The following is a 922746-nucleotide window of genomic DNA, read 5'->3' on the forward strand; positions in this document are numbered from 1 at the left end:
AAGGAATTGCCCTGGCACGGCAGGCCGCCGATCCGACGTTGAACAGGGTGGTGATCAGCTCCGTCGAACATCCTGCCGTGGAGGAATCGGCCCGGTACCTGGAGCGGTTCCACGGTTTCGCCGTTGACGTTATTGGAGTCGATGCGACCGGGCTCGTGACACCCGAGGCGCTCGCTGCAGCGCTCCGCCCGGAAACCGCCCTGGTCAGCGTGATGTACGCCAACAACGAAGTGGGGACTGTCCAGCCGATCGCCCGGCTGGCTTCCCTTGCCCGTTCGCGAGGCATTCCTTTTCACACCGACGCGGTCCAGGCCGCCGGCTGGCTGCCCCTGGACGTCAAAGCGCTGGGAGTGGACGCCCTGAGCATTTCCGGCCACAAGCTCGGCGCGCCCAAGGGGTGCGGCGTTCTCTACATTCGGGGACGCACCCGGATTGAGCCGCTGGTCCACGGCGGCGGCCAGGAGCGGGGACGCCGCTCCGGTACGGAGAACGTGGCTGGCGCTGTTGGCCTCGCCAGCGCCCTCACCCTGGCCTCGGGCCGGCAGATGCAGGTGGCCGAACACGTGGCCGCCCTGCGTGATGCGTTTATCGACGCGGTGCTCGCCGGCGTTCCGGGTGCTGTCCTGACTGGCCACCCAAGCGAACGGCTGCCCTCAGTGGCATCATTCTGCTTCCCGGGAACCAGCGGGGAGTCTGTGCTCCTGGAGCTGGAGCGCCAAGGCATTGTCTGCTCGAGCGGTTCGGCCTGCGCCGCCGGTTCCGATGCGCCGTCGCCCGTCCTCACGGCCCTGGGCATAGCGGCCGAGGTGGCGCAGACAGCCGTGAGGTTCAGTTTCGACTCCGGCGTCAGCTCCCAGGACCTGGACACCGCGGCCCTGGCCGTCCGGGACGCCGTCGCAAGCGTCAGGACACTGGGGCGCGCCTGACAGCACGCGGCATTGTTTGAGCGGCGGGCATCGGTTCAGCGGTGGCGGGCGCGGCGGAAAATCCAATGCCGCAACATGCTGAAGCGCACAACAGTGGCCAGGAATCCGGACAGCGTGGTGGTCAGGAGTTCATCGGAAACGGTGGCCTCAGGACGCAGCCAGTGCAGGACGCCCAGGCTGCCGCCGGTGAGGACCAGGGCGACGCCGATGACCAGGAGCCCGTTCAGGTGGTCGCTGGCCCTCCGGCCCTGCCCGGAAATCTTGAAGGTGAACCTGCGGTTCAGGGCGGTATTCATCAGGGACGTGAGGACGAGGGCGGAAGCGTTCGCGAGTTGGGGTCCCAGCCACGGACGCAGCAAGGCGTACAGCGCAAGGGATGTGGCCGTACAGACAATGCCCACTCCGGTAAAGCGGACGAGTTGGCGGACCACCGGAAAGCGGAGGATTCCCCGGTAACGCCTCGTCGTCGGTGCCCTGCGCCCGGCCTCGCCGGGCAGGGGCTGCGGGAGCCGCCGGGCCTGTTCGGTCAGCTGGCTGGCGGGCGCGGCGGGGGATTCCATGGGGTCAAGCCTGACACATCGGGCCGTGAACCCTTCAGACTGCAGCCTCCACAGGGTTGGAAAGCTCACCGATTCCCTGCACGCAGCAGGTCACCGTGTCACCGGGAACGATAGGAGCGGATTCGGCGGGGAACCCTGTCAGGACCAGGTCGCCGGGGTGCAGGGTCATGAAGGATGTCAGGTAGACCAGGATCTCGTCCACCTTCCAGCCGAGGTCAGCGGTGCTTGCCGCATTCAGCCCGTTGCCGTTGTGGACAATGCTGATCGCAAGGTCCGCCTCGTCAAGGCTGGTGACGATCCATGGTCCGGCCGGCGTGAAAGTGTCCTGGCTTTTGGCGCTGATCCACAGTTCGTCCGCCTTCTGCAGGTCACGAGATGTCACGTCGTTGCTGATGGTGAACCCCAGGATGGCACTGCGGGCATTCGCAAGGGTCAGCCCCTTGGCCCTGACGCCGACCACGATGGCCAGCTCCGCTTCGGGATCCACATGGCCTGCCCCCGACGGAAGCTCAATGGCATCCCCGGGTCCGATCACGCTGGTGGCCGCCTTATGGAAGGCCTGCGGCCGGAGGTCTCGGCCTGCCTGTCCGGTATTGTGCGCCATCCCCAGCACGTTGGCGGGAACGCTGGGGGCAAGAAAGGCGAACGACTCCTGCAGGACCGAATCTCCCGATTCCCACCCGGGGCGCGGCGCGCTTCCGGCGTTCGAAGGGGAGCCGGGGAACGGCGTGTCCACCACTGTCCAGACAGTGCCGGGCCCGCTGGTGAAGTCCGCTGCATCATTGGCGACAAAGAACTGCTCTCCCGGCGGTGCCGGCGGCAGCGGACGGACCCGGGCGACGCGGAGCGGGCCGGACATCAGTAGCGTTCGCCCACCGGGATGTCCACGGCGAGCCGGTTGGACGGTCCGGCGAGCGGGCAGCTCCAGGCCTCGTTGTAGGCGCAGGACGGGTTGTAGGCAAAGTTGAAATCGAGGACGAATTCCGCGCCCGGGCCTGAACCGCGGACGCCGTGGAAGGCGCCCTTGATGGTGTCCAGCAAGTACCGGCCGGCGCCGTAGCTGCCGCCGGGCTGGCCTGCGGTGGCATCCCGGAACGGAACGAAAATCCCGCCGCCGTAACCGTGCAGCCTCCACACCGCCAACTGGCCCATCTCGGGGAGGTCGAAGGTGCCGAGGCGGACGAAACGGACTACGCCGTCGGTGGCTGTTTCCACGTTCAGCTCCCGGCCGGCGCCCTCCTTGGTCAGGGGCACATGGAAACGGTAGATGGGATCATAGTCCGCGGTCTTCAGCCCTGAGAAGCGGGCTTTATCCTGCTGCGTCAGCGCGGACGCCGGGTGGGTAGCGAACATCCGGTCGCGTTCCTGCCGCCAATAAGTATGTGCTTCTGCCGGACTTTCCACGGCAATCCTGCGCACGGTGTCATACATGGCAAAGGTCCGCAGCCGCCAGTCTGCAATGTCGAGGGCGGAGATGTCCGCGAGGCTGTCTTCGGCCGTACTGTACTGCTCATCCGCCATAGTCCCCAGCCTAGTCCCCTCAACGCCCGCTCACGGTCCGGCCGCGACACACGCGGGCGCTGCCCCTTAACAGCCGTTTGCTCCATGGATGTACTGCTGTCCACGGTTAGGCTGGCTCCATGACTGGGAAGCCAAGTGCTGGCAAGGCAACGGTAGGCAAAGCGCCGGCAGGCAAAGTGCTGGCTGGCAAGGCAACATCGTTCGGGCTACGGCTCACTGGTTTGCTGATGGTGGCCGGGCTGGCTGCCGGGTGCAGCAACCAGGGCAGCGCCGGGCCTTCCTGGACGCCGCAGCCTGACACATCCAGTTCCGCCGACTCAACAGGCACGCCTGGCTCCGGGGCTTCGAACGCGGCTTCGGGGGCAGCAACAGGGAGCCCGACGACGGGTGGACCCACGACGGCGCCCGGGTCGCCCGAGCCGGGGGCGACGGCAGCGGTCTGGAAGACCTTCTCGGATCCGGGCAAAACGGTCAGCTTCGAGTTGCCGCAGGAGTGGATCGCCCAATCGGTCACCCCTGAGGAAGGGACAATGGCCGGGGCGTTGAAGATCGAGGTGAAGAAGCAGGACGGTACGTTTGTCGCGGTCCTGCGGACAGGACTGCCGCCGTCCGCATCCGAATGTGCCGATGCGGCGCGCCGTCCCTACACGGTTGTCGGCAGCGTGCCCGTGGAACTTCCGGCCCTGGCGGGGGAGGACACCATAGCCCCGCATGTCGTGTTCCGGGTGATTCAGGGCTACCGGTACTTCGGCTCGTATGGCATCACCAACGTCGTCGGCGGAGCCGGCGGCCAGGCCTGCCAGTTACTCAACATTGTCCGCGGCCCGGCAGGTAAGGGCGACTATTCCTTCGGTGATGTGGGAGTGCTCAAGGCATACGCCCCGGATGAAAAGGTGGCTCCGGCCAAGGCCTATGACACACTGGACCAGGCGGCAAAGTACGTCGCACAGGACAGTGAATTCGCCAATGTCCAGCGAATGCTAATGTCTCTGAAGATCAAGAATTAGTCCCGCTGCCGGCACCGCCAACACGCGCTCCATCGTGCCGACGTCGTCATGCCGGCCGGGCGTGGACTGTTCCGCCTCAACTCACCCCCGGAGAGACATGGAACGCACCGTTGCCGCCCGCCTGGTTTTCAGGACGGTGGCCGACACCAAGGCAGCCCTGGCTATAGCGGTTGCCAGGAATCCCGGCTACACCTCGTTCGATGAATCGCTGTCCGTCACTGTCGGGGGGGAGCCAGTCCGGCTGACGGAACTCCCTGAGCATCACGGCGGACGGCTCCACTATATGGAGTTCGCCGATCCCTCGGAGGTCACCGTTGAGTATTCCGCGACCGTGACAGGGCAGGCCCTCCCCGAGGAGGCATCACTGGCGGAGCTCATCCGCTACGTCCGGCCCAGCCGCTACGCCGAATCGGACCGGCTCCTGCCCACCTCCTACGCGGAATTCGGCGGGCTGCATGCTGAGGAGCTGCTCCACGCCGTGCGGAAGTGGGTCCATGGCGAGCTGCGTTACATCAGCGGTTCGTCGCGGGGAACAGACGGGGCAGTGGAGACACTCCTGAACCGCCGCGGCGTGTGCCGCGATTTTGCGCACCTCGCGATCGCCCTGCTGCGGTCCAAGGACATCCCGGCCCGCCTTGCCGCAGTCTATGCACCCGGACTGAGCCCCATGGATTTCCACGCGGTGGCCGAGGCGCACGTGAACGGGGCCTGGCACGTCATCGACCCCACTGGCATGGCGCCGCGCGAATCAATGTTGAGGATTACGGCCGGCCGGGATTCCTCGGACACTGCCTTCCTGTCAACGGTAGGCGGAAGCCTCACCCTGAACCGGATGCAGATCACCGCTGTCGTGAACGGCACCCTGCCCACCGAAGACCCGGCCAGGCTGGTTGCGCTGAGCTAGCCGCTGCCGTTAGCAGAGTGCTGCCTATTTCGCCGCCGGTGGGGCGGCCGCCTGCCGGGAGCCCACGGAATTCCGGAGCTTCTCGGTCAGCCGCTTGAGTTCCCTCTGCTCGGCGGCAGTCAGTGCGGGTCCCATGAGCCCGGAGATGTCCCGGACATGCTCCCTGCCGATGTCCTTCTGGAGTTCCACGCCTTCCTCCGTCAGTTTCAGCAGCACGCCGCGGCCGTCGTCCGGGGCGGGCATCCGCGCGACGAGGCCGCGCTTCTCCAGCCTCTCGACCAGCCTGGAAAGGCTCGACTGGCTCAGCAGGACATGGTCGTTCAGCTCGTTCAGCCGCAGCCAGCCGGACGGACAGCGGGAGAGGGTGAACAGGACGTCGTACTCGTTGAGAGCCAGTTTCCGGAAGGCAGGTGCGGCCTGGAGCTTCCTCATCACTGCCACCTGTGCCCGGAACAGCGACTCCCAGGTCTCTGCGGCAAGCCGCACGGGCGATTCGGATCGGGTGGTGTTCATCACGCCTCCGAGGCTGCTGTTTCCGCCGGGGCGGCCTCGCCGCCCTGCTCAGCTACCAGGGCTGCAACGCGGCCGGCATGGGTCGGCGGATCGGGAACGTGGGCCGGCTTGAGGGCCTCGTACTCCTTGCGGAGGACCGGGAGGACCTCCTCGCCGAACAGGTCAAGCTGTTCCAGCACCGTCTTGAGGGGCAGTCCTGCGTGGTCGATCAGGAACAGCTGGCGCTGGTAGTCGCCGAAGTACTCGCGGAACGTCAGGGTCTTTTCAATGACTTCCTGCGGGCTGCCCACAGTGAGCGGGGTCTGCGACGTGAAGTCCTCAAGGGACGGGCCGTGCCCGTAGACGGGAGCATTATCGAAGTACGGGCGGAATTCCTTGACCGCGTCCTGGGAGTTCTTCCGCATGAAGAACTGACCTCCAAGGCCGACGATCGCCTGGTCTGCCTTGCCGTGGCCGTAGTGCTCGTAGCGTTCGCGGTAGAGGCTGATCAGCTGCTGGTAGTGCTCCTTGGGCCAGAAGATGTTGTTCGCAAAGAAGCCGTCGCCGTAGTACGCGGCAACTTCCGCAATCTGCGGGGTGCGGATGGAGCCGTGCCACACGAAGGGGGCGACGCCGTCGAGCGGGCGCGGGGTCGAGGTGAAGTTCTGGAGCGGGGTGCGGAACTTGCCTGACCAGTTGACCGTGTCTTCGTCCCACAGCCGGCGGAGCAGGCTGTAGTTCTCGATGGCCAGTTCCACGCCGTCCTGGATGTTCTTGCCGAACCAGGGATACACCGGTGCCGTGTTGCCGCGGCCCAGGACCAGGTCCACGCGGCCATCGGCCAGGTGCTGGAGCATGGCGAAGTCCTCGGCGATCTTGACCGGGTCATTCGTGGTGATCAGGGTTGTGGCGGTGGAGAGGATAATCCGCTCTGTCTGCGCCGCGATGTAGGCCAGGGTGGTGGTGGGCGACGACGAGAAGAAGGGCCGGTTGTGGTGCTCGCCGATGGCGTAGACATCCATGCCGATTTCCTCGACCTTTTTGGCGATGGCCACCGAGGCTTTGATTCGCTCGTTCTCACTGGGCGTGCGGCCTGTGGTGGGGTCAGTGGTGATGTCGCTGACGCTGAATACGCCGATCTGCATGATGTGCCTTCCGTTGCTGGCTTCTTCTCCGGGCTTGTTTTCCACTGTACCCGAAACTAGATGCATTTGCATCTATCGCCGCATATAACGCAGCCTTGGAGAAAATATTCCCTTCTGCTATTCAGCGTCCCCGGGGGCGGCACGGCGTCCGCTGACCTTGGGAACCATGCCGGTGGTCCAGTCCTGTAACTCGGCGTCCACGTCGTTCGCCGGTCCGAACTCCAGCCGCTCATGCATGGCATGGAGCAGCGACTTCTTTTCCCGGCGGCCCTCCACGAGCCGGTAGAGGACGGGGACCAGCACGAGTGTCAGGGCCGTGGAGGAAACCAGGCCGCCAATCACCACGACGGCGAGCGGCTGCGAGATGAAGCCCCCGCCCCCGGTGAGCCCAAGGGCCATCGGTGTGAGCGCGAAGACAGTTGCCAGCGCTGTCATCAGGATGGGACGAAGGCGCTGCCTGGCCCCGTGGGTGATCGCGTCCGCGACACTCATGCCAGGGAGGCCGTTCCGCGGCTGCCTGTATTGGTTGATCAGGTCAATGAGCACAATGGCGTTGGTCACCACGATCCCCACCAGCATCAGCATGCCGATCAGCGAGGGCAACCCCAAGGGAACGCCGGTCACCAGGAGCATCCCCACCGCCCCGGTCGCCGCGAAGGGGACGGAGACAAGGAGGATCAGTGGCTGGACCAGGGACTTGAAGGTGGCCACCATGATCACGTACACGATCGCGATTGCAGCAAGGAGTGCCAGCCCGAGCTGCTGGAAAGACTCGGCCTGCTGTGTGGTCGCACCGCCGATTTCAGCCGTGACTCCGGGCGGGAGCTGGACCGATGTGAGCCGCTTCTGCACCTCCGCATTCACCGCGCCCAGATTGGAGCCCGACGGCGTCACGGAGACTTTTGCGGTCCGCTGGCCGTTGCTGGCCGTGATGGAAACCGGCACGTCCACCTGCTCGACGGATGCGATGCTGCCAAGCGTCAGGGGCCCGCGGGCGGCCGGAAGCGCGATGTTCCGCACAGCCTCCAGGCTGGTGAACTGTGTTCCTTCGCCTATCTGGACGGGAAAGTCATCAGTGTCGATCCGGACATTGCCGGCCGGCACAGGGCTGATGGTGGAGGCCAGGACCCCTGCCACCTGCTCCTCGTTGAGTCCGGCTGCCACGGTCTTTGCCCTGTCCAGTTTGACCTGCACCACGGGCTGGATGGCGGCGAGGTTGGTGGCCACCTCACTGGCTCCCGGTGCCCCGGTCATGGCCTGGACCATCGCATCACTGGCCTGGCGGAGGTCAGCCGAGTTCCCCGCCTTGAGGGTGATGTCAACGGTGGAGGATGTGCCGAAACCGCCCTGCTGGGAGCCGACCGAGATCTTCCCGGCGTCAGCCACTTTGGCCAGCTCTGCCCGGACGGTGTCCTGCAGTCGGGCCTGGTTGGCCTTTTCATCCGTGACCACAGTGAAAGTGGAATTGGACGCGCCGGATGACGTCAGGGCGGCGAACCCGCTTTGGGCATTGCCGGAAGTGACCTGGACGTTCTTCACCCCGTCGATGCGCCGCAGCAGCTCTTCCAGCCTTGTAGCGGCCGTGCTTGTATCCGCCAGGCTTGTTCCGGCCGGAAGCACCTGGCGGACTGTCATGCTGTTCTCACCGGACCGGCCGAGCAGATCGGTCGCCAGCAGCGGCGTCATGGCGGCGGTACCACCCAGGACCAGGACAGCTGCTATCAGTGTCACTACCGGGTGCTTCTGGGTCTTGGCCAGGACAGGCAGATACCCGCGCTGGAGCATGCTCTTCCGCTCAGCCTCCTGAGCCTTCGCCCGGGCCGCGGCAGCTGACTCACGAACGGCAGCGGACTCAAGAAGAGCGGCGGATCCGGCGGGAGTCTTCAGGAACCAGTAGGCGAGGACCGGCACGATCGTCAAGGAGACGAGCAGCGATGAGAGCAAGGCCATGGTCACTGTCAGCGCGAAGGGCCGGAAGAGTTCGCCGGCAAGCTCGCCCACAAACGCAATGGGCAGAAAAACAGCAACGGTGGTCAGTGTGGAGGCCGTGATGGCGCCGGCAACCTCACGGATGGCGGTCAGGATGGCCGTGACTTTGTCCTCGCCGTAACTAAGGTGGCGCTTGATGTTCTCGATGACCACAATCGAATCGTCCACTACCCGGCCTATGGCGATCGTGAGCGCGCCGAGGGTCAGGATGTTCAGCGAATAACCCGTTGCCGTGAGGCCGATGAAAGTGATCAGGAGCGACAGCGGGATGGACACTGCCGTGACCAGGGTGGAGCGGGCTGAGAGCAGGAACACCAGGATCACGGCGACGGCGAAGCCCAGGCCCAGGAGGCCCTCGGTGGTGAGGTCCTTGATGGATTTCTCAATGAACGGTGCCTGGTCGAATACCGGCGTGAACCTGGCGTTGGATCCCAGCTCGGCTTCGAGCCCGGCCAGCGAATCCTTCACCGCATGGGAAATTCCCACGGTGTCGCCTTCGGGCTTCTTTGTCACCGAAACAGCCAGGGTTTCCTTCCCGTTCGTCCGTGTGATGGACGTGCGCGGGTCGTCCTTGAGGCTGACATCGGCCACCGTGCCGATGGTGGCCGCGTCCTTGGCGCCGCCCAGCGGCAGGCCCTTGATGGCGTCAAGGGAATCCACGGGGCTGCCGACCTGCAGCGAAAGCGTCTTGCCTTGCTCCTCGACGGTCCCGGCCGGAACCAGCGCGCCGTTGTTGCTGAGCGCATTCCGGATGGACTGGATGGTGACGCCCATGGCTGCCATGGCATCGGCGCGGGGAAGGATTTCGATGTGCTGGGTGGCGCCGCCGGTCACGTCAGCGCCGCGGACGCCGTCGATCTTCTGCAGCCTGGGAACGCTGAGGCGTTGCAGGTCCGCGTTCAGCTCGCTGAGCGGTTTGTCCGATGATACGGCCAGGAACACGATGGGGAAGTCGCTGATGCTGCCGGCGATCGCCTGCGGCTGAACGTCATCCGGCAGGGAGCGCTTGGCATTGGAAATGGCACGGTCGATCTGGTTCCGGGCACGGTCAAGGTTTGAGCCGTAGGTGAAGGCCATGGTGATCTGAGAGACGCCGTTGCGCGACGTGGAGGAAGTGGACTCCAGGCCTTCGACGCCGTTCAAAGCCTTCTCCAGCGGCGTGCTTACCTGCTTGTCCACTACTTCCGGCGAGGCCCCGGGCATGGCTGTCAGGACTGTGATCTGCGGGAACTCGATGGAGGGTATGAGTTCCTGCTTCAGCGATGACATGGTGATCACGCCGAACACCGAGGCAAAGACGGTGATCAGCGCGATCAGGGCCCGGTTCGCGAGTGAGAGTTGTGCCAGCCGGAACATCGCGGGACTCCTGTGGTTTGAGGGTCAGCGGGAGGCCGAGACGCTCTCCAACTGGAGCGACTTTGCCGTTGCACTCTCGAGCTCCGCGGCCAGTTCCGGGTTGTCATCGAGCTTGACGCCGTATCCGGGCATCATGTCCTTGAGCTTGGCCTGCCAGCCCTTGAAGTTCTTCGGGAAGGACTTCTGCAGCAGTTCGATCATGATGGGCACCGCGGTGGAAGCACCGGGGGATGCGCCCAACAGCGCTCCGATGGATCCGTCGCGGCCCGCGATCACTTCGGTCCCGAACTGCAGCACGCCGCCCTTCTTCGGGTCTTTCTTAATGATCTGTACACGCTGGCCGGCCGTAATGAGTTCCCAGTCGCCGTCCTTGGCCTCCGGATAGTATTCGCGCAGGGCTTCCACCTTGTCGCCGTGGCGCTTAGCGACTTCCTTGATCAGGTAGGCCGTCAGGTCCATGTTGTCCTTGGCGACTGCCAGCATCGGAATGATGTTGTGGGGCCGGATGGACAGAGGCAGGTCCAGGTACGAGCCGCTCTTCAAGAAGTTGGTGGAGAACCCGGCGTACGGCCCGAACAGCAGCGAGCGCTTGCCGTTGACGTAGCGCGTGTCCAGGTGCGGAACGGACATGGGCGGGGCGCCGACGGAAGCCTGGCCATAAACCTTGGCGCTGTGCTGCGCCGCCAGTGACTGGTCCGTGCAGCGGAAGAACTGGCCGGAGACGGGGAAGCCGCCGAAACCCTTGCTTTCCGGAATGCCGGAGGCCTGAAGCAGGTGAAGCGCGCCGCCGCCTGCACCGACGAAGACAAACTTTGCGTGGATCTTCCCGTGTTCCCCGGAGGCCGGGTACTTCAGCGAAAGGTCCCAGCCGCCGTCGGAAGCCTTGGAGATGCCAGTGACTTCATGGCCGTAGTTGACCTCGACGCCGTTGTTCCCCAGGTAGGTGGTCAGTTCCCGGGTGAGTGCGCCGAAGTCGACGTCGGTCCCTTCGGCTGCGCGGGTTGCGGCGATGCGCTGCTGGCGGTCGCGGCCCTTGACGATCAGCGGCGCCCATTTGGCGATCTGGCCGTGGTCCTCGGAGTATTCCATGCTGCGGAACAGCGTGTGGCCCTTGAGCGCCTCATACCGGGTCCGGAGGAATTTGGTGTTGTCCTCGCCGATGACAAAGCTCATGTGCGGGACGGTGTGGATGAAGCCCTGGGGCGATCCGATCAGGGAACGCTCCACGAGGTGGGACCAGAACTGCCGGGAGAGCTGAAACTGCTCGTTGATGAGCAAGGCCTTCGAAGGGTTAACGGAGCCGTCTTTGGCTGCGGGGGTGTAATTGAGCTCACAGAGGGCGGCATGGCCCGTTCCTGCGTTGTTCCACGGTCCGGAGCTTTCCAGTCCGGGTTCATCGAGCCGTTCGAAAAGGGAGATGCTCCAGTCCGGCTCAAGCTGCTTGATGAACGCACCCAGCGTGGCGCTCATGATGCCGCCGCCAATCAGGACGACGTCGGCATGTTGGGTCTTGGAAATGAAAGTCACAATCAGTCTCCGATAGCAGCGGCTCTGGCTGTCACAGAATATCCCCGCCCGGCCACATACTGAAATTGGCCGGGCCCGTCAAGGCTTTAGCTGGACCTTCGTGAAAACTTCGTTTAAGACAGGAGACGCCGGGTAGCTGAGCACGCGGTCAGACAAGGCAAGCGCCGAGATGGGGAAGGCAATTGGGACGGCAGGGATGGAGGCTGCGATCTGGGCGTTGATGGTGCGGTACTGGTCGTCGCGGTCTTTGCCATCGGGCATGCCGCGTGCGCGGTTGATCTTGGAGAAGACCTGCGGGTCCTGGTACCCGAACTCGCCGTTCTTCTCGCCGAACAGCGGGCCCAGGAAGTTGTCGGGATCCGCATAGGCTCCGTTCCAGCCGAGCAGGTGAAGGGCATGGTCGCCGGGTGACTGGACTTTTTGGAGGTACCCGTCGGACCAGTCCACCGGCACCGGCTTGATGTTCAGTCCGACGGCTACCAGCTGCCGGCTGATTTCGGCGTACACCTTCTCGGGCGTGGGGAGGTACGGCCGGGTGGCGTTGAGCGGGTAGTAGAACCTCAGCTCCTCACCCGCATAGCCGGCGTCGGAGAGATAGGTCTTGGCCTTGTCCGGGTCGTGGCCCAGTGTCGGAGCGCTGTTGTTGAAGCCACTGATTTTGGGCGGGACGAACTGGCTTGCCTGCGCTGTGTTGTCGATGAAGAACTTGCGGATCAGGAAGTCCTTGTCGATCGCCATTTCGATCGCCTGGCGGATCTTGTCTTTTTGCAGGAGCGGCAGGTCCTGGTTGATGCCCAGGTACATGACGGAGAAGGGGTCACGCTGGACAATCTGCTTGCCGCGCTTCACCAGCTGGTCGAAGTTTCCGACCGTGACGGCGTCATACCCGTCGATCTTGCCGTCCAGGAGGGCCTGGAGCCGCGTCTCGGGGTGGTCGTAGGTGAGGAAATTGATCGTGGCGATCTGGCCCCGGCTGCCCCAGTAGCTGTTGTTGCTGACCAGCGTGACGCCGGTGTCGCCCCAGGCGGACAGGCTGAACGGGCCCGTTCCCACGGGGTTGCTGGCGAAGGCGGACAACGGCTGGCCCCCGCGTGTCTTGTCCAGGACGTCGGCGGTGCCCTTGACGAGCGCTGTCGGGGAGGCGATGGCGAAGGCGGGAAGGGTCAGCGCCTGCAGGAAGGCGGTGAAGCGCTGGGTCAGATCGATGCGTACGGTATCCGGGGACAGGGCGGTGCAGCTCTTGAAGATCGACAGGGACGCCTCGTCGGAGTGGGCTTTGAACACGCCCTTGAAGGAGCTGCCCGGGGCCTGTTTCCTGAGCGCTTCAGAGAAGGTGAACCAGCGGTTGAAATTGGCGCACACGGCGTCAGCGTTGAAGGGGGTGCCGTCCTGGAAGGTGACGCCGCTGCGGAGGGTGAAGGTGTAGGTACGGCCTTCGTCGGATTCGCTCCATTCCGTGGCCAGCAGGGGAGTGGGCTTGCCGGTTGTCTGGTCCACCCCCACCAGGCCTTCGAGGATCTGCCGGGTGATGCGGTAGGTTTCCACGTCGTTGGAGAGGGCAGGGTCCAGTCCCAGGGGCTGGGACGCGGTGCCGAAGTTGAAGGTGGCCGTTGGTGTGGCTTCGGGGGGTGTTGTAGAGGGAGTTGTGGAGGTGGGCGAGGGTGCCGGGACTCCCGTGCAGGACGTTGCCGTCAACGCGAGGAGGACGGCGCCGGTCTTGATCACCGTTCGCCGCGATGTACTGCTGGGCACTCGTTTATCACCTCTTGGCTGCTGCCGGCACCGCTGACTGCGGACCGGGCCAAGTCTAGTTGACAGACCTTGGTGCTTCCGGGCTGATGCTCGCCAGCGGTTCGCGAATGCCGGTGCCGGGCCCGACGGACGTCCCGGCGCCACGAGCATCAGGCTGCGGCCCGGTCCAGAAACCGGTCCGCAGCCTGGTGCCGTTGGTGCATGCTTACTTGGGCATCAGCACCGAGTCGATCAGGTACACCGTGGCGTTGGCCGTGTGGACCCCGCCGCAGATGACGGTGGCGCCGTCAACCATGAGGGCGTCCTTGCTGCCCGTGACAGTCACGGAACCGCCCTGGACAGTGGTGTGGGTGCCCGCAATCTTGTCCGGAGTGATCTGGCCTGGGACCACGTGGTAAGTCAGGATCTTGCCCAGCAGGGCGTCGTCCGTCTTGAGGGTTTCGATGGTGGCGGCATCGATCTTGGCGAAAGCGTCATCCACTGGCGCGAAGACAGTGAATTCGCCGCTGTTCAAGGTATCCACGAGGTTGACCTTCGGATTCAGCTTGCCGGAAACAGCGGCCGTCAGCGTGGTCAGGATGGGGTTGTTGGAGGCTGCGACGGCGACAGGATCCAGCGCCATGCCCGTTACGGATCCCGCGCCGCTGGGAACCTTTGCCGCGTAGCCGGCGCACCCGGGACCGACCAGGTCGCGGGCAGGGTCCATCGCCGCAGCCGACGTTGCCGCTGGTGACGAGGCCATGCTGGATGCGGAAGGTGCCGCCGTGTTGGCCGACGGGTTCGGGGACGTGGCGGCGGTTCCACCGCAGGCGGTCAGGCTCAGCAGGGCTGCGGCTGCAACACCTGTAGCGGTGAAGGTTGTGCGCTTGAATGACTGCATTTCGGTTCTCCTTGTTAGTGCCGATTCAATGGCCCGCCGCGGTGCTGCTGCGGCAATCGCCTCTTCCGACTCGTAGGCACCTGCCTGGGCTGGTGTCTCAAGGGCTATTCGGGCGCTGCAGCGGCCCGGATGGGTTGAATCTCAAGGAGTTTTTGGGTGCCCGCATCCGCGGAAAGAAAAACACCCCGGTCCAAAGACCGGGGTGTAAACGGGTGATTCGAATCATGCGTAAAGGATGACCCGCCTCACCACAGTTGTGCGCAAGGGGGGACTTGAACCCCCACGCCCGAAGGCACAGGAACCTAAATCCTGCGTGTCTGCCAATTTCACCACTCGCGCGCGGCACCCATATCCAACTCCGTCCGACTACGCGAAAAGCGTACGACGGCGGATGCCAGTTTCCATTGTAGCGTCGGGCCGGGGGCTTCCCGTCAGCCCGACCTGCGATTACTTAGCAGGCTGCCGGTCAAGTTCCAGGTCACGGCGGAGTTTTGCCACGTGGCCGGTTGCCCGGACGTTGTACTGGGCCAATGCCACTTTGCCTTCCGGATCGACAACGATGGTGGAACGGATAAGTCCCTGGTATGTCCGGCCATAATTCTTCTTCTCGCCCCAGGCGCCGTACGCCTCCGCAACCGCATGGTCCTCGTCGGACAGCAGCGGGAAACTCAGACCCTCATTGGCGGCAAAGGCCGCCAGTTTTGCCACAGGGTCGGGAGAGATGCCCAGGACCTCGTACCCCGCAGACTGGAAGGACGCCAGGCTGTCACGGAAATCGCAGGCTTCCTTGGTGCAGCCGGGGGTGGAAGCAGCCGGGTAGAAATAGACGATGGTGCTGCGCCCGCGCCTGGAAGCCAGGCTGACGTCCTTGCCGGAGGAGTCCTTGAGGGTAAAGTCGGGCGCGTCGGCCCCCGTGGTGAGTCTGTCAGCCAATGTTTGTCTCCTTGTAGCGGGCCGGACACACCATTTTAGTAACAGCACCGGGCCGGTGCGAATCGGCACTTGGCTATACTGCTGATATGCCTGATATGGATCGCTGGCCCACGGGGCGCCTCTTGTCCACTGCGGCCCGTCTCGTTGAACACTCATGGAACGAAAAGCTGGGAGCCATTGGGCTGACCCATGCCGGTGTGATCGCCATTGAAGTTCTTGCGGCGCAGGGGCCCATGACCCAGGCACAACTGGCCCAGTATGTCCGCGTCCAGGCCCAGACCATGGGTAAAACCTTGAGCCGGTTGGAAAGCCATGGCCATATTGCCCGCGTCCGGAGCACATCCGATCGCCGCAGCCACGTTGTTTCGCTGACTGAACGCGGCAAAGAGGCAGCAGCCGCTGCCGTGGAGATGGAACGTTCGGTGCTTGCCGCTGCTTCCATCGACCCGGACGTACTTCGACAGGAACTCCAGGCTGTGGTCAGGGAGCTGGCGCACCAGTTCGCCTCGCCGGTCACCAGGGCCCTGGTAGACGAGGCACCATTGGCGTGAAGTCAGGCTCCACTGATTGCACGGAACGCTGAAGCGTAGCGGTCATTAGTGGATGGTGCGAGCTTGCCGCTGACGCGCAACAGGGTGGCACCCTTCAGGTAGTGCCATTCGGTCCCGAACACGGGGCTCGCCTTTTTCAGGACCTCCTGAATGTCAGCAGACCGTTCCCGGGCGTCAGCTGCGTTGGCGAACACCTCCACAACGGCGCCGGCATCGATTCCGGTCCTCCCTTCGGCGGCACCGGCGTCCGTGATCCAGGCAGCGGAGAGGTAGTGGCCCGGCCGGCCCAGCATCCTGCTAGTGTCCAGGTCTTCGGTAAGTGTTGTGACCGCTGTGATGGTCGGGACCCTGGCCTTCAGCTCAAACGCGATTTCGGTAGCGTCCACGGACGGTGCCGGAGCAGGTGTGGCGCTCGCGGTTGCGTAAGGTGCCGTGCCGGGAGCGGAAGAGGGTGCCGGGGGGATCACGGGCGAGCATGCAGTCAGCACAATCGCCGCTGCCCCAAGGCAAACAACGCGTGTACCCATAAACCTGATTCTAGGGGTCGAAAGACCTGGCCTGCCCCACCTGGGAAGCTGTCAGCCGAGGTGCACGGCAGTCCAGGAGACAGGCGGCAGGGTGATCCCGAGGAAGCCGTCCCGGACAGCTACGGTCTTGTTCTTCGTAAGGCCCACCCGGTCAGGCTGGTCGAGGGTGTTCTTCGCATACACGTCCGCATCGGACAGGGTCTGGGCGTCCAAGACTATGCTGCCCTTCAGGGCTGTCACATCTACCGTGACGTCGGCTTCTTCCGTTTGGGAGCGGTTGACCAGAAAGACGGCAGTGGTGCCGGTGGCGGCGTCGAACGTGGCAACGGCATCTATCAGCGGGACCTCACCGTAGACGTCGGTGGTATAGGCCTCGGCTTCCAGCCTGACGTCAAGGGCGTTCCCCTTGGCAAACCTGGACGTCAGGGCGAAGGGGAAGAACGTGGTCTGCCTCCAGGCGGGACCGCCGGGTTCGGTCATGATGGGGGCGATCACATTGACCAGCTGGGCAAGGGAGGCGGAGGTAACGCGGTCGGCGTGCTTGAGCAGTGAGATCAGCAGGTTGCCAACCACGACGGCGTCCGCGACCGAGTAGGCATCCTCCAGAAGGCGGGGAGCAGTGGGCCAGTTGTCGATTCCCGCGATTTTGTCCACCTTCTCGAACCGCTCGTTGTACCAGACGTTCCACTCGTCAAAGGAGACGTTTATGGTTTTTGTGCTGCCGTTGACGGCCTTGACGTGGTCCGCCGTCGCAACCACTGATTCGATGAACCGGTCCATGTTGGATGCGGAGGCCAGGAAGGAGGCCAGGTCCCCGTTCTTCTCCTCGTAGTAGGCGTGGCAGGAAATGTAGTCCACGTCGTCGTACGTGTGGGTCAGGACCACCCGCTCCCATTCCCCGAAGGTGGGCATCTGTGCGTTGGAGGAGCCGCAGACCACCAGTTCGACAGACGGGTCAAGCTGCCTCATGGCCTTTGCCGTTTGGGAGGCGAGTTTGCCGTAATCCTCGGCGGAGCGGTGCCCCAGCTGCCAGGGGCCGTCCATTTCGTTACCGAGGCACCACATTTTGATGCGGAATGGCTCGTCACGGCCATTTGCTACTCGTCGCTCGGACAGGTCTGTTCCAGAACGGATGTTTGTATATTCCAGAAGGTCGAGGGCTTCCTCGGTGCCCCGCGTGCCGAGGTTCACAGCGAGCATTAGCTCGCTGCCTACTTTCTCCAGCCAGGAGCTGAATTCGTGCAGGCCCACTTCGTTTGACTCAGTGGAGTGCCAGGCCAGGTCCAGCCGACGGGGGCGCTGGTCCCGTGGACCTACGCTGTCCTCCCAGCGGAAGCCGGAGACGAAGTTTCCTCCGGGGTAGCGGATGGCAGAAACGCCCAGTTCCCTGACGAGCTCGATAACGTCCGTGCGGAATCCGGAGGCGTCTGCATTGGGGTGGCCGGGTTCGTAGATGCCGTCGTAGACGCAGCGGCCCAGGTGTTCGATGAATGAGCCAAACAGGCGCGGATTGACGGGGCCGATGGAGAATTGCGGGTCGATGGTAAGGCGCGCGGAAACCATGGTGGTCCTTTAGGTAAGGGGCGGGTCGCTTGTCGGTGTCGTGCGTGTCGACGACGTACTATTTGAGGCTTCCGAGGGACAGGCCACCCTGCCAGTACTTTTGCAGGGTCAGGAATGCCACGACCAGGGGGATGATGGAGACGAAGGAGCCGACGATGATAAGGCTCCACAGTGAATGGCCACCGCCGTTGTTTGATGACGCCAGCTGAGACCAGAGGCCGATGCCGACGGTAAGCGGGTAGAGCTTTGCCGTGGACAGCATGGCCAGCGGCAGGAAGTAGTTGTTCCAGGTCCCGACGACGGATAGCAGCAGAACGGTGACGAGTGCAGGCCGGAGCAGGGGCAGGGCCACCTGGAAGAAGGTGCGCAGCTCGCCGGCGCCGTCCACCCTGGCCGCATCCAGCAGCTCGTCCGGTACGGCGTCAGCGGTGTAGACACGCATGAGGTAGACGCCGAAGGGGCTCAGCAGCGATGGCAGGATAACGGCCCAGACGGTGTCGGTCAGCTTGAGGTTGGAGAGCAGGATGAACGTGGGGATGACCAGGGCAGTCATGGGAACCATGACCGCGCCGAGGAGCAGGGCGAAGGTCAGGTCCCGTCCCGGAAACTTGTATTTGGCGAAGCCGTACCCGGCCAGGACCGAGATCGCGGTGGCACCAAGGCCGCCGCTAACGGCATAGAGCAGTGAATTGCCTAGCCACCGCAAGTACTCCCCGCCGTTGTAGGTGAATAGGTCTTGGAGGTTGGCCACCAGGTTGAAGTTCTTGTCGAACCACATGGCGCCTGAGGAACCGGCAAAAAGCCCCTCAGCGTCCTTCGTGCTGGCCACGAAGAGCCACCAAATCGGAACCAGGAAATACAGCACCAGGACGCCCAGAAAGATGTGCGCCACGAGATTTCGACGCGGCTTTGGCCGTCTGGCGGGGGAGGCGAGGGGGGAACGGACGGTGGCGGGGGCAGAGGTCGTGGCTGCGCTCATGAGAGGGTGCTCCCTTTTTTCCGGGTGGCGAACATGAAGATATACACGGCGATGAAGACGACAATGCCGAGGGAAAAGGAAATGGCGGACGCATAGTTGAACTGGGCGTAGCCGAAGGCCAGGTTGAACGCGTAGATGTTCGGTGTGAAGTCCGGGGTGATGCTGCCGTTGGCGACCGGGCCCAGGATTTGTGGCTCCGAGAAGAACTGGAGGGTTCCGATCAGGGCAAATATCAGGATCAGCACCAGCGCAGAGGACACCAGGGGGACCTTGATTCGGAAGGCAACCTGGCGGGTGGAGGCTCCGTCGATTTTTGCTGCCTCGTAAAGGGAAGGGTCAATTCCCTGGAGTGCCGCATAGATGATGATCATGTAGTAGCCGGCCCACTGCCAGGTCACCACGTTCAGCAGCCCGTAGAAGACGTTGTCCTGGCTAAGAAGGAAGGGTGCTGAAGCATGGAAGAGGGAGAATAGCTGCTGCAGCGGCCCGAATGACGGGCTGTAGAGGAATCCCCACATGAGGGCACCTATGACTGCCGGCACCGCGTAGGGAAGGAAGATCATTAGCCGCGAGAACTTGGCGAGTTTGGTGGTCAGGTGGTCCAGGACCAGGGCGGCAGCCAAGGAAACCGCCATTTGTACCGGTATGAGAACCAAGGAAAAGCGGACGACGAACCAGACCCCGCTAAGGAACTGCGGGTCGGTGAATGCGTGCGCATAATTCTCCAGCCCGCTGAACCGGGTACCTGTCGCCAGGCCCTTTGTGAAAAGGCTCAGGTAAAGGGCATAACCCAGGGGGGCGAGGAGGAAGGCGACGAAGACCAGCGCGAAGGGGGCGATGAAGAGCCAACCCATCCGTGCCCGTCGTGACGCCATTGTCTTGTTGCGGGAACCCCTGCCTTCATTGCGTGCTGAGCGGCCCCGCACTTCCGGTGGAGCGTCTTGCGGCAAGGGTGTCACCGTTGACCCGTGAACTGCCATGATCTGTCCTGCGTCTTTCTGTCGGTCGATCCGGCCCTGCTCCGCCAACGCCTGGCAGGCGGAGCAGGGCCGGGCTGCTACTTGACTGTGAACCCCTGGCTCTTTGCGTAAGTCACCATGGTGTTCTGCAGCTCGGTGGCCGCCTGCTCTCCGCTGACTTCGCCTGAGTTGATCTTGACGGTCTCGGCTTGCAGCTGGGCGTAGTAGTAGACACTGAACGGGCTGTAGTTGAAGCCGTGGTAGGCGTTCTCGGCCGGAATGTAGATGTCCTTGTTGGCCGTTTGACCGTTGAAGAAGTCGACTTTGTTATTGATGAAGGCGTCCGACTTCAGCACATTCTGGTTGAGTGGAAAGATGGTCTGTGTTTTCCAGCCATCCGTGAGCGACGCATCGTCGGCGTAGAGGCCCTTGGCGACTTCGGCAGCCAGCTTCTTGTCGCTTGCCTGCGAGGTGACTGCGAAGGTTGAGCCGCCCCAGTTCACCGAGACGGGGTTGGCGGGATCCCACTGGGGGAGAGGCGCGACGGCGAATGTGCCCTTCTCCTGCCCCTTGCCGACTCCGGAGCCGGTCAGGTATCCCGGGGCCCACGCTGCGGAAATGTACGTGGCGTACTTACCGCCGACCATGCCGGAGATGTAGTCGGTGTTGAACTGGTCCTGAGTGTCGACCAGGCCCTTCTTCACCAGGCCGGCCCAGTAGTTCAACACGTCCTTCGCCGGCTGGCTGTCAAGGTTGATGGAAATGTTCTTTTGGTCCGCCAGGTCGTATGTAAAGGGAACGGCACCTTTTTGTGCCATCAGTGCGGTCAAAGCGGCGGGAACGTTGCTGCCAAGGTCACCAAAGGCCGGTCCGCCGGCGTCCTTGACCTTCTGGGCCGCCGTCTCATATTCGGCCCACGTCGTGGGCGGCTGAATGCCGTACTTGTCGAGCACGTCCTTGCGGTAAATCATTGCCATCGGGCCGCCGTCGACCGGTATGGCGTAGACGGAGTCCCCCTGGGAGACGTCCTTCCAGGAGCCCTCGCTGAAGTTCTTCTTCACGTCGCCCGCGCCGAACGCGCTCAGGTCGACCAGTGCGTTCTGCAGTTCGAATCCCGTTAGCTGGTCCGCCTCGAGCATGATCACATCGGGTGCACCCTTGCCGGCCTGGATGGCGGTCTGGAACTTGGCATACTCGGGGGCTCCCTGGCCGGCCACAGTCCAGCAGACCTGCACGTCGGTGTGCGCGTTGTTGAAATTGTCCACAACCGTGGCCATGTTCGGGTACCACGCCCAAACTGAGACTTTCGGTGCATCGGCGTGGACGATCTTGTTTGTGCAATTGGTCGTGCCAGCGCCTTCGGAAGCGGCATCTCCTCCGGAGCAGGCCGAGAGGCTCGAAGCCAGGGCGACCGTCGACAATGCGGCCGCGATTGTTTTCTTGTTCACGTGGGTCCCTTCGGTGCTGCATTTACTGGACGTCATCGTCTGAAGCGAGTCTCCGCACCTGCCTGTCCAAAGGCGTGCTTGGACTGCCTGTTTAGGGGCTTTTGGTAGGATGTAGAGGAGGCTGCTCACTCATTTACATCGATGTATGTAATCGATGTAAACCATACTGATGGCAGGGCGTTGGCAAGTCAAGAGTTATTTTTAGGGTTGTTTCAGACGGCCCGAGCAGAGGATCCTCGGGGAATAATCCGGAAGGAGGATTCAAACTCCCGGGGTGGAATGTTTGCCCCTTCTCCATCGATCCGCTCCAAAAGCATCCGCACGGCGGTCTCAGCAATTTCCTGGCGTCCTGGGTCCACAGTGGAGAGTGCGGGCAGCGAGTATCGCGTCTCGTCAATATCATCGAATCCGATGATGGCCACGTCGTCGGGAATCTTAAGGCCGGCATCCTGCATGACGCTCATGGCGCCGAGGGCGATCGAATCGTTAAAGGCCACCACGCCGTCAAAGGTGAGTCCCGACGCCAACACCCGCCGCATTGCCTGGGCTCCGTCAGATCTATGCCAGGCCTGGACATCGATGATCAGTTCCTCCCGGTAAGGTACTGCTGCGCGCTTCAACGCCCGGCGATACCCCTCAAGTCGCAGCCCGGCCGAGCCAATCACCTCGCCGGAGTGGGCTCCAAAGGCGAGGGGTTCTGTGCACCCGAGTTCAAGCAGATGTTCGGTTGCTGCTTGGGACGCCTCGATGTTCTGCATGGTTACGTGGTCTGCCGGGCCGTTGAAGATGCGTTCACCGAGCAACACGACAGGTGTCGGGATATCAATTAGTCCGGCGTCCTCCTGCCCAAGACCGAGCACGCTGTAGAGGATGCCGTCCACCATCCTCATCCGCGGTCCATGAAGGATTTGGAGCTCGCGTTCCCGCTCCCCGCCGCTTTGCTCGATGATGACCGCCTGCCCCCTCTGGGTGGCGGCAGTCATGACAGCGTCTGCGAGCTCGGCGAAGTATGCGTTTTTGAGGTCCGGGATGATGAGGCTGATCACGCCCGTCCGGCCGGAGCGGAGCCCCCGCGCCGAAAGGTTGGGTTGGTAGCCAAGGTCATCGATGGCCGACAGGACCCGGCTGCGTGTCTCCGCCTTGATGTTCGGGTGATCGTTGATCACATTGGACACCGTCTTGATTGACACGGCTGCCAGCTGGGCCACGTCACGCATCGTGATCGCCATTTCGTCCTCTCGTAAAGGCAGATAGCCGCCTCTCCTACAGAGATTACATCGTTGGAACCGAAGCTGGGCAGGCGGCCAAGTTGCTATGGGATAAACATCGGACCGAGGTGATAGGTGTCGCTGATCCCGACTCAGCCGGCAAATTCCTGCGGCAACCGATGAGTGAGGGCAATCATGGTCGCGGCGTGGCCGCCAGTTCCCAGCACCCCAAGGGAGTCCGGCATGACTTCCCGGCGCCGGAAGCGGCATTTCCGGTTGGCAGAATCTCAGTCCAATTGCCGCATCACGGGGGGCAGGTCCGGAGTGCGGACAAAGTGAAACCCCGCCTTCATGGCCTCTGGCCAGAAGACGGGGTTTCCGTGGTGCACCCCCCGGGACTTGAACCCGGAACCCATTGATTAAGAGTCAATTGCTCTGCCAATTGAGCTAGAGGTGCATCGTGTTTTTGATCTCCCGGGGCCTTTTTTCTTTCCCCGTTGATCTCCGCAACGACATGAAACTCTACACGAAGTTTCAGCCCAAGTGAAATCGACACCGAGCCGCAGCCGCGGCTTCATCGGGGAGGCGCCAGGACCACTACAAAATCAGGATTTTGGTTGTTGGTGAGCAGCCAGAATCCACCGTCCGGGGTCCTTACGACGTCGCGGATACGGCCGTACTCCTGTGTGAAATAGGCCACAGGCGTTCCCGCATTTTCGCCGTCCAGGGGGACCGTCCACAGCCGCTGGCCGCGAAGGGCCCCGAGATAGGCAGTGGATCCTGCGATTTCGAGTCCGCTGGGTGAGGAATCCGCCGTCGAGGGCCACACAACCTCCGCGTCCCGGAAGCCTTCACGATGAGGGGCGCCCGTCACCGCAGGCCAGCCGTAGTTGCTGCCCGGAAGGATCAGATTGAGCTCGTCGTTGACGTCGGGCCCGAATTCAGAGGCCCAGAACCTGCCTGCACTGTCCCATGCCAGCCCCTGCACATTCCGGTGCCCAATGCTGTAAACGGCGTTGCCATACGGATTCCCGGGGGCAGGCTTCCCGTCAGGCGTCAGCCGCAGGATCTTCCCACCCAGGGCATTGGGATCCTGCGGCTGTTCACGGCGCTGCGAGTCGCCCGTGCCCACGTACAGGAAGCCGTCCGGGCCGAACCTGATCCTGCCGCCGTTGTGCGTGGAGGCTTTCGGGATTCCAGTAAAGATGACGTCAGGGTCCCCGAACGATAAGGAACCTTCGGTCTTTTCCTCGAGCTTCACCCGGGCAATCCGGTTGTCCCCGGCGGCGGTGAAATACAGGTAGAGGTATCTATCGGCGGCGAAGCCGGGGGAGAGGGCAAGTCCGAGCAGTCCCCCCTCCCCGGCCGGCACGACGCCGGGGACCTGGCCGATGGTGGTTGCCTTGCCGTCCCGGACGGCCTTTAGCCGGGCCGAGGCCCGTTCCGAGATGACCGCTGTCCCGTCCGGCAGGAAGACAGCCGACCAGGGAATCTCCAGTTCCAGGTCCAGCTGGCCTACCACCTGGGGCTGTGCGCTGCCTCCCGGGCTGGTGCCCGTGCCCGTGCTGGTGCTGCTGCCGGTCGGCGGTCCGCTTCCGTCACCCGTGCAGCCCGACAGCAGCAGGGCAAGGCACGCTGCCCAGGCGGCTGCATGCCTGCGGGCAGACGAGGAATTAGGACCGGTTCCGCCTCGGCGCCCGGAACCCTGCGGCCTCCGCATGTGCCGCCGATTCAAACCAGACTTCAGCCCTGGTCTGCTCATAGTCCGGGTGCCCCTCCTCGTAATAGACCATCGACCCGGCGTCCCCTTTGACCGTGTAGTCCGCCGGTCCGCTGCCGTCGGGGGCCGGGGAGGCAGAACCCTGGCCATACGGCTCGTCTGCGGCGAGGTGGCCAGCCGGCACGGCACCTGTCCCGTAGTCTGCAGCGGCCCCTGCCGGTTCCTCCATGTGGGTTCCGGCCGTTTCAACCGCCTCCGAGGACCGAGTCCGGTCGGCCGTCTCAGTTTCCGGCGCGTTGTCCGGAATTTCGGGCAGTGCCGTGGCGTCGGCAGGAACCTCGGTCTGAGCCGCTGCGGGCTGCGTCACTACCGGATCCTGACCGGCGCTCTCCTCTGCCGCATTTTCGCCGGCGGCTGTTTCAGCGCCGGGCAGCGTCGGCGTATGCGGGCCGGTGTATTCGTCGTGATGGACGGGAGACGGCTGGGCCGGGGACCTGTCGGTTGTTCCCGTGTTCCCGTCCACCTGCTGCTTCTCCGCAGGTGGCGCTGCGGGGGACCCGCCGGCCTCGGACCACTGGGTCTCCCACTCGGCCGCTTCTTCCTGCCTGCTGGAATCCTCCTCAAGCCGGGGGGCTTCCGGCGTTGCCAGGTCCTCCTCGCCGGGACGGGATATTGGCGCGGCGGCCGGGGCCCCTTCGGGGGCGCCGACGTCGGCGCCCGCAGGCTGGGCGGCCTCCCCGGTTTCCAACTCGGTCGTTTCCGCGTCCGCCTTTTCCAAGCCCGTCGTTTCCATGTCCGTGGTAGCAGCTGATACGCCCGGCTCATCATCCGCAGTCGTCGGAGGGACCGGCTCGGCGGGCCGTCCGAATCCTGCCGCACTGGGGATACCGGCGGTGGCTGCCGCGTCGGCGGAAGCTGCCGCGCTTCCGCCTGCGAGGGCACCCTCTGCCCGGATCGCCTCGCCCGGGGCCGAAGAACGGGCCTGATCCTTGCCGCCGGAACCGCTGTTCGTGGCAGAACTGCTGCGGTTCAGCAGCCACCAGACGACGCCGACTATCAGCACGATGACGATGATCCAGAAGACAAAATCCATAACAGAGCCCTTCGGTCCGGATGGCAAGGTTGCCTCCCTGACGGTACGTCCGCGCGAACACGGATGTCTAGGTTTCAGCACGTCAGGACGTGGCCGGGGCCCACAGGGCCTACCGATGGAGGCGGCCCGGAGTGATGGGGCGCACGTCCAATCCGGACAGACAGTATGGATTCTCAATATCTGAGACGAGAGTCCACTACTTGATCGAAATATTCCCGGAATTGCGCTTAACGGGCGCTTCAGGGTCGTTGGCCCCCTGATCGGAGCCATAGACTTTGACCCATGAGTGAGGACACCCTGATCGCGACCGACAATAAGCCTGACATCAAGCCCCGGAGCCGGGTCGTCACTGACGGAATCCACGCCGCGCCGGCCCGTGGCATGTTCCGCGCCGTAGGAATGGGCGATGACGACTTCGCAAAGCCCCAAATCGGCGTCGCGAGTTCCTGGAACGAAATTACTCCCTGCAACCTCTCCCTCAACCGGCTCGCGCAGGGCGCCAAGGAAGGCGTTCACGCGGGCGGCGGCTTTCCCATGCAGTTCGGCACCATCTCGGTCTCCGACGGCATTTCCATGGGCCATGAGGGCATGCACTTCTCCCTGGTTTCCCGTGAGGTCATCGCCGACTCCGTCGAAACCGTCATGCAGGCCGAGCGGATCGACGGTTCAGTGCTCTTGGCCGGCTGTGACAAGTCCCTCCCGGGCATGCTGATGGCAGCAGCCCGCCTCGACCTCGCCAGCGTCTTCCTGTACGCCGGCTCCATCATGCCCGGCTGGGTCAAGCTTGAGGACGGCTCCGAAAAGGAAGTCACCCTGATTGATGCGTTCGAGGCCGTTGGTGCGTGCGCCGCCGGCAAGATGAGCCTCGGGGACCTGGAACGCATTGAAAAGGCCATCTGCCCCGGCGAAGGCGCCTGCGGCGGGATGTACACGGCCAACACCATGGCCTGCATCGGCGAAGCCCTGGGCATGTCCCTTCCGGGCTCCGCCGCGCCGCCCTCGGCAGACCGCCGTCGTGATGACTTTGCCCGCAAGTCCGGCGAGGCTGTGGTGAACCTGCTCCGGCTTGGTATCACGGCACGGGACATCATGACCAAGAAGGCGTTCGAGAACGCCATCGCCGTGACAATGGCATTCGGCGGCTCCACCAACGCCGTTCTGCACCTGCTGGCCATTGCCCGCGAAGCCGAAGTGGAGCTGACGCTCGACGACTTCAACCGCATCGGTGACAAGATCCCGCACCTCGGTGACCTCAAGCCGTTTGGCCGCTACGTCATGACGGACGTGGACAAGATCGGCGGCGTGCCGGTCATCATGAAGGCACTGCTCGACGCCGGGTTGCTGCACGGCGACTGCCTCACCGTTACCGGCAAGACCCTCGCCGAAAACCTTGCGTCCATCAACCCGCCGGACCTTGACGGCAAGATCCTGCGGGCCCTGGACAATCCGATCCACAAGACCGGTGGCATCACCATCCTGCACGGCTCCATGGCCCCTGAAGGTGCCGTCGTGAAGAGCGCCGGCTTCGATGCCGATGTCTTCGAAGGTACTGCCCGCGTGTTCGAGCGCGAGCAGGGCGCCCTCGATGCCCTGGACAAGGGTGAAATCCATGCCGGTGACGTGGTGGTCATCCGCTACGAAGGCCCCAAGGGCGGCCCCGGCATGCGCGAGATGCTGGCCATCACCGGCGCCATCAAGGGTGCCGGGCTGGGCAAGGACGTCCTGCTCCTGACCGACGGCCGCTTCTCCGGCGGAACCACCGGCCTGTGCATCGGCCACGTGGCCCCGGAAGCTGTCGACGGCGGCCCCATCGCCTTCGTCAAGGACGGCGACCGGATCCGCGTGGACATTGCCGCCCGCAGCTTTGACCTGCTGGTCGACGAGGCGGAACTGGAGTCCCGTAAGGTCGGCTGGGAGCCGCTGCCGGCGAAATTCACCAAGGGTGTCCTCGCCAAGTACGCCAAACTGGTGCACAGCGCCTCCACTGGCGCATACTGCGGGTAGCAGGCCCTGCGAGCCCAACTAGGTAGCAGCAGGTGTCGTTTTGAGCGCTCATAACGACATCTGCTGCTACTCAGTTGGGGGAGGCATTCAGTTAGTGGACAATGAAGTCCACATGGTGAGATGCGGTAAGGTCACATTGACACGTATCTTGCTGAGAGGGAAAACTGAACGCATGATCGCATTCGTTACCAGCTGCGCCGCTGCAGATGCAGTAGTCGTCCTTACCAGGCGCGTGGCTAAATAGCCCGACTGGTAACGAACCGTCACGCGCAAACCCCTCGAAGAGCCGCCAGGCTGAGGGGTTTTTTTATTTCCCCGCAGTTTCCACGAACACAGATGATCCACAAGGAAGAGTCCGATGAGCAAAGGATCGCCGATCAGCCCCTCGCTGATGGCTACAAAGTCCGCTGGAGCCCCCAAGGCTCCGGAACGCGCCGACCGACCGGCTGACACTGCCGCCGTCGTCGCCGATCTTGCCGCTGTCTCTCCTGTCCTCGGGCCGAACACTGTTGTACCCCCAACGGTGATGACCGGCTCGGAAGCTATTGTCCGCTCGCTCGAAGAACTCGGCGTGGACGATATTTTTGGTTTGCCCGGTGGCGCGATCCTGCCTACCTACGACCCCTTGATGGCTTCAAGAATGAATCACGTGCTGGTCCGTCACGAACAGGGAGCCGGCCACGCCGCGCAAGGCTATGCAATGGTTACCGGCCGGGTTGGTGTCTGTATCGCCACCTCCGGTCCCGGTGCCACCAACCTCGTCACTGCCATCATGGATGCACACATGGATTCCGTCCCGCTGGTGGCCATCACAGGCCAGGTATCCAGCGGCGTGATCGGCACCGACGCGTTCCAGGAAGCGGACATCGTCGGTATCACCATGCCGATCACCAAGCATTCCTTCCTGGTGACCGACCCCAACGACATCCCGCACGTGATGGCCGAAGCCTTCCACCTGGCATCCACTGGCCGCCCCGGCCCGGTGCTGGTGGACATCGCCAAGGATGCCCAGCAGGGCGAGATGACCTTCGCCTGGCCGCCCAAGATCGACCTTCCCGGCTACCGTCCCGTGACGCGCGGGCACAACAAGCAGGTCCGCGAAGCAGCCAAGCTCATCGCGGCCGCCAGCAAGCCGGTACTGTACGTGGGCGGCGGCGTAGTGAAAGCGCATGCCTCCGCGGAACTCCGCGAGTTGGCTGAGCTGACCGGAGCTCCGGTGGTCACCACCCTGATGGCGCGCGGCGTTTTCCCGGACTCGCACCCGCAGCACGTGGGCATGCCGGGAATGCACGGCACGGTATCAGCTGTTACCGCCCTGCAGCAGTCCGACCTGCTCATTACGCTCGGGGCTCGCTTCGATGACCGCGTGACCGGAATCCTGAAGACCTTCGCCCCGCTGGCCAAGGTCATCCATGCCGACATCGACCCCGCGGAAATCTCGAAGAACCGCACAGCCGATGTGCCCATCGTAGGATCAGTCAAGGAAATCATTCCCGAGCTGACGGAGGCAGTCCGTGCCCAGTTCGAGTCCTCCGGCACCCCGGAACTCACCACCTGGTGGGCCTTCCTGAATAATCTCAAGGAAACCTATCCGCTGGGCTGGACCGAACCCGACGACGGCCTCAGCGCCCCGCAGCGCGTCATCGAACGGATCGGCGCCCTGACCGGACCCGAGGGAATCTACGTCGCGGGCGTGGGACAGCACCAGATGTGGGCCGCCCAGTTCATCAAGTACGAGCGGCCCCACGCCTGGCTCAACTCCGGCGGCGCCGGCACCATGGGCTACGCCGTACCGGCCGCCATGGGCGCCAAGGTAGGGGATCCTGACCGGGTGGTCTGGGCGATCGACGGCGACGGCTGCTTCCAGATGACCAACCAGGAACTGGCCACCTGCGCCATCAACAAGATTCCCATCAAGGTTGCCATCATCAACAACTCGTCGCTGGGCATGGTCCGCCAGTGGCAGACGCTCTTCTATGAAGGCCGTTACTCCAACACCGACCTGAACACCGGCCACGACACCGTCCGCATCCCGGACTTCGTGAAGCTGGCGGACGCCTACGGCTGCGCGTCCTTCCGTTGCGAACGCGACGAGGACATTGACGCCACCATCCAGAAAGCCCTGGAGATCAACGACCGACCCGTGGTCATTGACTTTGTGGTGAGCCCCAACTCCATGGTGTGGCCGATGGTGCCCGCCGGCGTGAGCAACGACCAGATCCAGGTTGCCCGCAACATGACCCCGGAATGGGAAGAGGAGGACTGATCATGAGCCGCCACACGCTGTCCGTTCTGGTCGAAGACAAACCTGGTGTACTGACCCGCGTCGCGAGCCTTTTCGCGCGCCGTGCCTTTAACATCAATTCCCTGGCCGTCGGGCCGACCGAGGTTCCGGGCATGTCCCGGATGACCGTCGTCGTCGACGCCGACGGTGACCTTATTGAACAGGTCACCAAGCAGCTCAACAAGCTCGTCAACGTCATCAAGATCGTTGAGCTGACCTCCGAATCTTCCGTGCAGCGAGACCACATCCTGGTCAAGGTACGTGCGGATGCCGCAACTCGTCTGCAGGTGACCCAGGCTGCAGACCTGTTCCGCGCTTCAGTGGTTGACGTCTCCACAGACTCAGTAGTCATTGAAGCAACAGGCCACCCCGAAAAGCTCACCGCGCTGCTCTCAGTGCTCGAGCCCTTCGGCATCCGCGAAATTGTGCAGTCCGGCACTTTGGCCGTTGGACGGGGATCCCGCTCCATGAGTGACAGGGCCTTGCGTTCAGCCTGAGGTCCCGCCCCAGGAGCCGATGCCCGTGCAGTACCGCAACACCACAAACTATTTACACCCAGAGAATCCACTCAAAAGGAGACACCCAAAGTGACTGAAATGTTTTACGACGACGACGCCGACCTGTCGATCATCCAGGGCCGCACCGTTGCCGTCATCGGTTACGGATCCCAGGGCCACGCCCACGCCCTGAGCCTGCGCGATTCCGGCGTCGACGTCCGCGTCGGCCTCAAGGAGGGCTCCAAGTCCCGCGCCAAGGCCGAGGCTGAGGGCCTGCGCGTCCTGAACGTTGCCGACGCCGTCGCCGAAGCGGACCTCATCATGGTCCTCACCCCGGACCAGGTCCAGCGCCACGTCTACGCCGAGGACATCGCACCGAACCTGCAGGCCGGTGACGCCCTCTTCTTCGGCCACGGCTTCAACATCCGCTACGGCTACATCAAGCCGCCGGCCGACGTCGACGTTGCGCTGGTCGCTCCGAAGGGCCCGGGCCACATCGTTCGCCGCGAATTCGAAGCAGGCCGTGGCGTTCCCGACCTGATCGCCGTGGAGCAGAACGCTTCCGGCAAGGCCAAGGAACTGGCCCTGTCCTACGCCAAGGCAATCGGCGGCACCCGTGCGGGCGTCATCGAGACCACCTTCACCGAAGAGACCGAGACGGACCTCTTCGGCGAGCAGGCTGTTCTCTGCGGCGGCGCGTCACAGCTCATCCAGTACGGCTTCGAAACCCTCACCGAGGCCGGCTACAAGCCCGAGGTGGCCTACTTCGAGGTGCTGCACGAGCTCAAGCTCATCGTTGACCTCATGGTCGAGGGCGGCATCGCCAAGCAGCGCTGGAGCGTCTCCGATACTGCTGAGTACGGCGACTACGTCTCCGGCCCCCGCGTCATCACCCCTGACGTGAAGGAAAACATGAAGGCTGTCCTGGCCGACATCCAGAGCGGTGCCTTCGCCAAGCGGTTCATCGATGACCAGGACGCCGGAGCACCGGAGTTCGCAGCGCTGCGCAAGAAGGGTGAGGACCACCCTATCGAGGCCACCGGCCGCGAACTGCGCAAGCTCTTCTCCTGGATCAAGACCAACGATGACTACACCGAGGGCTCCGTAGCCCGCTAGGTCACGCTTTTCGCCTAGCCGGGTACCGGAAAATGGCCGGGTTCACACTTCACAATGTGGGCCCGGCCTTTCCGTCGGCCTAGACTTGTTATATCCCCCCAGGACTGCAACGCAGAGGATCAGCCGTGTCAAAACCCGTAGTACTGCTCGCCGAAGAACTTTCGCCCGCCACTGTCGAGGCCCTCGGCCCGGACTTTGAAATCCGCCAGACCGACGGTGCCGACCGTTCCCAGCTGCTGTCTGCGATCGTCGACGTCGACGCGATCCTGGTCCGTTCCGCCACACAGGTTGACGCCGAAGCCATTGCCGCGGCCAAGAACCTCAAAGTCATCGCCCGCGCAGGCGTTGGACTGGACAACGTGGACATCAAGGCCGCGACCCAGGCCGGCGTCATGGTGGTCAATGCCCCGACGTCGAACATCGTCTCTGCCGCAGAACTCACGGTCGGGCATATCCTCAGCCTGGCGCGCCACATCCCGCAGGCCAGCGCGGCGCTGAAAAACGGTGAGTGGAAGCGTTCCAAGTACACCGGAATCGAACTCTTTGAGAAGAAGATCGGCATCATCGGCCTGGGCCGCATCGGCGCCCTGGTGGCCGCACGCCTCCAGGGTTTCGAAACCGAGATCCTCGCGTACGACCCCTACATCACGTCCGCCCGCGCCGCGCAGCTCGGCGTCAGACTCGTCACCCTGGATGAACTGCTGAGCCAGGCTGACTTCGTCACCATCCACATGCCCAAGACCCCGGAGACCGTGGGCATGCTCGGCGCTGACGCCTTCACCAAGATGAAGTCCACTGCCTACGTGGTCAACGTCGCCCGTGGCGGCCTGGTGGACGAGGAAGCCCTCTACGCCGCCCTGCAGGACCGCCAGATCGCCGGTGCCGCCGTCGACGTCTTCGTCAAGGAGCCCAGCACGGACCTGCCCTTCTTCGCCCTGGACAACGTCGTGGTGACCCCGCACCTGGGTGCCTCCACCGACGAGGCGCAGGAGAAGGCAGGCGTCTCGGTCGCCAAGTCGGTGCGCCTGGCGCTGGCGGGTGAACTCGTCCCCGACGCCGTCAACGTCGCCGGCGGCGTGATTGCCCCGGACGTCCGCCCGGGCATCCCGCTGATCGAAAAGCTGGGACGCATCTTCACGGCCTTGACCCACGCGTCCCTGACCCAGATTGACGTTGAAGTGGCAGGGGAGATCGCAGCCCTGGACGTCAAGGTCCTGGAACTTGCCGCCCTGAAGGGTATCTTCGCCGATGTGGTCACCGAGCAGGTCTCCTACGTCAACGCCCCCGTCATTGCCGAACAGCGCGGCATCAACACCCGCCTGATCACGACGCCGGAGGCCGAGGACTACCGCAACGTCCTGACCATCCGGGGTGCTTTGAGCGACGGTTCGCAGATCTCCGTGGCGGGCACCCTGACCGGTCCCAAGCAGGTGGAGAAGCTGGTTGGCCTCAACGGGTACGACGTCGAGATCCCCATCAGCGAGCACCTCGTCGTGGTCGCCTACGCCGACCGTCCAGGCGTGATCGGCACGATCGGGCACATCCTTGGCATGAACAACATCAACATCGCGGGCATGCAGGTGGCGCGCCAGGCCGAGGGCGGGCAGGTGCTGGCGCTGCTGACCATCGACAGCTCGGTTCCCCAGCAGGTCCTGGACGCCATCAAAGCCGGTATCGGTGCGGAAATGGTCCGCGAAGTGGACCTCGAAGACTAGCCAAATCCGCACACTGTGAATCACGGGGGGCAGTGAATTCGCGTGACTGTGAGTTACGCGTGACCGCGTCTTAACGTCGGCCACGTATGATTGGCCGGTCTGCTTACAATGGCTTGGTCCTGATTCAGGAACACAGCCGGCAGGCCGGCCAATACTTTTTGCACACCTGGCAGGAAATCCTCCATGCCTACCGCCCGCGGGGTGCGGTGTGCGCACGCCATCAAGGTTTCAGGGAGCCCAATGAACGCCGTCCAGAGGTTCATCAGAAGCAAAGTGCTGCTGCTGACCGCGGCCATCTTGATCACAGCCATGTGCTTGTCGGTCCTCGTCCAGGGCCAGTCGCAGGCCGCGCTCGACCGGACGGTGGATGAGAATTCACGCGGTTTGTACGATGTCCTGGTGCAGGCCAAGGCAGGCTCCGGGGCACTCATGCAGCCGGATATAGCCACCGGCAGCGGCGGGATCAGCTTTGACCAGCTGGACGCCATCAGGAAGCTCGCCGGGACGTCCGTGGCTGCGCCGATCAGCCTCGTGTCCCGGGTGACGCAGAACCTGGAGGCCCCCCGCCTGGACGCCATGGATTACCTCGGCTACAACTCCGGCCTGGCTGGCACAGCCACGGCAGACCAGGCGGCCGGCGCAACGGACCCCAGCAAATGGCCTGCGGCTGAATCGGTCCTGAGCGATACGCCCAAGAAGTACCGCCTGACTGCCAGCGCCGTCAGTTCCGACGGGGCCTCCGAACAGACGCTGTTCAAAGCCACGGCGGAAGGCAGCCTGGGCAAGGCCAAGCTGGTGGAGGAGAAAGTTGCAGGAGGCAGCACCATCCGGATTGCCGCCCCCGCCGGCGAGACCGGCATCAAGTTTCCCGCACCGGCAGGGGGCTCCGAACACAACCTCTTCAACCTTTCTGTATCGCTGCCACTGTCGCCCGAGGTGACGGAGTCCGTCGTCGCCGTCGACCCGGTCGCGGAGCGGGCCCTTCTCGGCTCGGCCGGCGACTTTCTTGCGCCGCTGGAAAAGGCACCGCCCGCCGACGCGCGGAACGCCGGCGCCATCGGCCGCCACTTCGAAAGCCTCTTCACCAACGGCATCAGCATGCAGGAACTCAAGGACGGACCGGACTTCCTGGGCGTCAAGCTCAAGTACTGGGCTCCGCTGATGACGCAGTACCAGGAGGCCAAACGTGACGGGCAGCTGACCGCGGACTCGCAGGCCATTCCCCTGATCGTGCGTTCGGGCACCTCCCTTGACCTGAAGTACAACGTCAAGATCGAGGAGATCGACGGGTCAGGCAAGGTAGTCAAGGACGTGGGCACCGCCACCCGCTCGCTGGGCAAGGACTACCTGCCGTTTGTTTCCAAGGACCCCTTCGCTCTGTCCTGGCCCGGGTCCACGGACCATTCAGGCCTGCTCGGGAGCGCGGGTAACTTCAACCAGGGCCTCTACGCACCTGCCACCTGGAGCACTAACTTCGCGGCTGCGCCGAAATACACGGATGGCAGCACCGCCGGCAACGGCGCCGTCGAAAAGTCCGCAGTCCCCGGCGATTGGGTCACCGTCAACCGGCTGCCGGACAAGAGCGCCAACGGCGACGCGGTGGACCAGACCCAGCGCAAGCCCGTGGACGAACGGTCCTACCGTGAGAACCTGGCGACCGGGACAAAGCTCGCGGCACCCTTGCCAATGGTCTACGGAACGTTTGACCCGAGCGCTGTCCAGCAGGCAGCCGGCGATGTCAACAGGCTTCCCCTGGGCGGCTATGACCCCACTCCGATGACCCTGACCAAGGACGCCGATGGCAAAGCCGTCGCCTCCACTGAGCTCAAGCCCTCGCTGAGCGCCACCGGACTCGCGAGCCAGTCGGCCGGTGCCATTACTGATTTCTACGGCCTGGCGGCTGCCCGCGGCTACAAGGACAACGCCTCGGTCATCGACGCCGTGCGTGTCCGGGCCAAGGCTCCCGGCAGCTGGAAGCAGGCGCAGCCCGATGTTGAGAAGCTCGCCTCCGAGATCCGTGCGATGGGCCTGGAAGCGACCGTCGTGGCCGGTTCGGCCCGCGAGGACGTCAGCATCTTCGTCCCCGGATACTCGAAGGACGACGCCGGCAAGGAATCACCCCTGGGCACAGTCCAGCAGTCCTGGGTCAGGCAGAATGCCGCCGACGCCGTTAGCGGCTCCCTGACCAGCACCAACGTGACCCTGCTGTTCCTCACGCTCTGCGGCGCTGCGCTCCTCACCGGAGCGTCCACCGTCAGCTACGTCCGGAAACGGAAGAGGGAAGCGGGAACCCTCCGCGCCATGGGGTGGACCCAGCGGCGGATCCGGAACTGGGTGCTGGAGGAATTCTCTGTCGGTGCTGCGCTCCTTGCCTTGGCAGGGACTGCCCTGAGCCTGCTGAGCTGGAGCTTGACCACTGCCATTGTGTCGGCCTCCGTCCTCGTGCTGTACGCCGGTGCCGCTTTCTTCGCGGCCCAGCAGTTGCGGCACCGCGACGAAGTGGACCAGGAACCGCAGCACGATGAGCGCCTGATCCCGGTCGATTCGCCCCTGACGTTCGCCAACCGGCAGCTCAGCACCAACAAGTTCAACACACTGGCACTGGCGGTGGCAGTGGGCGTGTTCGGGGCCGCGGTGGGCGGACTGATTGCGCTACTGATCGACATTCCCCGGGCGGCCGGCGCCAGCGCGCTGAGCGGGCTGGCAGCAGCAAGCGTTGCGCTGCCCAGCATCCTCCTGGCCCTTGCCGGGGTCGTTGTGGGCCTCGTCCTCACCCTGGTCACCGGCCGCTTCGAGCTCAGCTCCAAACGCCAGTATCTTGGCATCCTTGAAGCCATGGGCTGGAACCCGGACATGCTCCGCCAGGTCCGTCTCTTCGAGAACGCGCTCGTAGGAACTGTCGCCCTGCCCCTGGGAGTCCTGGGCGCCCTCGGCATAGGACTGCTCCTTGCCCCGTATGCCGCCTTGTGGGCCGGAGTCGCCGGCCTCGTGGCTGTACTTTGCTGGATACCGATTGCAACGAAAGTGGTCCAATGACAAACGAGACGAATGTTCAGCGGAGCCGCCGGTCCGACTCCGCCGACCGCCCTCTCCAGACCCGCGCCAACACCATTGTCAAGTCCGAGGACCACGGGACCCCGCTGGAACTGAGTGACATCACTATCCGGTACGGCGGCGGCAAGGGCGGAGCCGAAACTGTCAGCGTGGTGGAAGGCTTCAACCTGGCCCTTCACGCGGGTGAGATGCACTGCGTGGCCGGCCGAAGCGGATCCGGCAAGACCAGCATCCTGACGGTCGGGGCGGGACTCACGCTGCCGACGTCGGGCCGTGTCTTTTGGGAAGGTGCCTCGCTCGAAAGCATGGGCGATGACGAGATCGCGGACCGCCGCCGCGCTCTGATCGGATACGTGGACCAGGGCGGGGCCCTGATCGACGGCATGAGCGCCCTGGAGAACGTGCTCCTGCCTGCGGTACCGGACGGCGAGGTGGACCAGCGCCGGGACATGGCCAAGGACCTGCTGGACCTCGTGGGCCTGGGCCGCCGGATGCGCCACCGTCCCGCCCAGCTTTCCGGCGGTGAACGCCAGCGTGTGGCGATCGCCCGCGCCCTGATCCTGGGCACCCGTGTCCTGGTGGTGGATGAACCCACCGCCAGCCTTGACCGGGCCTCAGCCAACCGCATCATCAGCATCCTCAAGGACACCACCTCGGACGGAATCGCAGTGCTGGTCGCCTCACACGACCACGAACTGGTCCGCCTGAGCGATACGCTGACTGAACTGATCTAGCCTGTCCCTCCGCACCAAAGGTAATCGTCCGCTCGTGACTGCTTCAGAGAAAACGCCGTTCTACATCACCACGGCCATCACCTATCCCAACGGCGTGCCGCATATCGGCCACGCCTATGAGTACATTGCCACCGACGCTATGGCGCGCTTCAAGCGGCTGGACGGCTATGACGTGATGTTCCTGACCGGCACGGATGAGCACGGCATGAAGATCGCCCAGACTGCCGAAAAGGAAGGCATCAGCCCCAAGGACCTCGTGGACCGGAACGCCGAGGTATACAAGGCTGCCCATTCCGCCCTGGGGATCACCTACGACCGGTTCATCCGGACAACGGACGCTGACCACTACGCGGCTTCGCAGGCAATCTGGAAGAAGATGGAGGCCAACGGCGATATCTACCTTTCAAAGTACGAGGGCTGGTACTCCGTTCGGGACGAGGCTTTCTACGTCGAGGACGACACCGTGGTCAAGGACGACGGCGTGCGCTACTCGAAAGAGACGGACACCGAGGTCACCTGGACAGCTGAGGAGAGCTACTTCTTCAGGCTGTCCGCCTACCAGGACCGGCTCCTTGCCCTGTACGAGGAACGGCCCGAATTCGGCGCCCCGCAGTCCCGGTTCAACGAAGTCATCAGCTTCGTCAAGCGCGGCCTGGAGGACCTTTCCATCAGCCGCACCACTTTCGACTGGGGTGTCCCGGTCCCCGGCAACGACAAGCACGTCATGTACGTCTGGGTTGACGCCCTGACCAACTATCTGACCGGAGTGGGTTACCCGGACGTGGATTCCGAGGCGTTCCGGAAGTTCTGGCCTGCCGACGTGCACATCATCGGCAAGGACATCTCCCGCTTCCATGCCATCTACTGGCCCGCGTTCCTGATGAGCGCAGGGCTGGAGCTGCCCAAGCGTGTCATGATCCACGGGTTCCTGCACAACAACGGCGTAAAGATGTCCAAGTCCCTGGGCAACGTGGTTGCGCCGGCTGACTTCGTGGCCCAGTACGGCCTGGACCAGGTGCGTTTCTTCTTCCTCCGCGAAGTTCCGTTCGGTGCTGACGGCAGCTACAACCATGAGGCCATCGTGGGGCGGGCCAACTCGGACCTGGCCAACAACTTCGGAAACCTTGCCCAGCGTTCACTGTCCATGGTGGCCAAGAACTGCGAAGGGCGGGTCCCCGTTCCGGGCGACTTCTTCGCTGAGGACTCCGCGCTCCTGGACCAGGCCAACGCGCTCCTCGGGACAGCCCGGGCCGCGTTCGAGAAGCAGGAATTCAGCCGTGCCCTCGAAGCCATCTGGGCTGTCCTGGGCGACACGAACGCCTACTTCGCCGAGCAGGCCCCCTGGGTCCTGCGCAAGACCGACGTCGAACGCATGAACACTGTCCTGTACGTGACGCTGGAAGTGCTGCGCATCGTGGCGATCCTGGCCCAGCCCGTGATGCCCACTGCCACGGCCGCGCTGCTGGACACCCTCGGCCAGCCGGAAGGCCAGAACCGCGAGTTTGCAGCGATTCCGACGCCGATCGTCCCGGGAACGCCGCTGCCCGCGCCCTCGCCGGTATTCCCCAAGTACGAGGATTAACACCCTTCCTCACCTTTCGCGCTCTTTTGGACAACGCTTCCTCACCTTTCGTGCTCAAAAGGTGAGGAAGCGTTGCTGTTTTGGCTGCGAAAGATGAGGGAGCGTTGGCACTGTTCGCATTATGAGACAGCTTGACCAGAATGTGGATGACTTGGCTACCCTGAAATGCATGAGCGCATCCACGATTAATCTCGCTGTCATTCCTGGTGACGGTATTGGCCCGGAGGTCATCGCCGAGGCACTGAAAGTCCTCGAAAAGGCCGTTGCGGCTGAGGGCGTTGGCCTGGAGCAGACGCACTACAAGCTCGGTGCCGAGCACTGGCTGGCGACCGGCGAGACCTTGCCGGATGAGGTGCTGGCGGACCTGCGCACACGCGATGCCATCCTTTTCGGCGCCGTCGGTGCCGCTCCCGGAGACACCCGGATCCCCTCCGGGATCATCGAGCGGGAGATGCTGCTCAAGCTCCGCTTCAGCCTGGATCACTACGTCAACCTGCGGCCGTCCCGGCTTTTCGGCACCGTGGGAAGCCCGCTGGCAAACCCGGGCACCATCGATTTCATCGTTGTCCGCGAGGGCACTGAAGGACCCTACGTCGGCAACGGCGGCACCCTGCGTGCCGGAACTCCGCACGAGGTGGCCACCGAAGTCTCGCTTAACACGGCCCACGGCGTGGAGCGGGTCGTCCGGGACGCCTTCCGCCGCGCCAGCGCACGTGAGCGCAAGCATGTCACGCTGGTGCACAAGCACAACGTCCTGGTGTTCGCGGGCCACCTCTGGAAGCGCACCGTCGACGCGGTCGCGCAGGAATTCCCTGAGGTCACCCACGACTACCTGCACGTGGACGCCGCCACCATTTTCATGGTCACCGACCCGTCGCGCTTCGATGTGATTGTCACGGACAACCTCTTCGGGGACATCCTGACCGACCTTGCCGCAGCAGTCACCGGCGGCATCGGCCTGGCCGCCTCGGGGAACATCAACATGGATCGCACTGCACCGTCCATGTTCGAACCTGTGCATGGTTCGGCTCCGGACATCGCCGGACAGCAGAAGGCGGATCCCACCGCGGCGATCCTCTCCGCAGCACTTCTGCTGGACCATCTCGGGTACGCCGGAGCGGCACGGAAGATTGAAGCGGCGGTCATCGCCGACGTCGAAAACCGCGACGGCGGCGCCCGCACCACCAGCGCTGTCGGCGATGCCATCGCCGCGGCCCTCTAGGACCCGCGCAGGGTCCCGGCTCTGAGGGCACTGCCAACCGGCGTAAGCTAGTTTCGAATCACCAAATGCTGCCTGATGGTTCAAGGGTGAACCACTTTCACAGGCAGCCGATCGTGGAGGAACCATGACTCAGACTGCCCATGGCGTCGAATTCAACCAGCAGCTCTCGGCAACCCCGAAGTCAGCTGAAGAGCGTGCAGCCATCCTGGCGAACCCGGGATTTGGCAACTTCTTCACCGACCACACCGCCATCGTCGACTACAGCGTTGACGAGAACGGCGACGGCGGCTGGCACCACCCGCGCGTGGAAGCGTACGGGCCGATCTCCCTGGACCCGTCGGCAGCGGTGCTGCACTATGGCCAGGAGATCTTCGAGGGGCTCAAGGCCTACCGGCATGCAGACGGCTCCATCTGGACTTTCCGTCCGGAAGCCAACGCGGCCCGCCTCAATAAATCCGCGCGCAGGCTCGCCCTTCCGGAACTTCCCGCTGAATACTTCCTTGGCGCCATCCGTGAGCTGGTGGCAACGGATAAGGAGTGGGTCCCGGCCGGAGACGGTGAGGCCCTCTACCTGCGCCCGTTCATGATCGCCACCGAGGCTTTCCTCGGCGTCCGGGCAGCGCGGGAAGTTTCCTTTCGGGTGATCGCTTCTCCGGCCGGCAACTACTTCGGCGGGGAACTCAAGCCCGTCTCCATTTGGATCTCGCGTGAATACGCCCGCGCAGGCCGCGGCGGCACGGGCGCGGCCAAGTGTGGCGGCAACTACGCCGCCTCCCTCATTGCCCAGCAGGAGGCCGAGGCCAACGGCTGCAAGCAGGTTCTCTTCCTGGACCAGTTCAATGACAACGCCATTGAAGAGCTCGGCGGGATGAACGTCTTCTTCGTCATGAAGGACGGCTCCCTGGCCACGCCCGCGCTCACCGGCACCATCCTCGAAGGAGTCACGCGTTCCTCCGTCATCCAGGTGGCCAAGGACATGGGCAGGGACGTCTCTGAGCGCAAGATCACCCTGGACGAATGGCGCGACGGCGTGGCATCCGGAGAGATCACCGAGGTCTTTGCCTGCGGTACCGCCGCCGTGATCACCCCCATCGGCGTGCTCAAGGACGCCACCGAGTTCATCGGCTCGGAGGATGCGAAAGCGGGGGAGACCACCATGGCAATCCGCGAGCAGCTCCTGGGTATCCAGACCGGTACCGTGCCGGACACCCATGGCTGGCTGACCCGCCTGGCCTGATACCAGAAGCCCCTGACTCCTGCAACGCGGGGTCACTTATCGCCCATTAACCCCCTCGGGACGGGCGTTAAGTGACCCCGCGTTGTTCGGGCAATTTCGCTGCGCACCCTTCAAACAAGCAGTAGTCTTAGCTCCACAAGATGCTGGGGGAGCAAAGATGAAACCAATCACTGTTAACGGCGGCAAAGGCACGGTGGAACTCGACGCCGAGGGAGTTCTCCACCTTGTGTGGAAGCCCGGGACTGTCCTGGAAGCCGACGACGTACATGCGGCGATCGCAAAGGTCAATGAGCTTGCCGACGGTGCCGAATACCCGATGTTGATCGACATAACGAACACCCAAACGGTGACCCGCCAGGCCAGGTCCGCTTTCAGCATCAAGTGCGCCGCTTCGCAAATTGCCCTGCTTGGCTCGAGCCCACTGAACCGTGTCATAGCCAACTTCGCTATGGCACGGCGGACACTCCCGTGTCCCACCCGGTTTTTCACCTCCCGCAATGAGGCCATGAACTGGCTACAGGAACCGCTGGCCGGGTCCGACTGATTTCGGCGCGGTCCGCCGTGAGGTGCAAGGATGGTCCCGTGAACCCGAACCGGAGCGGCGGCGTCGTGCCCTGCAGCACCCTGACAGCTTCCCTCCTGGCGCCCAACCCCGGGCCGATGAGCCTGGACGGTACTAACTCGTACCTGATCGCGGCGCCCGGAGCCAGTACTTGGGTTGTCGTCGATCCCGGCCCGGACGACGACGGCCACCTCAGTAGGCTCGTGGACCATGGCCGGATTGAACTGATCCTGGTGACCCACCGGCATGCCGACCACACGGCCGGCTCGGTGCGGCTTCAGGAGCTGACGGGTGCGCCCGTGCGGGCCGCGGATCCCCGGCACTGTCACGGCGGCGGGCCGTTGCGGGACGGTGACGTGATCAGGGCAGCGGGCGTCGAAATGAGAGTTCTCGCCACGCCTGGCCACACATCGGATTCCGTATGCTTCCAGCTGCCCGACGACGGTCCTCACGGCTCCGTGCTCACGGGTGACACGATCCTCGGCCAGGGAACCACAATGCTGGATTTCCCGGACGGGAAGCTCGGGGACTACCTGGCCTCGCTGGACAGGCTGGAGAGCCTGGGCCCGGCGACAGTCCTTCCCGCCCACGGTCCCGTCCTGCCTTCGCTGGAGGCGGTCACCCGCTCCTACCGTGACCACCGGCAGGAGAGGCTTGCCCAGATCAGGCAAGCGCTGGACCGCCTGGGCAGGAACGCGGGGGTGGCGGAGGTCACGGATGCCGTGTATGCCGACGTCGGCCCTTCCGTCAGGCGTGCGGCCGAAACGTCCGTGGCTGCGCAGCTTGACTACCTGCGGGGACATCCCGGCCGCGGCTGACCGTTTCGGGAGGCTCCGGCCGGAGACTGTAGGGTTGGAACCATGCGTATTGCCCGGTTTGTAGTCGATTCTGATCCTCTCTACGGCGTTGTTGAAGGCGAGTCCGGCAGTGAGGAGATCACTGTCATCCACGGCGACCCCTTCTTCAACGGAGTGGAACGGACCTCCGTCCGCCACAAGCTCGAAGATGTGCGGCTCCTGGCCCCCATCATTCCCCGAAGCAAGGTCATCGGCGTCGGACGGAACTTCGTGGAGCACGCCCGCGAGCTCGGCAACGAGGTCCCCGCGCAGCCGCTGCTGTTCCTGAAACCGAACACTGCCGTGGTGGGGACGAACGATCCCATCGTGCTGCCGGACTTTTCCGAAGAAGTTTCCTTTGAAGCCGAACTCTGCGTGGTCATCGGCAGGATCTGCAAGGACGTTCCGGAAGAACGCGTTGACGATGTCATCTTCGGCTACACATGCGGAAACGACCTGACCGCCAGGGATGTGCAGAAGACCGACCTCCAGTGGGCCCGGGCCAAGGGCTTCGACACCTCCGCACCCCTGGGACCGTGGATCGAGACCGAGCTTGATACCGAGGACCTGCAGATACAGGGCAGGCTCAACGGCGAACTCCGGCAGGACGGCAACACCAGCCAGATGATCCGCGGCGTCCGGGAACTCGTGTCCATCGTGTCGCAGGCGTTCACGCTCCTGCCCGGGGATGTCATCATGACCGGCACGCCGGCGGGAGTGGGCCTGGTGAATGCCGGTGACCGCTACGAAGTCGAGATCGAGGGGATCGGCCGGCTGTCCAACCCGGTGGTTCGCCGCTAAGCCGGGTTCTCCGCCGGGCAGACGGTAAAGTTGGAGGCACTATGACTACTCCCTCCGCGCCCGACGCCGTTTCCAGCTCCGCCCCGTTTGATCTGCCCAGTGAAGCTATCCGGGAAGTCACTCCTGACACCCCGGTCCGGGTCCGGTTCTGTCCGTCGCCCACCGGCACCCCGCACGTCGGGCTGATCCGCACGGCTCTGTTCAACTGGGCCTACGCCAAGCACACCAAGGGCACCTTCGTCTTCCGCATCGAGGACACGGACGCCGCGCGCGACTCGGAGGAGAGCTATCAGCAACTGCTGGAGGCACTGAAGTGGCTGGGCATCACCTGGGAAGAGGGCGTGGAGGTCGGAGGCCCGCACGAGCCGTATCGGCAGTCGCAGCGCCTTGACCTGTACAAGGATGTGGTCGGCAAGCTGATCGACGCCGGCTACGCGTACGAGTGCTACTCCTCCCCGGAAGAAGTCGAGGCCCGCCATCGCGCGGCCGGCCGTGACCCGAAGCTTGGCTACGACAACTTCGACCGCGACCTCACCGAAGAGCAGCTCGCTGCCTTCAAAGCCGAGGGCCGTCAGCCGGTACTGCGGGTCAGGATGCCGGATGACGATGTCACGTTCACCGACTTGGTCCGCGGCGAGATCACGTTCAAGGCAGGCAGTATTCCGGATTACGTCATTGTTCGGGCCGACGGCTCCCCGTTGTACACGCTGGTCAACCCCGTCGATGATGCACTGATGGGTATCACGCACGTGCTCCGCGGCGAGGACCTGCTTTCGTCCACGCCCCGCCAGGTGGTGCTGATCCGCTACCTCATGGAAATCGGCGTCGCCAGCTACCTGCCGGTCTTCGGCCACCTGCCCTACGTGATGGGCGAAGGCAACAAGAAGCTGTCCAAGCGTGACCCGCAGTCCAACCTGTTCCTGCTGCGGGACCGCGGATTCATCCCCGAGGGCCTGCTGAACTACCTTTCACTGCTTGGCTGGAGCCTTTCGGCTGACGAGGACATCTTCACGGTGGACCAGCTGATTGAATACTTTGACGTCAAGGACGTCCTGGCCAATCCGGCCAGGTTCGACATCAAAAAGGCCGAGGCCATCAATGGCACCCATATCCGTATGCTCGATCCCGAGGATTTCCGCGCCCGGCTGGTACCGTACCTGCGCGCGGCCGGGTTGGTGGGGGAGGACCTGACGGCGCGCCAGGAGGAGATTCTGACCGAGGCGGCGCCGCTGATCCAGGAGCGCATCTCCCTCATGGGCGAAGCACCGGAAATGCTGGCTTTCCTCTTCAAGAAAGATGACGCGATAGACATCGCGGATGACGCCCGCAAGGGCCTCCCGGAGAACCTCACGGAAGTGCTCGATGCCGCCCTCGGCGCCTTGGAGCCCCTTGAGGACTGGAGCCCGGAAAGCATCCAGACGGTATTGAAAGAGGCGCTCGTGGAAGGCCTCGGCATTAAGCCCCGGCTGGCTTTCGGACCCGTCCGGACAGCGATCTCAGGCCGCCGGATCTCCCCGCCGCTTTTCGAGTCCATGGTGATCCTGGGCAAGGACTCATCCTTGAGCCGGCTCCGCACCTTCCGCGGCTGATGTCTGGTTCCTCCATCGCCAGGACAGGATCGCTGGCGACGCGCTTCGGAACCATCCGTGGTGTTCTCTTTGACATTGACGACACCCTGGTTGACCTCGAATACGCCATGACCACTGCCCTGCGCGAGGTCAGCGAACACCTCCTGCCCGGCCTGGACCAGGCCGGGTGGGAGAGGTTCGGCAGGATCTTCACCCATGAAACCACGCACTATTACGACAGGTATCTGGCCGGTGAGCTGACGTTCAACGACCAGCGACTGCTCCGCGGCCGCGCCGCCTTGGGGCACTTCGGCGTGGATCTCGCTGACGGCGAGGAAGCGCACCAGTGGCTTTCCGCCTACGGACGCGTGCAGCCCGCGTACGTCAGGGCCTTCGACGACGTTGCGCCGCTCCTGGACCTCCTGGACGATGCCGGAATTCCCTACGGTGCTGTCAGCAACAATGTGCACGACTACCAGCGGGCAAAACTCGACGGCGCCGGGCTGGAACGCGTCACCAGGCTTGTCGGCACGGATACTGTCGGGGTGGCCAAACCTGAGCCTGCAATCTACCTCGAAGGGGTCCGGCTCCTCGGAACGACGCCCGTTGACACCCTCTTTGTCGGTGACAACCGGCTGCTGGACGCGGAAGGCGCGACGGCGGCTGGCCTCCTGGGGGTCTGGCTCAACAGGGCGGGGGAACCTGCGCATGGCTTCGCCGGATTCGAGGCCGGATCGCTGGCCGAGCTCCTGGACATTCCAACGCAGTAGCGCTCCGTTGGCGCGGCGGGGCCGCTCCTCGGGTGTCGGCGAGCGGCCCGCTATCCTCAGCCCCGGGGAGTCCACGGCTGGCCCCCAGTCATTCACCAGTTTCCTGCACTTAACTGATGGCGCTGATCCCATTCGTTCTTGAGGAGACAATTCGTGCAGCAGGAAAGCAACCAGCCCCTCGTTCCCGGTCCCGCCGGCGCCGTCCGCCCAGTCCTGGGCGGGCCTCCGGCGCCGGCCCAGCCTCATCCCAATGCGCCTACTGCTCCTACGGGTCATGCCCCTGTCTCCCCGGGGAAGAGGGGGTGGTGGAGCATTCCGAAGATCCTTATCGCGGCAGGCGTTGCTGTGCTGCTGGCCGGAGGCGGCGGGGGCGCCATCGGATACTCGATGGCAAAGTCGGAAGCCGCACAGCAGTTCTCGCAGCGGTTCCAGAACGGGCGTCAGAATGGAGCCAACGGACAGCGCCGGGCCCCGGGTACCGGCCGGTCGCAGCCCACGGATCCCGCCACCCCGGGAAGCGGCAGCAACCCCTAAACCCGGACCAGCCACGGCGCCTGGATGCCTTAGAGGACGGCGCGTCTTTTGCGCAGGACTACAAAAGCCGCAATCGACCCCAGCCCCAGTAGCCCCACGAGCCAAAGGGCCAGGGAACCGTCGGGCTGCCCTACTACCGTGGACGGCGAGACGGCCGCCACTCCGGAGTAGAGGGTGCCCGTCCCCTCGGCGATCCTGGCGTTGCCGTCCGCCAGCTTGACCGCACCCGTGGACAGTTGGCTGGAGCCGGAGGCCAGCCTGGTGTTTCCGGCCGAAAGCTCTGCGGCGCCGGCAGCGAGCGCCTGCGTGCCAGTGAGCAGGCCGGGGTTCGCGGTGTCGGCCGGGTCGCCTTTGATTCCGGTATTCAGCGCCGCGGTTCCGTCTGCCAGCCGGGAGCTGCCGTCCGTCATCCGGGCTGCCGCCTTGATGAGTCCCGGGTGCTCCGGATCTCCGGGGACGCCGTCCATGCCGATCCGGATCTTCGACGTTCCATCAGCCAGCAGTTCCGTTCCCATGACAACCCCCGGGTTGTTGGGATCCGTGCTGTTGAGTTTTGCGGCCAGCGTCCTGAAACCGCCGGTAAGCTTGCCGGTTCCGGCGTGAAGCTGCATCGCTCCTTCGCGCAGCTGGCCCGCACCTGCCTGCAGCTGGGATGCCCCGGCGTCGAGTTTGTGGGCGCCTGCTGCGATTTTGGCGATCTTGTCCTTGACGGCCGCCAGCGGAACCAGGCCCTGCAGCGGATCAGAAGCCGCGGCCTGGAGCAGGTCGAGGGCCTGCGCCAGCGCGGCGGTACCGGTTCCCGCCTCGGGGTTGTTGTTGGCGCCGGGGTAGCCCTTCAGCTGCCCGGTGCCTGCTGCCAGGGTTCCGGTCCCGTCAGCCAGCCGGGCCGCGCCGGCGTCGAGCCGGGTCGCGCCGTCCGCGAGGTTGTTGTCCGCGTTACCTGCCGCCGTCGGCGTCAGCGCGGCGGAAAGCTGGGAGGCTCCGGACGCAAGCTTCCTGGCGCCGTCGTCGACCTTGTAGACGCCGGGAGCGAGTTTGTTGTTGACGTCGGTCTCAATCTTTACCGCCCCAGTGGCCAGCTCCTCGGCTCCGGCCTGCAGCTTGTCGGCACCCGGGGCGAGCTTGTCAGTGACGCCAAGGTAGATCCTTTCCGCGCCGGAGGAGAGCTTGCCGGCACCGGCGTCCGCCTGGCCGGCTCCGGCGGCGAGCTGACCGGCGCCGTCCTTGAGCTGTTTGGCGCCCGCGGAAGCCTGGCTCGCGCCGTCACGGAGTTTGGCGGAGCCATCAGTGATCCGGCCTGTGACGAGGGTGTAGAACGCGAGCAGCCCGATCAGCAGCAGGGCAAGGGTGCCGATGGCGATCTGTTGAGCAGGGGGCCGGCTTTTGCTGGCGGCACGACTTTGTGTCACAGGTAAATCCTCTCGACGGTTTCAGCGGGTAGCTGCACGACTGCCGCCCCTTTGTCTGCGATACAGTCGGCCGAATGGCAGGCCTGCGTAAACACGGCAGTAGTTACTCTCGGGTAACTTACCGAGAGTAAACTTATGACCGGGGAATTGGCAATTGTTTTAACTGTCGAACGTCAGGCCGGCCTTAGCCGCCGGCGGGCAGCGTGGACGGGCGGCGCCGATTTGTGCGAGCTAAAAGTCTCGGGTAAAGTAGTTTCTCGTGCTGAGGGGCACGGAGCGCGGGTTGAAGCCCGAAAATCCGGCCCGAAAGTATCATTGGGATATGGTGTAATTGGCAACACTACGGTTTCTGGTACCGTCATTCTAGGTTCGAGTCCTGGTATCCCAGCTCTGATTTCTATCGCAGCAATAGACCGGAAGTCAGGGGTTTCAGAGCGGTTCCTCCGATTTGAAACAGCTGCTGAGTGTGTGAAATACTCGCTTAGCTGCCGGTAGAAATGCCGGTCGGAAGCTAATTTGCTTCCTGGAAGTGCAGGGCCCCATCGTATAGCGGCCTAGTACGCTGCCCTCTCACGGCGGTAACGCGGGTTCGAATCCCGCTGGGGTCACCATAGAACGGTCCCGGGCATCAGCCCGGGGCCGTTTTTTCGTTGCTGCAGAACTGCTGGAGAGGCGGCCCATAGCGGTCCTCAACTGGCATGATGATGCTGTGAGCTCCAACGACCTGCCTCCGCCGCCCCCGGACCGAAAGCCGGCCACGGCGCCGTCCCTGGCTGGGGCCGGGGCACTCGGTCTGCTTGAGGCCGTGCGGCAGGATCTGTCCATGGTTTCCCTGCCGCTTGCCCTGCCCGGTACGGAGCACGCCCGTCTTGAGGTCCGGAACGCCATCGCCCAGCTGGACGACTACATCCTCCCGCGCTACCGCAGCCTGGACGCCCCTTTGCTCGCCGTCGTCGGCGGGTCAACCGGCGCCGGAAAGTCGACCCTGGTCAACGCGCTGGTGGGGCATCCGGTCACGCGGTCAGGGGCGATCAGGCCCACCACTCGCCAGCCCATCCTGCTGCACCATCCGGCCGACGCTAGTTGGTTCGAAGATCAACGCGTCCTGCCCAGCCTGAGCAGGATCCGGGGTACCCGTTCCACGGAAACCATCCCGGCCAGCCGGGCCGGGACAACTCCTGATGCATCCGTAACATCCGCCGTCGTGCTTGTAGCCGATCCGGCGGTTCCGCAAGGAATCGCGATCATTGACGCTCCCGACGTCGACTCCATCGCCGACGAGAACCGCAGGCTTGCCGGACAGCTGCTGGCTGCGGCCGATCTTTGGGTCTTCGTTACGACAGCCAACCGCTATGCCGACGCCGTACCCTGGAGGCTGCTCCTGGACGCCGCGTCCCGGGACATAACGGTGGCCGTCGTACTGGACAGGGTCCCGCCGGAGGCTGAGGCCGAAGTGAGCGGTGACCTGAGGGCCTTGCTGCGGAAGGAAGGGCTGGGAGGAGCAGGCCTGTTCATAGTGCACGAAACGGAGCTCGGTCCGCTGGGCATGCTGCCCCCGCAGGCAGCGGAGCCGCTGCGGTTGTGGCTTGAGGAACTGGCCGCCGATGCTGTGCGCCGCTCGGAGATCGCGCGCCGGACCCTCAACGGAACGGTCAGGGCCTTGGCGGGCCGGGTCAGCAGCCTGGCTGACGCGGCAAACGAGCAGCAGCGGGCTGCGGCCACGCTGGAGGCTGACGCCCAGGCTGCCTACCAGGATGCCGCTGCCCGCATCATGGACGCCACCAAGGACGGTGCGCTGCTTCGGGGGGAGGTGCTGTCCCGCTGGCAGGATTTCGTGGGGACCGGCGAGTTCTTCCGGAACCTCGAACAGAACATCGGACGGTTCCGGGACCGGGTGGGAGCGTTCTTCCGGGGAGAGCCGCCGCCCGCCGTCCAGGTGGAAGTGGCCATTGAGACAGGGCTGCAGGCCGTCATCCTGGACGAGGCAGCCAACGCTGCGGAGCAGGCCGATCAACGATGGCGGGCGGACCCGGCGGGCCGGCAGCTCCTGGGAACCGATGACCTCTCCGGGACCACTTCCGGATTTGCGGACAGAACCGCCGAAGAGATCAGGGCCTGGCAGTCCAGCCTGATGGAACTGATCCGGACCGAGGGCCAAGGCAAACGGACACAGGCCAGATTGCTTTCCTTTGGCATCAACGGACTGGGTGCCGCGCTGATGATTGTGGTGTTCTCCATGACGGCCGGGCTGACCGGGCTGGAGATCGGCGTCGCCGGAGGTACTGCTCTAGTTGGACAGAAGCTGCTGGAGGCCGTTTTCGGTGAAGATGCTGTCCGCACGCTCGCCCAGATGGCGCGCGAGGACCTCCATGTCCGCTGCCAGCAACTGCTCCGGGTGGAGCAGCGGAAGTTTCTGGACAGGCTGCCGGACGGGGACCCGGGCGCTGCGCGAGTACTGGCCGGCCACGCTGCCGCCCTGGCGCGGCTGGCGGAGGCAGCATGAGCCGACACGGCGATGCGCGGGAATCGTCGCAGCTGGACCGCCGGCTGGAAGCCCTGAACGATGCACGCGAACTCGCCGAAGGGGTCCTCCCGGAGGAACCTTTGAACGAAGTGTTCTCGCTCCTGGAGCGCGCAAGTTCGCGGCGCTCGCTGTCCGGGGACCACACCGTGGTGGGGTTTTTCGGCGCCACAGGAAGCGGTAAGTCATCCCTTTTCAATGCTGTCAGTGGGGCTGAAATCGCGACGGCGGCAGCCCGGCGGCCAACCACATCTGAACCTTTGGCAGGGATCTGGGGAGCGGAGGGCAGCGCACCGCTACTGGATTGGCTGGAGGTCAGGAACCGGCACCATGCCGCTGCTGTGGAGGGGTTCGCGGACGAGGGGACCGGACTGATCCTGCTGGACCTGCCGGATTTCGATTCCACGAGGGCAGCAAACCGGGAGGTCGTCCAGCGGATGGTGGGCCTGGTGGATGTTCTGGTTTGGGTGCTTGACCCCCAGAAGTATGCCGACGCCGCTGTACACAATGACTTCCTGACGCCCCTGGCCGCCCACGGTGCAGTGACCCTCGTGGTGCTCAACCAGGTGGACCGGCTGCCTGAGAAGGATGTAGGACCCGTCCTGGAATCCTTGAAGGGGATCCTGGCCCGGGACGGGCTGGGCACGGTGCAGGTGCTGGGGGCCTCGGCACTGCTCGGCACCGGAGTCGGCAGGGTGCGCAGCGCCATCCGGCATGTTGCGCTGCAGCGCCAGGCATTGTCGCAGCGGCTGGCCGCCGACGTGGCGAAAGCTGCCCGCCTGCTTCGGGAGGAGTCCGGCGACGGCGAGGCGGCCGGAGTCAGGCCGGCCACCACATCACGACTTACCGACGAGCTGGCCACAGCTGCCAATGTTCCGCTCGTGGTCAGGGCGGTGGCACGTTCCTACCGGCTGGAATCGACCCGCCGCACTGGCTGGCCGGTGACACGCTGGCTGTCCCGGTTCAGGCCCGATCCGCTGCGGCGGCTGAACCTCCGCAGCAACGCCCCGGCAGAATTGAGCAGGACCTCCCTGCCGCCGGCAGGGGCCCCCGCAAGGGCACGGACGGATGCTGCTGTCCGTGAATTTGCAGACTACGCCAGCGCGGGTGCCCCCGGCCCGTGGCGCGCCGCTATCCGGGGTGCAGCCCGTGAGGGCAGGGACCGGCTGCCCGACGCGCTGGACCAGGCCATCGCCGGCACGGATCTCCAGGCATCCCGTAAGTCATGGTGGTGGGGAGTGTTCAACGTCGTCCAGTGGCTTGCGTTACTGACTGTGCTGGCAGGCCTCGGCTGGCTCGGAGTGCTCGCCGCGCTGGGATATTTCCAGATGCCTGTCCCGCAGGTCCCGCGCGTGGAGGGCTGGCCGATTCCTACCTTGATGATTGCCGGCGGGGTGGTCCTTGGCATCTTCCTGGCCGTGACGGGGAAGTTCATTGCCGCGGCGGCAGCGAACGCCAGGTCGGGGAAGGCCCGGAAGCGTCTCAGAAATGCTGTGGCGGCCGTCGCGCAGGAGCTCGTGGTGGAGCCGGTGGAAGTGGAGATCAGCCGGCTGAAGGCGTTCAACGCGGCGCTGAAGACTGCCATAGGCAGGTGAGCCGCAGCGCTGCGGCTAAGAGAGTGCGGCCGCCGCGTCACGGACCTTGATGAGCGTCCTAAGGTTTCGGGTGGTGGTGGACGCCTTGAATCTGGCCTTTGACGTGATCTTGCTGAAGGGGCTTTCGAGGGTGCCTCCGGCCGGGGCCAGCCACGCCAGCGCTTCCGGTCCAAGGCGTTTCTGTTCCGCCCTTTCAAGGGATGCTCCCGCGGCATCGAGTTCATCCAGCATGGCTGGATCCGAGGCCAGCGTGATGTAGGTGTGGGTGCTCTTATCGTCTTCCGGATAAGGGCAGGCGTCCACCAGCTCCGACACCCGCTGCGCGGGCAGGACAACAACCCAGGCGTCGTAGCCGAATGACTTCCGCAGGCATTCTTCGAACTGCTGCTTGACCGCGGCAGCGTCCAGCTCGCTGGTGAGAACCACATTCCCGCTGGCCAGCAAGGTCTTCACGTCCCCGAACCCGTACGACCTGAGTGCGTCCTTGAGGTCCGCCATTTTGATGTTGATCCCGCCCACATTGATGCCGCGGAGGAAGACTGCGTAGCTGCCCATGCCGAACAGCCTAGCCAGTCAGTCGTTGTTCTTGCGCAAGGCCTCAGTGAGGATACGGCCTGCGTTGCAGACCACCTCGGCGTGAAGGCGGCCGGGTTGGCGGGTCAGGCGCTCAATCGGCCCGGAAATGGAAACGGCGGCGATCACCCGTCCGGACGGCCCGCGTACCGGTGCTGAAACGGAGGCGACTCCCGGCTCGCGTTCGCCGAGGCTCTGTCCCCAGCCCCGCCGTCGTACGCCGGCAAGTACGGTGGGCGTAAACCGTGCGGACTGAAGGCCTTCAAGGAGGCGGTCGTGGTCCTCCCAGGCGAGTAGGACCTGGGCCGCGGAGCCGGCTTTCATGGACAGCTGAGTCCCGACAGGGATGGTGTCACGGAGACCGATGGGGCGTTCGGCGGAAGCCACGCAAACGCGCCAGTCTCCCTGCCGGCGGAAGATCTGGGCGCTCTCGCCGGTGGCGTCCCGCAACTGCACCAGGACAGGGCCCGCGGAGGCGATCAGGCGGTCCTCGCCCGCCGCCGATGCCAGTTCGACGAGCCTGCTACCCAGGACAAAGCGCCCCTGGATGTCGCGGCTGACCAGCCGGTGGTGGACCAGTGCCAGGGCGAGCCTGTGAACAGTGGGCCGGGCCAGTCCGGTGGCAGCCACTAGCTGCGCCAGGGTGGTGGGTCCGGCCTCAAGTGCGTCAAGCACATGGGCCGCTTTATCAATGACACCGACTCCACTAGAATTGTCCATGTAATGATATTGCCGTCTCAATATCTGAGATGCAAATGTTTCGGCTAGCAAATTACACGGCCATACTGATTCAGTGGTTTTAGCACTTGAGGAATAGCCAAAAACAGCAGTGAAGGGAGATGGCCGTGGCAAAGACACTGGCCGAGAAAGTCTGGGACGCACATGTGGTGCGCAAAGGCGACGGCGAAGGAGCCAACGCCCAGCCCGACCTTCTCTTCATTGACCTTCACCTTGTCCACGAGGTGACATCACCGCAGGCATTTGAAGGTCTGCGCCTTGCCGGCCGGAAGCTGCGTCGGCCTGACCTCACCATCGCCACGGAGGACCACAACACTCCTACGCTGGACATCGACAAGCCCATCGCCGATCTGACCAGCCGCACCCAGATCCAGACGCTGCGGAACAACTGTGCTGAATTCGGTGTCCGGCTGCATTCACTCGGCGACGCCGAACAGGGGATTGTGCACGTTGTCGGCCCGCAGCTGGGTCTCACCCAGCCCGGCATGACAGTTGTCTGCGGTGATTCGCACACCTCCACCCACGGGGCCTTCGGTGCCCTGGCCATGGGCATCGGCACCTCTGAGGTGGAGCACGTCATGGCCACCCAGACCCTGTCCCTGAAGCCGTTCAAGACCATGGCCATCAATGTCGAAGGCACGCTCCGTCCCGGCGTCAGCGCCAAGGACATCATCCTCGCGGTGATCGCCAAGATCGGCACCGGCGGAGGCCAGGGCTACGTCCTGGAATACCGCGGTTCCGCCATCCGTGCGCTGTCCATGGAGGCCCGGATGACCATCTGCAACATGTCCATCGAAGCCGGCGCCCGTGCAGGCCTGGTGGCGCCGGACCAGACCACCTACGACTACATGTTCGGCCGCCCGCACGCACCCCAGGGCGCGGAATGGGACGCCGCCGTCGAGTACTGGAACACGCTGCGGACCGACGATGACGCCACGTTCGACGTCGAAGTCGACCTCGACGCCGACACCCTTGAGCCGTTCGTCACCTGGGGCACCAACCCGGGCCAGGGCGTGTCGCTGTCCTCGAAAGTTCCCTCGCCGGAGGACTTCGGCGACGAAAACGCCAAGGCGGCCGCTGAGCGGGCTCTGCAGTACATGGGCCTGCAGGCGGGCACCCCGATGAAGGAGATCCGGGTGGACACGGTCTTCCTGGGCTCCTGCACCAACTCGCGCATGGAGGACCTCCGGGCCGCCGCGGATATCATCCGCGGACGGCAGAAGGACCCGAACATCCGGATGCTGGTGGTTCCCGGTTCGGCCCGCGTGCGGCTGGAAGCGGAGGCTGAAGGGCTGGACAAGGTCTTCAAGGACTTTGGCGCAGAATGGCGCTTCGCCGGCTGCTCCATGTGCCTGGGCATGAACCCGGACCAGCTGGAAGTGGGGGAGCGCTGCGCCTCCACGTCCAACCGCAACTTTGAGGGGCGCCAGGGCAAGGGCGGACGCACCCACCTGGTCTCCCCGGTGGTGGCAGCAGCCACGGCCGTCCGGGGCACGCTGAGCTCGCCGTCGGACCTCGATCCGGCCCCCGAATCCGCTATCAGCACGCACGCAGCCTAGGAGACGCCATGGAAAAGTTCACCACGCACACGGGCATCGGCGTTCCGCTGCGGCAAAGCAATGTCGACACTGACCAGATCATCCCCGCCGTCTACCTCAAACGCATCACCCGCACCGGCTTCGAGGACGCGCTGTTTTCCGCCTGGCGCAAGGACCCGTCCTTCATCCTGAACCAGGCCCCTTTCAATACCGGTTCCGTGCTGGTGGCCGGTCCCGACTTCGGTACTGGATCTTCCCGTGAACACGCGGTGTGGGCACTGAAGGACTACGGCTTCAAGACGGTCCTGTCCTCCCGGTTCGCGGACATCTTCCGCGGCAACTCAGGCAAGCAGGGCCTGCTGGCTGCCGAGCTCGCCCAGGATGACATCGAGCTGATCTGGAAAGAGCTGGAAAACGCCCCGGGCACCGAAGTGACGGTGGACCTGGTATCCAAGACGGTAATCTGTGGCAACATCGTGGCTCCATTCAACATCGATGACTACACGCGCTGGCGCCTGCTCGAAGGCCTGGACGACATCGGCCTTACCCTTAAGCACGAAGCGGACATCACCGCTTATGAGGCCACCCGTCCCGCGTTCAAGCCCACCACGCTTCCGGCCCGCCTGTCCTGAGGCACGTCCCCGCCTGGGTTTTACATCTGAGGGCCGCCACCGATTTCCGATGGCGGCTCGACGGCGCGCTGCTGGCCTACGCAGACGGTCGTCAGTTCATGTAGGCCTGGAGTTCGGAGAGTCCGACGTTTTTGGTGGTGCCGCTGACGGCGGTAACGGTGAGTCGCAGGCTGGTGGTCGAGCGGCCGGTGAAGTTGATGGTGGTCGCCTGGCCGCTGTTCTCCAGGGAGGGGACGGCGACCGTGGTGCCGTCTGAGAAGGTGAGGCTGCCGCCGGTGATCTGGTCGTTGGTGTTGGGCCGGTCGTAGAGCACGACGCGATTCAATGTCACGGCGGTGGGGAAGGCGAGGTTGAGATAGCTTCCGGCCTTGCCGCCTACTGTGGCCCATTCCCGGGTGCCGTCGACGGGGTAGCCTGCGATGACGCCGTCGACGGCCTTGAGGGCGCTTTGCCCTGTGGCTTCGTTCTGGGAACTGGCGGTGACCGTCGCCGATGGGGCGATATTGGTCGGAGTGCCAGTGTAGGCCTGGAGTTCGGAGAGTCCGACGTTTTTGGTGGTGCCACTGACGGCGGTAACGGTGAGTCGCAGGCTGGTGGTCGAGCGGCCGGTGAAGTTGATGGTGGTCGGCTGGCCGCTGTTCTCCAGGGAGGGGACGGCGACCGTGGTGCCGTCTGAGAAGGTGAGGCTGCCGCCGGTGATCTGGTCGTTGGTGTTGGGCCGGTCGTAGAGCACGACGCGATTTAATGTCACGGCGGTGGGGAAGGCGAGGTTGAGATAGCTTCCGGCCTTGCCGCCTACTGTGGCCCATTCCCGGGTGCCGTCGACGGGGTAGCCTGCGATGACGCCGTCGACGGCCTTGAGGGCGCTTTGGCCTGTGGCTTCGTTCTGGGAACTCGCGGTGACCGTCGCCGATGGGGCGACATTGCTCCCTGCGGAGACGCCAGTCCCGCTGAAGGTACCGGTACCTTGTGTCAGACCAGGAGTGCCTACGGTATATGACCGCGAGAACCAAGCTCCTTCCGAACGGGACGAGCACCATTCCGCGGTGTTGCAGGTCCTGTAGTCGTACTGTGCGTAGGCCAGAAATGCATTCGTCTTCGCCGTCAGATCGGGATCGAGCACGTTACTGGGGCGTTGGGTGATGCCGTATCCCTGATAGCCCGTGATCGTGTGCGGCAAGCTGTACTGTTGGTGTGCCGCCATCACGAGGTAGGCGACAGTGTGATGGTCGCTGTGGTCGCCGTCGCCGTAGCTGCCGGCATAGTCCAAGGTGACAATCTGAGTTGCCCGGTAGTTGTTCATGAACGCCAGAATGGTGGCCTGAAGCGTCGAGTGCGTGTACGAGGACGAATTGTCCACGGCCGTAATCGTGTTGATCACGCCGCTGTACAGCTTCTGGAGGCTCTCGTTCCCATTGTTGGACCCGCCACTTCCATCCCGGAAACCGTCGGGCAACCGCATGAATGCCAGCGAGATGTTGGCCGCACCGCTGAGTGTGGTGACTGGAATCGGGTGTCCGGGGATCCCGGCATCAGCCGTCGTCCAACTGTTGGCCACGTTAGCGAGTTGCGCATAAGCCGCTTTCACACCGTTCTCTCTGGATGCCCAATATGCAGCGGAATCATTTGCATCACCGGCTGTTACGTAAACAGTGCGAACGCAGAGTCCTCCTCGGATGGCCGAGATGAGTCGTGGGCTCTGAAACAGGAGGTCGTCGTCCTCATGGGCGACGATGTTCAAAGCAGATCCCGCCGCACATGCGGTGTCCGCGGATGCGCTGGGGGAAGCGGCCAGGCTCCCTGCGAACCCTGTGATTGCCGCTAAGGCGAGGAGGACTCGGGAAAATCGGCGAAGCTGGGGAAAGGGCACCTGTCTCATCCTTTTTTCGTCATCACGGAATCGCTTATTGGTGACAACAGCCCCAGCAGCCGTGCCGCCGGCTCGTAGGAGAGCCTTCACTCATGAGCATGGCTGGTCCAAACCCGCTCAGGCAATGAACGGAACTACCTGTTTGTTAGGGCGATGTACTCGTCTTTTTGCCGCCTACACTTGCTCCACGTCACAATGGCATCGAAGGGGAACGGGTCTTAATGGCGGCTGCCGGGACGGGAAGGAACGGCACTGGGTATCAAGGCGTGGACTCGCTAGACGCCGGGGGAGTCCGCTTATAAAGCAGCCGGGACTCCACCGTATTTCGGTTCGGTAACACGACCTCCTATGCTTAGCTGGAGCCTTTGCAAGGATTTTGGGGCGAGTAATCGTAAGGAAACCGGTATATGAGTAGTGTTCTGACAATCCGCGGCGGAGTCCCGCTTACAGGCCGCGTGACCGTCCGGGGGGCCAAGAATCTGGTTCCCAAGGCAATGGTGGCCGCGTTGCTGGGAAACGAACCATCGGTGTTGCGGAACGTTCCGGAAATCAAAGACGTGGAGGTGGTCACGTCACTCCTGCAGCTGCATGGTGTGACGGTAGCCAAGGATCCAGTCAACGGGGACCTGACGCTGGATCCCAAGGCTGCCAAGACTGCTCCAAGCACTGCCATTGATGCCCATGCCGGCGATTCCAGGATCCCCATCCTCCTGTGTGGTCCGCTGATCCACGCGATCGGTGAAGCCTTCATCCCGGATCTGGGCGGCTGCAAGATCGGTGACCGGCCCATCGATTACCACCTCGATGTCCTGCGGCAGTTTGGCGCCGTAGTGGAAAAGCGTCCGGGCGGCATCCACATTTCGGCGCCCAAAGGTTTGCACGGCGCCAAAATCTCGCTGCCTTATCCCTCTGTCGGCGCCACTGAGCAGGTCCTGCTTAGCGCCACGCGCGCCGAAGGAATCACCGAACTCTCGGGGGCGGCCACCGAACCAGAGATCATCGACCTCATCGCGGTGCTGCAGAAGATGGGCGCCATCATCAGCGTCCAGACGGACAGGACAATCCGCATCGAAGGCGTCCGGGACCTGGGCGGCTACAACCACAGGGCCCTCTCTGACCGCAACGAATCGGCGTCGTGGGCTTCAGCTGCCCTGGTGACGCGCGGGGACATCTTTGTTGAAGGCGCTTCGCAGCGCGACATGATGACGTTCCTGAACACCTACCGCAAGGTGGGCGGAGGCATGGATATCGGCGAGGACGGCATCCGCTTCTACCACCGCGGCGGCAAGCTCAACCCGCTGGTCCTGGAGACGGACGTGCACCCCGGTTTCATGACGGACTGGCAGCAGCCGCTGGTCGTGGCGCTGACCCAGGCCGAAGGCGTCTCCATCGTGCACGAGACCGTCTACGAGAACCGCTTCGGCTTCACTGACGCCTTGATCCGGATGGGAGCCAGCATCCAGGTGCACCGTGAATGCCTGGGCAGCGTGCCGTGCAGGTTCGGCCAGCGCAACTTCCTTCATTCCGCCGTAATCTCCGGGCCTACCCAACTCAAGGGAACCGATATCGATGTCCCGGACCTTCGCGGTGGGTTCAGCCACCTGATCGCAGCCTTGGCTGCCACCGGCACGTCCAGGGTCACGGGGATCGACATCATCAACCGTGGCTACGAGCGTTTCACGGAAAAGCTGGCGGGCCTCGGCGCGGATTTCGACATCACCGCAACAAAGTAGTGGTGCGCACGTGAAGGAAACGGCCAAGAGCCAGGCCACGTTTGTGGTCATCGCCGCAATAGCGCGCAGCCTGCTGAACGTCATGATGGACAAGAAATGGGAGGGCACGGAAAAACTGCCCGCAGGCGGCTTCATCGCGGCTCCCAACCATTGCACGGAGATTGATCCCCTCATCGTGGGGCATATGCTCTACAACCAGAAGCGCGCGCCCCACTTCCTTGCCAAGGCAGGGCTGTTCAAAGTTCCCGTGCTGGGCTGGATACTGCGGGCCACGCGGCAGATCCCGGTGGAACGCTCGACGGCGGGGGCCAACCGCTCGCTGCGGCTGGCCCAGGAGATCGTGGCCGACGGCGGTGCCATCATCATCTATCCAGAAGGAACGCTCACCCGCGATCCAGATCTCTGGCCCATGAAGGGCCACACCGGGGCGGCCAGGCTCGCCCTGGAAGGCGGGATCCCAGTAGTGCCCATAGCGCACTGGGGCGCGCACGAAGTCTTTCCGCGGTACGCAAAGCGGTTCCACCTCTTCCCACGCAAGACATCACGGGTGGTGGTGGGGGATCCCGTGGACCTTAGCGCCTTTACCGGCAGCCCCCTGGACAAGGCCAACTTGGCAGCCGCCACGGATGCCATCATGGACGCCGTTACAGCACTGCTGGCAGGTATCCGGGGCGAGGATCCGCCCGCCCAACGTTGGGACCCTGCCAAGAACAACCAAGACAAGCACGGCCGGTTCGTGGAACGCGGCCAGCACGTCGACCGTACCGGCGGAAATGGCAGATCCTTTCCAGACGGCGGAACTTCGCAAGAGAATACTGGGGACAGCAACAAATGACGGTCCATATTGAACGCTCAACATCTGCAAGCACTGTGGCCGTACTGGGAGCAGGTTCCTGGGGAACCACCTTTGCAAAAGTCCTCGCAGACGCGGCCGCTTCCTCCGGAATCGAGCGCCGTATCCGGTTGTGGGGCAGACGGGCTGAAGTCGTCCAGCAGATCAACGATTTGCACACGAATAAGCAATACCTCAAGGACATAGTGCTTCCGTCCAGCATCACGGCTTCTACGGACGTGGAGGAGGTTCTTAGGGACGTAGGAGTGGTAATACTTGCCGTACCGGCCCAGACCCTGCGGCCGCAGCTGCGTGAATGGAAACAGCTCATCGCACCCGGTGCAGTAGTGGTGTCCCTAATGAAGGGCCTTGAGCTTCACACTGACGCCCGGATGAGCGAGGTTATCCAACAGGAGCTGGACATTCCCGAGGATCGGGTGGCAGTGGTTTCCGGACCCAATCTCGCCATGGAGATTGCCCGTGGGGAGCCCACAGCATCTGTTGTGGCCTGCGCCGATTCCGCAACCGCAGCATGGATTGCCCGGCACTGCACTGCTCCATATTTTCGGCCCTACACAACCACTGATGTAGTTGGTGTGGAAATTGGCGGAATCGTTAAAAACGTCATTGCGCTTGCCGTAGGTATTTGCGAGGGAAAGCAAATGGGGGACAACACAAAAGCCTCAGTGATCACGCGTGGTTTGGCAGAGACGTCACGGCTGGCGCTGGCGCTTGGCGGCCATGCTAATACTATTTCTGGTTTGGCGGGGCTGGGCGACTTGGTGGCCACCTGTTCATCCCCTCTATCGAGGAACCATACTGCAGGACGGCTGTTGGGAAGGGGACTGACGCTGGACCAGGTGAACGAAGAGATGAAGCAGACCGCCGAAGGCATCAAGTCCTGCCAGGCAGTCAACGAATTGGCCGGGCTATGGGGAATTGAAATGCCCATCACAGCCGCTGTTGACGCGGTTCTGGCGGGTAAACTTCACGTTGATGAACTGGGCCCGCTTCTACTTTCCCGCGAACTTAAATCTGAAGGTGATCACTGAGCATGAGCGATTTCGATCAGAATGCGGCACCTGAAAGAAGCGTCAAACCCCGCGTTGCCGTGCTCTTTGGCGGCCGTTCCAGCGAACATGCCGTGAGCTGCGTGACTGCCGCCGGTGTGCTCGGCGCCATCAACAAAGACAAATACGAAGTCATTCCGATTGGAATCGCGAAGTCGGGGCAATGGGTGCTGGCCGCAGCCGACACAGCCCAGTGGTCACTGTCGGCATCGTCGCTGCCGGAGGTGCCGCCGTCGTCGGAAACGGTGACTCTGGCGGAAATCGGCGGTGAGCACCAGCTGATCGTGGCCTCCCCGAACGCAGTCCCGCAGGAACTCGGAACCGTTGACGTGGTCTTCCCGCTGCTGCATGGGCCCTTCGGTGAAGACGGCACCATCCAGGGGCTCCTGGAGCTGTCCGACACCCGCTACGTGGGCGCCGGTGTACTTGCCTCTGCCGTTGGCATGGACAAGCACTACATGAAGGTGGTCTTTGAGGCCGCAGGCCTCCATGTGGGGCCCTACATCGCGGTCACGGACCGGCAGTGGATCAAGGATGCAGAAGCTGTCCGCAAGCAGGTGGACCGGCTCGGCTTTCCTGTGTTCGTCAAACCGGCCCGGGCTGGATCGTCCATGGGTATCTCCAAAGTCGATTCCCTGGACGAGCTGGACGCAGCTGTCGAGGAAGCCCGCCGCCACGACCTCAAGCTCGTTATCGAGGCCGGCATCACGGGCCGCGAGATCGAGTGCGCCGTCTTGGAAGGCCGCGGCGCCGATGGGCCGCGCACGTCCTTGCCCGGCGAGATCTCAGTGGCCGGCGGCAGCCATGAATTCTATGACTTCACCGCGAAATACGTCGAGGACGGTGCCGCGGCACTGAGCTGCCCCGCCGACATCCCGGAGGAGGCCATCAATCGGGTGCGGGAGCTTGCGGCCGCGGCCTTCGACGCCGTGGGGGCAGAAGGTCTGAGCCGGGTTGACTTCTTCTATACGCCTGACGGCGAGCTGATCATCAACGAAATAAACACGATGCCTGGATTTACGCCAAACAGCATGTACCCGCAGATGTGGGCGGCGTCAGGGTTGGACTACGCTGACTTGATCGACGAACTGATTTACCTTGCACTGCACCGGAAGACAGGCCTGCGCTGAGCAGTTCAGCTCTTCGGTGCAGCACGTCCAGCTGAAGGCAGAGCTATTGGCTGCCGGGCAAGTTCTGCAGGTCTTCCTGGCCCACGCAGTTCCGGGTTGACGGGATCTTTGCCTCCGGTGCGGAGAGATCGGCCAGGACAGTGGCAGAGCTGATCTTGTCCGGGTCCAGCAGGATTTCGGTGGCCGGATCGCGTCCAAACGTGGTCAGCGTCCACACCGGGTCGCCTTCCTTGATGACCCAGTCAACACCGTTGACGCTGACGCACCGATCCGTCGTCGGTCCCGGAACGTTCACGCCGCAACGAAGGACCACCTGGGACGGGTCGCCCCAGGCCGCGGTGGCCTGGCTGTTGGTCTTTCGGAGGGCAGCATCGCCGATTGCATCGGGGAGCGCCACCATCATCGGTGCGCACGCCGGGTTGGCGGCGTCTTTCGCTGCTGTCACGTCTACCACGGGAGAACAGGCGCACAGGGCGAGCAGAGAAGTGCCTACTGCCAGCCCGACGGGGACAGAGAAGCTACGGCCTTCAAGAAAAGCGCCAAGGGAGAGCATGGATCAAGCCTAGCTGGCCATAGCTTTGTCAATGCCGTGTGTGGCGCATGCTGTGATCTCTCCGCATCAGGTGGTTGTGGGGTATCGGGGAGATTTGTAGGTGGCGTTGCCTGGACGATGCCTGGCTGGGTGTCGTCTGTGGCCAGGCCCATGCTGACGTATGCGACCTCGGCAAGCGTCGGGGCATCTGGCGGTGTTCGGGCTGCAGCCGGACCGCCGCCAAGCCCCGCCAGGTCATCACAAACCCGGCACCGGGACGGAACCGCTAAACATGACTCCCCACCTCCAAAACGCTCGGCGGGATCTGGTCCATCGTCTTCACATCTCCGGAAGTTTTTGGGAAGGACTAACTCAACTCACATCAGCCGGGATGTGTTCGGGTGATTCCGTTGAGACGTTTGCCAATGAAGTCATGCATAGGACTCTGAAAGGGACCTGGTATTCATCTTCGAGTAGACTGTCTGGACGTGCCCTGTTTTCTTGCTCTCCGTCATGGATGAGTGTAGGGAAATAGGAGCATGGAACCATTTCGAATTTGGGGGTACCGCCATGAACGCCCGTGGCCGTAAATATTGGTCTGTTCGCATCGCATTGGGTGCGCTTTTGGTTGCGGCGGTCGCGTCCGGGCCTGCAGGAGTAGCCTCGGCGACGGAGACACCTCCTGTGTACCCGCCAGTCGTTGATCTGCCGGTCGGTGCCGACCCCACCCAGGACCCGGCGCCCACCCAGGACCCGGCGCCATCGGAACCAGCCCCTACGCCTGCTCCCGACACTGCTCCGGCGCCGGAACCTGACCTCCCGGCCGAGACGACGCCCGTGCCCGTACCGGTGCAGCCGGAGGCGCCGCTCCCGGCAGCGTCTGCTTACGTCCCCCCTGCACCCGTTCAAACGTCGCCTGTATGGTCTCCAGTCGTTGTGCCGGGAATCGCGGTCCAGGGAACAGAAGCCGAACAGGAAGCACCAACTACCGAAGACTCGGCCGTCACAGCAACGCCGACGCCGGTCCCCACTGAAGCTACGGCTACGGCTACGGCTACGGCTCTAGCCGTTGCGCCAGCAAAACCCGCGGCAGCCGTTAAATCCGCAGTGAAGGCGGCCGTGGCCGCAGCGACCGGCAGTTCGATCGGAGTCCGCGCTGCCGTCGTCGCTCTCCTGCTGTGCCTTGGGTACGCCTACTTCCGGTTTTTGGGGTCGAAAAAAGGAGGCCGGACCTCCCAGTCCTTGGCAAGTCCTGACGCATGAGCCATGAATTGCCGATGGGCGCCGCGGCAGAAAGTCCGACCCTGAGCCCGATTCAGATCACACTCATCACCCACTCTTACTGGCCGGAGCACAGTCCTCCCCAACGCCGTTGGACCGCGATGATCAAGGAGTTCTCCCGCGCAGGCTGGGGGGTTGACGTAGTCGCTCCTGTCGCTCACTATCCGTTCGGGCGTCGCGAGTTGCCGCGGCGGATGGCGGGCCGGCCATTCCGGCTACAGAAGGGACAGTTCACAGAGAACGTACTCCGCGTGCCTTACCTTCGGCACGGCAATTCACGGGCCGCCCGCTTGGTGGACCAGTGCTATTCGGCGTTACTGTCTGTTCCAGCCGGGATGTTCTTGCGGAGGCCAGATGTTGTAATTGTCACGGCACCGGCACTCCCTTCGCTCGCTGCCGGCTACCTTCTGGCTAAGCTGCGAAGAGTGCCACTGATCGTTGAGATGCGCGACGCGTGGCCGGACCTTGCCCGCGACGCACGTTTGGTTCAGGGAAGTGTAAAAAGTGTCGTGGAACGCGTGGTTGAATTTGTGCAACAGCGCGCGGATTTAGTGGTCACGGTGACGGAAGGATTCGCTAATTCCTTGCGTGCCCGCGGGATCCGAAATGTGGCGACCGTCAGCAACGGACTTAATCTGGACGCTATCCCCGTGCTGGATTCACCTAGACTTGAACGGCCCATCTTCGAGGCGCTGTACTTGGGGAACCACGGTGAGAGTCAACGCCTGGATGTGGCAATCCGGGCAAGCGCCTTGGTGGGAAGCTCAATGCACTTGCACATGGTTGGCCACGGGACGCAGCGTCCTGCACTGGAGAAGCTCGCCCGCGAATTGAAGGCCCCGGTGACCTTTCATGCACCCCTTCATGGCGATGCCGTGATGGAACGCTACGCCTCGGCCGACACCTGCCTTGTTTCACTGCGCGACGATTGGAAATCCTTCGAAACCACTGTTCCGTCCAAGACCTATGAGGTTCTTGCCGTTGGCCGCCACGTCACGGCCATGGTCCGCGGCGAGGCTGCACGAATCATCGCCGATGCCGAAGCTGGCGATATTGTGGCCAGCGACCCTGAAGCCCTGGCGGCCTTGTGGCGCGATCTCGCCGCCAACCGCCTGCGTCTGGCCCGTAACGGCGACAGCCGGGAATGGGTCAAAACACATGCCGAGTATGAGCAGCTGGCCACTTGCTACATGGGACTAATCTCAGAGCTCCTTGGCAAGGCATCTGGAGCCACCTCAATCATCCAGATACTGAGAAATCTACGGCTTGCGGCCCACACGGCGGGACAGCACTTCACGGACGACCCGATGGTGCTGATCCTCCAACTTTCGCGTAGGCTCCGGCAAACGGTGGTCCGTCGGCTGGCCCATGTGGTGCGTGCGGCGACGCCAAAAGACTCCGTGGCTGTGCCTGCGCTGCTCGCATCGCTCGTAATTGGCGACGACGGCGATGTCTGCCGCCGGCTTCGGCTCGCTACAGACCGGAAGGTCACAGGCGAGAAGGCCCGAAGGTTGGCAGACATCGCATTGGTTGCCAACCGGCCGGAGTTAGGCGACGTCTTCCTCGCTCGCTCCGGATTGGCGCGGAGGTATCAAGCAGCACAGGCCCGCAGGCTGTGGCATGACGGGAACCTTACCGGCGCCATCGCCGTACTAGAGGGTTCGGGTGCGTCGGGACGGCGGCAGCAAGTTCGGCTTTCCGGTGAGGCGGCGGTGTATGCGGGCACGGCGCCGTCGTTGCCGAGTCAGGCCTTTGCTCCGGTTGCCGGCCGAGTCCTGCACTTACTCACCAATTCGCTCCCCCATACCGCCAGCGGCTATGCCCAGAGGTCGCACTCCATCATGAAGGCGCAGCAGCAGGTGGGCTGGGAGGTGCTCGCCGTGACGAGGATCGCATATCCTGTGCAGGTTGGGAAACTCTTCGCGCAGGCTGGAGACGTCGTAGACGGCGTCCAATACCGTCGTCTCCTGCCTGCAGGATTGGCGCCGACGATGGACGCGCGCCTGCAACAGCAGGCCGAGGAATTGCTGAAGGTGGCGCTGGAATTCCGACCCAGTGTGCTTCACACCACCACACACTTTGTCAACGGACTCGTGGTCCGGGCGGTAGCGGAGGCCTTGGGGATTCCTTGGGTGTACGAGGTCCGCGGCCAGTTAGCGGACACGTGGGCAGCCACGCGGGGTCCTGAGGCTCGGGACAGTGAAAAGTACCGGCTGTTCCAGGACCGGGAAACCGACATCATGCGGAATGCCGATCTTGTCGTGACTCTGGGGCAGGCTATGAAGGCGAACATCGTCGCTGCGGGTATCCCGGCGGAGGACGTCATCATCGCGCCCAATGCTGTTGGCGACGGCTTCCTCCAGCAGCCACTGGATGCTGCCAGCGCACGCCGCCAACTAGGGCTGCCGGAGGACGGACTCTATATCGGCACCGTCAGCAGCCTCGTCGGATATGAGGGCCTTGACGACCTTGTCCGTGCCTTCGCGCTGCTGGCGCCTGAACATCCACGCCTGCGCCTCCTGATCGTTGGTGACGGCGTGGCCGGTCCGGCGTTGCTGGAGCAAGTCCGCGCCCTGGGGCTGGCTGACAGGGCGATTTTCACGGGGCGGGTTCCGCGGGAGCTGACGCCGCTGTATCACCAGGCCCTGGACGTCTTCGTGATCCCACGGAAGGACCTAGAAGTGACCCGTTCGGTCACTCCACTCAAGCCCGTGGAAGCTTTGGCAAGCGCCCGACCGGTAGTGGGGAGTGACCTGCCGGCCCTTCGGGAGATAATAGTCGAGGGTCGCAACGGGCTATTGGCCCCTTCCGAATCACCTGGCGAACTTGCACGCGCCATCTCGGCGTTGCTGGCTGACGGGAACCGCAGGGCGTCGATGGGGCAAGCCGGCCGGCTTGCCGTTCTCGCCGAGAGGACCTGGACGGCCAATGCAAGAGCACTGGCCAACCGTTATGCGGGGCTACACCACGAACATGAGGAGAGCAAGTAGTGTCCGCAGATAGTGCAGTAGACCCAGAGACCGTGGCCATACAGCCCCTCTCCGTAGATATGCGGCGGCTGACACGTGTCGGATCGCGGCCAGGGTTCCTGGACTACCTTGTTCAGCTCTGGAACTTCCGGCAGTTCATTTTTTACGATGCCCGGGCCCGTGTCCAAAGCGGTACGCGGAGGGACCGCCTTGGCAGCGCCTGGCTGCTCCTGAACCCCATCTTCAATGGTCTGACCTACTACCTGATTTTTGGTTTGTTATTGAATACAAGCCGTGGCATCGAGAACTTCCTTGGCTACCTGGTGGTCGGGATATTCGTGTTCCAGTTCAGCTCCGGTGCCATCACGTCCGGCGCGCGTTCCATCCACGGGAGTAAGTCTGTGGTGCAGGCATTCAACTTTCCGCGGGCAGCGCTGCCTATCGGGGCCAACGTACGCGAATTGCTGGCCGCGGTGCCCCTCATACTGGCCATGCTTTTGATCGTGGTGGTGCTGCCGCCTGCAGAGAAAATCACCTGGCTTTGGATTCTGGTCCTGCCGGCCATATTGTTACAGTCGCTGTTCAACCTTGGGGTTGGACTCATTCTTGCCCGCGTCATCTCCCGGGTGCATGATGTCACGCACCTGCTTCCCTTCGCGCTACGGGCATGGATGTACATCTCAGCAATCTTCTACACATATGACCGCTTCATCACCCAACCGCAGATGCTTGCTGCCATCAAGCTCAATCCCCTCTTTAACGTGATCGACATAGTCCGGGATTGCGTGCTTTACGCCAAGGTTCCCCAATGGCAGTCGTGGGCCATCCTTGCCGCTTGGGCGCTAGGGATGCTAGCTGCCGGCTTGGTCTATTTCTGGAAAGGGGAGGAATCCTATGGACGCGGATGAACAGGAAATTTTCATCGAGGGACATCCCTGCGTGGTGGTGGACTGCGTCGAGATGCGGTACCGCGTTGCCTCCAGTGCGGCTGCGGAACCTGATACTGGACAGTTCAGATCCCGATTCCTCCACAAGGCTGTCAGCAAGCCCAACATGGTGACCGTGAGGGCCCTGAACAAGCTCTCCCTCGTTGTTGAACGGGGGGAGTCGGTGGGGATCATTGGCAGGAATGGTTCGGGTAAGAGCACCTTGATGAAGATCATCAGCGGCCAGTCAAAGCCCACCAGGGGGGCCGTGTATGCGTCCAGTACCCCTATCATGCTTGGCGTCAACGCGGCCTTGGTCCCGGACCTTTCCGGTGACCAGAACGTCATCCTCGGATGTCTGGCCATGGGCATGAGCCGGGCGGACGTGGACGAAAAGTTCAACAGCATTGTGGAGCTTTCCGGCCTTGAGACATCCATCCATCTGCCGATGAAGTCCTACTCCTCGGGCATGGCTTCGCGCCTCAGATTTGCCATCGCCGCGAGCGTCGACCCTGAGATCCTTTTGGTGGACGAGGCACTCAATACCGGTGATGCTCAGTTTGGGGATCGCAGCAAGCGGCGGATGGATGAGCTCCGCGAGCAGGCCGGCTGTGTCTTCCTAGTAAGCCACAGCCTGGAAACGATCAAGGACATGTGCACGCGTGCGGTCTGGCTGGACAAGGGCGACCTGATCATGGACGGTGCGCCGGACGTGGCCATTAAGGCCTATCAGGACTTCACGCGTCACCTTTCCAAAGGCAACAATATTTCAGCCACCAAGATTCTCGACGACGCCAAAGCGAACCTCGTGGCCACCGAGGTCCGCGGGCGGTCCTCACGCCGGAGCCGAGGCTAATGCAGGGTCTCCGGGAGATCCGCACCGGACTATGGCATCTTCGCAGGGGAGGGCCAACGCAGTTCAATACCTGGCGTTCCCGCCGACGGATCGAACAGGGCTTTGCCGCACCGCGAAACGTGCAAGGTGTGGAAGCGGCCTGGACTGGCAGGAGGCGCAAGCGCAGGCTCTCGCTGATGCCGGCGAGACTGCCACAACCGCGGCCGTCCCGACCCGACGTCCGCGCTGCGGTGATCTTGGACGACTTTTCCGCGCTGGCATTCGGCTACGAGTGGACCACCATGCCAGTCCATCCGTACACCTGGCGGAACGACCTCGCGGCCGGGGCCGTTGATCTCCTGTTTGTGGAGTCGGCATGGTCCGGAAACGGCGGACTGTGGCGTGGAAAACTAGCTGGTCCCAGCGGGCCCAGCGACGAGTTCCGCGATCTGGTCCATTGGTGCCGCGAGCGGGGGATCCCAACGGTTTTTTGGAACAAAGAAGACCCGCCGCACTACGACGACTTCCTGCCCGCCGCCAGGATTTTTGATCAGGTCTTCACATCCGATTCCGGTCGTATCGCGCAGTACAAGGTGGATCTCGGGCACGAACGCGTCGCTGTGCTTCCGTTCGCCGCGCAACCGGCGATCCACAACCCGGTGAGGCCTGGGCATGGCTGGCACAAGAGGGACGTTGCTTTTGCTGGAATGTACTTTGCGCACAAGTATCCCGAGCGCCGGGCACAGATGGACCTTCTGCTCGGTGGGGCGCTGGACGCGTCGGTCCGGATGGGGACGGGTCTGGAAATATTCTCCCGGCAGCTTGGCGGCAGCCCGGAATACCAGTTCCCCGCACCGCTGGACTCACGCGTGGTCGGCTCGTTGAGCTACCTTCAGACACTGTCCGCCTACAAGGCGTACAAGGTGTTTCTCAACGTCAACTCCGTTGTTGACTCGCCCAGCATGTGTGCCAGGCGCGTCTTCGAGATCTCGGCTTCCGGCACGCCTGTCGTCACCGCACCCAGTAAGGCAATGCAACGGTTCTTCACCCCGGAGGCGGTGCCCGTGGCCACCACCCGCAAGGAAGCCGAGCACCTCACACGTGCGCTGGTTTCCAGTCCCGAGCTGAACGATCGCACGGCGCATCTGGCTCAGCGTGCGATTTGGACAAACCATACCTACTCCCACCGGGTGGATACGGTGTTGCAGTGCGCGGCGCCCGCACTGACCAGGGTCATAAGACAGCCGACCGTCTCCGTTCTGCTGCCTACTATCAGACCCCAAAACCTGGAACGTGTCTTCCGCGATCTAGCCGGACAGCGCGGGGTGGACGCCGAACTTGTGCTGCTCACTCACGGTTTCCGGATCTCCTCGGAACGCCTGGCAGAACTCTCCGAGGGGTCCGGCCTCCGGAATGTGGTTCTCCTTGAGGCGCCGCGGGAAATATCGTTGGGGGAGTGCCTGAACAGGTGTGCGGCCGCGGCCGGTGGGGAAGTTCTCACGAAGATGGACGATGACGACCACTACGGGCCGCACTACCTGAGCGACCAGCTTTATGCCCTATCTTATTCCGGCGCCGACATTGTGGGAAAGCAGGCACACTACATGCATCTCCAGAGGTCGAATGCCGCGATCCTTCGGTTCGCTGCCAGGGAGCACCGATTCACTGATTTCGTGATGGGGCCCACCATCATGGCTCGAAGGGAGGTGTTCAACGACCATCCGTTCCAGCATGTCGCCGTTGGGGAGGACACTGGTTTTTTGCGGGCCGCCCATGACGCCGGCAGGAGTATCTACTCGGCGGATCGCTTTAACTACTTCCAGGTCCGCACCGGAGACGGACACACCTGGCAGATCGAGGACGTGGAACTGCTTGCCTCCGGTGATCTCAAATTCTATGGAAAGCTACATGAACATGTTGACATCTAAAACTACTGAGAGTGAGGTCCCGATTAAGACGGTCGCAGTCGTTGGACTCGGCTACATCGGACTGCCAACAGCGGCCATCCTGGCCACCAACGGCCTAGAAGTGATCGGCGTCGACGTTAATGTGAGCACCGTAGACGCCGTTAATAACGGCCATGTGCCGTTTGTGGAGCCTGACTTGAGCATCCACGTCGCGGGCGCTGTAAGCCAAGGCAGGCTTCGGGCCCAGCTCGAAACTCCCAGCGCAGATGCCTACATCGTGGCCGTGCCGACGCCTTTCAAGGCAGACAAGTCTGCGGATATGTCATATATCGCCGCCGCCGCCAGTGCTATCGCACCCAAGCTCAGCGGCGGTGAACTGGTGATTCTGGAGTCCACGTCTCCCCCCGGGAGCACGCGCCGGCTCGCCGAGCTGATTCTGGGGATGCGTCCTGACCTCAGCCTCGATGGCCAGAGCGGCAGGCCTGTGCTCCTCGTGGCACACTGTCCCGAACGGGTGTTGCCTGGCAGGATAATGATCGAGTTGGTGACGAACGACCGCGTGGTGGGCGGGCTTACTCCCGAGGCTGCCGAGGCTGCGGCGGCGCTCTATCGGGTGTTCTGCCAGGGCGAGATTCATCTTACCGACGCTGCAACGGCTGAGATGACCAAGCTAGTGGAAAACGCCTACCGCGACGTCAACATTGCCTTCGCAAACGAGTTGTCCGTCATCAGCGATAATTTGGAAATTGACGTGTGGGAACTCATCCGCTTGGCCAACCGTCATCCCCGAGTCGATATTCTTCAGCCCGGTCCCGGCGTCGGTGGCCACTGTATAGCGGTGGACCCCTGGTTTATCGTGACGGCCGACCCCAAGAATTCCACCCTGATCCGGACCGCCCGCGAAGTCAATGACGGTAAGCCTGGCTACATTGTCGACCAGATCCGCAAAGCTGTCAGCGACCTGGAGCATCCCGTCATCGCGTGCCTTGGGCTTGCCTTCAAAGCAAATATCGACGACGTCCGTGAGTCACCGGCTCTGGAGATCGTGCGACGCGTGGCCACGCTGCACCCGGACAATGTGATTCTGGTGGTGGCGCCTCACACCGATCACCTGCCCGAGGAGCTCGCCGCTCTCTCCAACATCCGCCTCGTTGACGCGTACAGCGCCATCGAGTCGGCCGACGTGGTGGTGCTGTTGGTGGACCACGACAAATTCCGTGATATTGAACCGGCTCTTCTGGGGGACAAGAAGGTCATAGATACCCGAGGATTCTGGCGCTGACGAGGCGGACATGAATCAAGGGTATTGATAGTTTTGTGTCAAAAGTATACGAAAAAAACGGTGCAGGGCGCCCGAAAGCGACTCGCCGCGGGGAGAACAATGCAAAACCGAATTGAAAAGTCGGCGGTGCTGCCTGCCGGCAAGCATTTCGCCGTAACATGGAGCGTGCCTGTGGTGCATGGCGGCAGGACAAATGCCATGCTGCACCGATCGAGGGCTTTTGTGGCCGAAGGCGGCGCCCAGGTTGAGATTTTGACATTCGATAATTTTCGGGACTACAAAGAAATTCGAAAGACGCTCACCGAACAGCGGAAACTCGTCGATGGTGTGACTATCCGAAATATTTGGGAAGACCTTCCCGACCTTGCTGGCGCGGCTCCCGCTCTCCCACTGGAGGATCTCATCGGCTTCAGTCCGCTCGGTGAAACAGGAACGCCGGTTGTCACGGTAGAAGGCGGTCCACGCAGCAGGACACAGAGATTCTCCTCCGACGGTACCACGCTGCTGCAGACCGACTATCTCCGGGAGGACGGAACTCTATTCCTCTCGGACCGTAGCGATGTTGATAACCCGGGTGTCTATGGGGGCCGCTCGATTACCCTCTGCAACGGCCAGGGACTGCCGGTGGAGCAGTGGAGGTCGTCGTGGGAAATGTACCGCTCGTGGCTGGATCACCTGACGGAGGGCAAGGAGTCATTCTTTATCGTGGACAACAAGCACGCCGCGACGTTCATGAAAACCTATCGACGGCCGACCGCGACGGTAATGCTCATGGTTCATGATTCCCACCTTGCAACTGCAGCAATCGGACCAGCGTCGCCGCTGTCTGGCTCCGGCGAAGTGATAATCCCCCGCCTTGACAGTTTCGACGGTGTCGTGATCCTCACCCGGATGCAGGCCGAGGATATTAAGGCGCGGGTTGGAGACATCGGCAACGCGCACGTCATTCCGAATAGCCGGGCGGTGTCCGCACGGCCTAGGGGTGATCGCAATCCCACCGCGGGTGTCCTCTTGGCCCAACTGAGGCCGCTCAAACAGATTGATCACGCTATTCGTGCGATCACCGATGTAAACCACCGCCTCCAATGCACTGCCAGCCTCGCCATTTACGGCGAAGGTGCTGAAGGTCCAAAATTGGAAAGCCTCATCGCCCGGCTGGGTGTTTCCTCGTTGGTTCAGCTGAAGGGCCACACTCATTCACCAGCCAAGGTGTTCGCCGAATCCTCGTTTTCCTTGCTGACGAGTTCGTCTGAATCGTTTGGTCTGGTGATCTTGGAGAGCATGTCTGCCGGCTGTATACCCATCGCTTACGACGTTCACTATGGGCCGTCTTCCATCATTACGCACGGTGTCAACGGCTACATTGTTGAATACGGAAATGAGCGGGCCCTGGCCGAGTGCGTGGCTGAATTCTTGGCATTACCTGCCCAACAGCAGGCGAAGTTAAGGGAGGCTGCAATATCCAGGGCGGCCGACTTTTCCGACGAGCCCGTTGTCTCCATGTGGTCTCAGGCGCTGACAGCCGCGGCAACGAGAAAGGCGCTCCCCTCCCCGGAAGTGCAGGTGGCTGTCACCGACACTGCATGGGGAACCTGGTCCGACGGGACGCTTGATTTGCGTGTGACCGCTCATGTGACCTATGACAGGGACGGCCTGGACACGGATGCACCTGGTTTTTCTTGTCGGATTAGAAGCCGGGGCGGCGAGTTATTCTTCAGGGTGTCTGCCGACACGACGGGACAAACAGCCGACAGTTCATTTTCCATCGTCTTTCGCTTCACTCCTGATGTCATGCAGGCGATGAGCGACTCCATTGCTGACGCCACACTTGAAACCCAGCTTCTGGGCCGTCGTGTAAAGTCGAGGCTGCCTTACAGCCTCCCAGCCCCCACGCGGATGGAAGTCTATGGAACAGTGCACGGTAACCTCAGCCTGCGCCCTGTCAGCCCGCCCCTGCCGTAGTTACACCAGACTTAATCTAAAACCCTCGGAGAATGCTAATGAATAAACAGGACGCGCGCGAAGACAAAGCACCCGGCATTCCGCCCCTTCCCGCTGGTTACCATTGCGCCATTACCTGGGGCATTCCCATGGAGTACGGCGGCATGACAAATGCCCTGCTTCACCGGTCGAGGGCCTTCATCCAGGAAGCAGGCGTCCCCGTGGACGTCCTGACCTTTGAATGGTCAGTTGACTACAGCGAGATTCGCTGTGAACTAGAGATTGCCGGTGAGTTGATTCCGGGACTTCGGCTGCGGAACCTCTGGGAAGAACTCGGCGAGCTCAGTGAAAGCCAACTGGCCTCGTCGAAACCAGGTAAGAACGTAACAGGCGAGTTCTCGCCTATCGGTCCGGGCGAGGAATCAGCGGATGAAATATTCGCCGGTCTCCTGCGGCGCCGGATCCGCTATGCGGCTGATCAAAAGACTGAGCTGCAGATTGACTATTTCCGCCCGGACGGTTCACTTATGGTCACGGACCGGCGAGATGTTCAAGCTAAGGGAACAGCTGGTGGACGACTGATAACCCTCTGCGGTCTGGACGGCCGTCCAGTAGCCTCCTGGAACCAGGTTTGGCCTCTTTACCTGTTCTGGCTTGACTGCGTTGTTGCGGGTCGAGAGTCATTTATGATTGTTGACAGCAAGTCGACCGCTAACTTCATGACCCGCTATCGGCGGAACAATGTTGTGACACTGCATCTGGTGCACAACTCGCACATGGCCAGTGGCGCACTTCCACCACACGGCGAGCTAAGCCCAACACGACGGTACGTGTTTGAGCGGCTGAATTCCTTCGACGCCGTGGTCTTCCTAACCGAGAGCCAGAAGAAAGATGTGGATCTGGTCTTCGACAATCCACCGAACACTTGCGTTATCCCGAACAGCCGATCCTTTCCTGCGTTGTCCGAGCCGGAGAACGGCCATATCGCCGAGTTGGGAATCGTTCTAGGCGCCTTAACGGGCCGCAAAAGGTTGGACCACGCCATCCGCGCTGTAGCCAAGGCAGGGGAGTCTTCTGATTTAGACTACAGGCTGGAAATTTACGGCCAAGGCCCTGACCATGCCGCTCTATTGCGGCTGATTCAGTCAAGCGGCCTGGAGGGTCACGTCGCTCTTCGGGGTTACTCTATAGACGCACGTCAGGAGTTTGAGCGAGCTTCATTTACTCTGCTGACCAGCAAACTCGAGGGCCAGGGACTGGTTTTGATAGAGGCGATGAGCGTGGGATGTATTCCCATCTCTTATGACGTCCCCTACGGTCCTGCGGATATTATCCAGGACGGTGTCAATGGTTTCCTTGTACCCGCCGGCGATATCCCTGCCATGGCGGAGAAGATCCGGCTAATAGGTGACATGGACGCCGAAGATCTCAAGAACATGCGTCGAGCAGCAGTCTCCAGAGCACACTCGTTCAATGATGAGCTGGTGGTCCAGACCTGGGGGACGGCAATGCGGGCAGCAGTAGACAGAAAGCTTGGAGGGGCGACCTGGGCGACGGATCCCCGCTGGATTACGGGTCCATTTCAAGACGCGCAACCGGTCACATGAGTGAACCAGTTGCGGCCCGCCAGAGGCTTCGGAACAACAATCGTCGTGTAGGAAGTACCGGTGATGACATGCTACTGGCGCCAGTCGACTAATCCTCGCAAGATCCTGCGCTACAGCTGGGCTTTCCCTGCGTCAACCCTGCGCCTTGCCCGGTAACATGGTCTTGTCTCGTATCGATAGTTGGCGTGGATGGACCAAAATCTCCGCCCTCGCGAGGCTGGATGCCCGCCCGCGGGGCCTAGTGCCGATGTGGGGAAGGACTCGTCTCAGGTTCTTTCTAGAGCATCTTTAGAGTTCAACGCAGGATCACTTCCGGACAGGAAATCGGAACGGGTGATCTCTACTTGGGGGTTTAGATGCAGACCAAACGTTTTCGCGGCGCCATGCGCAAGCTGCCGATCGCGGCGCTCACAGCACTCTTAATCGTCTTGGGCCTCGCGGTCGCTCCCGCATCCGTGGCCTACGATCCAGCATATTCGGTGCCAACGGGCTTGAAGTCCACGGGTCAGACGGATACGACTGTGAGCCTGTCTTGGGTGAAATCGGCGAACGTCCCTCAGTACCGGGTGCAGGTTTATACCAGGGCGGACATGGCCGATTCGGTGTATTACCGGTTTACCGACTCGGCTGTTGTTATCCCTAATTTGGTGAAGAGCACCGCGTACAATTTCCGGGTGCGGGGGATCAGTGCTGACGGGGGGACGTCGCTGACGGCTTACTCAGCACCCGTGACGGCGACCACCGCAGCCGCACCTGCCTATGCGGTGCCTACCGGTTTGAAGTCCACGGGTCAGACGGATACGACTGTGAGCCTGTCTTGGGTTAAATCGGCGAACGTCCCTCAGTACCGGGTGCAGGTTTATACCAGGGCGGACATGGCTGATTCGGTGTATTACCGGTTTACCGACTTTGCAGTGGTTATCCCTAATCTGGTGAAGAGCACCGCGTACAATTTCCGGGTGCGGGGGATCAGTGCTGACGGGGGGACGTCACTGACGGCTTATTCAGCACCCGTGACGGCGACCACCGCAGCCGCACCTGCCTATGCGGTACCTACCGGTTTGAAGTCCACAGCCACTGCCGCGACCTCCGTCTCCCTGTCGTGGAACCCGGTGCCCAACGCTCCCGAATACCGGGTACAGATTTACAGCAAGCCGGACATGAGCGACTCGATCTACAGACGGTTCACGGCGGCTTCCGGAGTCGCGTACGGGCTTACGCCCGAAACAGGCTATTCCGCAAGAGTCAGGGTTATCGGATCGGCAGGAGAAAGCCTTAGCGCCTATTCTGCCCCATTTACGTTTACTACCCCTGTTGATCCGTATCCGACTCCGACCGGCTTCAGTGCAACTACCACCTACCGCACGGCAAACCTGACATGGAACCCCGTACCCAATGCACCGGGGTACCGGCTAGCGATTGCCACCAAACCCGATATGTCCGACGCCGAATGGCGCCGTTATGCAGGAACCAACACGGCGGAAATCCGTGGCCTGAACCAGCTCACAACCTACTATTTCCAGGTTCGGGTAATTGACGATGCCGGAACTGCCCTCAGCGCCTATACGCCGGTGCTGAGTATCGCAACCAAAGCGGAGCCGCCGGCACCACCGGCCCTGACCAATCCTTTGAAGGTCGCGAGCTACAACGTCATGTGCGCAACCTGTACGCCCGAGGACACAGACACGGCCAATCCGTTGCCCTGGTCGGAGCGCCGCGGCGCCGTCGTGGCCAATATCAAGTCAAGGATGCCGGACATTATCGGCGTCCAGGAGGCATCCCAGGGCTGGCTGAACGAGCCCGGCCAAACGGTGTCGCTCTCCCAGTTCGAGGATCTGCTCCAACGGCTCAACAGTGCCGGAGCCAACTACGCGGTCAGTAACAACAAACGCAACAACTGCGTGGACTCCACGACTCCGACGAACTGTGTTTATGCCGATCAGGGTGCCTCGCAGGGGGCGCGTATCTTCTACAACCCCACGGCGGTGGAAATAGTCAAAAGCGGTTCGAAAGCACTTCCGGTGGCCAGCGTTCCGGAGAACCCAAGATTCTTCGCGTGGGCAATCGCCAAACAGAAATCGACCGGAAAGCTCTTCTTCTTCGGAGATACTCATCTGTCCACCAGTAAAGCCGAGGGATTCTATGAACTCCGGAAGCTACAGGCGGAGACGATCGTCAGTGTCATTAGGCAGGAAAACTCTGCCGGTCTTCCAATACTCATGACCGGAGATCTCAATTCGAGCAAGTGGCAGAAACCTTCCAATGCGCCCTACGACGTCTTCACCAATTTCGGACTTATCGATCCGCTCGGCAATGACTACTGGCAGGACTTCCCCAGCATGGCAGCCACTGCAGAAAAACGCATCAACGCATTTCTCGACAGCTGGAACGGTTACAATATTGTGGCTCCTGGCACCTCTAATAAGGCGGCCAATGGCTCCTACATCGACTACATCCTGACATCCAAGATGCGAGTGTCGCAGTGGGAGACTGTAGCCAACGTTGACAGTGCCGGCAACTTTGTGGGAATCATTCCGTCTGACCACAACATGGTCGTAGCCACTGTGGGGCTTCCCTAGGAAACCTGATAGCGGCACAGGGCTGTTGGCCGCTTGCATGGTTCATCGCCGATGAGGGTGTAGGCGCCTCAGAACTTGCCGGTGTCGAGCAGGCCGGGTAGGTCCGTTGCTGGTGCCGCGGCGGTCGACGTAGGCCAGCATGTTGGCGCCTCGCCGTTGACGCGGTAGTGGGGCAGGTTGAAGATGCTGCTGGCAGCGTCAGTTCCCACCCCGGTAGGCTCGTTCAAGACTCGTGGTCCTGTTCCTGGTTGAATGCTTCGACACACTCATTCCAGCAGGACCACGGGCCCCTTTTTCAGCTGCGACACGAAACCAAATCCCCACCAACCACGAAGAGCCGCCCGGCGCGCTCTTCGCGGTTGGCGCCCACGATCCGGTCGCGCGACGACCTGGCACCTGACGCGCGCGCTCTTCACGGTTGGTGGTGAATGTTCTGCCGTGACGGACGTTCATACCACTGTTCTGGCGGCACTGCGCAACAGGATACGCGTTTTGCAGTTGCATGCTTTGGTGAATCCCGGCCCTGTCCTTTTTATGTGCTTGATCGCGGTGCTATTGGCTTCCACTTTCGCCGTTGTCGCGCCGGTGACAATGAGGACTTCGATCTCTTTCCACCACCGGCAGACACGTGCGCCAGAGCCGGTTCGTTTCCGGCTGCGCGGACTGTTCTACCAAGGCCTGCATTCGGTCTTTCGCGGCCGACGCATCGGCGAGGGATCCCGTGGCGAGCAGCGTCCGGAGTTGCTCTTAGACCAGCCAGGCAGCCTGCAGTTTCCCAGTGGCGTCGTCGGTGTCGAACACGGTACTGAGCCTGTTCCGGGCCCGATCCGAAAGCGTGTCCCCGGCCCGGAGTAACAGCCACCGGTTGGCCCAGACCGGGTCAATGGATCGTCCCCCACCTGCCATGGACCTCCTGCGTGAGCCGTTGCCGGACCTCGGTCAGCATGTCGTTGCCGAGCTTGACCAGGTGGAACGCGTCGACCGAGACCGCGGTTCGTGGCAGCCACATCCGCTGGGCCTTGCGGAACGCCGCGGAGGGGTCGATCGCCACGACTTGGACGCCCAGGCGCCACCGCAGAGGACGCGCGAACAGCCAGTCCCTGACGCCCTCGCTGTCGCGGCCGTCCACGATCCCGAGCACCTGTCCGGTGTCCAGATCGACAATGGGGGTCATCCAGGGTTCGTAGCGTTTCCAGGCCTTGGTGGCCGGGTCGCGGAAGAACCGACGGACCGGTAGCGGTGTTCATAGATCCCGAGCATCCGCGGTGCCAGGCATCGACGTCAGGCAGTGTCAGCGCCGCGGAATCCAGAGCCCGCTGGACCAGCCACCACGAGACGCCGAACGAGATAGCCGCCTCCGCCGCGGCCCGTCCAGATCCAATCACGGCAGCCACCAGGGCGCCCCGGAGCCTCCGGGTCGACCCCGCCCTGGGCGGGACCTGATCAGTCTCCTCCGTGAATGTCCTGCGGGATCGCGGCCGGACGCGAAGTCTGCTGGGCCACGGATCTGAACGCCCGCGGCGCGGCCCTGTTGATCGAGTTGTTGGCCTCCCACGCCCAGCAACTGCTTCTATATTCCTGGACGGATCGTGCGTTACGCCGCAGCAACCTACCGCGGAGATGGCAAGACCGACGCGAAAGACGCAAGGATCATGACCGACAGCCCGAAATCCTTCGCAATCTGCCCGCAAAGGCGCCTCGCCCTTTGCGGGCCTCATCAATAAATCCTGGCGGACCTCCGCCCCATAAGCCGTCGGCATGGTCAACATCCTTCCACGAGCACAAGCTCGCTAGGTCAAGGAGTCAACAAAACCGGGGAAAGTCCCAAGTAACCTCAAAGTCGACTAAGAAGACCGAATCCAAGAGTCAAAGAAGACGGGGGCAGCTCCCTTTCGTGGCACCTTCTCCACGGACGAGTTCATAGTGTATCTTTTTGCACTTAGAGTCCTGCTAGAAGCCTCTTCAGCGTCTCGCCATCCCGTTCAAAGTCGAACTCGTAGTCATGGTTAGTCCCTCCTAATGGGCGACCGGCGGCGTCGACATCCCGGTTGCCCTTGATGTCCTCGCACCAGAAAACGTGCATTCGGTGGTCGAGGGCGGTTGCTATGAAGTACTCATTTGTAGCTAGGTAAGATGTGTTCACAAAGCCAATGATGTCCATTGGCGTTTTGCTGAACATGGTGCCATACAGGCCTGATCCGATATAACCGGCAGCAACCTTGGCGTTGGCATACATGGTGGCTTGCTGACGCAGAGTGAGTTCCTCCGGGTAAACTACCTTGAAGCCATGTTCGATGAAGACAGCTTCGAGTTCAGGCATGTTGAGGCACTCCCGCCACATTCCGGGTCGGCGGGAAACGAAAATGCGCTCGCCTGTCGGTCCGGTGTCCAGCCGCAGTTCCCGACCCAAGCGCTCATATGTCTCCCGCAGCATCGGGTGTACGTACTTCATATTGTGGAAGAGTGGCGTGGCCGCAATCAGGGAATCCACGTGCACTGGTGACAGGAAGGTTTGAATGTCCCCTTGGGATATGCCGTATGCCGTTAGGATCTCCAGTTGGTAGGGCAAAAGATTCCCTTCCGGTGTCGGGGAACTCATCAACACCTTCAGTGCTGGATTCTGCTCCTTCGCATTGTCCCAAGCGTAAAGGCGGGGGATGGCCTCCGTCATGAAGTGGCCGAAGTGTCGGTTCATTTCGAGGTCGAGATAGTAGTATTGCCCGTTAAGTCGCTCGGGCTCCGCGGTGGACTCCGGGGACCAAGAGAAGTAGTGATTCAGAGGCCTGAGCGCGCTGTTGCCCAGCCGGCCCAGGAGAGCAAGCCGAAAAGAGTCGGGCAGGAGTGTTGAATCTTTCAGCAAGATCTGTCTCGGCACGGCTACAACGTCGTGATACTCGCGGACGTCTAGGTCCGGCACACTTATCGGGTTAGGGTACTTCCGCTGGGCCACGTCGAGCTTGTTCGCTGTAACAAGGGCGTCGGAAGTCACTTTGGTCGACCGTAGCCGAGATAGGACGCTTCCCCAGGTATCGCCATAGCGATCCTGAAGGAGGCTGTTGGCTTCCGAATGCCGAAGTTTGATTAGCGTTTCGCCGCGTCTTTCGAGGGCGAGGAATTTTCCGTCGAATTCTACTCGGCCGATGGCCTGCGCCAGGTTCAGATCATCCTCCGTTGCATTTGCCGGGGTTTTGCCCCCTGAGGCCTTGAGCGTCAATAGGCGACTAACGAGTTGCCACAGATCCTCTTTGTCGTCGTCCAGAAGGGACGGGATGTGGCTCGCATGAAGATCCTCAGCGATGTAAAGCCCCCCGTTACGGACCGCTGGGAAGAACAGCCGGAATATCTCTCTCTTCTGACTCTTGCGGTTGGGGCTGTCCTCAATAAGGACGTCGTAGGGAGAGGCAATTGCCAGCGCTCTGTGCATTCGGTCCATGTTCCCCGCCGGGTACATCCGCACGTTTGACCTCAGCCGGGCGAGATCATCAACTGGCGCGTAGCTAATAGCGGTTACGGTCGCGTCTGGGAGGAACTCAGCGAACGTATTGGCAGTGGCCACTGGTCTGGTGCCTAGGACGATCGCAAGCCGCCGAATGTCAAGCCCAGCGAACAGTGACTCGTAATGCTTGAGGTAGTTGTGGCCTCCAGAAGCTTGATCGATCTTATTCCGCACCCCGATGTCGTCCAAGCTGATCGCCAATTTTGGAGTCCTCCATTTGTTTCCGTGCGCTAGCTTTTCCAGCGAATCGGTATCTCACCATCCTAGAGTGCGCAGAGAGAGTCCAAGCCCCACGTGGGTCCAATGCTGGCTTTGATCGCCACTTGGCCCGCAATCGGTGCGTTCGATGTGCTTGATTCCAGTGTTGTCCACTTGAGAGAAGACTTTGGTCGGTCTTTCCAAGAATCACGCGATGGCCGTCTCAAGTCCGGGAACAACACGCCCGCAGCCGGGCCGTTACACCACGCTAATGGGGCACTACTTTTTTATGGCGGTGTTGTTGGCTTCTACCTTGCCTGTCGTAGCTCCGGTAATGATGAGCACCTTGATCTCTTTCTACCACCGGCAGACAGTGCGGTAGAGCCTGTTCGTTTCCGGTCGTGCGGGCTGCTTTGACCAGTTCCTCCAGTTCGGTTTTCGCTGCCGCCGCGTCCTCCAGGGACCCGGTGCGCAGAAGGGCCCTGTGTTGTTCCTTGATGCGCCAGACTGCTTGGAGGGCTCCGGTCGGATCGTCAACGGCGAACACCTCATCCAGCCGACGGCCGGCCCTACAGCTGAGTGTGTCCCCGCCCCGCAGGAGAAGCATGCGGTGGGCCCAGGCCTTGTCGACGGCCCGGCCGCGCCGGTCCTTGACCTGCTGGGCAAGATTCTGCCGGGTCTCGGTCACGGCCTGGTTCGCCAACGAGATCAGATGGAAGGCATCGACACCTACCGCCGTGCGTGGAAGCCACATCCGCAACGCCTTGCGAAGCTCAGCGGAAGGGTCGATCGCCACGACCTGCCGGCCCAGGCGCCACTGAAGCGGGCGGGCGAAGAGCCAGTCCCGGCGCCCTTGTGGTCGGGGGCCGACCAGGACACCCAGGACCTGGCCGGTGTCCCGGTCCAGGATTGTCGTCATCCAGGACTCGAACCTCGGCCCGGCCTTCGTGGCGGCGTTCTGGAAGTAGCGCACGGACCGGAACCGGTGTTCATCAATACAGAGCATCCGGGGCTGAGCGCATCCACGTCCGGCAGCCGGAGTAGACAGGCTTCATTCAGCGCCGCCCGGACCATCCACCAGGACACGGCGAACCCGGCGGCTGTCTCCGAAACGGCCCGGCCAGAGCGATGACAGCAGCCACGAGGTGGTCCCGGAGCCGGCCGGTCGAGCGCGCACGGCGCCGCACCTGCCGGGGGATTCGAAGAAGGACAGCCGGTCGCAGGCCGTCTCTTCGCAGCGGTACGAGCGGTACTTGGACCAGAGCACCTTTACCGGACCGGCGACAGGAATGTCCCTGAGCCGCTGGAGGCGGCGTTCCTTCCGCCGCGATGCGATGACACTGCAGCTCGGGCAGCCAGGCGGCTGATCCGTTTCGACCATAACCGGCTCTTCGTGGTGGGTGGTGAAACAGGTTCCCTGTCTTGAAAGCTGAAGGGCTCGTAGCCCTGCTGTGATGGATGTTCTCTACGCATTCCTCAAGAGTCAGGAGCTACGAGCCTAATGGGAGTGTACCGGCTGGCTCTTTCGGGGACAGACTGGTATCCGAGCCGCTGGTAGGTAAGCACTATACGAGCCTGGACGCTTTCCTCAGGAGTCCTATATCAAGATCGTGCCCCTGCCGGTGAGCGAGGAGGTCGAAAGCGCTGGTGGGATGTCGTGCCGGTCGAGCACTGATCCATTAGGTCGCAGCTGGTTCCTTCTCCAAGGCGGCTCGGGGACAGTGGGACGCGATTGGAAAGGATAGCTGCAGATGCTATTCGTCGGTGATGATTGGGCCGAGGAGCACCACGATGTTGCTCTAATCAATGAGGAAGGCCGGCTGCTGGCTCGCCGCCGGCTATCAGAAGGTGTCAAGGGAATCGAAGCTCTGCATGGACTGATCGCCGATCATCTGGACCAGGAAGGGTCCGGCCAGGTAATGGTGGGCATCGAAACGGACCGCGGCCCGTGGGTTGCCGCGCTGTTGGCGGCCAATTACACCGTCTTTGCAGTCAATCCGCTGCAGGCCGCCCGGTACCGAGAACGGCACGGGACCTCTGGGGCGAAGAGTGATAAAGGCGATGCCTTGGTGTTAGCCCAGTTGGTGCGAACTGACCGCGCTCATCACCGCCCGATCACCAGTGACAGTGATGCCGCCGGAGAAGTCAAAGTCCTGGCACGCTCTCATCAGTCACTGATCTGGGCGGCATGAACATTCATCACGGCAGAACATTCACCACGAACCGTGAAGAGCCATGTACCCGGGTGCTGATCACTCCGCAGGACGGGCAGCCGGCCTCTGCGGTTGCTTCAACGTGGATCCGTCGCTGCCCGAAGGCCAGGATCTCGGTGCTGGTGACGCGGTGGTCGGGCAGGTTGAAGATGGCGGTGGCAGCATCGGCGCGCGGGGAAGTAGGCTCGTTCAAGGCTCGTAGCTCCTGACTCTTGATGAATGCGTAGAGAACATCCATCACAGCAGGGCTACGAGCCCTTCAGCTTTCAAGACACGGAACCTGTTTCACCATCAACCGTGAAGAGCCCCAAAAGCTCGGACATCTATCACGCCAGAACCGGAACGCGGCACGAAACTCGTCAACGAAGTCATGGCATCCTTCCCGACCTGCCCAATCCCGGAAGTCGCTCGCCTCCGACGCGCACTCAAACAATGGAAGACCGCGATCCCCGCCCACTCCGACGCCAACGGCGCCACCGAAGCAATCAACGCCGTCATCGAAACCACCCGCAGAATCGCCCGTGGCTTCGGCAACTTCACAAACTACAGAAGCACCTGCCTACTTGCAGCCGGCGGCCACCGCCCTACCGCATCAAACGGCGCAAACCGCGAAGAGCTATGAACCGCGAGGAGCTGAATTTCGATTTAGCCCAAGTCATTCAGCAGAGTTGTCAGCCGCTCGCCGTCAGCCTCGAAATCAAATGTGAAATTTGACCGAAACGCTTCAGCCGTCCATAAGCCCGGCGGATACTTCTTGTCGGACTTGCACCAGAAATAGTGTAGATCATCCCCGAGAACTGCCGATATCAGGTACTCATTCATCGCAATGTACGTCTCACCAGCAATCACAATTCGTGTTCCAGCTTCTTTAGCGAACATGGTGCCAAAAAGACCGCTACCGCCGAAACCTGCTACAACCTTGGCCGTAGAAAAGATGGCAACCTGCTCTCTAAAGTTCAGGGTCTCGGGGAAAACTATGGTGAAACCGTTCTCCTCAAAGAGAGCCTCCAGCTGTGCCGTATTGTTACACGATCGAACGGCCCGTTGCTTTCGCGAAATAAATATGCGTTCCGGAAGTTCAATGCTAGTGGTAGCCAACGAGTCACGAATATTTCCCCATATGGTACTCAAAGCGGTGTCGCTCCAGTTAGGATTGCTGAACTGGGGGGTCGCAGCAACCAGTCGTTCCACGACGACTTCCTCATCAGGAGAAATATACTCAATCATCGATTCTTCAATACCAAACGTCGCCAATATCTCGGCTTGATAAGTCGGTATGGACTTCTGGTCGTGGGCGAGACTAACCAGAACCCTGATATCAGGGAAGACTCGTCGTGCCTCAATCCAGCCCCAGAGCCGAGACACTACCTCTGTCATGACGTGTCCGAAGTGGCCGGGATACTCTGTGTCTAAATAGAAGAAAGTGCCCTTTAGACTTCTCCTTTCATTTTTAGGCTTAATTTGTGCAAATCTGGCGCTCGAATCCTCAAGTGCCACGTTACTCAATCGTCTAGCCCCCGAATGTCGAAAACTGTCCGGAAGTAGGAAGCTTCCAAGGGTGCAAACCTGCCGTGCTTGGCATGTGGCCCACAAGTATTCCCGCAACTGCAAGTCGGGCACGTGCAGATTCTGTTTGAATCTTTGCCGAAGATCTTGTCTGTTCGAAGAGACGCGTGCTCGAGATTCCCATTCTCGAGCCGGAATGGCGTCAATACGAGAGCCCCATGTATCTGTGGATGCTGCCTCCAAGGCTGCGTTCGTTTGATGTTCCCTCAATTTGTACAGATGGTCCCCCGCCTTGGTCACGAAGGCAATCTTTCCAAATGATGTGTAACTCTGTATCGCTCGCGATAGAGACAAATCGTCCGCTGAAGTGCCAGCCAATACGGTTCTTGGTGATCGCTTGTGTCTGACCAGACGCTCTATAAGGGTCGCAATATCGTCACCATCGACGTCGACGAGTTGATCTATGTACGCCGCGTGAAGGTCCTCAACGATGTACTGCCCTCCTTCGGGCAAGTAGAAAAAAAGCTCTCGAAAGAGATTAATCTTTTGACTCTTTTTGTTATCCCCGTCGTCAATGATCACTTGCGGACGCGGACGCAGTATCAATGCTTCGTGTATTGAATCGATGTCACGACAAATCGTTAAATCCACATTAGACAACAGCATGAGGAGCTCGTCCCCGGCGATATGCTTTGTGCTCAAGACGTGAATTGTTGCATCGGAAAAATACGCGGCGAACGTATTTGCTGTCTTTACTGCATTACTTCCGCTGATGAGCACTATATCGGTGAGAGGCACTTCTTGTCGGGCCAGTTGTTGTTCATAGATCCCGAGATAATTGTGCTTGACTGAAGATTGGTCGATTCCATTCAGCCGCCCGATTGATTCGAGTGAAACCGAAACGTCCGGCTCGATTTTAGGTCGCGACAAAGAAGTAATCCCGTCGGACGGAGAAAAACATTTGCACAGAAATCAGCTCTTTCGCACGTGTAATTTATACCCCAGCAGACAGCGCGGGGATCCGGTCAGGCCGAAGCTCTAATAACTCACAATTGTCGCCACACCGGATGAACGACATTGGAGTGTTCTTTCCCGCTATTTGGTTTCTCCGCTTATTCCTAGCACTACAAGTTCAAACTTCGTAATCGCCTCGTCCTGATAAGAGCGGTAATTGAACGTTTCCCGTTCCAACTCTCCGCCTAGAAACGCGTTCATTCCATATACTAGCCCCCGGATACTATTCTCCACCAGGAGACCGTATCCATCCTCAAGAACACTCCGCGGGCCCACAACATCCGTTGAGATGACAGGCTTTGCAAGAATCAAAGCTTCAAGGACAACGAGGCCCTGTCCTTCATAATCCGATGAAAAAACGAAGCATTCGGAACGTTGTAGCGCAGGGAACGGATTGAGACGTAGCCCGGCCAAGAGCACATGGTCCTGCATTGACAAGTCTTCTATCAAATCCTGCAGATCCTGCCCCAGCGGCCCGTCGCCTAGTATGGTTAGCCTGCAATTTGGCGCTGCTCGTACGACCTCCGCGAACGCCCTAATCAGTTTGGCGTGACCCTTTTCGGGGGATAGACGTCCCAGTGTTAGGAATTGTGTTGCCCCTGCGCCCATCCATTCGCACAGATCGTCTTCAAGGGGACGGGCAGCAAGCTCCTTCACTTCCGCAGCGCTTACCACGTTGTTGCAGTAGACAAATTTGGCTGGCGGGAGATCAAACTTTTCTGATAGTTGCCTAACATTCTCCTCATGGACGCTCTTGGTAACGGACACAAGTTGGTCGTACTTACCGTAGAGCCGGAACATCGATTCGAGATAGCGGAAGCGATGACGCCACTCTCTGTGCATGTCGTTGTGCAGATAGATGGACTTCCGGGCAGCCGGGTTGGTCGTGTTGGCGAACAACGCTGCCCAGAACCTTGCATAGCCTTCGAAGCAAACCACTGAATCGAAGTTCGCGTCACCGAACATACGACGGAATTCTCGTCTGAATGCCCCGTCATAGATATCCCAGAGCTCGGAAGATGCGAGATCGCCGGTGGCGTTGAACTTGTCGATAACCCATCGTTCTTCCGCAGTCACGAGCTGGCCGCCGACTCGCCCCAAGACCTGGACATGCTCGGGATGCTGGGCAAACTTTTCCAGTCGCCGTTCTTCGGACTTGACGCTGGACGGCTCAATCGCCAGGAACATGCGGGTGCTGACGCTGTCCACGTTTCCGACAAGATTCAGGTATGACGTGGTGATGCCATTTGGAATGAACGAACCTTGGTAGAAGAGCACCTTATGCTTCGGGTTCCGATCCGTTGGAACAACACATTCGGCCGCATCGAAAAAGAAGAAGTCGATCGCTCGTTGAGTGGAGGATCCATCTTCGATGGCACAGAACGTTTCTATGCCGCGCAAGTACTTCTCGTCTGCGGACCCCTCATCCTGAAGAGCGGCTGCGACTTCACTTAGCAGCCCAGCCGTTTCGACGCACACACGGCCCGGCAGCGTTTCCATCTCAAAGTACAGTCCGCGCTGGGCAGCGTATTCGTCAAGGTCGTACGCAAAGTAGACGATGGGCCGCCCTGTCGCCATGAAATCAAAGAAAATGCTGGAGTAGTCGGTGATGAGCACGTCCACGACGGCGAGCAGGTCGTTCGTGGGGACGTCGTCCGGAACGACGAAGTTGTCCAGCGAGCGTGCGGACCCATCCTTTGACGTTAATGCGTGGCCTCGGTAAAGCGGCACACAGTCCAGGGTCTCCAGCTCCTGCATCACGCTCAGAACGTCAATGCTGCCTGTCTCGAGTGAGCCGAGGGAGCCGCGCCAAGTGGGTGCGTAGAGCACGACCTTCTTACCATCCTCTATCCCCAGGTGACGGCGCAGTTCCAGCTTCTGCTGTTCACTGGCTCCAACTGTCGCGTCAACGCGTGGGTACCCCGTGACCGCCAGCTTTCCAGCGAAAATGCCCGTGACGTCGTACTTGTCTATGAGGCACTCTGCGGTGAACTGGTTCGGGGCAATCATATGGGTCGTATGCAGGAAGTTTCTGGCAGCATTTCTATGGTCCATGAATCCGTTTTGGATATCGCGGCCCAAAGTCTTGAGGGGGGTCCCATGCCATGTGTTGAGGTATTTCTGACCTTCACGCCGGACAAAATAGGGCGGGAAGGTGTTGTTGTTGATCAGATACGAGGCCGTGGACAGATAGCGCAGGTAAAGGTCGCTATCGCGGGCAGCAAAAATGACATTCTGCCGGCCAGCTAGCTCGTATGGAATTCGGTCCTTGTCATTGAGTACCCAAATGTGAGTCCAAGAGTCGAATCGCGGATCGGCCAAGAGGTTTCGGAAAATCTGCAATGGATTACACGAAACCGAGTCGCCGTGGCTGCTCTCGTAGAGCACGGTTGTGGGCAGCAGAGGAAGCGTTTCAAGGTACTCCGTGTAAATCATCGACTGCTTGACCTCTTTGTTCTTCAGGTACGCAGAGGTGTCGACGCCATGTGCACGTTTGAATAGGCGTGTCTCCAGATATGCACGGCATGCCGGCTCGAAGTCTCCGAGGTCCTGAAGTGCCCGGCCCAATCGGTAATAGTCATTGGGGGAGTGGCTTTCCAGCCGTTTGACGCCGGCGTCGAAGGCTTTCGCTGCGAGTAGGCGCAGTCCACGGAACTGCAGGCGTTCTCCGGCCTCCAAGCACCGTTGAGCCGACTGGGATCGAAGAGCGGCATCCACGACGTCGCCCAGCACTCTCTCTTCATAGGCACTGATTGGTTGGTCAATCACGGTGTCAAGAAGGTCAGTTTTGGGTTTGAGAGTAGCGGCGAACGCCAAACATGCTCCTTCGAACTCGGATGCCTGGGTAAGGACGTAACCCAAGCGATAGCACCAGTAAGAGGGCGCGGGGCTACTTACAGCAATTGCATATTCATAGGCGGCAGCAGCTTCGTTCCACTCCGCGAGCCGCTCGTGGGCAAACCCCAAGCGGTAATGCCACTGGGGGACGGCTGGATCCATAGCCACGGCAGTCCGGAACGATTCGATGGCATCCCTCCACTTGTAGGAACGCGCGAGAGCATTCCCAAGCCTGTAATGCAGCTCGGGGGACGTTCGTTCATGACGAAGGGCCTTCTTGAAGGCATCCGCGGCGGCTACCCATCGACCCCTTTTCTGGAAGAACACTCCGATGCCGAAGGCTCTCGCCTGCAGCTCAGTATCCGCAGCGATAGCCTGTTGGTAGGCGCGCCGGGCCTTCCCCGGCTGCTCCAGGAGTTCCCAGCACCAGCCCTCACGGAAGTGGAGGTCCGCCTGTCCGGGTTTCAGCAGCGCCGCCGCCGCATAGTTCTCGCAAGCCTCAGCGAACCTGTTCATCGAGAACTGTGCATCAGCGAGCTGGATTAGCCAGTCAGCATCGTCGTCGTTCGTGGCAAGGCCTTCGTTCAGTGCTTCGATCTGTTGCCACAGAGGGGCCTTGCTGGTCACCAGCTGCCTTACCCGTTCCCTATGGCGGCGGCGTTCGGCGCGACGCAGTTCACGAGACGCTTCGGCTGCCTGTTCTGCCGACGCCTCAGCGGCGATAAGTCGGTGTACCCATCGGGTTCTTCCAGGTTCCAACGCAAGGGAGGTCTTGTAGGCTGCCACGGCGGCGTCGAAATTCCCCAACTGCTCCTGGACGAATCCCAGCCGGTAATGCCAAGCGGCTACGTCTGGTGCCAGCACCGTAGCCTTCTGGAGCAATTCGGCTGATTCCTGATACTGCCGGAGATGGAAGTGGGCATGCCCGAGACGGAATGCCAGCTCCGCGTCGAGTCCGTTCGCGTCGTCCAGCAGCGCGGCATAGACCTCGATCGCGGCTGACCATTCTCTTCGCTCTTCAAGAAGACGGCCATGTTCGATCGTATTTAGCTCGGGGTTCATGATGTGTACTGCATCCTAAGGTCGTGGCTGCCATGGGGTGGAACCGGCCGGCGGCTGGTAAATCTTTGCATTTTTGTCGCGATCGCGGCCAGGGCCGCCTAGTTCCCTGTCAGGGAGGATGAGTGGCTGGATCCCACCGGGACCGGCATGCTTTGGACATCCGGCCAATCCGCCCAGAGAACATCGAACACCCGCTGGGTGGCGTTTCCATCACACTTCGGCGCAAAGGTCTCAACAAACTCGCTGTATTTGGAAGCGTACCTGCGTGAAACGGCCGAGATGTTCTTGATGGACCTGACTACTTCCTCTGTTGTGTTGTGAAGAGGGCCCGGAGCCTTTTCTTCCAGATCGAAGTAGAAACCCCGGGTCTCGTCCCTGTACTGGGCGATATCCGGCGTCAGGAAGACAATTGGCTTGCCGGTCACACAGAAATCGAACATGACCGATGAATAATCGTTCACCAGAATATCCGCAGCCGTATAAAGATCATTGACTTCCGGGTACTCAGTTACATCAATGAGAAACTTGTTAGCTGCCGTCTGCCGCTGGCCCGCTATGTTGTGGTGTCCGCGCAGGAGCACCACGTAGCCGTCGCCGAGCTGCTGCTGTGCCGTTTCGAAATCGAGGTAAGTGACCATCTCGTACTGCCTTGAAGCGTTCTTGGCATCGTCGCGCCAAGTGGGCGCATAAAGAATCGCTGTCTTCCCCTCCGGGATGCCCAGCCGACGGCGGATCTCCGGCCGGTTCAGTTCCATCCGCTCACGGGTCAGGCTGTCGTTACGGGGATAGCCCTCAGCCACAACCCGGCCGTCAAAGCCGAAGCACTTGGCCAGGACCTCAGCGGCGTACTCGTTCTGCGCAAGCAGGGCATCCCAGTACTCTGCCTCCCGCCACATCAGGTTCCAGTACGAAAGCGAGAAATTGGTCCGGGCGACGTCGTTGCCCAACTTCTTGAGCGGGGTTCCGTGCCAGGTCTGGATATAGACCTGCCCCTCGCGTTTGCGGAAGTAGAACGGGAAATTGTTGTTGTTGATGAGAATCCGCGCCTCGGTCAGGAGCCGGTACCACCGCCGCGAACCTATCAGCACCGGTTCGGTTCCTTCGGGCACCGGAACAGAGAAATCAGCAACAGCCCAGTACATGGGCCACTCGGTTCCTCTGCGCTGGAATTCCTCAAGGACGCGTCGCGGGCTGTCCGTCGCGCGTCGTCCGCCAAAGCACATGAACAGGATGGCGTCAGCGAGTTGCTCGTTTTCCGTGTCCACGGCAGCCGTTACGGATGTGCGCAGCGACTGCTGTCCGAACCTGCCTATCTCATCAGCGGCAAACGGAGGCCTGAGGTGGATGGTCAGGGCAGCGGCCTTCGGGGAACGGCTTATGCCGATTTCCAGCCGGTCAGCCGGGATCCTGCGGGGCATCTGCGTCTGCAGCTGGGGCGACGCCGGGAACCAGTGCCCCACATGGTCATCCACTCCTGGGAGAACGAAGCGCACACTGTACGCGCCGGCCTCCGGCATCACTTCGTCGCCCTCCCACGGGTGTTGGGGCAGCAGGAAATCGGCGGTGAAGGAGTTGCTCCCATCGTTGGTACGGACCGTGAGCGCAACGTCGGTGGCTGGGATTATTGCCTTACCGCTGGAGAGGACAAGCCGCGGCGCACGGATCACCGACAGGTCCGCGGTGCCCTCAATCCGGAGGGTCCGCCTGTCTGCGGACACCTCCAAAGACGAGGCGATAACGCGATTCTTCCGCTCCTCGAGACGAATAAAGCCGTAACCGGTTAGTCCCAGTCTGAGGCTGCGGGTTTGGTCGGACTGGGCTTCCAGCTCGGTGGATGATTCCTGCCAGGCGACCGGCTGTGGGGTCTTGAACCCACTGTCTAGGCGCAGCTGCCATTCATACTCCGCGGTCGCGGCCGCGCCCGCTCCCAGTACAGGAACATCGATTGCGTAAACCGCTTGATTGCCGTTCACACCTAGGCAGGTCGCAGTCTTCCGGATGCCGAGCTTGCCGGACTCGATGGAGACCTTTGCGGCGACAGGGGCATTCCGGGCCTCTACGGTCAGTGTCAGGGTTCTGCCTGTCAGGTCCAAGGCGGTGGCGGCATACAGCGGAGTGACTGGGATGAAGGTCAGACCCGTGGTCGCGGGGCGCATCTCCACGGCCATTCGGGACGTGCCCGACATCGGGCCCACCGGCAGCTGGCCGGTGGATCCGGTGAGATCCCGGCGCGTCAGAGGCGCCGCGAGCGTCTTGCCGCCAGCACTGACAGTCAGGAGAACGTGCCAACTGGCGGGTTCCCCGGCTCCGTTTCCATCCAGCATCACGGCCGGGTCGATGGCAGTGCTGAAACCGGCTTCTGTGTAGGAGGTCCAGTTGTCGTTGGATTCCCAGTCAATGGAGCTGTCCGTGTGGCGCTGCACGTCCAGCGGGATGCTTTCGTCGCTGCCGGAGTTTACCAGCGACACTCCGATCGATAGATTCCCATCAATCGGGTCCACTGACGAGATATACGCATGACCGCCGATTTCCAGCCGGCCGTCGGCCTGCCAGGCGAAGTGTGTCATTTTGCTCATCAGGCGAAGGTCGATATCGCGGCAAGGCAGGAGCGCCGCGTCGTAACTGGAGAGTTCATTCAGGTATTTGGGCTGCGCCAGCAGGCCGGATTCGTTGACCTGGGTGGGGAAGCTGGAACCGTAGTCGCTCCGGTGGTTACAGATCCTAACAACGTCCTCGCGCTGGTCCGCGAGGACCGCCGAGAGGATCAGCCGGTTGTGGATCCTGATGACATCCCAGTCCAGCTCGAGGCCTTCGCCGAGACGACGGACTGTGGCGTGCAGCATTTCCCAGTACGCAGTCTCGGTTCGGGGAACCACCTCGTAGTAGCGGAACAGCCCGTTGCCCAGTTCTTCGGATAGCCAACGGCGGTAGACGTCCGGTGCGGAAAGTTCACGGACCACTGCAGCCAGCGATTCTAAGCGGTGAAGACGGTCATTGAGTTGCTCCGTCTGGCAAAGCAGTTCGCGCACCGGAGGCCGTACGGAAGCGTCGCCAAACGTGTCAGCGACCTTCAGATCCAAGATGTCGAACGAATGTGCACGCAAGTACAGCGTCGGAACCGCCTCGTACTGCCAGTGCTCCCGGTCCATTGCGATGCCGGCGGATGCCGACGTCCAGAAGTCCCGGGCAAAGACCTTGTTGGAGAGTGCACCGTCCAGCAGAATCCCCGGAACGTCCGAAACGGCTGCGGCAGGCCACGGTTCCGCATGGATCTCCGTCTGCCACGCCAGCGTGGTACTGGTCTTGCCTTTAACTATCCCCGTCATACCGACGGCGAAGGATGAGCCGGTCTCACGCAGCGACCGGAACATGACGTCGAGGCTGGCCTTTTCGACCACATCCCCGGCCATCAGGAACATCAAATACGGGGCCTGACACTGAGCCACGGCGCGTGCACGGGCTGCTTCTTCGCGGGCTTCTGGAAGCGCGAGGTACTTGACCCGACCGTCCCGCCTGGCAAACTCCTCCACCTGAACTCGACCCACTCCGGCCGAAGACGTATCCAAAACAACCATTTCCATTGCCGAAGGCTTTTGGCCCACCAGGCTGCGCAGCGTCCCGGACGGATCGGCTGCGTGGTCCGTCAGTAGGACGATGACGGAGAGCTGCGGCTGCTGAAGGGGTGCGACGGCGGATGCGGTCACGGCACGCTGGACCTTTGCCCTATTCGCCGGATGAGCAACCGCCCGTATCTTCTTTTGCTGCTCGGGAGGCAATGCCCGCCAGACGCGCCGAAGATTTCTCTCAGCGGTTGCCCTCAAGGCAGCTATTGCTTGGTTCTGCTTCGGACTTGGCATTCTTGAATTCGATTCTCTCGTCTTGTTTGCAGCCGGGGTCTTATTGCGCAATTTCTTGCAGTTTAACGCTTTTGACATCCAATACACGGCGGTTCGGAACAAGAATGTCGATTTGAAGGCTTTAGCGTCAAAAGGGACTTCTTACTATCAAATCCACGTTTTGGTCCTCCAGGCTTCCCACCACCTCATCGTGGTCAAGGCCTGGGTAGTTGGTAACAATCTCCAGGCTCAAGGCAGCCATGGATTGGGGGCTGTGGCGTTCATAGAGCACGCTTTCCGGGGAGGAGTGGTCTACCAAGGTGGCAACAATCGATAGCGTTCCGTCTCCGTTATCCAATAGTTCAACAATTCTTGATTGCTGGGGGTAATCGATAAGCGATGCAGTGGTGATTTCCCAGAATCCACCGCGGTCATACTTCGTTGCGTGCGGCGTTACCCTGTGCTTGTGAATGTGGCCGTTCATCCATGCCACAACATTGGGAAACCGGGAAATGAGTCCTTGGACCGCTGAGCGGTTCAGCCTACGCTCCCCGCCGTGGTAAGACTCTGTGTTCTCCTCGAAGTCCGCCAGTGGGTGGTGGCTGAACAAGACCACAAGGCGGTCTACGACTTTTGTTGTTGTCAGCCTGCCCTTCGAATCGTATGACCTCGAGGTAACTGCTTTTAGTTGTTCCTCAAGCCACTCCGCTTGAGTTGCGTCCATCACTGCTACGCCGCCGCCGTCCGGACTCGCTGTGTTCAGCATGATCCCGATAACAAGCGGCGATAAATCGAATGTGTAGTATGCGTGATTCTCTAAACTCGGGCTGGATCTGCGCATCTCGTCATCATGCCCGCGATTCTCCAGCGAGTTCATGATGTCCGCCTTGCTGAATTCGCGACGAAGGCTAGACGGAGTTACCTTTCGCGACGGCATCGATGCGATGAGGGACTTTCGTCCACTATCGCTGGAATGATTGACGTTCTCCCAAAAGTCCTGTTCGTCCATCCGGGGAGGTAGTTGGATCGGAAGCCGGTCTCCGACGCGAAGAGTGTCTATAAAACGTGTCTTCGCCGAAATCGTCTCCGTCGTCGAACGTCCGGCTTCGTCGTGATTGCCCACGCCGACGAACCAAGGAAAACGTGAACCTTCCGCTGTCACAGGCTTGATGGCGGCTTGGAGGAGTCCGGGGACGGAGGGATAGCCGTAAAGCGCCTTCCATTCATCGGGTGCCGTCAACGACGGTTCCGGTTCGGGGTGCCAAATTCTTCGCGACAGTTCGAGCGGGGCCGGCCCATGATCTTGGAGGCCCTCATAGGTGCTACCCGGGTGCGCTGTTACGGATTTACCTTCGAACACACCGATCCCGGCGGACAGTTCGGTGAGGGCAAACGAGTTCGTGAGGTCACCCGTCATGACGAGGCAATCAAGGGGTCGCTGACAAATAGGTCCCCGCGCGACCGCGTTGAGCTTCCGGACGGTTGCGTCCAGCACATGAACGGTCAGAAGGTCCTGCGGACGGAACAAACCTGAGATAGGAAATCCCTCCGAGAAGTCGAAGTCGAAGTACTGCCAAAGGAAGGACAGCCTCCCCGGGTTGGCAGCGTCGAGCACATGACTGTCAGTCAGGTGGCCGAAAGCCGCCAGCCCTTTCCGTGAGTCCCTAGGGGCGCTGCTGCGAGGGCCCAATTCTTCTCGGACTTGCATCGTGAGAGCCGGGCCGAGCGCGAGTTGCCGGTAAGGCAGATCCGGCACACGTCGCGACCCGAGCACAACCGCGCCGTCCAGCGTGGTGGCTGGTACAACACACGCCTGCGGCTTCATGCGAGTGCCTCCCGACGATCCGGACATCCCGAGCAGCGTGATTCCCGTGGCTCCGGCTATTGACCACCTAATGGCTTCACGTCGAGATACTTGGTTCTGGTTCTGCTGTTGCAATTGCTAAAGTGACCTCTGATGTTCCGGTGGGTTGGGCAATGGCATCAAGAACCGTGTGACCACTGAGCACCGGATACCCTAGGAGCTCACCTAGATGCTGGCGTTGGCCCGAGCCAGGTCGTCTGGGAAGTCAACCTCAACGGCATAGAATTCGCTGATGTCCACAGGAGTCCACTTGACGTCGTCCTGCGTGATGGTGAGTTCGATTGCGCCCTCGAAGTAGTCCTGATCATCCACTTCAATCAGACGCTTGAGAAACTTCTTCTTATCCTTCGAACTGACATAATTAATGCCGACAGCCTCGCCCTGGGCCACGTCGGCCGGCACTCTTTTGGAGAGTTCCTGGATCTTCCCATCAGAGTCGGTTGTGTACTTGACTTCCTCGTCCGACACGGAGGAAACATCTACGGTGATGAAAGATTCGTCGCGCTTGATGTAGGGGATTAGCATGTCGAGGATGTCCGGGTCGAAAACTACGTCTCCGTTCATCCAGAGCACCCCGCCCTTGGCGGAGTTGCGGATCGCTTTCAGGAGGCTCTTCGACGTGTTGGTCTGGTCAAAGTTCTCGTTGTAGACGAATGAAGCGTGGGGCACATGTTCGAGAATCATCTCAAGTTTGAAACCCACGGCGATGGTAAGTCGCAACTTCTTTTTGCCAAACTTGTTCTGGAGATTCTGGACCTGTTGGTGCATGATGGTCCGGCCATCGCTGAGTTCCGTCATAGGCTTGGGGTGTGGACGTGCAAGTCGCGTTCCCATACCGGCAGCAAGAATTACGGCCTGGATTTTCATAAGTGATTCCTGTTCGACAAGTGATCCGTTTGGCGGAAGCGCGAGCCGCGGCATCACTCAAGGTCGCCCCAGCGCCGTGTGAACGGCCCGGTGGTCTCTTCCCCCTGGACAAGCATAACGGCACGGTCATGACTCACCCAAAGTGGCCCGCCTCGAAACCTTAATATAGGCGACCGCTTCTGCGACAGATCTCCATGGTCAAAGATCAATGACCGGCGAATTCGTCGATCCGTAACCCGACACCAAATAGTTCCTCAATCGCGGCCAATGTTCGGGCTGAAGCCCTTCCGTCGCCATACGGATTTAGGGCGTTTGCCATGGTGGCAAAGTGTTCTTCGTCGTAGAGCAGCCGGGTTACCTCCGTAACAATGCGGTCCTCATCTGTCCCAATGAGCAGCACGGTGCCTGCGTCGACGGCTTCCGGACGCTCGGTGTTCTGCCGCATCACCAGCACCGGCTTGCCAAGGCTCGGCGCCTCTTCCTGCACGCCTCCCGAGTCGGTCAAGACCATATGCGCCATGGACATCAGGCGTGTGAACTCTCCGTATGCCAACGGTTCGGTAACCAAGACGTTTTTTTTGCCTTCGAGCGCAGGAAGCACCGCTTCACGCACCACCGGATTTTTGTGTATGGGAAGCACGATGACCAGATCCGGCTCGGCCTCTGCGATGCGGGCGAGAGCACGTCCGACGCCGCGCATGATAGCACCCTGGTTCTCCCGGCGGTGTGTCGTGACCAGCAGGATGCGCCGGCCGCAAGCTACGAGTTCCTCCAACTTAGGGTCAGTAAACGTTATTTGCTTATCCACCGTTGCCAAGAGGGCATCGATTACAGAATTCCCGGTGACCACGATGTCAGCAGGATTGATGCCCTCGTTCATCAGATTGGTGCGACTGGTGCTTGTGGGAGCCAGGTGAAGGCGAGCGATCTGGCTGGTGATCTTGCGGTTGGCCTCCTCTGGGAAAGGTGACAGCGGGTCGCCGCTGCGCAGGCCCGCCTCGACATGTACCACCGGAACACCATGGTAGATGGCCGCGATGGCAGCGGCTGTAGAAGTGGTGGTATCGCCCTGGACGACGACCGCGTCCGGCCTCACCTGCAGGAACAGCTTTTCCAGGCCTTCCATTGTGCGCGTCATGATGGCGGAAAGTGACTGGCCTTGTTGCAGGATGTTCAGGTCGTGGTCTGGAACGATGCCAAACAGCTCGTTGACCTGGTCCAGCATCTCGCGGTGCTGTCCCGTGACCGTGACGACACAGTGAAAATGAGGGGATTCCATGAGCGCACTGACGATGGGAGCCATCTTGATGGCCTCCGGCCTGGTCCCGAAGATTGGCATGATGCAGTGCAAGGAATATCCTCCTGGATTCGGCGATGGTTGAGCTGGCAGCGTGAAGCTGCATATAGCGAGGTTCAGCCTAGGAACACCAAGGCGATGATCAGGGCGGGGACGCTGATGGCCACAAGAATCACTACCAGCAGTGCCACGAAGCGTTTGCGGCGATAAATCAATTCCTCGTGGTCTGAGTCCAGTTGGGCTGAGCGCTTAGCAGGTGCGGGCCGCTCCGCTGGCGGCAGTAAGGGTACCGGTTGCGTAACCGAGACGGGGAAGAAGCCATGTGTGTCCCGCCCTAATCGGCGACGACGCAGGTGCCGGGGAGCTGGGACAAGCGGCGACTCGCCGTCTGGAGTGTTCTCCAAATTCTCGTCCTCCTCCCTTCTAACAAATGTAGATAGCGCTTACAGTTCAACCAATTTTCTTTTCAATTCTTACATCAGCGCCTGCTGAACCGCATTCCGGCCTAAAGGTCACGTCCAACAGGCCTCCGGTCTCAATAACAAACCGCCCCAGCCATTGGGCCGGGCTCAGGTCCGGGTGGGAAGCCACCACCTGTACCTCCGCCGTCGTGCATTGACCGATCAGCAGCCCGGCGCGAGCGACATGGTAACTGGAAGTCACAACCGAAACGGAGTGCCAGCGGTTGAGTTCAATCAGGCGCGCAATAGCCTTTGATTCCCCGCGCGTATCCATCCCCTCCGGCCGGAAACACACAAGTTCGGCATTCGGGAAAGCCGCATCATCACAGGCCTCATCGGCCTTCGCGTTGCCCTTCGTCTCTGTATTTGAAAGCACCAGGACGGGGATCTGAAGTTCCTGCTGGAGTTTCCTGGCTTCCGGCAGCCGCTCCTCGGCCGAACCGCCCAACATGATGACGGCGTCCGTACGGTGCACTGAGAGCGGATCGACATACATGAATAGCTGTACCGCCAAAACCAGCCACAGTAGGAAACACCCCACGGCAACTATGGCCACCCTGCGGGATGCCGTGATCACCCTACGGATGGAATGCTGCACGCCTATGAGTCTGTCACGGCCCTCCAATGTGCCCAAAACGGGGCCTGCAGGCATCTTGTCAGTGCCGCGCTGTAGCGTAGTGGCGTGCCTGAAATTCCGTTATCCGAAAAGACCCTGACTGTTGCCGGGTTGTCCGAATCCGACCTGCTGGCGAGGATTTTTCCGCGCCTGGAAATGGACGCCCGGCATGTGGCCGCCACAGTCCTTGGGCCCGGAGACGACGCCGCCATCATCTCCGCCCAAGACGGCCGGACCGTCATCAGCATCGACACCCAGGTGCAGGACCAGGATTTCCGGCTCCGATGGGCCAACGGTTACCACACCACCGGGTTTGACGTGGGCTGGAAGGCGGCCGCGCAGAATCTCAGTGACATCAACGCGATGGGTGCCACAGCCACCTCCCTGGTGGTCAGCCTGACCTTGCCTCCGGGCACCCTTGTCAGCTGGGTGGAAGACCTTGCCGACGGCCTCGCCGCCGGTATCCGGGAACTCGGCGCCGAGGTTTGGTGATGCCGGCGCCAATCCGCCGGCTTTTCTGCGCAAAATCAGTGCTGCGCGCAGATTCGGTCAGCCGGGTGGCCAGACTATAAACTACTGACCAAATGACTAAAATTATCGAGGTTGATCGCCCGCGCCGTACCGTCACGAAGGACGAGAACTTCGTTCGGGTGACTCCGGCGGCTAAAGGACTCAAATTCCTGGCTTGGGCCGGTGTGGTGGTGGTCCTCGCCCTGTTGACGTGGGCGCGCCTCCCTGCCATGGCACGCAAGACAGTATGGGCCGAGGACGGCGGTGTGTTCCTCAGGGACGTGCTAAGCCACGGTCAGCTGCGCAGCATTGCGTTGCCCTACGACGGCTACCTCCATGTACTTCCGCGTACGCTGGCCAGCGTTGCGCATGTCCTGGCGCCACTTCAGGGTTACGCGTTGGCAATGTCGCTCATGAGCTGCTTCGTTGTATCGCTCGTTTCTGTCGCTGTCTTCCACCTTTCCCGGTCCGTCTCCGCTTCCGTACCGGTACGGTGCATGATCGCAGTTATCCCGGTACTGCTGCCGATTGGTCCGGAGGAAGTGCTTGGCAATGCCGCCAACCTGCACTGGTTCCTGCTATGGCTCATGCCCTGGTTGCTGCTGTATAAACCCAAGTCGCCGGTTGCGCGCGGGACGATGTTTGTTGTGGCATTCGTTAGTGCTGCCAGTGAGATCATCACCGGCATGTTCCTGCCCCTGGCCCTCTGGACAATGTTCCGGCGCCGCAGTTTTGCAGCACCGGCGGGACTACTTCTGGGCATCGGCGTGCAGTTGCTGACAACGTTCAACAATCCCCGGTTCGCCGGAGCCCCACTCAAGTATTTTCCGGACGGCTGGTCGGTCTTTATGGGTTTTGGATTGCTGCCGATCGGCTCAATCTGGCACCCCGACAGCCGTACCATGAGTTCAAACATCGTCTCGTTCGGGGCGTGGTCGCTGCTTGTCCCTGCACTCCTGGTCCTCGGGCTGCTGGTCTACACCGTTGTAACAGGTCGGCCCGAACTGAAGATCGCCGCCATAGGCACTTTCATCGCCGCCTGGATCTGCTGGATCGCGTCAGTCATGCTGAGCGGCAACATCATGTTCAACTATGCAAACTTCACGGAGGCCGACTGGACGAAGGGGGGCATATTTGGCTACATGCGCTATGCGGCGGCCCCGGCAATGTTCCTGCTCCTGCTGCTCCCGCTCGCTGTAGCGGCCGCACTTGAACGACGGCGGTTATCGCGCCCCTCTTCCGCACTGGTTGCCTGGTTTTTCCTCGCCTTCCTCATGGTCAGTTACTTTCCTGCAACGACCTTTCGCCAAGATGGCCCGGACTGGTCGGCAGGAGTGAATTCGGCCAGGGCCGCATGTCAAAGTGACCAGGCCTTGTCCAGCTCACCAGTGCTGGTTGCACCCGCGGGCTGGAAGTTTGCCCAGGTTCAAATTCCGTGTCAGGAGTTACGCGGACGTTGAACAAGATGCCTGCAGTCAACAGTGCACTGTCCGGCCGGCATCTCGATGTTCCTACGCAATGTTCCAGACCAATTCTGCTCCAGTCCGAGCATCACGGCTCATCGGGCCAGTGTCGGGCGCCATGCATTGTCAGTCCCTGACGGTAGCGTAGTGGCGTGCCTGAAATTCCGTTATCCGAAAAGACCCTGACTGTTGCCGGGTTGTCCGAATCCGACCTGCTGGCGAGGATTTTTCCGCGCCTGGAAATGGACGCCCGGCATTCGGCCGCCACCGTCCTTGGGCCGGGAGACGACGCCGCCATTATCTCCGCCTCCGACGGCCGGACCGTCATCAGCATCGATACCCAGGTGCAGGACCAGGATTTCCGGCTCCGATGGGCCAACGGTTACCACACCACAGGGTTTGACGTGGGCTGGAAGGCGGCCGCGCAGAATCTCAGTGACATCAACGCGATGGGTGCCACAGCCACCTCCCTGGTGGTCAGCCTGACCTTGCCTCCGGGCACCCTTGTGAGCTGGGTGGAAGACCTTGCCGACGGCCTCGCCGCAGGTATCCGGGAACTCGGCGCCGAGGAATGCTCAGTGGCGGGCGGAGACCTGGGCCGGGGCCGGGAAATTTCGGTCACCGCCGCGGTGCTGGGCACGCTCAACGGGGGCCGCGCCGTCCTGCGTTCGGGTGCCCGTCCCGGTGATGTCCTGGCTCTTGCCGGCACCGTTGGCCACGCCGCTGCCGGACTGGCGCTCCTGGAATCGGAGCTGGACGTCCACTCCCTGACACCTGAGCAGCGGGCGCTGCTGGACATCCAATGCAGGCCGCAGCCACCCTTGTGGGCCGGGCCCTTGGCCAGGACAGCCGGGGCAACCGCCATGCTGGACATTTCCGACGGTCTGGTCCGGGACGGGGCGCGGCTCGCCGGCGCCAGCGGGGCGGTTCTTGACCTCGAACCCCGGGAGCTGGGACGGCTGGGCGAACGCCTGGGACCGGCGTCAGAACTGCTTGGCGTGGACCCGCTGACGTGGGTGCTGGGCGGCGGAGAGGATCACGGGCTGCTCGCTACATTCCCTTCCGGCATTCAGCTGCCTTCCGGATTCACTGCGATAGGCTCAGTACAAGCCCTGGGGACCACCGAAAGCCCGGGCGTCAAAATTGCGGGCCGGGTCACTGGCGCCGGGGGATGGGATCACTTTGCAGACTAAGGTTGCCGCTAACGCGCAAGCGATGAAGCGGTGGTTGGGTAAGGCTGAAACGGCTATCGGCAACCACAGCGACCGGCTGAATGCCATCAATATCTTCCCGGTCGCGGACGGCGATACCGGGACCAATCTCTACCTCACAGTCCGCGCCGCGGCCCGGGCCCTCAACGCGGACCCCAGCGGGCCCGAAGCTGGTCAATCCGACGTCGGAGCGGTCCTGGCCCGGGCCGGCCAGGCTGCCATGGAACAGGCGCGCGGAAATTCCGGGACGCTTTTCTCGGTTTTCCTGTGCGCCGCGGCCGAGCCGCTGGTGGGCCACACCCGCCTGACGTCCACGCTCCTGGCGGCTGCCCTGAACCGCGCCCAGATCCGTGCCTGGTCCGCCCTGAGCGACCCGGTTCCCGGAACCATGCTCTCGGTGATGGAAGGGGCTGCCCGTTCCGCCGCGGCTGTGGATGCCGGGCAGAACGGCGATGACAGCAATCACGCCCTGGGACTGGCGCTCGATGCGGCCGTGGAGGGTGCGCTTGCTGCGGTGATCCGTACTGAAGTCCAGCTGGACGCCCTGCAGGCCGCGCATGTCGTCGACGCCGGCGGCGTTGGCATGCTCCTCATCCTTGACTGCCTCCGTTCGGCCGTCCTTGGGGAGGAACTGCAAAGCGAGCTCCTGGACGGCCTGCACGGCTATGACGTCCAGGATCCGCACATCCACAACGACATGCCCGACGACGACGGCGTGGAAGTCATGTGCACCATCAGCCTGTCGCCCCTGAACGCAGCCACCCTTCGGCAGCGCCTGGACGAGATCGGTGAGTCAGTCATCATGAGCCAGGTGGGCAATTCCTCTGACGCGGACGGCAACTACCGCTGGCGGGTCCATGTCCACGTCGCCGACGCAGACCCTGCAGTCCGGCTTATCCGCTCCCTCGGGGACCCCACGCAAATCACCGTCAGTGAGCTCGCCCTGCCCCGTGATCCCCAAGCAGACCCGGTGAACTTCAATGGGCATGAGCGCTGAACTTGACCTGGGCCTTGAACGCCGGATCGGAAAGCGCTCCGCTGCCGTCATAGAGAAGCATCTCGGCATCACGACCGTGGGCGGCCTGCTGAACTACTTCCCGCGCCGGTACCTGGACCGGGGCGAACTGACGCCAATCAGCGAGGTCCCGCTGGACGAGGACGTCACTCTCATCGCCCGCGTCGTCTCCAGCAGCACGCGCTCCATGCGGGCCCGCCGGGGAACCATCACCGACGTCGTCATTTCCGACGACGACGGACAGACGGGTCTCCGGGTGGTGGGCGGCCGCGACTACCGTGGCAAAGTCCCGGGAACCCTCAAGGTCAGCTTCTTTAATGGCTACCGGGCCAAAGCGGAGCTTCTCCAGGGACGCAGGGCCTTGTTCTCGGGCAAGGTCACCCGGTTCGGCGGTTCGCTGGGGCTTACCAACCCGGATTTCCTCCTCCTGGACGAGGACCCCTTCACGAAGGGAAGGGACCCGGAGCAGCTGGCGGCCATGCCCATTCCGGTCTACCCCGCCACGGCCAAACTCACCAGCTGGTCCATCCAGAAGGTCATTGCCACGCTCCTGGAAACGGTGGACCTGGGAACGCTTCCCGATCCCGTACCCGCCGCGGTTTCGGTCCGGGAGAAATTCCTCCCGATGGCCGAAGCCTACCGGCTCATCCACGCGCCGGAGACGCCTAAGGACTGGCAGCGGGCCCGGGACCGCTTCAGGTTTCAGGAAGCCCTGGTCCTGCAGTCCGCCCTTGCCCGGCGGCGCGCCCAGCTGGCGGCGGAGGAGGCCACTGCAAGGCGTTCGGTCCCGGACGGGCTCCTGTCGGCCTTCGACAGGCAGCTGCCCTTCACCCTCACGGCCGGCCAGTCCGCCGTCGGCAAGACGCTCTCCGAGGAACTCGGACAGGACGCTCCCATGAACCGCCTGCTTCAGGGCGACGTCGGCTCCGGAAAGACGATCGTGGCCCTCCGCGCCATGCTGCAGGTCATCGACGCCGGGGGACAGGCAGCCTTGCTTGCCCCCACTGAGGTGCTCGCTGCCCAGCACTACGAATCGATCCGCCGCACCCTCGGCTCCCTGTCGCGGGATCCGATGCTCTCCGGGGACGGACTGCTCGCCGGTCTGGGCGGAAATGGCGTGCAGGTCACCATGCTGACCGGATCTATGCCCACCGCGGCGCGCAAGCGGGCCCTGCTCGACGCCGCCTCGGGGACGGCCGGCATCGTGATCGGGACGCACGCGCTCCTCAGCGAGAACGTGTCCTTTCACGACCTTGGCCTGATCGTGGTGGACGAGCAGCACCGCTTCGGCGTGGAGCAGCGAGATGTCCTGAGATCCAAGGCCAGCAAGCCTCCGCATCTGCTCGTCATGACAGCGACACCCATCCCGCGCACCGTGGCCATGACCGTTTTCGGCGATCTCGAAACCTCGGTGCTGGACGAACTTCCGGCGGGCAGGGCACCCATCTCCACCCATGTGGTGGGACTGTTCGAGAACCCGGGCTGGGCGGGACGCATCTGGTCCCGTTCCCGCGAGGAGATCGACGCAGGGCACCAGGTCTATGTCGTGTGTCCTCGCATTGGAACGGACGACGACGGCGACTTCAGTCCCGGGGAAGCGGAACCTTCCCCCGCGGACCTGGAAGGCGACGGCGCCGCACGCGAGCTCGCGTCGGTGACTACCATCGTCGAACATCTCCAGCAGGAGCCCTCGCTTGCCGGCATCCCGGTGGCACCGCTTCACGGCCGGCAGGAACCCGCAGCCAAGACGGCGGCCATGGCAGACTTCACGGCAAACAGGATCAAACTGCTGGTGTCCACCACTGTCATCGAAGTGGGCGTTGACGTCCACAACGCCACCCTGATGGTCATCCTCGACGCCGACCGGTTCGGCATTTCCCAGCTGCACCAGCTCCGCGGCCGGGTCGGCCGGGGCGGGCTGCCCGGTACCTGCCTGCTGGTCACCACGCTGGAACCCGGGCATCCAAGCCGGCGCAGGCTTGACGCCGTCGCCTCCACCACCGACGGTTTCCAGCTGTCCCAGGAGGACCTGAAGCTCCGGCGGGAGGGTGACATCCTGGGTGCTTCGCAGTCCGGCGGCCGTTCCACCCTGAGGCTCCTCAGGGTGCTGGAGCACGAGGACATCATTGCCCGTGCCAGGCAGGACGCCCAGGACATCGTGGGCCATGACCCCTCCTTGGAGCGTCATCCGTGGCTGGCCGGGGCAATCGATGAGTACCTGAACCCCGAGAAGGAGGCCTTCCTTGAACGAGGATGACGCGGCTTTGCACCGAACAGCCGGGACGGCCGGAACCTCGGGTCCTTCAGGCAGGGTCCGGACATGAGCCGGATTATTGCAGGAGCCGCCGGCGGCACTCCACTAGTCAATGTTCCGGGCAGCATGACGCGGCCCACGACAGACCGGGTCAAGGAAGCGCTGTTCTCGCGCCTCGACGCCTTCGGCGTCATTGCCGGCTCCCGGGTCCTGGACCTGTATGCGGGGTCTGGATCGCTGGGCGTCGAGAGCGGCAGCAGGGGCGCTGACACCGTGGACCTGGTGGAGTTCGATGCCAAGGCAAGCGCCGTCTGCCAACGTAACGCGGACCTGATCAACGGGGTGGTGGGACGCAAAGCGGTCACTGTGCACCGGTCCCGGGTGGAGTCATTCCTGGAACGGGCGGTGGATGGAAGCAGCTGGGACCTGGTTTTCCTGGATCCCCCGTATCCACTGGACGAACCGGCATTATCGGCGGTGCTGGAGAAACTCTCCGCCCATCTCGCTTCGTCCGCCGTGGTGGTTGTCGAAAGGTCGTCCCGGTCACCGGAACCGGACTGGCCGGACGGTATGGAACGCTTTGCGGAGAAGAAGTATGGGGAAACCAGGCTCTGGTTCGCCGAACCCTCGGTGCCTGACGCCATCCAGGATGACCTGGTTATTGACGCGCTGGGCCCGTCCGGTGGTTGAGGCCTAGCCAGCCAGGGCGTCCAGTTCCACGCCTGTCAGCACCTTCGCCGGGTGGGGGCCGCGCGCCATGAGTTCGGCTGTCCACCCGGCGGGCCACGTTGTCTGGGTTCCGGCAAGGATGATGTTGCCGGGGTAGCGGCCGGCGAACATCCCGGCTTCAGCGAAGGCAGCCACGTCGGCCATGGCGCGCCGCATCGCGGCCACCTGGCTCCGCACCAGGGTGAGCCCGGGCTCGTCGCCTACGTTCACGATCAGCAGCCCGTCCGGCTCCAGGCGTGCACGGGCCTCCCGGTAGAAGGCCTCGCAGGCGATGTGCTCCGGAGCTGCCGGGCCGGAGAAGATGTCCAGGATCACGACGTCGAAGCGCAGTCCCGGTTCCAGCTCCGTCAGGGCATCCCTCGCGTCGCCGATGATGGTGCGCAGGTCCGTTCCCTCCGGGAGGGGGAGCTGCTGCAGCACAAAATCCAACAGCTCGCGCTCAAGCTCCACCGCGTACTGGACGGAGCCCGGCCTGGTGGCCTGGATGTAGCGGGCAAGGGTCAGCGCGCCGGCCCCGAGGTGGAGTGCCGTGAGCGGCGTCCCTGCCGGCTTGGCAAGATCTACGAGGTGGCCGATCCTGCGCAGGTATTCGTAGAAGATCTCCTCGGGCCGGGCCAGGTTCACGTGGGACTGTTCAGCTCCGCCGATGCTTAGGACGAATGAGCCGTCCGTGAAGGCATCCGGCTGGATCGAGGCGTGCTGGCCTGTGGTCCTCAGGAACCTGGCGCGTGTGCTTCCGGCCTCAGGCATCAGAGCTTTCCGCTGAGACCGGCCAGCCGGGACGCAGCTTCTTCCAGGACTTCCACTTTCTTGCAGAACGCGAACCGAAGCAGGCTGCGCGTCCTTTCGGCACCCTGCGGGTGGCAAAAGACGGGGACGGGGATGGCGGCCACTCCCACCAGCCCCGGAAGTCTCCGGGCGAGGTCAACAGAATCCGTGATGCCCAGTGGTGCGGTGTCCACGTTCACGAAGTAGGTCCCCTGGGGAGAATAGACGTCGAATCCCGCGGCCTGGAGGCCTTCGCTGAGGATGTCACGCTTGCGCCGGAGGGTGTCCGCGACACCCTGGTAGAACTCGTCCGGGAGCGCCAGGGCCGTTGCGATGGCTGCCTGGAAAGGTGTTCCGGAGCTGTACGTGAGGAACTGCTTCACCGTGCGGATGGCTGCCACGAGCTCCTGCGGGCCGGACAGCCAGCCGATCTTCCAACCAGTGAACGAAAAAGTCTTTCCGGCGGAGGAGATGGTGACGGTCCTGTCCCCGGCACCGGGCAGGGTGGCCACTGGGATGTGGCTGACGCCGAAGGTGAGGTGTTCGTACACTTCATCGGTGATGATCAGGCAGTCGTTCCGGCGGGCCAGGTCAACCACGTGCTCGAGGACCTGGCGCGGGAAAACCGCACCTGTGGGATTGTGCGGATTATTCAGGAGAACTATCCGGGTGCGCTCGCTGAAGGCCGCCTCGAGGGCGTCCATGTCGGGGAGGAAATCCGGCGCCAGCAACGGTGCTGTGACATGGGTTGCGCCGGAAAGCCCGATGACTGCGCCGTAGGAGTCATAGAAGGGCTCGAAGGTCAGCACTTCATCACCGGGACCGGCGAACGCCAGGAGTGCAGCCGCGATGCCCTCCGTTGCGCCGGTGGTGACCAGGACCTCAGTCTGCGGGGCCGGGGAGAGGCCGTAGAACCGCTGTTGGTGGGCAGAGACCGCCTCCCGCAGTTCAAGAATGCCTTTGCCCGGCGCGTACTGGTTGGCGCCTGCCGCTATCGCAGCCTGCGCCGCGTCCTTGATTTCCGCCGGCCCGTCCTCGTCAGGAAATCCCTGCCCAAGGTTGATGGCCCCGGTCCGCTGGGCAAGCGCAGTCATCTCCTCGAAGATGGTGATCCCGAGTTGGCCGTCAGGACCCAGCAGGTTGGCACCGAGGGCCGCACGCTGCCAGGGAGCCGGAGCCGAGGCCTTGAAAAGTTCCCTTGGTGGATGCATCCAGTCATGGTATCCCGGCCTTGGGATGCGGTAGGTTCGGAGCATGAGACGTGCTGTTTGCCCCGGATCCTTCGACCCCATCCACAACGGCCATCTCGAGGTTATTGCCCGCGCCGCAGGCCTTTTCGATGAGGTCATCGTGGCCGTGTCCACCAACATTTCCAAGAAGTACAGGTTCAGCCTCGGGGACCGCATCGACATGGCGCGTGAAACGCTGGCGTCGCTGAAAGGCATCGTGGTGGAGCCGGTGGGTGAGGGGCTACTGGCGGAATACTGCCGGCAACGGGGTGTATCGGCGATCGTGAAGGGTCTGCGGTCCTCGTCCGATTTCGACTACGAACTTCCCATGGCCACCATGAACCGCCAGCTGAGCGGCGTGGAAACTGTGTTCCTGCCCGCCGAAGCGCATTACCTGCATCTGTCGTCAACGCTGATCAAGGAAGTCGCGGGCCTGGGTGGCAACGTGTCCGATTACGTGCCCCGCTCGGTGCAAAAGAGGCTGCTGGCTGGCGAGTCTCCACCCGACCAGCGGCCGAGAGGGTAGGCTGGTCCGGTACTTCGGTGGCCGTCACCGGCCTGGTTTGAGTCCCCAAGGTTCTTCAGGCTAAGATAGTACGTCGGTCATATGTTCAACAGGAGTTCTCATTAAGCGAGATGCTAGTTCGCCCTTGGCGTTCGACGTCAAGGACCTTGGGCGCAGCCCGGGAAGTATGCGAACACTTCAAGAACATGTACCCGCACCAAGTGATCTTGGTGTGGCACTCATTGGCGTTCAGGAAGGCTCGGATATCGAGCTGGATCTGAGGCTTGAGGCCGTACACGAAGGAATTCTGGTTTCAGGAACCGCAGTCGCCGAAGTAACCGGTGAATGCGGCCGATGCCTGGATCCCCTTGCGTATGACCTTGAGGTCAATGTGCAAGAACTTTTCTTCTATGAAGGCGTCCTGCTTTCGGATGAAGAAGATGATGAAGAGCAACGTCGAGTCGAGCACGATGTAATCGATCTTGAACCGGTGTTGCGGGACGCGGTTGTCACCATGCTGCCGTTCCAGCCGGTGTGCCGGGAAGACTGCCAGGGCCTTTGCTCCGAATGCGGAGCTCGCCTGGAAGACGAGCCGGGGCACCACCACGAGGTCTTGGATCCTCGCTGGGCTGCCCTAGCTGATATGGCTAAGCCTGACCGGCAAAATTGATTTGTACGTGTTTGTCTAGAGAGAAATGAGTTAGCCGTGGCTGTTCCCAAGCGGAAAATGTCTCGCTCGAATACCCGCGCCCGCCGCTCCCAGTGGAAGGCAACTGCCCCCCACCTGGTGAAGACCGTAGAGAACGGCCAGGTTACCTACAGCCTGCCGCACCAGGCAAAGGTCGTTACCGACTCGGCTGGCACTGCGCTGTTCCTTGAGTACAAGGGACGCAAGGTCGCGGACGTCTAATCGGCCATTCAGGCTGACATGATGTCTTCAACTGAAGAGCTTCTGAAGCGTCTCGGTGTCTCCATTGACGCCGGGACGCTTCGTCTTGCGCTCACCCACAGGTCCTACGCCTACGAAAACGGCGGTATCCCCACTAACGAGCGGCTGGAATTCCTGGGCGACTCCATCCTGGGATTTTCCGTGACGGATGCGCTGTACCGTGACAACCCCACTCTGCCCGAAGGTGACCTCGCCAAGCGGCGGTCCGCCGTGGTCAGCACGCGTGCGCTGGCCGGTATCGGCCGCAGCCTGGGTATTGGCGACTACATCTACCTCGGCCAGGGCGAAAAGCTCACCGAGGGCAAGAACAAGGCGTCCATCCTCGCTGACACCATGGAAGCCCTGATTGGCGCGACCTATGTGTCCAATGACATCGAGACTGCCCGGCAGCTGGTGATGCGCCTGATCGGCCCGCTCCTGAAGGACGCTGCCGCGCTCGGTGCGGGAACTGACTGGAAGACCAGCATCCAGGAGCTGGCAGCGAGCCGGCAGCTGGGCAGCATCCACTACGCGGTGCAGGGGTCAGGGCCGGATCACGCCCGCACGTTCACTGCCGTGCTGGAAATCGGCGGCACCGCCTACGGCAAGGGATCCGGACACTCCAAGAAGGAAGCGGAGCAGGAAGCTGCCGCCGATGCCTGGCGGGTGCTCTCCGGGACTATCGCTTCGGTGCAGACCGCCGGCCCGGCCGATTCTGCTGCAAACGTCTAGGCTGTCATGCCGGAACTCCCGGAAGTGGAGGTCGTCCGCCGCGGCCTGGTGAACTGGGTCCGGGGCCGGACCATCAATGGAGTGGACGTCCTGGATGAGCGTTCCATCCGGCGCCATGCCTTGGGCCGCGAGGACTTCACAGGCAATCTGGTGGGTGCCACTGTGACGGACGTGGTCCGCAGGGGGAAATTCCTGTGGATGCCGCTGCAGGACGACGCCGACAGCTACGGACCTCCCGCCGTCGCGCTCATGGCGCATCTTGGAATGAGCGGCCAGCTCCTCATGCAGGACGACAGCGTTCCTGACGAGAAGCATCTGAAAGTCAGGCTTCGCCTCAGCGCCCGGGAAGGGATGCCCGAACAGCTACGGTTTGTGGACCAGCGAATTTTCGGTGGGCTGTTCGTCACGTCGCTGGTCCCCACGGACGACGGCGCCCCCGGCGGCCTTGCCGAATCCCCGCTTCCCCTGATCGCGGAGGAGGCCTCGCACATCGCCAGGGATCCCCTGGACCCGGCGTTCTCCTTCGAGCTGTTCTACCGCAGGCTCCGGAAGCGGAGGACGGGCCTCAAACGTGCGCTGCTGGACCAGGGCCTGGTGTCCGGAATCGGGAACATCTACGCAGACGAAGCCCTGTGGCGGGCAAAACTGCACTTTGCCAGGCCCACAGACACCCTGCGCCGGAACGAGGCCGAAACAGTCCTGGACTGTGCCCGGGAAGTCATGCAGGATGCCCTGGCCGCCGGCGGGACCAGCTTCGATTCCCTCTACGTGAATGTCAACGGCGCCTCCGGATACTTCGAGCGTTCACTCAATGCCTACGGCCGCGAAGGGCAGCCCTGCGGCCGTTGCGCCGCTGCGGGAATCACCTCTGCCATCCGGCGGGATCAATTCATGAACCGCTCCTCCTACACCTGTCCGGTATGCCAGCCGAAGCCCCGAAGGGGGCGATGGTAGAGGGACGATGGTAAACAGGCGCGGGTAGACGGCCGGGCAAAGTGTGCGGATTCTGCGGTTCCACAATGTGGAGTCCGTTGGCAGACTAGGCGCATAACGCACCAGTCCCAGCCCTTGACCAGGAACCAGGCAGCCCTTGTACATTTCGATGGCGGACCGCAGCGGCGGCCGGAAGGACACGGAGTCGGACCTGCCCGCCGCCCCCGGAGCGGCGTTCCGGCTGTCCCCGGTGATCATCTGGCTTGGCGTCGTCAGCATGATGACGGATATATCCTCAGAGTCGGTGTCTGCCATCCTGCCGCTCTATGTCACAGGGTTCCTGGGACTGTCCACCATCGCCTTCGGCTTTATTGACGGCATCAACCAGGGTGCCAGCGCCATTGTCCGGATCGCCGCCGGCTGGGTATCGGACAGCACAGGCCATCCTAAGCGTGTTGCCGTGGCCGGTTACGGGCTGTCCATGCTGGCCAGGATCGGTTTCCTCTTCGCCGGAGGCGTTGGGGCTGTCGCCGCGATCGTCACGGGGGACCGGATCGGGAAAGGCATCAGGACGGCGCCGCGTGATGCACTGATCTCCGAGGCGGCACAGCCGGATTATCTGGCCAGGTCCTTTGGAATCCACCGCATGCTGGACAACATCGGTGCTGCCGCCGGCCCGCTCATTGCGTTCCTGGTGCTTCTGGCCATTCCTCAGGGCTTCAGTACGGTTTTCGTGGTTTCGCTGGCATTTTCGGCCATCGGCGTCGCTGTTCTGGTGCTCATCGTTCCGGGCAGGAAAGGCCCGCGGCCAAGGCGGGAGGCCCGAACCCGCCGGCCCTTACGAGGTCCCCGGCTCCGCTTCCCCCGGATCACGTGGGCCCATCTGAAGGAACAGGGACTGGGCCGGCTGATGTTGACCGCCGGCCTGCTGGGCATCCTCACGATCGGTGACGGCTTCATCTACCTGATCCTGCAGAACCGCGATTCCTTTGCCGTCCAGTGGTTCCCGCTCCTCTTCGTCGGGACCAACGCCGCATTCCTGCTGTTTGCGGTCCCCCTGGGCAGGCTGGCTGACCGCTGGGGCCGGGTTCCGGTATTCCTGTCCGGCCACGTGGCCCTGCTGGCCTGCTACCTGCTGGCAGCGTTGCCGTTTGGAGGTCTTGGCGTAACCCTGGGGTGCCTGGTTCTGCTCGGGCTCTTCTACGCAGCGACGGACGGTGTGCTGGCCGCCCTGGTCAGCCAGCTGTCGGCACCGGAGAAAGTAGGGACAGCCCTTGGAACGGCACAGACAGTGGTGGCGCTGAGCAGGATGGCTGCAGCATCAGGATTCGGCGTTCTCTGGTTTGCCGTTGGAGCGGGTACCGCCATGGTTTGCGTGGCCGTACTCCTGGCCGCCGCCCTTGGCGCGGCAGCCATCCTGATGCGCGGACCGGGCCGTCAGGTGATTGCCCGGTGAGCCTCAGGGGGCGTTGGCTGACGCTGCTCGCCGTCGTACTGCTGGTGGCCGGAGGCACGGCGGCCTATGCCGTTGCAGCTTTCCAGGGTGCGAAGACCAGCCAGGAAGCGGAGTCAGCGGTGGACGTGGTTAGGGCCGACGGCCTGCCGGCCGAACCGTTCGTGATGTTCCGGAACACAGCGCCCGGCCAGGGCTTCGGCGAAGCAGCCACTGTCCTCCTGGCTGATCCCTCAGGCCAGCGGGCGGTCAGCGGACACAGCTGTGACAGGGTCTATGCCGTGCGTCACCTCGTGAGCTGCCTGCGTACAAAGAATGAAGTGCCCACCAATTTCGAGGCCACGACATACGATGGCTCGCTGAAGGCTATTGAATCCTGGGCGCTCCCCGGCATACCCAGCAGGACGCGGATCAGCCCGGATGGCTTACTCCTTGCTTCGACGGTCTTTGTGGGCGGTCACTCCTACTCGTCTGCAGGGTTCTCCACCGAGACCGTGATCCGCAGCAGCGATGGCGCCCTTCACGCCAACCTCGAGGATTTTGCCCTCATTGCCGGCGGAACGCGGATCAAGGCCCCGGACCGCAATATCTGGGGCGTCACGTTCGCCCCCGGACAGCCTGACGTTTTTTACGCCACGGCGTCCTCCCAAGGAAAGATCTGGCTGGTCCGGGGAAGCCTCCGGGACCAAACCCTTACGGAGGTCGCTACCGGCGTCGAATGCCCTTCAGTCTCTCCGGACGGTACACGGATCGCTTTCAAGAAGAGTATGGACGGAACGCTGGTGGGCCACCGGAACATCGCGGTGCTGGACATCGCCGCGGGGACGGAAACGGTCCTCCCAGAGCAGCGAAGCATCGACGACCAGCTGGAATGGCTCGATAACACCACGGTTCTGTACGGCGTTCCGCGCGAAGGATCAGGCCAGGACAGCGACATCTGGTCCCTGGGCACCGACCCTGCCGCGCAGCCCGCACTGTTCATTGAGCATGCCTGGTCCCCGGCCGTGGTCCGGAAGTAAGCGGTACACTTCAGGACCGGTCTGCCGAAATCCGCGGAAATCCGCTAAAACGCAGTAGATTTGGGGCAGCAAAGCAGCCGCTTCAGCCACTCAGGAGATCCGAAACACCTTGCACCTCAAAAGCCTGACCGTCCGGGGGTTCAAGTCGTTTGCGTCCGCCACGACCTTCGATTTCGAACCTGGCGTCACCGCCGTCGTGGGGCCGAACGGCTCGGGGAAATCCAATGTGGTGGATGCCCTGTCCTGGGTGATGGGGGAGCAGGGCGCCAAGACGCTCCGCGGCGGCAAGATGGAGGACGTCATTTTCGCGGGAACGTCCGGCCGGCCGCCGCTGGGCCGGGCACACGTCTCCCTGACGATTGACAACACTGACGGTGCTCTGCCCATCGAATACAGCGAGGTCACCATCTCGCGCACCCTCTTCCGCACCGGCGGCTCCGAGTACGCCATCAACGGTGCCGGCTGCCGGCTGCTGGACATCCAGGAACTGCTGTCGGACTCAGGCCTGGGCCGGGAAATGCATGTAATTGTGGGCCAGGGCCAGCTGGACAAGGTGCTTCACGCCACCCCGGAGGACCGGCGCGGGTTCATCGAGGAAGCCGCCGGAATCCTCAAGCACCGCCGTCGCAAGGAAAAGACAGTCCGCAAACTCGAGGCCATGCAGGCCAACCTGCAGCGGCTCAGCGATCTTACGGGGGAGATCCGGCGGCAGCTGACGCCGCTCGGCAAGCAGGCTGAAGTGGCCCGCCGGGCCCAGCGCGTCCAGTTTGACGTGCGGGATGCCCGCGCCCGGCTCCTGGCCGATGACCTTGTCCGGCTGCAGAGCTCCCTTGACCAGGACATAGCGGATGAGGCCGCTCTGAAGGCCCGCCGGGCCATCGTGGAACAGGAATTTGAATCCGGCCGCAGGAGCCAGGCGAACCTGGAGCAGCTCGCCGCAGAGGCAACTCCCAGGCTTAACGCCGCGCGGGACGACTGGTACCGCCTGTCCGCGGCCCGCGAACGGCTCCGTGCCCTGGGCTCCCTCGCCCAGGAACGCAGCAGGCTGCTCGGCTCCGTTGACGCCGAACCATACTCCGGGCGGGATCCGGAACAGCTGGAACGGCAGGCCGCGCGTGTCCGGGAGGAGGTGGCGGAACTTGAACGGCACATCCTGGATAAACGCAGCTCCCTTGATACCGCCGCAGCGGCCAAAGCAGAGGCTGAGCGCGCCTCCCTTGCCGAGGAGAAACGGCTGACGGCCCTCCTACGTGCCGCCGCCGATCGGCGGGAGGGACTTGCCCGGCTTGCCGGCCAGGTGGCTGCTGCCCGCTCACGGGTGGAGTCCGCCCACGCCGAGCTCGGCAGGCTGCGGGAATCTGTGGCGGGCGGCACCGAGCGCCGCCGCCGCGCACAGGAGGAGTTCACGGCCCTGGAAAGCCAGGTGGCGGGAGTCGAGGAGGGGGAAGAAAGCCTCGACGCCGACTACGAGGAGGCAACTGCGCGGCTGGATGGCGTCCTCCAGGAGATCAAGGACCTCACCGCCGCCGTCGGGGAGGCTGTTCGTGAACGTGATGCCCTGGTGGCGCGGCGGGATGCCCTCCAGCTCGGACTGGACCGCAAAGACGGCGGAGAACACGCGCTCAACTCGGGACTGCCAGGCGTCGCCGGAACATTCGCATCGGAACTTACCGTCGAGGCAGGATTCGAAACCGCAGTTGCTGCCGCCCTCGGGGAGGCGTCGGAGGCGGTCCTGGTTCGGGATCCGGCCGTGGCCGTGGCTGTGCTCCAGTTCCTCAAGGACGACGACGCCGGACGCGCCTCGCTGCTGCTGGAATCGGCCCTTCCGGCCGGGGGGAAGGGAACAGAGCCTGCACCCGAACTGCCCGCCGGTGCCCGCAGCGCTGTCGGCCTTGTTTCCGCGCCGGCCTCGGCGTCGGGCGTCGGGATGCGAGCCGTTGGGGCCCTCCTGGCCGGAACCGCCGTCGTCGATGACCTTGCGGCCGCCGCCCGACTGGTGGCCGAAAGGCCTGAACTGACTGCCGTCACCAGGGGCGGTGATGTCTTCACAGCGCTGACCATCACCGGCGGCTCCGCGAAAGCTCCGTCACTCCTGGAGGTGCAGGCAGCGGTTGACGACGCCGAGACCCGGCTTGCCGCCGTCACAGCTGACTTGGAGCGGAACAGGTTCGCCCTGGCCGGTGCCGAGGCACGGCGCGCCGAAATGCAGGACAGGGCCGACGCCGCCCTCGACAGGCTGCACGAATCCGATGCCCGCCTCGCAGCAGTCGCCGAACGGCTGGGCCACCTGAACTCGGTCCTGCGCAGCGCCGTGGGCGAGAGTGACAGGCTTGCCGCTTCGCTGGCCGCTGCTGAGGCCAACGTGGTGACGGAGGAAGCGGCGCTCGCAGCCATTGCTGCCCGCCTGGCCGCCGCCCAGGAGGCGCCCGCGGAGGAGGAGCCCTCCACTGCCCGACGAGATGCCCTGGCGCTGGCCGCCTCAGCGGCGCGGTCCGAGGAGATGGAGGCGAGGCTGGCGCTGCGCAGCGCCGAGGAGCAGCTGGCCGCCACAGGCAACCGCGCCGTGTCGCTGGAACGGGCAGCCGCCACGGAACGCCGCGCCCGTGAAGAGGCGGCGGAGCGGGCCCGGCGCCGCCGGATCCAGGCCAAGCGCGCTGCCGCCGTTTCGGCCGCCGTCGAGCTTGCCACCCGGTTCATCGACCTATCCGTGGAGCTAGCCCGGGGGGAGCGGGACCTGGCCGAAGAGAACCGGGAGCAGCGGGACCGCGCGCTCCTGGAAGTGCGGACGGCAAACGAGGCCCTCGCGCGCGAATTGGCGGAACTGACAGATTCGGTCCACCGCGACGAACTGGCCCGGGCGCAGCAGCGGGCGCGCATCGAAGCGCTCGAGAGCCGTTCCATCGACGAACTCGGGATCAGCCCCGACATGCTGGTAGCGGACTACGGTCCCGACGTGCCCGTGCCGGTTCCGGCAGAAGAAACCGGAGACAAATGGGCTGCGCTTCGGACACCGGTGGATGACAACGGCGCACCGGTGGCAGAGGGAAAGCCCTTTGTCCGGGAGGAACAGGAAAAACGGCTCAGGAAGGCCGAACGGGACCTCTCCAGCCTGGGCCGGGTGAACCCACTCGCCCTTGAGGAATTCGCCGCCCTCGAGGAGCGGCACCAGTTCCTGAGCACCCAGCTCGAGGACCTGAAGGCCAGCCGCAAGGACCTGCTGGACATCATCAAGGAAGTGGACGACCGGGTCCAGCGGGTCTTCGCCGAGGCCTTCGAGGACACGCAGGCGCAGTTTGTCCGGGTTTTCGCCCGGCTCTTTCCTGGAGGGGAAGGCCGGCTTGTCCTGACGGACCCGGCGGACCTGCTCACCACCGGCATCGAGGTCGAGGCACGCCCCGCGGGTAAGAAGATCAAGAGGCTTTCCCTGCTGTCCGGCGGTGAGCGCTCCCTCACCGCCGTCGCACTGCTGGTGGCCATATTCAAGGCCAGGCCGTCCCCGTTCTATGTCATGGATGAGGTGGAAGCAGCACTCGACGACACCAACCTTGGCAGGCTCATCACCGTTTTCGAGGAACTCAGGGAATCCAGCCAGCTCATCGTGATCACGCACCAGAAACGGACGATGGAAATCGCTGACGCACTCTACGGCGTCACCATGCGCGGAGACGGCGTGTCCACCGTCATCAGCCAACGCCTGGGCGCAGAGGTGTAGCCGGCCGTTCCCGGGAAACGCCCTCTGTGTCTGTGAGAAGCTAGGGGAGTGAATGATATCCTCCCTATAATTGTGTCCATTGTTGCTGCCCTGGTGGTTGTTGGCGGACTGATTCCGGTCCTGTTGAAGACCCGCAGGAACATCACCCGGTACCCGGGCACCCGCGATGCCAACGATCCCGCCCCGCAGGGCGGCGGAACGCTGCTGGAGGACTCGCTGGCGGCGCCGGCCGAACGCGGGGCTCCCGCCGGCGAAGGCGTGCTGGACCTGGAAACCACTGAGGTCCCCGATGATGCCGCGGGCCTGGAAACGATCCGGGTTGAGACTCCCCTCCCGGTGGCCGGCCGCCTCACCCGCCTGCGGGAGCGCCTGGTCCGCTCCAACAACATCTTTGGGAAAGGCCTTCTGGCGCTGCTTTCCAGCGACACTATTGACGAAGACGTGTGGGACGAAGTCGAGGAAACGCTCCTGCTGGCCGACCTCGGGACCGAGCCCACCATGCAGTTGGTGGACGCCCTGCGTGAGCGTGTGAAAGTGCTCGGCACCAGGACGCCTGAGCAGGTCAAGGCCCTGCTCCGCGAAGAACTCATCAAGCTGGTGGATCCCTCCATGGACCGGAGCCTCAACATCGACAGGCATGCGGACAGGCCGGCCGTCATGATGGTGGTCGGGGTCAACGGCGTGGGCAAAACCACCACCGTGGGCAAGCTTGCGCGCGTGCTCGTGGCTGAAGACAAGGACGTCCTGCTGGGCGCTGCGGACACGTTCCGTGCCGCCGCGGCCGAGCAGCTGGCAACCTGGGGCCAGCGGGTCGGTGTCCCCACAGTGAAGTCCGACGTCGATGGCGCCGATCCGGCCTCCGTCGCCTATGAGGCGGTCAAGGCAGGTATCGACCAGGAGGTCGACGTGGTCATGATCGACACGGCGGGACGCCTGCAGAACAAGGTGGGCCTGATGGACGAACTCGGCAAGGTCAAGCGGGTCATCGAAAAACTGGCCGAAGTGGACGAGGTGCTTCTGGTGCTGGATGCCACCACCGGCCAGAACGGGCTGAACCAGGCACGCGTCTTCTCCGAGGTCGTGAACATCACCGGCATTGTCCTGACCAAGCTGGACGGAACGGCCAAGGGCGGCATCGTCGTCGCGATCCAGAGGTCACTCGGTGTGCCGGTCAAACTGATCGGTCTTGGCGAGGGCGCCGATGACCTCGCGCCCTTCGAGGCTGAGAGCTTCGTGGACGCACTGCTGAACTGACCCTCAGCTTTTTGTTTTCAGCGTCTCGGCGGTGAACGCCCAGGCCGCTGCGGCAAGCACCAGCACGCCGCCGGTCACCGCAAACGACCACCCGTAACCCAGCCTGTCGGCCAGCACTCCCGCCAGGACCGGCCCGGCAATGGCACCGGTATCTGATGTCATCTGATAGGCGGCAAGAACTCTTCCTCCGGAACGCTCGGTTCCGATGACGTCGGCGACGGCGGCCTGCTGGGCCGGTCCCAGCAGGCCCGACCCGACGCCGGCCAGTGCCGAGGCGGCGAGGAACCAGGCCAGCTCGTGCGTGAATCCGATGGCTGCCGTGGAAATCCCGGCGACAAGCAGCCCTGAAACCATCATGGGCCGCCGGCCCAGGGTGTCCGCCACGCGGCCGGAAAAAGTCAAGGCGGCTGCATTCCCGGCGGCGAACACTGCCAGTGCCAGGCCTGCGGCTTCAGGACCCGACCCCAGGACCGCTACGGCAAACAGCGGAACCGTGGCCATCCGAACACCGAACGTTGCCCAGCCGTTGGCAAAGCTGGAAAGTAGCACCGAGCGGTAGGCGCCGAGGCGCAGCGCTTCCGCGACAAGCATGTCCGGGGCGCGGGTGCCGGCGGACCCGCTGGCCGCGGGCCGGTGGCTGAGCTGGGTCTGGACGACGGCGGCTGCCAGCACCAGGGCGGCCGCGTACGCGAGGAACGGCACCCGCAGCCCGAACCCGGCCAGCATTCCGCCGACGATCGGCCCGCACACGTTCCCGATCAGGAACGCGGATGCGTAGGCTCCCGATACCCTGCCGCGGCTCTCCGGCGGCGCCAGCCGGACCACGAGCGCCATGGACGCCACCGTGAACATGACCGAGCCCGCACCGCCGAGCCCGCGGAACACCAGCAACTGCCAATAGTCCTGGGCAAAGGCGCAGGCCGCCGTCGAGGCCGCCACGATCAGCAGCCCGCCCACATACACCGGCCGCTCGCCGAGGCGTCCGATCAGGGCACCGCCTGCCGGCGCGAAGATCAGGCGCATGAAGGCAAAGATGCTCACGATCACCGCCGCAGCAGTGGCCCCCACATCGAAGGTGGTGGCGAACTGCGGCAAGACCGGGGCGACCAGCCCGAATCCGAGGGCGATGAGGAACGCCGCGGCGAGCATCACCTTAATGTCCCGCGGAAGCGGGGCGTGTCCGGGCCGCAGGACGGCGAAAATCCGTGTTGCGGCGCGGCTCACACGGGGCGGTGCCGTCATGGTGGGGAGTCCTTGCAGTTTAAGTTCAGGTGCACTTGGGGAATGGCTGAAACATAACCGTAACAAGCCAGATATGCACCATTTACTTCCTAGAGGTTCTTGTAACAAACCGGCAATGTAAATCCTCCGCCAGCGAAACACAGCAAGGCAAAACTTGAAACAGAACGCAAATGGCGTTGGGACAGGCGGATAACTCCGCACATTAAAGCAAGAGAGGACGCAGACCATGGAACTCACCGCAGGTCTCGTTTGGCTCCTGGTCGCCTCAGCACTCGTGCTGTTCATGACCCCGGGCCTGGCATTCTTCTACGGCGGCATGACTCGCGCCAAATCAGCTCTGAACATGATGATGATGAGCTTCGTCGCCATAGGAACCGTCGGCATCATGTGGGTCCTGTGGGGCGCCTCGATGGCCACGAGCAACGAAGACAACTTCTTCCAGATCTTCGCGAACCCGTTCAGCCACTTCGGGCTGCACAACTTCACGGACCCCGCTGATCTGCTCAAGGTGGGCTACGCCGCCACCTTCGCCATCATCACCGTGGCACTGATCTCGGGTGCGGTCGCCGACCGTGCGAAGTTCTCGGCCTGGGTCATCTTCACGCCCATCTGGGCCACCCTCGTTTACGCGCCGCTGGCCTTCATGGTCTGGGGCGGAGGACTCTTCTCCAAGGATGGCTGGTTCGGCCAGACCTTTGCTCCGGTGATCGACTTCGCCGGCGGCACCGTGGTCCACATCAATGCCGGCGTGGCCGGCCTCATCCTGGTCCTGATCATCGGCAACCGCAAGGGCTTCGGAAAAGACCCGAACCACCGCCCGCACAACATCCCGTTCGTCATGCTTGGTGCTGCAATCCTCTGGTTCGGCTGGTTCGGGTTCAACGCCGGAGCCGCAGCGACGGTTGAGCAGGCCGGCCTCATTTGGATCAACACCCTCGCAGCCCCCGCCGCCGCCATGCTCGGCTGGCTCGCTGTCGAACGCTTCCGTGACGGCCACCCCACCTCGCTGGGTGCCGCCTCAGGTGTGGTCGCCGGCCTGGTCGCGATCACCCCCGCCTGCGCCAACGTTTCCCCGCTGGGCGCCATTGCCCTCGGTGTCGTCGCAGGCGTTGCATCTGCCCTCGCTGTGGGCCTCAAGTTCAAGTTCGGTTACGACGACTCCCTGGATGTCGTCGGTGTCCACCTTGTCTCCGGTGTCGTCGGTACAGTCGCAATCGGCGTCCTGGCCACCCCGACCCAGGGAACGGCCGGTCTGTTCTATGGCGGAGGCACCAGCCAGCTCGTCGCCCAGACCTTGGCGGCACTGCTGTCCATCATCTTCACGGCTGTGATGACCTTCATCATCGCCTACCCCATCCACAAGACCATGGGCTTCCGCGTTTCGCAGGAGCAGGAGGCCGTGGGTGTTGACCTGAGCCTGCACGCTGAAACGGCCTACGAGTTTGGTGTCGGCGGCCATGGCGGAAGCTTCCAGCCGCTGCACGAACTGATCACGGGCAAGGGATTCTCCGAGGACGGCGTTCCCGCCGGTAGCAGGACTGGTGCCGGGACCGACGCCAAGAGCACCGAGTCGGCAACGGGCAAGGAAAGCGTGGGCGCATGAAACTGATTACAGCAATCGTCAGGCCGGAGAAGCTCGAGTCGATCCGGGAAGGCCTGGAGGCATATGGCGTCCAGGGACTGACGGTCAGCGCGGCCAGCGGCTACGGCCGGCAGCGCGGGTACACGGAGGTTTACCGCGGAGCTGAATACAACGTGGACCTCCTGCCCAAGATCCGGGTAGAGGTGCTGGCCACCGACGAGCAGGCAGATGACATCCTCGACGTCATCATCGCCAGCTCCAACACCGGACGTGCAGGCGACGGCAAAGTCTGGACCGTGGATGTTTTTGAAGCGGTCAGGGTCCGCACCGGCGAACGCGGCGTAGCGGCAATCTAGAGCCGGCAGCACGCGCCGGAGGCAAAGAACAGCAGGCAAAGAACAGCAGGCAAAGACCAGCAGGCAAAGACCCAAAAGTGCGGGCAGGAAACCTTCCAGGTTTCCTGCCCGCACTTTCTGCTTTCAGCCCTTGCCTGCATTACTCAGCGGAGGACTCGGACCACCGGTCCGGACCGGACGAACCGGCGTCGTACTCCTCAAGCGGGACGGCATCCCGCGACCAGGCCTTGAGGACCGGTTCAACAATCCGCCAGCAGTCCTCGGCGGTGTCGCCTCGGACCGACAGCAGGGGATCGCCGGTGAGGACGCCTTCCAGCACTTCGCCGTACGGCAACAGGTCGGAGGCGTTCAGCTGGGCATTAAGCGTGGTGCGGTCAAGGCTGAAGATGTCACCGGGACCGTTCACATCGACGTCGAGCTCCAGCGTGTCCGGGCCGAAACCGATCCGGAGCTGGTTGGGAATGTCAACGCCGGTGAAACCCTTGGGCAGGTGCGGCACGGGCCTGAAGGTCACCACGGCTACTTTCCGCTGGTCGCCCAGGGCCTTGCCGGACCGCAGGATGAAGGGCACGCCTTTCCACCGCCAGTTGTCGATGTCCACCCGGACTTCGGCAAGCGTTTCGGTGTTCCTGCCCGAGTCCACGCCTTCCTCGTTGACGTAGTCGGGGACTTGCCGGCCCTTGATGTTTCCGGCCGTGTAACGGGCGCGCCGGGTGCTGGTCTCGTAGGGTGCCTTGATGCTGCTGGCCCGGAGGACGGCTGCGATGGCATCGCGGAGGTCCCGCTCCCCGATGGTGGCGGGCGGTTCAATTGCCATCAGTGCCATGATCTGCAGGAGGTGGCTCTGGATCATGTCCCGCAGGGCACCGGCGCCGTCGTAATAGCGTGCGCGGCCTTCGAGGGCCAGATCCTCGTCGAAGATGATCTCCACTCTGGCGACATGCTCGCGGTTCCAGACAGGCTCCAGGAAGTTGTTGGCGAAGCGAAGTCCCAGGATGTTCAGGACGGTGGCCTTGCCCAGGAAGTGGTCCACGCGGTGGATATGGTCTTCCGGGACCAGGGTCAGGAGCGTCCGGTTGAGTTCCCGCGCTGACTCCTCACCGGAGCCGAACGGCTTCTCCATGACCAGCCGTGTCCCGTCCGGAACCTGGCCGGGGTGAAGTACCTCGCAGGCCTTCTGGCTGACATGCGGGGGCAGGGCGAAGTAGACGGCCACGGGACCCTCAAGCTCCGCCAGCAGGGCTGCGAGCGGGCCGTCAGCGGTGACATCCAGCTGGTGGTACACGGTGTCCTTCTCGACGGCGGCCAGGGCCTCCGCTCCGGCGGTGCCGGACGTTCCCGCGTCCGCGAACGCTGAGCGGACCCGGTCCCGCCACTCCTCGGGCGTCCAGGGATCGGATCCCGCGCCCACCAGTTTGAGGCCGGGGGCTCCGCCGGTTGCCACCAGCCGGGCGAGTCCGGGAAGCAGGAGCCGTCCTGTGAGGTCGCCGGAAGCGCCAAGAATCAGCAAGGTCTTTACAGTGGTTTGACTGGTCACCGTGCCAGCATGCCATCTTGCAGGCCCGTCTTGGTACCCTAGATAGTCGAGTCCCGTTGTCAAGGCAGTTGGCGTTTGTCAGCAACAGCCAAGACGCTGGTGTGCCGAAGGGCCGCCATCCGTAGATCCACTGAAAGAAGTGCACGGCGCGTGTTCAATTCACTCTCTGACCGGTTGACAGCAACCTTCAAGAATCTCCGTGGCAAGGGCCGCCTGACCGAGGCCGACGTCGATGCCACCGTCCGTGAGATCCGTCGCGCCCTCCTGGATGCTGACGTCGCCGTATCGGTGGTCCGCGAATTCACGGGCCGCGTGCGTGAACGTGCCCTGGGCGCAGAGGTCTCGGGGGCGCTGAACCCGAGCCAGCAGATCGTCAAAATCGTCAACGAGGAACTCGTCGAAATCCTCGGCGGTGAGACCCGGCGCATCCGGCTGGCCAAGACCGGGCCCACCATCATCATGCTTGCCGGCCTCCAGGGCGCCGGCAAGACCACCCTCGCCGGCAAGCTGTCCAAGTGGCTGAAGTCCCAGGGCCACAGCCCCATCCTGGTAGCCTGCGACCTCCAGCGCCCCAACGCCGTCACCCAGCTCCAGGTCGTGGGCAAGCGCGCAGGCGTGCCGGTCTTCGCCCCGCACCCCGGCGCCACATCCGAACTCGACCATCCTGCCGGCGATCCTGTCGCCGTCGCCCGCGCCGGGGTTGAGGAGGCACGCCAGAAGCTCCACGACGTCGTCATCGTGGACACCGCCGGCCGACTCGGTGTGGACGCCGAGATGATGGAGCAGGCGCGGCAGATCCGCCGGGCCATCGTGCCCAATGAAGTGCTGTTCGTGATCGACTCGATGATCGGCCAGGACGCCGTCAACACGGCCCTCGCGTTTGATGAGGGAGTCAACTTCACCGGTATCGTGCTGTCAAAGCTCGACGGCGACGCCCGGGGCGGGGCTGCGCTTTCCGTTGCGTCTGTGACCGGCAAGCCCGTGATGTTTGCTTCCACCGGCGAAGGCGTTGACGACTTCGAGCTCTTCCACCCGGATCGGATGGCTTCACGCATCCTGGACATGGGCGATGTCCTCACCCTGATCGAGCAGGCCGAGAAGAACTGGGACAAGGACGAAGCAGCCCGGATGGCGAAGAAGTTCGCTGACCAGGAAGACTTCACCCTGGACGACTTCCTCGCCCAGATGCAGCAGATCCGCAACATGGGTTCCATGAAAAAGATGCTGATGATGATGCCGGGCGCGCAAAACATCCGCCAGCAGCTTGAGCAGTTCGACGAACGCGAGATCGACCGCGTGGAGGCCATCGTCCGGTCCATGACGCCGCATGAGCGCGTTGCTCCCAAGATCATCAACGGCTCCCGGCGTGCACGCATTGCCCGCGGATCGGGTGTTCACGTCTCCGAGGTCAACGGCCTGCTGGAACGCTTCGCGCAGGCCCAGAAGATGATGAAGAAGATGGCTCAGGGCGGCGGCATGCCTGGAATCCCGGGCATGCCGGGTATGGGCGGTCCTGGTGGCGGCAACGGCCGGAAGGGCGCCAAGAACGCGCCGAAGAAGAAGGCCCGTTCGGGCAACCCGGCCAAGGCCGCCCAGGAACTCCGGGAGGCTGAGGCCCGCCGCGCCGGCGCTGCCAAGGCACTTCCCACCGGTGCCGCCTTCGGCCAGCAGTCCGGTGACTTTGATCCTTCCGAGCTCAACCTGCCCAAGGGGTTCGACAAGTTCCTCGGCAAGTAGTCACCACGGTCGGAACCGTGGAATAGGGTTGGGTCATGTTCAAGCAGAGGGTAGTGTTCGTCCACGGCGCCGGAAGCTTCGGCGCGGCGGCCTGGCCCCGCCAGCACGGGATGGCACTGGCTTATGACGCGCTGTTCCTGCGCCGGCACGGCTTTGACCCTGTGGCTGACCCCGCGGAATCCTCCTTCGCCGAAGATGCCGCGATCATCCTGCGCTCCCTGGCGGACGATGGCCGGGGGGCCGCCGGCGGTCACGTCGTCGCCCATTCCCAGGGCGCCATCTCGGCCATGATGGCCGCAGTCGAACGCCCCGACCTGGTGTTTTCCCTGACACTGGTGGAACCGGCCTGCCTGTCGCTGACGGCCGAGCTGCCGGCCACGGCGGCGCACCGCACCCTGATGCAGCCGCTCTTTGATGCCAGGCATCAGCTAGGCGATGAGGACTTCCAGCGGGAATTCCTCCGCCGCGTGTTCGCAGCGGTCCCGCATGAGCCCTCCACTCCGGAGGAAAAACGCTCGGCGCGGCGGCTGAGGCTGCAGTCCCCGCCCTGGGAGGCTCCGCTGCATATCGTCCCGGGCGTGCCCACCCTGGTCCTGACTGGGGGCTGGGAACCGCTGTACGAGGAAATCGCAGGCTACCTGCGCGAAACCGGTGCCCTGCACCGCGTTGCTGCGGGAGGGCACCGGCCCCAGGATACTGCCGAGGGCGACCGCGCCATCCGTTCCTTCATCGGCGAAGTCAGCCGCGGGCAGTCATCCCGGGCCTCCTGACTCGCTTCTGCCGCGCCTGCCCGGGTCCCGCTAGCGCGCCGCCGGCACTTCCAGGTCGGGCAGGTACACCTTGCCGCCGGCGGCGAGGAACTCCTGGCTTTTTTCGCGCATCCCGGCGGCCATCTCCGCCAGGGCTGCCTGTGATTCCGCCGAGCCGTATTCATCCCGGATGTCCTGGCTGATCCGCATGGAACAGAACTTGGGCCCGCACATGGAGCAGAAATGAGCCGTCTTGGCAGGTTCGGCCGGCAGGGTCTCGTCGTGGAAGGCCTCTGCGGTGACCGGATCCAGGGACAAGGCGAACTGGTCACGCCAGCGGAACTCGAAGCGGGCTTTTGACAGGGCGTCGTCGCGTTCGTACGCACCTGGGTGGCCCTTGGCAAGGTCGGCAGCGTGGGCGGCTATCTTGTACGTGATCACGCCTGTCTTGACGTCGTCCTTATTGGGCAGGCCCAGGTGCTCCTTCGGAGTGACGTAGCAGAGCATCGCGGTGCCGTAGCGCGCAATCTCGGTCGCGCCGATGGCCGAGGTGATGTGGTCATAGCCGGGAGCCACGTCGGTCACCAAGGGGCCCAGGGTGTAGAACGGCGCGCCCTTGCAGAGCTCCTGCTGCCGCTCCACGTTTTCGCGGACCAGGTGGAAGGGCACGTGGCCGGGCCCTTCCACCATGACCTGCACGTCGAACTCCCAGGCGCGCTGCGTCAGTTCAGCAAGGGTGTCCAACTCGGCGAACTGCGCAGCATCGTTGGCATCCGCCGTGGCTCCGGGCCGCAGCCCGTCACCCAGTGAGAACGCGACATCGTACTTGCCGAAGATTTCACAGAGCTCGTCAAAGTGGGTGTAGAGGAAGTTTTCCTGGTGGTGGGCGAGGCACCAGCCGGCCATGATGGAGCCGCCGCGGGACACGATGCCAGTCACGCGGTTGGCTGTCAGCGGAACGTACCGCAGCAGCACCCCGGCGTGGATTGTCATGTAGTCCACTCCTTGCTCGCACTGCTCAATGACTGTGTCCCGGAAGATCTCCCACGTGAGCCTGTTTGCCTCGCCGTTGACCTTCTCCAGCGCCTGGTAGATGGGAACCGTGCCGATCGGCACAGGGGAGTTGCGGATGATCCATTCCCGGGTGGTGTGGATGTCATCGCCGGTGGAAAGGTCCATCACCGTGTCGGCCCCCCATTGCGTGGCCCACTGCAGCTTGTCGACTTCCTCGGCGATGGAACTGGTGACGGCGGAGTTGCCGATGTTCGCGTTGATCTTCACCAGGAAGGCCTTGCCGATGATCATCGGCTCGGACTCAGGATGGTTGATGTTGTTGGGGATGATGGCCCGGCCCGCCGCGACTTCGCTGCGGACCAGCTCCACATCGCAGTTTTCACGGAGGGCAACGAACTTCATCTCCGGAGTGACCATGCCCTGCCGGGCGTAGTGCATCTGCGTCACGGTCCGGCCCTCAACGGCGCGGCGGGGCACCGGCTGTGCCCCCTTCCACTCCGCGGACGCTGCGCCGCGACGGACTGCAGACCGGCCGTCGTCGAGCAGGTTCCGCTCCCGGCCGCCGTACGGCTCCGTATCCCCGCGCGTTTCAATCCATTCAGAACGGAACGGGCTGAGGCCGACTACCGGATCGCTTCCGGGGCCTGCTGTCCGGTACACCTGGAAAGGAGCGTTCGCCAGGCCGTTCGGCGAGGGCTCCAGGGCGATTTCCGTTACCGGGACCCTGATTCCCGCCGCTTCATCGCTGATGAAGGCCAGCGAATGGGACTTCAGCGACTGCGTCTCGGCAGGACCCGATTCAGCGGGGCGGGTTTCATTTTGGGCAGGGATCAGCTGTTTTTCTTGCGTATTCACGGAATACTCACTTCCTTCGCCGGCATTACCCGGACAGGTTCAACGGTCGCAGGCTGCGTCAGCCCGATCTCAGCCCCTGCAAGGGCACCCGTGTGGTCAAGACGAAGCTATCACGGCACCGACGGGAAAGTGACCTCCACAAGGGGCGGCCGAAACCCGGATTAGGCTGGCCCGATGGGTGAAATCATCGAATTCAGCGGAACAGTCCTTGCCGGGCCGGACCGGGAACGCCACGGAATGTGGTCGGTGGACGGCCGGCTGACCTTCCACCGTCCCGAGGCCACTCCGGACAGGATCCTGTCCGGCTGGGTGCTCCCGGGCTTTGCGGATGCCCATTGCCACATCGGCCTGGGGCCGCTCGGCGAGGTGGCCGATGAGGTAGCCGAAGAGCAGGCCCGCACCGACCTCAACGCCGGAACACTCCTGGTCCGGGACGCCGGCGCGGCGAGTGACACCCGCTGGCTGCAGCAGCGTCCCGGAATGCCAAGGATCATCCGCGCAGGCAGGCACATCGCCCGCACGCGCCGCTATCTGAAGAACTTTGCCATTGAAGTGGAACCGGACGGGCTGGTTGAGGCCGTCCGGAAACAGGCGCGGGCCGGCGACGGCTGGGTCAAGCTCGTGGGGGACTGGATCGACCGGGACATCGGCGACCTGGCGCCGTCCTTTCCAGCCGCCGTCGTGAAGGAAGCCGTGCAGGCGGCACACGACGAAGGGGCGCGGGTGACAGCCCACTGCTTCGCCGGGGAAACCCTGGACCAGATGCTGGATGCTGATATCGACTGCATTGAGCACGCAACAGGGCTGCTTCCCCGGCACGTTCCCCGGCTCGTGGAACAGGACGTCCCGATTGTCCCCACACTCATCAACATCGCCACCTTCCCGGACATTGCCCGCCAGGCTGAACCGAAGTTTCCCCGCTACGCCTCCCATATGCGTTCGCTCTGGGAACGACGGGAGGAGCGCGTGCTGGAAGCCTTTGAATCCGGGGTCCGCATTTACGCAGGCACCGACGCCGGAAGCGTGATCGGGCACGGCAGGATCGCGGATGAGATCCTTGCCTTGCACAGAGCCGGCCTGCCCACGGTTGCCGCCCTTGATGCCGCCTGCTGGGGCGCACGTGAATGGCTGCGCGCGGACGGCCTGGCGGAAGGCGCGCCGGCGGACGTTGTGCTCTGCCGCGAGGACCCGCGGAAGCTGTTGTCAACCGTTTCCAGGCTCCAGCACGTGGTGCTGGGCGGGCACCTGGTCCCGCCGGGGACCTCGAACCCGAATCGGCCTGGACACTTGGAATAAATTGAAGCTTCAACTACTTTTATAAGTAGAGGCCTCGAACCAAGAAGGCCACTGGACCGGGAGCGTTCAATGACTGCAGGACCCAACAGCCAGGATCTTCTTCCTGCCGGACTCACCATGGGCACGGTGATGCTCAAGGTGGGTGACATGAAACTGATGACCGACTACTACCAGCGGGCGCTGGGGCTGGAGATCGTTGCCGAGCAGGACGGCGGCCTCTACTTTGGCAGGCTCGGCAGGCCCTTGGTCCACCTGGCGCCGGCCACCGGGCTTAGCCTCCCAGGCAGGGGTGAAGCCGGGCTCTTCCACACCGCCCTGCTGTTTGAGGACCAGGCGTCGCTGGCTGCCACCGTTGCCACCGCCGCACAGTATGAGCCGAGGTCGTTCACCGGCAGTGCCGACCACCTCGTGAGCGAGGCGTTCTACTTCACGGACCCGGAAGGCAACGGGGTCGAGCTGTACTATGACCGTCCGCGGGAACGCTGGTCGTGGAACGGCAAGGATGTGGTGATGGACAGCCTGGCGCTGCCGCCCCAGCGCTACCTGGAGGAGCATCTGACCCAGGAGTCTGTGGACGGCCAGCGGGGGAGCGAAGCAGGCGTGGGCCACGTCCATCTGCAGGTGGGTGACGTACAGTCCGCCCATGACTTCTACGTGCGCACGCTGGGATTTGAAAAGACCGCGGGCTGGCACGGGCAGGCGCTGTTCGTTTCGGCCGGGCGCTACCACCATCACATGGCCATGAATGTGTGGAACAGCCGCGGCGCAGGTCCCCGCAAGGACACGCTCGGACTGGGCGAGGTGCTCATCGAAGTCCCCGTCGGTGACGACGTCGGCGCGCTCGCCGACCGCCTGAAGGTCGCCGGAGTTCCGGCGCACCACACCGGTGCCGAGCTGCGTTTCGAGGATCCCTGGCGCAACCGCATCCGTGTCGCTGCCCGCTGAGCCAGTGCGGTTCCCCCGTGCGTTAGGCTGATTCCGAACGGCCGGGGCGGTCCTATTTGTCGCCTTTCAGCGCCGCACCGTCGACGGAATGAGGGCGATTCCCATGGGCTTCACCGAAATCTTTGTTGCAACCCACGACGCCGCCTTGAAGCGCGCGGGCCTCCTGGACGAGGGAGGCTCATCGGCGGGCTCGCCGTCAGGACAGGCCCTGCGGATTCCCGGAGTTAGTGATTTTGAAATCGAACAGCTGGGCGACCTCGCAGGGGCTGCCGTCCACGCCGGCGGTGCAGACTACGAACTTGCCATGGTGGACGTGGCGAGCGACTCGCTGCTGGGAGTTCCCCCCGCGATGGTCCGGGCGCTGGCCGAACTGCTCAGCTACGAAACCGAGGGCGAAGGCAACGTGCTGGATGATGTGGCGGAGCGGTGGGCCGCCCAGGACGACATGCCTTTCGGAGCCGATGAAGCCCGGAAGTACGTGCAGCAGCTGGCTGAGCTGGCGGCCGGAATCGACGACGCGGAGCGCACCGGACTCTACGTCTGGTCCTCCTGAGCCTCCGTACCGGTGTTGGCTGGCGTCGCCGCGAGGCCTGCGGCGCGTGTCAAGTCGAAATCCCGGCGCCGATCTGGCACAATAAACAGGTACTCGATCTGCGTGGCCCCTCTCTCCGCGTCCGGATCCTGTCCTTCGAACCCTCAAGTATGGCCCGCCCCACGGGTGCAGAACGCCGGGTTCACCCCCTTTTCTGAAACAGGAGTGACCACAAAAGTGGCCGTAAAGATTCGCCTTAAGCGCTTTGGCAAAATGCGCGCACCGTACTACCGCATCGTCGTCGCGGACTCACGCACCAAGCGTGACGGCCGGGCCATCGAAGAGATCGGCAAGTACCACCCCACCGAAGAGCCCTCATACATCGAGGTTAACTCCGACCGTGCACAGTACTGGCTCTCCGTCGGCGCGCAGCCGTCGGAGCAGGTTGCCGCGATCCTCAAGATCACCGGTGACTGGCAGAAGTTCAAGGGTCTCCCGGGCCAGGAAGGCACCCTGAAGACCAAGGCTCCGAAGGCTGCCTTTGTTGCCCCCGAGAAGGGTTCCGTGATCATCCCGGAAGCCATCACCAAGAAGGCAAAGCAGTCTGACGCAGCCGAGGCCCCGGCCGACGCCGAAGCAGAGACCACCGAGGCTGAGTAAATTGCTGGCAGAAGCGCTCGAACACCTAGTCCGCGGAATCGTTGATTCCCCGGAGGATGTCAAGGTCAGCTCGAAGAACAACCGCCGCGGGGATACCCTCGAGGTTCGCGTTCATCAGGATGACCTGGGACGGGTGATCGGCCGCCAGGGCCGCACTGCACGTGCTCTGCGCACTGTGGTGGCAGCACTGGCAGACGGCGAGCCGGTCAGGGTCGACGTCGTCGATACCGATCGCCGCCGCTAAGCGCCCGGCAATATCAGTTTTTGCTCCGGCCCCTCCACCCGCAGGTGGAGGGGCCGGAGTGCTTTCAGCAACAGCGCAAATCTTGCAAGACGGGAAACAGAGGAACAGATGCAGCTCCAGGTGGCACGAATCGGCAAACCCCACGGAATCCGCGGGGAAGTCACGGTCCAGGTATTAACGGATGCCCCGGCCGACCGGTTCGTTCCGGGGACAGAGTTTGTGGTCGAGCCCGCCTCCGTCGGGCCCCTGACCGTCGACAGCGCGCGCTGGAACAAGGACATCCTCCTGCTTGGGTTCGACGGCATTGAAACCCGGAACCAGGCCGAGACCCTCCGCGGCGCCAAGCTGTTCATCGAGACCGAAGAGCTGGACGAGGACGACGACGAAGGCTGGTACGAGCACGAGCTGGTCGGCCTCGAAGCTCGAGTCGGCTCCCGTGTGGTTGGCAAGGTTTCCGGCCTCCACACCCTGCCCGTGCAGGACCTCCTGGTGGTGGAGACGCCCGACGGCAAGGAAATCCTGATCCCGTTCGTGGAACAGATTGTTCCCGAGGTCAACATTGACGAAGGGTTTGTCCTGGTAACTCCGCCGGAGGGCCTCTTCGAAGTCAACGCCGACGACGCCGATGCCGAGGACCGCGGCGAGACCCCCGGACCCGAGGATAGGGCCTAAATGCGCATCGACGTCGTCAGTATCTTTCCGGAGTATCTGGCGCCCCTGGAACTGTCCCTCATCGGCAAGGCCCGTCAGGACGGCCTGCTCGACCTGCACGTTCACGACCTCCGCGACTTCACCACGGACAAGCACCGCTCGGTGGATGACACGCCCTACGGTGGCGGCGCGGGCATGGTGATGAAGGCTGAACCCTGGGCGCAGGCACTCGCGTCGGTGGCTGAAGCCCGCGGAGTGCAGGACTCCAAACCCGTCCTTATTGTTCCGTCGCCTGCAGGGGAGCGCTTCAACCAGGCGCTGGCCTACGAGCTCGCGGAGGAGGACCAGCTCGTTTTTGCGTGCGGCCGCTACGAGGGCATCGACGAGCGGGTTATCGAATGGGCTGAGGAGCATTTCACGGTGCGGCCCGTAAGCCTTGGAGACTACGTCCTGAACGGTGGCGAAGTTGCCGTGCTGGCCATGGTGGAAGCCATCGGCAGGCTGCTGCCTGGAGTCGTGGGCAACCCCGAATCCCTGGTGGAGGAATCCCATTCAGACGGGCTCCTGGAATATCCCGTCTATACCAAGCCGGCGAGTTGGCGGGACCGCGACGTGCCGGCGGTTCTGCTGAGCGGCAACCACGGAAAGATCGCGCAGTGGCGCCGCCACGAGCAGTACCGGCGGACGGCGGAACGCCGCCCGGACCTGCTGGAGTCGCTCGACGCGGGGACGCTGCCCCGTGCCGACCGGACCGTTCTCGCCGACCTAGGGTACGACGTCGTCGACGGGCAATTGCATCAGCGCGGGGACGGCGGAGGCCAGGCGCCCGCCTGAAGTAAGCGCTAATCTCGCGGGTAATTAGCTGTCTGCCTCCGAGTGTGGCAAAATTAACCCTTGTGTCTGCTGGGTTCGCACCTGCCACAGGGGGAGCGCAACCAACAGCCGGGCAACCCGGTGCCGTCAGCCAGTGACGGGACCGGACCAAACACTTTCGGCAGCAATTTTCGGTGCGTACTGCGCGTCCGGGCCTGGCCGCCGTGACCCAAAGTGAATGACCTGTGGCGTTCACCAGGAGTGCAATTATGCATATTCTCGATTCTGTAGATGCAGCCTCGCTGCGCACCGATGTTCCCGCGTTCCGCGCAGGTGACACCCTCAAGGTTCACGTGAACATCATCGAAGGCAAGAACACCCGTGTGCAGGTATTCCAGGGCTTCGTCCTGGGCCGCCAGGGTGACGGCATCCGCGAGACCTTCACGGTCCGCAAGGTCTCCTTCGGTGTCGGTGTGGAGCGTACCTTCCCGGTTCACTCCCCGATCATCGAAAAGATCGAACTCGTCACCAAGGGTGACGTGCGCCGCGCCAAGCTTTACTACATGCGTGCACTGCGCGGCAAGGCTGCGAAGATCAGGGAGAAGCGCGACTTCTCCACCGCCAAGTAAGTCTTCAAAGACCTACACGGCAGGCCCCAGCTGTATCAGGCCCCGCGCCGAAGCCATTCGCAACAGCGCCCCAGGATACGGATCATGGACCAGACAGAACGCCAGCCCAAAAGAATGGGCTGGCGTTTTGTGTTCCTGGCCCTGCTGATGGCCATCGCGATCAGCGGCCTTGTCCGCTCTCTGTGGCTGGATGTGTATTACATTCCGTCCGAGTCCATGGAACCGACCCTGGAAGGCGGGGACCGCATCCTGGTTTCCCGGACCGACTTCCAGTCGGACCCCATCCGCCGCGGGGACATTGTTGTCTTCGACGGACGCGGCACCTTCGCCCCCCTCAACAGCGGCAAGGGACCGCTCGCTGATGCAGGGGCGGCAGCCGGACAATGGCTCGGCCTGGCGGGCAGCGACACCACGTACGTCAAGCGGGTCATCGGACTTCCCGGAGACAAAGTTGTCTGCTGCGACGCGGCCGGACACGTCACAGTTAATGGTGAGCCGCTTGATGAGCCCTACCTATTCCCCGGTGATGCCGCGAGCAAGCAGGCCTTCAGTGCTATTGTGCCCGAAGGCAGGCTGTGGCTGCTCGGAGACCACCGGTCGTTGTCCGCCGATTCCCGCAGCCTCCTCGGCGCCCCGGGCGGCGGCATGGTGCCGGTTGACAGGGTAATCGGCCGGCCGGTCCAGATCATCTGGCCGCTTGATAGATTTGCAGCAGTACCACGGCCGGCAGCGGCAGGACCAACAACGGAGGACGGACAGTAGATGCCCGAGAACCATGCAGGGACACCTGATCCGCACCTTGACGGGGCAGGTAAACCAACAGCGCCGCCGGTTGCCGACGCGACAGCCCTCACTGCCGTCCCCGAAGAAACAGGCGCCGCTCCGGCGGCACCAGCTTCGCTGAGACGATCTGCCGCCCCGGAAGGAAAAGCCGCCGCCCCGCCGGCGCCAGTATCGGGACGGCGCTCCGCCGCCCCCCATCCCGAGGCCTCGGCCGTAAGCCCGCTGTTTCTCTGGCTGAAGGAAGTCGCCACGGTAGTGGTGATCGCCGTTGTTCTGTCATTCCTGATCAAGACCTTCCTGTTCCGGGCGTTCTGGATTCCGTCCGAATCGATGGTCAATACGCTTGATATAGATGACCGCATCTTCGTCAACCTCCTCGTCCCCGAACCGTTTGCTCTTTCCCGCGGGGACGTGGTGGTTTTCCGGGACACCAAGGGCTGGCTGCCGCCAGTTCAGGAAAAGCCCGCCGGCCCCTTCACCTGGGTGCAGCAAGGGCTGATCTTCGTAGGACTGTTGCCGGACAACTCCGAGCAGCACCTCGTCAAGCGCGTCATCGGGTTGCCCGGCGACCACGTGATCTGCTGCGATGCCGGCGGTAAACTGACCATCAACGGATCCGCCATTGACGAAACGTATGTGAACCACGCTGAGACCCCGCTGATCCGCGCCTTCGATGTTGTTGTTCCGCAAGGAAAGGTCTGGGTCATGGGGGACAACAGGAACCACTCCGCCGATTCACGCTCCCATCTGGAAACCAACGGCGGGTTTATCGACCTCCCGGACGTTGAAGGCAAGGCGGCTGTCATCGCCTGGCCGCTGAACCGGATCACCGCCCTGGATAACTATCCGGACGTGTTCCGGAACGTGCCGCCGGCAGGCTAGCCATGCCCTCAGCTGTACCAGTCACCGCTGCCAAATCGGCCGGGCGCCCGGCCACAGGGGTACGCTCCAAAGCTCCCACGCTGCGCCATGAACGGACGTTCAAAGCCCTAGGCGCCCGATACCTGGCAGGCGTCGACGAAGTGGGCAGGGGTGCCCTCGCGGGGCCGGTGAGTGTCGGGATCGCCGTCGTGGATCTTGAGAAACAGAAGCCGCTCGCGGGCGTCCGGGATAGCAAGCTGCTCAATCCTGCCGAACGGGAGCGTCTGGAGCCGCTGGTCCGCAAGTGGAGCGTGGCCTCTGCCGTGGGCCACGCCAGTGCGGCAGAAATCGACGCGCTGGGCATCATCGCCGCCCTGCGCCTTGCGGGCACGCGCGCCTGGTTCGACATCCTCGCCTCAGGCGTCACACCGGACCTTGTGCTCCTGGACGGGAGCCACAACTGGCTCTCGCCTGCCGCGCAGCCTTCCCTGTTTGACGATGCAGCCTCCGAACCAGGATGCGACGCCCCCGTTCACACGCGCATCAAGGCCGACATGCAGTGCTTGAGCGTCGCTGCGGCCAGTGTGATCGCCAAAGTGGAACGCGACCAGCGGATGTGCGAGCTTCACGCCGAATACCCGGATTTCGGCTGGAACCTGAACAAGGGGTATGCCACGGTATTCCACCGCGACGTGTTGCGGGCCGCCGGACCCACGCCCTACCACCGCGTGAGCTGGAACCTCCTGGGCGGCGAACTCGTCGATGACCTTGACGGCGAACTCTGATTTCAGCTGCAGTCCGTGGCGCCCGGGGTGCGGTGGATGGTGCAAGATGGAAGCATGAGCGCTGAGGATCTTGAAAACTATGAAACCGACATGGAGCTTCAGCTCTACCGTGAATACCGCGATGTTGTCGGGCTCTTCAGCTACGTTGTCGAGACGGAACGCCGGTTCTACCTGGCCAACCACGTTGACCTGCAGGCGCGCAGTGCCGACGGCGAAGTCTACTTCGACCTCACGCTGCAGGACGCCTGGGTCTGGGACGTCTACCGCTCAGCCCGGTTCGTTAAGAGTGTGCGCGTCCTGACGTTCAAGGACGTCAACGTGGAGGAGCTTCCACGCAACGAGGAACTGGCGCTGCCCAAGGACGTTGACCTCGGCAACTGATGCAGCCGGGACCCGCGGGCACTCCGGCTGTCCGGCACGCCATGGCCTGGACTCCTCCTCCACACGCCTGGGCCGTAGCCGGATTACCCACATAGGGACATAGCTCCCTGTCCTTCGCGTTCCTGCCCCTGCAGGCTGATTGCGGAGGTGGACATGAAATCCAAAGACCTGTTGGGCCGGCGCGGGGAAGAGCTCGCTGCCGGATACCTTGAATCACTGGGCATGCTGGTGGTGGAACGCAATTGGCGCTGCCCCGAGGGTGAGATCGACATTGTGGCCCTGGACGGCGATGCCCTGGTCATAGCGGAGGTGAAGACCCGCCGTTCCCTCGACTACGGGCATCCTTTTGAGGCTGTGGGGCCGGACAAGCTGGCACGTCTGCACCGGCTCGGGTCCGCCTGGTGCCGGGACCGGGAGCTGCGGATGCCACTGCGCCGCGTGGACGTGATCGCCGTGCTGGACGACGGCGCCGGCGAACCCCTGCTGGAACACCTCAAGGGGGTGGGGTAAGTGGCTTTGGGCCGGACCTACTCGGTCGCCCTCGTAGGGCTGAACGGCTACATTGTGGAAGTCGAGGCTGACATCGGGCAGACACTTCCCGCGTTTGTGATCCTGGGCCTGCCGGATGCAGCCCTGAATGAGGCTAAGGAGCGGATCCGCTCCGCAGCGAAAAACTCAGGGATCCCGCTGAGCCGGAGGAAGATCACCGCGAACCTCATCCCGGCCTCCCTGCCCAAGCGGGGCTCCGGGTTCGATCTGGCCGTCACGATGGCAGTGCTGCGGGCCGCGAATGACATCAGGCCCACAGAGCGGACGGTCTTCATCGCCGAACTGGGGCTGGACGGGCGGCTTCGGCCGGTGCGGGGGATTCTTCCAGCAGTCATGGCAGCCGTGCAGGCGGGCTACTCCAAGGTCGTGGTGGCTCAGGCCAACCTGGCGGAGGCATCCCTCGTTCCCGGTGCCGACGTCGCGGGCTACCGCACACTGGCCCGGCTGGCCCTCGATTTCGGCGCCGACCCGCAGGAACTCGCGCTGGACTTTGACCCCGAGGATGAGGCGGATCACGGGGATGCCTCAGCTGGTCACATGAGCGTGCCGGATATGGCCGACGTCTCAGGCCAGGGCGACGCACGGCGCGCGCTGGAGGTTGCCGCGGCCGGGGCACACCATCTTCTTCTGACCGGGCCGCCCGGCGCCGGGAAGACCATGCTGGCGGAGAGACTGCCCGGGTTGCTGCCGGACTTGGCTGACAACGAAGCCATGGAAGTCACGGCCATCCATTCACTGTGCGGCCTTCCGTCCTCCGCCGTCCAGTTACTGCGGCGTCCGCCCTTCGAAAACCCGCATCACTCGGCCACAGCCGCCGCCATCATTGGAGGAGGCTCAGGGTTGCCCCGTCCCGGTGCCGCATCCCGGGCGCACCGTGGCGTGCTTTTCCTGGACGAGGCTCCCGAATACGAACGACGTGTCCTGGACGCCCTCCGCCAGCCGCTGGAGAGCGGGGAACTGGTGATCCACCGTTCCGCCGGCACCGCAGCCTATCCAGCCCGTTTCCAGCTGGTCCTTGCCGCGAACCCGTGCCCCTGCGGCAAGGCTTCGGGGAAGGGGCTCGACTGCACCTGTACCCCTATGATGCGCCGCCGGTATCTCGCCAGGATGTCCGGCCCGCTGCTGGACCGCGTGGATATCCAGCTCCAGGTGGAGCGCGTCTCCCTGGCGGACTTTGGCCAGGCGGGTTCGGAGGAGGACACCGCTTCCGTCGCACTACGCGTAAGTGATGCCCGCCGCCGCCAGACGGAGCGCCTCATGTCCCTTGGCCTGGAAACCAATTCGCAGGTGCCGGGCAGGATCCTGCGCGGCGAACTTCGGCTCCCCGCAACGGCCACAAGGATCCTTGACCATTCACTGGAGCGCGGAGTGCTCACTGCCCGGGGCTACGACCGGGTGCTCCGGCTGGCCTGGACCCTGGCCGATCTCGCGCAGCGGGAGAGACCGGACACCAACGACGTCGGACAGGCGCTGAGCCTCCGGCAGGCTGCCTCGGCAGCGGCATGAAGGGCAGACCCATGGACAACGAACGGATCGCCCGCGCTGCCCTTTCGCGGCTGATGGAGCCGCAGGACGCTGCCGGCCTTGCCCTGGTGCAGGCCGCAGGCGCAGTGGACGCGCTGAGGATCGCCACCGGCCAGCTGGCTCCGGGGCCGGCCTTGGAGCGGGAGATCACGGAACTGCTGGCGGGCATCGGCGGCTCGACGGGCTGGGGCGGAATGGCCGCGGCACTCAAGCGCTGGGCACCGCGGATTCCCGACCTCGCACCGGAGCGTGACCTGGCCACCATGGCGCGTCTGGGTGGCAGGCTGATCGTACCCTCAGACGGGCTGTGGCCCGCCCAGCTCGCAGACCTGGGCATCCACGAACCTATCTGCCTGTGGTGGCGCGGCCTGGAACAGCAACTGCCCGGAGCCTCCAGCTGCGTGGCACTGGTGGGGTCCCGGGACAGCACCAGCTATGGCGCCTCCGTGACAGGCGACCTCGGTTATTCACTGGCCCAGCGTGGCTTCACCGTGGTGTCCGGAGGCGCCTACGGTATCGATGCCCACGCCCACCGGGCCGCCCTGGCCGGGGGATCGGGGGCGGTGCCGACCATCGCTGTCATGGCCGGCGGCGTGGACAGGTTCTACCCGTCCGGCAACGAGGACCTCCTGCGTGCGGTCTGCAACCAGGGAGCCGTCATAGCAGAGGTACCGCCTGGGTCGGCGCCTACCCGCTACAGGTTCCTACAGCGGAACAGACTCATTGCCGCCCTGTCCGCCGTAACAGTGGTGGTGGAAGCCCGTTGGCGCTCCGGGGCGCTGAACACGGCCCACCACGCAGAAACCCTGGGGCGGGCGGTAGGGGCCGTTCCCGGGTCCGTGCACAGTGCCAACTCGGCAGGATGCCATCGCCTGCTTCGGGAAGGAGGCGCCGTCTGCGTTACCGACGCCGCAGAAATCGCCGAGCTGGCGGCGCCCAGCGGTGAAGCACTCACCGAGCCCAGAACGGGTCCAGGGGCTGTCCATGACGGGCTGACCCTGGAGGACCTGATCCTGCTGGATGCCCTCCCGCTGAGGTCTACAAGTTCCGTGGATAAACTTTGCGCCGTCGCCGGGCTCGGCGCGGAATCCGTCCGTGCCGGACTGGGCAGGCTCGGGCTGCTGGGGCTTGCGGCCGCGGAGAGGGGAGGATGGAAGCGGGCCAGGGAATCTTCCTGAGATGGGTATCCGTCGGATTCATGCAGCGGACGTGTCAGTTGCATGATTACAGGCAGAATGCTGCGAAGGTAGGAATGTGGACAATCAGGAACTGCCTCCGGCGTTGGAAGAGGCGATCCGCAATTTCGGCAGGTATCTCGAAAGTGAGCGCGCCAGATCGGCCCACACCCTGCGGGCCTACCTGGCGGACCTCCGAAGCCTTCTGGCGTACGCCGCCTCCGAAGGCATCACTGATCTGCCCGGACTCGAGCTGGGAACCCTCCGGCGCTGGCTGGGGGCACAGAGCCAGGCGGGAATGTCCCGCTCCACCCTGGCCCGGCGGTCGGCCACGGCCCGGTCCTTCACCACGTGGGCCATGCGGGAGGAGATCATTCACACCGACCCGGCACTGCGGCTCCGGGCTCCTCGGACCGAAAAGTCGCTGCCAGGGGTGCTCCAGCCCCAGCAGGTCGCCAGGATGCTTGGCGGCCTGGCTGAGGAGGCCGCGGAGGGATCGCCGCTGGCCGTACGAAACCGCGCCATGGTGGAGCTCCTGTACGCCACCGGTTTGCGCGTCGGGGAACTGGCGGGGATGGACGTGGATGACCTCAACCCGGACCGCCGAACCCTGCGCGTGGTCGGCAAGGGCAACAAGGAACGCACTGTTCCCTACGGTGTCCCCGCTGCGGTCGCCGTCGACGACTGGCTCCGCCGGGGAAGGCCGCTGCTCGCCAAGGAGGGCAGCGGGCCCGCACTGTTCCTGGGCTCCCGGGGCAACAGGGTTGACCAGCGCCAGGTCCGGGCCGTCGTCAGGGGCCTGCTGGAGGCATTGGGGGATACCTCCGCCACAGGGCCGCACGCCCTCCGCCACTCGGCAGCAACGCATCTACTGGATGGAGGCGCGGACCTCCGGGCAGTCCAGGAAATCCTGGGACATAGCAGCCTGGCCACCACCCAGATTTACACCCACGTATCAGTGGACCGGCTCCGGAAGAGCTACCAGCAGGCGCATCCACGCGCCTGAACCGCGGGTGCATCATGACAGTGGGCACAGAATGACAGTGGGCGCATCATGACAGTGGGCACGGCTCCTGTCATGCGGGACGGGAAAGCCGCTCACATTCCTCCCACAACCGCTTCCGTGCCTGCGGATCCGAACCCATCCCGGGGGTCGGCAGCTCTTTGCGCTTAGCCCAGAACCTACCCGAGACCCCTGCCGCCTCAGGGGAAGTAGCCAGCCAGACTGGGGTGTCGGCGGCCTTATCGGCGGAGGCACCGAAGGTATTTGTGAGCAGCCGGAACGGTCCGCCCACGTCCTGCAGGAGCGCGGTGTCCTTAACGAGGCCCGGGTGGACGGCATTGACCACCACGCCCGTCCCGCGCAGGCGCTCCGCGAACTCCTGGGTGAGGAGAACGCGGGCGAGCATCGTAGGGGGCGTCGAGCGCATGAAGCTGTATTTGCCCTTGGCAGTCTGCAGGTCGTCGAAGTCGAGCTTCGTGGACCAGGGTCCGTTCGAATACCTGGAGGCGATGTTGACGATCCGCGACGCCCCCGATCTTCCCGGGTTCAGTTCGGCGCGTTCGGAGTCTGTGCCTTGCGCTGCGCCCTTCTTGAGCGCATCCAAGAGCAGGTTCGTGAGGAGGAAGTAACTCATCACGTTGGTGGCGAACGTGAGCTCCAGACCGTCGGCCGTCACATGGCGCTCCTTGCGGAACACGCCAGCGGCATTGACCAGCACGTCCAGCCTGTCGTGGCGGGAAAGGAACTCATGCCCGGCGGTGCGAATGGATGCCTGGCTGGAGAGGTCGCACGTTAGCGGCTCCAGTTTCGCCCCGGGGACGGACGCACGAACGTCCCGCAGAGCGTCTTCGACTCGAGCCTGTGAGCGTCCAACAACCACCACCGTCCCGCCTTCGCGTGCCAGCGCCGCAGCGATCGCTTTTCCGAGTCCACCGGTGGAGCCCGTCACGAGCGCCACTCGACCATCCATTGACGTCACGGCCGTCGACCAGCCATGAAAGGGCCGACGATCACTAGTGATCCACAAAGCAGTGGTGATCCACAAAACCGAATTCGCATACCCGCCATGGCAGTCATGGTACATCCGGCGTCATGAGAAAGCCCGCGCATGGTGACCGGGGTAATTGCACTGGCGTAATTAGGCGGCGTACGGCACAATAAGAGTCACGTCCGGCAACTTTCAAGTGTCGCTTGAAGCTCTATGCTTCGCCCGTCATGGCTAGTCCGGACACAGCTTAATAGACAGTCAGGGATCAGAGCCGTGAGGGAGACGGCGCAGGACAGTTCCATCCAGGCAGAGGTCGTTGGGGAAGACGTACCTACAGCTATGGAGGATGGAATGTCTGTTGCAATGACCCGCGGTGTGTTGTTCGTGCACTCGGCCCCGACTGCACTGTGCCCGCATGTGGAGTGGGCCATCGGATCCGTCGTGGACAAGCGGACGGATCTTGAGTGGACCCCTCAGCCTGCCGCGCCCGGGATGTTCCGGGCCGAGCTCTCCTGGACGGGCACTCCGGGGACAGGTTCGCAGCTTGCCTCCGCCCTCCGCGGCTGGGCGCACCTCCGCTATGAGGTCACCGAGGAACCGAGCCAGGGCGTCGATGGTGGCCGATGGTCGCACACCCCTGAGCTTGGGATCTTTCATGCCGTAACGGACGTCCACGGCAACATCATGGTGTCAGAGGACAGGATCCGCTACGCCTACGAGTCCGGCGCGGGGGATCCCTCCGCCGTCTACCATGAGCTGTCCCTCGCGCTCGGAGAGGCCTGGGACGAAGAGCTCGAGCCGTTCCGGCATGCTGCCGAGGGTGCTCCGGTGCGCTGGCTGCACCAGGTGGTCTGACCGCCGTCGTTTTCCGGCCCCTGGCCGGGTGGCCACCACTGTAAGACTCCATAGCAAAAGAGGAGGCACCGCCAACCGGCGGTGCCTCCTCTTTGTGTGGGGTGCTAGACGCTGCGGACAGCGATCACGGCGTTGTGTCCGCCGAAGCCGAACGAGTTGCTCAGGGCCACGATGTGCCCGGCCGGCAGGTCACGCGCGGAGGTGACGACGTCGAGCGGGATCTCCGGATCCTGGTTTTCGAGGTTGATCGTGACCGGAGCTTTGCGTTCGTAGACAGCGAGTACCGTGAGGACGGCTTCCACAGCGCCCGAGGCACCCAGAAGGTGGCCCATCTGGGACTTCGTGGCCGAGACTGCCACATGGTCGATATGGCTGCCCAGGGCGGCACGCAGCGCGGTGTACTCCGGCTTGTCACCCACGGGAGTGGAGGTGGCATGCGCATTGACGTGCACCACGTCTTCGGCCTGGATCCGGCCATCGAACATGGCAGCTTTGAGCGCCCGGGTTGCGCCGAGGCCTTCGGGGTCCGGGGCCGTGATGTGGTACGCGTCCGCTGTGACCGACGTGCCGGCGAGTTCGCCATAGATGCGGGCGCCGCGTGCAAGGGCATGCTCCTCGGCCTCGAGGACCAGCGCACCGGCGCCTTCGCCCATGACAAAGCCGTCACGGCCGAGGTCGTACGGACGCGAAGCGCCCTGCGGATCATCATTGCGGCGGGAGAGTGCCTGCATCGAGGCGAACGCCGCGAGGGGCATCGGGTGGATGGCTGCCTCGGCGCCACCGCACATGACGACGTCGGCCTTGCCCGAGCGGATCATGTCCAGGCCGAGGTGAAGGGCTTCCGTTCCGGAAGCGCAGGCTGAAACGGGGGTGTGCGCGCCGGCACGGGCGCCGAGGTCAAGGCTGACGGCCGCCGCGACGCCGTTAGGCATCAGCATGGGCACAGTCATGGGCAGAACGCGCCGCGGTCCCTTTTCCTTCAGGGTGTCCCACGCGTCCAGGAGGGTCCAGACGCCGCCGATGCCGGTGGCGAAGGCAACAGCCAGGCGGTCGTGGTCGATTTCCGTGATGCCGGAGTCCGCCCAGGCCTCACGGGAGGCGATCACGCCGAACTGGGTGGACGGATCCATCCGCTTGGCCTCGACGCGGCCCAGGACATCGAGGGCGGGAGTGCTGCACCGTGCGGCGAAGTGGACCGGAAGTTCATACTTGGCAACCCAGTCGTCTTCCAGGGTGCGGGCACCGGAGACCCCCTTAAGCGCGTTCTTCCACATAGTGGGTACGTCGCCGCCGATGGGCGTGGTGGCACCCAGACCGGTAATGACTACTTTGCGTGTCATGGGATCACTCTCTGTCGGTGGGCAGGCCGTATCCGGTTGCTTCCGGCGGTCCCGCGTGTGGGGTGTGCGGCATCTGGCTGCCGGGGTGGATGCGGTGGACTGCCGGCCCGGTGAAAATCGGCACCGGCAGTCCAGCCGGCCGTAAGTGGCCGGGGCCCGAATTAGGCCTGTGCGCCGGCGATGAAGCTGACGGCGTCGCCGACGGTCTTGAGGTTCTTGACCTCTTCGTCGGGGATGCGCACGCCGAACTTCTCTTCAGCGTTGACCACGATTGTCATCATCGAGATGGAGTCGATGTCCAGGTCCTCAGTGAAGGACTTGTCCGGCTCGACAGCCTCCGGGGCCAGGCCGGTCTCTTCGTTGACGATTTCAGCCAAGCCGGCCAGGATCTCTTCGTTGCTAGCCATTGATGGCTCCTTTTCTTGTTATTGCCGGCGGGGGCTGCCGGAAACGGTGCAGACCGCGGATGCGGTCTGTGTGGGGCGTTCCTAAGGAAGGACGATTACCTGGGCGCCGAAGACCAGGCCGGCGCCGAAGCCGATCTGGAGCGCCAGGCCGCCGCTGAGTCCGGGGTTTTCCTGGAGCAGGCGGTGGGTGGCAAGGGGGATGGAGGCGGCTGAGGTGTTTCCCGCGTCGGCGATATCCCGGGCAACTGTAACGGTTTCGGGAAGCTGCAGCTTCTTAACCATCTCATCGATGATGCGCATGTTTGCCTGGTGGGGGATGAAAGCCACGAGCTCCTCGGCCCGGATCCCGGCGGCGTCGAGAGCCTGCTGGGCGACCTTGGCCATTTCCCACACCGCCCAGCGGAAGACCGTCTGGCCGTCCTGGCGGAGGGTGGGCCAGAGGTCCTGCGCCGCGGAAATGATGGCCTGGTCGTCTGACTCGTCGGCCTGACGGGCGGAGGTGCTGAGGTCGCGCACATCAAGCATGGAGCGTGTCATGCCGATGGCATCCCACTTGCTGCCGTCCGAGCCCCACACGGACGGGCCGATTCCCGGAGTGTCCGAGGGGCCGATCACCACGGCGCCGGCGCCGTCACCGAGCAGGAATGAGATGGTCCGCTCATGGTTGTCGATGACGTCGGAGAGCTTTTCGGCTCCAACCACCAGGACGTAGTCGGCGGCACCTGAGCGGACCAGCGCGTCGCCCTGTGCAATGCCGTAGCAGTACCCGGCGCAGGCGGCCGAGATGTCAAAGGCCGGGGCCGGAGTGGCGCCGATGCGGTCGGCCAGGCTGGCGGCCGCCGACGGTGTTGCATAGGGATGCGTCACCGTGGAGACGATGACTGCCCCCAGCTGGGAAGCCTCGATTCCTGCCTTCTGGAGTGCCTCCCGCGCCGCACCTTCAGCCATGTCAATGACGCTGACTTCGGCAGGGGCCCGGTGGCGGGTAATGATGCCGGTGCGCTGGCGGATCCATTCGTCCGAGGAATCGATCCACTGGCAGACGTCGTCATTGGTGACGATGATTTCGGGCCGGTAGGCGCCGATGCCGAGGACCCGGGTGTTCTCGTTGACGGGGGCCTGTTTCAGTGTGGGAACGCTCATGCGTTTCCCTCCAATTCTGCGAAGAGTGCCAGGGCTGCAGCGAGGTCGTCCGGGGTTTTGACGGCGACCGTTTTCACGCCGGGCATCCCGCGCTTTGCCAGGCCGGCGAGGGTGCCCGCGGGGGCCAGTTCGATGACACCAGTGACGCCGCGCTCAACCAGCGACTCCATGCACAGATCCCAGCGCACGGGGCGGGAGACCTGGGCGATCAGGCTGTCGACGGCAGCGGCCCCGTCGATGACTTCCCGGCCGTCGAAGTTGGAGAGCAGCGGCACCTGCGGCTTCTGCGGCTTAAGCTCCGGCTTGAGAGCCTCCAGGGCGCTGACGGCAGGCGACATGTGGGCGGTGTGGAAAGCGCCGGCCACCTTGAGGGGAATAACGCGAGCTTTGGCCGGAGGATTGTCTGCCAGGGACTGAAGCTGTTCAAATGTTCCTGCGGCCACAGTCTGGCCCGCGCCATTCACATTTGCCGGCGTTGCGCCGGAGGCTTCGATTGCGGCCAGGACCTCGGCCGGATCCCCGCCCACCACCGCGCTCATGCCGGTCGGAGTGACGGCGGCTGCTGCGGCCATGCTGTTGGCACGTTCGCGGACGAAAGTCATGGCTTCCTGTTCGGTGAGGACCCCTGCGAGGGACGACGCCGTGATCTCACCCACGGAGTGCCCTGCAAGGACCACTGGCAGTGAGCTGAGCTCGACGTCGAACAAGGAGGCCGCCGCGACCAGGCCGGCCGCCACAATGAGGGGCTGCGCCACGGCAGTATCCTTGATGGTTTCCTCGTCCGAGGTGGTCCCGTGGGCGGTCAGGTCGATGCCTGCTATTTCGCTGAGGGAGGCCAGCTGGCCTGCTACCGAAGGCAGTTCCAGCCAGGGGGCCAGAAAACCCGGGGTCTGTGAGCCCTGTCCAGGGCAGACTATTGCAAGCACATCTCCAGCTTTCCAAAATATGTGTGTGATCAGCGGTGTTTCACTGCACCAAGCTCATGGGATCAGGTTGTAGGAAGTCTACAACGCTTCAACTCTGGTTCCGCGCCGTTTGACGCTCTGCAGGAGCTTTCGGAGGTGCCGAAAGCCGCCCGACAACAAGGGCCGCCTGCAGCACAAAAGCCTCCCGGGGAAGCAGCGGATCCCAGCCTGTGACGTCACATACGCGCTTCAGCCGGTACCTGACAGTGTTGGCGTGGACGAAAAGTTCGCGGGCGGTGGCCTCGAGGGAATGCCCCAGTTCCAAGTAGGTCCCCAGCGTCTCCACGAGCCCGTTGGAGGCTGCCACGAGTGGACGGTAGATGTTCTTGACCAGTGACCGGCGCGCCGCGTCGTCGCCGGAGATGACGCGTTCCGGGAGCAGATCATCGGCCGCCACGGGGCGCGGTGCGGAGGGCCAGGCACGCGCGGCGGTCAGGCCGGCAAATGCTGATTGCGCAGACCCGCTGGCCTCAAGGAGGGAACCGGCTTCCGGCCCGTAGACAACCGGTCCGGGCGCAAACATTTCGCTGAGCTTCAGGTATGCCGTTTCGCGGTCCTGCACGCCCCCAAGGATCAGGATCAGCCGGTCACCCTGGATTCCTACCAGGGCGTCCTCGGCGTAGCGTCCAGCCATCCTGCGGAGTTCACTGACATAGCTCGCGCTGGGCTCAGAAGGAGAATTTCCCACCATCACGGTGAAACGCTCCTGCGCTTTCCAGCCGAGCGCGGCGATCCTGGAGCGCAAAGCATCGGTGTTCTCGCCGCGCAGGATGGCGTCAACGATCAAGGCTTCAAGCCGTGTGTCCCACGATCCCCGGGATTCGGCGGCCCGTGCATAGACATCCGCCGCGGCGAAGGCAACTTCGCGTGAGTAGCGCAGGACCGCTTCCCGGAGCGAGGGCTGGTCGGCTTCGGGCGCGATGACAGGCACCTGGTCCTCCACCACTTCAACCACGATGCGAATGAGCTGGAGGGCCTTCTGGAGGCTGATTGACCGGGTCAGCTCAGTGGGAGCCGTGCCGAAGACGTCGGTGAGAATCCAGGACGGCGAGCTGGGGCGTTCATACCAGGTGACAAAGGCGGCGATGCCGTTCTGTGCCACCATGCCCAGCGCCGAGCGCTCATCCGAGCTCAGCCGGCTGTACCAGGGCAATGATTTTTCAAGCTGGCGCATGGTGGTCGTGGACAACTGGCCTACGCTCGCCCGAAGCTTTTTCAGGGTTTCGGATTTCTCCGGCGTCGTGCTGCGCGAGGACGGCTTGCGCTTCACAGGCGGGGTGGTTGGCTCTGGCATTCTTTGAGCATACGGTGCCTGTCCGCCAAGCTCCATTTGTGCGAAGGCTACAACGCCCAGGGCTGAGCGTCACAGCCGGCTTCCGGTCCCGGACAAAGGGTAACAACAGACGACGACGGCGACCCCCGCCTTTCGGTGAGGGCCGCCGTCGTCGCGTGGTGCAGCTTGCGGTGGTCGGGTTAGGACTCTCCGCCGGCATTGCCGGTTGAACCGGCATTGACGTTGTGCAGCCGGTACTTTTCGATCGCCTTGATCGGCGACTGCGCGTCAACCTCGCCACGGCGGGCCAGCATTTCCAGGGAACGCACCACAATGGAGTGGATATCGTTCTTGAAGAAGCGGCGAGCTGCGGCGCGGGTGTCCGAGAAGCCGAATCCGTCAGCGCCGAGGGAGGCGAACTCGTTCGGCAGGAACTGGCGGATCTGGTCCGGGACGGCCTTCATGTAGTCCGAGACTGCCACGATCGGGCCCGTTGCCCCCGCCATCTGCTGGGTGACGAACGGAACCCGTGCGGGCTGGCCGGGGTTCAGGAACGCTTCTTCCTCGGCGGCCATGCCGTCGCGGCGCAGTTCGTTCCAGGAGGTGACAGACCAGACGTCTGCCGACACGCCCCAGTCATCGGCGAGGAGCTGCTGGGCCTCGATGGCCCAGGGCACGGAAACGCCGGACGCCAGGATCTGGGTCCGCGGGCCGTCGATCTTTGCCGGTGCCAGCAGGTAGATGCCCTTGATCACACCTTCGACGTCCAGCTCTTCAGGTTCGGCGGGCTGGATGATCGGCTCGTTGTACACGGTGAGGTAGTACATCAGGTTACGGTCTGACGAGTCGGGTCCGTACATCCGCTCGAGGCCGTCGCGGATGATGTGACCCATCTCGTAGCCGTAGGCGGGGTCGTAGGTGACCACTGCCGGGTTCGTCGACGCGAGCAGGGGGGAGTGGCCGTCGGCGTGCTGGAGCCCTTCGCCGGTAAGCGTGGTCCGTCCCGCGGTGGCGCCGATGATGAAGCCACGGGTCATCTGGTCCGCGGCGGCCCAGAACGCGTCGCCAGTGCGCTGGAAGCCGAACATGGAGTAGAACACGTAAACCGGGACCAGGGGCACGCCGTGGGTGGCATACGCGGTGCCGGCAGCGGTGAACGCCGCGACCGCGCCGGCTTCGTTGATACCCGGGTGGATGAGCTGGCCGGCAGGGGATTCCTTGTAGGCCAGGACGAGGTCCCGGTCCACGGAGAGGTAGTTCTGGCCCTTGGGGTTGTAGATCTTCGCGGTCGGGAAGAACGCGTCCATGCCGAAGGTGCGTGCCTCGTCCGGGATGATCGGGGCAATGTGCTGGCCGAAGTTCTTGTCCCGCATCAGGTCTTTGAGGAGCCGCACGAAGGCCATGGTGGTCGCGGCCTGCTGCTTGCCGGATCCGCGTTTGGCGACCTCGTAGGCCTTCGCATCCGGAAGCTCGATGCCCTGATGCCGGGAGCGGCGTTCGGGCACGGCCCCGCCGAGAGCGGCCCGGCGTTCCATCATGTAGGCGATTTCCGGGGCGTCGGTGCCGGGGTGGAAGTACGGGGGCTGGTAGGGGTCCTTCTCCAGCTGTTCGTCGCTGACCGGGATCCGCAGGTGGTCGCGGAACTTCTTCAGGTCATCCAGGGTGAGTTTTTTCATCTGGTGGGTCGCGTTGCGGCCCTCGAAGTGCGGTCCGAGTCCGTATCCCTTGACCGTCTTGGCCAGGATCACGGTGGGCTTGCCCTTGAATTCGGTGGCCGCCTTGTACGCGGCGTAGACCTTGCGGTAGTCATGGCCGCCGCGCTTGAGGTTCCAGATCTGGTCATCGCTCAGGTCCGCGACGAGATCCTTGGTCTGCGGGGTCTTGCCGAAGAAGTGCTCGCGGACAAACCCGCCGGACTCGGCCTTGTAGGTCTGGTAGTCCCCGTCCAGGGTCTCGTTCATGATCTTCACGAGCGACCCGTCGGTGTCCCTGGCGAGCAGCTCATCCCATTCCCGGCCCCAGACGACCTTGATGACGTTCCAGCCCGCGCCGCGGAAGAACGCTTCGAGCTCCTGCATGATCTTGCCGTTACCGCGCACAGGCCCGTCAAGGCGCTGGAGGTTGCAGTTGATCACAAAGTTCAGGTTGTCCAGGTTCTCGTTCGCGGCAAGCTGGAGCAGGCCGCGGGACTCTGGCTCGTCCATTTCCCCGTCACCCAGGAACGCCCAGACCTGCTGGTCCGAGGTGTCTTTCAGGCCGCGGTTGTGCAGATACCTGTTTGACTGGGCCTGGTAGATCGCGTTCATCGGCCCGATACCCATCGAGACTGTCGGGAACTCCCAGAAATGCGGCATCAACCGCGGGTGCGGGTACGAGGAGAGGGCGTGGCCGGCGCGGGATTTCTCCTGGCGGAACCCGTCCAGGTCCTCCTCGGACAGTCGTCCTTCCATGAAGGCGCGGGCGTACATGCCGGGGGAGGCGTGGCCCTGGAAGAATACCTGGTCCCCTCCGCCTGGGTGGTCCTTGCCCCGGAAGAAGTGGTTGAAGCCCACCTCATACAGGGTGGCGGCCCCGGCGTAGGTCGAGATGTGCCCGCCCACCCCGATGTTGGGCCGCTGGGACCGGTGCACCATCACCGCGGCGTTCCAGCGCATATATGCCCGGTACCGGCGCTCGAACTCCTCATTGCCGGGGAACTCGGCTTCCTGGTCCACCGGGATGGTGTTCACGTAATCCGTGGTCGTCACCATCGGCACCCCGACGCTCTGCGCACCGGCGCGCTGCAACAGGCTCCGCATGATGTATTGGGCACGTTCCGTGCCCCGTTCCCTGATCAACGAATCCAGGGACTCAACCCATTCGGCAGTCTCTTCCGGATCGCGATCAGGCAGCTGGTCAGTCAACCCGCTAAGGATATGGGAGGTCTCTTCTCCTGCAGCCACGTCCAACCTCTCTTTGCGCGCAAGCATCGGCGCCCTAGGCCGGGCAGGGTGACTGTCCGGCGTAAATGCGACGTGTGCGACGTATCGGTTACATCAGCCCGGTCATGTGCGCCGGGCAGGGTCCTCATCACGCCCATGCCTGCCTTGAGTTCCAGGGCGGTCGCCCCGCAGGCATAGTCGTCATCTGTCACTCTAACTCTGACCGCAGCGCGATGCGTAGCCGCGTCCTTGGCACCCCTGTTGTATTTCGCCGTCATACTGGTTGTGTGACGAAAAGCCGCTGCGATGCGGGTTGCCGGTACCGGATGTGACGCAGAATATGGCGGATCGCGGTGCCTGCAGCTTGAAGCGCAGGCACAAAGGGTGTTGGCTTGGAGTAATGGAAATCACTATGCGCACCGCATGTATGAGGCATTGGAGGAACACGTGAGCGAGGCCGACGCCGCCACTTCGGTAAATGTGGCGGAAAAATTGGGGTTTCAAGAACGGGGATCTGATTCAGGAGTTCGGTTACGACGACGACGTCGATTTCGACTTACGTGACGATATAGAGGAGCTCACCGGTTCCGAGCTCCTTGATGAGGACGACCACGACGTTGTCGATGCTGTCATTTTCTGGTGGCGGGACGGCGATGGCGACCTTGTTGACACCCTCGTAGACTCGCTCACTACCCTGGGTGAGGGCGGAGTGGTCTGGGTGCTGACACCCAAGTCCGGCCGGTCCGGCTACGTGTCGCCTGCCGAGATCCAGGAGGCCGCGCCCACGGCGGGACTGCATTGCACCACGTCGGTCGGCGTTTCCAAGGACTGGAGTGCAACCCGGCTGGTGACCAGGAAGAACAAGTGACAGCAGCCCTCACGGGGACTGCTGCCGGCCAGGCAGTTGTCCCCGCAGTGGGCGATGCCGCCCCTGACTTTGAGCTCAGCAACCAGTTCGGCGAACCGGTCAGGTTGTCATCGTTCCGGGGGCAAAACGTCGTCGTACTGTTCTACCCCTTCGCCTTCTCCGGCATCTGCACCGGCGAACTGTGTGAAATCCGGGACAACCTCGCATCCTTCGAAGACGCCAATGCCACCGTCCTGGCCGTCTCCGTCGACAGCAAATTCAGCCTGAGGGCGTATGCGGAAAAGGAAGGCTACGGCTTCGACCTGCTGGCCGACTTCTGGCCGCACGGGGCCGTGGCCAGGGCTTACGGCGTTTTTGATCCCGAAAGCGGAATGGCACGCCGCGGAACCTTTATCATCGACGCCACCGGCATCATCCGCCACGTCGTGGTGAACCCCCGCGGCCAGGCACGCGAGCTGGCAGAATACCGAAGCGCCCTGGCGGACCTCGGAGGGACCTGACTCCGGATGGAACAGAAACGGCATGGCGTCGGACTCACAGGTTTCGCCAGCATGCCGCCTGTCAGCCCTGCCGCTCCATCGGACGGGGACCTGGAAACGCTGAACAGCATCCGCAGCCTGCTCGCAGGGAAGCGCATTGCGCTTCTGACCGGCGCGGGGCTGAGTACTGACTCGGGCATTCCCGACTACCGTGGACCCGATTCCCCGCCGCGTTCGCCCATGACCTATCAGGAGTTTGTCGGCGATCCGGCCAACCGCCAGCGATACTGGGCCCGGAACCACATCGGCTGGTCCCGGCTACGGCACGCGGATCCCAACGAGGGACACCGGGCCGCGGCGGAGATGGAGCGCCGCGGACTGCTCTCCGGCGTCATCACGCAAAACGTGGACCGGCTGCACGAGGATGCCGGCAGCTTCAACGTGGTGGATCTCCATGGCCGGTATGACCAGGTGGTGTGCCTGAACTGCCGACGGATATACTCCCGCAGCCTCCTTGCCGCAGTGCTGGAGGAGCTCAACCCGGGTTTCCTGGAGGAGGCCACACAGTCTGGCCTGGTGGAAATGGCGCCCGACGCCGACTCCACCGTTGAGGACCAGGGGCTCATCAGCAGTTTCGTGGTCGCTCTCTGCCCGGCGTGCGGCGGGACCTTGAAACCGGACTTTGTCTACTTCGGCGAAAACGTCCCCAGGGAGCGCGTTGAGCGGTCCTACGCCATAGTGGACGATGCCGCTGCGTTGCTGGTTGCAGGCTCATCGCTCACCGTGATGAGCGGGCTGAGGTTCGTCCGGCATGCGGCAAAACACGGGAAGCCTGTGGTCATCGTCAACCGGGGCGAGACCCGCGGAGACGACCGGGCAACCATCAAACTGGATGCCGGCGTGAGCGAGGCCCTGACTTGGCTCGCCGCAGAGCTGCCGCCCCTGTAACCCTCTTTCCAACCGGCCATCGATTGGCATTTGGTCCCGCAGGTCAGGTAGAGTCTATGTTCGTTGGTGAAGCGCGGAAACGCGGTGAAACCGCACTTTGGGTCTTTAGCTCAGCTGGTAGAGCGCCACGTTTACACCGTGGATGTCATCGGTTCGATCCCGGTAGGACCCACCAGCAGAACCCCGTTGCTCCAAGTATGGAGCGGCGGGGTTTTTTGTGCCGTATGGTGACTTTCGCCCTGCGCCTGACTGGCGCTCGGATATTGTCGGTGCCTCCGCCTACTGTCTCCTGTATGGAACACGTGGTGGTGAAAACGGCAGCAAACGGAACGCCGACGGCGGTGGTGAGCAACGGCCGTGAATGGGCCGTCGGTGCCGATCCGGTCAGGTGGTTTGAGCGGGTGCGATGGTGGGAGTCCCGGCGCCGGATGCCCCGGGGGCTCAGCCGTGTCGACGTGGAGGTTCTGCAGGTTCAGGTCCGGCTTGGGAGCAACGAGAGGTCAGCCCTGACCACCATGCTGCTCGAGAGGGACGGCCTTGGCGGCGGCTGGCAGCTGAGGAGGTCGGTGGCCGACGTGGCGTGAGCAGGGTTGGCAGACATCGCCTGAGCGCCGGGACCCGGGCATTGGAAAACCCTCCACCGCGACTATTGGGGGATGCCGCGGTGGAGGGTCTGAGATGAATATACCGTGAACTTCCTGAAACAAAAAACACCACGCCGTTCCGTCCCCAACATTGCGGGCCATCGAAAGCGCGCAGCCGCCTTGAAGCCTGGACCAACCACTAGGATGGTTATTGTTCACTGCAATGGACACCCTTGATGCAGAAGAGCATCGGCGCCCCCGCTATTGAAGGAGAATCATGGCCGATTCCCGCACATCACGAGCCTCCGACGGGCTGGGAAGCGCGTCGCCGGCGCCTGCTGTTACCCGCGCGGCCGCCGTCATGGAGGCGCTTGCCGCGTCGGCGACGGGGAGGCTGACATTGAGTGATCTTGCCCGGGAACTGGGCATCCCCAAGTCTTCCACGTCAAATCTCCTTCTGGCCCTCGAGGAGGCGCGGCTCATCAACAGGCAGGGAGCCGAGTTCACCCTGGGCCGCAAGCTGGTGGAACTCGGGGCCGCTTACCTCAGCCGGCTTGATGAGGTGCAGGAGTTCTACCGCTATTGCGAGCAGGCACCCACACTTTCCGGCGAGACGGTCCGCATAGCCATGCTTGACGGAACCCATGTGATCTATCTGGCGAGGTACGAAGGGCACCCGGCTGTCCGGCTCACATCCAATATCGGGGACAAGATGCCCGTTTCGCTGTGCGCCGTGGGCAAGGCGCTGATTGCGCGCCTCCACGATCACGATATAGAGGCCATGTTCCCGGACGATGCCGAACTTCCGGTGATGACCCCGAAGTCGTTGCGGACCGGCGCCGAACTCAAAGCGCAGTTGAAGACCATCCGCGCGCAGGGGTACGCCTTCGAAGATGAGGAGTCAACGACAGGCGTAGTCTGCCTGGCGGTCGCAGTGCCCACACGCGGCGCACACGGTCCCAGCCTCGGGCTGTCGGTCACGGCACTCAAGGCAACCTACTCTCCTGAGCAGGAATCGCAGATGGTGAAGGAACTCAGGGAACTGGCCCGGTCGCTGGGGAATCCCATGGGCTGACGCCGCTTCCTCCCGTCTCGATGGGCAGCTGGGATACTTCGAAGCCCCTGTTGCAGAGTGTTCAACTTACTGTACTCTGTTCAATATAGTGACCTACCTCATAGGTCGCGTCGCTATCCACCAGGCCAACGGGGGTCTGGAGTGCTTTGAGGGAGTTCATGTGACAACTCGTACTAAATCACCGCAGGTTGAAGCGGACGGCGCCGTCGTCGATCCGGAGCAGCTGCGTAGGGCAACTCTTGCCAGTTCTGTAGGTTCCGCGCTGGAGTACTACGACTTCTACATTTACGGTCTCGCGTCGGCCCTTATCTTCGGACCGCTTTTCTTTTCCCCGCTTGGTGAAAGCGGAGCAGTCATCGCCTCTTTTGCCACGTACGGCGTGGGTTTTGCCGCCCGCCCCTTCGGCGGCGTGGTGTTCGGCTACATCGGAGACAGGTTCGGCCGCAAGATGGTGCTCATCCTCACCATCGGCATCATGGGAATGGCCAGCTTCGCGATCGGACTCCTGCCCACGTTCGAGCAGGCAGGCATGCTCGGTGCCGTGCTGCTGGTGGCACTGCGCATCCTCCAGGGCCTGGGTGCCGGCGCCGAACAGGCAGGAGCGACCACGCTGATCTCTGAAGTTGCCCCGCGCCGCCGTCGTGGCTTCTTTGCCTCCCTGCCGTTCGTCGGCATTCAGTTGGGGACCCTGCTGGGAGCCGGGACGTTCGCCCTGATGGCACTGGCTGACAAGGCCGTTCTGCTCGGCTGGCTGTGGCGAGTGCCCTTCCTGGCGAGCGTCGTCCTGATTGCGATCGCCGTCTTTATCCGGCTCCGCCTCAAGGAGACCCCGGTCTTCCAGGAGCTGGAAAAGCACAAGGCTGTGGTCAAGAATCCCGTGGGGCAGATCTGGAAGCACTCGAAGAAGAATGTGCTCATGGGCATCGGACTGCGCATGGGTGAAAACGGAAACTCCTCGATCTACTCCGCGCTTCTGGTCTCCTTCATCAGCATGCCGGCCGGGGTCTTTCCCGGCGACAAGTTCATCGGTCCAACGGGGCTGCTGATTGCCGCGGGCTTCGCCGCTGTGATGGTGGTGACCTTCGGTGCCCTGTCCGACAGATTCGGCCGTATTCCCGTGTACCGGTACGGCGCGCTCTTCCAGGCCATCATTGCCCTGCCGGCGTTCTATCTGGTCACCCTGGGCAACGTCACACTTGTCTGGTTTGTCATGGTGGTGGGCATCGCGCTTGGTGTCCAATCGATGCTCGGCCCTCAGTGTGCGTTGCTCCCGGAACTCTTCGGTTCCCAGCACCGCTTCACCGGCGTGGCGCTGAGCCGCGAACTCTCCGCCGTCCTCGCCGGTGGATTCGCCCCGCTGATCGGCGTGACACTGCTGGCAGCCACCAACCATTCGTGGCTGGTGCCGGCGCTGTACTCACTGGTTCTAGCGTTGATCTCGTTCGGCACCACGTTCTTCACTCCGGAGACCAGCGGACGCGATCTGGTCCTCGTGGAGGATGCGAGCTAACGCTGCCAGTCACCGCAAAAAGGCGGCCTTCCCGGAATCGGGGAGGCCGCCTTGGTGTAAATCTCGTTCGTCTTGCCGGTAAAGAAGACCAGGCTTACACTCGGCCCAGCGCGTCGATGTCCTCGAGGAACTGTTCGTGGACCTCCTCGCTCACCGTGGTCCGAGTGTCCACGATCGAGTCGAGGTAATCCTGGGTGGCCGGGCCCTTCCGGACGGCCGTGCGCACTGAAATCCCTCCCCGGGAGGCCGCGCCGCCGGAGGACAGCCGGCGGTCGCTGTCATTGCCGTAAACGACGCTTTCCAGCGCCCGCTGGGAGGCACTCCGGGCCGCGTACTCAATATCCGCCGGGGAGAAGCCCTTGGTGCGGTCCACCAGCAGTTCCACGTCCACCTCGTCCACCACCGCGGCGGGAATGAAGCGCTGCCACATCGCTTCGCGGGCCTGTGGGTCCGGCAAGCCGATGGGGATGACGTAGTCGAACCGGCCGTGGCGCAGGAACGCGGTGTCCAGGGCGCGGATGAAGTTGGTGGCGCAGACCAGCAGCCGGCCGGGCTGTTCGCGGAAGGCCGGAATGATTTTCAGCAGCTCGTTCGTGACCCCCTGCAGGGGAGAGGGCGGTTCGCCCGACCGCTGGGAGGCGATCTCCTCCACCTCGTCGATGAACACCACAGCATGCTCCAGTTCGGCGATCTCCAGGAACGTCTCCCGCAGCGCGCCGGCCAGACCCTTCGGATCCGAGGCCAGCCGCGACGGGAACACCTCCACGAACGGCCACTCCAGCCTGGAGGCGATCGCCTTCGCGAAGGTCGTCTTTCCGGTGCCTGGCGGACCAAAAAGGACGACGGCCCGGGGCGGGACCACGCCATACTCATCGGCCAGGTCTGCCTGGGCCAGCGGCAGGACCAGGCGCCGTTCCAGCAGTTCCTTCTCACGCCGCATGCCGGCCACGTTTTCCCAGAGGTCCCGGGCCAGGATGCGGCCGCCGAGCTGGCCCAGCGCGCCGAGCTCCTGGCGCTGCACAGGAATGGTCCGTTCGAAGTAGCGCAGGTTCTTCTTGAGCGCGAACCCCCGGCCCAGGAAGGCCTCCACCCGGGTTTCGGCCTCCGGCATCAGCGCGGAGAGCTTGTTGAGCCCGTGCGGGGCCATCCGGTTCTCGACGGCGGCCAGTAGCGAGGTGCCGATCCCGCGGCCGCGGAACTCGGGAAGGGTGGCCAGGAAGACGATCCAGCCCTGGTCGTGGGCGGCGCGTCCGACGGCGGCACCCACCACCTGCTCTCCCAGCACCGCCACCACGGCGTGGTCCTTTTCGCAGGAAGCGAGCACCTCGGAGAGGGCATAAACCGGTTCAACGTTGGTGGCCTTGAGGGTTTCCCACAAATGCAGGATCCCGTCCAGGTCCGCCGAATGAAAATCCCTGATCCGCCAGGTCGTCATGAAATGTCTCTTTTCTCGCTGGCTGGCGTCCCCATCGGACACGGAAATCTACCAGGGGTTTCTTTCTGAAGCAGGACGCCGCAACCGTAAGTGTTGGCGGATTAGTAGGAAAGCGTCAGCATAGTGCGGCCGGTGTCCCCAGCTTAGGGACGGGAGGGTTGCGCCGAGGTTGCAACGCCGTGGGTCAGCTCACGGACGCCGGTGTGTCCCGAGTTCGGATTCCAGGCGCTCCAGGTCGGCGACCACCGCGGCCCTCTTGGGTGAGCGGGGCGGCAGCAGCTTCAGCGCCGCCATGCGCACGGCAATGTCATCGCCCGCTTCGGGAAGTTCCGCGTACTGGAGCAGGGCTTCCGCACTGCCGTCCGTTAGAACCGCCTCCCGAAGGAGTGTGGAGACGCGCCTGCGGAGCTTCACCACCCCTGGGGCCTCGGAGTGGGGCAAGACCGGACCGCGATAAATTTCGAGGGCGAGCCGGTGTGCGCCGCGCTGGAGGCAGCCAAGAACCTGGCCCGCGTCCGGCAGGACGTCCACGGTGAGTCTGTAGGGGCGGGATTCCGGCACGGCGGCAGGATTGAACTGCTGAAGTACCTTCCGTAACCGGACCATCTCCGCCCGAAGTGTCATGGCCGGGACTTCCCCGAAGAGCAGGCTGCCCAGCTCCTCAGCGCTGAGACCATCCGGATGGATGCTCAGCAGGGCAAGCATCTCACTGTGCCTTGGAGACAGCGATACCGTCCTGCCTTCAATGCTAAGCAGAGCGTTGTCCCGGCCGAGCAACTGCAGGCTGTTGCGATACAGACTGCGCACAGGTGCGCTGGTCCGGCTTCCGGTCCCGTGGACAGTTTTGTGTCCGGCGGCCCTAGCCGGCATGCGCCGCTCCGCGAGCCGGTCCCGCTCCGCGGCGGCCAGCTGAAGCCGCTCCACGCGCAGCTGCGCCTGCGCTGCCGCCACAGTGGCCTCAACGAGGGTCAGGGTATGCGGGGCGACTGCCATCTCGGTGCCGGTGATATCCAGGACTCCGATCACGGCCCCCGTGTCCGGATCATGGAAGGGCACCGCCGTGCAGCTCCACGGGTGAACAGCCCGGTTGAAATGCTCGGCGCCGGCGACCTGGACGCTGCGGCCCAGCGCCAGAGCGGTCCCGGGTGCGCTTGTGCCGACGCTGGCCTCGGACCAGTCCGCGCCCTCAACGAACATCATGCCCTCGGCGCGCCGGCGCAGGGCAGCATCTCCGTCGACCCACAGGAGCCGGCCCAGTTCATCCCCGACAGCGACCAGCAACCCTTGTTCGGAACTGGGCTGAATCAGCAGTTTGTTAATCACCGGCATGATGGACGCCAAGGGATGGCCCCGGCGGTACTCCTTAAGGGCGTCGCCGTCGAAGGTCAGCGCAGACGGCGGCATATCGGGGTCGGCCTGCAGACCCAACGAACGCTGCCAGGATTCCTCAATGATTCTGCGGAGCACCCCCTGCCCGGACCTGACCCCAAGCTGGTTCGACGCCGGGACGTGCTGGGCAGCGGGCGTGGCTGCCGCCGTCGCGGGGGCATGGGACAGCGATCGGGGCTTGGGCACGGTGGCTCCGTAATCGACAGGCAGAAGGGGACAGATGTGGCCCTGATCACAAGCATACGCCGTGTGTAGGTTGCCTGGTCCGGGTCAGCGGATCGTTGGATGCCGGGACAATGCACCACGGACTGGCACCCGGGCGGTGCGTGATGATCTGTTCAGCTACGTCAACCGCCACCTGGGCGACCCCGACGGGGTGCTGATCATTGACAAGAGACCCCGTTCGACAAGAAGGGCGCCGGGGCCGCGCGCCGGTATTCCGGTCCCTATTGCAGCCTGGTCGCAACCTTTGAAGTTTTAGCATGGGGGCCAGGACGAAGACGTCCGTTTTCCAGAGGAGGAACCATGACTGTTTATGCACAGCCCGGCCACGAAGGATCGAAGGTCACCTTCAAGGACCGCTACGAGAACTGGATCGGCGGGGAGTGGGTCGCCCCGGTCAAGGGCCGGTATTTCGAGAACCTTACCCCGGTTACCGGCAAGGCATTCTGCGAGGTGGCCCGCGGCACCGCCGAGGACATTGAGCTGGCGTTGGATGCCGCCCATAAGGCGGCCCCGGAGTGGGGCAAGGCTTCGGCCACAGAGCGGGCCGCGGTGCTGAACAGGATCGCGGACCGGATCGATGCCAACGTGGAGATGCTGGCCGTGGCCGAGTCCTGGGACAACGGCAAGCCCATCCGGGAGACGCTGAACGCGGACATCCCGCTGGCCGCGGACCACTTCCGCTACTTCGCCTCAGCTATCCGGGCCCAGGAGGGCCGGCTGTCCCAGCTCGACGAGGACACCACGGCCTACCACTTCCATGAGCCGCTCGGCGTGGTGGGCCAGATCATCCCCTGGAACTTCCCGATCCTGATGGCCGTGTGGAAATTGGCGCCTGCCCTGGCGGCGGGCAACGCCGTGGTCCTTAAGCCGGCCGAGCAGACTCCGACCTCGATCCTGGTGCTGATGGAACTCATCGGCGACCTGCTGCCAGCCGGGGTCCTGAACGTGGTCAACGGCTTCGGCGTGGAGGCCGGCAAGCCTTTGGCCTCCAGCCCGCGGATTCGCAAGATCGCGTTTACCGGTGAAACCTCCACAGGCCGTTTGATCAGCCAGTACGCCAGCCAGAACCTTATCCCGGTCACCCTGGAGCTCGGCGGTAAGAGCCCCAACATCTTCTTCAACGACGTCGCGGACTCCAACGACGCGTTCTATGACAAGGCCCTGGAAGGCTTCACCCTTTATGCCTTCAACCAGGGCGAGGTCTGCACCTGCCCGTCCCGGGCCCTGGTCCAGGACGGCATCTACGATTCCTTCATGGCCGACGCCTTGGCCCGGACTCAGAAGATCATTCAGGGCAACCCGCTGGACACCGACACCCAGATCGGGGCCCAGGCCTCCAACGACCAGCTGGAAAAGATCCTCTCCTACATCGACATCGGAAAGCAGGAAGGCGCCAAACTGCTCACCGGCGGCGCGCGTGCCGAGCTGGAAGGCGACCTCGCCGGCGGCTACTACGTCCAGCCCACAATCTTCGAAGGCCACAACAGGATGCGGATCTTCCAGGAGGAAATCTTCGGCCCGGTCGTTTCGGTGGCGAAGTTCAGCGACTACAACGACGCCATGGGCATCGCCAACGACACCCTCTACGGCCTCGGCGCCGGCGTCTGGTCCCGCAACGGCAACGTGGCCTACCGCGCCGGGCGCGAGATCCAAGCCGGCCGCGTCTGGGTCAACAACTACCACGCCTACCCGGCCGGCGCCGCGTTCGGCGGCTACAAGTCCTCAGGCATCGGGCGTGAAAACCACACCATGATGCTGGACCACTACCAGCAGACCAAGAACCTTCTGGTCAGCCACTCCGAAAACAAACTCGGCTTCTTCTAGCCCGGTCAGGGACCACCGCAAGCGTTCAACAAACAGGCACCACGAAGGGCTCTTGAATGACGAGAATATTGATTATCGGACCTCCCGGTTCCGGCAAGGGAACGCAGGCGGAACGGATCTCGGAGCGCCTCGGCGTTGCCGCGATCTCCACCGGCGACATCTTCCGCGCCAATGTCAAAGGCCAGACCCCGCTGGGAATCGAAGCCAGGAAGTACCTGGACGCCGGGGACTTCGTACCGGACAGCGTGACCAACAAAATGGTCCGGGACCGCCTCAACGAAGCCGACGTCCAGGACGGTTTTCTCCTCGACGGATACCCGCGAACCACCGCCCAGGTCGATTACCTGGACTACATCATCGCCGGGAAGGATGAAAAGCTCGACGTCGTCCTGCAGATCACGGCCGACGACCAGGAACTTGTTGCCCGCTTGCTGGGACGCGCCAAGGAGACCGGGCGCAGCGACGACAACGAAGCTGTCATCCGCCACCGCCTTGATCTCTACCACGAGCAGACCGAAGCCGTTGTGGCCAGGTACGCAGCCCGCGGAATCCTGGCCAGGGTTGGCGGGATCGGCGGAATCGGCGAGGTCACCGACAACGTGATGAGCATCCTCGAGGTTCTCTTCAAGGTCCCAGCCGGAAACGGACAGTAGTACTTCAGCCGCCTGCACCGGTGATCCCTTCACCGCTGTCGAGCCTGTCGGAAACCATCCGTGGAACCGGCAGGCTCGACTATCGTGGCACGTGCTTCCCTCGCCCTAGCGTGCACCGGCCACCGGCTTCCTGAACCGTGGGGGTTCTTCAAAACAGGGATCCCAAGAGTATTCGAATCGAGAGGAATCGGGGTCCACGGCCCCCCCTTCCAGTCAGGGGGCCCGGTCTTCGCGGCGGTTCTGCGTCCAGCCGATCATCGTTTTCCCGTGAGTTCGGGAAAACTGAAGGGACTCCGTCGCAGACTTCACCATTGCCTCGACGCCAAGGACGTTAGACCGGCCTCCAGGGAGCGGAAGTACAGCGAAACACTTTCCTCCGCGCTACGGCGTGGCTGGAGATGGCCGAGAACGTCGCTGCTTCCTACTCTCGTGTTACGAGTGATTCTGCGGATTTGAACCGCTGGGGGAGTGTTCCACAACCGAGGAAATGAGACATCGCAGAGTCAGCGTGGTTTCCCCACTAGGGTTGCCGACATGGACATATTGATTGGCGCAATAGCGGTGCTTGGGGTGCCAGCCGGTTTGGCTGGCCTTTGGTACTGGTCCTCGCGAAGTAATCGACGGAAAGGTGTCAGGCGCCGAGGTAGTGGGGAACTCTTCGGAATCGCGGACGAAATCTTCCGCCCGCAAACTCATCAGGCTCAACAGATACAAAAGATCCAGCATGAGCTTCCAGCGCCGGCCCCATCCCCTGGAGATCCTCCGGCACCCAAGCCTTAGGAATCGTCTTTCTCTCGTCCCAGTTCTAACGAGGTGGGACACACACTCATGACTAGCAGACAGGTTTGCCAAACCGGCTCCCCGACCTCCAGCATTGCGTGCATGGGCAACGATCCGGAGGCAGTGGCGCAACGGTGGGTCAGAGCCTTGTCGTTAGATGACCTCGAAGCAGCGGTGGACTGCTTCGACAGGGCCTATTTTGACGAGGCTCCGACACGTCGCGGGGAATCCGTTCGGGGGCAAGACGCTGTGCGGCAAAATTTCGAGACACTGCTCCGTGACCTGCCTGACCTGACGGCGAAGATTTCCCGGACGGTATCTGGCGAGGACGAGGTATTGGCTGCTGGCACCCAAGGTGAGGTGGAGCTGTCCATGGTTGGGGGCAATCCGGGTTATCCAAACGCGTTGGGGATTGTCAGGTCAGCTGAAGCTGTGGAGGTACTGGTCCGCATCAGCCCAGATCTCAGCATTGAAGGTAGGCCACTGCGTCCCGGAGTACCTGTTGCGAGGTTCGGTCACCGGATTTCCACGATGCTAACTCGTATGCCCAGACCAGGGGCCACCGTTTTTCGAGTGGGATGGCCTGAATCTTCAAGTCCTGCAGAGTTGCCTTCCACAGGTCTCGGATGTCGTCAGGATCCTCGTTGTCTGCGCCGGCCAGGATGCGAAGGTTCTCCGAATCCATGCCGTTGCCCAGCCACCGAGCAGCAATGTCAGGGAAGTCGTCGGCATGCAACAGCCCTGAAGCGAACAATGCCATTGCCTGGGCAGGGGTGGGCTGAAGCTTGATGTAATCAGCCTTGCACGCGTGCCGCACGATATGAGTGCGTCACACTTCTAGGGGGCCCGGGAGGCTGCGGTTCAGGTCGGAAAGGATGGGTGGGTCTTCATCCCAGAGATCCAATAGCCCCTCCAAGCCATGTTCCCTCACGCGCCGGGCTTCTTCGGCGAAAACCGGAGTGGCGTCCAGGAAGACTACGTGATGCCCGTTGTCGAGTTGCAGCGGCGGTATGAAGTCGTCGGTTCTCTCAAGCATCAGCCAAGACCGGAAGGGCAGGCCGTTGAGGACGCGGCTATTGCTCGGAGTCACGAGGTGGCCGGGTTCCAGGAATGTCCCACTCGAGATCAGATCATTGGCCATCATGGCGAATGCCGCTCTGAATGTCTCATTGCCAGTGGAGACGCACGTATACAGTTCGAACCCGTGTCCGTGGTTCAAGGGAGCTGGCACCAGCGCGTGAAGTCCAACCGTCGCATACAGGTGAAACCGGTGACGGGATGTGCCACTCGGCCACTCGAGCACCCCAATCGTGCCTGGCCTGTTGTCGAACTTCCAATATTCTGGCTCGGCGCCAAAGTGCGTTTCGTAGTGAGCGTCAACCGCTTTTACGCTGCCCAAGTTCATCACCCCCTGTCGTACTTGGTCGTGTATAGCCTAGGGCTTCCCGTTAGGGTGTTGGGAGTCGGGCTTCTTGCTCGTGGGTTTAGATGGCCAGGGCCTCGACAGTTGCAACATAGCGTGCCGCCGTCAGCAGGGCCAGTGGCTTCTGTAGGCACTCGGCGCCCGAGTCTGGTCCGATAACGGCAACGTCGCATGCAGTGCGGCCAGGGGATTCCATCGCGAAAACGCCCGGGGAACGCGGCCATGACATCCTGGTCACCCAACACGGCTGCGCCAGCTATGCCGTCGCCATCAGCGGCGATGTCCGCTACCGGCTAACACAAACGGCCCACCCAAGGTGCCGAAAGGCGAACAGAACCTGCCGCTGTTCCTCCAGGCTGGCCTCATGCTGAAGCAGCGAAGGCAGCATGCTGCGGCTGCACTGATCGTCTCGGTGCGGGCAGCAGCGCCCCTGCCGGGCTCCGGCGGATGGCTTCACTTGCGCCTCTTGAGGGAGTCTGTGATGGTTTGCATGATGGTGTTGTCGGCGAGGGTGGTGGCGTCTCCCACTTCGCGTCCTTCGGCGACGTCTTTGAGGAGGCGGCGCATGATTTTGCCGGAGCGGGTCTTGGGCAGTTCGGGGACGACGAGAATGGTTTTGGGTTTGGCGATGGGGCCGATCTCCTTGCCGACGTGGTTGCGGAGTTCCTGGATGATCGTGTCGCCGGAGTCCACGGCGTCGCCGCGGAGGATCACGAACGCCACGACCGCCTGGCCGGTCGTTTCGTCTGCCGCACCGACGACGGCGGCCTCCGCCACCGCGGGGTGGGACACCAGTGCCGATTCAATTTCCGTGGTGGAGAGCCGGTGGCCGGAGATGTTCATCACGTCATCCACCCGGCCCAGGAGCCAGATATCCCCGTCCTCGTCTTTCTTGGCGCCGTCCCCGGCGAAGTACATGCCTTCGAAGCGGGACCAGTAGGTGTCCTTGAACCGCTCGGGGTCGCCCCAGATACCGCGGAGCATGGCGGGCCAGGGTTCGCGGATCACCAGGAACCCGCCGTGGCCGTCCGGCACGGAGGCGCCGTTTTCGTCCACGACATCCACCGCGATGCCCGGCAGCGGGACCTGTGCGGAGCCGGGCTTGGTCGCGGTCACTCCCGGGAGCGGGGCGATCATCTGCGCCCCTGTTTCGGTCTGCCACCAGGTGTCCACGATCGGGGCCGGGTTCTCCTTGCGTTCGCCGTTCTTGCCGGCGTTGCCGCCGATGACTTCCCGGTACCACATCCAGGCTTCGGGGTTGATGGGTTCGCCCACGGAACCAAGGACCCGGATGGAGGAGAGATCGTATTTGGCGGGGATGTCCTTGCCCCATTTCATGAACGTCCGGATCGCCGTGGGGGCGGTGTAGAGGATGGAGACCTTGTACTTCTCGATGATCTCCCACCAGCGGCCCTGGTGCGGGGAGTCCGGGGTTCCCTCGTACATGACCTGGGTGGCGCCGTTGATGAGCGGGGCGTAGGCAACGTATGAATGGCCGGTGACCCAGCCGACGTCAGCGGTGCACCAGTACACGTCCGTGTCCGGGTGCAGGTCGAAGACTGCCTTGTGGGTGTAGGCGGTCTGGGTGAGGTAGCCGCCGGTGGTGTGCAGAATGCCTTTGGGTTTGCCGGTGGTGCCGGAGGTGTAGAGGATGTAGAGCGGGTGCTCGGAGTCATGGCCGACGGCTTGGTGATTGGTGGAGGCCTGGTCCACGGTGTCTGCCCACCAGTGGTCCCGGCCCCCGTGCCAGTCCACGTCCGCTCCGTTGCGCTTGACTACCACCACGTTCTGCACGGTGTGCCCGTCCTTCGACAAGGCCTCATCGACGGCGCTCTTGAGCGGGCTGGGCTTGCCGCGGCGGTAGGTGCCGTCGGCGGTGACCACGAGTTTGGCTTCGGCGTCCTCGATGCGGGACCGCAGCGCGTCCGCGGAGAACCCGCCGAACACCACTGAATGAACCGCGCCGATCCGGGCGCAGGCCAGCAGGGTGATGACGGCCTCCGGGATCATCGGCAGGTATACCGCGACCCGGTCGCCCTTGGCCACGCCGAGGGACTCGAACGCGTTCGCAGCTTTCTTAACTTCTTCGGTGAGCTGGGCGTAGGTGTAGGTGCGGGTGTCTCCGGGTTCGCCTTCGAAGTAGATGGCAACCCTGTCCCCGAGCCCGTTTTCCACGTGCCGGTCCAGTGCGTTGTAGGCGGCGTTTAGCTCACCGCCGACGAACCACTTCGCGAACGGCGGCTTGGACCAATCCAGCGCCTGCGTGAAGTCCTTGCTCCAGGTCAGCAGCTCCCGCGCCTGCCTGGCCCAAAAAGCCGGCCGGTCCGCGTCAGCCTCCGCGTACTCGGCCGCGCCAACGACGGCGTTCGCGGTGAACCCCGCGGAGGGCGCCAATCTGCGGGCCTCGCGGGAGAGGTTCTCAACGGCGTCGCCGTCCTGGAGCGGAACGAAGGATGCCGTGGTGGGTGCGTTAGACATGGATGACTGTTCTTCCTCTAAGGTGCTCTGCGGTGAAAATGCGGGCAATTTACTGCCGCCCCGCCCCGCCAGACTGCACACCGGGCCAAATGTTCACGTCCGCGGATGCGGATCGGTCACGGGGGCGGGATCACGGAGCGCGGACGGTCGTGTCAAACGGCGAGGATCTCCGTTTCCCGGGACCCGTGAATGTACCTGGCGTAGGCGGGGAGGGTCAGGAAGGACGGGAAGTCCTGGGCCAGGGTGACTTCTTCGAAGATGTCGCGGGCGTCTTCGAAGCGGTCGCCGTCGAAGCGTTCGAGTCGGGCGAACTCTTCGTCGAGGAGCTCTTCGATCCACTGGTGGGTGATGATCTCGCCTTCATCGGTGATGGCGGAGGCGTACATCCATTGCCAGAGCTGGGATCGGGAGATTTCGGCGGTGGCGGCGTCTTCCATGAGGTTGTGGATGGCTACCGCGCCGTTGCCGCGCAGCCAGGATTCGATGTAGCGGATGCCGACTTCGATGTTGTTCCGGATGCCCTCCTCGGTGATGGTGCCTTCGGTGGCGGCAACGTTGATCAGGGCGGCGTCGTCTTCGGTCACGTCCTCGCGGGTGCGGTGCAGCTGGTTGGGCTTCTCGCCGAGGATGGAGTCGAATACTTCGCGGCAGATGGGAACGAGGTCGGGGTGGGCGACCCAGGAGCCGTCGAAGCCGTCGTTGGCTTCGCGGGTTTTGTCGGCGCGGACTTTTTCGAAGGCATTGGCGTTGGCGGCCTCGTCTTTGCGGTTGGGCACTGCTGCGGCCATGCCGCCGATGGCCATGGCGCCGCGTTTGTGGCAGGCGCGGACGAGTTGTTCGGTGTAGGCGCGCATGAACGGCTGGGTCATGGTCACCTGGGCGCGGTCGGGCAGGACGAACCGGGGTCCGCGGGTGCGGAAGTTTTTGATCAGGGAGAAGATGTAGTCCCAGCGGCCGGCGTTCAGGCCGGCGGCGTGGTCGCGCAGTTCGTAGAGGATTTCTTCCATTTCGAAGGCGGCGGTGATGGTTTCGATCAGCACGGTGGCGCGGATGGTGCCTTGCGGGATGCCGAGCAGGTCCTGGGCGAGGATGAAGATGTCGTTCCAGAGCCGTGCTTCGAGGTGGTTTTCGATCTTGGGCAGGTAGAAGTACGGGCCTTTGCCCTGGGCGAGGAGGCGGCGGGCGTTGTGGAAGAAGAACAGGCCAAAGTCCACGATGCCGCCGGCTACGGGGGTGCCGTCGATGAGCATGTGCTTTTCGGGCAGGTGCCAGCCGCGGGGGCGGACCACGATGGTGGGCAGTTCCCCGGCGGGGCGCAGCTTGTATTCCTTGCCCTCCGGGCTGGTGAAGTCGATGCGGCGTTCGAGGGCGTCGGTGAGGTTCAGCTGGCCCTTGATGACGTTGCGCCAGGTGGGGGTGGAGGAGTCCTCCATGTCGGCGAGCCAGACCCTGGCGCCGGAGTTCAGGGCGTTGATGGTCATTTTCTTATCCACCGGGCCGGTGATTTCCACGCGTCGGTCCTCCAGGCCCGGCGCCGGCGGTGCGACCCGCCAGGACGGGTCATTGCGGATGTCCTCGGTTTCCCGGAGGAACCGGGGGTCCTGGCCGCCGGCGATGTCTGCCCGCCGGGTCCGGCGTGCCTGGAGCAGTTCCTGCCGCCGCTCAGCCGTGGCCCGGTGCAGCTTCGCGACGAACTCGAGCGCGTCGGGCGTGAGCACCTCGTCCTGCCGGCAGATGGGCTGCGCAGTCAGGGTAATGCCATTAATAGTGAAGCTGTCAGTAAAGGTATTCATCTCAATTGCTCCTCAAAAGCAAGAAGGGAAGGTCGACGGCGGCTAGCGGCAGGGTGGCGACTGAGACACTAAGACGGCGGTCCGGGCATCCGGCAGCCTGCGTAAAAGGGGCCCTGTGTCCGCCCCCGACCGAGTTCTACGAGGTCATGGGGCGGACACGGGGAATAGCAGGCAGAGGATCGTCCGGTCCGTCGGCGGACCCAACCGCCGCCGTCGTGCCTCTTTGGTGAGCGAAGCTAACGGCTCACCGTAGGCGGGGATTAGTGGAACTGGCCCTCTTCGGTCGATCCGACCAGGGCGAGGGTGGAGGCGTTCGGGTTGAGCGCGGTGGCGATGTCGTCGAAGTAGCCGGTGCCGACTTCGCGCTGGTGCTTGGTCGCGGTGTAGCCGCGGGACTCGGAGGCGAATTCCTTTTCCTGGAGTTCGACGTAGGCGCTCATGCCTTCGCGGGCGTAGCCGTGGGCGAGGTCGAACATCGAGTAGTTCAGGGCGTGGAAGCCGGCCAGGGTGATGAACTGGAACGTGAAGCCCATCGCGCCGAGTTCGCGCTGGAACTTCGCGATAGTGGCGTCGTCCAGGTGCTTGCGCCAGTTGAACGAGGGCGAGCAGTTGTAGGAGAGCATCTGGTCCGGGAAGTCGGCCTTGACGGCTTCGGCGAATTTGCGGGCCAGTTCCAGGTCAGGGGTGCCGGTCTCCATCCAGATCAGGTCCGAGTACGGGGCGTAGGCCTTGGCGCGGGCGATGCAGGGCTCGATCCCGTTGCGGACCTTGTAGAAGCCCTCCGCGGTCCTCTCACCGGTGATGAATTCCTGGTCCCGTTCGTCGACGTCGGAAGTGATCAGGGTGGCTGCCTCCGCGTCAGTGCGGGCGATGATCACCGACGGGGTGCCGGCGACGTCGGCCGCCAGGCGGGCCGCGTTCAGGGTCCGGACGTGCTGCTGGGACGGGATCAGGACCTTGCCGCCGAGGTGCCCGCATTTCTTCTCAGACGCGAGCTGGTCCTCCCAGTGCACGCCTGACGCGCCGGCGGCGATCATGGATTTCATCAGCTCGTAGGCGTTCAGCGGGCCGCCGAAGCCGGCCTCGGCGTCGGCAATGATCGGGACCATCCAGTCCTCAACGGTCTGGATGCCCTCGGAGAACTCGATCTGATCCGCCCGCAGCAAAGCGTTGTTGATCCGCCGGACCACGGTGGGAACCGAGTTGGCCGGGTAGAGGGACTGATCCGGGTAGGTGTGACCGGAGTTGTTCGCGTCCGCAGCGACCTGCCACCCCGAAAGGTAGATGGCCCGCAGGCCGGCCTTGACCTGCTGCACAGCCTGGTTACCGGTCAACGCGCCCAGAGCGTTCGTGTAGCCACCGGTCCGGTGCTCCTCGGTGAGCTGCTTCCACAGCTTCTCCGAACCGCGGCGGGCCAAGGTATGTTCCTCGGAGACACGGCCGCGGAGACGGACGACGTCCGTTGCCTTATAGTCACGGGTCACACCTTCCCAGCGGGGATTGGCGGCCCACTCGAGCTCCAGGGCGGCAGCCTGCTCGCTTGCCATGTCCTGGGCGGACGGCTGGGTAGGCTCAAATGCTGCAGTCATCGTTGATCTCCTTGATTGAGCTCCGGGCCGCCCCTTCCTGCCTCTTGGCAGGTCTGGTCGGCGTTCCGGTGCGGTGTTGCACGGCTTCGCAGCCGCAAGGCGTCGTGAGTTTCCGCCGGCGAGGCGCCGTCTGCGGCACCTCGCCCACGAGCTGACTCCCGGTGGTTCATTGAACTATTGGTGATCAGTACTTGATAACGACGCGGCCGTCGATCTTGGCGTGCTTCATCTCGTCAAGGACGGTATTCACTTCGGAAAGCTCCCGGATCGACACAGTGGGGTGGATCTTGCCCTGGGAGTAGAATTCCAGGGCTTCCTGGAGGTCCTGCCGTGTTCCCACAATGGAGCCGCGGACGGTCAGGCCCTTGAGCACAATCTCGAAGATGGGTGCCGGGAAGTCGCCCGGCGGCAGGCCGTTGAACACGATGGTGCCGCCGCGGCGGGCCATCCCGATCGCCTGCCCGAATGCCGACGGGTGCACTGCAGTGACCAGGACTCCATGGCAACCTCCGGTTTCGCGCTGAATGACTTCGACGGGATCTTCGTGCAGGGCGTTGACGGTCAGCTCGGCTCCGTGTTTTTTGGCCAGGGCCAGCTTGTCGTCGGCGATGTCCACCGCGGCGACCCGGAGGCCCATGGCCACCGCGTACTGGACGGCGATGTGGCCGAGCCCGCCGATCCCGGAGATGGTGACCCATTGGCCGGGCCGGGTCTCGGTCATCTTCAGCCCCTTGTAGACAGTGACGCCGGCGCAGAGCACGGGCGCGATTTCCACAGGGTCGGATCCGGCCGGGATGCGGGCGGCAAAACGGCTGTCCACCAGCATGTACTCGCCGAAGGAGCCGTCAACGCTGTAGCCGGCGTTCTGCTGGGCCTCGCACAGGGTTTCCCAACCGGTCCGGCAGTACTGGCAGTCGCCGCAGGCCGACCAGAGCCAGGCGTTGCCCACAAGATCGCCGACTGCCAGATCGGTGACGCCCTCTCCGAGGGCAACGACCTCGCCGACTCCTTCGTGGCCGGGGATGAACGGCGGTGACGGCTTGACTGGCCAGTCGCCCTCCGCGGCGTGCAGGTCAGTGTGGCAGACGCCAGTGGTGAGTACCTTGACCAGGGCCTGCCCCCGGCCGGGCACGGGAACGGGGAGGGTCTGGATCTGAAGATCCTTGCCGAATTCGGTAACTACTGCTGCTTGCATCGTCGTCATTGTCGATATTCCTTCGTCGTTAGTGCCGGCAGCGAAGAGCGCCGGGAATGAATCGGAACGGCACGCCAGAAGCCCGGCTGATTGCTGAGTAGCCGTCGGTCCCACCATCACGGGTGGGTTTCACGCCCGACGCCGGCCCGTGTCGTGGAACGTCACTCCGACCGTGTGATCCGCGGTGTGAAGCACGAGCATCGTTCGCTCTTGTTGTGAGCGGTGCGAAGGTCGTTGTCCTCAGCCTAGGGACGGGAGGGTTGCGCCGAGGTTGCAGCCCTGTGGCTCAGCTCACGGACGCCGGCGTGTTCCGGGTTCGGATTCCGTCGCAAAAACCCCGGCCGGAGTTCCTGTCCAGGAACTCCGGCCGGGGCGGGCTGAGCGGTTTGCGTCATACGCGGACGGCGGACGCCGGTCAGTAGAAGTGAAGGGTGTCCACGAGGTGGGGGAGGTCGCCGCCGGCGAGGAAGGTGCGCAGGTTACTGCAGAAGCGCTCCGCGATGAGGCGGTTCTCGGCCGAACTGAGTGCGGAAGTGTGCGGCGACACCATGACTTTGGGGTGGTCCCACAGCCGGCTGTCCTGGGGCAGAGGCTCCACCGCGAACACGTCGAGGCAGGCATACGAGACCTGCCCGTTGTCCAGGGCTTCCAGCAAGGCGTCCTCGTCTACCACGGTGCCACGTCCCACGTTGACGAAGACGGTGCCTGGCTTCATTGCGCCAAATGCCTCGCGGTTGAAGAGCTTTTCCGTATACGGTGTGCCGGGCAGGGTGTTCACGACGGCGTCGGCAGAGGCGAGCAGGCCGGCGAGGCCGTCATTGTCCGTGACCTGCTCGATGCCCTCGATGGGTTCCACTGTCCGCTTGGTGCCCGTGACCTTCATTCCCAGGGCACGCGCGATGCTGGCCGTCTCCAGGCCGATTTCGCCCAGGCCGGTCACCACCAGGGTGGAACCGCTGACGAGCCGTGTGGGGGTCCTCAGCTCAGGCCACACCTTCGCGGCCTGGTCCTGTGCCAGTTCGGCGCTGCGCTTGAAGCCGTTGAGAATCCCCAGTGCGGCGAATTCGGCAAGCGGCAGGGCATGGACACCGGCGGAGGTGGTTACGTGGAACTTCCCCAGTGTTGCCTGGTCCAGGCCGGACGCTTTGACGGCCCCACCAGCTCCGGCAGCCATGGCGTGCACCCATTGCAGCCGAGGGTTCTCACGCGCGATCCGGGCAAGGCCGGCCGGGTCCTCGTTCGGAAAGCCGTACAGGACCTGGGCCCGGTTCAGCATTGACCAGTAGCGGTTCTCCTGCTCGGGAGTTCGCCTGAAGCCGGGATCACCGGAGTGATCCGCCGGAAAGCGCTCAGGTGGCAGCAGTTCCGGGTCGTAGAGAACGGTAACGGAGGGGTCTACGGCGCGGATGCTGTCAACCAGCTCTGGTTCGAGGGGGACGGCGATCGCGACGATGGTTTCAGACGTCATAGTGTTCATCATACTGAATGAAGGCTAGAATATTGAACACACTCCCGCGCGTGAACACTGTTCACCTGCGCGGGGCACCACTAACCAGAGGGCCCCGCATGGGTGTACGGAAGGGTTTCGGCCGGCTTGGCCGACTAGTGATGACGCACGGGAATGAACACCCTGGGCTGCTCCGTCCAGGTCGGTTCCATTTCAGCCATGGTGCGGCGCATGATGCGGTCGGAGGCGTCCCGTGCCGCGGGACCGTCGCCCGCCGCAACGGCTTCCGCGAGGTCCACATGCCACTGCAAGGCTGTCTCATGAGGATGGTCTGGCATCAGGCCGTGGACTGTACGTCCGGTCAACGTCTCGGCGACCTGGCCCATCAGGTTCGCGAACATCTCATTGCCGGAACCGGAGAGGAGGAGGGAGTGGAAATGGATGTCCAGCTCCAGGAACCTCGGCACATCACCCGCGTGGCCCGCCTCGCGCATGGCGTGCGATATATCCACCAGCTCGTGCCGCAGTTTGACAGGGGCATTGGCCGCTGCCAGCTCCGCGGCAACAGGCTCGACGGCGGACCTCAACTCGGCGAGGGAGCGCAGTTGGGCGCCCCGGCCTTCTCCTGCGAGGCGCCAGCGGATGACCAAAGGATCAAAGGGGTTCCAGCTGCTGGACGGAAGGACCCGGATGCCGACTCGCTTGATCGTCTCAACCAGGCCCAGGGACTGCAGCACCCGCACTGCCTCCCGGATGACGGAGCGCGACACCCTCAGCTCTTCCTCGAGCTGTTCGGCCAGCATGACATGGCCGGCGGGAAGATCGCCGGTGACGATCCTGGTGCCAAGGTTCTCGATGGCGCGGTGGTGCAGGCTGGTGGACATAGGGGTAAGCATAATCGGAGGAAGGGGTGCCGAGAGGCAATCACAACCCTCCCGGAACAGGCTCCCGGTGGGCGGAGCCGGGCGGGAGCAGGAGCGCCGGCGGAGGCATTCTAAACTGAATGTGACGCGCGGCTTTCCACCACGTGGGCGCTACTTTCCCCTCGTCCGTGGGAATACATATGGTTTATTGAAACCACTGGTTCTAAAGAAGCGTGTTCCGCAGGAAGTGCGGAACCCATTGCACACACACTGCACAGAAATGAATTGGAGTTTTGATGTCAGCACACATCGGTGTCACCGGCCTTGCGGTGATGGGCGCCAACCTGGCCCGCAACCTGGCCCGGAACGGCTTCACCGTCGCCCTGCACAACAGGTCGGTCGAGAAGACTGATGCACTGCTCGAAAAGCACGGCAACGACGGGGACTTTGTCCGGACTGAAACCCTGCAGGAACTCGTTGATTCCCTGGAGAAGCCCCGCCGCGTCCTGATCATGGTCAAGGCCGGCAAACCGGTCGACTCCGTGATCGAGCAGCTTGAACCGCTCCTGGAGGCCGGCGACATCATCATCGACGCCGGCAACTCGCACTACGAGGACACCCGGCGCCGCGAAGCCGCGCTGGCGAAGAAGGACCTGCACTTCGTGGGCATCGGCGTCTCCGGCGGTGAGGAAGGCGCCCTCAACGGACCGTCCATCATGCCGGGCGGCTCCAGGGAGTCCTACGATGCACTGGGCCCGCTGCTTGAGAAGATCGCTGCCCAGGTCGACGGCCAGCCCTGCTGCGCCTGGATCGGCACCGACGGCGCGGGCCACTTCGTCAAGATGGTCCACAACGGCATCGAGTATGCCGACATGCAGGTCATCGGCGAAGCTTTTGACCTGCTCCGCTCAGGTGCAGGCATCGAGCCAGCAGAGCAAGCCAAGATCTTCGCTGAGTGGAACAAGGGCGATCTGGCCTCCTTCCTGATCGAGATCTCCGCCGAAGTCCTGGGCCACGTGGACGGCAAAACGGGCAAGCCGTTCGTTGACGTGGTGGTTGACGCCGCAGGCCAGAAGGGCACAGGTCGCTGGACTGTCATCTCAGCCCTTGAGCTCGGATCACCCACGTCCGGCATCGCCGAGTCCGTGTTTGCCCGCGCGCTGTCCTCCCAGGCAGAGCAGCGCAAGCTCGCCCAGGAGCTGCTCGCCGGTGAGGAAATCAACGTCGACGTTCCGGAAACCTTTGTTGAGGATGTCCGCCAGGCGCTGTACGCGTCCAAGCTGGTCTCCTACGCCCAGGGCCTGGACATGCTGACCTCCGCCGCCGTGGAATACGGATGGGACCTGAAGCTGGATGAGATCGCTTCGCTGTGGCGCGGCGGGTGCATCATCCGCGCCGAACTCCTGAAGGAAATCACCAAGGCCTATGCTGCCGAGGACAAGCCGGCCAACCTGCTGTTCGCCCCGGCATTCACCAAGGCCATCGCCGAGGTCCTGCCTGCCTGGCGCCGTGTGGTCTCCACCGCCGTCCAGCTGGGCATCCCGGTCCCGGTCTTTTCCTCTTCACTTGCCTACTACGACGGCCTGCGCCGCAAGCGCCTGCCTGCTGCAGTGATCCAGGGCCAGCGTGACCTCTTCGGCGCGCACACCTACGGCCGGGTCGACGCCGAGGGCACATTCCACACCCTGTGGGGCGAGGACAAGTCCGAAATCGAAGCCGTGGACACACACTAACTTCCACTGACCGCTTCACCAGCACGCTCATTGGCGGCCGGCAATTCCCGGATATTCTGGGAAATGCCGGCCGTTGGTGTTCCCGGTGGCGTTGTCCGTCCATCCAGGGAGTCAAACATGGCCACACCAGTAGTCCTCATCACTGGAGCATCCGCCGGGATCGGTTTCGAAGCTGCCAGGAAGCTCAGCAGCCACGGGTTCACCGTCTATGCCGGCGCCTCGCCAGGATGACTCAGCTGGTGTTGCCCGTCATGCGCCGGGCCGGCCAGGGACGGATCATCAACATCTCATCCATCGGCGGCAAGTTCTATGAGCCATTGGGCACCTGGTACCACGCGACGAAGTTCGCTGTAGAGGGGCATGAGCGACGCCCTGCGGCTGGAACTGAAGCCGCACGGGATCACCGTGTCCATCATCGATCCGGCCAGCACGCAGAGCGATTGATTGCCGGCGCCGTACTCCACGCTGCCAGCTCCGCACACCCCAGGACCCGGTATCCGGTGGGCAGGGGCGCCAGGCCCATTCTTGGTCTCAGGCGGCTCTTGCCGGACCGGCTTTACGACGCGCTGGTCATGGCAGTGCTGAAAACGCGTGGCGGGCTGAGCGTCAGAGATGGTATTCGATCTCGTATTCGGCCGGGTCGACGGCCGGTTTGGTCTCCCGCTGCGCGTCGCGGTGGCGCCACTTGGCAGGGACCCCGGTAACGATCGATTCCGGCGGTGCGTCCTTGACTACCACGGCGTTGGCACCCACAGCGCTGTCCCGGCCGATGATGATAGGCCCCAGGATTTTGGCGCCCGCGCCGATGGTCACACGGTCGCCGATAGTGGGGTGGCGCTTGACCTTTGCCAGGGAACGGCCGCCGAGAGTCACGCCGTGATAGATCATCACGTCCTCGCCGATTTCGGCCGTCTCCCCGATGACCACGCCCATGCCGTGGTCAATGAAGAACCGCCGGCCGATCGTCGCGCCGGGATGGATCTCGATGCCCGTCAGGAACCGGCCAAGCTGGGACACAAGCCGGGCCGGGAATCGCAGGCCTGGATTCTGCCACATACGGTGGGTCAGCCGGTGGATCCAGATGGCATGCAGCCCTGAATAGGCGAAAAAGTTCTCAAAAGAACCTCGAGCCGCCGGGTCGTGCGACCGGGCGGCGTCGAGGTCTTCCTTAAGTCTTGCGAAAAAGCCCACAAAGATCTTTCTACAGGAAACGGGCGGACGGCGGATTAATCAGCCGCGGATGTCGTCATAGAGCACGGTGGAGATGTAACGCTCACCGAAGTCGCAGACGACCGCCACAATCAGCTTGCCCGCGTTCTCGGGACGCTTGGCCAGTTCCAGCGCGCCCCAGACGATGGCGCCGGAGGAGATGCCGCCCAGGATGCCTTCGCGGATACCCAGGTCACGGGCCACGGACACGGAGTCCTCCAGGGTCGCGTCCAGGACCTCGTCGTAGATGTTGGTGTCCAGGAGTTCGGGGATGAAGTTGGCACCCAGACCCTGGATCTTGTGCGGGCCGGGGGAGCCGCCGTTCAGGATGGGAGAGTCTTTCGGCTCGACCGCAACGATCTGGACGTCGGGGTTGCGCTCCTTCAGGAACTGTCCGACGCCGGTGATGGTGCCGCCGGTGCCGATGCCGGAGACAAAGATGTCCACCTTGCCGTCGGTGTCCTTCCAGATTTCCTCCGCCGTGGTTTCACGGTGGATCCTGGGGTTGGCCTCGTTGGCGAACTGCTGGGCCCAGATGGAGTTCTCCGTGTTGGCCACTATTTCCTGGGCCTTCTCCACAGCGCCGCGCATGCCTTCGGAGCCGGGGGTCAGGACAATCTCGGCGCCAAAGGCGCGCAGCATGACACGGCGTTCGGTGGACATGGTTTCAGGCATGGTCAGGATGACCTTGTAGCCGCGGGCAGCGCCCACCATGGCCAGGGCGATGCCGGTGTTGCCGGATGTTCCTTCGACGATGGTTCCGCCGGGCTTGAGGGCGCCTGACTTTTCAGCGGCGTCAATGATTGCCACGCCGATACGGTCCTTGACGCTGTTGGCCGGGTTGTAGAACTCGAGCTTGACGGCAACCGTGGCGTCCAGCCCTTCGGTCAGCCGGTTCAGGCGGACCAGCGGGGTGTTGCCGACCAGCTGCGTTACATCGTCATAGATCCGTGCCATGTACATATGCCTATCTCTGAAGAGTGAATACTGAGGTCAGCCTAACGACGGCGGCCCGGCGGCTGCTAAGCATTAAGCCATGCAGAGTAATATTTCCTCGCCTTGGCCAGCTTGGGATTGATGATCACCTGGCAGTAACCCTGTTCGGGATGTTTGGCGTAGTAATCCTGGTGGAATTCTTCCGCCACGTAGAACCGGGGAAGCCTGCTGACCTCGGTGACTATCGGGTTCGCCCACAGCGCCTGGTTCCGTTCAATAGCTTCCTCGAAGAGAATCTTCTCCTCGGTCGTCTGGTAGAACATGGACGAGCGGTACTGTGTGCCGACGTCGTAGCCCTGCCGGTTGAGGGTGGTGGGATCGTGCAGGGCAAAGAACATGTCCAGGATGACCTCCGCTGGAATGATGTCCTCATCGAAAGTGACAGCCACTACTTCGGCATGACCGGTGGTCCCGCTGCATACAGAGTAGTAGTCCGGCTGTGGATCGTGGCCGCCCGTGTAGCCCGAAACCACCGAACTGACGCCCTTTGTTTTCTGGTAGACAGCGTCGAGGCACCAGAAGCAGCCTCCGCCAAGAACAAAAGTTTTCATGATCTCTTCAATGGTCGGCCGTCCCGGATGATTCCCCCACCACCTTACGAGACTGTTACGCGTGCAGGCCAGACGTTCGGATGGGGTAAAACTGTGACTATGGATCCCGTAAATACCGGTGTTACAGGCACGGACGGAAACGGCGGCGACGGGAACGGCGCTTCCGGCAAAACTACTGCCGGCGACAAGCCGGACGCCCCCACCCTTGGCCAGTTGCTGCTGGCGGTGGAGGAACTGTGGCCTGAATCGCTGGCGGAGAACTGGGATGAAGTGGGACTGGTGGCCGGCCACCCCTCCGCACCTGTCACCCGGGTGATGTTCGCCGTGGATCCGACACTGGAGGTCATTGACGAGGCTGTGGAGTGGGGCGCCGAACTGCTCATCACCCATCACCCCCTGCTGCTTAAAGGCGTCACGTCGGTGGCAGCGACCACAGCCAAAGGCAAAGCGATCCACCGGCTCATCGAGTCGGGCACCGCCCTGCTGACCGTCCACACCAACGGTGATTCCGCCGTTGGGGGTGTCTCCGATGTCCTGGCTGACGCCTTGGGGCTTGAGGGCGTCGCCCCGCTGACGGTAGCCGCCAACGGTCTGCCGGAAGAGGGGATCGGGCGCGTGGGGGAGCTTCCGGAGGTGACCAGCCTGGGTGATTTCGCTGCCCGCGTGTTCGGCATCCTTCCATCGGTGGCCGGAGGCGTCCGCGTCTCGGGTGACAAGGACGGCCTGGTGCGCAGGGTCGCTGTGTGCGGCGGGGCGGGAGATTCGCTGTTCAACGAGGTGCGTGCCAGTAACGCCGATGTCTATGTCACCGCTGACCTCCGGCACCACCCGGCCTCGGAGGCAAGGGAAGGAGCCGTGAACGGACGGCCTTACCTCATTGACGTCTCGCACTTCGCCAGCGAATGGCTGTGGCTCCCCGCGGCCGCGTCCGCACTGGGCAACGTGCTGGCCGATCAGGGCCATGATGTCGAGATCCGGGTAAGCACTACCAACAGTGATCCCTGGGACTTCATTCTGACTCCCGGCTAGGCCTGGAATGCGAGGGGCGCCGGGGGAGCGCAGGGGAGCAGGCCAGGCGCTAGAGTCTATAGAGCGCCGGAACGGTGCCCGGTTGCGGCCGGATGGATCAAGCGGAGGTATCAGTGGCTAAGGCAGCACCGGCGGAACAGTTGAAGTTGCTCGAACTGCAGGGGCTGGATGCGAAGCTCAAGTCCTTGTCCAACCGCCGCCGTGCCCTTGAAACAGATCCCCGGATCGAGGATCTGCAGTCCGCGCTTTCGGTGGCCAGCGGTGAACTGGGCGCAGCCAAGATGGCCGTCCACGACGCCGAGACCGAGCTTAAGCGCGCCGAGGCCGACGTGGAGCAGGTGGCGTCCCGCATTGAGCGCGACGAGGCCCGGTTGAACAGCGGGACAGGACTGTCCAAGGACCTGGTGGCCCTGCAGAAGGACATTGCCTCACTGAACAAGCGGCGTTCAGACCTTGAGGACGTGGAGCTTGAAGTGATGGAGCGCCTCGATTCGCTGCGGGCAAGGCAGGCGGCGCAGCAGGTGATCGTTGACGACATCCAGGCCTCGTTCGGCACCATCCGCGCCCAGCTCGATGAAGCCCTGGCGGAAGTGGATGCCGAAGCAGCCGTCGTCCGCGGCAAGCGCACCGAGTTCGCGGCCGGGCTCGACGCCGGACTGCTGGCGGTCTATGAGAAGACGCTGGCCAAGCGGGGAGTTGGCGCCGCCCGGCTGTTTCACGGCACGTCGGAGGCGTCCGGGATGAAACTCAGCCCCGGTGACCTCGCCGAGATTAAGTCGGCTTCTGAGGATGACATTGTCTTTTGCCCGGATTCCGGCTGCATCCTGGTCCGCTCCGCCGAATGGAACTGAGCACTAGTTGGGCAGGATGATGTTCAGGGCGTGCGCCTTCCTGGCTGAACCGTCAACGAGCTCCGCATCCCATTTCTCCTGCGCCGCTTTCAGCAGCTGAGCGGGCGTCCGCGGCGGGTTTCCGCGACGGGCCAGCAGGTGCCTGGCGAGCTCGCCCCGGGTGTGTTTGGCGAAGTGGCTGACCACTTTCCGCACCCCGTTGTCTTCTGTAAAGACATTGATGGCAACAGTCTGCGCCGGTGGCGGAGCCCAGGCCGCCGCGTAGGTGCTGGAACGGCAGTCCACCAGCAGTTCCCCGGCAGTGAGTTCAGTGAGGGCCTCCGCCAGCTGCGGCTTCCAGAACGAGGCGAGGCGTCCGACGTCGGGCAGCGGCGTCCCCATCGACAGCCGGTAGGCGGGGACCCTGTCCCCAAACCGGATGGCACCCCAGAGGGCTGAAATCACCAGCACTGAGTCGTCGGCCTTCCGGCGCTGCGCCGGGGTCAGGCTCCTGTAACCCAGTGCGTCATAAAGAACGCCGGAATAGATCTGGTGGGCAGGGGCGGCCGGTTCGGCTCCCAGCCGGGTGTTGCGTTCGACGTCGTCCTTCAGCGAGGCGCCCACGCCCAGCAGGGCCAGGGCGTCCTCATGCGCACTCACGGTACCGAGGGCCTCGAGGACTTTCGCCCGGTAGCTGTTGAGTGCCGGAAAACTCAGGGAAGACCAGTTGACGGCGGATCCGCCGGCTGCCGGGGTCTTGCCTTCGGAGGGGGGAAGCAGAATCAGCACCGTACGATACTACCGGCGGCGGGAGCATCAGCGGTGCGCCGGTAGACTGGATAACGGATGGGTTGACCAGGCGGCCGCGCGTCACGCAAGTGGCTCGAGGAACGTCCGGGCTCCGCAGGGCAGGGTGGTGGGTAACGCCCACTCGGGGTAACCCGCAGGCCAGTGCCACAGAGAACAGACCGCCTGGGTCGCGCCGGTTTGAAAGCGGCACGAACCAGGTAAGGGTGAAACGGTGGTGTAAGAGACCACCAGCTTCCCGGGTGACCGGGAAGGCTAGGTAAACCCCACCCGGAGCAAGGCCAGACAGGACACGTTTGAGGGCTGCCCGCCCGAGTGTCCGGGTAGGCCGCTGGAGGGTGCCGGCAACGGTACTCGTAGATGGATGGCCGCCGCTCCCTTTCCGGCAACGGAAGGGGAGGCACAGAACCCGGCGTATCGGTCAGCCCATCCATTAACCTGCCTGAGCTCACGGTGCAGCCAAGGCACACCCCTCCGCCAGCCGGCCTGAGGGCCATGTGAGTGATTTCACGCGACTCAGGCCATTCGCTGACTCCCGGCTAATTTACAATTGGAGACGGACGTAGAAGTTCTCCGCCGGAGCAGCGTTTGCAGCCGGCGGTTTTTCTTTGCACACGATCCAGGCACCCGGGGTGGACCGAATCCTGCCGGTGCCGGTGCCCCTGGACATCATCAGGTGGCAGACAACCGCATACGAGGACGTATGCGGCTGAACCGAGGAAGGTAGTTCTGTGAGCCAGACGTCAGATTCTTGTCTTGATACGTGGATGGGGCGGGAGGCCCTCGCCGAGGCCATGATCCCCGTGATCGGCCGGCTTTACCGCGAGAACAACGTGGTGACCAGCATCCACGGTCGCAGCCTGATCAACAAGTCCACCATGAACATCCTCAAGGCGCACCGCTTCGCCCGCCGGATGAGCAAGGATGAACTGCTCCTGGAGGAAACGGCCCCGCTGCTCAATGTGCTGGCCGGGCTGGAACTGGGAGCGGCGGCCATCGATATTGCCCGCCTCAACCAGAAGTTCAAGGAAGAGGCCGGAGACGCGACACTCGAGGAATTCCTCCGTGCCGAACTGGCCGATGTCGTGGGCAAACGGGGCGGCGACGACCGCACCAGCACCGACGTCGTGCTCTACGGCTTTGGCCGCATCGGCCGCCTGCTGGCGCGCCTCCTGATTGAAAAGGCAGGCGGCGGCCACGGCCTGCGGCTGCGCGCTATTGTGGTGCGACGCGGTTCGGACAAAGACCTGTCCAAGCGGGCAAGCCTCCTGCGCCGGGACTCGGTGCACGGCTCCTTCGAGGGAACCATCCGTGTGGATGAGGAAGCCAACACCATCACCGCCAACGGTGTCCAGGTCCAGGTCATTTACTCGGACAACCCGGCCACCATCGACTACACGGCCTACGGCATCCGCAACGCCCTGGTAGTGGATAACACAGGCCGCTGGCGCGATGCCGAAGGCCTCTCCCAGCACCTGCAGAGCACCGGCGTGTCCCGCGTGCTCCTCACGGCCCCGGGCAAGGGCGACCTGAAGAACATCGTCCACGGCATCAACCACGGCACCATCCTCGATTCCGACAAGATCGTCACTGCCGCCTCCTGCACCACTAATGCCATCACCCCGGTCCTGAAGGCCATCAACGACAAGTTCGGCGTGGTCCACGGCCATGTGGAAACTGTCCACTCGTTCACCAATGACCAGAACCTGATCGACAACTTCCACAAGGGCGATCGGCGCGGGCGCTCCGCCGCGCTGAACATGGTGATCACGGAAACGGGGGCTGCCAAAGCTGTCGCCAAGGCCTTGCCCGAACTGCTGGGCAAGCTCACGGGCAGCTCCATCCGAGTCCCCACACCGGATGTTTCCCTGGCGATCCTGAACCTCAGCCTCGAGCGGGGGACCACCAAGGACGAGATCAACAACTACCTGCGTGAAATGTCGCTGCATTCGGAGCTCCGCAAGCAGATCGACTACATCGATTCCCCTGAAGTTGTCTCCACGGACTTCGTCGGCTCCCGCCGCGCCGGGATCGTCGACGGCCTTGCCACCATCTCCAATGACAAGAACCTGGTTCTCTACGTCTGGTACGACAACGAGTTCGGCTACAGCTGCCAGGTGGTCCGTGTCATGGAGGAAATGGCCGGCGTCAACCCGCCGTCGTTCCCTGCGAAGGAAACCGCAGCAGCCCTCGCTGCAATCGCCGTTTAGTACCCAGCAGTACGCCACCCTTCGGATTCCGGGCATATTCTCGGCTGATTCACTGGAATCAGCCGGGAAACGGGACCACACTGGGGGCATGGAAAACGAATCGACTCTTCAACACGACACCACACTCGAACACGCCCTGGATGTGGCCAAGGCCAACCATAAGGAGGCCATCCGGCTTCTGGACAAGGCCCGCGAGGCACACAGGGCGGGGGATGTCAGTGAGGACCGGGTGCGCCAGCTCGAGGATCTCCTGCAACTGGCCGAAGAGGACCTCCGGAGGGTGACCCGGGAGCAGTAAGAGGGCTTCGACTCGACCGGCACCTGTCCTCCACACCTGTGGATAGCGGCCACGGAGTCGGTAGGGTGGCCTAGGCTCTTCTGGTGCACTACGTTTCCGGAAGGGCAGGCCGCCCGTGACCGTCAGTTGGACCGCGTACCGCCGCGCCCGCCGCCGTTCCAGGCAGGCCTGGGCGCTGCTCCTCGTGGTGGCTCTTGCGGTGGCGGCTTCCACCATCTGGTTCTTTACGGCTGGCCAGTTCTCTGCTGCGGAACGTGAGGTTGCCGGGCCAAGCGAGGCCCCTGTATTCGACGGCTCCTGGATGAAGCCCGTCATTCCAGTCCACCCTGTGCCCGTCGGTTCTGCCGCCGCCGCCCTGGCGAAACTCCCCGTCAAAGGACGAGCGCCCAAGGATAACTATCAGCGGGAGGCATTCGGGCAGGCGTGGCTGGACGTCGACCGGAACGGCTGCGACACCCGCAACGACATTCTGCGCCGTGACCTGACGGCCGTGGCTTTCACCGAGGGCTCCAAGTGCAAGGTGTCTTCGGGCGCATTCCAGGAGCCTTACACAGGGAAACTGGTTGATTTCCGCCGGGGGCCTGAGAGCAGCAAGGATGTCCAGATCGATCACGTCGTGGCGCTGGGGGATGCCTGGCAGAAGGGTGCCCAGCAGCTGACCCTGCAGCAGCGCCAGAGCCTGGCCAACGATCCTCTGAACCTGATCGCGGCAGATGGCGCCGCCAACCAGGAGAAGAGCGCAGGGGATGCCGCAACCTGGCTGCCGACAAACAAGAAGTTCCGCTGCCACTATGTGGCCCGGCAGATTTCCGTCAAGGCTGCCTACGGCCTGTGGGTGACGCAGGCTGAGAAGGATGCCATGGTACGCGTCCTGGACTCCTGCCCGGAGCAGTCCACCATCAAGGTAGGATGACCGCGCCTGCTGCGTGACGCTGTGTGACCAGGCCAGCTAGTGTCCGAACGGGTCCGGATCCACGCCCGGCATCCAGGTCAGCCCTGGAACACCCCAGCCGTTGTTCTTGGCCTGCTTCATGGCCTTCCGGGCGTACCGGTCCAGCAGGCGGTTGACGTACAGCTTGCCGTCCAGATGGTCGTATTCGTGCTGGATGACCCGGGCGAACCATCCGGTCGCCTCGAATTCGACAGGCTTTCCTTCACCGTCAAAACCCGTGACCCTTGCCCACTCGGCACGCTTGAGCGGATAGGTACCGCCGGGGAACGAGAGGCACCCCTCTTCTTCCTCATCTGGATCAGGGAGTGCGCCGGAGATCTTGGACAAGGTCAGGACTGGGTTGACGAGGACGCCCGTGGCGGGTGCGCCGTCGTCATTGGCGAACTTGTAGACAAAGACCCTCTTGCCTACCCCTACCTGAGGGGCGGCAAGCCCTACGCCGTTGGCGGCGTCGTTGGTTTCGAACATGTCGTCAATCAGTGTCCGCAGCTCGTCGTCGAACACCTCAACCTCGGAAGCCCGGCGGTGAAGCACCGGTTCCCCCCAGATAGTGATTGGCAGAACTGTCATGTCAGGCGGGTCCTTCGGGTCGCGGCGTGCTGCCGGCATTTGTACAAAAAAGGAGGCCGCACCGGATATCCGGTGCGGCCTCCTTGGTGGACGGCGGCAAGTACCATCCTGTGAGGGTGAGCTACGGGGGTTGAACCCGCGACCTCCTGGACCACAACCAGGCGCTCTGCCAACTGAGCTAAGCCCACCATGCGCCGTTCAGATCTTCCGGCTGGCCGGCTGTCTGGAAAGGCAACTCAAATAGCTTACCTGTTGTTCCGGGGTGGTTTTGCCACTTTTGTCCTTTTTGCCGGAAATTACCGCAAACGTGCTGCAGATTACTTTTCCGGCACCCCGGAGGCTGTGGCGGTTGCGGCCTCACCGGGAGTTTCGTCCGGGCTGCTGCCGGCTGCGATCCGCCGGGAGATCCTCTGGGCGGTTGCGCTGTCCGGGCCCGGTGCGGGCACGAAGACCGCCTCTCGGTAGTAGCGGAGTTCGTCGATGGAGTCCTTGATGTCCCCGAGTGCCCGGTGGCCACCTTTTTTCGCCGGGGACTGGAAGTATGCGCGGGCGAACCAACGCCGGGAGAGTTCCTTGATGGTGCTCACATCGATGACGCGGTAGTGCAGATGCTCCACGATTGCCGGCATATCCCGGGAGAGGAATACGCGGTCCGTTCCTACCGAGTTGCCGCCAAGCGGTGCTCTGCGGGGGTCAGGGACCCATGCCTCTATGTACTCCATGAGGACGGCCTCGGCTTCGGCCATCGTCTTTCCGTGCGGAAGTTCCTGAAGGAGCCCGGACCGGGTGTGCATGTCGCGGACGAAGTCGTTCATCTGGGCGAGCGCGGCGTCGTCGGGCTTGATCACCACATCCACACCGTCACCCAGGATGTTCAGCTCGGAGTCTGTTACGAGGGCTGCCACTTCGATCAGGGCGTCGTTTTTGATGTCCAGACCGGTCATTTCGCAGTCGATCCAGACAATGCGTTCGTTAGTTATAGGCACTGGACCAGCCTACCGTTTCGCTCTGCAGGGGCCGCCCGATGCTAGGATTTCGGATACGACGGCGGTGTTTTCCGCCGCCGTTATATGCCTTGGGCGGCCTGCGCGGTCCGCCGGGCAGAAGCGTGCAACCCAAGAGATTGGACGATCCTGAGATGACGGCGCCTATGCCTGCAACGGGGGAGATGGCCGCCAACACGATCCCGGAGATTGCTGCGGCGGAAGTGGACAACGCCCGGTCTCCACTCATTGCGGGGTTTGTCGGCTCGGTCTTCATGATGATCGGATCCCTGGGCGTCGGCTGGCTTGCTCCGGTCTCCGAACTTCGGAGGATGCCGCTCTTCATCTGGATGCGCACCGAGGCAATGGGTGTTGCCCTGTCCATCATTCTCCTGGCGATCGGCGGCATGCTCCTGGTCCGCGCCTGGCTGCGCCTCGGACAGCGGGTCAGGGTATGGGGACTCCAGGCCCGGCGTGCCACTCTGTGGGCCGTGGCGGCCTGGGGCCTGCCCATGATGTTCACGGTGCCGCTGTTCAGCCGGGACGTGTACGCCTATATCGGCCAGGGCCGGCTGATGGTGGAGGGCTTCAACCCCTACGAGAATGGCATTTCGGCCCTGTCCAACTATTTCCAGCTTGGCGCGGACAAAATGTGGACAGAGGCTCCCGTGCCATACGGCCAGCTCTTCCTGTGGATCGAACAGTTTGTTGTCTGGTCCACCAACGTGCAACCCGAAGCCAGCGTGATGCTGTTCCGGCTGGCAGCCCTGATCGGCATTGTGCTCTGCATCATCTATGTCCCCAAGCTGGCCAAGCTGCACGGTGTCAATCCGCACCGCGCCCTCTGGCTGACGGCCGCCAATCCGCTGTTCCTGACCAACTTCATCGCCAGCGTCCACAACGATGCCCTGATGATCGGGCTGGCCCTCGCCGGCCTCTACTACTGCGCCACACGCCGGGTTGTGCTCGGCATTGTCCTGGTAACCCTGTCCATCTCGGTCAAACCCATCACGATCGTTTTCTTGCCGTTCATCGGACTCCTCTGGGCGGGCAAGGGCGCAAGCTGGCCCAGGAAGGTCCTCTTCTGGGGTCTCACCGGCGGGTTGAGCCTGGCCTTGCTCTATGCCATGAGCCGGGTCAACGGCTTCGGGTTCGGCTGGATCAACGGGCTCTCGGCTCCGGGCAGCATCTGGATCTGGTACGCGCCGGTGGGACTGATGGGCCTGGTGGTTGCCTCCATCGCCAACGCCTTCAGCCTGGACGGCTGGGGACTCGCGAAATGGGTGTACGACGCCGGGAAGCTGCTTGCCGTCGGCATTGTCGCCTGGCAGATCTTCAGAGGTGACTACGACCGCCTCATGCGGCGGCTGACGCTTGCCTTCGCGGCAGTGGTGATCCTGGCACCCATGATCCAGTCCTGGTACGTGGTCTGGCTGATCCCGCTGTTTGCTGTCACCGGTATCCGCGACGACTGGCAGGTCAAGGCCCTCTACTTCATCGTCTCCTTCTTCATGGTCTACGCCATCTCGGATCAGCTGGAGGTCTTCCCCTATCTGCAGACCGAAGACCTTGGCCTGGCGCTGGCACTGGCGCGCAACGCGGCCGCCATCATCGCGCTGCTGTTCGCCCTGTACCTGATTTTCCTGGACCCCCGCACCAAGCAGCTGTTCAGCAAATCGGACCAGCCCGTCACCACCCGCCCTGTCATCTAGCCGGACTTCAAAGGTTCCGCAGCGCTTCGCGGCGGGACAACGCGCTAAGCCGTCCGGCGCGGCCTGCCACGAAGCCCCTCACCCAGTCCGGATCCGTCTTGCCGTACTCCCGCAGCGCCCATCCGATGGCCTTGCGGATGAAGAATTCCGGATCCGCCAGGTTTGCCTCGATGACGTCACGAAGCAGTTCGGGATCTGTCCCGGCTTTCGCCTTCAGCTGGGCGGTGATGGAAGCCCGCCTGATCCAGAAGTCCTCGTCCGTGCTCCAGCCCCGCAGCACCGCCGTCAGCATGGGGCGGTGGGCCTGCAGCAGCGTGCAGAGCCTGTCCGCCACGCCGTCAACGAAGTCCCACCAGGCTCCGCTCCTGATGATTTCCTCATAAACCGGCAGCATCTCCGGCGCGGCGGCCGAAAGGCGGAGGCCGGTGAGGTCGATCGCTGCATAACGCTCTTCCCGGACCGTCGCCTTCCGCCACAGTTCCAGGACGGTGGCGCGAAGCTGTTCCACCGAATCGAAGGGGTGGTCTGCCGCCACGGCCAGGGTCAGCCGCCGGACCTCGGGAACCCTGACACCCAGGGACGGGATGGATGATTTCATGTACGCCTGGGCCCCGGCCGCGCGGGCGGGGTCGGCGCGCTGGTGCAGGGCCGCCCGGATCGCGGCCAGAAGTTCATCGTTGATCTCCGTGGTTACCATTCAGCAACTCTAGCGAAGCCCCTTCGGGCGTTGGCCGCTTGCGATATGGTAGTTAGCGCTAACAAATGCTCAGGGACACAGAGGATCCACCATGCCGGTTACGGAACACAGCATTGCATTCGGGCCCTACTCGGCCGTTATCACCACCCGCGGCGGCGCACTGCGCGAACTCCGCTTCGAGGGCCGGGACCTCGTGGTCAGCTTCGCCGCCGGCGGTTCCATCCCGGACTATCGCGGAGTCATCTGCGCGCCGTGGCCCAACCGCCTGGCCGACGGCAGGTACAGCTACGGCGGGCGGAGCTTTCAGGCTGACATCAACGAACCGGAGCGCGGCGCCGCCCTCCATGGGCTGGTTACCGGGAGGGAATGGGAACTGCGTGGCAAGTCAGGCCAATCGGTAACGCTCGGCTGCACTGTTGAAGCCGGTGAGGCGTACCCGTCCGGGCTGGACCTGGCAGTCACCTACTCACTCTCGGTTGACGGGCTCCACAGCGAGGTCCGGGCCGTGAACAGCGGTACTGAGACGGCGCCATACGGGTTGTGCCCGCATCCCTATCTCGTGGCCGGGGCGTCACCGCTGGATGACTGGACGCTGGAACTGCCGGCGAAGGAGTTCATGTCAGTTTCCGCCGACCGGCTGCTTCCCGAGGGCATGGAGATCGTGGAAGGCCATGAGTTCGACTTCCGCGCCGCACGCCGCCTGGATTCGGTAAGGATCGACCATGCCTTCACGGGCATCACCCGGGACGACGACGGGCTTGCTGCTGTCCGTGTCCTCGATCCTTCAGGAACAGGGGTGGAGCTGGCATGGGACCGGAGCTGGCCCTGGGTGCAGGTCCATACCGCAGACAAGCCCACAGGCAAGGACCGGCTGGGCCTGGCAGTCGAGCCCATGACCTGCCCGCCGGACGCGTTCAACTCAGGAACGGACCTGATCCACCTCCAGCCCGGCGAATCACATGCGGCAGCATGGACTATCCGGGCACTGGGCTAGGACCCGCAGCCTCTGCTACACACTGTTGGCCGGATCAGCCGGTAGTGCCGAGGTCCAGGCGTACCACGGCACGTCCGGGGACGGCCGTGCTTGCCACCTTGAAACCCGCATTCAGAAACAGCTTCAGGGTGCCGTGATAGAGGTCAGCGGCTCCCGCCTTCGGACGCAGGGCGGGATCGACGGGGTAGCCTTCCACCACCGCGGCGCCATGAATCCGGGCGTGCTCGACGGCGGCCTGCAGCAGTGCGGGCGCCACCCCGCTGCGGCGGTGTCCGGCTGCCACGACGAAGCAGGTCACCGACCATACGCCAGCCGGACCGGCCTTGGCCTCCGGAGGGACCTGCTCTGGATCCGTCTCCGCCAGGCGGAGCACCTGTGACCTGAGCACGCGGGGATAGCACGTCCGGGGCTCCACGGCGCACCACCCCACCGGTTCCCCGTCCCGGTAAGCCAGGACGCCGGGCGAGGGCGTTCCGCCGTCGAACTTTCCCTTCAACTGCTCCTTACGCCCAGCCGGATCAAGCGCCAAATATTCAGGGCCGGTCAGGGCAAAGTACCGGCACCAGCAACGGGAGGGTTCGCCGCGCATGCCAAAGAGCAGCTCCACGTCGCCCCACTCCGCCGCGGCCGTCACAACGGGTGCGGTGGGCTTGTCCTTCATGCCTACAGGCTAGTCCTGGGGACGCCGTTTTACTTGGCAAACGCATTCCCGCTAATCTGGACTTAAATCCCGCACCATTCCGCTTCCTCCTGATACGGGGCCGCTGCAACGGAAAGAACATCAATGACTCTTGGAGAGCACCCGGACCTGGCGGACTGGCGCAGGTCAGCCCTCACGCCCGGCATATGCTCAGTGACGCTGCGCCAGTGCACTATCGGCGAAGTGGTGGGAACAGTCGCCGAGGCCGGCCTGGCCGGCGTCGAGTGGGGGACGGACGTGCACATCCGCGACGCCTCCTCAGCCGATGAGGCGCGTGAGGCGACAGCGGCGTCCGGCCTGGAAGTGCTCTCGCTGGGTTCGTACTACCGTGTGGGCAGTTCGGGCGGCTTTGCTGCCCTCGCCGATCTTGCCGTTCGCCTCGGCGCTCCCAGGATCAGGGTCTGGGCCGGTGAACAGGGCTCGGCAGAGGCAGATACCGCCACATGGAATGCGGTGGTACAGGACGCGCAGCGCATAGCGGAACTTGCGGCCGAACGCTCACTCGAGATCGCCTTCGAATACCACGGCGGCACGTTGACGGACACGGCCGCCACAACCCTCCGGCTGCTTGAGCGGGTGGACCGCGGCAACGTCAGGACGTACTGGCAGCCCGCCGTCGGCCTGTCCGACCAGGCAGCGCTCGAATCCCTTCATCGCGTGCTGCCGTACGTTTCCGGCGTACACTGCTTTTCCTGGTGGCCGGAGCAGGAGAGGCTGCCCCTCAGCGGCCGGAAGCAGCTCTGGCAGTCAGTGGCGGACATCCTGCGTGAGGCCGGACAGCCTGTTGACATGATGCTCGAGTTCGTGGCGGACGACCTTCCCGCCAATGTCGGCAGTGACGCTGAATTCCTGAATCACATTGCTCTGGGCGAGGACTGAGTCCACCCGGCCGGCGCAAGCCAGCACGGTAAGGGTACAGGGCTCCACCATCTCAGCCGTGCGTTTCGGTGCTTCGCCGCAGTGTGACGTGGCCGGTAACCGGGGCAGGCGCCTCCTCGCCGTCGCCGGTTTCGGCGCCTGCGTTCGCGCTGCGCGTAGCCTGCCTGCCGATTTCCTCGAGGGGCAGGTGGACTGTGGAGAGGGCGGGGCGGAAATCCCGCAGCGTCTCGATATCGTCAAAACCGGCAATTGTGGCATCACGGGGGATGCGCAGCCCCTCGGACCGCAGGGCCGCTGCGGCCCCGATGGCCATGACATCGTTTGCGGCAAAAATGCAGATCCTGCTGCTGGCCGCGGGGCCATCGCCGTCGTCTGACCCGGCGCCCTTGATCCCGTCCGACTCCGCCTTGGTCCGGGCCGCCTTGATGCGGGCAGCAAGGGCGAGGCCGGCCTCGTAGCCGCCGGACCGGTTGAAGGCGCTGCGGAGGACCTCGGCCGGGGGACGGCCGGCCTTCGAGAGTCCTCGCTGGAAACCCCGGACGCGGTCATCGGACGTGAACAGTCCTTCAGGTCCGCCGATGATGACGAAGTCGCCATTATGGGTGGCCGCGAGTTCTTCGGCGAGGCTCGCCGCAAGCTCCTCGTTGGGCACCGGGACCACGTGGTAGCCGCCGGTGGCAGTAGCGCCGACGACGGGATGGCCCACCACCCCCACGTGGCCGCCGTTCCGGCAGTACCGGTCCAGTTCAGCGGCCAATCCGGCATTGCCTTCCTGGTCCTCCGGGCGGGACGATCGTGACCCTGCAATCACAATTGAATCGGCGCGCCGGGCGGCAAAGGCTGCGACGGCCTCCCTCTCGTCAGCGGGAGCGCCCTCGGTGGTGGCAAGCAGCACCATCTTGCGCTGTTCCCTGGCCGCCTCCTGCACTCCGCGGGCAATCGCGGCAAAGTACGGATCGGCGATGTCATGGACAATCAGTCCGATCAGTCCCGAACTCGACTTCGCGAGCCCCTGAGCCTGGGCGTTGGGGATGTAGCCGAGGGAAGCGGCAGCCTGCCGCACCCTTTCTGCTATGTCCTGGCCGGGTTTGCGGGCGGAGCCGTTGAGGACACGGGATGCCGTGGCCGGTGATACTCCGGCCAGCCGGGCCACCTCGGTGAGGGTACTTGCAGCCACGGCGGCTCCTGTTCGTTGGACTGATAGTGCTGCTTTTACGTGCGTTTCAGCACTGATCACATTATGGCAGTTTCACGATCGCCGCGGAAAGCGCTTGCCATTCGACACGGGTCAGTGCATGATTAAGAGCAGTGGGAATGCGCTTTCCCAACCAGCTTGAGTAATTGCTCACTCACCGTGGAGGACACATGGGCTTCGAAACAAAGACGATCCGTATTGCCATGAACGGCATCACCGGCCGGATGGGCTACCGCCAGCACTTGCTGCGCTCCATCCTTCCCATCCGGGACGCTGGAGGCTTCACACTGGAAGACGGCACCAGGGTGCAGGTGGAACCCATCCTGGTAGGTCGGAACGAGGCAAAGATCCGTGAACTGGCCGAACTGCACAAGGTGGCCGAGTGGACCACGGACCTCGATTCCGTCATCAACGATCCAACTGTCGACATCGTCTTCGATGCCTCGATGACCAGCCTCCGCGCGGCCACCCTGAAGAAGGCCATGCTGGCAGGCAAGCATATCTTCACCGAAAAGCCCACGGCCGAGACCCTTGAGGAGGCCATCGAACTGGCCCGCATCGGCAAGGAAGCAGGCGTCACGGCAGGTGTCGTGCACGACAAGCTGTACCTGCCGGGCCTGGTGAAACTGCGCCGGCTCGTGGATGAAGGGTTCTTCGGCCGCATCCTCTCCATCCGCGGCGAGTTCGGCTACTGGGTCTTCGAAGGCGACGTCCAGGCCGCCCAGCGCCCGTCCTGGAACTACCGCAAGGAAGACGGCGGCGGAATGACCACTGACATGTTCTGCCACTGGAACTACGTCCTGGAGGGCGTCATCGGCAAGGTCAGGAGCGTCAATGCCAAAACCGCCACCCACATCCCGGCCCGCTGGGACGAGGCAGGCAAGGAATACAAGGCGACCGCCGACGACGCCTCCTACGGCATTTTCGAACTTGAGACGCCGGCGGGCGAGCCCGTCGTCGGCCAAATCAACTCCTCCTGGGCAGTCCGCGTCTACCGTGATGAACTGGTCGAGTTCCAGGTCGACGGCACGCACGGCTCCGCCGTGGCCGGCCTGAACAAGTGCGTGGCCCAGCAGCGCGCCCACACACCCAAGCCCGTGTGGAACCCGGACCTGCCGGTGACGGAGTCCTTCCGCAGCCAGTGGCAGGAAGTCCCCGCCAACGCAGAGCTGGACAACGGCTTCAAACTGCAGTGGGAGGAGTTCCTCCGGGACGTCGTTGCCGGCCGCGAACACCGCTTCGGCCTGCTCTCGGCTGCCCGTGGCGTCCAGCTGGCCGAGCTCGGCCTGCAGTCCAACGACGAACGCCGCACCATCGACATCCCGGAGATCACGCTCTGATGACTTCCCTGATCCTTCCCTCAAGCGACGGCGGCACGCGGGAGTACCGCCTTCAGGCGGGCACGTCCTGGGCCCGCCCCGCCGCCCCGCTCACCTCGCGCCGGGCCTACGCCGCCGCCCACGTCATTCCGGAGGTCCTGGCCGACAACACGCCCGGCGCCCCGGCCCGCCTCGACTGGGACGCCACCATGGCGTACCGGCACGAACTCTGGTCCTACGGGCTGGGCGTAGCCGATGCCATGGATACTGCACAACGCGGCATGGGACTTGACTGGGCGGCCACCCAGCAGCTCATCAAGCGCACCGGCGTGGAAGCTGCATCTGTTGTTTCCGCGGGAAACGCAGCCACGGCGGGCAAGACTGTCCGGGACCTGGTCGCCTGCGGCGCCGGGACCGACCAGCTGGAGCTTGATGCGCTGCCCGCCGGGGAAGCCGGACTCCAAGTCGTTCTGGACGCCTACCGTGAGCAGATCGCCGTCGTAAGTGAAGCCGGACCGGAGGTTATCCTCATGGCTTCCCGTGCGCTGGCCCAAGTTGCCAGCGGCCCGGAGGACTACCTGAAGGTGTACTCCACCCTGCTCCAGGAAGTGGACCAGCCGGTCATCCTGCACTGGCTGGGTACCATGTTCGATCCTGCCCTCGCAGGCTACTGGGGTTCGTATGATGTTGCCCAGGCAACAGAAACGTTCCTCTCCCTGATCCGTGACAACGCGGACAAGGTGGATGGAGTCAAGGTGTCCCTGCTGGATGCCAGCCATGAAGTGGCCCTTCGTGCCGTGCTCCCGGAGGGAGTGCGCCTCTACACCGGCGATGACTTCAACTACCCGGAGCTCATTGACGGGGACGGCAGTCACCACTCGGACGCCCTGCTGGGGATCTTTGCCGCCATTTACCCGGCAGCTTCGGTTGCCTTGCAGAGCTATGACTCCGGCAACGCCGCCAAGGCCCGTGCAATCCTGGATTCGACCCGGGAACTGGGCAAGCACATTTTCAGCGCGCCCACGTTCTACTACAAGACAGGCATTGCCTTCATGTCCTGGCTGAACGGCAGGCAGCCGGGCTTCCAAATGGTTGGCGGCCTGCACTCCGGACGCTCCGTCTGCCACCTGGCCAGGACCTTCGAACTGGCCGACCAGGCAGGGCTGCTGAAGGACCCTGCACTGGCCGCCTTCCGGATGTCCGATTACCTGCGCATCAATGGGGTGGGCGTATGACATCGAATCCGGATGCGCCCCCTTTCGCACGGCTCTCACTCAACAGTGCCACCACCAAGAAATGGACACTGGCCGAAGCCGTCGAGGGCTGCGTCCGCGCCGGAATCCCCGCCATCGGTCCCTGGCGTGACCGGGTCGCGGAGGCGGGCCTGGACAAGGCCGCCAGGCTCATCAAGGATGCCGGGCTGCGGGTCTCCTCGCTCTGCCGCGGAGGCTTCCTGACTGCCGCCGACGCCCCGGGCCAGGCGGCGGCGCTGGCCGACAACCGTGCAGCCATCCTTGAGGCCGTGGCGCTGGACACCCGGGAATTGTTCCTGGTGGTCGGCGGGCTTGCCCCGGGGGAGAAGGACGTGGTGGCTGCCCGGCGGCGCGTGGCCGACCGGCTGGCGGACCTCGTGCCGTTCGCGGCGGAGAACGGAATCCGCCTGGTCCTGGAACCGCTGCACCCGATGTATGCGGCGGACCGCGCCCTCATCTCCACCCTCGGGCAGGCCCTGGACCTCGCAGCGCCGTATGACGCACGAGCCGTGGGCGTCGCCGTCGATACCTTCCACGTCTGGTGGGACCCGGATTTGAAGGCGCAGATCGAACGCGCCGGACGCGAAAACCGCATCGCCTCCTACCAGGTCTGCGACTTCAACATGCCGATCGCCGCGGATCCGCTCCTGTCCCGGGGCTTCATGGGCGACGGCGTCATCGATTTTGCGACCATCGGCACCTGGGTCCGGGACGCCGGCTACTCCGGGGACATCGAAGTGGAAATATTCAATCAGGAGATCTGGGATGCCGACGGGAACGGCGTGCTGGAAACGATCAAGGAACGCTACGCGGAACTCGTCCTCCCGTACGCCTGACCTGGTTCAGACCGCGGGCCCCTGCTAACGTCACGGCCGGGGCCCGCGCCCCACCACAGAAGGACCGGCGCTGCGTTGCTGTGCAGGTCCTTCTGTCTGCTGTTCCTGACTAGGCCAGGTAGGCGCCGGCGTGTCGGCGGTACCTCGCCAGGACGGAACCATCCGAAGGTGCCGCAGTAACTTCCGTGGCGTCGGCCGACCAGTCGGGGAACGCGCCGGCGAGGACGGCCGAAGCCTGGCGCGCGGCGCCGTCGGCCACGTATTCGCCGGGCGCGGGGACAACGACCGGCAGCTCCAACAGCTGGCTGGCAGCCTGCTGAACAGCCGGCGATTGCGCCCCGCCGCCGATGAGGATGATTCGTCGCGCCTCGACGCCCTGTGCCTGAAGGGCGGCGAGGCCGTCGGCGAGGGAGCAGACCACTCCCTCGACGGCGGCGCGCGCCAGGTTTGCGGACGTGTAGTTCGTCCGCGTGATGCCATGCAGGGATCCGGTCGCGTCGGGCAGGTTGGGTGTCCGCTCGCCGTCGAAATAAGGGACCAGGGTCAGGCCGCCTGCTCCTAAGGGAGCAGCCAGGGCGAGCGCGCTGAACTCGTCGAGGCTGACGCCAAGCAGGGCCGCCGTCGCGTCGAAGACACGGGTTGCGTTCAGTGTGCAGGCGAGGGGCAGGTAATTCCCGGTGGCGTCCGCGAAGCCAGCCACCAGCCCTGAGGCGTCAGCTGCCGGAGCTGAGGAGACGGCGAATACCGTTCCGGAAGTGCCCAGGGACAGGACCACGTCACCCACTCCCGCTCCGACGCCCAGCGCGGCCGCCGCATTGTCACCGGCTCCGGGCCCGATGAGCGCCCCTTCCGGAGTCTTACCCGCGATTTCCAGCGGGCCGACGACGGCGGGGAGCAAGGGGACATGGCCGAGGGCCGCACGCAGGGCATCCGGAAGGTATTCGCCCGAGGAAGCGGAGTAATACCCTGTCCCGGAGGCGTCGGAACGGTCGGTACGGAGCGCTGCCAGCCCCGCCTCCCCGGTTCCGGGACCGAAGCCGGCAAGCCGCCAGGACAGCCAGTCGTGGGGGAGGCAGACGGCGGCAACCCGGGCGGCGTTTTCAGGTTCGTTCTCTGCCAGCCAGCGCAGCTTTGTCAGCGTCAGCGAGGCCACCGGCACGGTTCCGGTGGCGGACACCCAGAAGCCGGCGCCCAGTTCGGGGTCGCCGTTGCCGGCCTCCCGGATAATATCCAGCGCCGCCTGGGCTGAGCGGGTGTCGTTCCACAGGAGGGCCGGCCGGACGACGTTGCCGTCACGGTCGAGGCAGACCATCCCGTGCTGCTGGCCGCCGACAGAGAGGGCACTGACATCACCCAGTCCTCCGGCCCGGCTGATGGCCTCACTCAGTGCGTCCCACCACGCGTCAGGATGGACTTCCGTGCCATCGGGGTGGGAGGCCCGGCCCTGGCGGACCAGGGCACCGGTGCCGGCGTCGCGGATCACCACTTTGCAGGACTGGGTGGAGCTGTCAATGCCGGCTACGAGGGCCATGGGGTTCCTTTGATGCGGCGGCGCCGCCGCATCACTCGGCTGAGTGTTCCGGCGGCGCCGTTGTGCTGGTGGGTTGGCAGGTCGCAGCCTAACGGGCGTTGAGCAGGTGCTCGATGGCCAGCTGGTTGAGCCGCACAAAGGCGAAGGAACGCTTTGCGGCGGAGTCGGCGTCGAAATTCTCGAAAGCGGCCGCGTCAGCGAGCAGATCCCCGGCTGATTCACCTGCCGCCAGCGTGGATTCGCCGAGCTCGAAGACCCCGGAAGCCGCCAGGGCTTCCTGGACTGCGGGGTCCGCCCGGAAGGCGAGCGCGCGTTCCCTGAGCAGTAGGTACATCGACATGTTGGATTTGGCCGATTCCCAGACGCCGTCGTAGCCGTCGGTCCGTGAGGGCTTGTAATCGAAGTGCCGGGGACCGTCATACTTGGGGCCGCCGTTGGGGAAGCCGTTTTCGAGCAGGTCCACGGTGAAGAAGGCGCTGGTCAGGTCGCCGTGGCCGAACACCAGGTCCTGGTCATACTTGATGCCGCGCTGGCCGTTGAGGTCGATGTGGAACAGTTTTCCGGCCCAGAGAGCCTGCGCGATTCCGTGGGTGAAGTTCAGCCCCGCCATCTGCTCATGGCCGGTCTCGGGGTTCAGGCCGACGATGTCGCCGTGTTCGAGCTGTGCGATGAAGGCCAGGCCGTGGCCGACAGTGGGCAGGAAGATGTCGCCGCGGGGCTCGTTGGGTTTGGGTTCCAGCGCGATGCGCAGGTTGTAACCCTTCTCCTTGATGTAGGCCGCAGCGGTATCCACGCCTTCCTTCATGCGGTCCAGGGCTGCGGAAAGATCCTTTGAGCCGTCGTATTCGCTGCCTTCACGACCGCCCCACATCACGAAGGTTTCAGCGCCGAACTCCGCGGCGGAGTCGATGTTGCGCAGGACCTTGCTCAAGGCGAAACGACGGATGGAACGGTCGTTGGAGGTGAATCCGCCGTCCTTGAAGACAGGGTGGCTGAACAGGTTGGTGGTGACCATGGGCACTTTAAGGCCGGTTTCCTGCAGGGCGGTGCGGAAGTTCTTCAGGATCAGTTCGCGCTCGGAGGCGGTGGCACCGAACGGAACAAGATCGTTGTCGTGGAACGTGATGCCGTAGGCGCCGAGTTCGCTGAGCCTATGCACTGCTTCTACCGGGTCCAAGGGCTCGCGCGTTGCCACGCCGAAGGGATCCGCACCGGTCCAGCCAACCGTCCAGAGGCCGAAGGTGAACTTGTCGCCGGGTGTGGGCTCGAGGGTCATAGTGCGTCCTTGCAGTCGTGGTGGAGCGGAGCAGTGATTATTCCGCGAGTTAGTTTATCGCTTGAACTATATAAGCGGGAATGAGCTAAGGTCAATAGGTACGGGCACTCCGGATGTCCGGATTTAGTCCAAGGAGGCCGGCATGGCGAATTCAACAATGGCGGCCGGTGCGCCCGATACCGGTGCCCCCGGGAACATGGGCGACGTCCGCAGGAGCAACCTTGCCCTGGTCCTCGGTCGGATCGTGCAATCATCCCCCGGTACCCATCTGACCCGGGCCCAGGTGGCCGCGGCCACCGGGCTGACCAAAGCCTCAGTCTCCAGCCTGGTCCTGGACCTGCTGGATGCGGGAATTATCCGGGAAATCGGCTTGAACCCGCAGGGGGAACGAGGCCGTCCCGGCGTAGGGGTGGAGCTGAACCCTGCGAAGGCTGTCATGGGGATGGAGATCAATGTGGATTACATTGCTGCCGGACTCACGGACCTTTCGGGCACCCTGCTGCTGCACCAAACCCGGGAGCGCGACAACCGGAACAGTGCCGCCGCTCCTGTCGTCGCAGAGCTCGCCGCACTCGCGGCGGAGCTGCGCGCCGCCGCAGGGGCGCAGGGAATCCAGGTGCTGGGGGGAGGGCTCGCAGTTCCCGGACTCATCGATGACAAGGCGGGGGCGGTGCTCATGGCACCCAATCTCGGCTGGAACTCGGAAGCCCTGGATCTTGGGTCACTGCTTCCCGGAGCTCCGCTTGGGATCACGCTCTTCAACGAGGCCAACGCGGCCGCCCTGGCGGAGCTGCGTTACCGGCCAGCCGGCGCCGCCGACTTCCTGTTTGTTTCCGGCGAAGTGGGTGTGGGTGGCGGCCTGGTGATTGGTTCGGAGCTCTTTACCGGTCCGGATGGCCACGCGGGTGAACTGGGGCATGTAGTGGTCCTCCCGGAGGGCGTGGGGTGCTCCTGCGGGGGTACCGGCTGCCTGGAAACCGTTGCCGGCCAGGATGCGATTTTTGCCGCCGCCGGGCTGGGCGGGCACACCAGGTCCGAAAATCTGGCGCGGCTGCTGTCCGCGCTCGCAGAGGGTGACGCCTCCGCCGCCAATGCTGTCGGGCAGGCCGGGCACTACCTGGGCGTGGCCGTGGCTTCCACGGCAAGGCTGCTGAACATTTCGTCGGTGGTGCTGGGCGGCCATTTTGCGATCCTGGGCGGGTGGCTGCTGCCCTCCCTCACGGAGAGCCTGGCAAGGTATGCACCGGGCAAGGTGCCGCCGGAAAACATTGGCCTGTCCGCGGTAGGAGAGGCGGGTGCCCTTCTGGGCGCGGCGGGCAGCGTGGTCCGCACGCTGGTGGAAGCCCCGCACCGGCTACGCGGTCAGGCGATTGAGGCGTAGCCGCCATACCTGAATAGGTGCCAGCAAAAATAAGAAGCACCAGGCTGGAGTACTCCCGGCGCGATAGTCGTGCTTTCGGGTCCGGGCGCGGATAGCCTGTCCTAGGGGGCTATTCGGGCACATCCCAGGCGTCGGAGGGTGCGGCGGCTTTGTTATCCAATGCTTGCTTGGGGGCCAGATGGAAAACGAACTGACGCAGGGAGATGACTTCGGTTCGTACCGGGCCCTGGCGGAAGCCGTGCCGGACGCTTTGCTCGTGATCGACGAAGCCGGTGACATTGCCTTCGCAAATACCCAAACAGAACGGCTCTTCGGCTATTCACGGCAACAGCTGCTGGGCAGCCATTTTGAAATGCTGCTGCCGGAACGGTTCAAGGGGCGCGGTGGGGACGTCGGCGACCGCTTCGCCACTGACCTGGCGGTTCGGCGGGCAGGGACGGACATGAAATTGTTCGGCCGGCACAGCGACGGCACGGAATTTCCCATTGAGACGACCTACGCGCCGCTTGCTGCCGGTCCGGGAAGGGAAATCGTCGCCTCCATCCGGGATGTGAGTGAACGCGGCCGGATTGACGCGGAACTTCGCGATGCGCTCTCCTTACTCGGCGCCACCCTGGAGTCCACCGCGGACGGAATCCTGGTCGTGACGGCGGACGGGCGAATTGCGGGTTCCAACGAGAGATTCGCCATCCTCTGGGGCATTCCCGGGGAGCTGTTGGCCTCCCATGACGACGGCAAAGTGATGGCGTTTGTCCTGGACCAGTTGGTCAGCCCGGGCAGCTTCGTGGACAAGGTGCGTGAACTGTACGCCGATCCCGGCGCCGAAAGCCTGGACATACTGGACTTCCGGGACGGGCGGACTTTTGAACGGTACTCGCGGCCACAACGTGTCGGGGAAGAGATCGTCGGGCGTGTGTGGAGTTTCCGGGATGTAACCTCCCGCCGCCGGGCTGAGGACCAGGCGCGTGATGCACTCGCCCAGCTGGAAGGCCTGGCCGCCATTGTTGAATCCTCGGCGGATGCCATCATTGGAAAGACGCCCGAGGGACTTATCACCAGCTGGAATCCCGGGGCCCAACGGCTTTACGGCTATGTTGCCGACGAAGTGATAGGCAGGGACGTTCGAATCCTGATTCCGGATCATCGCCGCCAGACAGAGGACGCCGTGATGGCCGCCGTCGGGAACGGCGGGGAGGCGTGCAGCTTCGAAACGGACCGGATACGGAAAGACGGCTCTGTGGTGCCGGTGTCCCTGACTGTTTCCCCTATCCGCAGCCAGCACGGGGTCCGCGGGATCGCGACGATCGGGCAGGACATCACGGCCAGACGGGCCGCCGAAGCGGATCTGTTGGCCGCTCGCGAGGCGGCCTTGGAATCGAGCCGGCTGAAGTCGGAGTTCCTGGCGACGATGAGCCATGAGATCAGGACACCGATGAACGGCGTGATCGGGCTGGCCAACCTTCTTTTGGACACACCGCTCGATGAAACCCAGCGCAGTTACGCCGAGGGAGTCCAGACGGCGGCCGGGGCGCTCCTGACCCTGCTCAATGACATCCTGGACTTCTCGAAGCTCGAAGCCGGAAAAATTGATCTGGACGTCACCACTTTTGATCCGAGGAGCCTTGTAGAGGAAATAGCCAGGTTCCTGTCCGAAGCCGCTCAGCGCAAGGGCCTGGAGCTCATGGCGTACTGCACACCCGGCGTGCCGTCGCGTTTGCGTGGTGACGCCGGCAGGATACGGCAGATCCTTTTGAATCTGGCATCCAATGCCGTGAAATTCACGGCATCCGGCGAGGTGGCCATCCGGGTGAAGGCCACGGCGGGAGATGCGCGGACGGCGGCAGTACGGTTCGAGGTCACTGATACCGGAATCGGGATCGCTGCCGCGGATCATTTGCGCCTTTTCGATTCCTTTTCCCAGGCAGATGCTTCTACGACGCGCCGATATGGTGGAACGGGGCTGGGCTTAGCCATTTGCCGGCGTCTGGCCGAAGCCATGGGCGGTGAGATTGGTCTGAGCAGCGCGCCGGGTGAGGGTAGCACCTTCTGGTTCGAGGTGCTGTTGCCGGTCGTTGAAGTCCGGGCAGGGGTTCATGAGCGTTTGGATGCCGGTCAGCTGGCCGGGCTTCGCGTGCTGGTGGTGGACGACAATGCCACCCACAGGCTCATGCTGGAATCACAGCTGACCGCATGGGGGATGAGTCCGGAGGTCGTTGAAGACGCGGGCTCAGCACTGGACAGGTCCAGGATGCGGGCGGCGGCCGGGCAGCTCTACGACATGGCCGTGCTTGACATGCATATGCCGGACATGGACGGAATGGAATTGGCGCACGCGCTCAGCTCCGACCCCGCTCTGCAGGGTATGCCGCTGATGATGCTGACGTCCGGATCGCAGGTCGCCAAAGCCGAGCTCGCAGCGGCGGGTATCCGGGAATGGCTCACGAAACCTGTGCGGGGTTCAGAACTCCATACCGGGCTCATGCGCATGACGGCGGACAGGGCTGTGCCGGCTCCGGCAGAGTCCAGGCCCGCCCGGCCGAATGTGCCTTCCCGTGGCCGGATCCTGGTGGTCGAGGACAACGAAGTGAACCAATTAGTCGCCAGGGGAATGGTCGGCAAACTGGGCTATGAGGCGGACGTTGTGGCCGACGGCGCCGAAGCCGTCTCCGCCACTGCCGTCCGCTCCTATGCGGCGGTACTCATGGACTGCCATATGCCGGTTATGGACGGCTTCGATGCCACGAAGGCCATCCGGGCCAGGGGAGACCAGCCGACGCGCCTACCCATCATTGCCATGACTGCGGGAGCCCAGGACGAGGACCGGGAACGCTGCCTCGCTGCCGGCATGGACGCCTACCTCAGCAAGCCGGTGGATCCACGAGCACTGGCCGAAGTCCTGAAGCGATGGGTGGTGCCCCGGCCCGGGCCGGGCGAAGGGTCATGAAGGTTTAGGCATCCGCGTGCGCCCCGGCCAGGCATTTCCCCCCGTTATGGTCTGTTCCCCCCGGCATGCCAGGGGGAACAGACCATAACGGGGGGATTGCCCCGCATCGAGCGCCCATGCCGGCAAACACGTCCCGATGCTCATCCTGGACAGAACTGCCACCCAGAACACCCGGGCAAAGAAAAACACCCCGGTCCGAAAACCGGGGTGTAACTGATGACTCGATTCATCCGGAAAGGATGTCCCGACTCACCACATTGTGCCCCAGGAGGGAATCGAACCCCCGACCGGCGGATTAGAAGGCCGCTGCTCTATCCCCTGAGCTACTGGGGCACGTGGCTTCCGGAGCTGATTCTCGGTGCCTCAAAAAGTCTACATTGCCGCACGTCCAGTCACTGTCATGGCAAGGACTTGTCCTCAACAGGGCAGGGCGGGGAAACGTTGTCCACATAGGCGAACTTGCAGATCGCGGCAGCCGGACGGGCACGCAAAGCTGGTATTGCCTGGAAAGGCAATACCTACGAGACAGGACACGAACATGAATATGGGTGACTTCATTACCGTCCGCGGCTTCGTCGCCACGGACATCACTACATCCACAACCCCGGGGGGCGTCGCCACGGCATCATTCCGGATCGGCTCCACGGGCCGGCGGTACGACAGGTCAGCGGGCGCATGGGTCGACGGCCACACAAATTGGTTCAGGGTCCAGGGCTATCGTCAGCTGGCCGGGAACCTGGCCTGCAGCATCCGCAAAGGGCAGCCTGTCATCGTCACGGGGCGGCTGCGGATGCGCAGCTGGGAAAGGGATGGCCGCATCTATCATTCCGCAGAAATCGATGCTGACTCCGTAGGCCACGATCTGACCCTTGGTTCGGCCAATTTCATCAGGACGGTCAAGAACAACGCCCAGACGGCACTTGAAGATGCCGCTCCTGCCGAGGATGGGCCTGATGCCGCGGACAGTGATTTCGGGGAATCAGGCTTCACGGAGGGGGAGGAAACGCCCGGGGAGATCATGGTCGAGGACGTGAATGGCGACTACATCTCCGTGGACACTGAAACCGGGGAACTTGCCGGTTCTCCAGCCTGAACGCCCGGCGCCGCACGCGACGCTGGGACTACTCCTTCATCGCGGCGTGGCAGAATGGGCGGCATGATGAGCACCAGGGGCCGCCGGCGGAATAGTTCAGAACCTGCCGGACCCCTGTGGTCAGCATCCGCCGGCGCACCCGCCCGCATTCTCTTCCTCACCGCCGGATGCGTTGCCCTGATTGTGGCGTTGTCGGGATGTGCCGGCGGGCAGCAGCCCGGGCAGCCGGCATCCCCGGCTGATGCAGGGCCAACAACTTCAGCCCCTGCCGCCGCGGCATCAGCAGCACCATCACTAACAGCCAGTCCCACCCAGACAGCCAGCTCTTCATCGGCCGCGGGGACCGCTACTGCTGCCATGCGGCAGACCGTGACGGACGTTCTCACCCGTCTGGCCGCCGGGACGCCGAAACCGGCTAAGGCTCAACTGGCTGACGCCCTCACCGGCGCAGGTATCCCGGCCGCAAACCTTGAAGTATCGGAGAGCAGGACGCCCACAGGCCTGGAAGCTGACGCCATCGAGGCGGCCGTGCTGCAGGGCAAGGACTGTGTGGTGGGACAGGTCCGTGACGGCGGCGTCACGGTAAGTATTCTTCCTGTCCTGGCAAGCGGAAAGTGCTTCGTGGGGTCCGCCGCCTGACGTTGCGAATGTGAGATATACCGGCCAACCCACTAGATTTGGAACCATGGCGGAATTTATCTACACAATGACCAAGGCGCGCAAGGCCGTTGGCGAAAAACTCATACTTGACGACGTAAGCATGTCCTTCTTCCCGGGCGCCAAAATCGGCGTTGTTGGCCCGAACGGTGCCGGTAAGTCCACCATCCTCAAGATCATGGCCGGACTGGACACGCCCTCAAACGGCGAGGCCCGGCTGAGCCCTGGATACTCAGTGGGGATTCTGCTGCAGGAGCCGCCGCTAAACGAGGAAAAGACGGTCCTGGGCAACGTCCAGGAAGGTGTCGGCGAGATCTACGGCAAGATCCAGCGCTTCAACGAGATCTCTGAGGAAATGGCCAGCCCCGACGCTGACTATGACACCCTGCTCGAGGAAATGGGCCACCTGCAGGAAGCGATCGACGCTGCCGACGCCTGGGACCTCGATTCCCAGCTTGAGCAGGCCATGGACGCCCTCCGCTGCCCGCCGGCCGATGCTGACGTCACGTTGCTTTCGGGTGGCGAACGGCGCCGTGTGGCGCTCTGCAAGCTTCTGCTGCAAAAGCCTGACCTGCTGCTTCTCGATGAGCCCACTAACCACCTGGACGCGGAGAGCGTGCTGTGGCTGGAGCAGCACCTTTCCAGCTACGCCGGTGCAGTACTGGCCGTCACCCACGACCGGTACTTCCTTGACCATGTCGCGGAATGGATCGCAGAGGTGGACCGCGGCCACCTGTACCCCTACGAGGGCAACTACTCCACCTATCTGGAGAAGAAGCGCGCGCGCCTGGAGGTCCAGGGAAAGAAAGACGCCAAGCAGGCCAAACGCCTCACCGAGGAACTGGAATGGGTGCGATCCAACGCCAAGGGCCGCCAGACCAAGTCCAAAGCACGTCTCGCCCGCTACGAGGAGATGGCTGCCGAAGCAGACCGCACCCGGAAGCTGGACTTCGAAGAGATCCAGATCCCGCCGGGACCGCGCCTTGGCGGACTTGTGCTGGAAGCGAAGAACCTGCAGAAGGGCTTCGACGACCGAATCCTGATCGACGGACTGTCGTTCAGCCTTCCCCGGAACGGCATCGTGGGCGTAATCGGCCCCAACGGCGTGGGGAAGTCAACGCTGTTCAAGACCATCGTCGGCCTCGAACCCCTCGACGGCGGCGAGCTGAAGATCGGTGACTCGGTCAAGATCTCCTACGCGGACCAGAGCCGCGGCGGCATCGACCCCAACAAGACCCTGTGGGAAGTCGTCTCCGACGGCCTGGACTACATCCAGGTGGGCCACGTCGAAATGCCATCCCGCGCCTACGTCGCGGCCTTCGGCTTCAAGGGCCCTGACCAGCAGAAGAAGGCAGGAGTACTTTCCGGCGGTGAGCGCAACCGCCTCAACCTTGCACTGACCCTGAAGCAGGGCGGCAACCTGCTGCTCCTCGACGAACCGACCAACGACCTCGACGTCGAGACCCTCAGCAGCCTGGAAAACGCGCTGCTCGAGTTCCCCGGCTGTGCTGTGGTGGTTTCGCACGACCGCTGGTTCCTGGACCGGGTGGCCACACACATCCTGGCCTACGAAGGCGACGACGAAAACCCTTCCAAGTGGTACTGGTTCGAGGGCAACTTCGAATCCTACGAGGAGAACAAAGTGGAGCGGCTGGGCCCGGATGCGGCCAAACCGCACCGGGTTACGCACCGTCGCCTGACCCGCGACTGATTCTGGTCCGCCACTGACTGAGCACAGTCAAAGGCCGGCACCCACACCAGGGGGCCGGCTTTTGTGTTTAAGGAAGCAGACCGTACCGACCGGCGCGGCTAGTTCCGCCCTGCCTTGCGGATCTGGTGCTCCAGGACCTTGGTCTGGAGTGCTCCGACTACTTTGTTCTTCAGATCCGTTGGGACGCGGACCATGCCCTCCTGGGCCACGGACGCCACGTGTTGACCGGCCTGATTGAAGATCTTGCCTGTTGCCAGACCTCGGGCACCCTGGGCGCTGGGCGATTCCTGCACGTAGAGCAGCCATTCATCGACGCGCGCGGGGCGATGCCACCACATGGCGTGGTCGAGGCTGGCCACGTTCATGCCTGGAGTGATCCAGCTCAGCCCGTGCCGGCGCAGGATGGATTCCAGGATGGTGTAGTCGCTCGCGTAGGCCAGTGCCGACCGGTGCAGGTTGGAATCGTCAGGCATGGGGCCAAAGGTCTTCATCCAGACGGCGTTCACCGCTTCTTTTTTTCCTTTTGCGGAGACGTAGAGCGGCGGATCCACGTGCCGGATGTCGAAGGGCCGCTCATAGGCCCAGTGCCGGGCCACGGGATGATCGAAATTGCCCAGCAGGTCGGCCGTGCTGGGCAGCGATTCGGGGTCCGGGATGTCCTTCGGCATGGCGGACTCGTGTTCGATGCCGTCATCGTCGCCCTGGAAGGACGCGATCATGGACAGGATGGGCACGCCTTCCTGGTAGGCGTGGACGCGGCGTGCTGAGAAAGAACGGCCGTCGCGCAACCGCTGGACGCCAAACGTGATGGGTTTGTTGGCGTCTCCCGGACGAAGGAAGTACCCGTGCATGGAATGGACGAAGCGATCCGGGTCGACGGTGCGCATCGACGCGACGAGGGACTGTGCCAACACCTGGCCGCCGAATACCCGCTGGTGCGGCTGCTGCTGCGAGGGGCCAAGGAAGATGTCCTCGTCCGTGCGGGCCCCCGCAAGCTCACCAAGATCCAGGAGTTTGATGAGTGATGAGGTGGGGTCGCCGCTGGGTGGCGCCAGCAATCCTGCTTCGGCTTCAGTCATGGTTCGACTCTAGACGTCACCTTGGCACTGCTCAACCGGAACGCAACCGGTAGTGTTCATAGTGTGTCTGATCTCCTCACCCAGTCCTTCCGGTTCGCAGATCCGCGTGATCTGGCGGATTTACGCACCTTCGCTACGCGCGCAAAGGCAATCGACGACGGCGCCATCCGGCTTCAGGCCGCAGGCTCTGTTCTTGCCGCGTACGTCTGCGTGCTGAGGCCGCGTCTGCTGGGCGAATCCACTCCAACGATCCTGGGCCTGCGGACCATAGCGCTGGCCGAACGTTCCGGCACCGATGTCACTGTCCCGCTCTCCGCGGTCCTGGACCGGCTGGCCCGTGCGGGTGAATCCGACGTCGAGCTGCCTGTTCCACCGTCCACCGTCACCGAATCCTGGACGGGCGTCAGTGCCCCCAGGACCGGCTGGGAGCTGGTCGGTGTGCTTCCGGATGCGGAGCTGCGGCGGTCAGCCGAAGCGGGCATCACCGAAGTGGCAGGGATTGTTCCGGACAAACCTGGTGCGCTCATCGTCAACAACGCGCGTGCCGCCGTCTGGGGACGCGCGCTGGATGACTCCGGACTTCCGGCCGGTGCCGCCTTCGCCGCTTTGACCCTGGGATTCCTTGCTGATGGGGACCAGAAGCTTTACCGGGCCGGCCGCTGGTTCCGCCTCACAGGCATGCGCGGGCATGTCCTCGCGCGGACCGGCAGCGGGCTCGGCTAGTCCCCGCGCTTCACACGTTCAGCGGTTCGGAGCGGCGTACCCGCTCCTGCCGAGCCTCAGGCGTCCGACGCGGTGTTCACCATGGACAGCGCCGCGCGTTCCATGTAGTCCCACAGAGTCCCCTCGTACAACGGGGGGAGCTGAAGGGAATCGACGGCGGCGCGCATGTGCAACAGCCACCGCTCCTTTGCCTCCTGGGTGACGCGGAACGGCATGTGACGCATCCGCAGCCGAGGGTGCCCGCGTTCCTCGCCGTACGTGGTGGGCCCGCCCCAGTACTGCTCCAGGAACATCAGGAAACGGCGCTTGGCAGGCCCAAGGTCCTCTTCCGGGTACATGGCCCGCAGCAAAGGATCGGTGGCTACGCCGTCGTAGAACACGTCGATCAGCTTGACGAACGTATCGTGGCCGCCCACGGCTTCATAGAAGTTGTCGGTGTAGCCGGGCTGGCTGAACGGGTCATTTTGCATCAGCTGGCGCGGCTGCTGCGGCTCGGCGGGTGTGCTCATGTCCCTATTCTCCGGCTTTCTGGTCTGTCTTTTTAGTCTCGGTGTTGGTGGCAGGCTCGTGCAGGGCAGTCTCCTGCCCGTCAGCGGACGACTCCACCGGCACGTAGTTGCCCTGTGAACGATTGCCCACCCGCAGGATCTCGCCGTTGCGGAGGTACCAGATCGCGCCGTCCTCGGAACGGACCCGGGTGATGCGCAGCCCCATGGACTCAACAACACCCACGACTTCGCTGGTTTCGATGACGTCCCCGATGCCGTACTGGTCCTCGATGGTAATGAAGATCCCGGCGAGGAAGTCTCGGATCAACTGCTGGGCCCCGAAACCGATGGCAACACCGAGGATTCCCACGCTGGTCAGCAACGGGGTGATATTGACGTCCAGGTTCTGGAGCACATACATAAAGGTAATGACCGCAACCAGGACACTGACAATGCTGTTTAGCAGTGAACCGATTGTTTCCGCCCGCTGCACACGCCGTTCGTGGTCCAAGGCCCGCAGTGCCGGGGCAACCCACTTGAAATGCGGCTTCTTGAAGAAGTTGCTGCCCGAGGCTACGCGTCTGCTGATCCGGGAGATCACGAAGGTTGCCGCCAGCCAGACAGCAACGCCGATGCCGATACTGATCACGATGCCCGGGACGCTTATTCCGTCGGGCTGGGAGGTGAGGGGTGGCGCGATCGACAGCATGCTGAACATAGGTGGGGCTGCTCCTTGGGGCTCACCGGCCGCCGGCCGGGACGATGAATGTCAGATGCGACGTTTCGCTGCACGCATAAGACTCTGTTCTCCTTTAACCCTAGCGCCGTAGCGTGTAGACATGCGCATCCTGATCCTCGGCGGAACCGCCTTCCTCTCCGCAGAAATCGCCCGGCAGGCCGTTGCCGCAGGGCACGACGTCACCAGCCTGGCGCGCGGTTCCGCGGCTGAACCACCTGACGGTGTCCGCTGGCTCAAAGCCGACCGTACCCGGGGCGCAGACAGTTACGCCGACGCGTCGGGGGACTGGGACGCCGTCATCGAAGTCGCGCGGGATGCTGGCCTGGCGCGGGAGGCCCTGGCGAGCCTCGCAGAGGGGGCAGCCCACTGGACGTTCGTTTCCAGTTGCTCGGTCTACGCAGACCACTCCACGCCGCAGGCAAAGGAAGATGCCGGCCTCCTGCCGCCGCTGCCGCCCGGGACAGCCTCCACTCCAGAGAACTACGGGGAGTCGAAATCTGCCATCGAGCAGGCCACCCTCGAGGCTGCCGCAGGCAGGGCACATCTTTGCCGGGCCGGCCTGATCGGCGGTCCCGGTGACCCCACCGACAGGTACGGCTACTGGCCGGCCAGATTCGCCCGTGACAATGATCCTGTGCTTGCCCCGGACATCGCCGGGCAGGCCACCCAGGTCATCGATGTCAGGGACGTCGCAGCATGGATCCTGGAGTCGGCGGCGGGCGGCCTGACGGGAGCACTGAATGCGGTGGGGGAGCAGGTTCCGTTCGGCGAGTACTTGGCGGTGTCCCGGAGCATTGCCGGCTATCAGGGTGAAGTCCTCACGGCATCCGAGGGCTGGCTGTCGGACCACGGGGTGGATTACTGGTCCGGGCCGGATTCCCTGCCGCTGTGGCTGCCGCCGGAGCACGAAGGCTTCAGCCGCCGCAGCAATGCGGCGGCCAAGGAAGCCGGGCTTGTCCTGAGGCCCTGGCAGGAAACCCTCAGTGACACCCTCGACGACGAACGCAGCCGCGGTCTTGGCCGTCGCCGCAAGGCAGGGCTTGCGCCGGCAACGGAAGCCCGGCTGGCCAAAGAACTGCAGGCCCGGCAACAACGCCAATGACCCGTGGCGGCCCCCATCGGCCATGGGCCATCGGCGATCCGCCGTCTGCCGGAACTGTGCGCCTAGCCGGCCACCGTCTCAGGTGAATGCAGCACCGGGAAATTAACGCTCCTGGCGATGAAGCAGGTCTCGTTGGCTTCGTGATGAAGCTCCCCGGCAAGCTCCACGTGGCCCGGGTCCGCCACCCTCACGCGCGGGTTGAGCGTGACGGTTTCGAACTGCCCGCTGCCGTCGCGGTTCATGCGCATGACCGCCGTGGCGTCGTCCTGGTAGTCGGTGACCACCACCCCGTGCCGCACTGCAACATGCAGGAAGGACAGCATGTGGCACTGGGCGAGGGCGGCCAGGAGGAGCTGCTCCGGGTTGTACCGGGTCCTGTCCCCGTGGAACGTTGGATCGGCCGATCCCTTGAGGACCGGCAACCCTGGAATCTGGACGTCATGGTCCCGTGAATAACCACGGTAGGACGACGTGCCCTCTCCCAGGTTGCCGGTCCACCGGACGGCCAGCGAATAGCGGTGTTCACCGAGGCTCATCCGTCCAGCCTAACGGGGCTTCCTAGACGTCGGCCGCGCGGGCACGCAGAGCCCGGGCAACGCCGTCGCGGTTTTCCAGCATCATTCGCCGCAGGGCGGCGCTTTCGGCCGGGAGCGCGGCCAGGAACCCGTCGGTCCGGTCGATGGTTTCCTGCGTGGTCAGCAGTGCGGGATAGAGCCCGACGACGATTTGCTGGGCGAGTGCGTGGGTCCGGCTCGCGACGATCCCCGGGACCGCCTCGAAGTACTTTTCCGCGTAGGGCTCCAGGAGCGAGCGGTCCAACACCCGCATGAATCCGTTCACCGCGGAACCCTGCAGGGCATTGGAGAGTTCGCCCTTGACCACGATCGATTCCCAGGCGGCGGCCTTGGCCTCCGGCGTCGGGATGGCGGCCTTGGCCAGTGCGGCGGCATTCTGCCCGCTGGCGGTGTTGTCCCGCTCCAGCTCGGCGTCGATCTGTTCCCGGCCGAGCCGGCCGCCAGCCACGAGGGATGCCAGCAGCTCCCACCGCAGGTCCTGGTCCACCGTCAGCCCGTCCAGGGTCACTAACCCTTCCAGGAGCCCCGCTACCGTGTCCAGCTGGCTGCTGCTGCGGGCCAGCAGGGCGAAGGACTTGATGAACTGCAGCTGCGCATCGGACCCGCCTGCCGCAGCGGACGCCATCTGCCAGAGCCGGTCCGCGGCGGCCACGGCAGTGGCCTCGCGGTGGTCTTCGGCAACGTAGAAGTTCAAGGTGGTGGCCAGCTGGCGCAGCTGGACCAGGATGACGGACGAGTCCGATTCGGCCGCCACGTTGGCGAGAATCAGCTCCACGTACCGGCGGGCGGGCGTCTCGCCATCCCGGGCAGCGTCCCAGGCGGAGTTCCATACCAGCGTGCGGGGAAGGCTCTTGTTGAAATCCTTCAGGTGCGCCGTCGCGGTGGCCAGAGATTTCTCATCCAGCCGGACCTTGGCGTAGGCAAGGTCGTCGTCATTGACCAGGATCAGGTCCGGTTGCGCCAATCCCGCCAGCGCCGGAACCTCCGTGCGCTCGCCGTCCACGTCGAGTTCCTCACGGTGGACCCGCTCCAGCTTGCCGTCGCTGTTGAGGTTGTAGAAACCGACTGCCAGGCGGTGCGGGCGGATAGTCGGCCATTCCTCGACGGCCGACTGGAGGATGGCGAAGGAGGTTAGGTTCCCCTCTGCGTCCACCTCGAGTTCAGGCGTGAGGGTATTCACGCCGGCGGTCTCCAGCCACAGGCGTCCCCATTGGTCAAGGTCACGGCCGCTGGCCTTCTCAAGTTCCACCATGAGGTCACTGAGCTCGGTGTTTTGCCATCCGTGCTTGGCGAAGTACTCCCGGACCCCGGCCATGAACTGCTCCGGCCCCACCCATGCCACCAGCTGGCGGAGCACTGATGCGCCCTTGGCGTAGGTGATGCCGTCGAAGTTGACTTCCACATCCTGCAGGTCGTTGATCTCGGCGAAGATCGGATGCGTGGTGGGCAGCTGGTCCTGCCGGTAGGCCCAGGACTTCTCCACGGAAGCGAACGTGGTCCAGGCACTGGTGAAAGTGGTGTTCTCGACTGCGGCCAGATGCGACATGTACTCGGCGAAGGACTCGTTCAGCCAGAGGTCGTTCCACCAGCGCATAGTCACGAGGTCGCCAAACCACATGTGCGCGAGCTCGTGGAGCACGGTGATGGCGCGTCGTTCGATCTGCGCACCCGTGACCTTGCTGCGGAAGACGTAGCCCTCCAGGATGGTCACGGCGCCGGCGTTCTCCATGGCGCCCGCGTTGAACTCGGGCACAAACAGTTGGTCATACTTTTCGAACGGGTACGGGCAGCCGAACTGCGCTTCGAAGAACTCGAACCCCTGCCGGGTGAGTTCAAAGATGTTGTCGGCGTCGAGGTACTGCATGAGCGACTTCCGGGCAAAGACGCCGAGCGGGATAACCCGGCCGTCGGAGCTGGCCACCTCGCTGCGGACCGACTGGTAAGGGCCCGCAATCAGGGCAGTGACGTAGGAGGACAGCCGCGGTGTGGGGGCGAACTCCCAGACGCGTCGGCTGCGGCCGTCGTCGCCCGCGGAGATTTCCTGCGGGGCCGGCGTTGGTGAGTTGGAGATGATGTCCCAGTGCGAGGGGGCCGTGACGGTGAACCTGAATGTCGCCTTGAGGTCCGGCTGCTCAAAAACCGGGAACATCCGGCGGGAATCCGGAACTTCGAACTGGGTGTACAGGTAGACCTCGTTGTCCACCGGGTCCACAAAGCGATGCAGGCCTTCGCCGGTGTTCATGTAGGGGGCATCCGCCACGATTGTCAGTTCATTGGTGCCGGCAAGGTCCGGAAGCTGGATCCGGATCCCGTCCGATACTGTGGCCGGATCCAGGCTGTTTCCGTTCAAGGTGACGCTGTGGACCGTCTGCGTCACGGCATCGATGAAGGTGAAGGATCCCGGCACTGCCGTGAACTTCACGGTCGTGGTGGTGCCAAAGACTGTGTCGCCTTTGGTCAGGTCCAGGCTGACATCATAGGAATCGACGGCGATCAGTTCGGCGCGCTCGCGGGCTTCGGCGCGCGTCAGGTTCATACCTGGCAAGTGGTGCCTCCAGAAGGGTTGCGGTTGCCAGCGGGCAGTAGCCTGCGCCGGCACTGTGAAGACATTCTTTCACTTCAGGGGTGGTTGGCAAGTTGCGCGGATCACGTCCTGACCGGGGCAGAGTCATGCGGGACTGCCGCCCGGGCCGGGAGTAGTTTTAATGCATGGGAAAGTTCCGTGATGCGGTGGACGCCAAGGCCTTGCGGTTCGCGGTGGGGTTTCCTGTGGTGCTGGCAGGGGCTTTCGTGTTCTGTGCTTCACTGTTGCGCCCCAACCTTCCGGAGCCGGTGGCAATCAGCTGGACGGACGACGGCGGGGCCGCCTTCGCTCCCTTCGCCAGCTACGCGGGCGGCGGCGCGCTGATCATCGTGGCCGCGGGCTGGCTTGTTCTTTCGCAGGCGGTCCCCGTTTCCCGGCCGGCGGTGATGCGCCGGGTCATGATGGGCACGGGGCTTTTCCTTTGCCTGTTCCTGACCAGTGTCCTGGCCGCCGGGCTGGTGGGACAGACCGGCCTCGCGGATGCCCGGGATTCCCGCCTGGACCAGATGGTGCTGGCACTGGGAAGCGGGGCTGCAGTGTCGCTGGGGGTGATCATGGGCTTCGTTTTCAAGGCCGACCGGCAATGGACACCCGAGGACGACCGGGCACTCGAGCAGGCCGTCATCCGGGAGCTGGATCCTGAGCTGGCGGGGGACACCATCAGGTTCTGGGTGCATGCGCGCAGCTCGGTTTTCGTCATGATCGCGATTGCAAGCGTGTTCCCGGCGGCCCTGATCTCCATCGCCCTGCCCTGGGTCGGGGCGTTGCTGGTTGTCCTGGCAGTCGTTGCTGCAGCCTTCCTGTGTGCCCGCGTCAAGGCCGACCGCAGCGGCCTGGATGTGCTGGTGGCCGGCGTGGTGCCGGTCATGCACGTACCCGCGGCGGCCATTTCAGCGGCAAGCGCCTCCGAGGTCCGCGCAGCGGACTATGGCGGCTGGGGCTACCGGAACCACAGCGGCACGGCGGCGATGCTGGTCAGCAGCGGGCCCGCCGTCGTCGTGCGTAAAACGGACGGGCAGAGGCTCGCGGTCAGCGGCCGAAATCCGGCAACCGCGGCCCGGCTCGCGGAGGTCCTGACGCGCGTAGCCGCGAGGGCCCGCCGCGGCAGCGAATCCTAGTATCCTTGTCCGTGTTGATCTGACCCTGGCCTGAACCAGCCCCGCTGGGCACCTGCGCCAAAACCGAACGGATACTGTCGTGACTTCTTTCCCTGCCTTCCCGCGGGTCCACATCGCCACCGACCACGCAGGGATGGAGCTCAGCGCCCATCTGGTCAGCCACCTGATGGCCAAGGGCTACGACGTCGTGGACCACGGACCCAAGGTCTACGACGCCCAGGATGACTACCCGTCCTTCTGCATCAACGCCGCGCTCGCGGTCGTGGCCGACCAGAAAGCAGGCGTGCACGCCCTGGGCATCGTCCTGGGCGGCTCGGGCAACGGTGAGCAGATCGCCGCCAACAAGGTCAAGGGAGTACGCGCTGCGCTCGCCTGGAACCACTCCACTGCCACGCTGGCGCGGGAGCACAACGACGCGAACGTGGTGGCCGTGGGCGGCCGCCAGCACACGGTGGAAGAAGCAACCGCGCTCATCGAGGCCTTCCTGGCGGAACCGTTCAGCAACGACGAGCGCCACGTCCGCCGGATCGCCAAGATTGCTGCCTATGAAGCCACCGGCGAGGTCATCGAGTAGTGCCGGAAGGCCATTCCATACGGCGCCTTGCCCGGCAGTTCGGCGACGTCTTTACCGGCGAAAGGCTTGCCGTCAGCAGCCCGCAGGGCCGATTCGCCGCCGGTGCCGCGCTGCTGGACGGTCACACGCTGACAGGCTCCCGTGCCCACGGCAAGCACCTCTTCCTGCACTTCGACCACGCCATGGTGCTGCACGTCCACTTGGGGCTTTACGGTGCCTGGGATTTCGGCGGCGACGGCACCTTCCGCGGGGCATCAAGCATCGGCGCCCCCAGGCGGGTGGGGGAGCGGGAGACGTTCGACGACGACGGCGGCAGAGCTGCCTACGCCGGCCCGCCCGCTCCGGTCGGTGCAGTGCGGGTCCGGCTGGCCAGCCGCCATGGCTGGGCGGACCTGCGCGGCGCCACCACCTGCGCGGCCATCACGGAGGCGGACGCCGAGGCGGTCCTGGCCCGGCTGGGACCGGATCCCCTCCGCAACCTCCCGGCGGACAGGGGGCGCTTTGTTTCAGGGCTTCAGTCCCGGAAGGCGCCCATCGCTGCACTGCTGATGGACCAGAAGGTGATTGCCGGCATCGGAAACGTCTACCGGGCCGAGGTCCTGTTCCGGCAGCGGCTCGATCCCTGGCTGCCTGGCAGCGCCCTGTCCCGGCCGGCCGGGGAACTCCTGTGGGAGGACACCGCCGCCATCATGTCCGACGGCGTCCGCGACGGGCGGATCATCACCACCCCTGCGGCACATTGGGGCGGAGGCGCCGCCTTGCCGGCAAGCGATGAGGCACATTACGTCTACAAGCGGCAGGGCCTGCCCTGCAGGGTCTGCGCCGGGCCGGTCGCGCTGACGGAGCTCGTGGGCCGGAAGCTCTACTGGTGCCCCGCCTGCCAACAGGACTAGCTGCCAGCCCTTCTGGCTGCCAGCACGACGAAGGACTACCGGCCAAAGCTGCTGCTAATCTTCCCCGGTTTGTGCGGCGTTGGTCGCGATCGCCGGTTCCACGGATGCCACTGCGTAGGCTTTGGTCGCTGAGCGCTGCAATGGACGACGAAGGCGCATCTGGTACGGTCCATCCCGGAACGTGGCGCGAGGGTCCAACTGGACCGTCAGGCGCGGCTCGTCGCGGCCGACGTCCAGCCGAACCACGGTGCCGTCCCGCCGCCCGTTCACGGACAGCACGGTCGCCGGCTCCACGGCGGTGTCCCTCAGCAGTTCCTGGTACTCCATTCCGGCAGACAGGAAGAGTATTCCGTGGGCAACCCCAATGACCCTCAGGGGGATCACAGCATCAGGCTGCACGGCTTCCTCGGTTGGCAGTGGCTGCAGCCCGACCCCGGGGAGAGATGGCCTCCTGCGTCTATTCTCTGGACGGTTCTCTGTACGGTCGCATTCCGTGCACCGGGTCCTTGCCCCGACATCCGCCAGAAGGGTCACGAGCAGCCCCCTGGGTGCATGGTCCCATTTGTCGGCCACGGCCTGGCACCACCCCGTGTGGTAGGTCCTTCCGTGTTTCAACACATAGACCTGGTCACCGCCCAGGACAGGTGCGCCTCCATGCCGTGAGGCCGGCTCCACAGGCTTGAGTTCGCCGAGGACCTTGGTTCCTGCATCTGGGGTGTGGTTGATCTTGAAGTATTTCTGGATCAACGGATTGGGCTGCCTTTTTGGTTGTGGCCTTTGTGGTTGTGGCAAGGAGTTGCCCGGCCTTTCTGTGCGGCGACAGTGGGTTTCGTGCATCCCCCTCCACAAGCCCCCACATTAGCTTGCCGGCTTTTGCTCCGGTAGCAGCCAGCACGAAGAAGGGCCCCTCAGATGAGGGGCCCTTCTTTAGCTGGAGGGGACGACGGGAATCGAACCCGCGTAATCAGTTTGGAAGACTGAGGCTTTACCATTAAGCTACGTCCCCGGGAGAACAGTGCTGCCTTAACATTACTGCTGCAACATGACTGCTGCTGTTCTAACGGGCCGGCTGATCAAGCCGGATATAACTAAACCTAATTCATGCCCCACGTGTCAAATGTGCAAACACGGCCCCTATGACCGTAGACTTGCCTGTGCACTTACGGGGTGTAGCTCAGCTTGGCTAGAGCGCCTGCTTTGGGAGCAGGAAGTCGCAGGTTCAAATCCTGTCACCCCGACTCTGCGGCCCGGACCCCACGGCCTGGACAGAACATTGCGTTTGCAGAAACCCATCCCACAAACCCAGGAGTACTTAGACCGTGAAGAGCGCTGTCGAGAACCTCACCCCCACGCGGGTCAAGCTCAATGTTGAGGTCCCCTTTGAGGAATTGAAGCCCAGCATCGACGAGGCATACAAGACCGTTGCTTCGCAGATCCAGGTCCCGGGCTTCCGCAAGGGCAAGGTCCCGTCCAAGCTGATTGACCAGCGGGTGGGCCGTGGCTACGTCCTGGAGACTGCCATCAACGAAGGCCTCAACGGCTGGTACCAGGCGGCTGTGCAGGAATCCGGCATCCGTCCCCTGAGCCGCCCCGAGGTTGAAATCACCGAGGTCCCGGACCCCGCATCCACCGACGGCGAACTCAAGTTCCACGCCGAAGTTGATGTGCGCCCGGAGATTGAACTGCCCGATTACGCCGGCATCAAGGTTGAGGTTGCCGCGGCTGAATCCTCCGATGAGGACGTGGACAAGGCCCTCGATGAGCTGCGCGGCCGGTTCGGCACGCTCAAGTCAGTTGACCGCCCGGCTGCCGATGGCGACTTCCTGACCATTGACATCACCGCCACGGTTGACGGCGCCGAAGTTGATTCCGCTTCCGGCCTGTCCTACCAGGTTGGCGCCGGCACCATGCTTGAGGGCCTGGACGAGGCCGTCACGGGCCTCAGCGTAGATGAAGACGCCATCTTTGACACCACCCTGGTGGGCGGCGACCACGCCGGCGAGGCTTCCCAGGTCAAGGTTGTCGTGAAGGCCGTTAAGGAGCGCGAACTCCCCGAGGCCAACGATGACTTCGCCCAGCTGGCGTCCGAGTTCGACACCCTTGCCGAGCTCCGCGAGGACCTTGCCAAGCAGGCTTCCGACTCCAAGATCGTTGAGCAGGGCGTGGAGGCCCGCGACAAGGTCCTGGACAAGCTTGTCGAACTGGTCGAGGTTCCCGTTCCCGACTCCGTCGTCGAAGAGCAGCTCGAAGCCCACTTCAAAGAAGGCAACGGCCACGGCGAAGGCGAGCACGACACCGAAGAGCACCGCGAAGAGGTCAAGGCCAACACTGCCCGCGCCTTCCAGAACGAAATCATCCTTGACGCCATTGCTGAAAAGGAAGAAGTCAACGTCAGCCAGAGCGAGCTGATCGACTACATCGTCAGCACCGCCAGCCAGTACGGCATGGACCCGAACCAGTTCGCCCAGATCATCGACCAGAGTGGCCAGGTTCCTATGATGGTTTCCGAGGTCCGTCGCCGCAAGGCACTGGCCGTCGTGCTGGGCCAGGCGACAGTCACTGACACGGCCGGAAACAGCGTTGACCTCAGCGACTTCGTGCGCCCCGGTGGCGAAGAAGAAGCTCCGGCAGTCGAGGCCGAAGCTGCCGAAGAGGAAACAGCATCCACAGTTCCGAATGACGATCCTGCGGCCGTGAAGTTCTAACACGCCCTGCGTGGCCGGCAGGCAGCCCCTGGACCCCTCGGTCCGGGGGCTCCCTGCTTTAACCGCCGCTTCCCGCCGTCGTGCGCCGTCAGCGAACAGCCCGATTCCGGCGAACAAAACCTCATCCAAAGCAGTTAGTGTCCAGTAGAGAAGTTCAGTGATGTCACCGTCACCATTGAGAGGTAAGTACACATGTCACAGCACCTAGACGCCCCCCGGATGGCCACCGTCGATCCCGCAGCCCAGGACAATTACATCTACAACCGGCTCCTCAAAGAGCGGATCATCTGGCTCGGCTCAGAGGTGCGTGACGACAACGCCAACGCCATCTGCTCACAGCTGCTGCTCCTCTCCGCGGAAAACCCGGACAAGGACATTTACCTGTACATCAACTCGCCGGGCGGCTCCGTCACAGCAGGCATGGCCATCTACGACACCATGCAGTTCATCCCCAACGACGTCGTCACCGTCGCCACGGGACTGGCCGCCTCCATGGGGCAGTTCCTGCTCTCCTCCGGAACCAAGGGCAAGCGCTACGCCACCCCCAACGCCCGGGTCCTCATGCACCAGCCTTCCGGCGGTATCGGCGGCACCGCCTCGGACATCAAGATCCAGGCCGAGCTGATCCTGCACATGAAGAAGGTCATGGCAGAGCTGACCGCGGATCAGACGGGCCAGACCGTCGAGACTATCCTCAAGGACAACGACCGCGACAAGTGGTTCACGGCCACGGAGGCCCTCGAATACGGCTTCTTTGACAAGATCGCAGCCCACGCCGGTTCCGTATCCGGCGGCGGCGGAACCGCCAACGGGTCCTCCGGTGAATCGGCATCCGAGAAGTAAACCCGGCACTAAGAACACTCAGATCAGGAGCAACAAAATGACCTACAACTTCGGATCGACTGCCGGTAATCTTCCGACCAGCCGCTACGTACTTCCCCAGTTCGAGGAACGCACACCCTACGGCTTCAAGCGCCAGGACCCGTACACCAAGCTCTTCGAGGACCGCATCATCTTCCTCGGCGTCCAGGTTGATGACGCGTCTGCCGACGACGTCATGGCCCAGTTGCTCGTCCTGGAATCCACGGACCCGGACCGGGACATCACCATCTACATCAACTCTCCGGGCGGCTCCTTCACCGCCATGACGGCGATCTACGACACCATGCAGTACATCCGTCCCGAGATCCAGACGGTCTGCCTCGGCCAGGCGGCCAGCGCTGCCGCAGTCCTCCTCGCCGCAGGTACGCCCGGCAAGCGCCTGGCACTGCCCAACGCGCGTGTGCTGATCCACCAGCCGGCACTGTCCGGCGGCCAGGGCGGACAGGCGTCGGACCTGGAGATTCAGGCCGCCGAAGTGATGCGCATGCGGTCGTGGCTTGAGGACACCCTGGCCCACCACTCCGGGCGTACCTCGGAGCAGGTTAACAACGACATCGAGCGCGACAAGATCCTGACAGCCGAGGAAGCCATGAACTACGGCCTCATCGATCAGGTGCTTGATTCACGCAAAATCAAGCCGCAGGCGATTACCAGGTAACACGCTTCCGGGAAGGCCGGCGCGGTCCAGTTCATTTGGGCCGCTCCGGCCTTCGCTTTCCACCCTTGGGGCCGAATGTGACCTAGAGTGGATGTTGTCACGGCCGTCCTCCCAGGCGGTTCAAGATTCCAGCAACGGTGCAAAGCTGCCTGGCAGCAAGATACTAAGGGGTTCACATATGGCTCGGATTGGCGAGAGCACGGATCTGCTGAAGTGTTCTTTCTGCGGAAAGAGCCAAAAGCAGGTGCGGAAGCTCATTGCCGGGCCCGGGGTCTACATCTGCGACGAATGCATTGAACTCTGCAACGAGATCATTGAGGAAGAGCTCGCGGAAGTTGCCGATCTGGGAAGTTTCGAGCTTCCCAAGCCACGCGAAATTTTCGACTTCCTGCAGGAATACGTCATTGGCCAGGAACCTGCCAAGCGGTCCCTCGCCGTCGCTGTCTACAACCATTACAAACGGATCCAGGCCGGCCACGCCCCCAAGAGCGGCAGCCTTGCCGACGGCGGCCATCACGATGACGTCGAGATCGCCAAGTCCAACATCCTCCTCATCGGCCCCACGGGCTGTGGCAAGACCTACCTCGCGCAGACCCTCGCACGCCGGCTGAACGTACCTTTCGCCGTCGCCGACGCCACCGCCCTGACCGAAGCCGGCTATGTGGGCGAGGACGTGGAGAACATCCTCCTCAAGCTCATCCAGGCAGCCGACTACGACGTCAAGAAGGCTGAACAGGGAATCATCTACATTGACGAGATCGACAAGATCTCCCGGAAGAGCGAGAATCCTTCCATCACCCGGGACGTCTCGGGCGAAGGCGTGCAGCAGGCCCTCCTGAAAATCCTCGAAGGAACAGTCGCTTCGGTTCCGCCGCAGGGCGGCCGCAAGCATCCGCACCAGGAATTCATCCAGATCGACACCACCAACGTCCTGTTCATCGTGGCGGGCGCGTTCGCCGGCATGGAAGAGATCATCGGTTCCCGCTCGGGGCGGAAGGGCATCGGCTTCGGCTCCCCGCTTAAGGACGCCAGCAACAAGATGGACTCCTACGGGGAGGTCATGCCTGAAGACCTGCTGAAGTTCGGTCTTATCCCCGAGTTCATCGGCCGGCTTCCGGTGATTACCACCGTGTCCAGCCTGGACCGCGACGCCCTCATCCAGATCCTGTCCACCCCGAAGAACGCCCTGGTCAAGCAGTACCAGAAGATGTTCCAGATCGACGGCGTGGAACTGGTCTTCGACGACGACGCGCTGGACGCCATTGCCGAACAGGCCCTCGAGCGCGGCACCGGCGCCCGTGGCCTGCGCGCCATCATGGAGGAAGTCCTGCTCCCTGTGATGTTCGACCTGCCGAGCCGCGAGGACGTCGCCAGCGTTGTCATCACGGCCGGGGTTGTGCTGCACAAGGCAGAGCCCACCATACTCCCGCACGTGACCAAGCGCCGCAAATCGGCCTGAACCTGCCCCGCAGACCCCTTCCATCCGGCGGCCAGTTCTGTAGCGCCGCCACGCAACCAGCTGAAGATCCAGAGGAAATCACCCATGACTGAAACCACCAACCAGGCTGACTTCTGGTTCGATCCGCTGTGCCCGTTTGCCTGGATCACCTCCCGTTGGATCGGCGAGGTGGAACAGGTTCGCGACATCAATACCGTCTGGCATGTGATGAGCCTGGCTGTCCTTAACGAGGGCCGGGACCTGGAGCCGGCGTACCGGGAAATGATGGACAAGGCCTGGGGACCGGTGCGCGTCATCATCGCCGCCAGGGAGCAGCATGGCGAGCACGTCGTCAAGGAGCTGTACGACGCGATGGGCACGCAGATCCACGACGGCGGCCAGAAGGACTTCGGCATCGTCATCAGCAAGGCACTGGCCGAGTGCGGCCTTCCTGTCACACTGGCAGACGCCGCTGACTCTGATGAGTTTGATGTCCGGCTGCGTGCGAGCCACGAGGAGGGCATCTCCCTCGTCGGCCAGGACGTCGGCACCCCCGTGGTCGCGTTCAATGGCACCGCATTCTTCGGCCCCGTCCTGACCCGCATACCGCGCGGTGAGCAGGCCGGCGTTCTCTGGGACGCCACGGTAGCCCTGGCTTCCTACCCGCACTTCTTCGAGATCAAGCGCAGCCGCACCGAACGCCCGCAGTTCTACTGAGGCGTCACGGCGCCGGCCCTGCAGAGCCTGCTGTCCGAGCGATCAAAGCCCCGGCGAAACTACTCTGATGTAGTTCCGCCCGGGCCCTTGCGCATCCAAAGGCACGGGACAAGAATGGGTTCTACCCACTTCGAAAGAAGCGGGACGCAGAAGCCAAAGATTCAGTGATATGCATCCGACGCAGCCATCGGCAAAGTCAGATGCAAGCTACCAGTGACGAGGTAGGAAGACCTGAAGATCTGAGGATTCTGCCAGACCATCAAAGACGTCACCAGATGGCCGAAAAGTCGAAGCCCCACCAACGGCAAAACGCTGATGGGGCTTCCCCTTTGCCCTGGAACGGATCACTTGCCCTGGAACGGGTGACCAGGTCAGAACAGGTCACCCGTTGCCGGAGACGTCTAAGCGTCCGCCGGTGCCAGGACCACGTCGCTGACTGCCAACTCCCCGTCGCCCGCCACGAGGGTGATCTCGCGGGCGTTCGAGGCTGCCTTCAGGTCCGCGAGTCCTGCCTTGAGCTGGGTGGTCACGGATTCAGTGGCTGTAATGGTTGCGGACAGCACCTCGGTGCGCTGCTTGACCTTGGCCTCGGACTTGGCCTTCCGGACGCCGCTCAGCGCGGTGCCAACAGTGGCCAGCAGGGTGGTGTCGCCGTCGATCTCCACAGCAGACGGCCACTGGGCACGGTGTACGGAGCCGTTGCGCCACCAGCCCCACACCTCTTCTGTGGCGAAGGGCAGGAACGGGGCGAACAGCCTGAGCAGGGTGTCCAGGCTGGTTGCCAGGGCAGCCAGAACCGAAGCCTGCTCCTGCTCGCCGGCTGCACCGTAGGCGCGGTCCTTGATCAGCTCCACATAGTCGTCCGTGAACTGCCAGAAGAAGCTTTCCGTGATCTGCAGGGCCCGGGCATAGTCGTAGTTCTCGAAGGCCTTGCTGGACTGGCGCACAACATCCGCGAGCTGCGCCAGCACAGCGCGGTCCAGCGCGTTGAGGAGCACCGGGTGATCGGCAGAAACCACTGAATCCTCCGTGGCTCCGAGGTTCAGGACGAACTTCGAGGCGTTCAGGAGTTTGATGGCCAGGCGACGGCCGATCTTCATCTGGGCAATCTCATAGGCTGTGTCGGCGCCAAGCTTGGCTGAAGCAGCCCAGTAGCGCACAGCATCTGAGCCGTACTCCTCCAGCACGTCGGTGGGCACCACCACGTTGCCCTTGGATTTGGACATCTTCTTGCGGTCCGGATCCAGGATCCAGCCGGAGATTGCCGCGTGCTTCCAGGGTGCGGAGTTCTCGAGGGCGTCAGCACGGACCACGGAGGAGAACAGCCAGGTGCGGATGATGTCGTGACCCTGCGGGCGAAGGTCAAACGGGAACACCTTGGCGAAGAGTTCCTCATCCCGGCTCCAGCCGCCAACGATTTTTGGTGTCAGGGAGGACGTGGCCCAGGTATCCAGAATGTCGGCATCTCCGGTAAAGCCGCCCGGCACATCACGCTGGGCCTCGTCGAAGCCAGGCGCTGCATCAGCGGCCGGATCTACCGGCAGCTGTTCGTCCGACGGCACGATAGGTGCGTCGTAGTCGGGGTTGCCGTCCGCGTCCAGGGGGTACCAGACGGGGATGGGCACGCCAAAGAAGCGTTGCCGGGAAACGAGCCAGTCACCGTTCAGGCCTGCAATCCAGTTCTCGTAACGCGAACGCATGAAAGCAGGATGGAAGTCGATCTCATGCCCGCGCGCAATCAGGCGCTCGCGCCGGTCCTCGTCCCGGCCGCCGTTGCGGATGTACCACTGCCGCGACGTGACCACTTCGAGGGGCTTGTCGCCCTTTTCGTAGAAGTTCACCGGGTGCAGCATCTTTTTCGGCTCGCCGTCGAGCAGGCCCTCTGCCACCAGGAGCTCCACGACTGCTTCCTTGGCGCTGAAGGCAGTCTTGCCCGCGATGGCGGCGAAAGCCTCGCGGCCGGCGTCGGTGGTGATCCAGTCGGGAGTCTCACCGACGATCCTGCCGTCACGACCGACGATGGCACGCGTTGGAAGTTGCAGTTCACGCCACCAGGTCACGTCGGTCAGGTCGCCGAACGTACACACCATGGCGATGCCGGAGCCCTTGTCTGCCTTTGCAAGCGGGTGGGCCATGACCTCCACTGCAACACCGAAGACCGGCGATGTCACCTTCTTGCCGAACAGCGGCTGATACCGTTCGTCGTCGGGGTTGGCGACCAGTGCGGCGCAGGCGGCCAGCAGCTCGGGACGGGTCGTCTCGATATAGATCTTTTCGCCGTCCTCCGTGAAGAACGGGTAGCGGTAGTACGCGCCGGCCACTTCACGGTCCTCAAGTTCGGCCTGGGCCACCGCGGTCCGGAACGTCACATCCCACAGGGTGGGCGCTTCGGCCATGTAGGCGTCACCGGCGGCGAGGTTGGCCAGGAAGGCGCGCTGGGATACTGCCCGGGAGTTCTCGTCAATGGTGCGGTACGTGAGGGCCCAGTCCACGGACAGGCCAAGCGTCTGGAAGAGGTTCTCGAAGACCTTCTCGTCCTCCACCGCAAGTTCTTCGCACAGTTCGATGAAGTTCCGGCGCGAGACGACGTCGAAGTCGCGCTGGTTCTTGGCCGGCTGGGCCGGTGGACGGTAGTCAGCGTCGTAGGCAATGGCCGGGTCGCACCGCACGCCATAGTAGTTCTGTACACGGCGTTCCGTGGGCAGGCCGTTGTCGTCCCAGCCCATCGGGTAGAAGACGTTCTTGCCGGTCATGCGCTGGTAGCGGGCCAGGACGTCGGTCTGCGTGTAGGAGAACATGTGACCCACATGCAACGATCCCGACGCCGTGGGCGGGGGAGTGTCGATGGAGTAGACCTGGTCACGGGTGGTGTCCGGGTCGAACTTGTAGGTCCCTTCGGCAAGCCAGCGCTGCGTGAGGGCAGCTTCGAGCCCCTCGAGGGCGGGCTTGTCCGGAACGTTGATAGGGGCGGTGGAGGGCGTGTCTGTACCCTGATGTGTTTCAGCCATTTGCCAATTGTTTCACGGTCTCTTTCATCCGGACGCACCGGATGCCCGCCGCGGCGTGCGGTGCGGCTGGCGTTTATCGCGCAGCGTCCATGACCGCGATGCCGTTAGGGTTGGGATATGACTGACATTCCACAGAACAAGGCCGCAGTTGTCACCGGCGCCAGCACCGGGATCGGCGAGGCAACGGTGCGTGCCCTCCGGGCGGACGGCTGGACTGTTTTCGCTGTGGCGCGCCGCGCCGAAAGGCTGGCGTCGCTGGAAGCGGAGACCGGCGCCGTCGGGATTCCCGCTGACATCTCGGACGACGACGACGTTGCCGCCTTGCTGTCCCGGGTCACCGAAGCCGGGGGTGCGGACACCCTCATTAACATCGCCGGCGGAGCTAGGGGCGCCGATCCTGTGGGCGCCGCCAGTACCGAGGACTGGGAATGGATGTACCGGGTCAATGTGCTTGGCACGATGAAGCTGACCCGCGCCTTCCTTCCGATGCTGCGTTCCACCGGAGAAGGCACCGTCCTGAACCTGACATCCACGGCCGCGCTGGCAGCCTATGAGGGCGGAGGGGGCTACAACGCCGCCAAGTTCGCACAGCACGCCATGACAGGGGCGCTGCGGCTGGAGGAAGCCGAGAACAACGTCCGGGTGATCGAGGTCGCCCCCGGGCTGGTGAGGACAGAGGAATTCGCGCTGAACCGGCTAGGTGACCGGCAGGCAGCGGACAGCGTCTACCAGGGGGTCGAGAAGCCCCTGACCGCAGCGGACGTGGCTGATGTGGTGCGCTACGCGGTGAGCGCACCCCACCACGTCAACCTGGACCAGATCGTGATCCGGCCGGTGGCCCAGGCCGCGAACCACAAACTCATCCGCAAGAGCTGATCAGGCTGCAGGAATAGCCAGCGTGGCCAGGACGGCAGCATGGTCCGTTCCCGCGACCTTGTGCACCTCATAGCCTGAGCTGCCCAGGCCGGCACTTGTCACCAGGTGGTCGATAGTGATGCAGGGAAGCGGTTGACCCTGCATGGGCCAGGTGGGGACAAGCCGTGAACCCGAGGCGGCACCGGCATCGACCATGCCGGAACCGCTTCCGGGCTGTCTTCGGGCCAGGATGTCACGGAACTCGGCGTGGTCGTACGTGGCATTAAAATCGCCGATCAGGAGCCGGTTCCCGGGCCGCTCCGCCATCGTGCCCACGGCTGACAGGTCCTTGCGCCACTGGGCAACCCTGCCTTCCACCGGGGGCAGGGCATGGACGTTGGTCACCTCAAGAATCGCCACGGAACCGTTGGCCGTAGCGGTCAGCCGCGCCGTGGGCATCTTGAAAGGTGTGTCGGGGAGGAGGCCCACAGACTCCATGGGGTACCTGGAATAAATGGCGTAGCCGCCGGCGTCTTTCCGGGGACCGCTGATCCGGACAGGCAGCAATGTGTCCAGGCCCTCCGCGGAAAGCCGGTCCTGGAGTCCCTGTGAGTGTTCCTGGATGGTGAGCAGCCCCACGCCCTTCTCCCGGACCAGCCCCACTATGGCTGCCGCGTCAGCCCGGCCGAACTCGGAGTTGATGTTCATGGCCGTGAGTTCAACCCTGCCGCCCTCTGATGCCTCGGCAGGCCTGGACGCATCGAGCGGGAAGAGCCAGAACGCCTGGCAGACAATCAGTGCCGAGGTCACTGCCTGCTGCCATCGGTTCCGCCCCGCAAGGGCCAGGAGCAGCGCTACCACAGCAGGGACTGTCAGCCAGGGCATGAAGGCAAGCAGTTGGACCACCAGGAGGGGCCACTCCGCAGGTACCGCCCGAAAGACGGACAAGGCCAGCACCGGCACCGTGGCCAGGAGCGAAAGCCACCTGAACACGGCAGCCGGGATCACCTTTGCCCTTGCCCGGGAGGAACCTGTCATGGGCTTGAGTCTAGGCAACAGCCTGCTGCGGCGTCACCGCGCGGATTGCAGCCCGCATCCGGGCGGCCCCTGGAGCCATGTCATCATCCCTGGACCGAAAGCCTGGCGACGATGGCCGCATGGTCGGTCCCTGCAATCTGCACGGCATCGAATGCCAAAACCGTGATGTCCGTGCTGACCAGAACATGGTCGAGCGCCACAAACTGCGGGATTCGTGAGTTGGCGGGCCAGGTCGGAGCCAGGCCTTTCCCGGCTGCCCCGCTGGCATCGGTCAGCCCGGTTGCCAGGAGGTCACGGAATTCCCGGTGGTCCTGGCCGGCGTTGAAGTCGCCCAGCAGGATGGCAGGCGTGCCCGTAGCCAGGCCCTGGCGGAGTTCACCGAGCTGGCGAAGTTCCTCCCGCCAAAAAGGAGTGTGTCCGGGCCTCGGGGAGTCGATGTGGACAGCCGTCAGGTGGATGCCGCGCGGTATCCCGGGGAGGTACGCCTCAGCCCTGCTCTGATAGAACACCGTGCCGGGCACGCGTTCTGACACGTCCAGCGGGAAGCGGGAGAAGATCCCGTTCCCCGTGCCCGCATAGTCAACATCGAGCACCCGGTAGGGGAACTCAGCCGCCACGCCCGCAGCTTCCAACGCCTCAAGACCCGCGGGCGCCAATTCGGGAAGCGCCAGGACATCGGCTTTCCGTCCCCGGGCAGCGTCGATCAGCGCCCGGGCGTCAACCCCTGAAGGGCCGACGTTCAGCGCCATGACTGTTACCTCATGGCCGGTTCCGGAGCCGGCCACGGCCGCCGCTTCCGCCGTCACCCCTCCTATCGGCAGGATGCGGGGGAGGACCATGGCCCACTGAGCCACCAACACTGCAGCCGCCACCGCAGCCACGATTGCCCGACTCGGCCGGGAGTCCAGCAGGACCGCGCCTACGGCGGCCGCCAGGGCAGCCGCCGTAAACAACAGGGTGGCAGGAAACAGTGACAACAGCTGGATCCATGGGGTGCCGATGTCCCAAGGAATAAGCCGCAATGCCGTCAGCAGAAGACCGGGAAGGCACAGCAGCGCGGACGCGATCCACAAGGAGGCGCTGCCGGCGCTGAACCGCCTGTCCTGGCCGCGTACACCCCCCGTTTGCATATCCCCATTATTGGCGGCGGACCATGTACTTCCAACCAATCGGCGCCGGGAGCCGGCCCGGCTCCGCTGCGGGACCTTTCGCGCCCGCAGAATGGCGGGGGAGGCCCCTGCGATAGTAGACTCGAAGTCGGCTATGACCCGGCTATCACCGGTGAGCTTCCGGAAGAACGCGCAGCAGCCAGTCGTTGGCACGCGGCGTCAGTAGAACCGGACGGGTAAGCCCGTCACAGCAGTAATGAGCGGCCGGCGCTCGGACAGCCCCCCGGGGCGGTTTGGGCGGCGGTAAGTGAGGTGGTACCGCGGTACGCGTGCAGTCGCAAGACGGCACGGGAGCCGTCCTCGCATCCTGAACGGAACGTTTTGTTCGCCAGCTCAACCCAGGATGTCGAGAATGCCGTACTACCCCAAAGCCTCTGCCTCCCCTTCCGGCGCCGCTGCCAGCCACGCGGGCACCGGTGTGTCCGCCTCCGTGAGGTTTCCGGAGATCGAAGAGCGAATCCTGAAGTACTGGGACCAGGACGGCACGTTCCAGGCCAGTATCGACCAACGCAGCGCTGACGCCCCAGGCGGTGAGCCGGGCAGCAATGAGTTCGTCTTCTACGACGGCCCTCCCTTCGCCAACGGCCTGCCGCACTACGGACACCTGCTCACCGGCTACGCCAAGGACCTGGTGGGCCGCTACCAGACACAGCGCGGCAAGCGCGTCGAACGCCGCTTCGGCTGGGACACCCACGGCCTCCCCGCCGAACTTGAGGCCATGAAGCAGCTGGGCATGACTGACAAAACCCAGATCGAAGCGATGGGCATCGACAAGTTCAACGACGCCTGCCGGGCCTCAGTGATGAAGTACGCGGACGAATGGCGCAACTATGTCACCCGCCAGGCGCGCTGGGTGGACTTTGACAACGACTACAAGACCCTCAATGTCGAATACATGGAGTCGGTGCTGTGGGCGTTCAAGCAGCTGCACGAAAAGGGCCTGACCTATAACGGCTACCGGGTGCTGCCGTACTGCTGGAAGGACGAGACACCGCTGTCCAACCATGAACTCCGCATGGATGACGACGTCTATAAGAACCGCCAGGACCAGACCGTCACTGTCACGTTCCCCATCACGGCCGGGGAGACTGAGCTGTCCCGGCAGCTCGCCGGCGTCCAGGCGCTCGCCTGGACCACCACCCCCTGGACGCTGCCCACCAACCTGGCGCTCGCCGTCGGGCCTTCCATCATCTATGCAGTCCTCCCGGCCGGCCCCAAGGGGGTCAAGGCGGCGTCGCCGGAGGCACCCGTCACGGGAAGCTTCCTGCTGGCGGCTGACCTGCTCGGAACCTACGCCAGGGACCTTGGCTATGACGACGTCGAGTCGGCCGAGGCAGCAGTCGTCGCCACCCACACGGGCGCGGAGCTGGAAGGGCTTCAGTACGAGCCGCTCTGGCAGGACTTCGCCGACACCGAGAAGTACGGCACCCAGAACGCGTGGCGCATCCTCGTGGCGGACTATGTCACCACGACCGACGGTACCGGCATCGTCCACCAGGCCCCCGCCTACGGTGAGGATGACCAGAAGGTCTGCGAAGATGCCGGCATCCCCGTGGTGCTGTCAGTGGATGAAGGAGCAAGGTTCCTTTCGCTCTTCAAGCACGGCGACCTGCACGACATCGCGGGCCTCCAGGTCTTCGAGGCGAACAAGCCGATCACGCAGGTGCTGCGGGCCCAGGGCCGCCTGGTCCGGCAGGCCAGCTACGAGCACAGCTACCCGCACTGCTGGCGCTGCCGCAACCCGCTGATCTACCGTGCTGTGTCCTCCTGGTATGTCGAGGTCACCAAGTTCAAAGACCGGATGTCCGAGCTGAACCAGGAAATCAACTGGATCCCCGGCAACGTCAAGGACGGGCAGTTCGGCAAGTGGCTGGCGAACGCCCGCGACTGGTCCATCAGCCGCAATCGCTACTGGGGCAGCCCCATCCCGGTGTGGCAGTCATCGGACCCCGAATTCCCGCGCACCGACGTCTACGGCTCGCTCGCAGAGATCGAGGCCGATTTCGGCCGCCTGCCGCTGAATAAGGAAGGCCAGGTTGACCTGCACCGGCCGTTCATCGACGAGCTGACCAGGCCCAACCCGGATGACCCGCGCACTCCGGAAGAAGGCCAGTCCGTGATGCGCCGGGTGGAGGACGTGCTGGATGTCTGGTTCGACTCCGGCTCCATGCCCTACGGCCAGGTGCACTATCCCTTCCAGAACGAAGCCTGGTTTGATACCCACAACCCGGCGGACTTCATCGTGGAGTACATCGGACAGACCCGCGGCTGGTTCTACATGCTGCACATCCTCTCCACGGCACTGTTCGACCGGCCCGCGTTCCGCAACGTCATCAGCCACGGCATCGTGCTGGGCTCGGACGGACAGAAGATGTCCAAGAGCCTGCGCAACTACCCGGACGTCTCAGAGGTCCTGGACCGTGACGGCTCCGACGCCATGCGCTGGTTCCTGATGTCCAGCCCCATCCTGCGCGGCGGCAACCTGGTGGTCACCGAGCAGGGAATCCGCGACGGCGTCCGCCAGGTCATCCTGCCCCTGTGGAACGTGTACAGCTTCTTCACCCTGTACACCAACGCCGCTGCTGGCGGCAGGGGCTATGTCGCCAAGCTGCGTTACGACGGCTACACCGACACGCTGGACCAGTACCTGCTGGCCAACACCGGCGAACTGGTCCGGAACATGACCGTGCAGTTGGACACCTACGACATCTCCGGCGCTTGCGATGAACTGCGCAGCTACCTGGACATGCTGACCAACTGGTACGTCCGCCGGAGCCGCCAGCGGTTCTTCGACGAGGACCAGGACGCCTTCGATGCGCTCTACACCGCTCTTGAGGCGGTCTGCAGGGTCTCCGCGTCCCTGTTGCCCCTGGTTTCGGAAGAGATCTGGCGGGGCCTGACCGGCCGCCGCTCCGTCCACCTCGCCGACTGGCCTGACGCTGAGCTGTTCCCGGCCAACCCGGACCTGGTGGAAGCCATGAACCGCGTCCAGCAGATCTGCTCCACCGGATCCTCGCTCCGTAAGGCCGCCAACCTCCGCGTCCGGCTGCCGCTGCAGGAACTCACTGTCGTGGCACCCGGCGCCGATGCGCTGGAAGGGTTTGCCGCCGTCGTCGCCGATGAACTGAACCTGCGGTCCGTGCGCCTGCTCGACGCGGACAGCGCGTCCCCGGAGGAGTTCGGCATCGAACAGAAGCTCGTGGTCAACGCACGGGCTGCCGGACCCCGGCTGGGCAAGAACGTCCAGCAGGCCATCAAGGGCTCCAAATCCGGCGACTGGTCTGTCTCCGACGCCGGCGTTGTCACTGCGGGCGGACTGGAGCTGGAACCGCAGGAATACACCCTGGAAACGGTGGTCGCAGAGTCCGACGGCGGATCCGCTTCTGTGGCAGTACTTCCGGGCGGCGGGTTTGTCGTCCTGAATACCGAAGTCACGCCCGAACTTGAGGCCGAGGGGACGGCCAGGGACATGGTCCGCGCCATCCAGCAGGCACGCAAGGACGCCGGGCTGAACGTCAGCGACAGGATCCTGACCACCATCACGGCTGCACAGGAGGTCATCGACGCCCTGGAGGCGAACATGGGACTTGTCAGCACCGAAACGCTGACCGTGGACCTCAAAACCGTCGCAGCGGACGTCGCAGAACCGTTCATCACCGTCGAGAAAACAGGGGCCCAGGCATGACTGACGAATTCTCCGTGGAAAGTGTCTACGCCGAACTGCTGGGCCGTGCCCCGGAAAACAAGATGGAGCCGCGCCTGGCGCCGCTATTCCGGGCGATGGATGTGCTGGGGGAGCCGAACAAGGCGTTCCCGATCATCCACGTGACCGGAACCAACGGCAAGACCTCCACCGCCCGCATGATCGAGGCCGGACTGCGCGCTCATGGATTGAGCACGGGACGCTACACGAGCCCCCACCTGTCGAAGGTCACCGAGCGGATCAGCATTGACGGGCACCCCGTCCCGGATGAGACATTCGTCAGGATCTGGGACGAGATCCGCCCCTACCTGCAGATCGTCGACGACGAGCTCACGGCGGCCGGCGAACCCCGGCTCACGTACTTTGAATGCCTCACGATCCTGGGATTCGCGGTCTTTGCGGACCAGCCCGTCAACGTAGCTGTCATCGAGGTGGGTCTGGGCGGCATCACCGACGCCACCAACGTGGGGGACGGACAGGTGTCCGTCATCACGCCGATCTCGCTGGACCACACGGACCTGCTAGGGGATACCACCGAGGACATCGCCTACGAAAAGGCGGGGATCATCAAGCCCGGCGGTTACCTGATCAGCGCGGCGCAGCCGGTGGATGCTGCCCAGGTGCTGCTCGAAAAGGCCAGGGACGTTGGTGTCCCGTTCCGGTTCGAAGGCGTGGAGTTCGGGGTGGAATCCCGGACAGTGGCTGTGGGCGGGCAGGTAGTCAGCATCCAGGGTATCGCCGGCCGGTATCCGGACGTGCTGATTCCACTGCACGGAGCCCACCAGGCGCAGAACGCCGCCGTGGCTGTGGCAGCACTCGAGGCCTTCTTCGGCGGCGACAAGGAACTCGACGCTGAGGTGCTGCAGGAGGCATTCGCCAGCGTCACGTCGCCGGGCCGCCTCGAGGTTGTCCGGACCGCGCCCACCATCATCGTGGACGCCGCCCACAACCCGGACGGCATCAGGGCCTCGGCCGAAGCCATCGAGGAGGCCTTCAGCTTCACCAAGCTGGTGCCGGTGGTCGGCGTGCTCAAGGAAAAAGACGCCGAAGAGATCCTCCGCCAGCTGAAGGAGTCCCTGGGGGGCCTGGCAGAGGAATACTGCTTCACTCAGTCCAATTCCCCGCGCGCCGTGCCCGCCGCGGAGCTTGCCGAACTTGCCGCTGAAATGGGCTTCGGAGAAGACAACATCCACATCGCGGAGAAGCTGGACGACGCCCTGGAGTGGGCCGTTGAACGCGCGGAAGCCAACGACGACCTCTCCGGAGGAGTCCTGGTCACGGGCTCGATCACGCTGGTCGCGGAAGCGCGGATCCTGCTCGGGAAGTCGGAGGCCTAGCCGATGGCCAAGCTGACCAAGGCGCAGCGCGAGTGGCGTCCCGGGATGCCAAAGAAGCGACGTTCGACCAAGGTGATGTTCGCCTCCACCGTGCTCCTGCTTGAAGCTTTCGTCGTCTTCTTCGCCACGCTGGCTGTTTTCGGACTCAGGCGCGGTGAATTCCCGCCTGCCCTGATCCTCGGAATCGGTATCGGCCTGAGCGTCGTCATGATCTTCGCCTGCGCCGTGCTGTCAAAGCCCTGGGGCGTGGGTCTGGGATGGATCCTGCAGATTGTCCTCATCCTCACCGGCATTATTGAGCCCATGATGTTCCTGGTCGGCGGGTTGTTCGGACTGGCCTGGTGGTACGGAATCCGCACGGGCATCAGGATCGACTCCGAAGCCGCGCAGCGGGAACGTGAGCAGGCGGAATGGAACGCTGCGCACCCGGATGCGCAGGCCCCGTAGCCCGGCCCCGTAGTATTGTCCCGAAACCCCCACTAACGCATTGGAGCAGCTGTGAGCATTGAGCGCACCCTAGTTTTGATCAAGCCCGACGGCGTGGCCCGCAACCTGAGCGGTGCAATCCTGAGCCGCATCGAGGCGAAGGGTTACACCCTGGCGGAGCTGAAGAAAGTGGATGCGAGCCGCGAGCTCCTGGAGCAGCACTACGAAGAGCACGCAGGCAAGCCTTTCTACGAGCCGCTCGTGGAGTTCATGCTGAGCGGCCCAGTTGTTGCCGCAATCTTCGAGGGCCACCGCGTCATCGAGGGCTTCCGCGCCCTCGCCGGGACCACGGATCCCACCACCGCGGCGCCGGGCACCATCCGTGGCGACTTCGGCCGCGACTGGGGCCAGAAGGTGCAGCAGAACCTGGTGCATGGATCGGACTCTGTGGACTCCGCAGAGCGCGAAATCAAGATCTGGTTCTAGGACTCCGGCCGCCCTAAGCGCGAACTGGCACGTAATACGTGCCAGTTCGCGCTTTTTAGAACCAGGAGCTTTTTAGAACCCGGAGCTTTTCTAGAACCCGGAGGTGCCCGCGAATACCTGGATGAAGGCGAAGAAGATGGTGGCGATGACCGCGACATACAGCAACGCGGTGATGATCCAGCCCGAATCACCCAGGACGCGCGCCGCGCCTGCCGGTACCGGGATGGCCCCCTGCGTGATGTTCCTGACCGTCACCCAGACGAACAGCGGGATCATGACCGCCCACACAATCATGCAGAACGGGCACAGGATATGGATCGAGTACAGTGCCTGGGACCACAGCCACACCACAAAGACGAAGCCCAGAGTTACGCCGGCCTGAAGCCCAAGCCAGTACCAGCGGGCAAACGTGGCGCCGGACAGCAGCGCCATGCCTACCGTGATGATCACGGCAAAAGCAACAATGCCGATGAACATGTTGGGGAACCCGAACAAGGAGCTCTGCCACGTCTTCATAACGTCCCCGCACGAGATCCAAGGGTTCACGTCGCAGACTGTCACGTGGTTCGGGTCCTTGAGGACCTCGAGCTTTTCCAGGACCAGCGTTCCGGAGGCCAGCCAGCCGATTACTCCCGTGATGACCAGCAGCCAGCCCATGCGTCGGTCCCGCGCCATCGGCGGAACGGCTCGGGCAGTCGCCGGCGCCGGTCCTGCTGTGGACGCCGGGGCCGGGCTGCCGGTGCCGCTGACGGGGGAAATACTGGGCATGGTTGTTGCGTCCTTCACCTCGGGTGCTCCTTGCCCGATTGTAACGCCAGCGGCTGGAAGCGGTATCCAGCGCTGCCTGCCACCCGCTGGCCCACGGCCATGGCTTCCACCGTCTTTGTGCCGGGATGTGAGAGAATGATCGTGGCTGGAGGCCGACCCACATTCGGACTCCGGTCCGGTGGCTTTGTTCCCAAGACCGCCAATGATGAGCAGGGCAGGCTTCGGATTCTCTGATCCGGCTTCCCGCAATTCCATTGGTCGGCACCTGGTTGTGGCATGTAGAACAACGGGTTTTCAGAACGCAGCCGCTGGCTCCCACGGGCTGCCGCACCCCACTGCCGGTGCGAACCTGGGAGTATCCACTTGACTTCTGTCAACGCCTGCGGGTTTTGACAATATGTGCCCCAATGGGTGCCGGATGTGGCGGTACGTCAGGGGCAGGAGTGTTGCCACATATGGAAAATGAGCTAGTACCAGCCGTTAATGACCATGCAGCAGCTGCTGAAACGCCGAAGAGAGCCGTAAGGACCCGGCGGAAGGCAGTTCCTAAGGCAGCCGACGCCGGGACGGCCGAGGCAGTCGCCGAGGCGCTGCCGGCCGTGGACGTTACGGACGGAGCCGGTGCCGCAGAAGCCCCGGCCACGGAAGATGCCACCCAGGAAGTCAAAGCGCCGGTCCGCCGCACGCGCTCGCGAAAGAAGGCTGACACCGCAGAGCCTTTGCCCGCCTTCGCAGCGGACGCCGAAGCTGTACTCCCCGAGGTTCCTGTTGTTCCGGAGAGCGAAGCCCAGCCTGCTGCCGCCGCAGCCGCAGACGAGACCACCGTTCCTGAGGCCGCGACCAAGCCCGTCCGACGCCGTCGGGTGGCGACCCGCAAGGCATCCGCCCCCGAGGTTGCTGCCACACCTGAGCCTGACGGCCCGGCTGAAACCGCTCCGGACACAGAAACAGCTCAGGACACTGAAAGCCCTCGCGCCGCCGCGAGGGCTGAGGCTGAGGCTGTGCCTGAGGAAACGCCGTCAGTCCAGCCGGGGGGAGCGCCGGAAGCCGCCCCGGTTCCCGAGGCCGACGCCGAAGCAGCTGCCGCTGAGGAAGCAGCGCCGGCCGGGCCGGCCAGCCCCTTCGGCTCGCTGTTCCTGGAGCCGGGTCAGGCGACGTCGGTGCTGTTCCAGGCCCCTGACCTGAGCACAGTCGTCCGCCCGGCGCCCGCTCCGGCCGTCACGGACGAGCAGGACGAGGACGATGCCGAGGAGGGCGACGGCGATGACAACGGCCGCCGCAGGCGCCGCAGCCGTGGCCGCCGAGGCCGTACGCGCACCGCCGGCCGCGACCTGGAGGGAGACGCCGACGGGGACGCCGAAGGCAGCCAGGAGAGGGACGACGCCGACGAGGAGTCATCCGGTCAGCCTGAAGAGGGCGTCACGTCCCGCCGTCGTCGCCGCCGCCGTCGTGGTGACCAGGATCTTGAACTTACCGGTGGAGGGGATGACGATCCGCCCAACACTGTCACCCGTGTCCGCGCACCGCGTGCCGTCAGCGAACCCGCCGTCAACAACCGCGTGACCAGCGTCAAGGGCTCGACCAGGCTAGAGGCCAAGAAGCAGCGCCGCCGCGAATCCCGCGATACCGGCCGCCGCCGCACCGTCATCACCGAGGCCGAGTTCCTGGCCCGGCGTGAGTCCGTTGACCGGCAGATGATCGTCCGCCAGCGCGACGACAGAATCCAGATCGCGGTCCTCGAAGACGGCGTCCTGGCTGAGCACTTCGTCTCCAAGACGCAGCAGGACTCCCTCATCGGCAACGTCTACCTGGGCAAGGTCCAGAACGTCCTGCCCTCCATGGAAGCGGCCTTTGTTGACATCGGACGTGGCCGTAACGCTGTCCTGTACGCAGGGGAAGTCAACTGGGAAGCCGTCAACCTCGAAGGCAAGCAGCGCCGCATTGAGAACGCGCTCAAGTCAGGCGATACCGTGCTGGTCCAGGTCACCAAGGATCCGGTGGGCCACAAGGGTGCACGGCTGACCAGCCAGATCTCCCTTCCGGGGCGCTACCTCGTGTACGTGCCGGGCGGATCCATGACGGGAATCTCCCGCAAGCTGCCCGACGTCGAACGCAACCGCCTCAAGCGCATCCTCAAGGACCGCCTGCCGGAGCACGCCGGCGTCATCGTCCGCACCGCCGCCGAAGGCGCATCGGAAGAGGAGCTCACGCACGACATCAACCGGCTGCGGGCGCAGTGGGAGGGCATTGAAAGCCAGTCCACGTCCACCAAGATCCTGGCCCCGGAACTGCTTTACGGCGAACCGGACCTCACCATCAAGGTGGTCCGCGACGTCTTCAACGAGGACTTCTCCAAGCTGATCGTCTCCGGCGAGGAGGCATGGGACACCATCGAGGCCTACGTAACGTACGTGGCGCCGGACCTGGTGGGCCGGCTGGAAAAGTGGACCAAGGATCAGGACATCTTTGCGGCCTGGCGGATCGATGAGCAGATTCACAAGGCACTGGACCGCAAGGTGTTCCTGCCCTCGGGCGGCTCCCTGGTGATCGACCGTACCGAAGCCATGACAGTGGTGGACGTCAACACCGGCAAGTTCACGGGCAGCGGCGGAAACCTTGAGGAGACCGTCACCAAGAACAACCTGGAAGCGGCGGAGGAAGTTGTCCGCCAGCTCAGGCTCCGGGACATCGGCGGCATCATCGTCATCGACTTCATCGACATGGTGCTGGAGTCCAACCGCGACCTGGTGCTGCGCCGGATGGTGGAGTGCCTGGGACGCGACCGCACCAAGCACCAGGTGGCCGAGGTCACCTCGCTTGGACTTGTCCAGATGACGCGCAAGCGTATGGGCACCGGGCTGCTGGAGGTTTTCGGCGAGCAGTGCGAGGTCTGTGCCGGCCGCGGTATCGTCACCCACGATGACCCCGTGGAGCACCGCCGGGCAAATATCGTGGCCGCGGAGCACCACGTCCAGCGCTCGGACAGCCAGCGCTTCGACAGCCGTCCGGATAACCGCCAGGACAACCAGCGGGCCGACAGCCAGCGGATCGAGAGCCAGCCCGGAGGCCGCACCGACCGCAAGCGCCGCCGCGGCAGGGGAGGACAGCCGCTGGATGTCGCCCAGGCCGCGCCGGTGCAGATCCACACGGTCCACCCGGACCCCAGCGACGCCGAGCGCCACGCCAAGGCTGAGGCCACCAGGGTTGCCCTTGCCAACATTGCGGCAGCAGCACACGCCGCCCACCTTCATGACGATGAGGTCGCGCACGCTTCCGCGGGCACGCAGGCACCTGTAAGCCAGGAACGTGTAACTCAGGAACGTGCACCGCAGGAGCGTGCACCGCAGGAACGTGCGCCGCAGGCACCTGCGCCGCAGGCATCACCTTCGCCGGCAACGGGACGGCACGATGCTGACGCATCCGGCCGCCCCGCCACCGTGCTGACCTTCGGCGGAGAACAGGTTGTGCTGCCGTTCGTGGAGCACGCGGGGGACCAGCCGCAGCAACCAGCGCTGACTCTGGACCGCCTGGCCGAGGCGTTTGCCCACCTGGGCGAGCCGGCCCCGGCGCCTGCACCTTCCCAGGCCGAGCCTTCCGAGGCCGAGCGTCCCCAGGCGGAACGTCCTGCCCCTCAGCAACCTGCCGTCGAGGAAAAGGACTACTCCGATCACACGGCAGGGCAGTCCGCGACCCGTCGTCCCCGGCGGAACCGGAGCGCCAGCCGTGCGCAGGGGGCAGCCAACGCCACATCAGTGGAACACCACGAGGCGACCCATGCGGCGTCCACCGGGCATTCACATGCGGCCAAAGCCCCCGAGCCGGAGGCGACGAAGCGGGCTGCAGCGGACGCCCCCATCATCCTCGGAGTAGGGGTTCCGGCCTCCGAGCTCTGAGGAGCAGTACACGTGTAGGCCATGATGCCCGGGCGGGCCCTGTAACATACAGGCCCCGTCCGGGCATCCGGCGTTAACACAGCGCTAGGCTGGGGGACTGACACGGGGTGCCGCGCAGAGAGCCGGCTGAGATCCACACCCGTTGAACCTGTCCGGCTAGCACCGGCGAAGGGACGTCTTTTTTGCCTTCAACATCAGTCCTGCCCCCAACAGCTGCTGCCCCTGATGCTCCCAATGCCGCACCCGCCCGGGCTTCAGCAGTCGGAACATCGGCCGCTGCAGACCGGGCCCTTTCAGAGCCGGCTGCGTCCCCATCCGCCACCCGGCGGCCGGTTCCCCGCGTGCTGTCCATCGCCGGATCGGACCCGTCCGGCGGTGCCGGCATCCAGGCTGACCTGAAAAGCATCGCGGCGCACGGCGGCTACGGAATGGCCGCCATCACGGCCCTCACCGTCCAAAACACCCAAGGTGTCTGGGCGGTCCACGTCCCGCCGGCAGCTTTCCTGGCCCAGCAGCTGGACGCCCTCAGCGACGACATCAGCATCGATGCCGTAAAGATCGGCATGCTGGGCGACGCCGAGGTGATTGCTGCCGTCCGCAGCTGGCTGGAAAAAGTCCGGCCCGCCGTCGTCGTCCTTGACCCGGTGATGGTGGCAACCAGCGGGGATAGGCTCCTGCAGGAATCGGCCGAGGCGGCCCTGCGCGGACTTCTGCCGCTGGCGGACCTGATCACGCCCAACCTGGCCGAACTCGCCATGCTCATGGATGAACAGGAGGCGGACAGCTGGCCGGCTGCCCTGGAGCAGGGCCGCCGGCTGGCATCCGTCACCGGTGCCACCATTCTGGTGAAGGGCGGCCATCTCGACGGCGGCTCCTGCCCGGATGCGCTGGTCAATACCGGGGGACTGCTCTCCGAGGAAGTGGTGGTCCTGCAGGGGGAACGTGTTCCCACCCGCAACAGCCACGGCACCGGCTGCTCGCTCTCCTCGGCGATGGCAACGGCACAGGCCCGGCTGGGCGACTGGGAGGCGTCCCTGCGACAGGTGAAGCCATGGCTGACCGCTGCCCTGCAGAACTCTGCCTTGCTGGGAGTAGGCAGGGGCAACGGTCCCATCCACCATTTCCACCACCTCCAGCCCCCGGCGTCCGCCTTAGGCTTTGCCGACATCCTCTGGGCTGAGGCGCAGCCGGACCTGGAGGCCATCTACAGCCTGCAGTTCATCCGGGACCTGACAGACGGCAGCCTGGCTGAAAACCAGTTCGCCTACTACCTCGCCCAGGACGCCATCTACCTCAACGGCTACTCCCGGGTGTTGGCACGTGCCAGCGCGCTGGCCCCCACCGAAGCAGGGCAGCTGTTCTGGGCGCGGTCCGCACAGCAGTGCCTGGAGGTCGAATCCGAGCTGCACCGCACCTGGCTCAGCACGCGCACCGTGGAGCCTGGGCTCGGTCCCGTCACCAAGTCCTATGTTGACCACCTGACGGCCGCGTCAGCATCCGGTAGCTATGCGGTGCTCGTCGCTGCCGTCCTTCCATGCTTCTGGCTTTATGCCGAGGTGGGGAAGACACTTCACGCGGAGTTCCTAGCTTCGGGCGCGCCGGCGGACCACCCCTACTCGGCATGGCTGCGGACGTACGCCGACGAGGACTTCGCCGCGGCCACCCGGCAGGCCATCGCCTTGGCGGACGACGCCGCGCGGAGAGGATCAGAGGACGAGCGTGCAGCCATGATCGTGGCGTTCCGGCAGTCATGCCGTTTCGAAGTGGAATTCTTTGACGCGCCGCGCCACCACGCCTGACCGCAGACCGGGGCGGCAGCCGGTAGGATAGTCAGGCAGGGTTTCGGATGTCGGTGTTGAGCATGCTTGTGCTGCCTATCACAGACAATGCGCTGGAACCAGCCTCATTTGCGGCCGAAGGCAAAATTAGCGTATTCTAGATCTTCGGTGCTTACGCCAACACTTGGGTTATGACCCCGGGAGCAGCCCGCTTGGACAACGAGCGGATATTGCAACCGGGATAGCTCACGGGTTCCCCCGCGAATCCACGGCGTTGAGGCACAGCGGAAGCCCAGCCAAATATGGACCCCGGTTCCGCACGCAAATTTAGTAATAAACGTCGAGAGAAGTGAGTTCCCAAGTGGTGTACGCGATTGTCCGCGCAGGCGGCCGCCAAGAGAAGGTTTCCGTTGGAGACTTCGTTACCCTGAACCGCGTCACCGGTGGAGCCGGCAGCACCATTGAGCTGCCCGCACTGCTCCTGGTAGACGGTGACAAGATCACGTCCGCCGCTGCGGACCTGGCCAAGGTAACTGTTACGGCTGAGATCCTTCAGGACCTTCGTGGTCCCAAGATCGTCATCCAGAAGTTCAAGAACAAGACCGGTTACAAGAAGCGCCAGGGTCACCGTCAGGAACTGACCAAGGTCAAGATCACTGGCATCAAGTAACTACCGGTTACTGTTCAGGTTTTCAGCAGATTCCCCAGAATTTAGAGGCAGGCATTTCAAATGGCACATAAAAAAGGCGCGAGCTCCACTCGCAACGGTCGTGACTCCAACGCCCAGTACCTTGGCGTCAAGCGCTTCGGCGGCCAGGTAGTCTCCGCAGGCGAGATCATCGTCCGTCAGCGTGGCACCCACTTCCACCCGGGCGCCGGCGTAGGCCGTGGCGGCGACGACACCCTGTTCGCACTGACCCCGGGAGCTGTCGAATTCGGCACCCGCCGCGGTCGTCGAGTCGTCAACATCGTTGCTGCTGCAGCTGCAGAGTAACCAAAAGTTCTAAAGCGGTGGAGCGGGCCAGTTGGTCCGCTCCACTGCTCATTTAACCGCATTACAATCATCTTGGCGCCCCGCGGCGTCCAGGAAACAGCACTGAGGAGATCCACGTGGCCAGCTTTGTAGACCGGGTAGTACTGCACGTATCCGGCGGTACCGGCGGCCACGGCTGTGTCTCCGTCCACCGTGAGAAGTTCAAGCCCCTGGGCGGGCCCGACGGCGGCAACGGCGGCGACGGCGGCGACGTCATCCTGCGCGTTGACCACCAGACCACCACACTGCTGGATTACCACCACGCCCCGCACCGCCATGCCACCAACGGCGGGCCCGGTATGGGCGACTGGCGCGGCGGCAAGAACGGCGAGACCCTCATCCTTCCGGTCCCGGACGGCACAGTGGTCAAATCCAAGGACGGCACTGTCCTGGCGGACCTCGTCGGCGAAGGTGCCGAGTATGTCGCGGCGGCTGGGGGCCAGGGCGGGCTTGGAAACGCTTCACTGTCATCCCAGAAACGCCGTGCCCCGGGTTTTGCGCTTCTGGGCATCGAAGGTGAATCCAGCGATATCGTGCTGGAACTCAAGTCCATCGCCGATATCGCGCTGGTGGGCTTCCCCTCTGCCGGCAAATCCAGCCTCATCGCCGCCATGTCAGCAGCGCGGCCAAAGATTGCCGACTACCCCTTCACCACACTGATTCCCAACCTGGGTGTGGTCCAGGCCGGAGACGTGCGCTTCACGATTGCCGACGTCCCGGGCCTGATTGAAGGTGCCAGCGAAGGCAAGGGCCTTGGCCATAACTTCCTGCGCCATGTTGAGCGCTGCGCCGCGCTGGTGCACGTGCTGGACTGCGGCACCCTTGAATCTGACCGGGATCCGCTCTCGGACCTGGCCATCATCGAGGCGGAACTGGAGAAGTACGCCGTCGACATGAGCTACGCCGGTACCGACGGTGAAGTGGTTCCGCTGAACCACCGCCCCCGGCTGATTGCCCTGAACAAGGTGGACCTTCCGGACGGCAAGGACATGGCCGAATTCGTCCGCCCGGAGCTGGAGTCCCGCGGCTACCGCGTCTTCGAGATTTCCGCCACCAGCCATGAGGGGCTGCGCCAACTCGGCTTTGCCATGGCTGAAATCGTCCAGGCCGCCCGCGATACGCTGGCCGCGGCTCCGCCCAAGGTCCAGCCGCCGGTACTGCGCCCCCGCGCGGTCAACGAGGCCGGATTCAAGATCCGCCGCGAGGAAAAGAACCTCGAACCGCTGTTCCGGGTCCTTGGCGAGAAGCCGGTCCGTTGGGTCAAGCAGACTGACTTCACCAACGAAGAAGCCATCGGCTACCTGGCGGACCGCCTGGCCAAGCTCGGCGTCGAAAACGAACTGTTCAAGCAGGGCGCCAAGCCCGGCGACACCGTGGTGATCGGCGAGGACGACGGCGTGGTCTTCGACTGGGAGCCCACTATGATGGCCGGCGCGGAACTGCTGGCTTCACCGCGCGGCACGGACGTCCGCTTCGCCGACATCGGCGACCGCCCCACCCGTGGCCAGAAGCGCGATGAGCAGCAGGAACGCAAGGACGCCAAGGCCGCCGCGCGCGCCGAACTTGAGGCTGAGCGCAAGGCCGGGATCTGGACCGAATCCGTCAGCAGCCGCCGGATCGCGAAACCGCTCAAGGAGAGTGGACTGGGCGCAGAAGATGACGAGTAGCACCGTCGCCGCGGAGCCGGGGGACCGGACCGCGGACAGGAGCGCGCTTTCCGGGGCCCGCAGAATTGTCGTCAAGGTCGGATCGTCATCACTGACCAGCATCAAGGGCGGGATTTCCGAGGAAGCCCTTACAGCCTTGGCCGATGCTCTGGCGGCAAAACGGAACGCCGGCGCCGAGATCATCCTGGTGTCTTCCGGCGCAATCGCTGCAGGTCTCGCGCCGCTGGGACTTGCGAAACGCCCCCGTGACCTGGCCACCCAGCAGGCCGCAGCCAGTGTGGGCCAAGGGCTTCTGATGGCCCGCTACACGCACGCTTTCGGTGCCCACGGCGTGACGGTCAGCCAGGTGCTGCTCACCGCAGACGACCTGATGCGCAGGAGCCAGCACACTAATGCGTTCCGCGCCCTGGACCGGCTCCTGAATCTTGGCGTGGTCCCGGTGGTGAACGAAAACGACACGGTGGCCACCCATGAGATCCGTTTCGGAGACAACGACCGCCTGGCCGCCTTGGTGGCGCACCTGGTCCGGGCTGACGCGCTGGTGCTGCTGTCCGACGTCGACTCCCTCTACGACGGCCCGCCGTCGCACGGCGCCAAGCGGATCCCGCTCGTAAAGGGTCCGCACGACCTGGACGGCGTGACCATCGGCAAGGCCGGAAAAGCCGGCGTGGGCACGGGCGGAATGATGACCAAAGTGGAGGCAGCGACCATTGCCGCCGGATCCGGCATTCACGCCCTGGTGACCTCCACCGCCAACGCGGCCGCAGCACTGGCTGGTGAGGATGTGGGCACTTGGTTTGCGGTTAATGGGGCACGCAAGCCCGTCCGGCTGCTCTGGCTGGCGCATCTCGCCTCTGTCCACGGCCGGCTGGTCCTCGACGACGGCGCCGTCAAGGCAGTGCGTCACCGCCGTACCTCGCTGCTCCCCGCCGGCATTTCCGCGGTGAAAGGCAACTTTGAAGCGGGCGACGCCGTCGAAATCGTCAGTGCCGACGGCACCGTCATCGCGCGTGGACTCGTGAACTACTCCGCGGCCGAACTTCCCCAGATGCTCGGCCGGTCAACCAAGGAACTGGGCAAGGCCCTGGGCCGCGGGTATGACCGTGAGGTTGTTCACGTTGACGATCTTGTGCTCGTCTAAGGCCGTGCCTCGCCTAAACTTGGATCATGACTGAGTCACTGACCCACAACACCGCTGCGATTTCCGGGGATACGCCTGTTGTTCCTGCGTCCCAGGAGGCCGGCACCAGCCCGGAGTCGCAGGATCCGGAATCGGCAGTGAAACTGACGGCCGATGACGTTGAGGCCGCTGTCAACGCCATCGCGGACCGGGCACGCCGCGCAGGCCGCCGGATGGCCGGGGCCAACCGCGCCTGGAAGGACGGGGGCCTTCGGGCCATCGGCGCCGCACTGCTAGAGCGGAAGAACCTCATCCTGGCAGCGAATGCCAAGGATGTCGCAGCCGGCAAGGCGAATGGCACATCGGCGGCCCTGCTCGACCGGCTCACCCTGAATGAAAGCCGCATCGCCGGACTCGTGGATGCCCTTGAGAACCTGGCCAACCTGCCGGATCCCGTAGGCAACGTGGTGCGCGGCCAGACCCTGCCCAACGGCCTGCGTCTGCGCCAGGTGAATGTGCCCATGGGCGTGGTGGCCGCCATTTACGAAGCCCGTCCCAACGTGACTGTCGACATCGCCGGATTGGCCCTCAAGAGCGGAAACGCCGTCATCCTTCGCGGCGGTTCCGCCGCAGCTGCTACTAACGACGCCCTGGTCCATGTCCTGCGCGAAGCACTGGATTCGGTCGGGCTGCCGGCGGACGCCGTCCAGACTGTCGACCAGTACGGCCGCGAAGGCGCCAACGCCCTGATGCGTGCCCGCGGCCGTGTGGATGTCCTGATTCCCCGGGGCGGCCGCGAACTCATCCAGACCGTGGTCAGGAATTCCGCCGTGCCCGTTATCGAGACCGGCGAGGGCAACGTCCACATCTTCATCGACGAATCGGCCAGTGAGGAAATGGCGGTCGAGATCCTGCTCAATGCCAAGACCCAGCGGCCCAGCGTCTGCAACACAGTTGAGACGCTGCTGGTCCATTCGCGGTCGACCGTGCTGCCTGCCGTTGCGGCGGCACTGCGCGAGGCCGGTGTCACCCTGCATGCCGATGACCGGATCCGGGCGGCCCTGCCCGCTTCCATTCCGTCAGAGCCGGCCACTGACGAGGACTGGGGCACGGAGTACATGGATCTCGATCTGGCTGTGGCCATGGTGGACAGCCTCGAGGAGGCCGTCCAGCACATCCGCACCTGGTCCACCGGGCACACCGAGGCCATCCTCACCAATAACTTGTCGAATGCTGAGCGGTTCATCGCCGAGGTGGATTCCGCTGCGGTCATCGTTAATGCATCCACGCGCTTCACCGACGGAGGCGAGCTGGGACTTGGCGCCGAGGTGGGGATCTCCACCCAGAAACTGCACGCCCGGGGGCCGATGGGGCTGACCGAGCTCACCACTACCAAGTGGATCGTGCAGGGCGAGGGCCAGGTCCGCGGGTAGCGGCGCGGTAACATAGAACAAAGTCCGGAACGGCGGGGATATCCGCCTTCACATCCTTTCAGCCCTAGGGGAGAAAATGCTGCTCCAGCAGATCGCCACGTCCATTGCCGCCGCAGGCGAAGCAGAACATGAGGAACTCGCCCCGCTGTGGGCGGCGCCGTGGGTCTTTGGGGTATCCATTTTCGCCATCCTGCTCGTACTGATGTTCATCACGTGGTCCTACTCGAACGTGGGCAACCGCCACTCCGCCACCGACGAGCACGCCGATCCGCACCGCCAGCACCCCAACAAGCACGATCACGGCCAGGGCCACTAACATTTCCCGCATTCTGCACCATAGCGGTGCTGGTGGCCGGCTGCGGCTGGGCGTGATGGGCGGAACTTTTGATCCGATCCATCACGGCCACTTGGTTGCCGCCAGTGAAGTGGCCGCCAAGTTCGGCCTGGACGAAGTGGTTTTTGTCCCCACGGGACAGCCTTGGCAAAAAACGCACAGGGATGTCAGCGAGCCGGAGCACCGGTACCTGATGACTGTGATCGCCACGGCCTCCAATCCCCGCTTCACCGTCAGCCGGGTGGATGTGGACCGCCCCGGTCCGACGTATACCATTGATACTTTGCGTGACCTTCGCAGGCAGCGGCCGGACGCAGATTTGTTCTTCATCACTGGGGCCGACGCGCTGGCACAGATCCTGTCCTGGAAGGACATCGACGAACTCTGGTCGCTGGCGCATTTTGTCGGGGTGACCAGGCCCGGGCACGTGCTTGACGGCATGGGCCGGAAGGACGTCAGCCTCCTTGAGGTGCCGGCCATGGCCATCTCCTCCTCGGACTGCCGGGCGAGGGTGGCCGCAAACAACCCGGTCTGGTACCTCGTGCCGGACGGTGTGGTCCAGTACATTGCCAAATATGGGCTGTACGCCGGAGGAGCTAACCCCGGCGACGCACCAGCCACCGAAACAGACGAACCAGCCAGTACTGAATGAGTTCTCAATGAGTCAGGAACAGCCCCCGGTCCGCAGCCGCCGCGAACTACGGCAGGCCAGAGACGAGCAGCAGGCTTCCGGGTCCGTAGGTCCGGGAGTGGTTTCGCCTGCCTCAAAACAACCCGCAGATTCCGGCGCGGGCCAGACGCAGGCGCAGCGTTCGTCCCAGATCCGGGCACGGGACCGGGCTGCGTTGCGCACCATCAAGGAACTTGAGGAAAAAGAGGGACAGCTCGCGACCGGGGGAGCACCCACGCGCAGGCAGTTGCGGCTGCAGCAGCTCAAGGAACAGGCTGTCACATCGGCACACCCCATCGTTCCGCCGGCAAGCCGGGCTGCAGGCCCCCAGGAAGAGAACAACCCCAGGGCGGCCACCGTGCAGGGCCGTCCGGCAGGGCCAACCGGGGCCGAGGGCGTAGCACCAGGACCACGTCCTGAGCCGACGTCGAAAGGCTCCGGGCTGCCCGATGGCATGAGCGTGGAACAGGCTCTGGCAGCGCGAACCCTGATCGCCGAGCAGGCCACCAGCCAGCTGGCAAAGATGGAACATAGTGCTTCACCGGATCCGGAAGCAGTGGATCCGGAGATCCTTGCGGAACAAATAGCGCTGGCAGAACGGGCCGCCGTCCTGAACCGCCGTGCAATGGCCAAGCAGAAGCTGGCGGAGCAGGCGGCCCCGCCGACAGCCCCGCTGTCCCTACAGGCTGGGCGCCCCGAGTCCGCGCCGCGGCCCGGTCCCTCGACGGCCAGTAACCTTGCCATGGTAACGCCGCTGGAGTTCGTGCAGGTGCCGGGCGTGGCCCATCCGATCATGAAGCCGCCGTCGACCTCCTATGTCCCTGTTGTCACCAACCCCGGGCCCAGGGTGCAGACCTCCGGCGGGAAGGGCCGCAAGTCCGCCGCGGGCTCCAAGCCCTCGGCCGCCCGGTCTGCCGCTGCTGCCGGTGCTGCTACCGCCGCTGCTGCCGCTTCGGGCCGGTCCCGGGTCATTGCGCGCGCCGAAGCCGCTGCGCGGGCGGCCACCGAACCAAGGCCCGTTGCGCCCAACCCGCCTGTTGTGGGCGGGGGACCATCAGAAGACCTGTTTGACGACCTTCCCCGCATCCCCGCCCGGTCCGCATACGGGCTCGAACCGTTGGATGCGGCAACTGCGGGCCTGGCCCGCGCGAAACGAATGCGGCTCGTGCAGTTCTGCGTCCTGACCTTCGGCATCGTTGCCCTCATTTCCGGCGTCATCCTGATCATCAGCGGCATCTCGCGCTGATCAGGCCGAGCCCACACCAAAAATCTTTCAGATAACCACAAGGAGTCCCGTGACTGCATCAGATTCATCCATCGCCACAGCCCGCCACGCCGCCAAGGCCGCCGCGGACAAGATCGCCCAGGACATAGTTGCCCTGGACGTCAGCGAACGCCTCGCGCTGGCCGATGTCTTCCTCATTGCCTCGGCGCCCAGCGAACGCCAGGTCAATGCCATTGTGGATGGAATCGAAGAGGAACTTTCCAAGCAGGACCTCCGCCCTGTCCGCCGTGAAGGCCGCTCAGGCGGGCGCTGGGTGCTCCTGGACTACTCCGATATCGTCATTCATGTCCAGCACGAGGAGGACCGCGTTTTCTACGCCCTGGAGCGTCTGTGGAAGGACTGCCCGGTGGTGGACCTGCAGCTGGGCGACGACTCCTCAGCCAAGGCCGCAGCCTCCTCAGACGCGGAGTAAGCCCGCCCCCGCGGACCGAATATGCCCGATTTGGAATTTTCGGAAATGCTGTTCTAAGATATTTGAGTTGCTCCGGGGAAACCGTTGGAGCAACCAAGATCCGGGGCTGTGGCGCAGCTGGTAGCGCACCTGCATGGCATGCAGGGGGTCAGGGGTTCGAGTCCCCTCAGCTCCACCGGATGATCCGCCGGAATCGTAAGATTCCGGCGGATTTTTTGTACCCGGAAGGGGCTCCTCCGTTTCCCGGCCGGTGAGGGGAGCATCCCGCAGGACCGCTGTGGGGAAGACCATGCCGGATTGGCGTCGCGGCAGAATCTCCATTAAGCTGATCAGGTTGCTTCCGGCGGCTTGATCACCGGAGAACGAAGTACGGGGCTGTGGCGCAGCTGGTAGCGCACCTGCATGGCATGCAGGGGGTCAGGGGTTCGAGTCCCCTCAGCTCCACCAAAATGGGAACCACCGAATCAGGTGGTTCCCATTGTGCTGACAGGTCCGATAGCGCCCAGGTTGTCACCGATGAGGCCTTTGATGCCGACCATCACCCCAGCAACGGCAGGATCCACCTTCCGGGGTGGATCCTGCTGTTGCCGGCCTCTTGCCCTTAGACCCAGTCCGTCCGGCGCAGCGGCGGTTCGTCCCCTCCGGCCCGTTGAACCAGGATCTGGTTTACGCCCGTCAGGCCGGCCTCGAAGCCCAGTGCGCTGGCCGCCATGTACAGGCGCCAGATCCGTGCGCGTCCCAGGCTGGTGAGAGCCACGGCCTCATCCCAGTTGTCTTCAAGCCGCCGCACCCAGGCCCGGAGGGTCAGTGCGTAATGCGGGCGCAGTGCCTCGACGTCCAGGATCTCCAGGCCGCCGGACTCCAACGCAGTGACCATCTCGCCAAGGCTGATCATTTCGCCGTCAGGAAAGACGTAGCGCGGAATGAAAGAGTCCGGATCGGGGTTGGTGGGGCCCGCATTCCAGGAAATGGCATGGTTCAGCAGCCGCCCGCCGGGCCTGAGCAGGCTGCGCAGACGCGACACATAGTGAGGCGTCTGCTCCCGCCCTACGTGCTCTGACATGCCAATGGAACTGATGGCGTCGAACGGGCCATCTTCCACGTCACGATAGTCTTGGACGCGGATGTCAATGCTCTCGGTGAGGCCGGCGTCGGCGGCCCGCTTGCGTGCCAGCAAGGCCTGTTCAGTGGACAGCGTGACGCCGACGACGTCGACGCCGTAATGCTTCGCGGCGTGCAGGGCGAAGCTGCCCCAGCCGCAGCCGACGTCCAGCACCCGCATACCGGGCTTAAGCCCGAGTTTTCGGCAGACCAGGTCGAGTTTTCTTTCCTGCGCCGCATCCAGGCCTGCCGGAAGGCCACCCCCCGAACCGCTGCCGGCAGTGACGGCGTCTGTCTGGCCGTCTGTCCAGACTGCGCACGAGTAGACCATCGACGGTCCCAGCACCAGGGCGTAAAAATCGTTTCCGACGTCGTAATGGTGCGAGATTGCGGCCGCGTCGCGGCGCTTGGAGTGCCGGCGCCCGTGGCGGTGGATGCGGGCTTCCTCCGGGGGAGGAGCGGGATTGGGGCCAATTGCCCGGAGCCGGACGGCGGTCCTGAGCAGCGTCCACAGTTCGGCCGGCGTGAGCGGCTTGAACGGACCGGGCTCCGCGAACTTCCCGGCTGAGCTCAGAGCAGTGAAGGCGGCGAAGATGTCTCCCGGCGCCTCGATGTCCCCGGAGACGTAGGCGCGGCTCAGGCCCAGCTGCCCGGGTGACCAGAGGATCCTTCGCAGCGCACGGCGGGACCGGAACTTAACGATCGGGGCGTCGGGCGGACCTGCCTCCGAACCGTCCCAGGCCACCAGCCTGAGGGGTATCTCCGCTGTTCCCAGGACAATGGCCAGCGCTTGGGCCAGACGCGATGCCGCACCCGTTCCTTTTGTCATATGTGTAGCCTTCCTTCCGGCGCCTTTCCAATGCTCCAACGGCGGAACCCGGCCCGCCCACGGAGTCCTTGGATACATTCCATGGGCCAACCCTACGACCGGACCGGTCCGCTGTCAGCGATTGACGCCGAATCCCGCACCCGGAGGTCATCGGGACAGGCGCCGCGGCTAGCATGGGGATGTGAACGACCCAGGGTGGAATCCTCGCGCGGAGAACGGAATCGCCGATGTTGTGGTCATCGGTGCCGGCCAGGCGGGGCTCTCCGCCGCCTACCACCTGCGGCGCCGCGGGTTGGAGTATGCGGTATTCGACGCTGAAGAAGGTCCGGGAGGTGCTTGGCGGCATCGGTGGAAGAGCCTTCGGATGGCCACCGTCAACGGCATTAGCGACCTGCCTGGCATCGGCAAGCCGGACGTGGATCCCGCAGAGCCCAGCTCCGAATTCCTGGGCCGCTACTTCGCTGCCTACGAGCAGGAACTCGGGCTGGCCGTCAGGCGGCCGGTCAAGGTCACCGCTGTCACCCGGGAAGATGCCGATCCGGCAGGCAGGCTGCTCGTCAGCACCTCCGGTGGAGACTGGTCGGCGAAGGCCGTCATCAACGCCACCGGAACGTGGACCCGGCCGTTCTGGCCGATCTACCCGGGCCAGTTCACCTTTAAAGGCAGGCAGCTTCACGTGGCTGACTATGTCTCGGCCGAAGAATTCGCTGGGCAACATGTGATCGTCGTGGGCGGAGGCATTTCAGCGGTCGGGCTGCTGGACGAGATCTCGCAGATCACCACCACCAGCTGGTTCACCCGCCGGGAGCCGCAATGGAGGGACGCCCGATTCGACGCCCAAGCCGGCCACGACGCCGTCGCCCTCGTGGAGGAACGCGTCCGGCAAGGGCTGCCACCGCAAAGCGTGGTAGCCGTGACGGGCCTGATCTGGACGCCCGCCCTGCGGGCGGCCGCCCAACGCGGCGCGCTGGACCGCCGGCCAATGTTCACGTCCATCGAGCCTGACGGCGTCCGGCTTGCGGACGGCGGCCTGCTTCGTGCTGACGTCATCCTGTGGGCAACTGGTTTCCGGGCGGAACTGGAGCACCTTGCCCCGCTTCACCTGCGCGGACCCGGCGGCGGAATCGTGATGGATGGGACACAGGTGGCCGCGGAACCGCGTGTCCATCTCGTGGGCTATGGGCCGTCGTCGTCCACCATCGGGGCCAACCGGGCGGGTAGGGCCGCGGTCGCGGCAATCCTGAAGCTGCCCGGCATCAGGCCCCGGCTGGGGACGGTAAATTTGGCATAGGAGCACGGCAGGCTACAGGGACAGGCGGCAGGAACGACGTTGGCACAGAACACTCTTGAGGACGTCTTCGGAACACTCCGTCGGCGTCCTGACGTGGAAGCGCCCAACCTCCAGGCCTGGGACGCCACCGACAGGCTCCTGATGGAGGCCGCCGCGGGCGTCGTGACACCTGAGAGCCGGGTAACCGTGATCGGCGACCGCTACGGCGCGCTGACCCTCGGGGCCCTGACGTGGCTCGGTGTCCATAAAGTCCGGGTCCACCAGGACCTCATCACGGGGGAACGGGCCTTGCGGAACAACGCGGAAGTCCTGGGAGCTGACTATTCGGGCACTACCGTGAACGGATCCAGGGCAACCGGAGAATTCCTGCAGCTCCCGCTGGGGAAGGAGCTCCTGTCCGGTGCGGACATCGTGCTGCTGCAGCTGCCCAGGAGCCTTGCGGAGCTGGAAGAGATCGCCGACGCCGTGGCGCGGTATGCCAGCCCGGGTGCCGGGCTCCTCGCCGGCGGGCGGGTCAAGCACATGTCCCTGGGGATGAACGCGGTGCTGGAGCGGCACTTCCGGTCCGTCCGGCCACAGCTTGCCCGGCAGAAGTCCCGCATCATCGTGGCCGGGGACGCGAAGGCGCCATCCGGCCCGGTGCCGGAACCCGCCGTCGAGCACCTCGCCGAACTAGACCTGGACGTCGAGGCGCACGGAGCGGCGTTTGCCGGGCCGAGGCTGGACATCGGCACGCGGTTCCTGCTCACCTTCCTCGCACAGATGCCCGCAGCGCGGCACGCGATCGACCTGGGCTGCGGCACGGGGATCCTGGCCGCGATGTATGCCCGGCACAATGCCGGCTCCGCCGTAACTGCCACAGACCAGTCGGCCGCCGCCGTCGCGTCCGCCCTGGGTACGGCACGGGCCAACGGCCTCTCGGACCGGATCGGCGTCCTGCAGGATGACGCGATGAGTACGTTGCCGGCGGAAAGCGCAGACCTGATCCTGCTGAACCCGCCGTTCCATCTGGGCGCCAGCGTCCATGCCGGTGCAGGCATCAAGCTCTTTGAGGCCGCGGCCAGGGTCCTCGCCCCGGGCGGTGAACTGTGGACGGTCTTCAACCGGCACCTGCATTATCTGCCGGCGCTGGACAGCCTGGTTGGACCGACCACTGTCAAGGGACAAAACTCAAAGTTCACGGTGGCCGTCAGCCGGAGGCGTCCCAACCGCTAGTCGCCGTCCGCGCCGCGCCTGAGCCGTCAATGGCACGTATGGGCCTGCGCCAGAGGGTAACGTACGATGCAAACATCACTAGAATGTGGCCGAAGACGTTTAGGGGAGACCGTGTCCGAGATCCGCCAGCCCTCGCCGAGGCGCGGAACCAACCTGCCCAGGATGGGGGATTTTAATCTCACGGTTATCCTGGACGCCATCCGCAGGTCGTCCGGCGGACTGAGCCGGGTCGAACTCGCCCAGATTGTTGGCCTTTCGCCCCAGACCATCTCCAACATCTCACGGCGTTTGCTGGACCAGCACCTCATCGTCGAAGCCGGCAAGGAAGGCAGCGGCCCGGGGAAGCCGCGCACCATCCTCCGCCTCAACCCGTCGGGAATGTACGCCATCGGCGTCCACTTGGACCCGGCCGTGACAACATTTGTGCTCTTGGACCTGGTAGGCGCGGTCGTGCAGCACTCAAGGATCAAGACGCCGGGCGGAAATGATCCCTCCGCCGTCATCTCCACCATCGCCGCCGAGATCGAACAACTCGTTTCGGATTCCGGCGTGGACACAGGAAAGATCGCTGGCCTGGGCCTGGCCGCTCCCGGCCCGATCGACCTGGACGCCGGTACTGTGGTTGATCCTCCGCTGATGCCCGGCTGGGACCGGGTTGAACTGCGTGAGGCGTTGAAGGAAGCCACCGGGTACTCGGTGCTGGTGGATAAGGATGTCACCAGCGCGGCCGTCGCCGAAACGTGGGCCGGCGGTCCAAGCGGTGCCGGCAGCTTCATCTTCATGTATATGGGAACCGGCATCGGCTGCGGCATCGTGCTCAATGATGAGGTGATCCGTGGAACATCAGGAAACGCCGGCGAGATCGGCCACATCATCGTCGACCCGGACGGGCCGCCCTGCGACTGCGGCAAGCGCGGCTGCGTAAAGTCGTCCTGCATCCCTCAGGTACTGGTCGCCGAGGCGGAAGCGGCAGGCATTCTGGCGGGCACCAGGACCGACGACAGCGGCCCTGAAGTGCAGAAGAGCTTTTCCATGCTGTGCGATCTCGCCGACGCTGGCGATGCCCGTGCGATAGCCATCATCGACAAGTCCGCGGTGCTGGTGACCCGTGCCGTGTCAGCGGTAACCAACACGCTGGACGTCGAACGCGTAGTTTTCGGAGGACCGTTCTGGACCAGGATGTCCGAGCGCTACCTGGAGCAGGTGCCGGCGCTTCTCGAGGCCGACAGCGCGGCCCGCCTGATCCACACCATCGAGGTGGTTGGGACGGGAGTAGGCGAGGACGTGGGTGCCGTCGGGGCAGCCTGCCTGGTCCTCGAATATATGCTGGCCCCACGGGCTCAGCGACTTCTCCTGGAAAGCTGAACCGGATGCGCCTTGCCTGCGGCAACCGGCCCCTCTAGCATGTGGATATCGCCGCGGCTGGGGCCCGCAGACAACAGGGACTGCAGCCATTTACCGAATGGAGCACCATGCGTCGCCGGGCACTGACCATCACGTCCCTCATCGCCTCAGTAGCTTTTGCCTTGGCCGGCTGTTCCCCTGGCGCTCCGTCAGACGAGCCAAAGACCCTCAAGGTGGTCTACCAGAAGACGGATTCCTTCACTGCCCTGGACACCATGTTCAAGTCGGCCAAGCAGGAATTTGAAGCCGCCCACCAGGGTGTCACTGTTGACCTGCAGCCCGTCCAGGCCAACGATGACGACTACGGCACCAAGCTTGCCCTTGCTCTGCGTTCCCCGTCCACGTCACCGGATGTCTTCTACGAGGACACCTTTAAGGTCCGCTCCGATGTCGACGCCGGCTACCTGCTGAATCTGGACAGCCACCTGAAGGAATGGAAGGACTGGGACACTTTCGACGACGGCGCCAAGGCTGCCGGGCTGGGCGACGACGGCGGGACCTACGCAGTCCCGGTGGGCACCGATACCCGGGCCATCTGGTACAACAAGAAGGTCCTGGCTGCCGCAGGCGTCAGCCTCCCGTGGCAACCACACACATGGCAAGACATCCTGGACACCGCCAGGAAGATCAAGGCCAGCAACCCCTCCATAGTGCCGTTCAACCTCTATGCCGGCAAAGCCACCGGCGAAGGCACTGTGATGCAGAGCTTCTACGAGCTGCTCTACGGGACCGGCTCCGAGCTGTACGACGCCGATGCCAAGAAGTGGGTGGTTGGCTCTGCAGGCTTCAAGGATTCGCTGTCTTTCCTCAAAACACTGTATGAAGAGAAGCTGTCCGTCTCCCCGGCAGAGGCCCTCGACGCGAACGTGTGGAAAAAAGTGTTCGGGGAATGGCTCCCGCAGGCGAAGATGGGAGCCACAGTGGAAGGCTCCTACTCGCCGTCGTTCTGGCAGAAGGGCGGAAGCTACGAATGGCCCGGCTACGTGGACGACATGGGCGTGGCAGCCTTCCCCACCCAGAAGGGACAGGCACCTGGCGGAGTGAGCATGTCCGGTGGCTGGACCCTGGCCGTCGGTGCCTCGACGAAGGCCCCGGACCTGGCGTTTGACTTCCTCACCACTGCCCTGAACCAGAAGAATTCGCTGGCATTCAACATCGCAAGCTCACAGATCGCCGTGCGGAAGGATGTCGCCGCTGATGCCGGATACCAGGCGGCCAACCCGTTCGTTAAGGACGTGTCCAAGCTGGTGTCCGTCACGCATTACCGTCCGGCGACCAGCGATTACCCCCGGATCTCAGCGGCCGTCCAGGAGGCCACTGAAGCGGTGATAACGGGCACGCAATCCGTGGAACAGGCAGCCGCCGGTTATGACGCAGCCGTCAAGGGCCTCGTGGGTGACGACAAAACTGTCCGGAAGTAGCTTGTGACGGTACTTCGCATCCGGGCCGCCGATCTCACCAGGCGCGGCCATCATGGAGTGCGGCCTTGGGTCCGGCTTCTGCCGGTTGCGCCCGCTGTCGTCCTGCTGCTCGTTTTCCTGGCCGGGCCGGTCTTGTGGGCATTCCAGGCATCCTTGACGAACGCCTCATTGACCGGGCGGAACGCCCGCAGCCCCGTTTGGGTGGGGCTGGAAAACTATGGCCGGCTTCTGAGTGACCCGGTGCTGCCGTTGTCGCTGGCGCTCACGGTCCTCTTTGTGGGCGGTTCAGCCGTCCTGGGCCAGAACCTGCTGGGGCTGGCGATTGCCCTGCTGATGACGCGGGCGCGGAGGTCAGTTTCAGCCGCTGTTGGAACCGCCGTCGTGGCCGCCTGGGTGCTTCCGGAAATTGTGGCGGCCTTCGCGGCGTATGCCTATTTCAGCCGCGACGGGACGCTCAATCAACTGTTGGGCGGCATTGGCCTGGGTCGGCCAGATTGGCTGTATTCGTTCCCGATGGTGGCCATCATGCTCGCCAACGTCTGGCGCGGCACCGCTTTTTCCATGCTCGTCTACCGCGCGGCGCTCAACGACGTACCTTCAGAGGTCACGGAAGCGGCGGTGATGGACGGGGCCGGCGGCTGGCAGCGGCTGGCCTTCATCACCCTGCCGATGATCCGCGGCAGCATCGCCACCAACCTCATGCTCATCACCCTGCAGACCCTGGCTGTCTTCACACTGATCTGGGTCATGACCGCCGGCGGTCCGTCCAATGCCAGTACCACCTTGCCGGTGCTGGCCTACCAGGAGGCCTTCAAGTTCGGTGACATCGGCTACGGCACGGCTGTGGCGTCCGTCCTGATCCTCATCGGAGTGGTGTTCGGTGCGGCGTACGTCCGGCTCCTCCGGGACCCCAGGCCATGACGACGGCCAGGACGTCCGTACCGGCCCGGCGGCAACCCGTCGGACCCCCGTCCCGTGCGCAGCAGCGTGCCCGGACATTCGCGGACTTGGCCCTGGTCCTGATCGGCGCCTGCTTTCTGCTTCCACTGCTGTGGCTGGTCCTTGCCTCCCTCGACGCCCGCGCAGGCCACCAGACGGCGCTTCCCCGGGAGGTGTCGCTGGATAACTTCGCCGCGGTCATGACCCCCGGGCTGCTCTTCCGGCCGCTCTGGAACAGCATGGTGCTTTCCGCGGGGACAGCGGCGGTGAACCTGGTCGCCGCAGTGCTGGCTGCCTACCCGCTCTCCCGCTACCAGTCCAGGTTCAACCGGCCATTCCTGTACACCATCCTGTTCGCGACATGCCTGCCCATCACGGCCATCATGGTGCCTGTTTATGGCATGTTTGTGCAGCTGGAACTGCTGGATTCCGTGCCTGCCACCATCCTCTTTATGGCTACCACCACGCTGCCCATGGCCATCTGGATGATGAAGAACTTCATGGACGCGGTTCCGGTGTCCCTGGAGGAGGCGGCCTGGGTGGACGGCGCCTCGGCGATGTCCGCCCTCCGGACCATTGTGTTGCCCCTGATGCGCCAGGGGCTGGGCGTGGTGTTCATCTTCGTGTTCATCCAGGCCTGGGGGAACTTTTTCGTTCCGTTTGTACTGCTCCTGTCCGAGGCCCGGCAGCCGGCGGCGGTGTCCATCTTCAGCTTCTTCGGACAGCACGGGGCGGTGGCCTACGGCCAGCTGGCCGCCTTCTCCATCCTGTATTCAGTCCCGGTACTTGCCCTCTACGTCATCCTGGCGAAGGGAGCGAGCGGCTCCTTCGCGCTGTCCGGCGCCGTTAAGGGCTGACCGGGGCCAGCCGTCAGTCGATATCCTCGACGATCACGCCGTACGGGATGCTCTCATCGATGTGGGCCTGGTGGCCGGTGGAGCCGATGTTGTAGGTGATGCGGACCCCGTGCAGCTGATCGGCGGCGGACTGCTGCAGAACGGGCCTGACTGCGTTGACTATCCTCTCGCTCTTGTCTGCGAGATATTCCTGATAAGTTGCTGGAAGCTGAGACATGCCATCAGGGTAGTCCTGCACGGCAACGACAACCAGAGGGGGCGGCGAACAATATTCTGCGCCGCCACGAAATAGAGCGTAAAACTGCGTCTTAATTCGGCGGCCAACTTGAACGCCCTTCCCGCGGCTCATAGAGTTCTATACAAGTTACCGAGGTAACGTGTCAGCGATCCTCCTGTCGGAGGGTGTGGGTGCCCCCATGTGGGCCTGACATTTGCTCACGGACAGCTTCATTCCAGGCGTAACAGTCGCGGCTGCGTCCCTGTGGAGTTTTTCCGTGTTCCCCAAACTCAATTCATTGCCGGTCCAGTGTCATGCTTTTGACACAATTCCGCCAATGGCCCAAAGCCAAGGACGCAAATGTCACCACCAAGCCTGATCGAAGCCCATCCCAACCTTTCCGACGCCGCCCCGGTGGCGCTTTCCTATGAACTCTTCCCGCCGCGTTCGCCGGCCGCCGCGGAGTCGCTCTGGAACACCATCCGGGAATTGGAAACGACCGAGCCTGACTATGTCTCCGTTACGTACGGTGCCAGCGGCTCGAACCGGGACACCGCCGTCGAACTCATCCACCGGCTCCTGCTGGAAACGACCCTTCGGCCGCTGGCCCACCTGACCTGCGTCGGCAACACACCGGAGGAACTCGCTGAGATCATCGGCGAACTGCTGGACACCGGCGTGCGGGGCATCCTGGCCCTCCGGGGAGACAAGCCCAAGGACGGAGCGGAGCCCGCCCCCGGATCGCTGCGGTACGCGCAGGACCTGATCGAGCTCATCCGGCGGGTAGAGCAGAGGCGTTCGGCGCTGCTGTGCGCCGGGAAGATTGCCGTTGGCGTCGCCGCCTATCCCACCCGTCACCCGGAGTCACCCAATGAGGCGCACGACGTCGAGGTGCTCCTGGCCAAGCAGCGCTCCGGCGCGGACTTCGCCATCACCCAGGTTTTCTTCCATACCGAGCAGTACGCGGACCTCCTCACTCGTGCCCGCCGCGCCGGTGTCACCATCCCCATCGTTCCCGGCGTGATGCCGTTCACCAGCCTTCGCCGCGTCACCCGGCTGGGTGAGCTGTCGGGCGTCGAGCCGGATCCGAAACTTCTGGAGCGTCTGGCCGCCGCGGACAGCGACGTGGAACGCCACCGGGTCGGCGTCCGAGCCACGGTTGACCTGGCGAACGCGGCGCTTGAGGCGGGTGCCCCCGGCATCCACCTCTACACCTTCAACGAACACCAAAGCGCACTGGAAGTGCTCGACAAGCTGGCCCTTCCGCGCCATTCACGCGCAGCCAGCCGCCGGAACGCCATCGCGCGGCGCCAGCTGGCCAGCTGACCTTCGATCTCTCGCAAGAACATTCAAGCTTCCACAAACACTTGAAGGAATCACCCATGTCTGAACAGACCATTCCCGCCACCGCATTTCCCGCCGCATCGATCCTCGGCTACCCGCGCATCGGACGCCGCCGCGAACTGAAGAAGGCCATCGAAGCCTACTGGGCCGGCAAGATCGACGCCGCAGCACTTGACGCAGCTGCCAAGGAAATCCAGCTGGGCACGGCCAAGCGCCTGCAGAGCCTGGGCCTAACCGAGGCCGCGGCTGTCCCGGGCACCTTCTCCTACTACGACCAGGTGCTCGACGCCGCTGCCCACCTGGGCGCCGTGCCCGCCCGCTTCGGCAACCTGCTCAACGCCGAAGGCCAGCTGGACATCGATGGCTACTTCACCCTGGCCCGGGGCAACAAGGAACAGCAGCCGCTGGAAATGACCAAGTGGTTCGACACCAACTACCACTACCTCGTCCCGGAAATCGGCCCGGAAACCAGCTTCGCGCTGACTTCCAGCCGCATCGTTGAGGAATTCGAGTACGCGCTGGCCAATGGTGTGGAAACCCGCCCGTACATCGTGGGTCCGGTCACCTTCCTGCTGCTGAGCAAGGCTTCCGACGACGCGGCCGCCGGCTTCAGCCCGCTGTCCCGCCTGGAGGACGTGCTTCCGGTCTACGCTGCACTGCTGGAGAAGCTCGCCGCAGCAGGCGCCACCTGGGTCCAGCTGGACGAGCCCGCCCTGGTTGTTGACCAGGAAACCCCCGCAGCAGACATCCAGGCCGCAGTGGCCCGCAGCTACGAGGTCCTCTCCGCTGCTGCCAGCCGCCCGCAGCTGTTCGTCTCCACCCCGTACGGCGCGCTGAACGAACAGTTCAGCACCCTTGCCGCTTCCGGCATCGACGCCCTCCACATTGACGCCTTCAAGGGTGCCGTTCCGGCCGCCGGGGAGCTCGCTGCCCTGGGGACCAAGACCCTTGTTGCCGGCGTCGTTGACGGCCACAACATCTGGCGCAACGACCTGCAGGCCTCGGCAGACAAGATCGCCGAACTGCAGAAGTCCGTCGCCAAGCTGGCCATCAGCACCTCCACCTCCACCCAGCACGTCCCGCACGACGTCGAGGAAGAGGCCCAGCTGTCCGAGCAGCTCCGCAGCTGGCTGGCCTTCGCCGACCAGAAGGCTGTCGAGGTTGTCACGCTGGCCGGTGTCCTCACGGATGCAGCGGCCGTCCAGCCTGCCATTGATGAGGCCACCCGCATCATCGCCTCCCGTGCCACCGCGGAAGGCGTGCAGCGCGCTGATGTCCGTGCACGCACCGCTGCCCTGACTCCGGCCGACTTCAACCGCTCCGAGTACTCGGTCCGCGAAGCCGCCCAGGAAGAGGCGCTGCACCTGCCGCCGCTGCCCACCACCACCATTGGTTCCTTCCCCCAGACCTCGGAGATCCGTTCCGCCCGTGCCCGCAACAACAAGGGCGATCTCACCAACGAGCAGTACGAGCAGCTCATGAAGGACGAGATCAAGCGCGTGGTGGAGCTCCAGGAGGAGCTGGGCTACGACGTCCTGGTGCACGGCGAGCCCGAGCGCAACGACATGGTCCAGTACTTCGCCGAGAACCTCGAAGGCTTTGACGTCACCGTCCACGGCTGGGTCCAGTCCTACGGCTCCCGCTGCACGCGTCCGTCCATCCTCTGGGGTGACGTCACCCGTTCAGCTCCTATCACGGTCGCCTGGGCAGAATACGCACAGTCCCTGACCAACAAGCCGATGAAGGGCATGCTCACCGGTCCGGTCACCATCCTGGCCTGGTCCTTCGTCCGCGACGACCAGCCGCTGGGCGAGACCGCGAACCAGGTCGGCCTGGCGCTGCGCGACGAGATCGCCGACCTCGAAGCCGCCGGCATCAAGGTCATCCAGGTGGACGAGCCCGCCCTGCGCGAGCTTCTGCCGCTGCGCAAGGCAGACCAGGCTGCCTACCTGGACTGGTCCGTGAACTCGTTCCGCCTGTCCACCGCCGGGGCTGCCGACGCCACCCAGATCCACACCCACCTGTGCTACTCCGAGTTCGGCGCCATCATCGACGCCATCGACGGACTGGACGCGGATGTGACCTCCATCGAGGCTGCACGCTCACGCATGGAGGTTGTCCACGACCTCGAGTCCCACGGCTTCGGCCGCGGCGTGGGTCCGGGGGTCTACGACATTCACTCGCCGCGCGTTCCGGGCGAGCAGGAAGTCACGGAGCTGCTCAGCACCGCCGTCAAGCATGTCCCCTCGCGCCAGCTGTGGGTCAACCCGGACTGCGGCCTGAAGACACGCGGCTACGCCGAGACCGAAGAGTCCCTGCGCAACCTGGTCAAGGCAACCAAGACGGTCCGCGCCGGACTGCTGCAAGCAGCCAAGCAGTAGCCGCTAAGTTCCACTAACTGAACAGAGTACGACGTCGGCTGGTCACCTGAAGTGACCAGCCGACGTCGTGCCTTAAGTATTGGTTTGCCTACGATTCCCAGAGGATTTCGTCGTCCACCACTCCGTCTTCGTCCGCTGAGGCCACCAGCACTTCATCAGTGAAGTGCGAGCCAAGCGTGAAATCCAGGACAAAGTACCGCTCCGGCTGGCCGGGGAAGATGCCCACGTGGCCGAGCTTGAGGGCTTTGAGGAACACGTCGTTGGTGAGCTGGCTGCGGTCTTCCACTCCGAAGACCTGGTGCAGGTGTTCATCCTTTAGTGCATTGCAGTGGAACTGCAGGTATTCCTGCGGGCTTGTGCCCTCCTGCTCCAGCTCTTCGGCGATCATCTCGCGGACCTCGTCGACGAGCTCGGGCAGGTAGCGCAGCCGATAATCCACCTTGTGCATGGCAGCTTCATCAAAATGGTCATGCGCATTGATGTTGAGGTCGAGTTCCAGCGTTTGGCCGCGGAGGTCATGCTTCGCGGCAATGTTGTGATCCCTGCCATGGTTGAGTTCGATCTCACCAAAGTGCTGGCTCGCTACCTTGTTCATACCTTCAACATAGACCCCAACTGCGGCGCATTCCAGCATTCAGGACTAATTGCCCTTGGACCCCAGACCGGCCAGGGTTTCGGCCAACAGGTCCACAAACAACTGCACCCGCGCGGTTTTCGTTTCGTTGATCAGGAGCGCGAAAACGTTCCGGGCGAGGCGGATCTCGGGGACATCCAGCACCACCACCCCGGCCGGGCGGTGCAGCAGGGCAAGTTCCGGCACCAGCGCGGCGCCAAGCCCGGCAGCCGCCATTTCCAGGCTGGCGTGGAAATCGTCACTGTAAGCGACGACGCGAGGATGCAGGTTGCAGCTGGCAAACAGACGCTCGATCACCAGGGCGTCGCTGGTCCCCGGGTGGTGCATGATCCACGGCATCTCGGACAGATGGTCCGCGGCAACCTTGGCATCGGTGCGGAATCCCCAGCCCGCCGGAAGCACCACCCGGAAATTGTCATCGCCGATCCACTGCCGGTTGATCGTGTGCGGCCAGGCGAGGCCTGACTGTCCCACCTGGAAGACCAGGGCTACGTCCAGTTCCCCGCCGGTGCGCAGCCCCTGGATGGTCTGCCCCGGCTCTGCCACCGAAACGCGCAGATCGATGCCGAGATCCTTCCAGGCCGGGTTTTTCAGGATCCGGGGGAGGACGTACGTGGCCAGGCTGGGAAAAATACCCAGCCGCAGTTCCTGGCTGCTGCCGTCGCGGGTCTTGTAAGCCGCAGCCATCAGTGCCTCGATGTCGGTGAGCACCTTGGCGGCGTGCCTGCTCATCACCACAGCCGCTTCTGTCGGCACGACGCTGCGGGCAGAGCGCTTGAACAGGACCACGCCTGTTTCCCGTTCCAGCGCGGACATCTGCTGGGATACCGCGGACGCTGTATACCCCAGGCGCGCTGCGGCGGCGGCGAAGGAGCCGAGCCGGGTGACCTCGAGGAGTGTCTTCAGATGTACGGGATTTACCAACGCTGTCCTTTGGATCAGGGCTATGAAGGCCCTGCATGTGCATGGTCTGAAATGCCCGCTTCATTCTGGCACAGCGCTTCATCCTGGCACAGCGACCAGGGCCCCGGCACCAGGCGCGACACGCCGTCTCCACCACGACACGCTGGCCGTTAATTGTGGCTAAGTACTCCACAGGCTGTGGACTGTGCCCTGAAAATTGGCGGGATTTCGGACATTTTGGCACCCCCGGGCTGTGGATTAAAAGTGCATTAAATGACATACTTGTAATACATCATCTTGGGGTTCCGAAGAGGCGTCTGCACTACATGTAGTATCTAGATACAGCTTGAGCGGAACACCAGCGCAGGACTTCAAACTGTAGACGGGCCGCGTGGGCGGCATGCAGGCAAGGCAGTATCGGACATGGACTCCAGTTCGGAACGGCCCCGCCTCAAAAGAACGAAGATCGATAAAGGGGACATGGACCATGACCGTTACGGTTTACACAAAGCCGGCTTGCGTTCAGTGCAACGCAACGTACCGTGCGCTGGACAAAAAGGGCATCACCTACCAGAGCGTTGACATTTCACAGGATGCCGAAGCCCTGGACCGCTTGAAGGCGCTGGGCTACATGCAGGCACCTGTCGTGGTTACCGACCAGGACCACTGGTCAGGCTTCCGCCCGGACAAGATCGAGGAACTGGCACTGTCCGCCGTTTCCTCCGTGGCCTAGGGCCTGTTGTCTTCACGCCTTCCCGGCAACCTTTGAGGCAGCTGAGGTGACTCCCGTGGCAGCGCTTGCAGTGGCCGGAGCTTCCGCCACAGTGAACGGCGGCGCAGCGGTGCATGCCGGAGCGGCTCACGGCGTTGACGGGGAATCGGCCGCAGCCGAGCCCGTCACCACAGAATCTCAACTCATCTACTTTTCCTCCACATCCGAGAACACCAAGCGCTTCATTGCGAAGCTTGGCCGCGACTCGGCCCGGATTCCGCTCTATCCGAAGGACGCGCCCCTTCTTGCCACCAGGCCGTACGTGCTGGTCGTGCCGACTTACGGCGGCACCGGGGGAGAGGGATCGGTCCCCCGGCAGGTCATCCGCTTCCTCAACAACCCGCAGAACAGGAAACTGATCCGCGGCGTTATCGGTGCCGGCAACACAAATTTCGGGGACAACTACTGCATGGCCGTGGACATCATCGCCGCCAAGTGCCAGGTCCCGCCCCTCTATCGATTTGAACTCATGGGAACGCCGGAAGACGTTACCCGGGTCAACCAAGGATTGGATACGTTTTGGACACGACTGTCTCAGACACAGAAGTAACCAGGGCCGAAGGCCAGGGCACCCGCGCCGCTGCCGAAAAGCTGGGCGCCGCCGTCGAAAAGCCCGAGATGCCCGCCGCCTACAAGGGCCTGGGTTATCACGAGCTGAACGCGATGCTCAACCTGTACGGACCCAGCGGTGAGATCCAGTTTGAGGCTGACCGCGAGGCTGCCCACCAGTACTTCCTGCAGCACGTGAACAACAACACCGTGTTCTTCCATGACCTGGAGGAGAAGCTCGACTACCTGGTGAAGAACCAGTACTACGAGCGCGAGACCCTCGACCAGTACACGATGAACTTCATCCGTGAGCTCTACAACCGTGCCTACAAGAAGAAGTTCCGTTTCGAGACCTTCCTGGGCGCGTTCAAGTTCTACACGTCCTATACCTTGAAGACTTTCGACGGCAAGCGTTTCCTGGAGCGCTACGAGGACCGCGTCTGCATGGTGGCCCTGCACCTGGCCCGCGGTGACGAGCAGCTTGCCCTGCAGATGGTGGACGAGATCATCGAAGGCCGCTTCCAGCCGGCCACGCCCACGTTCCTCAACGCTGGCAAGAAGCAGCGCGGCGAGCTGGTCTCCTGCTTCCTGCTCCGCATCGAAGACAACATGGAGTCGATCGGCCGTTCCATCAACTCCGCGCTGCAGCTGTCCAAGCGCGGCGGCGGCGTGGCTTTCGCGCTGACCAACATCCGCGAGGTGGGCGCTCCGATCAAGCAGATCGAGAACCAGTCTTCCGGCGTCATCCCCGTGATGAAGCTCCTCGAGGACAGCTTCTCCTACGCCAACCAGCTCGGTGCCCGCCAGGGTGCAGGTGCCGTGTACCTGCACGCGCACCACCCGGACATCTACCGGTTCCTGGACACCAAGCGCGAGAACGCGGACGAGAAGATCAGGATCAAGACCCTCTCGCTGGGCGTTGTCATCCCGGACATCACGTTCGAGCTGGCCAAGAAGGACGAGGACATGTACCTGTTCTCGCCGTACGACGTCGAACGCGTCTACGGCATGCCGTTCTCCGACGTCTCGGTCACCGAGAAGTACTACGAGATGGTGGACGATTCCCGGATCAAGAAAACCAAGATCAAGGCGCGTGAGTTCTTCCAGACCCTCGCCGAGATCCAGTTCGAATCCGGCTACCCGTACATCATGTTCGAGGACACCGTAAACCGGGCCAACCCGATCGACGGCAAGATCATCATGTCCAACCTGTGCTCGGAGATCCTGCAGGTTTCCCAGCCCACCAGCTACAACGATGACCTGTCCTACGCGGAAACCGGCAAGGACATCTCCTGCAACCTGGGCTCGCTGAACATCGCCAAGACTATGGACAGCCCGGACTTCGGCCTGACCATCGAGACGGCCATCCGGTCGCTTTCAGCGGTGTCGGACATGTCCAACATCACCTCGGTGCCGTCCATTGCGAAGGGCAACGACCAGAGCCACGCCATCGGCCTGGGCCAGATGAACCTGCACGGCTACCTGGCCCGCGAGCGGGTGCACTACGGGTCCGAAGAGGGGCTGGACTTCACCAACATCTACTTCTACTCGGTGGTGTATCACGCCATCCGCGCGTCGAATAAGCTGGCCATCCAGACCGGTCAGACGTTCGGCGGCTTTGAGAAGTCCAAGTACGCGTCGGGCGAGTTCTTCGACAAGTACACGGAGCAGGAGTGGGTGCCGCAGACCGAGAAGGTTGCGGAGCTGTTCAGGAACATCCACATTCCCACCCAGGATGACTGGCGCGAGCTGAAGGCTTCCGTCATGGAGCACGGAATCTACAACCAGAACCTGCAGGCCGTTCCGCCGACGGGCTCCATCAGCTACATCAACAACTCCACCTCCTCGATCCACCCGGTGGCGTCCAAGATCGAGATCCGCAAGGAAGGCAAGCTGGGCCGCGTGTACTACCCGGCGCCGTACCTCACGAACGACAACCTGGAGTACTACCAGGACGCGTACGAGATCGGCTACGAGAAGGTCATCGACACCTACGCCGCCGCCACGCAGCATGTTGACCAGGGCCTGTCCCTGACGCTGTTCTTCAAGGACACCGCCACCACCCGCGACATCAACAAGGCCCAGATCTACGCGTGGCGCAAGGGCATCAAGACCATCTACTACATCCGTCTCCGCCAGCTCGCGCTGGAGGGAACTGAGGTGGACAACTGCGTCAGCTGTATGCTTTAATCTTCAACTAAATTTTGCCAGTACGACGGCGGGTGCCCGCCCGCCGTCCTACGCTTAACTTCAGTAACAACCCAACATTTAGGGGATGACATGACCGAGAAGGTCAAGCTGCTTAGCCACGTCGAGGCAATCAACTGGAACCGCATCCAGGACGACAAGGACGTCGATGTCTGGAACCGCCTGGTCAACAACTTCTGGCTGCCGGAGAAGATCCCGCTGTCCAACGACGTGCAGTCGTGGGCCACGCTTACCCCCGATGAGCAGCAGCTCACGATGCGCGTGTTCACGGGCCTGACCCTGCTGGACACCATCCAGGGCACCGTCGGCGCCGTTTCGTTGATTCCGGATGCAATCACCCCGCATGAAGAGGCTGTCTACACGAACATCGCGTTCATGGAGTCCGTTCACGCCAAGAGCTACTCTTCGATCTTCTCCACGCTGGCCTCCACCAAAGAGATCGACGAGGCGTTCCGCTGGTCCACCGAGAATCAGAACCTTCAGAAGAAGGCCCAGATCGTCATGGACTACTACCAGGGCGACGATCCCCTGAAGCGGAAGGTGGCCTCCACGCTGCTGGAGAGCTTCCTGTTCTATTCGGGCTTCTACCTGCCGATGTACTGGTCCTCACGGGCGAAGCTGACGAACACGGCTGACCTGATCCGCCTGATCATCCGGGATGAAGCCGTGCACGGCTACTACATCGGCTACAAGTTCCAGAAAGGTCTGGAGGGTCTGTCCGAAGAGCGCAAGCAGGAGATCAAGGACTACACGTTCGAGCTACTGTTCGAGCTGTACGAGAACGAAGTGCAGTACACGCACGACCTCTACGACTCTGTCGGTCTGGCCGAGGACGTCAAGAAGTTCCTGCACTACAACGCCAACAAGGCGCTCATGAACCTGGGCTACGAGGCCATGTTCCCGGCGTCGGTCACGGACGTGAACCCGGCCATCCTCTCGGCACTGTCACCGAACGCCGATGAGAACCATGACTTCTTCTCCGGGTCCGGTTCCTCGTACGTCATTGGCAAGGCCGTCAACACTGAGGACGAGGACTGGGACTTCTGATTACTACTGTGAGATCGGAGGCTAGTTGGCGATTTGAACACTAGTTGGCGAAACGGGCCTGAAAAGTTGGCGAAAACTGGCCTAGTTGGCGGTTGAGACCAATTGCCGGGCCGGGGGCAAGCTGGTGATTCGCCGAAAAGTCAGCGGATTGACACACGACGGCTTAAGAAATCCATGTCGTGGGTGTGAGATTCCGTCTATTTGACCTTGTTCCGTACATGACCGGATTCCGATCTACTTGGCCGTGTTCCGTTTTAGTTGACGCAGCCATCTCTTTCTTCTGGGTAACTTGACATTCGGTCCATCGGACAATCGAGGACGAGCGTAGGTTTGCCGTAAACGTAACGTCATTCTGCTACGTCCGGCGCCCTTGTCATCCAAATCGCGGGGCAGCAATGGACGGAAGTGGCTGAGTGGTGCTTGCTTAGGTTTCGCATCCGTATGGCAGCTGCTGAGGATCGCGATGCCGACTCTGGCGGGGTCACGAGAGAACTCTCCGGGTTTGGATCTAAATATCATGGCCCGAGGGTGGCCACGACGAGCAGCAGACTACTATTGGGGACACGCATGGCGACTAAGTATGGTTACAGGCTCTTTACGGTGAAAGCGCATCCGGGGTTCGGTCAGACACCGAAGAAGTTCCCGGATGCAAAAATCGGCGAGAAGCTTCTCCAGAAATCCATCATCCAAGTATGCAACTCGGTGAAGGGGCACACTGAAACTGAGCCGCTTCGGTACCGGGAACGGTCCACCGACACCCGGGCCCCTGCAGCTGCTGGGCGGGAAGACACCACGCCATTCGTGCGGTTGACGCACTGGGCTCAGAGCGATCGCCGCTTCGACTTCCGGTTCATGCATGGGCGAAAGGGTAGCCACTCTACGGCGATGGCTGCCCAGTCCGATGAAGACACGGAGCTCGACGAGAAGGCTCCGTCCAACGAATACCGGGCCTTCCTCTACCTCCCGAAAGCAGGGGACTCCGCCATCTTCGTGGCAGAAGCCCGCAACCAGATTTGCCCAGGCGAAGACCTCTTGAGGCTCCTAGGTGTCACGTCCATGCGCATGGACGAAGCCAAGTCGGAATCCGAACGAATCGGATGGTGGCGGTTTGTACCCAAACGGGTGAGCGATGAAGTCCAGCTCACGCAGTTTCTGAGAAACGGAAGTGCATCCTATCTTGAGCTGACCAAATACATGGTGGCACCGTCGGGTCGAAGGAAGCAGAAGTCCGTTCGGCTCCGGCAGGATGGGCTGCCATCCAATAAGGGGCAAGCGATGGCGAAGGCCCTGATTGCCAAATGGTCACCGCTCACGGCGGAGGAAATCGGTGCGGAGGGAAAGCCTCCCAAGGGGGCGAGCGACGTTCTGCGAGTGGCCGCACTCATGGACGTAAAAGTCAGTAGGGACTATTACGATGATGCTGGAATAGGGTGGGAAGGCGCAGACGGCTCGACCCAGTTCTTCTCACCCACAAGTCTTGGTGATCCTTTCACCTACCGTGTGGGCTCGCCGGGTGTCAGGCCGAATGACGTCCAACTCCGGCAGCATGCTGAGTCCACGCTCGACCACTTGATGGAGCCGCTCAGTATTGAGCTAGACCTATAGCAAGGAAAGGAAACGCGACCATGGATCGACTGTTTCCACTTGCTCTACTCCGGGGACACTTCAAGTCCCTGGTTCTCAATGAAGTCTGGATCGTGCGGCTCCTCGTCCTCGGTGCCGTCCATGGCATCCCGCTACTGATTGGAGTATGGAGCTGGGCCAACGGCTTAGACAGTAAGGTGCTGGCGCCAACTCTCACCGCGATGTCCCTGCTGGCCGGCGGCGCCCTCTCTGCATTCAGCCATCTCTCCACACTGAGGCTCAAACTCACAGAGCGACAGGACATCACGAGAAAGTCCGAGAAGCCGGATCGGCGGATGTTCGATGAATCGGCCACTCATTTGTTGTCCTGCGCGGTGGGTGCTATGGCTTCTGCGGCAAGCCTCGTCGGCTCCATAGTGCTTGTTGGCCAAAATCCTCGCCTTGAGGGATTTGGCGCAGCTTGGATCGGGTGGATAGCCTCGCTCACGTTCACGTTGTTCTGGATCTCGGTCCCGAGAATTTACCTCTCGTACGTGAACATCAACGCTGTAGATTCGAGCATCAATGGGACCCATCATGGCGTAACTGTTGATGACTGATGGAGCGCACCCCTGGTATTTGCGCGGCCCGGATCCCAACTACTGCCGTTCTTCTTCTTGCAGCCATCGTGCACCTTTAGTACACACGAGATTCATCCGACCGGAACCAACCTATCGGGTACGGAAGTCTGTGTCCGCCGGTCTGGCTGAGGGGAGCGATGGCCAGAAGATTATCGTCGGACTCCAGTGCGTTGTGGACTTGTCTGACCGAGCCTGCGGCGCGAACACCCGACGCATGAAGCACAAGCCGTGGCCGCCTCAATCTCGTGGCCCCTCCGGACGTCCTGCGTGGCTGTAAGCGGCGGAGCCAATGTCCGACGAACGGTTATCTCCGCCGTATCACCTGCAATGTTTGACAGCACAGGCGTCGGTCACCGGCCCGGCAACACATGGTCGTCATGGTGCTGTTCTTGGGTTTGTCTCCGTATCTGCCGTACTTCAACCTTGAGGTCGTCGTTATTCCGTACTTGGGAGTGTTGTCCGGAACGTCCGTAGATTAACAATTCCCGCTCTAGATTTTCGCGACCTTAACAATTGTTAATTTCGGACCCCCGGCCGCGGCCGCAGGCTAGTTTTCCGCCTGCTCGGTTCCTCATGCGGAGCGCCGGGATTCGTCGCCTGTTCCCGCATTGCCGGGCAGGGACAGGGCGGTGTTTATGGCCGCCGGACCTCAATGTCGCGGTGGTTCTCCTCGACCCAGTCGGCCATCCGGTTGCCCCGCAACGCTATGAACTTCAGCGAGGCTTCCTGAACCCTGATGTACTCGTCCTTCGTGACCGGGACGCCGGTGCGCGTGAAGACCGTGTCCTCATCCTCATCGAGGAAGAAAGCGATCTTCCCCTCCGGCGTCACGAGATCCTGGAAGTGGAAGAACTCCACGAACTTCTCGAACGTGCAGAAGAGTTCGAAGAAGTCCCCATAGTTAGTGGTGACGTCGTCGAGGGGGCTGCCTGGCTCTTTGGCGTAGTGGCGCCGGATGCATTCCAGGGTCAGGTCCATCCGGTCCGCAATAGATTTTCGCATTCCCCTGGCGGTGTTGAGGGTGGGCAGGTGTATTCCCCTGACGGGCCAGATCATGGCGCTGCCGATCGTGTACGGCGGGTTGAGATAGCGGCGCTTCTGCTCCTCGCTCAACTCGGCCTTAGCCTGGGCCAAGGCATTGGGCTTCCCCCACCGGGTGTAGGAGTTCGTGATGGCGTCACTGCCGAACGTGATCGATTTGTCGGGCGTCTGCTCGAAGATCAGGTAGTTATTCCGACGCACCTTGGGAATTTCCGAGACGGTCAGTTTGAACAGCTGCTCCTCGCATAGCTCCTTCGTCCAGAGCAGCTGATGGTCAGCCTTGAGCCGCGGACTATTGGAGTCCGCGTCCGTTCCCGGAGGCGTGGTGTCGAGAAGGTAGTCGAAGGTAATGTCGAAGACGCGCATGGAAGGAAGTCTATGTGCCCGCCTAGTGCGAACCGCGGAACCTGCAGCTGAAACAACCGCGGTCGAACAGGCACTTCCGGGCCGAGATTAACACTCACTACGTCTCCCGCGGATTGTCACGGATGTCCCTCCGCGGGGCCCTCGAATTGCTAATTTACAGGCACAAAATTGGCGGCTCCGATTGCTAAAGTCCGCCTCAAAAGACCGTAAGCACAAGGGCTGATTGTTGATCTGCGGGCGCATTGGACACCTAGAGTCCAGTCCGGCCGCAGATTAACAATTCCGCTTCTACATTTTTCGTAGCTTAACAATTGTTTATCTAGAGTCGGCAAAGCGTGTCGCGGGGGTTGATCGCAGTGCTCTTGGAGCGCCATAGACAAGCCCACCAAAACGGTCCAAACTTGCAGCACTTGCGGAGCCACAGTCCAGAACAAGCGGAGGGGGCCTCCAATGGCCATTACTGCCATCGTGAGTTATACGAACATGTGGAAACAGACGCTTATCTTGACCAACACTGAACATCCCGATTGGCGATGCAACACTTGTTCGGCAGACACAGACCGGACGATCTGGCGCGATAAGGGCACACTCCCGAATGGCGATCCGGCCGGATGTTGCGACATGTGGATTCCTTGGTGTGACGAAGCTGGCGGTTTCCTCGACCACCACATGATCCTGAAGAGCGACGGCTCAGACGCCCCCTTGGCGGATATTTGGCAGGCGCGCCACGACGACGGCGTCTTCGTTCGCTGGTTAGACCACGCGGAGTACCCCAAAATCCGCTCACACATCGGGGCGTTGAAATTTGCGGATGCCAGCACCATATTTACGGATTGCCCGATGAATGGGTTGCCCGATGGATGGCGATGCATTGGGCCCAGTGGGTTGGCAGCGTGCCATGTGAATGAAGCCATGACACTGCGGTCTTGATCGCCCTTGAGGCCAATTGTTTTGATTCCGCATGCGCTGCGGCGAAGTCCAGGAATCGGAGCGCCCATGTGGTTGCCTGTTCATCATTTTGTGGCGAATACCATCCTCGGACCGGCATATCTCCTTTATCGGGATGTTTGCCTGCCAAAGTTAGTAACGCCGATAGAACTTCATTCATTTCGTCAAAGGAACGCTCACTTACGACTTTGCTCATCATGAATGTTAAGGGGAAGGTCCAATCGTAGGAGTCCGATATTGCGTCCCTGAGTGTTTGAATGATAAAGGAAGTGGGCATAAGTCCTACTTCATAAGGTAACCAGCCTATTCCGCCCATCCACCAATACCGGGGGTATAGATCATTGTCGTTGAGCCTCACGACTTCCAGCAGCGTTATCCCTTGAACCTGGCCGGGATGTTGCATGCCCCATTGAACCGCGATGTGGTATTCCTCAATTTGCTCGACTGTGAGACCGGGGGCATCTTTTTCGCCTCCCAACAGCCGTGCGAGGGCTTCGTTGGCGCGCGTAGCGCTCCAGCCGGAGGGAAAGTCCGGTCGTCCGTTGATTTCCGGAGGTCTTGCCCAAGCCCCGATACGAGCCCAGGGCGAGAGAGCTCGAAAAGGTTCGAGCGCTGCTGGAGGACAGAATCTGGCGACCGCAGATGCGATCTCAGGAGGCGTCTGGGGGTTATGGAGCGAGGCGGAGATTACGTCCGCGGGGAGGTCGAGGAGATCCCATGGAACTTGAGCATGTGGATCAGCGAAGTACAGAAGTGCTTCGTGGGGCTGTTGGTGGAGTTCAAAGGTGGCCCGAACCAAGTCGCGAAAGCTTGGATGTTTTGCATATTGGGCTGCTGCCAGGAACTCGTGTTGCCGGGGGTAATCGTTTGCGCTTTTCTTGGCTGCTTCCAGGAGTGAGGTGATCGCCTCAGTGCTGGCATTCTGGAATACATGGTTGAACCGATACGGCGTGTTCTTGAAAGGGTCGGCTATTAATAAATCAATGGCTTGTTTCTCGGCGGTGTTTTGATCCAATTTTGCCATCGCGCCTAAGTATGCTGCCTTGGCCAAGCCCATCTTGTCTAATTCCATGAGGATGGGCATCCACTTTTCGTCAAAAGCTTCCGCATCTATCCATGATTCTATGTTGTAGGACAGGTGCTCGAGGTCTTCGAATTGCATATTATTGATAGTCATTTCCAGGTGCTCGCGAAGAAGCGTTGGGTCCAGCATAAAAGCACTGTGAAAAAGTCCGTTATCGACCAGTCGTGCAATTACTTCATTGCGGCGGTGGGTAGTGTCGCAGTGCGTGAGCAGTGAAGCCGCTGCTCGGAGGAGTGTGTCATCCACGTCTCCTTCATCCACGAAGTCAAGGAGGTCGTCTATGACCCGCGGAAGAGTGCCTCGCTCGTTAATCCGCTCGGCGGCGTGTTCGAGGATCACGGTCCAGGTTGGGCGTAGGAGGGCGGACCTGATGTAGCGGCGAGCGGTGTCGGGATTCTTCTCGACAAGCTCGCCCAAGGCACGGCCGGTCAGGTGTTCCTGAATGGTGCGGTGGATCCACCGATACGGCTGGGCGAGATCATTCGAGGATGAGAGCTTGCTTTCGTGAGGCACGAGGAGTCCGTCGTGCTCTACGAAGCTGGCCATCTCGTCGGAGACGTTACTCTGTCGCCCCCAGTCTCCTATCGAGATGGTGAGGGCCAATGAAGGCTGCGGGAGGCCCCCCGCTGCTTGGTTGCTGGGGGTGGAGTCTGGACGGGTGCCCATGAACCAGGCGAGCTCTGTGGCGATCCGCTCTCTCTCCAATATCTTGGCGCTGCTGCGCCAGAGTTGTCTCGGTTTCCATTTCTGGGCAAGGAACAGCGCGATGTACTGGGTGTAGACACCGTATTTGGTGTTGCTTACCTGCTCGGTTTCGGCCACATAGCAAATGAAGCCTGCCAGGAGCGGGATGCTCGACAGATCGGCGAACTTGGCGGACCGGATTGCTTCCAGGGCACGGTTTTTCCCGGGCTGGCCTGCGCTGAACCAGTCGCCGACGAACGCTTCTGGATCTTCCATGGGTCCGAGCCCGAGCTCGATGTCGATGAACGGAGGCCTCACGTAGCCGGCGTACCGCGATGAAAGTGTGATGCTCCCTGCCGCTGATCGGGCGAGGATGTGCAGTACTCGTTCGACTGCCGCTCGACGTTCCGGAAGGGAGACCTCGTCCAGCCCGTCGAAAGCGAGCAGGAAGTCCGGATTGTCGGTGATCTGTGAGGCTAGAGCCGCTCTGGCCTCATGGGGGCAAAAGAAGTTCAGGCGCAGGTCTGAAGCGAGGATGACCGCCTCGGCTGCATCCTGGAGACTCGTCGGCGGACGCTCGGAGGCGATCCTGCCCAGATCGTCGAGCCGCATGAAGAGCGCCGGCTTCTGGTCATTGATCACGTGGTCCAGGACCAGGGCCTGCAGGACCGTTGTCTTTCCCTGTCCGGGATCGGCGAGGAGGATGCACCGGGGGTGCTCCGCAGCGAGCTTCAGTGCCGGGTGGAGATCTCCCAACGCCGGGGCGCCGTCGGAATAGAGCCCCTCGTTCCGCGCCTGGTCAAGCATGGACTTCTGGAGCACCTCGCCGGCCCGCAAGACACCGGCCAGCCGGAGCACGTCCAGATGCGCTGGATAGTGGACAGGGAGCTCCCGCAACGTTTCTGCGGCATCGAGGAGGTATGTGTCAAGGAGACTGTTCCTCGACCTTTCGGCATCGCGTATCGCCCGTCGCAGCCCTTCAACGGTCGCAGGCCCGCTGCTCAGAACCGTGCCGAAACTGCACAGTGCATCAGTTTCCCGCTCTCCGGCGCGGAGCCCCCTGCACAGCTGGAGAATCCAGTCCTCTCCGAAAGGCTTGTCCCCCTTCAGGGTGGCCGCGATGTCCTGCGCGATATTCTCCATAGCCTTCGTGAACTTCGCGTGCTTGCCGTCGACGATCCGCGTCAACGCAATTGCATCTGCGAGTGGGAGATCTTCTCGTCCGGCGATTACGATGACGGCGATGGCGCTTGCGCTCGGTACCCATAGGTCGGCGAGGGAAACGTCCTGCGACTTTCTTCGGCCCCCCTTCCTCAGCTCCTCGATCGCCCCGCCGTGGCAGACAATCAATGACGCCATGAATTGCTCGGCCTCGTTCGGTCGGATCGCAGAACCCCTAACCGACTCGGTGCCATTCCTCCCCATGCCCATAGCCGAAGTATGCCAGCAGCAGGCCTGGAAACCGTTGAAAGACCCCTTGCACACCGCGGGCAGCAGATTACGCCACTTGATGCAGGCGGGTGAGGATGGGCAGGTATTCGAGAGGTTCCGGGCGGCCGCCTGGTTTCCCGAGCCCGTCATTGAGCAGCTGTTGCAGCTGTGTGTGGGTTGCGAGCGGAATGAGGGCCTGCCGCCAGTCAGGAACTGTGCCTGCGGCAGGCTGGGCCATGGACGCTGAGAGGACACGCAGGATCCACAAAGCCAGTAGGTATCGGTCTGTGGCCAAGGTATTGATCCCAGGACTGTAGGGGTCTGACCACCGGGGCTGGTATCTGGGCTTGAGCGTTGGATCTCCTTCTCGGCGGATCCCGTCGCAGTCGAGCAGGAACACCGCCGGTATCCCGTCGGGGCTGAAAGCGAGGTTGCGCGAGTTGATGTCCCCGTACACGTACCTGTGACGGGCGAGGACATCCATCGCCTGTGCGAAGTCGCGCAGGACCGCGAGCCGTTCCCGAAGGGAGAAGTTTCCCGCGGCGCTTTCGGGGCGGGGCAGATGCTGTCCCTCGCGCAAGTGGTAGGCGCCCCCGTGCTCATAGTAGAAGCGAAGCTCGGCCCGCGGGATGAGCACTCCCACGGTGATGCCGGAAGCGTCATCGATGACCCGGTGGAGCGGCCAGCTAAAGAAGGTCCGCAGGATTTCCCGGTCCGACCCACGGACGGCCCACTCGCGGAAGTCGATGAGAGACTGCAGGGCATCGGTGTCGTGCGGGGTCAGGGGCTGGGCCAGCAGCTTGCACAGGTAGGGGGTGTTCGAGCACGCCACGACCGTGCCTTCCAGTCCCTGCGTCGCCGCGGCGGCGGGCAGGGACCGGAAGGCAAGGGCCGAGTAGCGAACCGTCGTCCCTGGACGCAGAGTCAGCACTGGGGGTGTCCTCCTTCTTTGCTGCGCCGGGAGGGGCCCTCCGGCGTGACCTCGGCAGGGACTGCCGGCGTAGTGCCGACGCCCGGGCGCATGCGGCCGTCCTCCTCGGTGCCTGTCGGTTTGGCCGGTGCGGCTCTGAAGAGGCAGAAGGCTGTACGATCGTCGCGGGCACCGGCCCGATCGAAGCCTACGTCGGCGATGAACTGCCAGATCGTCGGCATCGACTCCCAGGCGGTCGCCAGACCGTGCCCTACCGGGTTCGTGGAGACCAGGTGGCTGTCGATGCCGTCGGTTGCGAGCATGAGCATCTCTCCAGGCATCCACAAGTAGCTGCCCCCGGCGCGTGGTTTTCGGTACTGGGGAAGCGGCCGGACGGAATTGGCGTACAGCTCGTTCACGTCCTCGGAGGTCAGCCGCTCCCAGTCGGGATGCCCGTCTTTGACCCTTCCGGGGCGGTACACCGAGGCGCGGGTATCTCCCCATTCGGCGAGCTGCACCTGCCAAGGCCCATCGTCCTCCCCGATGTCGATGAGCAGCACACCGAGTGTTGTGGCGAAGAGCTCCACCGGCTGGGCTTGGCGGTCAGCCGCGAGCTGGAGGGCGGCCGAAACAGCTGCTGCGACCTCCGAGGCATTGCCGCCGGCTGCGGCGACCGTGACCGCCGTCCGTGCTGCCGTCTCGGAGCCCACGTGCGACAGAGGAGCGGATCCCAGACCGTCTGCCACCGCCACTGCGATCCGGCCGGGCTCGGTGGAGAAAGCATAACTGTCCTGGCGCGTGGCGGCCCCCGACTGGTGGGATAGGCCCTGGATGCTCGCAGCGCACATCGCGACCTGACCGCCAGCGAGGGTCCCCGTGTCGGCGACGATGGCATGCTGGCCCAGAGAACTGCGTGCGAGCGACAGAGGCACCGTCGGGACGGCGGAGGGCTTCCCGAAGATGCGTGGAAGGATCCGAGCGCGGCCGGAGTGCTCCCCGGCCGCCACCGTGTTGCTACGGACCCCGCTCACATCGGGTCCAGCGTCGTCATGCCCGGGATGGTCGCCGGGATCGGTGACGGGACCGCGGCGGGAGCACCGGTACCCGCCGTCGCCGCAGCCGAAGCGGAGAGCATGACGCTTCGCACCAGGGCCGGGAACAGGGCGCCGAAGACCGCGGCAGGGTCGGTGCCCTGATCTGCCAGCCACACGTGACCCCTGTCGCGCCGGGCGATCTTGCGCAGCGTTGCCTCGGTGGCCCCGGCGACTCCGAAGACGCAGATGTTCGGAGCGTACGTGCTGGTGCTGAGAGCGTCCAGCTCTGCCTCCCACCCGGTGTCGGTCGGCTCGCCGTCGGTGATCATATACACCGTCGGCCGGTACACCGTCGCTCCAGTGGCCTTCTGGGCTGTCACCATCGCCTCGAGCTCAAAGCGGCAAAGCCTGAAGGCGTTGCCGAACTCCGTGGAACTCTCGGTATGCAGCCTAGGAGGAGCAGCAGCGGTGCTGATGTGGGTGAAGGGCAGCACCATCTCTGCCGTGCCGGAGAATTTCGCAATTCCCACTAGCGCGCAGTCGGCCGCCTCGGGGTGAACCTTTAGCGTGGTTATCAGAGACTCGACGCCCATGTTCACCGCATCAATAGGAGGCACGTCCCCGGGACCCGATTCCATCGATCCGCTGACATCGAGCAGTAGGAGGATCGGCACAATCGCCGCAACCGCGGAATCCTGCGCCGCCCTAAACGCTGTCGTTTCCTGAGTCATCACCATTTTCCTTTCACGAACCGGCTTTCTGATAACCGGTGACGACCCAACTCCAACATTCGGAGGACGAGGGTGTCACAGGGCCTCAAACCCCCTCAGCCCCTCTCCCCCGAACAATCCCCACATGGAAGAGTCGCTTTCAACCCCGGCCGACAAGAGGCAGGTTTGAACGAAAGGAAAAACCGATGGGCGAAGACAAAAAGCGCCTCCAGCACCGGAAGGCCGAACTCGAGGCCATCCGCCGCGAGTACCTCAGCGCTGCACAAGAGGCACACGCCAAAGCCGACCAAGCGGCCCGGGAACGCAACAATCCCAAAGACCCCACCAGGGCCTACGAGCACGCTGCTGCCTGCGACCGCCAAGCCGACGCGGCCCGCCGCGACGCCAAGCGCAGCACGGACGAGGCAGAAAAGACGCTCGTCGCCATCCGCGGACTCGAACGCCAGCTCTCCGAATACCGGTAGGAAGCGCGGGCAAAGGAATGATCCTCCGGTTCGTTCTCCGCGTTGCCACGTTGGGCATCACGGGAGGACTTGATTCCGTCCCGGCTGCCATGCGCGGGGGCTGCCTCTGCTGGGTGCGGGAGGCCGGGCGGAACTGGCCTTTGGCGAAATCACGGGCCGCCGCAGCCTTCGCATCAATTGTCGTTGACGCTGGCTCGTCGTACGTGGAGGGCCGGGTTCGAAACGGGCCGGGTCCCAAGGCGCAGTGTCTCATTTTCAAGGAAATGGGACAGTCGGAGCTGTGTATTCCGTTCGAGCAAAGAAGGGACGTGATTTAATGAACCATGGCTGGGGAGAGTTCGACCACGAATACGCCGCAATTTCGACTGACAGCCCTTTTGATTGGTCTGGCGGGGGTGATTATTGGGCTCGTCTTGGCCCTTACGGACCACTCGGTGGTTACCCAAAACGCAACCGGGCCCAGGTTCTATTTTGAGTGCGGTGCGCCGCTGCGTCCTGACATTGTCCGTATGAACATGCGTGATGCGACAGGAATTGGAAATATCCGTGCTGACTGCACCAACGAGATGCTGCCTTGGGGTATTGTCGCCGGCATCCTCCTGATCATCGGCGGGATCTGCCTGATCCGTTGGCTATACATGATGGTCGGACGTACACCCTCCCTTTGAGGTAAGTGCTGCAGACGCTGTCGATCTAAACAGCGGGAAAGAGCGTCAAATCGCTGAGACAAGGAGAAGCAGCCAACCCCAGGCGAGGGCAGCGACGGCGATTTTCGACCGCGGAAAAATGACATCCAGAACGGCGGAGACTGTCCCGGTTCCAAGGAAGTGGAACGTCCTTCCATTTCCTTAGTACCCAGACGTTTAACCCCTGCCGAAGATGCGTGCGACGGCATCGTTGATGCGCTGCTTCTCTTTGTCGTTGGTCTCGTAAAGGCCGGGTGAGTCCTGCTGCTGCGAGGGGGTTTCGGGCGGCCGACGCGAGGCGGCTTCGGGCCGCCTCGTCGCTCTCTCCCGATGCGCCCTGAGCTGTGCTAGCCGGGCCGGCTCGGGCTTCTCCCCGATGTACTCGGCCAGACCGCGTGGCGGCACTAAGGCGCCTGAGGCCGAGATGCTCCACTCCGGCAGCGGGGCGGACCCGTAGTGGGTGGGGGCGCGCATATGCTTCTCTGCGGTGGGGTGACGGTATCTATTGGGGTAGTTCGCGACGAGGATCCCTATCGACTCATGTTCCATATCGAGGACGACGCTCGTCAGGGGCAAATCGAGGACCAGATCGGGAACGTCCGGGGACCACAGCCAAACGTCGCGGACTCCCCCTCTTTCATACCCGCCGTGGCGACGGTCCCAATCCTTGCCTTCCATCGGCTTGCGCTGGACCTCGAATGCGAGCTGCTCGCCGCTGGCGAGAGTCGCCTTCACATCGCTCCGCAGTCGGAGACCGGTCACCCAGAACTCTTCTTCGACGGACCACGGGAGGACGTGGTGCTGATCTCCGGCCCAGTCCGTGATGAGTTGCTTGCCGCGCAAGTGCTCAGCAGTCTCCCCGTGCCTTCCCAGCCCGTCGGGTGCCTCCCCCTGCTGGTGGCGAAAGTGCAGAAGCCTCTTCTCGGGCGCGACGAGGATGACCGGAACGTCGCGGCCATCCTGCTTGCAGTCGATGCACACGATCTCCTTGGAGCCCTGGTACCCGTAGCGGTCGTAGTACGAGCCCGCGGCTCATCGCGTCGGCGGCGACAACCTGTCCGTCCGCGTTGTTGTACGCGATCAGAGGGTCGGAGGGCTCCCAGTTGCGCGGGGAGAGGGGACGTACTTCGACCATGAAGACAGTATGAGCCGACGGGCCGACATTTAAGCTTCTACGTTGATCGGCTCACTGTCATCCACATGTCAGCGCTGGTCGAAAAGTGAGCCGTTCGACCGTCATTAACACCGCACAACATGGTGGAGAATCGCTTCCTCTTCTGCGCTCTGCTGCTATTGTGCTCGCATGTCACACTTCGACTCGGCCAGAGAGCGCCGGGACTTTTTTGACCGTCGTGAGGAAGAGGCAGTTGTTCGGGCACTATCGGCTCGCCCCACAAAGCTCGCGTTCGCAGCGATGCGGCATTCCATGCTCAACGAATTTGTGGAGCGAGCCCAGCGAATCGGTTATCCTCCTCAACCGTTGGGCGTTTTGAGGAAGACGTGGTTCGGGCGAACCACCTGGACTTCCACAGGTCTCCTCGGTTGGGTCGTTGACAGCATTCCCTACAACCATGCGGTGATCGTGCGCGATGCGCAAATGCCCAGACCCTCCTACAAGGCCGTCGTCCTTACAGATGGCATAGCGGTAATCGCCTTCTTGAGGTCGTCATTGGACAAGAAATATCAGGGGAAGCTCGAACTGCTTGAGCCACGAACGGAGGTCCCCTCAGACGTTTGGCCTGCGCTAAAGGGATACGATCAGCATCATGTGCGCCACGTCGGCCTTGATGAAAAATTGTTTCAGCTTCTGGAAAGTTACGAGCGCCAGGTATCTGGCGAATAGGAAGAACCTATGTGGGGCGCCCACGTGAGCGTGGCCCAATTGACATGAAAGGGTTCCAAACCGGAGTCCCACAATGTAATTTGATGCAAGGCGGCGAAAACAGCGGCCGGTGGGTCACGGCAAAAAGGAGTGGGATATGGCTGAGTCTGTCAAATGTTCAAAGTGCGATTCAAGTAAGGTTTCTGGCAAGCCGTGCCCCGGCTGTGGGGATGAAAGCTAAGCAGTTCCTGTTGACATGAATTAGCCAGCAAGGGCGCACTCCGACAGGGGTGCACCCTCTTTTTGCTCGTCAATGTCGTCAATGGCGAACGATCCCGGGGACTGTGTGCAGATGGCCGGCGTCTCAGGGTTTGGACACCCTCGGTGAAAACAGCAAAGAAAGCTCAAACGAAACCTGAGGCGAAGCTTCTTGAACCGTCCCGGGGATCATGCCGCCTGTTTGTTGGCGGCGTCGTCGGGTAACGGGTCGGTTCACTCACCCAAGGTGTCCCGGTTCCAAGGAACTGGGACATAATGTTCCGCTCGTTCAGTGTGTGTGGCAGACATTCAGGGACCGGGTCGGCGACGCATGATTAGTCGGGCGCCGTGGGTAAGGAGGACGAGAGTTCCGGCAAGAACCAGCATGGCTGTGAACGCGATGATCTGGCCGAGGAACATTGCCATGGCCACTCCAAGGGTGCCGACGTAGGTCAGGGTGAAGGTTATTGTGAGTGGCTCGATCATCGGTTCCGAGCCTGCCGACCCTTGGATCGTTCTGCCAGCATTCCTGATGTCCGTGCCATTAGAGGCCGAAGTCCCCTCGCACCAGGTTTATCTCCTATGACCAGGCCTATGCCACGTGAATTCATGAGCTCCCCCTCTACCGGTTTCGAGAGTGTGCGGGACCGAACGCCGACTACGCCGGGGCGGTGAGCGTCCTCGAATGGCCGGGCCTGTACTCAGCAGGGGCTTTGTCTCTGCAGTCGCATTGCGCGGCCGCGTTTGTCTCGGAGGTGTCCCAGGGTGAGTTCCAGTCCGTCTACTTCGCCCTTCCATCTTTCCTTCTCGGCTCGTTCCCGTCGTACGATCAGATCCGCTTCGAGTTCGTCCAGCCGGAGGATCATCCGCGGTTCCACGTGCAGCGTGGGGCAGCGGACGCAGGCGTGTTCGTGTGCGCACGGGGTGCAGTAGGGCCTGCCGCAGGCACCGAGTTCGACCTTGCGTTTGTCGAAGTGTTCCTCTAATGCTTCCCATTCGTCGTTGGTGACCTGCGCATACTCGTGGTCGGGCAGGGCTCTGCGGTCCCTCGGGTCAGAGGGGACGCTGTGCGATTTCCTTCACCCACGAAGGGCTCTCGATCCCTTGCTTCTGGTCAGTCGAAAGCCGAAGGCGGGCGGCTCGAACGATGACCCGGTCCTCCTTGGGGCCAGTCCTGTCAGCGGCCATCGTTTCGGATGAGGAGACCATCGTCCTCGCTTCGCGGAGTGGTTCCTTCCAGGCTTCGGCGATAATCACGCTCTCCTCCGTGCCGGAAAGACTGCTTTCGTTGAGGAGTTTCAAAGCAGTGAGACCGACTTCACGTCGCTTCGGGTCATCGTCCAGGGTGGCTTCCAACGCCCATCTTGCTCGCGGCCACCAGTCTGACTGGCTTCCGGCCTTTGGCTTCAGACCCCACGGCCGGAGCCAGCCCATCGCAGCGAAGAGGACGGCTCCGAGGATGACGACGAACGGTCCAACGGCGGCAACGATCTGCCACCACGCGGCGTGCGACTCATGAAGGATGATGTCGATACGGCTCGGTGACGGTATCAGGTTCACAAGACCAGCATAGGCGCCCAGTTCATGGCTCCGAAGGGTCTATGGAATCGGTCCGCACCACAGGCGAGGTCGTTTTGAGGGTAGGGATGTAGTCGTTAGGGACGTGAGTCTAGTAGCGGGCGGACGCTCCGACAGCACATAGCTCGAGCATGATTTGGTTCCGGATGGTTTCGTGATGTCGAGGACATGTGGACTCGATTGAACCGGAGGCCAATTCTCGCTAGTTCTGTACCACCCACTCGGCGCGGCTTAGAAAACCTAGGCCGGGATCTCTACGCAGGGCTTTGATTCCGGCGGGAGACCCTACGATGAGCAGACCGACCGGGAGATTCCGACGGATAAGAAGTTGATGAGCGCCGATGAGAACTGGCACCGATGGGGACAACGGTTGGCGAACGTCCCGAAGAATCAGGAAGCCGTTCTCACGCAGCAGGGACGGGTCCGGGTCTACCTCACGGGCGACCAACTCATAGACTGTCCATCCCGCTTCGCCCACTACTCGTTTGGCCGTCTCGATGACTTCTCTGCTAGCAGCAGGTCCGGAGCACGTAGCGACCGTCAGCAGGGACGGAGTCCCTGGCCCATTGGCGAGGGAGTACGCCAACTCGGGCGCCCACTCGGCCGCGTCCATGCTTGCTACTTTAGGATAGAAAACGTGGGGAAGCAGGCCCCTAAGTGTTCCGAATTTCCAGCGGTTCAATCCGCAGCGGGACTTGGCCAGGCCACACGAGGATCCCATTCCCGTGACGCGAGTTCTCCATATTGAGCACGTCTACTCTTGTGACTAAGCCATTCACATGGCTCAGCTCATATTTGCGCCTCTGATGCCAATGGCCACAGAAGACATGGGGAACAGCCAGCGAATCAACGACCTCTTGCAGGAGATCCCGGGTTTTGTTCGCCTTCTCAGTCAGTTCCGGGCTGAGTCGGAAGTCTCCCGTCAGCGGGACTCCTGCCGGCGCATCATGCGTAATCAAGATGTCCAGGGGACCGCGGTCGATGAGCGCGTCCGCTTCCTCACGGGTGGGTTCTTCATTGGGCCACCAGTCCTTCCCGACGGTCCTGTGCTCGTAGTCGACACTGAACGCGCCGCCCAAGCCGCCGACAGCAAGGCCCTCAATCATGGTTCGGCCGCCTCGCGGGAGGACCCGGATATTGGACCGGATCGTTCCCAATCCGTCGTTGTCGACGGCGAGCTTCTCCAACGTGTCCCAGTTGTCGTGGTTGCCCCCGGAGACGACAAGCGTGATCCCAAGATCGATCAGGTACTTGTTCAGCTTGGCTTCGTACCGTCCCCGCTTGGCCCCAGGCCAATCAAGTCCAAAGTCCCCGACGTGGACGGCCGTATGGACGCCTTCGCGGGCAGCTGACCTTATGGCGGCCAGAGCCCAGCCAGCGGCCCCATGCCAATCACCAAATACTGCAAGGGGATTGAGAGCAGCCATTGTCCCAGCATACGTATATCTGCAGTGAGGTGTCGCCCGGCCCGGTATGGGTGCACGAGGTGGGACCATAACTCTACTTTGCCCGGCGGAGCAGCGCGACTCACCCAACCTCCTGGCTCGACGCTGCTTTCCTTCCCAGCACGCGTGGCAGAACTTGCCCGGGAGCACTGCACTCGGCCATCAGCGAGTCGGTTCTGGCACTCGCTCCGCAGGTTTTCCCCTCCCCGAACGGAAGCGTGCGCGTTAGGAGAACTGTCTATCGATCTCCCGGACTGCTCAGGAATATGGCCATCGGATTTGACTGAGCGCGGCTAGTCGGTGTGTGCGGCTTTAATCGATTTGAGTTCCGCCGCCACAAACTCTCTCAGGAGTTCGGAGATCTCCCGGTGACGCAAGATGGTATCGATTATTGGCTCGACTCCGACTGGCTCGGGTATTGGCAGCGCACGATGATCCATAAGTGGGGGCACGATCGAGCCCAGAAGCCGATCGGCGTCCGCAACGTCCTCGAGTCGCATCAACGCTTCGCCTCGAAGGACCTTGGCCATTCGGTCATAGCTGACGCCGGCAAGCTCTGCGTAGCTGCGGATGTTCAGTCCCTTGTCTCGGAGCGTTGCCATGATCTTTACGGCAAGGGCATGTTGCAGGCGCGCAGTGGCGATCCGTTTTTCTTCCAAATCTGTGCTGCCTTCGAGCCACGAGATCCTGACAACTTTTCCGAAGTGGTGGCGGTCCGGCGGAGCGGCCATAAGACGGGGCTGGAACCGGGGGTCGCTCATGGTCTGATTTTAGTCCCCATTCCCGGGAACTCGCTCGCGTCATGAGAAGAATTCAGCCTTTTAGACCCTTGCTTTGGGACTAAAAGGCTGAGTAGATTGGGTAGGGAGGCTGACCGGGCTGACACGAACTGTGGGCTTCCAAAACGTGCCGGGCTTTCATAGGAGCAGTGCCGTGCCGGGCTTCCGCATCGCGGCGAGGTCCGCGGGTGAAGAACGAGATCGCATGATTGTCGTGTATGTCGGAATGCATGGCTCGCCCCTGCGGCCGATCTCAACGTCTTAGGCACACCTGGGGCCGCTGGCAGCGGCCAGCAGCAGGAGGGCACCAGTGGCCGCTAGCGATCTGAATTTGATGCTTAGCAAGAATCAGAGCGACCCCTTCCGGAACTTCAACAATAAGTACGGCCACGCAGTGCTGCTGTGGCGGGAAAGCAAAGTGAATGGCCGAGGAGTAATTCTGGACAAGCGGATGAGCGACATCGACCCGTCCACGTTTCCGTTGTGCAGGCGTGGGTACAACTACAAGCACCGCCGGAACTACGAGGGGATGTATCCGTTCATCTCAACGGGAGACTTCCTGTGGTACGAATCGATGGAGGAGTTGCGCTGCCTCGTATTGCTGGAACATACGGAAGAAATAGATTCCATCGCAACGCAGCCGTTCTGTCTGTCGTTTAAGGACAATACGAGGCATTACCCGGACGCATTTGCAGTGCACGCAGACGGAACCCGAACTGTGTATGACGTCAAGTCCCTAGACAGCATTGACGACGCGGTCAGAAAGACGTTCGCCAAGACGACCGACGCTTGTAGCGTGCAAGGTTGGCGGCATGTCGTCCTGCATGGCATTGCGGGACTAGAGTGGAAAAACCTGGAGTGGTTGGCCTGCTTCAGGGCGGAAGACATGCACCCCGCGCCGGGGCATGAGGAAGTCTTACTCAACTATCTGGTAACGCCCCGGACCCTGGCGCACTCTGCTACGCAGTTGGATGCCGAGCACCCGGCGTTTCACATGCCGGCGATCTACCACCTGATGTTCCGTCAGGGCATCTGTTATGACCACAGACGGCCGCTCACCCTCGACACCAAGCTTTGGGTTGGGGGCGACCGTGCAGCAACGTGCCATCGGACCCAATGACATCCTGACTTTTGAGGACGGACGGTGGGAGGTCGTGTCCGTTGCCGACAATGTGTTCGCGCTCCGCAACATCGGGACCGGCGCGATGAAGAACATGTCGCTGTCGGAAATCAGCAAGCTGACGAAGGTCCCTCTTTTGTTCGATCGGTCCTTGGCTGAGACCGGCAAACTGGAGGCCGGCGGTCACAACGAACGGGAAAGACTGCGACTGTTGGTACCCCGAGTCCAGGAGATTATCTACGGCAAGCCCGATGGGGCCGACCACTACCGTGCAGGCTACGTTCCGGAACTGACCAACCAGGGGCAACGACTCGAGCTGATGGTAAGGCAGCTCAATGATGCCGGGATCGAGGTCGGAAAACGCACGCTCGAACGCTACGTTGCGGAGTACAAGAGCCATGGACCCGCGGGCATCCTGGACAAACGCACCATGAGAAAGCACCATCCTCTGGACAATATCCACCATGCTGTCCTTGCCTGCATCGACGACATGATCGACGACCAGATGAACAAGTCCAGCATTTCCCTGAAGGCCCAGGCGACAAAGGTAATTCTCCTAGTTCAGGAGCTCCCAACCAGGGATTTCCCCATCCCGGGACGTGACCGCCTTGTCGCCGCCATCAAGGAGAAAACGAAAGGCCGCGAACTGAGCGGGGGAGCCAAGCGCCGCAGGACCGGCAGTAACGCACCGGACTGGATCTTCCAGGGCATGACAGCCATCATGCCCGGCAGCGAGGTCCAGATCGATTCGTCCAGGTACGACGTGCGCGCCCGCAAGCCGGACGGCACCATTGGCTCGTTCACATTGACCGTAATGATGGACAAGGCAACCCGGACTATTCTGGCCCTCAGTGTCCAGGCATCCGGCACGGGAGCGGACCACGCCTACCTCTTGGCACAGGCCATGACACCCGCCGAAGCGCGTCCCGGCAGCGAGGAATTGTTCAACCCGTGGGTGCTGAAAGGCAAGGGCCTGCCGTGGGCGGCACTGCTGGACGACGACGCGGCGGCCAGATGGGAGACGCGCCGGCCAGTTATCCGGATCTTCCGGATCGTGACCGACAACGGGAGGGACTTCAGGAGCCGGGTCTTCGAATCCGCCTGCCGGCAACTTGGGATCATCATCACGCGCTCGGCCACCGCATCACCGACGGACAAAGGCATGGTCGAGCGGTTCTTCGAGACGCTGAAGGACCAGTTCATTTGCTATCTCCCAGGTTTCACCGGAGGCGACAGCGCGCATCGCGGAAAAAACGTGGATACGGAGGGTGTTCTCGACATTGAAAACCTCATCATTCTGCTCAACCGGTGGATCGTCCAGGTGTGGCAGAACCAGCCATTGGATGAGCTCTGCGATCCGCTGCACCCCTCCGCAAAGCCAGTGAGCCCCAACGTGATGTACGCCAGTATGTTCCCGTTCGTCGGACACGTACCGCTGGCCCTGGCGAAGGGCGATTACATTTCGCTCCTTCCGGTGGATCACCGAACTCTCCAGAAAGACGGTATCGAATTCAACTGCCGCCAATACGACTCCGAGGATCTCGCAGAGTTGCGGATGCAAACCTCCGGCGACAGCAAGTTGGGAAAAGACGGCGGCGAGTGGGAGATCCATTTCCGGCCCTCTGACCCCCGGCAAATCTGGATGTATGTCCCCACACAGGACCGGTACATCACGTGCTACCTGAAGGAGTCCAGATTCGACGACCCTCACCTGTCCGGTTATTGGCGCATCGCCGAGGAGATGCTGAATGAGGGCTACGCCATCCCCGGCGCCCAAGCATCTGAAATCTCCGGCTCGTTCATCCAGCGGGAAGTCGACAGAATCCGACGCGAAGAGAAACACAAGGCAGCCGCAGACCTGGCCGAGCACCTCGCCGAAGTGCAGAACATGGGCGGACCTGCCACGCGCACCGACCTGACGCCCGAGGCGGGCGCGGACGAGGATAACTGGGACGATGTGGAGGGCTACCCGATGAACCCCTTCATCGTTGACCGGGATACGGATAGTGGCGACACCAAATGACCACAGAGTTCGAATTTAGAGACCCCAACGGACCGGACATCACAAATTGGGCCGGCTACATACAATTCCTCCAAGGCCGCGGAGTTGGATTCGACCTCGTCCCGGTGGCCGAACTGTTGTCCATGACACCCTCCGCGAGGCAGAAATACGACTCCGCCCGTTTGGAATTCCTGTCCGACAACATCGTTGTCGAAAACGAGACCGTCCAGAACATCACGAAAACCCTTGAGACAGTGATGCGACTCAATCACGGGAAACCGACGGGTGGATACGGGGTCTTCGCCTCGGCCGCCGCGGGGCGCGGGAAAACGACCGCCCTGCACTCAGTACTTCGGGAGGTGCTCACCGCCTATCTGGCCCACGACCCCACCTGCATCGTCGAGAATCGCTGTTGTCCGGTGGCCTACATTTGCGTCCCCGACAGTGGCACACCAAAAAGTGTTTATATGGAGATTGCCGGGTATCTGGGCGTTGAATGCAAGCCCAGGGACAGTGATCCTGTCATGCGGAAGATCGTGCTGGCAGGAATCGCCAATTCCGGCATTCAGGTGTTCGTCATCGACGAGGTGCAGAATCTGGAGAACGGCGGCCCATTCGCGAAGCGTGCAGCTGACGCCGTGCGGCGCCTGGTGGACGACACGAAGGCGAACTTCATCCTCGCAGGTATCAATGTGGAGAAGACCAGCATCATGAGCCGCACCAGAGGCCTCCAGGTCGCCAATCGCTTCATCCGCGCTGAAGTCGCGGACTATGGCAAACGCTCGGTGAACTGGAAGGGCCGCTGGAAAGGACTGGTCGGCGCCATGGCTGACGCCCTGCCGTTATACGGGGCTACACGAGACGAGATGGAGCCCATAGCTGGACAACTCTACGAAGCCTGCGGCGGCAGCGTCCAAGCTCTTAATTTGATGGCGACCCAGGCATCCCGGCAATTGATCGGGCTAGGGGACCACACCCAGGAAACGATCACCCTGGAGAAGCTGCAGGGAACCCTGGTGAACCTGGCAACCGAGCAACATATCCGGGCCAAACTGGAACGAACCCGGACGAGGGCTGCTGCTTCTGCCAGGGCGACCCGCCGGGCGAAGTCCTCACGTGCAGTGAAACCTGAGGCGGCGACCGATGCACGCTAGTCGTCTCGGTACCCTCGCTCCCGGCCTGGCGCCCCGGTACATCCCCGGCGAGGCCCTGATCAGTTATGCTGCCAGGCTGGAATTGCGCATCGGCGTGGACCCCGGTTACGAGTGGTCACTGGCTCGCAGCAGGGAAATGGCCATTCGCCGGAAGGGCATGAATAACGACCGGGCGCAACGGAGGCTGGCTATCCTCTGCGAGCAAATGACAGGCATCCCGGAGGGAACCTTTGAACGCCGATACCGATGCCGTGACGTCATCGAAAACGCATGTTCGCTCTGCACGGGAGAACCAGGAATCGAATTGGATGCCGGAGGTGGGCGACTAGTGTGCCCCACCCACCGGTGCTGGACAGGCCCGTCAATCGCACGAGCAGGACTGAAGCCTTTTGAACTAGGGCAGCCCGGCGACGGCTTCATGCAACAGGTCGCGCCCGACGTCTTCGAGGCGGCGGACTTCCTGGACCGGGTGATGAACCAGGGAACTGCGCACCGACGCTTGGTTGATGAGGTTATCGGCCGCGTCGACCGTGCACGCACAATCGCCGCCCGCTCCAGCAGGCTTGGCCATGGCATTCGGTCCGTAATTCAATCGCCTTCCGAAGCCGCACTGGTCGCGGCCCTTGTCGGGACACTGACCACCCCCGACGTCCTCACCCGTATCTTTGACCCGCGTCTGACCTTCCGTGAGGCGCACGCCACCCTGGCGTCCGTTGTGGCGGAAAAATATCCAAGGGCGGAGAGTCCGGTTATCGACCAGATGTGGCTGCTCATCCGCCCGACCTTTTCCTGGATCCGGACCACCAAACTCGGCCAAGCGGCGGTGGAGCGGTTTACCCCGCTCATTATCCCGCCGGACACAATCAACTTCAGCCAAGTGTCGTTTCCGCTTGAGCCCTTCAGCAGGTCCTTGGACTGCCTTAGTGACAAGGGGCGCGTCGGCGACGGAGGATGGTCTGACAGGTATGTCGTTGCCCAGTCTGATCCGAGCGTCCCGGAGAAATTCATCTGCGTTGGCGGGCACATCCAGAGCACCTACAGGAGCCATGCCCGAAGGTTCAAGGACGAGGATTTCCACTGCGCCATCTGCTCCGGCTCACGAGCAGTAGCCGGACTGAATTCGCTCGGTGACCTCATGCCCCGCGTGGCATCCGAATGGGACGGTGTGGCTAACGGCGACCTTTCTCCATACATGGTGACACCAGGATCAGACCGAAAGGTCGCGTGGATCTGTGCGAAGGGCCACCCCTACGAGGCTTACATCACCAACCGGACTCTGCGGGGAACTGGCTGTCCGTTCTGCGCCGGCAAGGCGCTCCGGGCCGGATTGAATGACCTGGCGACCACCAATCCTCAAGAGGTCCTCATGTGGGACCACGATGCGCCTGAAAACCCGAAGCCCACCGACGTTTCTGCGGGGAACAACAAGGTAAAGATCTATCTGGTCTGCCCCAACGGACATTCGTTCAGTTCTACGCCGGCGCGTTTGGTCAGAACCGGTGGCCGGTGCAAGGAGTGCGCAGGTACTGTTCTTGTTGCCGGTCTAAACGACCTGGCTACACGACGGCCGGATGTGGCCGCTTGGTGGCACCCCACGAAGAACGGCGCAATTAAACCGGAAATGGTTAGAACCTCGAACGGAAACATGTTTTGGTGGCAATGTCCGGACGGCCACGAGTTCACCGCAACAATCAGGTACCGGACGAACTGCACTTGGCAGACCTGCCCGGCAGACACAGGACGGCTCCTCGTATCTGGATACAACGACCTGACAACCAAAGAACCGGACCTTGCCAAGGACTGGGACACGGCGCTCAATGGCCTGGGAGCATCGCAAACGGTCCGGGGCAACATCAAGCGTTACTGGACGTGCGCCCACGGACACACACAGTCGTCCAAAGTGGCGAACCGCCGCCGGACCGGCGGCTGCACCGAATGCTCCCCAGAAGAGCGAGTCGCTCCTGCGCGAAAGTTTAAGCGCGGTCGTAACGGTTGGGACACGCGAAAGGCGGCCGCCAGCTCAGTTGTGCCCGCCGACTTAAAGCACGGGGTCGCGGTGCTGTCGGGTACTGACGGATTGGATCAGCACCCCAACACCCGGGCACAGAAGGCGGGTTTAGCTTCGCAAGAGTGAGGCAGTACGCCCTGACAGGACGAGGCCCAGGGCCAAGTCTTCTTGGTATGGGTTCCGTGGCAGCGGGAAACCTGTGCAGATCGGAGAGAACCACGCGGGTCCGGTTGGGCTATCGCCTGGGCCGGGGACGGCGCAGCGCTTCATGCCGGGCCGATGCCGGGCTGGACGTCGTCAAGGCTTGTTAGGGCGAGTGCGTGCCATGTGGTTCCATATGGCGTGGTCTACGACCCAGGGTGTCAATTGCAATGTTGTTGCCGTTTCCTGGAGTAAGTTCCGCGCTTCGGTCACGGTTACTTTTCGTCCAAGGACGTTCTGCAGCCACTTGAGGACGTGGCGGTCCGGCTTTACGTGATTGTCATCGCCTGCGGTCATCCAGATGTAACCCGTGCGGATGCCTTGGTTCCCGCTTCCCTTGACGGCCTTAATCCGTTTCTCAACCTTGGCCAGTCGCTCGGTCTGGGAATCGGACAGCAGCGTCTTGACATCGCTTAGGGTCTGGATTCCTTCGCCAACTAGGGCTTCAGCGATTTGTCGAGTTGCCGCACTCTTCAGGATGCCGTTGGTTGTGGACGTTCGGGTGTTGCTGCGTAGGACTTTGTCGGCCAGGTACGCATCGGTGAAGTCGTGAATGGAGCAAAGAAAGTCGGTCAGCGTCTGCTCGTTTGGTCGGGGGCTCAGTTTCGTCTCCAACTCTGGCCCACGAAAAATGACCGGGGACAGCTTAGCGAATTCGGCGTAGCGGAAAACCAACGGGGAGACCACGGCGTCGTAGTCGAGACCGATGGAAAATGTGGCATCGAGAACGCAGAGCGATAGATGAGCCCAGCGTGCCTTGCGCGGCTCCGGTCCAAGTTCCTTCACGGCGATGATCACAGCGTGAACCTCGGCCGGATCCAACTGGGCAGTACTCACAGGCACTCCTTCGTCGATGCTTCCTACATCGTAAGGGCGTCATCGCGCTGGGGACGGCTATGGCGCGAGATGTTGTACGGGGGTGCACTTCGGATCTTGCAAGCCAGTTCGACGGACGTTCCCCGAATTGGGAAGGCATGCCGGCGCGTCCATACACCATTCACTAGGTGAAGAACCTTAAGGAGTGTTTTCAGGGTGAGGACGGCTTAAGCATTCCCAGCGAAACCAGTGTGTGGAGGCAGGCCTGCTGTAGCCTGATCCCTACCTGCGCAGTGAACTTGAAGGGACTTGCAGATGGCCAGCGATGACATCCAACATGTGACCGTACACTTTTCCGGCAGGACCTTTACGACGGTTGAATGGGTCAATGAGGTGCTTATAACCTGCGAGTACGCTTACAACCTCGCTGTGGTGGCCTTGATGATAAACGACCCCAACAATCCAAAGATCACGCCAAGCGACCTTCTCACGATTCTCGGGGACGGTGCGCCTGCATTTCAGGCGGAGGCGAACGCGGAGTTCAGGTCGGTCATATGGGAGGAAGATCGCTTACGGGTTCAGCAGTTGGTTTCCGGTGATTCATTCAACCTGGAGCTGAGCGGAATTAGTAAGGCAATCAGGGAGCTCAGGATTCTTTTTGATCCAATCGAGCGCCTTCGACGTCGGCAATCTGTTCAGCATGAGAGAGAGATGCATAAGACTGAAGAGCACGCGGCTCGCCGTAAAAACCACGAGGCCGACTACTCATTTATGCGGGAAGTCTTCAGTGATCCAGAGTCTCCTTTCAATCAACGGACTGAGGGACTTGACATGGAGCGGAAGATTGCACTCTTCAATAGCCTTTTTCGGACGACCGATGATATTTATGACCGCTTGGATAGAAGTAATCCTCGAATCATTGAAGGGACCATTGAGCCCGACGATAGTCCTGAAGGGTCCGACGGTGTGGGGACCCAGGGTAAATAGATGCTCACCGGACAAGCTGGATGCCAAGATCTTATGTTTCTATAGGCCGACACCAAAGGGCTACGTCTTCAGGGTGCGTCAGACTTAGTAGTGATGCTGCGCAAATAACTTCGTATGATTACCCAAGTGAGCCTATGCATCGGCGAACTGACCACTTGGCCCCCGTTACCGAGGTCGATAACAGCTACAATCCCAAACCACAGGAAAGAAAGCGGAATAAACATCGACCCAACCGCCGCTTGATCGCGTGGCGTAATGTTACCTGCCTACCGAAGAGATCCGGCATTGCAGGCCCGTCGAAGTTCTCTCCGAACTGACGTTTCATAGCTGCTATCGCATCAAATCTCCATGCTGCCTGATGCCCGTTTGCTAACGTCATTTTCAAGTCAGGCCCGTCATACCGATAGTCATTCGTGAGGTCCAGCGACGGCAAAAGGCCTAAATTGAACATACCTTCGAAGGCGAGGTGGACGCCGACGATTTGCACTGGAGCTAGGCCGGCGTTGCGGGCAACAACAGCTATTTGAAGACCATTGTTTCCGATCTTCCACCCCAGGGAGAGCGGGCGGTCACCCTAACGCGCGGCCCAGCATGCCTATACGTCGCTACAGCCACAGCCACAGCCAACGCGACAACGGACACGACCAAGGCGACTAAGGCTATCGTCGGTGCCGCGTAGCTTACCCACTCCGGAGCGTTGTTCAGGGTCGCCGGGGACTGACAGAACAAAGTCTTTCCACGCCAACGGGTCGTCCAGGAATTGTTCCCGATCTTCGGCAGTGCTCTCCAGCCATTGACCCAACAAATTCAGCATGAAACATATTGCCCCGAACCGGGCGTCCATCGTGGCCGACGGGCAGAGGCTGCCATTGGCATCGAACCGGAGCCGCAGGTCATCGGTGCTGACGCGCCCACAGCGGCGTGCCGATAAGCCAGGGACGCGCGCGCCCGCTACCGTGGCCGTATAACGGCACTTCGAATGTGGGCCGATTGCGCCTGCATGACGAGCCACGCGACTGGTCAGTTCGGGGGAGCGCGCTGGCAACATCGGGAAGTGTGAGGAAGAAGATGAATGCGTCGACCCCAATTCGAGGACAGAACCAGCTTCACGCTAAGGAGATTGGGTGAGTAGCGAAGCTCCACGGTGGTCGGGACGAGACGACGGTCTGTATACCGGGAGGTTCCCGCTTGCGGTCGAGGGTTACCCGATGCGTCGGGTCGAGGAATTGCTGCCAGGCGTCACTACAGTGACACCGCACGCACGTTATTACTCTTTGCACGCTTACGTGGCGACGGCGGTGTCCACGCACAAGGATCTGAACCCCGTGGATACCTTGCGGCGCTGCGAGGTCGTATTTGGGGCCATCTCGATTCAGCACGCTCGACGATTCCCCGACCAGCATCGTGGCATGTCACAGGCCCACGGCCATGACATCATTTCGGCTTCGATGCGGGACGGCGAATTAAATGTCTCAGCGCTTGCCGCGTCCGGCTCATATGCCCAAGCGTCGCGAGGATTTCTAGGACCCTACCTGGCTAGTGAGCGTCTGCTCGGACTGATTACTTCAGGGGGCGAGCTGATGGCTCCCGGGCCTAAGTCAGATGAACGAGGGCTGAAGCTCGCGTTCGAGGGCCTCCTCGACCTCGCCAAAATGGACTCCATCCCCTGCAGCATCCTGGAGGGGTACTCAAGCCTTTGCCTCTGCGGTCAGCACGCACTTGAACGCAGTTGGTTGAGGTCAATCATGTTCCCATCCCAGCTCCTGGAGGACGTCGCCACCCATAGCCGCCGGACACAGACAGCCCTCATGCTCTGCCGGCTCATAGAAATGTATGAGCCCGATAATTTGTCACTGGAACTGAGCCGAAAGCTCATCGCCGACTCGAGAACCTACGGCGACGATCAACTGCGGCATTTGGAGATTCTTCCTGCATGGCGGGGGGTTGTCCTGAGGCGCTGGTATACGTGGGCTTGGCGGGACCTCTGGCGCTGGCTTGTCAACGAGCAAATGACGGGAGCTGTGCCCATCGCTCAACTGCAACGTGCACTGTCGGAGCACTTACCGGACCAGAAGCTCTCAAGCTTTCGTAAAGAACTTCCCGAGGGCGTGGAAGCAGGCCGGCTGGTCGACGCCGAGTACGCTCCGGCCATTGACTCGCTGAAAACTGGCCCGAAAAACTTGGCGTGGCTCATGATCGGAGCCGGTCGGGTCGGCCAGCTCTCCGATCACGTGGCACCATATTTCGAAAGCACCGAACGCGAACGCCGAAACTACGAACTGACCCCCTCATGGTTGAGGGATTTCCTGAACCAGCGGAATGATCATTCGGTGCGTGATGTCGCATTCGAGCTCACCGGGGTGCTCCTTGCCCGGTCCCAACGTGTCGCGATGAGCAAGTCATCCTTCACGAACGGGCGATGGCGGGTTCCGACCAGGCTGACAGTGCGGGACGGCTATGCCTTCCGGGAATCCAATGAAGGAGGGGGTCCGGTGTCCCTGCGGTGGGATCAACTTACCCAAGTAATGAGTGGTCTTGGCATGGTCAGGCGTGTCGCTGGTGACACAAGGGGCGCGGCCGAGCGCTGGACCCTTACACGGAACGGCCGCGACCAGTGAGCGCGTTGGCAGACCCGCTGAACGTACCGGCACTATTGCATGAAATGGAGGCGAGCGGTGACTGGGATGTCCAAGAAGCGCTTTTTCTGACGTTCAACGCGGACGTCGCGTTCCTGGAACGCGGCGTCCTGGGCCTTTGCCAGTCAATGGGTGCGCGGGTCACAGTCATTGCAGACGCCGGGATGTGGCGCCCCGATCCGCTCGCCATGAAAGGCGCAGGCACCCAGTACCTCGTTGGCCTCGCGGCGCATAGTGGCGCTTTCCACCCGAAACTAACCCTCCTCGTGGGAGACGACCGGGTGTTAGCGCTGATTGGGTCAGGGAATCTGACGATGGGAGGGTGGCAGCACAACTCGGAATTATGGAATGTGCTTCGCGCCGAGGACGGGCAGGCACCGCAGGCCCTTTCCGACTTAGCTGAATGGCTTGAACTACTGCCTGCCAGCGTACGTCTCGCGTCGGACCATGCTGCCGCACTGAACAGGGTCGCTGCCAAGCTGCGCGGCACGCTGGAACGTTTCACTCCCATTGATGACGGAGCGCAGCTGGTCACCAACCTCGACCGATCTTTCCTGTCACAGCTGCCAGGTGGGCCGGTTGATGAGTTGACGTTGTACGCGCCGTTCATTGACGAACACGCGCGCGCGGTCAGGGCGCTGGTAGAACACTTCCCGACCCCAAAGCTCACCCTTGTTGTCCAACCTGGTTTGACCGTGGTCGAACCCCAGGCCTTGGCTAGTGTCCTGAGGGGCCAGACAGGTCTGACCGTAGTCGCCGATACTTCACATCGGTATCGCCATGCGAAATTGGTGGAATGGCGTCGGGGACCATACCGCCAGGTGCTGACAGGCAGCGCGAATCTGTCCGCCGCAGCCATGCTCAACACGGTAAGCAGCGGGGGAAACGTGGAGCTTGGGATCCTCACAAACGTCGACGAACCGTTATGGCCCGAGCCCGGGCTTGACCCGAACCATCGTGTTCAGCTGGAGAGCATTACAGATATTCCGGCGCTACGAATAGGGACTATAGCTCCAGAGACAACCGGGCTCGCTGTGCCCCAGCTGCTTAGCGCGGTGCTCGCCGGCAATGAATTAAGAATCGAGCTAGCGTATCCGGTCCCGTTCGCCGTCGAGGTCGAATACACCAATAACCCGCTCAATGACTCCTGGAATCGTCTCGGCACGATAGTCGCCGGGCACAGCACTGCTTCATTTCCGGCAGACCAGCTGGGAGACAGCGCGCTGCTGAGACTCGACTGGGCGGGTGGCGACGAAACGATCCTGGCTCGAGGCCCGGCTGTGCCTGCTTCCGTGCCGGAACGGCTCAGAACGCGACCGGCCGCGGGGCGCGCAGCCGGTGGCCCGCGGATCAAGTCGCGCGACGATCTTCTAGGAGTCGATCTCCGCTATCTAGACGCATTCGCAAGCCAGCTCACAAAAATCCACGAAGACGTCACCGCACTCAAGACCCCGTCCACCCGCAGCAGCGGCACCTCCACAGCATCGGGAGCAGAACGCAACGCCGAATTTGAAGAGGAACCAGCCGCATGGCTGTGGGAACTTGAGCAAACTGCGCAGCACCTTCACGGCCCCGTCTTTTCGGGCTTCGCCCTCGGCCTCCCAACACCGGTGCAGTCAACCGGGTGGGAGAACTTCGATTCGAGCGAAACCGGTGACCTCGACGCCGATGCCGCCATTTACGGTGATGACCAGATCGCACCGCCCACTGACAACCCCGAGCCCGTTGAGCCATTGATGCATGCAGCCGACCCGGACAGGATCAAGAAAGCCAGGCGCGACCGGGTCCGGGCGTTTGCCACGATGCCCGGCCGACTCAGCACGGTCTCCTACCTCGGCCTCGCGCGCCTCGCGCTGTGTTTCTACTGCGCGGGGGACTGGAAAGAACACGACCCCGAACCCATAAGGCTCGTCACCTCGTTCCTGAGCAAGGCTCTGGACCAGGCGCATACTTCCGGCATGGGCGACGAGGCGAAAGCACTGGCCGCCGTCGCTCTGACCTGCGTGCGACGCAGAGTCGATAACACGGCAACCTCGCCGGCCACCCACGAGGCTAAAAGGCTGCATGATAGGTGCAGAGACCTCGACCTGGGTGCTGTCCCGCTTCCACTTGTGACCGAATACACCCAATGCCTGTCCGCGCCCGGCGGCCGACCCCTGGAAACCGCTGATGTCTATGATGAGCTCCACACCTTCTCCGAACACCCTCTGCTGGACGCCGCCATGCTGGCGGCGGAGGGCCATGGATACGACGCAGAAGTGCTGGGGCCGTATAGCCTGCAGATCTCGGTCAGGTCGAGGGACCCGCTCCAGGGCGCATTGAAAATATTGGCCGCGTCTAAAGTCCCCCTCGGGGTGGTATCGCAGTCACAGACAACGGGAAAATCGGCCATCGCGTTGTGGTCCGATCCTGACTTGTACTGCATCGAAATCGACGACCGAGACCGCTGGGTCCATTACCGATCCACGCACGCGTTGAACGTGATTCTTGCAGCAATCCAGTCATCTGACGGCAGACGGTTCAGAGTCGACCACGGCCCCTTTAACCAAGCCATCCCCGAAGCGAAGCTACTAGCCGAGCGCTTTGGCATCCAGATGCCCAGAAAGGCCGGAGTGCCTCCGGGAGTCTGCCCGGACTGTTTCATGATGCTCACGCCCGCGGGTATTTGTGCGACGTGTGAGGCGTAGTCACCCAGCGGCACCAGGCCCCAGGAGGGCCCCAGTCTGCGCCTTCAGAACGAGGTCCTAGAAACTGCCGCGGCCTCCTCACGGCTGCGTGTGCGCGCCGAAATCCTGCCTCGACGCCGACGGCGCTCAAGAAGTTCCTGGGCGCGCCGGACAAGCTGATCCGCAACCCGGTGTACCGGAACGCCCCGAAGATGCGCATGTTCGAGACCAACCGGGTCGAAGAGGTCGAAGCCACCGACGAATGGAAGGCCTGGGAGGACTGCTACCGCGGGCGCAGCGCCGCCAGGGGCCGGAGGACAGCCGAGACCGACAAGGCGGAGCCGAAGACCGAGCTTGGCCGCGGCCGCAACGGATACTACCCGGTCCTCCGGAGGTAGCGGGGCACATCTGCGGCCACGGCCTAACCGCCGGCGCCGGCCTGACTGATGGCCTGCAACCCCACCTGCAGTGGGATCCGTTCCTGCTCGATCCTGAAAGGCCCTGGCCAGCCAGGGTTGGTCAGCGTGGCGTAGAGAGCCTCCTCGGTCGCCGTCAGCATCGGCAGGTTTTTATGCTCCGGGGCGGTCAGTTCCCGCCCTTTCACGTCAGTGAAGGAGCCGAAGTGCCGGTAAGCCTCGTACGCCGCAGTGTCCATAAGCACGGATTCGGCCATCACCCCGGCCTTCCGGAACTGGTGGAGAATCTCGAAGCCGGCTGCGTCCATGTCGCCCCAGTAAAAGATGGCCGGGCATCCGGTCAGCCAGGGCAGCGTTCCGGCCGTTTCGGCAGCGCTGAACCCTGCACCCTCAACAGCTATCCCGCCGGGAACAGGGGGGAAGTGGATGGCGGTGTCCTTGTTTTCGGCGATGACCACCGTGGACGGGGTGTATGCAGGGGTCATCGTGTCGCCTCTGGACACGGAATCGTGTCGTCGTCCGCTGGTGGCCAGATAAGCCGGGTCGAGGTAGGCGAAATGCAACCGGGACGGGTGCTGCGGCAGTAAGCCCAGGTCGGCCTTGCCGGAGAGCTGCCTCAGTTCCGGGCCGTGGCTGTTCAGCCATTTAGCGTGCAGGCCCGGGATCGGCACTTGCCGGGGTGTCAGGCCATGGGCCTCATGCTCCCGAAACCAGGCGGCCGCCATGTTGAGGAGGCCGAAATCCTGGTCAGTGTATTTGTCGACCGAACGCACAACGGCGGAGAGATTTTCCAGACCGGGGTGCAGCTGCTCCAGGATTGCCGCCCGTGACTGTCCGCGACGATAGCGGTCCCGCCATTCCCGCCCGGCGACCAGCACGGCGGTGCCGATGTCGGGGACGATTACATGGGTCGGGATCTGCTGCGGGGTGCCCAGAACCCTGCGCGTCTCAACGGAGACCGTGAGTCCGTTTTCCTGTGCCCAGCCACGGATTTCTGCGGCCCGGCGCTGGAAGTCCGGAAACCCGGCGCCCAGCTCCGTCCCGGAGACGCGGCCGAGAGGGACCGTGTGCGGCCAGGACGCCAGTTCCCTGGACGCGTCCAGATGCCACGTGGAGGCCAGCCGGCGCTGGATGTCCGCGGTGACCTGGGCCGGGCCCTTCATACGCCGGGCCTCGGGACGGACCGGACTTCCTGGACGTATGAGTACCCGGTGACCGGGTTCTTGGTCATCGAAAGGGCGAGATCCGCGTACGGCTCCAGCGCGGTGACCTTATCGAGGGGCGCGCCGATGAGCAGCTGGAACCCCAGGCCCTTCCACGCCTCAACAGAGCGGCCGGCGAATTCGCTGTCCGATTTCACGAACCCTTCGTCCAGGAAGACCGGTGCGAACCGGGGCCGGGTGCGGCTTTCGTCGCCGAGCTGGAACCGCAGCGCAGCACCGACGATGAATGCGACCAGCTCCTGCGATTCGCCGCCGCTCTTGCCGCCCAGGGACGAGTACGTTGCCAGCTGCTGGCCTTGCGCGTCAATGCTTACCGCTGTGATCTCCACATGGCGGCGCACATCCAGGAAGGTGTCCCGCTCTCCGTGCCGGCCGCCGTCATCGCTTTTCCGGATCCGGTTCATAAATTGCCGCAGCCGCTGGAACTGGGCGTCCACCTGCGCCTCGGTGAGGTCCCTGGTGGCGCCGGATGAAAGCTCCCGCAGTTCCTTCCGGAACGCGCCGACCCGGTCGCTGCTGAGGAGCCGGAGGTCAATTTTCAGCCGGTCCCGGCCCGCGCCGAACGCCAGCGTGGAAAGGATGGCGTTGACCGGGACGAGCCGGCTTTGGATCTCCTCCACAGACGTCTCGAACGCTCCGTTGAGCGGGACGAGGTCCTGGCCGGACCATTCCGCGAGCCGGCGGACCCATTCCCGGCGCCGGTCGTGAAGGCCCGTAGTGACGATGTCGTCGTAGATGGTCTGGAAGTCTTCCACCGATGCCATAGTGGTGCCCAGGTTGGGATCATCCCAACGGTCCAGGTAGCTTTCAAACAGGCCCGTCAGGGCCTCCGTGGCCCGTTTCGCCTCCCGCTGGCAGGAGTCCTGGTCGGCGTTCAGCTTGTCCATCATGCGTTTGATGTTGCCGCCGAAGTCGGTCAGGCTCTCCGGGTTTCCAACCGCAGCGAAATGGGCCGTCAGGAATCCGTTGTGAACATCGCAAAGTTCGGCTGCGTCCGCCCTCAGCTGCTCAGAGACCAGGAGCAGTTCCTGCCGCCGAAGCGTCAGCCGCGCCTCTTCGTCGGCCAGCTGATCGACCCGCGACTTCGCGGTGTACCGGCGCCCGCGCGCCTCGTCCAGCTGCCCGTTCAGCTCCTCTTCCTTCTCCCGCAGTTGCGTGAGGATGTCGCTGGAGCCAAGGATGCGCTGTTCCTCCGCCTGGACCCTGGCAATGCCGTCCTCGACGGAGGCAACGTCAATGTCGGCCCATTCCCGGGCCAGGATGTATTCGTGGGAGCTGCGGAAGTCCCGGAGCCGGCGGGCCGCGGCATCGATGTCCTCAAGCCTGCCGGCGTAGTCGGTGAGTTCAGCCTCGCACGCCTCCAGTTCCTCCGTGATCGCGGCAATCCGGCCCTTGTTGGAGAACCCGAGGATGGGACGCCCGGCCCCGCCGTGCGCCCCGGACCGGCCGTCGCGCGTCTGCCCGCTGAGCGTGACCCGGTACCCGCCGCCGCCCAGGTCGGCGGACGATTCCACGCAGAGGGCATCGAGGCTGGCGTCCCGGACCCTGGTCTGGACCCAGTGGCTGAACGGGGAGTCTTTGAAGACGAGCTTCCCGGACACCCTGCCCGGGACACCGTTGACGTGCCGGTAGGCGCGGCGGGGAACGCCTTCGAAGCGGATCCGCACGGTGTCGCGGATCGGGTCGATCGCTCGACTGAAACGTTCAAGCTCGGTTTCGTCGACCAGCATGATCCGCGACACCGGAGACAGTGTCACCTCGGCGGCGGTCCGCCACTTTTCCTCGCCGGCGGCAACGTCGATCAGCTCAGCGACGAAGGGCAGGTCGTCGGGATCAATACCGGCGGCCGCGGCAAACCGCAGGCGTGCCTCGTGCAGTTGTAGCGGGACGAGTCCTTTCCGGCTCTGCAGGGAAGCGCGCTCGGCCGTGAGTTTGCTGGCCCGGTCCATGACCGGGTAGCGCTCTTTGCCGATCTCTTCTTTCTCCTCGGCCAGAAGCCGCTCCCGGCGGTCGTACCCGGCCAGGAAGACCCGGGCCGCGGCGGTGGCGGCGTTGAAGTCCTCCTCCGTCTCCACGACGGTGTCAATTACAGCGGCACGGTCATCGAAGGCACCGCGGAGCTCTGCTACCCGGGGCAGCCTCGCGCGGAACGTCTCCAGCTCCGTCCGGAGACGACCCAGTTCGTTGCCGCCGTTGTTCCGCTGTGCTTCCTGATTCTCTGCCAGTTGCACTGCGAATGCCGCCTCGTCCTCGGCGGCTGCCCGCAGGAGCCGCTGCTGGGCGTCGGTGTTCTCCGCGTTGGCGCTCAGGACGTTGTCGATAAGCCCGGTCTCGGTCCGGTTCTGCCAGACCGCCAGCGGGGACGAGGGGCCACCGATGATCTCCTCGACCAGCGCGGCGTCAGCGGTGGCCCGTGCCAGGGTTTCGCGGATCTTGGGCAGCGCAGCCAGGGCCTTGCTCTTCTCCGCCTCATTCTGCATGGACGCGTACGAGGCCTCCAGGTCAGCGAAGTGGGCGAGCGCCCGGTCGGCGGCGGCGTAGGTCCCCGGCTCTTCCAGGACCAGGGATTTGTAAAGCCCGTCCACGTCCGTCACCTGCTGGCCTGCCTGAATACGGGCCAGGAGCCGCAGGGCCTTCTTTCCGTCACCGTTGGCGCCGATCCCAAGCCGGGCGAAAAGCACGTCGGAGAAGGCGTTGTAGGTCGGATGGACGTGGGCTCCGGGGATGGCCGTCTCGAGCGCCCGCTTATCGAATTTCGCTGCGGACACCGGTTCGAGTTCGCGGAGGTCCAGGTCTTCGTCGAAGGTGACCATCTTGGAGATGACGTCGCTGAAGACGGAACCGCCGCGGGGCAGGTAATAGCAGCGCAGCGCTGTGAACTTCTTGCCGGTGTCGCTGACGAACGTCATGCCCACCGCACCCCAGGTGTTGGAGTTTTCGCCCCGGAGCACCCGGTCGCGCATCTCACCGGTGCCGGATTCACGGTGAGCATCGGTCTTTCCGCGCAAGTAGGTGACCACGTTGCGCTGGTCGACGCCGCGGGCCCGGCCGGATGTCGCGTCGTTGGAGGCGCCGTTGAACGGCACATCGGAGGGCATCATGAGGGCCAGGTAGGCATCCATCAGGGTGCTCTTTCCGGTTCCGGACGCGCCGGAGAGCAGGGTCGCTCCCGAAGCGAAAGCCACTTGGGTGTGCCCCTGGAAGCCGCCCCAGTTGATGACCTGCAGGTGCAGGGCCCGCCATTGAGCTGTATCGGCCGTCGCCGTCAGCTGCTCAACGGGCTCCTCAACGCCTTCCATCTCGAACGTCATCTGCGTCATGCTTCTACCCCTTCGGTGGCGGGCGCCGTTGTCTGGCCGCCGGTCCCGGCCTGTTCGAGCCAGTCCAGGAGCTCCCTCAGCCGCGGTACAGGCATGAGCACTTCGATGACCGGAGAGATCCGCAGCCGCTCAGGGTCCGGGGTGGTCTGCAGAACCCGGCTCTTCAACAGGCTGTCGATGGCGTTATCGGCCCGGCGGGCGTCGCCGGAATGGTCGGTGGCATTCGCCGGCCGGTAGGATTCCACGGCACCGCGCAGTTCGTCCCGGTCCACGAAAACTTCGGTGGTGGTGCCGACATGTTCGCTGCGGAACCGGGTCCGCAGGAAGACCATCAGGATGGTCTCCTCCTTGGTGTACGTGGCGTTCCTGAGAAGTGTCGGGTATTTCCGGCCGTCCTCGGCGATGACCTGGCGTTTGAAAGCGACCTCGCGTTCGCGGTCCACGTGCAAGTGAAGGAACAACTCGTTGAGCCGGCGGACAATGGACGACTCCGACTCCATCAGGGTCTTCCACTCGGCGGAATGGTCTGCACCGCTGATGTAGTGGTTTTTCAGGATCGCCGTCAGGGCCCTGCGCTCATCAAAGTCCAGTTCCCCGGTGTCGCCAGGGAACACGGCCGTGCTGGTGCTGTCCGCCCAGAATCCGTCGCCGTCGTCAGGGTTGCTGCTCATCGGAGCCTCTTTCGTTGTAGGCGGCTATGGCGGCAACGTTCTCTGCGGTCAGTTCCAGCAAGGGGACCAGGAACTCTCTTGTGGTGCCGTCGGGCCGGATGGTGAAGAAGGATTCGGTCTGGGTACGGGTCTCCGCGGACCCTGCCTGGGCGAAGATTTGGAGCAGGCCCAGGATCTCCACGGGCCGGCGCAGATGCTCGGGGAGGGTGTTGAACATCTCCCCGGCCGTGAGCGCCGTTCCGGCGGCGTAGCTTTCCACAACGGCGTTGCGCATCTCTTGCAGGAGCGGCCCGCCTTGTTTGCGGATCTGCTCCAGGTCCAGCGGTGCGGGCGCACCCGCGGAAGTGTCTTCCAGCGCCGGCGGGGCAACGTCGGCGGCAGGGTCGTAGAAGTTGGCCTTTAGGTAGCTGATGTCGAGTTCGTCCGGGGTGAGGTCAACCGGAACGGCGGCACGCCGGGGCGCCGTCTCCATCCACGTCCCGAGGCTTCTGCCTACCCGGCGCAGGAGGTCGTCCAGCTCACGGTCCCTGAGCGCGTCATGGTTCACGATGTGCTCGCGCAGTGTCGTAGTCAGTTTCATCCGGCGGTCCAGGACGTCCCGGATGCCCTTTCTGATCAGCGCCACCGTGCCGAGGAATTCGCGTTGTTCAGCTGTAGCGAGCACCGCAGCGAACGGGTGCTCGACGATGGTCTGGAGGTCGGTGCGCAGCCCCAGCAGGAGCGCGTCATCTCGAAGCAGTTCGAAGGCGCCCTCGAAGGCTCTTCCCTCCGGTGTGGCACCCATCAGCTTGTCTGTCCGCAGCAGGTACTCATCCAGGACTTCGCCGACGTTGCGGACCTCCGAGCGGAAATCGTTGATGATCTGGCGGTGCATTTCGCCGACGGATTCCTCAACCCGTTTGAAGTCGCTCGGCAGCTGGGAGATCAGGTCGGTCAAGTTGGCGTACCCATCCAGCATCCTGTCCTCGTCCATGACCGCCATTTCGGCACCTGAGGCAAGCTCGTCCCGCTGGGCGGTCAGGGCCGCGATCTGCTCATCCAGACGGTCGATGCGGGCCTGCCGGTCCGGGTTCGCTTCGGTAGCCCACGCCCGGACGGTGTCAAGGATGGTCGCGATACGGGACTCACTGATCAGTGCCCGGTCCTTGGCCAGACTGTTGGTCAGCTTCAGTGCCTCGAGCGTGTGGGAGGTAAGGGAGTATTCTTCCTCGCCGTCCTCTCCGACGGAGCGGAACAGCCATTTGTGGTTCATCCATAGAACGCACTGGGCCCGGCCGGACGCGGCGGCGCCCAAATCCTCACCTACGGCCCGGAGCTCTCCCAGATAGGCGTCGACCTGGGAGTGGAGCCGGTCCGCTTTGACCCGTTCCCGGTCCCCGCCGAACAAGGCGTTGAATACGGCGAGGGCCAGTGGGGCATATTTGCGGTCAAGGAGACGCAACGTCGGCTTATCAAGGATTTCGCGAATGCGTGCAACTTCACCCTCGATGCCGCTCATCATGTTCCTTCCCCCGTTGATACCGATGCTAAGCCACTGCGCCGACACGATGGTCCAGGCGTAGGCACATCGGTCGCGCCCAGCAGCTCGCGGGCGACTTCGCGGGCACCGTCGCTGGCGCTAATCACCTCGTCGACTTGGCGGGCGACGCGACCGCCGAGCTTGGACACCTGATACCGGGAGCGTGAGCGGACCCATTCGGCCACGGTGGCGGCGCGGGCGTCGCGAACAGGCCGCACCAGGTTGCCCCACTGTTCCAGCTGGCGGCAGCGGCTTTCGGGGTCGTCGACACTGATCTGGGCGCCGAAGCGTTCGAGCGCCGACTGCGCCTCTCCTGCCGACAGGTCGGCCAGGAGAGTGGAGGAAAAGAGGCGCATGATGGCGATGTACTCTTCGGCATTGTCAGCGGTCACGTACCGGTACAGATCCCGCCGCTCCGGCGCTGGATCCGCCTCCGCCTGCGTTGTCCCAGCGTCTATCAAGGTGTCCCCTCTGCTCATTGCTGCCGCGGTCGGGTCGCTCGCCCTCGGTCGGTAGATATTCGTTGTCCGGCCTACAGTAGGGCAGCGGTGCGACACTTTGGATCAGTCGCGGCAAGGCGTCCTTGGATGAAAGTATCACGATCTGGCAAATATGTCGCTGAATAGCCTTGACGAATGTCCATCCTATATCTATAATGCAACCTTCAACGCGGGGCTGCCCGTTGACTGGACAATGAATGACGCTGCTGTGCGGGAACAAGGCACGTGGTGGTATCCGACGAAGAATGGGGCCCTCATGCCGGACCACCTGACGCCGGCATAGGAGGCCAAAGTGCATTGTGAAGCATCCGCGCGGTGAGCGGGCGATACCCGATGAGCCGCGCACCCTCTGGCCGCCGGCAGCCAAGGAGATCACCTGCCTGCGTGTCGCGCCGCGATCATCGGTGCAGACGACTTCGGGAACCTATGTAGACGGGTCCAGGAACAGACAGCTTGAGCCGGGTAGGGGCCGGGGGCTTCGGGTGAGGCAACGATTAACGGTGAGACCACAGAGGGTTGGTTAAGGGCTGTGTCCGTGGGTACGATCCCGTAGCCAATGGCCCTCCCCGGCCTGATCGTTGATGGTCCTCTTCATTGAGGGCGACTGAATGCGGCGCGTAACATGCAATGCCGCAACGTGTGTGCGGCGAACGCCCTGGAGGGCGGGGGCGAGGTAAAGTCTCGTTTTGTGGCGGCCGGGGAGCTGGCCACGCTCAGTAGCCTCGATGCAGTGGAACCGTTGACGGCATGCCTGCTGAATCGGGCAAGCAGGGGGAGAAACACTATGACCGCAGGCGTTGACACGTCCTTTTACTACCACTCGGATACTCCGACGGGAAAGGACCCCGACAAGCACAGCCCGACCCTGCGCAGGCACCACCAACTGCTGTGGAGCAAGGATCTGCCCTACGGCGGAGGACGCTTCGATCTGGTACAAGAGCCCGGCAGATACCTCGTGCACTGGTCCGAGCTGGGTGTTTCTTTCTCGCCAGCGACGCCATAACGACCAGGCTGCTGGGAAAGGCAGCCAGCGTCATAGCGAAGATTCCGGCCGCTGAGCTGCCTGAGTATGGTGGCTACACCGCCGGAAGCACCCTTGTTTTCCCCGGCAACATCGTTGACGGGAAACAGACCATCAATGGTGCGCGCGGATTCCACCCCAGCATCGCCGACCGCATCGACGTGACCTTGGAATGCATCCGCCGCGACTATACAGGCGAGCTGCCGAACAAGCTCGGAGAGGTCCTGGACAGGTACTCAAACTTTTTTGCCCTGTTCAAGGACTTTGACGGGTACGTTGAATTCTTCCTGCTGCAGGATCTCATCAATAAGGACGGCACCATCCGGTTCTTCCACCCGTTCGACAACTTCAGCACACCGGTGGTTCCAAAGACCCCCGACGAATACCTCAAGTATTTACAACGCAGCAGGGATTTCATCCGTGCACGCAACAAGAGGATCGACGCACAACCCTGACCTTCTGATCAGCAGGTTCGAAAGCTACAGTGAATACCCGCTGAAGACTGGGCAAGTTCGTGAAGCGAGGCGCGTTGGTACTCCGCAATGCTTATCGATTTCGCCAACTAGGTCAGTCAGCCGACTTGTGCAGTAGTCCACCAATCCTCGGAATCACGCTGGTCCGCATCTGGCGTCTCTCGCCAACTAGCCGGCAGCCTCACAACTACGATCAGGCAGCCTGACCGGTTACCCGTAGGTCAGTAAAATGACTCCGGCCTCGCACCAAGTGCGGTGCCGGAGTCATGTTATGCAGGCCGTTCATCGTGGACGGCGAAAGTACCAAAACCTAATACCACGCGAAGAAGCTGCACTTCGGTCACCACATCGACTACGCCTTCCTCCGCGGAGCCTCAGCGGCCCTCGAAATCGGCCGGCACGAGGAGTGGCTGGAGTTCAGCGACCACATGCCCCTGATACTGGACATGGAACCATCGCAAAGTGCTGCGGTCCTGCCGGCCCCCGAGTCCTAAGCACTAATTATTCAGGTGGTCCACTAGACGTCGCCGGAGAAGCCACGCAGCCGTAACTCGCTCAGAACAGCGGCCAGGGCATCGCCGACATCTCACCGCTCGGAGCAGGGAACCGACCCTCCAAGCGCAACCGGGCGCAGCGAGCGGCGGCCGACGCAATTTCTTCGGCGCTGATCAGGTCCGCCAGGTTGCGGCCCAGCTCACCGTCCAGCCCTTCCTTGACACGGTCGATGCCCTCAAGTTCCTCGACGGTCAGAACGTCTCCCAGCCACCCCCACAGCACCGTGCGCAGCTTGTGGTCACAGTGAAAGGTGAGCCCATGATCCACGCCGTGCCGGTGCCCGTCCGTCATGGCAAGGATGTGAGCGCCTTTGCGGTCGGCGTTGTTCACGACGACGTCGAACACTGCCATGCGTCTGAGCGCCGGAGAGTCCTCGTGGATGAGGGCGACCATCCGTCCCTCCTCATCCTGACCCTCGAGGACGTGTTTCCAACCGCTTTCCGCGACGTCGTCCGTTGCGACGAGGTCAACCGCGTTCTGGTTGGGGTCTGTCTCCTGCCAGAGCTGCACCATTCCTGTGCCGAACGGACCATCCCGCAGCCAGGTGCGTGGCACCACATTCCAGCCAAGGACTTCCGAGACCAGGTAGGCGGCAACCTCACGGTGGGCAAGGAAGCCGTCGGGAAAATCCCACAGCGCTTTCTCCCCGGCTATCGGCTTGTAGACGACGGCCGTGTCGCCGATGCTGCCCAGGAAGGTGGCGTTCGACGCCGTCGTAATGCGCCCAGTGAGCGTCAGCTCGGCGGTCAGCAGGTCGGGCGCCGGCATCAGACCTCGGGAAGGGTGCAGACGTGTCCGTCTGGGTCCAACGGGTAACCGCAAAGCGGGCAAGCGGGACGCCCGGCGCCGACAACCTCACGGGTGCGCTTGGCGAAGGCACGGGCGGTACCAACCGGCATCCGCACCAGCAGCATTTCGGGCAATTCAGCGCCGTCCTCCCCAAGTGACCCGTCGTCTTCGGCATCAACATCGGCGATCGGGTAGGCCTCCATGACCACCTGCGCCGTCGTCGGGTCCCAACCTAAACTCATGGCGCCGGTCCGGAACTGCTCCTGAACTGCCTCGAGCTGGTCATTGTCAACCAATTCAATGGGGGTACTGGTGGGAACACTGTGAGGGTTTCCCTCCACCTTGAGAAGCTGGTCGAGAATCTCGTCGATTTTATCTGCGAGCAGAGCGGACTGCTGCTTCTCCATGGCGATACTTACGATCTGAGTCCCTGCGCGCACCTGCAGGTAGAACGTCCGTGCGCCCGGAAGGCCAATGGTGCCGACGACGACCCGATCAGGCCAGGCAAACTCATGAACACGTGTAGGCATAAGAGCATTTTAGGCACAGGCGCTTCACGGAGCCTGTTGCCCTGCACCGCCGCCCACGGGTGCATCTCCGGAGTGGATGCCGTTCGACAGCCAGGAGAGATCCCCGGCATCGGTGTTGGTCGCGTAGACGCTTGGCCGACTGGCGCTGTAGCGCACGATCGATACGGAGCCAGGGCTCACGTTAATGCGCTGGAACAGGTCTAGGTGCATACCGAGCGCGTCAGCGAGGATTGATTTGATGATGTCACCGTGACTCACCGCCACCCACACGGCTCCTTGTCCGTACTCGGCTTCGAAGGCTACATCGTGGCGTCGGATTGCGGCTACCGATCGAGCCTGCATGGCCGCCATGGATTCACCGCCGGGAAAAACGACCGCGGACGGCTGCGACTGCACAGCCGCCCACAGATCCTCTGTTGCGAGATCACTGAGCGTGCGGCCCTGCCACTGGCCGTAATCGCACTCGGTAAGATCGGGTTCCAATGGCGCGTACGGGGTCCCAGCCTGGCGATCGAGGATGAGCTGGGCGGTCTGCTGACAACGCTCGAGGGGGCTCGATACCACCCCAGCTAAGGGCACCACCGCGAGTCGGTCTCCGGTCAAAGCTGCCTGCTCGCGCCCGATTTGGTCCAAGCTGACGCCGGCCGCCCGACCCGCCAGCAGTCCAGCGGCATTGGCTGTGGTGCGGCCGTGCCGCACGAGGATAACTGTCGCCATCCATCCAGCCTAACCACCCGCTTGACGGCAGTGTTTACCCACACCTTTGGAAATTTGCCGGCCACGTCACCACTCTCGGTGTATCAAGGGCATCGGGTGATACACAACCAAGAAGACCAAGAAGGTATTACGGGCAAAGCATGGCCCGGGCACGTCAAAGGCGTCGAAGAGACATAGGGGTTCAGCCGGCCAACCTGGAGGGGGCTATCGACCTATTGGCGACCACCACGTTACCAATACTGAGGTTTGGCCGGCAGCTCATCTTGCACCGAGATACGCGTGCAGGCCGTCTTCTCCGGCTGCAGGCGGCATCTGAAGATAGTCCACAGTCCCGCGCAGGGCGCTCGGCACGGGTGGATGGGGCTCCTGGCCGTGCCGTTCTCCGGCTTGCGGCGTCCGTGAAAGCGGCCAGTGGGGCGGTTCCCAGTCCTGGTGCTCGCTTTTGTACTTCCGCCCACTCGGTGAGATCCAGCCGGGCGGCTCATTCTTTGTTGCCGGCGTCGGTCTCCAGCCGCTGGTGTGTTTGAGTCTGTGGTGCCGGGGACACGGTTGTCCCAGATTGCTGATCCCAGTGGTTCCGCCATGATGCCAGGCCAAGAGGTGGTCTGCTTCGTTATCCAGGGAGTGATTGCTGCATCCGGGGAACGGGCATTTGCCGTCGCGCATCCGTAGCCAGTTGCGCATGGCCTTTGTGATCCGGTAACTGGCGCGGCCGATTTCCAAGGGCGCCCCGTCCCGTGGATCCACGAGCACCCGGCGGAACGAGTCCGCCCCATTGGACACCAGATCCCGTGCCATGGAGGCAGGAATGGGTCCGTACCCGTCCAGCATTGCCGGTTCCTCGGTCACCCCAAGCAGGGAGAAGACAGGAACGGTGACCAGAATCGCGGCCCGAGGCGTGGGGACATCGGCAAGACCCGGCACCCCAGCCCCCGCCCCGCCCCTGCCGACGCCGATGCCTGTGGCATTACCGCAGCGCGTACAGCCGGCTTCGCTTCGAAGGGCAGTCGTGGCGAACAGGTCTGCCCGTAGCTGCGTGAGCGTCCTGTCCTCATGGGGTCCTTACAGTCCCCGGGCGATGGCGGTGATGCGGTTCCAGATGGCAGCCGCCTGGTCTGCGGGCAAGTAGGCGGACACCCGCGCCATGCCGTCCTGCTCCGGGGCATATTCCAGGCACCGGTCCTCGGCGCTCTTAGCGTGGCGTTTTTCGATGCTTTCCGGGTGGTGGCGTTCCCGCCAGGTCCGGGCTTTCCGCCGGAACCTATAGGCCGGCATCTCGCCGGCCGGGCAACCGCGGGCGGGATTGGGTGCGTCAGCATCGAGGAAGTGGGCTTCCAGCGCCGCCGCTGCGTCGCAGTCAAGGGTGGCGGTCTCGTCCACCATCACCTTGGCGTGCTGCCACGAAACCTTCCCCGCCTGCAGGGCTGCCAGGGTACGTGGCAGGGACGTTGCCAAGGCATAGGAGTGCGCCAGCAGTGCGCCTGCGGCCCGGTCGCCGATTGCCAGTACGCAACCCACCTCTGCAGCTATGGACATTTCCTGAGCTTGGACCGGCATGTCCAGAGGAGCGGCGGACCGTGCGGAGTCCGCGTAGTTAGCGGCCGCCTCCGCCTTCAACGCCGCCAGCCGAGCCTCCACCCTTGCAACCCCGGCAAGGATATCCAAGCAATCATCAGCGACGGAGGCCAGAGGATCCGTATCTGAGGGCACCCGGCAACCGGACGCTGCCACCTCCACGTTAAGCATGGCAATCGCGGCGCCCATCGCCTCAAAAGCCTTTGCCACCGCTTCGCTTGACATGTACTCATTTTGGAAGGGGGGTCTGACATTTTATGAGGGCATGCCGGGGGCCGTTTCGCTGATCGGCAAGGAACTCCGTCCCCGAGCCACGCCGTGAGCCTGCCAGCTCGACCTTCCCATGTCCAACCGGACGGCAGATCCGGCAAGTCCACTGTTTCCCCATGCAAAGTGCGTACATTCGCCCTCCATTTGGGCAGAACCTTACGAAAATCGCCCAATCACCGAGGCGCCGTTATTGAACGCCACGGCGTGACTGTCTGCGTGGACCGCCAGCCAAAGCTGTGCTGCTGGGCCGTGCCAGCAATCGTCGGTGGCAGAGAATTCATTGTTTCCGGATCCGGCCACGGCCAGCCGACCAACCCGTCCAACAGGGATCTGGCCGCCCAGATCACCCAGGCAGTCGGCCGCATTGCCCTCAGTATTTCCCAGTTACGTGTGCGCCGTTAGCGTAGGCCTGGACGTATATACGCCACCGAGGCAGGTATTGCTTCCCGTCTGCAGGGAATTGGGCACGCCCTTCATCCGTCGCCGAATCCCGGGGTCAGAGAAGTTAGCGCTGCATCCGCGGTTACCGATGTAAGTGCCCTCGCCAGTCTGCCGGTACCTTGTCTGCCGGTGCGGGTGCCGGCTGTTCCAGTGGCCTGGATTGAGGACCCGGAAGCCGCGGGCCGCGGAAGAACTTCTTCGTGGTGTGCTCGTAGAACCAATCCTCCCCAGGTTCAAAGGACCTCATAACGGGGGACCGACGGTGCGTGCATGGGCACTGGCATGCTGTGAGGGTGATGTATCGCAGCATCCGATGTGGCCGCACTGGGCGCAGCGGCGAAGATGTAGCCACCATCCTGGGCCATCACCGCTGAGGCATTCCAGACACCCTGTTCCACTGGGTGTGGCGGCCAGGCTGATTCCCCGAATAGGGCGATCATCCAAGAGGTCCTCCATTTCCATTATTCTCAGGTCATCCCGCTTGGCCACCGTCGGGGAGCCATTCTGGCAGAATCTCCGCGCCTTTGGAATGACGGAATCGCGGCGCCGACCGGGGCCCGACGCAACTCCGACACCGTTGGCGCAGGACCTTTCCAGAGGCAACAAGCACCCCTTGTCCCCAATGTCCCGGCGCGAGTATCGTGAGCGTCACCGATCCCTTGATCCGGAAAAGACGGCGGCCATGGATGACTCGGTTCCGGTCATGCTTATTGCGACCACAGATCCGGCCTCTCGGCGCGTTCTGGAAGATGAGTTACGTCGACGGTACGGTGCCGACTACGAGGTGCTGGCCTGCGCCGGCCACGCCCACGGGCGGGCGGTGCTTGAGGGGCTCCGGCGCTGGAATCGCCAGGTCGCCCTCATACTCGGATGCTACGGTCCGGCTGACCGCGACGGACTCGATTTCCTGCGGCGTGCCTATGGCTTCCACCCGGCCGCAAAGCGTGCTGTCGTGGTGACGTGGGGTGACTTCGCCAGCGCCCCCACTGTATTCCGGGCGATCGCGCAGGGCTATGCCGAATTGGTGATCATACGTCCCGAACGATCGCGCGACGAAGAATTCCATGGGGCGATTACCGACGCCCTCGACGACTGGCAGCTGGCCCAAGGGGTCGGGTTCGAGGCGGTCCGGCTGATCGGGGAGGTAGGCGACGAAAGGACTCATATGTTGCGCGACTCCTTGAGTCGTAACCACATCCCGGTGGGCTTCCACCCTGCGGGGTCCGAAACCGCGCAACGGACGTTGGAGAGCCTGAACCTGCGCGACCCAGTGCTGCCGGTCATGGTGCTGGAGTTCACCGCACCACCAATTGTCCTCGAAAACCCCAGTGACCTGGAGATCGCCGAAGCGATGGGGGTGACCCGACCGCCTCCCGTGGACAAGATCTTCGATGTCGTGGTTGTAGGAGCCGGTCCATCCGGTCTCGCGACCGCCGTATATGCCTCCTCCGAGGGCCTCTCCACCATGGTGGTGGAGGGCGAGGCTGTGGGAGGCCAGGCCGGCACCAGCTCGTTGATCCGCAACTACCCTGGCTTCTCCCGCGGTGTAAGCGGCGCCCACCTTGCCTACCGCTCATTTCACCAGGCCTGGACTTTGGGCACGGACTTTCTGTTCCTGCGGAAGGTGGAGGGAGTCCGCGTGGACGGAGCCTGTTATGCGGTGTCGATTTCCGATGGAAGTGTCGTGCGGTGCCGCACAGTCGTGGTGGCGACCGGCGTGGACTATCGTCGCCTCGGCATACCTCAGCTGGAGGATCTGGTCGGCAGAGGCGTCTTCTACGGGGCCACAGTCTCCGAGGCGCCGTCGATGGCGGGAAAGCACGTCTGTGTCGTGGGTGGCGGCAACTCGGCCGGACAGGCGGTGCTGCACCTTGCCAAGTACGCGAAGAAGGTGACGCTGCTGGTGCGCGGGCCCACGCTGTCGGTCAGTATGTCGGAATACCTCATCTCCCAACTTGAGGCCACCCGGAACGTTGCGATCCGCTTCAGGAGTGTGATTGTGGGGGCCCGCGATCAGGACGGATTCCTTGCCGCCGTCAAGGTCGCGTCCGGATCCGACGCAACCCCGGGCGAGGAGATCGAAGCGGGCGGCTTGTTCGTGCTGATCGGTTCGGTGCCGCGGACCTCCTGGCTGCCCGACACCGTAGAGCGTGACCCAGCCGGTTTTCTGCGCACGGGCGCCAGCCGGGATGTCAGTGACGCCGGGTCCATCAGGTCGGACAGGTCGCCATTAGGGCTGGAACCAGCATGCCCGGCATTTTCGCGATCGGCGACGTGCGGGCCGGTTCGATCAAAAGAGTGGCTACCGCAGTCGGCGACGGCGCCACAGTTGTCTCGATGCTTCATAGCTACCTGGCCGAGAACCCTGCCCCTGGTGAGGCAGCCGCACCCGAGGACCTGCCCGGTGATGGCCGCTCCAACTGAAGTGACAACGTTGATTCCGCCAATGCGGCGGCTGCTCTACGTCGCAGCATTCCTCGTGTTTCTTGCAGGGCTCGTGCTGTTCGTGTTTCCGCTCCGGACTGCGGAATGGTTCGCGTGGACAGTCAATCCCCCCATGACCGCCGTCTTTCTCGGGGCGGCCTACTGGTCGGCCGCCGGGCTGGAGGTGACGGGCGCCCGCTCATCGAGTTGGAATTCAGCGAGGCTGGCTGTCTGGCCCGTGTTCGTCTTCACGACATTGACCTTCGGAGTCACCCTGTTTCATCTCGATCGTTTCCACCTGTCGCCAGACGCTGCCACCCTTGCCCAAGTAGCCACGTGGGCGTGGCTGGCAATCTACGCCATTGTGCCGGTGGCGATGCTCATCATAAGCCGGATTCAGATCCGGTCCCTGCGTCCTGCCCCAAAGTCCGTAACGGCGGGACGGCCAGTGCTGCCTGTTGCGCTCCGGCTGCTCCTGATCGGAATCGCCGCGGTACTGCTGTTATATGGCGTAGCGCTCCTGGCAGTGCCCGTTCCTGCCGCGACGTGGTGGCCGTGGCAACTGTCCGAGCTCACCGCGAGGGCGATCGGAGCGTGGCTGGTCGGTCTTGGGTTGGCGGCCGCGCAGGGCCAGTTGAGCCGCGACCTTCGCACCGTCCGCCCCGTGGCCCTAACCTCCGTTGCCTTCGTTATTCTGCAGGCGCTTGCCCTGCTCCGGTATGGCAACGCCCTGACATGGCCGAGCGCACCGGCGATCGGCTTCGTAACCGTACTACTTGCCATTGGAGTGGCAGGCGGATGGGCACTCGTACTTTCCCAACGCCGGTAGTCCGGCCTGAATTTCGTGGGCGGCTTCATCACGGTGGGCGCACCTTCCCAACTTGCGATCAACTCTGGATCACAAGGGGCGCCGGGTCTAAATTGGTTCTTGGCTTATGCAGAGGGCCTACGCAGCGCCGATCCAGGAGGGCACCATGAGCCCCACACCAAAACAACCGATAACCGACGACAGCATCCAGGTCCGCCAGGTCAACCACTACCAGTTCAGCTGGGTGGCCGCGCAGGCGGGAAAGCCGGGAACGTGGACCCTTCAGCTGGTGCTTGACCAGGGGGCGTGGGAGGAGGTCCTTACCCTCGACGCGGAGGACGCAGAAGTTCTCCAAGGCCTTCTGAAACGCTCGGCCACGGTGTTTTACGACGTCCGGCGGCGGACCCTGATGTTCGGGACGACGGCTGCAGGGCAGTAATCAGTCTCTCCGCACGCTCACTCCTGGTGCCTTGAGGATGCGCCGGGCGTTCTCTTGAGCCTCCAACGCTTGCTCACTGACCATTTCCCCTGGAAGGTGGCCGGCGCCGGAGATGATGTTACGAAGCTCGGTGACAGTCCGTGGTGAACGTGCGCCCCGGTGCACCATGGCGTGGCAGTTGGCGCACAGCGGTACGAGGTCCGCGACCGGGTCCAGTTGGTACCCGCTCCCAAGGAGTGACGCCGGCACTGTGTGGTGGACGTGGATGAATCCATCTCCGATTTCGCCATAGGTGGCTTCGAAGGAGAATCCGCAGGCAGCGCAGGCCGTTCCGTGGAACGCCAGGCACACCTGGCGTGCGTCGGGGTTTCGCTCATAGCGGTTCACCTCGATGCTGCTGACCGCGTCCAGCGGGTAGCTTCCGGGAATCAGTTCGGTGGGATCGATGACTGCCGGCCCCAAGTCCCGCCACAACCGGCGAAGGTCCGGCTCCGCTGACCGCGGGACGGACACGACTGAACGGCGGAAGGCGGCGTCCCACCGTATATCGGGGACTGACTCCACCAACGAGCCCGACCGTATCTGTTCCCCAAGGGGCATCAGCGCGTCGAAAGCAATGCCGGCGTAGCGTCCGGTAGCATCCGGATCAGTTGTAAGTCCGGACTCGCAGTGTTCGGAGACTACAGCGCCGTGACCGATCAGGCCGCTGCCGGCGTCACTGCTGCCCTGCAGCAGGAGCCACACCTCTGTTCCCGGCTTGATGTTCCGGCTCCGGCCAACATCCCACCGGTCCAGGAACCGGCCGGATTCAAGAACCTGCTCGACGACGGAACGATAGTTCCAGCGGTTCCACCGGTCCGCGTTCCATCCCAGAATCACTGCTGCCACTGTGTTCCTCCTGTGCTTCCGGCAGGCATCAAGCCTATGTCTCTTCGTGCCGGGAGTAGGCGGAGCCCGAGGTGGTCCGCTTCAGCAGGCCGAAGTCGACCAGATAGCGGCGCAGCAGCACCACGTCGTCGGTATAGCTCAGAAGCCGTTCATTGACCTGTCGTTCCGTGAGGATTTCGCCCGGCTCGATGGCCTCGCTGATGATCCAGGCCAGGAGTTCCCGCCGTTCCGCCATGTTTACCGGGTATCTCTCGATCCTGCCCAGGTGCATGTACCGGGCAGGTCCGGTCTTCGCCTGCCGCCGGGGTTGCTGAGCGAGAAGATCGCGGAAGATCGACTCGGACGCCTCCAGTTCATGTGCGGCGTTCCGCTCGACCAGGCCAGACTCCAACAGGGCGCCAATGGCCCGGTTTCGCCGTTGGTCATTCAGCTCCGCAAGCACATCGGGGGTAGTGGCACCGAGCACTATCTGCGCATAGGCGGTCCGGGCGTCCCTGTTGGCCAGGGCCGCGATGACACGCCGCCAATGCGGTCCGCTAAACCTCATCCCTTCGGTCACTGGTTTTCCTCGCTTTGCGTCGGCGCAGCCTCCTTGATGGCCGTGCCTGACATGGTAGCCCTGACGAACGGTGCAGGAGGAGCCCGGCGGCAGGCCTATCCGCTGGTGCGGCTTCCATGCAAGCATGAGGTCACAGTAGATCGACCGTGCGTGGCGCACAGGGGGAGGACCTTGATGAAATCCAACGAACTGCTGCTTGACGCTTTCGGCCGCATCCGTGAAACGGTCGCCGCTGCGCTTGAGGGGGTCGACGACGGGTCCCTGGTTCGTCGTCCGGCCGGCAACGGGAACTCCATAGCCTGGCTCATCTGGCACCTCGGCCGGATCGAGGACGCGCAGATCGCCGCCGCCGCCGGCCTGGACCAGGTCTGGACGTCGCAGGAGTTTGTCGGCCGCTTCGGCCTGCCGCTGCCCGAGCGTGACACAGGCTACGGCCATTCCACAGAGAATGTCGACGCGGTACAGGCCCCTCCTGAGCTCTTGCTCGAATACTACGACGCCGTTCACCGGCAGACCCGGGAGTTCGTAGGTACTCTCGACGATGAGGATTTCGACCGCATCGTCGATACCCGCTGGGACCCTCCCGTGACCCTGGGCGTACGCCTGGTCAGCATCATTGCGGACTGCCTCCAGCACGTTGGGCAGGCCGCATATGCCAAGGGCCTGAACCCCGAGGACGGTTAGGGGAGCAGTCGGGCCTGGACGCGTTCGCCGCCGATGCGCCGCGTGAAGGTGCCCGGGTTACTCAGTACCATTTGTGTGCAGCACGGAATTCCAGGGCCTTTGCGGGGGAGCCGTAGCTTTTCTTGATGTAGCTCAATCCTCTCTCCACCTGGCTGGGCCGCCACTTCGTTGCTGTATCCCAGAGGGCGTTCAGGGCGTTCATCTGCTCCGGACCCCATCCGTATGAAGCGAGGCGGGCGCTGGCGTAATTGCGTACATCGACAGGTTCGTCTGTGGTGTCATCCCCGGCTGCTGAAGGCGTGGCCGTGGTCGGCGACGGAGCCGGCGATGCGGCCAGTGGTGCCGGTGCTGTTGTGGGTGCCGGTGTGGCGGTCGGAGAAGCCGGTGACGTCGCCGGTGCGATCGCCTGGGCGGCCGGAGTGCGCGCTGGAACCGGTGCCGGCGCCGTGGGCGCGTTGGGGGTCGCCGTTGAGTTGGCCGGTGACTGAGGGCCAGAGGGCGTCGAAGCAGCCGGGCCGGCAGCAGAGGTGGCAGCTTCTATTGCCGCCAGGGTGGGAGCATCGACGGGCATGGGGAGATCAGCGATGGACGGCAAATCTGTGGCAACGGGACTTGCGACTGCCGGCACATCACTGGTACCCGCTGCGGGCGGTGCAGGGGCGGAGCCTGAGGTGCCAGGGGAAGGACTGGATGCAGTGGGCAGGGGCGTCGGCCGGCCGGCAACGTAGGCGGGCGGCGGTCCCTGCGCGGCTTGGGTGGCACCCGGGGCATCCTGAGCGGAAGATTCCTTGCCGAAAAAGGGCAGCTCGGTCGCCTGGCTGGCGGAACCGACGGCAAGGAGTACGGCAAGGGCGCCGGTGACCACGGCCATCCGATGACCCATGACACGAACTGAAGCAGCATTTCTCAGAACGGCGGCGGGATCGGACCTGAAGGCGTCGGATATTTGAGGACTCAGTGCTGTCACGGTCCCGCGCCTGCGGGCTGCCTTGGGTGCTGCGGAGTCTGTTGGCGCTGCTACCGGTAGTGCTTCAGTTACCGGAGCCGCTGTTTTTGCGATCGGTGCTGTTTCCGGAGGACGGGGTGCTTCGAAGGCCGGACGCCTGTCCCTGCGCCGTCGCAGAGCGGGGGAAGTCGGTTCTGAAGGCGCCGGTTGTACGTTAGTTGCGTCGGCATCCGGGCTGGTTGTGGTGGGAGTTTGCGCAGCTTCTGCACGATGTCGTCCTGCCCGGAAAGGGCGCGACGTATCCAGGGAACGGGACATGATAGTTGCCTCTCAACGCCTGCGGAGTTAGCTGTCGGGTTCGGAAGAGGTCAACCGGCCGGCACGTTGAACGTGACGGCTTCACCCCAAGGGCCGCTGGGCAGCGGCCCGAAGACTATGGGTCCCCCGTCTCTGCCTTAATGTTGGGAAGTCCGGGATGTGGCAGAGCTCGGCGTCAGCCCGGACGCGGCCCGATCTAGATGGGCCACCCCAAAACCGTACCTCAAGCACTCTGTTAAGTCACGTTTAGGTAACGGGTAAATCAAGGGGCGTGTCGCAGTGCCCCGCTGGGCTCAACCCGTGCGGGGGCGTTCCAGTTTTCGTCGTAGTACTTGTCGAAGCGATCGCGCGCGCTGCGTCCCAGCCGCTCGACAGTGTTCCAGCTGATGACGGCCAGGAGCAGGGTCAGTAGGATTGCCGACACTGCCACCAGGGGCGGCAGGTCCGCTGTCGATCCACCATTGAGCCAAAGAATGACGATGTAGTTCCAGAGGTACGCCCCGTAGGAAACTGTGCCAAGCGCCTGTAACGCCCGCGTCCACTTCGGCATTACCGGGGCGCGGGAAGCGGCCAGCACCACCAGGACGCCCGCGGCAGCCATGGCCAGGGGTCCTCCGGCGAAAAAGAAAGCGGCCGATTCGTTGGCCTTGGGGAAGAAAATCAAGGTGGCCAGGACAAGAACCGAGCTGATCAGGGTTGCGCGCCTCAGCCTGCGGCCGGAGAACCAGCTGAACAGATGGACCCTGTAGAGCCGCAGCCCTGAACCGACGATCAGACCCAGGCCCCACGTCGTCGGCAGCGCGTAGACCAGGGAGTGGAGTTGCGGAGCAAGGATCAGCATGGCCAGCACACTTGCAGTCATTAGGGAAAGGACGACGGCGGCAGACCAGCCAAGGAGGGCTCCCTGTCGGTTTCGGCGCAGGGCCAACAGCAGGAGGGCCGGCCAGATCAGATAGAACTGCTCTTCCACCGCAAGGGTCCAGAGCGGCCCGATGGCCAGGCTGACGTCGAACGGCAGCGGTAAGTCCTTGAGATAACCGAAACCTGCGATGAGTGTGTAACCGATGACGCCCTTGGACCGATCTCCGAGGACGTCGGCTGTCAGTTCAACGACGGCGTAGACGCCCAGGAGGGCAATGAGAGCCGGCAGCAGCCGGAAAGCCCGGTGGGCATAGAAACGGCCGTAACGGATCTTGCGGTGCCGTTCGACATCCCTGAGGAGTACACCCGTGATCAGGTAACCGCTGAGCACAAAAAAGACGATGACACCGACGATTCCTGCGCCCTGGAATATCGCGGGCCAGGAATGCCCCAAAAGAACGGCACCGACGGCCGCACCGCGAAGGACGTCCAAGGAGTCCAGCCTGGGCCGAACTGCAGTTTGATGGGCAGTTTGCTGGGCGGGCCTCGCGACCGTTCCCTCAACTCGCACTGTCACATAACCTCCGGAGCCTCGCAAGTAGCCGGTTCAAATATCAAGTGAAAGGCAAACCGGCCCTTGTCTGTGGACATGATTGGGATTGCAGGCCCTGAGCCCGCGCCTTGCACCAGTATTCCTGATTTGGCTGGACGGAACCTGACGCTGGCCGGTTTGGAGACAAAAGGGCGGCGGACGGTTGTCGCCGTCCGCCGCCGTTTGCTTGCAGGGCCGCGCTAAGCTACCCGAACGAAGGAATAGCCTGAGAGCCAGCTGATGGAATGGACCTGGGTCTTGTAACCGTCCACGCCGCCGCTGACAACCTGGCCGTTGCCGGCGTAGACGCCTACGTGTCCGGCAGTGATGACCAAGTCACCGGGAGCAGGCGTGCCCACAACGCTGCCGTACTGGAAGAACTGACCGGGGGCCAAGTCGCCCACACTCTTGCCAACGGAGCGCAGGGCCTTCTCCACCATGGCGGTGCAGTCCTGGGTCACACCCAGCTGGGAGTACGCCGAACCCAGAATTGCCGCGCCGACAGAGCTGGATGCCGCTGCGGGTGCCGAGGCTGCGGCTACGCGTACTGTCGGTGCCGGGGCGGGGGCCGGCGCGGGGGCAGCTGCCCTAGTCGGAGCCGGTGCCGGTGCAGCCGTTCCGGTCCCCGGGATTTTTATCTGGTTGCCCGGGTAGATGATCGTCGCCATGGACATGCCATTGGCGGAGAAAACCGAGTTAAGACTCACTCCGTAATGTGCGGAAATTGCACCCAGAGTGTCGCCGGAAACGACTGTATGGACCCTGGCTGCGGGTGCCGCTGCCGCGGGGGCCGGGGCAGGGGCGGGAGCACTTGCCTGGACCTGAACATTTGCGGTTCCGGAATTATCGGGCGCGTGGGTTCCGGCGTGGGCCGGTGCCCCGATGCCGAACAGAAGTCCCGATGCGGCAGCAACAACCACGCCGGACTTTCCCATGTTCAGGAGATTAGACTTGGCCGTGACTGACAGGCCTTCGAGCACAATTGATCGGCTGGGGGTTGCGCGATGACGGGCGGTGATGGAATTTTTTGACACAGAAGATCGCCTCTCCCATGCCTGCGGGGTGAGCTGTCGGGTTCGGGTCGGAGACACCCGGCCGGAAACGCCTCCATGCGGGACGGAGAGTTAACGACTTAACCCCAAGGCCTCCTGAGAAGGCCGTGGAAACGTGGTTCCCCCGTCCCTGCCAGCTGGAAAGCGATTGGATCCCGGTCAGCGGCAGGGTTCGGCATACTGACGGAAATGTCCCGGCTGAAACCGGGGCACCGAAAGAGGGTATCTTCTGCTCCCCCGAAAAGTCACGTTCCGGTAACGGAACTAGTTTGTCAACAGCGTTACCCATCCGGTCGAAAGAAAGCGGGACCATGCCCCAGCACCACGATGATTGGGATCCGAGGCAGCGGACTACGGAGCCCGCAGAAGGCGTCCACTTCGTGGAGGGACCGGCGTCGAACTGGATCATCGTTCGCGAAGGCGAAGACTTCCTCGTTGTTGACGGAGGCTACCCCGGTGACCTCGAGCGCGTACTGGCATCAATCAGGCAGATCGGCCTCGAGCCGGCGGATGCCAAGGCGATGCTGATTACCCACGGACACGTTGATCACACGGGATCGGCCGCACATTTCTCCCGGGAGTACGGCACCCCGATCCTCTGCAGTCCCGAGGAGGTGGCGCATGTCCGCGGCCAGGAAAAACACCAGGTGACCCTGGGCCAGGTACTGCGGCGGGCTTGGCGGCCACGGGTTTGCCGCTGGATGCTGCACGTCATCAGGGCTGGTGCCCTGGCTGCAGAGCCGGCCACGGAGGCGCGAGCCTGGGGCGCCAACGAACTGCGGGCCCTTCCCGGCTCCCCCCGGGCGGTCCTGGTTCCGGGGCATACGCCCGGACATACCGCTTTTGTGCTTCCCAAGGCGAACGCGGTGGTGACCGGGGACGCCCTGGTCACGGGTCATCCCCTCAGCAAGGAGACCGGTGTCCAGATGCTGCATCCCATGTTCCATAGCCGCCCGGAAGCCATGGGGGAGACACTAAGCCGCCTGGCCGACGTCGACGCCTCCCTGGTCCTTCCCGGACACGGGCCCGCCCTGCGGATGAGGATTGGTGACGCCATCTCCAGCATCCCCGCCGCATGACAAGCGGAAGGGGTGTTGAACGCCTGCCCCTTGCCGGATGGCCGACATCGGAGGAGGATATTCGGCACGCTCGAGGAGGCCCACCATGATCCAGCTTGGCAAGTTTGAGAGGTACCTGATCGAGGAATTCTTCGACGATTACCGTGCCGGTGCCATGACCCACAGGACGTTCACCCGCCGGGTGGCGTTCATTACAGGCAGCATGGCCACAGCTTCCGCGGCGATGCTGTTGGTCGGCTGCACTCCTGATGAAGTGCCGTCGGGAACGGATCCCATGCCTAGCCCGGAACGCCCGTCGTCAGCAGCGGGGTCAGGCCCCGCCGCCTCCGGAGCTGTTCCCGGGGCGAAGAGTCCGGTTTCCGTCCCGGAGGGGGAGCCGGGACTGACGACGTCGGAGGTACAGTTCCCGTCCAACGGAACCGACATCCGTGCTTACCTTGCCCGGCCGGGCGCTTCCGCCAAGGGACCGGCCGTCCTGGTCTGTCATGAAAATCGCGGGCTCACTCCTCACATTCAGGACGTTGCGCGACGATTCGCGAAGGCCGGGTATTCAGCACTTGCCCTGGACCTGCTGAGCCGGGAGGCAGGCACGGCGAAGATGGACCCGGACGCCGTGCCTGGAGCGCTGACCAAGGCTGGTGCCCAGCGCCATGTCTCCGACTTTGCCGCGGCATTTGAGTACCTCCAGTCCCAGGACTACGTGGACCCGGAACGGATCGCTATGAACGGCTACTGCTTCGGCGGCGGCATCACGTGGCAGGCGGCGACAGCGCTCCCCGGACTGAAGGCCACAGCAGCCTTCTACGGCCCCGCCCCCGATCTGGACAAGGTCCGCGCCATCAAGGCGGCAGTCTTTGGGGTCTACGCTGAACTTGACCAGCGAATCACCGGTGCGATGCCGGCCCTTCGCGATGCCTTGACCGCCAGTAACGTCCGCCACCAGCTCACCGTTTACCCCGGCGTTGACCACGCGTTCCATAACGACACAGGCGAGCGCTACAAAGAGGCGCAGGCCACCGCGGCGTGGAATGACACGCTGGCCTGGTTCGGTCGGTTCGTCTAAGCGTGTGAACCGGAACCCCCTGCAAGTACGCAAGCTCCATTCCGTCTGGACGTGAGGGACCGATGAGCGAAGTAACGGACAGGTTGGCGGCAGCGCTCAGTGCGCATGACCTTGAAGGGGCCGCAGCACTGTTCCACGAGAACTACCGCAGCGAGCAACCTGCGCATCCTGGAAGGGCATTTACCGGTCGGGCGCAAATGCACGCTAATTGGGCGGCAATGTTCGCCGGAATTCCCGATTTCAGGTCAGAAGTGATCCGCTCCGTGGACGACGGCGACACGACCTGGATCGAATGGGACTGGTCCGGAAACCGCAGCGACGGTAAAGCATTCCACATGCGGGGAGTTGCCTTGTTCCAGGTCTCGGAGGGCCTGGTCATTGCCGGGCGTCTGTATCTGGAGGACGTCGAAGAGGAATTGGTTGGCATTGAAGAAACGGTGGAATCCCTCTCCGGACGGCGTCCACAAAAACAATAAATGCTGCCACGCCGAACCGTTTGTTTCACTTTTCCGGCATCCAAATCCAGGATTGCCCGGTATGCTCACAAACTATGTCCTGGTTTGGTCTCAGCCCGAAACTCCCCGTTATTGCCGGAGTGCTGGCAATTGCCTTGGCTAGTTCCGCCTCGCTGCTGCCAGCGAACGCCGACGACGATGCTCCACCGAGCGGCTACCCCTCCTGGCAGGATGTGCAGAATGCGCAGCAGAACGAGGCCAGCAAGTCGGCGGAGATCACCAAGATCGGGGACCTCCTGACTGGACTGCAGACGCAGGCCGAGGCGCTGGGCACTGCCGCGGTCAAGTCAGCTGCCGAGTATGCAGTAGCTGAGTCGGCCCTCCAGGCAGCAAGCGCGAAGGTGGACGTCCTCACGGCGCAAACTGCGCGGGCCAACAACGAGCTGGGGCAGTACAAAAAGGAAATCGGCTCCCTCGCCGCCCAGTCCTACAAGACCGGCGGAACGAACCTGGGATTCTTCGTCGCCCTTGACGCGGTCCAGACCAACAGCATCCAGGGCCTGAATATTGTCCAGATCGTCAGCGACAAAACGGCGGGGCTGGTCAATAAGTCAGCTGCTGCAGAGAAGTCCTCCCAGGCATTGGCCGACCAGGAAACAGCGGCCAAGGCCGAAAGGGAGCGGTTGTCCGGCGAAGCAAAAGCCAAGCTGGACGCCGCCCAGGCTGCCCAGCAGGCCATGAACCAGCAGATCGCGGATCAACAGCAGCACAGCCAGGAACTGACTGCGCAGCTGGCTTCCCTCAAGGGAACAACTGCGGCTGTTGAGGGCCAGTACCAGCAGGGCCAGGCCGCCCTCGCCGCCTATGAGTCGGCCCAGGCAGCCAAACGCGCGGCAGCCCAGGAGCAGGCACGCCAGCAGGCTGCGGCGTTGGCCGCTGCACAGGCAGCGGCCAGGCCCGCCCCGGGTAATCCTGCCCCCGGTCCTGCCCCGGTACAGCCGCCCTTTGTCGCACCCTCTGTTCCCGGCGGCGCCGTCAACGATCCGGCCGGGGCCAAAAGCTATGCCTCCGGCCGGTTATCTTCCTACGGCTGGGGGCAGGAACAGTTCCAGTGCCTGGTGAGGCTCTGGACCCAGGAATCTGACTGGCTAACTACAGCCACCAACCCGTCCTCCGGCGCCTACGGCGTTGCACAGGCGCTTCCGCCGGGCAAGTACGCCACCGCCGGCAGCGACTGGCTGACCAGCTACAGGACGCAGATAAATTGGGGCCTCAGTTACATCGCAGACCGGTACGGGTCCCCGTGCGGGGCCTGGAGCCATGAGGTATCCAACAACTGGTACTGAGTTAGCTCGTGCTGACCGCCAGTCTTCCCCGCCAAGGGGGGACATAGTGCTGGAGGATATGGCGCTAGGCGGAGTCCGCGGGCGGTGTGGCGAATTCCGCGGCACTGAGGAATTCGACGCCGGTAAAGGGCTGGTCGCCTTCAACCCAGGCATTGTGGCCTGGCGGGATCGTGTAGGAATCGCCGGCAGTAATGTTTATCCGGTTGCCGTCCGTGGTCTCCACTACGAGATCCCCGGACACGCAGAATCCAACATGGCTGGCCTGGCAGGAGTCTGTCTGTACGACGGGCTTGATGCAGTCAGCCCAGCTCCATCCCGGCTCGAACTTAAACCGGCCCATGGTGTACTCGCCCACGGTAACAACGTCGATTTCGGTCTTGTCCGGGCGGCGCTGTTCATCGGGCGAATTGTGTGATTTCACTTCCAGCTGAGTGACGACATTGGCAGTCATTGCAGTCCCACTTTCCACAACGGATTGTGCCCGTCCGCTGTCTGTCCCGGGCTGCCAGACGGCGTTTGAGGCGCTTACGAATGTCAGCTTCCTCCGATTAGGCCTCCTTGTCGATAGCATTGTTGATAGCGGCATATTCAATGCGCTGCGGTATCTGCCAAACAACGCAAATGAGGCGCCGGGAACAACCGCGCTAGGCTTTTCCCATGGCTGATTTCGAGCGGTTCCGGGTTCTGCTGGAGGAAGAGCGGCAGCGCAAACTGGCCTTGCTTCCCGCCCTTCGCGCTGACATCTCATCAGCCAACGAAGCACGCCATGGCTCCAATATTGACGACGAACACGATCCCGAAGGTGCCACGATTGCCTTCGAGCTCTCGCAGGCAGCCGCACTGCTGGAGCAGAGCGTTGCGGGCCTCGCCGAAGTGGAAGCCGCCCTGGCCAGGATTGCCGACGGCACCTACGGGATCTGCAGCGTCTGCGGAGAACCGATCTCGGAAGGCCGGCTGGAGGCCCGTCCATGGACGTCGTTTTGCATTGTCCACGCGGCCGCCGGGCGCCAAGGACGGTAGCGCTGCATGGACCACGACATCCAGGACGTTGCAGGCTTCATCGACCTCACCCTGCAGAACGAGGGCGCCTGGTACCGGGCGGAAGACGTTGAGTCGCGCCTGGGCGCCGTCCTGACCTCCTATGGAGCGTCGGTCGGAGCCGTACGCGGCACGGTCCGCGATGCCCTCAGGAAGTTCAAAGACCTGGGCCACGACGAGATTACCGCCCTTGCATCCCAGCTTTGGGGCCCGCCGCACCCCGGCAGGAATCCTGTCTACGAGCGCCGCCTGGCCGCCGTCGTCCTCCTGCAGTCCCGGGTGGCCCTGCTGCGGCACTCGGATCTGACCAGGGTCGAGGGCTTCATCCGCTCCGCGAACACGAACGTGCTGGTCGACCCGCTGATCGCCGACGTCGTGGTTCCGCTGCTCGGCGCGTTGCGCGGAAGGGACCTGCAGCGCGCCGACACGGTGCTCGCCCGCTGGCGCCAGGATCCCGACGGATCCCTTCGCCGCGCCGCGTCCCTCGCCGCCGAGCAGACAACCCGTTCGGCATAGGAGAGCCTGGAGAAGGAGAACACTATGCATGACCCCTATAACCTGGACCGGTTCGTCGCAGCACAGGAGGGTGGCGGCACATACGATCAGGCGCTCGCGGAACTGCGGCGCGGGAACAAGACCGGGCACTGGATGTGGTTTGTCTTTCCGCAGATTTCCGGATTGGGGCAGAGTCCCACGTCCCGGCTATATGCCATCGGATCCCTGGCCGAAGCGCGGGCGTACGTGAAGCACGGGCTGCTGGGGCCAAGGCTGCTCGAATGTGCCACTGCTGTCGCCGCCCACGCAGGCCGTCCGGCCACCGACATCCTCGGCGGCATAGATGCGAGGAAGCTGCACTCCTCCATGACGCTGTTCCTGAGGGCGGCCCCGGAGGAAAGCGTCTTCCAAGAGGTCTTGGACGGCTTCTTTGACGGCCAGCCCGACGCCGCCACCGAATCGCTGCTGCTCTCCGGCGGGGATTGAACCAGGACGACGACGGCGGGCCCGCGCTGCCTTGAGTTCTAGCGGTCGTTGCAACACCCATACATTTTGGGAGTTGCAACGACCGTGCCGCATTTAAGCGATATCTCAGCGGAGTCCCGGAAGTATGCGAGATCGACTGTTCAGCAGAGGGAAGCGTTCTTCCGAGTTTTTGACCGACTCGGAAGTGCGACATTGGCCGCGGCAGAACTGGGTTTGAACCGGAACAGCTGCTATCAGTGGCTCCGCAAGGCTGGCCTCACTTCCGGGAACACCGCATCAACCCGGCAGGCAGCCAGAGCCAAGTACACACCCGAACAGAAACGGGAGTTCTTGTCCGTTCTCGAGCGGGAAGGGAGCGTCACTGTTGCCGCTGCTGAGCTCAGCCTGAATGTAAACACCGCATTCCGCTGGGCACGCGAGGCGGGCATTTCCAGCCGACCGGTGAGTCATCGCAGGCGGGCGGAGTACCTGCGCTTACGAGACCAAGGACTGAGCCGGCGCGATGCGGTCCAGGCCCTGGGCGTCCCCCGCAGCAGTGCACGGGAGTGGGAGCTCGGGGTGAGGAAATCCGGCGGTCGACGCATTTATCCAGCTGGACGGAGAATGCACTACAACCATGATGTGGATTCTTCGACACTTCCTGCCGTCCCCGACAAAAGGCGGCAGACCCGGCCTGTATCGATCTCGGTGCTCGAACGGCCCATTGACCCGAGGTTTCTGTCGCTGCAAGAACGCGAAACCATCCGGGACCTGAACGCCGCTGGGGCTTCGCTGCGTTCAATCGCGGCAGTGTTGCAGCGATCGCCGTCGACCGTTAGCCGGGAAATCGCCCGTAACGGCCACCCGGGCGTTGGCTACCAGCCGTATGCGGCGCAACGTCAAGCTGCCTCACGCCGCGCCCGGCCCAAGACCGCGAAACTCGCTGGTGAATCGGACCTGAGCAACTACGTGAAAGAGAAACTGCTCATACGCTGGTCTCCAGAGCAGATCAGCCACACGCTGGTCGAAGATTTCCCCGAACTGCCGGAGATGCGTGTGTGCCCAGAGACGATCTATCAAGCCCTCTACGTCCAGGCCCGAGGCGGACTCAAACGCGAAATTCAGGCGGCCCTGCGCACCGGCCGGACCCGCCGCAAACCCCATATCACCGGCGAACAGCGCACCTCCCGCTTCACGGACCGCATGGTCATGATCTCCGAACGACCGCCCGAGGTCGAGGACCGTGCCGTCCCCGGCCACTGGGAATCTCAATGTTTCTGTCAAGCTGCTTGAGCGCTGATTCTGGCCATCGGTTCCTGGTAGATGGTGTGGTCGCGGAGCATGGCCCAGAGGACGTTCATGCGGCGTCTGGCGAGGGCAATGAGGGCCTGTTTGTGAGACTTTCCCTCGCTGCGTTTCCGGTCGTAGTAGGTTCTGGATGCGGGACTGTTTTTCAGGCTGGAGAGCGCGGCAAGGTAGCAGGTCCGGAGAAGTCTGCGGTTGAAGCGGCGTGGCCGATGCAGATTTCCGCTGATGCGTCCGGAATCGCGTGGGACCGGGGCCAGGCCTGCGACGCTGGCGAGGCGGTCGACGTTGTCGAACCCCTTGAGGTTACCGCCGATATTCGCGAGGAAAGTCGCCGCGAGAACCGGCCCGAACCCGGGCATGCTTAGTAGAACGTCGGCGCTGTCGTGTTGGTGGAACAGGTTGGTGATCTGGGTATCGACGTCGTCGATCTCTGCGTCAATGGCGCTGATCTGCTCGGCCAGCCGGACAGCCAGGGCAGAGCCGGTCGATTGTGTTGGCAGGACCGTGTGCTGGGAGTTCGCGGCTATCAGTGCCTTCTCGGCCATCTTGGCACTGTTCCGGCAGCCACGTTTTTTGAGCCAGCCGGCCAGCCGGCTCAGACCTATCCGCCGGATGGCCTCCGGGGTCTGATAGCCGCCTAGGAGGATCAGAGGCGCCTTCTTCGAGTAGTCGAACGCCCCCTCGAGCGCCGGAAAGTATTCCAGCAAGGTGGCGCGGAGCCGGTTGATTGCTCGGACTCGGTCACAGATCAGATCCGTGCGCCGCGCCGTAAGGAGCCGCAGGTCCACACTGATCTGGTCCGCACGACGGACGGGCTGCAGATCGGTGCGCATCCGCGCCTGATCGGCGATGATCCTGGCGTCTTTCGCATCCGTCTTGCCATCACCGCGGTAAGTTGCTGCGGCGTGGTGCACGATCCGTCCGGGGATATAAAGCAACTGCTGTGCATGCGCGGCCAGTAGCTCGATCAGCAGCGCGGCGCCTCCAGCGTTCAAATCCGTCGCCCAACAGACCTCTCCACCGGCCGCGACCTCCGCAACCTTGGCTATGAGGCCGAGGAGCACGCCCTCGTCGTTTTCAACCCGTGTCGAGAGCAGGACCTTCCCGGCCTGATCGATCACTACGCAATGATGAGCCCGCTTGCCCGAGTCGATTCCCACCCAAACCGCCGGCATGCTTTATCCCCCTTCAATCAGCTTCAATTTTTCATAACCCTGTCGATAACTACGCCGGCACGTCCTTACCCAACGATCAATGTCGTAATTCTCAATCAGCGGTCGAGTCATCGGCGGGCAGCGGGCGGCCATTCCCAGTGAGCCGTCCAAGCGGCAGGGAGACCTGTGCCATACCCGCCACCCGAGGGTGATCGAAACACTACGACAGCTCCGAAATCATCCACAACAACACCGTAAGGAAGGCGACCTGATCACCGGGACACTAAACCAGTCCGCCATCGCAACCCTGGTCGAACGCACCACCCGGTACGTGATGCTCGTGCACCTGCCCGCAGACCACACCGCTGAAACCGTCCGCGACGGCCTCGTCCGAACCATCAGTACCCTTCCAGCGCACCTGCGCGGCTCACTGACCTGGGACCAAGGCGCCGAAATGGCCGGACACCGATCCTTCACCATGGCCACCGACATGCCCGTCTACTTCTGCGACCCCGCAAGCCCCTGGCAGCGCGGCTCCAATGAGAACACCAACGGCTTATTGCGCCAGTACTTCCCCAAAGGCACGGACCTGTCCGTCTACGGCCCGGAAGATCTCGAACACGTCGCCCAGGAACTCAACGGCCGCCCACGCAAAACGCTCGGCTGGAAAACCCCAGCCGAGCGCCTGCGTGTTCTACTCTTGACTACTTAGCCACCGGCGGTGTTGCAACGACCCATGGAATCCGCCTGCTACGGCGGCCGCCCGCCGTCGGGGTTCTGCTGCCCGGCACCCCTATAAGGGCGGCACCCCCTAGGGTGTGGGGTTTCCCCCGTTGACGTTCAGGGTTTCCCCGATCACGAAGCTGGATTCCGCGGACGCCAGGAACACGTAGGCCGGGGCGAGCTCGGCAGGCTGGCCGGCACGGCCCAGGGGAGTGGACTGCCCGAACTCCGGCAGCTTCTCCTTCGGCTGGCCGCTGCTGACCTGCAGCGGCGTCCACACAGGGCCCGGTGCCACGGCGTTGACACGGATCCCCTTCGGCGCCAGCTGCTGGGCCAGGCCTTTCGTGAAGTTGTTGATGCTGGCTTTGGTGGTGGCATAGTCCACCAGCGTGGGCGATGGATTGTAGGCCTGGATCGACGTGGTGTTGATGATCGCAGAGCCGGCCGGGAGGTGCGGGAGCGCCGCCTTGGTGAGCCAGAACATGGCATAGACGTTCGTCTTCACCGTGTGGTCGAACTGCTCATCCGTGATCTCCGTCAGGTCCTCCTGTGCCACCTGCTTTCCGGCGTTGTTGACGAGGATGTCCACACCGCCGAGGACTGCGACGGCGGTGTCCACCAGGTCGAGGCAGGCCAACCGGTCCTTGAGGTCGCCCGGCACCTTGACGGCCTGGCGGCCGGCCGCCTCAACCAGGGCTGCGATCCGGGCTGCGTCCTCCTCCTCTTGGGGCAAGTAGGACAACACGACGTCGGCGCCTTCACGGGCGAAGGCGATGGCTGTTGCGGCCCCGATCCCCGAGTCCGCCCCCGTCACGATCGCCTTCCGGCCTTCAAGCCGTCCAGTGCCCCGGTAGGTCGCTTCGCCCAGATCGGCCTTGGGTTCCAGGCCCGCGTCCAGGCCCGGCTCGGGCTGGTGCTGCTCCGGCGGCGAGATCTTCCCGTAGGCCGTCACCGGGTTTCTGAAGGTGTACTGGTCGGTCATGATGGTCCTCCTGGTGCAGAAGCTAAGCATGCTTAGGGTTTAAGCCTAGGCAATGAGGAAAGCTCCTGCAAAGCCGATTGTCAGTCCTTCCGGACTTCCACGAGTTCGACGTCCAGCAGTCGGCCGTCATGCACCACGGCGGTCATGTAGGTACAGACAGGCTGGCGCCTGCGGTCGGTGGGGGAGCCGGGGTTCAGCAGCCGCAGTCCGCGTGCCGACGTGGTGTCCCAGGGGATGTGGCTGTGTCCGAAGACCAGGACATCGGCATCGGGAAACACTTCATCGCAGCGGTCCTCCCTGCCCTTTGCGGGGCCTGTTTCATGCACCATGGCGAACCTGACGCCTTCCAGGGTCACTGCCACCTTTTCGCTGAGGCGGCTTCTGAGGTCCGGCCCGTCGTTGTTGCCGAAGACGGCCACCAGCCGGCGGCTTCGCCGCTCGAATTCATCCAGGAGTCCCGCCGTCACCCAGTCGCCGGCATGGAAGACGACATCAGCGTTTTCGACGGCGGACCAGGCCTGTGCGGGGAGGGTCCGGGCCCGGTGGGGCACATGGGTGTCGGAGATCAGCAGGAGGCGCAGGGGCATAGCTGAATCCTGCCATGCGGCCCTGTTCGGGCGCGTCCGCACGTCGTAATCTGGGGCTGGAGGTGATTGCCATGGAGGCAGCGCAGGGCGACAGGATCATCGTTCGGGGAAGGACTGTTGAATCATCAGACCGGCACGGGGTAATCGTGGAAGTCAGGGGCCAGGGCGGTGCTCCGCCCTACCTTGTGCGCTTTGACGACGGACACGAGACCATCATGTATCCCGGCGGTGATTTCGCCGTCGAACGCAGCCACGCGGGTTAGCCCGCGGCGTGGCCCGCCGCTGACATCGCCTGTGCCGCCGGGTGCCTGTCAGACTGGAGCCATGGATCACTCATTGGCAGCCATGTCCCCGGATGCGGGCCTTTCGAACGCAGGCCAGGCTCCGCCCGTCCGCACCGGGCCGCGGGATCCCGGCGATGCCTGGGTGGAAGGCGCCCAGGGACGTTTCTGGGGCAGGTTCGGCGCGGCCGGTGTCCTTGCCTACGATCCGGACAAGGGGGTACTCCTGCAGCACCGCGCGGCCTGGAGCCACAACGGCGGAACCTGGGGATTGCCCGGCGGCGCGCTGCATCAAGGCGAGGACGCCGTCACGGGTGCGCTCCGGGAAGCGCACGAGGAGGCCGCCGTCCCCGCCAAGGATGTAAGCATCCTGTTCACTTCTGTCCTGGACGTCGGCTACTGGTCCTACACCACCGTGGTCCTGCTGGTCCGGAAGCCCTTTGATCCCGTCATCAGCGATCCGGAGAGCATTGAGCTGCGGTGGGTTCCGCTGTCAGAAGTGGAAAGCAACGAACTGCATCCCGGTTTCGCAGCCGCATGGCCTGAACTGCGCCAGCGGATGCTGGACCTCGCGGAAGGCGGGATCGCGCGGGCTACGGGGCCGGGAAATAACCGTCAGTAGTCCTTGCCGTACTCCGCGCTAACAAGGATGGGCAGGTGGTCCGACTCACCGCGCGGCAGGGTTTCCACGCTTTCAATATCCAGGCCCAGCGACGTGGCGAAGTCGAAGTGCCCCTTGAATACCTTGTACCGGGTGTAAGTGCGGCGGTCGCTGAGTGACAGCGAGTAGCCGGAGTTCTTCATGTGTTCATCGAGGCTCTTGGTGAAGAACGGGTAGTTGAAATCCCCGACCATGAGCGTCATGAGGCCGCTTCCCATGGTCAGCAGTTCTGCGTGGGCGGCATGGATCTGTTTCCGCCTCAGCGAGTTGGAAGCGGTCAGTGGTGCGGCATGGAAGGATCCGATCACCAGCTCGTGCTGCGTTTCGTTGTCCATCACCCGGGTTCCGATGAGGCGTTCGTGGGCCGGGGCGAGCACCCTGTCATGAAGCGACTTCTTCAGGGCGAAGGACTGGGTATCCATGGCCGTAAAGCGGCTGGTGCGGTAATAGATGGCCAGGCCCAGGCGGTTTCCCTTGGTAGTGTCCGCAAGATGCAGCGGTCCCAGGGTCTCCGGCAGGTCGCTGGAGTCCACTTCCTGAAGGCACAGGGCGTCGATTTCGAAATTCTGGGCAAGTGCAAGGAGTTCACCGCTCGCCTTGTGCTTGCGAAGGTTGTAGCTGATGACGCGCATCGGTTGAGCACCTCTTCGGAGGGTTGCTGACAGGACCAGTTCCTGAGTCTACCCAGATAGCGGTCCCCGGGCTCCGACATTTCGCCGCGTCCGGAACAACGCGCCCCCCGCCGCCAACGGCTAGAGTTAATCCCGATTCACCCAAAACCGCAGGAGGGCCAACGTTGACCAAAGAACTGCCCGAACTTGCCGAAGGCAACTTCTACTACCAGTCGCTGGGCGGCGGCAGGTTCCGCTCCACTATCCACGCCCAGGGCGCCTGGAACGAACACGAACAGCACATGGCGCCGGCCTCGGGGCTGATGGTGGACAGCCTGGAACGGCACGAGCCCCGCGCTCACCTGCGGATGGCGCGCCTGAGCTTCGAGATCCTGGGCCTGATCCCGGGCGGGGAGTTCCACATCGAAACCGCCACCCTCCGTCCCGGCCGGACCATTGAGCTGTTGCAGGCGGACCTGGTGGCCCATGGCAGGGTGGCCATCCGGGCCACTGCCTGGCGGATGGTGACCAGCGACACCAGTGAGGTGGCCGCCGTCGAGGACACCGCCATACCCGGGCCGTACGAATGCAAACCCTACGACGGCGCCAGCGTCTGGCCCGGCGGCTACATCCGCTCAATTGAGATGAGGGTGGCGGAGGGCCACCGGCCGGGGGCCGGCAAGGTCTGGCTGCGGACTGAACACCCGCTCACGGATGACGCAGACAGCGGTGACCTGGCCCGCCTCATGGGCCTGGTGGACACGGCCAACGGGATCGCCGCACGGGTCCCTCCGGGCAAGGACAGTTACGCGTTCCCCAACCTTGACCTGCAGATCCACATGTACCGCCGGCCGGAGGGGGAATGGCTTGGACTGGACAACGCCGTATCCTTCGGAGCAGATGGCATTGGCCTGACCTCCACTGTCCTGCACGACCTGCAGGGACCGTTCGGGCGAGCCGAACAGATCCTGACACTGCGCAGATCCTGATACTGCGCAGATCCTGATACTGCGCAGATCCTGATACTGCGCAGATCCTGACACGTTTGCCATGAGAAGAAGGCGGCGTCCCGGACGACCAGGGCGTAACCTAGGGTGGGCCTGCCGGTCAGGCGGCCGGGACAGCGAGGAACTGCACCATGACCACAGGAGAGCTCACGAACATGCGTGACGCCGGGGCCGGACTTGGAACTCTGACTGTCGTGCGGCAGGAGCGCTCGCTGGGGGCGGCCCGGGACCTTGAGTTCGGGATTGAACTGCTGACGCAGGCAAAAACCGGCAGGATCGGCCCTACCCTGAGGCTGTACCGGCCGAAACCCACGGTGGCCTTCGGCCAGCGGGACGCCCGGCTGCCGGGATTCGATGCCGCCGCCCAAGCCTGCCGTGACCAGGGCTTTGAACCCCTGGTCCGCAAGGCCGGGGGTCGCGCCGCCGCCTACCACGAGGGCACGCTCGTGGTTGATCATGTGGAACCGCACGCGGACGCCATTGCCGGATCAAAGAGCCGGTTCGCCTTCTTTGGCGAACTGTTGGCAGTTGCCCTTCGCAGTGCCGGCGTGCAGGCTGCGGTCGGCGAAATTCCGGGGGAGTACTGCCCGGGGGAATTCAGTGTCCATGGCCTTGACCCCCGGGACGCTGCACACCGGGTGAAGCTCATCGGCACGGCCCAGCGCGTGGTGGCCGGGGGCTGGCTGTTCAGCTCTGTGATCGTGGTCGAGAATTCCGCTCCCATCCGCAGGGTATTGACGGACAGCTACGAAGCACTGGGCCTTGACTGGGATCCAGCGACCGCGGGAGCAGTCAATGATCTGGTGCCGGGGCTGGACGTCAAAGCGATCGAGGAGGCGCTGCTTGGCACTTATGCGGGTCAGGCCTCCCTGCGGTTCGCCGAATTCGGCAGCTATGCCGGCCGCGACGGGGAGGCCTAACCCGCTTGGGGCCTCGCCGTCACACTCAGCGAGGCTGACTCTGAGGCGTGACTCTTAGGCTGCCAGACGGGACTTGACCTCGGCTGCCGAGGGGTTGGTGGCGGCGGTGCCGTCGGGGAAAAGCACGGTGGGAACAGTCCGGTTGCCGCCGTTGATCTGCTCCACGAGTTCGGCGGTCCCATCAACTTCCTCGATGTTGATTTCCGTGTAACCGATGCCCTGCGCGTCCAACTGCTTCTTGAGCCGGTTGCAGTAGCCGCACCAGGTAGTGGAAAACATGGTGATGGTGCCGGATTCGGGAGTAAAGTCCACGGAGCTCTCCTACGTGTTGAGGGTGTTTGTTCCCCACAACGGTATCCTGCCGGGCAGTATTCCCCGGATCCGCGCCGGCATTTAACATCGGATGACACCACTTGAAGGCCAATGGCATGCTGGAGCCATGTGTGGACGCTATGTTATGGCACGGGCCGTGGGGGACCTGCTTGCTGAGTTTGATGCCCGGCTGGAGGAAGAGGTGGACATTCCGCCGTCCTGGAATGTGGCTCCCACCGATGATGTGCCGATTGTCCTGGAGCGGCTGATCGACGACGCGACCGTGCGGCAGCTGCACGTGGCCCGGTGGGGGCTGGTTCCGTCCTGGGCCAAGGATCCGGGCATCGGGGCCAGGATGATCAACGCGCGGAGTGAGAGCGTCCTGGAAAAGCCGGCATTCCGTAAGGCCGTCCAGTCGCGGAGATGCGCGGTCCCGGCGGATGGCTACTACGAATGGAAGCAGGGGGCAGACAAGAGCAAGCAGCCCTACTATGTCCGCCCGGCCGAAGGGAGCGGGCTGGTTTTCGCCGGCCTCTACGAATGGTGGAAAGACCCGTCCAAGGCAGAGGGGGATCCCGGCCGCTGGATGCTTTCCACTTCCATCCTGACGGCGGACACTCCGCCCCCGGGAGCGGAATCCACCATTTTTGGCCAGCTGACGGCACTGCACGACCGTGTGCCGCTGCCTATGGACCGGGCCACGATGGAGCACTGGCTGGATCCGGAGGCCGACGATGCGCCCGCCCTGGTGGAGCTGGTCCGGGCCGGCGTGAAGGACGTTGCCGCGGCGTGGCGAGTCGATTCCGTGGGCAAAGAGGTGGGGAACGTACGCAACAACTCACCCCAACTGATCCGGCCGGTCGAAGCGCTGTTCTGAGGAGTCCCGTTCTGTGACCGGGTGATGGCAGAGGTTCCTGACCCCTAGACGGTGACCTTGCCGTCGTCGTCCACTGTCCAGGTGGGGTTGTAGGCAACCTCCCAGCGGAAGCCGTCCGGATCAGCGAAATAGCCGCTGTACCCGCCCCAGGGCTGGGTGACGGGCGCAGCAACGATGGCCGCCCCGGCCGCAGCGGCGTCCGCCATCACCTGGTCCACCTCATCGGTGCTGCCAAGGTTATGGCTGAGGGTGATGCAGGGTACGCCACCCGGAGCGTCAACGTCCGCCTCCGCCTGCATCTGGCCGGCGTCCCAGAGGGAGAGAATCAAGCCGTGGTTGACCTGGATGAACACCACATCGCCGGGAAATTCGCGGTGGACGGGCCAGCCAAGCCCCTCAGCGTAGAAGCGGCGGGAAGCGGCAACGCTGCGTACACCTAATGAGATGAAGTCGACTCTGGGCTGCATGCTTCGATACTGTCAGAAGATGGCGACAATTCAAGGAAACGACAGAGACGCCCTGGCAGACAAAGAACAACTGGCTGCAGTGCGGATCGCGGTCGACGAGGTGGACGACCAGATCGTCACTCTCATTGCCCGGCGTGAACGGTTGATCCGGATCGCCGGGACCCTTAAGGGAGACGACGCGGAAGTCCGTGCTCCCGGCCGGGTCGAGAGGATTATCGAGCATGTCCGGTCGGCTGCGGAAAAGAAGGACATCGATCCGGACATCGTAGAGTCCACCTACCGGGCCATGATCTCAGGCTTCATCGAACTCGAGCTCAAGGTCCACAACGAGAACAGCTGAGCAGTAGCGCTCTTCCCTCTTTATAGAGCTTCCTCGACGGCGACGCCGGCCTGGAATTCCCGGCCGTCGGCCTCGCTGAAGGCTGACATGATATGGCCCTTGCCCAGCCCGTGGATGGCTGCTGCCGGGAAGTTGCCTGTAATGGTGTTGCCGGAGTGCGAGACCCCGCTGAGATCGTAGTTTTCTTCGGTGCCCTGTTCGTGACTGAACGAGTAGAAGGCAATAGCTTCCCCGTTCATGAACTCGATGCCCAGACGTCTCTGTGATGAATAGTCGGGACTGGCTGCCACAAGCCCCACCACGTATGCACCGGATCCCGGGATGTTGCCGTCGATATCGAAGGTGGCCACCAGCGTTGAGTCCAGGGCCTTGATGCTTACGTGCTTGAGGAGTGCGTCATGGGTACTCATGGCACAATCCTGCTCCCTGCCGTCCCGTCCGTCCACCCCCTTCTAGGTTTTGTCAGGGCACCGGCGTAGACTGGAATCGTTCGAATATGTATTCGAAGGGCCGGTATTTTGAAGGCCGTCAGCAATGAATTCCATAAGGGTTCAGTTCAGTTCGGGAGGCGCCCATGGGCATGTTCAGCGAGTCAGTTGACGTCGTCTGCACCGCTGCCGGGGAGCCTCAGGAGCTTCAATGGGCAGGACGGCGCTATACGGTATGCGCTGATCCGGTTCGGTGGTACGAACGCCGGCAATGGTGGGTAGAGGAAAGCCGCGCACCCCTGGGAAGCGGGCCCGGGCTGGTGGACCACGAGATCTGGCGCGTCCAGGTACGCGCCTCGGATCGCCCCCAGGGTTCCGACGCCGCCACAGGCGAGCTCACCCTTGACCTGACCCGGCACATCGGCAGTGGCCGCTGGAGGCTCCTGCGGATCCATGACGCACTCCACCCCCGAACAGCATGACTTTCACGCACCTCCACGTATCTACTGCCTTCAGCGCCCATTACGGCGTTTCCTGGCCGGACGAGCTTGCCCAGGTTGCCGCCGCGGATGGCGCTACTGCGCTCGCATGCACGGACAGGGACGGGCTCTACGGCACCATCAAACACCTCAAAGCCTGCATGGCTGCCGGAATAGACCCCATTGTGGGGGTTGACCTTGCGGTCTTCGACGACGACGGCGACCAACGAACCCAACTTGCCGGCCGGGTAGTCGTGCTCGCCCGCGGAAACAACCAGGGAGCCGGATACCGTGCCCTGTGCCGGCTGGTATCGGACGCCCATGCCCGCACCTCCGGTAAGGCCGGGGGAGCGGTTCCCGTGGCTATCACCCGGGCCGAACTTGCATCCCGGACCCTTGATCCACGGACCCTTAAGCCGGTATTGACCGTCCTGATAGGACCCGATTCCGACGTCGGACTGGCCCTGGGCGGACGGCGCTACCTGCGTCCCCGCACCCTTTTCAAACGCTGGCTCGATGCCATGCCGGCAGGGACTGTGGTGGCTGAAATTGTCTCCCAGCTCAGCGCGCCCGGCGCGCCCCTGAGCACAGCCCATGCAGTCCGCATGCTTAAACTCGCGGAAGAACACGGGGTCCCTGCCGTGCTCACCAATGCTGCCCGGTACTGCGCCGAGGACGGCGCCGCAACGGCAGACGTGCTGGACTCAGCCCGGACGCTGAAGTCGCTTCCGGAACTTGCCGCCGAGCCCCTGCTCCAGCCAAACGGCCAGGGCTGGTTGAAATCAGCCGGTCAGATGCTCCAACTGGGCAAGGAAATCATCAGTGCCGCAGGGTATGGTGCCGCCGATCTTAAACAGCTGATGGCCCAGACCGAGGTGCTCGCTGACCTTTGCAGGATTGATCCAGTGGCGGACATGGGCTGGAAACAACCGGTTGTCCCTGAAGCCTCAGTGATCGGCATCAGCCAGGACCCTGATATTGAACTGGTGCAGCGCTGCGAGGCCGGCATTGCCAGGCGGTTCCCGGGTATATCCGGTACCGCCGAAAAGGACATGCGCCAGCGCCTCACCCATGAACTGGGTATCATCCAGAACCTTGGATTCTCCTCCTACTTCCTCACGGTGGCGGAAGTTTCCAGGATGATCATTGACATGGGGGTCCGCGTCGCCGCCCGTGGTTCCGGCGCTTCCAGCCTGGTCAATTACCTGATCGATATCAGCCAGGTGAACCCCCTGCAGCACGACCTTGTTTTCGAACGGTTCCTGTCCCGGGACCGGGCCACTTTGCCCGATATTGACCTTGATGTTGAAAGCGCAGAACGCCATAACGTCTACCGGAGGATCTTTGACCGGTTCGGCGCCGAGCGGGTCACGCTCATGAGTATGCAGAACGGCTACCGCGCCCGCGGCGCCGTCCGGGACGCCGGGATGGCTTTGGGCATGGATCAGGGCGATGTGGGGGAAATCGCGAAGCAACTGTGGCGTTTTTCTGCCCGAAAGTTCCGGGAGGCAATGGCGGAAAAGCCTGAGCTGAGGGAGTTCGCCGGGCGGGTGGAACAACGGGAGTTTACAGAAAACCAGCAGCTGGACCTGCTCGTGGACCTTACTGAACGCCTTGACCGGCTTCCGCGGCACATATCCATGCACCCCTGCGGGGTGATCCTGGGCGATGCGACCCTGCTTGACCGGACCCCTGTCCAGCCGAGCGGACTGGGGCTGCCTATGAGCCAGTTCGACAAGCACGACATGGATCCCATGGGCATGCTCAAGCTCGATGTCCTGGGGGTCCGGATGCAGAGTGCCATGGCCTTTGCTGTCAGGGAAGTCATCCGGATCCACTCCTCCAAAGCGGAAGTGGTCGCCGCGGGTGCACACCCCACAGGCCCTGATGGCACCGGGCCGGACTATATCGCCGAGAATGGGCATATCGAGTTGAATGCCGTGCCCCTTGATGACGAACCAACCTATGAGCTCATCCGAAGCACTCACACCCTGGGCTGTTTCCAGATCGAATCCCCGGGCCAGCGTGAGCTGGTGGGCAAGATGGCACCCAGGGACTTCAATGACCTCATCATCGATATCTCGCTGTTCAGGCCGGGGCCCATGAAATCGGATATGGTGCGGCCATTCCTGGAACACCGGCACGGTTTCGCCCCGGAAGTTTATCCGCACCCTGACCTGAAACCCGTGCTTCAGGAAACGCATGGGGTCACCGTTTTCCATGAACAGATCCTGAAGACCTTCGACATCATGACAGGATGCGGCCTCGCCCGTGCTGACGAATTCCGCCGCATTCTGGGCAATGAGGAACGTGAGCCGCAAGTGGAGGAGTACTTCCGAAGGGAAGCCCGGATCAAGGGCTACGCCCCTGACGTGGTGGATAAGGTCTGGGGGACCCTGAAGTCCTTCGCCAGTTTTGGCTTCTGCAAGGCACACGGTGCGGCTTTTGCCGTGCCCACCTACCAGTCAGCCTGGCTCAAGGCGCACCATCCCGAAGCCTTCCTGGCGGGGTTATGGGAACACGATCCCGGGATGTATCCCAAGCGGCTCCTGGTGGCGGAAGCCCGCAGGCTCGGTATCCCGATCCTGCCCCTGGACATCAACCGCAGCCAGGCGGAATACCGGGTAGAACGGATCGCTGATGGAAAGGACCGCGGCAAACTGGGAATCAGGCTGAGCCTCAATGGGATATACGGCATGTCCGCTGCCGAGCTCAAACGCATTGTCTCCGGTCAGCCCTACGAATCGCTGGCGGATCTCCGCGACCGGTCAAGGCTCAGTAAGCCCAGCATCAAGAGGCTGGCCCAGCTGGGTGCCTTTGACTCACTCCACCGGGAATCCGGCGGCGCAGCCAACCGGGCGGACCTGGTCCAGCACCTGCAAAAGCTCCAGGCCACGGGAAGCACCAGGAAGGCCCCAGAGGTCATGGAAGGGCAGTTGGCATTGCCGCTGGGGGACGTGGAACTCCGGAACGTGAAGCCAGGCCTTCCCGCGCCCACCCTGGTGGACAATGTCAGGGCGGAACTTGACCTGATGGCCATTGACGCCAGCGGGCATCTGATGGACAGCCACCGTCCTATGCTGGACAGGCTCGGGGTCACCACTGCGGACAAGCTGCTTGGCCTGCGCAACGGCACCGAGGTGCTGGTTGCCGGGGTGCGCATCGCCACGCAGACGCCGCCCATGCGTGGCGGCCGCCGCGTGGTCTTCATCAGCATCGACGACGGCACAGGCTGCGTCGACTCGGTCTTCTTCCATGAGGCACAGGAACAGGCGGGAATGCTGCTGTTCGGAACGCGGCTGCTGCTCATCCGGGGCACCACGCGGCGTACCGGTCCCAGGGGAATCAGCCTGAGCGCCAACATGGCCTGGGACTTAAGCCGGATCGAAACGCTGCCCTTCCCGCAGTCCGCACCGGAGACTGCGGACGTTCCGCATCCGCTGGACGGGATCAGCCGGAGCCTGGCAATTACCGGAATGGGCAGCTGAACACGGCCCGGTCCCGTTGGTCGGCCCCCGGCGAAACCGATAGCATTGACGATGGCTGGCTGTGGTCCCCGTACGCCACAAGCTATGAAGCCTAAACTTTGAATAGGAGACACCCGTGTCAGATGCCCAGCAGATCACCCTCATCGTCGACGGCGAAGAGACCAAGGTGACTACCGGGACAACCGGTGCGGAACTCTTCTTTGAGCGCCGTGACGTCGTTGTGGCCCGCATTAACGGCGAGCTGAAGGACCTGGACCAGGAACTGCCTGAAGGTGCCGAGATCCAGGCCGTGACCATCGGTTCGCCTGACGGCCTGAACGTGCTCCGCCACTCCACGGCCCATGTCATGGCGCAGGCAGTGCAGCAACTGCGCCCGGACGCGAAGCTGGGAATCGGCCCGTACATCACGGACGGCTTCTACTTCGACTTCGATGTCGCAGCACCGTTTACCCCGGAGGACCTCAGGACCCTGGAAAAGATGATGCTCAAGATCGTCAACCAGAACCAGAAGTTCGTCCGCCGCGTGGTCAGCGAAGACGAAGCCCGCGAAGCCGTGAAGGACGAGCCCTACAAACTGGAACTGCTGGGCAAGAAGAACGAGGCCGCCGAAGCCGGTGAAGGAGTCAACGTCGAAGTCGGCGCCGGGGACATCACCATCTACGACAACGTGGACCGGAAAAGCGGCGACAGCGTCTGGTGCGATCTCTGCCGCGGCCCGCACCTGCCCAACACCAAACTCATTTCCAACGCCTTCGCGCTGACGCGTTCCTCCTCCGCCTACTGGCTGGGCAACCAGAAGAACCAGCAGCTGCAGCGGATTTACGGCACGGCCTGGCCCACCAAGGATGAGCTGAAGGCCTACCAGGAGCGCCTCGCAGAAGCAGAACGGCGGGACCACCGCAAGCTTGGCGTGGAACTGGACCTGTTTTCCTTCCCTGACGAGCTCGGTTCGGGATTGCCGGTATTCCACCCCAAGGGCGGCATCATCCGCAAGGAGATGGAGGACTACTCCCGCCAGCGCCACGTCGACGCCGGCTACGAGTTCGTCTACACACCCCACATCACCAAGGGCCACCTGTATGAGGTCTCGGGCCACCTTGACTGGTACAAGGACGGCATGTTCCCCCCGATGCGGGTGGATGAGGAACTCAACGCTGACGGTACTGTCCGCAAACCCGCGCAGGACTACTACCTCAAGCCGATGAACTGCCCGATGCACAACCTGATCTTCCGCTCCCGCGGACGGTCCTACCGGGAACTGCCCCTACGACTCTTCGAATTCGGGTCCGTCTACCGGTACGAAAAGTCCGGTGTGGTCCACGGGCTGACCAGGGTGCGTGGCATGACGCAGGACGATGCCCACATCTATTGCACGCGGGAGCAGATGAAGGATGAGCTCACTAAAACCCTGAACTTCGTCCTTGGGCTCCTGCAGGATTACGGCCTGAACGACTTCTACCTGGAGCTTTCCACCAAGGACCCGGAGAAGTATGTCGGGGAGGACGCCGCCTGGGAGGAAGCCACCAGGACCCTCGAGGAGGTGGCGCATGACTCCGGGCTGGAACTCGTGGCGGATCCGGGCGGAGCCGCGTTCTACGGGCCGAAGATTTCCGTGCAGGCCAAGGACGCCCTGGGCCGTACCTGGCAGATGTCCACCATCCAGCTGGACTTCAACCTCCCGGAACGGTTCGAACTGGAGTTCCAGGCTGCAGACGGTACCCGGCAGCGGCCTGTGATGATCCACCGTGCACTGTTCGGCTCCATCGAGCGGTTCATGGGCGTGCTCACCGAGCACTACGCCGGGGCGTTCCCGGCCTGGCTGGCCCCCGTACAGGTGGTGGGCATCCCCGTGGCCGAAACATTCAACGACTACGTGTTCGACGTCGTTGACCAGCTTAAGGCGGCGGGCATCCGCGCCGAGGTGGACACCAGCTCGGACAGGTTCCCCAAAAAGATCCGCACTGCAAGCAAGAACAAGATCCCGTTCGTCCTGATTGCAGGCGGCGACGACGCCGAGGCCGGCGCGGTGTCCTTCCGCTTCCGGGACGGCAGCCAGGACAACGGCGTGCCCGTGGCCGAGGCAGTCAAGCGGATCACAGAAGCCGTCCGCAACCGGACCAGCTAGCGGAACGGATATAGACACGGTGCAGGAGAACACAGGCGCAGGATATCCAGGCGATGCCGGCGTGACCGATGATTTCGATCTCGCGGGTGTCCCCGATGCCTTCCAGCGCCTGTGGACTCCGCACCGGATGGCCTACATCAAGGGCGGCCAGCACCAGTTCAAGAACGAAGAGGACTGCCCCTTCTGCGTCGGCCCAAGCAGGACTGACGAAGAATCGCTCATCGTGCACCGGGGAAAGACCTGCTACGTGGTTCTCAACCTGTTCCCGTACAACCCGGGCCACCTGCTGGTCTGCCCGTACCGGCATGTGCCCGACTACACCGACCTCACGCTCGAGGAGACTGCGGAGTTCGCAGAGTTGACGCAGACCGCCATGAAAGTCCTCCGCAAGGTGGCTAACCCGGGCGGCTTCAACCTGGGCATGAACCAGGGTGTGGTGGGCGGAGCAGGGATTTCGGCCCACCTGCATCAGCACATCGTTCCGCGGTGGGGCGGTGACGGCAACTTTTTCCCCATCATTGCCCAGACCAAGGCCATCACCCAGACGCTGGATGAGGTTCGCCAGCAGGTTTCACAGGCCTGGCCCGGGGAGACGGATGCTGAATAGGCACGCGCGCGGTTTTTTCACCGCGTTGTTCACCCCGCTTGCCCGCTGGCTGCTCAAAATCGGTGTTTCCCCCGATGCAGTCACAGTCATCGGTACAGCGGGTGTGGTGGTGGGCGCCCTGGTCTTCTACCCCCTCGGCCACCTCTGGTGGGGAACGCTGTTCATTACGGCGTTCGTCTTTTCCGACGTGCTGGATGGCATCATGGCCCGGATGCGTGATGCCGGCGGGCGGTGGGGCAACTTTCTGGACTCCACGCTGGACAGGATCGCCGACGGAGCACTGTTTGCCGGACTCGCGATCTGGTTCTTCACAGGTGGCGCCCACTTCGCGATCGCTGTGGCCGCCGTCATCTGCCTGGTCCTGGGCATGGTGGTCTCCTATGCCCGGGCTAAAGCCGAGTCGCTGGGATTCACTGCCAACGTTGGGATCGCGGAGCGGGCGGAGCGGCTCGTCTCGGTGCTGGTCGTCACCGGATTCACCGGTCTGGGGCTCCCCGGAATCGTCCTGCTGGTGACACTCGGGCTCCTCGCGCTGGCCAGCCTGGTCACGGTGATCCAGCGGGTGCTGTCAGTCCGGCGCCAGGCCCTTGCGGAATCCACTGCATCCGATTAATCCTGATTAAGCCCGCTGGCCGCGGTAGGACTAGTATTAGGAATGCCCGGTCAATGGATCCGGCAATCCGGTGCGTGTATCTAGCGGCATGACCTTGCCGCCTTCCCGCCCCGGCGAAGGTCATCTATCTACCCATAGGGGTTTTTGTGTCTACACCTGATGTAAGCAGCGAAGCCGGTTCGTCCCCGAACAGCGTCACGGGCAGCAAGCGCGTCAAGCGCGGCATGGCTGAGATGCTCAAGGGCGGCGTCATCATGGACGTCGTCAACGTCGAGCAGGCCCGCATCGCCGAAGATGCCGGTGCCGTTGCAGTGATGGCGCTGGAACGCGTTCCCGCCGATATACGTGCCCAGGGCGGCGTGTCCCGGATGTCGGATCCTGACATGATCGACAAGATCATCGATGCCGTGTCCGTGCCGGTCATGGCCAAGGCCCGGATCGGCCACTTCGTCGAGGCGCAGATCCTGCAGTCCCTGGGCGTGGACTACATTGACGAGTCCGAGGTCCTGACCCCGGCTGACTACGCCAACCACATCGACAAATGGGAATTCACCGTTCCCTTCGTCTGCGGTGCCACCAACCTGGGTGAGGCTCTGCGCCGCATCAATGAGGGCGCGGCGATGATCCGGTCCAAGGGCGAGGCCGGCACCGGCGACGTCTCCAACGCCACTACCCACATGCGCCAGATCCGTGCCGAACTGCGCAGGCTCTCCTCCCTGCCGGAGGACGAGCTCTACGTCGCCGCCAAGGAACTGCAGGCGCCGTACGAGCTGGTCAAGGAAGTCGCCCTGACAGGCAAGCTTCCGGTCGTGCTGTTCACCGCCGGCGGCATCGCCACCCCCGCTGACGCGGCCATGATGATGCAGCTCGGCGCTGACGGTGTGTTCGTCGGCTCCGGCATCTTCAAGTCCGGCAACCCGGCCCAGCGCGCCGCCGCCGTCGTCAAGGCCACCACGTTCTTCGATGACCCTGACGTCATCGCCAAGGCCTCCCGCGGCCTCGGCGAAGCCATGGTGGGCATCAACGTCGACGAGATCCCGCAGCCGCACCGCCTCGCCGAGCGCGGCTGGTAGTTCTCTGCCTTACGGCAGATCCTGATCCTCTGCTTGCTATTCCCCACGTCCCGCTGGGGCCGCTTCGCCGCGAGCGGGGACGCAGGGCCCCTTTTACGCAAGCTGCCGGACCAGTACCTGCCTCCGAGCAAGCAAACCGCGACGGCGGCGAGTCACCTTTGGGCGGATTCCATGGGTCGTTGCAACACCGCCGGTGGCTAAGTAGTCAAGAGTAGAACACGCAGGCGCTCGGCTGGGGTTTTCCAGCCGAGCGTTTTGCGTGGGCGGCCGTTGAGTTCCTGGGCGACGTGTTCGAGATCTTCCGGGCCGTAGACGGACAGGTCCGTGCCTTTGGGGAAGTACTGGCGCAATAAGCCGTTGGTGTTCTCATTGGAGCCGCGCTGCCAGGGGCTTGCGGGGTCGCAGAAGTAGACGGGCATGTCGGTGGCCATGGTGAAGGATCGGTGTCCGGCCATTTCGGCGCCTTGGTCCCAGGTCAGTGAGCCGCGCAGGTGCGCTGGAAGGGTACTGATGGTTCGGACGAGGCCGTCGCGGACGGTTTCAGCGGTGTGGTCTGCGGGCAGGTGCACGAGCATCACGTACCGGGTGGTGCGTTCGACCAGGGTTGCGATGGCGGACTGGTTTAGTGTCCCGGTGATCAGGTCGCCTTCCTTACGGTGTTGTTGTGGATGATTTCGGAGCTGTCGTAGTGTTTCGATCACCCTCGGGTGGCGGGTATGGCACAGGTCTCCCTGCCGCTTGGACGGCTCACTGGGAATGGCCGCCCGCTGCCCGCCGATGACTCGACCGCTGATTGAGAATTACGACATTGATCGTTGGGTAAGGACGTGCCGGCGTAGTTATCGACAGGGTTATGAAAAATTGAAGCTGATTGAAGGGGGATAAAGCATGCCGGCGGTTTGGGTGGGAATCGACTCGGGCAAGCGGGCTCATCATTGCGTAGTGATCGATCAGGCCGGGAAGGTCCTGCTCTCGACACGGGTTGAAAACGACGAGGGCGTGCTCCTCGGCCTCATAGCCAAGGTTGCGGAGGTCGCGGCCGGTGGAGAGGTCTGTTGGGCGACGGATTTGAACGCTGGAGGCGCCGCGCTGCTGATCGAGCTACTGGCCGCGCATGCACAGCAGTTGCTTTATATCCCCGGACGGATCGTGCACCACGCCGCAGCAACTTACCGCGGTGATGGCAAGACGGATGCGAAAGACGCCAGGATCATCGCCGATCAGGCGCGGATGCGCACCGATCTGCAGCCCGTCCGTCGTGCGGACCAGATCAGTGTGGACCTGCGGCTCCTTACGGCGCGGCGCACGGATCTGATCTGTGACCGAGTCCGAGCAATCAACCGGCTCCGCGCCACCTTGCTGGAATACTTTCCGGCGCTCGAGGGGGCGTTCGACTACTCGAAGAAGGCGCCTCTGATCCTCCTAGGCGGCTATCAGACCCCGGAGGCCATCCGGCGGATAGGTCTGAGCCGGCTGGCCGGCTGGCTCAAAAAACGTGGCTGCCGGAACAGTGCCAAGATGGCCGAGAAGGCACTGATAGCCGCGAACTCCCAGCACACGGTCCTGCCAACACAATCGACCGGCTCTGCCCTGGCTGTCCGGCTGGCCGAGCAGATCAGCGCCATTGACGCAGAGATCGACGACGTCGATACCCAGATCACCAACCTGTTCCACCAACACGACAGCGCCGACGTTCTACTAAGCATGCCCGGGTTCGGGCCGGTTCTCGCGGCGACTTTCCTCGCGAATATCGGCGGTAACCTCAAGGGGTTCGACAACGTCGACCGCCTCGCCAGCGTCGCAGGCCTGGCCCCGGTCCCACGCGATTCCGGACGCATCAGCGGAAATCTGCATCGGCCACGCCGCTTCAACCGCAGACTTCTCCGGACCTGCTACCTTGCCGCGCTCTCCAGCCTGAAAAACAGTCCCGCATCCAGAACCTACTACGACCGGAAACGCAGCGAGGGAAAGTCTCACAAACAGGCCCTCATTGCCCTCGCCAGACGCCGCATGAACGTCCTCTGGGCCATGCTCCGCGACCACACCATCTACCAGGAACCGATGGCCAGAATCAGCGCTCAAGCAGCTTGACAGAAACATTGAGATTCCCAGTGGCCGGGGACGGCACGGTCCTCGACCTCGGGCGGTCGTTCGGAGATCATGACCATGCGGTCCGTGAAGCGGGAGGTGCGCTGTTCGCCGGTGATATGGGGTTTGCGGCGGGTCCGGCCGGTGCGCAGGGCCGCCTGAATTTCGCGTTTGAGTCCGCCTCGGGCCTGGACGTAGAGGGCTTGATAGATCGTCTCTGGGCACACACGCATCTCCGGCAGTTCGGGGAAATCTTCGACCAGCGTGTGGCTGATCTGCTCTGGAGACCAGCGTATGAGCAGTTTCTCTTTCACGTAGTTGCTCAGGTCCGATTCACCAGCGAGTTTCGCGGTCTTGGGCCGGGCGCGGCGTGAGGCAGCTTGACGTTGCGCCGCATACGGCTGGTAGCCAACGCCCGGGTGGCCGTTACGGGCGATTTCCCGGCTAACGGTCGACGGCGATCGCTGCAACACTGCCGCGATTGAACGCAGCGAAGCCCCAGCGGCGTTCAGGTCCCGGATGGTTTCGCGTTCTTGCAGCGACAGAAACCTCGGGTCAATGGGCCGTTCGAGCACCGAGATCGATACAGGCCGGGTCTGCCGCCTTTTGTCGGGGACGGCAGGAAGTGTCGAAGAATCCACATCATGGTTGTAGTGCATTCTCCGTCCAGCTGGATAAATGCGTCGACCGCCGGATTTCCTCACCCCGAGCTCCCACTCCCGTGCACTGCTGCGGGGGACGCCCAGGGCCTGGACCGCATCGCGCCGGCTCAGTCCTTGGTCTCGTAAGCGCAGGTACTCCGCCCGCCTGCGATGACTCACCGGTCGGCTGGAAATGCCCGCCTCGCGTGCCCAGCGGAATGCGGTGTTTACATTCAGGCTGAGCTCAGCAGCGGCAACAGTGACGCTCCCTTCCCGCTCGAGAACGGACAAGAACTCCCGTTTCTGTTCGGGTGTGTACTTGGCTCTGGCTGCCTGCCGGGTTGATGCGGTGTTCCCGGAAGTGAGGCCAGCCTTGCGGAGCCACTGATAGCAGCTGTTCCGGTTCAAACCCAGTTCTGCCGCGGCCAATGTCGCACTTCCGAGTCGGTCAAAAACTCGGAAGAACGCTTCCCTCTGCTGAACAGTCGATCTCGCATACTTCCGGGACTCCGCTGAGATATCGCTTAAATGCGGCACGGTCGTTGCAACTCCCAAAATGTATGGGTGTTGCAACGACCGCTAGAACTCAAGTTGCGGTGACCTCGCCGCCGTCGTTCTTTTTGTGGTGTGGGGGGAGCGGGGACTATTCGAGGCCGCGGCGCTTTAGGAGGGGCTCCAGTCTGGCGTCGCGGCCGCGCAGGATGCGGAAGGACTCCAGGGGATCGCGGCTGTTGCCCCGGGACAGGAGTTCCTGGCGGAACCGTTCCCCGTTGGCGCGGGTCATGCCGCCGTTTTCCGTGAACCAGTCCACCGTTTCGGCGTCGAGCACTTCACTCCAGATGTAGGAGTAGTAGCCGGCGGCGTAGCCTGCGCCCGCGAAGATGTGCTGGAAGTAGCCGGTGCGGTACCGCGGCGGGATCAGCGGATGGGCAATACCCGCGGCGGCCAGGGCCTTCGCCTCGAACTCGAGGGCGTCCTCGGGGACGTTGCCGGGCTCCAGCACATGCCAGGCCAGGTCCAGCAGCGCCGCGCCGAGGTATTCAGTGGTCGCGAAGCCCTCACCCCAGAGTCGGGACTTGTTCAGCTTGTCCACGACGTCCTGCGGGAGCTGCTCTCCGGTCGCGTAGTGGCGGGCATAGTTCGCCAGGACCTCGGGCCAGAGGATCCACATCTCGTTGACCTGTGACGGATATTCCACGAAGTCTCGGGGTACCGAGGTCCCGGAAAAACGGGGGTACGTCACGCTGGACAGGAGTCCGTGCAACGCGTGGCCGAATTCGTGGAATGCCGCCCGCAGTTCATCCAGCGTCAGGAGCGTCGGCTCGCCCGCCGGCGGCTTGGAGATGTTCAGGTTGTTGATGACCACTGCCTTGGTGCCCAGCAGGCCGGATTGTTCAACGAGGCAGTTCATCCATGCCCCGCCGCGCTTCGTTTCCCTGGTGTAATAGTCCCCCAGGAACAGGCCCAGCCCGCTGCCGTCCTCGTTCCGGACCTCCCAGACGCGGACGTCCGGGTGGTAGCCGGCAAGGTCTCCCCGTTCGTGGAAAGTGATGCCGTACAGCGAGGTGGCCGCATGGAAGATGCCATCCCGCAGCACCCTGTCCAGCTCGAAGTAGGGCCTGAGGGCCTGCTCATCGACGGCGTATTTCTCCCGGCGGACCTTGGCGGAGTAGAACGCCCAGTCCCATGTTTCCAACGGGTGCCCGGCGATCTCCGCCAGGGCGGCCGCCTCTGCGTCGGCGTTACGGACCGCGGCCGGTGCCAGCCGCCCGAGCATGGTCTGGACAGCTTCAAAGTCGGGCGCCGTCTGCCGGTCCGCTTCGAGTTCCGCGTAGTTTGCGAATCCCAGGAGGGCGGCCTTTTCGGCCCGGAGTCGGGCCATGGACCTGGCCAGCGCCAGGACATCGAGGTCGCCGCTGTCGCTCCCTCGGCTGACGGACGCTTCAAACAGCCGACGCCGGACCTCCCTGTTTTCGAGCGCGGCCATGGCCGGCTGGTTGGTGGGCTGGATGAGGGTCAGCAGGAATTTGCCGTCATGGCCAGCTACGCGTGCGGCTTCCGCTGCGCTGGCAACGTCGTCGGCCGGCAGGCCTGTCAGCTCATCTTCGCTATCAAGGAGGAGGGCTGCGGATTTCATGGCCTCCTTCACCCGCTGGCCGAATTCCGTGCCCAGTCGGGACAGCTCTGCGTTGACCGCTTTCAGCTGTTCCTGGCCGGCGACTTCCAGATGGATCCCTGACTGCCGGAATTCCTTGAGATACTCCTCCACCAGTCGAGCGGATTCGGCGTCGCAGTTCGTTGTGTCTATCGCGGCAAAGCGGTCAAATAGGGCCCGGTTGAGGAAGATGTCATCCTCATGGGCTGACAGGCGCGGGGACAATTCCGTCTCCAGGTCACGGATGGCGTCGGAGGCATCGGCTGATACGAGCGTGAAGAATGATGCCGTGGCCCGCTCCAGCAGGCGGCCGGAGCGCTCCATGGCCACGGCCGTGTTGGTGAAAGACGCCGGTTCCGAATTGTCCACGATTGCCTGGATCTCTTCCAGGTGTTTGGCGAGCCCCGCATCCACTGCCTCGGCATAGTGTGAGGCGTGGATGCCGGCAAACGGCGGGAGCCCGTAGGGCAAGGGACTGCGGCTCAGCAGGGGATTTGTCATGAAGTAAACCTTGCACATGACCGCACTCTTCTCAATGCACCAAAATGCCGGTGATGAGTAGCGCGCGAACCTACAATGGCGCTATGGGGAACGGGTTTGTCAGGGCTGCCGTCCGCGCCGGCGGGGCGGTTTCTGCAATCACACTTGCGGCGGTCCTTGCTGGCTGCGGCCTCATCGCGGAGGAAAACGCCAAGGCAACGCCGGCCGTATCCGCCAGCGGGGCGGGAACTGTCCGGCCTGGCGCTTCTCCGGCTCCGACGCCCACCCCAACCCCAACCCCCACGCCGGGGGCCGGCCCAGCCTGTTCAACGCTGCGCTGCACCAGCGTCCTGGTGACAGGGGACATGCTGGTTCACACCCAGTTGTGGCAGCAGGCGCGTGAAGACGCGGCTGCCGCCGGCAAGCCGGGACTTGACTTCGTTCCGCTCCTGGAAGGCCAACGCAGGTACATCCAGGCCAGCGACCTCGCCATCTGCCATCAGGAGACGCCTGTAGCCGGGCCGGACGGACCGTTTTCGGCATATCCGTCTTTCAACGTTCCGCCGCAGATTGTCACCGCCGCCAAGGCGGTGGGTTACCAGGCCTGCACTACCGCCAGCAACCACACCATCGATCGGGGCACGGACGGGCTGCTGCGCACCCTCGATGCCCTGGACGCCGCAGGGCTGAAGCATACTGGTTCCTACCGCACCGAGGCCGAGTCGCAGGGAATCCTCATGCTGCAGACCAAGGCAGCCAGGATCGCCGTCATCGAGGGGGCCTACGGCCTCAACGGACAGTACCCCGAGTACGCCTGGCAGGTGGACATGCTGGATGCGCCCACCATGATCGCCAAGGCGCAAAAAGCGCGGGCACTGGGCGCGGATATTGTGCTGGGAGTCATGCACGCGGGGGATGAGTATGCCAGCGAAGCCAACGCCCAGCAAAAGGAAGTGGCCCACGCACTGGTGGACAGCGGCCAGTTCACGATGATCTACGGACATCACACCCATTCCGTGCTGCCCATCGAGAACTACAAGGGCACCTGGATCGTGTACGGCCTGGGTAACGGGATCACGGAACTTTCGCCCTGGTACGTCGTCAACAACGAAGGGCTGCTGGTACGGGCGCAGTTCAGCCAGGATGCCTCAGGCAAATGGGCGGCGTCCGATCTGGCCTGGACTCCCTCCGTGATTGTCCGCGGCCCCTACCGCTGGTGCTCGGTGGCATCGGACGCACCGCAAGGAACCTGCTCCACGCCGGACGCCGACGCAGCAACGAGGCTCCGGACTGCCACCGTGGTTGAATCCATGGGGGCGGCCGCTGCCGGAGCCCACGAACTCCTGATCACCAAGGAACGCTGAAATACAGCCCAAGGGTTTAGCGCGGACGGCGGGCCGCGTGTTCCCGGGCCAGCACGGCGTAGTGGTCGTCCGGGGTTCCAGGGATGAAGGCCCCGTATTTTCTTTCGGCGGCAGTGCGAATCAGGAAGTCGGAAATGGCGGGGTTCTTGGGCAGGAGGGACCCGTGCAGGTAGCTTGCCACGATGTTGCGGTAGCGGGCACCTTCGTGGCCGTCGCTGCTGTTGTTACCAGTTCCCTTGGCCACGGTGCCCAACGGACGCACACCGCTGCCCAACGTGGTCTGGCCGCTGTGGTTCTCGTAGCCCAGCACTTCGCCAAACTCTTCAGTTAACACTTTGACGTTGCCGATAAGCCGCTCATCGGTGCCATGTGTCTCGACGTCGAGGATGCCGACACCCGGAATCACGGGGCCGGAACGGGTTTTGAAGAACTTGCCGAACAGTTGGTAGAGCCCGCAGATGAGCAGCATGGGGGCTCCGTCCTCTGCGAGGCCGGTGAGGAGATCCGCGCGTGACTGCAGGTCATCCTGGATGACCAGCTGTCCGCTGTCCTGGCCCCCGCCACCCAGAAGGATGTCGACGTCTTCCGGAAATTCGTCGCCCACGTTGTATTCCAGGAGCTCAGGCGTGTAGCCGTGCCATTTGAGGCGCTGGCGGACCACCAGGGCGTTACCCCAGTCGCCGTAGATGTTCATGTCCCGCGGGTACAGCTGCACGACGCGAATGGTGCCCTTGCTGCCGGATCCGCTTCCGGTTGATTCAGCGGTCATGAGACCACCTCCACTGTGGTGATTTTGGACAGCTCGCGCCGGATGGCCAGCATTGCTGTGTAGGTGCAGAAGATCCGCTTCGGCCTGCCCTTGGCTTCGTGGATGAAGTCGGCAAGGGCCGGGGCGATGTCCGGCTGGACGGCGCCGACCGGGACTTCGTCGTACTGCAGCCGCAGGGCCATGTCATAGGCGCGGGAGCCGCTCAGCTGGTCCACGCCGCCATTGCGGAGCGAATCGAAATCCACATCCCAGAGCCAGGACATGTCGCGGCCGTCAGCGTAGTTGTCGTTGATGGCGATCATGGTGGCGTAGCCGCCTGCCGGGAACGACTTGAGGCCAAGCCGGAAGCCGCTGGGGTTCTTCACCAGGACCAGGTCAAGGGGCTGGCCGTCCACCGTGAGGCTTTCGCCGCGTCCGAACGCCGGCTCCACCTGGGACAGCGCCGTGAGCAATGTCGCGTGGTCGGCAGTTGCAGCGCCTCCGCCGCAAATACTGCGGGCGAGGCTCAGCGCTGCAGCCGCGTTGAAGATGTTGTAGACGCCGCGCAGCCTCATCCCGGTGGTGACGGTGACGCCGTCGTACTCGAAATCGGCTGTGTCCGGCCCCACCCGCCGGAGGACGACGTCGGCAGGCGGTTTTGCAGGCAGTGCTGACGGAACAGGGCTTCCGGGCGCTGCCCGCATGTCGTCGTCGTTGGGGAAGGTGCTCAGGAGGGAATCGTCCAGGCCGAAGTACCTGACCTCCTGCCCGGTCAGCGTGTCCGCGATGCGGGCCACCCGGGGGTCTTCCCGGTTCAGCACCACGGTTCCCGTCGTTTTGGCGGCAACGTGCTGCAGGAGCTGGGCCGTCTTGTCGATCTCACCGAAACGGTCAAGCTGGTCGCGCAGAACGTTCAGGAGGAGGCTGTAGCGCGGCGGAACGCTGTTGACGAAGTGCACGGCGTGGGCCTCGTCCAGCTCAAGGACCGCGACGTCGGCATCGAGCCTGCCGCGCCAGTCGACTTCGCCGAGCAAGGCCGCTGCCACGCCGCGGGTGAAGTTGCTGCCCGTGCGGTTGGTGAAGACCTTCAGGCCCTGGCTCTCCAGGAGCTCCACCACCATTTTGGTGGTGGTGGTTTTCCCGTTGGTTCCGCTCACCACCGCCACCCCGTGCGGGAGGGTGGACAGGGTCCGCCGCATGAAGCCGGGATCAATTTTTTCGACCACCAGCCCGGGCAGGGCAGAACCGCCGCCCCTGAGCCGGGAGACCCGGCGGACCAGCTTGCCGAGCGGAATACTGAAGTAAAGCATGCTCTGTAATATATCCCAGCAGCGGCATGAAACCGGGCCCCGGACGGCTCACCGGAAGGCCCCGACGCGCCCGGCGCATTATGCTGAGTGCATGACAAACCCCCTTTCGGCAGCTTCCGCACGTGTGGGCTCAGGCCTGCGAATCGGCGTCCTGGCACTCCAGGGCGACTTCCGGGAGCACCTTCGGTCTGTGGAGGAGACCGGTGCTTCCGGCGTCGGAATCCGCCGCCCTGCGGAGCTGGAGGGCCTTGACGGCCTGATCATCCCCGGCGGTGAATCGACCACGATCGACAAACTGGCACGCGCCTTTGACCTGGCGGAACCGCTCAGGGCACGAATCAAGGACGGCCTGCCGGTCTACGGCTCGTGCGCGGGCATGATCCTGCTCGCCGACGAGATTGCCGACCCCGCCACAGACCTTGCGGGCGAACCGCAGCAAACCTTCGGCGGCCTGGACATCACTGTGCGCCGCAACGCCTTCGGCCGGCAGCGCGAGTCCTTTGAAACTGACCTTGATTTCAAAAGCCTTGACTTCAGCGCAACCGACGACGGCGTCGCGCCCGTCCACGCTGTCTTCATCCGCGGACCGTGGGTGGAGCGGGTCGGCTCGGAGGTGGAGGTCCTCGCCCAGGTGGAGCCGGCAGACCCTGCCCATGCGTCCCACGCCGCCCCGCTGCCGGGGACGGCTAGAATTGTTGCAGTGCGTTCGGGCCACCTGCTGGCCACCTCCTTCCACCCGGAAGTGACTGGGGAAAAACGCGTACACGAACTTTTTATCCGAATGATCAGAGGAGAAGCGTAAAGCATGTCAGGCCACTCCAAATGGGCAACGACCAAGCACAAGAAGGCCATCCTCGATAGCCGCCGCGCCAAGTCGTTTGCCAAGCTGATCAAGAACATCGAAGTCGCGGCACGCATGGGCGGCCCGGACCTGTCCGGCAACCCGAGCCTGGAACTTGCCGTGACCAAGGCCAAGAAGACATCGGTTCCCGCTGACAACATCGACCGCGCCATCAAGCGCGGTGCCGGCCTGACCGGTGAAGTGGTGGACTACACCGAGATCATGTACGAGGCCCGCGGTCCGCAGGGGTCAGCGCTCCTCATCGAGTGCCTCACGGACAACAAGAACCGGGCTGCCTCCGAAGTCCGGCTGGCCATCTCACGCAACGGCGGCACCATCGCCGATCCCGGCTCCGTCAGCTATCTCTTCAGCCGCAAGGGCGTCGTGTCCCTGCCCAAGAAGGAACTGACCGAGGACGACGTCCTGATGGCCGTCCTTGACGCCGGCGCCGAGGAAGTCAAAGACAACGGCGAGACGTTTGAAATCCACTCGGATCCGAAGGATCTCCAGGCTGTCCGTGACGCCCTCAAGGACGCCGGGATCGAATACGACACCGATGAGGCCGAGTTCGTGCCCTCGATGGAAGTTCCCCTTGACCTGGATGCGGCCAAGAAATTCATGAAGCTGGTGGACGCCCTGGAAGACCTCGACGACGTCCAGAACGTCTACAGCAACGCCGACCTCAGCGACGAAGTCCAGGCCGCCCTGGACGCCGAGTGATCTTCCGCTTTGCGGGCTAACACTGTTTCCGGGCCGTGACGCTGCGCGTCCTGGGAGTTGACCCCGGGCTTACCCGCTGCGGCATTGGCGTAGTCGACGTCGAACGGAACCGGCGGGCAACCATGGTTGCCGTCGGGGTGGTGGGCACCTCCCCGGAGGAAACCCTGGACCGGAGGCTGCTGGTGATCGCCCTGGCCATCGATGAGTGGCTCGACCTCTACGAACCCCATGTCCTGGCGGTCGAGCGGGTGTTCTCGCAGCTCAATGTCAGCACCGTGATGGGCGTGGCGCAGGCGTCCGGCGTGGTGATCGCCGCCGCAGCCCGCCGCGGAATCCCGGTGGCGCTTCACACGCCGTCGGAAGTAAAAGCCGCCGTCACGGGCAGCGGAACCTCCAACAAGGAGGCAGTGACAAAATTGGTCACCAAGATCCTCCGGCTGGACGCACCGCCGCGACCGGCGGACGCCGCCGATGCCCTGGCACTTGCCATCACCCACGCGTGGCGCGCCGGAAGCGGTGCCTCCGTAGCGACCACCGGGCCCGGCAGTTCCTCGCTGACGCCCGCCCAAAGGGCCTGGGCTGACGCCGAAGCGAAGGCGCGCCGCGGACGGTGAATGTCCCCACGGCTTGCTAGGGTATTCGTAGATATGTTCGGATAACCGGTCCTGCCCTCTCTCCAGGTGGCGGCCCGGCAGTACACCAGGAGCCCGGCCTTGATCAGTTTCCTCCGCGGAATTGTTGCCCACGTTGGTCTGTCCACGGCCGTGATCGACCTCAACGGGGCGGGCATGAGCGTCAATGCCACTCCGCAGACCCTCAGCCGCCTCCGTACCGGGGAGGAAGGCAAGCTGTTCACGTCCCTGATCGTGCGTGAGGATTCGCTGACCCTCTTCGGCTTCGCGTCCGACGACGAACGTGAAGTATTCGACGTCCTGCTCAGTGTCAGCGGGGTTGGCCCGCGGCTCGCCCTGGCGGTGCTAGCGGTCCACGAACCCGAAGCCATCCGGGTGGCAGCGCACACGGGGGACAGCAAAACGTTTACAAAGGTGCCAGGGATCGGCCCAAAGGTAGCCGGACGGATTGTCCTGGAGCTCGCGGGGAAGCTGGTACCGCACGGCACTGCGGGCGCCCAGGCCACAGCCACCCCCGCCGAAGCTGCGTGGAAGCCGCAGGTGGTGGCAGCTATGACCAGCCTTGGCTGGTCCGAAAAGGACGCCACGACGAGTATCGAGAAAGCTCTGGCGGACGAGCCCGAGGTTTCCTTCCGCGGCAATGTGCCGGAAATCCTGCGAACCACGCTCCGCTGGCTTGGCCAGGATGGTGCGCGGGCGGGAAACCGGGTAGGCAGCCGTGGCTGAGCCTTCGGTGGTCGCTGCGGTGGAAGAGCCTGAGGACCGGGCCATTGAAGCCGCACTCCGGCCCAAGAACCTCGATGATTTCGTGGGCCAGCACAGGGTCCGCAAGCAGTTGTCGCTGGTCCTGCAGGCCTCCAGGATGCGAGGCCGAAGTGCAGACCATGTCCTGTTCTCGGGCCCGCCCGGGCTGGGTAAGACCACCCTGGCCATGATCGTGGCGTCCGAAATGAACGCGCCCTTGAGGATCAGCAGCGGTCCGGCCATCCAGCATGCCGGCGACCTCGCAGCCATCCTTTCCTCGCTGTCAGAGGGTGAGGTCCTCTTCCTGGACGAAATCCACCGGATGTCCAGGCCGGCCGAGGAAATGCTTTACATGGCCATGGAGGACTTCCGGGTGGACATCGTGGTGGGCAAAGGCGCAGGTGCCACCGCAATTCCCCTGGATCTTCCGCCCTTCACCCTTGTCGGGGCCACCACGCGCGCCGGGCTTCTGCCAGGGCCGCTGCGCGACAGGTTCGGTTTTACCGGGCACCTGGAGTTTTACTCGGTGGCAGAGCTCGAACTGGTGCTCCGGCGATCAGCAGGCCTGCTGGACCTGAAGGTGAATTCCGCCGGGTTCAGCGAGATCGCAGGCCGGTCCAGAGGCACCCCGCGCATCGCCAACAGACTCCTTCGGCGTGTCCGTGACTGGGCGCTGGTGCATGGGATCGAGCAGATTGATGCGCGCTCGGCGTCGGCTGCGCTGGATATGTACGAGGTGGATAAACGGGGCCTGGACCGGCTGGACCGTGCTGTGCTTGAAGCCCTGATCACCAAGTTCGGCGGGGGACCGGTGGGGCTCTCCACCCTGGCCATTGCCGTGGGGGAGGAAACCGAAACAGTGGAAACGGTGGCGGAGCCGTTCCTGGTGCGGGAAGGGCTGCTGGGCCGGACCCCGCGAGGCCGGATCGCCATGGCACCCGCCTGGACCCACCTTGGCTATGCCGTGCCCGCCGGAATCTTCGGACAGGAGCCGCTGGATCTGTTCGAAACTGACCCGGAGAACGGCGGGACTGCACCGGAGTGGGCCCCGAACAGCGAATAGCACCGTCCTTTCAGCTTTTCCCTTTAGACTGGTATGACGCTCGGCACGTTCGGGTCTTTGTTCCCGCAGGCGGCCCCACCGGCTGCCGGTGGCTGGCATGCGGCACCCAGTCCGGCCACCCGGTTCAAAGCGGACGGCGCTGTCAACCAGCTACGCAAGTACAGAATGGAACTTTTCCGTGTTCGGACATATCACTGCCCAGACCACCACCCAGCCCGGCGGCGGCATCGACTTCATGACGATCCTGCTTTTCGTGATGCTCGGAATCTTCATCTTCATGATGTTCCGCCGCAACAAGAAAACCAAGGACCAGCAGGTGACGCTGCAGTCGCAGTTCGCGCCCGGCGTTGAGGTAATGACGAGCTTCGGACTCTTCGGGCGGATTGTCTCCATGGACGACGACGAGAACAAAGTAGTGCTGGAGCTCTCTCCCGGAAACCTTGCCACGGTTCACCGGCAGGCAGTCACAAAGATCGTCGAGCCTGCCGTGGCTGCCGAGGATGAGCCTACTGTTGTCCCCGATGATGCGTCTTCCCTTGCCGCGGAGGAAACCGGAACGCCGTCTTCCGAGACGCCTGACGAAACCCTCAAGCGCCTCAACGATGAGGGCAAGAAGGACAGCTAGTCCGCGCTGCCGCACCGGCAACCCGCGTTAGACACCTCTACGGCTGCGGACCTCCGCCGGTGGGAGCACGAAGCTCGCACCGGCGGTACCCGTAAATAAGAGAAAGATCGACAATGGCACGAACTGGCCCCAAAAAATCAGGACTCAGGGTACTTGTCTGGCTCGGCGTAGTCCTCGCCGTGCTGACCGCAGTCCTGGCTGGCGGCACCATGGCCGGACAGGCGAGCTGGGCTCCCAAGCTCGCACTGGACCTCGAAGGCGGCACCCAGATGATCCTGGCGCCCAAGGTTGAGGGCGGTTCGGACATTAACGAAGACCAGCTCAACCAGGCGGTGGCCATCATCCGCCAGCGCGTTGACGGTTCAGGTGTTGCGGAAGCCGAGATCAGCACCCAGTCCGGCCGCAATGTGGTGGTCAGCCTTCCCGGAACCCCCTCGACGCAAACCAGGGCCCTTATCCAGGCGTCCGCAGATATGAACTTCCGTCCGGTACTGCTCAATGGGGCCGGCGCCGCCGTACCGACGGAGTCCCTTACCCCGGAGGACCAGCTGCCCAAGCCGACGGCAGCACCTGCCAACAGCAGCGACATCAACTGGATCACGGCTGACGTTTACCGGAAATTTGAAACATTGGACTGCGACCACCCGTCGCAGGACAAGCAGGAACGTTCGGATCCCACCAAGCCGCTGGTAACATGTGAGCCGGCCACGGCAACCTCCCCTGCCGTCAAGTACATCCTTGGCCCGGTGGAGGTCAAAGGCACCAACATCGTCACTTCCTCCTTCCAGCTTCAGCAGGGTGCCCAGGGTGCTGTCACCAACGAATGGGCCGTCAACATCCAGTTCGACCAGGAAGGTACAGCCAAGTTCAAAGAGGTCACGGAACGGCTGAACCAGTTCTACGTCGCTGCCGGCGGTGATTCCGGCACCGATCCCAAGGCCCAGTTCGCCATCGTGCTGGATGACCAGGTCATCTCTGCACCGCGCGCCCTTGCTGCCATTACTGACGGCCGCCCGCAGATCACGGGCGGATTCACCGAGCAGTCGGCAAAGGCGCTTTCCGACCAGCTGCGCTTCGGTGCACTCCCCATCAGTTTCGAAATCCAGAGCGAGCAGCAGATTTCCGCTACCTTGGGTGGCGAACAGCTCCGCATGGGCCTCCTGGCCGGCCTGATCGGCCTTCTGCTGGTGGTTGTGTACTCGCTGTTCCAGTACCGGGCATTGGGCTTTGTCACCATCGCGTCCCTGGTGGTGGCCGGCGCCCTGACATACCTGGCGATCGCGATCCTTGGCTGGACGGAAAACTACCGGCTGTCCCTGGCCGGTGTGGCCGGGCTCATCGTGGCCATCGGCCAAACCGCTGACTCCTTCATTGTCTACTTCGAGCGCATCCGTGATGAGTTGCGTGAGGGCCGCGGGCTGGTCTCGGCGGTGGAAAACGGCTGGAAGCGGGCCAAACGCACCGTCCTGGCCTCAAAGGCGGTCAACCTGCTCGCCGCCCTCGTGCTGTACTTCGTGGCAGTCGGCAACGTGCGTGGTTTTGCCTTTACGCTCGGCCTGACCGCCATCGCCGACCTCCTCGTGGTCTTCATGTTCACCCACCCCATGCTGCAGGTGCTGGCGCGGACACGGTTCTTTGGCGAAGGCCACCGTTTCTCCGGCCTCGACCCGAAGCGACTCGGCGCGATCCCGCTTTACCGCGGTGCCGGGCGGCTGCGTACGCCCGACGCCAAACCTCAGGTTGTCCGGGCTAAGAACGCGGGAGCCGCAGCGGAAGCAGAACGCCGGATGACCATCGCGGAACGCCGCCTCGCCGAAAAGCAGGAGCAGCTCGCCGGCTCCTCCAAGAGCGCAGCCAAGGAGACCAAATAATGCCCAGCTTTGCCACTTTCGGTAACGAGCTCTACACCGGCAAGCGTTCCTACAACTTTGTGGGCGCCAAGAAGATCTGGTTCCTCATCGCGGCCGTAGCCGTGGCCCTCTCCATCCTGATTCCGCTCGCAAAGGGCGGCTTCAACCTCGGCATCGAGTTCCGCGGCGGTTCTGAATTCACCGTTTCGAACGTCAAGACCACGGATACCAGCGAGGGTGAGAAGGCCGTCCAGGACGTCGTTTCCGGGAGCATTCCCCGTGTGGCCAACGTAGCGGGCAACACCATGCGGATCCAGACGGACAAGCTCACCGACGACGAGACCCTCAAGATCAAGGCCGGCCTGACAGCCGCGTACGGCGTCACAGACAACGAGGTGACATCCACTTTCGTGGGGCCCACGTGGGGTGCGGACGTCACCAAGCAGGCGCTGTTGGGGCTCGTGATCTTCGTGGTCCTGGCGACTGCCCTGATGGCGCTGTATTTCAGGACGTGGAAGATGTCATTGTCGGCGATCGCGGGCATGCTCGTCACGATGTTCATCACGGCCGGAGTCTATGCGCTCAGTGATTTCGAAGTGACGCCCTCAGCGATCATCGGATTCCTGACCGTCCTCAGCTACTCGCTCTACGACACCGTGGTGGTCTTCGACAAGATCCGTGAGAACACTGCGGACATCAGTTCGTCCACGAGGCGCACTTTCGCAGAGGAAGTCAACCTCGCGGTGAACCAGACCCTGGTCCGTTCCATCAACACTATGATGGTGGCGATCCTCCCCGTCGGCGCCATCCTGTTCATCGGCGCCGGGCTGCTGGGGGCGGGCACACTGCGGGACCTGTCACTTGCCCTGTTCGTCGGCATCCTGATCGGCACGGCTGCCACCATCTTCGTGGCGGCGCCCATGTATGCCTGGCTTCGGCAGAACGAACCCGAGCTGGTCAAACAGGCCCGGCGGGTAGAACAGAGGAGGGCCGAAGCGTCCTCCCGGACGGCCGCTGCGGCAGCCGCCGCCCAGCCCTGATCGTACTGCAGGAACCGGCCGGACAGCCTCGGAATACCGACGCCGTCCGGCCGGTTCGCATTTAAGCACCGGTTACATCAGAGTCTTGATGGAGGAATAGACTGAGGTAATTAAACGGTCGTGAGGGGTGCTTCATTGGAAGAACGTTCGGCGTCGGTGCCAACGGCAGACGGGGACAACAGTCCGGGCCACGGAGTGAAGACCGGGCTCGCCGATTCCGCACGTCCCGGCGCGATTGTTCCCGTGGACAGCTCCGGCACACGGCCCACGTTTCCAGGCCGGCGTGAACGTACCCGGTCCCGGCTTGCGCGCCTTACCGGTCGTAGCTCTGCCAGCTATTCGCCCATCCTTGAACCGCTACTGCGGACGGTCCGGGCGAACAATCCGAAAGAGGACTTCGATCTCATCCAGCGTGCCTTCGAAGTGGCAGAACGCAGCCACCGGGGGCAGAAGCGCAAGAGCGGCGATCCCTACATCACCCACCCGGTAGCGGTTGCGACTATTCTCGCCGAACTTGGCCTGAGCGGTACGACCCTTGCTGCCGCGCTGCTCCACGACACGGTGGAGGACACGCCGTACACGCTGGCTGACCTGAAGCGGGACTTCGGCCCGGAAGTCGCCATGCTGGTGGATGGTGTCACCAAGCTGGACAAGGTCAGCTTCGGCGAGGCCGCCCAATCCGAAACTGTCCGCAAAATGGTTGTGGCCATGGCCAAGGACATCCGGGTCCTCATGATCAAACTTGCCGACAGGCTCCACAATGCGCGCACCTGGCGGTTTGTGTCCGCTGAATCCTCCGCCCGGAAAGCGCGCGAAACCCTGGAGATCTTCGCCCCGCTTGCGCACCGCCTTGGTATGAACACCATCAAGTGGGAGCTTGAGGATCTGTCCTTCGCCGCGCTGTATCCGAAGGTCTATGAGGAGATCGTCCGCATGGTGGGCGACCGTACTCCGGAGCGCGAGAAGAGCCTGGGAGTCATCAGGGACCAGATCACCGAGGACCTCCGGACCGCCAAGATCAAAGCGACGATCACTGGCAGGCCCAAGCACTACTACTCGATTTATCAGAAGATGATCGTCCGGGACAAGGACTTTGACGACATCAATGACCTGATGGGCGTCCGGGTGCTGGTGGATTCGGTACGGGACTGTTACGCGGCGCTGGGGACGATGCATTCGCGGTGGAATCCGTTGCCAGGGCGTTTCAAGGACTACATCGCGATGCCCAAGTTCAACATGTACCAGTCCCTCCACACCACGGTGATCGGGCCTGGCGGCAAACCGGTGGAGATCCAGATCCGGACCCATGAAATGCACCGCCGCGCTGAATATGGTGTGGCCGCGCACTGGAAGTACAAGGACCAGCCCAACCGCACGGCAACCGGCCCCGGCAGCCCGCGTGACGGAGACCTGGGCTGGCTGAGGTCGTTGGTGGACTGGCAGCAGGAAACATCCGATCCCGGGGAGTTCCTGGATTCGCTGCGTTTTGAAATCAACGCCCGCGAGGTATTCGTTTTTACGCCCAAGGGCGAGGTCATGGCATTGCCGGCCGGTTCCACCCCTGTGGACTTCGCGTACGCCGTTCACACCGAAGTGGGGCACCGCACCATCGGGGCCAGGGTCAACGGCAAACTGGTCCCCCTGAACAGCGAACTGAACCACGGCGACTGGGTGGAGATCTTCACCTCCAAAGCCGAAGGCGCCGGCCCAAGCCAGGACTGGCAGCATTTCGTCAAGAGCGCCCGTGCCCGGAACAAGATCCGCCAGTGGTTCAGCAAGGAGCGCCGGGAAGAAGCGATTGACCGCGGCAAGGAACTGTTGACTCGGGCGATGCGAAAGCAGAACCTTCCGCTGCAGCGACTCATGACGCACGAGGCTCTCGCGGCGGTGGCTGAGGACTTCAAGTACGTGGACATCTCCGGCCTCTACGCCGGGGTGGGCGACGGACACACCTCCGCGCAGTCCGTAATGGAGAAGCTCGTCGAAAGCCTGGGCGGCAACGAGAGCACTGACGAAGACATCACTGAAGTCAGTATCCCCACGCACGTGGCCAAGACCCGTTTCTCAGACTCGGGGGTTGTGGTGCGGGGCGTGGGCGACGTCTGGGTGAAGCTGGCCCGGTGCTGCACTCCGGTTCCCCCTGATCCCATCCTTGGTTTCGTCACGCGGGGTTCAGGCGTTTCGGTTCACCGTACGGATTGCACCAACGTCTCCGACCTCAAGGACCAGCCGGACAGGATCGTCGATGTTGACTGGGCGCCCACGCAATCCAGCGTGTTCCTGGTGGAGATCCAGGTGGAAGCGCTGGACCGGAAGTCGTTGCTGTCCGATGTCACCCGGGTCCTGTCCGAAAACCACGTGAACATCCTGGCCGCCAGCGTGCACACCTCCACCGATCGCGTAGCGATCTCACGGTTCGCGTTCGAGATGGGCGACCCCAAGTACCTGAGCCACGTCCTCAGTGCTGTCCGGAGGATCGACGGCGTTTTTGACGTCTACAGGACCACCGGAAACAAGCGCCGGAGCTAACAGGGACAATTTCTCGAGTGCCGCCTTCTTGTGCGGCACACGGGGAGTGGACTCAATGGCCAGGACCAGCAGCCGCAGCCGTACGTCCCTTTCCGGGCGGGCCAGCAGCCCCTCGAGAGCAGGGATGGCACGGACGGCGTCTACATGGAGCGCAATATCCAAGGCAGTCCGTAGGGGACTTGAGACCATCAGCCCGCCCATGCTGACGACGTCGAAAGGCCCAAGCCTGACCTCGTGGAGAGTGCAGCCGCGGGTGTTGCGCAGACTCGAAACCCTGCGTTTCGCGTCCACCAGGAGAGCGAGCCGATCCGGTTCCTCCGCGCAGCCGTAGATCCAGGCTGCGGTCATGCGTCCGGCGACCACCCTCTGGCGAATGCCCTCCGGAACGGCCGTGGCGGCGGCCCTCGCCCTCAACTGCGGAGAAGCTGTAACCTCCGGGAGTGTGTAGCCGCGCTGGTGCAACCGCGTGAGCAGGCCATCGGCCGCGAGTGACTGGAGTTCGGGCCAGGTAAACGGCCGCCCCGGCGAGTAGAGCTCGGCGAATGGGGGAGCGGACGTGGTGGCCATTTAGCCATCCTGCCGCGGCTGCATTGGACGAGTACAGGTCCGGCCCCGGTTATGTGGATAACCGGGGCCGGAACTATGCGGCGTTTACTTGCGGACAGTCGGTCAGGAGAGTTCGCTGGCCGACCGCTGGATCTGGTCCAGCCAGGCCTGCCTGGCCTCAAGAGCTTCCTTGGCTGCCTTGATCTTGCGCTGGTCGCCGGCCTTCTCCGCCCGGGCCAGATCATCCTGCAGACCGGCGATAGCTGATTCCAGCTGGGACAGCGCGCTGTTGGTCCGCGCTTTCGTCTCAGGGTTGGAGCGCTGCCAGTTCTCTTCTTCGGCGTGCCGCACCGCGTCCTCGACCTTGCGGAGGCCGGCTTCAATGCGGCCCATGTCAGCCCGGGGAACCTTGCCGGCCTCTTCCCAGCGGTCACGGACGGACTGGAGCGCTTTCTTTGCCGCGGCCAGGTCCCTGACCGGCAGGATGGCATTTGCCTCGGCCAGGAGGGCTTCCTTCACCGTGAGGTTCGCCGCGTACTCCTGGTCAATCTCCTCGTTGGCGGCCTGCCTGGATGTGAAGAAGACGTCCTGCGCGGCGCGGAAGCGTGCCCACAGCGCGTCGTCATCCTTCCGGCTGGCGCGCGGGGAAGCTTTCCACTCGTCCATCAGGCGGCGGTATTCGCCAGCGGCGAAACCCCAGTCCGTGGAAGTGGACAGTGACTCTGCCTCGGCGATGAGCTTCTCCTTGGCCGACTTCGCCGCCGAGTTGTTGCTGTCCAGCTGGGAGAAGTAGGCCCTGCGGTGCCGGTCGAAGACCGTGCGGGCTGCCCGGAAGCGTTTCCAGAGGGCGTCCTCGTTGCTTCGGCCAAGCCGTACACCGCTCTTCTGGGCTGTCTTCCAGCTTTCGAAAAGCTCGTTCATCCGTGCGCTGGAAGTCTTCCATTGGATCTGCGCGGGATCCTGGCCGGAGATTTCCTCGGCCTCGGCGACGATTGACTCGCGGGCCGCGAGTTCCGCCGTCCTGACGGCGTCGTGCTCGGCCTTCTCAGCTTTTTCGAGTTCCGTGATCTGGCCGGAAAGGGCATCCAGGCGAGCTTCTGCCGCGCGCAGGTCGCCCACCATGTTCCGCTCGGCCAGCTGCTCCCGGAGGTGCGTCACGGTTTTCTGCATGTCCGTGCTGGGGGCCTTGGAACCGACCCGCTGCTCCAGCAGCACGATCTGGGCCACGACGTCGTCGTACTTCCGGGCGAAGTACCCGAGGGCCTCGTCATCGCTGACCCCGGGGTATTGGCCCACGGGGTGCTCATCGTTGTCGATCTTCAGGAAGACGTGGCCGTCACCTTCCACCCTGCCCCAGCGCGCGGCTTCTTCCAAGGTTGTCGAGGATGCGACGGGAGCCGGCGCTGATGCAGGCGCTGCCACTGCTGGCTTGGGCCGGGCGGCGAAAGCTGCCGGGGACGGAGCCGGGCGCGGCGCAGGCGACGGAACCGGTGCTGCCGGGGCGGAAGCTTCTGCGGCTTCTGCGGCGGCGGGCGCCGGTGCAGCTTCGGCGGGTGCTGGTTCAACCGGGGCGGAAGCTGCCGCGGCTTCATCGGTGGTGGGTGCCGGCTCGGAGGGTGCCTGTTCAGCCGTTGAAGCAGCTTCGGCGGCTACTTCTGCGTCGGACGGTGCCGGTTCGGCGGCAGCCGGTTCAGCAGCCGCCACTTCTTCGCTGGCGGGTGCCTGCTCGGCCGGTGCCTGTTCAGCCGTGGAAGCAGCTTCTGCGGCTTCTTCGTCCGCGGCAGCCGGTTCAGCAGCCGCCACTTCTTCGCTGGCGGGAGCCTGTTCAGCTACTACTGCGTCTTCAACCACTGCATCATCAGCCACGGGGGCTGTTGCATCGGTCAGTTCGGCTGCCGCTGTTTCGTCGGATTTCTGACTGTCTGTCACCGCTAAAAGTCTTTCGCTTGGAGGGAAATACTCACGTACCGCACCGCGGCCTCAAGGACCGGGCTTCCTACTTCAGAGAAAACGAGTCTATCGTGACTGGTTCCACGGGTGTGCCGTCTGTGGCGTTAGCCCCCGGCGCAATTCCCGCGGCGGCTATTTTGGTGACCACATCCAGTCCTGATGTCACCTTGCCCACCACCGTATAACCACCGGCGGAATCGGCTGGTATGACAGTGTCCTTGTAGGCGATGAAGAACTGTGTGCCGTTTCCGTAGGCGTTGTCCCCGGTCCTGGCAACAGCAATAGTGCCGGCGGGATAAGTGTTGTCTGCGGGCGTATTTTCGAGGGGACCCCAGTTGTAGTTGGGGTCACCGCTGCTGTCGCCGGTCTTTGAGCCACACTGCAGGAGGCCGAATGACTCGCCGGTGGTCAGCCTGTGGCAGGTGGAACCAGCGTAGTACCCCTGGTCGCTCAGTGATTTGAAGACGGCGGCAGCCTGGGGAGCTTTGGTGCCGTCCAATTCCATCCCGATCGTCCCGCTGTTCAGCTTGAGTTCGCCCGTGAATACCTTGCCGGCGGCAGTGTCCGCGGCAGGGATATTGGGGCTGTTGGTAGCGGGGGCGGAGGGAGTGGGGGAGGCCGAAGGACTCAGCCCGGCCTCTGCCGCAGCGAACTCCTCCTCGGTAGGGTTCCCTGAGAAGGCGGTGAGCTGAAGCACGACGGCGAGCACCACGGCGGCGGTCCCGGCACTGACGGCGATGATGTTGTCCCGCTTGCGCCGCTTCTCCTGGTCCCGCCGGAGCTCACGCTTCGCTTCCATCTGCTGGATGCGCCGTTTTGTTTCGCGGGCACTGCGTGAACTGGCCGCCAAGGGTCCTCCTCTTTGTCGTGCTGCGGGCGGCCCGCCTGGAGGCTACCGTGCGCAGTTGTCTGCGGCAGCCGTGCGATTGTCCGCCGCATTAGAGATGGAGACGGATGAAGCATAAACTGACTGCCGCACATAGTTTATGCATGACTGGCTGGACTGCCGCCGTTCCGGGCCCGTTTCGGGTGGAATGCCGGGCAAAGTCCCAGGCACCCTTCATTAAGAGGAGAATTTCCACCATGGCACGCACCGCCTCCCTGTCCGGATTCCCCGAGTGGCTTCCCGAGGAGCGGCTGGTGGAGCTGCACGTGCTGGACACACTGCGCCGCGTTTTCGAGCTCCATGGCTTCGCGTCCATCGAGACCCGTGCCGTGGAGACCGTTGGCCAGTTGCTGCGCAAGGGCGAAATCGACAAAGAGGTGTACGGCCTCAGCCGGCTCCAGGATGATGAAGACGATAAATCGGCGAAACAAGATCCGCATGCCCTTGCCCTGCACTTCGACCTGACCGTGCCGTTCGCCCGCTATGTGGTGGAGAACTCCGGCTACCTCGCCTTCCCGTTCCGGCGCTACCAGATCCAGAAGGTGTGGCGCGGTGAGCGTCCACAGGAGGGCCGTGCCCGCGAATTCACGCAGGCGGACATCGATGTTGTGGGCGACGGTGAACTGCCGTTCCGCTACGACGTGGAGATCGCTCTGGTCATTGCCGAGGCACTCAGTGCCCTGCCGATTCCGGATTTCCGGCTGCGGATCAATAACCGGAAGCTTGCAGAAGGCTTCTACCGCGGCATTGGCCTGGAAGACACTGCAGGTGTGCTGCGCAGCATCGACAAGCTGGAAAAGATCGGCCCGGGCAAGGTCGCTGAGCTGCTCAAGACGGAGCTGGGCGCCACCGACCAGCAAGCCGAGGCCGCACTGAAGCTCGCCGGGATCCGCACCGAGGACACCTCGTTCGTGGCTCAGGTCCGCGCCCTGGGCGTCAGCAATGAACTCCTTGAAGAGGGCCTTAGCGAACTGGAACAGGTCATCGCGGCAGCAGTGCAGCGCGCGCCCGGCAAGGTCGTGGCCGACCTCAGCATCGCCCGCGGCCTTGACTACTACACCGGAACCGTAGTTGAGACCGTCCTGGTGGGTCACGAACAGCTGGGTTCCATCTGCTCGGGCGGCCGCTATGACGCCCTCGCCAGCAAGGGCAACCGTAAGTTCCCCGGCGTCGGATTGTCCATCGGGGTAACGCGGCTGGTGTCCAGGATCCTCAGCCAGGACCTGGCGAAGGCGTCGCGGTCGGTGCCCACGGTTGTCCTGGTTGCCCTCACCAACGACGACAGCTGGAGTGCGGCGCAGGACGTCGCCGCCCAGCTCCGCGACCGCGGAATTGCCACCGAGGTGGCGGCCAAGGCCGAGAAGTTCGGAAAGCAGATCAAATTCGCGGACCGCCGTGGAATTCCTTTCGTCTGGTTCACGGACGACGACGGCAATCACCAGGTCAAGGACATCCGGTCTGGAGACCAGACCCCGGCCGACCCAGCCAGGTGGACGCCGCCGTCGGAAGATCTTTCTGTGCAAATAAAGACTGTGGCGGCACAACCGGTCTGAGTGCCCCGCCAAGGCGGGGCACTTTGACACGGACTCGCCGCGCGCCGACCCGGTTTCCGTGGCCCGGCGGAGCGAAGTGCCCCACGACGGCGGAGCTTGCGGCAGCTGCGAGCTAGCGCCGGAGCCTGAACACCAGGATCCGGCCTACGGCACCGGCGGCCAGTACTAAGGCCATGCCAAGAACAGAAGCCGATGGCAACGTGAACGCCAACAGCAGGCAGCTGCAGAAACCCCCTGCGTTTAGCCACTTGGGCGCATAACCGGGATGTTCAGGCAGCGTGAACGCTGCGGCGTTGGCCACTGCGTAATAGATCAGGACGCCGAAGCTGGAGAACCCGACGACAGTCATGACGTCAGTGGTCAGCAGCAGAACGACGACGACGGCGGCAACGGTGAGTTCCGCCACGTACGGAACCGTGTGCCTGCCGCCGACCGCAGCAAGGGGGCCGGGCAGGTCCCGTTCCCGCGCCATCGCAAGGGCAGTCCTGCCGACGCCCGTGATCAGCGCCAGGAGGGCGCCGAGGCACGCGGCGGCCGCGCCGGCTTGCACCAGGGGAGCGCCGGCACTGAGCCGTGAGTGGACAACAGCTTCGAGCAGGGGAGTGGCGGTCGCGGCGAGCCGGCCGCCAGGCAAGTGGTTGAGCAGCAGCAGCGCCAGGGCCAGGTAGATGACAAAGGCCCCGCCAAGGGCAGCAAGGATGGCACGCGGAATGGTCCTGGCAGGGTCCTTGACCTCTTCGCCCAGCGTCGCAATGCGGGCGTAGCCGGCGAAGGCGAAGAACATCAGGCCTGCCGCGGGCAGCACCCCGCCGGCGCCGGCCACCGTGCCGGCCGTACCTTCGGGATGCGGGCCAACAAGGGCAGCGGCCGCAACAAATATCAGGGTGGCAAGCACGGCGCACAGCAGGATCCTGGTCAGCAACGCCGTGCGGGTGATGCCCATCAGGTTGACGGCGGTCAGCGCGACCACCGCGGCTATCGCGACCGGGACCGGGTAGTCCGGGGCAACGTAATGTCCGAAGGTCAGAGCCATCGCTGCGCAGGACGCTGTCTTGCCGGTGACAAAACCCCAGCCCGCCAGGAAGCCAGGCCATTCGCCGAGCCGTTTCCGGCCGTACACATAGGTACCGCCGCTGGCCGGATACCTGGCAGCCAGCTCCGCTGAGGCAACTGCGTTGCAATAAGCCACGGCCCCGGCGATCAGGACTGACAGAACCAGGAAGTCCCCCGCGAGGGCTGAGGCCGGAGCGAAGACGACAAAGACGCCCGCGCCCAACATGGAGCCGAGACCGATGGAAGTGGCATCAAATACGCCCAGCCTGCGCTGAAGCGGCCGGTGAGTGCTCATGGCGGAGAGAGTCCCTTTCCAACGGGTAAACTCAGACAGGATCGTTCCCGGAACGATCCTATTCAATTTCACTCTGTTTTCCTGCTGTCTCCTTCAGAAAGGCGTGCTGTGCTGCGCACACATGACCTCGGATCCCTTCGTTCCGAGCACATTGGACAAACCGTAACCCTGGCTGGCTGGGTGGGCCGCCGTCGTGATCACGGTGGTGTCGCATTCGTGGACCTGCGCGATGCCTCCGGCGTTGCCCAGGTTGTGGTGCGTGAGGAAGAGGTCTTCCACGGTCTGCGCAACGAGTACGTCCTGCAGGTCACCGGCACCGTCTCCAAGCGTCCCGAGGGCAACGAGAACCCCGCGCTTGCCACAGGCGAGATCGAGGTCATGGCGGACAAGGTGGTCATCCTGAACACCTCCGAGCCGTTGCCGTTCCAGATCGATGAGCACGTCGAAGTGGGCGAGGAAGCACGCCTGAAGCACCGCTACCTGGACCTCCGCCGTCCCGGCCCCAGCCGCAACCTCCGGCTGCGCTCCGAGGCCAACCGGGTTGCGCGCGAGCTGCTGCACCAGGACGGCTACGTCGAGATCGAAACGCCCACGCTGACGCGTTCGACGCCGGAAGGCGCCCGTGACTTCGTGGTTCCGGCCCGCCTGGCGCCAGGTTCCTGGTACGCCCTCCCGCAGTCACCGCAGCTTTTCAAGCAGCTCCTGCAGGTGGGTGGCTTCGAGAAGTACTACCAGATCGCGCGCTGCTACCGCGATGAGGACTTCCGCGCGGACCGCCAGCCGGAATTCACCCAGCTGGACATCGAGGCCAGCTTCGTGGACCAGGACGACATCATTGCCCTGGGCGAAAACATCGTCAAGGCTGTGTGGAAGCTGATCGACGTCGAGATCCCCACGCCGATCCAGCGCATCACCTACGCCGACGCCATGGCCCGGTACGGCTCTGACAAGCCCGACCTCCGTTTCGGAGTGGAGCTGACCGAGCTCACGGAGTTCTTCAAGGACACTGACTTCGGCGTGTTCAAGGCCCCGTACGTCGGCGCCGTCGTAATGCCCGGCGGCGCCTCCCAGCCACGCCGGACCCTCGACGGCTGGCAGGAATTCGCCAAGCAGCGCGGCCACAAGGGACTGGCGTATGTGCTGTTCAAGGAAGACGGCGAACTCGCCGGGCCGGTGGCCAAGAACCTGACCGACGCCGAGCGGGCCGGACTGGCGGACGCCGTGGGCGCCAAGCCCGGCGACTGCATCTTCTTCGCCGCGGGCGAAAAGTCTGCGGCGCGCGGCCTCCTGGGCGCTGCCCGCGTGGAGATCGGCCACCGCACCGGGCTCATCGATCCCAACGCCTGGGCGTTCTGCTGGGTGGTGGATGCCCCGATGTTCGAACCGGCAGCGGCCGCAGTGGCTTCAGGGGATGTGGCTGTGGGTGCAGGACAGTGGACGGCCGTGCACCACGCCTTCACCTCGCCCAAGCCCGAGTTCCTGGACTCCTTCGACAAGGACCCCGAATCCGCGCTCTCCTACGCCTACGACATCGTCTGCAACGGCAACGAAATCGGCGGCGGCTCGATCCGTATCCACGAGCGTGACATCCAGGAACGGGTGTTCGAGCTCATGGGCCTGAACCGGGAAGATGCGCAGACCAAGTTCGGCTTCCTGCTGGAAGGCTTCAAGTACGGCGCGCCTCCGCACGGCGGCATCGCCTTTGGCTGGGACAGGGTGGTGGCCCTGCTGGCAGGCGTCGAATCCATCCGCGACGTCATTGCCTTCCCGAAGACCGGCAACGGCTTCGACCCGCTGACCCAGGCTCCGGCACCCATCACGGCCCAGCAGCGCAAGGAAGCCGGTGTGGACTTCAAGCCCCAGCCGAAGCCGGACGCCAAGTAAGACGAAACCGGAGCCGCAAGGCTCAGCGGTGAAACAGGAGGAGCTCCCCGAACATCCGGGGAGCTCCTGCCGTTGATGAAGGATGCCGTTGATGGAGGATGGAGCACCGTGGCCGAGACCGATCTGCCGGACCTTGAAACTGTCATGGACGCCGCCTGGCCTGCCCCGGACCGGCATGAAACAGGCGGGTGGGTTTTTCGTGCCGCGGACGGCGTGACCCAGCGGGCCAACTCGATATGGCCTCGCCGGGAGCCGGATGGCAGCCTTCAGGAGATGCCGGGCCTGCTCCGGGAGGCCCGTGCCTGGTACCGCGGCCGCCGGCTCCCGGTGATCTTCCAGGTTTTTGACACTGCCCGCAATACGGAGCTCAATGCCTTCCTCGATACGGAAGGCTTCACCCGGCAGTCCGAAACCCTGGCCATGGTACGCAGCTCCGGCTGGAGTGCCGCGGTTCCCGAATCCGGCGTCGGACTCTCAGACGTCGAGTTCTTTCCTGGACCGTCCGCGGAATGGCTGCAGCTCTGGTGGAGCGTGGACGGCCGAGGCGCCGGGACTTCACTCGACACGGCCCGCGGAATCCTGGAGGGCTGCCCCTCCCTGTACGCCCTGGTGAGGGACGACGACGGCGTCCCGGCCGCCGTCGGACGCCTTGCCGTTCCTCCCGGCCCGGAAGGCCAAGCGGCGCGGCAGTGGGGAGGGCTGTATTGCATGGCCACCCGACCGGATGCCCGGCGCCGCGGTTATGCCACTCGGGTTTTGCAGGCCCTGCTCAAGGCCGGTGCGGCACAGGGAGTGGACAGCTACTGGCTGCTGGTCACGGCCGCGAACCGCGGAGCCAGGGAGCTCTACACGAACGCGGGATTCCGGGAATCAGGCCGCTACCTCTACCGGCAGGAGCGGCCCAAGCGGCATCTGACCGGCTGCTAGCTGCCTCACGTCAGTCACTGTTATCTGAAAATGCGGGATAACTATTCCGGCGGATCGGTAACCTGGATCCGGACCGCGCAGGCTTCCACTGCTGCCTTCTTCAGCACGGCGGCACGGGGATCCGGAACGTCGAGGTGTGCCAGCCTGGGCAACCGGCCGTATTCCTTCAGAGCGGGCTCTTCGAGCACCAGGTCTACCAATGTGCGGTCCCCGCCCGGAACGACGTATTCGAACGGATGGCCGCTGAACACCTGCCTGGCCTGCAAGGCGACAGCCTGCACCAGCTCATCCGCCTGATTGGAGCGGCGCCTGGCGAAGCGTTGCTGGGACTGGCCTCCCGCTGCTGTCCTGGACTGCACGTACCTCGTTCCCGCTTTCGACGCGAAAACGGCTCCTTCGCTCGCCACGGCGATCCCATAACCTCCGCGCCGGACAAGAAGAAGTCCGAGCCGGCGCGGCTGCGAAGCAATGGACGCAAGCCGCTCCACGGAATCGGCACCGCGTCCCGGCCTGCCGTCAACAGGCCAGGGCGGCTGCAGCAACGCCGTCGTGCCATCCGCCGCCAGGAGCCGGATGCCGTCGTCCTCATCGCTGAGCCTGAAACCGTGGTGTGCCGTGCTGAACCGTTCCACCCACCCCGCGAGTCGGGGGCCCGGCACAAAAGCGGTCCTGACGGAACCCGGACGGCCGGCGCCGTCCCCGGCGCGTGCTGTCATGGGGGCCCCTTTGGTGGCTAAGGACTGGCGAAACGAAGCGCTGAACTATGAGTAGCCTATCTATGTGGATGATCTCTTCGGCCAAGGGGCCGGCAACGACGACGACGACGGCGGCAGTGCCGCGCCCGCCGACGGCCGTAACGCCTCTCCCCGCAGCCCGCTGGCCGTTCGGATGCGGCCGCGTACCCTGGACGACGTGGTGGGGCAGCAGCACCTGCTGGGGCAGGGCTCGCCGCTGCGCCAGCTCGCTGCCGGGACCGATGCAACCGGGCCGGCCGGGCCGGCGTCGGTCATTCTCTGGGGTCCTCCCGGGACCGGAAAGACCACCCTGGCACACGTTATCGCCAAGGGCCCCGGCCGGAAATTCGTGGAGCTTTCCGCGATTACCGCAGGCGTCCGGGACGTGCGGCGGGTGATGGATGAGGCGCTGACTGCGAGGGATCTGTACAAAACCACCACGGTCCTGTTCCTGGACGAGATCCACCGGTTCAACAAGGCGCAGCAGGACGCGCTGTTGCCGGGGGTGGAAAACCGCTGGGTGGTCCTGGTGGCAGCAACCACCGAGAATCCGTCGTTTTCCGTCGTCTCACCGCTCTTGTCCCGGTCGTTGCTGCTCACCCTGAAGCCGCTGACCGACGATGACATCGAAGGACTCGTCCGGCGGGCTGTGACGGATCCGCGGGGACTGAACGGCAAGGTCGAACTCAGCGCGGAGGCGCTGGCCCACCTGGTCCGGCTTTCCGGCGGGGACGCCCGGCGTGCGCTGACCGCCCTCGAAGCCGCCGCAGGGGTCGCTTTCGGTGACGCCGACGACGCCAGCGACGGCCCGGTGACGGTGGAACTCATACACACCGAGCGAGCGCTGGACGTGGCTGCCGTCCGGTATGACCGCGCCGGGGACCAGCACTACGACGTGGCAAGTGCCTTCATCAAGTCCGTCCGCGGCTCCGATGTGGACGCCTCCCTGCACTACCTGGCACGGATGCTCGAGGCGGGCGAGGACCCGCGCTTCATCGCCCGGCGCATCGTGATTTCGGCGGCCGAGGATGTCGGCATGGCAGACCCCACCGCCTTACAGACAGCCGTAGCCGCCGCCCAGGCCGTGCAGCTGATCGGCATGCCCGAAGGCAGGATCGTCCTTGCGGAGGCAGTGGTCCATCTGGCCACTGCACCGAAGTCCAACGCCGCCTACATGGGACTGAACAAAGCCGTGGCGGACGTCCGCGCGGGGCTCGGCAACGGAATTCCAGCCCACCTGCGCGATGCCCACTATCCCGGATCGAAGCAGCTGGGCCACGGGCTGGGCTACAAGTACGCGCACGACGCCCCGCACTCCGTGGCCACGCAGCAATACGCGCCCGACGACCTGGTAGGCAAGGACTATTACGAGCCCACAGCCAACGGCGCGGAGCGGGAGATCGCCGTGAGGCTGGAGCGGCTACGCAAGATCATCCGAGGCAGCTGAATCCCGTCCAGAGGCCAGGGATGGCCGGGGAAATGTGGGGAAAGCCAGGTAATGCTGATAAGCTTGTTCGTTGTCTGGCAAGGCACGGACGCACAATCCACTGATGTTCAGCATTTCATGCTGTGGTGAGGTTATGCCCTGCGCCCAGTAGCAAAAGGCAGCGGTTGGCCGATGCTCTCCATCGTGGAGGCCAGTAACACTGACACACCGCAGATATTGGAAGGACACAAGTGGCTAACAACACTCGTGCTCGCCGTACAGCACGCCTCTCGCGTGCACTCGGCATCGCTCTGACCCCCAAGGCCGCCAAGTACATGGAGCGCCGTCCGTACGGCCCCGGTGAGCATGGCCGTGCCCGCAAGAAGCAGGACTCCGACTACGCCGTACGTCTGCGCGAAAAGCAGCGTCTGCGCGCCCAGTACGGCATCCGCGAAGCCCAGATGACCCGCGCTTTCGAAGAGGCACGCCGCACCAAGGGCCTGACCGGTGAAAACCTGATCGAGCTCCTCGAGATGCGTCTTGACGCCCTCGTGCTGCGCGCCGGCTTCGCCCGCACCATTGCCCAGGCCCGCCAGCTTGTTGTGCACCGCCACATCCTGGTTGACGGCATCCGCGTTGACCGTCCGTCGTTCCGCGTCGGCGAAGGCCAGCTGGTCCACGTCCACAGCCGCAGCGAAACCATGGTCCCGCTCCAGGTTGCAGCAGCCGGCGCACACCGCGACGTCCTGCCCCAGGTTCCGGCCTACCTGGACGTCAAGCTTGACGCCCTCCAGGCCCGCCTGGTCCGTCGCCCGAAGCGCTCCGAGGTTCCCGTAACCTGCGAAGAGCAGCTCGTCGTCGAATTCTACGCACGCTAAATCCCAGCAGCGTATCCAAGGAAGCCCGTGGCAAGCGCCGCGGGCTTCTTTGTATGTAAGGTACTTGGGGGGCATCTGCGGAACGCATGGACACGTGCGTGCGCTGATGGAACTGATCCACAGAATTTCGAGGAGATGAACGTCTATGTCTGGTAGCGATATTGCCGGCCTGATCGCTGCCGGGGTGTTTGCGCTCCTGGTGCTGCTGCTCGCCGTACCGATCCTGAAGCTCGGCAAGGTGTTTGATGAGATCAGGACTTCCATCCGGTCCATCAGCGACGGCGCCACACCGCTCATGGACGAAGTGACCGCCACCGTGTCCACCACCAACCAGCAGCTGAAAAAAGTGGACGGCATCGCCTCCAACGTTTCGGATGCCTCGGCCAACATCTCCGCGCTGTCCTCGCTGGTCGCCGCGACCGTCGGCTCGCCACTGATCAAGGTCGCAGCCTTCAGCTACGGTGTCCGCACCGCGCTGGCCAACCGCAAGAAGCCCACCGCCGGCCGTCGCAGCCGCTAAGCCACCCGGAGAACTGAACATGAAACGACTTGTCTGGATGGGAATCGGCGTGGCCATCGGAGTCATCGCCTTCCGCAAGGTCACGGAGGCCCAGGCCAACCTGGGCCCGGCCGGCCTGAACCGCGCCGTGGGCCGGCTGACGGACGGCCTCTATGATTTCGCGGATGCCGTCCGGTCCGGAATGCACGAACGAGAGACCGATCTGCGCACCGCGCTCGGCGTCGAATCGCAGGACCTGGCACGCCGCTAGCCGGCGGCCGCGGGAGAATTAATCAGTAGTTCCGGTTTGCCGGAGCTGCCGTCTGAATCAAAATGTCACGCCGGAAGAAACGCGTGAACCAAGAAGGGTAAGTAATCAGCTCATGAAGTCGCAGGAGATCACAAAGCGCTGGGTGGACTTTTTTGTCAGCAAAGGCCACACCGCGGTCCCCTCCGCGTCGCTGGTCTCCAGCGACCCGTCCCTGCTGTTCACCGTCGCCGGCATGGTCCCGTTCATCCCCTACCTGACGGCGCGCGAAGAGGCCCCGTATTCCCGTGCCACCAGCGTGCAGAAGTGCATCCGCACCGGTGACATCGAGGAAGTTGGCAAGACCGCCCGCCATGGGACCTTTTTCCAGATGTGCGGAAACTTCTCCTTCGGCGACTACTTCAAGGAAGACGCCATCCGGTTCGCCTGGGAGCTCCTGACCTCGAGCGTGGACGACGGCGGCTACGGCCTTCCGCCCGAACTGCTCTGGGTGACTGTCTACGAAGAGGATGACGAAGCCAAGGAGCTGTGGCTGAAGAACACCGGCGTCCCTGCCGAGCGCATCCAGCGCATGGGCAAGGCCGACAATTACTGGCACACAGGCCAGCCCGGCCCGGCCGGCCCCTGCTCTGAGATCTACTATGACCGCGGCCCCGCCTACGGTGCTGAAGGCGGCCCGATTGCCGACGAGAACCGCTACGTCGAAATCTGGAACCTCGTGTTCATGCAGTACCAAATCGACAACGTCCGCTCGAAGGACGACTTCGACATCGTGGGTGAGCTGCCCAAGAAGAACATCGACACCGGCCTCGGCATGGAGCGCCTCGCCATGATCCTGCAGGGCGTCGAGAACATGTACGAGACCGACCAGGTCCGTCCCGTCATCGACAAGGCTGCCGAGCTGTCCGGCCGGGAATACACGTCGGCGGAAACCCCCGAGGATCCGCACCACACCGACGACGTTCGGATGCGTGTTGTCGCGGACCACATCCGTTCAGCACTGATGCTGATCGCCGACGGCGTGACTCCCTCCAACGAAGGCCGCGGGTATGTCCTGCGCCGCCTCATCCGCCGCGCCGTGCGCTCCATGCGCCTGCTCGGCGTCGAAAAGGCCTGCCTGCCGGACCTGCTGCCCGCCTCCCGTGACGCGATGAAGGGCGTCTACCCCGTCGTGGAGACGGACTTCGACCGCATCGGCCGGATTGCCTATGCAGAGGAACGAGCCTTCCTTCGCACCATCGCCTCGGGCACCGCCCGGCTTGAAGACGCAGTCACCGAATCCAAGGCTGCCGGCCGTCCTCTCTCAGGTGCCGATGCTTTCGCGCTGCATGACACCTACGGCTTCCCGATCGACCTCACCCTGGAAATGGCCGAGGAAGCCGGGCTGAACGTGGATGAGCCGGAATTCCGCAGGCTCATGCTGGAACAGCGCCAGCGTGCCCAGGCCGACGCCAAGGGAAAGAAGGGCGGCCACGCCGACCTCAGCGCCTTCCAGGAACTGCTGGCACAAGGCGAAACGGTCTTCACGGGCTACACCGACCTCGATGGCGAGTCCCGCGTCCGCGGCATCCTCAGCGGAGGGCAGAAAGTTGGCCAGGCCTCCACCGGGGACGAGATCGAGCTTGTCCTCGCTGAGACCCCGTTCTACGCCGAAGCCGGCGGCCAGGCCGCTGACACCGGCCTGATCACCGGCGACGGGTTTGTAGTCGAGGTCCTGGACGTCCAGCGCCCGCTCAAGGGGCTCAGCGTCCACAAGGCCATCGTCCGTGAAGGCGAGATCCCTTCGGACGCCCTGGTGCGCGCCGCCGTCGACCGCGAACGGCGCCACGCCGCCGAACAGGCCCACACCGGCACGCACATTGTCCACGCTGCACTGCACCAGATCCTCGGCCCGGAAGCCACCCAGCGCGGTTCCTACAACAAGGCCGGCTACCTGCGCTTCGACTTCGCCTGGGGCGAAGGTCTCAGCCCCGCCACCCGTTCCGAGATCGAGGAAGTCTCCAACCTGGCCATCCGCAACAACCACCGCGTCGAAACCAGGGTGATGGGGCTGGCTGAAGCCAAGGCGCTGGGTGCCATGGCGCTGTTCGGTGAGAACTACGGCAGCGAAGTACGGGTTGTGGAGATCGACGGCGCGTGGTCCCGTGAGCTGTGCGGCGGCACGCACGTTGCCAATACTTCCCTGATTGGAAGCCTCTCACTCCTCGGCGAACAGTCGGTGGGTTCAGGCAACCGCCGCGTTGAGGCTTTTGTGGGAATGGATGCGTTCCGCCACCTTGCTGCTGAACGGGCGCTGGTGACCGAGCTGACGGAAATGCTTAAAGTGCCCTCCGGCCAGCTGGCCGACAGGATCGCCGCCACGCTGGCAAAGCTCAAATCAACGGAGAAGGAACTGGAACGGCTCCGGAAGGAACAGTTGGCTGCCGCTGCCGGCCAGCTGGCCGGAACGGCGAAGGATGCCGCAGGGATCAGCGTCATTGCCCACGACGCCGGCCAGGTCAGCGGTGCCGATGACCTTCGCGGCCTTGCCCTGGACCTGCGGAACCGGCTGGGATCCGCACCCTCCACCGTCGCGGTGGCAGGCGTCACGAACGACCGTCCCATGATCCTTGTGGCCACCAACGAGGCTGCACGGGAGGCAGGCGTCAAGGCCGGTGCACTCGTCCGCCTCGCGGCAGGAATCCTTGGCGGCGGCGGCGGAGGCAAGGACGACGTCGCCCAGGGCGGCGGCACCGACGCCGGGAAGATCACACCGGCCCTGGCCGCCGTTGTTGACGCCATCTCCGGGCGATAAAGCATCCGATGACCAGTCCTGCTGCTGCCGGCGCCTACCCCCAGGGCATCAAACTGGGGGTGGACGTCGGCACCGTCCGGGTGGGAGTCGCGGTCTGCGATCGTGACTCCATCCTGGCGACGCCGCTGAAGACCCTGGACCGCAATCCCAGGAAAAACTCCGATATCCGTGTGATTGCGTCGTTGGCAGAGGAACTCGGCGCCGTCCAGGTTATCGTCGGCCTCCCGCGCACCATGAAGGGCGAGGAACACGCTTCCGCGCGGATGGCGACCGAGTACGCAGAGTTGCTCGCGAGCGAGCTGGAATCGCGTGGCCTGGAGGTGCCTGTGAACCTCGTTGACGAGCGCCTGAGCAGCGTCTCAGCCCACCGCGACCTTCATGAAGCTGGCATGAGCGGCCGGAATCACCGTAAAGTAGTGGATCAGGTCGCGGCGGCTGGAATCCTTCAGCACGCCATTGACATGCAAAAAGCCAGGGGAACGGACGTTGGCAGGCGCGTGATGGCGCCGGCCCGTCCGTGGCGCTCCGGGGATACTGCGGCGGAAACGCCTGGGCAGGCCCCGGAGGACAAGACCCGATCTTCAGATAACGGAAGGCTACAGTGAGCCCGGCCAACATTGAGCACTCCTCCGGCGGCCCCGACAGCGGTGCGGCCAGGCCGCTGACCCGCAAGGAGCTCCGCGCGCGGGAAAAGTCCCTGCATACCGAAAGCAACAGTCTCGTTCCTGAACAGGCTTACGAAACGGGCGAAGATTTTCCCCCGACCACGCCGGAGCCTTCGCCGGCCGAGTCGGCCGCGTCTTCCATTCCGGCAGCGCCCGATACCCCGCCGTCGATCCAGGAGGCTGAACCTGCCTTTGTAGGAGCCGGCAGCCAGGAACATGTCGCGAATGAATGGGCCCACGCTCCGATCCGCCCCGAACCGGCCCACCAGGAACCGGTGCACTTCGGGTTACCCTTCCATCACGAGCCGGTCCACTATGAGGAGCCCGGCCACCAGGAAGCGGTCCACGACGAGGAGCCCCTCCACCAGGAACCGGTCCACCACGAGGAAGCGCACCCCGATCTGAACCATCACGAGGCACTCCATCATGACGCGCCGCATCCTGACGCGCTGCACGATGACGCACTGCACGATGACGCACTGCACGGTAACGGATTGCACGCTGACGAATTTCCCCATCACGCTCTCCACGTGGACGGGCAACACTACGAGGACGGGCACGCCGACGCCTACTATGAGGACGTCCACCACGCCGATGCCCACCACCTCGACGATCACCCGCACGACGGGCTGCTCGCCGGCTCCTCTGCGGTTTCAGTAGTGAAGGCTCCCTCCAAAAAGGTGCGCCGCCGGCGTCGCTTCCTGGCATTGGTGCTGACCCTTGCAGTTTTTGTTACCGCGGTCGCCGTTGGCGCGCAGTTCCTCAAGCCGCTGCTCGGAAACGACAAGGCAAGTGACTATCCCGGCCCCGGGACCGGTGAGGTCAAGGTCACGGTCCAGGCCGGCGAAGGCCCCCGTGCCGTGGCTACAGCCCTGGAAAGCGGAAAGGTTGTTGCCAACGCGGACACCTTCCTGCAGGCGTTCACCGCCTCTGGCGGCACACTGGCACCGGGGGACTACACCTTCAAGATGGAGATGAAGAACTCCGACGCCGTCAATATCCTGCTCGGCAAGGACAACGGCAAGGTCATCTATTTCGCCCTGAGTGCCGGATTGAGGATTGGTGAATCCCTGCAGGCGATCTCTGAAGGATCGGGCGTCCCACTGGCGCAGCTGAAGGCCCTCAGCGATTCCCCGGCACAGTTCGGCGTTCCCGCTGCCGCCAAGAACCTGGAAGGGTTCCTGGCGCCGGGCGAATACCGCTTCCCGCTGGGCACTCCGGCGAAGGACATTCTTCAGGGCCTCGTCAAATCAACAACGGATGAACTGGTTTCGCAGGGCATCACGGACCCTGAGAAGCAGTACCAGACCCTGATCGTCGCGAGCATCGTGCAGGCGGAGGGCGGACAGGCTGACTACGGTGACGTCGCCGGTGCCATCTACAACCGCCTCAAGCCCAACGACCAGACCGGCGGCTTCCTTCAGGTGGACTCAGCTGTCACCTACGGCCTTGGCACCAGAAGCTTCAACTTCACTGATGCCGAGCGCGAAGACAAGTCAAATCCCTATAACACCTATGCCAACCCCGGTTTGCCGCCCGGGCCCATCGGCTCGCCCGGCAAGACGGCCATCGATGCCGCAGCCAAGCCGAAGGCCAACGACTACCTCTTCTGGGTGACCATCAACCTGGATACCAAGGAGACAAAATTCTCCAAGACGTTGGCGGAGCACAACACCTACGTGGCCCAGTACAACAGCTGGTGTCAGGCAAACGCGGGCCGCTGCTCATGACGCTCCGGGCTGCAGTCCTGGGCCATCCGATCAGTCACTCGAAGTCGCCGGCGCTGCATCTGGCCGCTTACGGCAAGCTGGGAATCGACATCCGCTACACCGCCGTGGATCTCACGGCACAAGCACTACCGGACTTCATGCGGGAGGTTCGGGCCCAGGATGGATGGCGGGGCCTATCAGTCACCATGCCGCTGAAGACCGCCATGATGTCGGAAGTGGATGAGGTGCGCGGCATCGCCCGCGTGCTGGGTGTCGTCAACACCGTCGCATTCGAAACTGTCGCATTCGAAAACGACGCCGGCACCACCGTGCGGAGGATCGGCTACAACACCGACGTCGCCGGAATCGTCAACGCCGTCCGTTACGCCGGAGTGGCGCCAGCGCCGGCCGCGGTGATCCTTGGCGGGGGAGGAACCTCCGCGGCTGCGGTGGCGGCGCTTAAGGACCTGGGGGCGAAATCCGTCCAGGTCTTCGTCCGGGACACCGGGCGGGCCACGGAAGCGCGCGCCGCAGCGGCCGGCGTCGGCCTGGAAGTCGATGTGCGACCGCTGGCCGAGGCGGCCTCTCCCACGGCAAGTGCCGACGTCGTCATTTCAACGTTGCCGCCCCGCGCAGCCGACAGCCTTGCCGACGAACTGGCGGGAATCCCGACCCTTGGCTGTGGTGTCCTGCTGGATGTGGCCTATGACCCCTGGCCCAGCCGGATCGCTTCTGTCTGGCAGGCAGGCGGCGGCTCAGTGGTCCCCGGACTGGAGATGCTGCTCTATCAGGCAGTGGAACAGGTGCGGCTTTTCTCCCGGCTGGACGAGGAAGTTAACGCAGCTGTCATAGATGTGATGTGTGACGCAGTCGGCCTTCCCCGACGGGCGTTCTGACCGCCATACATGGCAGGATGGAAATTATGTTGCGTTGGTTGACTGCCGGTGAATCCCATGGCCCGGCCCTGATGGGAATAATTGAAGGCGTCCCCGCCGGTGTGGAACTCACCAGCGGGCAGATCGCCGATTCATTGGCACGCCGCCGCCTCGGTTATGGCCGCGGGGCACGCATGAAATTCGAGCAGGACGTCGTGACCATCCTTGGCGGCGTGCGGCATGGCCTGACCCAGGGCGGCCCGGTGGGCATCCAGGTGGGAAACACCGAATGGCCCAAGTGGGAGCAGATCATGTCCGCGGACCCCGTGGATCCCGAAATACTCGCCGACCAGGCGCGCAACGCCCCCTTGACCCGTCCCCGTCCCGGGCACGCTGATTTCACGGGCATGCAGAAGTATGGCTTTTCCGAGGCCAGGCCCGTGCTTGAACGCGCCAGCGCCCGGGAGACGGCCACCCGGGTGGCCGTCGGAACCGTAGCGTCCCAGTTCCTGAAGCAGCTGGGCATCGAGCTGGTCAGCCACACCGTCTCCATCGCCAGCGTGACCGTGCCGGAGGGACGCCCGCTGCCGGTTCCGGCAAACGTCATCGCCCTGGACGCGGACCCGCTGCGCTGTTTCGACCGGGAGACCTCCGACGCCATGGTTGCCGAAGTGGATGCCGCCCACAAGGAGGGCGAGACCCTTGGCGGCGTCGTGGAGGTGCTCGCCTATGGCCTCCCGCCAGGGCTGGGAAGCTACGTCCACTGGGACCGGAGGCTCGATTCACGGCTCGCAGCCGCGCTCATGGGCATCCAGGCCATCAAGGGTGTGGAAGTGGGCGACGGATTCCTGACTGCCGCGCGCCGCGGCTCCGCTGCCCACGACGAGATCGTCAAGGACGCGGATGGCAGGATCATCCGGACCAGCAACAGGGCAGGCGGAATCGAAGGCGGCATGAGCATCGGGGACGTGCTGAGGGTCCGAGCTGCCATGAAGCCGATCGCCACCGTTCCCCGGGCCCTGAAGACCATCGACATCAGCACCGGCGAGGCGGCCAAGGCCCATCACCAGCGTTCGGACGTCTGTGCCGTGCCGGCGGCAGGTGTGGTCGCGGAAGCGATGGTTGCACTGGTGCTGGCGGAAGCGGTGGCCGAAAAGTTCGGTGGGGATTCCGTCGCGGAAACCGCACGCAATATCAAGGGTTACCTGGACAACATTCCGGCGTCCCTGGACTCGATCGGCCAGTAGTGCCCCGCAGCAGTAAGCCTGGTGCGCCTGACCGGCGGCCCATCGTACTCATCGGCCCTATGGCGGTGGGCAAGTCGGCCATCGGTTACCAGCTGGCCCAGCAACTCCATGCGCCTTTCGTGGATACCGACGTTGTCATTGTGGGAAACCATGGCTCCATCGCGGACATCTTCGCCGGCCGTGGCGAACACGCCTTCCGCGAGATTGAGGCCAGGACCGTGGCCAGTGTCGTCGAGGAGGCGGAAAGTTCCGCCACGGTGATTTCCCTGGGCGGCGGCGCGGTCCTCGACTCGGGGACACAGCAGCTACTGGAACGCTGCACCGTGGTCTACCTGGAATGCGATGCGGAAACGGTAGCCGGCCGTATCGCCCGGAACTCCGGCCGTCCCCTCCTCGCCGGTGACGCCATGGCCCGTTGGTCATCATTGTTTGCGACCCGGAAGCCGGTCTATGAACGGCTGGCCGACGTCGTTCTGGACGTCCGCCACGGCACCGTTGCCGAACTGGGACGCCGGCTGGAAGAAGCGCTGCGGGCATTCGCAGCTGCCAAACAGGAAGTTGAAAATTGAGCGTCGAATCAACAGTCATCAAGGTCACCGGCGAGTCCGCGGCGCAGAACTACGACGTCGTCGTCGGACGCGGCCTGCTGGGAAGCCTTCCTGCCCTGCTGGGGGAGAGGGTCCGGCGCGTGCTGGTCATCCACCCCCGGGCCCTGCGGCTCACCGGAGACACTGTCCGGGACGAGCTGGCCGCCGCCGGCTTCACCTCGCTGACAGCGGAAATCCCCGACGCCGAAGAGGGCAAGCACATCCAGGTGGCTGCCTTCTGCTGGCAGGTCCTGGGCCAGAATGACTTCACGCGCTCCGACGCGATCGTAGCCGTAGGCGGCGGCGCCGTGACCGACCTTGCCGGCTTCGTCGCGGCTACGTGGCTCCGCGGCGTCAAGGTCATCCACATGCCCACCAGCCTGCTGGGCATGGTGGACGCCTCCGTGGGAGGCAAAACCGGCATCAACACCGCCGAGGGCAAGAACCTGGTGGGGGCCTTTCACCCGCCCGCCGGAGTGCTGGTGGACCTTGATACCCTGAACACGCTGCCCCGCAACGAACTGATTTCCGGAATGGCCGAAGTGGTTAAGTGCGGCTTCATCGCCGATCCAACCATCCTGGACCTCGTCGAAAAGGACCCTGAGGCCGTTGTTGATCCGCAGTCAGCAGTGCTGCGGGAGCTCATCGAGCGGGCCATCGCGGTCAAGGCCAGGGTCGTTTCCGAGGACCTGAAGGAATCCGGGCTCCGTGAAATCCTGAACTACGGGCACACCCTGGGCCACGCCATCGAACTCGTCGAACGGTATTCCTGGCGCCATGGTGCTGCCGTTTCCGTTGGCATGATGTTTGCCGCCGAACTCGCCCGCAGCGTGGGGCGGCTCAGCGACACCGACGCCGACCGGCACCGCAGCATCCTGGAAACCCTCGGGCTTCCCGTCACCTACCGGCGCGACCGGTGGCAGGGGCTCCTGGACGGGATGCGCCGGGACAAAAAGTCCCGCGGGGACCTCCTCCGGTTCGTGGTTCTGGACGGCATTGCCAAGCCCGGCATCCTGGATGTTCCGGATACATCGCTGCTGTTCGCGGCCTACCAGGAAATCGCCTCGTGATGCAGGGCGCACTGGAGGGAACCAGCGACTGGCCGGAGGCCGGCTTCCCCGGTATCCGGATCAACCCGGAGTCCCTTCTTCCCGAGATAGTTAACGCGGACGCCTGCCGGGAAGCACTCGCGGCCTCAACCGACCCCGCGGATCACATTTATGTCCTACTGGTGGAGGGCCACGCCTCGGAAGCCGCGGAGCTGCTTGCCGAGGAACGCTTCAAGGACCCGGAATCGTTCCGGCTCCGGGCCTTCGAGGCGGAGGTACTGCGGGTCACCAACCGCCTGGACCGGGCCGTCGAACTGTTCCGTCAGCTGCTTGCCGAAGTCGAGGGAACCCCGCGCGAGGCGCTCGTTCTGCATTTCCTGGGCAAAACCCAGTACACAGCTGGACAGACTTCGGCCGCCGTTGAATCCTTTGCCCGCGCACTCGATCTGCGCGTCGCCGAATCAGCCGACGCCGCCCTGATCTACTCCTCGACGGTGGCCCTGCAGCGGGCGCGCGACGTCCTGGATCTGGCCTGCTGACCGACTGGAAGGCGCCGCAGTCCGGCGGCCGGGCAGGAGCCCCGCCGTCTTACCGGTAGAATGGTTCTTGGATTTTTGATAAACACGCGCTGGCGGCCCATGTGGCGTGCCCGGGCGGCATAGAACGTCTGACAAATTGACCAGACAGATAGAAACCAGAGGAAACAGTGGCAACCACTAACGACATCAAGAACGGAACAGTCCTTAAGCTTGAGGGCCAGCTCTGGAACATCATTGAATTCCAGCACGTCAAACCGGGCAAGGGCGGTGCGTTTGTGCGGACCAAGATGCGCAACGTGATGTCCGGCAAGGTTGTGGACAAGACGTTCAATGCCGGCCTCAAGATCGAGACCGCCACCGTGGACCGCCGCGACTACCAGTACCTGTACCAGGACGGCGCGGACTTCGTGTTCATGGACACGTCCGACTACGACCAGATCACCGTCTCCGGTGCCACTGTAGGCAATGCCACCAATTTCATGCTTGAAAACCAGCTGGTCAATATCGCCATCCACGAAGGCACCCCGCTGTACATCGAGCTGCCGCCCAGCGTTGTCCTTGAAATCACGTACACGGAGCCGGGCCTGCAGGGCGACCGGTCCTCGGCCGGCACCAAACCCGCGACACTGGAAACCGGCTACGAGATCCAGGTTCCGCTGTTCGTTGAAAACAACACCAAAGTAAAGGTCGACACCCGCGACGGCAGCTACCTCGGCCGGGTCAGCGAGTAGTGAGCGCACGCGGCAAGGCCCGAAACAGGGCACTGGACGTACTCTTTGAAGCCGAGCAGCGCTCCGTCTCCGCCTTCGACGTGCTCCGGGCGCGGCGGGAAAAGATCGACCAGATCGTGAACCCGTATACGGTGGAAATCGTGGAGGGCGTGGTTTCCCAGCAGTCCGCCATCGACGAATTCCTGGAGACGTATTCGCAGGGCTGGACCTTGGAACGCATGCCTTCGGTGGACCGCATCATCCTTCGGATCGGCACCTGGGAGCTGCTGTACAACGACGACGTCCCCGACGGCGTTGCTGTCAGCGAGGCGGTGGCGCTGGCCAAGACGCTCTCAACTGATGAATCGCCGTCGTTCATCAACGGGCTCCTGGGGCGCCTTCAGCAGTTGAAGCCTTCACTGCTCGCCTAACCCCTTCACTGCAGAACCACCCGAAAGCCCCGACCGGGTCCGCCTGGTCGGGGCTCTTGGCACCTGGCTGCATGGGCAGGTTGGACGGGGCAACCCAGACGCGCTGCTTCGCCATGTGGTCATGGAACCGGGCCAGGAGCTAGAAGAAGGGGGTGGCTGGAAGGATCGTCCACGGAATCGCGGAGCTCCTGACGATGTTCTCGGCCTGTGCCTTCCTCCGGAGGTAGGGAACCCGGGACTGCTGGACGCCCACTATTGAGACATGCAGAAAGTGCTCCACCCCGGCGCGTTGTGCTTCCTCCAGGAGCCGTTGCGTACCCTCCACGTCCACATCCGGCGGGCTGGTGACGAAGTCCACGGGCAGGAAATGGCCTCGCCGTGCCGCCGGTGAAAGAGTTGCGGCGTGAATTATCGCCGGAACCCCTGACACTGCATCGCGGATTCTGACCGTTCCAGCATGGAATTGGTGGCGGAAACGAAGGATGGGGATGCACCCGGCCAAGCGGCATCAGCCGGCGACGGCGGCCCGCAGCGCCAGAATGCGCTGCAGCTGGTCCCGTTCCTCGACCTGGTGCAATTGCACGTCCCGGCCGCTGAGGATCCGCTGCCTGGTAAAGGCGAGTTGCGTCGCAGCCTTAACGAATGACTTCATCTGATGCCTGCGGTTGTAGCGGCCCGCCCATGCCACGGCGGCCCGCCTCCCGCTTGCGGTCGCGAGCATGGCCACCTCCGCGGGGGTAAACCATCCCGCCGCGGCGTACTCAAGCAGCCGCTGCCGGGTAAGCCGGTTCTCGGCGACCCGGAGCAGGATGATTCCGAGGATGGCCAGGAAGAAAATAGGGACCTGGACGAGGATGTAATCGGCCAGGAAACCCTGCCCCATGCTGTTCCAGCGGTTGTGCAGGAGCATGGCAGGCAGTAGCCCGATGAAGAACGCTGCCACGGAGACGCCCATGTGCCAGCGGCGTGCCGCGAAGCCCATGATGAGTCCCGTCGTGCCGGTAAAGATCGCATGCGCGAAAGGGGACATTACGCCGCGGAGCAGGAAGATCTGGGCCAGATCGCTCGCCGGGCTCGCCGATTCGGCGATCGCACGGCCGAAGTACAGGATGTTTTCCGTAAAGGCGAAGCCGCCGGCGATGGTGAACGCGAACACCACACCGTCCACAGGCCCGTCGAAATGCTTGCGGGCCAGAATCAGCAGCAGCAGCAGGCCCAGCGACTTTGCGGACTCCTCCACCACCGGGGCCTGGACGGTGGCCATATAGGTCTGGAAGTCCGACTCGCCCGAGAACTCGAAGGTCAGGGCGAAGAACGGCTGGACCAGGAGCGTCACAGCGACGGCCACTGCCGCGCCCCAGGTAAAGGCAAAGAACAGCAGGTGCCCGGGTTCCGGTTCCCAGCGGTCGATCACGTGGACAGCCAGCAGCACGGCGGACAACGGGATCAGCGACGCAACGAATCCCCCCAGGAAACCCGCGGGTCCCGTGTTTGCCAAAAGGAAAGGCACCACCAGGAAAAGGCTCAGGAACGCGAGGCCGCCCCCGCCGATCCCGAGCGCCAGGAGCCCGGCCGATGGCCGCCCCACAGCACTCCTGGCAGCGGTGCCTGCCCGCGGCGCTGCGCCATCGACCGGCATGGCGTGTACCGGCAGGGCGCGAACGGGCCCGCCACTCTTCGCCGGTGCCTCGCGGTAATTCTCCGGTTCCACCTGCCCCATCCAGCTGGGGTTGGCCTGCCCGGGCAGGGAAGTCCTTGGTCCGGATGTCGCGCGGGACGGCTCAGGAGGCGGCTGACGGGGATGCATGGACATAGCAGAAAGCCTATGGCGCCCCCACCCGGCGTCCAAGGCCGACGCTACGCGAAGTGCAGGAGTGTGACCATCGACGCCCTGCCGGGCGCAAGGCGCCAGCAGACCGTGTGGTAATTTTGAGGGGCAAATAATCCTTTTTTAATTCCGTCCTGTGAGGCGGGGAAAGGGGAGACGAGCGTTGACTTCTGTCACCAACGCACCGGTTCCAGCCAGGGTTGTCCTCAACCAGGCTGACATTGACCGTGCACTTACTCGTATCGCCCATGAGATCCTCGAGGCCAACAAGGGCTCCAAGGACCTGGTGCTGCTGGGCATTCCGCGCCGCGGCTACCCGCTGGCGGCCCGGCTGGCCCGCAAAATCGCCGCCGCGGACCCTGCCGTTGACCCTGCAGCCATCGTTGGCCAGCTGGATGTCACGATGTTCCGCGATGACCTCTCCCACCAACCAACCCGCCCGCCCTATCCCACCCAGCTGCCGCTTACGGGGATCGATAACAAGGTTGTGGTGCTGATCGACGACGTACTCTACTCGGGCCGAACTATCCGCGCCGCCCTGGACGCCATTATCGACCTTGGCCGTCCGCGCATCGTCCGGCTCGCTGTCCTGATCGACCGCGGACACCGTGAGCTTCCAATCAGGGCGGACCACGTGGGCAAGAACCTGCCGACGTCGTCCGCGGAAAAGGTCCGGGTCCGCCTTGAAGAGACAGACACAGCTGCAGATGGCTCAGGTCTGAACGAAGTCGTCATCGAGGGCGGCGCATGAAGCACCTGCTCTCCACCGAAGACCTCAGCCTTGCCAACGCAATCCGCATCCTTGATACCGCCGAGGAAATGGCGGCAGTAGGGGAGCGGGAGGTCAAGAAACTTCCTGCCCTGCGGGGACGCACGGTGGTGAACCTGTTCTTCGAGGATTCAACCCGCACCCGGATCTCCTTCGAGGCGGCGGCAAAACGCCTGTCCGCCGACGTCATCAACTTCGCCGCGAAGGGCTCCTCCGTGTCCAAGGGCGAGTCCCTCAAGGACACTGCCCAGACTCTGTCAGCGATGGGCGCCGATGCCGTCGTCATTCGCCACTGGGCGTCGGGCGCGCCGCACCGGCTGGCCTCCACAGACTGGATCGACGCCGCCGTTATCAACGCCGGCGACGGAACCCACGAGCACCCCACTCAGGCACTGCTGGACGCGTTCACCATGCGCCGGCACTGGGCGAAACTCTCCGGAACGGGATCCATCGGGGAAGACCTCCAGGGAATGCGGGTGGCCATCGCCGGCGACGTCCTGCACTCACGGGTCGCCCGTTCCAACGTGTGGCTGCTGCGCACGCTTGGTGCGGAAGTAACCCTCGTGGCACCGCCCACGCTGCTGCCCATCGGCGTCGAAAAGTGGCCGTCCAAGGTGAGCTACAACTTGGACGAGACCCTCGAAGGCGGCGTTGACGCCGTCATGATGCTCCGCGTGCAGGGCGAGCGGATGAATGCCTCGTTCTTTCCCAGCACACGTGAATATTCCCGCCGCTGGGGTTTCGACGACAATCGGCTCCGGACCCTGGACAGCCTGGGCATGAAGGACACCATCATCATGCACCCCGGCCCCATGAACAGGGGCCTGGAAATTTCCGCGGCCGCCGCCGACTCGCCCCGCTCCACCGTGCTTGCACAGGTCCGGAACGGCGTGTCAGTCCGGATGGCCGCCCTGTACCTGCTGCTCTCCGGGGACACCCGGGAACCAGCCGCCAACTCCAAGGAGAGCAACTGATGCCAGACAATAACGGAACCTATCTGATCCGCGGCGCAGCGATCCTGGGCGCAGGCACCGAGGACCTGCTCATCCGCGACGGCCGGATCGCTGAACGGGGCACCGGCCTGGCGGGAACCGACGCTGCCGACGGCGCAACCGTCATCGATGCCTCCGGCCTGATAGCCCTGCCCGGAATGGTGGACGTGCACACCCACCTGCGCGAACCCGGCCGCGAGGACGCTGAGACTGTCGAGACCGGAACCCGCGCTGCCGCACTGGGCGGCTACACTGCCGTGCACGCCATGGCCAACAGCACCCCTGTTGCCGACACCGCTGGCGTGGTGGAGCAGGTCTACAGCCTGGGCCGGGACGCCGGCTGGGTCGATGTCCGTCCTGTGGGCGCCGTGACGGTGGGCCTGGCGGGGGAGCAGCTCGCAGAACTGGGCGCCATGGCCGATTCCCGTGCCCGCGTCCGGATGTTCTCCGACGACGGCAAATGCGTGCACGACCCGGTCCTGATGAGGCGGGCCCTGGAATACGTCAAGGCGTTCGACGGCGTGGTGGCCCAGCACGCGCAGGAACCTCGCCTCACCGCCGGTGCGGAGATGAACGAGGGCGAAGTGTCCGCCGTCCTGGGACTCGCCGGCTGGCCTGCCGTGGCCGAGGAGAGCATCATCGCCCGTGACGTACTGCTGGCGCAGCACGTGGATTCCCGCCTGCACGTCTGCCACGTCTCCACCGCCGGTTCAGTGGAGATCATCCGGTGGGCCAAGGAACGCGGCATCAACGTCACCGCCGAGGTCACGCCCCACCACCTCCTGCTCACCGATGAACTGGTCCGCACCTACGACCCCGTGTACAAGGTCAACCCGCCGCTGCGCACCAATGCGGATGTGCAGGCCCTGCGCGCCGGACTGGCGGATGGCACGATTGACGTCGTCGGCACCGACCACGCCCCGCACCCCAGCGAGCACAAGGAATGTGAGTGGGCGCAGGCGGCCATGGGCATGACCGGGCTGGAAACCGCACTGTCCGTGGTCCAGCACACCATGATCGAAACCGGGCTGATGACCTGGGCGGACTTTGCCCGGGTCACGTCCACGGCCGCCGCGCAGATCGGCAGGCTGGCGGACCAGGGCCGTCCCCTCGACGCAGGTGAGCCGGCCAACATCATCCTGGTGGACCCGGCCGCGCGCTGGACTGTCGACCCGTCCACGATGGCCACCATGGGCCGGAACTCACCGTTCGCCGGAATGGAACTCCCCGGCAAGGTTGTTGCCACCTTCTTCAAGGGCCACCCCACTGTCCTGGACGGCGAGCTCAACACGCCTTACCGGCAGCCTTCGCCCGCAGGCGCTTCCTGATGGACAACAAAACGCTCACCTTACTCATCACCCTGCCGCTCATCGCCGTCGTCCTGGGACTGATCTGGGCTGGCTGGCGCAACCGCCTCAGGCGGCAGTCCGACGTCGAACCTCTGCCTGCCGTGCCTGCGGCGCCGGGCGTGCCGCTCGGCAGCGCAGAAGGCCAGTACGTTGCCTCCACCACCGCAGGTGACTGGCTGGACCGGATAGCGGTCCACGGGCTCGGCATCCGGACCAACGCAGTCCTCAACGTGTATCCCCACGGCGTCCTCTTCGACAGATCGGGAGCGCCGGCTCTCTATGTTCCCGTGGCGGACCTGACCGCTGTCCGGCAGGAAAGCGGGATGGCCGGCAAGTTCGTCGAAAAGGACGGCCTCCTGGTACTGAGCTGGAAGCTCGGCTCCCACGAGCTGGACACGGGTTTCCGTACCCGCCGCGCCGCGGACAAATCCGCCCTCTTCGAATCCCTTCAGCATTTGATCTCCGCGGCCCCCCAGGCTGATCCCCAGAGTGGAAAGTAAAACAGTGACAGAAACACAAGTAACAGCAGCAGCAGAGAAGGCCACTCCAGCAGTTTCCACGCCCGTCCCGGCAGCCCTCGTGCTTGAGGACGGCCGGATCTTCCGCGGCACCAGCTACGGCGCCACCGGAACCGCCCTGGGCGAGGCCGTGTTTGCCACCGGCATGACCGGTTACCAGGAGACCATCACCGACCCGTCCTACGCCCGGCAGCTGGTGGTCCAGACAGCGCCGCACATCGGCAACACCGGCGTCAACAGCGAAGACGCCGAGTCCCGACGCATCTGGGTTGCCGGCTACATCGTCCGCGACGCCGCCCGGCGCCCCTCCAACTGGCGCTCCGAGCGCAGCCTGGACGACGAACTCGTGGAGCAGGGCATCATCGGCATCCAGGGCGTCGACACCCGTGCCATCACACGCCACCTGCGCGAACACAAGACCATGCGTGCAGGCATCTTCTCCGGCGATGCTGCCGCGGCCACTGAGAAGGAGCTCGTGGACCTGGTTCTCGCCAGCGAACCGATGGAAGGCGCGCGGCTGGCTGAGGAAGTGAGCGTCGACGAGGCTTACGTCGTGGAGCCCAAGGACCACGGCTGGGAAGGCGACGCACGGTTCAGCATCGCCGCCATCGACCTCGGCATCAAAGCGATGACCCCCGTCCGCTTCGCCGAGCGCGGCGTCCGCGTTCACGTGCTCCCCGCCACCGCTACCCTCGAGGACGTCAAGGCAGTCAACCCTGACGGTTTCTTCATGTCCAACGGGCCCGGCGACCCCGCCACCGCAGACGCCCAGGTGAAGCTCCTCCGCTCCGTCCTGGACGAGAAGCTGCCCTACTTCGGCATCTGCTTCGGCAACCAGATCCTGGGCCGCGCGCTGGGCTTCGGCACCTACAAGCTGCGCTACGGCCACCGCGGCATCAACCAGCCCGTGATGGACCGGCGCACCGGCAAGGTGGAGATCACGTCGCAGAACCATGGCTTCGCCGTGGACGCACCGCTCGACGGCGCCACCCAGGCCCCGGAGGAACGGTACGGCCGCGTTGAAGTCAGCCACATCAGCCTGAACGACGACGTCGTCGAGGGCCTCGCGTGCCTGGACATCCCGGCCTTCTCCGTCCAGTACCACCCCGAGGCGGCGGCCGGCCCGCACGACGCAGCCTACCTGTTCGACCGCTTCATCGACCTGATGGAGGACATTAAGCCAAACACCACCGGCCGCACCGCAAACCTCTCCGGAGAACCAGTGGATTCCGTCCACCCCGCCGCTCCAAGCACGACTGACAACAACACTGAGGACAAGAAGTAATGCCTAAGAGAACTGACCTTAAGAGCGTCCTGGTCATCGGTTCCGGCCCCATCGTGATCGGCCAGGCCGCCGAATTCGACTACTCCGGCACCCAGGCACTGCGGGTCCTCAAGGAGGAAGGCCTCCGGGTCATCCTTGTGAACTCCAACCCGGCCACCATCATGACCGATCCTGAGTTCGCGGATGCCACTTACATCGAGCCCATCACTCCTGAGGTGGTGGAGAAGATCATCGCCAAGGAACGGCCGGACGCTGTCCTGCCCACCCTGGGCGGACAGACCGCACTGAACACAGCCATCGCGCTGGACAAGAACGGCGTGCTCGAGAAGTACAACGTGGAACTCATCGGCGCCAACATCGCCGCGATCGAACTCGGCGAGGACCGCGAAAAGTTCAAGGGCGTCGTGGAGCGCTGCGGTGCGGAGTCTGCACGCAGCCACATCATCCACAGCATGGACGAGGCACTCAAGGCCGCCGAGGACCTCGGCTACCCCATGGTGGTCCGGCCGTCCTTCACCATGGGCGGGCTCGGCTCCGGCCTGGCATACACCGAGGATGACCTGCGCCGCATCGTCGGCCAGGGCCTGCAGTACAGCCCCACCAGCGAGGTATTGCTCGAAGAGAGCATCCTCGGCTGGAAGGAATACGAGCTGGAAATGATGCGGGACAAGAACGACAACGTGGTGGTTGTCTGTTCCATCGAGAACTTCGACCCCGTGGGCGTGCACACCGGCGACTCCATCACCGTGGCACCCGCGCTGACCCTGACGGACCGTGAATACCAGCGGCTCCGCGATATCTCCATCGCCGTAATCCGTGAAGTGGGCGTTGACACCGGCGGCTGCAACATCCAGTTCGCCATCGAACCGGACACGGGACGTGTTGTGGTCATCGAGATGAACCCGCGCGTGTCCCGCTCCTCGGCACTGGCTTCCAAGGCCACGGGCTTCGCGATCGCCAAGATCGCCACCAAGCTCTCCCTGGGCTACACCCTGGACGAAATCCCGAACGACATCACCCAGAAGACGCCCGCGTCATTTGAGCCCACCCTGGACTACGTCGTCGTCAAGGTACCGCGGTTCGCCTTCGAGAAGTTCCCGGCGGCGGACAACACCCTGACCACCACCATGAAGTCCGTGGGCGAAGCCATGGCCATGGGCCGCAACTTCACCGAGGCCCTGCAGAAGGCACTGCGTTCCCTTGAGCAGAAGGGTTCACAGCTGGACTTCAGCCATGTCCCTGAATGGGAAGTGCCAGAACTGATCGAGAAGGCAAAGCGCCCCACCACCGAGCGCCTGCACCAGGTCCAGCGTGCCCTCCTCGGCGGCGCCAGCGTGGAGGACCTGTACGAGGCCACCAAGATCGACCCGTGGTTCCTGGATCAGCTCCAGCTGCTGAATGAGATTTCCCGCGAGATCCGCCAGTCCGGCGCACTCACCGTTGACATGCTGCAGCGGGCCAAGCGCCACGGCTTCTCCGACGAGCAGATCGGTGCCCTGACGCACAACTCCGAGGCCGTGGTCCGCGGTGTGCGCCAGGCACTGGGAATCCGTCCGGTCTACAAGACGGTGGACACCTGCGCCGCTGAGTTCGCCGCCTACACCCCGTACCACTACTCGTCCTATGACGAAGAGGACGAGGTTGCGCTGCACTCCAAGCCCTCCATCCTGATCCTCGGATCCGGCCCTAACCGCATCGGCCAGGGCATCGAGTTCGACTACTCCTGCGTCCACGCCTCCATGGCGCTGCGCAAGGCCGGTTACGAAACTGTCATGGTCAACTGCAACCCGGAGACGGTCTCCACGGACTACGACGTCTCCACCCGCCTGTACTTTGAGCCGCTGACCCTCGAGGACGTCCTGGAGGTCATCGCGGCGGAGGAACGCACCGGCGGTGTGATGGGTGTGTTCGTCCAGCTCGGCGGCCAGACACCCCTCAAGCTGGCACAGCAGCTGGCCGACGCCGGCGTGCCCATCCTGGGCACTTCCCCGGAAGCGATCGACCTCGCCGAACACCGCGGCGCATTCTCCCGCGTCCTGGACAAGGCCGGCCTGATCTCCCCGAAGAACGGCACCGCAGTGTCCTTCGAGGACGCCAAGAAGATCGCCGACGAGATCGGCTACCCGGTCCTGGTCCGTCCTTCCTACGTGCTGGGCGGCCGCGGCATGGAGATCGTCTACGACGAGCCGAACCTCTCCCGCTACATCGCCAACGCCACCGAGATCACCCCGGACCACCCCGTCCTGATCGACCGGTTCCTGGAGGACGCCGTCGAAATCGACGTTGACGCCCTTTTCGACGGTACCGACATGTACTTGGGCGGGATCATGGAGCACATCGAAGAAGCCGGTATCCACTCCGGTGACTCCGCCTGCGTCCTGCCTCCCATCACGCTGGGGACCAACGTCCTGGAACGGGTGCGCACCGCAACCCGTGCCATCGCCGAAGGCGTGGGCGTGCGCGGCCTGATCAACATCCAGTTCGCCCTCGCCTCCGACGTCCTGTACGTGCTCGAAGCAAACCCGCGTGCTTCGCGCACCGTCCCGTTCGTGTCCAAGGCCACCGGCGTGCAGATGGCCAAGGCTGCAGCCCTGATCGGCACCGGCGTGACCATCGGACAGCTCAGGAGCGCCTACAAGATGCTGCCGGAAACCGGTGACGGCTCCACCCTGCCGCTCGACGCGCCGGTATCGGTCAAGGAAGCCGTCCTGCCGTTCAGCCGGTTCCGCACTCCGGAGGGCAAGGTTGTCGACTCTCTGCTGGGCCCGGAAATGCGCTCCACGGGCGAGGTCATGGGCATCGACAAGCACTTCGACACCGCCTTCGCCAAGAGCCAGGCCGCAGCCAACAACGCGCTGCCCACCGAAGGCAAGATCTTTGTCTCCGTCGCCAACCGGGACAAGCGTTCGGTCATCATGGGCGTCAAAAGGCTCTCGGACCTAGGCTTCGAGATTGTCTCCACCGGCGGCACCGCTGACGTGCTGCGCCGCAACGGCATCCAGGCGACCCCGGTCCGCAAGGTCGCCGAAGGCAGCAGTGCCGAGGGGGAGGGCACCATCGCGGACCTCGTCATCGCCGGGGAAATCGACATGGTGTTCAACACGCCCTCCGGCGGCGAAGCCCGCAGCGACGGTTACGAACTGCGCGCCGCGGCAACCTCGATCGGCATTCCGTGCATCACTACGGTGGCCGAGTTCAACGCCGCCGTGCAGGCGATCGAGGCCATGCGCACGTACGAATGGTCGGTGACCAGCCTGCAGGAGCATGCTGCGGCACTGGCCGCCTCGCAGGACGCGGCAAGGCAGAAGGCGGCCCTGCAGCATGCCTGAGCAGGTACTTGACACTGCCGGCCGGGAGTCCTTCGGTTCCCGGCTGGCGGCTGCCATGGCCGCCGTCGGCCCGTTATGCGTCGGCATTGACCCGCACCCCGCGCTGCTCCAGAGCTGGGGACTGGGCGACGACGCCGCCGGGCTGCGGCGCTTTTCGCTGACGGTCCTGGAGGCCGTGGGTTCGCTCGCTGCCGCGGTGAAGCCGCAGGTAGCGCTCTACGAGCGCCACGGTTCCGCCGGTATGGCAGTCCTCGAAGAGGTTCTGGCCGCCGCCGCCCAGGAGCAGGTCCTCACCATCGCGGATGCGAAACGCGGAGACATCGGATCCACCATGGCTGCCTACGCGGACGCGTGGCTGCGCGACGGTTCATCCCTGGCAGCCGATTCCGTCACGTTGAGTCCGTACCTGGGCTTTGAGTCACTCCGGCCGGCCCTTGACCTGGCCGCCCTGAACGGCCGTGGCGTGTTTGTCCTGGCGCTGACCTCAAATCCTGAAGGCGCCTCCGTCCAGCACCTCGGCGGAACCGACTCAGTGGCAAAGCGGATCACGGAAGCGGCGGCAGCGGAGAACCGCAGGTATGGGGATTCCCTCGGCTCGGTGGGACTCGTCGTGGGCGCCACAGTGGGATCGGCACTGTCCGACCTGGGCATGGATCTGAAGGCAATGCACGGTCCCGTCCTTGCTCCCGGGCTGGGTGCCCAGGGGGCCACTCCGGCTGACCTGCGCAAAACCTTCGGGCCGGCCTACCCGCAGGTGCTGGGAACGTCCAGCCGGGAAATCCTTGCGGAAGGACCCGCAATCCGGGGACTGCGCGAGGCCGCACAGCGCACCCTTGACGGGCTCCGCGGGGAATAGCCACGCGTTTCCCGGATGCATTGATTCAGTGGTCTCCAAAGAGTAGGTTTCAGGAAAAGTCCAACGGCAGTTGCCGTGGACCTGGCCGACGAATCAGGGGGTGTCCTCCATGGCCCTGCGACCCTTATCCGCGTCGGAACGCGCTGATGCGCTGAACAAGGCTGCTGCTGCCCGGGCCGCCCGGGCAGCAGCAAAAGAGCGGCTGAAAAACGGGGAGACAACGGCCGCGGACCTCCTCAGCTCTGCCACAGCGGATGACGCCCTTGCCAGGATGCGTGTGGCGGAGCTGCTGGAGGCGCTGCCCGGTGTCGGAAAGGTGAGGGCAGCAGCCATCATGAAGCAATTGGGGATCGCAACATCCCGCAGGGTCCGCGGACTGGGCATTCACCAGCGCCAGGCGCTGGTAGATTTTATAGACGAGAAGTAGGGCGGACCCTTCCGCCCGTCCCCGAATTGCGCCGCAAAGGAATACGTGAGCAAGAAACCTGGACTGACAGTCCTCGCTGGTCCGACGGCTGTTGGCAAAGGCACCGTGTCCACTTACATCCGGGACAACTACCCCGGCGTCTGGCTGTCCGTCTCAGCCACCACCCGCGCCCCGCGGCCCGGGGAGCGGGACGGAGTGCACTACTTCTTTAAGACCGCTGACGAATTCGACCGCTTGATCAAAGATGGCGAACTGCTCGAGTGGGCCGTGGTCCACGGCCAGAACCGCTATGGGACCCTGCGGAGCACAGTAGAGCAGGCCATTGCCGATGGCCGCTCCGTCCTGCTCGAGATCGACCTGCAGGGGGCGCGCCAGGTCAAGGAGGCTGTCCCGGACGCCCAATTCGTCTTCCTGGCGCCCCCGAGCTGGGAAGAAATGGTCCGCCGTCTGGTGGGCCGTGGCACCGAAACGGTCGAGGAACAGCAGCAAAGGCTGGAAACCGCTAAACTGGAACTGGCCGCTGAACCGGAGTTTGACCATACCGTCATCAATGATGACGTACGCCGGGCAGCGGACGAGCTTGTTTCACTCATGGGGCTGACCCCGAACCCGCGCTAAAGCACGGAACGCATCAGCCCGTTAGAATTTGGAGAATTCGTGTCCACGAACCTTGAAGGCATCATCAACCCGCCGATCGACTCGCTTCTTGAGGCAGCTGATTCCAAGTACGGCCTGGTGATCTTCGGTGCCAAGCGTGCACGTCAGATCAACGCTTACTACGCCCAGCTGCACGAGGGCCTTTTCGAGTACGTCGGCCCGCTGGTTGACACCAAGCTGAACGAGAAGTCGCTGTCAATCGCCCTGCGCGAGATCAACGAAGGCAAGCTCGTTTCCACGCCGATCGAAGCTGCAGAGTAAACAGCAGTCCAGCAGCAATCCAAGCAGACTGCCTGTTGACGGAGGTCACGTGCGCATAGTCCTCGGAGTCGGGGGAGGGATAGCCGCCTACAAGGTGGCATCGCTCCTCCGGCTTTTTACTGAAGCAGGCCATGACGTCACGGTGATCCCCACCGAGGCCGCCACGCGTTTTGTCGGAGTCGCCACCTGGGAGGCGCTCTCCGGGAATCCTGTCAGCAACAGCGTCTTTGACGACGTTCATCAGGTCAACCATGTGCGGCTTGGTCACGAAGCGGATCTGATCGTCGTGGCGCCCGCAACAGCGGACCTCATGGCCCGCGCGGCTACCGGGCAGGCCAATGATCTGCTGACCAACACCCTGCTGATGGCCAGGGGGCCGGTTCTTTTCGCCCCGGCCATGCACACCGAGATGTGGCAGCACGCCGCCACCCGCGCAAACGTGGAGACCCTCCGCGGGCGTGGCATCGCCGTGCTGGAGCCAGCCAGCGGCCGGCTGACCGGTGCCGATTCAGGACCAGGCCGGCTCCCCGAGCCGGAAGCGATCTTTGATGCCGCCATGGCCCTCGCCCAGGGCCGGTCCGACTACCAGCTTCCGCTGGCGGGGCGTACCGTCACCATCAGTGCGGGCGGGACCCGGGAGCCACTGGATCCTGTGCGCTTCCTCGGGAACCGCTCGTCAGGTAAACAGGGGGTCGCCCTGGCAGTCGCCGCCCGCAACGCGGGGGCCTCCGTGCGGCTCCTGGCCGCCCACATGGAGGTGCCGCCGCCCGCCGGCGTCGAGGTCGTGACGGTGGAGACTGCCTTGCAGCTGCGCGAAGCAGCGCTGGCAGCGGCAGCCGACTCCGACGTCATCATCATGGCCGCCGCGGTGGCGGACTTCCGTCCCGCCGAAATCTCGGACACCAAGATCAAGAAACGCGACGACACCGCGGATCCAGTCATAACCCTCGTACGGAACCCGGACATCCTGCAGGAGCTCGTGGAGCTCCGGGATGGCGCTCAGCGGACCCAGCTGATTGTCGGCTTCGCGGCGGAGACGGGCGACGGGCAGGGGGACGTGCTGGCATATGCGGAAGCCAAGCTCCGCCGCAAAGGCTGTGACCTGCTCGTCGTCAACCATGTGGGCACGGACAAAGTCTTCGGCCAGGACTCCAACTCCGTGGTGATCCTGGCCCGTTCCGGCTCGGAGCCGCAACTGGCTTCGGGGACCAAAAGCGAGGTTTCAGGCGCTGTGATCACCAGGATCGGCTTCGAGCTGAACCACGTTTCGCCCCGCGCCTGATACCAGGACCCGCAGTGTTCCTTAGCGCGGGGACATATGGTGCCCGACGTCCGGTTCCCAACCAGTAAGGTAGTTGAGTGACTTTACCGCTGCATATTCCCCACACCCAGGGGGCCACGCCCTCCGCGCTCCGGCTCTTCACCTCGGAGTCGGTCACCGAAGGCCATCCGGACAAGATCTGCGACCAGATCAGCGACGCCATCCTTGATGCGCTGCTCGCCGCGGACCCGGAATCCCGCGTGGCAGTGGAAACCATGGCAACCACAGGGCTGGTCCACGTGGCCGGTGAGGTCACCACAGACGCTTATGTCGAGATTCCGCAAATCGTCCGGGAAACCATCCTGGGCATTGGCTACGATTCCTCGGCCAACGGCTTCGACGGCGCCCGTTGCGGCGTGTCGGTGTCCATCGGCCAGCAGTCCAACGACATCGCCGGGGGAGTCTTCAACTCGCTCGAAGCCCGCGAGGGCCGCCAGGAGGACGACTACGACCTCCAGGGTGCGGGCGATCAGGGCCTCATGTTCGGATATGCCAGTGACGAGACCCCGTCCTATATGCCGACGCCGATCTGGATTGCCCACCGCTTGTCTGAACGCCTCACCGAAGTCCGCAAGTCCGGCGAACTGTCCTACCTCCGGCCGGACGGCAAGACGCAGGTGACTGTCGGCTACGACCGCGACGTTCCTGTCTCAGTCGAGACCGTGGTGATCTCAAGCCAGCACGCCGAAGGCGCAAGCCTGGACCGGCTCCGCGCAGACCTGGCCTCCTACGTGATCGAGCCGGTGCTGGCAGGTGCCAACCTCGACATTTCCCGCGCGGCCAACATCCTCAACCCCGCAGGGGAGTTTGTCATCGGCGGCCCTGTGGGTGACGCCGGACTGACCGGACGCAAGATCATTGTCGACACTTACGGCGGTATGGCCCGCCACGGCGGCGGAGCATTCTCGGGCAAGGATCCGTCCAAGGTGGACCGCTCAGCAGCCTACGCCATGCGGTGGGTTGCCAAGAACGTCGTCGCCGCCGGCCTCGCAAAGCGTGCCGAAATCCAGATTGCCTACGCGATAGGCCAGGCCCGCCCTGTCGGCACGTACGTGGAGACCTTCGGTACGGAAACCGTGGATCCCGCCCGGATCAGTGCCGCGATCGCGGAGATCTTCGACCTGCGCCCGCGTGCCATCATAGACGCCCTGGACCTCAAACGGCCTATCTACGCGAAGACTGCCGCGCACGGCCACTTCGGCAGGGATGATCCCGACTTCACCTGGGAACGCCTGGACCGCGTCGATGACCTCAAGGCCTTTTTCAACGCCTAGCGCATCCCCCAACCTGCCCGTCATGGAAAATGTCGGGGGCGAGTGGTTGGCTGGTCATATCCAGTGAGGATGAAACCGTCCGGTCACGCGATTTTGTCGGGAGCTTATCGGGCGGTTATTGGAGCAGGATCGTGAAGGGGGTGCCGCCATGGCTTCAGGGCAGATGTCCCTGCTGCAGGGATTCCCGGCCAAGACTCCGCAGGCCGGCCCTGCGCTGGCCCCCCACCTTCCGGTCGCCCGGGTATTGGTGGAGTCATCATTGCCCCATCTTGACCGTCCCTTCGACTACAGCGTGCCAGCCGGCCTGGACGGCGCAGCACAGGCGGGGGTGCGGGTCAAGGTCAGTTTCAACGGCCAGGAACTGTCCGGATTCCTCCTCGAGCGCATTGCCGAGTCCGACGCCGGCCACGCCCTGGTTCCGCTGCAGAAGGTGGTCTCCCCGCTTTCCGTCCTCACGCCGGAAGTCCGTATCCTCGCCGCTGCCGTGGCGGCCCGGTATGCCGGAACGTTGAGCGATGTCCTCCGCGTCGCGGTTCCACCCCGGGTGGCCCGCCTGGAGAAGGAATTCCTGGCCGAAGCCGGGCAAGTTGCGGACGCAGAGGGTCATCAGCAGAACCTCCAACCGTCTGTGGCAGGCCCTGCTGCGGCGGCTGCCAGGGCTCCCGAAACGCACTGGGCAGATTACCGCAACGGCCCGGCTTTCCTCCGGCACCTCCGGGATGGCGGGGCACCGCGTGCTGTCTTCAGTCCGCTCCAGGGCTACGGAAATGCCGCCTGGCCCCATCTCATTGCCGAGGCAGTAGCAGCCGTGCGCGGTTCCGGCCGGGGTGCCTTGGTGGTCGTCCCCGACTACCGCGACCTTCAGCGGCTGGAAACCGCACTGCGGGAAGTGCTTCCCGCAGAAGACATCGCCCGGCTGACCGCCGAGGACGGGCCCACCCCGCGCTACCGGAACTTCCTGCGCGTGCTTGACGGGTCTGCGCGAGTCGCTATCGGCACCCGATCAGCCGCGTTCGCCCCCGTGCGGGACCTGGGCCTGGTGGCCTGCTGGGATGACGGCAATGACCTGCACATCGAGCAGCGTGCACCCTACGCCCATGCCCGGGACGTGCTCCTGCTGCGGGCGGAGCAGGAAGCTGCTGCCTGCCTGATGGCCGGCCATACGCGCAGCACAGAACTTCAGCGCCTGGTGGAAACAGGTTGGGCCCTCCCTGTCGACGCAGACCGCGCCGTGGTACGCCGGACAGTTCCCCGGGTACTCAACACCGCCGACAGCTTCGAACAGGAACGTGACCCGCTGGCCCGGATCGCGCGGCTTCCCGGAGCAGCCTGGCGCGCCGCCAAGGAGGGGCTGGAACGCGGGCCCGTCCTGGTTCAGGTCGCCCGGGCAGGCTACGCGCCCTCCCTCGTGTGCGAAACGTGCCGGGAACCCGCCCGCTGCGAAGCATGCCAGGGCCCGTTGGCAGTAGCCGGCGCCAGTGGCAGTTCAGCGATCCCGCAGTGCCGCTGGTGCTCCACACCGGCACCGGACTGGCAATGCGCCCACTGCAGCGGGCGAAGGCTCCGCAAGGGCGCTACCGGCGTTCTGCGGACGGCTGAGGAACTCGGCCGGGCCTTCCCCGGCAAGCCCGTGATCACGTCCTCCGGCGACCAGGTCAAGGCTGAGGTGGCCAACGCCAAGGTCCTGGTGGTGGCCACTATCGGCGCGGAGCCCGTCGCGGACGGCGGATACGCCGCTGCCCTGCTCCTCGACGGCGACTCCCTGCTTCGGCGCGAAAACCTGCGCGCCGGGGAGGACACGGTGCGCCGCTGGTTCAACGCGGCGGCGCTCGTGCGGCCGGCGTCCGAGGACGGCCTGGTCGTCATTACGGCGACTGACAGCAGCGCCGTCGGGGCTCTGCTTCGCTGGGATCCGGCCGGCTATGCCGAACGGGAACTATCCCTGCGGAAGGAGCTTCAGCTGCCGCCGGCCGTCCGGCTCGCGTCGGTCACCGGCCCTCGTAGCGCCGTCGTGCAATTCACGGAAGGTGTGGAAAGGCAGCTGGAACCGTCCGGCGTCACGTTGCGGACCGCCGGTCCCGCACCGCTGCTCCTGAGCGGCGCTGCCGCGCCCCGGCGCTCCGGGGAGGACGTCCGCACCCTGCTGTTCTTCCCGTACGGGCAGGCAGCCGCTGTCACCGGGATCCTGAGGGCTGCCAGGGCCGCGGCAGCCGCCAGGCGGAGCGAGGAACCGGTGCAGGTCCGGCTGGATGGCGTGGACGTCCTCTAACGCTTTCCTTGACCTCTGGCGCGGTCCTTCAGCGCCGGCCGGTCCTGCCGCGTCAGCGTCCGGATGGTGAGCGCATCGTCACGATGTCGTGAGCCACGTCCACCAGTTGCCGGGCCGATTCATCCCAGCTGAACTCCCGCGCCCGGGCCACGGAAAGCCGGGAAACCTCCTGCCAGTGTTCGTCGTCGCGCAGTTTCTTCACAGCGGCGGCGAATTCCGTGGCGGAGGCAGGATCCACGTAAGAGGCCACCTTTCCCCCCACTTCCCGGAAGATCGGAATGTCGCTGGCAATCACCGGCGTGCCGAGTGCCATTGCCTCGACGAGCGGAAGGCCGTAGCCCTCAGCACGGGACAGGCTCACCAGCGCGGTTGCCCGCTTGAGCAGGGTCGCGTAATCCCCGTCAGTGATTCCGTTATGGAAAACCACCTTGGCGCCTGGCGGGACCATGATTTCCAGTTCGGCCCTACGCTGGGGGGTGATCCTGCTCAGCAGATGGAGGGTGAAATCCGGCAGCTCAGCCATCCCGGAGATCATGGTTTCAACGTTCTTGTACGGCATGAACGAACCCATATAGACGAGCGAATGGTCGGCTCCGGCGCCGGGATCACGCGGCTCCTGGGCAGGCTGCGGTGCGTTGCTGATGATCCTGACCGGGCGCCTCGTCAGCCGGTACTTTGCCATCAGGGCTTCGGTGGTTCGGCTGATGGTGGCGACGATGTCCGCCCGGTCGAGTAGGAGCCTCTGCGGCCAGAAGGCTTTGTGGTAAAGGCGCCACAGCACCCGCACGGGCGCCGGAAGGAATCCGGGGGGTGCCGGGTGCTCGTAGTAGATGAGGTCGTGGAGGGTCAGGACCAGCCCGTACTTGCGCCCCCAGCTGCCCATGGTCTGCATGGGGCAGACCACGACGTCGGCGCCGAGCGGGTTCACCTTGCGGGCCACGAACAGCTCCAGCGGGGACAGCGGGCTGTTGATCAGCGTGTAGGGGACGTCCGGGAGGAGGGCAAGCTGGCGGTGGTCGCTGATGAGCATGGAGACGTCGGCGATCTTCGAGGTTGCTGCGATCAGGCTGGCACCGTACCGGCTGATGCCGTCGTGGTGGTCGGTGCGGGTGAACCGTGCGTCTATGACTATTTTCACGCGGCGTGGTCCTTCAGGAAGCTGCGGATGAAGCCGGCTGCCTGCCCCGGCGTCTCGTAATGGATCAGGTGTCCGACGCCGGGAATCACCGCGAGCGTGCCGGCCGGCAACAGCTCCGCCAGGCGGTGCTGGTCCGGGAGGGTGGCGATCTCGTCCTTTTCGCCGGCAACCAGCAGGACCGGAAGAGTCAGCTTTCCGGCCACTTCCGCGACGTGCCCGCTGACGGATGCCGTGAAGGATTCGAGCAGGCTTTCCCTGTTCGCGAACGCACTGAAGTAGGCATGGTGCTGGCCGTGAATAAAGCGGCGCAGATCCTTGTCATCGGTCTTGGCCATGGCCTCGCTCATCACCCGGACAATGAGGGGGCTCCGGAGCAAGGCCAGCCCCACGCGGCGGGGGAGCCGGGCGGCGAGCCGGTAGTAGAGGACAGCCAGCTTGGTCATGATGCCCTTGGGGCCTTCCAGCGCCGGCGCGGCAATGGGGTTGATGAGGATCAGGGGGGTGACGGCGCCGGGGTGGGCCGCTACGAAATGCGCGGCGATGATTGAACCGAATGAGTGGCCGAGCAGCACCGTGTCCGGGCCGAGGCCCAGGTCGGCCATGAAGCCGGCAATGAACCTGCCGTAGTGCTCCACGGTGTGCGGACCTGCGGCAAACGCCCCTGAGCTTCCGAAACCGGGGAGGTCGGGCATGATGATCCGCATTTCGGGAAGCTGGTCCGCCACCCTGAGCAGGCCGTGGTGATCCCCGCGGAAGCCGTGGATGACCAGGATGGTGCGGGTTTCGGCGGTCACCCGGACGGGTTCGTACGTCCAGTAGGCGACTGATCCGCCGTCGAGCGTGATGTTTGATGCCGTGGTCCGGCCGGCAAGCTCCTGGCTGAAGTAGGACGGCGTGGCGGAAGGTCGGGGGTCTGCTGTTTTCATGTGCCTCGGTCCTAGTTGACGTTGTCAGGGTGGGAGCCGGAGCGGTGGCCACGGTCAAGGTCTGCGAGGGCGGCCATGTCCCGGGCCGAGAGCTCAAAGCCGAAGACGTCCAGGTTTTCCCTGATCCGGGCGTCGGAGCTTGCCTTCGGGATGGCGATGTTACCGAGCTGGATGTGCCATCGCAGGATGACCTGCGCCGGCGTCCGGCCGTGTTCGGCGGCACAGGCCCGGACAACCGGATCGGCCAGGACATGACCCCGCCCCAGCGGACTCCAGGCCTCGGTCCGGATGCCGAGGCCTTCGTGTTTCTCCCTCAGTTCCGCCTGCTGGAGCCAGGGATGCAGTTCGATCTGGTTCACGGCCGGGACCACCTCGGCAGTCTGCAGCAGCCGGTCCAGGTGCTGGGGCTGGAAGTTGCAGACTCCGATGGCGCGCACTTTCCCTTCGCGGTAGAGCGTCTCCAGGGCCTTGTAGGTTTCCATGAACAGCCCGCGCCTGGCACAGGGCCAATGGATCAGGTACATGTCCACGTAGTCCAGGCCAAGGTTGACCATGGAAGTGTCGAAGGCGCGGAGGGTTCTGTCATATCCCTGGTCCTCGTTCCAGACCTTTGTGGTGATAAAGAGGTCCTCACGGGACATCGCAGGTGATGATTCCCCCGAGCCGCCGCTGCCGCCGTCGGGACCGGTCAGGGAGCTGATACCGCGTGCCACTCCCGTTTCATTGCCGTACATCGCCGCTGTGTCGAAGTGCCGGTACCCTGCGGAGAGCGCCATGACGACCAGCCCGGCGGCCTCTGTTGCCGGAACTTTGTACAGACCCAGGCCCAACTGGTCGATCAGCACGCCGTTGTTCAGGCTGAGCCGGGGTGAAGGTTTCATAGCAACGACTCTACCCACTGAGTCAGGAGACGCCGCTGAACGTTACCAGGCGGCGCGCGGTGGCTTCGTCGAGAATCAGGTCCGTTGCCAGTCCCGCGGTGAGGGCGCCGCGCAGGCCGTTGATCTTGGAGGCGCCGGAGACCACACAGATCCGCCGGCGCACTTCCCGCAGCTGCGTGAAAGCTGGCCCCGTTGACCTTTCGTTCAGGACAATTCCGTCTGAGGATCCGTCACCCCGGAAGAAAACGGTGGCTACGTCACCCACCACATCGGAACTGGCCAGGATATTCAGGTCGGTTTCGTCGAGGTAGCCGCCGGCGTACACATGGCTGGGGTAGTCAGCGTCGACTGATCCCACACCGAAGATGGCGATGCTCATCCTTGACTGGAGTTCAAGGATCCGCTGCACGCTGCGCTCATTCCACATGGCAGTCTTGGTGGCTGCGTGGTCAAAGAAGGCGGGAACGGGGAACTGCTCAACACGGGCTCCGTAGGCACTCCCGAAGCGGCGCATGATGTCACTGGCATACGTGATACCGGTTGTGTGCATGTTTCCGGCGCCGTTGAGCTGCACGATCACGCTGTCGTGGGTGATTTTCCGAGTCAGGTGCCGGCTGACTGCGCTGAGTGTCGATCCCCAGGCCACCCCGATGATCGCATTGGAGTCCACCAGCGGGCCGATGGTGCGGGCAGCCTGAATGGCAACCCGGTCCAGTGTCTCCGCCTCGTTCAGGGTTTCCAGCACCGGGACAACATGCACATCCACGTTGTACCGGCTCCGGATCATTCCTTCCAGCTCGGGTCCGGTATCGAGTGGATTGCGGATCTGGATCTGCACGAGCCCGGAATCACGCGCCGCGGAAAGAAGCCTGGAGACCGTGGAGCGGGACGTCCTGAGCTCCCGCGCGATGGCGTCCATGGTTAGGTCCTGGAGGTAATACATCTGTGCAGCGCGAAGGGCTTCTGAATGGCGCGAGCGCGTCATCGGGGATCCTCCGTGCACCTTCGTGCATAGCGCTTGACTACATTTTCCATAACTCCAAAGAATAGTTGAAGAACCGCGGTCCACCTGCAATGGTGGCCGCATAGGACCAAACCCAAGGGAGTTGTTTTGGGACTTAAGGATTCATCCGGTCATGGCACAGCCGGTACACATGCCGCTACACATGCCGCTTCAGACCGGACTTCCGTGCAAGGCCTGCGCCAGCGCCCGCACGCCAAGGTGCTGATCATCGGCGGCGGAATTAACGGGGTGGGCACTTTCCGCGACCTCGCCCTGCAGGGCGTGGATGTGGCCCTTGTGGAACGTGGTGACTACTGCCAGGGCGCCAGTGGAGCGTCGTCGCACATGATCCACGGCGGCATCCGCTATTTGGAGAACGGCGAGTTCCGCCTGGTCCGGGAATCGGTCGTGGAGCGGAACCGCCTCCTGCGCATCGCCCCGCACTACGTGAAGCCGCTCCAGACCACCATCCCCATTTTCAGTACCTTTTCCGGCCTGATGTCCGCGCCCCTGCGGTTCCTGACGCACAAGCAGCAAGGCAAGCCCAAGGAACGCGGAGCCTTCCTGATCAAGCTAGGCCTCACTATGTACGACTCGTTCTCCCGCGACGGCGGCAGCGTGCCGCGGCACCGCTTCGTCGGCCGCAAGCGGGCCCTCGCGGAGCTTCCGCTACTCCACCCCGGCATCAAATACGCTGCCACCTACTTTGACGCCTCGGTACACAATCCCGAACGCCTCACCCTGGATGTCCTCCAGGACGGCGAAAGGGCCGGCACGGTGAACGGAACCGCACCGGGCAGCGCCACTGCCCGCGCCAGCAATTACTTGTCGGCCGACTCGGGGGCAGGCGTTTCCAACACGGGAACAGGCAGCATTGTCCGGCTCCGGGACGAGCTGACCGGCGAAGTTTTCGATTTCACAGCCGATGTCATCGTCAATGCTACGGGTGCCTGGGTGGACCTCACCAACCAGGCCCTGGGCGCTTCTTCAACGTTCATGGGTGGCACTAAGGGCTCCCACATTGTCCTGGATCACCCCGGACTCCTCGACGCCTGCAAGGGGCGGGAGATTTTCTTCGAACACACTGACGGCCGGATCGTCCTCATCTACCCGATGGGGGACCGTGTCCTGGTGGGCACCACGGACGTGGACGCGGACATGTCCGGGGACGCCGTCTGCACGGATGAGGAAATCGACTACTTCCTTGACCTGATCGGCCATGTGTTCCCGACCCTCAGCGTGCAGCGGGAGCAGATCGTCTACACCTTCTCGGGGGTGCGTCCGCTGCCCAGGCACGAGGCGACGCAGCCCGGATTCGTATCCCGGGACTACCGGATCGAGCGCCATACAGGCGCACGCACCCCCGGCGAGGGCGCCGCCGTCGTACTGAGCCTGGTGGGCGGGAAATGGACCACCTTCCGGGCGCTCGCCGAACACATGACGGACGACGTCCTCGCCGAATTGGGCATGGACCGGAAGATTTCGACGGCGAAGCTCGCCATCGGCGGGGGTGCCGGCTTCCCGGCGGACGAAGCCGGCGTCCAGAAGTGGATCAAGGCGAACATGTCCGCCGGGCGGGATGCTGACCGCACGGCCGCCCTCCTGACCCGCTACGGTACCCGGGCTGAAGCCGTGATCAGTTATCTCGACGCGGGCCAGGACCGGCTGCTGCGCTCCACCCGCGAACTCAGCGTCCGTGAGCTGGAATTCATGGCCGGGCACGAGCAGGTCGGGCACCTCGTCGATGTCCTGATCCGTCGGACCTCACTGGCATTCAAGGGCCTGGTGACCGGTGAACTGCTGAACGAGATTGCCGATGTGCTGGCCGGCCCGCTGGGCTGGGATACCGCCGCCAAGGCAGCCGAAATTCACCGCGCGCAGGAGGTTCTGGAGCGCTACCACCGCGTGCAGATCCACAGCCTGGTCGCATAACTGGACCAGGGTAGCCGACTGGGGCTATTCCTGGATCCCGTTGGTCAGTCCGTTCGTGGGTGGCGCGCTGGGCAGGATGATAGTCCGGATCGTACAGTTCATCGCAGCAGCTGCCAGTTCCTGACCGAGCCCGAGCTATTTGCCACAACTACCCCTGCAGAAAGACAAGGACGTCGAAATCATGAACCAGTACGTAGTCGCCATCGACCAGGGCACCACCAGCACCCGGGCCCTGGTCTTTGACCACAGCGGCAACATCGTGTCCTCGGGCCAGATGGAACACGAGCAGATCTTTCCGCAGGCAGGCTGGGTGGAACATGACCCCGCCGAGATCTGGAACAACACCCGCGAAGTCATCGGCTCTGCACTTTCCAAGGCGAATCTGACCCGGCATGACATCGCCGCCGTCGGCATCACCAACCAGCGCGAAACTGCCGTCGTTTGGGACAGGACCACGGGTGTTGCCGTTTACAACGCCATCGTCTGGCAGGACACCCGAACCCAGGGCATCGTGGACGAACTGGCCAGGGACGGCGGTCCCGAAAGGTTCAAGCAGAAGGTCGGCCTCCCGCTGGCGACGTACTTCTCGGGCACCAAAATCAAGTGGATCCTCGACAACGTCGAGGGCGCGCGGGCCAAGGCAGAAGCGGGTGACCTGGTCTTTGGAAACACTGATGCGTGGGTGCTGTGGAACCTCACCGGGGGAGTGGACGGCGGCGTTCACGTCACCGACGTCACCAACGCCTCCCGGACCATGTTCATGGATCTCCAGACGCTGCAATGGGATCAGGAGATCCTGGACGCGTTCGGAGTTCCGGCCAGCATGATGCCCGCCATCAAATCCTCCTCGGAGGTGTACGGGACAGTGCACACCTCGCAGCTGCTCCGTGAAGTCCCTGTTGCCGGCATCCTGGGCGACCAGCAGGCTGCCACGTTCGGCCAGGCCGCCTTCCAGACCGGCGAAGCGAAGAACACTTACGGCACAGGCTGCTTCCTGATCTTCAACACGGGTGAGGAGATCGTGCACTCCAAGAACGGCCTGCTGACAACAGTTGGCTACAAGCTTGGGGATGCCGCACCGCACTACGCCCTTGAAGGCTCCATCGCCGTCACCGGTTCGCTCATTCAATGGCTCCGGGACAACCTGGGCCTGATCAGCAGCGCCCCTGAGGTAGAGACCCTCGCGGCCTCTGTTGAGGACAACGGCGGGGTGTACATCGTTCCGGCGTTCTCGGGCCTGTTCGCACCATACTGGCGTTCAGACGCCCGGGGCGCCATCGTTGGCCTGACGAGGTATGTCAACAAAAACCACATTGCCCGTGCTGCCCTCGAGGCAACGGCCTTCCAGACCCGCGAAGTGCTGGATGCGGTCAACGCGGACTCGGGCGTCCCGCTCACGGAACTGAAGGTCGACGGCGGCATGGTCGCCAACGATGCCCTGATGCAGTTCCAGGCGGACATCCTCGGAGTCCCGGTTATTCGGCCCAAGGTCGTGGAAACGACGTCCCTGGGTGCCGCGTATGCTGCGGGGCTCGCCGTCGGCTTCTGGAAGGACCTCGGCGAGCTCTCGGCGAACTGGTCCGAGGACAAGCGCTGGGAGCCCAAGATGGACCAGGCCGAACAGGACCGGCAGATGCGCCTTTGGAAGAAGGCTGTGACCAAATCCATGGACTGGCTGGACGAGGACGTGCGCTAGGCGCTCCCCGCGTAACCGGACGGCAGCAGATCGGGAGGGCGGCACATGATGCCGTCCTCCCGTTCCCCTGCTCTCCCGCTTGGGTGGGCCGTCATGAGGCCGGGGCGGCTCCTTCAACTTCGGCTTTCGGCGTCTTTGCATAGACATTTCTGCTGACCGTGTAGCCACGCTCGTCCTGCTCCAGGGCCTGGCGGTTGACCTCGCTCAGTTGAGAAGCGCTAAGCTTCCTGATCTTAACGAGGTCCATGAACTCCTGCTCCTCACCGCCGACGGCCGTGACCTTTACCAGGCCCGTGCCTGCCGAGTAGAACTTGCGCTGGTGCCCCGCCTCCGGGGGCTCAAGGGGGTTGAACTCGTCGATGACCAGGACATCGTTGTAGCAGCCTGTGGGAACGCAGAGGTGCTGGTGCTGCTGGAACACGTCGCCACAGTCCAGGAAGTCGACCTTGGGGGCGTAGGCCTGGACGTAGGCGGCTGTGCCGGTCCGCGGGTTGGCCTTCATGGCGATGCCGGCCTGGGCTTTGGCGAGGCCGCTGATGAAGGTGCTCGGCGCTCCGACGAACTCACCGCCCTCGTACTCCTCGGGGTACTCGCCGAACAGCCATACCGCGCCCTGACGGGTCTGCGCGAAGAAGGCCAGCTCGGATTCAACCAACTCGCCGTCATCGTAGTCGCGGTCCCACATCACCCGGGTCTGAACGCCATCGATCAGTTTGGTAAGGCCGGTGACCGTGTGGATGACTGAGTGCGCATGCACGCCGTCAGCGGAGGTGACGGTGCCGGTCGTGGTGAACTGCATGCCGGGCGTGAGCGGGAACCACTGGTTGTCGATCCGCGGTGCGGCCTGGAAGTCAGAGCGGATAAAATTGATCGCCGACCCGGGCCCGCACAGTTCCGGCGGCGCCGGCGCTGCAGTAGCCGTTGCTGCCGACGCCGCAGTGAGCGTCGCCAGCACCAGTATGAAGGCCGAGCCGCATGCCGTGAGCCGATGTGCTCGTTTAGTCATTTTCTTGCCTCTCATCATCGCTGGGGTTGATACGTCTACAGGGCACCGGCAGGTTGCGGCCGACGGCGTCCACGTTCACGGGCCGGGCCCCGCTTGGCGAAGCGCAGGTAGAGCGACGGGACAACGAACAGGTTAAGCAGGGTGGAGGTGACAAGGCCGCCCAGAATGACGACTGCCATAGGGTGTTCAATTTCATGGCCAGGGACATTGCCCATGACCACCAGGGGCACCAAGGCCAGCCCGGTCGCCAGCGTGGTCATGAGGATCGGCGAAAGCCGCTCCGCCGCGCCGCGCAGTACCAGGGCGCGGCCGAAGGTCTCATTCTCGTTCCTTTCCAGGTGCTGGCAGTGGTTGATGAGCAGGATGCCGTTGCGCGCGGCGATCCCCATCACCGTGAGAAAGCCCACAACCGAGCCCAAGGACAGGATCCCGCCGGAAATGAAGGCAGCGAAGACCCCGCCAACCAGTGCTATCGGCAACGTCAGCAGCGACAGTATGGCGAGCCGCCAGCTCCGGAAGGATGCCTGGAGCAGCAGGAGAATCAGGATGAGGGCAGCGGCGGCGAAAATCATCAGCCGATTGGTTGCGGCCTCACGTTCGGTGTATTCGCCGAGCAGCTGCACGCTGTAGCCGGCTGGCAGCTCCAGGCTGTGCAGCCGCGTCTGCAGCTCGCCGACGACCTCTCCGAGATCTGCACCCTTGGCCAGGAAAGATCCGACTTCAACGCGGCGGGATCCATTGGTCCGGTCGATCTGGTTCGGTACCGCCTGTAGGGTCACGGCTGCGACATCGGCGAGGCGGACTCGCTGGCCGCTGGGTGTATCGATCGGTAAGTCCTCGATGTTGGTGACGCTGGCACGGGTTGCCGGAGTGCTCCACACCTGGACGTCGTAGGCGCGGCCGTCCCGGAAGACGTCGCCGACCTCCTCCCCGGCCACAAGGGTGGCGGCGGCGCGTCTTACATCGCCCGGTTTCAGCCCGTATTTCTGCGCCTCGGCGAGGTTGACAGTGACGGAAATCTGCGGGACCTCGACCTCAAGTGAGACATGGGGGGCGTCGGTTCCGTGGATGTCGGACAGAATGCCCTTCACCCTTTGGGCCTGTTCCCGGAGAACGTTGAGATCGTCCCCGTAAACGCGGACCAGGATGGGTTCGGAAGCGCCGGTCAGGACCTCTTCGATCCGCTCCTTCAGATACGTCTGGACGTCGCGGTGTAGGCCCGGGTAGCCGTCTACAACTTCCTGGACAGCGGAAAGTGTCTCGTCATAGTTCGCGTGGCGGTCGATGCTGATCCAGTGTTCGCCGGCGTTGACACCGACGATCTCGTCAGCAGCGAACGCCTGCCCGATATGCGTGCCGCAGTTCAGGACGCCGGGCACCTGGAGGAACTCCTCGCAGCCGCGCTGAGAGATCCGGTATTCCTCCGCCGCCGAGGTTCCCGGCTGGGAGATCCAGTGCATGAGGAAGTCCCTTTCCTTGAAGGTGGGGAACAGGGACTGGCCCAGCAGGGGAGCGATCGCCAGGCCCAAGATCGTGACGACTCCGAACGCGGCATAGCCGTACCGAGGCCGGTTCATGATTCGGGTCAGGACGGCATGGTAGCCGCGTTTGAGCACCCGGACCAAAGGAGGGTCGCGTTCTTCCAATTTCGCCCTGCCCAAAAGGATCAGTGCCAGGGCCGGCGTGACTGTCAGTGCCACCACCATCGAGGCGAGGACTGCCAGTGTGTACGTGACGGCCAGGGGTCGGAAGAAGACGCCGGTCAGGCCGTCCAGGAAGAAGATGGGCACGGCAGCGACCACAATGATCAGGGTCGCGTACACGATGGGGCTCCGCATCTCAAGCGAGGCTTTGAGTACCACCGAAGCCGTGGATTCGTCGCTGCCGCGGGCACGGTGTTGCCGCAGGCGGCGCATGATGTTTTCGACGTCGATGATTGCGTCGTCGACGACGACTCCCACTGCGATGACCAGCCCCGCAAGGACCATCGTGTTGATCGAACTGGCCGTGAAATAGAGGACCAGAGCGGCCGTGAGCAGGGACAGCGGGATCGCGATGAGGCTGATCAGGGCAGTCCGCCATTGGAAGAGGAAAGCGCTGAGGATCAGAACGACGAGCAGACAGCCAAGCAGCAGAGCGAGGCTAAGGTTGGAGATCGACTCTTCGACAAAGCTCGCCGGGCGGAAGATGGTGGTGTCGAAGTCGATTCCGCTCAGGCCAGGTTGCAGCTCATGGAGGGCCTCCTCAACGCCCTTGGTCACGTCCAGGGTGTTGCCCCAGGGCAGTTTTTCGACGATCAGCATGAGCCCATGCCCATTGTTGATGACGGCATCACCAATGAGCGGCTGATGGTCCTCCACGACTTGTGCTACATCGCCGAGGTGGAGTGCCACACCGTCCTTTTCCCGAATGGTCACCTGGGCCAGGTCAGCGGGAGTCTGGATCGGCTGGACGTGCCTGACCCCCATTCGTTGGTTAGGGCTGTCGATGAAGCCGCCGGTGCCGATGAACCGTCCGGGCGAATACTTCAGCAGGCCTGCGTCGAGGGCACCAGCGGTAACTTCCATGACTTCGTTGAGGGAGACATTTTGGGCCTTGAGCTTGTCAGGTTCCACCTGGACCTGCAGCATCTGGAGCCGCTCGCCCCAAATGGCCACGTTGGCCACGCCGGGGACCCGGAGCAAGCGGGCACGGATGGTCCAGTAGGACAGCATCGACATCTCAATCAGCGAGTGCTCGGACGATGTCATCCCGATTTTCATCACCCGGCTCGTTGCAGATAGCGGCTGCAGCATGACCGGCGGGGCCGCCCAGGTGGGTAGCGCCGCGGTCACAGACGCCATTCGCTCCGAGACCAGCTGGCGGGCGTTGAGAAGGTCCGTGCCCGGATGGAAGAGAAGCACAATCGAGGACAACTGCGGCACGGATTTCGACCGCAGCTCGTCAAGGCCCGGCATGCCGCCCACGGCGGCCTCGATGGGCACGCTGACAAGCTCTTCGACTTCCTGGGCAGTCAAACCGAGGCACGCGGTTTGGATTTCCACCCGGGGCGGGGCAAATTCGGGAAAGACGTCCACTGATGCGGAACCTAGCTGCAAGGAACCGAGCAGCATCACCACACATGCGAGGGCGACGACGACGGTTCTGAACTTGAGGCTGATCCAGATGATCCAGCGCATTTCACTCGGCCGTATCGAATTCGGCGCCGAAGAGTTCCGCGGCGCCCGTTGTGACCACGGTGGTGCCGGCGGACGGGCCTTCCTTTAGCGTTGCGACGTCGCCGTTGATGCGCTCGACCGTGATGGACTGGCGGACGAAGACCAGGTGTTCGGGGTTGGTGTACACCCAGGTCTTGCCCGCGCTGTCATACAAGACGGCCCCGTAGGCGACGGTCAGCTTCTGGGTTTGCGGATCAGTGGCAGTCGCTTCGGTCTTGAGCCCGAGTCGTTCGACGGCGTGCTCGGTCAGGGTGATCTGGTGAAGGCCCGTTCCCGGCACCTCAGCGAGGACCGCCGGGGCGTCGGGAGGTGCAGCTTCCGGCAGCTGGGCGCATCCTGCAACGAAGAGAGACAGGAGCGCCACGACAATGAGGGCCGCCAGCTTCTTGCCGCGCCGTGATTCGATGGAGTTCATAATGCAACCTGACTTTCAGTCCGTATGGGGGTGCTGTGGCCCGTCCCGGCGCTCAGTACAACCTTCGGCGCGAACCGGAGCAGCACGACGGGTACCACGAACAAGGTGCAAAGGGCCGAGGTCAGCAGCCCGCCCCAGATGATCACGGCGAGCGGCAGGATGATCTCCGTTCCGACAACGCCGCCGAACAGCACGAGGGGCAGCAGGGCCAGGCCCGTCATTGCGGTGGTCATCAAAGTCGGCCCGAGCCTTTCCCTCGCGGCGTGGACTACCAACGCAGGCAACGGCAAGGCGCTACCGCCTTCGGTCCGCAGGGTCCGGACGAGTCCTGCCATCAGCAGGGTGCCGCGGGCGGCGACCCCCAGTACGACGGCGAACGCGACCAAGGGGACCAGGGAGTTGACCGCGCCCGTAGCCTCGGCAACAAGCACGCCGCCTGACAGAGCCAGGATCAGGCCCACGAAGAGGGGAGCCGCGAGCCGCCAGCTTCCGGACGCGGTCTGCAGCAGCACCAGGATCCCGGCCGCGGCGATTGCCGCGAGCAGCCAGAGCCACTGGACATGGCTTTGCTGCTGCCCGTACTGGGTTAGGACCTCGGCATGGTACGAGATTGGGAACTGCATCTGTTGCAGGTTTGCGTCGATGTCACGCTGGATGTCGCTCAGCGGGCGGCCCTGGATCTCAGCCTTCACATCGATGCGGCGCGAAGTGTCATCGTGCAGGATCACGGACTCGTTCCCGACCATGTTGACCTGTGCGACATCACCGAGGCGGACGTGCCCGCCGCTGGGGGTGTCGATAATCAGGTCACGGACGCTGTCGAGGCTGTTCCGCGTGGATGCGGCACCCTTCACGATGACCGAGAAGACTTTCTGCTGTTCGTAGAGGTTGCCGACTTCGATTCCCTGCAGCAGTGCGGCAGCCGCGCGTCGAACATCGCCGGGAACGATGCCCGCCTTCTGGGCCGAGGCAAGGTCCACCTTGACCTCGGCGATCGGCTGTTCGACGGGGGCGTCAATGCGGGGGTTGACGACGCCTGCCATGTGTTGGAGCATCTCCTGCACATCAGCCGCCTTCCGCCGCAGGACCGCGGTGTCCAGCCCGTAGACCCGGACGGCGAATCCGTTGTCGGCGGCGTCGCGTATTTCGTCAATGCGCTCCTGAGGATAGGTGGAAACCTTGCTGGTCAGGCCCGGGTAGCCGCCAATGACCCGTTCGACGGCGCCGGCAGTCTCGCCGTACGACGCGTCGGGTGCCACCCTGATCCAGAGTTCGCCCGAACTCACGTCGCCGACCTGGTCCGAGGTGATCGCGCGCCCAACGTGGCCTGCCACGTTGCTCACGCCGGGCAGGCTCCGCAGTTCTATGGCGGCCGACTCGGTGATCCGGCCCATTTCCTGTTCCGAAGTGCCGGCAATCGTCTTCCAGTGCACCACCAGGGTATTGTCCGCAAGCACCGGCACTACGGGGTGAGCGGCGGCCAGTTGGGGCACGAGGGCGAGTCCTGCCAGCGCCACAATGGCGGAAGCGGCGAACACCCACCGGATCTTTCCCATGAGGCGGGCCAGGAACCGGCCGTAACCGACCTCCAGCCGCCTCAGCGGCCGGCGTTCCGGCGGCGCGGACGACGGGCCGGGGAGGACGAACGCCAGTGCAGTCGTAGCTGTCAGAGCGACGATCATCGAGACAACAAGGGCAAGAAGGTAGCTCAGGACCAACGGTCCGAAGAGGGCTCCGTTCTCGCCCGCGATGAAGAGCGCAGGCATGGCAGCCAGCGCCATGATCAACAGCGAGTACAGAATTGGTGTGCGGACTGCCTGGAGGGCTTCCGTAATCGGGACGGCGCGCAGTTGCCGGTCCTGCGGCTCACGATCGCGCTTCCTGGCGGCGGCATTGCCTGCCGCGACAATGCCGTTGAGGTCCTCGGCGAGGTCTCCCACGATGACTCCCAAGGCCAGGACCATGCCGGCCAGGACCATTGTGTTCATCCCGCTGCCGCGCATGTACAGCAGAAGGGCGGCCGCCGTCAGAGACAAAGGAATGGTGATGAGGCTGATGAGGGCCGTGCGCCACGATCGGAAGAACCCGCCAAACATGGCAACGATAAGTAGCAGAGTGATGAGCAGTGCGATGCCGAGAGTGCCGACCTCTTCCTCGATGAAGGACGCCTGCCGGTAAACGCTGGTATCAATGGTGACCCCGGGCAGGCCTGGCTCGAGGCTGCGGAGTGCTTCGTCAACACCCCGGGTCACATCCATAGTGTTCGTTTCAGGGAATTTCTCAATCACCAGCAACAGCTCGGCTTCCTTGCTCAGCAGAGCGTCGCCGATCAGTGGTTGGTGGTCGGTCGCCACCGTGGCCACGTCCTTGAGCAGCAGATTGCCGGCGGCCCCCTCAATTGGGACCTGGCCCAGGTCCTCCGGCGTGGTGATCGGCAGGACGTGCTGGACACCGATCCGCTGATGGCCGGTCTCGAAGAAGCCGCCGGTACCCGGCGTGGATGCCTCCAGGTAGCTCAACGGCGAAACCCACACGGAATTGCCGGTCGTCTTGATGATCTCGTCAAGCGTCACGCCCTTGGCCTGAAGCTGCGCCGGATCCACGAGTACCTGGAGTTGCTGGTCGCGCTGGCCCCAGATCGCCACGTTCGCGACGCCGGGTACGGCCAGGAGCCCCGGCTTCATGGTCCACCTGGCCAGTACTGACATGTCGATGGCCGACATATCCTTCGATGTCAGCCGGATCATCATGACCCGGCTGGTCGAGGACAGTGGCTGCATTAGGACAGGGGCCGCAGACACATTGGGCAGTGCGCGCGCCTGGGTTAGCCGTTCGGAAACTAGCTGGCGGGCTCGAAAGAGGTCTGTCCCGGGCTTGAAGACCATCTGGATCGAGGAAAGTCCCGGTACAGACTTGGAACGGATCGCCTCAACCCAGGCCACACCATTCAGCAAATCAGCCTCCATCGGGGATGTGATCAGCTGTTCGACCTCCGCAGCGGATAACCCGAGCGCTTCAGTTTGAATCTCGACTTGTGGAGGGGCGAATTCCGGGAATGCATCGACTGCCATGCTCGGCAAACTTGTGAACCCAAAGCCCAGGATTCCCAGCGCCAGCGCCAGGACCAGCACCCGGAACTGGACAACCCAGCGGAGCATTGCGCTCATCACGGCCGGTACCCCGCGGGTTCCATGGTGCAGAACCCAAGCACCTCGTTCTGGATCTCGCCTTGGCCGGGCACCGACTGAGGCGTGATGCCCACAGCCATGTGTGGAATATTGACCATGCCGAAGGCGATGCGTCGGGCCGCCAAGGCAGGAACTAAGATGCGGAATTGCAGACTGAAACGGGCAACCCAGCCAAACATGACTAGAACCCTGCCGCGTTATTGGAAGGCGTGGAAAAGCGCCATTCCATTTTCGCGCGCTGATTCCCGGAAAGTCCATGCCAAACGTACATTTCAGGCCCCTTCGAACCTGAGACCGTTCGCTGATCCCCACAGACTTTTGCTAATACAATGGACCGATTTCACGTCTTTTGCAATAGCCCGAAGAGGTTATCTAAAAACTTTGGATTAGTGGCTTATAGCAACGATTTTGTTTGAAGGAAAAGGGGCCTGTGGCAATGGAATAGTTCTGCCAGTCCGGGTGGTCCTCATGGCTCGCTTCCCGCAGCTCGGCACGCCGGGGTGCAGGAGGCGCGCGTGCGCTAAAGTAGTCCTATGCGTGCGATCCTTCTGCTTAGCTAGCCGCCCGGCGTCCGGACACCATCGGATTCCGCGCGGCTGCCCCTCCATGGAGAGGGGCTTTTGTGTGTCCGGGCCTTTTAATGCGGCCGGCAGTAGGGGGATCAGACCATCGTGGCAGCACAGATGCCATCAGAGAACAGAAGAGGGCAGCAGTGAGCGTTCAGCCGGAGACAGAGACCGGAACATCAGCACCGGCAGCGGAAGGCCCTGAGGAGGGTACTTACAGTTTCGCCGCGATGGAGGCCAAGTGGCCACAGGTATGGGAAGACCTCAAGGTCTTCACCCCCGTTGATGACGGGTCCCGCGAGCGGCGGTACGTGCTGGACATGTTCCCGTATCCCTCGGGCGATCTCCACATGGGCCATGCCGAGGCTTTTGCGATGGGCGATGTAGTGGCGCGGTACCTGCGGCAGCAGGGCTTCGATGTCCTGCATCCGATCGGTTGGGACTCCTTCGGCCTGCCGGCGGAGAACGCTGCCATCAAGCGCAACGCCCACCCGAGTGAGTGGACCTACGCCAATATCGACACGCAGGCCGCGTCGTTCAAGCGGTACGCGATCTCCGCTGACTGGTCGCGGCGGCTGCACACCTCGGATCCGGAGTACTACCGCTGGACCCAGTGGCTGTTCAAGCGCTTCTATGAGCGTGGGCTGGCCTACCGCAAGGATTCGCCAGTCAACTGGTGCCCCAAGGACCAGACCGTGCTGGCCAACGAACAGGTGGTCAACGGTGCCTGTGAGCGGTGCGGTACCGCCGTCACCAAGAAGTCGCTGAACCAGTGGTATTTCAAGATCACGGAATATGCCGACAGGCTGCTCGATGACATGGACGAGCTGCGGGGTCACTGGCCCGAGCGTGTCCTGGCGATGCAGAGGAACTGGATCGGGCGCTCCGAGGGTGCCCACGTGAACTTTGTGATTGAGGCCGACGGCGGCAAGCCCGCCAAGGATGTCACCGTCTTCACTACCCGCCCCGACACCCTGTACGGCGCGACCTTCTTCGTCGTCGCCGCTGACGCTCCGCTCGCCGTCGAACTGGTCACTGGCGAGTACGCGCAGGCCCTGGAGGCCTACCGCGAGCAGGTCAAGGCGTTGACGGAGATCGAACGTCAGTCCACTGAGCGCGAGAAGACCGGTGTCTTCACCGGCCGTTACGCCATCAATCCCCTGAACGGCGAGAAGCTGCCGGTCTGGGCAGCTGACTACGTCCTGGCGGACTATGGCACCGGCGCGATCATGGCCGTGCCTGCGCACGACCAGCGTGACCTTGACTTCGCGAAAGCATTCGGCCTGCCCGTCCGCGCCGTCCTGGACACCGGCGAGGAGGACCCGTCGGTGTCCGGCAAGGCGACAGCGGGGGAGGGCACCCTGATCAACTCGGGCGTCCTCGACGGCCTGCCCAAGGCTGAAGCCATCCCGGCTGCCATTGGCATCCTGGAAAAGCACGGTACAGGCGAGAAGTTCGTCAACTTCCGGTTGCGGGACTGGCTGCTGAGCCGCCAGCGGTTCTGGGGAACGCCCATCCCCATCATCCATTGCCCCGTCTGCGGTGAAGTTCCCGTCCCGGACGAGCAGCTGCCCGTCACGCTCCCGGCGGACCTCCGCGGCGAAGACCTCTCCCCGAAGGGGACCTCGCCGCTGGCCGCGGCCGAGGCGTGGGTCAATGTTGAATGCCCCAACTGCCACGGACCGGCCAAACGCGACACTGACACCATGGACACGTTCGTGGATTCGTCCTGGTACTTCCTGCGGTTTGTCTCTCCCCAGTACACAGAGGGTCCCTTCGACCCGGAGAAGATCAACGACTGGATGCCGGTGGGCCAGTATGTCGGCGGTGTCGAGCACGCCATCCTGCATCTGCTATACGCGCGGTTCTTCACCAAGGTCATTCACGACCTCGGCATGATCGAGGCCGACGAGCCGTTCAGCGCCCTGCTGAACCAGGGCCAGGTCCTCAATGGGGGCAAGGCCATGAGCAAGTCCCTTGGCAACGGCGTGGACCTTGGCGAACAGCTGGACAAGTACGGTGTGGATGCCGTGCGTCTGACGATGATCTTCGCCTCCCCGCCGGAGGACGACGTCGACTGGGCCGACGTTTCACCGTCGGGCTCAGCGAAGTTCCTGGCCCGGGCCTGGCGGCTGGCGCAGGATGTGACCAGCGACCCCGGCGTCGACCCAGCCACCGGGGACCGTGCGTTGCGGTCCGTCACGCACCGCACCATTGCCGACGCCGCTGCCCTGCTGGACAGCAACAAGTTCAACGTGGTCGTGGCCAAGCTGATGGAGCTGGTCAATGCGACCCGCAAGACCATCGATGCAGCGGGCGGCGCCAGTGGCTCGGACCCGGCGGTGCGCGAAGCTGCGGAGGCCGTTGCGGTCATCCTGAGCCTCTTCGCGCCGTACACTGCGGAGGACATGTGGAACGTCCTGGGCCATCCCGCCTCTGTCGCTAATGCGGGCTGGCCTGCCCACGACGAATCCCTGCTGGTCCAGGACACGGTCACCGCCGTCGTTCAGGTGCAGGGCAAAGTCAGGGACCGCCTGGAGGTCTCACCTGGCATCAGCGAGGAGGAGCTTCGTGAGCTTGCTCTGGGCTCCGAGAACGTCGAACGGGCACTCGACGGCCGCGGCATCCGCACGGTGATCGTACGCGTGCCTAAACTGGTGAACATCGTCCCGGCTTAGCCGGTTCCGGCCGCCGGGCCTTTCCGGCGGCCGGCCATGACTCCAGGAGGCACACTTGGCCGACCGCGATGCCCCTGCATGGCTCTGGCTTCGCGACCGCCTCGCTGCCTTTCGTCCGTCGACGAGGCCCGGCGCGCCTTCGCCGGTTGTCCGCGCCGCCGTCGTAACAGACTCCGCAGCCGCGTTGCCGGCCGAGTGGGTGGCGGCATTCTCGGCGGATGGCCGGCTGGCCGTGATCCCCATGCCCGTGATGGTGGGGGAGGAAATCTATGGCGAGGGTGAGGATGACATCACCCAGACCATTGCCCTGGCCTTGGCGGCCGGCACATCCGTCAGGACCTCCCGGCCATCGCCGGGCCAGTTTGAGCAGGCGTTCCTGGCCGCTGAGCGCCGCGGCTACCAAGCCGTGGTGTCCATTCACATCTCCGGCGGGCTGTCCGGGACCGCTGACGCGGCGAGGCTCGCTGCCGGCAGGGTGGGCATCCCCGTCGAGGTCATCGATTCCGGGACGGTGGGAATGGCCCAGGGTATGGGGGTGCAGGCCGCCGTCGTGGCGGCCGCTACCGGCCTGGACGCTGCCGCCGTCCGGACCGTCGCGGAGGAACAACTGGCACGGACGAAGGTGTACTTCTATGTCCCCAGTCTTGAACAACTGCGCCGCGGCGGAAGAATCGGGGCCGCTGCATCCCTGCTCGGAACCATGTTCGCGATCAAGCCGATCCTGGCAGTCGACGGCGGAAAGATCGTGCCGCTTGAAAAGGTCCGTTCGGCAGCCAGGGCGGTAGCCCGGCTGGAGGAGATAGCGGCCTCCGACGCCGCCTCCCGGCCGGACGGCCAGGCCCGCCTTGCGGTACATCACTTCGGCAATCCTGCAGAAGCGGAAGGGCTCGCAGGGAGGTTGGCCGCTGCATTGCCCCGCTGCCCTCGGGCCCAGATCAGTTCGTTGCCGGCCGTTCTCGCCGCACATGCCGGACTTGGTGTGCTGGCCGTGATCGTGGGCGAGAGCGGCATCGTGGGGGAGAGCGGCGCTCCGGCCGGGGCGGCGGACGTGCCGGGGCTTTCCACATAGCGGTTGCCTACCCTGCCGCCCGGGGCGCTGCCTGCCTAGCGTGGAGATATGCCACGCCCGGACGCTGGACCAGCAGCACGCCACGGGCCGCGTCATGCCAGGGACCGCCTCCAGGCCACGCTGGGGGAAGGCGTTCAAAGACCACTTCTTTCTGACCCTGGATGGGAAGCGTTCCGGGGCGACATGGGTGACCGCGTCCGGGGCGGCGAAGGGCGCGACGGGAAGGATCCCGCGGACGGCGACCCCGGACTGCCGCTTCACGGCGAAGGGCGGGTCGGGCCGGCACTGAGATGGCGTCTTGGCCGACGGGTAGCAGTGCTCATAGGCATCGTTGCTATCGCGGCAGGAGCGTGGTTCTGGTGGGAGGTCTCCACAGGCCTCGCGGAAGTGGTTCCGCTCAGCGATGTCACGACGTCCGGCGTCCCGTCCGGGGAAGGCCGTGCGGCCGACTCCAGCGTCGAGGCAGGAAAGCAGTCCGGTGGAGTGGGGCAGATAGATCCTGGGCCGTCCGAGGGGCCGTCGGGTGCGGCGGGCGCCATTGTCGTCCATGTTGCAGGTGCAGTGGCCAGGCCGGGGGTTGTGCAGTTGCCTTCGGGGAGCCGGGTGCACGAGGCCGTGGCCGCGGCGGGAGGGAGCATACCGGGGGCGGATCTGGATCGCCTCAACCTTGCAGCTGTGCTGGCGGACGGCCAGAAAATCTATGTTCCAGAGCCCGGTGAACCGCTACCGGCCGATTCGGCTGGCTCCGCAACGGGCGCTTCCGGAGGCAACGGCCCCGGTGGCTCCGCCGCAGCTTCAGGTGCCAAGACGAATCTCAACACCGCCGGTGTGGAAGAACTTGATGCCCTGCCCAAGGTGGGTCCGGTCCTGGCTCAGCGCATTGTGGACTGGCGGAAGGAGCACGGCCCGTTCAAAACGGTGGAAGAGCTTGATGCAGTGGATGGCGTCGGGCCGAAGATGCTCGAAACGCTGCTGCCCCTGGTGGGTGTCTGAGATGCCGACCGCGGCGGGGCAGAAGCCAGTGCGGACGCAAGTATGACCGGACGCAGCCCTTGGAGCCGCTTCGTGGAGTCAGCGGTCCGGCAGCAGGACGCCTTCGGTACCGGGGATGAGGGATTTCACGCTGCCCCGCCGGGCGATCCGGGCCGCCGCGGCCCGGTGATTCAGGCTGGTGCGCTGGTCCGCGAACGTTTCGGGAAGACCCTGCGCGCCCGGGAGCCCAAGGCAGCCCAGGCTCCTGGACCGCGGCGCCGGACGGATTTGAGGCTGGCATTTCCGGCGTTGCTTGTCTGGGGCGCAGCCATTGCCGGAGTATGGCTGGCGCCGGCGGCGCTGGTCGTGTCGAGCTGTATTCTGACCCTCGTTGCCGCCCTGCTGCTGGCAAAGTGCTCCCGTGGCCGGCGAAGCCTGCTGATGACCATCGCCGTTTCTTTGATGATGGCCGTTGCTGCCGCTGCACATTCTGCCGTCTCATCATCCCAGCGTCACGATGGCCCGCTCGCGGAGGCCGTCTCCTCAAAAATGTCAGTTGTCGCCATCCTGGAAATTGCCGGATCCCCCCGGTCCCTCTCGCCAGCCGGCCAGGCAGGCATGCCGGAGCGTTGGTCCGTGACGGCCACCGCTGTGGAGGTCATTGCCGGAGGAAACGTCATCCATGCCAGCGCGGCCCTGGTGGTAATGGGCGGGGATGACTGGGGAAAGCTGGTGCCCGGGCAGGTGGTGCGGACCACGGGCAAGCTGAAGCCCCCGGATGCGGGGCAGACCGAAGCCGGGGTTCTGTCGGCGTCGGCCCCTGTCACCGTTGCCGCCGGCGACACCTGGCAGGCTGGTGCCAAGGAGGTTCGCGGCAGCTATGTCGCCGCTTCATCCTTTCTGTCCCCTGACGCCCGGGGCCTGCTGCCGGGCATGGTCACCGGAGACACCAGCGCCCTGGATGAAGGATTGAATGCTGCCATGAAAACTGTCGGGATGACACACCTGACAGCGGTGAGCGGGGCCAACTGCAGCCTTGTGCTCGGCGCCCTGCTGTTGGGTGCCCGCAGCCTGCGGCTGCCCAGGCTGCCGGCAGCGGGGCTGGCACTGGGCGGCCTGGCGCTGTTTGTGCTGATGGTGGGGCCGGATGCCAGCGTGCTGCGTGCTGCCCTGATGGGGTCGATTGCCGTTGCGTCGCTGGCCGGCGGCCGCTCCGGCCGAGGCCTCAGCTTCCTTTGCCTGGCGGTGATCGGCCTGCTCCTGTTTGACCCCGGCCTGGGGACCAGCTTCGGGTTCCTGCTGTCGGTGCTGGCAACCCTGGGAATCATTGTCCTGGGCCGAAGGTTGGTCGATCGGGCGCCGCCCATTATTCCACGCTGGCTTGCGGCCGCTATCGCCGTCCCGTTGTCTGCCCAGCTGCTGTGCGGCCCGGTCATTGTGCTCCTGCAGCCGCAATTTTCCACATACTCCCTGTTGGCGAATGTGGTGGCCTCACCCCTGGTTGCGCCTGTGACGCTGCTGGGCACTGCGGCCGTGCCGCTGGTGGTCCCTGCGCCGTGGGCCGCCGCGGCGCTGATCGCTGTGGCCGGCACCTTCAGTGCAGGTGTAGCCTGCACCGCCAGGTTCAGCGCAGCCCTCCCGGGGGCTTCGCTGCCATGGACTGAGGGGACCTTCGGATTTCTGACAATGGCGCTGTTGTCAGCGGTAACTGTGATTCTCGTCCGGCTGGCACTGCGGCCACGCCATGTCCTCGGGCTGGCCAGGGGGCTGCACCACCGGCTTGAGGAATTCCTTATGCTTGTTGAACAGCACATACCGGGATACCGGGATGCACACCCGCCACGCGGCTGGCATGGCTTTGTGTCACGGGTTGGCCGTGGCAGGCTTGGATACCGCACCAACATTTCCAGGAGGAATGCAGAATGGCCGCTGCGCCACCTACGCGAAACCGGACGGCTGCGTCCGACACTGCCAACACGGCCACCTGGCGGGACGTAGCCCCCGCGGGAGTTGTCCTGGTCAGCGGACCCGAGGAATACCTCGGTATCAGGGCCATGGACCGTATCCGGTCACAAGTGCGTGCCGCTTCCCCGGATGTGGAACTCACCCGCCTCAATGCCGGCAGCTACGAGGCCGGAGCACTCGCCATGAATATCAGCCCCTCCCTGTTCGGCGAGAGCAAGCTGATCGAGGTCGAAGGGCTTGAAGGCATGAATGACGCCTTCCTCGCCGATGCCCTCGCCTACCTGCAACGCCCGGAGCCCGACGCGGTCCTGGTCCTCCGCCACGCCGGTGGCGTCCGCGGCAAAAAGCTCCTCGACGTGGTCAAGGCCGGCGGCTGGCCCGTGGTGGATTGCCAGCCACTGAAAAAGGACGCAGACAAGACCGCCTTCGTCGCTGCCGAGTTCCGGGCTGCCGGTCGGAGGATCAGTTCCGAGGCAGTGCAGTCGCTGGTCAACGCCGTCGGCGCCAACCTGTCAGAACTTGCGGCAGCCTGCAGCCAGCTGATTGCGGATGCAAGCGGAGCCGTGACGCCGGAGATCGTGGACAGCTACTACGGTGGCCGGATTGAAGCGACGGCGTTCAAGGTTGCGGATGCAGCGATGGCGGGAAACGGACCGGCCGCGCTCTCCATGCTTCGCCACGCCCTGGCCACAGGCGCCGATCCAGTTCCGCTCGTCGCAGCGCTGGCAGCAAAACTCCGGACGGTGGCCAAGGTGGCCGGTGCCAAGGGATCCCCTGCCCAGATTGCCAGGGAACTGGGAATGCAGCCCTGGCTCGTGGAGCAGGCCCAGCGCGATGTTCGCCGCTGGACGCCGGAGGGACTGGTCCGCTCCATCCAGGCCACCGCCGAAGCTGATGCCCAGGTCAAAGGCCTCTCACGGGACCCCGTCTACGCCGTGGAGCATGCCGTAACGGTCATTGCGATGTCCGCCGGCCGGCACTGACTCCCGCCGGATATCCGGGCCCTGGCCTTCCCTGATGTGTGGCCGGCTTAAAGATGTGTGGCCGGCACCCTGGGGTGCCGGCCACAACCATCAGTTCAAGTGAACTGGAAACCTTACAGTGCGTTGACCTTCTTGGAGATCGCCGACTTGCGGTTCGCTGCGTTGTTCTTGTGCAGAACACCCTTGCTGACAGCCTTGTCCAGCTTGCGGCTGGCAGCAACCAGGGCAGCAGCAGCTGCATCCTTGTCGGTGGACTCAACGGCGGTGTTGACGGCGCGGATGGCCGTCTTCAGCTCAGACTTGACTGCGTTGTTGCGCAGGCGTGCCTTCTCGTTGGTGAGGATGCGCTTCTTCTGGGACTTGATATTAGCCACGTGTGAACTCTCTTTTTAATGCGGAAATGGTCTAGAGGGCTTTCAGATTGGCCATTGACTGAGCGGCGTGGGGATACCTATGGCGGCCAACCATCAGTGGCCGTCGACCTGCACGGACACACAGCTATAAATAATAGCAGACGGGCCCGGAGACTCGCCATTTTGCAGCCTACTTCCAGCCGTGTCGGCGGCGGAGTCCCTCGGCGACCAGTTCGAAGCGGGCACGGTCCAGCACCGCACCCTCCCGCCGGATGCTATCCGGGCTTATCTGGAGGATCCGTCCCAGCTTTGCTTCACTCGGCCGTGACTGGCGGTCCCAGCCGCCGATCCCGATGTCCACATAGTCGCCCCGGCCGTGGCGGTCCTGGTCGTGGTCCTTGCTCGTGAGCATCAGCCCCAGCACGTACGGCCCGTTATGTCCGATCACCAGGACCGGACGGTCCTTCCCCCGCGTCGGGTCTTCCTCGTAGGGCACCCATGTCCAGACGATCTCGCCGGGGTCCGGGTCGCCGTCCGGCTGCGGGGAGTAGCTGATGGAGGCCACTCCGGTGAAGTCCGCAGGGTGCGCGGAAAACTCCCCGGTCCGGGCTGAAGGGCGGGGAGAAGCCCCAGGGGCCGGTGTGGCTCCGGACGTGAACTTTTGCAGGGCCCGGAGGGAGGTCCTGACGGTGTCGGCCAGGGCGCGGAGGTTAATTGGCATGGGGCCACCCTATCCCTGGCCAGGCCTGGCACCGCCGGGAATAGCGCAGGCAGTTGGGCGCCGAATGCGGTGCGATCCACCAGGACGTGGGACACTGGAGGTTCCATATGTGCGGTCTTTCCGCGGGGTGCCTTCGTTGCGTCCTGGCGGCGGCCGCCGAAGCCATCAGTGAATGCCAACAGTAAGGACCCTGCGTGTCTCCCATGGCCCGCACCGCCCCGGTGCCCGCCGCGACAGATCCGGCCATCATTCGGAATTTCTGCATCATCGCGCACATTGACCACGGCAAGTCCACGCTGGCCGACCGGATGCTGCAGTTCACCGGGGTCGTTCAGTCCCGCGACATGAAGGCCCAGTACCTGGACCGGATGGACATTGAGCGCGAACGCGGCATCACCATCAAGTCCCAGGCTGTCCGCATGCCCTGGGAACTGGATGGCAACAGCTACGCACTGAACATGATCGACACCCCCGGGCACGTCGACTTTACCTACGAGGTCTCCCGCTCACTCGCAGCGTGCGAAGGAGCCATCCTCCTGGTGGATGCGGCTCAGGGCATCGAGGCCCAGACGCTCGCCAACCTGTACCTGGCAATGGAAAACAACCTCACGATCATCCCGGTCCTGAACAAGATCGACCTTCCGGCAGCGCAGCCGGAGAAGTACGCGGCCGAACTGGCCAGCCTGATAGGCGGCGACCCGGAGGACGTTCTGCGCGTTTCCGGGAAGACCGGCATGGGCGTTGAGGCCCTGCTGGACAAGATCGTCCGCGACCTGCCGGCCCCGCAGGGCGATGCCAACGCCCCTGCCCGCGCTATGATTTTCGACTCCGTCTATGACACCTACCGCGGTGTGGTCACCTACGTGCGGGTGGTGGACGGCATGCTGCACCCGCGCGAGAAGATCCAGATGATGTCCACCCGGGCCACGCACGAACTCCTCGAAATCGGGGTGAGCTCCCCGGAGCCCACCCCCTCTAAAGGCCTGGGCGTCGGGGAAGTGGGGTACCTCATCACCGGGGTAAAGGACGTCCGCCTGTCCAAGGTTGGCGACACCGTGACCAACCTCGCCAAGCCTGCCGCTGATTCGCTTCCCGGCTACGCGGATGCAAAACCCATGGTCTTCTCCGGCCTGTATCCGCTGGACGGCACGGACTACCCGGTGCTGCGCGACGCACTGGAGAAGCTGATGCTCAACGACGCCGCGCTGGTCTACGAGCCCGAGACGTCCGCCGCGCTGGGCTTCGGGTTCCGGGTCGGCTTCCTGGGCCTACTGCACCTGGAAATCACGCGTGAGCGCCTGGAACGTGAATATAACCTGGACCTGATTTCCACGGCCCCCAACGTGGAATACGAGGTGACGCTGGAGGACAAGAAGGTGGTACACGTCACCAACCCCAGCGAATATCCCACGGGCAAAGTGGCGGAGGTCCGCGAACCCATGGTTTCGGCCACCATCCTTGCGCCCAACGAGTTCGTTGGCGCCATCATGGAGCTGTGCCAGAGCCGGCGCGGTGTGATGGGCGGCATGGATTACCTGTCCGAGGACAGGGTGGAAATCCGGTACCGCCTGCCGCTGGCCGAAATCGTCTTCGACTTCTTCGACATCCTTAAATCCAAGACCCGCGGCTACGGCTCGCTGGACTGGAAGGCCGACGGCGACCAGGTGGCCGACCTGGTCAAGGTGGACATCATGCTCCAGGGCGAGCAGGTGGATGCCTTTTCCGCCATCACCCACCGCGACAAGGCCTACGCCTACGGCGTCATGATGACCACCAAGCTGCGCGAACTCATCCCGCGGCAGCAATTTGAGGTTCCTATCCAGGCGGCCATCGGGTCCAGGATCATTGCCCGCGAAAGCATACGTGCCATCCGCAAGGATGTCCTGGCCAAGTGCTACGGCGGTGACATTTCCCGTAAGCGCAAACTGCTGGAAAAGCAGAAGGAAGGCAAGAAGCGCATGAAGATGGTGGGCCGCGTCGAGGTACCCCAGGAAGCCTTCATCGCAGCCCTGACCACAGACGAGTCCAAGGACAAGGCCAAGAAGTAGTGATGCCCGTGGCCGGAATCACCGGAGGCCGCACCAATGCCTAGCGTTCTTCCCCTTGGCGACCCGGCGCCGTCGGACGGTCTGCTGCCTGCACAGGCAGTGGAAGGTGCGGCGGACCGGGCTTTCGGGCTGTACGTGCACATACCGTTTTGTGCCGTCCGCTGCGGATACTGCGACTTCAACACGTACACGGCCACTGAACTGGGTGGCGGGGCCTCCCAGGATGCCTATGCTGACACTGCCATATCGGAAGTGCAGCTGGCAGCGCGCGTGCTCCCGGAGTCGGGCCTTCCAGGCCGCAGACTGAGCACTGTCTTCTTCGGCGGCGGCACGCCCACGCTGCTTCCGGCGGAGGACCTTGCCCGCATCCTGGGCGCGGCCATCAGCGCGTGGGGGATTGAGCCTGGAGCCGAAGTGACCACTGAGGCGAACCCGGATTCCGTCACCCCGGAGTCCCTCGCCGTGTTGAAGGACGCCGGATTCACCAGGGTTTCCTTTGGCATGCAGTCCGCGGTTCCGCATGTGCTGAAGGTCCTGGACCGCACCCACACCCCCAGCCGCGTGCCGCAGGTGGTTCAATGGGCGCGGGAAGCCGGGCTGGCTGTCAGCCTGGACCTGATTTACGGGACCCCGGGGGAGTCCCTGGAGGACTGGCGGCATTCCCTGCAGACCGCACTGTCATACGAGCCGGACCACATCAGCGCTTACGCGCTGATTGTTGAAGAAGGAACTAAGCTGGCTGCCCAGATCCGCCGGGGTGAAGTTCCGGGGATTGACGACGACGATCACGCTGACAAATACGAACTCGCCGACCAGCTGATCGGTGAAGCGGGGCTCAGCTGGTACGAAGTGAGCAACTGGGCGCGGACCCCGGAGCAGGCCTGCAGGCACAATCTCGCGTACTGGCGCGGTGACGACTGGTGGGGCATCGGGCCCGGCGCACATTCCCATGTCGGCGGAGTGCGCTGGTGGAATGTCAAGCACCCCACTGCCTACGCCGGACGGCTGGCCCAGGGTGTTTCCCCGGCGGCGGGCAGGGAGACCCTGGACGCCGCGACCCGCGATGTGGAGCGTGTGATGCTGGAAGCAAGGCTCGTTTCGGGTCTTGGCATTGAATCACTGGGGGAGAAGGGACGGCACGCTGTTGCCGGGCTGATAGCCGATGGCCTTGTCGACCCGCCGGCTGCATTCAGTGGCCGCCTGGTGCTGACCCTGAAAGGCCGCCTGCTGGCTGACGCGGTGGCCCGCAGGCTCCTGCAGGATTAGTCCCTACCCAACGCGGGGTCACTTCCCGCCCAATACTATGCGCTTATTGGGCGGGAAGTGACCCCGCGTTGGTGCGGATTACTTAATCCAGCGGAGGTTGTACTGGTACCGGTGCGGCTGGCCCCGGTTCACATGGATGCCGGCTGCGACGGAGTAGCAGGTCAGCGCTATCCAGATCAGGGTGGCGATCACAGCGAAGATGTTTCCCACCACGGGGATGAAAACCAGGATGTTTGCCAGTACCGCAGCGATGGTCGGCGGAAGGCTGAAGTTCAGCGCTTCCTTGGACTCCTGGGCCGTGAACGGCCCGCGGTCCCGGAAGATGAGGTAGATCAGCAGGGACGGGACGCAGCCCAGGATCCCGCCGAAGTGGGCAAGCGTGGCCCACTGGCGGTCCTCGCTCGCGGTCAGTGGCAGCGCATTTGCGGGAACGCCATGGTACTCGGAACGGCCCTGGCCGCCCTGGTTGTCCGTGTGTTCACGTGCGTTATCTGCCACGGTGTCTTCCTTCGAAAGTGCGATGGTGCTGGTCATGGATGGGCGGCCTGAAGCGAATCAGCTTCCGCAGTACCAAGAATACTGGTTATGCGCCGGAATGCTGCCCCGCGCAGCCCTGAGCCAGGGCCGGAACAGACGCTGCCTGCCTGCTTAGGGCACCGTGAGGAAGTCGATGACTTCCTCCACCCTGCCGAGCAGTGACGCTTCCAGGTCCGCGTAGCTGCGGACCGCGCCCAGCAATTTCTGCCAGCCAAGACCGATATCCTCCTTGGTGGAGTGAGGCCAGCCGAACGCTGCCAGGATACCGGTCTTCCAGTCCTGCCCGCGGGGAACCACCGGCCACTCGGAGATGCCGAGCACGGCGGGGCGGATCGCCTGCCACACGTCCACGTACGGGTGGCCGACGATGAGGACATTGCCGGCAGCGCCGGGGGAGGCCATGACGGCATCGGCTATCCGCGATTCCTTGGAGTCAGGCACCAGATGGTCCACCAGGACGCCGAGCCGACGGCCAGGTCCTGGCCTGAAATCAGCCACCGCGGACGCCAGGTCGTCGATGCCATGCAAAGGTTCGACGACGATGCCTTCCACCCGCAGGTCATCGCCCCAGACCTTTTCCACCAGTTCGGCGTCGTGCTTGCCCTCCACCCAGATCCTGCTTGCCCTGGCGACCTGGGCGCGTTGCCCGGCCACGCGGACAGAGCCGGAGGCTGTCCGGCCGGCCGCCCCGGACGCGGCGGCCTGCCGGGGAGCGGGAGGCATGAGCCGGATGGGCCGGCCATCAAGGAGGAAACCGAATCCCAGCCGAAAGGACCGTGATTTGCCGCGCCGGTCCTCGAGGGCAACAACGTGCATGCCGCCGGACTTTTCCACCCGCGTCACGGCGCCGACCCAGCCCGACTGGACGTCTTCCAGCACCATCCCGCGTTCGACCGGGACTTCAGCCAGTTCGTTCCTTGCGGGGCCCGAGATCTCCTGCGGGCCCCAGTTCTGGTAATGCATGGATTCGCTCCGTCTTGTGCTGGATCCTGGCCCGGAATTTTCGCCCGGAGCGGTACCAATGCTAACAACGCGGCCGGGCATATTAGACTGTTAGCACTTAGGCATGTCGAGTGCTAACCCGTATGGATATAAAAGTATTCATCAACAGGGTCGGTGCACCGAGAGGGAATCCGGCCCGGGCGGGCGGACGGCCTGTGACCGTAGATGGAGGTGGAGTGTGAGCGAGCCGCGCAAACTGGAAGTACTGCGAGCCATTGTGGAGGACTACGTGCACTCCCGTGAGCCAGTCGGCTCAAAGGCTCTGGTTGAACGCCACCACCTGGGCGTGTCCAGCGCGACCATCCGGAACGACATGGCGGCACTGGAGGACGAAGGGCTGATCACCGCGCCCCATACCAGTGCGGGACGGATCCCCACGGATAAGGGCTACCGGCTGTTCGTGGATCAGATCTCAGCTGTGAAGCCACTCTCCCCGGCTGAACGGAGAGCCATCCAGTCATTGCTGGAGGGATCCACTGATCTCGACGACGTCCTTGACCGCACGGTCCGGCTGCTGTCCCAACTGACCAACCAGGTGGCCGTAGTGCAGTACCCCCATCTGAGCCGCGCCACCATCCGGCACATTGAATTCGTGCTCCTCGCGCCGAGGCAGGTCCTCGTGGTTCTTATCGCCACCACCGGTAAGGTGGAACAACGGGTGATCGACATCGGCCAGGATCTCAGCGACGAAGCCCTCGCAGGCCTGCGCGCCAGGTTCCTGGGTTCGCTTTCCGGAACACCGCTGAGCCAGCTCACGCGGTCCCTGCCGGGCGTGGTTTCCGCTGTTGGCTCCGGTCAGCGGCAAGCCGCGCAGGCTCTGGCGCACGGACTTGAAAGCCTTGCTCATAGCAGCCGGGAAGACCGGATGGTCATGGCCGGGACGGCCAACCTCGCCAGGTCCAATTTGGATTTCCCGCTCAGTATCGGACCGGTGCTGGAAGCCCTCGAAGAACAAGTGGTGATGCTGCGGCTGCTGAGCGAGATGGCGCAGGACCCCAGAGGCGTGACAGTGAGTATTGGCCGCGAAAATCCCTACGACGGCCTGGCCGAAGCATCGGTGGTGGCCACGGCCTACGGACCTGACAGCACCGCCAAGGTCGGTGTGCTGGGTCCCACCCGGATGGATTATCCCACCACCATGGCTGCCGTCCGGGCGGTAGCACGCTACCTTTCCAGGATCCTGGGTCCATGAGAGCGCATGCCGTGACGGCACGTATACAGCATCCAGACACGAAGAGCAGTGCGAGCCGTACAACTGTGAGCACTACGACTAGGAAGAGAAACGAACTTTGAGCAGCCACTACGACGTCCTTGGCGTCTCGCCGGAAGCCACCGGAGAAGAGATCAAGAAGGCCTACCGCAAGCTGGCCCGCACCCTTCACCCGGACGTTAACCCCGGAGATGATGCGTCGGACCGCTTCAAGGCCGTGACCCACGCCTACGAGGTGCTCTCCGACCCGCAGAAGCGCCGGGTCTATGACACCACCGGCAATGAGAACGGAACGGATAACGGCTTTGGCGGAGGAGGGTACTCCGGCCAGGGCTTCGCCTTCCAGGACATTTTCGACACCTTCTTCGGTGCGGGCGGCTCTGCCGGTCCGGCTTCGCGTGTCCGGCGTGGACAGGACGCGCTCATCAGCGTCCGCATCGAGCTGCGGGATGCCGTGTTCGGCGTCAACAAAAAGCTCGAAGTGGACACCGCCGTTACCTGTCCCACGTGCAATGGATCATGCTGCCGCGAGGGGACCCACCCCGAGCGTTGCGATATCTGCGGCGGAAGCGGCCAGGTCCAGCGCGCGGTCCGTTCCATTCTGGGCCAGGTCATGACGGCGGCCCCGTGCGGTACCTGTGAAGGCTTCGGAACAGTCATCAAGGACCCGTGCAACGAGTGCAGCGGGCAGGGCCGGATCCGCAGCAGGCGTTCCCTGACCATCAAGGTGCCCGCCGGGGTAGCCACGGGCACCCGCATCCAGCTTTCCGGCCAGGGCGAAGCAGGTCCGGCCGGAGGCCCCTCCGGTGACCTCTATGTCGAGATCCGGGTCAACAACGATGCCACTTACGTCCGTGACGGTGACGATCTGCACGCCACCCTCAACATTCCCATGACGGCTGCCGCCCTGGGAACAGAGCTGACGCTGGACACCTTCGACGGGATGCAGGAAATCGACGTCAAGTCGGGGACCCAGTCCGGCGAGATCATCACACTGCGGGGCCTGGGCGTGACGCACCTGCGCGGCTACGGCCGTGGCGACCTGAAAGTCCATCTCCAGGTTGAGACGCCGTCCAAGCTGGATTCAGCCCAGGAGGACCTCCTGCGGCAACTGGCGAAGCTGCGCGGCGAACAGTTCACCGAGGGAAAGCTTGCTGCCAGCGGCGGCATGTTCGCCAAAATTCGGGACCGGTTCGGTAACCTGTAGCGGTGAGCAATCCGGTCTTCTTTAGCACCGCAGGGTCGCTGGACCACATGGTCCCTGGCGGCCGGTTTGTGCTTGACGGGCCGGAAGCCCGGCACGCTGTGACCGTGAAGCGCCTCGGCCCCGGTGAATCCGTTGATATCGCGGACGGCGCCGGAAAGAGGCTGACCGGGACCGTTGTGGCGTCGTCGCCTGCCGAACTCACAGTTGAATGCGCCGCACTGGACGAGGAGGCACGGCCGGACATCCGGCTGGTGCTCGTCCAGGCACTGGCCAAGGGCGACCGCGATGAATTGGCAGCGGAAACAGCCACGGAACTGGGCATCGACGCGGTCATACCGTGGCAGTCCGAGCGGTCCATCGTGCGCTGGAAGGGTGAGCGCGCCGCAAAGGCGCACGCGAAGTGGCAGTCGGTGGTCACGGCTGCAGCCAAACAGGCGCGCCGGGCCTGGATCCCGGAAGTACGCGCCGCCGTCGATACCCCCGGGCTGGCCGTTGCCGTGGCGGCCGCCGGCCTTGCCGTCATCCTCCACGAGGACGCTGTGCGGCCGCTGCGTTCGGTCCTGGAATCCTGGCAGCTTTCCGATCATGGCAAAGGTCCCCGTGAAGTCCTGCTCATCGTGGGGCCCGAAGGCGGCATCAGCCCGCGGGAAGTCACCAGGCTCTGCGGCGCGGGGGCCGTGACCGCGCTCCTGGGCCACCACGTCCTGCGGTCTTCCACGGCCGGCCCGGCGGCAGTAGTGCTGGCGAGCGACGTGCTGGGCCGCTGGACGAATCCTTCCGGCTAACGCCGCTAGCGGACTCTGAAGCCCCGTGTGTCCACGTTAAGCTCCTGCTGGTTTCCGGACGTGTCCTCCTGGGACACGCGCAGCTCGTAGTTGCCGGACGTGAGGGTCAGGTTCAGGGTGAACAGGCCTGACTGCGCGGCGTCGGCCGCGGCGGTGGTTTCGCCGGTCAGGAACGGCTTCTTATCTCCGTTGGCTTCCGCCTGCAGGATCTGCCAGTGCAGCTTGCCGCCTGCAACGGTGCTGCGGCCGGTGATCTTGACGCTGCCGCCGGGAACTTCCACACCTTCCTGCGGGTCGATGATCCATACCGGCGCGACCATGCCCGCAACACGGGACATCGGAGTCCCGAGCCTTATCCGGCCGAAGGCGAGGTAATCCGTATGGCCGTCAACCAGTACCGTCACCTGTATCTGCTGACCGGAATCGATGAGCCCTGAACTGGCAGCCGCTGCGGTGGCCGTATACACCAGCTGCTGGATCGCGCGGGTGGCCATGTCGCCATCGAGATTGCTGTTGAAGGCATCCGCCGAGACATCCACTGTGATGACGTTTTTACCCGAGATTGAGGTGGCCAGTTTCTTCGGGTTCTGCCAGGGGGTGAAGAAGTCCGGATCAAGGGGCTTGTCTGACATCATGGCGTGCAGCGCACGGGTGACCGGATTTTCCTGGTCCGGAACGTCCCTGAATTCCCGGTACAGGAATACGTTGCCGTTGCTGCGGCCGATCCAGTAGACGGGGGCCTTGTTGGTTGCCTGGGTCGTCTCCAGCGGGGTGCTCGTCGACGGCGCCGCGGGGGAGCCGCTGGCCTCGGCCGTGCTCAAGGCCACTGTCGGCCCGGGTCCCGGGTCCGCGATGCAGCCGGAGAGGACCAGGACCACAGGCAGGAGGCCAAGGAGGCCTTTGGAACGGATGCGTCCCCAGGCACGTCCCCTGGCGAGGGGCGTTGCTCTTCCCGGCACTGTGATGGCCCTGTCCTTCCTGCAGTGTGATGGGCCGGTCCCCGGACGGCCTGGTTCTCCAGCGTGGTGCTGGCTTTCCAGCATGGCATAAGGCTGCGGGCCTACCGGTCCCGATCCGGCGTTCCCGCCCAACTGCAACGGGAACGATATGAGGCCGATATGAAGTTGATACCTAAAGACGGGAACCACTCCGGCGGAAGCCTTTTCCGTCGATGCCTGGCGCCCGTGGATCTTGCGTTCCGACGTCCATAAGGGGCTTCCGCTGGGCCGCCGGAGGGCAGCGTGCTGGCGTAAGATGGTATGAATCCGGTGACCATCGGCGGGCTCGGCAACTGCCGCGCCGCTCCGGTGTCACCAGCAGTGCCACCAGCAGCGCCAGCCGCGCTGCTTATTTGAACTGAAGGGGACCCCAGGCCTGCGGGCCAGCACCATGACTGAATCAGCGAACGGAAAGCGCCGGCTGAATACCGGAGAGCGCGCCGCAGGAGAATTCCCCCATACCCTTCCCGGTATCCGGACGGAGGTGGTTCTCTTTGACAACTCCGATCAGATGGTCCAATCGCTCGGCAGCCATGATGAGGCATTGCGTTTCATCGAGGAGCAGTTCCCCGCCGTCAACTTCCATGTCCGCGGCAACGAACTTTCCATTAGCGGACCCGCCACCGATGTCCCCAGGATCATGCGGTTGCTCCATGAAGTGCGCGGTCTCGTGGCCCGCGGCACCGTGATCAGCCCGGCGGTCCTGCAGCAGCTTGTGGCTTTGCTCCGCAGCCAGTCGTTGCAGAACCCCGTGGATGTGCTAACCCATGACATCCTCTCCAGCCGCGGCAAAACCATCCGGCCCAAGACCCTCAACCAGAAAAACTATGTTGACGCGATCGACGACAACACGGTGATCTTCGGGATCGGACCTGCCGGAACCGGCAAGACCTACTTGGCCATGGCCAAGGCAGTCCAGGCCCTGCAGCAGAAGGAAGTCAGCCGCATCATCCTGACCCGGCCCGCCGTCGAAGCCGGGGAGCGGCTCGGTTTCCTGCCGGGCACGTTGAGCGACAAGATCGATCCGTACCTGCGTCCGCTCTACGATGCCCTGCATGACATGATGGACCCCGAATCGATCCCGCGCCTGATGGCCGCCGGAACCATTGAGGTAGCGCCTCTCGCCTACATGCGCGGACGGACCCTCAACGACGCCTTCATCATCCTGGACGAGGCGCAGAACACGACGCCCGAGCAGATGAAGATGTTCCTGACCCGGCTGGGCTTCGGTTCCAAAATGGTGGTCACCGGAGACGTCACCCAGGTTGACCTTCCGTTCGGCACGAGATCCGGCCTGCGTATTGTGGAGGAGATCCTGCAGGGAATCGAAGACGTAAACTTCACCTTCCTGGATTCCACTGATGTGGTCCGGCACCGCCTGGTCGGCGACATCGTCCGCGCATACAGCCTCTGGGACGACGTTCAGCGGAACAGGGTCAAGCATTCCGTTGCCCGCGAAAAACGGGCGGAGCACGCGTGAGCATCGAGGTCAACAACGAGTCCGGAATCCAGGTTGACGAATCGGAGCTTGTGGCGCTGTCCAGGTATGTTTTTGAACAGCTTTACATCCACCCCCAGGCGGAGCTGTCCATTCTCCTCGTGGACGAGCCCGCCATGGAGAAGCTCCACATCGAGCTCATGGACGAGCCCGGCTCCACCGACGTCCTGTCCGTACCGATGGATGAACTGACTCCCGGTACCCCGGACCGTCCAACTCCACAGGGGATGTTGGGCGACATCGCCGTGTGCCCGCAGGTCGCCCAGGTCCAGGCCAGGAATGCCGGCCATTCCCTGCAGGATGAGATGCTGCTCCTGACCACCCATGGCATACTCCATCTCCTGGGCTATGACCATGCCGAGCCCGAGGAAAAGGCCGAAATGTTCGGCCTGCAGCGTGAACTGCTGTCCGGCTTCACCGGCAAAGAAGCACCCGCCGAGACCACCCAGTGACGCCCCTGCTCCTGGTCGTGATGGCGCTGGCGTTCCTCAGCATTGCAGCGCTCCTGACAGCTGCGGAGGCAGCGTTTACGTTCCTTCCCCGGCACGACGCCGAAGAGGCGCTTCTGACCAGCCGTGGAAATTCCTTGAAAAGCATCCTTGCGGAGCCGGTGGCACACATCCGGGCGCTAAGATTCTGGCGCATCTGGTTCGAGATGGCATCAGCGGTGGCAGTGGCCGTCCTCCTCCACAGCCTGCTGGCCAACGTATGGCTCGCCGGCCTGGCTGCCACCGGCATCATGGCCCTGCTCGGGTTCGTGATCGTGGGAGTTTCCCCGCGCCAGCTCGGCAGGCTCCATTCCGCGGAGGTCGTGCGGTTCACCGCGCCGCTGATCGGGTTCCTGACCCGCGTTCTCGGGCCGATCCCGGGCTGGCTGGTGGCGCTGGGGAGTGCTGCTGCGCCTGGGGCTCCCGGCGGGGACGAGGCCTTCGTCAGCGAGCAGGAATTCCGTGAGCTCGTTGACAGGGCCAGTGAATCGGACGTCATCGAGGACACTGAGGCCGAAATGATCCAGTCCGTTTTTGATTTCGGTGACACCCTGGTGCGCGCCGTCATGGTCCCCAGGACGGACATCGTCAGTATCGACGCCGGTTCGAGCCTCAGGCGGGCCATGTCCCTTTTCCTGCGGTCCGGATATTCACGGATCCCCGTGATCGGGGACAGCACGGACCAGATCCTCGGGATCGTGTATCTCAAGGACGTCGCCGCGGCCCTGCACGAACTGGGCCCCGATGAAGCCCCGCCGCTGGTCGAGTCCATTGCCCGTGAAGTCCGCTACGTTCCGGAATCCAAGCCGGTCAGTGACTTGTTGAAGGAGCTGCAGAAGGAATCGACGCACGTGGCCATCGTCATCGACGAATATGGCGGCACCGCGGGACTGGTCACGCTGGAGGACCTCATTGAAGAGATCGTTGGCGAGATCGTCGATGAATACGACACCGAGAGTGCCGAGGCGGTGGAACTCGGGGACGGATCATTCCGTGTGAGTGCGCGGATGAGCATCGACGACCTCGGGCAGCTGTTCGATATTGAGCTCGACGACGACGAGGTGGACACGGTCGGCGGGCTGATGGCCAAGGCACTTGGCCGCGTCCCCATTGTGGGCAGCACCGTGGTGGTGGACGGTGTCTCGCTGCGGGCTGAGCGGCTTGAGGGCCGCCGTAACCGCGTCAGCCACATCATTGCGGCGCACCCGCCAAAAGTAGACACTGACCTTGAAGACCTCCTCGATGAGGCCAACACAACCCAGCAGGGAGTTCCTCGTGAGCAAGAAAAATAAGCCCCACGTCAATCAGGATTCGGCCAAAGAGGATTTTGGCGGCTTCCGTGCGGGCTTCTCGGTCCTTGTGGGTCGCCCCAACGCCGGCAAATCCACCCTCACCAATGCCCTGGTGGGTAAGAAGGTGGCCATCACGTCCGCCAAGCCGCAGACCACCCGTCATACCATCCGCGGAATCGTCCACCGCGAGGACGCTCAGCTGATCCTGGTCGATACTCCAGGCCTGCACCGCCCGCGTACCCTGCTGGGCAAACGCCTTAACGACCTTGTGGCTGACACATTGGCCGAAGTTGACGCTATCGGTTTCTGCCTGCCAGCCAACGAAAAGATCGGTCCCGGGGACAAGTACATCGCCGCTCAACTGGCTGCCATTGGACGAACGCCGCTCATCGCGATTGTCACGAAGGCTGACCTCGTGGACCGTCAGGTACTGACAGAGCAGCTCCTTGCGGTCGCGGCCCTTGGCCGTGAAGTGCTGGGGGAGGACGGCTGGAAGGATATCGTCCCGGTATCGGCAACGGACGGCTTCCAGGTGGGCACTCTGGCCGATGTCCTGATCAGCCACATGCCGCCGTCGCCGCCGCTGTACCCGGACGGTGAACTGACCGACGAGCCCGAGGCCGTTATGGTTGCCGAGCTGATCCGGGAGGCCGCGCTGGAAGGGGTCCGGGACGAACTCCCGCACTCCCTGGCAGTGGTGGTGGATGAAATCGTAGCCCGCGAAGGCCGCGCCGAAGACAACCAGCTTCTGGATGTGCGGGTTAACCTCTATGTGGAGCGCCCTTCCCAGAAGGCCATCATCATTGGCAAGGGAGGCAGCCGACTGCGGGAAGTGGGAACAAATGCCCGGAAGGGCATCGAAGCGCTCCTGGGCACGCGCATCTATCTTGACCTCCATGTGAAGGTGGCCAAGGACTGGCAGCGGGACCCCAAGCAACTGGTCAAACTCGGCTTCTGACGCCGCCGCACCGCGGCCCCGGGTCCGCCGCCCGGCATTTTCCCAGCGTGGACGACTAAAATAGTCGGATTCAGATTTTAAAGGAAGGTACACCCAGTGGTGCGAGGCCGCGATAAACGCGAGTACGGAGCTGACCTGTCAGCGGGACCAGGACCAGTTTCCCGTCACGCGGAAGATGCCGCCGTGGGCTCCGCCCGCCATCTTGGATTACAGCGCGGGATGCCGCAATGGGTGAAGGTGACCACCGCCGTGGTCTCCATCCTGGTGGTCGGAGCCCTCGCCTTTGCCGGCTTCTGGTACTTCCGGCTGCAGTCGAACATCTCCACCTCGCCGCTCAGCGCCGGCAGCGGCAGCACCGAGGACGCTGTGAACGACTCCACCGACAGGATGCAGATCCTCATCCTTGGCTCGGACACGCGCGACGGCAAGAACTCCGAATATGGCACCGCAGCGGACTCGAGCGGCTACGGGCAATCCGATGTGATGATGCTGATGGACATTTCGGCGGACAACAAGCGCGTCAACGTCATCAGCTTCCCGCGCGACCTGCTGGTTGACATCCCCGAGTGCAAGGACCCGAAAACCAAGCAGGTGTTTCCTGCCCGCAGCGGGGTCATGATCAATGAGGCTATGGCACAGGCCGGCATCGGCTGCGCCGTGGACACCGTCAACAAGCTCACCGGACTCCAGGTGGACCACTTCATGATGGCGGACTTCAACGCCGTCAAGGAGCTCTCCAATGCCGTGGGCGGCGTGGATGTGTGCATCAGCGACGCCGTATACGACCCCGATTCCCGCCTCCGGTTGCCCAAGGGCACATCCTCGGTTCAAGGCGAAATGGCGCTGGCCTTCCTGCGGACACGGCACGCATTCGCCGACGGCGGGGACCTGGGCCGCATCAAGGGCCAGCAGGGATTCCTCTCCTCGCTCACCCGCAAGATCAAGGACGACGGGACGCTGTCGGATCCCGCAAAGATGCTGAAGATCGCCGATGTGGTCACCCAGAACCTCACGGTCGATGATGGCCTGGCGTCCGTTCCCTCGCTCCTCACCATCGGGAACCGGCTGAAGAATATCGACATCAGCAAGGTGGCGTTCGTCGCCGTCCCCACCACTCCGGCGGCAGACCTCAACCGCCTGCAGATCGCTGAACCGGCCGGCTCGCAGTTGTTCTCGGCGCTGCGCAAGGACGTGGACCTGACCGATCCCACTGCGCCGACGCCGACGCCGACGCCGTCGCCGACTGACGGTACGACGTCGTCTCCAGCTCCCGCCCCGACTGAGACAACGCCCGCGGTGGCACCCTATGACAAGGCAGCGCAGCCCATCTCCGTTGCCAACGGATCGGGTGTGGCGGGACGTTCCCAGGAGATCGCCGAAGTGTTGAAGGCGGGTGGCTTTACCCAGCTGAGCCAGCTGGAGGCCAAACCTATTGCGCAGTCCGTGGTGTACTACGGAACTCAATTCGCCGATGTTGGCGCGGATGTGGCGGCAATGCTGGGAATCCCGGCCGCCCAGGTGCTTCCGGCGCCTGCCTTCCATGGGGTCCAGGTCTACATTGGAGAGGACTTTTCCAAGGGCACCACCTATGGAGCCGCCGCACTGCCGAGCGACATCGTCAACCAGACGGCCGGGGACACTGTCTGCCAGCAGGCCAATCCCGCGCTGATCGTGCACGGCTAAAGGGCAGATCTCCCGGAATCCGGTGTCGGTACCGTCAGGCCAGTACCGTCAGGTCCGTGCGGAGGCCTGATTGTCAAGCGCGCGGCGGGCCGTCCGGCCGTTCAGGAGGTCTTCGGCGCGTGCGGGAACCAGCTGGTTCAGGAACGAGATGACGTCCTGCGCCGGTGTTGCTGTGGCTGCACCGGCCACGGCCTCCAGGACGGCAGCAGCGGTGGCCCTCGCATCGTCCGGGTCCAGGCCCCAGGCTGCGGCTTCCTTGATCACATGCTCCAGCGTCAGGTGGTTCAACCCCGCCTGCCCGCCGATTGCATGACCGGCGTTTTTGCTTGGCGCGTATAGCAGTAGCGTCGGAGCCGCGTCGTACAGCGGCGCGAGCAGCACCTCGCCTCCGTCACGGATGAGCAGCGAGTAGTTCTTCGAGTGCGCGTCGCCGTTTCCGATGACGAGGTTGAACGTGACGGCCCGGAGCAGGTCACGGCGGAATCCGTCGTCGTCGCGGGTATGCGGCGCCGCGGTGGATACCAGCCTGGTCAGCCTGGACGGCGGGGCCGTCGTGCCCTCGTATTTGGCCTCACTGCCCAGTCCCAGCGCCTGGGTGAAGTCCTCCTGGTGCAGCCGGCCGCCTTCGGCCGTCCGATCATAGCGGGTCACGACGATCGCCTGACGCGCGCCGAAGGTTTCAAGCCGGGCTTCCGCAGCCCGCAGCCCGGCCGCTGCGGCGACCTTCAGGGCCCAGTCTTCCGCAGGAAGGAGATGGGGGATGGGGGAATCCAGGGGTTCGGGCTTGATGATGTGGGTGGACACGGCTCCACGGCCCGGCCACATCCAACGGTCGCCGGACCGGTTCAGCAGGACCTTGGACTGGATCCCGCCCAGGGAGGCGGTGATCGCGAAATCGTCAGGCAGGTCCCAGGTGGGCAGCGCTTCGACAACCTTCGCGACTTCCTCATCGGTCATGGGGATTGCTTTCCCCCGACCGTCGGGTGACATTCCTTCCGGCAACACCTGGACTGCGCCGGCGCAATCGCCGCCGAGCACCCGGAGCAGACCGATGGCGTCAGGAGTGGCAAGCCCGTTCTGGGACGCAAGATGGGAACGGACCTGTCCTTCCGGAAGCAAGCCATCGAAGTAGTTGAGCACCGCGGTGTCGGCAATCTTTCTCCGCGCCACCGGCAGGGCCAAAGACAGCAGGATGGAGGAGACGCCGTATTCGGCGACGATTTCGGCGTCGTACTGGAAGGACAGGCGCAGGGAAGTCCCCGACAGCACCCCGATGTGGCGCCCATGCAGGAACACGTCAAGGCTTTGGCGTTTCACTGCTTGACCTGAAGTTTGGCGAACCGGGGTACCAGCGCGACGTCGCGGCCTACTGCCCGGATGGCTTTCATGGCAACTACCGTGGACACCGGCTCGCCGTGTTCCAGCCTGACGATCGTGCCCCGTGTCACGCCCAGCCTTTCAGCCAGTTGCTGCTGGGTCATGCTGGCCTCTTTGCGGGCGTCCGAAATCGACCGGCCCAGCGATGCGGCATCGACGGCACGATAGAACGGCGTCTCCGAAGAATGTTCCATATATTGATCATACCGGTGCAATTCACGTTTGTTCAATATTTCAAACATTTGAGAAGAGGTAATTGTTGATCAATATATGGAACATCTCGTTGACCCGGCCGGTTCCGTTACCAGATGCTGACGCGCTCCTCCCGGGGCATCCACATCCCGTCCTGTTCGGTCACGCCAAAGGCCTCATGGAACGCGTCCAAGTTCTTGGCGATGGCATTTGTCCTGAATTCATTGGGGGAGTGCGGATCGGTGGCCAGCCGGCGGATTGCCTCCTCCGTCCGGATCACCTGGCGCCAGCCTGCCGCCCAGGACGCGAAGAAGCGCTGCTGCCCGGTGAGCCCGTCCAGGACCTCAGGCTCCTTGCCGTCCAGGCTGATCAGGTAGGCCTTGTATGCGATGGTCAGTCCGCCAAGGTCACCGATGTTCTCGCCCAGCGTCAGCTTGCCGTTGACGTAATGTCCCGGTGCCGCGTATGGGGAAAGCACGTCGAACTGGGCGACAAGCTTCGCGGTCAGCTCCTCAAACGCCTTCCGGTCCTCCTCGGTCCACCAGTTCCGGAGGGCCCCGCCGCCGTCGAACTGTGAGCCCTGGTCGTCAAACCCGTGGCCGATCTCGTGGCCGATGACGGCTCCGATTCCGCCGTAGTTGACGGCGTCGTCCGCGTCCGCGGTGAAGAAGGGCGGCTGCAGGATTGCGGCCGGGAAAACGATCTCGTTCAGCATCGGGTGGTAGTAGGCGTTCACTGTCTGCGGCGTCATCAGCCACTTGTCCAGGTCCACAGGCTTGCCCACCTCGTCGAGGTGGCGGTCGACGTCGGCATTGTGGGCCCGCTCAACGTTCCCCAACAGGTCGGCGGGGTCGATTTCCACCGCTGAGTAGTCGATCCACTTGTCCGGGTAGCCGATCTTGCCGCGGAACGACTCCAGCTTACGGAGCGCCTCGGCCTTCGTCTCCTCACCCATCCATTCGAGGCCGGTGATGCTCCGGCGGTACGCCTCAATGAGGTTGTCCACCAGGGTCTTCATACGCGCCTTATGGGATTCCGGGAAGTGCCGGGAAACGTAGATCTGTCCCACGGCTTCTCCCAGGGCGGCTTCGACGACGCCCACGCCACGCTTCCAGCGGTCCTTGTTTCGGGGCGTGCCGCTGATGGTGGTGCCGTAGAACGCAAAATTGGCGTCCACGAACGCGGAGGAAAGGTAAGGGGCCGCGGCGCTGATAACCCTCATGGCCAGCCATTCCTGCCAGATCCCCAGCGGTTCCGATTCAAGCAGTCCGGCGGCCCCGCTGAAGAAATCAGGAGTGCTGACTACGATTTCCCGGCGCTTGTCCTCGTCGATGCCGGCGGCCTCGAACCAGGTCCCCAGCAACGGGAACAGCGAAAGGGCTTCGTCCGCCGTCCTGAGGTTGTAGGTCTTCTGCGGATCCCGCAGGGTCACGTTGTCCCAGTGGTGGGATGCCAGGCCGGTCTCAAGGGCGACCACCCGGCCGGCCGCGGCCTCCGCGTCCTCCAGGCCGGCGAGGGTGAACATGGTCCGCACGTGGTTGCCGTAAGCCGTGACCATCGGGGCAAATTTCTCTTCCCGGTAGTACGACTCGTCAGGCAATCCCAGCCCGCCCTGGCCGGTGTAGAGGAGGATCCGGTCCGGGTTCCCGGCGTCCGGCGCCGGGTAGATGTAGAAGAGGCCGCCCACGTCCGCACGGAACAGGCGGCCGGCCAGGGACACCAGGTCGCCAACGGATTTCGTGGCAAAGACCTCTGCCAGCCGTTCCCTGATCGGCTCCATACCCTTATCTTCGACGGCGGCTTCATCCATGAAGCTGTTGTAGAGGTCCCCGACCTTTCGTTCTATCCCGCTGGCCGCGGCGCCCTTGCCCGCGGCTTCCTCGATGATGTCCCGGACCGCTATCTCGGCGCCGTCGCGGAGGGCGGTAAACGTTCCTTCAAGCGGCCGGTCGTCCGGTATCTCGGTGGCCTTGAGCCATGCCCCGTTGACGTGCTGGTACAGGTCATCCTGCGGCCGGACGGTGTGATCAATGTTGGACAGGTCGATCCCCGAGATGGGCACGGAAGCTCCTTTGAGATGAAGGCCGCGGCCGGCGCTTGCACCGCTGCGGCGTCTGCATGATGGACGTTAGGGACGGTAGTGCTCTTTCATCTTACGCACCCGTGTTACTCTCAAATGGTGCGCGCAGAGTTCCTTCTCCTTAGCTGCCGCGGCGAGGCCTCAGACGCGATCTAGCGCAAGGCCACCCTCGCTGCGGAGTTTGTGTTGCCCGGCCACCCTTTCAGAGAAGAACCACAGAAAAGGCCCCGAAAGTAATGCGAAACGCACAGAAGCCCTCAGGAATGCCCGCCCACCGTTACCGCCCGTTCCAGGACCTCATCACTGTTGAACTGCCGGACCGGACCTGGCCGGACAAGATCATCACCCGGGCCCCTCGCTGGTGCGCTGTGGACCTGCGGGACGGCAACCAGGCACTGATCGATCCCATGAGCCCCGCACGCAAGATGAAGATGTTCGACCTGTTGGTGCGCATGGGCTACAAGGAAATCGAGGTCGGCTTCCCCTCGGCCTCACAGACCGACTTCGACTTCGTCCGCCAGCTCATCGAGGGCAACCACATTCCGGACGATGTCACCATCCAGGTCCTGACGCAGGCCCGGGAACACCTCATTGAGCGGACCTATGAGTCCCTGGTCGGCGCCAAGCAGGCCATCGTCCACCTGTACAACTCCACCTCGGTCCTGCAGCGCCGGGTGGTGTTCAACCAGGACGAGGACGGGATCCTGGACATCGCCCTCCAGGGCGCGCGGCTGTGCAAGAAGTACGAGGAAACCCTCGTGGACACGCATGTCACGTATGAATACTCGCCGGAGTCCTTCACGGGCACGGAACTCGAATACGCCGCACGCGTGTGCAACGCCGTCGCTGATGTCTTCGAGGCCTCTGCCGACAGTCAGGTCATCATCAACCTGCCGGCCACGGTGGAAATGGCCACACCGAACGTCTACGCCGACTCCATTGAATGGATGAGCCGCCACCTGCACCCGCGCGAGGGGATCATCCTGTCGCTGCACCCGCACAATGACCGCGGCACCGGCGTCGCGGCCGCAGAGCTGGGCTACATGGCAGGCGCCGACCGTATCGAAGGCTGCCTCTTCGGCAATGGCGAGCGCACTGGCAATGTGGACCTGGTCACCCTGGGCCTGAACCTGTTCGTCCAAGGAATCGACCCCATGATCGATTTCTCCGACATCGATGAAATCCGCCGCACCGTTGAGTACTGCAACCAACTGCCCGTTGCCGAGCGGTCCCCGTACGGCGGCGACCTCGTTTTCACCGCCTTCTCCGGCTCCCACCAGGACGCCATCAAGAAGGGCTTCGAGGCGCTGGAGCGGGATGCGGCGGCAGCCGGCAAGGACGTTGCCGACTTCACGTGGGAGGTCCCGTACCTGCCCGTGGATCCCAAGGACCTGGGCCGCAGCTACGAGGCCGTTATCCGGGTCAACTCCCAGTCCGGCAAGGGCGGTGTGGCCTACCTGCTCAAGAACGAACACGGCCTGGACCTGCCGCGCCGGGCCCAGATTGAATTCTCCGGCGTCATCCAGCGCCGTACGGACACCGTAGGCGGCGAGGTCAGCGGCGCGCAGCTCTGGCAGATCTTCCAGGACGAGTACCTGCCGTCCGGCAAAACTGACGGGCAGTGGGGGCGCTATTCGCTGGGCGCTGTCAAGACCGAAACGGATGAAGACGGCGGCATGACGCTGCATGCCTCACTCGCCGTTGACGGGGTGCAGGTCCTCCGCACGGGCACTGGAAACGGACCCATTGCCGCATTGCTGAGCATCCTGAGGGAGGACGGCGTGGATGTCAGGGTCCTGGACTATAGCGAACACGCCCTCTCCGAGGGTGGTAACGCCCTGGCCGCAGCCTACGTGGAGTGCGCGGTAGGGGAGCGGGTCCTGTGGGGCATCGGCATCGACGCGAACACCAGCATGTCATCCCTCAAGGCCGTGATCTCTGCGGTCAACCGGGCCATCCGGGATTCCCGCGGCTGATGCGGGATGTTGCGCGCCGGGCTTCCCGGCGCGCAACGCCCGTCCGGACGGATGATCACCTTTCCCGAAGGCAGTGCGAAGATTAACCGTGGTCCAACCATCATTTTCCGCCCGCGCATACCGGGATGACGCCGTCGTGCTCCGCACCCACAAACTGGGCGAGGCAGACCGCATCATCACGCTGTTGACCAAGCACCACGGGCAGGTCCGGGCTGTCGCCAAGGGCGTCCGGCGGACCACCAGCCGGTTTGGCGCGCGGCTGGAGCCGTTTATGGTCGCTGACCTTCAGCTGGTGTCCGGAAGGACCCTGGACATCGTCACGCAGGCTGTCGCCAAGGGCGCCTACGGCGGCAACATTGCCGCCGACTACGGCCGGTACACCGTGGCGGCGGCGATGACGGAGACCGCCGAAAAACTCACCGACGTTGACGGCGAAGCCGGTACCGCCCAATACAACCTCCTAGTGGGTGCACTGGCATCCCTGAGCCGGGACGAACACACGCCTGGCCTGATCCTCGATTCTTATCTCCTGCGTGCCCTGGCCACCGGCGGCTGGGCGCCAAGCTTCACTGACTGTGCGCGGTGCAGCAGGCCCGGCCCGCATACAGCTTTCTCGGCGCCGCTCGGAGGTATCGTCTGCGGTGACTGCCGTCCGCCGGGTTCGCCCGCCCCTGCTGCCGGGACTGTGATTCTGCTCGGTGCGCTGCTGACGGGGGACTGGCCGACGGCGGACGCATCCTTGGCGGTGCATCAGCGGGAAGCTGCCGGGCTGGTCGCGGCTTACTTGCAATGGCACCTGGAGCGTGTCCTGAAATCACTCAAACATGTGGAGCGTAACTGACAGTGGCCCTGGGAAAAAAGAACAGCACGTCGAGGCGGACCACTCCTGTGGTGGCCCCTTATCCGCATCCGTCCGGCGCGGTGGCACCTGTCATCCCCGCCGAATTCATTCCCCGGCACGTCGCCATCGTGATGGACGGCAACGGACGCTGGGCCAACCAGCGCGGGCTGCCAAGGATTGAGGGTCACAAGGCCGGCGAGCCCGCGCTGCTGGATGTCATGGCAGGGGCCATTGAGCTCGGGATCGAGTACGTCAGCGTTTACGCCTTTTCCACAGAGAACTGGCGGCGGTCACCTGAAGAGGTCCGCTTCCTGATGGGATTTAACAAGGACGTGCTGCGCCGGCAGCGGAACCAGCTTGATGAATGGGGCGTGCGCGTACGGTGGTCCGGCCGGCGGCCCAGGCTGTGGGGCTCCGTGATCCGGGAGCTGGAGGATGCTGAGGAGTTCACGGCCGGCAACAGCACCTGCACGTTGACCATGTGTGTTAATTACGGAGGCCGCGCGGAAATCACCGACGCCGTCTCTGCCATCGCCGCGGAGGTTGCTGCGGGCAGGCTCAGGCCCGGGGCCATCACCGAAAAGACCATCCAGAAGTACCTGGACGAGCCGGACCTGCCGGATGTGGACCTCTTCCTGCGCAGCTCGGGGGAACAGCGGCTGTCCAACTTCCTGCTCTGGCAGTCTGCCTACGCCGAGTTTGTCTTCATGGACACGCTCTGGCCCGATGTGGACCGCCGGACGCTGTGGAATGCAGTGGAAATCTATGCCCGGCGGGACCGGCGCTACGGCGGTGCGGTGGATGCCGCGCCGTCGTCCCAGGCCCCCGGGTCTGCGTAGCCGCGCAGCCACCGGGTCAGCCTGGCATAGGCGTCGGCGCGCACTTTCGACGGTGAGAGGAAGACGTCGTGCAACGCGCCGTCGATCCTTTCCACTGTCACCGTACGGCCCAGGGTCAGGGCCCGGAGCGCGATGGTGTTGACGTCAAGGACAGCGTCTGTCCGGCGCATTTCTTCTGACCAGAACGGGCCGTTCGCGCTGCCCCGCGACAGCAGGACCAGGATGGGGATCTCGATGCCCAGCCCGCGTGCCACTTTCGCCTGGCCGGACAGCACCGCGCTCAGCCATCCTGCACGCAGCGGGAAAGCCATGGGCGGCCTGAAGCGGTCGTCAAGGGCCCACTCGCCTTCTGCCGAGCTGCTGATAGTCCGCCAGTAGAAACCCCGCTCGGGAAGGCGGATAACTGCCTCAGGGCGGAAGCGTGCCACGGGACCCACCATCTTGGATGCTGCCCGCCGCACCAGCGCACTGCCATGCATTTCCAGCCAGGGACTGTTCAGTACCAGCTGCGAGGCGACGCCGGCATGCCTGCCCGCCCACAGGGCCGCCACGAGACCGCCGGTCGAATGGCCCATCAGAATGAGCAGAGGTGCTTGGCCCGGCGGTGACGCGCTGTCCGCAGCATCCAGGTCCGCGCTCTTCGGGAGGCGGCGGTCCGCTCCGAGGATGCCGATTGCCTTGCTGATCTCGGCGTCGTAGTCAGCCAGGTCCGCCACGTAGCCACCAGGAGAGTCCGTGCGCAGGCTCCGGCCGTGGTTGTGCATGTCCAGTGCGTAGAACTCGTAGCCGTTGCGCGTCCAGAACTTCGCCAGGTCCACGTTGAAGAAGTAATCGCTCCAGCCGTGGAGGAACAGGACAGTCCGACGACGTCGTCCGGCACTTGGCAGGGGATCCTCCGCGGGCATCCGGAAGCGAACCAGCGTGGCAGTGCGCTGCACTCCGTCCGCACCCGACGCCTGGAACGTGCACGCCTCGAACCCCTCGCCGAGGATGTCCGGCTCCCACTTCATGGGTTCATGCTAGTCCGGCCGATCTGTACCTGCGTATGATCCCGCAGGCTGGCTTGTTGCGCCCTGGTTTGGTCTGTACCGCTCAAGACGGAAAACTAGGGGCATGCGCGTATATCCCACATTCTTCAGGCTGGCCTTTTCATGGATGGACGCCGAGCGCGCCCACAAGATCGGATTCTCGGGAATCAGGCTTGCCCATGCCACCCGAGCCACCCGGATCCTGCAGAAATTCACAGCGCCTGCCCCGTCCCTGCAGACCACCGCCTTCGGCGTGACGTTCCCGTCCCCTTTCGGCCTGGCGGCGGGCTTTGATAAGGAAGGCCACGGAATCGAGGCCCTCACTGAACTTGGCTTCGGGCACGTCGAAGTGGGAACCATCACCGGTCAGCGCCAGCCGGGGAACGAGAAGCCGCGCCTCTTCAGGCTGGTCCAGGACCGCGCAGTGATCAACCGGATGGGCTTCAACAACGACGGTGCGGCAGCGGTCGAGCCCAGGCTCAAGGCCGCCCGTGCCGCCCTCCAGCGGCGGCACCCCGGTGTGCGTCCGGTCATCGGCGTGAATATCGGCAAGAGCAAGGTGGTTGAACTCGAAGACGCCGTGGCTGATTACCTCATCAGTGCCCGGAGCCTTGCGCCTGCCGCCGACTACCTGGTGGTCAACGTGAGCTCGCCCAATACCCCCGGACTGCGCCTGCTCCAGGATGTTCAGACCCTCCGCCCGCTGCTGACCGCGGTGGGGGCGGAGGCAGACAGGTCCGCCGGGAGGCATGTTCCCCTGCTCGTCAAAATCGCCCCTGATCTCAGTGACGAGGACATCGACGACGTCGCACGGCTGGCGCTGGACCTTCACCTGGACGGCATCATCGCCACCAATACCACCATTGGACGGACCGGGCTCAGCTCCCCGGCGGAAGCGATCGAAAAGTGCGGCCCCGGCGGCTTGTCAGGTGCCCCGCTGAAGCAGCGCTCCCTCGAGGTCCTCCGCCGGCTAAAGGCTGCCACAGGGGATGCCCTCGCCCTGGTGTCCGTTGGCGGCGTGGAGAACGCCCGGGATGTGCAGGAACGGCTGGATGCGGGAGCCACGCTGGTCCAGGGCTACACGGCGTTCCTGTACGAAGGCCCGTTCTGGGCAGCCGGGATCAACCGGCAGTTGGCGAAGGACCGGCAGCGCTGACAGCCGGCAGAAGACAAAACCCCGGCGGTTCTACCGCCGGGGTTTTGTTGTCAGAAATCATGAACCGCAGTGGAGGTTCAGCAACGGAACAGTCAGGCGGGGTAGTCTCCGCGCTTGACGAGAGGCTTGGGCAGCCTCAGCTTGCGGAACTGCAGGGACCGCATGGAGCCGTACCAGACGGTGCCGCGCTCAACTTCGCCGAACTTCTCCGTCAGCCTCTTGCGGAGTTGGCGGGACAGGATGAACACATCCACGAATACGGCGAGGAACATCACCCAGAAGCCGCCCAGGACGTAGATCATCTGTTCGCTGGAAGCAGGCACCAGGAGCGAGATGATGACAAAGACGAGTGCTCCGAACATTAGGTACTCGCCAAGGCTGAAGCGGGCGTCCACGTAGTCGCGGGCGAACCGTTTCTGGGGTCCCTTGTCCCGGAGCGGCAGGAACTTTTCGTCGCCGGTATCCAGGGCCTGGCGCATTTTCAGCCGCTGGTCCTGGATGGCCTGACGTTCCGCCACTTTGGAAGCCTTGCGGTCCTCCGGCACCAGCGGGCGCTTGCGGGCGGCCTCCTGCGCTTTGCGCTTGGGTGTGGGCGCGCCCTTACCTGCTGCCGCATCCTGCCGGGCGGCGGCTTCAGCGGCCAGCTGGTCTATTGATTCCTGCGCCGATGGCGCTTCCTTTTTACGTCCGAACACCTGAACAGAATACCTTGCGGCGCGGCCCGCCCCTGCCTGGCTGCTGACCGCGACGCCGGTGCCTGCGGCCCGGCAGGGCGCTCAGGAATTTCGACGCCGCGAACGCGGCCGCGTCCGGCACCCGCGGATGCCACAGCAATGATGCGCAGGTATTGTTTTCGCCATGACGTCAACGCCAGCGGCAACCCCTCACAACTCCGGCAACCAACAGGCCAGCGGCTCCGCGGGCGCCGTCGACGCGCAGGGGCTTCGGAGCGCAATCGACAGGTCTTTCGGCGCCACGCTTGTTCAGCTCGGGGAACTCGTCGCCGTTCCAGGCATAGCCTGGCCGAGTTTCGATCCCGCTCCGCTGGAGCGCAGCGCCCAGGCCGTGGCCGACCTCCTTCGCAATGCCGGTGTGGACGATGTGCAGATTCTGCGGTCTGACAAGGCGGACGGCACCCCGGGCGGCCCAGCCGTCGTCGCGCGCCGGAAGGCAGCCGACGGGAAGCCGACCATACTGCTGTACGCCCACCATGACGTCCAGCCGCCTGGCGATCCTGCGCTCTGGAAGACGGAGCCGTTCGCCGCCGTGGAAAAAGACGGAAGGCTCTATGGGCGCGGCGCGGCGGACGACAAGGCCGGAATCATGGCCCATGTTGCCGCCTACTCCGCGGTGGCGGAAGTCCTCGGCCAGGAACTCGGCCTTGGCGTGACCTTCTTCTTTGAAGGGGAGGAGGAAGCGGGGTCGCCGACATTCCGCTCCTTCCTGGAAGCACACCGCGAGCTGCTCCGCGCCGACGTAATCGTTGTGGCAGACTCCAGTAACTGGAAAGTAGGTGTTCCGGCGCTGACCACGAGCCTCCGCGGCCTGGTGGACGGGACCTTCGAGGTACGGGTGCTGGACCATGCCGTCCATTCGGGCATGTACGGCGGCCCCGTGCTGGACGCGCCTACTCTGCTGTCACGGCTGATTGCCACCCTGCATGATGCCGAGGGAAACGTGGCCATCCCAGGCCTGCTGTCCAGCGACGACGTCAGTGTGGATCTGACCGAAGCGGAGTACCGTGCGGATGCCTCTGTGCTCGACGGCGTCCGGCTCGCCGGATCAGGGACTATCGCTTCCCGCCTCTGGACCAAGCCTGCCCTCTCAATCATCGGCATTGATGCTCCGTCCGTGGACGTTGCATCAAATACGCTGCTGCCACGGGCCCGGGCCAAGTTCAGCCTGCGCCTGGCCCCCGGGCAAGTGCCTTCGGAGGCAATGGAAGCCGTGCGCCAGCATGTTGAAGCCAATGCGCCGTTCGGCGCGACGGTGGTGTTCACGCCCGGAGAAAGTGGTAGCTCCTTCCTCACCGACACGTCCTCGAAAGCTGCTTCGCTCGCGCTATGGGCGCTGGGGGAGGCGTGGGGCGTGCCGGCAGTTGAGATGGGAATTGGCGGCTCGATTCCGTTCATCGCCGACCTCACCGAGATCTATCCCGACGTGCAGATCCTTGTGACGGGAGTCGAGGATCCCGATTCCCGCGCGCATAGTGCTAACGAGTCCCTCCACATCGAGGACTTCCGCAACGCCGTCGTGGCCGAAGCCCTGCTGCTCGCCAGGTTGAACGCTGAGGGCCTGGGCTGAACTGTGTCGCTGGCAGGCCGATGTACGGCACACACCGGCAGGGAACAAGTACAGGGTCCGCATGGTTACGTTTGGAGTTAGAGCTATGCGTCTGACCGACGTAGCATGTAGCTATAGCCCGCACCGTTTCCGTAGGGGTAGGCACCGCTCGCGCGGGGCCGCCAGGACCATCCTAAGAAGGTAGGCCAAATGAGCACCGCAACCAATGAGAACAGCACTCAAACCACCAGCGCCGGCAGCGACGAACTGGCTGCCCACGAGGTCAAGCTGACCGACGTTGCCGCCGGCAAGGTGCGCAGCCTTCTCGAGCAGGAAGGCCGGACTGACCTCCGCCTCCGCGTCGCCGTGCAGCCGGGCGGCTGCTCGGGCCTGATCTACCAGCTCTACTTCGACGAGCGGCTCCTTGACGGGGATGCTGTCAGGGATTATGACGGCGTCGAAGTTGTCGTGGACAAAATGAGCGTGCCCTATCTCAGCGGCGCGAGCATCGACTTCGAGGACACCATCTCGAAGCAGGGCTTCACTATCGACAACCCGAACGCTGGCGGCTCCTGCGCCTGTGGAGATTCCTTCCACTGATCCGGACTTTTCGCCCGGTGTCGGCGCCGCGGTTCCTGTCATTCAAAACGGCACGGAACCGCGGCGCCGACATGTGGGCGAAATGTCCGGGGGACCGGTAAGCTCTACACCGAGTAGTAAAACTTTTAGTGTGCCCGGAAAGCCAACGGCTGCCCGGACAACAGCAACAAGTAGGAAGGGCCGTCTGTGAGTTCGCAGAACCGAACCGGCAGCCGACGCAAAACGATCACCTCGATCTCAGGCTTGGCAGTTGCCGGCGCGTTGGTTTTGACTGGATGTTCGCCAGAGGTAGAGAAGGGGTGGCTGCCCACCGAGCGGGGCACCACCAGTAACACTGACCGCATCATGGACCTCTGGGTCAACTCATGGATTGCCGCACTTGTTGTGGGCATCATTACCTGGGGTTTGATCGTCTGGTGCATTGTTGCCTACCGTCGCCGCAAGGGAACCGTTGGTTTTCCCAAGCAAACGAGCTTCAATCTCCCGCTTGAGGTCTTTTACCTGACCATCCCGCTGTTCATGGTGCTGGTGTTCTTCTACTTCACCGACCGCGACCAGCAGGCCATCGATGACCGCTCCAAGCCGGCCGACGTCGTCGTTGACGTCCGCGGCAAGCAGTGGGCATGGGACTTCAACTACAAGTCCGGCAACGTCATCTCCGAAGACGTCCACGAAGCAGGCGTCCAGGCGCACCTGACAGGCAATGCCGTGGACAAGGACAAGCTGCCCACGCTGTACCTGCCCGTCGGAAAGTCCGTTGACCTGGAGCTGAACTCACGCGACGTGATTCACTCCTTCTGGGTTCCGGCCTTCCTGCAGAAGCGCGACATGATTCCGGGCAAGACCAACTACATCAGGTTCACCCCCACCAAAGAGGGGACCTATGACGGCAAGTGCGCTGAACTCTGCGGCGAATACCACTCCGAAATGCTGTTCCGCGTCAAGGTGGTGTCGGAGTCTGAATTCCAGGCCCACATCAAGGACCTGCGCGACTCAGGCAATACGGGGCTCCTCGGCGAAGAGTATGACCGCAACCCGAACCTGAACGAAATAAAGTAAGGGGAGCGACGTGGCTACGTACACTCAATCCGCACCCACCGGCGTCCTCGAGGCTCCCGTGGTTCCCAGGTCCAAGGGACGCATCGTCGTCAACTGGATCACCTCCACCGACCACAAAGTCATCGGGTACATGTACCTGATCGCGTCATTTGTGTTCTTCTGCTTCGGCGGCGTGATGGCCCTTCTCATCCGGGCCGAACTGTTCGAGCCAGGCATGCAGATCCTGCAGACCAAGGAACAGTACAACCAGCTGTTCACGATGCACGGCACAGTGATGCTGCTGATGTTCGCCACGCCGCTGTTTGCCGGCTTCGCGAACGTCATCATGCCCCTGCAGATCGGCGCGCCCGACGTCGCGTTTCCGCGGCTGAACGCTTTGGCCTTCTGGTTCTTCCTGTTCGGTTCAACCATTGCAGTCTCTGGATTCATTACCCCGCAGGGCGCGGCGTCCTTCGGCTGGTTCGCCTATGCCCCGCTGAACAACACCACCTTCAGCCCCGGCATCGGCGGCGACCTCTGGACTTTCGGCCTGGCCCTGTCAGGCTTCGGCACGATTCTTGGCGCCGTCAACTTCATCACCACGATCATCTGCATGCGCGCTCCCGGCATGACGATGTGGCGCATGCCGATCTTCACCTGGAACACCCTGGTCACGGCAATCCTGGTCCTGATGGCCTTCCCGCCTTTTGCCGCGGCACTGTTCGCCCTCGGCGCTGACCGCCGGTTTGGTGCCCACATTTTCGATCCGGAAAACGGTGGAGCGGTCCTCTGGCAGCACCTGTTCTGGTTCTTCGGCCACCCTGAGGTGTACATCATCGCGCTGCCGTTCTTCGGCATCGTCTCTGAGATCTTCCCGGTCTTCAGCCGCAAGCCGATCTTCGGCTACAAGGGCCTGGTCTACGCGACCATCGCTATCGCCGCCCTGTCCGTCACGGTGTGGGCACACCACATGTACGTGACCGGCTCCGTGCTGCTGCCGTTCTTCGCCTTCATGACCATGCTCATCGCGGTGCCCACCGGTGTGAAGTTCTTCAACTGGATCGGCACCATGTGGCGGGGGTCCCTGACCTTCGAAACCCCCATGCTGTGGAGCCTCGGCTTCCTGGTCACGTTCCTCTTCGGCGGCCTGACCGGCATCATCCTGGCCTCGCCCCCGCTTGACTTCCACGTCTCCGATTCGTACTTCGTCGTGGCGCACTTCCACTACGTCGTCTTCGGCACCGTGGTGTTCGCGATGTTCGCCGGATTCTACTTCTGGTGGCCGAAGTGGACGGGCAAGATGCTCAATGAGCGGCTCGGAAAGATCCACTTCTGGATGCTGTTCCTTGGCTTCCACGGCACCTTCCTGATCCAGCACTGGCTGGGCGTGGAAGGCATGCCCCGGCGCTACGCGGACTACATGCCTGAGGACGGCTTCACCTGGATGAACCAGTTCTCCACGATCTCCTCGTTCGTGCTCGGCGCATCACTGATTCCGTTCTTCTGGAACGTCTACATCACGTGGCGCACTGCGGAACGCGTCACCGTGGATGATCCGTGGGGCTTCGGTGCCTCACTGGAATGGGCCACGTCCTGCCCGCCGCCGCGCCACAATTTCACCTCACTGCCACGCATCCGCTCCGAGCGGCCGGCCCTGGACCTGCACCACCCGGAGCTGTCCCAGGTCCACACAGTCGAGGAACCTGCTCCGGTAGCTGCAACCCTCGGTAACGCCGACCAGAAGGACACCACCAAGTGAAGATCGAATCATGGATATTTGGAGCCGGAGTCTTCTTCTTCGTACCGGTCTCCCTGGTTTACGGATTCCTGACCGGCTGGCATGAATGGGTCGGCACGCTGGGGATCCTCCTCGTCGGCGGTCTGGCTGGAATGATCGGCGGCTACCTGGGCTTCACGGGCAAACGCGTCGGTATGCGCCCCGAGGACCGGAACGACGCAGAGATCCATGAGGGCGCCGGCGAGCAGGGACATTTCAGTCCTTGGAGCTGGTGGCCGCTGGTCCTGGGACTCGCCTGCGCAGGTGGATTCCTGGGCATGGCCGTGGGTTTCTGGATTCTATTCATCAGTGCCGGACTCGCCGTCGTGGCCCTCGTTGGCTGGGTCTATGAGTACAGCCGCGGGGATCACGCCCACTAGGTTCCAAAAGCGCGGTTTCTTCAACCGCAGCAGTGAGACAAAACGACGTCGGGCCCCACCGTTTGGTGGGGCCCGACGTCGTTCTGTCATGGTGCCTGTGGGAAGCCGGCAGGGACCGGGGCGGAAGCGCTCTGGAGAGTCCTAACGGGCCGCCTGCGACTCCAAAAGCTGTGCCAGCATGATCAGGGCGTCCTGCACTGCCTGGTGGCCTGAGGGGCCGTCAGCGGCGGAGTCGGCGATGGACAGCTCCACCTCGCAGCCGTGGTGGAAATCGGCGGTCATCACTTCCAGAAGCGACCGGGCGTCGACGCCTTGGATTCCCGCTTTCCTGATCGTGACAGGCAGCCCGGTGTCCGTCACGGCCCTGACGAACAGCGCGGCGGGGCGCGCATGCAGGCCTATTGAGGCTGACACCATGGCCTTGCGAACTGGCAACGGGACTCCTTTTGTCACAACGGCCCCCTCCGTCAATCCTGATTTTCCTGTCCAAATATATCCGGCGTTCGCCTGGGACAGCTAAACAGGCACTGGCTCACCCTTGCGTTGATGCCCAGTCGGCAACGCGTTGAGCGCTCACCTCCTCCGGGATATCCTCGACACGCGTCATGATGGACCAGCGCACACCAAACGGGTCGCGGATACTGGCGTACCGATCGCCCGAGACAAAAGTGGACAGCGGCTCCCTGATGCTCGCTCCTGACTCCTCGGCGCGGGCAACGGTGGCATCGGCATCGGGGCAGTAGAAGCCAAGGGAGTAGCAGTCATCATCACGTCCGGGCGGGGGCACAAGGTGGTAGGCCGGATTGGGCTCACCCAGCTGCAGGCGCCCGTGACCGAAGTCAAGCTCGGCGTGCACGAGGACTCCTGCGATGTCGGTGACGGACACGGTGCGTGCTCCGAAGACGTACTCGTAGAAAGTGATGGCGTCCCTGGCACTGGGGATCGCAAGGAACGGTGTCAGGCTCGTGAAGCCGTGCGGTGTACCGTGGCTCGTGTGTTCGCCGTGGGCGCCATTGGTCAGTTCTGGGCTTGTAGAATCACTCATGAATCTGACCGTACGCGACCTCACGACCACAGGCTTGGAGAATCGCGACAGCCTTTGAGGGGAGCAACACCATCGCGGCTTCGTTCAAGGGCATCCTGTACCCGGCGCGGCTTCCTACGTTTCACCGTGTTCCCGCCCCGGACTGTGTCACAGACCTGGTGCAATGGTTCTGGATCCCTGAATGGGACATCGAGCCAGGGCACACGTCACGCCAGCAGGTGATCGCCTTTCCGACCTCCAACCTGGTGGTGCAGAACGACCTCGTCGAATTTGCGGGGCCAACCACCCGCTGCTCGCATCGCGATCTCACCGGGCGGGGCTGGGCCGTTGGAGCACTCCTGCGTCCGGCTGTGGTTCCGCGTTTCATCGCGGACCCGGGTACCCTGCGGGATGCCCGGATGGAATTGCCGTTCGCTGATCTGCATGCCGTCGTGTCTGAGGCCATGAGCGGGACAGATCCGGAGCAGCGTCGCCAGCTCGCGGTGGAGGCGTTCACTGCCTGGTTGGTAGCGCAGGGGACGGAGTTGTCCGAGGAAGGCCTGCTTGCAAACCGGATGATGGACGTCATCGGGGACAGCGCCGGCGCGACGCGGATCGAGGACGTCGCGGCCCGCCTGTTTGTTTCCCCAAGGACCCTCCAACGGGTGGCGAAGAAGTACATCGGGCTCAGTCCGTCCACACTAATGCGAAGGCGCCGGCTGCAGGAGGCCGTCGAACAGACCCGGACAAACCCGGGCACGGACCTCGCGGTGATCGCTGCCGGGCTAGGGTACGCCGATCATGCCCATCTAACGAACGACTTCCAAAGGATCCTCGGCTTCACGCCAGGCAAGTATCGCCGGTCGTTGGTCCAGGGAAGACGGCAGCCCTGACCCGGTGGGGACCCCTCCGTTCTGACGACTGGGTGGTCTAGACCTCCGTCTGTTTACCTTAAGATTGGAAGGTGAACATAGAAGCAGGGGCAACCGGCCATGGCTGCTAACGCTGCCGGAGTCACGGGCGAAATAGATCGCAGCAACGGGACCGCCATATACATCCAGCTGCGGGAAATCCTCCGCGCGTACATCGCGGATTCCTGTCCACCGGGATCGGCTTTGCCGTCTGAACGTGACCTGGCGGAGCGTTTCGGTCTGGCCAGGATGACAGTACGCCAAGCCATTGACGCGCTCGTAGGCGAAGAGGTCATTGAGCGCGTGGTCGGTCTGGGCACATTTGTCCGAAAGCCGAAACTCGATCTGCAGGTAAAGCTGACCTCCTACAGCGAGGAAATGCAGCGCCGCGGGATGGTCCCCGCAGCCAAGGTTCTCAGCTTCGAGCAAATCGCCGCCAGCGCCTTCCTGGCCCGTGAACTCCAGTTGGATGAGGGAACGCCGCTGGTGCGCTTCCGCCGGCTGCTGCTGGCAGACGGCGAACCGATGAGCGTGGATGAGAACTTCATCCCGGCGCACCGGGTTCCGGGGTTGCTGGAGGGCGAACCTCCAACCTCGCTGTATAACGTCCTCAGCGAGCAGTTCGGGCTTGTCATGGAATGGGGGGAGGACATGATCGAGGCGACCGCAGCATCCCCTTCGACAGCCCGGCTCCTGAACGTCGACGTCGGCTCACCTCTGCTCAAGATCCAGCGGCATGCGTTCGTTGCCCGGGCCATGGTGGACTACTCCGTCTCCTACTACCGCGCGGACCGCTATAAACTTTGGGTTCCGCTGCAGCGGCCCGGGGCGCGGACTGCACGCAGCCAGTCGGCCGGCTACCGGAATCATTAGCCTTCCAAAACTCCTGCCAACGGGAAAGGCCCGGTCCACATTTGGACCGGGCCTTTCCCATTGAGCGATATCTATGCCTTAGTGGCTCAAGCTCTTGCTTTCCTCGCGGGCTTCCACTGCCGGCTGGGCGTGGTGGCCGTGCGCGGCCTCCAGCTCCGCCGGGGTGGCCGGAGCAACCCGGTCCTCGAAGAACCAGCGCGACAGCCAGGCCCGCCGCTTCTCCTTGCGGGTGACGATTCCGTGGTCGTTGGGAACCGCCGGAAGCGGAACCGGCGACTCAAAGCCCACCAGTTTGTAGTGCTTGTACTCATCGAGCGGTGCGTGAACCTCGATGAACTCACCGTGGGGCAGGCGCACAATGCGTCCCGTTTCACGGCCGTGCAGGGCAATCTCGCGGTCCTTGCGCTGAAGCGCCAGCGCGACCCGCTTGGTGACGGTGAACGCGATGACAGGCCCGATGAAGAACAAGGTCCGCAGCCAGTAGGTCACGTCGTTCAACGACACGTGGAAATGCGTGGCGATCAGGTCGGAACCAGCCGCTGCCCACATCACGCAGTACCAGGTAAACCCGGCCACACCGATCGCCGTACGGGTGGGCGCGTTGCGCGGGCGGTCCAGGACGTGGTGCTCGCGGTCGTCCTTGGTGATCCAGCGCTCGATCCAGGGGTACATGAACAGCACCGTGAAGATGATGCCCGCCGGAACCAGAGCCGGAAGCAGGACGTTCAGGGTCAGGACGTGCCCGAAGATGATGTATTCGAAGTGGAAGTCACCGATGACGCCGGGCATCAGGCGCAGGGCACCGTCAACGAAGCCGATGTACCAGTCGGGCTGAGTGCCGGCGGAAACCGGCGACGGGTCATAGGGACCGTAGTTCCAGATCGGGTTGATGGTGAAGAAGCCCGCCATCAGGGCCAGCACGCCGAACACGATGAAGAAGAAGCCGCCGGCCTTGGCTGCGTAGACGGGACCCAGCGGGTATCCCACAACGTTCCCGTCGTTGCGGCCGGGGCCGGGGTACTGAGTGTGCTTGTGAACAACCACCATGAAGAGGTGCAGCACAATCATCAGGAGGATCAACGCGGGGACGAGCAGGATGTGGAGCATGTAGAGGCGGCCGATGATGGCGGTGCCAGGGAACTCGCCGCCAAAGAGGAAGAAGGAGATGTACGTTCCCACCACAGGAATGGCTTTGATGACGCCGTCGATGATGCGCAGGCCGTTACCGGACAGCAGATCATCGGGGAGGGAGTAGCCGGTGAAACCGGCGGCCATTGCCAGGATGAGCAGCACTCCGCCGACAACCCAGTTCATTTCACGCGGCTTGCGGAAGGCGCCCGTGAAGAAGACGCGGAGCATGTGCACACCGATGGATGCAACGAACAGCAGGGCTGCCCAGTGGTGCACCTGGCGCATGAACAAGCCGCCCCGGACGTCGAAGGAGATGTTGAGCGATGAGCTGTAGGCCACCGACATTTCAACATTCTTCAGCGGCAGATAGGAACCGTCGTAGTGGGTTTCCGCCATAGAAGGGTCAAAGAAGAACGTCAGGAAGGTGCCTGACAGCAGCAGAATGACGAACGAGTAGAGCGCCACTTCACCGAACATGAACGACCAGTGGTCGGGGAAGACTTTGCGGCCGAACTCACGCAGAATGCCGGAACCGCCGACGCGCTGATCAACAAAATCAGTGATGCGTCCGGTTTTGGTCTTGGCGACGAAGGCGGGGGCTTCAGCTGTTGATGCTGCGCTCATGCTCATCACGCTCCCAGTAACTAGGTCCAACAGGTTCTTTGAAGTCGCTGGTTGCGACCAGGTAGCCCTCGTCGTCCACTGCGATGGGCAGCTGGGGGAGGGGGCGGCTGGCCGGGCCGAAGATCACCTTGCACTCGTTCGTGAGGTCAAAGGTGGACTGGTGGCACGGGCACAGCAGGTGGTGCGTCTGCTGCTCATAGAGAGCAACCGGGCAACCGACGTGGGTGCAGATCTTGGAGTATGCAACGATTCCGTTGTAGCTCCAGTCCTCGCGGCCCTTGGAAGGGTTAAGGGACGCTGGATCGAGGCGCATGAGGAGCACAACGGCCTTGGCCTTTTCGTTGAGCTTGCCTTCATGCAGTTCGTTGAGGCCCTCCGGGATGACGTGGAAGGCGGAGCCGAGCGTGACGTCCGACGCCTTGATCGGCGTACCATCAGGGTCCCTGGTGAGGCGCTTGAGCTTGCCCTCCTGAGGTGCCCACATGGTGTGCGAGAGCGTTTTGTCGGGACGCGGGCCCAGGTCGCCGAATACTGCCAGAGCGGGAAGGGGGGCGAGTGCGACGGCGCCGAGCAGGGTGTTGCGGATTAACGGGCGACGCTTGATGCCCGTCTCCTCCACGATGTCGTCAACGATCCTGACGGCGGCCACGCGGTCCTCTTCGATGCGGACTGCGTGCCGCTCCTCCGAGACCTCGTGGTCGGGCATCAGGGCTTTGGCCCAGTGGACAATGCCGGTACCGATGCCAAGCATCGCAAACGCCGTGCCGATACCCAGCAATGCGTTCTGCAGGCGGATGGTGGCGATGCTGGAGTCGTCGCCCAGATCGATGGCGAAGTACGCCACCAGGAAGATCAGGGTGCCAACAACTGAGGCGCCAAAAAGTAGGGCGACCTGCCGTTCTGCACGCTTTGCGGCCTTCGGGTCCGTGTCAGCCAGGCGCAAACGGTGCGGGGGAATTCCAGGATCCTGGAACTTCTCCACCTCATTCTGACCAGCCGTAGCTACGGTGCCCGAGTGGTTCGGACTGCCGTCACTATGGTTGCCCATAATTCGCCTCATCCTTCTCTCGTCCCGGCTTCTGCCGAGTTAGTTTTCAATGTCAAACTGCTGAGTGATCAGCAGAAATTCTGATGGTGTTTGCCGAGCGCCTAGGACGTCCGGGAGGTCAGCCAGATGGTAAAGGCGATAATGACGCCCAGCCCGGCGATCCAGACAAACAGGCCCTCGGAGACCGGGCCCAAAGCACCGAGATCCGCACCACCGGGGGACCCGTTGGACTCAATCTGCTTCAGGAACGTGATGATGTCGCGCTTGCCTTCCGGGGAGACGTTGGCGTCACTGAAGACCGGCATGTTCTGCGGTCCCGAAACCATGGCCTCGTAGATGTGCTTACCGGAGACGCCGGCCAGGGCCGGTGCAAACTTGCCGCGGGTCAGGGCGCCGCCTGCCGCAGCGGCGTTGTGGCACATGGCGCAGTTAGTGCGGAACAGCTCGCCGCCCGCAGCGGCGTCGCCCTTTTCGTCCAACAGGCCTTCTTCGGGAATCGCAGGGCCGGCTCCCAGGGAAGCGACGTAGGCTGCAAGCTGATGCGTCTGTTCGTCGTTGAACTGGGCGGGCTTCTGGTACGCCTGCGGACCGTTCATCTGCATTGGCATGCGGCCGGTGCCTACCTGGAAGTCCACGGCAGCTGCGCCGACGCCAACCAGGGACGGAGCGTCCTTGGATCCGCTCGCACCCATTCCGTGGCATGTGGCGCAGTTGGCGGCGAAGAGCTTTCCGCCCTCCTCCACGTCGCTTGAGCTAAAGCTCGTCGATGCCTTGGCCTGGTTGACGGTGGTGGCGACGGCGTAGAGCCCACCTGTGACGAGGAGTCCCAGCAGGAGCAGCGCTATGGCTGCAAGGGGGTGACGCCGCTTTTGCGAGAGTGCCTTCACGTGGTGGTTCCTTTATTCGATGCTGCGCCGGCTCCAGGAGCCGCTTCTTGAAATTCTGCCTCTTGTAGAAAAAGAATCAAAGCTTGACTACTTGAGCACGTAGATGACCAGGAAGAGGCCGATCCACACTACGTCCACAAAGTGCCAGTAGTACGAGGTGACAATCGCAGACGTGGCCTCGAAGTGGCCGAACTTCTTCGCGACGAAGGAGCGGCCGATGATGAAGAGGAATGCAATGAGGCCGCCGATAACGTGCAGGCCATGGAACCCGGTGGTGATGTAGAAGGAGGAGCCGTACGCGTTGGCAGAGAGCGTAACGTGCTCGGAAACCAACATGGCGTATTCGGTGGTCTGGCCCGCTACGAAGAACCCGCCCATGAGGAACGTCAAAGTGAACCATTCGTTCATTCCCCAGCGGGAGAACTGGAACGGGCCACCCGTCTTGCGGGGTTGCAGCCGCTCGGCGGCGAAGACACCCATCTGGCAAGTGAAGGAACTGGCCACGAGGACGATGGTGTTGACGAGCGCAAAGGGGAAGTTGAGCTTTGCTGTCTCTTCCGCCCACAACTGTCCGCTCGTGGAGCGCAGTGTGAAGTACATGGCGAAGAGACCGGCGAAGAACATCAACTCGCTGGACAGCCACACTACGGTTCCAACGGAGACCATATTGGGGCGGTTCAGCGTGGGGTGCGCCGGGGTACTGGGGGCATGGGTCGCAGATGTCACATAGACATTATGTCTATAAAAGTCCGGAGTTCCCAACGCGAACCGCCTTTTGGGAGGACTTTTTCTACAAAGACGCGAAATCGCGCCGAAAAGTTCCCGGCAGGGTTCACATTAGTCATGACCATCCTTGCTCGATAGCATCAGGGGGTGACTTCACAGGCATCTGCACCGTCGGCAGGCAATACCTGGCCTCGCCTCATTTCGGCACTCATCAAGGGCGCGGACCTGACCGCGGACAACACCGCTTGGGCCATGGACACCATCATGTCCGGAGAGGCGACGCCGGCCCAGATAGCAGGCTTCCTGGTGGCCCTCAGCTCCAAGGGCGAAACGGTGGAGGAGCTCTCCGGCCTCGCGGACGCGATGCTCGCCCATGCCAATCCTGTCACCATCTCCGGTGAGAAGCTGGACATCGTCGGCACCGGCGGGGATCAGCTTAATACGGTGAACATCTCCACCATGGCGGCACTGGTCGCCGCTGGCGCCGGCGCCAAGGTGGTGAAGCACGGCAACCGTGCATCGTCGTCGTCCTCCGGCTCGGCGGACGTCCTGGAGGCGCTCGGTGTGAGGCTGGACCAGCCCATCGCGCAGGTGGCGCGCAATGCCGAGGAAGCCGGCATCACCTTCTGCTTCGCTCAGGTATTCCATCCGTCATTCCGCCACACCGCTGTGCCCAGGCGGGAACTGGCCATCCCTACCGCGTTCAACTTCCTGGGCCCGTTGACCAACCCGGCCCAGGTGCAGGCCTCAGCTGTCGGCGTGGCAAACGCCAGGATGGCCCCACTGGTTGCCGGTGTCCTGGCGCGGAGGGGGAGCCGTGGGGTTGTCTTCCGCGGCGACGACGGGTTGGACGAGTTGACCACTACCGGGCCTTCCACTGTCTGGGAATTCCGGAACGGTACCGTCACCCGGCTCAATTTCTCGCCCGCGGAACTCGGGATCCCGCTGGCAACCGTCGAGGATCTCCGCGGCGGGGACGCGCAAGCGAATGCCGCCGTCGTGCGTGATGTTCTGGCTGGCAAGGGCGGGGCGGCACGCGATGCTGTCCTGCTGAACGCCGCCGCAGGACTGGTGGCTTTCGATGTCAGCGCCGACGGTCCTTTCCTGGAACGCATGCGGGCGGCGCTGTCCCGCGCCGCTGCCTCCGTGGATTCGGGCGCCGCAGCCGCCGTCCTGGATAGATGGGTTTCACTTAGCCGGGCTGACCTGCCGGACTGACTTACTCCTCGAAGCCCAAAGCGAACGCCGCGTCCAGGTCGTGCTGCGAGTAGGCACGGAATGCGATGTGGGTGGTGGTGTGAACCACTGCCGGAACCTTGGACAGCCGGTCCGCGATGACGTCAGCCAGGTCTTCATGCCGTGCCACCCGGGCGACCGCGATCAGATCCCACTCACCGGTGACGGAATACACCTCGCTGATGCCTTGGATGGCGGAGATCTCTTCGGCAGTTTCGGGAATGCGGGCGGCGTCGGTTTTGATCAGAACGAATGCGGTGATCACTATCAATCCTTCCGGATCTGTTGGCCGCAGCAGTGCCCCGGCAAGACTGTTCAGTGCTGCCAGCCTATTACATGGACCCAGCTATTATCCTTGGCGCTCCGGCCGCCTCAAGCGGCGAAGTCCCGCCAGCAGCAGGCGGTAGCCGACCAGGAACAACCCGAGGCTCAGGAGGGCGACAATCACGAATGCGACCACCACGGTCTGGCCCGTCAGTGCCCGCAGGATCATGCCGCCGGCAACGGTGCCCAGCCAGACCGGGAGGCCGGCACGGCGCACTGCCAGAGGCGTGCGCCAGACCCTTCCCGCGGCCCAGGCCAGCGCTGCTCCAGCGAGGAATGGCCATGCTGTGAGCAGCACGCCGGTGATGGCGTCGCCCCGCTGGTGCGCATCCCGGCCGATCGCCGCAAAGAGCAGGATCAGGACGACGTCGGCCAAAGCTGCGCCTGCGATGGCCCGGCGGCCGGTGGATGGGGAAGGCTGCTGGGTCTCTGGAATCATGCTTTCGAGCCTAGCTGCTGGCCGGGGCCCCGGCCGCCGCAGTCCTTGCGTCGGCATCCAGGATTGCGGAAGATGGCGGGACGGGATGGTGCGGGCACCGCAGAGGAGGCGCAGTTGCGGCTGATACAGGTTGCCCAACGGGCCACGGATCTTCGGCGTGCAGCCGAGTTCTACTCAGAGCTGCTCGGAACGGAGCCTGCAGGGGTCTTTGACCCACCGGGTCTGTTGTTTTTCGATCTCGACGGCGTTCGGCTCCTGCTTGAGCGGGGGGCGCCGTCGTCCGTGCTCTATCTGGAGGTTCCCGATGTCAGGGCGGCCGTTCCCGCCCTTCAGGACAGAGGAGTGGAGGTAGTCGCCGCACCCCACGTGATCTTCCACCACAGCGATGACAGGCTCGGCCCCGCGGGCTCCGATGAGTGGATGGCCTTCATCCGGGACAGCGAGGGAAACACGGTTGGCCTGGTGAGCCGCCTCCCCGCGGAAGGGGAGTCACCGCCAGGATCCGGAACGCCCACCGGGCGGCAGCGCTGAGCCTGCCGCCCGGACTCCCCAGGCTTCTACCGGTACTGCATCAGCGTGTTGAACCCCAACTGGTCATATCCGCCTGAGGCCGTGCCGTAGTCGCCGCCTCCGCCGTCGGGCCGCAGGGTGGCGGCGATCTGGCTCACCCACGGGGCGCTAAGGCCCATGCGGCCGGAATAGTGTCCCAGAACCTGGTCCCATACGGGACGGGCCTGCCCGCGGCCGCCCGCGCCGGGGACCGTCTGGGTGTTCCAGCCGGCGTGGGGTGCGGTAGTCGACTTTGGGCCGGACTGCCAGGTGTAAGGGGTAAACGGGACGTCGTATCCGAGGTTGTACTTTGCGACGTACTCGGCGGCCTTGAGGAATCGGTTGTTGTCCTGGCCGTAGCAGTCGATGCCCTGGTTCCATGCCATTTCACAGAAGGCGCCCATGAGCCCGATGCCCATGATCGTGTGGCCCTGGTCGCGGCCGCTTTCCTGCCACTGGGCCAGGCCCTGGTCCTCGTAAACGTAGGGCACGGCGTGCGGCAGCGAGCCGTTGCCCGCGCCGCTCTGGAAGTACGCAACCGCCCGGTCCACGAGGTCCGCGCGGTCAGCGAAAATGCCGATCGCCAGGACCGATGCCATGCTGCATAGATCCCAGTTGGCCCAGTAGTTCGTGATGACGGCGCCGTTGTGGTTGGTGAGGAAGTCCTCGTTCATCGGGTGGAAGACCGTGAGAAGCATGCCGCGGAACCGCTCGAACTCGAAGTCGGGGTGGTCCCGCACCAGCTCGGCCGCGTTCGCGAACTGGTAGCCGTAGATGCCCGCTGCCAGGAAACGGTCGGCGTTGCCGGTGACTGTGGTCAGCATCCCGGACCAGGCGTTGAGGATCCGCACGGCAGCCGCGCCGTGGGCGGCGTCGCCGGAGATCCGCCACCGCAGGGCGTTCTGGTAGGCGGCATGGATGTCAGGGTACATCTGGGCGTAGTTCTCGCCGGTGCCCCCGCGGACGACTGTTTCCAGCGGGCGTGGCTGCCACCCGGAATTCGAGCGGCCGTTGGCGAGGAGGCGGTTCCAGCCTCCCAGCCAGGGCTGGCTGCCGGCGGACACCTGATTCGAGACGCGCTCAAGGTCGGTCAGGGTGTGCACCATTCCCGGATGCTGGTAGGTGGCAGTTCCTGCAGTGGTGAGCGGTCGGCGTGCGTGTCCGGGCGAGTTGTCGTTTGCGGCGGAGGCGCCGGCAACGCCGAATGCGGCAAGTGGCACCGCGAATGAGGCACCCGCTATCAGGGACCTGCGTGAGATCGCATTGCTGGATGACTGAAGGTAGCGATAGTTCGTCGTCATTGACTTCCGTTCGATAGCGGTTAACCGAGAGGGCGTGAGGAAAACGTTATCCCATCGGCAATACTCACATGCACGCGGGGGAGATTCAAGGGTTGCTTGAGTATCGCTGCTGTTCAGGGCTTACTAAGGGGGCAGGCTGCAGCACATTTGCAGTCTCCGAGAGTCCTGGGATGCGGTGCGGATTTCCGGGGAACAACCGGCAGGGCTCAAGCGCAGGAAACTGGATCAGCCAGCCGGGAAAAAATTCTGAACCCTTGTCGATTCGGGCCGACCCCGTTCGACAGGATAGTAGTAGGACGCATACGGCGTCCTCATGTATGCAAGGAGAATCCCATGAAGTACATGTTCATTATGCGGGCTACGGCCGAGGCAGCAGAGGCCTACAAGGAGATCCCGTTCGAGGAGATCATCAGGCAGATGGGGGCGTATAACGAATCGCTCATCAAGGCCGGGGTCATGCTGGCCGGGGAGGGTCTCGTTGACACATCCGAGGATGCCGGCTTCGTTGTCGACTTCTCCGGGGAGCCCCAGATTGTCAGCGACGGCCCGTACGGCGAAACGCACGAGCTGTTCAACGGATTCTGGATTGTCCAGGTGGCCTCGAAGGAAGAGGCCCTGGAGTGGGCGAGGCGGTGCCCGCTTGGCCCGGGATCCAAGCTCGAAGTCCGCCGCGTGACCGAATTCGCGGATATGCCCGACTTTGCAGAGTTCGCCCACGTCGACGTGGCAAGGGACGACGCTGCTCCACGGCCAGGGATCGGCTAGGAGCCGGAGGAGCCAGTCATGAGTGGAGCGGAAGGTGCTGAATCGGTCAAGCGCAGGATCGAGGCGGTCTGGCGTATCGACGGCGCCCGCATCATCGCCGTGCTGGCCCGTGCGACCCGCGACTTCGGGCTCGCCGAGGATCTTGCCCAGGAGGCTGTGGCCGACGCGTTGTCGCAGTGGCCGGAGTCCGGTATCCCGCACAATCCCGCCGGCTGGCTCACTGCGGTGGCAAAACGGAAGGCCATCGACTCCTGGCGCCGCGCCGAGCGGCTGGACGAGCACTACCGCGCTCTCGCAAACGGGCTGGAGCTGGAGGACGGAGTGACATGGGAGCCGGTCGACGACGACGTGCTCCGGCTCGTGTTCACTGCGTGCCACCCTGTCCTCTCCCGGGAGGCCCAGGTTGCGTTGACGCTGCGGGTCGTGGGAGGCCTGACGACGGAGGAGATCGCGCGGCTGTTCCTTATTCCGGTGGCCACCGTGCAGCAGCGGATAGTGCGGGCCAAGAAGACCCTGACCGCTGCAAGGGTGCCTTTCGAGGTCCCCGAGCCAAACGATTGGGGACCTCGGCTGGGCGGCGTCCTGGGGGTCATCTACCTCATGTTCACAGAGGGGTACGCGGCAACGTCGGGGGAGAGCTGGATCCGTCCGGACCTGGCCGGTGAAGCGCTGCGAATCGGAAGGGTGCTCGCGGGTCTGGTCCCGCGTGAGCCCGAGGTCCACGGACTAGTCTCCCTCATGGAATTCCAGGCCTCCCGGTTTGCCGCCCGCACCCTTGCAGACGGCAAGCCTGTGCTGCTGGCGGACCAGGACCGCGGGCGCTGGGACAGGGCCCAGATCGGGCGGGGGCGCGAAGCGCTTATCCGGAGCGACGGGTTAGGCAAGGGCAGGGGTAGCTACGCGTTGCAGGCAGCGATAGCCCAATGCCATGTAATGGCACCAAGCATCGCGGAGACGGACTGGGCCCACATCGTGTTGCTTTATGAGGCGCTCGTCCGGATTGCTCCCAGCCCCGTCGTGGAGCTCAACCGTGCTGTGGCCGTATCCATGGCCACGGGACCGGACACGGCTTTGGGGATCGTGGACCGTCTCGCTTCCGGCGGCGCATTGCGCGGGTCCCACCTGCTACCCAGTGTCCGCGGCGAGTTGCTGGCCCGGCTCGGCCGGACGGAGGAGGCACGGTCGGAGTTCGCGACGGCCGCCGCGCTGGCCAAGAACGACCGAACACGGGCCGCCCTCCAGGAAAGAGCGGCAAGTATCTGATGCCGGAACCGCGCGTACTGGATGGTCCGGCGTGATTGTGCCGTGATTCAGCCGAAGCTAGGCTCGCCACCAACACCGAATACCGAATGAACCGCGGCAGGACCAACTGTCGGCGCAAGCCAACGAGATGAAGGAACGAAAAATGCAGAAGATCAGCACGTGCCTATGGTTCGATACGCAGGCCGAGGAAGCCGCCGACTTTTACGTTTCGGTGTTTGATAACTCCCGGATTCTCAGCGCGTCGCGCTACGGCGATGCCGGACCGGGCACGCCCGGGCAGGCAATGACCGTGGAGTTCGAGATTGAGGGGCGGAAATTCATGGCGCTCAACGGGGGACCGGCGTTCACTTTCAATGAGGCTGTGTCTTTCGTCATTGACTGTTCCTCCCAAGACGAGGTGGACCGCTATTGGGCTGCTCTCACCGCAGGCGGGTCCGAGAGCCAGTGCGGCTGGCTCAAGGATAAGTTCGGGGTCTCCTGGCAGGTTGTCCCGTCGGCCCTGGGGCGGCTGCTCGGCGGTCCGGATCCGGCCGGCGCCCAGCGTGCCATGGAGGCGATGCTTGGCATGCGGAAGCTGGAGATCAGCGAACTCGAGGCGGCGTACAACGGTTCCTGACAGGAACTGCGCGGTGGCCCATGCCCATCCTGAGGCTTTAAGTATGGTTGCCGGTGCTATTGAGCCGACTGAGCCCTTTGCGTATTGAACGGGTGATCGGGGCGCCTTTCGTGGCTGTGATCACCTTTGCCGCTATCCGGCCGGTCAATGTGGTCGGGGTGCGGTTCCATATGACGTGGATTCGCGAGCCGCCGGTTCCATTGGGCGTTATGGTGGCGCTGACGTAGCTTCCGGGTGCGCAGAAGTTGCTCTCGACCACCGTCCAGCGGACGGTTTCCGGATCGGACCAGTCATAGTGCTCCTTCGCCCAGACAGTGGAACCGGGCAACTTACTTCCTTCCCGGATGTCTGCCTGCGTCTCGCCGACGTTGTACACCTCGTACAAGGACGGATGAATGCCTGGCCATACCTGCGGGCGGCCGGGGGAAAAGTCCAGCAGTGCTGCCCTGACGCGCTCCGGAGGAACCGGGGTGTCCATGTCTGCTTCCACCCGAGGCACCGGGGCTCCTTCCGCACGTTTCTGCCACTAACTGCAAGTATGGAACTTCCCCGACCGATAGCAACAGCATGTCCCTGCCCGAGCGACGCCAACCGGACACAAACGGGAAGGAACGACGGCGGGACTTCCCGCCGTCGTTCCCTCACTTCTTGGTCCTCATATGGTGAGAGCGTGAGCGATGTTTCGTCCCGCTAGGTGCAGGGCATTCGTGGCAAGGGCGGAGTCCTGTGAAGTGTCCTGATCTGCGAGATCATGGAGGGCAATCACGCTGGACAAACCCATGCCGGCCGCTGCCCGGTCATCCAGGATTGAGCAGCCGACGACTGCCCACACCGGGGTGTTTCCTGAACGGGCGCACACAGCGGAAATGAGTTTACCGTCGGACGTCTGAGCATCTAGGCGGCCTTCTCCCGTAACCACTAGGTCGCACTCCTGAGCATGTTCATCAAAGTGCAGGAGGTCCAGGAAGTAGGCTGCTCCGGACACGAGCGAGCCGCCCAGGACCAGAAGGCCGAATCCTATTCCTCCGGCGCTGCCCGCACCGGGGGTGGCCGCGAGGGCATCAGCGTTGATGGCCCCAACGCGGGCACATGCTTTGACCAGAGCGTCCAGGCCCTGCTCAAGTATGGCGACACCTGCCTCATCGGCGCCTTTCTGCGGCCCGAAGATGCGGGCAGCACCGTTGATGCCGCGGAGCGGGTTGGTCACGTCGCTGGCGCCGATGAGTTCGATTCCGCCGAAATCGTAAATCCGGTCCAGATCGACTCGGACGATGCGGCTAAGCGCCCCGCCATCCGGCTCTACGGGATGTCCGTGCACATCCCGGAATTCCGCACCGAGGGCGGCAAGCATACCTGCGCCGCCGTCGGTGCTCGCGCTACCGCCAAGGGCGACGACTATGCGTTCCGGCTGGAGTTGCGCGGCGGCCAGAATAGCTTCGCCCAGGCCCCGGCTCGACGCCGTCAGCGGTCGCAGTGGACCCCGTACCGTGGAGAGGCCGCATGTTCCTGCCACTTCGACGACGGCTGTTTGCCCGTCAAACGCTATCTGCGCCTGGCGGACCTGTCCGTTTTCGCCGTGCACTTCGACTGTTCTTGCCTGCGAGCCGGCTGCTATGGCTGCATCCACACTTCCGTCTCCACCGTCTGCGAGCGGAAGGATTGTGACCTGAACGGATGCGTCGCCTGGGTGGGATTCAATGCCGGACCGAATGGCGCTGGCGACCCCCACGGCATCCAGGCAGCCCTTGAATTTGTCAGGCGCAATGAGTATCCGCAGCTTCAATGATGCGCCCTTTTCTCCGGTGTTTGCCTCGCCGAAGCCGTGCCCATGGAAAGCGCCAGCGATGCAACAGCCGCGATATGGGCCTTTGCACGGAAGGCTCCGAGTGGCACGAAGAGCAGTATCAGTGGAGCGGCGGCGAGCGCAGCCAACCAGAACAGCGAGTTGGCTACGGGATCCAGGACTTGTTCGAACATGAGCTCTCCTCATTGAGAAACAGCCGGGCCCATAAGGTCCCGTCATTTGTCTTACAAGTAAACAGCGTCGCGACTGCGATTGTCTAGCAAGTATTCATGCATAGCGAGTAGACCTGTCATGTTGTCTTGCTTAGACTGGTGGCGGAAGCGAAGGAGAGTGGCAAAGTGGCGGCAACCCGGTTGATGACTGTTTCCCTCGTCGAAGCGATATCGGAAGACATCCGTTCGGCAATCATGCGGGGGGAGTATCCGCCTGATGCCTCCTTCACGGAGACCAGTGTCGCCGAGCAGTACGACGTCGCCCGGCCCACAGCAAAAGCGGCGATCGAGAAACTAGTCGCCGAAGCGTTGCTGGAACGCCGTACGAACAAAACAGCACGCGTGATCAAGCTGGGCCCGGAAGACGTCCGGGACATCTATCTCACGCGGGCCCGGCTCGAAAAATCCGTTCTCCTCGAACTGGCCGCCACACGCAGTGTGCCGGAGGCGGCCATAGCCGCTCAGCGTGATCTGGAAAGACTTGAAGGCGGCTCCGGTTTCGACACCGTTGACCCGGACATGCGGTTCCATATGTCACTCGTGGAAAGCATCGGCAGCCCGCGGACCAGCCGCATGTACGGTTCACTCGTTTCCCAGGTAAAGCTCTGCATGGCCCAGATCCAAGGCCTGGAGCTCGTCGATCCCAAACGCATCATCAAGGAACACCAGCACCTGATCGAACTCATCCAAGCGGGTGACGGATTGGCGGCCAGTTCTTTCCTGGATGAGCACCTTAGCCGCCCGAGGGAGCGCCTGGTAGCGGCAGTGGGCGGCACGCCCGGCCCGGAGGCAGACCGCGACTCCTCCCTGGATAGAGCAAGCTAGACGATCATGCCTCGGAACCGATTCCGGTTCCTTGCGCAATGATGGGTTCATGGAGCCTTCGTCACGTATTCGCCTCTCCTTGGAGACTGCGCGCCTGGCCCTTCGACCATGGATCGCGGACGACACCGGCTGGCATCGATAGCTTGTCGCAGAACGCGGGGGAGAGGCCCCTTCTGCCGATGCGGACGCCAAAGTAGTCGCTGGTGTGGTCCAAGCCCAGAGTGATCACGGCGTCGTACCCTCCGTCGTCACCCGGAAGGTTGACGGTGAGATCCTTGGCTACTGCGGACTGGTGATTGGGAGAGCAACGATCGACGAACCGGAGTTGGCCTACGAGCTTTTCAAACATGCCCACGGATGCGGCTACGCCACAGAGGCAGCGGCTGCAATTGTCGAGGCGGCTCGGAAGACTGGGCGTTTCCGACTGTGGTCAACCGTACGTGTAGGGAACGCGGCATCCTTCCGGGTGCTCGAAAAACTCGGTTTCACTCGGCACCACAGCGTGTGGGATGACCACGGCGAGCTCGTATGGAATGTCCTTGACCTTCGCTAGGGTCCCCGGCCTACATAAGGAATTCGAAGGAGCGGATGTTGATGCGGGACTTGGAGAGCTTTGTGGAGGAGGATGTTCAGCCGACGTGACGGGCTGGGGCTTCGACTGGTAAAAAGGGGCGGGCCGAGGAGGAGCGTCCGCCCTGGGGATTCGCAAGGATGCTGGCCGGCCGGATGGCCAGCGCCAGCAGCGCGCTCGATCTCGATACCGGCGGCGGTGAGGTGCTTTCGGAGCTTCCGGTGTTTCCTGAGCGCGTCGGCGATCGAACTTACCGAGCACTTCCTTGATCCGCTGCCCGAACCTGGCAAGGGGCGGGACCCCCAGCACTAGGCCGCTTCGGCTGAAGCGGCAGGGCTTACTGTCACGGACCTTCGCACGGCACGATGCCGTATGGAATTCGTCGACGTCCGCGCCGTGGTGTGGTTCCTGCGCAAGTGCATGTGGTGGGTCCCCGACTTCTCAGCCGAACGTTACTTAGACAAACTGGCCGAGCTGGACGAACAGATGAGGGCAGGACGTCCCTTCATTGACCACTCCACACGGCACCTGATCGAGGCTCAGCGGTGGGCAAGGGTACGACGGAGCCGATCTTGTGGCGGGTGACTTGGGTTCAGCTTCCGGAAGGCAGCTCGCTATCTGTCGAAGAGACAGGGGAGTGGATCGGCACATGACCCCCCAACGAACAGGGCAAATGATGGCCCTGGGTGGCTCGTCAGGTGCGTAGTCTGCGGCCCGGCTTGAGGGAATGCTCGTGCAGGCCCCACTGGATGCTGGAAAATGGGGCCATGCGCGAACCCTATGCACATAACGCGACTCTGATAATGGATGCTGACGCTGACATTCGCGCACCAGGCGCCGCCATTACGTTCGCGCTCTGCGGAAGCTGGGAGCACAGGGCCGCCTTGTCCACTTGCCGCCCATCACACAAGCGCTGAGCGCACCGGCACGTCAGTCCGCCTGAGAGTCATCTTTGCCACGGAGCCTGAGAAGCTATCGGAAGTCCGTCGCAGGATCGTTGACGTCCTCAGGGTCGGTAAGGCGACGGGGCCCGATGGTGGGGTGACCGCCTGGGCAGTACAGACGAGCGAGCCGGACGAACTTGCGCCGGAAGAACGAGCCCATGCCAACAGAATCGCGCTGGGCTAAGCGTTCAGGGATGCTTGGGGTTCACGTTCAATTCAGGCTTCAGACTGCCGCTCGCAGGTGATGAAATTCACTACTACTTTACATAATGTACATTATCGGCGTTCAAAGCACGGGAGTAGAAGTAGCTGCGAGAACATCGCAGCCGTGCGCCGCTTACAGCAGATAGAAACGGAGTGCTGGAGGAACCCGAAGAGCAGATCCAAGAACCAGAAGCTGTCCTTACTTTCAAAGAACAGATCGCCAAAGGATGAAGCGAACAGCGGCCTCTTGTCGGAAAGTTCCAGAGACGACCATGACTCAAGTGCTGCCGCGTAATTCTCAGTCTGGCGCGTTCACTACTCCCAGCCCATGAATACCCGCGCAGGCCAGTTTAGAATTCCCGAAGACGTTGGGACAACGACGTCAGACCGCGCGATTAGTACCAGTACCGTCTTCCGGCAAGAGGGCGTCCGATTGCACCGAGCACGAAAAGCACGAGGCCGATAACAGCCAGAATCCACCCAATAGTTATCAGGATTGCAATGTTGAAAATATAACCAAGGATTAGTAGAACAACTCCGAGTGAAAGCACTTTAGTCCTTACCTTTCCAAATATTCGGACCAACCCTAATTGCAAGATGGTTCCTGCACTCGTCCTCGTACCACACCTGGTTGTCGAGTGGAACAGGAAACCTTACTGGCCCCCATCGGGTGCGTATGCGTGGACCACGGATATCCGAGAATCGCAGTGCCCCCTGTCGTATCAGGGACCTACATGTTCCTATTGATCAACAAATCGACCGGTCGTTGAGAGCGAAGAGCTGAAGTTCCTGGCGACATCGCCTATCGCAGAATGAAGCGTCGCGCTCAATCCACTCCGGACTTCTTTCGCATGGTTCGGAGAGGCTCTCCACAACCTTCAACAAACTAAGGCGGGTCACTCCCCCTCCGGTTAAACAACGGGGAGTCTCAATAGATGCGAAAAGGTAAATTCCCACCGGAACTGCTGATCTTCGGGGTCGTTTCCGACAGCTAACTGATGGCACCGGGGTTCATCGGCGCGGCTGACTGCGTCGTCGTGAAGCAAGCAGTGTGAAGGCGAATCCCAGCATGACCATCACTGTCCCGCCAATGAGAGGCGTCACCGTATTCTGGCCGGTCTGTGCCAGACTCCCAACCTGGGCCGCTCCAACCGGGGCGGGTGTGACCGGTGCCGAAGCAAGCGGGGTGCCGGCCGGGGCCGCCTGGGCTGAGTTGATGGTCAGGGTCAGCAGTCCCGTCGAGGCTGTGGGTCCCACATAGTTCCAGAGGCGGCAACCGCAAGCGCGTCCTGTCGTGACTATGAATGTGCTGGTACCTGGACTGGTCGGGGTGCCGGATAGGACTCCGAAGCTGTTTAGGTTGAGGCCGGCCGGCAGTGACCCTGACGAGACCGCGAAGGCGGGTCCGGGAACTCCAGAAGCGGTGAAGGTATAGGAGTAGGCGGTGCCGACCGTGCCAGTATCCGGCGGGGTGCTGGCGGTGAAGGCTGGCGCCACAGGGGCCGCGGTGATGGTCAGGGTCAGCGGTGCGGTCGTGGCCGCTGGTGTGGTTCCATTACTTGCCGTGACGGTGTACGTGCTGACACCTGGACTGGTCGGGGTGCCGGCGAGGACTCCGGCGCTGCTTAGGGTGAGACCGGCCGGCAGTGACCCTGACGAGACCGTGAATGTCGGTGCGGGAATCCCTGAAGCGGTAAAGGTATAGGAGTAGGCGGTGCCGACCGTGCCAGTATCCGGCGGGGAGCTGGCGGTGAAGGCTGGCGCCACAGGGGCGGCGGCGATGGTCAGGGTCAGCGGTGCGGTCGTGGCCGCCGGTGTGGTTCCGTTACTTGCCGTGACGGTGTACGTGCTGGTACCTGGACTGGTCGGGATGCCGGCGAGTACTCCGGCGCTGCCTAGGGTGAGCCCGGCCGGCAGTGACCCTGACGAGACCGTGAATGTCGGTGCGGGAACTCCTGAAGCGGTAAAGGTATAGGAGTAGGCGGTGCCGACTGTGCCCGTATCCGGCGGGGTCCCCGTGATGGCGCCCCAGGCGGCTGGTGCGAGGAGTAAAGGAACCCCCAGGGCGAATATTGTCGCGGCTATCAGAAGAAGTTTTTTCACCATGAGCCACGCTTTCAAGTGGAGCGGAGGACGAGCCCACGCCGTCTTTACGGGCGCGGCCATACAGATCCCGACTTGGCTAAGCCCAGGAGCAGAAATACGCCCCCGCAAGCCCCCGTCGTCGCTGACACTTCCCCCGAAAGGCAACACCAGAGGGTGCGCCTCCGGTCACCCTACCACCGCCCGCCGGGATCCCTGCCTATTCCTGTCTGGGGCTGTTCAGCAGCCCAGGCATGAGCAGAGCAGCAGAAAGCATGCCGTCGAATTGCCTTCGCACGCGTGGCCATGATCGCTGAAACTTTGGACTACTCCCCTGCCCTGACAGCCAGCAACCACGCTTACTGCCTTCACATCAGAGCGCGCCGGGGAAATCATCAGATTACTTCTCAAATAGGTCACTCCCCCTTGTGAACCTCATTAAGCGCTACTCACTCTCGTGCGGTGATAGGAATGGGGGTAGCCTGACGGGCATGGCCCTGACATCCTCGTCCGCACGCGCGTGGATCGGGACGATCGTCTTCCTGCTCCTTGCGCCTGGCGTCGTTGCGGGCCTCATCCCGTGGCTGATCTCCGGCTGGCGGTGGCATGACTGGCGCGGCGCGGCCTGGATCGTCGTGCCGGCCGCCTGGACGGCCATCACTATCGGGGTGGCTTTCCTCCTGCATGCTTTCGCATTATTTGCCCTGCACCGCGGAACGCCCGCCCCGGTGGCCCCGACCGAGACGCTAGTCGTGACAGGGGTCTACCGGTTCGTGCGCAATCCGATGTACCTCGCGGTGCTCACGACCATCCTCGGCCAGGCGCTGCTGTTTGGCAGCTGGTGGCTCGTGCTCTACGCTCTGATCGTCCTCGCCGCCGTCGTGGCTTTCGTGAAGGGCTACGAGGAGCCGACCCTTACCCGGACCTACGGCGAGCAGTACCTCGAATACCGGAGCAACGTCCCGGGATGGCGGCCGCGGCTCACTCCATGGCGTACGCGGTCGACACGATGATTCTCGGCGCGAATAATTAAGCCCCAGGGGCCGCTACTCCTGGCTGATGTCGATGCCCGTGACAGGTGCGCCTGCACGCTCGTATGTGAGTGAGACCGCGCCCTTCGGAAATGCCTGCGGCGGCTGTGCGAACCGGAACGCGGCGGGCACGCCTTGGCCGTCGGCGAACAGTCGCTTGCCCGATCCGAGCGTTAGCGGGTACAGGAAGAGGTTCAGCCGGTCGACGACGTCGGCCTCGAGCAGCGACCGTGCAAGGTCACCGCTGCCGATGACGTGGATGTCCTCGAACCGGTCCTTCAGGGCGGCCACCTCAGCGACATCCGACAATGCCGTCGTACCCTCCCATGCCGGATCGGTCACGGAGCGCGACACGACGAATTTGGGCAGGGCGTTGAACGTGACCGCGATAGGGTCGTCGTCGCCCCGGGTCGGCCAGAATGCCGCGAAGATGTCGTAGGTTTTGCGTCCGAGCAGCAGTGCATCCATCCGATTGATACCGGCGCCGATGGCCTCGCCGGTCTCCTCGTCGAAATAGGCACCCTGCCAGCCGCCGAACTCGAAGCCGCCCTCGCGGTCCTCGTCGGCGCCACCCGGCGCCTGGTACACGCCGTCAAGGGTGATGAAAAGGTCAACGGAGAGGATTCCCATGCTGCGCTCCTTTACGCGAACGGCGACGTGAAGCCGACCCTACCCATGCATCGATCCGGCTGTTCCGGATTCGACGTCGTTGCCTGACACACTAACGACGAACGCCCGTCAGGTCGAGAGACTGGCGCCGGACGAAGTGCTCTGCTTCAGGCCCCAACATAGGCAGCGAGGTGCTGGCCGGTGAGCGTGGCGCGGGTGGCCACGAGGTCAGCAGGCGTTCCCTCAAAGACGATCCGGCCGCCGTCGTGCCCTGCACCGGGGCCGAGGTCGATGATCCAGTCTGCGTGCGCCATCACCGCCTGGTGATGTTCGATGACGATCACGGACTTGCCGGAATCGACCAGCCTGTCCAGCAGGCCCAGCAGGTTCTCGACGTCGGCGAGGTGTAGTCCGGTGGTCGGTTCGTCAAGGACGTAGACGTCCCCCTTCTCTGCCATCTGGGTGGCCAGTTTGACGCGCTGCCGTTCGCCGCCGGACAGAGTGGTGAGCGGCTGCCCAAGCGTGAGATACCCAAGCCCGACGTCGACGAGCCGGTCGAGGATCTTATGGGCGGCCGGTGTCCGTGCCTCCCCCTTGCTGAAGAATTCCTCGGCTTCAGTCATCGACATCGCCAGCACTTCGGCTATGTTCCGCCCGCCCAGGGTGTATTCCAGTACCGCGGCTTGGAACCGCTTCCCTTCGCAGTCCTCGCAGGTGGATTCGACCGTGGCCATGACGCCCAGTTCGGTGAAGATGACACCGGCTCCGTTGCAGGTTGGACATGCCCCCTCCGAGTTGGAGCTGAATAGCGCCGGTTTCACCCCATTGGCCTTCCCGAACGCCTTACGAATCGGCTCGAGCAGGCCCGTGTACGTGGCAGGGTTGCTGCGCCGCGATCCCTTGATGGCACCCTGGTCGATCACCACAACGCCCTCGCGTTCGGCCACGGAGCCATGGATCAGGGAGCTCTTCCCTGAGCCAGCGACCCCAGTGACGACGCAGAGCACGCCAAGCGGAACATCGACGTCGACGTTCTGCAAGTTGTGCATCGAGGCGTCGCGGACCTCCAGCTTCCTGGTTGACGGGCGCACCGACTCCTTCAGGGCCGCCCGGTCATCGAGATGGTGGCCGGTGATGGTATCGCTCCGCCGCAACCCCTCCAGGCTTCCCTCGTAGCAGACGCTGCCGCCCTTGGTGCCGGCGCCGGGGCCGAGGTCGACGACGTGGTCGGCGATGGCGATGGTCTCCGGCTTGTGTTCCACCACGAGCACGGTGTTGCCCTTGTCGCGCAGCTGCAGCAGCAGCTGGTTCATCCGTTCGATGTCGTGAGGATGCAGACCGATCGTGGGTTCGTCGAACACGTAGGTAACGTCGGTGAGGGAGGATCCGAGGTGACGGATCATCTTGGTACGCTGGGCTTCTCCCCCGGACAGTGTGCCCCCCGGCCGGTCCAGCGAGAGGTAGCCAAGCCCGATCTCCGCGAAGGAATCCAGCAGGTGCCGCAGCCCTTTCAGGAGCGGCGCGACAGCCGGCTCTTCGAGCTCGCGGATCCACTCGGCCAGGTCGCTGATCTGCATCTCGCAGAGATCGGCGATGTTCTTGCCTTGGATCCTTGACGACCTGGCCTCGGGGCTTAGCCGCGTGCCCTCGCACTCGGGGCAGGCCTGGAAAGTGATGGCGCTCTCCACGAAGCGCCGCACGTGTGGCTGCATCGCCTCGACGTCCTTGGACAGCATGGACTTCTGGATCTTGGGGATGATGCCCTCGAACGTGAGGTTGATGCCCTCAACCTTGATCTTGGTGGGTTCGGCGTACAGCATCGTTTCGAGCTGCTTCTTCGTGAACGTCGCAATCGGCTTGTCCATCGGGAGGCCCATTCCCTCGAACAACCGCCCGTACCAGCCGTCCATGCTGTAGCCGGGGACGGTCAGCGCACCCTCGGCGAGCGACTTGCTGTCGTCGTAAAGCGCTGTGAGGTCGAAGTCGGAAACCGAGCCCATACCCTCGCAGCGCGCACACATGCCGCCCAGGTAGACCGCGTTCTGGACAACGGCCTTCTCGACCCGGCCGCCGGCCTTCTCGGTGCTCATGACACCGCTGGCCTTCCGTGTCGGCACATTGAAGGAGAACGCCGTGGGCGGGCCAACATACGGCCTGCCCAGTCGGCTGAAGAGAATCCGGAGCATGGCGTTGGCGTCGGTGGCCGTGCCCACAGTGGAGCGGGGGTTGGCACCCATCCGTTCCTGGTCAACGATGATCGCTGTCGTCAATCCCTCGAGAAAGTCGACGTCGGGCCGTGCCAGCGAAGGCATGAAGCCCTGCACGAACGCACTGTAGGTCTCATTGATCATCCGCTGGGACTCCGCGGCGATGGTGGCGAAGACGAGTGAGCTCTTGCCAGAGCCGGAAACGCCGGTGAACACCGTCAGGCGGCGTTTGGGTATCTCTATGCTGATGTCCTTGAGATTGTTCTCACGCGCACCCTGCACGCGGATGACCGCATGGCTGTCGGCAACGTGCAGCGGAGTGGACAAAGTGTTGGTGCCAGTGTCGATGCTCATCATGTCTCCATCTGTTGGCGGCCCCGCTTGGCGGTCCCCGTCGGCTGCTTCCGGCTCAATCAAAACCGGATTGGAGCGTCACGTCTGATTCTCCTTGTCATTGTAGGTGCGGCCCGGTGACCGGCGCTTCTCCATTCCTGACCGTCCCAGCGCCGTCGACAAGAACAGAGTATTTCCTGCTCAAACGCCTGCCGACCCGTCCGGCCATTGTCTTATGAGCCTGGCTCGCCAAGAATGAACGAATGACGGTCTACGTGCGCTCACTGGAAACGGCTATTCCGCCAACACTGCTGATCCAGACGGAAGCCAGAGACGTCTTCGCGGCCCAGCCAGGGCTGACGAGGCTTGGCTCAAGGCTGGTGAACACCTGCTTTGACTCCGCCGCGATCGACACGCGTTATACCGCCGTCGAGGAATTGACGATGGATTTCCGGGCGGAGAACCCCCAGTTCTTCGACCCGGCCACCGGGCTCCTGCTGAATCCGAGCACCAAGGTCCGCAACGACATATTCGGCCGCGAGGCCACCAAGCTTTTTGTCACCGCCGCGCAGGCGGCCGTGGATGCCTGCCCCGACCTCGATCTACGTGACATAACCCACCTGATTACCGTTTCCTGCACGGGTTTCTTCAACCCTGGCCCTGATTACAAGATCGTCCGTGCCCTGGGGCTGGACCCGGCAGTCCAGCGGTACCACCTTGGGTTTATGGGGTGCTATGCCGCGTTTCCCGCGCTCCGCGCCGCCAAGTCCTTCTGCGAGGCGGATCCGGAGGCCGTCGTCCTGGTGGTCTGTGCCGAGCTCTGCTCGTTGCACGTCCGCACATCAAACGATCCGGACGCCATCATGGGATCGGCCCTGTTTGCGGACGGCGCCGCGGCGGCCATTGTCACCGCTCGGGAGGTGCCGGAACCGCTGCTGCAGCTTGACCACTTTGAGACTGTGCTGACGCCCGTCGGCGAGGAATCGATGGCGTGGAACATCGGCGACCACGGGTTCGAAATGGTGCTCGGAAACTATGTCCCCCACATCATCGACGATCACATCGTGGGGGCGCTGGAGCCGCTCCTGGGGCGCGATCCTTCACTGTATGGCCTTCCCTACAAGGACATCCGGCACTGGGCCATCCACCCCGGTGGCCGAAGCATCCTGGACAAGGTCCAGTCGCGGCTCGAGCTCACGGACCGGCAGCTGGTGCCTGCCCGTGAGACACTTCGGAATTACGGAAACATGAGCAGCGCCACCGTGTTGTTTGTTCTCAGGCACATCCTGGAGCAGCCCGCCGAGGACGGGGACGAGCGGATCTGTTCGATGGCCTTCGGACCCGGACTCACAGTCGAAACCGGCCTATTCACGAAGCTCCGTCAGGTTTCCGCTGTCACGCCTCACATGTCCGCCCCGGCCCAGGAACCGGTCCACGAACCGGTCCAGGGACTGGCTGAAGGGCGGCCGACGGCGGAATCGTCGCTGGCCTGAGCTGCTTGTGATCCTATTGCGGCGGCGCGCCGCCGACGCCGTTGAAATGATGGACCTGCCGGATTGCGACCCCGCCCGGCTGGAAAGGACCTACAGGCAGTTTGCTGTCGTGAACCGTGCCCTGTCGGGATGGCGGAGGCTTTACGCCAAGGAGCTGCGTCCTCTGCTGTCCGCGGTATCCCCGACTACGGTCCTGGATATCGGATCCGGAGGCGGCGACCTGGCGGCGACGCTGGCTGGCTGGGCCACCCGAGACAACGTGAAGCTGCACGTCACCGGGATCGATCCGGACAGCCGGGCCCACCAATTCGCGGCCGCCAGGCACCACCTTCCTGGAGTCGAATTCCGCCAGGCGCACAGTTCCGACCTCTTGAAGGAGGGCCGCAGCTACGACGTCGTGATCTCCAATCACGTCCTCCACCACCTGCAGCCGGCGGAATTGCAGCAGCTGCTCGCCGACTCCCAGGGACTGGCCCGCAGGAAAGCGCTGCACAACGACCTCCGCCGCAGCCCGGCAGCCTACGCCCTGTTCTTCGTCGCAGCCCTTCCGTTCAGGGGCTCCTTCATCCGGGCCGACGGCCTGACCTCCATCCGGCGCAGCTACACACCGGCTGAACTGTCCGGGCTCGCTCCGGCGGGCTGGCATGCAGAGCCGCGAGCCCCCTTCCACCAGTTGCTGGTCCTCCGGAAGGATCAACCGGATGGTTGATGTGCTCATCGTCGGGGGCGGCCCGGTAGGTCTCTACCTTGCTGCCCTGCTCCTTCAGGACGGCGTTCGCGTCCGGGTCCTGGAGCAGCGGCTTGAGCGGGACCGGCATTCGCGTGCCATCGGCATCCACCCGCCGGCGCTCACAGCGCTTGACCGGGTAGGCGTTGCCTCCATCCTGGTCAGCGAAGGGGTAGCGATCAGACGGGGCAGGGCCATGAGCGGCAGCAGGACGGTCGGTTCGCTGTCGTTCGCGACGGTTTCCGAGCGGTTTCCTTTTGTCCTGGCGCTTCCGCAGTTCCGGACCGAGGAGATTCTGGAGTTGCGGGTCCGTGAGCTTGACCCGGAGGCCCTCGTGCGGGGCGCGCAGGTCACGGGTGTAACACACGACGGCGGACTGGTCACCCTGGATGTCGACGCCGGGACAGCCCGGTGGCAGGACACGGCCGCACTGGCGGTGGCGGCGGACGGCTCACGCTCCCTGATGCGGACCCTGCTCGATGTCCCCGTTAGAAGCAAAACCTACCCCGACCACTACGTGATGGGTGATTTTGCAGCTGCCGGCGGTTTCGGCGATGACGCGGTGCTGTTCCTTGAGGCAGGCGGGATCGTCGAGTCCTTTCCGCTGCCCGGTGCCGTGCGCCGGTGGGTGGTCCGGGTCAGTGAACCGGTGACGGCCCCCAGCGCGACGGGTCTCGCCGGCCTGGTGCAGCAGCGCACAGGGATCCTGCCGGAGGCCGAGACGAACTCGATGCTCAGCAGTTTCAGTGTGCGGTCAAGCATCGCGCTCAGGCTCGTGGCTGGCCGGACTGCGCTGATCGGAGACGCAGCCCACGAAATCAGCCCGATCGGCGGCCAGGGCATGAACCTGGGCTGGCTGGACGCCCAGGAACTGGCTCCGATCATTTGCGCGGCCCTGGACGGGAAACACGTTGGACGCCGCCTCCGGGATTTCGAGTTCCGGCGCCGGCTTGCCGCGGACGTGGCGAGGCGGCAGTCCGAGGTGAACATGATGCTCGGCCGGCCGCTGCCCCGGCCAGTCCTGGCGATGCGGAATGGCGCAATCGCAGCAGTGGCGGCAGTCCCGCCGCTCAACCGGCTGGTTGCCCGCCGGTTCACCATGCAATGACGTGCACTGTACTCCGGCTGCGCCTGTCAGGCGCCGGCAAAGTAGCAGTCATAGCTGTCCTGGCTGACGATCCGGCCGTCCCGGACTTCAAACACGGAGGAGGTCCGGGCACGGATCATCTCACCAGCATCCCAGTACCTCAGGTCCATCAGCGCTGTAGCGGACCAGTCCGCTTCGACCACGACACGGCCGGCCTCACAGGTGGTGCGCCGGATATCGAATTTCTGGCCGCTGACAACCTGTGCGCTCTGGTCCGCACCCGCGAGTACCTGTTCGAGCGTGCGCGTGGAGCCTTCAGGGGCCAGCAGGTGCGGGGCCTCGACGAGAACAAATTCCTCGGAAAGGAAAGGCCGGATGTCCTCCCCGCCCCCTCCTCCTTCAATGATCCGGATGAAGGCCAGAACCCTGTCCAGTGGCGTGGTCTCCGATGATTTCGGTGCAGCATTCAGTTCAGCCATGGCACCGAGACTAGCGGAAGCCTGCGATCACTGCCGGTCTTCCGAGGCTAGGCTTTCCCCATGACCCCAGCATCCCCGCCAACGCCCTTCAGCGCGGCGCAGATCCAGGAAGCCGTGCAGGAACTCCTCGCGGCGGAATCGCTGCCACCCATAGTCCAGGCCGGCCATCCTGTGCTCCGCCAGCGCGCCGCAGCCTTCGACGCCCAGATCACCGCCGTCGAACTGGAACAGCTCATCCAACTCATGAGGAGGGTCATGCATGAGGCTCCTGGCGTCGGGCTGGCCGCACCGCAGCTGGGCGTTCCGCTGCAGCTTGCTGTCCTGGAGGACCAGTTCGACGTCGATCCGGAGGCGGCTGCCCTCCGCCGCCGCACACCGCTGGACTTCCTCGCCATCCTGAATCCTCGTTACAGTCCCCTGGGAATGGACAATGCCGCATTCTTTGAAGGCTGCCTTTCCCTGAACGGGCTGCAGGCAGTGGTGGTCCGGCACGAGCAGGTGCTGCTGACGTTCGAAACCCCGGCAGGCGCATCGGAGGAGCGTGAATTCAGCGGATGGCAGGCGCGGATCGTGCAGCACGAGACCGATCACCTGCATGGCATCCTTTACGTTGATCGGGCCGAGCTCAGGTCACTAAGCAGCAACGCCGAGTATGCGGCGCGTTGGGCCGAGCCGGGCATTGGCAAGGCGCGCGCGGCCTTGGACTTCCTGCCCGAACTTCCCTAGGCCGCAGTACGGCAGGCCTGACGGACTAACCCGCAGCCGCCTCTGCCGGGTTGGCGGACGTCGGCAGGAAGGTGGACCACCAACGCAGGATGTGCTCGAACCGCTGCCGCCGGTGACGCGGCGTCCCGGACCGCGACAGTTCATGGTCCTCACCCGGAAAGACCAGCAACGCAGTCTCCACCCCGCGCCGCTTCAAGGCGGTGAAGTAGCGCTGGCCCTGTTCAATCGGACACCGCAGGTCATCTTCGCTATGGATGACAAGCGTAGGGGTCTGCACGTTGTCCACATGTCCCATGGGGCTCTGGGCGGCCATCTCCGACGGCGAGCCACCCATGTATTCGGTGCCGAAGTACCACCCGATGTCGGCGGAACCTTCAAAACTGACAGGGTCCAGAAACCCCCGCTCCACGATGGCGGCCTTAAACCGATGGTCCTGCGATATGGCCCACGCCGTCAGGTATCCGCCATACGATCCACCCATGATGCCCAGCCGGTCCGCATCAAGAACCCGGAATCTCCCGAGTGCGCCGTCAAGGAACGCCAGCACGTCCTGCAGATCCACTGTTCCCATCCGGCCCTTGATCGACAAGCCGTGCTCCCGGCCGTATCCCGCAGAGCCCCTGGGATTGCACATCAGCACCGCATAGCCGGCCTCGGCGTATACCTGCGCTTCCTCAAAGAACGCCGTCGTGTACTGGGCGAAAGGCCCGCCGTGGATGGTCAGCAGCACCGGATGGGGGCCTTTCCCGGCCGGCATCAATATCCAGCCGTGGACGGGATACCCGTCCGCTGACTGAAAGGTGACGTCCTGGGAAACCACCATGTTCGTTTCGGTCCGGAGTGCGGCCGAGAAGTCCGTGAGGAGCCGCAGCTGCCCGTCGTCGAGGACTGCAAGGTCTCCTGTCGTCGAGGGATCGCTCAGGGTCACCAGCATAGAACCACCGGCCCATGCGGCCCCGGTCACCACCCGCTCGCCGTGGACCAGGAGGGCATGGTCCCCGGTGGCACTCAGCATGAGAAGCTCCACGGTGCCCTGGGCATTGTTGAGGACCAGCGCCCCGTCCGGGCCCCGAAGCTCAATCCGTTCGCCGGGGCAGGCGACGTCCATCATTTCCGGATCCGTCAACGCCACGGCTTCGCCCCCTTCTGACGGCATGCAGTAGAGGATGGAATTGCGGGCGACGAAGTCCGTACCCGAATCTCCCAGCCCCCTCGCAATGAAGAACAGCCACTTGCCGTCTTTGGACTGCCGGACGTGCTGGATCTCGCGTAACGCATCATCCGAGGGCGTCACCCGCAGCGCATCCCCTCCGCCGGCCGGAATCCTGTAAATGCCGGTCGACAGGTCCCCGTCGTTCTCGGGCGGGGCCGTCACGAAAAAGACGGCGGCTCCATCGGAACTAAAACCCGCACTTTTATGGTCGGCCGCGAGTGACGTCAGGCGTTGAGCAGGCGGAAACAGGTCCGAATAGTCGGCTGCACGGTCCGAAGCGTCCTGATCACGCGGCGCTCCGGTCCCCCGGCCGTCCTGGCTCGAATCCCTGGCCAGTACTGTCGGTTCCCCGCCAGGCGCGGGAACATCGACGACGAAGAGCTGCGCGGGTTTGTCCTTGGTGTAGCCCACGCCATTCAACCTGTATTGGAAGGTGGTAATCAGGCGCGCGTCCTCCGATTCGGGGCCGGAGCCAGCGCTCCTTCCGGAGCGGGCATGTGCCGGTTCCCGCGAAGTGAAGACGATCCGGCCGGAATCCGGAGACCACGCGAAGGATTCGACGCCAAGGAGCCGGTCGGTGAGCGGCTGCGGTTCGCCGCCTCCGGCCTCCACCACGTAGAGCTGCAGCTTCGCTGACGGGCCCGTTGACCGGAGGAAGGCCAGGACCATCCCGTCCGGTGAGAAGGCCGGAGATATGTCCCGGAAGCCCCTGGTGATGCGGCGGGGAGGTTTCTGCGTGTCCAGCGGGACGGTCCACAACTGGCCGACATAAGAGTCCGCCCCGAAGTCCGGCCTGGTTACCGAAATGACAGCCATGCTGCCATCCGGATGGACAGCCGGTGCAGAAACGGAATTCAACAGCGGGAGGTGTTCAGGCTTCACCTGCCCGAGCCTAACGTGCGGCCCTTCCCTCCGGGAACAACCCTGCGGCACGGACCCACCAGCTTCGGCATGCTCCTTCACCACCGCCCTAGGATGGAGCGTATGCCCGCCACTGTCCTCCCGCTGCTGTGCCCCGTCTGCCGGGCACCGCTCAGCTTTGCCGAGTCCGCACCTTCAGTTGCGAGGCCAGCACTGAGATGCTGGTCCGGGCATAGTTTCGATGCCGCCAAACAAGGGTATTTCAACCTGCTCGTCGGCAAGGGAACGGTCTTCGAGGCTGATACGTCTGACATGGTTGCGGCCCGGTCCGCCTTTCTCCAAAGGGGTCATTACCTCCCGCTGGCAGAAGCCGTTGCAGGCGCCGTCGCGCCGGTCCTGCACGGGGGCGCCCCCACCGTCCTGGATTCCGGAACCGGGACGGGCCACTACCTCAGGGTGCTGCTGGACCGGTTGGACGCGGACGCTGCCAGCGTCACCGCCGTCGGGCTGGACATCTCAAAGTACGCACTGAGGCGGGCAGCGCGTCTCAACCCGGAAGCCATCAACCTGGCCTGCGATGTGTGGCAGCCGCTTCCGGTGGCAGACGCAGCCGTCGACGCCGTCACGGTGATTTTTGCGCCCCGCAACGCGGCCGAATTCGCCAGGGTCCTCCGCCCGGACGGCCGGCTTGTAATTGTCACCCCGCGGCCCGGCCACCTGGCCTCCCTGGCAGGGCAAACCGGCATGCTCGGGATTGGATCGGACAAGGACGACAGGCTGGCGGATTCGATGTCACACCATTTCGTGGTCCAAACGGCCGCTGATCTTGATATTCCCATGATCCTGACCCGCGGTGAGGCAGCGGACCTGGCCTTCATGGGACCGGCGGGACATCATATGGACCGTGCCGAAATTGTTGGGAAGCTTGATGGACTGCCCCCGGCCATTGAGGTGGAAGCCCGGTTCCGGATAACCGTCTTCAGTCCCGTCAGGCGCGCGGGGTAACGACTTGGCCACTATCCGGGAGCGGTACCTCGCTTTCCGCCGCCCCTACCGTGTTCGGACTAGGATGGAAGGACAGTTACCGTAGGGCCTGCCGCCGCGGCACGCAGGCCGGACGGAGGGCGAAGGGGGACAGAATGTTTGAATGGCTGGGCGGAAACTGGTGGGCATTGTGGCTCACTGTTTTCCTCGCTTTCGCGGTGATCGAGATGATCACCCTCGACTTGTTCTTCATCATGCTCGGCGGCGGAACGCTGGCTGCCCTCGTCGCGGATTTTGCCGGAGCGGACCTCTGGCTGCAGATCATCGTCTTCTGTGTCGTGTCCCTGCTGATGATCGCGTTTGTCCGCCCGGTGGCCCTCAGCCACCTGAAAAAAGGACCTTCCGAGCAACGCACCAACGTGGACCGGCTCATCGGCGAGCAGGCCCTCGTGATGGAGCCTGTCAGCCCGATGGGCGGCCTCGTGAAGATCGGCGGCGACGTCTGGAGTGCACGCTCCGAAAGCGGCGCCCTGGCCGCCGGCCAAAAGGTAGTGGTCTCAGCAATTGACGGAGCGACGGCGGTCGTCTCCGCCCGGCCGGAAACCGCCAACCCGTCCTAGATACAGCTTCACTAACAACTGGGGAATAAGGAGATGTATGGATAACGCTGGAGGTGCCGCGGTGGCCATTGTGCTGGTGGTCCTGATTGTGTTCGTGATTATTGTCCTGGTCCGCTCCGTGCGTATCATTCCGCAGGCGAGGGCCGGAGTTGTTGAGCGGCTGGGCAAGTACCAGAGGACGCTTAATCCCGGCCTGACCATCCTGATCCCCTTTGTGGACCGGCTCCTGCCGCTCCTGGATCTGCGGGAGCAGGTGGTGTCCTTCCCACCTCAGCCGGTCATCACCGAGGACAACCTGGTGGTGTCGATTGACACAGTGGTCTATTTCCAGGTCACCGATCCCCGTGCGGCCACCTACGAGATTGCCAACTACATCCAGGCCGTGGAGCAGCTGACAACCACCACGCTGCGTAACGTCGTGGGCGGATTGAACCTGGAAGAGGCATTGACCTCCCGGGACCAGATCAACGGGCAGCTTCGGGGGGTTCTCGACGAGGCGACCGGCCGGTGGGGCATTCGTGTTTCACGGGTTGAACTGAAGGCCATCGATCCACCGCACTCCATCCAGGATTCAATGGAGAAGCAGATGCGGGCCGAGCGTGATCGCCGTGCTGCCATCCTTACCGCCGAAGGCACGAAGCAGTCAGCCATCCTGACTGCCGAGGGCCAGCGGCAGGCGTCAATCCTTGCCGCTGAGGGTGATGCCAAGGCGGCCATCCTGCGCGCCGACGGTGAGGCGCAGGCCATCCAAAAGGTCTTCGACGCCATTCACAAGGGAAACCCCGACCAGAAGCTGCTGGCTTACCAGTACCTGCAGACGCTTCCCAAGCTGGCCGAGGGGTCATCCAACAAGCTGTGGATCATTCCAAGCGAGGTCGGCGAGGCCCTTAAAGGCATCGGAAACGCCTTGGGGGGCACTAACCCTGATCCGCGCAGCGGCGGATTGTTCGACGACGAACCCGTCAACCAGCCGTAATCCCGACAGCGGAGCCCGGTCTGGACAGATCGGGAGGGGGCCTTCACTTGGGTGAAGGCCCCCTCCCCTGTTTCTGCCGCTCTTGGCCCGAGACGTCCCGCGGGTTGAGCGGGCAGGAAATTTTGTCTCCAGGTCCATAATCCCGTATAATTGGGTATTTGTCCGGCGGGAGCAGATCCGCTGGAACAACAATGCTTCGCAATGCGTTGAATCTTATGATGCAGCACAGTGCACACAGTAGTCCGGCGGCGTTTGGTCGCTGCCGGCTAGCGTGGAGCCCAGCTCCGCGAACCGACCAGAGGGAGAAAACATGAGCGATCGCAGCCTGCGGGGTATGCGCCTTGGCGCGCAGAGCATGGAGACCGAGTCGGGCGTTGAGCCGGCTCCGCGTCAGCGTGTCGAGTACAGGTGCGAGGACGGCGAGCAGGTCTTCGTTACCTTCTCCTCGGAAGCGGAAATCCCGCCGGTGTGGGTTTCCAAGACCGGCAAGGAAGCGCTCCTGGTTGACGGTGAACGCCCGGACACCAGCAATGAGAAGGCTGTCCGTACGCACTGGGACATGCTGCTGGAAAGGCGATCCCTCCCCGAGCTTGAGCAGATCCTTGAGGACCGGTTGACCATCCTGCGTGAACGCCGTGGCGAACGGCGCAGCGCCTAGTCTTCAACTGACGCTTGACCTTCAACTGACGCTTGACCGGGCCAGCCCCAGCAACTGAAAGGGCCGCCCCTGCACCATAGTTACGGTGCAGGGGCGGCCCTTTTAGCTTGGGTTACGCTTCGTCGGCAGGCTTCTTGCCGGTCAACTTGGCCCAGCGGGCCGCGAGGCCCCATTTGGTCACATTGATCATCGCCTCGACAACAATGTTGCCGCTCATTTTGGAGGCACCGAGCTCGCGCTCCACGAACGTGATGGGGCGCTCCTCGATCCTGAGCCCCATCTTTGCCACGCGCCACGCCAGGTCAACCTGGAAGCCGTAGCCCACCGAGTCCACCTGGTCCAGGTTCAGCTTCTCGAGAGTGGTCCTGCGGAAGGCGCGGTATCCGCCTGTCACGTCCTTGATCTTCAGGCCGAGCATGAGGCGTGCGTAAGTGCTGCCGATCCGGGAAATCGCCTGGCGGTAAAGCGGCCAGTTCACCACGCTGCCACCTGCCACCCAGCGGGAGCCCATGGCCAGGTCGGCGCCCTGCTCCACGGCTTCCAGCAACTGGGGAAGCTGCTCGGGCTGGTGTGAACCGTCCGCGTCCATTTCCACGAGGATGTCATACCCCTCGTCCAATCCCCAGCGGAATCCGGCGATGTAGGCGGCGCCCAGGCCTTCCTTGCCCTTGCGGTGCAGTACGTGGACCTGGCCGTCTTCGGCAGCGATGCCGTCAGCCAGCTGGCCGGTGCCGTCCGGGCTGTTGTCGTCCACTACCAGAACGTCCGACGCCGGTACCGCCGCCCGGAGGCGTTGAAGTGTCTTGGGCAGCGATTCCAGCTCGTTGTAAGTGGGAATGATGGTAAGGACGCGCACTGGGAGCCTTTCCTGGATGGGAGCGGTCGGAGCGACTGATGCACAGCCGGTGGGCTGGCTGACAGGCGCAACTACCTATTATAGGGTGATGCCCTGCCCGGCATCCTCAGGAGCGTAATGCGGGACTGGCAAACAGCTCCTCGCCATCGCGCACTGTCTGAAGGCAGACAGGATCGCGGCCCGTGTCCAGGGCCGGCAGCAGGGGTGTGCGTGCCCTGGGATCTGTGCTCCAGGACTGTACCCGGCCGTCCGCCACCTGGACCATGAGTTCCTCCGCGTCCCATACCGCGAAACTTGCCAGCGAACCCGGGACGAGCTGTCCTGCCATCGGATTATGGTACTTCGCGGCCCGCCACCCGGCGCGGGTGTGCCCAAGGAATGCCGCCCTTGCCGAGATCCGCTCCTCCTGGTTGTTGTGTTCGAGGCATGCCCGGACGCTGGACCAGGGCAGCAGCTGCGTGACCGGGCTGTCACTGCCGAAACAGATGGGAACTCCTGCCGAGTAGAAGGAAGCGAACGGATTCATGGCCCGGCTTCGGCTGCCAAGGCGCTGGTCGTAGAGCCCGCCGACCGCACCCCAGGCAGCGTCGAATCCGGGTTGGGCACTGACTGTGATCGAATAGTGTGCGAGCCGTTCCACGGCGCGGGCATCAGCCATTTCGACGTGTTCAAAACGGTGACCGGCAGCACGGATCCTTTGGTCACCAACTTCGGCTGCAGCGAGGTCAAGGGCGTCCAGCGCCGCGTCCAGGCCGGCGTCGCCAATCACATGGAATCCGCCCTGGACGCCAAGCAGCGAGCAGGCCGCCAAATGCGCGGCGGCCTCTTCCACGGAAAGGTACAGGGTGCCGCGCTCCCCCGGTGAATCACTGTAGTCCGACCGGAGGGCCGCCGTCCGGGAGCCGATAGAGCCGTCTATGTTCAAATCGCCGGCAAGGCCTTGCACGCTGACACCAAGCCCATTTAGGACTTCCCGGGCGTGCTCCTCGCTGCCGACCAAGGACCCCCAGTACGGCAGTACTTCGGGCACAGCTCCGTCGTCATGCCCGAGGTTCCAGGAAGCAGCAATGCGGAGATCGGATAGCCCGCCGATGTGTGGTCCCGCCATTTCGACGACGGCAACGTACCCGTTCTCGGCGGCGTTCCCGAGCGCCCGCTTCTGGTACGCCCGCAGGGCATCATCGGGAAGGCGGCGTGTGGACTGGCGTGCTGCCGTGTGGGCGGCACGCTTGACCTGGCTCCCGGCAGAGAAGCCGTCGAGGCCCGCAAGGCCCGCGCTGGCCGCAAGCGAGGAGGAGACCAATGCCGAATGGACGTCCACCCTGGATAAGTACACAGGCCTGCCGCCAGCAGCCCGCTCGAGCTCGTCAGCGCTTGGCAGGGCAGGATCATCCCAGGTGGACTCGTCCCAGCCATGCCCCAACACAGGCCCCTGGGACGTTGACGAGGCCACGGCATCCAGCAGTTGCCCGGCGGAGCGCACCGCACCCAACTGCAGCGAATCCAGCGCTATGCCTGTTTCGGTGAGGTGGAGGTGGGAGTCGACGAATCCCGGCGCCACCAGTGCTCCGCGGAGATCGATGATCTCCATGGAATCGTCGGCGATGGATGAAGCCGCCTGTTCCGAGCCCACCCAGGCGACGGTGCCGCCGTCGACCAGCATGGCAGTGGCGAACGGGTCCGCGGCGGTGTAAACCGAACCGTTGCGGTAGAGCACCACATTCCGCTTGTTCGAGGTCGGATCGGAAGAAGGTGCATGGGTCATGCTGGCAAGAACTCCTCAGCGTAGGTGGTGAAAGAGAGCAGGGGGAAATCAGGACGGGCGAATCACAGGACGGAGGAGTATGCCACCACGCCGCGCCGCACCAGGGATATGGCTTCGGAGCACAGCCTGGCCAGGCGTGGCTCAAGCCCGGGGATCTTGGCAAGCTGGTCGAGGAGGTCAATGACCTGCTTGACCCACCGGACAAAGTCACCGGCGGCCAGGTCAGTCCCGTTGAGCACTTCCTGGAGGTGCCTTCCCCGGGCCCATTTGTACATGGGCCACACCAGCCCAAGCTCGGGTTCGCCCGTCAGTGGAAGCTTGTTCTGTTCCTCCACATCCTCCAGTGCGGACCATTCCCGGATGACCACGTCCACCGACGTTTCAAGGGAAATGCTGGGCATCCTTGGCCTGAGCCCACGGTCCTCACGCTTGGCCTGGTACACCAGGATGCTCGCCAGGGAGGCCACTTCGGCGGCGTCCAGGTCATTGAAGGCACCGAGCCGGAGTGACTGCGAAATCAGCAGGTCCTTTTCACCGTAGATGCGCCGCAGCCGCTGTCCGTCCGCGCTGATGACAAGCCGGCCGTCCGCGGAGGGTTCCAGATAACCGTACGTGGAGAGGACATCGCAGACCCGGTCGAACGTCTTGGCGATGGTGTTGGTCCGGCCTTGGATCTGGCGGACCAAAGCGTCGGTCTCCCTCCGCAGCTTCCACCAGCGCTCGGACCACCGTGCATGGTCCTCACGCTCGCTGCAGCCATGACAGGGGTGTGCCCGGAGTGCGCGGCTCAGTTCGGCGATCCGCTTTTCCTGGTTCGGCAGTGCGGTTGCAAGACCGAAGTCGTTGTTGCGGCTGCTGGTCGGCGCCGGCGGGCGGTTCTCCCGGAGTGCGTTCCTGGCCGACGACGCAAGGTCGCGGCGGGATTTGGGGACCTTCGCGTTGAAGGATTTCGGGATCCGGATGCGCGTTAGGGGTGCTATGGGCCCTTCAAGGTCGTCCGTGCCGATCCGCCGGAGCTGGTTGTCCAGCGTCAAGACAGCCGGCCGGGGCTCACGGCTGCTGTGGTCGGAGCTGAGCACAATGGCAGGTCCTGGGGCCCGGCCGCCGGGCACATCCACCACGTCCCCTGGAAGCAACCGCGCAAGGGAATCGTCGTTGAGGGACTTCCGGGCACGGGACTTCGTACGGGACGTGACATTCTCGGCGTCGGACAGTTCCCGGCGCAACCTGGCATACTCCGTGAAGTCGCCCAGGTGGCATGTCATGGACTTCGCATAGCCGGCCAGGGATTCCTCCCGGCTCCGGACCTGCTTGGCGAGGCCAACCACTGAACGGTCCGCCTGGAACTGGGCGAAGGAGGATTCAAGGATTTCCCTGGCCCTTGTGCGTCCGAACTGCGCCAGGAGGTTGATGCTCATGTTGTATGTGGGCTGGAAGCTTGAATTCAACGGATAGGTGCGCCTTGACGCCAGGCCCGCCACAGCTGCCGGATCAGTGCCAGGCTGCCAGAGCACCACTGCATGGCCTTCGACGTCGATGCCGCGCCGCCCGGCCCTGCCGGTCAGCTGCGTATACTCCCCCGCGGTGATGTCCACATGGGCTTCACCGTTGAATTTGTCCAGCTTCTCCAGGACCACCGAACGGGCCGGCATATTGATTCCCAGGGCCAGGGTTTCAGTGGCGAAAACAGCCTTGATCAGACCTTCGGCGAAGAGTTTCTCCACCACCTCCTTGAACGTCGGAAGCATGCCTGCGTGGTGCGCGGCGAAACCCCGGAGCAGGCCGTCACGCCAGGTCCAGAACCCCAGGACGTCCAGGTCGTCGGACGGAATGTCCTGGCCGGCCTCGTCAACGCGCTGAGCGATAATCCGCTGTTCCTTTTCCGTGGTCAGCCACAACCCGGATGAAACGCACTGCGCCACGGCCGCATCGCAACCGGCCCGGGAAAAGATGAAAGTGATGGCCGGCAGCAGATCCTGCCGGTCCAGGCTGGCGATCACCTGGGGACGGCTGGCCCTCCGTACGCCGACAGGCTGGGCCCCCTGGGGACCCCTGTCATCGCCGCGCTGGCGGTGCTGGCGGCGCTGGCTCCGTCCCCCGTGGCCAAAGCGTCCTTGGAAGCTCTGCTGGCTTTCGCTCCGGGCCATAGCCAGCAGGTCCGGGTTCACCTCAAACCCCCGTCCTGCCGAGCTGTCCCGGGCCCCGACGGCGACGGGCACAGCCGAAGCCATGCCGTCCTCAGTTTCTGCCGGCGGGGCGATTTCATCGAAGGTGGTTTCGCCGGCAAACAGGTCTACGATCTCCCGGCCCACCATGACGTGCTGCCACAACGGCACGGGCCGGTGCTCGGAGACAATGATGTCCGTGTCGCCACGCACCGTGTCCAGCCAGGCCCCGAACTCCTCAGCGTTGGACACCGTGGCACTCAGGGACGCCACCTGTACCTCACTGGGAAGGTGGATGATGACTTCCTCCCAGACCGCGCCGCGGAAGCGGTCCGCGAGGTAGTGCACCTCGTCCATCACGACGAAGCCAAGGTCATCCAACGTGTCGGAATCTGCATAGAGCATGTTCCGGAGCACTTCAGTGGTCATGACCACCACCGGGGCGTCGCCGTTGATGCTGGTGTCGCCGGTTAGCAGTCCCACATTTTCCGGCCCGTACTTATCGGAAAGCTCAGTGAACTTCTGGTTGCTCAACGCCTTAATGGGCGTGGTGTAGAAGGCCTTGAGATTCCGCTCCAGGGCCAGGTAGATGGCGAACTCACCCACGATTGTCTTCCCCGCGCCGGTGGGTGCGGCAACCAGGACTCCCCTGCCGGCCTGCAGGGAAAGGCAGGCCTGGCGCTGGAAGTCGTCAAGGGCAAAGTCGAGGGTGCGGACAAAACCGCCCAGGTACGTGCCGGCCTCGGCCGTCCGCTCCGCACTGGCCCGGTATCTCTCAGCAGGCGACAGGGGTGCTGGATCAGTTGGACCGGCAGGGAATGGCCCCGAGGAGAGCGGCCCGGAAATAGAGGACATAGACCAAGCCTAGTGCCCCGGGCTAGAGGTTCTTCAGTTCGCTGCCCGGCGTCGCGACGTCCGCCGTCGCCTCCGTCTCAGCGGTTTGTTTGGCCACCCGCCGATCGCGTCGTTTGTCATTCATGATGCAGATGCCGATGGCAGCAAAATAAAGGACCAGCAGCGGACCTGCGAGCATGAACATCGAGATGGCGTCAGCCCCGGGGGCTGCAACGGCAGATAGAACGAACACCACGAAAACCGTAATCCGCCAGGCTTTCAGGATGGTCCGGCCCCTGACCACTCCGGCCATGTTGATGCCCACAAGGACTACCGGAACGAGGAAGGCGAAGCCGAGGACCAGCACCATGCGGGTGACGAAGTCGATGTAGTCGCGGGCATCGATGATGTTTGAAAACCCGGCCGGCGTGAACTGGGTAAGCGCACGGACAACCTGGGGCACCACGAGCCAGCCCGCCCAGATTCCGGTCAGGAACAGCGGCACGGCGGCCGTCATGTAGCCAAGGGTGTAGCGGCGTTCAGTGCTGGTGAGGCCAGGTGTAATGAACGCCCACAGCTGGTAGATCCAGATCGGGCTGGAGATGACCAGCCCGATGATGAGCGACATCTGCAACTGGAAGTCGAACGCTGAGCCGATGTTCGAGAAATTGACCGACGAGACGCCGCCGGTCTGCTGGGAGATCCGGTCGACGGGCTCCTTCAACGCCGCCAGCAGCGGATTGTAGACTATCCAGCCGCCGATGGCGCCGATCAGGATGCCGATGCCGGACTTGATCAGCCGGTTTTTCAGCTCCTTGAGGTGGTCCCAAAGAGCCATCCGACCCTCAGGGTTGGATTTACGGCCCCTCGTCAGTGCCACCTGTCGTCAGGCGCGGTTCGACGGCGGAACGTCGGTGCCGTCAGCGGGCTCGGCGGGCTTGGCCTGCGGGTGGTTGACGACCCTGCCCTCCACCGGCCCCGTTGCGTCAGTGGACTCGGTCTTGCCGTCGTTCTTCATTTCCTTGACCTCGGACTTGATGATCCGCATGGACTGGCCAAGGCTGCGCGCCATGGCAGGAAGCTTGGGCGCGGCAAAGAGCAGCAAAGCCACGATAATGATAATGACGATTGGCCAGGGGCCATCAAAGAGTTTTCCCACGGGAAGTCCTTTCCTCTTAATACATCCTACGTCTAAGTGAAGTCCAGATCGCCAAGCGACTGCGGCTGTCCCCTGTCGGTCCTGCGCAGGACCCGGCGTAGGCGTCGGTCTTCCCGGCGGGATGACTTGGATGTGAGGTAATCATGACGCATCCGGGCGGGCGAGGCAAAAACGGCAGAACCGGGCTGTGCTGCATCCGCCGACCGGGGCTCGTCGACGTGCGGCAATGCCGGGGCCAGGTGCCCCAGTTTCTCTCCCGCGGCGCCCAGGTCCTTGACCGTTGCCATGAACTGCCGAAACAGCCGGATCCCCAAGAGGAGGTAAAAAAGCAGGGACAGTGCAACGAGCGCTATCCAGATTAGTATCCAAGTCCACCAAGGCATGCTGAGAAGTCTAGCCGCCGTACCTGGCCAATGACGCTTCGATCCATTCGAGTGCCGATTCCGCCAGTTCCGCCGGCTCCAGGATGCGCACGGCACCCCCGTGCTGGGCGATGAACATGGGAAGCCACGCGGTGTTGCCGAAGCGGATCTCAGCCACCAGGCCGCCGTCCGGAAGACCCGCCGTCCGTTCCGCGTAATAGTCGTCCGCCAGGCCCGCGCCCTGCCTGGTGAGCTGGACGGTCACAATGGTGTCGTCATCGCTCGGGGTGAACAGTTTGGCCGGGAATCCTTCGGCGGGAGCAAGCCGGGAGGATACCTGCCTGCCGTTTGGCTTCAGCTCCTGCACCCGGTCAAGCCGGAAGTTCCTGAGCCCCTGCGCAGAGTGGCAGAAGGCCTCAAAGTACCAGGTGTTGTCCAGCGAATACAGGCGCAGCGGGTCCACGTCGCGCTCCGAAACTTTGTCACGCTGCGGGGAAAGGTAGACGAGGTGAAGCTGCGCCCGCCTGCCGATAGCGTGACGGACAGTATCCAGGATGGCGGAATCGGCAGGGCTGACCTCCGGCGCTGCCAGCGCCCCGGCGCGCAGTCCTTCTTCCCCGGCGGCCGCCATGAGCTTCAGGGTGACGGATTCAAGGGCGCCGCCTTCAGCGAGTTCCGGCAGCCCGTTCAGTGTCTCCAGGCCCGTCAGCAGCGCGCAGGCCTCTTCCACAGTGAAGCGGACGGGCCTGTTGAGGTCCAGGTCCTGGGTGATGTAGACGTGGTCGTCTTCCCACTGGATATCCAGCAGGTCGTCCGGGTATCCGCCCGGCAGCCCGGAACAGATAAGGATCTGCAGATCCTCCTCGAGCTCCTTGCGGGTGATCCCGAACCGCCCGGCAACCTCCTGGATGTGCAGTCCCTGGTTGTGGACCAGGAACGGGACCAGCTGGAGCATGCGCTTGAGCTGATCTTCGGAGGTCCTTTTCCGGGCTGTCCTGGCGTGGGAGGCATCGGCCAGGTCGAATGCCGGGATGGGAGCCGAGCAGAAATCGGCGGCTTCACGCAGCCTTCGGCGCACAGCTGCCACGAGTTCCTCAGGCGCCACGGCGACCGCGTTCGGGCCATAGGAGGCTAATTCCTCGGCAAGCACCTCTGCATCCCTGAAGTTAAGCTGCAGACGATCAAAACCGTCGTCGTGCTTGTCCGTACGCGGGCTGTCCACGGGAATTGCGCGCTGACGCAGTCCCAGCAGCCGCCCCGACCGGACATCCACGACGGCGGCGCGGAGCGGCAGTTCGGGTAGGGCGTCCAGGTCTTCGCGGATATTGAAATTCGACGGGGGTGAGTATTTCTCCTTGTCCATCACGGTGACGGCGCGGGTCATCCGCGAAAGCCGGAAATGGCGCAGCGCCTGACGTGAGCGGTCGTAGCCCGCAAGATACCACTGGCCGAATCGGCTCCCCAGGCCCCAGGGCTCCACAGTCCGCTGTTCTTCGCTGCCCGTCGTACCGGCCAGGTAAGGGAAGCTGACCGGGTGCCGGGCATGCATGGCGGCGACTAGGTCATCGAAGGCCTGGCCGGCGGGTTTGATCCGGGGCTGCACGCCGACGGGAAGTTCGACGTCGGCCAGGCCGCTGGAGGCCTGGAGTTTCCGCAGGGCGTTTTCGGCGGCGCTGCCCAGGGCGGCGCGCTCCCACAACTGAGATGCCAGGAGAAGCACGGTCCACTCCCCCGGGCTGAGCTGTACGTCCGGCAGCCGGTTGGACTCCTTGCCGATCCGGTAGCGCGTGGTGGCGGGATCGTCCTCGCTCCACCCCAGGTCCGTGACGGTCTCCACCTCGAACCCGAACTGCCGAAGCTCGTTCTTGTCCCGCTCAAACATCCGGCCAAACGACACATCGTTGCCGGAGGTGTCGTGGTAGACCTTTTCCCGCAGCTCACTGCGGCGCAGGCCGTATTTGGTGTTCAGGAGTGCGATCAGCAGATTCAGCAGGCGTTCAGTACGGGATGCGGACACTCTGCAACGTTACTAAAAACCCCGCAGGAACGCAGGAAGCGCGGAAACTACAGGAACAGATCCTGAAAGTTACCGCGCCTCCGGTGCTGGCGTGCCTATTGCGGCTCCGAATTAGGTGGCTCCGCCTCTTGCGGCTAAGGTCAGCGGACGCCCACGAGGTCAACCACGAAGATCAGCGCTTCGTTGGGTGCGATTGCCCCGCCGGCGCCGCGGGAGCCGTAGGCAAGCTCTGAGGGGATCTCCAGGCGGCGGCGTCCGCCGACCTTCATTCCCAGCAGGCCCTGGTCCCAGCCCTGGATGACCTGGCCGACGCCGACCCGGAAGTCCAGCGGGGCGCCCCGGCCCCAGGAAGCGTCGAACTCCTCGCCGGTGGACCAGGCGACACCCACGTAATGGGTGGAGACGGTATCGCCGGCCTTGGCCTCGGCGCCGTCGCCCTCGATGAGGTCGGTGATGACCAGTTCGGTGGGCACATCGCCTTCGGGGAAGTCAATTTCAGGCTTCTGGCGGTCGAAATTGCGCTGACCAAATGACATGGTTGCTCCTTTGATTGAGGTGGGTGATGTCTGGAATCGGATGCTTTGTTTGCCGCTAGTGTGCGGCGAGGATGTCGACGACGAAGACAAGGTCGCCCTTGGCCTGGCCCTGGCCTGCGTCACCATAGGCAAGGTCCTTGGGAACCACCAGGAGGACACGGGAGCCGACGGTCTTACCTGTCAGGCCCTGGGTCCAGCCCGGGATGACTCCTGTCAGCGCGAAGCTGGCAGGTTGTCCGCGGTCAAAGCTCGAGTCGAACTTGGTGCCGCCCACGAGCGTGACGCCCACGTAGTTGACGGTGAGCGTGTCGGTCGCCTTGACCTCCGCACCCTTACCCTTGATCAGGTCCTGCGACACGAGTGCCGTCGGAGCCGCAACGCCATCGACGTTGATCTCCGGAATGCCCTTGTCGTTCTCCTTGACGGTGGGGAGGCCGGCAGGCGGGGTAACGACGTCGCCTTCGGGCTTCTGGAGAGCCGGGGTAACGTCCGCAGCGGAGAGCAGCTTGATGACGAGTAGTTGTGTCGGCTGGGCCGGCGTGCCCTCGGCGGCCGGCTGGCCCGGGATGGCGAGGGCGAGGCTAGAACCGACCTTCGCACCCACAAACGCGTTGTAGATCATGGCGTTGCCGGTCTTGAGTTCATCGTTGAGTTCGAGTGGCTCAGGATCCTTGGCGTAGGTATCCTCCAGGGTGGATCCGTCGGTTCCGCTCAGTGCGAGGATCGAGAGGCTCGCTACCTGGTTCGCCTTGACCCGATCGCCGCTTCCCTCGGTGACCACTTTGACCGTGGGCTCCGTGACGTCAAGCGGCTTGGCGAAATCGACGCCGGGAGCCTTCTTGTCCCCGTTGTCCGTCAGTTTCAGGGAGTCGAACTTGGCAGTATCGCCAGCGGACTGGCTGGTGGGCTCCGGTGCCGCTGCGGGAGAACCGCCACAGGCGGTAAGCATCAGCAGACCGGGGATAATGATTGCTAGGATTCGGCGCACGTAAGAGAACTTTCGTCGGGGCAGGGTGGACGCGGTGCCCGAAGAAAATCACTCGGCACCGCCGCAGGGCCAAGGAACGGCCCTATCAAGAATAGCCCCTGAAGCTGGGTGTCAGCCCATAGAGTCCAGAAGCGCATCCACCCGGTCATCCACACTGCGGAAGGGATCCTTACAAAGGATGGTCTGGTGTGCCCGGTCATTCAGCTTCAAATGCACCCAGTCGACGGTGTAGTCCCGGCCCAGTTCCTGCGCCCGGCGGACGAAGTCACCGCGCAATTTTGCCCTGGTGGTTTGTGGCGGGGCGTCCACTGCGTCCTTGACCACGGTGTCGTCCACGATGCGGCGGGCCGCGCCCCTGGACTGCAGAAGGTAGTACAGTCCACGGCTGCGTGAAATGTCATGGTAAGTGAGGTCCAGCTGGGCGATCCGCGGGGCGTCCAGGCCCAGCCCGTGGCGTTCGCGGTAGTTGTCCATGAGCTTCTTCTTGATGGCCCAGTCAATTTCGGTGTCGATCGAGCTGGTGTCACCGCTTTCGATGGCCTTCAGGGTCCTGCCCCAGAGGTCGAGGATGAGCGGCACATGGGGGTTGTGTGCCCCGTGCTCCTGGACAAAGGCGGTGACTTTGGTCAGGTACTCCTGCTGGATCTCCAGTGCAGTCAGCTGCCGGCCGTTTGCGAGCCGGACGAGTGCCCGCCCGCTCAGGTCGTGGGAAATCTCGCGGATGCTGCGGATGGGGTTCTCCATCCGCATATCGCGCATGATCACTCCGGCCTCGATCATGCGCAGGATGAGGTCCACGGTTCCCACCTTCAGCAGTGCCGTGGTCTCGGACATGTTGGAGTCACCGACGATGACGTGGAGCCGTCTGAAGAACTCGGCGTCGGCGTGCGGCTCGTCCCTGGTGTTGATGATGGGGCGCGAGCGGGTGGTGGCCGACGAGACGCCTTCCCAGATGTGGTCCGCGCGCTGGGAGAACGCGTAGGTTGCCCCGTGCGGCGTCTTCAGGATCTTCCCTGCCCCCGCGACCAGTTGGCGCGTGACCAGGAACGGAATCAGGATTTCGGCGAGCCTGGAGAATTCGCCCCGTCGCGGAATCAGGTAGTTCTCGTGGCTGCCGTAGGAGTTCCCGGCTGAATCAGTGTTGTTCTTGAACAGGTAGACGGTGCCGTTGAATCCCTCGGCCGCCAGCCTCGTCTGTGCCTCCTCCACGAGGTCGTCGAGGATGAGCTCGCCGGCGCGGTCGTGGGCGATGAGCTGGGCGAGGTCATCACATTCCGCGGTGGCATACTCGGGGTGCGAGCCGACGTCGAGGTACAGGCGTGAACCGTTGGTGAGGAAGACGTTGGATGACCGTCCCCAGCTGACCACTTTGCGGAACAGGTAGCGGGCTACCTCCTCGGGCGCCAGCGGGCGTGAATCCGGGCTCGAATAGGAAATGCCGAATTCGGTCTCAATACCGAAGATCCTCTTGTCCATCTCAGTCCTCCTCAGCAAGCAGCGCCGTGATATCCGCCTCGTTCAGTCGCCGGAACGCCCGCCGGGAGCCGCGGGAGCTCTCCGACGTCCGGTCGAGCACTGCAACTTCCACGGCTTGGACCGGCAATGCCTTGGGCTTCGCGCCAGTCTCCGTGTCAGTGACAAGCGCACGCATCGCCAGGCGGATCGCGTCCCGGAACCGCAGCGAAGCGTGCCAGCCTTCGGCGATGGCGGATGACACTTTCTCCGCCTGGCCGCCCATCACGATGAAGCCTTTCTCGTCGGCGATGGAACCATCAAAAGTCAGCCGGTAGAGATGGTCCATCTCCTGGCTGGAGCCGACCTCTGTGACCGCCAGTTCGACCTCGAACGGCTTTTGCTCTGCTGTGAACACGGCTCCGAGGCTTTGCGCGTAGACACTCGCCAGGCCCCGGGCTGTAACGTCGTCCCGGTCATAGGAGTAACCGCGGACGTCTGCATACCGCACCCCGGCCTGGCGCAGGCTTTCGAATTCGTTGTACTTGCCGACCGCGGCAAAGGCGATCTTGTCGTAGATCTCGCCGATCTTGTGCAGCGACGGCGACGGGTTCTCAGCCACCAGGGCGATGCCGTCCTCGCAGCTGATAACTACCACCGACCGGCCCCGTGCAATGCCTTTCCGTGCGAAGTCCGCACGGTCCTTCATTAACTGCTCAGGCGATACATAAAACTGCTGGGTCATATCAGGCCTCCCGCCGTGCGGAGGACCGCGCTTCGATGATGCTTCCGGCGACCGCCGCGAGCTCAGATTCAGGTACGCGCCGGGCGCCCCCACGGTTGACGGTATATACGACCGGCCACAACTGACGGACCGGATCGGGACCGCCGGTGGCGGAATCGTCGTCGGCGGCGTCATACAGTGATTCGACGGCGACTGAAACAGCTTCGGCCTCGGTGAGGCCGGGCCGCCAGAGCTTCTTCAGGGCCCCCCGGGCAAAGACTGAACCGGACCCGACAGTATGGTGCTCGCGCTCCTCATACCTGCCGCCGGTGACGTCGTATGAAAACAGCCGGCCTATCCCCGCCGTCGTGTCATAACCGGCGAAGAGGGGAACCACCGCAAGCCCCTGAAGGGCCATGGGCAGGTTTCCGCGGATCATGGCTCCCAGCCTGTTCGCCTTGCCGTCCAGGCTCAGTGGCGTACCTTCGATCTTCTCGTAATGCTCCAGCTCCACCTGGAACAACCGGGTGAGGTCGATGGCTATGCCGGCGGTGCCCGCAATGCCAAGCACGGAGTACTGGTCCGCAGGGAATACCTTCTCGATGTGCCTGCTGGCAATCATGTTGCCCATGGTCGCCCGCCGGTCCCCGGCCATCAGGACACCGCCGCCGTAGCTCAGGGCCACGATGGTGGTGGCATGAGGGACCTGCAGCGGAGTGGCCGGGCCGGAACCGGCCGGCAGCGCGCGGCCGTACGGAAGCAGCTCCGGCCGGTCACGCTGCAGATGCTCCGAAAATGACGACGTCGCGTTGCCGGCTACCTGGTTGGCGGTTGATTCCTGCACTGATGCACTCCTTGAACTGGTACTTCAACGTCTGTACAGATTCCGGCCGGCCGCGGCTACCGCCAGCATCCGGAACCCGGGTTACTGACCACCCTTTTGAACGAACGCACGGACAAACTCTTCGGCATTGGATTCGAGGACGCCGTCGATCTCATCAAGGAGGTCGTCCACGCCCTGAGTGGACGCCGAAGCCTGGGCTTCAGGGGCCGCAGGAGGGGCCTCCGGGATGTCCTCTTCGACCTGGCTGTCGCGCGATTGTGGCTGCTGCTGCTCCTGGCCTGCCATTGTGATCTCTCCCTTTCTGAGTCATCCGATCCGGACGGATCTTCCGATACGCCCATATTGCCACGACCTAGGCCAGCTGGCGCGGTTTACGCCGCAGGCGGAGGAGTCGTGTGGCCAAGCAGCTCCGCGAGGAAAGGTCCGGCCGTGCGGTGGCGGGCAAAAAGGGGACCGGTAAGGGCTTTGGTGCCGCGCAGAGGCTCCCTGGTGGGCACCCGCTGGAGCCGGCCATATCCTGGCACGTCGAAGATGACCGAATCCCAGCTGGCGCCCACTACGTCCTTGCCGAAGCTGCTGATGCAGCGGCCGCGAAAGAATGCCCGCGTGTCCGACGGCGGTTCGGTCACCGCCGCGGCGATGTCGCCGTCGTCGACGATCCGCTGCACGCGGTTCCGTGCGAGAAAACGGTAGTACAGGCCCTTCTCCGGCCTGATATCCGCCCACTGCAGGTCCACGAGGCCAAGCCTGGCGTCGTCCCAGGCCAGGCCGTCCCGGTCGCGGTACCCCTCCAGGAGGGACATCTTGGCCAGCCACTCCACCGACGTGGCAGCGGCGGCAGTGTCGGAATCGAGTTGCGTGAGGGTCGTCGCCCAACGTTCCAGGACCTGGTGGGTGTGGCCATCGCCGTCGATGGCGTCCCCGACACCTGTGTCCTGCGCCAGCTTGGATGCTGCCTCGTGGTACATCCACTGCAGGTCCAGGGCCGTGACCCGACGTCCGTCGAGCAGCCTCAGTGTGGCCTTCAGCGAGGTGTCGTGGCTTACCGCCTGCAGGGCCGAGACCGGCTCGTGCACCTCCACTTTCGGTGCGAGGCCGGCCTCGATGAGGCTCAGCACCATGGCGGTTGTGCCGAACTTCAGGAAGTTCGAGACCTGGCTCAGGTTCGCGTCGCCGATGATCACGTGCAGCCGCCGGTATTTGTCTGCGGTGGCGTGCGGCTCATCGCGCGTATTGATGATCGGCCGGCGGATGGTGGTTTCCAGGCCCACTTCGGCCTCGAAGAAATCCGCGCGCTGGCTGATCTGGTAACCGGCCGTCGAGCTGTCCTGGCCGATGCCGACCCTCCCCGCGCCGCACATGATCTGCCGGGTGACGAAAAAGGGCGTCAGCCCGCGCACGATGTCACCGAACGGGACCGAACGCGGCATGAGGTAGTTCTCGTGGGAGCCGTAGGAGACGGATTTGTTGTCCGTGTTGTTCTTATAGAGGTTGACTGCCGGCAGTTCGGGGTCGGTGGCCAGCCGCCGCACGGCGGCCAGCGCCACGAGGTCGCCCGCGGCGTCCCAGGTCACGGCGTCGCGGGGATTCGTCACCTCAGGGCTTGAGTACTCCGGGTGCGCGTGGTCCACGTACAGGCGGGCGCCGTTCCCCAGAACCATGTTCATCAGGAGCGTGCCTGACTCATCCTGGCCGTCCAGCTCCAGTTCCTCGCGTCCGTAGGCCAGCGCCACCGCTTCAGCATCGAGCACGGGAGGCTGGTCGGTGAGCTGGCTGGGGTGCGCCGCTCCCCTTTCCAGGGTCCAGCCGCGGGCGTCGTGAAGTGGTTCCTCGTCGGTGTAGTCCCACCGTGTCTCCGCGCCGCCCGCGGCGCGCTGGCGCGTCACCTGGGCATAGGCCTGGACCACGCGGGCGGACATCATGGTGGCGTTTGCACTCGGGGCTGTCGGGGCATGGATTCCATATTCCGTCTCCGCCCCCATAACACGCATTGCCCCGCCGGCGGGGAGCGCTCCCCCTGCGGCGGGTTGCTGTGCTGGCGTCACAGGTACTGCCCCGTGCTCGGCATCGTTTCGATGGACTTCCCTGGTTCCTGCCCTGCCTTGCCCTGGACGATGGTGCGGATGTAGGTGATCCGTTCGCCCTTCTTGCCGGAGATGCGGGCCCAGTCATCAGGGTTGGTGGTGTTGGGCATATCTTCGTGTTCGCGGAACTCGTCAACCACGGCGCGGAGCAGGTGTTCGATCCGCAGCCCCTTCTGATGGAGGGTCAGGAGGTCCTTGATGGCGTACTTCTTGGCCCGGTCCACCACGTTCTGTACCACGGCTCCGGAGTTGAAGTCCTTGAAGTAGAGCATCTCGGTGTCGCCGTTTGCGTAGGTGACTTCCAGGTACTCGTTGGACTTCTCGGTGGAGTACATGGCTTCGACCGTGCGCTGGATCATGGCGTCCACCGTGGCCTGGACGTCGCCATCGTGCTCGGCGAGGTCGGACTCATGGAACGGCAGGTCAGTGGTGATGTACTTGTTGAAGATGTCAGCCGCTGCCTCTGCGTCCGGGCGATGGATCTTGACTTTGACGTCGAGCCGGCCCGGGCGGAGGATGGCGGGATCGATCATGTCCTCGCGGTTGGAAGCACCGATCACAATGACGTTGTCCAGCCGCTCGACGCCGTCGATCTCGCTCAGCAGCTGGGGCACGATGGTTGTTTCGACGTCGGAGGAGATACCCGTTCCCCGGGTCCGGAAAAGCGAGTCCATTTCGTCGAAGAACACCACTACGGGGCTGCCGTCCGAGGCCTTTTCCCGTGCGCGGGAGAAGATCAGCCGGATGTGGCGCTCGGTTTCGCCAACGTACTTGTCCAACAGCTCAGGGCCCTTGATGTTCAGGAAGTAGCTCTTCAAATCCACGTTGCCGGACCGTTCGGCGGCGCGGGCCGCAAGCGAATTGGCCACGGCCTTGGCGATCAGGGTCTTCCCGCAACCCGGCGGTCCGTAAAGGAGGATGCCTTTGGGTGCCTTCAGGCCGTGCTCACGGTAGAGGTCCGGGTGCAGGAACGGAAGTTCCACGGCGTCGCGAATCTGTTCGATCTGCGGACCCAGACCGCCGATGTCCTCGTAGGTGATGTCAGGGACTTCCTCCAGGACGAGGTTCTCCACCTCGGACCGGGGGACCTTCTCCAAGGCATAGCCAGTGCGGGAATCAATCGACAGGGCGTCGCCCACCCTCAGTTTTTCCGAGAGCAGGGCTCCGGAAAGCCGGATGACACGCTCTTCGTCCGCGCGGCCCACCACCAGTGCACGGTCCTGGCCGAGCATTTCCTTAAGAGTGGCGAGCTCGCCCGCCCGTTCATATCCGAGGCCGGCAACGATCAGCAATGCCTCGTTCAGCAGGACTTCCTGGCCTACGGCCAGTTGGCTGATGTTGACGAGGGGGCTGATGCCCACGCGCATTTTGCGGCCGGCGTTGAAGATGTCCGCGGATTCCTCCGTGGCCGCCTGTCCGCTGCTTCCGGCCGAAGGCTGGCGCCGCGGGTTGAGCTGCACTATCGTGCCGAAGCTGTAGGGCGGCTGCCCCTCCTGGTCCAGTGCGTTCTTCAGCCGGAGGATCTCCGCCTTCGCGGTTTCCAGCATGCTGACCAGCTTGGCGTTGTTCTGCGTGGCGGCGGCCAGTTGGCGGTCAATGTGCCGGAGTTTGTCCCGGAGGATGTTCACCTGCCGGTCCGCAACGGACAGATCGTTGGCAGACTGCTCTGCCGGTGTGCGTCCGGAGTCCTGGTTCGGCGTCTCCATGATGCATCAGCCCCTTCCTGCTCTTCTTAAGACCTTAGCCCCAAGTTGGCAGGTACAGCTGAAGACTCCCGAAATGTGGACTAGTTCGTGATCTCCGGCTCATCCTTAACGTTGGTGCCGGCTATCGCATCCCGTGCAGCACGCCGGAGTTTCTTGTCTGAGACCAGCCGTTCGCCCACTGCTCCAGGGGTCCAGGCGTTGACGTCGGCCTCGTTGAAATCAGTTTTCGACGGGCGCCGCTTGACCGAGATGCCCGTCACGCCGTCGGCCAGCCGGCGGGTGACCAGCAGGAAACCGGTGTGGGCCACCATCCGGTGATCGGGGCGGACTGCCAGGCCCTCCAAATGCCAGCCGCGGACCAAGGACTCCCAGGCATCAGGTTCCGTGAACCGGCCGTCGGCGCGGATGGCTTCCGCGGTCCTGGACAGCTGGGTGACAGTGGCAACGTAGTTGATCCAGACGCCGCCAGGGGCGAGCACTGTGGCCACGGCGTCGAGGCATTCCCACGGCGCCAGCATGTCCAGCACCACCCGGTCAACGGAACCGGGTGCCTCGCTGCGGACAACTTCGTCCTGGAAGTCGCCCAGGGAGATCTTCCACGCCGGGTGCGGGCCGCCGAAGATGGTTTCCACGTTGCCTCGGGCGATGTCAGCAAATTCCTCGCGGCGCTCGAAGGAATGCAGGTAGCCGTTGTCCCCTACGGCGCGGAGCAGCGAAATCGACAATGCGCCGGAACCCACCCCGGCCTCGACCACCCTGGCACCGGGGAAGATGTCGGCCATGGTCACGATCTGGCCCGCGTCCTTTGGATAAACAACGGCAGCGCCACGTGGCATGGACAGGACAAAATCGGAAAGCAGCGGACGGAGGGTCTGGTACTGCTGGCCGACGTTGTTCACCACAACCGAGCCGTCGACCCTGCCGATGATCTCATCGTGGTTCAGGAAGCCACGGTGCGTGTGGAAGGCGCCGCCACTTTCCAGCGTGATCGTGTTCATCCGGCCGCGTTCGTCGGTCAGCTGGACGCGCTCCCCTTCGCGAAAGGGGCCCCGGCGCCGGGCCGCGCCCACCGGCTGCAGGCCATTGCCGGCAGGACCGGCGTCGGGTGCTGCTGTGGTTTCGTTGGCGGCAATTTCGCTGCTCATGATTTTCCTCGCTCCTGTAAAACTGTTGGCCGCCCGCTGCAGGCCGTCCGGGTGCGGCGCCGGGCCTCTTCGGCCACATGCGGCGGCGATGCACGACCGGCAGGTAACTCTACCGGTTCTGGCCCTGCGGATACCTATTGGGCCGGATCGCCTTGCCCGTCATCGCGGCTACCACAGCATTTTGGCCGAGCAGGCCGGTCACCCTCCCGGCGTGGTCCACGACAGCATATTCGCGCCCTTCCAGCTGGGCGAGGTACTGGATGAGCTCCTGCCCCTTTGACCACTCAGGGACATAGGCTCCGGCGCCAAGGGCATAGGACACGGCGCTGGCGGGCGTGGACCAGGCAGCGGCGGCCGGGACTGCCGCAAGGGCTCCGGGATCCACCACGCCCTGCGGCCGCCCGTCCGGACCGCAGACCACGACGGGGGGTGTTCCCGCCGGTGAAAGCCGCAGGATATCGGCCGCCGTTGCCGTGCCCGGAACCCCGACGGCGGGCACTGCCAAGGCCGCGGCGCTGACGAGGTGCAGCCGGCTCCGCAACGTTCCTTGCTGGATGGAGGCCGATGCCCCCATCCAGAGGAAGCTGCCGACAAGGACGGTGATCATGAGCATGCTGAAGTCCGGCGTCTCTCCATTCAGGAGAGGCCGGAGCAGGAACCAGAAGCCCAGCACCACAACAATGATTCGTCCGGCCCAGCCGGCCGCGACGGTCCCCTTGGCCTGGCTGCCGGTAGCTTTCCAGACTGCGGACTCGACGAGGCGGCCTCCGTCGAGCGGGAGTCCCGGCAGTACGTTGAAAATACCGATCAGCAGGTTGGCCCACATGAAGATATTGGTCAGGATGTCAGCCACTCCGGCCAGGTCGGCTGAGGCCAGAACGAGCCAGGCACCGCCGGCGAGCACGAAGTTCGCCGCGGGCCCTGCCAGTGCCACCAGGACGGAGCGACCGGGCGTGGCGGTGAAGTTCTCGAACTGTGTGTGTCCGCCCCAGAGGTTAAGGACGATCTTGCGGGTGGGCCAGCCGTAGAGTTTGGCCGTTAGCGCGTGGGCCAGCTCATGGACCAGCACCGAGATCAGCAGCAGCACGGCATAGGCAAATGCCACCCAGTACGCGGCGCTCCCAAGAGCCCGGTTCCGCTCCAGGAGGGCAGGGCCGTAGACGATCACGGTAAAGGCGGCAATGATGAACCAGGAGTAGGCCAGAATCACGGGAATGCCTGCGATTCTGCCCAGCGGTATCCCTTCCCGGCGGGATGGTGTGTTCGTGTCGATCTCAGTCAACTGCCAGGCTCCTCGAAGCAGATATGGGCACTGTTGCGGCGCCGGTATTTCCTGCCTGGCGGTGGGCGGTTATAGATTCCAGCTCGGACACGGTCCGGCCCTCGAGCGAATCCCATGTGATGTGCCTGGGGTCTTCGGGCAGCGGGACAATATGCGGGATGGCGACTGTTGCAACCCCGGAGGCAACCGCAGCGGCCACGCCCGGGGCTGAATCCTCCAGCGCCACGCAATGATCGATAGTGAGCCCGGGATCGGCCTGCCGCAACAGCTCAACGGCCGTGAGATACGCCTCTGGATGCGGCTTTCCCCGGGTTACGGTGTCCCCGGTGACCAGGAACTCGAAGTAGGGGCGGGGAAGGCTCGCGACTATTTCACGTGCCAGCGGGCCTTCGGACATGGTGACGAGGGCGGAGCGGACACCGGCCCGGTGGACGCCTTCCAACAGTTCGCGCGCACCAGGCCGCCAGGGGACCCTGCGTTGCACGTTCCTGATGACTTCCGCGGTCAGGGTGTCGATGATCTGCCGGACTGTGAGCTGCACGCCGGCCTGCTGAAGGATCCCGGCGGAAAATGTCAGCGACTGTCCGACGAGCTGCATGGCCTGCTCGTGGGACCATGAGCCGCCATGGGCCGCCACGAGCGCGTGTTCAGCCTCGATCCAATACGGCTCTGTATCCACGATCGTGCCGTCCATGTCCCACAGAACGGCCTTGAGCGGGGAAACGGTGGCTGACGGTCGCATGGCTTCAGTCTACGGTGCCACACTGTGCGCCAGCCCTGCGATACGCCCTCGGCGAATATGGAGGGTTCCTGCACCGCCAAGGCAGCCTCTGTTGATTTTTTGGCGCTTCATTCGATGCATCACGCCTGTTCTTGGACGTAGGGTGAAGAAATGAATAGCTTCGACGGAGACACCACGGAACCGGGTGCCGAGCCCGAGCCGGACCGATTCCTGCTCCCAGTGGCTGACGGGGAACGCGTCACTGTGATGTTGGCCGCCTTTGAGGGATGGAACGACGCCGGGGAGGCGGCAAGCGACTCGCTCCGCTATCTCAACAAGCTCTGGGGCGGCAAGAAGGTCGCGTCCATAGATGCGGACGAGTACTACGACTTCCAGTTCACGCGCCCCACTGTTCGCCGGAACGCGGCCGGTGAACGCAAGATCAAATGGCCGTCCACCCGGATCTACAAGGCCAGTGCCCCGAATTCCAACGTCGATGTCATTTTTGTCCAGGGCACCGAGCCTTCCTACAAATGGCGTGCCTACACGGCGGAACTGCTGGTCCATGCGGAAGCATTGAAGGTGGACTATGTGGTGCTGGTCGGAGCGCTGCTGGCCGATGTTCCCCATAGCAGGCCCATCCCGGTCAGCACTTCGTCAGATGACGCCCCGCTCCGTGAACGCCTGAACCTGGAAGCCTCCCAGTACGAAGGACCTGTCGGCATTGTGGGAGTCCTGTCCGAGGTGTCGCTGCTGGCCGGCATACCCACCGTGTCCCTGTGGGCAGCTGTTCCGCACTATGTGGCCCAGGCTCCGTCCCCCAAGGCGCAGCTGGCACTGTTGCACCGGATCGAGGAACTCCTGCAGGTGCCTTTGGACACGCATGAGCTGGCGGAGGAGTCCGACGCGTGGGAGCGCGGCGTGGACGAGTTGGCCACCGAGGACCCGGAGATCGCAGCCTACGTGCGCCAGCTGGAAGAGGCCAAGGATACCGCTGACCTTCCCGAGGCCAGCGGCGAATCCATCGCCCGCGAGTTTGAGAGGTACCTCAAGCGCCGTGGCCAGGACAGGCCCTGACTGCAAGCCCGGTGGGCGCCGGCCTTAGAGTCCGACGCCGAGAAGGGCGTCCAGTGCGTCCCTGACCAGTGCCTGGTCTTGCCGGGAGCCTGCGGCCGCTGACTGTTGTGCCTGCTTGGCCCAGCTGTCCACCGCCTCCAGTGCGGCAGGGGCATTCAGATCCCTGGCCAGTGCCTGGCGCATTTGGGCAAGGAGCGCCGTGGCAGATCCCTCCGGGGCGCCGGCCGCGGCGGTGCGCCAGAGACTCAGCCGTTCCTTGGCCTCGCTGAAGCCGGCATCAGTCCAGGACCAGTCCGACCGGTAATGGTGGGCCAGGATGGCAAGCCGGATGGCTGCCGGCTCCTCCCCTGCGGCGCGCGCAGCTTCGACACGAGGACAAGGTTGCCCTTGGATTTGCTCATCTTTTCCCCGTCCAGCCCGACCATGCCTGCGTGGGCATAATGCCGGGCCAGCGGGACGCCAGCGAGTGAATAGGCGTGACCGGCACCCATCTCGTGATGCGGGAAGATCAGGTCCGTGCCGCCGCCCTGGACGGTGAACGGAGCCGGGAGGTATTTCTGCGCGATGACGGTGCACTCAATGTGCCAGCCAGGCCGGCCGGCCCCGAGCTCTCCGCCGGGCCAGCTGGGCTCTCCCTCACGGGCAACCCGCCACAGGAGGGGGTCCAGGGCCTGCCGCTTGCCGGCCCGGCCGGGATCACCGCCCCGTTCGGCAAAAAGCTCAAGCATCTCGGATTCCCCGAGTCCGGAGATGGAGCCAAGGGTCCAGGCGTCGGCGGCGACGGACTGCTTCCCGGCGGCTTCGACGTCGTAGTACACGTCGCCGTCGGGCTCCCCCGCAGTGCCGGGCACCTTGTAGGCAAGCCCAAGCCGGACGAGGCGTTCGACCTCCGGGACGATCAACGGAATGGATTCCACAGCGCCGACGTAGTTGTCCGGCGGAAGCACGTTCAGGGCTGCCATATCCGTCTGGAACAGCTCGATCTGGCTGGCGGCGAGCTCTTTCCAGTCGACGCCGGTGGCTGTGGCGCGTTCCAGCAGGGGATCGTCAACGTCGGTGACGTTCTGGACGTAGGACACGCGCTGTCCGGCATCCCGCCAGGCCCTGTTGAGCAGGTCAAAAGCGACATAGCTGGCCGCGTGCCCCATGTGGGTGGCGTCATAGGGGGTGATCCCGCAGACATACATCGACTGCTCGCCGTCGGCCGGAAGCGTTACTTCGCTGCCTTGGGCAGTGTCGAACAGCCGGATGGCCGGCATGATGCCAGGCAGCGCGGGAACAGGGCGGGATATCCAGGATTTCACAGGCCAAGCCTAGTGCTAGGCGTTGATGACATTGAAACCGAGCAGGAGGTACAGCGCCAGCCCCAGGAAGATCCGATACCAGACGAAGAGGCGGTAGCTGCGCGTGGAGATGAACTTGAGGAACCATCCGATGATGACGTAACCAACGACGAACGCAATGACGGCCGCCAGTGCCGTTTCGGGCAGTCCATAGGGACCGGTGATGCCTTCTTTGGAGAGCACTTTATACAGCTGGTAAAGCCCGCTACCGAACACTGCGGGAATGGCCAGCAGGAAGGAATACCGGGCGGCTGCCTCCCGGGTATAGCCCATCAGCAGGCCGGCGGTGATGGTGCCACCGGACCGTGAGACTCCTGGAATCAGTGCCATGGCCTGGGCGAAGCCGTACAAAATGCCGTGCTTGTAGGTCAGGCAGGTCAGGTCCCGTTCCTGTTTGCCGATGGCGTCTGCCACGGCCAGCACGAGGCCAAAGACAATAAGGGTCGTGGCGACGATCCAGAGGCTCCGAAGAACGGATTCGATCTGGTCCTGGAACAGGAGACCCAGCACGATGATCGGCAGGCTGCCCAGAATCACGAGCCACCCCATACGCACGTCCGGATCCTGCCGGGAGACCTTGCCTGCCAGCGAACCGACCCAGGCCTTCACAATCCTGACGATGTCTCGCCAGAAGTAGACGAGCACGGCCGTTTCGGTACCCAACTGGATAATGGCCGTGAAGGCGGCACCCGGATCGGCCGCATTGGGCAGGAATTCACCTACGATCCGCAGATGTGCACTTGATGAAATCGGGAGAAATTCGGTCAGTCCCTGCACTAGGCCCAGCAGGGCCGCCTCAAACCAGTTCACGCTAAGACCCTACGTCATGGACCCTGAGGATTCCCCGTAAGCTTGCAGCTATGCAGCAGCGTTACGTCGGCAACAGTGGATTGCGAGTCTCGGCCCTCACCCTGGGCACCATGTCCTGGGCCGGCGAAACAGATGAACAGGACGCCTCTGAACTGCTGCGCACCTTCGTGAATGCAGGGGGCAAGCACATCGACACCGCGGCGTCATACGCCGACGGGCGGTCGGAGGCGATGATCGGATCCATGCTTGGGGACATCGTCTCCCGCACGGAGGTCACCATTTCCAGCAAGGCAGGACTGACGACGTCGGACGGCCGGCGGACGGTGGACACCTCGCGCAGTGCGATGCTCTCCGGGCTGGACGCCAGCCTTGCCAGACTTGGCACGGACTATGTGGACGTCTGGTTTGCGCAGGCTTGGGACGGCAATGTCCCGCTGGATGAAACCTTGTCCGCCCTGGAATTCGCCCTGCGGAGCGGGCGGGCCCGGTATGCAGGTGTCTCAAACTTTAACGGCTGGCAGACAGCCAAGGCGGCGGCAGTGGCAGGCTTTCCGCTGGTGGCTGCCCAGGCTGAGTATTCCCTCCTTCAGCGCAAGCCGGAAGCTGAACTCATTCCGGCCGTCGAGGACGCGGGTCTCGGCCTGATGGCGTGGGGTCCGCTGGGCCGTGGTGTCCTCACAGGCAAGTACCGCGGCAACATCCCTGGGGATTCCCGCGCGGCCCATGCCGTCCTTGCCCCGTACGTGGAGCCCTATCTGTCGCAGCGGCCGTCGCGGGTTGTCGAGGCTGTCACGATGGCGGGCAAGGGTCTGGGACGCACACCACTTGACGTGGCGCTGAGCTGGCTGCTGTCGCAGCATGGAGTGGCCACGGCCATTGTGGGTGCGCGGACACCGGTTCAACTCAAGGAAATCCTGGACTCCCAGCTGAGCCCTTTGCCTCCGGAAATTGCCCGTGCGCTGGAGGACGTCTCCCAACCGGCCTGATCATGGGGTGCCGGCCTGCCGTTGCCGGCCTGCACGTCAATCCTTCAGGATTTCCAGGTCCTCGTCGTCGTCAACATCGCCGTCTTCCTCTTCATCCTCTTCGTCTTCAAAGACCTGAAGCGGTGTCACTTCGTTGTAAGCCTCGTAGAGAGCGTCCTCGTAGACCTCGAAGGCATCCGCCACAGCAAAAAAAGCCGCCTCCACAGCGGGGTCACCATCACCACGCCGGTTGGACGCTGCGATAAGGTGTTCTTCCAAGGCGGCGGTCAAGGACTGAAGCGCGACACGCGGATCGATGCTCATGACTTCACGTTAGCTGGAAAAGGACGAAAATGGAGAGCAATGAAGGAACATTTTCTCACCAGCTCGGTCCAGCGGGAACGGGACTACTTGAGGCAGTACGAGTACCTCGTACTGACGGTCAGCCCTGACGATTCACTGCCTGAGGCCAGGCGCCGACTCGTGGAACATTCCGAATATGGCAAGTGGGAACTGGAGCGCAGCAAGCTCTATTTGGGTGGCGGCAGGCGCTTCTGGCTCCGCCGCAGGGTAATGCAGGTCCAGCGGACCGTCTGACCCCTCCCAAGCCCCACTTAGCCCTCCAATGGTCCAAGCCACGCGTTGGCCACAGTGTTGTGCGCTGATTCATCATCCGACGGGTGGAACATCCCCGCCAGCACATCACGGTACAGCCGCTCGAGTTCTGAGCCCTGGAAGTAGCTTGAGCCACCGCTGACCCTGATGGCGAGGTCAACGACCCGTCGTGCTGTTTCCGTGGCATTGACCTTCAGGCCAACGAGTTTGGGGAACCACTGCGGACCATGATCCACCAGTGCGTCGACATCCCGGGTCACCGCAGCCAGCTGGGGGTAGAGATTGTCCATGGCCATAGCCGCCTCGGCCACCTTCCAGCGGATGTCAGGATCCTGCGCGTAGCTTCGGCCGGCGTTCTTGAACGAGGTGCGGCGCTTCACCGCGTCCACACCCAGATGCAGTGCCCGCTCCCCGATTCCCGTGTAGACGGCGGCGAGGAGGGTCTCAAAGCAGGCGAAGATAGCGAAGATCAGCGGATCTGCATTCGGTCCGACGGGCAGTTTGCGGAAGATCCGGTTCGCGGGGACGCGGGCACCTTCCAGCACGGTGGTATTGGACCGGCTGGCACGCATGCCCAACGCGTTCCAATCGTCCAGGATCGTGTAGCCGGGTGTTTCCCGCGTGATGAATCCGTGAACCAGTTCCCCCTCTCCCTCATGTGCCTGCGGGTCCTTGCCGAAAATGCCAAGCCGTGTCCAGGCAGGGGAAAGGCTCGTGAAGATTTTTGTCCCGCTGAAGCTGTATCCGCCGTCGGCCGACGGGGTGGCATCGGTCCGCGAATCGAAAAGCACGGAGTCGTTCCCGGCTTCGGAATTACCAAAGGCAAAGACCTCGCCCCGAGCTGCCTCCTCCAGGACGAAGTCCAAGGAGTGATCGCCCCTCGCGGACAGGACATCCGCGACGCCGGTCCAGACGAGGTGCATGTTGACGGCCAGCGCGGTTGCAGGGGCTGCCGTTGCGAGCCTGCGCTGGCACTGTGCGGCCGCCTCAAGCCCAAGTCCTATGCCGCCGTCGGACTCCGGCACAAAGAGCCTCAGATAGCCCGCCTCGGTAAGTTCCTCCAGGTCCTCCTGGAAAAACGCGTTGTCACGGTCGTAGCCGGCCGCGCGGCTCCGGATACCGGCCAGCAGGTTCTCGGGCAGGACCTCTTCGGGCGTCACGTCCTGGCCAGCTCAGTAGTTGGTGAGCAGGGTGTCCAGCACCCGGGCGCCGAATTTGAGCGAATCAGCGGGGACCCGTTCATCCACGCCGTGGAACATGCCGGTGAAGTCGAGATCGTCCGGCAGTTGGAGCGGAGCGAATCCGTACCCGGTTATGCCGAGCCTGCTCAGGGATTTGTTGTCGGTGCCGCCTGAAAGCGTGTACGGGAGCACCTGGGCGCCCGGGTCCTCCTTGTGCAACGCATCAATCATGGAGTCCACCAGGTTTCCCGCGAACGGAACTTCCAGCGACACGTCCTGGTGCACGTAGCTGACATCGACGCCGGAGCCGGCAAGTTCGCGCACGATCTCCAGGACGTGCTCCTGCTGGCCTGGCAGCGTCCGGCAATCCACCAGGGCTTCGGCGGACTCCGGGATGACATTGTGCTTGTAACCGCCCTTCAGCAGGGTTGGGTTGGTGGTGTTCTGCAGTGTTGCGCCGACAAAGCGTGCCACTGTCCCGAGCTGACTCAGAAGCACGTCCGGATTGTCGGGATCGAACTCGACGCCGGTGAGTTCGGTCACTCCGTCCAGGAACTGGCGTGTTGTGGGGGTCAGTTCAATGGGCCATTTGTATTCACCGATCCGCGTAACCGCTGCGGCCAGCCGCGTGATGGCGTTGTCTGTGCTGATCTGGGAGCCGTGTCCGGCCCGTCCGTGGGCTACCAGGCGGAGCCAGGAAATACCCTTCTCGGCGGTCTGCAGGAGGTACGTGCGCTGGCCTCCGATGGTTGCTGAGAAGCCGCCTACCTCCGAGATGGCTTCAGTTGCCCCTTCGAAGAGTTCCGGTCGCTTGTCCACGGCGTAGCGAGCCCCGTACTCGCCGCCTGCTTCCTCGTCGGCAAAGAAGGCGAAGACGATGTCCCGTTTGGGCTTCCGCCCCGTCCGTGCGAAACTCCGCATGACCGAGAGGATCATGGCGTCCATGTCCTTCATGTCGACGGCGCCCCGGCCCCAGATCAGGCCGTCCTTCAGTTCGGCACCGAAAGGGTCCACTGACCACTGGTCGCGCAAGGCGGGAACCACGTCGAGGTGACCGTGCAGCACCAGTGCGCTGGCGGACGGGTCTTCGCCGGCCATCCGGGTGACCACGCTCGCCCGGCCCGGCGCGGATTCGAAGATCTCGGCCTTGAGTCCGACTTCCTCAATGAGTCCTGCCGTGTATTCGGCGGCGGCCCGCTCCCCCGGCCCCGAGCCGTCGCCATAATTTGATGTGTCGATCCGGATGAGCTCCTGGCAAATGCGGACAACTTCATCCTCGGGGCGGACGTCAGACATAAATTACTCCTCTTGCAGGGGCCGGCTGCTAAGAACCCGGGCCGTCTCGGTTGCCTTCAGCCTACCCACTCGCCCCGATTCCATCTTTCGCCAAGGTTCGTGTTAGAGTTTTTCTCGCTGCTTCGGAGAAAAGCGAACCGCTGAAAGGCGGAAACGTGGTCCGAAATACCACCTGCGCGGGTGGCGGAATGGCAGACGCGCTAGCTTGAGGTGCTAGTCCTCGAAAGGGGGTGGGGGTTCAAGTCCCCCTCCGCGCACTGAAAAAACCCCGGGAAACCGGGGTTTTTTTGTGTCTCCAACCACGCGAGGCCCGTTTCCAACCACGTGAGTGCTGAAATGCGTCACCCGCAAGGGGGATCGCCGCATAGTGGTTTTGTGGCCTGCATAGAGAAGCGAAAACGAAAAGACGGATCCGTCACCCGCTACATCCGGTGGGTCGACCCGGATACTAAGACGCGGATGACTCAAAAGATGGACAGCGAGGAGAGCGCCAAGTTCTCAACCTCCAGCTGCGAAGTGTCGGCAGGGGCGACCACAACAGCACCTGAATCCTCTCGGTAGACCTCGAGCTCATCGAGAACTCCGTTGATCACGTGGACGAGCACGCAAGAATCTGCGGCCCGTCACCGATGCTGGTGAGTCGATGGATGCCGGGGAACCCGCTCCGTGTGGGGCGCGTGCTGAAGTTCCTAGGCCTACTGGTGCTGGGCGCAGCGATCTTCACGTTCAACGCCATCTACCCGGTCTTCAGCCCAGGCCTGTTCTTGCTGCCGGTGATCCCTTTTCGTCCGACTGGCCTACCATGAGTACCGGGCCAAGCCACTGCAGGCGACGGTGGAGGTTTTCCTGGGTGTGGCCGCCGTCGTGCTGGCCTTCGCGATTCCCACCGCGGAGGGGGCATATAGCTCGCCGTGGGTTCACGCCGGTGGGGCGGCCACGGCAGGGCTGATGATTGCGTATTGGGCCGGGGGCCTCCCCCGCCGCTCCCGGCGCCTGCGGCTCGATGATGCGGCCATCGTTTAGAGCCAGCGACGAGGAGAGGCTTGAGGCCCTGCTATCGCAGGGCCTCCGGACCCGGCCTGGCTTGAACAGGCTGCCACCCTCTCCAAATATGGGTGCGGTCATCCGGAGCCAGCGCACCTTGAGCGAGGACGGAACCATTGACGCACACTTCAAGGAGAGATGCCAGCAGGCAGCCGTTAGTCGGCTGGGCCCCCGACTATTCCAGCACTGCAAGAACGCAATGGGCTTGCGCACACAATGCTAAGCATGCTTATTATGGTTGCAGTCGGATGGGGATCCGGTGTGAGGGGTAATCGAGAAGGGTGCGCTCAGCGAACGGGGCGCACCTTTTTCGTGCCCGCGCTTTGGTCACCACCACGGGTACGCTCGTCCCATGGGGAATCAGAAGAGCTGCGGGTGCTGCCCGAGGGATGGTCCTGGGAAGGGCAGGCCGGTCCGGAGCTGGGGTCGCTGGGTGACGGTTTCCTGGAGGATCCGGTGGACGGTCCGCTTCCCAATGGCTTCACCGAGAGCACCTGGATTCTCCACGCCCAGTTCTTCCGGCCGCCTGAGGTTCCGCCGGAGCCCGGACCCGACGATGTGAACGAAGTGCCTGGCTTCGGGTTCGGCGCGCACGCTCCTGATGGGTGGCAGAGAATCACCTGGGCTGAAACGGCCCCCCACAAAGGCGTTCCACTGCAGGGCCCCGCCGGGGATAGCGGACTGGAGATTCCACCGGCCTACTGCTGGTCAGCCCTGCTGAACGAGAGCGATGCCGGCTACGTGGTCGTGCACCCGGGCATTCACCCTGACGACTCGCTCTGGCCAACAGAAGGCTCCCTGGGTAAGGCTGACCTGGAGACGCTCGTTCCGATCCTCGCAGCGCACACCGGCTGTCCTCCATGCTGGCCACCCGGTCCAGGAGTTCACCCCGGAGCTCTGGTGGCCTGACGACCGGGCCTGGGTTGTGTTGACCGACTACGACCTCATGGGCACAAGGGTGTTCGGCAGCAAGGACCTGATCGACACCCTGCGCGCAGCCCCCGACATCGAGACGCTGGACTGGCACCGTCTCAGGCTCCGCCCGCCCGCTCCCCCGCGTGCCCCGAGCCGTTTGGAGCTGCGTGTCCAGAAGATCATGGCGGAGCAGGACGCAGCCAATGCTCAGAAGCCCGCGGACACCGAAAAGGACACCAAGGACGTCTGGATATAGGTGTCCTTTCGGAGTCACCAGGCACCATCAGCCCTCCGTGGTGAGCTGGTTGGTCCTTGCGGCTTACTCCCCGAGCATCTCGGAGTACGGGAAGTAATCCAGGTCATCTGGATGCGTGGAGCGGGATGAGTGAGAAACCATTCGTACGCGTGGTCGTCCGCCGCCGTCTGCCGGGGTTACCTAAGCACCCTTCGAGGGCGCTTCGTCGGCTTTACTGCCATTCGCATTTCAAAGTTGCCGAAGGCCTTGTTTCCGGAGGCGGACATCCGCGGCAACAGAAATGGATCCCTCCTCAGGTGAGCCAGTCAATGGCAACACAACCAGATCTAGCTGCCGAAGAGTTTTTTCCCGATTTTTGCGAATAGGCCCGGCTCCAAAGAGGGATCAATTATCGTGGGTTCAACAGAGAAGTCAGTGCCTCGGTCCGTCACGGGGCGCCGCTTATTATTCCAGTCAACGCACCTGAGCTCGGCGTTGTAGACAGGAGGTGTTACTCCCTCCCCTTGAAAGATCCGCCACATCCAGTCCGGAATGTTGTCCAATGTTCGCGGATAGGCCAACAACTGTTGCGCCCAGATAGCAGCGTCAGCCGGGCGACCCCCTGCATACCATTCCCCGTCGGAGTCCCGCTCAAGGCGCTCTTCGTCGAAAAAATCTATGCGGCCTGGCTTATCCGGAAAGACGTGAATCTCAGCAGTGGTCCATGTTCCCAGTCCTGGCCGATAGGCGAGGTCCCGGCAAGCATCTAACCATCGGTTGAGTGCTTCATGTGAAAAGTCGTCCTCGAAGCTGCGTCCCTTGTGAATATTCTTATTGCCTGCAACCTTGTGACCGTAGCCCAAAGTATTAGTTCTGCGATGCACGAGCACGTGGACCACTTCATCCGTGCCGACAGCAAAACCGGAGGCTCCAAAAGCCTCTTTCGACAGTCTTTCTAGACCAGCGATAACAAAAGGATCGGCATTCAAGTCCAGCGCATTCACCATTTCAGCCTACTTTGGATCGGGAAGATTGTTGAAGTCACGGATAAACGGCTTGTCGTTGTCGAAGAAGTACAGCAGCCTCGTAGTCTCCGGCAGACCGCGTGTATTTGCGGGCACTAGTTGCATCTCCCAAGTTAAGTCCAAGGGTGCGTCGTTGGTAAGTCGTCTTTTGACCTTCTCGATGACGTCCATCTCGGTGTCGTGAAAGCTGACGGCATCGTTCTCGGTGCCTGCTTTGCGGTTCTGCCATTCGTGATGCGGAAAGAGGCCAGCCCGCTCGCCGAGGAACCCGAGGGCGGAGGGTGCAGCATGACCGCCGTCATAACCTTTGCCGCCAAGCCGGCCGGCCTTTATTTGTTGCCACTTGTTCCGGTTCATGTCCCCAACAAGCGTTGAGGTGATGTGGCCTTTCGCCGACGCGAGGTGTCCGTTGCCGTCCATGACGAGGGTGAAAGTGTTTTGCAGCCCGCCGTCTACCTGCGCCACCACGTTATAGGTGACGTTGGGGAGGGGCTTGTTAAGTTCAGGGGACCATGCACCTTTGACTCCGGCGTAGGTGTCTACGCGGGTGACGGTACCGGTCTCATCCGTGTAGTACTTCTCGACGGTGTTCCTGTCCACCACGCTTGACTCATTTTTCATCAGACTGCGGTGTTCAATGATGTACTCGGTGTTGGGCTTCAGCTCAACCCGGGCGGCGAAGTTCTCCTTGCGGTGGATCGGGAACGTAATGTCGCCGTGCCGGAGAACAACAGTGTTGGTGACATGGTCAGGTCGGGTGAAGGGCTCGGTCCTGATTAGGTCCGTCAGGGTCGACGCTGTGCCTGCCGTCGAAGGCTTATTCGGAACAAAAGCGGGTGGGTTGTTTTCCCGGATTGAGGCGGCTTTATTGTCCAGCCAGTCAGCCGCTCTTGGACCGCCGGCATGGGCCGCTGTTCCATGGGCAAGAGCAAAATCGGTCCTGGGCAGCACATCATCTACGGTGCGGATGCCATCAGCCGTCAAGGCAATTCCAGTAGCGACTCCGCGCCGGGCCCCGGTCAGATTCTCCATAGTGGTGGACTTAGCAGTGTCCAGGATGGTGAAAACACCGACCCTCGCTTTGGTTACAGAATCCAGGACCTTGGCTGTCGTTTCGGGCATGACAATGTCCGAGACTTTCAGGGCCAAGGACCCCGGCTTCGACAGGAACGTCCCTGTCGTCCACAGTCCCTTGGACGCGCTACCTAGGGCCGAAGAAAGGCCACCAAGCCGGGTGGTGTCCATCGTGGCGATACTCAGCCGTTCCGCCGCAAGCCCGGCTTTGCTTGCCAATGCCCCAGTCTTAAGGGCCGCTCCAGCTCCCCCACCAAAGATCGTGCTCACAACATTGAACGATGCGTTGCCAATATCTCGACCGGGGTTCTGGTTGCCGCCTTCATGATCTTCAACATGGGTGAATGCCGCCAGCATGGCACCGTTATCGTCCAAGGCCCGCTGTATTCCGGGTTTATCCCTCTCCCACTGCTGCCGGTTGAAAGCCCAAGTAATAGGAACAGATGCCAACATGCCCGCGTTCCCCAGCATGGTGTTCATGCCGCCCCACGCCCGCTCCCGCTTGACGTCGTTCCCGGTGCCAGTCAGGGACCAGATCCCATCTATAAGCTCCACTGCGCCGGCGCCCATGCCCTGGAGCAACCCCGCTACCCCGCTCGGGCGGTATGGGACGGTCTGCTTACCCCACGGGTTCTCATCTCCGCCATGGTCAATTCCCGTAGCCGTCCCGGCAACAAACAACGCTTCATCAATCCAGGACCCCGATCGCAGATCCACTGGCGTAGGATGCTCTACGGTGAAGGTCTCCCCGCCGGAAACCCCGGCCAGCGCCGCCGCGCAAGTATCCTGAGCGGCCAGGTAATCATTGTGGACTGCCTGAACCTCCGCCGCCAATGCGTTGTGACGCGCGGTCAGGTCGGAGTCACTGCCCCAGTGCTGCTGGACCCGGGTCGTGATTTGCTCGCCCTTGACCATCGTCGTTTCCTCAACGGAAGTCGGAAAAGCATCTATGTCCGCGTCAAGTTTGCCGACACTGCGACCGTAGGCCTCAAGACGCTGCCGCAGGTCCCGACAGGTGGAAGAAAACGTGCACAATGCCTCGGAGGTCATCTGAGCGTCATCGGAGACCTTGGCAGCCAGAGGCGAAACCTTTGTAAAAGCAGCCAGAACGGTCGGGGATTCCTCCGAGACATAGGAGGACCCGAGTCCCGACCACGTCTGAGCGGCCGCGTCGATGCCACTTCGGAATGCGGTTGAATGTGTGGTGAGATCGCGGGCTGCGATGTCTAGAGAATCGACGTCAGGCAGCCGGAACCCCCCGGAAGGGTCCAGTCCTGAAGACCCTGTCTGTGCGCAAACCTCTGGTGACAAAGCCATAATGCTCTAGCCCTTCAAGCTCTTAGGTAGTTCTATAGCGGCAATGGCCGGTGTCCTGCCCCGTGAAGTGACGATGGCTCCCCTGCCCGAGCCGCGCTTCGCTGGGCGCTTGAGGCCATCTCAAGGTCTCCATGGACGTAAAAGCTCAAGGCCTGCACTGTCGAAGTAACGATGCTTCCAGTTCTCGCCACAGCTTCCCTGGCGTTCGGCCCCAAGCGGTTGGTAACGACGTCGTTCAGAGCTGCTACAACGACTCCCCCAGGAATGGATGAGGCAGCGAGCAACAGGGCCTGTTCCATCCCGGCAACGGCAGGTTCCACGCTCTCCGCCTGAGCTGCCGTCGCCCTGATGGTGGAGACTGTGGAGGACACGTCGATGTTCCAACTGCCACTCATGCTGTCTCCCTAGCCGATGCCCTGAACTGCGTTCCGGGCCGAGCTGATGGCCGTTGAGGCCGTCTCGTCGTTGAGTCCCAGGGTGCTCTTGACGAGCGCAACGATGGCCTTTGTTTCATTGGCTGCAGCGTTCCAGCGTGCTTCGACTGCCTGGTACTCGGAGTCAACGCTGTCGGCCCGGAAGTCAGCCATTGCCTGGCTGACATCGGCCTGGCGCTGGCCGATCAGGGACTCCAGCTGCGCTGCAAGTGCCTGGATGTCGCCCTGGACCTGGGCGGAGACATTGGTATCGAAAGCAATTCTGTTAGCACTCATGTTTTAGCAGAGCCTGGCTGGCTCCCACTCCATTTCCGTAGATTGAACAGCAAATGCACGGCGAGACTAAACAGTCTCCACTGCACAAAAGAAGTAGCTAGGCGCGGCCCTGGAAGCGGGCGCCGTCAAAGTTCGCTGAACCCTCGCTCTGCCGGGCGTTGTCGCTCGCGGCCAAATCGCCCTGCTGGAACGCGGTGTTCATCCCGCTTTGGCCTTGAACGATGCCTGCCAGCGCAGCATTAAGTTCGGAGGCCACCAGATCCGAGCGGTTCTTGAAATTATCGAACGCTGCCTTGCCGGCGCCGCTGAAGCGGCCCTCCAGCGGAGTCACGGCGTCCACGAAGCGACGCACGAGTGCACCAAGGTCCTGGTTCGCTGAGTCAGTCTGCCTGTTAAGGTTTCCGACAGTCTCTGCGCCCATGTCAAAAATAGCCACGAGATCCCCCACCATCATTTTGGCTGTTGAATTACTGGCTGCAGATAGCAACCGAAATACCAGCTTGCACAAAGTGACAAGATAAGTCCAGTCGATTACCAAACCTGAAAAGCGAAGCTACTTGACTTGCAAGGGCCGTTGTCTTCCGGGGTAGGTTTGTCTGTGCCGTTATTGACCGTGGAGGGGAGCGGGATCGCGCGTGGCTGAAGATTACGATGCCCGGTTGCTGGAGTCGGCGAAGGTCCGGAAGCACCGGCTCGATGATGCTCTGCTGTTTGGTGAGAATGTCCAGGAGCGGAGCTATTCGACCAACACCATGAGGCTGATGTACTCCCTGCTCATTGCCGCCCTGATAGCTGCAGTCTGCGTTGGTTTCAGCTTTGTTCAACATTTGCTCAATGAACGCAGTGCTCCTGTCGCCGCTGCAATGCTCACCTTCTGGACGGATACTCCGGTATGACCAACGCCCTGACCCGGATCACAGTTATCGCCGACCACAGACACGTAGACCTACGTGTGCCCTCCGATGAGCCTGTGGCGTCTCTGCTTCCCCAGCTTCGCGAGCTCATTTTCGACGGCGCCGAAGACCGCGCGACTCCGTCAACAGCTACCGTTCTGACGACGGCTGTTGGCGTGGTCGTTGAAGCGTCCCAGACGTTGAGGGATTCCGCCGTCCCCGATGGCGCGCGCCTGTACCTCCGGGATCAGAGTGCCATCCCGGCGTCGCCCGAGGTGTACGACGTGGCATCTTTCGCAGCTGAATCGACGGAACGCTCCCCTGCACTGTGGGCTGGTCATGTCCGCACTGCCGGCCTGGTCGCCGTCGCGGGTTTGCTGCTTGCCGGCAGCGGTAGTGCAGCCGTGCTGCAGCAGCGGGACGGGACCGTGTTTGGGGTTTTGCTGGTTGCCGCCCTGCTGTTGGCAGGATCATTGGTCAGCCGCTTCCGGTCCGTACCGGCAGGTGTTTCGGTCCTGACCGCCGGCTGGATCGTGGGATTCCCCGTAGCGCTTACAGCCCAGGGCCTCCCCTCCGGGCCGCTGTTGGTGATAACCGGCGTCCTGGCCCTTGCCGCGGCGGGTTTCGGCACCCGTCAGCATGTCCCGTTTATCGCTGCCGCCGGGTTGCTCGGGGCCCTCGGGACAGTTTGGGTGGCTGCACAGCAAGCCGCCGGTGATACAGCGCTTGCTGCCGCAGTCGCGGGGATAGTTTCTGTTCTCACTCTCGGAGTTGCGCCCAGGCTCGCCACCATTGTGGCCGGACTGAACGGGCTCGACGACGACCAGCGCCAGGGGGTGCGCCCCAACCGGCAGCGGACCATCGACGCTTTTCACGGGGCGCACCGGTCGCTCACCGGCTGGTCCTTGGTGTCGGCATTTGCAGCTTCCTTTTCTGCCGTGGTTCTGAGCCTGGCATGGGACCGCGCTGTGTGGTCCTTGTTGCTGGCTGCCGCGCTGTTGGGCTCGGTCGTTTTTCGGGGGCTGTCGTTGCCGTTGTTCTGGCAGCGGGCCGGTGTGTATGGGCTTGCCGCCGCGGGCCTGGTGGGAATTACCGCCGTCGTTTCGATTCAGCTGCACCAGCCCGCCTACCTCTTGGTAGCCGCCGCGGTCGGCGTGGCGGTACTCGTGGCGGCTCAAGGGTCGGTCCGCGAGCAATCGGGAGCCAGGCTGCGGCTCATGGCGGCGCGCACAGAGTCAGCGTGTGTCCTGGCCACCATTCCCCTGGCACTTGGTCTAACAGGAGCATACGAACAACTAGGACACACCTTTGGCTGAGCAACCACGCACAGGGTTCCCCTTCGCCCCGCAGAAAGCCTCGGAACGAGAAGATGGAAATGTCCGTGCCGAGCCCGCTAGGGGCTTTCCCGGCATGGCTCCGCCCCAACAGCAACTTGATCCTCCACCAAGGACAGCCGGTCAGGACGAGCGGCCCAATCCCCCGATGGATATGCCAAATTTTGGGCGCCGGCGGCCTCCTGCCAAACCAACCCGCCAACCGACAGGTGACACCTGGTGGGAACGTCTCCGGTTCGAAATTTCTGATGCCCTGACGTCCGGCAGCCTTTCGGACCGCCTCGTACGGGCTTCCTCAGCGGTGGAGGCTCCAATCACTACCGGGCGGAGGATCGTCGTCGTCGGAGTAGCCGGAGGGGTAGGCACCACCACGGTGGCAGCACTTTCAGCCAAACTGTTCGGCAGCATCCGGCAGGAAGCGGTGATGGCCATCGAGGCCACCGACGAAACCGGACGGCTTTTGCGATACACAGGTGCCAGCGAAAACGCCTTGCTGTCCGAGGCCTCCCTGAAACTGAGGTCCCAGCCGGTCCGGACCCTGCCCGAGGTCATCGAACCGGCGGCGTCCTGCGGTAACCAGCTGTACGCCCTTGGCCGTTCGGGACGTGTCTGCCGGCGCGGACTCACCCATTGGCGCCTCCGAGTGGGCAGATCTTTCCTCAATTTTTTCGCGGTTCGTGGCAGTAACGGTCGTCGACGCCGGAGCGTCCCCCCGCTCCCGGCAGACTGCTGCGCTGCTGGGGACCGCCCACGCAATCGTCGTAGTCGCCCCGGACACGGACTTCGGTGATGAAAGGGCAGCAGCCGTCCGGGCAGTATTCTCCTCCTCTCACCCGCAGATTCCAGTGGTCACGGTGCGCACTCGGATCAACCAGGAGATCAACGGTTCTGGCGATTCCGCCGGAATGCCCTATGACAGACACCTTGCTGCCGGCGGGCCCATCAGGCTCAGCCGGCTCGGGGCGCTGACCCGTATAGCGGCAACTGAGATCGCCGGCCTCGCGGTAGCCGCCGCCAACGGCCGGTGACCGATGAGTACCAGGATCATTCACCGTCCGGCCCGCACTACCCTTCCCGAAACACTAGCCTCGCCGGCAGTACTGGACGCGCCTCCACAATTGCCCACAGGCGGGGGCGGCATGAACATGCTCGCGCTGGTCCCCATGCTCGGGGCCGCCACGTCGGTGACGGTCATGATGCTTTTCCGTGGGTCGTCCCTTGCCGGGATCGGTGCCATCATGATGGTCGTCACCGTTTTGGCTTCCCTGGCCCTGATGCTTTCCCAACGCGGAAGATCTGCCCGTCAGCGCGGCCAGAAGCGCCGCCTTTATATGGACTACCTGCGCCGCCGGCATAAGGAATTCGAGGCCGAGGAGCGCCTGGCCAGAGTTTCCGCGAACCGCAGCCACCCGCCTGCTGACCAACTGTTGGAAATGGTGGTTGAGGACCCGCACCGGCTATGGGAAAGGCGTCGTACCAGCCCTGACTTCCTTGTCACAAGATTCGGCACCGGAGTGGTGCCGCAACGCACCATCTCTGTTCAGGACAGCGGCGACGCCGTTGAACGGCCCGATACTTTCATGCTCGCCGAGGCTGAACAGCTTCGCCAGCGTTTCGCATCAAGTCCACATATGCCGTTGACTCTGCCCCTGGCCAACGTCTCGAACATCTCCATCATCGGAGACAGGGAAACGACGCTCGCCGTCTGCAGAAGCGTCCTGATCCGGATAGCTGCATCCCATTCCCCCGAGGATGTGGAACTGGCAATTGTGGTTGCCGACGATCTCCGTGCCGACTGGGAGTGGATCAAGTGGCTTCCCCATGTCCTGGAGCGGTCGAACCAACCCAGACAAGCCGCCAATCACCAGGAGATGGCCCGGCTTCTGGGCGCCAGCCTGGATGTCCGTACCGCGGCCGTAGCCAGCTCGGCAAGGAACTTCCAGCGTCTGCCCGCTGAAGCGCTTCCACGGCTGGTGATCATCACTGATCTGCCCGGGGAGAACGCCCGGCCGCTCCCTGGCCTGCCGGCCGACATGTCGCTCTCAGACCTGGCCGTGACCTGCATTCATCTGCTGACGGACCAGAAACAGGAGCCGGACAGCGTGGACCTGCGGCTCACCGTCGCCTCCGGCGAGCTCACCCTGGTCAACACCTCGAGCAGCCAGGCCATAGCAGGCCATGCGGATGAGGTCCCTTCCGCCGTTGCTGAATCCGTTGCCCGCGCTCTGGCCCCCTTGCGTCTTTCAGAGTTGTCGCATGAGTTTGGCGAACACAAGGCATCACGAAGCTACGCTGAATCCCTGGGACTGACCGGCTACACGGCCGAAGCCATTCACCAGCTCTGGCGAACTCCGCGAGGTCCTGACTTCCTGCGCGTTGCGATCGGAATGGACGAGGATTCCTCACCCGTCTATCTGGACCTGAAAGAGCCTGCGAAGCAGGGAATGGGACCCCACGGCATCTGTGTGGGGGCCACCGGGTCCGGCAAATCCGAACTGCTCCGGACACTGGTCCTGTCCCTGCTGGCCACCCACTCCCCCGAGGACCTGAACATGGTGCTCGTGGACTACAAGGGTGGCGCAACATTCGCACCTTTCGCTGAGGCGCCCCACGTGTCCGGTCTGGTCACCAACCTCGTCAGCGACGCCAGTCTGGTTGACAGGATTTACGCGAGTCTGTCCGGCGAGGTAGTACGCCGACAGGAAATGCTCAAGTCCGGCGGTGACTTCGCCCATATTGACGACTACCGCAATGCCCGCGCCCGCAATCCCGAGGATCCTGAGCTGCGGCTTCCCCTGCCCTACCTGTTCGTTTGCATTGACGAATTCGGTGAACTCCTCACAGCGCGCTCCGATTTCATCGACCTCCTCCTCTCGATCGGACGCATTGGACGCTCCATCGGCATCCATTTGCTCCTGTCCAGCCAGAAGGTCGAATCAGGGATGCTTCGAGGGCTGGAGACCTACCTTGCCTACCGGATTGCGCTGCACACCAATTCAGAAAGCGAAAGCCGCACGGTCATTGACGTACCGGACGCCTACCACCTGCCCAACACACCGGGCCACGGAATCCTGAAGGTAGACACTACCGTCTTCCGTCGATTCAAGGCATCGTACGTTTCCGGTCCACTGCCCCTGGCAGCCGGGGAAGAGGACACCGCCTCCGCAACGGAGGCACCGCCACTAGTAAGCGTCTTCGGCCTTCGCCGCCCAGTCACTGTGGAACAGCCGACGGCGGCCCTCCCCACGTCTGCTGCCCCAGGATCCGCGGCTGCTTCGGACAGCCCCACCATCCTTTCGACACTCGTGGGCTTTGCCTCCAGCACCCACGCGATGACACCGCCGGTCTGGCTTCCCCCGCTGCCGGTTTCAGTCTCCCTGTCCCAGACAGGGGCGGCGCTGAACTTAACCTCGGCCGGACCGCGCCTGGAACAACCGGGTTACCTTTGCCCGGCTGTGGGCATCCTGGACGACCCTTCACGCCAGTGGCAGGGACCGTGGCACCTGGACCTGACGGCGAGGGGCGGCAACCTGGCAGTTATCGGCGCCCCACAGAGTGGTCGCAGCACTGCGCTTCGCACCATTGCCGGCGCCTTGGCCCTCAGCCACAGCGTGCAGGAGGTAAACCTGTACGGCATCGACCTTCTCGGCAACTCCTTGGCTGGTCTGGCCGCACTACCGCACAGCGCGGGCATGGCCGGGCGTGGAAACCGTGAATACCTTCGCCGGACCGTCGAAGAAGTCCATTCGCTGGTCAACGCACGGCAGGACGTTTTCGAAGCGCACCGCATCGACACGGTCAAGGCGATGCGGACAGCAAGAGCCCGTGGCGGGCTCACAGAATTGAGCTGCACCGATCTGTTCCTCTTTATCGACGGCTTCGGTGCCATGACCTCCGAGTTCCCGGAGATCGAGGAGCTGGTTCACGACATCATGACCCGCGGCAGCACCTTCGGCGTCCACGTCGTTGTCACGGTCAGGACCTGGTCTGAAATCAGGATGACGCGGCAATCCCTGATCGGCAACCGGATTGAACTCCATATCTCCGATCCGGCGGACTCCATCGACCGCCGGCTGGCCTCAACTCTCGGCGCCGGCCGGCCGGGCAGGGCGCTCACTCTGGAGAAGACCATTGGGCACTTCGCCCTCACTTCCCTGGAGAACCATCCCGACCCGGACGCGGCCGCTGTCGAACTCGAGCAACTCTGCCAGATTGTTGACAACAACACCACAGCCTCCGCTCCCCCTGTCAGGGTACTGCCGGCCGTCGTCGCGCGCCGTTCATCGACACATGCCGGGCCCGGCATCGGCCTGGGCCTGAGGGAGCAGGACCTGGGAACTGAAATCCTGGACCTCTTCGGAACCGACCCGGGCCTGCTGGTCTTCGGGGACCCCGAAACCGGCCGAACGAACCTGTTGAAAAGCATCGCCACCCAGCTGATCCAGACCAATGCTCCCGGTGAGCTGATTCTTGCTGTCTTCGATCCGCGCCAGAACCTCCGGAACTTCATTCCGGATGAGTACCTCGGCGAATACGCGTCCAACCCCCTCCTGGCCACGCAGCTTGCTGAATTTGTTGCCGCCCAGATCCAGGAACGGATGGGGGGGGACGGCAGTAAACCTGCCCTGAAGCTTCCCCGGATCGTTCTCCTAGTTGACGACTACGACATTCTCTCTGCGGCCGGGAACCAACCCCTGAGGGCACTGTCAGCCCACCTTCCGGCAGGCAAGGACGCCGGACTCCATGCCGTTGTGGCAAGCAGGATCAGCGGGGCCGCCGTCGCGATTCACGACCCGTTCCTCAGCGCCATCCGGGCAGCCGGCGGCCCCGTTGCCCTGTTCTCAGGTGAGAGGTCAGAGGGCGTAATCGCAAACGGCGAACGCCCCACCCATCTGCCAACTGGCCGCGCACGCATTCTGCGCCCTGGCCGGCGCCCCTTGATAACACAAACCTTCCTTCACCAGGACAAGGACGAATCAGCTTGAGCTACGACTTCCATCTCATTGCCGCACCGGACCCACGGCAGGGAGACTTCACCAGAGTATGCACGCTCCTCGAGGACAAATGCAGGCTGGAAGAGGCCGGCGATACCGGGCATCTCATCCTGACGCTGGGAGAGGAACAGCTGGCCCTGATCTCCAAGCCGAGCCAAATCGATAATGACGAACTGCTCCGGGTCTTTGGCTGGGCTGTAGCCAGTCAGCTGGGCGGAAGCGCCTGGGTATCCGAAGTGAACTGCCCGGAAGACAAAGACACCGCTGAAGCCGCCCGGACATTCCTCATGCTTACCGTGTCTGAAACCCGCGGACTTGTTATCGATCCACAATCCAACGAAATCCTGAATGCGCTGGAACAATGAATCAGGGATTGCCATTGCACATTATCCCTGTTCCCTCTGCCCGGCCCTGGAAAACCCATGCCCTGGCCAGGGCTCTCGCCGATGTTCCTGCCGGTGCCGTTCCCGCTGTGGCCATGCTCCGGGAGGCCCAGCCAAGCTACGGCTTAGTCGCCTTTCTCAAAGCCACTGGCGTGCCGTGGCTCAGGCCCACCCAAGACGACCAGGAACTTGAGAATGCATTGGCCGCTCACCCGGAAAATACCGCACCCCTGCTCTTGGGCAGAATTGCTATGACCGGAAGCGTCCTGCACCCAGCCACCCACGGCACGCGCATTGGCGAGCACACCGCCCGGATGCTGGAGCCCTTTCACGTGGTTCCCCTGAGGACGGGTGACACTGAGCCGCTCAGCTGGCCTTGGGATACTGTGGCGAATAGCCACTGGTTCCGGTCGCAAATGCCTTGGGCCTCCCTGATCTTCTCGGGCCCCAACGTGACGGGTTTATTGACCGCAGTGCGGACGGAATCCGGAGTGCTGGAGTCGTTCGACGCCCTGGTAACCACTGGTACGCCGGTGAGCGAAACACTACGGAATTCAGCCTTGGAGAAAGCCGCCGCGCTCAATTCCACGGATTTCAGCCTGGAGCACCACTTCGGGGCAGATCCAATGGGTGTACACCCAGGCGCCGACGGATTTCGAGTACCTTTGGCAGCCTTGGCAGGGCCAGGCATTGCCAAATCCGTCAACCTCAGACGGCGGTCCATTGAGGGTGTGGACGTGGAAAGCCTGGGGACACCCCCCTTCCAGCACCTGGCCATAAGGTTTCCGATGGTGACTGCTTGGGACCACGGCCATGGGCAGGAGCTCCGCCAGGAACTGTTCCAGACAGACTAAGCAGGACGACATAAAGCAGCGTCAACAGCCAAGGCGTTTGCGCTACAGGTAGCCGTCGACAATCGCGGCAGCGATCTCCTTATAGGCTCGGCGGGTGTTTCCGGAAAGCTTTTCGAGGGAAATCCTGTCTCCGTCAGCAACGCCGCGGTCATGCGGGACCGTGATCAGCTTGCGGCAATAGCCTGCCAGATGCTCTTCAATGGCGCGCTTGTCCACCCGGTTGGACACCTGGTCCTTGTCAGTGACCACAACGATCGCGTTGCGGGCGAGGTTCTCGTACCCGTGTCCGGCCAGCCACTGCAAAGTGTTGCGGGCACGCTTCGCTCCGCTGACGGCGTACCCGGAGGCTATGACAAGGTTGGTGGCTCTGGGAAGCACCCCTGCCATGGCCGGGTGGGACACCCCTGTTCCGCAGTCCGTCAAGGTCACCGCATAGTACTGGGAGACAAGATGATGGATCTTGGAGTACTCGGCGGCAGTCAGGGCATCGGATAATGCCGGATCCTGCTCCCCCGCTACGAGGTGCAGCCGGTTGGCGTGATGCATGTAGTCCGTCAGGGCGGTCAGGGAGTTGATCGCATCGATGTCCCTGACAATGTCTGTGACAGTGCGGGGTTTGACCTTCTGGTACAGCATCTCCCCTAGAGCGCGCTCGGCCAGGTCACCACTGTCCGGGTTGGCATCGATGGCGCAGGGGTGGTCGCCCCGGTACTCGGCAAGGATCATGCCGACCCCGACAGTCGTGGACGTCTTGCCAATGCCGCCTTTCAGGCTGAGAACGGCGGTGTTGAAGCTACCTGACAGCGGCCGGGCAATCCTTCGTTCCAGCTCAGCATCGTCCTGATCACGGGCGCTGGGGCCGAGATTAACGTACCCGCCCGTGGCTGAATAAAGTGCGCCCCTTACGCCAGTGGTTGGCCGCGGACGGTCCGGCCTGACAAACTGCGTCTCCACATAGGGTGCCCCGTACGGTGAGGGTCCGCTCACAGGCGGCGCCGCCGTCGGAACCCCTGGTGATGAAACCTGAACCATCTGGGGAAACTCACCTCTTGCCGGCAAATGAGAAGTTGGACTATCCGGCCCGGGGACACTTTCAATCGGTACACGGGAAGCTTCTGAGACGGTCCCGCTTGACGCATCAGGGACAGAGACAGCCTCAGGGGCCGGGGTCCCGGAGGCATCCGCGACAGGTTCTGCCGTGCCGTCGGGGAGAACCTGGAAATGGCCCTCTTGGCCCTTCGAATGATCAACGGCATGTGCCAGAGCTGGTGCACCCGAACTGCGTGCGTATTCGGCAAGAACGGCGATAGCTGCTGAATACGGATCCATTCCAGAAGGAGGAGCAATCGGCTCACCACCGACAGTAATCTTGCCATCGGCGAAAACCTCGACGCGTGTGGCCCCCAGATCCATCACTACACTCCTCAAAGTACTGCGTGCGCAAGCGGCGCCACCCAGTGATACTAGCCCGTTCGCGCCGTCAGGTCATGTCATGCCCAGACAACAAGGGCGTTCATTCGATGCCGGTTTCAGGTTCTTAGTCTGGATCTGTCCACTGGCGTTACGAGAAGTTGGCTTACTTGCAGTTGGCCAGGATTCCGGCGATGGCGTCGTGTTCTGGCTGCGTGACCCAGAGTTTGTATTTGGCTTTCACCTCAGTCTGGCGGGCGACGTATTCGCAGCGGAATGCCTTGTTCGCTGGCAGCCACGCATCGGCCGAGGAGTCAGACTTTTGCTGGTTGGCGGAGCCGTCGGCCGCGATCAGGTTCAGCGGGTCGTTGGCGAGCTGGAGCCGCTGTTCCGCACTGATCTGCTGGGCGCCGGTCTGCCATGCCAGGGATAGCGGAATGATGTGGTCGATCTGGACGTCGGCCGAGTCCTCCCCGCGAGTGAAGTTGATGGTCTTGCCGGTGTACTTGTCGGCCAGCTTGCCGGAGGCGATGACGCAGTTCTTGGTTCCCGCCTTGACGGTGAGCTCGGTCAGGTCGCGGCGGAGAATGTCGTTGCGGGTGTCGCACCCGTTGTGGTCCACGTCCGACCATGCCGCCCCGAACTGTTCCCGGCTGTATCCGGTCTTCGGGGCCTTCCCCTTCACCGGGATGGTTTCCAACAGCGCAATCGCGGCGGCAGACTCTGCCGGGTTGACTACAGGGCTGGCAGGGTTCTCCGCAGCGATACTGGAGGCGGCGCCTTGGATAGCTTCCGCGATCTTGGTTCCGGCCCGGGTTGCAGCATCGCAGCTGGCCAGGGAGCCGGCAAGGAAAAGGCTGGCTATGACGGTCAGGGACTTGGTGGCGGGGAAGCGAGTAATCTTCATGGTCCTCATATTTAGGGCGGAACGATTCACGTTACCCGAGTCGGCTGCAGGCCAAAGGTAAGGATGCAGTTGTGGCCGTCACACCTCGTTTCCACGAAAGCCTCTGTCTCTGACATGCGGAAACCTCCCTCTACGGGGGTGGGGCAGCCCGGGCGTCAGTAGGTGTCGTAATCGCAGGGTTTCACCGCGGCTTCGGCCGGGGTTCTGGCAGCCAGATCACGGAGTCGTGCAATGAGGCTCCTGGTGTCCGGGTCCTGTTCGAGGACGGCGTAGACAGGGGAGGCGGCCTCGCGGAAGGCAGTCAGCTGCTCTTCGGTTGCCGTCGCCACCGCGCCGCCTTCCTCGCAGTACTTCTGCGCCTCCGCCGAGAGTGGTGAGAGGAGGGATGAGGCCCAGTCCCTGGTGAAGTTTGCTGCGTCCTGGAGAATCTGTTGTTCCTCCGCCGTGAGGCTGGCCCTGGCTTTGTCGTTGATCACGAGGGTGCTGAGCTTCGAGTGGACCACCAGGTTTCCGGTGGCGATGGCGTGCCCCGTCTTGTTCAGGGCTCCGGGCAAATTGGCGGCATAGGCCATCGATGATTCCGCGCCGCCCACCGTTCCCCTTTCAACTCCATCACCGAATTCCTGGTCGCCCAGGTCTTTAGGTATGGCGCCCAAGGACTCGAGGACTTCGTAATTGGTGGCGGACAAGGGTGCCCTGATCACCATTCCCCTGATGTCACCCGGTGAAAGGATCGGCGTGGCGAAGGAGAACAGCACCCGTGGTCCGTCCGGGAACAGCGCCAGCCCCGTGACCCCCACGTCCTTCAGTCCTGCCATCATCCCCTGTGCGTACTCCGGTTTCACTACTTCCCTGATCATGGCGCTGGATGTCACCAGGAAGGGGGCGGAGAGCGCCCTGAAGGACAGCACGCCTTCGGTATCCCAGGTCCGGGCCGGAATGACAGCCATCTCCAGGTCTCCGCTCATCACCCGGTGGGCAACCACTTGGTCCCAAGCCTTCCCCGCATCGCCGCCGGCCCTGAAGACCGGTTCGATGATCAGGGCCCCGTTGGAGAGCTCCCCAACTTGGCGGGCAAATTCCTCGATCTGGCCCCGGGTGGGCACGTTCGCGTCGTCCTGCGTGCCGATGCGAAGAACCTTGATGCCGGCAGCTGCCGTAGTGGCCGGTTGGGTGGGGCCATCGGTGGAGTCGTCGTAGGTGCAAGATGCCAAGGCCAGCAGCAGGCTGAGTGTGAGGGTGGCTGCGCAGTACTTCGCTGACTTCACCATGGACATTACTTTCGGATTAGCGGGAAATGCGACAACGCAGGCGCCAGCAGGCCGTAGGCGAACCGTACTCCCGGACGTTGGCGGGAGCAAGAGCAAGCGCGCCCAGGCACGCGCGGCGGCTGCCACCTGTACATGGGCCGGGCAGAAATCGAGACGGCCATCAAGCTGACCATGAGGAGCGGCAGTCCAGACACGCTTCGTCTACACGCCTGAAGAAGCAGACGCCTTGCCTGACCGGGGGCCATCTAGCGAAGTTGAATCAAACCAGCACTAGTTGGACGGAAACCGCATGCCTCCAAGTAGAAGCTCCTTAAGTGCTCGTCGAAGTCAACATGGAGCCACTCGCAGCCCGAATCCCTTGATCTTTCTGTTGCGAGGGCCAGGAGTTGTTTCCCGATCCCCTGACGACGCGCTCTGAATGCCACCAGCGTGTCCTCGATGAACGCGTGTGCGTGCCCGTCCCAGATCACGTTGACGAAGCCTACGATGCCATTGTCGTCACGCGCTGTGACCCAGCCCAGACTCAGCCGCGAGAGAACATCCGTCCAATCGACTTCAATCGGTGCATGATCGAAGCCTTCTGCGTGCAGCTGGTTGATTTCTTCGTTCCGAACCAGGCCGCGCCATTCAAAGGTGATCGTCATGCTGAACAGCATTGCAGATGCCTTCGCCTGCTGGGCTGCCCGGGCAACGTAGTTCAGGTCGCAGTCCTGGATCGACCCGCTACAGGGCCTGATCGATGATTTGGGCGAAAGGTCAGGACAGCAGGGAACCGGGCTGTAGTGCGCGGCACCCAGCTGTAATGGTCGGTTGGGCTAGGCCCGAAGCTCGAGACCAAGATGATGTGTTGGCCCCCGACCTTCTGGTGGCTGTATAGACCGGTCCGGCGTAGAAGGAGTAGTAGCCGCGCGGGGCAGGGCCGTACGACGGGTAATTCGCGATCAAGTTCTGGCGGTGCATTTTCACACCGTATGTGCGGCCGTAAGCGATTGCCACGGAGCAGTTGTTGCGAACCGAGGCCTTCCAGTACACGCCAATCGAGCCAGTTCATCGTGCTCCCCCTTGCCTTGGATGTCCTCGCAGCCTGCCCTGCTCCACCGCACCCATCCCGGCAGGGTACACAGCGGCCCGAAGGGTGCGCTGCTCGTCGGGCTAGAGCAGGACGGAGTCTGTCACCAGCTGGGCGCGGCCTTCCGCGAGCCGGTATGCAACGCCGACCACGGCGGTGGAGGAATCATGCACCGCCGCCGCGATGACCGGGGAACTTTCCAGCAGCCGCTCCGCTGTAAGCCTGGCATGGTCGACGACCATATCGTTGACCTCAGTCCTGCCATCCCGCAGCGAGGTCAGCACTGAGGGGGTGATCCGTTCGACGAGGTCGCGGATGAAGCGTTGGGGCATCTCCCCGGTGTCCAGCGCTTCTTTTGTGGCGGTGACGGCTCCGCAGTTGTCGTGTCCGAGGACAACGATCAGTGGAACTTTGAGAACCGAGACGCCGTATTCGAGTGATCCGAGTACGGTGTCGTCAAGCACATGCCCGGCCGTGCGGACCACGAAGGCGTCGCCAAGTCCCAGGTCGAAGATGATCTCAGCGGCCAGCCGGGAATCCGAGCAGCCAAAAATGACGGCGAACGGGTTCTGGCTGTTTACCAGCTCGCTGCGCCTTGAAGCACCCTGATTGGGGTGCCGGGCCTCACCGGACACGAAACGTGCGTTGCCATCAAGCAGGCGCTGCCATGCCTGTGCCGGACTGATGCTTTTAGTCACCCTACTTACCTTACGGGAACCGGCGGAGAACAAAGCCAGCTGCCCGTGGGCCGACGACACGTCTCACGGCGACACGAGCCCGCCGTTACTCATTTATAGCCGGCGCGCTGGCAGTCCTTCTGTCCGGTGTGTTCACCGTGGCATGGATCTTAAGACCGCATCCCGATGCCACATTGCTTCCAATCACAGACGAAGCAGACAGGGTGGTTCTCTCAGTGCTGGAAGTCTGGGGGCGGATGCCGGCGAATCCAGCGTTCCGGTCCCTTTATAGACGGCGCCAACTGTGTGCCGCCTGGGGTCGATCTTTTGCAGACATCGATGGTGGCAACCATTCGACCGTCGCTGACACCAACCATTGCCGGCTCTGTCAGGTAACCAGCTTCATGGAAGGTCGGCCCGAAGGGGGCCCCATGAATGTCAGGCTCTTCCGCCTACCTTTGAGGTGCCCCGCCCGGCTTGGCCTGCCGGGGCACTTCATCTTGCTAATCCAGAACTGCGGTTGCTTCGATCTCGACGAGCACGTCAGGCTCGAACAGATACTCGACACCGATCAGAGAGGACGGCGGCATCGGCGTGGGCATGCCGATCTCTGCGGCCACTCGTTCGATACCTTCCATGAAAGCGGTGATTTTCTCCGGAGCCCAGGCGGTGACGTAGAACGTCAAACGCACCACGTCGTCGAAGGTCGCGTCGGCGCCGGCAAGCCCGGTCGCGGTATTACGGAGAGCCTGGGCAACTTGGCCGGCCAGATCGCCCGGCGCGACGGGCGTAGCATCGGCCAGGCGCGAGATCTGGCCCGCGACGTGAACGTGACGGGTGCCAGTGCCGACGGCGACGTGGTGGTACGTGGTGGGCTGGAACAGGCCTTCCGGACTGAAACGCTGAACAGACATGAGACTCCTTAGAAAGAAGGGAACTTGGTATATCCTTGATACCAGGTAAATTTAGGACACTTCAACGAGACCAGGTTTCATGCCGGATACCACCAGCCCCGCTGAGCCGCTGGAAATTAGCCCGCCACACCGGGAACTGCTCGATCAGGTTCTCGACAAATGGTCACTGAGCGTGCTCAACGAACTCTGTGACAGGCCGTGCCGGTTCAGCGAACTGCGCCGTGCGATCCCGTCGGTGTCGCAGAAGTCCCTGACGGCGACACTGCGGCGCCTCGAACGCAACGGCATCATCGAACGCAAACTTCTGAGCTCGCGCCCGGTGGCGATCGAGTACCGCATTACACGATTGGGCAAGACACTTCGCCACCCCGTCGACGTACTCCTGGAATGGGCTGCAGCGCACATGCCCGCCATCGAACAGGCACGCGAGACCTTCGATGTCCAAGACCTGGCCGAAGACCCCTGAGAGTTTGCATGTGCAGCCGTATTACCGCACGGCAACGGAAAGGCCCAGCAGGGGCACTGTTACACTCTGCTCATGATCGGGCTTCTCCTGGCGGGAAACGGGCTGGTGCACGCCGGCCTGTTAGGGCTGGGAATCCTCGCAGCCCTGCTGTTCTACGACTATGAGAAGCGCCGGCGGGGCCTGTCCGACCCACGGTTGTGGCCCATAGCCGGTTTCGCTCTCGCCTTCGGGGCCATCGGTTCAAGGGTCCTCACGTGGGATGTTTCCCGGCAGGTCTCCTTGGCAGACTGGTGGGGCAACGGCGACCGCAGCATTCTCGCTGGCCTTGTCGGCGCGTGGTTCGGCGTCCACTTGGGCAAACGGCTGACAGGTTACCGCGAGTCCACAGGGGATTTGCTTGCACCCGCAGTTGCTTTAGCTCTGGTCATCGGACGGGTGGGCTGTCTCCTCACGGAACTGCCCGGCACTCCGACCGGGGGTGCGTGGGGGATATCGCTCACGCCGGCGCAAGCGGCGATGTTGGGCGGACCGCCAGGGGTGGGACTCCACCCGTCCTTTGCCTACGAAATCGTGTTCCATGTGGCCGCATTCGTGCTCATGTGGCGTTATCGGGACCGCCTGCCTCGTCCTGGCGACCTCTTCATCTGCTACGTGACTTCCTACGCCTTGTTCCGGTTCGGAGTCGAATTCGTCCGCGGCAACGAGGTGCTCTGGCTGGGGATGAGCCGTCCCCAATGGTTCCTCCTGATGATTCTCCCCCTGCTGTTCTGGCGGATGCTGCGGGTATTCGGTAAACCACTCCGCCCAAAGTTGGAAAGAAGAGTGGCATGAGCGAGGACACCCCACCGCCTCAAGAACAGGGGCCGCCCCCTGAACCACGGCGCGGCTCCATGGCGCTCGGCATCCTGTTAGGGGCCCCTGCCCTTTATGCCCTCTATTTCGGGACAACACAGGGTATCGCACCGGATCAGGGATACAAGACCTTCCTCGCCGGGCCTGCAGCGTTCATACCCATCGCCGTCTATCTGGCGGTAGCCGTTGTGCTGGCCGTTAGGCCACCCACGTCCCGGCTGGGTGCGGGGCTGCTGATTGGCCTGGGAGTCTTCACACTGCTCGGCGGCGGGATCTGCGTCGGCATCCTCGCACAGATGAGAAGCCTGAGATGAATCCGTCCCCGTTCTCTTCCCGGCAGCGGTTGCCCGGCCCCGGCCAGCCGCTGCGCGGTGACCGCATCCACCGGTACGTCACAGCCTTCTGTCCACAATGCCACGAGACAAACCCTCCGCTCGCGCAGGTGCGGCGCCTCTCCGGCGCTCTGCTGGTCCGCGATGACCGGGTCTGGCTCGAACGCGGCTGCCCGGATCACGGCCTCGTAAGTACCCTGTACGACGAGTCACCGGAAATTCTGCGGTACCTGGAGAAGTGGCAGGCACCGACCAAGCAACACATCCCGGACCAGGCCGACAATTACCGCCAGGTACCGGAGGCCTACGCCTACGGGCTGCCGGCCATGCAGACGCAGCACACGTGCATCCTCCTGCAGGACATCATCGAGCACTGCAACCTGCGCTGCCCCACCTGCTTCACCGCCTCCGGCCCGCAGCTGCAGGGAGTCGCGCCTCTCACGGAGGTGCTCGCGAATATCGACACCCGGCTTGCCCGCGAAAACGGGCGGCTGGACGTGCTGATGCTCTCCGGCGGCGAGCCCACGCTTTATCCCTACCTGGCCGAACTTCTGGATGAACTCGTCGCTCGGCCGATCGTCCGCATCATGGTGAACAGCAACGGCATGCTGGTGGCCACCGACGACGAGCTCCTCGCACTGCTGGCCAAGCATCGGGACCGCGTGGAGGTGTACCTCCAATACGACGGGCCGTCCAAAGAAGCATCCATCCACCACCGAGGGGGCGACCTGACCCGATTCAAAGACATGGCCATCGCACGCCTGTCCGAGGCAGGTGTTTTCACCACCCTGACGATGACGGCGGCTCTCGGCGTGAACGACGGTGAGGTGGGCGCCGTCGTCATGAGGGCATTGGAAACCCCGTTCATGGGTGGCGTTGCACTTCAGCCGGTGTTCGGTTCGGGGCGCGGCCACGGCATCGATCCTATGGACAGGCTCACCCACACGGGCGTGCTGGAACGGCTCGCGGAGCAAACCGGAGGGGTCGTCTCTTGGCACGACCTGACAGCACTCCCCTGCTCACATCCGCATTGCGCGTCCGTGGGTTACATGCTGAAGGACGACTCAGGCGTCTGGCGTTCGCTAACTGCACTCATCGGGCACGATCAGCTGCTTGCCTGGCTGGAACTCAATCCCGACAGCATCGCCAACCGTATCGCGGATAGCGCGATCCCGCTTGAGCTGCGAAAACTCATGAAGTCTTCCCTGTTGGACCTGCTGAGCGAGCAGTCCTCGCTGTCCCACCCGAGGACAATGGATCTTTGGAAGAACATCTGCACGCAGTGTGACCTCGGCATCGGCACACTCACCACACTGGCTGCCGGCAAGCTTCCAGGTCAGCAACAGCGGCTGCGTCGACTCCTCGCCGAACGGATCACTCGCATCATGGTCAAGCCCTTCATGGACATCTCCACCATGATTGAGGAACGGCTCACGCAATGCTGCGTCCATGTGGGCACCAAGAGCGACGGCGGCGATCACCAGTGCGCTCCGTTCTGCGCTGTTCAGGCGTGGCCGGCCCTGGCCAGGCAACGAATAAGCACAGCCACGGGCACGCGGCTTCTCCCAGTCCGCCAGGTCTGAGTCAGACAGGGAGGAATGATGAGTTCCGCTTCTGATGCCCGGCGCATTGCAGACGGGCCACCGCCGTCGCAGCTGGTGCGCGCCAAGCACGCAGGCCGGCATGGACGCCGTCATGACCGCGACACGGATCCACAGTCCCCGCAGCCCTTCGATCCGCTGCGGCTCTGCATCTTCGCGACCGTTGCCCTGCTCGGCTGGGCAGCCGGTCCGGTGGCACTGGCCGCGTTCGCCGCAGTCGGATTCGCAGGTTATTGGAAAGCGCGACGGCGGGGCTTGACGAGATCGAAGTGTTACCTCCGCGATACGCGACTGGTTTTGGCCTACCTGGGCATCCTGTTAGCGGTTGGGTCGTGGGGGATATATTCCCTGGCAGCTCAACTGTTCGGCATCTAAAACAACAGCAGCGCACACCGCTGAGGCTGCCCGCGGACTCACTGTGCAGCAGGCGCTGGGATTGAGGCTCTCCCTGATGCCGCGGCGGCCTCGTAGGCCGGTGATTCCGCTGCCAGACGGCGTTCAGAACACGCAGCAGAACCATCAGAACCAGCACACGGCCAAGTACCACAAGCGTTCCAACACCCTGATCCATTAGTGCTCCGCCGTCGGCACGCCGTTGGGACTGCACTGCTCCCCGTACTGGGGACAATGTCGACGGACCCTCCCGGGTCAGGCCCGGACAGGCTCAGACAGCTGAAAGGCCCCGCCATCATCAGACTGGCGGAGCCTTTCAGGTTAAAAAGTGACTTTTGGTCAGTGACCGGCAGGCTGGTCGAAGCGCTGTCCAGCGGGGTTGGACGGCAGGATCGTGAACACGAGTACCGCCAGGGCGCCCAGGAACGGCACCAGGACGAGCAGCAGCAGCCATCCGCTGAAGTTGCCGTCGTGCAACCGGCGGACCGTCAGCGCTAAGGACGGGACGAGGGTCGCCAGCCCCCATATGACGATCAGGATGGTCCCGAAAATGGCACCCGGGCCGGGCGTCGCCGTGCCGGAGAGGCTCGAGCCGGTTGATCCGGCGTTGATGACGATGTTCAGGATGATGCTCACTACGACGGAAACCAAGGTCCACCACCAGTATTCGCTGCGGCTGGCGCGGCCCGAGAAAGTGGCGTACTTCTTGAAGAACCTTTTGACTGCAACCGGGAACGGTGCCCCGTAGTAGGGAGCCCACAGCGGCGGCTCGCCCTGCCAGGCGGATTGCTGCTGCGCCGGATTCGGCTGCTCGGAAGGATACGGCTGCTGGGACGGGTATTGCGGCTGGCTCAAGGAATTTCCCCCATTGTTCTAAATTGATGAGACGCGCTTATCGTACGGCGCTATGGGGTCGGAAAGTCCATTGATTGGGCGAATTTACTTAGAATTTCTGTATATGTCAGCCAACATGCAAACAGGACTGCGCAGGCCGGTTGCCTCGCCGGTGACTTCGCAGTGTGTCTCTGCCCGTTTGGCTGTCTGCAGAAGAACGGAGTGCCCGTGGCAGACTCAATGCCATGCGCCAATTCGTCGTTCTCGGCACTGCCTCGCAGGTCCCCACCCGGACCCGCAACCACAATGGCTATCTGCTGCTGTGGGACGGCCAGGGCCTGCTCTTCGATCCCGGGGAGGGCACTCAGCGGCAGATGCTCTTGGCAGGGGTATCCGCCAGCCAGATCACGCGTATCTGCCTCACGCACGTCCACGGCGACCACTGCTTCGGCCTGCCGGGAGTGCTGTCCCGAATGGTCCTGGACGGGGTACAGCATCCCGTCCACCTTCACTTTCCTGCGTCGGGTGAGGAAGTAGTCCGGGCCCTTGTGTCGCTGGCATCTCCCGGCCTTGATCTTCGGCTGCTTCCCCACGGCGGCAGCGGAATCGTGGCTCCGGGCCTGGAGGTGCGGCCGCTGAACCACCGGATCGAGACGTACGGCTACCGGTTCGTGGAACCCGATGGCCGCACCCTCCTTCCGGACAGGCTCGCCGCGGCGGGCATTGTCGGTTCCGATATCGGGCGACTGCAGCGCGAGGGGAACCTTGGTGCCATCCGGCAGGAAGATGTGAGCGTGCCGCGTCGCGGCCAGCGCTTCGCCTTTGTCATGGACACGGCCGAGTGCGAAGGTGCTGAAGAGCTGGCCGACGGCGCGGACCTGCTTGTAGCCGAGTCCACGTTCAGCGACGAGGACGCCGGACTCGCCAGGCAATACCGTCACCTCACAGCGGGGCAGGCAGGTGCACTGGCGGCCGGCGGCGGCGTCGGGACCCTCCTGCTGGCGCACTTTTCCGCACGCTATGAAGATGTTCTGCCGCTGGTGGGGCAGGCAAGGGCGCGGGCGGCAGGAACTAACGTGCTGGCCGCGAACGACCTTGATCGGGTCGCCTTCCCGGCGCGGAGGCGAAATGTGAGTTGAGTCCTAGGGGCCAGGAGTCTCCCTTGGTTCGGCTGCCTCAAAGGAACCCCAGGTGTAAGCCGGTGAAGCGCCTTAGTCACAAAACACCGCTCTGGGCATGCCCGGTCGGCGCGACATTATCGGTGCGCACTTGGGAATACCAGCTCCATGCTGTACGTTGCATACGCGACAGACAGAACCAAAGAAAAGAGAAGCACCTAAAGTGGCAACCGATTACGACGAACTCCGCTCCGATGTCAAGGAGTCGCAGGACAACTCGCTCGAGGCACTCCAGTCCGCCAATGCGCCGGACGCCCGCAGCGTCGTCCTCGAACTGGATGAGGCAGACGGACTCGACGGCGCAGGCGTTCCCGGTGGCGAATTCGTGGCCGAGGAACTGGTTGTGCAGGTCATCCCTCAGGCCGAAGACGAGTTCACCTGTTACTCATGCTTCCTGGTCCGACACCGCTCCCAGATTGCGCGGCAGAAGGACGGCCATAGCTACTGCACGGACTGCGAAGGCTGATTCCGGTCAGCCGGACACCTTCCCACGAGGGCCGAGGCCTTTGTAGCGAAGGTATACGACGAGGCACGCCCACAGAATGTGGACGTGCCTTTCGTGTTAGGTGAGGCGGCTACGAACTATCTCGCTGACCGCCTTGCCGTCGAAGCGGCCAGCTACCTTGGCTGTTACCGGCTTCATCACCGCACCGATCGAGCGCATCGACAGTTCCTGGCCCTCAGCCTTTAGTGTTTCGATGGCCTCATCGACGATTGTTTCAACCTCGTCGCGGGACAGCGCCTTCGGCAAGTAGGCCTCAATGACCTCAGCCTCCGCGATTTCGGCCTCGGCCCTCTCCCGCTCTCCGGCCTCGGAATAGATGCGGGCAGTGTCGCGGCGCTTGGCTGCCTCCTTCTGAAGCAGGGCGGTCACCTGGGCATCATCCAGAACTATCGGCGTCTTTCCCGACTTTTCACGGGTTTCGATTTCCCCCAGGACATTGCGGACGGTGGTCAGGGCGGTTTTGTTCCGCTCTTTCATATGGGCGACGACGTCGGCGTGGAGGCGCTCTTTCAAAGTGGTCACGATGTGTTCCTCGATTCGTAGGGCAGCCGATGGGGCCGCGAACGGTCGTGAACCGTCCCTCTAGTACCGTAGAGGTCTATGGCCGACAATAACTACTCCCCGACCGGCAGTGCATGAACCCGCTGACACAGGAACTGTGGCAGCGCATCACTGAAGCCTTCAGCCGGACGGATGTGCCGCAGGTTTCCCTCGTTGAACTGTTGCTGGTGCTGCTGACCGCCACGGCTCTATCCGTTCCGCAGGCCACGTGGAAGTACTTTGGCCTGTTGGCCACCGCCACCCACGAACTTGGCCATGCCTTCGCCGCCGTACTGAGCGGCCAGAGACTGGCGGGCATCCGTCTCAAACTGGACCATTCCGGGACCACCACGAGTTACAGCCGCGGCCGGTTTCCCGCGGTATGGTCAGGCTTCTGGGGATATCCGGTTCCTGCCATGACTGGCGCTGCGCTGGTGTCGTCCGGATTCGCAGGATGGGGCCCTGCCGCCGTCGCCTCCGGCACACTGATCCTGCTGGCCTCGCTCCTGTTCATCCGCAACCTTGCCGGCATCCTCATCACTGTCGCAGCGATCGCCGGGGGCGCCGCTCTGATCCTCTGGGTTCCCCATGCCCTCACCGGCCACGTGGCGATCACCCTTGGCCTCGCCCTGTTGGTCGCCGCGGTGCGGGACCTGGTCAAGCTCGCCCAGGTGCACCTGCGCCGCAGGGACAGGCTGGGGAGTTCGGACGCCTACCTGCTCTATCGCGCCACTTCCGTCCCCTCCGTCATCTGGATCGCCCTGTTCGCGGCCTTCGTGGCAGGCTCCTGGATCATCGCCTGGCAGCCCATCTCGATGATTCTGGCAGCCGGAGCCTAGGCTTATCCGCATGAAGGATAAGACAGGGCCCGCGCCTGACGCGGCCGTAACCAGTGCGGACCGGGAGCACAGCACGGAGAACAGCACACGGGGCGCGTATGTCACCGGAGGCGGGGCATATGACCGCGACACCAACTACATCGAAGACCGGATCACGCGTGACGGCGCACCGGGGGCCAATGGCGAACCGGGCTGGCAGGTACAGGCCGGCCGCTACCGACTGATCGCCGCACGGGCGTGCCCTTGGGCGAACCGGGCTGTCATTGTCCGCCGGCTCCTTGGCCTGGAGGAAGCCATCTCCCTCGGCCAGCCCGGACCCACTCATGATGCGCGCTCCTGGACCTTCGACCTGGATCCCGGCGGGGTGGACCCCGTGCTCGGCATCGAAAGACTCCAGGACGCCTATTTCAAGCGTTTCCCCGACTACCCGCGGGGCATCACCGTTCCGGCCATCGTGGACACTGCCAGCGGTGCTGTCGTAACCAACAACTTTCCCCAAATCACCCTGGACTTTTCCACCGAATGGACCGAGTTCCACCGGGACGGCGCGCCCCAGCTGTACCCCGGGAACCTGCGGCCGGAAATCGACGCCGTCAACCGGCGGGTCTTTACCGACGTCAACAACGGAGTGTACCGCTGCGGCTTCGCCGGCTCGCAGGAGGCCTATGACTCCGCCTATGCGAGGCTGTGGGCGGCTTTGGACTGGCTCGAAGAGCGCCTGTCCACCCGCCGCTTCCTGGTTGGTGACACGATCACCGAGGCCGATGTACGGCTGTTCACCACCCTCGCGCGGTTCGATGCGGTGTACCACGGGCACTTCAAATGTAACCGCCGGAAACTCAGCGAGATGCCCGCTCTGTGGGGATATGCGCGTGACCTGTTCCAGACCCCCGGGTTTGGCGACACGATCGACTTCGTCCAGATTAAGCAGCACTATTACATCGTGCATGAGGACATCAACCCGACGGGCATTGTGCCGCAGGGTCCGGATCTCTCGGGGTGGCTGGAGGCTCATGGACGGGAATCGCTGGGCGGCCGGCCCTTCGGGGACGGGACGCCGCCCGGCCCGGTGATGCCGGGCGAAGAAGTAGCCCCGGGGCATGGGGCCGGCAGCTAGGCACTTGCCAGGAAAGCGATTTCTGAGCGATTAGGATAAGGGCCATGGAGATCTCACGCAGCTTTGTGGCGCCCGGTTTTGAAGGCGTTCTGGACTTGTTTACCTTTATGCTGGCCGACGATCCGGAATACAGTGCCCAAGTGGCTGCGTACAAGGATGGCGTGAAGGTAGTTGACCTGACTGGAGGACCGCACATTAGCCCTGAGTCGATAACGGGGACCTACTCCTGTTCGAAGGGCGTTGCGGCAATGGTCATCGCCCTGCTGGTCCAGGACAGCCTGCTTGGACTGGACCGACCGGTCTCCGAGTACTGGCCGGAGTTCGGGGTCCACGGCAAGGAGCGGCTCCTGGTGCGCGAGGCGTTGTCCCACCAGGCCGGGCTCGTGGGAGTGGAAGGAGGCTTCCGCCTGGACGAGTTCACTACCCCGAAGGCAGCGGCCCGGCTGGCCGCTGCCAGGCCGTTGTGGCGCCCCGGCCGAACCTTCGGCTATCACTCCCTCACCATCGGAATCCTGATGGAGGAGTTGTGCCGGCGGGTTGCAGGCGAATCACTGCAGGACCTCTATGACCGTCGCATCCGCAAGTCCTATGGCATCGACTTCTTCCTTGGGCTGCCCGAGGAGCTGGAGCCCCGTTATCGTGACGTGCTGTACGACGTCGATTCCCCGCAACCATGGTTGGATCCCCTGAGCCTGGACGGACTCAACAGCAACGCCGCGGTCAGCACGATCATGGAACTCCCCAGTCACCGTGCAGTGCGGGCCGCCGGGATGAGCGCCGCCGGTGGAGTAGGATCCGCGGAAGGCCTGGCCCGGCTCTACGCTGCGGCGATCTCCGGCGTCGGCGGTGAAGCTCCGCTGCTCACCGAGGAAACGGTTGCCGTGATGTCCCAGGAGCAGGTCTGGGGGCTGGACCGCTCCTCCGGACTGGACAACGCCTTTGCCGTGGTCTTCATGAAGCCCCATCCCTCGAGGAACTTCGGCAGTCACCGGGCATTCGGCCACGAGGGCGCAAATGCCGCCCTGGGCTTTGCGGACCCCGCTTATGGCCTCGGCTTTGGCTACGTTCCGCAGCGGCAGGAGGAAGGCCGGACTCCCGGCAGGGCACATCGCCTGGCTGCAGAGGTCCGCCGGGCCGCCGCCGCCTTGTCCTAGCGGGATCCCGCCCCTAAGGTGGGGCGGATGGGTAATAGTCAACCGCGGACTGTCGCGCGCGCCACGGGGGCCCGCGTGTTCAGGAATGCAGCAGCTGGTGTCTCCGCCGCCTTCCAGGCCCAGCGCCTTCAGCTGGCGTCAAAGGCTGCGCTGGCGGCCGGCCTGGCCTTCCTCATTGCTCCACTGATGCCCGGCTCCGCGGCCCAATATCCCTACTACGCGCCCCTGGGTGCCCTGGTTTCGATGTACCACAACGTGGCGGGATCCGTCCGGCAGGGCCTGCAGACGCTCGTGGGCCTTGCCCTGGGAATCGGGCTCGCCTTCCTCCTGGTCAACGTCGGTGACCCCTCTCCGCTCACTGTCGCCATTCTGATGGGCCTGGGCGTGCTGCTCGGGGGCCTGCCCAGGCTTGGATCGGGACGGGACTGGATTCCGACGGCGGCCCTGCTTGTTCTGCTCGTGGGCGGAAGCCATCCGGACGATTTCTCCTTCGGATACCTCATTCAGATGGGGGCCGGCGTTGCAGTCGGAATCGCCGTGAACTTCCTCGTGTTTCCTCCCCTGCACTTCAACGCGGCAGCGGCCAGCCTGGGCGAGCTCCGGCTGGCCCTCGGAAAGCAGTTGACCGACATGGGGGCCGCGTTGAACGAGCAGTGGCCGCCCGAGCATGAGGACTGGTCGCGGCGCTCAGACGACCTGGCCGCAGCTGCCCGTACCGTTCGCCACCTGGTCCAGGAGGCCGACGCGAGCCGACGCGCCAATCCGCGGCGGAAACTCCACCCCCGGGACGTCGATCTTGATTACCGCAATCTGCGGGAGCTTGAGCGAGTGACATTCCACATCCAGGACATGACGGAAGTACTGTCGGACACCATCTGGGAAAACGACCTGCCGTACACCATCCCGTTCCAGGACAGCGGCCCGCTTGCTGAGGCCTTGACGGCAACAGGTGACCTCCTGTCCTCGTTCGAGGACAGCGACACTGAAGTGCAGAGGCAGCGGTACCGTGCCGCGGAAACGGCGGTGAAGGCCTGCATGGCGGCTGCTGCGGAGCGGGATCCGGATGAAACGGCGGTGACCGCATCAGACTCCCTGATCCTGAGCCTGCACAGGATCCTGAAGGCAGTGCGGCCCTCGTCCTAGAGTTCCGTCACCGTGCCGCGGAAGTGCCTGCGGCCTGAGCGCGGATTCCACGCCACAAAGTCCGACCGTTGCCAGGCCCCGTCCGGGCCCTGCACGGTACTGATCTCCAAGGCGACCAGGCCGGGCAGGAACACCGGCGCGTCAAATTCAACCCCCCAGCTAAAGGACTCGCCCTTGGCCGGGCCGACATCCGCAAGTGCCCTCGAGGCGAGGTACATCCCGTGGGCTATCGACCGCCGCATGCCCAAGGCTTTGGCGGACAGCACACTGAGGTGGATGGGGTTGAAGTCACCTGACACGGCGGCATACGCGCGGCCGGTGTCGACACCCAACTGCCACAGCGCCGTCGGATCCGGTGCCTTGAACTCCTGATGTCCGGGCTGGCCGTTGTGCGGGGACAGCTTGTCGATACCCGGCAGGAACACGCCCTTGGCAAGGTAGGTGGAGACGCCGATCCAACGGATGTCCGGTGTCCCGGCCCCGCGGACCTCCGCCACGACATCGACTTGAGTGCCGGTGCGGTGGCCACGGAGGTTCTCCACGCGGGCGGTGACGTCCAATGGCTCCGTGAAGACCACCGGCGACCGCTGCTCCACACGGTTACTGAGGTGGATCATGCCCAGGAGGGGCAGCGGAAAATCGTCACGGCTCATCACGCTCATGGCGACCGGGAAGGTGAGTGCGTGGATATAGCCTGCAGGCAGGATGTCGCTTGCGGTTTCGCCAATGAGATGCTGATAGGCGGTGAGGTTGGCCACATCAGCCCTGACGCCGCGTACTTCATGGCTGGCGTCGGGCAGGCTGGAACCGTTGTGCGTGCCCAGGACCCGACGCCGGGCCGCTTGGGCGGCAGCGTTGACGTAGAGCTTGGAGAGCGAGGGCATCTCCCCCAGGATGATCGGGTGAACGGTGTTCATGCCCCCACCAGGTTCTGTCCACAGACACGAAGCACCGCGCCGTTGATGCCGCCTGCACCGTCGCTGGCGAGGAAGGCGATTGCTTCGGCGACGTCCGTTGGCTGGCCTCCCTGCTGGAGGGAGTTGAGCCGCCGCCCCACTTCCCTGACGGCAAACGGAATCCGGGCGGTCATTTCAGTTTCAATGAAACCCGGTGCCACCGCATTGATCGTGCCGCCACGAGCAGAAAGGAGGCTGGCCGTGGCGCTGACCATCCCCATGACTCCTGCCTTCGAGGCGGCGTAATTGGTCTGACCGCGGTTGCCTGCTATCCCGCTGGTGGAAGCAACTGACACGATCCGCGGTGAGTCGCGGAAATGTTCGGATGCCAGCAGTGCGTCGTTAATTCTGAGCTGGGCGGAGATGTTGACGTTCAGAACGGAGTTCCAGCGCGAATGGTCCATATTGGCCAGCAGCTTGTCACGGGTGATACCGGCGTTATGGACAACGACATCCAGGCGCCCGTGACGCTGGATCGCATGGTCGATAATTCGCTGGCCGGCATCCTCCCGGGCGATATCCAGCTGAAGGGCTGTGCCGTGCACCTCGTTGGCTACCGCGGCGAGATGGTCCCCTGCCGCCGGGATATCGACGAGTACCAGCGTGGCCCCGTCCCGGTGGAGGGTGCGGGCGATTGCCGCGCCGATGCCGCGCGCAGCTCCCGTAACTACTGCCACCTTTCCTGCCAGCGGCTTGTCAAAGTCGGACGGCAGCTGGCCGTCGGCTGTGCTGACGGTCAGGAACTGCCCGTCCACGAAAGCCGAGCGTCCTGAGAGGAAGAATCGCAGCGCGGCCAGGGCGCTCGGGCTTGTCGCCGCAACCCCCTCCGGCAGGAGGATGCCATTGGCTGTGGCACCGGCCCGCAGTTCCTTCGCCACTGAACGGAGGAAGCCGTCCACACCCTGCCTGGCCGCGGCGACGGACGGCGTTCCGGACCCGTCCGCTGGCCGGGACAGCGTGATGAAGCGGCCGCTCGGGGCCAGGTCGCGAAGCGAGGAAGCCACTGACAGTACGGGCTTCTCCAGATCTTCGGGACTAGCCAACTCGTCCAGCACCAGGATGATGGCGCCGAGCTTTTCACGGGGCACCGCATGCCGGCGGACATCAAGGTCCCAGGAAAGCAGGGTGGCAGCCAGTTGATCGGCGGCGGCAGTGCTTCCCTGGATCAGAATGGGTCCGCTGATCAGGGCCTCCCCCGGCGTGTACCGCCGCAGCAGGGCCGGCTGGGGAAGGCCCAGCTTCCTGGCGATGTTCCTGCCCAACCCCTGGCTAACCAACTGCGTGTACTTGTCCGTCATCGGGTCCCCCTACAGTGCTTCGAGTATTGCGACGACGCCCTGGCCGCCGGCGGCGCAGACTGAAATGAGGCCCCGTGCCGGGCGGCCGTCCACAGTTCCTTTTGCGTGCAGCATTTTGGCCAGCGTGGCGGCGATGCGGCCACCCGTAGCGGCAAAGGGATGCCCTGCCGCCAGGGAGGAACCGTTGACATTGAGTTTGGCGCGGTCGATGATGCCGAATGCTCCGTCAAGGCCAAGCCTGCTCTTACCGAACTCCTCGTCCTCCCAGGCGGCGAGCGTACTCAGGACCGTCGCCGCAAAAGCTTCGTGGATTTCAAAGAAGTCAAAATCCTCAAGGGTCAGGCCGTTGCGTGCCAGGAGCCGGGGAACGGCGAACGCGGGCGCCATCAGCAGCCCGTCCTTGCCATGGACAAAGTCCACAGCGGCTGCCTCGCCGTCGACGACGCTGGCAAGCTTGGGAAGGTCATGGGCGTCAGCCCAGGCTTCCGAGGCCAACAGGACCGTGGACGCGCCGTCTGTCAGCGGGGTGGAATTTCCCGCCGTCATGGTGGCTTCGGCACCCAGATTCTTACCGAAGACGGGCTTCAGGGTTGCGAGCTTTTCCGGCGTGGTGTCGACGCGCAGGTTTGAATCCCGGCTGAGTCCGCGGTACGGCGTGAGGAGGTCGTCAAAGAATCCGGCGTCGTACGCAGCGGCCAGATTACGGTGGCTGTTGTACGCAATTTCATCCTGCGCCGCCCGTGAGATGTTCCATTGGGCGGTGGTGAGTGCCTGGTGCTCCCCCATGGAAAGGCCGGTCCGCGGCTCGCCGGTGCCCGGAGCGTCAGGGGCCAGGTCCTTGGGGCGCAGCCTGCTGAGAACCTGCAGCCGCTGCGGGAGCGTCTTCGCACGGTTGAGGTCCAGGAGCACCTCGCGCAGGCCCTCGCTGACCGCTATCGGTGCATCGGAGGCAGAGTCGACACCGCCGGCGATGCCGGAGTCGATCTGGCCCAGTTTGATCTTGTTGGCAAGGCCCAGGACGGTTTCCAGCCCTGTGGCGCAGGCCTGCTGCAGGTCGTAGGCCGGCGTCTCCGGGGACAGCGCCGAGCCCAGCACAGCTTCGCGTGTGAGGTTGAAATCCCTGGAGTGCTTGAGGACCGCCCCGGCGGCAACCTCCCCGATCCGCTCATCCTGGAGCCCGAACCTTGCGATGAGGCCGTCCAAGGCGGCGGTAAGCATGTCCTGGTTAGACGATTTGGTGTACGCGCCTCCGGAACGGGCGAATGGAATCCTGTTGCCGCCCACGATCACGGCGCGACGGAGCGCCGGGGCGCCTCCTCGGGCAGCCGGGTCGGTGGAATCCTGAGGTCCTGTAACGGACTGTCCATCAACGGACATGGGTGTCTCCTCTGATCATTGCGGTTACCGATACCCAGCGTACCTGATACGCTGGGTATCGTGAACAACCCCCCACACCACGTGCCAATGCCTGCCGCGGCCGGTAGCGCCGACGGCAGGTCTGCCCGCTGGCAGTCCCACCGGGAGGAACGGCGCCGGGAACTGATCAAGTCCGCCCGGCGGGCTGTGCATGCTCTCGGCAGCGACGCATCAATGGAGGAAATCGCCGCGGCCGCCGGGACGTCGAAATCCGTTTTCTACCGCTATTTCGGGGACAAGGCAGGCCTGCAGCAGGCCGTCGGGGAAGTGGTCCTCAGCCAGATGCAGCGCCGCATGCGCGAGGCTGTGCAAAGCGCCCAGACACCTCGTGAAGGTCTCCTGGCCATGGTCTCCGCGTACCTGCAGATGGCCGAGACCAGCCCGAACGTCTACACCTTCGTAACGCGCTACTCGGCCGGCGAGGCGGACAGTCCGCAGCGATCGGCAGCCATTTCCGGCGCACTTGGCCACTTCTTCGATGCCATCGGAGACATGATCGCCACTCCCATGCGGGCCCATCTGGGGGACGGCAAGGAGGCTGTAATCGGATACTGGCCGACAGCCGCCATCGGCCTCGTCAGGAACGCCGGTGAGCAGTGGCTCAGCACCCCGGCGTCGCCCGCGAAGCCGGACCAGGAAGCAATGGCCCGCCAGATCACAGCCTGGCTGTGCGTAGGAATCGCTCCGGAGCTCGACCCCTCCGGGCCGCGTTAGTGCGCTTCACAGCAACCAGCAACCAGCAACCACCAAACCCATAACTCACCCCTGTCAGAATCAGCGAAGGACATCGACATGACTGAAGTAGTGGACCGCCCCGCAGGCAAGGAAAAACAGCCCGCCGTCGTCGGGGCTTCAAACCCTGGAGCCGGGAAGCCCGCTGTGGATGTTGCCGCACTTGGCGAACAGCTGCTGGGCAAGTGGGCCGCCGTCCGCCGGCAGGCCCGCGACCTGGCCGCGCGGCCGGAGCTCCACAAGATCGAGGGCACCACCCACACCGACCACCGGACACGGACCTTCAGCCAGCTGAAGTACCTCGTGGACAACGAAGCTGTCCACCGGGCCTTTCCTGCAGCGCTGGGAGGTTCAGATGACCACGGCGGCAACATCGCCGGGTTCGAGGAACTTGTGACCGCAGACCCTTCCCTGCAGATCAAAGCGGGCGTCCAGTGGGGCCTGTTCGGTTCGGCTGTGATGCATCTCGGTACGGAGGAACACCATGACAGGTGGCTGCCGGGCATCATGAACCTGGACATCCCGGGCTGTTTCGCGATGACCGAAACCGGCCACGGCTCGGACGTTGCCAGCATCGCCACCACTGCCACTTATGACGCCGCGGCCCAGGAGTTTGTCCTGCATACGCCGTTCCGCGCGGCGTGGAAGGACTATATCGGCAATGCGGCCATCGACGGACTCGGCGCAGTGGTCTTCGCCCAGCTGGTGACCCAGGGCGTCAACCACGGAGTCCATGCTTTCTACGTGGACCTTCGCGACCCGCAGACCAGGGAATTCCTCCCGGGCATCGGCGGCGAGGACGACGGCGTCAAAGGCGGACTCAACGGGATCGACAATGGCCGCCTGCACTTCGACAATGTCCGCGTCCCACGGTCCAACCTCCTCAACCGCTACGGCAACGTGGATCCTGACGGCACGTACACCTCCCCCATCACGAGCCCGGGCCGGCGTTTCTTCACCATGCTGGGAACCCTAGTCCAGGGGCGGGTGTCGCTGGACGGTGCGGCGGTCGCGGCATCCAAGATCGCGCTCACGGCGGCCGTCCGGTACGCCGCCGAACGGCGCCAGTTCAACGCCTCGTCACACACGGACGAGGAGGTCCTCTTGGACTACCAGCGGCACCAGCGGCGTCTGTTGACCCGGCTGGCCACCACCTACGCTGTCGGGTTCGCGCACGAGCAGTTGCTCCAGAAGTTCGACGACGTGTTTTCCGGTGCCCACGACACGGACGAGGACCGGCAGGACCTTGAGACCCTCGCTGCTGCTCTGAAGCCGCTCAGCACCTGGCACGCGCTGGACACCTTGCAGGAGTGCCGGGAGGCGTGCGGCGGTGCAGGCTTCCTGATCGAAAACCGCTTTGCCTCACTGCGGGCGGACCTGGACGTCTACGTCACCTTCGAAGGGGACAACACCGTGCTGCTCCAGCTGGTCGCCAAGCGGCTGCTCGCCGACTACGCCAAGGAGTTCAGGAACGTCGATTTCGGCGTGCTGGCCCGGTATGTGGTCGGCCAGGCTACAGGCGTGGCGATCCACCGCACAGGACTGAGGCAGGTGGCGCAGTTCGTGGCGGATACGGGTTCCGTGCAGAAGGCTGCCCTGGCGCTCAGGGATGAGGACGGACAGCGGGCCCTCCTGACTGACCGTGTGCAGACCATGGTGGCGGAGGCCGGCGCGGCCCTGAAGGGCTCGGGCAGGTTGTCCCATGACAAGGGGGCGGCCCTGTTCAACCAGCACCAGAACGAGCTGATCGAAGCCGCGCAGGCACACGCCGAGCTGCTGCAGTGGGAGGCCTTCACGGAAGCGCTGCATAACGTCAGCGATCCCGGGACCAAAATCGTGCTGACATGGCTGCGGGACCTCTTCGGGCTCTCGCTGATCGAGAAGAACCTGGCCTGGTACCTGATGAACGGGCGGCTTTCCATGCAAAGGGCCCGGACGGTGGGCGGCTACATCAACCGGCTGCTTGTGAAGATCCGTCCCCATGCCCTGGACCTCGTGGAAGCCTTCGGCTACGGCCGGGACCATGTCCGCGCAGCGATTGCCACCGGCGCTGAGAAGACCAGGCAGGACGAGGCACGCGACTACCTCCGGTCCCAGAGGGCAAGCGGCCAGGCGCCCGTGGACGAGAAAGTCCTCATTGCCCGTTCGGCCGCGGCGGCGTCTGCTGCCAAGTCGGCCGCCGCATCACGCAAGGCCCGGGGCTGAGTGCTTCTAGCCGCTTGACGTTTGCAGGGAAAAGCACGACGGCGCCGCCCCCTTTAGCGGGGCGGCGCCGTCGTCCGTTGTATTTCCGGACTAGGAAAGCACGGAGCGGTATACCTCGAGGGTTGTTTCGGTGATGGAATCCCAGGAGAAATGCTCCTCGGCGCGTCGGCGGCCCGCCTGTCCCATGGCCCTTGCACGCTCCGGATCGGAGACCACTTCGGTCAGGGCTGCGGCGAATTCGGTCACGAACTTCTCAGCATCAAGGGGCGTGCCCGTTCCGTCCGAGACCTGTTCCAGATCCACCAGCAGGCCCGTCTCGCCGTGCTGGACCACCTCGGGAATGCCGCCGGTGGCGCTGGCTACTACGGCTGCACCGCAGGCCATGGCCTCAAGGTTCACGATGCCCAGCGGCTCGTAGATTGACGGGCAGGCGAAAGCCGTGGCGTGGCTCAGCACCTGGATAAGCTCGTGCCGCGGAAGCATGCGTTCGATCAGGACGACGCCGGTCCGCTGGCTCTGCAGCTCTTCGATCAGGCGGGCGGTTTCCGCGGCGAGCTCGGGAGTATCCGCAGCCCCGAGGCACAGCACCAGCTGCACGTCCGCGGGCAGTTTGGCCGCCGCCCGGAGCAGGTACGGCACCCCCTTCTGGCGCGTGTTGCGTCCGACGAAAACCACGCTTGGCTTCTGCGGATCGATGCCGAGCGCCCGTACGGCGTCTTCGCCTTCATCACGGTGCCACAGCGCGACGTCGATGCCGTTGTGGACCACTCGCACCTTGGCCGGGTCAACCTCCGGGTAGCTGCGCAGGATGTCCTGGCGCATGCCCTCGGAGACGGCGATAATGGCGGCCGCGGCCTCATACGCCGTCTTTTCCACCCAGGAGGACAGGGCGTAGCCTCCGCCAAGCTGCTCGGCCTTCCACGGCCGAAGCGGTTCGAGGCTGTGAGCGCTGAGCACATGGGGGATCCCGTGCAGGAGGGACGCCAGGTGCCCTGCCATGTTGGCGTACCAGGTGTGCGAATGGACAAGGTCTGCGCCTTCAATGTCCGGAACGATCCGCAGGTCCACCCCCAGTGTCTGGACCGCCGCATTGGCAGCTCCCAGATCATCAGGCACGGAATAGGAAGTCACCCCGGCGCCGTGGTAGTCAGCGTCGCGGGGTGCGCCGAAGGCACGCACCTGAAGGTCGACGTGCTTGGCGAGGACCCTGCTCAGCTCAGCCACGTGGACGCCCGCGCCACCGTAGATCTCCGGCGGAAATTCTTTAGTCACAATGTCTATTCGCACGATACCCAAGGTAGTCGTTACGGTTGAACTGTTCTAGTGTGAAGGAGTCCGGGCGTGCCGGACTGTTGGGGAAGTTACGAAGGCGTACAGGAGCAACCAGATGCCGTTGAATAAAAAAGTCCTGGCCATTGTCCTCGCTGGCGGCGAGGGAAACCGTCTGATGCCACTGACGGCTGACAGGGCTAAACCCGGTGTGCCGTTTGCCGGCAGCTACCGGCTCATCGACTTCGCGCTGTCCAACCTCGTGAATTCCCGGTATCTGCAGATCGTGGTACTGACTCAATACAAATCCCACAGCCTTGACCGCCATATCTCCGAGACCTGGCGGATGTCCACCCAGCTGGGCAACTACGTGGCCTCTGTTCCCGCACAGCAGCGCGTGGGCAAGAGCTGGTTCCTGGGCAGCGCCAATGCCATCTACCAGTCCCTGAACCTGATCCGCGACGCGAACCCGGACATCGTGGTGGTTGTTGGTGCCGACCACGTCTACCGCATGGACTTTGCCCAGATGGTGGAACAGCACGTGAAGAGCGGAGCGAAGGCCACTGTTGCGGCTGTGCGGCAGCCGCTGAGCATGGCCAACCAGTTCGGGGTCATCGAGGTGGACCAGGACGATCCGCAGAAGATAGCGGCTTTCGTGGAGAAGCCCTCCACAACCCCGGGCCTGGCGGCTGATCCCACGCAGTTCCTGGCCTCCATGGGTAACTACGTCTTTGACGCCGACGCCCTGGTGGATGCCCTCCACGTCGATGCTGAGCGCCTTGACACCAAGCACGACATGGGCGGGGACATCATCCCGTACTTCGTCAACCAGGGCGAAGCGGGAGTCTACGACTTCACCCTCAACGACATCCCGGGCTCAACGGAACGCGACCGCACCTACTGGCGTGACGTCGGTACCATCGACTCGTTCTATGACGCGCACATGGACCTCATCTCCCCGCTCCCGGTCTTCAACCTGTACAACTCCGAGTGGCCCATCTACACCCGACAGACCATTTCGCCGCCTGCCAAATTTGTCCGCGGGGAAAACGATGCCGTCGGCACCGCCCTGGATTCGATCGTGGCTAATGGCGTGGTCATCTCCGGCGGCATCGTCGAAGGCTCCGTCCTCTCGCACGACGTTTTCGTGGGAACCCGCAGCAGGGTCATCGACTCCGTCCTGATGGACAAGGTCAATATCGGTGAGGGGGCTGTGGTCAACCGGGCCATCATCGACAAGAACGTCAAGGTTCCGGCGGGCGCCGCTATCGGGCTGGACGCGGACCTGGACCGGGCCCGCGGCTTCAAGGTCACGGAGTCAGGCATCACGGTACTGTCCAAAGGCCAGGAAGTCCCGGAACCTGGAGACGAGGAACGCGCTCTCTCGGCGAAGAACCTGCACCTCGTTCCCAACGCGGTCAAGGCGGCCACGGCCAACTACCCGGAGGCCCGGGAATCGGTGGAACAGGCGGCTGAGGCGCGGGCGGGTGCCTCACACACTCCGCAGGGTGCGCTGCATTCCTGACGCAGGCCCTTAGCGGTCGAAGAAAAGGTCGAAGGGGCGGCCGAAGAAGGCGGCGGATATCGGCGGGAAGACGGGCCAGGACCCCTGAGGCTGTAAAATCGGGACAATGAGCTCTCCCGATCTGACGCCTGAGGAAATCCAGGCCTGCCTCAAGGTTTTGAACAGCATCCACGCCTACGACGAGGAACACCCGGACTACGTCTCGGTGCGCCGTGCAACCGGGAAAATGTTCAAAGCTGTCAAGCGGCACCGGCGGGTGACCAAGCGCGACCTGATTTCCGAAGCCGACCGGGCGGTGATAGCCCAGACAGCCACGGCCGCTCCGGACCGCATCGACGATGAGACACGCGGCAACAAGCTGGAGACGTCAGCCACCGGCAAGGTGGCCGGGCATCTCATCAGATCCCGCCCGTGCTACATCTGCAAGCAGCACTACACCCAGGTGGACGCCTTCTACCACCAGCTGTGTCCAGAATGCGCCGCTTTCAACCACGGCAAGCGCGATGCCAGGACGGACCTCACAGGGCGCCGCGCCCTGCTGACCGGCGGGCGGGCGAAAATCGGGATGTACATCGCCTTGCGCCTGCTGCGGGACGGAGCGCACACCACCATCACCACGAGGTTCCCCAAGGATGCCGCGCGGCGTTTCGCTGCCATGGAGGACAGCGGGGACTGGCTGCACCGGCTCCGGATCGTGGGAATAGACCTCCGTGATCCGTCCCAGGTGATGGCCCTGACGGATTCGCTGAACGCCTCGGGCCCCCTGGATATCATCATCAACAACGCGGCCCAGACAGTACGCAGGTCGGGCAACGCCTATAAGCCGCTGGTGGACGCCGAGGACGAGCCGCTCCCGGCGGCGCTGGAGGCAGCCAACGGCGGGCCGGAGCTGGTGACCTTCGGCCATGCGCACGACAAGCACCCCCTCGCTCTGGCCACCACTGTCACGGAACATCCGGTCCTTGCCGGCGACGCCATCACGTCCCTGGCGCTCTCCACTGGTTCGGCTTCGCTCGAGCGGATAGCCTCCGGGACGGCGATCGACGCCGGCGGACTGGTCCCGGACCTCGCAACCATCAACAGCTGGACGCAGGTGGTGGACGAGGTTGATCCCCTGGAAATGCTGGAGGTCCAGCTCTGCAACGTGACCGCTCCGTTCCTGCTGGTCAGCAGGCTTCGCGAGGCCATGAAACGCTCGACGGCCCGGCGGAAATACATTGTCAACGTCTCAGCGATGGAAGGCCAGTTCTCCCGGGCGTACAAGGGCCCCGGCCATCCCCATACCAACATGGCCAAGGCCGCGCTGAACATGATGACCCGGACGAGCGCCCAGGAAATGCTGGACACGGACGGAATCCTGATGACGGCCGTGGATACCGGCTGGATCACCGATGAGCGCCCGCATTTCACCAAGGTCCGGCTCATGGAGGAGGGGTTCCATGCCCCGCTTGACCTCGTTGACGGCGCGGCCCGGGTCTATGATCCGATCGTCATGGGTGAGCACGGCGAAGACCAGTTTGGCGTCTTCCTGAAGGACTACAAGCCCAGCCCCTGGTAAGAGGAAGAGGCGGCTGCCTCCCGGCGCAACCTACGCGAGCCGGGTGATCTCCACGCTGACGCTGAGTGCCGACCCGCCGCCACCGGACAGGATGCCCTTCAACGGCGGCACGTCCCGGTAGTCCCGGCCCCTGGCGACGGTCACATGGTAGTCACCGGCCGGTTTGTGGTTGGTCGGGTCCCAGCTGCGCCAGCCGCCGTCCCACCATTCCAGCCACGCATGCGACTGGCCGGCCACCGTCTCGCCGATGTCCGCCGTCGACCGCGGGTGCAGGTACCCGGAAACGTAGCGCGCCGGGATGCCGCAGCTGCGCAGGGCACCGATGGCGAGATGGGCCAGGTCCTGGCAGACACCCTGCCGCTGCCCCCAGGCCTCCTCGGCGTTGGTGGTGACGGCCGTTGAACCTGACATGTACGTCATTTCGCCGCGCATCCACTCGAAGATGGCCAGCGCGGCCTCATGCGGGTTCCTGCCTTCGACCACGCCCGGAATGATGCCCAGCACTTCGTCGCCGGGCCCGCTGAGCTGGGACTGCGGGAGCCAGTCGCTGAACGTATTCAGGGTCTCCGGGGAGGACAACAGGTCCCAGCCGGCGATGTCGGCCTCGGAAGGAATCTTCTCCGCCCGGTGCACCTCGACAGTGATGTTGGAGATGACTTCAAGGTGCTCATGCGGCATCTGCATGTCGAACGCCGTCACCCTGGTGCCCCAGTAGTCCCGGTAGCTGCTCACTGCAGCCTGCGACGGCGATACCTTGAGTACGGACTCCAGGACCACCTGCTGCGGGTCGGTCAGTGGCGTCATGCGGGCCTCGTTGTAGGACAGCGTGACGCGCTTGTTGTATTTATAGGCCGTCCTGTGGACAATGCTCAGCCGGGTCATGAAACTTCTCCCACCCAGGCCAGTTCGTCCGCCTGATTGAAGTACTTACGGGAAATCGCATCGGAGGCCTGCGAGACGGCCTTTTGCACCCTTTCCATGTGCTCCGGCAGTTCGGACATCAGATCGTCCGTCCGGTGGAACTCGAGGAAGGTCCGGGCCTGGCCCACGATCCGGCGAGCATCGTTGATGAAACCCACCCGCTGGGCCGAGGGGTCCAGTTTGGCGAGGCACTCATCGGCGTCCCGCAGCGCGTAGACGATGGAGCGCGGAAACAGCCTGTCCAGCAGGAGGAATTCGGCGGCATGCTGGTCGCCGAAAGCCGCCCGCCGGGTGCGCAGGAAGGATTCATAGGCGCCTGCACAGCGCAACATGTTGACCCAAGACATGCCGGCGGAGAGGACATCGCGGGTGGAGAGCATGCGCGCGGTCATGTCCGCGCGCTCCAGGGACCGGCCCAGAACCAGGAAGAGCCAGCTTTCGTCATGGCTCACTGTGGTGTCGGCGAGGCCGCTCACCATCGCTGTCCGCTCGAGGGTCCAGTTGCAGAACCGGTAGGTCCCCACCACGTCCTTGCGGTGCTGGCTCAGGCCATAGTAGGTGGTGTTGAGGCTCTCCCAGAGACCGGAGGACACCGTCTCGCGGGCGCGGCGGGCATTCTCACGCGCGGCGCCCAGCGAACCGGCGATTGAGGTGGCGCTGGTCTTGTCGTAGGCCAGTGCGTGGAGCAGTTCGGGCAGGCCGAAATCCTCACTCTCCGGCCGGGCCCCCATCACGGCGAGCAGTTCCTGCGCCACACTCCGGCGCTCTTCCATGGGCAGGTGGTTCAGGCGCTCAAGGTGCACGTCCAGGATGCGTGCAGTTCCGTCGGCCCGCTCAACATAGCGTCCGATCCAAAAAAGGGACTCAGCAATACGGCTAAGCATTCGCGGCTACCTCCTGCGGGTCCAAAGTGTCTGTGGATGGAACGGCCGGAATGCCATCCCGGCTCACTGCTGCTGCTCCGACTGGCGGTCGCGCCAGTTGCTTTCAACGGGCCATACAGATACCCGCTCACGGATGGAAATGGACTGGCGCGGCAGTCTCTCCACCGGGACCTGCGGCGAGTCCGCCAGCACCCAGGTGTCCTTGGAGCCGCCGCCCTGGCTCGAATTCACGATCAGCGAGCCTTCCTTCAGCGCCACCCGGGTGAGGCCGCCGGGCAGGACCCAGACGTCGTCGCCGTCGTTGACTGCGAAGGGGCGCAGGTCCACGTGCCTCGGACCGAACTTATCACCGCTGAGCGTGGGAACGGTTGAGAGCTGCAGCACCGGCTGTGCGATCCACCCCCGGGGGTCTGCAATGACCCGCCGGCGCAGCGCCTCGAGCTCGTCGCTGGAAGCGTCAGGCCCGATCACCAGTCCCTTGCCTCCGGAGCCGTCCACGGGTTTGACCACGAGTTCAGCCAGGTTGTCGAGGACGTATTCCCGGGCTTCTTTTTCCTCGAGCCTGAACGTGTCCACGTTCGCGATGACGGGCTCCTCGCTCAGGTAGTAGCGGATGAGGTCCGGCACGTAGCTGTACACGAGCTTGTCGTCCGCGACGCCGTTGCCCACGGCGTTGGCGATGGTCACGCCTCCTGCCCGGGCGGCGTTGACCAGGCCGGGGCAGCCGAGCATGGAGTCCGAGCGGAACTGCAGCGGGTCAAGGAATTCATCGTCGATCCGTTTGTAGATCACGTCCACGCGCTGTTCGCCGGCAGTGGTCCGCATGTATACGCGGTTGCCGCGGCAGATGAGGTCCCGGCCCTCGACGAGTTCCACGCCCATCAGGCCGGCCAGCAGCGTGTGCTCAAAGTAGGCGCTGTTGAAGACGCCCGGGGTGAGCACCACGACGGTGGGATCGTCGACGCCGGAGGGGGCGGTCTTGCGCAGGGCGGACAGCAGCCGGCGAGGATACTCTTCCACCGGCCGGATGAGCTGCTGGCCGAATGCCTCCGGCAGGCCCTTGGCCATGGCCCGCCGGTTTTCCAGGACGTAGCTGACGCCTGAGGGAACCCGGACGTTGTCCTCCAGGACGCGGAACGTGCCGGCAGCGTCGCGGACGACGTCGATGCCGGAAATATGGACCCGGACGCCGCCTGCCGGCTCGAACCCATGGACCTGGCGATGAAAGTGTGCGCTGGTAGTCACGAGCTGGCGCGGAATCACACCGTCCGTCACGACGTTCATTTTGTCGTACACGTCGTCCAGGAATGCCTCAAGGGCCCGCACGCGCTGGGCCACTCCGCGCTCCAGCACGTCCCATTCGTCCGCAGGAATCACCCGGGGAACGATGTCGAGCGGAAAGGGCCGCTCCTCCCCCGCAAAGTCAAAGGTCACGCCCCGGTCCAGGAAGGTCCGTGCCATTGAGTCCGCCCGGGCGCTGACATCGGCCAGCGAGAGCCGGCGCAGGGCATCCGCCACCTGGGCGTACGACTCGCGCGCTTCCTGGCCTGGGGCGAACATCTCGTCGTAGGCGCCGGTTCTCCCCGCGGCCTCCGAGTAATCCTGGAATAGGTCTGACATGTCCTTTAGCCAACCATCTTTTTGTTTCGAAATCATTACTGCCATCCATTGTGGCGTGTTCGGCGGGTATCTCCGGTTCGTGGATTGCGTGTCCTTTCCGGCAAAGTAGGTGAGTGCCAGTGAATAGAAGCCGCGGAAGCTCCGGAGACGGAGAGCTTAGTGGACGGAGCGGCGGAAAACACGGTCGGTGGAGTGCCGATGCGGACCGCCTCCTTCCCGGCCTGCTTACCGCCGCCGTCGCCCTGGCCGCCGCCTTCGCGGTCCACGCACTGGTCCCCGTCCTGCCCGCCATGACACTCGCCGTCGTCCTGGGCCTGCTGGCGGCCAACCTGCCCGGCACAGCTGTCTGGATAGCCGGCCGGGCCAGGCCCGGACTCGACTTCGCCGGAAAGCATTTCATGCGTGCCGGAATCGTGATGCTGGGCCTCAAGGTCAGCATCGTGGATGTCCTGGGCCTGGGATGGCTGGCGTTGCTTCTGGTGACCGGAGTGGTGGTGGTGAGCTTTGCCGGCACCTATCTCATCGCCCGGCTGTTCCGCCTCCCGCAGGAGACCTCGCTCCTAGTGGCCACCGGATTTTCGATCTGTGGCGCGTCGGCTATCGGGGCCATGGCGGCCGTGCGGCGGATCCGCCATGTGGACACCGTTCTGCCTGTGGCGCTCGTAACGCTGTGCGGAACGCTGGCCATCGGCGTGCTTCCGCTGCTGGTGCACCCCCTCCAACTCAGCCCGCGGACGTTCGGGGCGTGGACAGGTGCCTCCGTCCACGATGTCGGCCAGGTAGTGGCAACTGCGCAGACCGCCGGTACGGCGGCACTGGGCATCGCCGTCGTCGTCAAACTCACGCGCGTGCTGCTGCTGGCCCCCATGGTGGCCCTGGCGGGCGTGCAGCAGCGGCGCAGCACCAGCAGGCGGCACCGTGAGGAGGCGGCGCAGCGGGCGGCCTCGGGCGGTGTCGGGGCTGCGGCGTCCACAGAGGGAGTGCTTCCGCCTGTCGTGCCGCTGTTCGTCGTCGGGTTCATGGCGATGGTGGGGCTCCGCTCTACGGGCGTGCTGGCCCCGGGATGGCTTGATGCGGGGGCCGGGTTCCAGGACATCCTGCTGGGAGCGGCGCTGTTCGGGCTGGGGTCAGCAGTACGGATCCGGACGCTACTGCACACAGGTTCCCGGGCATTGCTGGCCGCCCTGGTCGCCTGGCTGCTGATCGCGCTCCTGGGCCTGGCGGCTGCCCTGGCCGTGACCGCCTGAGGCCGTGATTAGATAGCGGGGTGTCCAATGAGAATCTGCGCCGTGACGAGGCCGCCGAGCGTTCAGCCCTGATCACCACCCACACCTACGATGTCTCACTGGACGTCCGCCAGGCCGCAGATCCTGACGTCGAGGGGTACACGAGCCGCAGCGTCATCAACTTTTCCGCAACCGAGGGCGGGTCCACCTTCCTGGACTTCATCGGCGGCGGGGTTCACAGCGTTTTCCTCAACGGAAAAGGGCTGCGGGTAGCCGATGTTGTGGACGGTGCGCGGATCCGGCTCGACAACCTGCAGGCGGAGAACCAGGTGACGGTCACTGGTACCGCCGTGTACAGCCGCTCCGGCGAGGGCATGCACCGTTTCGTGGATCCGGCCGATGGCCAGTGCTACCTCTACACGCAATATGAGCCTGCTGACGCGAGGCGGGTCTTCGCCAATTTCGAACAGCCCGACCTCAAGGCCGAGTTCACTTTCCACGTCACGGCACCTTCGGACTGGGAAGTTGCCTCCAACGGCATGGAAGCCGCACGTACCCGGCTGGCCAGCGATCCGGCTACCAGCCGCTGGGATTTCGCTCCCACCCTGCCCATGTCCACGTACATCACCACCATCCTGGCCGGGCCGTACTTCAAGGCGGAGGACCGGTGGGAGGGGACGCTCGACGACGGCAGGCAGCTGGAGGTGCCGCTGGCACTTTACTGCCGCGCATCCATGGCCGGGTCCTTTGACACCGCCGAGCTGTTCACGTTGACCAAGAGCGGCCTGGACTTCTTCAACCGCCTGTTCGACTTTCCGTACCCCTGGGGAAAATACGATCAGGCCTTCGTCCCCGAATACAACCTGGGTGCGATGGAGAACCCGGGGCTGGTGACATTCACCGAGAGCTACATCTTCACCTCCCGCGCAACGGATTCCCAGTACCAGGGCCGGGCCAACACCCTGATGCACGAGATGGCACACATGTGGTTCGGCGACCTGGTCACCATGCAGTGGTGGGACGATCTGTGGCTGAAGGAATCGCTGGCCGACTACCTGGGCACCCTGGCCGTGGACCGCGCCACTGACTGGGACAGCGCGTGGGTGAATTTCGCCAACAAGCGGAAGGCATGGGCGTATGTGCAGGACCAGCTGCCCACCACCCACCCGATCGTGGCCGACATCCCGGACCTCGAGGCCGCCAAGCAGAACTTCGACGGCATCACCTACGCCAAGGGCGCATCGGTGCTCAAGCAGCTGGTGGCCTATGTGGGCTTTGACGCCTTCATCGCGGGCTCCCGGCAATACTTCCGCGACCACGCATACGGCAACACCACCCTGGCCGACCTGCTGAAGGCTCTGAGCAGCTCATCCGGGCGGGACCTTGGCGGGTGGGCGGCCCAGTGGCTGCAGACCTCCGGCATTTCCACCCTGTCGGTGGAAACAGAAGCACGCGACGGCCTCCTTGACGCTGTGTCGATCATCCAGGCCGCGGAGGACCCCGTCAGCGGCCGCCAGGAACCCCGCCCCCACCGGCTCCGCGTGGGGCTTTACAACTATGACGGCGGCGGCGCCCTGGTCCGGACCCGCAGCGTGGAAACTGACGTTGCGGGAGCCCGGACACAGCTGCCCCAACTCACCGGTGAGCCCCGGCCCGCCCTCCTGCTTGTCAACGACGACGACCTCAGCTACGCGAAGGTGCGCCTGGACCCGGTGTCCGAGGGCGCGGTGCTCAAATCGTTGGACAGGATCACGGATCCGATGGCCCGCGCGCTCTGCTGGACCGCGCTGTGGAACTCGGCACGGGACGGCGAGAGCCCCGCGTCCCGTTACGTTGACGCGGTCAGGGCATTCGGCCCGTCCGAAACGGGGATCGGCGTCCTGCTGAACATCCTCGACAACGCCTCGACCGCCGTCGAACGCTACACCCCCGCCTCTGGCCGGAACGGGGTACGGGCAGCCTTCCTGGCCTCCGCAGAAACCCAGGTGGGCCGCGCTGCCCCGGGCTCGGACCACCAGCTGGCGTGGGCGCGGACATTGGCGTCGGTCAGCCGCCGGGACGCGTCCCTCCTCCCCCTGCTCCGAAGCCTCCTGGAGGGCACCGCCGTCGCCGAGGGTCTGGCTGTTGACGCCGAGCTGCGCTGGAACATCTGGCACGCGCTCGCGGCCAACGGACAGGCCAGCTCCGGCGAGCTTGATGCGGAACTTGGCAGGGACACCACCGCCTCCGGCCGGGCCGGCCACGCAACAGCCCTGGCAGCCCGCCCGGATCCAGAGGTAAAAGCCGAAGCCTGGCGTGCAGCCGTCCAGTCTGAGGAGCTGTCCAACCAGCTCCTCAGCGCCACGATCGCCGGTTTCATGACTGCGCCAAGTGCACTGCTGGAACCCTACGTTGAACCCTATTTCGGCTGCCTCCGGGACGTCTGGGACAGGAGAAGCATCGAGATCGCCAGCCGGATCGTCCGCGGACTTTATCCCCTCGCCCAGGACCTGCCCGCCGGGACCATGCCGGAGCAGCATCCAGTGGTGTTACGCACGGATGCCTGGCTGGAAACCAATGCAGATGCCCCGCCGGCGCTGCGCAGGATCGTTGTCGAGCAGCGCAGCCACCTCCGCCGCGCCCTGACGGCCCAGCTGCGCTCCTAAATGCACCTGCGCCTTTGTCGTACCCCGCTGCGCAGTGAAGCCGGGGCTCACTGCGCCGGGGCAGTCCCTGCGCATCGAACCCGGAGGTCAACACGGCGTAGCGGGACTTAGGGGACCCGGTTCAGCCACTCCTGGGTGCCGAATTTGGTTGCGACCCGCTCCCGCGCGGCGGCGAGTTCCGTCGCGGTCAGCTCCGAAGGCGTGGCCCCGTACCTTTCCGTGAAGACCTCCATCATCGCGGCGATGATCTCAGTCCGGGCCAGGCCGGTTTGCCTGCGCAGGGGGTCCACCCGTTTCTTGGCGCTGCGTGTGCCCTTGTCGGACAGCTTCTCCTTGCCGATCCGCAGCACTTCGACCATCTTGTCGGCGTCGATGTCATAGCTCATGGTGACGTGATGAAGCATGCCGCCGTTGGCGAGGCGCTTCTGGGCCGCACCGCCGATCTTGCCCTGGTCCGTGGCGATGTCGTTGAGCGGAACATAGAAGGCGGTAATGCCAAGCTTCTCCAGCGCGGCCATCACCCAGGCGTCCAGGAAGGCGTAGGAGTCCGCGAAGCTGATGCCGTCCACCAGGGTCTGCGGAAAATACAGGGAGTAGGTGATGCAGTTGCCTGCCTCCATGAACATCGCTCCCCCGCCGCTGATCCGGCGGACAACGGTGATGCCGTGCCGGGCCACGCCGTCGGGGTCTATTTCGTTGCGGACGGACTGGAAGCTTCCGATCACGACAGAGGGTTCCTCCCAGTCCCAGAACCGTAGCGTGGGGTTGCGGCGGCCGGCTCCGATTTCCTCCGTCAAAACCTCGTCCAGGGCCACGTTGACGGCCGTCGGCAGCACCGTGGGGGCAACGATGTTCCAATGGTGGTCGCCCCAGGAGGTGGCCCTTGCCAGGGCCCGGCGGACGGTGACGGCTACGGCGTCGGCGGAAAAGCCGAACAGGGCTGCTGCGGGCGGCAATGAGGCCGTCACGACGGCGGAAAGTTCTGCCGCCGTCGTCGTTTCCGGAAGGCCGGTGAGGGCGCGGTTGATGTCCAGCAGCGCTTCGTCGGGTTCCAGGAAGAAATCACCGCTGAGGGAGACGTTAGCGAGGATGCCTTCGACGACGTCCAGGTCAACCACCACCAACTTGCCGCCCGGCACCTTGTACTCGCCATGGTGGCTTGCCGGGAAAGTGTGCGGCAAACTGTGGTCGCCGGGGACGGGGCCGGACTCATGCTGGGTCATGCCTTCCATCCTGCCGCAAAACACGTGCCGCAAAACAGCTTCGGCGCACGGTGACGCATATCCAGCAAACGCAAAAAGCCCGCACCGTTGCCGGTGCGGGCTTTTCCAAAGAACCTTGGGGGGAAGTGGGTTACTTCTTGCCGCCGAAGCCCTTGAAGCGAGCGTTGAAGCGCTCGACGCGGCCTGCGGAGTCCATGATGCGCTGCTTGCCCGTGTAGAACGGGTGGGACTCGGAGGAGATTTCGACGTCGATGACCGGGTAGGTGTTTCCGTCTTCCCACTCGATGGTCTTCTTGGAAGACACGGTGGACTTGGTCAGGAATTTGACGCCGGAAGCCAGGTCGTTGAAAACAACAGCTTCGTACTTCGGGTGGATATCAGACTTCATAATGGGACCTTTGTTCGCACAGCTGGATTTTGCCAGCTGCCAGGTATGAATGGGACGGCAGTTTCCTGCATCAGAAGACGCAGGGCGGCCAGCTATCAATGATAGCTGATGCGGCGGGCGCTGACGAACTCCACGGTCCGCCTAGGGACGGGTCCTGAGCTCCCAGAATGCCACAGCGGATGCGGCAGCCACGTTGAGCGAGTCGACGCCGGCCCGCATGGGGATCCTGACGGCAAGGTCGACGGCGTCGAGTGTCCCTGCGCTCATGCCGGCACCTTCGGTGCCGAGCACCAGGGCAAGGCGGTCCGGATTGCGTGCTGCCAGCTCATCGACGTCCACGGCGTCCGGTGTCAGTTCCAATGCGGCGACGGTGAAGCCCTCGTCCCGGAGCAGCGCAAGGTCCTCCGGCCAGCTTTCCAGCCTCGCCCACGGCACCTGGAAGACAGTACCCATGCTGACCCTGACGCTGCGCCGGTACAGCGGATCGCCGCATCGCGGCGAAATCAGCACGGCGTCGATCGCCAGCGCCGCTGCCGAGCGGAAGATGGCTCCCACGTTGGTGTGGTCCACGATGTCCTCCAGGACGGCCACCCGGCGGGCTCCGCGGAGCAGTTCCTTGAGCGGCACGGGAGCGGGCCGCTGCATGGCTGCCATCGCGCCGCGGTGCAGGTGGAACCCGGTGATCTCCTCGAGCAGTGCGGCGCTGCCGATGAAGGCGGGCACCTGCGGGTAGGCGTTGAGGACGTCCTGCAGGTCATCAAGCCACTTCTCCGCGAGGAAAAACGAACGGGGGCTGTGGCCGGCGGCCAGGGCGCGGCGGAGTACGCGCGAAGACTCGGCGATGTACATGCCCTCGGCGGGTTCACGGAGTTTCCGCAGGTGCACATCGGTCAGCTGCGTGTAGTCCGAGACGCGCGGGTCCGCAGCAGATTCAAGGTAGTGGATTGTCACCGGCTGATTATTTCAGCAGATTGGCGATCATGACGGCCAGGGCCACGAGCCCGAGGACGAAGATGACCGCCCGCAGTATTACCGGGGAGAGCCGCCGGCCGATCCTGGAGCCGAAGAGCCCGCCGACCGTGGAGCTCACGGCGATCAGGAGTACTACCAGCCAGTTGATCCGGTCAAAGGCGAACAGCAGATAGGAGATGGCGGCGACCAGGTTCACGCCCAGCACCAGGATGTTCTTCATCGCGTTCGCGTTCTGGATGGTTCCCGTGAGGAATACGCCCAGGATTCCCACCAGCAGGATTCCCTGCGCCGCCACGAAGTAGCCGCCGTAGACACCGGCCAGGTAGACGAGGACCACCAGGAGCACTCCGTGGCGCTTGTCCCGGATGGCATGCTCGGGATTCTCTTCGCGGTTGCGCACCCAGGTTTGGAGCCGCGGCTGGAACACCACCATCAGCAGGGCCAGGACCAGCAGCACCGGCGCCACGTAGTGGAAGACTGTCTCGGGCAGGTGGAGGAGGAGCCATGCGCCCGAGATGCCGCCCAGCAGCGAGGCCGGGAGCAGCCTGAGCAGCTGCAGGCCCCTCCCCTTGAGCTCCCTCCGGTACCCCCAGGCGCCGGCCGCGGTGCCGGCCACGAGTCCCATGGCGTTACTCATGGAGGCCACTACCGGTGCGACACCCAGCGCGATCAGGACCGGGAAGGTCACCAGCGTGCCGGAGCCGACGACGGCATTGATGGTTCCAGCCCATAGGCCGGCAAAGAAGACAATAACGCTGCCGAGGAGATCCACCGTCCGGGGTGCTGCGGCTTAGCGGCGTGCGGTGGCGGTGTACCGGCCCGCGTTGACCGTCACATCCAGGTCGAGTCCGAAGGTCTGGCTCAGGTTTTCGGCTGTCAGCACCCCGGTGATGGGGCCTGCAGCGACGACGTTGGCGTCGCGGAGCAGCATGGCGTGGGTGAAGCCCGGCGGCACTTCCTCGAGGTGGTGGGTGACCAGGACGATCGCGGGCGCCGATTCATCCCGGGCCAGTTCACTCAACCGGTGCACGAGGTCCTCGCGGCCGCCCAGGTCAAGGCCGGCGGCAGGCTCGTCCAGCAGGAGGAGCTCAGGATCGGTCATGAGGGCGCGGGCGATCTGTACGCGCTTCCGCTCGCCTTCTGACAAGGAGGCAAAGGGGCGGTTGAGCAGCGGCCCCATGCCCCACTCGTTCAACAGCGAGAACGCCCGCCGCTCGTCGTCCTTTTCATACCCTTCCCGCCAGCGGCCGGTCACCCCGTAGGCAGCGGTGACAACGACGTTCAGGACCTTCTCATGCTCAGGGATCTGGGTGGCAAGGGCTGCGGAGGAGAGGCCGATGCGGGGACGGAGCTCAAACACGTCCACCGCGCCCAGGATTTCCTCCAGGATGCCGGCCATCCCGCTGGTGGGGTGCAGCCGGGCCGCGGCAATCTGCAGGAGAGTGGTCTTACCGGCACCGTTCGGGCCCAGGATGACCCAGCGTTCGCCCTCCTTGACCTGCCAGTCCACCTTGTTCAGGAGCGTTTTGGCTCCCCGGACAACACTGACGGCGGCCAGTTCAAGAACATCACTCATAGGAGTAGACACTAGGACAAAACGGCGGAGGACTGATAACTGATACCAGGTGCCCCGCGTTGAACCGTTGAGCACCTGCACTCGGCGCAGCGAATTCGGGCAGTGCTCCCGCGCTGACTAAGATTGCAGGCATGACTTCGAACGTGACTGCGGTCAGCTATGGCCTGAAACTGACCTCCGCGGAGCTGGAGCCACTGCGTTCCCTCCTCACTGAATCCGGCGCGACCCTCCAGTCGGAATCCCAGGCCGGCGACAGCCGCTATGAGGTCCACACTGCTGACCTGGCACTGGCCGATGCCACCTCAGCCGGGATCGATGCCCTCCGTCGGGCGGTGGCAGAGGCCGCGCGTGACGGATTTGACACCGCCATTGTCCCGGGCGGGCTGCGCTCGGCAGCCCGCAAGTTCCTGATCATGGATGTTGACTCGACGCTGATCCAGCAGGAAGTGATCGAACTGCTGGCCGCCTACGCCGGGAAACGGGAGGAAGTGGCTGCTGTGACTGAAGCCGCCATGCGTGGCGAACTCGACTTTGCCCAGAGCCTCCACGCCCGCGTGGCCGTGCTCGCCGGACTGCCGGCCGCCGTCGTCGACGCCGTGCGGGCTGAAGTGAAGCTGAGCGAGGGGGCCGCGGAACTGGTGGCAGCGTTCCGGGCGGCCGGCCATGTGGTGGCCGTGGTGTCGGGCGGCTTCAACCAGATCCTCCGTCCCATCGCCGAGGAGCTTGACCTGGACTACTGGATCGCCAACGAACTCGAGATTGTGGACGGTGCGCTCACCGGCAAGGTGCTTGGTGCGGTCATCGACCGTGCGGCGAAGGAGAAGTACCTGCGGGAATGGTCCGCCGCCGAAGGAATCGCGATGGAACACACCATCGCCGTAGGTGACGGAGCCAACGACCTGGACATGCTGGGCGCCGCCGGGATCGGCGTCGCGTTCAACGCAAAGCCTGCCGTCCGGGCCGTTGCCGATTCCGCGCTCAACATGCCTTACCTCGACGCCGTGCGTCACATCGCCGGCGTCTGACGTCTCGACGGCCGCGCGCTGACACTTCGCGGCGATGCCCGGAAGGGACATCGCCGCGAAGCCTGTTCGGATCGGTCTTAGGTGGCGCTCTTGCCGAAGTAGTCGGCGCCGCCGGCGTACTCGGTGTGGCCCGATTCGACGTCGGCGGTCACCATGCCGGCCACCACCTCGGCAAACTCTTCAACGGAGTAGAGCTTGCCCGCTTCGGCCCGGCGGGCCTCAATGGCGCCCGGGCTGGAACGGTCAAGAAGGGTCGCCGTCACTGTGCCTTCAATCATGTCGCCTGACACAACCACCAGGGAGATTCCCTTGTCCGCGAGGGCCGGCAAAAGTTCGCGCAGTGCGTCCTCGCCGGCACGTTTGCTGCGGGCGACCGGCTCATACTCCGGCATGGTGGGAACCGAGTTGATGAAATGGGCCTGGTGGCTGGTGACGAAGACCACGCGGGAGCCCTCCCGCATCAGGGGAACGGCGGCGTTGAGCATGTTGACCTGCGCGTCGCGGTTGAGCTTGAGCGCGTAGTCGTCCTCCACGCCCGATTCCATGCCGCCGGAGGCGTTGAGCACCAGGACGTCCAGCGAACCGAAATTCTCCATGGCGGCGCTGGCAAGGGCCTGCACGCCTTCCTGGGTGGTGAGATCGGCACCTACGGCCGTGGCGCGGCCGCCGGCGGCTTCAATGGCGGCAACCACCTTGTTGGCGCGAGGCGCCTTCTGGCGGTAGTTCACGACGACGGCGGCACCTTCGGCTGCGAGGTTCTTCGCCACTTCGGCGCCGATACCGCGCGATGATCCGGTCACGATGGCGGTCTTGTTGTCCAGCAGTCCCATATGGGCTCCCTTGTTCGAAACGTCTAAATTGTTCTGGGTCTGCAGTCCATCATGCCAGCGCAGCCCGCGGATCCGCTTGTATGACCCCGACAAAGAATGTCTTGCCAGCCACCTCACGGAAGCGTATTGAAACGCTAGTGGCCCATGCCCAGTCCGCCGTCCACCGGGATGACCGCGCCGGAAATATACGCTGCCTCATCGCTGGAAATCCAGCGGACCACATTGGCCACCTCTGAGGATTCAGCGAACCGCCCGGCCGGAACCTTTGAGAGGTAGTCCTTCTGGGTCGCCTCCGGAAGTTCTGCCGTCATGTCAGTGTTGATGAACCCCGGCGCGACGACGTTGGCCGTGATCCCGCGGGATCCCAGTTCGCGGGTCAGTGAGCGCGCGATGCCCACCAGTCCGGCCTTGGACGCCGAATAGTTGATCTGTCCGGGAGCACCGTAGAGCCCGGAGACCGAGGAGATCAGGACCACGCGGCCCTTCCGCAGCCGGATCATGCCCTTGGATGCCCTCTTGATGACACGGAATGCGCCGGTGAGGTTGGTGTCTATTACGGACGTGAAATCGTCCTCGCTCATGCGCAGCAGGAGCGTGTCCTTGGTGATGCCGGCGTTGGCCACGAGAACCTCCACAGGACCGTGCGCCGCTTCCACCTCGGAAAATGCCGCATCCACTGACTTTTCGTCTGTGACGTCGGCTTTAACGCCAAGAATCCCTTCGGGCAGTTTGGACTCGCTACGGTACGTCACGGCGACCTTGTCGCCGTTCGCCAGGAACGCCTCGGCGATGGCCAGTCCGATGCCGCGGTTGCCTCCCGTGATCAGGACGCTGCGGGACGCGGTGACTGCTTCAGACATTAATCGCTCCGGAATTCTGCGGCGCGCAGCGCCGCGGTAGGAAGGGTGAGATTTTTGCTGCCTCCGATCTTAGCCGCCGTTTGGGTGCCACTGCCGATGGTGAGAGAATTGAGGCAAGCCTTTGGAGCGTGATGAATCAGCCGTGACCCTTGAAAACCATGCCGGACAGCCTGTGCCTGGAGATCCTCAGCGGTTCTCCGGAGATTCGGGCGTCCACTCGATTACCGACGCCGCGGCGGCCCATTCCGAGGACATGCACCAGCGTATGGTCAAGTACGCCCTGGCCATGGGAATCCGGCTGGTATGCCTCATCCTCATTTTTGTGGTGGACGGCTGGTTCAAGATCGTCATGGTTGCCGGTGCGGTATTCCTGCCATGGATTGCAGTCATTATCGCCAACGGCAGCGACAAGGCGGAGATCCACAGTGATTCACTCCTAGAGTCCGCGCCCTTGGCGGAACTCGAGGCCCCTGCTTGGCCCACCGAGGAGGACGACGGAATTTCCCCGGTCCTGCAGGGAGAAGTCATTGACGACGACGGGGACGAAACGGGCCCGGAACAGGAACGGCGCGCTTCATGAAGATCTTCGACCTGGCAGCCGGGGCTGACGGTCCGGAGCCGGCGGTGGCGACGTGCTCCCGCAAGGCCTGCCGCTCGGAGGCGTCCTGGCAGCTTCTCTGGAACAACCCCAAGATCCATACGCCGGAACGCCGCAAGATCTGGCTCGCCTGCGGTGAGCACCGCGCCTGGCTTGAGGACTATCTCCAGACGCGCGGCCTATGGAAAGAAACCCTGGCGCTGGTGCCGGACACGTCATCGGCTCCCATCGGGCAGGATTTCTGAATGTACCGTTTCCTCTTCTCCAGCAAATGGCTGGGATATCTGCTGCTTGCCGCCATCTTCGCGGCGGGCTGCGTCTTTTTGGGGCGCTGGCAGATGGACCGCAGGGCCGAGACTCTCGCCGAAATCAACCGCGTGGTATCCAACTATTCCTCCGCTCCCATCCCCTTCAGCGAAGCCCGGGATCAGTTCAGGAATATGGACCCTGAGAGGGAGTGGACCCAGGTTGAGCTCAAAGGCCGGTACGACACTGAGGGCGAAAGGGTTGTGCGGAACCGTACCCTCAACGGCCAGCCCGGTTATGAAGTCGTGGTTCCCTTCAGGCTGGATACCGGCGAGACAGTGGTGATTGACCGGGGATGGCTGCCCATCGGCAACAAGACGCCCGGACGTCCCGACTCAGTGCCCGCGCCTCCCTCCGGTGAGGTGACGGCCATCGTCCGGCTCAAACCCGGCGAGCCGCAGCTGCAGCGCGGCGCTCCGGACGGCCAGCTGGCCTCCATTGACCTTCCCACCTACGCCGGCGAACTCGGCTATCCGCTCCTGACCGGCGCCTACGGCCTGCTCGCCTCGGAGACTCCCCCGGTTCCTGACATGCCCGCCGCCTTCCCGATGCCGGACACCGATGAAGGCACGCACCTTTCCTACTCGCTGCAGTGGTTCGCCTTCGGCATTCTCATGTTCGTGGGGTTCGGCTATGCCGCCAGGCAGCAGGCCCGCAATGCCGCCATCGATGCCCAGGACGCCCTGGACGCCGAAGAAGCCGGGCTGGAACCCATGCATTCAACGGCCGCTGCACCACGCCGTCGTACTCCAGCACGGCGAAGGGGTGGCAGGCCCACCGCAGAGGAAGAGGAAGACGCTATCCTCGACGCCCAGGGTTTCTGAGCGTCCTCAGGCGGTTTACGATGAGGGTATGAGCGATGTTCCAGCCGATGATGGCCCACAGGAACCTGATCAGAAAAGGGCACCTGATGAGAAGAACCCCCGGGAGTTCCTCGCTGACGCACTTTCGCCGGTAGTTGACCCCGATGTCCAGGCGGACCGGCCGAGCGCGCCGGAGGATTCCTAGGCGAGCGTGATGAGGTCCAGGTAGTCCTCGTTCCAGTGGTCCTCGACGCCGTCAGGCAGCAGCACAACCCGCTCGGGGTTGAGGGCTTCGACCGCGCCTTCATCGTGGCTGACCAGGACGACGGCGCCGCTGTAGTTCCTCAAGGCGCCCAGGATTTCGGCGCGGCTGGCGGGGTCCAGGTTATTGGTCGGCTCGTCGAGGAGGAGGACGTTGGCGCTTGATGCCACGATGGTGGCAAGAGCCAGGCGGGTCTTCTCGCCGCCGGAGAGCACACCGGCGGGCTTGTCGACGTCGTCTCCGGAGAACAGGAACGAGCCGAGGATGCCACGCACCTCGGCGTCCTTCATATCCGGTGCGGAGGACCGCATATTCTCCAGGACGGTGCGATCGACGTCGAGCGTCTCGTGTTCCTGGGCGTAATAGCCCACCTTGAGGCCGTGGCCGGCAATGACATCACCGGTATCGGGCTGGTCCACGCCCGCGAGCATCCGAAGGAGGGTGGTCTTGCCGGCGCCGTTAAGTCCCAGGATGACCACCTTGGAGCCGCGGTCGATGGCCAGGTCCACGTCCGTGAAGATTTCCAGCGAACCGTAGGACTTGCTGAGGCCTTCTGCGGTGAGCGGGGTCTTGCCGCAGGGCGACGGATCCGGGAACCGCAGCGCGGCCACCCGGTCGTTTTCGCGCACGGCCTCCAGCCCGCTGAGCAACCGCTCGGCGCGCTTGGCCATGTTCTGCGCTGCGACGGCCTTGGTGGCCTTGGCGCGCATCTTGTTGGCCTGGTCGAAAAGGACCTGGGCCTTCTTTTCAGCGTTGGCGCGTTCCCGCTTCCGGGCGCGTTCGTCGGTTTCGCGCTGGGTGAGGTAGCGCTTCCAGTCCATGTTGTAGAAGTCGATCTGGGCGCGGTTGGCATCCAGCAGGAAGACCTTGTTCACTGTGGCTTCGAGCAGCTCGGTGTCGTGGCTGATCACGATCAGACCGCCCTGGTGGTTCTTGAGGAAGTCACGCAGCCAGGCAATGGAGTCGGCATCGAGGTGGTTGGTGGGCTCATCCAGGAGCATGGTCTCAGCGTCCGAGTACAGGATCCGGGCCAGCTCCACACGGCGGCGCTGGCCACCGGAGAGCGTCTTGAGCGGCTGGTTCAGCAGCCGGTCCGGCAGCGCGAGGTTGGAGCAAATGGCTGCGGCCTCGGCCTCGGCCGCGTAACCGCCGGCAGCCAGGAACTCGGATTCCAGCCGGTCATAGCGGTTCATCGCCTTGCGCTGGACAGTGGCGTCTTCGCTGGCCATCTCTTCGTGGGCCACACGGAGCCTGCCGACGGCGATGTCCAGGCCACGGACTGAAAGGATCCGGTCACGCGCCAGCTGCTCCATGTCCGGCGTGCGGGGGTCCTGGGGCAGGTAGCCGATCTCGCCCGTGCGGGTCACCTTGCCCGCGGCCGGCAGGCCTTCGCCGGCGAGGACACGCGTGAGCGTGGTTTTGCCTGCACCGTTCCGGCCCACCAGGCCGATCTTGTCTCCCCTGTCGATGCGGAAGCTCACCTGGTCCATAAGGAGCCGGGCGCCGGCGCGCAGTTCAAGATCCTGGACGGTAATCACAGCAGGTAAGGCCTTTCACAACAGGGAATGCCGCAGCCCAACGGATGATGTCTGGGTGGAACCGGGCAGAGTGGCCATAGAACGGCCTATACAAGTCTACCGGCCGCAGCTTCGCGCCATAACCGCCGCACGCCGTCGTCCTCCCGGCTCCTGCTCTACCGTCCACTGCCAGGACCGGGCAGGCGCCTTTTGTGCCGTGCCGTCAGCTCCCGGGCTCCCGTTTAGTAGGGGCCCCACAAAATGGAGGCCAGGCGGGGCCGGTAACGTCAGGATTACCCCACATTCACTTGTACAGACCCGACAGGATCCCCATGAGCCAGACTGACACTGCCGTCACCGGCACCGCCTCGCCTGAACGCCGCCGCTGGAACGCCACCGACCTGGGCCTGATTGCCGTCTTCGCCGCCATGGTTGCCGCTTCGGCACTCGTGGCCGCCATTCCCGTCGGCGCTCTCGGCGTACCTATCACCCTGCAGACCCTCGCCGTGATGCTCACCGGCCTGGCGCTCGGCCCGGGAAGGGCTTTCGCCGCCGTGGCCCTCTACACCGTGCTGGGGCTCGCTGGACTCCCCATTTTCAGCAGCGGGCGCAGCGGGCTCGGCATCCTGGCCGGCCCGTCTGCCGGCTACATCATCGCCTTCCCCCTTGCGGCAGCGGCGGTTGGCTGGCTCTCCGCGGTCATCATTCGCCGCACTCTGAAGTACCGCGGCGTCTTGCTTTTCGCGGCTGCCACGGTCACGAGTATCGTCGTCGTCCACGCCCTGGGCGTCGTCGGCATGATGATCAATGCGAAGCTGGACTTCTCCAAGGCGTTCCTCGCCGACCTCCCCTTCTACCCCGGCGACATCATCAAGAATGTCCTGGCCGTCACAGTGGCACTCGCCTTGCACAAGGCGTTCCCGGACCTTCTGGTCCGCCGCGTCCGTCCAGTCGGGCAGCAGAGCTCCATCCAGCAGTGAGCGTCATTTCCCTGAGCAACGCGGGTGTCCGGGTGGCCGTGGATGGGCGCCCGGACCCCAAGGTCCTGCTTCAGGACATCACGCTCACCCTTGCGGAGCAGCGGATCGGAGTGATCGGAGCCAACGGCTCCGGCAAGTCCACCCTCCTGCGCCTGATGAACGGGCTCGTGGCGCCCACCTCGGGGACCGTCGCGGTCAACGGTGCGGATACTGTCCGGAAAGTGCGGGCCGTCCGGCAACAGGTGGGATTTGTCTTCACCGATCCCCTTTCACAGCTGGTCATGCCCACAGGCAGGGAGGACGTCGAACTGTCCCTGCGGCGCTCGGTGCGGAACGGAGACGAGCGGCGGGCCACAGCCGAGGCCGTGCTGGACCGCTTCGGCCTGCTCGTCCTTGCCGACCAAAGCATCTACGAGCTCTCCGGCGGGGAACGCCAGCTGATGGCGCTGGCTGCCGTGCTGGCCGTGGATCCTTCGGTCCTGGTACTCGACGAACCGTCAACCCTGCTGGACCTGCGGAACCGCGAACTGCTTCGCCACACTCTGTCCGGCCTGGACCAACAGATCGTGATGTCCACCCACGACCTCGACCTTGCCCTCGAAATGGACCGCGTCCTGGTGGTCGAGTCCGGACGGGTAGTGTTCGATGGCGCCGCTGCCGCCGCCGTCGGGCACTACCGTTCCCTGTGCGCGGCGGACCTGGCAACGCCGTGAGGGGACACGGCTTCCTGCTGGCCAACTATGTCCCGGGCGCGTCCCTGATCCACCGTGCCCCGCTCTGGCTAAAATTCCTTGTGGTGCTCGTGTGCGGCGTGGCCTCGTTCCTGGTGGTGGACTGGCTGGTATCCGCGGCCGTGCTGGCCACTTTATGTTGCCTCTTTCTCCTGACCGGCGCGGGGCCCCGGAGGCTCCTCGGCACCGTTCGTCCGCTGGCCCTGGTGCTGCTGGTCATCGGCCTGTTCCAGTGGTGGCAACTGGGCGCCCCTACTGCGCTCCGGATTGTCCTGAACATCCTGGTCTGTGTGGTGGCGGCGTCCCTGCTGACGGTCACCACCCCCCTGCAGCGGCTGCTGGACGGGGTCGTGTCCCTAGCCGGCCCGTTCCGCCGGTTCGGCGCCGATCCGGAACGCTTCGCGTTGACCATCGCCATCATGCTTCGGAGCATCCCGTACATCGCCGGCGCATTCGCTGACGTCCGCGACTCCGCCCGCGCCCGCGGCTTGGAACGCAACCCGCGCGCCCTGGTCCTGCCCGTTTTCATCACCACCGTGGCGTTCGCCCGCCAGACCGGTGAGGCGCTGGCCGCCCGCGGACTCGGCGAGGCCGAAGACTGACGGAGCCCGCAGTAGTGCTCCCTGCACTGCCATCTCGCTCATCCCGGTCATGCAAGACCTGCACGCGCTGCCGGACGGCAACAGCAGGAGCACGGCAGGGAGCATTACGCCGGGGCTGCGGCCAGCTTTTCATATCGCAGCAGCGCCGCGGTGCCCATGCCGCCGGCAATACTGATCATCGCCAACGCCAGCCGGCCGTGCTCACCCGTGCGGCGGGCCTGTGCCAGCAGGCGGGTCACCAGGACAGCCCCGGACGCCCCGTAAGCGTGGCCCAAAGCCAGCGCACCGCCGTCGGCATTCACCCGCAACGGGTCAATTCCCAGGCGGTCAAGGCAGGCCAGGGCCTGCGAAGCGAAGGCCTCATTGAACTCCACCAGGCCGACGTCGCCGGCGACGAGCCTCCTGGCGGCCAGAAGCCTTTCGGCAGCGACAGCGGCGCCGATGCCCAGCAGCCGGGGTTCCACTCCCGCCGTGTCACTGGACAGGACCAGCAGCCCGTCCGCCGCCCCCAGTTCGCGGGCCCGCTGCAGGGAGGTGATGACGACGGCGGAGGCTGCGTCGGCATCGAAGCAGGAGTTCCCCGCGGTGACGGTTCCGGAATCAACAAAGGCGGCCGGGAACCGCCGGAGCACGGTCGCATTCAGGCTTGCGCGTGGGCCGTCGTCCGCGCTGACGGTCCCGGAGGAGGTCTCCAGGGTGGTGATTTCATCGGCGAAGGTACCTGCCCGGGCCGCAGCCGAGGCGAGCTGGTGGCTGCGCAGGGCAAAGGCATCCTGCCGGTCCCGGGTGATACCGAAGCGGTGTGCGACGTTTTCCGCGGCGACTCCCATGTCCGGGTCGCCGTGGCTGTGCGGGACAAACTGGGCCCGGTCGAAAAACTCGTGCCCGCCGTCGTCGTTCCTGTGCGCCCGCAAGGGAGCGGTGCTGATGCTTTCCACGCCCCCTGCGAGGAAGACCGGGCTGCCGCCGGCGGCCACCAGCCTGGACGCCAGCACGACGGCATCCAGGCCCGAACCGCACTGCCGGTCCACGGTGACTCCGGGAACGCTGGCCGGAAGTCCGGCCTCCAGCAGCGCCAGCCGGGCAACGTTGCCGCCGCCGCCCACAGCGTTGCCGATCACCACGTCAGTGACGGCTGCGGGCGGCACCCGGCTGTCGGAGAGCAGCTGCGCCAGGACGGGTGCCAGCAGCTGGTGCGCGCGCAGCTCCTTCAAGGCACCATTGGCCCGGCAGACCGGGGTCCGCCTTGCCGCGATGATCACCGGCTGCCTCTCGGCGGGGAGTGTTTCGGGCGGGAGCAGGTTACTGGCCAAGGTGGCGCGCCCTGGTGTCCCGGGAGGTGATCCAGTCGAGGAGGATGTTGCGGCTGACCTTGCCCCGGTCCGTGGTGGGCAGTTCGGTGAGGGCAAAATACTGCAGTGGACGCTTGTCGCGCGTCAGGATATTCTCCAGGCCGGCCCTCAGCTGGGTGGCCGTGATCCCGCCGTGCGAGGCCACGACCCCAGCCACCACGCGCTGGCCCCTGATGTCGTCCGGCAAGCCAGCTGCCACGGCGGCGGCCACTCCGGGCACGGAGGCAAGGGCCAGCTCCACCTCGTGCGGATAGACGTTCTTTCCCGATGTCAGGATCATGTCCGCACGGCGGCCCAGGATATGCAGTTCACCGCTGGCCAGGTAGCCCTGGTCCCCCACCGTAACCCAGCCGTCGAAGGACCTCAGCGCTTCGCCGTCGTCGCCCCAAAGATAGCCGTTGCTCACCATTGCGCTGCGGACGCAGATATTGCCCGGTTCGCCGTCGGGAAGGGCCTCGCCGCCGTCGTCCAGGATCCGGACCTCCACCCCCGGGAAAGGACGTCCGATCCCTGTTCCGCCGGCATCCAGCGGTTCTCCGGCGGGCAGGCCGGCCCCTGAGACAAAGCTGAGCTCTGAGGCCCCGTAATATTCGAAGATGGTGGCCTTCGGGGCCCAGCGCCTGGCGGCCTCAAGGGTCCGGGCATCAAGCTTGGAGCCGGCACAGATGATGGTCCGCACCCCTGACGCGTCAACACCGCCGGTCAGTCCGCGTTCGCTGAGCAGCCGCAGCATGGTGGGGACCAGCACCAGCCGGGTCACGCGGTCGTAGGTGATCGCTGCGTGGACATCGCCGACGTCGAAACCCTCAAGGGTCTGGAATTCAGAACCCGCGTAGAGGCATTCCGCCAAGGCGTAGAGGTTGAGGCTTGCCGCGAGGGGCCCGGGCGCCAGCGTCACATCGTCCTGCCGGAGGCCGAAGAATTCAATCGAGGCATCAAAGGATTCCTGCCAGGACCGCCGCGATCTGGTGAACGCCTTGGGCACCGACGTGGTGCCGGACGTCAGTCCGATCAGGAAGGTTGATTCCGGCGGTCCGTCCGCCAGCGCGTCTTCGCCGGATACCGGGGCCGGCGGGACGTGCTCACGCAGCCGCTGGAGGATATCGGTGTGCAGCTGGACGGGCCATGAGGGGTCCAGGACCGCGCACTGCCGGGCACCCGCAACGGCTGCAGCGAACCTGGCCACGAAGTCCACTGAGTTGGCTTCCGCCAGCACCGTGACGCCGTCCGAGAACGGCACGGCAGCCGCGGCCGCGTCCCGGAGTTCGGCCCAACCCAGCCGCCTACCGGCAACAACGACGGCGGTGTCCTGGGGCCGTTCTTCGGCCCAGCGCTGGATCTTGTTGAGAAAAGGCATCGAACCAACTTTACCGGCCATATCCCCTTTCGGGCCCGCCGCCAAAGGCTATTGTGACTCTATGAGCTTCAATGACGACGTTCGGCTGGATCCCTCGCAGGTACAGGACAGGCGCGGCATGGGCCGCGGTGCAAAAGTCGGCGGCGGCATAGGCGGCGGGCTCATCCTGCTTATCGCCGCGCTGCTGGGCTTCAACCCGCAGTTACTTGAGGGCCTGGCCGGCGCAGGACCGGAAACCCAAAGCCAGGGCACCGCTCCCGCCTGCACAACCGGAGCCGACGCCGACGCGCGGCTGGACTGCCGGATCACCGGCACAGTGAACAGCCTCAACGTCTTCTGGCCCGCTTACCTGCGGGACTATGGCGTGCAGTACCCGCAGCCGAAGACAGTGATCTTCAGCGGCGGGACCGGTACCGGCTGCGGCGCCGCCACCAGCGAGGTGGGCCCGTTCTACTGTCCGGCTGACACTACTGCCTACTTCGACCCCGGTTTCTTCCAGGAACTCGTGGACCGCTTCGGCTCTTCAGGAGGTCCGCTTGCGCAGGAGTACGTGGTGGCCCATGAATTCGGCCACCACATCCAGAGCGTGCTGGGAACCATCGACCGGGCCCAGCAGGATCCCCAGGGTCCGGAGTCCGGTGCCGTCCGGACTGAGCTGCAGGCGGACTGCTATGCAGGCCTCTGGGTCCGCTATGCCAGCACCACGCCGGACCCCGCGACGGGTCAGCCGTTCCTGGAGCCGCTGACCCAGCAGGACCTCAACGACGCCCTCTCCGCGGCGTCCTCGGTGGGCGATGACAGGATCCAGAAGGCCGCCACCGGCCGGATCTCGCCGGAAGCCTGGACCCACGGTTCCAGCGCCCAGCGCCAGAAATGGTTCGCCCAGGGTTACAAGACGGGCGACATCAACCAGTGCGACACCTTCGCGGTAGCCACTCCCTGACCTGGCCGGTGGGGAACGACGACGGCCGGCTACCTTCGCTGGGAAGGTAACCGGCCGTCGTCGTACTTCTGGCAGTCCTAGATGTTGAAGCCGAGGGCCCGCATCTGGTCCTTGCCGTCGTCGGTAATCCGCTCGGGACCCCACGGCGGCATCCAGACCCAGTTCAGGCGCCAGTCGTCTACGATGCCGTCCAGGGCCTGGCCTACCTGCTCCTCCAGGACGTCGGTCAGGGGGCAGGCGGCTGTGGTCAGGGTCATGTCGATCAGCAGTGCGCCGTCGTCGTCCGAGTACTTGAGGCCGTACAGCAGCCCGAGGTCGACGATGTTCACGCCGAGCTCGGGGTCGATGACGTCCTTGAGTGCTTCTTCGACGTCTTCGAGGCCCGTGCGGGACGAATCGATTTCGGTCATGGCAAGTCCTTACTAGGCCTGTGCTGCTGCCGCGGCTGCAGCGATGGTGGCTGCTCCGGCGCCGGAGGCGTAACGGTCGTAGCCTTCTTCTTCGAGGCGGTCCGCCAGTTCGGGGCCGCCCTCTTCAACAACCTGGCCGTCAACGAATACGTGTACGAAGTCAGGCTTGATGTAGCGCAGGATGCGGGTGTAGTGGGTGATGAGCAGCGTGCCCATGTTGCCCTCGGCGTGGGCACGGTTGACGCCCTCGGAGACAACCTTGAGTGCGTCAACGTCCAGGCCCGAGTCGGTCTCGTCCAGGATGGCGAACTTCGGCTTGAAGAGCTCCAGCTGGAGGATCTCCACGCGCTTCTTCTCGCCGCCGGAGAAGCCTTCGTTGACGTTGCGCTGGGCGAAATCTGCATCGATGCGCAGCTGCTGCATGGCGGCCTTGACGTCCTTGGTCCACGTGCGCAGTGCCGGCGCCTGGCCGTCGATGGCCGTCTTCGCGGTGCGCAGGAAGTTCGTCATGCTGACGCCGGGGATCTCGACCGGGTACTGCATGGCCAGGAAAAGACCTGCCCGGGCGCGCTCGTCAACGCTCATGTCCAGGACGTTTTCGCCGTCCAGCGTGATGGTACCGCTGGTGACGTTGTAGCGCGGGTGCCCGGCGATGGTGGAGGCCAGCGTGGACTTGCCGGAGCCGTTGGGGCCCATGATGGCGTGGGTCTGGCCGGTCTTGATGGTCAGGCTGACGCCCTTCAGGATCTCCTTGGTGCCCTGCTCCGTCTCAATGCTGACGTGCAGGTCCTTGATCTCAAGAGTAGACATATGTCTTGTTCTCCTTTGCCCCGCGCCTTCCGGCTGCGGTGCGGTCTTAGTCTGGAAGTTTTTGATTCTGTTGCTTGTTTGGAGACGGCTGCTAGCTAAAGTTCGGGGCTTCAGCACCATTGACCACGTTGGTGAAGTCCACGTAGACCTCATCCCCGACGATCTCGACGGCGAACACCGGGACCGGATCGTACGCCGGCAGCTGCAGTGGTTCCCCGGTCCGCAGGTCGAACTGGGAGCCGTGGCCCCAGCACTCGATCATGCAGCCTTCCACCTCGCCCTCGGACAATGAGATGTCCGCGTGCGAGCAGGTATCGCCGATGGCGTGGATCTCGCCCATGGAGTCCTTGACGATGGCTACGGGGTAGTCATCGATCAGGATCCGCAGTGCCTGCTTGAGCTGGATTTCATCCACCTTGCAGACGAATTCGCCCTTTGGCTGGTCAGTCATCTGTAGTCCTGTGCCGTCTAGTTGTTCGTCACGGCGAGCTCGCGCTCAACAGCGTCCGTAAGACGCTCTTCGAGGGCGGGAACCTTGATCTGCTGGATGATCTCGTGCAGGAAGCCGCGGACCACAAGTCGGCGGGCAACATCCTCCGGGATGCCGCGTGCCATCAGGTAGAACAGGTGCTGGTCGTCGAGGCGGCCGGTGGCGCTGGCGTGGCCGGCTCCCTTGATCAGGCCGGTCTCGATTTCCAGGTTGGGAACCGAGTCGGCGCGGGCGCCGTCCGTCAGCAGCAGGGTGCGGTTGGCCTCGTAGCTATCGGTGCCTTCGGCTTCCTTACGGATGAGGACATCGCCCACCCACACCGCGTGCGCGTTGCGGCCCTGGAGCGCGCCCTTGTAGAGCACGTTGGATTTGCAGTTCGCCACAGCATGGTCCACGAAGAGCCGCTGTTCAAGGTGCTGCCCGGCGTCCGCGAAGTAGAGGCCGAACATTTCAGCCTCGCCGCCGGACTCCGTAAAGCGCGCCGAGGGCGTCACGCGGACCAGGTCTCCGCCGAGGCTGACCACAACGTGCTTGAGCTTGGCGTCGCGGCCGATTTTTGCTTGCTGGGAGGAGGCGTGGACGGCGTCGTCGTTCCATTCCTGGAGCGAGACGACGGTGAGGTCCGCGCCGTCCTCAACAATGATTTCAACGTTTTCGGAGACGACAGCCGTGCCCTGGTGATTCAGGACGACAACGGACTTGGAAAACTTTTCCGCGACGATCAGCAGGTGCTGCGCTGCGGCTTCCGTTCCCTGGCCTGTGATGGACACGTTGACCTCGGCGTCCGCCACGAATTCGGCCGGGACGGTGATCACGGTGGCTTCGCTGAAGTTCTCCCAGGCGTTGGCGGACACGCGGTCCTCCGGGATACCGGCAGTGCCGATGCGCTTGTCGCCGCGCCCCACGGTTTCCACCGTGATGCTGTCGGGACCGCTGACCTCGACGGCGGGAGCTGCACCGGCGAGGACCTCGCTGTGGAGCCCGCGGAGCCGCTTGAGCGGGGTGAACCGCCAGTCCTCTTCCAGCCCGGTGAGCGGCTTGAAGTCGGCCAGGTTGTAGGAGGTCAGGCGGCCGGCCCGTGAGCTGTCCGGGATGCCGACACCGCCGCCATGCGAATGGCTCTTGACGGCTTCACCCGCAAGCGGCGCCTTGGAGGCGGCAGCGTTGATCGGTGACAGGCTTTCGCCCTCTTCAGTGAAGCCGTTAATAAACGGCTGGGCTGAGGGCGCGCCGATGCGCGCCTTTTCGGTAGTGATTTCAGTCATCGTTATCCGACGGACCCTTCCATCTGCAGTTCAATCAGGCGGTTCAGCTCAAGTGCGTACTCCATCGGGAGTTCGCGGGCAATTGGTTCGATGAAGCCGCGGACGATCATCGCCATGGCTTCGTCCTCGCGCATGCCGCGGGACATCAGGTAGAAGAGCTGTTCTTCGCTGACCCGTGAAACGGTGGCTTCGTGGCCCATAACGACGTCATCCTCGCGGATGTCGATGTACGGGTAGGTGTCCGAACGGCTGATGGTGTCCACCAGCAGCGCGTCGCAGCGGACGGTGTTGGCCGAGTGCTTGGCGCCTTCACGGACCTGGACCAGGCCGCGGTAGGCTGCACGTCCGCCGCCGCGGGCGACAGACTTGGAGATGATGGAGCTCTTGGTGTTCGGAGCGATGTGCACCATCTTCGATCCGGTGTCCTGGTGCTGGCCGGCGCCGGCGAAGGCGATGGACAGGGTCTCGCCCTTGGCGTGCTCGCCCACCAGGTAGACGGCCGGGTACTTCATGGTGACCTTGGACCCGATGTTCCCGTCAACCCATTCCATGGTGGCGCCCTCTTCGCAGATGGCACGCTTGGTCACCAGGTTGTACACGTTGGTGGACCAGTTCTGGATAGTGGTGTAGCGGACGCGGGCGCCCTTCTTGACAATGATTTCCACCACGGCGGAGTGCAGCGAGTCCGAGGTGTAGATCGGAGCGGTGCAGCCTTCGATGTAGTGGACGTAGGAGTCCTCGTCGGCGATGATCAGGGTCCGCTCGAACTGGCCCATGTTTTCCGTGTTGATGCGGAAGTACGCCTGCAGCGGGATGTCCACGTGGACGCCCTTGGGGACGTATACGAAGGAACCACCCGACCAGACGGCGGTGTTCAGTGAGGCGAACTTGTTGTCGCCCACCGGGATGACGGTACCGAAGTACTCCTGGAAGATCTCCGGGTGCTCGCGCAGGGCGGTGTCGGTGTCCAGGAAGATCACACCCTGGGCTTCAAGGTCTTCACGGATCTGGTGGTACACGACCTCGGATTCGTACTGTGCTGCCACACCGGAGACAAGGCGGCTGCGCTCAGCTTCCGGGATACCCAGCTTCTCGTAAGTGTTACGGATGTCCTCGGGCAGGTCTTCCCAGGTAGCGGCCTGCTTCTCAGTGGAGCGGACGAAGTACTTGATGTTGTCGAAGTCGATGCCGGAGAGGTCTGCACCCCAAGTGGGCATGGGCTTGCGATCGAAGTACTTCAGGCCCTTCAGGCGAAGGTCCAGCATCCATTCCGGCTCGCTCTTTTTGTCCGAAATATCGCGGACAACCTCGTCGCTGATACCGCGGCGGGCGTTGGCACCGACGTCGTTCTTGTCGGACCATCCGTACTCGTAGGTGCCGATGCCGTGGAGCTCAGGATTCTTCTCCAGAATCTCCGAGATCACAGTGTCTTCGGCTACCGCTTTCTCTGATAGTTGGTCCGTCATCACGGCCTTTCTTGCTGATGGTTGTTTACTTCATTCAGGCTGGCGGGGGCGGCAACCGGGATTTGTGGTCCCATAGCAGCCAGCCGGCCTGTAGGTATGTGGGTGGTGCAGACGTGGCCGCCCCGTGCCAGCGTGGACAGCCTGCGCACATCAACGCCTACGAGCCGGGCAAAGACCTCGGTCTCGACATCGCAGAAGACGGGGAACTGGGCAGCGAGCTGCTGGATAGGACAGTGCCCCTGGCACAGCTGGACGCTCGAAAGCGCAGCGGGCAGCGGGGCCTTCGCCTCGATCGATGCGGCCGATGCAACGAAACCGTCCCGGCTTAATGCCTCGGACAGCGCCCGGGCGCGGGCTGTAATGTCCGGGCCGGCCTTCTCGATTTCGGGTGCGTAGCGGCGCTCCATGTCGGCAAAACGATCGACGGCGAACTTCCGCACTGCTTCGTCGCCTGCCATTTCCTGCAGCTGCTTGAGCGCGAGGGTTGCGATGTCGAGGTAGTCATTGCCCAGGCTGGACTGGCCCTGGGAGCTGAGGACGTAGCGGCGGGCAGGCCGGCCCGCGCCGGCACCGGCCCGGGCCACGCGCTTGACCTCGATGACGCCGCTGCGGGCGAGGTGGTCCAGGTGGCGCCGGACAGCGGCCGGGGTGAAGCCCAGCAGGTCGCCCAGTTCGGCCGCGCTGATCGGACCATGCTCCAGGACGGCGCTGAGCACCCGGTCACGGGTGCGCTCGTCCGCGTCTGCCCCGGGAACGGAGGCCATCTGGGCGCCGTCGGCGGTGCTGCGTCGCGCCCCGTGCCCGGCGAAAGGCACAGCAGTAGCGTTGGTCATGGAATACACAACACAATCATGTCGTAATTTAGTCCCTCCTTCCAGTAAGGTGAGGCTGGCCTAGGACGCCGCAACCAAGTACTACATCGCGTAGAATGCTGGGGTGCGTTCCCCAGAATCCCCCGTCCTGTCCATCAGCGGGTTAATCAAGGATGTCGGTCCGCTGGCCAGCCTGGACGGAAAAATGCTCCGGATAGTCAGCGGCGTCTCGCTGGCCGCCGAACCCGGCCAGGTCACCGCGCTCCTCGGAGCCAACGGAGCAGGCAAGACTACCACCATCGAGTGCGCTCAAGGCCTTCAGAGGCGTACCGGCGGAAGCATCTCCCTGCTGGGCCAAGACCCCGCCAACGCGGGCGCCGACCTGCGCTCACGCGTCGGCGTCATGCTTCAGGACGGCGGCCTCCCGCCGTCGGCCCGGCCCATCCCGCTCCTGAAGCACATCGCCGGGATGTATGCGAGACCCAGGTCCCTGGACGATCTGGTCCAGCGACTGGGAATCGACACTTTCAGCCGCACATCCGTGCGCCGGCTTTCCGGCGGACAGAAGCAAAGGCTGGCCCTGGCCGCCGCCCTGATCGGCAACCCCGAAGTCCTCTTCCTCGATGAACCCAGTGCCGGCCTGGATCCCCAGTCGCGGCAGCTGGTATTTGAATTGATTGCCGAACTGCGCGACGGCGGCATGGGCATCATCCTGACCACGCACCTGATGGACGACGCACAACGGCTGGCCGACTACGTGTACATCATCGACGCCGGGCGGAACGTCGCGGAGGGAACGGTGTCCCAGCTCCTTCAGCGCGACCCCGTTGTCGAAGCCGGCGCCGACCATGTCAGGACGCTCTTTTTTGAAGCCCCGGCAGGCCTGGACTTTACAGGCGTGCTCCCCGAATCCATCGCCGTCAGCGAGACCCGGGCAGGCAGCTACGTCGCCACCGGCGCCCTCACCCCGCAGGATCTTGCCTCGCTGGCAACCTGGTGGGCGGCCCACGGAGTAATGCCCGGCTCCATGAGCCTGGAGGCTCGCAGCCTGGAAGACGTCTTCCTGGACATCTCAGGAAAGGACATCCGATGAGCAAGCTGTCGTCCCCCTCCCTGCCGTCGTCGTCGGCCTCTTATTCCCCGACACCCCAGGCGGCGGCCCCGTTGCTGAGCCGCATCCTGCTGCAGGGAAAGTATGAATCCCTGACCATGCTCAGGAACGGCGAGCAGCAGATCCTGGCCGTGGTGCTGCCGCTCCTTGCCTTGGTGGGCCTGACAGTGACCCCCTTCCTGGACGGACTGGGTTCCAGCCGAATCAACGTTGCGGTCCCGGGCATCCTGGCGCTGTGCGCCATGTCCACTGCCTTCACCGGGCAGGGCATTGCCACCGGGTTCGACCGGCGTTACGGAGTTCTCCGGTTCCTGTCCACCACACCCTTAGGGCGCCCCGGCCTCATCGCGGGCAAGGTACTGGCTGTCCTGGCGGTACTGACAGTGCAGCTTGCCGTGGTCACGGCTGTGGCCTTGCCCCTGGGCTGGCGGCCGCCGGCTGAGGCCTGGCTTCCCGGCCTGGCGCTCCTGATCCTGGGCGCTGCCGCCTTCACAGCACTCGGGTTGCTGGTGGCGGGAACCGTCCGCCCCGAGGCGACCCTGGCCATCACCAACCTGCTGTGGATCCTGCTGGGCTCGCTGGGCGGGATCGTGATTCCCGCGGAACGGCTGCCCGCTGCCGCCCAGGCCATAGTGCATTACCTGCCTTCCGGCGCCCTCGGCGAAGCATTGCGGACAGCTTTCCTGCACGGCACGCTCAACCCCGTGGCCGCCGTTATCCTGTTGCTCTGGACATTCATTGCCGGGGCCGCAGCCATCCGTTGGTTCAAGTGGAATTGAGATACCCGTGAGCACGGCTTCACGCCTCCCCCAGTTAGCAGGCCGCTTCACGTCCAGGCTGCCCCGCACCGTTGATGTCCGCATCCGCCGCCTGGCTCTCGCGTCGCTGATCGGCCAGACGCTGCTGGTCGTCACCGGCGGCGCCGTCAGGCTGACAGCCTCAGGCCTTGGCTGCCCTACCTGGCCGCGCTGCACAACCACGTCCCTGGTCAACACCCCGGAGATGGGGATCCACGGCTTCATTGAGTTCGGAAACCGGCTGCTGACCTTCGCGCTGGCCGCTGTGGCCGCGCTGATGCTGGTCTACCTCTGGAACCTCCGGAAGGAACGCAAGGACCTCTTCCTGCTGGCGCTGGGCCTGCTCGCCAGCATTCCCGCGCAGGCAGTGATCGGTGGTATCACCGTCCTGACCAACCTCAACCCCTGGGTTGTTGGCCTGCACTTCCTCGTGTCCATGGCGCTTGTGGTGTTTTCGACGCTGCTCGTCAACCGGGCCTATGGAAGGACCGGCCGGTTCGCCGCTGTCCCGCTCCCCGCCCTGCCCGGCGTGCTGCGTCCGGTGACGGCCGCCGTCGCGGTTTTCTCCGCCCTTGCTGTGATGCTCGGCGTCGTAGTGACCGGCGCGGGCCCGCATGCCGGCGACGCCGATGCGCCCCGCAATGGCCTGGACTGGGACCTGGTTTCCCATATCCATGCCGTTCCGGCGTACCTGATCACCGCCGGAACTATTTTTGCGCTGGTGATGGTCATTGCCCGTCGAATCTCCGGGCCCTTCCGGACCGCTGCGCTGATGCTGCTTGGCGTCACCGTCCTGCAGGCGGTGATCGGCTTTACGCAGTATTACAACAGCATTCCCGTCTTGCTCGTGGCCGCCCACATGCTGGGTGCGGCACTGCTGATGGGTGCGGCAACCAACGCCGCCGACGTCGCCCGCTCGAGCCCCGTCAAGTAGCCCCACCGCCCCGACGCTCCCTCAGATCCTGCGGCCTTTCGAGGAACGCTCCCTCAGATCCTGCGGCCTTTCGAGGAACGCTCCCGCAGATCCTGCGGCCTTTTGAGGAACGCTCCCGCAGATCCTGCGGCAAACGGAAACCCTCACGCACTGAATGTGCGAGAGGGTTCCCGTGTTTTCTGCAAAAGGTGAGAGAGCGTCGAGGGAAAAGGCCCGAAAGGTGAGAGAGCGTTGGGTCAGGTTGGCCTTAGCCCACGACGGCTGACCCGATGAACGGATCTAAGGCCAGCGCGATGAAGAGCAGTGTGAGGTAGCTGATGGAGCCGTGGAAGACCTTCATGGCGCCCTTGTCGGACACGTCCCCGCCCTGCGCCCTGTTGTAGAGGGCGTGGGATTCGTAGAGGAACCAAGCGCCGGCGAGCACCGCGGTGGCGGTATATACCCAGCCGGCACCGCCTGCCGGCACCAACAGCAACGAGCACGCCACCATGGCCCACGCATACAGGACCACCTGGACCGAGACCACCCTGGCACCGGCGATGGCCCCGAGCATGGGCACGTTGGCATTGCGGTAATCCTCGCCGTAGCGCATGGAAAGCGGCCAGTAGTGCGGCGGCGTCCACAGGAAGATCACCATGAACAGGATGACGGCCGGCCAGTCCACAGAGTTGGTTACGGCTGCCCAGGCTATGAGCACGGGGAAGCAGCCTGCCGCACCGCCCCACACAATGTTCTGCGCGGTCCGGCGCTTGAGGATGATCGTGTAGATCACCACGTAGAAGAAGATCGCGCCGGCGCCCAGCCAGGCTGCCAGCGGGTTGGCGCCGAACCAAAGGATGGCAATGGCGGCCGCGCCGAGCAGCCAGGAGAAGATCAGGGCCTCCCGAGGCGTCACCTCACCCGTGACCAGCGGACGCTTCTCGGTCCGGTGCATCAGTTTGTCAATGTCGCGGTCGATGTAGCAGTTGAATGCTCCCGCACTGCCTGCAGCAAAGGCACCGCCCACCAGCGTGGCAAGGATCAGACCCAGGGAGGGGAATCCGCGCTCAGCGTAGATCATGGTGGGCAGGGTACTGACCAGCAGGAGCTCGATGACACGGGGTTTCGTGAGGGCGAGATACGCCTTGGCTTTGCGGCCCAGCCCCGATCCCCCTCGAGTCCGGGAAGCGTTCAGCGGCGTATCGGTTGTGCTCACGGTGGCAGTCACCCGTTCTGTTTGCGGTTCAGTCTGTGCTGTGCAGCTTGTGCGGCCGTGTCGTCCCGGCGCCCCCGAAAGTGCGCTCCAAGGGTTTGGGTAACGGCCCGAAGGACGCCGGTAACCCCTCGAAAGGGTCCGGCCAACCGGCATAAGCCTCCAAATATCATACCGTGCCCATTTAGGACAGATGCCGGGTTTATTGGCCCTGATGATCGCTCGCTGCCCGATTCGAGCAGATTAACTCAACCTCGCCCGGGGACGATTCACATAAGGCGAAATTGCGTCCATAAAATGAGATTTCCACTGCCCATAGAGTGGAATGGAGCTAAGCTGTCACCAGATCAGCACGCAGCAGGAAAGCGGTGGAAAACGCATTCTGACTGGCCGAGTGACTGAGTGATAGATCAACGTTTCGATGGTGAACGGCTGGTACACAACCGCAACGGGCGCCAACACCCCGCCTCCGTCCGGATCCCGCGTACCGCCCGCCGTCAGCACAGAGAGGGGCCCGGTTTTCGTGCCACATTTGGAAGAGCAAGAACTGTCATGGACCAGCTTGGACCAGCGCGCGGTGGACACTGTCCGCGTACTGGCTGCAGACGCTGTGGAGAAGGTCGGTAACGGCCACCCTGGCACCGCCATGAGCCTGGCCCCGGCCGCATACCTTCTCTTTCAGAAGCTCATGCGCCACGATCCGAGGAACCCGGACTGGCTGGGGCGCGACCGTTTCATCCTGTCCCCCGGCCACACATCGCTGACGCTGTACATCCAGCTGTTCCTCTCCGGTTACGGCCTGGAACTGAAGGACCTTGAGGCCCTGCGCACCTGGGGCTCACTGACCCCGGGCCACCCGGAGTACAAGCACACCGCCGGCGTGGAGATCACCACCGGCCCGCTGGGCCAGGGTCTTGCTTCCTCGGTAGGGTTCGCCTACTCGCAGCGCCGCCAACGCGGCCTGTTCGACGCCGATGCTGCCGCCGGCACCAGCCCGTTCGACCACACCATCTGGGTCATCGCTTCCGACGGCGACCTCCAGGAAGGCGTCACGGCCGAGGCTTCCTCCCTGGCCGGCCACCAGGAACTCGGCAACCTGGTCGTTATCTACGATGAGAACCACATCTCCATCGAAGACGACACCGACATCTCCTTCACCGAGGATGTCCTCAAGCGCTACGAGGCCTACGGCTGGCACACCCAGCGCGTCGACTGGACCAAGACCGGCGAATACAAGGAAGACGTGCAGGAGCTGTACTCGGCCCTGCTCGCCGCAAAGGCCGAGACCTCCAAGCCCTCCATTGTTTCGCTGCGCACCATCATCGGCTACCCGGCCCCCAAGAAGCAGAACACCGGCAAGATCCACGGTTCAGCACTGGGCGCCGAGGAAGTTGCAGCCCTCAAGGAAGTCCTGGGCTTCGATCCTGCCAAGACTTTTGACGTTGACCAGGACGTCCTGGCGCACGCCCGCTCCGTCGTGGACCGCGGCGCCGCTGCCCGCAAGGAGTGGGAAGAGTCCTTCAATGCCTGGCAGGCAGCGAACCCGGAAAGCGCAGCACTGCTGCAGCGTGTCGAAGCCCGCGAACTGCCTGAGGGCCTTGACGCCACGCTGCCCGTTTTCCCGGCGGGCAAGGACGTTTCCACCCGTGCGGCATCCGGCAAGGTGCTCAACGCGCTGGGCCCGGTCATGCCCGAACTGTGGGGCGGCTCCGCTGACCTGGCCGAATCCAACAACACCACCATCGAGGGCTCGCCGTCGTTCGTCCCGGCGTCCAAGCAGACCGACGCGTGGTCCGGGAACCCCTATGGCCGGGTGCTCCACTTCGGCATCCGCGAGCACGCCGCGGCGTCGATCGTGAACGGCATCAGCCTCCACGGCAGGACCCGCGCGTTCTCCGGCACGTTCCTGATCTTCAGCGACTACCAGCGTCCTGCCATCCGGCTCGGTGCGCTGATGGGCGTTCCCTCGCTGTACGTCTGGACCCACGACTCCATCGGCCTGGGCGAAGACGGTCCTACCCACCAGCCCGTGGAACAGCTCGCCTCGCTGCGCGCGATCGTTGGACTGGATGTTGTCCGGCCCGGCGACGCCAACGAGGTCGCTGCAGCGTGGAAGACCATGCTGGAGAACCACGAGAACCCGGCCGGCATCGTCCTGACCCGCCAGAACATCCCCACCTACGCCCGTGGCGAAGGCACCGCTGACGGCGACACCTTCGGTTCGACGGCGGGAGTCGCCAAGGGCGGCTACGTCCTGGCCGAGGCATCCAAGGACGGCGCGACAGTCCCGGCCGACGTCATCCTCATTGGCACCGGCTCCGAGGTCCAGCTGGCCGTCCAGGCCCGTGAGGCCCTCCAGACCGAAGGCATCGCCGCCCGCGTTGTCTCCATGCCTTGCGTCGAGTGGTTCAACAAGCAGGACGCCGCTTACCGCGAGTCCGTGCTGCCCGGCTCCGTCAAGGCCCGGGTATCCGTCGAAGCCGGGCTGGCGCTGGGCTGGAGGGAATTCGTCGGCGACGCCGGACGTTCCGTCTCGCTCGAGCACTACGGCGCTTCCGCTGACTACAAGCGCCTTTTCCAGGAGTTCGGCATCACCGCGGAGGCTGTCGCCGCCGCTGCCAAAGACTCCCTCGCTGGCCTGCAGGCCTGAACCCGATTCCAGGAGATACGAAAATGACTACCCCCACACAGCAGCTCTCCGACGCCGGAGTCTCCATCTGGCTTGATGACCTTTCCCGCAGCCGCCTCGAAACCGGCACCCTGCGCAAGCTCATCGAAGAGAAGAACGTTGTTGGTGTCACCACCAACCCGTCCATCTTCCACGCCGCCATCACCTCCGGCACGGACTACGACGCCACAATCGCGGCCCAGGCCGAGGCCGGTGCCAGCGTCGAAGACACCATCTTCGAAATCACCACCACCGACGTTGCAGACGCCTGCGACCTGTTCGCGCCCGTCGCAGCAGCGACCAAGGGCGTCGACGGCCGGGTTTCGATCGAAGTTGACCCGCGCCTGGCCTGGGACACCGCGGCCACGATTGCCGAAGCCAAGCACCTGTACAAGAAGGTCAACAAGGACAACGTCCACATCAAGATCCCGGCAACGCTTGAAGGCCTGGAAGCAATCACCGCCACGCTCGCTGAGGGCATCAGCGTCAACGTGACCCTGATCTTCTCGCTCGAGCGCTACCGCGCCGTCATCAACGCCTTCCAGGCCGGCCTGGAACAGGCCAAGGAAAACGGGCATGACCTGTCCCGGATCCACTCCGTGGCATCGTTCTTCGTTTCCCGCGTGGACTCCGAAATCGACAAGCGCCTCGACGCCATCGGCACGGAGGAGGCCAAAGCGCTCAAGGGCAAGGCCGGCGTCGCGAACGCCCGCCTGGCCTACCAGGTTTACGAGGAGCTCTTCTCCACCGAGCGCTGGGCGCTGCTGGCCGACGCCCGCGCCCTCCCCCAGCGTCCGCTGTGGGCTTCCACCGGCGTCAAGGATCCGGCCTACCCTGACACCCTGTACGTCACGGAACTTGTGGCACCGGGAGTCGTGAACACCATGCCGGAAAAGACCCTTGACGCCACGTTCGACCACGGCGTTATCACCGGCGACACCGTCACAAGCGCCTACGCGGACGCTAACGCCACCCTGGACGCACTTGAAGGCCTCGGCATCTCCTACAACGACGTTGTCGCCATCCTCGAGTCCGAGGGCCTGGACAAGTTCGTGGCCAGCTGGAAAGAACTGCTGGCCGATGTCGAAGGCGCCCTCGCCTCTGCACGGAAGGCTTCCTAACCCACGATGAGCACACTCAGCTACGACGCCACCGGTGCCGCACAGCAGGCACTCGAACAGCACCTTCCCACCCTCGTGGAGGACCGCATTGCCACCCGGATTTTCGCCAAGGACCATACGCTTTGGGGTCCCGACGCCGAATCCGAGTCGGCTGTCCGCCTCGGCTGGGTTGAGGCGGCCACCGTCTCGCAGCCGCTGGTGCCGGGAATCCTTGAGCTTCGCGATGCCCTGAGGGCCGAAGGTGTCACCCGGATCGTGCTTTGCGGCATGGGTGGCTCCTCTCTGGCCCCCGAGGTCATCGCCGGTACCGCTGGCGTAGAGCTGACCGTGCTGGACAGCACCGACCCCGACCAGGTCGCCGCTGCCCTTGCCGACCGGCTGGCCGAGACTGCCATTGTGGTCTCGTCCAAGTCGGGTTCCACCCTGGAGACAGACTCGCAGCGCAGGATCTTCGAGCACGCCTTCACCGAGGCGGGCCTGGACGCGAAGAGCCGGATCATCATCGTCACTGATCCTGGCTCTCCGCTCGACAAGGCTTCCCGCGAAGCCGGCTACCGTGCCGTCTTCAACGCGGACCCCAATGTGGGCGGCCGCTACTCCGCCCTGACCGCTTTCGGACTGGTGCCGTCGGGCCTGGCCGGGGTCGACATCCAGGCCTTCCTGGACGAGGCTGAGGAAGCCGCCGAGATCCTGAACGACGACGCCCCGGAGAACATCGGGCTCGCCCTCGGTACGGCACTCGGCGGAACCAATCCGCTGCGGAACAAGATTGTCATCGCCGAGGATGGCTCGGGCATTGTGGGCTTCGCGGACTGGGCCGAGCAGCTCATCGCGGAGTCCACCGGCAAGCTCGGCACCGGTGTTCTGCCCGTCGTGGCCGGCCCGTCGTCCCCGGAGGTCACCTCCGGTGCCGACGACGTCCTGGTGGTGCGGCTGGTAGCCGCGGATGCCGACGTCGAACTTGGCGAAAACGAAGTTGCCATCGCCGGTGGCCTGGCCACGCAGATGATGGTGTGGGAATTCGCCACCGCTGTCGCAGGCCGCCTGCTGGGCATCAACCCGTTTGACCAGCCGGATGTGGAGGCTGCCAAGGTTGCCGCCCGCGGCCTGCTGGACGCGCAGCCCGAGCCGACGCCGGCGGCGTTTGTTGACGGGGCGATCGAGGTCCGCGGCGGTGACTGGCTCGGCGCCGCATCAACGGCGGAGGAAGCAGTGGATGCACTGCTGGGAACCCTCGCCGGGGACAGCTACCTGAGCGTCCAGGCGTACTTCGACCGGCTCGCCTTCCCCCAGCTGGAAGGCATCCGGGATCAGCTGGCTGCAGTCAGCGGCCGTCCGGTCACCTTCGGCTGGGGCCCGCGCTTCCTGCACTCGACCGGCCAGTTCCATAAGGGCGGTCCGGCTATCGGGGTCTTCCTCCAGGTCACGGCGGCCCCCACCCAGGACCTCGCCATTCCGGACCGTCCCTTCACGTTCGGGGAACTGATCTCCGCACAGGCGGCCGGCGATGCCCAGGTCCTGGCCGGGCACGGACGTCCCGTCCTGCGCCTGCACCTGACCGACCGCGCCGCGGGCGTGGTGCAGCTGCAGGAGATCATCGCAGCGCTGGCCGCCCGGTCAGCATCCGTCACTGAGAGCTAAGGCACAACAGTTACCATGCCAGAAACCGAATACGGTAGGAACTCCTCCACGCGCCCGGGCAGGTCGGGGCGTAATCCGCTGCGGGATCCGCGGGATCGTCGTTTGAATCGGATTGCCGGTCCTTCTTCGTTGGTGCTCTTTGGGGTGACGGGGGATCTTGCGCGTAAGAAGCTGATGCCGGCTGTTTATGATTTGGCGAATCGTGGGTTGTTGCCGCCGAGTTTCGCGTTGGTGGGTTTCGCCCGCCGGGAGTGGGATAACGAGGATTTCGCTGCGGAGGTGAAGGCTTCGGTGAAGGCTTATTCCCGGACGCCTTTTGATGAGGCGGTCTGGAACCAGTTGTCGGAGGGGATCCGTTTCGTGCAGGGCGAGTTCGACGACGACGGCTCGTTTGAGCGCCTCGGCGAGACGATCAAGGAACTTGATGATGTCCGCGGGACCCGGGGGAATCACGCGTTTTATCTCTCGATCCCGCCGAAGGCGTTTGAGCAGGTCTGCCGGCAGCTTTCCAAGCACGGCCTGGCCCAGGCCGAGGGGGATAAATGGCGGCGGGTGGTAATCGAGAAGCCCTTCGGGCATGACCTGGAATCGGCCAGGCAGCTGAACGATATTGTCGAGTCGGTGTTCCCGCCGGACGCGGTGTTCCGGATTGACCATTATTTGGGTAAGGAAACGGTCCAGAACATCCTGGCGCTGCGGTTCGCGAACCAGCTCTTTGAACCGTTGTGGAACGCGAACTACGTGGACCATGTCCAGATCACCATGGCCGAGGACATCGGTACCGGTGGCCGGGCCGGGTATTACGACGGTGTGGGCGCGGCCCGGGACGTGATCCAGAACCACCTGCTGCAGCTGCTGGCGCTGACAGCGATGGAAGAGCCGATCTCCTTCAACGCCGATGACCTGCGCGCGGAAAAGGAAAAGGTCCTGGCCGCGGTCAAACTCCCGGAGGATTTGTCCACGCATTCAGCGCGCGGGCAGTTCACCGGCGGCTGGCAGGGCGGGGAACAGGTCCAGGGCTACCTGGAAGAAGAAGGCATCCCTGCCGATTCGACCACCGAGACGTTCGCCGCGATCCGGGTCGATATCCATACCCGGCGCTGGGCCGGGGTGCCGTTCTACCTGCGCGCGGGCAAACGCCTGGGCCGGCGCGTGACGGAGATCGCGGTGGTCTTCAAACGCGCCCCGAACCTGCTCTTCCGCGACCACGGCGAGGATGACTTCGGCCAGAACGCCGTGGTCATCAGGGTCCAGCCCGATGAGGGCGTCACGATCAGGTTCGGCTCCAAAGTCCCCGGCACCCAGATGGAAGTCCGGGATGTGACCATGGACTTCGGTTACGGGCATTCCTTCACCGAATCCTCCCCCGAAGCGTACGAACGGCTGATCCTGGACGTGCTGCTCGGTGAACCGCCGCTGTTCCCCCGGCACGCCGAGGTGGAACTGTCCTGGAAAATCCTGGACCCGTTCGAGAACTACTGGGCAGAACTGAACGAACAACCCCAGCCCTACGCCCCCGGCAGCTGGGGCCCGGCCTCAGCCGATGAACTGCTGGCCCGCGACGGACGAACCTGGAGAAGGCCATGATCGTAGACCTGCCCGACACCACCACCTCACAAGTCTCCAAAAAAATCATGTCCCTGCGCGAGCAAGGCGGCGTGATCGCCCTGGGCCGGGTCCTGACCCTGGTCGTCGTGACCAAATCCGGGCTCGAGGAAGAAGCGATCGAGGCAGCGAACGAGGCCAGCCGCGAACACCCCTGCCGGATCATCGTCCTCGCCGACGCCGGCAAAAACGCCCCCGACCGGCTCGATGCCCAAATCAGGGTCGGCGGAGACGCCGGCGCCTCCGAAGTCATCGTGCTCCGCGGCTACGGCCAACTCGCCCACGAGAGCGAATCCCTCGTCGCGGCACTGCTCCTCCCGGACGCGCCGATCGTGGCCTGGTGGCCGCACGGCGCCCCCGAAAACGCCTGCGAAACCTCCATCGGACGGATCGCGCACCGCAGGATCACCGACTCCGCCAACGAACCGGACCCGCAACAAGCCCTGGAAAACATCCGCACCACCTACAAAGCCGGCGACACCGACCTCGCCTGGACCAGACTCACGAACTGGCGAATCCAACTCGCGGCCGTCCTGGACCAAGTGGATCCCTCCCCCGTCACAGCCGTCGCCGTCGAAGGAGCCTCCGACTCACCCTCCACCATCCTCCTCGCCGCCTGGCTCACCCTGTCCCTGGACGCCCCCGTCACCATCGTCGCGGACCCCGCCGGAACCGGCATCCGCCGCGTCAGACTCACCCGCCCCGGCGGCGACGTCCAACTCTTCCGACCCGGACTCTCCATCGCCGAACTCACCCAACCAGGACAACCAGCCCAACGCATCTCCCTCCCACGCCGCAGCCTCAAAGACTGCCTCGCCGAAGAACTACGACGCCTGGACCCCGACGAAGTCTTCGGCGAAGTGATTACTATTGGACTGCCACGTACCAATCTAAGGAGTGTCCGGCCCAGTGAGCGTTGACCCACGAGTAAGCATCCATCCTGATTCGTCCGTCCTGATGGCCGCCATCGCGGCCCGCCTCATCACCAAGCTGGTGGATGTACAGGATAAATACGGGGAGGCCACGGTGGTGCTTACCGGTGGTACGGTCGGCATCGGCACGCTGAAGGCTGTTGCGGACTCCCCCGCGGCTCCGGCTGTCGACTGGTCGCGGGTGAACTTCTGGTGGGGCGACGAGAGGTTCGTAGCGGCGGACGATCCGGACCGTAATACGAAGCAGGCGTTCGAAGCGCTGCTCTCCCGCATTCCAGTGGATCCGGAGCGGATCCACCAGCCCGCTTCCTCGGATGATTTTGACAGTCCCGAAGAGGCTGCCGAGGACTATGCCCGTCGCCTCCGGGAGGCTGCCCGGGCCGAACATGCAGCGGACATGTCCGAGAACCGGCCCGAAAACCCTGGGGCACTTCCGCGGCTGGACGTCGTGTTGCTGGGCGTCGGACCGGATGCCCACGTCGCGTCCCTGTTCCCTGAGCAGGGCGGGATCCGGGAAAAAGAACGGACAGTCGTGGGGGTGCGGAATTCGCCCAAGCCCCCGCCGCAGCGGATTTCGCTGACGCTGCCGGCCATCAACACTGCAGCCGAAGTCTGGATGGTGGTTGCCGGTGAGGACAAAGCCGGAGCAGTGGGCCTGGCACTGGCCGGCGCTAACCCCGTCCAGGTGCCGGCAGCAGGTCCCAGGGGAACGTCGCGCACCCTCTGGCTCATCGACGAGAATGCGGCCTCAAGGGTCCCGCAGCAGCTCGTCCGGAAGGACGCCGCGGGCGCGTAACTTTTCCAGCGCTCCGGCCAGTACGTCTTCGGCGTCCTGGTCGGAGCGCCGCTCTTTAACGTATTCCAAGTGGCTTTTGAAGCCCTCATCCACGGGCTCTATCAGCGCTGATTCCTGTCCGTCCCTGGAGGCCGGAGTACCGCATCTGCGGCAATCCCAGATGAGTGGAATCTGATCCTCCGGCAGCTTAAGAAAAACAGGCCGCGTTTCGTGTCCCTTCGCACACCAGTACGAAACACGAATCCGCGGCAACCTGTCCCCCGGAAAATCGTCGGCTTCGTTCCGGGGACCGGCTCCTTCCGTGACACCCACACGGGTGCCGCGGAAGCCTGACGTACTGTGTACCATCGGCACTCCTGGCTGCTTAACGAACTGTGGCTGTTGGAAGCCAACAGCCACAGTTTAGTTCGCCGTTTCCCTTGGCGGCAGTGCCGGGCAGGGATCAGTCTTGAAGGACTAGGAGTCGGCGGTGCCCGAGAAGCGCATGATCAGGCCGAGAGCAATGATCACGACGCCCCAGGTAACGCCCAGGATGATCGTGAACCTGTTCAGGTTGCGCTCGGCTACACCGGAGGAGCTCAGGCCGGAACTCATGCCGCCACCGAACATGTCCGACAGGCCGCCGCCCCGACCCTTGTGGAGGAGGATGAGCAGCGTCAGCAGAAGGCTGGTGATACCCAGGAGGATCTGCAGAATGACATGAAGAACGTCCACGACGGCCTTTCAGAAAGTTGGAATTGCGGGAGCTTTGCGCTGCGTCCGGACTACTCCGTCAGCAGGTGACTCTCGAACCTGACAATACTAGCAAACTCGGCAGGGTCGAGGCTGGCCCCGCCCACCAACACGCCGTCGACGTCCCGCTGGTTCAGGATGGCTGCGACGTTGCTGGACTTGACCGAGCCGCCGTAGAGCAGTCGGATCTTCGCTGCAGCGTCATCCCCGAAGATGCTGGTGAGTTCTGCCCGGATAGCCGCACACATCTCCTGGGCATCTTCAGGTCCAGCCACTTCGCCGGTGCCGATGGCCCAGACGGGCTCGTACGCCACAACAAGCTCGCTTGCCTGTTCGGGCGTGATGCCCGCGACGTCGGCCCGGAGCTGCGTGAGCGTGTGCTCCACGTGGGTTCCGGCCTGGCGGATTTCCAGCCCTTCGCCGACGCAAAGAACCGGAGTCAGGCCATGCTTGTACGCAGCCTTGACCTTGGCGTTGAGGACCTCGTCGGATTCGTGGTGGATGGTGCGGCGTTCGCTGTGGCCCACCAGTACGTACTTGCAGCCCAGCTTGCCCAGGAACTGGCCGGAAATATCTCCGGTGTAGGCTCCGGAATCGAACTGGGACAGGTCCTGGCCACCGTACGCGATGTCCAGTTCGTCACCCTGGACCAGGGTCTGCACGCCGCGAAGGTCCGTGAACGGAGGGAAGACTGCCACCTCGACCCGGTTGTAGTCGTGTTTGGCGTCGGACAGGGTCCAAGCCAGTTTCTGCAGGAGGGTGATGCCCTGGACGTGGTCCATGTTCATCTTCCAGTTGCCCGCGATGAGAGGCGTGCGGTCAAAAGCGCCGTTCGTTGACGTAGTCACGTGTTCTCCAAGAGTTCTTGATATGTGAGCGGCCGGCAGGGTGCACGCTGGCGCCCTGCCGGCCGGAGGACTCGACAGTCCGGATACTTAGCGGTCCAGGACGCTGAGTCCCGGGAGTTCCTTGCCTTCGAGATATTCGAGGCTGGCACCGCCGCCGGTGGAAATGTGGCCGAATTCGTCGTCCGCGAAACCCAGCGTACGCACGGCGGCGGCTGAGTCCCCGCCGCCTACCACGGTGAATGCATCGGCCGCAGTAAGGGCCTGGGCCACGGCGCGTGTTCCAGCAGAGAATGCTTCAAACTCGAAGACTCCCATGGGTCCGTTCCAGAACACCGTCCGGGCGCCCTTGATCCGGTCCGCGAAGGCGGCTGCCGATTCCGGACCAATGTCCAGGCCGATGCCTGAGGCCCCGAAGCTGCTGCCTTCGATGTCATCCGCCGCAACCGTTTCGTGGGCGGCGTCGGCGGCGAATTTCTCCGCCACCACGACGTCGGTCGGTACTACGAACTCAGTGCCGGCGGCTGCAGCCCGCTGGAGGTAGTCCTTGACCACCGGGATCTGGTCCTCTTCCAGGAGGCTGCCGGCCACTTTGTGGCCTTCTGCCGCCAGGAACGTGAACAGCATGCCGCCGCCCACGAGGATGGTGTCGGCCTTGCCGATGAGGTTGTCGATGACGGCAAGCTTGTCCGACACCTTCGAGCCGCCGAGCACGACGACGTAGGGGCGCTGGGTGTCGGACGTCAGCTTCCGGAGCACCTCCACCTCGGTGTGCACCAGGTCGCCCTGGTAAGACGGAAGCCTGGTGGCGACGTCGTAAACGCTGGCGTGCTTGCGGTGCACGGCTCCGAAGGCGTCATCCACGAAGGCGCCATTGCTGCCCGTCAGGGCGACTAGTTCGTCAGCGAATTCGGCCCGCTGGGCGTCGTCCTTGCTGGTCTCGCGGGGGTCGAACCGGACGTTCTCCAGAACGAGCACTTCGCCATCCTGCAGTGAGGCAGCGAGCTTCTTCGCGGAGCTGCCGACGGTGTCTTCGGCGAGGGCCACGTTGAAGCCAGCGAGTTCGGCCAGCCGCGAGACGGCAGGCTTGAGAGAGTATTTTTCCTCCGGCGCGCCCTTGGGGCGTCCGAGGTGGGCTGTTACCAGCACGCGGGCACCGGCGTCCGTGAGCTTTCCCAGGACCGGCAGTGAGGCCTTGATGCGGCCGTCGTCAGTCACTGTCGAGCCGTCGAGCGGCACATTCAGGTCACTTCTGACCAGAATGTACCGCCCGCGGACACCTTCAGCGATCAGTTCGTTGAGGGTGTGAAATGTCATGTGTCTAACCCTAGCCCAGCTTGGATGCGACGAGCTCCGTCAGGTCCACGAGGCGGTTGGAGTAGCCCCATTCGTTGTCATACCAGGAAACAACCTTGACCTGGTTGCCGATGACCTTGGTCAGGCCTGAGTCGAAGATCGACGATGCCGGGTCGCCGACGATGTCGGAGGAGACGATCGGCGCGTCGGTGTAGGTGAGGATTCCCTGGAACTCATCGGAATCCGCAGCCTTCTTCAGTGCCGCGTTGACTTCCTCGACGGAGGTCTCGCGGGAGACGGTCACCGTCAGGTCCGTGGCGGAGCCGGTGGGGACAGGTACGCGGATGGCATAACCGTCCAGCTTGCCCTTGAGCTCCGGCAGGACCAGGCCGATGGCCTTGGCCGCACCCGTGGAGGTGGGGACCATGTTGATCGCGGCGGCGCGTGCACGGCGGAGGTCGTTGTGCGGGCCGTCCTGCAGGTTCTGGTCCGCCGTGTAGGCGTGGATGGTGGTCATCAGGCCGCGTTCGATGCCGAAGGTGTCATTGATGACCTTGGCCAGCGGGCCGAGGCAGTTGGTGGTGCAGGAAGCGTTGGAGATGATGTTGTGCGCGGCGGGGTCATACAGCTCGTGGTTCACGCCCATCACGATGGTGATGTCCTCATCGGAGGCCGGAGCCGAGATCAGGACCTTCTTGGCGCCGGCGTCGATGTGCTTCTGCGCGGCGGCAGCCTTGGTGAAGAAGCCCGTGGACTCGATGACGATGTCAACGTTCAGGTCGGCCCAGGGAAGGTTGGCGGGATCGCGCTCGGCGAGGACCTTGATGATGTTTCCGTCGACGACGATGTTTCCGTCCTTGACCTCGACGGTTTCCTTCAGGCGTCCGCCGACGGAGTCGTACTTGAGCAGGTGTGCGAGGGCCTCGGGGCTGGTGAGGTCGTTGACGGCAACGATCTCCAGGTCCGCGCCCTGTGCGAGTGCTGCGCGGAAGTAGTTGCGGCCGATACGGCCAAAGCCGTTGATACCAATACGGGTCGTCACTTTTTCAGTCTCCTTGGTGCTTGTAGAAGCACAACTTAGTCGAGCAGGCGTTCAAGCCAACTAACAGATCCCGCACGCCATTGGGCAGAGATAATTACCAGATCGGAGGGCGACCAGCCACGTTGCTGAAGGCTAACCGCCTTCCGTGACCTATCTTACGTTTAACAGGGTCTGCCCCCGCAAGTGCGGGGGCAGACGGTCCACATTCCGGCCAAAAAGCCGCTAAATGTGAAGTTTGTTACACCGGCGTGTACCGGAGGTCACTACGGCAGGGTGATCAGGCCCGTCGCGCTGGAGCGGGCCGCGTCGAAGCGCTTGGCCACATCCGCCCAGTTGACGATGTTCCAGAATGCCTTGACGTAATCAGCCTTGACGTTCACGTAATCCAGGTAGAAGGCGTGCTCCCACATGTCGAGCATCAGCAGGGGGGTCGTGCCGAGTGCCACGTTTCCCTGCTGGTCGTAGAGCTGCTCGATGACAAGGTTGCCACCGATGGGCTCGTAGGCCAGGAAGCCCCAGCCGGATCCCTGCAGCCCCAGGGCCGCAGCCGAGAACTGGGCGCGGAAAGCGTCAAACGAGCCGAAGGCGTCGTCGATGGCTGCTGCCAGCTCACCCTCGGGCTTGTCGCCGCCGTCCGGGGACAGGTTGTTCCAGAACACGGAGTGGTTGACGTGGCCGCCGGTGTGGAACGCAAGGTCCTTGGACAGCCGGTTGATGTTGGCGAAGTCGCCCTTGTCGCGGGCATCCGCGAGCTGGGCCAGGGCGTTGTTGGCGCCCGTTACGTAGGCTGCATGGTGCTTGCTGTGGTGCAGCTCCATGATCCGCGCCGAAATGTGCGGCTCGAGGGCTGCGTAGTCGTAGCTGAGTTCTGGCAGTACGTACTCGGTCACAAAATCCTCCAATATCGTGGACGGTCTGTCCGGTTTGTAACTCTCGGATTGTGCATCCGGATGACATGCACCCGGAAGATTGCAGTGGCGGAAACCTGGCGGCCGTTCCCGGAGCATAACCGGCAAGCCGGGCCGGGTATTTCCGTCACATCGTCTGATTCTAGGGGCGCTGCTACTCGTCCAGCATTTCAGGCGTCACATTGGCGTCTGTGCCGGGGATGCCCAGGTCAAGTGCCCGTTTGTCCGCCATGGCCAGCAGCCGGCGGATGCGGCCGGCAATGGCGTCCTTGGTCATCACGGGGTCTGCCAGGCGTCCCAGCTCATCCAGGCTCGCCTGCTTGTGGGCCACCCGCAGTTCGCCGGCGTATTTGAGGTGGTCCGGAACGTCGTCGCCCAGGATCTCCAGGGCACGGTCAACGCGTGCCCCGGCCGCGACGGCCGCCTGGGCGGAACGCCTCAAGTTGGCGTCGTCGAAATTCGCCAGCCGATTGGCCGTGGCGCGGACCTCCTTGCGCATCCTCCGCTCTTCCCAGACCATGAGGGCGTCGTGGGCGCCCATGCGGGTGAGCAGCGCCGCAATGGTGTCGCCGTCGCGGATCACCACGCGGTCCACTCCCCGGACCTCCCGTGCCTTGGCCTGGATGCTGAGCCGGCGCGCCGCACCCACCAGCGCCAATGCGGACTCGGGGCCGGGGCAGGTGACCTCCAGCGAGGAGGAACGGCCCGGTTCCGTGAGGGAACCGTGGGCAAGGAACGCGCCGCGCCAGACAGCCTCGGCGTCCGCAGCGGAGCCGTTCACGACTGCCGAAGGAAGCCCGCGGACTGGCCGGCCGCGGCCGTCAAGCAAGCCCGTCTGGCGGGCCAGGGCCTCGCCGTCGCGGACCACCCGCACCACATAGCGGCTCCCCCGCCGCAGCCCTCCTCCGGAGACCACGATGATTTCGCTTTGGTGGCCGTAAACTTCCGCGATGGCCGCCCGCAGGCGGCGCGCCGTGGACGCCAGGTCCACTTCAGCCTCGATCACGATCCGGCCGGAGATGATGTGCAGGCCGCCGGCGAACCGGAGCATCGCGGAGACTTCAGCCTTCCGGACTGATGACTTCTTGATGTCCAGACGGGACAGTTCTTCCTTGACCGATGCTGTCAGTGCCATGGCACCTTCCTAACTGTTCCCGAAAATATCGTGGTACGCCGCTGCCAGACGCAATGGGTCGTGGACAGGCCGGCGGCCCGACGCCCCTACTTTACCCAAGACAACCTCGGCGCCGATCATCCCCGCCGCTTTCTCGAATTCTGGCAGGTCCGGGACCGACGCCGGGTCTGCGAGGACAATGTCGACGCCGAAGTCCGGTGCGTACCGGCGCAGTGCGTGGAGGTGGTCCGCGGCGGACATGCCCGTGGTCTCCTTGGTGTCCGTGGCCAGGTTCATGGTCAGGCAGCGTTTCGCCGGGGTGCCGCACAGTGCCTGGCGCATCTCCGGGAGCAGCAGGTGCGGCAGCACCGAGGTGTACCACGAGCCCGGTCCCAGGATGATCCAGTCGGCCAGTTCGATGGCCGTCAGGGCATCGGTGCAGGCGGGTGCGTCGTCAGGCAGCAGCCGGACCTGCTCGAGGGAACCGGCAACCGCGCACCGTGCCTGGCCCCGGATTGTCTGCATAGCCGACGCGCCGTCCGGGGCGGTGACCCGAATGTCGCCTTCGATGGTGAGCGGCACAGTGGACATCGGAAGCACCTGGCCGCGCGCGCCCAGCAGCGCGCCCGCCCATTTGAGGCCGGCAACGGTGTCGCCGAGCAGCTCCCACAGGGTCACGATAAGCAGGTTCCCCATCGCATGCTCGTCCAGCGACCCTCCGGTGCCCTTGCCCGGATGGAACCGGTGCTGCATCACATCGCGCCATGTCCGGCCCCAGTCGGTGTCATCACACAGCGCGGACAGCGCCATACGCAGGTCCCCCGGCGGAAGAACGCCGTACTCCTCGCGCAGACGCCCGGATGACCCGCCGTCGTCCGCCACCGTGACAATGGCGGTGAGTTCAGAGGTGAGCAGCCGCAAGGCCGACAGTGAAGCGGACAGGCCATGGCCCCCGCCAAGTGCCACAACATTGGGGCCCTTGTCCTGCTGGCCTGCTGCCGTTCCTCCCGAGGGAGGGATCAACGGCAGCGGCCCGGTGAGCAATCCCATTATTCGCGGCCCAGATCGCGGTGCGTGGTCGTCACGGTGACCCTGGGGTATTGGGCCAGTTTCTTGGAAAGTTCGACGGCGACGGCGACCGACCGGTGCTTGCCGCCTGTGCAGCCCACGGCAATCGTGGCATAGTGCTTGTTTTCCCGCCGGTACCCGTCCAGGACAGGCTCGAGCGCCAGAACGAAGCGGTCAATGAAATTCTTCACGCCTTCGGCCTCGAGGACGTACTCACTGACGTCCTTGTCCAGGCCCGTGTGCGGGCGCAGCTGCGGGACCCAGTGCGGATTGGGGATGAAGCGGACGTCGGCGACGTAGTTGGAATCCACCGGCAGGCCGTACTTGAAGCCAAAGCTCATGACGTTCAGCCGCAGGGCGACCGGCCCGGTTTCACTGAACAGTTCCGTGATGGCGGTGGCGAGGCCGTGAACGTTGTAGGTGGAGGTGTCCAGTACGACGTCGGCACTGTCCCGAAGTTCCGTGAGCAGTTCCCGTTCGGCTGCTATGCCGTCCAGGATCCGGCCGCCTTCCTGGAGCGGATGCGGCCTGCGGCCCTGTTCGAAGCGGCGGACCAGGACGTCGTCGTTGGCGTCGAGGAACAGCACCCGGAACGTGACGCCGCTGGCGGCAAGGGCCCCCAGTGCGGCGCGGATGTCGGCAAACAGGCCTTTGCTGCGGACGTCCATGACGACAGCCAGGCGCGGAATGGACTGGGGCGCATGCGACACGATCTCGGCGAGGGTGCCAAGCATCTGCGGCGGCAGGTTCTCCACGACGTACCAGCCGTGGTCCTCCAGCGCGTCCGAGGCTGTGCTTCGTCCCGCCCCGGACATCCCGGTGACCACCAGCAGTTCCGCTTCGACGGGCTTGACCGGCGTCAGCCCGTCGTCCTGCTCCGCCGGGGATTCCGCCGTCGAGTCTGCCATTAATTCCGCCCCAATTCTGTCGTGTTGTCGGACGGCAACCGCATCCGCGGAAACCCCGTTCCTTACCCTAGCTAAGTTTCAATGATTTCGCCGGTGGCCATGTTTACTGCCGGGGCAGTGTCCGCTTCCCCGCCGGTGCTGCTGAAGTGTTCCACAATGGCGCCGGCGAGGGCCGGACCGATACCCTTGGCCGCTGACAGTTCGGCTGCCGAGGCCGCCTTGACGCCCTTGACCGAGCCGAAATGGGCGAGCAGGGCTTTGCGCTTCGACTCCCCCAGCCCCGGAACACCGTCCAGGGCGGACACCGTCATGGCCTTGCCCCGCTTTTGCCGGTGGAAGGTGATGGCGAAGCGGTGGGCCTCGTCCCGGATCCGCTGCAGCAGGTACAGTCCCTGCGATGTCCGGGGCAGGATGACCGGGAAGTCACTGTCCGGAAGCCACACCTCCTCCAGCCGTTTCGCCAGCCCCACCACGTAGACGTCGTCGATGCCGAGGTCAGCCAGTGCCCGGGCTGCCGCATTGACCTGGGGTTTGCCGCCGTCGACTACCACCAGGTTCGGCGGGTAGGCGAATTTTGCCCGCGGAGCCGGCGTCGTGGTATCCAGCACCGCGGCATCGGCGGCCGCCGTCAGGGCGGCCTGGTGGCCGGCGAGGGCCGACGCCTCCACCTGCGCCGTCTTGTCTTGGAGATAGTGCCGGAACCGGCGGGTCAGGACATCGTGCATGGCCGCCGTGTCGTCCGCCGCGGCCGGGCCCGTGACTGAGAACTTCCGGTAGTCGGACTTCTTCGGCAGGCCGTCCTCCACCACCACCATGGACGCCACCACGTTGGTTCCCTGGACGTGGGAAATGTCAAAACATTCGATGCGCAGGAGTGGCACCGGCAGATCCAGTGCTTCCTGGAGTTCCTGGAGCGCCTGCGACCGGACTGTCAGGTCCCCGGCCCGCCGCGTCTTGTGAAGTTTCAGGGCGTGCTCGGCGTTCTCCCGCACGGTGGACATGAGCGCCGCTTTGTCGCCCCGCTGGGGCACCCGGATGTCCACCTTGGCTCCCCGCATGCCGCCGAGCCACTGCGCCAGTTCGACGGCGTTGCTGGGGGCAACCGGCACCAGCACTTCACGAGGAAGCCGGCCGTGGCTGTCGCCGTCTTCGCCGTAGACCTGCTGGAGGAGGTGCTCCACCAGGTCGGGCAAAGTGGAATCTTCCACCTTTTCGACAACCCAGCCCCGCTGGCCGCGGACCCGGCCGCCCCGGACATGGAACACCTGCACAGCCGCCTCGAGTCCGTCCTCGTGCAGCGCAAAGACGTCGGCGTCCGTGTCCTCGGCCAGCACCACGGCGTTACGCTCAAAGACCTTCCGCAGCGCTGCGATGTCGTCACGGAGCCGGGCGGCGCGTTCATAGTCGAGAGCAGCGACCGCTTCGCCCATCTGCTTTTCGAGCTTGGAGATGAAGCGCTTGGCTTCGCCGCCCATGAAGGCACAGAAGTCTTCCGCCAGGGCACGGTGTTCCTCCGGGGTCACCCGCCCCACGCAGGGAGCGGAGCATTTGTCGATGTAGCCGAGCAGGCAGGGCCGGCCGCTGGCCTGGGCGCGTTTAAGCACTCCCGGGCTGCAGCTGCGGACAGGGAAGACCCGCAGCAGCGTGTCCATGGTTTCCCGGATGGCTCCGGCCGTGTAGGGCCCGAAGTACCGGGTGCCCTTCCTGCGGTCTCCGCGCATGACCTGGACACGCGGGAACTTCTCGCTCATCGTGAGTGCCAGGTAGGGATAGGTTTTGTCATCGCGGAAGACCACGTTGAAGCGGGGCTTGAACTCCTTGATCCAGGTGAATTCAAGTTGCAGGGACTCCAGTTCGCTGCCCACCACTGTCCACTCCACGCTGCTGGCGGCGTGGACCATCGCGTAGGTTTTGGGCAGCAGTCCAGCCGGGTTCGCGAAATAGGAATTCAGGCGTGAGCGGAGGCTTTTGGCTTTGCCTACGTAGATGACCCGTCCATGGGGATCGCGAAACCTGTACACCCCGGGGTTGGTGGGAATTTCACCCGTCTGGGGCCTGTAACTTGCTGGATCTGCCACGCTTCCAGTCTACTGAGGCCGCGGGGGCGCCTGTGCCACTGGAGCAGCCTACCGGCTGCTGCTAGTCCACGGACTTGCTCTGGTTGTAGCTGGTGGACCGCTCCTGGCCGCTGAGCTGGGCGATGGCGTCCATGATACGGTCTGTGACCTGGCGCCGGGCGGGCAGCGAATGGTCGGGGCCCGTTTTCTCGAAGTAGAGGGGTTTTCCCACTTTCATGGTGAAGTGCCCCGGCTTGAAGCCCTTCTCGCCGGCGGGCTGCAGATTCTCCGTGCCAATCAGGCCTACAGGGATCACGGGGGCACCGGTGGTCAGTGCAAGCCACCCCACCCCGGTCCGTCCCCGGTAGAGGATGCCGTCCCGGGAACGGGTGCCCTCCGGGTAAATCCCGATGCCCTTGCCTGCCTCGAGGATGTCCAGGAGGGTCCTGAGGGCCTGGACGCTGGCCGCCTGCTCCCCGCGTTCCACCGGGATGGATCCGACCGATTCGAAGAAGGATTTCATGACTTTGCCTTTGATGCCGCCTGTAGTGAAATACTCGGCCTTGGCAAAAAAGGCCACAGGGCGGGGCATGAGCGCCTGGACAATGACGCTGTCAAAAAAGGAAAGATGGTTGGGTGCCACAATGAACGGGCCGTCCTTGGGCACGTTCTCCAATCCGATGACCGTTGGCCGGCACGTGCCGGCGATCAGTCCGCGCGTGGTCCAGCGGACCGCGTCAAACAGTGCCATCGTTTTGCACCTCGCTCATTGCCGCGGAGTGAATAGCTTCAAGGCGTTCAATGGCGGCTACAAGATCGGCCGCGGAGTCAACCACGGTCACCGCTCCCGCATCCTCGAGTTCACCATCGGGGGCAAACCCCCAGCCCACGCCGATGCAGTCAAGGCCATTGGCAATGGCGCCCGCCACGTCCTGGGCACGGTCACCCACCATCACCGCATGGTGGGTGGAGAGATCCCCCAGCGCGGCGGCGATGATGCCGGTCTTCCCGACAGGCCCCGCCGCGGCGGCAGATTCGTCGTCGGAGGATCCCCTGATGAACTGGAACAGGCCCGCGATCCCGTGGTGTTCCAGTACTATGCGTGCCAGGCCCTCCGGCTTCTGGGTCGCCACCGCCACCTGCCTGCCGGCTGCTGCGAAGCTGTCCAGGACATCCTGTATCCCCGGGTAAAGCCGGCCCTGGCTGATGCCGGTGCTGAGGTAGTACTGCCGGTAGCGGCTGATGACCTCATCGAGCATGCCCGCCGGGACCATGGCGACGTTAAGAAGCGAATCGCTCAGCTTGGGGCCGATCATCGCGTCGAGCAGGTCCTGGCCTGGAACGGGGAGGCCAAGCTCCGTTAGAGCGGCTGCGATTCCATCTGTTATTCCCCCGGCCGGATCGACAAGAGTGCCGTCCAGGTCAAAGATAACGGGCACTGTTGTTTGAGTCACCGGCTTAGTTTCTCACGACACCAGTCCTGCCCGAAAACTCGCATACCCCGCAGGGAATAAATACGGAATATGCAGGGAGTACTTTCAGGACCGGCCGGCAGGTCAGCCCAGAATGTCAGCAAGGAAGGCCGCGGTGTGGCTTTCCTCGGATTTTGCCACCTGCTCGGGGGTTCCGGTCGCCACGATCTGGCCGCCGCCGGACCCGCCGTCAGGGCCGAGGTCGACGATCCAGTCCGCGCTCTTGATGACGTCCAGGTTGTGTTCGATGGTGATCACGGTATTGCCCTTGTCCACAAGTCCCTGGAGCACCATCAGGAGCTTCCGGATGTCCTCGAAATGCAGGCCTGTGGTGGGTTCGTCGAGAACGTACACGCTGCGCCCGTTGGACCGCTTCTGCAGTTCCGCGGCCAGCTTGACGCGCTGGGCCTCCCCGCCAGAGAGCGTTGTGGCCGGTTGCCCCAGGCGCACGTACCCCAGGCCTACGTCCACCAGGGTGTTCAGGTGCCGTGCGATGGGTGAGAAGGCGGCAAAGAACTCCGCCCCTTCTTCGATGGGCATGTTGAGCACGTCGGCGATGGTCTTGCCCTTGTAGTGCACTTCAAGGGTCTCCCGGTTGTAGCGTGCTCCGTGGCACACCTCGCAGGGCACGTAAACGTCGGGCAGGAAGTTCATCTCGATCTTGAGCGTGCCGTCGCCCGAACACGCTTCGCAGCGGCCGCCCTTGACGTTGAAGGAGAACCTGCCGGGGAGGTAGCCACGGACCTTGGCTTCAGTGGTCTCGGCGAAGAGTTTCCTGATGTTGTCGAAAACGCCGGTGTAGGTGGCAGGGTTGGAGCGCGGAGTGCGGCCAATGGGGCTCTGGTCCACGTGGACCACCTTGTCCAGGTGTTCCAGGCCCTGGACCGACTTATGCCGCCCCGCCACCTGCTTTGCACCGTTGAGCTTGTTAACCAGCACCTTGTACAGGATCTCATTGACCAGCGTGGACTTGCCGGAGCCGCTGACGCCGGTCACCGCAGTAAACAGGCCCAGCGGGAAAGCGGCATCAACGTTAACGAGGTTGTTCTCCCGGGCACCCACCACTTTGAGTTCGCGCTTCTTGTCGTACTTGCGGCGCTTCTTCGGCACTTCAATGCTCTTGCGCCCCGACAGGTAGTCGCCGGTCAGCGACGCGGTGTTCTCCAGGAGGTCCTGGTAGGAACCAGAGTGGACCACCTGGCCGCCGTGTTCACCGGCGCCCGGTCCGATATCCACGATCCAGTCGGCGACGTGGATGGTGTCCTCGTCGTGCTCCACGACGATGAGGGTGTTGCCCATGTCTCGGAGCCTGGTCAGGGTATCGATGAGACGCCTGTTGTCGCGCTGGTGGAGCCCGATGGACGGCTCGTCCAGGACGTAGAGCACGCCCACCAGGCCCGAGCCGATCTGGGTGGCGAGCCGGATGCGCTGAGCCTCGCCGCCCGAGAGGGTAGCCGAGGGCCGTTCCAGATTCAGGTACTCCAGCCCGACATCCAGGAGGAACGTCAGCCGCGCCTGGATCTCCTTGAGGACCTGGTGTGCGATCTGGGCCTCGCGGCCGGTCAGTATCAGGTTGTTCAGGAACTCCGCGCAGTCGCGCATGGGGAGCGCGGCGACGTCGGCAATGGACTTGCCGTTGATGAGCACCGACAGGGATGCGGGGTTGAGGCGGGCACCGTTGCAGGCAGGGCAGGGAATCTGCCGCATGTACTCTTCATAGCGGTCGCGGGCCCAGTCGGAGTCAGTCTCGCCGTGCTTGCGGTGGACGTACTGGATGGCGCCTTCGAAGCCGGTGCTGTACTTGCGTTCCCGGCCGAACCGGTTGCGGTACTGCACCACCACTTTGTGGTCCTTGCCGTGCAGGACCGTCTGCCGGACGTCCTTGCCCAGCTTCTCCCAGGGGGTGTCCATGGAAAATCCAAGTTCCTTGGAGAGGCCCTCCAGGAGCCGGTTCCAGTACTCAGTGGTGGCTGTTCCCAGCGACCAGGGAGCGATGGCCCCTTCGGACAAAGAGAGCTCGGGGTTGGGGACGATGAGTTCCTCGTCAACTTCCAGCCGGGTTCCGATGCCGCTGCAGGCGGCGCATGCGCCGAAAGGGTTGTTGAAGGAGAATGACCGCGGCTCGATCTCGTCGATGGCGAGGGGATGCTCGTTGGGGCAGGCCAGGTTTTCGGAGAACGCGCGGGTCCGCCCGGGATCGTCCGCGTCAACGTCCACGAATTCCGCCAGGACACGGCCCTCGGCCAGGCCCAGGGCGGTCTCAATGGAGTCGGTAAGGCGCTGGCTGATGCCTTCCTTGACCACGAGCCGGTCCACTACCACTTCGATGGTGTGCTTGAACTGCTTTCCCAGCTTGGGCGGATCACTCAGCTGGACGAGGTCGCCGTCGACCCTTGCCCGGGAGTAGCCCTTGGCGGTCAGCTCCTTGAAGAGCTCCACGAATTCGCCTTTGCGCCCCCGGACTACCGGAGCAAGGACCTGGAAGCGGGTGCCGTCTTCGAGCTCCAGCAACTGGTCCACTATCTGCTGCGGTGTCTGCTTGGTCACCGGTTCTCCGCAGACAGGGCAATGCGGGCGGCCTACCCTTGCCCAGAGCAGGCGCATGTAATCGTAGATTTCAGTGATGGTGCCGACCGTGGAGCGGGGGTTCTTGCTGGTTGACTTCTGGTCGATGGAAACAGCCGGGGACAGTCCTTCAATGAAATCGACGTCCGGCTTGTCCACCTGGCCCAGGAACTGGCGGGCGTATGCCGACAGCGACTCAACGTAGCGCCTTTGGCCCTCCGCAAAAATAGTGTCGAAGGCCAGGGAGGACTTTCCTGATCCGGACAGGCCGGTGAAGACGATCATGGCGTCGCGCGGCAGGTCCAGGTCCACGTTGCGAAGGTTGTGCTCCCGCGCTCCCTTGACCACCAGGCGCGACAGGTCCGGGCGCGAGGGCTTGGCGGTGGCCGGTGCGGGTGTGACGGGAACGGATTCGACTGCTGTTTCTTCAGCGAGGGCTTTAGGCACCCACTAATGCTAATCGAAAACTTCTTCGAATATCCACGCTGGCCGCTACTCGGCGTCGTAGGCCGCAGCCAGTAGCTGGACAGCCTCCGCAAACGAGGCCCCCTGCGCCCTTGCTGCTGCCGCGTACTGGCCGGCTGCGACGGAGAGGGCGTCCGACCGTGCGTCCCGCGGAAGCACCAGGGTGCCGTTCCTTCCGCGGGTGGCCACCACGCCGGCGGCCTCAAGTTCCTTGTAGGCGCGGGCCACGGTGTGGGGTGCCACATCCAACAGCCCGGCCAGGGCCCTGACTGCCGGAAGCCTGGTACCGGGCGGCAGGGCGCCGCTGTCCGCCAGCTTGATCACGTGCAGGCGCAGCTGTTCAAACAGCGGCACTGTACTGGCCTGGTTCGGCTTCCAGGTGCCGGGAAAGTCCTCCACGCCGCTCATATTCCGGCTTCCAAAGCGCCCGGCATGCCCGTGCGTCCCGCAAACTGGGCGTTGTAGAGCCGGGTGTAGTGGCCGTTGGCTGCAAGCAGGCTCCGGTGGTTACCCTGTTCCGCAATGCGTCCGTGATCCATGACCAAGATTAGATCAGCGTCGCGGACCGTGGACAAACGGTGGGCAATCACGAAGCTCGTCTTCCCCTGCCGCAGCCGCTGCATTGCCTGCCGAATCAGGACTTCGGTCCGAGAATCCACGGAACTGGTGGCCTCATCCAGGATCAGGACGCTGCGGTCCGCCAGCTGCGCCCGTGCGATGGAAATCAACTGGCGCTGTCCCTGGCTGAGCGGATCTCCGCCGTTATCAAGCAGCGTGTCATAGCCGGCGGGCAGCGATCTCACGAAGTGGTCCACATGGCTGGCTTCCGCCGCTGCCACGATCTCAGAGTCACTGGCACCGGGCCGGCCATACTCGATGTTCTCCCTGATGGTTCCGGAGAACAGCCAGGCATCCTGCAGGACCACGCCGAAGCCCGCGCGGAGGGCGTCCCTGGGCATGGCCGCGATATCAATGCCGCCCATGGTGATCCGGCCCGAGTCCACCTCATAGAAGCGCATCAGGAGATTGACCACCGTAGTCTTGCCCGCACCGGTGTGGCCGACGATGGCCACCGTGCGGCCAGGATCAACAGCAAAGGATAGACCCCTGACCACGGGGACCGACGGGCGGTATCCGAAGATGACGTCGTGGAAGACGATACGGCCTGCCGGCTCCGCAGCGGAGCGCGCTCCTCCCGGTTCGGCGGGGATCTCCGGGGCATCCAGGAGGGCGAACACCCGTCGTGCTGAGACCAGGCAGGACTGGATGACATTGAGCATGCCGCCGATTTGCCCGACTGGCTGGGTAAAAAGCCTGCTGAACTGAATGAACGCCTGGATGCCCCCGATGGTCATGGCTCCCGCCGTGACCTGCAATGCGCCTACGACCGCGACGGCGACGTAGTTGAGGTTGGCGATAAGGACCATCAGAGGCTGGACCACTCCCGATGCGTACTGTGCCTTCGCCGAAGCCCGCGCAAGCCGGTCGTTGCTGGCCTGGAACACTGAGGCGGCCTGCTCCTGGTGTCCGAAGGCCTTGATGACCTCGTGCCCGGTGATGAACTCGTCGACGTGCGCATTCAGCTCGCCGGTCTCCGTCCATTGCAAGGCGAATTGTGCCTGCGAACGGCGGGCTACCAGGACGGTGATCAGCGTGGTCAGCGGAACGGAGACCAAGGCTATGCCGGCCAGGAGCGGAGAGATCCACAACATCATCGCGAGGGCACCGCACAGCATGAGGACGGACATGATCAGCTGGGTCAGGACCTGGTTGAGGGCCTGCGAGATGTTGTCGATGTCATTGGTGGCCCTGCTGAGTACATCCCCCCTGGACTGTTCCTGGAAATACGAGGACGGGAGCCGGTGCAGCTTGTCCTCCACCGAGGCACGGAGGCGGTACATGAGGCCGTGGACGGAGCTGGCAGTGAGCGTGCCCTGGATCCAGTTGAAAAGCGAGGCGCCGACGTACATCAGGGCAACCGCCGCCAGGAGTTTACCCAGCTGCGGTTCGTTGAGGACCCCCGTGAAGAGACCTGCTACAACGATGTCGGTGGCGTCCCCCAGGTACTTCGGAGCGGCAACATTCGACGCCGCAAAACAGCACGTGGCGGCGACGGCGGCGAGCATCTGCCATCTGAAGGGCCGCAGCAGGCCAAGCAGGCGCCGTGCCGTGGGCCAGAAACTGCCGCCTGCCGGCTCCCCCGACAACGGCGCCGTCATGGCATATCCTCCAGTTCCAGCTGCGACTCTGCAATTTGCCGGTAAGTGGGAGAGATCTCCAGCAGCTCCCGGTGGGTTCCCTGCGCCACGAGGCGGCCATCGTCGAGCACCAGGATCAGCCCGGCACCGGTGACCGTCGCAATCCGTTCAGCCACGATAATGACCGCGGCCCGGCCGATGGCCACGTCCAGGGCCTCCCTCAGGCGGGCCTCGGTGTCATAGTCGAGCGCGGAGAAGCTGTCGTCGAAGAGGTAGAGGGGCGCGCGCCGCAGCAGGGCCCGAGCAATGCACAACCGCTGGCGCTGGCCGCCGGAAAAGTTTGTTCCACCTTGTCCGACGGGAGCCTCGAGGCCCAGCGGCAGATCACGGACGAAACCCGCCGCCTGGGCAGTCCCCAGTGCCTCCCAGAGCTCAGGATCCGTTGCCGCCGGCGCCGCGATCCGCAGATTGTCAGCGATGCTCCCGGTGAAAAGGTGGGACCGCTGTGGAACCACGGCCATGTTCCCCCGCAAGGAGTCCAACGAGACGGAACGGACGTCCGCCCCGCCCACCGTGATCAGGCCGGCGGTTGAATCCAGGAAGCGCGGCACGAGGTTGAGCAGGGTCGATTTTCCGCTGCCCGTCGAGCCGACGATCGCGGTGGTGATGCCCGGCATGGCGGTGAAGCTGATGTCCTCCAGCACCGGGGCTTCAGCACCGGGGTAGGAGAAGCTCACACCCCGGAACACCACACCTCCGCCGTCGAAAACCGGCCCCGCGTATCTGGAGGGTCGGTCATCGTGAGTATCTGTCGGGGTGCCGTGCAGATCCTGTCCATCCCTTATCGAGGGCACAGTGTCCAGTACGGCCCCGATCCGTTCTGCGCAGACGGCGGCCCGGGGTGCTGTCATGAGCACGTACATGGCCATCATGATGGCCAGCAGGATCTGCAGGATGTAGGCGACAAAGGCTGTCAGGGCACCGATCTGCATCTCCCCGGCATGGACCCGGTGCCCTCCAAACCAGACAACTGCAACTGAAGAGAGATTCACCACGATCATGATCGAGGGCAGCATGGCCGCCACCACCAAGGCGGACTGCAGATTGTTCCCGGTCAGGCCTGTGTTCATCCTGGCAAAGCGGAGCGTCTCATGCCGTTGCCTGACAAAGGCACGGATCACGTTGGCCCCGATGATCTGTTCGCGCAGGATTCCCCCTGTCCGGTCAAGCAGCTCCTGCCCTTCCCGGTACAAGGGCACCAGGCGCCGGACGATGAGGTACATGATGACGAACAGGACGGGCATGATGATGATCACTACGGACGAAAGCACGACGTCCTGGTCCAATGCCAGCACCACTCCACCGACTCCCATGACGGGTGCGGCCACCAACATAGTGAACACGAGGACGGCGAAGGACTGGATCTGCTGGGTGTCATTGGTGGCGCGCGTGACCAGGCTTTGCGTGCCGAATTCCGCCACCTCCTGGGAGGACAGCGACTGGATCCTGGCAAAGAGCTCTCCCCGGAGCTGACGGCCCAGTTGCATCGCCACCACTGCACCGAGGTACCCGGCCGCGATGGCCGCTGCCGCCTGGAGGGCGGCAATGACTGCCATCACAGTGCCGAGCCGGAGGATCAAGGGGGTGTTGCCGGCCACGATGCCGTCGTCGATGATGGCCGCGTTGATCGTGGGCAGCAAAAGGTTTCCCGCCGTCTGGACCAGCTGAAGGAGGACAATGGCCGCCACGGGTGCCTTGTAGCCGGCAAGCAGCCGGATCATCAAGCCAAAAAGCACCACACCTCCTGGAAAGAGTTCGGGAGGCCCGCCGCGGCCGGTCTTAGCGCCTCCCCGATGGCCGCTCCGTCATTGTAAGCCACATCACTTTCCGTTTCCGGTCACGCGGCTTTACCACGCCGTAAACCCCTCCCCCGGGCTCCAAATGTGGGCTGGAATCCTGCGTCAGGTTTTCTTGCGCGCCACAGCGAAGATCCTGCGGAACGGAAACACCGTCCCGTGCCTGCTCCTCGGATAGGCCGTTCTCAGGGCCGCTGCGTACTCCGTCTGGAAGGCCACCGCGTCCTCCTCGGTAAGAGCGGCAAGTACCGGCCGCATTGCTGTTCCGCGCACCCACTCCAGCACCGGATCCGGTCCTGTCAGGATCTGCTGATAGGTGGTCTCCCATGACTCGGCCAGGCATCCGGAGTCCAGCATGATGGTGAGGTATTCCGCCGGCTCACTCACAGAATCCCCGCCACGCAGGACTCCGTTCAGCGTGCCTGTCCAGCGTGGCGAGTCAGCCAGTTCCCGCATCAGGACATGGGATGGTGAATTGAAGTTTCCGGGTACCTGGAGGGCGAACCAGGCTCCGGGCTTCAGGGCCTCCAGCCAGCGTGCCAGCAGATCCTGGTGCCCGGGCACCCACTGGAGCGCAGCGTTGCTGACCACCACGTCGGTGTCTGCGGAAGGCATCCAGCCGGCGATGTCGGCGAGCTCAAAAGCCAGGTGGGATTCGCCCCGGGAATCGGCTGCCTTGGCGAGCATTTCCGGTGACGAATCAATGCCAAGCACGCCAGCGTGCGGCCAGCGCCGGGCGAGGGTTGCCGTCAGGTTGCCCGGGCCGCATCCGAGGTCCACCACGTGGTGCGGCTTCTCGGCGTGGATGCGTCCGGTCAGGTCAAAAAACGGCCGGTCCCGGTAGTCGCCGAACTGGATGTACTTCGAAGGGTCCCACTTCACATCTGTCTCCACGGTCTGGTGATGGCTCCGGTACGCCGAAGCCTAACCCGGTCCCGGACCGTTCCCGCGCACCGGCTGGGCACTAAGCTGGAAAACAATGAAACTCGTTGACCAGCTGCCTGCCATGTCCGCCCCCGATCTTTCCGGCGCAGGCACTGACCCCGACGCGCTGTACACCCAGTTCCTCGAGTGGACTGAAAGCAGGGGCCTGGCGCTGTACGCCGCCCAGGACGAAGCCATCATGGAGCTCGCCAGCGGCGCCAACGTCATCCTGGCCACGCCGACGGGGTCCGGAAAGTCGCTGGTCGCCGTCGCCGCGCACTTCCAGGCCATGGCGCGGGGGCAGCGCAGCTATTACACGGCCCCCATCAAGGCTTTGGTTTCAGAGAAATTCTTCGCACTTTGCGATATCTTCGGCGCGGGGAACGTCGGGATGATCACCGGCGATTCCGGTGTGAACCAGGACGCTCCCATCATCTGCTGCACGGCCGAGATCCTGGCGAATATCGCCCTCCGCGAAGGCGCCGCCGCGGACCTCGGCGCGGTCATCATGGATGAATTCCATTTCTACTCCGATCCCCAGCGTGGCTGGGCCTGGCAGGTGCCGCTGCTGGAACTGCCGCAGGCCCAGTTCCTCCTGATGTCCGCCACGCTGGGCGACGTGAGCCGGTTTGAAAACGGGATCACTGAGCTCACGGGCCGTCCCACTACCACCGTGAGCTCGGCCGAGAGGCCCATTCCGTTGCATTACTACTACCACCAGACGCCGGTCCACGAAACGTTGGAGGAACTGCTCTCCACCCGGCAGGTCCCCGTCTACGTCGTGCATTTCAGCCAGGTCGAGGCGATCGACCGCGCGCAGACCCTGATGAGCATCAATGTTTGCACCCGCGAGGAAAAGGATAAGATCGCCGAGCTCATCGCCAACTTCCGTTTTGCCGCGGGCTTCGGCAAGACCCTCAACAGGCTGGTCCGGCACGGCATCGGGGTCCACCACGCGGGCATGCTGCCGAAGTACAGGCGGCTGGTGGAGCAGCTCGCCCAGGCCGGCCTGCTCAAGGTAATCTGCGGGACGGACACCCTTGGCGTGGGGATTAATGTGCCCATCCGAACCGTACTGCTTACGGCCCTTAGCAAGTACGACGGCGTCCGCACCCGGCTGCTTAACTCCCGGGAGTTCCACCAGATTGCCGGCAGGGCGGGCCGTGCAGGCTACGACACGGCGGGCACCGTGGTGGTCCAGGCTCCGGAGCACGTGACCGAGAACGTCAAGGCCATGGCGAAGGCTACCGCGAAGTTCGGGGACGACCAGAAGAAGCTCCGCCAGGTAGTCAAGAAGAAGCCGCCGGAAGGGTTCGTCTCCTGGGGCGAGCCCACGTTCAAGCGGCTGGTGGAATCTGTGCCGGATCCCCTGAATTCCAGTTTTGCTGTGACGCATTCCATGCTGATGAACCTGATGGAACGCCCCGGTGACCCTTTCGCCGCGGCACGCCGCCTGCTCACGGAGAACCACGAGAGCAGATCGTCCCAGCTGCAGCTGATGAAAAAGGCCCTGGGGATCTACCGCGAACTGCTGGCAGCCGAAGTGGTGGAACGGATCCCTGCAGACCAGCAGGGACCGGACGGCCGGACGGTGCGGCTGACCGTCCACCTGCAGCCGAATTTCGCGCTCAACCAACCGCTCTCCCCCTTCGCGCTGGCGGCGCTGGAACTGCTGGACCCGGAGTCGGCGTCGTACGCCCTGGATGTGGTGTCAGTCATCGAGTCAACGCTCGAGAAGCCCCGGCAGATCCTCTCCGCGCAACAGAAAAAGGCACGCGGCGAAGCCATTGCCGCCATGAAGGCCGACGGCATCGAGTATGACCAGCGCATGGCCATGCTTGAGGAAGTCACGTATCCGCAACCGCTGGCGGAGATCCTGGGCGAGGCCTTCGAGGTGTACCGCAAGGCGGCGCCGTGGGTGGGCGACTTCGAGCTGGCCCCGAAGTCGGTGGTCCGCGACATGTACGAACGTGCGATGAACTTCGGCGAATTCGTCCAGTTCTATGGACTGGCCCGCTCCGAGGGGATCGTGCTCCGGTACCTCGCGGACTGCTTCAAGGCGCTTCGGCAAACCGTGCCGCAGGACCTGCTCCGGGAGGACCTTGAGGACCTCATCGCCTGGCTCGGTGAACTGGTGCGGCAGGTCGACTCCAGCCTGTTGGACGAATGGGAGGAGCTGACCTCCGGCGCAGCGCCGACGCCGCATGACGCGCCGCCGCCGCCCCCGCCGTCGCTGACCTCCAACATCCGCGCCTTCCGGGTCATGGTCCGCAACGAAATGTTCCGCCGCGTGGAACTGTTCGCCGATGAGGACGCAACAGCGTTGGAAGAGCTCGACGGCGGTGCCGGCTGGGATGCCGACCGCTGGGAGGACGTGCTGGACGACTACTTCGACGAACACCAGGACATCGGCACCGGACCGGATGCCCGCGGCCCGGGACTGCTGATCATCACCGAAGAGCCCGCTGTGTGGAAGGTGCGGCAGATCTTTGACGATCCCGCCGGCAACCACGACTGGGGAATCTCGGCCGAAGTTGACCTGGCCGCGTCCGACGAAACGGGCACTGCCGTCGTCCGGGTGACCGACGTCAACAGGCTGTAGCCGCTTGTAAACTCGGATGATGAGTGTAATCCGCCCTGCGACAGCGCAAGACGTCCCCGCGATCCTCCAGATGATCCGCGAACTCGCGGTCTATGAAAAGGAACCGGACGCCGTCCGCAACACCCCGGAAAGGCTTGCCGGGGCGCTGTTCGGCGATAACCCGCGGGTGTTTGCCACCATGGCGGAAAATGCTGCCGGGGTTGTGCAGGGCTTTGCGCTCTGGTTCCTGAACTATTCCACCTGGGAAGGCACCCACGGCATCTACCTGGAGGACCTTTACGTCACCCCGGACGCCCGCGGGGAAGGCCACGGCAAGGCACTCCTGCAGCACCTGGCCGCCGCCGCCGTCGAGAACGGTTATGCCCGGGTGGAATGGAGTGTGCTGGACTGGAACGAACCCTCCATTAATTTTTACCGGAATCTTGGCGCATCGCCGATGGACGGCTGGACCACATTCCGGCTGACCGGCTCCGCGCTGGAAGACTTTGGCAGCAACGCCCGAGCGGCCCTCCATGGCTGAGTCATCAGCACCCGCCGCCCTGGCACGCCTGGCCCCCGGACGTACAGTCTCCGAACATACTGTCAAAGCCCGCCACGAATTCCGCGGGATGCGCACGGCAGAGCACTACTTCACGGTTCCGCTGGACCACTTCGGGCAGGGAGCAGGCGGCCGCCGTGGCGCCGCGGGCCGGGAAGATGACACCATCACCGTCTTTGCCCGGGAATACGTGTCCGCCTCCCACACCCCCGCCGAGGCAGAGGGCCTTCCCTGGCTGCTGTTTCTCCAGGGCGGCCCGGGCGGCCGCGGCAACAGGCTTGCTTCACTGGGCGGCTGGAGCAAGGCTGCGGCCAAGGACTTCCGGATCCTGATGCTTGACCAGCGCGGAACCGGCCTCTCCTCCCCGATCGACCGGAACACACTGCCGATGCACGGCACACCCGAGGAGCAGGCCGCGTATCTGGAGCTCTTCAGAGCGGATTCGATTGTTGCCGATGCGGAAGCCATCCGGCAGGCATTGGGATCGGGACCCTGGAGCATCTACGGGCAGAGCTATGGCGGCTTCTGCGCGCTCAGCTACCTGTCTTTTGCGCCGGAAGGGCTCAAGGAGGCCCTCATCACCGGCGGGCTTGCGCCGCTATCCCGCCAGGCCGAGGACGTGTACCGGGCAACGTTCAGGCGAGTGGCGGCCCGGAATGCACAATACTTCAGCTGGTATCCGGAGGACCGCGGGACGGTGGACCGGGTCGCCAGCCACCTGCGGCGGACTCCGGAGTTCCTGCCCGACGGCGCCCTGCTCACCGTGGAACGCTTCCAGATGGTGGGTGCGTTCCTTGGCGGAAACACCAGGGTGGATGGCCTCCACTATCTCCTGGAAGACGCCTTCACGGACACGACGGGCGGCTGCAGGCTCTCCGATGCGTTCCTGGACCAGGTCCAGGGAATCGTGTCCCGCCAGGGGAATCCCCTTTATGCCCTGCTGCATGAATCCATCTACGGCCAGGGCAAGGCCACTGACTGGGCTGCCTGGCGCGTGCTGCAGGAGTATCCGGAGTTCCGTCCCGATGCCGAACCGCTGCTGCTGACCGGTGAGATGGTGTATCCGTGGTACTTCCAACAGGATCCTGCCCTCCGGCCGCTGCAGGAGGTGGCGGCGCTGGTAGCCGCGAAGCCTGACTGGAAGCCGCTGTACGATCCTCGGCGCCTCGCTGCCAACACCGTGCCCGTGGCGGCGGCCGTCTATACGGATGACATTTATGTTGACCGCAGCCTTTCGCTGGAGACAGCTGCGGCGGTCCGCGGACTGCAGGTCTGGGAAACTGGTGACTTCCACCATGACGGCATTGCCGACGACGGCGAGGCGATCTTCGGCCGGCTGCTCGGAATGGTGCGCTCAGCCCGCGGCTGACGTCCCCTGGGGGCTTAGCCGCTCGGCGCTGCCGGACGCACCTTATAGGCCCAGGCGATAGCCGCCACGAGTGCAGCGATGGCCATTGCGAACATGTTCAGTCCCTGGTAGCCGATCCAGCTCATGACCAGGCCCGAGGTGCCGGCGCCCACAGCGCCGGCCGCACTCATGAGCGTGTCCGAGACGCCCTGGACCAGCACGCGGTGGTCCGGAAGGACACTCTCCGCCAGCAGCGTGGAACCCGAAATGGTGGCGGCGGACCAGCCGAGGCCCAGCAGCACCAGGCCCGTGGTGACCAGCGGGGGCTGTCCAGCGCCGAATCCGGCACAGCATGCCGCCAGCAGGATGAGCACGTGCCCCAGAATCAGGGTGGGGATTCTTCCTGCCCTGTCCGTAAGCCAGCCCATCACCGGGGACAGCGCATACATCCCGGCAATGTGCAGTGAAATCGTGAATCCGATCAGCACAAAAACGTCGGTACTGGCCGTATGGACGTGGCCGGCCCCGCCTCCAGCCAGGGGGCCTTCGCTCAGCAACTGCAGGTGCAGCGGGGTCATGGACATGACAGCAGCCATACAGGCGTGCGCCGTGACGATCGCCAGCAGTGCCAGGCCTGCACCGGGCGATGAGCGGACGGCTGCCAGGCCCCGGCGGAGGGATCCCCGGCGGACGCCCGGACCTGAAGGCGCATCACCGTTCCCGACGCCGGCCTGCCTGAGGGCGAGGGCGTGGAGCAGCGGATCCGGGCGGAGGCCGACCAGCAACAGGAGGGCTGCCAGCGCGAGTCCGGCTACTGAGAAAACAAACGGGCCTGCGATGGCGGGTAGGCCCAGGGCCTCCCCCACTGCCGCCCCCGGCTTAATCAGGTTGGGGCCCGCCACGGCACCGGCAGTTATTGCCCAGACCACGATGGCCAGCGACCGGCCCCGGTGCTCAGGTTCCGCGAGGTCAACGGCCGCGAACCGCGCCTGGAGGTTGGCGGCCGTGCCCAGGCCCAGGAGGGCGGCCCCGGCCAGGAGCACGGGAAACAACCCGGAAACTGTTGCCGCGATCACCAGGACTGCGCCCAGCATGCCTGACAGCACCCCTGTTACCAGACCCACCCTGCGGCCCTGCCGTTCGGCGAGGCCGGCCAGCGGCATGGCGGCAACCGCCGTCGCCAGCGTCATGGTGGTGGTGACTGAGCCCGCCCAGGCGTTGGAGCCCGAGAGCTGGACCGCGAGCAGCGAGCCCACGGAAAGGCTGGCCCCGCTGCCGATTCCGCTGAGGAGTTGGGCCACGCTGAGGATGATGACAGTACGGCGCTGGACCCTCTGGGGGTCCAGCGCCGTCGTGGAGTTTAAGGTCACGCTCCGAGCATAGCCAAAAGACTAGTCGGCGTCGCTGAGGCTCTTCTTGGCGTCTTCCTCGAGCCGGGGATCAATCTTGGACGCCTCCGCCTTCGAGCTGGCAAGGCTGGCGATTACGGCGATGATGATGGTGCCGACGATCACGCCCAGGGACACGTAGGTGGGGATCTCCGGAGCCCACTCGATATGATGCCCGCCGTTGATGAAGGGGAGTTCGTTGACATGCATCGCATGCAGGACCAGCTTCACGCCGATGAATGCCAGGATGACGGACAGTGCGTGCTTGAGGTAGACCAGCCGGTTCATCAGTCCGCCCAGCAGGAAGTAGAGCTGGCGGAGGCCCATCAGCGCGAAGAGGTTGGCCGTGAAGACGATGAAGGCACTCTGGGTGAGCCCGAAGATGGCCGGGATCGAGTCAACGGCAAACAACAGGTCGGTCATGCCGATGGTGACAAAGACAATCAGCATCGGAGTGAAGACCTTCTTGCCGTCCGCCAGGGTCCGCAGCTTGCCGCCGTCGTATTTGTCCGACATCGGAATCACCTTGCGGAGCTTCTCAATGATCGGGTTTTCCCTGTCCTCTTCGTCTTCGCCCTCATCCTGTGCCTGCTTCCAGGCTGTCCAGAGCAGGAAGGCACCGAAGATGTAGAAGACCCAGCTGAACTGTTCGATGACTATGGCGCCCAGCATGATGAAGATGCCGCGCAGAATGAGTGCGATGATGATGCCCACCATGAGCACTTCCTGCTGGTACTTACGCGGTACCGAGAAGCGGGCCATGATGATGATGAAGACGAAGAGGTTGTCGATGCTCAGGCTGTATTCGGTGACCCAGCCTGCGATGAACTGCCCGCCGTACTCCGGGCCCGCGAACAGGAACATGGCCCCGGCGAAGACCAGGGCCAGTGTCACGTAGAAGGCCACCCACAGGCCGGCCTCCTTCATGGACGGCTCGTGCGGACGGCGCAGCACCAGGAGGAGGTCAAGGGCGAGGATGATGCCGAGGACGACGAACGAGCCGACCTCGAACCACAGGGGAAGTTCGAGCATAGGAATGCCTTTCGCAGGGTACAGAGAAGCGGTGTAAGTCTCTCCGGCCAGCCTGTGCACTTGGTGCTGAAGCGGCGGCCCGCTACGCCCGGCCAGGCAACCATGCCTGGCGTGTTGACGATCGTAGCGCTTGGGATACTCCCCTACGTGACGTTAACTGTACAACAGCAGCAGGGGTCCGCCCCACCCTGCATTCTGCCAGCCCGGTCAGGCGTGTCCTGCGGCCTGCATCTGGCGGAGTTCCTTCTTGAGTTCGCTCACTTCATCACGGATCCTGGCCGCCACCTCAAACTGGAGTTCTGCCGCGGCACCGTGCATTTGTTCCGTCAGCTGTTCGATGAGGCCCACGAGGTCCTCGGCCGGCGCCGCTGCGAGGCCGTCAGCCCTGACCTTGGCGGCCCCTTTCGCACCGGACTTCGCCCGCTTGGCCCCCTTCGCCAGCCTGTTGTTGCTCAGCAGCTCCTGGGTGTCGGCGTCTTCACGGGCAAGCTGGTCCGTGATGTCCGCGATCTTCTTCCGAAGCGGCTGCGGATCCACCCCGTTTTCGGTGTTGTACGCGACCTGGATGGCCCGGCGCCGGTTCGTTTCGTCGATGGCCTTGGCCATCGAGTCGGTGATGCGGTCAGCGTACATGTGGACCTGGCCCGATACGTTGCGGGCCGCACGTCCGATGGTCTGGATCAGCGACGTGGCCGAGCGCAGGAAGCCTTCCTTGTCGGCGTCCAGGATGCTGACCAGCGAGACCTCCGGCAGGTCCAGGCCCTCGCGGAGCAGGTTAATGCCCACCAGCACGTCGAAGCTGCCCATCCTGAGTTCGCGCAGCAACTCGACGCGGCGGAGGGTGTCCACGTCGGAGTGGAGGTACTCCACTTTGACGCCGTGGCCCAGCAGGTAGTCCGTAAGGTCCTCGGCCATCCGCTTGGTCAGGGTGGTGACCAGGACCCTCTCGTCCTGAGCCACCCGGGTGCGGATCTCCCCGAGGAGGTCGTCGATCTGGCCCTTCGTCGGTTTGACCACGACTTCCGGATCGATGAGGCCGGTGGGACGGATGATCTGCTGGACGAAGCCGTCCGCCTTGCCGAGTTCATACTTGCCCGGCGTGGCGGACAGGTAGACGGTCTGGCCGACGCGCTCGAGGAACTCGTCCCACTTGAGCGGGCGGTTGTCCATGGCGGAGGGAAGCCGGAAGCCGTGGTCCACCAGGGTCCGTTTGCGGGACATGTCGCCTTCATACATTGCCCCGATTTGCGGCACGGTGACATGGGATTCATCGATGACCAGCAGGAAATCGTCCGGGAAGTAGTCGATGAGGCAGTGCGGGGCGGTGCCCCCCGCGCGGCCGTCAATGTGCCTCGAGTAATTCTCGATGCCGTTGCAGAAACCCATCTGCTGCATCATCTCAAGGTCATAGGTGGTGCGCATCCGCAGGCGCTGCGCTTCCACCAGCTTGTTCTGGCCCTCCAGCACGGCCAGGCGTTCCGACAGCTCGTCCTCGATTGCCTTGATGGCACGTCCCATCCGTTCCGGACCCGCAACGTAGTGGGAGGCGGGGAAGACGTACATCTCGGTCTCCTCCCGGATGATCTCTCCGGTGACCGGATGCAGGGTGTGGATGTTCTCCACTTCGTCGCCGAAGAACTCGATGCGGAGGGCGAGTTCCTCGTACATCGGGATGATCTCCACGGTGTCGCCGCGGACCCGGAAGGTGCCGCGGTGAAAGTCCATGTCGTTGCGCGTGTACTGCATGGCGACAAACTTGCGCAGCAGGCGGTCGCGGTCCATCTGCTGCCCCTTGCGGAGCGTGACCATGCCGGCGATGTACTCCTCAGGCGTGCCCAGGCCGTAGATGCAGGACACGGTTGCCACCACGATCACGTCCCTCCGGGTCAGGAGGGCGTTGGTGGCGGAGTGGCGCAGCCTTTCCACTTCCTCATTGACCGAGGAGTCCTTCTCGATGAAGGTGTCGGTTTGCGGAACGTAGGCTTCAGGCTGGTAGTAGTCGTAATAGGAGACGAAGTATTCCACGGCGTTGTTGGGCAGCAGTTCGCGGAACTCGTTGGCCAGCTGGGCGGCCAGGGTCTTGTTCTGCACCATCACCAGGGTGGGCCGCTGGACCTGCTCGATAAGCCAGGCCGTGGTGGCGCTCTTGCCGGTTCCGGTGGCACCGAGCAGGACCACGTCCTTTTCACCGTTTTTGATGCGCTCAGTCAGTTCCGCGATGGCGGCGGGCTGGTCACCGGCGGGCTGGAATTCGCTGATGACTTCGAAGGGCGCTACAACCCGGTTGATCTCCTGTGCAAGGCTCATGAATCTAATCTACAACCGGGGACCGACAGTAACAGCCGGATCACTAACCGGCGGACGCCGGTCAGGAGTCGTACGACGGCGGCGTCCACCCGGCGCCCGCGGCCCACCGTTCCATCGGTTCTTCCGCGGCGGCGAACCAGGCTTCCTTGGCTGTGGCGTAGGCCGCCGTGGAGGGGTCGGCGGCATGCAGTTCAGCTAAGCGGCGCTTGAGGGCGAGGTAGTCCGCAGCGGCAGCCGGTTCGGCGCGGAGCCAGTCCCGGAAGCACAGGGCGAACCGCCACCCGGGAGAACCGGCGGCACGGATGTGCAGATTGACGGCCCGGCCGGGGTCGGCGCTGGCATGGAAGCGTTTTGCCCATGCGGAGGCGTCCGGGCGGGTTGGCTTGGGCGCGTCCGAGGTGATGTCCGGGACGCGGGGATATCCGGCGGCCGCCAGGACGGCCTCCAGCGGGGCGGCCGCGCCCAGGGTCCGAACGGTGAGCTGCAGGTCAAGGACGTCCTTGGCGTCCAGGCCGGGAACGGAGGTGGAGCCGATATGGTCCAGCCCAAGGACTGCCCCTGCCCCGTCCTGCCCGGCTTCCTTTCCAACGGCGGCACGGATCCTGCCCATCAGGCGCTCCGCCTCACGGGGCCAGTCCGGCCGCGGAGCATTCAGGACCGGCCCGCCCGGGCGTACCGCCGGCGTCCTCGTCGCCAGGTTCCGGGCAAAGGGAGCCAACCGGTCCGCCCACAGCGCGTCCACCTGGGCCAGCAGTCTGTCGATCGAACCGGAGTTGTCCAGGATTACGTCGGCAGCGGCCAGCCGGTCGTCGCGGGAGGCCTGCGCTGCCATGCGCGACCGGGCGTCCTTCGCGGTCATGCCGCGGCGTTCCAGCATCCGGGCCACCCGGACGTCGTCAGGCGCATCCACCACGATGACCAAATGGAAGTCGCTGCCCTGGCCGGTCTCCACCAGAAGCGGAATGTCCTGGACCACCACGGCGCCATCAGCAGCTGTGCCAAGGATTTCGGCAGCGGCCTGGCGGACCAGCGGATGCACGATGCCGTTCAGCACGGCAAGCTGCGCGGAGTTCCCGAAGACCACGGAACCAAGCCGCGCCCGGTCCAGCCTGCCGGCACCGTCCAGCATGTCCTGCCCGAATGCTTCGACCACGCGGGCCAGCCCCGGGGTACCCGGTTCGACCACGGCCCTGGCCAGCGCGTCAGCGTCCACCAAGAGTGCTCCCAGTTCCGCCAGGCGGAACGCGACCACGGACTTCCCTGAGGCGATGCCGCCCGTCAAACCGATTTTCAGCACGCAACCAGCCTACTGGTGGGCCTAGACTTAGGCGGTGAAGCAGCAAGAGAGCCGGGCTTCGACCTACACGACCCTTGCCGCCGGGCAGGAGTTCCGGCACGAGATCGAGGTCAAACGGTCCAGGTTCATCACGGTGCTCCGCCGCGCCGACAGCGAGGAAACCGCCCGGGACCTGGTATCAGTCCTGCGCCGCGAATTCCACGACGCCCGTCACCACTGTTCCGCCTTTGTCCTGGGACCGGACCGTGGGATCCAACGGTCCAATGACGACGGCGAACCCTCGGGAACCGCCGGCATCCCCATGCTGGAAGCACTCCTCAAACGCGAAACGACGCCGGACGCAGCGGACCTCAGTGACGTCAGCGCCGTCGTCGTCCGCTATTTCGGCGGCATCCTGCTGGGGGCAGGCGGGCTGGTGCGCGCGTATTCGGAATCAGTGTCTGCTGCTTTGGGAGGCGCGCCTTTGGTGAGCCGGCGCCGGCTGAGGATCTGCGAGGCATCCGTTCCCCATGCAGCCGCCGGCCGGCTGGAGAATGACCTGCGGTCGGCGGGGTTCACGATGGCGGACACGAGTTACGGCTCGCGCGAAACCGTCTTGCGCCTGGCCATCCCGGATATTCCGGCCGGCATTGCCGCGGCCGGCGAACGTGTTCTTTCCCTCACTGCCGGAAAGGCCGCGCTGGTGCCCGGCGGAACGGAGTGGATCGATGTCCCGCTCCCCTGACGTCCGCCTTGCGGACGTCGATGATCCCGTGCTGGAGGTGCTCCTGGCTCTGGCCGTGCGCGACGCGTCCCCGGATGACGTCACGCCACCGCTTGGAGCCGGGATCGGCTGGAACGCGGAACGGATCGACTGGTTCCGCTCCTACCACCGGTCGGCCGCGGCCGGCCTGCACGGCCCGGGCGGGGAGAAGAGCTGGGCGGTGTTGTGCGACGGCAGCCCGGCCGGGTCGATCAGGTTGAAGCGCACTGCGGAAGCAATAGCGGAGACCGGCATCTGGCTGGGCCGCGGCTACCGTGGGCGCGGGGTCGGAACCGCCGCGCTCGGCCTGGTCCTGGTCGAAGCCCGCCGTGCGGGGTTGTCGCAGGTTGTTGCCCACACCACCGCCGCCAACACCGGAGCCCGGCGCCTGCTTACGGCCGCCGGCGCCATCTTGGCGTACGACGACGGCGGCACGGTGAGTGCCGCCGTCGTGCTTCCCGACTGACTCGCACCGAACGCACCGAAACGCATTTTTGTCCTGTGATCCAGTGTTAAATGCCGGTCAGATTCGGGTTAAATACAGCGGGCCCCTGCGAAAGCAGGGGCCCGCTGTATTGGCCCGGGAACCCGGGCCGCGGCAATTAAGCGCCGGTCAGCTTCTCGCGCAGTGCTGCAAGAGCCTCGTCCGAAGCAAGCGTGCCTGCACCGGTGTTGGACTCAGCAGCCGGCTCGGAGGAGTAGCTGGTGGTGCCGGAATCGCTGTCACCGGACGTTGCAGCTGCAGCGTCGTCGGCAGCGTGCTGGGCAACCTGCTTCTTGTGGGCTTCCCAGCGGGTCTGGGCGTCAGCGTACTGCTGCTCCCAGGCGGCGCGCTGGTTCTCGTAGCCTTCAAGCCACTCGTTGGACTCCGGGTCGAAGCCCTCCGGGTACTTGTAGTTGCCCTCTTCGTCGTACTCGGCGGCCATGCCGTAGAGTGCCGGATCGAATTCGCTGCTCTCGGCATCGACGCCCTCGTTGGCCTGCTTGAGGGAGAGGGAGATGCGGCGGCGCTCGAGGTCGATGTCGATGACCTTGACGAACAGCTCGTCACCGACGGAGACAACCTGCTCGGCCAGCTCAACGTGGCGCACGGCGAGCTCGGAGATGTGGACCAGGCCTTCGATGCCGTCTTCGACGCGGACGAACGCACCGAACGGAACCAGCTTGGTGACCTTACCCGGAACAACCTGGCCGAGGGCGTGGGTGCGGGCGAAGGTCTGCCACGGGTCTTCCTGCGTAGCCTTGAGCGACAGGGAGACGCGCTCGCGGTCCAGGTCGACCTCGAGAACCTCGACGGTGACTTCCTGGCCGACTTCGACAACCTCGGACGGGTGGTCGATGTGCTTCCAGGACAGCTCGGAAACGTGAACCAGGCCGTCTACGCCGCCCAGGTCCACGAAGGCACCGAAGTTGACGATGGAGGAAACGACGCCGGGACGGACCTGGCCCTTTTCCAGCTTGTTGAGGAACGTGGAGCGGACCTCGGACTGGGTCTGCTCGAGCCATGCACGGCGGGACAGGACCACGTTGTTGCGGTTCTTGTCCAGCTCGATGATCTTGGCTTCGATCTGCTGACCGATGTACGGAGCAAGGTCGCGCACACGGCGCATCTCGACGAGGGATGCGGGCAGGAAGCCGCGCAGACCGATGTCGAGGATAAGACCACCCTTGACAACCTCGATGACGGTACCGGTGACGACACCGTCTTCTTCCTTGACCTTTTCGATGTCGCCCCAGGCGCGCTCGTACTGAGCACGCTTCTTGGAGAGGATCAGGCGGCCTTCTTTGTCTTCCTTGGTGAGCACCAGGGCTTCGACCTGATCGCCAACGGAGACGACGTCTCCGGGATCAACGTCGTGCTTGATGGACAGCTCGCGGGAGGGGATGACACCTTCGGTCTTGTAACCGATGTCGAGCAGAACTTCATCGCGGTCGACCTTGACGACGGTACCTTCGACGAGGTCTCCGTCGTTGAAGTACTTGATGGTGGCGTCGACTGCTGCGAGGAAGTCCTCAGCGGTACCGATGTCGTTGATGGCGACGACGGGGGTACCGGGCTTCTCGGTGGAGGTGATGGTCATGTAGTAGGGGCTCCGTTGTGGATAGTTAGTCGGTCAGGTAAACCACCGCGCCCGCGTTATGGAACGCAGGCGCAGGCTTCGGCAGATCGCGGAGAGGTGCCGGGTCATCCTGATTTTGTGGATTCTAGAAACGTGCACGTAGTACACGCCCGTTTATTCTAGTCGCAGGGGCCAACGCCGGTCAAAAGCGCAGCCATCCCCGAACCCGCCGTCAGGCCTGATCAGAAGTGGGTCAGGCAGTGGGTGGCCCTCTCCACGCTGAACAGCTGGCGTGCCGTGAACGACGCACCAGGCACGTTCTCGCGGATCCGTCCGGCCGCCGTGAGGGTCACGGGGCAGACCGCGCCCAGGTAGATCGAGGACAGTGCCGAGACGTCAAGGGTCAGGTCCGCGTCTCCCTGCGGCGTCACCCGCACGACGTCGGCCCTGCCGCCGCTGACATCCAGCGCGAACGTTCCAGCCGTCAGCCCGAGCGGGTCATGCACTTCCAGGACCAGCCGGCCGTCCACCGGGTAGTGGCGCGCCGCCAGGGCCTTTTCGACATCGAGGATGCGCAGCCACAGCATGTCCCTGCTGTCGGAGGAGTCAATGCAGCGGGGGTCGGAAAGGGCCCACGCCAGCGGGTCATCCAGCGGCGCCTCCTCCCAGGTCACCCGTTCCACCAGATCGATGGCCCCCAGGAACTGCCACAGCTCAAGGTAGCCCTCGTTCGTTGCGGCCACGAGGTCAACCACCTGGACCGTGTAGGGCGTGGTGTCCCAGCCGAGGAACCTGTAGGACACGTAACCGTCAACGTCGCCGTCCGGACCGTAGTGGAGAGCGACTTTGACTGAGGGGTCTTCCTTGCCGTCCCGCCCGATGGAACCGGACGCCAGCTGCCGGTACCACTCCTGGCGTCCGATGGAGCCGGGGGTCTGCCGGTGCACCCGGTCAAAGATGTCCGGAGCCAGGTCCAGCAGCGATGCCGGCTCGGCAACCTCCACGGTGCCCACGGGCTGGTGGCTGATGCCGAACCGGGCCGTGGTGTCCACCTTCACGGTGCGCTCGAAGCTTGCTACGCCGTACCCGAACCGTCCGTAGATGGTTCCTTCCGACGCGGTGAGCGCAGCCATCGCCATGCCGTCCCTGCGGGCCAGCTGCAGGTCCTCGGACATCATGCGCCGCAGCAAACCCCGGCGCCGGTGGGAGGTCCGGACCGTGACGGCGGTGACCAGCTGCGTTTCCAGCATCCGCCCGAATCCGATATTGAGGGTCTTGCGCAGCGTGCCGAAAGTAGCGACGGGAACGTTGGACGGCAGCGACCCCGCGGCCACTTCACCTGCCTGGTAAGCACCCGTCAGGATGCGCCGGTCTGTCCTGTAGGTGTCAAGGGATTTTGCCAGGTGCTCGGGTGTCCGGGTGGATTCATGGAAGCCGAAGGCAACAGCCTTGAGCCACGATTCAGCCTCCGCATAGCCCTGTTCGCCCTTTGACACCGCACCGAAACGCCGGATTTCATAGTCCCCACTCAGATCAGCCACATCGACGAGCCTAACCAACGCAAAGCCGGGCTGGCCAGCGTGAAACCAGCTTTCGCCCAGAGGCCTCGCCCTCCGGCGGCTCTAGTGCAATCTAAGGGTTGCGTTTTCTCGTTGCTCATGCAACCATAAAGTTGCACAATTCAACCTGAAGGGAACAGAACAATGACCACTACCGCCAATCAGCCTTCCGTCATCGATACAGGCGAATTCGTCGTCAGGCGCACCATCAGCATCGCGGCACCGGTCGACAAAGTATGGGCCGCCGTCACGGAGCCCAGGCACATTGCGCAATGGTTCGGGCAGCGTGCAGAGCTGGACAAGGTGGCGGTCGGCGGCCGCGGCCTCTTCTCGTTCGAGGGTCACGGCGATGTCCCGGTCCGGATCGAGGAGCTCGATCCGCCGCGGATGATCACCTACCGCTGGAGCACTGAACTGAACAATGCGGCTGACCAGGGCCAACTGGACCCCGGGCGCTCTACGGTGTTCAGCTTCACCCTGGATGAGCTCGACGGCGGCACGCAGCTCACAGTTGTCGAATCCGGTTTCGGCGCCCTGGCCGATCCGGCAGCCAGCATGGAGAGCCATCGCGGAGGCTGGGACTCGGAGCTGGACGAGCTGGCCGCCTACCTCGAGGACGGGTCGTGACCACAACAGCCACCCTCGTTCCCGTGTTCGCCGCCCTCGGCGACGAGACCCGGTGGAACATCCTGGCGGCGCTCGGTGAGGGCGATGCTTCGGCCTCCGCCCTTGCCGGCCGGTTCCCCATTAGCCGCCAGGCGATCGCCAAGCACCTCGCGGTGCTGCAGGGGGCCGGGCTCGTCGAGCCCGTGCGCGCCGGCCGCGAGCTGCGCTACCGGGTGCTCGGCGCGCAGCTGAGCGAGACTGCGAGAAGGCTTGACCGGATCGGCGCCGAGTGGGATCGCCGGCTGGCCGCGATCAAGCGCATCGCGGAGGAACTGTAGCACGCACGGGTTGGTGTGGTGGCCGGCCGTGCCCGGTCATCCCGTACTGTTGCAGCGAAGCCGGCGCGGTCCCTAGGAACCGTCCCTCACGCCTGTCAGGGTCTTCGTGTCGAAACAGATGTTGCTGAAGGTCGCCGTCGTTCCTTCCCCCGAAGGAGACTGGGCAGCGAACCCGATTTTCACTGTTTCGGGGGCCGGATCACGCAGGGCGAAATAGCGGACCATGTTCCACCGTTCGCCATCGGTTGAGGCGTGCAGGGCGAAGGCCCGGCCCAGGCGGGAGATCCGCAGGTAGGTGCCCGAGGCGTCGATTGCCCAACTGTCGCAATCGTCCGATATGCCGTCCCTGGTAACTACTGAAACGACCCGCGTTGTCCCGCTTGGATCGAGCTCAGCACAGAGCTTGAACCAGTTATCCGGGTCGACATAGCCGATCAGCACCCCTGAATCGAAGTCGCTGACAAACACGGGGCTCACGAACGCGCTCAACCGGAAATCACCGCTGACCGGTGCCACGAGCCTCTCAGCATCAGCCGTTCCCTGGGTCCCTGCCGGGTCACGGAACATATCGGCTCCGGCGTCGGCGGTGAGGACCAGCCGTTCCCCTTCAAAGAGCGGCCTGGTCCCGGACCGCGGCCCTTCGCCAAGCAGCGGGAAAGGCAGGGATTCAATGTCAGGGATTCGGGAGTCGTTCACCTGCCAACCCTATCGAACCGCCTTGTCATGTCATCGGTGCCTGGGCGCTTCTAGTGGCCGGCCTCGTACCACGTGGTGCCGACGCCGATCTGCACGTCCAGGGGCACGCTGAGGTCCGCAGCCGAGCCCATCTGTTCGGTCACGAGCCTTTCCACGGCCTCCCGCTCTCCGGTGGCCACCTCAAGCACCAGCTCGTCATGGACCTGCAGCAGCATCCGTGATTTGAGGCCCTGCACCTGCAGTTCGTTGTGCACGCCAAGCATTGCCCGCTTGATGATGTCCGCGGCGGAACCCTGGATGGGTGAGTTCAGGGCTATCCGCTCCGCGTTTTCGCGAAGCTGGCGGTCGGTGCTGGTGAGGTCCGGAAGGTAGCGGCGGCGGCCCTCGATAGTGGCTGTGTAGCCGTCGATGCGTGCCTGGTCCACTACGCCGCGGAGGTAATCGCGGACCGCGCCGAACCTGTCGAAGTAGTCCTTCATAAGGGTCCGGGCCTCGTCCACCGAAATCTCCAACTGCTTGGACAGCCCGAAGGACGTCAGGCCGTAAGCGAGGCCGTACGACATCGCCTTGACCTTGGACCTCATGGCGCTGGTGACTTCCTCGGTGGGTACATGGAAAATATTGGAACCCACGAACCGGTGAAGGTCCTCCCCTTCCTTGTACGCCTGGATCAGGCCGGCGTCTCCGGAAAGGTGGGCCATGATCCGCATTTCGATCTGCGAGTAGTCGGCGGACAGCAGGCACTCGTAACCGTCACTGACCACAAAGATGCCGCGAACGCGCCGGCCTTCCTCGCTGCGGATGGGGATGTTCTGCAGGTTGGGGTTGTTGGAGGAGATGCGGCCGGTGGCGGCAACGTTCTGGGCATAGGTGGTGTGGATCCGGCCGTCTTCGGTGACCGATTTCTTGAGGGTCTCGAGCATCTGGCTGAGTTTCGCGGACTCGCGGTGCGCCATCAGCTGGACCAGGAATTCGTGGCCTGTCTTCTCCAGCAGGTTCTTCAGGGATGCGGCGTCGGTGGTGTAGCCGGACTTGATTTTCTTCGTTTTCGGCAGCTGCAGCTCCTCGAAGAGGACGGTCTGAAGCTGCTTGGGCGAACCAAGGTTGACCTCATGGCCGATCGCCGCGAAGGCGAGTTCCTGCGCGTTGTCGATGACTTTCGCCAGGTCCGCCAGCTGCTCATCCAGGTGCGGCAGGTCAATGGCAATACCTGCCAGTTCCATGTCGGCGAGCACCCGGCTGACGGGCAGTTCAAGGGTGCTCAGCAGGTCAGCCGCTTTGCGTTCGGTGAGTTCGGATTCGAAATAGCGGCTGAGGGCCTGGACCACCGCCGCTACCCGGACCAGCGCGTCCGCAGCGGCTGCATCGTCGCCGTCGAACGACAGCTCAAGCTGGCCTGCCTTGGCAGTTTCCGTGGACAGGCTGATGTTGAGGTGGTGCTGGGCCAGCTCCGCGAGTTCATAGGTGCGGCGGTCCGGCTGGATGAGGTACCCGGAGATTGAGGTGTCATCCACCACCCCTTCCAGTCCCAGGCCACGGCTGGACAGGGCCTTCAGCGCAGCCTTGTAGCCGTGCATGACCTTCGGCGATTTGTCGTCCCGCAGCCAGTCCGCCAGGACGTTTTCAGCGTCCGCGTCCTGGCCGGCAAGGTCGATATAGACGGCGGCGTCGTCCCGGACGATGGCTATTGCGGCGGCGTCTTCGCCGATCCGGCCGGGCACGAGGTCAATGGCGACGGCCGACCGCTGCCCGGCTCCGGTCGCGAGGAACCCAGCCAGTTCAGCTGCGTCGGCCGGCGTGGCGAAGGCGGGCGTGCTGATGGTCTCGCGTTCCGCCAGTTCGAGATCTTCGCTGCTGTAGAGGGCGAAGAGCCGGGCGCGGATGGTTTTGAATTCCAGCTCGTCGAAGAGCTGCTCCAGGGCGGCCTCGTCAGGCCGCGGCTCGGCGAGGTCGTCCAACGTTACCGGCAGTTCCAGATCGGTGTGGAGCCTGTTCAGCCGCCGGTTGCGCCTGACGTCCTCGACGTTTTCGCGGAGCGCGTCTCCTACCTTGCCGCCGATGGCATCCAGGTGCTCCAGCACGCCTTCGAGTCCGCCGTAGAGGTTGATCCACTTGGCTGCGGTTTTAGGTCCGACGCCGGGAACGCCCGGCAGGTTGTCCGAGGACTCCCCCACCAGTGCGGCGAGGTCTGAGTACTGCGGTGGCGTGACGAAGTACTTTTCCTGGATGGCCGCAGCGTCCAGCCGTGGGATATCGCTGACGCCCTTCCGGGGGTAGAGCACAAAAACGTTGTCCGTGATGAGCTGGAACGCGTCGCGGTCGCCTGTGACCAGGAGTACTTCATAACCGGCTTTTTCCCCCATCGTGGCGAGGGTTGCCAGGATGTCATCCGCCTCGTATCCGGGCATCTTGATGGTCTTGATTCCCCATGCGCCCATGACCTTGTCAATGAGGTCGATCTGGCCGCTCATTTCCCGCGGGGTTTCGTTTCGGCCGCCCTTGTAGTCGCTGTATTCGGCCTTGCGGTGGGTGGTGTCGTCGGAGACGTCGAAGGCGACGGCGATGTGGGTGGGCTTCTGTTCCTTGATCAGGTTGATGAGCATGGACGTGAAGCCGTGAATGGCGTTGGTGTGCTGCCCGTTCGCCGTGGAGAACTTGTCCGCCGGCAGTGCGAAAAAGGCGCGGAACGCCATCGAGTGCCCGTCCAGCACCAGCAGGCGCGGCTGGTCCGTCAGGGGAACCACGGGAGCTTCCGTCGCTGAAACCGATCGGCCGGCGGGCGGCGGAACCGTCACATCCTGCAAGGCAGCGTCAAAGCGCAGGGCAGCGTCGTCCCCGGGGACGGCTGTTTCGGACGGGAAGGGGGCCGGTTTGGTAGTTTCACTCACAGGTGCCAGCCTAGTTCCCATGATGGACAATTTCACGCCGGGCCCCTTCACGGACGAGCTGCGTAGCGCCGGCATACCGGACCACCTCCACGATTGGCTGGGCGAGTTCGGAATCGGAGCGCTGGTGGTGAAAATGGGGATCCGTTTCCTCGAGATGAATCCGGAGCGGACGGTGGCCACCATGCCGGTGGAGGGCAATACGCAGGTGGCAGGCATCCTGCATGGCGGCGCCCATGTGGTCCTGGCTGAAACGCTGGGATCCTTTGCCGCGGGGATGCATGCGGGGGCCGGCCGCCATGCGCTGGGCATCGAGGTCAGCGCCACCCATCACCGTGCCGTTGCCGGCGGAACCGTGACAGGGACGTGCACCGCCATACATCTGGGACGGACCCTCGCAACGCATGAGATCGTGATGACGGATGAAAAAGGGCGCCGGCTGTCCACCGCGCGGATCACGAACCTCCTGCGCGACAACGAGGCTACTAACGAAGGCTGACGGGCGGATCCGGACGGAGTCCGGCGCCGTCAGGCGTCTGCGGCCCCGCCCGTCGGACTAATCGCATACCGAAGTTCCACGATCCCGCGTCCCAGGGTGCGGGAGGCAGTGAGCTCAAGCGGCGGCGTCGGGCCTTCCAGCGGCAGCAGCGGCTTTCCGTTCCCCAGGACCACGGGGATCACCGAGACGATCAGCTCGTCCAGCAGGCCGGCGTCGGCGAACTGTGCGGCGAGGTTGCCACCGCCCACCACCCAGACGTTCCTGCCGGCTGCGGCGTCCTTGAAATCCTGGACAAACTCGCCGACGTCGCCGCGGACGAAGGTGATGTCCGAGCCGGGCGGGGCGGCGTGCTCATGGCGGGTGAAGACATAACAGCGGGTGGAGGGGTAGGGCCAGTTTCCTGGTTCGTGCTTCATCAGCCAGGCGAACGTTTCCCCGCCCATCACGATGCAGCCCACGCCGTCCATGAACGACTCGTAGCTTTCCTTGCCGCCCTCGAAGCCGTCAAACTGCAGAAGCCAGGCCAGGTCATCGTCCGGGGTGGCAATGAAACCGTCGAGGGATGACGCCACAAAGTACTGGATACGGGACATGCTTCCAGCCTAGCTACGGGCACCGGCAGTGCCCAGAGGCGGAACCGGAGGGCTACTTGCTGAAGTAGGGAATGATCAGGTAGAGGCCGTACAGCACGGCAAGGCCGCACAACCCGAAGCACAGGATGGCCAGGGACCGTGTGAGGCGCGGCGAGGACTGCTCCGCATCGCCTGCGATGGCCGTGAGCCTGACGCCAAGTGAGTACAGGACCACCACGGTCACGGCGGCGACCAGGGTTGCGCCGGCCACGGTCAGGAGTTCCAACCACTTCATCGCTGAGTATCCTTCGGCTTGTTCGCGTTGGCCCGGGCCCGGGCGAGTGCTTTCTTCTTGGCGAAGCGGACGGCCTGCCCGGCTTCCTCGACCTCGACGGCGTTCTGGTGGCCCACCCTGGACTTGCGGGAATACAAGAACATGAACAACACGGCAGCGGTTCCGACGACGGCGGCGATCACCACGCCCGCCAGGCCGGTCTTGACCAGCAGCGCGGTGAGCGCACCGACGATGCCGGCAGCAGGGAGGGTGAAGAGCCAACCGAGGGCGATCTTGCCCACCATGTTCCAGCGCACGGTGGTGCCTTTCCGGCCCATTCCGGACCCGATGACCGAGCCGGAAGCCACCTGGGTGGTGGAAAGCGCGAAGCCCAGGTGCGAGGATGCAAGGATGGCGGAGGCTGTGCTCGTCTCGGCTGCGAAGCCCTGGGCGGGCTTGACCTCCGTGAGTCCTGATCCCATGGTGCGGATGATGCGCCAGCCGCCGGCATAGGTTCCGACCGCGATTGCCAAAGCACAGGCGGCAATAACCCACAGCTGCGGACCGGTGCCGGTGGGCTGGCTGCCCGCAGCGATCAGCACAAGGGTAATGATGCCCATGGTCTTCTGTGCGTCGTTAGTGCCGTGGGCCAGTGCCACCAGGCTGGACGTGAAGATCTGCCCGGTACGGAATCCGCCGCGCTTCTGGGTCAGCTTGCTGCCGGTTTCCGGGTCGTGCCGCGCGGTCAGGGCGTAGGCGAGGCGGGTACAGAGATAGGCAACAGCACCGGCGATGACGGGCGCAAAAACGGCCGGCAGGATGACTTTCTGAAGCAGGACCTCAAGATTCACCGAGTTGAAGCCAATGCCTGCGATGGCTGCGCCGATCAGCCCGCCGAACAGGGCGTGGGATGAACTCGACGGGAGCCCCTTCAGCCAGGTGATCATGTTCCAGAGAATGGCGCCCATGAGGCCGGCGAAAATGATGTCAGGAGTGATCTGTACACCGCCCGAACCTTCCCTGATGATACCGCCTGAGACTGTCTTGGCCACCTCCGTCGACAGGAAGGCGCCCACCAGGTTCAGGATGGCGGCAAGGGTCACAGCAGTCTTCGGTTTGATGGCGCCGGTGGCGATGGGCGTAGCCATTGCGTTGGCGGTGTCATGGAAGCCGTTCGTGAAGTCGAAAAATAGTGCCAGTGCGATGACCAGCGCCACCATTAAGGTGATATCCACCTGTTGCCCAATCTGCAGAGTCGACGTTCAGCAGTTTCTTTCCCCGCCTGCCCTGCACAGCATAATTCACCTGTTGTTCGGGTGGAATGACCTGTGGCGGATACAGAACCGGCTTGAAACCTTATCGATCGTACGCGTCCGGGGCATGAGGTCAAAACACCGGCCTTTCCAGGAACGACCGGACCGCGGCGAACTCCCCCGGCGAGATTCCCTGCCGCGGATCGGGTGACACCAGCAGAATCCGCCGGCCCAGGATCCTGGCCCACGCCTGGGCCTCCTGTTCAAACCGGAGCTGGTCGTCGATCCATACCAGGGCGTCCGGACCTGAGCCGGCCACATCGTCCTGGATGGCACGAAGTTTCCACCAGCCTTCTCCCCCAGTTCCGCCGTCGGCCGTCAGGTACGGCCAGTGTCCGGCGTCGAGCCCGATTGCCGGGCACAGATACTCCGGCGCCAGGTCCTCCCAGCTGGTAACCCACACACACCGCAGCCCCGCCACTCCGGCAAGGCCGTTCAGCCCGTCGACCAGCTCCTGCGCGTAGGCCACGGGCAGGAGACCGGCGTTGGCGAACTGCCATTCCGAGCCCCACCCGCTGACCCCTGCCGGACCGAACGGACAGATGACGCCGTCCACGTCCAGGTAGAGGGAAACCCGAGCCACCGCCGCTGCTCCCCGCCGGTCAGCGCTGCGGGAAGTCAGAGGAACGGCCGGGATCCAGCATCGGCGCGACCTTTTCCTCGAGGGCGGCCACTGTGGCGTCCGGAAGGACGATGAGGCCATCTAGTTCCCGGCGGGCCCGCTTGTAGGCGGCCTGGCGCTCCGCCGGCGTGGCGGCTTCATTCTCGGCGAGCCGCAGCAGCTTCCGGGCAGTGGCCAGCCGTTCACGCTCCGGCCCGGAGAAGTTGGAGTCCCTGATCCGCCGCGCTTCCTGCTCGGCAATGGAGAAGGCGACTTCAAAGCTGTTGACTGCTGCCCGGTAGGCCTCGAGCCTCGAGGGGACAGTCAGGTCCCTGGCAGCGGCAGGCCTGAGTCCGTCCGCCTCCCGTTTGGCCCGCAGGAAGGCAACAGTGAGCGGCTCACGCACATCGGTCATGAGCGGAAAGTCAATCAGCTTGCCGATGTCCAGTTCATAGTCCAGCCAGCGGCGGTTCACGGAATCGTGTGATGCCATCAGTGACTCCACTTCGGCAAGAGCCACCTGTTCGGCCTGCACCGCCTGGTTGCGGAGCCGATAGATTTCGAGCCTTCGCTGGTGCCGGCGTTCCGTGGACCGTTGCCAGGAACGCGCCCAGCCGCCCATCACACCGCTGAGGGGGAAGATCAGCCACCAGAAGTGGGAGAGGAAATCGAAGAGGTGGTCCACGCTTCCATCGTCGCACCGCGTGCACCCCGCCTCAAGGACCGCAGGTGCGCGTCCGGTTCAGGCGGACAGGACCACGGTCCGCGCGTTGTCCTTGTCCGCCGGAGCCCCCGGCTGGTCCCGGCCGTACAGCCAGTCGTTGTACTGGAAGTCCCCGTCCTTCCGGCTCTTGAAGAGCAGGTTCCGCAGAGTCCGTGACAGCCCGGAGACGTGCCAGGACTCGCCCCAGATCCGGGCTGTCCGCTGGACCCTGGAGGTGCGGGCGGCGCGCATCGTGTTGAAGTCCCTGATGGCCTGGTCCCATGCGGCGGCGTGCACACCCTCATCCGTAAAGACGGTTCCCAAGGAGACATCCTGGAGCACCGCGGCATCTTCGAGCGCCTGGCAGGCGCCCTGCGCCAGGTACTGCAGCATGGGGTGGGCGGCGTCGCCCATCAGGACCAGCCGGCCTGCCACCCAGTTTTCGATCGGGTCGCGGTCGTACATGGGCCAGCGGATCCCCGTGGCCAGGTTCTTGAGCGCCTCCCGTACGGCGGGGACGCAGTCAGCGTAGGCCGCCTCGAGTTCGTCCACGCCCCCGTACTGTTCCTCGCCCCGTTCGAAAGACGCGGATTTGAAGACGGCCACGGTGTTCAGCAGCTCACCCTTGCGCAGGGGATACTGCACCAGGTGGCAGTCCGGGCCGAGGTAGACGATGACGTCCTCCAGATCTGCCGGTGGAGTGTCCGCAGTGACGGGGACGGTTCCGCGGTAGGCAACGTACGACGACGGGACCGGGCTGTCCTGCGCAACACCGGACCGGAGGGTGGACTTGAGTCCGTCGGCGCCGATCACGACGTCGGCTTCGTAGTCCTCACCGGCTGCAGTGTGCGCGATCCCCCTGCCGCCGATGGTTTCGACGCTTTCCACCATGACGTCGTTGACGAGGCGGACACCGGCGGCCTGGCAGGCTTCGAGCAGTATCCGGTGCAGGTCACTGCGGTGAATGACCACATAGGGAGCCCCGTAGCGTGCCTCGAAGTCGCTGCCGAGCGTCTGGCGGGTGAGCTCCTCCCCGGTCACCGCATCGCGGAACACGAGGTGCTTGGGCCGGACGCCGATCTCCAGTGCCTTCCCGAGCAGGCCCCAGCGCTTGAGGACCCGCGAGGCGTTCGGAGCCATCTGCAAACCGGCACCCACCTCGCCGAATTCCGGGGCGCGCTCAACCAGCGTCACCTGCGCGCCGTTCTCCCGCAGTGCAAGGGCGCCGGCCAGGCCGGCCATCCCCCCGCCGATAACAAGGACATCCGTGGACTGTTTCCGGTCAGACATTGCTGGCTCCTAGTGAGATTCGGGTAGTGGATTTGATCTTCATGCCGATGGCTCCGAGCAGAACAGCGGCGATGCCCGCTGCACCGGCGAATGCCAGGAAGTTCGAATTGACGCCCAGGCCGGCCGCGAGCAGCAGGCCTCCCACCTGCGGGGCAGCCACGGCGCCGATGCGGCCCACGCCGAGGGCCCAGCCGAGGGCCGTTCCGCGGAGATAGGCGGGGTAATGACTGGCTACGGCGGCAATGATGAGGCACTGGGTGCCATGCGTTCCCACCCCGGCCAGAACGAGCATGAGGTAGACGACGGCGACCGGAGGGCCAGTGACCAGCACCACCAGGGCGCCGGCGGCTACGGCGGCTGCCGCAATCGCCGTCGGTATGGGCCCGAAGCGGGTCCCTGCCCAGGCCGTGATGACCGAGCCTGCCACCGCACCAAGGTTGAGGGCCAGGGCGAAGGTCAGGGCTGAGCCGAGGTTGTAGCCGGCCAGCTGCATCAGGTTCGGCAGCCAGGTGCCCAGCCCGTACCACGCGAAGAGCGTCACCAGGGTGGCGATGGCGTACAGCAGGCTCATGCCGAGGAAGGGTGCCCGGAGCAGCGAGCCGAAACCCGCACGTTCCCTTTCCAGGACCGGCCCGGGTTCTTTCCCTTGCCTGGCCGGGGCCAGTGTCTCGGGCAGGAAGCGAAGGCCCAGCGGTATCACCACCAGCAGGGCAACCACAGCCACGAGGAACATGACGGGCCAGCCGAACGCCGGAATGAGTGGAATAGCGGCCAGGGCGGCAATGGATCCACCAATGGGCACGCCGGACATCATGAGGGTGGCAACGGTGGACCGCCACTTAGCAGGGACAAGCTCCGCCACGAGGGCGTTGGCAGAAGGGACCAATCCGCCCAGGCCGATCCCGGCGAGGAGCCGGAGGCTGCCGAACACTATGGCGTTCGGGGCGAAGGAGCAAAGGATGGTGAAGACCGAGAACACGATAGCGCAGCCGAGGATGGTCCGTCGGCGTCCCCAGGTATCGGACATCCTGCCGGCGAAGATGGCTCCCAGCATCATTCCCACGAATGCCATGGAACCGACGGTGCCCGCGGTAGCCTTCGTCAGCCCCCAGCCTGTGTCGTTGACCAGAGAGGACTGCACGGTGCCATAGACAATGAGGTCATAGCCGTCGAAGACGACCAGCAGCCAGCAGACCAGAACCGCCATGGCGGACTGCCTGGAGAACCGGGACGCCGGCCCGCCCGGACGTGTTGATGCGTGGATTGGCCGCTCCGGCGCTGCAGCGGAAAGTAAGGGATTCATCCCCTTACTGTCGGGGATGCCCGCAGGGACGGCCTATAGAATTCTGGTATGCAGAATCTTCCGATCAACAGGAAGCCCACATACTCCATTGAGGCAGTGGACAACGCCTTGCTGCTGCTCCAGTTGCTGCGCGACGGCGGGAGCCTGCGGCTTAAGGACGCGGCCCGGGAACTTGGCGTGGCCCCCTCCACCGCGCACAGGCTCCTGGCCATGCTGGTGTACAGGGGCTTTGCTGTCCAGGACGAATCCCGGCGGTACGTGCCCGGGCCGGCGATGGGTGCGGGACCCGCCGGCGTCCCTTGGAGCCGGCTGCTGCGGGACCTGGCGCGGCCGCATATGGAACTGTTGTGCTCCCGGGTCAACGAAACCGTCAACCTGATGATCCGGGTGGGGACCAAGGTACGGTTCCTGGATACCGTGGAAAGCACCAACGTGCTCCGGGTGGGCGACCGCCAGGGAACGGTGCTGCCGGCCAACAAGGCGTCCGGAGGCAAGGCGATGCTCGCAGAACTTGAGCCTGCCATGATCGAGCAGCTGTTCCGCAGCCATAACGCGGAGATTGGCGGGGACAGCATTCCCGACGCCGAGTATGCCGCCTTACTGCGCGAACTTGAGACGATCCGCGGCAACGGCTTCGCCGCCAACTTCGAAGGAACCGAGGAGGGAATCAGCGCGCTTGGCGTGGCGCTGCACAACCGGAAGGGCGAGGTTGTGGGAGCGCTCAGTGTCGCCACGCCTGTCGCCAGATTTCGGCGCCTGTTCGAGTCCGGGCTGGTGGGAGTTCTGCTGGAGGCGCGGCGCCAGCTGGAGATAGACATAGCGGCCAACCCCGCCACCCCGGACTGACCGCGGCTTCTGACAGAGGGTACAAAGTTCTGCCTGACAGAATTTTATGGGGTTCCCGTACCGCAATCCCTATGGTCGGTGTATATCCAAACACCAATCGTGCTTCATCGAGGAGGCCCCCTGTGTCAATCAGCGCCGGGAACATCACCCACGCTTCTGTTGCCGCCCAGCATGCTCCGGAGCCGACTGCGGAGGAGGCCGCGGCGCTGGAGCAGCTGTACCGGGATTTCGAACGCGGGAACCTGATCCCGTTGTGGACGGAGATCGCTGACCTCATGCCGATGGTCCCCTCCCCCAAGGCGGTACCGCATGTGTGGCGCTGGAAGGACCTCTATCCGCTGGCCGCCCGCGCCGGTGACCTCGTGCCCGTGGGCAGGGGCGGCGAGCGCCGCGCGATAGCGCTCGCGAACCCCGGCCTGGGAAACACCCCGTATGCAACGCCGACCCTGTGGGCAGCCATACAATACCTGGGCGCCCACGAGACCGCCCCCGAGCACCGGCACTCGCAGAACGCCTTCCGGTTCGTCGTGGAGGGTGAAGGCGTCTGGACCGTGGTGAACGGGGATCCGGTGGCGATGCGGCGCGGGGACTTCCTGTTGACACCGGGCTGGAATTTCCACGGCCACCACAATGACACCGACCAGCCGATGGCGTGGATCGACGGTTTGGACATCCCGTTCGTGCACTACGCCGACGCCGGGTTTTTTGAGTTCGGCACCGAACGCGTCACCGACGAAGCCACCCCGGACATCTCCCGCTCCGAACGGCTGTGGGCGCACCCCGGCCTGCGTCCCCTGTCCGGCCTGGATGATACCACCAACTCCCCCATCGCCGCGTACCGGTGGGAACACACCGACGCCGCGCTGCGTGAACAGCTGCTGCTGGAGGACGAAGGGCATCCGGCCACAGTGTCCCAGGGACACGCCGCCGTCCGCTACTCCAACCCCACGACCGGCGGGGACGTGATGCCCACCATCCGCGCCGAGTTCCACCGCCTCCGCGCCGGGGCCACCACCGAACCCGTCCGCGAGGTGGGTTCCAGCGTGTGGCAGGTCTTCGAAGGCACAGGCGCAGTGGTCCTCAACGGCGAAACCCGGCAGCTGGCCAAGGGGGACCTGTTCGTTGTCCCGTCCTGGCAGGAATGGTCGCTGCAGGCCGACACCAAACCGGGATCATGGACCGAATTCGATCTGTTCCGCTTCAGCGACGCCCCCATTTTCGAACGGCTGAATTTCAACCGCACCTACACCGAAGGACGCAAGAACGCATGAGACTCCTTACCCTCCGCACCGACAACGGCACCGGAACCGCTACCACCGTGGCCGTGCGCCAGGACGGCAGCACCCTCACCGAGATAGAGGGGTTCTCTGACGTGGGCGCCCTCCTGCAGGACCCGGAGTGGCTGGCAAAGGCAGAGGCCGCCAACGGCGCAACGCACGCGCTCGACGGCGCCGATCTCGCCGCCGTCGTGCCCTTCCCGGGGAAGATCATCTGCGTGGGCCACAACTACCGCAACCACATCAAGGAAATGGGCCGGGAAATCCCGGACTACCCCACCCTGTTCGCCAAGTACCAGGAATCCCTGATCGGTCCCAACGATGACCTGGCGCTGCCGCAGGAATCCGACACCGTGGACTGGGAAGCCGAACTCGCCGTCGTCATCGGCAAGCAGGGGCGCCGGATCACCGAAGCCGACGCCGCGGACCACATCGCCGGGTACGCCGTGCTGAACGACGTCAGCATGCGCGACTACCAGTTCCGTACCGTCCAGTGGCTCCAGGGCAAGACCTGGGAGAAGTCAACGCCGTTCGGCCCTGCCCTGGTGACCGGGGACGAATTCTCTCCCGGCCCCCTGATGACCTCCGCAGTGGACGGCGAGATCCAGCAGCAGACGCCCACTGCCGACCTCGTCTTCACGCCCGAGTTCCTGGTCTCTTACATTTCCACCATCATCACCCTCAACCCCGGCGACGTGATCGCCACCGGCACGCCCGGCGGCGTGGGTCATGCGCAGGATCCCAAGCGCTACCTGCAGGAAGGCCAGGTGCTGGTCACCACTATTGAGGGCCTGGGCCAGCTGACCAACCGCGTGGTCAAGGAAGCCTGATGGCCGAACGCCGGGACCTGACGACGGACCCGCTGCTGCTGGAGGCGCTGCTGCAGGCCCGGCGGGGTACCGCGTTCTTCGCCCGCAAGCTCAACGAGCTCGCCGACGGTGAACTTGACGGCGCCTCACTGCTGCCGGGCTGGACCCGCCGCCATGTGGTGGCGCATGTGGGCTATAACGCCCGCGCCATCGCCCGGCTTATCGAATGGGCCGGCACGGGAATCGAAACACCCATGTACGCTTCCCCCAAGGCCCGCAACCATGAGATTGAGTTCGGCTCCACGCTGTCCCCCATCGCGCTGCGGAACCTCTTTGACCACTCGGCGGTGCACCTGAACGTCGAATGGCGGGACCTGCCCGCCGACGCCTGGCACCACAAGGTCAAGACCGCCCAGGGCCGGGTGGTTCCGGCTGAGGAGACCGTCTGGATGCGCACCCGCGAAGTCTGGGTCCACTCCGTGGACCTGGACAACGGGGCCTCCTTCGCCGACATCCCCGTCCCGGTACTCACGCGGCTGCTCAAGGACATCACCACGGCCTGGGCCTCCCGCGGGACCGACGCCGGTTTGCTGGTCCGGGTATCAGATCAGCCCGTCACAGGTCAGGAGACCGGGGAGGAGTCTGGCGGCTCCCGTGCCGGTGGACAGGTGACTGTCTCGGGCCCTCTCGCCGGCGTCGTCCGATGGGCAACGGGAAGGGGCACCTCAGGCGTCACTGCCACGGAGGGCGGTGTCCCGCTGGACGAGGTTCTGGCAGCGCCGAAGTGGATATGAACACACAAGGCATGCGCAGCTGACACCGCGAGGGCCCGCCCTCCGGAAGGGGTCGCTAGGATCCCGCGGCTGCCTGCCCGCTGTTGACGTTGACCAGCCACGCGACGCCGTACCTGTCGGTGCACATACCGAAGATGTCGCCCCAGGGTGCCTGTTCCATCGGAACGGTGACGGTGCCGCCGTCGCCGGCCAGCTTGTCCCAGTAGCCGCGCAGTTCAGCCTCATCATCGCCGCTGAGGGAGACCGAGAACGTGTTGCCCGGCGTGTAGTCCATGGAGTTGGGGGTGTCCGCGCCCATCAGGACCATGCCCTGCGGCGTCGTCAGCATGGCGTGCATGATCTTGTCCGTCTCGGCGGGGTCCTCGCTGGCCTGGAACTCACCAAAGGTGCTCAGCGCCAGTTCTCCGCCGAACACCGTCTGGTAGAAGGTCATCGCGTCCCGGGCGTTGTCACGGAAGCCAAGGTAGGGATTGAGGGTCGTGGGCATGGCCGGTTCTCCTAGTGATGTGGAACGGACGGGGAAGGAACAGTCAACATACTGCCGCAAACATACCCCCGTTGGTAGGGGTAAACGGCCCCGATAAGTCAGCCTCGGGGCCCTGGCGTGCGCTATCCTCCCGCGCGCCGTAGGCTCGTGGGCATGGCCAGATACTTTGACGTTCACCCTGAGGACCCCCAGCCCCGCGCCATCACGCAGGCCGTCCGGATGGTGCTCGACGGCGGGCTCATCGCCTACCCCACGGACTCCTGCTACGCGCTCGGGGCCCAGCTGGGCAACAAGGACGCGCTGGACCGGATCCGTACCATCCGCAAACTGGACAGCAAACACCACTTCACCCTGGTCTGCAAGGACTTCGCCCAGCTGGGGCAGTTCGTGAACATCGGCAATGACGTGTTCCGCAGCATCAAGGCGGTAACCCCCGGCAGCTACACCTTCATCCTGCCGGCCACCAAGGACGTTCCGCGCCGGCTCCTGCACCCGAAGAAGAAAACAGTGGGTGTGCGCATTCCGGACAACCGTGTGGTGCAGGCGCTGCTGGCCGAGCTGGGCGAGCCGCTGCTCTCCAGTACCCTCCTGCTTCCCGATGAGGAGGCTCCGCTGACCCAGGGGTGGGAGATCAAGGAGCGGCTGGAGTACGAGGTGGACGCCGTGATCGATTCCGGAGATTGCGGGGCCGAGCCCACCACTGTTGTTGATTTCTCGAGCGGCGTGGCCGAGGTGGTGCGGCGGGGCACGGGTGACCCGTCCCGCTTCGAATAGCCCTGGCTAGTCCTGCTTGCGTGCCCGGCTGGGCTGCACCCGCGGCGGCTCGCCCGGCATCTTCGGATAGTCCGGCGGGAAGGGCATTTCACCGAGGCCGTTCGCCAGGTCCCGCTCCCACCATTCCAGCAGGGTGTCAATGGTTCCGGGGTGTGCGTTCATGTCAGCCCAGGGGTCCCCTGTCGTTTTGAGGCGTTCGGGCACGGTGAGGATGGTGAAGTTCTTGGGGTCGGCGCTGCCCAGTTCGTCCCAGGTGATGGGGCAGGAGACGGGCGCATGGGGCAAGGCCCGGGGGCTGTAGGCCCCGGCGATGGTCCGGTCACGGTTGGCCTGGTTGAAGTCCACGAACACCCGCCGGCCGCGTTCTTCCTTCCACCACGCCGTGGTGACCTTGTCCGGCATCCGCCGTTCGAGCTCCCTCGCAGCGGCGATCACGGCGTGGCGGACGTCCAGGAATTCGCGCGTCGGTTCAACCGGCGCATAGACGTGAAGTCCGCGGTTTCCCGACGTCTTGATGAAGCAGTCCAGCCCCGCCTCCGCCAGTACCTCTTTCAGCGCCACCGCGGCGGGGACCGCATCATCGAAATCCGTCCCGGGTTGCGGGTCCAGGTCGATGCGCAACTGATCGGGATTATCCGTGTTTTCTGCCCGTGAAGGCCATGGATGGAACACGACGGTGTTCATCTGGACAGCCCAGATGGCGGCAGCAGGCTCGTCCAGGACCAGCTGCGGGTGCGAGCGGGCACTCGGATAGATCACCTTCACCGACCTGATGAAGTCCGGCGCTCCCTTGGGCGGGTTCTTGGAGAAGAACATCTCGCCGTCGATGCTGTCCGAGTACCTCTGCAAGGAGACGGGCCTGTCGCCGTTCGCAGTGATGAAGGCTGCCCCGACGTCGGCAATGTACTTGGCGAGGTCCAGCTTGGTCAGCCCCAGCTCCGGCCACATCACCCGGCCGGGACTCGAAATGCGCATCTCGCGCTCGCCGTGGGGGCCTTGGACAGTGAGGGTGGTATGTTCGCTCGCCATGGTGACAACCTACCCCGCCCCGCCCGCCGCGTCAGTACCTGCGCGGCCTGACTCCTGGCAGGCAATCCGCATCGGGCGATCCGGCATGATTAACTCATGACCGTTACCGAATCCCCCGTCACCATCACAGTCGGCGACGTCGAGGTCTCCGCGGCTTATGGCCGCCCGCACAAGCCTTTTGCGACGCTTGTGGTTGCGCACGGGGCCGGTGCGGGCATGGAACATCCTTTCCTCAGCGGCTTTACCCGCGCCCTTAACCACGACGGCGTTGCCACGTTGCGCTTCAACTTTCCCTACCGAGAGGCAGGCAGGAAGTTCCCGGACCGGCCGCCGGCCGCCATCGCCGCCTGGCGGGCCGCGCTGGACGCCGCCTTACGGCAGGGTGACAGTCACGGCGACAAGGGTCCTGTCTGGGCGGCCGGCAAATCCTTCGGCGGGCGCATGGCGTCCATGGCCGTGGCGGAAGGGATGCCCGCCAAGGGGCTGGTGTACCTCGGGTATCCGTTGCACCCGCCGGGAAAGCCGGACAAACTCCGGGATGAGCACCTGTACGGGCTGACGCTTCCCATGCTGTTCCTGCAGGGAACACGCGACACCTTTGCCACCCCGGAGCTGCTGGAGGGCGTGGCCTCCCGGATCGGTCAGTCCGCCGTGCTGGAATGGGTCGACGGCGGTGACCATTCCTTCGCCGTCGCGGGCAGGAAACGCAGTGCCGAAGAGATCGGTGCCTCGCTGGCTTCGCCGGTGGCGCGTTTCATGCGCACCCACAGCTGACCGGGATCATGCGTTCGCGGCACCTGCGCTCGCAGGCACCGGCTCATGGCGCAGGTAGCTGCGCCGGAAGCGCCCGGTTCCGGCGGTGAGGGCACGCAACTGCACGGCGTAACGCAGCAGTTCGCCGTCGGGCACCTCGGCGATGACCTCCGTGCGTTCCCCGCCTGCCGACGTCGTTCCTGTCACCCGCCCGCGGCGGGACGACAGATCACTCATCACCGGGCCGACGTACTCGTCAGGAGTGGTGATGGTGACTGACGAGACGGGTTCCAGCAGCTGGATGCGGCCGGCGGCGGCCGCCTCGCGCAATGCCAGCGCACCGGCCGCCTGGAAGGCAGCGTCTGAGGAGTCGACGCTGTGAGCCTTGCCGCCGACCAGTGTCACCCTGATGTCCACTACCGGGAATCCTGCCGAGACGCCTTTCTGCATCTGGGCGCGGACCCCTTTCTCGACCGAGGGAATGTAGTTCCCGGGCACCACCCCGCCGACCGTCTTGTCGATGAACTCGAACCCTGCGCCGCGCTCCAGTGGTTCGACTTCGATATCGCAGATCGCGTACTGGCCATGGCCCCCGGATTGCTTGACGTGCCGTCCGTGGCCGGCCGCCGGAGCTGCGAAGGTTTCCCGCAGCGGCGTGACCACCGGAACAATGTCCAGCTTCACCCCCTGGTCCCGCAGCCGGTCCAGCACCACGTCGCCATGGGCCTCGCCCATGCACCACAGAATCAGCTGGTGCGTTTCCGAATTACGCTCCACCCGCAGCGTCGGATCTCCGGCCGCCACCTTCCCCAGACTCTTCGCCAGGGCATCTTCGTCGCTGCGCGAGGCCGCTTCCACTGCTACCGGCATCAGCGGTTCGGGCATGTCCCAGGACTTCACCAGCAGCGGGTTATCCTTGGCCGAAACGGTGTCGCCTGTCTCGGCGTTGGCCAGCTTGGCAATCGCACACATGTCCCCGGCGATGCAGTACGGCACGGGCCGGAGGCTGGCACCGACCGGCGAGTAGAGGTGCGTGACCCGTTCGTCGCTGTCATGGTCCTCGTGGCCCCGCTCGGACAGCCCGCGGCCGCCGACGTGCACGGCCGAGTCCTCCCGCAATGTGCCGGAAAAGATGCGCACCAGGCAAATCCTGCCCAGGAACGGGTCGATGGTTGTGCGTACCACTTCGCCGGCCAGCGGTCCGTCGGGGTCACACGTGAGGGGGCCGACGGGGGCGCCGGCGAGGTCTGTGACGGCCGGCAGGCCACACTCCGCCGGCGACGGGAAAGCGCGGGTCAGCACCTCCAGCAGTTCCGTTATTCCGAGCCCGGTTTCAGCCGCCGTGGCGAGGACGGGAAAGAAGGACCCGCGGGCCACTGCGGTTTCCAGGTCATTGGCCAGGGTATCGACATCGATGGGTTCGCCTCCGAGGTACCTGTCCATCAGCGTCTCGTCTTCGCTTTCCGAGATGATCCCTTCGATGAGCGTTCCGCGTTCCCCTTCTGATGCTGACAGTTCCTCGGCGTCGGCGTCCCGTACGGCCGGAACGGGATTTCCGGCGCTGTAGTCAGACACCTTCCCGGACAGCAGCCCGAGCAGACCGGTGATTGCCGCCCCCGTGCGCACGGGAAGATAGGCGGGTATAACGGAATCTCCGAAGGCCCGCTGGCACGCGGCGACTGTCGCTTCAAAATTCGCCCGCGGATGATCGAGCCGGCTGATCACCACCGCCCTCGGCACACCCACCTGGTCGCATTCGGCCCACAGTGCTGTTGTTGCCGCATCGATCTCGTCCAGGGCGGACACGACAAAGAGCGCCGCATCAGCCGCCCGCAGCCCGGCACGGAGCTCGCCGGTGAAGTCCCCATAGCCCGGCGTGTCCAGGAGGTTGACCTTGATTCCTTCGAAGACCAGCGGGGCCAGCGACAGGACCACAGAGCGCTGCTGGTGGATTTCGGAGGGTTCAGCGTCGCTCACCGTACTGCCGTCCACAATCGTGCCCATCCGGGAGATGACACCGGTGGCGGCCAGCAGGGCCTCAAGCAGCATGGTCTTTCCGGCGCCCGAGTGGCCGACGAGCGCGACGTTGCGGATCTTCTCCGGGGCATCCGCCTGGGCTCCTGATGAGGCATCGGTCCGCCGGAGATCCGAAGTGCCGCGGCCCGGGGCCCTGCCCCGGGCATTTGTGCCTTTCATGGACATGGCCATCTCCCGGTGTGCTAGTCGTCAGCCGCCATGCGGCCTTTTGGTAAGACGATTCGACACCCTGAAGCGACTGACAGCAAGAGGCAGGGCCATGCCATCTGGGAACCCGACCCGGGCTTGGGCGGTCGGGGTTCAGGCCGCCCGGTTCCGTCTACGCGGCGTCCTCGTGCCACCAGCCTTCCCAGGCGCTGGAGGTGAGCTCCCCGGAGGGGAACCCGGCCTTGCCGGTCCCGCCGATGTAGGAGTGGTTGTCGTCGTGTCGGCGGGCGTCAAGCAAGAGGTTAAGGGTGTTCAGTAACAACATCTTTGCGTCCTTCCAGATCATGTGTGGACCTCGTTGTCCATGTGCTCAAGAGCCTAGCGGGGGGATGTTTCAGCACATCGACGCCACGTTTCATCCGTGTATCGGAGTTCTCACGCGGCTTGGGAACCGATGCGGGTTTCCCCTGCCTGGAGTCATTTCCGCCGGGCGGTCCGTGCGGTTGGCTGCGCGGTCCACGGATCCTCGGGCCAGGGGTGCCTGGGATAGCGGCCCCTCATTTCGGCGCGGACCTGGGTGTAGGGCCCGGACCAGAAGGACGCGAGATCGTCCGTGACGGCCAGGGGACGCCGCGCCGGCGAGAGGAGGTGGAACAGTACCGGCACCCTTCCGTCGACCAGACGCGGCGTCCCGGTCCAGCCGAAGCATTCCTGAAGCTTGACCGCCACCACCGGCCGGCTGCCGGGGTCCCCTGCCTGGTCTGACACATCGGGATAATCGATTTTCACCTTCGAACCGCTGGGCACCTCCAGCCATTCGGGTGCCAGTTCACCAGCCTGGCCGCCGCGGGCCATGGCAGCAGCCGCCGCAGCGGTTCGGTGAGGTCGATTGCACTGGTGGCGGCACCGCCGGCCAGTGCTTCCAGCTCCGGCCGGAGCCAGGTGTCCAGCCGGGCCAGCAGTGCCGGCTCGGAAACGTCGGGCCAGGGGTCACCGAGTTCCCGCCGCAGCAGGGCGAGGCGGCGGCGCAGGTTTTCCGCCGCCGTCGACCATCCGATGGTGTCGAGCCCTTCACTTTCCAGCGCCCGGGCCACCGCGGCGCGTCCCTCCTCGACTGACGGCCGTACCGGCGTGGATCCAAGCGGGATGGCGCCCAGCCGGCGTTCACGCCGGGCCGTGACCCTGCCCTGGCTGAAGCGTGCTTCCAGGGTGTCAGTCAGGAGATGCCGGGCGGCCGCCTCGGCGGTGTCCGAGGATATCGGGGCGGCGCCGCGGATGACGGCGCCGGTCCCGGCGGCGTCGCGCCCCTGGGCCCGCGAGACCTCGGCCACGGCAAGCCACTCGTGTCCCGACAGGCCGCTTCCGGCCGGCAGGCCTGCCCGCGTGCCGGAGGACAGGAGATACCGCTCCGGCCCTTCGCCGGCAACACGCCTCGCGACGCGGTCCGGGAATGCGAGGGCGACGACGGCGCCAACCGCCTCTGCCCCAGGCACCGGCACCGCAAACAGGGATCGTCCCATGCGGCTACCCTCCTGGCGTGCAATATCCTCCATCCGCCTGACGTCCTCGGACCATCTCCGGGCTGCCGGGCCGGTTCCGTTACGCAGAGTTTTGATAAGACTGACGAGGTCCGCGCCGGTGGCACGCTGGTCGCCTGAGACCGCGGCAACGGTTTCCGCCGCTGTCCGGTGGCCGACTGCTCCGCCGCCGTCCAGGAGGGCACGGGCCAGCCGCGGGTCCGCCGGGATACCGGCAAGGATCCTGCCAAACGCCGTGGCGAAGCCGTCCGGACCCACCGCGCCCAGTTCCCTCAACAGCTCGGCTGCCTCCTCCATGGCAGGCCCCGGCGGCGAGTCAGGAAAAGTCAGCCCCTGGCCTCCGGGTGATCCCCAGCAGGCCAGGATGAGGGCTGCTGCCGTCAGGTCCGCCACCATGATCTCCGGCGTCACATGGGCCGGCGCCGCGGCGTAACTCCTTTGGTCGTAGCAGCGGACCACCTTCCCGGGTCCCTGGCGCGCAGCCCGGCCGGCCCTCTGCTCCGCCGACGCCCGGGAGCACGACACCGTCACCAGCCCCGACATGCCGCGGCTGGCATCCCGGCGCGGTTCCCGGGTCAGGCCTGAATCGATCACCAGCCGGACGCCGGGCACGGTGAGCGAGGATTCGGCGAGGTCGGTGGAGACAATGATGCGCGGGCGGTCTCCCGGTCCGCGCCCGGACACGGCACGGTCCTGTTCCGCCGGGCCGGCTTGGCCGTGAAGCTCCAGCACCTCCGTGCCGGGGCCGGCGCGCCCCCGCACGCGGGCGGCAACGAGTGTGACCTCCCGCGCGCCGGGGACGAACACCAGCGAGTCAGTTCCTGCCGTGGACTGCGAATGGGCAGCTGCGGCAGTATCCGCCACATGGTCCAGGAATCCGCGGGTCACACCCCGGCCATCCAGCCGTGGGACAGGCGCAGGCGACCATTCGACGTCCAGGGGGTGCAGTGCGGACGGACTGTCGACGACGGGAGCCGGCCCGACGCCGTCGTGGTCCCCGATCAGGGCGGCGAAGCGGGGCGCATCCACCGTGGCGGACATCGCCACCAGGGTGAGGTCGCCGCGTAGCTGGCGGACTTCGGCGAGCATGCCCAGGAGCAGGTCTGTCTCCAGGCCGCGTTCATGGACTTCATCAAGGATGACGGCACCCGCTGCCTCAAGCCCGGGATCGGCCAGCAGGCGGCGCAGCAGGATCCCCGGGGTGACGAACTCCACCAGGGTAGCTGGACCGGCCCTACGTTCCCCGCGGACTGTATAACCGACGCGGTCCCCGAGCCTGCTGCCGTCAAGGTCGGCCAGGCGCCGTGCCGCCGCACGAACGGCAACCCGTCGCGGCTGCGTGACCACAACCCCCTTGCCCACCAGCTTGCTCCGGGCAGCCACGTTGGCCAGCAGCCGGTTGGCCAGCAACGGCGGAACCAGCGTGGTCTTGCCCGTCCCGGGAGGAGCCTGCACCACGGCGGTGGCCGCAAGGCCTCCGGCAGCAAGCGCTGCCTCCAGGCCGGCCAGCGAGTCCGCAAAGGCGAGGCCAGCGCCGATGGCACCAAGATCGAAGGTTCCGTTCAAGGGGCTCCACCCTGGTTGGTTATTGGGACGACTCGGGTATCGGGACGACGAGGTATTGGGACGACACCACGCGTCCATTCTGCCCGCAAAAATGGCCAACCTATCCAGGCGATCCGCCAGGATAGGTAAGACTGGAGGTCACCGAACTAGAGAGCGTAGCCAACCATGATCAACCTCCGCCAGGATTCCCAGGGCTTCATCCGCATGAACAGGCATTTTCCGGCTGGCGCCGCCGTGTCCGTTACCTTCACCGACGGGACCCGGGAGGTGTTTACCGGGAAGCGCCTGAACGAGGTCTACGACGAAGCCCTGGCCGTGTACCGGGCACAGAACCAGCTCGACGCCAAGGGCTTTTCCCGCGGACCGCGGAAGAAGGTCCACCCCGGGATCGAATTCGTGGCGATCCGTCCCGGGATGGCCGGGTAGGCCAGCAGAGCCCCAATCAGACAGTTGGTCCTGGCTCGGCCAGCGGGTATTCGCGCTGGATCTCGGCAACCTTCGGGTCGTTCTCGTCAGCCCCGTAATCGGAGCGGCGGGTGATGTCCATCCCCTCCGGGAGCTTCATCGCACGGAAGACCGCAGTCAGGACGGCGGCGACGATCAGGTTTATGGCAAAGGCGACGACTGCGATGTAAACCTGCACGTCGGTGCCGGGGATGGCAGCAATGGAACCGCCGAAGTTCGCCTTCGTCACCGGGTTGACCACGTTGTAGGCGGCGATGGTCCCGTAGAGGATCCCGGCGGCCCAGCCGGCGAAAAGCGCCCACCTGTGGAACCAGCGGGTGTACAGTCCTGCCACGATCGCGGGGAAGGTCTGCAGGATCCAGATGCCGCCGAGGAGCTGCATGTTGATGGCCGCCGACTGGTCCATCGCAATCACGAAAATCAGGGCGCCGAATTTCACCACGAGCGAGGCGATCTTGGAGACGCTGGCTTCCTCCTTGGGGGTCGCCTCAGGCTTGATGAAGTCCCGGTAGATGTTACGGGTGAACAGGTTCGCGGCCGCGATCGACATGATTGCGGCCGGGACCAGGGCGCCGATGGCAATGGCGGCCAGGGCGATCCCGGCGAACCAGGCGGGGAAATGGTCCAGGAACAGCTGCGGCACTACCAGTTGCGGGTTGACGGCCCCGTTCAGGTCGATGGGCTTGGTGCCGGCGTAGATGGCCACGTAGCCCAGCAGCGCCAGGAACCCGAGCATCAGGGAGTACAGCGGGAGCACCGCGGCGTTCTTTCGGATCGTGTTCCTGCTCTTGGTCGCCAGCACGCCGGTGATCGAGTGCGGGTACATGAACAGCGCCAGGGCAGAGCCGAGTGCCAGTGTCCAGTAGGCCGAGTAGCTGGCCGCGCCCGGAATGAAGACACCCGCGGGCCTGCCCGTCGCCGGGTTGACGGTGCCCAGTTTTGTCTGCGCAGCGCCGAAGATATTGTCCCAGCCGCCGAACTTGATCGGCAGGTAGATCACAGCAACGATCACTGCCAGATAGATCAGCAGGTCCTTCACGACGGCGATCAGGGCCGGAGCCCGAAGACCGGAGGTGTAGGTGTAGGCGGCCAGGACAACAAACGCGATGATCAGTGGCAGGTCCGTCAGCAGCACATTTTCAGCGCTGCCCAAGCCAAGCACCGTGAGCACAGCCTTGATGCCGACAAGCTGCAGGGCGATGTATGGCATGGTCGCCACGATGCCCGTCACGGCGACTGCCAGTGACAGCGTCCTGCTGCCGTACCGGCCGCCAACGAAGTCAGCGGGCGTCACGAACCCGTGCCGGTGCGAGACGGACCACAGCCGGCTCATCAGCAGGAATACGATGGGGTACAGCACGATGGTGTACGGCACCGCGAAGAAGCCGCTCACGGCTCCCGTGGCCCACATCGCCGCCGGCACTGCCACGAAGGTGTAGGCGGTATAGAGGTCGCCGCCGAGCAGGAACCACGTGACCCAGGTACCAAAACCACGGCCCCCCAGGCCCCACTCGTCAAGGCTGTGCAGCCCTGTCTCCTCTCCGCGGCGCCACCGGGCCGCCAGGAACCCCAGTGCCGCCACCAGGATGAACAGGAGGATCACTATGGTCAGTGCAACGCCGTTGACCGGCCGGTCGGGTACGGCCAGGGGCACGGTGACGCCGTTCATCACTCCTGCCCTCCGATACGCCTTGCCTGCACGGCTTCGCGGCGCCGTCGGTCTTCCTTGCTGACCAGCCAGTACGAAATACCTACAAGGCAGGCGGTGACCGGAATCCACATCATTTGGTACCAGTAGAAGAACGGCATTCCGCCAAGCCGCGGGTTATCGAACGAATATCCCGGGACAAACAGCGGTACCACGATGGCGACGGCCAGGAGGACCCCGGCAATGATGTACGGTCCGGGCCGGGCGGGTCCTCGAGTTGGCACATCAGGACTGGACATGGACGCCTCCTCATCGAGACGGCCCCCGGAGCGGGACTGATTCCCAGGACGTGCCGGCGGCCTGAGGACCGGATGTCATACCGGCCTATAAAAGACAGGATAGACACTTGATTTGATCTCCGACAGATACTTGCTCAACACGCATCTTCCGGATGGGGCAGCTTGCGGGTAGACAGGTAGGGACGGCCTGATCCGGGGGCCCGTTTCAACGTCGGGAAAGGTGATTGGCATGACTGAACAGCAGGGACAGGCCCCGGCAGAGATGACCACTGCACAGATGGCCACGGCACAGATGGCCACTGCGCCGATGACGAGCGCAGAGACATCGGTGATCAGAGCCCTGGCGGCACAATTGCGGGTGGACGCCATCAGGTGCAGCACCGAGGCCGGATCCGGCCATCCCACCTCATCCTTGTCGGCAGCGGATCTCATGGCCGTCCTGCTTGAGCGCCACCTGCACTACGACTGGGACCACCCCGCGCTGCCGAATAACGACCACCTCATTTTTTCCAAGGGCCACGCGTCCCCGCTGCTGTACTCCATGTACCGGGCCGTTGGTGTCGTGGACGAGGCTGAGCTCATCAGTACCTACCGGCAGTTCGGCAGCCGGCTGCAGGGGCACCCCACTCCTGTCCTGCCATGGGTGGATGTGGCAACCGGCTCATTGGGCCAGGGACTGCCTGACGCGGTGGGAATCGGCCTGGCCGGACGCTACCTGGACCGGTTGCCGTACCGCACGTGGGTACTGTGCGGGGACAGTGAACTCGCCGAAGGCTCAATGTGGGAGGCACTGGACAAGGCCGCCTATTACAAGCTCGGCAACCTCACTGCCATCGTCGACGTTAACCGGTTGGGCCAGGACGGTCCGACCGAGCTCCAGTGGGACATGGACCGCTACGCCCGCCGGGTGGAGGCCTTCGGAGCTTACCCGCTGATCATTGACGGCCATGATCCTGCTGCTATCGACGACGCGCTGGCCCAGGTGCGGTCCCACCCGGACCAACCCACGGTCATTCTCGCCAAAACCATTAAAGGCAAGGGCGTGCCTGAAGTGGAGGACAAGGACGGCTGGCATGGCAAGGCCCTTCCGAAGGACATGGCCGAACATGCCGTCGAAGCCCTCGGCGGTCCGGGAAGCCTGCGGATCACCACAGCCCTTCCCGATCCGGGAACGCCCGCCATCACCCCCAATCCGCAGGCGGTCATCAGCCTGCCCACCTGGGAGCCCGGCGAGAAAGTGGCAACCAGGGCCGCCTTTGGCGCCGCCGTCTCCGCGCTGGCTGCCAGGCCCGAGATTGTTGTGCTGGACGGCGAAGTCGGGAACTCGACGCATGCGGGCGAATTCAGGGACGCCGCCCCGGACCGGTACTTCGAAATGTTCATCGCCGAACAGCAACTCATCGCCTCCGCCGTGGGGCTCTCTGTTCGCGGCTACGTGCCGTTCGCCGCGAGTTTTGCCGCCTTCCTCGTCTCCCGCCCCTATGACTTCATCCGGATGGCAGGAGTGTCCCAGGCCAGCATCCGGCTGGTCGGTACACACGCGGGAGTTGAGATCGGCCAGGACGGCCCGTCCCAAATGGCGCTGGAGGACATCGCCGCGATGCGGGCCATCCATACGTCCACGGTGGTCTATCCGGCCGATGCTGCTTCGACCGCACGGCTCGTCGCGACCATGGCCGACACCACGGGAATCTCCTACCTGCGCGCGACTCGAGGAGCCTATCCGGTCATCTATGGGCCGGACGAAGAATTCCCGCTTGGCGGGTGCAAAGTCCACCGGGCCGGCCCCGACGACGCCGTGGCACTCATCGGCGCCGGGGTGACCCTGCATGAATGCCTCACCGCCGCCGGAGAGCTGGCCGAAGCCGGGATCAACGCCCGCGTCATCGACCTCTATTCCCTGAAGCCCATCGATGCCGAGACGCTGCGCCTGACGTGCCTCGAGACTGGTGGGAGGATAGTCATCGCCGAAGACCACTACCCGGAAGGAGGCATTGGTTCGGCTGTGCTCGAGGCGCTCGCCGGCCCCTACACCCCTGAACTTCACGCCGTACTGCTCGCCGTCAAGTCACTGCCTGGATCCGGCACTCCCCAGGAACTGCTGGACGCTGCCGGCATTTCGGCCCGCCATATCGCCGCAGCGGCCCGCAGCCTTGTCGACGGCAACCAGCCCGGAGGAAACGATGTCTGAGTCAGGTGTCGATCTGGCCGTGGAGCAATACCACCGGGCCCTGAATGCGTTCGTCACGGGAGACACCGCGCCGCAGAAGAAGCTCTTTTCCCGGCGGGATGACGTCACTCTCGCCAACCCGCTCGGTCCGCCCGCCCGAGGGTGGAGCGAGGTGGAGGAAACCCTGGAACGGGCGGTTGCCCAGATCAGGGAGGGCGAGCCCTGCCGGTTCGAACGAATTACCGGTTATACCGCAGCCGATCTGGCATACATCGTTGAGATCGAACGCACGAGCGCTAAGTTAGGCGGATCCGACCGGGTGTCCCCGATAGCACTTCGCGTGACGACGATCTTCCGGCTGGAGGACGGACAGTGGAAGGTTGCCCACCGCCACGCCGATGCGGTGACTTCCCCGCGGCCCGTCGAGTCGGTTATCCAGGCGTAGCCGGGCCGTCGCCAGGCTGCGAATCAGCCCAGCACGACGTCGGCGGTCTTGACAGCGCCGCGCGATGGAAGGTCCCCGTGGCGGTGCTGCCGCCCGCCAGTTCCCGTACGACCCCGGTCAGCTGCGTGGCAGCCGTGAGGTCCCGGCCACCGAATTTGGTCATGACGTCCCCCGGTTTCAGGCCCGCCTTTTTCGGCCGCGGACCCGGAATCCATGCTGCTGACGAGCGTCGCGGTGGCGAAGCCTGAGGTCGAGGAGGAGGCGCTGTCCCGGACTGCGGCACCGAGCTTCCGCCGTCTGGATTCCACCGGACCCTGCGCTACCCTCTTTCCGCAGGCTTCGCATTCCGTCGGCGGCTCGTCCCCCGAGAACGCCGGCCGCAACCCCACAGGCTGCGATTATGGCCCCATCCTCGAACCCGGCCCTTTCATGCCACTGTCGGATGCCTGAGCCGGGGCTGTGAACCGCCACCAGCGCATCCGGAGCCGGACATAGGAAAGGGAGGCCTGCATGGTGCAGGCCTCCCTTTCGTGCTTGCGCCTAGACCTTTTCGCGAATCCGGTCTGCTTCCATTTCGGCGCGTTCCTCCAGCTGTGCGATGTAAGCCCACATCCTGGACTCCTCCGCCTGTACCTGAGGCTCCCGGGTCTCCCGGGACCCGGTCTCCCGGCGCTCTTCGGCTTCGCGGGCGGCGTCCTTCCTGTAGTTCTGCCATCCTTCGCACGATGAATAGCACATCACAGACCTCCTTAAGTGGCTGTACTTTTATCCTCCTCCCAACGAGGATCCACGTCGACCCCTCGGGGGCTCTACCGGCGCTGGAAGATGTTGAGGATGTTGCCTTCGGAGTCTGTGAACCAGGCGGATTTTCCTCCCTCGGTCGTGGCGACGCCGTTCTCGGTTTTGAGACCGGGAAAGTCGTACTCCTCGAACACGACGCCGCGGCTGCGCAGGTCCTCCATCTCGGCCTCGATATTGTTCGTCGCCCAGCCCATCTGGGTGTTCTTGGCGCTGCCCGCGTTTTCAGTCTCGTAGAGCAGGAAACCGGTTCCGTTGCCGCAGCGGTAGAGCAGGTTCCCCTCCATGTCCTCCGGGTTGTCCAGGCCGATCACATCCCGATAAAAGTCCCTCGCTCTTGCCAGGTCTTTCGCGGGTAGGACCGCAATGAGGTCACGTTCCTTCAGCATGATGAATTCTCCTTACCTTGCAGCAATGGCGGTTCTCTCCCCGGTGCCGGGCTTCATGCACGGACTCCGGGCAGGGCCGCGGTCCGACGGCGTTCATGTCGCCATTATGGGCGCAGATCCTTGTCCCGGATAGTGGCCAGGGCGCACCGTCCGCGAATGTCTGGACGGTGTCCGGCCGTTGGCATATCGTGGGGGAACCGATCACAGCCGACCGGCGCCGCTCCCTATCGGAGGTAACTGATGGGCATCATTTCATCCGGTTTTCGTGGCAGAAGGCAGGCCGGCAGCCCTGCATTACCTCCGGGGCAGTACGAGACGGCAAGCTTTCCCGTGCTGACGGCCGGCCCGGCGCCTGATATTCCCACCGAGGACTGGGAGTTCTTCATCACGACTGAGGAGGGGCGGAGCCACACGTGGTCCTGGGATGCGTTCATGGCTTTACCGCAGGTCGATATCGGGACGGACATCCATTGCGTGACCAGCTGGTCCAAGCTTGGCACCTCGTGGCGCGGCGTATCCCTGGATACGTTGTTCGAGGACGTGCAGACGACGTCGAGGTTCACAACGGCCCACTCCTACGGCGGCTATACAACAAACCTCCCGCTGCGGGACCTCCTCGACGGCAAGGCCTGGATCGCCTGGGAATACGACGGGAAGGCTCTGGAGCGCGCACACGGCGGGCCAGCCCGGCTGCTTGTGCCGCACCTGTACTTCTGGAAGAGCGCCAAGTGGATCAATGGAGTGGAGCTGACTCAGGAGGATATCCCGGGATTCTGGGAATCCAACGGCTACCACCTGCATGGCGACCCCTGGCGTGAAGAGCGGTACTCATGAGGCAGGCCGCGTGAGTACCCTGTGGCATGTCGCCGACGTCGTCAGTGGTCATCCGGAAACCGAAACGTCCAGAACTATCGGGCTGCGGGTCAACGGACTGACAGGAAACCTCCCCGGTCAGCACATCGATGTCCGGTTGACGGCCGACGACGGTTATACAGCGGTGCGCTCCTACTCCCTGGCATCGGCCGGGATGGACGAGATGCTGCAGATCACCGTCGACGAACTGGCCAACGGCGAGGTTTCCCCATACCTCGTCAGGGACCTGGCGGTTGGGGACAAGCTGGAGATCCGCGGTCCCGTTGGGGGCTGGTTCGTCTGGCGGCCGACGAACATGAACCCGGTCCAGCTGATCGCGGGAGGATCCGGCATCGTTCCGCTCATGTCGATGATCCGCGCACATGAGGCATCGGAGAACCCGTCACCGTTCCGGCTGCTGTATTCACTGAAATCTCCCGAGGACGGGTTCTATCGTCAGGAGCTGGTGAGCTTGAGCGAGGAATCGCCCAAGCTCACCGTCGACTACGTCTACACCCGCAAGGCGCCACCGGGCTGGCCGGCTGCTCCCGGGCGGCTGACGGCGGAAACCCTGCTGGCGAACATCCTGCCGGTGGACCCTGCCCCCGATGTTTTCATCTGCGGTCAGACACTATTTGTCGAGACGGTCGCGGAGTGGCTCGTAGGGGCGGGCTATCCGGCCGCCTCAATCAGGACTGAACGCTTCGGCGGAACGGGAGGGACGCGGTGACTGGCAACGACAGCTCCGCTTCTCCGGGCGCTGAAGACCCGCGCCCCGGGGATCCGGATATTGCAGGAACGGCAGGCAATCCAATCCCCCATCTGGACGGAAACGCTGCGGCGGGTCCGCTGTGGGAATTGTTCCGCCTCGACGTTATTGCCGCGATCGGCCGGTGCAAGCACTGCGGCGCTGTCAGGGCCTTCGGCGAGGCATCGGTGTATGCGGACGGCCCGGGGATGGTTGTGCGCTGCACTTCATGTGAGGGCGTCCTGCTGCGGCTGGTGGAAACTCCCACCAGTTTCTGGCTCGATGTGAGTGGACTCAGCTACCTGCAGATCGACCGCGAGAGCTGAGCGGGCCCGGTGGGTGAGGACCTATGCCGGTTCTGAGCGCAGGCATCCTGCTGTACCGCCGGAACACGTCGGCGTTGGAGGTGTGGATAGCCCACATGGGCGGGCCCTTCTGGGCCCTCAAGGATGCCGGGGCCTGGTCCATCCCCAAGGGCGAGTACCTCGACGGCGAGGATCCGCTGGCAGCGGCCAAGCGCGAGTTTGCGGAGGAGATGGGCACTCTCCCGCCCACAGCCGACTACATCCTGCTTGGAACCTTCCGCCAGCCCTCGGGCAAGGTCGTCACCGTGTTCAGCGCAGAGTCGGAGTTTGAACCAGGCGAGATTGTGAGCAACACCTTTTCGCTGGAATGGCCGAAGGGATCCGGCGTCGTTCGAAGCTACCCTGAGGTCGACCACGCCGAGTGGACCCAGGAACAAGTCGCCCGCACCAAACTGGTCAAAGGCCAGCTGCCGATCCTCGACGCCCTGATCCTGCGTCTACGTACCGGCGCACCGTGACGACGCGCCGGTACGGTTCCCTCCGCAATCCCGATCGGGCCTGGCCGCCAGGGCGGTCTATCCTCATCGGTCCCCAGTCAGCGGTTTGAGCACCAACGCGGAGCCGCCTCCGCGCCTCACCGGCTCAGCAGCAGCGACCATACTCCCGTCCGGCCGGAACTCGATGGCGGTGGCCGCGCCGATCTCGGCCGCAGATGTGCCTGCAGCTCCCGCCAACGTGAACTGATGGCCGTAGGGTGCCAGCTGGTCTCCGTACGCAGTGATGAACGCGGCCTCGGCTGTGACAGCGGCAGTGTTCCGTTGGGATGCCCGCGGTGCAGCGATGGCATCGGAAATGTTCATGCCCAGGTCCACCCGGTTCAGGATTGTCTGCAGGACGGTGGTGATGATGGTCGATCCGCCGGGCGAGCCGAGCGCCAGGAACGGCTTGCCGTCGTCGAGGATGATGGTCGGCGACATCGAGGAGCGCGGGCGCTTCCCCGGGTCGATCCGGTTCGGGTCGGACGGGTCATAGACGGCAGAGAAGTCGGTCAGCTCATTGTTGAGCAGGAAGCCGCGGCAGGGGACCACGATGCCGGATCCCCCGGTCTGCTCGATGGTGAGCGTGTACTCGACGACGTTGCCCCACTTGTCGGCGACGGTCAGGTTGGTGGTCGAGATGTTCTCGGTGTCCTTATCGTCGGCGAGCGAGGCAGGCCCGGCCGGGCACGCGCCGTCGTACGAGCTCACGTCCCCGGGGGCGACCGGCTTCACCGCTGCCTGCTGCGGATCGATCCCGCACGCCCGTTCCTTGCCGAATAGCTGGTCCGTGAGCGCGGCGGTGGGGACGTTGACAAACGCCGGGTCGCCCACATACTTGGCGCGGTCCGCGAAGGCCAGCGCGCTTGCTTCAAGGTAGTGGTGCAGCGCGTCGGGACGGGACATCTCGGCGAGGTTGAACGAGTCCAGGATGTTCAGCGACTCCCCTACCGTGGTGCCGCCGCTGCTGGACGGTGCCATGCCATAGACGTCCAGGCCGCGGTAGTCAACATGCGTCGGCGCCTGGTCCAGAGCCCGGTACGCAGCGAGATCCGCGGTCGTCATGTGCCCGACCGGGACAGGCAGTGTGGCGGTGGCAGTCTTCGGCGGAGCCTGGACTGTTGCCGCAATCTCCGCCGCGAGCGGGCCGTTGTAAAAGGCGCTGATGCCCTGCTCCGCGAGGAGCCTGTACGTCTCAGCCAGGTCAGGGTTCCGGAAAACGCTTCCGACGGCGGGTGCGGCGCCGCCCGGAAGGTAGAGGCTGCTCGTCGAGGTGAACGCCCCAAAGCGGGGCTGGTTGTCTTCCGTCTGCTGGCGGAACGTCTCGTCCACGACGAAGCCGCGGGTTGCGACCTCGATGGCTGGCTTCAGGGCCTCGCCGAGGCTCAAAGACCCCCAACGCTCGAGGGCCCGCTCCCAGGTGGCGGGCGTGCCCGGGACGCCGACGGATACACCGCTCGTGACCAGCTCAGGCGTGAAGTTGTACGGTTTGCCGGTGGCTGGGTCAATGAACGCGTCATGCGTTATCGCTGCGGGTGCGGTCTCCCTGCCATCGATGGTGCCCACGTGGCCGGTCTTCGCATCGTAGAACACGAAGTAGCCGCCCCCGCCAATCCCGGCGCTGTATGGCTCGGTCACCCCCAGGGTTGCCGCCGCGGCAACCGCGGCGTCCGCGGCGTTACCACCCTTGCTCAGGACCTCGATCGCGGCAGCTGACGCCTCTGGATCCACGGTGCTTACCGCGCCGCCGTACCCGGTGGCGGTCGCCGTCTTGTCAGTCTCCCGCGGATCGGCGAACGCGGGGCTGGCGACGAAGCCGACCGTGACGCTCAAAGCCAGAGCTGCCGTCACGGCAGCCATTTGACGTGTTGTGGATGGCATGGTGACTCCCGAGTGAGGGTGGTGCGAGGTGAAGGTGAGGCCACCCTACTCCGACCCGGAACCACTCTCAACGATGAATTGCCACGCCTAATCGGCCGGTCCCACAACGTCCTCCAGCACCGACCGGTCGAAGAATCGAACCTCGCCAGTTGCCGGGAAAAACACCGGAACTACGGAAGTGCTCGCGTCCTTCGAGGTCTCATAGATCTCCGGTGCGCCTCCGTGTTTGCGGGCAATGGTTCCCACCAGATCGGTGCCACGAACCCGGACGGTTCGATACTTGTAGCTCATCAGGACCCCTTCGTCGGCTGAGGCCACCCTACTCCTGGAATACATAGAGCGGGCAGCCCGCTACGCATGGTTCCTGAAAGTCGGCAGGCGGAATGTGGGCGGCGGAGGAGGCGGAACGGACCGGGCGTTTCCTGGATCCCGACGACGCCGGAGTTCCAGCGCGAGGCTCTCCTGGCCGCGGGCCATCGCCCAGCGGTGGTTCGCCGCGAAGGCCGGCTTCAGGAGCCAGCTCAGGCGGCGCAGCAGCGGTTTGGCGGCACTTACCCGCCAGTCGTAGGTGATCACCGTTTCCGGTCCGTCCTCCTCGAACGTCCAGCGGCCCGTTCCGTTCAGGTCTCCTGCCGCGGTGAGCGCGAGCCCGCGGCTGGTGACGGGTTCGGTGACAGTCAGCGTCCAGCGGAGCGTGTAGGGCAGCCAACCCTTCGTATGTAGGTGCACCGGTCCGGGGAGGCCGGAGGAAGGACGATTCTCCATGTTCCCGACGGAAGGCTCAGCCGCAAGGTATACCGACGGCCACCAGCGGGGAAGGGCGGTGGCGTCGCCGAGGATGGCTGCGACCTCATCCGGAGTCCCGGCTACCCGCCAGACCGTCTGGAATTCATAGTCAGCGCTGCCCATGGGGACCTCCTGAAGGTGGGTATCCGCCTTGGACGCTACTCTTGCTGACGATCCGATGCCAGAGCCACTGCGGGCAGTGCCGCCTGACCGGTATCTGGCAAGCCCCCGGTGATGGGCGTAGATTCAGCTCAATTCAAGGTGTGCTGTTTGACGAGGAGCCTGTCATGGCTGGATGGAATGCGGACAACGTTGCCGGAACCACCGGGCAGGGAGCCGTGACCCTGGTGGCGGGGTCCTCTTTTTGCATTTCGCTGCCGAACGGCGACATCTTCCCGCATCATCCGCACGGTGTGTTCTATCGGGACACCAGGATCCTGTCCCGGTGGACGCTTACAGTGAACGGGCAACCGCTGGAACCCCTGGGCGCGTGGACCCCTTCGCCCTTCCAAGGCAAGTACATCGGGCGGGCGGCCCGTTCAGACGGTGGTGCCGATAGCCCGCTGACGGTGGAACGCAAGCGTGAACTTGGGGCAGGCATCCTGGAGGACATCACCATCCACAACTATTCCCTTCAACCGGCTGCCTGCGAGATCGCCCTCGCCGTGGAGTCGGACTTCGCGGACCTTTTCGAAGTGAAGGACGGCCGAATCCGGCGGACCTGGGAGCAGACCCGGCGCTCCAAGGCCGGGTCGCTGACGATCGAAGCGGACTGGCAGGAGACGAGGAAAGGGATTGTCGTGCGAATGCGCGACGCAAGCGCCACTGCCGAAGGTTTCCTCCGGCACATGATCGTCCCGCCGCACGGTGAATGGTCTGTACGGGTCACCCTCTTGCCGCTGACAGCCGAAACCGACGTCGATGTGGGCATGCCCACACAAGTCCTCTCGGCCGCCATGATTTCAGCGCAGGAGCAGCGCCAGCAGGCCTGGGAGGCCCGCATCCCGCTTCCCCACATCGACGATCCCTCCGTCGAACGAAGCCTCCTGCGCAGCCACGATGACATCGGCGCCCTGCGCATTGTCGACCCCGACCATCCTGAGCGGATGGTCGTCGCGGCCGGAGCACCATGGTTCATGGCATTGTTCGGCCGGGACTCGTTGCTGTCGTCCTTCATGGTCCTGCCCGTCGACGCAACCCTTGCCTTGGGCACACTGCAGACCCTGGCGGACAGGCAGGGTACGAAAGTCAATCCGGTGACCGAAGAGCAACCGGGCCGGATCCTGCACGAGGTGCGGCTCGACGTCGGGACCGGCATGGCACTTGGCGGCAGGTCAGCCTATTACGGCACAGCCGATGCAACACCTTTGTTCGTGACCTTGCTGGGCGAAGCAAGCCGGTGGGGCCTTCCTGCCGAGGACATAGCCGCCCTGGTGCCCCATGCAGACCGTGCCCTCGACTGGATCCGGGACTATGGCGACAGAGACGGCGACGGGTTCGTCGAGTACCAGCGACTGAATGACCATGGCCTGATCAACCAGGGCTGGAAGGATTCCTGGGACGGGGTCAATTTCGCTGATGGAAGGATTGCGGAGGCTCCCATCGCGCTGTGCGAGGTGCAGGGCTACGTCTACAGCGCCTACTTCGCCCGCGCTTGGATTGCCTACGACGCCGGCGACAAGGCTCTTGCTTTTGACTTGCGGGAACGTGCCCTGCGGCTGAAAAAGCAGTTCAACGAACAGTTCTGGCTGCCGGACCGCGGGTACTACGCGATCGCCCTTGACGGAGACAAACGCCCTGTCGACGCGTGCGCATCCAACATGGGCCACTGCCTGTGGTCCGGCATCGTGGATGACGACAAGGCACGCCAGGTTGTCCGGCGGCTCATGTCCCCGGAAATGTTCAGCGGCTGGGGAGTGCGGACCCTGGCAACGGACATGGGGGCCTACAACCCGGTCAGCTACCACAACGGCTCCGTCTGGCCACACGATAACGCTCTCATCGTTGCCGGCCTCATGCGGTACGGCTTCGTCAGGGAGGCACAGCAGCTATCCATTGCGCTGATGGAAGCCGCCGAGTACACCGACAACCGGCTCCCCGAACTGTTCTGCGGCTTTAGCCGGACCGATTACCCCGAACCCCTCCCCTATCCGACGGCGTGCTCTCCCCAGGCCTGGGCTTCGGCCACGCCGGTGATGCTGCTGAGGAGCCTCCTCCGGTATGAGGCCAACGTCCCCCTGGGCGGCCTGTGGATTGACCCCGCTTTGCCCCCGTCGTGGGGAAACCTGCACACCGTCAACCTGCCCGTGGGTGGCGCCAGCGTCACGATGGACGTCTCGGGGTCCCACGTTCGGGTGGAAGGACTGCCCGAGGGAATAGCGTTCCACAAGGGAACACGGCCCCTCCTGGTCGATCTCCTCGAGACGGATGGCCGGGCCTGATGCATCGCACGGAACGAAGCCGTCAGGCTGCGGAAGCTGTCAGAGGGCAGCGGTCCTCAGACGGCCGTGACGGCAATCAGGATGGCATGTTCGGGGTTGAGGTTTGGCATCGGTAAGCCGACGTGGGCGAGGAACTGGCCGGTAGCCTCCGCTTCCCCCAGGGTCCACGCGGGAGGAACGGCCTGGGTGAAGGTGGTTTTGGCCGTCGGATACACGACTTCAACCTTGTACCGTGTTTTCGCTTCCAGCCCGGGCAGGCACACCGGCCCGGGCATCTCGTAGCTGGACGTGGCCAGTGCAGCCAGAATGAACAGGCCTTCCCTGGTGTCCTCGGATATCACGCCGCGCAGAAGCAGAGCGGGATCGGGATGGTCACTGTTGATGGCCCGTCCTGTGTGGATGAGGCCGCGGTACAGCTTGTAGAGTGCGATGACCTGCCTGAGCTCGTCCCTTTCCTGGCCTGTCACGGTCCGGACATCCCATTCCATTCCGAAGTGACCGAAAAAGGCAGTCAACGCCCTGAAGGACAGGCTGTGCGTGCGGTGGGTCGTGTGTGATGTGGTGGGTCCGATGTGGGCGCCCACCAGTTCGGGCGGGATGATGAGTTCGGTCCAGCGCTGGATGGTCTGCCTCTCCAGGGCGTCGTTGCAGTCCGAGGTCCAGATCCGGTCGGTCCGTTCGAGGATGCCGAGGTCCACGCGTGCTCCCCCGGATGAGCAGCTTTCGATTTCGACGCCCGGGTGGGCTGCGCGGAGGGTGTCCAGGAGCCGGTAGACAGCCTCCGTCTGCGCATGCACCGATGGTTTTCCGTCGTGGCCCATTTCCGTCAGGTCGCGGTTCTGGTCCCACTTGAGGTAGCTGATGTTGTATTCGGTCAGCAGGGTGTCGAGCCGTTCGTGGACGTAGTTCCAGGCGTCGGGGTTCGCCAGGTCCAGTACCTGTTGGTTTCGCCAGCGCTCCGGGATGCGGACTGTGCCGTTCGGGAAGGCCGGGCCGGAGATCCAGTCGGGGTGCTCCCGGATGATGTCGGAGTCTTCATTGACCATCTCCGGTTCCACCCAGAGGCCGAAATCCATGCCGCGCGCCGTGACCGCGTCGATCAGCGGCGTGAGTCCGTCGGGCCAGGTTGTTTCGTCCACGTACCAGTCACCGAGTCCCCTGGTATCGTCGCGGCGGCCCCGGAACCAGCCGTCGTCGAGGACGAAGCGTTCGACGCCGAGGTCCGCGCCGGATTCGGCGAGGTCGGTAAGCGTGTCCAGATGATGGTCGAAGTACACCGCTTCCCAGGTGTTCAGGACTACCGGCCGCGGACTTGCCGGGTGCTGGGGGCGGCTGCGGAACCAGCGGTAGAACGATTCGGTGATGCCGTCCAGGCCGCTGTCGGAGTAGGCGGCGTAGAGCCAGGGCGTCCGGTACGAAGAGCCGGCCGTCAGGGTTACCTCGCCGGATCCGAGCAGTTCGCCGGCGCCGAGGACTGTGCGTGCGCTGGCCAGGGTGTCGGCGAAGGTTTCGTGGTTTCCGCTCCAGCCCAGATGCACCGCCCACACCTCGCCGCTCCGGTTGCCGAAGCCGGCGGAGCCGGCTGCCAGGATCAGGCTGGAGTCGTGGCCGGTGCGTCCGTGGCGTCCGGACCGGACCCAGGTGCCCTGCTGGAGGGGGTGTCGCTGGGGGTGGCGTTCACGGCACCAGCGGCCGGTGAGGTCGAGCAGTTCGGCGGCGGCCGGGCCAACTGGCAGGACCAGCTCGAGGCCTTCGAGCCGGTAGTCCGCGCCGGCGTCGTTCGTCAGTTCGTGGCGCAGGCTCAGCAGGCCGCCGGCGTCCAGGAGCAGTTCTGTGCGCACGCTCATGCCTAGTGCGGGGTCGGACTGGGTGATTACGCCGGCTGCGGCTGCGGTGCGTTCAGCGGAGACCAGCCGCAGCCGGGGAGAGAAATCCGTGCCGTCGCGGCTGCCCCGGAGGCCGGGACGGCCCCGCCACCCTGAGGAGGCCTGCGGCAGGACGCCCATCCGGACCGGAATGTCCAACGACGACGGCGGAACCGGGTCCTGCAGCAGGCCCGGCTCGGGCAGGTCCTCGCCGAGGTCCGCGCCCCAGTGGACAAAGGCAGGCTCCTGCGCGGAAAGATCGATCAGGAGGCTACGGCCGCCTGAACGCAGGTATAACGATTCCAAGGCGGCTCCTCACGAGTGCATGGCGTCAGCCCTTGCTTGAGCCGAGGGTGAGGCCGGCCACAAAATGACGTTGCAGGATGACGTAGATGATCAAGGTGGGGATGGCTGTGATCATGGCGCCTGCCGCGATCAGGTTGTAGTTGGAGAGGAAGGTGCCCTGGAGGTTGTTGATTGCGGTGGTTACCGGCAGCCTGTCACCGCTTTGGATGAACAGGAGCGGCCAGAAGAAGTCGTTGTAGATGAAGATGACTTCAAGGGTGGCCATAGCGGCCAGGGCAGGGCGCGTGAGCGGCAGGATGATGGACCAGTACTGCGTCCACACACTGGCACCGTCCACCAGCGCCGCCTCCGTCAGGTCCGGCGAGAGTGCCCGCATGTAGTTCGAGAGGACGAAGGTGACAAAGCCGATCTGGAAGGCCATGTCGACCGCAATGACGCTGATGTAGGTGTTCAGGAGGTTGCCGGAATCGCTGAACCAGTACGGCAGGTTGAAATGCTTGAACATTTCGAACAGCGGTGCTGCCAGCACCTGCGGGGGCAGCAGGTTGCCCGCCGTAAACATGATCAGCAGGGTGATATTGAACTTCCAGTTGAAGCGGCTGACCGCGAACGCCATCAGTGAGGCAAAGAAGAGCGTCAGCAGTACCGTGGGGACGGTGATCAGCACGGAGTTCCAGAAGTACCTGGAAAATCCGCCCTGGTTCCAGGCCTGGATGAAGTTGTCGAAGTTGAAAGCGCCTTGCAGGCTGAAGTAGCCGTATTTGTCGGTGTCCCCCTTGGGCCTGAGCGCCGTGAAGAGGGACCAGGCCAGCGGGATCAGCCAGATGACGGCCATCACCGCCAGGAAGATGTGCGTGCCGTAATGCCTTTTGCCCTTGCTGCCCACGGGTACGGCCGCGTGGCCGGTTTCGGGTGGCGCGGTGACGGGGATGCTCATTCTGACGCTCCCTTGTTGAAGGTCCGGGCCAGGTACCAGGTGATGGGCACCAGCGAGATGACAAGCAGTATGACGGCCAGCGCTGAGCCGACGCCGATCACTTGCCCTTCGCCGACGAGGTTCTGGATCACCAGTGCGCTGATGAGTTCAAGGCCGTTGGTTCCGCGGTTGATGACATAGACGATGTCGAAGGCACGCAGCGACTCAATGATCGTGATCACGATGATGACGATGTTGACCGGGCGCATGGCAGGGAAAACCACCCTGAAGAACGTCTGGGTGGCGTTGGCGCCGTCGAGCGCCGCTGCCTCCCGAAGGGAAGGGTCCACCCCTTTCAACCCTGCCAGGTAGAGAATCATGACGTATCCGGCGTGCCGCCACGTTGCCGCGAACAGCGCCGCCCAGATGTTCACGCTGGAGTCGCCGAACCAGTCCACGGCGCCCGACGTGCCGGCGGTGCCGAGAAGGTAGTTCAGCAGACCGTTGTCCCGGTTGTAGAACAACTGCCAGATGACGCCGATCAGGGCCAGTGAAAGCATCACAGGAGTGAAGAAGATGCTCTGGTAGATCTTGCTCCCCTTGATCTGCTGGTCGAGCAGGACTGCGAGCAGCAGGCCGAGGGGCGTGGCTATGACGGCGAGGAAGACCAGCCAGAGGATGTTGTGCTGGACGGCCGGCCAGAAGGGCGGGTAGTCCTGGGCCACGTACTCGTAGTTGGCCATGCCCGCAGGTTTGATGTCGGCGAGGTCCAGCCCGTTCCAGCGGGTGAACGAGAGCCCGATGGACAGCACGGTGGGGATCCAGACCAATGTCAGCTGAATCAGGGTGGGGACAGCCACCATGATGCCGAGAACGATTCTGTCCCGTCCGGTAAGGCGGCGTACCCGCCGGTTCCTGGCCGGCGCCGCGATGGCGGCGCCGGCTGCGGACGTTTGCGTTGATGAGCTCATGCGGTCATTCTCTTTCGCGCCCGGAGCGTCACTGCGCGGCGTACAGTGCCTTGGCCTGGGACTCCAGGTTCTTCACATCCACGCTGCCGTCCTTGATGAAGCTCTGCAGTGCGGGGATCATCACGTTGTTGGCCATGGCCGGAAGGGCATCCCGGTCAAAGAACTGGCTGATGCTCTTGGCATCGGCGATCATCTGCGCGCACTTCTTGTTCAGGGGCGAGAACTTGGAGGTGTCGGAGCCCTTCGCTGCCTGGATATTGGACGGGTCCACGGAGGCGTATACGTTCTGGCCTTCAGGGCTGCCGACGTAAGCGAGGAAGTCCTTGGCCGCCTGGTTGTCTCCGCCTCTCTTGGAGAGCATAACGCCGTCAATGGGAGCCTCGACTGCGTCTGTGCCCTCCATCGCCAGCTCGGGGAAGGGGAACATGTCGATGTCATCCAGCACTGCCTTGTCCGTGAACTGCTGGGTGACGAAGGAACCAAGGAGGTACATGCCGGATTTCTGCCCGCCGAGGCTCTGCGCAGCGTCCTGCCACGTCATGCCCAGGGCGTTCGGGTTCTGGAAGGGCAGCAAAGCCTTCCAGGTGTCGAAGACATCGCTGACCTTCTTCTGGTCCCAGGATTCCTTGTGGGCGGCAAGATCCAGGTGGAACTGGTAGCCGTTCAGCCGCATGTTGATGTAGTCGAATGTGCCCATGGCGGGCCATCCGTCCTTGTCCGCGAACTCGATGGGGATCAGGCCATCTGCCTTCATCTTGGCGGCGAGGGTCTTGAGTGCGTCGAAAGTCTTCGGAACTTCGTAGCCCTTCTGCGCCCACAGGCTCTTCCGGTAGAAGAACGCCCAGGGGTAGTTGTAGTTGGGGACGAAGTACATCTTGCCGTCGTCACCGGTGGACGCCTTCTTCATGGCGTCCGAGAAGTTGCCGCCAATCTTGTCCCAGACATCGTCGATCGGGGCAACCAGGCCCTTGCCGGCGTAGAAGCGCATCCGGTAGCCGGAGAACCAGGTAAACGAATCGTCCGGGCTGCCTTGCAGGTAGCTGTTGATCTTGTTCTGGAAATCGTTGTGCGGGACCACGTTGGTGGTCACCGTATTCCCCGTCTTCTTGGTGAAGGCGTCGGTGACCGCCTGGTAGGCCCGCTTCGGCACGTCATCCGAAGCGTTCGACCCGAAGGTCAGGGATTTCGAGGATGAGCCCCCGCCGGAGGGTGAGCCGCCCCCGGTGCAGGCGGACAGGAGCGGGGCGGCGGCGATACCGGCAGCACCGATTCCCAGGGTCCTTAGCAGAGTCCGGCGATTCAGGTCGGCCTTCGCAGTGGCGAAAAAATCATTGTCGTGGCTGGACATGTTTACTCCCTTGTAAATCAAGTGGCGGGGATCACAACACCTATGTCCGGATCGTATCGAAAACGAACATGAAAGCACAGAGGGTACCGTCAGGTCTTCGAAAAGTCTCAGGTAACTGGCAGCTTCCGCCGGGGAGTTATGGCCGGTGAGAGGCGAATGGCTATACGTAGAGCTGCTATGTTTGATACCCTTCACATCTATGTATAGGAGTTTCGGTGCGCATTGACAAAGACCTGGTGGCCGCCTCCGCCACACCTCTTGTGCTGGGCATACTGTCCGAGGGCGACCTTTACGGCTACGCAATCCTGAAGCGCGTGAGTGAGTTATCCGGCGGCGGCATGCAGTGGACCGACGGCATGCTCTACCCGCTGCTGCACCGGCTCGAGCGGCTCGGCTACGTTTCGGCGTCGTGGGGTACCTCCGAGACCGGGCGCCGGCGGAAGCACTACGCCATAACTCCCTCGGGGCGGGACGCGCTGGCTGAGCGTCAACAGCAATGGACCGTCGTTGCGGAGGCGCTTCGGCAGGTGTGGCGTTCCACCCAGCCGTCTCCGGGCGCCGTGGAGGGGTGGGCGTGATGGACCCGCACGCTGAGCTGGAGGCCCAGATCGACCGGTGGCGCGGCTACGTCCAGCGGAACCAGGCAATCTCCCCCGCCGATGTCGACGAGCTGGAGGACCATCTGCGGGGGCAGATCGCTGACCGGCAGGCGACAGGACTGGATGATGAGGAGGCCTTCCTCGTCGCGATTAAGCGCCTGGGCAACCTGGACGCGGTCTCGCACGAGTTTGCCCGTGAACACTCCGAGCGGCTGTGGAAGCAGCTCGTCCTCGTGCCGGAGGGTTCCGACGGCGGCAGCGCGCCTCGAGGGCGCGAACTGGCGGTCGTCCTGGCACTCGCTGTAGGGGCGGGTGTGGCAGTCAAGGCCGGATCGGCATGGATCGGGGACGACGCTGCGCTGACACGCAACCTGGGCCTGTTCGTCTTCCCGTTCCTGGCCGCCTACTTCGCGTGGAAGCGACGCTTCAACGGGGCGACGACGGCGATGCTGCTCATCCCCTTCGCCGTGCTGGCGGTGGTACTCAACGTCTATCCCTTCTCCTCCGGCGGGTCCACCGGCGTACTAGCGGCCCTGCATGCCCCTGTCGCCCTGTGGTTGCTGGCGGGAGTGGCGTACGTCGGTGGCAGGTGGCGTTCGGACAAGCGGCGCATGGATTTCGTCCGGTTCACCGGCGAGCTTGCGATCTATTACACGCTGCTGGCGCTGGGCGGCGGCGTCCTGGTCGCACTGACCCTCGCGACACTCCAGATCCTTGGCGTCGACTTCGAACCGGTCCTCGAAAGCTGGATCCTGCCCTTCGCTGTGCCGGGCGCATTGGTGGTGGCGGCGTGGCTCGTCGAAGCCAAGCAGCACGTTGTGGAAAACATCGCCCCAGTCCTCACCCGCGTCTTCACGCCCCTGACTATCGTCATGCTGCTGGGGCTTCTGGCCGTGCTGGCTGCTGCGGGCGGCTTTGTCACCATCGACCGCAACCTGCTCATCCTCATGGACGCAATCCTGCTGCTCGTCCTGTGCCTGCTGCTCTATTCCATTTCCGCGCGCGACCCGCTCGCCCCGGCCGGCCTGTTCGATACCCTTCAGTTGGTGCTCGTCCTGGCGGCCCTTGCAGTAGACGCCGTGATGCTGGCCGCGATGCTGGCCCGGATCGCCGAATTCGGCTATAGCCCCAACAAGATCGCAGCGCTGGGCCTGAACCTCCTGCTGCTGGTGCACCTGGTCCGCGCCGCCTGGCTAGCCGTCGGATTCCTGCGCGGCCGGCGCCCGTTCGCGGCACTCGAGCGCTGGCAAACCCAGTACCTGCCCGCCTACGGAGCGTGGGCCGCCGTCGTGATAGTGGCCTTCCCGCCCCTCTTCGGCTTTTAGCTTGTTGACCCGGGGAGCCGCGCGTACGCTATGAGCCACACCGAACGGACGGTTTGCCAGGAGGAATTATCATGGCCACAAGCGAAGCCAACAAGGAGACGTTGGCCCGGCTCTTCGATGCCTTTCGGGCCGGAGACACCGAGGCCTTCAATGAGCTGATCGTGCCGGATTACAAGCAGCACAATCCACAGGCCGGCAACGGCCTGCAGGCTGTCAAGGACTTCTTTTCCAGGTTGGGGCCGGTGGACGTCGAAGTCCACCGGATGATCGCCGACGGTGATTTTGTGGCCGTCCATTCGCACTACAAGACGTTCAACTCGGCTGCCGTGGATATTTTCCGGTTCGGCGACGACGGGAAGATCATCGAGCACTGGGATGTACTGCAGGAAGTCCCGGCCACGACTGCAAGCGGGAACGACATGTTCTCGCAGCTCACCTGAACGTTCCGCAGCAAGACTTTAACGGTCCGCCTCAAGGCGTCCGGATGCAGGCGCTTCCGCGCATCACGGTGGAGGTCCCGGTACTCGGAGTGGGCAATGGCGGCTCTGACTACGAGGCCTTGGGCAACCATGTCAATGCCTTGCGCAGGGTGCAGGGGCTGCACCTTACGCTGTTGCACATCGGCATTTTGCCGGACTTAGCCCAGGAAGTCGCGGATTGGACCAAAGGGATGACCAGCACCGACGCAGCCATCAGAGGGACCGTCAGCTGGTTGCAGGCGCTACCTGTTTTAGAAGGCTTTGCCGGATCGGCCGAGCGGCTGATCGTGCTGGGGGGCGGAAGCGTGGCCGGGCTTGAGATCGACGTTCCGCCAGAAGTGCACGACTATCGGGTCTTCCTTGTGCGGGGCCTGCATAACCTGCTGGACGAACTGCTTGTGGACGATGTGGACGACTTCATCCTCGGCTCCCGCGCACTCGGCTTCAGGTCCCCGCGCTGGATTCCCCATGTGGCCGTGGGCCGCCCGCAGACCAGGGACAAGGGCCCACGGCAGATTCCGCCGCTGACCGTCGAGTTCGGCGAATCACAGATCAGGAACGGCCGGTTCCTGCCCGCCGTCGATGGCCCTTAGTCCTCGCGCGTTCAGTCCCCGCGCGCCTTCCGGGTGGCGGTGTCATTGGCCTTCTGCAGCGCTTTGACCAGTTCGTCCTTATCCATTTTCGAGCGGCCGTCGATGTTCAGTTCCCGGGCGCGCTTATACAGGTGCTCTTTCGAGGCGTTCGCGTCCACGCCTCCCGCCGTGGGCTCTGATGAACCAATTCCCTGCTCCGCGCGTTTGTCAGAGGGACCCCGCTTCTCCTTCGGCTCCCAGTGATCACCCACTTTCTCGTAGCTGTGCTTGAGCGAGGCGTAGGCAGCGCGTGCGGCACGGCCTTCATCGTTGTCGTAGGACTCCAACGCGGAATCGTAGGTTTTGGCGAAAGTGTCCTGGGCTTTCTGTTCGGAGCGCTGCAGGGTCGAGGGAAGTTCGTCCTTGCGGGCATGATCGTTCTTGCCGGTCTTGGGCATGGCACCGGCTCCTTTCATCAGCAGGCTGATTATCCGGATTAAACCAGCTTAGCCACTGCAGCAGGTCCGGTCGCTCCCCTGCTGCTGCCTGACGGGCTGCTGTGCCCCTAGCGCGGCAGGAAGGCATTGATAGCCTCCGCCACGCTGACAGGATCAATGACGTGGGCAAAGTGGTTCTGCCCGGGGAAAACATTCTCCGTCCCGTTCGCCAGCCTGTCCCGGAGGTGCCGCGAAGCGCCAACCAGGTGCACGGGACTCACCTCGCCGACAAGCAGGAGCGTCGGGACGTCTGTCTCGCTGTACCGCTGGACCAACACATCGGTCTTATCAATCTCGGCCAGCTCGCGGGTCCAGGTGGGACTGAGCGCCACCATCCCGGCCCACAGCGGCGATGAAGCCAGGGCCTCGGTATCTTCCGGTGAGATGCGCAGGAAATGTTCCGCAGCCACGCGCATGGCTTTGTCTCCGTCGCCAGCTTCCACAGCGGCGGCGTATAGCCCCAGCGCGGCCCCGGCTGTGGGTGCGTCCACAGGCAGCGGGGGCTCGTAGAGTACGAGCGAGGAGACGGAGGCGCCGGTGCGGACGGCTTCGAGGGCGCAGATCGCCCCGTAGGAATGGCCCAGCAGGGCGGATCCTTCGCCGGCAACAGCCAGCACGGCTTTGATGTCGTCGGATTCGGTGTCCAGCGAGTATTCCGCGGCATCCGCGCTGAGGCCGCGGCCACGGCGGTCCATGATGTAGACAGTGTGGCTGGCGGCCAGTTGCCCGGCCACTGGCAGCCATTGCTCACCGGTCGAGATGCTGCCATGGACCAGGACGATCGGGCTGCCGGAACCAAGTGTGCGGTAGCCAATCGAGGTGCCGTCTGTGGACTGTACTGCGTGCTCGGTGATGACCTGGGTTTCCAACGGGACTCCTTAGTTGTGTCTTTTGTTGAGGGACGTATCTGGATCTGGGACTTTCTGCCGGACGGATGTCCGACCGGGGGCTACTGATCCTTTTGAATCCTGATCCTTATGGCTAGGGAACGGCCTGGACTGAAGGCGATGGGGCAGCGACCGCCTGGACGGTGTCAGGCGAGGAGGGAACGGTCCGGAGCCGGGGCACTGTCAGGACGGCGGCCGCACCGATCACTGCCGCGATGGCCCAGACAGAGAAGTTAATGAAGGTGCCCAGGGCTGCGGCGATCAGCACGCCGCCACCGGATATGGCAAGCACGGCACCGATCCGCCCGATGCCGAGCGTAATGCCAAGGGCGGTGGCGCGGGTCGCTCCGGGGAAGTAGGTGGCGACGAAGCCGTTGACGAGGATTTGCGCTCCCACTGATCCGAAGCCGACAACGGCAACGAGCAGGTACATGGCGGGCAGGGGCATGACGCCCGTGCCCATGAGAATCAACGCGACTCCGGAGCTGGCGAACGATATGGCCGTGACCGGGCGCGGGCCGAACCTGTCCGCAAGGCGGGAGGACACAAGCACTCCGACGACCGCCCCGATGTTGACTGTCAGGAGGAACGTCAGCGAAGAGGCAAGGGAATACTTGGCAATGACCATGAGCTGGGGCAGCCAGGTGTTGAGGCCGTACACGAGAGTCTGGCCGCAGACGCCGGCCAGGCAAAAGAGAACCAGTGCAGCGGGCAGCCGTCCGGTCAGGAGGGTGCGGAACCGGCCTGCCGTTGGCCCGTCGGCCTGCCCGAGGGCCGGGGGAAGCTGCTCCAGCCCGTAATCGGCGATGAGCCGTTCCGCCTTGACCCGCTCGCCCTTCGCGGCGAGGTAGGCAGGAGACTCCGGCAGGAATTTGAACAGCAGCGGGAGGACGCCGACGAGGGGGATGCCACCGAGGGCAAGCATGCCCTGGAATCCGAAGCTGGAAAGGAAAGCCAGGGAGAGCAAGGCTGCGAGGATCCCGCCGACTGCGTATCCGGAGAACATGAGCGCGTTATTGAAGTTGCGCCGGTTCGACTGCGAGAACTCGACGGTGAGGGCGATCGCCGTCGGGATGACACCGCCAAGCCCGAGGCCGGCCAGAAAGCGGAACAGGCCGAACATTTCGGGGGTGGGCGCAGCCGCGGCCAGCAGCATCAGCACGGAGAAGGACGCGATGGACACCATCATGACCTTCCGCCGTCCCACAATGTCAGTCAGGTACCCGATGAGGATGGCGCCGATGAACATGCCGGCCAGCGCATAGCTGCCGATGGCGCCGGTCTCGACCGCCGTCAGGCGCCACGGCTCATAGGCCAGAAGCCTGGGAACGATGGCACCGTAGATGACGAGGTCGTAGCCGTCGAACACGATGGCAAGGAAGCAGAGGAAGATGACGAAAGCGGCCGATTTAGGCGGGCGGACCGGTGACGGGCTGGGGGATGGAAAAGCCATGGGGACTCCAGGTGGTATACACGACGTTGTGGGTGTTCCAGAGATGGGGAGGTTCAGCTGTGACCTCTGCCACAACTGAATGTAACATATAGATGTTGGTCGTCAATAGAGCTGTTACAAGTTCACGGTCCTGCCGGTCGCATCGTCGCCCAAAACTGAAGGAGCCTTATGCAGTGGAAGCCCAGAGCGTTGATTCTGGACCTTTTCGGAGACTATCTGCGCTATGCCGGGAGTGAGGTCAGGCTGGCTGACATCACCGAGCTTCTCGCCGTCTTCGGAGTGGAGGCGGCAACAGTCCGGGTCAATCTTTCCCGGCTCCGCAAGGAGGGCTGGTTCACCACCCGGCGCGAAGGCCGTGAAACCGTATACTCCCTCACTCCGCACATGCTGGAGGTCCTGGATGAGGGCCGCGAGCGGATTTTCCGCCATCGCGATGAGAGCTGGCAGGGCCGCTGGACCATGGTCATCTACCAGGTTCCGGAAGCGGAACGTGCGGTCCGCGAGCAGCTGCGGAAGCGGCTCGCATGGCACGGCTTCGGCCAATTGTCACCCTCGACGTGGCTGGCCCCTCACGATCTGCTAACCGAAGCGCGCGACCTGGCCGGAGAGTATCCGCTTGCCAAGATCGACGTCCTCTGGTGCGGCACCGACGACCTCGACCAGGACAGGGATCTGGCTGCACGCTGCTGGGATCTGGAGCAACTCGGTACTGACTACCGGCATTTCATCCGCGCCTACGCCCCGCTGGATGACGAGGCTGCAAATGCGAAAAAGGACGGCCGTACCGCCCTAATCGAACGGATGCACGTCATCGGCGACTTCCGCCGTTTTCCCTTTCGCGATCCGCATCTGCCCGGGGGCCTCCAGCCCGAGGACTGGCCCAGCAGTCAGGCTTACGCCTTGTTCGGGGCGGTACACCGCCAGCTCGGGCCGGCCGCAACGGACTTCGTATCGAGTGTCATCGGCCAGCCTGTCGAGCAGGGCCGGGAGGTGCTCATGTAACATGATATTGACGTTGCCCGCCAGTTCGTTACATACTGATGGGCGACAGCACGTTTCTTATTCCCAGAGGTGATATCGATGACGATTCGCGTAGCTTGCATCGGCGGCGGTCCAGGCGGACTGTTCTTTACGGCTTTGCTCAAACAGAGAATGCCGGAAGCCGACGTCGTGCTTTTTGAGCGCAACCAGGCTTCGGACGCCTTCGGCTTCGGCGTCGTCTTCTCGGACGCTACCCTGCGGCGGATCAATGAGGCCGACCCCGTGCTCAGGGATGGGCTGAAGAACTTCGGGAAGCACTGGGACAGCATCGAGGTGTGGCTCAAAGACGACCGGAGGTCCTTTGGCGGTAACGGGATGGCTGCTATCCACCGCAAGACCATCCTCAGACTCCTCCAGGAGCGCGCAGCCCAGGTGGGGGTGGACATGCGCTTCGGCCAGGTGGCGCCACGGCTTGACGAACTTGGCGAATACGACCTGATCGTTGGAGCAGACGGCGCGAACTCCCTGACCCGTGAGCAGCTGGGGGAAGCCCTGGGCCACACAGCCGAGACTGCCACGGCCAAGTTCATCTGGTTCGGAACCACCAACCTGTTCAACGGACTGACGTTCATCCACCGGCGCAGCGAACACGGAAACTTTGCCGCGCATGCCTATCCCATCAGCGACGAGCTGAGCACCTTCATCGTCGAGACCGATCAGGAAACATGGCGGAAAGCGGGCCTGGACGAATTCGACGTCAGCCAGCCTCCCGGGCCGTCTGACGCCAAAACCCAACGCTACCTGGAGAAGCTTTTCGCAGAAGATATCGAAGGCCAGCCGCTCGTCGCCAACAACTCCCGCTGGGCCAACTTCCGGACCCGGCAAACAAAGACCTGGCACTGCGGCAATGTTGCCCTCCTCGGTGATGCAGTGCACACCGCCCACTTTTCGGTCGGTTCCGGAACCAAAATGGCCATGGAGGACGCGGTGGTCCTCGCCCGGGAGGTGGCCGCCCATGCCGGCAACCTCGAGCTCGCCCTGACGAACTATGAGGCGGAACGCCAGCCCGAAGTCGCCAAGATCCAGAATTCCGCGCGGCCCAGCCTGAGCTGGTGGGAACACTTTAGCCGTTACTACCAGGCCTTCGAACCCCTGCAGTTCACCTTCCACTTCTTCTCCCGCAGCATCGACATCGAGAAGATCCGCCAGCGCGACCCGGAACTGGTGGACGCCGCTGAGAAGGAATGGAAGGAAATCCATGGCGCCGATCCGCTGAACACTCCGCTTCAGGCCGGTCCGGTGTCCTTCGACGGCCGCCTCCTGCGCCTCACGACCAGCCAAGGCACGCCCGTACTGGTAGCGGGCGCACAGGAGCTGCCCCTGACAGAGGTGCCCGAGGAAGCCAGCGGATCCACGGGGCTGCTGATCACCGCTCCTGACACTGAGGACGGGCTCGACGCAGTCCTTGAAAACCTGTCAGGAACACCCGCTTTTGTCGTCATCGCCGGAGGAAACCCCTTCACCCGCTCCCTGCTTTCCGAGGAGGCCAGGCTCGCCCGGGGCCTCACAAGCATCATGGTGAATGACGATCCCGATACGGCGCCCGCCGTCACCCTGATTCTGTCGGGCCGGGCTGACGCCGTAGCCATCAACGAAGCGCCCGCCTTCCATTCAGACAAGGCATTTGATGCATAACCTGTCCCCGCTTTTCGAACCAGCCGGAATCGTCGTCGTCGGCGCGTCCGCAAGTCCCGGGAAGCTAGGGGCGGCAATGGCCGAATCCCTGGCCGCGTACCCCTCCCCTGTCGCGCTCGTCAACAGCCGCAACGCCGACGGCTCCATGTACTCCTCCGTGGCGGACGCGGCAGCGGCATCACCGGTCCCTCTGGACCTCGCCGTCCTGTGCGTTCCCGCTGCAGCCACGGCTCAGTCCCTGCGCGAATGCGCAGCCAGCGGCGTCAAGGCCGCACTCGTCTGCGCCGGCGGCTTCGCTGAAGCAGGCGAAGCCGGGGCCGAAAATGAACGCCAGCTTGTCGAGGCACTCAAGGACACAGGCATCCGGCTGCTGGGTCCCAACACGTCAGGCTTTTTCGTTCCGGACCGTTCCCTCAGGGCCAGCTTCGTCCCTGGAGTGGCAGCACTCACCGACGGTTCCGTCGCCGTCGTGGCAGCAAGCGGCGGCGTCAACCACGTCCTGGCCTTCCATCTCGACAAGGCAGGGGTGGGTGTCAGCCTGGGCATCGGTATCGGGGCGGGCATTGATATCACAGCTCCCGAGGTCCTGGATTATCTGATCACCCACGAACCAACCAAGGCCGTGGCACTGCACCTTGAGAACGTGGCGGACGGTCCGGCCCTGCTTGATGCTGTCCGCCGGATCACTGCCCGTAAGCCCCTGGTTGCCTTGGTTGTCGGCCAGAATGACGTCTCGGAGTTCGCGCAGTCCCATACGGGGGCCCTCGCAACGTCGTGGCGGACCACGCGGGCCGCACTGAAGCAGGCGGGTGCCGTCCTCGTCGACGATGAGGTCCAACTGGTCCAGGCCGCGTCAGCGCTGACCGGCCAGAGACTCAAGCCCTCGGCAAACCCCGGCGTCGGGCTGATCAGCGGGCAGGCAGGACCGGGCCTCCTCATCGCCGATGCGCTGCACAGCGCCGGAGTCGGTGTTCCCCGGCTCTCCCCCGAAACCCAGGCGGCCATTGGCAGCCTGCTGCCCCCGCTGACCTTCCAGGCGAACCCCGTGGACACGGGCCGGCCCGGTCCCGGCTATGACAGGATTGTCTCCGCCGTCGCGTCTGATCCTTCGGTGGATCTGCTGGCCGTCTACGGGCTGACCGAGCCCATTGCGGACCTGCCTGCTTCGATCGCCGCATCCGGCATCACGGGCTCGCTGCCCGTCCTGGTCGGCGTCGACGGACCTGACTCGGACGTCGACCGTTCACGAAAGTCTGCCCGGGACCTGGGCCTTCCGCTGCTCTCGGGTCCCACGGCGCTGGCACGCGGACTGGTGGCGCTCGTAGAGGACGCCCGCGCGCAGTTCCAGCGGCACGACTCGCCTGCCGCGTTTGGAGCCTTTCCTGATATCCAGGGACCCTGGGACGAAATCCGGTGCAAGGAGCTTCTCGGGGCGCTGGGAATAGCTACCCCGCCGAGGCGGCGCTGCGCTGACAGGCCGGCTGCCCAGCAGGCCCTGACCGACCTGGGGGCGCCGGTGGCCGTCAAGCTGGTGGATGCCGGAATCCTGCACAAGACAGACATCGGCGGCGTCCACCTCGGCATCACATCAGCGGAATCCCTGCACGACGCGCTGGACTCCCTGCAGGCAGCCGGCGCCACGGAATTCCTGGTGGAAAGCATGGCACCGCACGGGGTGGATCTCATCGTCGGTGCCCGGCGCGATCCGGTGTTCGGTCCCGTCATCGTGCTCGGCCTCGGCGGAACCGCCGCCGAGGCATTCGCCGACGTAGCTATCCGGACAGTTCCGCTCAGCAAGCGCGCCGCTGCCGCCATGGCTGAGGACCTCCAGGCCAAGGACCTGCTCAAGGGTTTCCGCAACGGTCCGGTGCTGGACCCGGCCGAGCTTGCAGGCATCCTGGTCAGGCTTGGCGGTGCGCTGCTGTCCGACGACGGCATCGCAGAAATCGAAATCAATCCGCTGCGCCTGACCTCTGCGGGTCTCATTGCGCTTGACGCCGTCGTCATTACTGCTGAGGAGAAAACGATATGACCAGCCACACCCGCGATGGAGCGGTCCCCTGGCCCCCGGAAGATGCAGCGAGGTACCGGGCCAAGGGTTACTGGGAAGACAAACCCCTCGGCGCCTACATCCTGGAAGCAGCAGACCGGTTCCCGGAACGCACAGCCCTCGTCGACGGCGATGCAAGGATCAGCTACCGGGAACTCGCCGACCGGATGGATGCGGCCGCGGGGCGGCTGCTGGATCTTGGCCTTCGGCAGGACGACCGGATCCTCGTTCAGCTTCCCAATTGCTGGCAGTTCACCGTCCTGACCCTGGCCTGCTTCAGGGCAGGAATCGTCCCGGTCATGGCCCTGCCGGCCCACAGGCAGTTCGAGCTCAGTTACCTTGCCGAGCTGTCCGAGTCCCGTGCGATTGCAGTGCGCGATACCATCAAGGACTTCAGCCACCAGGACCTGGCCAAGCACATTGCCGCAGGTACACCCGCGATGTCCCACGTCCTGGTCTCAGGCCGCGTTGACCAGGGCAACGTTGACCTTGACGCCCTGCTTGCCCCGGGCGGCGACCCTATTAATGCGCGCAAGCAGTTCGACGCCGCTGCGCCGGCCGGCGATGACACTGCCTGTTTCCTGCTCTCCGGCGGCACCACTGGCCTCCCCAAGCTGATCACCCGCACGCACAACGACTACGCCTACAACATCAAAGCCACCTCAGCGGTCACCAATGTCACGGCGGATACTGTCTATCTGGGAACCCTGCCCGTCAGCCACAACTTCCCCCTGGCATGCCCGGGGATCCTCGGCGTCCTGTTCGCAGGAGGCCGGGTGGTGATGTTGCCAAGCCCGGAACCCGGAAAGGCCTTCGCTGCCATCGAAAGAGAAGGAGTGACGCTGTGCACGGCCGTACCGGCAGTGGTTCAACGCTGGCTGGAATACCGGCAGGAAACGGACAGGCAGGAAACGGACAGGCAGGAAACGGATCAGCTGGAAACACTTGAAGTTCTGCAGGTCGGCGGCTCGCGGTTGGCGGACGAGATTGCGCGGAAGGTGAAGCCGGTCCTTGGTGCCACCCTCCAGCAGGTGTTTGGAATGGCAGAAGGCCTGATCAACATGACCCGGCTGGACGATCCTGAAGACGTGGTCTGCACGACCCAGGGACGCCCGGTCTCGGAGGCGGATGAAATACGGATTGTGGATGAGTCGGGAACAGACCTGCCGGATGGTGTCGCCGGCGCCATCCTCACCCGCGGACCATACACACCCCGGGGCTACTACCGGGCTGACGAGCACAACGCCCGAGCCTTCACTCCCGACGGGTGGTACGGCAGCGGCGACATCGTCGAACGCCGTCCGGATGGGAACCTCGTGGTGCAGGGCAGGGACAAAGACATGATCAACCGCGGCGGCGAGAAGATCTCCGCCGAGGAGATCGAAAGCCTGGTGTACCGGCTCGACGCCGTCACGCTCGCTGCTGCCGTCAGCATGCCGGATGCACTGCTGGGTGAAAAACTCTGCCTGTTTGTCACGCTTAAACCGGGCACCGCACTGACGCTTTCTGACGTGCAGGAAAGTTTGCGCCGCACCGGTGTTGCTGCCTTCAAGATTCCGGAGAAGCTTGTGGTTGTCGACGAGATTCCGACCACGAAAGTCGGGAAGATCAACAAAAAGCAGCTCCGGGAAGAGGTCGCCCGGATGCTCCAGGCGTCGGGCAACACGGGTTAGGGACGTGCGCTAGTGACGCGCGTCGAACGCTTCGAGGAGCCGTGTGACTGAGCCGCCGAGGTTCCAGTCAGTGCGGAGCCGTTCAAGTTCGGCGCGCGAATCACCAACGATGGGGTGCAGTTGTGCGCCCGCGTCGTCGAGTGTCGGCAGCTGCAGGTCACGTACGATCCTCACGACGGCGGGCGCGACCTTGAGATAGCCGGCGGCCGCAGCGAGTTTCGCTCGCACGGGTGCGGACAGGCCGCTTCGTTCGTCCGAGGCCGCCTCGAGCAGCCCTTCCAGCGTGCCGAACTCCCCGAGCAGCGACGCGGCGGTCTTCTCGCCGATGCCGGCAACCCCCGGCAGCCCGTCCGAGGCATCGCCGCGAAGGGTCGCGTAGTCTGCATACTGCTCGGGCAGCACCCGATACTTGCCGACGACGACGACGTCGGTCACGATTTCGAGGTTTTTCATGCCCCGCGCCGTGTAGATCACCCGGACCTGGCGTTCGTCGTCGACGACCTGGAAGAGGTCCCGGTCGCCTGTCACGACGTCAACGGGAATCCCCGCATGGCTGGCGTAGGTGCCGACGACGTCGTCGGCCTCATGCTCAGGCATTCCTACGACGGCGATTCCGGCGAGATCGAGGACCCGGCGGATCATCGGAATCTGTGCCTCAAGCGCGTCCGGCACGACCTCCACATCAGGTGAGCCCGCTACAACGTCCGCGACCCGATGCGCTTTGTAGGTCGGGAGGAGGTCAACCCGCCACTGGGGACGCCAATCATCGTCCCAGCAGGCTACGAGATGCGTCGCCCCGTAGTCGGTCGTGAGCCGCGCGATCATATCGAGCAGGCCGCGGACAGCGTTCACAGGCGTGCCGTCGGAACGGCGGATCGTGTCGGGCACTCCGTAGAACGCGCGAAAGTACAGCGAAGCAGTGTCGAGCAGCATCAGTCGGTCGGGCATAACTGATCCTCTCAGTCTCCGGCGATGCCAGCAACGAAGACCTCGACCGCCACGACGTGGACTTCCGTCAGCCCCTGAGCCGGCGTCGGCTTCTCCAGCAGGACCGGCCGGCCGTACCGGTGTGCCCACTCCCCCGCATCGGCTCCGAACATGTCGTCGATCCACACGACGGCATCCCAGTCCGCTTCGCCCTGGACTTCCATCCGGGCCAGCCACCGGCTCACCGGCCGGAGCTTTGGTGTGGCGGCATCTGTCGCGTCGAGTGTCCCTGACAAGAGCGGGACCCGGAACGGCGCAGCCGGCAACTGCAGCCGCTTCTCCAGCCTGTGTGTCTGCTCTGCCGGCCAGGTTGACACCCAGGCGATCCGTCCCAGCGCTCCCAGCCTGGCCACCAGGGCGGCCCTGGTGTCGGACAGGGCCGGCTCGGGGGCAGGCCCGGGCCCGGCCTCGCGGGCGGCCGGGATCAAAACGCCCTCAATGCCCAGGAGGATCAACAGCTTCATGAAGCAGCAGGATACGCGCTGGTCTCCTCGCTGTCGCGGCTGCGGCGGACATCTGTGCCGCCGCAGCCGCGGAATTGACCGCCGTCGCCCGCGTCAGGAGATGGCCACACCCTCGAATGCTCCGGTCGTCAGGCTGCGCTGGTCCCCGGAGCAGACCATGAGCCCGATGTAGTAGGGCGCGTCCCCGAAGTCCGTCAGGTCCTGCCCGGGCAGGTCGGTCCACGTGATGCCGTCTGCTGAGACTGACCCCGTGAATAGCGTCCCTCTCCTGACCAGCCGCACCCATGATCCCGTGCCGCCCGCGCTGATGGTGGAACGGCCGGCCACGACGGGGCGCCGGACGAATTCAGCGCCTCCGCCGGGCGTTGTCACTGTTGCCGCCATAAGGTCGAACGGGGAGAGGGATTTGGTCATGATGACGCCGACGCGGGACCCGGATCCGGCATCTGCCCGGCCCGCGATCCTTGCGGTGATTGTATGGTCTCCTTGCACCGTTTGATGCGCCACATGTGCGACCATTCCCTGGCTGTTGACGTTCAGTCCGGGCCCGGCCCCGCGAAGCACAACTTGTCCGGAACTCTCATGGGCGGTGCCAGGCGCATACACGGCAACAACGCCTGCCACGCCGAGGGTACGCTCGTCCAGCACAAAATCGCCAAAATCATTGGAGCTCCAGGGAGCAGGGAGAGCCTTTCCTACTGTGATCTTCAGGGGTGCTGTCGCGGAGTCGGCGCCCACGGTCGTGTCGAACACGCCCTCCTGCCTGGGGATGCCGGAGATAAGACCGCTCCGCTGGTCGGCGACCAGGCCAGGCGGAAGGTTCCGTGCCCAGTAGCGGCCTGCGGAGGGCGTTGCCCGGATCAGGTATTCGAATAGGGTTCCGAAGGTCGCGAAGGTCTCGGCCGGACCCTGCAGGACCGGGTTTACTGCCTCCGGCATGCGGGCCGGCACGGGTTCAGATTCCGGACCTTCGCCGGCGACGTTTGTCTTGGCAACCTTGAAATAGTAATCGCGGCCAGGAACACCGGTGGGGTCCGAATACCGCAGGTGCACACCAAAACCGACAGCGCCGACGTCGGCCGCTATCGCTTTGAATGTCCCGCCGGGCGACTCTGACCGCTTGACGACGTACCGGGCGGCCGGATCAGGGTCGCTCCAGGACAGCTCAACCGCGGACAAACCCGCTCCGGCGGAGAACCCGCTGGCTGTTCCCCCTGGTCTTGATACTGACCAGCCTCCGACCGTGACGTTGTCGAAAACCGATGTCCCCGTCTCCATCTCTCCGAGACAGGAGCAGCTGGCGAGGCCGGCGTAGACATCACCTCGAAGATCCAGCTGGGTCGAGCCCACTTCCGTCCACGATGCGCCGTCAGGGGAAATCGATCCGGTAACCCGTTTTCCCTGCCGGACGATCCGAACCCAGTACGGCTTGCGCAGGCGGTATCCGTCGCCGGCGCCTTCTACGTAGGGGGCTGTTAAAGGAGTCGCAGATTCGGGCAGCGAACCGTGATCCCTGATCGGAAATCCGGCCTTGACGGTGATTGACTGCTGCTGGCTGGGCGGCACCGGAACGCTGCCGGTGCCTTTGCTGGCGCCGGCAGTCGTTGCCCGCGTAGTCCAGACCCCGCTCCAGGTATGCAGCGGAAGGCCCTGCAGAAGCATGGCGGCATGGGCGGACCCCGGATCGAGCGATGAGCGGATCATTACACCGACTTTGGCGTACTGCGAGCTCAGCGGATGCACTATCCGGGCAGTGACCACGGATTCCTCGGGAAGCCGGGTGAACGTGAACCGGAAGCTGTCGGCATTTCCGGCGATGTCGCTTCCGCGGTCTTCGATCACGAAGCGCTCGCCGTCGAAGACCGCGTCCCCGGCTCCGGACGGCGTACCGATTGCCGCGGATTCCCAGCCTTCCGGCAGTCCCGTTGTGCCTGCGACCGCCGCAGAATCGTCAGTGGTTCCGGCGGCATTTGTGGCCGTGACGGCGTAATAGTACGTACGGCCGGGACGCGCTGTCCGGTCCACATATTCCGGATCGGGGACGTCGGAGGCGATCACCTGGAATGTGCCGTCAAAACCCTCTGCCCGTTTGACGCTGTAGCTTTGTACCGACGCCCCGCTGACGGGGTCCACCGAACCCACCCACGAAAGCGTCACGCCGTCGCCGGTCCCGACTGCCCGCAGGCCGCTGGGAACGCCGGGGATCGACGTCTGTCCGCCCCGAACACCACCGCCGTTGGCGGCGGGGCGGGCGTAGGTCAATGTTCCCCAGCCCGGGTCATCTTCATGCCAGCCTTCAATGAACCTGGAGCCGCCGGTCCCGCGAAAGACAACGGCGGTGGTGTTGGGGGCGGACATGCCCAGCCGGCTGACGTAATGGGAGTAGGCCAGCTCATAAATGGGACGAAACTGCCCGCGCCCCGTCGGTGATACGGCTTCCTTGAGGTATTTGCCGGTCCGGTCCAGGTCGGCGACAAAGGGAACGTCGTCAAAGCCGAGGTTGTAGCGGGCGTTGTATTCAAAGCCTGCCAGGATCCGGTTGCCTGCCATTCCGAACAGGTTCACGCCTTGGTTCCAGGCGATCTGCGCGCAGTATCCGAGCAGGCCCTGGCCAAGTTGTTCGTGCGGCTGGTCCCGGCCGCTCTCCTGCCCCTGGCCGGATTCGTTGACTATGCGGTGCAGCACGGACCCGTTGCCGGCACCATAGGCGGCGAACCGCAGCCCGTTCTCGAACATCACCCTGTCATCGCTCAGGACGGCCACTGCGAGGATCGTTTGCAGCGCGGCTTCGTCCCAGTTCCCGTTCGCAAAAAGCGCGTAGCCGGAGAGAGACTCGTACCAGACGGTCCGCAGCGAGCGTACACACGCCTGAAAGTCTTCCTCCGGCCAGCCGTCGTACCCTGAATGGCGTAGCAGTTCGGCAGCATTCGCCAGTTTGAAGCCCTGAAGTCCTGACCCCAGCTGCCCGTCGGCCCCCGTGATGGACCGGAGGCTGGCCGACCAGATGTTCAGGACGTCCCGCGACTTGTCGGCATGGCGGCGGTCCCCTGTGAGGACCCACATCAGCGCGTTCTGATAGGCGGCAGCGGCGTCGCCCACGGCCTGGTTGGTGAAGTTTGACGGTCCCCGGCCCCACGATTGGATCTGGCCGGTGTTCTGCACGGTGTAGGAATACGAGGACCGGGGGCTGGCGGCCATGGCAACAAAACCGTCGTACATCGGAGACTCCTTGGCTGCCACCGCCGTCCGCATCCGGTCAAGGTCTTCGCTTCGATGCAGGATGCCCGGATGGCTAAGGGTACGTCCCGGCACTGATCCCTCGGTGAACGGGCCATAGGCGGCATTCACAGAGGGGCTCGCCCGTGCTGCATCCATGAACGCAAACTGGTAGACGCCGGCCAACGCCCCCGCGATCCCGGCAGACTGTAAAAGTGTGCGCCGGCTCAGTTCAATCTTCTCGGTCTTCATTTCAGGCTCCTTGTAGTCACAATGCACTGAAACGCCGCTTCCCCAATGAAGCGGCGTGATTGGCTTACTTAGGAAAGTTCCTCAGGGTAGGCGAACGGCTGCCCGGAGACGTAACGTTCCAGCTCGGCCACGATATGGTCGCCCATCCGGAGCAGCTCGGTGCCCATCGATCCCGCGATATGAGGTGTCAGGAAGACGTTGGGCAGGTCGTAGAACACGTGTCCGGGAGGAAGTACGTCAGGCACGGCGACGTCGAGAATCGCGTTGATTCGTCCGGAGGCCAGTTCGGCCTCGAGCGCCTCCTGGTCCACGACCTCGCCCCTGGCGGTGTTGATGATGGTGGCACCGTCCCTCAGCAGGGCCAGCTCCTGGGCGCCGATCAGTCCAGTGGTCTCGGGTGTCACGGGCACGTGAAGGGAGACGACGTCGCTTGTGCACATCAGCTCCTCCAGCGGCAGCAGTTTCACTCCGAGGGCCGCCGCGTCGGCAGCGTTCAAATACGGGTCGTACACCAGCACCTCGAGCTGGAAGGGCTGGAGCAGCTCGGCGACCCTGCGGCCGATGCGGGATGCCCCGACAAGGCCGATCGTCTTCTGGTAATTTCCGGCCTTGGGGAATTCCTGTTCCCGGTCGATTCTGGTGCGGCGCTGCCTGTACACGTGCGAACTCTCGAAAGCCTGTTTGTTGGCCAGCAGGATCATGGCCAGGGTGTATTCCGCAACAGGGCGGCCATTGGCGTCACCGGCGTTGGAACCGGAGATGCTCCGCCCGGCGGGGAGGGGCGGCAACTTGTCGGCGATGACCCCGCCGGCGTGAATAATGGCCCGAAGGTTCGGAGCCGCTTCCAGGACGTCAAGACCGATCTTCGGGCATCCCCAGCCGGTGATGAGGATCTCGACGTCGGACAAGGCCGCCTGTGCTTCCGGCGACGAGAAGTCTTCGAAAACCGGGCCGCGAAGGTCCACGAGCTGCGACAGCGAGCTGATGGCGTGCGGGGACATGAGCTTGGAGAAAAGGTCGGCTGGCGCCATGACTGTCATGGCGACATGCTTCGCTGCCGGTCCGGCCTGCATAACCAATGCGTCGGCAAAGAAGACCGCGGCCCGCCGGGTGAACCTTTCCTCCATGTCCCGGCGGATGAAGTGCGAAGCGCCGTCGAAAACTTCCACGTGTGCGCCGGCGGAACGGGCCACCCGCTGGTGCTCCGCTGTGATCCCGGTCCTGACCGTCCCCGTGATGATCAGCATGGGAACCCCGGACGCCGTCAAGGAGGAAATGAGTTCCGGCCATGGCGTCAGAGGAATGACGTTCCCATTGAGCACGAGGCGGGGGTCGCATTCTTCCTGGGCCTTGCAGCTGCGCTGGATCTCTGCCTCGTTCCAGTCCGGCCACTCAAGCCTCCTGATCGCGGCGCGTTCGGTTGCTGTCCGCGACTGGACGCCAAGAAGGTGCTCATACGCCTGTTCGGCAACGCTGCGCTCCTGCAACGCCGTGACGGGGAGCCGCCAGAACGGGTCCTCCAGGAGGACGCCTGCCGGACGAAATCCGGCAGGCTCCCGTAACAGCGCGGCGGCCGCGACGGCACCGGCCACCGACCCTCCCGCGGAATGCCCGTAATAGAGTGCCGGCAGGTCCGCCAGGCTTCGGAGCTCCGGCGCAAGCAGGAGCTCCAGGACATCGTCAACCATGACGTCGCCGGGATGTTTTTGCAGATCCTCGTCAGACCAGCGGGGCGAGCCGCCGTGTCCGCGGAGATCGACGGCCAGGACGGCCCACCCGCGGGAGAGCCAGTCCGGGAAGGCGGCCTCCAGGCATTCGGCCGACTCCATCAGTCCATGGATGGCGACCACCGTGGCTCTGGCCCCGGTCTCAGGCAGCAACAATCGATAGGACAGCACGCCAGTCCTCTCTGTAGATTCTTTTACTGTCAGTTGCCGGGTCAGGATTGCTTCTTGAGGTGGGCGTTGGCCTGCTTCTCCATTTCGGCCTGCAGCTTGTCAACGCCTGCGCCGTCGGCGGCTTTCTTCAGTTTGTCGAGCTGGTCGTCGACGTCGACCACGCCGTAGAAGAGCGGATTGGCGAACTGGGTGATCACGTTGGTCATGGCGGCAACCTGTTGCTTCACCGGGGTCGTGTCCGGGACGAAGGAGGCGAAGGGGTCCACGGTGAAGTTGTCGAAGTTTTGTGCCCAGTCGAAGATCTTCTCTTCGCTGGCACTGATCGACATGGACTTTCGCTCGAGGCTGGACCGCCAGGCCAGGGCGTAACCGGGGAAGGCGTAGTCGTTGAGCGGCTTGAACTTGTTGCCGTCGACAGGTTCCCAGTCGGTGCCCTCGATGCCGTAGCAGATGAGGTCGTGGTTCTCCTTGATGGAGAGCCAGTCCTGCAGCTGCATGGTCCGGTCCAGGTTGCCGCCCTTGGAGTTGACCACCACGAGGTTGTCTGCCTGGAATGTCTGGTTCGGCTTTGCTGACAGCCCGCCCTTGAGCGGCATGATGTTGGCGAGGGCCGCCTTGGGCACAGCCTTCTGCAGCGTGGTGAGGGTGTTGCTGGAGGTGCCGTCGGTCATAGCCCACCCTGCCGCGTACTTCCCGGCGGTCCACTGGCTTTTCAGGGTCGCAGCGTCCGTGTTCATGGCGTCCGCGTTGATGATCCCGTCGTTGTAGTACTTCCTGGTTCGGCGCAGGGCATCCACTACTCCCTCGTCGTCCCAGAACGGCGTGGGCGCCGAGGATCCGGTCTTCGCCGCGTCCTTGGCCAGGAGGAAGAACATACCCTTGCCGCTGAACGCACGGGCGATCCTGTCCGGGTTGTCCCAGGTGGCGGCGTTGAACATTCCGGTGGGCATGGGCATCGCATGGAGGTATCCGCTGCCGGACGCGGCGCCGTAGGCAACGGTGCCGTCGTTCTTCTGCTTCACGGCGTAGAAGAAGCGCTCAAGCTGCTCGAAATCTGTGATGGTGGAGAAGCCCAGGGTGTCCGCCAGGTCCTGGCGGATGACGAAGTGCTGGACTCGGGCCGCGCTGTTCACCTGCGGGATGCCCCAGAGTTTGCCGTCCCAGCTGTTGGATTCCACCAGCTTCTTCGGGAGCGTGGCGCTGAGGTTCTTATACTTGGGGATTTCGCTGGTGAGGTCGGCGAGGGATCCGCTCTGCTGCAGCTGCGCCATGTTCAGCCACAGGGCCTGCAAAGCGGAGTCGAACTTCTCCCCCGCGGTGAACTTCAGCAGGGACTGCTGCTGGTAGTTGGACCAGTTGATGAACTGGGCATCCAGCTCGAAGCCCAGATCGCCCTTGAGCTTGCTGTTGACCTTGGCAAGAACGGCGTTCCAGGTAGTCGGAGCGGTGCTGGGCAGGATGGCGGTGGAGGTCCCCGAGACGGGCCCGCCAGTCGATGAACCGCCGGATGTGCCGCATCCGGCCAGTGCTGCGGCGACGCTGAGGCCGCCGGCCAGGCCAAGGAAACCGCGGCGGGAAACTGCTGGATTGGGGATCATATGAGTGCACTCCTTTGTACGCCGGCACCTGAGGTGGCCGGAGCTATGACTTATGCAGGATGAAGGTGGAGCAATGAGGATGAACAGAGGCTGTGAGGGTTGGCCTAGCCCTTGGTGGCGCCGAGCGTGAGGCCCTTGACGAAATAGCGCTGGGCGAACGGGTAAGCGAGCAGGATGGGCCCGATGGTCACCACTGTCAGTGCCAGCCTCAGCTGGTAGATCGGCGCTACCGAACCTGAACCCGGCAGCATCGTCGCGTTGGTGACGTTCGCGATGAGGTTCTGAAGCATCAGCTGGAGCGGGTATTTGTCCGGATCCGAGATGAACAGCATTGCCGTGAACCACTCATTCCAATAGGACACGGCGTAGAACAGCCCTATGACGGCCAGGATCGGTTTGGACAGCGGCAGGACGATCTCAAAGAAGACCCGAAGCTCGCCGGCTCCGTCCACCTTGGCCGAATCCAGGATTTCTTCGGGAAGCTGGCGGAAGAAGCTGACCGCCACGAACACCAGGAACGGAGCCATCATGTGCGGAAGGATGACGGCGAACCAGCTGTTTTGCAGCTGCAGGACCTGCGTGACCAGCAGGTACATGGGAACGAGACCGCCGGAGAACAGCATGGGCAGGTACGCGAAGATCGTCAGAGGCCTGCTGATCCGCGGCATCCGGCGGGCGATGACCCAGGACAGGGACGCTGTGGCGCAGAGCGACAGGGCGGTCCCCACGAAGGTGATGAAGAGTGTGGCTGCATATCCCTGGAACACCGCCGTGCCGCTGAAGATGGCGGCGTAGGCGTCCAGTGAGAACGGTTCGGGGAAAAAGCTGTAGCCGCTGCGGGCCAACGTGGATTCAGCGGTCAGGGAACCCGCCACAATCATCCACAACGGAATCAGGGCAAATAGCCCAAAGAGCGTGACCCCGGCATAGCTGGCGATGGTGAACGGTTCGATCCGGGTGAACTTTTGACGGCCGCTCAGCCGGGCATCCGGCGTCGTGCCCTGTCCCCTGGACACCCGGCGGTGCTGCCTCGGTGACTGCAGGCTGTTGGCCGCCGACGGCTCCTTGGGCGTGACCACTGTTGGGGTTGTGGAGGTGCTCACAGGATGCTGCTTTCTTTGGAGTAGCGGCGCTGGAGGAGCACCGCCGCTGTGACGAGGATGAACCCGACCACCGACTGGAACAGGCCGATAGCCGCGGTGGTGCCGAAGTCACCGATGGTCCTGAGTGAACGGAATACGTAGGTGTCGATGACGTCCGTGGTGGAGAATAGCGTGCCGTTGTCACCGATGATGGCGAAGATGGTGCCGAAGTCGCCGTAAAAGATCCGGCCGACGCCGAGGACAATCAGGATGGCTGCCGTTGGCTTGAGAAGCGGCAGCGTAATGGACACTGCCATCCTGGCGCGGCTGGCACCGTCGAGCATTGCGGCTTCGTAGACGTCCTCCGGAATGGCGGTAATGGCCGCGAGGAAGATGACTGACATGTATCCGCCCAGCTGCCAGACCTTCACGATCGTCAGGATCCAGGGCCAGGGCCCCGCTTCGGTGTACCAGCTGACCTCAGGAAGGCTGAAAATGCCGAGGGCGTCATTGACTGCTCCCCCGTGCCCACCGGCGCCCGCCAGAATTACCTGCAGGATGATGCTGATGACAATCGGGGACACGAAGTATGGAAAAAAGATCGCCGACTGCATGAACTTCTTGAAAACACGGGCGCGCAGTTCGTTCAGCATGATCGCCAGCATCAGGCCCGCCGCCAGTGTCGCCGCGAGGAACAGGACATTCAGGACCAGCGTGTTCAGGACGATGGCCGGGGCATCCCCGCTTTCGATGAAGTACTTGAAATTGTCCAAGCCGGCCCACGGACTGTTGAAAATCCCCTGGCTGACGCTGAAATTCTTGAACGCCACGACCAGGCCGGCCATCGGGGCGTAGGCAAAGACCAGGAACCACACGATCCCCGGCGCCGCCAGCAGGAGCAGAACCCCGGATCCGCGGCCGCTGTGACGGCGGGAACGCCTGTTTTTGGGCTTACGGGAGGACTCGTCACTGAGCGAAGGTTTCCCTTGTTGAGCTGTCATGCTTTCCTGCATGGCACTCTCCCTTGAATGTAGAAGTTGAAGTTTCGGGGTCCGGGGGCTGGAGTGCCGTCATGGCACAGAGCCTGGTCCTGGAGACCCATTAGTGGCTGTTCCGGGAAAACGTTATCCCCAAATATGGAACTCCAGGTCGCACTGTGTCAAGGAGTCCGGACGGCGGGAGGTTGGCGGCCAATGGAAAGGAAAAGCTATAAATCCACGTTGAGACGGCCGTCACTGATATCGATATCAGGATAGAGCCTGTTTTGGGATTGCGCAATCCCGGCGGAGCAATCCAAACGCAAAGCAACGAAGGGCTCCTGAAGGCGGAGGGCGAGTAGCTAGTCAGCCCGCCCGCAGAGGACCAGGCAGCGCCGCCGCATCGCCGTCACAGCCAGTGAGGACGCCGGCATTCCCTGCTGAAAGCCTCGCTCAGGGCGTCTGTGCCGGATGATGCCGACGGCGTTTGTTGACCGGGGCTGTCGACTCGCGTTCCATCAGCCGTGGCACGGCGGTGGAGTCGGCAACGGCCTCAGGGCCCGCCAGGCTCTGCTGCAGCAGGCCGAAGGTCCGGTGACCCAATCCCTTGAAGTCCGGGGATACGGTGGTTAGCGCCGGCCAGGTGAATTGGCTGAAAGGCTGGTTGTCCCAACCAACAATTGACACATCCTGCGGGACGCGGACACCGTTCTCCAATAATGCGCGAAGGGCGGCGATGGCAAGGCCGTCATTGGAGCAGAAAACTGCCGTGATATCCGGATCGGCCGCGATGCGAAGCCCCTGATCGTAGCCGGAGAGTGCCGAGCGGGAGGCTTCCAGCACGGGAGGAGGGGCTATCCCGGCATCAGTGAGGGCATCCTTCCAGCCTTGGTATCGGCCGGAAAACTGGCTGAGGGGGAAGAGTCCAAGATGGTGGACCGTTCGGTGTCCGAGTTCCAGCAGATGCTCAGTGGCTTCGCGCCCTGCCGCATATTCGTCGATGAAGGCGTACGGGAACCCGGGCTGGCCCGCCGGGAATCCTGACGCCGCAACAATCGGAACCGTTCCCGGCAGCTGCTTGAGAACTTCGGCAGCCGAAGGATCGAAATCCAGGACAATGATTCCGGCAAGCTGCTGTTGAAGGGCCAGTTCGACGGCGGCCTGAACATCCGCTGGGTCCGCGGACTTCACGGCGGATATGACAATGGAGTAGCCGGCCGCTTTGGCGGCCTCCTCGATCCCCGCGATCGTGTAGGCGTAACCGTACGTTTCGGTGCCTGCCGCGAAGATGGCGATCATGGTCCGGTTGCCGCTCTTGAGCGCCCGGGCGAGTGGACTTGGGTGATACTGCAGCTCCTTGATCGCCGCCAGCACCCGATTCCGCCGCTCCTCGCTCACCGGAATGTTGCCCGTCAGTACCCGGGAGACCGTGGGAACGGAAACTCCGGCCAGCCTCGCAACGTCGGCAATGACGGGCGGGCGGTCGTCCTTGGAAATCCTCATGATTGTCCCCGTAGTTCAGCATCGACCTGACAGTGAAAGGCTATCCCGGAAGGGTCATGGATTCTGCGGCAGCCGCACGTCAGGGTGGTCGGGTGAAAGGCTGCCCGCCACGTAGTCGGCGGTGCCGGATTCACCGAAAAGTCTGCCCGTTGTGGAGCCCTTTCAGAAGTATTGTTCACGCTGCCCCAACGGGTCCCCAGATGATATCGATATCACCGCTTGGACGCAAGGATCTGTACGACGTGATCCGCGGAACACACCGCCGGCTCGGGCCTCTCTTGCGGCACCCGAGGCATCAGGCACAATGAGCATCATGGTGCGTTGGAGCGAGGAGAAGGTGATCGGCGCCGCCCCCGATGAATCCTCGCTGGCGGCTGCCCGCAAGCTGGCACGTCCTGGACCATGGTCCGATACCGGCAGCAATGACGTCCTGGTCTGGGGCAAATGCCAGGGCAGCGGAAGGACTCCTTACCAGGTGAGTGTTGACATTGCCGCCCCGGCGTATCGGTGCTCATGCCCGAGCCGGAAGTTCCCGTGCAAGCACGCGCTGGCACTGCTTCTTCTGTGGGCCCGGGGTGAGGCCGCCGAGGTCAGCGCCGAGACCGCCGGCTATGCGCAGGAGTGGGTGGACCAGCGGGGGGATCGCGTGGCCACCCGCGAGCGCCGCCACCAAGGGCAGCAGGGGCAGCAGGCAGACCCGGTTGCCCAGGCCAGACGGCAGGCCGACCGCCTGGCCCTGATGGATGCCGGGATCTTCGACTTCGCCCGGTGGCTGACCGATCTGGCACGGACGGGGCTGGCGGCCGCCCGTAACCAGCCATACAGCTGGTGGGACGGCGTGGCTGCCCGCCTGGTTGACGCACAGCTCCCCGGCCTGGCCGAGCAAGTCAGGGCCATGGGGTCGGATGTGCATGCCCGTGCGGACTGGGCCGACCATCTGCTCTTCCATGCCGGACGCTGGTGGGCCCTGACCAAAGCCTGGCGCATGAGGGATGAGCTAACGCCCCGGGAGGTGGCCGATCTCAGGACTGCCGTCGGCTGGGCCAGGGCCTCCGCCGAGATTCTGGCCAGCGAGGCCCTGCCCGGTCCATGGCTTGTACTCGGGGCCTGCCGGAGCGACGAGGGGCGGCTCCAGCAACAACGGACCTGGCTTCGCGGACCGGACGGAACTGTCGTCGTCGTGCTCGATTTTGCTGCCCAGGGCCAGGCACTGGCTACGCCCCGGCTGGCGGGGGCGGAGCTGGATGCCACCCTCGTACAGTATCCCGGCTCCGCACCACAGCGCGGAATGTTCACCGGTCCTCCTGTCCCGCGGGGATTGGCCAGGAGCCTCGGTGATGGTTGCAGCATCGCCCAAGCGCTCGACATGGAATCCGCGGCGGTCTCGCTCTCGCCCTGGCAGGATCGCCACCCCGTGCTGCTCGCCGGGGTCCGCTTCTGTCTGGGGGATGGTGGCTGGCTGCGCGACCCGGCAGGCGACGCCCTCCCCCTCGTCGATGCGCCCCTGGAATCCCTGTTGACACTTACCGGCGGCCATCCCGTCGACGTGTTCGGTGAACTGGAGGATGGCCGCGTACGGCCGCTGTCCGTCGTCGTCGGCCAGCGGGTGGTCACGCCATGACATGGTTGGACGAGCTTCGTACGTCCGGGCTCCTCGGCACAGGGCGGCATCCTGCGCCGCTTCCGCCGCCGGATCTTGGATTTCGCCCGCCCGAGGGCCTGCCTCCTGAAGAGTTCCTTTTGGACCAGGTGGCCCTGGCCGACGTCGTCACGCGTGCCGCCCGCCGCCCGGACAGGGCGGAAACCGCACGCCTGCCTGATCCGGCGCCCCCGGACGACGCCCCGGAAGCCTCCGGGCAGGCAGCCCACCTGCTGGACCTGCTCCTGACCCAGCCTCCAGTCGGTCTGGAGCTCCGCAACCAGCTGGTGACCGACTGGCTGCAGCTCGCCGCTGAGTCCGGACTGCGGGTCCCGCACCGCCTCATCCCGGCCCTGCTGACCTTGGCAGCTACGAAACAGGGCGTGGCTGAGCACCTGCACCCGGCCATCGGGATACGTGGCCTATGGCTTCAGCACCTCACCCGGCCCGCGGATTCCGGGCTGCCTCCCGGGAATGGGACCGAATGGGCCGAGCTGGGCAGCGCTGACGCCACAATGGAACTCGAACGTCTCCGCCGCAGCGACCCGCAGGCCGCCCGCGATCTGCTCCGGACCCGATGGGACACGTTGAGCGCCCGCGAACGCGCCGCCGATCTGGGCGCGTTCGCCATCGGCCTTCAGCCTGACGACGAGGACCTGCTGGAAAGGGCGCTGGACGACAAGGCAAAGAGCGTGCGAGAGGTGGCCGCCAGCCTGCTCGACAGGCTGCCCTCAAGCGCCCGCGCGGGCCGCATGGCCGCCCGGCTACGCCCGCTGCTGGGCATGAAAGGGTTGCTCCGTAAGAAGTTCGAAATTGACACGCCAGCTGAACCGGATGCTGCCGCCCTGCGCGACGGGATCGCGGCGGACCCCCGCAGCGGCGAGCCCGACAGGCTCGGCCGACTGGACACGATCATCCGCGGCGCTCCCCTCGACGTGTGGACGACGGCCGCCGGCCGCAATCCGGCGGCGACGCTGGCCATGCTTGAGGGTGAAACCCGCGTGGTCAACGCTATTCTTGCCACCGCCGTACTGCGGGGCGACCTTGAATGGGTGCGGGCCTTGTTCGATGTCCGCAGGGACGTGCGGCTGCTTCATTCCCTTCCCTCCGGCGAGCGTGAGGACTCGCTGGTGCGGCATATCCGCGGTGGCAGCGCGGAGCCCATGTCGCTGGTTCCGCTGCTGCGGGATATGCCCCGGCCGTGGGGTCCTCAACTGACTTCCGAAGCACTACGGCTGATCACCGCCAAAGGAGGGGGCCAACTCGCCGGGATGCTGGCCGATGTCCTGCCTGTGGCGCTTCCGCCCGAGGCGGCCGATCAGTGCCGCCGGCAGCTCGAGCGTCCCGACGACGAGGCCCCGCGGCGCCGCGTGCTTCGTGATGTCGTACAGTACCAATCATTCCGACAATCGCTGACGAAGGCCTTCCGATGACCGATGCCCAGTCCCCCACCGACGTGCTTCGCGCCCACGCCGAACACGCCTACGCCGACGAACTCAGGGAGCTGGCTGCTGCGGATGATCGGCCCAGGCCGCCGAACTGGCACCTGTCTCCTTGGGCCGTGGCCACCTACGTGCTCGGCGGTACGCTGCCGAACGGCGTCCGGATCAGCGCCAAGTACCTGGGCTCGGCGCGGTTGGTGGAAATCGCCGTGGCATCCCTCGCCACGGACCGGGCGCTGCTGTTGCTGGGGGTACCGGGCACCGCGAAAACGTGGCTCAGTGAACATTTGGCTGCCGCCATTTCGGGTACATCCACGCTTGTCGTGCAGGGCACGGCGGGCACGCCGGAAGAGGCGCTGCGGTACGGCTGGAATTATGCGCGGCTGCTCGCCGACGGCCCCTCCCGGGCCGCCATGGTCGCAGGTCCGGTGATGCGCGCGATGGAGACGGGAAGCGTGGTACGCGTGGAAGAACTCACCCGCATCCCGTCAGATGTGCAGGATTCGCTCGTCACGATCCTCAGTGAGAAGGTCCTCCCGATCCCAGAGCTGAACGAGGAAGTCCAGGCGCGCCAGGGATTCAACGTCATCGCCACAGCCAACAACCGGGACAAGGGCGTTAACGAGCTGTCATCGGCGCTGCGGCGCCGCTTCAACACCGTCGTCCTGCCGCTCCCGGACACCCTGGACCAGGAGGTGGAGATTGTCACTACCCGGGTCCGCAGCCTGGGCGCGTCCCTGGAACTCCCTGCTGATCTGGCCTCGCTCTCGGAGATCAGCAGGGTGGTCACCATCATGCGGGAACTGCGCGCGGGAGTAACCCAGGATCAGCGCACCACGATCAAGTCGCCGTCGGCCACCCTGTCGACCGCGGAAGCCATCTCGGTGATGACCAACGGGCTTTCCCTGGCCGCGCACTTTGGCGACGGAACCGTCCGTGCCCAGGAAGTGGCGGCCAGCCTGGTGGGTGCCGTGGTCAAGGACCCGGTGCAGGACAGGGTCATCTGGCAGGAGTACCTGGAGACCATCGTGCGGAACCGTCCGGAGTGGAAGGATCTTTACCGAGCCTGCCGTGACCTTGAGACGTCGAACTGATCCATGACCGACGTCCACGTACTGGGGATCAGGCATCACGGTCCCGGTTCGGCGCACTCCGTTGCGGAAGCCCTGGCCGGCCTCCGGCCGGATCTGGTGCTGGTCGAGGGGCCGCCAGAACTTGATCAGGTCGTTCCGCTGCTTGCTGATCCGGACATGATGCCGCCCGTGGCCGGCCTGATCTACGCGGCCGACCAGCCACGGCTGGCCTCGTTCTACCCGCTGGCCAGCTTCTCCCCTGAGTGGGTGGCCATCCGCTGGGCACTGTCGACCGGAACCAAGGTGCGGGCAATTGACCTGCCCGCGGCGCACACCTTCGCGCTCCGCCTGGCTGAAACGGCCTGGCGAAGGTCGTCCAGGGACGGGGAGGACAGGGACGTCGACGGCGGCACCTCGGCCGACGGCGAGGGCGACGGCGAGCCTCCGGCAGGAGGCGCGGAACCTCCTGGGCTGCCTCCGCAGCCCTACCGCCCCGATGCGATCGGATTGCTGGCCGGGGCCGCGGGCTATAGCGACCCCGAGCGCTGGTGGGAGGACGCCGTCGAGCACCGGAACTCGGATCCCCTGGAACGGTTCGCGGCACTGACAGAGGCCATTGCCGAGATCCGTGCGGCCGACGACAGGCCTGGCCGACGTGATGGAGAACAACCTGAGGGAAGCTGCGATGCGGCGGCTGCTGCGGGCCGCGATCCGCGAAGGGCACGGGCGGATCGCCGTGGTGTGTGGTGCCTACCACGCCCCGGCATTGGTACCTGCCGATTTTCCTCCCGCGTCAGCCGACAACAAGGTCCTCGCCGGCCTGCCCAAGACCAAGGTCGCCGTCACCTGGGTGCCGTGGACCTCGGACCGGCTTAGCCTGCGCAGCGGCTACGGTGCCGGCGTGACGGCCCCCGGCTGGTACCAGCATCTCTTCACCCACTGGATGGCGCAGGATCAAGGCAATGAGGTCTCCACGACCTGGCTCGTCCGGGTGGCCCGTGCTTTGCGAAAGGAAAACCTGGCCGCCTCGACAGCCTCCGTGGTGGACGCGAGCCGGATGGCGAACGCCCTTGCCGCCGTCCGGGGGCGGCCCAGCCCCGGCCTGGCCGAACTGGATGACGCCGCCCAGGCCGTGTTGTGCGACGGTTCACCGCTTCCGCTGGCCCTGGTGCACCGGGAACTCACCGTCGGGCTCGAACTGGGAACCGTGCCGGAATCGGCACCGACAGTCCCCCTGGCCGCGGATCTGGCCGCCTCTCTGCGAAAGCTCCGCTGGAAGCCCGGCAGCATGGAAGAGGTCCTGTCCCTTGACCTGCGGAAACCACCTCAGCTGGCCCGCTCGGTTCTGCTGCACCGGCTGGCATTGCTCGGCGTGGATTGGGGCGTTCAGGCCGAGACGGGCCGGACGACCGGGACCTTCAAGGAGGCCTGGACATTGCAGTGGCGCCCGGAACTGGCTGTCGCCCTGGTGGAAGCCAGCCGTTACGGAACCACGGTAGCCTCGGCCGCCGCCACCTACGTGTCCGAACATGCACAGGAGGCCCGCGGCCTCACGGAGCTCAGCGAACTGCTCGCCGGCTGCCTGCTGGCCGATCTCCCGGACGGCATCGCCGGTGTTGTGTCCGTACTTGGCGAGCGCACTGCCCTGCAGCAGGACGTCGGGCCGCTGCTGGAAACCATTGCGCCCCTTGCCCGCACCTGCAGGTACGGCAATGTGCGCGGCGTTGACGTCACCGGCGTACGGAAGATCCTGGACACGACAATCGTGCGGGCCTGCGTGGGGCTGCCCACGGCCTGCGCCGGGCTGGATGATGACGCCGCCGCGGCGATGCGCCGGGCAATCGACTCGGCCCATCATGGTCTGTCGCTGTTACCTGGGCTGCCGCTGGAGGACTGGCACCGGGCACTGGCCGCCGTCGCAGGCCCGGACCGGATCCACGGCTCGGTCGCGGGGAGGGCCACCAGGCTCATGCTTGACGCGGGCCTGCTGGACGGGGACGACGTCGCGGCCAGGCTCAGCCGCAGACTGTCCATCGCCGCTCCTCCGCAGGAATCCGCGGCCTGGCTGGATGGGCTCCTCTCTGGCGACGCGACACTGCTGATTTATGACCGGCGGCTGCTTCAGATCGTCGACGGGTGGGTTGCCGGGGTGGACGACGACGTCTTCGGTGATGTCCTTCCGCTCCTGCGCAGAACCTTTTCAGCATTCAGCCGGCCGGAGCGGCGGGAAATCGGCGAACAAGTCAGCCGCGGCGGCGTCGAGCCTAACACCCTGGCGGGAACGCTGGACATAACGGGCGCGGGCCCCGCAGTCCAGACGATGGCCCGGTATCTCGGATGGCAGGCGACCGCATGACAGAGGCAGGTCCCGACGGACGCGACAGGCTGAGCCGCTGGCGGCTGATGCTTGGCGGGGATGATGCCGACGGCATCACCTCACCGGATGGCGAAAGTGTGGTTCTTTCCTCCGCTGACGCCCGCCGTGACCAGGCATTGGAGGCCCTGTATGGTGCAGATAGGAGCGGCCGGGGCGGCCTCGGGGCGTCCAGCCCGCGGGTCGCCCGCTGGCTCGGCGACATTCGTGGCTACTTCCCGTCCACCGTGGTGCAGGTGATGCAGGCGGACGCCATGGACCGACTCGGCCTGCGGCAATTGCTCCTTGAGCCGGAGATGTTGCGCACGGTGCAGCCGGACATCGGGCTGGTGACCACACTCGTCGGGCTCGGCCGCGTTATCCCCGAGCATTCACGCGAGAGCGCCAGGGCGGTGGTTCGCCAGGTGACCCGCGAGCTTGAGGACCGGTTGCGTGCAAAGACAGTTCAGGCGGTCTCCGGCGCATTGAACCGCGCTGCCCGCACGCGAAGGCCCCGGCACCGGGATATTGACTGGAACCGCACCATCGCGGCAAACCTGAAAAACTACCAGCCTGACTATCGCACCATCGTCCCGGAGCGGCTGGTGGGCCACGCCCGGCGAAGCACGGAAGTGCAGCGCGAGATCATCCTGTGCATCGATCAATCCGGGTCGATGGCCGAATCGGTGGTGTACTCAAGCGTGTTCGGCGCGGTGCTCAGCTCGCTGCGGTCGGTGCGCACGCGGCTGGTGGTCTTCGACACCGAGGTTGTTGATCTGACGGATGACCTGGAGGATCCGGTGGATGTGCTCTTCGGTGTCCAGCTCGGCGGCGGCACGGACATCAACCGCGCCCTGGCATACTGCCAGGATCAGGTGAGCCAACCTGACGAGACAATCCTGGTGCTCATCAGCGACCTCTACGAGGGTGGAATCGCGGAGGAGATGCTGCGAAGGGCCGCCGCAATCGTCGGCTCGGGAGCAACCATGATTGCTTTGCTGGCGTTGAGCGACAGCGGCCATCCGTCGTTCGATTCCACCATGCCACGGCCCTGGCCGGAATCGGTGTCCCGGCGTTCACCTGCACGCCTTATCTGTTCCCGGAGCTGATGGCCGCCGCGATCGAACGCCGGGACGTGGGCGAATGGGCAGCCTCGAACGGCATCGCGACGACCCATGAAACGTAGGTCATGGCCCTGCCGCGGGTTGCCCTCCTTGGGCTGCGTTGCGGAAGGCTCTGCGTTGCGGAAGGCTGCCGGTGCCATTCCCACGCGCTGGCGGAAATACTTCGAAAAGTTGGAGGGGTCGTCAAAGCCCATTTCGTCAGCGACGGCGGCGACGGAGGACCCGCCATGCGCTAAGGCCCTTTTGGCTTCGAGAACTATCCGTTCATCAATGAGCTGCTTGGCGCTGAGCCCAGTATTCGCGCGGCTCAGCCGGTTGAGTGTCCGGGCCGAATAGCCAAGCCGGGCAGCGTAATCCTCGACCGTCCGGCGGGTCCGGAAATTCACGTCGATGTCCTCCCTGAACCAATTGAACGCCTCGTGCGCCTGTGCACGGTGCTGAACCTTGTTATCTAGGGAGGACGAGGCCAGGAGCAGGAGCGAGACTGAAATGGCGTGGGCCAGGGCCAGCCTGCGCAGGGCATTTCCCTGTTTCTCGCTTCCTTGTCCCGCATTTCCCTGGCTTCCGTCAGCAAGGGAGAAGGCCTGAGCCAGCGCTCCCCCCGTTTCCGCCGATTCAGGGAGGGCCGCTGCCGGGAAGTGATTGGGTGGCATTGTCATAGAGGCTGCGATTTGCTGATGGATTCTCGTTTCAAGGGCCGCGGGGGTGAACAGGAGCACGGGACCCTCAATGTCTGTAATGGCACCCCACTGCTGGACCTGGCCTGCCCGCACCCATACGGCGTCACCCGGAATAAGCAGATACTCCCGAAAGTCCACAGTATGTGTGGTGGAGCCCGAGTCGATCCGGAACAGCATGTCGAAGTCCAGCCGCTGCGGTGAAACAAACTCCTTCAGCCCCGCGCGTCTGCGCATCAGGCCCAGTGACATCAGTTCGATCTCTCCGGAAGCCGCCGACGACGGCGTGTAGCGGACCGGCCGTATCTTCGCATGTCCCATATCTACCATTGTCCGACCCGTCCGGACCGTGAGAACCAAGCGGCAGGTCCGTAAGGTCAATACAACCAAGTCCATTTTGTACTCGGCCCCCGAACGAAGGTACACCCCTATGACCCCGTTGAGCTACACCATCATCGACGCGCCGGACTCCTCCCTGAACAAGACCAGCATCCTGGTCACCGGTGAATCTGAAGCGCTGGTTGTTGACGCCGGATTCACCCGCGCAGACGGCCACCGTATCGTCGCCGAAATACTCGATTCCGGAAAATTGTTGCGGAACGTGCTGATCACCGCAGGCGATCCTGACTTCTACTTTGGAGCCGAAGTGATTGCGGACGCTTTCCCCGAGGCGCGTTTCCTTGCCCCCGATGACGTCATCGAACACATCAAGGACACCTACGCGAAAAAGCTGGTGGCCTGGGCCCACCTTGGCGCCAACCTGCCGTCACGCCTTGTCGACATTGCGCCCCTGACTGAAACACAGCTGACCGTTGACGGCGTCGTCCTCGAAGTACGCCAGGCAAGCCGGGACCTCGGTGACCGCGCCTGGTTCGTCTTTGAGCCGGTGGAGAGGGTCCTCGTCGGCGGCGTTCTCCTCTTCGAAGGCCTGCACGTCTGGACCGCCGATTCACCGGCTCCGGAACAGCGCGAGGAATGGATCCGGGTGCTGGACGGCTTCGAGGCCCTCCGGCCCTCGTTCGTCGCCGCCGGGCACCGCATCACCGGCGCACCCACCGATCTCACGGCCATCAGCCATACCCGCGACTACTTGCGCTTCTTTGAGAAAGCCGTAACGGATGCCCCCGACGCAGCCGCAGCAGAAGCTGCACTGAAGGCCGCCTACCCGGACGCCGGCCTCGGCATTGCAGCCCAGCTGGGCACCAAGGTCGCCAAGGGAGAAATGACATGGGGCTGAACCACGCCGACGAGAACGCCCCCGTTGCGGTCGTGCGACGCCAGTACCTCGCCTCCGCGGCGGGAGACCTCGAAGCCCTGCGCGCCACCATGGCCCCGGACGTGGAATGGACCGAAATGGCCGGCTTCCCGCTCGCCGGAACTTACCGGACCCCGGCAGGGGTCACGGGCAACGTGATGGAAAAACTCGCCCAGGACTGGGAGGGCTGGGCCGCGCACGACGACACGTACGTCGTCGACGGCGAAAACGTCGTAGTGCTGGCCCGTTACACCGCCACCCACCGGCAGAGCGGAAAACCCCTGAACGCCCGCGTGGCACACCACTTCACCGTGCGCGGCGGACTCATTGTCCGGTTCGAACAGTTCGTGGATACGGCACTGGTCAGGGACGCGGCAACGGCCGGATAATAATCCAAGGTCCAAGCCACGAACGGCACCCTGCCACCGCAGAAGGAACCGATGAACAGCGTCACGTGCGATCTCACCATTTCCCTCGACGGATACCTTGCCGGCCCTAATCAGAGCCCGGCGAACCCGTTGGGCGAAGGCGGTGAGGACCTGCACCGGTGGATGTTCGAAGAACCCGAGGCCCATACCGCAGCTATTGAGGGCATTCTCTCCTCGCGCTCCTTCATCATGGGCCGGAACATGTTCGCGGGCCCCGGGGAAGGGATCTGGGGTGAGGACTGGCGCGGCTGGTGGGGTGAGAATCCGCCGTACCACGCTCCCGTGTTTGTCCTCACCCACCACCCACACCCTCCGCTGCAGATGCAGGGCGGCACAACGTTCTATTTCGTGACCGACGGGATCGAGTCGGCGCTTGATCAGGCGCGGGAGGCCGCAGCCGGCGGTGGCATAGCCATAGCCGGGGGCGCTGAGACTGTACGGCAGTACCTTTCTGCCGGACTGATCGATGAGTTGCGGCTCCACCTTGCGCCGATCCTCCTCGGCGCGGGCGAGCGGCTGTTGGACGGGGTTGAAAACTTTAGTTTTGAACCTACGGAAGTGAGCGGTACCGGTTTGGTGACGCACGTTCGGTATCGGAGGATCCGCTAGGCACCTGATGAAGGGGCATGCCCTGAGGATGCTCCACGGGCTGGCTCAGGCCGCACCGCTTCCCGGCGGACCGCTGAGCACGGTGGGCACGTACTCAAGGAGCTGGAGCCGGCCGTCGAAGGTCCTGCTGTCCACCATCTTGAGCGCGACATCCGGATAGCCGTCGTAGATCCGCTCCCGCCCGGTGCGGCCCGTGATGACCGGGAAGACGACCAGGCGGAACCTGTCCACAAGGCCGGCGGCCAGCAGTGACCGGCAGAGGCTGAGGCTGCCGAGGGTGCTCAAGCGCCCGGTCCGGGTCTTTTTCATCTCCGCGACTGCCTCCACAACGTCCCGGGTCACCAGTTCGGAGTTCGGCCACGTCAGGGGTGCCTCCAGCGTGGAGGAGAAGACGACCTTGGGAACGGCGGCCAGGCCGGTCAGGCTGGCCCCCTCATTCTCGGAGAATCCCGAGTCCCCGGCCGCTGCTTCCTCTGACATTCCGGACATTAGCCGATAGGTGTTCGCCCCCAGGAGGAAGGTGTAGTCCTTCGCCCCCTCCTCCTGGAGCCAAGCCAGATACTCCGGCCCCTCCAGACCCCACCAGCCGGGCCATCCTTCGGCCGAGGCATAGCCGTCCAGGGAAATGATCAGGTCGACCATCAGGTCCGCCGACGAAGCCTCTGCATGTGTCCCGCCCATAGCCGTCTCCTTGATCTGACAGACGTCAGTCCCCGCGCCTTGGCCCAAGGACAGCCGTCCCCGGGCCTGACCGGCACCACACCGTCCGCGTACGTGCCGGCAATGCTATCGCTGGAACGATCGGGCCTTCAAGGGTTCACGTTGACCCTTTGCAACTTCGCCCCCGCGCGTCTGGGAGCCGGTTCTTTGCAGCTGCCGGTGACGGGCGACGGCGTCCGTGTTTCCGCACCGCGCGCTGCAGTATCGCTGCCGGCCGGCCTTTGAGTTGTCAACGAACGCGTTAAGGCAGCCTGTCCGGGCGCAGCTGCCGATCCGTTCGCCGCCGCTCCACGCGACCGTGCTCTGCACGATCTCCTTTGCCCGCTATGGCAGCAAACCGCTGTCCGTCAAAGGAACCTTTCGCAGCGTGGGTACTAACCGGTTGATCCTTGCCTGCGCCGCCGGGATCCTGCTCAACCTCACCGGCATGGAACTCCCGGCGGGGACCGCAGGCTTTGTCCGCGCGCTCGGCACCGCTTCACTGCCCCTGGGCACGCTCTGCGTCGGCGCAGCCCTGCCAACGGCGTCCTCCGCCTATGTCATGGCCCCGGCCCTCGGCGGCGACTCCTCCCTGATGGCATCAACCATTGCCATGCAGACCATCGCCGGCGTGCTGCACCTGCCCGGCCTGCTGTTCCTCATAACATCCTTCGCCGGGTAGGGGCAGGATAAACACCACGGCCTTCTACCTAATATCCACCGAAGAATGTCCGACCCCCTTGTCATGATGGGTCTATGGGGAAAGTGGGGGTTACCAAGGCCTTTGAGGTCATCAAGTCTGCCCTTGCTGTCCTCAATGCCGAGGTGGATGGGTCCGACTCTGAGCCCTGGTGGGACGGAGACCCTTTGGCCGGCCTGGCTGATGGGTGTCTGGACATTCTCGCCGGGGTCCATGGGGTGGAGGCCGGGTTCGCGGGCTTGAAGGCCCGGGCTGCCATGAAGTACTCGGACACTGTCCAGGCGCTGGCGCCGCCGGATGCATCGGTGCAATCCCAGGAGATGGCGGTCACCGCGGAAATCGGCAGCCTTTTGTGCCTTAGTGACCGGGCTGCCGGTTCGTTGCTGGCCGCATCCCACGCCCTGGCCACCACATTGCCGCTGACATTATCGGCCCTGCAGTCAGGAACGATCTCCTGGCAACATGCCCTGGTCATGGTGGACGAAACAGCAAGCCTCGACCCTGCCGGGGCCGCAGCACTTGAGGCGCATTTCCTGGATCCTAAGGCACCGACGCCACCCGCCGCCGGGGTCGGGGACATGCCGGCGTACCGGTTCAAAGCCAAAGCCCGCACCTGGCGGGAACGCCACCACGCCGAGTCCTTTGAAAAGCGCCACGCCAAGGGTATGGCGGACCGGCGGGTCGAATACCGGCCGGACCAGGACGGGATGGCCTGGCTCTCGGCCTACTTACCGGCAGACCAGGCACTGTCGGGATGGAACCGGCTAACCGCGCTCTCCAGAGGCATGCAAGGCCCTAACGAGGGACGCAGCCTCACCCAGCTGAGGGCCGACACATTCTAGCAATCGCTTCTCAGCGCCGGGGCCAGAGCCGGAAACAGTCCCGGCAACAGAGACGGCAACAGAGACGGCAACAGGGCCGGGGCAGGTACAGGAGCAGATGCCGGTCCATCGACCCTCATCCATGCCCAGGTACTGATCACCGTGCCTGTGTTCTCGCTCATGGGCCTGACCGATGAACCGGCAATGCTCGACGGGTATGGTCCCATCCCGCCGTCAATGGCCAGGGATCTCGTCGCCAACGGGGCCGGCGCGTTCTACAGAGTGCTCGTGGATCCCCGGGACGGGGCCCCGCTCGAAATCGGCCGGACAAGTTACAGACTGACCAAGCCGATGAGGAACTGGCTGCGGATGCGCGACGGTAAATGCCCCTTCCCCGGCTGCAGCAACCACTCCCTCGACAACGAAGCCGACCATATTCTCGCCTGGCATCAAGGCGGGACCACCGGAATCAGTAACCTTGGACAACCCTGCCGCAAACACCACAAGCTTCGCCACACCACCGGCTGGAACCCCACGCCCGCAGCCCAAGGCGAACCACCCGGATGGACCTCACCCTCCGGCCGGCACTACAAGAGCGAACACCAGGACTGGGAACCACCACACTGGCCAGACCAGCCGTGGTCCTTGCCTGGCAGTTCGTCCTCCGACCTCCCGGACCTTGCTTACATCGGACCCTCCCTGTCAGAAGAAGGACTGGACCAGGTCCTGCACGGCCAGAGCTAACCACCGGATGCACCTGCCACTACACCTGCCACGGCGGGAGGTTTCAACAGGCCCAACCCGCAGGCTTTTTTGTTTCCACAGGGTTCCAAGCCTCTTCGGCCTCCGGTCCGCTGAGCGTGGAACGCACTGAATCAACGAGGGGTATAGGAGTGCCGCCCGCGCAGAGAGCGGCAAGACCGGTCGTTACCCTGCGTTTCGCCAAGTCTTGGTTAATCTGTATAGCTGTTATACAGTTTTGGGATGATAGACGACGTGATGACTGTTGCGGACGTTGTCCGGTCCCGGCTTGAACGCAGTCTCCTGGCCGGTGACTATTCGGCGGGAGCACAGATTAAGGACAGCGTCATAGCGCAGAAACTGGGCGTGGCGAGGCCCACTGCCCGCGTTGCGGTCCAGAGCCTCATCGCTGACGGGTTCCTGGAACGTGAAACCGGGCGAAGCGCGAGGGTGCGCCGATTTTCCGCCCAGGACGTCGCCGACATTTTTCACGTGCGCCGGCTCATCGAATTCGAGGCGGTCCGCTCCGTCTGTCAAGGCGCAGATACGGAGCCGGTCCGCGAATCCCTGGCCCGGTTCTCAGAGGTCAGGGATGAGCAGGATTGGGAAACTGCGGCACAGGCTGACATGGCCTTTCACTCGGCAGTCGTCGCAGCTGCAGGCTCGCCACGGCTAAGCAGGCTCTTTCAGACGATTTCCACAGAGATCCGCCTCCTGATGGCGCTCCTTCACCCCCGGTATCTCCAAGTCTCCACATTGCACCATGAACACACCGAGCTCCTGGATGCGCTTGTCGCCGGCATCCCGGAAAAGGCTTTGCAGCGTTGGGCGGCTCATTTGAACGACGCGGAAGCGTTCCTGACCAGCCAGATCCAGGAAGAAGCCTCCTAGGAGCCCTGAGTCGGCACAGCCAGAACAGCTGCCTCAATCATTCATCAAAACGGTTCCATGAAACCCCAAGTCGAAAGCGCCACCATGCACTCAAAGTTCACCGCCACGGAACCTGCACCGGTCCTGACAAGGCTTCAGGCCGCGGGTGTTCCCGTGGAGGCCTCGGGTCATCGGCTGGCCGCATACTCCTACGACGCATCCAATTACCGGATCCCGCCCTTGGGCGTTGTGTTTCCGCGCAGCGTGGACGACGTCGTTACTGTGATGGCAGTGTGCAGGGAAACAGATACTGCCCTGATATCCCGGGGCGGAGGGACATCCATGGCCGGTAACGCCATCGGGCCGGGAATCGTGCTGGACTTCTCGCGTCACATGAACCGGATCATCGGCATCGATGAGTCAACAGGAACGGCTGACGTCGAGGCCGGCGTCGTTCTGGCAACCCTCACCCGGGAAAGCGAGAAGGCCACCGGCGGGAGTCTCACTTTCGCTCCCGACCCGTCGTCCAAGAACCGTGCCACCATCGGTGGTGCGATCGGCAACGACGCATGCGGCAACCACTCAGTCCGCTATGGACGCACCTCCGATCACGTCCACGAGATAGACGTCGTCACCTCCGACGGAGCCCTCCTGACAGCATCGGACAAGGGTGTCCATGCCACTGATCCGACCGACGCTTACTCGGTATCACGCGCGTTCCAGTTGGGCGAAGACCTCAAAAAGCTCGCCCAGGACAACCTGGCTGCCTTCCGTGTTGAACTTGGCCGCATCCAGCGGCAGGTTTCCGGCTACCACCTTGCCAATCTGCTGCCGGAAAATGGCCTGAACATTGCCAGGGCACTGGTCGGCACCGAAGGAACCTGCGCCGTCGTCGTCCGCGCCCGGATGAAACTCGTCCCCAAGCCATCCAGCGCACTGCTGGTCTGCCTCGGCTATGCCGACGTCGTCGATGCCGCGAAGGACATCGAGACCATCCTTGACTTCTCGCCGGCAGCTGTCGAAGGCATCGATGAGGCCATCGTGGATACCATGCGGCTGCGCCGTGGCGAGGACTCCGTGCTGGGGCTTCCCCGCGGCAACGCGTTCTTGTATGTAGACCTCGACGGCGACGACCCGGACAAAGTGGCCCGCCAGGCCTCCCTGCTGCTGGAACGGCTCGCTGCGAACGGCCGGCTGGTCGACGGGTGCGCGGTTCCGGACACCGCTGAACGCGCTACCTTGTGGCGGGTGAGGGAAGACGGCGCAGGCCTGTCATCCAGGCCCGCCAGCGGCGGAGAATCCCACGCCGGCTGGGAGGACTCCGCGGTCGCACCGCAGAACCTGGCAGCCTACCTGGCCGACTTCCGCAGGCTCCTGGACGATTATGAGCTGACAGGAATCATGTACGGGCACTTTGGGGCCGGATGCATGCACATCCGCATCACCTACGACCTGCGCACCGTCAAAGGACGCAGCGTGTTCCGAAAGTTCACCCAGGCTGCTGCCCAGCTTGTTGTCCACCACGGAGGCTCGTTGTCCGGCGAACACGGCGACGGACGGGCCCGCTCTGCGCTGCTTTCGCACATGTACTCCCCCGGCATGCTTGCCGCGTTCGAGGAATACCGCAGGCTCTGGGATGAGGCAGGGATCCTGAACCCGGGGTCGATCACCGATGCGGATCCCTTTGACGCCAACCTGGCGCTCGAGGGAATCCCCGACCGTGAGTGGAGAACACACTTTGAGCTCCGGCCCGTCGAGGCTGCCGCGGCAGGAGCAGATCCCTGGGTGCATGCCGTCCAGGCCTGCATCGGAGTCGGCAGGTGCCGTTCGGACTCCGGCGGGGTGATGTGCCCCAGCTACCGGGCCACAGGGGACGAGAAAGACTCCACGCGTGGACGGTCCAGGGCGCTCCAGGACATGGTGCGCGGTGCCCGGAGCATCGACGAAGGCTGGAAGTCCGAAGACGTTCGCGAGGCACTGGACCTGTGCCTGTCCTGCAAAGCCTGCTCCAACGACTGCCCCGCCGGCGTGGACATGGCCAGCTACAAATCGGAGTTCTTCTCGCACTACTACGAGGGAAAGCTCCGGCCGATGTCGCACTTCTCCCTTGGCTGGCTGCCACGTTGGCTCAAACTCACCACACTGATCAGCCCGTTGGTGAACATGGTGCTGGCCAGCCCGCTCGGGAACGTCGTGGCGGCTGCCGGCGGCCTCACCACCAAGAGGAAGATGCCGAAGTTCGCTTCCCGCAAGATGCTTCGCGACGCCCTCGCCCCGTACAGCGCCCCCTCCAAGACAGCCGACGCCGTGCTGTTCGTTGACTCGTTCACCAAGGGTTTCAGGCCCGAAGTGGCCGGGGCAGCAGCCCGGGTCATGGAAAGCACAGGAAGGCAGGTCGGCTGCGAATCCGACGCCTGCTGCGGGCTGACCTGGATCTCCACGGGTCAACTCGACACCGCGAAAAAGCTCATGGGCAAGGCCGTAGCCAAGCTCGATGACGGCACCGATGCACCGATCGCCGTCATCGAACCAAGCTGCGCCGCCGCATTGAAGAAGGACGCGCCGGAACTGCTGGGCACCGAGGCAGCGGAACGCGTATCCCACAGGATCCGCAGCTTCGCCGAAGCGGTGAAGGAATGGGTCGACGCAGGCTGGACGCCACCGGCTGTACCTGCCGATGTGACCGTGCAGACCCACTGCCACGAATACTCCACCTTCGGGGCCACAGTCCAGCGCAAGGCACTGGCCGCCCTCGGCGTCGCCAATGTCACCGAGGCAACCGGCTGCTGCGGGGTCGCCGGGAACTTCGGCTTCGAAGCCAACCACTACGACATCTCCATGAAGGTGGCGGAACAGGCGCTGGCTCCGGCCCTCGCCCGTACCGCCCGGGACACCCCGGTCCTCGCGGACGGCTTCAGCTGTGCGATGCAGGTCAGGCAATTGGAACCGGAGCGCAAGAGCCTTCACCTCGCCGAACTCCTTGACCCCGGAAACTGACCTCACAAGGAGGGGAACAACATCGCTGCTGTTGACGGCGGAATACGATAGTCAACGTCGGGTCGATTTCGAACAGCTGATGGATGGCTCTGGGATATGTCCGTGCCGGGCCCCTGGGCATGCACACCCTCAGTGCAATCGACAGCTGATAGCCAGGAAGCAGGCATCATGCTAGATGTCCACCGCCTCACCCTGCTGAGGGAAGTCAAGTTGCACGGCAGCATGAGCGCCGCAGCACGGGAACTCGCCTACAGCCATTCCGCCATATCGCAGCAGCTGGGGGTTCTGGAAAAGGAAACCGGTGTGATCCTGCTGGAGAAAGCCGGCCGCAACGTCAAGCTGACTCCGGCCGGCGAGGAACTGGTGCGGAATACAGAAGCGATCCTGGCCGCCATCGAGCGTGCGGAATCTGACCTGGCAACCTCCCACCAGAGGGTACAGGGCGTCGTCACCGTCGCTGCCTTCGCAAGCATCAGCCGCAGCGTTCTGCCGGCGGCAGTGGCTGAACTGGCTCGAAACTATCCGGGTCTGGACGTTCGCCTCCGTCGTGAGGAACCGGAAACCGCTGTCATGCAGCTCATGTCGAGACAGGTTGATGCCGTGGTAACTGATGCATTTCCCGGCACCCAGGGCGCTCCCCATGGCGGTGTCCATACCACCGTGATCGGCCAGGATCCCATTCGGGGTTATCTCCCTCATGGCGTGGCCTTTGAGGACTTCGATCAGCTCCGCAACGCGCGCTGGGTCCTGGAACCCGTTAGCGCAGCGTCCTCACAGTGGGCCTTACGGGTATGCCGGGAGCTGGGGTTTGAGCCCGTCGTGGCCCACACCTCCTCTGACCTGCTCTTTCACCTCAGGATGGTCGAACAGGGCCTGGCGGCAGCATTTCTGCCGGACATGGTGGTGCGGGAGGCGGACAGTGACGTGGTGCCGAGTCCTTGGCTTCCCTCTGACCAGCATCGGGCCATCCAGTATCTGGTGAGGTCAGGGTCAGAGGACAGTGTGGCCCTGGTGGCCGTGCGGGAAGCAATTGAACAAGCGTTCCGGCTCAACTCTGATCTGTAAGAAATACTTACATGTGAGTGTCATAAACATTCGCTTTTATTTACCGGAAGTCAAGGTTAGGTTTATTCTTGCGCCGGAATCCCTTGCAATCACGCGGTTGTTCCTGCCAATCCATGACTGCCACTGGAAGGGAGCGGCTTCACATGTCCCTCAATCACATTCCGTCTCCGGGCGACCCCGGCTCAAGACTGCTGGACGGGCCCGCCCTTTGGCCTGCCCAGGCGCACACACCGACAGTGCTCGGCCGCCAGCTGGTCATCGACCGGGGCGAAGGGTCCTACATCTTCACGGACGATGGCCGCCGCCTGTTTGATGGCACGGCCGGCTTGTGGCACGCCAACATCGGCCATTCGAATCCGGAGCTGGCTGAAGTCGCTTTCGATCAGATGAGGCGGCTTGAGACGTATCACATCTTCGCCCGCTTCACCAACGACAAAGCCCTTGCCCTGGGTGAGCGGCTTGCTGAAATCTCGCCGATAGACCGTTCGAAGGTGATCCTGAATTCGGGCGGTTCCGATGCCATCGAGGTCGCCTGCAAACTGGCCCGCCGCCACTGGCAGCGCGAAGGCCGCGCCAGCAAAAAAGTCATCCTCAGCCGCGAGTTCGCCTACCACGGCCTCCACGCCTACGGCACGAGCATCGCCGGCCTTGATTTCAACCGCGAGGGTTACGGCACGGATTCTCTCGTGCCGGAAACCGCCAGGGTTTCCTTCAACGACCCTGAGCAGGTAGCGGCCGTCGTCGCAGAAATCGGGCCGGAGAACATCGCAGCGATTGTCACCGAACCCGTCCAGGGAACAGGCGGCGTCAATCCCCCTGTACCTGGCTATCTTGAAGCCATCCAAAAAATCTGCCGCGAGAACGACATCCTTTTGCTCCTCGACGAAGTGATCACGGGCTTCGGACGCCTCGGGACGATGTTCGCAGCTGAGCGCTACGGCATCGAACCTGACATGGTGATCTTTGCCAAGGGAATCACGTCAGGTTACGCACCCCTCGGTGGAGTCCTCGTGAGCCCGCAGGTGTGGGAACCGTTCTACATTGACTCACCGGACACGCCGGTCTTCCGGCACGGGGCGACATATGCCGGGCACGCCACGGCCGCTGCAGTGGCCCTGCGCCACCTGGAAATCCTCGAGCGGGACCAGCTGATTCCCCGCGTCAAGGAACTCGAAACACTGTTGCGGACTGAGTTCGACAAGCTGGCCCGGCAGAACGTTGCTGTAACCGACGTACGAGTGGCCGGACTGCTCGGCGGCATCACCCTCGCCGGCCATCTGAAGGCCGAACAAGTCTGCGATGACCTGATCGAGCTTGGCTATGTCGCCCGGCCGCTGCGCGGCAACACCATTCAGGTCAGCCCACCCTTCATCATCAGCGACCAGGAACTCACGCTGTTTGTCACCGCTATTGACCAAGCCATTACCGAAAGAGAGAACCGATGACCATCACCAACGTTGCTGCCCCGCTCATCACCGCTGACGCCGCCAGCCTCCGGCACGCGGATGCAGTGATCCAGTCCATCAACCTTCCCAGCCAGGGCATCGCAGTCCAGGACCCTGCCACGGCCGAAACCATCGCCCACATCCCCGACGCCGGCGTTGAGGCAGCGCTGGAAGCTGTCGGCAAGGCGGACGCAGCAGGAGCCGACTGGGCAAAGAGCAGCCTTCGCCAGCGCGCGGATGTGCTGCACGCCTGGTACGACAACCTCGTGGCCCACACCGAAGACCTCGCACACCTGATCTCGCGCGAAATGGGCAAGCCCCTCGCAGAGGCCCGCGGCGAGGTCAAGTACGGCACCGACTTCGTGCGCTGGTACGCCGAGGAGGCCGTGCGCCCCGCAGGAAACTTCCGAGACACCCCGGACGGCGGCGCGAGCCTCCTGACCCGCCGCTCCCCCGTGGGCCTGGCAGTGCTGATCACGCCCTGGAACTTCCCGCTGGCCATGGCCACCCGCAAAATCGCACCGGCGCTGGCGGCAGGATGCCCGGTCGTCATCAAACCGGCGACCCTTACTCCCCTCACGACGTACTTTGCCGTCCAGCTCGCCATCGAAGCAGGCGTGCCGGAAGAACTGATCCAGGTCATCACCACCTCCAATTCAGGGGCGTTCAGCGAAGCCGTCCTGCTCGACCCCAGGGTCAGGAAGGTTTCCTTCACTGGATCGACGCCGGTCGGCCGCCGGCTCCTGGAGCTGGCCTCCCGGAATGTGCTTCGTAGCTCCATGGAACTCGGCGGCAACGCACCGCTCATCGTCTTCAACGACGCTGATCTGCAGCGCGCCGTGGACGGAACGTTTGCAGCGAAGCTGCGCAACGGCGGCCAGTCCTGCATCGGAGCCAACCGTATCTACGTCCAGGACGGCATCGCCGATGACTTCACCGCCGCACTCGCCGAACGCTTCGCCCAGGTGCCCGTCGGAAACGGCCTCGGACAGGGGACCGGACTCGGTGCACTGATCGATGACCGTGCAGTAGCCCAAATGCACACCTACACCAACAACGCCGTCACCCTGGGCGCAACCCTGCTGACCGGCGGCCACGGATACGACTCTGCCGGCAACTTCTTCGCCCCGACCGTCCTGGACCACGTCACCGAAGATTCCGACGTCGCCAAGTCCGAGATCTTCGGCCCCATCGCCGCGATCCAGCGCTTCACCACAGAAACCGAAGCGATCACCCGGGCCAACGCGACAGAATTCGGCCTCGCCGGCTACGTCTTCACCGAGAACCTCGATCGCGCCCTCAACGTCGCCGACAGCCTCGAAACCGGAATCGTCGGCATCAACCAGGGCGTGCCGTCCAACGCCGGCGCCCCCTTCGGAGGCATCAAGCAGTCAGGCCTCGGACGCGAAGGAAGCTCCGAAGGCCTCGAAGAATACGAAAACATTCGCTTCTACAACGTAGCGCGGCGCGCAACCGCTTAGCAGCAGCCCATCTAGCGAACCACCCCCGCTGAGACCGGCGCCCCTGTTGGCGCCGGTCTCATTGCTTTTAACACAGAGGGCTTTGATACGAGGGAAGTCCGACGCCGGCAGGCGTCCCCGTGGCCACCTCACCAGAGCACTGGCATGAAGGGCAACTAGTCCAGCACCGCCGTCGGAAGCTTTCAAAAACGGAAACAAATCGGCTTGATGCAAAAAGGAGGTTGTGGTCTGTTGATCCCAAGGGACCAACAGACCACAACCTCCTTGTAGGTGGAATTTAGCCGCCTGCTCCTGCTGAGAGGGCTAACAGCAGCCTGTGCAGGCTCCTACTGATGCGTCTCGGCCAGGGCGGAGGGCGGGAAGCCGGCCTCCTTCTCCTTCTGAAGCGCGAGCCTCTTTCGTACGATCGGCCAGAACAACAGCAGGGCGCCGGCGGCGACAAAACTCGTCCATACCTGCGTGCGTCCGCCCTCGGTCAGCATCATGATCCCTACGATGCCGATGGCACCGACGATCAGGACGATGTTGAGCCACGGGAAAAGCCACACCTTGAGTTTGAGGTTGGACCGCTCTTCGTCGGTCATTTTGATTCGCAGCCGCCACTGGGTGACCGCAATGAATACGTACACGAACAGGGCTACAAGTCCCGTTGAATTCATGATGAAGTCGTAAATGCCTGAACTCGGCGCGATGAAGTTCACCAGGGTTGCGACGAGGCCGCCAACGGTCGAGGCAATCACAGCGAGAGCCGGGACACCGCGTTTGGTCCGCTTCGCGACGGCCGCCGGCGCAAGCCCCTGCTCAGCCAGGGCTGCGAACATTCGTGATGCAGAGTACGTACCCGAGTTGAGCACTGAGATCACCGCCGTGAAGATGACGAGGCCCATGATCACCTCGGCGCCCGGCACCCCGAACCTTGAGAACACGTATGTGAACGGGGCAGTGACGGAAGGCTCGGGGAGCTGGTTCCACGGGACGATCGTCACGATGACCAGAATCGCCCCGACGTAGAAGAGCATGACGCGCCAGATCACCGTGTTCGCGGCCTGCCGGATTCCCTTGCCCGGGTTCTCTGACTCCGCGGCCGCCATGACAGCAATCTCCGTGCCAAAGTACGAGAACAGCACCAGCGCAATGCTGGAGAGCACCACGCCGAAGCCATTCGGCGCGAAACCGTCGTGCACCCAGAGATTCGATACCGAGAAGGTGGCGTTCGGCCAGAGTCCCAGCGCGAACAGCACGCCGACGGCGAGGAACACGACGATCGCGATCACCTTGACGCTTGCCAGCCAGAACTCCGTTTCCCCGAATGTTCGAAGGGAGATGAGGTTGCTGCACACGAAGATCGCGAGCAGGGCAAGAGAACCTGCCCAGGCCGGCAGCGCGGGAAACCAGCCATGAAGAATACCGCCGCCAACGACCGCTTCATAGGCGATGACACCTACCCAGAAGTACCAGTACAGCCACCCGACGACGTATGCAGCCCAGTTGCCAAGGCCCACCCGGGCATATTCCATGAAGGAACCAACCGCGGGCCGGGCGGCTGCCATCTCGCCGAGCATGCGCATTGCCAGGAAGACAAACATTCCGCCGATGGCATAGGAAAGAGTGGCAGCCGGTCCTGTGGCCCGGACAATGTTGGCCGAGCCTACGAAAAGGCTTGCGCCGATGATCCCGCCGAGAGTGATCATCGTGACATGACGGGTCCGAAGCTTCTTTCCGTGAGCCGGGCTGCGGGAGGCTGTTGCCCCTGAGGCGCCGGCGGAAACCGGACTATCGTCCTGCGTGAGACTCATGAACTGCTCCTAAAGAAAAGATCTGATCAGCAGGCGATTACCGCCGACTGGGTGAAGCAACCGTATAAGGGCAAAAAGGTAGAAAAAAGCGAAAATTCCTAACACCAGACGGTCAGCTTTCCTTACAGATCGGGCTGGACTACATCCGCGGGCGCACTCAGCCCTCGCGCCAGGCGTGCTCCACTTACAGCACAGCGGGCTGCAACTCCGGCATTCTCAACGGCGTTGCCGCTCCCAGCTGTATGCTGCGGTCGGTCACGGCGGCCGAAAGTGCGTCGTCGTGCGTCACCAGAACCAGGGCGCAGTCCAGCAGTTCCACCTGCTCCATGAGGCACCGCATCGTTTCTTCCTGGGTGATGAGGTCCAGGCGGGAAGTCGGTTCATCGGCGAAGACCAGGGCCGGCTCAAGGAGCATCGACCGGATGATGGCGATCCGCTGCAGTTCCCCGCCCGAAATCTGCCCCGGCCTGCGGTGAAGAAGTTCGGGAGCGAGCCGCAGCGAGCCCATGAGTTCCTCCAGGCAGGAACCGTCCAGTCCGTGACGGCGCACCACGTCGCCCAGTGCCTCCGCCAGCCGTACGCGCGGGGGGAACGCCAGGGCGGGATCCTGGTAGAGCTTTTGGAGCCGTCCGCCTTTGAGGACGTCCGCATGCTGCACCGTTCCGGTGTCGGGCGGGAGAAGCCGAAGCAGGACGTTCCCCAGCGTGGTCTTTCCGCTTCCGCTGGGACCCCCTAATGCGATCCGCTCCCCCGCCCTGACCTCGACGGAGAGATTGCTGAACAGCTGTTGACCGCCGAAGGATTTCGTGAGGCCCTCTCCCGAGACCAGAACAGCGCCCGTCGCTCCCTGTACAACATCCGCACGCTCTGCATTCAGGGAGCCCCTCATCCAAGGATGACTCCAGCGGGAGGGTTCGGCAGCGAGGAGCCGACGCGTATACGGATGCACCGGCTGTGCCAGCACCTGGCCGGCCGCTCCCTGCTCAACAACATGGGCATCCTTCATCACCAGGACCTCCCCGCCGAGCTCGCGGGCAAGGTCAAGATCATGGGTGATGGTCAGCAGGATGCCGCCGCCGTTGAGATGCAGTTTGAGGAGTTCAGCCAATTCGGTCCGGGCGCGCCGGTCCAGGCCTTTGGACGGCTCGTCCGCGATGAGAACGGGAGCGCCGCCGATGGTTGCGGCAGCGAACGCCACTCTTTGAGCCATGCCGCCGGAAAGCGTATGTGGAAAGGAACTGGAGGCCTGCCCCAGGCTCAGGGAGGAAAGCAGGGCATCAGCAGTGCGCCGGGCACCGCGTTTGTCTGTGCGGAACGCGGGAACGCCTTCGGCCACCTGCTCGCCGGCGCGCATGGTGGGGTCCAGGGCAAGCACGGGTTCCTGGGGAAGAAGGGCCATCGTCCGTCCCCACAACGCGCGCCGGTTCGCCTGATCACTGATGTCGTAGGAATGCCCGTCTACAGTCAGGGTTCCCCGGGCTGCGAGGTTCGGCGGGAGCGTGCCCATCATGGCGTGGGCCAGCAGAGATTTACCCGAACCACTCTCGCCGACGATCGTCACCGGCTGCCCGCGCTCGAAGACCAGCCGGGCGGTCTCGACCAGGACTTTGTCGCCGTGGGTAACGTTGAGGTTGCTGAGGCGCAGGCTCATGCTCGGGACTCCTTGCTCCGCAGGCCCAGGAGCCCGATCAGGATGGCAGTGAGAACCAGGACGGGCGCCAGCGCCATCCAGGGTGCCTCGTGGTAGTACGGGAAAGCTTCGGTGATCATCTGTCCAAGTTCCGGCGTGGGCGGTCGGACACCGATCCCCACGAAGCCCAGCGTCGAGAGGCCAAGGATTGAGGAGCCGACGCCGAAGGTCGCCATGGTGGTCAGCAGCGGCCGCAGCTCAGGGAAGAGGTGCCTGCGTACGATGTGGACGGGCCCGAGCCGGAGCAGGGCCGCGGATTCCACAGCAGGGCCCGCCAGGATCAGGCCGCTCCGGGCGCGGACCATGCGGAAATACTCCACCCACTGCGCCAGTGCCAGCCCGAGGCAGAGAGTCCAGATGTCGCCTTTGGCGATGGCCGAGACGACGAGCACGACCAGCAGGGCCGGCAGCGCGATGAACACCTCCGATAGGCCGTGCAGCAGTGTGTCCACCCAGCCGCCGCGCCACGCGGCCGCTATGCCCGCCAGCGTTCCGAACAGCAGGGCAGCGCTGACGCAAAGCACCGCCATCAGCAGCGAGAGTTGTGCGGCGTGCGCCAGCCGCGCGATGACGCTGCGGCCCAGGTGGTCACGGCCAAGGGGCTCCCCGGGCCCTGGCGCCTCAAGGAACCTGGACAGGTCCTGAACCGCGTGATCCGGCCAGACCAGCGGTCCGGCCAGCGCGAAAACAACCAGGATGGCCAACAGGGCAGCCGAAATGAGCTGGGTTGCAGTGCCGCCGGACAGCCATTGCGGCTGTTTGGAGGCCCTGGCTGGTGCCGGGGAAAGCTGGTTCATGGCGGCGCTGTTCGTCACAGTACTGCCTCCTTATGGCGGGGCCGGGGATCCACTGCCGCTGTGGCGAGATCGACGATCGTATTCATGGCGACCACCATGAGCGCCAGCGCCAGTGCTGCGGCCTGGATCATGGGGATGTCCCGCCAGAAGATTGCATGGACCAGGGCATGTCCCAGGCCAGGCCAGGCGAAGAGGCTTTCCACGACCACAACACCTTCGATGAGAACCAGCACCTGCACTCCGACGTACGCGATCAGGGTCACGCCGGTATTCCGGCAGACATGCCGCAGGAACACGAGCCAGCCGCCCAGGCCTTTGGTGGCTGCGAAGCGGACATAGTCCGATTGCCGGATCTGTGCCACCGCGTCGCGGGTCACCCGGGCGAACAGCCCGGAAAGGCCGACGGCGAGAGTTGCCGCGGGGAGCACGATGTTGTTCGCTTCACCGTGGCCAGCGGCGGGCAGCATGCCCAGGTGGACCGAAAACAGCAGGATCAGGACCAGTCCGAGCAGGAACGGCGGCAGCGCCCGCGCGGCGGACACCCACACTGTGGTGAGCCGGTCAAGGAGGCCGCCCGGCCGGGCCGCTGCCAGGGCTCCCACCGTGGTTCCGACGCTCAAGGCAAGAACCAGTGCAGCCGCCGCCAGCTGCAGACTGCTGGAAATGTGAAGCCCGAGCTCCCCGGCCACACTTGCCCCCGTCACCAGGGAGTTGCCGAGGTCAAAGGATGCCAGGCCGGAGAGCCAGTCCACGAGCTGGATCCAGACCGACCGGTCAAGCCCCAGCTCAGCGCGGACGATGTTTGCGGACGCGGCAGTCACCTGGTCATAGCCGTAGCGGCCGGCGGCAATCCGGAAAGCGATATCGCCGGGGAGGCTTTGGACAATGGCGAAGCAAGCGGTAGAGACGAGGAGGACTACCCCGGCCGCCTGCGCGACGCGGCGGCCCAAAACCCTTGCCGCCGTGGCCACGGCGGGAGGGACAGCGGCCCTGGTTAGGGCACGGAATTCAGCGGCAGGTTTAGCCGTCGATAGTGTCATATGTCCGCTCCTACTTTTTCCAGGTCAGGTCGCTCAGACGCCATGAACGCTCCAGCGGATCCAGGACGAGTCCTTCAACCCGGGTGTTCACCACGGCGCTCTGCCGGTACCAGGCCACGGGGATGACGGGCAGCTGGGTCTGCAGGATTTCGGTAACTTTCCTCCGGGACTCTGCTGCCTGGCCTGCGTCGTTGCCGCTGGCCAGGACGTGCAAGGCGGAGGTAAGCGCAGGATCGTTCCAGCCCATGGGGCCGTAGTCCCCACCTTCGGGCGCAAAATCACCGGCCAGGGTCACCAGCGCGTCGGGTACCAGTGCATAGTTGCGGGAGAAAAGTGCCAGCTCCAGCGATCCATCCTGATGCCCGGCCGGAATCTCGCTGGAGTTACCCACCTTCACCTCCAGGGCGATCCCCAGTTCCTTCAGCTTCGCCTGGATCGCGGTGGCCAGGATGGGCAGTTCCGGGCGGTCAGGAAACGTGCGCAGGCTGACCGTGAATTTCTTGCCGCCGCGTTCCAGGATGCCGTCGCTGCCCGGGAGCCAGCCCGCGGCGGCCAGCAGGTCCTTGGCCGCCGTCTGATCATGCTCCAGGGGTGTGGCAGATGCCTGGTGCCAATCCGGCAACGATGGCGGAAAAAGCTGCGTTGCTGCCATCTCGGGGTCCCGCAACAAAGCTGTGGCCATCGATTCACGGTCCAGGGCCAGGCTTATCGCGCGACGAACCTGGACATCGCCCAGGATTTCATGACCGGCGTTGGCCTTGAGCAGGATGGTGCGGGGAAGGGTCACGTCCACAATGTCCAGGTTGCGTGACTGCTTGATCTTCTGAAGGCTGGTGGGATCCATGCCGAAAGTGACGTCGGACTGGCCACTTTCGGCCATCAATGCCCTGCTCTCGGCTCTCCCTACGGCCTGATACGTGACCTCGGAGATCGCCGGCTTCTCTCCCCGCCACCCCTCGAAGGCCGCCAGTTCGATGTCCGCAGGCTGCTGGATGTGTGCCACTTTGTAGGGTCCTGAACCCACTACTTGGGTTACTGCGTGGTCCGGGCCGTAGGAGCTTGGCGCAAGGATCTGGGTGCTGGTGTGGGCCAGCACCGCCGGAAGGGGAGCAAAGGGCTCCGTCAGGTCCACGCGGACAGAACTGCCATCGGCGGAGATCGCCTTGAGCGGAACCGTCGCCAGCGGAGTGCCGGCCTTGCCTTGTGCACTGTTAAGCACAGCAGCCGCAACATCAGCCGTGACAGCCGTGCCGTCGTGGAAAAGGGCGCCCGGACGGAGCGTGAACGTCCAGGACAATCCGTCAGCGGAGGCGGCCCAGGTCTCCGCCAGTCCCGGCTTGGGGGCGCCCCGGACGTCCGCGTCCACCAGGGTTTCAGCCACCTGCAGACGGGTGAACACGCCACCGGCCGTGGAGGGGTCCAGGCTGTGGAACTCAAACTGTCCCACCACCTTCAGGGGCTTTTTGGCTGCCGGGACATCATTGCCCGCACCGCCGCACCCCGCAATCATTAACAACGCAACAGCGGACGCGCCCGCCACCCTCCACCTGTGCCAACCCATTTTTTCTGTTTCCTTCTCTATTGCGGTGTCTTGATGACTCGACCCATCACACTAGATGCAAACCATTATCATTAGCAATTGAGACCGAAAGTGTTGCGACCGCCATGAATGGCCGGCAGAAGCAGCGGCCCAACCGTGCATCTCGTCCGCTTCGAGTGCATTTTCGGTTGACGTCTGTGGCGGCCTTCATTTTCATCCTCATTGGCCGGCTTCCGGATTCGATCAAGGCCCTTTAATATCCAGGCGCTGCAGTACCGGCGGGATGCTTGCCTATTCCTGCCCAAAAATTTCACTGGAACTGTGAAAAACCACGAGAAGTCTTGATCCGGCGGCCACATCGTTAACCCAGCAGCACACCGGCGGTACAAAGCCGCTGGCGCAGAAGGCAGCACCGGATATGCGCGAAGCAGGAAAAGCAATGGATCAAGCACCAGCCCGGGAAGTAGCCGCCGTCGTCGGCGGTCCCAGCACTGATCACCGCAGTGGGCTGAAATGAAACGGATCTCAGCGCCACGGACCGTCGGCGGGCCCTCACGCACCGGCACGGAAGTCAGAGTGCCCAGCGGCAACAGTTACCCCGCCACGGGGTGGCGCACTCCATCCGCCATTCCGCAGAAATGGAGCCCGGGCACCTGTTTTGCAGACGGAGAGCAGCTCTGGCCGGACTGCCGCGACTGAACGCCTGAAGCACTGACCCCTATACAGGGCAGTGTGACCGGACGGGTTCCGCGCTCAGCGGTGAACTTAAGCCGGCTCACCCGGAGGACGAGGAGCCGGAGTCCGCCGTCGCCTCTGCAGCCGACCGTGCATACGACGACGACACCCGGCGATAGACCGGGGTCAGGAAGGCCACCCAAGCGGCCGCGATCATGATGATGCCGGCGACCAGGAAGATCAGCGCAATGCCGCGGGAAGTGCCCTCACCGAGCAAGGGGGCCAACTGGGCGGCGCCCTCAGCCGACCGCGCGTACGGGATGATCCAGACCTGGGCAATCGGTGCGATCAGGAACGCGGTAATTGGAGCTGCCGCGGATTCGAACGCCATGGCGAATCCGAACACCCGGCCCTGCCGTTCCAGTGGCACAACCTGCTGGATGACTGTCTGCTCCGCGGCCTCCACAAAAGGAACCAGAACCAGGTAAAGCCAGATCCCCGCAATGTACAGCCACGCCCATTCGCGCAGTGTGAAGACCGCACCAAGGACGCCCATCACGATCACTACCATCAGCATGGTCCGCAGCGGGTTGGACCCTAGCCCGAACTTGCCGATCAGGGCGCCTCCCACGATGAACCCGGTCGAGCCAAGCGCGAAGAATGTCCCCCACAGCTCCACGGGGAACATCTCCAGGCCGTAGGGATCCATCAACGCCATGTAGACGCCGCCGATGAAGTTGTTGAACGAAGAAAACAGGATGAGAGCGAACAGCCCGGCAACGGCCAACACTGCGGCAAGGGAGCCGCGCAAGTCGAACCCACCGTGCGCATCCGTGGCTGCTGGGCGCGCTTCCTCCGGCATGCGCAGAGTGCACAGGTGCGCGAAGGCAAGCACCGTAAGCACCAGGGCGGCGACAATGGTCCAACCCATGCCGAGCAGCCCAACCGAGAGCCCGGACAGCACCGACGTGACGATGAACATGATTCCCTGCACCATGCCCACCAGCCCGTTGGCGTTAGCCCGCCGCTCCGGCTCGATGAGAATGGACACTGTGGTGGACAGGGCGATATTGCGCATGTTTTCCACCACCGCCCCAATGAGGATGACCAGGGTGAAGACCCAGAACCACGGCTGTCTCAGGTCCAGCAGCCAGCCTATGGGTGTCAGCAGGAACATGACGCCGGACAGAACAAACATCACCAGGGTGAAGCCGGCCGCAAACCGCATCACGGCCAGCTTGCGGTAGCGGTCCACAAAGGTTCCAAAGCTGATGCTGGACAGCGCGATCAACAGCATGTACGCACCCCCGACCACGCCTGTAGCGATCACATTCCGCGTCTCCAGGTACACCCAGAAGGTCAGGGCAAACCACAGATAGCTGGTGGTGATGTTCGCTAGGGCGGTGTTCACCAGGATTCCTGTGAAGGTGCGGGACCGCTGCTCCGGACTGCGTACGGAGGTGTCGACGTCGTCGGGAGCGGCAGCGGGCCCGCGCGAGGCGGGTTCCTGCTCGGTCATGCGTCCCAGTTTACTGACAGCGCACCGTCGGGAAAACGGGTCTTCTGTGGTAGCGGATACTCATCCCGGATTCACGACTTAACGTGCTATTGCGAATAGTTCTTGATAAGGTGGAGGACATTCCACCACCCCTGTACGTAAGGATCCGCCATGTTTTCCGCCTCTCCGCTCGGCAGCCACAGATGAGGCCGACGGCGGCGCGACAGTTGCGTCCGAGGCTCACCCGGCGACGTCCTGTCAGGCTTGAACCTGCGCCGCAGCTTCTGCTGGCCAGCCAACTCATCTTCAACATCGGCTTCTATGCGGTAGTGCCGTTCCTCGCGGTAGCCATGCGGAACGACTTCGGGCTGGGCGCGATGGCCATCGGAATCGTCCTTGGCGCGCGCACCTTCGCCCAGCAGGGAATGTTCCTTTTCGGCGGGGCACTTGCAGACCGGTGGGGAGCACGACAGTCGATGATCACGGGGTGCCTGGTACGGATTGCCGGCTTCCTGCTGCTGGCCTGGGCGACAGACTTTCCGCTATTCCTGATCGGCGCAGTCATCACGGGAATTGGCGGTGCACTTTTTTCGCCGGCCCTGCAAAGCCTCGTGGGTTCGGCCGCCCAGAACGGGAACAGTGAGAAAGACCGACCGGCGGATAGCACAGTGCACGACGAGTCCGCTCACAGCCGTTCCGAAAGGCAGCACAATGTATCCACGCTCTTTGCATTGGCTGTCGTCTGCGGCGAGGTAGGCGTGGTTGTCGGTCCGCTGTTGGGATCCCTTCTGCTCCATACCGGCTTTGACACCTCCCTGATGGCAGGGGCTGCTGTCTTTGCCGTGATGGCTCTGGTCTTTTGGCTGTTTCTCCCGAAGACCCACCCCCAGGCCACCAAAACTTCAGCCGACCTGCCCGACCATTCGCCGACGTCGGGCCTCTGGTCCTGCCTCAGGGAGAAAAGGTTCATCGGGTTCGCCGCCTTCTTCAGCATCAATCTCCTGGCGGCCAACCAGCTGTATTTCGGGCTTCCTGTGGAGCTGGAACGCAGCGGTGCGGGTGTCCAGGCCCTGGCGATAGTCTTTGCCTACGCATCAGTCCTGACCATCACGCTTCAATGGCCGATGGCCCGGCTCATGCGCAAAGCCGGACCGAAAGTTGCGCTTCCGCTGGGCTTCACATTGCAGTCCCTCGGCTTCGCGTCTCTCGCGGCCATGGCCATAGTCCCACCGCCCAGCGAGCTTCCGATCCTGCCGGCCATTTTGCTGGTGACAGGTCTTGCACTCGGCAACATGTGCGTTGTGCCCATGGCGATGGGACTGGTACTGGAGTTTGCGGCCGGGCGCCCCACTGGCGCGTACTACGGGTTGCTTGCAAGCGCGGGAGGGCTTGCCGTCGTCATGGGCAACGCGGCGCTCGCACCCCTCTACGAACTCGCCTACACGCCATCAGTCACCGCATTCGCTCCCTGGCTCCTCCTGTCCCTTCTCGGGGCGACAACGGCCACCTTCATTCGGCGTTTCATCCCCAAAGCTCCTGTCCGGGCTGCGGCTGGACGGGAATTCCAAACTGCCTGACCCGAGTTGAAGCCCTCGGCTACATTCCTGGGATTTGCTGCGCCTCGTGAACTTCGATTTCACAGCCCGGCATGTTCAGGTGCGGGTGCTGCCTGGCGAGTTCAAGGGCGTCGTCGATGCTCCCGGCCTCGAGGAGGCTGTATCCTGCAACGTCCCGCTGGCTCGGCGCGGGGGCTCCGCCGGGCGACACGCGGACGCCGTTAGCCAAAGGCGATCCGAAGTCGATCAGGCCGTCGCCAACTTTGGAACCCCATGCATTCCACTCCCCCATGGCGGCTTCCATGTCTTCCGGTGCCGGCGGCGCAGCCTCGGCAGGCGTCATCGGGGCGTGGTAGATAAAGAGAAACTTGGACGTTTTATGCCTTCTTTCATGATTGTTGTTCTGTTTACTGCGGGAGGGATGCATCGATGGGTCAGACGGTGGCGGTCCGGCCGGTGAACGCGATGAGTCGTTCGAGGCTGCCGGCTGTCTCCGCGACGGGCTTGGGAGGGGCGAAGCTGCCGCCGGAGCGGACCTGATCGGAAATCGTCGTCAGGGCCAGCCCCTCTACGTAGTCGGTGACGACGTCGGACACAGCCAGGTCCTGGCCGGTGGACTTGGCGAAGTCCCACGCATGCACCAGCAGCTCGAGATTCAGAATGCTGGCGACAGTGGTGGCCGGCACACTCCCCTGGCGCCGTGCGAGCCCGCTCGGCAGTCGGTCTCAGATCCCTGCTGCATACAGCCCGCGAGCTCGTGGATCCGCGAATTAAATCCCAGGGATCGTTGACAACGCATGGCGCCCCCGAGTATCGTCGACAATCGACAGCACGTCAGTTTCGTCGACAATCGACGAAGCCCGCTTAATTTGGAGGATCACATGGCATTCGAATTCGAAACCAAGCCGAAGTTCGTGACGTTCGACATGAACGGAACACTGATCAAGTTCGCTATCGCGGACGCTACTCGTGCGGTCCTGGGCGACCGGCTGCCGGCCGAGGTTGCCGACGCGTACCTGCAGGCGACCAAGGCGTACCGCATCGACGAGTGCATGGGCGAATACAAGCCGTTCCGCCAGATCATCGCCAACTCCATGGAACGCGCCTCGCGCAGGCTCGGCCTTGAGTACCGCGAGGCCGACGCCCAGGCCGTCTACGAGATCGTCCCCACCTGGGGCCCGTACCCGGGTGTAACCGAAGCACTGAACCGCCTGGCTGAAGAAGTCCCGCTGGTCATCATCACGAACAGCGACACCGCGGATGCTGCACGCCTTTCAGCGAACCTCAAGGCCCCCTTCGACGTCGTCATCAGCGCAGAGGAAATGGGGATGTACAAGCCGCGCCTTGGTGCGTTTGAGTACATGTTCGACAAGCTGGGCGTGACGCCGGATGAGATTGTGCACGTCTCCGCGAGCCCGATGTACGACCTGCGCTCCGCGTCCATCCTGGGCATCAAGAACAAGGTGTATGTCGACCGCGGCTTCGAGCAGGACGAGCACTGGCTCGGCTACGAGCGGATCACCGACATCGCCGAGCTCCCCGTCCTCTTCGGTCTGCCGCGTCCCGCTGCCTCCTAAGGGAGACCTGTACAGATGAGTCTGCCGCTACCTCAAACCGTAAAGGGCGCTTCGGCTTTGGAGCGGCTCCAGGCCCTCGGCATGGAGCTTCCCGTCCTTGCTGATAACGCGTACTACGTGGACCACCGGGCTGTGGATTCCAGCATCCACATCGCGGGCCAGCTGCCTTACAAAGACGGGGTTCTGCTGGGCACCGGCGTTGTGGGCCGGGACGTGGATCTGGAGACGGCACAGGAGCTCGCGCGCCATTGCGCGCTGAATTGCCTCGCTGCCGCTGTCCAGGGGGTGGGAGATCTGGACCGTGTCCGGATCGTGCAGATGCTGGTCTTCGTGGCCAGCGGGCCGGACTTTGGTCTGCAGTCGAAGGTCGCCAACGCGGCCAGTGAATTGCTCATCGAGGTGCTGGGAGAGAACGGACGGCACGCCCGCACAGCGATCGGTGTCGCAGGGCTGCCGCTGAACACTCCTGTCGAGATCCAGATGATCTGCACGGCCGTTTAGCGACGGGCGCGGCCGTGGTGCTGGAGCGGTGGTGGTGTGCGGGACCCGCTGATGCGGGTCCCGCACATTCAGCATTCGGGAAAGCCAGCACCGCTGCCCTCGATCATTCATAGACAGAAAATTCATGAGGAGCACAGCGTGAACCGCATTCAATCAGCACTCGAGGCTCTCCTCGAGCGGATCGACACCCCCTCACCGATCGTGCTGGCCGACGTGATGCAGGAGAACATCGACCGCATGCAGGCCTTCGCCGACGCCCAGAACCTGGACGTTAGGCCACACGTCAAGACGCACAAGTGCGTAGAAATCGCCAGGCGCCAGGTCAAGGCCGGGGCGGTCGGGATTACTGCCGGCAACGTGGGTGAGGCCGAGGTCTTCGCCGCGGCCGGGTTCGATGACATCTTCATCGCCTACCCGATCTGGGCCGCCGGGACGAAAGGGCCGCGGATCCGCAAACTGGCCGAAACCACCCGGCTGCGGGTGGGTGTCGACAACCTCGCGGCGATCAACGCCCTCGCCCACGCGATGGGCGACGAACCCGGACTGCTGCAGATCGTCATTGAGATCGACTGCGGCGCCCGCCGTTCCGGCGCTGCCCCCGAGGCCGCAGGCGATCTCGCCCTCGCCGCGCGCAACCGCGGCCTCGTGCCAGCGGGTGTCTTCACCTATCCGGGCCACGGCAGCGCCGGACCGGACGCGCGCAAGCGTGCCGCCGAAGACCAGGACGCCGCCCTCGTCACGGCGGTGCGCAGCCTCAGCGCAGTGGGGATCACTCCGGCGGTGGTCAGCGCCGGCTCCACACCCACAGTGGAGTTCGCCACCAACAGCGTCATCACCGAGATCAGGCCCGGCGAATACGTGTTCAACGACATGAACAACACCAGGCTCGGTGCCTGCACCGAGGACCAGATCGCACTGTTCGTCGCCGGCACAGTGGTCAGCGATTGGGTCCCTGATCAGGTCATCCTCGACATCGGCACCAAAGCCCTCGGCCGCGAAGGCAGCCCCGAGATCGGCTACGGCGCCATTGCAGGCACCAACGCCGTCCTGTCCAGGCTCAACGAATACCACGGATTCCTCCCCCTGCACACAGTGGACTTCCGCCCGGGCGTCGGCACGGTGCTCCCGGTGGTCCCCAACCATGTCTGCCCGGTGGTGGTCAATTTCGAGGAGTACATCGTCACCGACAGCACGGGCACCACCGTGGAACGGTGGCCTGTCGACGCCCGCGGATTCCTCAACTGACGGAACCGGACCGATCACCGGACGGGACTTTCCGTCCCCCAGCCTGCAACCCCAGCAATTTACCCACGATGGAGTGTCTGATATGAGACTTGATAAGACCACGGCCCTGGTCACCGGAGCCAACAGCGGAATCGGACGGGCAGTATGTTCCCACTTCCGTAACGAAGGTGCCCGATTGCTGCTCACCGGCCGCAGGGAGCACCCCGACAGCGCCCAGCCCGATGACCTTTACGTTCCCGGAGACCTCAATGACGAAGCGTTCGTTGAAAGCCTGGCCCGGGAGGCCGCCGAAACCTTCGGCACCGTGGACGTCGTCGTCCTCAACCACGGCCTGCAGGTCAGCGGCCCGCTGACGGAGATGGCCTACGAGGATGCGAAGAACGTGCTGCACAGCAACCTGCTCAGCTCCTTCCTGGTGATGAAGCACTTCGCGCCACTGATGCCCGCCACGGGTGGCTCGTTCGTCCTCGTCAGCTCACGCCTGGGCATGGTCGGCAAGCCCGACGAAGTCCTGTACTCCGCGGCCAAGGGCGGCCTGATCATGCTCGCCAAAGGTGCCGCGATCGAATGGGCCTCACGCAACATCCGCGTCAACATCGTGGCACCGGGCCTGACCGCAACCCCCATCATCGAAGCATCAATCCAGCGCAGGGAAGACCCCGAAGCCTACCGCGCCCACCGCGAAGGCCAGATCCCGCTCCAGCGCCTCGCCACCCCCGAAGAGATCGCCGACGCCATCCTCTTCATGGCGTCGAAGGAATCCTCCTACATCACCGGAGCGGTCCTGCCCGTCGACGGCGGATACACCGCCGCCTGAACACCACAACCGTTCCCAGACAAAGAAGGACACTATGACAGCGCTTGCGGCATCACCCCGAAATGGAAATCTTGGCTTCTGGATGTCCGGACTCGCGGACACCAGGCCCACCTACCCCCGCTTTACCGGTCAGGACGCTGTAGACCTGGCAATTGTCGGTGGCGGCTACACCGGCCTATGGGCCGCGTACTTCGCCAAGAAACTCGACCCGTCACTCAAGGTTGCTGTGTTTGAGGCAGAACAGATCGGCTACGGTGCCTCCGGGCGGAACGGCGGCTGGCTCTCAGCAATGCCCCCGGGAAACCGGGCCACCTTCGCCCGCGCATCCGGCGGCGGGCTGGACGCCAGCATTGCATTGCAGCAGGAGTTTGTCGCCGGCGTCGATTCCGTCCTGGATATTCTCCAGGCCGAGGGCATCGATGCGGATCAGCACAAGGGCGGCGCGCTGGTCGCTGCCCACACCAAGGCCGGGCAGGGCCGGCTCGTGGCCAGGCGTGACACCGACTGGAAGTACGGGCTGAGCGAAGACGATGTCCATTTGCTTGACCGGGACGAGTTCCAGAGCAAGATCAACATCTCCACCGTCCACGGCGGGCTCTTCAACAAGCATTGCGCCCGGTTCCACCCCGCGAAACTTGTCTACGGTCTCGCTGACACCCTAACCTCCATGGGGGTGAGCATTTACGAGGGCAGCCGGGTGGACAGTGTCGACGGCAAGGTCCTTTCCTTAGGGAACGGACGCGTCTCCGCTGCCAAGACGTTCATCTGCACGGAAGGCTATTCGGGACCACTGCTTGGCAGCAGGACCCTAATACCGATCAACTCCTCGATGATCGTGACCAAACCGCTGTCCGACGAGGCATGGGAGCAGATCGGCTGGAACGGGCTCCAGTGCCTCAGCGACTCCGCACACACATTCATCTATTCGCAGCGAACAGCCGACGGCAGAATCACCATGGGCGGACGGGGGGTCCCCTACCGCTACGGCTCAGGCACAGGAGGCGCCGGTTCAACACCCCAGTCCACCATTGACCTGATCTCCACAAAGCTTCGCTCCTTCTTCCCCGGTATCGAATTCGAAGTGGATCACGCCTGGTCCGGAGTCCTCGGCGTTACCCGTGACTGGAACGGCGGCGTGCACTGGGATCAGGCGTCCGGGATCGGATCGTCCACCGGCTACGCCGGACACGGCGTCACGGCAGCCTATGTCGGCGGCAGAACCCTCGCGGAGCTCGCCTTCGAGCAGGAAACCGAACGGACGACACTCCCCTGGGTCGGCTACCGCGCACGGAACTGGGAACCTGAACCCATCCGCTGGCTCGGTGTCCACGGCATGTACCGGCTCTTCGGACTTGCCGACCAATGGGAAGAACGCAGGGACTCCACCAAGACCTCACTCCTGGCCAAATTCGGCAGCAGACTCGCCGGACTACACGAATAATCCTCCACCCAAACCTTCACCTGAACCCCCTGGAGGGAACACCATGAAGACCATGAATAGAGTTCAGACCGCCGGTGCGCACTTCCTGGAACCGGTGCTGTAGGCCATGGACGGAAAACTTGCTGTCATCGGCCTGGGCAGCATCGGAAGCATGGCTTTGTGGCAGGTTTCGCATATGACCGACTCCGTCATCGGATTCGAGGCGCAGTCACCCGCTCACGGCAGAAGCGCCGTGGGCGGCGACACCCGCCTATTCCGCATGATCTACCTCGGCAACCCCGACCTCTACCCCATCCTGGAACGGTCGCGCGATCTCTGGGCTGAATTGGAAGCAGAAACCGGACAGGACATCTTCACACGCTGCGGCGGCCTGTCCATCGGCACCGCCGACGGCCTGTACATCCGAAGCCTCCTGGAAACCACCCGAACCAACGGGGCGGCCCACGAAATCCTCAGTCACGAGGAGATGGCAGAACGCTACCCGCAGCACAACCTCCGCCCTGATGACTGCGCCATCTACGACCCGAATGCCGGAGTCCTACGCACCGACCGCGCCGTCACTGCCGCCATCGCCGCAGCCCAGGCCAACGGCGCAACCGTACACACCAACACCCCGATCGACAGCATCACCGAAACCGACGACGGCGTTGTCATCACCTCCGGAGACACCTCCTGGACCTTCGAAAACGTCATCGTCTCCTCCGGCGGCTGGTCACGGCGGCTTATGCCCGACTACCTCAAAGCCGCAACGCAGACAAAGCGCGTCTTCCTGACCTGGTTTGTTGCCCACGACGCAGCCCAGTTCACCCCGGAAAAGTTCCCCACGTTCAACCGGATGTACGAGGACCGATCAATGTACGGGGCACCCGCCGTCGACGGCGTCACAGTCAAAGCCACCCTTGACGGCCGCGGCACAGTAACACCGGACCCCGACGGTTTCCCCAGGGAACTCTCAACAGCCGAAATCGCCGAGACCATCGAAACGGTCTCTGAATTCATCCCAGGCCTGATCCCGACGATCGTCCGCTCGGACGCCTTCCCGGACCTCTACACACGGGACCGGAGTCCGCTTTTGGGCTGGTTCAGCGAGTCAAGCAGGATCTACTGCGCCACCGGATTCTCCGGAGGCGGATTCAAGAATGCCACGGGCTACGGCCACATTGCCGCACACGAAGCCCTCGGCAAACAGACCTTGGAGGGGCTGGAATTCGTACGCCCGGAACGGTTCAAGACAGGTACAAGTACACCGCTCTAACATCTGGAAATACGTAGCATGCCGAAGAATGAGAGATGAGGTCAATGGAGGCCCCCGAAGGACTTTTTGCACTGGAAGGGAGACCGACGGCGCAGCTGATCGCAGATCAGCTGCGCGAACAAATCCTCCAAGGGTTCATCCGCCCGGGGCAACAAATCAACGAGTCCCTCCTGGCGCGCCAGCTAAACAAGTCGCGTGGTCCTCTCCGGGAAGCACTACAGCGCTTGTGCCAGGAAGGGCTCCTCATCAGTAGGCGCAACCACGGAGTGTTTGTCCTCGAAGTTGAAGCACATGACATTAAGGAAATCTACGAGGTTCGCGAGTTCGTCGAATCCGCCGCAGCAAGCAGGCTGCTGGATGACAGCCCCAAGCAGATAAGAGCCGGCTGCGAAGCGTTGAAGGAAATTGTGGGCGAAATGGCGAAGCAGGTGGCCGCGCCAGACTGGCAGACGATTGCGCGGCTTGACATGAAGTTCCACTCAGCCCTCGTAGCCGGCATGGGAAATTCTCGTTTTATCCGCCTCTACAAGACGCTGGCGGCCGAATCAAGAATGTGTATCCCCTACCTGGAAGCCTGCTACCCGAACGTCGACGTTCTGGTACAGGAACACCAAAACATCCTGGACCTGTTGGAGGCAGGCGACAGGCAGGGCCTCCTCAAGGAAATCAAATGGCATATGCAAAAAGCCATCCAGGACCTCACCAACACTTTGCAGGACTAGCCGCTCTCAGTGGCGCCTACCACGGGCAACACCGGCTCCCGGTATAATCGACAATCGACAAGAGAGGCGGCACGATGGACGGCAAGTTCAAGTGGCAAGAACAGCGGACGACGACGCCGGACGGTGTCTACCGCGTGCTGCGTACAGCGATCCTGGACGGAACTGTGCCTCCAGGGGAACAGCTGCGCGAGACGCACATCGCTGCCGATCTCGGAATCAGTCGGTCCCCGCTACGTGAGGCGCTGACCAAGCTTGAGGAGGAAGGGCTGGTCGTGAAGATCCCCTTCCGGGGATCCTTCGTTGTCGAGGTTAGTGCCCGCGACGTCGCCGAGATCGCATCAATCCGTTTACTTGTGGAGCCTTATGCTGCTGAACTCTCGGCAGCAGCGTTGCGCGGTCCTGAACGGCTGCGGCTGAAGCAAACCATCGAGGAACTGTACCGGGCCACGGACACCAACGATATCCCGGCCAGCATTGACGCCCACCTTCGCTTTCACCGGCTCTTCTATGAATTCTCGGGGAACGCCGCGCTCCAGGCTCTTTGGAACGGTTGGGAGAACAAGCTGCGACTCTACTTCGCGGTGGACCACCCTACATACAGTGATCTCCATGAAATCGCTGTTGAGCACGAGAGATTGGCTGAACTGGCGTTGGAAGGTGACATTGATGCCTTCCGTCAGGAGATGGCCGGTCAGTTCCAGAATGCGCTCAGCGCCGAAAGTCCAAAGCAAAAGTAGGCGTGGCTGATTAGCTTTTGAGCTCGTCGGAGTCGAAAAGCCCGCTAATGAGGTTTCCGAGGTGGGACCAATGTTCTCCTGACAGGCCAGCGGCTGCTTCGGCATCGCCTTGTTCACACACACGGATGAGTTCATCGTGGTGGTTGATGGTCTCCTCGCCACCGAGGAGCCCGGAGAACTTACGATAGAGAATTCTGTGGAGCTGTGGGTGGAGCTGTTCGATGATGCGCTTAATGACAGGGTTTCCTGCGGCGTCGATGACCACTGCATGGTATGCATCGTCTGCAGCCAGCGCTTTCGAGACGTCCTGTTTTTGCACCGCTGCGGCAAACTTCCGGTTCGCTTGGCGCATTGCCTGGAAGTCACGTTCAGTAAGGCGCGGGACAGCAGTGGCCATCGCCAAGGAGTCGAGGGCCTTGAGGACGGCGAGGTTTGCCGCGACGTCGTCCTGGTTGAGTGTCGACACACGCGTGTAAACCCCGGGCTTGGCTTCGATGAGTCCGCTTTCGACCAGCCGGGTAAGTGCTTCCCGTACAGGGGTTCTGCTCAGGCCAAGCATTTCCGCTAGTTCAGCGTCCTTGATTTTCTCGCCGGGCGCGAGCTCACCGCGGACAATGGCGTCCCTGAGGCGGTCGTAAGCTGCGTCGCTCATTTTCGGTCGCTCAACGGCGCTGCTGCGGGCAAGTGGCATATTGCATACTGTACTTCGTATTACTGGCCGGAAAGAACGCGCTGCACCACCGCATCCGCCAAAATTTCAGCGGGATCGACGAACGGAACCGGGATGTCAATGCCGGAGAGTCCCACAGGAACTTCCGTGCAACCCCCGATGATTACCTGGGCGCCCGCATCAATCAGACCCTGGGCCGCCTCACTGAATCCCGTGCGGACCGCGGAGCCAGTCCTGCCCGCCTTGATGGCGCGGATGGAGTCCATGACAAGCTCCTGGCCGGCGCCGTCAGGCGTGATGACAGCTACGCCCTTCCGATCAAGCCATGATTGATATGGTCCAGCCTTTTGGGTTCCTGTCGTTGACAGCAGTCCGACCCTCTGAACGGTTGGCGAAAGCCGCTGGATGTACTCCGCTGTTTCCTCGATCATGTGGATAATCGGGATTTCGACCGCGGTCTGGACGGCCTTGAGGAAGGCGTGCGCAGTGTTGCACGGGACGGCCAGCATCCCGGCGCCGGCCTCTTTCAGGAGCATGGCCCCCGCTATCAGCGCTGGCGTTGGATCCGCACCATGGGTCAGCAGCGCCTCTGTCCTGTCCGGAATCTTGGGGTCTGACCAGATCAGCACCTGAAGGTGCTCCTGATCGCGCGTGGCAGGGGTCGCGCGGACCAGTTTGAGGTAGAAATCCGCCGTCGCTTCCGGGCCCATTCCTCCCAGAATCCCCACAACGCGTCGCACATCAGACTTCGACGCGGACTCAATCCGCCCATGGCCGGGTGACGGGAAGAAGTGCCGAGGGGCTGACACCTTCATGATGGTCCGAGTCTTCATAGCAGTCGTTTCTGATTGGAGAGGAAGCAGATCTCCAATATATTGCACACTGCGTATTACGTAAAGCCGCCTGTAAGGAGGACGTCAGAATTCTGCCACTATGGGATCGTGTGCGTTGCCGGGAGCGTTTCACCGGTCAGAAGCGACGAAGCAACAGCACGCCGGGGGCTTGACGGACCGTGAAGGTCAGTTTCCCGCTGCAACGATGGCGTCGAATACCCTTTCGGGGTCTTCGGCGATGCGGTTGAGCACATAGAGCCACCATTCGCCTCCAAAGATGGAGTATTCACGGGTGGTGAGATTGTCCGCGCGCAGGCGGTCCAAAGTCGAAGTGCCCAGCCCAAGTAGCATCTCGAACTCGACCTGCGGTACATCGCCGAGTCCAGGATGCCTCCGGAGGATTTCATCAATCAGCCCGGCATCGTGGGTGGCAAACGAGACCGGATGTCCTGCGTCGAGGAGCTGGTCGGCAAGGCGCAGGTAATTCTGATGCAGTTCGGAGCTTCCGCGTGGGTACGCGACCTCAGCGGCCTCCAGGAATGCCCCCTTCACCAGCCTGATGGGTCCTGGCTTTTCCAGGAGACGCTCAAGATCCTTTTCGCTGCGGTGCAACCGCGCCTGCAGCGTGATACCGATACTCGCGCCGCTTGCACTGAGAGTGTCGTAGAGGTCCAGAACGAGGTCCGTCCGCTCTGATCCTTCCGCCGATATCATCAGGGCGGTGCCGAGCGGGGCCAAGGCGTCTGCCATGAGAAGGGCGTTCTCCAGGGCAAGTGACGGACTGACGATTGAGCCGATGTGCGAGAGGTCGAAAGAGACCGTACTGCGGATCCCGGCCTGCCTCAATTGGTCGATCAGGTCCAGGAATACAGCCGTCTCGGCCTTTGCTAGTTCGGCATCGCGCACGCTTTCGCCGGCATATTCCAGACTGACCAGGTGGCCGCGAGCTACGCTCCGCTTGGCTGCTGCGATGGCATCATGGACAGTCTCTCCAGCCGTGTATCGTTCGGCAATCCGTGTGGCAACGGCAGCTAGAGCCGGGGACGCCATGACACGTGCTTTCAGATCCTCGTCCAATGCCCAGCCCCGCAGTACGTCAGCCGCTGCATCCCGCCCGGAATGTCCCACAAAAACGCCTTTCCCTCGATCGTCTATTCGATCTTTAGGGAAAGCCCGCCGTACCGTCCGTCATCGGGGGGCATGTTGAGGGTGATTGAAGAATACTCCCGCCCATCCGACGCAGATTCATCGTTTCGGTCGGGAAAGCTCCTAGGAAATCGGGTGCAAGGCGGAGTCGAGTTCCAAGCCACGGAGCGCGCCAGTCGTCGCCCTCAATGTCCAGAGCGCAGGCATGCCGCTCAAGGCAGGCATCACCTCTCCCCTGATGATGAACCTCGCGTCGCTCGGACCCCCAGCGGCTGACCACCATCCGGTTTTCGGGCAGTAATGACCGGTGCGTGATGGTTCATCGAGAACGAGAGTCGAAGCAGCCGGACGACGTTTCTTCATGACATTTCCTTCACTGACAGAGCCGGTGGTTACCGGCTTTGGTTGGTGGTTCATACCGCCAGTGTAACGATTGTCAACAATCTACGATAGCCCTGCGGTGATGTTTTTTTATTCATTCGCCGAGTGCTCCTTCTGGCGCGAGGACACCTGTTGCAGGTGGCGGCGCAAGCTGGCCGCTACCCCGCCGGCGGCCTCAAGTTCCTCCGGCGTCAACGCCTCGATAAAGAGCTGGTGGACGAGGCGCAGGTGCGGTGCCGATGAACTGCGGAATATCCGCGCCCCCTCGTCGGTGAGCTCGACTTCTGCGCCACGACTGTCATTGCCTGAGCGGTGCCGCCGGATGAGCCCACGGTTTTCCATGCGGCCCAGGTGGTGGGACAAGCGGCTCCGTTCCCAGCCAACCTGTTCTGCAAGCACGGAGGACCGCAGCCTGTGGTCGCCAGCCTCGCTCAGGGCCAGGAGCACGGCGTAATCCCCTGGCGATACGCCGGAAGTGGCCTGCAGCTCCGAGGCCAATGCCTGCCGCACGGCCTCGGCTGTCTCAACATACTCGCGCCAAACTGCCAGTTCGGCCGCAGTAGGGCTCTGCCTGGCACGTTTCCTGGTTTCGTTCTTCACTATCTGCCTCCTGGTTGACATGTCAACCATACGGCGCAATGATTGACACGTCAATAATCTGATTGACATGTCAACCAAAGGAGACGAATCATGAACGAAATGATTTTCGGGCTGGACACCTTCGGGGATGTCCCCACGGATGACGCCGGTGCACCCGTCAGCCACGCCCGGGCCATCAGGCAGCTGGTGGACGAGGCAGTGCTCGCCGACGAACTGGGCGTGGATGGATGTCTTCACTGTCGGTGAACACCACCGCCCTGAGTATTCGGTATCAGCCCCCGAGACTGTCCTCGCGGGCATGGCCACCCGCACCTCACGCATCCGGCTCGGATCCGGTGTGACCGTACTAAGTTCCGATGACCCTGTGCGGGTTTTCCAGCGCTTCGCCACCGTCGACGCACTCTCCAGCGGTCGCGCCGAGGTCATCCTCGGCCGCGGTTCCTTCACCGAATCGTTCCCGCTCTTCGGCTACGACCTCAAGGACTACGACGTGCTCTTTGAGGAGAAGATCGAGATATTTGCGCGGCTTCTTGACGAGAAGCCGGTGACGTGGAGCGGCAGCGTGCGCGCACCCCTGGTCGATGCCGACGTGTACCCCAAGACAGAAGGCGGGCTCACAACATGGGTCGGCGTCGGCGGCTCACCGCAGTCCGTGGTCCGCACGGCGAAATACGGGTTCCCCATGATGCTCGCCATCATCGGCGGACAGCCGGAACGGTTCGCCCCCTTCATCGACCTCTATGAGCGGTCAGCCGCAGAATTCGGCACGAAGGCCTGGCCGGTCGGAATGCACTCCCCCGGATTCATCGCCGACACTGATGATCAGGCCAAAGAGATCTTCTGGCCCCACTACAAGGTGGTGCGGGACCGCATTGGAGCACTGCGCGGCTGGCCGCCTGTCCGCCGCGAAGACTTCGAGGCGGAAACCCGCCATGGCTCGATGTACGTCGGTTCTCCCGAGACCGTCGCCCGCAGGATCGCGCGTGCGGTAACTTCGCTCGGCGTCGGCCGCTTCGACCTCATCTTCAGCTCGGGAGCCCAGCCAGTCAGCGCCCGTCTTAAGGCCGTCGAACTCTACGGCAGCAAGGTGCTGCCAATGGTCCGCGAGATCCTCGCTGACCATGCCCGTCCCGGGTCGGCAGTCGCATGACGGGCACCCGCCAGTTCTATCGGAGCAGGCACACCGTGTTGGCAAGCCTTCCTGTTTACGCGTAATAACAAACGAAAGAAGATCATCATGAACAGCGTCCTTTGGGTCATCACAGCCCTGCTCACCCTCACCTACGTCGCCGCGGGAGCTATGAAAATTGCCCAGCCCAAGGCGAAGCTTGCCGCCTCAGGGCAGGGGTGGGTCGAAGACTTCTCCGGCAGTACCGTCAAGCGCATCGGCGCAATCGAAATCCTGGCTGCCCTGGGCTTAATCCTTCCGGCCGTGCTGAACATCGCGACCATCCTGGTGCCTGTTGCCGCAACCGGACTCCTCCTGCTCATGATTGGGGCGGCCATCACCCACGCCCGACGCGGAGAAATTCCAAACGTCATTATCAACGTCGTTCTCGGCATCCTTGCAGCAGGCATCGCGATTGCCCGCTTCGGTCCCTACAGCCTTTAGTCGAGATACTTGGCTAGCCACATACTTTGTGTGTATTATGTGGCTAGCCACATAATACGTTTCGACAAAGGAAGAGATGATGAAAGCTATCCAGTTTGATCAGTTCGGCGGTACCGAAGTTCTGCGCGAGGCCGACGTCGACGTCCCGCAACCCGGTCCCGGGCAGGTTCGTGTCCGGGTCAGTGCGGCCGGAGTTAACGCACTGGACGGGAAGATCCGCTCGGGCGCGCTGCAGGCGGTTTTCCCGACGCCGCTGCCCGTAATTCCGGGCTTCGAGGTCTCCGGCACCGTGGATGCAGTGGGCATCGGCGTAACGGACGTAGGCGTCGGAGACGAGGTCTTTGGGTGGTCAGATACCGGCGCCTACGCCGAGTACGCCTTGGCCACCACCGTGGCCCACAAGCCCGCCGGGCTTGATTGGGAACGCGCGGTCGCGCTCCCCGTGGCGGGCGAGGCGGCCGAGCGCGCCTTGGGCTTGCTCGGCATCGCCCCCGGGGAGACTTTGCTGGTGCATGGTGCGGCAGGAGCGGTCGGGACCATCGTGGTCCAGCTTGCCGCTGCCCGCGGTGTGCGCGTCATTGGCACGGCCGGCCCGCACAACCAGGCCTATGTCGCCTCTCTCGGCGCCACTGCCACGTTGTACGGGGACGGGCTTGTCGGGCGGGTACACGCTCTCGCCCCCGACGGGGTGGACGCGGTGCTCGACGTTGCAGGTAAGGGAGCGCTCGAGGACTCCATCACCCTGCGCGGCGGTACCGACCGGATCGTCACCCTCGCTGATTTCCGCGCTCATCAGCTCGGGATCACTTTTGCCAACGGTGCCACGGAACGCTCGGCCGAGCGCCTGGGTGCGCTGGCGCAGGAAGCCGCCATCGGCAAGGTCGCCACAACAGTCACTGCCTACCCCCTCGCTCAGGCTGCAACGGCCCAGCAGCTCAGCGATACCGGGCACATCCGGGGCAAGATTGTACTCACCCTCAACTGACCGTGCCCGCATTTTGTGAATGGACCGAATGATGCCGACCCCGGAACTGCACATCCCCAGTACCTTCGACCAGGGTCCGGTGAGCTACGCGATCTTTCAACTGGCCCGCGCCCACCGGGGCTACGCTGCCGGCCTGCTCCGACAACTGGATCTGCATCCCGGACAGGAACTGGTGCTCATGCACCTCTTCGACCGGGACGGCCAGACCCAGTCCGAACTGCTCGCCAGCGTCGGACTCGACCACTCAACCGTCTCGAAAACCTTGCGCCGCATGCAGGATGCCGGCCTTCTTATCCGTCAGCCAGCTGACCACGACCGCCGCGTGATGGTCGTCCACCTCACTGAGAAGGGCCGGGCCATGCGCGAGCCGATCGACTCCATGTGGCGGACCTTGGAAGAAATCACGACGCGGAACCTTTCACCCCGGCAGGCGGAGTCCATGATGACCGCCGCTGACGCCATCGTTAGTGCCATCAACGCCCGGACCAAAACGGACCGGTTAGAAAGTGAGATCTGATGACCACCCCTTCGACCCTCCCGGTCCTCGTCGTCGGCGCGACCGGCTCCCTCGGGGGCAAAGTCGTCGACGAACTGCTCAAACGCGGCAAGAGCGTCCGCGCGCTGGTCCGTTCCACCACCGACGCCAGCGGGCTTGAGAACAAGGGCGTCGAGATCGCCCGCGGCGACATGCTTGACCTCGACTCGCTCGTCACCGCCATGCGGGGCGCGGATGCCGTCATCACCACCGCCGCCGGATACACCCGCGGCGGCAAGAACGCGCAGGACATCGATACCGTCGGCAACGCCAACCTCGCCGAAGCGGCCCGCCGAACCGGTATCCGACGATTCGTCCTGACCAGCATCCTCACCAGCGACCAGACCCCCCATGTCCCCCACTTCTGGCACAAAAAGGTCGCCGAGGACAAGCTGGAACAGCTCGGTGTCCCGTTCATCGCCCTGCGTCCAGGGGCGTTCATCGACCAGGTCGCAAGCATGGGCGGCAACCCGGTCGAAAAAGGCCGAATGATGTGGCCGGGCAAGCCCTCCGTCCCGCTCACGTTCGTCCACACCTCCGACCTCGCGGCCTATCTGGCAGCAGCAGTGGACGCCGATGCCGGAGACAACGAGCGCGTCGACATCGGATGGGACCGGCCGGTCAGCGTGATCGAGTTGGCAAAACTCATAACTGCCAGCTCCGGGAAGCGGATCAAAGTGCGCGCAGTTCCTTCTGCCCTCACCCGCCTGATAGGCGCCCTGGCCGGGCGTTTCAGTCCTATCGTGCAGGACATGACGGCGATGTTCGGCTGGTTCGACACCGGCCGATACGTCGCAAACCCCCGGCGGCAGGAGCAGCTGTTCGGGCCGCCGCCCACTGCCGAGGACGTAATGGCCCGCGTCACCAACGAATTGGTGAAACCGGACCATCACTGAGGTGGGCCACAATAATTGCGCTCCAAAGGATAACGCCTCTTCGGGCATGGCCCGCCAGGTCCTCACGGCACTTCGCGAATCGACGCGCATACCCACAGCGGATGAATGAGAGGACGCGTGAGCCGCCTACCGTTGGGTCGACGTCGGCTATCCGAAGGGATAGGAGCTTACCGGCTGCGGGGCAGACCTGACGTCAGCGCAGGCCGTGGCTGTTGGCCAGGGCTATGGCCTCGGTACGGGAGCCGACGTCGAGCTTCCTGAAAAGGTTCCGTACGTGAAATTTCACTGTGTTCTCACTGATGCCCAGGGCTGAAGCGATGGTTCGGTTGCGCTTTCCGGCAGCCAGGTGCTGAAGGACCTCGAGTTCCCGGGGGGCAAGATTCCAGGCCGTGACATCACCCGCAGGCATGGCCGGTGGATCCAGTGGCAGGGTAACACTGACGTCGGCACCCCAGCCGGCCATGACGTCCAGGTGCATGCGGCCGGACAGGGCCTGTACCCGTCGGTCCAGCCGGCCGATACTGGGGGCGTCGGCTGAAAGTGCGCCGAGGCCGTCGTCGCGTACATTAATCAGCAGGTTCTCTCCGTCGCAGTCCCACTGTGCCCGGACCCGCCTGACTTCGGGTTGTTCCATCATGGCCAGCAGCAGTCCCCTGACTATCGCCCTCGCTGCATGGGCAACTTCGCCGGGAAGCGCCCTGCCGCTCAGGGGCGGTTCAATGAACTGGACGCTGATGCCGCTGAACCGGGTCAGCGGCATCAGATCCTCCCGCAGGCGTTCGAAGGCTTTGGCGACCGGCTCCTCCACGAGATCAGCTGTGCGGTCACTCAGGGTGCGCAGTCCTACCAGTGCCTTGGCCGTGAGCGCCGTGACAGATGAACGCGCGGCGGCATCGTCCAGGGAAGACGACCGAAGAGCGGCCAGGAGTGTTTCCAGCGTCGTGGAGTGCTGGTCAACGAGTTCGGCCGTGACGCGGATCCGCTCGGCCGATGCTGCCCGTGATTCCAGCAAGTACGACGGCGGAGCGTCCTTAACCTTTTCCTGGATCCTTTGGGCCGCGAGCTGCCAAAAGTACTGCACCAGTTCCAGTGCGGAGTCCGTCGCTGGCGCGTCCTCGTCCAGGCAGGGATCAGTAATAACAAGCAGGGCGTTGCTGGCCACGTGCCTTACGGCCAGTACCGGCCGTGGCTCTGCCGCTATCCCGGCCTCCCCCAGCCAGGGACTTCCATCGGTCAGGGAAGCGCGCAGGCCCTGTAGTTCGGCGATGGACACCCGGGAAATGATCCCTTCTTCGCCGGCCTTCTTTTGCGGACGCCCCGTGCAATCCTCGGTGAAAATCACCAGTGCGCTGCCTGCCGCGAAGGGAAGCAGCGCCTCGCGCAAACGCTCCGCGATGGAGGTGAGGGGTGCTTGGGCCACGGCCGACACCGCGTTCAGGAGGGCCCACGTCCCCTTCGGGAGCAGAGAGCCCGGCGCCATGTTGTGTAGCTGAGCGGCTGAGTTCATCCGGCCAGACTACCGGGAAACCATGCAGCTATCCGAAAGTGTAGGTGGAACTGTTCTAAATCAGCGTTACGCCCACCCCGGATGTTGGACAGGATGAATAGCAGAGAATGAAAAGCTTCTCATCTGGCACAGCGTCGCTGATGACGAATGAAGGAACGCACACAGTGAATTCAACAACAGCCGGTGCATCGACAGTGGAGGACACTGTCGGCGCCATTGCTTACAACCTGTCACTCGTCCGGAACGAGATTGCTGACACAGCCGCACGGATCGATGACCGGCAACTGGCGGGGCTGGCGACGAAAATCAGCCAGGCTGACCGCGTCTTCGTCGCGGGAGCCGGCAGAAGCGGACTTGTCCTGCGCATGGCTGCCATGCGGCTGATGCACCTGGGCCTGACGGTCCATGTGGCAGGGGATACCACCACCCCCGCGATCAGCTCCGGCGACCTGCTCCTGGTTGCTTCCGGGTCCGGCACCACTTCCGGAGTGGTGAAGGCAGCAGAAACTGCAGTCAGCGCCGGGGCAAGCGTCGCGGCCTTTACTACCAACCAGGGATCGCCGTTGGCAGGTCTCAGCGACGAGCTGGTGATTATCCCCGCTCAGCAAAAGACCGACCACGGATCAGGGGTCTCCCGTCAATACTCCGGGAGCCTGTTCGAGCAGGTGCTTTTCCTGGCCACCGAAGCCGTCTTCCAGACGCTGTGGGGCAACGCAGATGTGCCGGCGGAGCAACTCTGGCTGCGCCACGCCAACCTCGAATAACCCACCTCACCCCTTCCTTTCCCACACTGTCGTTCCAAAAATCACGCAGTTCCCAACAGAAAGAAAACAACATCATGAAACTTCAGGTTGCCATGGACCTTCTCACCGTCGAAGACGCCCTCGAACTGGCCGGCAAAGTTGCCGAATATGTTGACATCATTGAGCTCGGCACGCCACTGATCAAAGCCGCCGGCCTGGGTGCCGTCACTGCCGTCAAGGCTGCGCACCCGGACAAGACCGTGTTTGCTGATATGAAGACGATGGATGCCGGAGAGCTTGAAGCCGACATTGCCTTCAAGGCCGGCGCCGACCTGGTGTCCGTTCTCGGCAGCGCCGACGACTCCACCATTGCAGGTGCCGTCAAGGCTGCAAAAGCGCACAACAAGGGCATCGTGGTGGACCTCATCGGTGTGCCGAACAAGGTCGCCCGCGCCAAAGAGGCGCGTGCCCTCGGCGCTACCTTCGTGGAGTTCCACGCGGGCCTGGATGAGCAGGCGCAGCCCGGCTTTGACCTCAGCGGACTTCTTAGTGCAGGCGAAGAAGCCCGCGTTCCCTTCTCCGTTGCCGGTGGCGTCAACCTCAGCACCATTGAGGCTGTCCAGCGGGCTGGCGCTGACGTCGCCGTTGCAGGCGGTTCCATCTACGGTGCCGCAGATCCGGCCCTCGCGGCCAAGGAGCTGAAGGCCGCAATCATCTAGCACCTCCACCCATCGGGACGGCGGCGGCCTGCACCTAGAAGGGTGCAGGCCGCCGCATCCATGTCAGGAACAGAAAGCCTCAATGTCTGCGACGAATCTGCTGTCCCACTTTTTGCCCTCAGGCGCTCCGGTATCCCCCGCTCCTTCCTGGCGTCGGAGCCGGCGTAATCCGCTGCGGGATCCGCGGGATCGTCGTTTGAATCGGATTGCCGGTCCTTCTTCGTTGGTGCTCTTTGGGGTGACGGGGGATCTTGCGCGTAAGAAGCTGATGCCGGCTGTTTATGATTTGGCGAATCGTGGGTTGTTGCCGCCGAGTTTCGCGTTGGTGGGGTTCGCCCGCCGGGAGTGGGATAACGAGGATTTCGCTGCGGAGGTGAAGGCTTCGGTGAAGGCTTATTCCCGGACGCCTTTTGATGAGGCGGTCTGGAACCAGTTGTCGGAGGGGATCCGTTTCGTGCAGGGCGAGTTCGACGACGACGGCTCGTTTGAGCGGCTCGGCGAGACGATCAAGGAACTTGATGATGTCCGCGGGACCCGGGGGAATCACGCGTTTTATCTCTCGATCCCGCCGAAGGCGTTTGAGCAGGTCTGCCGGCAGCTTTCCAAGCACGGCCTGGCCCAGGCCGAGGGGGATAAATGGCGGCGGGTGGTAATCGAGAAGCCCTTCGGGCATGACCTGGAATCGGCCAGGCAGCTGAACGATATTGTCGAGTCGGTGTTCCCGCCGGACGCGGTGTTCCGGATTGACCATTATTTGGGTAAGGAAACGGTCCAGAACATCCTGGCGCTGCGGTTCGCGAACCAGCTCTTTGAACCGTTGTGGAACGCGAACTACGTGGACCATGTCCAGATCACCATGGCCGAGGACATCGGCACCGGTGGCCGGGCCGGGTATTACGACGGTGTGGGCGCGGCCCGGGACGTGATCCAGAACCACCTGCTGCAGCTGCTGGCGCTGACCGCGATGGAAGAGCCGATCTCCTTCAACGCCGATGACCTGCGCGCGGAAAAGGAAAAGGTCCTGGCCGCGGTCAAACTCCCGGAGGATTTGTCCACGCATTCAGCGCGCGGGCAGTTCACCGGCGGCTGGCAGGGCGGGGAACAGGTCCAGGGCTACCTGGAAGAAGAAGGCATCCCTGCCGATTCGACCACCGAGACGTTCGCCGCGATCCGGGTCGATATCCATACCCGGCGCTGGGCCGGGGTGCCGTTCTACCTGCGCGCGGGCAAACGCCTGGGCCGGCGCGTGACGGAGATCGCGGTGGTCTTCAAACGCGCCCCGAACCTGCTCTTCCGCGACCACGGCGAGGATGACTTCGGCCAGAACGCCGTGGTCATCAGGGTCCAGCCCGATGAGGGCGTCACGATCAGGTTCGGCTCCAAAGTCCCCGGCACCCAGATGGAAGTCCGGGATGTGACCATGGACTTCGGTTACGGGCATTCCTTCACCGAATCCTCCCCCGAAGCGTACGAACGGCTGATCCTGGACGTGCTGCTCGGTGAACCGCCGCTGTTCCCCCGGCACCAGGAAGTGGAACTGTCCTGGAAAATCCTAGACCCGTTCGAGAACTACTGGGCACAACTGAACGAACAACCCGAGCCCTACGCCCCCGGCAGCTGGGGCCCCGCCTCAGCCGATGAACTGCTGGCCCGCGACGGACGAACCTGGAGAAGGCCATGATCGTAGACCTGCCCGACACCACCACCTCACAAGTCTCCAAAAAAATCATGTCCCTGCGCGAGCAAGGCGGCGTGATCGCCCTGGGCCGGGTCCTGACCCTGGTCGTCGTGACCAAATCCGGGCTCGAGGAAGAAGCGATCGAGGCAGCGAACGAGGCCAGCCGCGAACACCCCTGCCGGATCATCGTCCTCGCCGACGCCGGCAAAAACGCCCCCGACCGGCTCGATGCCCAAATCAGGGTCGGCGGAGACGCCGGCGCCTCCGAAGTCATCGTGCTCCGCGGCTACGGCCAACTCGCCCACGAGAGCGAATCCCTCGTCGCGGCACTGCTCCTCCCGGACGCGCCGATCGTGGCCTGGTGGCCGCACGGCGCCCCCGAAAACGCCTGCGAAACCTCCATCGGACGGATCGCGCACCGCAGGATCACCGACTCCGCCAACGAACCGGACCCGCAACAAGCCCTGGAAAACATCCGCACCACCTACAAAGCCGGCGACACCGACCTCGCATGGACCAGACTCACGAACTGGCGAATCCAACTCGCAGCCGTCGTGGACCAAGTGGATCCCTCCCCCGTCACAGCCGTCGCCGTCGAAGGAGCCTCCGACTCACCCTCCACCATCCTCCTCGCCGCCTGGCTCACCCTGTCCCTGGACGCCCCCGTCACCATCGTCGCGGACCCCGCCGGAACCGGCATCCGCCGCGTCAGACTCACCCGCCCCGGCGGCGACGTCCAACTCTTCCGCCCCGGACTCTCCATCGCCGAACTCACCCAACCAGGACAACCAGCCCAACGCATCTCCCTCCCACGCCGCAGCCTCAAAGACTGCCTCGCCGAAGAACTACGACGCCTGGACCCCGACGAAGTCTTCGGTCAGGCCCTGCAGACTGGGCTGGCCGCCGTCGGCCGCTGAGAGCTACCGAGTCAGAAGCACCCGGCGGGGACCCTTCATGGCCTCATGCGACCGGCGCATGGTCCTCCGGCCCCGCCTGGGCTGAACGGACATTTAAGGGGCATCGATGGCGCGGCGGACACGGGAACAGAGCCAGGCACTGCCTCGGGAGAAGCTTCTCCTGTCAGCAGGCGACGTGGTGGCACGCTACAGCTACGACGGCGCGTCCGTCGAGCGCATTGCCTAAGAAGCAGGCTTCTCCAAGGGTGCGTTCTATTCAAATTTCACCTCCAAGGAAGACGTTCTTCAACAGTTGCTCGAAGGGAACGCCGGCAACGACGCGACGGATCTGACGCGTATGCTCAACGGGATCGATGATCCCGGCCAGGTGATCGACGTCGTCGCCCGCTGGTGCGATTCACGGGCGGTGGAACAAAAGTGGGGCCCTATCGCCCTCGGGATGCTGCGCCGGGCGCAGCGCGACGGGCACCCTGACTGACCGGCAGCGCCAGCTTTTCACCAGCCAGTGGGAGCAGATAGGGAATCTCGTCCGCAATAAGCTCTTTCCCAATGGCCATCCGGAAATGAGCGACGCGGATCTAGGAGGGACGATCCTCGATCTGACGTACGGCGGCATCGCGGTCTATCTGAAGGTCAACACCGCAGGACAAATGGTGCGGCACATCCTGTCCGCTCTTCGCGATTCGGCTGAGTGATCTGCACCCAGCAGATCGGCTCCTTTGCGTTCTGGCCGAACAGATGCAAGGCATCCCCGGGCAATGGCTCCGGAGAAATTGCCCACCAGGCCTCTTTTGGGTCCCCTAAACGGTTTGATCAAAACCGCGGTCGTCCCACTGCTCAACAGTTGCCGTAGGACTGTTCAACTGTTGACATTGAACGAATAACAGAGTTTCATTGCTACTGGACGAGATCTGAATCACAGCCCGCATGAAGCGCCACACACCAACGCCCTCATTGAAAGGCCTTGGAAGGTGCACCCGCTTCAGCCGGCATTTGCTACTGAAACCATTTGAAGGGAAGCATCATGAAGACCATCAACAAGATCCAGACGGCGGCAGCGGGGCTGGCCGTAGTATTGGCGCTGAGCGCTTGTGGCGGCGCGGCCACGGGCACCCAGGCCGCGGGCGCCCCGGCCGCGGAACTTTCGAAGACGCAGAACACTCGTGACGTTTCTGAGGGTGTCCAGCCGGATGCTGCCGCGGTGGCGTTGTTGCCGCAGTCCGTCAAGGACAAGGGTGAGCTGACGGTGGCGATGGATCTGAGCTCCCCGCCGATGACGTTCCTGGCCGAGGACAATAAAACTCCGATTGGTGTGAACCCGGACCTTGCCCGGCTGGTGGCGAAGAAGCTGGGGCTGAAGCTGAAGTTCGAGAACACGGCGTTTGACACGATCATTCCCGGTATCGACGGCGGCCGGTATGACTTCACCGCGACCACGATGTCCGCCACGCCCGAGCGGCTCAAGGTCCTGGACATGATCAACTACCTCAAGGGCGGCTCGGCCGTGGCGGTAGCCAAGGGCAACCCGCTCAAGCTGACCAACGACACGCTCTGCGGCAAAAACATCGGCGTGACCAAGGGCTCCACCCAGCAACTCAAGCACCTGCCCAACGTCTCCAAATGGACCTGTGAGGACAAGGGCCTGCCGGCCATCAACGGTGTCACACTGCCCAACGTCCAGGAAGCCCTGACCCAGCTGGACTCCAAGCGGATCGACGGCGTTTTCTACGACGCGAGTGCCCTGGCATGGGCCAACGCGCAGCAGCCTGACCACTTCACCACCCTGGAGCCCAGGATGGACACCCGCTCAGACACCACCGTCGCGATGGGCCTGAAGAAAGGATCACCGTTGACACCGGCGCTGCAAAAGGCCATCCAGTCCGTCCTGGAATCCCCGGAATACAAGAAGTCCCTGGAGTACTGGGGCCTGGCCGGATCAGCCATCACTGAAGCCGCAATCCGCTAATGGCAGAGCCAATGCTCACAACGATTCCCCAAGGAAGTGGAACCGCAATGACCGGCAAGGACCCGGCCCTGAAGCCAAGACTCCGGCGGCGCAGCACCTTCGAGTATGTGGCCTGGGTGGTGTGCAGCCTGATCGGCATCGGCATCCTGGCTTCCGTATCGACCAACCCGAACTTCAAGTGGGATGTGGTTGCGAAGTACTTCACCCAGGAGACCATCCTTCGCGGGCTGATGCTGACGATCTTCCTCACGGTAGCCAGCATGGTCCTGGGAACGCTCCTGGGGCTGGCGCTGGCGGTCATGAGGTCCTCCATCGTCAAACCGATCGCAGCCACGGCCGGGGTCTACATCACCTTGTTCCGCGGCACCCCGGTCCTGGTGCAGCTGATCTTCTGGTTCAACATCGCAGCCCTGTACCCGAACCTGACCATCGGAATCCCGTTCACCGACATCAGCACCGCGATTGACGTGAACGCCCTGATGGCACCCATCACCGCGGCCCTGGTCGGCCTGACCCTGAACCAGGCCGCGTACATGGCCGAGATCATCCGCGGCGGGTTCTCCTCGGTCGGGAAGGGCCAGATCGAGGCCGCTGACTCCCTCGGGATGAGCGCCTCAACGAAGATGCGCAAGGTCATCATCCCCCAGGCAATGCCCTCGATCATCCCCGCGACCGGTAACCAGGTCATCGGCATGTTCAAGGAAACCTCCCTCGTGAGTGTCCTTGGTGTTGCTGAGCTGCTCCAAAGCGCCCAGCTGATCTACGCCCGCACCTACGAAACCATCCCGCTGCTGATCGTCGCCAGCCTCTGGTACCTGGTAATGACGCTGCTGCTGAGCTACCCGCAAGCCAAGCTCGAAGAGAAATACTCCCGCGCAACCTCCAGGCTTCCCCGCAAGGCCAAACCCGTTGTGCTCACCGACCCGGAAGGTATCGCCCGATGAGTGCAGACGGAACCATCCTCGCCAAGAAAATCCGAAAGTCCTTCGGACACAAAACAGTCCTCAAGGACATCGACCTGGAGATCGCCAGCGGAGAGATCTGCTGCATCATCGGCCCCAGCGGCTCCGGCAAATCCACCGTCCTGCGCTGCATCAACGGCCTGGAAACAGTGGACTCCGGAGTCCTGAAAGTCAACGGCGAAGACTTCGGCTACTACGAAACCGAGAACGCCTACCACGCCCTGCCGCCCAAGAAACTCGCCGAGCAGCGCACCAGGCTCGGCATGGTCTTCCAGCAGTTCAACCTCTTCCCGAACATGACAGCGCACGAGAACATCATGTCCGGACCCGTCCTGGTCAAGGGCGCTGATAAGAAAGAATCAGCCAAACGGGCCCACGAACTGCTCGCCAGTGTCGGCCTGGCCGGGTTCGGGGACTACTACCCCGCCCAGCTCTCGGGCGGGCAGCAGCAGCGCGTCGCGATCGCCAGGTCCCTGGCCATGGACCCCGAGATCATGCTCTTCGACGAACCCACCTCGGCCCTGGACCCGGAAAAAGTCGGCGAAGTCCTCGCCGTCATGCAGGACCTGGCCAAAAAAGGCATGACCATGGTCGTGGTGACCCACGAAATGGGCTTCGCCCGCGAAGTCGCCGACTCCCTGATCTTCATGGACGACGGCTACATCGTCGAACGCGGCGACGCCCGCGAAATCCTCTCCAACCCCAAGGAACCCCGCACCCAGGCATTCCTCAGGCAGGTGCTCTAAACCATGGACGGAAAACTCGCCGTTATCGGCCTGGGCAGCATCGGGAGCATGGCCCTCTGGCAGGCCTCCCGCCTGAGCCAGGACGTCGTCGGGTTCGAAGCCGCGTCCCCCGCCCACGGCCGTAGCGCCGTGGGCGGGGACACCCGGCTCTTCCGCATGATCTACCGCGGAAACCCCGACCTCTACCCCATCCTGGAACGCTCCCGGAATCTCTGGGCCGAACTCGAAGCCGAAACAGGGCAGAACATCCTCGCCCGCACCGGCGGACTCTCCATAGGAACCAAAAACGGGGCCTACCTCACCGCCCTGCTGGAAACCACCCACACCACCGGAGCCGAACACCAAATCCTCAGCCGCGAACAAATGGCCCAACGCTACCCCCAGCACAACCTCCGCACCGACGACATCGCGGTCTATGACCCGCACGCCGGCGCCCTGCGCACCGACCGGGCAGTCACAGCCGCCGTCGCCGCCGCCCAGGCCAACGGCGCAACAATCCACACCAACACCCCCATCGACAACATCACCGAAACCAGCGACGGCGTCCTCATCACCTCCGGTGAGAAAACCTGGACCTTCGAGAACGTCATCATCTCCTCCGGCGGCTGGTCACGGAAGCTTATGCCGGAGTCTCTGCAGACGCACACCCAGCCGAACAGGGTGTTCCTCACATGGTTCGTCGCCAAAGATCCCGCGCTCTTCTCACCGGAGAAGTTCCCCGTCTTCATCCGGATCGAGGAGGACCGCTCCATGTACGGGGCACCCGCCGTCGACGGCGCCACCGTCAAGGCAACCCTGGACTTCCGACCAACCCCGATCGAGAACGCCGGTGCAGTTCCCAGGGAACTTACTCCTGCTGAGATTGCCGAGACAACCGAGACGGTGAGCGAGTTTTTCCCCGGCCTGTACCCCAACATCGTCAGGTCGGACGCTTTCCCCGACCTCTTCACGACCGACCGCAGCCCGCTGGTCGGCCGGTTCAGCGAAGGCAGCAGGATCTACTGCGCGACCGGCTTCTCCGGCGGCGGCTTCAAAAACGCCACCGGCTACGGCCAGATCGCCGCACATGAAGCCCTCGGCAAACGCACCTTCGAGGGTCTGGACTTCGTCCGGCCCCAACGGTTCATAACCGGCTGACCCCGCCAACCTTCCCCACGACACTGAAAGCGTGACATGAGTCTTTCCTTTGATCCCACCACTCTTCATACTGACTTGTTCATCGACGGTGCCTGGCGGAAGGCCACTCGTGGTGCCACCTTCGCCGTCGAAAACCCGGCAACGAACGAAATCATTGCCCAGGTCGCCGACGGCGGACCCGAGGACGCGGCCCTGGCCATTGAGGCCGCGGGCCGGGCCCAGGCAGCGTGGGGCAAGTCCACGCCCCGGGAACGGGCCGACATCCTGCGCCGCGCCTTTGACCTGGTCATTGCCAACACCGACCGGCTGGCCGCGATCATGACCGCCGAAATGGGCAAGCCCCTTGCCGAGGCCAAGGGCGAGGTGGCCTACGGCGCCGACATGCTCCGCTGGTTCTCCGAAGAGGCAGTCCGCGTCGGCGGGGACAGCACCACCTCAGTCGATGGCAACACCCGGATCCTGATCAGCAAGGAACCGGTTGGCCCCTCCGTGCTGGTCACCCCGTGGAACTTCCCGCTGGCCATGGGCGCCCGGAAGATCGCCCCCGCCGTCGCCGCCGGCTGCACCATGGTCTTCAAACCCGCGGAGCTGACCCCGCTGACCTCCCTGGCCCTGGTGGACATTTTCCAGCAGGCCGGCCTGCCCGACGGTGTACTGAACGTCGTCACCACTGCCAGCGCCGCCCCGGTGGTGGAGAACTGGACCAGCAGCGGCATCGCCCGCAAGATCAGCTTCACCGGCTCCACCGGAGTCGGCAAGATCCTGCTGCGTCAGGCAGCGGAGAACGTCATGCGCTCCTCGATGGAACTGGGCGGGAACGCCCCGTTCATCGTCCTCGCTGACGCGGACATCGAAAAGGCTGTTGACGGGGCCATGAAGGCAAAGATGCGGAACATGGGCGAAGCCTGCACCGCGGCCAACCGCTTCTTCGTGCACCGTTCAGTGCTGGCCGAATTCTCCGAGAAGTTCTCCAAGAAGATGTCCGAACTGCGGGTCGGCGACGGCGCCCTGGACGGCACCGAGGTCGGGCCCCTGATCGAGCAGAAGGGCCTGGACAAGGTCCAAAGCCTCGTGGCAGACGCCGTGTCCAAGGGTGCCCGGGTCCTGACCGGCGGCACCCGCCCTGAGGGCCCCGGCTACTTCTACACCCCCACCGTCCTGACCGACGTTCCCCTGGACGCGGACCTGATGAGCACCGAGATCTTCGGACCGGTCGCTGCCATCACCCCCTTCGACAGCGAAGACGAAGTGCTCCGCGTAGCCAACGACACCGACTGGGGCCTTGTCGGCTACGTGTTCACTGAGAACACAGGCAAAGCCATGCGGTTCTCCGCCGAACTCGAAGTCGGAATGGTCGGCATCAACACCGGCCTCGTTTCCAACCCGATAGCACCCTTCGGCGGCATCAAACAGTCCGGCCTGGGACGCGAAGGCGGCAAGATCGGCATCGAAGAATTCCTCGAGTACAAATACACCGCAATAGCAATCTAAGAGCTCCGGTTGAGATGAGAGGATCACCAGCAGCCAAAGGCCTGTTCACCTTGGAAGGAAGGTCCACCGCGCAGCTGATCGCCGATCAGCTGCGCGAACAAATCATCCAAGGCATCTTCCGCCCCGGAGAACAGATCAACGAATCCATCCTCGCCGACCAACTGAACACCTCCAGGAGCCCGGTCCGGGAAGCCGTGCAGCGCCTGTGCCAGGAAGGCATCCTCATCAACCGGCGCAACCACGGCGTGTTCGTCCTCGAACTCTCGACCCAGGACAGCAAGGAAATCTACGCCGTGCGTGAGGCTATGGAAACAACCTCCGCAGATACTTTGCTCAACAGCAGCCCCAAACACATCAAAAACACCTGCCGGGCCCTGAAAACAATCCTCAGGAACATGCAAAGGCGGGTCGAGGCAACCAATTGGCAATCCATCGCACAACTGGACATGCAATTCCACACCACAATCGTCGCTGCCGCCGGCAACAGGAGAATGACCCGAATTTATGAAACCCTGGCCGCTGAATCAACAATGTGCATTCTCAACCTGAAATTCTCCTACCCACAAGCCCAAACGCTGATCCAGGAACACCAGCACATCCTCGACCTGCTCGAAAACGGCAATCGGGAAGAACTCCATAAAGCCCTCAAGCACCACATGCAAAAAGCCATTCCATGACCTCAGCACGACGACTAAGGAAATGAAGGCGCACGATGACACGTAGTGGTCTACTGCCCTACAGTTGACGATCCATGTAGCATGAAGGCATGGTTGAGCAGATTAAGATAGTCCATTCATCTACGGTGCAGCAGGTCGCGGATGGACTCGTAGCCATGATCCTGAGCGGTGGGCTTAAGCCAGGTGAACGGCTCAGGGAGAGTCTCCTCGCCGACAACCTAGGACTTTCTCGGAACACTATTCGTGAAGCGGTCCGCATAGTTCAAGCGGGCGGCCTCATTCGCCACCGCGCCAATCAGGGCGCCATCGTTTGGGATCCTACCGACGCCGAGATCATGGATGTCTACAACGCTCGTTATCATCTCGAAACCACGGCCGCACGCAGCATCTCCGAAAGCACGTCCATGGACGAGGTTCACGCCGCCATGGAGGAGTTCCGCGCGGTTTTGAAGAGCGGAGACCCGTTCAAGATTGTCGAGAAGGACCTTGCGGTTCACAGCGCAATTGTCGGACTGCTCGGAAGCCAGAAGTTGAGGACCTTCTATCAGCAATTGGTAACCGAACTGAGGTACTTCATGTTTGTGCTTTCGATTGAAAATCACGAATATGAGGATCCAGATACGCTCGAAGCAGAGCACCAGAATATAGTTGATGCGCTTGACTCGCGTGACCCCGTACTCGCGGAGAAGGTTATAGCAGATACCATCATCCAATATCGGGAATCGATCCGGGAGATTATCGCCCAACGGCATTAGGCAAGCTAAGCCGGTTGCAGGCCACCGGCTATCGAGCCTGAGCTTAGCGCGTGAGTCAGCGCCGGGGTGTCGACCAGCTGGCCGCGGCCTACGCTGATACGGACTCGCCAAGATTGATGATGGTGTTCTTCGCTTTCGGTCATTTCCCGGACCGCGTGCCGGACGCCTGGACTGGGTGAAGACCCCGGCCTGGAGGCCGTACTCAGTGTTGTTCGCCGCGAACACCGCGTCCCGGACCTCGATGAACGGCAGGATGCTGACCACCGGGCCGAAGACTTCCTCCGCGATCACCTTCGCGTCCGAGGGCACACCGGCCAGGACCGTCGGCTCGTAGTAGGCGTTGTGGCACTTGCCGCCGGTGTGGACAGTCGCGCCGGCCGCTTTGGCCTCTTAGACCCATTCCTCAACCCGGCGGGCCTCCGCCTCCGAAATCAGCGGCCCCACGTCGGTGCCGCGGTCAAGCTTGGGCCCGATCCGCAGCGCTTTCGTCCCGGCGCTCAGCTGCTCCGTCAGCAGCCGGCCTGCCCTTTCCAAGGCCTGCCGGCGCAAACGGAGCGGCCACTCTTCGCGGTGCAGGCGGCGGTGGATGTGGGCGATCGCCCGCCGGACATCCGCCGCCATCGAACTGCATACCGCCCCAGGAGGCCGCCTCAGGATCCCGTACTTCCAACGTCAGATCACGGCGCTGCCACTGCCCTTCAAAGTAGGCACCGCCGGCGAGGTCTGCGACGTCTGCCGCCCGTCTATCTTTCCGGTGGTTCCGGCTGTTTCGGGCGCGCATCAGCCGCGTTACTGGATAAAAGCACGGGATTTCCTTCGTGGGCCTAGCTGAAGCGGTCGATGATTTTTGCGGCCCCGCCGATGAAGGGCAGGAACCAGGGCGGCCCGAAGTGGCCCGGCACGGGCGGGTTCTTCAGGTCTTCCCAAACGTTGGCGCTCTTGTCGCCGGCCATGTAGTGCGCCATCCTCTTGCCCATGTGTGCGGCCATCTGGACCCCGTGGCCGCTGTAGGCCAAGGAGTAGTAGAGCCCGTCGTGGACACCGGCATGGACCATCTGGTCCATTGAGAGGTCCACCAGTCCGCCCCAGATATAGTCCACGTTGGCGTTGGATAGGTAGGGGAAGAGCTCGAGCATTGCCTTGCGCAGGATCTCGGCGCTCTTGACGTCCGAATCCGGGCTGGACAGCGCAAAACGGGCCCGGCCACCGAACAGCAGACGGTTGTCCGGCGTGATCCGGAAGTAGTAACAGAGCATCTTGCTGTCCGAGGCCATGCGCCGGTTCGGCAGGATGCGGTTGACCACGTCTTCGGGCAACGGCTCGGTGCAGATAATGAAGCTGCCCACCGGGATGACCCTGCGCTGCAGCCAGGGGGTGACGTTGCCGGTGTAGCCGCTGGTAGCAACCAGGACCTGCTTGGCCCTGGTGATGCCCCGGGTGGTGTGCACATCGTGCACCGTGCCCGAAACCTTCTTCAGCTCCGTGACACCGGCCTCCTCGCAGATATCCGCGCCGGCGGCAACAGCCGCCCCGCCCAACCCATGCACGAACTTGCCCACGTGCAGGCCCGCTCCCAGTGGGTCAAGCATGGCCCCCTGGTAGAAGTCCGTGCCGATTTCGCTGTGGATCTCGGATTTGGGGATAACGGTGACATGGTGGTCGGCCAGGGCGGCCATCTTCTCCTGCGACCTCAGGAAGCCCTCATAGTGGGACTTGTGGAACGCCAGCGAGAGCTTTCCGTCCCGCTTGTAGTCACACTCGATGCCATTGTCATGCACCAGCTTCTCGATGCTGTCGATGGCGTCGTTGTATTCCCGGAACATCTCCACGGCACGCTTGGCGCCATAACGCTTCACGGCCGTGCTGAAGCCGATGGCCAACCCGGTAGTCGCCATTCCCCCGTTCCGGCCCGATGCGCCCCACCCCACGGTGTGACGTTCGAAAACGGCAACGCTCGCGCCCTGCCGGGCAAATTCCAGGGCTGCGGAGAGTCCTGTAAATCCGGCGCCGATGATGGCGACGTCGACGTTCTCGGGAACCGGAGTGCGCCGGTAGTCTCCGGATGCTTCGGCAGTGTCCAGCCAATAGGGATTAAGTTTCACGGGTTGGCCTTTCGCCTCGACGTCGGTTTAGAGACCGAGGTGCTTGTTGATCTCGTCCAGGGACTTAACGGCGTTGTAGTCGTAGCCCCCGGTAATGGGGTCATAGCCACGGTCCAGCACCCAGAGGTTGCGGAAGCCCATGTCGTGCATCGGGTGCATGTCGTAGCGGGTGTGTGAGGCGATGTGCAGGAAGTCCTCCGGCTTGGCGTTCAGTGTGTCCAGCATGTACTCGAATGCCTGGTAGCGCGGCTTGTAGGCCTGGGCCTGCTCAGCGGTCAACACGGCGTGGAAGTCAGCGCCGAGCTTGGGAATGCTGATCTCCAGGAAGCTGTCGTCCGCGTTGGACAGAGCCACCAGTTTGTAGTTATCGCCCATGAGCTTGAGCGGAGCCGGAACGTCATCGTGGGCACCAAAGCCACGTACAGCGTCAGCGAACTCTGCGCCCGCACCGGGGGTCGGCCCAATGCCAAAAAACTTACATACACGGTCGAAGGAATTCTGAAGGATCTGCTCGTAGGGCTTGTAGTCGCCAAGAACCTCGTCGAACCGGTACCCGCGAAAAACCTTCTTGAACGCAGGCCACTGCTCTTCAGGCAGACGGCCCGCGAGCAGCCGGCGGGTAGTGGAATCAGTATTCCAGTTGATCAGGGTGCCGTAGATATCAAAAGAGATGTACTTCGGTCGGTTGGTCTCTGCCATGATTCGTCCGTTCATAGAAGTTTTGAGAGGCCCACATGTGGCCTTCTGCGTTGTAGGTGCCTGAGCTTCACGGGACTCTTTGGTGACTGAAGACCCGGCAGCCCAATACGTCGACTTTAGAACGCACACCCACAACTGTCAACAGTTGAACAGTTCAGCTGCAGCGCATTTAGAAGTGATGCAAAAATGGTCACATTTGCGATGCGGAAGCCGGGAGCCGTGCAGACAGTCGTTGCCAGTGGCGTCGAACTCGCTGAAATCATCCAGTTGCTGGCAACGAGATGACCAAATGTGGGCGTATCAATCGTGAGCGAGGACAACACCTCGGCCAGCGGCGCCAGGTCCGACGGCGGCAAGGTCGATCAACCGCCGCTGTGGCTGTTTTTGCCGGATCGCCTTGTCGAACAGTTGGCGTACGCCCCTCAACTGGACCTTGTCGGAGCACTTTGTGCTCCGACAAGGATGCTCCTATAGTCGTCAAATCTGTTCTTGCTGGCTATGCCAGGCGCACGAGAAACGCAACAACAACGTCCGAGCCGTTCGGCGGCCCTGACGGCTCCCACAAGACCTTGGCCCACGTCCAGACAGGCAAAACCCATCCGGGATCAGGGAAATGCGTCACGACAAAGCGGCGGTGGCTGGAGGACCGGGTTCACGGTTGGCGCCGCACGTAAACCCGAACATGAAGGGTGTTGGGGTAACGGGGCAGTACATTCGTTATTCAGGTCCTGCCTTCAGGGGAAGACCCCTAGAGGGCAAAAGTAGGCAACGTAAAGATCGCCCAGCAATCTCGCGGCCGCTACTGTCCCGCAACCATGTATTGCAAGTCATTCACAGATTTCGAGTGGACAAAGTCCTTTACGAGACACCTATGGCGTGGTTGAAACGGGCCAATACTTGTTCCTACTTGTCCAATTGGGACCATTGCAGGAGCAACAGACCGCTAACGCCGGATCCTGTTCCGTTGTTCGTGACGGGCCGTCTACCCTGGCAACCTTCCCATCGCCTCGAACTTTGCAGCCTGACAAGGCCAGCAGCTGCGTTAGCTCGTCCCTGGCGACGTCGGCCTTTTGGTTGACGCCCAAGGTCCGGTCTTGACTCATGGCAACCGTAACGAGCCTGATTAACGAGTCTCCATTGCTGTGCCTTGACTGATGACTACTCACGGCGTGGGCCAGCCTTCGCCATTTCGTGACTCCCTCACCGGGATCGTCTTTCAGCGGAACTTCGGCAATGATGCGGGTTAGTCCGTTCATTTCATGCGGATGCACTACGAAAACGGCCAAGGGCGGCATCCAGATGGGACTTCATGGCGTTTTCGGCTGCTTGGGGGTTGCCGTCCCGTAAAGCGGCAAACACCGCAAGGTGTTCGGAATGCGATTTCGCAGCTGCATCGCCACGCAGGAATAGACTCCTGTTAGGCATCATCCGGTCCTGCAACCATGCCGCCATTTGCTCCGTAATTTTATTCCCGCCCATCCGGGAAATTGTTCGATGGAATGTCTCGTCGGCCTCCAGGCATGCCTTCACATGGCCATCGGCCCAGTCGGCCGGGTCGCGGGCGACAATGACGTCGATCCTCTGAAGCAACCTGCCCAGCTCGTCCAGTTCATCGGGGGATGCCTTCTGTGCGGCCAGGCTCGCGAGCGTCGGTTCAAGTAGGTTGCGCCCGAAGTAGATGTCCTCGACCGTTTCCATGTCCAGTGCATTCGCCACGGCGAATCCGCGGTAGGGGAGCTTCGTCACCAGGCCTTCGGCCTCGAGCCGCCCGAGGGCCTGCCGTATGGGGGTGTTGGAAACGTTCAGTTGACGGGCCAACTGGTCCAGATTCAGCCAACTGCCGGGCTTGAAGCGTCCAGCCAGCAGGTGGTTGCGGACTGTTTTGTAGACGTCGTCGGTCAGCATCTGACGCTTGGGTGGGTTCCGTTGCGCCATCGGGCCTGGGCCTTCCGCCGGTGTGTTCATGTTTCTTCCTCTCTGCGGGTTGCGTCCCGGCGCATCGAACCTTGTGACGGTTGACACCTCAGGGTCCAGCATATAGCCTTCAGAAATCGTACATGATTTTCCCTGGGGAAGATCATGATTTCTTCCACAAAGGAGTGCTGGATGTTTGAAAACCAACCCACAACGGGCCGGGCGAGGAAGGGGGCCTCGATCGCCGCCTTGTTGGCCACGGCCGTGTTGGCGCTTTCCGCATGTTCGGGCGGGGGGGCGTCGCAGGCGGCGCCTTCCGACGATCCGAACGCGACGCTGCTGGTCTGGACCGACTCGACCCGCCAAGCCGGGTTTGAGGCCTTCCAGAAAGCAAATCCCAATGTGAAGATGAAGATCGAGACGGTTGATGGGTCTGCTCTGCTGACTAAGATCCAGCTTTTCAACCGCACCGGTTCCGGGTGGCCGGACGTCGTCTTTTCACAGAATCCTGATGATGCTACTTCCCTGTCGAGCAGCCAGTACAACTACATGGCGTCATTGGATTCCCTGGTGTCCCAGGATGTGCAAAAGGGCTTCGGCAACGCCAACCAGGGATGCACGCAAGGCGGGAAACTTATGTGTTTGAAGAACGACCTTGCTCAGGACGTTCTTTGGTACAACAAACCGCTCATGGAAAAGTTCGGCTACAAGCTGCCCACAACATGGGACGAGTACCAGGCGCTGGGCAAGAAGGTCGCTGCCGAACACCCGGGCTACATCATCGGCGCCGCAGGCGACACCAATGTTTACTATGACTACTTTTGGTCCAGCGGCTGCCCGCTGCAGACCGTCGTCAGCGACACCGAAGTCAAGATCAATACCAAGGATCCCAAGTGCACCCGTGTAGCGGACATGCTTGATCCGCTGCTGGCCAATGGGTCCGTGGCGAAGGCAAGCCCGTTCGATCCGTCCGTCGCGGCCCTGGGCAAGGACCAGAAGGTCTTGATGATGCCGGGAGCTTCGTGGTTCGGGGACTTCGTCTTCAAGCCAGCGGCGTCCTTCGGCAGTCCTGAGGGTGTGATTGCGGCGGCACCGATTCCGGCCTGGTCCGGGGAGCCTACGAACTACTCCGGCGCTCAGGGCGGCGGTATCTACATGGTCTCCTCACACTCCAAGAACACGGCCGGAGCCGTGAAAATCGCACTATGGATGGCTACCAGTAATGATTACCAGACGACCGCTCCGACCTACCCGGCCTACGGACCCGCTGCCACAGCATGGGCGGCCCGTCTCGCGTCCGACAAGTTCTACGCCGAGAACCCGTTCCCTGTCTTGCAGGCTGCAGCCGGCAAGATCAACCCTGCCGAGAGTCCAACCCGGTACGGGATGGCGCCTGCGCTCAGCGCTACGGTCACGGCTGCGATCAAGTCCGGCAAGACCATAGCCTCCTCGCTGGAGGATCTGCAGACACAGCTGGCAGGTGTCGCGCAGACCACCGGCTATGCGGTCACCCAGTAGATCCCCAACCTAAAAGCAAAGGTTGAAGGGTGCGGCTGGCCCGGCCGCACCCTGCAAACCCCAACACCCTGCTACACCTGATGCCTTGACAGCCAGCAGTGCAGCGAAAGGAATATCGATGTCCCAAACTCGGAGGACGACGACTCGCTCGTCCGCCATAGCCTGGGCGTTCACCGCACCCTATGCGCTGCTGTTGCTGGCCGTCGGTGTGGTGCCCGCTCTTTACGCAATCTACGGCTCCTTCAACTCGTTGAAGAACCCCACGTCTCTAAGCTTCGACAATTATGCGGCGGTAGTGCACGACTTCCGGTTCCTGCCGGCCATCGGGAATGTCGCGTTGTTCACTGTGATCTGGATCCCGGTCATGGTGTTCGGAACGATCCTGCTCGCACTGCTCCTGCATGAGAAAGTCGGCCGGTTCAGTAGCGCCATGCGATTGGTCTTTTTCCTTCCGGGAGCTGTAACCGGCTCCGCTGCCGTGCTCCTCTGGTACTTCATGCTCGATCCGCAGGTCAGCCCGTTCGCGCCCTCACTTCACGCACTGGGCCTGCACACCAGCAACGACGTGTTCACCAGCAGCAATCTGGCGCCCATCTTCGCCCTGGTCGCCTTCATCACCGGTGTGGGGCAATGGATCGTCATCATGTTCGGCGCGTTACAGGGTATCCCCCAAGAACTCCTGGAGTCGGCAAGAATCGACGGGGCCGGGCCTTTCCGGACCGCGTTGCTGATCAAGCTCCCGTTGATCCGGAAGTACGTGGTGTACATGCTGATCCTGGCGTTCGCTGCAGCGCTTCAGATCTTCGCCGAGCCTTCATTGTTCTACTCGATCACCAAAAGCGGGTCCTCCTGGTGGTCGCTGAACCAGCTTGGATACACCTTCGCTTTCGCCCAAGGCGACTTCGGCCAGGCCGCGACGGTTTCGGTGGTCCTCATGGTCGTCTCCGCGGCGGCCGCACTATTCCTGGTCTTCAAAACAGACTTCTTCAAAAACGAGGAGGAATCATGACAGTCGGCACCTTGCCAAAGCCAGCCGAGAAGGCTCGGCCACAGCCATCGCAGGCACGGGGACCCAAACGCCGGACAGTGAATCTCAAACGGGCTCCCCTGACCGCACTGAGGCTACTCATCCTGTTCGGATTCAGTATCTTCTGCGTGGTCCCGCTGGTCTGGCTGCTCCTGGCGCCTACGAAAACAGACGCCGGAATCCTGGGCGACTTCCCGCTCTCTTTCGGCTCCTTCGACCAACTCGCCGCAGCGTGGCAGCACCTCTTCGCTTACAGCGGCGGGATCATGATCACCTGGATGCTGAACTCGATCTACTACTCGGTCGCGTCCTTGGCAATCACGGTAGTCACCGCCCTTCTCGCTGCCTACGCCCTGGCCACGATGAGTTTTCCCGGCCGGAAAACAATCCTGACCCTGACGCTCTTGACAATGGTGCTGCCCGCGGCCGCGGTGGTCCTACCTTTGTTCCTGGAAATCAACGCCGTTCATCTGACCAACACCGCGGCATCGGTCATACTCCCGGCAGCATTCTTCCCCTTCGGCGTATATCTGGCCTTCGTGTACTTCTCCACGTCCCTTCCCAAGGAACTACTCGAGGCTGCCCGGCTGGACGGTTGCACTGAGTTCAGGCTCTTCACCTCCGTGGTGCTGCCGCTGGCAAAACCCATCATCGGCCTGCTTGCGTTCTTCAGCTTCGTGGCCAACTGGAACAACTACTTCCTGCCCTTCGTCATGCTCTCCGATCAAGATACATACAACCTGCCGGTGGGCCTCGGAGCCCTTATCTCCGGAGCGCCGGCCCTGCATCCGGAAGGGGGCGGCAGCTTCCTGCCGATCACCCGGCCCGAGGTCGCACTCGCTGGTCTCATCGTTGTCGTTCCTATCGCGTGCCTGTTCCTGGTCTTCCAGCGCTTCCTGATCCACGGCATCCTCTCGGGCTCAGTCAAAAGCTGACCAACTACGAAAATGGAGTTCTCCTTGGAAATCACCGCCGTACACGTGGTCCGTGTCGACGTCCCTGCCCATACCCCTGCATTCAACTGGCGGACCGGTCTGCCCGGTTCGGAGCCGGCAATGACCGGCGCCTGGCTTGTCATCGAAACCGACGACGGCATCACCGGCCTGTCGTTCTGCAACCGTGGTGCCATCCTCGAGGACCTGGTTGACCGGCGGCTACGCGCAGAGCTAGTTGGCAAGGATGCGCTGGCCAGGGAGTTCTTGTGGCACCGGGTCTGGGAACTCAACCGGATTGAGCGGTTTCCTGCCTGGTTGCTTGGCGTCGTGGACGTCGCCCTGTGGGACCTGGCGGGAAAGCAAACCGGGCTTCCGATCTACAAGCTATTGGGCGGGTTCCGGGAGTCGATTCCGGCATACGCGAGCACCGTCACGTACGGGAGTATCGAGGAGTACCTCGATGTCGCCGACCAGTGCCTGGAGCTTGGCTACTCGGCGATCAAGCTCCATGCCTGGGGCGATGCTCGCGCCGATGCGCGCCTCTCCACCGCCCTGCGCGAGCACGTCGGCGATGATGTGCCGCTGATGTACGACGGTTCTGCCGGTTTCGACCTGCTTGACGCGACATACCTGGGTCATGCCCTCTCTGACAGCGGCTACCTCTGGTACGAGGAACCAATGCCCGAGTTCAACATCACCGCCTACAAACGACTCGCCGAACGCGTCAGTGTCCCCTTGATCGTGGCAGAAATAGCGGAAGGATCCCACATGAACACCGCCGATTTCATCGCCAGCGGCTGCGCCGCAGCGGTCCGGACCAGCACCGGACTCCGTGGCGGATTCACGGGCGCAATGCGCACCGCGCATCTGGCCGACTCCTTCCTGCTCCGTGCCGAGGTCCACGGTGGCGGCCTGACTGCAGAGCACCTCTGCATGGCTATTTCCAACACCACCTACTACGAATCCCTCGTCACTTCCAACCCCGTCCGACGCGAAGCCGCCGTCGACGCTCAAGGAAACGTGAAAGCTCCCACTGCACCCGGAGTGGGCTGGGAAACCCAGTGGACAGAAACCGGGACCCCACAGCAGCTGCTCAAACTGGCTATCTGAACCCTCTCGGTGCTTCGATTCGGTCGAATGTGATCCATCTATTTGGTGTTGAGGTTTGTATGACGGCTGCGGCCCTACGTCCAACACGCCCTTGAGACCTTCGGTCCCGATCGGCTGATGTACGGCGGGGACTGGCCCGTGACCCTCCTGAACGGCGGCTACACCCACGTATGGCTGGCGGTCACATCCCTGATAGCCGATCTTGAACCGTCGGAGCGCGCATCCATTCTTGGCGGCACCGCAGTGGAGTTCTACGGCCTGGCTTTTAAAGGGCCTCCTGCAGGCTAGAGCACGAAACCGAACATCGTTCCACGAGAAGACGAGAAATGAAAAGACACGGTTCGGTTATCCGGCGTCGCCCCGAGCATGAGGAGGAATATCTCCGCCTTCACCGTGCTGTCTGGCCAGCGGTGCTGGAACAGATCACCCGGAGCGGGATAGGCAACTACTTAACCGCGACAAAGCGACGCCAGACCGCCAACCGCTGGACCAGGAGCACGCGGTTCCCAGGTCCGCGGCAGCATCGCACACCGTACAGCTGGAGCTGCACCACGGGTTTCCTTTTGTAGGGGAAATCGGGCGGAGCCAGCACCTCCTGTTTAACTCAAAGGGCCGTGGAAATACGGGCTATGGCTCGTATGGTCTTGGCTGTGGCGGGTGCGTTAACGTTCAGCCACTTAGCGATTCCAATCCAGAGTTCCTGTGTCCCCATGAGGCGAATCTACCCGCATTCACCACCTGCCAGAAGGAACCCGGGGTGTCCTTAAGCGAGCCGGTTCTATGAGGTCCTGAAGCAAATTACCTTTGATGATCCAATCGGGATTCCAGCTGTTGCTCGCTTAGCCATTGGCGGTAGCTCGTGGCGAGGGCGTCGTTTCGGAGGAGGCCCCGTTCCAGGAGGGAAATCTTGGAGGGCCATTGGCCAAGTTCGCGGGCTGCGGTCGTGATGGTGCAACCGAGCGTGGTGCGCATTTGGCGCAGATCGGTGTTGTTTGGAGCTGCTTGGGGGTTGGTTATCTGGCGGTAGATTTCCCGGGCAGCGTAGCGCTTGAGGCAGCGCATGATTTCCCGCTTGCTCTTGCCCGCGGCGGTGCGTTTGGCCACGTAGTCCTTGGTCCGTTGGCAGGATGCCATGCGGACCAGGACGACCTGATACAGGGCATGGTTGGCGTTTCGGTCGCCGCCTCTGCTGAGCCGGTGCCGGGTTGTTTTGCCCGAGGATGCCGGTATAGGGGCGACTCCCACGAGGGCAGCGAACTGGGCTTCGTTTTCTACGCGGTCGGGGTTGTCAGCGACGGTGACGAGGAGTTGGCTGGCTACTTCGGTTCCGACGCCTGGAAGGTCGCAGAGCATCGGTGCGTAGGTGTCGAGGATTTCCTGAAGTGCGGCGTCAGCAGCGGCGATTTCTGCCGCGAGGGACATGCAGCGGGTGGCCAGGGCTTTCAACGTCAGCAGGCACACGTACTCGGGGTCAGCCATATGGCCCGAGGGCCGGGTGCGCTGCAGGGCCATGATCATCGCCGAGGTTCCAGGCCCTCTGTATTTTGCCCGGAGTTTGTCCGGAGCAGAAACGAGAAGGCCCTTGATCTGATTGATGGCAGCGGTGCGGGCTTTCAGTGCCGAGGTACGCCCGGCCCGCAGGATCCGCAGGCATTCAACGGGGCCATCCTTGGCTTTAGGGATCGATTTGGTGCGGCCGTCGAGTACGGATTGGGCGGCCTGGTAGGCGTCCAATGGGTCGGATTTGCCCTTCAGCCGGCGCGCGGCCCGGTTCGGCCGGTTAACCTCCAAAACGGATAGGCCTTCGCTGCGTAGGATCCTGGCGATTTCGGCTCCGTAGGAGCCTGTGCCTTCAACCCCTACGGCGGTGACTGTGCCGTGGCTGGTATGAAGTTCACGATCTTCCGGTATCCCGATCCCACGGCCAGGAATTCCTTGTCCGCGAGGGGTTTGCCGTGTTCATTGATAACGGCCACGTGGTGAGTGTCGGCGTGTGTGTCAATGCCGGCGATGATTTTGGTTGTTTCGGTTGCCAAGATGAAAGTTGCCCCCAGTCGAGTTCAATGGCTGATGAATCGGGGCGGGCCAGGTGGGCAGACAAAACGGTAATGGGATTAGTCGAATCAGGCTCCTATGAAGTCATGTCCGCCTGGCACATCACCCCCTTTGATTGACCTTGAGCCGGCGGACAGATCGTCGGAAAGGCAGTGCCGCCAGGCACGTCAGTTTTTTGCTGAGTCACGCCGGCTCAAGACCTTTTCCAGTATTACCGTTTTTTGTTCTTGGAACGCCGACGATGATCACTTCATAGGTCCACTACGTGGTTTCAGTGGGAACGGCAGCGCGCGATGCCGAGCACGCCGGGGACGGCGATGGGGTCCGGTTGATCACCGGACCCCATCATCAAAGCTTGTTACCATTCACTGCCCGTGCTACCTACACGGCAGCCTCGACGAGCTTCTTGTTGGCCGAACGGGCGCTGCGCTTACCATTGGCGGCCGGTGCTGCGCCGGCTCGTTCTTCCACGGCCTGGGCGGCAATGTAGAGACCCTCACGGTTGAGGTTTCGTGAGTAGGAGGAGTCCAGGTAAAGAGTCGGGAACGAGTCCACCGAGTTCATCTCGGTGGCCTTGGCAAGAAGCGCGGGATACAAATGTGGCTTCACCGGACCTGCCCCGCCGCCGAAGACATACGCGACCTCTGTGGTCGCACCAACGATGGCCAGAACGCGGCCGAAGCGCTCGGTAACTTCCTTGGCAAAGAACCGCATCTCTTCATCAACAAACTGAGCGACCTTGTCATAGAAGTTACGCTTCAACGGCGACGCTCCGGCCTGCAAATACTCGGCCAACTGCTTGCGGGAAGTGAAGCCATGCGAGAAGCCCTGGTCCTCCATCGCCTTCAGCGCGTCATTAAGAACCGAACCGTAACCTCGGTTATGCGTAGTCGAGGCGTCGGCGTTGAACTCTCCGGCGGTGAAGACAGGAAAATTGACTGTTCCTTCACCGACATCGATGCCGATAGTGTGCTCGGCGGCGAGCACGTCAGCAGAAGTGATGCCCACCAATGACAGGCCCCTGCGACGGACATCGGCAAGCATAGCGTCCATCAACGGCTCACCCTTGGCAGTGATGGCATACTGAGCAGACGCACCCTCGGGAATCACCTGTACATCGACGAATTCAAGCTTGACGGTGACCGGAGTCTCGAAGTTATGAACAGTAACTGTATGCGTACCGTTCGTGAACTCAGCTGCATAGCTAGTGCGGTGCGAGATGTACTCGTTGATCGGCAGCGCAAGTGCTACCCGGGCCTCCACATACAGGGTTTCGATAGCCGGCGGCAATCCACCGTGCTCACGCACGTAGTCACGCAGGGCCTTGGCGGCGAAAGCACCCATGACCAGGACCTTGCTCAGCTCCTGCTGGGCCTTGCTGCGACGGCCAACCACGTCGAACTCATCAAAGGCACCTTGGGCGCTCAGGGCACGCAGGCCGAAGAGCCTGCGGTGATAATTGCTAACCAGAGGGGAAACGAAGCTGACGTCCAGCTCATTGTAGAAGTTGCCTTCCAGCTTCGCGGCGGCTTCATCGTCAGGGGTCGGCAAAGCGTTCGGGCGCGTGATCGTTGACACGCCGCTTGGCAAGTCGATCTCGTCCACGTTGGTGGTACCTGATGCACCGGCGCCGCGGATGAGGCCCTTCACATAGCCGTTGCCAACGTCGATGCCACCGGTGAGATTGATCGAAATGGTCATGAATGTGATCCCTTCGTGGAGAGTGTTTGATGTGGTTACTGGGTTGCCATACAAAAGAAAGTGCTGGGAGTTGTTACGGGAGTTAGCGCAGCATCGAGAAAATGTCGTTAACTTCAACCTGTCCGACAGAAGGCTGCTCCGGTTCAGGAATGGTCAAGGAGGAAGTCTGGACGTCGTCCTGTTTTGGTGCAGACTTCGGAACCAGTGCCGGGACTGCCAGTGCGATGTCCAGGATCTCGGGTTCGGTGTTTGTCTGCTGGCTGGGATCCGGATCCGCGGACGGAGCAGGTGCCGCCTTCTGCTGAACCAACGCAGCCGGCGCGCCAGCCATTTCTGCATTCCGCTCTGTCCGTGTTGATCCCTCTTCAGGACCAACAAGACGTTCCCGGGTGGGAAGTTGGGAAACTGGTCGGTTGATGACATCAACGTAGCCAAGGCGCTCGATGCTCTCACGGATCAGCATCCGAATAGATAGTGATGGGTTATCCTGCAAATCCATCCACGCCAACACAGCCTCATCGGCTGCGGGGACGCTCAAGCGGAATCGCTGCGGCGGCGGTTTCACAGTTGTGACTGCAGAAGTTCTTGACGTCTTCTTAACAGCCGCCCTCGCCTTTGGTGCTGCCGCCTTGCTCTGAAGATTGGCCATAGACCCTCCCCTCTCTTTCTCCGATTAACAAAAGTTCACGATAAGACTCAGACTCTCGCCTGGCTCTTCGCCCACGCATGACCCGTCTCGCGGTCAATTCTGGTCATGAACAACCCAACCTTAGCCCGCAATTTATGGTGCAACTTACCGCTGCTACAACTGATCCTTATGCCTCGCGCAGTGGTTTCTTTTTTGTTGGGATCTGCGACTGGAACTAATGTTGTCCGCATGAGTGCAGAACGAAAAGCCAGCCGCCACGCCCAAGAATTTCGGTGGCACCAGATTAACCTCCAGTTACCGGAGACCGAAGCTGCTATTCGTGACCTCAGGGCCCTCAAGGAGGCGGTTGACCAGCTCCTCATCGAAGCTGTCATCCGAGCCCACGACGAAGGAATGAGCCCGGCAAGCCTTGCTGATTCACTTGGATTCACTAAGCACGTCGCGGCGGAGCGACCCTCCCCCGAAATCCTGAACCTTCCAGTAGCACGGCCTTCCGGCCGCCGCGGCATTCATTTTGAGCCAATGGCCTAATTGAGGCACAGGCCCCGCCGGGGTCATGAACTGCTCCTGCGCTTCTTTCGCGAGACGGCCCGCCTCCGCAGCCACAGCATCTCGACGTGCGAGGCCTGCCGCTTGTGGAAGCAGTTGCTCGCAGCCGACATGGATGTAGCTGCAGCCAGGCTGGCATCTGCCCTGGTTTCCGCTTCGCGCATGGGCGCTCAGCATCATTGAGGCGAAGCTCATTTAGCAGCTACTCCAATGAATTCCCCTATGTTCGCGTGGCCCACACGCCGCCGCATGAGGTAATCCGTAAATCCTTGCGATCCAAAGCCATTGCATGCCATACTCTGTGATGTAGAACTGTTGAACAGGAGAACAGATCAACATCTGTATCCCCTTATCAACTTCCCACTTAACGGCAGGAGCCCAGGCCATGGATGTCAGTACCGACTCCGAATTTATTGACGCCGTCGCGTCGGAGAGCGGGCTCCTGGGAGAGCAGACTCACCTGGCTGATTCGACTGTGTCTGAGCTCCTTGAAGGGTCTTACGGCCTGACCGGGGCGCTGGTCCGGATTCCCACCGAGAAGGATGACACTTTCCGGCTCCGAGACGGGGATGAAACCTACCTGGTGAAGGTCTCACCCTCGGATGAGGACCCGGTGATCGTGCACTTTCAGACAGCATGCATGGAGCATTTGGAGCTGACTGCCCCTGAACTTCCGGTCCAGCGTCTGGTCAGGAGCCTTGGCGGGGATCCCCAAGTGCTCATCCCCTCCCCTGCCGGGCCCTTTGACCGGGTACTTCGGGTGATGCGGTTCATGCCTGGAGATTTGCTGGCCAACCACGAGGCCTCAGCCGGGCAGCTTAAGCTGGTGGGCTCAAGCCTTGCCCGCCTGGGCCTGGCCTTGCAGGACTTCGATCATCCCCGTGCGGACCGGTTGCTCCTGTGGGACTTGAAGCACTTTCACCGGATGCGGCCACTGCTTGACTACGTCCAGGAGCAGCCAAAACGCTCCCTGGCCGAGAACATTTTCGACCGGTTCGACGAGAAAGTGGTTCCGTTCCAGGAGACCCTGACCTCCCAGGTGGTCCACGGGGATTTCAGCCCCTTCAATATCCTCATCGACCCGGACAGCCCGGACTACGTGAGCGGGATTATCGACTTCGGCGACGTCGTGCGGACACCGGTGATCTTTGACCTCAGCGTCACCATGGCCAACCTCCTGGGAGCTGACCCCGCCAGCCCCTGGAAACACGCACTGCATGTCATGGAAGGCTACCTTCGCATCCGTCCGCTGCCCGCGCATGAGCTGGAGGCCCTGATCGTCTCGGCCCAGGCCCGCCTGCTTCTGCGGGCCCTGATCACGCAGTGGCGGGCAAGCCAATTACCGCAACGCCGCGACTACCTGCTCTCCCACTCCAAACCGGACTGGGACCGGCTCGCCGCCACAGCAGCAGCCCCCGCACCACAACTGCCTCTCACTCTGAACCAGCACTAGCCTTCTAGGAGAAAATCATGACTACTACTTCCCAGACCGTCCGCAAGCCGTCGCGGGCCATGATCAATGGCTTTGATCCCAACCGTCTCGGTGAGCTTCCGGAGCAGATGCAGAAGAACATCCGGCGCCGGGACCAGAGCCTGGGACCCGGTTACCGGCTCTTCTACGACACACCCATCGAAATCGTTCGCGGCAAGGGCGTGACGCTCTTTGACCGGGAGGGAAATGACTACCTGGACGTGTACAACAACGTCCCCTCGGTCGGTCACGCGCACCCGAAAGTCATCGCCGCTGTCCACGAACAGATGCAGGTCCTGAACACCAACACCCGCTACGTCCAGGAATCCATCCTCGATTACTCCGAGCAGCTGCTCTCCACGTTCCCGGCCGAGCTTGGCCACGTCATGTTCACCTGCACCGGCTCCGAAGCCAACGACCTCGCCATGCGCGTGGCAAAGTACGCCACCGGAAACCAGGGCATCATCGTCACCTCCGGCGCCTACCACGGCCTGACAACCGAGGTAGCGTCCTTCTCCCCGTCCCTGGGCATCGGTGTGCCGCTGGGCGCGAACGTGCGCGTCATCGACGCCCCGGACGCCCTGCGGTACTCCTCCGACCAGGAATCCCTGGAGGATCACCTGCGCAACCAGGTCCGCGCCGCCATCGCGGACCTGCACCGGCACGGAATCGGGCTGGCGGCCTTCATCGCCGACAGCATCTTCTCCTCCGACGGTGTCTTCGCCGGCCCCGCAGGCTTCCTGCGCCCGATCATCGAAGAAGTACACGCCGCCGGCGGCCTGTACATCGCCGATGAAGTCCAGCCCGGCTTCGGCCGCACCGGCGCCCAGTGGTGGGGCTTCCAGCGCCACGGGATCGTCCCGGACATCGTGACCATCGGCAAACCCATGGGCAACGGGATCCCCGTCGCGGCAGCCATCTTCAAACCCGAACTACTCATCGAGTTCGGCAAGAACATCCGCTACTTCAACACCTTCGGCGGAAACTCAGTAGCCATTGCCGCCGCCCAGGCAGTCCTGGACGTGATCCGCGAGGAATCACTGATAGACAACGCGCACAAAGTCGGCGAAAAGATCATCAACGGGCTCAAAGACCTCAGCCAGGGCCTGGACCAGGTCGCAGAAGTACGCGGAAGCGGCCTCTTCATCGGCGTCGACCTCGTCACCGATCGATCCACTCTCACACCCGACGGGGAAGCCGCCGCTGCCATCGTGAACAAACTACGCGAAGAACGGATCCTCATCTCAGCCTGCGGCGCGCAGGGCAACGTCCTGAAAGTCCGCCCCCCGCTGCCCTTCTCCAGCAACGACGCCGACCGCCTGCTCGAAGGAATGGCCCGCGCCTTCAAAACACTGCGCTAAGGCCAAATCGAGAACCCCAGCCCCACCGCCTCGCAGAGCGCGGCAGTTAACAGCTCCACAAGAAGCCCGACGGCGGGTGGTCACCTCGCGGGGTGGCCACCCGCCGTCGTCGTGCGTTAAACAAGCTTGCCGAACGTCTTGAGCAGTACGGTTAATCATGACAGTCGCTTTCAACCACACCATCGTTTATGCAACGGACAAGCGCCGCTCGGCGGAGTTCCTGGCCACCGTGCTCGGACTGCCAAAACCGCAAGTCATGTGGTCTTTCATGACCGTGACCTTTGAGCACGGAGTGGCCCTCGATTTCGCCACGGCAGAGCCGCCGATCTCCCCGCAGCACTATGCCTTCCTGGTCAGCGAGGAGGACTTCGACGGGATCTTTGCAAGGATCCAGGCCCGGGGCATCCCTTATTGGGCGGACCCGGGACGGTCCCGCCCGCAGCAGATCAACTACAACGACGGCGGACGTGGCGTCTACTTCGCGGATCCTGACGGGCATTTCCTCGAGGCGATCACGCGTCCGTACGGATCTGGTCCTGCCTGAAGTCCCGACGCTCGCCTGTCGCTCCCGTTACCGAGCCCCGCGAAATGGTGACCTACTTCCAGCAGCGAATCACTCGAGGCGGAGGGCTGCGGCGCCTTGCGCGAGTTTTACGATGTGCTGCCAGTCGTGGCTTTCAATCGCGGAGCGGGGCGTGAGCCAGCTCCCCCCGACGCAGGCAACATTCGGCAATGCCAGGTAATCGGGCGCGGATGACAGGCTGATGCCGCCCGTGGGGCAGAACTGCACGGCCGGAATGGGCGCGCCGATGGCGGCGAGGTACTCCGGCCCTCCGGCGGGTCCGGCGGGGAAAAACTTCATTGCGGTCAGGCCGTGCTCCAGGACGGCCATCACCTCTCCCACGCTGGCCACACCCGGCAGTACAGGGATGTCCAGCTGCAGCATGTGCTGCAGCAGGGAGGGCGTCACACCGGGACTGACCAGGAACTGGGCACCTGCGGAGACGGCGTCCTCGGCCTGCGCCGGAGTGAGGATGGTGCCGGCGCCCAGCAGGATGTCCGGCACTTCATTGGCGATGCGCTTCAGTGATTCAAGCGCGCTGTCCGTGCGCAATGTCAGTTCGATGATGCCCACGCCGCCCTCAACCAGTGCCCTCGCGACCTGAACGGCGTGCTGCGGATCGGCGATGGTGACCACGGGGATGACAGGGGAAATGTGCAGGACCTTGCTTGCGTCAGCCATGGGTAATCTCTTTTCTCAGGCCGTCCAGCCCGTCGGTGTCGATGATGCGGTACCAGTGGCGCAGGAGGTCCGCGAACGTGGTGTTGGCCGCGAGTTCGGCGTCGAAGATGCTGCGCACGCCCAGGAGCGCCGGCACCACTGTGGCCGCTGACCGCTCGGCTGGCAGGGCTTTCTGCAGCTGGTCCGCGAGAGGATCGTTCAGGTCGACGGCAGCAGTGCTGGCCACGTGGTGCATCCACGCGGCCACGGCGAGGGCAGCCCAGCGCGGCTCACGGCCGGCGTCGAGGGTGGCACGGGCGGTGGTCAGCAGCCGAAGCCCGATTTTCTGGGACCCGTCGCTGCCCACCTTCGCGGTGGTGTGGCCCAGCGCCGGGTTCGCGAAGCGTTCGAGGACCTGGGCGCAGTACGTTTTCCCGTCCAGGCCCTGCGGGAGCCTCATGGTGGGCAGCGCGTCCTCGGCCATCATCCGCTGGCAGGCAAAGCGGAAGGCGTCCTCCCCGACGGCGTCGCTGATGGTGGCCTTGCCGCTGGCCAGGCCAAGGTATGCCAGCATCGAGTGGCTGGCGTTGAGCAGGCGCAGCTTGGCGGCCTCCCACGCGGCCACATCGCTGCTGAACAGCGCCCCGGCTTTCTCCCAGGCGGGCCGGTCCCCCGCGAAGTTGTCCTCGATGACCCACTGCATGAAGGGTTCGGCCACCACCGCGGCCTCGTCCCGGAGTCCCAGTTCACGTTCGACGGCGTCAAGGTCACCGGCCGTCGTGGCCGGCACCATCCGGTCCACCATAGTGCTGGGGAACGTGACGTTGTCCTCCAGCCAGCCAAGCAACGGCCTTGATTCGTCCTCCGGCAAGGCCGCCGCGAAGGCCCTGACCAGGGTGCCGGTCAGTTCACCGTTTCCCGGCAGGTTGTCGCAGGAGACCACGGTCAGCGGTCCGGCGCCGGTGAGGGCCCGCCTTTGAATGCCGCGTGCGACCTGTCCGATGGCGGTCAGCGGCGGGTTCCCGGCAAGGTCGCCCCTGACTTGCTCATCCGCGAGGTTCAGGGACCCGGTGTGCGGATCGATGCGGTATCCCTTTTCGGTGACGGTCAACGTCACCACCTGCGTGCTGTCCGCGGCGATCCGATCAACCACTGTCTCCGGATGGTCCCTGCCGGAGACAGCTTCCACGATGCTGGACACCAGGCGGAGCGGAGCGGCTCCGCTTCCCCGCTCCGCAACGGTGAACAGCCCGTCCTGCGGGACCAGCTGGCGCGCGACGGTGTCTGAACGCTGCGTGACTCCGGTGATCCCCCAATCAGAATCGCCGGTGGCGAGCATGGCATCCTCGGTGAACACGGCGGTGTGGGCACGGGCAAACGCGCCCAGGCCAAGGTGGACGATGCCGGGCCGGAGGGTCCGGCCCGCGAGGGGTGCGCGGTGGTTCCCGTTCGCGGCGAGCGAGGCTGCGCTTAGGCGTGTGATGGCGCTGCTCCTTCCGGTGCCGGGCTGGTGGAAGCGTGGGCGCGCGTCTGCTCCAAGGTAGGGATGAACCCGGTGCCGCCCTTGCCGCCCACCACCAGCGAGGCGGCGGCCGCACCATAGCGGGCAGCTCCCGGAAGGCTGTCGCCAAGGACAAGGCGGGCAGTCAGGGTGCCAACGAAGGCATCGCCTGCGCCGGTCTGGTCCACCACCGCAGGGGCCGGGATCGAGTCGATCCAGGTTTTGTCCAGGCCGTCGTCGTCCAATTGAATTCCGTTGGCACCGCAGGTAACGGCAACGTTCCGCGCACCCAGGCTGCGTAGTTTCGCTGCCGCCTCAACCGGAGTGGAACAGCCCAACAGTGCTGACGTCTCGCCGGGGAAGGAGGGGGTGACCAGGAAGGCGCGGGTTGCCACCTGAAGCAGTGCCGCCGTCGCCTCCTCCACGGAGGTGAGCCGGGGGCGGAAGTTGGGATCGAACACCAACCGTTTGGCCACAGCGGCGGCCTTCATGACTGCTGCCCGGGACGATTCCGAGACGGCGCAGGCGATGCCTCCTGCCACCACGGCTCCCGCGGCGGCGAAAACTGCCGGCTCGACGTCGTCGGGTCCCAAGGTGGAGCCGACACTGCCGGTGCGGGCATACGAAAACTCACGCTGCCCGTCAGGATCGCAGTGCACCAGGTAAACGCCCTGCTGGCCACTGCGAACCTTCAGCAGGTCCGGGGAAATGCCGAGCTCAACGATCCGGGCGGCGATCGCCCTGCCCAGGTCGTCGTCGGTCAGCACGGACAGGAGCCCCACGCGGGCGCCCGCGGCAGCGGCTGCCGCGGCGACGTTGAGGGCGTCGCCTGAAATGCCGAGCTGCGCCCGGACGCCGTGGCCGAACGCCACGTCGGTGGCCACCTCAACGAGTATCTCCCCCATCACGACGACGTCGAACGGCTCTTGCTTGGAGTGCTGCGTTGGGAGGCTCACCAGTCATGCACCGATCCGTCGAGCCGCCGGTTGACGGGAAGGTATTTCGGGTCGAAGGGGTAGCGGGCGGCAGCTTCCTCGTTGAACTCCACACCAATCCCGGGGGCGTCCCCGGGGTGCATGTAGCCGTCGTTGAAGGTGTAGGACGTTGTGAAGACTTCGTTGGCCGGCTCCCGGTGCCCCATGTATTCCTGGATGCCGAAGTTCGAGATACTCATATCCACGTGCAGGGCCGCCGCGAACGACGCCGGGGACAGATCGCCTGCACCGTGGGAGCCCGAACGCACACCGTACAGGTCCGCGAGGGAGAAGATCCTGCGCAGGTGCGTGATGCCGCCCGCATGAGAAACAGAGGTGCGGATGTAGTCGATCAGGCGTTCGGTAATAAGCTGCTGGCAGTCCCAGATGGAGTTGAACACCTCCCCCACCGCAATGGGTGTGGTGGTGTGCTGGCGGATCAGTCTGAATGCCGACTGGTCTTCCGCCGGCGTGGGATCCTCAATCCAGAAGGGCCGGTACTGCTCGAGTGAGGCGCCGAGTCGCCCGGCCTCAATGGGCGTCAGCCGGTGGTGCACGTCGTGCAGGACATGCACGCCGTAGCCGAACTGTTCACGCATATGGGCCATCATCTTCGGCGCGAAGTCCAGGTACGCCGTCGTCTCCCAGGTGTCCTCCTGCGGGACGTTGCCGCTGGCTGGCTCGTAGAGCTTGCCGTCCACGGGCGCGATTCCGTAGGTCTTTTCCAGGCCCGGCACGGCGGCCTGGGCGCGGATCGCCTTGTAGCCGAGGTCCAAGTGATGCTGGAAGTCGGCACTGAGATCCTCCAGGGTGGAGCCGCTTGCGTGGCCATAGACCATCACGCCCTCCCGGGCGGCGCCGCCGAGGAGTTCGTACACAGGCATGCCAGCGGCCTTGCCTTTGATGTCCCACAGGGCGACGTCGATGGCGGCAATCGCGGTCATCGTCACCGGCCCGCGGCGCCAGTAGGCACCCTTGTAGAAGTACTGCCACGCGTCCTCGATGCGGCGTGCGTCGCGGCCGATCAGCAGCGGGCAGAGGTGCTCGGACAGGTAGGACGCCACGGACAGCTCGCGCCCGTTCAGGGTGGCGTCGCCGATGCCGATGATGCCGTCCTCGGTTTCAATAACGAGCGTGACGTAGTTCCGTCCGGGCGACGAAACCACTACCCGTGCGTCGGTGATCTTCACTGGTTGGTCCTTCGTAAGTATGGGGATCTGCAAGTAGGTCGCAGCAGGTGTCGTATGAGCCCCCCATAACGACACTTACTGCTACTTAGTTGGGGTGGGCGGGGTGTTCCGGAGCGGTCAGGTGGCGGTGAGGCGCAGCATGACCTTGCTGCTGCCCGCAGCGGGGTCGGCGGAAACGCGCATGGCTTCCTCGGCCTGGTCCAGATCGAACCTGTGGGTGATAACAGGTGACACATCCAGGCCCCCGGCCATGGCAAGGAGGGCATCGGTGATTTCATCCACGAACCGGTACGAGCCGATCCAGGTGATTTCGCGGGTCACCAGGTCACCCAGCGTGGCGGGCGCTGGGGCGCCGGGCAGGTTGCCGACCTGCACGATGGTGCCGCCTCGGGCGGTGGCACGCAGGACCGCGCCGAGTACAGCTGGGATGCCGGTGGCTTCGAACACGAGTTCCACGTCCTGCGGGAGCGCTCCGCCGCCGGAGACGTTCAGCACCTCGTCGGCACCCATGGCCTTCGCGATCGCCAGCGACGCTTCGCTGATGTCCGTGGCAATGACGTTCCTGGCGCCGGCGTGCTTGGCTGCGGCGACCACGAGCGAACCGATGGGGCCGGCACCGTTGACCAGGACGTCCCGCCCGGCCAGGTTGCCTACCCGGCCGACGGCATGAAGTGCGACGGCGAGTGGTTCAGCCAGCGCACCGTGCAGCGTGTCCACGCCCTCCGGCAGCGGCCGGATCTGGGAGGCACGGGCGAGTTTGCGTTCGCTAAAGCCCCCGTCGGTGTGGGGGTCGAAGGCGGCCGAGCCGAAGTACCGGATCTGGGGGTAGAGGTTGGTCCGGCCCGCCAGCCGTTCGGGCATGGTGCCCTCCCCCACCAGTTCCGCGGGGTGCACCGTCACCGGCTGCCCGACCTCGAGGCCAGTGACGCCAGCGCCCAGCTGGGCGATCCGGCCGGCCACTTCGTGGCCCAGGACCAGCGGCGACTTCAGCGCCGCCGTTCCCGAGGCGCCATGGCGCCAGTACGAAAGGTCCGATCCGCAGATGCCGCCCCATTCGACGTCGAGCACTACATCCCCGGGGCCGGCAACCGGCTCCGGCCGCTCGTCAATGCGCAGGTCATTGGCGCCGTGGACGACGACCGCTTTCATACGGCGTCCTCGAGGCGGACCATGTCGCGGCCGCGGACCTCGGGGCCGACGGCGGCCGAGACCAGGGTGATGAGCGAGTAGCCAATGAGCATCGCGGCGAGCGGCCACCAGTGCCCGGTGACTGCGGTCAGCATGGCGGCCAGCAGCGGGCCGATGGCGGTGGCGAGGATGCCGCCGATTTCCTTGGCCAGGGCCAGCTGGGTGAAGCGGGTCCGGGCTCCGAAGAACTCAGCCATGGTGACGCTTTCCATGGCGAACAGGCTCAGGACGCCGAGGTTCAGGCCGATCACCATGGCGATGGTGATGACTGCGGGGTTGCCGCTGGTGATCATGAGCATCATCGGGATGGCGTACAGCGCCGTGAGCGCACTCAGTACGAGGTACAGCGGGCGGCGGCCGAAGCGGTCGCCGAGCAGGCCGACGACGGGGATGGTGATGAAGCCGACCAGTGAGCCGAACATGATCGCGTTGGTGCCCACGCTCTTGTCAGTGAGCAGCACCGTGGCCAGGTAGCCCACCAGGAAGGTCTGAACCAGTCCGGAGTTGCCGGCTTGGCCAAAGCGGAGCCCTAGGGCGATCAGGAAGGACTTGCCCTTGCGCTGGTGCAACGCCGCTTCGATGGTGCTGGTGCCCGGGAGCTCAGGAACGGCGGCCTTGATCTTGTCCTTGGGGAGGGCGACGCCGTCCACGACGTCGGCGCGCTGTTCGAAAACCGGGCTTTCCTTGATGGAGCGGCGGATCCAGATGGCGAACAGCATGATGACGAAGCTGGCCAGGAACGGGATGCGCCAGCCCCAGCTCAGGAGCTGCTCCTGGGAGAGCGAGCTCACCAGAATGGCCCACAATGCGGAGGCGCCGAGGGTGCCGGAGTTGGTGCCCAGGCAAACAAGTGAGGAGATGACGCCCCGGCGGCGGGCCGACGCGAACTCGGCCAGCATCACGGTGGCTCCCGCGATTTCCGCGCCGGCACCGAAGCCCTGGATGAGGCGCAGGGCCACCAGCAGGATGGGTGCCCAGATGCCCACCATGGCGTAGGTGGGAAGGATACCAATCAGCGTGGTGGATGCGCCCATGAGGGCGATGGTGATGTAGAGAACCTTCTTGCGCCCGATCCGGTCGCCCATGCGGCCGAAATAGATGGCGCCGAACAGGCGGGCAACGTACCCCACGCCATAGGTTGCCATGGCGGCGATAAGGCCGATGACGGGGCTGACATCGGGAAAGAAGATCTTGTTGAAGACGATGGCCGCGGCCAGGGAGTACAGCTGGAAGTCCATGAATTCCATGGCGGTTCCCAGCCAGCCCGAGACGGCCACTTTGGCCAGGTCCCGGGTGTTCCTGGGCTCCACCTTCACGGCGGGGGGCGAAATGCTTTCGGTCATCAGTTGCTCCTTTGCAGGTGATGCGAACTTAGGGATAAACGGCGGAAGCGGGCTGGAGTACGGAGAAAGCGACCGGCAGCACGTCCTGTTTGCACTACCATACAAGCACTACCATTCTAGTGTGTCAAGGCATAGAATGAGCCCATGGCTTCGGACAAACGACTTGCAGCCCCACGGCTCTCCGTGCGGGACCAGACCCTTGAGACGCTTCGGCGGCGCATTATTTCGCTGCAGCTGCCTCCGGGCGAGCCGCTGTCCGAAAACGAACTCGCGCAGGAGCTGGGCGTCAGCCGGACACCTGTGAGGGAGAGCCTGATCCTGCTGCGGGAGGAAGGGCTGGTCCAGGTCTTTCCCCAGATCGGCTCCTTCGTGTCCCTGGTGGACCTGGGCCGGGTTTCCGAGGCGCAGTTCGTCCGTGAGGCGATCGAATGCGCCTCGCTGCGGGACCTTGCCGTGGACAGCGCGGGGATAGCGGGCCTGCGGGACATTTTGAAGGCCCAGTCGGATGCCGATGCCGCGAGCGACGTTGAAGAGTTCTTCCGGCTGGATGAGGACTTCCACCGCGAGCTGCTGCGCCTGGCCGGCCACGAATCCGCCTGGGCCGCCGTCAACTCCGCCAAAGCCCACCTGGACCGAGCACGCCGCCTCAGCCTGATAGACACCCGGCCAGTGGAAACGCTGATCGAACAGCACACCGCCGTCGTCGATGCCTTGGAATCCAATGATCTGAATGACGCCGACAACAGCCTTCGCCTCCACCTCCGCGGAGTGTTCGAGGACGTCCAGCGCATCCAGGAATCGACGCCCGAACTCTTTTCCGACGGCGCCGCGCCACGCCCCAGCCGGCGGAGTGTCGCCCGCCTGGTCTGAACTGATACGTGGCATGGCCTTGGCGCCGGCTTTGCCAGCAGTCAGCGAGAGGTGCGGCCCGTTCGGGCTCCTGCACTCCAGTCTGTGACGGCGCGGTTGATGTAAGTGGTGACGGTGGCCACGACGTCGGTGGCAGGGTCGAGAAGCCATTGCAGACCGATCCCGTCCAGGACGGCCGTGGCAAGGCGGACTTCGATGTCGATCTCCGCTGGAGTGAAGGGCGCCACGTCACCATCGTCTACTGCCTGCTGCAGGTGGGTGGCGAGGGTGGTCAGGTTGTGGGTGTAGCGGCGCTGTATGAAGTCGCGGGCCGGATGATTGGGCCCGGAGGCTTCTGCCGCCATGGTGGTGAACAGCTCCAGCAGGCCGCGATTGGCCAGGTGTTCTCCCATGACCAGGGGCAGTCGTCGGAAGTAGTCGAGTCCGGAGACGCCGGTGAAGCCCCTTTCGACGGTTTGGCGGTCCCATTCCTCCAGCACCGCCATCAATAGCCCCTCCTTGCTTCCGAAGTGCTGCAGCAGCGTGGCGTGGGATACGCCGACCCGTTCGGCGATGGTGCGGATGGATCCAGCCGCGAAGCCGTGTTCACCAAAGATCGGGATGGCAGCGGCGACGATCTGCTCCCGCCGTCGGATACCCCTCTTATAAGGCCCCCGGGCGGGCGTACCAGTGGTGGTCGGCATGATCGTCGTCCTTTCCTCAGAGCATTGACGAAAACCTACCATTCGGTTACTGTTCATGGCCAGAACCCGGACAATGAAGGAAGTCGCAGATGCGGTACTCAATCCTCGGTTCGACTGGCGTCAAGGTCTCGCGTATCTGCCTCGGCACTGCCACGTTCGGGGTTGCTCCGAACGTGGAGGACGCGGACGGCGTTGTTGGCGCAGCGCTCGACCTCGGTATCAACTTCGTTGACACTGCCGACGTATATGGCGACATGCCGGTCTTCGACCGGCCAGGCGCACCGGCTGCTTCTGACCGTGAAGCCGCCGAGCAGATCCTCGGCCGTGCGCTTCGAGGCCGCCGCGACGAGGTCGTGATCGCCACCAAGTCGCATGGCCAGGTAGGACCAGGTATCAACGACCGCGGATTGTCTCGCCGGCACATCGTCCGTCAGATCGAGACCAGCCTCCGCCGCATGGGCACTGACTACATCGACCTCTATTACGCCCACAATCCTGACCCCGACACGCCGCTTGAGCAGACTCTCGCGGTGTATGACGATCTGATCCGGCAGGGCAAAATTCGCTACTTCGGGTTGTCCAACCATCCCGCCTGGCAGGTCACTGAAGCCCTGTGGATCGCCGATGACCGACGACAACATGCGCCCGCCGCCACCCAGGTCAAGTACAACCTGATCGACCGGAGTGCCCAACATGAACTAGCGCCGGCCTGCCACCGGTTCGGTTTGTCCATCGTCGCCTACGCGCCCTTGCATGGAGGTTTGCTTGCCGACCTTCGAGTCCTCGACAGGGAAGTCGCAGGCGACCAGCGCTTCTCGGGCCGTGGCTTCTCCGAGTCCGAGATCGCCATCGCCCGGGAAGTAGACACGCTCAGCCGGGAATGGGGACTGGCGCTAAACCAGGTCTCATTGGCGTGGCTATTGTCCCGACCGGCCGTTGCCTCTGCCATCGTTGGTGCAGAGACCATCGACGAACTGCACGCCAACGCCTCAGCGGCAGACATAGATCTGGACGTGAGCCAGCTCGAAGCCCTCACTGCCCTAACGAGTGGAACGGCAGCGATGTCATAACTGCCCGGCCAACGCTTCCTTGGAAACTCAGGCCCTGGGCATTCCGGGTCAGAGCATTTGTTGAGCTGGACGAGGCACCCATCACCGTGTTCTCCGTGCTGGGAGCCAGAGGTCAGTGCAGAATGCCTTATGACAAACTTTCCTGCATCAGCGACCGTCCTGGTATACGGAGCCTATGGCCACACCGCCCGATTCGTCCTCGACGAGCTCATGCGCAGGGGGCTCGAGCCGGTGTTAGCCGGGCGCAGCTCAGAAAGACTCCTGTCGCTAAGTGCAGACTATCCGGATCTCAGCATCAGGACTGCTGACGTTGCGGACGCGCATGCCTTGCTCTCAGGAGTCGACCTTGTCATCAATTGCGCCGGTCCTTTCGCGGATACGGCGCTCCCCCTGGCTGCTGGCGCCGTGCAAAGAGGGATTCATTACCTGGATTTGAGCGCCGAGCAACAACCCGTTCTGAACTTAGCCGCAGAATTCCAAGGGATTCCCATTGCCAGCACGATTATGCCGGCCGCCGGCTTCTTCGGAGCCCTCGGTGATCTACTTGCCACTGCCGCGGCAGATGATTGGGCAGAGACAGGCGATCTTGAGGAAATCTCGGTGTTCACGGCCCTTGACCACTGGCATCCCACCTCAGGAACCCGCCGCACAGGAGAACGCAACACCGGGCTGAGATTCAAAGTCGCCGATGGCAACCTTGTTCCACTGGCCCCGTCCCACTCACCCGGTAAACCACCAGTCAGTTGGACCTTTCCCGCCCCGTTCGGCACCTGCGAACTAGGCGAACTCGGCCTTGCCGAAACCATCTGCATTTCCCGACACCTGCCCGCACAACGCGTCAGCAGTTACCTGAACCTGAGCGCCCTAACCGAGTTACGGGACCCCGTTACTCCTCCACCGACCGCAACCGACGCTACGGGACGCTCAGCCCAGCGCTTCGTCATGGAAGCGGTTGCGCTCCGCGACGGCGTCCGCCGCACGGCCCGGGTCCAAGGCCAGGACATCTACGCCAGCTCCGCACCAATCCTGGTCGAAGCAGCAGCCAGGATCATTGCCGGCGAAGCACCAACAGGCGTTCTCTCCCCGGCATCGGCCTTCCCCGCTCAAGGGTTTCTCGCTTCCCTCCCGTTCGAACACTTCTCACTTAACACCGAAGCGACTCTTCCCTAACCACCCCACACCGTCATATGACACGTCGAATGCCAATAGACTTTCGGACCAGGAACGTCGCCCCTCCTATCCCTTGTGCTCAGCGGGCGCCTCCTCTTGAGCGCCCCGATATCGAAGCGGATACTGAGTGAACCGGCTTAAGCCGTCGCAAGATGACCGACAAAGATGACGGGGTGTTCGATATGGGAGCTGCAGAAAACGCTGACCTGGTTCGGCGGGGGTACGAGGCCTTCAACGCCGGGAACTTGGCGGCACTTGGCGAATTATTCGCGGAGGACGCAGTCTGGTACGCGGCCGGAAGCGGCCCGCTGTCAGGCAAAAAGCAAGGACGCGTAGCCGTCCTTGCATACTTTGGCGAGCTGGGCGCCCGTTCCCAGGGTTCGTTTCAAGCGACCGTCCAGGACATCGTCGGCGGGGAAAACCATACAGTGGGGATCCAGCAAAGCCACGCGGAAAACAACGGGAAGACATTAGACGTGGCAACGGCCATCGCATTCGTGCTCCGCGACGGCAAGGTTGTCGAGGGCCGGGAGTTCTTTGAGGACACAGCCAGGGCGGACGAGTTCTGGGCCTGAATTCTGGCATTGCCCACGCGGGAGTGATTAGAAGAATCATTTGATCAAGTCTGCAGAGAGCGTCGTCATCGACCGTACGGCTGCCGAGGTCTTTCAGTATGTCGCAGACCTCCGCAACGAACCGACCTGGCATGTTGACATAGCCGCGGTGCCTCCTGAAACCGATCCGGTTCCCGTCGTAGGCAAGACCTACGCCCTGAAGTTCAAGCCCTTCATGGGGCAGACCGAGGGCACCTTCACGGCACTTCGCGTCGAACCCGGCGCGCGGCTGGAATATCGAGCCGATTTCGCCGGCCTGCAGCCACGGATCACTTACACGGTCGAACCGGCAGCAGCGGGAACGCGATTCACGCGCAGGGTGGAGATGCGACCCAGCGGACTGAGAATGCTCATGACGCCGGTGATGGCGTTCATGGTTCCGCGCCGCAACAAGGTTTTTGTCCGGAACCTCAAACGTGCGTTGGAATCCTGAAAATCCTCCTTTTCCGGGTCTCCATCACTAGCCTGCGGCCAAAGGTGAGGAAGGCACGAAAGCAGGACCAGCGAGCCTAGTTGGAAGGGACTAACCATGCTGATCTGCGCAACCTGCGCCGTCGAACGCGACGAACCTCTCCCGGAGGCCTGCCCAATCTGCGCCGACGAACGGCAGTATGTGCCCGAGGACGGACAAAAGTGGCTCAACCTGGAGGACCTGGTGCAGGAGGGACAGCAGGCAATGTTGAAGGAGAACGAGCCGGGACTCATCGGGATCAGGACCGAGCCAAAAGTGGGAATCGGTCAGACCGCTCAGCTTGTGGAGACACCCGAGGGTTCGCTTTTGTGGGACCCCGTGGGATATGTCGATGACAAGGCGGTGAAGGCGGTGCTCGAGCGGAGGTCAGTCCTGGCTATCGCCGCCAGCCATCCACACATGTTTGGTGTGCAGGTCGAATGGTCGCATCGGCTCGGTGGCGTCCCTGTACTTGTTGCGGATGCAGACCGGCAGTGGGTGGGGCGCGAAGACCCGGTCATCCAATACTGGTCTGGCAGCCAATCCATCGCCGAAGGCTTGACACTTCACCAGACCGGGGGGCACTTCGTTGGCAGTGCAGTAGTGCACTGGGCAGCAGGCGCGGGCGGCAAAGGAGTGCTGCTGACCGGTGACAGTGTGTATCCGAATCCTGACCGTCAATCCATCGCCTTCATGCGCAGCTACCCGAATCATTTGCCGTTATCCGGCGCAGTGGCGTTGCGAATCTCCCGTCAGTTGGCAGAGCTCACATTCGACCGGATTTACGGCAATTTCAACAATGTGATCATGTCCGGAGCCAAGGCCGTTCTCCACGATTCCGCCCAGCGGCACGCTGCCTGGGCGCGCGGAGACTTCGATCACTTGACCTAAGCCGCCGCGACAATTGTCTTCCTGGTCCGCTAGACGTCCGCCATAAACTAAAACCAAATAACCTGGAAACTCCCGGAAAGAAAGAAGCCATGGCCCGGGTCGGCGTCCGCTACATCATCGATGACGTCGACGATGCCATCGCCTTCTACTGTCAGCATCTCGGCTTCCAGGAAGTCATGCACCCGGCGCCGACGTTCGCAATGCTCGTACGAGGAGAACTGCGTCTGGCGCTAAGCGCGCCAAGCCAGGTTGGCGGTGGCGGCCACGCCATGCCGGACGGCACCGAACCATGGTCCGGAGGCTGGAACCGCTTCCAGCTTGAGGTCTCCGACCTCGCCGCAACCGTTCGATCGCTGAAGGAAGCGGGCCTGCACTTCCGCAACGAAATTGTCACCGGCGTCGGCGGAAATCAGATTCTGCTGGAAGACCCCTCAGGCAACCCCATAGAGCTTTTCGAACCGACCCGGCCCGAGGCAAAGCTCTAATCCGCCCTCTGCCAAAAGATCCGTTCCGCGCCACAAATGCCCGCCGGTAACCTCCCATGCCGGGAAGCAGTGGAACCCGATCGTTGTTAAAAGATGTGACGGTACTTCATGGAGAGGTATCCGCCAACCTGAAACAAAGTTCCCGGGCGTGCCCGGGGAAGTCGAAGTTCCGGAGGTTGTTCGATGAAGAAATGGACCCGATGGCAGGACTGGGTCGCGGTTGTTGCCGGGCTCTACGCTGCATTGTCGGTCATGTGGACCACGCAGGCGGGCTCGTCCACCATGCTGATGGTTTTGTTCGGTGTACTGCTGATCGCCAGCGGAGTCATCAACCTGGCCATGCCCGGTACGCCGGCCATGGAATGGGTTCAGGCAGCCCTGGGCCTCCTGCTGTTGCTGTCGCCGTGGCTTGGCTCGTATGCCAACTACACAGACGCCGCCTGGACATCCTGGATCACAGGCCTGGTCGCGCTGGTTGTCACGGCCCTGGCCATCAAGCCAAGCACGGAGGAACACCGGCACCACACGGTCAGCCCGTCGCATTAAGCGTGGCTGGTCAGGCCGGGGACGGGATCCGTCCCCGGCTTCGCCGTTTTAACCCCCTTGGTGGAGGTTGGAATTGTTTAGGCCGCCCGTAACGCGGCCTAGCCTCCCGCGATTCCCCCCGTTATGGTCTTTTCCCCCCGGCATGTCTGGGGGAAAAGTCCATAACGAGGGGATTTCCAGGACGATGACCAGCGGGAGTCCGCCCGCGCCGCTGGCTCAAATGGCGTTCGGCGGCGGCGCGCAACGTGGGCGTGTCCGGAACCGCCCGCTCCGTGCGTCAGGCTGTCCGGCTACGGCTTGGAATTCGGCGTCGAAGGCCTCAAGCCCTCGGCGTCCCGCAGGCGATCAATGGCTGACGGCTCCTGCAGCCACGGCCGGGTGGGATCCGTCCGAGCTCCTCCAGGCAGTACTCAGCCGATCGTATTCTTCCGCCGTCACAGGGAGCACGACGCCGTGGCAAGGGTCCGGCGGCAGCCGGAAGTCCTCGGAGGGAGTCCATTGCCCGCCGGCCAGATTGGTGGTTTCGAAAGGAACGTACCGGCGTTCCGGGGTGAACTCGTCGATCCAGAGGAACCACTTCTCCTCTGTGTTCGACTTGTACACGAGCGGGCCCTCGCCCCGGCTGATCGGGCCGAGGCCGATGCCTTCGGCCAGCGGCTTCCATTTGGCGGCGGTCAGGGATCCAGCGGTCTCCGAGAAGACCGACTTGCCGCTGGGCGCCTGCCCGTCCCGGGCGCGTTCGTCCTTGACGAAGCGGTAGTAGAGGCCCTCGCTTTCGATCACCGTGGCGTCGATGGTGGACCATCCCCTGTCGATCCACACGCGCGGCTCGGAGAACTCGCGGAAGTCGCGAGTGGTGGCGTACATGATCCGGTTGTAGCTCTCGCCCTCGTGTTCGGCGTTGTCGTAGAGCATCGAGGACCAGTGCACGAGGAATGCCTCCTGCTCGGGATCCCAGGCAGCCTCCGGGGCCCAGGTATTTCCTGCCTCGGGCGGCGCGACCTCGACCAGGCGGCCTTCGCCCCAGTCCACCAGATCCGTGGACTCCCAGACCATGATGGAGCGGCTGCCCCGGCGCTGGAGATGGTCCCAGTCGCGGCAGTCGTAGACGCGCAGGTCCGTAGCGACGAGGTAGCACCGGCCGCCGTCCGGCGAGCGGACGATGTGCGGGTCGCGGACGCCGCGCTCCCCCAAGGCCGAGTACAGGACCGGTTTGCCGCCGTTGAGGTCATCGAAGTGCAGGGGGTCGTTCCCGTCGCTCAGCGCGAAATGGATCTGCTCACCGTCCGCTGCTTCGCGTTTGAAATGGACGTATAGGTACCCCGCGTACTCACTGCTGGAACTCATCGGTATGGATCACTCTTTCTGTCGTTAGAAGGAAACGGTGCCGGGCACACAGCTATGGCTGTCAGTCGGCGACCGCCGGCTGGCGCTCTCTGTCCAGAATCGGGAGGAAACACGCGGGGATATCGTTATCCTACCTGTAGCAGGATCCACTTCCTGCCTAAAGAAGAAGAGACACCATATGTTTAAGTCTGGCTGGGGAGGGCCTTGCGGCCGTCAAGGAGCCGGCTGAGCATTTCAGGCGAACTGGTGAGCATGGACAGTGCGAGGGCGGCCCCTCCGGCGGCACCGGCTTCAGGGCCGCCGCCGAGATCCGAGGCTACGACTTCCAGGGCGGCCGACGGCGTGAGGGCGTAACGTGTGATGCCCTCGCGGAGCGGGTCCAGCACCACAGCCCCGGCCAAGGAGGTCTGGCCGCCCACCACAATGCGCTGCGGGTTGAGCAGGTTGCACATGCTGGCCAGGAGGCGGCCCACCATCGTTCCGGCTTCTGCCAGCACATTCTGCGCAGACCTGTCGCCCGCAGCGTTGGCTGCAAGTACGTCGTTCATGGTAGCCGCCGGCCCCAAGGTGGGTGTGAGCCGGCTAAGGATGGCGGGAGCCCCCGCGACGAGGACGAGGCATCCCCGGTTTCCACACCGGCAGGCTGGCCCGTTGACATCCACTGAAGTATGGCCCAGCTCCCCGGCACCTCCGACAGATCCCCGGTACAGCTCACCGCCAAACAGGAATCCCGCGGCGATTCCGCTAGACATGTTGACGTACATGAGGTCGCTGATCCCCTGCCCGGCCCCCCATTTTGCCTCGGCGATGGTCTCGAGGCGGACGTTGTTCTCGATGAAGACAGGAAGGCCGAGGCGGCGGTTCATCTCCTGGCGCGCATTGATGCCGTGCCACGGCTGGTCGGCCAGGGCACCGTGTACGATGCCATCCACCGGGTTGATCTGCCCTGGCAACCCGATCCCGACCCCAAGAAGGTCATCGCGGTCTCCGCCGCCCTCCTTCAGCGCGCGGTCCAGGAGATAGACAGCCGCTTCAGCCCGGAAGCGCCAATCATCCTTGGCGCCGATGGCACCGTCAGCCGAAGCCACCTCATTGCCCATCAAGTCTGTAATCCGGACGCAGATTCTGTCCAGGACCTGGCTCATGCCGGCAATCCATCCGGCGTCGGGATTGAATGCGAGCTGGTCTCCCGCCCTGCCGTCGACTTCCTCCCCACCCTCGGCCCGTTCAGACAGTTCCACCAGCACACCGCGCTCCATCAGGTCGCGGGTGATGGTGGTGACGGTGGTCCGGGAAATGTTCGCCCGTCTCGCCATCTCCGCACGGTGCATGGGGCCCTGGCTGGCCAGCAGGTCCAGGACGTGGAGTGAGTTGGATTGTCGCAGGTTGCGGAGGGATCCGCCGGTTCGGGAGGAATTCACTTCCCCATTATGGCGGACGTCAGAGTCGATGAAAAGAGCTTGTGTAAAGAGTCTTGACACACTCTCGTGAGAACGCTCACAATGAGTCGGGGATTTGTCCAAGAATTTACACACTCCGCCCTCTTTGGGCCGTAGCGATGAAGGTACGTCAAATGAATGTACAAAAACATGTTTCCCGTCGGAGCGTCCTCGGCGGCGCCGCTTTGCTTGCCGGGTTTGCGGCTGTCGGCGGACTGACTGGGTGCTCAGCCAGTGGTTTAGGAGGGGCAGCCAAAAAGTCCGGCGGCCTGACGATTATGGGGAATCCCGGTGAGATCACGCCGGAAGTCATCGATGCCTGGGTTAAGGACCACCCCGATGTACCCATCACACTGATCAAGGATGATCCCACCCGGCTCAACGCCATGATGGCCGCTGGAACTCCCCCGGACCTAGCCAGGAGCCTTGGGGCGATCAGCACCGCGAACCTGGCCAGCCGCGGGCTGGCGCTTGACCTGGACCCGTATGTGGCGAAATCGAGCACTCTTAAGGAATCCGACCTGGCCAAAATCAACGACGTATGGCGCTGGGACGGAAACAAGCAGGGCAGCGGACCCCGTTACGGATTCGTCAAGGACTGGTCCCAGGACTCCATGTTCTGGTACAACACCGAAATGTTTGCTGCCGCCGGCATCCCGCTTCCGACTGCTGACAAGCCGCTTACCTACGACCAGCTGCTTCAAATTGCCGAGCCCATGACGAAGCGCGGCGGAGGAAAGGTGGAACAGTACGGTCTGTTCAGCACCGCGCCTAGCATCGAGAACCTCTCGGCCATGGTGGCCACCACCAGCGGGCGTATCTTCAATGACGACCTGACCAAGGTGGACTTCACCAGCCCCGAGGCCAAACAGGCGCTGCAGTGGCACATCGATGTAGCCAAGAAGCAGGTGGGTTACACCCTGGTGGATCCCAACCCCGATGGCTGGGACTGGCCGCCGTTTGATGCCAAGAGGACCGCCATGGCGCTGGCCGGGTACTGGTTTGGCGGCATGGTGACCACGAACCCCAAGACTGCCGAATTCGCGCGGCTGGCCCCTGCCCCGATGATGGGCTCAAAGCGGGTCAGCCCGACCACATCAGCCACCGGATACTGGATCTCCGCCAAGACCGCAATGAAGGACGAGGCTTACGCGTTCCTTGAGTGGTACTGCTGCACCGGCCCCAACGCGAAGGTGAGGGCACAGACCGGCACCGGCATGCCCTCCGTCACCACCCTGAACTCCGAACTGCCGCAGTCCCAGCCCTACCAGGCGGAGGCCATGAAGGTCCAGAAGAACGAGGAGCAATACCTTCAGGTCCTCCCGTTCAGCCCTTACGCCCAGGCGGTCGCTGTTAGCGCTGCCATCGCGAACCTCTTCCCCAAGGCAGTGAGCGGAGAATTGTCGGCCGGCCAGTTCGCGGACCAGGCAACCACTGACGTCAACGAACTCCTCAAGCAGGGCATGGAACTTGCCGGCAAGAAGGGCTGAAGCGGGTGAGTACACAGTCGCTGGCTAAGTACGTCCGCTCCAGAAACCGGCGGGGAACCACCGGCTTCAGGGGTTCGGGCACTTTTTACGCCTTCATCTCCCCCTGGCTCATCGGAACCATACTCCTAACGCTGTTTCCGCTGGGGTACGCGTTGTGGATCAGCTTCACCAACTGGGATGGAATAGCGCCGAACCAGAACTTTATCGGCCTGAGGAACTACACCGATGCCCTCAGTGATCCGCGAATGTGGGCCAGCCTGCAGCGCACCGGGCTCCTCGCTCTCGCGATCGTGCCCGTCACCATCTGCGGAGGGCTCGGACTGGCGCTGCTGCTGAACGAAAAGGTCCATTGGCGATCAGGGCTGCGGATGCTCGTCTATCTGCCGGCCATCGTCCCCGCCCGTGGCGGCGACGCTGACCTGGAAGCTGCTGTTCGACCGCGACAGCGGCGCCGTCAACGGTGTTACTGCAATCTTCGGTGCGGATGCGGTGAGCTGGATGAGCGGGAACACGGTGTTCGTCGTGCTGTTGGTGGTCATGCTTTGGGGCATTGGCGCCGGCGTGCTGATCAACCTCGCGGCCCTGCAGGACGTTCCCGCAGAGCTTCATGAGGCCGCGCGGCTGGACGGGGCAAACGCCTTCACCGCATTCTGGCACGTCACTCTGCCGAGCATTTCGCCTGTGATTCTTTTCCAAGTGATCACCACCACCATCGGCGTGCTGCAGACGTTCGTCCCGGCGATCCTGCTGTCACCGGCCAACGGGCCGGCAGCGATCACGGCCGTGCCTGAAGCCAACAGGGTCTTTATGGTCGACGTCTACGCCCAGTACTTCGCGTACTCCAAGTACGGGTATGCATCCGCGATGCTTTGGCTCTTCTTCCTGGTCATCCTGGTGGTCACCATCCTTACATTCAAGATCGGCGGCCGCACGGTGTTTTACGCCGTCGACCCCTCTAAAGAAGGGAAAGAGGGATGACGCTCACCGGTCACCGCCCCCAAACGGAGTCCCAGACTGCCCCGCCGGAACCTCCGATCCGGCCAAGCCGGGAACGCAAAAACCCGGTAGCATTCGTGATCCTGCTTGTGGTTTGCGCCATTCTGTTCCTTCCGGTCCTTTGGCTCTTCCTGACGGCCCTGAAGTCTCCGCAGCAGTTGGCCTCAGATCCGATCACCTGGATTCCCACTCCGCCCCAAGTGCAGAACTTCATCGATGCCACGATGATCCTGCCGTTCTGGGCCTATGCCGCCAATTCCCTCTTCCTGTCCACCGTGACCGGAGTCCTGACCACCATCAGCTCTGCGCTGGTCGGCTACGGGTTCGCCCGCCTCCACGGCAAGGGAAAGAAGGTCCTCTTCGGGGTCCTGGTCGCCATGATGATGACACCTCCGATCATCACCCTCATTCCCACCTACTTGCTGTTCGCGAAAGTGGGTCTGGTCGGCACCTACTGGCCTTGGGTGTTGTGGGGTATGGCCGGTGCTCCTTACCTCATTTTCCTGTACCGGCAGTTCTTCGCACAGCTTCCCCGGGAGCTTGAGGAGGCCGCCATCCTTGACGGCTGCGGACGGCTGCGCATCTTTGCGCAGATTTTCCTGCCGCTATCCAAGCCCGTCATCATCACCGCCTTCGTGCTTTCCTTCAACGGCGTGTGGGGCGACTTCATCGCTCCGCAGCTCCTGCTCAACCAGGACAACACCACACTTGCAGTTGCCATCACCACAGGCTATGTGAACAGCCAGGTTTTCCCGGTCAATAATCTGCTGGCAGCAGGCGCCGTTCTCTATGTCCTACCCGTGCTCATCATGTTCTTCTTCGTCCAGCGGTCCTATGTCAATGGGTTCGCCACTTCAGGCATGAAATAGGAAAGGCCTGACAGTGAAAATAACGGACCTCGAAGTCCTCACCATTGATGACGGCGGCGCCCTCATGATGGTAGTTGTGCATACCGACGAAGGGATCTTCGGCGTTGGAGAAGTCGGGCTGCGTTCCCGGCAGCTCGCGGTGCGCGGGGCCTTGGAACACTTCAAGCCCCTTCTTATCGGCAACGACCCGTTCCGCACGGAACACTTGTGGCAGGTTATGTCCCGGTCTGGCTTCTACCCTGCAGACCGGGTGCTCGCATCGGCCATCTCCGCCGTGGACATTGCCCTATGGGATTTGAAGGGCAAGGCGCTGGATATCCCTGTCTATGAACTGCTCGGTGGAGCGGTGCGTGACCGGGTCAAGTGCTACAGGCATATCGGCGGTGCAGACCATGCCGAGGTTGTTGACAGTGCCCGGCAGGCCCTGGAGGAAGGCTGGACCGTTGGCCGTCTCTCGGTGCCGTCTGAGGGCGACCTCCTGGAACCGCGGGCGGCCACCCGCCATGCCCTGGCTGAAGTCGCTGCGGTCCGGGATGAGCTCGGCAGCGAATTCGAGCTCATCCTCGATGTACACACGCGCCTGGAACTTCCTGAGGCAACGACATTGTGCCGTGAGCTGGAGGGGGCCAACATGTACTTCATCGAGGACCCGCTGCGCTGGGAGAATCCGGATATCTACCGAACGCTGCGCCAGCGGACTTCCGTACCGTTAGCGGCAGGCGAGCAGGCGGCGTCGAAATGGGAAATCCGGCCCCTGATCGAACAGGACCTGATCGACTATGCCCGCTTTGACATCTGCATCGTCGGCGGTTTCACGGAGGCCAAGAAGATCGCGGGCTGGTGCGAATCCCACCATATCCGCACGGCTACCCACAATCCGCTGGGCCCGATCGCCACGGCGGCATCCCTGCACCTGAACATGACCCTGCCGACCTTTGGCATCCAGGAGCAGTACCAGCTTCCCGGCACCCAGGCCAATGACGTGTTCCCTGTCCAGGCAACGATGGACGGGGAATGGATGCGGCGGCCCGAGGCTCCGGGTCTTGGACTGGAAGTGGATCTGGAGGCTGCGCGGGCCCACCAGATGGATCCCCCTCCTATGCCCCAACTGCGCCGCTTGGACGGTTCCTTCACTAATTGGTGAAACTATCAGGCATGAACTCGTATCCAGATGAAGTGACACCCCGTCCCCTCGTCGTGGTCACCGGTGCCGCCGGGCACGTCGGCAAACTCACGTCCCAGGCCCTCGCCCGGAACTACCGGCTCCGGCTGATCGACCTGGACTGGCCGTCCGGCGAGTCGCGGAACGAGGAGGACGGAACCGAAAGGCTGGCCCTGGACCTCAGCGAACGCGAAACCTGGGACGCCGCCCTCACGTCCGCCGACGCCGTCGTCCATCTGGCCGGAAACGCCCATCCGGAGATCGATGCACGGACCGCTTTCGACGGCGGCGCAATGCTCACCGCGCATCTGGCGGCTGCGGCGGGGGTGTCGGGCGTGAGGAGGATCGTGTTTGCGAGCTCCATCCACACCATGGGCCTGTACCACCGGCATGCACAGTATCCGATCAGCCCGCAGTGGCAGCCGCGCCCCTGCTGCGAATACGGCGCCGCCAAAGTGTTCTCCGAGAACCTGCTGGAAATCCTGACCGAACGGACGGACATCTCCGTCGTCTGCCTGCGGCTTGGCCTGACCGGATTCGCGCCTGACACAACCGGCCTCGCCTCCCAGTGGCTGGGCCCCACGGACTACGCCAGTCTCCTTCTCGCGTCCCTGACCTCTCCGGTGAAGTACGGGACGTACCTGGCTATGTCAGCAGGGGCATCGCAGCGCTGGGACCTGAGGGAAACCGTCAGGGACCTGGGATTCAGCCCGTCCGACGCCACGCCCAATCTTGTACCGGCATCCAGAGAGGCGCCACACCCTACACCTTGCCTCATGTTTGACACGCGAAACCTGCCCACCACAACCGACCATGCCAAGGACTAACTCATGGACGACGCGAGTTCTGAACTGCTGGCGAGGCTGCGGGACAACCGCCTGCTCGCCATCATCCGGGGAAACAACCCGGATGCCTGCTTCGACACCGCCATGACCCTGATTGATGCCGGGATCACCATCCTGGAAGTCTCCCTCACCACCACAGAGGCCCTGAAAGTCATCGGCAGAATCCACGACGCCGCCGCCGGACGGGCCCTCCTCGGTGCCGGTACCGTCCTCACATCCGGGCAGGTGCATGAAGCCCGGGACGCGGGCGCCCGGTTCATCGTCACCCCGTGCCTCGCACCCAGCACGGACGCGGCGTCCAGTCTCGGACTTCCCTTACTCGTCGGCGCGCTGTCACCTGCCGAGGTTTACGCCGCCGCACGCGAAGGGGCAACCGCGGTAAAACTGTTCCCCGCCAGCGTTGGCGGCCCCGCCTACCTGAAGGCGCTGAGGGACCCCTTCCCTGACATCGAATTCGTCCCGGTGGGAGGTGTTGCCGCGGATTCCGTGACGGAATACCTGCGGGCCGGCGCGCTGGCCGTGGGGGCAGGTAGCCCGCTGACCGGTGACGCGCCACGCGGCGGCAACCTGACCGAGCTCACTGACCGGGCCCGGAAATTCATCGGGTTGGCTCAGGCCGGCTCCGCTCAAAGCCACCACGCAGAGGGCCGGCATCCATGGACGTCCTGACATTCGGCGAGACCATGATTGCGCTGAGGGCCGACCGCCCGCTGGCCATGAACCCGAACATCAGCGCCACGATCGCCGGCGCGGAATCCAATGTGGCCACAGCGCTGGCACGGCTTGGCCACGACGTCCAGTGGGCCGGCCGCGTCGGTGACGACTCCGGCGGTGAGCTGATCCGCCGCACCCTTCGGGCCGAGTCGGTGGGACAGGACCACGTCACCACTGACCCCGGCCGGCAGACCGGGATCCTGATCTTCGAGCAGCGGCTGCCGGATGTGACCAGAGTCGGCTATTACCGGCAGAACTCCGCAGGCTCGGCACTGACCATCGATGACCTCGCACCCGCACTGGCCGGAAATCCCCACATCCTGCACATCACTGGCATCACCTCCGCCTTGGGTGCGAGTGCAGCGGAGGCGGTCCTGAAGGCAGCCTCTGCAGCGCAGGGGGAAGGGGCCACAGTCACGCTCGACGTGAACTATCGGGCGAAACTATGGAGCAGGGAGGAAGCTGCGGCGGCCCTTCGTGCACTGATCCCCTTTGTCGATGTGATTATTGGTTCCCCCGACGAAGTGGGCCTCCTCATCGAAGACAGGGCCGCCGCACCAGCTGATTCAGCATCCGCACTCCTTAGCCTGGGGGTACGCGAAGTTGTGCTGAAACTCGGCGCCGACGGGGCCACCCTCCATGGAAGGCACGGATTGGTCCACTCCCCCGCCCGCCCTGCCACCGCCGTCGACAGCGTGGGTGCAGGCGACGCCTTCACGGCCGGCTACATTTCCGGGCTGCTGACCGGCCTCAGCGCGAAAGAACGGCTCTATCTGGCCAACACGCTGGGGGCGTTCGCTGTGTCAAGCAGGGGGGACTGGGAAGGGCTCCCCACCCGGTCTGAACTTGCACTGCTCGACGCCGGAAACGGCACAGCCCTCCGATGAAGGCAGACATGACCCCGGACATTGAAGACCACTACTATCCGCCGTGGAAGGCGTGCAACCGGGCACCGATGGAGCTTGGTGAAGGGCCGCGGATGCTGCCGGACGGCCGTGTTATCGCCGTCGATATCCTGCGCGGCCAGCTCTGGCACATCGACCCGGCCTCCCCGGATGGCGCCGTCCTGCTGCAGGTCCTTCCCGTGCCCCTCGGCGCCGTGGCGCCCATCGCCGGATCGGATACTGCGCTGCTGGCGGCTACAGGAGACGGGATCGCGATCCTCGACGGCGGTGAGCTCACGTGGCTGGTGAAACTGGAAAGCCCGCAGGCCGCAGAAGGCACCCCGGGACCGGCCGTCCGGATGAACGACGCGGTCTGCGATCCGCACGGACGCTTCTGGGCCGGGACGATGGCCCTTGACGCAACCCCGGGGGCAGGTGCCCTGCACCGCGTCAACAACGATGGAAGCATCAGCACGGTCCTCACCGGACTGACCATCCCGAACGGCCCCGCCTTCACCGCCGACGGGTCAGTGATGTATCTGGCCGACAGCCCCACAGGCACCATCACGCGCTTCGAGGTGGAAACTGCCGGCGGTGAACTTGGAGCCTCGCAGCAGTTCGCGACTGTCTCCGGCGGAAGTCCGGACGGCATGATAATCGACACGGAAGACCACTTGTGGGTGGCTATTTGGGGCGCCGGCCGGATCAACCGGTACCGGCCGGACGGCAGCGTTGAGCGGATCCTGCATGTTCCCGCACGACAGCCCACGAGCATCTGTTTTGCCGGACGCTCCATGTCGACACTGGTGGTTACGACAGCAAGGATCGGACTCCCCGCCCCGGGTGATTTTGACGGACTTATCCTGTCCGCCGACGTCGGCATCAGCGGCCGTCCAACACCGTCCGCGAGGATTACGACGGCCCAAGGAGTATCGTATGCCGCCCGGGACTCCAAGACGCCGGACCGAAATCCGCCAGAGGCCTTGCGAGTTGGCTGATGCGGCGGCCGGCTAGCTACAGCAACTTGTTGTGGCGCGCCACTGGGATTAGCTTCCGGAGGCCCCGACCAGGACTTCGCGGTATTGCGCCGGCAAGCGCACGATCTCGAGTTCGGACAGAGTATTGGGGCGCCCACACCTGCTGACCCTGCACAACCCGGTCCATATATCCGCGCCGAGTCCCAGCCACCCACTGACCGCCATTCGCCTCCTGGCATCTGACCGGCTCCTTGACAATATGGTTGGCTCGCGCGCGCACCTCCTCGTCGTGTGCTGACAAGTAGGCTGCGGCCGATAACCAGTGACCGAGGATATGACCGCGAAGATCACTCGTGGGCGATTCCCATCCCCAGTGCCAAGTTTCGGGGCCGTCGGCTGCAGTCTCTCCGACAGTTGTCCCCTACAGAACCGGAGTATCGCCACAACCCCGCCTCCATGAGATACGGACGAAGTAAGTTCTCAGCGGTGAGACTCATCAAATATTCGCGATTCACCTGTGCTCTGGACAGTGCGGGACGGGACCTTCAAGTAGTTCCGCATCACGAGGCCCAACGAAGTCAACCGAATTTCTCTGATTCACAAGATCTCCCGATCAGGTCAAAAACGGACACTAAGGAAAGGTCGCTCGACTACGCCGGGCGAGGCGATTGTTTTGTTCAGTTGGAATAGTCGGCATCTGCAGCCGGGACCCGGTAGATCCCGTTGGTTTCAGCCACGAGTCGGATGGTAAGCCTTTCAAAGGTAAGTTCATTGGGCTGGTGAAACACCAGAAAGCTACTATTTCGTGTCGTCAGCAGCATTGCGTGTCCGCCATCAGACCCAACGAGGGGTTGCGGTTCGTGCGCCCATGGTCCGGTTATGAGACCAGTGGAGCTGCGGGCCACGCCGACTGAATAGCCTCCTTCGCCGCCGCTGGACCAGAGGAGTGCAAGCCCCGCGTCATCGTGAATCACGAAGGGACCATCGGTGATGAACGCGAGGTCGTCGTAACCCGTTTCTTCATTGCGAAAGGGTCGTGTCCAGGGCGCCTCGGAGGCAGTGAACAGGAGAACCGGAGCCCCTCTCGAGGTTCGCAAGTCGTCACTGAGACGCTGCGCATAAATCGCGCCATCCCCTGCCTGAAGCCATTCATGGCAGAAGACCAGCCATGGCGCACCGGACGGGTCCTGGAACAGGGTGCCATCAAGACACATCCACCCACTCGGAGTGACAGGTCCCTCGCTCCAGGGTTGGAACAGACCGTCTGGGGCTGATGCCGCCAGCACCTGGGTGCCGCGGCGGCCCGCGCCGTCGGCGAACGTCGCAAACATCCACCATGCACCGTTGTAGAAATGCACCTCGGGCGCCCAAAATTGGGTTTCGCCCCAGAATCCGGGACCCGGGCGAAAGGCAGGGAAGGGTCCCCTCCACCGCTCAAGGTCATCGCTCTCGTAACGGTCGAACCCGGAACCCGGTCCGTGCCAGGGGCTCGGATCCGTGGTCCCGAAGAGCAGGTAGCGGTCCTCGTACTCGACGATGTACGGGTCACGGATGCGCAACTCGGACCGTTCGATCGGGTCGTGGCTTGGGTACGTGGGGTGGAGAGCGGTTTCCTGTTGTGAGTTGTTGTGCGCCATTGTTAGGACTTCACGGCACCCATCGTGAGTCCGCTGACGACGTGCCGCTGCAAGAAGGCAAACACGATGAGTAGTGGCGCGACGCCGAGCAGCGCGGCGGGGAAGAGCACACTCGGGTCCGAGGTGTGACTCCCAACAAGGGAGTAGGCATTGACCATTACCGTTTTCAACGACGGATCCTGGACGAAGACCAGTGGAATGATCAGGTCATTCCAGACACTGAGAGTCAGGAACGTGGCAAGGGTCGCGGTGACGGGCCGGAGGAGGGGGAACAGCACAACGAAGAACGTGCGCACCGGTCCTGATCCATCGATCGCGGCGGCCTCCTCAAGCTCGATCGGAATCTGTCGGAAGAACGAGGTGTAGAAGAAGATCGCGACCGGAAGGTTGATGGCGGTGTAGGCGAGAATGATTCCCGCGTAGCTGTTCAGAAGGCCAACGTCTCGAAGCAGGAGGTACAGCGGGGCAAGTAACACAAAGATCGGAATCGTCGATCCCGCAATGAAGAGGCGGTACACCCCCGTCGTCCACGATCGGGTAATACGTGCAAGCGGGTACGCGGCAAGCGATCCGACGATGATGGTGAAGATCAACGCGCCCGCCAGGACGATGGTCGAACTGAGCAACCCTTGGGTGTAGTTCATCTTCGAATAGGCGTTAGTGATGTTATCGATCGTCAGGCTCGTCGGCCAGCCAAGCGGATCGTTGATCACGTCGGACGGAGGGCGCAACGACGTGAGGACTGTGTAGGCGAACGGGGCGAAGATCAGGACGACGGCGATGGCCAGGATCACATCGCCGACCAGCGATAAGGGTCCGCGCCACACTCGTCGTGCGCCGACTCGACGTTCCGCTCGTGATGCCGTCGGGGCTGTCGGGGGTGCCGTGATCGTTGTGTTCTCCATATTAGATTCGCTCCTCGCGACGTCGAAGAAGGGATTGGGTGGCTCCGGCAAAGAGCACGACGACAACCAGAAGGAGGACGGCGATGGTAGCGCCATACGCGAAACTTCCCTGTCCTCCGAAGATCTTTTGGAAGATCAGCATGGTCAGAGTCGTGGTTGAACCGGCTGGCCCACCGTTTGTCATCACGAAGGGGAGTTCGAAAACTTTGAGCGAACCGAGCAGGGACAAGGTGACGGTTACGGTCGTGGCCGGGGCGAGAAGCGGCCACTCGATCGAGACAAATTTGCGCCAGCCTGCTGCTCCATCCACGCTCGATGCGTCGAGGAGTTCGGTCGGGAGGTTCATGTACCCGGCTAAAAAGATGGCAGCTGAATAGCCCGAAAACATCCAGATGTTGACCAGCGCGATCGCCCAGAGTGCCGTTGAGGGATCGCCGAGCCATACGTGCGTGAGCGTGCTCAAACCGAGCGATTTAAGGAGGGAGTTGACGGCCCCGTCTGGTGCGAGCAGCGAGTTCCAGACGAACGCGGCCATCACGGCCGACATCAGAGTGGGAACGAGAATGAGCGTGCTGCCCAGTTGGCGGACGCGCGGGCGCATGAACAGAGCCCTGGCCAGGCCCAGACCGATCGCGTTCTGTGCGATGACCACCACGACCGCATAGGCAACCGTGACGCCCAATGCCCGCATGACGTTGCCGTCCTTTGCCATGGCGAGGTAGTTCGCCGCTCCGACGAAGTCGCCGGCATTGCCGATCTTGCTGTTCGTGACGCTCAACACGAGCCCTTGCACCAGCGGGTACACAATGATGGCGAGGTACATCGCCAGGGCCGGGGCCATGAAGGCGAGGGCTACGAGCGGTCTGCGGTGGATCATCGAATCTTCCTTCAATTGAACTGAACGGCAGGGGCCGAGCGGGATGCCACTCGGCCCCTGCCGGAGTTGCCTACTTCGTGGGCTTGAGCTTCTCGTCGAGGTTATTGACCGTCTGATCGATGCTCTGCTGACCCAGCCAGAGGGCCTGGACCTGCTCCTGCAGTGTCTTCTCGCCCGCGGCAGACGCCCAAGTGTTGGACGGAAGGATGCGGTACCTTCCCTCGTTCACCGCCGCAACGAAGGACTTCGTCGCCGGTCCGGACGGGGTGTCGCCGTTGGTGAACGGCGACACCGCATTCTCGGCCTCCAGGTAGAGCGAGGCGTTCTTGCTCTCAGACCAGAACTCGACAAACTTCTCTGCCGCCGACTTGACCTTGGACTTGGCATTGACGCTGAACATCGTCCCGACGAACAGGTTCGCGTTCGAATCGGCCTTGCTGGTGGCTGGCCACGGGATGAACGAGCTGTCCAGTCCGGCCTTCGTGAACGTTGACTGGTTCCACGCGCCCTGCACATAGAACGCGCTCTTGCCCGCCTGGAAGTCCGAGATGCCGGTGCTCCACTCATCAACGCCGAGCTCGCTCTTGAAGTCAACGAACCCCTTCGACTGCAGATCCATCAGTTGCTGCAGCGAGGACTTCCATGAAGAGAAAGACGCCTTTCCTTGCACGAAGTCCGCGTCGAATGCCGGGTGGTCTTTGTAGACGAGGGAGGCGGCAATGGCGTTGATCGCTGCGTCTCCGGTCCACCCGCCCTTGTTGGGCAAAGAAATTGGTGTGATGCCGGCGTCTTTCGCCTTCTGAAGGGCCGCCTCGAACTCGGGCCACGTCGTCGGCGTCGAGGTGATTCCTGCCTTCTGCAGCAGGGCGTTGTTGGCGAAAAGCGAAATGCCAATCACCTCCATCGGCATCGCATAGGTCTTACCCTCGTTCTCAACGAACGGCTTGATTTCCTTGCGCACACCGCTCACCCAGGGCTGCGAAGACAGATCCTCGAGGTATCCCGAGGATCCCCAGTCCGGAACCTTGGCCGAGTCGGTCATGATGACGTCGGCGGTGTTGCCGGCGAGAAGTTCCGACTGCACACGCTGGGGATATGCAGCTGACGGGATGAATTCGTACTGGAGCGAGATATCCGGATTCGCCTTCTCGAAGGCGGCGTTGATCTCTTTCACGTTCGCGGGCTCGGCGTCCCCGCCCTTCCAGCCGTACACCTTCAGGACGGTCTTCTGGTCGGTTCCGCTTGCGCCGGTCGACGCGCAGCCCGTCATCAGGAGCGTGGACAGGGCGACCACAGCTCCCACGATCAGGCGTCCGCGACGGCCTCCAGTGCTGCCTGAACGAGCAACATCACTGCGATCAGGTCGGGTGCTGTGATTCATGGTGTCCTCTCCATTGAGAATTTGTAGCGCTCCAAATGGGCGCATCTAAAGAATGACTTTGCCAGGGGGTTTTGTCAAGTCAGCGCGGCGAGGTGGTTGATTCGCGCGCGACGAGGTGGAATGGAACGCTGAGTTGTTCGGGGATCGAGTCTGGATCGGCGAGTTGCTTGGCGAGCAGCCGGATCGCCTCACGCGCCATCCACTCTTTGTCGATGAACATCGTGGAAAGCGTCGGTGAAGCAAACCGGCCATCCTCGATATCGTCGATTCCGATCACTGCGACGTCCTCCGGGACCTTCAGCCTGCGTCGCCGAAGCGCCGACATCGCCCCCAGTGCGAGCAGGTCGTTTGCGCAGAAAACCCCGTCAAACTCGACGCCCGCGTCGAGGAGCTCTTCGATCGAGCGGGCTCCGTCTTCGCGGGTCCAATCCCGAACGGCCGTGACGGGCCCGGCTTCGCGCAGGCCGGCCTCCTCCAACGCCAGGTGGAAACCGGCCTCACGCTCCGATACCACGAACGGGTCACCGAACGTCTTGTCGCCTAGCATCACCAGTCGCGACCGGCCCTGATCCAACAGGTGCTTGGTGGCAGTGTGTGAGATCGCCACAGAGTCAATACCGACGCGATCAACGGAGGACAACTTCGATCGCTCGCCCAACAGCACGAGCGGGGCGCGACCGCGCCTCACCTCGATCTCTTTGTCCTCGATGACGGACGGGCTGAAGATGAGACCATCTGCGGAGCCCAGATTCCACGAGTCCGCAGCTTCACGTTCACGCTCCAAGAGATTGTCGGTCTGCTGAACGATCAGGCGCATCCCGGCCTCGTCGGCTGCGGCAACCGCGGCCCGCGCCAACTCGGCGAAGTAGGGCTGTGCAAAATTGGGGATCGCAAGACTCACGAGCCCTGTCCGCCCTGAGACGAGATTCTGACCAATGGCCTGCGGCCGGTAGCCGAGTTTGTCGATGGCCGCGTTGACACGCTGGCGCATCGACTCCCGAACGTTCGGATGGTTTCGGATCACGTTCGAAACGCTGCTCTTGGAGACGTGCGCCTCGGCGGCGACGTCCTCTAATGTTACTTGCCGACCCATTCCCGTCCTTTGATCATTGTCGCTGCCTGGAGATTCATCGGCCAGCGGCCTATTTGGAGCGTACCAAAGACAGCAGCTTACCAAGGACAGCGATGCGGTGCGGCGCGAAGGGTGACCATGTCGGTCGGTTGCCGACACAGCCACACATCGAGATGATGACTAGCCCACCGCGGTCACCGCGAGGTCATCGCATGCCCCCGCCGCCGATCCCGCGCCCTTGTAGCAATAGACGGTTGCTTGCGTGCTGGCAGTGCCCGTGGTGAACACCACTGCCGCCGGACCGTATGTCGCCCCGGCCAGCGCGTGGAATGACTCGGCAGCGCCGAAAGACTTGACGCCGAGAGCAATCTGCTCGGCAGACGCGGCGCGCAGCCACCCGGTGAGCACGTACGTCGTGCCTGGCTGGAGCCCGCTGATCGTCTGTTGCACCCCACTGTTCGCCGCTCCGGTCAGGAGCCCGAACGACCCACTGTGGGCAGCTGAGGCCGTCACACTGACGGGGACCGTCGACGACAGGCCCCACGGCGTTCGCGAGCCGGTCTCGAAGTCCCCGTTCACGACCCGGTTTGCGGGGTTCGTCAGCTTGACGATGCTGAAGTTGTCGCAAAAGCCCGGGCCGGTCCCGGCGTTCTTGTAGCAGTAGACCGTCGCCGTGGTGTTGCTTGGTCCCGTGGTGAACGGAACGGTAGTGAGTGCCCACGTCGAGTCGGTCGACTGAGTGAAGGTCTCCGCCGCGCCGTGGTTCTTGACCCCGATCGCGACCTGCTCGCCGGCGACACCCACCTTGACCCATGCCGAGAGGAGGTACGTCGTTGACGGAGTGAGCCCGCTGACGACGTTGTTGACTCCGCTGTTCGCGTTGCCGGTCTGCAGGCCGAGGTGCCGTTGAACCGGGTGCCCGTGGTCAGCGATGATCCTGGCCCGCTCAGCGTCCAGGGAGCGAGGGCCCCCGAGTCGAAGCTGCCATTGGGAACCAGATTCGTGGTGGCCTTCTCGTAGGCACCGATGCTGGGGACCGCGGCGAGCGGGTTGCCGGCGAAGTCCCTGCCGCCGTTGGAGGCGATGGGCACACCGGTGCCCAATGCGGGCGACGATTCCCGGGGCTGATAGGCCCCCGCGCCGACTGAGGCCTGCGTGGCGGATTGGAGGGGTCCGACCAGCTGGGGATCCAGGTAGACCCACCCGGTTGACGGCTCGTTGCCGTTGTGCGGGCCCAATGTCCATTCTCCTTTGAACAGTGACAGCCTTGGAACGCTCCAAGGACTGGGGTACACTGTCCTGCAGAACGCCCAGGCTGTCAACCACCATTCGGGTTGGTCTGGTCCAACGACCTCGATTTCAATGACGCTCCCGAGAAGGATCCACAATGACGTTGCCCTTGATCAACCCTGACGACCTCCCCGATCAGGTCGATGTTTCTAATAACACCGCAGCCTTGGCCGCCGTGAAGCAGGTCATCGACGCCGGGCCCTACGACTCGACCTGGGAGTCGCTGCAGAGGTACCGGTCACCTCTGTGGTACCACGACGGCAAGTTCGGGATCTTCCTCCACTGGGGAGTGTTCTCCGTCCCCGCCTTTGGCGACGAGTGGTACTCCCGCTCCATGTACCTCGAAGGGACGAAGGCATTCGAGCATCACGTCGAGACCTACGGACCGCAGAATGCGTTCGGCTACAAGGACTTCATCCCGAGCTTCACGATGGACAAGTTCCGGCCCGACGACTGGGCCGCGCTGTTTAAGGAGGCCGGCGCGCAGTTCGTGGTGCCGGTGGCCGAGCACCACGACGGTTTCGCCCTGTACGACACCGATCGTTCGCGGTGGAGCGTGACGAATATGGGCCCGCGCCAGGACGTGTTTCGTCAGCTCGGCGACGCGGTCGATCATGCGTGGATGGTTGTCGGCGCGTCGAGTCATCGCGCAGAGCACTGGTTCTTCATGAACGGGGGCAGCCGCTTCGACTCCGACGTTCGCGATCCCGCCTACGCGGACTTCTACGGTCCGGCCCAGCGTGAGGAGATCGCGCCGAATGAGCGCTTCCTCGAGGACTGGCTTCTGAGGTGTGTCGAGATCGTCGACAAGTACCGGCCGCAGATCTTCTACTTCGACTGGTGGATAGAGTCGCCGGCCTTCGAGCCGTATCTGCGTCGTTTCGCCGCGTACTACTACAACCGCGCCGCCGAGTGGGGTCGTGAGGTCGTCATTAATTTCAAGTGGAACGCCTTCGCGAAGGGGAGCGCTGTCTACGACATCGAACGCGGGACCATGGGCGGTATCCGCGACGACGTTTGGCAGAACGACACGTCGGTGTCGCGCACCTCCTGGAGCTGGGTTGAGGGACACGAGTACAAGGGCGCGCACGAGCTGATTGCCGAGCTGGCTGACACCGTGTCGAAGAACGGCGTGCTCCTTTTGAACGTCGGACCGAAGCCAGATGGCACCATCCCGGAAGAGGAACGTCGGCTCCTCCAGGCCATCGGGGAGTGGCTGACGCGAAACGGCGAAGCGATCTACGGCAGCCGGCCGTGGACGATTCCCGGCGAGGGCCCGACCGTGGTCACGGTCGGCTCATTCGTTGACAGCTCCTCGCCCGAGTACACGGCCGCGGATGTTCGTTTCACGACACGGACGCACGTCACCGGCGACTACGTTTACGCGACATTGCTTGCACATCCCGAGGACGGGGTCGCGCGAATCCGATCGTTTGGGAGCGGCGCCGGCCTCCTTACCCGAGGCATCCGGGAGGTTCGAGTGCTCGGTTCTGCCGATGAGGTTGCTTGGCAGCGATCCGCTGAGTCGCTTGATGTGACGTTGCCGGCCCAATCGCAGACCGCAGCGGGTCCGGTCGTGCGGCTCTACCTCGAAGACGAGGCTCGCCTACCCCGTCACGACTTCTTGCACGGATGAGGAGGATCTCCGTGCTGGGCGACCGCAGGACAGCGGCGGCGAGCCGGGGAGGGCGGTCCCTCGATGGGCCACCGAACGAGGAATTCCATGTCGACTGGAGCTCTCGAGTCCCCGAGCTGGTCGAGAAGTACGATCCGGCGCTGGTGTGGTTCGACTGGTGGATCGAGCAGCCGGCGTCAAGCCATATCTCAGAGAGTTCGCCGCCTCTACCTGTAGAACCGCGTCGCAAGTCGGCGGACTCAACCGACGATCAACGACAGATGGCAGGAGTTCCCCGATGGTTCCGCAGCCTCGAGAGCAGATCGATGCTTTTCTCATCTACACATGTTCAAGGAGGAATACGTGACGAGCAGCAGTGTGAATACGGACCCCGATGCGCCCCTGACCGTTTCTGGTTTCGTCGCTGAGGGCTATGAGAAGGTCGCCCAAGCGTTCGCGGCTGCTATCGCCAAGACCACGCGCGGAGGCGCGGCGCTGGCAATCCAGGTGGGCGGGGAAACCGTCGCTGACCTGTGGGGAGGTTACGCAGACCACGCCACAGGTCGCCTCTGGCAGAGGGAGACATCCACCGTGGTCTTCTCGTGCAGCAAAGGGTTGGTGGCGGTCCTTGCTGCGCAGTTGGTGGCCGAGGGCAGGCTCGATCTCGACGCTCGTGTCGCCAGCTACTGGCCGGAGTTCGCGCAAGGAGGGAAGGCCGACGTGACGGTCCGGCACCTGCTCTCTCACCGGGCGGGCCTTCCTTATCCCGTGCGGGATCTGAGCAAACAAGACATCGTTGATTGGTATCCCGTGGTTGAAGAGCTAGCCGCTCAAGCCCCGCTGTGGGAAACCGGGCGGAATTGGGCCTATCACGCGCTGACCTATGGTTGGCTCGTCGGCGAGGTGCTACGACGGGTGAGCGGAAAGAGCGTTGGTACCATGCTGCAGGAAAGGCTCGCGGGTCCCATGGGCGCGGAGGCGTGGTTCGGCGTTCCTGCGGACCGGCGTGCAGGCGTGGCTAATATCGCTCCGTCCACCGAACTGACCGCGGAGGCGCTTGACTCTGACCCTAATGACCTCGAGATCGCCCGTTGCCTCACCCTCGGCGGCGCGTTCCCTCTCGGATTGGTTGAGCCGGGAAAGGGCTTCAACGACCCTGATATTCAAACTGCGGACATTCCGGGAGCAGGAGCGATCGCCACCGCGCGCGGGCTGGCTTCCATCTGGTCTTCCACGGTGATCGAAACAGCGAACACGCTGCCGCTCGACCCATCGGTCATTGCGGACATGACAGCGGTTCAGTCCAGCGGAGCGTCCTACTTCGAGCCGGAACGGCTGGACACTGCGCGTTGGGCGACCGGATTCATGGTGGATGCCCCCGCGCGTCCTTTCCTGAGCTCGGCCTCGTTCGGTCACGACGGTGCCGGCGGCCAGTTGGCCTTCGCTGATTCAGAGGCGAAGATCGGGTTCGGGTTCGTCACTAACGAGATGCAGGGTCCGGACGACGGCCGAGCCATCGACATTCTCGAGGCTCTCCGAAGTATCACCTCTAAGTGAAAGGCCAACATCCGGGAGTGGGCACCCCTCACGAGAGAATGTTCCCTGCAATGGCATCCCAGGTGTACCCCGATGAAGGCACCGGGCCGCGCGTGATGTTCCGACTTCTCCTGGCACCTAGCAATGCCAACTGGGGCGGTAAGGCACACGGGGGTACTGTCATGCTCGACGAAGTGGTCAGTACGTGCGCCGCCGGATGCACTCGACCTGAGGCCGTCGCGATCTACTCAGATGGTATCCCTAATCCGCTCGCATCGAAATTGGCCGTGTCGTCGATACATCTCGTCCTCTCGGGAGCCCAGCCTGGAGTCGTGAGGGGAGGCTGTGCCCTGGGTGTCCCATTGCCGCCCGAAGATGTAAGCGTTAGGTGATGTGGGGCGAGTGGACGGGCGATGCTCCGCGATTGGGGCGTCTCAATTTTTCGGCCTAGTGACTAAAACCGCTGCCTTGGTTCGAGGCTCAATAACGATCCTTCGCAAGACACTCCCAGTCCATGGGCCTGGCCCGATCCAGGAACGAGACCATCGAAGGTCCCTGGGACCACGACCCCGAACCCTTGTGGGCCGAAGACGGTGGCCATGGCATGTTCTTCCACCCCACGCCCGACGAAACCATCCTCGTCTTCCACCACCCCAACCACCTCCCCAACGAACGAACCAAAATGATCGCAATCGCCGGCTTCGGAGCCGGCGCCACGACTGAGCAAGATCCAGCAACAGCCCTGACAGCCACAGCCGCCCGCTGAACTTCCGGTCCCAGGAGAGGGAATGCCTACTTGGCCGCGTTGTTGCGTGGCTTCGGGTTAGCCAGTTGCTCCTAGTTGATCGGTGCGGGCGGTTGTTCGTCGCTGAGCACGGCCAGGGTGTTGTCGGCTGCGAGCATCGCCATCGCTGTGCGCGTCTCGACGGTGGCGGAGCCCAAGTGCGGTACGAGCACCACGTTCTCGAGCTCGACCAAACCAGGGTGCACGCTGGGCTCGTTCTCAAAAACGTCGAGTCCGGCGCCCGCGATCTGCCCGTCGCGAAGGGCAGAAGCGAGGGCTGCTTCATCGACGATCGGTCCGCGCGCGGTGTTGATGAGGTATGCCGAGCTCTTCATCGCGGCGAGCTGCTCGGCGCCGATCAGATGATGCGTGGCAGGACCGTAGGGGCAGTGCAACGAGACGATGTCGGAGGTGGCCAGCAACTCATCGAGCTCGACCCGGCGGGCGCCCGGTTCGTCGGCAAGTACCGGGTCGATCTCGCGGCGTGACTGGTAGACGATTTCCATGCCGAAGGCCTTGGCACGGCGCGCGGTAGCCTGGCCTATGCCGCCCATGCCAACAACGCCGAGGGTCTTGCCTTGCAGGCTGCTGCCGAGCAGGAAGAACATGCCCCACTTCCAGGCCTGGCCGGAGCGGATGAGCCGTTCCCCCTCGCCGAGCCGTCGGGTCACTGAGAGGATGAGGCCAAGCGCGATGTCGGCCGTGGCCTCCGTAAGTACGCCGGGTGTGTTAGTGGCGACGACGCCCCGTTCGGTGCAAGCGGGCACGTCGATGTTGTCATAGCCGACGGCAACGTTGGCGACGACCTTGAGCTGCGGTCCGGCGGCGTCGAGCAGTTCGGCGTCGATACGTTCAGTAAGCAAGCTAACCACGGCATCTGCGCCAGCCACCCTGCGCAGGAGCTCCTCACGGCCAATCGACTCCGGACCCTCCCAGGCGTCTACTTCGTGCTCTGCGCGCAGCTTTTCGAGTGCGGTTTCGGGTATACGTCCCGTAACGACTACCCGGCTCATGCCGTCTCGATCCATTTGCGCAGGCGGCCGAGGCCGTCGTTGATATCGGCGACGTCGATGCCGGAGTAGGCGAGGCGGATGTACTGACGCTCCTCGCCGGGCTGGCGGCGGCCGAAGTGCTCACGTGTGCAGAAGGAGACGCCGGTTTCGTACAGGGCTGCGGAGGCGAAATCGCCAACCGCGTTGTAACCCATGCGCTGCATGACCTCGGTGACGTCGGGGAACAGGTAGAACGTCGACTGCGGCACGGCGACGTGCATGCCGGCGATGTCGTTCACGAGCTGGCATGCGGCATCCCGGCGGACGCGCAGGATATCGAGCATCTGCTGTACAGGTTCCTGTGTGCCACGGAGCGCTTCGATGCCCGCCCATTGCACATAGTGCGTCGTGCACGACTCGTCATTGGTGTTGAGTGTGCTCAGGATTCTGGCAATCTCGATAGGGGCGACGGCGCAGCCCAGGCGGGACCCGGTCATAGCGAACTTCTTGCTGAAGGTGTAAAGGATCACGGTGCGCTCCGCCATCCCGGGAAGTGACGCGATCGAGCTCGAGACACCCTCATAGCGCGTCTCGAAGTACGCCTCATCGGAGAGGACCCAGAGATCATGCTCCTGAGCGAGCTGCGCGATTGCCGCCCGCTCGGCCGCCGTCGACTCTGCCGAGATTGGGTTCTGCAGGTCGTTGTAGATGATTGCGACAGTATTCGGGGTGATCGATGCGCGCACCTGGTCGATGTCGATCGCGAAGCCCGTGCTAGTGGGCACGTAGCTGTAGGGCACAGCTGTGCCGCCGAGGTATTCGATCTGCGATTCGTAAATCGGGAAGCCGGGATTGGGATATAGCACTTCCTGGCCGGGGTTCATGACCGCCTGCAGGAACTTCGTGATAACAGGCTTGCCGCCTGTCATCACCACGACGTTGTCGGGAGAAAACTCGATACCCCGGCGGGTCCCGAGATCTTCAGCGAGGGCCTCGCGCAACTGAGGTATGCCGGGGCCGGGGCAGTAGCCCGTATAGCCGTCGGCGATGGCGCGGTTCATCGCTTCGACGATATGTGGCGCCGTCGGGATGTTGATGTCACCGAGATGGAAGGGGAACACAAGGTTCCCCTTCGCCTTCCAGGCGGCTGCGGCTTGGGCGACGCTGAAGGCAGTTTCGGTGCCCAGACGTTCGAGCCGGTGCGCGAGTTGCTGCATGCTGTTCCACTCCTCATCGAGTTTGACGATCCATCCTCCGCGGATTCAGACCTAGTATAGGACTCATATATCAAGAGGCGAAATCAGATATAAGAGCAGCTCTTAGTGTTATTACCCCCGGCCAACCGGAACGGTGCAGTGGTTAACGGATTCAGCAGTTGCTCGGTTCGTCGCGCCTTCTGTCGAATGCCAATGCTTGCGACCGACGGCGGGGCCAGGGCAGATTGCATGGGGCACGGGGACCACATAGCGCTGGCCAGGGCCACCGATGTAGCCTTCACGCGGGCACGGCACGTGCCAGGGCGTGGTTCAAAGCGAGTCGTTCACGGTGCTTTGCCTGCGTCGACCTTTAACGCAGGATCCAGAGGCAGCAACGGAAGCGCGGCCGCTTTCAGAGATCGTCTTCGGGTCGGGCGGTGAGGATCCGATTGGCCCTGGCCTGAAGGATGCCCAGCGACTCCTGGATCAGGGGCGACGCGATGCTGCCCCTGCGCACAGCAGCGACAATGCGGCGCGCGGGCTTCCCCTTGCCGGTAATGCGCAGTCGAACCACGTTTTCGGCGCCACGCAGGGGCGCCAGTCGCGGCAGCAGCCCAACCCCCAGCCCAGCACCAACGAAGGCGATCTGGGTTTCCCATTCAATGGCCTCATGAGCGATCCGCGGCGTCACCCCGACTGCCGTGAACGCCGCGGTGAACAGCGAATGGTAGGTGGAACCGGCAGCCTCGGTGATCCAGGGTTCCGACGCCAGCTCTTCGAGCGTCACCGTTTCCCGCGATGCCAACGGATGATCGGAGGGAATGATCACGTCCAGAGGATCGTCGAGCAGAACGGTCTGCTCGAAGCGCGGATCGTCCTCAACATAGGTGTCGGACTGCATGGCGACGATGACCGCGAGGTCGATTCGCTCGGCAACCAACAAGTCAAAGCAGCGGGCGGGGTTGGCCTCGAGTACTTGCACGTCCAGCAGGGGGCGTGTTGCGCGTAAGGTGGCGGCCAGCGGCGCGAGCAACTGGGCGGCCGCCGTGGAGAATCCACCGAGGCCAAAACGGGACTGCACCTGGTCGCCGGCCTCCATGGCCGCAGCGCGCAGGCTCTCCCATTCGGCAATGAGGTTGTCCGAACCCGCCACAAGAAAGCGGCCCGTGGCGGTCAGCCGCACACCCCGGCCGTCCTTCGTCAGCAGCTGCATTCCAAGCACGCGCTGGAGCTCCCGCAACTGCGCTGACACGGCCGAGGGAGAATAACCCGTGAGCTCCGCGGTTGCGCCAACAGTGCCGCACCGGGCAAAGACGCGGAGTGTTATGAGGCGTGGATCGATCATGCACCCATTGTGCACTGTTATCTCCTAAATGTTGCGCTTTTGCTGCAGATCGATCGGCCCTAATCTCGTGACTACAAGGTTTTCGACAACACCGCTTGCACCCACGCAGCTGTGGTCGCAACGAATCGCACGCTTATCCACGCCTCCCGGGAGGAAACACATGTCTGCTCCAGTCTTGCCCCTCAATTCACGCGGAAAACTCGCCTCATCATTGCCTGCCGAGCAGCTGGCGGAAATCAAAGAGTTGTTCGATTTCCGGCGCGTGGGATATTCCCTCGATGCCCCCTTCTACACCGACCCGACGATTTTCAACATCGACATGCAGGCCATTTTTGGCCAGCACTGGATCTTTGCCGGCAGCATCGCCGAACTCCCGGAGCCGGGCGACTACATCACCGTCGATTACGGGCCCTACTCCCTGATCGTGCTGCGCAACGACGACGGCGGCGTGAACGTCCTGCACAACGTGTGCCGCCACCGCGGCGCCCGCGTCCTGACCGAGCCCGCCGGGTCAACAGGAAACCTGGTCTGCGGCTATCACTCCTGGACCTACTCCCCGGAGGGGAATCTGATCCACGCCTCGGCACCGGGGGAAACGAAGTTCGACAAGGGCTGCTTTGGCCTCAAGCGCGCCCACAGCCGCGTGGTGGCCGGACTCATCTTCGTCTGCATTGCGAACGAACCGCCGGCGGATTTTGACGAAACCGCAAAGATCTTCGAGCCTTACCTCGCGCCCCACGATCTGTCGAAGACGAAAATCGCCTACCAGCAGAACATCGTCGAGGAGGGCAACTGGAAGCTCGTCATGGAGAACAACCGTGAGTGCTACCACTGTGACGGCCACCCGGAGCTCGCCTGTTCCCTCTTTCCCACCTGGGGCCTGACGGAGGGCCTGATCCCGGCCCATCTTGAAGAAGTATGGGACCGCAACAAGCAAGCCCAGTCCTCGCTCGAGGAACGTTGCCGCCGCTATGGCCTTCCCTATGAGGTGGTGGAGGAGCTCGACACACGCGTAGCTGGTATCCGCATCTCACGGGAATCGCTCGACGGTGAGGGCGAATCGTTCTCGCCCGATGGGCGCAGGCTCTCCAAGAAGCTGCTCGGCGACTTGCGGGACTTCCGGCTTGGCCGCTGCTCGATGCACCTGCAGCCCAACAGCTGGTTCCACTTCCAGGGGGATCATGTCATCACGTTCGCTGTCTTCCCCGTCAACGAACACCAGACACTCGTGCGCACCACCTGGCTGGTGGCTGACGACGCCGAGGAAGGCGTCGACTATGACCTGGAGAAACTCACCTACACCTGGAAGCAGACCAATCTGCAGGACAAGGCGTTCGTGGAGCTGTGCCAGACGGGCGCCGGCAGCCCCGCCTACGAGCCCGGCCCTTACATGAAGAGCGAATACCAGGTGGAGGCGTTCATCAACTGGTACGTGCAGCGCGTGCAGGAGCACTTGGCATGATTGAACTCCTCACCGAGACGGCCATTCAGGAACCACAGCGCATTCGCGGTCTTGAGATGCCGTGGAACAGGGTAATGGGCAGCACCGAGGGAGCCGCAGGTGCCGCCCGTGCACTGGGCCCCTGGCACCCGCAGGAGTTCATGGCCGAATGTGTCGAGACCGTTCCCGAGGCGGGCGGCATGATGACCTTCGTGTTCCGCCGCTGCGACGGTGCGCCGCTGGCGTTCCGTGCTGGCCAGTACGTGAACGTCGCCTTTCCCCTGAACGGCGAGGACCAGGATCCGGTGGACCGCAGCTACTCACTGTCCAGTTCGCCCACGCAGCCGTGGACCTTCAACATCACCGTCAAAAGCGACCCCGCTGGACTCGTCTCACCGTGGGTGCACGAGAACGTCAAACCCGGCACCGTTCTCGAGATGCTCGGACCGGTAGGGGCATTCCACCTGCCCGACGCCGACCGCCGGGCACGGTACCTCCTGCTGGCCGCTGGCGCAGGCATCACCCCCATCATGTCGATGCTGCGGACCATCCACTCCCTGCCCGGACAGGCCGATGTGGTGGTGCTCTACCACGGAGCGGAGGTCGGAGGCTTTGCCTTCCACCAGGAGTTGGCCTACGTCGCCTCCGTGGACTCGCGCATCAAGGTCTTCTACTCCCTGGGCGACCGCAGCGTACCCGAGGGGTGGGAAGGGCTCACCGGAAGGCTGACGGCGGCAATGCTCGATGAGGTGGCCCCCGATGCCAACGGCCGCCAGGTCTACGCCTGCGGCCCCGAGGGGTACCTGAACACCGCCACGGAACTCCTCAGGAAGGTCGGCGTCGACGACACCTCCATCTACATGGAATTCTTCTCCGGAGACCGCCAAACGATCCTTGAGTACCAGGCGGAGCTCGCGTTTGCAGTGGACATTGCGGAGGAAATCGCCGAGGAAATCGCTGATTCCGCCGAGGACTACTACGAAAGCCAGCCCACCGCGTTCGGTCTCTACGAGCCGGGTTACGACGCCGAGGGCACCCTGAAGGCCACCGGGCTGCCGCTGGAAACCGCCGACGAGGACGCGCCCGCGTCAGAAGCCCCCGAAGGCAATCCGACCGTGGCGACGGAGGCCGGGTCCCCCGATGCCTCGAGCTTCGACACTGTCGGAACAGGAAGCCTCACCCTGTCCTTCATGCGGACCGGCATCAATGTGCGCATCGACCCCGACGAACACATCCTCGGGGTGGCCCAGCGTGCGGGCGTCAGGATCGGCGCGAACTGCAAGGAAGGCATGTGCGGCTCCTGCAAGGTCGTCAAGCTTTCCGGGGAGGTGGAGATGAACCACCAGGGCGGGATCCGGGCACGGGAAATCAGTGCAGGCAAGTTCCTGCCCTGCTGCTCCACCGCCCGGACCGATCTGGTGATCGACGCCTAGCCGGTTCCAGCTGCTCTAGGCGGGACAGCATCAGGGATTGTTTCCGCGGCAAGAATGCAGGCATGAGAATGCCACGGATGGCGTATGGATTGCCTCCTATGGGTCCGCGGGCTCCCCCGACGGCATCGTGCCTTCGCGGGATCGGATGAGACTCGAACCGCAGCAGCCCCTGCGGACAGAGGGAACTCCCGAAAACACGCAAAAGGCCACCGCGGACGGCAACGTGCCCCCGCTCGCTGCGCCGGCGCGCTACGACGACCTCTCCGGCCTTCCGCCCGCATGGATCGGCGTCGGCACCAACGACCTGTTCCACGACGAGGACGCCACCTACGCCCGGCGACTGCATCAGGCCGGCGTCGCATGCACGGTTCGCGTAGCGCCCGGCGCCTACCACAACTTCGACTCCATGGAACCGAAAACCGCCATCTCCCAGGCCTTCGTCCAGGCGCAGATTACAGCATTGGACGAAGCACTCAACGGTCCCCTGCAGGTGCTCCCGTCCGGCACAGGCGCCTACGGGCACTCGGCAGATCCTGACTCCCGTAAGAGTAAGAGCTCCCACGAGGCGGTCCGGTGATTGCGGCGATTGCACGTGATGGATCCATGAATTGAAACCTTGTATCGATCTTTCCTTGGACTATGTCCGCTGCAATTCGTCCAATTCCAGGGCACATCTTGAATCCGAAGCCAGCAAACCCGTTTGCGATGACGACATTTTGGCTGTGAGGGAGAAAACCGAGGAAAGGAATCCAATCATCCACGTAGAAGTCCGTCCAGGCAGAGGCCCGGATTGGGCTTTTATGGAGTCCCGGAAAATATCGCGATACGTGCTCTTCCATGTACAGGATCTCATCCACGGTCTGGCCGCGGGGGTAGTCATCCGGCCCTGAGATTTCAGTGGGTGCACCGCCGGGTGCAATTTTGACCGACCCACCGGTATCGAGACTTGGCGCTCCATAGAGAATCCCGTCCGAAACGAGACGGTCGAAGACCGGAAAGGTCGTTGGCCCGAAATCGTGTCCGGGCAATGGGCTAAACCAGGTCAACTTGATACGTCGTGGACGGCTCCTGTCCCGAAGCCCTGGACCAAGATGATCCCTTGACCAGGAGCCCGTAGTGACGATTACTTTCTTGGCCCGCCACTCACGTTGACCGTCGGTCAAGAGCACCCCGCCCGCCGTGGCGTGCTCGATGCGGACCTTCGAATAGTCCTGGACGCTGGCCCCCAGCGCCCGTGCTCGTGCGACGGCGGTCAAAACTGCCTGTTCACAGCGGATGAATCCTTGCGATGGGTCGAGAATTCCGACCTCATCGTGGTCAAGCCAGTGTTCGGGAAACCGATCGTTCATCTCCTTTCGGTCAAGTGTCTCTGTCTCGACGCCGGCTCCCCTTGCTGCTGCCCGGAAGGCGATTAGCCTTGGGTCATTAGCGAGGCCAATGGTCAAACCGCCAGTCTCATTGAGGATTTGGACGTTGGCAAACTCCTGCAGGTTAAGCCATTGACTACGAGCGATGTCGATAATCGGAGTGTAATCGGGGCGACTGGTTTGCATCCGGCGGAATAGCCTCGTCTCCCCTCCCACCGCCCCGCGATCATGGCCAACCCCGAATTGTTCGAACCCAATGACATTCAATCCATCTTCAGCCAGTTGCCAGAGGGCCATACTGCCCATGGCACCCAGGCCAATTACCGCAACGTCAAACTCCGTTTGCATAAGCTGTCAGCTCAGAGCCAGTGACGTGAGTTGCGTGTCCGGTCCGAGGAACCTGGAAGCGTTCATAAAGCTGACGTCGGTGGCCGTTGTTCCGTCCAGCACGAGATCGGCTGCAACAGCCCCCAGGGCAGAGGCCATCTTGAAGCCGTGACCGGAGAAGCCGGCCGCCACCACAACGCCTTCCATTCCCGGAACCGTCCCCAACATCCCGGTGTCGTCTGGCGTATAACCGTCGGCACACAAAGCGACCCGCACCGGTTCTGGATTCAGTCCCGGAATGAATTCCTTGACCCATGCCCGGATCGGGTCCAAATACTGAGGATCCCAACTAAGAGGCTTCTCCATGGACTCGACTTCGTCCATATAAACGCTCCCTGCCACTTTTACTGTCCAGCCGTCAGCGCTCGGGAACCCGTAGAAGAGGGCCCGGTCTGACCTTCCCGCATCCTCCGCCCTCCGGAGGAAGACCGGCAGGTCTTCCCTGCACATAGACGGGTCCACAGCTGGGAACCATGTCAGGACCTGCGGACGAACGGAAAGGTGAACACCGAGTTCCTTGCAGACTGCGCCCGCACCTGTACCCTGCGAGACGATCACCCGGGAGGCAATGATTTCTTCCTGATCGGTCCGGACGATGTACCGGTCACCGTACGCTTCAACGCTGTGCGCTTTCCGGTTTCCCAGGAATTGAGCGCCAAGCCGGGTAGCCTCGGCCAGGGCCGCTGTCACTGCCCTCTCAGACTTCAGGTAGCCTCCTTCCGGATCAAAGATCGTGACATCCGTGTCCTTGATCACGTGGTCGGGGTACTTTGTCCTCGCCTCGTCGCCCCGGAGAATTTCGTAATCGAGGCCATTGTCTTTCGAGGCGGCCATGAGCGATGCGAACCGCGGATTGTCCTCATTGAGAATGCTGACAGCACCCGTGGTGTTAAGCAGCCGCGTTCCGCTGATTTTCTCCAGCTCACGCCAGAGATCCTGTGCCCTCTGCAGGAGGGGTGTGTAATGCCCGCCTTCAGCGTAGATCTTGCGGAAAACGCGTGATTCGCCGGCGTAACCGGAAAAGGGTCCGGGGATCGAAAACCGGTCTACCCCGATAACCCGTTGACCACGGGAGGCGAGCTGCCAACTTGCCATGCTTCCTACAGAGCCGACTCCGACGATGACGACGTCTGTTTCGAGTGTTGTCATGGTTCTACCTTGCTTTCCGTGATGAGGTTTTGGTTCTTGCAGCTGACTGGCGGGCTGCCGGCTCGCTGAACTGGTTGCCATTACCAGCTGTTCAGGCGGCGGTGTATCCGCCGTCGACGGGCAGGACCGCTCCGGTGATGTAGGACGATTCCTTCGACGCGAGGAAGAGGATGGCGTCGGCGATCTCTTCGGGTGTGGCCAGGCGCTGGAGCGGGATCTGGCCCTCACGCTGGGCGCGGTAGGCCTCGGGGTCTTCCCTGCGCTGGAACGATGCTTCGATGATCGGGGTCGCGGTCAGACCCGGTGCAACGACGTTCACACGGATGTTGCGTGAGGCCCATTCGATCGCTGCACCCTTGGCGAGCATGATCAGCCCTCCCTTGGCTGCGGAGTACAGTACCTGATCGGTGATGCCTACCATGCCGAGCCGTGAGCTCACGAGGACGAACGAGCCACCCGCTGCGGGCATCAGCGGCGCGAAGTGCTTCATCACCAGGAAGGAGCTGAGCAGGTTGCTGTGCAGCACGTTCTTCGCATCCTCGTAGGCCATCTCCGTCAGCGGGCCGCTGACCTGCAGGCCGTGGTTGAGGACAACAACGTCCACGGTGCCGAAAGACTCGGCCGCCTGCCGGGCCAGGCTTTCGACGAACGCCTCGTCGTTAAGGTCTCCCGGGACGTACAGGTCATCGGGCTGGGCGCTGTCGAGTTGCTCCCTGCGGCCGGTGAGCAGCAGCCGGGCGCCCTCCCGGCGGAAGTGGGAGCATACCGCCTCCCCGATTCCGCTGTTCGCACCGGTGACCAGGGCCGTGGTCTTATCAAGTCTCATGTCAGGCATTCCTTCGTGGATAAGTAGTTGGAGGGTGCAGGTATGGGGCGGGCATTCCCGCCCCATACCTGGTCAGTTGTTGAATCCGCGGGCGTCGACAGGCCACCGTTCCAGCGTTGTGCCGGTGCTGTCGGTGACGATGTATTCCTCGAAATTGACCACCACCGGGCAGACGTGGTTGGGGACCACGGGAACCACGGTCCCGACGCCCGGGCGGAAGTCTCCGTCAGGCAAGGGGAGGAATCCGTGATATTCGTTGAGCCTGGACAGGACGGCGGTGGTGCCGGCAATTCCGCCGTAGCCGATCTCGGGGCTGCCTTCGCGGCCGAGGGCTTTGGTGCCGGTATCGAGCATGACCTGATCGGGGACCCAGTCGCTGACCACGGTGCCGGCGACGAACAGTGCGATCTGGTCCTCGGTGCAGGCACCGAGCCGGGCGTTGCCGAGGTCATTGAACACGTATTCGCCGGGCCGGATCTCGGTGATGACGCTGTCGGTGGCGAATTCCACGGTGGGTGTGGAGCCGGCGCTGACCACCTCCGCGGTGATTCCGGCTGCGGCGAGTCTGCGCACCGCGACGATGAGGGCTGCGTCCTGGTCATCCGCTGCACCCTTGCGGGCGTCCGGACCCGCGCTGCCATGACCCGGATAGGTAAAGACCCCGGCCGGGACTAGGCCGCGCTTGCGTGCGGCCAGGGCGAGGTCACCCGCAACCTCGGGGGGAGCTCCGGAGCGCCGGGCCCCGCAGTCGACCTCAATCACGACCTGCAGCAGCCCGGGTTCGTCTCCCATCGCGTCGGCAAGGGCATTGATCGCTGCGATATTGTCGACGCCGACCCGCAACCGGGTGGTCTCGGCCAGCTTGCGGATCCGGGGCCCTTTCGTGCCAGCGGCCCAAACCGGGTAGGCGATGAAGATATCGTCGAACCCGGCCGCGGCGAAGACCTCGGCCTCACCCACGTTGCCCGCGGTGATCCCGACCGCGCCCGCCTTGATCTGGCGCCGGCCGATTTCGACGCACTTGTGCGTCTTGACGTGTGGCCTGACGTCGAGGTTGTTCCGGGCTGCGAAGGCCTGCATGCGGTCGATGTTCTCCTGCATCACGTCCGCCAGCACGATTGGTGAGGGGGTGTCGATTCGCTCGAGGAGAGCCTCGAGTGCTCGTTGAATGCGGTTCACGCTGTACTCCTTGTAAGTCTGTCTATGAATGATCGAGGATCGCGGTGCAGGCTTCCTCGAGTGTGGCATGTGCGGGACCCGCATCAGCGGGTCCCGCACACCACCGCAATCGCACAGTGCCGCCGTCGTGCCAGCGTCTAAACTGCCGTACAGATCATCTGGATCTCGACCGGAGTGTTGGCTGGCAGCCCGGCGACACCGATCGCGGTGCGGGCGTGCCGCCCGTTCTCACCCAACACTTCGATGAGCAGGCCACTGGCAGCGTCCGCGACCCGTGACTGCAGAGCGAAGTCCGGTCCACTGGCCACGAAGACCAGCATCTGCACGATCCGGACCCGGTCCAGATCGCCCACCGCCTGCACAGCGGCGGCGAGGCAGTTCAGCACGCAGTGACGGGCGAGCTCCCGCGCCGTTTCCAGCTCAACGTCCCGGCCGACGATCCCTTGGCCCAGCAGCTCGCCATCCTTGTACGGCAGCTGGCCCGAGATGTGGATGCTGGAGTCAACCGCCCGGTGGTGCACGTAGTACGGGTTATCCGCGAGGCTCGGTAGCTCCAGGCCAAGGCCCCGGAGCCGGTCCAAGGCGGAGCCCGCCTTTGTGGTTTGAGGTAGTGGCAGGTTCATGCCAGTGCCTTCTTGCAGTGGTTCATGATCTCAGTTCTTCTTTTAGTAGGATTGATTTGGAGTTAGAGCACCTGTTCCAGGAAGGCCTGGGTGCGGGGTTCCTTGGGGTTGGAGAGGATTTCGCGGGCGTCGCCGCGTTCGACGATGTAGCCGTCGTCCATGAAGATCAGGGAATCGGCCACTTCGCGGGCGAAGCCCATTTCGTGGGTGACCACGACCATGGTCATGCCCTTCTTCGCGAGGTCCTTCATGACGGCGAGGACTTCGCCGACTTTTTCGGGGTCCAGGGCGGAAGTGGGTTCGTCGAAGAGCATGATCTCGGGGTCCATGGCCAGGGACCTGGCGATCGCGACGCGTTGTTGCTGGCCGCCGGAGAGCTGGGCGGGGTAGTAGTCCCCGAACCCGGCCAGGCCGACGCTGGCGAGCAGTTCGTGGGCGCGTTTGGCTGATTCTTTCTTATCGGCGCCTTTGACCAGGACGGGTCCGGACATGATGTTCTCGTGCGCTGTCATGTTCGGAAAGAGGTTGAACTGCTGGAAGACCATGCCGAGCCTGGTGCGCTGCTCGGCGAGTTTCTTGGGCGGCAGGGCGTGGTAGGCGTTCTCGGTTTCGTAGTAGCCGAAGTCCTCACCGTTGACTTTCAGGACTCCGGAGTCCACTGTTTCCAGGCCGTTGATGCAGCGCAGGACGGTGGATTTGCCGGAGCCGCTGGGGCCGATGATGCAGCAGATCTCGCCGCTGGCGATCTCCAAATCGATGTCCTTGAGGACTGTTTTGTGTCCGAAGGACTTTCGGATTTTCTTGGCGAGGATGGTTCCGTCTGCACTCATCGGGCGATACCTTCCGGGTCGGTGAGCACAACGGGTTTGGCCTTGCGGGGAAGCCTGGAGGTTGCGCGGGAGTATTTCTCTTCGAGCTTGGCTTGCGGGTAGCTCAGCAGCAGCGTCATCACCAGGTACCAGAGGCTGGCGACGATCAGCAGCGGGATGGTTTCGTAGGTGCGGGCGTAGATCAGCTGGGCGCTTTGGAGCAGCTCAGCAACACCAAGGACACTCACGAGGGAGGTTTCCTTGAACATTCCGATGACCTGGTTACCGGTCGCGGGGATGATCGAGGGCATGGCCTGGGGGATGATGACCTTGCGCATCTTCGTTGAGGCGCTCATCCCGAGGGAGTCAGCAGCCTCAAGCTGGCCCTTCCCGACCGAAGAGAACCCGCCGCGGATGATCTCAGCCATGTACGCGGCCTCGTTCAGGGTCAGCCCGACCAGCGCCGCGGTAATCGGGCCCATGATCGCGTTGACGTCGATGGCGGTGCCGATGTCGGTGAAAGGGATCCCGATCGAGAGGTTCGGATAAAGTGCTGCGATGTTGAACCAGAAAATCAACTGCACCAGGACCGGGGTACCGCGGAACAAAGTGATGTAGACCCCGGCGGTCGCTGCGATCGGTTTGACGCTCGAGGCCCGCATGATCGCCAGTACCAGGCCCAGGAGAGTTCCCAGGACCATGCTCGCCACGGTGAGGAAGATCGTGAGCATCAAACCACGAAGGATCGTCTCCTGCGTGAAGTACTTCGCAACCACGCCCCACTTGAAGTTAGGGTTCGTCGAAACCGAGGCCAGGATGCCGATGCCGATCAGGCTGCACACCACCCAGGCGACGTACTCAAAGGTGCTGCGCCGCTTGAGCCTGGGCTTCAGGGCCGGGTCCTTGCCGGTCATTGCGGTTCCACTTCCTTGGGGAATCGTTGTGAGCATTGGCTCTGCCATTAGCGGATCGCGGCTTCAGTGATGGCTGATGCTCCCAGGCCCCAGTACTCCAGCGACTCCTTGTATTCCGGGGATTCCAAAAGGGACTGGATGGCTTTTTGCAGGGCCGGTGTCAACGGTGATCCCTTCTTCAGCGCCATGGCGACGGTGGTGTTCGTGCGGGTATCCATCCTGGGCTCCAGGACGGTGAAATGGTTGGGCTGCTGCGCGTCTGCCCAGGCCAGGGCACTCGCGTCGTAGAAGACCCCGTCGATCCGCTTGGAGTCCAGCTGCGTCAGGGCCTCCTGGACGCTGGGCAATGACACCCCGTTGATGGCGGGCAGGCCCTTGTCCTCACAGGTCCACTTGGAGACGTTGGGCAGGTGCTTGAGCTGCTGGGTGGAGCCCTTGGCCACGCCGATGTTCTTACCGCAGAGCGTGTCGTTGGTCAGCTTGAGCGGGTTGCCATGGGGTACCGCCACGGCGGAACCGCCCTTGAGGTAGTTGATCATGTCCAGGACCTTGAGCCGCTCGTCGGTAGCTGCCATGGTGGTCGCGGTGAAGTCATACCGGCCGCCGTCGATACCGGGAATGATCGTGTCAAACGCCGTGTTCTCGAACTTCAGCTTCAGCCCGAGTTTTTTGGCGACCACGCGGGCGAGGTCCGGGTTCACGCCGATGGGGGTTTTGTTGTCCTCGGCGAGAAAGGTCATCGGCGGGGAGCTGAGGTCCATCGCGACGGTCAGTTCACCCTTGTCCTTGACGGACTGCGGCAGCAGCGCCACAGCGGCAGGGTCCGGCTGGACACCCTCGGAAATGTCACGGGTGTTCTGCGTCTTGGGCAGGTCCGTGGCCTGCGTGCTGGTGGCCGCCCCGCCACAGGCGCTCAGGGCCAGCAGGACAGCGAGCCCCGCGGCCGCCGTCTGGATCTTGTTTGTAGTCTTCATGGTGATTCCCTTCAATGGGTCCAGCGGCACATGCCGGCTGAAATGTAATTGGTTGCCATTTGCTATGGACCGTCATGGTGCGTGTCTTTGTGTTCAGTTAAGCGGCGGAGGATGTTGCGGCGGTCGCTGCTGCAGCCGTGAGTGCTTCCTGGAGTTGGCTGCGCAGGGAACCAAACCGGGGAGAGATGGTGCCGGTGAAGGCTGCCTGGCCGATGGTGAAGGCGTCTACTCCCGCTGCGGCGAGTGCTTCAATTTGGGAGATGGACGCGATGCTTCCTGCGACAACGAGCGTGCCATGCGTGGCTTTCCGCGCCGCCTCAACAAGGTCCAGTGGCTCCGCATCGGTTGCGCGGAAGGCGAGCAAGTCAACTCCCGCGGCTCCGGCCTGTTCAAATGCGGTGCATTGCGCGGCCACTTCCTCTGGCGTTCCACCTAGTTTCGTGGGATGCCCTGTCGGTTGTCCGGGGAATGGGAGGTACTGCACGTTGGAACCGGAGAGTATTTCAAGTGTTTCGTCGACGAAGGTGCCGCCAAGGAGATAGTCCACACCCAGATCTACTGCCATTTTGGCTGATTGCAGTGCGGCGTCGCGGCTGGTACTGACCACTTCGAGGTGGGTAGCGGCTCCCCGGGCTTTGATTCGGGTGTGAAGCTCGCGGAGAACGTCAGGTGCGACGCCGATGTCTTTGAAGCCGATGTGCTTTAGTGGGACGTCCTCGATTTCGGTCAGAACGTTGAGGCAGTCCTTCACGGTCTGATCATCCCGGGTGAGCATGAAGATGAATTCCATAAGAGTTGGTTCCTTTCAGGGGAGAAATAGCGGTAGGCGGGTCGGAAATCCCGATCCCGTGTGGGGCGGGGTTACTGTCCGCCTGTCATCCGGACTGCATGGTGAAGTGCTACCAGCAGGCTTCGGTGGTCGGCGATGCCACGGCCAACGATGTCGAAGGCCGTTCCATGGTCCACGCTGGTCCGCACGAACGGCAGCCCGATGGTGACGTTGACTCCACGTTCAAGACCGAGGTATTTGAACGGAATGAGGCCCTGGTCGTGGTACTGGGCCACCACGACGTCGAAATGGCCCTGGCGTGCACGCAGGAACACTGTGTCTGGTGGCCATGGGCCGGAGGCAGAAATTCCTTCAGCGATGGCCTTCTCGACTGCCGGCTCAATGATCTCCAATTCCTCGGTGCCCATCAGACCGTTCTCGCCAGCGTGCGGATTCAAGCCGGCCACGCCGATCCGTGGTTCAGCGATCCCGGCCTTCACCATGGCGGAGTGGGCAAGCCGTATCGACCGCAGAATGCTCTCCGTGGTGACCAGCTCAATGGCGTTCTTTAAGGATTCGTGGATGGTCACAAGGACCACGCGAAGATCGTCGCTGGACATCATCATCGTGTAGTCATCACACCCGCTGAGCTCTGCCAGGATCTCGGTATGTCCCGGATAAGGAAGGCCCGCCAATCGCATCGCCTCCTTGTGGATAGGAGCCGTCACCAGGGCGGAAACCTCACCCGCGAGGGCAGCCTCAATGCCTGCCTTGACGTAGTCGAAGGCCGCTTGGCCCGACTGCGCCTGAACCTTCCCCAAGGGCAGGTCTTCCGGCAACTCCGTTTTAGCGAGCACTTGAACGTAACTGGCATCCGGGCAGAACTCGGACAGGGTGATGGCCCGGGCTTCCAACGCAATGTTGCTCTGCGCGGCAGCCCTGTTCAGCACGCCGACGTCACCTATGACAAGTGCAGGGATGTTCAGTCCTTGCTCAGCCATCAGTTTCATGACGATCTCTGGTCCGATTCCCGAGGGGTCCCCCATCGTCAATGCAATTGGTTTCATGATTCTTCCTCAATGTCTTGGAGTTCGAGCAAAAGGTTTTTTAGCCGGATGAGCGACCGGGGATTCCCGAAGCCACCGGCCTTGATCAGGACCGGCACGTGTGCGGGATGGTCAAGGATTCCGAGAGTTATGCCTGGTTCCGGCTCAGAGAGGACGTCGATCTGGCGCGAACCGAGCCTGTCCAACACGCTTCGTGCAGTCTGGCCACCGGTAAGTATGAGCGCGTCGAATGCGTCTGCGTCGAACAGCTCCTGGACGGTTGACGCCAGCCAGTCGTCGGCCTCCCCTGTGGAGTGGGAGACAAAAGGGTCATGCAAGGCCGAATAGCCATAGGCGGAGAGCTCTTCGATGACTCTTCCAACCAGGTCCGCCTTGCTCCTGGTCTCGGCAGGAAGGGAGCGTTGCCCTTCAGAGGAAAGCAGACCCAGGACCACACCAAGCTGTTCCCTGCTCGAGGGATGCAGACTCCCCACAACGATCAACACACGCGTGGACGGTGTACTCGCCGGTACCGGCGCCGGAGCTGACGAAACGGCACACCTCTTGGCTACAGCGGCCGCCAACCCAGGTGAACCAACCCATAGGACATCCGCAAGGGAATCGGGATGTGCAACCAGAAGGTCAAGGTCAGCGTCCGAACGCGCATCGGCAATCAGGATCCGTTCTTTACCCACGCGGTGGTTCCAGGAGATGGTTGCATCGATCAGGTTCGCCTCAGGAAAAAGCCTTTTAAGGTTGCTTTCCTTTGCCGGATTGGCAGCATCCAGCCCGAAATGCGTTTCCGACACCGGAACGCCGTCAAGGAGCTGAACGCCGCCCTGGGTGGTTCGTCCTTCAGCTGGAAACGCGGGCGCAATCACAGCCGTCATTCGCCCGCTCTCGGCAAGTGCCCCCTCGACCTCAGCAACCACATGGCCCCGCAGGGTGGAATCAACGGTCTTGAACAGGACGTCAGCATCTCTGATCCGCCGCATACAACGGACAGTTTCGGAAACCGCTGTCCCTTCATCCTGGGAACGGGTGTTTACATCTACCGCAGAGACGCCCGTTCGCAGTTCGCCCTCCACCTCTCCGAGAAAGATGCTCGCGGGTATGCCTAAGGCGCGGAACGGGCCTGCACCGTCACCCGCTGATGTCAGATCGTCAGCGAGAACACCTATCTTGAAGTCCATGTCACCATCGCGAAGCGTCATAGGGTGTCTGGGACGCACTACCTTGTCCAGCATTTTTCCTTCCTTCACGTTAGGTTCATTCAACTGTCCCACCGGGAAGCCTAAATAAAAATGGATTCTTTGGCACGCACGTGTGAGGATTACTCACATGATTTGGCAAGACTTACCGCCCTTGGGGACTTTGGTTCCCTTCGAATGTGCAGTCAGACTGGGAAGCGTCACCGCAGCAGCCGCGGAGCTGCACCTAACCCACGGCGCCGTGAGCAGGCAGATCCAGGCCCTCGAACGTTCTCTGGGTTTGAGCCTTTTTGAGCGCCGTAACCGTGCGATCGTTCCAACACAGGACGCGGTGGATTACGCGTCCCAAATAACTGACGCCCTCAATCTTCTTTCTTCAGCAACCAGACGCGTTCAGCGCCTCCGGCAGAGTGACAGCCTGGTCCTATCGTGCGAGCCCACACTCCTGATGCGATGGCTGCTTCCGCGGCTGCCGGCCCTTTATCAAGCCGTCCCAGGCGTTGATCTTCACCTCTCCGGCGCAGGCGGCAGAATTGACCTTGCCCGCCAAGGCGTTGACATCGCCGTGCGCCGCAACGACTTCGCGATACCACTCCTCATGGACAGCACGATCCTGACTTCCGAAAGAATTGGCCCGGTCTGCAGTCCCGATATGGCGAGCAAAATTTCTACAATCGGAGACCTCAGCGCCGTTCCGCTACTCCATTCGGCTACACGCCCTGGAGCCTGGACGGACTGGAAAGAAAACGCCCCAGCACCAGAATTCCCGGCCCGGAGCGAGACGACCTTTGAGCACTTCTATCTCTCACTGCAGGCCGCCGCCGCCGGTGTTGGTGTGGCCATAGGCCCCTACGCCCTGGTCGCGGACGATCTCCGCGACGGCCGTCTCGTCGCACCCTTCGGATTCGTTGAAGATGGCAGCAAGTACGTATTCCTCTCAAGAGACCCCGGCGACACCCGGGTTGGCCTCATCCGCGAATGGTTCATACACGAAATGCGCAACTCCTAACCGCTCCGAGCGATGCGGTGCCACGTCTTGTTCCGGCCACGGCGAAATCCGACAGGCAGAAGTATGTGGGTGGCCCAAATGACCAGTCGGCATCTCCGCGCACTGGCACGGGTATCCGTCCCACTTGTCGTTGTCGACCCGATCAACTTCGGCAGGCCGGACATCGTTAGCGTCGGTGCAACAAAGTGGGCTCGTGGATTGGAAGCAGCGGGCCATTGCAGGGCTGCATTGGTGACGGGCTCGAGCCGTGCCTAGGCGTATATGTTGAGGACCTCCAGGTTTGTGTTTCGCTCTACCAAGGCTTGGGCTGGAAAGAAGGACCACGCTCTCGCCAACCCTGAACCCGCGAATACGACCTCACTACACCAGGCTGCTGCGCTTCACTGAAGCTATAGAATCACGCCTACAGAGCCCGCCTCCCCATATGTCGGGCGCCGCCTCCGGACAACCCGCGCTGGGTGTAGAGGTCTCTTTTCTGCGGAAGCTGCCGCTCCTCAGGCAATCAGGTTGAGCGTGACTCCCATGGCGCCGAGGAAGAGTGCCAGCACCGAGGTGCCAAGCCCGGCCACCAGAAGCAGGCCGGGGTGGGCGAGACCCACCACAACGCGCCGAAGTTGGGGCGAATGTCGCAGGAATCTCTTGGGCAGCCGCGAATCTTGCGGGTTCTGGCGCCAGCCGCGGAGACGTCGCAGGAACCACGCACAGCGCACAATAAACGCCATCCACAACACCGACACAACCAGGGGCACCGCCGCCAGGAGCAGGTTGAACCCCAGCGACGTCACAGCACGCTCCGAATTCCCAGCCAGCGCCTGCACCGTTGTGGAAATCGAGGCGCTGGCCACCACGGACAGGCCCCACACCATAAAGGCAGCCGTCAGCGCGAGGAACCGGACAAAGAAGTGCGCGAGCACCGATTCTTTCTGAGGCTTGAGGTACCGGCGCGGGGTCGCATGGAGCACGGCCACACTGCAGGCCAGGGTCGGCAGGGCAGCCATCCCCACAAGCACGTACCAGGTCCAGCCGGCCAGGTCCACGAACTCATCAACAATGATCAGCAACGCCCAGAAACCCGTCCACGCCCAGCCTGCATGCAGCGGATTCCGCACCAGCCAGCCGGGAAGCCGCCGAGGCAGCGGGACAGCCGGCGCGGTAGAAGGCCGGGAAGCAGCATTCCGGACCCTCTTATTTGCGGGTGCAACAGCCGCCGAACCGACGCCGACTGGGCCGTCTGGCGGGGCCCCGACGTTGGCGTCCGGCGGGTTTTATTCCCCTCTGGTCATGCTCATGGGCTCACTGTAGCAACGCGGGAGGCGGTCCCGTCATCGTCCGCCCGCGCGGTTAGTCCGCACCACAGGCCAGCTCCGCCTGTTCGCGTCCGTGGTCCGGCAGGGCGACTTCCGCGGCGTCCGGATTGATCCGGCCATCCCGGACCGTACGCCGATGCCGCGGGCCGACATCCGCCAGCGCCAGATCCCGCTTGGCCCTGTGGCCGTCTTCGGTGCCAGCAACTTCCCGCTGGCGTTCTCGACGGCGGGAGGCGACACGGCTTCGGCCCTCGCCGCCGGCTGCCCGGTGGTCTTCAAAGCCCACAACGCCCACCCAGGCACCAGCGAACTCGTCGGCCAGGCTGTGATTAAGGCCGTCAACGCCTACCAGAACATCCCCCAGCAACTACTGCCTGTCCCGCTGCAGGACACCAACCCGTGGCACCTGAACCGCCGCATCGACGGCACCGTTGAAACCGCAGGCAGCGTCGCCAGTGTCGTGCCGTAGGGCTCAGTCCTGGATGATTTCGTAGACACGAGCGGTCATGCCGGCTTGGCCGGGACGGAGGATAACGGAGTTGTCAGGGCCGTCAGCGGCGGTCCAAGGCGCGAGTGTGCGGGGGTGCTGCTCGACGAGGTGGCGGGCACGGACATCCGCGCCGAGGTGGAGGCTCAGTTCGGCATCCTCGGCGCCCCGGTGCCATACGTACACGAAGGTCCGGTCCGGAGCCCTGAGAGCGAGGGCGATGGAGTCGGCGTACCAGTCGGGCAGGCTCATAGGCCAGGCGGGCACGGACATGGCGATGTCGTCACGGATCGACTTTGACAAAGTGAGGGCGTCACGCACGAGGGCGAACTGTTCATCCTCCATCTTGTCGAGGAACCCTGAGACATAGAGCCGTGCGCTGAGGCCGGACACCATCGTGTAGGCGATCTCCTCCTGGCTCATTGTTGGCTGCGGGTAGGCCCAGTTGCCTGCCTGCTCGGGCAATATCTGCACGGGCGCTCCTGCGGCAATCGCCGGGTAGAGGACGAAGTCCTCCTGGTCGGAGGTTGACTGCAGATCGAACAGTTCCATCATGGCGAAGTCCGCGCGCATGGCACCGGAACCGCAGTTCTCAAAAATAACGCGCGGGTACTTGCGCTGCAGCCCGGCGACCCAGGCGAGGTGAGCGCGGTTGTGGCCGAGGAGCCCTGCGCCGACGGAGAATGCCTCGTAGTCCGTACCGGGGCCGACATTGACGTTGTAGTCCAGCTTGAAGAAGTCGACGTCGAACGCTTCGACCAGCCGGTCGAAGGCGGCATCGAGGTGTCCGCGCGCAGCCGGGTGGCGCAAGTCCAGGAAGTGGCGCTCGTGCTCGACGACGCGTCGGCCGTGTCGCTGCAGGAACGCCGCATCCGGCAATGTCGTCGCGATCGGACTCTGCACGCCGATCACCTCGGGTTCCAGCCAGAGTCCGACCTTCATGCCGGCGTCACGGATCGCAGTGATGACCCGCGCGAGTCCGCCGTCGGGAAACCTGTTGACGGAAGGGATCCATTCGCCAACGGTGGGCCACCAGTCCGCCAGGCCGCTGTCATCGTGCCACCCTGCGTCGATGCAGAAGCATTCGGCTCCCGCTGCGGCTGCGGCGCTGATGAGGGGCAGGAGGCGTTCGGTGGTTGGATTGCCCCTGAGCGTGTTCATGAAGTCGTTGTAGACCAGCAGCGAGCCGCGGTCGGCGTCGCGGTTGCGTCGCAGCCAGCGGCGGTGACGTGTCAGCTCCGCAATGGCGCCCTCAAATCCATCCGTGGAGACGGCGAGGGATACCGGGACCGAGGTGAAGCTGTCGCCGGGGTTCAGTTCCTCGGACCAGTGGTGGTCCAGGTCCTCGGGTCCGAGAAGAATGACCGCGACCGAATCCTCGCCTTCGCGGACGTTGTCGACTTCCCAGCGCCAACCGCCGTTGTGTTCGATCTGCCACGCGATCGAGCGTCCCGTGGCCGAATTCTCGAGCACTCCCGTCGGGAGTGCCCGGCCGGTAGTCCAGGTTGAGGTGCTGACGGCTTCAAACGAGCCGCGGCCGGGCTGCTTGGTGAATGCCGCATTGAAGTCAGCGAGTGCGGTTTGGCTCCACAGCGGACGGGCGGTCCAACGGTTCTCGGCCAACTGCTCCCCGGTCCCTGAATGGACAAGCAGGTCCTTGGTCGATTCACCAGGGTTGACGACGGCGCCGAAAGCGAAGGAAGAGACGGCTTCGAGGACCACCGGATGTCCGCCGTCATTGTGAACCGTGGTCACGACTCTCACGGCCCGGACGTCGGTGGAGGCTATGAATGTTGTGGTCACGCGCAGGCCGGTCACGGCGTCGGCCTGGACGATGGCCAGCAGCTCCTCGCCCGGTTCATTGTGCATGCTGTGCTCGAGGTAGCGCAGACGCGATCCGACACCGGTGTTGGTCAAGCGGGTTGTAGTGCGCGCGCGTCCATCACCGGTTGCGATCACTTCGACGATCGGCTGCGTGGCGCCGGTCACGTGGGCGTCCTCCGCGCCTCCAAGGCCGCTCAACACCACGGGATGATCCTTGGAAGCCTTGAACAGCAGCACCAGACTGCCGGCCGCCCAGCCGATATGACGGATGCCTGACAAAGGGTCGGACGTGTTGTCGGTCAGCGCACGGGCTGCGGGCCCGTCGTACATGGTTTCCAAAATCGATACTTCCTTGCGTCACTGCAGCTTGTGAAAACGTTGATCATCATTTGTTACCGACCTGCCGCCAAAGGCCAGGATGAACGGACCCAATGGGCAAACGGATGGAGAGCGTTGGTCAGCCTTCGAAGGCTGCGCGGAAGGCGGCGAGGGCGGTGTCCCCTGCTTCCAGGCCCGGGCCGCCGGAGGCTCCCGCCTCGAGACCGACGACGCCGCTGTAGCCGGCATCCCTCAAAGCAGAGGCAATGGCACTGTAATTGATCTCCCCCGTGCCGGGTTCGAACCGGCCCGGGACGTCGGCTACCTGGATCTCCCCGATGGAGGGCAGTGCGGCCCTGACGAGTTCGACTAGGTTTCCCTCACCGATCTGGGCGTGGTAGAGATCCAGCATCATCTTGACGTTGGGTTGGTCAACTGCCGCGACCAGCGCCAAGGTGTCCTTGGCCCGGGCGAGCGGTATGCCCGGGTGGTCCAGGATCGTATTCAGGTTCTCCAGCGCGAAGGTCACGCCGTGTCTCTCGCCGAGGACGGCCAGGCGTTCAAGGGTGCGCAGGCCGGTCAGCCACATCTGGCCGGTGGCCCGGTTGATGGGACGGACAGCCCGGCCTCCGTCCCCGAGCTCTGCCGGGTGGATCACCATCCGCTCGACACCAAGTTCAAGCGCCGTTGGAATCAGCCGCTCCGCTGATGCCAGCACCTCGCTGGTGCTGTCGGGGTCGATGAGGCTGCCGCCGAAGTATCCGCTCATCGAGGAGAACCGGGCCCCTGTTGCGGCGAGGGAGCCGATGTCCCTTCCCCTGGTGTCCCAAAGCTCAACTTCGAAGCCTTGCTCGTGGATCCTCTCCACCCGTTCGATCAGGGGCATCTCGCCGTAGACCATCTCGGCGCAAACGGCCAGGCGGAAGCTCATGCCTGACCGCCGGCCAGGTGGAGTTCAGACTCAGCGGGACGTAGCTCGGCGATCGACGCAACCTCCACGGGCAGGCCTGTCTCTGCCGAGCGGACGGCGGCCAGAGCTATTGCCAGGGCGTTCCGGGCATCGGTGCCCCCCGGGCCCGGGGTTCCGGGAGCCTCGAGGCCGTCACGGCGGGCTCTCACGGCGTCGACGAAGTGGGCGAGCTCTGCGGTGTAGGCGTCGTGGAACAGGTCCACGTTCAGGCGGACTGTGGCTGCGCCGATGCCGGCGGAGGTGTACGTCGTGGCGCTGGAGGCCTGCGGCCCTCCCGCTGTGACCATGCCCGCGGACCCAAAAACTTCACCGCGCACGTCGTAGCCATAGAGGGCGTTGAAGTTCGCCTCGGCCACGGCAATCGCCCCGTTGCTGTACGTGATGGTCACGACGGCCGTATCGAGCAGCCCGCCCGCCTTCGCATCCGGGGCGACCAGGGCGTCAGCGACCGCATGCACACGTAGGGGAACGGAGCCGGGGTTGAGCCAGTTCAAGGTGTCGAAATCGTGGATAAGGGTTTCAAGGAATATCGTGCCCGGCGGAATCCGCTCCGGATTGGCGATGCCCGCCGTGCTGCCGGGATCGCGGGTCAGGGACCGCAGCAGCTGCGGGGTGCCCACGGCGCCGTCGTCGATGAGTTTGCGTGCGGCGGCGAAATCGGCCGCATAGCGCCGGTTGAAGCCAAACTGGACAATCACTCCGGAAGCCTCCGATGCGGTAAGGGCTTCATCAAGTTCTTCCACCGTGCGCCCGCCGGGCTTCTCGCAGAATGCATGCTTTCCGGCCTGCGCCGCGGCCGCGATCAGACCCGGAGTGGAAGCGTGCCGGTGCCGCAATCAGGACGGCATCGATGTCAGGATCGTTGATTACGTCCGCCGGATCAGCACTGATCCTGGCGACGCCCAGGCGGCCGGCCAGGGCCTCAACGGCAGGAAAGGCCGGATCGGCGATTGCTTCGAGGCGGGCGTTGGGGATGCGGAAAGCGACGGACTCCGCGTGGAAATTTCCAATCCATCCCGCACCGATCAGACCGATCCGGACGGGGCGGTCTTCGGCGACCGGGTACTTGAGGTAACTCACTGACAACTCCTGGAAATTGGGGACTAGATCGTTCTAGCTCGTCCATATTGCCATGTGATGCGCGGCATGTCTAGATCGTTCTATAGACTGTTTCATGCGAGGAGGACATGGATATGACGGAACAGCAGCGTCGCCCGACCCTAATGGACGTGGCCGGTGCGGCCGGCGTCTCCCGGGCGCTGGTCTCAATCGTGATGCGCGGCGCGCCCGGGGCATCCGAATCCACCCGGCAAAAAGTCCTGGAAACGGCCCGCGAACTTGGCTACCGGCCGGACTCCCGGGCGAAGCTGCTGCGCAGCAGCCGAACCAAACTCCTGGGCCTGAGTTTCTCCAGCTCCCAGCCCTTCCATACGGAATTAGTCGACGCCGCCTACGCCGAAGCCTCGGCCAAGGGCTACGAAATAGCCCTGAGCGCCGTCGCCAATGGCCGGCCCGAGACGCGTGTCATCGAGGCGCTGCTGGATTTCGGCTCCGAAGCACTCATCCTGATCGCCCCTACGCTCAGCAATCAGGACCTGTCGCGCTATGCCCGCGAGGTGCCCGTCGTCAGCCTCCTCCGTGACGACGTCGGGGATTCCCTCGACTCTATAAGCAGTGACGACCACGCCGGCATCCGGTTGGCCGTTGACCACCTCGCCAGTCTCGGCCACCGCCGAATCGTCCACGTCGACGGCGGAACCGCCGTCTCCTCCGAGCAGCGCCGGGCAGCCTTCCGAACAGAAATGCTCCGTCACGGCCTGGAGCCCCTAACCCTCCCTGGCGGTCCACACGAAGAAGACGGCATGAGGGTCGGGCAACTCCTTCAAGCCAACATGCCCTCCGCAGTTGTGGCCTTCAATGACAGATGCGCCCTCGGCATCATAGAAAGCTTCCGGGCAGCTGGAATTGATATCCCTTCAGACGTATCCGTCCTCGGTTATGACGACAGCCAGTTCGCCCGGCTCAGCTATGTGCAACTGTCTTCAGTCAGCCAGGACGCACCGCTCCTTGCTGCCGCAGCCGTTGACCGGGCAGTAGACCGGATAGAAGGCAACCAGCAGCCAGCACGCATCGTCAGAACACCTCACCTAGTCCTCCGCAAAACAACGGCCAGCCCATCCGGCGTCCAAGCCACCACGAGACCCGCTGGAAAAGCAGAGCTGCCGAGTTAGCAAGACGGGCTGAGCCGCGGCGCTGCAGCCGGGCAGGGAGCCTGACACCCCAGGAGCCGCTGGACAACGGCGGGCCACCGGTATGAGGCCTCACCGGCATTGCCACGATCAACGGTCCCGTCCAGCGCCTCAGGTCAGACCGGTTGCTCGAAACGATCGACGAAATGCGCCAAACGCAGAAGAAATAGCCAGGGTCCTCCATTGACTGTGTCCTACCTTATTTTTCTAATTGACCGCAATGATTTCATCACCGCATGCGACCGTCCCAGGCAGCGTGACCTTCGCGTACACGCCGAGACAAACTCCCATTCCGAGGACCGATTCTTGTAGACCTCTATGCTGCTTCAGCATTCTCAGCAGCGGCAAGTCACGGTTTCCTGTATCCGGGTTACGCGTTACCGCGGAGCAGCGTTTCACCGGTCCAGTCAAATAGACGCGGGCCGATCCAATCTGAAATTCCTTGTTTAGCCAGGAATCTTCAGCATAGGCAGGGGCTCCCGAAAAATTGAGAAGCATTCGAAATCGTCGATCATCCAGATCTTCCAGCCCTGCATGGTCCTCCAGGGCCTTCAGCGTGCCGCCTCCGAGCAAGGTGACAGGTTCAAGATCGATACCACCACCTGGTGTACTGGCCTTTACCAGCCGAAGGTTTTGACCCCCAACATGAGAAAACCAATTGGCCCATGGCCCGATCACCATTCGAGCGGGAGCTTTGTGGTGGCCCCAGAAATCAGCGACGATGGTCTCGCCCAAACAGACCTCTTCTCGGGAAACAGATCCGTCCGGAGCAGTAATTGATAACTCATTGCCCGCCGCGTTATATTCGGGTACAAATCCGGAAAAAGCTCCAGTTTTAGAGACGGAAACCACGGATCCCTTGTCATCAATCAAGAAAAAGTCCCTATCTCCCTCGGCACCCCGGGATGTGAGATTTATCGAGGACGGATGACTCAGCGCAAATCCCTTGATGGGCGTCACCGAGATGCGGCTGATACGAGGGATGCGCGTCTTCTCCAACTCCTGCTCAAACGTCTTCAGGGATCCATGCCTCCTCGGATTCTGTGCGATTAACGCGGCGGCATACTCTCCTGGGCGTGCTGTTGCCGAATCTGCGGAGGGCAGAGCCGCTAGAGCGAGTTTAGTATGCACGAGAACCTTGTTCGGGAGGTGGATGGGCAAATTAGGCTGTGCCTCGTGCACATCCGGAGACCTGCATCGGAAGAGCCCTTTGAATGAGGTAGCGTTTCGGTGTGGAGAACAAACCCGGCAAGGCAAGTAACTCGGTTCATTCCGTTCATCGAGGAATCTCGATCCTCCAGGTCCTGGCAGGCCGGGGAGCCGTTGCCGTCACTGATTTCGCAGGGGACTGGGCATTCACAAACAAGACCGGATGGACGCCGGGCAGCCAGGTAAAGCTCGCCCGCTCCTGACGAACATTAGTGCAGGGGGCGGACCAACTTCAGGGTGGCCCGCCCCCTCTCATCCGGTCGGGTTACCCACAGCTCTTCCCATCCAATTCGGACCGGCCGGCTCAACTCATTTTCGAAGTGGATCGCCGTCGGGCTGGCTGCTTCGTGGCGCTCCTGGCATACTTTCGCCGCGAAGGCGCGACGCCACCACATGGCCGATCCTGCTGTTACGCCTGGTACTAGTGCTGTTCAAGAGCCTTGATCAGCGTCTCGCGCTCTCCGGTCATCTCGGCGTCCACCAGCAACAGGTGCCGGTCGGTCTGGTTATCGGCTGTGCCCAGTCCGCGCCGCATGATCGGTACCATCATGACGTCGATTAGTGGCTTCAGGGTCTGCCAGGCCTCGCCCAGCTTCGCCTTGGTCTGTCCACTCATTAGCGTGCCATGGAACTCGCGGTCCAGCCTCATCTGCTCATCGACGTCTTCCGGCAGACGCAGTTCCCGCATGCGTTCTGCGATGGCCCACAGCAATTTCTCAACCGTTTCGGGAAGTGGGAGCGCCGTGTGCTGGGCCGCCCGTCCCTCGAGTGCTGCGAAGACTCCTCCGATCTCAGCGATGTCGTAGTCGCTGAAGTACCGAACCCGGTGGCCGGAGCCGGCGGAGGAATCTACCAGGTATTTCGCGGGCATTTGTTGAGGCTTGCACCCCCAGTTCGCGGGCACTTTATGTGAGTCTTGTCGGGCCCTTGCGCGTGCGCCCAGCTTGTGTGTCTCTGAGCGTATGGACGAGCAGCTCCGGTGGCTCGACGGCCTCGCGCAAGCCGATCTGGTCCGAGCACAGAAGGCGAGCCCGGCGGAACTCAAGGCTGAGGCCCGCGAGCGGATCCGCCGCCGCCACCCCCAGCTCAACGCTCTATGAGGGAGGCTGTGCCTGGCGGCCCGCCGTCCGATGCACACGCGCACGACGCCGCCCTGCCGCGGCCAGCGCGCCGGTCGCGGATGTCCCGTTCCTCTTCTAGGACCTTGCCCTCGAGCTCGAGGGGCACGCCGTTCATGCTCATGGCCCTGGCGGCCCAGCTCGAGACCGCCAGGTCTTTGGCGCGAGCATCACCGACGCCTGCCCGAGCCGCGAGGGTCTTCGAGCCGTTCAGCGCGAGCCACGGGTTCGCCGAGAACGGCCCTCCGCGTTCGAGGCTGAGCCGTTCAGTGACCTCGTGAGCTGGACTTTCCCGCAGCGCACAGGCCTTTAGCGGCCCCTTGACCGTTGTCACATCCGCACCCGCCACCCCACCCCGCCCTGTAGGAGAAACCAATGATCGCCAGACGCCTGCGCCGAGCGGCACTGCTCACCATGCTGCCGGCCGCGCTCATGCTCAACATGTCCGGAGCCTCCGCCGCGACGCTCAAACCCCTAGCCGTTGCCAGCGGGGCCAGCCCGTTCGCGGCCTGCACGCTGGGCTCCGTCCCCGGCGCCGTGATCTACCCGAACGCCGAGGTCGAGCCGTGGGTCGCCGTCGATCCGGCCAACTCCAACAAGATCATCGGCGTGTGGCAGCAGGACCGGTGGTCCGACGGCGGCGCGCGCGGCCTCGTGTCCGGTTACTCAACGAACGGGGGCACGACCTGGAATGAGGTAGCCCAGCCGTTCTCGGCGTGCGCTGCGGGCGGACCTTCCCGCTACGACCGAGCCTCGGACCCGTGGGTCTCGATAGGACCGGACGGCACGGCATACTCGGTATCCATCTCGTTCCAAGGCGTCGGCTACGACAATGCCGTTCTCGCCTCGACCTCGCACGACGGCGGAGCAACATGGACTGCCCCGAAGACCCTGATCGAAGACCTCGGGTCTCCACAGTTCTTCAACGACAAGGAGTCCGTCACCGCTGACCCCTTGATCCGGGGCACGGCCTACGCAGTGTGGGACCGGCTCGTCTCACCGACCGACAACCCACGGGCAACGGCCCACGCCGCCGCGTTCACGGGACCGACGCTCTTCTCCAAGACGACGGACTCGGGGGCCACGTGGAGCTCGCCGACGGTCATCGTGCCCACTGGCAACAAGCAGCAGACCATCGGCAACCAGATCGTCATCGGCCCGGACCGCACGCTCTACAACTTCTTCGACCTCATCCTGGGCACGGGCAAGAACGGTGTCGACAAGCTGCACGGGCTCAACGTGGCCTACACCAAGTCCACGGACGGGGGCTCCAGCTGGACGGGCCAACAGGTCATCGCGAAGCTCAACACCGTGGGCGTCACCGACCCCAACACGGGTGCGTCCGTTCGGACCGGAGACATCATCCCCGAGCCGGCGGTCGACCCCGCCACAGGACAGCTGTACGTCGTGTGGCAGGATTCACGGTTCAACGGCGGGCACTACGAGGAGGTCGCGATTTCGACGTCGACTGACGGCGGTGCGACCTGGAGCGCGCCGGTGCGGGCCAACACGCCGAAGGGCGTCCCGGCCTTCACCCCGAGCATCCGCGTCGCCGGCGGGAAGGTCGGCGTCACGTACTACGACTTCCGGAACCTCACCGTCGGGAACACGAGCACCCTTCCAACGGACTACTGGTTCACCTCCTCCCCAGTGGGCACTCTTGCGCTCGGGGGCGAGACGCACGTGTACGGCCCATTCGACATGATGACGGCGCCCGAGGCCGGCGGGTTCTTCGTGGGCGACTACGTCGGTCTGGCTTCCGTCGGCTCGTCGTTTGCGTCCCTGTCCATACGGGCCAACGACGCGAACACGTCCAACCGGACCGACGCAGTGTTCACGGTCATTGCGCCGTAAGCGAGCCACCTGCACAAGGCAGGCTGATCGCCAAGGCTAAGGACTCGAGCCGCACGGTCATCATCCTGGATGTCCATGCCCAGCTCTCGCCCGGCGTCGAGCCAGTTGATCCCAGAGTCAGTCATGGGACCAAGATGGACCTCGACGGTGAAATCGGGGCGGATCTGACGTACCACATCCTCTTCGACCACAGCAGGGACGGTCCTTCACCACCTCCGACCACCTCCCGCTCCGCGCACCACCAGCACGGTGGCGCGCGGAGCGGGCCCCTCGGGGAAGAGATCATCCAAAGCCAAGGGCACCGCTTCTTTGCCGGTCCCCGCAGACCCCTTCTTCGCGGATCTGGACGCCTTCGCCCAAGGCAATCGGTTGACGGGCCGAGACTACGTCTCCGACAAGGACGTATTCAGCATCGCCCTGGCGATCCCGAACGGCTCCCTCGCCGAGCATGGAAGATGGCGGTCTGAGCCAGGACTGTGGGGATGGCCAGCCAGCATGTGCTCGCCCAGGCGGGCCGGCCGGGGTACAACGCGTTCCGGCCCGAGCCGGAAGTATTTCAGAATGTCGGGCCAGCCAAGCGGGCGCGAACGATACCTCCTCCGGTACGTGGACAGCTTCCCTGCAATGGGCGCTACTCCGAGTCGAATGCTGCCAGACTGTTTATGGAATCAACTCGGCCGGCACATCCCGCCAAGCGATCCCGCAGCGGTATCGGTAACTAATGCCCTCGACCACCCGCCGGTCCTCCCGGAAGGGGCGACCCCGGAGACCCATAGAAGACGGCAGCAACGGCTGAATGAGAGCCCACTGCCCATCAGTCAAAACATAGAAATACCAGACACCCATCAAGCATTCCGGACAACAGCCTCAGGGCTTGGGAGACACACCCTAGCGGCGTTCGAAGATACCCGTCAGCCTCGCCCGGCCCAAGATGTGGGTGGAGAGCGCGGATTGCAGGGCGACCGGGGTGTCATCAGTGCGAAGGTCCAGCCGCTCAACATCCAAGGCGTGGACCACCAGCAAATACCGGTGCTGACCGTGCCCGGGAGGCGGGGCAGCTCCCACGAAACCGGCAAATCCGGCATCGTTGTTCAATTGCACTGCACCAGACGGTAACCGGGAGTTGTCCCGGGAACCTGCACCGGCCGGGAGGGAGGTGACGTCTGCCGGGATGTTCACCACAGCCCAATGCCAGTAGCCCGCGCCTGGGGCATCGGGGTCGAAGACGGTGACTGCGTAGCTCCTGGTTCCCTCGGGCGCGCCCGACCAGGTGAGCTGGGGCGATTCGTCCCGCCCGCCGGCTCCCAGGACGGCGCTGCGCTGGGCTTCCGGAAGAACCTGGCCATCCTCGAAGGATTCGCTGATGACTTCGAAGGATTCGATCCCGGATGTTGGTGCAAATGGATCATGAGTTTTCATGGCTGCCTTTCAGTTGCTGTCAAGCTCCGCACCCGTCAGTTCGACGGCAGGAGCGTCCTCTGCGGCGGTTTCAATGCAGTTGAGCTCGGCATGCGTGGGCGGATTAGCGCCAGCGTGAGACGGTCACGGCCGGAGCCCTGGCCGCGTGCGTGAGGAGCTGGCACGGCGGGCCACTCTATCTCGTCTGTCACTGGGACAGCCTATCCAAGGGGTGGAATTTTGGCTTGCGGGCACAGGATTCGGGCGATCGAGCCCATTTCGCATCAAGAAAGTCGACGACAACCCACAACTGGACTGAAGAACTCCGCGATCCTCATACGAGCACCAGGGGTTCATTCTGGGCTGGCTCGAGTTAACACATGGATTTCTCACTGCAGAAATCTACACCCCGCGACACACACTGCCTTGATCCAACTGTCCCGAGGGATCTGACGAACCATCGCTGCCTGTCATTATGATGCTTCATCGTCGCTGGGGCCTCCGCGCCTATAGGAGCATCGTCCTAGACAAAACAGGACCGGGCACGGCGCAGCTCTGCGACGTGGGAGCACGGGCCCAACAGCCGGCCGCGAAGCGGACGCCCGAATGGGTGCGAGCCCTGCGAAGCGCCAGCCTTGCTTATATAGCGAACCGGTGTGAGGCGATCCCGGCACGGAACCGACGAAACAGCAGTGCAGCGCGAACTCATCAATGCCGGCGTGGCCGTCCGCAGCTTCACCACCGAGCGGGTCTCCCTGGAAGAAATCTTCATCCGCGTGTACGGCAGAAAGGCAACGGCAGGAGCCTGACCATGGCCACAACACCCACCCGCTCCTCGCTCCTGGGCCGGCACAACCTCGGCACCGTGGTCAGCTTCGAATTCATCCGCACCATCAAGAAACGGCGCTTCTGGATCGCCACCCTCGCGATCCTGGTGGTCATGGCCATCATCTTCGTCCTGGTCTTCACCAGCGATTCCTCCACACGGCCACAGCCTAAGCGCAGAAGAACACCGCACTGACCTTCACCTACACGGACGCGTCAGAGATCATCCCCGACAAGGCGGCCACAGCCATGGGCGGCACTAAAGCAACCGACCCAAGCGCTGCACTGGACGAGGTGAAAGCCGGCCGCATCGACGCATGCTTCGCCTACCCGGCAAACCCCGCCAAGGAGCCCGTGAAGGTCTACGGAACCGACAAGGCATCTTCGCGAACAACACCTACGAAGCCGACAGCACCCTGGAGGAGAAAGAAAACAGGGTCACCGAAATGATCCTCACGACCCTGAACCCGACGACCCTGATCGTGGGAAAGATCATCTCCTTGTTCCTCGTCGGGATCGTCCAGATCGGCGTGTTCCTTGCCCCGATCGTCATCGGCTACGCGTTCTTCAGGGACCGGCTCGCCCTGCCCGACCTCAACCTAAGCTCCCTGGTCTTTGAACCGGTGCCGCTGCTGACCGGGGCCCTGCTCCTGCTGGGCGGATTCACCCTGTTCACGGCCGTCCTCGTCGCGATCGGCGCGGTCATGCCCACCGCGAAGGAAGCCGGGGTCGTATTCGGTCCGCTCATGGGGCTGATCTTCGTCCCGTTCTACGCGATCAACCTCATCCTCAGCGACCCGCACTCCCCCGTCGTCCAGGCCTTCACGTACTTCCCGCTCTCCACCCCCGTGACCGCGCTGCTCCGCAACGGATTCGGAACGCTCAGCACCACCGAAGCAATCATTGTCATCGCCGAACTGTTCATCCTCGGCATCCTCGTCCTGCGACTCGCGGTCCACCTCTTCCGCTACGGGTCCATCCAGTACTCCAGCAAACTCTCCATCACCAAAACCCTCCGCCACCGTCCACCGGAACTCGCCGGAAAATAGCCCGGACAAAATCTGCTCCAGCCTGAACTCCCCTAGGCGCTAACGGGATTTCCCTGGAGGCGGCCTTTTGGGTGCTTCACGGAGAGACCGCGGCATCAGGTTTCCATGGGGTGTGCTGATGCGCGAGGCAAACCATTGCAGGGTTCAGGGAACGGATCAGTAGCTGTCCCTCGGTGCGGGGGTTATCAAGTTCGTCGAACCATACGGCTGTGTCACCGGCGATGATTGTGGGGCCTCCGGTTCCTTCGACGACGACAATCTGTGAGCCTCTGGTGTGGCCCGGAGCCGGCAGGAGCCGTAGCCCGGGAAGCAGTTCGAACTCGCCGTCGACTGTCTCGTAGTGCATACCGGGTGGGTCTACCATTCGGGGATGGTGTAGTCGTCCTGGTTGCGGGCGTCGTCGAGTTCCTGGCGCTGGACGTAGGTGGGCTTGCCCGCGAAGAGGTGGTTACCTCCGCAGTGGTCGAAGTGGAGGTGGGTGTTTACGACGATGTCGAGACTGCCGATGTCGAAGTCCTGCTCGTTCAACGGGTAAATGCGGCGGGTCCATGTCGGCGACCGCCGGATGAAGCTGAGTCATGCCGGTATCCACCAGCACGCGCGCCTCGGGGTGGTCGATGACATGCACGTAGACCGGCATGGGCTCGCCTTCGGCCAGCAGTTCGGCCACTCGAACGGCAGTTACGCGGATTTCAGTGGGGGAATTCACTTCTTCACCTCAGTCCCACACTAAGGCCGTGATGTGTCCCGGAAAGCATCAGAGCGTCCAGCCGACGGCGGCGCGATGTGATGCGATGATCCAGAATCCCATCCGTCGCCCTGTCCGTCGAGCGGGAGGTAGAAAGAATCCTTGAACATGAGTCAGTAACCCTTGGCAGACGCCTTGGGTATGCCGGCGCCTGCTGATGCCCACATCCAAGGCAAGGGCACCAGGGCCTGGGTCGATTCCGATGCAGTTTGCAGGTGGCTCCGAAACGCATGGTATTTACCGCGTCCTTTGCTGCCCGTAGTCTGATCCACCAGTTAATTCCGCGGAAAGGGTGGTACGGACTATGGCTGAGGGAACGAAGGCTGATCCCTGGACTTTGGTGACAGCACCAGGATCATCTGAATACACGATGTACCGGGATCCGAACGCGGACCCTCCTGCCTTGATCTGCCGGGCCGGCTCGACCACTCTGAAGTATCACCTGCACGCTATCGAGGACCTCCACCAGTGGCTACTGGAACGCGGTGACGGGGTTCCCCTTGGAGCAGCAGATGAGACCAAGCCGGCGCCGGAGGGCAGCGTGGAGGCTTGGGGGCGGGACCCAGGGATTGTACGGCCTGCGGAAAGGCTACCAGGGCAGGTTCGGCATGTACCTTCCACTGCTTCTAGAAGCCCTGGGCCTGGCCGAACTCACCCACGAAAAGCGCAACAACACCATCCATGCCCTCCCCAAAACCTAAACAAGCCCCATTGGCAGACGGGGATACCGCAGCGATCGGCCCCGAATAATCTCTGTCGCGCCGTAGCCCAGAGCCAAGACAATCATGCTGCCCAACCACGCCGCCGACAGGAAGATCAGGACCATCCAGTTCCTGTCCTCGGTGGGTTTAAGCGACTGTCCCGCGACGACTACCTGGTCCCCGGCCGGGCGCGCCACGACGGCTATCCGCAGACCGGGCTCAGGCTGCCAGCTCACAGCATCAGATCCGGACCGTCTTGCCGCCTCGAGCACCCCGGCGGGAAGGACGGGAAGGGTTCCATGAAGTGTGGCCGTGCCGGACATCGGTTGGTTATCAGCCCCGTAGACAATGACGAAGACGCCGCTGTCGGGTGTCAATTCCAGCCGCGGCGCACTCGGTGCCGGGAAACCCATGACTGCAACCTGTGCCGCTGCAGCAGCGGTCGGCGCATCGTTGGCCGCGCGGCGGCCCAACTGCTGCAGGGTGAAGTAGGCACTTCCGAAGACAAATGTGACGATGATGGCTGCAGCCAGCCAACCGATGACCCTTTGCATACCTCTATCATCGGCTCAATCCGGCCGAAGCCACGGACAACACGACCCAAATGTGCCTCCCCAAACAGGCGGCAAACAATACGGCAGCCCGCCGACGATTTCACGACGCCGCTCTGCCTTCCTCCCAGGCGCGTCTGTGCCAGCCCCTAACCCCCTAAGGTCGTCCCCCTAATGGGGCGGAGCCCCTTGCCACGTCTGTTGGTGAAGCCTAGGCTCGTCCTACCCGCATTCTGGCAGCATGGTCTCGGCCGCCGGTTACTTCAATCTGGAGAGCCGTGATGAAATCAGAGACCAAGCGATTCCTGGGCCAAATCCTCACCTTCTGCCTTGCTGTTACCGGGCTGGTGGTTGCCTCGGCGCCGGCGGCGCAGGCGGCCACCACATACGGCTACCAGAGCATCGCCTACTCAGGGGTAGCCAACCCGCCAACCTCGGACAAACCCCAGAGCAAGCTTTGGTTCAACGACGGTTCCTGGTGGGCGGACATGTGGACCACAGGAAGCGGATGGCATATCTTTCGCCTGGACCGCAGCACGCACAAATGGGTCGACACAGGCGTGCTGAACGACAGCCGGTCCAACACCCTCGCCGATACCCTCTGGGACGGCTCCCACCTCTACATCGCTTCCCACGTGGTCACCGTCAGCAGCGATGGAACGCCCAAAGCCTCGATTTCCGGACAGCCGGCCAAGCTCTACCGCTACAGCTACACCGCCGGTAAATACACCCTCGATGCCGGATTCCCGACCACCATCACCAACAACAGCAGTGAATCGATGACCATCGACAGGGACTCGACCGGTGCCATCTGGGCCACCTGGACCCAAGTTGCCGGAAACTCCACCTCCGGTTTCACGAATACCGTGTACGTCAATGCCTCCGCACCCGGCGGCACGAGCTGGCCAGCACCCTTTGTCCTGCCCGTGTCCAACCCACGCCCTGCACCCGATGACATTTCTGCTGTGGTCTCCTACGCAAAGAACAAGATCGGCGTGATGTGGAGCGACCAACGTACCGGAAGCATGTGGTGGGCAACCCGAACCGACGGCACATCACCAACCGCTACTTCGTCCTGGAAGGTACAGGCAGCAATTCAGGGCAAAGGGCAGGCTGATGACCACCTGAACCTCAAGGCCCTTCTGGCGGATCCGTCGGGGAGGGTTTATGCAGCAGCCAAGACCAGCCTGGACACCACGTCCTCGGATAAGTCACTGCCGCAGCTGCAGCTGCTCGTTTTCAAGCCCGGCACCGGCTCGTTCACCAAATCCACCATTGCTACCGTCGGCGACTGCGTCACCCGCCCCCAAATTCTTCTGGACACGCAGAACTACAAGATTCATGCATTCTTCACCGCCCCATCCGAGAGTGGCTGCGCCTACATCGGTGCAACAGGCAGCATCTACGAAAAGACGGCCTCTATGGACAGCCCGGTGTTCGGCCCGGGCCGCGGAACGCCAGTGATCCAAGACGGCGCCTCCGCCCACATCAATGACGTCACCACTACAAAGCAGGCCGTGAACCGCTCGACCGGGATCGTGGTGATGGCTACAAACACCGTCACCAAACGCTACTGGTACTCCGACCGTCCGCTCTGAACCGGCCCCGCGGCCCAAAAGCGTGCCGGCGGCGGGAGGGCCATCGTGAGCCCTTGGCCCTACCCCCAGCCGCCGCCGGCACTTACCTGGTAAGCCAGTCCGGGGACAAAAAGCAGAAGCTCGCGGTTGCCGCTCAGCAATGTGGTCATGGCCATGACAAGATGGCCGGCGCTGTCGTTGGCCTTACCAGAAGGGTAACTGTGGAGCTGTCCAACTTGGTTGGGTCGAACCGCGGCTTGGTGTCTGCCAGCCTTGTTAGTGACGAGCGGACGACTCAGCCTTGAACGAGGCAGCCCACAGCAATTTCCGGAAAACCGCGCGAGTGCGCTCCGTCAGATTGGTGCATGAACTGCTCTAGATATCGATTGGCAGCGCCTCATCAGTTGAATGCGGACGCGGCCTCCTTGACTTCCCCTGATGCACCATCTCCTCCACGTGGGCGGACGGGAAGTCGAGACGTCCCAGATCCAGCTGGGCCTGGATACTGCTCGTCTTGACGTGGAGGGGACCCAGAACGCCAGGCGGTGACTCCTTGACCTAGCCAGCGGGTGCTCGTGGAAGGATGTCGCCCATGCCCACGGCTTATGGGGCAGGAGTTCGGCCAGGGCGCCGCAAGGGCGACGCGCCGCTGGCGCAGATAGCCAAAGATTTGTACCTGGACTAATAAAGTCGAACCAACTCCTTGGTCATGCGGTAGCCCACGACTACAGCCATGAACATGCATGAGACGAGAAACAAAGAGAACAGGCCGCCTCGGTCCCACTCCCCCGGTTCGAAACAGGTCATGTCGGAACGACCCTGCCGAGCAATGAAGTAGCAACAAGGCAGAAAATCGCCACGCTCAAGGAAGAAGCACCCGGCCACGAGAACATCCACAGATAAATACGGCGTGACCAACACACCGTTATGAAGACCCCGGGGAGGGGGTGTACATTGTGCACAGGGTCAGAGGCCTCAAAACCGTCTCTGACATGCGGAAACACATGCCCGAGGTGGGACTCGAACTGCATTCCAGCCCTCGTCAACACTGGGAACTCCAGAAAATATGGCCAATCCGAGCCAGTCCGACCGATGTACGACCCAGTCCGAAGCCCAGAGTGTGCACAATGTGCACACACCCTCTTTTGCCCAAATACTGCAGAATCCGTTCACGACGGTACCTAGTCTCCATACGGACTTTTCTGTCGCAAAATGCCTGCCATCCGGGGTCACGACCTGATCACGCGCCAGAAAGCCGGGAGGATGTCCCCGACGCGTTGTTTGGCGTCACCGAAGAGGATCTAGGAGTTGTCCGGGAAGAACAGAGGGTTCTGCACGCCGGCATAGCCCGCTGCCATCGAGCGTCTGAACACCACGACGTTCTTGGCTACCCGGACACGCCACACAGCCATTCCGGCAATGGGGCTGGACGGGTCTTCTGTGGCCGGCGGGTTGATGGTGCTCCAATGTTGAGGACGACCGAAGTCCCGTCGAGATCTTCGTTGATCTCGTCCATTTCGAGGACGATGCCGTGAGGAAGTTCGACTTCGTCCAGGTGGACATTCATGTGGATGCTGAACCGGACGTCCACTCCCCGCTCCAGCAGTTGATGGGCGAGGTCAGCGAGGGAGTATTGGGCTTGGGCGACGCCCATGCCGTAGCCGGGGTGATGGTAGTCCGTGTCGCCTCCATTGGGGGCTTCTATCCCGGACCGCCGGCGATCACTGAGATGAAGGACCGTGAAGTGCTGCGGCAGTGGGGCTGGGGGCCAGGGCATTGATTCGAAAGAGAGCCGCGATGCCCGCGGTAGTATGCCGGCCTTACCGCGGGCTTAGTTACGTTTTCTTTGGCTCCTTATCGGGGGAGCGCTCTCCGGCACGCGTGGCTTCTGAATGGGGGCGGAGCGCTGCGTCTTACCGCGTTGCGTCTCCGCAACGAGGTTCAATACCTTGTGTCGAGTCGATGCAGGCCGGCGCTGATGGCCACTGCAGCCACACCCGATCGGGATTCTTGTGCCATCTTGACGAGAATGTTCTCGACGTGTGTTGTGACCGTGCGGATGGAAATGCCGAGCTCGGAGGCAATCTGCTGATTTGAGCGCCCCACCGTTATCCGATCGATGACCTCGGCTTCCCTTGTTGTCAGTCCGAATGGAAGGTCCATCGGTGTTTCAACGATCAAGGCAACGTCCCCGCGTCCTGACCGTGCCGCTGCGGTCCGCGTGATTTCCAGCGCGACCGTGCCGTCCTCGACAGCCCACAGCCCTGAGACGGACGCCGAGTCGCCTGCTAGGAAGCGCGCGACGAATTCACGGAAGCGCGGCTGAAAAACAACACTGCTCATGTCCCGTGAGATAACGGGGCGAGGAGCGTCCTCTCCGTCAAAGAGGGCGGCTTTGCAGTCCTCCCGTAGCCGGAGAATAGGGTAGCCCAGCGTCTGCCGCCTACACAGCTCAGCGACGATCGGGGACAACGCCCCGATGAGGTCCCGTGCATCGTCGTCGAAGTTGTGAAAATGAGTTGCCGAGAGGTGCAGCATCCCAGAATATTGGCCGTCGTCAGAAATCAGGCACGTGGTCATTCCATCGGTGAAGCCCGCCGGCGCCAGGGCCGTCTGATACAGCTGCGTCTCCCGGTAGTCGTACTTAAGATCGTCAATGCGAAGGGGCCTGTTGAGTTTCAACAGTTTCCGATGAACCTTTGTCGCGGCATACGGGTCCCCTAGGGCGGCCAGGGTTTCCGGCTGGTAGCCATCGTTCGCCAGGACAACATGTTGGGCGCGGTCAGGGTTCCAGAAGAGCAAGGCGGCAGCGTCATGCCTGGTGCCGTCGGCCAGGATATGCAGGATCTGGTCAGCGCCATCAAGTTGATATTGGGCTGCACCGGCAGCGAAAGCCGCCTTGAGCAGAATCTGGGATTTTCCGCTGACCATCAAGGTCCTCCAAGACAGGAGGAACATGCCTCCGAGTATGCGGCCAATTATACGGCTCCTGGCTCGGTGGCGGTCATGCTCGGCCTCCAGTACCTGAGCGGCCTGCGAGGTTCTGACGTGCGCGCCCGCCGAGTTGCTTCGGAGTACGTATAAATACCGATGTTGGTCACGCGGCCCCATTCATAGGCTGATTACACGAAGCCGTGAGCCTCGTATCTGTCGTGAAAGAGCACAAAGTGACAAGCATTAAGCCAAAACCTCGTGAAGCCATCATCACGCGCGGGCGCAGTTGCCCACTCGATCAGCGGATCAGGGCCTCCTCGTGCGGCGACAAGGCCAGCATGAAGGGGCTTAATGATGGCTGCTCTTGAGCTGCACGGGCAGGCGGATCGCTTCAATGTCAGCCCGATGGAAGACATCTGCTTCACAGTCACGTGCCGGGGCTCGTCCAGCTTTCATGCGCAGTTGCTCCGTCTTGGGGACGACCGCCGCGAAGAAGAGATTGCGGACGTAAATGGAACGGCAGTGCACAGCAGCATCGATGCACGATATGAACGCCGCCGGGATGGGATTTGCCCCCGCCCCTATCTGGAAGTTCCGGGCAGCGAAAATGCCTTCAGCACGGCTGCTGGGGTTACATTCGGAGCTTTCATACGTTCAGACGCGCCGAAGGCTGGACAGCAAGCGATTCTCACCGTTTGGGACGCAACCACAGGCGCAGGATTAGGAGTATTCCTTCATCAGGGAAGGCTGACGCTTTTGGCGGGCGACGGCGACGCCAGGATGGAGCTCAGCATCCCGCAGCCTCTCCAGCCAGGCGTCTGGCACGAAGTGGCCGCGTCCTACGACCTCGCATCAGGTCTCGGCGCCCTGTCGCAGAAACCATGCTCCGCGGCCGCGGGGTCCCGCCGTTTGGCGGATTTGAGCTGCGAAATCCACACGGTAACGCGTCATCGCAGACTCGCTCGGCTGCCGCCCGCTCCCATCATGATCGGCGCCAGTGCCAAGCTCACTTCACACTGGACGGCCGCCGAAGAGTCCTTCACGGGAACGCTGGAATCTCCCTACGCGATCGCGAACGCAACCCGGAGCGCGGATCTGCCGGGACTGCACGCCCGGCGCCTGGACGCTTCTGCCCTCATCGCTGCGTGGGATTTCTCCCGCGGCCTTTCCGAGGACGGTATCCACTCGGATGAAGTCCCGGATATCACCGGTTGTTTTAACGCCCACTGCGTCAACAGACCTCTGAGGGCGGTTCCGGGTCATCTTGGAGACGCGGTCGAAGACTTCAGGACCGCGCCGGAAAGGTACGGTGCCATCCGCCTGGTGGACAGGTGGCCAGATACCGAGAGGTGGCTCGCGCGGATCACCCTCGCCGTCCCGGAGTCGCTGGAAAGCGGGTTTTATGCCGTGCAGTTACGCGCGGCCAATACCGAGGAATATGTGCCGTTTGTCATTTCGCCGTCGAGGCAACCCCCGTTGCAGATCCCAGACAGCAAGGGCCGCACCCGACAGATCTCAGCCCACGAGGCCCCGTCCGAACACTGAGCGCACACCCGGTCGCTCCTTTATTTCACTCCAATCCCATTTACAGAATCCACGAGTCGACATTAAGACTAGGATTCCCCTGAGAGGCACAGATAGCCCATGAAAAACGAAAGTATCGCTACTTCGCCCAATGACGCCGGAGTCAACGACGTCGAAGAGCTAAAACTAGGGGCCCTCGGCTACAAGCAAGAGCTCAACCGCACCATGACCTTGACGGATGTCGTCGTATACGGCCTCATTTTCATGGTCCCGCTGGCCCCTGTGGCCGTTTTTGGCACCATCTTCAACTTCTCCCATGGCATGGCCGCGTTGGTCTACCTGGTTGCGGGCATTGCAATGTTCTTCAGCGCCGTCAGTTACAAGGAGATGGCCAAGGAGTACCCCGTTGCCGGGTCCGTATATTCGTACGTCCGATTAGGCACCACGAAATTCGTGGGGTTCCTGTCGGGGTGGGCCATCCTCCTGGACTATCTGCTCCTGCCGGCGCTGTTGTGCATTTTGGCAGCCTCCGCGATGGCAGCCCTCATGCCCGATGTTCCGGGCTGGATCTGGGTCATAGGTTTCATCGCGGTGGTGGCGTTTATCAACCTCCGCGGAATCGTCGTTACGGCGCGGATGAACATGATCTTCCTGATCATCCAGGGCGCAGCGTTCATCGTTTTCGTCGGCGGGGCCTTGGTGGCCATCGCCCAGGGCCGGGCGCAGTTTAGCCTTGCCCCGTTCTTTCAACCTGAATTCTTTTCTTGGGAACTCGTTTTCACCGCCATCCCGGTCGCTGCCCTGAGCTACATCGGCTTCGACGCCATTTCGACGCTAAACGAGGAAGCCAAGGGCGGCGGAAAAGCCGTGTCGAAAGCGACCATGATCGTCCTGTGGCTCGTAATCGCTTTGTTCGTCGCACAGGTCTATTTCGCGGCTCTGTTTGTACCCAACAACGAACCATTCGCCGAGGGCGACGCGATGAACAACGCCTTCTACTACATCAGCGAAACCGTAGTGGCGCCCTGGTTCAAGATCGTCTTCACCCTGATCACAGCCCTGATCGCGCTGTTCGCCAACGTCCTCGTTTCCCACGCCACCACATCGAAGATGATCTTCGCAATGGCCCGGGACGGCCAGCTGCCCCGCCGGCTGGCCGTGGTGAGTAAAAAGCACCAGGTCCCGACCGTGGCCATGATCGTGGTGACCATCCTAACGGCCGTCATCGGTGTACTGGCCGTAGGACAAATCGAGCTCATCGTCACAATGGTCACCTTCGGTGCCCTTACTGCCTACATCCTGCTGCACATCAGTGTCATCATCCACTTCGGTGTGCGTCAGTCCAGCCGGAAGTACTTCATCCACTGGATCTCCCCCATCCTGGGTATTGCAGTGCTCGGATACGCCCTCTACAGCACTAACATCCTGGCCAAAATCATCGGCATCTCGTGGTTGGTCATCGGCACCATCGTCGCACTCGTCCTGAAACGGTCCGGCCGCACGCTTGAAACGGAAGACCGTATCTAAGCCCCGTCGGAGCAAACCCCGCAGCCGCAACCCCAGGGGTCGAAGGGTCACCGGTTCTGCCCCCCAAGCCAGAGCCGGTGACCCGGGGTCCCCATCCCACTCCGTGCAACTCCCCGACCAGCGCGCCACCAAAACCCACTCCATGAGCGTCCCGTCCAGTACGCACAACTACCGATACTTCGCACAGCCCGCCAGTCATACCGTGGAAGCTATCGACAACAAAAGTGCATGGACAGGGGTAGCGCCGGCAGGCAGCTTCCCTCCAGTCACCCGTCCCACAATCAAAAACGAAAGCGAGACCATCCCATGAATCCACGGACCAGTCCACACCCTGGCTACTTCCACCGTGGCCGAACCGGAGCGAACTGATGCGTACCAGCGCGGATCGCTCATCCGAGCTCATGAGCATTTTCGAGGAACGGTTCTCCTCCCGGCTACGCCGCGACTTTACAGATGAAGTAACAGCCGCGTACGACCGCTGCCCACTCGGCCCGCATGACGACAAGACCGCCCGAGTGGTGCGCGCACTCGGGAACGCTTCAGCAAACGGCAAAGAGATCATCCTCAACCTCGGTCCCAACGGACCGTGGGGCATCGGCAGGATTACCCTCGGGGCACCGGGGAATCTCTTTCTCATGCCGGGTACATTCCACAGTTACGAAGACGCGCTGCGCCGAGTGTTCTCATTGCGCCGCAAGAATTTTTTGGAGACCTAAGAAAATGACTGCAGAAGCAGCACCCACACGAGACACACAGCCCGAACCGAAAATCTTCGGCTACACCGATCGCTTCGCCGCCCGCCCCGGAGAAAGCCTCTCCTTCCACGTCAGCTGCGAAGGACCCTCCACATACCAGGCATCACTGGTCCGACTACGCCACGGATTTACCGGTGAGGCCGGCCCGGGATTCCTCGAAACACCGGTCCCCTCAGACATCGATGGTAAAAAGCAGGGAAAGAAATACGCTTGCCAGCCGGGATCCTACGTCGAAATACCGGACCCGTCCTCGCTGCTGAGCAGCCCAGAAGGCCTTGTCATAGACGCCAAGGTATACCCCACCCTGCCCCTGAGCTCCCGCTCCGGGAACTTCGGCGCCTACCACGTCACCCAGAACTCGTTCGGGGGCGCAAGCGACCGGCAAGTCATCCTGGGAAACTGGTCAGAAGACTCCTCGACCGGGTATGCGCTCGTACTGGATGCCGGGCGGCCCACCTTCATCTGGAGTGAACATGGGACGGTGAAGTCCTTTTCACTGAACAGCCCCTTGGAGGGCCACCACTGGTACAGCCTCCACGTGGAAGTCAATACGGCAGCTAGCCACGTCCGCCTTATCCAGACCCCCCTATCGAACATCATGAATCGGTACACCGACCAGGCGCTTCCTCTGGAGCCCGAAGAAAAACTCGCAGCGGCCCAACCGTCTACACCTGCAGCCACGACAGCTCCCTTCCGCATTGGTGCCGGCGCGCGGCTGGACGGGGAACGATGGCTCGCTGCCAACGGTTTCAACGGAAAAATCGGCGGCGTCTCGATTCAGCGATCCACCCCGGTCACGACCAAATCAGTCGCTGACTGGCACTTTGGGCGAAGCCAGCGCGATGACGGACTGCTCCTGTGGGACGTACTCGACGAATCCCCAAACCGCCTCCACGGCAGGTGCCATAACGCACCCACCCGCGCCGTCGCAGGCCACGCCTTCACAGGTCTCGTCGACGACTTCAGGCTGGTTCCCGATGAATACGACGCGATCCACTTCCACGACGACGACATCACCGATGCCGGCTGGCCGGAAGCATTCGCACTGGACGTTCCCTCAGACCTGCCCAGCGGCGTGTACGCAGCCAAACTCACCGCAGACGGAGCAGAGCAGTACCTTCCCTTTTTCGTCCGGGCAGGCCAAAAGAAAAACGACGTCGCCGTGCTGTTCTCCACCGCGACTTATCTGGCCTATGCCAATGACCGGATTGCCTTCGAAGCTGACGGGGCCGAAATCATCGTCAGCCGGACCCCCATTCTTGACCGTGAAGACCTTACTCTCCAGGATCATCCCGAATTCGGCCGCTCCTGCTATGAGATCCACAACGATGGGTCCGGCGTCGTCTTTGGCAGCGTCCGCAAGCCCATCCTTACCCTGCAGCCCAAACATCGGGCGTGGTTCCAGGCAGAAGGTGTGTGGGGACTTCCCGCTGACCTGTGCATCGTGCACTGGCTCGAAGTAGAGAACTGCGACTTCGACGCCATCACCGATGAGGACCTCGACCGCGAAGGCTACGACCTGCTCCGCGACTACCGGGTCGTCATTACAGGCAGCCATCCCGAGTACGTCACTCGTAAGGAGCTCACCGCACTTGAGGAGTTCACATCCAACGGCGGAAGACTCATGTATCTGGGAGGCAATGGCTTCTACGCCACTGTTTCCTTCGACCCAGAACAACCACATCTGATGGAACTCCGCCGCTCGGACGGCGGCACGCGCCCCCACCAATCCCCGTATGGAGACAAGCGCCACGCCACCTCCGGCGAACTCGCCGGCATCTGGAGGAACAAGGGCCTGCCGCCTCAGAAGCTCGCCGGAGTGGGATTCGCCGCCCAGGGCTTTGACCGCTGCACCTACTACGAACGGCTTGAGGACAGCCACTCACCAGCCGCCGGGTTCATCTTCCATGGAATCGGTGAAGACGAACGCATCGGCGAGTTCGGCATCATGGGCGGCGGAGCGGCCGGCGCCGAAGTCGACTGCTACCAGCCAGGCCTCGGTTCTCCCCCCGGCACCCTGGTACTCGCCACATCCGGGCCGCTCTCCGACGCGTACCTCCTGGCCGCAGAAGAAGTCTACGAATCCATTCCCGGCATCGGAGCCACGGAACAACCCGGCGTCCGATCCGACATCGTGTACTGCGCCCTGGACGGCGGAGGAGGCTTCTTCTCCGTCGGCTCCATCGCCTACACCGCGTCACTGTCTCACAACAACTACGACAACAACATCGCTCAGATAACCGGCAACGTGCTCAGGCGCTTCCGCAGAACCGAACCGCTCCAGGAAATCCTCAGCGAAAAAGGCTCATTCCAGCCAGTTGGGAGCTGAATTTCGATTCAAGAACCGGCACGACGCCCGGGCAGCCCGGTAACTGCGAGCGATCCTGCTGAACATTAGTGCAGAGGGCGGACCACCTTTCAGGGTGGTTCGCCCTCTTATCCGACCAGGCGACCCACTCGACCAATCAGCCGCTACGGCACCACCATGTTCAGTCTTCACACCTAATTCGAAAAGGACGCTCAGCGCTGCCTTTGATCCGAGAGCACTTGAATTCCCTCGAGATCCTCTGCCGCGGTCTCTGCAGGTGCTGCATCCTCAGCAGCTTTTGAACGGCTGCGCCGTCTGGCTGTGAGGACCAGCGCGACGGCCCCTATCAGGATGGCCGCGGCCAACGTGCCGAGGATTACCGGAGAGTTGGACCCGAAGGTGGTCCCCGCGTTGTCAGGATCGTGAGCGCCAGCTGTGGGACTTTTGTGAAGCGATTATTGGGGACGGTCAGTCGGCCCAGAGTGATGCGGTCGACGATCATGCCTACCCACGGACGGTTAGAGCATGGTTACACTGCTGATGCCTGGACGTGGACCTCGCCTTCGCGTCCTCGTCGTAGGGGGTCGCGTGGGTGCCGCGGCCGGCCCGAGATGACCGCGGCTAAGGATGGCCCAATTTTATTCTCGCGGTATTCATCGACTTGCAACGCATTCACCGGTTTGAGCACAGCCGCCTTTCTCAAGATTGGTGAGCGCGACCGTGCGCACGATTGTGGCGGTTTCTGCGGCGTGCGCCAGGAGGGCTTCGTATTGGTTCTCGACGTAGAGCTGCACGACGTGCTCGGTTGCATCCTTTCGTGTTTCGCCTGCCGGAGTCTTGGCCCTAGCCGCGACATCGGGATGGGTTGCCAGGAAGTCATCGAGTTGCGGCTGGTCCACCGCGATCGTGCCGTCGGCTCTCATCTTGGCTTGCAGGTCGAAGCTGTACTGGTCATTCAGGTAGTGGAAGTAGTTGGCTTCCGTGTATTGGGTGGGGCCGTAGATGGGCGTTTTCTCCGCGATGGCCTTGGCGCGCCGTTTGTTTTCCTGCTCTAGCCCGGTTAGGAACGAATCGTACGAGGCGGAGGGTATGAGCCCGTACTTCACCGCCCATTGCAGTTGCACGGTCGAGGTGCTGATGTCCTTGAGCGCGCGGTTGATCAGGTGTTCGGTCGGGGTAGTGCCGCCGTAAGGAGTGGTCCAGAAGTTGGCGTCCGCCGTCGCGTGAAAAGTGGTCTGAAAGTGGTCCAGAGTTTCCGCGCGGTCTTTGTCGATGAAGATCTGAAGCTCACGTGCGGGGATGGCAATGCCATTGATGGTGGCCACAGTTTGTGCAGGACTTGGAAGCGTCACGCCCGGCGGGCTCACCGCGGGAGGCCCCGATACCGGTCCCCGCTGGGCAATCCCGATCACGACGATCCCTAGGACCGCTGTCAGAATGGCCGCGATGGTGAGAATGGCAGCCAGTGGCCCTCGTGGTTTTTCGGTCATCGGCTCTCCAGATAGTGTCCCGGTTTGGGAGGGCGAGCCCTCCCAAACCGGGATGGGTTACGGTGTCGCCAGGGTGGCGATCTCAGACGGGCTGAGCGTGCGGTTGTAGAAGTGCACCTCGTCGATCGTGCCGTTCACGAAGTCGCCGGGTGTACGGGCCCAGACCGCGGAGCCGAGCGCGATCGCCGCGCTCGACCTGAATACGCTGGCGGCGCCGGTACTTCCTTGGAGTGTGCCATTGACATACAGCGAGATTGTGCCCGCGCTGGCATCGAATGAACCAAGAACGTGGTACCAGGTGGCTGTCGTCGGGACAACCGTCGAGGTGACGGTACTGGAAGTGCCGGAGGTCGAATCAGCGGGACGTGTCGTGAACGAGAACTTCCCTCCTGCCAGCTGCAGGTAGAACGGGCTGGAATTCACGGCGTAGCTGCTCACGAAGGTTTGGAAGCCGGTCGTCGAATTGAGCTTCACCCAGGTGTCGACCGTGAAGCTGGCGCTTGTGTCGACAGGCGTGGCGGGAGTCGCACCAAACGTTCCCTTGCTGCCATCGAGGCTCAAACCACTGGCTCCCGACTTGCCCGAACCCCAGGTTGCGTTGCCGGCGAGCCAGCCGGGAGTGGTGTAACCGGTTGTATCCGAAATGACGCTGCCCCCGTTCTCGTTGAGTGGGTAGTACGCAGAGGCGCCACTTCCGATCGCAAAGGCTTCGCGGTCAGTGAGAGCGCCGGGGATCATCCGGACGTCATCGATGGTCGCGTTGGCAAAGTCGACCTGGGCACCGTTCCATTTTCCTCGGCCAATTGTCGTGTGCCCGGTGGCCTTCCACGCTGACGTGTAGGGTGTGGTCGCTTGAAGCACACCGTTGACGTAGAGCTTTATCGTGTGTGCCGTGCTGTCGTACACACCCATCAGGTTGTACCACGGCCCGACGGTGGGGGCGGGCCCGACGGCTTGGGTGTACGTGCTCGATGTTGAATCGGCGCTGCGTTCCGTGAACGCGAACTTTCCGCCGCTCAGCTGGAGATAGAAAGGACTGACGACGTTCCCGTCGACCGAGGCATAGGTCTGGTTCCCGGAGAGGGAGCCCGGTTTCACCCATGCTTGCACGGTGTATGAAGCGCTGGTGTCGATCGCGGTGCTTGGCACGTCGACGAAACTGTTCGAACTGCCGGTGAGGGAGAGCGCGGACGGACCCATTTTCCCTGTGGTCCATGTCGCCCCCGGCTGGAGGGTGCCCGGGTTGTTGTGGCCGGAAGCGTCCAGCGCCGCAGTGCCTGTTCCGGTGTCGAAGCGCCAGAAACCGCCAGCGGCTGGAGCGGGCGCCGCCAGGCCGGGGCCGTTGTACGCGCCGATGTTTGGAGCGGTGCTGGAGGAGACGGGGTTACCGAAGTAGTCCAGGCCACCGTTGCCCGATACCAGTTGTCCTGTTCCCAGTGCCGGTGAGCCGCTGCGAAGTTGGTATGCAGCGGCTGAGCTTCGGCCATCTCCTCCGCCGCCAGGTGCGAGGAACTGAGGGTCGGACGTGACCTTCGCGGCGTCGGCGGGTTCACTGCTGGGGTGGTTGCCGTACATCAGGTTGTGGTTCCATGTGGTGCGAGTGGTCGAATATCCGCCCGTTCCGAGGTTGTAGATGATGTTGTTGGTGAATACGGCGCTCGCGCCGGAAGCTGGCGTGCCACTAGTGATGTTGCCGTTGTTTCCGGCCGGCATGTAAATGGTGTTGTTGTAGATCTGGGCTACCGCGCCGGGGACCAACCCGTTGAGGATCCCGAAGTTCGCACCGGAGGCGCCGTCGTTCTGGCTGATGTTGTAGCGGACAGTGCTCGTGCCACCCGCACCGAATGTCGCGCTGCAGCAGAACATCATGAAGCCCCACGGGTTGTCATGGGAGTAGTTGTATTGGAGGATCGTGCCGCTGTCGTTGTTGTCGATGTCGAAAGCTTCCCCGTCGACATATGCGCGCCAGTTACGGGCGACCTCGTTGTATTGCCAGACCCCGTTTGTCGTCTGGCCGGACCACATCGCTGCTCCGGAGAACCGATAGCCGCTATCGGTTGACACGTTGTACTGGACGAGCGGTGAGTTGCAGTAGACGCAGACAATTGAGTTGCCACCCGAGCTGCGGATCGTGTTGTTTTGGATCACCACATTGCTGGTGGACTTGTCGTGACTCGGCTGTTTCGAGCCGAGATAGATGCCGCCGGCATCGGTCTTGAACAGCGTGTTGCCCTCTATGAGGATGTCGTCCCACCCGCTGGTCGTGTTCGAACCCATGAGTTCAAAGGCGATCGCGGAGGTGTCCAGGGGCTGGGGATCGGTATTGTTCCAGGTCCCTGAGATGTCGTGAATGTTGTCGTTTAGGACATGGATGCCGTGCAGGATGCCCGCATTGTTGCCGACGTGAATTCCCGCCCTGTAGGCGAGCGGGACGGCCGTATTAGTGATCTCCAGGTTCTGGATGGTCCAGTCATGCTGGTCAAGCAGACTGACCGCGGCGGCGGCGCCGCCGCCCGCGATGATCGGTGTAGCACCGGTACCGTAACTGGAAATTACGACGGGGTTGCTGCTGCTACCCGAGCCCTGTGGTGCGAGTGTTCCGGTCCACGACCCGCCCTTGGCGAACAGAATCTGTTGGCCCGCCGCGTACGTCGTCGCATTGACATTTGTCAGCGACTTCCATGGCGTCACGGTGCTGCAGCCGTCGTTCGTATCGCTGCCCGTCGTGGACGACACGTAATACGTGGTGCATCCGGCCGCAGACGCAGGGGCCGCTGTACCGACGACGCCCCCCACGCCCAATATTAACGCTCCGATAGCAGCGACAAAGCGCGTGTATTTGCGCATCCATTTCCCTTTCGTCCTCATTGACGTCCTAGCCCATTCAAAACGTGCCGTCGGGCGTAGCATCTGTATGTATCGATACAGAGAGTGCACCCCTTATCCCCGCGAAGTCAATAGCCAAGCCTGAATCGGTTGACTTTGCGTCGCGGCCACGCGCCGAGCGTTAGCTGCAATCTGAACCCGTTCCGGATGCCGGTCCGGTAACCCGTGCGCTCTCGAGTGCGCGCACGCCACTGGCGCCAGCTTGGCGGGCGGTGCTCGATAACCCACGCAAAACCCCCAGGAACGAAAGCCGGGGCGATTCAGGGTCATTCACTTTCAGACGACCTGGTGCGACTCGACCATCCCGACCCCACGGTCGTAGTGCACAGGACCAGTTGCGTTTCCCGGACGAATATGTGACGATACAGGATATCCCCACCATGTAACGATAAATGTTGGGTAAGCCGCAGTCGATGAAGATGATCGGAGAACACCGCGTGGACCATTTGATCGCCGGGGCCAGGCCCTACTACGCCGACCCCGCACTGGCGGAGTTCGGCGGGCGCTATTTCCTCTATCCGACCACGGACGGGCAGGAGGACTGGTCCTCGGACTCATTCCGGGTGCTCGTCTCGGATGACCTCGAGAGCTGGACCGACCACGGGGAGATCCTGACCTTGGGACGGGACGTGCTGTGGGCGAGCGGCCATGCGTGGGCGCCGGCAGCGACGGAGAAGAATGGTCTCTACTACTTCTACTTCACTGCTGATGACAACATCGGCGTCGCCGTCGGCGCCTCGCCGGAAGGACCGTTCCTCGACTCGGGGCGTCCGCTCATCGCACGGGGGAGTTACTCCGGACGAGCCATCGATCCTGCGGTGTTCACGGACGAGGACGGAACGAGCTACCTGATCTGGGGCAACTCGGTCGCTCACTTTGCGAAGCTCAACAGCGACATGGTCTCCATCGACACGCAGAGCGTCGTCGCTTGGGAGCACCCTACGTTCCGCGAGGCCGCGCACATCCACCGGAACCTCGACCGGTACTATCTCACCTGGTCCGAGAATGATACCCGTGATCCCGATTACCGTGTACGCTGGGCGATCGGCAGCAGCCCGGTCGGGCCCTGGGAGGAAAAAGGGATCCTGCTTGAGCAGTCGCCCCAGGACGGCATCCAGGCCACCGGACATCACTCCATCCTGCGCCTGCCGGGAACAGAGGACTGGGTCATCGCATACCACCGGTTCGCGATTCCCGACGGCGACGGGTTCCACCGTGAGATCGTGATCGACCCGCTCGTTCATCTCCCCTCGGGTGATCTGCGACAGGTCGTCCCAACACTCGCTCCCATCCAAATCACGAAAACCGCATTACCCGAAACCCTCCAGACCTAGAGATCCAAGAGAAAGAAGAAAGCAATGTCGCTTACATCACAAACAACCCGCCGGGGGGCAGCTCGCATCCTGGTCGCCCTCACCGCCATCGCGGCAACTGCGGGCGCACTGAGCGGATGTTCTCCCGCTGCCTCGAACACCGAATCGAAAACGGTCACGTTCCTCTCCTGGGACACCGCACAGGTGATGCAGCCGGTGTTCGATGAGTTCGAAAAGGAGAACCCGGGCTACACGGTCAAGGCGTCCTACGCGCCTCCGGTCCCCGAGTACATCCAGAAGCTGCAGACTCAGCTCGGCTCGGGAAACGGTCCCGATGTGTTCATCATCACTGCGGAGAACAAGACCCAGATCATGAACGGAGGCTTCGCCAAAGACCTCTCGGGCGAGCCGTGGATCTCGAACATCGCCGGGGCCGCCCGTGACACGTACTCCAAGGACGGCAAGGTCTACGGAGCGGCGACCGCGTCCTGGGGTGGCGGCATCCTGGTTAACAAGGATCTGCTCGCGAAGGTCGGGTACACCGACGCGCCGAAGACCTGGGATGACTTCCTGGCGCTCACCAAGAAGCTCAGCGCCGCCGGCATCACGCCCTTCTACGAATCCGGACAAGGCATCTCGGTCAGCCTCGCCGCCCTGCTGGGCCTGCAGAACGAGGCACTCGACGGCAAAATGGACGAGCAGATCTGGGCGGGCAAGACCACGTTCGAGAAGACCTGGACGCCGGCGTTGAAGACCTGGCACGAACTGTTCGCTCAGGGTGCGGTGCCCCAGACCGTAGCCGGATTGACCGGCGAGCAGATCACCCAGGAGTTCGAGCAGGGCAAGGTCGCGATGATGGGGACCGGCTCGTGGGCCCTCGGCACCATCCAGCAGGCCGCCCCCAACCTCAAGCTGGACTTCCTCGCTGTTCCCGGCACGAGCGGCGAGAGCTACTGGGCCGGCGCCGTCTCTCCTGGCTACGCGATCAATGCCAAGGCGAAGGACCCGGCGGCCGCTGAGAAGTTCGTCCAGTTCCTGCAGAGCAAGCAGGGTGTGGAAATCTACCAGAAGCAGACGCAGTCCATCACCACCACGGCTGACTACACCCCGACTCTGGACCCGGCCCTCGGCACGATGGCGTCGGCCGTCCGCGACGGCAAGTTCTACTTGCCGGCAGTGAGCTGGCCCGACCACAGTGATGTCATGAGCAGCGAAGCCACCGCCCTGCTGCAACAGGCCATCGCCGGAAAGATCACACCGGAAGATGTGGCCAAGGGGATGGACACGAAACTACAGTCCACCAAGTGAGGTCGCGTGTGGGCCGGCTCCCGAGCCGGCCCACCCCGATCCCCGACATCCGACAAGAGAGGAAAACCATGGCCAACGCGACCACGGTGGAGCGTCCCGCCCCCGGGCGCATCCGAGCTCTTCCTGGGGTACGGTCCCGATTCCGGCGTGGCCGCGAAGGCTACGCGGCGTATTGGTTCGTCGTCCCCATCATCATCGTCTTCGTGGTGCTCTACCTGATCCCGATGGCGCAATCCCTGTACTACAGCTTCACCGATTACAACGGCTACGTCAGTTCGCCGACCTTCATCGGCATCAAGAACTACATCAGTATCTGGCGGGATCCGTCGATGCTGTCGGCGCTGGGCTTCACCCTCGGCTACGCCGTGCTGACCACCCTGATCGTCACCGTTCTGGCGATTCCGCTCGCGCTTGTCCTGAACCGCCGGTTCTTCGGGCGGGGATTCGTCCGATCCGTCTTCTTCTTCCCGGCGGTCCCCAGCGTCGCGATCCTGGGGCTCGTGTGGACATTCATCCTCAGCCCCCTGGGCTCGGGCGTCATCAACTCGGTAATCGGCCACCTGGGAATCGCTCCGGTTCCCTGGCTCTCCGACGAGACTCTCGCCCAAGTGAGCGTGATCATGGTAGCCGTCTGGGCGCAGACGGGATGGCACGCCATGCTGTATCTGGCCTACCTCCAGTCATTGCCGGCCGATGTCTTCGAGGCCGCGAAGATCGACGGCGCGAATCGCTGGCAGGAGTTCCGGATGCTCACCCTGCCGCTGCTGATGCCGGCCGTCTCCGTGAGCACGCTGCTGCTGCTGACCAACGGACTCAAGGTCTACGACCTACCCTTCACCCTGACGAAGGGAGGACCGGGCTTCGCCACCAGGACACTCACCCAGTCCATCATCGAGAACGGCATTGCACAGTCCGACATCGGCAAGGCCTCGGCTCTCAGCGTTCTCTTCCTCATCGCAGTGGGGCTGATCATCGTCGTCCAGCTCGCCGTCTCGCGTCGCCTCCAGGAGCGCTACTCATGAAGCAGAACCGTGGAATCATTCTCAGCGTCATCATGCTGCCCATCGCCTGCGTGATGGCCCTGCCCTTCTACTATGTCCTCGTCAACACGCTGAAGACGCAGCAGGAAACGGCCGCGAACCCGCTGGCGCTCCCGAGCACACTGGACTTCGACAACTACGTCCAGGTGCTGACGACGATGCCGATCCTGCAGAGTTTCCTGAACACGCTGTATGTGACGGTGTTCTCCATCGCCCTGATGCTCTTGATCGGATCGATGGCGGCATTCGGGGTGCTCATTGGCAAAGGCAGGTTCGCTACGGCCATCGGGGTCATGCTCGTTGTCGCGTTCATCGTCCCCGGACAGGCAACATTGATTCCGCTGTACCACATGCTGGCCGGCCTGCAACTCGTCGATTCCCTCAACGGCCTCATCCTCATGTACTCGTGCGGGTCGATCTTCTGCTATTTCCTGATCATCGGATACATGCGATCACTGCCCTCCGAGCTCTTCGAGGCCGCGCGGATCGACGGAGCGGGGCCGTTCCGCGTCTACTGGTCGGTGGTGCTGCCCCTGATCCGACCGATCCTGGCCACCGTCGGCGTTTTCCAGACGATGTGGGTGTGGAACGACTTCATCACACCCAACGTCTTCATCAATTCGCCCGACAAGCAGACGCTCGTCCTTCAGGTGTATACGGCGGTTGGGCAGTTCACCACGGACTGGCCGGCATTCATGACGCTCAGCCTGATCGTGCTCATTCCGATGGTGATCTTCTTCATCCTCGCGCAGCGCCAGATCGTCAGTGGTCTCGCCAGCGGCAGCGTCAAGTGATGACCGCCCGGTCCTTCGGGCGCGGAGGCCTTTTACGCCACGACTGCAGTCGACTCGCGCTCCACGAGCGTGAACGGGCTCACAAACTCGACCGGGTCCCCACTTTCCCCGGCGATTCGGGCCGCGAGAAGATCAACGGCCTTCCCCGCCATCAAATCGTGCGACGGGTTCACGCTCGACAGGGACGGGGTCAGGAACTCGCTACTGTCGACGTCGTCGAATCCGATCACCTTCACGTCGCCGGGCACCGAGAGGCCGGCGTCTGCGAGGCCGCGCATCGCTCCGAGCGCCACGTAATCAGTGACGCAGAAGAGCCCGTCGAACCGAAGCCCGCCGGCCACGGCCTCGTGCACGGCTTTCGCGGCGCTTCGGAGGGAGAAGTCCTCCACGACGATGGTCAGCGCCGGGTCCTCGTCCAAACCGTGGTCGCGCAGTGCGCACCGGTACCCCTCGTGGCGCAGGCTGGAGACGTCGACGTCGCTTCCCAGCGGTCCGTGCAGGGCCGCGATGCGACGGCATCCGCGATCGATGAGGTGATTGACCGCGGCTCGCGCGCCCTCGATGTTCGGCATGGCCACGTGATCCACCGGTCCCTTAAAGATGCGCTCACCAAGGATGATGACAGGGAAGTCCACGCGCAGCGTGTCGACGTCCGCTTCGCCCAGGCCGACCGTGCTGAGGATCAGGCCGTCGTACATGCGGACTCTCGACAGCGCCAGCGCGTTCAGCTCGTTCTCCTTCGAGCGGCCGGTCTGTTCGATGACCACATGGAGGCCGTGGCGGGTGCCGTGTTCGATCACTGCGGCGGCAAGTTGACCGAAGTAGGGCCTGTCGACCTCGGGAACGGCCAGTCCGATGGTGTGGGTGCGACCCCGCCGCAGGTTCCGCGCCGCGACGTTCACCCGGTAGTCGAGGTCCGTGATCGTCTGCAGCACCTTGACGCGCGTGCTGTCCTTCACATGCGGGCGATCGTTAATGACGTTCGAGACCGTCATCGGCGAAACGCCCGCAGCCTTCGCAATGTCGTTAATGGTCACCATGGATTCATTCCCCTCCGCCTCGGGGCAGTTCTCCCGCCCCTGAATAATATAACGATACATCGAATCGCCCGTCCCACGATCGGAGTTGCCCGGTGAGCCTAATATTCGACGGATTCCTGCTCACGCATTTCGCGAATGGCAACACCCCGGACGCCGAGCAGATCAGATTCGCCGTCACGCCGGGTCGCGAACCGGACACCTGGAAAGAGCTGAACGGAGGACGACCGGTTCTGGCGTCCACGGTCGGCGAACGCGGCGTTCGCGATCCGTTCATAGTCAGGGATGACGCGCGCGGACGGTTCGTCGTGATCGCGACGGATCTGCGCACTCATCCCGACGAGGATTGGGACCGGGCCGTCCGGTGGGGGAGCCGCTCGATCGTGGTCTGGGAAAGCCCGGACCTGGTCAACTGGACCCCAGGACGGCTTGCGGAGGTCGCCCCGGAGGGCGCGGGCAACGCGTGGGCACCGAAGGCGTTCTGGTCGGCCGATCGCGAGCTCTGGCTGGTGTTCTTCGCCAGCGCCCTGTACGAGACCCACGGCGACCGGCACGCGCAGACGCACCAGCGGATCTTCGTGACCGAGACGCGCGACTTCGTCACCTTCTCGGCCGCCGAAACCTATCTAGATCCCGGCCACGACGTCATCGACGTGACCTTCCTGGACTGGCAGGGCCGGGTTGCCCGCTTCTCGGCCGACTCGGCGTCGGCGGACCCAGCACTCCGATCGCAATTCGTGCGGCAGGAGAGCGGGCAGGCGATGCTGCAGCCGGATTTCGCGCCGATCGCCACGGACCTGGGAAAGGGGACGCAGTCGTGCGCCGAGGGCCCCGCCGCGTTCAACTCGGTGGACGGCCGGTGCGCGTACCTCCTGCTCGATGAATTCGGCGTGCGGGGGTACCAGCTCTACCGCAGCGATGACCCGCACGCGGGGAACTGGAAGCACCTCCCCTCCGCGCGGCTACCAAACGGGGCGCGCCATGGCTCCGTGATCCCGATCACCGCCTGCGAACGCGCCCGCCTGGAGCGCGCCTATCCGAAAGACCGGTCATGACACCCGATGAACCTGTCCGCATGGGCGTCCGCGCCGACGATACGAATACGAAAACATCAGCACGGATCTCTGGGGCGTCTTCTTCGAAGACATCAACCACTCCGCCGACCGGGCACGACCCCAACCGCTGTGGGCCGAAAACGGCGGACACGGATTGTTCCTCCACCCCTCCCCCACACAAACGATCCTTGTGTTTCACCACCCCAACGACCTGCCGAACGAAAGAACCAAAATGCAAGAAATCCCGGATATAAAACTCAGCCCCAAGCGAACGGAGCACCAGCTGAAGCATTATCAGCCAACCGCTGGAGACCGTCCGCATATAGGAGGAATGTTGTTAGCGCACACACCGCCCATGGGCTGGAACAGCTGGGATTGCTACGGGACCACGGTCACAGAGGACGAGGTCCTGGCCAACGCAGAGTACATGGCCGCACATCTGGGCCCTTACGGCTGGGATACTGTCGTCGTCGATATCCAGTGGTATGAGCCGGCGGCGAAAGCGGGCGGTTACAACGATGGCGCGGCCCTGGTCCTGGATCACGTGGGCCGGCAGATGCCTGCAGTGAACCGATTCCCCTCAGCGGCACACGGTAAGGGATTCGCCCCGCTGGCCGCAAAAATCCATGCCCTTGGCCTCAAGTTCGGCCTCCACATCATGCGGGGCATTCCCCGGCAGGCGGTGCGGGACAAGCTTCCCGTCCACGGCACCGGCTTCACCGCCGACCAGGTGGCAGACCTCGATTCGGTCTGCGACTGGAACACCGACAACTACGGCCTGAACCACAACCATCCCGGCGCTCAGGCCTACTACGATTCCCAGCTGGCGCTTTTCGCCGAGTGGGGTGTGGACTTCATCAAGGCCGACGACATGGTGGGTCCCTACCTCGCGGCGGAGATTGAGTCCTACCAGCAGGCCATCCGGAATTCCGGCCGGGAGATGATCCTCAGCCTCTCGCCGGGACGCGCCCTGTCCCTGGCACACCTTGAGCACCTCCGTGAAAACTCCCAGATGTGGCGCGTTTCCGACGATCTCTGGGACAACTGGGACGACATCGAGGCGCAGTTTGCGCGTATGGCACGGTGGGCGCCGCACCAACGAGCGGGTGCCTGGGCCGACGCCGACATGCTGCCGGTAGGCCGGATCGCCCTGCGTGCGGAACGCGGCCCCGAACGGGTCACCAGGCTCACCCTGGACGAACAGCGCACCATGATGACGCTCTGGTGCATGTCCCGCTCACCCCTGATGCTGGGCTGCGATCTTCCAAGCTCACCCCCGGAAACGCTGGGTCTGCTGACCAACCCGGATGCGCTTGAGGTTCTGAAGGCCAGCACCGGGAACCGTGAGCTCCTCCGTGAGGGGGATCTGGTGATCTGGGCAGCTGAAAGCACGACGTCGGAAGACCGGTTTGGCGCCGTGTTCAACAGAGGAACCGAGGTGCTTCGCCGGGACATTCCGCTCCGGGATCTCGGCCTGGGCGAGACCGCGGAATGGCGATACTGGTCTGCGCTCGAGTCCTGGAACCAGGAGAAACTCGAAGGGACCGGGGAAGCGCTGAGCTTCGAGATTGCCCCGCACGGAGTGTGTCTCTACCGCTTCACCCCACGGACAACCTAGCCCAGGATGGCCCCACCCTCGTGCCGGCAGCTTCTCCCTCCCGGGCTGAATGTTGATCGAACGGACCTGACGTGACCGGCAAGATCCGTTTGCTGGTGCGACACTGCAGCGGGTGGATTTGATCATGCGGCAATTGTTGTCAGCGTGGCGTGGCCCGGGATGTAATCGGTGCCGTCGCGGAGCATGGCCCAGAGGACATTGAGGCGACGTCGGGCAAGGGCTAGCAGCGCCTGGATGTGGGTTTTACCTTCGCTGCGTTTGCGGTCATAGTAGGTCCGCGATGCGGAGCAGCTCTTCAGTGCCGATAGGGATGAGAGGTAGAAGACCCGCAGGAGCCTTCGGTCATAGCGCCGGGGTCGGTGGTGGTTGCCGCTGATGCGGCCGGAGTCCCGAGGTGCGGGGGCGAGTCCGGCGACGCCGGCGAACCCGTTAGCTGACTGGAAGACGGTGAGGTCTCCGCCTGTGGCGCCGAGGAACTCTGCAGCAAGGACAGGTCCGAAACCGGGCATGCTAAGCAGCGTCTGGGCGTGCTTGTGCTCGGTGACCTTCTCCCCGATCAGGACATCCAGATCGGCCAATTCCTCGTTCAGGGTAATGATTTCCTGCGCGAGTGCGCCGACGATCCCCTCCCCGACGTGCTGGGCCGGGACTGTGGTGTACTGGGATTTCGCGGCGTCTATGGCGGTCTGCGCGACAGCGGCGGACGAGCGTGTGCCGTGTTTCTTCAGCCACGCGTGGAGTCTCGTCAGACCGGTGCGCCGGATCCCGTCCGGGGTCCGGTGTTTTGTCAGCAGCAACAGTGCGGCCTTGGAGCGGCTGTAGTCAAATGCGCGCTCCAACGCGGGGAAGTATTCGAGCAGCTGGGCCCGTATCCTGTTAATTGCCCGGGTCCGGTCCGCGGCTTTGTCGGCCCTACGGGCGGTGAGGATCCGCAGTCCCGTGCTGACGTCGTCCCCTGCCCGCACGGGTTGCAGGTCTCGGCGCATCCTGGCCTGGTCGGCGATCACGACGGCGTCCTTCGCGTCCGTTTTGCCTTCGCCGCGGTAGAGCCGGGAGGCGTGGTGGACGATCCGGCCCGGGATGTAGAGGACGTTCTGGCCGTGGGCGACGAGCAGGGCGATCAGCAACACCGGTCCCCCGTGGTTCAGGTCCGTAGCCCGGACCACCTCATCGCCCTCGCCGGGCTTCAAAACGGCGGCGATGAGCTCGAGCAGGGCTGGTTCGTCATTGGGGATTTTCTGCGAGAGCAGACGGTTTCCGTCGGCGTCGAACACCACGCAGTGATGATGGGCTTTGCCGGCGTCGATACCGGCCCAAAGGTGCACCAAGAACAGCCTCCAGTCTGTTGGATGGGTAGAGCCCAGCGGATAACCGCGCCGTCGTGTCCTTATCCGGCGATCATGTCGCGTCTCTCAATCAGCGGTCGGGTCATCGCGGGGTGGCGGGCGGCCAATCCTTCGAAGCCGTCACGAGACCGCCCGGCACAGCAACCAAAGCCATACCCGCCTCCCCTGGGTAGCCACGACCCTACAACGGCCGAGGAACTGATCCCGGTAACAACATAAGGAGAGCAACCAAAAATCGTCGTGACAAACAGGACCAGGCGGCGCGGAGCTCTGCGACGTGGGGCCTGGACCCAACAGCCGGCTGCGAAGCGGACACCCGATCATCAGTTGTTTGACGCTCTTAGTGTCAGGGGGACACAAAAATGGGCCTCAGGAGTCTCTTTCATCGAAAAGCCACAACCACCGCGCATCCAGGCCCTGTTCTGGCAGTCACCGCAATCACAAAGAGAGCACAGGAGCTGGGTGCCAGCACAGCGGAAGCGAGGCTTGAACGGGTTGTGCCCACTGTGGACAGGTGGAGCCCTCCACGCAACTCAAAGCTGTCCCCGTTAGGTATAACCCGGACTTGGCGTGCCCCTCCCCGACGGTTGGAAACCTGCGACTCATGAGGCATCGCTGGCGACGACGCTGTTTTGCTTCCCAAACGTCACACGGGTGCACGGTATTCAAATATGAAAAATAGAGCAAAAGATAGGCACCCCAGTACAGCGAGAAAAAAGACTGCCGAAACTGCATAGCTCAAGAGGTTATTTGGCATATTTCTCGATAGCGGGCCGGCAATCTCGAACATCAGCATGTAGATGATGAAGAATATCGCGGCCTGAGGCTTTGAGCCGCCATGGTTCATGATGCCCATCAACGCGGCGAGTTCTCCCACTGAGATAAGTATTGCCCCTCCCACTCCCGCGCCCGTCAACAAGATGAGGGTGGTCTGGTTTTTTCTGGCCGCTTCTGCCAGCAGTGTTCCGTGCTTGGCTCCAATGAGAAGAGCCACAAGCAGCGTAGGAATGATTGTGGCGCAGGCTTGGAAGAACTCGATCGGAATCACAAGCACCACGATACTTCCGAGGCCGCCCATCTCCCGTCGCCAGTTGCTCCACCGAGGCCCTGACGGACCAACTCCTCGCGCCTTGCATCCAGAGGCAGGAGAGTCTTCCGCAGCGCGGTAGCCCGCAGCAGGATGGAATCCCAAAACGAAGGATACAGCAGCCCCGTATTTCCGCAGTCGGAGCGCCGCCATCTTTGAGCTGATAAGGGAGATCAGCCGTCATTACGGTCTCGTTTAGAGGGTCAAAGTCACCGATACCGGCCTATAGTCAAAAGGACGGCACGTGCCACTTGTGCGGATGACTGTACTCGCGCGACGCCACTTTGTATGGAATCGAGCCCCCCCGTGGCCACCACTCCCAGGACGCCCCTGCCCGGCCCCCTAAGCAGCAGCCCTAACCATCCTTCCCCTCACGGTCCCGGCGCGAGGTGGCGTATCGCGTGGATAGTGACCGGATCGTTGGCCGCAGGACTCCTCGCTGCACTGGTCCTTGTCGCCGCTCCCTTCCTTCGCGCAAGGGAGAGTGAGATTACTGGGGCTGTGCTCTGCGGATTCGGGCTGGGCTGGGCGCTGCTGGCCGTTCTCTCGGTGCGGTTCAGTGACCAGCCACAGCGGTGGGCCGCGGCTCCGGCATTGTTCATGGGCGTGGCCGGCATTCTTCTGGTCTCGTTCGGTTCCGTGGCCGACGCGGCGCTCAACTGGGTGTGGCCGCCCGCACTGCTGGCATTGGTGATCTGGATGGTCATCGGCGCCCGCCGACGACTTCATAGCCGGAGTAGAGGCTGGCTGCTCTATCCAGTCATCGCCGTGCTTGCTCTTGCCTCGATCGGCGGGGCTTACCAAACCATCGGTGCTGCGGCGGATGCCAGGGCCTACCGGATGCCTGGGCAGCTCATCGATGTCGGGGGTTACAGCCTGCACCTGAACTGCACGGGTTCAGGAAGCCCCACGGTCGTGCTCCAACCAGGCGCAGGCGAGATGTCCTCGAACCACGGGTGGATTGCTTCGGCAATCGCCAGTAACACCCGTGTATGCGTCTACGACCGCGCTGGCCGGGGGTGGAGTGAGCCCGCTGACAACGCCCAGGACGCCACACAGATAGCGGCCGACCTCCATACCTTGCTGCACCGCGGGAACGTCCCCGGACCATATGTATTGGCTGGCCATTCCTTCGGCGGTCTCTACGTACTCACCTTCGCTGCCCGCTACCCCGACGAGGTCGCCGGTATGGTGCTGATGGACTCCACGGACAGGGCATCGGCAGCCAGCCCCGGAGCAACATCGCCCGTCGCCCCGGGGTCCTATGACCTCTTGGGCCGCGTCTCCGCACTGATCTCGATCTCAGCTCGAGTCGGCTTGGCCCGTTTGTACGCCCCGCTCGAAGCTGGCAGCCTGCCTCCAAGGTCCCGTGACGAGGTTCGCGCCAATATCGCGACCCCAGACAGCATGGGCAGCACGATCGATGAGTACGTCCAGGCGAACAAGTCAATGGAAGAAGCTGCGGCCCTGCGTGATTTCGCCGGCAAGCCACTCGTGGTCCTGACCGCCGGCGTCGGCAACAGCAGCAAACACCAGGCATCACAGAACGAACTATCCGACCTGTCAACAAACAGCATTCACAAAACTATCGACTGGGCCTCCCACGAAGCGGTCATAGCAGACAAAGACGGGGCAGCAATCACAAGCCAAGCCATCCTCGACGTCGTCTCATCAGTCAGGAGCACAGCGTCGCTGCCCCAGTGATTCCAGGCATGCCCTTAGGACTCCAGAGTTCCCCTCGGCAAAAGGAAATCTGTGTGCAGCCTCGTTACTGCCAGAGACTGGTGGTCTTCTGAGTAGCTGTCCCGGGAGACGTCAACGCATCCAACAGTCATCCGCGGGACGGTTGAGTCGGTAAGCGGGCACTTTCGATCCGCAGCACGGCAACCACATTTAGCGCACAGGTGGTCAACCAAGTCAGACGAAAAATCCAAAAGGACGGACAAAGTCCAGGCGGCACCTCGCAGATGCATAGCCACGACGTGAAACATCGGCCAAGGAGGAAGCAAATCCCGCGGCGCGAACGGCAAGCCGTAAAGGGACAGCGCACCGGATTGGCGGTCGTCTTGTTGTCCTGGCCTCAACTGTGAGCCCTGACGCGCACAAGAGCCTCCCAGGAAGACTCGTCCGCAGCGGCGGGGCGGTCAACCATGGATCGCGATGCTCGCTGTCGCGATCGGGCAGGAGCCAGGTCCCAGCTCAGAGTTCGAACTTTCCTCAACTGACGGTTCGACGCTTGGTCATGCCACTAACGCCTCAGGCATGTCCAGCTTTGTACACACTCTGCGGCAAGAAAGCCGCTGACCTACGGAAACACTGTGCCCGAGGTGGGACTCGAACCGCATTCCAACCCATGGGAACACTAGGAACTCCAGAAAACATAAGCAATCCGGCCCAGTCCGGGCCATATACGACCCGATCCGAAGCGAAAAGTGTGTACGTTGCACACACCCCCTTCACACAATTTTCCAACCGGCCAACAAGCCCGACCGCGCCGAACTGTGGGTATCGGTTGACCCACTTGGATGCGGTTGCCCGCGAGATTTCCATCTTGCGGGCAACGTGAGCAATCGGGCGGGTGGGCAGCATTCTACGAGCCTATGGCGTCCCTCAACCGCCAGTGGAGCGTTCGAGTGCATGCTCGACTTGCGGCCCCTCGAACAGGCTCTTTCTCAGCCGACTTCAGAGCCGAGATGGCGCGCGAAGAAGCGGGCGGCATCGTCACCCGCGAACTGCGGAACGCCAGTGTGGCCGCCCATGTTGGCATAGAGCGTCTTCTCCGTCGATCCGAAGGCGTCGAAGAGATCGAGAGCCATTCCCCGGTCATTCCCCTCGTCATCCCACTGCAGGAGAACGTGCAGCGGGATCGTGACCCGACGCGCCTCCTCCATAGTCGTACGCGGCACGTAACTGCCGGCAAAGAGGCCGGCCGCCGCGATACGTGAGTCGATGGCGGCGAGCCGTGTGCCGATCGCGATCACCCCGCCGGAGAATCCGACTCGCTCGCCGATCTCGGGAAGGCCGAGGACCTCGTCGAGCGTGGTCTGCCACTCCGGCACCGCCCTATCGACGAGAGGAAGGATCAGCCGGTCGATGACATTCTCCGCAGGGTGTTCGCCAGCGGAGATCGCACGGGTGAGTTCCACTCGAGCCTGCTCCGCACCGGGCAGCGGGGCCCGGTCGCCCGCCCCGGGCGCCTCGACGGAGACCGCAGCGAAACCTTGCGCGGCAGCGCTGCGCGCCCGTGCTGCCAGACGGGGATACATCCGTCGCATCCCGATCCCGCCGGGCTGGCCCATCAGGATGAGCGGAACCGGCGCGGACGAGGAAGCGGCTGGTGGCGTCCATAGGATGCCGGAGATGCCACCGCGGGTGAACTCACGCTCGGTGATGCCCTCGTCGAGATTCTGTTCCGAAATGAAGTGCATGGTCGTGCCTTTCAGGAGTGCTGCTGATAAGCGGCGCTCCCGGACGACCTATCGCCCGACCGTGACTCCCCGGAGGAGCACCAACGTCAATTCGTTCACGGGTACCACCTCCTCAGAATCCTGCACGGATCCCCAAGCCTACCAGCGTGAGCAGAAACTGCCGGGACCGCACCGCGCCCCAGCCGCGTCCCAGTTCTGGCACGCCGTCGCCGTTGACCTGATCAATACGCCCTTGAAGCGCATGATCGAATACCTCAACGCGATGTCCGGCGCGGCAACCTCGATGATCGCCGTGGAGTATTCACGGCTCAGCTTAAGGCCTTCGAATTGACCGCTTAGCGTTTCGGCCAACGGGCACGACGGGGTTGTGGTCGACCGGCTTATGGACTTTGTTGAAGTACGCGATCGTTTCCTTTCATGGTCAGCGATGCGTTACTCGGATCAAGCTCGGTGAACGCAGCCGCCTGCCCGCGCTGGGTGCATAATGCTTGAGGATTCAGGTCGGTGCACCAGGCGGGATAAAGGCGGAAAGCGCGCTTGCCGGGATGCAGCTCGGAGCTGACATATCCGAGCGAGATCAGGTGCGCCGGGGTGAATTGGAAGACGCCGAACCGTTCCTGCTCCTCTACGAAGACCAGCAGTCCAGACATCGACTCGTCAGCCGTGAAGGGCCTGATCGATCCGCCTTCGTCCCGCTTCCAAACCGCGACGAAGGCGCCCGACTTCGTCGGTGTGATCCGGGCGGTGCGAATTCGCCACTGCTCCTTGCCGAGGGAAGACCCGGTCCCGGTGCCGGTCGTACAGATCGCCAAAAGCGTCGCCCTGACCCAGAAGGCTCCGGCGCCACAGCCCCTCATCCCCGGTTTCTATGCTCCCCATGCCCTTTAGTGTCCGGCAAAGCCCATAAGGTTTCGCAGAATCCAAAAACTTCAAATGCTGGAACCGGAGCGTCCCCTGGTGACCCTTCACTGCTACCGAGACGCTAACCGGTCGATGAGCTGTTCAGATGCATCGCGACCGTCCAAGAGAAGATCGCCGGATCGACGCGGTCAATGGCCTGATCCTCAATTCCAAACCAACAGATCCGGAAACGGTCGTTTTTGCATACAAGCTGCCGCACGGTTTATGGCACCATCACCGGGCAATATTTCGGGCGATCTAGTGGGAATCCGGAACCTTCGGAACCGCGCGGTCGGTCACACCAGTCGCGGGAAACGGTGCGATAACCGGTCTGATCTTCGGAGATTTTTGGCGCTCTTCTGTTCAGGGCATTTGAGCTGGAGGCCCGTCTCTCCGGGCCCGGGCCTCATTCTGCCTCCGACGATGCGGGGTAGAGGAAGATGTCTACGGAGTCGCCGCGGTAGTGGAACCGGACGACGCTCCCCTTCGGGAGGCCCATCACGGCATCATCACCCGAATGGGTTTGCCCGCCGACGTCTGCAAAAAGATCGACCCCGGGCGGCACACAATTGGCGCCGTCTACAAAAGGACCGGAACGATCGATGACCATGAAGCACCGGTAGCCCCGCCCGTCCACGAAGAACCAGGGTTCGAATCCCCGATACTGTTGATAGCCGCGGAAGCTGGATTGGCCGGCAGCTTCCCCCCAAGGGAATTCCAGCGTTGAGAGGAATTCCAGCATTGTGAGAACGTCGCTGTCAGCCTCGTCTGCGATCGGATGCAATGTCGCATCGGGATGCGGCCTGAGGATCGATGCCACGGTGAACACAGCGGCAAGCAAGACTGCCAGCACGCCGGCCACAAATGAGTAACGGCGTACTCGTGTCGCCGTGAAACGACGCCAAGTCGACCACATCGATCCAATCCTGGACTCCGCCACGGGCGCAATACTCGTTGCCGGGTCCGGCACTTCGTCAATGAACCTGGTCCTGGTGGGGTGAGCAACTGAACCGGAATCCGGGGCTGCAGCGGGTGTTCTGACGTCGGCGTCGGTGAGGGCGCGGGGACTCGCGGTGCGTGCCGCCTCCAGTTCCGCCAGTCTTACCTGTGCTGCGGGGTCGGACTGGATATCCGGATGCGGACCGTATGCCCTCCTGCGGAGCTCGTCCAGCTCCCGCTGAGCGTCGGACCGGGGAGAGGACGGGTCCATCAGCCCGCCTCCGGCATGAGGTAGACGTAAGCATCCACCGTGTCCTCACGAAGTACGAATCGGATGATGCCGTCGCCGGAGCGTCCTTCGAATCCTTCAAACCCATCCCGGGATGAGGCGACGTCCATCATGAGATCTGCTGGAGCCGGAACACAGCGCACGTCTGAGAGATTACCGCTCGCCCGGTGCAGTGCCACGAGACACGGCGAGTCGAACGCGTTCACCCCGGAATAGATCTCGAGACCGAGATACGACCCGTATCCGCGGAGGGTTGAAGCCTCGATCTTCAACAGGGGCGCTCCCCTAAGCAGCAGTTCGGGGAGCCGGTTTTCGACCGCGGCCCCGCTCGGATGAAGAGTGGCATCAGGACGCGGCGCGGATAACAGCAGGGTCGTCGTAACGATCCCTCCCGCGAGGACCAGTGCGGCACCGGCCCAGTACAGGCGACTCCACCTTGGCACCGGATGTTCCATCGAGGCAGCGTCCGCGGGGGCCTCCGAATCTGCCGCATTCTCGCTCGCAGGGGCAACCGGCAGAGAATTGACTTCAGCGCGGTCCGCCGACTCAAGTTCGCGCAACCTCGCTAGGCCCGGAGGGTCGACACTTATGTCTGGATCCGGACCGTATGCCCGCCTGCGGAGCTCATAAAACTCACGGTCGGCCTTCGAAGAGTGCCTGAAGCCTTCCACAGCTCAAAGTACACCCGTCCCGCGGAGCGGGTCTATACGCTCAAACATGGCTCGCCGGACGGTCGGTCCCTCAGTCATGGTCCGGGTAGGGGTGTCTGGAGAAGCCAGGACATACAACCTGAATGAAGAGGAGCCATTCTGGCGATCCAACGCACCGAGAGGGACCAAGGAAACGTGTCAAAAACGGTATTGGAATCCTAGTGACCAGGAGAAGATGCATGGATTCTCGCGTTATGTGCCCTGATCCTAAGATTGGACCGGCCCGTCCGAAAACGGTCGTTTTTGACCGTAGCGAATAGGGCACCTTCAACTGGCAGTTTTGCAGACAGGTCATACGGGAATCCACCAGGTCCGGAAGCCCGCGCCTTTGAAAGAGTTCAGCATGTTGCCCGGCCGCCTCACTGGCTTACGGGCGGTGTGACTGAGCACCTCGCGTCCTGGACAATACGGTCACAGCCGGTCCGGCTGGCGTTGATCGTGCGCTGGCGAGACGTCCTGCTCAGAGAGTACGGAAAGAATTCTTCGGCTTGTGTCGATCTGGCCTCGCGCCGTTCGACCTGTGGGTGAGAAGGTCGAAGGACGACCTTCCAGAACTAAGGAGTACGTGATGGCCAAGTACATGTTGATCATGCGGGCGACCGACGAGTCGTTCGCGAACTTCGCGAACACAGACTTCGCGGAGATCATGGAGAGCATGGGCAAGTTCAACGAAGAGTTGATTCGTGCCGGTGTCCTGCTGGCGGCCGAGGGCCTGGACGATCCGAACGAGGGCGTAGTGGTGGACTTCACCGGCGAAACGCCGGTGGTCACCGACGGCCCCTACGGGGAGACCAAAGAACTGTTCGGCGGCTACTACATCCTCGATGTCGCGTCGAAGCAGGAAGCCGTCGAGTGGGCCAAGCGGGCGCCGCTCACAGCAGGTAGCAAGACCGAGATCCGCCGCGTGACGACGATCGACGAGTTCCCGCAGGACAACAAATGGATCGAGAAGGAACGCGCCTGGCGCGAGCAGACCGGGCAGCTCTGACCCGACGGTGAGCACCACAGAGGCGCGGGGCGCCGTCGAGGCAGTGTGGCGGATGGAGTCCGCCCGCATCGTCGGCGCCCTCGCCCGCTACACCGGCGACTTCTCGCTGGCCGAGGATCTCGCGCAGGAGGCCCTCGCCGAGGCGCTCGTCTCCTGGTCCGAAAACGGCGTGCCGGCCGAACCGACAGGGTGGCTGCTCACCACCGGCCGCCGCCGGGCCATCGACACCTTCCGGCGGCGCGCCGCACGCGACGAACGCTATGCCCTCCTGGCCCGAGGCCTGGACGACGCGACGCCCGGAGCGGACGCACTGTTCGACCCCGATGCAATCGACGACGACGTGCTCGCCCTGATGTTCATCTCATGCCATCCCGTGCTGTCGAGGGAGGCCCGGATCGCGTTGACGCTGCGGGTGGTCGGCGGACTGGGCAGCGAAGAAATCGCCAAGGCATTCCTTGTGCCGATGGCGACGATCCAGGCACGCATCACCCGCGCCAAGAAGACGCTGGCCGCCGCTCAAGTGCCGTTCGTCGTCCCCGAACCGCATGAGGTGGCCGAACGGCTAGGCTCGGTGCTTCAGGTCGTCTACCTGATCTTCACGGAGGGCTCGTTTGCATCGGGCGGCGAGGAGTGGATTCGCGCGGATCTGGCTGTCGAGGCGCGCCGGCTGGCCCGCGTGTTGGTGCGGCTCGAGCCGGAGTCCGAGGTATTCGGGCTGCTCGCACTGTTGGAACTCACTGCTGCCCGATTCCCAGCCCGACTCGACGCGTCCGGCCGCCCGGTGCTTCTGGAGGACCAGGACCGGCGGTTGTGGGACCAGTCGGCGATCCGGCGGGGACGTGCGGCACTCGCTCGGGCCGTCGTGACCGGACGTGGACTGGGCGCATACGGCCTTCAGGCGTCCATCGCGGAGTGTCACGCGGTGGCTCGTTCGGTAGCCGAGACGGACTGGCAACGGATCGTCATCCTCTACGAAGCCCTGGGACGGCTGACGCCCTCACCCGTCATCGACCTCAATCGAGCGGTCGCGGTCGCTATGGCCTCCGGTCCGGCTGAGGGTCTCGCGCTGGTCGACGCGATCGCGTCACGGGGCGAACTGGCCGGCTCGCACCTGCTCCTCTCGATCCGCGGCGAGATGCTCACCCGACTCGGCCGTCGCGACGAAGCGCGGTCCGCATTCCTGCAGGCGGCTGAGCTGTGCGGGAATGCCGCCGAACGGGCGGTGCTCGAGCGCAAGGTCGACGGTGTCAGCCGACCGTAGGGGTGCCCGCCGCTGGACCTCACTACGAATGAAGACCTCAACAGTTGTTACTCGAGCTGCTTGACACGATCGTCAGCGCCGATGCAAACACAAATCCGGCCCCAAACCTAACGGTGTTCTTCGACAGCCGTCCCGCCCACCCTCCACATACGACAGAGACTCCCGCCAGTCGTCAGCATCACTGATGACTGGCGGGAGTCTCAGCACGGATCTAGGAATCGGTCAGGTCCACTATGTCTGACCCGGCGTTGTTTTTCACGGATTCGACGCCTTTCATCGCAGCGGCCTTGCTGCTGTAGGACTCTCCTGTGGCAATGACCTCGCCGTTGCCAGCCTTGAGGCGGAATCGGAAGCCCCCCGGGACTGTCCTTCTACACTTCCAACTTGCCTGCCATGCGCACGTCCTCCTAGTCATCGCATCACCGGATGTCCGGTAATGCTTGGATACTGCCCAACGTGCACATCCTAGCGACCGGATGGCGCCGAGCACTCCCACCGGCCCTCCATCGGTGGGCTTTCTTGCATGGCGCCGCTGTCCAAGTCCCTTGGATATGGGACACTGTCGGGATTAGGGAAGGGTTGCCTGGAGGAGCCAGTCCATGGCCTCATTGCGGGAGGTGAAAAACCGGGTGGGACACGGGAGCGTCCGGCGTGCCATAGCGAAGTTAGCAATGACACGGGCGACCGGGTTTGAGCCAAGCAGGGCAATTCGTGAAGCGGCGCACTTGACGCTGAAAATGGATCTGGCCTGACGGGTCACCGTTTGGGTGTTGGCTATGTCGATCAACAGCGGGTACTCGGCGCCGTCGGCAAGCTCATTGACCTTTGCCATCGCCGCATGTACGTCATCGGCCTCGAGAACAGTCCCCGGCTTCCACACAAGATGGAGAACTCCCCCAGCATCGAGCTCCACGGTACCCTTGCCGCCATCAACAGTGATTGGTTTCATCTTCTGCTCCCCCAGCATCTCGTGGAGCTAAGACTAACTGCCTAATTGAAAATGCGCAGCAAAACGAAGAGACAAAGGCCGGGCATTCCGTCGCAACTGGTGCTTCTGGACCGATCCAGACGGTCAGCACCATTTCCCTTGGATGCGGGACACGGCCGAGGTCAGGGATGGGATGCGTGGAGAAGCCAGTTCATAGCCTCATTGCGGGAGGTAAAAAACCTGGTGGGACACGGAAGTGTCCGCCGTGCCATGGCGAAGTTGGCAATGACCCAATTGATCCGGCTTGAACCAAGCAGGGCAATTCGCGAAGCTGCGCATTTGACGCTGAAAACGGACTTGGCCTGAGGGGTCACCGATTGGGTGTTCGATATGTCAATCAACATCGGGTACTCGGCACCGTCAGCAATCTCATTGACCTTTGCCATCGCCGCATGCACATCATCGGCCTCCAGAACAGTCCCCTGCTTCCACACCAAGTTAAGAACTCCCCCAGCGTCGAGCTCCACGGTGCCCTTGCCACCATCAACAGTGATTGGCTTCATCTCTTGCTCCCCCAACATCTCGTGAAGCTAAGACTAAGCCGTGTCCCATTTCGTTGGAAGTGGGACTGGACACGAATATTCGCATCGCCGTTTTTTCGTCAAGGCTGACCGCAGCCAGGGAAATTTGTTCTTCCGCTGCAGGCTGGGGTGCAGCTCTCGGTCCGATATGGAACTGGACCGCCGCGGTGCGGAACTGCTGTTCCAGGTCCTCACCCAGCGAGAAGAAAGAAATTCTATTGCGATAGCTTCGAACGAGTCGTTTTCAGTCTGGACGAAAACATTCACGGACCCTCGCTTGTCCGCGGCGATCGTTGACCGGCTGACCCTTCTCACCACACCCGCTGAGCATCTGGGGTTATCCGATGATTGGTCTTTCCTCGGGCAGGCTGTAGAGGCGTGGTCTTGACGATAGCGCCAGCGCGGAGGCTACGGTGACCGTGCCGATTCGTCCTGTGAACATGAGCGCCATAAGTACCCATTCCGCTGACGGGGGCAGGTTGTAGGTGATTCCGGTGCTCATGCCCACGGTTCCAAAGGCTGAGATGGACTCAAACAGGACTTTCTCGAGGCTGTAGTCCGTGAACATGAGCAGCAGCAGGGTGCCGGTTATCACGGCGGCTACCCCGAGCAGGGCAACAGAGAGCGCCTGCCGCTGTGAGGATGCGCTGATAGACCGGTGGCCGACGGTGACTTGGTCACGGCCGCGAATCTCGTTCCAGATGGAGAAGCCCAGCAGCAAGAAGGTGGTGATCTTGATACCGCCAGCTGTTCCTGCGCTGCCGCCGCCGATGAACATCAGGATGTTGGTCACCATCAGCGTCTCCGGGGCGGCTGCACCGTAGTCGATGCTGTTAAACCCCGCCGTGCGGGGGAAGACGCTCCCGGCGAAGGAACCAATGAGCTTTCCCGTGAGGGATAGCGGCCCGAGGGTTTCGTGCCGGTTCCATTCGAATGCTGCGAATAACGCGACTCCCACACCCAGGAGCAGAAGGGTGCCATAGACCGTGAGGCGGATATGGATGGTCCAGTCCCGGAAGCGCAGTCCGCCAGGCTGAAGCAGGTGGATAACCACGGGGAAACCGAGACCTCCAGCGATAATCGCCAGGCAGATCGGCACGAGGATCCAGGGGTCTTCGGCGAAACTGATCAGGTTGTCGCTGTAGAGGGCGAAACCGGCGTTATTGAATGCAGATACTGCATGGAAAATGCCGTGCCATAGGGCAGTGGCGGGATTGGTGTCGTAGGCGATCCAGAATCTCGCGGTGAGCACCGCCGCGGCAGCGGCTTCAAAGAGCACCATGATTCTCGCGACCCGGAACAGCACCGAGCGGACATCGCCAAGGTTCAGAGTGTGGGTCTCGGACTGTGCCACAAGCTGACCGCGCAGGCCAATGCTCCTACGGACAAGCAGTGCGAGAAGGGTCGCGAGGGTCATGATCCCGAACCCGCCAACCTGGATGAGAGCCAGGATGACGCCTTGCCCGAACGGAGTCCAGTACGTTGCCGTGTCCACGGTAATCAGGCCCGTGACGCAGGTAGCCGAGACCGAGGTGAACAGCGCGGTGAGCACGGTGTCCGGGTCAGTACCGGTGCGGGAAACAGGCAACGTCAGGACGGCGGCCCCGACGGCTATGACTGCGAGGAAGGCCAGGGGCACCGAACGCACCGGATGTAACAAGGCTCGCCTGACGGCGCTTTCCTTCCGCGCCCCGGCGTCCGTCCGGATCCACGGCAGATTCTTCCTACCATCGTGGCGGTCGGGCACGACACGTCCGGGTTGTCTGGAGTCAGCCGACATGGATGCCCGGCCGACGGTCGGGGTCCGGTTCGTTTTCCCGGATGATTTCCCGGACCACCGGAGCGGTGTCACCGCGGCCAAGGAGCAGATACCGCATCAGATGGGCCAAGGGATTTCCCTCGGACCATTCGAAATAGGCGTGAGGCCTGACCCCTGAGGCGTCGCGCAGGGCCAGGAGGATCGCGGCAATGGCATTGGGCGCAGCAGGGCTTTCGGCGCGAAGGATCCGGTATCCATCTACTTCGGTGCCCCTCACATGCAGGGTGTTACTGAAGCCTGAGGGGTCACTTATGTCTATCTCGAGGAAGATGACATCGGCGGTGCCGGGAACTGGATTCATTTCCCGCTGGTCGGTTTCCTTCGCGGAGTATTCGGCGGCGTTCCGCGCCTGCGGGCGGTTTGCGATCAGGTTGATCCGGCCGTCGAAGTCGAGAGTGTCTCTGATGAAACGGCGTGCGTTCTCATCAAACTCGATCCGGTCCACGCGCAGCTCGGTTGTCCGGCTCACGCGGGAGACCAGGGAGATGACGACAATGCCCAGAATGAAAAAGAGCGAAATGGTGATTCCGTCGGGTTTTTCAACCACGTTCGCCACCAGGGCGTAGAGCATGACGAGTGTCAGGACCGTGAACCCGATCGCGGCTGGCCGCTGCTTCCGGCGGATCGCGGAGATAGTCACCGCTACGGCCCCGGAGACCATCATGGCGAGGATCCCGGTGGCGTAGGCGCCTGCCTGGGCATTGACGTCAGCTTTGAATCCGATAGTGATGAGGATGCTGATGCTGGTGTAGACGAGGACTACCGGCCGGACGGCGCGGGTCCAGTCCGGGGCCATGCCATAGGAGGGAAGGTAGCGCGGGACAATATTGACCAGCCCAGCCATGGCTGATGCTCCCGCGAACCAGAGGATCAGAATGCTGCTGATGTCATACACCGAACCAAAGCCCTCGCCGAGGCGTTCATGGGCGAGGTAGGCAAGGGCACGGCCGTTGGCCTCGCCGCCTTCCTGGAACGCTTCAGCGGGAATCAGGATGGTGGTGACGAAGCTGCTGCCAATCAAGTAGACGCTCATGATCACAGCGGCAGCAGTGAGAAGCTTGCGGGTATTCCTGATCCTGGCCGCGAGCCGGTCCTCCGCCGTCGCGCCGCCGGCCGCGACCAGGGGCATCATGCTGACCCCGGTTTCGAACCCGGACAAGCCCAGAACGAGAAGCGGGAAGGCAATGAGCGCAGGTCCGATGACACCTCCCATACCGCTGCCGGAGGATGCCAGCGCCTCTGTCCATGATGAGAGCAGCTGGCGGGAGCCGATAATGTCAGCGAGCCCCGTGCCGATAATGACGGCGTTCAACAGAAGGAATATCGCCACGAGAGGGATCGCGACGGCGACCGCTTCGGTGAAGCCGAGCAGGAACACCCCGCCCAGGATGAGGAGAAGGACAACGGTGACGGCCACCCCCTGGCCTTCCAGGAAGTGAGGGACCAACGGGTTTTCCAGCAAGTGGACGGTGGCGTCAGCGGCCGAGAGGGTAATGGTGATGATCCAGGACGTGGCAACAAAGCCGAGCAGGACCAGGACAAACAGCTTCCCGCGCCAGAACGGCAGCAGGTTCTCCAGCATGGCGACCGAGCCTTGGCCGTGAGGGCTTTCCTTAGCAACTCTCCGATACATCGGCAACATGCCCAGCAGGGTCAGTGCGACGATCAACAGTGTCGCGAGCGGCGACAGCGCCCCTGCTGCCAGGGCGGCTATGCCCGGCAAGTAGGAAAGCGTGGAGAAGTAATCCACCCCTGTCAGGCACATGACCTTCCACCAGCTCTGCTGAGGGGCATGGTCCTCAGCCGACTCCGGACCGACCGGCTGGACCCGATGTTCCAACAGCCATCGCACCAGCCGATTACCCGACTCCGGTTCACGTTGCGGTGTCGGAACGACCGGAGGAATGTCGTGCCTGGCAGATGCCGTCAAGGTCGCGTCTTTCTGTTGACTCTTTTGGAACTCCCGGAGCGTAGCAGCAGGCAATAATGCCGACAACAGAAACCGCAGAATCTTAACGTTTCCTTTACGGCCCCCGAGGCGGCTACCGATCAAAAACTGTGCCTTCCATGCATTGAGGATTCCTCAAGAGTTGAAAGGGAGGGTTCTGGTCTGGGCCGTTGCCTGGCATTCTCACGGGAAGGATCCATCTGTCTGCCCGGGGATGCTGGCGGCGACATCCAGAGCTTCCTCGTAGGTATTTGGTGCTTTGTCGTGGAAAGCAGCATCAGCTTCGACGCAGAGCACGTCGCGGGCCAGCACTCGAACATGAACAAGCTGGTCGTGGGCTGCGCTGCAGGCCAGGACGTCTCCCTTAACTTTGGGTCCATGAGGACCTGAGCCAGGAGATGCCTGGAAAATAATCCACCAGGTGGCTCCGGACTCGTCCCTGAAGAGGGAGCCTGCGGGCGGCCGATATACAGCGCCGTCCACTCCACGGCCTTCGTAGCCCTCCACTGCCTCTGGCCGCGCAACGAATCTCACGCCACCCTCTGTTTGCCCTTGACGCCAGCCCATATGCAAATTCCGCCCAGGTCCGTGGTCAGCCGACGTGGACCCACGGGCGATCAGTGATATCGGGCATGGCCTCGCGCAGCACTTCGCGGGTGACGGGAGCAATTTCACCCTCGCCAAGGAACAGGAACCGCAGGAGGTTCGCTACAGGGTTTCCCTCAGTCCAGCGGAAGTAAATGTGCGGCATCAGTCCCGTCACATCGCGGATATGTAGCAAGACGGAAGCGATGGTGTTCGATACGACGGGTCCATGGACTTCCAGGATCTTGTACCCGTGCCGGACCACCCCGCGGACCTGAAGTTCCGTTTCGAAGTCGGAAGAATCGTCGACGATCACTTCCAGGAAGAGTGCCTCGTAGTTCAACGGCAAGTGGCTGACTTCGATCGCGGACGTGAGCTTGTCCCGGTACGCCTCTGCCGAAACCCGGAGTGGCTCGTGGGCGATGATAGTGATGGGCCCGTCCAGGTTGGTGGACATGAATTCCAGTGCCTGCTGATCAAGGTGAACGCGGGTGGCGTGCAGCTCAAAGGAGCGCATGACGCGTGACAGAAGGGACACCACAACGATGCCGAGGATGAATACGGCGGCGATTCTGATGCCTTCGGGGCGTTCAAAGATGTTGGCGACAGTGGTGTACAGGAAGACCAGCGAGATGACGCCGAAGCCAATGGTGCTGTTGCGTTCTTTCCGCCGTCTGGCTGACAGGGTCACGGCAACCGCCGCGGAGGTCATCAGCACCAGGACGCCGGTTGCGTAGGCACCGCCCTGGGCGTCGACGTCGGCCTCGAAGAGGTAGGTGATCAGGAATCCGACCAGGGTGAACACGAGCACGAGCGGCCGGACTGCTTTGGCCCATTCGGGTGCCATGCCGTAGCGGGGAAGGTACCTGGGGACGAGGTTCAGCAGCCCTGCCATGGCCGAGGCGCCGGCGAACCAGAGGATCGCGATGGTGCTGATGTCGTAAACGGTGCCGAACCCGACGCCGAGGTATTCGTGGGCGAGATAGGCCAGGGCGCGGCCGTTGGCCTGGCCGCCGGGCTGGAATTCCTGCTCCGGGATGAGCACCACGGTGATGAAGCTGGTGGCGATCAGGAAGGAACTCATGATGACCGCTGCGGTGGTCAGCATGCGCCTGGTTCCCCGGATGCGGCCTACTGGATTGTTCTCGGTGTCATTTTCTACTCCCCGGACCTGAGGCATTACTGCAACACCGGTTTCGAAGCCGGAGAGCCCCAGTGCCAGCTTCGGGAACACGATTAGCGCGACAGCGACGGCCATGAGCGGATTGCCGTGGGAGGTCCATAGGGTGCTCCACCAGTCCCCGACGGCGACGGGATGGTTAAGAACGCCAACTATCGTTACTGCCACGACCACCGCGTTCAGGCCAAGGTAGACGATGACGAGCACGACGGCGACGTTGATCGCTTCCTTGAATCCGCGCAGGAACACGGCGGCCAGCAGGGCGAGCAGGAACAGGGTGATGGGGACATTCTGTCCATGGAGCCAGTCCGGAACGATGGGGTTCTCAATCAGGTGCGCGCTGGCGTCGGCGGCCGAGAGGGTCATGGTGATCATGAAGTCGGTGGCAGCGAACCCGAGGAGAACAAGGACGAAGAACTTTCCGCCCCAGCGCGGCAGCAGCCGCTCCAGCATCGCGATAGACCCCTCGCCCCGGGGGCTCTCCCCCGCGACACGGCGGTAGACCGGCAGAGCACCAAAGAGGGTGACCGCGACCAGCACGAGCGTGGCCAGCGGGGAGATGACACCGGCGGCCAAGGCCGCGATGGCCGGCTGATACCCGAGGGTGGAGAAGTAATCCACACCTGTCAGGCACATTACCCGCCACCAGGCGTGCTTCTTTTCCTGCTGCGAGGTCACGCCGCCCGGGCCCTGGTGCACACCTTTGCTGTCCTGGAGCCCGAACAGCAGCCAGTTCTTGAGGGCCGCTTTGCCGGTGGGCTTCCGGACCGAGGGGTCGGCCGGCGGCCTGCTCAACGTGGTCATTAGTTCCTTTCCTGCCCGGCACGACTGCACCGCGACCAGAGCCGAAACTAACACCGGCAAGGAACCTCGGATCAGGAAAGGGACGATTTTTGATGAATCCTTTACGCCCGGCTCGCCGCAGCGGAACGTCCAATTGTGTGGGGCGGCTCAGGGTTCGAACCGGTACCCCATGCCCGCTTCGGTGAGCAGGTGCCTGGGCCGGGCAGGGTCGGCTTCAAGTTTGCGGCGCAGCTGCCCCATGTAGACGCGCAGGTAGTGGGTTTCACTAACGTATGCAGGGCCCCAGATCTTTTTCAGCATCTGCTGCTGGGTGATAAGGCGGCCGGGGTTGCGAACCAGGAGCTGAAGGATGGCCCATTCGCGCGGAGTCAGCTTCACGGGTGTGCCGTCGCGAGTGACCTTTCGGTTAGCGAGATCCACGCTGAAATCACCGACGTCGACCGCGGTTACCGCCTCCCCGTCGCCGTCGGAGCGGAGGCGTCGTTCTGCGACGCGCAGCCGCGCGAGGAGCTCATCCAGGCCAAAGGGTTTGGTGACGTAGTCGTCTGCACCCGCGTCAAGGGCGCGGACCTTGTCCTCGGATCCGTGCCGGGCCGAAAGCACGATGATGGGCATGTTGCTGGAGCGCCTGATCTTAATAATGATGTCCACGCCGTTGATGTCCGGGAGTCCAAGGTCCAGCACGACGACGTCGGGGTGGCCGGTTGCGGCGTGCTGGAGGGCAGCCAACCCGTCCAGCGCGGTAAGAACCTTGTATCCCTCGGCTTGGAGGTTTATCTGCAGGGCGCGCAGTAGTTGGGGTTCGTCATCGACGACAAGCAGTGTCGTCATGGGTGGCTTCTCATAGCGCCGGTTTCCGGGCGTGCCGTGCTTGGGCCGGCGGACAGGGGCAGCCGGATGAGCATGGTCAGTCCTCCTCCTGGCGTTTGTTCCGCCGTCAGCGTTCCGCCCATGGCTTCTGTGAAGCCTTTGGCCACGGCCAGCCCGAGTCCAATGCCGAGCCCTTCCGGTGCGTCGTCAAGGCGCTGGAAGGGCTCGAACATCGCGATGACTTTCGCCGCCGGGACGCCCTGGCCGTGGTCCACGATGCGCAGTTCGCCACAGGGGTGACCGTTGATGGCGCCCGCCGCCGCGCTGGAGGATCCGACGATGACAATGTCCGAATCAGCGGCGTATTTCAGGGCATTCTCCACGATGTTGGCAATAACGCGCTCCAGCATGCCCAGGTCAGCGTCAACTGCAGGCATGTTAGGAGCCAGGTGAACCCTGATCCGGCCACGAGGTAGTTCCCGCAGCGCGTCTTCGATGGCATCACGCCACGTCACTGGAGAGGTGAGTGAGGCTGTTGATCCGCTGGATATTCGGGACATATCCAGGAGATTGCCGATCAAGGAGTCAAGGCGGTTCGCGTAGGAGTCGATGGTGTCCAGCATTTCCTCCTGCAACTCGTCGGCCGGACGTTGTTTCTGGCGCTGCAGAGCGGTGACCGCAAGCTTAATACCCGCCAGCGGTGTCCGAAGGTCATGGCTGACGGCACGCAGAATGGATGTCCGGATGCTGTTGCCCTCAGCCAGTTTCGTCGTTTTCTTCAGTTTGAGCTGCAGTGCATGACGCTGCCGGAGTAAGAGCAGGTGGGCTCCGTGTGCTGCCAGCAACCGGCGCTCCCCTGCTGTCAGTGTCCTTCCGGAGAGAACTAGAGCTGTCCGGGGGTCTGCCATTTCAGACGCAACGGCCTCTGATTCCTCCGACCCGGGGGCCGGAGGCGGCTCTTCTCCTGAATGCGCCTGAAGGTTCCAGGCGCTGCCGGCATCGGTTTTGGTGAACAGTCCCGCGGAGCAGACCTGGAAGGTCTCGCGGACCTTGTCCAGAAATCCGGCAATGGTGTCATCTTCGATCAGGGCATCCCTTGCCAGGTCTGCCAGTGTCGCGGCCTCGGCACGGGCACGGGCGGCCTCCTGTGCCCGCTTGGCTGAGAGCCCCACGACCAGGGACACTGCAATCGCCGCACCCACGAATACGAGCAACGAGAACAGATTCTGCGGGTTACTGATGCTCAGGGTCCCGACGGGATCGGTCTCGAAGTAATTGAGCAGCAACGAGTCCAGAATCGCGGCGAGCACCGCAGGCCAGAGACCCCCGATGAACGCGACCGCCATCACTCCTGTCAGATGGACCAACACATGCGTGGCAAAGTTCAGCTCGGGGGCGAGGGACATCAATGCGGTGGTCCCGAGGGGAAGGAGTACCGCCAAGGCAAAGCCTGCGATTGTTCTGGCCCGGCCCAGCCCGCCGGATCTGACCTTGGGCAGGCCAGGACTGCCCAAGGGGTGGTGGGAGACCATGTGAACGTCAATATCGCCTGAGCCACGGATAATCTTTGACCCCACACCGCCTCCCAGCATGTGGGTCAGCCGGCCCCGGGAGACTCCCACGACGATCTGGGTGGCGTTGACGCTACGGGAAAAGTCCAGCAAAGTACGTGCCGGGTCGTCCCTGGATACCGTGTGGTAGCTGCCACCCAGATCGGTTACAAGCTTGCGCTGTGCCTCCAGAGCAATCGGGGAGGCCTCAGGCTTGCCGTCAGACACGCGGACATGAACGGCCAAAAGGTCTCCGCCGTTAACCCTCGACAGAATCCTCGACGCCCTCCGGATCAGCCCTTCGCCCTCCGGGCCCCCGGAGAGGCCCAGGACTACTCGTTCCCGCGCTGGCAAGTTCGCTGTAATGCCATGGCTGGCCCGGTATTTCGACAACCCTTCATCGACCCTGTCGGCCAGCCAGATCAGGGCGACTTCCCGCAATGCGATCAGGTTATCGAGCCGAAATTCGTTTGCAAGGGCAGCGTCAACCCTGTCTTTGGGGTAGACGCTTCCATCCGAGAGACGCTGGCGCAGCAATTCCGGAGAAATGTCTACGAGTTCAATCTGATCCGCCCGGCGCACGACATCGTCAGGCACCGATTCTGTTTGAGGCACCTGGGTGATGTCGGATACGACATCACCCAGAGAGGCAAGGTGCCAGATGCCAATTGTTGAGAGCACATCAATGCCAGCATCGAGGAGTTCCTCGACGTCCTGCCACCGCTTTTCGTTGCGGCTCCCGGGAGCGTTGGTGTGTGCGTACTCATCAACGATGGCGATTTGCGGGTGCCGGTCCAAGACGGCATCGACGTCCATCTCCTTCGCATCAAATGCGTGGGGCCCGAGGAGCGGCGGGATGAGCTCCAGCCCTGTCATGAGCTCCTGCGTCTCCAACCGGCCATGGTCCAAAGCAATGCCCACGGCAACATCCCTGCCGATACTCTGCAGCTGGCGGGCTTCCTGAAGCAAGGCAAAAGTCACGCCCGCACCCGGAGCTGCGCCCAGAAATATGCGAAGAATTCCCCTTGCCATACCCACAGTCTGTCAGCTCAGGGCCCGGTCCAGGTCCCCGGATTCCTGTCAATTGCCCGAGACTCTTCTCAATTGCCCGGGACTCTTTCATCCCCTTCCGGGGACAGGGCCCGGCCTCAGGTGATCTTGCGGCGGTAGATGACGCTCGCTAGGGCGTAGCCGATGGCCAGCAGGCCGACGAGCCAGGCGAGTGCGACCCAGATGCCATTGCCGACGGGTTCCTGGGCGAACAGGGCCCGGACGGTGTTCACGATGGAGGTCACGGGCTGGTTCTCGGCGAACCATGCGACCAGGCCGGGCATCGAGTCTGTAGGCGCGAACGCCGAGCTGATGAACGGCAGGAAGATCAGCGGGTAGCTGAACGCGCTCGCGCCGTCGACAGTCTTCGCTGAGAGTCCGGCGATCACGGCGATCCAGGTCAGTGCGAGGGTGAACAGGACCAGGATGCCGGCGACGGCGAGCCAGGCGATCAGGGATGCGCCGGTGCGGAATCCCATGATCAGCGCGACGCCGATAACGATCGCTACCGAGACCAGGTTAGCTGCCAGGGAGGTGAGCACGTGCGCCCAGAGCACGCTGGACCTGGCAATCGGCATGGACTGGAAGCGTTCGAAGATGCCGCCCTGCAGGTCCAGGAACAGCCGGTAGGCGGTGTACGCGATGCCGGAGGCGATGGTGATGAGCAGGATGCCGGGGAGCATGTAGTTGACGTACGACTGGTCCGAGCCGGTGTTGATCGCGCCACCGAAGACGTAGACGAAAAGCAGCATCAGCGCGATCGGTGTGACAGCAGTGGTGATGATCGTGTCGGGGCTGCGGAGGATGTGGCGTAGCGAGCGTGCGGTGAGGACGCCGGTGTCGCCGAGGATGTGGGCGTTCATTGCTTTTCCTTTCCTGCCGGGACCCTGCCGTGGGTGCGGCCGTCGTCGTCGGCGGAGTCTGCCTCGGTGCTGTCGGTCTCGGCGGTGTCACCGACGAGGGCGAGGAAGACGTCCTCGAGGGAGGGCTGCTTCTCGATGTACTCGACCTGGGCAGGCGGGAGGAGTTGCTTGAGTTCGGCGAGGGTGCCGTTCTGGATGATCGTGCCCTTGTGCAGGATGGCGATCCGGTCCGCAAGCTGTTCGGCCTCGTCGAGGTACTGCGTGGTGAGCAGCACCGTGGTGCCCTGGCTGGCCAGTTGCCTGATGGTCTGCCATACCTCGATCCGCGCCTGGGGGTCGAGCCCGGTGGTGGGTTCGTCGAGGAAGATGATCGGCGGGTTCCCGATCAGGCTCATGGCGATGTCGAGCCGGCGGCGCATGCCGCCGGAGTACGTGGACGCCTTGCGGTTCCCTGCGTCGGTAAGGGCGAAGCGGGCGAGCAGGCCGTCGGCGACCGCGCCAGGGTTCTTCAGGTGACGCAGCTTGGCGATCAGCACGAGGTTCTCACGGCCGGTGAGTACTTCATCAACCGCGGCGAACTGGCCGGTCAGGCTGATCGACTCGCGCACCTCACCGGGTTTCTCGCCGACGTCGAAGCCGTTAACCGTGGCGGTGCCGGCGTCGGCCTTCAGCAGCGTCGACAGGATCCGGACCAGCGTGGTCTTGCCGGCACCGTTCGAGCCGAGCAGCGCGAAGATGCTGCCCGCCCTCACGTCGAAGTCGACGCCCCGCAGCACCTGCAGGTCCTTGAACGACTTGCCGATGCCCTGCACCCGGATCGCAGGTGCAAGGGCCTGGTCTGTAGTCATGCCTTCGTCTCCTTTCCGTCGTGCCCGGTGGCGGCCTCGATCGCCTTCGTGAGCCGGGCGCGCTCCTTGTCGATCCACCGGGTACCGCCGTAGGCCTGGGTGAATGTTTCAGCGAACTCGACCGGGTCATCGCCAACGATCGCGGCCACCGGCGTCCCGTCGACGGCGGCACGCTCCCAGAGATCGGCAAAGTCGCCGAACATCCTGACCAGCGTGTCGCCGTCGGTAACTCCCCCGTAGTACATGAAGTACCGCTCGAATGCTTTTGCGGCCGAGGCGTACGGCTCGGGAAGCCCTTCGATGCGGGCCTTGTACTGCTTGAACTGCTTCTTCTGCTCCAGCGAGCCGGTGAGGGCTTCGATCCACTTAGCTGCCATGGTTACGCTCCTTCTTCCTGCAGGTGTTCGATGTTGTGATGTAGGCGTTCGATCCGCTCTACGAGGAAGTTCCACGTCCGCCAGAACTCCTCGAGGTACTCACGCCCCAGTCCGTTCAGTGAATAGACCTTGCGTGGCGGCCCTTTCTCGGACGGGACCTTCTCGACGTCGACGAGCCCGCGCTGCTCGATCCTGATCAGCAGGGCATAGACGGTCCCCTCGACGATGTCGGAGAAGCCCTGCTCACGCAGCCGCGCCGTGATCTCATACCCGTACGCGGGCCGCACGGCCAGGATCGCCAGGACAATGCCCTCCAGCGTGCCCTTCAGCATCTCTGTTGTCTGCTTGCCCATGAACCCCTCCTCTTACTACTCAGTGTTACTGACTACCACTAGATAGTAACACTGAATAGCATCGGTGCAAGGGCCATACACTCTGTTCTTGCTCCGGCACCCTTGGCCATCCCGGGTCATAAGCCTGAATGAACCCGACCGGGCAGAAAAGTGGCCCTCCCACACGCGCGGGGCCAAAAGCGGGGAACAGCTGAGGCGCTGGTCAGGTCACGGAATGCTCGATGACCAATTGCTGCAGAAGTTCCAGCGTGCTGAGCGTCCGGACGGTGATGTGCCGGTACTCCCGGGTCCGGCCTATCCGTGCCAGGACGCTCCGGGAAGCAGCATCGGTGCGGATCGACCAGTAGATGTGGCCGCCGGCCGGTGTTACTTGTTCCAGATCCGGTTCCGGCTCCATGCCGGACAACAACCGTGCGGCAGTGACGGAGCCAGTAAGAAAGATGACGTGGTGCGCATAGCTGGGCTGATCGTGCCATTGGGCTGGCGCCTCGTCCAGCACGCGAGCGAGTTGGGTTCCGGTCAAGACGACCGCGGGTGTGGATCGTCCGAGCCGCTGCCCCACTGCCCGCCCGATCTGCTCGGCCAAGTGTGCCGTCCTCGTCCGCGGCGCCTCGATAAGGAGATTGCCGCTCGGTAGGTACGATTCAAGTACGGTGATGCCTACCTGCTCGACGCACTCCCGTAAGGATGCCGTAGTGATCCTCGAGTTCGCTCCCGCGTTAACGGCCCGGAGTAGCACGACGTAGCGCAAGTCCAACCTCCATGGTGCTCACTGATGGGTTCATCATCCCCCGGCTTCCCAGGATTGAGAACGCACTGATCTGCTGCTGAGCGGAAAATGCCAATGAGCGGGCAACCCAACCGCCGGCGAAGCCCCTAGTGGTCGTTGTGAGCTCGATGAAGATGCCGATCACTCCCGGAACGTAGTTGACCCTGGGCGTGGTTAGAGAAGCGGACCTGCATGTCCGGCAATGAGTAGCCATCTTTCATCTTCGTGGATCCAAACTTGAGTCATGGGCATGCGGTTTTGCCTCCGGCCGGCCATCGTGGATACGTCGTCAGTAACGATGCAGGTCAGAACGGCGGTCGTACCGAAGATGGTGATCGTGGGGTGTTCGAGGGTTTGCGAGTGCCAATTGTTCTGGCCGCCGATGTTGGAACGAACGTATGTATCGCGGTCGAACCGGTCGCCTTTGTGGGAAATCCAGCAAAACTTGGGATGCAGCAGACGAACCAAAGATTCTGCGTCACCTCGCTTAAGGGCTGCGGCTCTTTCTAAAGCAGCCTTTAGCACCTCGTCCGTAGTGAGCATGTGTTGAGCATGTCAGTGACTGGCCGGTGTTGGGAACTGGCAGTTGCCGGTAACGGACACTTTCAAAGTGGCTAGGATGGCGGGATGGGCCAAGCACGCGTGCTGATCGTCGGGGCCGGCATCGCCGGTCCGGCCCTGGCCTACTGGCTCGCCCGGCACGGATTCCAACCCACCGTTCTTGAAAAAGCCCAGGGACTTCGGTCCAGCGGCAACCCGGTCGATGTTCGCGGCGGAGCGGCCGAGGTGGCCGGACGGATGGGAATCCTGCCCCGACTTCATGAGGCGGCAACCTACCCGACCGGTTTCGCCTTTGTCACAGCCTCCGGTCGATGGATTGGGCCTCTACGGGTGGGCCGGCCCGGCGGCAACGGCGTCGAGGTACCCAGGGCCGATCTCTCCTCGATCCTCGTCGACGCTGTCCGGGACGAGGCCGAGTATATTTTCGGCGACTCGATCAGGGCGCTGGACCAGGACACGGGCGGAGTCGAGGTCAGCTTCGAGCACGCCGCTCCTCGCCGGTTCGACCTGGTCGTCGGCGCCGACGGGCTGCACTCTAGCCTGCGCACCCTGGTGTTCGGAGAGGAGAGCAAATTCGTCCGTCACCTTGGCCTTTACATCGCCACACTGCCGCTCGATCGCCCCGCACGGGATCCGAGCACCATCCTGATGTACAACGCGCCCGGTCGTTCACTGACTGTCCATCCGGTGCGGGGCAACGAGGGCGCAGCTTTCATCTTCCGCGGCCCGGCCCTTCAGGAGCTCGACCGCAGGGACGTTGACGCCCGCAAACAGATCATTATCGACGCCTACACCGGCGACGGCTGGCAAGCACCCGTGCCGCCCGTACTGCCTGAGCTGCTGGACCTGCTCCGCACAGCCGAGGACCTGTACTTCGACGCGATCAGCCAGGTTCGATTGCCGACCTGGTCACATGGCAGGGTGGCACTGCTCGGGGACGCCGCAGCCTGCGTATCACTTTTCGGCGACGGATCGAGCCTGGCCATGATCGGAGCCGCTACCCTCGCCGAAGCCCTCGCCGCTAACCCCCATGACCACACCGCCGCTTTCCGCGCATATGAAAGCCGCCATCGCAAGGCCAGCCGCCCGAGCCAACACGGTTATACCCTCGCGGCCTCGCTGCTTGTTCCCTCGACCCGGAAAGGGATCGTTGTCCGTAATCTCATAGCCCGCCTGCTCCCACGTGCGCCGCGACCGCCCCTGTCCGCCGCCGGATCGACATGATGCCCACCAAAAAGCACTTGGAAATCGAGCAGGGGGCCATGTGATGGTCCTGTTCACTGAGAATGACGCACCATTTTCACCGGTCCGCTGCGCCTTCACGGATCTGGCAGCAATTCTCGATCTCCCTAGAACTGGGACCGGGGAAAAACGATTCTTAGGGTTTGGAGGCAGGAGGGTCTCCAGGGGATGCTGCCGCCGCTGGAAGCTCGTGCTGGATCCTTTGTATCTGCTGAGCCTGATGGGTTTGCGGGCAGAAGATTTCGTCCGCGATTCCGAGGAGTTCCCCGCTGCCTTGGTGTTGGGACCCACCGGATGGGGCTATGTGGATCGGAGATAGAAGGCCTGCCGCTCCCCCAATCGGCAGGCTCTTTTGCGCCTGGTACAAGGCGCAGCAGCTTTGGCGAGGGGAGCGAGTTCGCAGCGATGAGCATTCGTTCCATACAAATTGCCCTTCTTCGCAATATCCGAAGAACCGAACGCAGGCAACGACAAGTTCTAGGCCACGTTGCAGTTGGTCGGCCGTCTCCAATGCTGGTGGCGGCCCTTTATGCGCTCCGTATCGACGGTACTTGCTGGCAAATGCGAGTACACGCTACTCGTGTCCGCCTATCTCGTGAACAGTACTGTCGACCAATAAGCCCAATGGGAACACCGGTGGGCATTCGGTGACGACGGCGGATGGTATCGGGATGGCGATTGAAGGACAGGGCCTGAAAGCATCATGTAGGGCGCAATCCCTTCAGCTCCACGTTCTCCTGAGCCCAAGCCGGCAAGGCGCTGGTAGCCCCGGAAAGCATCCTGGAAGAGCATTCCGTTGGGACACCCGGCATTCATCTTCGAGAGCGGTCCGTGGCTCTTCCCGGCGGGTCAGTCCATGACCGGGCCCGAGTCCGACAGTGAGCCCTTGCCGCTTCTGAGCCATCCGTGTTGGAGATGCTCCGCGCTGATTTGGAGGACGATGGAGTTTGGGCGGTCTTCATTGCACCTGCCACGCTCCCTAACCAGGGGCGCGGCAGCTCTATGTTCTACCGAAAGTCTTCCGGACCCGGCTCCCCCACTGCCGGTTCTGAACCCATCAGGTCGCAACACAACTGTCGGCTCTAAACTCCTCATGGCGATTCTTCCTCCTATTCAGACTTCTCATGGTCTGAAACGGGAGAAATGGCATGACCGGCTAGTTCGGCTGCTGAGCGGAAGAGGATCTGTCGAATCCAGTGAGAGGGCCGTGCGTCCTCTACATAATGCGGGGGAAGGAGGGCTTCCGGCTTGTGACGAAAGACAGGTTATCGGCGTTCAAACAACGGGAGTGGAAGTGGATGCGAGAACTCCCGTCCCTGGGAGAATTAGGCATTTTCGCAGGTCAGAAGCGGTTTGTGTTCCTTCCTTGACGGCATTGCTCGCAGGCCCAACCCACTCTGTCGACGCCGGCCGGACTACGCGACGCGTGCGCCGGAGGCGAGCTGGACGGCAACGTCGATGATCATATCTTCCTGTCCGCCGACGTAGCCGGCTTTGCCGATTTCTTCAAGAATCTGCCAGGCGGGGACGCTGTAGCGTTCCGCGGCGCGTTCGGCATGGATGAGGAAGGAAGAATAGACGCCGGCGTAGCCCTGCATGATGGAGGCCCGGTCCATGATGGGCATGCGGGTGATAATCGGCTTGACCACGTCTTCTGCTGCCGCCATTAGGCCGTGAACGTCGACGCCGGTGCTGATGCCCAGGCGTTCGAACGCTGCGGCGAGGACCTCGGTGGGTGAGTTGCCCGCCCCGGCGCCCAGGGCCAGGAGGGTCCCGTCGATCTGCTTGGCGCCCGCCCGGGCGGCGTAGACGGAATTCGCGACGCCGAAGCTGAGGTTCTGGTGGCCGTGAAAGCCTACCTGGGCGTCGGTGCCGAGTTCGGTCACCAGGGCGCCGACACGGTCCGAGACGTCCTCGAGGATCAGTGCCCCGGCGGAGTCCACAACGTACACGCACTGGCACCCTGCATCGGCCATGATCCGTGCCTGTTCGGCGAGCTTTTCCGGCGTGGCGCGGTGGGAGAGCATGAGGAAGCCGACAGTTTCCATGCCGAGTTTGCGGGCGTGCTGGAAGTGCTGAATGGAGACGTCCGCCTCAGTGCAGTGGGTTGCAATCCGTGCCACCGATGCGCCTGCCTCGTGGGCGGCGTTCAGGTCGTGGATTGTTCCCAGCCCCGGGAGCAGGAGCACCGCAATCTTGGCGTTTTTCGCTTCGTCAACGGCCGCGCGGACCAGATCCAACTCAGGGGTGAGGGAGAACCCGTAATTAAACGACGACCCGCCCAGACCGTCACCGTGCGTTACTTCAATAACCTCGACCTTGGCGTCATCGAGCGCGCGGACGACGGAGCGCACGTGGTCTTCGGTGAATTTGTGGCTCATGGCATGGGAGCCGTCGCGCAGCGTGGTGTCAGTCAGCCGGACACTCAAGTCAGTCATCCGTGTCATTGTTATGCTCCTACAGGTGTTGAAGAGATGGCGGCGTCCATGCGTTCGGCCAGCAGGTCAGCTGTCCGGGTGGCGGCGGCGGTGATGACGTCAAGGTTCCCGGCGTATTCGGGCAGGTAATCGGCCGCACCTTTGACCTGGACCCAGACACCGACACGGCCGTTACCGTTCCAGTCCTCGCGAGCGGGATCGAACTGGGGCTCAACCCGCAGGGAGTAGCCGGGGACGTAGTCCTGGATCTTTACGACCGCCTCGTCAATGGCGGCACGGATCCGATCCTGCAGCTCGCCAGGCTCTGCGGCTGCGGCGGGGATGGCAGCGTAGATCGTGTTGCGCATGATCATGGGCGGTTCCACGGGGTTGATGATGATGATGGCCTTGCCGCGCTTGGCCCCGCCGACCACTTCGAGGGCCTTTGCGGTGGTCTCGGTGAACTCGTCGACATTGGCTCGGGTACCGGGCCCGGCAGATTTGGAGGCAATGGATGCCACAATTTCCGCGTACTCGACAGGAACCACGGATGAGACCGCTGCAACGATCGGCGTGGTGGCCTGCCCGGCGCAGGTGATCATGTTGACGTTCAGGACGTCTTCGAGCGCGTCCAGGTTCACCACCGGGCACAGGTACGGGCCGACGGCGGCAGGGGTCAGGTCGATCGCGTGGATACCGGCGGCCTTGTACTTGGGAGCGTTGACCTCGTGGGCCTTGGCTGAGGTGCATTCGAACACGAAGTCGGGAAGTTCGTCCTGGGCCAGGAGCCAGTCCACGCCTTCGGCGGAGGTGGTGAGGCCCAGCCGTGCGGCGCGGGCGAGCCCGTCGGAGGCCGGGTCCACGCCGATCATGTATTTGACTTCAACGTTGCTGCTTCGGCGCATGATTTTAAACATCAGGTCGGTGCCGATGTTGCCTGAGCCGACGATGGCTGCTGTTTTCTTTGCCATGGTGGTTGTCCTTAGTCTGTGAAGTGAATGGTCAGTGAACCAAGCGGACCGAAATCTGCGGTCGCCGTACTGTCCGTGACAACCGGCATGGCTGCGGTGAAGGAGCCGGGCAGGACCAGCTGGCCTGCTTCGAGCGCCACGCCCTGTTCGCCGAGGACGTTGGCGAGCCAGGCCAGCGGCGCCACGGGGTTGCCCATGACATCGGCCCCCGTGCCGGTGCCGGTAACTTCGCCGTCGATCACCAGCGAACAGGTGACGTCCTGAAGATCCGCGGGGTCAATATCCAGCGGAGTCGTTCCAACCGCGATCGCGCCGCAGGAGGCATTGTCGGCTACCGTGTCGACCAGTTTGATGTCCCAGTCCGTGATGCGTGAGTCAATGATCTCAATCGCCGGATATATAGCACCGATCGCGGCGGCGGCCTGTTCCAGGGTGATGCCTGGTCCCTGGAGGGACTCCTTGAGGACAAAGCCGAACTCCGGCTCAACCTTGGGTTGAATAAACGTGGACGCCGGGATCCGGGCGCCATCGTGATGCACCATGTCCTCGAAGAAGAACCCGAAGTCCGGCGAGTCCACGCCCAACTGACGCTGCATAGCCACCGAGGTAAGGCCCACTTTGCGCCCAGCCAGTACCCGTCCGTTGGCGAGGTGCTGTTCAAGCTGCGAGTTCTGGACGTCGTAGGAATCTGAGAGGGTCATTCCTTGGAGTCGGTCCCGCAGCGGGGCCACCGGCACCAGGGACACGGTGGCTGCCAGCAGCTCATCGGCGAGGCCGTCAAGGACCGCTTTGCGGGAGGAAGTTATTGAAGTATTCATTGGAGTGCCTGCCTTGTCTTGAGGTCCCGATTTACGCGGTTGGATTTTTCTGCGCCCGGTCGGAACTGCCTCAAACTCTCTCGCCCCCCCCGGGATCGGGAACGACGGAATGTGCGGGTGTGCGGGTCAGGAAGCGCGGAGGCTGCCCTCACTGCCGGCTCGGCTGACTGATTCCATTCCCAGGAAGCGCAGGGCGTTCCCTCCGAGCATGTTCGCCCGCTGTCCCTCGTCCAGGAACGACGCGGATCGGATGAGCCGGCCCGCTGGCTGCTCACCCAAGGGGTAGGGAAAGTCGCTGCCGAGCATTATCTGGCTGGAGCCCATCGTGTCCATCAGGAGCCGCAGGGAGGGTTCGTTGAAGACCACCGAATCCACGCTGAAACGCGATACGTAATGAGAAGGCGGGAACTGGGATTTGGCAATCAGGTCCCCGCGCCTGTGCCAGGCGTTGTCCATCCGGCCCAGCCAGTAAGGGAATGATCCGCCGCCATGGGCAAAGCAGAGCTGCAGGGATTCCGGCAACTTGTCGAAGCCGCCGCCAAGAATGAGCGACAGAATTGACAGGTGCGTTTCGGCCGGCATTCCGACAAGCCATTGCGCCATCCAGCGGTCCAGCCGCGATGAATTGGGCATGTCCCAAGGATGGACGAAGACCGGGACATCCTTGTCGGCGCAATGCTGCAGGAAGGTGATGATTCCGGCGTCGTCCAGGTCCCGGTCACCGACATGGTTACCGATCTCGACGCCCTTATGTCCGTTGTCCATGCAGCGGTCCAGTTCGCGGCACGCAGCGTCGGTGTCCTGCAGTGGGACCTGACAGAACGGAACCAGGCGGCCCTGGCCTTCGGCGGCGATCTCCAAGGCAAGGTCATTGAATATTTGGCTGACTTTGACCGCTTCCTCCGGTTTTCTGCCGTAGGAAAAGAACACCGGCGTGGGTGACATGACTTGGTAGTCCACGCCGTCGCTGTCCATTTGTTCAAGCCGCACCTGTGCCTGCCAGGCGTTGTCCTGGATAGGACGGAATTCTGTGTCCCCCATCATCATCATGGCTTCACGTTCGCCGTCGACGCGGAGCGAGGGCCATGGTCCGGCGGACCCGGTGTGCTCCTCCAGGTCCGGCCAGCCCTTCGGCACGTAGTGGGTGTGGATGTCCACGACGGGGGTGCGCTCAAGAAGGGAGCTATCCTCCATGGTCACCCACGTCCAGGGTGGACGGCGCCGCAGTTGGGGCAGGTCCGGGCGGCATCATCGCTGTTGTAAAAATCCTCGAATACCGGGGGCAGGTCCGCCACGATATCCCGGACCTGAAGCTCTACCTCGTGGATCTTGTGGGAGCACTCCATGCAGTACCACTGGAACTTCTCCAGGGTGCCCTCTTCTCGGATGCGTTCGACGACGATACCAATTGAACCGGCCTCGGGCCGCTGCGGGGAATGCGGGAGGTTTCCCTGCAAGAGCCAGGTCTCGCCTTCCTTGATGTCGATGCGGCGGGGGCCCTCATCGGTCATGACGTTGACGTGCATGTTGCCCTTGACCTGGTAAAACCATTCCTCATACGGATCGACGTGGAAGTCGGTCCGCTGGTTGGGTCCGCCGACGACCTGGACAATGAAGTCTTTGGAGCCGGTCCACATGGCTTTGTTGTTGACAGGGGGCTTAAGGCTCGCTGAGTTCTCGTTGATCCATTGCTCAAAATTATGGATGGGTGCGATGTCAGTCATGACTGTTTCCTTATCTCTGGTGTGGCCGGGATTTTGGCGACTGCCTGGATTTCAATGAGTAGGTGGGGGTGCGGAAGTTGGTGGACAGCGACCGTTGTGCGGGATGGCCCTGTTTCGTCGAAGTACTGTGCGTAAACCTCGTTGTATCCGCCGAAGTCGTTCATGCTGACCAGGTAGGTGGTGATCTGCACGAGGTCCCCGAGGCCGCCGCCCATTGAATTCAGAATTGACTCGATGTTTTCAATGACTGCCCGGGTCTGGGCGCGGATGTCAAGGGATGTCACCCCGAGATGGTCCACTTCCACCCCGACAAATGTGTTATCCGGCAGGCGGCTGCTGGTGCCGGAAATGAACACTAAGTCGCCGGCCTGCTTGTAGTGAGGGAATCGGCCACGAGGGGTTGCCAGGTGCGGCAGAACCTTGGAGTCAGTCATTGTTTTCCGCCTCAACATTCAGGCTGACCGTGCCGAGGCCTTCGATATCTGCGCTGACGAGGGCGCCGGGCGTCAACGCGACGGCCGCGGTGGCTGCGCCGGCGAGGATCACTGATCCTGCAGGGATGGTAAAGCCGTATTTGGCCGACATGGCGAGCAGCCGGGGCAGGGTCAGCAGCGGGTCTCCGAGGATATCCGAGGTGGAACCTTCCGCGGCCGGTGCCCCGTCGAACTTCAGCGCCACGGCGCGGCCGGCAAGCTTCGGCGTCATTGGCTGCCATGGCCCGATGACGTAACGGCAGGCCGAGGTGTTGTCGGCGACAACGTCGGGGAGGCTGAAGCGGAAGTTTTGGTATCGGGAGTCGATGACCTCAAGTGCGGGAGCGACCGCTTCGACGGCGGCCAGGAACTGTTCCTCAGTGGACTCCGGACCGATGCTTGTGCTGAGTCGGAAGGCTATTTCCGGCTCGACGCGGGGGTGGACGAGGCCCTTCAGGGAGAGACTTCCGCCGTCTGAAATTTCCATGGCGTCGGTGAGGAATCCGACGATCAGTTCCGAAACGCCCATCTGGGCCATCTTGGCTTCGCTGGTGAATCCGAGTTTCCGGCCCGTGCTCCGTTCCCCCCGGTTTCGGCGCAATTCCAGGAGCTGGTTCTGGATCGAGTAGGCCTGGTCCAGGTCGAGGCTGTCGCCGAACTGTTCTACGGCCTGACCGGTGAGCTGGGCGCTGTCCAGGGACGCGGCAGCATGCTCCAGCTGTGCCTCATTAAGGGTGGTGCTCATATCGTTTCCTCCTCGGAAAGGTTGATGCAAACGTTGGTGGGGTCGGTGTAGAAATGCAGAGAGTTCGTGCCGCCTTCCCGGCCGATGCCGGAGAGACCGGTACCGCCGAAAGGTGAGCGGAGATCCCGCATGTACCATGTATTCACCCACGAGATGCCCGTCCTCATGCGCCCGCCAACGCGGTGGCCGCGTTCGAGATTGCCTGTCCACACTGAGGCGGCCAGACCGTACTGGGTATCGTTTGCCAGACGCACCGCTTCGTCTTCGGTGTCGAACGGGATCAGACCGGCGACGGGACCAAATACTTCCTCCCGCATGGGCGAACTGTTGTGGGCCAGTCCGGTCCAGAGGGTCGGGAGAACCCACGACCCCTGTGCCAGGTCTGCTGGCATATCCGGAATCCTGCCACCGACAATGGCCGTACCGCCTTCGACTTCAGCCTTCTCGAAGTAAGAAAGGACCTTATCCCGGTGCTTTTGTGAAATGAGCGGACCGGTAGTGGTCCCCTTATCGAAGGGCTTGCCCAACACCAGTGACTTGGCATGCTCTGCCAGCCCCGCGACCACTTCATCGAAAATGGGTCGTTGAATGTATACGCGCTCGGTGCACAAGCACACTTGCCCCGTGTTCGTGAAAATGGAACGGGTGAGTCCAGCGACGGCCTGCTCAATGTTTGCGTCCGCAAAGACCAGCGCTGCGTTCTTCCCGCCGAGTTCAAAGGAGACCGGACGGACTTTAGGGGCAGCTGCGCGCATGATGGTTGAGCCGGTCGAGGATTCACCCGTAAAGGTGATGCCGTCCACGCCGTCTGCAGTGGTAAGAAATTCGCCGGCCGAGCCCGCACCGAAACCGTGAACGACGTTGTACACGCCATCAGGCAGTCCGGCTTCCTTCATGATCTCCCCCAGCAGCGTGGCGGATGTTGGCGTTTCTTCGGACGGTTTGACGACCACGGCGTTGCCGCAGGCAATGGCCGGGGCGACCTTCCACGTCAGCAGGAGAAGCGGCAGATTCCATGGCACGATGACGGCAACGACCCCCAGAGGCTTGCGCAGTGCGTAGTTCAGTGCGCGGCGCCCGTCCGGGAACTCTGTCAAGTACGAATCGACGCCCGCCGTGGCGATCATGTCAGCGAAGGCACTGAAATTCAACGAGGCCCGGGACACGTCAAGATCCCTGGCCAAGGCCTCAGGCTTGCCGGTATCACCGATTTCGGCAGCGAGGAGATCGTCGAAGCGCTCTTCGATCCGCTCGGCGATGCGTCGCATGACCGCGGCGCGCTGGTTTGCCGTGTACCGGCCCCACGGACCTTCGAGGGCTTTCTGCGCCGCGCCCACGGCGGAATTAACGATGCCGCGGTCCGCTTCCGACACCACGGAGAGGACGCTTCCGTCCACGGGATTGACGTTGTCGAATCCCGTGCCGCCTTCCAGAAATTCGCCGCCAACAAAATTGCGTATTAGCTGTGTAGTCATGCAGTCTGCTCCAATGTGGCCCCGATTGTCTTCGGTGTGTTCCAAACCACACCTTTCCTGAGTTCAATTGTCACCGTCATTGCCATGCTCGTCTAATAGATAATTCGTTGCTTCGCATAGCAATACAGGCATACGATTCCCCTATGGACCAAACCCTCATTGACGGCCGGATGAAGATCCGGCACCTAGTCCTCGCCCTGGCGATAGCAGAGCACGGCAGCATTGTCCGCGCTGCCCACCACCTTCACATCACTCAACCGGTCGTCACACGTGGTCTAAAGGAGCTTGAGCAACTTTTAGGAGTTGAATTGTTCGACCGAGGACCCAAAGGTGTAACGCCGACCGTCTTTGCCGTGGCCTTCCTGGAACATGCACGGGCCATACTCGCCCACCTCAGACAGGCATCGCAACATGTCTCCGAGCTTTCAAATGCGACCGCAGGGACGGTAACTGTGGCAACCCACCTGGCTGGGGCGAATCTGCTCCTTCCCCGGGCGATAGCGATGCTCAAGTCCAGCCACCCGGGAGTCTTGGTCGTTGTTCGGGAAGGGACTCCCGACAAGCTTGACGCCGACCTCATGTCAGGCGACGTTGACCTGATCGTGGGGCGTCAAGGACAGCTCAGCTTTGAAGCACCAGTGCGCCAAGTGGATCTATACGAAGAGCCCTTCCGGATCGTGGCCCGCCAGGATCATCCCGTACTGCTGACCTCGGATCCCCAACTATCAGAGCTGCGTCAGTTCCCCTGGATACTCCCGTTAAAGCAGACCTCGCTTCGACGAGAGCTCGAGGATCTGTTCCGACAACAAGCAGTGGTGCTCCCCGAGGAGAGGATTGAATGTACAGCTCCCCTGACCGTCCGAACAATTATCGTCGAGACAGACTACCTGGCTGTCCTCCCTGAGACACTGGCCTTAGCTGAACCGCAGCTCGCCGTCGTCCCAACACCGTTGGCAGGCGTCAGCCAGAAGATCGTGGCAACCCTCGCCGCGGAATACTCTCCCAGCCCAAGTACCGCTCTGATGCTGGAGTGTTTAAAGGAAATCGGGGCCCAGATGGGACGGACACCGACTCCCGATAGCGTCCAGGACTCACCAAAGAAGTCTCCTAGTGGCATGTCCATTTAGACATGCAATTCAGCCGAAAGAACATTTCTCAAGTATTCATTCCGGTGGGATACTCGAACCGAGCGTCGAGAACGTGGAGGACGCCGTAGAGATTTCCGGACGAACCCGGGCTTGCAGGTAGGCCGACTGCCTGACCGAAGGCTTTTTCATGTGGCCGGCACCCTTCGAATGAGCCGGAGTGCCGACCTTTCCACCTAAGCGTTACAGTGCTCCCCAAGAAAGGCCTTCAGATGGCAACTACTTTTCGCCGCTCGCAAGCCCACGACCGAGAAGCCATCCTGCATCTTATGGAGGAAGCACGCGGGGAGGGACTGACAAATGAAGAAAAATCACAGCAGGGCTTCGTTCAGGGCCCGATGGATCAGGACATTCTGGCGCGGCTCGAGAGCGGCCCGGGTATCTTCGTCGCCGAAGTCAACGGTGAGATTGCCGGATTTGCAATGTCAGCGGAAAAGCACCACATCGCCCATAACACGCCAGCCATAAGGGCAATGGCGGAAGCAGCGGCAACAGGCCCACACCTAAATCAGTTCCTTTACGGGCCCACGGCCGTCGCCAGGGCATACCAAGGTCAAGGGATACTCACAGGAATCCTTGTAGCAATCAGCGCACATCTAAGCCCGAAGTTCGACCAAGGCGTCGCATTTGTGGAGACAACAAATAGGAAGTCGCTCTCCGTACACCGGCACTACGGCATGACAGAACTTGCCGCCTTCGAAATCGGTGGCCGTGAGTACATACCTTTCGTTTTCAGCCCGAAGCTATTCCAAAGCCCCGAAAGAGCTGAACTCTTGGCCGCCGTGACGGACCTCAGTCCACTTCGGAAATAACTACGTCGGCAGTTGAAGCGGCTTCAGCGCCGGTTTGCTGCTGCCGGTCCGTGATCGCAGGGCCGCCTCGCCTACGGCGTGACCTGTCTCCGACAGCACCGGCATCACCGTGAAAACGCCCCAGCAACACGTTGCTGACTGTGACAGATTTGGGTGGTCCCGGTAGGACGGTTTATGTCCCCCTTCGTGGCTCACTGGGCAGGTGCGACGGTTATATGTGGCCTCACCTTCAACGTTGGATTCATCGGTGGATGGAGGCTACGGATGGAGTTATTCGCCCAGATCCGACTACTAGATGCGGGGGTTGAGGGCTTATCGGTCCGTGCTCTGGCAGTCCGACACAAGGTGCATCGCCGGCGCGTGCGTCAGGCGCTCGAGTCGGCGGGGCACGCTCCGCCGTGCACACCGTCGACGCCCTCGTTGCCTCCGGGGCTGCAGCCATCTTGTTTCCACCGCAATCAACTGCGAAATCAGTTAGATTCTGGCCAGGCTGGACCGCACCTGGTTTGCCCTCGTCCCTGCACCAGCATCACCGAGGTCGCGGTGCAGGAGCCGAGTAGTAACGTCAGGCGGGGGCACACCCCAACCTGACAGCCCTGCCCAATAGGCCTTGACTTTCATCTGGTACGGGCCTAGAACTCAACCTGACAGGATGAGTTTCGGAGGCGCGGATGGTCGGACAGCGGATCGGGTACGTGCGGGTGAGCACGCTGGATCAGAACGAGAAACGCCAGCTCGAAGGCCAAGTTCTTGACCGGGTCTTCACGGACAAGGCCTCCGGCAGAGACACAACCAGGCCACAACTCACGGAACTGCTGCGGTTCGCCCGCGACGGGGACACCGTGGTTGTGCACAGTATGGACCGGCTCGCCCGCAACCTCGATGACCTACGTGCCCTCGTCCAGGGCCTGACCCGCAAAGGTGTGCGGGTGGAGTTCGTCAAAGAGAGCCTGGTCTTCACCGGTGAGGACTCCCCCATGGCCAACCTCATGCTCTCCGTCATGGGGGCCTTCGCTGAATTTGAACGCTCGCTCATCAGGGAACGCCAGAGGGAGGGCATTGCCCTGGCGAAGCAGCGCGGCGCCTACAAAGGGCGGAAAAAGACCCTTACGCCGGAACGGGCGGCCGAGCTGGCCCAGCGCGCCGGCAGCGGTGTTCCGAAAGCCGTCCTCGCCCGCGATTACGGGATCAGCCGGGAGACCGCCTACCAGTACCTGCGCCACGCCAAGCTGGAGTGAACCGCTCCCCCGCCGGCGCCCGTCGTTGCGCAGCAGCCCCCGTGGCCGTAGCTTGACGGAATATTCATTATTGGCGTTGAAAGTACGGGAGTAGAAGTGGCTGCGGGAACTCCCGTTCCAGGACTAGATCGGCGTTTCTGTGGCTGCGCTTGACCCTGAGTGGTCCAAGCTATTGCCGTGGCAGGATGCCTACCGGGAATTCGCGGACGAGTTCGAACACCGAGCTCGGACCGACGGGCGATTTCGGAAACCTAGACGCCGAGTGGACGGCGGTCCGCAAAAAGCCGAGCGTATTTTCGGAAAGGCCGCCGACAGCGGGAATTTTGAGGGGAACGGTTCCCCAAGATGGAAAGTCAGGGCTCTCTACGATGCGGCCAAAGACTTGTGTGCCATAGACGGAAGCATCCGGCTCGCCAGACTGTCCATTTACGACAACATAGACGGCGTTCCACTCGGCGAGCTCTTACTGGGCTCCACGCCCGTCGATGTGTCTGCACTTCGGGATCTACTTGGGGAACGAACCATAGGCGCTGACGCCCGCCCATTGCACTCCTAGGGGTGGCTTGTGAAAAGTGAAATATCCGACGCTAAGGTTTTGCCGAGCGTCGCAATGGCCTGTATTTGCCGGGGTTGAGGTGGTTTGCGCGCAGCCAGGTGTAGTCGCCGGTGAGGTTGATGTGTTCCCATCCCAGGGGTGAGAGGAACCGCAGCAGGTCCGGGTCCGTGGTGCCACCGTCGCTGTTCAGGGTGGCGACGGTGCGGTCGAGGTAGACGCGCAGATGCGCGTGTATGTGGACACCGTGCGCAAGTGGAGCACAAGCTTCGCCGCCGGCGGGCTGGACGGGTTCAAGGACTTGGCCCACCCTGGTCGGCCACACACGCGGTTCAGGTCGCCGAGGTCAAGGCCCTGGCCTGTTCCCCGCCCCCGGAGGAGACGTCGCTCTCGCGCTAGTCAAGTGCCGAGCTGGCCATCGAAGCGGTCGACCGGGGCCTGGTTTCCGCGGTCAGCGCGGCCCGCTGGCCGGCCAGGAATGCGGGGCAGTGGGAAGAATAGGCTGTAATCAATGACGCCGAAAAGAGTCGTGCCCCATGAAGAGCGGCCGCAATAGCCCATTCAGCCAAGCTCCGGGTTCTGCTCGCTCCTATGCAACCAGATCATCAAGGTGGTTCTGGTGATGTTGGCGGTCGGGGTGGACTCCGCCATTGTGGCCCGGGGATGCACGCCACACCACCCTGGCAGGTTTGGCCTCCGCTCTCCATTTGTACTTGCCTGCTACCTCATGGTCGCAGCGCCCTCGCCCGCGTCCGTACAGGGTCGAACGCCTCGGAGATACGACATGACCCCCAGGCCCGGAAATCAAGGCATATGGCGGCACCCGCCCCAGATAAGAGTGGCATGTGCCTTCAACAGCCTCCGTCACCGGCGCGAGCCGGATGGGAGCATCGAAGTTACAAATGTCGTTTCAAATTGACGATCGTTAAAAAAGCGTGACATGAGGGGATCGTCTTGGTAATGTACAGCTCAGACGCCGACCAGCGTCCTCGCGCCGAAGAAAGGCTTGAAGTGACAGCTGACCATCCTGCCTCAGGGGGGCAGTCATTCTCGGCGAAAGTCGAGGATCACGCCCTTACGCCCGTCCCATTATCGGAAAGGAAGTCCGGTTGGGGGTTAATGACCAACAGCGCCGGAATCGCCTCAACCCTTGTTCAGGTGGCCATCGCTGCTGGCGTCACCATGATCGCCGGGGTGGGGTGGGGAATCTTGGCCGGCGTCGTCGTAGCGGTATTTGGCGGCACCTTGGGATGGCTGGTAGGCCACGTCGCCTACGTCTCGGGTACCTCCAGTACGGTAACCGCACGCTATTACGGGCTGGGGCGCCAAGGATCGGTTCTGGCTTCCCTTATCTTCGCATTCATGATCTTGGGATTCCTTGCCCTCGAAAACGCCCTGCTGTACTACGGAACCCTCTTTATGTTCGGTTGGACACCAACCTTGCTGAACGCAGTTCTCATCTACGGCGTTCTCACAGCGGTCTGGATTCTGCTCACAATCTACGGAATGAAAGTCGTACAGCGAACCTCCATCATCCTTCTGATTGCTTTCGTTGTCCTGACGGTCACGATGGCCACAGTTGCGCTGGCAAACTCACCGCTGTCCCTGGGAGACATTTTGGCGGCAGGTCCCATAGGTGGAAACGGAAACGAGATGGCCAACTTTGGAGTTGTTATTTCGATGCTGGCCGGAAGCGCCGGAGCCCTTGCACTTGTAGACGCTGATTACGCCCGTTACG

At 63.6% G+C, this 922746-nt stretch carries 808 protein-coding genes, 12 tRNA genes, 1 other RNA gene, 31 pseudogenes and 4 riboswitches (2 of these 856 only partly in view); of the genes and pseudogenes, 459 read left to right on the forward strand and 393 right to left on the reverse strand.

The window, feature by feature from the left end:
* Positions 1–926 carry the 3' portion of a cysteine desulfurase family protein gene (locus tag QFZ40_RS06875; RefSeq protein ID WP_306903557.1) on the forward strand. 232 nt of this gene lie to the left of the window's left edge, so only the last 926 of its 1158 coding nucleotides appear in the window; its start codon lies off the left edge, out of view; its stop codon occupies positions 924–926.
* A 35-nt stretch (positions 927–961) separates the two neighbouring features.
* On the opposite strand, the gene QFZ40_RS06880 is transcribed toward QFZ40_RS06875, so the two are convergent.
* The 3 genes from QFZ40_RS06880 to QFZ40_RS06890 are packed head-to-tail and all read right to left on the reverse strand — an operon-like array spanning position 962 to position 3007.
* Positions 962–1486: a GtrA family protein gene (locus tag QFZ40_RS06880; protein ID WP_306903558.1), complete on the reverse strand. Its 525-nt coding sequence runs from the start codon at positions 1484–1486 to the stop codon at positions 962–964.
* A 34-nt stretch (positions 1487–1520) separates the two neighbouring features.
* The gene (locus QFZ40_RS06885) at positions 1521–2345 is read right to left on the reverse strand and encodes a fumarylacetoacetate hydrolase family protein (protein ID WP_306903559.1); all 825 of its coding nucleotides are present in this window, start codon (positions 2343–2345) and stop codon (positions 1521–1523) included.
* Positions 2345–3007: a DUF1684 domain-containing protein gene (locus QFZ40_RS06890; protein ID WP_306903560.1), complete on the reverse strand. Its 663-nt coding sequence runs from the start codon at positions 3005–3007 to the stop codon at positions 2345–2347. The genes QFZ40_RS06885 and QFZ40_RS06890 overlap by 1 nt, the downstream gene beginning before the upstream one ends.
* Before the next feature lie 119 nt (positions 3008–3126).
* Between QFZ40_RS06890 and QFZ40_RS06895 the strand changes: the two genes are divergently transcribed.
* Positions 3127–4014, forward strand: a complete 888-nt coding sequence (locus QFZ40_RS06895) for a hypothetical protein (protein WP_306903561.1) — start codon at positions 3127–3129, stop codon at positions 4012–4014.
* 97 nt (positions 4015–4111) lie between these two features.
* On the forward strand, positions 4112–4918 hold the full coding sequence (locus QFZ40_RS06900) for a transglutaminase-like domain-containing protein (RefSeq protein WP_306903562.1): 807 nt from the start codon (positions 4112–4114) through the stop codon (positions 4916–4918).
* A 24-nt stretch (positions 4919–4942) separates the two neighbouring features.
* Here QFZ40_RS06900 and QFZ40_RS06905 read toward each other — a convergent pair whose 3' ends face one another.
* The 8 genes from QFZ40_RS06905 to bcp form a co-directional block, all read right to left on the reverse strand.
* On the reverse strand, positions 4943–5431 hold the full coding sequence (locus tag QFZ40_RS06905) for a MarR family winged helix-turn-helix transcriptional regulator (protein WP_306903563.1): 489 nt from the start codon (positions 5429–5431) through the stop codon (positions 4943–4945).
* Entirely contained in the window at positions 5431–6555 is a 1125-nt protein-coding gene (locus QFZ40_RS06910) for an LLM class flavin-dependent oxidoreductase (protein ID WP_306903564.1), read from the reverse strand. Before QFZ40_RS06910 ends, QFZ40_RS06905 begins: the two co-directional genes overlap by 1 nt.
* Before the next feature lie 117 nt (positions 6556–6672).
* On the reverse strand, positions 6673–9900 hold the full coding sequence (locus QFZ40_RS06915; RefSeq protein ID WP_306903565.1) for an efflux RND transporter permease subunit: 3228 nt from the start codon (positions 9898–9900) through the stop codon (positions 6673–6675).
* 24 nt (positions 9901–9924) lie between these two features.
* Complete coding sequence (locus QFZ40_RS06920; protein WP_306903566.1) at positions 9925–11427, reverse strand: malate:quinone oxidoreductase; 1503 nt, start codon at positions 11425–11427, stop codon at positions 9925–9927.
* A gap of 78 nt (positions 11428–11505) precedes the next feature.
* On the reverse strand, positions 11506–13179 hold the full coding sequence (locus tag QFZ40_RS06925) for an ABC transporter substrate-binding protein (protein WP_306903567.1): 1674 nt from the start codon (positions 13177–13179) through the stop codon (positions 11506–11508).
* A 205-nt stretch (positions 13180–13384) separates the two neighbouring features.
* Positions 13385–14059 (reverse strand): fasciclin domain-containing protein, encoded by a 675-nt coding sequence (locus QFZ40_RS06930; RefSeq protein ID WP_306903568.1) that lies wholly within the window; start codon positions 14057–14059, stop codon positions 13385–13387.
* Between the two features lie 257 nt (positions 14060–14316).
* Positions 14317–14398 (reverse strand) — tRNA-Leu (locus QFZ40_RS06935).
* 108 nt (positions 14399–14506) lie between these two features.
* The gene (bcp, locus tag QFZ40_RS06940) at positions 14507–14992 is read right to left on the reverse strand and encodes a thioredoxin-dependent thiol peroxidase (RefSeq protein WP_306903569.1); all 486 of its coding nucleotides are present in this window, start codon (positions 14990–14992) and stop codon (positions 14507–14509) included.
* Positions 14993–15087: 95 nt separating this feature from the next.
* Between bcp and QFZ40_RS06945 the strand changes: the two genes are divergently transcribed.
* The gene (locus QFZ40_RS06945) at positions 15088–15543 is read left to right on the forward strand and encodes a MarR family winged helix-turn-helix transcriptional regulator (protein ID WP_306906850.1); all 456 of its coding nucleotides are present in this window, start codon (positions 15088–15090) and stop codon (positions 15541–15543) included.
* 2 nt (positions 15544–15545) lie between these two features.
* On the opposite strand, the gene QFZ40_RS06950 is transcribed toward QFZ40_RS06945, so the two are convergent.
* From QFZ40_RS06950 to QFZ40_RS06990, 9 genes are all read right to left on the reverse strand, one after another.
* Positions 15546–16070: a hypothetical protein gene (locus QFZ40_RS06950; RefSeq protein WP_306903570.1), complete on the reverse strand. Its 525-nt coding sequence runs from the start codon at positions 16068–16070 to the stop codon at positions 15546–15548.
* 51 nt (positions 16071–16121) lie between these two features.
* Complete coding sequence (arfA, locus tag QFZ40_RS06955; RefSeq protein ID WP_306903571.1) at positions 16122–17633, reverse strand: arabinosylfuranosidase ArfA; 1512 nt, start codon at positions 17631–17633, stop codon at positions 16122–16124.
* 58 nt (positions 17634–17691) lie between these two features.
* A complete protein-coding gene (locus QFZ40_RS06960; protein WP_306903572.1) occupies positions 17692–18612 on the reverse strand; it encodes a carbohydrate ABC transporter permease in 921 nt (306 codons plus the stop codon).
* On the reverse strand, positions 18609–19592 hold the full coding sequence (locus QFZ40_RS06965) for a carbohydrate ABC transporter permease (RefSeq protein WP_306903573.1): 984 nt from the start codon (positions 19590–19592) through the stop codon (positions 18609–18611). The genes QFZ40_RS06960 and QFZ40_RS06965 overlap by 4 nt, the downstream gene beginning before the upstream one ends.
* 77 nt (positions 19593–19669) lie before the next feature.
* Entirely contained in the window at positions 19670–21019 is a 1350-nt protein-coding gene (locus QFZ40_RS06970; protein WP_306903574.1) for an ABC transporter substrate-binding protein, read from the reverse strand.
* 212 nt (positions 21020–21231) lie between these two features.
* Positions 21232–22248, reverse strand: a complete 1017-nt coding sequence (locus QFZ40_RS06975; protein ID WP_306903575.1) for a LacI family DNA-binding transcriptional regulator — start codon at positions 22246–22248, stop codon at positions 21232–21234.
* Positions 22249–22608: 360 nt separating this feature from the next.
* Positions 22609–22684: transfer RNA gene (locus tag QFZ40_RS06980), tRNA-Lys, on the reverse strand.
* A gap of 117 nt (positions 22685–22801) precedes the next feature.
* On the reverse strand, positions 22802–23947 hold the full coding sequence (locus QFZ40_RS06985; RefSeq protein ID WP_306903576.1) for a PQQ-dependent sugar dehydrogenase: 1146 nt from the start codon (positions 23945–23947) through the stop codon (positions 22802–22804).
* Entirely contained in the window at positions 23901–25040 is a 1140-nt protein-coding gene (locus tag QFZ40_RS06990; RefSeq protein WP_306903577.1) for a sunset domain-containing protein, read from the reverse strand. The genes QFZ40_RS06985 and QFZ40_RS06990 overlap by 47 nt, the downstream gene beginning before the upstream one ends.
* A 282-nt stretch (positions 25041–25322) precedes the next feature.
* Here QFZ40_RS06990 and ilvD point away from each other — a divergent pair, with 282 nt between their 5' ends.
* The 16 genes from ilvD to QFZ40_RS07070 all read left to right on the forward strand — a co-directional run bounded on the left by ilvD (position 25323) and on the right by QFZ40_RS07070 (position 45556).
* Positions 25323–27044 (forward strand): dihydroxy-acid dehydratase, encoded by a 1722-nt coding sequence (gene ilvD / locus QFZ40_RS06995; RefSeq protein WP_306903578.1) that lies wholly within the window; start codon positions 25323–25325, stop codon positions 27042–27044.
* A gap of 358 nt (positions 27045–27402) precedes the next feature.
* Positions 27403–29310: an acetolactate synthase large subunit gene (locus QFZ40_RS07000; RefSeq protein ID WP_306903579.1), complete on the forward strand. Its 1908-nt coding sequence runs from the start codon at positions 27403–27405 to the stop codon at positions 29308–29310.
* Positions 29311–29312: 2 nt separating this feature from the next.
* On the forward strand, positions 29313–29825 hold the full coding sequence (ilvN, locus tag QFZ40_RS07005; protein WP_055796055.1) for an acetolactate synthase small subunit: 513 nt from the start codon (positions 29313–29315) through the stop codon (positions 29823–29825).
* Positions 29826–29915: 90 nt separating this feature from the next.
* A complete protein-coding gene (gene ilvC / locus QFZ40_RS07010) occupies positions 29916–30941 on the forward strand; it encodes a ketol-acid reductoisomerase (RefSeq protein ID WP_306903580.1) in 1026 nt (341 codons plus the stop codon).
* Between the two features lie 125 nt (positions 30942–31066).
* Positions 31067–32656 (forward strand): phosphoglycerate dehydrogenase, encoded by a 1590-nt coding sequence (gene serA / locus QFZ40_RS07015; protein ID WP_306903581.1) that lies wholly within the window; start codon positions 31067–31069, stop codon positions 32654–32656.
* A gap of 240 nt (positions 32657–32896) precedes the next feature.
* A complete protein-coding gene (locus QFZ40_RS07020) occupies positions 32897–35692 on the forward strand; it encodes an ABC transporter permease (protein WP_306903582.1) in 2796 nt (931 codons plus the stop codon).
* Positions 35689–36444 (forward strand): ABC transporter ATP-binding protein, encoded by a 756-nt coding sequence (locus QFZ40_RS07025; RefSeq protein WP_306903583.1) that lies wholly within the window; start codon positions 35689–35691, stop codon positions 36442–36444. Before QFZ40_RS07020 ends, QFZ40_RS07025 begins: the two co-directional genes overlap by 4 nt.
* A 34-nt stretch (positions 36445–36478) precedes the next feature.
* Complete coding sequence (gene metG, locus QFZ40_RS07030; RefSeq protein ID WP_306903584.1) at positions 36479–38026, forward strand: methionine--tRNA ligase; 1548 nt, start codon at positions 36479–36481, stop codon at positions 38024–38026.
* Positions 38027–38195: 169 nt separating this feature from the next.
* Positions 38196–39248, forward strand: a complete 1053-nt coding sequence (locus QFZ40_RS07035) for a 3-isopropylmalate dehydrogenase (protein WP_306903585.1) — start codon at positions 38196–38198, stop codon at positions 39246–39248.
* 124 nt (positions 39249–39372) lie between these two features.
* Positions 39373–40485, forward strand: a complete 1113-nt coding sequence (locus QFZ40_RS07040) for a branched-chain amino acid aminotransferase (protein ID WP_306903586.1) — start codon at positions 39373–39375, stop codon at positions 40483–40485.
* Between the two features lie 157 nt (positions 40486–40642).
* A complete protein-coding gene (locus tag QFZ40_RS07045) occupies positions 40643–41029 on the forward strand; it encodes a DUF7793 family protein (RefSeq protein WP_306903587.1) in 387 nt (128 codons plus the stop codon).
* Between the two features lie 38 nt (positions 41030–41067).
* On the forward strand, positions 41068–41865 hold the full coding sequence (locus QFZ40_RS07050) for an MBL fold metallo-hydrolase (RefSeq protein WP_306903588.1): 798 nt from the start codon (positions 41068–41070) through the stop codon (positions 41863–41865).
* Positions 41866–41907: 42 nt separating this feature from the next.
* Positions 41908–42684, forward strand: coding sequence for a fumarylacetoacetate hydrolase family protein (locus QFZ40_RS07055; protein WP_306903590.1), 777 nt, complete (start codon positions 41908–41910; stop codon positions 42682–42684).
* Between the two features lie 41 nt (positions 42685–42725).
* Entirely contained in the window at positions 42726–44273 is a 1548-nt protein-coding gene (gltX, locus tag QFZ40_RS07060; protein WP_306903591.1) for a glutamate--tRNA ligase, read from the forward strand.
* Positions 44273–45022 carry an HAD family hydrolase gene (locus QFZ40_RS07065; RefSeq protein WP_306903592.1) on the forward strand — a complete coding sequence of 250 codons (750 nt, stop codon included), beginning with the start codon at positions 44273–44275 and terminating at the stop codon, positions 45020–45022. The genes gltX and QFZ40_RS07065 overlap by 1 nt, the downstream gene beginning before the upstream one ends.
* A gap of 153 nt (positions 45023–45175) precedes the next feature.
* Complete coding sequence (locus tag QFZ40_RS07070; RefSeq protein WP_306903593.1) at positions 45176–45556, forward strand: hypothetical protein; 381 nt, start codon at positions 45176–45178, stop codon at positions 45554–45556.
* A gap of 29 nt (positions 45557–45585) precedes the next feature.
* Here QFZ40_RS07070 and QFZ40_RS07075 read toward each other — a convergent pair whose 3' ends face one another.
* Positions 45586–46965: a hypothetical protein gene (locus QFZ40_RS07075; RefSeq protein WP_306903594.1), complete on the reverse strand. Its 1380-nt coding sequence runs from the start codon at positions 46963–46965 to the stop codon at positions 45586–45588.
* A gap of 316 nt (positions 46966–47281) precedes the next feature.
* Between QFZ40_RS07075 and QFZ40_RS07080 the strand changes: the two genes are divergently transcribed.
* From QFZ40_RS07080 to QFZ40_RS07095, 4 genes are all read left to right on the forward strand, one after another.
* A tRNA-Gln gene (locus QFZ40_RS07080) sits at positions 47282–47353 on the forward strand.
* 147 nt (positions 47354–47500) lie between these two features.
* Positions 47501–47576 (forward strand) — tRNA-Glu (locus QFZ40_RS07085).
* Between the two features lie 98 nt (positions 47577–47674).
* A complete protein-coding gene (locus QFZ40_RS07090; RefSeq protein WP_373427404.1) occupies positions 47675–49468 on the forward strand; it encodes a dynamin family protein in 1794 nt (597 codons plus the stop codon).
* The gene (locus QFZ40_RS07095; RefSeq protein ID WP_306903596.1) at positions 49465–51081 is read left to right on the forward strand and encodes a GTPase; all 1617 of its coding nucleotides are present in this window, start codon (positions 49465–49467) and stop codon (positions 51079–51081) included. Before QFZ40_RS07090 ends, QFZ40_RS07095 begins: the two co-directional genes overlap by 4 nt.
* A gap of 15 nt (positions 51082–51096) precedes the next feature.
* Here QFZ40_RS07095 and QFZ40_RS07100 read toward each other — a convergent pair whose 3' ends face one another.
* Entirely contained in the window at positions 51097–51636 is a 540-nt protein-coding gene (locus QFZ40_RS07100) for a DUF1697 domain-containing protein (RefSeq protein WP_306903597.1), read from the reverse strand.
* An 18-nt stretch (positions 51637–51654) separates the two neighbouring features.
* Complete coding sequence (locus QFZ40_RS07105; protein WP_306903599.1) at positions 51655–52374, reverse strand: IclR family transcriptional regulator; 720 nt, start codon at positions 52372–52374, stop codon at positions 51655–51657.
* Positions 52375–52499: 125 nt separating this feature from the next.
* Between QFZ40_RS07105 and leuC the strand changes: the two genes are divergently transcribed.
* Entirely contained in the window at positions 52500–53951 is a 1452-nt protein-coding gene (leuC, locus tag QFZ40_RS07110) for a 3-isopropylmalate dehydratase large subunit (RefSeq protein ID WP_306903600.1), read from the forward strand.
* Positions 53952–53959: 8 nt separating this feature from the next.
* Positions 53960–54562 carry a 3-isopropylmalate dehydratase small subunit gene (leuD, locus tag QFZ40_RS07115; RefSeq protein ID WP_306903601.1) on the forward strand — a complete coding sequence of 201 codons (603 nt, stop codon included), beginning with the start codon at positions 53960–53962 and terminating at the stop codon, positions 54560–54562.
* 91 nt (positions 54563–54653) lie between these two features.
* On the opposite strand, the gene QFZ40_RS07120 is transcribed toward leuD, so the two are convergent.
* A complete protein-coding gene (locus tag QFZ40_RS07120; RefSeq protein ID WP_306903603.1) occupies positions 54654–56441 on the reverse strand; it encodes a DUF7402 domain-containing protein in 1788 nt (595 codons plus the stop codon).
* 398 nt (positions 56442–56839) lie between these two features.
* Between QFZ40_RS07120 and murA the strand changes: the two genes are divergently transcribed.
* From murA to QFZ40_RS07140, 4 genes are read left to right on the forward strand one after another with little or no spacing between them, the layout of a single operon-like run.
* Positions 56840–58165 carry a UDP-N-acetylglucosamine 1-carboxyvinyltransferase gene (gene murA, locus QFZ40_RS07125; RefSeq protein WP_306903604.1) on the forward strand — a complete coding sequence of 442 codons (1326 nt, stop codon included), beginning with the start codon at positions 56840–56842 and terminating at the stop codon, positions 58163–58165.
* Positions 58166–58175: 10 nt separating this feature from the next.
* Positions 58176–59000, forward strand: coding sequence for a lysophospholipid acyltransferase family protein (locus QFZ40_RS07130; protein ID WP_306903605.1), 825 nt, complete (start codon positions 58176–58178; stop codon positions 58998–59000).
* Positions 58997–60049 carry an NAD(P)H-dependent glycerol-3-phosphate dehydrogenase gene (locus QFZ40_RS07135; RefSeq protein ID WP_306903606.1) on the forward strand — a complete coding sequence of 351 codons (1053 nt, stop codon included), beginning with the start codon at positions 58997–58999 and terminating at the stop codon, positions 60047–60049. The genes QFZ40_RS07130 and QFZ40_RS07135 overlap by 4 nt, the downstream gene beginning before the upstream one ends.
* A 2-nt stretch (positions 60050–60051) precedes the next feature.
* Positions 60052–61197 (forward strand): D-alanine--D-alanine ligase family protein, encoded by a 1146-nt coding sequence (locus tag QFZ40_RS07140; RefSeq protein WP_306903607.1) that lies wholly within the window; start codon positions 60052–60054, stop codon positions 61195–61197.
* Between the two features lie 43 nt (positions 61198–61240).
* On the opposite strand, the gene QFZ40_RS07145 is transcribed toward QFZ40_RS07140, so the two are convergent.
* Positions 61241–61750, reverse strand: a complete 510-nt coding sequence (locus QFZ40_RS07145; RefSeq protein ID WP_306903608.1) for a DUF3515 domain-containing protein — start codon at positions 61748–61750, stop codon at positions 61241–61243.
* 1256 nt (positions 61751–63006) lie between these two features.
* On the opposite strand from QFZ40_RS07145, the gene QFZ40_RS07150 reads away from it, so the two are divergent.
* The 8 genes from QFZ40_RS07150 (at position 63007) to QFZ40_RS07185 (ending at position 77056) form a co-directional block, all read left to right on the forward strand.
* Positions 63007–66000, forward strand: a complete 2994-nt coding sequence (locus QFZ40_RS07150; RefSeq protein WP_306906852.1) for a glycosyltransferase family 4 protein — start codon at positions 63007–63009, stop codon at positions 65998–66000.
* The gene (locus QFZ40_RS07155; protein ID WP_306903609.1) at positions 66000–66887 is read left to right on the forward strand and encodes an ABC transporter permease; all 888 of its coding nucleotides are present in this window, start codon (positions 66000–66002) and stop codon (positions 66885–66887) included. Before QFZ40_RS07150 ends, QFZ40_RS07155 begins: the two co-directional genes overlap by 1 nt.
* The gene (locus QFZ40_RS07160) at positions 66874–67761 is read left to right on the forward strand and encodes an ABC transporter ATP-binding protein (RefSeq protein WP_306903611.1); all 888 of its coding nucleotides are present in this window, start codon (positions 66874–66876) and stop codon (positions 67759–67761) included. Before QFZ40_RS07155 ends, QFZ40_RS07160 begins: the two co-directional genes overlap by 14 nt.
* 176 nt (positions 67762–67937) lie before the next feature.
* The gene (locus tag QFZ40_RS07165; protein WP_306903612.1) at positions 67938–69668 is read left to right on the forward strand and encodes a glycosyltransferase family protein; all 1731 of its coding nucleotides are present in this window, start codon (positions 67938–67940) and stop codon (positions 69666–69668) included.
* Entirely contained in the window at positions 69649–70929 is a 1281-nt protein-coding gene (wecC, locus tag QFZ40_RS07170) for a UDP-N-acetyl-D-mannosamine dehydrogenase (protein WP_306903613.1), read from the forward strand. The genes QFZ40_RS07165 and wecC overlap by 20 nt, the downstream gene beginning before the upstream one ends.
* A 99-nt stretch (positions 70930–71028) precedes the next feature.
* Positions 71029–72891, forward strand: coding sequence for a glycosyltransferase (locus QFZ40_RS07175; protein WP_306903615.1), 1863 nt, complete (start codon positions 71029–71031; stop codon positions 72889–72891).
* A gap of 38 nt (positions 72892–72929) precedes the next feature.
* Positions 72930–74477 carry a glycosyltransferase gene (locus QFZ40_RS07180; protein WP_306903616.1) on the forward strand — a complete coding sequence of 516 codons (1548 nt, stop codon included), beginning with the start codon at positions 72930–72932 and terminating at the stop codon, positions 74475–74477.
* Between the two features lie 356 nt (positions 74478–74833).
* Positions 74834–77056: a fibronectin type III domain-containing protein gene (locus QFZ40_RS07185; protein WP_306903617.1), complete on the forward strand. Its 2223-nt coding sequence runs from the start codon at positions 74834–74836 to the stop codon at positions 77054–77056.
* 68 nt (positions 77057–77124) lie between these two features.
* Here QFZ40_RS07185 and QFZ40_RS07190 read toward each other — a convergent pair whose 3' ends face one another.
* Positions 77125–77283 carry a hypothetical protein gene (locus tag QFZ40_RS07190; protein ID WP_306903618.1) on the reverse strand — a complete coding sequence of 53 codons (159 nt, stop codon included), beginning with the start codon at positions 77281–77283 and terminating at the stop codon, positions 77125–77127.
* 222 nt (positions 77284–77505) lie between these two features.
* Positions 77506–78525: pseudogene (locus QFZ40_RS21740) on the reverse strand (ISL3 family transposase); the annotation flags it as partial.
* Positions 78526–78527: 2 nt separating this feature from the next.
* Between QFZ40_RS21740 and QFZ40_RS07205 the strand changes: the two are divergent.
* Positions 78528–78726 (forward strand): annotated as a pseudogene (locus QFZ40_RS07205) (IS110 family transposase); the annotation flags it as partial.
* A gap of 269 nt (positions 78727–78995) precedes the next feature.
* Here the strand turns inward: QFZ40_RS07205 and QFZ40_RS07210 are convergent.
* The 3 genes from QFZ40_RS07210 to QFZ40_RS07220 all read right to left on the reverse strand — a co-directional run bounded on the left by QFZ40_RS07210 (position 78996) and on the right by QFZ40_RS07220 (position 82131).
* Positions 78996–80753, reverse strand: a complete 1758-nt coding sequence (locus QFZ40_RS07210; RefSeq protein ID WP_306903620.1) for a glycosyltransferase family 61 protein — start codon at positions 80751–80753, stop codon at positions 78996–78998.
* A gap of 265 nt (positions 80754–81018) precedes the next feature.
* Positions 81019–81756: a transposase gene (locus tag QFZ40_RS07215; protein ID WP_306903621.1), complete on the reverse strand. Its 738-nt coding sequence runs from the start codon at positions 81754–81756 to the stop codon at positions 81019–81021.
* Between the two features lie 45 nt (positions 81757–81801).
* A complete protein-coding gene (locus tag QFZ40_RS07220; RefSeq protein ID WP_306903622.1) occupies positions 81802–82131 on the reverse strand; it encodes a hypothetical protein in 330 nt (109 codons plus the stop codon).
* Between the two features lie 370 nt (positions 82132–82501).
* Between QFZ40_RS07220 and QFZ40_RS07225 the strand changes: the two are divergent.
* A pseudogene (locus tag QFZ40_RS07225) lies at positions 82502–82933 on the forward strand (IS110 family transposase); the annotation flags it as partial.
* Between the two features lie 16 nt (positions 82934–82949).
* On the opposite strand, the gene QFZ40_RS07230 reads toward QFZ40_RS07225, so the two are convergent.
* A complete protein-coding gene (locus QFZ40_RS07230) occupies positions 82950–83156 on the reverse strand; it encodes a hypothetical protein (RefSeq protein ID WP_306903623.1) in 207 nt (68 codons plus the stop codon).
* A gap of 177 nt (positions 83157–83333) precedes the next feature.
* On the opposite strand from QFZ40_RS07230, the gene QFZ40_RS07235 reads away from it, so the two are divergent.
* Positions 83334–83585: a transposase gene (locus tag QFZ40_RS07235; RefSeq protein WP_373427406.1), complete on the forward strand. Its 252-nt coding sequence runs from the start codon at positions 83334–83336 to the stop codon at positions 83583–83585.
* A 23-nt stretch (positions 83586–83608) separates the two neighbouring features.
* Here the strand turns inward: QFZ40_RS07235 and QFZ40_RS07240 are convergent, their stop codons facing one another.
* The 8 genes from QFZ40_RS07240 to QFZ40_RS07275 form a co-directional block, all read right to left on the reverse strand.
* Positions 83609–85399: a glycosyltransferase family 61 protein gene (locus QFZ40_RS07240; RefSeq protein ID WP_306903625.1), complete on the reverse strand. Its 1791-nt coding sequence runs from the start codon at positions 85397–85399 to the stop codon at positions 83609–83611.
* A 165-nt stretch (positions 85400–85564) separates the two neighbouring features.
* Positions 85565–89383, reverse strand: coding sequence for a CDP-glycerol glycerophosphotransferase family protein (locus QFZ40_RS07245; protein ID WP_306903626.1), 3819 nt, complete (start codon positions 89381–89383; stop codon positions 85565–85567).
* A gap of 98 nt (positions 89384–89481) precedes the next feature.
* Complete coding sequence (locus QFZ40_RS07250) at positions 89482–93087, reverse strand: bifunctional glycosyltransferase/CDP-glycerol:glycerophosphate glycerophosphotransferase (RefSeq protein ID WP_306903627.1); 3606 nt, start codon at positions 93085–93087, stop codon at positions 89482–89484.
* A gap of 280 nt (positions 93088–93367) precedes the next feature.
* A complete protein-coding gene (locus QFZ40_RS07255; protein ID WP_306903628.1) occupies positions 93368–95044 on the reverse strand; it encodes a hypothetical protein in 1677 nt (558 codons plus the stop codon).
* Between the two features lie 204 nt (positions 95045–95248).
* Positions 95249–95950 (reverse strand): phosphocholine cytidylyltransferase family protein, encoded by a 702-nt coding sequence (locus QFZ40_RS07260; protein ID WP_306903629.1) that lies wholly within the window; start codon positions 95948–95950, stop codon positions 95249–95251.
* Positions 95951–96155: 205 nt separating this feature from the next.
* Positions 96156–97289, reverse strand: a complete 1134-nt coding sequence (wecB, locus tag QFZ40_RS07265) for a non-hydrolyzing UDP-N-acetylglucosamine 2-epimerase (RefSeq protein WP_373427407.1) — start codon at positions 97287–97289, stop codon at positions 96156–96158.
* 74 nt (positions 97290–97363) lie between these two features.
* Positions 97364–97651 carry a hypothetical protein gene (locus tag QFZ40_RS07270; RefSeq protein WP_306903631.1) on the reverse strand — a complete coding sequence of 96 codons (288 nt, stop codon included), beginning with the start codon at positions 97649–97651 and terminating at the stop codon, positions 97364–97366.
* 46 nt (positions 97652–97697) lie between these two features.
* Positions 97698–98306, reverse strand: a complete 609-nt coding sequence (locus QFZ40_RS07275) for a YdcF family protein (RefSeq protein ID WP_306903632.1) — start codon at positions 98304–98306, stop codon at positions 97698–97700.
* Between the two features lie 174 nt (positions 98307–98480).
* On the opposite strand from QFZ40_RS07275, the pseudogene QFZ40_RS07280 reads away from it, so the two are divergent.
* The 6 genes and pseudogenes from QFZ40_RS07280 to rsmD form a co-directional block, all read left to right on the forward strand.
* Positions 98481–98804, forward strand: a pseudogene (locus QFZ40_RS07280) (thiamine-phosphate kinase); the annotation flags it as partial.
* A 104-nt stretch (positions 98805–98908) separates the two neighbouring features.
* On the forward strand, positions 98909–100294 hold the full coding sequence (locus tag QFZ40_RS07285; protein WP_306903633.1) for a hypothetical protein: 1386 nt from the start codon (positions 98909–98911) through the stop codon (positions 100292–100294).
* Between the two features lie 245 nt (positions 100295–100539).
* A complete protein-coding gene (gene thiL, locus QFZ40_RS07290; RefSeq protein ID WP_306906855.1) occupies positions 100540–101490 on the forward strand; it encodes a thiamine-phosphate kinase in 951 nt (316 codons plus the stop codon).
* A 22-nt stretch (positions 101491–101512) separates the two neighbouring features.
* Entirely contained in the window at positions 101513–102505 is a 993-nt protein-coding gene (locus QFZ40_RS07295; RefSeq protein ID WP_306903634.1) for a DAK2 domain-containing protein, read from the forward strand.
* Complete coding sequence (locus QFZ40_RS07300) at positions 102495–104780, forward strand: ATP-dependent DNA helicase RecG (RefSeq protein WP_306903635.1); 2286 nt, start codon at positions 102495–102497, stop codon at positions 104778–104780. Before QFZ40_RS07295 ends, QFZ40_RS07300 begins: the two co-directional genes overlap by 11 nt.
* A 63-nt stretch (positions 104781–104843) precedes the next feature.
* Positions 104844–105467: a 16S rRNA (guanine(966)-N(2))-methyltransferase RsmD gene (rsmD, locus tag QFZ40_RS07305; RefSeq protein WP_306903636.1), complete on the forward strand. Its 624-nt coding sequence runs from the start codon at positions 104844–104846 to the stop codon at positions 105465–105467.
* Positions 105468–105470: 3 nt separating this feature from the next.
* Here rsmD and QFZ40_RS07310 read toward each other — a convergent pair whose 3' ends face one another.
* Both QFZ40_RS07310 and QFZ40_RS07315 read right to left on the reverse strand, forming a co-directional pair.
* Positions 105471–106256: a spermidine synthase gene (locus tag QFZ40_RS07310; RefSeq protein ID WP_306903637.1), complete on the reverse strand. Its 786-nt coding sequence runs from the start codon at positions 106254–106256 to the stop codon at positions 105471–105473.
* Positions 106256–107485 (reverse strand): aminotransferase class I/II-fold pyridoxal phosphate-dependent enzyme, encoded by a 1230-nt coding sequence (locus QFZ40_RS07315; RefSeq protein WP_306903638.1) that lies wholly within the window; start codon positions 107483–107485, stop codon positions 106256–106258. Before QFZ40_RS07315 ends, QFZ40_RS07310 begins: the two co-directional genes overlap by 1 nt.
* A gap of 43 nt (positions 107486–107528) precedes the next feature.
* Here QFZ40_RS07315 and coaD point away from each other — a divergent pair, with 43 nt between their 5' ends.
* The 9 genes from coaD (at position 107529) to ftsY (ending at position 118039) form a co-directional block, all read left to right on the forward strand.
* On the forward strand, positions 107529–108029 hold the full coding sequence (gene coaD, locus QFZ40_RS07320) for a pantetheine-phosphate adenylyltransferase (RefSeq protein ID WP_306903639.1): 501 nt from the start codon (positions 107529–107531) through the stop codon (positions 108027–108029).
* Between the two features lie 124 nt (positions 108030–108153).
* A complete protein-coding gene (locus QFZ40_RS07325) occupies positions 108154–108678 on the forward strand; it encodes a YceD family protein (protein WP_306903640.1) in 525 nt (174 codons plus the stop codon).
* A gap of 36 nt (positions 108679–108714) precedes the next feature.
* Complete coding sequence (rpmF, locus tag QFZ40_RS07330; RefSeq protein WP_009356569.1) at positions 108715–108918, forward strand: 50S ribosomal protein L32; 204 nt, start codon at positions 108715–108717, stop codon at positions 108916–108918.
* Positions 108919–108939: 21 nt separating this feature from the next.
* The gene (gene rnc, locus QFZ40_RS07335) at positions 108940–109668 is read left to right on the forward strand and encodes a ribonuclease III (RefSeq protein WP_306903641.1); all 729 of its coding nucleotides are present in this window, start codon (positions 108940–108942) and stop codon (positions 109666–109668) included.
* 6 nt (positions 109669–109674) lie between these two features.
* Positions 109675–110622, forward strand: coding sequence for a bifunctional DNA-formamidopyrimidine glycosylase/DNA-(apurinic or apyrimidinic site) lyase (gene mutM, locus QFZ40_RS07340; RefSeq protein WP_306903642.1), 948 nt, complete (start codon positions 109675–109677; stop codon positions 110620–110622).
* A 136-nt stretch (positions 110623–110758) separates the two neighbouring features.
* On the forward strand, positions 110759–112057 hold the full coding sequence (locus tag QFZ40_RS07345) for an MFS transporter (protein ID WP_373427408.1): 1299 nt from the start codon (positions 110759–110761) through the stop codon (positions 112055–112057).
* Positions 112054–113073, forward strand: coding sequence for a hypothetical protein (locus tag QFZ40_RS07350; RefSeq protein ID WP_306903644.1), 1020 nt, complete (start codon positions 112054–112056; stop codon positions 113071–113073). The genes QFZ40_RS07345 and QFZ40_RS07350 overlap by 4 nt, the downstream gene beginning before the upstream one ends.
* Positions 113074–113182: 109 nt before the next feature.
* Entirely contained in the window at positions 113183–116785 is a 3603-nt protein-coding gene (gene smc / locus QFZ40_RS07355) for a chromosome segregation protein SMC (protein ID WP_306903645.1), read from the forward strand.
* 48 nt (positions 116786–116833) lie between these two features.
* Positions 116834–118039 (forward strand): signal recognition particle-docking protein FtsY, encoded by a 1206-nt coding sequence (gene ftsY, locus QFZ40_RS07360; protein ID WP_306903646.1) that lies wholly within the window; start codon positions 116834–116836, stop codon positions 118037–118039.
* A gap of 3 nt (positions 118040–118042) precedes the next feature.
* On the opposite strand, the gene QFZ40_RS07365 is transcribed toward ftsY, so the two are convergent.
* Entirely contained in the window at positions 118043–119281 is a 1239-nt protein-coding gene (locus QFZ40_RS07365; RefSeq protein ID WP_373427409.1) for an MFS transporter, read from the reverse strand.
* A gap of 226 nt (positions 119282–119507) precedes the next feature.
* Between QFZ40_RS07365 and QFZ40_RS07370 the strand changes: the two genes are divergently transcribed.
* Positions 119508–120884 carry an ammonium transporter gene (locus tag QFZ40_RS07370; protein ID WP_306903647.1) on the forward strand — a complete coding sequence of 459 codons (1377 nt, stop codon included), beginning with the start codon at positions 119508–119510 and terminating at the stop codon, positions 120882–120884.
* Entirely contained in the window at positions 120881–121219 is a 339-nt protein-coding gene (locus QFZ40_RS07375) for a P-II family nitrogen regulator (protein ID WP_003806050.1), read from the forward strand. Before QFZ40_RS07370 ends, QFZ40_RS07375 begins: the two co-directional genes overlap by 4 nt.
* A gap of 139 nt (positions 121220–121358) precedes the next feature.
* Here the strand turns inward: QFZ40_RS07375 and QFZ40_RS07380 are convergent, their stop codons facing one another.
* Positions 121359–122756 carry a glucose-6-phosphate dehydrogenase gene (locus tag QFZ40_RS07380; protein WP_306903648.1) on the reverse strand — a complete coding sequence of 466 codons (1398 nt, stop codon included), beginning with the start codon at positions 122754–122756 and terminating at the stop codon, positions 121359–121361.
* A gap of 150 nt (positions 122757–122906) precedes the next feature.
* On the opposite strand from QFZ40_RS07380, the gene ffh reads away from it, so the two are divergent.
* Entirely contained in the window at positions 122907–124493 is a 1587-nt protein-coding gene (ffh, locus tag QFZ40_RS07385) for a signal recognition particle protein (RefSeq protein ID WP_306903649.1), read from the forward strand.
* 35 nt (positions 124494–124528) lie between these two features.
* Entirely contained in the window at positions 124529–125263 is a 735-nt protein-coding gene (locus QFZ40_RS07390) for an alpha/beta hydrolase (RefSeq protein WP_306903650.1), read from the forward strand.
* Between the two features lie 30 nt (positions 125264–125293).
* On the opposite strand, the gene thiC is transcribed toward QFZ40_RS07390, so the two are convergent.
* Positions 125294–127111: a phosphomethylpyrimidine synthase ThiC gene (thiC, locus tag QFZ40_RS07395; RefSeq protein ID WP_306903651.1), complete on the reverse strand. Its 1818-nt coding sequence runs from the start codon at positions 127109–127111 to the stop codon at positions 125294–125296.
* Positions 127106–127213: riboswitch (TPP riboswitch) on the reverse strand. It overlaps the preceding gene by 6 nt.
* Before the next feature lie 72 nt (positions 127214–127285).
* On the opposite strand from thiC, the gene QFZ40_RS07400 reads away from it, so the two are divergent.
* From QFZ40_RS07400 to QFZ40_RS07475, 16 genes are all read left to right on the forward strand, one after another.
* Positions 127286–128407, forward strand: coding sequence for an amidohydrolase family protein (locus QFZ40_RS07400; protein WP_306903652.1), 1122 nt, complete (start codon positions 127286–127288; stop codon positions 128405–128407).
* Between the two features lie 69 nt (positions 128408–128476).
* The gene (locus tag QFZ40_RS07405) at positions 128477–129352 is read left to right on the forward strand and encodes a VOC family protein (protein WP_306903653.1); all 876 of its coding nucleotides are present in this window, start codon (positions 128477–128479) and stop codon (positions 129350–129352) included.
* Between the two features lie 103 nt (positions 129353–129455).
* On the forward strand, positions 129456–129905 hold the full coding sequence (locus QFZ40_RS07410) for a hypothetical protein (protein ID WP_306906857.1): 450 nt from the start codon (positions 129456–129458) through the stop codon (positions 129903–129905).
* A gap of 216 nt (positions 129906–130121) precedes the next feature.
* Positions 130122–130544 (forward strand): 30S ribosomal protein S16, encoded by a 423-nt coding sequence (rpsP, locus tag QFZ40_RS07415; protein ID WP_306903654.1) that lies wholly within the window; start codon positions 130122–130124, stop codon positions 130542–130544.
* Position 130545: 1 nt separating this feature from the next.
* Positions 130546–130788 (forward strand): RNA-binding protein, encoded by a 243-nt coding sequence (locus QFZ40_RS07420; RefSeq protein WP_056349097.1) that lies wholly within the window; start codon positions 130546–130548, stop codon positions 130786–130788.
* A 108-nt stretch (positions 130789–130896) separates the two neighbouring features.
* Positions 130897–131460, forward strand: coding sequence for a ribosome maturation factor RimM (gene rimM / locus QFZ40_RS07425; RefSeq protein WP_306903655.1), 564 nt, complete (start codon positions 130897–130899; stop codon positions 131458–131460).
* Entirely contained in the window at positions 131461–132273 is an 813-nt protein-coding gene (gene trmD, locus QFZ40_RS07430) for a tRNA (guanosine(37)-N1)-methyltransferase TrmD (RefSeq protein ID WP_306903656.1), read from the forward strand.
* A gap of 248 nt (positions 132274–132521) precedes the next feature.
* The gene (gene rplS, locus QFZ40_RS07435; protein WP_306903657.1) at positions 132522–132881 is read left to right on the forward strand and encodes a 50S ribosomal protein L19; all 360 of its coding nucleotides are present in this window, start codon (positions 132522–132524) and stop codon (positions 132879–132881) included.
* Positions 132882–132965: 84 nt separating this feature from the next.
* Entirely contained in the window at positions 132966–133643 is a 678-nt protein-coding gene (gene lepB / locus QFZ40_RS07440; RefSeq protein ID WP_306903658.1) for a signal peptidase I, read from the forward strand.
* Entirely contained in the window at positions 133644–134546 is a 903-nt protein-coding gene (lepB, locus tag QFZ40_RS07445; protein WP_306903659.1) for a signal peptidase I, read from the forward strand.
* A gap of 2 nt (positions 134547–134548) precedes the next feature.
* Complete coding sequence (locus QFZ40_RS07450; RefSeq protein ID WP_306903661.1) at positions 134549–135310, forward strand: ribonuclease HII; 762 nt, start codon at positions 134549–134551, stop codon at positions 135308–135310.
* 54 nt (positions 135311–135364) lie between these two features.
* Positions 135365–135691 carry a DUF2469 domain-containing protein gene (locus tag QFZ40_RS07455; protein ID WP_056335405.1) on the forward strand — a complete coding sequence of 109 codons (327 nt, stop codon included), beginning with the start codon at positions 135365–135367 and terminating at the stop codon, positions 135689–135691.
* A gap of 153 nt (positions 135692–135844) precedes the next feature.
* Positions 135845–136201 (forward strand): YraN family protein, encoded by a 357-nt coding sequence (locus tag QFZ40_RS07460; RefSeq protein WP_306903662.1) that lies wholly within the window; start codon positions 135845–135847, stop codon positions 136199–136201.
* The gene (locus tag QFZ40_RS07465; protein WP_306903663.1) at positions 136202–137746 is read left to right on the forward strand and encodes a YifB family Mg chelatase-like AAA ATPase; all 1545 of its coding nucleotides are present in this window, start codon (positions 136202–136204) and stop codon (positions 137744–137746) included.
* Between the two features lie 11 nt (positions 137747–137757).
* Complete coding sequence (dprA, locus tag QFZ40_RS07470) at positions 137758–138942, forward strand: DNA-processing protein DprA (protein ID WP_306903664.1); 1185 nt, start codon at positions 137758–137760, stop codon at positions 138940–138942.
* A gap of 76 nt (positions 138943–139018) precedes the next feature.
* The gene (locus QFZ40_RS07475) at positions 139019–139945 is read left to right on the forward strand and encodes a tyrosine recombinase XerC (protein WP_306903665.1); all 927 of its coding nucleotides are present in this window, start codon (positions 139019–139021) and stop codon (positions 139943–139945) included.
* A 70-nt stretch (positions 139946–140015) separates the two neighbouring features.
* Here QFZ40_RS07475 and QFZ40_RS07480 read toward each other — a convergent pair whose 3' ends face one another.
* Positions 140016–140900 carry an SDR family NAD(P)-dependent oxidoreductase gene (locus QFZ40_RS07480; protein ID WP_306903666.1) on the reverse strand — a complete coding sequence of 295 codons (885 nt, stop codon included), beginning with the start codon at positions 140898–140900 and terminating at the stop codon, positions 140016–140018.
* A 381-nt stretch (positions 140901–141281) separates the two neighbouring features.
* Between QFZ40_RS07480 and QFZ40_RS07485 the strand changes: the two genes are divergently transcribed.
* Positions 141282–141785 carry a DUF3145 domain-containing protein gene (locus QFZ40_RS07485; RefSeq protein ID WP_306903667.1) on the forward strand — a complete coding sequence of 168 codons (504 nt, stop codon included), beginning with the start codon at positions 141282–141284 and terminating at the stop codon, positions 141783–141785.
* 104 nt (positions 141786–141889) lie between these two features.
* On the opposite strand, the gene QFZ40_RS07490 is transcribed toward QFZ40_RS07485, so the two are convergent.
* The 6 genes from QFZ40_RS07490 to aceE all read right to left on the reverse strand — a co-directional run bounded on the left by QFZ40_RS07490 (position 141890) and on the right by aceE (position 149882).
* Entirely contained in the window at positions 141890–143125 is a 1236-nt protein-coding gene (locus QFZ40_RS07490; RefSeq protein WP_306903668.1) for a beta-ketoacyl-[acyl-carrier-protein] synthase family protein, read from the reverse strand.
* Positions 143126–143286: 161 nt separating this feature from the next.
* Positions 143287–143532: an acyl carrier protein gene (locus tag QFZ40_RS07495; protein ID WP_306903669.1), complete on the reverse strand. Its 246-nt coding sequence runs from the start codon at positions 143530–143532 to the stop codon at positions 143287–143289.
* A gap of 81 nt (positions 143533–143613) precedes the next feature.
* A complete protein-coding gene (locus tag QFZ40_RS07500; protein ID WP_306903670.1) occupies positions 143614–144675 on the reverse strand; it encodes a beta-ketoacyl-ACP synthase III in 1062 nt (353 codons plus the stop codon).
* Positions 144672–145601, reverse strand: a complete 930-nt coding sequence (locus tag QFZ40_RS07505) for an ACP S-malonyltransferase (protein ID WP_306903671.1) — start codon at positions 145599–145601, stop codon at positions 144672–144674. The genes QFZ40_RS07500 and QFZ40_RS07505 overlap by 4 nt, the downstream gene beginning before the upstream one ends.
* Before the next feature lie 88 nt (positions 145602–145689).
* Positions 145690–146934, reverse strand: coding sequence for a PucR family transcriptional regulator (locus tag QFZ40_RS07510; RefSeq protein WP_306903672.1), 1245 nt, complete (start codon positions 146932–146934; stop codon positions 145690–145692).
* 179 nt (positions 146935–147113) lie between these two features.
* A complete protein-coding gene (gene aceE, locus QFZ40_RS07515) occupies positions 147114–149882 on the reverse strand; it encodes a pyruvate dehydrogenase (acetyl-transferring), homodimeric type (protein WP_306903673.1) in 2769 nt (922 codons plus the stop codon).
* Between the two features lie 399 nt (positions 149883–150281).
* Here aceE and QFZ40_RS07520 point away from each other — a divergent pair.
* The 7 genes and pseudogenes from QFZ40_RS07520 to QFZ40_RS07550 all read left to right on the forward strand — a co-directional run bounded on the left by QFZ40_RS07520 (position 150282) and on the right by QFZ40_RS07550 (position 155298).
* A pseudogene (locus tag QFZ40_RS07520) lies at positions 150282–150702 on the forward strand (DUF3052 domain-containing protein).
* Positions 150699–151202 carry a peroxiredoxin gene (locus QFZ40_RS07525; protein ID WP_306903674.1) on the forward strand — a complete coding sequence of 168 codons (504 nt, stop codon included), beginning with the start codon at positions 150699–150701 and terminating at the stop codon, positions 151200–151202. Before QFZ40_RS07520 ends, QFZ40_RS07525 begins: the two are co-directional and overlap by 4 nt.
* A gap of 6 nt (positions 151203–151208) precedes the next feature.
* Positions 151209–152129, forward strand: a complete 921-nt coding sequence (locus tag QFZ40_RS07530) for an NAD-dependent protein deacetylase (RefSeq protein WP_306903675.1) — start codon at positions 151209–151211, stop codon at positions 152127–152129.
* Positions 152130–152228: 99 nt separating this feature from the next.
* Positions 152229–152304: transfer RNA gene (locus QFZ40_RS07535), tRNA-Val, on the forward strand.
* Positions 152305–152422: 118 nt separating this feature from the next.
* Complete coding sequence (locus QFZ40_RS07540) at positions 152423–152713, forward strand: hypothetical protein (protein WP_306903676.1); 291 nt, start codon at positions 152423–152425, stop codon at positions 152711–152713.
* A 277-nt stretch (positions 152714–152990) separates the two neighbouring features.
* Positions 152991–153788 (forward strand): IclR family transcriptional regulator, encoded by a 798-nt coding sequence (locus QFZ40_RS07545; protein WP_306903677.1) that lies wholly within the window; start codon positions 152991–152993, stop codon positions 153786–153788.
* Between the two features lie 160 nt (positions 153789–153948).
* On the forward strand, positions 153949–155298 hold the full coding sequence (locus QFZ40_RS07550) for an MFS transporter (protein WP_306903678.1): 1350 nt from the start codon (positions 153949–153951) through the stop codon (positions 155296–155298).
* Between the two features lie 94 nt (positions 155299–155392).
* Here QFZ40_RS07550 and QFZ40_RS07555 read toward each other — a convergent pair whose 3' ends face one another.
* Entirely contained in the window at positions 155393–156733 is a 1341-nt protein-coding gene (locus QFZ40_RS07555) for an ATP-binding protein (protein ID WP_306903679.1), read from the reverse strand.
* A 189-nt stretch (positions 156734–156922) separates the two neighbouring features.
* A complete protein-coding gene (locus QFZ40_RS07560) occupies positions 156923–158200 on the reverse strand; it encodes a helix-turn-helix domain-containing protein (protein WP_306906858.1) in 1278 nt (425 codons plus the stop codon).
* A 447-nt stretch (positions 158201–158647) separates the two neighbouring features.
* Here QFZ40_RS07560 and exaC point away from each other — a divergent pair, with 447 nt between their 5' ends.
* From exaC to QFZ40_RS21625, 3 genes and pseudogenes are all read left to right on the forward strand, one after another.
* Positions 158648–160171: an acetaldehyde dehydrogenase ExaC gene (gene exaC / locus QFZ40_RS07565; RefSeq protein ID WP_306903680.1), complete on the forward strand. Its 1524-nt coding sequence runs from the start codon at positions 158648–158650 to the stop codon at positions 160169–160171.
* Between the two features lie 56 nt (positions 160172–160227).
* Entirely contained in the window at positions 160228–160824 is a 597-nt protein-coding gene (locus QFZ40_RS07570) for an adenylate kinase (RefSeq protein WP_306903681.1), read from the forward strand.
* Between the two features lie 882 nt (positions 160825–161706).
* A pseudogene (locus tag QFZ40_RS21625) lies at positions 161707–161973 on the forward strand (nuclear transport factor 2 family protein); the annotation flags it as partial.
* 94 nt (positions 161974–162067) lie between these two features.
* On the opposite strand, the gene QFZ40_RS07575 reads toward QFZ40_RS21625, so the two are convergent.
* From QFZ40_RS07575 to QFZ40_RS07610, 8 genes are all read right to left on the reverse strand, one after another.
* Complete coding sequence (locus QFZ40_RS07575) at positions 162068–162421, reverse strand: hypothetical protein (protein WP_306903682.1); 354 nt, start codon at positions 162419–162421, stop codon at positions 162068–162070.
* A 12-nt stretch (positions 162422–162433) separates the two neighbouring features.
* On the reverse strand, positions 162434–163009 hold the full coding sequence (locus QFZ40_RS07580) for a suppressor of fused domain protein (RefSeq protein WP_306903683.1): 576 nt from the start codon (positions 163007–163009) through the stop codon (positions 162434–162436).
* 471 nt (positions 163010–163480) lie between these two features.
* The gene (gene acs, locus QFZ40_RS07585) at positions 163481–165505 is read right to left on the reverse strand and encodes an acetate--CoA ligase (protein WP_306903684.1); all 2025 of its coding nucleotides are present in this window, start codon (positions 165503–165505) and stop codon (positions 163481–163483) included.
* 152 nt (positions 165506–165657) lie between these two features.
* Positions 165658–167298, reverse strand: coding sequence for a malate synthase A (gene aceB / locus QFZ40_RS07590; protein ID WP_306903685.1), 1641 nt, complete (start codon positions 167296–167298; stop codon positions 165658–165660).
* Positions 167299–167558: 260 nt separating this feature from the next.
* Positions 167559–168887: an isocitrate lyase gene (gene aceA / locus QFZ40_RS07595; RefSeq protein ID WP_306903686.1), complete on the reverse strand. Its 1329-nt coding sequence runs from the start codon at positions 168885–168887 to the stop codon at positions 167559–167561.
* Between the two features lie 184 nt (positions 168888–169071).
* Complete coding sequence (gene adhP, locus QFZ40_RS07600) at positions 169072–170082, reverse strand: alcohol dehydrogenase AdhP (protein ID WP_306906859.1); 1011 nt, start codon at positions 170080–170082, stop codon at positions 169072–169074.
* A 415-nt stretch (positions 170083–170497) separates the two neighbouring features.
* The gene (locus QFZ40_RS07605) at positions 170498–171562 is read right to left on the reverse strand and encodes a D-2-hydroxyacid dehydrogenase (RefSeq protein WP_306903687.1); all 1065 of its coding nucleotides are present in this window, start codon (positions 171560–171562) and stop codon (positions 170498–170500) included.
* A gap of 122 nt (positions 171563–171684) precedes the next feature.
* The gene (locus tag QFZ40_RS07610; RefSeq protein WP_306903688.1) at positions 171685–172413 is read right to left on the reverse strand and encodes a FadR/GntR family transcriptional regulator; all 729 of its coding nucleotides are present in this window, start codon (positions 172411–172413) and stop codon (positions 171685–171687) included.
* Between the two features lie 275 nt (positions 172414–172688).
* Here QFZ40_RS07610 and gndA point away from each other — a divergent pair, with 275 nt between their 5' ends.
* From gndA to QFZ40_RS21635, 3 genes are all read left to right on the forward strand, one after another.
* Positions 172689–174125 (forward strand): NADP-dependent phosphogluconate dehydrogenase, encoded by a 1437-nt coding sequence (gene gndA / locus QFZ40_RS07615; RefSeq protein WP_306903689.1) that lies wholly within the window; start codon positions 172689–172691, stop codon positions 174123–174125.
* 117 nt (positions 174126–174242) lie between these two features.
* The gene (locus QFZ40_RS21630; RefSeq protein ID WP_373427410.1) at positions 174243–174356 is read left to right on the forward strand and encodes an SDR family NAD(P)-dependent oxidoreductase; all 114 of its coding nucleotides are present in this window, start codon (positions 174243–174245) and stop codon (positions 174354–174356) included.
* Between the two features lie 20 nt (positions 174357–174376).
* The gene (locus QFZ40_RS21635) at positions 174377–174829 is read left to right on the forward strand and encodes an SDR family NAD(P)-dependent oxidoreductase (protein ID WP_373427466.1); all 453 of its coding nucleotides are present in this window, start codon (positions 174377–174379) and stop codon (positions 174827–174829) included.
* Here QFZ40_RS21635 and epsC read toward each other — a convergent pair.
* From epsC to msrA, 3 genes are all read right to left on the reverse strand, one after another.
* Positions 174732–175316 (reverse strand): serine O-acetyltransferase EpsC, encoded by a 585-nt coding sequence (gene epsC / locus QFZ40_RS07625; RefSeq protein WP_306903690.1) that lies wholly within the window; start codon positions 175314–175316, stop codon positions 174732–174734. The two genes, QFZ40_RS21635 and epsC, sit on opposite strands and share 98 nt — an antisense overlap.
* 39 nt (positions 175317–175355) lie before the next feature.
* Positions 175356–176291, reverse strand: a complete 936-nt coding sequence (gene cysK, locus QFZ40_RS07630; RefSeq protein ID WP_306903691.1) for a cysteine synthase A — start codon at positions 176289–176291, stop codon at positions 175356–175358.
* A 65-nt stretch (positions 176292–176356) separates the two neighbouring features.
* Positions 176357–176881, reverse strand: a complete 525-nt coding sequence (gene msrA / locus QFZ40_RS07635; RefSeq protein WP_306903692.1) for a peptide-methionine (S)-S-oxide reductase MsrA — start codon at positions 176879–176881, stop codon at positions 176357–176359.
* 99 nt (positions 176882–176980) lie between these two features.
* Between msrA and QFZ40_RS07640 the strand changes: the two genes are divergently transcribed.
* Together QFZ40_RS07640 and QFZ40_RS07645 are read left to right on the forward strand one after the other, a co-directional pair.
* The gene (locus QFZ40_RS07640) at positions 176981–177910 is read left to right on the forward strand and encodes a Nif3-like dinuclear metal center hexameric protein (protein ID WP_306903693.1); all 930 of its coding nucleotides are present in this window, start codon (positions 176981–176983) and stop codon (positions 177908–177910) included.
* A 113-nt stretch (positions 177911–178023) separates the two neighbouring features.
* Positions 178024–178761, forward strand: a complete 738-nt coding sequence (locus QFZ40_RS07645; protein ID WP_306903695.1) for a zinc ribbon domain-containing protein — start codon at positions 178024–178026, stop codon at positions 178759–178761.
* Positions 178762–178764: 3 nt separating this feature from the next.
* Here QFZ40_RS07645 and QFZ40_RS07650 read toward each other — a convergent pair whose 3' ends face one another.
* Positions 178765–179529, reverse strand: coding sequence for a YaaA family protein (locus tag QFZ40_RS07650; RefSeq protein WP_306903697.1), 765 nt, complete (start codon positions 179527–179529; stop codon positions 178765–178767).
* A gap of 58 nt (positions 179530–179587) precedes the next feature.
* Here QFZ40_RS07650 and rnpB point away from each other — a divergent pair.
* From rnpB to QFZ40_RS07670, 4 genes are all read left to right on the forward strand, one after another.
* An RNA gene (gene rnpB / locus QFZ40_RS07655) (RNase P RNA component class A) lies at positions 179588–179980 on the forward strand.
* 298 nt (positions 179981–180278) lie between these two features.
* Positions 180279–181757, forward strand: a complete 1479-nt coding sequence (locus QFZ40_RS07660) for a glyceraldehyde-3-phosphate dehydrogenase (RefSeq protein WP_306903698.1) — start codon at positions 180279–180281, stop codon at positions 181755–181757.
* Between the two features lie 88 nt (positions 181758–181845).
* On the forward strand, positions 181846–182055 hold the full coding sequence (locus QFZ40_RS07665; RefSeq protein WP_306903699.1) for a hypothetical protein: 210 nt from the start codon (positions 181846–181848) through the stop codon (positions 182053–182055).
* Between the two features lie 115 nt (positions 182056–182170).
* Positions 182171–182968, forward strand: a complete 798-nt coding sequence (locus QFZ40_RS07670) for an HNH endonuclease family protein (RefSeq protein ID WP_306903700.1) — start codon at positions 182171–182173, stop codon at positions 182966–182968.
* Positions 182969–183004: 36 nt separating this feature from the next.
* On the opposite strand, the gene def is transcribed toward QFZ40_RS07670, so the two are convergent.
* The 3 genes from def to orn form a co-directional block, all read right to left on the reverse strand.
* On the reverse strand, positions 183005–183577 hold the full coding sequence (gene def / locus QFZ40_RS07675; RefSeq protein ID WP_306903701.1) for a peptide deformylase: 573 nt from the start codon (positions 183575–183577) through the stop codon (positions 183005–183007).
* Between the two features lie 115 nt (positions 183578–183692).
* Positions 183693–183765: transfer RNA gene (locus QFZ40_RS07680), tRNA-His, on the reverse strand.
* Positions 183766–183894: 129 nt separating this feature from the next.
* The gene (gene orn, locus QFZ40_RS07685) at positions 183895–184563 is read right to left on the reverse strand and encodes an oligoribonuclease (protein WP_306903702.1); all 669 of its coding nucleotides are present in this window, start codon (positions 184561–184563) and stop codon (positions 183895–183897) included.
* 152 nt (positions 184564–184715) lie between these two features.
* Between orn and mptB the strand changes: the two genes are divergently transcribed.
* Positions 184716–186272 (forward strand): polyprenol phosphomannose-dependent alpha 1,6 mannosyltransferase MptB, encoded by a 1557-nt coding sequence (gene mptB, locus QFZ40_RS07690; RefSeq protein ID WP_306903703.1) that lies wholly within the window; start codon positions 184716–184718, stop codon positions 186270–186272.
* Positions 186273–186279: 7 nt separating this feature from the next.
* Here mptB and QFZ40_RS07695 read toward each other — a convergent pair whose 3' ends face one another.
* Positions 186280–186969 carry a DNA alkylation repair protein gene (locus QFZ40_RS07695; RefSeq protein ID WP_306903704.1) on the reverse strand — a complete coding sequence of 230 codons (690 nt, stop codon included), beginning with the start codon at positions 186967–186969 and terminating at the stop codon, positions 186280–186282.
* A gap of 91 nt (positions 186970–187060) precedes the next feature.
* On the opposite strand from QFZ40_RS07695, the gene QFZ40_RS07700 reads away from it, so the two are divergent.
* Positions 187061–187963, forward strand: a complete 903-nt coding sequence (locus QFZ40_RS07700; protein WP_306903705.1) for an aldose 1-epimerase family protein — start codon at positions 187061–187063, stop codon at positions 187961–187963.
* A 34-nt stretch (positions 187964–187997) separates the two neighbouring features.
* Here the strand turns inward: QFZ40_RS07700 and QFZ40_RS07705 are convergent, their stop codons facing one another.
* Positions 187998–188624 (reverse strand): GNAT family N-acetyltransferase, encoded by a 627-nt coding sequence (locus QFZ40_RS07705; protein WP_306903706.1) that lies wholly within the window; start codon positions 188622–188624, stop codon positions 187998–188000.
* Between the two features lie 123 nt (positions 188625–188747).
* On the opposite strand from QFZ40_RS07705, the gene QFZ40_RS07710 reads away from it, so the two are divergent.
* A complete protein-coding gene (locus QFZ40_RS07710) occupies positions 188748–189542 on the forward strand; it encodes a sugar phosphate isomerase/epimerase family protein (RefSeq protein WP_306903707.1) in 795 nt (264 codons plus the stop codon).
* A 52-nt stretch (positions 189543–189594) separates the two neighbouring features.
* Here the strand turns inward: QFZ40_RS07710 and QFZ40_RS07715 are convergent, their stop codons facing one another.
* Positions 189595–190719 carry a LacI family DNA-binding transcriptional regulator gene (locus tag QFZ40_RS07715; protein ID WP_306903708.1) on the reverse strand — a complete coding sequence of 375 codons (1125 nt, stop codon included), beginning with the start codon at positions 190717–190719 and terminating at the stop codon, positions 189595–189597.
* 188 nt (positions 190720–190907) lie between these two features.
* On the opposite strand from QFZ40_RS07715, the gene QFZ40_RS07720 reads away from it, so the two are divergent.
* Genes QFZ40_RS07720 through QFZ40_RS07730 form a run of 3 tightly spaced genes read left to right on the forward strand, consistent with a single transcriptional unit; the run spans position 190908 to position 194145 of the window.
* Positions 190908–192077, forward strand: coding sequence for a Gfo/Idh/MocA family protein (locus QFZ40_RS07720; RefSeq protein ID WP_306903709.1), 1170 nt, complete (start codon positions 190908–190910; stop codon positions 192075–192077).
* Positions 192077–193291: a dihydrodipicolinate synthase family protein gene (locus tag QFZ40_RS07725; protein ID WP_306903710.1), complete on the forward strand. Its 1215-nt coding sequence runs from the start codon at positions 192077–192079 to the stop codon at positions 193289–193291. The genes QFZ40_RS07720 and QFZ40_RS07725 overlap by 1 nt, the downstream gene beginning before the upstream one ends.
* On the forward strand, positions 193288–194145 hold the full coding sequence (locus tag QFZ40_RS07730; RefSeq protein ID WP_306903711.1) for a sugar phosphate isomerase/epimerase family protein: 858 nt from the start codon (positions 193288–193290) through the stop codon (positions 194143–194145). Before QFZ40_RS07725 ends, QFZ40_RS07730 begins: the two co-directional genes overlap by 4 nt.
* Positions 194146–194254: 109 nt before the next feature.
* On the opposite strand, the gene QFZ40_RS07735 is transcribed toward QFZ40_RS07730, so the two are convergent.
* Positions 194255–195676: a xylulokinase gene (locus tag QFZ40_RS07735; protein WP_306903712.1), complete on the reverse strand. Its 1422-nt coding sequence runs from the start codon at positions 195674–195676 to the stop codon at positions 194255–194257.
* Positions 195677–195764: 88 nt separating this feature from the next.
* Positions 195765–196952 carry a xylose isomerase gene (gene xylA / locus QFZ40_RS07740; RefSeq protein ID WP_306903713.1) on the reverse strand — a complete coding sequence of 396 codons (1188 nt, stop codon included), beginning with the start codon at positions 196950–196952 and terminating at the stop codon, positions 195765–195767.
* A gap of 142 nt (positions 196953–197094) precedes the next feature.
* On the opposite strand from xylA, the gene QFZ40_RS07745 reads away from it, so the two are divergent.
* The gene (locus QFZ40_RS07745; protein WP_306903714.1) at positions 197095–198333 is read left to right on the forward strand and encodes an ROK family protein; all 1239 of its coding nucleotides are present in this window, start codon (positions 197095–197097) and stop codon (positions 198331–198333) included.
* A 178-nt stretch (positions 198334–198511) separates the two neighbouring features.
* Positions 198512–201277 carry a PAS domain S-box protein gene (locus tag QFZ40_RS07750; protein WP_306903715.1) on the forward strand — a complete coding sequence of 922 codons (2766 nt, stop codon included), beginning with the start codon at positions 198512–198514 and terminating at the stop codon, positions 201275–201277.
* A gap of 260 nt (positions 201278–201537) precedes the next feature.
* Here QFZ40_RS07750 and QFZ40_RS07755 read toward each other — a convergent pair.
* Positions 201538–201610: transfer RNA gene (locus QFZ40_RS07755), tRNA-Arg, on the reverse strand.
* Positions 201611–201821: 211 nt separating this feature from the next.
* Between QFZ40_RS07755 and QFZ40_RS07760 the strand changes: the two genes are divergently transcribed.
* The 3 genes from QFZ40_RS07760 to ettA all read left to right on the forward strand — a co-directional run bounded on the left by QFZ40_RS07760 (position 201822) and on the right by ettA (position 204738).
* A complete protein-coding gene (locus tag QFZ40_RS07760) occupies positions 201822–202370 on the forward strand; it encodes a single-stranded DNA-binding protein (protein ID WP_373427467.1) in 549 nt (182 codons plus the stop codon).
* A gap of 63 nt (positions 202371–202433) precedes the next feature.
* The gene (locus QFZ40_RS07765; RefSeq protein ID WP_306903717.1) at positions 202434–203009 is read left to right on the forward strand and encodes a DUF6993 domain-containing protein; all 576 of its coding nucleotides are present in this window, start codon (positions 202434–202436) and stop codon (positions 203007–203009) included.
* 46 nt (positions 203010–203055) lie between these two features.
* On the forward strand, positions 203056–204738 hold the full coding sequence (gene ettA, locus QFZ40_RS07770; RefSeq protein ID WP_306903718.1) for an energy-dependent translational throttle protein EttA: 1683 nt from the start codon (positions 203056–203058) through the stop codon (positions 204736–204738).
* Between the two features lie 98 nt (positions 204739–204836).
* On the opposite strand, the gene QFZ40_RS07775 is transcribed toward ettA, so the two are convergent.
* Positions 204837–205817: an acyl-CoA thioesterase gene (locus QFZ40_RS07775; RefSeq protein WP_306903719.1), complete on the reverse strand. Its 981-nt coding sequence runs from the start codon at positions 205815–205817 to the stop codon at positions 204837–204839.
* A 63-nt stretch (positions 205818–205880) separates the two neighbouring features.
* On the opposite strand from QFZ40_RS07775, the gene QFZ40_RS07780 reads away from it, so the two are divergent.
* Positions 205881–206540 (forward strand): hypothetical protein, encoded by a 660-nt coding sequence (locus QFZ40_RS07780; RefSeq protein ID WP_306903720.1) that lies wholly within the window; start codon positions 205881–205883, stop codon positions 206538–206540.
* A gap of 56 nt (positions 206541–206596) precedes the next feature.
* Here QFZ40_RS07780 and QFZ40_RS07785 read toward each other — a convergent pair whose 3' ends face one another.
* On the reverse strand, positions 206597–207049 hold the full coding sequence (locus QFZ40_RS07785) for a globin (protein ID WP_306903721.1): 453 nt from the start codon (positions 207047–207049) through the stop codon (positions 206597–206599).
* Positions 207050–207053: 4 nt separating this feature from the next.
* Positions 207054–207746, reverse strand: a complete 693-nt coding sequence (locus QFZ40_RS07790; protein WP_306903722.1) for a mechanosensitive ion channel family protein — start codon at positions 207744–207746, stop codon at positions 207054–207056.
* A 121-nt stretch (positions 207747–207867) separates the two neighbouring features.
* Here QFZ40_RS07790 and QFZ40_RS07795 point away from each other — a divergent pair, with 121 nt between their 5' ends.
* The gene (locus QFZ40_RS07795) at positions 207868–208869 is read left to right on the forward strand and encodes an NAD-dependent epimerase/dehydratase family protein (protein ID WP_306903724.1); all 1002 of its coding nucleotides are present in this window, start codon (positions 207868–207870) and stop codon (positions 208867–208869) included.
* A gap of 62 nt (positions 208870–208931) precedes the next feature.
* Here the strand turns inward: QFZ40_RS07795 and QFZ40_RS07800 are convergent, their stop codons facing one another.
* Positions 208932–209405, reverse strand: coding sequence for an OsmC family protein (locus tag QFZ40_RS07800; RefSeq protein ID WP_306903725.1), 474 nt, complete (start codon positions 209403–209405; stop codon positions 208932–208934).
* Positions 209406–209427: 22 nt separating this feature from the next.
* Positions 209428–211980, reverse strand: a complete 2553-nt coding sequence (pepN, locus tag QFZ40_RS07805) for an aminopeptidase N (RefSeq protein ID WP_306903728.1) — start codon at positions 211978–211980, stop codon at positions 209428–209430.
* 173 nt (positions 211981–212153) lie between these two features.
* Between pepN (QFZ40_RS07805) and QFZ40_RS07810 the strand changes: the two genes are divergently transcribed.
* The 3 genes from QFZ40_RS07810 (at position 212154) to QFZ40_RS07820 (ending at position 214613) form a co-directional block, all read left to right on the forward strand.
* Positions 212154–213146: a hypothetical protein gene (locus tag QFZ40_RS07810; protein WP_306903729.1), complete on the forward strand. Its 993-nt coding sequence runs from the start codon at positions 212154–212156 to the stop codon at positions 213144–213146.
* Positions 213147–213225: 79 nt separating this feature from the next.
* Positions 213226–213720 carry a ribose-5-phosphate isomerase gene (locus tag QFZ40_RS07815; protein ID WP_306903730.1) on the forward strand — a complete coding sequence of 165 codons (495 nt, stop codon included), beginning with the start codon at positions 213226–213228 and terminating at the stop codon, positions 213718–213720.
* On the forward strand, positions 213720–214613 hold the full coding sequence (locus tag QFZ40_RS07820; protein ID WP_306903732.1) for an Fpg/Nei family DNA glycosylase: 894 nt from the start codon (positions 213720–213722) through the stop codon (positions 214611–214613). The genes QFZ40_RS07815 and QFZ40_RS07820 overlap by 1 nt, the downstream gene beginning before the upstream one ends.
* Before the next feature lie 54 nt (positions 214614–214667).
* On the opposite strand, the gene QFZ40_RS07825 is transcribed toward QFZ40_RS07820, so the two are convergent.
* Positions 214668–214997 (reverse strand): hypothetical protein, encoded by a 330-nt coding sequence (locus QFZ40_RS07825; RefSeq protein ID WP_306903733.1) that lies wholly within the window; start codon positions 214995–214997, stop codon positions 214668–214670.
* Positions 214998–215545: 548 nt separating this feature from the next.
* Positions 215546–215619 (reverse strand) — tRNA-Gly (locus QFZ40_RS07830).
* Between the two features lie 157 nt (positions 215620–215776).
* On the opposite strand from QFZ40_RS07830, the gene QFZ40_RS07835 reads away from it, so the two are divergent.
* The 6 genes from QFZ40_RS07835 (at position 215777) to QFZ40_RS07860 (ending at position 221013) form a co-directional block, all read left to right on the forward strand.
* A tRNA-Pro gene (locus QFZ40_RS07835) sits at positions 215777–215851 on the forward strand.
* A gap of 81 nt (positions 215852–215932) precedes the next feature.
* Complete coding sequence (gene tig, locus QFZ40_RS07840) at positions 215933–217318, forward strand: trigger factor (protein ID WP_306903734.1); 1386 nt, start codon at positions 215933–215935, stop codon at positions 217316–217318.
* Between the two features lie 219 nt (positions 217319–217537).
* On the forward strand, positions 217538–218161 hold the full coding sequence (locus QFZ40_RS07845) for an ATP-dependent Clp protease proteolytic subunit (RefSeq protein WP_306906860.1): 624 nt from the start codon (positions 217538–217540) through the stop codon (positions 218159–218161).
* Between the two features lie 37 nt (positions 218162–218198).
* Positions 218199–218858: an ATP-dependent Clp protease proteolytic subunit gene (locus QFZ40_RS07850; RefSeq protein ID WP_306903735.1), complete on the forward strand. Its 660-nt coding sequence runs from the start codon at positions 218199–218201 to the stop codon at positions 218856–218858.
* Positions 218859–219036: 178 nt separating this feature from the next.
* Positions 219037–220317: an ATP-dependent Clp protease ATP-binding subunit ClpX gene (gene clpX / locus QFZ40_RS07855; RefSeq protein ID WP_306903736.1), complete on the forward strand. Its 1281-nt coding sequence runs from the start codon at positions 219037–219039 to the stop codon at positions 220315–220317.
* Positions 220318–220401: 84 nt separating this feature from the next.
* Positions 220402–221013, forward strand: coding sequence for a mycothiol-dependent nitroreductase Rv2466c family protein (locus QFZ40_RS07860; RefSeq protein WP_306903737.1), 612 nt, complete (start codon positions 220402–220404; stop codon positions 221011–221013).
* 401 nt (positions 221014–221414) lie between these two features.
* Here the strand turns inward: QFZ40_RS07860 and valS are convergent, their stop codons facing one another.
* Positions 221415–224021 (reverse strand): valine--tRNA ligase, encoded by a 2607-nt coding sequence (gene valS / locus QFZ40_RS07865; protein ID WP_306903738.1) that lies wholly within the window; start codon positions 224019–224021, stop codon positions 221415–221417.
* Positions 224022–224138: 117 nt separating this feature from the next.
* Between valS and QFZ40_RS07870 the strand changes: the two genes are divergently transcribed.
* Positions 224139–224897, forward strand: a complete 759-nt coding sequence (locus tag QFZ40_RS07870) for an SDR family oxidoreductase (RefSeq protein WP_306903739.1) — start codon at positions 224139–224141, stop codon at positions 224895–224897.
* Here QFZ40_RS07870 and QFZ40_RS07875 read toward each other — a convergent pair whose 3' ends face one another.
* Positions 224898–225914 (reverse strand): endonuclease/exonuclease/phosphatase family protein, encoded by a 1017-nt coding sequence (locus QFZ40_RS07875; RefSeq protein WP_306903740.1) that lies wholly within the window; start codon positions 225912–225914, stop codon positions 224898–224900.
* Between the two features lie 83 nt (positions 225915–225997).
* On the reverse strand, positions 225998–227044 hold the full coding sequence (locus QFZ40_RS07880) for an endonuclease/exonuclease/phosphatase family protein (RefSeq protein WP_306903741.1): 1047 nt from the start codon (positions 227042–227044) through the stop codon (positions 225998–226000).
* A 391-nt stretch (positions 227045–227435) separates the two neighbouring features.
* On the opposite strand from QFZ40_RS07880, the gene ileS reads away from it, so the two are divergent.
* The 4 genes from ileS to ndk are packed head-to-tail and all read left to right on the forward strand — an operon-like array spanning position 227436 to position 233035.
* Positions 227436–230768: an isoleucine--tRNA ligase gene (ileS, locus tag QFZ40_RS07885; protein WP_306903742.1), complete on the forward strand. Its 3333-nt coding sequence runs from the start codon at positions 227436–227438 to the stop codon at positions 230766–230768.
* Positions 230765–232123, forward strand: coding sequence for a bifunctional folylpolyglutamate synthase/dihydrofolate synthase (locus QFZ40_RS07890; RefSeq protein WP_306903743.1), 1359 nt, complete (start codon positions 230765–230767; stop codon positions 232121–232123). The genes ileS and QFZ40_RS07890 overlap by 4 nt, the downstream gene beginning before the upstream one ends.
* Before the next feature lie 3 nt (positions 232124–232126).
* Positions 232127–232570, forward strand: a complete 444-nt coding sequence (locus tag QFZ40_RS07895) for a DUF4233 domain-containing protein (RefSeq protein WP_306903744.1) — start codon at positions 232127–232129, stop codon at positions 232568–232570.
* 51 nt (positions 232571–232621) lie between these two features.
* Positions 232622–233035 carry a nucleoside-diphosphate kinase gene (gene ndk, locus QFZ40_RS07900; RefSeq protein WP_306903745.1) on the forward strand — a complete coding sequence of 138 codons (414 nt, stop codon included), beginning with the start codon at positions 232622–232624 and terminating at the stop codon, positions 233033–233035.
* Between the two features lie 90 nt (positions 233036–233125).
* Here ndk and QFZ40_RS07905 read toward each other — a convergent pair whose 3' ends face one another.
* Positions 233126–233803, reverse strand: coding sequence for a vitamin K epoxide reductase family protein (locus QFZ40_RS07905; protein ID WP_306906861.1), 678 nt, complete (start codon positions 233801–233803; stop codon positions 233126–233128).
* Between the two features lie 455 nt (positions 233804–234258).
* Between QFZ40_RS07905 and QFZ40_RS07910 the strand changes: the two genes are divergently transcribed.
* From QFZ40_RS07910 to QFZ40_RS07970, 13 genes are all read left to right on the forward strand, one after another.
* Positions 234259–237696, forward strand: coding sequence for an Rne/Rng family ribonuclease (locus QFZ40_RS07910; RefSeq protein ID WP_306903746.1), 3438 nt, complete (start codon positions 234259–234261; stop codon positions 237694–237696).
* 93 nt (positions 237697–237789) lie between these two features.
* Positions 237790–237887: riboswitch (TPP riboswitch) on the forward strand.
* Between the two features lie 150 nt (positions 237888–238037).
* Positions 238038–239495, forward strand: a complete 1458-nt coding sequence (gene thiD / locus QFZ40_RS07915; RefSeq protein WP_306906862.1) for a bifunctional hydroxymethylpyrimidine kinase/phosphomethylpyrimidine kinase — start codon at positions 238038–238040, stop codon at positions 239493–239495.
* Positions 239496–239835: 340 nt separating this feature from the next.
* The gene (rplU, locus tag QFZ40_RS07920) at positions 239836–240144 is read left to right on the forward strand and encodes a 50S ribosomal protein L21 (RefSeq protein ID WP_306906863.1); all 309 of its coding nucleotides are present in this window, start codon (positions 239836–239838) and stop codon (positions 240142–240144) included.
* 60 nt (positions 240145–240204) lie between these two features.
* Entirely contained in the window at positions 240205–240468 is a 264-nt protein-coding gene (gene rpmA, locus QFZ40_RS07925; protein WP_009372867.1) for a 50S ribosomal protein L27, read from the forward strand.
* A gap of 116 nt (positions 240469–240584) precedes the next feature.
* Complete coding sequence (obgE, locus tag QFZ40_RS07930) at positions 240585–242174, forward strand: GTPase ObgE (protein WP_306903747.1); 1590 nt, start codon at positions 240585–240587, stop codon at positions 242172–242174.
* Entirely contained in the window at positions 242164–243315 is a 1152-nt protein-coding gene (proB, locus tag QFZ40_RS07935) for a glutamate 5-kinase (protein WP_306903748.1), read from the forward strand. The genes obgE and proB overlap by 11 nt, the downstream gene beginning before the upstream one ends.
* A 26-nt stretch (positions 243316–243341) precedes the next feature.
* The gene (locus QFZ40_RS07940; RefSeq protein WP_306903749.1) at positions 243342–244727 is read left to right on the forward strand and encodes a glutamate-5-semialdehyde dehydrogenase; all 1386 of its coding nucleotides are present in this window, start codon (positions 243342–243344) and stop codon (positions 244725–244727) included.
* A 76-nt stretch (positions 244728–244803) separates the two neighbouring features.
* Positions 244804–245043, forward strand: coding sequence for a hypothetical protein (locus QFZ40_RS07945; RefSeq protein ID WP_306903750.1), 240 nt, complete (start codon positions 244804–244806; stop codon positions 245041–245043).
* Positions 245044–245053: 10 nt separating this feature from the next.
* Positions 245054–245713: a nicotinate-nucleotide adenylyltransferase gene (gene nadD, locus QFZ40_RS07950; protein ID WP_373427468.1), complete on the forward strand. Its 660-nt coding sequence runs from the start codon at positions 245054–245056 to the stop codon at positions 245711–245713.
* Between the two features lie 7 nt (positions 245714–245720).
* Complete coding sequence (locus tag QFZ40_RS07955) at positions 245721–246977, forward strand: hypothetical protein (protein ID WP_306903752.1); 1257 nt, start codon at positions 245721–245723, stop codon at positions 246975–246977.
* Between the two features lie 49 nt (positions 246978–247026).
* Positions 247027–247428: a ribosome silencing factor gene (gene rsfS, locus QFZ40_RS07960; RefSeq protein ID WP_306903753.1), complete on the forward strand. Its 402-nt coding sequence runs from the start codon at positions 247027–247029 to the stop codon at positions 247426–247428.
* Positions 247429–247530: 102 nt separating this feature from the next.
* Positions 247531–247603, forward strand: a tRNA-Ala gene (locus QFZ40_RS07965).
* Positions 247604–247799: 196 nt separating this feature from the next.
* Positions 247800–247875: transfer RNA gene (locus tag QFZ40_RS07970), tRNA-Ala, on the forward strand.
* A gap of 154 nt (positions 247876–248029) precedes the next feature.
* Here the strand turns inward: QFZ40_RS07970 and QFZ40_RS07975 are convergent.
* Positions 248030–249358, reverse strand: a complete 1329-nt coding sequence (locus tag QFZ40_RS07975; RefSeq protein ID WP_306903754.1) for an SAM-dependent methyltransferase — start codon at positions 249356–249358, stop codon at positions 248030–248032.
* 181 nt (positions 249359–249539) lie between these two features.
* Between QFZ40_RS07975 and QFZ40_RS07980 the strand changes: the two genes are divergently transcribed.
* The 6 genes from QFZ40_RS07980 to QFZ40_RS08005 all read left to right on the forward strand — a co-directional run bounded on the left by QFZ40_RS07980 (position 249540) and on the right by QFZ40_RS08005 (position 256485).
* The gene (locus QFZ40_RS07980; RefSeq protein WP_306903755.1) at positions 249540–250649 is read left to right on the forward strand and encodes an FAD-dependent oxidoreductase; all 1110 of its coding nucleotides are present in this window, start codon (positions 249540–249542) and stop codon (positions 250647–250649) included.
* A 39-nt stretch (positions 250650–250688) separates the two neighbouring features.
* Positions 250689–251864, forward strand: a complete 1176-nt coding sequence (locus QFZ40_RS07985) for a class I SAM-dependent methyltransferase (protein ID WP_306903756.1) — start codon at positions 250689–250691, stop codon at positions 251862–251864.
* A gap of 162 nt (positions 251865–252026) precedes the next feature.
* Positions 252027–253229: an ROK family transcriptional regulator gene (locus QFZ40_RS07990; protein ID WP_306906865.1), complete on the forward strand. Its 1203-nt coding sequence runs from the start codon at positions 252027–252029 to the stop codon at positions 253227–253229.
* Between the two features lie 107 nt (positions 253230–253336).
* Positions 253337–254689, forward strand: coding sequence for an extracellular solute-binding protein (locus QFZ40_RS07995; RefSeq protein WP_306903757.1), 1353 nt, complete (start codon positions 253337–253339; stop codon positions 254687–254689).
* 57 nt (positions 254690–254746) lie between these two features.
* A complete protein-coding gene (locus QFZ40_RS08000; protein ID WP_306906866.1) occupies positions 254747–255610 on the forward strand; it encodes a carbohydrate ABC transporter permease in 864 nt (287 codons plus the stop codon).
* The gene (locus QFZ40_RS08005) at positions 255607–256485 is read left to right on the forward strand and encodes a carbohydrate ABC transporter permease (protein ID WP_306903758.1); all 879 of its coding nucleotides are present in this window, start codon (positions 255607–255609) and stop codon (positions 256483–256485) included. The genes QFZ40_RS08000 and QFZ40_RS08005 overlap by 4 nt, the downstream gene beginning before the upstream one ends.
* Positions 256486–256498: 13 nt before the next feature.
* On the opposite strand, the gene QFZ40_RS08010 is transcribed toward QFZ40_RS08005, so the two are convergent.
* The gene (locus QFZ40_RS08010; protein ID WP_306903759.1) at positions 256499–256702 is read right to left on the reverse strand and encodes a hypothetical protein; all 204 of its coding nucleotides are present in this window, start codon (positions 256700–256702) and stop codon (positions 256499–256501) included.
* A gap of 360 nt (positions 256703–257062) precedes the next feature.
* Here QFZ40_RS08010 and QFZ40_RS08015 point away from each other — a divergent pair, with 360 nt between their 5' ends.
* Positions 257063–258028, forward strand: coding sequence for a methylenetetrahydrofolate reductase (locus tag QFZ40_RS08015; RefSeq protein ID WP_306903760.1), 966 nt, complete (start codon positions 257063–257065; stop codon positions 258026–258028).
* Positions 258029–258084: 56 nt separating this feature from the next.
* Positions 258085–260427 (forward strand): 5-methyltetrahydropteroyltriglutamate--homocysteine S-methyltransferase, encoded by a 2343-nt coding sequence (gene metE, locus QFZ40_RS08020; protein WP_306903761.1) that lies wholly within the window; start codon positions 258085–258087, stop codon positions 260425–260427.
* An 88-nt stretch (positions 260428–260515) separates the two neighbouring features.
* Here metE and QFZ40_RS08025 read toward each other — a convergent pair whose 3' ends face one another.
* On the reverse strand, positions 260516–261022 hold the full coding sequence (locus QFZ40_RS08025; protein ID WP_306903762.1) for a DUF2004 domain-containing protein: 507 nt from the start codon (positions 261020–261022) through the stop codon (positions 260516–260518).
* A gap of 45 nt (positions 261023–261067) precedes the next feature.
* Complete coding sequence (locus QFZ40_RS08030) at positions 261068–261985, reverse strand: LysR family transcriptional regulator (protein WP_306903763.1); 918 nt, start codon at positions 261983–261985, stop codon at positions 261068–261070.
* 466 nt (positions 261986–262451) lie between these two features.
* Between QFZ40_RS08030 and nrdH the strand changes: the two genes are divergently transcribed.
* The 6 genes from nrdH to QFZ40_RS08060 all read left to right on the forward strand — a co-directional run bounded on the left by nrdH (position 262452) and on the right by QFZ40_RS08060 (position 268723).
* Positions 262452–262697, forward strand: coding sequence for a glutaredoxin-like protein NrdH (nrdH, locus tag QFZ40_RS08035; RefSeq protein ID WP_015937305.1), 246 nt, complete (start codon positions 262452–262454; stop codon positions 262695–262697).
* A gap of 109 nt (positions 262698–262806) precedes the next feature.
* On the forward strand, positions 262807–263286 hold the full coding sequence (gene nrdI / locus QFZ40_RS08040) for a class Ib ribonucleoside-diphosphate reductase assembly flavoprotein NrdI (RefSeq protein WP_306906867.1): 480 nt from the start codon (positions 262807–262809) through the stop codon (positions 263284–263286).
* 68 nt (positions 263287–263354) lie between these two features.
* Complete coding sequence (nrdE, locus tag QFZ40_RS08045) at positions 263355–265475, forward strand: class 1b ribonucleoside-diphosphate reductase subunit alpha (RefSeq protein WP_306906868.1); 2121 nt, start codon at positions 263355–263357, stop codon at positions 265473–265475.
* Between the two features lie 90 nt (positions 265476–265565).
* Positions 265566–266540 carry a class 1b ribonucleoside-diphosphate reductase subunit beta gene (gene nrdF, locus QFZ40_RS08050; protein ID WP_306903764.1) on the forward strand — a complete coding sequence of 325 codons (975 nt, stop codon included), beginning with the start codon at positions 265566–265568 and terminating at the stop codon, positions 266538–266540.
* 441 nt (positions 266541–266981) lie between these two features.
* Entirely contained in the window at positions 266982–268145 is a 1164-nt protein-coding gene (locus QFZ40_RS08055; RefSeq protein ID WP_306903766.1) for a hypothetical protein, read from the forward strand.
* A 20-nt stretch (positions 268146–268165) separates the two neighbouring features.
* Positions 268166–268723 carry a hypothetical protein gene (locus tag QFZ40_RS08060; RefSeq protein WP_306903767.1) on the forward strand — a complete coding sequence of 186 codons (558 nt, stop codon included), beginning with the start codon at positions 268166–268168 and terminating at the stop codon, positions 268721–268723.
* 654 nt (positions 268724–269377) lie between these two features.
* Here QFZ40_RS08060 and QFZ40_RS08065 read toward each other — a convergent pair.
* The 5 genes from QFZ40_RS08065 to QFZ40_RS08085 form a co-directional block, all read right to left on the reverse strand.
* Positions 269378–270151 (reverse strand): DUF6994 family protein, encoded by a 774-nt coding sequence (locus QFZ40_RS08065; protein ID WP_306903768.1) that lies wholly within the window; start codon positions 270149–270151, stop codon positions 269378–269380.
* 826 nt (positions 270152–270977) lie between these two features.
* Positions 270978–274298, reverse strand: a complete 3321-nt coding sequence (locus QFZ40_RS08070) for an NACHT domain-containing protein (RefSeq protein WP_306903769.1) — start codon at positions 274296–274298, stop codon at positions 270978–270980.
* 67 nt (positions 274299–274365) lie between these two features.
* Complete coding sequence (locus tag QFZ40_RS08075; RefSeq protein ID WP_306903770.1) at positions 274366–275229, reverse strand: hypothetical protein; 864 nt, start codon at positions 275227–275229, stop codon at positions 274366–274368.
* Complete coding sequence (locus QFZ40_RS08080; RefSeq protein WP_306903771.1) at positions 275223–276239, reverse strand: protein phosphatase 2C domain-containing protein; 1017 nt, start codon at positions 276237–276239, stop codon at positions 275223–275225. The genes QFZ40_RS08075 and QFZ40_RS08080 overlap by 7 nt, the downstream gene beginning before the upstream one ends.
* The gene (locus QFZ40_RS08085) at positions 276236–276973 is read right to left on the reverse strand and encodes a vWA domain-containing protein (RefSeq protein ID WP_306903772.1); all 738 of its coding nucleotides are present in this window, start codon (positions 276971–276973) and stop codon (positions 276236–276238) included. The genes QFZ40_RS08080 and QFZ40_RS08085 overlap by 4 nt, the downstream gene beginning before the upstream one ends.
* Before the next feature lie 185 nt (positions 276974–277158).
* Here QFZ40_RS08085 and QFZ40_RS08090 point away from each other — a divergent pair, with 185 nt between their 5' ends.
* Entirely contained in the window at positions 277159–277437 is a 279-nt protein-coding gene (locus tag QFZ40_RS08090) for a hypothetical protein (RefSeq protein ID WP_306903773.1), read from the forward strand.
* A 323-nt stretch (positions 277438–277760) separates the two neighbouring features.
* On the forward strand, positions 277761–278105 hold the full coding sequence (locus QFZ40_RS08095; RefSeq protein ID WP_306903774.1) for a hypothetical protein: 345 nt from the start codon (positions 277761–277763) through the stop codon (positions 278103–278105).
* A 195-nt stretch (positions 278106–278300) separates the two neighbouring features.
* Here QFZ40_RS08095 and QFZ40_RS08100 read toward each other — a convergent pair whose 3' ends face one another.
* Positions 278301–279104 (reverse strand): competence protein CoiA family protein, encoded by an 804-nt coding sequence (locus QFZ40_RS08100; RefSeq protein WP_306903776.1) that lies wholly within the window; start codon positions 279102–279104, stop codon positions 278301–278303.
* Between the two features lie 322 nt (positions 279105–279426).
* On the opposite strand from QFZ40_RS08100, the gene QFZ40_RS08105 reads away from it, so the two are divergent.
* On the forward strand, positions 279427–279966 hold the full coding sequence (locus tag QFZ40_RS08105) for a hypothetical protein (RefSeq protein WP_306903778.1): 540 nt from the start codon (positions 279427–279429) through the stop codon (positions 279964–279966).
* A gap of 546 nt (positions 279967–280512) precedes the next feature.
* Here QFZ40_RS08105 and QFZ40_RS08110 read toward each other — a convergent pair.
* On the reverse strand, positions 280513–280689 hold the full coding sequence (locus QFZ40_RS08110; protein ID WP_306903779.1) for a hypothetical protein: 177 nt from the start codon (positions 280687–280689) through the stop codon (positions 280513–280515).
* Between the two features lie 185 nt (positions 280690–280874).
* Here QFZ40_RS08110 and QFZ40_RS08115 point away from each other — a divergent pair, with 185 nt between their 5' ends.
* The gene (locus tag QFZ40_RS08115; protein WP_306903780.1) at positions 280875–281189 is read left to right on the forward strand and encodes a hypothetical protein; all 315 of its coding nucleotides are present in this window, start codon (positions 280875–280877) and stop codon (positions 281187–281189) included.
* A gap of 67 nt (positions 281190–281256) precedes the next feature.
* On the opposite strand, the gene QFZ40_RS08120 is transcribed toward QFZ40_RS08115, so the two are convergent.
* The 3 genes from QFZ40_RS08120 to QFZ40_RS08130 form a co-directional block, all read right to left on the reverse strand.
* Positions 281257–281763, reverse strand: coding sequence for a hypothetical protein (locus QFZ40_RS08120; protein WP_306903781.1), 507 nt, complete (start codon positions 281761–281763; stop codon positions 281257–281259).
* Between the two features lie 671 nt (positions 281764–282434).
* A complete protein-coding gene (locus QFZ40_RS08125) occupies positions 282435–283208 on the reverse strand; it encodes a metallophosphoesterase (RefSeq protein ID WP_306903782.1) in 774 nt (257 codons plus the stop codon).
* 311 nt (positions 283209–283519) lie between these two features.
* A complete protein-coding gene (locus tag QFZ40_RS08130) occupies positions 283520–283987 on the reverse strand; it encodes a hypothetical protein (protein ID WP_306903783.1) in 468 nt (155 codons plus the stop codon).
* A 328-nt stretch (positions 283988–284315) separates the two neighbouring features.
* On the opposite strand from QFZ40_RS08130, the gene QFZ40_RS08135 reads away from it, so the two are divergent.
* The 4 genes from QFZ40_RS08135 to QFZ40_RS08150 all read left to right on the forward strand — a co-directional run bounded on the left by QFZ40_RS08135 (position 284316) and on the right by QFZ40_RS08150 (position 290415).
* Entirely contained in the window at positions 284316–285125 is an 810-nt protein-coding gene (locus QFZ40_RS08135; RefSeq protein ID WP_306903784.1) for a TnsA-like heteromeric transposase endonuclease subunit, read from the forward strand.
* A complete protein-coding gene (locus QFZ40_RS08140; RefSeq protein WP_306903785.1) occupies positions 285097–287148 on the forward strand; it encodes a Mu transposase C-terminal domain-containing protein in 2052 nt (683 codons plus the stop codon). Before QFZ40_RS08135 ends, QFZ40_RS08140 begins: the two co-directional genes overlap by 29 nt.
* Before the next feature lie 104 nt (positions 287149–287252).
* On the forward strand, positions 287253–288281 hold the full coding sequence (locus QFZ40_RS08145; protein WP_306903786.1) for an ATP-binding protein: 1029 nt from the start codon (positions 287253–287255) through the stop codon (positions 288279–288281).
* Positions 288271–290415 carry a zinc-ribbon domain-containing protein gene (locus QFZ40_RS08150; RefSeq protein ID WP_306903787.1) on the forward strand — a complete coding sequence of 715 codons (2145 nt, stop codon included), beginning with the start codon at positions 288271–288273 and terminating at the stop codon, positions 290413–290415. Before QFZ40_RS08145 ends, QFZ40_RS08150 begins: the two co-directional genes overlap by 11 nt.
* Before the next feature lie 171 nt (positions 290416–290586).
* On the opposite strand, the gene QFZ40_RS08155 is transcribed toward QFZ40_RS08150, so the two are convergent.
* Positions 290587–291327 carry a hypothetical protein gene (locus QFZ40_RS08155; protein WP_306903788.1) on the reverse strand — a complete coding sequence of 247 codons (741 nt, stop codon included), beginning with the start codon at positions 291325–291327 and terminating at the stop codon, positions 290587–290589.
* Between the two features lie 294 nt (positions 291328–291621).
* Here QFZ40_RS08155 and QFZ40_RS08160 point away from each other — a divergent pair, with 294 nt between their 5' ends.
* The 4 genes from QFZ40_RS08160 to QFZ40_RS08175 all read left to right on the forward strand — a co-directional run bounded on the left by QFZ40_RS08160 (position 291622) and on the right by QFZ40_RS08175 (position 297993).
* Positions 291622–292293: a hypothetical protein gene (locus tag QFZ40_RS08160; protein WP_306903789.1), complete on the forward strand. Its 672-nt coding sequence runs from the start codon at positions 291622–291624 to the stop codon at positions 292291–292293.
* A gap of 1124 nt (positions 292294–293417) precedes the next feature.
* Complete coding sequence (locus QFZ40_RS08165) at positions 293418–294911, forward strand: hypothetical protein (RefSeq protein ID WP_306903790.1); 1494 nt, start codon at positions 293418–293420, stop codon at positions 294909–294911.
* The gene (locus tag QFZ40_RS08170) at positions 294908–297616 is read left to right on the forward strand and encodes a hypothetical protein (protein ID WP_306903791.1); all 2709 of its coding nucleotides are present in this window, start codon (positions 294908–294910) and stop codon (positions 297614–297616) included. The genes QFZ40_RS08165 and QFZ40_RS08170 overlap by 4 nt, the downstream gene beginning before the upstream one ends.
* Before the next feature lie 197 nt (positions 297617–297813).
* Complete coding sequence (locus QFZ40_RS08175; protein ID WP_306903792.1) at positions 297814–297993, forward strand: hypothetical protein; 180 nt, start codon at positions 297814–297816, stop codon at positions 297991–297993.
* A 23-nt stretch (positions 297994–298016) separates the two neighbouring features.
* Here the strand turns inward: QFZ40_RS08175 and QFZ40_RS08180 are convergent, their stop codons facing one another.
* The 5 genes from QFZ40_RS08180 to QFZ40_RS08200 are packed head-to-tail and all read right to left on the reverse strand — an operon-like array spanning position 298017 to position 305205.
* Entirely contained in the window at positions 298017–299174 is a 1158-nt protein-coding gene (locus tag QFZ40_RS08180; protein ID WP_306903793.1) for a Wadjet anti-phage system protein JetD domain-containing protein, read from the reverse strand.
* A complete protein-coding gene (locus tag QFZ40_RS08185; RefSeq protein WP_306903794.1) occupies positions 299171–302554 on the reverse strand; it encodes an ATP-binding protein in 3384 nt (1127 codons plus the stop codon). Before QFZ40_RS08185 ends, QFZ40_RS08180 begins: the two co-directional genes overlap by 4 nt.
* Positions 302551–303225: a DUF4194 domain-containing protein gene (locus tag QFZ40_RS08190; RefSeq protein ID WP_306903796.1), complete on the reverse strand. Its 675-nt coding sequence runs from the start codon at positions 303223–303225 to the stop codon at positions 302551–302553. The genes QFZ40_RS08185 and QFZ40_RS08190 overlap by 4 nt, the downstream gene beginning before the upstream one ends.
* A complete protein-coding gene (locus QFZ40_RS08195; RefSeq protein WP_306903797.1) occupies positions 303209–304723 on the reverse strand; it encodes a DUF3375 domain-containing protein in 1515 nt (504 codons plus the stop codon). Before QFZ40_RS08195 ends, QFZ40_RS08190 begins: the two co-directional genes overlap by 17 nt.
* Positions 304723–305205, reverse strand: a complete 483-nt coding sequence (locus QFZ40_RS08200; RefSeq protein WP_306903799.1) for a DUF2397 family protein — start codon at positions 305203–305205, stop codon at positions 304723–304725. The genes QFZ40_RS08195 and QFZ40_RS08200 overlap by 1 nt, the downstream gene beginning before the upstream one ends.
* Before the next feature lie 823 nt (positions 305206–306028).
* On the opposite strand from QFZ40_RS08200, the pseudogene QFZ40_RS08205 reads away from it, so the two are divergent.
* Positions 306029–306720: pseudogene (locus tag QFZ40_RS08205) on the forward strand (DUF6994 family protein).
* A gap of 573 nt (positions 306721–307293) precedes the next feature.
* Here the strand turns inward: QFZ40_RS08205 and QFZ40_RS08210 are convergent.
* The 4 genes and pseudogenes from QFZ40_RS08210 to QFZ40_RS08225 form a co-directional block, all read right to left on the reverse strand.
* On the reverse strand, positions 307294–308061 hold the full coding sequence (locus tag QFZ40_RS08210) for an SCO1664 family protein (RefSeq protein ID WP_306903801.1): 768 nt from the start codon (positions 308059–308061) through the stop codon (positions 307294–307296).
* Positions 308061–308612, reverse strand: coding sequence for a DUF3090 domain-containing protein (locus QFZ40_RS08215; RefSeq protein WP_306903802.1), 552 nt, complete (start codon positions 308610–308612; stop codon positions 308061–308063). The genes QFZ40_RS08210 and QFZ40_RS08215 overlap by 1 nt, the downstream gene beginning before the upstream one ends.
* Before the next feature lie 24 nt (positions 308613–308636).
* A complete protein-coding gene (locus QFZ40_RS08220) occupies positions 308637–309329 on the reverse strand; it encodes an MSMEG_4193 family putative phosphomutase (protein WP_306903803.1) in 693 nt (230 codons plus the stop codon).
* Between the two features lie 258 nt (positions 309330–309587).
* Positions 309588–311129, reverse strand: a pseudogene (locus tag QFZ40_RS08225) (DUF222 domain-containing protein).
* Positions 311130–311423: 294 nt separating this feature from the next.
* Between QFZ40_RS08225 and QFZ40_RS08230 the strand changes: the two are divergent.
* Positions 311424–311576 (forward strand): hypothetical protein, encoded by a 153-nt coding sequence (locus tag QFZ40_RS08230; RefSeq protein ID WP_306903804.1) that lies wholly within the window; start codon positions 311424–311426, stop codon positions 311574–311576.
* Between the two features lie 121 nt (positions 311577–311697).
* Here the strand turns inward: QFZ40_RS08230 and QFZ40_RS08235 are convergent.
* Positions 311698–312071 (reverse strand): annotated as a pseudogene (locus QFZ40_RS08235) (UBP-type zinc finger domain-containing protein).
* Between the two features lie 226 nt (positions 312072–312297).
* On the opposite strand from QFZ40_RS08235, the gene QFZ40_RS21745 reads away from it, so the two are divergent.
* Both QFZ40_RS21745 and QFZ40_RS08245 read left to right on the forward strand, forming a co-directional pair.
* Positions 312298–314868 (forward strand): FAD-dependent oxidoreductase, encoded by a 2571-nt coding sequence (locus QFZ40_RS21745; protein WP_306903805.1) that lies wholly within the window; start codon positions 312298–312300, stop codon positions 314866–314868.
* Positions 314869–315013: 145 nt separating this feature from the next.
* Complete coding sequence (locus tag QFZ40_RS08245) at positions 315014–315286, forward strand: hypothetical protein (RefSeq protein ID WP_306903806.1); 273 nt, start codon at positions 315014–315016, stop codon at positions 315284–315286.
* On the opposite strand, the gene QFZ40_RS08250 is transcribed toward QFZ40_RS08245, so the two are convergent.
* Both QFZ40_RS08250 and QFZ40_RS08255 read right to left on the reverse strand, forming a co-directional pair.
* Positions 315287–316174 (reverse strand): HNH endonuclease, encoded by an 888-nt coding sequence (locus tag QFZ40_RS08250; protein ID WP_306903807.1) that lies wholly within the window; start codon positions 316172–316174, stop codon positions 315287–315289.
* A 34-nt stretch (positions 316175–316208) separates the two neighbouring features.
* The gene (locus tag QFZ40_RS08255; RefSeq protein WP_306903808.1) at positions 316209–316733 is read right to left on the reverse strand and encodes a DUF2087 domain-containing protein; all 525 of its coding nucleotides are present in this window, start codon (positions 316731–316733) and stop codon (positions 316209–316211) included.
* 174 nt (positions 316734–316907) lie between these two features.
* Between QFZ40_RS08255 and QFZ40_RS08260 the strand changes: the two genes are divergently transcribed.
* On the forward strand, positions 316908–317417 hold the full coding sequence (locus QFZ40_RS08260) for a mycothiol transferase (protein ID WP_306903809.1): 510 nt from the start codon (positions 316908–316910) through the stop codon (positions 317415–317417).
* A gap of 61 nt (positions 317418–317478) precedes the next feature.
* Here QFZ40_RS08260 and QFZ40_RS08265 read toward each other — a convergent pair whose 3' ends face one another.
* From QFZ40_RS08265 to QFZ40_RS08275, 3 genes are all read right to left on the reverse strand, one after another.
* Positions 317479–318288 carry a hypothetical protein gene (locus QFZ40_RS08265; RefSeq protein WP_306903810.1) on the reverse strand — a complete coding sequence of 270 codons (810 nt, stop codon included), beginning with the start codon at positions 318286–318288 and terminating at the stop codon, positions 317479–317481.
* Between the two features lie 395 nt (positions 318289–318683).
* A riboswitch (cyclic di-AMP (ydaO/yuaA leader) is annotated at positions 318684–318849 on the reverse strand.
* Between the two features lie 94 nt (positions 318850–318943).
* Positions 318944–320035, reverse strand: a complete 1092-nt coding sequence (locus QFZ40_RS08270; RefSeq protein WP_306903812.1) for an acyltransferase family protein — start codon at positions 320033–320035, stop codon at positions 318944–318946.
* A gap of 299 nt (positions 320036–320334) precedes the next feature.
* Positions 320335–321168, reverse strand: a complete 834-nt coding sequence (locus tag QFZ40_RS08275; RefSeq protein WP_306903814.1) for a LysM peptidoglycan-binding domain-containing protein — start codon at positions 321166–321168, stop codon at positions 320335–320337.
* Positions 321169–321171: 3 nt separating this feature from the next.
* Positions 321172–321374: riboswitch (cyclic di-AMP (ydaO/yuaA leader) on the reverse strand.
* A gap of 123 nt (positions 321375–321497) precedes the next feature.
* Here QFZ40_RS08275 and QFZ40_RS08280 point away from each other — a divergent pair.
* The 4 genes from QFZ40_RS08280 to QFZ40_RS08295 all read left to right on the forward strand — a co-directional run bounded on the left by QFZ40_RS08280 (position 321498) and on the right by QFZ40_RS08295 (position 325129).
* Positions 321498–322265, forward strand: coding sequence for an MBL fold metallo-hydrolase (locus tag QFZ40_RS08280; protein WP_306903816.1), 768 nt, complete (start codon positions 321498–321500; stop codon positions 322263–322265).
* Positions 322266–322350: 85 nt separating this feature from the next.
* On the forward strand, positions 322351–323328 hold the full coding sequence (locus QFZ40_RS08285) for a dienelactone hydrolase family protein (RefSeq protein WP_306903817.1): 978 nt from the start codon (positions 322351–322353) through the stop codon (positions 323326–323328).
* A gap of 62 nt (positions 323329–323390) precedes the next feature.
* Complete coding sequence (locus QFZ40_RS08290) at positions 323391–323804, forward strand: nuclear transport factor 2 family protein (RefSeq protein ID WP_306903818.1); 414 nt, start codon at positions 323391–323393, stop codon at positions 323802–323804.
* Positions 323805–323878: 74 nt separating this feature from the next.
* Positions 323879–325129: a lytic transglycosylase domain-containing protein gene (locus QFZ40_RS08295; protein ID WP_306903819.1), complete on the forward strand. Its 1251-nt coding sequence runs from the start codon at positions 323879–323881 to the stop codon at positions 325127–325129.
* A 64-nt stretch (positions 325130–325193) separates the two neighbouring features.
* On the opposite strand, the gene QFZ40_RS08300 is transcribed toward QFZ40_RS08295, so the two are convergent.
* Positions 325194–325580, reverse strand: a complete 387-nt coding sequence (locus QFZ40_RS08300; protein ID WP_306903820.1) for a cupin domain-containing protein — start codon at positions 325578–325580, stop codon at positions 325194–325196.
* A 206-nt stretch (positions 325581–325786) separates the two neighbouring features.
* Here QFZ40_RS08300 and QFZ40_RS08305 point away from each other — a divergent pair, with 206 nt between their 5' ends.
* The 4 genes and pseudogenes from QFZ40_RS08305 to QFZ40_RS08320 form a co-directional block, all read left to right on the forward strand.
* Complete coding sequence (locus QFZ40_RS08305) at positions 325787–326149, forward strand: TraR/DksA family transcriptional regulator (protein WP_306903821.1); 363 nt, start codon at positions 325787–325789, stop codon at positions 326147–326149.
* Between the two features lie 6 nt (positions 326150–326155).
* The gene (locus tag QFZ40_RS08310; protein ID WP_306903823.1) at positions 326156–326683 is read left to right on the forward strand and encodes a DNA alkylation repair protein; all 528 of its coding nucleotides are present in this window, start codon (positions 326156–326158) and stop codon (positions 326681–326683) included.
* A gap of 24 nt (positions 326684–326707) precedes the next feature.
* Positions 326708–327148: a DUF1810 domain-containing protein gene (locus QFZ40_RS08315; protein WP_306903824.1), complete on the forward strand. Its 441-nt coding sequence runs from the start codon at positions 326708–326710 to the stop codon at positions 327146–327148.
* Between the two features lie 489 nt (positions 327149–327637).
* Positions 327638–328393: pseudogene (locus QFZ40_RS08320) on the forward strand (IS30 family transposase); the annotation flags it as partial.
* A gap of 14 nt (positions 328394–328407) precedes the next feature.
* Here the strand turns inward: QFZ40_RS08320 and QFZ40_RS08325 are convergent.
* A complete protein-coding gene (locus tag QFZ40_RS08325; protein WP_306902761.1) occupies positions 328408–329610 on the reverse strand; it encodes an IS110 family transposase in 1203 nt (400 codons plus the stop codon).
* 238 nt (positions 329611–329848) lie between these two features.
* On the opposite strand from QFZ40_RS08325, the pseudogene QFZ40_RS08330 reads away from it, so the two are divergent.
* Positions 329849–330301: pseudogene (locus tag QFZ40_RS08330) on the forward strand (IS30 family transposase); the annotation flags it as partial.
* Positions 330302–330400: 99 nt separating this feature from the next.
* On the opposite strand, the gene QFZ40_RS08335 reads toward QFZ40_RS08330, so the two are convergent.
* Together QFZ40_RS08335 and QFZ40_RS08340 are read right to left on the reverse strand one after the other, a co-directional pair.
* Complete coding sequence (locus QFZ40_RS08335) at positions 330401–331294, reverse strand: glucose 1-dehydrogenase (protein ID WP_306903825.1); 894 nt, start codon at positions 331292–331294, stop codon at positions 330401–330403.
* Positions 331295–331374: 80 nt separating this feature from the next.
* Positions 331375–331881 (reverse strand): metallophosphoesterase family protein, encoded by a 507-nt coding sequence (locus QFZ40_RS08340; RefSeq protein WP_306903826.1) that lies wholly within the window; start codon positions 331879–331881, stop codon positions 331375–331377.
* Positions 331882–331952: 71 nt separating this feature from the next.
* Here QFZ40_RS08340 and QFZ40_RS08345 point away from each other — a divergent pair, with 71 nt between their 5' ends.
* Both QFZ40_RS08345 and QFZ40_RS08350 read left to right on the forward strand, forming a co-directional pair.
* Positions 331953–332144 (forward strand): DUF1918 domain-containing protein, encoded by a 192-nt coding sequence (locus QFZ40_RS08345; RefSeq protein WP_306903827.1) that lies wholly within the window; start codon positions 331953–331955, stop codon positions 332142–332144.
* A 61-nt stretch (positions 332145–332205) separates the two neighbouring features.
* The gene (locus QFZ40_RS08350; protein WP_373427411.1) at positions 332206–332784 is read left to right on the forward strand and encodes an NUDIX domain-containing protein; all 579 of its coding nucleotides are present in this window, start codon (positions 332206–332208) and stop codon (positions 332782–332784) included.
* Here QFZ40_RS08350 and QFZ40_RS08355 read toward each other — a convergent pair.
* On the reverse strand, positions 332778–333455 hold the full coding sequence (locus QFZ40_RS08355) for an endonuclease/exonuclease/phosphatase family protein (protein ID WP_306903828.1): 678 nt from the start codon (positions 333453–333455) through the stop codon (positions 332778–332780). The genes QFZ40_RS08350 and QFZ40_RS08355 overlap by 7 nt on opposite strands.
* A 164-nt stretch (positions 333456–333619) precedes the next feature.
* Between QFZ40_RS08355 and QFZ40_RS08360 the strand changes: the two genes are divergently transcribed.
* Both QFZ40_RS08360 and QFZ40_RS08365 read left to right on the forward strand, forming a co-directional pair.
* Positions 333620–334423, forward strand: a complete 804-nt coding sequence (locus QFZ40_RS08360; RefSeq protein WP_306903829.1) for a thioesterase family protein — start codon at positions 333620–333622, stop codon at positions 334421–334423.
* Between the two features lie 173 nt (positions 334424–334596).
* Positions 334597–335361 carry a lipoate--protein ligase family protein gene (locus QFZ40_RS08365; protein WP_306906870.1) on the forward strand — a complete coding sequence of 255 codons (765 nt, stop codon included), beginning with the start codon at positions 334597–334599 and terminating at the stop codon, positions 335359–335361.
* Between the two features lie 54 nt (positions 335362–335415).
* Here QFZ40_RS08365 and QFZ40_RS08370 read toward each other — a convergent pair whose 3' ends face one another.
* Positions 335416–335673, reverse strand: coding sequence for a mycoredoxin (locus QFZ40_RS08370; RefSeq protein WP_214959633.1), 258 nt, complete (start codon positions 335671–335673; stop codon positions 335416–335418).
* A gap of 127 nt (positions 335674–335800) precedes the next feature.
* Between QFZ40_RS08370 and QFZ40_RS08375 the strand changes: the two genes are divergently transcribed.
* Positions 335801–336550 (forward strand): SOS response-associated peptidase, encoded by a 750-nt coding sequence (locus QFZ40_RS08375; protein ID WP_306903831.1) that lies wholly within the window; start codon positions 335801–335803, stop codon positions 336548–336550.
* Positions 336551–336594: 44 nt separating this feature from the next.
* Here QFZ40_RS08375 and QFZ40_RS08380 read toward each other — a convergent pair whose 3' ends face one another.
* Positions 336595–337017 carry a VOC family protein gene (locus QFZ40_RS08380; RefSeq protein WP_306903832.1) on the reverse strand — a complete coding sequence of 141 codons (423 nt, stop codon included), beginning with the start codon at positions 337015–337017 and terminating at the stop codon, positions 336595–336597.
* 19 nt (positions 337018–337036) lie between these two features.
* On the opposite strand from QFZ40_RS08380, the gene QFZ40_RS08385 reads away from it, so the two are divergent.
* A complete protein-coding gene (locus QFZ40_RS08385; protein WP_306903833.1) occupies positions 337037–337357 on the forward strand; it encodes a chorismate mutase in 321 nt (106 codons plus the stop codon).
* A gap of 20 nt (positions 337358–337377) precedes the next feature.
* On the opposite strand, the gene QFZ40_RS08390 is transcribed toward QFZ40_RS08385, so the two are convergent.
* Positions 337378–337767 (reverse strand): hypothetical protein, encoded by a 390-nt coding sequence (locus QFZ40_RS08390; RefSeq protein ID WP_306903835.1) that lies wholly within the window; start codon positions 337765–337767, stop codon positions 337378–337380.
* 164 nt (positions 337768–337931) lie between these two features.
* Between QFZ40_RS08390 and QFZ40_RS08395 the strand changes: the two genes are divergently transcribed.
* The 6 genes from QFZ40_RS08395 (at position 337932) to pdxS (ending at position 346170) form a co-directional block, all read left to right on the forward strand.
* Positions 337932–338267 carry a DUF6504 family protein gene (locus tag QFZ40_RS08395; RefSeq protein WP_306903836.1) on the forward strand — a complete coding sequence of 112 codons (336 nt, stop codon included), beginning with the start codon at positions 337932–337934 and terminating at the stop codon, positions 338265–338267.
* A complete protein-coding gene (locus QFZ40_RS08400) occupies positions 338264–341752 on the forward strand; it encodes a DNA polymerase III subunit alpha (protein WP_306903837.1) in 3489 nt (1162 codons plus the stop codon). Before QFZ40_RS08395 ends, QFZ40_RS08400 begins: the two co-directional genes overlap by 4 nt.
* Positions 341753–341867: 115 nt before the next feature.
* Positions 341868–343877, forward strand: coding sequence for a threonine--tRNA ligase (gene thrS, locus QFZ40_RS08405; protein ID WP_306903838.1), 2010 nt, complete (start codon positions 341868–341870; stop codon positions 343875–343877).
* A gap of 19 nt (positions 343878–343896) precedes the next feature.
* On the forward strand, positions 343897–344484 hold the full coding sequence (locus QFZ40_RS08410; protein ID WP_306903839.1) for an HIT family protein: 588 nt from the start codon (positions 343897–343899) through the stop codon (positions 344482–344484).
* Positions 344474–345097, forward strand: coding sequence for a phosphatidylinositol phosphate synthase (pgsA, locus tag QFZ40_RS08415; RefSeq protein WP_306903840.1), 624 nt, complete (start codon positions 344474–344476; stop codon positions 345095–345097). The genes QFZ40_RS08410 and pgsA overlap by 11 nt, the downstream gene beginning before the upstream one ends.
* 146 nt (positions 345098–345243) lie before the next feature.
* A complete protein-coding gene (gene pdxS, locus QFZ40_RS08420; RefSeq protein WP_306903842.1) occupies positions 345244–346170 on the forward strand; it encodes a pyridoxal 5'-phosphate synthase lyase subunit PdxS in 927 nt (308 codons plus the stop codon).
* 197 nt (positions 346171–346367) lie between these two features.
* Here the strand turns inward: pdxS and QFZ40_RS08425 are convergent.
* Positions 346368–346820: pseudogene (locus tag QFZ40_RS08425) on the reverse strand (IS30 family transposase); the annotation flags it as partial.
* Positions 346821–347058: 238 nt separating this feature from the next.
* On the opposite strand from QFZ40_RS08425, the gene QFZ40_RS08430 reads away from it, so the two are divergent.
* Positions 347059–348261, forward strand: a complete 1203-nt coding sequence (locus tag QFZ40_RS08430) for an IS110 family transposase (protein ID WP_306902761.1) — start codon at positions 347059–347061, stop codon at positions 348259–348261.
* Between the two features lie 14 nt (positions 348262–348275).
* On the opposite strand, the pseudogene QFZ40_RS08435 reads toward QFZ40_RS08430, so the two are convergent.
* Together QFZ40_RS08435 and QFZ40_RS08440 are read right to left on the reverse strand one after the other, a co-directional pair.
* Positions 348276–349031: pseudogene (locus QFZ40_RS08435) on the reverse strand (IS30 family transposase); the annotation flags it as partial.
* A 511-nt stretch (positions 349032–349542) separates the two neighbouring features.
* The gene (locus QFZ40_RS08440; RefSeq protein WP_306903843.1) at positions 349543–351555 is read right to left on the reverse strand and encodes a M3 family metallopeptidase; all 2013 of its coding nucleotides are present in this window, start codon (positions 351553–351555) and stop codon (positions 349543–349545) included.
* A gap of 53 nt (positions 351556–351608) precedes the next feature.
* Here QFZ40_RS08440 and QFZ40_RS08445 point away from each other — a divergent pair, with 53 nt between their 5' ends.
* On the forward strand, positions 351609–352898 hold the full coding sequence (locus tag QFZ40_RS08445; protein WP_373427412.1) for a CapA family protein: 1290 nt from the start codon (positions 351609–351611) through the stop codon (positions 352896–352898).
* Between the two features lie 16 nt (positions 352899–352914).
* Here QFZ40_RS08445 and QFZ40_RS08450 read toward each other — a convergent pair whose 3' ends face one another.
* Positions 352915–353667, reverse strand: a complete 753-nt coding sequence (locus QFZ40_RS08450; RefSeq protein ID WP_306903844.1) for a type 1 glutamine amidotransferase — start codon at positions 353665–353667, stop codon at positions 352915–352917.
* Positions 353664–354956 (reverse strand): Mur ligase family protein, encoded by a 1293-nt coding sequence (locus tag QFZ40_RS08455; RefSeq protein WP_306903845.1) that lies wholly within the window; start codon positions 354954–354956, stop codon positions 353664–353666. Before QFZ40_RS08455 ends, QFZ40_RS08450 begins: the two co-directional genes overlap by 4 nt.
* A gap of 91 nt (positions 354957–355047) precedes the next feature.
* On the opposite strand from QFZ40_RS08455, the gene pdxT reads away from it, so the two are divergent.
* The 9 genes from pdxT to QFZ40_RS08500 all read left to right on the forward strand — a co-directional run bounded on the left by pdxT (position 355048) and on the right by QFZ40_RS08500 (position 365000).
* Positions 355048–355758 (forward strand): pyridoxal 5'-phosphate synthase glutaminase subunit PdxT, encoded by a 711-nt coding sequence (gene pdxT / locus QFZ40_RS08460; RefSeq protein ID WP_306903846.1) that lies wholly within the window; start codon positions 355048–355050, stop codon positions 355756–355758.
* A 3-nt stretch (positions 355759–355761) separates the two neighbouring features.
* Positions 355762–356517 (forward strand): YebC/PmpR family DNA-binding transcriptional regulator, encoded by a 756-nt coding sequence (locus QFZ40_RS08465; RefSeq protein ID WP_306903847.1) that lies wholly within the window; start codon positions 355762–355764, stop codon positions 356515–356517.
* Positions 356518–356552: 35 nt separating this feature from the next.
* The gene (ruvC, locus tag QFZ40_RS08470) at positions 356553–357131 is read left to right on the forward strand and encodes a crossover junction endodeoxyribonuclease RuvC (RefSeq protein WP_306903848.1); all 579 of its coding nucleotides are present in this window, start codon (positions 356553–356555) and stop codon (positions 357129–357131) included.
* Between the two features lie 99 nt (positions 357132–357230).
* On the forward strand, positions 357231–357875 hold the full coding sequence (gene ruvA / locus QFZ40_RS08475) for a Holliday junction branch migration protein RuvA (RefSeq protein ID WP_306903849.1): 645 nt from the start codon (positions 357231–357233) through the stop codon (positions 357873–357875).
* Positions 357868–358956: a Holliday junction branch migration DNA helicase RuvB gene (gene ruvB, locus QFZ40_RS08480; RefSeq protein WP_306903850.1), complete on the forward strand. Its 1089-nt coding sequence runs from the start codon at positions 357868–357870 to the stop codon at positions 358954–358956. Before ruvA ends, ruvB begins: the two co-directional genes overlap by 8 nt.
* Before the next feature lie 235 nt (positions 358957–359191).
* Positions 359192–359581: a preprotein translocase subunit YajC gene (gene yajC / locus QFZ40_RS08485; protein WP_306906872.1), complete on the forward strand. Its 390-nt coding sequence runs from the start codon at positions 359192–359194 to the stop codon at positions 359579–359581.
* 113 nt (positions 359582–359694) lie between these two features.
* Complete coding sequence (gene secD / locus QFZ40_RS08490) at positions 359695–361452, forward strand: protein translocase subunit SecD (RefSeq protein WP_306903851.1); 1758 nt, start codon at positions 359695–359697, stop codon at positions 361450–361452.
* The gene (gene secF, locus QFZ40_RS08495) at positions 361452–362471 is read left to right on the forward strand and encodes a protein translocase subunit SecF (RefSeq protein WP_306903852.1); all 1020 of its coding nucleotides are present in this window, start codon (positions 361452–361454) and stop codon (positions 362469–362471) included. Before secD ends, secF begins: the two co-directional genes overlap by 1 nt.
* A gap of 135 nt (positions 362472–362606) precedes the next feature.
* Positions 362607–365000: a RelA/SpoT family protein gene (locus tag QFZ40_RS08500; protein ID WP_306903853.1), complete on the forward strand. Its 2394-nt coding sequence runs from the start codon at positions 362607–362609 to the stop codon at positions 364998–365000.
* Here QFZ40_RS08500 and QFZ40_RS08505 read toward each other — a convergent pair.
* The 3 genes from QFZ40_RS08505 to QFZ40_RS08515 form a co-directional block, all read right to left on the reverse strand.
* Entirely contained in the window at positions 364881–365567 is a 687-nt protein-coding gene (locus QFZ40_RS08505; RefSeq protein WP_306903854.1) for a type IV toxin-antitoxin system AbiEi family antitoxin, read from the reverse strand. The two genes, QFZ40_RS08500 and QFZ40_RS08505, sit on opposite strands and share 120 nt — an antisense overlap.
* A 102-nt stretch (positions 365568–365669) precedes the next feature.
* Positions 365670–367250: a DUF349 domain-containing protein gene (locus QFZ40_RS08510; protein ID WP_306906873.1), complete on the reverse strand. Its 1581-nt coding sequence runs from the start codon at positions 367248–367250 to the stop codon at positions 365670–365672.
* A gap of 292 nt (positions 367251–367542) precedes the next feature.
* Positions 367543–368346 (reverse strand): peptidylprolyl isomerase, encoded by an 804-nt coding sequence (locus QFZ40_RS08515; RefSeq protein WP_306903855.1) that lies wholly within the window; start codon positions 368344–368346, stop codon positions 367543–367545.
* Between the two features lie 233 nt (positions 368347–368579).
* Between QFZ40_RS08515 and hisS the strand changes: the two genes are divergently transcribed.
* Positions 368580–369935, forward strand: a complete 1356-nt coding sequence (gene hisS / locus QFZ40_RS08520) for a histidine--tRNA ligase (protein ID WP_306903856.1) — start codon at positions 368580–368582, stop codon at positions 369933–369935.
* A gap of 112 nt (positions 369936–370047) precedes the next feature.
* Here hisS and QFZ40_RS08525 read toward each other — a convergent pair whose 3' ends face one another.
* Positions 370048–371283, reverse strand: a complete 1236-nt coding sequence (locus QFZ40_RS08525) for an APC family permease (protein ID WP_306903857.1) — start codon at positions 371281–371283, stop codon at positions 370048–370050.
* 108 nt (positions 371284–371391) lie between these two features.
* Between QFZ40_RS08525 and aspS the strand changes: the two genes are divergently transcribed.
* Positions 371392–373167, forward strand: a complete 1776-nt coding sequence (aspS, locus tag QFZ40_RS08530; protein ID WP_306903858.1) for an aspartate--tRNA ligase — start codon at positions 371392–371394, stop codon at positions 373165–373167.
* Positions 373168–373275: 108 nt separating this feature from the next.
* Positions 373276–374094, forward strand: coding sequence for a GNAT family N-acetyltransferase (locus QFZ40_RS08535; protein WP_373427414.1), 819 nt, complete (start codon positions 373276–373278; stop codon positions 374092–374094).
* A 41-nt stretch (positions 374095–374135) separates the two neighbouring features.
* On the opposite strand, the gene QFZ40_RS08540 is transcribed toward QFZ40_RS08535, so the two are convergent.
* The gene (locus tag QFZ40_RS08540; protein ID WP_306903860.1) at positions 374136–374810 is read right to left on the reverse strand and encodes an acVLRF1 family peptidyl-tRNA hydrolase; all 675 of its coding nucleotides are present in this window, start codon (positions 374808–374810) and stop codon (positions 374136–374138) included.
* A 64-nt stretch (positions 374811–374874) separates the two neighbouring features.
* On the opposite strand from QFZ40_RS08540, the gene QFZ40_RS08545 reads away from it, so the two are divergent.
* The 14 genes from QFZ40_RS08545 (at position 374875) to nusB (ending at position 388505) form a co-directional block, all read left to right on the forward strand.
* Entirely contained in the window at positions 374875–376275 is a 1401-nt protein-coding gene (locus tag QFZ40_RS08545) for a replication-associated recombination protein A (protein WP_306903861.1), read from the forward strand.
* Between the two features lie 230 nt (positions 376276–376505).
* Entirely contained in the window at positions 376506–377132 is a 627-nt protein-coding gene (gene rpsD / locus QFZ40_RS08550) for a 30S ribosomal protein S4 (RefSeq protein ID WP_111905420.1), read from the forward strand.
* A gap of 145 nt (positions 377133–377277) precedes the next feature.
* Positions 377278–377652, forward strand: a complete 375-nt coding sequence (locus tag QFZ40_RS08555) for a DUF948 domain-containing protein (RefSeq protein ID WP_306903862.1) — start codon at positions 377278–377280, stop codon at positions 377650–377652.
* 19 nt (positions 377653–377671) lie between these two features.
* Positions 377672–377902 (forward strand): DUF6167 family protein, encoded by a 231-nt coding sequence (locus tag QFZ40_RS08560; RefSeq protein ID WP_306903863.1) that lies wholly within the window; start codon positions 377672–377674, stop codon positions 377900–377902.
* A gap of 112 nt (positions 377903–378014) precedes the next feature.
* Positions 378015–380693, forward strand: coding sequence for an alanine--tRNA ligase (alaS, locus tag QFZ40_RS08565; RefSeq protein ID WP_306903864.1), 2679 nt, complete (start codon positions 378015–378017; stop codon positions 380691–380693).
* An 8-nt stretch (positions 380694–380701) separates the two neighbouring features.
* Complete coding sequence (ruvX, locus tag QFZ40_RS08570; protein ID WP_306903865.1) at positions 380702–381298, forward strand: Holliday junction resolvase RuvX; 597 nt, start codon at positions 380702–380704, stop codon at positions 381296–381298.
* Complete coding sequence (gene mltG / locus QFZ40_RS08575) at positions 381295–383088, forward strand: endolytic transglycosylase MltG (RefSeq protein ID WP_306903866.1); 1794 nt, start codon at positions 381295–381297, stop codon at positions 383086–383088. The genes ruvX and mltG overlap by 4 nt, the downstream gene beginning before the upstream one ends.
* Positions 383085–383963 (forward strand): shikimate dehydrogenase, encoded by an 879-nt coding sequence (locus tag QFZ40_RS08580; RefSeq protein WP_306906874.1) that lies wholly within the window; start codon positions 383085–383087, stop codon positions 383961–383963. The genes mltG and QFZ40_RS08580 overlap by 4 nt, the downstream gene beginning before the upstream one ends.
* A gap of 26 nt (positions 383964–383989) precedes the next feature.
* Positions 383990–385189 carry a chorismate synthase gene (gene aroC, locus QFZ40_RS08585; protein WP_306906875.1) on the forward strand — a complete coding sequence of 400 codons (1200 nt, stop codon included), beginning with the start codon at positions 383990–383992 and terminating at the stop codon, positions 385187–385189.
* Positions 385190–385248: 59 nt separating this feature from the next.
* The gene (locus QFZ40_RS08590) at positions 385249–385758 is read left to right on the forward strand and encodes a shikimate kinase (protein ID WP_306903867.1); all 510 of its coding nucleotides are present in this window, start codon (positions 385249–385251) and stop codon (positions 385756–385758) included.
* Positions 385755–386846 (forward strand): 3-dehydroquinate synthase, encoded by a 1092-nt coding sequence (gene aroB / locus QFZ40_RS08595; protein ID WP_306903868.1) that lies wholly within the window; start codon positions 385755–385757, stop codon positions 386844–386846. The genes QFZ40_RS08590 and aroB overlap by 4 nt, the downstream gene beginning before the upstream one ends.
* Positions 386846–387364, forward strand: a complete 519-nt coding sequence (locus QFZ40_RS08600; protein ID WP_306906876.1) for a tetratricopeptide repeat protein — start codon at positions 386846–386848, stop codon at positions 387362–387364. Before aroB ends, QFZ40_RS08600 begins: the two co-directional genes overlap by 1 nt.
* 167 nt (positions 387365–387531) lie before the next feature.
* Positions 387532–388095, forward strand: a complete 564-nt coding sequence (gene efp, locus QFZ40_RS08605) for an elongation factor P (RefSeq protein WP_306903869.1) — start codon at positions 387532–387534, stop codon at positions 388093–388095.
* Complete coding sequence (nusB, locus tag QFZ40_RS08610; protein WP_306903870.1) at positions 388095–388505, forward strand: transcription antitermination factor NusB; 411 nt, start codon at positions 388095–388097, stop codon at positions 388503–388505. Before efp ends, nusB begins: the two co-directional genes overlap by 1 nt.
* A 139-nt stretch (positions 388506–388644) precedes the next feature.
* On the opposite strand, the gene QFZ40_RS08615 is transcribed toward nusB, so the two are convergent.
* Complete coding sequence (locus QFZ40_RS08615) at positions 388645–388935, reverse strand: SDR family oxidoreductase (protein ID WP_306903871.1); 291 nt, start codon at positions 388933–388935, stop codon at positions 388645–388647.
* 78 nt (positions 388936–389013) lie between these two features.
* Positions 389014–390318 (reverse strand): PrsW family intramembrane metalloprotease, encoded by a 1305-nt coding sequence (locus QFZ40_RS08620; RefSeq protein WP_306903872.1) that lies wholly within the window; start codon positions 390316–390318, stop codon positions 389014–389016.
* Positions 390319–390496: 178 nt separating this feature from the next.
* On the opposite strand from QFZ40_RS08620, the gene pyrR reads away from it, so the two are divergent.
* From pyrR to QFZ40_RS08685, 13 genes are all read left to right on the forward strand, one after another.
* Positions 390497–391084: a bifunctional pyr operon transcriptional regulator/uracil phosphoribosyltransferase PyrR gene (gene pyrR / locus QFZ40_RS08625; RefSeq protein WP_306903873.1), complete on the forward strand. Its 588-nt coding sequence runs from the start codon at positions 390497–390499 to the stop codon at positions 391082–391084.
* A complete protein-coding gene (locus tag QFZ40_RS08630; protein ID WP_306903874.1) occupies positions 391081–392076 on the forward strand; it encodes an aspartate carbamoyltransferase catalytic subunit in 996 nt (331 codons plus the stop codon). The genes pyrR and QFZ40_RS08630 overlap by 4 nt, the downstream gene beginning before the upstream one ends.
* Positions 392076–393422, forward strand: a complete 1347-nt coding sequence (locus QFZ40_RS08635; RefSeq protein WP_306903875.1) for a dihydroorotase — start codon at positions 392076–392078, stop codon at positions 393420–393422. Before QFZ40_RS08630 ends, QFZ40_RS08635 begins: the two co-directional genes overlap by 1 nt.
* Complete coding sequence (locus tag QFZ40_RS08640) at positions 393422–393943, forward strand: PH-like domain-containing protein (RefSeq protein WP_306903877.1); 522 nt, start codon at positions 393422–393424, stop codon at positions 393941–393943. The genes QFZ40_RS08635 and QFZ40_RS08640 overlap by 1 nt, the downstream gene beginning before the upstream one ends.
* Positions 393924–395246, forward strand: a complete 1323-nt coding sequence (gene carA / locus QFZ40_RS08645; protein ID WP_373427470.1) for a glutamine-hydrolyzing carbamoyl-phosphate synthase small subunit — start codon at positions 393924–393926, stop codon at positions 395244–395246. Before QFZ40_RS08640 ends, carA begins: the two co-directional genes overlap by 20 nt.
* Positions 395246–398575, forward strand: coding sequence for a carbamoyl-phosphate synthase large subunit (carB, locus tag QFZ40_RS08650; RefSeq protein WP_306903878.1), 3330 nt, complete (start codon positions 395246–395248; stop codon positions 398573–398575). Before carA ends, carB begins: the two co-directional genes overlap by 1 nt.
* Positions 398568–399431 carry an orotidine-5'-phosphate decarboxylase gene (pyrF, locus tag QFZ40_RS08655; protein WP_306903879.1) on the forward strand — a complete coding sequence of 288 codons (864 nt, stop codon included), beginning with the start codon at positions 398568–398570 and terminating at the stop codon, positions 399429–399431. Before carB ends, pyrF begins: the two co-directional genes overlap by 8 nt.
* Positions 399432–399540: 109 nt before the next feature.
* The gene (gene mihF, locus QFZ40_RS08660) at positions 399541–399858 is read left to right on the forward strand and encodes an integration host factor, actinobacterial type (protein WP_306903880.1); all 318 of its coding nucleotides are present in this window, start codon (positions 399541–399543) and stop codon (positions 399856–399858) included.
* A 45-nt stretch (positions 399859–399903) separates the two neighbouring features.
* Entirely contained in the window at positions 399904–400476 is a 573-nt protein-coding gene (gmk, locus tag QFZ40_RS08665) for a guanylate kinase (RefSeq protein WP_306903881.1), read from the forward strand.
* Positions 400477–400515: 39 nt separating this feature from the next.
* The gene (rpoZ, locus tag QFZ40_RS08670) at positions 400516–400776 is read left to right on the forward strand and encodes a DNA-directed RNA polymerase subunit omega (RefSeq protein ID WP_003800778.1); all 261 of its coding nucleotides are present in this window, start codon (positions 400516–400518) and stop codon (positions 400774–400776) included.
* 49 nt (positions 400777–400825) lie between these two features.
* Positions 400826–402058 (forward strand): bifunctional phosphopantothenoylcysteine decarboxylase/phosphopantothenate--cysteine ligase CoaBC, encoded by a 1233-nt coding sequence (coaBC, locus tag QFZ40_RS08675; protein WP_306903884.1) that lies wholly within the window; start codon positions 400826–400828, stop codon positions 402056–402058.
* A gap of 77 nt (positions 402059–402135) precedes the next feature.
* Complete coding sequence (metK, locus tag QFZ40_RS08680) at positions 402136–403371, forward strand: methionine adenosyltransferase (RefSeq protein WP_306903885.1); 1236 nt, start codon at positions 402136–402138, stop codon at positions 403369–403371.
* A 148-nt stretch (positions 403372–403519) separates the two neighbouring features.
* Positions 403520–405640, forward strand: coding sequence for a primosomal protein N' (locus QFZ40_RS08685; RefSeq protein ID WP_306903886.1), 2121 nt, complete (start codon positions 403520–403522; stop codon positions 405638–405640).
* Between the two features lie 52 nt (positions 405641–405692).
* On the opposite strand, the gene QFZ40_RS08690 is transcribed toward QFZ40_RS08685, so the two are convergent.
* The 4 genes from QFZ40_RS08690 to QFZ40_RS08705 are packed head-to-tail and all read right to left on the reverse strand — an operon-like array spanning position 405693 to position 409570.
* Entirely contained in the window at positions 405693–406778 is a 1086-nt protein-coding gene (locus QFZ40_RS08690; RefSeq protein WP_306903887.1) for a glycosyltransferase family 4 protein, read from the reverse strand.
* Positions 406775–407704, reverse strand: a complete 930-nt coding sequence (locus QFZ40_RS08695; protein WP_306903888.1) for an alpha/beta fold hydrolase — start codon at positions 407702–407704, stop codon at positions 406775–406777. The genes QFZ40_RS08690 and QFZ40_RS08695 overlap by 4 nt, the downstream gene beginning before the upstream one ends.
* A gap of 11 nt (positions 407705–407715) precedes the next feature.
* Entirely contained in the window at positions 407716–408585 is an 870-nt protein-coding gene (locus tag QFZ40_RS08700; RefSeq protein ID WP_306903889.1) for an aldo/keto reductase, read from the reverse strand.
* A 22-nt stretch (positions 408586–408607) separates the two neighbouring features.
* Positions 408608–409570, reverse strand: a complete 963-nt coding sequence (locus tag QFZ40_RS08705) for a sugar-binding transcriptional regulator (protein WP_306903890.1) — start codon at positions 409568–409570, stop codon at positions 408608–408610.
* A gap of 126 nt (positions 409571–409696) precedes the next feature.
* Between QFZ40_RS08705 and QFZ40_RS08710 the strand changes: the two genes are divergently transcribed.
* Complete coding sequence (locus QFZ40_RS08710) at positions 409697–411520, forward strand: glycerol-3-phosphate dehydrogenase/oxidase (protein WP_373427415.1); 1824 nt, start codon at positions 409697–409699, stop codon at positions 411518–411520.
* Between the two features lie 181 nt (positions 411521–411701).
* Positions 411702–413216: a glycerol kinase GlpK gene (glpK, locus tag QFZ40_RS08715; RefSeq protein WP_306903892.1), complete on the forward strand. Its 1515-nt coding sequence runs from the start codon at positions 411702–411704 to the stop codon at positions 413214–413216.
* Between the two features lie 91 nt (positions 413217–413307).
* Here the strand turns inward: glpK and QFZ40_RS08720 are convergent, their stop codons facing one another.
* From QFZ40_RS08720 to QFZ40_RS08740, 5 genes are read right to left on the reverse strand one after another with little or no spacing between them, the layout of a single operon-like run.
* Complete coding sequence (locus QFZ40_RS08720) at positions 413308–414222, reverse strand: hypothetical protein (protein WP_306903893.1); 915 nt, start codon at positions 414220–414222, stop codon at positions 413308–413310.
* A 35-nt stretch (positions 414223–414257) separates the two neighbouring features.
* Positions 414258–417401 (reverse strand): efflux RND transporter permease subunit, encoded by a 3144-nt coding sequence (locus QFZ40_RS08725; protein WP_306903894.1) that lies wholly within the window; start codon positions 417399–417401, stop codon positions 414258–414260.
* 1 nt (position 417402) lies between these two features.
* Positions 417403–417855, reverse strand: coding sequence for a hypothetical protein (locus tag QFZ40_RS08730; RefSeq protein ID WP_306903895.1), 453 nt, complete (start codon positions 417853–417855; stop codon positions 417403–417405).
* Positions 417852–421022: an efflux RND transporter permease subunit gene (locus QFZ40_RS08735; protein ID WP_306903896.1), complete on the reverse strand. Its 3171-nt coding sequence runs from the start codon at positions 421020–421022 to the stop codon at positions 417852–417854. Before QFZ40_RS08735 ends, QFZ40_RS08730 begins: the two co-directional genes overlap by 4 nt.
* Positions 421022–421222: a hypothetical protein gene (locus tag QFZ40_RS08740; protein WP_306903897.1), complete on the reverse strand. Its 201-nt coding sequence runs from the start codon at positions 421220–421222 to the stop codon at positions 421022–421024. Before QFZ40_RS08740 ends, QFZ40_RS08735 begins: the two co-directional genes overlap by 1 nt.
* Positions 421223–421755: 533 nt before the next feature.
* Between QFZ40_RS08740 and leuS the strand changes: the two genes are divergently transcribed.
* From leuS to holA, 5 genes are all read left to right on the forward strand, one after another.
* Positions 421756–424287: a leucine--tRNA ligase gene (gene leuS, locus QFZ40_RS08745; protein WP_306903898.1), complete on the forward strand. Its 2532-nt coding sequence runs from the start codon at positions 421756–421758 to the stop codon at positions 424285–424287.
* A gap of 55 nt (positions 424288–424342) precedes the next feature.
* The gene (locus QFZ40_RS08750) at positions 424343–425356 is read left to right on the forward strand and encodes a DegV family protein (protein ID WP_306903899.1); all 1014 of its coding nucleotides are present in this window, start codon (positions 424343–424345) and stop codon (positions 425354–425356) included.
* Positions 425357–425539: 183 nt separating this feature from the next.
* Entirely contained in the window at positions 425540–426349 is an 810-nt protein-coding gene (locus QFZ40_RS08755) for a ComEA family DNA-binding protein (RefSeq protein ID WP_306903900.1), read from the forward strand.
* 42 nt (positions 426350–426391) lie between these two features.
* Positions 426392–428326: a ComEC/Rec2 family competence protein gene (locus QFZ40_RS08760; protein WP_306903902.1), complete on the forward strand. Its 1935-nt coding sequence runs from the start codon at positions 426392–426394 to the stop codon at positions 428324–428326.
* Positions 428251–429276 (forward strand): DNA polymerase III subunit delta, encoded by a 1026-nt coding sequence (holA, locus tag QFZ40_RS08765; protein ID WP_306903903.1) that lies wholly within the window; start codon positions 428251–428253, stop codon positions 429274–429276. The genes QFZ40_RS08760 and holA overlap by 76 nt, the downstream gene beginning before the upstream one ends.
* Before the next feature lie 113 nt (positions 429277–429389).
* Here holA and rpsT read toward each other — a convergent pair whose 3' ends face one another.
* A complete protein-coding gene (gene rpsT / locus QFZ40_RS08770; RefSeq protein ID WP_011692086.1) occupies positions 429390–429650 on the reverse strand; it encodes a 30S ribosomal protein S20 in 261 nt (86 codons plus the stop codon).
* A 169-nt stretch (positions 429651–429819) separates the two neighbouring features.
* Positions 429820–430350: a type II toxin-antitoxin system PemK/MazF family toxin gene (locus QFZ40_RS08775; protein ID WP_306903906.1), complete on the reverse strand. Its 531-nt coding sequence runs from the start codon at positions 430348–430350 to the stop codon at positions 429820–429822.
* A 194-nt stretch (positions 430351–430544) separates the two neighbouring features.
* On the opposite strand from QFZ40_RS08775, the gene lepA reads away from it, so the two are divergent.
* The gene (lepA, locus tag QFZ40_RS08780; RefSeq protein WP_306903907.1) at positions 430545–432398 is read left to right on the forward strand and encodes a translation elongation factor 4; all 1854 of its coding nucleotides are present in this window, start codon (positions 430545–430547) and stop codon (positions 432396–432398) included.
* Positions 432399–432434: 36 nt separating this feature from the next.
* Positions 432435–433664, forward strand: coding sequence for a radical SAM family heme chaperone HemW (gene hemW, locus QFZ40_RS08785; RefSeq protein WP_306903908.1), 1230 nt, complete (start codon positions 432435–432437; stop codon positions 433662–433664).
* Between the two features lie 78 nt (positions 433665–433742).
* On the opposite strand, the gene QFZ40_RS08790 is transcribed toward hemW, so the two are convergent.
* Together QFZ40_RS08790 and QFZ40_RS08795 are read right to left on the reverse strand one after the other, a co-directional pair.
* Positions 433743–434162 carry a DUF4870 domain-containing protein gene (locus QFZ40_RS08790; RefSeq protein WP_306906878.1) on the reverse strand — a complete coding sequence of 140 codons (420 nt, stop codon included), beginning with the start codon at positions 434160–434162 and terminating at the stop codon, positions 433743–433745.
* Positions 434163–434312: 150 nt separating this feature from the next.
* On the reverse strand, positions 434313–435164 hold the full coding sequence (locus QFZ40_RS08795) for a DUF3097 domain-containing protein (RefSeq protein ID WP_306903909.1): 852 nt from the start codon (positions 435162–435164) through the stop codon (positions 434313–434315).
* 217 nt (positions 435165–435381) lie between these two features.
* Between QFZ40_RS08795 and hrcA the strand changes: the two genes are divergently transcribed.
* The 3 genes from hrcA to QFZ40_RS08810 all read left to right on the forward strand — a co-directional run bounded on the left by hrcA (position 435382) and on the right by QFZ40_RS08810 (position 438405).
* Positions 435382–436395, forward strand: a complete 1014-nt coding sequence (hrcA, locus tag QFZ40_RS08800; RefSeq protein ID WP_306903911.1) for a heat-inducible transcriptional repressor HrcA — start codon at positions 435382–435384, stop codon at positions 436393–436395.
* A gap of 97 nt (positions 436396–436492) precedes the next feature.
* Positions 436493–437620: a molecular chaperone DnaJ gene (gene dnaJ / locus QFZ40_RS08805; protein WP_306903912.1), complete on the forward strand. Its 1128-nt coding sequence runs from the start codon at positions 436493–436495 to the stop codon at positions 437618–437620.
* Between the two features lie 2 nt (positions 437621–437622).
* The gene (locus QFZ40_RS08810; protein WP_306903913.1) at positions 437623–438405 is read left to right on the forward strand and encodes a 16S rRNA (uracil(1498)-N(3))-methyltransferase; all 783 of its coding nucleotides are present in this window, start codon (positions 437623–437625) and stop codon (positions 438403–438405) included.
* A gap of 5 nt (positions 438406–438410) precedes the next feature.
* Here QFZ40_RS08810 and QFZ40_RS08815 read toward each other — a convergent pair whose 3' ends face one another.
* Entirely contained in the window at positions 438411–439364 is a 954-nt protein-coding gene (locus QFZ40_RS08815; protein WP_306903914.1) for a GerMN domain-containing protein, read from the reverse strand.
* A 430-nt stretch (positions 439365–439794) separates the two neighbouring features.
* Between QFZ40_RS08815 and QFZ40_RS08820 the strand changes: the two genes are divergently transcribed.
* The 5 genes from QFZ40_RS08820 (at position 439795) to QFZ40_RS08840 (ending at position 445322) form a co-directional block, all read left to right on the forward strand.
* The gene (locus QFZ40_RS08820) at positions 439795–440883 is read left to right on the forward strand and encodes a PhoH family protein (protein ID WP_306903916.1); all 1089 of its coding nucleotides are present in this window, start codon (positions 439795–439797) and stop codon (positions 440881–440883) included.
* Positions 440880–441353, forward strand: coding sequence for an rRNA maturation RNase YbeY (gene ybeY, locus QFZ40_RS08825; RefSeq protein WP_306903918.1), 474 nt, complete (start codon positions 440880–440882; stop codon positions 441351–441353). The genes QFZ40_RS08820 and ybeY overlap by 4 nt, the downstream gene beginning before the upstream one ends.
* A complete protein-coding gene (locus QFZ40_RS08830) occupies positions 441350–442681 on the forward strand; it encodes a hemolysin family protein (protein WP_306903919.1) in 1332 nt (443 codons plus the stop codon). Before ybeY ends, QFZ40_RS08830 begins: the two co-directional genes overlap by 4 nt.
* Positions 442632–443639 (forward strand): GTPase Era, encoded by a 1008-nt coding sequence (era, locus tag QFZ40_RS08835; protein ID WP_373427416.1) that lies wholly within the window; start codon positions 442632–442634, stop codon positions 443637–443639. The genes QFZ40_RS08830 and era overlap by 50 nt, the downstream gene beginning before the upstream one ends.
* A gap of 219 nt (positions 443640–443858) precedes the next feature.
* Entirely contained in the window at positions 443859–445322 is a 1464-nt protein-coding gene (locus QFZ40_RS08840) for an LCP family protein (protein ID WP_306906879.1), read from the forward strand.
* Between the two features lie 48 nt (positions 445323–445370).
* Here QFZ40_RS08840 and QFZ40_RS08845 read toward each other — a convergent pair whose 3' ends face one another.
* From QFZ40_RS08845 to QFZ40_RS08855, 3 genes are all read right to left on the reverse strand, one after another.
* The gene (locus QFZ40_RS08845; RefSeq protein WP_306903924.1) at positions 445371–446639 is read right to left on the reverse strand and encodes a type II toxin-antitoxin system HipA family toxin; all 1269 of its coding nucleotides are present in this window, start codon (positions 446637–446639) and stop codon (positions 445371–445373) included.
* Positions 446636–446893: a helix-turn-helix transcriptional regulator gene (locus QFZ40_RS08850; RefSeq protein WP_306903926.1), complete on the reverse strand. Its 258-nt coding sequence runs from the start codon at positions 446891–446893 to the stop codon at positions 446636–446638. The genes QFZ40_RS08845 and QFZ40_RS08850 overlap by 4 nt, the downstream gene beginning before the upstream one ends.
* Positions 446894–447000: 107 nt before the next feature.
* Entirely contained in the window at positions 447001–448953 is a 1953-nt protein-coding gene (locus tag QFZ40_RS08855) for a M13 family metallopeptidase (protein WP_306903927.1), read from the reverse strand.
* A gap of 254 nt (positions 448954–449207) precedes the next feature.
* Here QFZ40_RS08855 and leuA point away from each other — a divergent pair, with 254 nt between their 5' ends.
* The 3 genes from leuA to QFZ40_RS08870 all read left to right on the forward strand — a co-directional run bounded on the left by leuA (position 449208) and on the right by QFZ40_RS08870 (position 452627).
* A complete protein-coding gene (gene leuA, locus QFZ40_RS08860; protein WP_306903928.1) occupies positions 449208–450947 on the forward strand; it encodes a 2-isopropylmalate synthase in 1740 nt (579 codons plus the stop codon).
* 88 nt (positions 450948–451035) lie between these two features.
* A complete protein-coding gene (recO, locus tag QFZ40_RS08865) occupies positions 451036–451788 on the forward strand; it encodes a DNA repair protein RecO (RefSeq protein WP_306903929.1) in 753 nt (250 codons plus the stop codon).
* A gap of 2 nt (positions 451789–451790) precedes the next feature.
* Positions 451791–452627, forward strand: a complete 837-nt coding sequence (locus tag QFZ40_RS08870) for an isoprenyl transferase (RefSeq protein WP_306903930.1) — start codon at positions 451791–451793, stop codon at positions 452625–452627.
* Here QFZ40_RS08870 and QFZ40_RS08875 read toward each other — a convergent pair.
* Positions 452573–453637, reverse strand: a complete 1065-nt coding sequence (locus tag QFZ40_RS08875) for an alpha/beta hydrolase (protein WP_306903931.1) — start codon at positions 453635–453637, stop codon at positions 452573–452575. The genes QFZ40_RS08870 and QFZ40_RS08875 overlap by 55 nt on opposite strands.
* A 103-nt stretch (positions 453638–453740) precedes the next feature.
* On the opposite strand from QFZ40_RS08875, the gene QFZ40_RS08880 reads away from it, so the two are divergent.
* Positions 453741–454811 (forward strand): quinone-dependent dihydroorotate dehydrogenase, encoded by a 1071-nt coding sequence (locus QFZ40_RS08880; RefSeq protein ID WP_306903932.1) that lies wholly within the window; start codon positions 453741–453743, stop codon positions 454809–454811.
* Between the two features lie 92 nt (positions 454812–454903).
* Here the strand turns inward: QFZ40_RS08880 and QFZ40_RS08885 are convergent, their stop codons facing one another.
* Positions 454904–455506, reverse strand: a complete 603-nt coding sequence (locus QFZ40_RS08885) for a DUF3043 domain-containing protein (RefSeq protein ID WP_306903933.1) — start codon at positions 455504–455506, stop codon at positions 454904–454906.
* Between the two features lie 163 nt (positions 455507–455669).
* Between QFZ40_RS08885 and QFZ40_RS08890 the strand changes: the two genes are divergently transcribed.
* The 5 genes from QFZ40_RS08890 (at position 455670) to QFZ40_RS08910 (ending at position 460889) form a co-directional block, all read left to right on the forward strand.
* Positions 455670–457115: a dipeptidase gene (locus tag QFZ40_RS08890; RefSeq protein ID WP_306903934.1), complete on the forward strand. Its 1446-nt coding sequence runs from the start codon at positions 455670–455672 to the stop codon at positions 457113–457115.
* A gap of 189 nt (positions 457116–457304) precedes the next feature.
* Positions 457305–457694, forward strand: coding sequence for a HesB/IscA family protein (locus QFZ40_RS08895; RefSeq protein ID WP_306903936.1), 390 nt, complete (start codon positions 457305–457307; stop codon positions 457692–457694).
* A gap of 186 nt (positions 457695–457880) precedes the next feature.
* Positions 457881–458753, forward strand: coding sequence for an aa3-type cytochrome oxidase subunit II (gene ctaC, locus QFZ40_RS08900; RefSeq protein ID WP_306903937.1), 873 nt, complete (start codon positions 457881–457883; stop codon positions 458751–458753).
* Positions 458754–458763: 10 nt separating this feature from the next.
* Positions 458764–460491, forward strand: coding sequence for an aa3-type cytochrome oxidase subunit I (ctaD, locus tag QFZ40_RS08905; RefSeq protein WP_306903938.1), 1728 nt, complete (start codon positions 458764–458766; stop codon positions 460489–460491).
* The gene (locus QFZ40_RS08910) at positions 460488–460889 is read left to right on the forward strand and encodes a cytochrome c oxidase subunit 4 (RefSeq protein ID WP_306903939.1); all 402 of its coding nucleotides are present in this window, start codon (positions 460488–460490) and stop codon (positions 460887–460889) included. Before ctaD ends, QFZ40_RS08910 begins: the two co-directional genes overlap by 4 nt.
* Positions 460890–461030: 141 nt before the next feature.
* On the opposite strand, the gene QFZ40_RS08915 is transcribed toward QFZ40_RS08910, so the two are convergent.
* Positions 461031–461324, reverse strand: coding sequence for an HPr family phosphocarrier protein (locus QFZ40_RS08915; protein ID WP_306903940.1), 294 nt, complete (start codon positions 461322–461324; stop codon positions 461031–461033).
* A 97-nt stretch (positions 461325–461421) separates the two neighbouring features.
* Positions 461422–461934: a VOC family protein gene (locus tag QFZ40_RS08920; protein WP_306903941.1), complete on the reverse strand. Its 513-nt coding sequence runs from the start codon at positions 461932–461934 to the stop codon at positions 461422–461424.
* A 95-nt stretch (positions 461935–462029) separates the two neighbouring features.
* On the opposite strand from QFZ40_RS08920, the gene QFZ40_RS08925 reads away from it, so the two are divergent.
* Together QFZ40_RS08925 and QFZ40_RS08930 are read left to right on the forward strand one after the other, a co-directional pair.
* Positions 462030–462806 (forward strand): AraC family transcriptional regulator, encoded by a 777-nt coding sequence (locus QFZ40_RS08925; protein ID WP_306906880.1) that lies wholly within the window; start codon positions 462030–462032, stop codon positions 462804–462806.
* Positions 462807–462905: 99 nt separating this feature from the next.
* Positions 462906–463697, forward strand: coding sequence for a GntR family transcriptional regulator (locus QFZ40_RS08930; RefSeq protein ID WP_306903943.1), 792 nt, complete (start codon positions 462906–462908; stop codon positions 463695–463697).
* A 78-nt stretch (positions 463698–463775) separates the two neighbouring features.
* Here the strand turns inward: QFZ40_RS08930 and qcrB are convergent, their stop codons facing one another.
* The 4 genes from qcrB to ctaE form a co-directional block, all read right to left on the reverse strand.
* Positions 463776–465452, reverse strand: a complete 1677-nt coding sequence (gene qcrB, locus QFZ40_RS08935; protein WP_214959441.1) for a cytochrome bc1 complex cytochrome b subunit — start codon at positions 465450–465452, stop codon at positions 463776–463778.
* A complete protein-coding gene (gene qcrA, locus QFZ40_RS08940; RefSeq protein WP_306903944.1) occupies positions 465430–466500 on the reverse strand; it encodes a cytochrome bc1 complex Rieske iron-sulfur subunit in 1071 nt (356 codons plus the stop codon). The genes qcrB and qcrA overlap by 23 nt, the downstream gene beginning before the upstream one ends.
* Positions 466501–466601: 101 nt before the next feature.
* Positions 466602–467387, reverse strand: coding sequence for a cytochrome bc1 complex diheme cytochrome c subunit (gene qcrC, locus QFZ40_RS08945; protein ID WP_306903945.1), 786 nt, complete (start codon positions 467385–467387; stop codon positions 466602–466604).
* 87 nt (positions 467388–467474) lie between these two features.
* Complete coding sequence (gene ctaE / locus QFZ40_RS08950) at positions 467475–468113, reverse strand: aa3-type cytochrome oxidase subunit III (RefSeq protein ID WP_444861236.1); 639 nt, start codon at positions 468111–468113, stop codon at positions 467475–467477.
* Positions 468114–468260: 147 nt separating this feature from the next.
* Here ctaE and trpD point away from each other — a divergent pair, with 147 nt between their 5' ends.
* Positions 468261–469331: an anthranilate phosphoribosyltransferase gene (gene trpD, locus QFZ40_RS08955; protein ID WP_306903947.1), complete on the forward strand. Its 1071-nt coding sequence runs from the start codon at positions 468261–468263 to the stop codon at positions 469329–469331.
* 1 nt (position 469332) lies between these two features.
* Here trpD and QFZ40_RS08960 read toward each other — a convergent pair whose 3' ends face one another.
* Positions 469333–469614, reverse strand: coding sequence for an Lrp/AsnC family transcriptional regulator (locus tag QFZ40_RS08960; protein ID WP_306903948.1), 282 nt, complete (start codon positions 469612–469614; stop codon positions 469333–469335).
* Between the two features lie 84 nt (positions 469615–469698).
* The gene (locus tag QFZ40_RS08965) at positions 469699–470112 is read right to left on the reverse strand and encodes a DUF3054 domain-containing protein (RefSeq protein WP_306903949.1); all 414 of its coding nucleotides are present in this window, start codon (positions 470110–470112) and stop codon (positions 469699–469701) included.
* A 114-nt stretch (positions 470113–470226) separates the two neighbouring features.
* Here QFZ40_RS08965 and QFZ40_RS08970 point away from each other — a divergent pair, with 114 nt between their 5' ends.
* Entirely contained in the window at positions 470227–470643 is a 417-nt protein-coding gene (locus tag QFZ40_RS08970) for a VOC family protein (RefSeq protein ID WP_306906881.1), read from the forward strand.
* 26 nt (positions 470644–470669) lie between these two features.
* Here the strand turns inward: QFZ40_RS08970 and QFZ40_RS08975 are convergent, their stop codons facing one another.
* Positions 470670–471962: an alginate lyase family protein gene (locus QFZ40_RS08975; protein ID WP_306903950.1), complete on the reverse strand. Its 1293-nt coding sequence runs from the start codon at positions 471960–471962 to the stop codon at positions 470670–470672.
* A 333-nt stretch (positions 471963–472295) separates the two neighbouring features.
* Between QFZ40_RS08975 and QFZ40_RS08980 the strand changes: the two genes are divergently transcribed.
* The 3 genes from QFZ40_RS08980 (at position 472296) to QFZ40_RS08990 (ending at position 474606) form a co-directional block, all read left to right on the forward strand.
* Complete coding sequence (locus QFZ40_RS08980; protein ID WP_306903951.1) at positions 472296–472727, forward strand: YciI family protein; 432 nt, start codon at positions 472296–472298, stop codon at positions 472725–472727.
* A gap of 18 nt (positions 472728–472745) precedes the next feature.
* The gene (locus tag QFZ40_RS08985; protein WP_306903952.1) at positions 472746–473990 is read left to right on the forward strand and encodes an RNA polymerase sigma factor; all 1245 of its coding nucleotides are present in this window, start codon (positions 472746–472748) and stop codon (positions 473988–473990) included.
* Between the two features lie 142 nt (positions 473991–474132).
* Complete coding sequence (locus QFZ40_RS08990) at positions 474133–474606, forward strand: VOC family protein (protein WP_306903953.1); 474 nt, start codon at positions 474133–474135, stop codon at positions 474604–474606.
* Between the two features lie 37 nt (positions 474607–474643).
* Here the strand turns inward: QFZ40_RS08990 and QFZ40_RS08995 are convergent, their stop codons facing one another.
* From QFZ40_RS08995 to QFZ40_RS09005, 3 genes are all read right to left on the reverse strand, one after another.
* The gene (locus QFZ40_RS08995; RefSeq protein WP_306903954.1) at positions 474644–475105 is read right to left on the reverse strand and encodes an SRPBCC family protein; all 462 of its coding nucleotides are present in this window, start codon (positions 475103–475105) and stop codon (positions 474644–474646) included.
* A gap of 156 nt (positions 475106–475261) precedes the next feature.
* Positions 475262–476389, reverse strand: coding sequence for a glycerate kinase (locus tag QFZ40_RS09000; protein WP_306903956.1), 1128 nt, complete (start codon positions 476387–476389; stop codon positions 475262–475264).
* Positions 476386–476583 carry a hypothetical protein gene (locus tag QFZ40_RS09005; RefSeq protein WP_306903957.1) on the reverse strand — a complete coding sequence of 66 codons (198 nt, stop codon included), beginning with the start codon at positions 476581–476583 and terminating at the stop codon, positions 476386–476388. Before QFZ40_RS09005 ends, QFZ40_RS09000 begins: the two co-directional genes overlap by 4 nt.
* A 165-nt stretch (positions 476584–476748) precedes the next feature.
* Here QFZ40_RS09005 and QFZ40_RS09010 point away from each other — a divergent pair, with 165 nt between their 5' ends.
* Together QFZ40_RS09010 and QFZ40_RS09020 are read left to right on the forward strand one after the other, a co-directional pair.
* Positions 476749–477447 (forward strand): GntR family transcriptional regulator, encoded by a 699-nt coding sequence (locus QFZ40_RS09010; protein ID WP_306903958.1) that lies wholly within the window; start codon positions 476749–476751, stop codon positions 477445–477447.
* 205 nt (positions 477448–477652) lie between these two features.
* Complete coding sequence (locus tag QFZ40_RS09020) at positions 477653–478000, forward strand: GNAT family N-acetyltransferase (protein WP_373427417.1); 348 nt, start codon at positions 477653–477655, stop codon at positions 477998–478000.
* Positions 478001–480177: 2177 nt separating this feature from the next.
* Here QFZ40_RS09020 and QFZ40_RS09025 read toward each other — a convergent pair.
* Positions 480178–481272: a putative Ig domain-containing protein gene (locus QFZ40_RS09025; protein ID WP_306903959.1), complete on the reverse strand. Its 1095-nt coding sequence runs from the start codon at positions 481270–481272 to the stop codon at positions 480178–480180.
* A gap of 467 nt (positions 481273–481739) precedes the next feature.
* Between QFZ40_RS09025 and QFZ40_RS09030 the strand changes: the two genes are divergently transcribed.
* Entirely contained in the window at positions 481740–482261 is a 522-nt protein-coding gene (locus QFZ40_RS09030) for a methyltransferase family protein (RefSeq protein WP_306903960.1), read from the forward strand.
* Between the two features lie 33 nt (positions 482262–482294).
* Here the strand turns inward: QFZ40_RS09030 and QFZ40_RS09035 are convergent, their stop codons facing one another.
* Both QFZ40_RS09035 and QFZ40_RS09040 read right to left on the reverse strand, forming a co-directional pair.
* Positions 482295–482909, reverse strand: a complete 615-nt coding sequence (locus QFZ40_RS09035) for a dihydrofolate reductase family protein (RefSeq protein WP_306903961.1) — start codon at positions 482907–482909, stop codon at positions 482295–482297.
* A 146-nt stretch (positions 482910–483055) separates the two neighbouring features.
* Positions 483056–485449 carry an excinuclease ABC subunit UvrA gene (locus tag QFZ40_RS09040; protein ID WP_306903962.1) on the reverse strand — a complete coding sequence of 798 codons (2394 nt, stop codon included), beginning with the start codon at positions 485447–485449 and terminating at the stop codon, positions 483056–483058.
* 242 nt (positions 485450–485691) lie between these two features.
* On the opposite strand from QFZ40_RS09040, the gene QFZ40_RS09045 reads away from it, so the two are divergent.
* The 3 genes from QFZ40_RS09045 to QFZ40_RS09055 are packed head-to-tail and all read left to right on the forward strand — an operon-like array spanning position 485692 to position 488756.
* Positions 485692–486921 carry a type III polyketide synthase gene (locus QFZ40_RS09045; RefSeq protein ID WP_306903964.1) on the forward strand — a complete coding sequence of 410 codons (1230 nt, stop codon included), beginning with the start codon at positions 485692–485694 and terminating at the stop codon, positions 486919–486921.
* Between the two features lie 7 nt (positions 486922–486928).
* Positions 486929–487630 (forward strand): class I SAM-dependent methyltransferase, encoded by a 702-nt coding sequence (locus QFZ40_RS09050; RefSeq protein ID WP_373427418.1) that lies wholly within the window; start codon positions 486929–486931, stop codon positions 487628–487630.
* The gene (locus QFZ40_RS09055; protein WP_306903965.1) at positions 487623–488756 is read left to right on the forward strand and encodes an FAD-dependent oxidoreductase; all 1134 of its coding nucleotides are present in this window, start codon (positions 487623–487625) and stop codon (positions 488754–488756) included. Before QFZ40_RS09050 ends, QFZ40_RS09055 begins: the two co-directional genes overlap by 8 nt.
* A gap of 26 nt (positions 488757–488782) precedes the next feature.
* On the opposite strand, the gene QFZ40_RS09060 is transcribed toward QFZ40_RS09055, so the two are convergent.
* Positions 488783–489214, reverse strand: a complete 432-nt coding sequence (locus QFZ40_RS09060; RefSeq protein WP_306903967.1) for a nuclear transport factor 2 family protein — start codon at positions 489212–489214, stop codon at positions 488783–488785.
* Between the two features lie 60 nt (positions 489215–489274).
* Between QFZ40_RS09060 and QFZ40_RS09065 the strand changes: the two genes are divergently transcribed.
* Complete coding sequence (locus tag QFZ40_RS09065; protein WP_306903968.1) at positions 489275–489940, forward strand: peptide deformylase; 666 nt, start codon at positions 489275–489277, stop codon at positions 489938–489940.
* Positions 489941–489965: 25 nt separating this feature from the next.
* On the opposite strand, the gene QFZ40_RS09070 is transcribed toward QFZ40_RS09065, so the two are convergent.
* Complete coding sequence (locus tag QFZ40_RS09070) at positions 489966–492035, reverse strand: S9 family peptidase (protein WP_306903970.1); 2070 nt, start codon at positions 492033–492035, stop codon at positions 489966–489968.
* A gap of 102 nt (positions 492036–492137) precedes the next feature.
* Between QFZ40_RS09070 and QFZ40_RS09075 the strand changes: the two genes are divergently transcribed.
* From QFZ40_RS09075 to QFZ40_RS09090, 4 genes are all read left to right on the forward strand, one after another.
* Positions 492138–493019, forward strand: a complete 882-nt coding sequence (locus tag QFZ40_RS09075; RefSeq protein ID WP_306903971.1) for a methyltransferase domain-containing protein — start codon at positions 492138–492140, stop codon at positions 493017–493019.
* Positions 493020–493153: 134 nt separating this feature from the next.
* Complete coding sequence (locus QFZ40_RS09080; RefSeq protein WP_306903973.1) at positions 493154–493618, forward strand: NfeD family protein; 465 nt, start codon at positions 493154–493156, stop codon at positions 493616–493618.
* 37 nt (positions 493619–493655) lie between these two features.
* Positions 493656–494594 (forward strand): SPFH domain-containing protein, encoded by a 939-nt coding sequence (locus QFZ40_RS09085; RefSeq protein ID WP_306903975.1) that lies wholly within the window; start codon positions 493656–493658, stop codon positions 494592–494594.
* A 310-nt stretch (positions 494595–494904) separates the two neighbouring features.
* Positions 494905–495252, forward strand: coding sequence for an RNA polymerase-binding protein RbpA (locus QFZ40_RS09090; protein ID WP_003802221.1), 348 nt, complete (start codon positions 494905–494907; stop codon positions 495250–495252).
* Positions 495253–495364: 112 nt separating this feature from the next.
* Here QFZ40_RS09090 and QFZ40_RS09095 read toward each other — a convergent pair whose 3' ends face one another.
* The 18 genes from QFZ40_RS09095 to QFZ40_RS09180 all read right to left on the reverse strand — a co-directional run bounded on the left by QFZ40_RS09095 (position 495365) and on the right by QFZ40_RS09180 (position 515913).
* Positions 495365–496108 carry a polyprenol monophosphomannose synthase gene (locus tag QFZ40_RS09095; protein WP_306903979.1) on the reverse strand — a complete coding sequence of 248 codons (744 nt, stop codon included), beginning with the start codon at positions 496106–496108 and terminating at the stop codon, positions 495365–495367.
* Between the two features lie 106 nt (positions 496109–496214).
* Positions 496215–497873 (reverse strand): amidohydrolase, encoded by a 1659-nt coding sequence (locus QFZ40_RS09100; protein WP_306903980.1) that lies wholly within the window; start codon positions 497871–497873, stop codon positions 496215–496217.
* Positions 497874–497935: 62 nt separating this feature from the next.
* The gene (locus QFZ40_RS09105) at positions 497936–500893 is read right to left on the reverse strand and encodes a DEAD/DEAH box helicase (RefSeq protein ID WP_306903982.1); all 2958 of its coding nucleotides are present in this window, start codon (positions 500891–500893) and stop codon (positions 497936–497938) included.
* Positions 500894–500915: 22 nt separating this feature from the next.
* A complete protein-coding gene (tatC, locus tag QFZ40_RS09110; protein WP_306903983.1) occupies positions 500916–501710 on the reverse strand; it encodes a twin-arginine translocase subunit TatC in 795 nt (264 codons plus the stop codon).
* Positions 501711–501758: 48 nt separating this feature from the next.
* Entirely contained in the window at positions 501759–502031 is a 273-nt protein-coding gene (gene tatA, locus QFZ40_RS09115; RefSeq protein WP_306903984.1) for a Sec-independent protein translocase subunit TatA, read from the reverse strand.
* A gap of 32 nt (positions 502032–502063) precedes the next feature.
* Entirely contained in the window at positions 502064–502414 is a 351-nt protein-coding gene (locus QFZ40_RS09120) for a hypothetical protein (RefSeq protein WP_306903986.1), read from the reverse strand.
* Between the two features lie 10 nt (positions 502415–502424).
* Positions 502425–504410, reverse strand: a complete 1986-nt coding sequence (locus QFZ40_RS09125; RefSeq protein WP_306903987.1) for a helix-turn-helix transcriptional regulator — start codon at positions 504408–504410, stop codon at positions 502425–502427.
* 140 nt (positions 504411–504550) lie between these two features.
* On the reverse strand, positions 504551–504946 hold the full coding sequence (locus QFZ40_RS09130; RefSeq protein ID WP_214959349.1) for an FKBP-type peptidyl-prolyl cis-trans isomerase: 396 nt from the start codon (positions 504944–504946) through the stop codon (positions 504551–504553).
* 55 nt (positions 504947–505001) lie between these two features.
* The gene (locus QFZ40_RS09135; RefSeq protein ID WP_306903989.1) at positions 505002–505934 is read right to left on the reverse strand and encodes an FKBP-type peptidyl-prolyl cis-trans isomerase; all 933 of its coding nucleotides are present in this window, start codon (positions 505932–505934) and stop codon (positions 505002–505004) included.
* 111 nt (positions 505935–506045) lie between these two features.
* On the reverse strand, positions 506046–507410 hold the full coding sequence (gene pafA, locus QFZ40_RS09140) for a Pup--protein ligase (RefSeq protein WP_214959345.1): 1365 nt from the start codon (positions 507408–507410) through the stop codon (positions 506046–506048).
* A gap of 1 nt (position 507411) precedes the next feature.
* Entirely contained in the window at positions 507412–508131 is a 720-nt protein-coding gene (gene prcA, locus QFZ40_RS09145; protein ID WP_306903990.1) for a proteasome subunit alpha, read from the reverse strand.
* Position 508132: 1 nt separating this feature from the next.
* The gene (prcB, locus tag QFZ40_RS09150; RefSeq protein ID WP_306903991.1) at positions 508133–508954 is read right to left on the reverse strand and encodes a proteasome subunit beta; all 822 of its coding nucleotides are present in this window, start codon (positions 508952–508954) and stop codon (positions 508133–508135) included.
* Positions 508955–509035: 81 nt separating this feature from the next.
* On the reverse strand, positions 509036–509239 hold the full coding sequence (locus QFZ40_RS09155; protein WP_306903992.1) for a ubiquitin-like protein Pup: 204 nt from the start codon (positions 509237–509239) through the stop codon (positions 509036–509038).
* 86 nt (positions 509240–509325) lie between these two features.
* On the reverse strand, positions 509326–510945 hold the full coding sequence (gene dop, locus QFZ40_RS09160) for a depupylase/deamidase Dop (protein ID WP_306906884.1): 1620 nt from the start codon (positions 510943–510945) through the stop codon (positions 509326–509328).
* Between the two features lie 50 nt (positions 510946–510995).
* Positions 510996–512744 (reverse strand): proteasome ATPase, encoded by a 1749-nt coding sequence (gene arc, locus QFZ40_RS09165; RefSeq protein ID WP_306903993.1) that lies wholly within the window; start codon positions 512742–512744, stop codon positions 510996–510998.
* Positions 512745–512824: 80 nt separating this feature from the next.
* Positions 512825–513889, reverse strand: coding sequence for a tRNA (adenine-N1)-methyltransferase (locus QFZ40_RS09170; RefSeq protein WP_306903994.1), 1065 nt, complete (start codon positions 513887–513889; stop codon positions 512825–512827).
* 109 nt (positions 513890–513998) lie between these two features.
* A complete protein-coding gene (locus QFZ40_RS09175) occupies positions 513999–515171 on the reverse strand; it encodes a site-2 protease family protein (protein ID WP_306903995.1) in 1173 nt (390 codons plus the stop codon).
* Entirely contained in the window at positions 515164–515913 is a 750-nt protein-coding gene (locus QFZ40_RS09180) for an HAD family hydrolase (RefSeq protein ID WP_306903996.1), read from the reverse strand. Before QFZ40_RS09180 ends, QFZ40_RS09175 begins: the two co-directional genes overlap by 8 nt.
* A 150-nt stretch (positions 515914–516063) precedes the next feature.
* On the opposite strand from QFZ40_RS09180, the gene QFZ40_RS09185 reads away from it, so the two are divergent.
* Positions 516064–516969 (forward strand): PAC2 family protein, encoded by a 906-nt coding sequence (locus tag QFZ40_RS09185; RefSeq protein WP_306903997.1) that lies wholly within the window; start codon positions 516064–516066, stop codon positions 516967–516969.
* 24 nt (positions 516970–516993) lie between these two features.
* Here the strand turns inward: QFZ40_RS09185 and mshC are convergent.
* Both mshC and QFZ40_RS09195 read right to left on the reverse strand, forming a co-directional pair.
* Positions 516994–518273 (reverse strand): annotated as a pseudogene (mshC, locus tag QFZ40_RS09190) (cysteine--1-D-myo-inosityl 2-amino-2-deoxy-alpha-D-glucopyranoside ligase).
* A 15-nt stretch (positions 518274–518288) separates the two neighbouring features.
* On the reverse strand, positions 518289–519122 hold the full coding sequence (locus QFZ40_RS09195) for an undecaprenyl-diphosphate phosphatase (RefSeq protein ID WP_306903998.1): 834 nt from the start codon (positions 519120–519122) through the stop codon (positions 518289–518291).
* Between the two features lie 50 nt (positions 519123–519172).
* Between QFZ40_RS09195 and QFZ40_RS09200 the strand changes: the two genes are divergently transcribed.
* The gene (locus QFZ40_RS09200) at positions 519173–520108 is read left to right on the forward strand and encodes an aldo/keto reductase (protein ID WP_306904000.1); all 936 of its coding nucleotides are present in this window, start codon (positions 519173–519175) and stop codon (positions 520106–520108) included.
* Between the two features lie 36 nt (positions 520109–520144).
* Here QFZ40_RS09200 and QFZ40_RS09205 read toward each other — a convergent pair whose 3' ends face one another.
* A complete protein-coding gene (locus QFZ40_RS09205; protein ID WP_306904001.1) occupies positions 520145–520411 on the reverse strand; it encodes a hypothetical protein in 267 nt (88 codons plus the stop codon).
* Positions 520412–520450: 39 nt separating this feature from the next.
* Between QFZ40_RS09205 and QFZ40_RS09210 the strand changes: the two genes are divergently transcribed.
* Complete coding sequence (locus tag QFZ40_RS09210; protein ID WP_306904002.1) at positions 520451–520684, forward strand: DUF5703 family protein; 234 nt, start codon at positions 520451–520453, stop codon at positions 520682–520684.
* Positions 520685–520701: 17 nt separating this feature from the next.
* On the opposite strand, the gene QFZ40_RS09215 is transcribed toward QFZ40_RS09210, so the two are convergent.
* On the reverse strand, positions 520702–521862 hold the full coding sequence (locus QFZ40_RS09215; RefSeq protein ID WP_306904003.1) for an acyl-CoA dehydrogenase family protein: 1161 nt from the start codon (positions 521860–521862) through the stop codon (positions 520702–520704).
* A 12-nt stretch (positions 521863–521874) separates the two neighbouring features.
* A complete protein-coding gene (locus QFZ40_RS09220; protein WP_306904005.1) occupies positions 521875–523179 on the reverse strand; it encodes a M20/M25/M40 family metallo-hydrolase in 1305 nt (434 codons plus the stop codon).
* Positions 523180–523353: 174 nt separating this feature from the next.
* Between QFZ40_RS09220 and QFZ40_RS09225 the strand changes: the two genes are divergently transcribed.
* Positions 523354–523436, forward strand: a tRNA-Leu gene (locus QFZ40_RS09225).
* Positions 523437–523643: 207 nt separating this feature from the next.
* On the opposite strand, the gene QFZ40_RS09230 is transcribed toward QFZ40_RS09225, so the two are convergent.
* Positions 523644–523784 (reverse strand): hypothetical protein, encoded by a 141-nt coding sequence (locus QFZ40_RS09230; protein ID WP_306904006.1) that lies wholly within the window; start codon positions 523782–523784, stop codon positions 523644–523646.
* Between the two features lie 229 nt (positions 523785–524013).
* Here QFZ40_RS09230 and QFZ40_RS09235 point away from each other — a divergent pair, with 229 nt between their 5' ends.
* The 3 genes from QFZ40_RS09235 to QFZ40_RS09245 all read left to right on the forward strand — a co-directional run bounded on the left by QFZ40_RS09235 (position 524014) and on the right by QFZ40_RS09245 (position 525394).
* Positions 524014–524202, forward strand: a complete 189-nt coding sequence (locus tag QFZ40_RS09235; protein WP_306904007.1) for a hypothetical protein — start codon at positions 524014–524016, stop codon at positions 524200–524202.
* Positions 524203–524598: 396 nt separating this feature from the next.
* A complete protein-coding gene (locus QFZ40_RS09240) occupies positions 524599–525132 on the forward strand; it encodes a hypothetical protein (RefSeq protein WP_306904008.1) in 534 nt (177 codons plus the stop codon).
* Positions 525133–525151: 19 nt separating this feature from the next.
* Positions 525152–525394: a hypothetical protein gene (locus QFZ40_RS09245; RefSeq protein ID WP_306904009.1), complete on the forward strand. Its 243-nt coding sequence runs from the start codon at positions 525152–525154 to the stop codon at positions 525392–525394.
* A gap of 326 nt (positions 525395–525720) precedes the next feature.
* Here QFZ40_RS09245 and QFZ40_RS09250 read toward each other — a convergent pair whose 3' ends face one another.
* From QFZ40_RS09250 to QFZ40_RS09270, 5 genes are all read right to left on the reverse strand, one after another.
* On the reverse strand, positions 525721–526380 hold the full coding sequence (locus tag QFZ40_RS09250) for a hypothetical protein (protein ID WP_306904010.1): 660 nt from the start codon (positions 526378–526380) through the stop codon (positions 525721–525723).
* Between the two features lie 6 nt (positions 526381–526386).
* Positions 526387–527952: a hypothetical protein gene (locus QFZ40_RS09255; RefSeq protein WP_306904011.1), complete on the reverse strand. Its 1566-nt coding sequence runs from the start codon at positions 527950–527952 to the stop codon at positions 526387–526389.
* A gap of 869 nt (positions 527953–528821) precedes the next feature.
* Complete coding sequence (locus QFZ40_RS09260; RefSeq protein WP_306904012.1) at positions 528822–529184, reverse strand: DUF6507 family protein; 363 nt, start codon at positions 529182–529184, stop codon at positions 528822–528824.
* Between the two features lie 9 nt (positions 529185–529193).
* Entirely contained in the window at positions 529194–529499 is a 306-nt protein-coding gene (locus QFZ40_RS09265) for a pore-forming ESAT-6 family protein (protein WP_306904014.1), read from the reverse strand.
* 97 nt (positions 529500–529596) lie between these two features.
* Positions 529597–529953: a hypothetical protein gene (locus tag QFZ40_RS09270; protein ID WP_306904015.1), complete on the reverse strand. Its 357-nt coding sequence runs from the start codon at positions 529951–529953 to the stop codon at positions 529597–529599.
* A 181-nt stretch (positions 529954–530134) separates the two neighbouring features.
* On the opposite strand from QFZ40_RS09270, the gene QFZ40_RS09275 reads away from it, so the two are divergent.
* The 6 genes from QFZ40_RS09275 to QFZ40_RS09300 all read left to right on the forward strand — a co-directional run bounded on the left by QFZ40_RS09275 (position 530135) and on the right by QFZ40_RS09300 (position 537957).
* Positions 530135–530395: a hypothetical protein gene (locus tag QFZ40_RS09275; protein WP_306904016.1), complete on the forward strand. Its 261-nt coding sequence runs from the start codon at positions 530135–530137 to the stop codon at positions 530393–530395.
* Positions 530392–531708: an EsaB/YukD family protein gene (locus QFZ40_RS09280; protein ID WP_306904017.1), complete on the forward strand. Its 1317-nt coding sequence runs from the start codon at positions 530392–530394 to the stop codon at positions 531706–531708. The genes QFZ40_RS09275 and QFZ40_RS09280 overlap by 4 nt, the downstream gene beginning before the upstream one ends.
* Positions 531709–532403: 695 nt before the next feature.
* Entirely contained in the window at positions 532404–532754 is a 351-nt protein-coding gene (locus QFZ40_RS09285; RefSeq protein ID WP_306904018.1) for a hypothetical protein, read from the forward strand.
* A gap of 3 nt (positions 532755–532757) precedes the next feature.
* Positions 532758–536711 (forward strand): type VII secretion protein EccCa, encoded by a 3954-nt coding sequence (gene eccCa / locus QFZ40_RS09290; protein WP_306904019.1) that lies wholly within the window; start codon positions 532758–532760, stop codon positions 536709–536711.
* A complete protein-coding gene (locus QFZ40_RS09295) occupies positions 536708–537085 on the forward strand; it encodes a hypothetical protein (protein ID WP_306904020.1) in 378 nt (125 codons plus the stop codon). Before eccCa ends, QFZ40_RS09295 begins: the two co-directional genes overlap by 4 nt.
* A 14-nt stretch (positions 537086–537099) precedes the next feature.
* On the forward strand, positions 537100–537957 hold the full coding sequence (locus QFZ40_RS09300) for a hypothetical protein (protein WP_306904022.1): 858 nt from the start codon (positions 537100–537102) through the stop codon (positions 537955–537957).
* 42 nt (positions 537958–537999) lie between these two features.
* Here QFZ40_RS09300 and QFZ40_RS09305 read toward each other — a convergent pair whose 3' ends face one another.
* The 6 genes from QFZ40_RS09305 to QFZ40_RS09330 all read right to left on the reverse strand — a co-directional run bounded on the left by QFZ40_RS09305 (position 538000) and on the right by QFZ40_RS09330 (position 544205).
* Positions 538000–538944 carry a MinD/ParA family ATP-binding protein gene (locus tag QFZ40_RS09305; protein ID WP_306904024.1) on the reverse strand — a complete coding sequence of 315 codons (945 nt, stop codon included), beginning with the start codon at positions 538942–538944 and terminating at the stop codon, positions 538000–538002.
* A gap of 589 nt (positions 538945–539533) precedes the next feature.
* Positions 539534–540274, reverse strand: a complete 741-nt coding sequence (locus QFZ40_RS09310) for an HNH endonuclease family protein (RefSeq protein WP_306904026.1) — start codon at positions 540272–540274, stop codon at positions 539534–539536.
* A gap of 155 nt (positions 540275–540429) precedes the next feature.
* Positions 540430–541545 carry a TRAP transporter substrate-binding protein gene (locus tag QFZ40_RS09315; RefSeq protein WP_306904027.1) on the reverse strand — a complete coding sequence of 372 codons (1116 nt, stop codon included), beginning with the start codon at positions 541543–541545 and terminating at the stop codon, positions 540430–540432.
* A gap of 245 nt (positions 541546–541790) precedes the next feature.
* Positions 541791–542189: a GNAT family N-acetyltransferase gene (locus QFZ40_RS09320; RefSeq protein WP_306904029.1), complete on the reverse strand. Its 399-nt coding sequence runs from the start codon at positions 542187–542189 to the stop codon at positions 541791–541793.
* 508 nt (positions 542190–542697) lie between these two features.
* Positions 542698–543312: a carbonic anhydrase gene (locus QFZ40_RS09325; protein ID WP_306904030.1), complete on the reverse strand. Its 615-nt coding sequence runs from the start codon at positions 543310–543312 to the stop codon at positions 542698–542700.
* Positions 543313–543794: 482 nt separating this feature from the next.
* Positions 543795–544205 carry a RidA family protein gene (locus tag QFZ40_RS09330; RefSeq protein WP_306904031.1) on the reverse strand — a complete coding sequence of 137 codons (411 nt, stop codon included), beginning with the start codon at positions 544203–544205 and terminating at the stop codon, positions 543795–543797.
* Between the two features lie 79 nt (positions 544206–544284).
* Between QFZ40_RS09330 and QFZ40_RS09335 the strand changes: the two genes are divergently transcribed.
* From QFZ40_RS09335 to QFZ40_RS09355, 5 genes are all read left to right on the forward strand, one after another.
* A complete protein-coding gene (locus QFZ40_RS09335) occupies positions 544285–544671 on the forward strand; it encodes a winged helix-turn-helix transcriptional regulator (RefSeq protein WP_306904032.1) in 387 nt (128 codons plus the stop codon).
* 72 nt (positions 544672–544743) lie between these two features.
* Positions 544744–545502, forward strand: coding sequence for a prolipoprotein diacylglyceryl transferase (locus QFZ40_RS09340; protein ID WP_306904033.1), 759 nt, complete (start codon positions 544744–544746; stop codon positions 545500–545502).
* Positions 545499–545837: a hypothetical protein gene (locus tag QFZ40_RS09345; RefSeq protein WP_306904034.1), complete on the forward strand. Its 339-nt coding sequence runs from the start codon at positions 545499–545501 to the stop codon at positions 545835–545837. The genes QFZ40_RS09340 and QFZ40_RS09345 overlap by 4 nt, the downstream gene beginning before the upstream one ends.
* A complete protein-coding gene (locus tag QFZ40_RS09350) occupies positions 545834–547438 on the forward strand; it encodes a radical SAM protein (RefSeq protein ID WP_306904035.1) in 1605 nt (534 codons plus the stop codon). Before QFZ40_RS09345 ends, QFZ40_RS09350 begins: the two co-directional genes overlap by 4 nt.
* Before the next feature lie 18 nt (positions 547439–547456).
* Positions 547457–547831 (forward strand): hypothetical protein, encoded by a 375-nt coding sequence (locus QFZ40_RS09355; RefSeq protein WP_306904036.1) that lies wholly within the window; start codon positions 547457–547459, stop codon positions 547829–547831.
* 357 nt (positions 547832–548188) lie between these two features.
* On the opposite strand, the gene QFZ40_RS09360 is transcribed toward QFZ40_RS09355, so the two are convergent.
* Entirely contained in the window at positions 548189–548704 is a 516-nt protein-coding gene (locus QFZ40_RS09360) for a DUF805 domain-containing protein (RefSeq protein ID WP_306904037.1), read from the reverse strand.
* 224 nt (positions 548705–548928) lie between these two features.
* On the opposite strand from QFZ40_RS09360, the gene QFZ40_RS09365 reads away from it, so the two are divergent.
* Both QFZ40_RS09365 and QFZ40_RS09370 read left to right on the forward strand, forming a co-directional pair.
* Positions 548929–549822: a ribonuclease Z gene (locus QFZ40_RS09365; RefSeq protein WP_306904038.1), complete on the forward strand. Its 894-nt coding sequence runs from the start codon at positions 548929–548931 to the stop codon at positions 549820–549822.
* A gap of 202 nt (positions 549823–550024) precedes the next feature.
* Entirely contained in the window at positions 550025–550327 is a 303-nt protein-coding gene (locus tag QFZ40_RS09370; RefSeq protein ID WP_056339942.1) for a DUF4193 domain-containing protein, read from the forward strand.
* Positions 550328–550423: 96 nt separating this feature from the next.
* Here the strand turns inward: QFZ40_RS09370 and QFZ40_RS09375 are convergent, their stop codons facing one another.
* Positions 550424–550888, reverse strand: coding sequence for a GatB/YqeY domain-containing protein (locus tag QFZ40_RS09375; RefSeq protein ID WP_306904039.1), 465 nt, complete (start codon positions 550886–550888; stop codon positions 550424–550426).
* Positions 550889–551001: 113 nt separating this feature from the next.
* Between QFZ40_RS09375 and QFZ40_RS09380 the strand changes: the two genes are divergently transcribed.
* Genes QFZ40_RS09380 through QFZ40_RS09395 form a run of 4 tightly spaced genes read left to right on the forward strand, consistent with a single transcriptional unit; the run spans position 551002 to position 555159 of the window.
* A complete protein-coding gene (locus QFZ40_RS09380) occupies positions 551002–551745 on the forward strand; it encodes a M50 family metallopeptidase (protein WP_306904040.1) in 744 nt (247 codons plus the stop codon).
* Between the two features lie 10 nt (positions 551746–551755).
* Positions 551756–552862, forward strand: coding sequence for a glutathione S-transferase family protein (locus QFZ40_RS09385; RefSeq protein ID WP_306904041.1), 1107 nt, complete (start codon positions 551756–551758; stop codon positions 552860–552862).
* A 44-nt stretch (positions 552863–552906) separates the two neighbouring features.
* Positions 552907–554016 carry a serine hydrolase domain-containing protein gene (locus QFZ40_RS09390; protein WP_306904042.1) on the forward strand — a complete coding sequence of 370 codons (1110 nt, stop codon included), beginning with the start codon at positions 552907–552909 and terminating at the stop codon, positions 554014–554016.
* 27 nt (positions 554017–554043) lie between these two features.
* Positions 554044–555159, forward strand: coding sequence for an FUSC family protein (locus tag QFZ40_RS09395; protein ID WP_306904044.1), 1116 nt, complete (start codon positions 554044–554046; stop codon positions 555157–555159).
* Here QFZ40_RS09395 and QFZ40_RS09400 read toward each other — a convergent pair.
* Genes QFZ40_RS09400 through QFZ40_RS09410 form a run of 3 tightly spaced genes read right to left on the reverse strand, consistent with a single transcriptional unit; the run spans position 555156 to position 558790 of the window.
* Positions 555156–556076 (reverse strand): MaoC family dehydratase, encoded by a 921-nt coding sequence (locus QFZ40_RS09400; protein ID WP_306904045.1) that lies wholly within the window; start codon positions 556074–556076, stop codon positions 555156–555158. The two genes, QFZ40_RS09395 and QFZ40_RS09400, sit on opposite strands and share 4 nt — an antisense overlap.
* Positions 556073–557413 (reverse strand): 3-oxoacyl-ACP reductase, encoded by a 1341-nt coding sequence (locus QFZ40_RS09405; RefSeq protein WP_306904046.1) that lies wholly within the window; start codon positions 557411–557413, stop codon positions 556073–556075. The genes QFZ40_RS09400 and QFZ40_RS09405 overlap by 4 nt, the downstream gene beginning before the upstream one ends.
* 9 nt (positions 557414–557422) lie before the next feature.
* On the reverse strand, positions 557423–558790 hold the full coding sequence (locus QFZ40_RS09410) for an acetyl-CoA C-acetyltransferase (protein WP_306904047.1): 1368 nt from the start codon (positions 558788–558790) through the stop codon (positions 557423–557425).
* A gap of 87 nt (positions 558791–558877) precedes the next feature.
* Here QFZ40_RS09410 and QFZ40_RS09415 point away from each other — a divergent pair, with 87 nt between their 5' ends.
* Both QFZ40_RS09415 and QFZ40_RS09420 read left to right on the forward strand, forming a co-directional pair.
* A complete protein-coding gene (locus tag QFZ40_RS09415; protein WP_306906885.1) occupies positions 558878–559543 on the forward strand; it encodes a TetR/AcrR family transcriptional regulator in 666 nt (221 codons plus the stop codon).
* Between the two features lie 78 nt (positions 559544–559621).
* Positions 559622–561766, forward strand: coding sequence for an acyl-CoA dehydrogenase family protein (locus QFZ40_RS09420; RefSeq protein ID WP_306904048.1), 2145 nt, complete (start codon positions 559622–559624; stop codon positions 561764–561766).
* 90 nt (positions 561767–561856) lie between these two features.
* Here QFZ40_RS09420 and glgA read toward each other — a convergent pair whose 3' ends face one another.
* Positions 561857–563053, reverse strand: coding sequence for a glycogen synthase (gene glgA, locus QFZ40_RS09425; RefSeq protein WP_306904049.1), 1197 nt, complete (start codon positions 563051–563053; stop codon positions 561857–561859).
* 100 nt (positions 563054–563153) lie between these two features.
* On the opposite strand from glgA, the gene glgC reads away from it, so the two are divergent.
* Both glgC and QFZ40_RS09435 read left to right on the forward strand, forming a co-directional pair.
* Complete coding sequence (gene glgC / locus QFZ40_RS09430; protein ID WP_306904050.1) at positions 563154–564560, forward strand: glucose-1-phosphate adenylyltransferase; 1407 nt, start codon at positions 563154–563156, stop codon at positions 564558–564560.
* 106 nt (positions 564561–564666) lie between these two features.
* A complete protein-coding gene (locus QFZ40_RS09435) occupies positions 564667–566118 on the forward strand; it encodes an SDR family NAD(P)-dependent oxidoreductase (protein WP_306904051.1) in 1452 nt (483 codons plus the stop codon).
* Between the two features lie 30 nt (positions 566119–566148).
* Here QFZ40_RS09435 and QFZ40_RS09440 read toward each other — a convergent pair whose 3' ends face one another.
* The 3 genes from QFZ40_RS09440 to QFZ40_RS09450 all read right to left on the reverse strand — a co-directional run bounded on the left by QFZ40_RS09440 (position 566149) and on the right by QFZ40_RS09450 (position 569543).
* Complete coding sequence (locus tag QFZ40_RS09440; protein ID WP_306904053.1) at positions 566149–567000, reverse strand: transglutaminase family protein; 852 nt, start codon at positions 566998–567000, stop codon at positions 566149–566151.
* Complete coding sequence (locus QFZ40_RS09445) at positions 566997–567923, reverse strand: alpha-E domain-containing protein (RefSeq protein WP_306904054.1); 927 nt, start codon at positions 567921–567923, stop codon at positions 566997–566999. The genes QFZ40_RS09440 and QFZ40_RS09445 overlap by 4 nt, the downstream gene beginning before the upstream one ends.
* Positions 567924–567986: 63 nt before the next feature.
* Positions 567987–569543 carry a circularly permuted type 2 ATP-grasp protein gene (locus QFZ40_RS09450; RefSeq protein ID WP_306904055.1) on the reverse strand — a complete coding sequence of 519 codons (1557 nt, stop codon included), beginning with the start codon at positions 569541–569543 and terminating at the stop codon, positions 567987–567989.
* Between the two features lie 113 nt (positions 569544–569656).
* Here QFZ40_RS09450 and QFZ40_RS09455 point away from each other — a divergent pair, with 113 nt between their 5' ends.
* Both QFZ40_RS09455 and pepN (QFZ40_RS09460) read left to right on the forward strand, forming a co-directional pair.
* Positions 569657–570790 (forward strand): YeiH family protein, encoded by a 1134-nt coding sequence (locus QFZ40_RS09455; RefSeq protein WP_373427419.1) that lies wholly within the window; start codon positions 569657–569659, stop codon positions 570788–570790.
* Positions 570791–570810: 20 nt separating this feature from the next.
* The gene (gene pepN, locus QFZ40_RS09460; RefSeq protein ID WP_306904056.1) at positions 570811–573414 is read left to right on the forward strand and encodes an aminopeptidase N; all 2604 of its coding nucleotides are present in this window, start codon (positions 570811–570813) and stop codon (positions 573412–573414) included.
* Between the two features lie 107 nt (positions 573415–573521).
* Here the strand turns inward: pepN (QFZ40_RS09460) and QFZ40_RS09465 are convergent, their stop codons facing one another.
* The 5 genes from QFZ40_RS09465 to QFZ40_RS09485 all read right to left on the reverse strand — a co-directional run bounded on the left by QFZ40_RS09465 (position 573522) and on the right by QFZ40_RS09485 (position 577573).
* Positions 573522–574637: a lipoate--protein ligase family protein gene (locus tag QFZ40_RS09465; RefSeq protein ID WP_306904058.1), complete on the reverse strand. Its 1116-nt coding sequence runs from the start codon at positions 574635–574637 to the stop codon at positions 573522–573524.
* 130 nt (positions 574638–574767) lie between these two features.
* Complete coding sequence (locus QFZ40_RS09470) at positions 574768–575025, reverse strand: type B 50S ribosomal protein L31 (protein ID WP_028267311.1); 258 nt, start codon at positions 575023–575025, stop codon at positions 574768–574770.
* 141 nt (positions 575026–575166) lie between these two features.
* Positions 575167–575976: a TrmH family RNA methyltransferase gene (locus QFZ40_RS09475; protein WP_306904061.1), complete on the reverse strand. Its 810-nt coding sequence runs from the start codon at positions 575974–575976 to the stop codon at positions 575167–575169.
* 7 nt (positions 575977–575983) lie between these two features.
* On the reverse strand, positions 575984–576769 hold the full coding sequence (locus QFZ40_RS09480) for a sulfite exporter TauE/SafE family protein (RefSeq protein ID WP_306904062.1): 786 nt from the start codon (positions 576767–576769) through the stop codon (positions 575984–575986).
* Between the two features lie 18 nt (positions 576770–576787).
* Complete coding sequence (locus QFZ40_RS09485) at positions 576788–577573, reverse strand: ABC transporter ATP-binding protein (protein ID WP_306904063.1); 786 nt, start codon at positions 577571–577573, stop codon at positions 576788–576790.
* A gap of 131 nt (positions 577574–577704) precedes the next feature.
* Here QFZ40_RS09485 and serB point away from each other — a divergent pair, with 131 nt between their 5' ends.
* Positions 577705–578598 carry a phosphoserine phosphatase SerB gene (serB, locus tag QFZ40_RS09490; RefSeq protein ID WP_306904064.1) on the forward strand — a complete coding sequence of 298 codons (894 nt, stop codon included), beginning with the start codon at positions 577705–577707 and terminating at the stop codon, positions 578596–578598.
* A gap of 77 nt (positions 578599–578675) precedes the next feature.
* Here the strand turns inward: serB and QFZ40_RS09495 are convergent, their stop codons facing one another.
* Together QFZ40_RS09495 and QFZ40_RS09500 are read right to left on the reverse strand one after the other, a co-directional pair.
* The gene (locus QFZ40_RS09495; protein WP_306904065.1) at positions 578676–579428 is read right to left on the reverse strand and encodes an SDR family oxidoreductase; all 753 of its coding nucleotides are present in this window, start codon (positions 579426–579428) and stop codon (positions 578676–578678) included.
* Positions 579429–579562: 134 nt separating this feature from the next.
* The gene (locus QFZ40_RS09500) at positions 579563–580288 is read right to left on the reverse strand and encodes a beta-ketoacyl-ACP reductase (protein ID WP_306904067.1); all 726 of its coding nucleotides are present in this window, start codon (positions 580286–580288) and stop codon (positions 579563–579565) included.
* A 142-nt stretch (positions 580289–580430) separates the two neighbouring features.
* Between QFZ40_RS09500 and QFZ40_RS09505 the strand changes: the two genes are divergently transcribed.
* From QFZ40_RS09505 to QFZ40_RS09520, 4 genes are read left to right on the forward strand one after another with little or no spacing between them, the layout of a single operon-like run.
* A complete protein-coding gene (locus tag QFZ40_RS09505; protein ID WP_306904068.1) occupies positions 580431–580868 on the forward strand; it encodes a DUF3099 domain-containing protein in 438 nt (145 codons plus the stop codon).
* Positions 580865–581131: a hypothetical protein gene (locus QFZ40_RS09510; protein ID WP_306904070.1), complete on the forward strand. Its 267-nt coding sequence runs from the start codon at positions 580865–580867 to the stop codon at positions 581129–581131. Before QFZ40_RS09505 ends, QFZ40_RS09510 begins: the two co-directional genes overlap by 4 nt.
* Complete coding sequence (locus QFZ40_RS09515; protein ID WP_306904071.1) at positions 581132–582016, forward strand: SURF1 family cytochrome oxidase biogenesis protein; 885 nt, start codon at positions 581132–581134, stop codon at positions 582014–582016.
* A gap of 28 nt (positions 582017–582044) precedes the next feature.
* A complete protein-coding gene (locus QFZ40_RS09520; RefSeq protein WP_306904072.1) occupies positions 582045–582200 on the forward strand; it encodes a hypothetical protein in 156 nt (51 codons plus the stop codon).
* On the opposite strand, the gene QFZ40_RS09525 is transcribed toward QFZ40_RS09520, so the two are convergent.
* Positions 582197–583795 (reverse strand): ABC-F family ATP-binding cassette domain-containing protein, encoded by a 1599-nt coding sequence (locus tag QFZ40_RS09525; RefSeq protein ID WP_306904074.1) that lies wholly within the window; start codon positions 583793–583795, stop codon positions 582197–582199. The two genes, QFZ40_RS09520 and QFZ40_RS09525, sit on opposite strands and share 4 nt — an antisense overlap.
* A 311-nt stretch (positions 583796–584106) precedes the next feature.
* On the opposite strand from QFZ40_RS09525, the gene QFZ40_RS09530 reads away from it, so the two are divergent.
* The 3 genes from QFZ40_RS09530 to QFZ40_RS09540 are packed head-to-tail and all read left to right on the forward strand — an operon-like array spanning position 584107 to position 586087.
* Positions 584107–584754: a biotin transporter BioY gene (locus tag QFZ40_RS09530; RefSeq protein ID WP_306904075.1), complete on the forward strand. Its 648-nt coding sequence runs from the start codon at positions 584107–584109 to the stop codon at positions 584752–584754.
* Positions 584751–585467, forward strand: coding sequence for an energy-coupling factor ABC transporter ATP-binding protein (locus QFZ40_RS09535; protein WP_306904076.1), 717 nt, complete (start codon positions 584751–584753; stop codon positions 585465–585467). The genes QFZ40_RS09530 and QFZ40_RS09535 overlap by 4 nt, the downstream gene beginning before the upstream one ends.
* Positions 585464–586087 (forward strand): energy-coupling factor transporter transmembrane component T family protein, encoded by a 624-nt coding sequence (locus QFZ40_RS09540; RefSeq protein ID WP_306906887.1) that lies wholly within the window; start codon positions 585464–585466, stop codon positions 586085–586087. The genes QFZ40_RS09535 and QFZ40_RS09540 overlap by 4 nt, the downstream gene beginning before the upstream one ends.
* A gap of 104 nt (positions 586088–586191) precedes the next feature.
* Here QFZ40_RS09540 and QFZ40_RS09545 read toward each other — a convergent pair whose 3' ends face one another.
* Together QFZ40_RS09545 and QFZ40_RS09550 are read right to left on the reverse strand one after the other, a co-directional pair.
* Positions 586192–587400 carry a thiolase family protein gene (locus tag QFZ40_RS09545; RefSeq protein ID WP_306904078.1) on the reverse strand — a complete coding sequence of 403 codons (1209 nt, stop codon included), beginning with the start codon at positions 587398–587400 and terminating at the stop codon, positions 586192–586194.
* A complete protein-coding gene (locus QFZ40_RS09550; RefSeq protein WP_306904079.1) occupies positions 587390–588796 on the reverse strand; it encodes a class I adenylate-forming enzyme family protein in 1407 nt (468 codons plus the stop codon). The genes QFZ40_RS09545 and QFZ40_RS09550 overlap by 11 nt, the downstream gene beginning before the upstream one ends.
* 61 nt (positions 588797–588857) lie before the next feature.
* On the opposite strand from QFZ40_RS09550, the gene ypfJ reads away from it, so the two are divergent.
* Positions 588858–589739, forward strand: a complete 882-nt coding sequence (gene ypfJ, locus QFZ40_RS09555; protein ID WP_306904080.1) for a KPN_02809 family neutral zinc metallopeptidase — start codon at positions 588858–588860, stop codon at positions 589737–589739.
* A gap of 77 nt (positions 589740–589816) precedes the next feature.
* Here ypfJ and QFZ40_RS09560 read toward each other — a convergent pair whose 3' ends face one another.
* From QFZ40_RS09560 to QFZ40_RS09585, 6 genes are all read right to left on the reverse strand, one after another.
* Positions 589817–590149 carry a metal-sulfur cluster assembly factor gene (locus QFZ40_RS09560; RefSeq protein WP_306904081.1) on the reverse strand — a complete coding sequence of 111 codons (333 nt, stop codon included), beginning with the start codon at positions 590147–590149 and terminating at the stop codon, positions 589817–589819.
* A 12-nt stretch (positions 590150–590161) separates the two neighbouring features.
* Entirely contained in the window at positions 590162–590959 is a 798-nt protein-coding gene (sufC, locus tag QFZ40_RS09565; protein WP_306904082.1) for a Fe-S cluster assembly ATPase SufC, read from the reverse strand.
* A gap of 91 nt (positions 590960–591050) precedes the next feature.
* Positions 591051–591410: a non-heme iron oxygenase ferredoxin subunit gene (locus QFZ40_RS09570; RefSeq protein WP_306904084.1), complete on the reverse strand. Its 360-nt coding sequence runs from the start codon at positions 591408–591410 to the stop codon at positions 591051–591053.
* Positions 591411–591427: 17 nt separating this feature from the next.
* Positions 591428–592714: a Fe-S cluster assembly protein SufD gene (gene sufD, locus QFZ40_RS09575; RefSeq protein ID WP_306904085.1), complete on the reverse strand. Its 1287-nt coding sequence runs from the start codon at positions 592712–592714 to the stop codon at positions 591428–591430.
* A gap of 2 nt (positions 592715–592716) precedes the next feature.
* Positions 592717–594180: a Fe-S cluster assembly protein SufB gene (gene sufB / locus QFZ40_RS09580; protein ID WP_214959237.1), complete on the reverse strand. Its 1464-nt coding sequence runs from the start codon at positions 594178–594180 to the stop codon at positions 592717–592719.
* Positions 594180–595013, reverse strand: a complete 834-nt coding sequence (locus QFZ40_RS09585; protein ID WP_306904086.1) for a helix-turn-helix transcriptional regulator — start codon at positions 595011–595013, stop codon at positions 594180–594182. Before QFZ40_RS09585 ends, sufB begins: the two co-directional genes overlap by 1 nt.
* Before the next feature lie 103 nt (positions 595014–595116).
* Here QFZ40_RS09585 and QFZ40_RS09590 point away from each other — a divergent pair, with 103 nt between their 5' ends.
* Genes QFZ40_RS09590 through QFZ40_RS09600 form a run of 3 tightly spaced genes read left to right on the forward strand, consistent with a single transcriptional unit; the run spans position 595117 to position 597834 of the window.
* Positions 595117–596085, forward strand: coding sequence for an ABC transporter ATP-binding protein (locus QFZ40_RS09590; protein ID WP_306904087.1), 969 nt, complete (start codon positions 595117–595119; stop codon positions 596083–596085).
* Positions 596082–596882, forward strand: coding sequence for an ABC transporter permease (locus QFZ40_RS09595; RefSeq protein ID WP_306904088.1), 801 nt, complete (start codon positions 596082–596084; stop codon positions 596880–596882). The genes QFZ40_RS09590 and QFZ40_RS09595 overlap by 4 nt, the downstream gene beginning before the upstream one ends.
* Before the next feature lie 7 nt (positions 596883–596889).
* Positions 596890–597834: a COX15/CtaA family protein gene (locus tag QFZ40_RS09600; RefSeq protein ID WP_306904089.1), complete on the forward strand. Its 945-nt coding sequence runs from the start codon at positions 596890–596892 to the stop codon at positions 597832–597834.
* Positions 597835–598081: 247 nt separating this feature from the next.
* Here QFZ40_RS09600 and QFZ40_RS09605 read toward each other — a convergent pair whose 3' ends face one another.
* Complete coding sequence (locus tag QFZ40_RS09605; RefSeq protein ID WP_306904091.1) at positions 598082–599041, reverse strand: heme o synthase; 960 nt, start codon at positions 599039–599041, stop codon at positions 598082–598084.
* A gap of 517 nt (positions 599042–599558) precedes the next feature.
* Here QFZ40_RS09605 and tkt point away from each other — a divergent pair.
* The 6 genes from tkt to pgl are packed head-to-tail and all read left to right on the forward strand — an operon-like array spanning position 599559 to position 607789.
* Positions 599559–601676, forward strand: a complete 2118-nt coding sequence (tkt, locus tag QFZ40_RS09610; protein WP_306906888.1) for a transketolase — start codon at positions 599559–599561, stop codon at positions 601674–601676.
* A gap of 23 nt (positions 601677–601699) precedes the next feature.
* Positions 601700–602815 (forward strand): transaldolase, encoded by a 1116-nt coding sequence (gene tal, locus QFZ40_RS09615; protein WP_306904092.1) that lies wholly within the window; start codon positions 601700–601702, stop codon positions 602813–602815.
* Positions 602816–602821: 6 nt separating this feature from the next.
* Positions 602822–604456 carry a glucose-6-phosphate isomerase gene (locus QFZ40_RS09620; RefSeq protein WP_306904093.1) on the forward strand — a complete coding sequence of 545 codons (1635 nt, stop codon included), beginning with the start codon at positions 602822–602824 and terminating at the stop codon, positions 604454–604456.
* 15 nt (positions 604457–604471) lie between these two features.
* Positions 604472–606043 carry a glucose-6-phosphate dehydrogenase gene (gene zwf, locus QFZ40_RS09625; protein ID WP_306904094.1) on the forward strand — a complete coding sequence of 524 codons (1572 nt, stop codon included), beginning with the start codon at positions 604472–604474 and terminating at the stop codon, positions 606041–606043.
* Positions 606040–606981 (forward strand): glucose-6-phosphate dehydrogenase assembly protein OpcA, encoded by a 942-nt coding sequence (locus tag QFZ40_RS09630; RefSeq protein ID WP_306904095.1) that lies wholly within the window; start codon positions 606040–606042, stop codon positions 606979–606981. Before zwf (QFZ40_RS09625) ends, QFZ40_RS09630 begins: the two co-directional genes overlap by 4 nt.
* A complete protein-coding gene (gene pgl, locus QFZ40_RS09635) occupies positions 606971–607789 on the forward strand; it encodes a 6-phosphogluconolactonase (protein WP_306904096.1) in 819 nt (272 codons plus the stop codon). Before QFZ40_RS09630 ends, pgl begins: the two co-directional genes overlap by 11 nt.
* Here pgl and QFZ40_RS09640 read toward each other — a convergent pair.
* The 17 genes from QFZ40_RS09640 to QFZ40_RS09720 all read right to left on the reverse strand — a co-directional run bounded on the left by QFZ40_RS09640 (position 607742) and on the right by QFZ40_RS09720 (position 627197).
* Entirely contained in the window at positions 607742–608137 is a 396-nt protein-coding gene (locus QFZ40_RS09640) for an RNA polymerase-binding protein RbpA (RefSeq protein ID WP_306904098.1), read from the reverse strand. The genes pgl and QFZ40_RS09640 overlap by 48 nt on opposite strands.
* A gap of 108 nt (positions 608138–608245) precedes the next feature.
* On the reverse strand, positions 608246–608503 hold the full coding sequence (secG, locus tag QFZ40_RS09645; RefSeq protein ID WP_306904099.1) for a preprotein translocase subunit SecG: 258 nt from the start codon (positions 608501–608503) through the stop codon (positions 608246–608248).
* 50 nt (positions 608504–608553) lie between these two features.
* Complete coding sequence (tpiA, locus tag QFZ40_RS09650; RefSeq protein ID WP_306904100.1) at positions 608554–609369, reverse strand: triose-phosphate isomerase; 816 nt, start codon at positions 609367–609369, stop codon at positions 608554–608556.
* 87 nt (positions 609370–609456) lie between these two features.
* Positions 609457–610683 carry a phosphoglycerate kinase gene (locus QFZ40_RS09655; RefSeq protein WP_306904101.1) on the reverse strand — a complete coding sequence of 409 codons (1227 nt, stop codon included), beginning with the start codon at positions 610681–610683 and terminating at the stop codon, positions 609457–609459.
* Between the two features lie 10 nt (positions 610684–610693).
* A complete protein-coding gene (gene gap / locus QFZ40_RS09660) occupies positions 610694–611704 on the reverse strand; it encodes a type I glyceraldehyde-3-phosphate dehydrogenase (protein ID WP_306904103.1) in 1011 nt (336 codons plus the stop codon).
* A gap of 263 nt (positions 611705–611967) precedes the next feature.
* Positions 611968–612594, reverse strand: coding sequence for a superoxide dismutase (locus tag QFZ40_RS09665; protein ID WP_306904104.1), 627 nt, complete (start codon positions 612592–612594; stop codon positions 611968–611970).
* A gap of 172 nt (positions 612595–612766) precedes the next feature.
* On the reverse strand, positions 612767–613747 hold the full coding sequence (gene whiA, locus QFZ40_RS09670; RefSeq protein WP_306904105.1) for a DNA-binding protein WhiA: 981 nt from the start codon (positions 613745–613747) through the stop codon (positions 612767–612769).
* A 9-nt stretch (positions 613748–613756) separates the two neighbouring features.
* Positions 613757–614776, reverse strand: coding sequence for a gluconeogenesis factor YvcK family protein (locus QFZ40_RS09675; protein WP_306904107.1), 1020 nt, complete (start codon positions 614774–614776; stop codon positions 613757–613759).
* Positions 614776–615702 carry an RNase adapter RapZ gene (gene rapZ, locus QFZ40_RS09680; RefSeq protein WP_306904108.1) on the reverse strand — a complete coding sequence of 309 codons (927 nt, stop codon included), beginning with the start codon at positions 615700–615702 and terminating at the stop codon, positions 614776–614778. The genes QFZ40_RS09675 and rapZ overlap by 1 nt, the downstream gene beginning before the upstream one ends.
* Positions 615703–615773: 71 nt before the next feature.
* Positions 615774–617780 carry an excinuclease ABC subunit UvrC gene (gene uvrC, locus QFZ40_RS09685; RefSeq protein WP_306904109.1) on the reverse strand — a complete coding sequence of 669 codons (2007 nt, stop codon included), beginning with the start codon at positions 617778–617780 and terminating at the stop codon, positions 615774–615776.
* A 61-nt stretch (positions 617781–617841) separates the two neighbouring features.
* Entirely contained in the window at positions 617842–618510 is a 669-nt protein-coding gene (locus QFZ40_RS09690; protein ID WP_306904110.1) for a lysophospholipid acyltransferase family protein, read from the reverse strand.
* Positions 618497–619213 (reverse strand): HAD hydrolase-like protein, encoded by a 717-nt coding sequence (locus QFZ40_RS09695; RefSeq protein ID WP_306904111.1) that lies wholly within the window; start codon positions 619211–619213, stop codon positions 618497–618499. The genes QFZ40_RS09690 and QFZ40_RS09695 overlap by 14 nt, the downstream gene beginning before the upstream one ends.
* 102 nt (positions 619214–619315) lie before the next feature.
* Positions 619316–622243: an excinuclease ABC subunit UvrA gene (gene uvrA / locus QFZ40_RS09700; RefSeq protein WP_306904113.1), complete on the reverse strand. Its 2928-nt coding sequence runs from the start codon at positions 622241–622243 to the stop codon at positions 619316–619318.
* 45 nt (positions 622244–622288) lie between these two features.
* On the reverse strand, positions 622289–622669 hold the full coding sequence (locus tag QFZ40_RS09705) for a GntR family transcriptional regulator (protein ID WP_306904114.1): 381 nt from the start codon (positions 622667–622669) through the stop codon (positions 622289–622291).
* Positions 622666–624480, reverse strand: a complete 1815-nt coding sequence (locus QFZ40_RS09710) for an ABC transporter ATP-binding protein (protein WP_306904116.1) — start codon at positions 624478–624480, stop codon at positions 622666–622668. Before QFZ40_RS09710 ends, QFZ40_RS09705 begins: the two co-directional genes overlap by 4 nt.
* A complete protein-coding gene (locus QFZ40_RS09715; RefSeq protein WP_306906889.1) occupies positions 624477–626240 on the reverse strand; it encodes an ABC transporter ATP-binding protein in 1764 nt (587 codons plus the stop codon). The genes QFZ40_RS09710 and QFZ40_RS09715 overlap by 4 nt, the downstream gene beginning before the upstream one ends.
* A 180-nt stretch (positions 626241–626420) precedes the next feature.
* Complete coding sequence (locus tag QFZ40_RS09720; RefSeq protein WP_306904117.1) at positions 626421–627197, reverse strand: trans-aconitate 2-methyltransferase; 777 nt, start codon at positions 627195–627197, stop codon at positions 626421–626423.
* 97 nt (positions 627198–627294) lie between these two features.
* Between QFZ40_RS09720 and QFZ40_RS09725 the strand changes: the two genes are divergently transcribed.
* Genes QFZ40_RS09725 through QFZ40_RS09735 form a run of 3 tightly spaced genes read left to right on the forward strand, consistent with a single transcriptional unit; the run spans position 627295 to position 631748 of the window.
* Positions 627295–629841, forward strand: a complete 2547-nt coding sequence (locus QFZ40_RS09725) for a DEAD/DEAH box helicase (RefSeq protein WP_306904118.1) — start codon at positions 627295–627297, stop codon at positions 629839–629841.
* Positions 629842–629860: 19 nt separating this feature from the next.
* Positions 629861–630361 (forward strand): GNAT family N-acetyltransferase, encoded by a 501-nt coding sequence (locus QFZ40_RS09730; RefSeq protein ID WP_306904120.1) that lies wholly within the window; start codon positions 629861–629863, stop codon positions 630359–630361.
* Positions 630354–631748: an alpha/beta fold hydrolase gene (locus QFZ40_RS09735; protein WP_373427420.1), complete on the forward strand. Its 1395-nt coding sequence runs from the start codon at positions 630354–630356 to the stop codon at positions 631746–631748. The genes QFZ40_RS09730 and QFZ40_RS09735 overlap by 8 nt, the downstream gene beginning before the upstream one ends.
* 14 nt (positions 631749–631762) lie before the next feature.
* Here the strand turns inward: QFZ40_RS09735 and QFZ40_RS09740 are convergent, their stop codons facing one another.
* The 4 genes from QFZ40_RS09740 to coaE form a co-directional block, all read right to left on the reverse strand.
* On the reverse strand, positions 631763–633097 hold the full coding sequence (locus QFZ40_RS09740; protein ID WP_306904121.1) for an MFS transporter: 1335 nt from the start codon (positions 633095–633097) through the stop codon (positions 631763–631765).
* Positions 633098–633118: 21 nt separating this feature from the next.
* On the reverse strand, positions 633119–634147 hold the full coding sequence (locus QFZ40_RS09745; RefSeq protein WP_306904123.1) for a TerC family protein: 1029 nt from the start codon (positions 634145–634147) through the stop codon (positions 633119–633121).
* Positions 634148–634354: 207 nt separating this feature from the next.
* A complete protein-coding gene (gene uvrB, locus QFZ40_RS09750) occupies positions 634355–636454 on the reverse strand; it encodes an excinuclease ABC subunit UvrB (RefSeq protein ID WP_306904124.1) in 2100 nt (699 codons plus the stop codon).
* 61 nt (positions 636455–636515) lie between these two features.
* Positions 636516–637751, reverse strand: coding sequence for a dephospho-CoA kinase (gene coaE / locus QFZ40_RS09755; RefSeq protein ID WP_306904125.1), 1236 nt, complete (start codon positions 637749–637751; stop codon positions 636516–636518).
* Positions 637752–637785: 34 nt separating this feature from the next.
* On the opposite strand from coaE, the gene QFZ40_RS09760 reads away from it, so the two are divergent.
* Both QFZ40_RS09760 and QFZ40_RS09765 read left to right on the forward strand, forming a co-directional pair.
* Complete coding sequence (locus tag QFZ40_RS09760; protein WP_306904127.1) at positions 637786–638475, forward strand: IMPACT family protein; 690 nt, start codon at positions 637786–637788, stop codon at positions 638473–638475.
* On the forward strand, positions 638459–638959 hold the full coding sequence (locus tag QFZ40_RS09765) for a GNAT family N-acetyltransferase (protein WP_306904128.1): 501 nt from the start codon (positions 638459–638461) through the stop codon (positions 638957–638959). The genes QFZ40_RS09760 and QFZ40_RS09765 overlap by 17 nt, the downstream gene beginning before the upstream one ends.
* Before the next feature lie 136 nt (positions 638960–639095).
* Here the strand turns inward: QFZ40_RS09765 and rpsA are convergent, their stop codons facing one another.
* Together rpsA and QFZ40_RS09775 are read right to left on the reverse strand one after the other, a co-directional pair.
* Positions 639096–640574 (reverse strand): 30S ribosomal protein S1, encoded by a 1479-nt coding sequence (gene rpsA, locus QFZ40_RS09770; RefSeq protein ID WP_306904130.1) that lies wholly within the window; start codon positions 640572–640574, stop codon positions 639096–639098.
* Between the two features lie 221 nt (positions 640575–640795).
* Positions 640796–642094, reverse strand: coding sequence for a GNAT family N-acetyltransferase (locus QFZ40_RS09775; protein ID WP_306904131.1), 1299 nt, complete (start codon positions 642092–642094; stop codon positions 640796–640798).
* A 162-nt stretch (positions 642095–642256) separates the two neighbouring features.
* Here QFZ40_RS09775 and QFZ40_RS09780 point away from each other — a divergent pair, with 162 nt between their 5' ends.
* A complete protein-coding gene (locus QFZ40_RS09780; protein ID WP_306904132.1) occupies positions 642257–642739 on the forward strand; it encodes an SRPBCC family protein in 483 nt (160 codons plus the stop codon).
* Complete coding sequence (locus QFZ40_RS09785; protein ID WP_306904133.1) at positions 642736–643056, forward strand: ArsR/SmtB family transcription factor; 321 nt, start codon at positions 642736–642738, stop codon at positions 643054–643056. The genes QFZ40_RS09780 and QFZ40_RS09785 overlap by 4 nt, the downstream gene beginning before the upstream one ends.
* Positions 643057–643128: 72 nt before the next feature.
* Here the strand turns inward: QFZ40_RS09785 and QFZ40_RS09790 are convergent, their stop codons facing one another.
* Positions 643129–643752, reverse strand: a complete 624-nt coding sequence (locus tag QFZ40_RS09790; RefSeq protein WP_306904134.1) for a DUF1349 domain-containing protein — start codon at positions 643750–643752, stop codon at positions 643129–643131.
* 50 nt (positions 643753–643802) lie between these two features.
* Positions 643803–646445: a DNA polymerase I gene (gene polA, locus QFZ40_RS09795; protein WP_373427471.1), complete on the reverse strand. Its 2643-nt coding sequence runs from the start codon at positions 646443–646445 to the stop codon at positions 643803–643805.
* Positions 646446–646659: 214 nt separating this feature from the next.
* Here polA and QFZ40_RS09800 point away from each other — a divergent pair, with 214 nt between their 5' ends.
* The gene (locus QFZ40_RS09800; protein WP_306904137.1) at positions 646660–647136 is read left to right on the forward strand and encodes a hotdog fold thioesterase; all 477 of its coding nucleotides are present in this window, start codon (positions 646660–646662) and stop codon (positions 647134–647136) included.
* Between the two features lie 29 nt (positions 647137–647165).
* On the opposite strand, the gene QFZ40_RS09805 is transcribed toward QFZ40_RS09800, so the two are convergent.
* From QFZ40_RS09805 to QFZ40_RS09835, 7 genes are all read right to left on the reverse strand, one after another.
* Entirely contained in the window at positions 647166–647729 is a 564-nt protein-coding gene (locus QFZ40_RS09805; RefSeq protein ID WP_306904138.1) for a dihydrofolate reductase family protein, read from the reverse strand.
* 52 nt (positions 647730–647781) lie between these two features.
* Positions 647782–648003: a hypothetical protein gene (locus tag QFZ40_RS09810; RefSeq protein WP_306904139.1), complete on the reverse strand. Its 222-nt coding sequence runs from the start codon at positions 648001–648003 to the stop codon at positions 647782–647784.
* Positions 648000–649217, reverse strand: coding sequence for an inorganic phosphate transporter (locus QFZ40_RS09815; protein ID WP_306904140.1), 1218 nt, complete (start codon positions 649215–649217; stop codon positions 648000–648002). Before QFZ40_RS09815 ends, QFZ40_RS09810 begins: the two co-directional genes overlap by 4 nt.
* Positions 649218–649368: 151 nt before the next feature.
* Positions 649369–649878 (reverse strand): HAD domain-containing protein, encoded by a 510-nt coding sequence (locus tag QFZ40_RS09820; protein WP_306904141.1) that lies wholly within the window; start codon positions 649876–649878, stop codon positions 649369–649371.
* Positions 649879–649897: 19 nt separating this feature from the next.
* Positions 649898–650581: a hypothetical protein gene (locus QFZ40_RS09825; protein ID WP_306904143.1), complete on the reverse strand. Its 684-nt coding sequence runs from the start codon at positions 650579–650581 to the stop codon at positions 649898–649900.
* A gap of 57 nt (positions 650582–650638) precedes the next feature.
* Positions 650639–651889, reverse strand: coding sequence for an FAD-dependent oxidoreductase (locus QFZ40_RS09830; protein WP_306904144.1), 1251 nt, complete (start codon positions 651887–651889; stop codon positions 650639–650641).
* Entirely contained in the window at positions 651882–653192 is a 1311-nt protein-coding gene (locus QFZ40_RS09835) for an MFS transporter (protein WP_373427421.1), read from the reverse strand. Before QFZ40_RS09835 ends, QFZ40_RS09830 begins: the two co-directional genes overlap by 8 nt.
* Positions 653193–653240: 48 nt before the next feature.
* Between QFZ40_RS09835 and QFZ40_RS09840 the strand changes: the two genes are divergently transcribed.
* The 4 genes from QFZ40_RS09840 to QFZ40_RS09855 all read left to right on the forward strand — a co-directional run bounded on the left by QFZ40_RS09840 (position 653241) and on the right by QFZ40_RS09855 (position 656918).
* Complete coding sequence (locus tag QFZ40_RS09840) at positions 653241–654038, forward strand: IclR family transcriptional regulator (RefSeq protein ID WP_306904147.1); 798 nt, start codon at positions 653241–653243, stop codon at positions 654036–654038.
* Between the two features lie 122 nt (positions 654039–654160).
* Positions 654161–655309, forward strand: coding sequence for a cupin domain-containing protein (locus QFZ40_RS09845; protein ID WP_306904148.1), 1149 nt, complete (start codon positions 654161–654163; stop codon positions 655307–655309).
* Positions 655306–656145, forward strand: coding sequence for a fumarylacetoacetate hydrolase family protein (locus QFZ40_RS09850; protein ID WP_306904149.1), 840 nt, complete (start codon positions 655306–655308; stop codon positions 656143–656145). The genes QFZ40_RS09845 and QFZ40_RS09850 overlap by 4 nt, the downstream gene beginning before the upstream one ends.
* A complete protein-coding gene (locus QFZ40_RS09855) occupies positions 656145–656918 on the forward strand; it encodes a maleylpyruvate isomerase family mycothiol-dependent enzyme (protein WP_306904150.1) in 774 nt (257 codons plus the stop codon). Before QFZ40_RS09850 ends, QFZ40_RS09855 begins: the two co-directional genes overlap by 1 nt.
* Before the next feature lie 55 nt (positions 656919–656973).
* Here the strand turns inward: QFZ40_RS09855 and QFZ40_RS09860 are convergent, their stop codons facing one another.
* On the reverse strand, positions 656974–657405 hold the full coding sequence (locus QFZ40_RS09860) for a VOC family protein (protein WP_306904151.1): 432 nt from the start codon (positions 657403–657405) through the stop codon (positions 656974–656976).
* A gap of 153 nt (positions 657406–657558) precedes the next feature.
* Between QFZ40_RS09860 and QFZ40_RS09865 the strand changes: the two genes are divergently transcribed.
* Positions 657559–658179, forward strand: a complete 621-nt coding sequence (locus tag QFZ40_RS09865) for an L-threonylcarbamoyladenylate synthase (protein ID WP_306904152.1) — start codon at positions 657559–657561, stop codon at positions 658177–658179.
* Positions 658180–658185: 6 nt separating this feature from the next.
* Here QFZ40_RS09865 and ligD read toward each other — a convergent pair whose 3' ends face one another.
* Positions 658186–659208 (reverse strand): non-homologous end-joining DNA ligase, encoded by a 1023-nt coding sequence (ligD, locus tag QFZ40_RS09870; protein WP_306904153.1) that lies wholly within the window; start codon positions 659206–659208, stop codon positions 658186–658188.
* Positions 659209–659304: 96 nt separating this feature from the next.
* Between ligD and QFZ40_RS09875 the strand changes: the two genes are divergently transcribed.
* Positions 659305–659982: an alpha/beta hydrolase family protein gene (locus QFZ40_RS09875; RefSeq protein ID WP_306904154.1), complete on the forward strand. Its 678-nt coding sequence runs from the start codon at positions 659305–659307 to the stop codon at positions 659980–659982.
* Between the two features lie 6 nt (positions 659983–659988).
* On the opposite strand, the gene QFZ40_RS09880 is transcribed toward QFZ40_RS09875, so the two are convergent.
* The 3 genes and pseudogenes from QFZ40_RS09880 to hrpB form a co-directional block, all read right to left on the reverse strand.
* On the reverse strand, positions 659989–662163 hold the full coding sequence (locus QFZ40_RS09880) for an elongation factor G-like protein EF-G2 (protein WP_306904155.1): 2175 nt from the start codon (positions 662161–662163) through the stop codon (positions 659989–659991).
* Between the two features lie 154 nt (positions 662164–662317).
* The gene (locus tag QFZ40_RS09885; RefSeq protein ID WP_306904156.1) at positions 662318–662470 is read right to left on the reverse strand and encodes a hypothetical protein; all 153 of its coding nucleotides are present in this window, start codon (positions 662468–662470) and stop codon (positions 662318–662320) included.
* A gap of 152 nt (positions 662471–662622) precedes the next feature.
* Positions 662623–665327 (reverse strand): annotated as a pseudogene (gene hrpB / locus QFZ40_RS09890) (ATP-dependent helicase HrpB).
* 87 nt (positions 665328–665414) lie between these two features.
* Here hrpB and QFZ40_RS09895 point away from each other — a divergent pair.
* Positions 665415–665675 (forward strand): hypothetical protein, encoded by a 261-nt coding sequence (locus tag QFZ40_RS09895; protein WP_306904157.1) that lies wholly within the window; start codon positions 665415–665417, stop codon positions 665673–665675.
* A 16-nt stretch (positions 665676–665691) separates the two neighbouring features.
* Here QFZ40_RS09895 and mctP read toward each other — a convergent pair whose 3' ends face one another.
* Positions 665692–667383, reverse strand: a complete 1692-nt coding sequence (gene mctP / locus QFZ40_RS09900) for a monocarboxylate uptake permease MctP (RefSeq protein WP_306904158.1) — start codon at positions 667381–667383, stop codon at positions 665692–665694.
* The gene (locus QFZ40_RS09905; protein ID WP_306904159.1) at positions 667383–667661 is read right to left on the reverse strand and encodes a DUF3311 domain-containing protein; all 279 of its coding nucleotides are present in this window, start codon (positions 667659–667661) and stop codon (positions 667383–667385) included. The genes mctP and QFZ40_RS09905 overlap by 1 nt, the downstream gene beginning before the upstream one ends.
* 229 nt (positions 667662–667890) lie before the next feature.
* Between QFZ40_RS09905 and QFZ40_RS09910 the strand changes: the two genes are divergently transcribed.
* From QFZ40_RS09910 to QFZ40_RS09920, 3 genes are all read left to right on the forward strand, one after another.
* Positions 667891–669852: a transketolase gene (locus QFZ40_RS09910; RefSeq protein ID WP_306904160.1), complete on the forward strand. Its 1962-nt coding sequence runs from the start codon at positions 667891–667893 to the stop codon at positions 669850–669852.
* On the forward strand, positions 669845–670276 hold the full coding sequence (locus QFZ40_RS09915; RefSeq protein WP_306904161.1) for a YybH family protein: 432 nt from the start codon (positions 669845–669847) through the stop codon (positions 670274–670276). The genes QFZ40_RS09910 and QFZ40_RS09915 overlap by 8 nt, the downstream gene beginning before the upstream one ends.
* Before the next feature lie 213 nt (positions 670277–670489).
* Positions 670490–670726: a hypothetical protein gene (locus tag QFZ40_RS09920; protein ID WP_306904163.1), complete on the forward strand. Its 237-nt coding sequence runs from the start codon at positions 670490–670492 to the stop codon at positions 670724–670726.
* Between the two features lie 90 nt (positions 670727–670816).
* On the opposite strand, the gene QFZ40_RS09925 is transcribed toward QFZ40_RS09920, so the two are convergent.
* Positions 670817–671014, reverse strand: coding sequence for a hypothetical protein (locus tag QFZ40_RS09925; RefSeq protein WP_306904164.1), 198 nt, complete (start codon positions 671012–671014; stop codon positions 670817–670819).
* A gap of 71 nt (positions 671015–671085) precedes the next feature.
* Entirely contained in the window at positions 671086–671463 is a 378-nt protein-coding gene (locus QFZ40_RS09930) for a VOC family protein (RefSeq protein WP_306904166.1), read from the reverse strand.
* A 240-nt stretch (positions 671464–671703) separates the two neighbouring features.
* Between QFZ40_RS09930 and QFZ40_RS09935 the strand changes: the two genes are divergently transcribed.
* From QFZ40_RS09935 to QFZ40_RS09950, 4 genes are read left to right on the forward strand one after another with little or no spacing between them, the layout of a single operon-like run.
* On the forward strand, positions 671704–672297 hold the full coding sequence (locus QFZ40_RS09935) for a sulfite oxidase-like oxidoreductase (RefSeq protein ID WP_306904168.1): 594 nt from the start codon (positions 671704–671706) through the stop codon (positions 672295–672297).
* 10 nt (positions 672298–672307) lie between these two features.
* Positions 672308–673045 carry a ferredoxin reductase gene (locus tag QFZ40_RS09940; RefSeq protein WP_306904169.1) on the forward strand — a complete coding sequence of 246 codons (738 nt, stop codon included), beginning with the start codon at positions 672308–672310 and terminating at the stop codon, positions 673043–673045.
* Positions 673042–673389, forward strand: coding sequence for a DUF6510 family protein (locus QFZ40_RS09945; protein ID WP_306904170.1), 348 nt, complete (start codon positions 673042–673044; stop codon positions 673387–673389). Before QFZ40_RS09940 ends, QFZ40_RS09945 begins: the two co-directional genes overlap by 4 nt.
* A 23-nt stretch (positions 673390–673412) precedes the next feature.
* On the forward strand, positions 673413–673886 hold the full coding sequence (locus QFZ40_RS09950) for an NUDIX domain-containing protein (RefSeq protein ID WP_306904171.1): 474 nt from the start codon (positions 673413–673415) through the stop codon (positions 673884–673886).
* Positions 673887–673949: 63 nt separating this feature from the next.
* Here QFZ40_RS09950 and ggt read toward each other — a convergent pair whose 3' ends face one another.
* The 3 genes from ggt to QFZ40_RS09965 all read right to left on the reverse strand — a co-directional run bounded on the left by ggt (position 673950) and on the right by QFZ40_RS09965 (position 676694).
* Complete coding sequence (gene ggt / locus QFZ40_RS09955) at positions 673950–675785, reverse strand: gamma-glutamyltransferase (protein WP_306904172.1); 1836 nt, start codon at positions 675783–675785, stop codon at positions 673950–673952.
* 87 nt (positions 675786–675872) lie between these two features.
* Positions 675873–676103 carry a hypothetical protein gene (locus QFZ40_RS09960; protein ID WP_306904173.1) on the reverse strand — a complete coding sequence of 77 codons (231 nt, stop codon included), beginning with the start codon at positions 676101–676103 and terminating at the stop codon, positions 675873–675875.
* A gap of 33 nt (positions 676104–676136) precedes the next feature.
* Entirely contained in the window at positions 676137–676694 is a 558-nt protein-coding gene (locus QFZ40_RS09965) for an SRPBCC family protein (RefSeq protein ID WP_306904174.1), read from the reverse strand.
* A 164-nt stretch (positions 676695–676858) separates the two neighbouring features.
* Here QFZ40_RS09965 and QFZ40_RS09970 point away from each other — a divergent pair, with 164 nt between their 5' ends.
* Positions 676859–679012: an amylo-alpha-1,6-glucosidase gene (locus QFZ40_RS09970; RefSeq protein WP_306904175.1), complete on the forward strand. Its 2154-nt coding sequence runs from the start codon at positions 676859–676861 to the stop codon at positions 679010–679012.
* Between the two features lie 56 nt (positions 679013–679068).
* Here the strand turns inward: QFZ40_RS09970 and QFZ40_RS09975 are convergent, their stop codons facing one another.
* From QFZ40_RS09975 to QFZ40_RS09990, 4 genes are read right to left on the reverse strand one after another with little or no spacing between them, the layout of a single operon-like run.
* Positions 679069–681183 carry an alpha-galactosidase gene (locus tag QFZ40_RS09975; RefSeq protein ID WP_306904176.1) on the reverse strand — a complete coding sequence of 705 codons (2115 nt, stop codon included), beginning with the start codon at positions 681181–681183 and terminating at the stop codon, positions 679069–679071.
* A gap of 25 nt (positions 681184–681208) precedes the next feature.
* A complete protein-coding gene (locus tag QFZ40_RS09980) occupies positions 681209–682120 on the reverse strand; it encodes a carbohydrate ABC transporter permease (protein WP_306904177.1) in 912 nt (303 codons plus the stop codon).
* A complete protein-coding gene (locus QFZ40_RS09985) occupies positions 682117–683070 on the reverse strand; it encodes a carbohydrate ABC transporter permease (RefSeq protein ID WP_306904178.1) in 954 nt (317 codons plus the stop codon). Before QFZ40_RS09985 ends, QFZ40_RS09980 begins: the two co-directional genes overlap by 4 nt.
* Positions 683071–683098: 28 nt before the next feature.
* Entirely contained in the window at positions 683099–684418 is a 1320-nt protein-coding gene (locus tag QFZ40_RS09990; protein WP_306904179.1) for an ABC transporter substrate-binding protein, read from the reverse strand.
* A 215-nt stretch (positions 684419–684633) separates the two neighbouring features.
* Between QFZ40_RS09990 and QFZ40_RS09995 the strand changes: the two genes are divergently transcribed.
* The 4 genes from QFZ40_RS09995 (at position 684634) to QFZ40_RS10010 (ending at position 687414) form a co-directional block, all read left to right on the forward strand.
* Positions 684634–684996, forward strand: a complete 363-nt coding sequence (locus tag QFZ40_RS09995; RefSeq protein ID WP_306904180.1) for a PadR family transcriptional regulator — start codon at positions 684634–684636, stop codon at positions 684994–684996.
* Positions 684996–686342, forward strand: coding sequence for a permease prefix domain 1-containing protein (locus QFZ40_RS10000; RefSeq protein WP_306904181.1), 1347 nt, complete (start codon positions 684996–684998; stop codon positions 686340–686342). Before QFZ40_RS09995 ends, QFZ40_RS10000 begins: the two co-directional genes overlap by 1 nt.
* Before the next feature lie 71 nt (positions 686343–686413).
* The gene (locus QFZ40_RS10005) at positions 686414–686782 is read left to right on the forward strand and encodes a nuclear transport factor 2 family protein (protein ID WP_306904182.1); all 369 of its coding nucleotides are present in this window, start codon (positions 686414–686416) and stop codon (positions 686780–686782) included.
* Between the two features lie 44 nt (positions 686783–686826).
* Positions 686827–687414, forward strand: coding sequence for a hypothetical protein (locus QFZ40_RS10010; protein ID WP_306904183.1), 588 nt, complete (start codon positions 686827–686829; stop codon positions 687412–687414).
* An 11-nt stretch (positions 687415–687425) separates the two neighbouring features.
* Here QFZ40_RS10010 and QFZ40_RS10015 read toward each other — a convergent pair whose 3' ends face one another.
* The 3 genes from QFZ40_RS10015 to QFZ40_RS10025 form a co-directional block, all read right to left on the reverse strand.
* The gene (locus tag QFZ40_RS10015; protein ID WP_306904184.1) at positions 687426–687851 is read right to left on the reverse strand and encodes a ChaB family protein; all 426 of its coding nucleotides are present in this window, start codon (positions 687849–687851) and stop codon (positions 687426–687428) included.
* Between the two features lie 107 nt (positions 687852–687958).
* Positions 687959–688759, reverse strand: coding sequence for an alpha/beta fold hydrolase (locus tag QFZ40_RS10020; RefSeq protein ID WP_306904186.1), 801 nt, complete (start codon positions 688757–688759; stop codon positions 687959–687961).
* A 112-nt stretch (positions 688760–688871) separates the two neighbouring features.
* Entirely contained in the window at positions 688872–690230 is a 1359-nt protein-coding gene (locus QFZ40_RS10025; protein WP_306904187.1) for an MFS transporter, read from the reverse strand.
* Positions 690231–690398: 168 nt separating this feature from the next.
* Here QFZ40_RS10025 and QFZ40_RS10030 point away from each other — a divergent pair, with 168 nt between their 5' ends.
* The 4 genes from QFZ40_RS10030 to QFZ40_RS10045 all read left to right on the forward strand — a co-directional run bounded on the left by QFZ40_RS10030 (position 690399) and on the right by QFZ40_RS10045 (position 696629).
* Positions 690399–691232: a PaaX family transcriptional regulator gene (locus QFZ40_RS10030; protein ID WP_306904188.1), complete on the forward strand. Its 834-nt coding sequence runs from the start codon at positions 690399–690401 to the stop codon at positions 691230–691232.
* A 78-nt stretch (positions 691233–691310) separates the two neighbouring features.
* On the forward strand, positions 691311–692906 hold the full coding sequence (locus QFZ40_RS10035) for an FAD-dependent monooxygenase (protein WP_306904190.1): 1596 nt from the start codon (positions 691311–691313) through the stop codon (positions 692904–692906).
* Positions 692899–694938, forward strand: a complete 2040-nt coding sequence (locus tag QFZ40_RS10040) for an acetate--CoA ligase family protein (RefSeq protein ID WP_306904191.1) — start codon at positions 692899–692901, stop codon at positions 694936–694938. The genes QFZ40_RS10035 and QFZ40_RS10040 overlap by 8 nt, the downstream gene beginning before the upstream one ends.
* Complete coding sequence (locus QFZ40_RS10045) at positions 694935–696629, forward strand: (2,3-dihydroxybenzoyl)adenylate synthase (RefSeq protein ID WP_306904192.1); 1695 nt, start codon at positions 694935–694937, stop codon at positions 696627–696629. The genes QFZ40_RS10040 and QFZ40_RS10045 overlap by 4 nt, the downstream gene beginning before the upstream one ends.
* Before the next feature lie 9 nt (positions 696630–696638).
* On the opposite strand, the gene QFZ40_RS10050 is transcribed toward QFZ40_RS10045, so the two are convergent.
* The 8 genes from QFZ40_RS10050 to QFZ40_RS10085 form a co-directional block, all read right to left on the reverse strand.
* Complete coding sequence (locus QFZ40_RS10050) at positions 696639–697577, reverse strand: 5'-3' exonuclease (RefSeq protein WP_306904193.1); 939 nt, start codon at positions 697575–697577, stop codon at positions 696639–696641.
* Positions 697578–697588: 11 nt separating this feature from the next.
* The gene (locus QFZ40_RS10055) at positions 697589–698080 is read right to left on the reverse strand and encodes an HAD domain-containing protein (protein WP_306904194.1); all 492 of its coding nucleotides are present in this window, start codon (positions 698078–698080) and stop codon (positions 697589–697591) included.
* Between the two features lie 93 nt (positions 698081–698173).
* Positions 698174–701548 (reverse strand): alginate lyase family protein, encoded by a 3375-nt coding sequence (locus QFZ40_RS10060; protein WP_306904195.1) that lies wholly within the window; start codon positions 701546–701548, stop codon positions 698174–698176.
* A gap of 68 nt (positions 701549–701616) precedes the next feature.
* A complete protein-coding gene (locus QFZ40_RS10065; RefSeq protein ID WP_306904196.1) occupies positions 701617–703446 on the reverse strand; it encodes an alpha/beta fold hydrolase in 1830 nt (609 codons plus the stop codon).
* Between the two features lie 41 nt (positions 703447–703487).
* The gene (locus QFZ40_RS10070) at positions 703488–705044 is read right to left on the reverse strand and encodes an ABC transporter substrate-binding protein (protein ID WP_306904197.1); all 1557 of its coding nucleotides are present in this window, start codon (positions 705042–705044) and stop codon (positions 703488–703490) included.
* 104 nt (positions 705045–705148) lie between these two features.
* Positions 705149–706147, reverse strand: coding sequence for a carbohydrate ABC transporter permease (locus QFZ40_RS10075; protein ID WP_306904198.1), 999 nt, complete (start codon positions 706145–706147; stop codon positions 705149–705151).
* Complete coding sequence (locus QFZ40_RS10080) at positions 706144–707127, reverse strand: ABC transporter permease subunit (RefSeq protein ID WP_306904199.1); 984 nt, start codon at positions 707125–707127, stop codon at positions 706144–706146. The genes QFZ40_RS10075 and QFZ40_RS10080 overlap by 4 nt, the downstream gene beginning before the upstream one ends.
* A gap of 429 nt (positions 707128–707556) precedes the next feature.
* Entirely contained in the window at positions 707557–708606 is a 1050-nt protein-coding gene (locus QFZ40_RS10085; protein WP_306904200.1) for a LacI family DNA-binding transcriptional regulator, read from the reverse strand.
* 304 nt (positions 708607–708910) lie between these two features.
* Between QFZ40_RS10085 and QFZ40_RS10090 the strand changes: the two genes are divergently transcribed.
* The 6 genes and pseudogenes from QFZ40_RS10090 (at position 708911) to QFZ40_RS10115 (ending at position 716222) form a co-directional block, all read left to right on the forward strand.
* The gene (locus QFZ40_RS10090) at positions 708911–710227 is read left to right on the forward strand and encodes an SWIM zinc finger family protein (RefSeq protein ID WP_306904201.1); all 1317 of its coding nucleotides are present in this window, start codon (positions 708911–708913) and stop codon (positions 710225–710227) included.
* Positions 710224–711678 carry a DUF5691 domain-containing protein gene (locus tag QFZ40_RS10095; RefSeq protein WP_306904202.1) on the forward strand — a complete coding sequence of 485 codons (1455 nt, stop codon included), beginning with the start codon at positions 710224–710226 and terminating at the stop codon, positions 711676–711678. Before QFZ40_RS10090 ends, QFZ40_RS10095 begins: the two co-directional genes overlap by 4 nt.
* The gene (locus QFZ40_RS10100; RefSeq protein WP_306904203.1) at positions 711675–712781 is read left to right on the forward strand and encodes an ATP-binding protein; all 1107 of its coding nucleotides are present in this window, start codon (positions 711675–711677) and stop codon (positions 712779–712781) included. The genes QFZ40_RS10095 and QFZ40_RS10100 overlap by 4 nt, the downstream gene beginning before the upstream one ends.
* A gap of 3 nt (positions 712782–712784) precedes the next feature.
* Positions 712785–713342 (forward strand): annotated as a pseudogene (locus QFZ40_RS10105) (DUF5682 family protein); the annotation flags it as partial.
* Between the two features lie 103 nt (positions 713343–713445).
* Positions 713446–715116 (forward strand): DUF5682 family protein, encoded by a 1671-nt coding sequence (locus QFZ40_RS10110; protein WP_306904204.1) that lies wholly within the window; start codon positions 713446–713448, stop codon positions 715114–715116.
* A complete protein-coding gene (locus QFZ40_RS10115; RefSeq protein ID WP_306904205.1) occupies positions 715113–716222 on the forward strand; it encodes a vWA domain-containing protein in 1110 nt (369 codons plus the stop codon). The genes QFZ40_RS10110 and QFZ40_RS10115 overlap by 4 nt, the downstream gene beginning before the upstream one ends.
* Positions 716223–716365: 143 nt before the next feature.
* Here the strand turns inward: QFZ40_RS10115 and QFZ40_RS10120 are convergent.
* A pseudogene (locus QFZ40_RS10120) lies at positions 716366–717310 on the reverse strand (helix-turn-helix domain-containing protein); the annotation flags it as partial.
* A 34-nt stretch (positions 717311–717344) separates the two neighbouring features.
* Here QFZ40_RS10120 and QFZ40_RS10125 point away from each other — a divergent pair.
* The 3 genes from QFZ40_RS10125 to QFZ40_RS10135 are packed head-to-tail and all read left to right on the forward strand — an operon-like array spanning position 717345 to position 719206.
* Positions 717345–718151, forward strand: coding sequence for an MBL fold metallo-hydrolase (locus tag QFZ40_RS10125; protein WP_306904206.1), 807 nt, complete (start codon positions 717345–717347; stop codon positions 718149–718151).
* On the forward strand, positions 718142–718558 hold the full coding sequence (locus QFZ40_RS10130; protein WP_306904207.1) for a nuclear transport factor 2 family protein: 417 nt from the start codon (positions 718142–718144) through the stop codon (positions 718556–718558). The genes QFZ40_RS10125 and QFZ40_RS10130 overlap by 10 nt, the downstream gene beginning before the upstream one ends.
* A gap of 51 nt (positions 718559–718609) precedes the next feature.
* Complete coding sequence (locus QFZ40_RS10135) at positions 718610–719206, forward strand: dihydrofolate reductase family protein (RefSeq protein WP_306904208.1); 597 nt, start codon at positions 718610–718612, stop codon at positions 719204–719206.
* A gap of 45 nt (positions 719207–719251) precedes the next feature.
* On the opposite strand, the gene QFZ40_RS10140 is transcribed toward QFZ40_RS10135, so the two are convergent.
* Together QFZ40_RS10140 and QFZ40_RS10145 are read right to left on the reverse strand one after the other, a co-directional pair.
* Complete coding sequence (locus QFZ40_RS10140; protein ID WP_306904209.1) at positions 719252–719887, reverse strand: dihydrofolate reductase family protein; 636 nt, start codon at positions 719885–719887, stop codon at positions 719252–719254.
* 105 nt (positions 719888–719992) lie between these two features.
* Positions 719993–720235: a CGNR zinc finger domain-containing protein gene (locus QFZ40_RS10145; protein WP_306904210.1), complete on the reverse strand. Its 243-nt coding sequence runs from the start codon at positions 720233–720235 to the stop codon at positions 719993–719995.
* A gap of 58 nt (positions 720236–720293) precedes the next feature.
* Between QFZ40_RS10145 and QFZ40_RS10150 the strand changes: the two genes are divergently transcribed.
* The 7 genes and pseudogenes from QFZ40_RS10150 to QFZ40_RS10180 all read left to right on the forward strand — a co-directional run bounded on the left by QFZ40_RS10150 (position 720294) and on the right by QFZ40_RS10180 (position 730025).
* A complete protein-coding gene (locus QFZ40_RS10150; protein ID WP_306904211.1) occupies positions 720294–720587 on the forward strand; it encodes a hypothetical protein in 294 nt (97 codons plus the stop codon).
* 74 nt (positions 720588–720661) lie between these two features.
* Positions 720662–722170, forward strand: a pseudogene (locus QFZ40_RS10155) (DUF222 domain-containing protein).
* Between the two features lie 240 nt (positions 722171–722410).
* On the forward strand, positions 722411–723058 hold the full coding sequence (locus QFZ40_RS10160) for a GntR family transcriptional regulator (RefSeq protein WP_306904213.1): 648 nt from the start codon (positions 722411–722413) through the stop codon (positions 723056–723058).
* An 84-nt stretch (positions 723059–723142) separates the two neighbouring features.
* The gene (locus QFZ40_RS10165; RefSeq protein WP_306906891.1) at positions 723143–726034 is read left to right on the forward strand and encodes an FAD-binding and (Fe-S)-binding domain-containing protein; all 2892 of its coding nucleotides are present in this window, start codon (positions 723143–723145) and stop codon (positions 726032–726034) included.
* A gap of 168 nt (positions 726035–726202) precedes the next feature.
* A complete protein-coding gene (locus QFZ40_RS10170) occupies positions 726203–727099 on the forward strand; it encodes a LysR family transcriptional regulator (protein ID WP_306904214.1) in 897 nt (298 codons plus the stop codon).
* Positions 727100–727242: 143 nt separating this feature from the next.
* The gene (locus QFZ40_RS10175; protein WP_306904215.1) at positions 727243–728544 is read left to right on the forward strand and encodes an aminotransferase family protein; all 1302 of its coding nucleotides are present in this window, start codon (positions 727243–727245) and stop codon (positions 728542–728544) included.
* On the forward strand, positions 728541–730025 hold the full coding sequence (locus QFZ40_RS10180; RefSeq protein ID WP_306904216.1) for an NAD-dependent succinate-semialdehyde dehydrogenase: 1485 nt from the start codon (positions 728541–728543) through the stop codon (positions 730023–730025). The genes QFZ40_RS10175 and QFZ40_RS10180 overlap by 4 nt, the downstream gene beginning before the upstream one ends.
* A 326-nt stretch (positions 730026–730351) precedes the next feature.
* Here QFZ40_RS10180 and QFZ40_RS10185 read toward each other — a convergent pair whose 3' ends face one another.
* The 6 genes from QFZ40_RS10185 to QFZ40_RS10210 form a co-directional block, all read right to left on the reverse strand.
* Entirely contained in the window at positions 730352–731821 is a 1470-nt protein-coding gene (locus QFZ40_RS10185; protein ID WP_306904217.1) for an amino acid permease, read from the reverse strand.
* A gap of 184 nt (positions 731822–732005) precedes the next feature.
* Complete coding sequence (locus QFZ40_RS10190) at positions 732006–733472, reverse strand: ABC transporter ATP-binding protein (RefSeq protein ID WP_306904219.1); 1467 nt, start codon at positions 733470–733472, stop codon at positions 732006–732008.
* Positions 733469–734326: an ABC transporter permease gene (locus tag QFZ40_RS10195; protein ID WP_306904220.1), complete on the reverse strand. Its 858-nt coding sequence runs from the start codon at positions 734324–734326 to the stop codon at positions 733469–733471. The genes QFZ40_RS10190 and QFZ40_RS10195 overlap by 4 nt, the downstream gene beginning before the upstream one ends.
* Positions 734323–735348 (reverse strand): ABC transporter permease, encoded by a 1026-nt coding sequence (locus QFZ40_RS10200; protein WP_306904221.1) that lies wholly within the window; start codon positions 735346–735348, stop codon positions 734323–734325. Before QFZ40_RS10200 ends, QFZ40_RS10195 begins: the two co-directional genes overlap by 4 nt.
* Before the next feature lie 10 nt (positions 735349–735358).
* A complete protein-coding gene (locus QFZ40_RS10205; RefSeq protein WP_306904222.1) occupies positions 735359–736909 on the reverse strand; it encodes an ABC transporter substrate-binding protein in 1551 nt (516 codons plus the stop codon).
* A gap of 754 nt (positions 736910–737663) precedes the next feature.
* On the reverse strand, positions 737664–739082 hold the full coding sequence (locus QFZ40_RS10210) for an MFS transporter (RefSeq protein WP_306904223.1): 1419 nt from the start codon (positions 739080–739082) through the stop codon (positions 737664–737666).
* Positions 739083–739264: 182 nt separating this feature from the next.
* Here QFZ40_RS10210 and QFZ40_RS10215 point away from each other — a divergent pair, with 182 nt between their 5' ends.
* Positions 739265–740638, forward strand: a complete 1374-nt coding sequence (locus tag QFZ40_RS10215) for an MFS transporter (RefSeq protein ID WP_306904224.1) — start codon at positions 739265–739267, stop codon at positions 740636–740638.
* A gap of 19 nt (positions 740639–740657) precedes the next feature.
* Here QFZ40_RS10215 and QFZ40_RS10220 read toward each other — a convergent pair whose 3' ends face one another.
* Both QFZ40_RS10220 and QFZ40_RS10225 read right to left on the reverse strand, forming a co-directional pair.
* Positions 740658–740960 carry a hypothetical protein gene (locus tag QFZ40_RS10220; RefSeq protein WP_306904225.1) on the reverse strand — a complete coding sequence of 101 codons (303 nt, stop codon included), beginning with the start codon at positions 740958–740960 and terminating at the stop codon, positions 740658–740660.
* Between the two features lie 91 nt (positions 740961–741051).
* Entirely contained in the window at positions 741052–741303 is a 252-nt protein-coding gene (locus QFZ40_RS10225) for a hypothetical protein (protein ID WP_306904226.1), read from the reverse strand.
* Between the two features lie 195 nt (positions 741304–741498).
* Here QFZ40_RS10225 and QFZ40_RS10230 point away from each other — a divergent pair, with 195 nt between their 5' ends.
* The 8 genes from QFZ40_RS10230 to QFZ40_RS10265 all read left to right on the forward strand — a co-directional run bounded on the left by QFZ40_RS10230 (position 741499) and on the right by QFZ40_RS10265 (position 748912).
* Positions 741499–742194 (forward strand): haloacid dehalogenase type II, encoded by a 696-nt coding sequence (locus QFZ40_RS10230; RefSeq protein ID WP_306904227.1) that lies wholly within the window; start codon positions 741499–741501, stop codon positions 742192–742194.
* A gap of 15 nt (positions 742195–742209) precedes the next feature.
* Positions 742210–742695, forward strand: a complete 486-nt coding sequence (locus QFZ40_RS10235; protein ID WP_306904228.1) for a RidA family protein — start codon at positions 742210–742212, stop codon at positions 742693–742695.
* Positions 742696–742833: 138 nt separating this feature from the next.
* A complete protein-coding gene (locus QFZ40_RS10240) occupies positions 742834–743940 on the forward strand; it encodes an alanine racemase (protein ID WP_306904229.1) in 1107 nt (368 codons plus the stop codon).
* 82 nt (positions 743941–744022) lie between these two features.
* Complete coding sequence (locus tag QFZ40_RS10245; RefSeq protein WP_306904230.1) at positions 744023–744757, forward strand: SDR family NAD(P)-dependent oxidoreductase; 735 nt, start codon at positions 744023–744025, stop codon at positions 744755–744757.
* A 34-nt stretch (positions 744758–744791) separates the two neighbouring features.
* A complete protein-coding gene (locus QFZ40_RS10250) occupies positions 744792–746198 on the forward strand; it encodes an NAD(P)/FAD-dependent oxidoreductase (RefSeq protein ID WP_306904231.1) in 1407 nt (468 codons plus the stop codon).
* A 106-nt stretch (positions 746199–746304) separates the two neighbouring features.
* Positions 746305–747453 (forward strand): N-methyl-L-tryptophan oxidase, encoded by a 1149-nt coding sequence (solA, locus tag QFZ40_RS10255; protein WP_306904233.1) that lies wholly within the window; start codon positions 746305–746307, stop codon positions 747451–747453.
* A 35-nt stretch (positions 747454–747488) separates the two neighbouring features.
* Positions 747489–748175, forward strand: coding sequence for a GntR family transcriptional regulator (locus QFZ40_RS10260; protein WP_306904234.1), 687 nt, complete (start codon positions 747489–747491; stop codon positions 748173–748175).
* Between the two features lie 74 nt (positions 748176–748249).
* Positions 748250–748912 (forward strand): GntR family transcriptional regulator, encoded by a 663-nt coding sequence (locus tag QFZ40_RS10265; RefSeq protein WP_306904236.1) that lies wholly within the window; start codon positions 748250–748252, stop codon positions 748910–748912.
* A gap of 10 nt (positions 748913–748922) precedes the next feature.
* Here the strand turns inward: QFZ40_RS10265 and QFZ40_RS10270 are convergent, their stop codons facing one another.
* The 4 genes from QFZ40_RS10270 to QFZ40_RS10285 all read right to left on the reverse strand — a co-directional run bounded on the left by QFZ40_RS10270 (position 748923) and on the right by QFZ40_RS10285 (position 752542).
* Entirely contained in the window at positions 748923–749564 is a 642-nt protein-coding gene (locus tag QFZ40_RS10270) for a GntR family transcriptional regulator (RefSeq protein WP_306904237.1), read from the reverse strand.
* 59 nt (positions 749565–749623) lie between these two features.
* Complete coding sequence (locus QFZ40_RS10275; protein ID WP_306904238.1) at positions 749624–750415, reverse strand: aspartate/glutamate racemase family protein; 792 nt, start codon at positions 750413–750415, stop codon at positions 749624–749626.
* Positions 750416–750601: 186 nt separating this feature from the next.
* Entirely contained in the window at positions 750602–751543 is a 942-nt protein-coding gene (locus QFZ40_RS10280) for a proline dehydrogenase family protein (protein ID WP_306904239.1), read from the reverse strand.
* Between the two features lie 489 nt (positions 751544–752032).
* Positions 752033–752542, reverse strand: a complete 510-nt coding sequence (locus tag QFZ40_RS10285; RefSeq protein WP_306904240.1) for a MarR family winged helix-turn-helix transcriptional regulator — start codon at positions 752540–752542, stop codon at positions 752033–752035.
* A gap of 90 nt (positions 752543–752632) precedes the next feature.
* Between QFZ40_RS10285 and QFZ40_RS10290 the strand changes: the two are divergent.
* The 5 genes and pseudogenes from QFZ40_RS10290 to QFZ40_RS10310 all read left to right on the forward strand — a co-directional run bounded on the left by QFZ40_RS10290 (position 752633) and on the right by QFZ40_RS10310 (position 756570).
* Positions 752633–753692 (forward strand): annotated as a pseudogene (locus tag QFZ40_RS10290) (LLM class flavin-dependent oxidoreductase).
* Between the two features lie 87 nt (positions 753693–753779).
* The gene (locus QFZ40_RS10295) at positions 753780–754154 is read left to right on the forward strand and encodes a DoxX family protein (RefSeq protein WP_306904241.1); all 375 of its coding nucleotides are present in this window, start codon (positions 753780–753782) and stop codon (positions 754152–754154) included.
* Positions 754155–754233: 79 nt separating this feature from the next.
* Positions 754234–755139 (forward strand): NADP-dependent oxidoreductase, encoded by a 906-nt coding sequence (locus QFZ40_RS10300; RefSeq protein WP_306904242.1) that lies wholly within the window; start codon positions 754234–754236, stop codon positions 755137–755139.
* Between the two features lie 31 nt (positions 755140–755170).
* Positions 755171–755656 (forward strand): MarR family winged helix-turn-helix transcriptional regulator, encoded by a 486-nt coding sequence (locus QFZ40_RS10305; protein ID WP_306904244.1) that lies wholly within the window; start codon positions 755171–755173, stop codon positions 755654–755656.
* A complete protein-coding gene (locus QFZ40_RS10310) occupies positions 755656–756570 on the forward strand; it encodes an SDR family oxidoreductase (RefSeq protein WP_306904246.1) in 915 nt (304 codons plus the stop codon). The genes QFZ40_RS10305 and QFZ40_RS10310 overlap by 1 nt, the downstream gene beginning before the upstream one ends.
* Before the next feature lie 193 nt (positions 756571–756763).
* On the opposite strand, the gene QFZ40_RS10315 is transcribed toward QFZ40_RS10310, so the two are convergent.
* The gene (locus tag QFZ40_RS10315; protein WP_306904247.1) at positions 756764–758077 is read right to left on the reverse strand and encodes a helix-turn-helix transcriptional regulator; all 1314 of its coding nucleotides are present in this window, start codon (positions 758075–758077) and stop codon (positions 756764–756766) included.
* 164 nt (positions 758078–758241) lie between these two features.
* On the opposite strand from QFZ40_RS10315, the gene hxlB reads away from it, so the two are divergent.
* The 13 genes from hxlB (at position 758242) to QFZ40_RS10380 (ending at position 769868) form a co-directional block, all read left to right on the forward strand.
* Positions 758242–758841: a 6-phospho-3-hexuloisomerase gene (gene hxlB, locus QFZ40_RS10320; RefSeq protein ID WP_306904249.1), complete on the forward strand. Its 600-nt coding sequence runs from the start codon at positions 758242–758244 to the stop codon at positions 758839–758841.
* Positions 758842–758915: 74 nt separating this feature from the next.
* Positions 758916–759539 (forward strand): 3-hexulose-6-phosphate synthase, encoded by a 624-nt coding sequence (hxlA, locus tag QFZ40_RS10325; protein WP_306904251.1) that lies wholly within the window; start codon positions 758916–758918, stop codon positions 759537–759539.
* A gap of 172 nt (positions 759540–759711) precedes the next feature.
* Positions 759712–761220 (forward strand): glucose-6-phosphate dehydrogenase, encoded by a 1509-nt coding sequence (zwf, locus tag QFZ40_RS10330; protein ID WP_306906892.1) that lies wholly within the window; start codon positions 759712–759714, stop codon positions 761218–761220.
* Complete coding sequence (locus QFZ40_RS10335) at positions 761217–762134, forward strand: glucose-6-phosphate dehydrogenase assembly protein OpcA (protein ID WP_306904254.1); 918 nt, start codon at positions 761217–761219, stop codon at positions 762132–762134. The genes zwf (QFZ40_RS10330) and QFZ40_RS10335 overlap by 4 nt, the downstream gene beginning before the upstream one ends.
* A gap of 292 nt (positions 762135–762426) precedes the next feature.
* Complete coding sequence (locus QFZ40_RS10340) at positions 762427–762612, forward strand: hypothetical protein (RefSeq protein WP_306904255.1); 186 nt, start codon at positions 762427–762429, stop codon at positions 762610–762612.
* 85 nt (positions 762613–762697) lie between these two features.
* Positions 762698–762829: a hypothetical protein gene (locus QFZ40_RS10345; protein WP_306904256.1), complete on the forward strand. Its 132-nt coding sequence runs from the start codon at positions 762698–762700 to the stop codon at positions 762827–762829.
* Positions 762830–763158: 329 nt separating this feature from the next.
* Positions 763159–764100: an ABC transporter substrate-binding protein gene (locus QFZ40_RS10350; RefSeq protein ID WP_306904257.1), complete on the forward strand. Its 942-nt coding sequence runs from the start codon at positions 763159–763161 to the stop codon at positions 764098–764100.
* Between the two features lie 47 nt (positions 764101–764147).
* Positions 764148–765044, forward strand: coding sequence for an amino acid ABC transporter permease (locus QFZ40_RS10355; RefSeq protein ID WP_306904258.1), 897 nt, complete (start codon positions 764148–764150; stop codon positions 765042–765044).
* Positions 765041–765808 carry an amino acid ABC transporter ATP-binding protein gene (locus QFZ40_RS10360; RefSeq protein WP_306904260.1) on the forward strand — a complete coding sequence of 256 codons (768 nt, stop codon included), beginning with the start codon at positions 765041–765043 and terminating at the stop codon, positions 765806–765808. Before QFZ40_RS10355 ends, QFZ40_RS10360 begins: the two co-directional genes overlap by 4 nt.
* A gap of 3 nt (positions 765809–765811) precedes the next feature.
* Positions 765812–766945: an N-methyl-L-tryptophan oxidase gene (gene solA / locus QFZ40_RS10365; protein WP_306904261.1), complete on the forward strand. Its 1134-nt coding sequence runs from the start codon at positions 765812–765814 to the stop codon at positions 766943–766945.
* Positions 766946–766981: 36 nt separating this feature from the next.
* Positions 766982–768436 carry an NAD-dependent succinate-semialdehyde dehydrogenase gene (locus QFZ40_RS10370; protein ID WP_306904262.1) on the forward strand — a complete coding sequence of 485 codons (1455 nt, stop codon included), beginning with the start codon at positions 766982–766984 and terminating at the stop codon, positions 768434–768436.
* 50 nt (positions 768437–768486) lie between these two features.
* The gene (locus QFZ40_RS10375) at positions 768487–769113 is read left to right on the forward strand and encodes a GntR family transcriptional regulator (RefSeq protein WP_306904263.1); all 627 of its coding nucleotides are present in this window, start codon (positions 768487–768489) and stop codon (positions 769111–769113) included.
* Between the two features lie 89 nt (positions 769114–769202).
* Positions 769203–769868, forward strand: coding sequence for a GntR family transcriptional regulator (locus QFZ40_RS10380; RefSeq protein ID WP_306904265.1), 666 nt, complete (start codon positions 769203–769205; stop codon positions 769866–769868).
* Positions 769869–770090: 222 nt separating this feature from the next.
* Here the strand turns inward: QFZ40_RS10380 and QFZ40_RS10385 are convergent.
* The 4 genes and pseudogenes from QFZ40_RS10385 to QFZ40_RS10400 form a co-directional block, all read right to left on the reverse strand.
* Positions 770091–770489, reverse strand: a pseudogene (locus QFZ40_RS10385) (aldehyde dehydrogenase family protein); the annotation flags it as partial.
* Between the two features lie 203 nt (positions 770490–770692).
* Entirely contained in the window at positions 770693–771970 is a 1278-nt protein-coding gene (locus tag QFZ40_RS10390) for an NAD(P)/FAD-dependent oxidoreductase (RefSeq protein WP_306904267.1), read from the reverse strand.
* 27 nt (positions 771971–771997) lie between these two features.
* Positions 771998–772669 (reverse strand): haloacid dehalogenase type II, encoded by a 672-nt coding sequence (locus QFZ40_RS10395; RefSeq protein WP_306904269.1) that lies wholly within the window; start codon positions 772667–772669, stop codon positions 771998–772000.
* A 1257-nt stretch (positions 772670–773926) separates the two neighbouring features.
* Positions 773927–774634 (reverse strand): GntR family transcriptional regulator, encoded by a 708-nt coding sequence (locus QFZ40_RS10400; protein ID WP_306904270.1) that lies wholly within the window; start codon positions 774632–774634, stop codon positions 773927–773929.
* A gap of 141 nt (positions 774635–774775) precedes the next feature.
* On the opposite strand from QFZ40_RS10400, the gene QFZ40_RS10405 reads away from it, so the two are divergent.
* The 6 genes from QFZ40_RS10405 (at position 774776) to QFZ40_RS10430 (ending at position 779742) form a co-directional block, all read left to right on the forward strand.
* Positions 774776–776101: an ABC transporter substrate-binding protein gene (locus QFZ40_RS10405; RefSeq protein ID WP_306904272.1), complete on the forward strand. Its 1326-nt coding sequence runs from the start codon at positions 774776–774778 to the stop codon at positions 776099–776101.
* A 118-nt stretch (positions 776102–776219) separates the two neighbouring features.
* Positions 776220–777110: a carbohydrate ABC transporter permease gene (locus tag QFZ40_RS10410; RefSeq protein WP_306904274.1), complete on the forward strand. Its 891-nt coding sequence runs from the start codon at positions 776220–776222 to the stop codon at positions 777108–777110.
* Positions 777107–778063 carry a carbohydrate ABC transporter permease gene (locus QFZ40_RS10415; RefSeq protein ID WP_306904275.1) on the forward strand — a complete coding sequence of 319 codons (957 nt, stop codon included), beginning with the start codon at positions 777107–777109 and terminating at the stop codon, positions 778061–778063. Before QFZ40_RS10410 ends, QFZ40_RS10415 begins: the two co-directional genes overlap by 4 nt.
* A gap of 12 nt (positions 778064–778075) precedes the next feature.
* Complete coding sequence (locus QFZ40_RS10420) at positions 778076–779173, forward strand: enolase C-terminal domain-like protein (RefSeq protein ID WP_306904276.1); 1098 nt, start codon at positions 778076–778078, stop codon at positions 779171–779173.
* Positions 779174–779239: 66 nt separating this feature from the next.
* Positions 779240–779461 carry an amidohydrolase family protein gene (locus QFZ40_RS10425; RefSeq protein WP_306906893.1) on the forward strand — a complete coding sequence of 74 codons (222 nt, stop codon included), beginning with the start codon at positions 779240–779242 and terminating at the stop codon, positions 779459–779461.
* Positions 779462–779499: 38 nt separating this feature from the next.
* The gene (locus tag QFZ40_RS10430) at positions 779500–779742 is read left to right on the forward strand and encodes an L-rhamnose mutarotase (RefSeq protein WP_306904278.1); all 243 of its coding nucleotides are present in this window, start codon (positions 779500–779502) and stop codon (positions 779740–779742) included.
* Between the two features lie 229 nt (positions 779743–779971).
* Here QFZ40_RS10430 and QFZ40_RS10435 read toward each other — a convergent pair whose 3' ends face one another.
* The 4 genes from QFZ40_RS10435 to QFZ40_RS10450 form a co-directional block, all read right to left on the reverse strand.
* Positions 779972–781105 (reverse strand): IS110 family transposase, encoded by a 1134-nt coding sequence (locus QFZ40_RS10435; protein ID WP_306906894.1) that lies wholly within the window; start codon positions 781103–781105, stop codon positions 779972–779974.
* Entirely contained in the window at positions 781033–781209 is a 177-nt protein-coding gene (locus QFZ40_RS10440) for a hypothetical protein (RefSeq protein WP_306904279.1), read from the reverse strand. Before QFZ40_RS10440 ends, QFZ40_RS10435 begins: the two co-directional genes overlap by 73 nt.
* 400 nt (positions 781210–781609) lie before the next feature.
* On the reverse strand, positions 781610–782929 hold the full coding sequence (locus QFZ40_RS10445; RefSeq protein ID WP_306904280.1) for a ParM/StbA family protein: 1320 nt from the start codon (positions 782927–782929) through the stop codon (positions 781610–781612).
* 82 nt (positions 782930–783011) lie between these two features.
* Positions 783012–783578 (reverse strand): hypothetical protein, encoded by a 567-nt coding sequence (locus tag QFZ40_RS10450; protein ID WP_306904281.1) that lies wholly within the window; start codon positions 783576–783578, stop codon positions 783012–783014.
* Positions 783579–783683: 105 nt separating this feature from the next.
* Between QFZ40_RS10450 and QFZ40_RS10455 the strand changes: the two genes are divergently transcribed.
* The 4 genes from QFZ40_RS10455 to QFZ40_RS10470 all read left to right on the forward strand — a co-directional run bounded on the left by QFZ40_RS10455 (position 783684) and on the right by QFZ40_RS10470 (position 787503).
* A complete protein-coding gene (locus QFZ40_RS10455; protein WP_306904282.1) occupies positions 783684–784109 on the forward strand; it encodes a hypothetical protein in 426 nt (141 codons plus the stop codon).
* A gap of 403 nt (positions 784110–784512) precedes the next feature.
* Positions 784513–785580: a phosphotransferase gene (locus QFZ40_RS10460; protein ID WP_306904283.1), complete on the forward strand. Its 1068-nt coding sequence runs from the start codon at positions 784513–784515 to the stop codon at positions 785578–785580.
* Positions 785581–785597: 17 nt separating this feature from the next.
* Positions 785598–786959: an aspartate aminotransferase family protein gene (locus QFZ40_RS10465; RefSeq protein WP_306904285.1), complete on the forward strand. Its 1362-nt coding sequence runs from the start codon at positions 785598–785600 to the stop codon at positions 786957–786959.
* 157 nt (positions 786960–787116) lie between these two features.
* Positions 787117–787503 (forward strand): VOC family protein, encoded by a 387-nt coding sequence (locus tag QFZ40_RS10470; protein ID WP_306904286.1) that lies wholly within the window; start codon positions 787117–787119, stop codon positions 787501–787503.
* Positions 787504–787572: 69 nt separating this feature from the next.
* Here QFZ40_RS10470 and eda read toward each other — a convergent pair whose 3' ends face one another.
* The 6 genes from eda to QFZ40_RS10500 form a co-directional block, all read right to left on the reverse strand.
* Positions 787573–788202, reverse strand: coding sequence for a bifunctional 4-hydroxy-2-oxoglutarate aldolase/2-dehydro-3-deoxy-phosphogluconate aldolase (gene eda / locus QFZ40_RS10475; protein ID WP_306904288.1), 630 nt, complete (start codon positions 788200–788202; stop codon positions 787573–787575).
* Positions 788195–789664: a mannitol dehydrogenase family protein gene (locus tag QFZ40_RS10480; protein WP_306906895.1), complete on the reverse strand. Its 1470-nt coding sequence runs from the start codon at positions 789662–789664 to the stop codon at positions 788195–788197. The genes eda and QFZ40_RS10480 overlap by 8 nt, the downstream gene beginning before the upstream one ends.
* Entirely contained in the window at positions 789652–790587 is a 936-nt protein-coding gene (locus QFZ40_RS10485; protein WP_306906896.1) for a PfkB family carbohydrate kinase, read from the reverse strand. Before QFZ40_RS10485 ends, QFZ40_RS10480 begins: the two co-directional genes overlap by 13 nt.
* 47 nt (positions 790588–790634) lie before the next feature.
* Positions 790635–791846: a D-mannonate dehydratase ManD gene (gene manD, locus QFZ40_RS10490; RefSeq protein ID WP_306904290.1), complete on the reverse strand. Its 1212-nt coding sequence runs from the start codon at positions 791844–791846 to the stop codon at positions 790635–790637.
* Between the two features lie 117 nt (positions 791847–791963).
* Positions 791964–792995, reverse strand: coding sequence for an L-idonate 5-dehydrogenase (locus QFZ40_RS10495; RefSeq protein ID WP_306904291.1), 1032 nt, complete (start codon positions 792993–792995; stop codon positions 791964–791966).
* Positions 792992–794377 (reverse strand): MFS transporter, encoded by a 1386-nt coding sequence (locus QFZ40_RS10500; protein WP_306904292.1) that lies wholly within the window; start codon positions 794375–794377, stop codon positions 792992–792994. Before QFZ40_RS10500 ends, QFZ40_RS10495 begins: the two co-directional genes overlap by 4 nt.
* Before the next feature lie 144 nt (positions 794378–794521).
* Here QFZ40_RS10500 and QFZ40_RS10505 point away from each other — a divergent pair, with 144 nt between their 5' ends.
* On the forward strand, positions 794522–795247 hold the full coding sequence (locus QFZ40_RS10505; RefSeq protein WP_306904294.1) for a GntR family transcriptional regulator: 726 nt from the start codon (positions 794522–794524) through the stop codon (positions 795245–795247).
* Between the two features lie 41 nt (positions 795248–795288).
* Here the strand turns inward: QFZ40_RS10505 and QFZ40_RS10510 are convergent, their stop codons facing one another.
* Entirely contained in the window at positions 795289–795930 is a 642-nt protein-coding gene (locus QFZ40_RS10510) for a TetR/AcrR family transcriptional regulator (protein WP_306904296.1), read from the reverse strand.
* 89 nt (positions 795931–796019) lie between these two features.
* Here QFZ40_RS10510 and QFZ40_RS10515 point away from each other — a divergent pair, with 89 nt between their 5' ends.
* The 7 genes from QFZ40_RS10515 (at position 796020) to QFZ40_RS10545 (ending at position 801157) form a co-directional block, all read left to right on the forward strand.
* The gene (locus QFZ40_RS10515; RefSeq protein ID WP_306904297.1) at positions 796020–797000 is read left to right on the forward strand and encodes an aldo/keto reductase; all 981 of its coding nucleotides are present in this window, start codon (positions 796020–796022) and stop codon (positions 796998–797000) included.
* A 129-nt stretch (positions 797001–797129) separates the two neighbouring features.
* A complete protein-coding gene (locus QFZ40_RS10520; protein ID WP_306904298.1) occupies positions 797130–798170 on the forward strand; it encodes a saccharopine dehydrogenase NADP-binding domain-containing protein in 1041 nt (346 codons plus the stop codon).
* A gap of 152 nt (positions 798171–798322) precedes the next feature.
* Complete coding sequence (locus tag QFZ40_RS10525) at positions 798323–798745, forward strand: nuclear transport factor 2 family protein (protein ID WP_306904299.1); 423 nt, start codon at positions 798323–798325, stop codon at positions 798743–798745.
* Positions 798746–798785: 40 nt separating this feature from the next.
* Positions 798786–799217 (forward strand): SRPBCC family protein, encoded by a 432-nt coding sequence (locus QFZ40_RS10530; RefSeq protein ID WP_306904301.1) that lies wholly within the window; start codon positions 798786–798788, stop codon positions 799215–799217.
* Between the two features lie 96 nt (positions 799218–799313).
* Entirely contained in the window at positions 799314–800126 is an 813-nt protein-coding gene (locus QFZ40_RS10535; RefSeq protein WP_306904303.1) for a hydrolase, read from the forward strand.
* Positions 800127–800215: 89 nt separating this feature from the next.
* Positions 800216–800611: a VOC family protein gene (locus QFZ40_RS10540; RefSeq protein WP_306904304.1), complete on the forward strand. Its 396-nt coding sequence runs from the start codon at positions 800216–800218 to the stop codon at positions 800609–800611.
* A 183-nt stretch (positions 800612–800794) separates the two neighbouring features.
* Positions 800795–801157 (forward strand): SPW repeat domain-containing protein, encoded by a 363-nt coding sequence (locus QFZ40_RS10545; protein ID WP_306904305.1) that lies wholly within the window; start codon positions 800795–800797, stop codon positions 801155–801157.
* 345 nt (positions 801158–801502) lie between these two features.
* On the opposite strand, the gene QFZ40_RS10550 is transcribed toward QFZ40_RS10545, so the two are convergent.
* Positions 801503–802504 (reverse strand): glycoside hydrolase family 43 protein, encoded by a 1002-nt coding sequence (locus tag QFZ40_RS10550; RefSeq protein ID WP_306904306.1) that lies wholly within the window; start codon positions 802502–802504, stop codon positions 801503–801505.
* A gap of 182 nt (positions 802505–802686) precedes the next feature.
* Positions 802687–803925, reverse strand: a complete 1239-nt coding sequence (locus tag QFZ40_RS10555) for an ROK family transcriptional regulator (RefSeq protein WP_306904307.1) — start codon at positions 803923–803925, stop codon at positions 802687–802689.
* A gap of 152 nt (positions 803926–804077) precedes the next feature.
* On the opposite strand from QFZ40_RS10555, the gene QFZ40_RS10560 reads away from it, so the two are divergent.
* From QFZ40_RS10560 to QFZ40_RS10595, 8 genes are all read left to right on the forward strand, one after another.
* Positions 804078–805433: an extracellular solute-binding protein gene (locus tag QFZ40_RS10560; protein ID WP_306904308.1), complete on the forward strand. Its 1356-nt coding sequence runs from the start codon at positions 804078–804080 to the stop codon at positions 805431–805433.
* Positions 805434–805835: 402 nt separating this feature from the next.
* Positions 805836–806411, forward strand: coding sequence for a carbohydrate ABC transporter permease (locus QFZ40_RS10565; RefSeq protein WP_306904309.1), 576 nt, complete (start codon positions 805836–805838; stop codon positions 806409–806411).
* Positions 806408–807298 carry a carbohydrate ABC transporter permease gene (locus tag QFZ40_RS10570; RefSeq protein ID WP_306904311.1) on the forward strand — a complete coding sequence of 297 codons (891 nt, stop codon included), beginning with the start codon at positions 806408–806410 and terminating at the stop codon, positions 807296–807298. Before QFZ40_RS10565 ends, QFZ40_RS10570 begins: the two co-directional genes overlap by 4 nt.
* Positions 807299–807311: 13 nt before the next feature.
* Positions 807312–808442 carry a mandelate racemase/muconate lactonizing enzyme family protein gene (locus tag QFZ40_RS10575; RefSeq protein ID WP_306904312.1) on the forward strand — a complete coding sequence of 377 codons (1131 nt, stop codon included), beginning with the start codon at positions 807312–807314 and terminating at the stop codon, positions 808440–808442.
* Positions 808443–808453: 11 nt separating this feature from the next.
* Positions 808454–809287 (forward strand): NAD-dependent epimerase/dehydratase family protein, encoded by an 834-nt coding sequence (locus QFZ40_RS10580; RefSeq protein ID WP_306904314.1) that lies wholly within the window; start codon positions 808454–808456, stop codon positions 809285–809287.
* Between the two features lie 3 nt (positions 809288–809290).
* The gene (locus QFZ40_RS10585; protein WP_306904315.1) at positions 809291–809974 is read left to right on the forward strand and encodes a bifunctional 4-hydroxy-2-oxoglutarate aldolase/2-dehydro-3-deoxy-phosphogluconate aldolase; all 684 of its coding nucleotides are present in this window, start codon (positions 809291–809293) and stop codon (positions 809972–809974) included.
* Complete coding sequence (locus QFZ40_RS10590) at positions 809962–810906, forward strand: sugar kinase (RefSeq protein ID WP_306904316.1); 945 nt, start codon at positions 809962–809964, stop codon at positions 810904–810906. Before QFZ40_RS10585 ends, QFZ40_RS10590 begins: the two co-directional genes overlap by 13 nt.
* Positions 810907–810914: 8 nt before the next feature.
* Positions 810915–811901, forward strand: coding sequence for an SMP-30/gluconolactonase/LRE family protein (locus QFZ40_RS10595; protein ID WP_306904317.1), 987 nt, complete (start codon positions 810915–810917; stop codon positions 811899–811901).
* 16 nt (positions 811902–811917) lie between these two features.
* On the opposite strand, the pseudogene QFZ40_RS21650 reads toward QFZ40_RS10595, so the two are convergent.
* The 7 genes and pseudogenes from QFZ40_RS21650 to QFZ40_RS10625 form a co-directional block, all read right to left on the reverse strand.
* Positions 811918–812238 (reverse strand): annotated as a pseudogene (locus QFZ40_RS21650) (beta-L-arabinofuranosidase domain-containing protein); the annotation flags it as partial.
* Positions 812239–812557: 319 nt separating this feature from the next.
* Complete coding sequence (locus tag QFZ40_RS10600) at positions 812558–813517, reverse strand: glycoside hydrolase family 43 protein (protein ID WP_306904318.1); 960 nt, start codon at positions 813515–813517, stop codon at positions 812558–812560.
* Positions 813518–813519: 2 nt separating this feature from the next.
* Entirely contained in the window at positions 813520–814422 is a 903-nt protein-coding gene (locus QFZ40_RS10605) for a carbohydrate ABC transporter permease (protein WP_306904319.1), read from the reverse strand.
* Between the two features lies 1 nt (position 814423).
* Entirely contained in the window at positions 814424–815299 is an 876-nt protein-coding gene (locus tag QFZ40_RS10610; protein ID WP_306904320.1) for a carbohydrate ABC transporter permease, read from the reverse strand.
* A gap of 70 nt (positions 815300–815369) precedes the next feature.
* Positions 815370–816680: an ABC transporter substrate-binding protein gene (locus QFZ40_RS10615; RefSeq protein WP_306904321.1), complete on the reverse strand. Its 1311-nt coding sequence runs from the start codon at positions 816678–816680 to the stop codon at positions 815370–815372.
* A 79-nt stretch (positions 816681–816759) separates the two neighbouring features.
* Positions 816760–817773, reverse strand: coding sequence for a LacI family DNA-binding transcriptional regulator (locus QFZ40_RS10620; protein ID WP_306904323.1), 1014 nt, complete (start codon positions 817771–817773; stop codon positions 816760–816762).
* Positions 817774–817932: 159 nt separating this feature from the next.
* Positions 817933–818556 (reverse strand): carbohydrate binding domain-containing protein, encoded by a 624-nt coding sequence (locus tag QFZ40_RS10625; protein ID WP_306904324.1) that lies wholly within the window; start codon positions 818554–818556, stop codon positions 817933–817935.
* A 583-nt stretch (positions 818557–819139) separates the two neighbouring features.
* Between QFZ40_RS10625 and QFZ40_RS10630 the strand changes: the two genes are divergently transcribed.
* The 3 genes from QFZ40_RS10630 (at position 819140) to QFZ40_RS10640 (ending at position 822959) form a co-directional block, all read left to right on the forward strand.
* Positions 819140–820678, forward strand: a complete 1539-nt coding sequence (locus tag QFZ40_RS10630) for an alpha-L-fucosidase (protein ID WP_306904325.1) — start codon at positions 819140–819142, stop codon at positions 820676–820678.
* A gap of 342 nt (positions 820679–821020) precedes the next feature.
* Complete coding sequence (locus QFZ40_RS10635) at positions 821021–822214, forward strand: serine hydrolase domain-containing protein (RefSeq protein WP_306904326.1); 1194 nt, start codon at positions 821021–821023, stop codon at positions 822212–822214.
* A 493-nt stretch (positions 822215–822707) separates the two neighbouring features.
* Entirely contained in the window at positions 822708–822959 is a 252-nt protein-coding gene (locus QFZ40_RS10640) for a hypothetical protein (protein WP_306904327.1), read from the forward strand.
* A 71-nt stretch (positions 822960–823030) separates the two neighbouring features.
* Here the strand turns inward: QFZ40_RS10640 and QFZ40_RS10645 are convergent, their stop codons facing one another.
* The 3 genes from QFZ40_RS10645 to QFZ40_RS10655 all read right to left on the reverse strand — a co-directional run bounded on the left by QFZ40_RS10645 (position 823031) and on the right by QFZ40_RS10655 (position 826510).
* On the reverse strand, positions 823031–823990 hold the full coding sequence (locus QFZ40_RS10645; RefSeq protein ID WP_306904328.1) for a 2-hydroxyacid dehydrogenase: 960 nt from the start codon (positions 823988–823990) through the stop codon (positions 823031–823033).
* Positions 823987–825186 (reverse strand): pyridoxal phosphate-dependent aminotransferase, encoded by a 1200-nt coding sequence (locus QFZ40_RS10650; RefSeq protein ID WP_306904329.1) that lies wholly within the window; start codon positions 825184–825186, stop codon positions 823987–823989. The genes QFZ40_RS10645 and QFZ40_RS10650 overlap by 4 nt, the downstream gene beginning before the upstream one ends.
* 391 nt (positions 825187–825577) lie before the next feature.
* Positions 825578–826510 (reverse strand): LysR family transcriptional regulator, encoded by a 933-nt coding sequence (locus tag QFZ40_RS10655; RefSeq protein ID WP_306904330.1) that lies wholly within the window; start codon positions 826508–826510, stop codon positions 825578–825580.
* A 160-nt stretch (positions 826511–826670) separates the two neighbouring features.
* Between QFZ40_RS10655 and QFZ40_RS10660 the strand changes: the two genes are divergently transcribed.
* The 3 genes from QFZ40_RS10660 to QFZ40_RS10670 all read left to right on the forward strand — a co-directional run bounded on the left by QFZ40_RS10660 (position 826671) and on the right by QFZ40_RS10670 (position 829961).
* Complete coding sequence (locus tag QFZ40_RS10660) at positions 826671–827972, forward strand: aromatic ring-hydroxylating oxygenase subunit alpha (protein ID WP_306904331.1); 1302 nt, start codon at positions 826671–826673, stop codon at positions 827970–827972.
* Positions 827969–829384, forward strand: a complete 1416-nt coding sequence (locus QFZ40_RS10665; protein ID WP_306904333.1) for a ferredoxin reductase — start codon at positions 827969–827971, stop codon at positions 829382–829384. The genes QFZ40_RS10660 and QFZ40_RS10665 overlap by 4 nt, the downstream gene beginning before the upstream one ends.
* A gap of 145 nt (positions 829385–829529) precedes the next feature.
* Positions 829530–829961: an alpha/beta hydrolase fold domain-containing protein gene (locus QFZ40_RS10670; protein ID WP_306904335.1), complete on the forward strand. Its 432-nt coding sequence runs from the start codon at positions 829530–829532 to the stop codon at positions 829959–829961.
* Here QFZ40_RS10670 and QFZ40_RS21655 read toward each other — a convergent pair.
* The 12 genes and pseudogenes from QFZ40_RS21655 to QFZ40_RS21660 form a co-directional block, all read right to left on the reverse strand.
* On the reverse strand, positions 829858–831099 hold the full coding sequence (locus QFZ40_RS21655; RefSeq protein ID WP_373427422.1) for an FAD-dependent oxidoreductase: 1242 nt from the start codon (positions 831097–831099) through the stop codon (positions 829858–829860). The two genes, QFZ40_RS10670 and QFZ40_RS21655, sit on opposite strands and share 104 nt — an antisense overlap.
* Before the next feature lie 6 nt (positions 831100–831105).
* Positions 831106–832287, reverse strand: coding sequence for an N-methyl-L-tryptophan oxidase (gene solA, locus QFZ40_RS10675; protein WP_306904336.1), 1182 nt, complete (start codon positions 832285–832287; stop codon positions 831106–831108).
* 91 nt (positions 832288–832378) lie between these two features.
* Positions 832379–833113 carry an SDR family NAD(P)-dependent oxidoreductase gene (locus QFZ40_RS10680; protein ID WP_306904338.1) on the reverse strand — a complete coding sequence of 245 codons (735 nt, stop codon included), beginning with the start codon at positions 833111–833113 and terminating at the stop codon, positions 832379–832381.
* A gap of 72 nt (positions 833114–833185) precedes the next feature.
* Positions 833186–834292: an alanine racemase gene (locus tag QFZ40_RS10685; protein ID WP_306904339.1), complete on the reverse strand. Its 1107-nt coding sequence runs from the start codon at positions 834290–834292 to the stop codon at positions 833186–833188.
* A 137-nt stretch (positions 834293–834429) separates the two neighbouring features.
* Positions 834430–834915: a RidA family protein gene (locus QFZ40_RS10690; RefSeq protein ID WP_306904340.1), complete on the reverse strand. Its 486-nt coding sequence runs from the start codon at positions 834913–834915 to the stop codon at positions 834430–834432.
* Positions 834916–834977: 62 nt separating this feature from the next.
* Positions 834978–835745, reverse strand: a complete 768-nt coding sequence (locus tag QFZ40_RS10695; RefSeq protein ID WP_306904341.1) for an amino acid ABC transporter ATP-binding protein — start codon at positions 835743–835745, stop codon at positions 834978–834980.
* Positions 835742–836638 carry an amino acid ABC transporter permease gene (locus QFZ40_RS10700; RefSeq protein WP_306904342.1) on the reverse strand — a complete coding sequence of 299 codons (897 nt, stop codon included), beginning with the start codon at positions 836636–836638 and terminating at the stop codon, positions 835742–835744. The genes QFZ40_RS10695 and QFZ40_RS10700 overlap by 4 nt, the downstream gene beginning before the upstream one ends.
* A 47-nt stretch (positions 836639–836685) precedes the next feature.
* Positions 836686–837612 carry an ABC transporter substrate-binding protein gene (locus QFZ40_RS10705; protein ID WP_306904343.1) on the reverse strand — a complete coding sequence of 309 codons (927 nt, stop codon included), beginning with the start codon at positions 837610–837612 and terminating at the stop codon, positions 836686–836688.
* Positions 837613–837709: 97 nt separating this feature from the next.
* Positions 837710–838402, reverse strand: coding sequence for a hypothetical protein (locus tag QFZ40_RS10710; RefSeq protein WP_306904344.1), 693 nt, complete (start codon positions 838400–838402; stop codon positions 837710–837712).
* A gap of 71 nt (positions 838403–838473) precedes the next feature.
* Positions 838474–839448 (reverse strand): 4-hydroxythreonine-4-phosphate dehydrogenase PdxA, encoded by a 975-nt coding sequence (pdxA, locus tag QFZ40_RS10715; RefSeq protein ID WP_306904345.1) that lies wholly within the window; start codon positions 839446–839448, stop codon positions 838474–838476.
* Positions 839445–839933 (reverse strand): nucleotide-binding domain containing protein, encoded by a 489-nt coding sequence (locus QFZ40_RS10720; protein WP_306904346.1) that lies wholly within the window; start codon positions 839931–839933, stop codon positions 839445–839447. The genes pdxA and QFZ40_RS10720 overlap by 4 nt, the downstream gene beginning before the upstream one ends.
* A gap of 126 nt (positions 839934–840059) precedes the next feature.
* Positions 840060–840674: pseudogene (locus QFZ40_RS21660) on the reverse strand (four-carbon acid sugar kinase family protein); the annotation flags it as partial.
* A 94-nt stretch (positions 840675–840768) separates the two neighbouring features.
* Here QFZ40_RS21660 and QFZ40_RS10730 point away from each other — a divergent pair.
* Entirely contained in the window at positions 840769–841647 is an 879-nt protein-coding gene (locus tag QFZ40_RS10730; RefSeq protein WP_306904348.1) for a LysR substrate-binding domain-containing protein, read from the forward strand.
* Between the two features lie 494 nt (positions 841648–842141).
* Here the strand turns inward: QFZ40_RS10730 and QFZ40_RS10735 are convergent, their stop codons facing one another.
* Entirely contained in the window at positions 842142–842756 is a 615-nt protein-coding gene (locus tag QFZ40_RS10735) for a hypothetical protein (protein ID WP_306904349.1), read from the reverse strand.
* A 235-nt stretch (positions 842757–842991) separates the two neighbouring features.
* On the opposite strand from QFZ40_RS10735, the pseudogene QFZ40_RS10740 reads away from it, so the two are divergent.
* Positions 842992–843294 (forward strand): annotated as a pseudogene (locus QFZ40_RS10740) (aldehyde dehydrogenase family protein); the annotation flags it as partial.
* Positions 843295–843426: 132 nt separating this feature from the next.
* On the opposite strand, the gene QFZ40_RS10745 reads toward QFZ40_RS10740, so the two are convergent.
* The 3 genes and pseudogenes from QFZ40_RS10745 to QFZ40_RS10755 form a co-directional block, all read right to left on the reverse strand.
* Positions 843427–845595: a glycoside hydrolase family 36 protein gene (locus QFZ40_RS10745; protein ID WP_306906897.1), complete on the reverse strand. Its 2169-nt coding sequence runs from the start codon at positions 845593–845595 to the stop codon at positions 843427–843429.
* 127 nt (positions 845596–845722) lie between these two features.
* Complete coding sequence (locus QFZ40_RS10750; RefSeq protein ID WP_306904350.1) at positions 845723–846514, reverse strand: TIM barrel protein; 792 nt, start codon at positions 846512–846514, stop codon at positions 845723–845725.
* A pseudogene (locus tag QFZ40_RS10755) lies at positions 846511–847633 on the reverse strand (Gfo/Idh/MocA family oxidoreductase). Before QFZ40_RS10755 ends, QFZ40_RS10750 begins: the two are co-directional and overlap by 4 nt.
* Before the next feature lie 113 nt (positions 847634–847746).
* Here QFZ40_RS10755 and QFZ40_RS10760 point away from each other — a divergent pair.
* Positions 847747–848784, forward strand: coding sequence for a LacI family DNA-binding transcriptional regulator (locus tag QFZ40_RS10760; protein WP_306904351.1), 1038 nt, complete (start codon positions 847747–847749; stop codon positions 848782–848784).
* Positions 848785–849009: 225 nt separating this feature from the next.
* Here QFZ40_RS10760 and QFZ40_RS10765 read toward each other — a convergent pair whose 3' ends face one another.
* Positions 849010–849984, reverse strand: a complete 975-nt coding sequence (locus tag QFZ40_RS10765) for an MOSC domain-containing protein (RefSeq protein ID WP_306904352.1) — start codon at positions 849982–849984, stop codon at positions 849010–849012.
* Positions 849985–850034: 50 nt separating this feature from the next.
* Between QFZ40_RS10765 and QFZ40_RS10770 the strand changes: the two genes are divergently transcribed.
* Positions 850035–850214, forward strand: a complete 180-nt coding sequence (locus tag QFZ40_RS10770) for a hypothetical protein (RefSeq protein ID WP_306904353.1) — start codon at positions 850035–850037, stop codon at positions 850212–850214.
* Between the two features lie 218 nt (positions 850215–850432).
* Here the strand turns inward: QFZ40_RS10770 and QFZ40_RS10775 are convergent, their stop codons facing one another.
* Positions 850433–850882, reverse strand: a complete 450-nt coding sequence (locus QFZ40_RS10775; RefSeq protein ID WP_306904354.1) for an FCD domain-containing protein — start codon at positions 850880–850882, stop codon at positions 850433–850435.
* A 215-nt stretch (positions 850883–851097) separates the two neighbouring features.
* Entirely contained in the window at positions 851098–851463 is a 366-nt protein-coding gene (locus QFZ40_RS10780) for a hypothetical protein (RefSeq protein WP_306904355.1), read from the reverse strand.
* A gap of 41 nt (positions 851464–851504) precedes the next feature.
* On the opposite strand from QFZ40_RS10780, the gene QFZ40_RS10785 reads away from it, so the two are divergent.
* On the forward strand, positions 851505–852983 hold the full coding sequence (locus tag QFZ40_RS10785) for a sialidase family protein (RefSeq protein ID WP_306904356.1): 1479 nt from the start codon (positions 851505–851507) through the stop codon (positions 852981–852983).
* Between the two features lie 672 nt (positions 852984–853655).
* Here QFZ40_RS10785 and QFZ40_RS10790 read toward each other — a convergent pair.
* A pseudogene (locus QFZ40_RS10790) lies at positions 853656–853829 on the reverse strand (transposase); the annotation flags it as partial.
* Positions 853830–853871: 42 nt separating this feature from the next.
* A complete protein-coding gene (locus tag QFZ40_RS10795) occupies positions 853872–854402 on the reverse strand; it encodes a YbhB/YbcL family Raf kinase inhibitor-like protein (RefSeq protein ID WP_306904357.1) in 531 nt (176 codons plus the stop codon).
* 635 nt (positions 854403–855037) lie between these two features.
* Here QFZ40_RS10795 and QFZ40_RS10800 point away from each other — a divergent pair.
* From QFZ40_RS10800 to QFZ40_RS10810, 3 genes are all read left to right on the forward strand, one after another.
* Complete coding sequence (locus QFZ40_RS10800) at positions 855038–855190, forward strand: ATP-binding protein DrrA1-3 family domain-containing protein (protein WP_306904358.1); 153 nt, start codon at positions 855038–855040, stop codon at positions 855188–855190.
* A 2-nt stretch (positions 855191–855192) separates the two neighbouring features.
* Positions 855193–855402, forward strand: coding sequence for a hypothetical protein (locus tag QFZ40_RS10805; RefSeq protein ID WP_306904360.1), 210 nt, complete (start codon positions 855193–855195; stop codon positions 855400–855402).
* A gap of 121 nt (positions 855403–855523) precedes the next feature.
* Positions 855524–856255 (forward strand): ABC transporter permease, encoded by a 732-nt coding sequence (locus QFZ40_RS10810; RefSeq protein WP_306904361.1) that lies wholly within the window; start codon positions 855524–855526, stop codon positions 856253–856255.
* A gap of 76 nt (positions 856256–856331) precedes the next feature.
* Here QFZ40_RS10810 and QFZ40_RS21665 read toward each other — a convergent pair.
* Positions 856332–856783: pseudogene (locus QFZ40_RS21665) on the reverse strand (MBL fold metallo-hydrolase).
* 590 nt (positions 856784–857373) lie between these two features.
* Between QFZ40_RS21665 and QFZ40_RS21670 the strand changes: the two are divergent.
* A pseudogene (locus QFZ40_RS21670) lies at positions 857374–857704 on the forward strand (DUF6855 family protein).
* On the opposite strand, the gene QFZ40_RS10830 reads toward QFZ40_RS21670, so the two are convergent.
* Positions 857701–858258: a hypothetical protein gene (locus tag QFZ40_RS10830; RefSeq protein WP_306904366.1), complete on the reverse strand. Its 558-nt coding sequence runs from the start codon at positions 858256–858258 to the stop codon at positions 857701–857703. The pseudogene QFZ40_RS21670 and the gene QFZ40_RS10830 overlap by 4 nt on opposite strands.
* A gap of 278 nt (positions 858259–858536) precedes the next feature.
* Here QFZ40_RS10830 and QFZ40_RS10835 point away from each other — a divergent pair, with 278 nt between their 5' ends.
* Complete coding sequence (locus tag QFZ40_RS10835; protein ID WP_306904367.1) at positions 858537–859853, forward strand: hypothetical protein; 1317 nt, start codon at positions 858537–858539, stop codon at positions 859851–859853.
* Between the two features lie 1280 nt (positions 859854–861133).
* Here QFZ40_RS10835 and QFZ40_RS10840 read toward each other — a convergent pair.
* Positions 861134–861438, reverse strand: a pseudogene (locus tag QFZ40_RS10840) (NAD(P)(+) transhydrogenase (Re/Si-specific) subunit beta).
* Between QFZ40_RS10840 and QFZ40_RS21675 the strand changes: the two are divergent.
* Complete coding sequence (locus QFZ40_RS21675) at positions 861364–861612, forward strand: hypothetical protein (RefSeq protein ID WP_373427491.1); 249 nt, start codon at positions 861364–861366, stop codon at positions 861610–861612. The pseudogene QFZ40_RS10840 and the gene QFZ40_RS21675 sit on opposite strands and share 75 nt — an antisense overlap.
* 161 nt (positions 861613–861773) lie before the next feature.
* Here the strand turns inward: QFZ40_RS21675 and QFZ40_RS10845 are convergent, their stop codons facing one another.
* Positions 861774–862790 carry a LuxR C-terminal-related transcriptional regulator gene (locus tag QFZ40_RS10845; protein ID WP_306904368.1) on the reverse strand — a complete coding sequence of 339 codons (1017 nt, stop codon included), beginning with the start codon at positions 862788–862790 and terminating at the stop codon, positions 861774–861776.
* A gap of 732 nt (positions 862791–863522) precedes the next feature.
* On the opposite strand from QFZ40_RS10845, the gene QFZ40_RS10850 reads away from it, so the two are divergent.
* The 4 genes from QFZ40_RS10850 to QFZ40_RS10865 all read left to right on the forward strand — a co-directional run bounded on the left by QFZ40_RS10850 (position 863523) and on the right by QFZ40_RS10865 (position 868901).
* Positions 863523–864311 (forward strand): N,N-dimethylformamidase beta subunit family domain-containing protein, encoded by a 789-nt coding sequence (locus QFZ40_RS10850; protein ID WP_306904369.1) that lies wholly within the window; start codon positions 863523–863525, stop codon positions 864309–864311.
* Positions 864312–864410: 99 nt separating this feature from the next.
* Positions 864411–865817, forward strand: a complete 1407-nt coding sequence (locus tag QFZ40_RS10855; RefSeq protein ID WP_306904370.1) for an APC family permease — start codon at positions 864411–864413, stop codon at positions 865815–865817.
* 401 nt (positions 865818–866218) lie between these two features.
* The gene (locus tag QFZ40_RS10860; protein WP_306904371.1) at positions 866219–866533 is read left to right on the forward strand and encodes a hypothetical protein; all 315 of its coding nucleotides are present in this window, start codon (positions 866219–866221) and stop codon (positions 866531–866533) included.
* 4 nt (positions 866534–866537) lie between these two features.
* Complete coding sequence (locus QFZ40_RS10865) at positions 866538–868901, forward strand: N,N-dimethylformamidase beta subunit family domain-containing protein (RefSeq protein ID WP_306904372.1); 2364 nt, start codon at positions 866538–866540, stop codon at positions 868899–868901.
* Between the two features lie 632 nt (positions 868902–869533).
* On the opposite strand, the gene QFZ40_RS10870 is transcribed toward QFZ40_RS10865, so the two are convergent.
* Together QFZ40_RS10870 and QFZ40_RS10875 are read right to left on the reverse strand one after the other, a co-directional pair.
* Positions 869534–870370 (reverse strand): hypothetical protein, encoded by an 837-nt coding sequence (locus tag QFZ40_RS10870; RefSeq protein ID WP_306904373.1) that lies wholly within the window; start codon positions 870368–870370, stop codon positions 869534–869536.
* 57 nt (positions 870371–870427) lie between these two features.
* The gene (locus tag QFZ40_RS10875) at positions 870428–873217 is read right to left on the reverse strand and encodes a LamG domain-containing protein (RefSeq protein WP_306904374.1); all 2790 of its coding nucleotides are present in this window, start codon (positions 873215–873217) and stop codon (positions 870428–870430) included.
* 452 nt (positions 873218–873669) lie between these two features.
* On the opposite strand from QFZ40_RS10875, the gene QFZ40_RS10880 reads away from it, so the two are divergent.
* From QFZ40_RS10880 to QFZ40_RS10895, 4 genes are all read left to right on the forward strand, one after another.
* Positions 873670–874590 carry a family 43 glycosylhydrolase gene (locus tag QFZ40_RS10880; RefSeq protein WP_306904375.1) on the forward strand — a complete coding sequence of 307 codons (921 nt, stop codon included), beginning with the start codon at positions 873670–873672 and terminating at the stop codon, positions 874588–874590.
* A gap of 24 nt (positions 874591–874614) precedes the next feature.
* Positions 874615–875877 carry an ABC transporter substrate-binding protein gene (locus QFZ40_RS10885; RefSeq protein WP_306904377.1) on the forward strand — a complete coding sequence of 421 codons (1263 nt, stop codon included), beginning with the start codon at positions 874615–874617 and terminating at the stop codon, positions 875875–875877.
* A 68-nt stretch (positions 875878–875945) separates the two neighbouring features.
* A complete protein-coding gene (locus tag QFZ40_RS10890) occupies positions 875946–876899 on the forward strand; it encodes a carbohydrate ABC transporter permease (protein WP_306904378.1) in 954 nt (317 codons plus the stop codon).
* Positions 876896–877711, forward strand: a complete 816-nt coding sequence (locus QFZ40_RS10895) for a carbohydrate ABC transporter permease (RefSeq protein ID WP_306904379.1) — start codon at positions 876896–876898, stop codon at positions 877709–877711. Before QFZ40_RS10890 ends, QFZ40_RS10895 begins: the two co-directional genes overlap by 4 nt.
* Before the next feature lie 32 nt (positions 877712–877743).
* On the opposite strand, the gene QFZ40_RS10900 is transcribed toward QFZ40_RS10895, so the two are convergent.
* The gene (locus tag QFZ40_RS10900; protein ID WP_306904380.1) at positions 877744–878751 is read right to left on the reverse strand and encodes a LacI family DNA-binding transcriptional regulator; all 1008 of its coding nucleotides are present in this window, start codon (positions 878749–878751) and stop codon (positions 877744–877746) included.
* A 92-nt stretch (positions 878752–878843) separates the two neighbouring features.
* Here QFZ40_RS10900 and QFZ40_RS10905 point away from each other — a divergent pair, with 92 nt between their 5' ends.
* On the forward strand, positions 878844–879803 hold the full coding sequence (locus QFZ40_RS10905) for a glycoside hydrolase family 43 protein (RefSeq protein WP_306904381.1): 960 nt from the start codon (positions 878844–878846) through the stop codon (positions 879801–879803).
* Positions 879804–880158: 355 nt separating this feature from the next.
* Positions 880159–881421 carry a glycoside hydrolase family 27 protein gene (locus QFZ40_RS10910; protein ID WP_306904382.1) on the forward strand — a complete coding sequence of 421 codons (1263 nt, stop codon included), beginning with the start codon at positions 880159–880161 and terminating at the stop codon, positions 881419–881421.
* Positions 881422–881543: 122 nt separating this feature from the next.
* Here QFZ40_RS10910 and QFZ40_RS10915 read toward each other — a convergent pair whose 3' ends face one another.
* Entirely contained in the window at positions 881544–882749 is a 1206-nt protein-coding gene (locus tag QFZ40_RS10915; RefSeq protein WP_306904383.1) for an IS110 family transposase, read from the reverse strand.
* A 664-nt stretch (positions 882750–883413) separates the two neighbouring features.
* Positions 883414–883815 carry a hypothetical protein gene (locus tag QFZ40_RS10920; protein ID WP_306904384.1) on the reverse strand — a complete coding sequence of 134 codons (402 nt, stop codon included), beginning with the start codon at positions 883813–883815 and terminating at the stop codon, positions 883414–883416.
* Between the two features lie 447 nt (positions 883816–884262).
* On the opposite strand from QFZ40_RS10920, the gene QFZ40_RS10925 reads away from it, so the two are divergent.
* Complete coding sequence (locus tag QFZ40_RS10925) at positions 884263–885558, forward strand: alpha/beta fold hydrolase (protein ID WP_306904385.1); 1296 nt, start codon at positions 884263–884265, stop codon at positions 885556–885558.
* 768 nt (positions 885559–886326) lie between these two features.
* On the opposite strand, the pseudogene QFZ40_RS10930 reads toward QFZ40_RS10925, so the two are convergent.
* Together QFZ40_RS10930 and QFZ40_RS10935 are read right to left on the reverse strand one after the other, a co-directional pair.
* Positions 886327–886493 (reverse strand): annotated as a pseudogene (locus tag QFZ40_RS10930) (helix-turn-helix domain-containing protein); the annotation flags it as partial.
* A gap of 33 nt (positions 886494–886526) precedes the next feature.
* Positions 886527–887282, reverse strand: a complete 756-nt coding sequence (locus tag QFZ40_RS10935) for an alpha/beta hydrolase (protein ID WP_306904386.1) — start codon at positions 887280–887282, stop codon at positions 886527–886529.
* A 61-nt stretch (positions 887283–887343) separates the two neighbouring features.
* Here QFZ40_RS10935 and QFZ40_RS10940 point away from each other — a divergent pair, with 61 nt between their 5' ends.
* Positions 887344–887613 carry a hypothetical protein gene (locus QFZ40_RS10940; protein WP_306904387.1) on the forward strand — a complete coding sequence of 90 codons (270 nt, stop codon included), beginning with the start codon at positions 887344–887346 and terminating at the stop codon, positions 887611–887613.
* Positions 887614–887662: 49 nt separating this feature from the next.
* Here the strand turns inward: QFZ40_RS10940 and QFZ40_RS10945 are convergent, their stop codons facing one another.
* From QFZ40_RS10945 to QFZ40_RS10955, 3 genes are all read right to left on the reverse strand, one after another.
* On the reverse strand, positions 887663–888139 hold the full coding sequence (locus tag QFZ40_RS10945; protein ID WP_306904388.1) for a MepB family protein: 477 nt from the start codon (positions 888137–888139) through the stop codon (positions 887663–887665).
* A 449-nt stretch (positions 888140–888588) separates the two neighbouring features.
* On the reverse strand, positions 888589–889392 hold the full coding sequence (locus QFZ40_RS10950; protein ID WP_306904389.1) for a hypothetical protein: 804 nt from the start codon (positions 889390–889392) through the stop codon (positions 888589–888591).
* Entirely contained in the window at positions 889392–889853 is a 462-nt protein-coding gene (locus QFZ40_RS10955) for a hypothetical protein (protein WP_306904390.1), read from the reverse strand. Before QFZ40_RS10955 ends, QFZ40_RS10950 begins: the two co-directional genes overlap by 1 nt.
* Before the next feature lie 835 nt (positions 889854–890688).
* Between QFZ40_RS10955 and QFZ40_RS10960 the strand changes: the two genes are divergently transcribed.
* Entirely contained in the window at positions 890689–891108 is a 420-nt protein-coding gene (locus QFZ40_RS10960; RefSeq protein WP_306904391.1) for a YciI family protein, read from the forward strand.
* 7 nt (positions 891109–891115) lie between these two features.
* The gene (locus QFZ40_RS10965; RefSeq protein WP_306904392.1) at positions 891116–892369 is read left to right on the forward strand and encodes an RNA polymerase sigma factor; all 1254 of its coding nucleotides are present in this window, start codon (positions 891116–891118) and stop codon (positions 892367–892369) included.
* A gap of 211 nt (positions 892370–892580) precedes the next feature.
* Here QFZ40_RS10965 and QFZ40_RS21680 read toward each other — a convergent pair whose 3' ends face one another.
* The 3 genes from QFZ40_RS21680 to QFZ40_RS10975 form a co-directional block, all read right to left on the reverse strand.
* Complete coding sequence (locus QFZ40_RS21680) at positions 892581–892784, reverse strand: YegP family protein (protein WP_373427423.1); 204 nt, start codon at positions 892782–892784, stop codon at positions 892581–892583.
* 153 nt (positions 892785–892937) lie between these two features.
* Entirely contained in the window at positions 892938–893318 is a 381-nt protein-coding gene (locus tag QFZ40_RS10970; RefSeq protein WP_306904394.1) for a DUF7793 family protein, read from the reverse strand.
* 161 nt (positions 893319–893479) lie between these two features.
* Positions 893480–893860: a DUF7793 family protein gene (locus tag QFZ40_RS10975; RefSeq protein ID WP_306904395.1), complete on the reverse strand. Its 381-nt coding sequence runs from the start codon at positions 893858–893860 to the stop codon at positions 893480–893482.
* A gap of 166 nt (positions 893861–894026) precedes the next feature.
* Here QFZ40_RS10975 and QFZ40_RS10980 point away from each other — a divergent pair.
* Positions 894027–894266: pseudogene (locus QFZ40_RS10980) on the forward strand (ATP-binding protein); the annotation flags it as partial.
* Here QFZ40_RS10980 and QFZ40_RS10985 read toward each other — a convergent pair.
* The 12 genes from QFZ40_RS10985 to QFZ40_RS11040 form a co-directional block, all read right to left on the reverse strand.
* Entirely contained in the window at positions 894216–895526 is a 1311-nt protein-coding gene (locus tag QFZ40_RS10985; RefSeq protein WP_306904397.1) for a TrkH family potassium uptake protein, read from the reverse strand. The pseudogene QFZ40_RS10980 and the gene QFZ40_RS10985 sit on opposite strands and share 51 nt — an antisense overlap.
* Positions 895527–895647: 121 nt before the next feature.
* Positions 895648–897627: an amino acid transporter gene (locus QFZ40_RS10990; RefSeq protein ID WP_306904398.1), complete on the reverse strand. Its 1980-nt coding sequence runs from the start codon at positions 897625–897627 to the stop codon at positions 895648–895650.
* 201 nt (positions 897628–897828) lie between these two features.
* The gene (locus tag QFZ40_RS10995) at positions 897829–898179 is read right to left on the reverse strand and encodes a hypothetical protein (protein ID WP_306904399.1); all 351 of its coding nucleotides are present in this window, start codon (positions 898177–898179) and stop codon (positions 897829–897831) included.
* A 58-nt stretch (positions 898180–898237) separates the two neighbouring features.
* Entirely contained in the window at positions 898238–900214 is a 1977-nt protein-coding gene (locus tag QFZ40_RS11000) for an amino acid transporter (protein WP_306904400.1), read from the reverse strand.
* A 147-nt stretch (positions 900215–900361) separates the two neighbouring features.
* Positions 900362–901045 carry a response regulator gene (locus QFZ40_RS11005; RefSeq protein ID WP_306904401.1) on the reverse strand — a complete coding sequence of 228 codons (684 nt, stop codon included), beginning with the start codon at positions 901043–901045 and terminating at the stop codon, positions 900362–900364.
* The gene (locus QFZ40_RS11010) at positions 901042–903606 is read right to left on the reverse strand and encodes a DUF4118 domain-containing protein (RefSeq protein WP_306904402.1); all 2565 of its coding nucleotides are present in this window, start codon (positions 903604–903606) and stop codon (positions 901042–901044) included. The genes QFZ40_RS11005 and QFZ40_RS11010 overlap by 4 nt, the downstream gene beginning before the upstream one ends.
* Before the next feature lie 116 nt (positions 903607–903722).
* Positions 903723–904487: an ABC transporter permease gene (locus tag QFZ40_RS11015; protein WP_306904403.1), complete on the reverse strand. Its 765-nt coding sequence runs from the start codon at positions 904485–904487 to the stop codon at positions 903723–903725.
* On the reverse strand, positions 904484–905335 hold the full coding sequence (locus QFZ40_RS11020) for an ABC transporter ATP-binding protein (protein ID WP_306904404.1): 852 nt from the start codon (positions 905333–905335) through the stop codon (positions 904484–904486). The genes QFZ40_RS11015 and QFZ40_RS11020 overlap by 4 nt, the downstream gene beginning before the upstream one ends.
* Positions 905332–905712: a DUF1048 domain-containing protein gene (locus QFZ40_RS11025; protein ID WP_306904405.1), complete on the reverse strand. Its 381-nt coding sequence runs from the start codon at positions 905710–905712 to the stop codon at positions 905332–905334. The genes QFZ40_RS11020 and QFZ40_RS11025 overlap by 4 nt, the downstream gene beginning before the upstream one ends.
* Before the next feature lie 2 nt (positions 905713–905714).
* Complete coding sequence (locus QFZ40_RS11030) at positions 905715–906065, reverse strand: PadR family transcriptional regulator (protein WP_306904406.1); 351 nt, start codon at positions 906063–906065, stop codon at positions 905715–905717.
* A gap of 202 nt (positions 906066–906267) precedes the next feature.
* The gene (locus QFZ40_RS11035) at positions 906268–906804 is read right to left on the reverse strand and encodes a DUF1697 domain-containing protein (protein ID WP_306906898.1); all 537 of its coding nucleotides are present in this window, start codon (positions 906802–906804) and stop codon (positions 906268–906270) included.
* 204 nt (positions 906805–907008) lie between these two features.
* Positions 907009–907377: a nuclear transport factor 2 family protein gene (locus tag QFZ40_RS11040; RefSeq protein WP_306904407.1), complete on the reverse strand. Its 369-nt coding sequence runs from the start codon at positions 907375–907377 to the stop codon at positions 907009–907011.
* 84 nt (positions 907378–907461) lie between these two features.
* Here QFZ40_RS11040 and QFZ40_RS11045 point away from each other — a divergent pair, with 84 nt between their 5' ends.
* Positions 907462–908619: an FAD-dependent monooxygenase gene (locus QFZ40_RS11045; RefSeq protein WP_306904408.1), complete on the forward strand. Its 1158-nt coding sequence runs from the start codon at positions 907462–907464 to the stop codon at positions 908617–908619.
* Positions 908620–910052: 1433 nt separating this feature from the next.
* On the opposite strand, the gene dmpG is transcribed toward QFZ40_RS11045, so the two are convergent.
* The 8 genes from dmpG to QFZ40_RS11085 all read right to left on the reverse strand — a co-directional run bounded on the left by dmpG (position 910053) and on the right by QFZ40_RS11085 (position 917260).
* Positions 910053–911075 (reverse strand): 4-hydroxy-2-oxovalerate aldolase, encoded by a 1023-nt coding sequence (gene dmpG / locus QFZ40_RS11050; RefSeq protein ID WP_306904409.1) that lies wholly within the window; start codon positions 911073–911075, stop codon positions 910053–910055.
* An 11-nt stretch (positions 911076–911086) separates the two neighbouring features.
* Complete coding sequence (locus QFZ40_RS11055) at positions 911087–912025, reverse strand: acetaldehyde dehydrogenase (acetylating) (RefSeq protein WP_306904410.1); 939 nt, start codon at positions 912023–912025, stop codon at positions 911087–911089.
* An 11-nt stretch (positions 912026–912036) separates the two neighbouring features.
* On the reverse strand, positions 912037–912843 hold the full coding sequence (locus tag QFZ40_RS11060) for a 2-keto-4-pentenoate hydratase (RefSeq protein ID WP_306904411.1): 807 nt from the start codon (positions 912841–912843) through the stop codon (positions 912037–912039).
* Positions 912844–912969: 126 nt separating this feature from the next.
* Complete coding sequence (locus QFZ40_RS11065) at positions 912970–914037, reverse strand: amidohydrolase family protein (RefSeq protein WP_306906899.1); 1068 nt, start codon at positions 914035–914037, stop codon at positions 912970–912972.
* 2 nt (positions 914038–914039) lie between these two features.
* Entirely contained in the window at positions 914040–914567 is a 528-nt protein-coding gene (locus tag QFZ40_RS11070) for a 3-hydroxyanthranilate 3,4-dioxygenase (protein ID WP_306904412.1), read from the reverse strand.
* Positions 914564–915001, reverse strand: coding sequence for a RidA family protein (locus tag QFZ40_RS11075; protein WP_306904413.1), 438 nt, complete (start codon positions 914999–915001; stop codon positions 914564–914566). The genes QFZ40_RS11070 and QFZ40_RS11075 overlap by 4 nt, the downstream gene beginning before the upstream one ends.
* On the reverse strand, positions 914994–915785 hold the full coding sequence (locus QFZ40_RS11080) for a 2-keto-4-pentenoate hydratase (protein ID WP_306904414.1): 792 nt from the start codon (positions 915783–915785) through the stop codon (positions 914994–914996). The genes QFZ40_RS11075 and QFZ40_RS11080 overlap by 8 nt, the downstream gene beginning before the upstream one ends.
* Positions 915782–917260, reverse strand: coding sequence for a 2-hydroxymuconic semialdehyde dehydrogenase (locus tag QFZ40_RS11085; protein WP_306904415.1), 1479 nt, complete (start codon positions 917258–917260; stop codon positions 915782–915784). Before QFZ40_RS11085 ends, QFZ40_RS11080 begins: the two co-directional genes overlap by 4 nt.
* 143 nt (positions 917261–917403) lie before the next feature.
* On the opposite strand from QFZ40_RS11085, the gene QFZ40_RS11090 reads away from it, so the two are divergent.
* The 4 genes from QFZ40_RS11090 to QFZ40_RS21750 all read left to right on the forward strand — a co-directional run bounded on the left by QFZ40_RS11090 (position 917404) and on the right by QFZ40_RS21750 (position 921011).
* Positions 917404–918387 (forward strand): LysR substrate-binding domain-containing protein, encoded by a 984-nt coding sequence (locus QFZ40_RS11090; RefSeq protein WP_306904417.1) that lies wholly within the window; start codon positions 917404–917406, stop codon positions 918385–918387.
* 287 nt (positions 918388–918674) lie between these two features.
* Positions 918675–919217, forward strand: a complete 543-nt coding sequence (locus QFZ40_RS11095) for a GNAT family N-acetyltransferase (RefSeq protein ID WP_306904418.1) — start codon at positions 918675–918677, stop codon at positions 919215–919217.
* 671 nt (positions 919218–919888) lie between these two features.
* A complete protein-coding gene (locus QFZ40_RS11100) occupies positions 919889–920455 on the forward strand; it encodes a recombinase family protein (RefSeq protein WP_306904420.1) in 567 nt (188 codons plus the stop codon).
* Positions 920456–920594: 139 nt separating this feature from the next.
* Positions 920595–921011, forward strand: a complete 417-nt coding sequence (locus QFZ40_RS21750; RefSeq protein WP_444861237.1) for a DUF7255 family protein — start codon at positions 920595–920597, stop codon at positions 921009–921011.
* A gap of 31 nt (positions 921012–921042) precedes the next feature.
* On the opposite strand, the pseudogene QFZ40_RS11105 reads toward QFZ40_RS21750, so the two are convergent.
* Positions 921043–921228 (reverse strand): annotated as a pseudogene (locus tag QFZ40_RS11105) (Tn3 family transposase); the annotation flags it as partial.
* Positions 921229–922127: 899 nt separating this feature from the next.
* Here QFZ40_RS11105 and QFZ40_RS11110 point away from each other — a divergent pair.
* Positions 922128–922746, forward strand: the 5' portion of a protein-coding gene (locus QFZ40_RS11110) for a hypothetical protein (protein WP_306904421.1). The gene runs 734 nt beyond the window's last position; the window shows 619 of its 1353 coding nt (coding positions 1–619); it begins with the start codon at positions 922128–922130; the stop codon falls past the right edge of the window.

It is taken from the genome of Arthrobacter pascens (assembly GCF_030816475.1).
Lineage (GTDB): Bacteria > Actinomycetota > Actinomycetes > Actinomycetales > Micrococcaceae > Arthrobacter > Arthrobacter pascens_B.

Excerpts from the sequence above, each read along its gene's own strand:
- QFZ40_RS10470 (WP_306904286.1), top strand. The coding sequence starts at position 787,117 with ATGACAGTCGCTTTCAACCACACCATCGTTTATGCAACGGACAAGCGC.
- pyrF (WP_306903879.1), top strand. The coding sequence starts at position 398,568 with ATGCCTGAGCAGGTACTTGACACTGCCGGCCGGGAGTCCTTCGGTTCC.
- sufC (WP_306904082.1), bottom strand. The coding sequence starts at position 590,959 with ATGTCTACTCTTGAGATCAAGGACCTGCACGTCAGCATTGAGACGGAG.
- QFZ40_RS10860 (WP_306904371.1), top strand. The coding sequence starts at position 866,219 with ATGAGCATTTTCGAGGAACGGTTCTCCTCCCGGCTACGCCGCGACTTT.
- QFZ40_RS08005 (WP_306903758.1), top strand. The coding sequence starts at position 255,607 with ATGACGACGGCCAGGACGTCCGTACCGGCCCGGCGGCAACCCGTCGGA.
- QFZ40_RS10010 (WP_306904183.1), top strand. The coding sequence starts at position 686,827 with ATGCAGGCGCTTCCGCGCATCACGGTGGAGGTCCCGGTACTCGGAGTG.
- QFZ40_RS10665 (WP_306904333.1), top strand. The coding sequence starts at position 827,969 with ATGATTGAACTCCTCACCGAGACGGCCATTCAGGAACCACAGCGCATT.
- QFZ40_RS10640 (WP_306904327.1), top strand. The coding sequence starts at position 822,708 with ATGGGCCTGGCCCGATCCAGGAACGAGACCATCGAAGGTCCCTGGGAC.
- QFZ40_RS10345 (WP_306904256.1), top strand. The coding sequence starts at position 762,698 with ATGAGCGACGCGGATCTAGGAGGGACGATCCTCGATCTGACGTACGGC.
- QFZ40_RS10870 (WP_306904373.1), bottom strand. The coding sequence starts at position 870,370 with ATGACCGAAAAACCACGAGGGCCACTGGCTGCCATTCTCACCATCGCG.
- QFZ40_RS06905 (WP_306903563.1), bottom strand. The coding sequence starts at position 5,431 with ATGAACACCACCCGATCCGAATCGCCCGTGCGGCTTGCCGCAGAGACC.
- QFZ40_RS10865 (WP_306904372.1), top strand. The coding sequence starts at position 866,538 with ATGACTGCAGAAGCAGCACCCACACGAGACACACAGCCCGAACCGAAA.
- QFZ40_RS09090 (WP_003802221.1), top strand. The coding sequence starts at position 494,905 with ATGAGCGATCGCAGCCTGCGGGGTATGCGCCTTGGCGCGCAGAGCATG.
- QFZ40_RS07860 (WP_306903737.1), top strand. The coding sequence starts at position 220,402 with ATGACTGAAACCACCAACCAGGCTGACTTCTGGTTCGATCCGCTGTGC.
- QFZ40_RS08640 (WP_306903877.1), top strand. The coding sequence starts at position 393,422 with ATGGACAACAAAACGCTCACCTTACTCATCACCCTGCCGCTCATCGCC.
- QFZ40_RS07555 (WP_306903679.1), bottom strand. The coding sequence starts at position 156,733 with ATGACGACCTGGCGGATCAGGGATTTTCATTCGGCGGACCTGGACGGG.
- metE (WP_306903761.1), top strand. The coding sequence starts at position 258,085 with ATGTCTGAACAGACCATTCCCGCCACCGCATTTCCCGCCGCATCGATC.
- QFZ40_RS10960 (WP_306904391.1), top strand. The coding sequence starts at position 890,689 with ATGGCCAAGTACATGTTGATCATGCGGGCGACCGACGAGTCGTTCGCG.
- QFZ40_RS10025 (WP_306904187.1), bottom strand. The coding sequence starts at position 690,230 with ATGGCTTTTCCATCCCCCAGCCCGTCACCGGTCCGCCCGCCTAAATCG.
- QFZ40_RS10360 (WP_306904260.1), top strand. The coding sequence starts at position 765,041 with ATGAGTGCAGACGGAACCATCCTCGCCAAGAAAATCCGAAAGTCCTTC.
- QFZ40_RS09055 (WP_306903965.1), top strand. The coding sequence starts at position 487,623 with ATGGTTGATGTGCTCATCGTCGGGGGCGGCCCGGTAGGTCTCTACCTT.
- QFZ40_RS11045 (WP_306904408.1), top strand. The coding sequence starts at position 907,462 with ATGGGCCAAGCACGCGTGCTGATCGTCGGGGCCGGCATCGCCGGTCCG.
- QFZ40_RS10110 (WP_306904204.1), top strand. The coding sequence starts at position 713,446 with ATGCGGCGGCTGCTGCGGGCCGCGATCCGCGAAGGGCACGGGCGGATC.
- QFZ40_RS10690 (WP_306904340.1), bottom strand. The coding sequence starts at position 834,915 with ATGAACCTGCCACTACCTCAAACCACAAAGGCGGGCTCCGCCTTGGAC.
- glpK (WP_306903892.1), top strand. The coding sequence starts at position 411,702 with ATGAACCAGTACGTAGTCGCCATCGACCAGGGCACCACCAGCACCCGG.
- QFZ40_RS07165 (WP_306903612.1), top strand. The coding sequence starts at position 67,938 with ATGCCGGCGAGACTGCCACAACCGCGGCCGTCCCGACCCGACGTCCGC.
- QFZ40_RS08895 (WP_306903936.1), top strand. The coding sequence starts at position 457,305 with ATGAGCACCGCAACCAATGAGAACAGCACTCAAACCACCAGCGCCGGC.
- QFZ40_RS09085 (WP_306903975.1), top strand. The coding sequence starts at position 493,656 with ATGGATAACGCTGGAGGTGCCGCGGTGGCCATTGTGCTGGTGGTCCTG.
- QFZ40_RS08315 (WP_306903824.1), top strand. The coding sequence starts at position 326,708 with ATGCATGACCCCTATAACCTGGACCGGTTCGTCGCAGCACAGGAGGGT.
- QFZ40_RS09310 (WP_306904026.1), bottom strand. The coding sequence starts at position 540,274 with ATGAAGATTACTCGCTTCCCCGCCACCAAGTCCCTGACCGTCATAGCC.
- QFZ40_RS09130 (WP_214959349.1), bottom strand. The coding sequence starts at position 504,946 with ATGTCATTTGGTCAGCGCAATTTCGACCGCCAGAAGCCTGAAATTGAC.
- def (WP_306903701.1), bottom strand. The coding sequence starts at position 183,577 with ATGACAGTTCTGCCAATCACTATCTGGGGGGAACCGGTGCTTCACCGC.
- QFZ40_RS09810 (WP_306904139.1), bottom strand. The coding sequence starts at position 648,003 with ATGAAGTGGTTGGAACTCCTGACCGTGGCCGGCGCAACCCTGGTCGCC.
- wecC (WP_306903613.1), top strand. The coding sequence starts at position 69,649 with ATGAACATGTTGACATCTAAAACTACTGAGAGTGAGGTCCCGATTAAG.
- QFZ40_RS10645 (WP_306904328.1), bottom strand. The coding sequence starts at position 823,990 with ATGAGCCGGGTAGTCGTTACGGGACGTATACCCGAAACCGCACTCGAA.
- QFZ40_RS10400 (WP_306904270.1), bottom strand. The coding sequence starts at position 774,634 with ATGAACACACCGGCGGAAGGCCCAGGCCCGATGGCGCAACGGAACCCA.
- QFZ40_RS10515 (WP_306904297.1), top strand. The coding sequence starts at position 796,020 with ATGCGGTACTCAATCCTCGGTTCGACTGGCGTCAAGGTCTCGCGTATC.
- QFZ40_RS08125 (WP_306903782.1), bottom strand. The coding sequence starts at position 283,208 with ATGGCTGCTCTCAATCCCCTTGCAGTATTTGGTGATTGGCATGGGGCC.
- QFZ40_RS10650 (WP_306904329.1), bottom strand. The coding sequence starts at position 825,186 with ATGCAGCAACTCGCGCACCGGCTCGAACGTCTGGGCACCGAAACTGCC.
- QFZ40_RS09935 (WP_306904168.1), top strand. The coding sequence starts at position 671,704 with ATGGGCATCATTTCATCCGGTTTTCGTGGCAGAAGGCAGGCCGGCAGC.
- QFZ40_RS10895 (WP_306904379.1), top strand. The coding sequence starts at position 876,896 with ATGAAGCAGAACCGTGGAATCATTCTCAGCGTCATCATGCTGCCCATC.
- QFZ40_RS09910 (WP_306904160.1), top strand. The coding sequence starts at position 667,891 with ATGACTGAACAGCAGGGACAGGCCCCGGCAGAGATGACCACTGCACAG.
- QFZ40_RS07850 (WP_306903735.1), top strand. The coding sequence starts at position 218,199 with ATGACCTACAACTTCGGATCGACTGCCGGTAATCTTCCGACCAGCCGC.
- QFZ40_RS07055 (WP_306903590.1), top strand. The coding sequence starts at position 41,908 with ATGCGTATTGCCCGGTTTGTAGTCGATTCTGATCCTCTCTACGGCGTT.
- QFZ40_RS09835 (WP_373427421.1), bottom strand. The coding sequence starts at position 653,192 with ATGAATCCCTTACTTTCCGCTGCAGCGCCGGAGCGGCCAATCCACGCA.
- QFZ40_RS08975 (WP_306903950.1), bottom strand. The coding sequence starts at position 471,962 with ATGACGACGAACTATCGCTACCTTCAGTCATCCAGCAATGCGATCTCA.
- QFZ40_RS09915 (WP_306904161.1), top strand. The coding sequence starts at position 669,845 with ATGTCTGAGTCAGGTGTCGATCTGGCCGTGGAGCAATACCACCGGGCC.
- QFZ40_RS10810 (WP_306904361.1), top strand. The coding sequence starts at position 855,524 with ATGCTTCGCCTACCCGGCAAACCCCGCCAAGGAGCCCGTGAAGGTCTA.
- QFZ40_RS10855 (WP_306904370.1), top strand. The coding sequence starts at position 864,411 with ATGAAAAACGAAAGTATCGCTACTTCGCCCAATGACGCCGGAGTCAAC.
- QFZ40_RS10170 (WP_306904214.1), top strand. The coding sequence starts at position 726,203 with ATGCTAGATGTCCACCGCCTCACCCTGCTGAGGGAAGTCAAGTTGCAC.
- QFZ40_RS09840 (WP_306904147.1), top strand. The coding sequence starts at position 653,241 with ATGCAGAATCTTCCGATCAACAGGAAGCCCACATACTCCATTGAGGCA.
- QFZ40_RS10945 (WP_306904388.1), bottom strand. The coding sequence starts at position 888,139 with ATGAGGGGCTGTGGCGCCGGAGCCTTCTGGGTCAGGGCGACGCTTTTG.
- QFZ40_RS10900 (WP_306904380.1), bottom strand. The coding sequence starts at position 878,751 with ATGGTGACCATTAACGACATTGCGAAGGCTGCGGGCGTTTCGCCGATG.
- QFZ40_RS09510 (WP_306904070.1), top strand. The coding sequence starts at position 580,865 with ATGAAGATCTTCGACCTGGCAGCCGGGGCTGACGGTCCGGAGCCGGCG.
- QFZ40_RS06900 (WP_306903562.1), top strand. The coding sequence starts at position 4,112 with ATGGAACGCACCGTTGCCGCCCGCCTGGTTTTCAGGACGGTGGCCGAC.
- QFZ40_RS10590 (WP_306904316.1), top strand. The coding sequence starts at position 809,962 with ATGGACGTCCTGACATTCGGCGAGACCATGATTGCGCTGAGGGCCGAC.
- QFZ40_RS07105 (WP_306903599.1), bottom strand. The coding sequence starts at position 52,374 with ATGGACAATTCTAGTGGAGTCGGTGTCATTGATAAAGCGGCCCATGTG.
- QFZ40_RS07175 (WP_306903615.1), top strand. The coding sequence starts at position 71,029 with ATGCAAAACCGAATTGAAAAGTCGGCGGTGCTGCCTGCCGGCAAGCAT.
- QFZ40_RS09320 (WP_306904029.1), bottom strand. The coding sequence starts at position 542,189 with ATGACGATCACCTTTGAATGGCGCGGCCTGGTTCGGAACGAAGAAATC.
- QFZ40_RS10060 (WP_306904195.1), bottom strand. The coding sequence starts at position 701,548 with ATGAAGACCGAGAAGATTGAACTGAGCCGGCGCACACTTTTACAGTCT.
- QFZ40_RS07890 (WP_306903743.1), top strand. The coding sequence starts at position 230,765 with ATGACTGACGAATTCTCCGTGGAAAGTGTCTACGCCGAACTGCTGGGC.
- QFZ40_RS09865 (WP_306904152.1), top strand. The coding sequence starts at position 657,559 with ATGGCCAGATACTTTGACGTTCACCCTGAGGACCCCCAGCCCCGCGCC.
- coaD (WP_306903639.1), top strand. The coding sequence starts at position 107,529 with ATGAGACGTGCTGTTTGCCCCGGATCCTTCGACCCCATCCACAACGGC.
- QFZ40_RS07490 (WP_306903668.1), bottom strand. The coding sequence starts at position 143,125 with ATGACACGCAAAGTAGTCATTACCGGTCTGGGTGCCACCACGCCCATC.
- QFZ40_RS07845 (WP_306906860.1), top strand. The coding sequence starts at position 217,538 with ATGGCCACCGTCGATCCCGCAGCCCAGGACAATTACATCTACAACCGG.
- QFZ40_RS08455 (WP_306903845.1), bottom strand. The coding sequence starts at position 354,956 with ATGCTTTACTTCAGTATTCCGCTCGGCAAGCTGGTCCGCCGGGTCTCC.
- QFZ40_RS10355 (WP_306904258.1), top strand. The coding sequence starts at position 764,148 with ATGACCGGCAAGGACCCGGCCCTGAAGCCAAGACTCCGGCGGCGCAGC.
- QFZ40_RS08560 (WP_306903863.1), top strand. The coding sequence starts at position 377,672 with ATGAAACGACTTGTCTGGATGGGAATCGGCGTGGCCATCGGAGTCATC.
- QFZ40_RS07120 (WP_306903603.1), bottom strand. The coding sequence starts at position 56,441 with ATGAGACAGGTGCCCTTTCCCCAGCTTCGCCGATTTTCCCGAGTCCTC.
- QFZ40_RS09745 (WP_306904123.1), bottom strand. The coding sequence starts at position 634,147 with ATGCTCGAACTTCCCCTGTGGTTCGAGGTCGGCTCGTTCGTCGTCCTC.
- QFZ40_RS10370 (WP_306904262.1), top strand. The coding sequence starts at position 766,982 with ATGAGTCTTTCCTTTGATCCCACCACTCTTCATACTGACTTGTTCATC.
- qcrB (WP_214959441.1), bottom strand. The coding sequence starts at position 465,452 with ATGAGCGCAGCATCAACAGCTGAAGCCCCCGCCTTCGTCGCCAAGACC.
- QFZ40_RS09805 (WP_306904138.1), bottom strand. The coding sequence starts at position 647,729 with ATGTCCCGTATCCAGTACTTTGTGGCGTCATCCCTCGACGGTTTCATT.
- QFZ40_RS07750 (WP_306903715.1), top strand. The coding sequence starts at position 198,512 with ATGGAAAACGAACTGACGCAGGGAGATGACTTCGGTTCGTACCGGGCC.
- QFZ40_RS10200 (WP_306904221.1), bottom strand. The coding sequence starts at position 735,348 with ATGACACTATCGACGGCTAAACCTGCCGCTGAATTCCGTGCCCTAACC.
- QFZ40_RS10310 (WP_306904246.1), top strand. The coding sequence starts at position 755,656 with ATGACCACCCCTTCGACCCTCCCGGTCCTCGTCGTCGGCGCGACCGGC.
- QFZ40_RS10015 (WP_306904184.1), bottom strand. The coding sequence starts at position 687,851 with ATGCCCAAGACCGGCAAGAACGATCATGCCCGCAAGGACGAACTTCCC.
- QFZ40_RS10520 (WP_306904298.1), top strand. The coding sequence starts at position 797,130 with ATGACAAACTTTCCTGCATCAGCGACCGTCCTGGTATACGGAGCCTAT.
- QFZ40_RS07875 (WP_306903740.1), bottom strand. The coding sequence starts at position 225,914 with ATGACAGGTTCCTCCCGGGCAAGGGCAAAGGTGATCCCGGCTGCCGTG.
- QFZ40_RS10175 (WP_306904215.1), top strand. The coding sequence starts at position 727,243 with ATGTCCCTCAATCACATTCCGTCTCCGGGCGACCCCGGCTCAAGACTG.
- QFZ40_RS07040 (WP_306903586.1), top strand. The coding sequence starts at position 39,373 with ATGACTCAGACTGCCCATGGCGTCGAATTCAACCAGCAGCTCTCGGCA.
- QFZ40_RS09800 (WP_306904137.1), top strand. The coding sequence starts at position 646,660 with ATGATGGACAATTTCACGCCGGGCCCCTTCACGGACGAGCTGCGTAGC.
- secF (WP_306903852.1), top strand. The coding sequence starts at position 361,452 with ATGCCCAGCTTTGCCACTTTCGGTAACGAGCTCTACACCGGCAAGCGT.
- QFZ40_RS08065 (WP_306903768.1), bottom strand. The coding sequence starts at position 270,151 with ATGCGCGTCTTCGACATTACCTTCGACTACCTTCTCGACACCACGCCT.
- QFZ40_RS09675 (WP_306904107.1), bottom strand. The coding sequence starts at position 614,776 with ATGGGATTGCTCACCGGGCCGCTGCCGTTGATCCCTCCCTCGGGAGGA.
- pepN (WP_306903728.1), bottom strand. The coding sequence starts at position 211,980 with ATGAACCTGACGCGCGCCGAAGCCCGCGAGCGCGCCGAACTGATCGCC.
- proB (WP_306903748.1), top strand. The coding sequence starts at position 242,164 with ATGACGAGTAGCACCGTCGCCGCGGAGCCGGGGGACCGGACCGCGGAC.
- QFZ40_RS07765 (WP_306903717.1), top strand. The coding sequence starts at position 202,434 with ATGATGAGCACCAGGGGCCGCCGGCGGAATAGTTCAGAACCTGCCGGA.
- QFZ40_RS06985 (WP_306903576.1), bottom strand. The coding sequence starts at position 23,947 with ATGCGGAGGCCGCAGGGTTCCGGGCGCCGAGGCGGAACCGGTCCTAAT.
- QFZ40_RS09185 (WP_306903997.1), top strand. The coding sequence starts at position 516,064 with ATGAATAGCTTCGACGGAGACACCACGGAACCGGGTGCCGAGCCCGAG.
- QFZ40_RS07745 (WP_306903714.1), top strand. The coding sequence starts at position 197,095 with ATGGCGAATTCAACAATGGCGGCCGGTGCGCCCGATACCGGTGCCCCC.
- QFZ40_RS09280 (WP_306904017.1), top strand. The coding sequence starts at position 530,392 with ATGACCAACGCCCTGACCCGGATCACAGTTATCGCCGACCACAGACAC.
- QFZ40_RS09585 (WP_306904086.1), bottom strand. The coding sequence starts at position 595,013 with ATGACCAACGCTACTGCTGTGCCTTTCGCCGGGCACGGGGCGCGACGC.
- QFZ40_RS08890 (WP_306903934.1), top strand. The coding sequence starts at position 455,670 with ATGACGTCAACGCCAGCGGCAACCCCTCACAACTCCGGCAACCAACAG.
- QFZ40_RS10275 (WP_306904238.1), bottom strand. The coding sequence starts at position 750,415 with ATGAAGACTCGGACCATCATGAAGGTGTCAGCCCCTCGGCACTTCTTC.
- QFZ40_RS09155 (WP_306903992.1), bottom strand. The coding sequence starts at position 509,239 with ATGGCAGGCCAGGAGCAGCAGCAGCCACAATCGCGCGACAGCCAGGTC.
- QFZ40_RS09180 (WP_306903996.1), bottom strand. The coding sequence starts at position 515,913 with ATGCGACCGTCAGCCACCGTTTCCCCGCTCAAGGCCGTTCTGTGGGAC.
- QFZ40_RS10835 (WP_306904367.1), top strand. The coding sequence starts at position 858,537 with ATGAAATCAGAGACCAAGCGATTCCTGGGCCAAATCCTCACCTTCTGC.
- QFZ40_RS08920 (WP_306903941.1), bottom strand. The coding sequence starts at position 461,934 with ATGAGTGATTCTACAAGCCCAGAACTGACCAATGGCGCCCACGGCGAA.
- QFZ40_RS08340 (WP_306903826.1), bottom strand. The coding sequence starts at position 331,881 with ATGCCCCTGCGCCTCCTGCTGATCTCCGACACCCATGTGCCCCACCGG.
- QFZ40_RS08740 (WP_306903897.1), bottom strand. The coding sequence starts at position 421,222 with ATGTTTGGCTGGGTTGCCCGTTTCAGTCTGCAATTCCGCATCTTAGTT.
- QFZ40_RS08600 (WP_306906876.1), top strand. The coding sequence starts at position 386,846 with ATGCAGGGCGCACTGGAGGGAACCAGCGACTGGCCGGAGGCCGGCTTC.
- QFZ40_RS10705 (WP_306904343.1), bottom strand. The coding sequence starts at position 837,612 with ATGAAGACTACAAACAAGATCCAGACGGCGGCCGCGGGGCTCGCTGTC.
- QFZ40_RS07495 (WP_306903669.1), bottom strand. The coding sequence starts at position 143,532 with ATGGCTAGCAACGAAGAGATCCTGGCCGGCTTGGCTGAAATCGTCAAC.
- QFZ40_RS08840 (WP_306906879.1), top strand. The coding sequence starts at position 443,859 with ATGCCGCAATGGGTGAAGGTGACCACCGCCGTGGTCTCCATCCTGGTG.
- QFZ40_RS21680 (WP_373427423.1), bottom strand. The coding sequence starts at position 892,784 with ATGACTAGGAGGACGTGCGCATGGCAGGCAAGTTGGAAGTGTAGAAGG.
- exaC (WP_306903680.1), top strand. The coding sequence starts at position 158,648 with ATGACTGTTTATGCACAGCCCGGCCACGAAGGATCGAAGGTCACCTTC.
- QFZ40_RS08580 (WP_306906874.1), top strand. The coding sequence starts at position 383,085 with ATGACGCTCCGGGCTGCAGTCCTGGGCCATCCGATCAGTCACTCGAAG.
- QFZ40_RS07810 (WP_306903729.1), top strand. The coding sequence starts at position 212,154 with ATGGGAAAGTTCCGTGATGCGGTGGACGCCAAGGCCTTGCGGTTCGCG.
- dmpG (WP_306904409.1), bottom strand. The coding sequence starts at position 911,075 with ATGACTGACTTGAGTGTCCGGCTGACTGACACCACGCTGCGCGACGGC.
- QFZ40_RS09380 (WP_306904040.1), top strand. The coding sequence starts at position 551,002 with ATGAACCCGCTGACACAGGAACTGTGGCAGCGCATCACTGAAGCCTTC.
- QFZ40_RS10580 (WP_306904314.1), top strand. The coding sequence starts at position 808,454 with ATGAACTCGTATCCAGATGAAGTGACACCCCGTCCCCTCGTCGTGGTC.
- QFZ40_RS08525 (WP_306903857.1), bottom strand. The coding sequence starts at position 371,283 with ATGAGCACTCACCGGCCGCTTCAGCGCAGGCTGGGCGTATTTGATGCC.
- QFZ40_RS08095 (WP_306903774.1), top strand. The coding sequence starts at position 277,761 with ATGGCTGGGGAGAGTTCGACCACGAATACGCCGCAATTTCGACTGACA.
- rimM (WP_306903655.1), top strand. The coding sequence starts at position 130,897 with ATGCAGCTCCAGGTGGCACGAATCGGCAAACCCCACGGAATCCGCGGG.
- QFZ40_RS09640 (WP_306904098.1), bottom strand. The coding sequence starts at position 608,137 with ATGGTACACAGTACGTCAGGCTTCCGCGGCACCCGTGTGGGTGTCACG.
- QFZ40_RS10405 (WP_306904272.1), top strand. The coding sequence starts at position 774,776 with ATGTTTGAAAACCAACCCACAACGGGCCGGGCGAGGAAGGGGGCCTCG.
- aceE (WP_306903673.1), bottom strand. The coding sequence starts at position 149,882 with ATGCTTGCGCGCAAAGAGAGGTTGGACGTGGCTGCAGGAGAAGAGACC.
- ettA (WP_306903718.1), top strand. The coding sequence starts at position 203,056 with ATGGCGGAATTTATCTACACAATGACCAAGGCGCGCAAGGCCGTTGGC.
- hisS (WP_306903856.1), top strand. The coding sequence starts at position 368,580 with ATGGCACGCACCGCCTCCCTGTCCGGATTCCCCGAGTGGCTTCCCGAG.
- QFZ40_RS09880 (WP_306904155.1), bottom strand. The coding sequence starts at position 662,163 with ATGTCCATGAAAGGCACAAATGCCCGGGGCAGGGCCCCGGGCCGCGGC.
- QFZ40_RS08685 (WP_306903886.1), top strand. The coding sequence starts at position 403,520 with ATGGCTTCAGGGCAGATGTCCCTGCTGCAGGGATTCCCGGCCAAGACT.
- pafA (WP_214959345.1), bottom strand. The coding sequence starts at position 507,410 with ATGGACAAGAGGATCTTCGGTATTGAGACCGAATTCGGCATTTCCTAT.
- QFZ40_RS08090 (WP_306903773.1), top strand. The coding sequence starts at position 277,159 with ATGGGCGAAGACAAAAAGCGCCTCCAGCACCGGAAGGCCGAACTCGAG.
- rapZ (WP_306904108.1), bottom strand. The coding sequence starts at position 615,702 with ATGGCAGACTCGACGGCGGAATCCCCGGCGGAGCAGGACGACGGGCTG.
- QFZ40_RS07880 (WP_306903741.1), bottom strand. The coding sequence starts at position 227,044 with ATGCAAACGGGGGGTGTACGCGGCCAGGACAGGCGGTTCAGCGCCGGC.
- QFZ40_RS10615 (WP_306904321.1), bottom strand. The coding sequence starts at position 816,680 with ATGAATCACAGCACCCGACCTGATCGCAGTGATGTTGCTCGTTCAGGC.
- QFZ40_RS09655 (WP_306904101.1), bottom strand. The coding sequence starts at position 610,683 with ATGACATTTCACACCCTCAACGAACTGATCGCTGAAGGTGTCCGCGGG.
- QFZ40_RS07460 (WP_306903662.1), top strand. The coding sequence starts at position 135,845 with ATGAAATCCAAAGACCTGTTGGGCCGGCGCGGGGAAGAGCTCGCTGCC.
- QFZ40_RS10775 (WP_306904354.1), bottom strand. The coding sequence starts at position 850,882 with ATGCCCGCGAAATACCTGGTAGATTCCTCCGCCGGCTCCGGCCACCGG.
- QFZ40_RS10205 (WP_306904222.1), bottom strand. The coding sequence starts at position 736,909 with ATGGGTTGGCACAGGTGGAGGGTGGCGGGCGCGTCCGCTGTTGCGTTG.
- QFZ40_RS10115 (WP_306904205.1), top strand. The coding sequence starts at position 715,113 with ATGACAGAGGCAGGTCCCGACGGACGCGACAGGCTGAGCCGCTGGCGG.
- QFZ40_RS09415 (WP_306906885.1), top strand. The coding sequence starts at position 558,878 with ATGCCTGCCGCGGCCGGTAGCGCCGACGGCAGGTCTGCCCGCTGGCAG.
- QFZ40_RS08060 (WP_306903767.1), top strand. The coding sequence starts at position 268,166 with ATGGATCGACTGTTTCCACTTGCTCTACTCCGGGGACACTTCAAGTCC.
- QFZ40_RS21655 (WP_373427422.1), bottom strand. The coding sequence starts at position 831,099 with ATGCAAACGGAGTTTGACGTTGCGGTAATTGGCCTGGGTGCCATGGGC.
- QFZ40_RS10450 (WP_306904281.1), bottom strand. The coding sequence starts at position 783,578 with ATGGCCAATCTTCAGAGCAAGGCGGCAGCACCAAAGGCGAGGGCGGCT.
- QFZ40_RS10760 (WP_306904351.1), top strand. The coding sequence starts at position 847,747 with ATGACGGAACAGCAGCGTCGCCCGACCCTAATGGACGTGGCCGGTGCG.
- leuD (WP_306903601.1), top strand. The coding sequence starts at position 53,960 with ATGGAAAAGTTCACCACGCACACGGGCATCGGCGTTCCGCTGCGGCAA.
- QFZ40_RS11015 (WP_306904403.1), bottom strand. The coding sequence starts at position 904,487 with ATGAACGCCCACATCCTCGGCGACACCGGCGTCCTCACCGCACGCTCG.
- QFZ40_RS07245 (WP_306903626.1), bottom strand. The coding sequence starts at position 89,383 with ATGAACCCCGAGCTAAATACGATCGAACATGGCCGTCTTCTTGAAGAG.
- QFZ40_RS11075 (WP_306904413.1), bottom strand. The coding sequence starts at position 915,001 with ATGACTGACTCCAAGGTTCTGCCGCACCTGGCAACCCCTCGTGGCCGA.
- QFZ40_RS07725 (WP_306903710.1), top strand. The coding sequence starts at position 192,077 with ATGACTTCCCTGATCCTTCCCTCAAGCGACGGCGGCACGCGGGAGTAC.
- QFZ40_RS11070 (WP_306904412.1), bottom strand. The coding sequence starts at position 914,567 with ATGACTGACATCGCACCCATCCATAATTTTGAGCAATGGATCAACGAG.
- QFZ40_RS07610 (WP_306903688.1), bottom strand. The coding sequence starts at position 172,413 with ATGTCCACCAGCCTGCACCACCGCGCCATCGAGAACCTTGGCACCAGG.
- QFZ40_RS09930 (WP_306904166.1), bottom strand. The coding sequence starts at position 671,463 with ATGCTGAAGGAACGTGACCTCATTGCGGTCCTACCCGCGAAAGACCTG.
- QFZ40_RS06915 (WP_306903565.1), bottom strand. The coding sequence starts at position 9,900 with ATGTTCCGGCTGGCACAACTCTCACTCGCGAACCGGGCCCTGATCGCG.
- nrdE (WP_306906868.1), top strand. The coding sequence starts at position 263,355 with ATGCCCGCCGCCTACAAGGGCCTGGGTTATCACGAGCTGAACGCGATG.
- solA (WP_306904261.1), top strand. The coding sequence starts at position 765,812 with ATGGACGGAAAACTCGCCGTTATCGGCCTGGGCAGCATCGGGAGCATG.
- QFZ40_RS06910 (WP_306903564.1), bottom strand. The coding sequence starts at position 6,555 with ATGCAGATCGGCGTATTCAGCGTCAGCGACATCACCACTGACCCCACC.
- QFZ40_RS07020 (WP_306903582.1), top strand. The coding sequence starts at position 32,897 with ATGAACGCCGTCCAGAGGTTCATCAGAAGCAAAGTGCTGCTGCTGACC.
- QFZ40_RS10050 (WP_306904193.1), bottom strand. The coding sequence starts at position 697,577 with ATGCCCGACCGACTGATGCTGCTCGACACTGCTTCGCTGTACTTTCGC.
- QFZ40_RS10235 (WP_306904228.1), top strand. The coding sequence starts at position 742,210 with ATGAGTCTGCCGCTACCTCAAACCGTAAAGGGCGCTTCGGCTTTGGAG.
- xylA (WP_306903713.1), bottom strand. The coding sequence starts at position 196,952 with ATGACCCTCGAGCCCACACCCGGCGACAAGTTCACCTTCGGCCTCTGG.
- QFZ40_RS07695 (WP_306903704.1), bottom strand. The coding sequence starts at position 186,969 with ATGGTAACCACGGAGATCAACGATGAACTTCTGGCCGCGATCCGGGCG.
- QFZ40_RS09730 (WP_306904120.1), top strand. The coding sequence starts at position 629,861 with ATGAGTGTAATCCGCCCTGCGACAGCGCAAGACGTCCCCGCGATCCTC.
- QFZ40_RS11010 (WP_306904402.1), bottom strand. The coding sequence starts at position 903,606 with ATGGCAAGGGGAATTCTTCGCATATTTCTGGGCGCAGCTCCGGGTGCG.
- QFZ40_RS08385 (WP_306903833.1), top strand. The coding sequence starts at position 337,037 with ATGGCGACAATTCAAGGAAACGACAGAGACGCCCTGGCAGACAAAGAA.
- QFZ40_RS07235 (WP_373427406.1), top strand. The coding sequence starts at position 83,334 with ATGGCATCCTTCCCGACCTGCCCAATCCCGGAAGTCGCTCGCCTCCGA.
- QFZ40_RS08210 (WP_306903801.1), bottom strand. The coding sequence starts at position 308,061 with ATGCCGGCGCCCGACCTGCTGACCGCCGAGCTGACGCTCACTGGGCGC.
- QFZ40_RS09265 (WP_306904014.1), bottom strand. The coding sequence starts at position 529,499 with ATGAGTGCTAACAGAATTGCTTTCGATACCAATGTCTCCGCCCAGGTC.
- era (WP_373427416.1), top strand. The coding sequence starts at position 442,632 with ATGAGGCCAACACAACCCAGCAGGGAGTTCCTCGTGAGCAAGAAAAAT.
- QFZ40_RS08285 (WP_306903817.1), top strand. The coding sequence starts at position 322,351 with ATGATCCAGCTTGGCAAGTTTGAGAGGTACCTGATCGAGGAATTCTTC.
- QFZ40_RS10165 (WP_306906891.1), top strand. The coding sequence starts at position 723,143 with ATGCACTCAAAGTTCACCGCCACGGAACCTGCACCGGTCCTGACAAGG.
- eccCa (WP_306904019.1), top strand. The coding sequence starts at position 532,758 with ATGAGTACCAGGATCATTCACCGTCCGGCCCGCACTACCCTTCCCGAA.
- QFZ40_RS08390 (WP_306903835.1), bottom strand. The coding sequence starts at position 337,767 with ATGAGTACCCATGACGCACTCCTCAAGCACGTAAGCATCAAGGCCCTG.
- QFZ40_RS10245 (WP_306904230.1), top strand. The coding sequence starts at position 744,023 with ATGAGACTTGATAAGACCACGGCCCTGGTCACCGGAGCCAACAGCGGA.
- adhP (WP_306906859.1), bottom strand. The coding sequence starts at position 170,082 with ATGCAAGCAGCAGTAGTTACCGAATTCGGCAAGGATCTTCAGATCCAG.
- QFZ40_RS09595 (WP_306904088.1), top strand. The coding sequence starts at position 596,082 with ATGAGCAAGCTGTCGTCCCCCTCCCTGCCGTCGTCGTCGGCCTCTTAT.
- QFZ40_RS07945 (WP_306903750.1), top strand. The coding sequence starts at position 244,804 with ATGCTGCTCCAGCAGATCGCCACGTCCATTGCCGCCGCAGGCGAAGCA.
- QFZ40_RS09970 (WP_306904175.1), top strand. The coding sequence starts at position 676,859 with ATGGCTGGATGGAATGCGGACAACGTTGCCGGAACCACCGGGCAGGGA.
- QFZ40_RS07140 (WP_306903607.1), top strand. The coding sequence starts at position 60,052 with ATGAGCGATTTCGATCAGAATGCGGCACCTGAAAGAAGCGTCAAACCC.
- QFZ40_RS09400 (WP_306904045.1), bottom strand. The coding sequence starts at position 556,076 with ATGAACACCGTTCACCCGATCATCCTGGGGGAGATGCCCTCGCTCTCC.
- QFZ40_RS08930 (WP_306903943.1), top strand. The coding sequence starts at position 462,906 with ATGGCTGCTAACGCTGCCGGAGTCACGGGCGAAATAGATCGCAGCAAC.
- QFZ40_RS07000 (WP_306903579.1), top strand. The coding sequence starts at position 27,403 with ATGAGCAAAGGATCGCCGATCAGCCCCTCGCTGATGGCTACAAAGTCC.
- QFZ40_RS11085 (WP_306904415.1), bottom strand. The coding sequence starts at position 917,260 with ATGACTACACAGCTAATACGCAATTTTGTTGGCGGCGAATTTCTGGAA.
- QFZ40_RS07910 (WP_306903746.1), top strand. The coding sequence starts at position 234,259 with ATGGAAAATGAGCTAGTACCAGCCGTTAATGACCATGCAGCAGCTGCT.
- QFZ40_RS10295 (WP_306904241.1), top strand. The coding sequence starts at position 753,780 with ATGAACAGCGTCCTTTGGGTCATCACAGCCCTGCTCACCCTCACCTAC.
- QFZ40_RS08730 (WP_306903895.1), bottom strand. The coding sequence starts at position 417,855 with ATGAACTCCATCGAATCACGGCGCGGCAAGAAGCTGGCGGCCCTCATT.
- QFZ40_RS09350 (WP_306904035.1), top strand. The coding sequence starts at position 545,834 with ATGAATCCGTCCCCGTTCTCTTCCCGGCAGCGGTTGCCCGGCCCCGGC.
- QFZ40_RS10055 (WP_306904194.1), bottom strand. The coding sequence starts at position 698,080 with ATGAAGCTGTTGATCCTCCTGGGCATTGAGGGCGTTTTGATCCCGGCC.
- solA (WP_306904233.1), top strand. The coding sequence starts at position 746,305 with ATGGACGGAAAACTTGCTGTCATCGGCCTGGGCAGCATCGGAAGCATG.
- QFZ40_RS10730 (WP_306904348.1), top strand. The coding sequence starts at position 840,769 with ATGATTTGGCAAGACTTACCGCCCTTGGGGACTTTGGTTCCCTTCGAA.
- QFZ40_RS07390 (WP_306903650.1), top strand. The coding sequence starts at position 124,529 with ATGTTCAAGCAGAGGGTAGTGTTCGTCCACGGCGCCGGAAGCTTCGGC.
- mptB (WP_306903703.1), top strand. The coding sequence starts at position 184,716 with ATGACGGCGCCTATGCCTGCAACGGGGGAGATGGCCGCCAACACGATC.
- QFZ40_RS09630 (WP_306904095.1), top strand. The coding sequence starts at position 606,040 with ATGATCGTAGACCTGCCCGACACCACCACCTCACAAGTCTCCAAAAAA.
- QFZ40_RS07025 (WP_306903583.1), top strand. The coding sequence starts at position 35,689 with ATGACAAACGAGACGAATGTTCAGCGGAGCCGCCGGTCCGACTCCGCC.
- QFZ40_RS07100 (WP_306903597.1), bottom strand. The coding sequence starts at position 51,636 with ATGGGCAGCTACGCAGTCTTCCTCCGCGGCATCAATGTGGGCGGGATC.
- QFZ40_RS07365 (WP_373427409.1), bottom strand. The coding sequence starts at position 119,281 with ATGACGGCACCGCCCCGTGTGAGCCGCGCCGCAACACGGATTTTCGCC.
- QFZ40_RS21635 (WP_373427466.1), top strand. The coding sequence starts at position 174,377 with ATGCGCCGGGCCGGCCAGGGACGGATCATCAACATCTCATCCATCGGC.
- QFZ40_RS07410 (WP_306906857.1), top strand. The coding sequence starts at position 129,456 with ATGGGCTTCACCGAAATCTTTGTTGCAACCCACGACGCCGCCTTGAAG.
- QFZ40_RS08070 (WP_306903769.1), bottom strand. The coding sequence starts at position 274,298 with ATGGGCATGGGGAGGAATGGCACCGAGTCGGTTAGGGGTTCTGCGATC.
- QFZ40_RS08540 (WP_306903860.1), bottom strand. The coding sequence starts at position 374,810 with ATGACAGCACGCGCCGGGGACGGCGCCGGCCGTCCGGGTTCCGTCAGG.
- QFZ40_RS10270 (WP_306904237.1), bottom strand. The coding sequence starts at position 749,564 with ATGAGCGACGCAGCTTACGACCGCCTCAGGGACGCCATTGTCCGCGGT.
- QFZ40_RS11025 (WP_306904405.1), bottom strand. The coding sequence starts at position 905,712 with ATGGCAGCTAAGTGGATCGAAGCCCTCACCGGCTCGCTGGAGCAGAAG.
- QFZ40_RS08375 (WP_306903831.1), top strand. The coding sequence starts at position 335,801 with ATGTGTGGACGCTATGTTATGGCACGGGCCGTGGGGGACCTGCTTGCT.
- QFZ40_RS10085 (WP_306904200.1), bottom strand. The coding sequence starts at position 708,606 with ATGAGGATTTCCAAGGACGACCGCCCGCCCGTCATTGCCGACGTTGCG.
- QFZ40_RS08290 (WP_306903818.1), top strand. The coding sequence starts at position 323,391 with ATGAGCGAAGTAACGGACAGGTTGGCGGCAGCGCTCAGTGCGCATGAC.
- QFZ40_RS10845 (WP_306904368.1), bottom strand. The coding sequence starts at position 862,790 with ATGTTCCTCCTGTCTTGGAGGACCTTGATGGTCAGCGGAAAATCCCAG.
- QFZ40_RS10465 (WP_306904285.1), top strand. The coding sequence starts at position 785,598 with ATGACTACTACTTCCCAGACCGTCCGCAAGCCGTCGCGGGCCATGATC.
- QFZ40_RS11080 (WP_306904414.1), bottom strand. The coding sequence starts at position 915,785 with ATGAGCACCACCCTTAATGAGGCACAGCTGGAGCATGCTGCCGCGTCC.
- QFZ40_RS10090 (WP_306904201.1), top strand. The coding sequence starts at position 708,911 with ATGAGCATCATGGTGCGTTGGAGCGAGGAGAAGGTGATCGGCGCCGCC.
- QFZ40_RS08195 (WP_306903797.1), bottom strand. The coding sequence starts at position 304,723 with ATGAGCGGCATCGAGGGTGAAGTTGCACGCATTCGCGAAATCCTTGAT.
- QFZ40_RS09315 (WP_306904027.1), bottom strand. The coding sequence starts at position 541,545 with ATGGTGAAGTCAGCGAAGTACTGCGCAGCCACCCTCACACTCAGCCTG.
- QFZ40_RS09200 (WP_306904000.1), top strand. The coding sequence starts at position 519,173 with ATGCAGCAGCGTTACGTCGGCAACAGTGGATTGCGAGTCTCGGCCCTC.
- QFZ40_RS10975 (WP_306904395.1), bottom strand. The coding sequence starts at position 893,860 with ATGAAGCCAATCACTGTTGATGGTGGCAAGGGCACCGTGGAGCTCGAC.
- QFZ40_RS06950 (WP_306903570.1), bottom strand. The coding sequence starts at position 16,070 with ATGGGTACACGCGTTGTTTGCCTTGGGGCAGCGGCGATTGTGCTGACT.
- QFZ40_RS08130 (WP_306903783.1), bottom strand. The coding sequence starts at position 283,987 with ATGAGCGACCCCCGGTTCCAGCCCCGTCTTATGGCCGCTCCGCCGGAC.
- sufB (WP_214959237.1), bottom strand. The coding sequence starts at position 594,180 with ATGACGGACCAACTATCAGAGAAAGCGGTAGCCGAAGACACTGTGATC.
- QFZ40_RS07640 (WP_306903693.1), top strand. The coding sequence starts at position 176,981 with ATGGATCCCGTAAATACCGGTGTTACAGGCACGGACGGAAACGGCGGC.
- QFZ40_RS07990 (WP_306906865.1), top strand. The coding sequence starts at position 252,027 with ATGGGGGATTTTAATCTCACGGTTATCCTGGACGCCATCCGCAGGTCG.
- QFZ40_RS07310 (WP_306903637.1), bottom strand. The coding sequence starts at position 106,256 with ATGCCTGAGGCCGGAAGCACACGCGCCAGGTTCCTGAGGACCACAGGC.
- QFZ40_RS08985 (WP_306903952.1), top strand. The coding sequence starts at position 472,746 with ATGAGTGGAGCGGAAGGTGCTGAATCGGTCAAGCGCAGGATCGAGGCG.
- QFZ40_RS07735 (WP_306903712.1), bottom strand. The coding sequence starts at position 195,676 with ATGGCCCTCGTAGCCGGCATTGACAGCTCCACCCAGTCCTGCAAAGTG.
- QFZ40_RS10180 (WP_306904216.1), top strand. The coding sequence starts at position 728,541 with ATGACCATCACCAACGTTGCTGCCCCGCTCATCACCGCTGACGCCGCC.
- ligD (WP_306904153.1), bottom strand. The coding sequence starts at position 659,208 with ATGGCGAGCGAACATACCACCCTCACTGTCCAAGGCCCCCACGGCGAG.
- QFZ40_RS08160 (WP_306903789.1), top strand. The coding sequence starts at position 291,622 with ATGGCCAGCGATGACATCCAACATGTGACCGTACACTTTTCCGGCAGG.
- QFZ40_RS10335 (WP_306904254.1), top strand. The coding sequence starts at position 761,217 with ATGATCGTAGACCTGCCCGACACCACCACCTCACAAGTCTCCAAAAAA.
- QFZ40_RS09570 (WP_306904084.1), bottom strand. The coding sequence starts at position 591,410 with ATGACTGACCAGCCAAAGGGCGAATTCGTCTGCAAGGTGGATGAAATC.
- QFZ40_RS09255 (WP_306904011.1), bottom strand. The coding sequence starts at position 527,952 with ATGAACACCATGCTGGGGAACGCGGGCATGTTGGCATCTGTTCCTATT.
- QFZ40_RS09355 (WP_306904036.1), top strand. The coding sequence starts at position 547,457 with ATGAGTTCCGCTTCTGATGCCCGGCGCATTGCAGACGGGCCACCGCCG.
- lepB (WP_306903658.1), top strand. The coding sequence starts at position 132,966 with ATGGACCAGACAGAACGCCAGCCCAAAAGAATGGGCTGGCGTTTTGTG.
- QFZ40_RS08280 (WP_306903816.1), top strand. The coding sequence starts at position 321,498 with ATGCCCCAGCACCACGATGATTGGGATCCGAGGCAGCGGACTACGGAG.
- QFZ40_RS09395 (WP_306904044.1), top strand. The coding sequence starts at position 554,044 with ATGGGTAATAGTCAACCGCGGACTGTCGCGCGCGCCACGGGGGCCCGC.
- uvrB (WP_306904124.1), bottom strand. The coding sequence starts at position 636,454 with ATGAGCCTTGCACAGGAGATCAACCGGGTTGTAGCGCCCTTCGAAGTC.
- QFZ40_RS07295 (WP_306903634.1), top strand. The coding sequence starts at position 101,513 with ATGAAGCGGTGGTTGGGTAAGGCTGAAACGGCTATCGGCAACCACAGC.
- QFZ40_RS08350 (WP_373427411.1), top strand. The coding sequence starts at position 332,206 with ATGGATCACTCATTGGCAGCCATGTCCCCGGATGCGGGCCTTTCGAAC.
- QFZ40_RS09410 (WP_306904047.1), bottom strand. The coding sequence starts at position 558,790 with ATGTCCGTTGATGGACAGTCCGTTACAGGACCTCAGGATTCCACCGAC.
- rpsA (WP_306904130.1), bottom strand. The coding sequence starts at position 640,574 with ATGACCATCACCTCCACCGAGAAGCCCGGTACCCCCGTCGTCGCCATC.
- QFZ40_RS07315 (WP_306903638.1), bottom strand. The coding sequence starts at position 107,485 with ATGCATCCACCAAGGGAACTTTTCAAGGCCTCGGCTCCGGCTCCCTGG.
- QFZ40_RS08735 (WP_306903896.1), bottom strand. The coding sequence starts at position 421,022 with ATGAGCGCAATGCTCCGCTGGGTTGTCCAGTTCCGGGTGCTGGTCCTG.
- QFZ40_RS09515 (WP_306904071.1), top strand. The coding sequence starts at position 581,132 with ATGTACCGTTTCCTCTTCTCCAGCAAATGGCTGGGATATCTGCTGCTT.
- QFZ40_RS09385 (WP_306904041.1), top strand. The coding sequence starts at position 551,756 with ATGAAGGATAAGACAGGGCCCGCGCCTGACGCGGCCGTAACCAGTGCG.
- QFZ40_RS09220 (WP_306904005.1), bottom strand. The coding sequence starts at position 523,179 with ATGTCTGACGTCCGCCCCGAGGATGAAGTTGTCCGCATTTGCCAGGAG.
- pdxT (WP_306903846.1), top strand. The coding sequence starts at position 355,048 with ATGACAAACCCCCTTTCGGCAGCTTCCGCACGTGTGGGCTCAGGCCTG.
- QFZ40_RS10350 (WP_306904257.1), top strand. The coding sequence starts at position 763,159 with ATGAAGACCATCAACAAGATCCAGACGGCGGCAGCGGGGCTGGCCGTA.
- QFZ40_RS09705 (WP_306904114.1), bottom strand. The coding sequence starts at position 622,669 with ATGAGCGGCGTGGAGGACTTTCCCGGCACCTGGAAGCCGAACCAGGCC.
- QFZ40_RS10710 (WP_306904344.1), bottom strand. The coding sequence starts at position 838,402 with ATGGAATTCATCTTCATGCTCACCCGGGATGATCAGACCGTGAAGGAC.
- QFZ40_RS10380 (WP_306904265.1), top strand. The coding sequence starts at position 769,203 with ATGGTTGAGCAGATTAAGATAGTCCATTCATCTACGGTGCAGCAGGTC.
- QFZ40_RS09875 (WP_306904154.1), top strand. The coding sequence starts at position 659,305 with ATGACCGTTACCGAATCCCCCGTCACCATCACAGTCGGCGACGTCGAG.
- QFZ40_RS09330 (WP_306904031.1), bottom strand. The coding sequence starts at position 544,205 with ATGTCTGTTCAGCGTTTCAGTCCGGAAGGCCTGTTCCAGCCCACCACG.
- QFZ40_RS07095 (WP_306903596.1), top strand. The coding sequence starts at position 49,465 with ATGAGCCGACACGGCGATGCGCGGGAATCGTCGCAGCTGGACCGCCGG.
- QFZ40_RS08185 (WP_306903794.1), bottom strand. The coding sequence starts at position 302,554 with ATGACGCAGATGACGTTCGAGATGGAAGGCGTTGAGGAGCCCGTTGAG.
- QFZ40_RS10045 (WP_306904192.1), top strand. The coding sequence starts at position 694,935 with ATGACCAGCCACACCCGCGATGGAGCGGTCCCCTGGCCCCCGGAAGAT.
- QFZ40_RS10495 (WP_306904291.1), bottom strand. The coding sequence starts at position 792,995 with ATGAAAGCGGTCGTCGTCCACGGCGCCAATGACCTGCGCATTGACGAG.
- QFZ40_RS09435 (WP_306904051.1), top strand. The coding sequence starts at position 564,667 with ATGAGCTCTCCCGATCTGACGCCTGAGGAAATCCAGGCCTGCCTCAAG.
- QFZ40_RS09440 (WP_306904053.1), bottom strand. The coding sequence starts at position 567,000 with ATGACCCGGCTGAGCATTGTCCACAGGACGGCCTATAAATACAACAAG.
- QFZ40_RS10830 (WP_306904366.1), bottom strand. The coding sequence starts at position 858,258 with ATGCAAAGGGTCATCGGTTGGCTGGCTGCAGCCATCATCGTCACATTT.
- QFZ40_RS07705 (WP_306903706.1), bottom strand. The coding sequence starts at position 188,624 with ATGAAGGACAAGCCCACCGCACCCGTTGTGACGGCCGCGGCGGAGTGG.
- QFZ40_RS08430 (WP_306902761.1), top strand. The coding sequence starts at position 347,059 with ATGCCGGCGGTTTGGGTGGGAATCGACTCGGGCAAGCGGGCTCATCAT.
- QFZ40_RS09040 (WP_306903962.1), bottom strand. The coding sequence starts at position 485,449 with ATGAGCATCGACACTGGCACCAACACTTTGTCCACTCCGCTGCACGTT.
- QFZ40_RS10430 (WP_306904278.1), top strand. The coding sequence starts at position 779,500 with ATGAAAAGACACGGTTCGGTTATCCGGCGTCGCCCCGAGCATGAGGAG.
- QFZ40_RS09495 (WP_306904065.1), bottom strand. The coding sequence starts at position 579,428 with ATGGGACTGCTGGACAACAAGACCGCCATCGTGACCGGATCATCGCGC.
- QFZ40_RS09250 (WP_306904010.1), bottom strand. The coding sequence starts at position 526,380 with ATGGTGAATGCGCTGGACTTGAATGCCGATCCTTTTGTTATCGCTGGT.
- lepB (WP_306903659.1), top strand. The coding sequence starts at position 133,644 with ATGCCCGAGAACCATGCAGGGACACCTGATCCGCACCTTGACGGGGCA.
- QFZ40_RS08700 (WP_306903889.1), bottom strand. The coding sequence starts at position 408,585 with ATGAAACCTTCACCCCGGCTCAGCCTGAACAACGGCGTGCTGATCGAC.
- QFZ40_RS09210 (WP_306904002.1), top strand. The coding sequence starts at position 520,451 with ATGAAGGAACATTTTCTCACCAGCTCGGTCCAGCGGGAACGGGACTAC.
- QFZ40_RS07370 (WP_306903647.1), top strand. The coding sequence starts at position 119,508 with ATGGAACTCACCGCAGGTCTCGTTTGGCTCCTGGTCGCCTCAGCACTC.
- QFZ40_RS09465 (WP_306904058.1), bottom strand. The coding sequence starts at position 574,637 with ATGACCCAGCATGAGTCCGGCCCCGTCCCCGGCGACCACAGTTTGCCG.
- QFZ40_RS11090 (WP_306904417.1), top strand. The coding sequence starts at position 917,404 with ATGGACCAAACCCTCATTGACGGCCGGATGAAGATCCGGCACCTAGTC.
- QFZ40_RS08265 (WP_306903810.1), bottom strand. The coding sequence starts at position 318,288 with ATGGCCGTGGTCACCGGCGCCCTTGCCGTACTCCTTGCCGTCGGTTCC.
- QFZ40_RS07500 (WP_306903670.1), bottom strand. The coding sequence starts at position 144,675 with ATGAGCGTTCCCACACTGAAACAGGCCCCCGTCAACGAGAACACCCGG.
- QFZ40_RS10135 (WP_306904208.1), top strand. The coding sequence starts at position 718,610 with ATGAACAGCGTCACGTGCGATCTCACCATTTCCCTCGACGGATACCTT.
- QFZ40_RS08105 (WP_306903778.1), top strand. The coding sequence starts at position 279,427 with ATGTCACACTTCGACTCGGCCAGAGAGCGCCGGGACTTTTTTGACCGT.
- QFZ40_RS08635 (WP_306903875.1), top strand. The coding sequence starts at position 392,076 with ATGCCAGACAATAACGGAACCTATCTGATCCGCGGCGCAGCGATCCTG.
- QFZ40_RS10140 (WP_306904209.1), bottom strand. The coding sequence starts at position 719,887 with ATGGGCGGGACACATGCAGAGGCTTCGTCGGCGGACCTGATGGTCGAC.
- QFZ40_RS10130 (WP_306904207.1), top strand. The coding sequence starts at position 718,142 with ATGGGGCTGAACCACGCCGACGAGAACGCCCCCGTTGCGGTCGTGCGA.
- QFZ40_RS07285 (WP_306903633.1), top strand. The coding sequence starts at position 98,909 with ATGACTAAAATTATCGAGGTTGATCGCCCGCGCCGTACCGTCACGAAG.
- QFZ40_RS09025 (WP_306903959.1), bottom strand. The coding sequence starts at position 481,272 with ATGGTGAAAAAACTTCTTCTGATAGCCGCGACAATATTCGCCCTGGGG.
- QFZ40_RS07035 (WP_306903585.1), top strand. The coding sequence starts at position 38,196 with ATGAGCGCATCCACGATTAATCTCGCTGTCATTCCTGGTGACGGTATT.
- QFZ40_RS06960 (WP_306903572.1), bottom strand. The coding sequence starts at position 18,612 with ATGAGCGCAGCCACGACCTCTGCCCCCGCCACCGTCCGTTCCCCCCTC.
- QFZ40_RS10125 (WP_306904206.1), top strand. The coding sequence starts at position 717,345 with ATGACCCCGTTGAGCTACACCATCATCGACGCGCCGGACTCCTCCCTG.
- QFZ40_RS07710 (WP_306903707.1), top strand. The coding sequence starts at position 188,748 with ATGACTCTTGGAGAGCACCCGGACCTGGCGGACTGGCGCAGGTCAGCC.
- QFZ40_RS09780 (WP_306904132.1), top strand. The coding sequence starts at position 642,257 with ATGACCACTACCGCCAATCAGCCTTCCGTCATCGATACAGGCGAATTC.
- QFZ40_RS21630 (WP_373427410.1), top strand. The coding sequence starts at position 174,243 with ATGGCCACACCAGTAGTCCTCATCACTGGAGCATCCGCCGGGATCGGT.
- QFZ40_RS08180 (WP_306903793.1), bottom strand. The coding sequence starts at position 299,174 with ATGAAGGGCCCGGCCCAGGTCACCGCGGACATCCAGCGCCGGCTGGCC.
- QFZ40_RS10655 (WP_306904330.1), bottom strand. The coding sequence starts at position 826,510 with ATGATCGATCCACGCCTCATAACACTCCGCGTCTTTGCCCGGTGCGGC.
- QFZ40_RS08025 (WP_306903762.1), bottom strand. The coding sequence starts at position 261,022 with ATGAACAAGGTAGCGAGCCAGCACTTTGGTGAGATCGAACTCAACCAT.
- trmD (WP_306903656.1), top strand. The coding sequence starts at position 131,461 with ATGCGCATCGACGTCGTCAGTATCTTTCCGGAGTATCTGGCGCCCCTG.
- QFZ40_RS10885 (WP_306904377.1), top strand. The coding sequence starts at position 874,615 with ATGTCGCTTACATCACAAACAACCCGCCGGGGGGCAGCTCGCATCCTG.
- QFZ40_RS10660 (WP_306904331.1), top strand. The coding sequence starts at position 826,671 with ATGTCTGCTCCAGTCTTGCCCCTCAATTCACGCGGAAAACTCGCCTCA.
- QFZ40_RS07485 (WP_306903667.1), top strand. The coding sequence starts at position 141,282 with ATGTCTGTTGCAATGACCCGCGGTGTGTTGTTCGTGCACTCGGCCCCG.
- qcrA (WP_306903944.1), bottom strand. The coding sequence starts at position 466,500 with ATGGGCAACCATAGTGACGGCAGTCCGAACCACTCGGGCACCGTAGCT.
- solA (WP_306904336.1), bottom strand. The coding sequence starts at position 832,287 with ATGACAACACTCGAAACAGACGTCGTCATCGTCGGAGTCGGCTCTGTA.
- ilvN (WP_055796055.1), top strand. The coding sequence starts at position 29,313 with ATGAGCCGCCACACGCTGTCCGTTCTGGTCGAAGACAAACCTGGTGTA.
- alaS (WP_306903864.1), top strand. The coding sequence starts at position 378,015 with ATGAAGTCGCAGGAGATCACAAAGCGCTGGGTGGACTTTTTTGTCAGC.
- QFZ40_RS08620 (WP_306903872.1), bottom strand. The coding sequence starts at position 390,318 with ATGTCCATGCATCCCCGTCAGCCGCCTCCTGAGCCGTCCCGCGCGACA.
- QFZ40_RS08725 (WP_306903894.1), bottom strand. The coding sequence starts at position 417,401 with ATGCGCTGGATCATCTGGATCAGCCTCAAGTTCAGAACCGTCGTCGTC.
- QFZ40_RS07545 (WP_306903677.1), top strand. The coding sequence starts at position 152,991 with ATGGCCGATTCCCGCACATCACGAGCCTCCGACGGGCTGGGAAGCGCG.
- QFZ40_RS07800 (WP_306903725.1), bottom strand. The coding sequence starts at position 209,405 with ATGAGCCTCGGTGAACACCGCTATTCGCTGGCCGTCCGGTGGACCGGC.
- QFZ40_RS09390 (WP_306904042.1), top strand. The coding sequence starts at position 552,907 with ATGGAGATCTCACGCAGCTTTGTGGCGCCCGGTTTTGAAGGCGTTCTG.
- hemW (WP_306903908.1), top strand. The coding sequence starts at position 432,435 with ATGCCTAGCGTTCTTCCCCTTGGCGACCCGGCGCCGTCGGACGGTCTG.
- QFZ40_RS09080 (WP_306903973.1), top strand. The coding sequence starts at position 493,154 with ATGTTTGAATGGCTGGGCGGAAACTGGTGGGCATTGTGGCTCACTGTT.
- ggt (WP_306904172.1), bottom strand. The coding sequence starts at position 675,785 with ATGCCATCCACAACACGTCAAATGGCTGCCGTGACGGCAGCTCTGGCT.
- ypfJ (WP_306904080.1), top strand. The coding sequence starts at position 588,858 with ATGAGCTTCAATGACGACGTTCGGCTGGATCCCTCGCAGGTACAGGAC.
- QFZ40_RS07905 (WP_306906861.1), bottom strand. The coding sequence starts at position 233,803 with ATGCCCAGTATTTCCCCCGTCAGCGGCACCGGCAGCCCGGCCCCGGCG.
- QFZ40_RS07775 (WP_306903719.1), bottom strand. The coding sequence starts at position 205,817 with ATGACTGAAGCCGAAGCAGGATTGCTGGCGCCACCCAGCGGCGACCCC.
- QFZ40_RS10095 (WP_306904202.1), top strand. The coding sequence starts at position 710,224 with ATGACATGGTTGGACGAGCTTCGTACGTCCGGGCTCCTCGGCACAGGG.
- QFZ40_RS11095 (WP_306904418.1), top strand. The coding sequence starts at position 918,675 with ATGGAGGAAGCACGCGGGGAGGGACTGACAAATGAAGAAAAATCACAG.
- QFZ40_RS10505 (WP_306904294.1), top strand. The coding sequence starts at position 794,522 with ATGGCTTCGGACAAACGACTTGCAGCCCCACGGCTCTCCGTGCGGGAC.
- QFZ40_RS09950 (WP_306904171.1), top strand. The coding sequence starts at position 673,413 with ATGCCGGTTCTGAGCGCAGGCATCCTGCTGTACCGCCGGAACACGTCG.
- QFZ40_RS09980 (WP_306904177.1), bottom strand. The coding sequence starts at position 682,120 with ATGAGCATCCCCGTCACCGCGCCACCCGAAACCGGCCACGCGGCCGTA.
- QFZ40_RS10630 (WP_306904325.1), top strand. The coding sequence starts at position 819,140 with ATGACGTTGCCCTTGATCAACCCTGACGACCTCCCCGATCAGGTCGAT.
- QFZ40_RS09260 (WP_306904012.1), bottom strand. The coding sequence starts at position 529,184 with ATGAGTGGCAGTTGGAACATCGACGTGTCCTCCACAGTCTCCACCATC.
- QFZ40_RS09920 (WP_306904163.1), top strand. The coding sequence starts at position 670,490 with ATGCTGCTGACGAGCGTCGCGGTGGCGAAGCCTGAGGTCGAGGAGGAG.
- QFZ40_RS08705 (WP_306903890.1), bottom strand. The coding sequence starts at position 409,570 with ATGACGCGCTCGCGCCATTCAGAAGCCCTTCGCGCTGCACAGATGTAT.
- QFZ40_RS09075 (WP_306903971.1), top strand. The coding sequence starts at position 492,138 with ATGCCCGCCACTGTCCTCCCGCTGCTGTGCCCCGTCTGCCGGGCACCG.
- QFZ40_RS08850 (WP_306903926.1), bottom strand. The coding sequence starts at position 446,893 with ATGGAACATTCTTCGGAGACGCCGTTCTATCGTGCCGTCGATGCCGCA.
- QFZ40_RS08755 (WP_306903900.1), top strand. The coding sequence starts at position 425,540 with ATGGGTGACCGCGTCCGGGGCGGCGAAGGGCGCGACGGGAAGGATCCC.
- QFZ40_RS11060 (WP_306904411.1), bottom strand. The coding sequence starts at position 912,843 with ATGAATACTTCAATAACTTCCTCCCGCAAAGCGGTCCTTGACGGCCTC.
- QFZ40_RS09405 (WP_306904046.1), bottom strand. The coding sequence starts at position 557,413 with ATGACGGACAAGTACACGCAGTTGGTTAGCCAGGGGTTGGGCAGGAAC.
- QFZ40_RS10510 (WP_306904296.1), bottom strand. The coding sequence starts at position 795,930 with ATGCCGACCACCACTGGTACGCCCGCCCGGGGGCCTTATAAGAGGGGT.
- QFZ40_RS07300 (WP_306903635.1), top strand. The coding sequence starts at position 102,495 with ATGAGCGCTGAACTTGACCTGGGCCTTGAACGCCGGATCGGAAAGCGC.
- QFZ40_RS11005 (WP_306904401.1), bottom strand. The coding sequence starts at position 901,045 with ATGACGACACTGCTTGTCGTCGATGACGAACCCCAACTACTGCGCGCC.
- QFZ40_RS08175 (WP_306903792.1), top strand. The coding sequence starts at position 297,814 with ATGTTCGAGACCAACCGGGTCGAAGAGGTCGAAGCCACCGACGAATGG.
- sufD (WP_306904085.1), bottom strand. The coding sequence starts at position 592,714 with ATGACTGAAATCACTACCGAAAAGGCGCGCATCGGCGCGCCCTCAGCC.
- QFZ40_RS07375 (WP_003806050.1), top strand. The coding sequence starts at position 120,881 with ATGAAACTGATTACAGCAATCGTCAGGCCGGAGAAGCTCGAGTCGATC.
- QFZ40_RS10535 (WP_306904303.1), top strand. The coding sequence starts at position 799,314 with ATGCTGATCTGCGCAACCTGCGCCGTCGAACGCGACGAACCTCTCCCG.
- QFZ40_RS08310 (WP_306903823.1), top strand. The coding sequence starts at position 326,156 with ATGGACCACGACATCCAGGACGTTGCAGGCTTCATCGACCTCACCCTG.
- QFZ40_RS09855 (WP_306904150.1), top strand. The coding sequence starts at position 656,145 with ATGGCCGAACGCCGGGACCTGACGACGGACCCGCTGCTGCTGGAGGCG.
- QFZ40_RS08875 (WP_306903931.1), bottom strand. The coding sequence starts at position 453,637 with ATGAAGTGGGAGCCGGACATCCTCGGCGAGGGGTTCGAGGCGTGCACG.
- carB (WP_306903878.1), top strand. The coding sequence starts at position 395,246 with ATGCCTAAGAGAACTGACCTTAAGAGCGTCCTGGTCATCGGTTCCGGC.
- QFZ40_RS08380 (WP_306903832.1), bottom strand. The coding sequence starts at position 337,017 with ATGCAGCCCAGAGTCGACTTCATCTCATTAGGTGTACGCAGCGTTGCC.
- tatC (WP_306903983.1), bottom strand. The coding sequence starts at position 501,710 with ATGGCTCTTTGGGACCACCTCAAGGAGCTGAAAAACCGGCTGATCAAG.
- QFZ40_RS10950 (WP_306904389.1), bottom strand. The coding sequence starts at position 889,392 with ATGGACCCGTCCTCTCCCCGGTCCGACGCTCAGCGGGAGCTGGACGAG.
- QFZ40_RS08260 (WP_306903809.1), top strand. The coding sequence starts at position 316,908 with ATGAAATCCAACGAACTGCTGCTTGACGCTTTCGGCCGCATCCGTGAA.
- QFZ40_RS09560 (WP_306904081.1), bottom strand. The coding sequence starts at position 590,149 with ATGACCGAAATCGATTCGTCCCGCACGGGCCTCGAAGACGTCGAAGAA.
- QFZ40_RS08150 (WP_306903787.1), top strand. The coding sequence starts at position 288,271 with ATGCACGCTAGTCGTCTCGGTACCCTCGCTCCCGGCCTGGCGCCCCGG.
- QFZ40_RS09045 (WP_306903964.1), top strand. The coding sequence starts at position 485,692 with ATGACGGTCTACGTGCGCTCACTGGAAACGGCTATTCCGCCAACACTG.
- QFZ40_RS09925 (WP_306904164.1), bottom strand. The coding sequence starts at position 671,014 with ATGTGCTATTCATCGTGCGAAGGATGGCAGAACTACAGGAAGGACGCC.
- QFZ40_RS09500 (WP_306904067.1), bottom strand. The coding sequence starts at position 580,288 with ATGTCTGAAGCAGTCACCGCGTCCCGCAGCGTCCTGATCACGGGAGGC.
- aroC (WP_306906875.1), top strand. The coding sequence starts at position 383,990 with ATGTTGCGTTGGTTGACTGCCGGTGAATCCCATGGCCCGGCCCTGATG.
- holA (WP_306903903.1), top strand. The coding sequence starts at position 428,251 with ATGGCCGCTGCGCCACCTACGCGAAACCGGACGGCTGCGTCCGACACT.
- QFZ40_RS08400 (WP_306903837.1), top strand. The coding sequence starts at position 338,264 with ATGACTTTCACGCACCTCCACGTATCTACTGCCTTCAGCGCCCATTAC.
- thiL (WP_306906855.1), top strand. The coding sequence starts at position 100,540 with ATGGACGCCCGGCATTCGGCCGCCACCGTCCTTGGGCCGGGAGACGAC.
- QFZ40_RS07955 (WP_306903752.1), top strand. The coding sequence starts at position 245,721 with ATGAGTCAGGAACAGCCCCCGGTCCGCAGCCGCCGCGAACTACGGCAG.
- QFZ40_RS10570 (WP_306904311.1), top strand. The coding sequence starts at position 806,408 with ATGACGCTCACCGGTCACCGCCCCCAAACGGAGTCCCAGACTGCCCCG.
- QFZ40_RS08325 (WP_306902761.1), bottom strand. The coding sequence starts at position 329,610 with ATGCCGGCGGTTTGGGTGGGAATCGACTCGGGCAAGCGGGCTCATCAT.
- QFZ40_RS10785 (WP_306904356.1), top strand. The coding sequence starts at position 851,505 with ATGATCGCCAGACGCCTGCGCCGAGCGGCACTGCTCACCATGCTGCCG.
- QFZ40_RS10805 (WP_306904360.1), top strand. The coding sequence starts at position 855,193 with ATGGCCACAACACCCACCCGCTCCTCGCTCCTGGGCCGGCACAACCTC.
- QFZ40_RS10190 (WP_306904219.1), bottom strand. The coding sequence starts at position 733,472 with ATGAGCCTGCGCCTCAGCAACCTCAACGTTACCCACGGCGACAAAGTC.
- QFZ40_RS08055 (WP_306903766.1), top strand. The coding sequence starts at position 266,982 with ATGGCAGCTGCTGAGGATCGCGATGCCGACTCTGGCGGGGTCACGAGA.
- QFZ40_RS07570 (WP_306903681.1), top strand. The coding sequence starts at position 160,228 with ATGACGAGAATATTGATTATCGGACCTCCCGGTTCCGGCAAGGGAACG.
- QFZ40_RS21745 (WP_306903805.1), top strand. The coding sequence starts at position 312,298 with ATGGATGACTCGGTTCCGGTCATGCTTATTGCGACCACAGATCCGGCC.
- QFZ40_RS08110 (WP_306903779.1), bottom strand. The coding sequence starts at position 280,689 with ATGATCGAGCCACTCACAATAACCTTCACCCTGACCTACGTCGGCACC.
- QFZ40_RS09735 (WP_373427420.1), top strand. The coding sequence starts at position 630,354 with ATGGCTGAGTCATCAGCACCCGCCGCCCTGGCACGCCTGGCCCCCGGA.
- QFZ40_RS10185 (WP_306904217.1), bottom strand. The coding sequence starts at position 731,821 with ATGAGTCTCACGCAGGACGATAGTCCGGTTTCCGCCGGCGCCTCAGGG.
- gndA (WP_306903689.1), top strand. The coding sequence starts at position 172,689 with ATGTCAGCACACATCGGTGTCACCGGCCTTGCGGTGATGGGCGCCAAC.
- QFZ40_RS10100 (WP_306904203.1), top strand. The coding sequence starts at position 711,675 with ATGACCGATGCCCAGTCCCCCACCGACGTGCTTCGCGCCCACGCCGAA.
- QFZ40_RS09120 (WP_306903986.1), bottom strand. The coding sequence starts at position 502,414 with ATGCCTTGGTGGACTTGGATACTAATCTGGATAGCGCTCGTTGCACTG.
- QFZ40_RS09335 (WP_306904032.1), top strand. The coding sequence starts at position 544,285 with ATGCCGGATACCACCAGCCCCGCTGAGCCGCTGGAAATTAGCCCGCCA.
- QFZ40_RS09345 (WP_306904034.1), top strand. The coding sequence starts at position 545,499 with ATGAGCGAGGACACCCCACCGCCTCAAGAACAGGGGCCGCCCCCTGAA.
- QFZ40_RS10750 (WP_306904350.1), bottom strand. The coding sequence starts at position 846,514 with ATGAGCTTCCGCCTGGCCGTTTGCGCCGAGATGGTCTACGGCGAGATG.
- QFZ40_RS07975 (WP_306903754.1), bottom strand. The coding sequence starts at position 249,358 with ATGACAAAAGGAACGGGTGCGGCATCGCGTCTGGCCCAAGCGCTGGCC.
- QFZ40_RS09885 (WP_306904156.1), bottom strand. The coding sequence starts at position 662,470 with ATGTTGTTACTGAACACCCTTAACCTCTTGCTTGACGCCCGCCGACAC.
- QFZ40_RS09985 (WP_306904178.1), bottom strand. The coding sequence starts at position 683,070 with ATGAGCTCATCAACGCAAACGTCCGCAGCCGGCGCCGCCATCGCGGCG.
- QFZ40_RS09765 (WP_306904128.1), top strand. The coding sequence starts at position 638,459 with ATGTCCCGCTCCCCTGACGTCCGCCTTGCGGACGTCGATGATCCCGTG.
- QFZ40_RS10250 (WP_306904231.1), top strand. The coding sequence starts at position 744,792 with ATGACAGCGCTTGCGGCATCACCCCGAAATGGAAATCTTGGCTTCTGG.
- QFZ40_RS09485 (WP_306904063.1), bottom strand. The coding sequence starts at position 577,573 with ATGAGTGATGTTCTTGAACTGGCCGCCGTCAGTGTTGTCCGGGGAGCC.
- QFZ40_RS08300 (WP_306903820.1), bottom strand. The coding sequence starts at position 325,580 with ATGACTGCCAATGTCGTCACTCAGCTGGAAGTGAAATCACACAATTCG.
- QFZ40_RS08220 (WP_306903803.1), bottom strand. The coding sequence starts at position 309,329 with ATGGCGACAGTTATCCTCGTGCGGCACGGCCGCACCACAGCCAATGCC.
- QFZ40_RS09470 (WP_028267311.1), bottom strand. The coding sequence starts at position 575,025 with ATGAAGTCTGATATCCACCCGAAGTACGAAGCTGTTGTTTTCAACGAC.
- aceA (WP_306903686.1), bottom strand. The coding sequence starts at position 168,887 with ATGACTGCAGCATTTGAGCCTACCCAGCCGTCCGCCCAGGACATGGCA.
- QFZ40_RS10460 (WP_306904283.1), top strand. The coding sequence starts at position 784,513 with ATGGATGTCAGTACCGACTCCGAATTTATTGACGCCGTCGCGTCGGAG.
- arc (WP_306903993.1), bottom strand. The coding sequence starts at position 512,744 with ATGGAGACGCCGAACCAGGACTCCGGACGCACACCGGCAGAGCAGTCT.
- ruvX (WP_306903865.1), top strand. The coding sequence starts at position 380,702 with ATGACCAGTCCTGCTGCTGCCGGCGCCTACCCCCAGGGCATCAAACTG.
- QFZ40_RS08820 (WP_306903916.1), top strand. The coding sequence starts at position 439,795 with ATGACTGAATCAGCGAACGGAAAGCGCCGGCTGAATACCGGAGAGCGC.
- QFZ40_RS07450 (WP_306903661.1), top strand. The coding sequence starts at position 134,549 with ATGCCCTCAGCTGTACCAGTCACCGCTGCCAAATCGGCCGGGCGCCCG.
- QFZ40_RS08465 (WP_306903847.1), top strand. The coding sequence starts at position 355,762 with ATGTCAGGCCACTCCAAATGGGCAACGACCAAGCACAAGAAGGCCATC.
- QFZ40_RS11020 (WP_306904404.1), bottom strand. The coding sequence starts at position 905,335 with ATGACTACAGACCAGGCCCTTGCACCTGCGATCCGGGTGCAGGGCATC.
- QFZ40_RS08395 (WP_306903836.1), top strand. The coding sequence starts at position 337,932 with ATGGGCATGTTCAGCGAGTCAGTTGACGTCGTCTGCACCGCTGCCGGG.
- QFZ40_RS10420 (WP_306904276.1), top strand. The coding sequence starts at position 778,076 with ATGGAGTTCTCCTTGGAAATCACCGCCGTACACGTGGTCCGTGTCGAC.
- QFZ40_RS09550 (WP_306904079.1), bottom strand. The coding sequence starts at position 588,796 with ATGCCTTTTCTCAACAAGATCCAGCGCTGGGCCGAAGAACGGCCCCAG.
- QFZ40_RS06945 (WP_306906850.1), top strand. The coding sequence starts at position 15,088 with ATGGATCGCTGGCCCACGGGGCGCCTCTTGTCCACTGCGGCCCGTCTC.
- glgC (WP_306904050.1), top strand. The coding sequence starts at position 563,154 with ATGCCGTTGAATAAAAAAGTCCTGGCCATTGTCCTCGCTGGCGGCGAG.
- QFZ40_RS10595 (WP_306904317.1), top strand. The coding sequence starts at position 810,915 with ATGACCCCGGACATTGAAGACCACTACTATCCGCCGTGGAAGGCGTGC.
- QFZ40_RS10600 (WP_306904318.1), bottom strand. The coding sequence starts at position 813,517 with ATGGCGCACAACAACTCACAACAGGAAACCGCTCTCCACCCCACGTAC.
- QFZ40_RS08445 (WP_373427412.1), top strand. The coding sequence starts at position 351,609 with ATGAGTAGCGCGCGAACCTACAATGGCGCTATGGGGAACGGGTTTGTC.
- QFZ40_RS09965 (WP_306904174.1), bottom strand. The coding sequence starts at position 676,694 with ATGGGCAGCGCTGACTATGAATTCCAGACGGTCTGGCGGGTAGCCGGG.
- QFZ40_RS08450 (WP_306903844.1), bottom strand. The coding sequence starts at position 353,667 with ATGACCGCTGAATCAACCGGAAGCGGATCCGGCAGCAAGGGCACCATT.
- QFZ40_RS06975 (WP_306903575.1), bottom strand. The coding sequence starts at position 22,248 with ATGGCGATCACGATGCGTGACGTGGCCCAGCTGGCAGCCGTGTCAATC.
- QFZ40_RS09620 (WP_306904093.1), top strand. The coding sequence starts at position 602,822 with ATGAGCACACTCAGCTACGACGCCACCGGTGCCGCACAGCAGGCACTC.
- QFZ40_RS08505 (WP_306903854.1), bottom strand. The coding sequence starts at position 365,567 with ATGGCCACCACGTCCGCTCCCCCATTCGCCGAGCTCTACTCGCCGGGG.
- QFZ40_RS10410 (WP_306904274.1), top strand. The coding sequence starts at position 776,220 with ATGTCCCAAACTCGGAGGACGACGACTCGCTCGTCCGCCATAGCCTGG.
- QFZ40_RS08880 (WP_306903932.1), top strand. The coding sequence starts at position 453,741 with ATGCGCGTATATCCCACATTCTTCAGGCTGGCCTTTTCATGGATGGAC.
- QFZ40_RS10795 (WP_306904357.1), bottom strand. The coding sequence starts at position 854,402 with ATGAAAACTCATGATCCATTTGCACCAACATCCGGGATCGAATCCTTC.
- QFZ40_RS07045 (WP_306903587.1), top strand. The coding sequence starts at position 40,643 with ATGAAACCAATCACTGTTAACGGCGGCAAAGGCACGGTGGAACTCGAC.
- leuA (WP_306903928.1), top strand. The coding sequence starts at position 449,208 with ATGCGAAACGCACAGAAGCCCTCAGGAATGCCCGCCCACCGTTACCGC.
- hxlA (WP_306904251.1), top strand. The coding sequence starts at position 758,916 with ATGAAACTTCAGGTTGCCATGGACCTTCTCACCGTCGAAGACGCCCTC.
- prcA (WP_306903990.1), bottom strand. The coding sequence starts at position 508,131 with ATGACCCAGCAGTTTTATGTATCGCCTGAGCAGTTAATGAAGGACCGT.
- QFZ40_RS10485 (WP_306906896.1), bottom strand. The coding sequence starts at position 790,587 with ATGGGGGAGATACTCGTTGAGGTGGCCACCGACGTGGCGTTCGGCCAC.
- QFZ40_RS08720 (WP_306903893.1), bottom strand. The coding sequence starts at position 414,222 with ATGACTAAACGAGCACATCGGCTCACGGCATGCGGCTCGGCCTTCATA.
- QFZ40_RS09105 (WP_306903982.1), bottom strand. The coding sequence starts at position 500,893 with ATGTCCTCTATTTCCGGGCCGCTCTCCTCGGGGCCATTCCCTGCCGGT.
- mihF (WP_306903880.1), top strand. The coding sequence starts at position 399,541 with ATGGCCCTGCGACCCTTATCCGCGTCGGAACGCGCTGATGCGCTGAAC.
- QFZ40_RS08555 (WP_306903862.1), top strand. The coding sequence starts at position 377,278 with ATGTCTGGTAGCGATATTGCCGGCCTGATCGCTGCCGGGGTGTTTGCG.
- whiA (WP_306904105.1), bottom strand. The coding sequence starts at position 613,747 with ATGGCACTGACAGCATCGGTCAAGGAAGAACTGTCCCGTCTGGACATC.
- zwf (WP_306904094.1), top strand. The coding sequence starts at position 604,472 with ATGCCAGAAACCGAATACGGTAGGAACTCCTCCACGCGCCCGGGCAGG.
- QFZ40_RS07665 (WP_306903699.1), top strand. The coding sequence starts at position 181,846 with ATGGAAAACGAATCGACTCTTCAACACGACACCACACTCGAACACGCC.
- QFZ40_RS08365 (WP_306906870.1), top strand. The coding sequence starts at position 334,597 with ATGCGTGACGCCGGGGCCGGACTTGGAACTCTGACTGTCGTGCGGCAG.
- QFZ40_RS09725 (WP_306904118.1), top strand. The coding sequence starts at position 627,295 with ATGAAACTCGTTGACCAGCTGCCTGCCATGTCCGCCCCCGATCTTTCC.
- tal (WP_306904092.1), top strand. The coding sequence starts at position 601,700 with ATGACTACCCCCACACAGCAGCTCTCCGACGCCGGAGTCTCCATCTGG.
- QFZ40_RS08305 (WP_306903821.1), top strand. The coding sequence starts at position 325,787 with ATGGCTGATTTCGAGCGGTTCCGGGTTCTGCTGGAGGAAGAGCGGCAG.
- QFZ40_RS10525 (WP_306904299.1), top strand. The coding sequence starts at position 798,323 with ATGACCGACAAAGATGACGGGGTGTTCGATATGGGAGCTGCAGAAAAC.
- QFZ40_RS06880 (WP_306903558.1), bottom strand. The coding sequence starts at position 1,486 with ATGGAATCCCCCGCCGCGCCCGCCAGCCAGCTGACCGAACAGGCCCGG.
- QFZ40_RS09450 (WP_306904055.1), bottom strand. The coding sequence starts at position 569,543 with ATGTCAGACCTATTCCAGGATTACTCGGAGGCCGCGGGGAGAACCGGC.
- acs (WP_306903684.1), bottom strand. The coding sequence starts at position 165,505 with ATGTCTAACGCACCCACCACGGCATCCTTCGTTCCGCTCCAGGACGGC.
- QFZ40_RS10445 (WP_306904280.1), bottom strand. The coding sequence starts at position 782,929 with ATGACCATTTCGATCAATCTCACCGGTGGCATCGACGTTGGCAACGGC.
- QFZ40_RS10620 (WP_306904323.1), bottom strand. The coding sequence starts at position 817,773 with ATGGGTCGGCAAGTAACATTAGAGGACGTCGCCGCCGAGGCGCACGTC.
- QFZ40_RS10610 (WP_306904320.1), bottom strand. The coding sequence starts at position 815,299 with ATGATCCACCGCAGACCGCTCGTAGCCCTCGCCTTCATGGCCCCGGCC.
- QFZ40_RS10070 (WP_306904197.1), bottom strand. The coding sequence starts at position 705,044 with ATGATCCCCAATCCAGCAGTTTCCCGCCGCGGTTTCCTTGGCCTGGCC.
- QFZ40_RS08215 (WP_306903802.1), bottom strand. The coding sequence starts at position 308,612 with ATGCCTACACGTGTTCATGAGTTTGCCTGGCCTGATCGGGTCGTCGTC.
- QFZ40_RS09100 (WP_306903980.1), bottom strand. The coding sequence starts at position 497,873 with ATGACCCATGCACCTTCTTCCGATCCGACCTCGAACAAGCGGAATGTG.
- QFZ40_RS11030 (WP_306904406.1), bottom strand. The coding sequence starts at position 906,065 with ATGGGCAAGCAGACAACAGAGATGCTGAAGGGCACGCTGGAGGGCATT.
- QFZ40_RS07215 (WP_306903621.1), bottom strand. The coding sequence starts at position 81,756 with ATGCTCTGTATTGATGAACACCGGTTCCGGTCCGTGCGCTACTTCCAG.
- QFZ40_RS09065 (WP_306903968.1), top strand. The coding sequence starts at position 489,275 with ATGACCCCAGCATCCCCGCCAACGCCCTTCAGCGCGGCGCAGATCCAG.
- QFZ40_RS08590 (WP_306903867.1), top strand. The coding sequence starts at position 385,249 with ATGGCGGTGGGCAAGTCGGCCATCGGTTACCAGCTGGCCCAGCAACTC.
- QFZ40_RS07455 (WP_056335405.1), top strand. The coding sequence starts at position 135,365 with ATGAGCGCTGAGGATCTTGAAAACTATGAAACCGACATGGAGCTTCAG.
- QFZ40_RS07220 (WP_306903622.1), bottom strand. The coding sequence starts at position 82,131 with ATGGTCGAAACGGATCAGCCGCCTGGCTGCCCGAGCTGCAGTGTCATC.
- QFZ40_RS08965 (WP_306903949.1), bottom strand. The coding sequence starts at position 470,112 with ATGATTCCAGAGACCCAGCAGCCTTCCCCATCCACCGGCCGCCGGGCC.
- QFZ40_RS10000 (WP_306904181.1), top strand. The coding sequence starts at position 684,996 with ATGGACCCGCACGCTGAGCTGGAGGCCCAGATCGACCGGTGGCGCGGC.
- valS (WP_306903738.1), bottom strand. The coding sequence starts at position 224,021 with ATGGCTGAAACACATCAGGGTACAGACACGCCCTCCACCGCCCCTATC.
- QFZ40_RS10745 (WP_306906897.1), bottom strand. The coding sequence starts at position 845,595 with ATGTACGACGGGCCCGCAGCCCGTGCGCTGACCGACAACACGTCCGAC.
- QFZ40_RS08990 (WP_306903953.1), top strand. The coding sequence starts at position 474,133 with ATGCAGAAGATCAGCACGTGCCTATGGTTCGATACGCAGGCCGAGGAA.
- QFZ40_RS06890 (WP_306903560.1), bottom strand. The coding sequence starts at position 3,007 with ATGGCGGATGAGCAGTACAGTACGGCCGAAGACAGCCTCGCGGACATC.
- QFZ40_RS09030 (WP_306903960.1), top strand. The coding sequence starts at position 481,740 with ATGGCCCTGACATCCTCGTCCGCACGCGCGTGGATCGGGACGATCGTC.
- QFZ40_RS07720 (WP_306903709.1), top strand. The coding sequence starts at position 190,908 with ATGGGCTTCGAAACAAAGACGATCCGTATTGCCATGAACGGCATCACC.
- clpX (WP_306903736.1), top strand. The coding sequence starts at position 219,037 with ATGGCTCGGATTGGCGAGAGCACGGATCTGCTGAAGTGTTCTTTCTGC.
- QFZ40_RS07870 (WP_306903739.1), top strand. The coding sequence starts at position 224,139 with ATGACTGACATTCCACAGAACAAGGCCGCAGTTGTCACCGGCGCCAGC.
- QFZ40_RS09690 (WP_306904110.1), bottom strand. The coding sequence starts at position 618,510 with ATGGCACTGTTTGACGCGGTCCGCTGGACCACGCGCGGACTGATCGCC.
- QFZ40_RS10560 (WP_306904308.1), top strand. The coding sequence starts at position 804,078 with ATGAATGTACAAAAACATGTTTCCCGTCGGAGCGTCCTCGGCGGCGCC.
- QFZ40_RS08245 (WP_306903806.1), top strand. The coding sequence starts at position 315,014 with ATGAGCCCCACACCAAAACAACCGATAACCGACGACAGCATCCAGGTC.
- rpmA (WP_009372867.1), top strand. The coding sequence starts at position 240,205 with ATGGCACATAAAAAAGGCGCGAGCTCCACTCGCAACGGTCGTGACTCC.
- QFZ40_RS10695 (WP_306904341.1), bottom strand. The coding sequence starts at position 835,745 with ATGAGTGCAGACGGAACCATCCTCGCCAAGAAAATCCGAAAGTCCTTC.
- QFZ40_RS07180 (WP_306903616.1), top strand. The coding sequence starts at position 72,930 with ATGAATAAACAGGACGCGCGCGAAGACAAAGCACCCGGCATTCCGCCC.
- QFZ40_RS10415 (WP_306904275.1), top strand. The coding sequence starts at position 777,107 with ATGACAGTCGGCACCTTGCCAAAGCCAGCCGAGAAGGCTCGGCCACAG.
- QFZ40_RS07895 (WP_306903744.1), top strand. The coding sequence starts at position 232,127 with ATGGCCAAGCTGACCAAGGCGCAGCGCGAGTGGCGTCCCGGGATGCCA.
- QFZ40_RS08795 (WP_306903909.1), bottom strand. The coding sequence starts at position 435,164 with ATGCATTACCAGAACTGGGGCCCGCAGGAGATCTCGGGCCCCGCAAGG.
- QFZ40_RS07260 (WP_306903629.1), bottom strand. The coding sequence starts at position 95,950 with ATGAAAATCCAGGCCGTAATTCTTGCTGCCGGTATGGGAACGCGACTT.
- QFZ40_RS07065 (WP_306903592.1), top strand. The coding sequence starts at position 44,273 with ATGTCTGGTTCCTCCATCGCCAGGACAGGATCGCTGGCGACGCGCTTC.
- QFZ40_RS07400 (WP_306903652.1), top strand. The coding sequence starts at position 127,286 with ATGGGTGAAATCATCGAATTCAGCGGAACAGTCCTTGCCGGGCCGGAC.
- QFZ40_RS06990 (WP_306903577.1), bottom strand. The coding sequence starts at position 25,040 with ATGGATTTTGTCTTCTGGATCATCGTCATCGTGCTGATAGTCGGCGTC.
- QFZ40_RS08630 (WP_306903874.1), top strand. The coding sequence starts at position 391,081 with ATGAAGCACCTGCTCTCCACCGAAGACCTCAGCCTTGCCAACGCAATC.
- QFZ40_RS08760 (WP_306903902.1), top strand. The coding sequence starts at position 426,392 with ATGACCGGACGCAGCCCTTGGAGCCGCTTCGTGGAGTCAGCGGTCCGG.
- QFZ40_RS07605 (WP_306903687.1), bottom strand. The coding sequence starts at position 171,562 with ATGATGAACACTATGACGTCTGAAACCATCGTCGCGATCGCCGTCCCC.
- QFZ40_RS09530 (WP_306904075.1), top strand. The coding sequence starts at position 584,107 with ATGAGCCAGACTGACACTGCCGTCACCGGCACCGCCTCGCCTGAACGC.
- QFZ40_RS07540 (WP_306903676.1), top strand. The coding sequence starts at position 152,423 with ATGGAACACGTGGTGGTGAAAACGGCAGCAAACGGAACGCCGACGGCG.
- QFZ40_RS09340 (WP_306904033.1), top strand. The coding sequence starts at position 544,744 with ATGATCGGGCTTCTCCTGGCGGGAAACGGGCTGGTGCACGCCGGCCTG.
- QFZ40_RS08085 (WP_306903772.1), bottom strand. The coding sequence starts at position 276,973 with ATGACTCAGGAAACGACAGCGTTTAGGGCGGCGCAGGATTCCGCGGTT.
- QFZ40_RS07940 (WP_306903749.1), top strand. The coding sequence starts at position 243,342 with ATGACTGAGTCACTGACCCACAACACCGCTGCGATTTCCGGGGATACG.
- QFZ40_RS08345 (WP_306903827.1), top strand. The coding sequence starts at position 331,953 with ATGGAGGCAGCGCAGGGCGACAGGATCATCGTTCGGGGAAGGACTGTT.
- QFZ40_RS07785 (WP_306903721.1), bottom strand. The coding sequence starts at position 207,049 with ATGAGCACACCCGCCGAGCCGCAGCAGCCGCGCCAGCTGATGCAAAAT.
- QFZ40_RS07145 (WP_306903608.1), bottom strand. The coding sequence starts at position 61,750 with ATGCTCTCCCTTGGCGCTTTTCTTGAAGGCCGTAGCTTCTCTGTCCCC.
- QFZ40_RS07160 (WP_306903611.1), top strand. The coding sequence starts at position 66,874 with ATGGACGCGGATGAACAGGAAATTTTCATCGAGGGACATCCCTGCGTG.
- QFZ40_RS06885 (WP_306903559.1), bottom strand. The coding sequence starts at position 2,345 with ATGTCCGGCCCGCTCCGCGTCGCCCGGGTCCGTCCGCTGCCGCCGGCA.
- nrdH (WP_015937305.1), top strand. The coding sequence starts at position 262,452 with ATGACCGTTACGGTTTACACAAAGCCGGCTTGCGTTCAGTGCAACGCA.
- QFZ40_RS09365 (WP_306904038.1), top strand. The coding sequence starts at position 548,929 with ATGCGCCAATTCGTCGTTCTCGGCACTGCCTCGCAGGTCCCCACCCGG.
- QFZ40_RS09895 (WP_306904157.1), top strand. The coding sequence starts at position 665,415 with ATGATCAACCTCCGCCAGGATTCCCAGGGCTTCATCCGCATGAACAGG.
- QFZ40_RS10585 (WP_306904315.1), top strand. The coding sequence starts at position 809,291 with ATGGACGACGCGAGTTCTGAACTGCTGGCGAGGCTGCGGGACAACCGC.
- rnc (WP_306903641.1), top strand. The coding sequence starts at position 108,940 with ATGTCTTCAACTGAAGAGCTTCTGAAGCGTCTCGGTGTCTCCATTGAC.
- QFZ40_RS09830 (WP_306904144.1), bottom strand. The coding sequence starts at position 651,889 with ATGTCTGACCGGAAACAGTCCACGGATGTCCTTGTTATCGGCGGGGGG.
- QFZ40_RS10260 (WP_306904234.1), top strand. The coding sequence starts at position 747,489 with ATGAGGTCAATGGAGGCCCCCGAAGGACTTTTTGCACTGGAAGGGAGA.
- msrA (WP_306903692.1), bottom strand. The coding sequence starts at position 176,881 with ATGAAAACTTTTGTTCTTGGCGGAGGCTGCTTCTGGTGCCTCGACGCT.
- QFZ40_RS09905 (WP_306904159.1), bottom strand. The coding sequence starts at position 667,661 with ATGTCCAGTCCTGATGTGCCAACTCGAGGACCCGCCCGGCCCGGACCG.
- QFZ40_RS10605 (WP_306904319.1), bottom strand. The coding sequence starts at position 814,422 with ATGGAGAACACAACGATCACGGCACCCCCGACAGCCCCGACGGCATCA.
- pdxA (WP_306904345.1), bottom strand. The coding sequence starts at position 839,448 with ATGAAACCAATTGCATTGACGATGGGGGACCCCTCGGGAATCGGACCA.
- QFZ40_RS10500 (WP_306904292.1), bottom strand. The coding sequence starts at position 794,377 with ATGACCGAAAGCATTTCGCCCCCCGCCGTGAAGGTGGAGCCCAGGAAC.
- QFZ40_RS10970 (WP_306904394.1), bottom strand. The coding sequence starts at position 893,318 with ATGAAACCAATCACTGTTGATGGCGGCAAGGGTACCGTGGAGCTCGAT.
- QFZ40_RS07760 (WP_373427467.1), top strand. The coding sequence starts at position 201,822 with ATGGGTGACTTCATTACCGTCCGCGGCTTCGTCGCCACGGACATCACT.
- QFZ40_RS08295 (WP_306903819.1), top strand. The coding sequence starts at position 323,879 with ATGTCCTGGTTTGGTCTCAGCCCGAAACTCCCCGTTATTGCCGGAGTG.
- QFZ40_RS11055 (WP_306904410.1), bottom strand. The coding sequence starts at position 912,025 with ATGGCAAAGAAAACAGCAGCCATCGTCGGCTCAGGCAACATCGGCACC.
- mctP (WP_306904158.1), bottom strand. The coding sequence starts at position 667,383 with ATGAACGGCGTCACCGTGCCCCTGGCCGTACCCGACCGGCCGGTCAAC.
- QFZ40_RS10550 (WP_306904306.1), bottom strand. The coding sequence starts at position 802,504 with ATGAGTTCCAGCAGTGAGTACGCGGGGTACCTATACGTCCATTTCAAA.
- QFZ40_RS10215 (WP_306904224.1), top strand. The coding sequence starts at position 739,265 with ATGAGGCCGACGGCGGCGCGACAGTTGCGTCCGAGGCTCACCCGGCGA.
- QFZ40_RS07995 (WP_306903757.1), top strand. The coding sequence starts at position 253,337 with ATGCGTCGCCGGGCACTGACCATCACGTCCCTCATCGCCTCAGTAGCT.
- QFZ40_RS07580 (WP_306903683.1), bottom strand. The coding sequence starts at position 163,009 with ATGAACTTGGGCAGCGTAAAAGCGGTTGACGCTCACTACGAAACGCAC.
- QFZ40_RS07405 (WP_306903653.1), top strand. The coding sequence starts at position 128,477 with ATGACTGCAGGACCCAACAGCCAGGATCTTCTTCCTGCCGGACTCACC.
- secD (WP_306903851.1), top strand. The coding sequence starts at position 359,695 with ATGGCACGAACTGGCCCCAAAAAATCAGGACTCAGGGTACTTGTCTGG.
- QFZ40_RS10910 (WP_306904382.1), top strand. The coding sequence starts at position 880,159 with ATGGGCTGGAACAGCTGGGATTGCTACGGGACCACGGTCACAGAGGAC.
- rplS (WP_306903657.1), top strand. The coding sequence starts at position 132,522 with ATGCATATTCTCGATTCTGTAGATGCAGCCTCGCTGCGCACCGATGTT.
- QFZ40_RS08980 (WP_306903951.1), top strand. The coding sequence starts at position 472,296 with ATGAAGTACATGTTCATTATGCGGGCTACGGCCGAGGCAGCAGAGGCC.
- QFZ40_RS09005 (WP_306903957.1), bottom strand. The coding sequence starts at position 476,583 with ATGTTCGAACAAGTCCTGGATCCCGTAGCCAACTCGCTGTTCTGGTTG.
- QFZ40_RS07530 (WP_306903675.1), top strand. The coding sequence starts at position 151,209 with ATGGAACAGAAACGGCATGGCGTCGGACTCACAGGTTTCGCCAGCATG.
- QFZ40_RS09270 (WP_306904015.1), bottom strand. The coding sequence starts at position 529,953 with ATGATGGTGGGGGATCTCGTGGCTATTTTTGACATGGGCGCAGAGACT.
- QFZ40_RS10030 (WP_306904188.1), top strand. The coding sequence starts at position 690,399 with ATGCAGTGGAAGCCCAGAGCGTTGATTCTGGACCTTTTCGGAGACTAT.
- QFZ40_RS10455 (WP_306904282.1), top strand. The coding sequence starts at position 783,684 with ATGAACAACCCAACCTTAGCCCGCAATTTATGGTGCAACTTACCGCTG.
- QFZ40_RS06895 (WP_306903561.1), top strand. The coding sequence starts at position 3,127 with ATGACTGGGAAGCCAAGTGCTGGCAAGGCAACGGTAGGCAAAGCGCCG.
- QFZ40_RS07255 (WP_306903628.1), bottom strand. The coding sequence starts at position 95,044 with ATGAAGCCGCAGGCGTGTGTTGTACCAGCCACCACGCTGGACGGCGCG.
- ilvD (WP_306903578.1), top strand. The coding sequence starts at position 25,323 with ATGAGTGAGGACACCCTGATCGCGACCGACAATAAGCCTGACATCAAG.
- QFZ40_RS09710 (WP_306904116.1), bottom strand. The coding sequence starts at position 624,480 with ATGACGGCGCCGTTGTCGGGGGAGCCGGCAGGCGGCAGTTTCTGGCCC.
- QFZ40_RS06930 (WP_306903568.1), bottom strand. The coding sequence starts at position 14,059 with ATGCAGTCATTCAAGCGCACAACCTTCACCGCTACAGGTGTTGCAGCC.
- QFZ40_RS10005 (WP_306904182.1), top strand. The coding sequence starts at position 686,414 with ATGGCCACAAGCGAAGCCAACAAGGAGACGTTGGCCCGGCTCTTCGAT.
- rsmD (WP_306903636.1), top strand. The coding sequence starts at position 104,844 with ATGAGCCGGATTATTGCAGGAGCCGCCGGCGGCACTCCACTAGTCAAT.
- QFZ40_RS08015 (WP_306903760.1), top strand. The coding sequence starts at position 257,063 with ATGTCACCACCAAGCCTGATCGAAGCCCATCCCAACCTTTCCGACGCC.
- QFZ40_RS08355 (WP_306903828.1), bottom strand. The coding sequence starts at position 333,455 with ATGCGCGTCATCAGCTACAACCTTCGCAAGCACAAGGCGAGCGGTGAA.
- QFZ40_RS09990 (WP_306904179.1), bottom strand. The coding sequence starts at position 684,418 with ATGTCCAGCCACGACAATGATTTTTTCGCCACTGCGAAGGCCGACCTG.
- QFZ40_RS11100 (WP_306904420.1), top strand. The coding sequence starts at position 919,889 with ATGGTCGGACAGCGGATCGGGTACGTGCGGGTGAGCACGCTGGATCAG.
- QFZ40_RS10890 (WP_306904378.1), top strand. The coding sequence starts at position 875,946 with ATGGCCAACGCGACCACGGTGGAGCGTCCCGCCCCCGGGCGCATCCGA.
- dprA (WP_306903664.1), top strand. The coding sequence starts at position 137,758 with ATGGACAACGAACGGATCGCCCGCGCTGCCCTTTCGCGGCTGATGGAG.
- QFZ40_RS06965 (WP_306903573.1), bottom strand. The coding sequence starts at position 19,592 with ATGGCAGTTCACGGGTCAACGGTGACACCCTTGCCGCAAGACGCTCCA.
- QFZ40_RS10315 (WP_306904247.1), bottom strand. The coding sequence starts at position 758,077 with ATGAACTCAGCCGCTCAGCTACACAACATGGCGCCGGGCTCTCTGCTC.
- QFZ40_RS10220 (WP_306904225.1), bottom strand. The coding sequence starts at position 740,960 with ATGACGCCTGCCGAGGCTGCGCCGCCGGCACCGGAAGACATGGAAGCC.
- aceB (WP_306903685.1), bottom strand. The coding sequence starts at position 167,298 with ATGAATACCTTTACTGACAGCTTCACTATTAATGGCATTACCCTGACT.
- QFZ40_RS10160 (WP_306904213.1), top strand. The coding sequence starts at position 722,411 with ATGATAGACGACGTGATGACTGTTGCGGACGTTGTCCGGTCCCGGCTT.
- QFZ40_RS09035 (WP_306903961.1), bottom strand. The coding sequence starts at position 482,909 with ATGGGAATCCTCTCCGTTGACCTTTTCATCACCCTTGACGGCGTGTAC.
- QFZ40_RS10040 (WP_306904191.1), top strand. The coding sequence starts at position 692,899 with ATGCATAACCTGTCCCCGCTTTTCGAACCAGCCGGAATCGTCGTCGTC.
- QFZ40_RS09520 (WP_306904072.1), top strand. The coding sequence starts at position 582,045 with ATGAGCGATGTTCCAGCCGATGATGGCCCACAGGAACCTGATCAGAAA.
- QFZ40_RS07185 (WP_306903617.1), top strand. The coding sequence starts at position 74,834 with ATGCAGACCAAACGTTTTCGCGGCGCCATGCGCAAGCTGCCGATCGCG.
- QFZ40_RS08190 (WP_306903796.1), bottom strand. The coding sequence starts at position 303,225 with ATGAGCAGCAACCCTGACGACGGCGACGGATTCTGGGCGGACAGCACC.
- QFZ40_RS10080 (WP_306904199.1), bottom strand. The coding sequence starts at position 707,127 with ATGACAGCTCAACAAGGGAAACCTTCGCTCAGTGACGAGTCCTCCCGT.
- QFZ40_RS07700 (WP_306903705.1), top strand. The coding sequence starts at position 187,061 with ATGCCGGTTACGGAACACAGCATTGCATTCGGGCCCTACTCGGCCGTT.
- QFZ40_RS10265 (WP_306904236.1), top strand. The coding sequence starts at position 748,250 with ATGGACGGCAAGTTCAAGTGGCAAGAACAGCGGACGACGACGCCGGAC.
- QFZ40_RS10700 (WP_306904342.1), bottom strand. The coding sequence starts at position 836,638 with ATGACCGGCAAGGACCCGGCCCTGAAGCCCAGGCTCAAGCGGCGCAGC.
- arfA (WP_306903571.1), bottom strand. The coding sequence starts at position 17,633 with ATGGTTTCCGCGCGCCTTACCATCGACCCGCAATTCTCCATCGGCCCC.
- QFZ40_RS08010 (WP_306903759.1), bottom strand. The coding sequence starts at position 256,702 with ATGTCTCAGCTTCCAGCAACTTATCAGGAATATCTCGCAGACAAGAGC.
- QFZ40_RS10210 (WP_306904223.1), bottom strand. The coding sequence starts at position 739,082 with ATGACCGAGCAGGAACCCGCCTCGCGCGGGCCCGCTGCCGCTCCCGAC.
- QFZ40_RS09420 (WP_306904048.1), top strand. The coding sequence starts at position 559,622 with ATGACTGAAGTAGTGGACCGCCCCGCAGGCAAGGAAAAACAGCCCGCC.
- mutM (WP_306903642.1), top strand. The coding sequence starts at position 109,675 with ATGCCGGAACTCCCGGAAGTGGAGGTCGTCCGCCGCGGCCTGGTGAAC.
- cysK (WP_306903691.1), bottom strand. The coding sequence starts at position 176,291 with ATGGCACGGATCTATGACGATGTAACGCAGCTGGTCGGCAACACCCCG.
- QFZ40_RS10300 (WP_306904242.1), top strand. The coding sequence starts at position 754,234 with ATGAAAGCTATCCAGTTTGATCAGTTCGGCGGTACCGAAGTTCTGCGC.
- QFZ40_RS08695 (WP_306903888.1), bottom strand. The coding sequence starts at position 407,704 with ATGAAAACAGCAGACCCCCGACCTTCCGCCACGCCGTCCTACTTCAGC.
- QFZ40_RS09445 (WP_306904054.1), bottom strand. The coding sequence starts at position 567,923 with ATGCTTAGCCGTATTGCTGAGTCCCTTTTTTGGATCGGACGCTATGTT.
- QFZ40_RS09170 (WP_306903994.1), bottom strand. The coding sequence starts at position 513,889 with ATGAGCAGCGAAATTGCCGCCAACGAAACCACAGCAGCACCCGACGCC.
- QFZ40_RS10540 (WP_306904304.1), top strand. The coding sequence starts at position 800,216 with ATGGCCCGGGTCGGCGTCCGCTACATCATCGATGACGTCGACGATGCC.
- yajC (WP_306906872.1), top strand. The coding sequence starts at position 359,192 with ATGACGATCCTGCTTTTCGTGATGCTCGGAATCTTCATCTTCATGATG.
- gltX (WP_306903591.1), top strand. The coding sequence starts at position 42,726 with ATGACTACTCCCTCCGCGCCCGACGCCGTTTCCAGCTCCGCCCCGTTT.
- QFZ40_RS10935 (WP_306904386.1), bottom strand. The coding sequence starts at position 887,282 with ATGCACTTCATTTCGGAACAGAATCTCGACGAGGGCATCACCGAGCGT.
- ileS (WP_306903742.1), top strand. The coding sequence starts at position 227,436 with ATGCCGTACTACCCCAAAGCCTCTGCCTCCCCTTCCGGCGCCGCTGCC.
- QFZ40_RS09060 (WP_306903967.1), bottom strand. The coding sequence starts at position 489,214 with ATGGCTGAACTGAATGCTGCACCGAAATCATCGGAGACCACGCCACTG.
- QFZ40_RS10035 (WP_306904190.1), top strand. The coding sequence starts at position 691,311 with ATGACGATTCGCGTAGCTTGCATCGGCGGCGGTCCAGGCGGACTGTTC.
- QFZ40_RS10875 (WP_306904374.1), bottom strand. The coding sequence starts at position 873,217 with ATGCGCAAATACACGCGCTTTGTCGCTGCTATCGGAGCGTTAATATTG.
- murA (WP_306903604.1), top strand. The coding sequence starts at position 56,840 with ATGAGTAGTGTTCTGACAATCCGCGGCGGAGTCCCGCTTACAGGCCGC.
- polA (WP_373427471.1), bottom strand. The coding sequence starts at position 646,445 with ATGGCGTTCCGCGCCTTTTTCGCACTGCCGGCGGACAAGTTCTCCACG.
- QFZ40_RS09715 (WP_306906889.1), bottom strand. The coding sequence starts at position 626,240 with ATGATCCGGCTGCTTGCCGGCTACAAGGCACCCGTGGCGGCCATTGTC.
- QFZ40_RS08440 (WP_306903843.1), bottom strand. The coding sequence starts at position 351,555 with ATGACAAATCCCCTGCTGAGCCGCAGTCCCTTGCCCTACGGGCTCCCG.
- QFZ40_RS11000 (WP_306904400.1), bottom strand. The coding sequence starts at position 900,214 with ATGACCACGTTGAGCAGGCCGCCGGCCGACCCCTCGGTCCGGAAGCCC.
- QFZ40_RS09205 (WP_306904001.1), bottom strand. The coding sequence starts at position 520,411 with ATGAGCATCGATCCGCGTGTCGCGCTTCAGTCCTTGACCGCCGCCTTG.
- QFZ40_RS07730 (WP_306903711.1), top strand. The coding sequence starts at position 193,288 with ATGACATCGAATCCGGATGCGCCCCCTTTCGCACGGCTCTCACTCAAC.
- QFZ40_RS07150 (WP_306906852.1), top strand. The coding sequence starts at position 63,007 with ATGGGCGCCGCGGCAGAAAGTCCGACCCTGAGCCCGATTCAGATCACA.
- eda (WP_306904288.1), bottom strand. The coding sequence starts at position 788,202 with ATGGCTGACGCAAGCAAGGTCCTGCACATTTCCCCTGTCATCCCCGTG.
- wecB (WP_373427407.1), bottom strand. The coding sequence starts at position 97,289 with ATGCCAATCTTCGGGACCAGGCCGGAGGCCATCAAGATGGCTCCCATC.
- QFZ40_RS09850 (WP_306904149.1), top strand. The coding sequence starts at position 655,306 with ATGAGACTCCTTACCCTCCGCACCGACAACGGCACCGGAACCGCTACC.
- QFZ40_RS07510 (WP_306903672.1), bottom strand. The coding sequence starts at position 146,934 with ATGCCAGAGCCAACCACCCCGCCTGTGAAGCGCAAGCCGTCCTCGCGC.
- pgsA (WP_306903840.1), top strand. The coding sequence starts at position 344,474 with ATGCTGAATAGGCACGCGCGCGGTTTTTTCACCGCGTTGTTCACCCCG.
- QFZ40_RS10670 (WP_306904335.1), top strand. The coding sequence starts at position 829,530 with ATGAGACTCGAACCGCAGCAGCCCCTGCGGACAGAGGGAACTCCCGAA.
- QFZ40_RS10230 (WP_306904227.1), top strand. The coding sequence starts at position 741,499 with ATGGCATTCGAATTCGAAACCAAGCCGAAGTTCGTGACGTTCGACATG.
- QFZ40_RS09860 (WP_306904151.1), bottom strand. The coding sequence starts at position 657,405 with ATGCCCACGACCCTCAATCCCTACCTTGGCTTCCGTGACAACGCCCGG.
- QFZ40_RS10305 (WP_306904244.1), top strand. The coding sequence starts at position 755,171 with ATGCCGACCCCGGAACTGCACATCCCCAGTACCTTCGACCAGGGTCCG.
- QFZ40_RS11065 (WP_306906899.1), bottom strand. The coding sequence starts at position 914,037 with ATGGAGGATAGCTCCCTTCTTGAGCGCACCCCCGTCGTGGACATCCAC.
- QFZ40_RS10545 (WP_306904305.1), top strand. The coding sequence starts at position 800,795 with ATGAAGAAATGGACCCGATGGCAGGACTGGGTCGCGGTTGTTGCCGGG.
- serB (WP_306904064.1), top strand. The coding sequence starts at position 577,705 with ATGACTTCGAACGTGACTGCGGTCAGCTATGGCCTGAAACTGACCTCC.
- QFZ40_RS10880 (WP_306904375.1), top strand. The coding sequence starts at position 873,670 with ATGAAGATGATCGGAGAACACCGCGTGGACCATTTGATCGCCGGGGCC.
- QFZ40_RS11040 (WP_306904407.1), bottom strand. The coding sequence starts at position 907,377 with ATGCTCACTACGGACGAGGTGCTAAAGGCTGCTTTAGAAAGAGCCGCA.
- QFZ40_RS08335 (WP_306903825.1), bottom strand. The coding sequence starts at position 331,294 with ATGACCGACCAGTACACCTTCAGAAACCCGGTGACGGCCTACGGGAAG.
- QFZ40_RS10395 (WP_306904269.1), bottom strand. The coding sequence starts at position 772,669 with ATGGCAGAGACCAACCGACCGAAGTACATCTCTTTTGATATCTACGGC.
- QFZ40_RS10680 (WP_306904338.1), bottom strand. The coding sequence starts at position 833,113 with ATGAGACTTGATAAGACCACGGCCCTGGTCACCGGTGCGAACAGCGGA.
- QFZ40_RS07795 (WP_306903724.1), top strand. The coding sequence starts at position 207,868 with ATGCGCATCCTGATCCTCGGCGGAACCGCCTTCCTCTCCGCAGAAATC.
- dop (WP_306906884.1), bottom strand. The coding sequence starts at position 510,945 with ATGCGTGTTATGGGGGCGGAGACGGAATATGGAATCCATGCCCCGACA.
- QFZ40_RS07790 (WP_306903722.1), bottom strand. The coding sequence starts at position 207,746 with ATGTTCAGCATGCTGTCGATCGCGCCACCCCTCACCTCCCAGCCCGAC.
- QFZ40_RS08775 (WP_306903906.1), bottom strand. The coding sequence starts at position 430,350 with ATGCCAATTAACCTCCGCGCCCTGGCCGACACCGTCAGGACCTCCCTC.
- nrdF (WP_306903764.1), top strand. The coding sequence starts at position 265,566 with ATGACCGAGAAGGTCAAGCTGCTTAGCCACGTCGAGGCAATCAACTGG.
- QFZ40_RS07135 (WP_306903606.1), top strand. The coding sequence starts at position 58,997 with ATGACGGTCCATATTGAACGCTCAACATCTGCAAGCACTGTGGCCGTA.